Annotated in this window: 867 protein-coding genes, 3 tRNA genes, 2 other RNA genes, 30 pseudogenes, 2 riboswitches and 1 other annotated feature (2 of these 905 cut by a window edge); of the genes and pseudogenes, 393 read left to right on the forward strand and 509 right to left on the reverse strand. The window is 61.2% G+C overall.

What is annotated here, in order from left to right:
- The 7 genes from N1937_RS11960 to N1937_RS11990 all read right to left on the reverse strand — a co-directional run.
- Nucleotides 1-480, reverse strand: partial view of a Gfo/Idh/MocA family protein gene (locus tag N1937_RS11960; protein ID WP_260058897.1) — the 5' end (the start) only. It extends 654 nt beyond the left edge of the window; 480 of the gene's 1,134 nt are visible here — the first part of the coding sequence; its start codon is at nt 478-480; its stop codon lies off the left edge, out of view.
- Nucleotides 481-489: 9 nt separating this feature from the next.
- Nucleotides 490-1,251 carry a sugar phosphate isomerase/epimerase family protein gene (locus tag N1937_RS11965; protein ID WP_017964640.1) on the reverse strand — a complete coding sequence of 254 codons (762 nt, stop codon included), beginning with the start codon at nt 1,249-1,251 and terminating at the stop codon, nt 490-492.
- A 37-nt stretch (nt 1,252-1,288) separates the two neighbouring features.
- A complete protein-coding gene (locus N1937_RS11970) occupies nt 1,289-3,748 on the reverse strand; it encodes a beta-mannosidase (protein ID WP_222294654.1) in 2,460 nt (819 codons plus the stop codon).
- A 383-nt stretch (nt 3,749-4,131) separates the two neighbouring features.
- Nucleotides 4,132-5,223, reverse strand: a complete 1,092-nt coding sequence (locus N1937_RS11975) for an ABC transporter ATP-binding protein (RefSeq protein WP_017964642.1) — start codon at nt 5,221-5,223, stop codon at nt 4,132-4,134.
- A gap of 4 nt (nt 5,224-5,227) precedes the next feature.
- Nucleotides 5,228-6,172: a carbohydrate ABC transporter permease gene (locus N1937_RS11980; protein ID WP_017964643.1), complete on the reverse strand. Its 945-nt coding sequence runs from the start codon at nt 6,170-6,172 to the stop codon at nt 5,228-5,230.
- Nucleotides 6,165-7,070: a carbohydrate ABC transporter permease gene (locus tag N1937_RS11985; protein ID WP_017964644.1), complete on the reverse strand. Its 906-nt coding sequence runs from the start codon at nt 7,068-7,070 to the stop codon at nt 6,165-6,167. Before N1937_RS11985 ends, N1937_RS11980 begins: the two co-directional genes overlap by 8 nt.
- 183 nt (nt 7,071-7,253) lie before the next feature.
- Nucleotides 7,254-8,489, reverse strand: a complete 1,236-nt coding sequence (locus N1937_RS11990) for an ABC transporter substrate-binding protein (protein WP_017964645.1) — start codon at nt 8,487-8,489, stop codon at nt 7,254-7,256.
- A gap of 441 nt (nt 8,490-8,930) precedes the next feature.
- On the opposite strand from N1937_RS11990, the gene N1937_RS11995 reads away from it, so the two are divergent.
- The gene (locus N1937_RS11995) at nt 8,931-9,974 is read left to right on the forward strand and encodes a LacI family transcriptional regulator (RefSeq protein ID WP_162117688.1); all 1,044 of its coding nucleotides are present in this window, start codon (nt 8,931-8,933) and stop codon (nt 9,972-9,974) included.
- Between the two features lie 58 nt (nt 9,975-10,032).
- Here the strand turns inward: N1937_RS11995 and leuS are convergent, their stop codons facing one another.
- Complete coding sequence (gene leuS, locus N1937_RS12000; protein ID WP_260058900.1) at nt 10,033-12,549, reverse strand: leucine--tRNA ligase; 2,517 nt, start codon at nt 12,547-12,549, stop codon at nt 10,033-10,035.
- Nucleotides 12,550-12,935: 386 nt separating this feature from the next.
- On the reverse strand, nt 12,936-13,862 hold the full coding sequence (locus N1937_RS12005; protein WP_311202847.1) for a LysR family transcriptional regulator: 927 nt from the start codon (nt 13,860-13,862) through the stop codon (nt 12,936-12,938).
- Between the two features lie 105 nt (nt 13,863-13,967).
- Between N1937_RS12005 and N1937_RS12010 the strand changes: the two genes are divergently transcribed.
- The 3 genes from N1937_RS12010 to N1937_RS12020 are packed head-to-tail and all read left to right on the forward strand — an operon-like array spanning nt 13,968 to nt 16,256.
- Nucleotides 13,968-14,582 carry a C39 family peptidase gene (locus tag N1937_RS12010; RefSeq protein ID WP_260058903.1) on the forward strand — a complete coding sequence of 205 codons (615 nt, stop codon included), beginning with the start codon at nt 13,968-13,970 and terminating at the stop codon, nt 14,580-14,582.
- 36 nt (nt 14,583-14,618) lie between these two features.
- A complete protein-coding gene (locus N1937_RS12015; protein WP_222387535.1) occupies nt 14,619-15,695 on the forward strand; it encodes a D-alanine--D-alanine ligase family protein in 1,077 nt (358 codons plus the stop codon).
- Between the two features lie 15 nt (nt 15,696-15,710).
- A complete protein-coding gene (locus N1937_RS12020; protein WP_260058905.1) occupies nt 15,711-16,256 on the forward strand; it encodes an AAA family ATPase in 546 nt (181 codons plus the stop codon).
- 9 nt (nt 16,257-16,265) lie between these two features.
- Here N1937_RS12020 and N1937_RS12025 read toward each other — a convergent pair whose 3' ends face one another.
- From N1937_RS12025 to gndA, 5 genes are all read right to left on the reverse strand, one after another.
- Nucleotides 16,266-16,883, reverse strand: coding sequence for a class I SAM-dependent methyltransferase (locus tag N1937_RS12025; protein WP_260058907.1), 618 nt, complete (start codon nt 16,881-16,883; stop codon nt 16,266-16,268).
- A 165-nt stretch (nt 16,884-17,048) separates the two neighbouring features.
- Complete coding sequence (locus tag N1937_RS12030; RefSeq protein ID WP_260058908.1) at nt 17,049-17,558, reverse strand: GNAT family N-acetyltransferase; 510 nt, start codon at nt 17,556-17,558, stop codon at nt 17,049-17,051.
- 56 nt (nt 17,559-17,614) lie between these two features.
- Complete coding sequence (locus N1937_RS12035) at nt 17,615-18,109, reverse strand: GNAT family N-acetyltransferase (RefSeq protein ID WP_260058909.1); 495 nt, start codon at nt 18,107-18,109, stop codon at nt 17,615-17,617.
- A gap of 5 nt (nt 18,110-18,114) precedes the next feature.
- A complete protein-coding gene (locus N1937_RS12040; protein WP_260058910.1) occupies nt 18,115-18,873 on the reverse strand; it encodes a carbon-nitrogen hydrolase family protein in 759 nt (252 codons plus the stop codon).
- A gap of 86 nt (nt 18,874-18,959) precedes the next feature.
- Entirely contained in the window at nt 18,960-20,411 is a 1,452-nt protein-coding gene (gndA, locus tag N1937_RS12045) for an NADP-dependent phosphogluconate dehydrogenase (RefSeq protein ID WP_260058911.1), read from the reverse strand.
- Between the two features lie 209 nt (nt 20,412-20,620).
- Here gndA and N1937_RS12050 point away from each other — a divergent pair, with 209 nt between their 5' ends.
- From N1937_RS12050 to N1937_RS12060, 3 genes are all read left to right on the forward strand, one after another.
- The gene (locus N1937_RS12050) at nt 20,621-21,412 is read left to right on the forward strand and encodes a helix-turn-helix domain-containing protein (protein ID WP_260058912.1); all 792 of its coding nucleotides are present in this window, start codon (nt 20,621-20,623) and stop codon (nt 21,410-21,412) included.
- Between the two features lie 70 nt (nt 21,413-21,482).
- On the forward strand, nt 21,483-21,881 hold the full coding sequence (locus N1937_RS12055; RefSeq protein ID WP_260058913.1) for an SRPBCC family protein: 399 nt from the start codon (nt 21,483-21,485) through the stop codon (nt 21,879-21,881).
- Nucleotides 21,882-22,244, forward strand: a complete 363-nt coding sequence (locus tag N1937_RS12060) for a VOC family protein (RefSeq protein WP_017964658.1) — start codon at nt 21,882-21,884, stop codon at nt 22,242-22,244.
- 55 nt (nt 22,245-22,299) lie between these two features.
- Here the strand turns inward: N1937_RS12060 and N1937_RS12065 are convergent, their stop codons facing one another.
- From N1937_RS12065 to N1937_RS12095, 7 genes are all read right to left on the reverse strand, one after another.
- Nucleotides 22,300-23,016 carry a PAS domain-containing protein gene (locus N1937_RS12065; protein ID WP_260058916.1) on the reverse strand — a complete coding sequence of 239 codons (717 nt, stop codon included), beginning with the start codon at nt 23,014-23,016 and terminating at the stop codon, nt 22,300-22,302.
- A gap of 257 nt (nt 23,017-23,273) precedes the next feature.
- Nucleotides 23,274-24,209 (reverse strand): lipid A biosynthesis lauroyl acyltransferase, encoded by a 936-nt coding sequence (locus N1937_RS12070; RefSeq protein WP_260058917.1) that lies wholly within the window; start codon nt 24,207-24,209, stop codon nt 23,274-23,276.
- A 4-nt stretch (nt 24,210-24,213) separates the two neighbouring features.
- Nucleotides 24,214-25,242: a zinc-binding dehydrogenase gene (locus N1937_RS12075; RefSeq protein ID WP_138390969.1), complete on the reverse strand. Its 1,029-nt coding sequence runs from the start codon at nt 25,240-25,242 to the stop codon at nt 24,214-24,216.
- Nucleotides 25,243-25,299: 57 nt separating this feature from the next.
- On the reverse strand, nt 25,300-26,586 hold the full coding sequence (locus N1937_RS12080; protein WP_260058918.1) for a beta-ketoacyl-ACP synthase: 1,287 nt from the start codon (nt 26,584-26,586) through the stop codon (nt 25,300-25,302).
- A 12-nt stretch (nt 26,587-26,598) separates the two neighbouring features.
- Nucleotides 26,599-27,804, reverse strand: coding sequence for a beta-ketoacyl-ACP synthase (locus N1937_RS12085; RefSeq protein ID WP_179038883.1), 1,206 nt, complete (start codon nt 27,802-27,804; stop codon nt 26,599-26,601).
- Complete coding sequence (locus N1937_RS12090) at nt 27,801-28,283, reverse strand: 3-hydroxyacyl-ACP dehydratase FabZ family protein (RefSeq protein ID WP_260058921.1); 483 nt, start codon at nt 28,281-28,283, stop codon at nt 27,801-27,803. Before N1937_RS12090 ends, N1937_RS12085 begins: the two co-directional genes overlap by 4 nt.
- 204 nt (nt 28,284-28,487) lie before the next feature.
- A complete protein-coding gene (locus N1937_RS12095; RefSeq protein WP_003540486.1) occupies nt 28,488-28,766 on the reverse strand; it encodes an acyl carrier protein in 279 nt (92 codons plus the stop codon).
- Nucleotides 28,767-29,175: 409 nt separating this feature from the next.
- Between N1937_RS12095 and N1937_RS12100 the strand changes: the two genes are divergently transcribed.
- On the forward strand, nt 29,176-29,898 hold the full coding sequence (locus N1937_RS12100; protein WP_260058923.1) for a Crp/Fnr family transcriptional regulator: 723 nt from the start codon (nt 29,176-29,178) through the stop codon (nt 29,896-29,898).
- 44 nt (nt 29,899-29,942) lie between these two features.
- Here N1937_RS12100 and N1937_RS12105 read toward each other — a convergent pair whose 3' ends face one another.
- From N1937_RS12105 to cobU, 12 genes are all read right to left on the reverse strand, one after another.
- On the reverse strand, nt 29,943-30,374 hold the full coding sequence (locus N1937_RS12105; protein ID WP_222294671.1) for a L,D-transpeptidase: 432 nt from the start codon (nt 30,372-30,374) through the stop codon (nt 29,943-29,945).
- 149 nt (nt 30,375-30,523) lie between these two features.
- Nucleotides 30,524-30,724 (reverse strand): ECs_2282 family putative zinc-binding protein, encoded by a 201-nt coding sequence (locus N1937_RS12110; protein ID WP_260058924.1) that lies wholly within the window; start codon nt 30,722-30,724, stop codon nt 30,524-30,526.
- Between the two features lie 299 nt (nt 30,725-31,023).
- Nucleotides 31,024-32,004 (reverse strand): adenosylcobinamide-phosphate synthase CbiB, encoded by a 981-nt coding sequence (gene cbiB / locus N1937_RS12115; protein ID WP_260058926.1) that lies wholly within the window; start codon nt 32,002-32,004, stop codon nt 31,024-31,026.
- Nucleotides 32,001-33,065, reverse strand: a complete 1,065-nt coding sequence (locus N1937_RS12120) for a threonine-phosphate decarboxylase (protein ID WP_170255688.1) — start codon at nt 33,063-33,065, stop codon at nt 32,001-32,003. Before N1937_RS12120 ends, cbiB begins: the two co-directional genes overlap by 4 nt.
- Nucleotides 33,062-34,369 carry a cobyrinate a,c-diamide synthase gene (locus tag N1937_RS12125; protein ID WP_260058927.1) on the reverse strand — a complete coding sequence of 436 codons (1,308 nt, stop codon included), beginning with the start codon at nt 34,367-34,369 and terminating at the stop codon, nt 33,062-33,064. The genes N1937_RS12120 and N1937_RS12125 overlap by 4 nt, the downstream gene beginning before the upstream one ends.
- Nucleotides 34,366-35,205 carry a uroporphyrinogen-III C-methyltransferase gene (cobA, locus tag N1937_RS12130; RefSeq protein ID WP_260058928.1) on the reverse strand — a complete coding sequence of 280 codons (840 nt, stop codon included), beginning with the start codon at nt 35,203-35,205 and terminating at the stop codon, nt 34,366-34,368. Before cobA ends, N1937_RS12125 begins: the two co-directional genes overlap by 4 nt.
- A gap of 186 nt (nt 35,206-35,391) precedes the next feature.
- Nucleotides 35,392-36,345, reverse strand: coding sequence for a nucleoside hydrolase (locus tag N1937_RS12135; RefSeq protein ID WP_017964672.1), 954 nt, complete (start codon nt 36,343-36,345; stop codon nt 35,392-35,394).
- A 121-nt stretch (nt 36,346-36,466) separates the two neighbouring features.
- The gene (locus N1937_RS12140) at nt 36,467-36,895 is read right to left on the reverse strand and encodes a cobalamin biosynthesis protein (RefSeq protein ID WP_017964673.1); all 429 of its coding nucleotides are present in this window, start codon (nt 36,893-36,895) and stop codon (nt 36,467-36,469) included.
- A gap of 114 nt (nt 36,896-37,009) precedes the next feature.
- Complete coding sequence (gene cobO / locus N1937_RS12145) at nt 37,010-37,660, reverse strand: cob(I)yrinic acid a,c-diamide adenosyltransferase (protein WP_260058929.1); 651 nt, start codon at nt 37,658-37,660, stop codon at nt 37,010-37,012.
- Nucleotides 37,657-41,793: a cobaltochelatase subunit CobN gene (cobN, locus tag N1937_RS12150; RefSeq protein WP_260058930.1), complete on the reverse strand. Its 4,137-nt coding sequence runs from the start codon at nt 41,791-41,793 to the stop codon at nt 37,657-37,659. Before cobN ends, cobO begins: the two co-directional genes overlap by 4 nt.
- 4 nt (nt 41,794-41,797) lie before the next feature.
- The gene (cobW, locus tag N1937_RS12155; protein WP_260058931.1) at nt 41,798-42,847 is read right to left on the reverse strand and encodes a cobalamin biosynthesis protein CobW; all 1,050 of its coding nucleotides are present in this window, start codon (nt 42,845-42,847) and stop codon (nt 41,798-41,800) included.
- A 4-nt stretch (nt 42,848-42,851) separates the two neighbouring features.
- The gene (gene cobU / locus N1937_RS12160) at nt 42,852-43,376 is read right to left on the reverse strand and encodes a bifunctional adenosylcobinamide kinase/adenosylcobinamide-phosphate guanylyltransferase (RefSeq protein WP_260058932.1); all 525 of its coding nucleotides are present in this window, start codon (nt 43,374-43,376) and stop codon (nt 42,852-42,854) included.
- 536 nt (nt 43,377-43,912) lie between these two features.
- Nucleotides 43,913-44,309: riboswitch (cobalamin riboswitch) on the reverse strand.
- Between the two features lie 253 nt (nt 44,310-44,562).
- On the opposite strand from cobU, the gene N1937_RS12165 reads away from it, so the two are divergent.
- Entirely contained in the window at nt 44,563-46,353 is a 1,791-nt protein-coding gene (locus N1937_RS12165) for a chloride channel protein (RefSeq protein WP_170261967.1), read from the forward strand.
- A 4-nt stretch (nt 46,354-46,357) separates the two neighbouring features.
- Here the strand turns inward: N1937_RS12165 and N1937_RS12170 are convergent, their stop codons facing one another.
- The 3 genes and pseudogenes from N1937_RS12170 to N1937_RS12180 form a co-directional block, all read right to left on the reverse strand.
- Complete coding sequence (locus N1937_RS12170; protein ID WP_032985101.1) at nt 46,358-47,446, reverse strand: adenylate/guanylate cyclase domain-containing protein; 1,089 nt, start codon at nt 47,444-47,446, stop codon at nt 46,358-46,360.
- 331 nt (nt 47,447-47,777) lie between these two features.
- A pseudogene (locus N1937_RS12175) lies at nt 47,778-48,074 on the reverse strand (SDR family oxidoreductase); the annotation flags it as partial.
- Between the two features lie 280 nt (nt 48,075-48,354).
- The gene (locus N1937_RS12180; protein ID WP_260058943.1) at nt 48,355-49,809 is read right to left on the reverse strand and encodes a cobyric acid synthase; all 1,455 of its coding nucleotides are present in this window, start codon (nt 49,807-49,809) and stop codon (nt 48,355-48,357) included.
- 668 nt (nt 49,810-50,477) lie between these two features.
- On the opposite strand from N1937_RS12180, the gene N1937_RS12185 reads away from it, so the two are divergent.
- A complete protein-coding gene (locus tag N1937_RS12185; RefSeq protein ID WP_170276623.1) occupies nt 50,478-51,479 on the forward strand; it encodes a glycine betaine ABC transporter substrate-binding protein in 1,002 nt (333 codons plus the stop codon).
- Between the two features lie 20 nt (nt 51,480-51,499).
- Nucleotides 51,500-51,853: a hypothetical protein gene (locus tag N1937_RS12190; RefSeq protein WP_170261969.1), complete on the forward strand. Its 354-nt coding sequence runs from the start codon at nt 51,500-51,502 to the stop codon at nt 51,851-51,853.
- Nucleotides 51,854-51,951: 98 nt separating this feature from the next.
- Here N1937_RS12190 and N1937_RS12195 read toward each other — a convergent pair whose 3' ends face one another.
- Both N1937_RS12195 and N1937_RS12200 read right to left on the reverse strand, forming a co-directional pair.
- Nucleotides 51,952-52,107: a hypothetical protein gene (locus tag N1937_RS12195; protein WP_003540537.1), complete on the reverse strand. Its 156-nt coding sequence runs from the start codon at nt 52,105-52,107 to the stop codon at nt 51,952-51,954.
- Between the two features lie 170 nt (nt 52,108-52,277).
- Entirely contained in the window at nt 52,278-53,219 is a 942-nt protein-coding gene (locus N1937_RS12200) for a LysR family transcriptional regulator (protein ID WP_018074580.1), read from the reverse strand.
- 73 nt (nt 53,220-53,292) lie between these two features.
- Between N1937_RS12200 and N1937_RS31420 the strand changes: the two genes are divergently transcribed.
- Nucleotides 53,293-53,481: a hypothetical protein gene (locus tag N1937_RS31420; protein WP_311202848.1), complete on the forward strand. Its 189-nt coding sequence runs from the start codon at nt 53,293-53,295 to the stop codon at nt 53,479-53,481.
- 104 nt (nt 53,482-53,585) lie between these two features.
- On the opposite strand, the gene N1937_RS12205 is transcribed toward N1937_RS31420, so the two are convergent.
- The gene (locus N1937_RS12205; protein WP_260058934.1) at nt 53,586-54,194 is read right to left on the reverse strand and encodes a LysE/ArgO family amino acid transporter; all 609 of its coding nucleotides are present in this window, start codon (nt 54,192-54,194) and stop codon (nt 53,586-53,588) included.
- Nucleotides 54,195-54,294: 100 nt separating this feature from the next.
- Between N1937_RS12205 and N1937_RS12210 the strand changes: the two genes are divergently transcribed.
- Entirely contained in the window at nt 54,295-55,188 is an 894-nt protein-coding gene (locus N1937_RS12210; RefSeq protein ID WP_260058936.1) for a LysR family transcriptional regulator ArgP, read from the forward strand.
- 92 nt (nt 55,189-55,280) lie between these two features.
- Here the strand turns inward: N1937_RS12210 and greA (N1937_RS12215) are convergent, their stop codons facing one another.
- Nucleotides 55,281-55,763, reverse strand: a complete 483-nt coding sequence (greA, locus tag N1937_RS12215; protein WP_260058938.1) for a transcription elongation factor GreA — start codon at nt 55,761-55,763, stop codon at nt 55,281-55,283.
- Nucleotides 55,764-56,047: 284 nt separating this feature from the next.
- On the opposite strand from greA (N1937_RS12215), the gene N1937_RS12220 reads away from it, so the two are divergent.
- Nucleotides 56,048-56,767 carry an MgtC/SapB family protein gene (locus N1937_RS12220; RefSeq protein WP_170255674.1) on the forward strand — a complete coding sequence of 240 codons (720 nt, stop codon included), beginning with the start codon at nt 56,048-56,050 and terminating at the stop codon, nt 56,765-56,767.
- A 37-nt stretch (nt 56,768-56,804) separates the two neighbouring features.
- Here the strand turns inward: N1937_RS12220 and N1937_RS12225 are convergent, their stop codons facing one another.
- The 4 genes from N1937_RS12225 to N1937_RS12240 all read right to left on the reverse strand — a co-directional run bounded on the left by N1937_RS12225 (nt 56,805) and on the right by N1937_RS12240 (nt 59,816).
- Nucleotides 56,805-56,990: a DUF3008 family protein gene (locus N1937_RS12225; RefSeq protein WP_017964692.1), complete on the reverse strand. Its 186-nt coding sequence runs from the start codon at nt 56,988-56,990 to the stop codon at nt 56,805-56,807.
- A gap of 133 nt (nt 56,991-57,123) precedes the next feature.
- On the reverse strand, nt 57,124-57,357 hold the full coding sequence (locus N1937_RS12230; RefSeq protein WP_017964693.1) for a DUF2171 domain-containing protein: 234 nt from the start codon (nt 57,355-57,357) through the stop codon (nt 57,124-57,126).
- 81 nt (nt 57,358-57,438) lie between these two features.
- A complete protein-coding gene (locus N1937_RS12235; RefSeq protein ID WP_170276618.1) occupies nt 57,439-58,395 on the reverse strand; it encodes a DUF2950 domain-containing protein in 957 nt (318 codons plus the stop codon).
- A 20-nt stretch (nt 58,396-58,415) separates the two neighbouring features.
- A complete protein-coding gene (locus tag N1937_RS12240; protein ID WP_260058940.1) occupies nt 58,416-59,816 on the reverse strand; it encodes a DUF3300 domain-containing protein in 1,401 nt (466 codons plus the stop codon).
- A gap of 748 nt (nt 59,817-60,564) precedes the next feature.
- On the opposite strand from N1937_RS12240, the gene N1937_RS12245 reads away from it, so the two are divergent.
- The 4 genes from N1937_RS12245 to N1937_RS12260 all read left to right on the forward strand — a co-directional run bounded on the left by N1937_RS12245 (nt 60,565) and on the right by N1937_RS12260 (nt 64,166).
- Nucleotides 60,565-61,029, forward strand: a complete 465-nt coding sequence (locus N1937_RS12245) for a hypothetical protein (protein WP_017964697.1) — start codon at nt 60,565-60,567, stop codon at nt 61,027-61,029.
- Nucleotides 61,030-61,180: 151 nt separating this feature from the next.
- Nucleotides 61,181-62,899 (forward strand): SulP family inorganic anion transporter, encoded by a 1,719-nt coding sequence (locus N1937_RS12250; RefSeq protein ID WP_170261975.1) that lies wholly within the window; start codon nt 61,181-61,183, stop codon nt 62,897-62,899.
- 6 nt (nt 62,900-62,905) lie between these two features.
- On the forward strand, nt 62,906-63,751 hold the full coding sequence (ppk2, locus tag N1937_RS12255) for a polyphosphate kinase 2 (protein ID WP_162117298.1): 846 nt from the start codon (nt 62,906-62,908) through the stop codon (nt 63,749-63,751).
- Between the two features lie 82 nt (nt 63,752-63,833).
- Entirely contained in the window at nt 63,834-64,166 is a 333-nt protein-coding gene (locus N1937_RS12260; protein WP_017964700.1) for a hypothetical protein, read from the forward strand.
- A 495-nt stretch (nt 64,167-64,661) separates the two neighbouring features.
- On the opposite strand, the gene N1937_RS12265 is transcribed toward N1937_RS12260, so the two are convergent.
- From N1937_RS12265 to N1937_RS12275, 3 genes are all read right to left on the reverse strand, one after another.
- The gene (locus N1937_RS12265; RefSeq protein WP_260056250.1) at nt 64,662-65,708 is read right to left on the reverse strand and encodes a DUF2955 domain-containing protein; all 1,047 of its coding nucleotides are present in this window, start codon (nt 65,706-65,708) and stop codon (nt 64,662-64,664) included.
- Nucleotides 65,698-66,804 (reverse strand): HlyD family secretion protein, encoded by a 1,107-nt coding sequence (locus N1937_RS12270; RefSeq protein WP_162117300.1) that lies wholly within the window; start codon nt 66,802-66,804, stop codon nt 65,698-65,700. The genes N1937_RS12265 and N1937_RS12270 overlap by 11 nt, the downstream gene beginning before the upstream one ends.
- 150 nt (nt 66,805-66,954) lie before the next feature.
- The gene (locus N1937_RS12275) at nt 66,955-67,212 is read right to left on the reverse strand and encodes a hypothetical protein (RefSeq protein ID WP_162117301.1); all 258 of its coding nucleotides are present in this window, start codon (nt 67,210-67,212) and stop codon (nt 66,955-66,957) included.
- 146 nt (nt 67,213-67,358) lie between these two features.
- Here N1937_RS12275 and N1937_RS12280 point away from each other — a divergent pair, with 146 nt between their 5' ends.
- The 6 genes from N1937_RS12280 (at nt 67,359) to N1937_RS12305 (ending at nt 74,586) form a co-directional block, all read left to right on the forward strand.
- On the forward strand, nt 67,359-69,179 hold the full coding sequence (locus tag N1937_RS12280) for an adenylate cyclase (RefSeq protein WP_170255668.1): 1,821 nt from the start codon (nt 67,359-67,361) through the stop codon (nt 69,177-69,179).
- A 143-nt stretch (nt 69,180-69,322) separates the two neighbouring features.
- On the forward strand, nt 69,323-70,633 hold the full coding sequence (locus N1937_RS12285; protein ID WP_260056251.1) for an alpha/beta hydrolase: 1,311 nt from the start codon (nt 69,323-69,325) through the stop codon (nt 70,631-70,633).
- 47 nt (nt 70,634-70,680) lie between these two features.
- A complete protein-coding gene (locus N1937_RS12290) occupies nt 70,681-72,837 on the forward strand; it encodes a mechanosensitive ion channel family protein (protein WP_260056252.1) in 2,157 nt (718 codons plus the stop codon).
- Nucleotides 72,838-72,890: 53 nt separating this feature from the next.
- The gene (locus tag N1937_RS12295; protein ID WP_017964707.1) at nt 72,891-73,289 is read left to right on the forward strand and encodes a hypothetical protein; all 399 of its coding nucleotides are present in this window, start codon (nt 72,891-72,893) and stop codon (nt 73,287-73,289) included.
- Nucleotides 73,290-73,397: 108 nt separating this feature from the next.
- Nucleotides 73,398-74,045, forward strand: a complete 648-nt coding sequence (locus N1937_RS12300; protein ID WP_170276608.1) for a MarC family protein — start codon at nt 73,398-73,400, stop codon at nt 74,043-74,045.
- Between the two features lie 340 nt (nt 74,046-74,385).
- Nucleotides 74,386-74,586: a hypothetical protein gene (locus tag N1937_RS12305; protein WP_024322122.1), complete on the forward strand. Its 201-nt coding sequence runs from the start codon at nt 74,386-74,388 to the stop codon at nt 74,584-74,586.
- A gap of 184 nt (nt 74,587-74,770) precedes the next feature.
- On the opposite strand, the gene N1937_RS12310 is transcribed toward N1937_RS12305, so the two are convergent.
- Nucleotides 74,771-77,560, reverse strand: coding sequence for a DEAD/DEAH box helicase family protein (locus N1937_RS12310; RefSeq protein WP_260056253.1), 2,790 nt, complete (start codon nt 77,558-77,560; stop codon nt 74,771-74,773).
- Between the two features lie 466 nt (nt 77,561-78,026).
- Here N1937_RS12310 and N1937_RS12315 point away from each other — a divergent pair, with 466 nt between their 5' ends.
- Entirely contained in the window at nt 78,027-79,046 is a 1,020-nt protein-coding gene (locus N1937_RS12315) for a GlxA family transcriptional regulator (RefSeq protein WP_003540607.1), read from the forward strand.
- A gap of 67 nt (nt 79,047-79,113) precedes the next feature.
- On the opposite strand, the gene N1937_RS12320 is transcribed toward N1937_RS12315, so the two are convergent.
- The 4 genes from N1937_RS12320 to N1937_RS12335 all read right to left on the reverse strand — a co-directional run bounded on the left by N1937_RS12320 (nt 79,114) and on the right by N1937_RS12335 (nt 82,407).
- Nucleotides 79,114-79,431 (reverse strand): hypothetical protein, encoded by a 318-nt coding sequence (locus tag N1937_RS12320; protein WP_260056254.1) that lies wholly within the window; start codon nt 79,429-79,431, stop codon nt 79,114-79,116.
- A gap of 19 nt (nt 79,432-79,450) precedes the next feature.
- Nucleotides 79,451-79,897, reverse strand: a complete 447-nt coding sequence (locus N1937_RS12325; RefSeq protein ID WP_017964713.1) for a CBS domain-containing protein — start codon at nt 79,895-79,897, stop codon at nt 79,451-79,453.
- A gap of 170 nt (nt 79,898-80,067) precedes the next feature.
- On the reverse strand, nt 80,068-81,399 hold the full coding sequence (locus N1937_RS12330; RefSeq protein ID WP_260056255.1) for a diguanylate cyclase: 1,332 nt from the start codon (nt 81,397-81,399) through the stop codon (nt 80,068-80,070).
- 177 nt (nt 81,400-81,576) lie between these two features.
- Nucleotides 81,577-82,407: a response regulator gene (locus N1937_RS12335; RefSeq protein ID WP_260056256.1), complete on the reverse strand. Its 831-nt coding sequence runs from the start codon at nt 82,405-82,407 to the stop codon at nt 81,577-81,579.
- 373 nt (nt 82,408-82,780) lie between these two features.
- Between N1937_RS12335 and N1937_RS12340 the strand changes: the two are divergent.
- Nucleotides 82,781-83,763: pseudogene (locus N1937_RS12340) on the forward strand (squalene cyclase).
- Nucleotides 83,764-83,865: 102 nt separating this feature from the next.
- Here the strand turns inward: N1937_RS12340 and N1937_RS12345 are convergent.
- Nucleotides 83,866-84,390 (reverse strand): DUF6428 family protein, encoded by a 525-nt coding sequence (locus N1937_RS12345; RefSeq protein WP_260056257.1) that lies wholly within the window; start codon nt 84,388-84,390, stop codon nt 83,866-83,868.
- Nucleotides 84,391-84,440: 50 nt separating this feature from the next.
- On the opposite strand from N1937_RS12345, the gene N1937_RS12350 reads away from it, so the two are divergent.
- The 7 genes from N1937_RS12350 to arsK are packed head-to-tail and all read left to right on the forward strand — an operon-like array spanning nt 84,441 to nt 88,830.
- On the forward strand, nt 84,441-84,797 hold the full coding sequence (locus tag N1937_RS12350; RefSeq protein WP_222384170.1) for an ArsR/SmtB family transcription factor: 357 nt from the start codon (nt 84,441-84,443) through the stop codon (nt 84,795-84,797).
- Entirely contained in the window at nt 84,794-85,324 is a 531-nt protein-coding gene (locus N1937_RS12355) for an arsenate reductase ArsC (RefSeq protein ID WP_260056258.1), read from the forward strand. Before N1937_RS12350 ends, N1937_RS12355 begins: the two co-directional genes overlap by 4 nt.
- A complete protein-coding gene (arsN2, locus tag N1937_RS12360) occupies nt 85,324-85,767 on the forward strand; it encodes an arsenic resistance N-acetyltransferase ArsN2 (RefSeq protein WP_260056259.1) in 444 nt (147 codons plus the stop codon). Before N1937_RS12355 ends, arsN2 begins: the two co-directional genes overlap by 1 nt.
- A gap of 43 nt (nt 85,768-85,810) precedes the next feature.
- Entirely contained in the window at nt 85,811-86,470 is a 660-nt protein-coding gene (locus tag N1937_RS12365) for an aquaporin (protein WP_260058944.1), read from the forward strand.
- Nucleotides 86,467-86,895, forward strand: coding sequence for an arsenate reductase (glutaredoxin) (arsC, locus tag N1937_RS12370; protein ID WP_170261987.1), 429 nt, complete (start codon nt 86,467-86,469; stop codon nt 86,893-86,895). Before N1937_RS12365 ends, arsC begins: the two co-directional genes overlap by 4 nt.
- A complete protein-coding gene (arsH, locus tag N1937_RS12375) occupies nt 86,870-87,595 on the forward strand; it encodes an arsenical resistance protein ArsH (protein WP_311202813.1) in 726 nt (241 codons plus the stop codon). The genes arsC and arsH overlap by 26 nt, the downstream gene beginning before the upstream one ends.
- Nucleotides 87,592-88,830 carry an arsenite efflux MFS transporter ArsK gene (gene arsK, locus N1937_RS12380; RefSeq protein WP_260056260.1) on the forward strand — a complete coding sequence of 413 codons (1,239 nt, stop codon included), beginning with the start codon at nt 87,592-87,594 and terminating at the stop codon, nt 88,828-88,830. The genes arsH and arsK overlap by 4 nt, the downstream gene beginning before the upstream one ends.
- Nucleotides 88,831-88,851: 21 nt before the next feature.
- On the opposite strand, the gene N1937_RS12385 is transcribed toward arsK, so the two are convergent.
- From N1937_RS12385 to N1937_RS12405, 5 genes are all read right to left on the reverse strand, one after another.
- On the reverse strand, nt 88,852-89,118 hold the full coding sequence (locus N1937_RS12385) for a hypothetical protein (protein ID WP_170261989.1): 267 nt from the start codon (nt 89,116-89,118) through the stop codon (nt 88,852-88,854).
- A gap of 112 nt (nt 89,119-89,230) precedes the next feature.
- A complete protein-coding gene (locus tag N1937_RS12390) occupies nt 89,231-91,765 on the reverse strand; it encodes a mechanosensitive ion channel family protein (RefSeq protein ID WP_260056261.1) in 2,535 nt (844 codons plus the stop codon).
- Nucleotides 91,766-91,857: 92 nt separating this feature from the next.
- A complete protein-coding gene (locus tag N1937_RS12395) occupies nt 91,858-92,409 on the reverse strand; it encodes a DUF924 family protein (protein ID WP_260056262.1) in 552 nt (183 codons plus the stop codon).
- Nucleotides 92,410-92,637: 228 nt separating this feature from the next.
- Nucleotides 92,638-93,702 (reverse strand): sensor histidine kinase, encoded by a 1,065-nt coding sequence (locus tag N1937_RS12400; protein WP_260056263.1) that lies wholly within the window; start codon nt 93,700-93,702, stop codon nt 92,638-92,640.
- A gap of 277 nt (nt 93,703-93,979) precedes the next feature.
- Nucleotides 93,980-95,425, reverse strand: coding sequence for an MFS transporter (locus tag N1937_RS12405; protein WP_260056264.1), 1,446 nt, complete (start codon nt 95,423-95,425; stop codon nt 93,980-93,982).
- 570 nt (nt 95,426-95,995) lie between these two features.
- Here N1937_RS12405 and N1937_RS12410 point away from each other — a divergent pair.
- The 13 genes from N1937_RS12410 (at nt 95,996) to N1937_RS12470 (ending at nt 107,801) form a co-directional block, all read left to right on the forward strand.
- Nucleotides 95,996-97,321: an ABC transporter substrate-binding protein gene (locus N1937_RS12410; RefSeq protein ID WP_260056265.1), complete on the forward strand. Its 1,326-nt coding sequence runs from the start codon at nt 95,996-95,998 to the stop codon at nt 97,319-97,321.
- A 122-nt stretch (nt 97,322-97,443) separates the two neighbouring features.
- On the forward strand, nt 97,444-98,412 hold the full coding sequence (locus tag N1937_RS12415; RefSeq protein WP_017964729.1) for a carbohydrate ABC transporter permease: 969 nt from the start codon (nt 97,444-97,446) through the stop codon (nt 98,410-98,412).
- Nucleotides 98,409-99,362: a carbohydrate ABC transporter permease gene (locus tag N1937_RS12420; protein ID WP_170255216.1), complete on the forward strand. Its 954-nt coding sequence runs from the start codon at nt 98,409-98,411 to the stop codon at nt 99,360-99,362. Before N1937_RS12415 ends, N1937_RS12420 begins: the two co-directional genes overlap by 4 nt.
- A complete protein-coding gene (locus tag N1937_RS12425; RefSeq protein ID WP_162117324.1) occupies nt 99,359-99,571 on the forward strand; it encodes a hypothetical protein in 213 nt (70 codons plus the stop codon). Before N1937_RS12420 ends, N1937_RS12425 begins: the two co-directional genes overlap by 4 nt.
- A 3-nt stretch (nt 99,572-99,574) precedes the next feature.
- Nucleotides 99,575-100,672, forward strand: a complete 1,098-nt coding sequence (locus N1937_RS12430; RefSeq protein WP_260056266.1) for an ABC transporter ATP-binding protein — start codon at nt 99,575-99,577, stop codon at nt 100,670-100,672.
- A complete protein-coding gene (locus N1937_RS12435; protein WP_162117326.1) occupies nt 100,665-101,672 on the forward strand; it encodes an ABC transporter ATP-binding protein in 1,008 nt (335 codons plus the stop codon). The genes N1937_RS12430 and N1937_RS12435 overlap by 8 nt, the downstream gene beginning before the upstream one ends.
- A 53-nt stretch (nt 101,673-101,725) precedes the next feature.
- Nucleotides 101,726-103,369 (forward strand): dihydroxyacetone kinase subunit DhaK, encoded by a 1,644-nt coding sequence (locus N1937_RS12440; protein ID WP_170261997.1) that lies wholly within the window; start codon nt 101,726-101,728, stop codon nt 103,367-103,369.
- A gap of 46 nt (nt 103,370-103,415) precedes the next feature.
- Nucleotides 103,416-104,036, forward strand: coding sequence for a dihydroxyacetone kinase subunit DhaL (gene dhaL, locus N1937_RS12445; RefSeq protein WP_162117328.1), 621 nt, complete (start codon nt 103,416-103,418; stop codon nt 104,034-104,036).
- Nucleotides 104,033-104,431, forward strand: coding sequence for a dihydroxyacetone kinase phosphoryl donor subunit DhaM (gene dhaM, locus N1937_RS12450; RefSeq protein WP_170255214.1), 399 nt, complete (start codon nt 104,033-104,035; stop codon nt 104,429-104,431). Before dhaL ends, dhaM begins: the two co-directional genes overlap by 4 nt.
- Nucleotides 104,431-104,787, forward strand: coding sequence for an HPr family phosphocarrier protein (locus N1937_RS12455; RefSeq protein WP_170255213.1), 357 nt, complete (start codon nt 104,431-104,433; stop codon nt 104,785-104,787). Before dhaM ends, N1937_RS12455 begins: the two co-directional genes overlap by 1 nt.
- Nucleotides 104,771-106,348: a putative PEP-binding protein gene (locus tag N1937_RS12460; RefSeq protein WP_260056267.1), complete on the forward strand. Its 1,578-nt coding sequence runs from the start codon at nt 104,771-104,773 to the stop codon at nt 106,346-106,348. The genes N1937_RS12455 and N1937_RS12460 overlap by 17 nt, the downstream gene beginning before the upstream one ends.
- A 1-nt stretch (nt 106,349) precedes the next feature.
- The gene (locus N1937_RS12465; protein WP_010001912.1) at nt 106,350-106,757 is read left to right on the forward strand and encodes a hypothetical protein; all 408 of its coding nucleotides are present in this window, start codon (nt 106,350-106,352) and stop codon (nt 106,755-106,757) included.
- Between the two features lie 51 nt (nt 106,758-106,808).
- Nucleotides 106,809-107,801 (forward strand): dihydroxyacetone kinase subunit DhaK, encoded by a 993-nt coding sequence (locus N1937_RS12470; RefSeq protein WP_260056268.1) that lies wholly within the window; start codon nt 106,809-106,811, stop codon nt 107,799-107,801.
- A gap of 68 nt (nt 107,802-107,869) precedes the next feature.
- On the opposite strand, the gene N1937_RS12475 is transcribed toward N1937_RS12470, so the two are convergent.
- On the reverse strand, nt 107,870-109,234 hold the full coding sequence (locus N1937_RS12475; RefSeq protein WP_260056269.1) for a chloride channel protein: 1,365 nt from the start codon (nt 109,232-109,234) through the stop codon (nt 107,870-107,872).
- Between the two features lie 199 nt (nt 109,235-109,433).
- Complete coding sequence (locus N1937_RS12480; protein WP_017964741.1) at nt 109,434-109,826, reverse strand: VOC family protein; 393 nt, start codon at nt 109,824-109,826, stop codon at nt 109,434-109,436.
- A 219-nt stretch (nt 109,827-110,045) separates the two neighbouring features.
- Between N1937_RS12480 and N1937_RS12485 the strand changes: the two genes are divergently transcribed.
- Nucleotides 110,046-110,528: a methyltransferase family protein gene (locus N1937_RS12485; protein ID WP_026154192.1), complete on the forward strand. Its 483-nt coding sequence runs from the start codon at nt 110,046-110,048 to the stop codon at nt 110,526-110,528.
- Nucleotides 110,529-110,668: 140 nt separating this feature from the next.
- Here the strand turns inward: N1937_RS12485 and N1937_RS12490 are convergent, their stop codons facing one another.
- Nucleotides 110,669-111,439: an alpha/beta fold hydrolase gene (locus tag N1937_RS12490; RefSeq protein ID WP_260058947.1), complete on the reverse strand. Its 771-nt coding sequence runs from the start codon at nt 111,437-111,439 to the stop codon at nt 110,669-110,671.
- Nucleotides 111,440-111,633: 194 nt separating this feature from the next.
- Nucleotides 111,634-112,251 (reverse strand): O-methyltransferase, encoded by a 618-nt coding sequence (locus tag N1937_RS12495; protein ID WP_260056271.1) that lies wholly within the window; start codon nt 112,249-112,251, stop codon nt 111,634-111,636.
- A 260-nt stretch (nt 112,252-112,511) separates the two neighbouring features.
- Between N1937_RS12495 and N1937_RS12500 the strand changes: the two genes are divergently transcribed.
- Both N1937_RS12500 and N1937_RS12505 read left to right on the forward strand, forming a co-directional pair.
- Nucleotides 112,512-113,282 (forward strand): siderophore-interacting protein, encoded by a 771-nt coding sequence (locus N1937_RS12500; protein ID WP_260056272.1) that lies wholly within the window; start codon nt 112,512-112,514, stop codon nt 113,280-113,282.
- 147 nt (nt 113,283-113,429) lie between these two features.
- On the forward strand, nt 113,430-113,936 hold the full coding sequence (locus N1937_RS12505) for a MarR family winged helix-turn-helix transcriptional regulator (RefSeq protein WP_017964745.1): 507 nt from the start codon (nt 113,430-113,432) through the stop codon (nt 113,934-113,936).
- A gap of 31 nt (nt 113,937-113,967) precedes the next feature.
- Here N1937_RS12505 and N1937_RS12510 read toward each other — a convergent pair whose 3' ends face one another.
- Nucleotides 113,968-115,269, reverse strand: coding sequence for an epoxide hydrolase family protein (locus N1937_RS12510; protein ID WP_260056273.1), 1,302 nt, complete (start codon nt 115,267-115,269; stop codon nt 113,968-113,970).
- 233 nt (nt 115,270-115,502) lie between these two features.
- On the opposite strand from N1937_RS12510, the gene N1937_RS12515 reads away from it, so the two are divergent.
- Entirely contained in the window at nt 115,503-115,919 is a 417-nt protein-coding gene (locus N1937_RS12515; RefSeq protein ID WP_017964747.1) for an NUDIX hydrolase, read from the forward strand.
- 37 nt (nt 115,920-115,956) lie between these two features.
- On the opposite strand, the gene N1937_RS12520 is transcribed toward N1937_RS12515, so the two are convergent.
- Together N1937_RS12520 and N1937_RS12525 are read right to left on the reverse strand one after the other, a co-directional pair.
- The gene (locus tag N1937_RS12520; protein WP_260056274.1) at nt 115,957-117,018 is read right to left on the reverse strand and encodes a DUF3095 domain-containing protein; all 1,062 of its coding nucleotides are present in this window, start codon (nt 117,016-117,018) and stop codon (nt 115,957-115,959) included.
- A gap of 116 nt (nt 117,019-117,134) precedes the next feature.
- Nucleotides 117,135-117,530: an Ohr family peroxiredoxin gene (locus tag N1937_RS12525; RefSeq protein ID WP_017964749.1), complete on the reverse strand. Its 396-nt coding sequence runs from the start codon at nt 117,528-117,530 to the stop codon at nt 117,135-117,137.
- Nucleotides 117,531-117,801: 271 nt separating this feature from the next.
- On the opposite strand from N1937_RS12525, the pseudogene N1937_RS12530 reads away from it, so the two are divergent.
- Nucleotides 117,802-118,598: pseudogene (locus tag N1937_RS12530) on the forward strand (class I SAM-dependent methyltransferase).
- A 26-nt stretch (nt 118,599-118,624) separates the two neighbouring features.
- Here the strand turns inward: N1937_RS12530 and N1937_RS12535 are convergent.
- The 5 genes from N1937_RS12535 to N1937_RS12555 form a co-directional block, all read right to left on the reverse strand.
- Nucleotides 118,625-119,245 carry a hypothetical protein gene (locus N1937_RS12535; protein WP_017964751.1) on the reverse strand — a complete coding sequence of 207 codons (621 nt, stop codon included), beginning with the start codon at nt 119,243-119,245 and terminating at the stop codon, nt 118,625-118,627.
- Between the two features lie 608 nt (nt 119,246-119,853).
- Entirely contained in the window at nt 119,854-120,201 is a 348-nt protein-coding gene (locus tag N1937_RS12540; RefSeq protein WP_017964752.1) for a hypothetical protein, read from the reverse strand.
- Nucleotides 120,202-120,341: 140 nt separating this feature from the next.
- Nucleotides 120,342-121,649 (reverse strand): extensin-like domain-containing protein, encoded by a 1,308-nt coding sequence (locus tag N1937_RS12545; RefSeq protein ID WP_017964753.1) that lies wholly within the window; start codon nt 121,647-121,649, stop codon nt 120,342-120,344.
- A 185-nt stretch (nt 121,650-121,834) separates the two neighbouring features.
- On the reverse strand, nt 121,835-122,137 hold the full coding sequence (locus tag N1937_RS12550; RefSeq protein WP_260056275.1) for a hypothetical protein: 303 nt from the start codon (nt 122,135-122,137) through the stop codon (nt 121,835-121,837).
- A 535-nt stretch (nt 122,138-122,672) separates the two neighbouring features.
- A complete protein-coding gene (locus tag N1937_RS12555) occupies nt 122,673-124,490 on the reverse strand; it encodes a methyl-accepting chemotaxis protein (RefSeq protein WP_260056276.1) in 1,818 nt (605 codons plus the stop codon).
- A 290-nt stretch (nt 124,491-124,780) separates the two neighbouring features.
- Between N1937_RS12555 and N1937_RS12560 the strand changes: the two genes are divergently transcribed.
- On the forward strand, nt 124,781-125,167 hold the full coding sequence (locus N1937_RS12560) for an acyl-CoA thioesterase (RefSeq protein WP_170262013.1): 387 nt from the start codon (nt 124,781-124,783) through the stop codon (nt 125,165-125,167).
- A 19-nt stretch (nt 125,168-125,186) separates the two neighbouring features.
- Nucleotides 125,187-125,774 carry a hypothetical protein gene (locus N1937_RS12565; protein ID WP_260056277.1) on the forward strand — a complete coding sequence of 196 codons (588 nt, stop codon included), beginning with the start codon at nt 125,187-125,189 and terminating at the stop codon, nt 125,772-125,774.
- A gap of 273 nt (nt 125,775-126,047) precedes the next feature.
- On the opposite strand, the gene N1937_RS12570 is transcribed toward N1937_RS12565, so the two are convergent.
- The 3 genes and pseudogenes from N1937_RS12570 to N1937_RS12580 all read right to left on the reverse strand — a co-directional run bounded on the left by N1937_RS12570 (nt 126,048) and on the right by N1937_RS12580 (nt 129,421).
- Nucleotides 126,048-127,232 carry a DUF1501 domain-containing protein gene (locus tag N1937_RS12570; protein WP_222294728.1) on the reverse strand — a complete coding sequence of 395 codons (1,185 nt, stop codon included), beginning with the start codon at nt 127,230-127,232 and terminating at the stop codon, nt 126,048-126,050.
- Between the two features lie 110 nt (nt 127,233-127,342).
- Entirely contained in the window at nt 127,343-128,854 is a 1,512-nt protein-coding gene (locus N1937_RS12575; RefSeq protein ID WP_170262015.1) for a DUF1800 domain-containing protein, read from the reverse strand.
- A gap of 219 nt (nt 128,855-129,073) precedes the next feature.
- A pseudogene (locus N1937_RS12580) lies at nt 129,074-129,421 on the reverse strand (DMT family protein).
- Between the two features lie 296 nt (nt 129,422-129,717).
- On the opposite strand from N1937_RS12580, the gene N1937_RS12585 reads away from it, so the two are divergent.
- Nucleotides 129,718-130,551, forward strand: coding sequence for an RDD family protein (locus N1937_RS12585; protein WP_222384146.1), 834 nt, complete (start codon nt 129,718-129,720; stop codon nt 130,549-130,551).
- Between the two features lie 79 nt (nt 130,552-130,630).
- On the opposite strand, the gene N1937_RS12590 is transcribed toward N1937_RS12585, so the two are convergent.
- Both N1937_RS12590 and N1937_RS12595 read right to left on the reverse strand, forming a co-directional pair.
- Nucleotides 130,631-131,881, reverse strand: coding sequence for an MFS transporter (locus tag N1937_RS12590; protein ID WP_170262016.1), 1,251 nt, complete (start codon nt 131,879-131,881; stop codon nt 130,631-130,633).
- Between the two features lie 522 nt (nt 131,882-132,403).
- Nucleotides 132,404-133,207: a class I SAM-dependent methyltransferase gene (locus N1937_RS12595; protein WP_260056278.1), complete on the reverse strand. Its 804-nt coding sequence runs from the start codon at nt 133,205-133,207 to the stop codon at nt 132,404-132,406.
- A gap of 223 nt (nt 133,208-133,430) precedes the next feature.
- Here N1937_RS12595 and N1937_RS12600 point away from each other — a divergent pair.
- Nucleotides 133,431-133,571, forward strand: a pseudogene (locus N1937_RS12600) (LysR family transcriptional regulator); the annotation flags it as partial.
- Nucleotides 133,572-133,582: 11 nt separating this feature from the next.
- Here the strand turns inward: N1937_RS12600 and N1937_RS12605 are convergent.
- The 6 genes from N1937_RS12605 to N1937_RS12630 form a co-directional block, all read right to left on the reverse strand.
- Complete coding sequence (locus N1937_RS12605) at nt 133,583-135,049, reverse strand: SulP family inorganic anion transporter (protein ID WP_260056279.1); 1,467 nt, start codon at nt 135,047-135,049, stop codon at nt 133,583-133,585.
- Between the two features lie 70 nt (nt 135,050-135,119).
- Nucleotides 135,120-135,175, reverse strand: a sequence feature (sul1 is cis-regulatory element that is thought to sense ions involved in sulfur or methionine metabolism; They are found in Alphaproteobacteria).
- Nucleotides 135,176-135,313: 138 nt separating this feature from the next.
- On the reverse strand, nt 135,314-135,565 hold the full coding sequence (locus N1937_RS12610; RefSeq protein WP_222384143.1) for a hypothetical protein: 252 nt from the start codon (nt 135,563-135,565) through the stop codon (nt 135,314-135,316).
- A gap of 78 nt (nt 135,566-135,643) precedes the next feature.
- On the reverse strand, nt 135,644-136,021 hold the full coding sequence (locus N1937_RS12615; RefSeq protein ID WP_260056280.1) for a response regulator: 378 nt from the start codon (nt 136,019-136,021) through the stop codon (nt 135,644-135,646).
- A gap of 221 nt (nt 136,022-136,242) precedes the next feature.
- The gene (locus tag N1937_RS12620) at nt 136,243-138,000 is read right to left on the reverse strand and encodes a phospholipase D-like domain-containing protein (RefSeq protein ID WP_260056281.1); all 1,758 of its coding nucleotides are present in this window, start codon (nt 137,998-138,000) and stop codon (nt 136,243-136,245) included.
- A gap of 239 nt (nt 138,001-138,239) precedes the next feature.
- Complete coding sequence (locus N1937_RS12625) at nt 138,240-139,028, reverse strand: DUF899 domain-containing protein (protein WP_260056282.1); 789 nt, start codon at nt 139,026-139,028, stop codon at nt 138,240-138,242.
- 178 nt (nt 139,029-139,206) lie between these two features.
- Nucleotides 139,207-139,788, reverse strand: coding sequence for a hypothetical protein (locus N1937_RS12630; RefSeq protein ID WP_260056283.1), 582 nt, complete (start codon nt 139,786-139,788; stop codon nt 139,207-139,209).
- 180 nt (nt 139,789-139,968) lie between these two features.
- On the opposite strand from N1937_RS12630, the gene N1937_RS12635 reads away from it, so the two are divergent.
- Both N1937_RS12635 and N1937_RS12640 read left to right on the forward strand, forming a co-directional pair.
- Nucleotides 139,969-140,736, forward strand: a complete 768-nt coding sequence (locus N1937_RS12635; RefSeq protein WP_017964768.1) for an adenylate/guanylate cyclase domain-containing protein — start codon at nt 139,969-139,971, stop codon at nt 140,734-140,736.
- 72 nt (nt 140,737-140,808) lie between these two features.
- Complete coding sequence (locus N1937_RS12640; RefSeq protein WP_260056284.1) at nt 140,809-141,606, forward strand: class I SAM-dependent methyltransferase; 798 nt, start codon at nt 140,809-140,811, stop codon at nt 141,604-141,606.
- A 115-nt stretch (nt 141,607-141,721) separates the two neighbouring features.
- Here N1937_RS12640 and N1937_RS12645 read toward each other — a convergent pair whose 3' ends face one another.
- The 4 genes from N1937_RS12645 to N1937_RS12660 form a co-directional block, all read right to left on the reverse strand.
- Nucleotides 141,722-142,099, reverse strand: a complete 378-nt coding sequence (locus N1937_RS12645; protein WP_162117354.1) for a hypothetical protein — start codon at nt 142,097-142,099, stop codon at nt 141,722-141,724.
- A 222-nt stretch (nt 142,100-142,321) separates the two neighbouring features.
- Nucleotides 142,322-142,711 carry a hypothetical protein gene (locus N1937_RS12650; RefSeq protein ID WP_026154197.1) on the reverse strand — a complete coding sequence of 130 codons (390 nt, stop codon included), beginning with the start codon at nt 142,709-142,711 and terminating at the stop codon, nt 142,322-142,324.
- Between the two features lie 137 nt (nt 142,712-142,848).
- On the reverse strand, nt 142,849-143,169 hold the full coding sequence (locus tag N1937_RS12655) for a DUF982 domain-containing protein (RefSeq protein ID WP_170255185.1): 321 nt from the start codon (nt 143,167-143,169) through the stop codon (nt 142,849-142,851).
- Nucleotides 143,170-143,360: 191 nt separating this feature from the next.
- Nucleotides 143,361-143,702 (reverse strand): hypothetical protein, encoded by a 342-nt coding sequence (locus N1937_RS12660; RefSeq protein WP_170255184.1) that lies wholly within the window; start codon nt 143,700-143,702, stop codon nt 143,361-143,363.
- A 243-nt stretch (nt 143,703-143,945) separates the two neighbouring features.
- Here N1937_RS12660 and N1937_RS12665 point away from each other — a divergent pair, with 243 nt between their 5' ends.
- The 5 genes from N1937_RS12665 (at nt 143,946) to N1937_RS12685 (ending at nt 153,549) form a co-directional block, all read left to right on the forward strand.
- Nucleotides 143,946-145,736: a glycoside hydrolase family 15 protein gene (locus tag N1937_RS12665; RefSeq protein ID WP_260056285.1), complete on the forward strand. Its 1,791-nt coding sequence runs from the start codon at nt 143,946-143,948 to the stop codon at nt 145,734-145,736.
- A 306-nt stretch (nt 145,737-146,042) separates the two neighbouring features.
- Complete coding sequence (uvrB, locus tag N1937_RS12670; protein WP_260056286.1) at nt 146,043-149,096, forward strand: excinuclease ABC subunit UvrB; 3,054 nt, start codon at nt 146,043-146,045, stop codon at nt 149,094-149,096.
- 204 nt (nt 149,097-149,300) lie between these two features.
- Entirely contained in the window at nt 149,301-149,687 is a 387-nt protein-coding gene (locus tag N1937_RS12675) for a GNAT family N-acetyltransferase (protein ID WP_260056287.1), read from the forward strand.
- A gap of 365 nt (nt 149,688-150,052) precedes the next feature.
- Entirely contained in the window at nt 150,053-152,848 is a 2,796-nt protein-coding gene (locus N1937_RS12680; protein WP_260056288.1) for a metal-binding protein, read from the forward strand.
- Between the two features lie 233 nt (nt 152,849-153,081).
- Nucleotides 153,082-153,549: a DUF3828 domain-containing protein gene (locus tag N1937_RS12685; protein WP_170280835.1), complete on the forward strand. Its 468-nt coding sequence runs from the start codon at nt 153,082-153,084 to the stop codon at nt 153,547-153,549.
- Between the two features lie 249 nt (nt 153,550-153,798).
- Here the strand turns inward: N1937_RS12685 and N1937_RS12690 are convergent, their stop codons facing one another.
- Nucleotides 153,799-154,746, reverse strand: a complete 948-nt coding sequence (locus N1937_RS12690; RefSeq protein WP_260056289.1) for an IS110 family transposase — start codon at nt 154,744-154,746, stop codon at nt 153,799-153,801.
- Nucleotides 154,747-155,410: 664 nt separating this feature from the next.
- Between N1937_RS12690 and N1937_RS12695 the strand changes: the two genes are divergently transcribed.
- Complete coding sequence (locus tag N1937_RS12695; RefSeq protein ID WP_003540801.1) at nt 155,411-155,623, forward strand: cold-shock protein; 213 nt, start codon at nt 155,411-155,413, stop codon at nt 155,621-155,623.
- Nucleotides 155,624-155,807: 184 nt separating this feature from the next.
- Complete coding sequence (dusA, locus tag N1937_RS12700; protein ID WP_260056290.1) at nt 155,808-156,809, forward strand: tRNA dihydrouridine(20/20a) synthase DusA; 1,002 nt, start codon at nt 155,808-155,810, stop codon at nt 156,807-156,809.
- 37 nt (nt 156,810-156,846) lie between these two features.
- On the opposite strand, the gene N1937_RS12705 is transcribed toward dusA, so the two are convergent.
- A complete protein-coding gene (locus N1937_RS12705; RefSeq protein ID WP_260056291.1) occupies nt 156,847-157,803 on the reverse strand; it encodes a S1C family serine protease in 957 nt (318 codons plus the stop codon).
- 497 nt (nt 157,804-158,300) lie between these two features.
- Here N1937_RS12705 and N1937_RS12710 point away from each other — a divergent pair, with 497 nt between their 5' ends.
- From N1937_RS12710 to N1937_RS12735, 6 genes are all read left to right on the forward strand, one after another.
- Nucleotides 158,301-159,137, forward strand: a complete 837-nt coding sequence (locus tag N1937_RS12710) for an alpha/beta fold hydrolase (RefSeq protein ID WP_162117359.1) — start codon at nt 158,301-158,303, stop codon at nt 159,135-159,137.
- A 103-nt stretch (nt 159,138-159,240) separates the two neighbouring features.
- Nucleotides 159,241-159,456: a hypothetical protein gene (locus tag N1937_RS12715; protein WP_162117360.1), complete on the forward strand. Its 216-nt coding sequence runs from the start codon at nt 159,241-159,243 to the stop codon at nt 159,454-159,456.
- Between the two features lie 46 nt (nt 159,457-159,502).
- Nucleotides 159,503-159,739 (forward strand): hypothetical protein, encoded by a 237-nt coding sequence (locus N1937_RS12720; protein ID WP_260058948.1) that lies wholly within the window; start codon nt 159,503-159,505, stop codon nt 159,737-159,739.
- A 196-nt stretch (nt 159,740-159,935) separates the two neighbouring features.
- Nucleotides 159,936-160,145 (forward strand): hypothetical protein, encoded by a 210-nt coding sequence (locus tag N1937_RS12725; protein WP_017964784.1) that lies wholly within the window; start codon nt 159,936-159,938, stop codon nt 160,143-160,145.
- 307 nt (nt 160,146-160,452) lie between these two features.
- The gene (locus N1937_RS12730; protein WP_162117362.1) at nt 160,453-160,947 is read left to right on the forward strand and encodes a BA14K family protein; all 495 of its coding nucleotides are present in this window, start codon (nt 160,453-160,455) and stop codon (nt 160,945-160,947) included.
- A gap of 177 nt (nt 160,948-161,124) precedes the next feature.
- On the forward strand, nt 161,125-161,481 hold the full coding sequence (locus tag N1937_RS12735; protein ID WP_170280831.1) for a hypothetical protein: 357 nt from the start codon (nt 161,125-161,127) through the stop codon (nt 161,479-161,481).
- A 127-nt stretch (nt 161,482-161,608) separates the two neighbouring features.
- On the opposite strand, the pseudogene N1937_RS12740 reads toward N1937_RS12735, so the two are convergent.
- The 3 genes and pseudogenes from N1937_RS12740 to N1937_RS12750 form a co-directional block, all read right to left on the reverse strand.
- Nucleotides 161,609-162,498, reverse strand: a pseudogene (locus N1937_RS12740) (DUF3313 domain-containing protein).
- Nucleotides 162,499-162,658: 160 nt separating this feature from the next.
- The gene (locus N1937_RS12745; protein WP_260056292.1) at nt 162,659-164,011 is read right to left on the reverse strand and encodes a sensor histidine kinase; all 1,353 of its coding nucleotides are present in this window, start codon (nt 164,009-164,011) and stop codon (nt 162,659-162,661) included.
- Nucleotides 164,011-164,682 carry a response regulator transcription factor gene (locus tag N1937_RS12750; RefSeq protein WP_017964789.1) on the reverse strand — a complete coding sequence of 224 codons (672 nt, stop codon included), beginning with the start codon at nt 164,680-164,682 and terminating at the stop codon, nt 164,011-164,013. The genes N1937_RS12745 and N1937_RS12750 overlap by 1 nt, the downstream gene beginning before the upstream one ends.
- Before the next feature lie 139 nt (nt 164,683-164,821).
- On the opposite strand from N1937_RS12750, the gene N1937_RS12755 reads away from it, so the two are divergent.
- A complete protein-coding gene (locus N1937_RS12755) occupies nt 164,822-164,968 on the forward strand; it encodes a hypothetical protein (RefSeq protein ID WP_260056293.1) in 147 nt (48 codons plus the stop codon).
- 15 nt (nt 164,969-164,983) lie between these two features.
- Here the strand turns inward: N1937_RS12755 and N1937_RS12760 are convergent, their stop codons facing one another.
- On the reverse strand, nt 164,984-165,526 hold the full coding sequence (locus tag N1937_RS12760) for an NADPH-dependent FMN reductase (protein ID WP_260056294.1): 543 nt from the start codon (nt 165,524-165,526) through the stop codon (nt 164,984-164,986).
- A gap of 157 nt (nt 165,527-165,683) precedes the next feature.
- On the opposite strand from N1937_RS12760, the gene N1937_RS12765 reads away from it, so the two are divergent.
- From N1937_RS12765 to N1937_RS12775, 3 genes are read left to right on the forward strand one after another with little or no spacing between them, the layout of a single operon-like run.
- Nucleotides 165,684-166,703 carry an ABC transporter ATP-binding protein gene (locus N1937_RS12765; protein ID WP_260056295.1) on the forward strand — a complete coding sequence of 340 codons (1,020 nt, stop codon included), beginning with the start codon at nt 165,684-165,686 and terminating at the stop codon, nt 166,701-166,703.
- Nucleotides 166,700-167,500: an ABC transporter permease gene (locus tag N1937_RS12770; protein ID WP_260056296.1), complete on the forward strand. Its 801-nt coding sequence runs from the start codon at nt 166,700-166,702 to the stop codon at nt 167,498-167,500. Before N1937_RS12765 ends, N1937_RS12770 begins: the two co-directional genes overlap by 4 nt.
- Nucleotides 167,501-167,502: 2 nt before the next feature.
- A complete protein-coding gene (locus N1937_RS12775; protein WP_260056297.1) occupies nt 167,503-168,306 on the forward strand; it encodes an ABC transporter permease in 804 nt (267 codons plus the stop codon).
- Between the two features lie 25 nt (nt 168,307-168,331).
- On the opposite strand, the gene N1937_RS12780 is transcribed toward N1937_RS12775, so the two are convergent.
- On the reverse strand, nt 168,332-168,853 hold the full coding sequence (locus tag N1937_RS12780; protein WP_170280825.1) for a winged helix-turn-helix transcriptional regulator: 522 nt from the start codon (nt 168,851-168,853) through the stop codon (nt 168,332-168,334).
- A gap of 91 nt (nt 168,854-168,944) precedes the next feature.
- Here N1937_RS12780 and N1937_RS12785 point away from each other — a divergent pair, with 91 nt between their 5' ends.
- Nucleotides 168,945-169,586: a dihydrofolate reductase family protein gene (locus N1937_RS12785; RefSeq protein WP_260056298.1), complete on the forward strand. Its 642-nt coding sequence runs from the start codon at nt 168,945-168,947 to the stop codon at nt 169,584-169,586.
- A gap of 136 nt (nt 169,587-169,722) precedes the next feature.
- Here the strand turns inward: N1937_RS12785 and N1937_RS12790 are convergent, their stop codons facing one another.
- Nucleotides 169,723-170,367 (reverse strand): TetR family transcriptional regulator, encoded by a 645-nt coding sequence (locus N1937_RS12790; protein WP_260056299.1) that lies wholly within the window; start codon nt 170,365-170,367, stop codon nt 169,723-169,725.
- An 88-nt stretch (nt 170,368-170,455) separates the two neighbouring features.
- Between N1937_RS12790 and N1937_RS12795 the strand changes: the two genes are divergently transcribed.
- Complete coding sequence (locus tag N1937_RS12795; RefSeq protein WP_170255165.1) at nt 170,456-171,109, forward strand: O-methyltransferase; 654 nt, start codon at nt 170,456-170,458, stop codon at nt 171,107-171,109.
- 69 nt (nt 171,110-171,178) lie between these two features.
- Here N1937_RS12795 and N1937_RS12800 read toward each other — a convergent pair whose 3' ends face one another.
- Nucleotides 171,179-171,796 carry a TetR/AcrR family transcriptional regulator gene (locus N1937_RS12800; protein WP_260056300.1) on the reverse strand — a complete coding sequence of 206 codons (618 nt, stop codon included), beginning with the start codon at nt 171,794-171,796 and terminating at the stop codon, nt 171,179-171,181.
- Nucleotides 171,797-171,934: 138 nt separating this feature from the next.
- On the opposite strand from N1937_RS12800, the gene N1937_RS12805 reads away from it, so the two are divergent.
- Nucleotides 171,935-172,966 carry an aldo/keto reductase gene (locus N1937_RS12805; protein ID WP_260056301.1) on the forward strand — a complete coding sequence of 344 codons (1,032 nt, stop codon included), beginning with the start codon at nt 171,935-171,937 and terminating at the stop codon, nt 172,964-172,966.
- A 139-nt stretch (nt 172,967-173,105) separates the two neighbouring features.
- On the opposite strand, the gene N1937_RS12810 is transcribed toward N1937_RS12805, so the two are convergent.
- On the reverse strand, nt 173,106-173,981 hold the full coding sequence (locus tag N1937_RS12810; protein ID WP_260056302.1) for a bifunctional helix-turn-helix transcriptional regulator/GNAT family N-acetyltransferase: 876 nt from the start codon (nt 173,979-173,981) through the stop codon (nt 173,106-173,108).
- Between the two features lie 62 nt (nt 173,982-174,043).
- On the opposite strand from N1937_RS12810, the gene N1937_RS12815 reads away from it, so the two are divergent.
- A complete protein-coding gene (locus N1937_RS12815) occupies nt 174,044-174,937 on the forward strand; it encodes a hypothetical protein (RefSeq protein WP_260056303.1) in 894 nt (297 codons plus the stop codon).
- A gap of 238 nt (nt 174,938-175,175) precedes the next feature.
- Here the strand turns inward: N1937_RS12815 and N1937_RS12820 are convergent, their stop codons facing one another.
- Nucleotides 175,176-175,418 carry a hypothetical protein gene (locus N1937_RS12820; RefSeq protein ID WP_260056304.1) on the reverse strand — a complete coding sequence of 81 codons (243 nt, stop codon included), beginning with the start codon at nt 175,416-175,418 and terminating at the stop codon, nt 175,176-175,178.
- Nucleotides 175,419-176,271: 853 nt separating this feature from the next.
- Here N1937_RS12820 and N1937_RS12825 point away from each other — a divergent pair.
- Nucleotides 176,272-176,703: a nuclear transport factor 2 family protein gene (locus N1937_RS12825; RefSeq protein ID WP_260056305.1), complete on the forward strand. Its 432-nt coding sequence runs from the start codon at nt 176,272-176,274 to the stop codon at nt 176,701-176,703.
- 105 nt (nt 176,704-176,808) lie between these two features.
- On the opposite strand, the gene N1937_RS12830 is transcribed toward N1937_RS12825, so the two are convergent.
- Nucleotides 176,809-177,243 (reverse strand): MarR family winged helix-turn-helix transcriptional regulator, encoded by a 435-nt coding sequence (locus N1937_RS12830; protein ID WP_260056306.1) that lies wholly within the window; start codon nt 177,241-177,243, stop codon nt 176,809-176,811.
- A 123-nt stretch (nt 177,244-177,366) separates the two neighbouring features.
- On the opposite strand from N1937_RS12830, the gene N1937_RS12835 reads away from it, so the two are divergent.
- Nucleotides 177,367-177,735: a hypothetical protein gene (locus tag N1937_RS12835; protein WP_260056307.1), complete on the forward strand. Its 369-nt coding sequence runs from the start codon at nt 177,367-177,369 to the stop codon at nt 177,733-177,735.
- A gap of 17 nt (nt 177,736-177,752) precedes the next feature.
- Here N1937_RS12835 and N1937_RS12840 read toward each other — a convergent pair whose 3' ends face one another.
- Complete coding sequence (locus N1937_RS12840; protein WP_260056308.1) at nt 177,753-178,220, reverse strand: Lrp/AsnC family transcriptional regulator; 468 nt, start codon at nt 178,218-178,220, stop codon at nt 177,753-177,755.
- 124 nt (nt 178,221-178,344) lie between these two features.
- Here N1937_RS12840 and N1937_RS12845 point away from each other — a divergent pair, with 124 nt between their 5' ends.
- Nucleotides 178,345-179,556, forward strand: a complete 1,212-nt coding sequence (locus tag N1937_RS12845; protein WP_260056309.1) for an argininosuccinate synthase — start codon at nt 178,345-178,347, stop codon at nt 179,554-179,556.
- A gap of 331 nt (nt 179,557-179,887) precedes the next feature.
- On the forward strand, nt 179,888-180,061 hold the full coding sequence (locus tag N1937_RS12850; protein WP_260056310.1) for a hypothetical protein: 174 nt from the start codon (nt 179,888-179,890) through the stop codon (nt 180,059-180,061).
- Nucleotides 180,062-180,150: 89 nt separating this feature from the next.
- Here N1937_RS12850 and N1937_RS12855 read toward each other — a convergent pair whose 3' ends face one another.
- Nucleotides 180,151-180,741, reverse strand: a complete 591-nt coding sequence (locus N1937_RS12855; protein ID WP_260056311.1) for a TetR/AcrR family transcriptional regulator — start codon at nt 180,739-180,741, stop codon at nt 180,151-180,153.
- A 132-nt stretch (nt 180,742-180,873) separates the two neighbouring features.
- Between N1937_RS12855 and N1937_RS12860 the strand changes: the two genes are divergently transcribed.
- Nucleotides 180,874-181,704: a class I SAM-dependent methyltransferase gene (locus tag N1937_RS12860; RefSeq protein ID WP_260056312.1), complete on the forward strand. Its 831-nt coding sequence runs from the start codon at nt 180,874-180,876 to the stop codon at nt 181,702-181,704.
- Nucleotides 181,705-181,745: 41 nt separating this feature from the next.
- Here N1937_RS12860 and N1937_RS12865 read toward each other — a convergent pair whose 3' ends face one another.
- On the reverse strand, nt 181,746-182,129 hold the full coding sequence (locus N1937_RS12865) for a VOC family protein (RefSeq protein ID WP_017964810.1): 384 nt from the start codon (nt 182,127-182,129) through the stop codon (nt 181,746-181,748).
- Between N1937_RS12865 and N1937_RS12870 the strand changes: the two genes are divergently transcribed.
- Genes N1937_RS12870 through N1937_RS12880 form a run of 3 tightly spaced genes read left to right on the forward strand, consistent with a single transcriptional unit; the run spans nt 182,128 to nt 184,058 of the window.
- Nucleotides 182,128-182,349, forward strand: a complete 222-nt coding sequence (locus N1937_RS12870; protein ID WP_017964811.1) for a hypothetical protein — start codon at nt 182,128-182,130, stop codon at nt 182,347-182,349. The genes N1937_RS12865 and N1937_RS12870 overlap by 2 nt on opposite strands.
- Nucleotides 182,346-183,260, forward strand: a complete 915-nt coding sequence (ubiA, locus tag N1937_RS12875) for a 4-hydroxybenzoate octaprenyltransferase (protein ID WP_260056313.1) — start codon at nt 182,346-182,348, stop codon at nt 183,258-183,260. The genes N1937_RS12870 and ubiA overlap by 4 nt, the downstream gene beginning before the upstream one ends.
- Before the next feature lie 21 nt (nt 183,261-183,281).
- Entirely contained in the window at nt 183,282-184,058 is a 777-nt protein-coding gene (locus N1937_RS12880; RefSeq protein WP_260056314.1) for a phosphodiester glycosidase family protein, read from the forward strand.
- Between the two features lie 28 nt (nt 184,059-184,086).
- Here N1937_RS12880 and N1937_RS12885 read toward each other — a convergent pair whose 3' ends face one another.
- The 4 genes and pseudogenes from N1937_RS12885 to N1937_RS12900 form a co-directional block, all read right to left on the reverse strand.
- Nucleotides 184,087-184,950 carry an endonuclease/exonuclease/phosphatase family protein gene (locus N1937_RS12885; RefSeq protein ID WP_260056315.1) on the reverse strand — a complete coding sequence of 288 codons (864 nt, stop codon included), beginning with the start codon at nt 184,948-184,950 and terminating at the stop codon, nt 184,087-184,089.
- Between the two features lie 158 nt (nt 184,951-185,108).
- A complete protein-coding gene (locus N1937_RS12890) occupies nt 185,109-185,705 on the reverse strand; it encodes a demethoxyubiquinone hydroxylase family protein (RefSeq protein ID WP_260056316.1) in 597 nt (198 codons plus the stop codon).
- 113 nt (nt 185,706-185,818) lie between these two features.
- Nucleotides 185,819-186,460: pseudogene (locus N1937_RS12895) on the reverse strand (glutathione S-transferase family protein).
- 88 nt (nt 186,461-186,548) lie between these two features.
- Nucleotides 186,549-188,429: an ABC transporter ATP-binding protein gene (locus tag N1937_RS12900; protein WP_260056317.1), complete on the reverse strand. Its 1,881-nt coding sequence runs from the start codon at nt 188,427-188,429 to the stop codon at nt 186,549-186,551.
- A gap of 238 nt (nt 188,430-188,667) precedes the next feature.
- Here N1937_RS12900 and N1937_RS12905 point away from each other — a divergent pair, with 238 nt between their 5' ends.
- Nucleotides 188,668-189,069 carry a GFA family protein gene (locus tag N1937_RS12905; RefSeq protein ID WP_020486097.1) on the forward strand — a complete coding sequence of 134 codons (402 nt, stop codon included), beginning with the start codon at nt 188,668-188,670 and terminating at the stop codon, nt 189,067-189,069.
- A 64-nt stretch (nt 189,070-189,133) separates the two neighbouring features.
- On the opposite strand, the gene N1937_RS12910 is transcribed toward N1937_RS12905, so the two are convergent.
- From N1937_RS12910 to N1937_RS12920, 3 genes are all read right to left on the reverse strand, one after another.
- On the reverse strand, nt 189,134-189,607 hold the full coding sequence (locus tag N1937_RS12910) for a VOC family protein (RefSeq protein WP_162117388.1): 474 nt from the start codon (nt 189,605-189,607) through the stop codon (nt 189,134-189,136).
- Between the two features lie 275 nt (nt 189,608-189,882).
- Nucleotides 189,883-190,887: a carbon-nitrogen hydrolase family protein gene (locus tag N1937_RS12915; protein ID WP_260056318.1), complete on the reverse strand. Its 1,005-nt coding sequence runs from the start codon at nt 190,885-190,887 to the stop codon at nt 189,883-189,885.
- Between the two features lie 223 nt (nt 190,888-191,110).
- Nucleotides 191,111-191,476: a VOC family protein gene (locus N1937_RS12920; protein WP_260056319.1), complete on the reverse strand. Its 366-nt coding sequence runs from the start codon at nt 191,474-191,476 to the stop codon at nt 191,111-191,113.
- 192 nt (nt 191,477-191,668) lie between these two features.
- On the opposite strand from N1937_RS12920, the gene N1937_RS12925 reads away from it, so the two are divergent.
- Together N1937_RS12925 and dapB are read left to right on the forward strand one after the other, a co-directional pair.
- Nucleotides 191,669-191,884: a hypothetical protein gene (locus N1937_RS12925; RefSeq protein ID WP_170255228.1), complete on the forward strand. Its 216-nt coding sequence runs from the start codon at nt 191,669-191,671 to the stop codon at nt 191,882-191,884.
- A gap of 150 nt (nt 191,885-192,034) precedes the next feature.
- Entirely contained in the window at nt 192,035-192,805 is a 771-nt protein-coding gene (gene dapB / locus N1937_RS12930; RefSeq protein WP_222294767.1) for a 4-hydroxy-tetrahydrodipicolinate reductase, read from the forward strand.
- Between the two features lie 15 nt (nt 192,806-192,820).
- Here the strand turns inward: dapB and N1937_RS12935 are convergent, their stop codons facing one another.
- From N1937_RS12935 to N1937_RS12945, 3 genes are all read right to left on the reverse strand, one after another.
- A complete protein-coding gene (locus N1937_RS12935; protein WP_222294768.1) occupies nt 192,821-193,741 on the reverse strand; it encodes an ornithine cyclodeaminase family protein in 921 nt (306 codons plus the stop codon).
- Between the two features lie 96 nt (nt 193,742-193,837).
- On the reverse strand, nt 193,838-194,344 hold the full coding sequence (locus tag N1937_RS12940) for a GNAT family N-acetyltransferase (RefSeq protein WP_222294769.1): 507 nt from the start codon (nt 194,342-194,344) through the stop codon (nt 193,838-193,840).
- A gap of 134 nt (nt 194,345-194,478) precedes the next feature.
- Nucleotides 194,479-194,835, reverse strand: a complete 357-nt coding sequence (locus N1937_RS12945) for a hypothetical protein (RefSeq protein ID WP_170262363.1) — start codon at nt 194,833-194,835, stop codon at nt 194,479-194,481.
- A gap of 288 nt (nt 194,836-195,123) precedes the next feature.
- Between N1937_RS12945 and N1937_RS12950 the strand changes: the two genes are divergently transcribed.
- The gene (locus tag N1937_RS12950; RefSeq protein WP_260056321.1) at nt 195,124-196,527 is read left to right on the forward strand and encodes a pyridoxal phosphate-dependent decarboxylase family protein; all 1,404 of its coding nucleotides are present in this window, start codon (nt 195,124-195,126) and stop codon (nt 196,525-196,527) included.
- A gap of 77 nt (nt 196,528-196,604) precedes the next feature.
- Nucleotides 196,605-196,925 (forward strand): low molecular weight protein tyrosine phosphatase family protein, encoded by a 321-nt coding sequence (locus N1937_RS12955; RefSeq protein WP_260056322.1) that lies wholly within the window; start codon nt 196,605-196,607, stop codon nt 196,923-196,925.
- Nucleotides 196,926-197,198: 273 nt separating this feature from the next.
- Here the strand turns inward: N1937_RS12955 and N1937_RS12960 are convergent, their stop codons facing one another.
- Complete coding sequence (locus N1937_RS12960; protein ID WP_260056323.1) at nt 197,199-197,777, reverse strand: hypothetical protein; 579 nt, start codon at nt 197,775-197,777, stop codon at nt 197,199-197,201.
- Nucleotides 197,778-198,079: 302 nt separating this feature from the next.
- Between N1937_RS12960 and N1937_RS12965 the strand changes: the two are divergent.
- A pseudogene (locus N1937_RS12965) lies at nt 198,080-198,865 on the forward strand (class I SAM-dependent methyltransferase).
- Between the two features lie 192 nt (nt 198,866-199,057).
- On the opposite strand, the gene N1937_RS12970 reads toward N1937_RS12965, so the two are convergent.
- The 4 genes from N1937_RS12970 to N1937_RS12985 all read right to left on the reverse strand — a co-directional run bounded on the left by N1937_RS12970 (nt 199,058) and on the right by N1937_RS12985 (nt 202,406).
- Complete coding sequence (locus N1937_RS12970) at nt 199,058-199,480, reverse strand: TIGR02594 family protein (protein WP_170255150.1); 423 nt, start codon at nt 199,478-199,480, stop codon at nt 199,058-199,060.
- A 2-nt stretch (nt 199,481-199,482) separates the two neighbouring features.
- Nucleotides 199,483-199,815 carry a hypothetical protein gene (locus N1937_RS12975; protein ID WP_260056324.1) on the reverse strand — a complete coding sequence of 111 codons (333 nt, stop codon included), beginning with the start codon at nt 199,813-199,815 and terminating at the stop codon, nt 199,483-199,485.
- Nucleotides 199,816-199,986: 171 nt separating this feature from the next.
- The gene (locus tag N1937_RS12980) at nt 199,987-201,162 is read right to left on the reverse strand and encodes an MFS transporter (protein WP_260056325.1); all 1,176 of its coding nucleotides are present in this window, start codon (nt 201,160-201,162) and stop codon (nt 199,987-199,989) included.
- A 344-nt stretch (nt 201,163-201,506) separates the two neighbouring features.
- Entirely contained in the window at nt 201,507-202,406 is a 900-nt protein-coding gene (locus tag N1937_RS12985; RefSeq protein WP_260056326.1) for a LysR family transcriptional regulator, read from the reverse strand.
- Nucleotides 202,407-202,597: 191 nt separating this feature from the next.
- Between N1937_RS12985 and N1937_RS12990 the strand changes: the two genes are divergently transcribed.
- Nucleotides 202,598-203,914 carry an MFS transporter gene (locus N1937_RS12990; RefSeq protein ID WP_260056327.1) on the forward strand — a complete coding sequence of 439 codons (1,317 nt, stop codon included), beginning with the start codon at nt 202,598-202,600 and terminating at the stop codon, nt 203,912-203,914.
- A gap of 126 nt (nt 203,915-204,040) precedes the next feature.
- On the opposite strand, the gene tyrS is transcribed toward N1937_RS12990, so the two are convergent.
- Nucleotides 204,041-205,318: a tyrosine--tRNA ligase gene (gene tyrS, locus N1937_RS12995; protein WP_441005648.1), complete on the reverse strand. Its 1,278-nt coding sequence runs from the start codon at nt 205,316-205,318 to the stop codon at nt 204,041-204,043.
- A gap of 331 nt (nt 205,319-205,649) precedes the next feature.
- Between tyrS and N1937_RS13000 the strand changes: the two genes are divergently transcribed.
- Nucleotides 205,650-207,551 (forward strand): potassium transporter Kup, encoded by a 1,902-nt coding sequence (locus tag N1937_RS13000; RefSeq protein WP_260058951.1) that lies wholly within the window; start codon nt 205,650-205,652, stop codon nt 207,549-207,551.
- Between the two features lie 93 nt (nt 207,552-207,644).
- Here the strand turns inward: N1937_RS13000 and N1937_RS13005 are convergent, their stop codons facing one another.
- Entirely contained in the window at nt 207,645-209,228 is a 1,584-nt protein-coding gene (locus N1937_RS13005) for a Na+/H+ antiporter (protein ID WP_260056328.1), read from the reverse strand.
- 339 nt (nt 209,229-209,567) lie between these two features.
- Here N1937_RS13005 and N1937_RS13010 point away from each other — a divergent pair, with 339 nt between their 5' ends.
- Nucleotides 209,568-210,341, forward strand: a complete 774-nt coding sequence (locus N1937_RS13010; protein ID WP_260056329.1) for a dioxygenase family protein — start codon at nt 209,568-209,570, stop codon at nt 210,339-210,341.
- Between the two features lie 140 nt (nt 210,342-210,481).
- Nucleotides 210,482-211,039: a hypothetical protein gene (locus N1937_RS13015; protein ID WP_170255142.1), complete on the forward strand. Its 558-nt coding sequence runs from the start codon at nt 210,482-210,484 to the stop codon at nt 211,037-211,039.
- A gap of 187 nt (nt 211,040-211,226) precedes the next feature.
- Here N1937_RS13015 and N1937_RS13020 read toward each other — a convergent pair whose 3' ends face one another.
- The 3 genes from N1937_RS13020 to N1937_RS13030 form a co-directional block, all read right to left on the reverse strand.
- The gene (locus N1937_RS13020) at nt 211,227-212,003 is read right to left on the reverse strand and encodes a molybdopterin-binding protein (protein ID WP_170255141.1); all 777 of its coding nucleotides are present in this window, start codon (nt 212,001-212,003) and stop codon (nt 211,227-211,229) included.
- Nucleotides 212,000-212,842, reverse strand: a complete 843-nt coding sequence (locus N1937_RS13025; RefSeq protein ID WP_222331685.1) for a cytochrome b/b6 domain-containing protein — start codon at nt 212,840-212,842, stop codon at nt 212,000-212,002. Before N1937_RS13025 ends, N1937_RS13020 begins: the two co-directional genes overlap by 4 nt.
- An 84-nt stretch (nt 212,843-212,926) precedes the next feature.
- Nucleotides 212,927-213,196, reverse strand: coding sequence for a pentapeptide MXKDX repeat protein (locus N1937_RS13030; protein WP_017964840.1), 270 nt, complete (start codon nt 213,194-213,196; stop codon nt 212,927-212,929).
- Between the two features lie 234 nt (nt 213,197-213,430).
- Between N1937_RS13030 and N1937_RS13035 the strand changes: the two genes are divergently transcribed.
- From N1937_RS13035 to N1937_RS13045, 3 genes are all read left to right on the forward strand, one after another.
- Nucleotides 213,431-213,979, forward strand: coding sequence for a sigma-70 family RNA polymerase sigma factor (locus N1937_RS13035; protein ID WP_222279132.1), 549 nt, complete (start codon nt 213,431-213,433; stop codon nt 213,977-213,979).
- Nucleotides 213,976-214,620 (forward strand): DUF1109 domain-containing protein, encoded by a 645-nt coding sequence (locus N1937_RS13040; RefSeq protein WP_260056330.1) that lies wholly within the window; start codon nt 213,976-213,978, stop codon nt 214,618-214,620. The genes N1937_RS13035 and N1937_RS13040 overlap by 4 nt, the downstream gene beginning before the upstream one ends.
- 183 nt (nt 214,621-214,803) lie before the next feature.
- A complete protein-coding gene (locus N1937_RS13045; protein WP_130785932.1) occupies nt 214,804-215,085 on the forward strand; it encodes a nodulation protein in 282 nt (93 codons plus the stop codon).
- 47 nt (nt 215,086-215,132) lie between these two features.
- Here N1937_RS13045 and N1937_RS13050 read toward each other — a convergent pair whose 3' ends face one another.
- The 11 genes from N1937_RS13050 to N1937_RS13100 all read right to left on the reverse strand — a co-directional run bounded on the left by N1937_RS13050 (nt 215,133) and on the right by N1937_RS13100 (nt 228,638).
- The gene (locus N1937_RS13050) at nt 215,133-216,626 is read right to left on the reverse strand and encodes a right-handed parallel beta-helix repeat-containing protein (RefSeq protein ID WP_222291254.1); all 1,494 of its coding nucleotides are present in this window, start codon (nt 216,624-216,626) and stop codon (nt 215,133-215,135) included.
- Between the two features lie 436 nt (nt 216,627-217,062).
- Entirely contained in the window at nt 217,063-218,550 is a 1,488-nt protein-coding gene (locus tag N1937_RS13055) for a right-handed parallel beta-helix repeat-containing protein (RefSeq protein ID WP_260056331.1), read from the reverse strand.
- A 523-nt stretch (nt 218,551-219,073) separates the two neighbouring features.
- Nucleotides 219,074-220,045, reverse strand: a complete 972-nt coding sequence (locus N1937_RS13060; RefSeq protein ID WP_260056332.1) for a DMT family transporter — start codon at nt 220,043-220,045, stop codon at nt 219,074-219,076.
- A gap of 138 nt (nt 220,046-220,183) precedes the next feature.
- Nucleotides 220,184-221,383, reverse strand: coding sequence for an ABC transporter permease (locus tag N1937_RS13065; RefSeq protein WP_260056333.1), 1,200 nt, complete (start codon nt 221,381-221,383; stop codon nt 220,184-220,186).
- 4 nt (nt 221,384-221,387) lie between these two features.
- Entirely contained in the window at nt 221,388-222,527 is a 1,140-nt protein-coding gene (locus N1937_RS13070; protein ID WP_260056334.1) for an ABC transporter permease, read from the reverse strand.
- Nucleotides 222,524-223,228 carry an ABC transporter ATP-binding protein gene (locus N1937_RS13075; protein ID WP_260056335.1) on the reverse strand — a complete coding sequence of 235 codons (705 nt, stop codon included), beginning with the start codon at nt 223,226-223,228 and terminating at the stop codon, nt 222,524-222,526. Before N1937_RS13075 ends, N1937_RS13070 begins: the two co-directional genes overlap by 4 nt.
- The gene (locus N1937_RS13080) at nt 223,225-224,436 is read right to left on the reverse strand and encodes an efflux RND transporter periplasmic adaptor subunit (protein WP_260056336.1); all 1,212 of its coding nucleotides are present in this window, start codon (nt 224,434-224,436) and stop codon (nt 223,225-223,227) included. The genes N1937_RS13075 and N1937_RS13080 overlap by 4 nt, the downstream gene beginning before the upstream one ends.
- A 423-nt stretch (nt 224,437-224,859) precedes the next feature.
- Nucleotides 224,860-225,804 (reverse strand): ADP-ribosylglycohydrolase family protein, encoded by a 945-nt coding sequence (locus N1937_RS13085; protein ID WP_020486098.1) that lies wholly within the window; start codon nt 225,802-225,804, stop codon nt 224,860-224,862.
- 80 nt (nt 225,805-225,884) lie between these two features.
- Nucleotides 225,885-226,229 (reverse strand): hypothetical protein, encoded by a 345-nt coding sequence (locus N1937_RS13090; RefSeq protein WP_260056337.1) that lies wholly within the window; start codon nt 226,227-226,229, stop codon nt 225,885-225,887.
- 113 nt (nt 226,230-226,342) lie between these two features.
- The gene (locus N1937_RS13095) at nt 226,343-227,395 is read right to left on the reverse strand and encodes a helix-turn-helix domain-containing protein (protein WP_170262347.1); all 1,053 of its coding nucleotides are present in this window, start codon (nt 227,393-227,395) and stop codon (nt 226,343-226,345) included.
- Nucleotides 227,396-227,657: 262 nt separating this feature from the next.
- Nucleotides 227,658-228,638 carry an SDR family oxidoreductase gene (locus N1937_RS13100; protein WP_260056338.1) on the reverse strand — a complete coding sequence of 327 codons (981 nt, stop codon included), beginning with the start codon at nt 228,636-228,638 and terminating at the stop codon, nt 227,658-227,660.
- A gap of 264 nt (nt 228,639-228,902) precedes the next feature.
- Here N1937_RS13100 and N1937_RS13105 point away from each other — a divergent pair, with 264 nt between their 5' ends.
- Together N1937_RS13105 and N1937_RS13110 are read left to right on the forward strand one after the other, a co-directional pair.
- Nucleotides 228,903-229,079 carry a hypothetical protein gene (locus tag N1937_RS13105; RefSeq protein WP_260056339.1) on the forward strand — a complete coding sequence of 59 codons (177 nt, stop codon included), beginning with the start codon at nt 228,903-228,905 and terminating at the stop codon, nt 229,077-229,079.
- Between the two features lie 8 nt (nt 229,080-229,087).
- Complete coding sequence (locus N1937_RS13110) at nt 229,088-229,462, forward strand: VOC family protein (protein WP_260056340.1); 375 nt, start codon at nt 229,088-229,090, stop codon at nt 229,460-229,462.
- A 40-nt stretch (nt 229,463-229,502) separates the two neighbouring features.
- Here the strand turns inward: N1937_RS13110 and N1937_RS13115 are convergent, their stop codons facing one another.
- From N1937_RS13115 to N1937_RS13125, 3 genes are all read right to left on the reverse strand, one after another.
- A complete protein-coding gene (locus N1937_RS13115; RefSeq protein WP_260056341.1) occupies nt 229,503-230,084 on the reverse strand; it encodes a dienelactone hydrolase family protein in 582 nt (193 codons plus the stop codon).
- Between the two features lie 202 nt (nt 230,085-230,286).
- A complete protein-coding gene (locus N1937_RS13120; protein WP_260056342.1) occupies nt 230,287-231,807 on the reverse strand; it encodes an FAD-dependent monooxygenase in 1,521 nt (506 codons plus the stop codon).
- Nucleotides 231,808-232,084: 277 nt separating this feature from the next.
- Nucleotides 232,085-232,510: a pyridoxamine 5'-phosphate oxidase family protein gene (locus tag N1937_RS13125; RefSeq protein ID WP_260056343.1), complete on the reverse strand. Its 426-nt coding sequence runs from the start codon at nt 232,508-232,510 to the stop codon at nt 232,085-232,087.
- 294 nt (nt 232,511-232,804) lie between these two features.
- On the opposite strand from N1937_RS13125, the gene N1937_RS13130 reads away from it, so the two are divergent.
- Complete coding sequence (locus N1937_RS13130; RefSeq protein WP_260056344.1) at nt 232,805-233,440, forward strand: cysteine hydrolase family protein; 636 nt, start codon at nt 232,805-232,807, stop codon at nt 233,438-233,440.
- A 132-nt stretch (nt 233,441-233,572) separates the two neighbouring features.
- On the opposite strand, the gene N1937_RS13135 is transcribed toward N1937_RS13130, so the two are convergent.
- The 4 genes from N1937_RS13135 to N1937_RS13150 all read right to left on the reverse strand — a co-directional run bounded on the left by N1937_RS13135 (nt 233,573) and on the right by N1937_RS13150 (nt 238,120).
- Nucleotides 233,573-234,358, reverse strand: a complete 786-nt coding sequence (locus tag N1937_RS13135; protein WP_260056345.1) for an ATP-grasp domain-containing protein — start codon at nt 234,356-234,358, stop codon at nt 233,573-233,575.
- A 75-nt stretch (nt 234,359-234,433) separates the two neighbouring features.
- A complete protein-coding gene (locus N1937_RS13140) occupies nt 234,434-236,422 on the reverse strand; it encodes a primary-amine oxidase (protein ID WP_260056346.1) in 1,989 nt (662 codons plus the stop codon).
- A 76-nt stretch (nt 236,423-236,498) separates the two neighbouring features.
- The gene (locus tag N1937_RS13145) at nt 236,499-236,672 is read right to left on the reverse strand and encodes a hypothetical protein (protein ID WP_260056347.1); all 174 of its coding nucleotides are present in this window, start codon (nt 236,670-236,672) and stop codon (nt 236,499-236,501) included.
- Nucleotides 236,669-238,120 (reverse strand): APC family permease, encoded by a 1,452-nt coding sequence (locus N1937_RS13150; protein ID WP_260056348.1) that lies wholly within the window; start codon nt 238,118-238,120, stop codon nt 236,669-236,671. The genes N1937_RS13145 and N1937_RS13150 overlap by 4 nt, the downstream gene beginning before the upstream one ends.
- A gap of 121 nt (nt 238,121-238,241) precedes the next feature.
- Here N1937_RS13150 and N1937_RS13155 point away from each other — a divergent pair, with 121 nt between their 5' ends.
- On the forward strand, nt 238,242-239,279 hold the full coding sequence (locus tag N1937_RS13155) for an AraC family transcriptional regulator (RefSeq protein WP_260056349.1): 1,038 nt from the start codon (nt 238,242-238,244) through the stop codon (nt 239,277-239,279).
- A gap of 192 nt (nt 239,280-239,471) precedes the next feature.
- Here N1937_RS13155 and N1937_RS13160 read toward each other — a convergent pair whose 3' ends face one another.
- The 8 genes from N1937_RS13160 to N1937_RS13195 form a co-directional block, all read right to left on the reverse strand.
- A complete protein-coding gene (locus N1937_RS13160; RefSeq protein ID WP_170262337.1) occupies nt 239,472-240,200 on the reverse strand; it encodes a molybdate ABC transporter substrate-binding protein in 729 nt (242 codons plus the stop codon).
- A 43-nt stretch (nt 240,201-240,243) separates the two neighbouring features.
- Complete coding sequence (locus N1937_RS13165) at nt 240,244-240,609, reverse strand: cytochrome C oxidase subunit IV family protein (RefSeq protein WP_017964866.1); 366 nt, start codon at nt 240,607-240,609, stop codon at nt 240,244-240,246.
- A 7-nt stretch (nt 240,610-240,616) separates the two neighbouring features.
- The gene (locus N1937_RS13170) at nt 240,617-241,336 is read right to left on the reverse strand and encodes a heme-copper oxidase subunit III family protein (RefSeq protein ID WP_170276504.1); all 720 of its coding nucleotides are present in this window, start codon (nt 241,334-241,336) and stop codon (nt 240,617-240,619) included.
- Nucleotides 241,337-241,347: 11 nt separating this feature from the next.
- Nucleotides 241,348-242,061 carry a cytochrome c oxidase subunit 3 gene (locus N1937_RS13175; RefSeq protein ID WP_170276503.1) on the reverse strand — a complete coding sequence of 238 codons (714 nt, stop codon included), beginning with the start codon at nt 242,059-242,061 and terminating at the stop codon, nt 241,348-241,350.
- Nucleotides 242,058-243,827 carry a cytochrome c oxidase subunit I gene (gene ctaD / locus N1937_RS13180; protein WP_222384081.1) on the reverse strand — a complete coding sequence of 590 codons (1,770 nt, stop codon included), beginning with the start codon at nt 243,825-243,827 and terminating at the stop codon, nt 242,058-242,060. Before ctaD ends, N1937_RS13175 begins: the two co-directional genes overlap by 4 nt.
- A 65-nt stretch (nt 243,828-243,892) precedes the next feature.
- The gene (locus tag N1937_RS13185) at nt 243,893-244,711 is read right to left on the reverse strand and encodes a cytochrome c oxidase subunit II (RefSeq protein ID WP_017964870.1); all 819 of its coding nucleotides are present in this window, start codon (nt 244,709-244,711) and stop codon (nt 243,893-243,895) included.
- 162 nt (nt 244,712-244,873) lie between these two features.
- Nucleotides 244,874-245,263, reverse strand: a complete 390-nt coding sequence (locus tag N1937_RS13190) for a c-type cytochrome (protein ID WP_260056350.1) — start codon at nt 245,261-245,263, stop codon at nt 244,874-244,876.
- A 198-nt stretch (nt 245,264-245,461) separates the two neighbouring features.
- The gene (locus N1937_RS13195) at nt 245,462-246,385 is read right to left on the reverse strand and encodes an MYG1 family protein (protein ID WP_260056351.1); all 924 of its coding nucleotides are present in this window, start codon (nt 246,383-246,385) and stop codon (nt 245,462-245,464) included.
- Nucleotides 246,386-246,610: 225 nt separating this feature from the next.
- Here N1937_RS13195 and N1937_RS13200 point away from each other — a divergent pair, with 225 nt between their 5' ends.
- Nucleotides 246,611-247,108, forward strand: a complete 498-nt coding sequence (locus N1937_RS13200; RefSeq protein WP_260056352.1) for an HIT family protein — start codon at nt 246,611-246,613, stop codon at nt 247,106-247,108.
- Here the strand turns inward: N1937_RS13200 and N1937_RS13205 are convergent.
- From N1937_RS13205 to N1937_RS13215, 3 genes and pseudogenes are all read right to left on the reverse strand, one after another.
- Nucleotides 247,105-247,296, reverse strand: a pseudogene (locus tag N1937_RS13205) (hypothetical protein); the annotation flags it as partial. The gene N1937_RS13200 and the pseudogene N1937_RS13205 sit on opposite strands and share 4 nt — an antisense overlap.
- Before the next feature lie 39 nt (nt 247,297-247,335).
- Complete coding sequence (gene blh, locus N1937_RS13210) at nt 247,336-248,616, reverse strand: bifunctional sulfur transferase/dioxygenase Blh (RefSeq protein ID WP_260056353.1); 1,281 nt, start codon at nt 248,614-248,616, stop codon at nt 247,336-247,338.
- 412 nt (nt 248,617-249,028) lie between these two features.
- Entirely contained in the window at nt 249,029-249,493 is a 465-nt protein-coding gene (locus N1937_RS13215) for a hypothetical protein (protein ID WP_222291317.1), read from the reverse strand.
- 429 nt (nt 249,494-249,922) lie between these two features.
- Here N1937_RS13215 and ftsZ (N1937_RS13220) point away from each other — a divergent pair, with 429 nt between their 5' ends.
- Nucleotides 249,923-250,942 carry a cell division protein FtsZ gene (gene ftsZ / locus N1937_RS13220; RefSeq protein ID WP_017964879.1) on the forward strand — a complete coding sequence of 340 codons (1,020 nt, stop codon included), beginning with the start codon at nt 249,923-249,925 and terminating at the stop codon, nt 250,940-250,942.
- Between the two features lie 123 nt (nt 250,943-251,065).
- Here the strand turns inward: ftsZ (N1937_RS13220) and N1937_RS13225 are convergent, their stop codons facing one another.
- The 5 genes from N1937_RS13225 to N1937_RS13245 all read right to left on the reverse strand — a co-directional run bounded on the left by N1937_RS13225 (nt 251,066) and on the right by N1937_RS13245 (nt 254,754).
- Entirely contained in the window at nt 251,066-251,344 is a 279-nt protein-coding gene (locus N1937_RS13225) for a hypothetical protein (protein ID WP_017964880.1), read from the reverse strand.
- A 197-nt stretch (nt 251,345-251,541) separates the two neighbouring features.
- Nucleotides 251,542-253,083 (reverse strand): Ig-like domain-containing protein, encoded by a 1,542-nt coding sequence (locus tag N1937_RS13230; RefSeq protein WP_260056354.1) that lies wholly within the window; start codon nt 253,081-253,083, stop codon nt 251,542-251,544.
- Between the two features lie 279 nt (nt 253,084-253,362).
- Entirely contained in the window at nt 253,363-253,521 is a 159-nt protein-coding gene (locus tag N1937_RS13235) for a hypothetical protein (protein WP_222312702.1), read from the reverse strand.
- Nucleotides 253,522-253,526: 5 nt separating this feature from the next.
- Nucleotides 253,527-253,709 carry a hypothetical protein gene (locus N1937_RS13240; RefSeq protein ID WP_260056355.1) on the reverse strand — a complete coding sequence of 61 codons (183 nt, stop codon included), beginning with the start codon at nt 253,707-253,709 and terminating at the stop codon, nt 253,527-253,529.
- 220 nt (nt 253,710-253,929) lie between these two features.
- Nucleotides 253,930-254,754, reverse strand: coding sequence for a helix-turn-helix transcriptional regulator (locus N1937_RS13245; protein WP_017964884.1), 825 nt, complete (start codon nt 254,752-254,754; stop codon nt 253,930-253,932).
- 91 nt (nt 254,755-254,845) lie between these two features.
- Between N1937_RS13245 and N1937_RS13250 the strand changes: the two genes are divergently transcribed.
- Complete coding sequence (locus N1937_RS13250) at nt 254,846-255,730, forward strand: SDR family oxidoreductase (protein WP_260056356.1); 885 nt, start codon at nt 254,846-254,848, stop codon at nt 255,728-255,730.
- A gap of 93 nt (nt 255,731-255,823) precedes the next feature.
- Here the strand turns inward: N1937_RS13250 and N1937_RS13255 are convergent, their stop codons facing one another.
- The 3 genes from N1937_RS13255 to N1937_RS13265 all read right to left on the reverse strand — a co-directional run bounded on the left by N1937_RS13255 (nt 255,824) and on the right by N1937_RS13265 (nt 256,744).
- Nucleotides 255,824-256,033: a hypothetical protein gene (locus N1937_RS13255; RefSeq protein WP_017964886.1), complete on the reverse strand. Its 210-nt coding sequence runs from the start codon at nt 256,031-256,033 to the stop codon at nt 255,824-255,826.
- 1 nt (nt 256,034) lies between these two features.
- Nucleotides 256,035-256,235 (reverse strand): hypothetical protein, encoded by a 201-nt coding sequence (locus N1937_RS13260; RefSeq protein ID WP_017964887.1) that lies wholly within the window; start codon nt 256,233-256,235, stop codon nt 256,035-256,037.
- An 83-nt stretch (nt 256,236-256,318) separates the two neighbouring features.
- Complete coding sequence (locus N1937_RS13265; protein WP_260056357.1) at nt 256,319-256,744, reverse strand: hypothetical protein; 426 nt, start codon at nt 256,742-256,744, stop codon at nt 256,319-256,321.
- A 104-nt stretch (nt 256,745-256,848) separates the two neighbouring features.
- Here N1937_RS13265 and N1937_RS13270 point away from each other — a divergent pair, with 104 nt between their 5' ends.
- Together N1937_RS13270 and N1937_RS13275 are read left to right on the forward strand one after the other, a co-directional pair.
- On the forward strand, nt 256,849-257,022 hold the full coding sequence (locus N1937_RS13270) for a hypothetical protein (RefSeq protein WP_017964889.1): 174 nt from the start codon (nt 256,849-256,851) through the stop codon (nt 257,020-257,022).
- A gap of 133 nt (nt 257,023-257,155) precedes the next feature.
- A complete protein-coding gene (locus N1937_RS13275) occupies nt 257,156-258,082 on the forward strand; it encodes a hypothetical protein (RefSeq protein WP_260056358.1) in 927 nt (308 codons plus the stop codon).
- A 37-nt stretch (nt 258,083-258,119) separates the two neighbouring features.
- On the opposite strand, the gene N1937_RS13280 is transcribed toward N1937_RS13275, so the two are convergent.
- Both N1937_RS13280 and N1937_RS13285 read right to left on the reverse strand, forming a co-directional pair.
- Complete coding sequence (locus N1937_RS13280) at nt 258,120-258,563, reverse strand: SRPBCC family protein (RefSeq protein WP_064247377.1); 444 nt, start codon at nt 258,561-258,563, stop codon at nt 258,120-258,122.
- Between the two features lie 217 nt (nt 258,564-258,780).
- Nucleotides 258,781-258,923, reverse strand: a pseudogene (locus N1937_RS13285) (GFA family protein); the annotation flags it as partial.
- Between the two features lie 315 nt (nt 258,924-259,238).
- On the opposite strand from N1937_RS13285, the gene N1937_RS13290 reads away from it, so the two are divergent.
- Complete coding sequence (locus tag N1937_RS13290) at nt 259,239-259,712, forward strand: DUF4168 domain-containing protein (protein WP_260056359.1); 474 nt, start codon at nt 259,239-259,241, stop codon at nt 259,710-259,712.
- 118 nt (nt 259,713-259,830) lie between these two features.
- Here the strand turns inward: N1937_RS13290 and N1937_RS13295 are convergent, their stop codons facing one another.
- On the reverse strand, nt 259,831-260,217 hold the full coding sequence (locus N1937_RS13295) for an ectoine synthase (RefSeq protein WP_162116130.1): 387 nt from the start codon (nt 260,215-260,217) through the stop codon (nt 259,831-259,833).
- Nucleotides 260,218-260,347: 130 nt separating this feature from the next.
- On the opposite strand from N1937_RS13295, the gene N1937_RS13300 reads away from it, so the two are divergent.
- The 8 genes from N1937_RS13300 (at nt 260,348) to N1937_RS13335 (ending at nt 268,954) form a co-directional block, all read left to right on the forward strand.
- Nucleotides 260,348-261,226 carry a LysR substrate-binding domain-containing protein gene (locus N1937_RS13300; RefSeq protein ID WP_017964894.1) on the forward strand — a complete coding sequence of 293 codons (879 nt, stop codon included), beginning with the start codon at nt 260,348-260,350 and terminating at the stop codon, nt 261,224-261,226.
- 222 nt (nt 261,227-261,448) lie between these two features.
- Nucleotides 261,449-263,101 carry a putative bifunctional diguanylate cyclase/phosphodiesterase gene (locus tag N1937_RS13305; RefSeq protein ID WP_260056360.1) on the forward strand — a complete coding sequence of 551 codons (1,653 nt, stop codon included), beginning with the start codon at nt 261,449-261,451 and terminating at the stop codon, nt 263,099-263,101.
- Nucleotides 263,102-263,156: 55 nt separating this feature from the next.
- Entirely contained in the window at nt 263,157-263,648 is a 492-nt protein-coding gene (locus N1937_RS13310) for a hypothetical protein (protein ID WP_162116128.1), read from the forward strand.
- Nucleotides 263,645-264,817: a class I SAM-dependent methyltransferase gene (locus N1937_RS13315; protein ID WP_260056361.1), complete on the forward strand. Its 1,173-nt coding sequence runs from the start codon at nt 263,645-263,647 to the stop codon at nt 264,815-264,817. The genes N1937_RS13310 and N1937_RS13315 overlap by 4 nt, the downstream gene beginning before the upstream one ends.
- Nucleotides 264,817-267,180: a SpoIIE family protein phosphatase gene (locus tag N1937_RS13320; RefSeq protein ID WP_260056362.1), complete on the forward strand. Its 2,364-nt coding sequence runs from the start codon at nt 264,817-264,819 to the stop codon at nt 267,178-267,180. Before N1937_RS13315 ends, N1937_RS13320 begins: the two co-directional genes overlap by 1 nt.
- 3 nt (nt 267,181-267,183) lie before the next feature.
- Nucleotides 267,184-267,744 carry a slr1658 superfamily regulator gene (locus N1937_RS13325; RefSeq protein ID WP_260056363.1) on the forward strand — a complete coding sequence of 187 codons (561 nt, stop codon included), beginning with the start codon at nt 267,184-267,186 and terminating at the stop codon, nt 267,742-267,744.
- 7 nt (nt 267,745-267,751) lie between these two features.
- The gene (locus N1937_RS13330; protein ID WP_222249534.1) at nt 267,752-268,090 is read left to right on the forward strand and encodes a slr1659 superfamily regulator; all 339 of its coding nucleotides are present in this window, start codon (nt 267,752-267,754) and stop codon (nt 268,088-268,090) included.
- A 213-nt stretch (nt 268,091-268,303) separates the two neighbouring features.
- Nucleotides 268,304-268,954 (forward strand): hypothetical protein, encoded by a 651-nt coding sequence (locus N1937_RS13335; RefSeq protein WP_260056364.1) that lies wholly within the window; start codon nt 268,304-268,306, stop codon nt 268,952-268,954.
- A gap of 351 nt (nt 268,955-269,305) precedes the next feature.
- On the opposite strand, the gene N1937_RS13340 is transcribed toward N1937_RS13335, so the two are convergent.
- From N1937_RS13340 to N1937_RS13360, 5 genes are all read right to left on the reverse strand, one after another.
- Nucleotides 269,306-271,438 (reverse strand): beta-galactosidase, encoded by a 2,133-nt coding sequence (locus N1937_RS13340; RefSeq protein WP_260056365.1) that lies wholly within the window; start codon nt 271,436-271,438, stop codon nt 269,306-269,308.
- A 14-nt stretch (nt 271,439-271,452) separates the two neighbouring features.
- Nucleotides 271,453-272,598, reverse strand: a complete 1,146-nt coding sequence (locus tag N1937_RS13345; protein WP_260056366.1) for an ABC transporter ATP-binding protein — start codon at nt 272,596-272,598, stop codon at nt 271,453-271,455.
- 58 nt (nt 272,599-272,656) lie between these two features.
- Nucleotides 272,657-273,508: a carbohydrate ABC transporter permease gene (locus N1937_RS13350; protein ID WP_170282608.1), complete on the reverse strand. Its 852-nt coding sequence runs from the start codon at nt 273,506-273,508 to the stop codon at nt 272,657-272,659.
- Nucleotides 273,508-274,392: a carbohydrate ABC transporter permease gene (locus tag N1937_RS13355; RefSeq protein ID WP_260056367.1), complete on the reverse strand. Its 885-nt coding sequence runs from the start codon at nt 274,390-274,392 to the stop codon at nt 273,508-273,510. The genes N1937_RS13350 and N1937_RS13355 overlap by 1 nt, the downstream gene beginning before the upstream one ends.
- A gap of 238 nt (nt 274,393-274,630) precedes the next feature.
- Nucleotides 274,631-275,905, reverse strand: a complete 1,275-nt coding sequence (locus N1937_RS13360; RefSeq protein WP_260056368.1) for an ABC transporter substrate-binding protein — start codon at nt 275,903-275,905, stop codon at nt 274,631-274,633.
- Nucleotides 275,906-276,100: 195 nt separating this feature from the next.
- Here N1937_RS13360 and N1937_RS13365 point away from each other — a divergent pair, with 195 nt between their 5' ends.
- Entirely contained in the window at nt 276,101-277,318 is a 1,218-nt protein-coding gene (locus tag N1937_RS13365) for an ROK family protein (protein ID WP_260056369.1), read from the forward strand.
- Between the two features lie 90 nt (nt 277,319-277,408).
- On the opposite strand, the gene N1937_RS13370 is transcribed toward N1937_RS13365, so the two are convergent.
- On the reverse strand, nt 277,409-278,716 hold the full coding sequence (locus tag N1937_RS13370; RefSeq protein ID WP_260056370.1) for an IS4 family transposase: 1,308 nt from the start codon (nt 278,714-278,716) through the stop codon (nt 277,409-277,411).
- A 527-nt stretch (nt 278,717-279,243) separates the two neighbouring features.
- Between N1937_RS13370 and N1937_RS13375 the strand changes: the two genes are divergently transcribed.
- The 4 genes and pseudogenes from N1937_RS13375 to N1937_RS13390 all read left to right on the forward strand — a co-directional run bounded on the left by N1937_RS13375 (nt 279,244) and on the right by N1937_RS13390 (nt 281,174).
- The gene (locus N1937_RS13375) at nt 279,244-279,630 is read left to right on the forward strand and encodes a cupin domain-containing protein (RefSeq protein WP_222291371.1); all 387 of its coding nucleotides are present in this window, start codon (nt 279,244-279,246) and stop codon (nt 279,628-279,630) included.
- Nucleotides 279,631-279,742: 112 nt separating this feature from the next.
- Nucleotides 279,743-280,270 (forward strand): annotated as a pseudogene (locus N1937_RS13380) (cupin domain-containing protein).
- Nucleotides 280,271-280,461: 191 nt separating this feature from the next.
- Nucleotides 280,462-280,797 carry an antibiotic biosynthesis monooxygenase family protein gene (locus N1937_RS13385; protein ID WP_260056371.1) on the forward strand — a complete coding sequence of 112 codons (336 nt, stop codon included), beginning with the start codon at nt 280,462-280,464 and terminating at the stop codon, nt 280,795-280,797.
- A complete protein-coding gene (locus N1937_RS13390; RefSeq protein WP_260056372.1) occupies nt 280,794-281,174 on the forward strand; it encodes a DUF6966 domain-containing protein in 381 nt (126 codons plus the stop codon). Before N1937_RS13385 ends, N1937_RS13390 begins: the two co-directional genes overlap by 4 nt.
- A gap of 77 nt (nt 281,175-281,251) precedes the next feature.
- Here the strand turns inward: N1937_RS13390 and N1937_RS13395 are convergent, their stop codons facing one another.
- Entirely contained in the window at nt 281,252-282,115 is an 864-nt protein-coding gene (locus N1937_RS13395) for a DMT family transporter (protein WP_260056373.1), read from the reverse strand.
- A 90-nt stretch (nt 282,116-282,205) separates the two neighbouring features.
- Between N1937_RS13395 and N1937_RS13400 the strand changes: the two genes are divergently transcribed.
- Nucleotides 282,206-283,615: an aminotransferase-like domain-containing protein gene (locus tag N1937_RS13400; protein ID WP_260056374.1), complete on the forward strand. Its 1,410-nt coding sequence runs from the start codon at nt 282,206-282,208 to the stop codon at nt 283,613-283,615.
- Between the two features lie 325 nt (nt 283,616-283,940).
- Here N1937_RS13400 and N1937_RS13405 read toward each other — a convergent pair whose 3' ends face one another.
- The gene (locus N1937_RS13405; RefSeq protein ID WP_260056375.1) at nt 283,941-284,342 is read right to left on the reverse strand and encodes a response regulator; all 402 of its coding nucleotides are present in this window, start codon (nt 284,340-284,342) and stop codon (nt 283,941-283,943) included.
- Nucleotides 284,343-284,352: 10 nt separating this feature from the next.
- Nucleotides 284,353-286,048 (reverse strand): annotated as a pseudogene (locus N1937_RS13410) (ATP-binding protein).
- A 147-nt stretch (nt 286,049-286,195) separates the two neighbouring features.
- On the opposite strand from N1937_RS13410, the gene N1937_RS13415 reads away from it, so the two are divergent.
- Nucleotides 286,196-286,726, forward strand: coding sequence for a GNAT family N-acetyltransferase (locus N1937_RS13415; RefSeq protein ID WP_260058955.1), 531 nt, complete (start codon nt 286,196-286,198; stop codon nt 286,724-286,726).
- 197 nt (nt 286,727-286,923) lie between these two features.
- Here the strand turns inward: N1937_RS13415 and N1937_RS13420 are convergent, their stop codons facing one another.
- From N1937_RS13420 to N1937_RS13430, 3 genes are all read right to left on the reverse strand, one after another.
- Nucleotides 286,924-287,835, reverse strand: coding sequence for a phosphotriesterase family protein (locus N1937_RS13420; RefSeq protein ID WP_260056376.1), 912 nt, complete (start codon nt 287,833-287,835; stop codon nt 286,924-286,926).
- A 215-nt stretch (nt 287,836-288,050) separates the two neighbouring features.
- Complete coding sequence (locus N1937_RS13425) at nt 288,051-288,707, reverse strand: Vgb family protein (RefSeq protein ID WP_260056377.1); 657 nt, start codon at nt 288,705-288,707, stop codon at nt 288,051-288,053.
- Between the two features lie 49 nt (nt 288,708-288,756).
- Nucleotides 288,757-289,977, reverse strand: a complete 1,221-nt coding sequence (locus N1937_RS13430) for a hypothetical protein (RefSeq protein WP_017964918.1) — start codon at nt 289,975-289,977, stop codon at nt 288,757-288,759.
- 119 nt (nt 289,978-290,096) lie between these two features.
- On the opposite strand from N1937_RS13430, the gene N1937_RS13435 reads away from it, so the two are divergent.
- Nucleotides 290,097-290,906 carry a DUF899 domain-containing protein gene (locus tag N1937_RS13435; RefSeq protein ID WP_260056378.1) on the forward strand — a complete coding sequence of 270 codons (810 nt, stop codon included), beginning with the start codon at nt 290,097-290,099 and terminating at the stop codon, nt 290,904-290,906.
- Nucleotides 290,907-290,911: 5 nt separating this feature from the next.
- Nucleotides 290,912-291,262: a hypothetical protein gene (locus tag N1937_RS13440; protein ID WP_017964920.1), complete on the forward strand. Its 351-nt coding sequence runs from the start codon at nt 290,912-290,914 to the stop codon at nt 291,260-291,262.
- A 101-nt stretch (nt 291,263-291,363) separates the two neighbouring features.
- On the opposite strand, the gene N1937_RS13445 is transcribed toward N1937_RS13440, so the two are convergent.
- Together N1937_RS13445 and N1937_RS13450 are read right to left on the reverse strand one after the other, a co-directional pair.
- Nucleotides 291,364-292,023, reverse strand: coding sequence for a metallophosphoesterase family protein (locus N1937_RS13445; protein WP_260056379.1), 660 nt, complete (start codon nt 292,021-292,023; stop codon nt 291,364-291,366).
- A gap of 197 nt (nt 292,024-292,220) precedes the next feature.
- Entirely contained in the window at nt 292,221-292,967 is a 747-nt protein-coding gene (locus tag N1937_RS13450) for an SDR family oxidoreductase (RefSeq protein WP_260056380.1), read from the reverse strand.
- 453 nt (nt 292,968-293,420) lie between these two features.
- Here N1937_RS13450 and N1937_RS13455 point away from each other — a divergent pair, with 453 nt between their 5' ends.
- Nucleotides 293,421-293,978: an RNA ligase family protein gene (locus tag N1937_RS13455; protein ID WP_260056381.1), complete on the forward strand. Its 558-nt coding sequence runs from the start codon at nt 293,421-293,423 to the stop codon at nt 293,976-293,978.
- 108 nt (nt 293,979-294,086) lie between these two features.
- Here the strand turns inward: N1937_RS13455 and N1937_RS13460 are convergent, their stop codons facing one another.
- From N1937_RS13460 to N1937_RS13485, 6 genes are all read right to left on the reverse strand, one after another.
- Nucleotides 294,087-294,917, reverse strand: a complete 831-nt coding sequence (locus N1937_RS13460; protein WP_260056382.1) for an inositol monophosphatase family protein — start codon at nt 294,915-294,917, stop codon at nt 294,087-294,089.
- Nucleotides 294,914-295,744 (reverse strand): glycerophosphodiester phosphodiesterase family protein, encoded by an 831-nt coding sequence (locus N1937_RS13465; protein WP_260056383.1) that lies wholly within the window; start codon nt 295,742-295,744, stop codon nt 294,914-294,916. Before N1937_RS13465 ends, N1937_RS13460 begins: the two co-directional genes overlap by 4 nt.
- A gap of 112 nt (nt 295,745-295,856) precedes the next feature.
- Nucleotides 295,857-296,963 carry an ABC transporter ATP-binding protein gene (locus N1937_RS13470; RefSeq protein WP_260056384.1) on the reverse strand — a complete coding sequence of 369 codons (1,107 nt, stop codon included), beginning with the start codon at nt 296,961-296,963 and terminating at the stop codon, nt 295,857-295,859.
- A gap of 2 nt (nt 296,964-296,965) precedes the next feature.
- Nucleotides 296,966-297,883 carry an ABC transporter permease subunit gene (locus N1937_RS13475; RefSeq protein WP_260056385.1) on the reverse strand — a complete coding sequence of 306 codons (918 nt, stop codon included), beginning with the start codon at nt 297,881-297,883 and terminating at the stop codon, nt 296,966-296,968.
- A gap of 4 nt (nt 297,884-297,887) precedes the next feature.
- Nucleotides 297,888-298,778 (reverse strand): carbohydrate ABC transporter permease, encoded by an 891-nt coding sequence (locus N1937_RS13480; protein WP_260058956.1) that lies wholly within the window; start codon nt 298,776-298,778, stop codon nt 297,888-297,890.
- Between the two features lie 115 nt (nt 298,779-298,893).
- Nucleotides 298,894-300,201, reverse strand: coding sequence for an extracellular solute-binding protein (locus N1937_RS13485; RefSeq protein WP_260056386.1), 1,308 nt, complete (start codon nt 300,199-300,201; stop codon nt 298,894-298,896).
- 207 nt (nt 300,202-300,408) lie between these two features.
- Here N1937_RS13485 and N1937_RS13490 point away from each other — a divergent pair, with 207 nt between their 5' ends.
- The 3 genes from N1937_RS13490 (at nt 300,409) to N1937_RS13500 (ending at nt 303,514) form a co-directional block, all read left to right on the forward strand.
- Complete coding sequence (locus tag N1937_RS13490; RefSeq protein ID WP_260056387.1) at nt 300,409-301,560, forward strand: ROK family transcriptional regulator; 1,152 nt, start codon at nt 300,409-300,411, stop codon at nt 301,558-301,560.
- A 286-nt stretch (nt 301,561-301,846) separates the two neighbouring features.
- Nucleotides 301,847-302,560, forward strand: a complete 714-nt coding sequence (locus N1937_RS13495) for a DNA helicase (protein WP_260056388.1) — start codon at nt 301,847-301,849, stop codon at nt 302,558-302,560.
- Nucleotides 302,561-302,632: 72 nt separating this feature from the next.
- A complete protein-coding gene (locus N1937_RS13500; protein ID WP_162116163.1) occupies nt 302,633-303,514 on the forward strand; it encodes a transglutaminase-like domain-containing protein in 882 nt (293 codons plus the stop codon).
- A gap of 101 nt (nt 303,515-303,615) precedes the next feature.
- Here N1937_RS13500 and N1937_RS13505 read toward each other — a convergent pair whose 3' ends face one another.
- A complete protein-coding gene (locus tag N1937_RS13505; protein ID WP_260056389.1) occupies nt 303,616-304,440 on the reverse strand; it encodes a class I SAM-dependent methyltransferase in 825 nt (274 codons plus the stop codon).
- A gap of 117 nt (nt 304,441-304,557) precedes the next feature.
- Here N1937_RS13505 and N1937_RS13510 point away from each other — a divergent pair, with 117 nt between their 5' ends.
- Nucleotides 304,558-305,580: an LLM class flavin-dependent oxidoreductase gene (locus N1937_RS13510; protein ID WP_170255226.1), complete on the forward strand. Its 1,023-nt coding sequence runs from the start codon at nt 304,558-304,560 to the stop codon at nt 305,578-305,580.
- A 96-nt stretch (nt 305,581-305,676) separates the two neighbouring features.
- Here N1937_RS13510 and N1937_RS13515 read toward each other — a convergent pair whose 3' ends face one another.
- The 3 genes from N1937_RS13515 to N1937_RS13525 form a co-directional block, all read right to left on the reverse strand.
- A complete protein-coding gene (locus tag N1937_RS13515; RefSeq protein ID WP_017964935.1) occupies nt 305,677-306,126 on the reverse strand; it encodes a potassium channel family protein in 450 nt (149 codons plus the stop codon).
- Nucleotides 306,123-307,229 carry an AI-2E family transporter gene (locus N1937_RS13520; protein ID WP_162116096.1) on the reverse strand — a complete coding sequence of 369 codons (1,107 nt, stop codon included), beginning with the start codon at nt 307,227-307,229 and terminating at the stop codon, nt 306,123-306,125. Before N1937_RS13520 ends, N1937_RS13515 begins: the two co-directional genes overlap by 4 nt.
- Before the next feature lie 190 nt (nt 307,230-307,419).
- Nucleotides 307,420-308,244 carry a helix-turn-helix transcriptional regulator gene (locus tag N1937_RS13525; RefSeq protein WP_162116095.1) on the reverse strand — a complete coding sequence of 275 codons (825 nt, stop codon included), beginning with the start codon at nt 308,242-308,244 and terminating at the stop codon, nt 307,420-307,422.
- Between the two features lie 97 nt (nt 308,245-308,341).
- Here N1937_RS13525 and N1937_RS13530 point away from each other — a divergent pair, with 97 nt between their 5' ends.
- Nucleotides 308,342-309,265, forward strand: a complete 924-nt coding sequence (locus tag N1937_RS13530; protein WP_170255087.1) for a phytanoyl-CoA dioxygenase family protein — start codon at nt 308,342-308,344, stop codon at nt 309,263-309,265.
- Nucleotides 309,266-309,459: 194 nt separating this feature from the next.
- Nucleotides 309,460-310,395, forward strand: coding sequence for a LysR family transcriptional regulator (locus N1937_RS13535; protein ID WP_162116093.1), 936 nt, complete (start codon nt 309,460-309,462; stop codon nt 310,393-310,395).
- Here the strand turns inward: N1937_RS13535 and N1937_RS13540 are convergent.
- From N1937_RS13540 to N1937_RS13550, 3 genes are all read right to left on the reverse strand, one after another.
- On the reverse strand, nt 310,382-311,611 hold the full coding sequence (locus tag N1937_RS13540; protein WP_222291422.1) for an MFS transporter: 1,230 nt from the start codon (nt 311,609-311,611) through the stop codon (nt 310,382-310,384). The two genes, N1937_RS13535 and N1937_RS13540, sit on opposite strands and share 14 nt — an antisense overlap.
- Nucleotides 311,608-312,252, reverse strand: a complete 645-nt coding sequence (locus N1937_RS13545; RefSeq protein ID WP_222291425.1) for an ArsR/SmtB family transcription factor — start codon at nt 312,250-312,252, stop codon at nt 311,608-311,610. Before N1937_RS13545 ends, N1937_RS13540 begins: the two co-directional genes overlap by 4 nt.
- A gap of 70 nt (nt 312,253-312,322) precedes the next feature.
- The gene (locus tag N1937_RS13550) at nt 312,323-313,438 is read right to left on the reverse strand and encodes an adenylate/guanylate cyclase domain-containing protein (RefSeq protein ID WP_260056390.1); all 1,116 of its coding nucleotides are present in this window, start codon (nt 313,436-313,438) and stop codon (nt 312,323-312,325) included.
- A gap of 236 nt (nt 313,439-313,674) precedes the next feature.
- Here N1937_RS13550 and N1937_RS13555 point away from each other — a divergent pair, with 236 nt between their 5' ends.
- Nucleotides 313,675-313,899, forward strand: a complete 225-nt coding sequence (locus N1937_RS13555) for a hypothetical protein (RefSeq protein WP_162116089.1) — start codon at nt 313,675-313,677, stop codon at nt 313,897-313,899.
- Between the two features lie 111 nt (nt 313,900-314,010).
- Here N1937_RS13555 and N1937_RS13560 read toward each other — a convergent pair whose 3' ends face one another.
- Both N1937_RS13560 and N1937_RS13565 read right to left on the reverse strand, forming a co-directional pair.
- Nucleotides 314,011-314,322, reverse strand: coding sequence for a GCG_CRPN prefix-to-repeats domain-containing protein (locus N1937_RS13560; protein WP_162116088.1), 312 nt, complete (start codon nt 314,320-314,322; stop codon nt 314,011-314,013).
- 120 nt (nt 314,323-314,442) lie between these two features.
- Nucleotides 314,443-314,889, reverse strand: a complete 447-nt coding sequence (locus N1937_RS13565) for an SRPBCC family protein (protein WP_017964945.1) — start codon at nt 314,887-314,889, stop codon at nt 314,443-314,445.
- Nucleotides 314,890-315,136: 247 nt separating this feature from the next.
- Nucleotides 315,137-315,278: riboswitch (FMN riboswitch) on the forward strand.
- 78 nt (nt 315,279-315,356) lie between these two features.
- Between N1937_RS13565 and N1937_RS13570 the strand changes: the two genes are divergently transcribed.
- Both N1937_RS13570 and N1937_RS13575 read left to right on the forward strand, forming a co-directional pair.
- Nucleotides 315,357-315,791, forward strand: coding sequence for a 6,7-dimethyl-8-ribityllumazine synthase (locus tag N1937_RS13570; protein WP_162116087.1), 435 nt, complete (start codon nt 315,357-315,359; stop codon nt 315,789-315,791).
- Nucleotides 315,792-316,048: 257 nt separating this feature from the next.
- Nucleotides 316,049-316,738: a VOC family protein gene (locus N1937_RS13575; protein WP_170255083.1), complete on the forward strand. Its 690-nt coding sequence runs from the start codon at nt 316,049-316,051 to the stop codon at nt 316,736-316,738.
- Between the two features lie 140 nt (nt 316,739-316,878).
- Here N1937_RS13575 and N1937_RS13580 read toward each other — a convergent pair whose 3' ends face one another.
- On the reverse strand, nt 316,879-317,763 hold the full coding sequence (locus N1937_RS13580) for a LysR family transcriptional regulator (protein WP_170255082.1): 885 nt from the start codon (nt 317,761-317,763) through the stop codon (nt 316,879-316,881).
- A 123-nt stretch (nt 317,764-317,886) separates the two neighbouring features.
- Between N1937_RS13580 and ampC the strand changes: the two genes are divergently transcribed.
- Nucleotides 317,887-319,044, forward strand: a complete 1,158-nt coding sequence (ampC, locus tag N1937_RS13585) for a class C beta-lactamase (RefSeq protein WP_170282591.1) — start codon at nt 317,887-317,889, stop codon at nt 319,042-319,044.
- 9 nt (nt 319,045-319,053) lie between these two features.
- Here the strand turns inward: ampC and N1937_RS13590 are convergent.
- Both N1937_RS13590 and N1937_RS13595 read right to left on the reverse strand, forming a co-directional pair.
- Nucleotides 319,054-319,831, reverse strand: a pseudogene (locus tag N1937_RS13590) (DUF1194 domain-containing protein).
- 113 nt (nt 319,832-319,944) lie between these two features.
- Nucleotides 319,945-320,847, reverse strand: a complete 903-nt coding sequence (locus N1937_RS13595) for a LysR family transcriptional regulator (protein WP_260056391.1) — start codon at nt 320,845-320,847, stop codon at nt 319,945-319,947.
- Nucleotides 320,848-321,040: 193 nt separating this feature from the next.
- Here N1937_RS13595 and N1937_RS13600 point away from each other — a divergent pair, with 193 nt between their 5' ends.
- Together N1937_RS13600 and N1937_RS13605 are read left to right on the forward strand one after the other, a co-directional pair.
- The gene (locus N1937_RS13600; RefSeq protein WP_222291437.1) at nt 321,041-321,766 is read left to right on the forward strand and encodes an SDR family NAD(P)-dependent oxidoreductase; all 726 of its coding nucleotides are present in this window, start codon (nt 321,041-321,043) and stop codon (nt 321,764-321,766) included.
- On the forward strand, nt 321,760-322,248 hold the full coding sequence (locus tag N1937_RS13605) for a RidA family protein (protein ID WP_170255077.1): 489 nt from the start codon (nt 321,760-321,762) through the stop codon (nt 322,246-322,248). The genes N1937_RS13600 and N1937_RS13605 overlap by 7 nt, the downstream gene beginning before the upstream one ends.
- 211 nt (nt 322,249-322,459) lie before the next feature.
- Here the strand turns inward: N1937_RS13605 and N1937_RS13610 are convergent, their stop codons facing one another.
- Nucleotides 322,460-322,999, reverse strand: coding sequence for a Pycsar system effector family protein (locus N1937_RS13610; protein ID WP_017964951.1), 540 nt, complete (start codon nt 322,997-322,999; stop codon nt 322,460-322,462).
- Between the two features lie 123 nt (nt 323,000-323,122).
- On the opposite strand from N1937_RS13610, the gene N1937_RS13615 reads away from it, so the two are divergent.
- Nucleotides 323,123-326,836: a FecR domain-containing protein gene (locus tag N1937_RS13615; RefSeq protein WP_260056392.1), complete on the forward strand. Its 3,714-nt coding sequence runs from the start codon at nt 323,123-323,125 to the stop codon at nt 326,834-326,836.
- A complete protein-coding gene (locus N1937_RS13620) occupies nt 326,836-328,818 on the forward strand; it encodes a CHASE2 domain-containing protein (RefSeq protein ID WP_260056393.1) in 1,983 nt (660 codons plus the stop codon). The genes N1937_RS13615 and N1937_RS13620 overlap by 1 nt, the downstream gene beginning before the upstream one ends.
- Nucleotides 328,819-328,866: 48 nt before the next feature.
- Here N1937_RS13620 and N1937_RS13625 read toward each other — a convergent pair whose 3' ends face one another.
- Both N1937_RS13625 and N1937_RS13630 read right to left on the reverse strand, forming a co-directional pair.
- Nucleotides 328,867-329,406, reverse strand: coding sequence for a GNAT family N-acetyltransferase (locus N1937_RS13625; protein ID WP_260056394.1), 540 nt, complete (start codon nt 329,404-329,406; stop codon nt 328,867-328,869).
- A gap of 44 nt (nt 329,407-329,450) precedes the next feature.
- Nucleotides 329,451-330,239, reverse strand: coding sequence for a nucleotidyltransferase domain-containing protein (locus N1937_RS13630; protein ID WP_260056395.1), 789 nt, complete (start codon nt 330,237-330,239; stop codon nt 329,451-329,453).
- A gap of 248 nt (nt 330,240-330,487) precedes the next feature.
- On the opposite strand from N1937_RS13630, the gene N1937_RS13635 reads away from it, so the two are divergent.
- The 3 genes from N1937_RS13635 to N1937_RS13645 all read left to right on the forward strand — a co-directional run bounded on the left by N1937_RS13635 (nt 330,488) and on the right by N1937_RS13645 (nt 333,075).
- On the forward strand, nt 330,488-331,183 hold the full coding sequence (locus N1937_RS13635) for a fumarylacetoacetate hydrolase family protein (RefSeq protein WP_260056396.1): 696 nt from the start codon (nt 330,488-330,490) through the stop codon (nt 331,181-331,183).
- 10 nt (nt 331,184-331,193) lie between these two features.
- Entirely contained in the window at nt 331,194-331,724 is a 531-nt protein-coding gene (locus tag N1937_RS13640) for a gamma carbonic anhydrase family protein (RefSeq protein ID WP_260056397.1), read from the forward strand.
- A gap of 403 nt (nt 331,725-332,127) precedes the next feature.
- Complete coding sequence (locus tag N1937_RS13645; protein WP_260056289.1) at nt 332,128-333,075, forward strand: IS110 family transposase; 948 nt, start codon at nt 332,128-332,130, stop codon at nt 333,073-333,075.
- Nucleotides 333,076-333,150: 75 nt separating this feature from the next.
- Here the strand turns inward: N1937_RS13645 and N1937_RS13650 are convergent, their stop codons facing one another.
- Nucleotides 333,151-333,861 carry a methyltransferase family protein gene (locus N1937_RS13650; RefSeq protein WP_170255072.1) on the reverse strand — a complete coding sequence of 237 codons (711 nt, stop codon included), beginning with the start codon at nt 333,859-333,861 and terminating at the stop codon, nt 333,151-333,153.
- A 227-nt stretch (nt 333,862-334,088) separates the two neighbouring features.
- Entirely contained in the window at nt 334,089-334,490 is a 402-nt protein-coding gene (locus tag N1937_RS13655; RefSeq protein WP_032985118.1) for a hypothetical protein, read from the reverse strand.
- Between the two features lie 442 nt (nt 334,491-334,932).
- On the opposite strand from N1937_RS13655, the gene N1937_RS13660 reads away from it, so the two are divergent.
- Nucleotides 334,933-335,298, forward strand: coding sequence for a hypothetical protein (locus N1937_RS13660; protein ID WP_260056398.1), 366 nt, complete (start codon nt 334,933-334,935; stop codon nt 335,296-335,298).
- Between the two features lie 31 nt (nt 335,299-335,329).
- Here N1937_RS13660 and N1937_RS13665 read toward each other — a convergent pair whose 3' ends face one another.
- Together N1937_RS13665 and N1937_RS13670 are read right to left on the reverse strand one after the other, a co-directional pair.
- Nucleotides 335,330-335,728 (reverse strand): ester cyclase, encoded by a 399-nt coding sequence (locus tag N1937_RS13665; protein ID WP_170260717.1) that lies wholly within the window; start codon nt 335,726-335,728, stop codon nt 335,330-335,332.
- Nucleotides 335,729-335,817: 89 nt separating this feature from the next.
- Entirely contained in the window at nt 335,818-336,393 is a 576-nt protein-coding gene (locus N1937_RS13670) for a transglutaminase-like cysteine peptidase (RefSeq protein ID WP_170255069.1), read from the reverse strand.
- Between the two features lie 192 nt (nt 336,394-336,585).
- Here N1937_RS13670 and N1937_RS13675 point away from each other — a divergent pair, with 192 nt between their 5' ends.
- Nucleotides 336,586-337,881: a hypothetical protein gene (locus tag N1937_RS13675; protein WP_260056399.1), complete on the forward strand. Its 1,296-nt coding sequence runs from the start codon at nt 336,586-336,588 to the stop codon at nt 337,879-337,881.
- Between the two features lie 273 nt (nt 337,882-338,154).
- On the opposite strand, the gene N1937_RS13680 is transcribed toward N1937_RS13675, so the two are convergent.
- Genes N1937_RS13680 through znuC form a run of 3 tightly spaced genes read right to left on the reverse strand, consistent with a single transcriptional unit; the run spans nt 338,155 to nt 340,329 of the window.
- On the reverse strand, nt 338,155-338,553 hold the full coding sequence (locus tag N1937_RS13680; protein WP_017964964.1) for a Fur family transcriptional regulator: 399 nt from the start codon (nt 338,551-338,553) through the stop codon (nt 338,155-338,157).
- On the reverse strand, nt 338,550-339,365 hold the full coding sequence (znuB, locus tag N1937_RS13685; RefSeq protein ID WP_170260719.1) for a zinc ABC transporter permease subunit ZnuB: 816 nt from the start codon (nt 339,363-339,365) through the stop codon (nt 338,550-338,552). The genes N1937_RS13680 and znuB overlap by 4 nt, the downstream gene beginning before the upstream one ends.
- Nucleotides 339,358-340,329 carry a zinc ABC transporter ATP-binding protein ZnuC gene (gene znuC, locus N1937_RS13690; protein WP_260056400.1) on the reverse strand — a complete coding sequence of 324 codons (972 nt, stop codon included), beginning with the start codon at nt 340,327-340,329 and terminating at the stop codon, nt 339,358-339,360. The genes znuB and znuC overlap by 8 nt, the downstream gene beginning before the upstream one ends.
- Before the next feature lie 102 nt (nt 340,330-340,431).
- Between znuC and N1937_RS13695 the strand changes: the two genes are divergently transcribed.
- The 3 genes from N1937_RS13695 (at nt 340,432) to N1937_RS13705 (ending at nt 342,978) form a co-directional block, all read left to right on the forward strand.
- A complete protein-coding gene (locus N1937_RS13695) occupies nt 340,432-341,445 on the forward strand; it encodes a zinc ABC transporter substrate-binding protein (RefSeq protein WP_311202814.1) in 1,014 nt (337 codons plus the stop codon).
- Nucleotides 341,446-341,590: 145 nt separating this feature from the next.
- Nucleotides 341,591-342,796, forward strand: a complete 1,206-nt coding sequence (gene zigA / locus N1937_RS13700) for a zinc metallochaperone GTPase ZigA (RefSeq protein ID WP_260056401.1) — start codon at nt 341,591-341,593, stop codon at nt 342,794-342,796.
- Entirely contained in the window at nt 342,793-342,978 is a 186-nt protein-coding gene (locus tag N1937_RS13705) for a hypothetical protein (protein WP_170255063.1), read from the forward strand. The genes zigA and N1937_RS13705 overlap by 4 nt, the downstream gene beginning before the upstream one ends.
- Nucleotides 342,979-343,045: 67 nt before the next feature.
- Here N1937_RS13705 and N1937_RS13710 read toward each other — a convergent pair whose 3' ends face one another.
- Nucleotides 343,046-343,357, reverse strand: coding sequence for an RcnB family protein (locus N1937_RS13710; RefSeq protein ID WP_162116064.1), 312 nt, complete (start codon nt 343,355-343,357; stop codon nt 343,046-343,048).
- A 435-nt stretch (nt 343,358-343,792) separates the two neighbouring features.
- Between N1937_RS13710 and N1937_RS13715 the strand changes: the two genes are divergently transcribed.
- Nucleotides 343,793-344,176, forward strand: coding sequence for a VOC family protein (locus tag N1937_RS13715; RefSeq protein WP_162116162.1), 384 nt, complete (start codon nt 343,793-343,795; stop codon nt 344,174-344,176).
- Between the two features lie 164 nt (nt 344,177-344,340).
- On the forward strand, nt 344,341-345,672 hold the full coding sequence (locus tag N1937_RS13720; RefSeq protein ID WP_017964969.1) for a hemolysin family protein: 1,332 nt from the start codon (nt 344,341-344,343) through the stop codon (nt 345,670-345,672).
- Between the two features lie 99 nt (nt 345,673-345,771).
- On the opposite strand, the gene chrA is transcribed toward N1937_RS13720, so the two are convergent.
- Nucleotides 345,772-347,193, reverse strand: coding sequence for a chromate efflux transporter (gene chrA / locus N1937_RS13725; RefSeq protein WP_170255062.1), 1,422 nt, complete (start codon nt 347,191-347,193; stop codon nt 345,772-345,774).
- Nucleotide 347,194: 1 nt separating this feature from the next.
- On the reverse strand, nt 347,195-348,010 hold the full coding sequence (locus tag N1937_RS13730) for a chromate resistance protein ChrB domain-containing protein (protein ID WP_170282616.1): 816 nt from the start codon (nt 348,008-348,010) through the stop codon (nt 347,195-347,197).
- Between the two features lie 390 nt (nt 348,011-348,400).
- Here N1937_RS13730 and N1937_RS13735 point away from each other — a divergent pair, with 390 nt between their 5' ends.
- Nucleotides 348,401-348,733: a hypothetical protein gene (locus N1937_RS13735; RefSeq protein WP_162116060.1), complete on the forward strand. Its 333-nt coding sequence runs from the start codon at nt 348,401-348,403 to the stop codon at nt 348,731-348,733.
- Between the two features lie 239 nt (nt 348,734-348,972).
- Here N1937_RS13735 and N1937_RS13740 read toward each other — a convergent pair whose 3' ends face one another.
- Nucleotides 348,973-349,275 (reverse strand): hypothetical protein, encoded by a 303-nt coding sequence (locus N1937_RS13740; RefSeq protein WP_260056402.1) that lies wholly within the window; start codon nt 349,273-349,275, stop codon nt 348,973-348,975.
- A gap of 257 nt (nt 349,276-349,532) precedes the next feature.
- On the opposite strand from N1937_RS13740, the gene N1937_RS13745 reads away from it, so the two are divergent.
- Nucleotides 349,533-349,853, forward strand: a complete 321-nt coding sequence (locus N1937_RS13745) for a hypothetical protein (RefSeq protein ID WP_017964974.1) — start codon at nt 349,533-349,535, stop codon at nt 349,851-349,853.
- Between the two features lie 188 nt (nt 349,854-350,041).
- Here N1937_RS13745 and N1937_RS13750 read toward each other — a convergent pair whose 3' ends face one another.
- The 5 genes from N1937_RS13750 to N1937_RS13770 form a co-directional block, all read right to left on the reverse strand.
- Nucleotides 350,042-350,338 carry a hypothetical protein gene (locus N1937_RS13750; RefSeq protein WP_017964975.1) on the reverse strand — a complete coding sequence of 99 codons (297 nt, stop codon included), beginning with the start codon at nt 350,336-350,338 and terminating at the stop codon, nt 350,042-350,044.
- A gap of 142 nt (nt 350,339-350,480) precedes the next feature.
- A tRNA-Lys gene (locus N1937_RS13755) sits at nt 350,481-350,556 on the reverse strand.
- Nucleotides 350,557-350,760: 204 nt separating this feature from the next.
- Nucleotides 350,761-351,672, reverse strand: coding sequence for a PhzF family phenazine biosynthesis protein (locus tag N1937_RS13760; RefSeq protein WP_222291829.1), 912 nt, complete (start codon nt 351,670-351,672; stop codon nt 350,761-350,763).
- Between the two features lie 164 nt (nt 351,673-351,836).
- Nucleotides 351,837-352,607 (reverse strand): NUDIX hydrolase, encoded by a 771-nt coding sequence (locus N1937_RS13765; RefSeq protein ID WP_222291465.1) that lies wholly within the window; start codon nt 352,605-352,607, stop codon nt 351,837-351,839.
- Nucleotides 352,604-353,713, reverse strand: a complete 1,110-nt coding sequence (locus tag N1937_RS13770) for an endonuclease/exonuclease/phosphatase family protein (protein ID WP_170255059.1) — start codon at nt 353,711-353,713, stop codon at nt 352,604-352,606. The genes N1937_RS13765 and N1937_RS13770 overlap by 4 nt, the downstream gene beginning before the upstream one ends.
- A 177-nt stretch (nt 353,714-353,890) precedes the next feature.
- Between N1937_RS13770 and N1937_RS13775 the strand changes: the two genes are divergently transcribed.
- Nucleotides 353,891-354,253, forward strand: a complete 363-nt coding sequence (locus N1937_RS13775) for a DUF4189 domain-containing protein (RefSeq protein WP_260056403.1) — start codon at nt 353,891-353,893, stop codon at nt 354,251-354,253.
- 20 nt (nt 354,254-354,273) lie between these two features.
- On the opposite strand, the gene N1937_RS13780 is transcribed toward N1937_RS13775, so the two are convergent.
- Genes N1937_RS13780 through N1937_RS13790 form a run of 3 tightly spaced genes read right to left on the reverse strand, consistent with a single transcriptional unit; the run spans nt 354,274 to nt 357,993 of the window.
- Complete coding sequence (locus tag N1937_RS13780; protein ID WP_170255057.1) at nt 354,274-355,326, reverse strand: ABC transporter ATP-binding protein; 1,053 nt, start codon at nt 355,324-355,326, stop codon at nt 354,274-354,276.
- On the reverse strand, nt 355,314-357,008 hold the full coding sequence (locus N1937_RS13785; protein ID WP_260056404.1) for an ABC transporter permease: 1,695 nt from the start codon (nt 357,006-357,008) through the stop codon (nt 355,314-355,316). The genes N1937_RS13780 and N1937_RS13785 overlap by 13 nt, the downstream gene beginning before the upstream one ends.
- A gap of 7 nt (nt 357,009-357,015) precedes the next feature.
- The gene (locus N1937_RS13790; protein ID WP_222291473.1) at nt 357,016-357,993 is read right to left on the reverse strand and encodes an ABC transporter substrate-binding protein; all 978 of its coding nucleotides are present in this window, start codon (nt 357,991-357,993) and stop codon (nt 357,016-357,018) included.
- Nucleotides 357,994-358,199: 206 nt separating this feature from the next.
- Between N1937_RS13790 and N1937_RS13795 the strand changes: the two genes are divergently transcribed.
- The 3 genes from N1937_RS13795 to N1937_RS13805 all read left to right on the forward strand — a co-directional run bounded on the left by N1937_RS13795 (nt 358,200) and on the right by N1937_RS13805 (nt 362,502).
- Nucleotides 358,200-360,098 (forward strand): CASTOR/POLLUX-related putative ion channel, encoded by a 1,899-nt coding sequence (locus tag N1937_RS13795; protein ID WP_222312669.1) that lies wholly within the window; start codon nt 358,200-358,202, stop codon nt 360,096-360,098.
- A gap of 99 nt (nt 360,099-360,197) precedes the next feature.
- Complete coding sequence (locus tag N1937_RS13800; RefSeq protein ID WP_017964984.1) at nt 360,198-361,256, forward strand: aldo/keto reductase; 1,059 nt, start codon at nt 360,198-360,200, stop codon at nt 361,254-361,256.
- A gap of 202 nt (nt 361,257-361,458) precedes the next feature.
- Nucleotides 361,459-362,502, forward strand: a complete 1,044-nt coding sequence (locus tag N1937_RS13805) for a DUF2278 family protein (protein WP_260056405.1) — start codon at nt 361,459-361,461, stop codon at nt 362,500-362,502.
- Nucleotides 362,503-362,807: 305 nt separating this feature from the next.
- Here the strand turns inward: N1937_RS13805 and N1937_RS13810 are convergent, their stop codons facing one another.
- Nucleotides 362,808-364,028: an aminotransferase-like domain-containing protein gene (locus N1937_RS13810; RefSeq protein WP_170260736.1), complete on the reverse strand. Its 1,221-nt coding sequence runs from the start codon at nt 364,026-364,028 to the stop codon at nt 362,808-362,810.
- A 266-nt stretch (nt 364,029-364,294) separates the two neighbouring features.
- On the opposite strand from N1937_RS13810, the gene N1937_RS13815 reads away from it, so the two are divergent.
- The 8 genes from N1937_RS13815 (at nt 364,295) to N1937_RS13845 (ending at nt 368,878) form a co-directional block, all read left to right on the forward strand.
- The gene (locus N1937_RS13815) at nt 364,295-365,395 is read left to right on the forward strand and encodes a branched-chain amino acid aminotransferase (protein ID WP_260056406.1); all 1,101 of its coding nucleotides are present in this window, start codon (nt 364,295-364,297) and stop codon (nt 365,393-365,395) included.
- A gap of 347 nt (nt 365,396-365,742) precedes the next feature.
- Nucleotides 365,743-365,952, forward strand: a complete 210-nt coding sequence (locus tag N1937_RS13820; RefSeq protein ID WP_017964988.1) for an AbrB/MazE/SpoVT family DNA-binding domain-containing protein — start codon at nt 365,743-365,745, stop codon at nt 365,950-365,952.
- Nucleotides 365,952-366,329, forward strand: coding sequence for a type II toxin-antitoxin system VapC family toxin (locus N1937_RS13825; RefSeq protein ID WP_260056407.1), 378 nt, complete (start codon nt 365,952-365,954; stop codon nt 366,327-366,329). The genes N1937_RS13820 and N1937_RS13825 overlap by 1 nt, the downstream gene beginning before the upstream one ends.
- Before the next feature lie 118 nt (nt 366,330-366,447).
- Entirely contained in the window at nt 366,448-366,699 is a 252-nt protein-coding gene (locus N1937_RS13830; RefSeq protein WP_162116161.1) for a ribbon-helix-helix domain-containing protein, read from the forward strand.
- The gene (locus N1937_RS13835) at nt 366,683-367,018 is read left to right on the forward strand and encodes a type II toxin-antitoxin system RelE/ParE family toxin (protein WP_162116046.1); all 336 of its coding nucleotides are present in this window, start codon (nt 366,683-366,685) and stop codon (nt 367,016-367,018) included. The genes N1937_RS13830 and N1937_RS13835 overlap by 17 nt, the downstream gene beginning before the upstream one ends.
- Complete coding sequence (locus N1937_RS13840; RefSeq protein ID WP_260056408.1) at nt 367,008-367,595, forward strand: class I SAM-dependent methyltransferase; 588 nt, start codon at nt 367,008-367,010, stop codon at nt 367,593-367,595. Before N1937_RS13835 ends, N1937_RS13840 begins: the two co-directional genes overlap by 11 nt.
- 388 nt (nt 367,596-367,983) lie before the next feature.
- A complete protein-coding gene (locus tag N1937_RS31555; protein WP_441005661.1) occupies nt 367,984-368,109 on the forward strand; it encodes a hypothetical protein in 126 nt (41 codons plus the stop codon).
- A 25-nt stretch (nt 368,110-368,134) separates the two neighbouring features.
- Nucleotides 368,135-368,878 carry a TIGR04290 family methyltransferase gene (locus N1937_RS13845; RefSeq protein ID WP_170260739.1) on the forward strand — a complete coding sequence of 248 codons (744 nt, stop codon included), beginning with the start codon at nt 368,135-368,137 and terminating at the stop codon, nt 368,876-368,878.
- Nucleotides 368,879-368,907: 29 nt separating this feature from the next.
- On the opposite strand, the gene N1937_RS13850 is transcribed toward N1937_RS13845, so the two are convergent.
- Nucleotides 368,908-370,656 carry a hypothetical protein gene (locus N1937_RS13850; protein WP_260056409.1) on the reverse strand — a complete coding sequence of 583 codons (1,749 nt, stop codon included), beginning with the start codon at nt 370,654-370,656 and terminating at the stop codon, nt 368,908-368,910.
- A gap of 146 nt (nt 370,657-370,802) precedes the next feature.
- Here N1937_RS13850 and N1937_RS13855 point away from each other — a divergent pair, with 146 nt between their 5' ends.
- From N1937_RS13855 to N1937_RS13865, 3 genes are read left to right on the forward strand one after another with little or no spacing between them, the layout of a single operon-like run.
- The gene (locus N1937_RS13855; protein ID WP_026154225.1) at nt 370,803-371,906 is read left to right on the forward strand and encodes an inositol-3-phosphate synthase; all 1,104 of its coding nucleotides are present in this window, start codon (nt 370,803-370,805) and stop codon (nt 371,904-371,906) included.
- Nucleotides 371,903-372,502 carry a histidine phosphatase family protein gene (locus N1937_RS13860; protein WP_162116041.1) on the forward strand — a complete coding sequence of 200 codons (600 nt, stop codon included), beginning with the start codon at nt 371,903-371,905 and terminating at the stop codon, nt 372,500-372,502. Before N1937_RS13855 ends, N1937_RS13860 begins: the two co-directional genes overlap by 4 nt.
- A 32-nt stretch (nt 372,503-372,534) precedes the next feature.
- Nucleotides 372,535-373,509, forward strand: a complete 975-nt coding sequence (locus tag N1937_RS13865; RefSeq protein WP_017964997.1) for a beta-xylosidase — start codon at nt 372,535-372,537, stop codon at nt 373,507-373,509.
- Here the strand turns inward: N1937_RS13865 and N1937_RS13870 are convergent.
- From N1937_RS13870 to N1937_RS13885, 4 genes are all read right to left on the reverse strand, one after another.
- On the reverse strand, nt 373,483-374,784 hold the full coding sequence (locus N1937_RS13870; RefSeq protein WP_260056410.1) for a Coenzyme F420 hydrogenase/dehydrogenase, beta subunit C-terminal domain: 1,302 nt from the start codon (nt 374,782-374,784) through the stop codon (nt 373,483-373,485). The two genes, N1937_RS13865 and N1937_RS13870, sit on opposite strands and share 27 nt — an antisense overlap.
- Before the next feature lie 115 nt (nt 374,785-374,899).
- Entirely contained in the window at nt 374,900-375,961 is a 1,062-nt protein-coding gene (locus tag N1937_RS13875) for a polysaccharide pyruvyl transferase family protein (protein WP_017964999.1), read from the reverse strand.
- A gap of 301 nt (nt 375,962-376,262) precedes the next feature.
- Complete coding sequence (gene ilvC / locus N1937_RS13880; protein ID WP_026154226.1) at nt 376,263-377,282, reverse strand: ketol-acid reductoisomerase; 1,020 nt, start codon at nt 377,280-377,282, stop codon at nt 376,263-376,265.
- A 49-nt stretch (nt 377,283-377,331) separates the two neighbouring features.
- Nucleotides 377,332-377,997: a TetR/AcrR family transcriptional regulator gene (locus tag N1937_RS13885; protein WP_018074237.1), complete on the reverse strand. Its 666-nt coding sequence runs from the start codon at nt 377,995-377,997 to the stop codon at nt 377,332-377,334.
- A 140-nt stretch (nt 377,998-378,137) separates the two neighbouring features.
- Here N1937_RS13885 and N1937_RS13890 point away from each other — a divergent pair, with 140 nt between their 5' ends.
- The gene (locus N1937_RS13890) at nt 378,138-378,617 is read left to right on the forward strand and encodes a hypothetical protein (protein WP_260056411.1); all 480 of its coding nucleotides are present in this window, start codon (nt 378,138-378,140) and stop codon (nt 378,615-378,617) included.
- A gap of 23 nt (nt 378,618-378,640) precedes the next feature.
- Nucleotides 378,641-379,006, forward strand: a complete 366-nt coding sequence (locus tag N1937_RS13895; protein ID WP_222383997.1) for a DUF4087 domain-containing protein — start codon at nt 378,641-378,643, stop codon at nt 379,004-379,006.
- 83 nt (nt 379,007-379,089) lie between these two features.
- Here N1937_RS13895 and N1937_RS13900 read toward each other — a convergent pair whose 3' ends face one another.
- The 3 genes from N1937_RS13900 to N1937_RS13910 all read right to left on the reverse strand — a co-directional run bounded on the left by N1937_RS13900 (nt 379,090) and on the right by N1937_RS13910 (nt 382,892).
- Entirely contained in the window at nt 379,090-380,772 is a 1,683-nt protein-coding gene (locus N1937_RS13900) for a hypothetical protein (RefSeq protein ID WP_170255039.1), read from the reverse strand.
- A complete protein-coding gene (locus N1937_RS13905) occupies nt 380,772-381,830 on the reverse strand; it encodes a glycosyltransferase family 2 protein (RefSeq protein ID WP_260056412.1) in 1,059 nt (352 codons plus the stop codon). Before N1937_RS13905 ends, N1937_RS13900 begins: the two co-directional genes overlap by 1 nt.
- Nucleotides 381,831-381,983: 153 nt before the next feature.
- The gene (locus N1937_RS13910) at nt 381,984-382,892 is read right to left on the reverse strand and encodes an AraC family transcriptional regulator (protein ID WP_033180884.1); all 909 of its coding nucleotides are present in this window, start codon (nt 382,890-382,892) and stop codon (nt 381,984-381,986) included.
- 204 nt (nt 382,893-383,096) lie between these two features.
- Here N1937_RS13910 and N1937_RS13915 point away from each other — a divergent pair, with 204 nt between their 5' ends.
- Nucleotides 383,097-384,143: an NAD(P)-dependent alcohol dehydrogenase gene (locus N1937_RS13915; protein ID WP_260056413.1), complete on the forward strand. Its 1,047-nt coding sequence runs from the start codon at nt 383,097-383,099 to the stop codon at nt 384,141-384,143.
- 176 nt (nt 384,144-384,319) lie between these two features.
- On the opposite strand, the gene N1937_RS13920 is transcribed toward N1937_RS13915, so the two are convergent.
- From N1937_RS13920 to N1937_RS13935, 4 genes are all read right to left on the reverse strand, one after another.
- On the reverse strand, nt 384,320-386,275 hold the full coding sequence (locus N1937_RS13920; protein WP_260056414.1) for an elongation factor G: 1,956 nt from the start codon (nt 386,273-386,275) through the stop codon (nt 384,320-384,322).
- A 434-nt stretch (nt 386,276-386,709) separates the two neighbouring features.
- The gene (locus N1937_RS13925; protein ID WP_260056415.1) at nt 386,710-387,975 is read right to left on the reverse strand and encodes an NAD(P)/FAD-dependent oxidoreductase; all 1,266 of its coding nucleotides are present in this window, start codon (nt 387,973-387,975) and stop codon (nt 386,710-386,712) included.
- A 114-nt stretch (nt 387,976-388,089) separates the two neighbouring features.
- On the reverse strand, nt 388,090-388,635 hold the full coding sequence (locus N1937_RS13930; RefSeq protein ID WP_170255033.1) for a PH domain-containing protein: 546 nt from the start codon (nt 388,633-388,635) through the stop codon (nt 388,090-388,092).
- Nucleotides 388,636-388,662: 27 nt separating this feature from the next.
- A complete protein-coding gene (locus tag N1937_RS13935) occupies nt 388,663-389,127 on the reverse strand; it encodes an Lrp/AsnC family transcriptional regulator (protein WP_017965011.1) in 465 nt (154 codons plus the stop codon).
- Nucleotides 389,128-389,284: 157 nt separating this feature from the next.
- Between N1937_RS13935 and N1937_RS13940 the strand changes: the two genes are divergently transcribed.
- The 4 genes from N1937_RS13940 to N1937_RS13955 all read left to right on the forward strand — a co-directional run bounded on the left by N1937_RS13940 (nt 389,285) and on the right by N1937_RS13955 (nt 393,154).
- Complete coding sequence (locus N1937_RS13940) at nt 389,285-390,004, forward strand: aspartate/glutamate racemase family protein (RefSeq protein ID WP_260056416.1); 720 nt, start codon at nt 389,285-389,287, stop codon at nt 390,002-390,004.
- Nucleotides 390,005-390,233: 229 nt separating this feature from the next.
- Nucleotides 390,234-391,151, forward strand: coding sequence for a bifunctional helix-turn-helix transcriptional regulator/GNAT family N-acetyltransferase (locus tag N1937_RS13945; protein ID WP_170276451.1), 918 nt, complete (start codon nt 390,234-390,236; stop codon nt 391,149-391,151).
- Nucleotides 391,152-391,211: 60 nt separating this feature from the next.
- A complete protein-coding gene (locus tag N1937_RS13950) occupies nt 391,212-391,835 on the forward strand; it encodes a TetR/AcrR family transcriptional regulator (protein WP_162116029.1) in 624 nt (207 codons plus the stop codon).
- 110 nt (nt 391,836-391,945) lie between these two features.
- The gene (locus N1937_RS13955) at nt 391,946-393,154 is read left to right on the forward strand and encodes an MFS transporter (RefSeq protein WP_260056417.1); all 1,209 of its coding nucleotides are present in this window, start codon (nt 391,946-391,948) and stop codon (nt 393,152-393,154) included.
- Between the two features lie 9 nt (nt 393,155-393,163).
- On the opposite strand, the gene N1937_RS13960 is transcribed toward N1937_RS13955, so the two are convergent.
- Nucleotides 393,164-393,580, reverse strand: coding sequence for a winged helix-turn-helix transcriptional regulator (locus N1937_RS13960; protein ID WP_162116027.1), 417 nt, complete (start codon nt 393,578-393,580; stop codon nt 393,164-393,166).
- Nucleotides 393,581-393,704: 124 nt separating this feature from the next.
- Here N1937_RS13960 and N1937_RS13965 point away from each other — a divergent pair, with 124 nt between their 5' ends.
- The gene (locus N1937_RS13965; protein ID WP_260056418.1) at nt 393,705-394,604 is read left to right on the forward strand and encodes an SDR family oxidoreductase; all 900 of its coding nucleotides are present in this window, start codon (nt 393,705-393,707) and stop codon (nt 394,602-394,604) included.
- 332 nt (nt 394,605-394,936) lie between these two features.
- Here the strand turns inward: N1937_RS13965 and N1937_RS13970 are convergent, their stop codons facing one another.
- Nucleotides 394,937-395,689 carry a pyridoxine 5'-phosphate synthase gene (locus tag N1937_RS13970; protein ID WP_260056419.1) on the reverse strand — a complete coding sequence of 251 codons (753 nt, stop codon included), beginning with the start codon at nt 395,687-395,689 and terminating at the stop codon, nt 394,937-394,939.
- A 450-nt stretch (nt 395,690-396,139) separates the two neighbouring features.
- Between N1937_RS13970 and N1937_RS13975 the strand changes: the two genes are divergently transcribed.
- The gene (locus N1937_RS13975; RefSeq protein ID WP_162116024.1) at nt 396,140-396,832 is read left to right on the forward strand and encodes a MerR family transcriptional regulator; all 693 of its coding nucleotides are present in this window, start codon (nt 396,140-396,142) and stop codon (nt 396,830-396,832) included.
- A gap of 135 nt (nt 396,833-396,967) precedes the next feature.
- On the opposite strand, the gene N1937_RS13980 is transcribed toward N1937_RS13975, so the two are convergent.
- Nucleotides 396,968-398,095 (reverse strand): ATP-dependent DNA helicase, encoded by a 1,128-nt coding sequence (locus tag N1937_RS13980; RefSeq protein WP_018074216.1) that lies wholly within the window; start codon nt 398,093-398,095, stop codon nt 396,968-396,970.
- A 73-nt stretch (nt 398,096-398,168) separates the two neighbouring features.
- The gene (locus N1937_RS13985) at nt 398,169-399,092 is read right to left on the reverse strand and encodes a LysR family transcriptional regulator (protein ID WP_260056420.1); all 924 of its coding nucleotides are present in this window, start codon (nt 399,090-399,092) and stop codon (nt 398,169-398,171) included.
- A gap of 132 nt (nt 399,093-399,224) precedes the next feature.
- Between N1937_RS13985 and N1937_RS13990 the strand changes: the two genes are divergently transcribed.
- The 4 genes from N1937_RS13990 (at nt 399,225) to N1937_RS14005 (ending at nt 402,686) form a co-directional block, all read left to right on the forward strand.
- On the forward strand, nt 399,225-399,704 hold the full coding sequence (locus N1937_RS13990; protein WP_017965022.1) for a carboxymuconolactone decarboxylase family protein: 480 nt from the start codon (nt 399,225-399,227) through the stop codon (nt 399,702-399,704).
- Between the two features lie 68 nt (nt 399,705-399,772).
- Entirely contained in the window at nt 399,773-400,528 is a 756-nt protein-coding gene (locus tag N1937_RS13995) for an SDR family oxidoreductase (protein WP_162116021.1), read from the forward strand.
- A 69-nt stretch (nt 400,529-400,597) separates the two neighbouring features.
- Nucleotides 400,598-401,014 carry a cupin domain-containing protein gene (locus N1937_RS14000; RefSeq protein ID WP_260056421.1) on the forward strand — a complete coding sequence of 139 codons (417 nt, stop codon included), beginning with the start codon at nt 400,598-400,600 and terminating at the stop codon, nt 401,012-401,014.
- 190 nt (nt 401,015-401,204) lie between these two features.
- Complete coding sequence (locus tag N1937_RS14005) at nt 401,205-402,686, forward strand: cyclic nucleotide-binding domain-containing protein (RefSeq protein WP_260056422.1); 1,482 nt, start codon at nt 401,205-401,207, stop codon at nt 402,684-402,686.
- A 15-nt stretch (nt 402,687-402,701) separates the two neighbouring features.
- Here N1937_RS14005 and N1937_RS14010 read toward each other — a convergent pair whose 3' ends face one another.
- Both N1937_RS14010 and N1937_RS14015 read right to left on the reverse strand, forming a co-directional pair.
- A complete protein-coding gene (locus N1937_RS14010) occupies nt 402,702-403,190 on the reverse strand; it encodes an RrF2 family transcriptional regulator (RefSeq protein ID WP_170255022.1) in 489 nt (162 codons plus the stop codon).
- A 124-nt stretch (nt 403,191-403,314) separates the two neighbouring features.
- Nucleotides 403,315-403,500: pseudogene (locus N1937_RS14015) on the reverse strand (MarR family transcriptional regulator); the annotation flags it as partial.
- Nucleotides 403,501-403,646: 146 nt separating this feature from the next.
- Here N1937_RS14015 and N1937_RS14020 point away from each other — a divergent pair.
- From N1937_RS14020 to N1937_RS14030, 3 genes are read left to right on the forward strand one after another with little or no spacing between them, the layout of a single operon-like run.
- The gene (locus N1937_RS14020) at nt 403,647-404,027 is read left to right on the forward strand and encodes a COG4315 family predicted lipoprotein (RefSeq protein WP_222247255.1); all 381 of its coding nucleotides are present in this window, start codon (nt 403,647-403,649) and stop codon (nt 404,025-404,027) included.
- 34 nt (nt 404,028-404,061) lie between these two features.
- The gene (locus tag N1937_RS14025; protein WP_017965028.1) at nt 404,062-404,577 is read left to right on the forward strand and encodes an RNA polymerase sigma factor; all 516 of its coding nucleotides are present in this window, start codon (nt 404,062-404,064) and stop codon (nt 404,575-404,577) included.
- Nucleotides 404,574-405,356, forward strand: a complete 783-nt coding sequence (locus N1937_RS14030; protein WP_017965029.1) for an anti-sigma factor family protein — start codon at nt 404,574-404,576, stop codon at nt 405,354-405,356. Before N1937_RS14025 ends, N1937_RS14030 begins: the two co-directional genes overlap by 4 nt.
- A 3-nt stretch (nt 405,357-405,359) precedes the next feature.
- On the opposite strand, the gene N1937_RS14035 is transcribed toward N1937_RS14030, so the two are convergent.
- From N1937_RS14035 to nthA, 3 genes are read right to left on the reverse strand one after another with little or no spacing between them, the layout of a single operon-like run.
- On the reverse strand, nt 405,360-405,728 hold the full coding sequence (locus N1937_RS14035; protein ID WP_017965030.1) for a nitrile hydratase accessory protein: 369 nt from the start codon (nt 405,726-405,728) through the stop codon (nt 405,360-405,362).
- Complete coding sequence (gene nthB, locus N1937_RS14040; protein WP_222291512.1) at nt 405,715-406,374, reverse strand: nitrile hydratase subunit beta; 660 nt, start codon at nt 406,372-406,374, stop codon at nt 405,715-405,717. The genes N1937_RS14035 and nthB overlap by 14 nt, the downstream gene beginning before the upstream one ends.
- Nucleotides 406,371-407,006 (reverse strand): nitrile hydratase subunit alpha, encoded by a 636-nt coding sequence (gene nthA / locus N1937_RS14045; RefSeq protein ID WP_017965032.1) that lies wholly within the window; start codon nt 407,004-407,006, stop codon nt 406,371-406,373. Before nthA ends, nthB begins: the two co-directional genes overlap by 4 nt.
- A gap of 375 nt (nt 407,007-407,381) precedes the next feature.
- Here nthA and N1937_RS14050 point away from each other — a divergent pair, with 375 nt between their 5' ends.
- The 3 genes from N1937_RS14050 to N1937_RS14060 all read left to right on the forward strand — a co-directional run bounded on the left by N1937_RS14050 (nt 407,382) and on the right by N1937_RS14060 (nt 410,290).
- A complete protein-coding gene (locus N1937_RS14050; protein ID WP_222281449.1) occupies nt 407,382-408,368 on the forward strand; it encodes an IS110 family transposase in 987 nt (328 codons plus the stop codon).
- Between the two features lie 171 nt (nt 408,369-408,539).
- The gene (locus tag N1937_RS14055) at nt 408,540-409,814 is read left to right on the forward strand and encodes an SDR family oxidoreductase (protein ID WP_260056424.1); all 1,275 of its coding nucleotides are present in this window, start codon (nt 408,540-408,542) and stop codon (nt 409,812-409,814) included.
- Nucleotides 409,814-410,290 (forward strand): DUF2269 family protein, encoded by a 477-nt coding sequence (locus tag N1937_RS14060; RefSeq protein WP_017965034.1) that lies wholly within the window; start codon nt 409,814-409,816, stop codon nt 410,288-410,290. Before N1937_RS14055 ends, N1937_RS14060 begins: the two co-directional genes overlap by 1 nt.
- Here N1937_RS14060 and N1937_RS14065 read toward each other — a convergent pair.
- Nucleotides 410,282-410,875: a LysE family translocator gene (locus N1937_RS14065; protein ID WP_222291520.1), complete on the reverse strand. Its 594-nt coding sequence runs from the start codon at nt 410,873-410,875 to the stop codon at nt 410,282-410,284. The genes N1937_RS14060 and N1937_RS14065 overlap by 9 nt on opposite strands.
- Before the next feature lie 152 nt (nt 410,876-411,027).
- On the opposite strand from N1937_RS14065, the gene N1937_RS14070 reads away from it, so the two are divergent.
- Complete coding sequence (locus N1937_RS14070; protein WP_170255015.1) at nt 411,028-411,876, forward strand: aldo/keto reductase; 849 nt, start codon at nt 411,028-411,030, stop codon at nt 411,874-411,876.
- A gap of 99 nt (nt 411,877-411,975) precedes the next feature.
- Here N1937_RS14070 and ilvN read toward each other — a convergent pair whose 3' ends face one another.
- The gene (ilvN, locus tag N1937_RS14075; RefSeq protein ID WP_003560902.1) at nt 411,976-412,548 is read right to left on the reverse strand and encodes an acetolactate synthase small subunit; all 573 of its coding nucleotides are present in this window, start codon (nt 412,546-412,548) and stop codon (nt 411,976-411,978) included.
- A 21-nt stretch (nt 412,549-412,569) separates the two neighbouring features.
- Entirely contained in the window at nt 412,570-414,360 is a 1,791-nt protein-coding gene (locus N1937_RS14080; RefSeq protein ID WP_170276434.1) for an acetolactate synthase 3 large subunit, read from the reverse strand.
- A 323-nt stretch (nt 414,361-414,683) separates the two neighbouring features.
- Between N1937_RS14080 and N1937_RS14085 the strand changes: the two genes are divergently transcribed.
- Nucleotides 414,684-416,723, forward strand: coding sequence for an ATP-binding protein (locus N1937_RS14085; protein ID WP_260056425.1), 2,040 nt, complete (start codon nt 414,684-414,686; stop codon nt 416,721-416,723).
- Here N1937_RS14085 and N1937_RS14090 read toward each other — a convergent pair.
- Nucleotides 416,708-417,634, reverse strand: coding sequence for a dihydrodipicolinate synthase family protein (locus N1937_RS14090; protein WP_017965038.1), 927 nt, complete (start codon nt 417,632-417,634; stop codon nt 416,708-416,710). The genes N1937_RS14085 and N1937_RS14090 overlap by 16 nt on opposite strands.
- A gap of 20 nt (nt 417,635-417,654) precedes the next feature.
- A complete protein-coding gene (locus N1937_RS14095) occupies nt 417,655-418,269 on the reverse strand; it encodes a LysE family translocator (protein ID WP_260056426.1) in 615 nt (204 codons plus the stop codon).
- A 152-nt stretch (nt 418,270-418,421) separates the two neighbouring features.
- On the opposite strand from N1937_RS14095, the gene pdxR reads away from it, so the two are divergent.
- The gene (gene pdxR, locus N1937_RS14100) at nt 418,422-419,930 is read left to right on the forward strand and encodes a MocR-like pyridoxine biosynthesis transcription factor PdxR (protein ID WP_260058958.1); all 1,509 of its coding nucleotides are present in this window, start codon (nt 418,422-418,424) and stop codon (nt 419,928-419,930) included.
- Here the strand turns inward: pdxR and miaA are convergent.
- Nucleotides 419,927-420,823 (reverse strand): tRNA (adenosine(37)-N6)-dimethylallyltransferase MiaA, encoded by an 897-nt coding sequence (gene miaA / locus N1937_RS14105; RefSeq protein WP_260056427.1) that lies wholly within the window; start codon nt 420,821-420,823, stop codon nt 419,927-419,929. The two genes, pdxR and miaA, sit on opposite strands and share 4 nt — an antisense overlap.
- Between miaA and serB the strand changes: the two genes are divergently transcribed.
- Nucleotides 420,822-421,712: a phosphoserine phosphatase SerB gene (gene serB, locus N1937_RS14110; RefSeq protein ID WP_260056428.1), complete on the forward strand. Its 891-nt coding sequence runs from the start codon at nt 420,822-420,824 to the stop codon at nt 421,710-421,712. The two genes, miaA and serB, sit on opposite strands and share 2 nt — an antisense overlap.
- A 334-nt stretch (nt 421,713-422,046) precedes the next feature.
- On the opposite strand, the gene N1937_RS14115 is transcribed toward serB, so the two are convergent.
- The 5 genes from N1937_RS14115 to N1937_RS14135 all read right to left on the reverse strand — a co-directional run bounded on the left by N1937_RS14115 (nt 422,047) and on the right by N1937_RS14135 (nt 427,533).
- On the reverse strand, nt 422,047-423,798 hold the full coding sequence (locus tag N1937_RS14115) for a DegQ family serine endoprotease (RefSeq protein WP_222359821.1): 1,752 nt from the start codon (nt 423,796-423,798) through the stop codon (nt 422,047-422,049).
- Between the two features lie 208 nt (nt 423,799-424,006).
- Nucleotides 424,007-424,975: a protease modulator HflC gene (gene hflC / locus N1937_RS14120; protein WP_222359823.1), complete on the reverse strand. Its 969-nt coding sequence runs from the start codon at nt 424,973-424,975 to the stop codon at nt 424,007-424,009.
- A gap of 3 nt (nt 424,976-424,978) precedes the next feature.
- Nucleotides 424,979-426,058 (reverse strand): FtsH protease activity modulator HflK, encoded by a 1,080-nt coding sequence (hflK, locus tag N1937_RS14125; RefSeq protein WP_017965047.1) that lies wholly within the window; start codon nt 426,056-426,058, stop codon nt 424,979-424,981.
- A gap of 148 nt (nt 426,059-426,206) precedes the next feature.
- Nucleotides 426,207-426,725, reverse strand: coding sequence for a dihydrofolate reductase (locus N1937_RS14130; RefSeq protein ID WP_260056429.1), 519 nt, complete (start codon nt 426,723-426,725; stop codon nt 426,207-426,209).
- 13 nt (nt 426,726-426,738) lie between these two features.
- Nucleotides 426,739-427,533: a thymidylate synthase gene (locus N1937_RS14135; RefSeq protein ID WP_260056430.1), complete on the reverse strand. Its 795-nt coding sequence runs from the start codon at nt 427,531-427,533 to the stop codon at nt 426,739-426,741.
- Between the two features lie 111 nt (nt 427,534-427,644).
- On the opposite strand from N1937_RS14135, the gene ssrA reads away from it, so the two are divergent.
- The 4 genes from ssrA to N1937_RS14155 all read left to right on the forward strand — a co-directional run bounded on the left by ssrA (nt 427,645) and on the right by N1937_RS14155 (nt 429,220).
- Nucleotides 427,645-428,007, forward strand: a transfer-messenger RNA (tmRNA) gene (gene ssrA, locus N1937_RS14140).
- Nucleotides 428,008-428,134: 127 nt separating this feature from the next.
- Nucleotides 428,135-428,650: an SspB family protein gene (locus tag N1937_RS14145; RefSeq protein ID WP_003541317.1), complete on the forward strand. Its 516-nt coding sequence runs from the start codon at nt 428,135-428,137 to the stop codon at nt 428,648-428,650.
- Between the two features lie 45 nt (nt 428,651-428,695).
- Nucleotides 428,696-428,890 carry a DUF4169 family protein gene (locus tag N1937_RS14150; protein ID WP_260056431.1) on the forward strand — a complete coding sequence of 65 codons (195 nt, stop codon included), beginning with the start codon at nt 428,696-428,698 and terminating at the stop codon, nt 428,888-428,890.
- A gap of 108 nt (nt 428,891-428,998) precedes the next feature.
- A complete protein-coding gene (locus N1937_RS14155; protein WP_064246068.1) occupies nt 428,999-429,220 on the forward strand; it encodes a ribbon-helix-helix domain-containing protein in 222 nt (73 codons plus the stop codon).
- A 43-nt stretch (nt 429,221-429,263) separates the two neighbouring features.
- On the opposite strand, the gene N1937_RS14160 is transcribed toward N1937_RS14155, so the two are convergent.
- From N1937_RS14160 to N1937_RS14175, 4 genes are all read right to left on the reverse strand, one after another.
- Nucleotides 429,264-429,965 (reverse strand): DUF1223 domain-containing protein, encoded by a 702-nt coding sequence (locus N1937_RS14160; protein WP_162115996.1) that lies wholly within the window; start codon nt 429,963-429,965, stop codon nt 429,264-429,266.
- A 188-nt stretch (nt 429,966-430,153) separates the two neighbouring features.
- Entirely contained in the window at nt 430,154-433,861 is a 3,708-nt protein-coding gene (locus N1937_RS14165) for an AsmA family protein (protein WP_260056432.1), read from the reverse strand.
- 202 nt (nt 433,862-434,063) lie between these two features.
- Nucleotides 434,064-435,476: an FAD-binding oxidoreductase gene (locus tag N1937_RS14170; RefSeq protein ID WP_260056433.1), complete on the reverse strand. Its 1,413-nt coding sequence runs from the start codon at nt 435,474-435,476 to the stop codon at nt 434,064-434,066.
- Between the two features lie 163 nt (nt 435,477-435,639).
- Entirely contained in the window at nt 435,640-436,674 is a 1,035-nt protein-coding gene (locus N1937_RS14175; RefSeq protein WP_260056434.1) for an aldo/keto reductase, read from the reverse strand.
- A gap of 92 nt (nt 436,675-436,766) precedes the next feature.
- Here N1937_RS14175 and N1937_RS14180 point away from each other — a divergent pair, with 92 nt between their 5' ends.
- Both N1937_RS14180 and N1937_RS14185 read left to right on the forward strand, forming a co-directional pair.
- Nucleotides 436,767-437,669: a LysR family transcriptional regulator gene (locus N1937_RS14180; protein WP_170254998.1), complete on the forward strand. Its 903-nt coding sequence runs from the start codon at nt 436,767-436,769 to the stop codon at nt 437,667-437,669.
- 254 nt (nt 437,670-437,923) lie between these two features.
- A complete protein-coding gene (locus tag N1937_RS14185; RefSeq protein ID WP_170254997.1) occupies nt 437,924-439,018 on the forward strand; it encodes an AbrB family transcriptional regulator in 1,095 nt (364 codons plus the stop codon).
- Here N1937_RS14185 and N1937_RS14190 read toward each other — a convergent pair.
- Entirely contained in the window at nt 438,978-439,889 is a 912-nt protein-coding gene (locus N1937_RS14190) for an AraC family transcriptional regulator (RefSeq protein ID WP_260056435.1), read from the reverse strand. The genes N1937_RS14185 and N1937_RS14190 overlap by 41 nt on opposite strands.
- A 45-nt stretch (nt 439,890-439,934) precedes the next feature.
- Here N1937_RS14190 and N1937_RS14195 point away from each other — a divergent pair, with 45 nt between their 5' ends.
- Nucleotides 439,935-440,342: a DUF2000 family protein gene (locus N1937_RS14195; RefSeq protein ID WP_260056436.1), complete on the forward strand. Its 408-nt coding sequence runs from the start codon at nt 439,935-439,937 to the stop codon at nt 440,340-440,342.
- 52 nt (nt 440,343-440,394) lie between these two features.
- Here N1937_RS14195 and N1937_RS14200 read toward each other — a convergent pair whose 3' ends face one another.
- The 10 genes and pseudogenes from N1937_RS14200 to N1937_RS14245 all read right to left on the reverse strand — a co-directional run bounded on the left by N1937_RS14200 (nt 440,395) and on the right by N1937_RS14245 (nt 454,439).
- On the reverse strand, nt 440,395-441,060 hold the full coding sequence (locus N1937_RS14200; protein WP_026154229.1) for an OmpA family lipoprotein: 666 nt from the start codon (nt 441,058-441,060) through the stop codon (nt 440,395-440,397).
- 250 nt (nt 441,061-441,310) lie between these two features.
- On the reverse strand, nt 441,311-442,309 hold the full coding sequence (locus N1937_RS14205) for a flagellin N-terminal helical domain-containing protein (RefSeq protein ID WP_026154230.1): 999 nt from the start codon (nt 442,307-442,309) through the stop codon (nt 441,311-441,313).
- A 374-nt stretch (nt 442,310-442,683) separates the two neighbouring features.
- Nucleotides 442,684-445,839, reverse strand: coding sequence for an efflux RND transporter permease subunit (locus N1937_RS14210; RefSeq protein WP_222291530.1), 3,156 nt, complete (start codon nt 445,837-445,839; stop codon nt 442,684-442,686).
- The gene (locus N1937_RS14215; RefSeq protein WP_222291534.1) at nt 445,836-447,047 is read right to left on the reverse strand and encodes an efflux RND transporter periplasmic adaptor subunit; all 1,212 of its coding nucleotides are present in this window, start codon (nt 447,045-447,047) and stop codon (nt 445,836-445,838) included. Before N1937_RS14215 ends, N1937_RS14210 begins: the two co-directional genes overlap by 4 nt.
- Before the next feature lie 265 nt (nt 447,048-447,312).
- Nucleotides 447,313-448,249, reverse strand: a pseudogene (locus N1937_RS14220) (adenylate/guanylate cyclase domain-containing protein).
- Nucleotides 448,250-448,429: 180 nt separating this feature from the next.
- Nucleotides 448,430-448,708, reverse strand: a pseudogene (locus N1937_RS14225) (PIN domain-containing protein); the annotation flags it as partial.
- 47 nt (nt 448,709-448,755) lie between these two features.
- Entirely contained in the window at nt 448,756-450,306 is a 1,551-nt protein-coding gene (locus N1937_RS14230) for a SpoVR family protein (protein ID WP_222291541.1), read from the reverse strand.
- Complete coding sequence (locus tag N1937_RS14235; protein WP_162115983.1) at nt 450,303-451,577, reverse strand: YeaH/YhbH family protein; 1,275 nt, start codon at nt 451,575-451,577, stop codon at nt 450,303-450,305. Before N1937_RS14235 ends, N1937_RS14230 begins: the two co-directional genes overlap by 4 nt.
- Nucleotides 451,578-451,589: 12 nt before the next feature.
- On the reverse strand, nt 451,590-453,533 hold the full coding sequence (locus N1937_RS14240; protein WP_017965069.1) for a PrkA family serine protein kinase: 1,944 nt from the start codon (nt 453,531-453,533) through the stop codon (nt 451,590-451,592).
- A gap of 429 nt (nt 453,534-453,962) precedes the next feature.
- Nucleotides 453,963-454,439, reverse strand: a complete 477-nt coding sequence (locus tag N1937_RS14245; protein WP_017965070.1) for a VOC family protein — start codon at nt 454,437-454,439, stop codon at nt 453,963-453,965.
- Nucleotides 454,440-454,686: 247 nt separating this feature from the next.
- Here N1937_RS14245 and N1937_RS14250 point away from each other — a divergent pair, with 247 nt between their 5' ends.
- The gene (locus tag N1937_RS14250) at nt 454,687-457,167 is read left to right on the forward strand and encodes an ATP-dependent helicase (protein WP_017965071.1); all 2,481 of its coding nucleotides are present in this window, start codon (nt 454,687-454,689) and stop codon (nt 457,165-457,167) included.
- A 27-nt stretch (nt 457,168-457,194) separates the two neighbouring features.
- Here N1937_RS14250 and N1937_RS14255 read toward each other — a convergent pair whose 3' ends face one another.
- Complete coding sequence (locus tag N1937_RS14255; RefSeq protein ID WP_162115982.1) at nt 457,195-457,542, reverse strand: hypothetical protein; 348 nt, start codon at nt 457,540-457,542, stop codon at nt 457,195-457,197.
- A 397-nt stretch (nt 457,543-457,939) separates the two neighbouring features.
- On the opposite strand from N1937_RS14255, the gene N1937_RS14260 reads away from it, so the two are divergent.
- From N1937_RS14260 to N1937_RS14270, 3 genes are all read left to right on the forward strand, one after another.
- Nucleotides 457,940-458,437: an EF-hand domain-containing protein gene (locus N1937_RS14260; RefSeq protein WP_170254990.1), complete on the forward strand. Its 498-nt coding sequence runs from the start codon at nt 457,940-457,942 to the stop codon at nt 458,435-458,437.
- 333 nt (nt 458,438-458,770) lie between these two features.
- On the forward strand, nt 458,771-459,397 hold the full coding sequence (gene pncA, locus N1937_RS14265) for a bifunctional nicotinamidase/pyrazinamidase (protein WP_162115980.1): 627 nt from the start codon (nt 458,771-458,773) through the stop codon (nt 459,395-459,397).
- A 99-nt stretch (nt 459,398-459,496) separates the two neighbouring features.
- Nucleotides 459,497-460,162 (forward strand): dihydrofolate reductase family protein, encoded by a 666-nt coding sequence (locus tag N1937_RS14270; protein ID WP_017965075.1) that lies wholly within the window; start codon nt 459,497-459,499, stop codon nt 460,160-460,162.
- Between the two features lie 191 nt (nt 460,163-460,353).
- Here N1937_RS14270 and N1937_RS14275 read toward each other — a convergent pair whose 3' ends face one another.
- Nucleotides 460,354-461,940 (reverse strand): hypothetical protein, encoded by a 1,587-nt coding sequence (locus N1937_RS14275; RefSeq protein ID WP_260058959.1) that lies wholly within the window; start codon nt 461,938-461,940, stop codon nt 460,354-460,356.
- A 160-nt stretch (nt 461,941-462,100) separates the two neighbouring features.
- Complete coding sequence (locus tag N1937_RS14280; RefSeq protein ID WP_170254989.1) at nt 462,101-462,346, reverse strand: DUF2164 domain-containing protein; 246 nt, start codon at nt 462,344-462,346, stop codon at nt 462,101-462,103.
- A 133-nt stretch (nt 462,347-462,479) separates the two neighbouring features.
- Between N1937_RS14280 and N1937_RS14285 the strand changes: the two genes are divergently transcribed.
- Together N1937_RS14285 and N1937_RS14290 are read left to right on the forward strand one after the other, a co-directional pair.
- The gene (locus tag N1937_RS14285; protein WP_170254988.1) at nt 462,480-463,211 is read left to right on the forward strand and encodes an AzlC family ABC transporter permease; all 732 of its coding nucleotides are present in this window, start codon (nt 462,480-462,482) and stop codon (nt 463,209-463,211) included.
- Between the two features lie 3 nt (nt 463,212-463,214).
- Entirely contained in the window at nt 463,215-463,523 is a 309-nt protein-coding gene (locus N1937_RS14290) for an AzlD family protein (protein WP_017965080.1), read from the forward strand.
- A 69-nt stretch (nt 463,524-463,592) separates the two neighbouring features.
- On the opposite strand, the gene N1937_RS14295 is transcribed toward N1937_RS14290, so the two are convergent.
- Nucleotides 463,593-465,428: an aminopeptidase P family protein gene (locus N1937_RS14295; protein WP_170254987.1), complete on the reverse strand. Its 1,836-nt coding sequence runs from the start codon at nt 465,426-465,428 to the stop codon at nt 463,593-463,595.
- 278 nt (nt 465,429-465,706) lie between these two features.
- Between N1937_RS14295 and N1937_RS14300 the strand changes: the two genes are divergently transcribed.
- A complete protein-coding gene (locus N1937_RS14300) occupies nt 465,707-465,880 on the forward strand; it encodes a hypothetical protein (RefSeq protein WP_003541368.1) in 174 nt (57 codons plus the stop codon).
- 401 nt (nt 465,881-466,281) lie between these two features.
- Here N1937_RS14300 and N1937_RS14305 read toward each other — a convergent pair whose 3' ends face one another.
- Complete coding sequence (locus N1937_RS14305) at nt 466,282-467,160, reverse strand: 50S ribosomal protein L11 methyltransferase (RefSeq protein ID WP_170254986.1); 879 nt, start codon at nt 467,158-467,160, stop codon at nt 466,282-466,284.
- Between the two features lie 68 nt (nt 467,161-467,228).
- Nucleotides 467,229-467,831: an SCO family protein gene (locus tag N1937_RS14310; protein WP_026154232.1), complete on the reverse strand. Its 603-nt coding sequence runs from the start codon at nt 467,829-467,831 to the stop codon at nt 467,229-467,231.
- A 324-nt stretch (nt 467,832-468,155) separates the two neighbouring features.
- On the opposite strand from N1937_RS14310, the gene N1937_RS14315 reads away from it, so the two are divergent.
- Both N1937_RS14315 and N1937_RS14320 read left to right on the forward strand, forming a co-directional pair.
- Nucleotides 468,156-468,623 carry a chemotaxis protein CheW gene (locus tag N1937_RS14315; RefSeq protein WP_017965084.1) on the forward strand — a complete coding sequence of 156 codons (468 nt, stop codon included), beginning with the start codon at nt 468,156-468,158 and terminating at the stop codon, nt 468,621-468,623.
- Nucleotides 468,624-468,799: 176 nt separating this feature from the next.
- Nucleotides 468,800-469,951 (forward strand): epoxide hydrolase family protein, encoded by a 1,152-nt coding sequence (locus tag N1937_RS14320; RefSeq protein WP_170254985.1) that lies wholly within the window; start codon nt 468,800-468,802, stop codon nt 469,949-469,951.
- Here the strand turns inward: N1937_RS14320 and N1937_RS14325 are convergent, their stop codons facing one another.
- Complete coding sequence (locus N1937_RS14325; RefSeq protein WP_162115974.1) at nt 469,952-470,446, reverse strand: CreA family protein; 495 nt, start codon at nt 470,444-470,446, stop codon at nt 469,952-469,954. It lies immediately after the preceding gene.
- Between the two features lie 75 nt (nt 470,447-470,521).
- A complete protein-coding gene (locus tag N1937_RS14330) occupies nt 470,522-471,112 on the reverse strand; it encodes a 3'-5' exonuclease (protein WP_017965087.1) in 591 nt (196 codons plus the stop codon).
- A gap of 280 nt (nt 471,113-471,392) precedes the next feature.
- On the opposite strand from N1937_RS14330, the gene N1937_RS14335 reads away from it, so the two are divergent.
- Nucleotides 471,393-471,929: a GNAT family N-acetyltransferase gene (locus N1937_RS14335; protein WP_017965089.1), complete on the forward strand. Its 537-nt coding sequence runs from the start codon at nt 471,393-471,395 to the stop codon at nt 471,927-471,929.
- Nucleotides 471,930-471,960: 31 nt separating this feature from the next.
- On the opposite strand, the gene ligA is transcribed toward N1937_RS14335, so the two are convergent.
- The 10 genes from ligA to aqpZ all read right to left on the reverse strand — a co-directional run bounded on the left by ligA (nt 471,961) and on the right by aqpZ (nt 484,780).
- Nucleotides 471,961-474,117, reverse strand: a complete 2,157-nt coding sequence (ligA, locus tag N1937_RS14340; RefSeq protein ID WP_260056437.1) for an NAD-dependent DNA ligase LigA — start codon at nt 474,115-474,117, stop codon at nt 471,961-471,963.
- A gap of 112 nt (nt 474,118-474,229) precedes the next feature.
- Nucleotides 474,230-474,757, reverse strand: a complete 528-nt coding sequence (locus tag N1937_RS14345; protein WP_260056438.1) for a DUF6886 family protein — start codon at nt 474,755-474,757, stop codon at nt 474,230-474,232.
- 97 nt (nt 474,758-474,854) lie between these two features.
- Nucleotides 474,855-476,528: a DNA repair protein RecN gene (gene recN / locus N1937_RS14350; RefSeq protein ID WP_260056439.1), complete on the reverse strand. Its 1,674-nt coding sequence runs from the start codon at nt 476,526-476,528 to the stop codon at nt 474,855-474,857.
- A 5-nt stretch (nt 476,529-476,533) separates the two neighbouring features.
- Entirely contained in the window at nt 476,534-477,403 is an 870-nt protein-coding gene (locus N1937_RS14355) for an outer membrane protein assembly factor BamD (RefSeq protein ID WP_017965092.1), read from the reverse strand.
- Between the two features lie 256 nt (nt 477,404-477,659).
- Nucleotides 477,660-478,616, reverse strand: coding sequence for a UDP-3-O-acyl-N-acetylglucosamine deacetylase (gene lpxC / locus N1937_RS14360; RefSeq protein WP_017965093.1), 957 nt, complete (start codon nt 478,614-478,616; stop codon nt 477,660-477,662).
- A 257-nt stretch (nt 478,617-478,873) separates the two neighbouring features.
- Nucleotides 478,874-480,592, reverse strand: coding sequence for a cell division protein FtsZ (gene ftsZ, locus N1937_RS14365; protein WP_017965094.1), 1,719 nt, complete (start codon nt 480,590-480,592; stop codon nt 478,874-478,876).
- 55 nt (nt 480,593-480,647) lie between these two features.
- Nucleotides 480,648-481,979 carry a cell division protein FtsA gene (gene ftsA / locus N1937_RS14370; RefSeq protein WP_003561012.1) on the reverse strand — a complete coding sequence of 444 codons (1,332 nt, stop codon included), beginning with the start codon at nt 481,977-481,979 and terminating at the stop codon, nt 480,648-480,650.
- Nucleotides 481,976-482,908 carry a cell division protein FtsQ/DivIB gene (locus N1937_RS14375; protein WP_260056440.1) on the reverse strand — a complete coding sequence of 311 codons (933 nt, stop codon included), beginning with the start codon at nt 482,906-482,908 and terminating at the stop codon, nt 481,976-481,978. The genes ftsA and N1937_RS14375 overlap by 4 nt, the downstream gene beginning before the upstream one ends.
- Nucleotides 482,896-483,822: a D-alanine--D-alanine ligase gene (locus N1937_RS14380; protein WP_017965096.1), complete on the reverse strand. Its 927-nt coding sequence runs from the start codon at nt 483,820-483,822 to the stop codon at nt 482,896-482,898. The genes N1937_RS14375 and N1937_RS14380 overlap by 13 nt, the downstream gene beginning before the upstream one ends.
- 271 nt (nt 483,823-484,093) lie before the next feature.
- On the reverse strand, nt 484,094-484,780 hold the full coding sequence (aqpZ, locus tag N1937_RS14385; protein WP_027664261.1) for an aquaporin Z: 687 nt from the start codon (nt 484,778-484,780) through the stop codon (nt 484,094-484,096).
- 265 nt (nt 484,781-485,045) lie between these two features.
- On the opposite strand from aqpZ, the gene N1937_RS14390 reads away from it, so the two are divergent.
- On the forward strand, nt 485,046-486,359 hold the full coding sequence (locus N1937_RS14390) for an MFS transporter (RefSeq protein WP_222291579.1): 1,314 nt from the start codon (nt 485,046-485,048) through the stop codon (nt 486,357-486,359).
- Between the two features lie 115 nt (nt 486,360-486,474).
- Nucleotides 486,475-487,404: a UDP-glucose 4-epimerase family protein gene (locus N1937_RS14395; RefSeq protein ID WP_260056441.1), complete on the forward strand. Its 930-nt coding sequence runs from the start codon at nt 486,475-486,477 to the stop codon at nt 487,402-487,404.
- A 3-nt stretch (nt 487,405-487,407) separates the two neighbouring features.
- Here N1937_RS14395 and murB read toward each other — a convergent pair whose 3' ends face one another.
- The 18 genes from murB to N1937_RS14485 all read right to left on the reverse strand — a co-directional run bounded on the left by murB (nt 487,408) and on the right by N1937_RS14485 (nt 507,191).
- Nucleotides 487,408-488,382, reverse strand: a complete 975-nt coding sequence (gene murB, locus N1937_RS14400; RefSeq protein WP_017965100.1) for a UDP-N-acetylmuramate dehydrogenase — start codon at nt 488,380-488,382, stop codon at nt 487,408-487,410.
- Nucleotides 488,379-489,794 carry a UDP-N-acetylmuramate--L-alanine ligase gene (gene murC / locus N1937_RS14405; RefSeq protein WP_017965101.1) on the reverse strand — a complete coding sequence of 472 codons (1,416 nt, stop codon included), beginning with the start codon at nt 489,792-489,794 and terminating at the stop codon, nt 488,379-488,381. The genes murB and murC overlap by 4 nt, the downstream gene beginning before the upstream one ends.
- A complete protein-coding gene (gene murG, locus N1937_RS14410; protein ID WP_260056442.1) occupies nt 489,791-490,915 on the reverse strand; it encodes an undecaprenyldiphospho-muramoylpentapeptide beta-N-acetylglucosaminyltransferase in 1,125 nt (374 codons plus the stop codon). The genes murC and murG overlap by 4 nt, the downstream gene beginning before the upstream one ends.
- A 6-nt stretch (nt 490,916-490,921) precedes the next feature.
- On the reverse strand, nt 490,922-492,076 hold the full coding sequence (ftsW, locus tag N1937_RS14415) for a putative lipid II flippase FtsW (RefSeq protein WP_260056443.1): 1,155 nt from the start codon (nt 492,074-492,076) through the stop codon (nt 490,922-490,924).
- A gap of 1 nt (nt 492,077) precedes the next feature.
- Complete coding sequence (gene murD / locus N1937_RS14420) at nt 492,078-493,490, reverse strand: UDP-N-acetylmuramoyl-L-alanine--D-glutamate ligase (protein ID WP_260056444.1); 1,413 nt, start codon at nt 493,488-493,490, stop codon at nt 492,078-492,080.
- Between the two features lie 7 nt (nt 493,491-493,497).
- Entirely contained in the window at nt 493,498-494,598 is a 1,101-nt protein-coding gene (gene mraY / locus N1937_RS14425; protein ID WP_017965105.1) for a phospho-N-acetylmuramoyl-pentapeptide-transferase, read from the reverse strand.
- A 22-nt stretch (nt 494,599-494,620) separates the two neighbouring features.
- Nucleotides 494,621-496,060 carry a UDP-N-acetylmuramoylalanyl-D-glutamyl-2,6-diaminopimelate--D-alanyl-D-alanine ligase gene (locus tag N1937_RS14430; RefSeq protein WP_260056445.1) on the reverse strand — a complete coding sequence of 480 codons (1,440 nt, stop codon included), beginning with the start codon at nt 496,058-496,060 and terminating at the stop codon, nt 494,621-494,623.
- A complete protein-coding gene (locus tag N1937_RS14435; protein WP_170254972.1) occupies nt 496,057-497,577 on the reverse strand; it encodes a UDP-N-acetylmuramoyl-L-alanyl-D-glutamate--2,6-diaminopimelate ligase in 1,521 nt (506 codons plus the stop codon). Before N1937_RS14435 ends, N1937_RS14430 begins: the two co-directional genes overlap by 4 nt.
- 6 nt (nt 497,578-497,583) lie before the next feature.
- The gene (locus tag N1937_RS14440) at nt 497,584-499,344 is read right to left on the reverse strand and encodes a peptidoglycan D,D-transpeptidase FtsI family protein (RefSeq protein WP_017965108.1); all 1,761 of its coding nucleotides are present in this window, start codon (nt 499,342-499,344) and stop codon (nt 497,584-497,586) included.
- Nucleotides 499,344-499,865, reverse strand: a complete 522-nt coding sequence (ftsL, locus tag N1937_RS14445; protein WP_026154234.1) for a cell division protein FtsL — start codon at nt 499,863-499,865, stop codon at nt 499,344-499,346. The genes N1937_RS14440 and ftsL overlap by 1 nt, the downstream gene beginning before the upstream one ends.
- 1 nt (nt 499,866) lies before the next feature.
- Nucleotides 499,867-500,892 carry a 16S rRNA (cytosine(1402)-N(4))-methyltransferase RsmH gene (gene rsmH / locus N1937_RS14450; protein WP_162115957.1) on the reverse strand — a complete coding sequence of 342 codons (1,026 nt, stop codon included), beginning with the start codon at nt 500,890-500,892 and terminating at the stop codon, nt 499,867-499,869.
- A 17-nt stretch (nt 500,893-500,909) separates the two neighbouring features.
- Nucleotides 500,910-501,347 (reverse strand): division/cell wall cluster transcriptional repressor MraZ, encoded by a 438-nt coding sequence (mraZ, locus tag N1937_RS14455; protein ID WP_024320776.1) that lies wholly within the window; start codon nt 501,345-501,347, stop codon nt 500,910-500,912.
- A 411-nt stretch (nt 501,348-501,758) separates the two neighbouring features.
- Nucleotides 501,759-502,156: RNase P RNA component class A (gene rnpB, locus N1937_RS14460), an RNA gene on the reverse strand.
- Between the two features lie 156 nt (nt 502,157-502,312).
- Nucleotides 502,313-503,488 (reverse strand): NAD(P)/FAD-dependent oxidoreductase, encoded by a 1,176-nt coding sequence (locus tag N1937_RS14465; protein WP_017965112.1) that lies wholly within the window; start codon nt 503,486-503,488, stop codon nt 502,313-502,315.
- 11 nt (nt 503,489-503,499) lie between these two features.
- Nucleotides 503,500-504,741 carry an NAD(P)/FAD-dependent oxidoreductase gene (locus tag N1937_RS14470; RefSeq protein WP_162115955.1) on the reverse strand — a complete coding sequence of 414 codons (1,242 nt, stop codon included), beginning with the start codon at nt 504,739-504,741 and terminating at the stop codon, nt 503,500-503,502.
- Between the two features lie 99 nt (nt 504,742-504,840).
- Nucleotides 504,841-505,464: a lytic transglycosylase domain-containing protein gene (locus N1937_RS14475; RefSeq protein ID WP_162115954.1), complete on the reverse strand. Its 624-nt coding sequence runs from the start codon at nt 505,462-505,464 to the stop codon at nt 504,841-504,843.
- 261 nt (nt 505,465-505,725) lie between these two features.
- Nucleotides 505,726-506,487, reverse strand: coding sequence for an N-acetylmuramoyl-L-alanine amidase (locus N1937_RS14480; RefSeq protein WP_162115953.1), 762 nt, complete (start codon nt 506,485-506,487; stop codon nt 505,726-505,728).
- Nucleotides 506,484-507,191 (reverse strand): J domain-containing protein, encoded by a 708-nt coding sequence (locus N1937_RS14485; RefSeq protein ID WP_260056446.1) that lies wholly within the window; start codon nt 507,189-507,191, stop codon nt 506,484-506,486. Before N1937_RS14485 ends, N1937_RS14480 begins: the two co-directional genes overlap by 4 nt.
- 410 nt (nt 507,192-507,601) lie before the next feature.
- Between N1937_RS14485 and N1937_RS14490 the strand changes: the two genes are divergently transcribed.
- The 3 genes from N1937_RS14490 to N1937_RS14500 all read left to right on the forward strand — a co-directional run bounded on the left by N1937_RS14490 (nt 507,602) and on the right by N1937_RS14500 (nt 510,545).
- Complete coding sequence (locus N1937_RS14490; protein ID WP_017965117.1) at nt 507,602-508,813, forward strand: pyrophosphate--fructose-6-phosphate 1-phosphotransferase; 1,212 nt, start codon at nt 507,602-507,604, stop codon at nt 508,811-508,813.
- Nucleotides 508,814-508,870: 57 nt separating this feature from the next.
- A complete protein-coding gene (locus N1937_RS14495; RefSeq protein WP_017965118.1) occupies nt 508,871-509,506 on the forward strand; it encodes a LysE family translocator in 636 nt (211 codons plus the stop codon).
- Between the two features lie 115 nt (nt 509,507-509,621).
- Nucleotides 509,622-510,545, forward strand: a complete 924-nt coding sequence (locus N1937_RS14500) for a lytic transglycosylase domain-containing protein (RefSeq protein ID WP_170254966.1) — start codon at nt 509,622-509,624, stop codon at nt 510,543-510,545.
- Between the two features lie 23 nt (nt 510,546-510,568).
- Here the strand turns inward: N1937_RS14500 and N1937_RS14505 are convergent, their stop codons facing one another.
- A complete protein-coding gene (locus tag N1937_RS14505; protein ID WP_170254965.1) occupies nt 510,569-511,999 on the reverse strand; it encodes a serine hydrolase domain-containing protein in 1,431 nt (476 codons plus the stop codon).
- A 239-nt stretch (nt 512,000-512,238) separates the two neighbouring features.
- Here N1937_RS14505 and N1937_RS14510 point away from each other — a divergent pair, with 239 nt between their 5' ends.
- From N1937_RS14510 to N1937_RS14530, 5 genes are all read left to right on the forward strand, one after another.
- Entirely contained in the window at nt 512,239-513,483 is a 1,245-nt protein-coding gene (locus tag N1937_RS14510; protein ID WP_017965121.1) for a DUF3419 family protein, read from the forward strand.
- Nucleotides 513,480-514,154: a class I SAM-dependent methyltransferase gene (locus N1937_RS14515; protein WP_170254964.1), complete on the forward strand. Its 675-nt coding sequence runs from the start codon at nt 513,480-513,482 to the stop codon at nt 514,152-514,154. The genes N1937_RS14510 and N1937_RS14515 overlap by 4 nt, the downstream gene beginning before the upstream one ends.
- A gap of 127 nt (nt 514,155-514,281) precedes the next feature.
- Nucleotides 514,282-515,079 carry a glycoside hydrolase family 25 protein gene (locus N1937_RS14520; RefSeq protein ID WP_162115947.1) on the forward strand — a complete coding sequence of 266 codons (798 nt, stop codon included), beginning with the start codon at nt 514,282-514,284 and terminating at the stop codon, nt 515,077-515,079.
- Nucleotides 515,080-515,160: 81 nt separating this feature from the next.
- Nucleotides 515,161-516,378 carry a lytic murein transglycosylase gene (locus N1937_RS14525; protein ID WP_170254963.1) on the forward strand — a complete coding sequence of 406 codons (1,218 nt, stop codon included), beginning with the start codon at nt 515,161-515,163 and terminating at the stop codon, nt 516,376-516,378.
- A gap of 133 nt (nt 516,379-516,511) precedes the next feature.
- Nucleotides 516,512-517,417, forward strand: a complete 906-nt coding sequence (locus tag N1937_RS14530) for a DMT family transporter (protein ID WP_170254962.1) — start codon at nt 516,512-516,514, stop codon at nt 517,415-517,417.
- A 479-nt stretch (nt 517,418-517,896) separates the two neighbouring features.
- Here N1937_RS14530 and metF read toward each other — a convergent pair whose 3' ends face one another.
- From metF to N1937_RS14550, 4 genes are all read right to left on the reverse strand, one after another.
- Nucleotides 517,897-518,802: a methylenetetrahydrofolate reductase [NAD(P)H] gene (metF, locus tag N1937_RS14535; protein ID WP_170254961.1), complete on the reverse strand. Its 906-nt coding sequence runs from the start codon at nt 518,800-518,802 to the stop codon at nt 517,897-517,899.
- Nucleotide 518,803: 1 nt separating this feature from the next.
- On the reverse strand, nt 518,804-519,829 hold the full coding sequence (locus N1937_RS14540; RefSeq protein WP_017965127.1) for an ArsR/SmtB family transcription factor: 1,026 nt from the start codon (nt 519,827-519,829) through the stop codon (nt 518,804-518,806).
- 211 nt (nt 519,830-520,040) lie between these two features.
- A complete protein-coding gene (ettA, locus tag N1937_RS14545; RefSeq protein WP_162115944.1) occupies nt 520,041-521,690 on the reverse strand; it encodes an energy-dependent translational throttle protein EttA in 1,650 nt (549 codons plus the stop codon).
- A gap of 98 nt (nt 521,691-521,788) precedes the next feature.
- The gene (locus tag N1937_RS14550; protein ID WP_170254960.1) at nt 521,789-522,529 is read right to left on the reverse strand and encodes a ribonuclease T2 family protein; all 741 of its coding nucleotides are present in this window, start codon (nt 522,527-522,529) and stop codon (nt 521,789-521,791) included.
- Between the two features lie 159 nt (nt 522,530-522,688).
- Between N1937_RS14550 and N1937_RS14555 the strand changes: the two genes are divergently transcribed.
- The 4 genes from N1937_RS14555 (at nt 522,689) to N1937_RS14570 (ending at nt 527,552) form a co-directional block, all read left to right on the forward strand.
- On the forward strand, nt 522,689-523,618 hold the full coding sequence (locus N1937_RS14555; protein WP_170254959.1) for an alpha/beta fold hydrolase: 930 nt from the start codon (nt 522,689-522,691) through the stop codon (nt 523,616-523,618).
- A 29-nt stretch (nt 523,619-523,647) separates the two neighbouring features.
- Nucleotides 523,648-524,604 (forward strand): DMT family transporter, encoded by a 957-nt coding sequence (locus N1937_RS14560; RefSeq protein ID WP_170254958.1) that lies wholly within the window; start codon nt 523,648-523,650, stop codon nt 524,602-524,604.
- Between the two features lie 73 nt (nt 524,605-524,677).
- The gene (locus N1937_RS14565) at nt 524,678-525,880 is read left to right on the forward strand and encodes a CaiB/BaiF CoA transferase family protein (RefSeq protein ID WP_017965132.1); all 1,203 of its coding nucleotides are present in this window, start codon (nt 524,678-524,680) and stop codon (nt 525,878-525,880) included.
- A 13-nt stretch (nt 525,881-525,893) separates the two neighbouring features.
- Nucleotides 525,894-527,552, forward strand: coding sequence for a thiamine pyrophosphate-binding protein (locus N1937_RS14570; protein WP_170254957.1), 1,659 nt, complete (start codon nt 525,894-525,896; stop codon nt 527,550-527,552).
- Between the two features lie 146 nt (nt 527,553-527,698).
- Here the strand turns inward: N1937_RS14570 and N1937_RS14575 are convergent, their stop codons facing one another.
- The 3 genes from N1937_RS14575 to N1937_RS14585 form a co-directional block, all read right to left on the reverse strand.
- Complete coding sequence (locus tag N1937_RS14575) at nt 527,699-528,043, reverse strand: RidA family protein (protein ID WP_026154236.1); 345 nt, start codon at nt 528,041-528,043, stop codon at nt 527,699-527,701.
- Between the two features lie 71 nt (nt 528,044-528,114).
- Nucleotides 528,115-528,453 carry a TIGR01244 family sulfur transferase gene (locus N1937_RS14580; protein WP_170254956.1) on the reverse strand — a complete coding sequence of 113 codons (339 nt, stop codon included), beginning with the start codon at nt 528,451-528,453 and terminating at the stop codon, nt 528,115-528,117.
- A 71-nt stretch (nt 528,454-528,524) separates the two neighbouring features.
- Complete coding sequence (locus N1937_RS14585; RefSeq protein ID WP_170254955.1) at nt 528,525-529,364, reverse strand: aldose 1-epimerase family protein; 840 nt, start codon at nt 529,362-529,364, stop codon at nt 528,525-528,527.
- A gap of 355 nt (nt 529,365-529,719) precedes the next feature.
- Here N1937_RS14585 and N1937_RS14590 point away from each other — a divergent pair, with 355 nt between their 5' ends.
- Nucleotides 529,720-531,120 (forward strand): L,D-transpeptidase, encoded by a 1,401-nt coding sequence (locus tag N1937_RS14590; RefSeq protein ID WP_017965137.1) that lies wholly within the window; start codon nt 529,720-529,722, stop codon nt 531,118-531,120.
- Between the two features lie 73 nt (nt 531,121-531,193).
- Here the strand turns inward: N1937_RS14590 and N1937_RS14595 are convergent, their stop codons facing one another.
- The 3 genes from N1937_RS14595 to N1937_RS14605 all read right to left on the reverse strand — a co-directional run bounded on the left by N1937_RS14595 (nt 531,194) and on the right by N1937_RS14605 (nt 534,670).
- The gene (locus N1937_RS14595) at nt 531,194-531,907 is read right to left on the reverse strand and encodes a ParA family protein (RefSeq protein ID WP_170254953.1); all 714 of its coding nucleotides are present in this window, start codon (nt 531,905-531,907) and stop codon (nt 531,194-531,196) included.
- Nucleotides 531,908-532,136: 229 nt separating this feature from the next.
- Nucleotides 532,137-533,288 carry an iron-containing alcohol dehydrogenase gene (locus N1937_RS14600; protein WP_260056447.1) on the reverse strand — a complete coding sequence of 384 codons (1,152 nt, stop codon included), beginning with the start codon at nt 533,286-533,288 and terminating at the stop codon, nt 532,137-532,139.
- Nucleotides 533,285-534,670 carry an aldehyde dehydrogenase family protein gene (locus N1937_RS14605; RefSeq protein ID WP_260056448.1) on the reverse strand — a complete coding sequence of 462 codons (1,386 nt, stop codon included), beginning with the start codon at nt 534,668-534,670 and terminating at the stop codon, nt 533,285-533,287. The genes N1937_RS14600 and N1937_RS14605 overlap by 4 nt, the downstream gene beginning before the upstream one ends.
- 342 nt (nt 534,671-535,012) lie before the next feature.
- Here N1937_RS14605 and N1937_RS14610 point away from each other — a divergent pair, with 342 nt between their 5' ends.
- Entirely contained in the window at nt 535,013-536,320 is a 1,308-nt protein-coding gene (locus tag N1937_RS14610; protein WP_017963437.1) for an IS4 family transposase, read from the forward strand.
- Between the two features lie 53 nt (nt 536,321-536,373).
- Here the strand turns inward: N1937_RS14610 and N1937_RS14615 are convergent, their stop codons facing one another.
- The 3 genes from N1937_RS14615 to N1937_RS14625 form a co-directional block, all read right to left on the reverse strand.
- Nucleotides 536,374-537,738, reverse strand: coding sequence for a glutamine synthetase family protein (locus N1937_RS14615; protein WP_260056449.1), 1,365 nt, complete (start codon nt 537,736-537,738; stop codon nt 536,374-536,376).
- 148 nt (nt 537,739-537,886) lie between these two features.
- Nucleotides 537,887-539,476 carry an amino acid permease gene (locus N1937_RS14620; RefSeq protein ID WP_170254950.1) on the reverse strand — a complete coding sequence of 530 codons (1,590 nt, stop codon included), beginning with the start codon at nt 539,474-539,476 and terminating at the stop codon, nt 537,887-537,889.
- A gap of 119 nt (nt 539,477-539,595) precedes the next feature.
- Nucleotides 539,596-540,366 carry an N-formylglutamate amidohydrolase gene (locus N1937_RS14625; RefSeq protein ID WP_260058961.1) on the reverse strand — a complete coding sequence of 257 codons (771 nt, stop codon included), beginning with the start codon at nt 540,364-540,366 and terminating at the stop codon, nt 539,596-539,598.
- 179 nt (nt 540,367-540,545) lie between these two features.
- Between N1937_RS14625 and N1937_RS14630 the strand changes: the two genes are divergently transcribed.
- From N1937_RS14630 to N1937_RS14655, 6 genes are all read left to right on the forward strand, one after another.
- Nucleotides 540,546-541,418 carry a MurR/RpiR family transcriptional regulator gene (locus N1937_RS14630; RefSeq protein WP_017965144.1) on the forward strand — a complete coding sequence of 291 codons (873 nt, stop codon included), beginning with the start codon at nt 540,546-540,548 and terminating at the stop codon, nt 541,416-541,418.
- A gap of 190 nt (nt 541,419-541,608) precedes the next feature.
- Entirely contained in the window at nt 541,609-542,712 is a 1,104-nt protein-coding gene (locus tag N1937_RS14635) for an ABC transporter substrate-binding protein (protein WP_222291665.1), read from the forward strand.
- Between the two features lie 70 nt (nt 542,713-542,782).
- Nucleotides 542,783-543,676: an ABC transporter permease gene (locus tag N1937_RS14640; protein WP_003561109.1), complete on the forward strand. Its 894-nt coding sequence runs from the start codon at nt 542,783-542,785 to the stop codon at nt 543,674-543,676.
- Nucleotides 543,673-544,461 (forward strand): ABC transporter permease, encoded by a 789-nt coding sequence (locus N1937_RS14645; protein WP_026154237.1) that lies wholly within the window; start codon nt 543,673-543,675, stop codon nt 544,459-544,461. Before N1937_RS14640 ends, N1937_RS14645 begins: the two co-directional genes overlap by 4 nt.
- Before the next feature lie 12 nt (nt 544,462-544,473).
- Nucleotides 544,474-545,532 (forward strand): ABC transporter ATP-binding protein, encoded by a 1,059-nt coding sequence (locus N1937_RS14650; RefSeq protein WP_260056450.1) that lies wholly within the window; start codon nt 544,474-544,476, stop codon nt 545,530-545,532.
- Nucleotides 545,533-545,726: 194 nt separating this feature from the next.
- Nucleotides 545,727-546,032: an NIPSNAP family protein gene (locus tag N1937_RS14655; protein WP_260056451.1), complete on the forward strand. Its 306-nt coding sequence runs from the start codon at nt 545,727-545,729 to the stop codon at nt 546,030-546,032.
- 73 nt (nt 546,033-546,105) lie between these two features.
- On the opposite strand, the gene N1937_RS14660 is transcribed toward N1937_RS14655, so the two are convergent.
- The 5 genes from N1937_RS14660 to N1937_RS14680 all read right to left on the reverse strand — a co-directional run bounded on the left by N1937_RS14660 (nt 546,106) and on the right by N1937_RS14680 (nt 551,452).
- Nucleotides 546,106-547,107: an ABC transporter ATP-binding protein gene (locus N1937_RS14660; RefSeq protein ID WP_018074097.1), complete on the reverse strand. Its 1,002-nt coding sequence runs from the start codon at nt 547,105-547,107 to the stop codon at nt 546,106-546,108.
- Nucleotides 547,108-547,117: 10 nt separating this feature from the next.
- The gene (locus N1937_RS14665; protein ID WP_260058962.1) at nt 547,118-548,131 is read right to left on the reverse strand and encodes a Gfo/Idh/MocA family protein; all 1,014 of its coding nucleotides are present in this window, start codon (nt 548,129-548,131) and stop codon (nt 547,118-547,120) included.
- 47 nt (nt 548,132-548,178) lie between these two features.
- Nucleotides 548,179-549,018 (reverse strand): carbohydrate ABC transporter permease, encoded by an 840-nt coding sequence (locus tag N1937_RS14670; protein WP_260056452.1) that lies wholly within the window; start codon nt 549,016-549,018, stop codon nt 548,179-548,181.
- A 9-nt stretch (nt 549,019-549,027) separates the two neighbouring features.
- Nucleotides 549,028-549,975, reverse strand: coding sequence for a carbohydrate ABC transporter permease (locus tag N1937_RS14675; RefSeq protein WP_017965152.1), 948 nt, complete (start codon nt 549,973-549,975; stop codon nt 549,028-549,030).
- A 217-nt stretch (nt 549,976-550,192) separates the two neighbouring features.
- Complete coding sequence (locus tag N1937_RS14680; protein ID WP_017965153.1) at nt 550,193-551,452, reverse strand: ABC transporter substrate-binding protein; 1,260 nt, start codon at nt 551,450-551,452, stop codon at nt 550,193-550,195.
- 526 nt (nt 551,453-551,978) lie between these two features.
- Between N1937_RS14680 and N1937_RS14685 the strand changes: the two genes are divergently transcribed.
- Both N1937_RS14685 and N1937_RS14690 read left to right on the forward strand, forming a co-directional pair.
- Nucleotides 551,979-552,863, forward strand: coding sequence for an N-acetylglucosamine kinase (locus tag N1937_RS14685; protein WP_026154238.1), 885 nt, complete (start codon nt 551,979-551,981; stop codon nt 552,861-552,863).
- Nucleotides 552,860-553,624: a GntR family transcriptional regulator gene (locus N1937_RS14690; protein ID WP_017965155.1), complete on the forward strand. Its 765-nt coding sequence runs from the start codon at nt 552,860-552,862 to the stop codon at nt 553,622-553,624. The genes N1937_RS14685 and N1937_RS14690 overlap by 4 nt, the downstream gene beginning before the upstream one ends.
- Before the next feature lie 3 nt (nt 553,625-553,627).
- Here the strand turns inward: N1937_RS14690 and N1937_RS14695 are convergent, their stop codons facing one another.
- The 3 genes from N1937_RS14695 to metH all read right to left on the reverse strand — a co-directional run bounded on the left by N1937_RS14695 (nt 553,628) and on the right by metH (nt 558,337).
- Entirely contained in the window at nt 553,628-554,029 is a 402-nt protein-coding gene (locus N1937_RS14695; protein ID WP_260056453.1) for a type II toxin-antitoxin system VapC family toxin, read from the reverse strand.
- A complete protein-coding gene (locus N1937_RS14700; RefSeq protein ID WP_017965157.1) occupies nt 554,026-554,259 on the reverse strand; it encodes a type II toxin-antitoxin system Phd/YefM family antitoxin in 234 nt (77 codons plus the stop codon). The genes N1937_RS14695 and N1937_RS14700 overlap by 4 nt, the downstream gene beginning before the upstream one ends.
- Nucleotides 554,260-554,563: 304 nt before the next feature.
- On the reverse strand, nt 554,564-558,337 hold the full coding sequence (gene metH / locus N1937_RS14705) for a methionine synthase (protein ID WP_260056454.1): 3,774 nt from the start codon (nt 558,335-558,337) through the stop codon (nt 554,564-554,566).
- 273 nt (nt 558,338-558,610) lie between these two features.
- Between metH and N1937_RS14710 the strand changes: the two genes are divergently transcribed.
- Nucleotides 558,611-559,870 (forward strand): AGE family epimerase/isomerase, encoded by a 1,260-nt coding sequence (locus tag N1937_RS14710; protein WP_260056455.1) that lies wholly within the window; start codon nt 558,611-558,613, stop codon nt 559,868-559,870.
- Between the two features lie 9 nt (nt 559,871-559,879).
- Here N1937_RS14710 and N1937_RS14715 read toward each other — a convergent pair whose 3' ends face one another.
- The 8 genes from N1937_RS14715 to N1937_RS14750 all read right to left on the reverse strand — a co-directional run bounded on the left by N1937_RS14715 (nt 559,880) and on the right by N1937_RS14750 (nt 567,061).
- A complete protein-coding gene (locus N1937_RS14715; RefSeq protein WP_260056456.1) occupies nt 559,880-560,503 on the reverse strand; it encodes a DUF2799 domain-containing protein in 624 nt (207 codons plus the stop codon).
- Between the two features lie 133 nt (nt 560,504-560,636).
- Complete coding sequence (locus tag N1937_RS14720; RefSeq protein WP_017965161.1) at nt 560,637-561,134, reverse strand: heme-degrading domain-containing protein; 498 nt, start codon at nt 561,132-561,134, stop codon at nt 560,637-560,639.
- Nucleotides 561,135-561,264: 130 nt separating this feature from the next.
- Nucleotides 561,265-561,876, reverse strand: a complete 612-nt coding sequence (locus tag N1937_RS14725; protein ID WP_017965162.1) for a flavin reductase family protein — start codon at nt 561,874-561,876, stop codon at nt 561,265-561,267.
- 4 nt (nt 561,877-561,880) lie between these two features.
- On the reverse strand, nt 561,881-562,624 hold the full coding sequence (locus tag N1937_RS14730; RefSeq protein ID WP_260056457.1) for an aspartate/glutamate racemase family protein: 744 nt from the start codon (nt 562,622-562,624) through the stop codon (nt 561,881-561,883).
- Nucleotide 562,625: 1 nt separating this feature from the next.
- Nucleotides 562,626-563,447: an ABC transporter permease gene (locus N1937_RS14735; protein ID WP_017965164.1), complete on the reverse strand. Its 822-nt coding sequence runs from the start codon at nt 563,445-563,447 to the stop codon at nt 562,626-562,628.
- Nucleotide 563,448: 1 nt separating this feature from the next.
- Nucleotides 563,449-564,363, reverse strand: a complete 915-nt coding sequence (locus N1937_RS14740; protein WP_017965165.1) for an ABC transporter permease — start codon at nt 564,361-564,363, stop codon at nt 563,449-563,451.
- 257 nt (nt 564,364-564,620) lie between these two features.
- Nucleotides 564,621-565,919 (reverse strand): ABC transporter substrate-binding protein, encoded by a 1,299-nt coding sequence (locus N1937_RS14745; protein ID WP_260056458.1) that lies wholly within the window; start codon nt 565,917-565,919, stop codon nt 564,621-564,623.
- Between the two features lie 53 nt (nt 565,920-565,972).
- Nucleotides 565,973-567,061, reverse strand: coding sequence for an ABC transporter ATP-binding protein (locus N1937_RS14750; protein WP_017965167.1), 1,089 nt, complete (start codon nt 567,059-567,061; stop codon nt 565,973-565,975).
- A 265-nt stretch (nt 567,062-567,326) separates the two neighbouring features.
- On the opposite strand from N1937_RS14750, the gene N1937_RS14755 reads away from it, so the two are divergent.
- A complete protein-coding gene (locus N1937_RS14755; protein ID WP_017965168.1) occupies nt 567,327-568,037 on the forward strand; it encodes a GntR family transcriptional regulator in 711 nt (236 codons plus the stop codon).
- Between the two features lie 63 nt (nt 568,038-568,100).
- Here N1937_RS14755 and N1937_RS14760 read toward each other — a convergent pair whose 3' ends face one another.
- On the reverse strand, nt 568,101-568,514 hold the full coding sequence (locus N1937_RS14760) for a DUF4174 domain-containing protein (protein WP_131639542.1): 414 nt from the start codon (nt 568,512-568,514) through the stop codon (nt 568,101-568,103).
- A 220-nt stretch (nt 568,515-568,734) separates the two neighbouring features.
- Nucleotides 568,735-569,118, reverse strand: a complete 384-nt coding sequence (locus N1937_RS14765) for a hypothetical protein (protein ID WP_170254929.1) — start codon at nt 569,116-569,118, stop codon at nt 568,735-568,737.
- 358 nt (nt 569,119-569,476) lie between these two features.
- Here N1937_RS14765 and N1937_RS14770 point away from each other — a divergent pair, with 358 nt between their 5' ends.
- The 3 genes from N1937_RS14770 to N1937_RS14780 all read left to right on the forward strand — a co-directional run bounded on the left by N1937_RS14770 (nt 569,477) and on the right by N1937_RS14780 (nt 570,321).
- The gene (locus N1937_RS14770) at nt 569,477-569,683 is read left to right on the forward strand and encodes a hypothetical protein (RefSeq protein WP_222247037.1); all 207 of its coding nucleotides are present in this window, start codon (nt 569,477-569,479) and stop codon (nt 569,681-569,683) included.
- Nucleotides 569,684-569,708: 25 nt separating this feature from the next.
- On the forward strand, nt 569,709-569,948 hold the full coding sequence (locus N1937_RS14775) for a DUF2934 domain-containing protein (RefSeq protein ID WP_017965172.1): 240 nt from the start codon (nt 569,709-569,711) through the stop codon (nt 569,946-569,948).
- Nucleotides 569,949-570,105: 157 nt separating this feature from the next.
- Entirely contained in the window at nt 570,106-570,321 is a 216-nt protein-coding gene (locus N1937_RS14780; protein WP_260056459.1) for a hypothetical protein, read from the forward strand.
- A gap of 174 nt (nt 570,322-570,495) precedes the next feature.
- Here N1937_RS14780 and N1937_RS14785 read toward each other — a convergent pair whose 3' ends face one another.
- Nucleotides 570,496-570,690 (reverse strand): hypothetical protein, encoded by a 195-nt coding sequence (locus tag N1937_RS14785; RefSeq protein ID WP_017965174.1) that lies wholly within the window; start codon nt 570,688-570,690, stop codon nt 570,496-570,498.
- A gap of 123 nt (nt 570,691-570,813) precedes the next feature.
- Here N1937_RS14785 and N1937_RS14790 point away from each other — a divergent pair, with 123 nt between their 5' ends.
- The 3 genes from N1937_RS14790 to N1937_RS14800 all read left to right on the forward strand — a co-directional run bounded on the left by N1937_RS14790 (nt 570,814) and on the right by N1937_RS14800 (nt 572,500).
- A complete protein-coding gene (locus N1937_RS14790) occupies nt 570,814-571,539 on the forward strand; it encodes a LuxR family transcriptional regulator (RefSeq protein ID WP_017965175.1) in 726 nt (241 codons plus the stop codon).
- A 95-nt stretch (nt 571,540-571,634) separates the two neighbouring features.
- Complete coding sequence (locus tag N1937_RS14795) at nt 571,635-572,300, forward strand: acyl-homoserine-lactone synthase (RefSeq protein WP_260056460.1); 666 nt, start codon at nt 571,635-571,637, stop codon at nt 572,298-572,300.
- Nucleotides 572,297-572,500, forward strand: coding sequence for a hypothetical protein (locus N1937_RS14800; protein WP_017965177.1), 204 nt, complete (start codon nt 572,297-572,299; stop codon nt 572,498-572,500). Before N1937_RS14795 ends, N1937_RS14800 begins: the two co-directional genes overlap by 4 nt.
- 99 nt (nt 572,501-572,599) lie before the next feature.
- Here N1937_RS14800 and N1937_RS14805 read toward each other — a convergent pair whose 3' ends face one another.
- Nucleotides 572,600-572,968, reverse strand: a complete 369-nt coding sequence (locus tag N1937_RS14805; RefSeq protein WP_017965178.1) for a response regulator — start codon at nt 572,966-572,968, stop codon at nt 572,600-572,602.
- A 199-nt stretch (nt 572,969-573,167) separates the two neighbouring features.
- Between N1937_RS14805 and N1937_RS14810 the strand changes: the two genes are divergently transcribed.
- Nucleotides 573,168-573,243 (forward strand) — tRNA-Ile (locus N1937_RS14810).
- 138 nt (nt 573,244-573,381) lie between these two features.
- Here the strand turns inward: N1937_RS14810 and N1937_RS14815 are convergent.
- Entirely contained in the window at nt 573,382-574,176 is a 795-nt protein-coding gene (locus N1937_RS14815; protein ID WP_017965179.1) for a hypothetical protein, read from the reverse strand.
- Nucleotides 574,177-574,746: 570 nt separating this feature from the next.
- Here N1937_RS14815 and N1937_RS14820 point away from each other — a divergent pair.
- A complete protein-coding gene (locus N1937_RS14820) occupies nt 574,747-574,890 on the forward strand; it encodes a hypothetical protein (protein WP_260056461.1) in 144 nt (47 codons plus the stop codon).
- A 367-nt stretch (nt 574,891-575,257) separates the two neighbouring features.
- Here N1937_RS14820 and N1937_RS14825 read toward each other — a convergent pair whose 3' ends face one another.
- On the reverse strand, nt 575,258-575,962 hold the full coding sequence (locus N1937_RS14825) for an FkbM family methyltransferase (RefSeq protein WP_260056462.1): 705 nt from the start codon (nt 575,960-575,962) through the stop codon (nt 575,258-575,260).
- Nucleotides 575,963-576,299: 337 nt separating this feature from the next.
- Between N1937_RS14825 and N1937_RS14830 the strand changes: the two genes are divergently transcribed.
- Complete coding sequence (locus N1937_RS14830; RefSeq protein WP_017965184.1) at nt 576,300-576,494, forward strand: hypothetical protein; 195 nt, start codon at nt 576,300-576,302, stop codon at nt 576,492-576,494.
- A gap of 73 nt (nt 576,495-576,567) precedes the next feature.
- Here N1937_RS14830 and N1937_RS14835 read toward each other — a convergent pair whose 3' ends face one another.
- The gene (locus tag N1937_RS14835) at nt 576,568-576,759 is read right to left on the reverse strand and encodes a hypothetical protein (RefSeq protein ID WP_017965185.1); all 192 of its coding nucleotides are present in this window, start codon (nt 576,757-576,759) and stop codon (nt 576,568-576,570) included.
- A gap of 255 nt (nt 576,760-577,014) precedes the next feature.
- On the opposite strand from N1937_RS14835, the gene N1937_RS14840 reads away from it, so the two are divergent.
- Complete coding sequence (locus N1937_RS14840; RefSeq protein WP_003541569.1) at nt 577,015-577,161, forward strand: hypothetical protein; 147 nt, start codon at nt 577,015-577,017, stop codon at nt 577,159-577,161.
- Between the two features lie 97 nt (nt 577,162-577,258).
- Here the strand turns inward: N1937_RS14840 and N1937_RS14845 are convergent.
- Nucleotides 577,259-577,530: pseudogene (locus tag N1937_RS14845) on the reverse strand (GNAT family N-acetyltransferase); the annotation flags it as partial.
- A gap of 127 nt (nt 577,531-577,657) precedes the next feature.
- Between N1937_RS14845 and N1937_RS14850 the strand changes: the two are divergent.
- A complete protein-coding gene (locus N1937_RS14850; RefSeq protein ID WP_260056463.1) occupies nt 577,658-578,398 on the forward strand; it encodes an SIMPL domain-containing protein in 741 nt (246 codons plus the stop codon).
- Nucleotides 578,399-578,889: 491 nt separating this feature from the next.
- Here the strand turns inward: N1937_RS14850 and N1937_RS14855 are convergent, their stop codons facing one another.
- Together N1937_RS14855 and N1937_RS14860 are read right to left on the reverse strand one after the other, a co-directional pair.
- Entirely contained in the window at nt 578,890-579,249 is a 360-nt protein-coding gene (locus tag N1937_RS14855; protein WP_017965188.1) for a hypothetical protein, read from the reverse strand.
- 164 nt (nt 579,250-579,413) lie between these two features.
- Nucleotides 579,414-579,719 carry a hypothetical protein gene (locus N1937_RS14860; RefSeq protein WP_017965189.1) on the reverse strand — a complete coding sequence of 102 codons (306 nt, stop codon included), beginning with the start codon at nt 579,717-579,719 and terminating at the stop codon, nt 579,414-579,416.
- Between the two features lie 73 nt (nt 579,720-579,792).
- On the opposite strand from N1937_RS14860, the gene N1937_RS14865 reads away from it, so the two are divergent.
- Nucleotides 579,793-579,939 (forward strand): hypothetical protein, encoded by a 147-nt coding sequence (locus tag N1937_RS14865; RefSeq protein WP_017965190.1) that lies wholly within the window; start codon nt 579,793-579,795, stop codon nt 579,937-579,939.
- On the opposite strand, the gene N1937_RS14870 is transcribed toward N1937_RS14865, so the two are convergent.
- From N1937_RS14870 to N1937_RS14890, 5 genes are all read right to left on the reverse strand, one after another.
- On the reverse strand, nt 579,929-580,351 hold the full coding sequence (locus N1937_RS14870; protein ID WP_017965191.1) for a secondary thiamine-phosphate synthase enzyme YjbQ: 423 nt from the start codon (nt 580,349-580,351) through the stop codon (nt 579,929-579,931). The two genes, N1937_RS14865 and N1937_RS14870, sit on opposite strands and share 11 nt — an antisense overlap.
- 108 nt (nt 580,352-580,459) lie before the next feature.
- Nucleotides 580,460-581,209: a carbonic anhydrase gene (locus N1937_RS14875; RefSeq protein WP_260056464.1), complete on the reverse strand. Its 750-nt coding sequence runs from the start codon at nt 581,207-581,209 to the stop codon at nt 580,460-580,462.
- 175 nt (nt 581,210-581,384) lie between these two features.
- Nucleotides 581,385-581,738 (reverse strand): DUF1428 domain-containing protein, encoded by a 354-nt coding sequence (locus N1937_RS14880; protein WP_170254915.1) that lies wholly within the window; start codon nt 581,736-581,738, stop codon nt 581,385-581,387.
- 115 nt (nt 581,739-581,853) lie between these two features.
- The gene (locus tag N1937_RS14885; protein WP_170254912.1) at nt 581,854-582,453 is read right to left on the reverse strand and encodes a DUF922 domain-containing Zn-dependent protease; all 600 of its coding nucleotides are present in this window, start codon (nt 582,451-582,453) and stop codon (nt 581,854-581,856) included.
- Between the two features lie 74 nt (nt 582,454-582,527).
- Nucleotides 582,528-583,748, reverse strand: a complete 1,221-nt coding sequence (locus tag N1937_RS14890; RefSeq protein WP_260056465.1) for an MFS transporter — start codon at nt 583,746-583,748, stop codon at nt 582,528-582,530.
- 238 nt (nt 583,749-583,986) lie between these two features.
- Between N1937_RS14890 and N1937_RS14895 the strand changes: the two genes are divergently transcribed.
- Both N1937_RS14895 and N1937_RS14900 read left to right on the forward strand, forming a co-directional pair.
- Nucleotides 583,987-584,454, forward strand: a complete 468-nt coding sequence (locus tag N1937_RS14895; protein ID WP_162119550.1) for an ester cyclase — start codon at nt 583,987-583,989, stop codon at nt 584,452-584,454.
- A complete protein-coding gene (locus tag N1937_RS14900) occupies nt 584,454-585,380 on the forward strand; it encodes an NADP-dependent oxidoreductase (RefSeq protein ID WP_260056466.1) in 927 nt (308 codons plus the stop codon). The genes N1937_RS14895 and N1937_RS14900 overlap by 1 nt, the downstream gene beginning before the upstream one ends.
- 139 nt (nt 585,381-585,519) lie before the next feature.
- On the opposite strand, the gene N1937_RS14905 is transcribed toward N1937_RS14900, so the two are convergent.
- On the reverse strand, nt 585,520-586,452 hold the full coding sequence (locus tag N1937_RS14905) for a LysR family transcriptional regulator (protein WP_162119552.1): 933 nt from the start codon (nt 586,450-586,452) through the stop codon (nt 585,520-585,522).
- Nucleotides 586,453-586,530: 78 nt separating this feature from the next.
- Entirely contained in the window at nt 586,531-587,250 is a 720-nt protein-coding gene (locus N1937_RS14910) for a Crp/Fnr family transcriptional regulator (RefSeq protein ID WP_162119553.1), read from the reverse strand.
- Between the two features lie 132 nt (nt 587,251-587,382).
- On the opposite strand from N1937_RS14910, the gene N1937_RS14915 reads away from it, so the two are divergent.
- Entirely contained in the window at nt 587,383-587,628 is a 246-nt protein-coding gene (locus N1937_RS14915) for a DUF6894 family protein (protein ID WP_162119554.1), read from the forward strand.
- Nucleotides 587,629-587,795: 167 nt separating this feature from the next.
- On the opposite strand, the gene N1937_RS14920 is transcribed toward N1937_RS14915, so the two are convergent.
- The 8 genes and pseudogenes from N1937_RS14920 to N1937_RS14955 form a co-directional block, all read right to left on the reverse strand.
- Nucleotides 587,796-588,029, reverse strand: coding sequence for a DUF6894 family protein (locus N1937_RS14920; protein WP_162119555.1), 234 nt, complete (start codon nt 588,027-588,029; stop codon nt 587,796-587,798).
- A gap of 90 nt (nt 588,030-588,119) precedes the next feature.
- Nucleotides 588,120-588,518: a DUF427 domain-containing protein gene (locus tag N1937_RS14925; protein ID WP_162119556.1), complete on the reverse strand. Its 399-nt coding sequence runs from the start codon at nt 588,516-588,518 to the stop codon at nt 588,120-588,122.
- A 96-nt stretch (nt 588,519-588,614) separates the two neighbouring features.
- Nucleotides 588,615-589,307 carry a B3/B4 domain-containing protein gene (locus N1937_RS14930; protein WP_162119557.1) on the reverse strand — a complete coding sequence of 231 codons (693 nt, stop codon included), beginning with the start codon at nt 589,305-589,307 and terminating at the stop codon, nt 588,615-588,617.
- A 3-nt stretch (nt 589,308-589,310) separates the two neighbouring features.
- Nucleotides 589,311-590,207 carry a DMT family transporter gene (locus tag N1937_RS14935; protein WP_162119558.1) on the reverse strand — a complete coding sequence of 299 codons (897 nt, stop codon included), beginning with the start codon at nt 590,205-590,207 and terminating at the stop codon, nt 589,311-589,313.
- Nucleotides 590,208-590,519: 312 nt separating this feature from the next.
- Entirely contained in the window at nt 590,520-591,326 is an 807-nt protein-coding gene (locus N1937_RS14940) for an AraC family transcriptional regulator (protein WP_260056467.1), read from the reverse strand.
- Between the two features lie 78 nt (nt 591,327-591,404).
- On the reverse strand, nt 591,405-592,202 hold the full coding sequence (locus N1937_RS14945) for an APH(3') family aminoglycoside O-phosphotransferase (protein WP_162119560.1): 798 nt from the start codon (nt 592,200-592,202) through the stop codon (nt 591,405-591,407).
- 106 nt (nt 592,203-592,308) lie between these two features.
- Nucleotides 592,309-592,470: a hypothetical protein gene (locus tag N1937_RS14950; protein ID WP_168724987.1), complete on the reverse strand. Its 162-nt coding sequence runs from the start codon at nt 592,468-592,470 to the stop codon at nt 592,309-592,311.
- 110 nt (nt 592,471-592,580) lie between these two features.
- Nucleotides 592,581-593,577: pseudogene (locus N1937_RS14955) on the reverse strand (DUF930 domain-containing protein).
- On the opposite strand from N1937_RS14955, the gene N1937_RS14960 reads away from it, so the two are divergent.
- Nucleotides 593,542-593,700, forward strand: coding sequence for a hypothetical protein (locus tag N1937_RS14960; protein WP_260059096.1), 159 nt, complete (start codon nt 593,542-593,544; stop codon nt 593,698-593,700). The pseudogene N1937_RS14955 and the gene N1937_RS14960 sit on opposite strands and share 36 nt — an antisense overlap.
- Nucleotides 593,701-593,718: 18 nt before the next feature.
- Here the strand turns inward: N1937_RS14960 and N1937_RS14965 are convergent, their stop codons facing one another.
- From N1937_RS14965 to dnaG, 8 genes are all read right to left on the reverse strand, one after another.
- A complete protein-coding gene (locus tag N1937_RS14965; RefSeq protein ID WP_162119562.1) occupies nt 593,719-594,456 on the reverse strand; it encodes a DUF930 domain-containing protein in 738 nt (245 codons plus the stop codon).
- A 175-nt stretch (nt 594,457-594,631) separates the two neighbouring features.
- Nucleotides 594,632-594,925: a GYD domain-containing protein gene (locus N1937_RS14970; RefSeq protein ID WP_017965212.1), complete on the reverse strand. Its 294-nt coding sequence runs from the start codon at nt 594,923-594,925 to the stop codon at nt 594,632-594,634.
- A 321-nt stretch (nt 594,926-595,246) separates the two neighbouring features.
- On the reverse strand, nt 595,247-597,304 hold the full coding sequence (gene rpoD / locus N1937_RS14975; RefSeq protein WP_017965213.1) for an RNA polymerase sigma factor RpoD: 2,058 nt from the start codon (nt 597,302-597,304) through the stop codon (nt 595,247-595,249).
- Nucleotides 597,305-597,934: 630 nt separating this feature from the next.
- Nucleotides 597,935-598,972: an L-threonine 3-dehydrogenase gene (gene tdh, locus N1937_RS14980; protein WP_162119564.1), complete on the reverse strand. Its 1,038-nt coding sequence runs from the start codon at nt 598,970-598,972 to the stop codon at nt 597,935-597,937.
- Between the two features lie 189 nt (nt 598,973-599,161).
- Complete coding sequence (locus N1937_RS14985) at nt 599,162-600,349, reverse strand: glycine C-acetyltransferase (protein WP_162116568.1); 1,188 nt, start codon at nt 600,347-600,349, stop codon at nt 599,162-599,164.
- 65 nt (nt 600,350-600,414) lie between these two features.
- On the reverse strand, nt 600,415-601,143 hold the full coding sequence (locus N1937_RS14990) for a class I SAM-dependent methyltransferase (protein ID WP_017965217.1): 729 nt from the start codon (nt 601,141-601,143) through the stop codon (nt 600,415-600,417).
- 69 nt (nt 601,144-601,212) lie between these two features.
- Nucleotides 601,213-603,081 carry a DNA helicase RecQ gene (gene recQ, locus N1937_RS14995; protein ID WP_162116567.1) on the reverse strand — a complete coding sequence of 623 codons (1,869 nt, stop codon included), beginning with the start codon at nt 603,079-603,081 and terminating at the stop codon, nt 601,213-601,215.
- Nucleotides 603,081-605,090: a DNA primase gene (gene dnaG, locus N1937_RS15000; protein ID WP_162116566.1), complete on the reverse strand. Its 2,010-nt coding sequence runs from the start codon at nt 605,088-605,090 to the stop codon at nt 603,081-603,083. Before dnaG ends, recQ begins: the two co-directional genes overlap by 1 nt.
- Nucleotides 605,091-605,762: 672 nt before the next feature.
- On the opposite strand from dnaG, the gene N1937_RS15005 reads away from it, so the two are divergent.
- A complete protein-coding gene (locus N1937_RS15005; protein WP_162116565.1) occupies nt 605,763-606,653 on the forward strand; it encodes a hypothetical protein in 891 nt (296 codons plus the stop codon).
- A gap of 3 nt (nt 606,654-606,656) precedes the next feature.
- Here N1937_RS15005 and N1937_RS15010 read toward each other — a convergent pair whose 3' ends face one another.
- A complete protein-coding gene (locus N1937_RS15010; RefSeq protein ID WP_065280775.1) occupies nt 606,657-607,112 on the reverse strand; it encodes a GatB/YqeY domain-containing protein in 456 nt (151 codons plus the stop codon).
- 270 nt (nt 607,113-607,382) lie between these two features.
- Here N1937_RS15010 and carA point away from each other — a divergent pair, with 270 nt between their 5' ends.
- Nucleotides 607,383-608,588: a glutamine-hydrolyzing carbamoyl-phosphate synthase small subunit gene (gene carA, locus N1937_RS15015; RefSeq protein ID WP_032985309.1), complete on the forward strand. Its 1,206-nt coding sequence runs from the start codon at nt 607,383-607,385 to the stop codon at nt 608,586-608,588.
- A 228-nt stretch (nt 608,589-608,816) separates the two neighbouring features.
- A complete protein-coding gene (locus N1937_RS15020) occupies nt 608,817-609,137 on the forward strand; it encodes an antibiotic biosynthesis monooxygenase family protein (RefSeq protein ID WP_260056468.1) in 321 nt (106 codons plus the stop codon).
- A gap of 17 nt (nt 609,138-609,154) precedes the next feature.
- Here the strand turns inward: N1937_RS15020 and N1937_RS15025 are convergent, their stop codons facing one another.
- Nucleotides 609,155-610,558, reverse strand: coding sequence for an MATE family efflux transporter (locus N1937_RS15025; RefSeq protein WP_260056469.1), 1,404 nt, complete (start codon nt 610,556-610,558; stop codon nt 609,155-609,157).
- A gap of 142 nt (nt 610,559-610,700) precedes the next feature.
- Nucleotides 610,701-611,945 (reverse strand): TCR/Tet family MFS transporter, encoded by a 1,245-nt coding sequence (locus N1937_RS15030; protein WP_260056470.1) that lies wholly within the window; start codon nt 611,943-611,945, stop codon nt 610,701-610,703.
- Between the two features lie 397 nt (nt 611,946-612,342).
- Here N1937_RS15030 and N1937_RS15035 point away from each other — a divergent pair, with 397 nt between their 5' ends.
- Nucleotides 612,343-613,338, forward strand: coding sequence for an aldo/keto reductase (locus N1937_RS15035; RefSeq protein WP_260056471.1), 996 nt, complete (start codon nt 612,343-612,345; stop codon nt 613,336-613,338).
- A gap of 56 nt (nt 613,339-613,394) precedes the next feature.
- Here N1937_RS15035 and ypfJ read toward each other — a convergent pair whose 3' ends face one another.
- Nucleotides 613,395-614,315, reverse strand: a complete 921-nt coding sequence (gene ypfJ, locus N1937_RS15040; protein WP_017965273.1) for a KPN_02809 family neutral zinc metallopeptidase — start codon at nt 614,313-614,315, stop codon at nt 613,395-613,397.
- Nucleotides 614,316-614,994: 679 nt separating this feature from the next.
- Between ypfJ and carB the strand changes: the two genes are divergently transcribed.
- From carB to N1937_RS15060, 4 genes are all read left to right on the forward strand, one after another.
- Nucleotides 614,995-618,483 carry a carbamoyl-phosphate synthase large subunit gene (gene carB, locus N1937_RS15045; RefSeq protein ID WP_222295022.1) on the forward strand — a complete coding sequence of 1,163 codons (3,489 nt, stop codon included), beginning with the start codon at nt 614,995-614,997 and terminating at the stop codon, nt 618,481-618,483.
- Nucleotides 618,484-618,621: 138 nt separating this feature from the next.
- On the forward strand, nt 618,622-619,887 hold the full coding sequence (locus N1937_RS15050; protein WP_260056472.1) for a T6SS phospholipase effector Tle1-like catalytic domain-containing protein: 1,266 nt from the start codon (nt 618,622-618,624) through the stop codon (nt 619,885-619,887).
- A gap of 185 nt (nt 619,888-620,072) precedes the next feature.
- Nucleotides 620,073-620,549 carry a transcription elongation factor GreA gene (greA, locus tag N1937_RS15055; RefSeq protein WP_017965278.1) on the forward strand — a complete coding sequence of 159 codons (477 nt, stop codon included), beginning with the start codon at nt 620,073-620,075 and terminating at the stop codon, nt 620,547-620,549.
- Between the two features lie 27 nt (nt 620,550-620,576).
- Complete coding sequence (locus N1937_RS15060) at nt 620,577-621,635, forward strand: glycosyltransferase family 4 protein (protein WP_260056473.1); 1,059 nt, start codon at nt 620,577-620,579, stop codon at nt 621,633-621,635.
- 72 nt (nt 621,636-621,707) lie between these two features.
- Here N1937_RS15060 and N1937_RS15065 read toward each other — a convergent pair whose 3' ends face one another.
- Nucleotides 621,708-623,042 (reverse strand): dicarboxylate/amino acid:cation symporter, encoded by a 1,335-nt coding sequence (locus tag N1937_RS15065; protein ID WP_260056474.1) that lies wholly within the window; start codon nt 623,040-623,042, stop codon nt 621,708-621,710.
- Nucleotides 623,043-623,266: 224 nt separating this feature from the next.
- On the opposite strand from N1937_RS15065, the gene N1937_RS15070 reads away from it, so the two are divergent.
- Together N1937_RS15070 and N1937_RS15075 are read left to right on the forward strand one after the other, a co-directional pair.
- The gene (locus N1937_RS15070) at nt 623,267-625,135 is read left to right on the forward strand and encodes an ATP-binding protein (RefSeq protein ID WP_260056475.1); all 1,869 of its coding nucleotides are present in this window, start codon (nt 623,267-623,269) and stop codon (nt 625,133-625,135) included.
- A gap of 4 nt (nt 625,136-625,139) precedes the next feature.
- A complete protein-coding gene (locus N1937_RS15075) occupies nt 625,140-626,492 on the forward strand; it encodes a sigma-54-dependent transcriptional regulator (RefSeq protein ID WP_260056476.1) in 1,353 nt (450 codons plus the stop codon).
- Between the two features lie 11 nt (nt 626,493-626,503).
- On the opposite strand, the gene N1937_RS15080 is transcribed toward N1937_RS15075, so the two are convergent.
- Entirely contained in the window at nt 626,504-626,971 is a 468-nt protein-coding gene (locus tag N1937_RS15080; RefSeq protein ID WP_003541645.1) for an Lrp/AsnC family transcriptional regulator, read from the reverse strand.
- 230 nt (nt 626,972-627,201) lie between these two features.
- On the opposite strand from N1937_RS15080, the gene trxB reads away from it, so the two are divergent.
- From trxB to N1937_RS15110, 6 genes are all read left to right on the forward strand, one after another.
- Nucleotides 627,202-628,176, forward strand: coding sequence for a thioredoxin-disulfide reductase (gene trxB / locus N1937_RS15085; RefSeq protein ID WP_017965283.1), 975 nt, complete (start codon nt 627,202-627,204; stop codon nt 628,174-628,176).
- A 22-nt stretch (nt 628,177-628,198) separates the two neighbouring features.
- On the forward strand, nt 628,199-629,095 hold the full coding sequence (locus N1937_RS15090) for a LysR family transcriptional regulator VtlR (protein ID WP_026154247.1): 897 nt from the start codon (nt 628,199-628,201) through the stop codon (nt 629,093-629,095).
- 554 nt (nt 629,096-629,649) lie between these two features.
- Nucleotides 629,650-629,943, forward strand: coding sequence for an ArsR/SmtB family transcription factor (locus tag N1937_RS15095; RefSeq protein ID WP_011652911.1), 294 nt, complete (start codon nt 629,650-629,652; stop codon nt 629,941-629,943).
- A 1-nt stretch (nt 629,944) separates the two neighbouring features.
- Nucleotides 629,945-631,111 (forward strand): MFS transporter, encoded by a 1,167-nt coding sequence (locus tag N1937_RS15100; RefSeq protein ID WP_260056477.1) that lies wholly within the window; start codon nt 629,945-629,947, stop codon nt 631,109-631,111.
- A gap of 25 nt (nt 631,112-631,136) precedes the next feature.
- Nucleotides 631,137-632,261, forward strand: coding sequence for an alkene reductase (locus N1937_RS15105; protein ID WP_017965286.1), 1,125 nt, complete (start codon nt 631,137-631,139; stop codon nt 632,259-632,261).
- 75 nt (nt 632,262-632,336) lie between these two features.
- Nucleotides 632,337-633,137: an aminoglycoside phosphotransferase family protein gene (locus N1937_RS15110; protein ID WP_017965287.1), complete on the forward strand. Its 801-nt coding sequence runs from the start codon at nt 632,337-632,339 to the stop codon at nt 633,135-633,137.
- Here N1937_RS15110 and N1937_RS15115 read toward each other — a convergent pair.
- Nucleotides 633,134-634,156, reverse strand: coding sequence for an NAD-dependent epimerase/dehydratase family protein (locus N1937_RS15115; protein WP_017965288.1), 1,023 nt, complete (start codon nt 634,154-634,156; stop codon nt 633,134-633,136). The genes N1937_RS15110 and N1937_RS15115 overlap by 4 nt on opposite strands.
- Before the next feature lie 94 nt (nt 634,157-634,250).
- Between N1937_RS15115 and N1937_RS15120 the strand changes: the two genes are divergently transcribed.
- Both N1937_RS15120 and N1937_RS15125 read left to right on the forward strand, forming a co-directional pair.
- A complete protein-coding gene (locus N1937_RS15120; RefSeq protein ID WP_017965289.1) occupies nt 634,251-635,150 on the forward strand; it encodes a LysR family transcriptional regulator in 900 nt (299 codons plus the stop codon).
- 104 nt (nt 635,151-635,254) lie between these two features.
- Complete coding sequence (locus N1937_RS15125) at nt 635,255-635,770, forward strand: GrpB family protein (protein WP_017965290.1); 516 nt, start codon at nt 635,255-635,257, stop codon at nt 635,768-635,770.
- Nucleotides 635,771-635,772: 2 nt separating this feature from the next.
- Here N1937_RS15125 and N1937_RS15130 read toward each other — a convergent pair whose 3' ends face one another.
- Complete coding sequence (locus N1937_RS15130; RefSeq protein ID WP_017965291.1) at nt 635,773-636,054, reverse strand: DUF2188 domain-containing protein; 282 nt, start codon at nt 636,052-636,054, stop codon at nt 635,773-635,775.
- Nucleotides 636,055-636,285: 231 nt separating this feature from the next.
- Here N1937_RS15130 and N1937_RS15135 point away from each other — a divergent pair, with 231 nt between their 5' ends.
- Nucleotides 636,286-637,383 (forward strand): calcium:proton antiporter, encoded by a 1,098-nt coding sequence (locus N1937_RS15135; RefSeq protein ID WP_017965292.1) that lies wholly within the window; start codon nt 636,286-636,288, stop codon nt 637,381-637,383.
- A 45-nt stretch (nt 637,384-637,428) separates the two neighbouring features.
- Here the strand turns inward: N1937_RS15135 and N1937_RS15140 are convergent, their stop codons facing one another.
- The 6 genes from N1937_RS15140 to N1937_RS15165 form a co-directional block, all read right to left on the reverse strand.
- Nucleotides 637,429-638,118, reverse strand: coding sequence for a glycosyltransferase (locus N1937_RS15140; RefSeq protein WP_170254847.1), 690 nt, complete (start codon nt 638,116-638,118; stop codon nt 637,429-637,431).
- Nucleotides 638,119-638,213: 95 nt separating this feature from the next.
- Entirely contained in the window at nt 638,214-639,083 is an 870-nt protein-coding gene (locus N1937_RS15145) for a 3-deoxy-manno-octulosonate cytidylyltransferase (protein ID WP_260056478.1), read from the reverse strand.
- A gap of 43 nt (nt 639,084-639,126) precedes the next feature.
- Entirely contained in the window at nt 639,127-640,017 is an 891-nt protein-coding gene (locus tag N1937_RS15150; protein ID WP_245268371.1) for a glycosyltransferase family 8 protein, read from the reverse strand.
- 197 nt (nt 640,018-640,214) lie between these two features.
- On the reverse strand, nt 640,215-640,601 hold the full coding sequence (locus N1937_RS15155; RefSeq protein WP_026154248.1) for a type II toxin-antitoxin system VapC family toxin: 387 nt from the start codon (nt 640,599-640,601) through the stop codon (nt 640,215-640,217).
- A 2-nt stretch (nt 640,602-640,603) separates the two neighbouring features.
- Nucleotides 640,604-640,864: a type II toxin-antitoxin system Phd/YefM family antitoxin gene (locus tag N1937_RS15160; protein WP_011652922.1), complete on the reverse strand. Its 261-nt coding sequence runs from the start codon at nt 640,862-640,864 to the stop codon at nt 640,604-640,606.
- Nucleotides 640,865-640,966: 102 nt separating this feature from the next.
- Entirely contained in the window at nt 640,967-642,169 is a 1,203-nt protein-coding gene (locus tag N1937_RS15165; RefSeq protein WP_017965297.1) for a pyridoxal phosphate-dependent aminotransferase, read from the reverse strand.
- A gap of 384 nt (nt 642,170-642,553) precedes the next feature.
- Here N1937_RS15165 and N1937_RS15170 point away from each other — a divergent pair, with 384 nt between their 5' ends.
- The 3 genes from N1937_RS15170 to N1937_RS15180 are packed head-to-tail and all read left to right on the forward strand — an operon-like array spanning nt 642,554 to nt 646,904.
- The gene (locus N1937_RS15170; RefSeq protein WP_260056479.1) at nt 642,554-644,938 is read left to right on the forward strand and encodes a marine proteobacterial sortase target protein; all 2,385 of its coding nucleotides are present in this window, start codon (nt 642,554-642,556) and stop codon (nt 644,936-644,938) included.
- Entirely contained in the window at nt 644,928-645,701 is a 774-nt protein-coding gene (locus N1937_RS15175) for a class GN sortase (RefSeq protein ID WP_170254843.1), read from the forward strand. The genes N1937_RS15170 and N1937_RS15175 overlap by 11 nt, the downstream gene beginning before the upstream one ends.
- Nucleotides 645,702-645,761: 60 nt before the next feature.
- Nucleotides 645,762-646,904 (forward strand): PQQ-dependent sugar dehydrogenase, encoded by a 1,143-nt coding sequence (locus tag N1937_RS15180; RefSeq protein WP_260056480.1) that lies wholly within the window; start codon nt 645,762-645,764, stop codon nt 646,902-646,904.
- Between the two features lie 4 nt (nt 646,905-646,908).
- Here N1937_RS15180 and N1937_RS15185 read toward each other — a convergent pair whose 3' ends face one another.
- Complete coding sequence (locus N1937_RS15185) at nt 646,909-647,379, reverse strand: DUF3052 domain-containing protein (RefSeq protein WP_260056481.1); 471 nt, start codon at nt 647,377-647,379, stop codon at nt 646,909-646,911.
- A gap of 100 nt (nt 647,380-647,479) precedes the next feature.
- On the opposite strand from N1937_RS15185, the gene N1937_RS15190 reads away from it, so the two are divergent.
- The 3 genes from N1937_RS15190 (at nt 647,480) to N1937_RS15200 (ending at nt 649,689) form a co-directional block, all read left to right on the forward strand.
- Nucleotides 647,480-648,370: a DMT family transporter gene (locus N1937_RS15190; RefSeq protein ID WP_260056482.1), complete on the forward strand. Its 891-nt coding sequence runs from the start codon at nt 647,480-647,482 to the stop codon at nt 648,368-648,370.
- Nucleotides 648,371-648,855: 485 nt separating this feature from the next.
- Nucleotides 648,856-649,071 (forward strand): cold-shock protein, encoded by a 216-nt coding sequence (locus N1937_RS15195; protein WP_003561293.1) that lies wholly within the window; start codon nt 648,856-648,858, stop codon nt 649,069-649,071.
- 147 nt (nt 649,072-649,218) lie between these two features.
- A complete protein-coding gene (locus N1937_RS15200; RefSeq protein ID WP_026154250.1) occupies nt 649,219-649,689 on the forward strand; it encodes a BA14K family protein in 471 nt (156 codons plus the stop codon).
- 61 nt (nt 649,690-649,750) lie between these two features.
- On the opposite strand, the gene N1937_RS15205 is transcribed toward N1937_RS15200, so the two are convergent.
- Nucleotides 649,751-650,623: an oxidoreductase gene (locus tag N1937_RS15205; RefSeq protein WP_162116537.1), complete on the reverse strand. Its 873-nt coding sequence runs from the start codon at nt 650,621-650,623 to the stop codon at nt 649,751-649,753.
- Between the two features lie 34 nt (nt 650,624-650,657).
- Here N1937_RS15205 and N1937_RS15210 point away from each other — a divergent pair, with 34 nt between their 5' ends.
- Nucleotides 650,658-651,116 (forward strand): winged helix-turn-helix transcriptional regulator, encoded by a 459-nt coding sequence (locus tag N1937_RS15210; protein ID WP_210254172.1) that lies wholly within the window; start codon nt 650,658-650,660, stop codon nt 651,114-651,116.
- Nucleotides 651,117-651,163: 47 nt separating this feature from the next.
- On the opposite strand, the gene N1937_RS15215 is transcribed toward N1937_RS15210, so the two are convergent.
- From N1937_RS15215 to N1937_RS15225, 3 genes are read right to left on the reverse strand one after another with little or no spacing between them, the layout of a single operon-like run.
- Nucleotides 651,164-652,540 carry an ATP-binding protein gene (locus tag N1937_RS15215; RefSeq protein ID WP_017965306.1) on the reverse strand — a complete coding sequence of 459 codons (1,377 nt, stop codon included), beginning with the start codon at nt 652,538-652,540 and terminating at the stop codon, nt 651,164-651,166.
- A 23-nt stretch (nt 652,541-652,563) separates the two neighbouring features.
- Nucleotides 652,564-653,265: a response regulator gene (locus N1937_RS15220; protein ID WP_260056483.1), complete on the reverse strand. Its 702-nt coding sequence runs from the start codon at nt 653,263-653,265 to the stop codon at nt 652,564-652,566.
- Entirely contained in the window at nt 653,266-653,757 is a 492-nt protein-coding gene (locus tag N1937_RS15225) for a MarR family winged helix-turn-helix transcriptional regulator (protein ID WP_260056484.1), read from the reverse strand.
- Nucleotides 653,758-653,948: 191 nt separating this feature from the next.
- On the opposite strand from N1937_RS15225, the pseudogene N1937_RS31560 reads away from it, so the two are divergent.
- Nucleotides 653,949-654,069, forward strand: a pseudogene (locus N1937_RS31560) (branched-chain amino acid aminotransferase); the annotation flags it as partial.
- Between the two features lie 210 nt (nt 654,070-654,279).
- Here the strand turns inward: N1937_RS31560 and N1937_RS15230 are convergent.
- Nucleotides 654,280-654,897, reverse strand: a complete 618-nt coding sequence (locus N1937_RS15230) for a DUF1236 domain-containing protein (protein WP_260056485.1) — start codon at nt 654,895-654,897, stop codon at nt 654,280-654,282.
- Nucleotides 654,898-655,184: 287 nt separating this feature from the next.
- Between N1937_RS15230 and N1937_RS15235 the strand changes: the two genes are divergently transcribed.
- On the forward strand, nt 655,185-655,880 hold the full coding sequence (locus tag N1937_RS15235; RefSeq protein WP_260056486.1) for an MBL fold metallo-hydrolase: 696 nt from the start codon (nt 655,185-655,187) through the stop codon (nt 655,878-655,880).
- A 222-nt stretch (nt 655,881-656,102) separates the two neighbouring features.
- Here the strand turns inward: N1937_RS15235 and N1937_RS15240 are convergent, their stop codons facing one another.
- From N1937_RS15240 to N1937_RS15255, 4 genes are all read right to left on the reverse strand, one after another.
- A complete protein-coding gene (locus N1937_RS15240) occupies nt 656,103-656,444 on the reverse strand; it encodes a tRNA-binding protein (protein ID WP_017965312.1) in 342 nt (113 codons plus the stop codon).
- Between the two features lie 10 nt (nt 656,445-656,454).
- Nucleotides 656,455-657,282 (reverse strand): pyrroline-5-carboxylate reductase, encoded by an 828-nt coding sequence (gene proC / locus N1937_RS15245; protein ID WP_222279915.1) that lies wholly within the window; start codon nt 657,280-657,282, stop codon nt 656,455-656,457.
- Nucleotide 657,283: 1 nt separating this feature from the next.
- A complete protein-coding gene (locus N1937_RS15250; RefSeq protein ID WP_017965314.1) occupies nt 657,284-657,784 on the reverse strand; it encodes a YbjN domain-containing protein in 501 nt (166 codons plus the stop codon).
- A gap of 390 nt (nt 657,785-658,174) precedes the next feature.
- Nucleotides 658,175-658,435: an accessory factor UbiK family protein gene (locus N1937_RS15255; protein ID WP_003561307.1), complete on the reverse strand. Its 261-nt coding sequence runs from the start codon at nt 658,433-658,435 to the stop codon at nt 658,175-658,177.
- 201 nt (nt 658,436-658,636) lie between these two features.
- Between N1937_RS15255 and lgt the strand changes: the two genes are divergently transcribed.
- The 6 genes from lgt (at nt 658,637) to N1937_RS15285 (ending at nt 664,618) form a co-directional block, all read left to right on the forward strand.
- Nucleotides 658,637-659,485, forward strand: coding sequence for a prolipoprotein diacylglyceryl transferase (lgt, locus tag N1937_RS15260; protein WP_162116532.1), 849 nt, complete (start codon nt 658,637-658,639; stop codon nt 659,483-659,485).
- Nucleotides 659,486-659,504: 19 nt separating this feature from the next.
- The gene (locus tag N1937_RS15265; protein ID WP_170254827.1) at nt 659,505-660,605 is read left to right on the forward strand and encodes a class I SAM-dependent methyltransferase; all 1,101 of its coding nucleotides are present in this window, start codon (nt 659,505-659,507) and stop codon (nt 660,603-660,605) included.
- A 110-nt stretch (nt 660,606-660,715) separates the two neighbouring features.
- The gene (gene pgeF, locus N1937_RS15270; RefSeq protein ID WP_017965318.1) at nt 660,716-661,510 is read left to right on the forward strand and encodes a peptidoglycan editing factor PgeF; all 795 of its coding nucleotides are present in this window, start codon (nt 660,716-660,718) and stop codon (nt 661,508-661,510) included.
- A 5-nt stretch (nt 661,511-661,515) separates the two neighbouring features.
- Nucleotides 661,516-662,667, forward strand: coding sequence for a M24 family metallopeptidase (locus N1937_RS15275; protein WP_017965319.1), 1,152 nt, complete (start codon nt 661,516-661,518; stop codon nt 662,665-662,667).
- 91 nt (nt 662,668-662,758) lie between these two features.
- Nucleotides 662,759-663,580: a hypothetical protein gene (locus N1937_RS15280; protein ID WP_260056487.1), complete on the forward strand. Its 822-nt coding sequence runs from the start codon at nt 662,759-662,761 to the stop codon at nt 663,578-663,580.
- A 105-nt stretch (nt 663,581-663,685) separates the two neighbouring features.
- Entirely contained in the window at nt 663,686-664,618 is a 933-nt protein-coding gene (locus N1937_RS15285) for a ribose-phosphate pyrophosphokinase (protein WP_017965321.1), read from the forward strand.
- Nucleotides 664,619-664,670: 52 nt separating this feature from the next.
- On the opposite strand, the gene N1937_RS15290 is transcribed toward N1937_RS15285, so the two are convergent.
- The 3 genes from N1937_RS15290 to N1937_RS15300 all read right to left on the reverse strand — a co-directional run bounded on the left by N1937_RS15290 (nt 664,671) and on the right by N1937_RS15300 (nt 667,752).
- Nucleotides 664,671-665,969 carry an FAD-dependent oxidoreductase gene (locus tag N1937_RS15290; protein WP_260056488.1) on the reverse strand — a complete coding sequence of 433 codons (1,299 nt, stop codon included), beginning with the start codon at nt 665,967-665,969 and terminating at the stop codon, nt 664,671-664,673.
- 4 nt (nt 665,970-665,973) lie between these two features.
- Nucleotides 665,974-666,543, reverse strand: coding sequence for a PadR family transcriptional regulator (locus tag N1937_RS15295; RefSeq protein ID WP_441005662.1), 570 nt, complete (start codon nt 666,541-666,543; stop codon nt 665,974-665,976).
- Nucleotides 666,544-666,723: 180 nt separating this feature from the next.
- Nucleotides 666,724-667,752, reverse strand: coding sequence for an aldo/keto reductase (locus N1937_RS15300; protein WP_260056490.1), 1,029 nt, complete (start codon nt 667,750-667,752; stop codon nt 666,724-666,726).
- Nucleotides 667,753-667,869: 117 nt separating this feature from the next.
- On the opposite strand from N1937_RS15300, the gene N1937_RS15305 reads away from it, so the two are divergent.
- Nucleotides 667,870-668,781 (forward strand): LysR family transcriptional regulator, encoded by a 912-nt coding sequence (locus N1937_RS15305; protein ID WP_260056491.1) that lies wholly within the window; start codon nt 667,870-667,872, stop codon nt 668,779-668,781.
- Nucleotides 668,782-668,821: 40 nt separating this feature from the next.
- On the opposite strand, the gene N1937_RS15310 is transcribed toward N1937_RS15305, so the two are convergent.
- Nucleotides 668,822-670,297, reverse strand: a complete 1,476-nt coding sequence (locus tag N1937_RS15310) for a hypothetical protein (protein WP_260056492.1) — start codon at nt 670,295-670,297, stop codon at nt 668,822-668,824.
- A 99-nt stretch (nt 670,298-670,396) separates the two neighbouring features.
- The gene (locus tag N1937_RS15315) at nt 670,397-672,481 is read right to left on the reverse strand and encodes a putative bifunctional diguanylate cyclase/phosphodiesterase (protein WP_260056493.1); all 2,085 of its coding nucleotides are present in this window, start codon (nt 672,479-672,481) and stop codon (nt 670,397-670,399) included.
- Between the two features lie 296 nt (nt 672,482-672,777).
- Between N1937_RS15315 and N1937_RS15320 the strand changes: the two genes are divergently transcribed.
- The 5 genes from N1937_RS15320 (at nt 672,778) to N1937_RS15340 (ending at nt 677,992) form a co-directional block, all read left to right on the forward strand.
- The gene (locus N1937_RS15320; RefSeq protein ID WP_162116523.1) at nt 672,778-673,386 is read left to right on the forward strand and encodes a 50S ribosomal protein L25/general stress protein Ctc; all 609 of its coding nucleotides are present in this window, start codon (nt 672,778-672,780) and stop codon (nt 673,384-673,386) included.
- Between the two features lie 234 nt (nt 673,387-673,620).
- On the forward strand, nt 673,621-675,972 hold the full coding sequence (locus N1937_RS15325) for an EAL domain-containing protein (protein ID WP_260056494.1): 2,352 nt from the start codon (nt 673,621-673,623) through the stop codon (nt 675,970-675,972).
- Between the two features lie 25 nt (nt 675,973-675,997).
- Complete coding sequence (locus tag N1937_RS15330; protein WP_222312689.1) at nt 675,998-676,711, forward strand: substrate-binding periplasmic protein; 714 nt, start codon at nt 675,998-676,000, stop codon at nt 676,709-676,711.
- A gap of 106 nt (nt 676,712-676,817) precedes the next feature.
- Complete coding sequence (gene pth, locus N1937_RS15335) at nt 676,818-677,534, forward strand: aminoacyl-tRNA hydrolase (RefSeq protein WP_162116520.1); 717 nt, start codon at nt 676,818-676,820, stop codon at nt 677,532-677,534.
- 5 nt (nt 677,535-677,539) lie between these two features.
- Nucleotides 677,540-677,992: an N-acetyltransferase family protein gene (locus N1937_RS15340; protein ID WP_441005649.1), complete on the forward strand. Its 453-nt coding sequence runs from the start codon at nt 677,540-677,542 to the stop codon at nt 677,990-677,992.
- Between the two features lie 31 nt (nt 677,993-678,023).
- Here the strand turns inward: N1937_RS15340 and clpS are convergent, their stop codons facing one another.
- A complete protein-coding gene (gene clpS, locus N1937_RS15345; RefSeq protein ID WP_260056496.1) occupies nt 678,024-678,335 on the reverse strand; it encodes an ATP-dependent Clp protease adapter ClpS in 312 nt (103 codons plus the stop codon).
- A gap of 341 nt (nt 678,336-678,676) precedes the next feature.
- Between clpS and ychF the strand changes: the two genes are divergently transcribed.
- Entirely contained in the window at nt 678,677-679,780 is a 1,104-nt protein-coding gene (ychF, locus tag N1937_RS15350; RefSeq protein WP_260056497.1) for a redox-regulated ATPase YchF, read from the forward strand.
- Between the two features lie 72 nt (nt 679,781-679,852).
- Here the strand turns inward: ychF and N1937_RS15355 are convergent, their stop codons facing one another.
- Nucleotides 679,853-680,947 carry a hypothetical protein gene (locus N1937_RS15355; RefSeq protein WP_260056498.1) on the reverse strand — a complete coding sequence of 365 codons (1,095 nt, stop codon included), beginning with the start codon at nt 680,945-680,947 and terminating at the stop codon, nt 679,853-679,855.
- An 81-nt stretch (nt 680,948-681,028) separates the two neighbouring features.
- Between N1937_RS15355 and N1937_RS15360 the strand changes: the two genes are divergently transcribed.
- On the forward strand, nt 681,029-681,520 hold the full coding sequence (locus N1937_RS15360) for a MaoC family dehydratase (RefSeq protein WP_222312692.1): 492 nt from the start codon (nt 681,029-681,031) through the stop codon (nt 681,518-681,520).
- Entirely contained in the window at nt 681,517-681,984 is a 468-nt protein-coding gene (locus tag N1937_RS15365; protein ID WP_017965335.1) for a MaoC family dehydratase, read from the forward strand. The genes N1937_RS15360 and N1937_RS15365 overlap by 4 nt, the downstream gene beginning before the upstream one ends.
- Before the next feature lie 18 nt (nt 681,985-682,002).
- Here the strand turns inward: N1937_RS15365 and N1937_RS15370 are convergent, their stop codons facing one another.
- The 4 genes from N1937_RS15370 to petA all read right to left on the reverse strand — a co-directional run bounded on the left by N1937_RS15370 (nt 682,003) and on the right by petA (nt 685,439).
- Nucleotides 682,003-682,545, reverse strand: a complete 543-nt coding sequence (locus N1937_RS15370) for an adenine phosphoribosyltransferase (RefSeq protein ID WP_017965336.1) — start codon at nt 682,543-682,545, stop codon at nt 682,003-682,005.
- 115 nt (nt 682,546-682,660) lie between these two features.
- Nucleotides 682,661-683,545 carry a cytochrome c1 gene (locus N1937_RS15375; protein WP_017965337.1) on the reverse strand — a complete coding sequence of 295 codons (885 nt, stop codon included), beginning with the start codon at nt 683,543-683,545 and terminating at the stop codon, nt 682,661-682,663.
- 20 nt (nt 683,546-683,565) lie between these two features.
- Nucleotides 683,566-684,846, reverse strand: coding sequence for a cytochrome b (locus tag N1937_RS15380; protein ID WP_017965338.1), 1,281 nt, complete (start codon nt 684,844-684,846; stop codon nt 683,566-683,568).
- Between the two features lie 14 nt (nt 684,847-684,860).
- Entirely contained in the window at nt 684,861-685,439 is a 579-nt protein-coding gene (petA, locus tag N1937_RS15385) for a ubiquinol-cytochrome c reductase iron-sulfur subunit (protein ID WP_026154254.1), read from the reverse strand.
- Nucleotides 685,440-685,723: 284 nt separating this feature from the next.
- Here petA and N1937_RS15390 point away from each other — a divergent pair, with 284 nt between their 5' ends.
- On the forward strand, nt 685,724-686,656 hold the full coding sequence (locus tag N1937_RS15390; RefSeq protein WP_222386572.1) for an endonuclease/exonuclease/phosphatase family protein: 933 nt from the start codon (nt 685,724-685,726) through the stop codon (nt 686,654-686,656).
- Here the strand turns inward: N1937_RS15390 and N1937_RS15395 are convergent.
- Complete coding sequence (locus N1937_RS15395) at nt 686,612-688,525, reverse strand: ABC transporter ATP-binding protein (RefSeq protein ID WP_260056499.1); 1,914 nt, start codon at nt 688,523-688,525, stop codon at nt 686,612-686,614. The genes N1937_RS15390 and N1937_RS15395 overlap by 45 nt on opposite strands.
- Before the next feature lie 162 nt (nt 688,526-688,687).
- On the opposite strand from N1937_RS15395, the gene N1937_RS15400 reads away from it, so the two are divergent.
- Nucleotides 688,688-688,918 carry a ribbon-helix-helix protein, CopG family gene (locus N1937_RS15400; protein ID WP_130662010.1) on the forward strand — a complete coding sequence of 77 codons (231 nt, stop codon included), beginning with the start codon at nt 688,688-688,690 and terminating at the stop codon, nt 688,916-688,918.
- 108 nt (nt 688,919-689,026) lie between these two features.
- Here N1937_RS15400 and N1937_RS15405 read toward each other — a convergent pair whose 3' ends face one another.
- A complete protein-coding gene (locus tag N1937_RS15405; protein ID WP_170260662.1) occupies nt 689,027-690,883 on the reverse strand; it encodes an ABC transporter ATP-binding protein in 1,857 nt (618 codons plus the stop codon).
- 385 nt (nt 690,884-691,268) lie between these two features.
- Here N1937_RS15405 and N1937_RS15410 point away from each other — a divergent pair, with 385 nt between their 5' ends.
- Together N1937_RS15410 and N1937_RS15415 are read left to right on the forward strand one after the other, a co-directional pair.
- Nucleotides 691,269-691,730, forward strand: a complete 462-nt coding sequence (locus tag N1937_RS15410) for a tRNA (cytidine(34)-2'-O)-methyltransferase (RefSeq protein ID WP_162116512.1) — start codon at nt 691,269-691,271, stop codon at nt 691,728-691,730.
- 209 nt (nt 691,731-691,939) lie between these two features.
- Nucleotides 691,940-693,586, forward strand: coding sequence for a Na/Pi cotransporter family protein (locus tag N1937_RS15415; protein ID WP_170260660.1), 1,647 nt, complete (start codon nt 691,940-691,942; stop codon nt 693,584-693,586).
- 3 nt (nt 693,587-693,589) lie between these two features.
- Here N1937_RS15415 and N1937_RS15420 read toward each other — a convergent pair whose 3' ends face one another.
- Nucleotides 693,590-693,850, reverse strand: coding sequence for a hypothetical protein (locus N1937_RS15420; RefSeq protein ID WP_017965345.1), 261 nt, complete (start codon nt 693,848-693,850; stop codon nt 693,590-693,592).
- A gap of 179 nt (nt 693,851-694,029) precedes the next feature.
- Between N1937_RS15420 and hemF the strand changes: the two genes are divergently transcribed.
- The 3 genes from hemF (at nt 694,030) to N1937_RS15435 (ending at nt 695,613) form a co-directional block, all read left to right on the forward strand.
- On the forward strand, nt 694,030-694,941 hold the full coding sequence (hemF, locus tag N1937_RS15425; protein WP_222295053.1) for an oxygen-dependent coproporphyrinogen oxidase: 912 nt from the start codon (nt 694,030-694,032) through the stop codon (nt 694,939-694,941).
- Nucleotides 694,942-695,043: 102 nt separating this feature from the next.
- Nucleotides 695,044-695,313, forward strand: coding sequence for a hypothetical protein (locus tag N1937_RS15430; protein WP_017965347.1), 270 nt, complete (start codon nt 695,044-695,046; stop codon nt 695,311-695,313).
- 114 nt (nt 695,314-695,427) lie between these two features.
- Nucleotides 695,428-695,613, forward strand: coding sequence for a DUF1059 domain-containing protein (locus tag N1937_RS15435; protein ID WP_003565542.1), 186 nt, complete (start codon nt 695,428-695,430; stop codon nt 695,611-695,613).
- Here the strand turns inward: N1937_RS15435 and N1937_RS15440 are convergent, their stop codons facing one another.
- From N1937_RS15440 to N1937_RS15450, 3 genes are read right to left on the reverse strand one after another with little or no spacing between them, the layout of a single operon-like run.
- Nucleotides 695,614-696,867: a CCA tRNA nucleotidyltransferase gene (locus tag N1937_RS15440; protein WP_170281346.1), complete on the reverse strand. Its 1,254-nt coding sequence runs from the start codon at nt 696,865-696,867 to the stop codon at nt 695,614-695,616. It lies immediately after the preceding gene.
- Complete coding sequence (locus tag N1937_RS15445; RefSeq protein WP_017965349.1) at nt 696,864-697,514, reverse strand: CoA pyrophosphatase; 651 nt, start codon at nt 697,512-697,514, stop codon at nt 696,864-696,866. The genes N1937_RS15440 and N1937_RS15445 overlap by 4 nt, the downstream gene beginning before the upstream one ends.
- A complete protein-coding gene (locus N1937_RS15450) occupies nt 697,511-698,134 on the reverse strand; it encodes a DUF1285 domain-containing protein (protein WP_017965350.1) in 624 nt (207 codons plus the stop codon). Before N1937_RS15450 ends, N1937_RS15445 begins: the two co-directional genes overlap by 4 nt.
- 158 nt (nt 698,135-698,292) lie before the next feature.
- Here N1937_RS15450 and N1937_RS15455 point away from each other — a divergent pair, with 158 nt between their 5' ends.
- The 5 genes from N1937_RS15455 to N1937_RS15475 are packed head-to-tail and all read left to right on the forward strand — an operon-like array spanning nt 698,293 to nt 705,539.
- A complete protein-coding gene (locus N1937_RS15455; RefSeq protein ID WP_017965351.1) occupies nt 698,293-699,303 on the forward strand; it encodes an AAA family ATPase in 1,011 nt (336 codons plus the stop codon).
- A 13-nt stretch (nt 699,304-699,316) separates the two neighbouring features.
- Complete coding sequence (locus tag N1937_RS15460) at nt 699,317-700,237, forward strand: DUF58 domain-containing protein (protein ID WP_162116506.1); 921 nt, start codon at nt 699,317-699,319, stop codon at nt 700,235-700,237.
- On the forward strand, nt 700,234-703,047 hold the full coding sequence (locus N1937_RS15465; protein ID WP_260056500.1) for a DUF4159 domain-containing protein: 2,814 nt from the start codon (nt 700,234-700,236) through the stop codon (nt 703,045-703,047). Before N1937_RS15460 ends, N1937_RS15465 begins: the two co-directional genes overlap by 4 nt.
- Nucleotide 703,048: 1 nt before the next feature.
- The gene (locus N1937_RS15470) at nt 703,049-705,118 is read left to right on the forward strand and encodes a membrane protein (RefSeq protein ID WP_017965354.1); all 2,070 of its coding nucleotides are present in this window, start codon (nt 703,049-703,051) and stop codon (nt 705,116-705,118) included.
- Between the two features lie 4 nt (nt 705,119-705,122).
- On the forward strand, nt 705,123-705,539 hold the full coding sequence (locus N1937_RS15475) for a GNAT family N-acetyltransferase (RefSeq protein ID WP_260056501.1): 417 nt from the start codon (nt 705,123-705,125) through the stop codon (nt 705,537-705,539).
- A 211-nt stretch (nt 705,540-705,750) separates the two neighbouring features.
- Here N1937_RS15475 and N1937_RS15480 read toward each other — a convergent pair.
- Together N1937_RS15480 and N1937_RS15485 are read right to left on the reverse strand one after the other, a co-directional pair.
- A protein-coding gene (locus N1937_RS15480; RefSeq protein WP_260056502.1) for an IS630 family transposase occupies nt 705,751-706,697 on the reverse strand; the annotation gives its coding sequence in 2 pieces (ribosomal slippage) (nt 705,751-706,356 and nt 706,359-706,697; 945 coding nt in all).
- Nucleotides 706,698-706,794: 97 nt separating this feature from the next.
- Nucleotides 706,795-707,358 carry a GNAT family N-acetyltransferase gene (locus N1937_RS15485; RefSeq protein WP_162116502.1) on the reverse strand — a complete coding sequence of 188 codons (564 nt, stop codon included), beginning with the start codon at nt 707,356-707,358 and terminating at the stop codon, nt 706,795-706,797.
- A 195-nt stretch (nt 707,359-707,553) separates the two neighbouring features.
- Here N1937_RS15485 and N1937_RS15490 point away from each other — a divergent pair, with 195 nt between their 5' ends.
- Entirely contained in the window at nt 707,554-708,564 is a 1,011-nt protein-coding gene (locus N1937_RS15490) for a glutathione S-transferase family protein (RefSeq protein ID WP_260058963.1), read from the forward strand.
- Between the two features lie 80 nt (nt 708,565-708,644).
- Here N1937_RS15490 and N1937_RS15495 read toward each other — a convergent pair whose 3' ends face one another.
- Nucleotides 708,645-709,121 (reverse strand): NUDIX domain-containing protein, encoded by a 477-nt coding sequence (locus N1937_RS15495; protein WP_260056503.1) that lies wholly within the window; start codon nt 709,119-709,121, stop codon nt 708,645-708,647.
- 73 nt (nt 709,122-709,194) lie between these two features.
- On the opposite strand from N1937_RS15495, the gene N1937_RS15500 reads away from it, so the two are divergent.
- The 5 genes and pseudogenes from N1937_RS15500 to N1937_RS15520 all read left to right on the forward strand — a co-directional run.
- A complete protein-coding gene (locus N1937_RS15500) occupies nt 709,195-710,103 on the forward strand; it encodes a metallophosphoesterase family protein (protein WP_162116574.1) in 909 nt (302 codons plus the stop codon).
- A gap of 159 nt (nt 710,104-710,262) precedes the next feature.
- Nucleotides 710,263-710,823: a tetratricopeptide repeat protein gene (locus N1937_RS15505; protein WP_164576201.1), complete on the forward strand. Its 561-nt coding sequence runs from the start codon at nt 710,263-710,265 to the stop codon at nt 710,821-710,823.
- Between the two features lie 187 nt (nt 710,824-711,010).
- Complete coding sequence (locus tag N1937_RS15510; protein ID WP_017965361.1) at nt 711,011-711,520, forward strand: RNA polymerase sigma factor; 510 nt, start codon at nt 711,011-711,013, stop codon at nt 711,518-711,520.
- A gap of 2 nt (nt 711,521-711,522) precedes the next feature.
- The gene (locus tag N1937_RS15515; RefSeq protein ID WP_017965362.1) at nt 711,523-712,371 is read left to right on the forward strand and encodes an anti-sigma factor family protein; all 849 of its coding nucleotides are present in this window, start codon (nt 711,523-711,525) and stop codon (nt 712,369-712,371) included.
- A 4-nt stretch (nt 712,372-712,375) separates the two neighbouring features.
- Nucleotides 712,376-712,528 (forward strand): annotated as a pseudogene (locus tag N1937_RS15520) (winged helix-turn-helix transcriptional regulator); the annotation flags it as partial.
- A gap of 41 nt (nt 712,529-712,569) precedes the next feature.
- Here N1937_RS15520 and leuA read toward each other — a convergent pair.
- From leuA to N1937_RS15535, 3 genes are all read right to left on the reverse strand, one after another.
- Nucleotides 712,570-714,321 (reverse strand): 2-isopropylmalate synthase, encoded by a 1,752-nt coding sequence (gene leuA / locus N1937_RS15525; protein ID WP_260056504.1) that lies wholly within the window; start codon nt 714,319-714,321, stop codon nt 712,570-712,572.
- Nucleotides 714,322-714,748: 427 nt separating this feature from the next.
- The gene (locus N1937_RS15530) at nt 714,749-715,978 is read right to left on the reverse strand and encodes a benzoate/H(+) symporter BenE family transporter (protein WP_260056505.1); all 1,230 of its coding nucleotides are present in this window, start codon (nt 715,976-715,978) and stop codon (nt 714,749-714,751) included.
- Nucleotides 715,979-716,140: 162 nt separating this feature from the next.
- Entirely contained in the window at nt 716,141-716,725 is a 585-nt protein-coding gene (locus N1937_RS15535) for an ATP-dependent Clp protease proteolytic subunit (protein ID WP_017965367.1), read from the reverse strand.
- A 279-nt stretch (nt 716,726-717,004) separates the two neighbouring features.
- Between N1937_RS15535 and N1937_RS15540 the strand changes: the two genes are divergently transcribed.
- Nucleotides 717,005-717,781, forward strand: coding sequence for a DUF2076 domain-containing protein (locus N1937_RS15540; protein ID WP_260056506.1), 777 nt, complete (start codon nt 717,005-717,007; stop codon nt 717,779-717,781).
- Between the two features lie 124 nt (nt 717,782-717,905).
- Here the strand turns inward: N1937_RS15540 and queF are convergent, their stop codons facing one another.
- From queF to N1937_RS15570, 6 genes are all read right to left on the reverse strand, one after another.
- Nucleotides 717,906-718,370 carry a preQ(1) synthase gene (gene queF, locus N1937_RS15545; RefSeq protein WP_170281354.1) on the reverse strand — a complete coding sequence of 155 codons (465 nt, stop codon included), beginning with the start codon at nt 718,368-718,370 and terminating at the stop codon, nt 717,906-717,908.
- Nucleotides 718,370-719,284 (reverse strand): CDF family cation efflux transporter EmfA, encoded by a 915-nt coding sequence (gene emfA, locus N1937_RS15550; protein ID WP_260056507.1) that lies wholly within the window; start codon nt 719,282-719,284, stop codon nt 718,370-718,372. Before emfA ends, queF begins: the two co-directional genes overlap by 1 nt.
- 319 nt (nt 719,285-719,603) lie before the next feature.
- The gene (locus tag N1937_RS15555) at nt 719,604-720,275 is read right to left on the reverse strand and encodes a DUF2161 domain-containing phosphodiesterase (RefSeq protein WP_260056508.1); all 672 of its coding nucleotides are present in this window, start codon (nt 720,273-720,275) and stop codon (nt 719,604-719,606) included.
- A 15-nt stretch (nt 720,276-720,290) separates the two neighbouring features.
- A complete protein-coding gene (locus N1937_RS15560; protein ID WP_003561395.1) occupies nt 720,291-720,530 on the reverse strand; it encodes a hypothetical protein in 240 nt (79 codons plus the stop codon).
- Between the two features lie 120 nt (nt 720,531-720,650).
- Nucleotides 720,651-722,840, reverse strand: coding sequence for an anthranilate synthase (locus N1937_RS15565; RefSeq protein ID WP_017965373.1), 2,190 nt, complete (start codon nt 722,838-722,840; stop codon nt 720,651-720,653).
- 267 nt (nt 722,841-723,107) lie between these two features.
- Complete coding sequence (locus N1937_RS15570) at nt 723,108-725,360, reverse strand: TonB-dependent hemoglobin/transferrin/lactoferrin family receptor (RefSeq protein ID WP_260056509.1); 2,253 nt, start codon at nt 725,358-725,360, stop codon at nt 723,108-723,110.
- A gap of 270 nt (nt 725,361-725,630) precedes the next feature.
- Here N1937_RS15570 and N1937_RS15575 point away from each other — a divergent pair, with 270 nt between their 5' ends.
- Nucleotides 725,631-726,584, forward strand: a complete 954-nt coding sequence (locus N1937_RS15575) for an extensin family protein (protein WP_260056510.1) — start codon at nt 725,631-725,633, stop codon at nt 726,582-726,584.
- 24 nt (nt 726,585-726,608) lie between these two features.
- Here the strand turns inward: N1937_RS15575 and N1937_RS15580 are convergent, their stop codons facing one another.
- Nucleotides 726,609-728,288, reverse strand: coding sequence for a formate--tetrahydrofolate ligase (locus N1937_RS15580; RefSeq protein ID WP_260056511.1), 1,680 nt, complete (start codon nt 728,286-728,288; stop codon nt 726,609-726,611).
- A gap of 199 nt (nt 728,289-728,487) precedes the next feature.
- Nucleotides 728,488-730,137, reverse strand: coding sequence for a hypothetical protein (locus N1937_RS15585; protein WP_260056512.1), 1,650 nt, complete (start codon nt 730,135-730,137; stop codon nt 728,488-728,490).
- A gap of 328 nt (nt 730,138-730,465) precedes the next feature.
- On the opposite strand from N1937_RS15585, the gene N1937_RS15590 reads away from it, so the two are divergent.
- Both N1937_RS15590 and N1937_RS15595 read left to right on the forward strand, forming a co-directional pair.
- Nucleotides 730,466-731,191 carry a helix-turn-helix transcriptional regulator gene (locus tag N1937_RS15590; RefSeq protein ID WP_260056513.1) on the forward strand — a complete coding sequence of 242 codons (726 nt, stop codon included), beginning with the start codon at nt 730,466-730,468 and terminating at the stop codon, nt 731,189-731,191.
- A 46-nt stretch (nt 731,192-731,237) separates the two neighbouring features.
- Nucleotides 731,238-731,668: pseudogene (locus tag N1937_RS15595) on the forward strand (diguanylate cyclase); the annotation flags it as partial.
- 51 nt (nt 731,669-731,719) lie between these two features.
- On the opposite strand, the gene N1937_RS15600 reads toward N1937_RS15595, so the two are convergent.
- The 5 genes from N1937_RS15600 to N1937_RS15620 all read right to left on the reverse strand — a co-directional run bounded on the left by N1937_RS15600 (nt 731,720) and on the right by N1937_RS15620 (nt 738,780).
- Complete coding sequence (locus tag N1937_RS15600; RefSeq protein ID WP_170276628.1) at nt 731,720-732,502, reverse strand: carbohydrate ABC transporter permease; 783 nt, start codon at nt 732,500-732,502, stop codon at nt 731,720-731,722.
- Between the two features lie 95 nt (nt 732,503-732,597).
- Nucleotides 732,598-733,491 (reverse strand): carbohydrate ABC transporter permease, encoded by an 894-nt coding sequence (locus tag N1937_RS15605; protein WP_017965380.1) that lies wholly within the window; start codon nt 733,489-733,491, stop codon nt 732,598-732,600.
- A gap of 66 nt (nt 733,492-733,557) precedes the next feature.
- Nucleotides 733,558-734,817, reverse strand: a complete 1,260-nt coding sequence (locus N1937_RS15610) for a hypothetical protein (protein ID WP_260056514.1) — start codon at nt 734,815-734,817, stop codon at nt 733,558-733,560.
- Nucleotides 734,818-734,893: 76 nt separating this feature from the next.
- Nucleotides 734,894-735,988: an ABC transporter ATP-binding protein gene (locus N1937_RS15615; protein ID WP_260056515.1), complete on the reverse strand. Its 1,095-nt coding sequence runs from the start codon at nt 735,986-735,988 to the stop codon at nt 734,894-734,896.
- A gap of 47 nt (nt 735,989-736,035) precedes the next feature.
- Nucleotides 736,036-738,780, reverse strand: a complete 2,745-nt coding sequence (locus N1937_RS15620; RefSeq protein ID WP_260056516.1) for a glycoside hydrolase family 2 protein — start codon at nt 738,778-738,780, stop codon at nt 736,036-736,038.
- Nucleotides 738,781-739,009: 229 nt separating this feature from the next.
- Here N1937_RS15620 and N1937_RS15625 point away from each other — a divergent pair, with 229 nt between their 5' ends.
- The gene (locus tag N1937_RS15625) at nt 739,010-739,954 is read left to right on the forward strand and encodes a LacI family DNA-binding transcriptional regulator (RefSeq protein ID WP_260056517.1); all 945 of its coding nucleotides are present in this window, start codon (nt 739,010-739,012) and stop codon (nt 739,952-739,954) included.
- Nucleotides 739,955-739,985: 31 nt separating this feature from the next.
- Here N1937_RS15625 and N1937_RS15630 read toward each other — a convergent pair whose 3' ends face one another.
- The 3 genes from N1937_RS15630 to N1937_RS15640 form a co-directional block, all read right to left on the reverse strand.
- Nucleotides 739,986-741,116: a DUF2333 family protein gene (locus tag N1937_RS15630; RefSeq protein ID WP_170260639.1), complete on the reverse strand. Its 1,131-nt coding sequence runs from the start codon at nt 741,114-741,116 to the stop codon at nt 739,986-739,988.
- Nucleotides 741,117-741,266: 150 nt separating this feature from the next.
- Nucleotides 741,267-742,340 carry a hypothetical protein gene (locus N1937_RS15635; protein WP_170276311.1) on the reverse strand — a complete coding sequence of 358 codons (1,074 nt, stop codon included), beginning with the start codon at nt 742,338-742,340 and terminating at the stop codon, nt 741,267-741,269.
- Between the two features lie 74 nt (nt 742,341-742,414).
- Nucleotides 742,415-743,017, reverse strand: coding sequence for a thymidine kinase (locus N1937_RS15640; RefSeq protein ID WP_260056518.1), 603 nt, complete (start codon nt 743,015-743,017; stop codon nt 742,415-742,417).
- Between the two features lie 236 nt (nt 743,018-743,253).
- Here N1937_RS15640 and N1937_RS15645 point away from each other — a divergent pair, with 236 nt between their 5' ends.
- From N1937_RS15645 to N1937_RS15670, 6 genes are all read left to right on the forward strand, one after another.
- Nucleotides 743,254-744,210, forward strand: a complete 957-nt coding sequence (locus N1937_RS15645) for a choline ABC transporter substrate-binding protein (RefSeq protein WP_170276310.1) — start codon at nt 743,254-743,256, stop codon at nt 744,208-744,210.
- Between the two features lie 71 nt (nt 744,211-744,281).
- Nucleotides 744,282-745,127 carry a choline ABC transporter permease subunit gene (gene choW / locus N1937_RS15650; RefSeq protein WP_064247862.1) on the forward strand — a complete coding sequence of 282 codons (846 nt, stop codon included), beginning with the start codon at nt 744,282-744,284 and terminating at the stop codon, nt 745,125-745,127.
- On the forward strand, nt 745,124-746,176 hold the full coding sequence (choV, locus tag N1937_RS15655) for a choline ABC transporter ATP-binding protein (protein WP_017965389.1): 1,053 nt from the start codon (nt 745,124-745,126) through the stop codon (nt 746,174-746,176). Before choW ends, choV begins: the two co-directional genes overlap by 4 nt.
- 31 nt (nt 746,177-746,207) lie before the next feature.
- Nucleotides 746,208-746,957 carry a HugZ family pyridoxamine 5'-phosphate oxidase gene (locus tag N1937_RS15660; protein WP_260056519.1) on the forward strand — a complete coding sequence of 250 codons (750 nt, stop codon included), beginning with the start codon at nt 746,208-746,210 and terminating at the stop codon, nt 746,955-746,957.
- 115 nt (nt 746,958-747,072) lie between these two features.
- Entirely contained in the window at nt 747,073-747,390 is a 318-nt protein-coding gene (locus tag N1937_RS15665) for an ArsR/SmtB family transcription factor (protein WP_017965391.1), read from the forward strand.
- 357 nt (nt 747,391-747,747) lie between these two features.
- Nucleotides 747,748-749,073 (forward strand): aspartate aminotransferase family protein, encoded by a 1,326-nt coding sequence (locus N1937_RS15670; protein WP_260056520.1) that lies wholly within the window; start codon nt 747,748-747,750, stop codon nt 749,071-749,073.
- Nucleotides 749,074-749,258: 185 nt separating this feature from the next.
- On the opposite strand, the gene N1937_RS15675 is transcribed toward N1937_RS15670, so the two are convergent.
- Nucleotides 749,259-750,173 (reverse strand): HD-GYP domain-containing protein, encoded by a 915-nt coding sequence (locus N1937_RS15675; protein ID WP_170254733.1) that lies wholly within the window; start codon nt 750,171-750,173, stop codon nt 749,259-749,261.
- A gap of 484 nt (nt 750,174-750,657) precedes the next feature.
- On the opposite strand from N1937_RS15675, the gene N1937_RS15680 reads away from it, so the two are divergent.
- The 4 genes from N1937_RS15680 (at nt 750,658) to N1937_RS31565 (ending at nt 754,087) form a co-directional block, all read left to right on the forward strand.
- Nucleotides 750,658-751,761 carry a branched-chain amino acid ABC transporter substrate-binding protein gene (locus N1937_RS15680; RefSeq protein WP_170260636.1) on the forward strand — a complete coding sequence of 368 codons (1,104 nt, stop codon included), beginning with the start codon at nt 750,658-750,660 and terminating at the stop codon, nt 751,759-751,761.
- Between the two features lie 119 nt (nt 751,762-751,880).
- On the forward strand, nt 751,881-753,578 hold the full coding sequence (gene ade / locus N1937_RS15685; protein WP_170254729.1) for an adenine deaminase: 1,698 nt from the start codon (nt 751,881-751,883) through the stop codon (nt 753,576-753,578).
- A gap of 58 nt (nt 753,579-753,636) precedes the next feature.
- Complete coding sequence (locus N1937_RS15690; protein WP_170254727.1) at nt 753,637-753,837, forward strand: hypothetical protein; 201 nt, start codon at nt 753,637-753,639, stop codon at nt 753,835-753,837.
- Between the two features lie 112 nt (nt 753,838-753,949).
- The gene (locus N1937_RS31565) at nt 753,950-754,087 is read left to right on the forward strand and encodes a ParE family toxin-like protein (RefSeq protein WP_017965398.1); all 138 of its coding nucleotides are present in this window, start codon (nt 753,950-753,952) and stop codon (nt 754,085-754,087) included.
- A 3-nt stretch (nt 754,088-754,090) separates the two neighbouring features.
- On the opposite strand, the gene bglA is transcribed toward N1937_RS31565, so the two are convergent.
- Nucleotides 754,091-755,737 (reverse strand): beta-galactosidase BglA, encoded by a 1,647-nt coding sequence (gene bglA, locus N1937_RS15700; RefSeq protein WP_017965399.1) that lies wholly within the window; start codon nt 755,735-755,737, stop codon nt 754,091-754,093.
- A gap of 285 nt (nt 755,738-756,022) precedes the next feature.
- Here bglA and N1937_RS15705 point away from each other — a divergent pair, with 285 nt between their 5' ends.
- The 7 genes from N1937_RS15705 (at nt 756,023) to N1937_RS15735 (ending at nt 763,073) form a co-directional block, all read left to right on the forward strand.
- Complete coding sequence (locus N1937_RS15705) at nt 756,023-757,603, forward strand: peptide ABC transporter substrate-binding protein (protein ID WP_017965400.1); 1,581 nt, start codon at nt 756,023-756,025, stop codon at nt 757,601-757,603.
- A gap of 48 nt (nt 757,604-757,651) precedes the next feature.
- Entirely contained in the window at nt 757,652-758,575 is a 924-nt protein-coding gene (locus N1937_RS15710; RefSeq protein ID WP_017965401.1) for an ABC transporter permease subunit, read from the forward strand.
- Complete coding sequence (locus N1937_RS15715; protein ID WP_170254722.1) at nt 758,572-759,489, forward strand: ABC transporter permease; 918 nt, start codon at nt 758,572-758,574, stop codon at nt 759,487-759,489. The genes N1937_RS15710 and N1937_RS15715 overlap by 4 nt, the downstream gene beginning before the upstream one ends.
- 2 nt (nt 759,490-759,491) lie before the next feature.
- Nucleotides 759,492-760,499, forward strand: coding sequence for an ABC transporter ATP-binding protein (locus N1937_RS15720; RefSeq protein ID WP_017965403.1), 1,008 nt, complete (start codon nt 759,492-759,494; stop codon nt 760,497-760,499).
- Nucleotides 760,492-761,478: an ABC transporter ATP-binding protein gene (locus tag N1937_RS15725; RefSeq protein ID WP_170260634.1), complete on the forward strand. Its 987-nt coding sequence runs from the start codon at nt 760,492-760,494 to the stop codon at nt 761,476-761,478. The genes N1937_RS15720 and N1937_RS15725 overlap by 8 nt, the downstream gene beginning before the upstream one ends.
- 167 nt (nt 761,479-761,645) lie before the next feature.
- The gene (locus N1937_RS15730) at nt 761,646-761,987 is read left to right on the forward strand and encodes a hypothetical protein (protein ID WP_017965405.1); all 342 of its coding nucleotides are present in this window, start codon (nt 761,646-761,648) and stop codon (nt 761,985-761,987) included.
- A gap of 165 nt (nt 761,988-762,152) precedes the next feature.
- Nucleotides 762,153-763,073, forward strand: a complete 921-nt coding sequence (locus N1937_RS15735; protein ID WP_017965406.1) for a sugar kinase — start codon at nt 762,153-762,155, stop codon at nt 763,071-763,073.
- A gap of 110 nt (nt 763,074-763,183) precedes the next feature.
- Here the strand turns inward: N1937_RS15735 and gstI are convergent, their stop codons facing one another.
- Nucleotides 763,184-763,375 carry a glutamine synthetase translation inhibitor GstI gene (gene gstI / locus N1937_RS15740; RefSeq protein WP_017965407.1) on the reverse strand — a complete coding sequence of 64 codons (192 nt, stop codon included), beginning with the start codon at nt 763,373-763,375 and terminating at the stop codon, nt 763,184-763,186.
- Between the two features lie 432 nt (nt 763,376-763,807).
- Here gstI and N1937_RS15745 point away from each other — a divergent pair, with 432 nt between their 5' ends.
- Both N1937_RS15745 and N1937_RS15750 read left to right on the forward strand, forming a co-directional pair.
- Nucleotides 763,808-764,848, forward strand: a complete 1,041-nt coding sequence (locus tag N1937_RS15745) for a glutamine synthetase beta-grasp domain-containing protein (RefSeq protein WP_017965408.1) — start codon at nt 763,808-763,810, stop codon at nt 764,846-764,848.
- A 245-nt stretch (nt 764,849-765,093) separates the two neighbouring features.
- Nucleotides 765,094-766,278 (forward strand): glycosyltransferase family 4 protein, encoded by a 1,185-nt coding sequence (locus N1937_RS15750; RefSeq protein ID WP_170254710.1) that lies wholly within the window; start codon nt 765,094-765,096, stop codon nt 766,276-766,278.
- 407 nt (nt 766,279-766,685) lie between these two features.
- Here N1937_RS15750 and der read toward each other — a convergent pair whose 3' ends face one another.
- The 3 genes from der to N1937_RS15765 all read right to left on the reverse strand — a co-directional run bounded on the left by der (nt 766,686) and on the right by N1937_RS15765 (nt 769,599).
- Nucleotides 766,686-768,110 carry a ribosome biogenesis GTPase Der gene (gene der, locus N1937_RS15755; protein ID WP_017965410.1) on the reverse strand — a complete coding sequence of 475 codons (1,425 nt, stop codon included), beginning with the start codon at nt 768,108-768,110 and terminating at the stop codon, nt 766,686-766,688.
- A gap of 15 nt (nt 768,111-768,125) precedes the next feature.
- Nucleotides 768,126-768,809, reverse strand: a complete 684-nt coding sequence (locus N1937_RS15760) for a tetratricopeptide repeat protein (RefSeq protein ID WP_170254708.1) — start codon at nt 768,807-768,809, stop codon at nt 768,126-768,128.
- Between the two features lie 205 nt (nt 768,810-769,014).
- A complete protein-coding gene (locus N1937_RS15765) occupies nt 769,015-769,599 on the reverse strand; it encodes an NnrU family protein (RefSeq protein ID WP_017965412.1) in 585 nt (194 codons plus the stop codon).
- Nucleotides 769,600-769,721: 122 nt separating this feature from the next.
- Between N1937_RS15765 and N1937_RS15770 the strand changes: the two genes are divergently transcribed.
- Nucleotides 769,722-770,711, forward strand: coding sequence for a polysaccharide deacetylase (locus tag N1937_RS15770; protein WP_170260632.1), 990 nt, complete (start codon nt 769,722-769,724; stop codon nt 770,709-770,711).
- 193 nt (nt 770,712-770,904) lie between these two features.
- Here the strand turns inward: N1937_RS15770 and sbmA are convergent, their stop codons facing one another.
- Entirely contained in the window at nt 770,905-772,170 is a 1,266-nt protein-coding gene (gene sbmA, locus N1937_RS15775; protein ID WP_017965414.1) for a peptide antibiotic transporter SbmA, read from the reverse strand.
- Between the two features lie 122 nt (nt 772,171-772,292).
- A complete protein-coding gene (locus N1937_RS15780; RefSeq protein WP_170260676.1) occupies nt 772,293-773,477 on the reverse strand; it encodes a YbfB/YjiJ family MFS transporter in 1,185 nt (394 codons plus the stop codon).
- Between the two features lie 167 nt (nt 773,478-773,644).
- On the opposite strand from N1937_RS15780, the gene N1937_RS15785 reads away from it, so the two are divergent.
- The gene (locus N1937_RS15785; RefSeq protein ID WP_170260631.1) at nt 773,645-774,220 is read left to right on the forward strand and encodes a PadR family transcriptional regulator; all 576 of its coding nucleotides are present in this window, start codon (nt 773,645-773,647) and stop codon (nt 774,218-774,220) included.
- A gap of 204 nt (nt 774,221-774,424) precedes the next feature.
- Here N1937_RS15785 and map read toward each other — a convergent pair whose 3' ends face one another.
- The 6 genes from map to glpK form a co-directional block, all read right to left on the reverse strand.
- Nucleotides 774,425-775,183 carry a type I methionyl aminopeptidase gene (gene map / locus N1937_RS15790; protein WP_170260630.1) on the reverse strand — a complete coding sequence of 253 codons (759 nt, stop codon included), beginning with the start codon at nt 775,181-775,183 and terminating at the stop codon, nt 774,425-774,427.
- A gap of 143 nt (nt 775,184-775,326) precedes the next feature.
- A complete protein-coding gene (locus N1937_RS15795) occupies nt 775,327-776,388 on the reverse strand; it encodes an LLM class flavin-dependent oxidoreductase (protein WP_170260675.1) in 1,062 nt (353 codons plus the stop codon).
- Nucleotides 776,389-776,961: 573 nt separating this feature from the next.
- Entirely contained in the window at nt 776,962-777,429 is a 468-nt protein-coding gene (locus tag N1937_RS15800) for an SRPBCC family protein (protein WP_017965419.1), read from the reverse strand.
- Nucleotides 777,430-777,529: 100 nt separating this feature from the next.
- The gene (locus N1937_RS15805; protein WP_260056521.1) at nt 777,530-778,789 is read right to left on the reverse strand and encodes an RNA polymerase sigma factor; all 1,260 of its coding nucleotides are present in this window, start codon (nt 778,787-778,789) and stop codon (nt 777,530-777,532) included.
- Nucleotides 778,786-779,160 (reverse strand): YciI family protein, encoded by a 375-nt coding sequence (locus tag N1937_RS15810; RefSeq protein ID WP_017965421.1) that lies wholly within the window; start codon nt 779,158-779,160, stop codon nt 778,786-778,788. Before N1937_RS15810 ends, N1937_RS15805 begins: the two co-directional genes overlap by 4 nt.
- Before the next feature lie 173 nt (nt 779,161-779,333).
- Nucleotides 779,334-780,827, reverse strand: a complete 1,494-nt coding sequence (gene glpK / locus N1937_RS15815) for a glycerol kinase GlpK (protein ID WP_222295076.1) — start codon at nt 780,825-780,827, stop codon at nt 779,334-779,336.
- A gap of 157 nt (nt 780,828-780,984) precedes the next feature.
- Here glpK and N1937_RS15820 point away from each other — a divergent pair, with 157 nt between their 5' ends.
- The 5 genes and pseudogenes from N1937_RS15820 (at nt 780,985) to xdhC (ending at nt 787,302) form a co-directional block, all read left to right on the forward strand.
- The gene (locus tag N1937_RS15820) at nt 780,985-781,761 is read left to right on the forward strand and encodes a 3-hydroxybutyrate dehydrogenase (RefSeq protein WP_017965423.1); all 777 of its coding nucleotides are present in this window, start codon (nt 780,985-780,987) and stop codon (nt 781,759-781,761) included.
- Between the two features lie 26 nt (nt 781,762-781,787).
- Nucleotides 781,788-783,254 carry a xanthine dehydrogenase small subunit gene (xdhA, locus tag N1937_RS15825; RefSeq protein ID WP_222295077.1) on the forward strand — a complete coding sequence of 489 codons (1,467 nt, stop codon included), beginning with the start codon at nt 781,788-781,790 and terminating at the stop codon, nt 783,252-783,254.
- 184 nt (nt 783,255-783,438) lie between these two features.
- Nucleotides 783,439-785,781, forward strand: coding sequence for a xanthine dehydrogenase molybdopterin binding subunit (gene xdhB, locus N1937_RS15830; protein WP_260056522.1), 2,343 nt, complete (start codon nt 783,439-783,441; stop codon nt 785,779-785,781).
- Nucleotides 785,742-786,233, forward strand: a pseudogene (locus tag N1937_RS15835) (endonuclease domain-containing protein); the annotation flags it as partial. The gene xdhB and the pseudogene N1937_RS15835, both read left to right, overlap by 40 nt.
- Nucleotides 786,234-786,486: 253 nt before the next feature.
- Complete coding sequence (xdhC, locus tag N1937_RS15840) at nt 786,487-787,302, forward strand: xanthine dehydrogenase accessory protein XdhC (RefSeq protein WP_260056523.1); 816 nt, start codon at nt 786,487-786,489, stop codon at nt 787,300-787,302.
- Here xdhC and N1937_RS15845 read toward each other — a convergent pair.
- On the reverse strand, nt 787,278-787,481 hold the full coding sequence (locus tag N1937_RS15845) for a hypothetical protein (protein ID WP_260056524.1): 204 nt from the start codon (nt 787,479-787,481) through the stop codon (nt 787,278-787,280). The two genes, xdhC and N1937_RS15845, sit on opposite strands and share 25 nt — an antisense overlap.
- A gap of 101 nt (nt 787,482-787,582) precedes the next feature.
- On the opposite strand from N1937_RS15845, the gene gcvA reads away from it, so the two are divergent.
- A complete protein-coding gene (gene gcvA / locus N1937_RS15850) occupies nt 787,583-788,479 on the forward strand; it encodes a transcriptional regulator GcvA (RefSeq protein WP_017965430.1) in 897 nt (298 codons plus the stop codon).
- 55 nt (nt 788,480-788,534) lie between these two features.
- Here the strand turns inward: gcvA and N1937_RS15855 are convergent, their stop codons facing one another.
- Nucleotides 788,535-788,867 carry a hypothetical protein gene (locus tag N1937_RS15855; protein ID WP_026154268.1) on the reverse strand — a complete coding sequence of 111 codons (333 nt, stop codon included), beginning with the start codon at nt 788,865-788,867 and terminating at the stop codon, nt 788,535-788,537.
- Between the two features lie 365 nt (nt 788,868-789,232).
- Between N1937_RS15855 and puuD the strand changes: the two genes are divergently transcribed.
- The 3 genes from puuD to N1937_RS15870 all read left to right on the forward strand — a co-directional run bounded on the left by puuD (nt 789,233) and on the right by N1937_RS15870 (nt 793,043).
- Nucleotides 789,233-790,471, forward strand: coding sequence for a urate hydroxylase PuuD (gene puuD, locus N1937_RS15860; protein ID WP_260056525.1), 1,239 nt, complete (start codon nt 789,233-789,235; stop codon nt 790,469-790,471).
- On the forward strand, nt 790,468-791,778 hold the full coding sequence (gene guaD / locus N1937_RS15865; protein ID WP_260056526.1) for a guanine deaminase: 1,311 nt from the start codon (nt 790,468-790,470) through the stop codon (nt 791,776-791,778). The genes puuD and guaD overlap by 4 nt, the downstream gene beginning before the upstream one ends.
- A gap of 122 nt (nt 791,779-791,900) precedes the next feature.
- Entirely contained in the window at nt 791,901-793,043 is a 1,143-nt protein-coding gene (locus N1937_RS15870) for an alpha-hydroxy acid oxidase (protein ID WP_260056527.1), read from the forward strand.
- Between the two features lie 64 nt (nt 793,044-793,107).
- On the opposite strand, the gene N1937_RS15875 is transcribed toward N1937_RS15870, so the two are convergent.
- From N1937_RS15875 to N1937_RS15885, 3 genes are read right to left on the reverse strand one after another with little or no spacing between them, the layout of a single operon-like run.
- Entirely contained in the window at nt 793,108-793,548 is a 441-nt protein-coding gene (locus N1937_RS15875; RefSeq protein WP_017965435.1) for a hypothetical protein, read from the reverse strand.
- On the reverse strand, nt 793,545-794,873 hold the full coding sequence (locus tag N1937_RS15880; RefSeq protein ID WP_260056528.1) for a phosphatase PAP2/dual specificity phosphatase family protein: 1,329 nt from the start codon (nt 794,871-794,873) through the stop codon (nt 793,545-793,547). The genes N1937_RS15875 and N1937_RS15880 overlap by 4 nt, the downstream gene beginning before the upstream one ends.
- Nucleotides 794,874-794,882: 9 nt before the next feature.
- The gene (locus tag N1937_RS15885; protein ID WP_260056529.1) at nt 794,883-796,667 is read right to left on the reverse strand and encodes a bifunctional alpha/beta hydrolase/class I SAM-dependent methyltransferase; all 1,785 of its coding nucleotides are present in this window, start codon (nt 796,665-796,667) and stop codon (nt 794,883-794,885) included.
- 201 nt (nt 796,668-796,868) lie between these two features.
- Between N1937_RS15885 and N1937_RS15890 the strand changes: the two genes are divergently transcribed.
- The 4 genes from N1937_RS15890 to N1937_RS15905 all read left to right on the forward strand — a co-directional run bounded on the left by N1937_RS15890 (nt 796,869) and on the right by N1937_RS15905 (nt 801,181).
- A complete protein-coding gene (locus N1937_RS15890) occupies nt 796,869-797,480 on the forward strand; it encodes a CDP-alcohol phosphatidyltransferase family protein (RefSeq protein ID WP_017965438.1) in 612 nt (203 codons plus the stop codon).
- 163 nt (nt 797,481-797,643) lie between these two features.
- Complete coding sequence (locus N1937_RS15895) at nt 797,644-798,780, forward strand: PspA/IM30 family protein (RefSeq protein WP_085991561.1); 1,137 nt, start codon at nt 797,644-797,646, stop codon at nt 798,778-798,780.
- A 5-nt stretch (nt 798,781-798,785) separates the two neighbouring features.
- Complete coding sequence (locus N1937_RS15900) at nt 798,786-799,433, forward strand: YqiJ family protein (protein WP_260056530.1); 648 nt, start codon at nt 798,786-798,788, stop codon at nt 799,431-799,433.
- Complete coding sequence (locus tag N1937_RS15905; protein WP_162116451.1) at nt 799,430-801,181, forward strand: flotillin family protein; 1,752 nt, start codon at nt 799,430-799,432, stop codon at nt 801,179-801,181. The genes N1937_RS15900 and N1937_RS15905 overlap by 4 nt, the downstream gene beginning before the upstream one ends.
- Before the next feature lie 135 nt (nt 801,182-801,316).
- Here N1937_RS15905 and N1937_RS15910 read toward each other — a convergent pair whose 3' ends face one another.
- From N1937_RS15910 to N1937_RS15945, 8 genes are all read right to left on the reverse strand, one after another.
- Nucleotides 801,317-802,057 (reverse strand): metallophosphoesterase family protein, encoded by a 741-nt coding sequence (locus N1937_RS15910; RefSeq protein ID WP_162116450.1) that lies wholly within the window; start codon nt 802,055-802,057, stop codon nt 801,317-801,319.
- Between the two features lie 3 nt (nt 802,058-802,060).
- A complete protein-coding gene (gene uraH, locus N1937_RS15915; protein WP_003541961.1) occupies nt 802,061-802,417 on the reverse strand; it encodes a hydroxyisourate hydrolase in 357 nt (118 codons plus the stop codon).
- The gene (locus tag N1937_RS15920) at nt 802,414-802,914 is read right to left on the reverse strand and encodes an ureidoglycolate lyase (RefSeq protein ID WP_032985313.1); all 501 of its coding nucleotides are present in this window, start codon (nt 802,912-802,914) and stop codon (nt 802,414-802,416) included. The genes uraH and N1937_RS15920 overlap by 4 nt, the downstream gene beginning before the upstream one ends.
- A 4-nt stretch (nt 802,915-802,918) precedes the next feature.
- Nucleotides 802,919-803,281, reverse strand: a complete 363-nt coding sequence (locus N1937_RS15925) for a HepT-like ribonuclease domain-containing protein (protein ID WP_017965444.1) — start codon at nt 803,279-803,281, stop codon at nt 802,919-802,921.
- A complete protein-coding gene (gene uraD / locus N1937_RS15930) occupies nt 803,278-803,778 on the reverse strand; it encodes a 2-oxo-4-hydroxy-4-carboxy-5-ureidoimidazoline decarboxylase (protein ID WP_017965445.1) in 501 nt (166 codons plus the stop codon). Before uraD ends, N1937_RS15925 begins: the two co-directional genes overlap by 4 nt.
- On the reverse strand, nt 803,778-804,701 hold the full coding sequence (gene puuE, locus N1937_RS15935; protein WP_222295090.1) for an allantoinase PuuE: 924 nt from the start codon (nt 804,699-804,701) through the stop codon (nt 803,778-803,780). Before puuE ends, uraD begins: the two co-directional genes overlap by 1 nt.
- Nucleotides 804,702-804,828: 127 nt before the next feature.
- The gene (locus N1937_RS15940) at nt 804,829-805,536 is read right to left on the reverse strand and encodes a DUF1045 domain-containing protein (protein WP_017965447.1); all 708 of its coding nucleotides are present in this window, start codon (nt 805,534-805,536) and stop codon (nt 804,829-804,831) included.
- Nucleotides 805,537-805,650: 114 nt separating this feature from the next.
- A complete protein-coding gene (locus N1937_RS15945; protein ID WP_222295091.1) occupies nt 805,651-806,829 on the reverse strand; it encodes an NAD(P)/FAD-dependent oxidoreductase in 1,179 nt (392 codons plus the stop codon).
- Here N1937_RS15945 and mnmD point away from each other — a divergent pair.
- The 3 genes from mnmD to N1937_RS15960 all read left to right on the forward strand — a co-directional run bounded on the left by mnmD (nt 806,828) and on the right by N1937_RS15960 (nt 808,180).
- The gene (gene mnmD, locus N1937_RS15950; protein WP_222295092.1) at nt 806,828-807,544 is read left to right on the forward strand and encodes a tRNA (5-methylaminomethyl-2-thiouridine)(34)-methyltransferase MnmD; all 717 of its coding nucleotides are present in this window, start codon (nt 806,828-806,830) and stop codon (nt 807,542-807,544) included. The genes N1937_RS15945 and mnmD overlap by 2 nt on opposite strands.
- Before the next feature lie 82 nt (nt 807,545-807,626).
- Nucleotides 807,627-807,875, forward strand: coding sequence for a type II toxin-antitoxin system ParD family antitoxin (locus tag N1937_RS15955; RefSeq protein WP_017965450.1), 249 nt, complete (start codon nt 807,627-807,629; stop codon nt 807,873-807,875).
- Nucleotides 807,872-808,180 carry a type II toxin-antitoxin system RelE/ParE family toxin gene (locus N1937_RS15960; protein ID WP_170257231.1) on the forward strand — a complete coding sequence of 103 codons (309 nt, stop codon included), beginning with the start codon at nt 807,872-807,874 and terminating at the stop codon, nt 808,178-808,180. The genes N1937_RS15955 and N1937_RS15960 overlap by 4 nt, the downstream gene beginning before the upstream one ends.
- Here the strand turns inward: N1937_RS15960 and N1937_RS15965 are convergent.
- The gene (locus tag N1937_RS15965) at nt 808,174-811,551 is read right to left on the reverse strand and encodes a PAS domain-containing hybrid sensor histidine kinase/response regulator (RefSeq protein WP_260056531.1); all 3,378 of its coding nucleotides are present in this window, start codon (nt 811,549-811,551) and stop codon (nt 808,174-808,176) included. The two genes, N1937_RS15960 and N1937_RS15965, sit on opposite strands and share 7 nt — an antisense overlap.
- 317 nt (nt 811,552-811,868) lie before the next feature.
- Between N1937_RS15965 and N1937_RS15970 the strand changes: the two genes are divergently transcribed.
- The 3 genes from N1937_RS15970 to N1937_RS15980 all read left to right on the forward strand — a co-directional run bounded on the left by N1937_RS15970 (nt 811,869) and on the right by N1937_RS15980 (nt 815,335).
- Nucleotides 811,869-812,177 (forward strand): hypothetical protein, encoded by a 309-nt coding sequence (locus tag N1937_RS15970; RefSeq protein ID WP_017965453.1) that lies wholly within the window; start codon nt 811,869-811,871, stop codon nt 812,175-812,177.
- Between the two features lie 76 nt (nt 812,178-812,253).
- Nucleotides 812,254-813,366, forward strand: a complete 1,113-nt coding sequence (locus N1937_RS15975) for a DNA alkylation repair protein (protein ID WP_170257233.1) — start codon at nt 812,254-812,256, stop codon at nt 813,364-813,366.
- A gap of 247 nt (nt 813,367-813,613) precedes the next feature.
- Complete coding sequence (locus N1937_RS15980; protein ID WP_170257315.1) at nt 813,614-815,335, forward strand: DEAD/DEAH box helicase; 1,722 nt, start codon at nt 813,614-813,616, stop codon at nt 815,333-815,335.
- A 55-nt stretch (nt 815,336-815,390) separates the two neighbouring features.
- Here N1937_RS15980 and N1937_RS15985 read toward each other — a convergent pair whose 3' ends face one another.
- Nucleotides 815,391-816,293: a DMT family transporter gene (locus tag N1937_RS15985; RefSeq protein ID WP_170257234.1), complete on the reverse strand. Its 903-nt coding sequence runs from the start codon at nt 816,291-816,293 to the stop codon at nt 815,391-815,393.
- Between the two features lie 383 nt (nt 816,294-816,676).
- On the opposite strand from N1937_RS15985, the gene N1937_RS15990 reads away from it, so the two are divergent.
- Genes N1937_RS15990 through N1937_RS16000 form a run of 3 tightly spaced genes read left to right on the forward strand, consistent with a single transcriptional unit; the run spans nt 816,677 to nt 819,864 of the window.
- Nucleotides 816,677-818,086, forward strand: a complete 1,410-nt coding sequence (locus tag N1937_RS15990; RefSeq protein ID WP_017965457.1) for a circularly permuted type 2 ATP-grasp protein — start codon at nt 816,677-816,679, stop codon at nt 818,084-818,086.
- Entirely contained in the window at nt 818,086-819,027 is a 942-nt protein-coding gene (locus N1937_RS15995) for an alpha-E domain-containing protein (RefSeq protein WP_017965458.1), read from the forward strand. The genes N1937_RS15990 and N1937_RS15995 overlap by 1 nt, the downstream gene beginning before the upstream one ends.
- A gap of 12 nt (nt 819,028-819,039) precedes the next feature.
- On the forward strand, nt 819,040-819,864 hold the full coding sequence (locus N1937_RS16000) for a transglutaminase family protein (RefSeq protein WP_170257235.1): 825 nt from the start codon (nt 819,040-819,042) through the stop codon (nt 819,862-819,864).
- Between the two features lie 227 nt (nt 819,865-820,091).
- On the opposite strand, the gene N1937_RS16005 is transcribed toward N1937_RS16000, so the two are convergent.
- The 8 genes from N1937_RS16005 to chvE all read right to left on the reverse strand — a co-directional run bounded on the left by N1937_RS16005 (nt 820,092) and on the right by chvE (nt 829,176).
- Nucleotides 820,092-820,502, reverse strand: coding sequence for a type II toxin-antitoxin system VapC family toxin (locus tag N1937_RS16005; RefSeq protein ID WP_260056532.1), 411 nt, complete (start codon nt 820,500-820,502; stop codon nt 820,092-820,094).
- Nucleotides 820,499-820,741: a type II toxin-antitoxin system Phd/YefM family antitoxin gene (locus N1937_RS16010; RefSeq protein WP_017965461.1), complete on the reverse strand. Its 243-nt coding sequence runs from the start codon at nt 820,739-820,741 to the stop codon at nt 820,499-820,501. The genes N1937_RS16005 and N1937_RS16010 overlap by 4 nt, the downstream gene beginning before the upstream one ends.
- A gap of 113 nt (nt 820,742-820,854) precedes the next feature.
- Entirely contained in the window at nt 820,855-822,594 is a 1,740-nt protein-coding gene (araD, locus tag N1937_RS16015; protein ID WP_162116441.1) for an L-arabinonate dehydratase, read from the reverse strand.
- Nucleotides 822,595-822,655: 61 nt separating this feature from the next.
- A complete protein-coding gene (locus N1937_RS16020; protein WP_162116440.1) occupies nt 822,656-824,089 on the reverse strand; it encodes an aldehyde dehydrogenase family protein in 1,434 nt (477 codons plus the stop codon).
- A gap of 68 nt (nt 824,090-824,157) precedes the next feature.
- Nucleotides 824,158-825,153, reverse strand: coding sequence for an AraD1 family protein (gene araD1 / locus N1937_RS16025; RefSeq protein WP_162116439.1), 996 nt, complete (start codon nt 825,151-825,153; stop codon nt 824,158-824,160).
- 119 nt (nt 825,154-825,272) lie between these two features.
- Complete coding sequence (mmsB, locus tag N1937_RS16030; RefSeq protein WP_017965465.1) at nt 825,273-826,484, reverse strand: multiple monosaccharide ABC transporter permease; 1,212 nt, start codon at nt 826,482-826,484, stop codon at nt 825,273-825,275.
- On the reverse strand, nt 826,481-828,019 hold the full coding sequence (gene mmsA, locus N1937_RS16035; protein WP_017965466.1) for a multiple monosaccharide ABC transporter ATP-binding protein: 1,539 nt from the start codon (nt 828,017-828,019) through the stop codon (nt 826,481-826,483). Before mmsA ends, mmsB begins: the two co-directional genes overlap by 4 nt.
- 92 nt (nt 828,020-828,111) lie before the next feature.
- The gene (chvE, locus tag N1937_RS16040; RefSeq protein WP_003561803.1) at nt 828,112-829,176 is read right to left on the reverse strand and encodes a multiple monosaccharide ABC transporter substrate-binding protein; all 1,065 of its coding nucleotides are present in this window, start codon (nt 829,174-829,176) and stop codon (nt 828,112-828,114) included.
- 270 nt (nt 829,177-829,446) lie between these two features.
- Between chvE and N1937_RS16045 the strand changes: the two genes are divergently transcribed.
- Together N1937_RS16045 and N1937_RS16050 are read left to right on the forward strand one after the other, a co-directional pair.
- Nucleotides 829,447-830,451 (forward strand): LysR family transcriptional regulator, encoded by a 1,005-nt coding sequence (locus N1937_RS16045; protein ID WP_170260603.1) that lies wholly within the window; start codon nt 829,447-829,449, stop codon nt 830,449-830,451.
- Nucleotides 830,452-830,612: 161 nt separating this feature from the next.
- Nucleotides 830,613-831,080, forward strand: coding sequence for a hypothetical protein (locus N1937_RS16050; RefSeq protein ID WP_017965468.1), 468 nt, complete (start codon nt 830,613-830,615; stop codon nt 831,078-831,080).
- Here N1937_RS16050 and N1937_RS16055 read toward each other — a convergent pair whose 3' ends face one another.
- A complete protein-coding gene (locus N1937_RS16055) occupies nt 831,081-831,362 on the reverse strand; it encodes a hypothetical protein (protein WP_260056533.1) in 282 nt (93 codons plus the stop codon).
- A 426-nt stretch (nt 831,363-831,788) separates the two neighbouring features.
- On the opposite strand from N1937_RS16055, the gene iolG reads away from it, so the two are divergent.
- Nucleotides 831,789-832,781 carry an inositol 2-dehydrogenase gene (iolG, locus tag N1937_RS16065; protein WP_260056534.1) on the forward strand — a complete coding sequence of 331 codons (993 nt, stop codon included), beginning with the start codon at nt 831,789-831,791 and terminating at the stop codon, nt 832,779-832,781.
- A 361-nt stretch (nt 832,782-833,142) separates the two neighbouring features.
- Here the strand turns inward: iolG and N1937_RS16070 are convergent, their stop codons facing one another.
- Nucleotides 833,143-834,393: an ROK family transcriptional regulator gene (locus N1937_RS16070; RefSeq protein ID WP_260056535.1), complete on the reverse strand. Its 1,251-nt coding sequence runs from the start codon at nt 834,391-834,393 to the stop codon at nt 833,143-833,145.
- Between the two features lie 227 nt (nt 834,394-834,620).
- Between N1937_RS16070 and xylF the strand changes: the two genes are divergently transcribed.
- The 4 genes from xylF to N1937_RS16090 all read left to right on the forward strand — a co-directional run bounded on the left by xylF (nt 834,621) and on the right by N1937_RS16090 (nt 838,321).
- Nucleotides 834,621-835,661 (forward strand): D-xylose ABC transporter substrate-binding protein, encoded by a 1,041-nt coding sequence (xylF, locus tag N1937_RS16075; protein ID WP_260056536.1) that lies wholly within the window; start codon nt 834,621-834,623, stop codon nt 835,659-835,661.
- A 266-nt stretch (nt 835,662-835,927) separates the two neighbouring features.
- Nucleotides 835,928-837,241 (forward strand): sugar ABC transporter permease, encoded by a 1,314-nt coding sequence (locus N1937_RS16080; RefSeq protein WP_222295101.1) that lies wholly within the window; start codon nt 835,928-835,930, stop codon nt 837,239-837,241.
- Between the two features lie 14 nt (nt 837,242-837,255).
- On the forward strand, nt 837,256-838,038 hold the full coding sequence (locus N1937_RS16085; protein ID WP_003561812.1) for an ATP-binding cassette domain-containing protein: 783 nt from the start codon (nt 837,256-837,258) through the stop codon (nt 838,036-838,038).
- 206 nt (nt 838,039-838,244) lie between these two features.
- Nucleotides 838,245-838,321 (forward strand) — tRNA-Arg (locus N1937_RS16090).
- Between the two features lie 31 nt (nt 838,322-838,352).
- On the opposite strand, the pseudogene N1937_RS16095 reads toward N1937_RS16090, so the two are convergent.
- The 6 genes and pseudogenes from N1937_RS16095 to N1937_RS16120 all read right to left on the reverse strand — a co-directional run.
- A pseudogene (locus tag N1937_RS16095) lies at nt 838,353-838,755 on the reverse strand (IS481 family transposase); the annotation flags it as partial.
- A complete protein-coding gene (locus N1937_RS16100; protein WP_222387051.1) occupies nt 838,712-838,840 on the reverse strand; it encodes a helix-turn-helix domain-containing protein in 129 nt (42 codons plus the stop codon). The gene N1937_RS16100 and the pseudogene N1937_RS16095, both read right to left, overlap by 44 nt.
- Nucleotides 838,841-838,844: 4 nt before the next feature.
- Entirely contained in the window at nt 838,845-839,306 is a 462-nt protein-coding gene (locus tag N1937_RS16105; protein WP_260056537.1) for a hypothetical protein, read from the reverse strand.
- 231 nt (nt 839,307-839,537) lie between these two features.
- Entirely contained in the window at nt 839,538-840,872 is a 1,335-nt protein-coding gene (locus tag N1937_RS16110) for a sensor histidine kinase (protein ID WP_260056538.1), read from the reverse strand.
- A 41-nt stretch (nt 840,873-840,913) separates the two neighbouring features.
- Nucleotides 840,914-841,585 carry a response regulator transcription factor gene (locus tag N1937_RS16115; protein ID WP_017965669.1) on the reverse strand — a complete coding sequence of 224 codons (672 nt, stop codon included), beginning with the start codon at nt 841,583-841,585 and terminating at the stop codon, nt 840,914-840,916.
- Complete coding sequence (locus N1937_RS16120; RefSeq protein WP_017965670.1) at nt 841,582-841,929, reverse strand: PepSY domain-containing protein; 348 nt, start codon at nt 841,927-841,929, stop codon at nt 841,582-841,584. Before N1937_RS16120 ends, N1937_RS16115 begins: the two co-directional genes overlap by 4 nt.
- 130 nt (nt 841,930-842,059) lie before the next feature.
- On the opposite strand from N1937_RS16120, the gene N1937_RS16125 reads away from it, so the two are divergent.
- On the forward strand, nt 842,060-842,335 hold the full coding sequence (locus N1937_RS16125; RefSeq protein WP_260056539.1) for a PepSY domain-containing protein: 276 nt from the start codon (nt 842,060-842,062) through the stop codon (nt 842,333-842,335).
- Nucleotides 842,332-842,895 carry a cytochrome b/b6 domain-containing protein gene (locus N1937_RS16130; RefSeq protein ID WP_260056540.1) on the forward strand — a complete coding sequence of 188 codons (564 nt, stop codon included), beginning with the start codon at nt 842,332-842,334 and terminating at the stop codon, nt 842,893-842,895. The genes N1937_RS16125 and N1937_RS16130 overlap by 4 nt, the downstream gene beginning before the upstream one ends.
- Before the next feature lie 97 nt (nt 842,896-842,992).
- On the opposite strand, the gene N1937_RS31570 is transcribed toward N1937_RS16130, so the two are convergent.
- Complete coding sequence (locus N1937_RS31570; protein WP_441005663.1) at nt 842,993-843,118, reverse strand: DUF982 domain-containing protein; 126 nt, start codon at nt 843,116-843,118, stop codon at nt 842,993-842,995.
- Nucleotides 843,119-843,637: 519 nt separating this feature from the next.
- Here N1937_RS31570 and N1937_RS16135 point away from each other — a divergent pair.
- The gene (locus tag N1937_RS16135; RefSeq protein ID WP_260056541.1) at nt 843,638-844,012 is read left to right on the forward strand and encodes an EF-hand domain-containing protein; all 375 of its coding nucleotides are present in this window, start codon (nt 843,638-843,640) and stop codon (nt 844,010-844,012) included.
- 53 nt (nt 844,013-844,065) lie between these two features.
- Nucleotides 844,066-844,347, forward strand: a complete 282-nt coding sequence (locus tag N1937_RS16140; protein ID WP_311202816.1) for a DUF302 domain-containing protein — start codon at nt 844,066-844,068, stop codon at nt 844,345-844,347.
- Between the two features lie 243 nt (nt 844,348-844,590).
- On the opposite strand, the pseudogene N1937_RS16145 reads toward N1937_RS16140, so the two are convergent.
- Nucleotides 844,591-845,273 (reverse strand): annotated as a pseudogene (locus N1937_RS16145) (VIT1/CCC1 transporter family protein).
- Between the two features lie 450 nt (nt 845,274-845,723).
- Between N1937_RS16145 and N1937_RS16150 the strand changes: the two are divergent.
- Together N1937_RS16150 and mgtA are read left to right on the forward strand one after the other, a co-directional pair.
- Nucleotides 845,724-845,902, forward strand: a pseudogene (locus N1937_RS16150) (universal stress protein); the annotation flags it as partial.
- Between the two features lie 125 nt (nt 845,903-846,027).
- Nucleotides 846,028-848,739, forward strand: coding sequence for a magnesium-translocating P-type ATPase (gene mgtA / locus N1937_RS16155; protein ID WP_260056542.1), 2,712 nt, complete (start codon nt 846,028-846,030; stop codon nt 848,737-848,739).
- Nucleotides 848,740-848,765: 26 nt separating this feature from the next.
- Here the strand turns inward: mgtA and N1937_RS16160 are convergent, their stop codons facing one another.
- From N1937_RS16160 to N1937_RS16170, 3 genes are read right to left on the reverse strand one after another with little or no spacing between them, the layout of a single operon-like run.
- On the reverse strand, nt 848,766-849,740 hold the full coding sequence (locus N1937_RS16160; RefSeq protein WP_162116571.1) for an ABC transporter ATP-binding protein: 975 nt from the start codon (nt 849,738-849,740) through the stop codon (nt 848,766-848,768).
- A gap of 34 nt (nt 849,741-849,774) precedes the next feature.
- Complete coding sequence (locus tag N1937_RS16165; RefSeq protein WP_003568450.1) at nt 849,775-849,927, reverse strand: hypothetical protein; 153 nt, start codon at nt 849,925-849,927, stop codon at nt 849,775-849,777.
- Nucleotides 849,928-849,949: 22 nt separating this feature from the next.
- Entirely contained in the window at nt 849,950-850,603 is a 654-nt protein-coding gene (locus N1937_RS16170; protein WP_260056543.1) for a CBS domain-containing protein, read from the reverse strand.
- 57 nt (nt 850,604-850,660) lie between these two features.
- Between N1937_RS16170 and N1937_RS16175 the strand changes: the two genes are divergently transcribed.
- Nucleotides 850,661-850,864 (forward strand): hypothetical protein, encoded by a 204-nt coding sequence (locus N1937_RS16175; protein ID WP_162116426.1) that lies wholly within the window; start codon nt 850,661-850,663, stop codon nt 850,862-850,864.
- Between the two features lie 113 nt (nt 850,865-850,977).
- Here N1937_RS16175 and N1937_RS16180 read toward each other — a convergent pair whose 3' ends face one another.
- The 3 genes and pseudogenes from N1937_RS16180 to N1937_RS16190 form a co-directional block, all read right to left on the reverse strand.
- The gene (locus N1937_RS16180) at nt 850,978-852,150 is read right to left on the reverse strand and encodes an acetate/propionate family kinase (RefSeq protein WP_260056544.1); all 1,173 of its coding nucleotides are present in this window, start codon (nt 852,148-852,150) and stop codon (nt 850,978-850,980) included.
- On the reverse strand, nt 852,143-852,496 hold the full coding sequence (locus N1937_RS16185) for a hypothetical protein (RefSeq protein WP_017965680.1): 354 nt from the start codon (nt 852,494-852,496) through the stop codon (nt 852,143-852,145). Before N1937_RS16185 ends, N1937_RS16180 begins: the two co-directional genes overlap by 8 nt.
- A pseudogene (locus N1937_RS16190) lies at nt 852,477-854,111 on the reverse strand (MBL fold metallo-hydrolase). Before N1937_RS16190 ends, N1937_RS16185 begins: the two are co-directional and overlap by 20 nt.
- A 510-nt stretch (nt 854,112-854,621) precedes the next feature.
- Between N1937_RS16190 and N1937_RS16195 the strand changes: the two are divergent.
- Both N1937_RS16195 and N1937_RS16200 read left to right on the forward strand, forming a co-directional pair.
- A complete protein-coding gene (locus N1937_RS16195; protein ID WP_017965682.1) occupies nt 854,622-854,921 on the forward strand; it encodes a hypothetical protein in 300 nt (99 codons plus the stop codon).
- 49 nt (nt 854,922-854,970) lie between these two features.
- Nucleotides 854,971-855,333 carry a universal stress protein gene (locus tag N1937_RS16200; RefSeq protein WP_260056545.1) on the forward strand — a complete coding sequence of 121 codons (363 nt, stop codon included), beginning with the start codon at nt 854,971-854,973 and terminating at the stop codon, nt 855,331-855,333.
- Between the two features lie 10 nt (nt 855,334-855,343).
- Here the strand turns inward: N1937_RS16200 and N1937_RS16205 are convergent, their stop codons facing one another.
- Together N1937_RS16205 and N1937_RS16210 are read right to left on the reverse strand one after the other, a co-directional pair.
- On the reverse strand, nt 855,344-855,709 hold the full coding sequence (locus N1937_RS16205; protein WP_017965684.1) for a hypothetical protein: 366 nt from the start codon (nt 855,707-855,709) through the stop codon (nt 855,344-855,346).
- Between the two features lie 45 nt (nt 855,710-855,754).
- Nucleotides 855,755-856,213 (reverse strand): pyridoxamine 5'-phosphate oxidase family protein, encoded by a 459-nt coding sequence (locus N1937_RS16210; protein WP_260056546.1) that lies wholly within the window; start codon nt 856,211-856,213, stop codon nt 855,755-855,757.
- 129 nt (nt 856,214-856,342) lie between these two features.
- Here N1937_RS16210 and N1937_RS16215 point away from each other — a divergent pair, with 129 nt between their 5' ends.
- A complete protein-coding gene (locus tag N1937_RS16215; protein WP_260056547.1) occupies nt 856,343-857,164 on the forward strand; it encodes a universal stress protein in 822 nt (273 codons plus the stop codon).
- Here N1937_RS16215 and N1937_RS16220 read toward each other — a convergent pair.
- Nucleotides 857,161-859,023, reverse strand: coding sequence for a heavy metal translocating P-type ATPase (locus N1937_RS16220; RefSeq protein ID WP_260056548.1), 1,863 nt, complete (start codon nt 859,021-859,023; stop codon nt 857,161-857,163). The genes N1937_RS16215 and N1937_RS16220 overlap by 4 nt on opposite strands.
- Nucleotides 859,024-859,051: 28 nt before the next feature.
- A complete protein-coding gene (locus tag N1937_RS16225) occupies nt 859,052-859,375 on the reverse strand; it encodes a TraR/DksA family transcriptional regulator (RefSeq protein WP_017965688.1) in 324 nt (107 codons plus the stop codon).
- A 237-nt stretch (nt 859,376-859,612) separates the two neighbouring features.
- Between N1937_RS16225 and N1937_RS16230 the strand changes: the two are divergent.
- Both N1937_RS16230 and N1937_RS16235 read left to right on the forward strand, forming a co-directional pair.
- Nucleotides 859,613-860,445: pseudogene (locus N1937_RS16230) on the forward strand (HAD-IC family P-type ATPase); the annotation flags it as partial.
- A gap of 101 nt (nt 860,446-860,546) precedes the next feature.
- Entirely contained in the window at nt 860,547-861,380 is an 834-nt protein-coding gene (locus N1937_RS16235; protein ID WP_222387067.1) for a universal stress protein, read from the forward strand.
- 408 nt (nt 861,381-861,788) lie between these two features.
- Here N1937_RS16235 and hemC read toward each other — a convergent pair.
- The 18 genes and pseudogenes from hemC to ccoN form a co-directional block, all read right to left on the reverse strand.
- Nucleotides 861,789-862,726 (reverse strand): annotated as a pseudogene (hemC, locus tag N1937_RS16240) (hydroxymethylbilane synthase).
- Complete coding sequence (locus N1937_RS16245; protein ID WP_260058966.1) at nt 862,726-864,468, reverse strand: ABC transporter transmembrane domain-containing protein; 1,743 nt, start codon at nt 864,466-864,468, stop codon at nt 862,726-862,728. Before N1937_RS16245 ends, hemC begins: the two are co-directional and overlap by 1 nt.
- A 317-nt stretch (nt 864,469-864,785) precedes the next feature.
- Nucleotides 864,786-866,000: a 5-aminolevulinate synthase gene (gene hemA / locus N1937_RS16250; protein ID WP_260056549.1), complete on the reverse strand. Its 1,215-nt coding sequence runs from the start codon at nt 865,998-866,000 to the stop codon at nt 864,786-864,788.
- A gap of 772 nt (nt 866,001-866,772) precedes the next feature.
- Nucleotides 866,773-867,453, reverse strand: coding sequence for a CBS domain-containing protein (locus N1937_RS16255; protein ID WP_222296464.1), 681 nt, complete (start codon nt 867,451-867,453; stop codon nt 866,773-866,775).
- 74 nt (nt 867,454-867,527) lie between these two features.
- Nucleotides 867,528-868,001 carry a cytochrome c-type biogenesis protein gene (locus N1937_RS16260; RefSeq protein WP_260056550.1) on the reverse strand — a complete coding sequence of 158 codons (474 nt, stop codon included), beginning with the start codon at nt 867,999-868,001 and terminating at the stop codon, nt 867,528-867,530.
- 179 nt (nt 868,002-868,180) lie between these two features.
- Complete coding sequence (locus tag N1937_RS16265; protein ID WP_260056551.1) at nt 868,181-870,181, reverse strand: heme lyase CcmF/NrfE family subunit; 2,001 nt, start codon at nt 870,179-870,181, stop codon at nt 868,181-868,183.
- Nucleotides 870,178-870,690 carry a cytochrome c maturation protein CcmE gene (gene ccmE / locus N1937_RS16270; RefSeq protein WP_260056552.1) on the reverse strand — a complete coding sequence of 171 codons (513 nt, stop codon included), beginning with the start codon at nt 870,688-870,690 and terminating at the stop codon, nt 870,178-870,180. Before ccmE ends, N1937_RS16265 begins: the two co-directional genes overlap by 4 nt.
- Nucleotides 870,687-871,877, reverse strand: coding sequence for a c-type cytochrome biogenesis protein CcmI (ccmI, locus tag N1937_RS16275; RefSeq protein WP_260058968.1), 1,191 nt, complete (start codon nt 871,875-871,877; stop codon nt 870,687-870,689). Before ccmI ends, ccmE begins: the two co-directional genes overlap by 4 nt.
- A 67-nt stretch (nt 871,878-871,944) precedes the next feature.
- Nucleotides 871,945-872,673 carry a response regulator gene (locus N1937_RS16280; RefSeq protein WP_222295670.1) on the reverse strand — a complete coding sequence of 243 codons (729 nt, stop codon included), beginning with the start codon at nt 872,671-872,673 and terminating at the stop codon, nt 871,945-871,947.
- Between the two features lie 213 nt (nt 872,674-872,886).
- A complete protein-coding gene (locus N1937_RS16285) occupies nt 872,887-873,552 on the reverse strand; it encodes a Crp/Fnr family transcriptional regulator (RefSeq protein ID WP_026154300.1) in 666 nt (221 codons plus the stop codon).
- A gap of 21 nt (nt 873,553-873,573) precedes the next feature.
- On the reverse strand, nt 873,574-873,732 hold the full coding sequence (gene ccoS, locus N1937_RS16290) for a cbb3-type cytochrome oxidase assembly protein CcoS (protein ID WP_017965701.1): 159 nt from the start codon (nt 873,730-873,732) through the stop codon (nt 873,574-873,576).
- Entirely contained in the window at nt 873,729-876,017 is a 2,289-nt protein-coding gene (locus N1937_RS16295; RefSeq protein ID WP_260056553.1) for a cation-translocating P-type ATPase, read from the reverse strand. The genes ccoS and N1937_RS16295 overlap by 4 nt, the downstream gene beginning before the upstream one ends.
- Nucleotides 876,014-876,499, reverse strand: coding sequence for a FixH family protein (locus N1937_RS16300; RefSeq protein WP_222295668.1), 486 nt, complete (start codon nt 876,497-876,499; stop codon nt 876,014-876,016). The genes N1937_RS16295 and N1937_RS16300 overlap by 4 nt, the downstream gene beginning before the upstream one ends.
- Nucleotides 876,496-878,067 carry a cytochrome c oxidase accessory protein CcoG gene (gene ccoG / locus N1937_RS16305; RefSeq protein ID WP_260056554.1) on the reverse strand — a complete coding sequence of 524 codons (1,572 nt, stop codon included), beginning with the start codon at nt 878,065-878,067 and terminating at the stop codon, nt 876,496-876,498. Before ccoG ends, N1937_RS16300 begins: the two co-directional genes overlap by 4 nt.
- A 458-nt stretch (nt 878,068-878,525) precedes the next feature.
- Nucleotides 878,526-879,389 carry a cytochrome-c oxidase, cbb3-type subunit III gene (gene ccoP / locus N1937_RS16315; protein WP_222295666.1) on the reverse strand — a complete coding sequence of 288 codons (864 nt, stop codon included), beginning with the start codon at nt 879,387-879,389 and terminating at the stop codon, nt 878,526-878,528.
- A 1-nt stretch (nt 879,390) separates the two neighbouring features.
- Nucleotides 879,391-879,543, reverse strand: coding sequence for a CcoQ/FixQ family Cbb3-type cytochrome c oxidase assembly chaperone (locus N1937_RS16320; protein WP_017965707.1), 153 nt, complete (start codon nt 879,541-879,543; stop codon nt 879,391-879,393).
- 9 nt (nt 879,544-879,552) lie between these two features.
- Nucleotides 879,553-880,287 carry a cytochrome-c oxidase, cbb3-type subunit II gene (ccoO, locus tag N1937_RS16325; RefSeq protein WP_017965708.1) on the reverse strand — a complete coding sequence of 245 codons (735 nt, stop codon included), beginning with the start codon at nt 880,285-880,287 and terminating at the stop codon, nt 879,553-879,555.
- 9 nt (nt 880,288-880,296) lie between these two features.
- Nucleotides 880,297-881,919: a cytochrome-c oxidase, cbb3-type subunit I gene (gene ccoN / locus N1937_RS16330; RefSeq protein ID WP_017965709.1), complete on the reverse strand. Its 1,623-nt coding sequence runs from the start codon at nt 881,917-881,919 to the stop codon at nt 880,297-880,299.
- Nucleotides 881,920-882,157: 238 nt separating this feature from the next.
- On the opposite strand from ccoN, the gene N1937_RS16335 reads away from it, so the two are divergent.
- The 3 genes from N1937_RS16335 (at nt 882,158) to N1937_RS16345 (ending at nt 885,425) form a co-directional block, all read left to right on the forward strand.
- Nucleotides 882,158-882,889: a Crp/Fnr family transcriptional regulator gene (locus N1937_RS16335; protein ID WP_026154301.1), complete on the forward strand. Its 732-nt coding sequence runs from the start codon at nt 882,158-882,160 to the stop codon at nt 882,887-882,889.
- An 18-nt stretch (nt 882,890-882,907) separates the two neighbouring features.
- On the forward strand, nt 882,908-884,833 hold the full coding sequence (locus N1937_RS16340) for a hybrid sensor histidine kinase/response regulator (RefSeq protein ID WP_260056555.1): 1,926 nt from the start codon (nt 882,908-882,910) through the stop codon (nt 884,831-884,833).
- Between the two features lie 388 nt (nt 884,834-885,221).
- On the forward strand, nt 885,222-885,425 hold the full coding sequence (locus N1937_RS16345; RefSeq protein WP_260058969.1) for a twin-arginine translocase TatA/TatE family subunit: 204 nt from the start codon (nt 885,222-885,224) through the stop codon (nt 885,423-885,425).
- Nucleotides 885,426-885,539: 114 nt separating this feature from the next.
- On the opposite strand, the gene N1937_RS16350 is transcribed toward N1937_RS16345, so the two are convergent.
- Nucleotides 885,540-885,758 carry a hypothetical protein gene (locus N1937_RS16350; protein ID WP_260056556.1) on the reverse strand — a complete coding sequence of 73 codons (219 nt, stop codon included), beginning with the start codon at nt 885,756-885,758 and terminating at the stop codon, nt 885,540-885,542.
- Nucleotides 885,759-885,863: 105 nt separating this feature from the next.
- Nucleotides 885,864-886,169 (reverse strand): annotated as a pseudogene (locus N1937_RS16355) (response regulator); the annotation flags it as partial.
- Between the two features lie 380 nt (nt 886,170-886,549).
- Between N1937_RS16355 and N1937_RS16360 the strand changes: the two are divergent.
- From N1937_RS16360 to N1937_RS16370, 3 genes are all read left to right on the forward strand, one after another.
- Nucleotides 886,550-887,056 carry a hypothetical protein gene (locus N1937_RS16360; RefSeq protein WP_260056557.1) on the forward strand — a complete coding sequence of 169 codons (507 nt, stop codon included), beginning with the start codon at nt 886,550-886,552 and terminating at the stop codon, nt 887,054-887,056.
- Nucleotides 887,057-887,202: 146 nt separating this feature from the next.
- Nucleotides 887,203-887,565, forward strand: coding sequence for a hypothetical protein (locus tag N1937_RS16365; RefSeq protein ID WP_260056558.1), 363 nt, complete (start codon nt 887,203-887,205; stop codon nt 887,563-887,565).
- Nucleotides 887,566-887,981: 416 nt separating this feature from the next.
- Complete coding sequence (locus N1937_RS16370; RefSeq protein ID WP_222295663.1) at nt 887,982-889,391, forward strand: DUF882 domain-containing protein; 1,410 nt, start codon at nt 887,982-887,984, stop codon at nt 889,389-889,391.
- A gap of 2 nt (nt 889,392-889,393) precedes the next feature.
- Here the strand turns inward: N1937_RS16370 and N1937_RS16375 are convergent, their stop codons facing one another.
- Together N1937_RS16375 and N1937_RS16380 are read right to left on the reverse strand one after the other, a co-directional pair.
- A complete protein-coding gene (locus tag N1937_RS16375) occupies nt 889,394-889,543 on the reverse strand; it encodes a hypothetical protein (RefSeq protein ID WP_246709804.1) in 150 nt (49 codons plus the stop codon).
- A 100-nt stretch (nt 889,544-889,643) separates the two neighbouring features.
- On the reverse strand, nt 889,644-890,246 hold the full coding sequence (locus tag N1937_RS16380) for an NADPH-dependent F420 reductase (protein WP_260056559.1): 603 nt from the start codon (nt 890,244-890,246) through the stop codon (nt 889,644-889,646).
- A 139-nt stretch (nt 890,247-890,385) separates the two neighbouring features.
- Between N1937_RS16380 and N1937_RS16385 the strand changes: the two genes are divergently transcribed.
- From N1937_RS16385 to N1937_RS16420, 9 genes and pseudogenes are all read left to right on the forward strand, one after another.
- Nucleotides 890,386-891,315, forward strand: a complete 930-nt coding sequence (locus tag N1937_RS16385; protein ID WP_222295662.1) for a LysR family transcriptional regulator — start codon at nt 890,386-890,388, stop codon at nt 891,313-891,315.
- A gap of 593 nt (nt 891,316-891,908) precedes the next feature.
- Nucleotides 891,909-892,052 (forward strand): annotated as a pseudogene (locus N1937_RS31425) (NAD-dependent epimerase/dehydratase family protein); the annotation flags it as partial.
- A gap of 346 nt (nt 892,053-892,398) precedes the next feature.
- Nucleotides 892,399-893,355 (forward strand): NAD-dependent epimerase/dehydratase family protein, encoded by a 957-nt coding sequence (locus tag N1937_RS16390; RefSeq protein ID WP_260056560.1) that lies wholly within the window; start codon nt 892,399-892,401, stop codon nt 893,353-893,355.
- A gap of 31 nt (nt 893,356-893,386) precedes the next feature.
- Complete coding sequence (locus tag N1937_RS16395) at nt 893,387-894,607, forward strand: glycosyltransferase family 2 protein (RefSeq protein ID WP_222280981.1); 1,221 nt, start codon at nt 893,387-893,389, stop codon at nt 894,605-894,607.
- The gene (locus tag N1937_RS16400) at nt 894,601-897,603 is read left to right on the forward strand and encodes a trifunctional glycosyltransferase/class I SAM-dependent methyltransferase/polysaccharide deacetylase (protein WP_222295661.1); all 3,003 of its coding nucleotides are present in this window, start codon (nt 894,601-894,603) and stop codon (nt 897,601-897,603) included. Before N1937_RS16395 ends, N1937_RS16400 begins: the two co-directional genes overlap by 7 nt.
- A gap of 2 nt (nt 897,604-897,605) precedes the next feature.
- Nucleotides 897,606-898,682 carry a glycosyltransferase family 2 protein gene (locus tag N1937_RS16405; protein ID WP_026154306.1) on the forward strand — a complete coding sequence of 359 codons (1,077 nt, stop codon included), beginning with the start codon at nt 897,606-897,608 and terminating at the stop codon, nt 898,680-898,682.
- On the forward strand, nt 898,675-900,429 hold the full coding sequence (locus tag N1937_RS16410) for an ABC transporter ATP-binding protein (protein WP_260056561.1): 1,755 nt from the start codon (nt 898,675-898,677) through the stop codon (nt 900,427-900,429). The genes N1937_RS16405 and N1937_RS16410 overlap by 8 nt, the downstream gene beginning before the upstream one ends.
- Nucleotides 900,426-901,550: a glycosyltransferase family 2 protein gene (locus N1937_RS16415; protein ID WP_260056562.1), complete on the forward strand. Its 1,125-nt coding sequence runs from the start codon at nt 900,426-900,428 to the stop codon at nt 901,548-901,550. The genes N1937_RS16410 and N1937_RS16415 overlap by 4 nt, the downstream gene beginning before the upstream one ends.
- Before the next feature lie 1,296 nt (nt 901,551-902,846).
- Nucleotides 902,847-903,053, forward strand: coding sequence for a hypothetical protein (locus N1937_RS16420; RefSeq protein ID WP_004676311.1), 207 nt, complete (start codon nt 902,847-902,849; stop codon nt 903,051-903,053).
- A 368-nt stretch (nt 903,054-903,421) separates the two neighbouring features.
- Here N1937_RS16420 and N1937_RS16425 read toward each other — a convergent pair whose 3' ends face one another.
- From N1937_RS16425 to N1937_RS16450, 6 genes are all read right to left on the reverse strand, one after another.
- A complete protein-coding gene (locus N1937_RS16425) occupies nt 903,422-903,670 on the reverse strand; it encodes a hypothetical protein (protein ID WP_017965724.1) in 249 nt (82 codons plus the stop codon).
- 103 nt (nt 903,671-903,773) lie between these two features.
- A complete protein-coding gene (locus tag N1937_RS16430; RefSeq protein WP_260056563.1) occupies nt 903,774-904,481 on the reverse strand; it encodes a TfuA-like protein in 708 nt (235 codons plus the stop codon).
- Entirely contained in the window at nt 904,478-905,671 is a 1,194-nt protein-coding gene (locus N1937_RS16435; protein ID WP_017965726.1) for a YcaO-like family protein, read from the reverse strand. Before N1937_RS16435 ends, N1937_RS16430 begins: the two co-directional genes overlap by 4 nt.
- 42 nt (nt 905,672-905,713) lie before the next feature.
- On the reverse strand, nt 905,714-905,926 hold the full coding sequence (locus N1937_RS16440) for a hypothetical protein (RefSeq protein WP_017965727.1): 213 nt from the start codon (nt 905,924-905,926) through the stop codon (nt 905,714-905,716).
- A gap of 20 nt (nt 905,927-905,946) precedes the next feature.
- Nucleotides 905,947-907,794, reverse strand: coding sequence for a peptide antibiotic resistance protein (locus N1937_RS16445; RefSeq protein WP_260056564.1), 1,848 nt, complete (start codon nt 907,792-907,794; stop codon nt 905,947-905,949).
- A 9-nt stretch (nt 907,795-907,803) separates the two neighbouring features.
- On the reverse strand, nt 907,804-908,077 hold the 3' portion of the coding sequence (locus N1937_RS16450) for a helix-turn-helix domain-containing protein (protein ID WP_017965729.1). Its footprint extends 152 nt past the window's final position; only the last 274 of its 426 coding nucleotides appear in the window; the start codon falls outside the window, past its right edge; its stop codon occupies nt 907,804-907,806.

Consider the following 908,077-nt stretch of genomic DNA (forward strand, 5'->3'; position numbering starts at 1 on the left):
CCACATTTCCATGCCGGGGCTCATCACGTAACAGGCGCCCGAGGTCACCCGGCCGATGCCGCCGTCGTCGATGAACTTGCGGGCGAGTTGATGGGCGCCGCCGAGGAATGTGTCGGGGGCGCAGCCGACGGCGAGGTTCTTTTCCTTGGCGATGCGACGAAGCTCCTCGCCCTCTTCGAGCGAAAGCACCAACGGCTTTTCGGAATAGACGTGTTTTCCGGCCTCGAGGATCGCCTTCGATACCCGGAAATGCGCATCCGGGATCGTCAGGTTGACGATGACGTCGATCTCGTCATTAACGAGAAGCTCGTCGATCGTCTGCGCTTTGACGCCATATTCCTCGGCCCGCGCCTCGGCCGCCTGCACGTTGATATCGGCGCAGGCGAGCACCTTCAACCCCTTAAAGAGCGGTGCCAGCGAGAAATAAGTGGTGGAGATGTTGCCGCATCCGATGATGCCGACGCCAAGTTCCTTGGTCATGATGAAGCCTCAGTAGGTCTGGAAGGATGCGATCGAGCGGCTGATGTTGCGATCGATGTCATTCGGGTTATCGTGTTCGACGACGTAGTGCTTGGCCTTGGTGGCGCGCAACGCCGTCATCAGCCTGGCCCACTCGACCTTGCCGTGACCGACATCGGCCCAGCCGCTCTCATCCGTCGCCTCGCCAGCCGGCGCGATGTCCTTGACGTGCACGGCGGTGATGCGGGACCCAAGCTTCTCGATCCAGGCGAATGGGTCGGCGCCGCCGCGGATGACCCAGGCAATGTCGGCTTCCCAGGAAATATCGGGCGCGCCTTCGAAGATGTGCTCGATCGGCCGCGAGCCGTCCTGCAGCTTGAAGAATTCGAAATCATGATTGTGCCAGCCGAATTCGTAGCCGGCAGCCTTATAAGGCTTGCTGATCTCCTGCAGGCGCTTGCCGAACGCGACCCAGCCGGCAGCGTCGGACGGGCGTTCTTCGGCCGCCAGATGTGGCGCATAGATCGAATCCATGCCGAGGATCTTGGCAATATCAAGCGACTTCTGAACTTCCTTCTCCAGAAAATCAGGGCTGAAATGGCCGGTCGCCATGACCAGGCCATTCTTGTCGAGATCGGCGCGAAGGCTCTTCAGCCCGGCATCGTCGAGATCGGCATAGATGCCGCCGAAGCCTTCGACTTCGGCATAGCCAGCCTTGCCGAGCTTTTCGAAAATCACAGAATAGGGCTGGAAGTTGCGGGCGCTATAGAGCTGGTAGCTGAGTTTCGTCATCATGTTCTCCTTGGGCCTCGTGCCCATTCTTGCAAGATCAATCCGCCGACTGGCAGGAATACAGGTCGTAGAACCGGAACTCCGGAAGTGCGCCACGATCAAGCGGCCGTGCCGGAGTAAAGGTGATGCGGCGGCTCTCGCCGGCCGCAAGATCGAAGGCGTTGTCGGAATATTTGCCGTCGGTCTCGGTTTCGATCATCACGAAAAGCGCAAGTCCACTAGCGGTGACGTTGATGTCGACGGAACCATTCTCCTCGACATATTCGTGGGTAACTGTCAGGCCCGAGGGCTCCAGCTCCAGCGCCTTGTATGTGCCGTTGACGTAATGCCCCTCGCCGCCCGTACCGTTCGACGCGGTGAAGTGCCAGGCAAGCAGCGTTCCCTCGGGAATATCGGAGACGTCAATGCTCGTGGCAGTGACGGCCGCATCCGGCGAACACACAGCCTTCACGTCCTTCAGGTGCCGGCGTTCGCCCTTTACCGTCAGGATCGAGACTGCAAGATCAACGCTGACATCGGCAAGCGTGTCATTGACCAGCGAGAGGCGGATCGTCTCTCCGTCATCGGAAGGAATGGCAGCGACCGCGACCGGCTGGAAGAAGCGCTTGACGAGGTAGTGCATCGCCTTCCAGCGGCCGCCGTAATCGAGGCTCGACCAGGAGGCCACCGGCCAGGTGTCGTTGAGCTGCCAGTAGATCGTACCCATACAATGGGGTTTGAGCGACCGCCAGTATTCCACCGCCGTCTTGATCGCCAGCCCCTGCTGGATCTGGGACAGATAGACGAAGTTCGGAAAATCCTTGGGGAAGCGGAAATAACGGAACATCGTGGCGGCGATGCGCTCGTTGCCGCCGGCATTCTTCTGGTGAAGCTCCATGACGGGGGAAGCGACGTTCATGTCCTTCTCCTCGGCATAGGTCCTGATCACAGGCAGCGAGGTATAGGACTGGAAGCCGAATTCCGAGCAGAAGCGCGGACGCACCGAACGGTAATTGTCGAACGACTTGTTCTCGTGCCAGACCGACCAGTAATGCATGTCGCCGGAACCGTCGGCATGCCAGGCATCGCCGAAATCGAGATAGCCGGACGCCGGGCTCGACGGCCACCAGAGCGCGCCGGGCAGCGCCTTCTTCACCGCCTGCTCAATCGTGCGGTTGAGCCGATCATAGGAGACGAGATAGCGGTCGCGGTCCTTCCTCGATTCCTCGAACCAGGTCAGCGCCCCGACCAGCTCGTTGTCCCCGCACCAGAGCGCGATCGACGGATGCGAGGAGAGCCGGCGCACCTGGTAATCGACCTCGATCGTTACATTGTCGAGGAAGTCCTCGGTCGAGGGGTAGAGGTTGCAGGCGAACATGAAGTCCTGCCAGACCATGAGGCCCAGCCGGTCGCAGAGATCGTAGAAATGATCCTGCTCATAGAAGCCGCCGCCCCAGACGCGGATCATGTTCATATTGGCGGCTTTGGCCGATTGCAGCAGATCCTCGGTCTTCTCAGGCGAAGACAGCGAAAACAGCGCGTCGGCCGGGATCCAGTTGGCGCCGCGGCAGAAAATCTCGCGGCCGTTGACCTTGAAGGCGAAGCGGCTGCCTGACGCATCCGGCGTGGTGATCAGTTCGATGGTGCGAAGGCCGATCTGCTTGGTCACCTCATCCGTCGGCAATTCGACGCAAAGCCTGTAGAGCGCCTGCTCGCCGCTGCCGGAGGGCCACCAGAGGCGTGGATTGTCGATATGGAAGAGGTGGTTGACATGGGTCTCGCCATTGACGCCGACATCCAGGCGCACGCGCTCGCCGTCGAGCTCGAAATAGACCTGGGCAATATCTGGTCCCTTGGAAAACAGCGTCGCCGTCACTTTGAGATCGACTGTGCCGTCGTTATTGTGGGTCTGGCGGGTGACCACATGTTCGATGCGCGCGGTTTCGAGCTTCTTCAGCGCGATCGTCCCATAAAGGCCGAGCGGGGCAATGGCGATGTTCCAGTCCCAGCCGAAATGGCATTGCGGCTTGCGCAGCATGTTGCCGTCGGGGATTGGCGAATTACCGGTGCTGTAGGGAATGTAGAAGGGCTGCTGTTTCTGTCGCGCAGCGCCGACGGCGATGTTGGAGGCAAAGACGATGCGGATGCTGTTGTCGCCTGATTTCAGCATGCTGGAGACATCGGGCCGGTAGCGGCGGAAGCTGTTATCGGCTTCGAGCGCCAGGAAGCCGTTGACGTGGACGCTGGCGACCGTGTCGAGATAGTCGATATCGAGATACCAGTCGCCCTCGACCTCAGGAAGCGTGAAGCTGCGCTCGACAGCCCATTCACGTTCCGCGACCCACTGCACCTTTTCCTCGTTGCGGCCGAAATAGGGATCGGGGATCAGTCCTGCCCGGTGCAGCGCCGTGTGCACGTCGCCCGGCAGCATGATCGCGGTGCGGATCTCGCCGTCGACGGAGGCGAGCTGCCACGAACCGGAAAGATCGATGTTGGGAGTAGTTGATCGATGCGTCACGATATCGTTTCCGATTTATGATTTTGAAAGAGACGGCGCTTGGTCGTCGTCCGGTCGTTGTCGTTCGGCAGGGTCCGGTGGATGACTGAGGTTCCGGCTTGGCTCCCCGCTTCTCCCCAGCGGGGGTCCGGAGGACGGGTCGAGACCCGCGGCTCGACCCTGGTCGGTGGCCCGAAGGGTCGGATGAGGGGGCCACACGGCACACCCTTCATTGCCCTTCGCTTCCGCTCAGTGCATTCGCTCCTGTCGTCGCTCACCCCCTCAACCGCCTGCCGGCACCTTCTCCCCGCTGGGGAGAAGAGATGTGTAGCAGAGCCTCGGTCCCCTTCTTCTCCGCCGGAGCCAGGGGATCGGACAGGAGCGGTGGGAGGCCTGACGGCCAATTAAATCCTGTCCTCCGTTTCGGCGTCGAAGACCGAGGCGACCGTCATGTCGAAGCTGAGCTTCACCTTGGCTCCGACGTTGAAGCGGCGTGCGCCGTTGACACGTACCGACATCGTGTGACCGGCGTGTTTCAGCCACAGCAGATTGTCCGCGCCCATCGGCTCCTCGATATCGACGGTGGCGTCATGTTCTTCGCCGCCGGTATTCTCGTTGACCTTGATGTGTTCTGGACGAACGCCGAGCACCACTTTGCGGCCGGGCTGCAGCATCTCGCTGGCGTCGTAGGCAGCGAGCGAGAAAATGACGCCGTTGGCTGAAAAGGCAATGCCGCCGCCTGATTTGACCAGCTCGCCGTGCAGGAAATTCATCGACGGCGAGCCGATGAAACCGGCGACGAACAGATTGCGCGGCCTGTTGTAGATCGTCGTCGGATCGTCGAGCTGCTGAATGATGCCGCTCTTCATGATGGCGATGCGGTCGGCGAGCGTCAGCGCCTCGATCTGGTCGTGGGTGACGTAGATCATCGTGTTCTTCAGCGACTGGTGCAGGCGCTTGATCTCGACGCGCAGCTCCGAGCGGAGTTTGGCGTCGAGATTGGACAGCGGCTCATCGAACAGGAAGACGTCGACATCGCGCACCAGTGCCCGGCCGATCGCCACGCGCTGGCGCTGGCCGCCGGAAAGCTCGGCCGGCTTGCGCTTCAGCAGCGGCTGAATCTGCAGAATTTCGGAGGCACGCGCCACCCGCTTGTCGATCTCTGCCTGAGGAACCTTGGCAACGCGAAGACCGAAGGACAGGTTCTTCTCGACGGTCATCTGCGGATAGAGCGCATAGGACTGGAACACCATGCCGATGCCGCGGTCCTTAGGCTCTTCCCAGGTAACGTTCTTGCCCTTGATGAAGATCTGCCCTTCCGAGGCATCGAGCAGGCCGGCGATGCAATTCAGCAAGGTCGACTTGCCGCAGCCGGACGAGCCGAGCAGCACGAGAAATTCGCCATCATTGATGTCGAGGTTGAGATCCTTCAGCACGCTCACCGCACCGAAGTTCAGGGACAGATCCTTGATGGAGACGCTTGCATTCATATTCATGAGATCAACCCTTCACTGCGCCGGCGGCGATGCCGCGGACGAACAGCCGTCCCGACACGAAGTAGACGATGAGCGGCACGAGACCCGTCAGGATCGTTGCCGCCATGTTGACGTTGTATTCCTTCACGCCCTGGACGGAATTGACGATATTGTTGAGCTGCACGGTCATCGGATAGGTATCCGGCCGGGTGAAGACCACGCCGAACAGGAAGTCGTTCCAGATGCCGGTCACCTGCAGGATCATCGCAACGACGAAGATCGGCAGCGACATCGGCAGCATGATCCGCAGGAAGATCTGCCAGAAGCCCGCCCCGTCGACACGCGCCGCCTTGAACAATTCCTCCGGCAGCGACACGAAATAATTGCGGAAGAGCAGCGTCAGGATCGGCATACCGAAGATCGAATGCACGATGACGAGGCCGGTCAGTGTGCCGTAGATGCCGATTTCGCGCAGGATGATGACGATCGGATAGATCATCACCTGATAGGGAATAAATGCCCCGATAATGAGGATCGAGAAGAAAAGCTCAGAGCCTCTGAAGCGCCAATTTGCCAGCGCGTAGCCGTTCACCGAGGCGATCCCGATAGAGATGACGACCGACGGCACCGTGATGCGCACCGAATTCCAGAAACCGCGCGACAAACCATCGCAGTTGAGGCCGGTGCAGGCCTGCGCCCAGGCTTTCACCCAGGGTTCGAAGGTGATCTCCACCGGCGGCGAAAAGATGTTGCCGAGCCGGATTTCCGGCATGCCCTTCAGCGAAGTCACCACCATCACATAGAGCGGCAGCAGGTAGTAAAGCGCTGCAACGATCAGCGTACCGTAGAGCATGATGTTGCGCGCCGACAGCGCCGGGCGTGGCCGGGGGCCGCTGGGGCCTTCGCCGAGTTTTGGTGCAACGGCGTCCATCCCGGCAACAACCGTGTTGAGCGTTTCTATATCAGCCACGTTTGCGCCCTCCGCCGAATTCCAGATAAGCCCATGGAACGATGATGATCGCGACAGTGACGAGCATCATGGTCGAGGCGGCAAAGCCCTGCCCCAGGTTCTGCGCCTGGAACATGTAGTCGTAGACATATTTCGCCGGCACCTCCGAAGAGATGCCCGGTCCGCCCGATGTCTGCGCGACCACGAGGTCGTAGACCTTGACGATGCCGGAGGCGATGATCACGATCGTCGTGATAAAGACCGGCCGCATCATCGGGATCACGATGAAGAGATAGGTCCTCCACATCGGAATGCCGTCCACGCGCGCCGCTTTCCAGATGTCCTCGTCGATCCCACGCAAGCCGGCAAGCATCAGGCACATGACGAGACCCGTTCCCTGCCACAGCGCCGCGATCAGAATGCCGTAGATGACGATTTCAGGCGTATAGAGCGGATTGAAGGTGAAACTCGTCCACCCGATCGAGCGGACCACCGCCTGAATGCCGAAATCGGGGTTCAGAACCCATTGCCAGACGAGGCCCGTCACGATGAAGGACAGCGCGAAGGGATAGAGAAAGATGGTGCGGAAGGTGTTTTCGAAGCGGATTTTCTGGTCCATCAGCGCGGCGAGCATGAAACCGATGACCAGGCTGAAGATCAGCGAGAGGATGCCGTAGACAGCCAGATTCTCGATCGCCGTCACCCAGCGGGGTGCCGCCCAGAGGCGCTGGTACTGATCGAAGCCGACAAAGCTCAACCGCGGAAGGAGCTTGGAATTGGTGAAAGAATAAAAGACCGTCCAAAACGTGCCGCCGACAAAGATCACCAGCGCTGTCAGGATCATCGGGATAGACGCAATCTTGGCATTCAGATTGCGCAGCAACTTGTTTGGCCGGCCTGCTCGCGCTTGACCCGTCATAAACACTTCTCCTCAATCGCAACTGCGACAACTAACAGAACGGCAAGGCGCCGCCTGTCGTCTCCACCTCTGAGACCTGCTGAAGATACCAGAGAGACGCCGCCGCCCGCCGGACCATCACCGACCGTCCGGAACGATCCGGCTCCTATGGGAGCCGGACCGCAAGGGCAGCGAATCTGCTGATCAGTCAGCAGAAGCGATGATCCCGGCGAAACGCTTCTGGGCGTCTTCCGGCGTCATCGACGGATTGGCGAAGAATTCGGAGAAAAGGTCTTCCTTCTGCTTCTGGCTGTCGGCCGAAAGCAGTTGGTCGGTGCCTTGGATCACGTTGCCCTTGGCCAGGATGTCGAGACCCTTCTTCATGCAGTCGTTGGCGGCAGCGAGATCGACGTCGCCGCGAACCGGCAGCGAACCCTTTTTCAGGTTAAAGGCAACCTGGGTCTTCGGATCGAGCAGGGTCTTGGCAAGCACGGCCTGCGCCTTGGACTTTTCTTCGTCCTTCAGCAGCGGGAAGTAGAAGGCGTCGCCGCCAGTCGAGATGATCTCGTTCACGCCGAGGCCCGGCAGGCAGGTATAGTCGGTACCGGCTTTCTGACCGGCGAGCGCGAACTCACCCTGCGCCCAGTCGCCCATGATCTGGCCGCCGGCCTTGCCTGTGATGACAAGGTTGGTGGCCTGGTTCCAATCCTGGACGTTGCTGCCTTTGGCCATGCGCCGAGCGTCGTCGGCCGCCTTGAACACCTTGGCGATTTCGGGACCGGCGGCAACTTTCGCATCCTTGTCCTTGAAGACCTTGTTGAAGGTGTCCTTGCCGGCGACCGCAACCATCAGCACGTCGAAGGCGCCTGTCGCCTGCCACGGCTGACCGCCGACGGCGAGCGGAATGATGCCGGCCTTTTCGAGAGCCGGAGCCGCAGCGACGAACTCATCCCAGTTCTTCGGAACTTCGACGCCGGCCTTCTTGAAGGCGGCGTTCGAAAGCCACAGCCACTGCCAGGAGTGGATGTTGACGGGAGCGCAGTAGATCTTGCCGTCGATGGTGCAGGAATCGAGCAGGCTCGACGGACGAATGATATCCTTCCAGTGCTCGGCGGTCGCCACATCGGTCAGGTCGCGCATCAGGCCGGCCTGAACGAGTTCCTCGGCCTGGCGGCCATGGTTGAACTGAGTGGCGCCCATCGGATCGCCGCCTGTGATGCGGCTGATCATGATCGGACGGGCAGTGCCGCCGGAACCGGCGATAGCACCGTCGACCCAGTGGTTGCCGGTGGCGTCGAATGCCTTTGCCAGCTCGGCGACGGCAGCGGATTCACCGCCCGAAGTCCACCAGTGCGTGACTTCGAGATCGGTGGCGTTGGCGGCGCCGAACGGAAGCGCGACCGAGGCGGCAAGCACGGCCGCCAATATACGGATTTTCATGAGTTCTCCTCCCTCACTGAAACGTTGCCGGAAAAACTTAGATCAATCGATTTCTCCACACGCAAATTTTTCCGCGATAACGCGAAATGCTACTTCTGCCTGTTTCCATCAGAAGCGCCGCATCCCCTGAAGCGAGATTCAGTCGGCCGTTCTCGCACATGCGTTTTCTATTTATCTTTCTGAATTTGCGTAATAATTTTAAATAGTAAATTTAGTTGCGCGATTCGGCCTCTTCGCAATCGCAAAAAAACAGAGCACGAATTGCCGATTCAACCTATGCGTATCATGCTGCAATGCACACAACAAAAAGCACTCGACATTTCTACTGTATCGTTACAGATTGCATTCCTCAGGGAGGTGCGATTTTGGCATGCGGCGGGCTTACGACGCTGGAAAAAGCCTCTATAAGCGTCACCAATTCGCGCAGGACGGCCTAAAGGGATGGAAAACAAGGGAAATTTTGGGAACGCGGCATCGACGCCGGCAGCGCGCGAGCGCCCGACGTTGAAGACGATCGCCTTCATGACCGGCCTTGGCGTGACGACGGTATCGCGCGCGCTGAAGGATGCGCCGGATATTGGGGCGGAAACCAAGGAGCGAGTGCGCATGGTCGCCCGCCAGCTCGGCTACCAGCCGAACAGGGCAGGTGTGCGCCTGCGCACCGGCAAGACCAACGTCATCGCCCTCGTTCTCAGCATCGACGAGGAGATCATGGGCTTCTCGAGCCAGATGGTCTTCGGCATCTCCGAGGTGCTATCCGGCACGCCCTATCATATCGTCATCACGCCGCATTCCCACAGCAAGGACCCGATGCTGCCGGTGCGCTATATCCTCGATACAGGCTCGGCCGACGGCGTCATCATCTCGCGTATCGAGCCGGACGATCCGCGCGTGCGGCTGCTGACGGAGCGCGGCATGCCCTTTGCCACGCATGGGCGCACCGATGCGGGCTTGACGCACCCCTTCCACGATTTCGACAACGAGGCCTTCGCCCACCAGGCGGTGGAAAAGCTCGTCAAGCGCGGCCGGCGCCGCATCGCCCTGCTGCAGCCGCCGAGCAAGCTCACCTACTACGCCCATATCCGCATCGGCTTCCAGACCGGCCTGCATGATTACGGCGCCGAGGAAGTGCCGCTGCGCGTCAACACCGACGCACCGCTCGCCGACATCCGCGACATCGTCGAGGTGATGATGCGCTCGGCCAATGCCCCCGACGGCATCGTCTGTTCGGCTGGTAGTGCTGCAATCGCCGTCAATGCCGGCATCGAGGCCGCGGGCAAGGCGCTCGGCCGCGATCTCGACATGGTTTCCAAGCAATCGGTGCCGATCCTGAACTGGATCCGCCCCGAGATCATCACCGCGCAGGAAGACGTGCGCCAAGCCGGCCGCGAAATGGCCAAAGCCGTCATCGCCCGCATCGACGGCGTCGAACCGGAACTGCTGCAGAGCGTAAGCCAGCCGACCTGGCCGGAGAGCGGCAGGTAGGCGGTCGGTTGAGGGAACGGATCGTCGGGCGCAAATCCCGACGATCGGCTTTGGATCATCACAGGTCGTCGACGACGAAATTCACCAGTCGCCCCGGGACCAGAACTTCCTTAACCACCGTTTTGCCGTCGAGCAAGGCCATGACGGAAGGTTCGGATCGCGCCGCTGCAAGCAGCGCCTCGCCGAGATCGGCGGCGGCTTCGAAGCGGTGGCGAACCTTGCCGTTGATCTGCACGACATATTCGCGGGTCTCCATCTCGATCATTGCAGAATCGAAGGTGGGCCAGGAAACCCATGTCAGTGTTTCCCCGTGACCAAGCTTGCTCCATAACTCCTCCGCAATGTGAGGCGCAAAGGGTGCGAGCAACAGCACGAATGTCTCCACCACTTCGCGCGGACGCACTGCTTCCGCCGTCAGTGCGTTGGCCAGTTCCATCAGCCGGGAAACCGCGGTATTGAACCGAATTGCTTCGATATCCGCCGTCACGGACTTCACCGTCTGGTGGCACAAGCGAAGAAGCTGCGGGCTGGGGGCCGCCTCCAGCACCACTGGAGACAATCCGTCGCTCTCGTCGCAGACAATACGCCAGGCACGCTCCAGAAACCGACGCACGCCGATCAAGCCAGCGGTCTGCCAGGGTTTTGCCGCGTCCAGAGGTCCCATGAACATCTCGTACAGGCGCAAGGCGTCGGCCCCAAACTGATGGACGACATCGTCGGGATTAACAACGTTCAGCTGCGACTTCGACATCTTCTCGACGGCGCGCTGCACCTCGACCGGCCCAGCGAACCATCTACCCTCCTCGCTGACGACGGAAGACGGCTCGTAATACCGGCCCGCCGCGTCGCGGTAGGAATGAGCAAGGATCATGCCTTGGTTGAACAGCCGCTGGAACGGCTCTTCCGTCGAAACGACGCCGATGTCGTAGAGCACCTTATGCCAGAAGCGGGCATAGAGCAGATGCAGGACCGCGTGTTCGGCGCCGCCGACATAGAGATCGACCGGCATCCAATAGCGCTCGGCCTCGCGCCCGACGGGTTCGCTGGCGTTTTCCGGATCGAGGAATCTGAGATAATACCAGCAGGACCCCGCCCATTGCGGCATCGTGTTGGTCTCCCGCCGTGTCGGAATGTCGGTGCCCGGCACGATCGTTTCGACCCAGGCCGGCGCACGGACAAGCGGCGGTTCGCCATCCGGCGTCGGAGCGTAGTCGTCCAGTTCAGGCGGCAGCAGCGGCAGGCATTCCTCGGGCAGCGGCATCACCGAGCCGTCCGCCAGATGCAGCACCGGGATCGGCTCGCCCCAGTAGCGCTGGCGGGAGAACAGCCAGTCACGCAGGCGATAGGTGACCTTAGGCCAGCCTGCGCCGCTCGCCTGCAGCCAAGCGATCATGGCTTTCCTAGCCTCCGGCGAGGCCAGACCGTTCAGGGAGCCGGAATTGACCATCCTCCCCTCGCCCTCAAACGCCGTCTTTTCGATATCGTCGGCACTGTCGATCACGCGAATGATCGGCAGGCCCTGCGCGCAGGCAAAAGCGTGGTCGCGCGCCTCATGAGCCGGCACCGCCATCAGGGCGCCGGTGCCGTAGCCAGCCAGCACGTAATCGGCCACCCAAACCGGCAGCCGGGCTCCGCTGGCAGGGTTGATCGCATAGGCGCCGGTGAAGACGCCCGTTTTCTCGCGCCCGGCATCGGCCCGCGCCGTCTCTTCCAATCCTTCGGCCTCGGCAATATAGGCGGCCACCGCCTCGCGCATTTCCGGCGTGACGATGGCGGCAACTGCCGGATGTTCCGGCGCGAGCACGATATAGCTTGCTCCGAACAGGGTCTCGGGGCGCGTCGTGAAGACGGTGATGACCTCTTTGCCGTGCTCGAGCGGAAACCGAATTTCGGCGCCCTCGGAGCGTCCGATCCAGTTGCGCTGCATGGTTTTCAGGTTTTCGGGCCAGTCGAGGCCGTCCAGTCCCTGCAGCAGCCGATCGGCATAGGCCGTGATGCGCAGCATCCACTGGCGCATCCTGCGGCGGATGACGGGATCGCCGGTCTCGACGTAACGCCCGTCCTTGACCTCCTCGTCGGCGAGCACCGCGTTCTGGGCCGGGCACCAGTTGACCGCGACCTCGGCTTGATAGGCGAGGCCCTTCTCGAACAGCTTCAGGAAGATCCACTGCGTCCAACGCACATAAGCGGGGTCGGTCGTCGCGAACTCGCGGCTCCAGTCATAGGAGAAACCCAACCTCTGCACCTGCCCGCGAAACGTCTCGATATTGCGCTTCGTCGTGATATCGGGATGCACACCAGTCCGCATCGCGTGGCGCTCCGCCGGCAGGCCGAAACTGTCCCATCCCATCGGATGCAAGACATTGAAGCCGCGCATGCGTTTGTAGCGGCACGTTATATCAGTGGCCGTATAGCCGAGAGGATGGCCGACATGCAGGCCCGCACCGGAAGGATATGGGAACATGTCGAGTGCGTAGAATTTCGGTCTGGCCGGATCGATTTCCGCTCGGAAGATATGGTGGTCGGCCCAATAGGCCTGCCACTTCGGTTCGATCTTTGTGGGATCATAAGGCATGAATTACTCCTGGCGCCGGCCGGATTTGCGGCGGCGTGTCCTGAAAAATGGAGGCGTTCTTTGGTTCAGGAGCAGCTACGGCTGCCGGTGCTCCGGTAACGTCCGGCAGCCGCGGCTAAGTCGAATCGCGTGCGGAGTTGCGACGCAGGACGTCCGCACGAAAACAGCGCGATGTGGCTTTGATCTGGTGTTCATGGGCGGTGGCTCAAGGCAAATAAGGAGAAAGCAAACGACGGTGTTAACCCGGCTCCGATCAGGAGGCCGTGGTGGTAAGTCGTGCGTCGCGTGCGCGAACGTCTGCTGCTTGAGTTGCCATAACCATGAACCAAGAGTGCCCGATATGATCGCTTCTGCCAAGAGTGCATTCGCGCGAAATCAGGATCTGTTCAATTCCGCGGCGCGCTCCTCACCAACTGATCGAGCACCGCGGCGACCTTCGGGTTACGCACCTCGCCGCGCCGGGTAATCGCATAGATGCTCCGGTAGGTGGATGGCGCCAGCGGCTTGACGGTCAGGCCTTCGCCAAAATCTCGAAGCGCCAGTCCGGGCATCACTGAAATCGAGCAACCGGCTTCGACAAGCGCGAAAACCACTTCGAAACTGTCGCTGAAGCCGTTGATGACGGGCTCGAAACCGATGTCGCGGCAAGCCTGGCGGATGGCCATGGAATAGGCGCTGGAGGCAACGTCGAGCGCCCAATGTTCATCCCTCAGCTGTGCGAGTTCGATGACGGGCTCGCCCTCCAGCCTGTGGCCAGCGGGCAGAAGCACGAAGAGCTGGTCGCGGCACAGAAACAGCGTGTCGGCCGCGCCCTCCAGCGTATGTGGATCGAACGATATGTCGTCGGCAATGACGATATCGGCCTGCCAGGCCCGGAGTGCCGCCACGCCTTCGGCAGGCCCCATCGTCGTCATGACGATGTCGAGATGCGGATGGTCGATGGCGAGCTGGCGCATCGCAGCGGGAATGAAGGACGAGGCCGCGGAAGGTTGAGTGGCGATCCTCAGGTCGCCGGCAACGATATTCTGCAGCTCGGCAATATCGGTCTTGGCTTCCTCGACAATACCGAAGATCCGGTCGGCATGCACAACGAGCCGCTGGCCGGCCGGTGTCAGCGTCACCCCTCGCCCGCGCCGCTCGACGAGCGCAATGCCGACTTCGTCCTCCAGTTGGGCGATCTGCTGGGAAACAGCCGATGAGGAAATACCCAGCGCGTCGGCGACCGCCGCCATCGTCTCGCGGCGCGAGAGTTCGCGAAGCGTGCGCAATCGAAAAAATCCAAATCGGGTTCCCTCAGTTGATCGATAGGCCATAATTTGAAAACTGCACCCTACCCTTGGTTTCGTAAGCGGCACATCGGCTCGAAAAAGCCCAGATTGCCCGCCATCTCAGAAACGAGTCACGGAGATATCGACAGGATGCAGCAGAGCGGCGTGCCCTATTTCAGTCAATGGGAAACACCCGGTATGACATTGCCGGTGCTTGCCGAGGGATCGCAGGCCCTGCTTGGCGATCCGCTCTGGCGCCATTCGGGAGCCGCGACGATCGAGGAATATGCGCGCTGGGCGGTCAATGTCTGCGGCATGGCCTGCCTGAAGATGATCCTTGCCGCCCGCGGCGAGATTCATCGGACACTCGAGCTTGCCCGCGCCTGCACTGCCTATGGCGGTTATCTCGTCAGCGAGATCGACGCCTCGATCAAAGGGCTAATTTACGCGCCCTTCGTCCGCTTGGCAGCCGACCGCTTCGGACTTAGCGCGGAGACGATCACCGGCGTCGAGACATCGGCCATTCCCGGGCTGCTGTCGAAGCGCCGGTTCTTCATCGCCTCGGTGAACTCGGGCATTCGCTGGCCGGAGCGCGAGCCGCCGTCGAAAGGCGGACACCTGGTGCTGGTGACGGCAGCCAGCGACGAGACAATCCGCTTTCACAACCCGTCCGGCCACGACGAAGCGAGCCAGGCCGATGTGACTCTGCCGCTTGCGGTCTTCGACCGTTTCTTCGCCAATCGCGGCATATCGGTCGACGCCTGACCTATTCAACAACACCAGATCGTCTCGGAGGCTTTCATGACCCCATCTCCAAACAGGCTGCGCATTGCCGTGCTCTTCGGCGGCCGCTCGGCCGAACATGAAGTTTCCGTGCTCTCGGCAACCAACGTCATGGGCGCGCTCAAGCCCGAAAAATACGACGCCATCCCTGTTTTCATCACCCGCGAGGGGCAATGGCTGCTGAGCAGTTTCGAGGACGGCATACTGGCGACGCCTTCATCGGGCACGGAAATCTGCCTGGTGCCGGGTGGGCGCGGCCGCGTGCTGGCAATCCCAGCTCATGGGGCGCCGCATGACCTGCCAAAGGTCGACATCCTGTTTCCCGTCCTCCACGGCCAGTATGGCGAGGACGGATCGGTACAAGGCGCGGCGGAAGTGGCTCGCGTTCCACTCGCCGGTTGCGGCATCCTCGGCTCCGCCGCAGCGCTCGACAAGGACATCGCCAAACGTCTTCTGAGGGCGGCGGGCCTGCCGGTGGCGCGCGCGGTGACGATCCATGAGGGTGCAGCCCCTTCACTGGCAGCCCTGGAGGGTGAGCTCGGCCTGCCGCTCTTCATCAAGCCTGCGCGCCAGGGATCGTCGGTCGGCGTTGCCAAGGTCCATGCCAGCCAGGAATTCGCGCCCGCCCTTGCTGAGGCCTTCCGCCACGATCGCACGCTACTCGCCGAGGAATTCGTGCGCGGCCGTGAGATCGAATTCAGCGTCTTGGAAGATCCGGCAGGAGAACTCTTCGTCTCCCGGCCGGGTGAGATCGTGCCGGCGGAAAGCCACGGTTTCTATAGCTACGATGCCAAATATGTCGACGAGAAAGGTGCGGCGCTGAAAGTGCCGGCCGAACTGCCGCAGGAGGTCGAGACCGCCATGCGCGACGTAGCCGCAAGAGCCTTCAGGGCGGTCGGCTGCGATGGCATGGCCCGCATCGACTTCTTCTTGACGGATGACATGCAGTTCCTCGTCAACGAAATCAACACCATCCCCGGCTTCACCGATATCAGCATGTATTCCAAGGCTATGGCGGCAAGCGGCGTCACCTACGCCGAAATCATCGACCGCCTGGTGGATCACGGCCTGGCGCGCGCCCGACGGGCCGCCTGAGACGGGAGCTTGATCATGAACAGGTCGGTCTTGATTTCGGGATGTTCCGGCGGTGGAAAATCGACACTGCTTGCGGAACTTGCCGCCCGGGGTCATGCCATCGTCGAAGAGCCCGGCCGGCGAATCGTCAAACAGGAGCTCGAGGGCGGCGGCGCAGCCCTGCCCTGGGTCGACATGGCGGCTTTTGCCCGCCGCGCAATCGAGATGGCGATGGCCGACCACACAGCGGCGCGTGAGCAGCCGGGCTGGACGTTTTTCGATCGTGGGCTGATCGATGCGGCGGTAGCGCTGCAGCACCTGACCGGAGAACCGGTCCTGGAGAAATTGAGCGCCGCCCACCGCTATCACCCGAGGGTTTTTCTCACGCCGCCATGGCCCGAAATCTACACGACCGACCCCGAGCGGCGCCATGGCTTCGACGAGGCGGTCGCCGAATATGATCGACTTGTCGCCGTCTATCCCACGCTCAGCTACGACATCGTCATGCTGCCGAAAATCGCGGTCGCCGACCGGGCGGATTTCATCCTCGACTGCCTCTCTCGGGAACCGAAGCAGCAGTAGACGAGATCGTTAGAGCCTGCGAAAAATGCACCACTGGAACGACTGCCGGCCGCCGCCGGGTGTCGTGTGTTCCTCCCGCCAGTCACGCTGAAGCGCGAAGGTGGACGAGAATTCGGTCGCAAGCGCCACCGCGTCGTAACGCTGGACCGGCAATCCGCTGCACCGTTCCGGCCCGTCCGGCGCGAAAGTCGCGATGATCACGACGCTGCCTGGCGCTGTGCCGCTTTCGAGCGCGCGGCGGTAGGCCAGCCGCTGCTCGGGCTCGGTGAGGAAGTGAAAAACGGCGCGGTCGTGCCACACATCGTAGTGGCGGTCGGGTTGCCATGACGTGACGTCGGCAACCACCCAGGCGATGCGGGCGGCTTCATCCCGCAGCCGCGCCTTGGCGACGTCGAGCGCCGGCGCGGCGATGTCGAGGATGGTGAGGTCGGACCACCCGCGCTCGACAAGACAGTCGACAAGGCTCGATGCGCCGCCGCCCACATCGATCAGCGAGGCCGTGACCGGCAGTTGCAGCTCGTCAAGCGCCCGTAAGGAAGGCCCGGGCATCGGCTGATACCAGCTGACGCTGTCGGCAGATTTCGTGCGGTAGACCTCGTCCCAGTGTTCCCGCTTCTCGCCTGTCATCCGATATCCCCATCTCTTGCCGAGCCCGATATCCTACAGCGCCGAGCGTCTTTTCAGACGCGCAAAGGACGCTGTAGCACTTTGAATTAAGCAGTAGCTGATCAACATGTAAGAACTGAGACGTCTGCAACCAATCGCAGTGCGCCCAAGACCATGTTCCGCGTTTCAGGACGCGAGGTGACGGTAAACGAGATCGGCAGGCTCCGTTCGGGGTGCTGCGGGATCGAGACGCGCGCCCAGCCGCTCCGCAACGGCAACGGATGCCGCATTGCCTGGAGCGATATAGCTGACGAGCGACGACAGCTTAAGCGTCGCGAAGGCCCAGTTGCGCAGCGCGAGCGCCGCTTCGGTCGCATAGCCTCTGCCCTCGTATGCCTCATAGACGAACCAGCCCAGTTCCTTTTCGGGAAAGAGTGGTCCGTGATTGATCCCCACCTGACCGACGCATTCGCCGGTTTCGCCAAGCTCGATCGTCAGCGCTCCGTGCCCGAAAAGCTGCCAGAGAGCGACGTCGTGACAGAACATTCCCCAAGCCGCGCGCAGATCGAACGGGCCGCCCATTCCGACGGATCGCGGCGACGCCATGATCTCAGCATAGGCGGCGAAATCGCCGATATCAGGCATGCGGAGCTTGAGACGCTCGGTTCGAATGGTCACCGTGCCCGCTTCGGACATGTCGTCACCTTCTCTGTCAGCTTGGGTTTGGAGTTTCGGCCGTTGAACGGACTATTCTAGCTTTCGAATGCCGGAACGAATTGCAACGTCCCGCTTGGTGGAGATCCCCGAAAGACAATCCTCTGCACGAGCCGCGTATCGAGGTCGAGATACTTCAGTTGTCCGTCGCTCCTGAAACCGACACGGCTGTAGATCTCGGGATTGCCGATCAGGGCGCATCCGCTCGCGCCCATCTCGTTCAACAATTCGAGACCCAGTGCAATCATCGCCTTGCCGATACCCTGCCGCTGTCTCTCCGGCTTGACCGATATCGGCCCCAGCCCGAACCAGCCATCATTCGCGCCCTCGATCGTCACCGGCGAAAACGCCACATGCCCGAGGATCTCGCCGTCCTGCTCGGCCACCAGCGATATCGTTAGATCGCCGTTTTCGCGAAGTCTTCGGACAATCTCCGCTTCCGTCCCGTCGCTGTAAGTCATCGGCTTGAAGGCGGTCCAGGTCAGATTATGGATCGCGTCGATATCCTCCGGCGTTTCGTCTCGGATAAGCATGTCCATCAATCCTCAATCGCCACAGGTTCAATGCAAGGAAAGTCGAAGACCAGCAAGCCGGGCTCCTCCAGCGGCAGCTGCGCCACGACCTGTCCTTCCGGGTTCAATACCGCCGTCGGCCCCCAGGCAATGCGCCCGTCACGCTCGCCTGTCACGTCGGACGAGATCAGCCACAGACCGGTTTCGCGGCATCGTTCGCCGCGAACGGCATTATGCATCTGCTTGAATATTTCCGCCTTTTCCCGTGGCATCATGTTGTTGGAGAGGCATACGATCAGCGACGCGCCAGACGCGGCGACCTTTGCCGCTGCTTCGGGAAAATTCGTGTCGTAGCAGATGTTGATCCCGACGCGCAGAGCACCGATCGCAAAGAGCGGGCTATCCTTTCCCGCCTCGAAAGCCCGTTCGCCGCGCAGCAGGTGGGCTTTCCGGAAGCGGCCGAGGAGAACGCCGCGCTCGATGACAACAGCGGTGTTGAACAATCGCCCGTCATCGACCTCAATGAGCCCCATGACCAGCACCGGTCCCGACTTCGGCAGCCGGTCCAGGACCGCGGCGAACTCGGCGGATGTGAAATCGAGAGCAACGCGGCGCGCCGATGGTTCATCGACCAAGTAGCCCTGCAAAAAACCTTCGGGAAAGACCAGCAAGGCCGCACCATCAGCCTCAGCAAGCGCTGCGACCTTTACGGCATAATCCAACGCTGCCCGGACATTCTCCCGAAATTCCGGCGTCTGCGCGGTGGCTATCCGAGTGCTCGTCACTTAGATCTCCGGTTTCTCGGCCGCGGCATCTCAGCAAAAAGGCCCAGCGCAGTGGCCGGGCCTCTCCTTGAAAACCTGGCTGAACCTCAGAAGGTCGACGCACCGCTGCCCCAAGGGCCGTGGTGGAAATCCTTGCCATCAAGACGGTCGAAACCGTGGGCGCCGAAGAAATCGCGCTGTGCCTGGATGAGGTTTGCCGTTCCCCTGCCCTGGCGATAGGCGTCGAAATAGGTCAGCGCCGAGGTCAGTGCCGGAACCGGCAGACCAGCGGCAATCGCGGCACCAACGACACGGCGAAGCGCCGGAATCGATTCCTTGACCATGTCGGAGAAAGCCGGCGTGACGATCAGGTTCGCAGCGTCAGGCGCCTTGGTGAAGGCCGAGGTGATCTCGTCGAGGAACTGCGAGCGGATGATGCAGCCGGCGCGCCAGATCCTGGCAATCGTCGGCATCGGCAGCGACCAGTTGAACTCGCGCGATGCTTCCGCCATCACCGCGAAGCCCTGCGCATAGGCGCCGATCTTGGCGGCAAACAACGCCAGTTCCAGATCCTTGTTGAGCTCGGGGCCGTAAGCGATCGGGAAGGACACAGCCTGCGTCCCGAAGATCTTCTCAGCGGCTTCGCGCTGCGACTTCATCGAGGAGAGGCTGCGGGCGGCGACCGCGGCTTCGATCGCCGTTGCCGGAATGCCCATGTTCTGCGCCTCGATCGCCGACCACTTGCCGGTGCCCTTCTGGCCGGCCTTGTCGAGGATCATGTCGACCATCGGTCCGCCGGAGACCGGATCGGTGGCCGCAAGCACCTTCTCGGAGATTTCAATCAGGTAGGAGTTCAGGCGGCCCTTGTTCCATTCGCCGAAGATGCTGGAGATTTCGGAGGCGCTCTTGCCGAGGCCGTCGCGCAGGATGCCGTAGATTTCGGCGATCATCTGCATGTCGGCATATTCGATGCCGTTATGGATGGTCTTGACGAAATGGCCGGCGCCGTCATTGCCGAGCCAGGCGACGCAGGGCTCGTCATTGTAGCGCGCGGCAATCGAGGTCAGCACCTTCTCGACGCGCCTCCAGGACTCTTCGGTGCCGCCGACCATGATCGACGGGCCATGGCGCGCACCTTCTTCACCGCCGGAAACACCCATGCCGATGAAGGTCAGATCTGTATTCTTCAGCCGGTCGAAGCGGGCGACGGTGTCGCGGAAATTGGCGTTGCCGGCATCGATCATGATGTCGCCCTTGGAGAGATGCGGGCGCAGCAGCTCCATCTGCTGGTCGACGGGCTCACCCGCCTTGATCATGATGATGATCGGACGCGGTGGCCGGATCGCATCGACGAACTCTTCGATGGTCTTGCAGGGAATGATCTGCTTCTTCAGATCGCCGGCGCTTTCGTAGAATTCGTCGGTTTTCTCCGGCGTGCGGTTGAACACCGCGATTTTATTGCCTTTCTCCGCGATGTTGAGCGCCAGGTTGGAGCCCATGACCGCAAGGCCGATCAGTCCGATTTCTGCCTTTTCCACGACAAACCTCCGATGTGTCATTTGGACCGGTGTTGTGGCACTGTCTCGGTCAAACGGCAAGTCTCGCAAGGGTCTAATCGGTTCGCAAAAGCCAATGAAATGAGGCTTGCAATACCTCGGCTTGTCCGACAACCCGCCAGCTGCCGCCAATCCGGAAGCCGCAATTTTTCATGCGACCTGCCCGTAATGCCCTATCTCATGGTATTATCAGTGCATCGGGAGATATTGCATTGGCATCGGGAAAACGAAAAGAGACAGCACTCCTGGCGGCCCGCGCCGGCTGCTACCGTGAGTCTATGCCGCCGCCGACGCTGCGACGCCATTTCAGCCGCCTCTGGTCGCATGCGCTGCATGACGGACCGCCGGCAATGGTGGCGATCGTGCCGGACGGTTATTGCGATCTCCTCTGGATCGACGGCCGGCTGGTCGTCGCCGGTCCCGACAGGACGGCGGCCTTTCCCGTCATTCGGCCGGGCGCGACTGTCATTGGCGCACGTTTTGCGCCCGGCGCCGCAGCACCCTGGCTGAAGACGCCGCTCTCGGCACTGGTCGGCTGCTCGGTGCCCCTTGCCGACATCGGCCGGAAGGACACCGCCGAATTCGAAGCGCAGCTTGCGGATTGTCCCGACCCCTCGGCCGCGACGGCGCTGTTTGGCCGCCTGCTCGAAGGGACTGCGCGCGATGCGGAGGAGCCCGCCCGCGACGCCGCCATGATCTTCGCCGCCGCCAACAGCGCTCGCCCGGCGTCCGGTCTGCTCGACAGGCTCGGCATAAGCGAAAGGCAGCTGCGGCGCCGCTGCCACCACCATTTCGGATATGGCGCAAAGACGCTGGAACGGATCCGCCGGTTCCAGCGTTTCCTCGACCTCTGCCGCAGGTCGGACACGATGCCGCTTGCCCGTCTTGCGCTCGAAGCGGGCTTTGCCGATCAGTCCCACATGACGCGCGAGGTCGGCGAGCTCTCGACGCTGACGCCCGCGGTCATTCTCGACCAGCTCAGCTTGCGGCAAAGAGCCGACTGACCGTTTTGTTCAAGACGCTGCCGGCCGGTTCGTTATTCTGACGAAACGAAATGACAGGGACCTGCAGCCGATGACGACAATGCCCGCGAAAATCATCCACCTGTCGATCGAGCGCGACTGGCGCGACGTCTATGACTTCGCCGGCAAACCGGAGAACATGCCGCTCTGGGCTTCCGGCCTTGCGACCGGCCTCGAACGGCACGGCGCCGACTGGATCGCCCACGGCGCTCTTGGCAGCGTCAAGGTGAGCTTCGTGCCTGCCAATGAATTCGGCGTGATCGATCATACGGTGACGATCGAATCCGGCCTCAGGGTCTATAATGCGCTGCGCATCGTGCCGAACGGCGATGGCTGCGAGATCATGTTCACGCTGCTGCGTCTGCCCGGCATGACCGACGCGCAGTTTTCCGCCGATGCCGCCCATGTCGAGAAGGATCTCGCCATGCTGAAAGCCCTGATGGAGAGATAGATGGCCGAGAAGACAGAAAACCACGACCGCCGCATCGACTATGTCGAATTCAACGTCGCCGACATCGCTGCCGCCAAAGCCTTTTACGGCTCGGCCTTCGGCTGGCGTTTCACGGATTACGGCCCGAACTATTGCGAATTCGACGATGGCCGGCTGAAGGGAGGCTTTACCGATTTCGGACCGGTGCGGACGGGGGGCGGCCCGCTGGTCGTCGTCTATGCCAATGATCTGGAAGAAGTGCTGACCTCAGTCGAAAGAGCTGGCGGCACGATCTGCCGGCCGATCACCGATTTTCCCGGCGGCCGTCGCTTCCACTTCCTCGACCGCGATGGTTACGAGCTCGCCGTCTGGGCGGCTGCTTAACCAGACTGCCTAAGGCAGCCGAGTTGGTCAGGCTGCCTAAGGCCGCCGACCGGGATCAGGCAGCCTGCGACAGCCGATCGAGATCTTCCATAACGAGCAGGGCTCCGATCACCATGCCGCCCGCATCACGCAGCGGCGACATGCGACAGCGCACCTGCCGCGATCCGCCGCTGCTGTCTGAGCGCTCATAGGTATAGTCGATCTGGTCGCCGGCAAAACAGGCGTCGAGCTTGTGCTTGGCGCATTCGGCAAACCGCTCCTCGCCGATGAATTCGGAAAGGTGGCGGCCGATGAGTTCCATCGGCTTCCTGTTGAGATGGGTGCTGTTGGCTGGATTGGAATAGAGGTAGCGATAGTCCCTGGTCAGCACCGCCACGCGATCCGGCAGGCTTTCGAGGATCACCGCGTTGAGGAACTGGCCGTTATCGGTATCCGGCACATAGGCCGGCGGCGGCTCGATGCGCACATCCTGCGGCGAAGGCACGCGCCAGTCCGGCCCATGCGCCCCGAAATAGCGGTCGAGCAGATAGGAAAGCACCGATGTGTGCTCCGTGACGCTGGCGCTGTCGTCGGCATCCTGGCTGATCAGATGGCTCACAAACTGCAGCTGCATGTAAACTTCGAGCAGATTGGCTGCCCGGCATGCGAGGATTGCCTCGACCAGCGGCTCGACATGGCGGTCGAGCGCCGTGACGCGCCGGTCGTCGCCCTGGCGTATGGCTTCCTCGATTTGCACGCAACGCAAGGAAAAAGCTCGAAAAAGCTCCAGCAAGACGCCTCCACTCCCATTGTCCCAAGAGACGAGTCCGAAACCTCACATGGCTGCATTTCCCAAAAATGCGCCTTCCGGTAGACATTATTCGCGCCTTGGTGACGACTAACATGAAGTGCCCTCAGTTTCAATCCGAGAGCACCTGCCGCTTTTCACCGCTGATAAATGAGGGTGGGCGTTTTTGCAGCATGACGCCGAAAGTGTGAGCGGTTCTCGCCAGACATCACGCTCAAACTATTATTTTAGATCATTCTGTTCTAAGGCGCGAGCGTCTGCTTGATCTGCCAACGGTCGTGATACCAGAGCCACTGGTCCGGATATTCACGCACCCAGCTTTCCACCTTGTCGTTGAGCAACTGGGCGGCGGCCGGCAGGTCGAGATTACCCACGGCGTCGCGCGGCATATCCAGCCGCGGCTCGATTTCCAGCCGGTAGCGATTTCCCGGCAGCCGGATGCAGCGCGCCGGATAGACCTCGCAGTCGAACTGGCGCACCAGCTTCGGCAGCAGCGGATTGGTCTTGACCTCGCGTCCGAAGAAGGTGCCCTTCAGCCCCTTGCGGAATTTCTGGTCGACCAGCACGCCCACGCCCTGTCCTGCTTCGAGCTGACGGGCGAGCGCAAAGGACGAGCCGGCATGCGACGGCACCAGCTTGCCCATGCGCGCGCTCCTGAAGTCGAACACCTTCTTGGCGACATAAGGATTGTTCGGCGGCCGGAAGAGCACGGTCACGGTGAGCCCGAAGGCAGCACCCGCCACCGGCAGCAGCTCGAAATTGGCGGTATGGCCGGTAAAGACGATGAAGGGTCGCGGATTGTCGCGCAGGTCGAGGAAGATCGGGACGCCCGACACCTCCACCCTGCCCGGCTCCGACTTTTCGGGATCATAGTCGAACAGCTGGTCGAGGAAGACGTATTCGGCGGCAAGCCGGCCCATATTGCCCCAGCTGGCGAGCGCGATCTCCTCGATCTCGGCCTCGCTCTTCTCAGGGAAGGCGTTGCGCAGATTGGTCAGCATCAGTCTGTGGCGACTGGTCAGCCGGCCGAGGCGGCGCATCATCCTGTCGGCGAAGCGGATCGCGCCATCGGCCGGAAACAGCTTCAGGAAATTCAGGAAGCCGAACATCACCTGCGCCACCAGCCATTGCTGGAAATTCCTGAGCGCCAGAATGATCCGGGTGATGAACAGTTTCACGCAGTCAATCCATCTTCAGGATGATCTTGCCGAAGATCTGCCGCGATTCCATCCGCTCCAGCGCCCGGTCGATATCGCTGAAGCTGACCTCGGTATCGATGACGGGATGGACGAGCCCGCGGCCCATCTTCTGCATCGCATCCGCCATGTTCTCCATGCGGCAGCCGAAGGAGCCGAAGAGCTTCAGCTGCTGCTGGAACAGCATCATCAGGTTCATCTCTGTGGAAACGCCCGAGGTCGAGCCGCAGGTGACGAGGCGCCCGCCGCGCTTCATGCAGAGCATCGAGCCCGCCCAGGTGTCCTTGCCGACATGTTCGAAGACGACGTCGACGCCCTTCTTCTTGGTGAGTTTGCGCACCACGCCCTCGAAACGGTCGGTGCGGTAGTTGATGACGTGATCGGCGCCAAGCGCCTTGGCCCTCTCGATCTTATCGTCCGAACCGACCGTGGTGATGACGGTGCAGCCGATCTTCTTGGCGAGCTGGATCGCCGCCGTACCGATGCCGGAGCCGCCGGCATGGACGAGGATCGTCTCACCCGGCTCAAGCTTGGCATTGTCGAACAGCATATGCTCGACCGTGCCGAAGGTGACGGGCGCTAGCGCCGCGCCGATCGCGTCGACGCCGGGAGGGGCCGGCACCAGGAGGCGCGCCGGCAGGTTGACCTTCTCCTGCGCAAAGCCGTCAAGATGGAAGCCGTGCACGCCGGAGACATGTTCGCAGAGATTGTCGCGGCCTTCGCGGCAGGGGCGGCAGAGGCCACAGGTGCGCGCGCCATAAATCGCCACCAGCTGGCCCGGCAGCACATTCGCCACGCCCGGTCCGATCGCTTCGACGACGCCGGAAGCTTCCGCACCGATGACGAGCGGCATCTTGCGCTTGGCAAATGCCATGCCGCGCCAGCCCCAGACGTCGATATGGTTGAGCGCCACCGCCTTGACGCGCAGCGTCACCTCGCCGGCACCTGGGGCATCCGGTTCCGGCAGATCGGTGATCTCAAGCTTGCGGTCGTCGATCAGTTGCAAAGCGCGCATGGCAAAATCCCTCGCCTTGAAGGCGTTCTTCTTGTCATAAAAATTGTCGGGAACCGCTTAAGCCGGTTCGAGCGCCATGACAAGGCTGGCATTCTGCCCGCCGAAGCCGAAGGAGTTGGAAAGCACGGCTGAAACCTGAGCTTCCCGCTTCTTGTTCGGCACGACATCGAGAACGATCGAAGGATCGGGGTTGTTGTAGTTGATGGTCGGCGGCAGCGTTCCGGTCAACATCGTCTGCAGCGAGAACACTGCCTCGACGGCGCCCGCCGCCGTCAGCGTGTGGCCGATCATCGACTTGTTCGACGAAACCGGAATGCCGACGATCCGTTCCCCGAAGACGGCCGACATCGCCCCATGCTCCATCTTGTCGTTCTCCGGCGTCGACGTGCCGTGCGCATTGATGTAGCCGATGCCGCTCTCGTCGAGGCCGGCATCGGCAAGCGCCGCGCGGATCGTCGCGATCGCCGGGCCACCATCGGGCGAAGACCGGGTGCGGTGGAAGCTGTCGGCCTTGTCGCCGGCGCCCTTCATGATGCCGAGCACTTTGGCGCCGCGGGCGACTGCTGATTCCAGCGATTCCAGCACCAGGGTCGCAGCACCTTCGGCGATGACGAAGCCGTCACGATCCTTGCTGAATGGCTTGGAAGCTTTGGTCGGCGGATCGTTCTGCGTCGAAAGGGCTGAGAGCAGCGAGAAGCGGATCAGAGCTTCGGCACTCAGCGACCCGTCGGTCGCGACCGTCAGCGCGCGATCCGTGCGGCCTTGGCGGATTGCCTCGATGCCGAGCTGGATCGCCGTGACGCCGGAGGCGCAGGCGGTCGACAGCGTCACGGGCAGGCCGCGGGTGCCGAACCGGTCGGCAAGGCGCTCGGAAATCGCGCCGAACAGTGCTGCTTCATGGAAGGCCGGATCCGGACGTTGGCGTAGCGCCGTCAGGAAGCGCTCATAGGCATCACCCGGATGGTCGGAGGCCGGCGAACGGTCGGCAAGTTCGAAGCGCGCGCTCCACTCCGGCTCGATCGGCGGGGCGGCGAGGAATAGCGGGCCATTGAAATCGCCGGAAAGGCCGGCATCGGCGAGCGCCTCGATCGTCGTTTCGCGGGCAAAGGCATAGGAGCGCTCGACGGCGTTCGGCACCGGAATGCCGATGAAATCGACGGTGCCGGCGATCCGCGTCGACAGGCCCTCGGTCGGGAAGCGGTTGATCTCGTGGATGCCCGACGTGCCAGACGAAAGCGCTGCCCAGTTGTCGCTGAGGCCCTGACCGAGCGAGGTGATGATGCCCATGCCGGTAACAGCCACGATCGGACGACCGAGGTGATCTCTATAAACGGAAGCTGTCATATCTCTCACTCCTCACGCATCTGCGGAAAGAACGGCAACGCCCTCGCCGCGCTGGTGTCCGACCGTGGTCACGACGGCGGCGGTGGCGCCTGCCCGCATCGGCGCCTCATGGGCGGCATCGAAAGGTGGAACCTTGGCTTTGCCATCGACGGCAAGGGCTGCGAGTGCCAGACCCAGCGTGAACTGCGTCTCGATCGTATGGCCGGTGACGCCGCCGAAGCCACGGATCGCAACATCCGGCAATTGATGTTCGAGCACCGCCCGCTCACGGGCCGCCAAATCATGCATGCCGGTCGATCCGGAAAAGATCGCCGTGCTCTCAGTGGCAAGCCCGGCAGCCGGTGCCAAAAGCCGCTCCAGCCGAACTTCGAGATTGCCGGAATTGCGGTTGCCGCGATCACCCTCGACCGCGTCGATGACGGCATAGATATGGGCGCCGCGGGCTTCAGCATGCTTGCGCGATTCGAGCACCAGGAAGGCGCCTGCCGAACCGGTGATCATGCCGCCGCCGTCGCTCGGCTTGCGTGACCAGAGCGGCACCCAATCGCCGCGCGCATGGGCGCCGATCGCTTCGGTGAGCAGGATCATATCAGGCCGCTCGGCCGCGAAGGCGCCTCCGACAAGCGCATGCGAGGATTCGCCTGATTTGATGCGGTAGAAGGCGGTCTCGACGGCGGATATGCCGGCTGCTTCCTCGCCCATGAAGGTGCGCGACGAGCCGGTAACCTTGTGCACGATCGAGATATTGCCGGCGAGCAGGTTGGAAAGCTGGGCGAGGAACAGAGTCGGCCTCAGCTCGGTCGTCAGCTTCTCGTTGAGCAGCAATTCGCGGTCATTGCGCTTCAGCGCCTCATCGACGATCAGTGTGTCGACATTGATATCGCGCTCGCCGCCGCCGGCCGCCACGATCATATCCATCGTGCCGCAGGCCTCGATATCATCCTTGAAACCGGCATCGTCGAGCGCAAGGCCGGCGGCGAAAACGCCGATGCGCTGCCAGTTCTCCATCTGCCGCTGGTCGCCGCGTTTGGCGATCTGCTGCGACCAGTCGATCTCGGGCAGCGGATGCACCGGATAGGGCTTGAACTTTTCGGTCTCGACGATCGCTTTCGGCGCACTGGCGGCAGAAAGCAGCGCGATATGCGCGTCCTTGCCGACGCCCTGACAGGTGACGATGCCGATGCCCGAGATGACGACGTCGTTTGCAGCCTTGCTCATCCAATCACTCCCTGCGCCGCGATCGCTTCGAGAAGCCCGATCTCGCCGGCACGTTTCTTCACGATATCGCCGAGCGGCACCTCGGAAAACGGCATGGTGCGCAGTTTCAGCTGCGCATCGCAGACCTTCTTGCCGCCGCTGGTGATCTTAGCCTTGGTGACCGCGAAACCCGAACCGTCATGCTCGAGCACCGCCTCAATGTCGAGCACGGCTTCCGGTTCGACGAAAGTGCGCATCTTGGCGGCGTCGACCGTCATCAGGAAGGGCATGGCGGCAAAATTGGTGACGGCAAGCACCAGCATGCCGGAGGCCTGCGCCATGGTCTCGATCAGGAGCACGCCGGGAACGAGCGGCATGCCGGGAAAATGACCCTCGAAGACGGGGCTCTTGGCAGGCACGACGGATCGCGCCTTAAGCGTGCCCTTCTTCAGGTCCACCGCTTCGACGCGGTCAATCATCTGGAAATATTCCAGCAGCATTCGGATCCTCCGGCCCGACAGGCCAGATCCGCCCGCCGGTGATGCCTAAAGCGCGTCTGGTTCGCACTTTAGGTCTTTGTTATTATGCATGCCGTTGTCCCAAAACCGCTGCGCACTTTTGGGCGGCACGCACTAGTTAGGAACGAAACCGCCCGGCCGCCATATTCAGGGCGGCAGGGCGTTCAAAAAAGACTGATATGTCGCTCAGGCCTTGGCTGCTTTGAGCTCGTCAATCTTGGCGCAGAGGTTCTTCAGCACGAAGTATTCTTCGGTGGAAACCTTGCCTTCGTTGACTTCCTGCGTCCACTTTTCGAGCGGGATCTTGATGCCGAATTCCTTGTCGATCGCAAACACGATGTCGAGGAAATCGAGGCTATCGATACCGAGGTCGTCGATCGTATGGCTCTCCGGCGTGATCGTCGCGCGGTCGATCTCGCTGGTTTCTGCAATAATGTCGGCAACTTTGTCGAATGTAGCGGTCACGCGCTGTACCTCATGAAATGACGATTTAAACCCCCTCATAGGCAAATCCATTTCAAAAGCCAATGCTTTCGTCCCGGCGTCGCGGCAATTTGCCGGCTGGGTGTTGCCTAAACAGCAATGGAATGCCGGCATTTGCCGTCACCCGAACAGGCGTCGAAGCGGAAGGCGAGGCCTCTGTGGAATGCCCGCCCGCCGGCAGATCGGAGAAGCCGTCCGAATCAAACCCATGGATGGCCCTCGCACGGGGGCAAGCGCGGTTCCCGACAAAACCCACGGACGGGCATGCTTTGATCTAGATCAAACAGCGATCCTGGCAAAATTGATAATCCTCAAGCGGCGCTGGGGCATGCTGGCGATGCCGGACGCGCCAGTCGTGCCAGCCGTACGAGATTTCAAAAGGGATCAGGACATGGATATTGCCCGCAGCGAGCCTTTCGAGACCGGCACTCCCGTCGCTTGCGCTTCCTGCCAGGCGCGGCACGGCGCCGTCTGCGGCGCCCTGTCGAGCGGTCAATTGAGAGAGCTCAACCGCCACTCTCTGCGCCGCAAGATCGGGGCCGGCTGCGAGATCATCGCCCAAGGGTCGGAAAGCTCTTTCTATTCGAACATCGTGCGCGGGGTGGTGAAGCTCTGCAAGGTGATGCAGGACGGGCGCCAGCAGATCGTCGGTCTGCAATTCGCCCCAGATTTCGTCGGCAGACCCTTCATCCGTGAAAGCTCGCTGTCGGCTGAGGCTGCGACCGATGCCGAAATCTGCGTCTTTCCCCGCAACCTGCTCGACCGGATGATATCTGAGACGCCGGAGCTGCAGCGCAGTCTGCACGATCAGGCGCTAAAGGAGCTGGACGCCGCGCGCGAATGGATGCTGACCCTCGGCCGGCGCACCGCAGGCGAGAAAGTCGCAAGCCTGCTTTACCTGATCGCCACACACGCCGAACCGCAGACCGCCACGAGCACCGATTTCGACCTGCCGCTGTCCCGCGCCGAGATTGCCGATTTTCTGGGGGTAACGATCGAAACCGTCAGCCGCCAGATGACCAGGCTGCGCAAGAGCGGCGTCATTCGCATCGAGAACTTCCGACATATCATCGTGCCCGACATGGATGAGCTGGAGCGAATGATCAGCGCATAGAACGGGATCAACTGCCAACATCGGGGTCAGGCGCTGATCCGGGATCAGCGCGTGATCACGACGCGGGTATTGGCAAGGCCGGCCTGTCGCGCCAGCGAGAAGAACTGGGCGGCGTTATCGGGATGCAGGCGAACGCAGCCATGCGAGGCCGGCGTACCCAGACGCTTCAAATCGAAGGTGGCGTGAACGGCGTAACCGCCGTTGAAGAACACCGCAAACGGCATCGGCGCATTGTCGTATTTGCGCGAGCGATGATCGCGCGACAGCCACTTGGCGCTCCACGAACCGGTTGGCGTGACATAGCCGTTGCGCGCGGTCGAGACCTTCCAGCGATACTTGACGAAGCCGTTCTCGGAAACGGTCATCATCTGCTTGCCGATGCTGACATTGGCGACCAGCGTTGCTGCCTCAGCGGCAACGGGAGAAAACTGCAGCAATAAACTTGCGGCCGCAGCCGCCAAAATCGTCTTCATCATAACCCCTCTTCGAACTCGCGCAGCTTAATTGCGCCCTCACGAAAGAGAGACTACGGCAATACTTATTATATTGCTTTAATCCGAATGGTAATCACAATTCTAACGAGCGAAAAAGCGGGAGCTGGCGCCGGAAGACAGCGGCGCCTGCCTCACTGGAGTTTGCGCGCCGCCGAAGGCTTCTTGAGTCCTTGGTAGGCCTTGTTCATCTTCTCGCGGATCGAGGCCATCGTGCCGAGATTATGCCCGCAGGCCGCACACGTGATGATGTCGGCCTCCCGGATCTCGGGCCGCTCGAACTTCATCTTGGTGCTCTTGCACTTCGGGCACGGTAATTCAACCTGAACTGTCATCGCTCTGCTTCCGGTCTGATGGAGATATGAGGCGTTTCGCATAAACGTTTGAGTGGGAGCTGTCTACCGGGGAGCGTGCCGTGTGAGCCCCCCTCTGCCCTGCCGGGCATCTCCCCCACAGGTGGGGAGATTGGCTGGACGCACCGGCTTCCCCAAACAACTGGTGTCACAGCAGGGCGAAACCGTAAAGGGGCACGAAGTTCAAGCCACTTGTGATCTCCCCACCTGTGGGGGAGATGCCCGGCAGGGCAGAGGGGGGTACCACGGCACACCCTACATCCCGTATGCACGGCACGACCCTACAGAAAACACAGAAACAGCCCGAACGTAATGCCCGCAAGCACCATGCAGCTGGCATAAAACACCGATACGCCGTCCTCGATGTCGCCCGACGTCGCCATGTCGCGGCCGGCGTCGTTGATCATCGGTTCGCGCACGATGACGCCGCCATAGATGCGCGGCCCGGCCAGTTGGACGTTCAGCGCGCCCGCCATGGCCGCCTCCGGCCGGCCGGAGTTTGGCGAGCGGTGCAAGGCCCCGTCGCGCATTGCCACGCGGATCGCCTCACGGCCGGCGCTTGTTCCCCGCCGGATCCAGGCGCCGGCGGCAATCAGCAGGATGGAGAGGCGCGCGGCCGGCCAGTTGGCGACGTCGTCGAGCCGGGCGGCAGCCCAGCCGAAGTCGATGTATTTTTCCGACTTATGGCCGATCATCGAATCCGCCGTGTTCAGCATCTTGTAGGCGAAGAGCCCCGGCAGGCCGAAGACGGCATACCAGAGCGCCGGCGCAACGACGCCGTCGGAGAAATTCTCGGCGAGGCTTTCGATCGCCGCGCGGCAGACGGCTGGCTCGTCCAGCGTCTCGGGATCGCGTCCGACGACGCGGGAGACGGCGGCCCGCCCGCCGGCAAGCCCCTCGTCGCGCAGCGCGAGGGCAACGGCCGCGACGTGATCGGCAAGGCTTTTCTGCGCCAGGAAGATCGCCACCAGCCCGGTCTCCAGCAAGACGCCGACAAGGCCGAACAGCGCGAAGAACCGGTTGAACACAAAGCCTGCGGCCACCGTCAAAAGAAGCAGCGCCAGGATGGCGGCGATACCGTTCATTCGGCGTTGCGAGCTCGTGAGGCTTGCTGGGTTGAGCTGCCGGTCGGCATAGGAGATCGCCGCGCCGAAGACGACGACGGGATGCGGCATCCGCGACCACAGCCATTGCGGATCGCCGACGATCCGGTCGAGCAGCAGCGCCAGAAGCAGTACGAGAAGGTTTTCGTCGATCGTCATCGCTCAAATCTCTGAAGGGCTTCGCCAAGCCGCCTGTCTGCCGCCGGATCGGGAGTCAGCCCGAAACGCAGCCAATTCGGCGCATACTCGAACTTGCGGACGAGAATATGATGGCGGCAGAGATGCATGTAAATGTCGCCGGCTCTCGCATCGGCGACAAGGGTGAAGAGTGCCGTTCCTCCAGCCATCCGCACCCCCCCGCCCTTCAGCACCGCATGCTGGCCGGTGCAACGTTCATTGATGCGGCTGCGGATAGCCGAAACGTCCGATCGCAGCAGCGAACCGGCAATCGAAAGGGCCGGTCCGGAGACCGCCCAAGGTCCGAGCCAGTCTTCGAAACGCGCGAGAATATCGCCGCGCGCAATCGCAAAGCCGAGCCGGAGGCCGGCAAGTCCAAAGAACTTGCCAAAGGAGCGGAAGATGATGAGATTGGTAAGCTGCGGCGCACGGGATGCAAGACTGAGCGCTGGATCCGTATCACCGAAGGCTTCATCGACGACGAGAAGCCCGCCTGCTGCCTTCATCCTGTCGTGCAGAGCAATCAGTGTTTCGGCCGGCCATACCCGTCCGTCAGGATTGTTCGGATTGACAACGACGGCCAGCCTATGCTCGATCCCGATCGCGGCGAGATTATCGACAGCGTCGACGGTAAAGCCGCCCGAGGTGAAGGCGCGCGCATACTCGCCATAGGTTGGCGATACCACGGCGATCCTATCGTCCGTCACGGCGATCCTGTTGTCCGTCACATCGACTTGCTCATCCGCGACGCCAACCAGCCTGCCCGCCTCGACCAGGCGTGGCAGAAGCTGGATCACCGATTGTGTGCCGGGCACTGGCAGCGGCAGAATCTCGCCGCTGCCGTAGTGGTCGCGCGCCGCGCGCCTTGCCTCATCGATGAGGTGCCGGTCCGGCAGGCGGTGCCAGGCTCGCGCCGGAATGTCAGGCAGCGCGACGGGGCACGGATTGATGCCTGTGGAAAGATCGAGCCAGTCTTCCGGCCTGCCGCCGAAGGCGGCGGCAGCGGCGGTGATGCCGCCGCCATGGGCGATCGGTGCGCTCATGCGGAGGCTCCGGCAAGGTCGATCAGATGCATGTAAGAGCCCGCCACCTGCTCGCGCCGCAGCCCGGCCATGCCGAGATCGGTTCCGAGCGCATCCTGTACCTGAAACAGCCGCTTGCCCTCGCCCTCTGAGACGACGCTGGAATAGTGGAATTCATGGGCCGTCATCATCCGTGCGAAGAAGGCGCCGTCGAGCGGCACAACTCGGCGATAGCCGAGATGGCGCTTTCGCTCCGCATAGCTGGTGACGACGGGCAGCAGGCCGAGCATCTGATGGCGCTTGCTCTCCGCATCGATCAACCCGTCGCCGAGCACCATGTAGCCGCCGCACTCGCCGTAGATCCGGATGTCGCGCGCTGCCGCATCGAGCATGCCGGCGCGGAAATTCTGCGCCTCTGCCAGCCGTCCGGCATGCAGCTCGGGATAACCGCCGGGCAGATAGATCGCATCGGCATCGCCAGCCGGCGCCTCGTCGGCGAGCGGCGAGAAAAAAGAGATCGCAGCACCCCGGCGGCGCCAGCCGAGCAGCATATGCTCATAGGAAAAGGCAAAGGCGACATCGCGGGCCACGGCGATGCGTGCGCCCAGCGGCGGTAGCCGGTCGATATTGGCGGCCGATGGCCGGTTGAGCCCCTGCTTTGCAATGCGCAGCAGGAATTCGAAATTGCATTCCTCGGAGACCGCATCCGCCGCATGGTCGATGAAAGCGTCGAGCGTAGCATGTTCGCCGGCCTGGACCAGCCCGAGATGGCGCTCCGGCAAAGAAAGCCCTTTGTCGCTGCCGATGACGGCGATGACGGGCATGCGGATAGCCTCCAGCGCCTGTCGCAGCATCGCTTCGTGGCGGCCGCTGCCGACCTTGTTGAGGATGACGCCGGCGACGCGGACATCGGCACGGAAACCGGCAAAACCGGAAACCAGCGGCGCCACCGACTGCGACATGCGCGAGGCGTCGACGACCAACACCACCGAAAGCCCGAGCTGAGCGGCAAGGTCGGCCGCAGTTCCCCTTCCGTCGGCGGCTCCGTCGAAAAGCCCCATCATCGCCTCGATGACGAGGATGCGGTCGCCGGAGCGGTGAAGCGCGGCATTGGCCGAGATCAATTCCCCACGCATCGCCCATGGGTCGAAATTCAGGCAGAGCGTGCCGCTCGCCGCCGCATGGAAGGCGGGATCGATATAGTCGGGGCCGGCTTTGCCGGGCGCGACCGCAATGCCGCGCCGGCGAAGCGCTCGGAGCAACCCGAGCGTTACCGTCGTCTTGCCTGCGCCGGAGGAAGGGGCTGCGATCAGGAGGCCGCTCATGCCCGCACCTTGCCGGACCGGCGAAACGGATCGGGCTGCAGCCGCTGTCCAGCGAGTGCGCCGAGCCAGTCGAGCGAGGCCCTCAGCCGCACCACCTCGCCGACGACGACCACCGCCGGCGGCTCCAGCCCGGAGACAGCAACGGCCTCGGTCGCCTCTCCAAGCGTCGTCTCCAGCACCTGCTGCCGGCCAGTGGCGGCATTGCAGACGAAGGCGACGGGTTCTGATGGCGGCCGGCCGGCGGCCATCAGGCGGGCGCTGATCTCGGCGATATGCTTCATCGCCATGTACATGACGATGACGGGTGAGCCACGGGCGATTGCCTCCCAGTTGATCCGGTCAGGCACGATGCCGGAGGAATCATGGCCGGTGAGGAAGGTCACGGCATGGTTGATGTCGCGATGCGTCACCGGGATGCCGGCATAGGCAAGCCCGCCGATGCCGGCGGTGATGCCGGGCACGATGCGGAAAGGAACGTTGTGCTCGACCAGCGTCAGCGCCTCTTCGCCGCCGCGGCCGAAAACGAAGGGATCGCCGCCCTTCAGCCGCAGCACCCGCTTGCCGGCGCGCGCCAGTTCCACAAGCCGCAACGAGATATCGCGCTGTTTCGCCGAAGGCTTGCCGCCGCGTTTACCGGCATATTCCACCAGCGTTTCCGGCCGCGCCAGCGCCAGGCATTCCTCGTTGACCAGCGCATCGTGGACGATGACGTCGGCCTCGGAAAGCCCCTTGGCGGCTAGCAGCGTCAAAAGGCCGGGATCGCCGGGACCGGCGCCGACGAGCCAGACGCTGCCCGGCTCCAGCGCCGGAAGATGGGAGAATGCGGCATCGATCATTCTGCTGATCTAGGCCCCGCAAAGGGCAAGGTCAACGCCGCGCCCATCACCTCACTTGAAGTTGCTGAGATTGATATGACTCACTTTGCGAAGAGGCGGATTCGAATTCTCGAAAAACCCGCACAACAATATGAATATATTATCATATATCGAAAGCCGGCGCGATGCCGCCGGCTCTCCCATCCGTCAGGCTGCAAGCAGCGTGTTGCGGATGAGGTCGAGGACCTTCTCCGATTCAATACCTGTGCAGACGACCTGGCTCGGCAGCCCATCCCAAGCGCCGTCAGGCGGAAAACGCCGGGCGTCCGGCCTAACGATCGTCTGACCGTCGGCAATGCCGCCGCAGACGACGCGCACCGCACCCGAGATCGACGAGAACAGCTCCGGCACCACGACATAGACGCAGGCGCAACTGTCATGCACCATCATGCCGTCTTCAACCGCGTGCTTGTAGAAATCGATGTAGGACTGCGAGAGCGCGTCGAGCTGCTTGACTGCTTTGTCACCCCTGGCCGCCATCTCGCCGAGATAGCTGCGGCTCATCGTGGTGATCGCGGTGACGTCGAGGCCGATGACGGCGACCTTCCAGGGCGCGGTCATGACGATGTCGGCAGCTTCGGGATCACCGTGGATATTGGCCTCGGCGACCGGCGAGACATTGCCCGGCACATAGAAATTGCCGCCCATGATGACGACGTCTTTGGCCAGCGCCGCAATCTCGGGATCTTCCTTCAGCGCCAGCGCCAGGTTGGTCATTCGGCCAACGGCGACGAGTCGCACTTCGCCCGGATGGGCGCGCACCGTGTCAATGATAAAGCGATGCGCCGGGCGCGGATCGAGCGGCAGGTCGATCGTCTCGGGCACATCGATATCACCGAGGCCGTTCTCGCCGTGCACCATGGCCGGCCATGGCCGCTCCGCCCGCGCGGAATCGATGGTGACGCTGGCGCCTTTGGAAACGGGTGCCGGAATATTCCATTCGCGCTTGAGGAAGAGCGCATTGCGCGTCGTCGTCTCGACCGAGGCGTTGCCGAAAACCGTGGTGATGCCGAGAAGGTCGATTTCGGGATGACGATGCAGGAAGAGAAGCGCCATGGCGTCGTCGACGCCAGGGTCAGTGTCATAAATGACCTTGTGCATGAGATATCCTCTAGATGTGAACCGTGAAGCAGCCGGACGGCGCCGCGCGTTGGCGCCATCATAGCGCCAGAGAATGATGCTGAAAAGTGTGAGCGGTTTTCAGACGACATCATCCTCTATTTTATTGATTTGATACAGATTCTGCGACCCGCTGCGCCAATGCCGCCGTCGCATGCGCAGATTTGATCTTGGCAACGGCAAGCTCGGCCGAGGCGCCCGCTGCCGCTAGTGCTGCCGCCTCCGCAACGCCATGGCAGCCGACGCGGGCAAAGACGATCTCCGACGGGTTCTTCAGCCGCGGCGTCTCCCCTTCCAGCCGTGCGGCGGTAAAGAATACCGCCGGCACCGAGAAATGCGCCGCCACCGCAAGCACCGCCGGCTCGTTCTTACGGGTATAGATCGAGGCAACGGCCGCCAGTGCCTCCCCGCTGACCCCGGCCTTACGAAGCGCCTGTTCGGCTAGAGCCAGCACCTCCTGTGCCGGTGCACCACGCTCGCAGCCGAGCCCGAGCACCAGGCGCCGAACGATGTCGAATCGGACTTCATCCATGACGAACAGCCCACAAAGATTCCAACAGAGACTCTCTCACGTGAATGTTTAGCGCAGAGCGCGAGGCCCACAACGTTGCCCGCGCGCTTTGCCGACGGGAGCCGGTCCTGATGTTCAGAACTCCACGCCCGGCTGGCCCTTGATGCCGGAGCGGAAGGGGTGTTTGACGAGCTCCATCTCGGTCACCAAATCGGCGATGTCGATCAATTCTTCCTTGGCGTTGCGTCCCGTCAGCACGACGTGTGTCATGGCCGGCTTCTCGCTCTTCAGGAAGGCGACGACATCGTTGATATCGAGGTAGTCGTAGCGCAGTGCGATATTGATCTCGTCGAGCAGCACCATGGAATTGCGCTCGTCGCGGATCAGCTCCTTGGCCTTTTCCCAGGCAGCCGACGCTGCCGCGACATCGCGGGCGCGGTCCTGGGTTTCCCAGGTGAAGCCCTCGCCCATCGTGTGGAACTGGCAGAGATCGGAGAAATGCTTCTCGATCAGGTCGCGCTCGCCGGTCCACATCGCGCCCTTGATAAACTGCACGACGGCCGACGGCTTGCGGTGGGCGATATGGCGGAAGATCATGCCGAAGGCGGCAGACGACTTGCCCTTGCCCTTGCCGGTGTGAACGATGATCAGGCCCTTGCCATCGGTCTTGGTCGCCATGATCTTGTCGCGCGCGGCCTTCTTCTTCGCCATCTTCTCGGCATGGCGGGCGTCGTCCTTGCCAACTCCGCCTTCTGCGATCTCGCTGTCCGGGGTCTCGTCGCTCATTGGGTCACCTCATTCTGTTGTGTAGCAGCCAGGTCGAACCGGGCCGAATTGCTGCGCGGCGTCCAGAGGCTGCGGTCGATCGCTTCGAACAGCCGCTCCTTCATCTCGTCGAACGCCGCCGGGTTCTTCTCGATCATGAAATCGCGCACGCCGGGATCGGCGACGAAGGCCCGGTAGACGGCCTCGAAATGATGTTCGCCGACCGCACCTGTCGTTGCAGCGAAGGCAAAGAGATAATCGACGGTGGCGGTGATCTCGGCTGCCCCCTTGTAGCCGTGGCGCATGACGCCCGCGATCCATTTCGGGTTGACGACGCGCCCCCGCACGACGCGGCCGATCTCCTCTTCCAGCGAACGGATCACCGGCTTTTCCGGCCGGGAATGGTCGTTATGATAGATCGAAGGGCGCGCGCCGGCGAGCTGCTCGGCGGCCGCCGCCATGCCGCCCTCGAACTGGTAATAGTCGTCGCTGTCGAGCAGGTCGTGCTCGCGATTGTCCTGGTTCTGGATGACAGCCTGCACCGAGCGCAGCCGCTCCTCGAACAGGCCGCGTTCGGCCCTGCCCTCTTCGCCGGCACCATAGGCATAGCTGCCCCAGACAAGATAGGCCTCGGCGAGATCGGCGCGCCGCTCCCAGCCCTTTTCATCGATCAGCGCCTGCAGGCCGGCGCCGTAAGCGCCGGGCTTCGAGCCGAAGACCCGATAGCCCGCCCGGCGCTTTGCCGAGATTTCGTCCAGGCCGGCGGCGCCAAGCCTTGCCGCCTCGCCTCGCATACGTGTTGCGATCGGATTGTCGGCCTCGTCTTCCTCAAGTGCGCCGACGGCACGGATCGCCTTGTCGAACAGCGCGATCTGCTCGGGAAAGGCATCGCGGAAGAAGCCGGAAATGCGGAGCGTCACGTCGACGCGCGGCCGCCCGAGCATCGCCGGCGGAATGATCTCGTAACCGGTGACACGACGCGAGCTCATGTCCCAGAGCGGCTTGACACCGATCAGCGCCAGCGCCTGGGCGATATCGTCGCCGCCGGTGCGCATGTTCGACGTGCCCCAGGCCGTCAGCCCGAAGGAGACAGGCCATTCGCCGTGATCCTGCACATAGCGGCGGACAAGCAGTTCGGCCGATTTCTTGCCGAGCTCGTAGGCAGCTGGCGTCGGCACGGCACGGCTGTCGACGGAGTAGAAATTGCGGCCGGTGGGCAAGACGTCGGGCCGCCCTCGCGTCGGCGCGCCGGATGGACCGGGCGCGACAAAGCGGCCGTCGAGGCCCTTGAGCAGAGCTTCGATTTCGGCGGGGCCGCAGGCGAGAATGGAGGGTTTGAGGCGGGTTTCGATTTCGGAGAGCACCACCCGTGTCGCCTTCCAGTCCTCGGGGCATTTGCTCTCGCCGGAAACGAACTTCGCCGCCAGCAGTTCGATGCGCTCGACGGTGTCGCCGTTGGTTCGCCATGGGGTATCGAGGAGGTCAGCGAGGATCTCAGAACGTGGCCCGGTCCAGATGGCGGCCATGTCGGTGTCGAGAGGGTCGAAAGAAGGCCCCTCCCCAACCCCTCCCCACAGGTGGGAGGGGCTTGCTGGGCGCCCCGTCTCAACATCAGCTTTGGCAATACGGGCTGCAGCAAGCGCAGAGGTAAGTCCCTCCCCCTTGTGGGGAGGGGTTGGGGAGGGGTCTTTCAGCTGGGAGAGATCTTTCACCGCATCTCCAGCAATCGCCCGCTGCAAGCTCGCATCACCGCCCTCGCCAAGCCCGCGCGGCACCCGCGCCAGCGCCACAGTGAGGTCGGTCAGCAGCCGCCCCTCGGGCGAGACCCCAAACACATGCAGCCCATCGCGGATCTGCATTTCCTTGAGGTCGCAGAGATAGGCATCGAGCTTCTTCAGCGCCTCGCCCTCGCTTTCGCCCTTGGCGATACCGGCATCCCGGTCGAGACCGATATCGGTCACGAGATCGAGGATCTGGCGGCTGAGCAGCCGGATGCGGCGGGGATCGCCGCCGGATGCCTCGTAATATTCGTCGACCAGCGCCTCCAGATCCTTCAGCGGCCCATAGCTCTCGGCCCGCGTCAAAGGCGGGGTCAGATGATCGATGATCACAGCAGCATTTCGGCGCTTGGCCTGCGTACCCTCGCCCGGATCGTTGACGATGAAGGGATAAAGGTGCGGCAGCGGTCCGAGGATCGCCTCGGGATAACAGCTTTCAGACAGCGCCAGCGCCTTGCCCGGCAGCCATTCGAGATTGCCGTGCTTGCCCATATGGATGACGGCATGCGCACCGAACTCGCGGCGCAGGAAAGCGTAGAAGGCGAGATAACCGTGCGGCGGCACGAGATCCGGCGAATGATAGCTCTCTTTCGGATCGATATTATAGCCGCGCGCCGGCTGGATGCCGACGAGCACCTCGCCGAAGCGCGCGAAGGGCAGGGCGAAGACGCCCTCGCGAAAATACGGATCGTCTTGCGGGCTTCCCCAGCGGGCTCTCACCTCATTCTGAATCTTGTTAGGAAGAGATTCCAGGAAGCTGTGGTACGAACTCAGGGAAAGCGTCTCGCGGATGATCTTTCCGTCGGAACCGGAATTGGTCGGCCCTTCCATCAGATGGCGGATCAGCAGATCGCCGTCGGCGGGAATCTCGGCGACCGGATACCCCGCCGCCCGCATGGCGCGAAGCACCTCGATGGTGCCGGCTGGCGTATCCAAGCCGACGCCGTTGCCGAGCCGACCGTCGCGGTTCGGATAATTCGCCACGACGAGCGCGATGCGCCGGTCGCCGGCTGATGTCTTCCGCAGCCGTGCCCAATTGCCGGCGAGCTCCGCCGTATAACGCACACGGCCGGCGTCGGCCTGGCTGGCGACGATATTGGTCTCGACGGCAGCATCGTAGCGCGCCGCCGTCTTGAAAGAGACCGCCCGCGCCAGCACCCGACCGTCGACTTCAGGCAGGGCCACGTTCATGCCGAGATCGCGCGCCGACAAGCCTTGCGAAGAAGCCGCCCATGCCTCCCTCGACGAGGCCGACAGGATCGCCTGCAGCACGATCGCCTCATTCGCCTCCAGCACCGTCGGCTGCCGGTCGGCACCCGGTGCCGAGACCGCAAAGCCCGTCGTATTGATGACGACATCAGGTTTCAGCGCCGAAAATACGCTTTCGAGAATGCCTGTCGAAACCGGATCTTTGAGACTATAGGCAAAGACCGGCAGCGGCCGCAGGCCGAGTGTCATCAGCGCTTCGATCAGAGCTTCGATCGGCCCAGTCTCGCCGCTTTGGACGAGGGCGCGGTAGAAGCTGATGGCGACGATGGGTTGGGATCCTGCGTCTGCCACCGAGTTCGGGATACCCCCCTCTGTCCTGCCGGACATCTCCCCCACAAGGGGGGAGATCAGGGATGAGAAGTCTCGCTCCATCTCCTCGGCCGAAGGTGCGGCATCCTCCAACGTTTCTCTTGTGCGAAGCCCTGGCGACTTGCCGATCTCCCCCCTTGTGGGGGAGATGTCCGGCAGGACAGAGGGGGGTAGCTCGGCGAATAAGGCAGGCACCACACGCGAAGACATCTCCGCAACAACCCGCCGCCACTCCTCGACCCCGATCACCCCTCGTCCCGGCCACCAAATACCCGCCTTCATCAAAGGCACCGCCGGCGCCGGCTTTTCGCCATCCGCCAGCATCGCCTCGGCATAATCGAGAAACGCCTGCGTATTGGCATCGCCGCCCTCGATCAGATAGGCCCAGAGCGCATTGAGATCGTCGACATCAACATTAGAGAACGGCACCAGCCCCGCATCCGGCCTGGCATCGCCCGGCAGCACGGCGATCAGCGCACCGGCGCGGGCAGCTGCCGCATGCAGCGCTTCCAGCGCATAGTGGAAATAGCTGGCGCCGCCGAGCGCACGCACGATGATCAGCTTTGCATGCCGCGCTGTGCGCTCGACATAGGTGTCGACCGACATCGGGTGCTTGAGGCTCATCAAGCTGGCGAGTCGCAGCGAAGGTGCTGTCCGGCGATCGCGATAGGCGGCGGCGATCGCGGCAAGCTCGCTGTCGGCCGCCGACAGGAACAGGATATCGCCCGGGGACTGCCCGAGGTCGATTGCCTCCTCACCGTCGCTGATCGTCCCTTGTTGAGCCAGAAGCAGATGCATCGGGTTACGCCAGCGCTTCGATCGCCGCCCTCACCGCGCCCTGATCCATTTCGTGCAGGCCGATGACGACGAGGCGCGTGGCGCGCTTTTCGCCAGTTGCCCAGGCGCGGTCGAAATAATGGTCGATGCGGCTGCCGACGGCCTGGAGTTGCAGGCGCATCGACTTGCCTGACACATCGACGAAACCTTTTAGGCGCAGCACGTCATGGGCGGCAATGATGCCCTTCAGCGCTTCGATGAAGCCGGCGGCATCGGCAATGGGTCCGAGATCGACGACGAAGCTGTCGAATTCGTCATGATCGTGCGGCGCACCGTCCTCATGCTCCAGCTCGTGATGCGACTTGCGATTGGCGACATCGTCCTCCGTGCCGATGCCGAGGCCGAGCAGGATGCCGGCCGACACCTCGCCATTCCGTGCTTCGATCATGACCGGCTTACGGACGGTGCGGGAGGCGACTTCGTCCCGCACGCGGCTAAGGCCGGCAGCATCGATCAGGTCGGTCTTGTTGAGCACGATGAGATCGGCGCAGGTGAGCTGATCCTCGAACAGCTCCTCAATCGGGCTTTCGTGATCGAGCGATTCATCCTCGGCGCGGCGCGCATCGACGGCATCATGGTCGTCGGCGAATCGGCCGGCGGCAACGGCAGCACTGTCGACCACCGTGACGACACCGTCGACGGTCACCTGGGTGCGAATGTCGGGCCAGTTGAAGGCGGCGACCAGCGGCTGCGGCAGGGCAAGGCCCGAGGTTTCGATGACGATATGGTCGGGCCGATATTCGCGTTCCAGCAGCTTGGTCATCGTCGGGATGAAATCGTCGGCGACGGTGCAGCAGATGCAGCCATTGGTGAGTTCGATGATGTCGTCCTCGGTGCAATTCTCCGCACCGCAGCCCTTCAGCACATCACCGTCGACGCCGAGATCGCCGAATTCGTTGATAATAAGCGCAATCTTCTTGCCGCCGGCATTGGTGAGCAGGTTGCGGATCAGCGTCGTCTTGCCGGCGCCGAGGAAGCCGGTGATCACGGTTGCGGGAATCTTCTGCTGGTTCATGGACTTAACCCTTCATTTTCAACGGCAGGCCTGCCGCGATGAAATAAACTTCGGCGGCCTTCGCCGCGATTAATTGGTGCAGTCGGCCGGCATGATCGCGAAAATCCCGCGCCATGCGATTGTCGGGCACGATGCCGAGGCCGACCTCGTTGGAAACGAAAACGAGCCGTGCCTTCGCGGCAGGCAGAAAATCGGCAAGGGCAGCAAATTCCGCCGCCATCTCACGCTCCTCCATCATCAGATTGGTGACCCAGAGCGTCAGGCAGTCGACGAGAACGATGCGCCCCGGTCCATCGATGGCGGTGAGCTTGCCGACAAGATCGACCGGCTCCTCATACGTCGTCCAGGACGGACCGCGGTCGGCTTGGTGTTGGGCGATGCGCGCCTGCATCTCCTCGTCCCAAGCGCGGCCGGTCGCGAGATAGTGGCGATCGAGGCCGGTTGCGGTGACGAGGGATTCGGCGAACCGGGATTTGCCGGAACGTGCGCCGCCGAGGATGAAGACGGTGTTGGATGGGGAGGCCGTCATGCGAAAGCGGCCTCCAGAGGAAACGCAACGTTCCACCACGCTCCCTCATTCCTGTGCTGGTCACAGGAGTCCAGCCACGGCGCGTCCGCGCCGTGAATGACTCTGTGCTGTCGTGAAATGATTCTTTCGCGCCCAAGGACTTGGGCGCACTGGATTCCTGTGACCAGCACAGGAATGAGGGAGGAGAGGAAAGTGCCTCGCAAATGCACCGAGCCACAGGTCTCAACCCGTCTTTCGGTCCCCCCTCGCGAATGAGAGGAAGCGAGGCGCCCCCGCACATCTCTTCTCCCCAGCGGGGAGAAGGTGCCGGCAGGCGGTTGAGGGGGTGAGCGGCGAAGCCGCGAATGCACTGAGCGCAAGCGAAGGGCAATGATGAAGGGCGTGCCGTGCGGCCCCCTCATCCGACCCTTCGGGCCACCTTCTCCCCGCTGGGGAGAAGAGGAAGCAAATAGCGCCGCACCAGGCCGCGCTGAATTCAATCGTTCAGCCAAGACAACCTCCGTGCTGGCAACGGGCATAGTGCCCAGGTGTGGGCTTCTCGCCCGGCACGCATGGCAGGTCTCCTGGCTCGCGGTTATCGGCCGCGATCGGGGCAGACCGGAAACCGGTCGCCCTGATCGTGCCAGCGGATCATCCTCGCCTTCCCGGCCGCATCAGTGAAAAGGTGGACGATTCGTAGACTTGAGAGGCGTCCGACCCCGGTTGATCACCATGCATTTCCAGTGGCTTTTCCGGCATATCGCCTATCCCGCCCGCTTGCATGATTGCAAGTCGCCGGCCGGAAGGGCTTAGTGCCGGATGGAAGACCCTGACCGCTCTACAGTCGCGGGGTCGGCTGTGATGAAGGCGCCCGGCTTGGGTCCGCCCCGTCACATTCCCTTTTCATCCGGAAGGGCGTAACACCGATCCGGAACCATCCGTTATGTCAGGATGGTCAATCGACCATCCGTTATCGGGATGGTTAGGCAAGCGCAGGGGTGAAGTCAACCGGCCTTGGCGGTCGACCAGTTGACGGCCAGCCGGTATGCTTGCTCCAACACGACTTACTCTACCTAAAACATCGTCATTTATCAGAGGCTTACGTCACAAATATTTATCCCGCCCGCCGGGTTTTCGCCGCAATTGCGTCGCAAGCGGACTGCGCCTTCGCCCTTGACCGGGCCTCTCCCTGCCTAGTTGTCTAGCCATGCTTATGAAATTGGATCGGCGCCGTTTCCGCGCGCTGCGTGTTTTCTTCGATCCGGGACGCCTGCGGGCGCTGACCCGCCGTAGCGAGGTCGGCCTGTCGCTGGCGGGTGCCGTCGTCGGCATTATCTCGGGTCTTGCCGTCACCGGCATGAGCTACGTCTCCAACGAGCTGCATCAGCTGGTCTTCGGCATCGCCGACAGCGAACGGCTGAGCGCGTCCGAGATCGAGAACAAGATGCTGTTGCTCACCGCCCCCGTCATCGGCGGCGCCCTGCTCGGCCTGTTGCTTCTCGTGCTGGCGAAACGGCGCAAGAAGCCGATGGTCGACCCGATCGAGGCCAATGCGCTGCATGGCGGCCGCCTGTCCCTGACCGACAGCATCATCGTTGCCGTGCAGAACCTGATCTCCAACGGTTTCGGCGCCTCGGTCGGCCTGGAGGCCGGCTATACCCAGCTTGCCGCCGGCCTCGCCTCGAAATTCGGCCTGAAGCTGCAGCTTCGCCGCTCGGACCTGCGCACCCTGGTTGGCTGCGGCGCGGCGGGCGCCATCGCCGCCGCATTTAACGCGCCGCTGACCGGTGCTTTCTACGCTTTCGAGCTGATCATCGGCTCCTATACGATCGTCTCGCTGACGCCTGTCGTCGTCTCCGCCCTTGTCTCGACTCTGATCGCAAGGCTGCTTGCCGGCAGCGATTTCACCATCGATATCGGCAGCTTCGGCTCGGTCGTGCCGGCCGATTATATCCCAGCGCTGCTGCTCGGCATTTTCTGCGCCGGTGTCGGCATCCTGATCATGCAGGGCGTCGCTTTTGTCGAGGAGCTGGCGCGCAAGAGCTCAATCGCCCCACCCTTCCGTCCGGCACTCGGCGGCATCATCGTCGGGCTCTTGGCTATGATCTCGCCGCAGGTGCTCTCGGCCGGCCACGGCGCGCTACATCTCAATCTTTCCCGTGAGGTGGCAATCCCGACGCTGATCGGCCTCTTCCTCTTGAAATCCTTCGCCTCGGCGATCTCGATCGGCTCCGGCTTCAGGGGTGGGCTATTCTTCGCTTCGCTGTTCATGGGCGCCCTGCTCGGCAAGCTCTTTGCCTATTGTGGCCCCTACTTCGCCGATGCGACGCTGACGCCCGTCATCTATGCCGTGGTCGGCATGAGCTCGCTTGCCGTCGCCGTCATCGGCGGGCCGCTGACCATGACGTTCCTGGCGCTCGAAATCACCGGCGATTTTCCGATCACGGCGCTGGTGCTCGCTGCCGTCATCACCTCCTCCCTCGTCGTGCGCTCGACCTTCGGCTACTCCTTCGCCACATGGCGGTTCCATCTGCGCGGCGAAAGCATCCGCAGCGCCCACGACGTCGGCTGGATCCGCAATCTGACGGTCGACAAGCTGATGCGCGCCGACGTCAAAAAGGCGAAGGCGGGCATCACGCTGGAGGAATTCAAGCAGGCCTTCCCGATCGGCTCGACCCAGCGCGTCATCCTCGTCGAGGAGAGCGACAAATATGCGGGTTTGGTGCTGGTGCCGGAGATCTACGCCAACCCGACCGACGCCCAGGACGAGGGCAAGACGCTTGCCGATTTCATCCACTACCGCAACGACTTCCTGCAGCCGCAGATGAATGCCAGACAGGCGGCGGCGATCTTCGACAAGAGCGAAAGCGAAGCGCTCGCCGTCGTCAACAACCTGATCGAACGCAAGGTGATCGGCCAGCTCAGCGAAAGCTATACGCTGCGCCGTTACAGCGAAGAACTCGACCGCCGCCGCCGCGAGGTCTCCGGCGAGATCTAAGCCGCTATGATCCGGGGCCGGCGAGCTTGAACACCTCTGCCCGCTTCGAAACGCCGCGCAATTCAAACGAACCCAGATACTCGCAGGCCACGGCGCAGGTGGTCGCGAAGCTCTCCGACATCAGCAGGTCTTGCTCTAGCGTGCCGCAGAGCTTTTCAAGCCGCGAGGCCTCGTTGACGGCCCTGCCGATCACCGTGAAATCGAGCCTGCCGCGGGCGCCAACGTTCCCGTAGAAAACCTCGCCGAGATGAAGGACGACATCGACGCCGATATCGGGGCCGCCGTTTTGCGTCCGCTCGCGGTTCAGCGCCTCGTTTGCTTTCAGCAGATTCTTCGCGGAAGCCAGCGCGGCCATGCAAGCCTTCTGTGGGTCGTCGGCGTCGGTCGGAAAGATCGCCAGCACGCTGTCGCCCATGAACTTGAGGATTTCGCCGGAATTTTCCTCGACATGCCGATCGATCAGCTCGAAATGTTCGTTCAGAAACCCGACGATCTCGCCGGGTTGATAGACCTCGGTCAAGGCAGTGAAATTTCTGAGGTCCGCAAGCAGGATCGCGGCATTGATGGAACCGCCCGTTCCCCTCTGGGTCTCCCCGGCCAGGATGCGCGCGCTCGTTCTGGCGCCGGTATAGACCGCGAGGATATCGGTGGCGGTTTTCGATGCCGCCACACGGTAAGCCGCCAGCCCCAGCGCTGGGACAAGCGCTTTGACTGTTGCCAGCTGATCATCGGAAAATCCGCCCGGCGCATCGCTGGTCAGCGAGAAGCCGAGCCCGCGTAGCGCGACTTCCTTCGGGAATTCGAAAAGGCTGACCACGTGGTCCGTGCCGCCGGCGAGCGCGAATTCCTTGAGCTGCGGATAGTCGAAACCTTCACCCTTCGCCAGTATCCAACGCCCCGTTCTTTCGCCGCGGCTCAACAGGTAGAATATCGGCGTTTTCTCGAAATTGCGCTCTTCCACGCTGCCATGCGCCGCATTTTCAAGAACCGTTGCACCGCCCCGGATGAAATTGGCCGAAACGCCGCGATACATAGGGTGAATGGATGGCATAGTGATGCTGGCCCTCCAGATGGGAAAGCCGTCCGCGATCAACCGGTCGCACAGGCCGGCGACGAGATCGCCAATATGCTCACTAGTGATTCCCTGTTCTATAAGCCACTGAATATGATCGTTAATTTTGGAATCTCCACATGACCGACGCAGTCTATCGTCGGAAATCGGGCAAATGGACGGCGATGACCAACGGGGGCGTTGCACGTCAACCAATAGTCGAGTCAGGCAGATATTTCTAGCCACGGACTCCGGCAACGACAACCACAAGCCAGAGGGAATGATACCTGCCGTTGCCGTCATTCGCCTGCCGACGAAGGGCAACGGAGAGTGCTGCAGAAATGAAGACGGTGCCGTAGCGCCTACGAATATCTCACATCCTGACCGTCATGCCGCCGTTGACCGTCAGCACATCGCCGTTGACGAAGGAAGCGGCGGCGCTTGCGAGAAACAGCGCCGCGCCGGCGATCTCGTCTGGGCGTCCCCAGCGCTGGACCGTGATGCGCTGGCGCACGAAGGGCATCAATTCCTCGTTCGCAGCCATCGCCGCATTCGTCTCGGTAGCAAACCAGCCGGGCGCAATCGCGTTGCTGGTGATGCCGTGCGCGCCGAACTCGACCGCCATGCCGCGCATCAGTCTGGTCAGTCCCTTCTTTGCTGCAGGGGGAACGCGGCGCCGCCACGATTCTCTTCTCCCCATCGGGGAGAAGGTGCCGGCAGGCGGTTGAGGGGGTGAGCGGCGGAGCCGCGAATGCGCTGAGCGAAAGCGAAGGGCAATCAATGACGTAGTGCCGCGTCGCCCCCTCATCCGACCCTTCGGGCCACCGACCGGGGTCGAGCCACGGGTCTCGACCCGTCCTTCGGACCCCCGCTGGGGAGAAGAGGGAGCCGCGATTTTTGTCATCCCACAGACTAGGAACGATGCGGCAGCCGCCCACGACATACCCAGGCTAGCCAATCAACCCCGCAAACCAGCCCGGATCGAGATGACGTTCCAATTCTCCGGCGATCTCGTCGAGCGCCTGCTCGACGACGTCGCGGTAATTCCTCCGCTCGCCTGATAGGCCGAAGCTTTGAAGCAGTCGGGCGCGGTAGGCGTCGCTGCCGAAGAGCCCGTGCAGATAGGTGCCCATGATCCGGCCGTCGGCCGACAGCGCCCCGTCGGGCGCGCCGTCGATGATTACGGAAGGCCGATTGCAATCCGGGCCGCGGGTGATGCCGAGATGGATCTGGTAGCCGGCGAGCGGCGCGTCATATTCGGTCGAGCGGGCCTGGCTGTTGCGCACGGTCTTTTCCAGCGCCATCTCAGTCTCGATGTCGAGCAGCCCGAGCCCCGGCGTCTCGAGCGTCCCGCCCTCGATGCCGAGAGGGTCGCGCACCATGCGGCCGAGCATCTGATAGCCGCCGCAGATGCCGATCACCCGGCCGCCGCGCCTGACATGCGCCTGGAGATCGTGATCCCAGCCATGGGCGCGGAAGTCGGCGAGATCCGATATCGTCGATTTCGAGCCGGGAAGCACAACGAGGCTCGCATCGGCAGGTAGCCGCTCGCCTGATCGCACGAAGACCAGCTCGACATCCGGCTCGGTCCTCAGCGGATCGAGATCGTCGAAATTGGCGATACGCGGCAGCACTGGCACGGCGATCTTCAGCGCGCCCGTCCCGCCCCTCGCCAGCCGTTCGAGCACGGCCGAATCTTCGGCCGGCAGGCGCGCAGCCCCCCTCAGCCACGGCACGATGCCGAAACACGGCCAACCGGTAAAACCTTCGATGGCGCGGATGCCGTCGTCAAACAGCGAGACGTCGCCGCGGAACTTGTTGATGATATAGCCTGCAATCATCGCCCGGTCGCCATCATCGAGGATCGCATGCGTGCCGACCAGCGAGGCGATGACGCCGCCGCGGTCGATATCGCCGATAAGCACGACCGGCACGCGGGCACGCGTCGCAAAGCCCATATTGGCGATATCGCCGGCCCTGAGATTGATCTCGGCGGGCGATCCGGCGCCCTCGACGATGACGAGATCGGCGCCATCGGCCACTCTTTCGAAGCTTTCGAGCACGGCGCCGAGCAACTGAGGCTTCAGCCGCTGGTAATCGCGTCCTTTCGCCTGCCCAAATACCCTGCCGTGCACGATGATCTGGCTGCCATTTTCCGATTGCGGCTTGAGCAGCACCGGGTTCATGTGCACCGTTGATGGCGCGCGCGCGGCCAACGACTGCAGCCACTGCGCCCGGCCGATCTCGCCGCCATCATCGGCGACCGCCGCATTGTTCGACATGTTCTGCGGCTTGAACGGCCGGACGGTCAGCCCGCGATTGGCCGCCAACCGGCAAAGGCCCGCAACCAGAACCGTCTTGCCGACATCGGAGCCGGTCCCCTGCAGCATGATCGCTCTTGCCATGATGGCCCGCATTCGCCTCTCGTTCAGGCGAGGCCTACAATGGGCGGCAACCTCGGGTCAAGCTTGGCTCGGGTCAAGACTTGGCCCGGCGCAAGACTTGGCCCGGCGCAAGACTTGGCTCGGTGCAAGTTCCCACGCAAACGCGAAAACCGCGCATGGCCTTGGCTCTGCGCGGTTTGCCGAAAACTCAGGCGTCTTCGCCCTTACACGGCGAAGCTCGCTTTCTCCGGTACGCACTACCTGAACCGGAGAAGCGGCGGTCATTGCTGCCACGCCCTAACTGATAACCGCACATTCTTACCGGAGAGTTATTGAAGGCTTACGCAAATGTTAATTTTGATCTTTTTTGACATTCTCGCCAAAATATCTGCCGAAAATCCGCCGCCGGTCGCGAAGAGCGTGTATTTCGCCGGAGGGCGCCATTTTCGGGATGCTGACATAAATTCTTCGAATTCAATAATTTAGTCACGCAACCATGAGCAGAAGATGGTTGATTTCTGCGAGCGAACGCGTAGGCTTCATCAAGATGCTCCATTATTGAACATGGCATGCCCATGAACCGGAAAGCCTGTCGCGGTATCGCCCGGCAGGCATTGTCCCTTCGGGTGCCGGAGAGATTTGGCGGTGGATTTCAGAGCCTGCGCGTCCGCCTAAGAAGAATTCGGGGAATGACGATGAAGACGTTTCTGATTCCGGCCGTCTTTGCCGCGGCTCTTTCTACCGTCGCGCCGGCTGAAGCCGCTGAGTGCGGCAGCGTTTCGATCGCCGAAATGAAATGGGCCTCGGCAGGCATCGCGGCGAGCTTCGACAAGATCATCCTGGAAAAGGGATACGGCTGTTCGGTCACCATTGTCGATGGCGACACTCTGCCGACTTTCGCCTCGATGAATGAGAAAGGCACCCCCGACATCGCCTCGGAATACTGGATCAATTCCGTCAGGTCCCTGCTCGATCAGGCCGTCAACAGCGGCCGGTTAGTGGAGGGGGCCGAAATCCTGGCTGACGGCGCCGTCGAGGGTTGGTGGATTCCGAAATTTATCGCCGACGCCCACCCCGACATCCGCTCGGTCGAAGACGCGCTGAAACATCCCGAACTCTTCCCCGCCGAGGACGACCCATCGAAAGGCGCAGTTTACAACTGCCCCGCCGACTGGAGCTGCCAGATATCGACCACAAATCTGTTCAAGGCGCTTGCCGCCGACAAGAAGGGCTTCGAGCTCGTCGAGACCGGCAGTCCCGAACGGCTCGATGCATCGATTGCCCGCGCCTTCGACAACAAGGTCGGCTGGCTCGGTTATTACTGGGCGCCGACCGCCATCCTCGGCAAATACGACATGACGCGCCTGAGCTTCGGCGTCGGCCACAACAAGAGCGAATGGGACCGCTGTACCGCAGTTGCCGGCTGCGCCAGGCCCGAGGTCAACTCCTACCCGGTCTCGCGCGCCTTCACGCTGATGACCAGGTCCTTCGCCAGCCGCGCCGGGCCTGTCACGACCTATCTCAAGACCCGCAAATGGGACAATGCGACGATCAATCAGGTGCTCGCCTGGCAGGACGAAAACCGCGAAAGCATTGAGGATGCCGCGATCTATTTTCTTCGCAATTACGAGAGTCTGTGGACCAAATGGGTGCCAGTCGATGTAGCCGAGAAGGTCAAGGCGAGCTTATAACGGCAAAAACACGATCAAGCATGGACGATTCGATGATTCCCTTTCCCGACCGCGATACCGTTGCGGAAAAGCTCGCCGCGCTGTCGGAGACCGACAAGTCGTATCTGGCGCTGCTCATGGAAAACGCTGCCCAGGACGACAACCTGCTCGACGGCCTGCGCCGCCATCTCGATCTTGCCGCCGGATCGCGTTTCCTGAACTCGCTGAAGCTCGAAAATCTGGGAATCTGGCTCGGAACCCAGGCGCCGGACCGGTTGCAGATCCGGCTGACGGAAGCTGCCCGCTCCAGCCAGCATCCCGCCTACCAGGCCTTCCGGACCGGTCTCGACCGATCCGGCGGGCTGGAAAAGGCTTATCCCCCAGTCACCCCTTAGAATGATCCGAACTCGGTCATCTGATCCGGCCCCGGCCGATATCTGATCCCGCGGTCAATATCTGATCCGGCAATCCTCGGAAGAAAGCTGAATCGTCATTACTTCTTCGCGGCGCGGTCGACCGAGCGGCCGGCATCCTGCGTGGCGTTCACGGTATTTGCCGTATCCTTTCCTATGCCGCGGATCGTGTTGCCGCAGGAGGAAAGGGCAAGAAGAACCATCAAGGCTGCGGCAATTTTGGCCGTTGTCGTCATCTCGGATATCCTTGTTTGAAATCAACCCCGAACGGCGACAATTGCCGTCCCGCGCCAATAACGCACGACAAACCAAAAGGTTCACTGGCTATAAGGATACCCGCTAGAGACACGCGTTCCATAGAACGCGCTACCTACTTTCGATCGGCGCATAATCCTGTCCAATGCTGCTAGGCGGCGACTGCTTTCGCTCTCTCGGCAAAGGCGCCGCGAATGCTGTCGGCCACCGTCTCGATCGGCCCCGATACCTGCGAGGCGGTCAGCAGGCGGATATCGAAGGCGCCGAGCTCCGGCAGCCCTTCCTGAGGCCCGAGGATCGCCATGTCCTCGTTGACATAGGAAAGCGGCAACGGTGCGATGGCGAGATCGGAAAGCACGGCGGCGCGCTGCGCCATCGTGTGGCCGCTGAGATAGGCGACGCGATAATGCCGCTTGTTGCGTTCGAGCTGCGAGAGCGCTTCCTGGCGCCAGATGCAGCCATCCTCCCAGATCGAGATCGGCAGCGGATCGCGGCGATGCGCCGAACCACACTTGGCGCCGGCCCAGACCAGCCGCTCGCGGAACACCACCTCACCGCCCGTCGGGAACGGCCGTGTCGCACAGTTGATCAACGCCAGGTCGAGCCGTTGCTCCTCCATGCGCTTCTTCAGCCCCATGCTCATGTCGATCGTCACGTCGACCATGATGCCGGGATAGCTCTCGGCGAAACTCTTCAGAATACTCGGCAGCAGCCGTTCGCCGATATCCTCCGGCGCGCCGAGCCGCACGACGCCGCTGAGCTCCGGCATGATGAAGCGCGACACCGCTTCGTTCGACAGCGCCAGGATGTTGCGAGCATATGACAGCAACATCTCGCCGTGGCGCGTCAGGGATACCGAGCGTGCGTCGCGCAAAAATAGTGTCGCACCAAGCTGCTCTTCAAGTTTCTTGATCTGCATCGACACCGCCGACGGTGTGCGGAAGACCGCCTCGGCGGCGGTCGAAAAATTGCCCGTCTCGGCGATGGCAACAAAGGTACGCAATACATCGTTGTCGAGCAGCGGAATGGGACGGCGAAAGGGAATGCTCATCGTCGCATCTTTCAATTTTTCTGATTTATAACCCCATATCATTTTGTTTGATTGAATGTCAATTGAACCCGATATTTCGCGTGTCGGCAGCAAAATGCAGCCAAGGAGGCCCAACATGTCTCAAACAAGCATCTGGAATATCGTACAGGCCCTTTCCGCATTCAAGGCGCAGAGACGCAGGGATGCTAACCATGAGCATGCGCTCCGGGAGTTAAGGCGCTTTCCGCCACATCTGCTGGCGGATTGCCAGCGCGAAATGGAGTTAACCCTCCCGGAGCGCCGCGCATGCGATGGGACCCGGTAGAGACGCTTCATCACTTTGAATCCGCTCAGGCCAGATCGATGGCGGTCCACTTGCAACGTCCGCTCGACCTGCGCCGCAGCGGCCGACCGACAGTCGAACGGCGATCACATCCCGCCCAGCAGTTTGAACGCAATGATCCACATCGTGAAAGCGACGAGCGTTTCCAGCACGCGCCAGGATGAGGGTTTCGAGAAGATCGGCCGCAGCCGTGTAGCGCCATATCCGAGCGAAAAGAAGAACAGGAAGGAACCCGTCACCGCCCCTGTCGCAAATGAAGCCTGCTCTCCCGGATATCGTGTCGATATCGTGCCGAGCAGCACCACCGTGTCGAGATAGACGTGCGGGTTGAGCCAGGTGAGTGCGAGGCAGGTCGCCAGTGTCTGCCGGAAACTCGACGTTGTGGCTTCCCCAGCCGTGAGAGCGGCGGATGACCGCAAGGCGGAATAGAGGCTTCTTGCCCCGTACCACACCAGAAATACGGCTCCGCCGTAGCGCATGACAGGATCGAGCCAGGGCATCAACCCAGCGATTTGCTGAAGGCTGGTCACGCCAAGCACGATCAACGCGGCATCCGATACCGCGCATGCGAGGCAGACGGCGAAGACATGTTCGTTGCGCAAGCCCTGACGGAGGATGAAGGCGTTCTGCGCGCCGATGGCGACAATCAGGCTGAGGCCCATCATCAGGCCGGTTCCATAGATCGAAAAATTCATCTCTTCAGCCAACGCCCCTCATTTCGGTGAGGTTGCGCTATCGTGATTAGGCGAATTAGGCTAATTAATCCACCTTACTCCAATGAAGCAAGACTAATCCATGCTCGACTATCCCGCTCTTCGCGCAGTTGCAACCATTGTCCAGACAGGCAGCTTCGAAAGAGCCGCGACCGTGCTGAACGTGACGCCTTCGGCCATTTCCCAGCGCGTGAAGCAGCTCGAGGAACGTCTCGGCGTCGTCCTCATCGTCAGAGGCACGCCGTGCACGGCGACGGAAAAGGGAGAATGGCTCTGCCGCCATATGGAGAATGTCGGCATGCTCGAAGCCGAACTCTTCGGGCAGCTGCCGGCACTCGTCGATCCCGACGAACCCCGCCAAAGGGTCACGCTTCAAATCGCGACGAACGCCGACAGCCTCGGGACATGGTTCGTCGAGGCCATGGCGAATTTCGCCAGGAGCTATTCTTATCTGCTGAACGTCGCCGTCGACGACCAGGACCATACCGCCGAATGGCTGCGGCGCGGGCGGGTGATCGCCGCCGTCACCAGCCTGGAAAAGCCGGTCCGCGGATGCCGGCGTTTTGCACTCGGCGTTCTCAGATACCATGCGACGGCAACCCCCGACTTCGTCGCCCGTCACTTTCCGCATGGCGTGACATCAGAGGCAATCCGCAGCGCCCCGGCGCTGACCTTCAATCAGAAGGACAGGCTGCAAAGCAGCTGGATCAGGCGGATGTTCGGACACGATCTCGACTACCCCACCCACTGGCTGCCGTCGCCGCAAAGTTTCGTCGAAGCCAGCCTCTCGGGCATGGGCTGGGGAATGAACCCCACCCAGCTGACCCGCGAGCATCTGTTATCGGGACGGCTGGTGGAGCTGGTTCCCGATACGCCGTTGGACGTCCCGCTCTATTGGCAGATAAACCGCTTTGCCGCCGATCGCTTGGCGGAGCTGACACGGGAGGTCATCAAGGTCGCGAAACGCAATCTCTGAGGCTTCACTCATCTCAGCGACCGAGTGCGCTTTTGTCAGACGTAAGCGGTGCGGCTACCGAACTCGCTGGTCTCTACGCGAATAGCGCTCTCCTATGCTACGGCGATGATCTCCAGTTCCTGGCCGCCTGTCTCCACCATATCCCCAACAGCCTTGCCCATCAGGAGCCGCGCCACCGGGGAGACATAGGAAATGCACCCGGCCTTCGGATCAGCCTCGTCCTCTCCGACGATGCGATAGGTCTGCACACGCCCGTCGTCACGACGGAAAGTCACCGTGCTGCCGAAGGCGACGGTATCGATTGACGTAGGGGCAGGCATGAGCTGAGCGGTGCGAAGTCTTGCGGCTAAGTAGCGAAGATCACGCAAGGGATTGGCCGTCTGCCGCCGCCGTTCGTTCACGTCTTCGATAGGGTTCGCAGCATCATAGGCCTCGCGAGCCTGCTGGAACTGCAATTCCAGAGCCTTCAATCCCGCTTCCGTAACGAGGTTCGGATGCGGCGAGATCGGACGATCGGGCAGCAGGGTTTCCGAAGCGGTTTCGAAACTCTCTTCCTTGGTGAAAGCGACGGCCAATCTCGGACTCCGTTTTAGCGCGATGCGGTCTCGTAGCTGATGGGCGATTGCCCAGATCTCTGTTGGAACCATACACCGACTGCAGACGAACCGCCAATCGGGCCCATCGACGGCCGCTTTTCCTGTCACGCCCCCAACTTGGGAGCGTTAGGAACGTCCTGCGCCGCATGGCGTTTATACCACGGTGCGCCGTGGCGCATCGGATACACTCTGATAACCACGGCCGAGGAGGAGCAAATGCCCGGCGAGCAGCGAGAGGGCCAGGACAAAGTCTGGACCAAAACATGCCTTCGCTCCTGACGGATGCCATGCCGCTGACGCCAGGCTGGTGGGATATCGGCGCGCGGATCATGCTGACATTGATTGCCGGCGGCCTCATCGGCCTTGATCGCGAGCGCGGCGGTCATGCGGCAGGTTTCAGAACCACGATCCTGGTGGCGCTTGCCGCCTGCCTGGCGATGATCCAGGCAAACCTTCTTCTGTCGACATACGGAAAGACGCCTGGCTCGTTCACGCAGATGGACGTGCTGCGCTTTCCGCTCGGCGTCCTGACGGGCGTCGGCTTCATCGGCGGCGGAGCGATCCTCAAACGCGGCGACATACTGACCGGGGTCACGACGGCGGCGACCTTGTGGTTCATGACGGTGGTGGGCCTCTGTTTCGGCGGCGGTCAGATCCTGACCGGCATCGCGGCGACGGCGGTTGGCTTTATCGTCCTGTCGCCCTTGAAGCGGCTGGACACATGGCTGCGCTGCGAACAGAAGGCGACGCTTGTCGTCCGCGCCTCGAACGGCAATATCCCCGACCTATCGGGAGTACTGAATCCGCTCAGATGCCATGCAGGCCTCCTGTCACTCCACCGAACCGCCGATAGCGGCGCCGAGGTGACGTTCGAGCTGCGATGGCTCGCCAGGGACCCAGACGCATCGGCACGCGCGATCCTGAACGCGCTTTCGAACACGCATGAGGTCGCGGATTTCTCCATGAAGACGACCACGACATGAGCTTCACGGTGACACGCCGGCGGCGGTTCCACATCTCTCATTTCGAAACGTGCTGAGGTTTGCCCTTCCTCTTGGTTGAGGCAAATTCCTCGAGCTGTTTCTCGCTCATGGATTCGACCATCTGTTTCGAGGCGCCTCTGAGTTCGCTCTTGGGCGTCTCGCCACGCTTGGCCGAAAGCGCGGCGCCTGCCGCCTTCTGCTGGGCCTTGGACTTGGCTGGCATATCGATCTCCTTTTGCTTGGCGGGCTCCGTTAAGGGCCTGATGCCGAAAAATGTGAGCGGTTTTCGGACGAGATCATGCTCTGATCATTCTGTTCAAGGAGGCTGCGGCCCGCGAGCCGCAGCCGACAGGCTGTCAGTTGATGGTGGCCCACTGGCTTCGGACATCCCTGGCGTTCTTCGACAGGTGGACGTGGGCGTCCACATGGTCGACCCAATCGAGCGGGATCAAGTGGTGCTTGCCATCTCCCGAGTCGGTCTTCGTCAGCTTGATGCGCGTGGGGCCGTCGAGATGATCGACTGTGCCGACATGGGTGCCGTCGGCAGCCCGAACTTCCATATGTTCACGGATCTGATCTGCGGAAATCATCGTTTCCTCCTTTGCATCATTGTCAGATACGAAGCGGCAACGACGTGGAGCGGACTTGGTTCCAAACACGAGCGACCGTGTTCAATCATCAGTCACGTCCCAATTGTCATCCGGGTTGAAGCTCCTGATGCCCGCGGCTATTTTTTCGGTCTCCCGACCGAGATCGGCCTGGTAGACCGTGCCGTTAGCATTCAGTTGGAACGTGTGCACGCCGGTTTCGCCATACCGGATCGGCCAGGCGATCAGTGCGAATCCTGCGATCATGTTGCCGTTGATCACGTAATCGAACTTTCCGCCCGCGATGTTCGGCCCCTGGCTTTCGATAATCCTGTAGCGATAGCCGTAATAGCCCTCGCCGGCCTTCGCTTTATCAAGCGCCGCATTGTCTTCGAGGGCGTTGCCCGCCGGGCTGTCACCCTCGCCGAGATCAGGCGACCAGTAGAGACCGTCAGTTTTGCCGTCGCTGCTGATCAGTTTCTGGGCATATTCCAGGACGCCGTCATCGTCGTGGTCGGCGGAAGAATATTCCTTTTGGGCGTCGACATAGGCCCGCATCGTGTCGATGGTCTGCAATTCGTTCTCGCCGACGCGACGATCGATGATCTCCTCGAACCCGGCATAGGTGTCGAAACCCCATTTGCCATCGTCGCCCTTCGCGATCGGAAATGGCAGAGGCCACAGTTTGTCGCCGATCTCGATGATCTTGCGGCCATCGACGTCCTTCACGACGATTTTCTTGCTTGTGCCGTCCCGGATCTGTGCGTAGGTGTCCATCACGCCTTCGTCTGCCTTCGCTTTCGCCGCATCAATTCCCAGCAGCGCCGTAAACTTGTCGAAATCATCAGCCGACAAGGCCGCCTTGAAGGCCTCGACGGCTTGTTCCGGCGTCTCGAATACCGGGGGATCGCTCTGCGAAGCGAAGCCCGAGATGACGGTCGCATCGGATGGCTCTGCCGCAGATGTCGAAACCGGATTGGTGGCGAGAGCCGCAAGAGCGAACACAGAACCCAGAAGCATGTTTCTGACTGACTTGGTCATCACTTTCCTCCTTCTTTCGGTCACCGACGACCGCCGCCGCGGCCACCACCGCGGCCACCACCACCGCCACCGCGGCCGCCGCCACCGCCGTGCATTACTCTACCGCCGCCGCGATTGCTCCCGGCCATGGCCTGTCTGCCGCGGTTGGACTGCATCTCAGCGCGCCTGCCGCTGTCGACCTGACCGAGGGCTGATGGCTTTCTGGGCCGGTTGTCGACGCGGGACGCTGGCTTCGCCTTTGCGACTGGACGTTTGGCGTTGGCCCCGGACCTTGCCTTTTCGCCAGCTCTGTTCGTCGGCCTCGCGTCGGGCCTGCGGTTCTGCGCGGCCTGCGCTGCCTTCCCGCCTCCAGGAGCCGCTCCCGTATTGCCTGGCTTGTTGCGGGCAGCACTGATCCTGTCCGCATCGATCTTGCTCTTGCGGACATCGTTGACGCTGATTTTGCCTGGCTGGTCGCGGATCGTGTTCGCACGGTCGTTGTCTCTGGCTCCGACCCTGTTGCCGGGATTCGCCTCGATACTGCTCCGGAAGGAGTTGCGGTCGATATTGTTGAGCTGCCCGCCGTCGAACCCGATCTTGCTGCGGTCGACATTCTTCCAGTCGACGTCGTTGATATTCACTTTGCCATTGATGTTGTTGAGGCAATTGTTGCAGTCGATATCGACGTTGCCGTTCCAGCGCCCGCCCCATACGCCCCAACGGTTCCAGTCGACGGCGGCGGCCCAAACCGCTCCCGTCACCACGCCCGCAAAAAAGGGGGCGGTCGGATAGTAGTAGTTCGGATACGGCTCTGAATAGTAGCCGATAGGCTCAGCCGCATAGTTCGGTTCATACAGCATCTCCGGCGCATACTGCGGAACGTAGATTTTGTCAGGACTGGCGGAGACGATCACGACGTTGTCGTTCTCCTGGCTGACCTTGATCTTGTCATCGGTCTTGATAATGCCGTCGGCGACCGCTTTGTCGCGCAGTTGCTGTATGGCGATCAGAACGTCCTTCTGCTGGACGGAGAGCGCATCTCCGAGCGACTGCGTCCAGTCCAGGTCGTCGCTCATCATCGTAACGATCTGGGGATAGTTCAGCAGTGATACGATGCTGCCGTCCCACGTCGTCTTCGGCTTGAGCTCGGGCTGCTTCTTCAAGGTTTCGAGAAACCGGGCTGCTTCCACCACCTGCAGCGGATAGAGCGACGCCGATGTGACGAGCGCAACCAGTTCGTCCGGATAAAGCGCAATCCGCGCCACCAGGATTTCGAGTTCGTCCTCGCTCAGCGGCGCCGGCGCTTCGTCTTCCGCTGCCACGGGACCGGCAGTGGCCGGTTGCTGCGCGGCGGCTGTCAGCGTCAGATGTGGCGAAAACAGGAAATCTGCAAAAGGCAGAAACAGGCCCGTGGCGAGCAACAATGCGTAAGGTCTAGCCATCTCAAATCCTCCTTGCGGTCAGACATGGTGTGTAGGCTGTCGACTATTGTATTTTCGCTGGTGCCGCATACTCCTCCGAGTGGAGGAGTATTGATAGCTAAACATCGGCCAAGCAGTCTTTTGCTCCAAATTTATCGCAAAGACAGCCCCAGGCGTAGTCGCTAGGACGTATGTTACAGTAACACACTTGCAAAAGCGGAGTTCAGCGCGCAAACTAAAATCGACGGCGGGCCGCTTGATCACGAAGTTATTGGCACGCCGAAAAAACGCATCCGCCAACAGCATCGCCCTGGGCGCCATTCGCACGCCGACCAAGACCTGCGCGTGGCGAACCTCGGAAACTGTGCCGACTTGATGAAGCTCATTCCGTACACGCATCGGCGCGACGGAGGAGATCGGCCGGACAGCGGTGCGGCTTGCGCCTGATTTCACCGACTACATCGTCGCAGCGACGATCTATATCGACGGCGGAATAACGCTGTACCCCGGTTTCGAAACCGATGCCTAACGTTCCATCTCGGCGCGGTGCGCTGCCGCCCCCGTTTGGCACGTCAATGAGAGATAGAGCCGACACACTCCTGCTTCATGCATTTCGCTCATGCCGCATACTCATCCCAGTTGGAGGGTGTTGACAGCTAAAATATCGGCAGGCTGTAGGTAACCAGAACCTACAGTATCATACGGTCTAGTTTGACTTATCGATGCTGTAGTTTTCGGTATTGGCCGTCGGCCATTGGGAGGCAACGTTATGGCTGAAAGTGAAAAGTCAAATCCTCAGATGCTTAGCGCGGAAGAATTGAGACAGAAAGCTCTGGAACTGCAGCTGATAGAAATGGAGCGTGAGGACAAAATCAAAGCGCGTGAAGCAAAAAAGCACGCGGAGTTCGTCGATGACTTCTTCCGCAAACACGTCGGCGACAAGGAACGTGACATTATCAGGCGCGTCATCATGAAGGCAGCCGCCGACGGCAAATCCGAGGCCATGGTCTATAGCTTTCCGTCGAGCTTCTGCACGGATAGCGGCCGCGCGATCAACAGTGCCCGGCCAGAGTGGCCGACGACGCTTCAAGGAAAAGCCAAGGAAATATATGATCTTTTCATCGAAGTCGCCCGGCCTCACGGCTACAAGCTGAAGGCGATGGTCATCAGTTTTCCGGGCGGCATGCCGGGCGACATCGGCTTCTTCCTGAATTGGGAGGCACCAGTCGGCTAGGCCGCTGCGCACCTATGCGGTTCGTCAGCCATGGGTTCGGCCGGCACATCAGCGCCCGCGGCCAACCGTTCGGCTGATGGAGCGATCGGAGGCTACCCCACTGCTAGCCTGAGTTCGCTTCAGCAGATGAATGAATTCCGGGGGGAGTGGCATGCTTCAAAGTTTTCATATGCCGATATTCAGGGGCCTGGAGGGATTTCGCGCGGACTGGCTGCGAAGCGATATTCCTGCGGGGCTGTCGATTGCAGCTGTCGGCCTGCCGAGTGCGATCGCTTATCCCGCCATCGCCGGCCTCCCCCCGGAAACCGGGATATATGCGAGTATCGTCGCGCCCGTTGCCTACGCCCTGTTCGGGCCATCGCGGTTATTGGTGGTCGGGCCCGACGCCGGGACCATGGCGGTTCTTGCGGCAGTCATGGCAACTGTCATCGCCGCCCAACCTGCCGGCACATCAGCCGATCCGGTTGCGATCGCGTCTGCCCTGGCGCTCGGCGTCGGAGCCTTCTATTTTGCAGCACGGCTGCTGCGGCTGGGCGTCCTCGCAAGCTTTCTATCCCGCCCGATTCTGGTCGGCTTCTTTGCCGGCGTATCCATCTCCATCCTTGTCGGGCAGATCGGCCGCTTTACCGGGGTGCGTATCGAGTCCGACGGTCTCCTGCCGCCGATTGCCGAGATCATTCGCAAGAGTGCCTTGATCCATTGGCCGACATTGCTGTTCGGGCTCGCCATGTTCGCACTGTTGTGGATCGTGAAAGCCACGCGGCTGCCTGTACCGGGACCCGTCGTCGTTGTCGTCGTTTCCGTCATTCTCTCCGCCATCTTCAACTTTGAAGCCGCAGGCATCCGCGTCGTTGGCGATCTCCCCACCGGGCTGCCGTCATTCTCCCTCCATGCATTCTCTCAAATGCCCATGGACAGGATCGTCCTTGGGTCGGCAGCCGTCTTTCTGATCAGTTTTGGCTCGAGTATCGTCGCCGCACGAAGCTTCGGGGCGCGCTCCGGCGAGGAGGTCGACGCCAACCAGGAACTGATCGGGCTGGGCGCGGCGAACATCGCCCCCGGCCTGTTTGGTTCATTTCCCATCGCCGTCTCCGACTCGCGTACAGCGATCAATCTTGCAGTCGGCGGCAGATCGCAGGCAGCCGGTCTCGTTTCCGCCGTGACCCTGATGGCGGCGCTGCTGTTCTTGAATGGCGCCCTGCGCATCCTGCCGATCCCTGCCCTGGCGGCGATCCTGGCGGCAGCCGCAATCAGCCTGATCGACGTCAGCGAGCTGAGAAAGATATGGCACATCAGCCGCGCGGAGTTCGTCTTCGCCCTCATCGCCATGTTCGGAGCCATCAGCTTCGGAGTCCTGAACGGCGTCATCGTCGCGATCGCCGCAACCCTGATCTATCTCCTGCGCAAGACGATGTTCCCGAAAGACACGCTTCTCGGCCGCATTGCCGGGCGCGATGGCTTCTACGACATGCAGCGCTTTCCGGACGCCCGGGGCGTTCCAGGCATCTCCATATGTCTCGTCCAGGGCAATCTGCTGTTTTACAACGCCGATTATGTCCGCATCCGGTTGCGCGCCATCGCTGACGGCCTGCCGGCCGAAACACGCTGGCTCATCCTCGACGCCAGCGCCATTGCGCATATCGATAGCACCGGAGCCGCCGCACTCGATGCCGTGCAGGCAAACCTCTCCGGGCGGGGCATCGCCTTCGGCGTGGCTCACCTAAACGCTGAGGCCACGGAGCTGCTGGGCCGCGCCGGCGTCGTCGGCGGCATCGGAGCCGGAAAGTTCTTTGACGACACGGAAGACGCGCTGCGTGCCGCGCGCCTGGGGGAAGGAAGCGACCGGCCTTTGGCCGGAGGTCATCAATAAGGGGTCATGGAGGAAGTGATGAACAAACGGCAGGACGACGACACCGAAGTGGACGAAAAGAAGCGCAAGAAGTCCTGGAACTACGACAAGGAAATCGTAAGACTTCAGGTCGAACTCGCGCATCTGCAGGCCTGGGTGAAGAAATCGGGCGCTCGCATCGTGATCATCTTCGAGGGCCGGGATGCTGCCGGCAAAGGCGGGATGATCAAGCGAATTACCGAGCGCGTCAGTCCACGGGTTTTTCGCGTGATCGCGCTGCCGGCCCCGACCGATCGCGAAAAGACGCAAATGTATATGCAACGCTACATCGCACATCTGCCGGCCGCGGGCGAAATCGTCATATTCGATCGCAGTTGGTACAATCGCCCCGGCGTGGACCGGGTGATGGGATTCTGCTCGGAGAAAAAGGCAAGGCGTTTCCTCGAGCTGGCTCCGGGTTTCGAAGCCTCGATAGTCGAAAGCGGCATAACCCTGCTGAAGTACTTCCTGACGGTCGGCGAGGAGGAACAGGATCGCCGCTTCAGACGGCGGATCGACGATCCGCTGCGGCAGTGGAAGCTCAGCCCGATGGATGTCGAGTCGTACCAGCGGTGGTGGGACTACTCGGCTGCTTACGACGAAATGATCCGGGCGACGGACCGCCAGCACGCCCCATGGTGGATTGTGCCGTCAGACGACAAGAAGCGCGCGCGCATCAACTGCATCTCGCACATCCTGAAATCGATTCCGTATGAAAAGGTGAAGTTCGATGCGCCGGACCTCGGGAAGCGTCAGAAGCGGCCCGGCGGCTACGTCGAAGACAACAGCATCCGGCACGTAGTCCCGGATGTGATCGCCGAGGACATGCGATGATCGGGGCCGTGTGAGACGACACCGCACCGGAACAGCGCTGGCTGTCCGGCGCGCTGATGTTTTCAATCAACAGGAGTGTGTGATGATCTATCCGTCGATCCGTGTGCTGTCCGTCGCTATTGCCTGCATTCTTCCCTTGGCCGGCATATCCGTTTCGAAAGCGCAGGCGGCCGAGCCGCTCGAACAATTTCCGATGGTCATAACCTGCGAATATAAAGGCCTGCACCAAGCCTTCTACTTCACGAGATTGGATGCAGATGGTATGGCCACCTACATCAATCCGAGCAAGGTTGCGGGAACGATATCGATCGGCGGGACCGCTAAAGCGTTAGGTGAACCAATCGGCGGAAGTTGTTTGGGCAAAACACTTAAGGAGCTCAGGGCATCCGGACAAGCCCGCGATCTCAAGCCCTAGCAACCTTCCCTTCCGGATGTCCTGGATCCGCATGCCGCAATCGACGGCCCGATCCGGCAGGAGGGAGGCTGCACCTGCATACTCAATTTTAAAGTTCGGACAGCGGGGGCCTGGTCGGCAAGCACTGTCATTGAGGCTCGTCGTGGTTCGGAACGACAAAGGGAGGCAAAGATGACCGCCGAGACCGTGCCGGGTTGAAAACAAAGACCTGATGCTAACGCATCGGCAGTCACCGCTGCAGGTCGTAGCACTGCGCCCTGCGGCTCCCGGGTCTGGCAGGTCGGCGAGAAATGGAGGCGATAGCGCCTTTGTTTCATGCATTCGCTGAAGCCCTTGGGGTCGGGTGGATCCTTCCAAAGATGGGCGAGTTCGCAGTGCTTGCGAACATTGATGAAGTCTTCTGCTCTCGGTGGCGTCAACTGAAGCCGCCGAAGCGGCTAGCGCCAAGAACATCGCGGAACTCAAAGCAGCCGACGTCTTCAAGATAGGCTGCTCTCAGAGAACGCCTGAGTCATGCCGATATCCTCTTCGTTTCCCCCCCGTCCGCGGCCACAGGATGACGGCAAACAGCAGCGCGTAGATCAAGGCTGCTGCGACATAGACGATGCGGGTGGCGAAGGATTCTGCGGCGCTGCCGGGCAGAGGCGAGACACCGAGGCCGAAGAGAATCAGGAAGGTTGTCAGGGCGCCGGCAAATATCGGTGCGTCCTTCGAGCGGGCGGCCGCGCGCCCTCCGATGAGGAGGACTACGATGAGAACGATGAGGAAGATCGAGAAAAGATTGGGACGCAGTGATAGCGCGGCATACGCAACGGAGGCGAGCACGCCGCCGAAGAGGTTGACGAGCACGAGCCCGATCGCCGCCCGCGCGCTCGCGGCAACGTCGAGCTGCCCGAGCAGCGACGCCACGGTTATCGGAATGACCGCCGCAGCGGTCAGGTTGTCGCTCGTCAGGCAGATCACGACAGAGCCCAGAAGGATAACCGTGTTTGCCAGCGCCCGACCCAAGGCCGGCGGCCGCTCGGAGATCGCCACCGCCTCAACCTCCGCGGCGAACGGCTCGGGAAAGATTGCATGGGCGAACCACATCAGAGCCGTGCCGGACAACACCCCGGCGACCAGGATGGACAGGATAGAATTGGCGAGTTCCTTGTTCAGGATGCCGAGCAGAGGCACGATGATCGAAACGACGAGCACGAGAAAGACGGCCGCTCCTCCCTTTCCCGTCGACTGCGCGGCGAAGCACGCAAAATAGGTCAGCCCCAGGATCAGGAGAAAGGGTGCCGGACGGTCGCCGAGAACGTCGGTCAGAACCATCATCGCCATCCCTGCGATCAGGACGACCATCGCCGCCCCGATAGTCTTGCCGAGCGGCATCGGCCGCGAACTACCGAGCAGAAACTGGGCGGCAAAGAGCGGACCGAGGAAGGGCACAATGGCCCCCGCATAGACTGCGAGCGTGAAGCCGATCGAGACCGCGAACGCAACCCGCAGCCCCTTGCGTTTCTGCTCCTCGATCGCGGGGCTCCTCTCAGCGGACATAGGTCAGCACCGACATGATGCGGATCCAGAGCGATCCCCAGGCATTGGTGACCGGGTTGTCGCCGGTGTAGATGACGACGGTCGCCTGCGATCCGTAGCGGACGCCGCCCTTGGGCCTCTGCGCCTCCTCGATAATGAGCCGGACTGGAAACCGCTGCGGCTCCTGGACCCAGCCGCTATCGCTCCGGATCGTCGGCAATCCGGTGTTCGGGTCCGTGCTGCCTTGCGATACGCCGAAACCAACGCTCTCGACTTGCGCCGGAAACACCCGACCGGGAAGTGCGTCGAAAAGGACTTCCGCTCGGTTGCCGACTGCGACGTTCTCGAGGCTGTTCTCCTTGAAGGCGGCGGCGATCCAGATCGTTCCGACATCGATAAAGGTCATGGCCGACTGCCCAGCCGACACGACCTTACCGGTTGTAAGTTGGAGGTTGGTCACGACCCCGGCCGAAGGTGCCTGAACGGTGGTCCGCAGCAGATCGAGTCGTGCCTTTTCGAGCGCCGCCAGGGCCGCCCGGAGCTGCGGATTGTCATTTCCGCTCGGCCCGAGTTGCTCCTTGGCCTTGGCCAACTCAGCCTCAGCACCAGTGACGGCCGCCTCTGACTGACCGAAAGCCGATTTGGTTGAATCAGCCCGCGCTTTGGAATATACGCCCCTCTTTTGCAGCTCTGCGGCGCGCGCGGCTTGTTCGCGAAGATTGTCCCGATCGACTTGGGCCGTTACGAGCTTTGCCTGCGCCGCATCGACAGCAGCCGTTGACGCGCCCATTGACTGGCCGACACTTGCAAGGCTCGCCTCGGCCTCACTGACCGCGAGTTCGTAGCGCTCGGGATCGATGCGAAAGAGAATCTGGTCGGCCTCGACCCGCGAATTGTCGGCAACGCCCACTTCCACCACCCGGCCGGTGACTTCGGGCGCGATGCCGACGATATAGGCCTGAACCTGAGCCTGCGATGTTGACGGCGTCCGCCGCTCCATGAAGACAGAGAGGGCGAACAGGGCGAGCGCCAGCAGGAGGACGATGAGGGCTATCCTGCGGAGTGGATTCCGAGGCGTTGGGGAAATGGCAGGCTCGTCCAAGTTTTCGGAAACCACGGCAATATCCTTCGGAGGCATTTCGTTTCGTGCAAGCGCAAAATTTCAGCGCCGGACATTTGTCGCGATGGTCGTTACCGGGCGATGGAACGCAAGTAGGTAACCGTAACATACGCCCCTCGATGGCTCCGCGTGCTTGGTCTCGCCTCGTCAGCGAGCGGTTGGCGGTACCGAGGCGTCAAGTGCGCCCTCTATCTCCTTGGAGAGTTCTGCGATCAGCTCTCGGTATTCGGCGACACGCTCGTCGCGCTTCGGATCGGTTGAGACGTTCCATTTCTGCAGCGCCGATTGGGCGTCGGCAAAGTCCCTGCAGATTTCCCGAAAGTCTTCACTGCGGGAAGAGAGATCGTCGATCGCCTTGATCCTGGCTGGAAACTGCCGACGGACTGCGGTCACGCCTTCGTCCATGGTTCACTCCTTACCGGCATTTCGAATGCTGCCACTGCAACGTGTGCCAGATCCCGATCTTCATGGACGGCGATCGGTTCGTGGAGTATGTTACCGTAACATACGGTCTGGCAGTGATATGACTCCATGGGGGATTGGGGACAGACATGCAGACGTCGATACCAGCAGAGGGGTCTGCGGCACCCATTTCTTCAAGGCCGGCGCCTCACGCCGACGACATCCGGGAACAACTGGAACGTGTCGTCTCCAGCCCTGAATTTCCCGGCGTCGGTCGCGCCGCCACGTTTCTCCGCTATGTCGTCTCGGAAACCCTCGAGGGCCGGGGCAACCGGATCAAAGCCTATTCGATCGCGATCGAGGTGTTCGGCCGGGATCCCGGCTTCACCCAGGACGATCCTGTGGTCAGGATCGAGGCCGGACGGCTCCGGCGGTCGCTTGAGCGCTATTATCTCGTCGCCGGGCAGCATGACCCCGTCAGGATCGACATTCCCAAAGGCGGATATGTTCCAACCTTCGCCTGGTCCTGTCCGGCATCAGTCGACACTGGAGACGAGGACGCTGGCGAAACATCGCCCTCTGAGGTCCGCCGCGGAGGCTGGTGGCGCGCAAGGCGGGTCTTGTTGCCGGGTGCTGCTGCGCTCGCTGCAGTGGCTATTTCGCTATTTTGGATCGCGGAGCGGTCTCCCGCTCCGTCGCTGGCACGCGTTGCAAGCCTGTCGCCCGATCGCCCGGCCCTCGTGGTGGCTCCGTTTGCCAATCTCGGCGAAGGGCCGGAGGCGCAGCTCTACACAGCCGGCCTGACCGAGGAACTGATGACTATCCTGCCACGGTTCAAGGAGATCAAGGTTTTCGGCCGCGAAACGTCCAAGTCCCTCCCAGCGGATGTGGGCGCATCGGAGATCCGGGCGGAATTCGGCGCACGCTATCTCCTTGCCGGCGGGGTACGCACGTCCGGCAAGCGCCTTCGTGTGACGGCGAGGCTGCTCGATACGTCGGACGGCGAAATCCTCTGGTCGGAGAACTATGACAATGATCTCGCATCGGGAGACCTGTTTGCGATCCAGACGGATGTTGCCAGAAAGGTCGCGACCGCCATCGCCCAGCCCTACGGGGTGATGGCACAGGTCGACGCCGCCAGTCCGCCGCCGGATAACCTCGGTGCGTATGAGTGCACTTTGCGCTTCTATGCCTATCGTTCGGAACTGAGCGCCGAGGCGCATGCGCGCGTCCGGGATTGCCTCGAGGCCGCGCTCGCGCGGTTTCCGAACTACGCGACCGCCTGGGCAATGCTTTCGATCGTCTATCTCGATGAGGACCGGTACAAGTTCAATCCAACATCAGGGCAGGATACAGCCATACAGCGTGCACTCGATGCCGCCAGGCGCGCAACGCAGATCGATCCGAACAATACGCGCGGACTTCAAGCCCTGATGACGGCGCTGTTCTTCGACAGGCAGCTTGCTGAATCACTTCGTGTGGGTGAGCTGGCGCTCGCCACCAACCCCAACGACACCGAACTGATGGGCGAATTCGGAACCCGGCTTGCGATAGCTGGCCAGTGGCAGCGCGGAGCAGACCTTCTGGACCAGGCCATTGCTCTGAACCCAGGAAGTGGCGGCTTTTACCGTGGAACGCGAGCCTTGGCCGCCTACATGCTCCGCGACAACCACACCGCCGTGCTCGAAATCAAACAGGCGAACACGCAGAAGTTCCCTCTCTTCCATGTTGTCGCCGCCATCATCTACGCGGAGGCTGGCATGATGGACGACGCCCGCCGGGAAGGACAGGTGTTCGTCAGCATGCGACCTGACTTCCTGCCGAACGTTGTAACGGAACTCGCAATGCGCAACATGCAGCCTGAAGATCGCGATCGTCTGATCGAAGGACTTCGCAAGGCGGGAATGACCGTGCCCGATCCGAATGCAATGGCGTGGACCGCCGACACCTCGGATCTGCAACCCCGCTGATGCTGCCTCCCCGACCGTAACATACCCGATCATACGGGTAAGGCATCTCATCTTCGCATAGTCTCGCCTTAGTGCCGACTTCGACAGCCACAGCGCGCGGCGGCGAGGCCGGCTCAAACTTGATGTGGCTACGAGGAACAGCAGTGAGCACAAGATGTCGCGATGGCCGAATTCAACCGGGCACTTCCCCAGGTCTGAAATGGATCTCGGCTCTCCTGCTGCTCTGCGCATTATCCGGATGTGGAGGCCACGCGAAGAACGTGCTCATCCCCGTTGCCGACAGCGCGCCGAACGCCGCCAAAGTCGACATGCTCGTGGCCACGACGCGCAGCCGCTCCACGATAAAAGGCGAGATGTTCACGGGCGAGCGCGCGCTCGCCCCGGCCTTTGCCGACATCACCGTATCCATTCCCCCTGCAAACGTCCGCAAGGTCGGCGAAGTCGCCTGGCCGATGAGGCTTCCTTCCAACCCGGCAACAGACTTCGCAACCTTGAAAGCCGATGAGATCACGCGCGACGACGCCAAGAAATGGCTAAGCGCCTCAGTCAGGAAGAGCCGCGATCGCAGCGTGCTCGTGTTCATCCACGGCTTCAACAACCGTTTCGAAGACTCCGTCTATCGCTTCGCCCAGATCGTCAAGGATTCCGGCGTCCATAGTGCGCCGGTGCTGGTGACATGGCCGTCGCGCGGCAGTCTGCTTGCATATGGCTATGACAGGGAGAGCACGAACTACACGCGTAACGCATTGGAGACCCTCTTCCAGTATCTCGCGAGGGATCCAGAGGTGAAAGAAGTCTCGATCCTGGCGCATTCCATGGGCAACTGGCTGGCGCTGGAAGCACTTCGCCAAATGGCGATCCGCAACGGCCGCCTTCCCGCCAAGTTCGAGAATGTCATGCTGGCCTCGCCCGACGTGGATGTCGATGTCTTCCGCCAGCAGATCGTCGACATGGGCAAGCAGCATCCGAAGTTCACCTTGTTCGTTTCGCGAGACGACCGCGCGCTCGCGGTATCCCGCAGGGTATGGGGCGACGTCGCCAGACTGGGCGCCATCGATCCCGAGCAGGCTCCCTTCAAGAAGGAACTAGCCGACAGCCAGATCACAGTGATTGATCTCACCAAGGTGAAGGCGGGCGACAGGTTGAACCACGGAAAATTCGCAGAATCGCCCGAGGTCGTACAGCTCATCGGCGCGCGGATTTCCGACGGACAGACGCTGACCGACAGCAAGGTCGGGCTAGGGGACAAGATCGTTGCCGCGACGACGAGCACGGCGGCGGCGGCAGGCAGCGCAGCCGGCCTGATCCTTGCCGCCCCGGTCGCCGTCGTCGACGCCGACACCAGAGATAATTATGCCGGCCAGGTCAGCGGCCTCGCGGGTCCTGTGGGTACACCGCCGAAGGCCTCCGAGTGCACCGCCGCGGGCCGATCGAAGGAGTCGTGCAGGCAATAACGGTTCAGGAACCGGCAAACTGAGGTTCATAGAGATCAGGATAAACAATGCCATTACTTTCCAAGATCCGCATGTTTAAACCACTTCTCACGGCGCTTGCCCTGGCTTCCGTTCTCCTTTGTGCCTCGATTGCTGTGGCGCAGAGCGTGACGCCTGCGAGCCCACAGCCAGAAAGTGTTCAGCGCTTTATCGGCATGTTCTCGGATCCGGATGTCCAGCGCTTCCTGCAGCAGCAATCGGCAGCAGCCAAGACCGCGGCGGAACCGCCCTTGGAAACCCGGAACGCAGACCCTTCATTCTCGGAATTCACGATGCGATTCCGTGCCCATGCCTCTAGTCTTCTCGACGCCATCCAGTCCTTTCCCCTGGAGACGATGCGAGGCGGGGCCGTGCTCGAACGGGACATCCAGGCGAATGGCGGGACGCGGCCGATCTTCCTGGTCGCTGCCTTCGTCGCCGTCGGGCTGGCCGCGCAATGGCTGTTCTGGTGGATCAGCGCCGGCTGGCGCTCATGGATGGCGCGCGCCCCCTTTGCCACGGTTCGCGAGCGGATGATCGCACTGGCCGCGAGGCTTCTGTGGGCGGCATGTTACGTCCTTTCCTTCGGCCTCGGCAGCATCGGCTTCTTCCTGATGTTCCAATGGCCACCTGTTATCAGGGAAGTGGTCGTGGGATACCTCTTCGCGATCGTGATCTTCCGTCTGGCGAGCGCTCTTTTCGAGGTGTTTTTGGCGCCAAACGCCGAGGAAGAAGGTCGGTTTCGTGTCGTGCCGATCACTGCGGATGTCGCCGGCCATTGGACAAAACGCCTCGGTTACCTCATCGGCTGGTATGCCTTTGGCTGGGTGACGATCCGACTGCTCGGTACGCTCGGTTTTTCCGACCCGACCCGGCAACTCGTCGCCTATGCCCTCGGCCTCGTGCTCCTCGTCATCGGTATCGAAGCCGTCTGGAGACGTCCGGTTCAATTGGCTGCCGGTCAAGCCGGCCGGATCGGCCTGCAGGCGCGGAACTGGCTCTGGACAGTCTATTTCGTTGCCGTCTGGTTGCTGTGGGTGGTCGGCGCCATGAGGTTGTTCTGGATCGCGGTCGTTTGCGCCGCGCTGCCCGGTGCCATCGCCCTCACCAAGGCGTCGGTTAACAATATTCTGCGCTCTTCCACGGACGAAGTGGACGGCCACAAGAAAGGCAATGTGGTCTCGGTGATCGTCGAGCGCGGCATCAGGGCAGCGCTGATCGTCGGCGCCATCATCCTTCTTGCCGATGCGCTCGATATCAGGCTGACGCAAATGACGATGCAGGATTCGCCGCTTCTACGCCTCGTGCGTGGCCTCCTCAGCGCCGGGATCATTCTTCTGGTCGTCGATCTTGCCTGGAATGTCGTGAAAGTGCTGATCGATCGCAAGCTCGGCGACACCGAGGCCGTCCTCGAAATCGGCAGCGAGCGGGAGCGGCGGCGCACACGTCTCAGAACCCTGCTGCCGATCCTTCGCAATTTCCTCATGATCCTCTTCAGTGCCATCGCGATCATGATGGCGCTGTCATCGCTGGGGGTCGAAATCGGTCCGCTGATCGCAGGCGCCGGCGTGGTTGGCGTTGCGATCGGCTTCGGGGCGCAGACTGTCGTCAAGGACGTGATCAGCGGGATGTTCTACCTGCTCGACGACGCCTTCAGAGTGGGAGAGTATATCCAGAGCGGCAGCTACAAGGGCACCGTCGAGTCGTTCAGCCTAAGATCCATCAAACTCCGGCACCAGCGCGGCGCGGTCTACATCGTGCCCTTCAGCGAGCTTGGAGCAGTCCAGAACATGAGCCGCGACTGGGCGATCGAGAAGATGACGATCACCATCACCTACGATTCCGACATCGAGAAGGCCCGCAAGATCATCAAGAAGATCGGCCTGGAGCTGTTCGAGGATCCGGAGTTCAAACCGACGACGCTCGAGCCGCTGAAGATGCAGGGGATCGATAGCCTGGGGGACTCCGGCCTGCTCCTGCGCATGAAGGTCATGACCCTTCCCGGCCAACAGTTCACGCTGAAGCGTCGAGCTCTGCGGATGATCCATGAGGCGTTCAACGAAAACGGCATCAAGCTCGCCGTGCCCACAGTTCAGGTCTCGGGCGGCAAGGACGACGCTGTCGCAGCCGCTGCCCAGCAGACGCTGGCAGCACACAACGCAGCCGCGGCCGCAAACTCGGCCTGAGGGCGGAATCTTCGAGGAAAAGAACACACACGAGAGCAATGGGAGGAAATGAAATGAAGATCCTGGTTATCCCTACGCACATGCTTGCGACACTTGCCGTCATCATGACGGTCTGCGCACCCGTCCTCGTTCCCACGACGGCCGAAGCCCGTCGCGGCGTAGCGGCATGCGGTCCGAGAGGCTGCGGTGCTGCGGCCTGCGGACCGCGCGGATGCGCTGCAGTCGGAAGCACCCGTCCTGCCGTTCGGCCGCCCGTCCGGCGCGGCGTCGTGGTCGTCGCCCCTCGCCGTTACTGGCGCCCGGGTACGGCAATCGCCGCAGGTGCTGCCATCGGCTTCGTCGCCGGAGCTGCCGCCGTCTCACTGGCAGGCACGCCGCCGCAGTCCGGTCAATGCTGGTACTACACCTCGCCCGCCAAGACGACGGGCTTCTGGGACGTGTGCCCGCGCTGAGCGATCCGTCAGAAAAGCTGACAGCTCGTTTGTTCTCTTCGTCGCCCGCCCTCCCCTGAGTTGGGAGGATCTCGATTTCCAGGTCACAAATCTCAGAGGGTACGTTCCATGGATTTCACAGTCATCGATGCCGCACTCGTCGGAAAACTTCTCCTGCTCCTTCTGATCGGCCTGGGGCCGAAGATCGCCTTGGTGCCGTTTCTGGAGAAGACCCATGCCTTCGATACCGAAACCAAGGCGCGTATCGGCCGCCAGATGGTTTTGGTCGCAGTGGTCACAGCCTTGATCCTTTTTGCCACCGGTGCTCTGCTGATGCGGCTTCTCCATATCACGGGCGGCGCCGTCGCCGTCGCCGGCGGCATCATCCTGGCGCTGATCGCGATCAAGATGGCATCAGGACCAACAGAGAAGCCGCATGACGACATTGCGGCGCCCGTCGATCCCGAAAAGATCGCCGTCTTTCCGCTTGCGGTCCCTTACCTGCTCAATCCTGTCGGCATCACCGTCGTCATCATCGCCTCCGGCGAAGTCGTCTCGATCGCCAGCGCGATACTCGTCATTGCCCTTATCCTGATCGTCGGCGCGTTGGACTATCTGGTGTTCACCAACATCGACAAGCTCGCCAAACGCATGAAGCCTGCCAGTCTGATCGTCTCGGAGGTCGTCTTCGGCATTCTGCTGACCGCAGTGGCAGTCCAGCTGATCGTCGTCGGGCTTGGCAATCTCGGGATCATTACCCCGACCGCTGCACACTAGGTGCGGACGATTTTAGTGCCCGGTCGGCATGAAATCGGATCTGATCTAAATCAAAGAAATAGATCGTGATGTCGTCCGGAACCGTTCATACTGCTCGGGATCATTTTCGCCTGCAGATCTGCGATTCCTTGCGCGGGAAAGCCAGGGATTAAGGTCCGCGACAGACTGTAAAGGTGTCGCCGATGGCTGGCCGCCGCGCGACGATCATTCAATATCTCTGATGTTATCCATAAGTTCTATTCGTTTGAATGATGAGTTTCCAAGGCCCATATTAGGATCATGGACATGGACGAACCTCCCAATGACGACCATGCCCCTGACCCAAGAAAGGAACCGGAAAATGACCACGCTCACCTATCGCGGTGGTGGTAAGTCCCTCACCTCCAGTGAAAGCCGCTTCGATCTGGCACATTATGCCCGTAAGCTCGTGCTCGCCTGGACGCGCTGGCAGACGGCCCGCGAAATCGAAGCCATGCCCTTCGACATTCGCAAGGACATCGGCTGGCCGAGCACGGATGACAGCAAACACCGGACCATGTAATGAATGCGACATTCCTCCCAAAATAAGGGCGGCGTCTGCATTGTGCAACGCCGCCTTTTTCATCTTCTGAATGCCCGAATCTGCTTGTCGAATGTCGCTCGCCTTTCCGGCACTGGACGGCGCCGCAACTGCATGCCAGGTGCAAACGCGCTGCGGCAGGCGGGAGCCCCATCAGGCTTTCCAATTACTCCCACCGGCTAATTCTATCGGTTTTCTTTGTAAACGCGGAAGCGAATGATTTCGCGCGGAATTGGAGCAGTTTCAGGCGACCCTGGGCACTGCGCGTGTAGACAAGTTCCGAATCACCGACGTAACGATTCCAAAGTTCAGCGAAATAGATGGCATCCTCTCTTTTTCGGCCGATGATCGAAGGGACTGCATGATAATCCACCCGATTCATCCGCCAGAATGTTGACGACCTTACGAGAATGTAACGGGGATTCTGTGGGGGAACGAGGACTTCCCGTAGAGCGTCGAGAAAGCGGGACCGCTCAATTGTCGTGGCACCCTCAAGCCGGCAATAGATGATGCCGTTTTGGTCGAGCGTCGCCTCGACACTCACTTTTCCCAACTCGGTCCTTATCACGCCCATATGATGCAGCGTCTCCAGAACGGTTATTCCCACCTGCTTCATGCTCCCCTCCAGCGAGCCGTTCCGCAGCAGCAACAGGCTAGCTTTCAGTGCGCCCGGCAAGCAGAAGATGGCCAGTAATGCGAACATAACGAACAGGACCAACTCCAGTTGTTGGAGCGATCGGATGTGTGTAGCGCGAAAGCTGTGCAAGAATCCGTTCAAGATCATACCGGCGAGCGCGGCGCTGTGCGCAAACAGAAACTTTGTCGTATTCCAGTTAACCAGCCCCTTAGGGGCATAGTTGCTCTCCAATGTTTCTTGCATCCTGGCAACGGCGCGTTTGCTGTGCAGCGCGCTATGCCAGCGGGATTTCAGTGATTTGCGGTCTGCAGCCCTCCGTTCCATCATTTTGTTGATCTCATCAACACCGCGCGCATTCCATTTGGCGGTACCCAGCATCAATCGTTGAAAACCGCTTTCGATCAGCGGAGGCTCGCCGAAGGACAAACCCTCAAACGCGTAAAATCGGCGCTTCAGCGCATCGACGTCGCTGCCCAGGTCTATTGTCATAGTGTCAAAGGGATCGGGCGCTTTTCTAGCGGTCGATTTCCTCCCGAAGCGCAGCAATATTCTCTGCTCGAGCTTTTCAGGGTCGATGACCGCCAGATGCCAGACGTTCGCTGCCTTCTGAGGGTTTCGAGGATCGATGCGAATGGCACGACCGCGCATCTGATTGGAGAGTACGTATGATCCCACCGTACTTGCCAGGGTCAAAGTGTTTACGGACGGCGCGTCCCATCCTTCACCCAGCAAAGCCTGTGTGCCGACCAGGGCTGTGATCCCGCCGCGACTGAACAACTCGGTGATTATATGCACGATATTGCGGCTCCGCTCGCCGCAGAGTTCCACGCTCAGAAAGCCTGCATCGAATGCCGCCTGTTGATAACGGATGTGTTCGGCACCGATGCCAAGACGGTCTGCGATCTCGTCAAGAATTCCTTTTGACTCCGCAGGAATGAGAATCAGACTCCCGGTCAGAATTCCAAGCTTGAGATCAAGTTCGGACCGCCGCAGCGTCTCGAAGATTGGCACAACGCCCATTCTCTCGATGGGCTGAAGGTCCGTGGGGGCAGTGGGCAGCGCATCCTTCCTTATATAGTCGGAAAGGATAACCATACGGAGTTCGTCACCCATCGACGCGCTTTCGAGCCGGGTAATATCGACGATCGCGTTGAGCTTGCTCACACTTGATACCAGCAGCTTCTGAACCGATCGTGGATCAGTCAGTCGCACTCTGCTGTGCTCCAGTGCCCTAATTTCCCTCAACCTGTCTTGCTGGCAGCGGATTGCCTCTTCAGCTTCTTCGAAATCATTGCGATAGGTGTAGATAACGCCGTTCAACATTACCTCTATCCATTCAAGCGTCAGATCCGGTATTTCACGCGCCTTGACGCCGAGAATGTCGAGAATCGACTGCGGCAAGTCGACATATTGTGAATTTAGGAAGATCAGCATGCTGGAGAAAAAGCGTGCGTCGTCCAGTATATGCTCCACATTCTCGATCGGCTGCGCAATCCATGGATGACGTAGAATTGCCTCCTTGAATTCTGCACTCTGCAGCGTTTCGATGAAGTCTCCGATCTGCGCGCGAAACTCGGTCAGCTTCTGTGCTTCCAATGCACTCGGCAGACTGAAGTGGACATAATCCTGGTGTGGGCAAAGATCGCCTTGCAACACAAGTTCCGGCACGGAAATTTCGCCGTCGATCGGCCCGCAAAGCGCCTGATAGCGGTCCCATTCCTGAGGATCTACATCATAAGGAGGCGTAGCTGTCAGCGCGACGACAGTGGGCTGGCCTAGTGCTTCCTTGAGCATCGTCAGCGCCTTCCACCACTCGTTTCTAAGATGGTGCGCTTCATCGAGCACAAGGGTGCGAACCTTCTCCTCGCGCAGCTTCGCGATGATTTTCTTTCTCGCCTTCTCCGTTTCCTGCTTGCCTAGTTCGCCGGATTGCGCCCCGTCGCTGCCCTCCTCTTCACCGTCGAGGATTTCTTCTTCGGACGGATGGCCCGAGAGCGCCGCATGCAGAGCTTGATAGGTGATGATCGTGACGGTTCCGGGCGCTTTCACATCGTGGGAAATCCACTCCGGTTCGGCAAGGTCGGCGGGCAAGAACATCGTGCGCAGCCGATGCGCCCATTGGTCCCGAATGGTCTTGCTCGGAGCCAGAATCAAAGTCGCCTCACCGAGCCTGCACATCACTTCAAGACCTAAAACCGTTTTACCGGAGCCGGGTGCCGCCACAATATGCAACCCGTCATCGCCAATGAGATTTGTCAGATCATCAAGTATCTTCTGCTGATATTTTCGCCACTTTCCCTGAAAAGCGAGGTCCTTCATTCACTGCTGCCTCTTGGATCAAATGTGACGAGTCGTCGCGGAAGCTGCGACTAAAATGCTCTTCAGGAGACACTGCACCATCTTGGCGCGCGTCATGCAGCGCCAGTTATGCTCCCCGCAGTCCTTTTGACGAAATTTCAACGTCAGCGCAACGACATCAGCTCGCTATAATGAATGCGACATTCCTTCCAAAATAAGGGCGGCGTCTGCACCATGCAACGCCGCCTTTTTCGTGGCCTCACCATCCATTCCTAAGCCATTTTCAACATTGAATTTCAGTCGCCTATGAGCCTGTCTTTTGCCCCGCCCGCAGCCATTCCGGCGGTTTCACCGGCCAAATCGCGGGCGATGTCGCATATTTGCTCTTCCCGGCCGCATTTTTCCATGCCAGTGTCGCTTTCAGGACATCGGCGCGACGCATTCCGCGCAACGAATGTGTCATCGCCCCTCGAGCATGGATTTCGCTATGAACAGGATGCAGATCAAGAAGCGTTCGGTAGTCTTCTTTATGGTACCGCAATTCACCATGCTGCCCTTTTCGGCGGCCGTGGATACCTTGCGCATCGCCAATCGCATGCTCGGCTACCAGGCCTATACCTGGCGGCTGACCTCCGTCGATGGAGAAAAGGTCTATTCTTCCTGCGGCATCGGCGTCGAGGCAAATTCCTCGCTTGCCGAGGAGCGCCGTCATCTCGGCGGCGAAAACCGGCCAGGCATGGTGCTCGTCTGTTCCGGCATCGATGTCGAGCAGTTCAACAACAAGTCGGTCAATGCCTGGCTGCGTGAATGCTACAATCGCGGCGTCGCCGTCGGCAGCCTCTGTACGGGCGCGCATGTGCTTGCCCAGGCCGGTCTCCTGAACGGCAAGCGCTGCGCCATCCACTGGGAAAACCTGCCGGGCTTTTCGGAAGCCTTCCCACAGGCGGAGGTCTATGCCGATCTCTACGAGATAGACGGCAATCTCTACACCTGCGCCGGCGGCACCGCCTCTCTGGACATGATGCTCAACCTCGTCGGCGAGGATTTCGGCGAAAGCCTCGTCAACCGCATCTGCGAGCAGCACCTGACCGACCGCGTGCGCAACCCGCACGACCGCCAGCGTCTACCGCTGCGCGCCCGCCTCGGCGTGCAGAACGCCAAGGTACTGTCGATCATCGAACTGATGGAAGGCAATCTCGCCGAGCCGCTGTCGCTGATCGAGATCGCCGACGGCGCCGGCCTCTCGCGCCGCCAGATCGAGCGGCTGTTCCGTCAGGAGATGGGCCGCTCGCCGGCCCGCTACTATCTGGAAATCCGCCTCGACCGTGCGCGCCACCTCCTGGTGCAGTCCTCGATGCCCGTCGTCGAGGTTGCCGTCGCCTGCGGCTTCGTCTCGGCCTCGCATTTCTCCAAGTGTTATCGCGAACTCTACCACCGCTCGCCGCAGCAGGAGCGCGCCGAGCGCAAGATGACCATGGCGACGGCAAGACAGGCGGTCGCCGCGTGAGACATCAAGAAAGGCCGCAACCGCCGCGGCCACTTGGACAAGTAACGATCTAACGGCAGCAAAACCGTCACTTCGGTTGTTGCTGCCCGGGTAGATTGTCGGGCCGAATGACCGGTGTCTTGCCTTCCTCAGGCGCGGGCTTGCTGAAATCGCTGTCTCCGGTCGGGGGCGGTTTCAGTACACCTTGGCAATCGTCCATCTTTTGCGACAGCGAACCGTCCTTGGCCGCCTTCCCGGCGTCCTCCGCTGCCGACTGATTGTTTTGATCTGCAGGCGATGCAGTGCAACGTTCCGAGCCGGCCGACGGTTGTTCTTTTGTCTGTCCAATAACGTTTGAACTTGAAAATGCGACCATCGCAAAGATCAATGCAGCTTGGATACGCATTGGCTTTTCCCGCGCCGCTTCAGCCTCTCGCGCCGCCGGTCTGGGAGTGTGCGCCACCTGGCCTGGAGATGTGGGAAAGCGCCGATGCTGCAGCCCCGTCACTGGACGTCACCGCGATGTCTCCAAGCGACAGGATGCCGACGAGGCGCTTGTTCCGATTGACAACCGGCAGGCGACGAATTTGTTGATCGCCGAGGTTCTCAAGCACGTCATTAACATCATCGTCTTCGAAGCAGTATTTCACATCGGCAGTCATCACATCCGCAATCTTGGCATCCGGCCCTTTGCCGCGGGCAACAGCGCGGACGGCAATGTCTCTATCCGTGATCATTCCCACCAGCCGGTCCCGATCGCCAACCGGAACCACACCCGCATCAATGTCTGCCATCATTTGTGCGGCATCCTGGATTGACTGGTCGGGGCGAGCGACCAGAACGTCGCGCGTCATGGCTTCCCTGACTTGCATGATGAATCCTCCGTATTTCGGTTGAATCCGCTAAACTTGCGGCTCAGGCATTTGTTCCACGCCGCCATCGTCAACAGGTTTTCGGAAACAAAGCCCAACGCAACGCCACCGGCACCGCCGACGCATTTCAGCTCGCGTTTCCGGATAGGCGAGCTGAAATGAGGTGCGCGCTATTGCGCCGCCTCCTCCGTCATCTTGACGTCGGAATAGACCTGGTTGCGGCCCCTATGCTTGGCCATGTAGAGGAACTGGTCGGCGGCGTTGAGGTAATTCTCGAAGGTCTCGTAACCGGCGATCTCGGCGATGCCGATCGAGATCGTGACGCCGAGTTCCTCGTCGTCGGCCGTGACTTTCAGTCGCGAAATGTCCGACCGGATCTCGTCGCAGAGCTTGGTCGCGGCAGCGGAATCCATCTGAGGAAAGAGGATGGCGAATTCCTCGCCCCCGAGCCGCGACAGAAGATTGTCGCTGCCCTCGAAGATCGTAAACAGCCTGTTTGCGACAGCCTTCAGCACCTTGTCGCCGATCTCGTGGCCATAGGTGTCGTTCAGCCGTTTGAAATGGTCGATATCGAGAATGGCGACGGAACTCGGCACCTTCAGCCGCAGGCACGCATTCACCAGCTTCGGGCCGTTGTCGTAGAAATAGCGGCGGTTATAGAGACCAGTCAAGTAATCGCAGGCGGCCGCCGCCCGGAGCTGCCGCATCTGCGCCAGCGTTTCGGCGTTGTTGGCGATGCGGCATTGCAGTTCCTCGGCAACGAAGGGCCGGTAAACGAAATCGCTGGCGCCGGCCTTGAGAAAACTCGCCGAAAGCATGCGGTCGTTGGAGGAGGAAACGCCGATGACACGCAGCCTGTCCGAACCGAAGCGATGGCGGATGCGCCGCGTCAGCTCATAGCCGCTCATATCGGGCATATGGTGGTCGGTGACGACAAGTTCGATATCGCTGTAGGCCTCGAGCGCCGCCAGCGCCTCGAGCCCCGAATTTGCCTCGACGACGAGATATTGCTGTGCCTTCAGCAGGTCGACGAGCACCTGGCGCGCCGAGACGACGTCGTCGACGACGAGCACCCGCGTCTTACGGTTGGAAATCGCCCGCCGGACGGTGGCGACCAGATTGTCGAGCGCGAATTCATTGTCCTTCAGCACGTAGTCGATGACATTGCGCTCCATGATCTTGTTGCGCGTGTTGAGATCGAATGTCGCAGTGAAGACGATTGCCGGGATATCGTGCTCGATCGTGCAGTCGAGCGCTTCACCATAGGGCGAATCCGGCAGGTTGAGATCAACGACGGCCATGGTGTAGCCGTGACCGTCGTCGGCAAGTTCCTTGCGAAGAGCTTTCAGCGACGGGCAGGATTTGACGGCAAGGCCGAGCTCTGTCTGGAACCGGTGACAGAGCACGGCGGAAAACATCCGGGAATCTTCAACCAGAAGTATCTTGAGCCCGCCGGAGCGCAGCCCGATGCCATCTCGCTGGAAATCCGCTTGAAAAGCCACAGCCCCTACTCCCCGACGGGCTCGACTCGGCCCTTTCCCCGGCGGGGACGATAACCGAGAGGCGTGTGCGCGTGAAGGGGATAAATAACGGCGACATTACCTATAATTGCAGAAATTCTGCGACTGTCCGCGAACGTGATATCCGGCCCGCTGGCGATACCGATACTGGAAGAGCCGTCAGGCAACCGCCCGTTCCTTGCGCATCGATTGAATCTGCAGCAGCGTATCGAGGTTCTGATTGACGCGGCAGTAGAACTCCTCGTCGATGAAGGGACGCAGCATGAAATCATTGCCGCCGGCCTTCAGGAATCGTGCCGAAAGCAGCCGGTTCGAAGAGGAGGAAACGCCGATGATGCGCAGCTCGTGCGAGCCGATATTGGCGCGGATGCGCCGCGTCAGCTCGAAGCCGTCGATGTCGGGCATATTGTAGTCGGTGATGACAAGGCCGATATCGCGATTGGCCTTCAGGATTTCCAGCGCCTTGCCGCCGCTTTCGGCGACGCTGACACGGAAATTGTAGCGCTTCAGCCGGCTCGACAGCAGGGCGCGCGCAGTCGCACTATCGTCGACGATCAGCACGTGGTGGCGATGATTGGTGAGGAAGCGGCAGATCGATTCCGCCAGCAGGTCGACGGCGAAGATATTGTCTTTGAGGATATAATCGACGATATCCTTGGCCATCAGCTTGTCGCGCATCTTTTCATGGAAGGTGCCGGTGAAGACTATGGTCGGGATGGAGAGATCGACCAGATATTCGAGCGCTTCGCCGTTTTCGGCGCCGGGCAGGTTGATGTTCGAGATCGCCAGCGTGATCGCATCGGAAGACTTGTCGTAGGAAACCTGCAGATCCTCGAAGCTGCGGCAAATCTCGACATCGATGTCGAACAGCTCCTTGAGGCGTTTGCTGATCATCGATGTGAATACGTTGGAATCTTCCGCGACAAGAATACGCGCACCAGCAAACATTTCCCCGGAATATTGCATCCCCGAAATACCTAGAAACGCCATAGTAAACCTTTGATGTAAAATCTGTCCCGGGATCAAGCTGATACATCAATTGATTTGAATAATTATTAATCGGCGCGCCTGGATATAAATGAAGAGGCGGCCCGATGGGGTCGCCTCCGATTTCTTTGCGGATATGATTAAGAAATCGGGCGCGAAGTGCCGCATTCTCGGCATCGAACGGGCTCTCGCCGACAAACGTCGCATCGTAGGTCGATGCGAGGATTTTGATCTTCAGCTTCGTTGCTTCCTTGCGTCGTCACGCCGCGACCACGTCGGATTTAGACAACTTCCCGCGCGCCCCTTCGGCTGGCACCGCTTGGCAGAAGCGATTATAAACAAACCATTCACCCCGACCCGCCGACAGGTTCGCCTCATGATCCAATCCGACCCGGTGATCGCATGGCTTCTCGACTCCGACCCGTCGATCCGTTGGCAGGTGATGCGCGACCTGCTCGACGCCACGAAGCGGGAGTGGATGGCCGAGCGGGCCAAAGTCGAGACCGAGGGCTGGGGGCCAGGCTGCTCTCCTGCCAGGACGAGGACGGGCAGTGGGCAGGCGGCGCTTTCCTGCCCGCCGGTTTCGACCCTCGGGAGTGGAAGGAGCATGGCCAGCCGTGGACGGCCACGACGTTCTCGCTGTCGCAATTGCGGGAGTTCGGTCTCGATCCCGCCTGCGGCTGCGCCAGGCGCACTGTCAAATTGATCAGCGCCAACGCCCGTTGGGAAGAAGGCGGCCAACCCTATTGGGAAGGCGAAGTCGAAGAGTGCATCAACGGCCGCACCGTCGCCGACGGCGCCTATTTCGGGATCGACGTCTCGCCCATCGTCGACAGGCTGGCCGGCGAGCGTCTCGACGACGGCGGCTGGAACTGCGAGCGGATCAATGGCTCTGTCCGCTCGTCTTTCGCCAGCACCATCAATGTGCTGGAAGGCTTGCTGGAATACGAGAGAGCGACCGGTGGCACGCATCGGTCTCGAGAGGCGCGCAGGACGGGCGAGGAGTTTCTGCTGGCCCGCAACCTCTTCCGCCGCCTCGGCACCGGCGAGCCGGCCGACGAACGCTTCCTGCGCCTCCTGCATCCGAACCGCTGGCGCTATGACATTTTGCGCGCGCTCGATTATTTCCGCTCCAGCGCAATCCTGACCGGTACCCACCCCGATCCGCGCCTCGGCGAGGCAATTGACCACCTTCGTTCCAGACGCTTGCAGGACGGCACCTGGCCGCTCGACGACAGCCCTGCAGGTCGGGTGTGGTTCGAGGTCGATGACGGGCAAGGCAAGCCCTCGCGGTGGGTGACGCTCCGGGCGATGCGGGTGCTCAGATGGTGGGATGCCCAGCCCTCAATCAATGCCTGATGGCAGACCCAGCACGCGCAGGAAATGCACCCATGACTGACTGGTGGTCAGTCAAATCCGATCTTGCTGCCACCCTGCCCTGCCGCGCGATCTTATGTATCCTTACGCGCAGCAGCCGCTCGCTGCCGATTGCGGCCCACAGCAGGCCGCTGCCTTGCTGTTTTCCTCTGCCAGCCAGCGATCGCGCGGCTTGCAGCTTGCCGGCCGCGGCGAAAGCGAAACATGGACAGCGCCGGCGCGAAGAACCGGCATCGCCGCGCAATAAAGCTGCATTGGCCGCACGCCGTCGCTGACTTCGAACGTCAGCTTCGCCGAACCATCCAGTTGCACGTGATCGGAAACCTTGCGGATGATTGCATGGAACTTGCCGGCCGGCATATGCGTGCGGTCGCCTTCCTCGATATCCCAGAGCTGGATGAAGATTTCCGCCCACGCTTCTGGATTGGCGCCGCAATCCAGGCCTGAGAATTGGCCGGCCTTGACCTCGGTGACATGATAGCCAGGCTTCACCGCCTTGCCGCCATAATAGAAAATCAGCGGAGAACCCTTGGCTCCGGTAAGCACATTGAGCAGCAGGCCGAGATCGATGTCGTTCTCTTGAATTTTGCTGTTGTCGATGACTTCCATTTGCGCTAATCCTCGCTTCAATGATTCAATGATTCAAGGATTATTGAAATATGGATCAGCGTCAAGCCCTCATCGCATTCGGCGCGCTCTCGCAGGAAACCCGCCTTCATATCGTCCGCATGCTCGTGGTTTCGGGTCCCGACGGCATGGCGGCAGGCGCGATCGCTGAGAAGGCGGAGGTCTCTCCCTCTAATATCTCCTTCCATCTGAAAGAGCTGGAGCGGTCGGGGTTGATCGCGCAACAGCGTGAATCCCGGTCGATCATTTACACCGCAAACTACGAGGCGCTTGGTGGCTTGGTTCGCTTTCTGATGGAAGATTGCTGTTCCGGGCACCCGGAAATCTGCGCACCCGCCGCGGAGGTCGCGGCCTGCTGCACTCCTAAAATGGAGGAGAAACTGCAATGACCACTGACCGTGCTTATAATGTGCTGTTTCTCTGCACGGGCAATTCTGCCCGCTCGATCCTGGCGGAATCCATTCTGGAGACCGAAGCCAGGGGTCGATTCAAGGCTTATTCGGCCGGTAGCCAGCCGAAGGGTGAGGTCAATCCCTATGCGCTGAAGGAGCTTGCGGCGCAGGGCTATCCAACAACCGGCTTCCGCTCGAAGAGTTGGAACGAGTTCGCCGAGCCGGGCGCTCCAGAGATGGATTTCATCTTTACTGTCTGCGACAGCGCCGCCGGCGAGGCCTGCCCGGTCTGGATCGGTCACCCGATGACCGCTCATTGGGGCGTCGAGGATCCCGCTGCCGTCGACGGCAGCGAAGTCGACAAGGGCCGCGCTTTCGCACAGGCCGCCCGATTCCTCAAGAGCCGGATCAGCGCCTTTTTGAGCCTGCCTCTTTCCTCGATCGACAAGCTCGCCCTGGAATCGCACCTGCACCAGATCGGCACGATGGAAGGCGCCAGCACTAAACAGCCCAAGGCGAGCTGATGAGTTTCGATTTGAACCAGCACTCCTTGGAAGGGCACGACGACAGACTTCGCGGCGCGCTCGCAGGCGCCGGGCTTCCGGTCGATGACCTCATAGACGCCGGCCGAAGCTTCTATCGGTTTTCACGTGGCGGCGAGACGGTCGGCTTCGGCGGGCTGGAACTCTATGGCGAGACTGTGCTCCTGCGTTCCATTGTCGTGCTGTCCGATCAGCAAGGCTTTGGCTTCGGCCATGCGATCACCCTTGGCCTGCTCGATCAGGCCCAAAGGAAAGGCGCAACCGCCGCCTATCGGTTGACAGAAACAGCCGCCCCCTTCTTTCAATCGCTCGGCTTTCGTCCGATCGGCCGCGATGAAGCGCCGGCCGAGATCCTGACGACGCGGCAGGCCGCAAGCCTCTGCCCGGCATCGGCCGCCCTGATGGTCCGGAGCCTGCCGGCATGAGCGCGCCGGTGTTCCCCCCGTCTCGACGACTGTCGCCGAAGCGATCGGCACGCTGCTGCTCGTAGCAACCGTCGTCGGCTCGGGCATCATGGCGGACAGCCTGACGGACGATACGGCGCTTGCGCTGCTCGGCAATACGCTGGCAACGGGGGCAATCCTCGTCGTCCTGATCACGATCTTGGGCCCGATTTCCGGGGCTCATTTCAATCCGGTCGTGTCGCTGGTGTTTGCGCTCCGGCGCGAACTGCCTGCCTCCTCCGTTCCCGCCTATATCACCGCGCAGATCGTCGGCGGCATTGCCGGAACCATGCTCGCTCATGCGATGTTTGCCCTTCCCGTGCTGCAGGCCTCGGAAACCGTGCGCACCGGCGGCGCGCAATGGCTCTCTGAAGCGACGGCAACCTTCGGCCTGGTCTTCGTCATCTTAGCCGGTGTGCGCTTTCGCGCCGACGCCGTGGCATGGCTGGTCGGCCTTTATATCACCGCCGCCTATTGGTTCACAGCCTCGACGTCCTTTGCCAATCCCGCCGTCGCGATTGCTCGATCGCTGACGCACACTTTTTCCGGGATCCGCCCGATCGATCTACCGGGCTTTATCGCCGCTGAAGTCCTCGGCGCCTTGCTGGCGCTGATGCTTGCGGGATGGCTGCTGATGGAGGCCCGCGGTCCTGAAACCCTCCCCAAGACGGAATCCGCCTCATGACCATAGATGTTACGATCTATCACAACCCCGAATGCGGCACCTCGCGCAACACGCTTGCGATGATCCAGAACGCCGGCATTGAGCCCAACGTTATCGAATATCTGAAAAACCCGCCGTCGCGGGAGCAGCTAATCAAGGTGATTGCAGATGCAGGTTTGAGCGTTCGCGAGGCGATCCGCGAAAAGGGCACGCCCTATGCGGAGCTCGGCCTCGACAACCCTGATCTTACCGACGAGCAACTGCTCGACGCGATGCTGAAAGACCCGATCCTGATCAACCGGCCCTTCGTCATGACGCCGCTCGGCACGCGTCTGTCGCGGCCGTCGGAACTTGTCCTCGAAATCCTGCCAGAAACGCATCAGGGCGCCTTCACCAAGGAAGACGGCGAGAAAGTGCTCGATGCCGGAGGCAAGCGCATTGTCTGATCTGCCTGCCATATCGCCAATGCATCTGCGTCAACCGGATGTGGACGCGCTCAGGCCGGCGTTCTCGACGCACAAGCCGCGCATCCTGATCCTCTATGGCTCGCTGCGAGCGGTGTCCTACAGCCGCTTCCTCGCACAGGAGGCCGCGCGGCTGCTCGAATATTTCGGCTGCGAAGTGCGCATCTTCAACCCCGAAGATCTGCCGCTGCCTGATGCGGCGCCGGCGAGCCACCCAAAAGTTCAGGAACTGCGCGAATGGTCGGCATGGTCTGAAGGCCAGGTGTGGGTCAGCCCCGAACGTCATGGCGCGATGACCGGCATCATGAAAGCGCAGATCGACTGGATTCCGCTGTCGGTCGGTTCGATCAGGCCGACGCAAGGCAAGACGCTGGCGGTGATGCAGGTCTCCGGCGGCTCCCAGTCCTTCAATGCGGTAAGCCAGCTCCGCATCCTTGGCCGATGGATGCGGATGATCGCAATTCCCAATCAGTCCTCGGTAGCCAGAGCTTTCCAAGAATTCGACGCGGACGGCCGTATGAAACCCTCGTCCTATTACGACCGCGTCGTCGACGTCTGCGAGGAATTGGTGAAGTTCACGCTGCTGACCCGTGATGCCTCGAACTATCTGACCGACCGCTACAGCGAGCGGAAGGAAGAAGTCGAAAAGCTCGAACAGCGCGTGAGCCTCAGATCCCTATGACAATCGTCAGCACCGAACGACCGCCGGTAGCGGCCATCGCCGCGCTCGGGCTGACGCAGATCATCGGATATGGATCGCTTTATTACAGCTTCAGCATCCTCGCCCCCGACATGGCCCGTGATCTGGGCTGGTCATCGGAATGGATCTTCGGCGCGCTCTCTGTGGCCCTTCTGATCGGCGGTCTGGCCGCACCTCTCATGGGCACGTGGATCGATCGCTTCGGCGCAGGCAGGATCATGACCTCGGGCTCGGCGATTGCCGCCGCCGCCCTCGTCGCCTGCGCCTTCGCGCCGGGAAAAATCGCTTTCGTCGTGGCATTGATCGGCATCGAGATCGCCTCGAACCTGGTGCAATATGGCGCAGCCTTCGCCCTGCTGGTGCAGATCAGGCCGCAGGTCGCCCAGCGCAGCATCACGTATCTGACCCTGATCGCCGGCTTTGCCTCAACCATATTCTGGCCGATCACCACGGCGCTACATGCGCATCTCTCATGGCAGAACGTCTATCTGATCTTCGCCGCGCTCAATCTCGTTGCCTGCCTTCCCATTCATGCCTGGCTCTCCCGTGGCGTCAGGCAAACCAGGAGACGGACCGGAGAGGAGGCTGCAAAACGCGTCGAGCCGAGCCTTCCGCCGTCGGTGCGCAGGCCGGCCTTTATCCTGATGGTGACGGGCTTTGCTTTGGAAAGCGTCGTGAACTCGGCACTTCTGGTTCACATGGTGCCTGTGATGTCGGCCCTCGGCCTCGGCGCCATGGCAGTGGTGGTCGGAACGCTCTTCGGCCCGTCACAGGTGCTGAGCCGCCTCATCAACATGGTCTTTGGCGAGAGCTTGTCGCAGGTGATGCTCGCGATCATTTGCGCCATCCTGCTGCCGACAGCCCTTGTCATCCTCATCGCCACCGCACCCTCGGTGCCCGGTGCGCTGGTCTTCGCCGTCGCCTTCGGCCTCGGCTCGGGTCTTAACAGCATCGTCTACGGAACCTTGCCGCTCGCGCTCTTCGGAAGCGATGGCTACGGCCGGCGGCAAGGACAAATCATGTCGGTGCGTCTCGTCGTCTCCTCGATGGCGCCGTTCGCGCTCGCCTTCCTGATGGGCAATCTCGGCGCATCGTGGTCGCTGTCGATCGCTGCATTGCTCGGCACCGTCGCCGTTGCCGCATTCTTCGCCATCATGCGGCTGACGCGCCCGGTTGTTGCCCGGCCGGAAACTGTTCCCAATCCCGGAGAAGCTTGAGCGCATTAATTACGACAAGCGCTACTTGACGACGGCCGAGCCCTTGACGATGTCGATAGTCTCGCCGCCGTCGAGCCCGATGCGGTCGCCGTCGGGCGTCGCCATGAAGCAGCCGGAAGCGCAGAGGTTTTCCGAAGCGCCGGCATCGACCACGACCTCGACGCGCTGGCCGCTCTCGGTGATGACGAGCACGACGGCGGCTGGATCGGTGTTGGTGATGGACGCCGCTTCAGCCGCGGGTGCGGCAAGCAGCGGGACAAGCAGAACGGCGGCAAATCTTGCCATCATGTGCGGTGGCGCTGGCGCGCCCTCCCCTCGAACGATCGGTGCTGCCCCCGGCAGCGATCCCGATAGTGGAGATCATGCACAGATAGCTGTGAATGATGGCTGAATGACCCGTTCAGCCTTTCAGATTGCCGTCCGCCGTCTTGCTGCGCAATTGCCGCACCGGCCGCTCTTCCTCCTCCATGAGCACATCCCCCGATTTTTCCTGCTCGTTGGGTTGATCCCTGCCTGCAACGGGAAGGACGGGAGGAGCGTCCCGATGGATAGTGAGATCGCTCCGCGGCAGCGGGATCTCGATGCCCTCGGCCCTGAAGCGCTGGAGGATCTCGATCCTCAGATTGTTGCGCACCGTCATGCCGTCGCCCATGTCGGCGAGGAAGAAGCGCAGTTCGAAATCCAGCGAATAGGGGCCAAAGCGCAGGAATTCGACATGCGGCTCGGGATTGCGCATGACGAGCGGTATCTTGGCGGTCAGTTCCAGCAAGATATCCATCACCTTCTGCGGATTCGCGTCGTAGCTGACGGAAACGGGAATTTCCGAGCGGCCGATCTTGTTGCGGTGCGTCCAGTTACCGACCAAGCCGTTGATCAGCTCCGAATTCGGCACGATGATCGACTGCTTGCGGAAGGTCTCAATCTCCGTGGCGCGCACCGAAATGCGTTTGACGATGCCTTCAGCCGTGCCGGAAACGACATGGTCGCCGACCTTGAACGGCCGTTCGACGAGCAGGATCAGGCCGGAGACGAAGTTGGAGACGATGTTCTGCAGGCCGAAACCGATACCGACCGAAAGTGCGGAGGCGACGAGCGCGAAGCTCGACAGATCGATGCCGGCCGCCGAAACGCCGATGATCGCCGCGATGCCGACGCCGAGATAGCCGATGCCCGTCTTCACCGAATTGCGCACGCCGAGATCGACATGGCTTCTGGCCATGACATTGCCGTCGAGCCAGCGCTGCAGCCAGCGCGTCAGCAGATAGACACCGGCAAACAAGAGGATTCCCGTGCAGATGCCGAGCAGCGAGATGCTGATGCCGCCGAGCCTGACCTCGGTGAACAACCTGTAGGCAAGAATCTGCAGGTCCTGCACATGGAAGCCCCACATCAGCAGGATCAGCGGGATGCCGACGAGAAGCGCCACCGCATAGATGGCAAGACCGACAAGCAGGCCGGCCTGGTCGATCGCCACCGGCCCGAGCTTGAAACGGCGCGTCAGGAAGCTTGCGAAGAAGGTGTCGCCGAAGCTTTCCTGCCTTGATATCGCCTTGCCGGAAAGCAGGCCGACATACATGGTGACGACGACGGCGCCGGTAATGATGAGCTGTGTGGCGACGAAGCGCGCGAGCCCGACATAACCGGTGAGCGCGGTGAGGATGAGGCCGGTGCCGACGATCCGCAGGATGATCGCCATGCCGCGCGGCCAATGCCTTCCCGGCGCATCGGGATCGCCGTTCTTCGCCAGCATCGGTTTTCCGAACGAGACCGCGATCAGGATCAGGCCGATGATCAGCGCGGCGATCAGGCTTCTGACCACGGTCAGCACCAGCGGCGAGCCCATCGCCTCGCCGATCGTGCCGAACAGATAATCGAGCGCGTTGACGATCGCCATTGCCAGCAAGCAGTAGCCGATCGAGCGCGCGCCGAGATTGGAAAGCCGAACGAGGCGCCAGCGCGGTTCGTGCGGTGCAAAGATGGCATTGACGAAGCGGCCGACGAAATAGACGAGGCCGATCGCCCCGAACAGCGCGCCGATGACAGGTGCGATGTCGGGCCTCAGCACATTGAACCCGTTAAGGAAAAAGAACGAGGTGACGAGCAGCACCGATAGCGCCAGCGTGCGGATCAACGTCGACCAGAAGGCGATCGACAGCCGGCCGATATAGGAGGGGTTCTCGACAGCCTCGTCGCGCTGCAGGTAGGAGCCGAATAGCCGGTAGCTGCCGGAGAGAAGGATCAGGGCCGCGGCAAGCGACAGGAAGATCGCGGCAAACATCGGGAAACGCTTGAATTTCCAGACGAAGGTGGCCCAACTGGACAGGGCCTGCGAGAATTCTCTGGCCTCGTGCACGAAGGCGCTGGCGGCATCGTCGAGCACCGAGACCGAAATCTCGGTCCGCCTGAGCAGCGTATCGGCAAACAGCCGCCGCCGCATCTCGGTGATCTCGTTGACGAGCTTCGTCACCGTGATCGACAGGTTTTCGGCATCGCCCGTCAGCGCGTTGATCTGCGCGCGTTCGGCGGCGAGCGCGTTGCGCTCCTGGGTGACGATCTCGGCTTCAGGCGGCTGCCCGTCCTTCGGCGGATCGCCGATCTCGGCAAGCCGGTTCTTGATCTGGTCGAAACGCGGCCTGAGATTGACCGATATGGTGATAACGGCGCGGCTGAGTTCATCGGCCTTGGTCGCAAGCCCGACGAGGGCGTCGTCATTGTCGGCATTCTGTTTGACGCCGTCCTGAAGCGCCGTCAGTTGGACCTTCGCCTTGTCGATCTCCTTTGTCGCCTGGTCGAGCGGGCTATCTGCAAGCGGCGCCTGCGCGGACGCCGGTGCCTGCGGCTCCTGCGCGAAAGCCGCAGCACCGTTGAAATGCGCGCCGGCAACCGCCAGCATCAGCAGAAGAATGGTGCGAAGCAGGATCGGTCTCAGCCGCAAAAGCGCCTCCGGGAAAGGTTGTCATCGGAATAGAATGCCAGCTTGTCTTAGTAAAGAAAGGCGACAGAAAGGCGGAAGCTCCCTGGAAAGACTTAGAAACCGGCGCCGGGCTTGGAGAGATAGTCGCGTTCCCCCGCCGTCGACTCCCGCCCGAACATGGCATTGCGGTGCGGAAAGCGGCCAAAGGCAGCGATCACGTCGCGGTGGCGGATCGCATAATCGAGATATTCTTCATCGCCAAGCGCGGCGAACAACGCTACCGATCGCTCCTGTTCGCCAAGGTCTTCGGCATGTTCGAAAGGCATGTAGAAAAAGGTGCGGCACGCGGCTTCTACCAACAGATCGGCGCCGGATGCCAGTGCGAGTTTGGCTTCGCGAAGCGCCAACCCGTCGGTCGCAACGGCAAGCGCCGTGCCGCGATAGATATTGCGGGGAAACTGGTCGAGCACGATCACAGCCGCCAGCCGGCTCTCCGCATCCGCCCGCCATTCGGCGCCAACATCCGCTGCAAGGGCCAGATGGGTGTCGCGAAAGACCGTGCTGATCTCCGCGTCGAGGTCAGGCGTCGCGCGGAACCACAGCTCCCGGCCGCATCTGACGAACCAGAAATCATAGACTTCGCGTGGCGTACGAATAGTCGTCATGCTTTCTCTCCCCTAGCGTAAAGCTTGTTAATGCGGCGTCTGCAAACTATTGTAAATATAGGGTAAACGGCGTGGCGTGAGGCCCCCTCATCCAGCTGCCGCCACCTTCTCCCCGAGGGGAGAAGAGACTTGCGGCAGCGCCTCGTTCCCCCTTCTACCCAGCGGGGAGAAGGTGCCGGCAGGCGGATGAGGGGGCTGCAAACTCAGCGCCCGGACAGGGAAAATCCCCTACTTCCCCTCATCCAACGAAAACACCAGCGTCGCCTTGGTTCCGTCGTGGCCGGGGTCATAGGCGAAATCCGATTTCAGGCTGGCGGCCATTGCTGTCAGAATGCGTGTGCCGAGGCCCGTTCCTTTCGCCGGGCTCGACGGATCGAAACCCGCGCCGTCATCCTCGACGATGACGCGTAATGCGCCATCTGTCTGGTCGACCATGACGCGGATCTCGCCCGGCACGCTCTCCGGATAGGCATATTTGAAGGCATTGGTGACGAGCTCGCTCACGATCAGCCCGAGCGTAATCACCTTGTCGGTCGCCAGATTGACCGGTTGCGCGGTAAGTACGATGCGGTGCGGCCGCTTGTCGTCGCGCATCGAGGTTTCGAGTTCGGTGAGCAGGCTGTCCAGATATTCGTCGACCTGCACCGAGCCGACCTGGCGGTTGGTATAGAGCCGGCGGTGCGCGCTGGCGATGGCGTTGATGCGCATCTGCGTTTCGTGCAGCGCGTCGATCGCCACTTGGTCGGTGGTCATCGAGGATTGCATGCGGATCAGCGCGCCGACGAGGCCAAGGCTATTAGCGATACGGTGATTGACTTCGGCGAGCAGCATTTCGGCAAGGTCGCGCTGCTGGCGGATCATCTCCTGCGCCTGCGCCGTCTCGCGGCGAAAACGCGTCCGCTCCAGCGCCTGTTCGAGGGCGGCGGCCAGCAGGTCGAAATAGTCGGCCGAGATCCCTTTGAGCATGTAATCGTCGGCGCCGGCCTTCAGCGCCGCGACCGCGATGCTGATATCGTCCGAACCCGTCGCATAGATGACCGGCGGGTGATCCGGCATCGCCGCGATGCTGGGCAAAATATCGAGGCCGGTCTCGCCAGCCAGGACATGATCAAGCACGACGGCGTCGATACCGCCTTCGCCCAGTCTCGCAAGGCCTGCAGCGCCGCTCTCGGCCCACTCGACCGAAAAGCCGCGCCGACGGAGGTTTTTCTGCATCAGTAGAGCAAGCCCCTCGTCGTCGTCGATATAGAGGATGTGGATCAGGGCATCCGCATCGCCGCTAGAATTGTTCATTCCGTCTCCCGGCGTTCTCTCGCAGCGACGACCGACCGCAAGCGTCCGAGTCGTCCGCATCGCAATGTCGTATTGCATTGGCCGCCTGGGGTAAACAGCGGTTGTCCCTCGCTCTTGTCGCAGGCGGCGCGGAAGGAGGATGTCGGGAATCCGGCATTTTCAGAACATGACCCTAGCTGGCGAGCATCCCTATGGAAGCCGTTGAAGGAGATGGGAAAACGAAAACCTGAAATGAGATGCATCAACGCCAAGCGACCCGTTTGGTTCCGTGGATAAGCTAATTTTTCTGGAATTTCCGATGACCCGATACTTCGGCTCCAGCCTCCGCCGGCAATTGCAGGAAGCGCAGCGATGAGACGACGCCGATCACGCCGACTACGATGAAAGCCCAGCGGAAATCGGCAAGGACGGGATTGCCGGCGCCCCTGAGAGCAGAGGCGATGTTGAGCACGGCCGCCGCCACTGCCACGCCGAGCAGCATCGATACCTGCTGCAGCATGCTCGACAGCGTCGAGGCCGAGCTTCGCTGCGCGGGGCCGATATCGGCGAAGGCGAGTGTGTTCAGCGCGGTGAATTCCATCGACCGTGAGAGACCGGCGAGAAAAAGCAGCGCATGGATGAAAAACGGCGGCGTCGTCGGCGACAGGAAACCGCAGGAGACGATCGAAAGCGCGGCGATCAGCCCGTTAACCCCAAGCACGGTACGAAAGCCGAAGAAGCGCAGCAGCGGCGTCGTCACCGCCTTCATGCTGAAATTGCCGAGGAAATAGACGAGCAGATAGGTGCCGGCGGCAATCGAGCTCAGGCCGAAGCCGAGTTGGAAGAGCAGAGGCAGCAAAAACGGCGTCGCATTGATCGCCATCCGGCAGGCCGTGCCCGCCGACAATGTCGACATCGAGAAGGTCTGGATGCGGAAGGCCGAAAGGTCGAGCAGCGGATTGTCGACGGCGAGGAAATGCCGCGTCGCCATGACCGACAGCACGATGCCCGCCGCCAGCATTGATATCACGGGCAAAAGCCCGCCGTCCCATTTGACCGAGAGTTCGAGGGCGGCGAGCAGGAAGGTCAGCCCCGCAGCGCTCAGCATAAAGCCCACGAGATCCAGCCGGCCGGGATTGGTCTCGCGCTGCTCCGGCACGAAGCGCAGCACCAGCGCCATGCCGACAATGCCGATCGGGATGTTGATCAGGAAGTTCCAGTGCCAGCTGGCATAGGTGGTGACGAAGCCGCCGAGCACCGGGCCGAGCACCGGCGCCGTCAGTGCCGGCCAGGTGATCAGCGCGATCGCCTGGACGAGTTCCGACTTGCGGGCGTTCTTGAGCACGATGATGCGCCCGACCGGCGTCATCAGTGCACTGCCCGCGCCCTGGATGGCGCGCCACAGCACGAATTCCGCAAGGCTGCCGGACAGCCCGCAAAACAGCGAGGCGCCGGTGAAGACGGCGATCGACATCAGAAAGATGCGGCGCGCGCCGAACCGATCGCCGAGCCAGCCGGACAGTGGAATGAAGGCGGCCATCGTCAGCATGTAGACGGTGATGCCGATGCTCATCGACACCGGCTGCACGTTAAAGCTTGCCGCCATCTGCGGCAGCGAGGTGGTGACGATCGTGCCGTCGAGGATCTGCATGAAGAAGGAAACGGCAACGACCAGTGCCACGATCTTCGCCTGGCGGCCGCCTTCGGCCTCTTGCACATTCTCGCTCGTCTCTGCCGTGGTCATCGATCTGCCAATTAAAATTCCGGATGACGCGGCAGGGAAACGGGAAGGAAGCCGATCGGAGATCTGCCGCGCGGGCGAGCGCGGACTTGGTAAGCCGCGCACTGGCTGAATACGCCCGTTGCATCCGGCCGGAAAGGCTAAATCTCGCACTACGCAGGAATATTCCCGATGCGGCTGGATAGCTGACCGCTATCGACCCAAGAAAGGATTCAAGAAAAAGGCCCCACCGAAGCGAGGCCAAGCTTGAACCGCTCCGGGGAAAAGCAGGAGCGGCGTGCAGTCCATATCGTGCGATCGATGTCGCAGCGAGGCCAGATGTCGCTGCATCGGTACGCTCGCCAAAGATTTTTTCGCGATCTGCCGAAAAAAGATCGGCCCCAAAACTATCTGCCCATGTGGCGCGACACCTGTCGCATTGCAGCAACGAATGGCGCTTGCAATGTTTATAAAAATTGGTATCACTAAACATATTGCTAAACATGATGATTGAGGAGTTCATGTGAGCATTCTCTGAAGTGGGTGAACATGCTACGCCGGCGGGGAGCCGGCCCTTGGTTCTGGGAGGAACTTATGCAGAAAACATCGAAAGCCCTTTTCGGGCTGGCCACGGCATTCGTCATGTCGTCGGCATTGCCCAATCTCGCCAAAGCCGATGAACTGACGCTGTGCTGGGCCGCATGGGACCCCGCCAATGCGCTCGTCGAGCTGTCGAAGGATTTCACCGCCAAGACCGGCACGCAGATGAAGTTCGAATTCGTTCCCTGGACGAATTATGCCGATCGCTTCCTCAACGAGCTAAATTCCCACGGCAAGCTCTGCGATCTCATCATCGGCGACAGCCAGTGGATCGGCGGCTCGGCCGAGAATGGCCACTACGTCAAGCTCAACGACTTCTTCGACAAGGAAGGCATCAAGATGGATGACTTCGTGCCGGCGACGGTCGTCGGCTACTCGGAATGGCCGAAAAACACCCCGAACTACTGGGCGCTGCCCGCCATGGGCGACGTCGTCGGCTGGACCTACCGCAAGGACTGGTTCGAGAAGCCGGAACTGCAGAAAGAATTCAAGGAGAAATACGGCCACGATCTCGCAGCGCCGAAGACCTACGACGAGCTGAAGCAGATCGCCGAATTCTTCCAGAAGCGTCAGATCGACGGCAAGACCGTCTACGGCGCCTCGATCTATACCGAGCGCGGCTCCGAAGGCATCACCATGGGCGTGACCAACGTGCTCTACGATTGGGGCTTCCAGTACGAGAACCCGAAGAAGCCCTATGACATGGAAGGTTTCGTCAACTCGGCCGATGCTGTGAAGGGCCTCGAATTCTACAAGTCGCTCTATGATTGCTGCACCCCGCCCGGCAGCTCCAACGTCTACATGGTCGAATCCGCAGACGCCTTCAAATCCGGCCAGGTCGCCATGCAGATGAACTTCGCCTTCACCTGGCCCGGCCTCTACAAGGACGAGAAGGTCGGCGGCAAGAAGATCGGCTTCTTCCCCAATCCGGCTGAAAAGGCCCACTTCGCCCAGCTTGGCGGCCAAGGCATCTCGGTGGTCTCGTACTCCGACAAGCGCGATGCCGCCCTGCAATACATCAAGTGGTTCGCACAGCCGGACGTGCAGGCCAAATGGTGGGAACTCGGCGGCTTTTCCTGCTTGAATTCCGTCGTCAACGCGCCAGGCTTTGCCAAGAGCCAGCCCTATGCCCAGGCCTTCCTGGACTCGATGGCGATCGTCAAGGACTTCTGGGCAGAGCCGAGCTACGCCTCGCTGCTGCAGGCCATGCAGAAGCGCGTTCACAACTACGTGGTCGCCGGCAACGGCACCGCCAAGGAAGCGCTCGACGGTCTGGTGAAAGACTGGAGCGACGTCTTCAAGGACGACGGCAAGATCTGACGCGTGGCATCCCTGATGCGCGCCATCCTCGACAGGATGGCGGCCCGGATCGGCAGACGAGCCGGGCCGCCAGATCTCTCATACCCCAAAAGACCCGTACCCCAAAAAGACCAGGTGAAGACTTGACCATTTCCCATTCCTCCATCGTCGAGAAGGCGGCCGATGCAACCGCGAGGGCAACGCCTTCCTCGGTCGCCCGGCGCGTCCGCGGCCTTTCCGACAGGGCGATCGCCTGGCTATTCATTGCCCCTGCCATCACCCTGCTGCTCGCGATCAACATCTTTCCGCTGCTTTGGGCGGTCTATCTCTCCTTCACTAATTACCGCGCCAATCGGCCGAATGCGCCGGTCGTAGGCGTCGGCTTCGGAAACTACCAGCGCGTTCTCAACGATCCCGATATCTGGCAGGCGATGCAGACCACCGCGCATTTCGTCTTCTGGACGATTGTACTGCAGACGGTGATCGGCTTTACGCTCGCCTATCTGATCGACCGCAAGTTTCGCGGCCACGCCTTCTGGACGACGATCATTCTGATCCCGATGATGCTGTCGCCCGCCGTCGTCGGCAATTTCTGGCGCTTTCTCTACGAGCCGCAGATCGGCCTCTTCGCCTATGCCGTGTCGCTGGTCACAGGCATTCCGACATCGGATATCCAGATGCTCGGCAACGTTACGCTGGCGCCCTGGGCGATCATCATCGTCGATACCTGGATGTGGACGCCTTATGTGATGCTGATCTGCCTCGCTGGCCTGCGCTCGATCCCCGATTATATCTATGAGGCGGCCGAGGTCGACCGTGCCTCGCCCTGGCGGCAGTTCTGGTCGATCACCGTGCCGATGGCCCTGCCTTTCATCATGCTTGCCGTGCTTTTCCGCGGCATCGAGAATTTCAAGATGTTCGACATGGTGACGCTGCTCACCGGCGGCGGGCCGGGCTCGATTACCGAGGTCGCCTCGATCACGCTGAAACGCGCCGCCTTCGAAAGCTGGGCGACCGGCCGGGCCTCGGCCTTCGCCATCATCCTCTTCGTCGCGGTGTTCGGCCTCGCCAACATCTACGTCAAGGCATTGAACAAGGTGAAGCAACGATGAGCGCCGCCAACTCAGCCCATTCGGTCGTCGAACCGAGCCTGTCCAGCAAGCGCATCGCCGGCACCATCGTCGTCCTCTATGCGCTGATCACCCTCATCCCGCTCGTCTGGATCTTCCTGACCAGCATCAAGTCGCCGCCGGATTCGATCAGCTATCCCCCGAAGATCGTCTTCACGCCGTCGCTGGAAGGTTATTGCAACCTGTTCACCACGCGCACGCGCCAGACGCCTGATTATATCGCCTCGCTGCCGGCGCCGGTCGGCACCTGCGATGAGGTGACGCGCAAGCGCAACATGGTGATCGCCGGCCCATCGAACTTCCTGCCGCGCTTCGTCAATTCGCTGGTGATCGCCTTCGGCTCCACCTTCCTCGCGGTCTTCCTCGGCACCCTCGCCGCCTATGGTTTTTCCCGCTTCAAGATACCGCTCGCCGACGACCTGATGTTCTTCATCCTGTCGACGCGCATGATGCCGCCGATCGCCGTCGCCATCCCGATCTATCTGATGTATCGCGAACTCGGCCTGTCGGACACGGCCTTTGGCATGATCCTGCTTTACACCGCCGTCAATGTCTCGCTCGCCGTCTGGCTGCTCAAGGGCTTCATCGACGAAATCCCGCGCGAATACGAGGAAGCGGCAATGATCGACGGCTATACGAGGCTGCAGGCCTTCCGCAAGGTCGTGCTGCCGCAGGCAACCACAGGCATCGCCGCCACCGCGATCTTCTGCCTGATCTTCGCCTGGAACGAATATGCCTTCGCCGCGCTTCTGACCTCGGGCGAGGCCCAGACCGCGCCGCCCTTCATCCCGACGATCATCGGCGAAGGCGGGCAGGACTGGCCGGCCGTCGCCGCCGGCACGACAATTTTCCTGATCCCGATCCTGGTCTTCACCATTCTATTGCGCAAGCAGCTGCTGCGCGGCATCACCTTCGGAGCCGTCCGCAAATGACCCACCTGATCGAAACACGCACTCCTGCTCGCCCGAAACGGCCGTTCTTTCTGCGACGCGGCCCGATGGAGACCATTGCCACCGTGCTGATCGGACTCGGCTTCCTGATGCTGTTCCAGCCCTTCCTGCTGGTGCTCTACACCTATTCGCTGGTGACACTGCTCGCAGGCACCGTCATGTTCATCATCGTCTCGAAATTCCCGGAGTGAACCATGGCGGACATCCGGATCGAAAATCTCCGCAAGGAATTCGGCAGCTTCGTCGCCGTTCAGGATTCGAGCTTCACCGTCCATGACGGCGAGTTCCTGGCGCTTCTGGGCCCCTCCGGCTGCGGCAAGACGACGACGCTTCGCATGATCGCCGGCCTCGAGCTGCCGTCGAGCGGCAAGATCTATCTCGACGGCGAGGACGTCACCTTCAACCGCGCCAGCGCCCGCGACATCGCCTTCGTCTTTCAGCTCTTCGCGCTCTACCCGCATATGAACGTGCGCAAGAATATCGGCTTCCCGCTGCTGTCGCAGGGCATGCCCAAGCCCGAAATCCGTCAGCGTGTCGAGGAGACCGCGCGTCTGCTGCAGATCGACCATATTCTCAACCGCTCGGTCTCCGGTCTTGCCGGCGGCGACCGGCAGCGCGTGGCGCTCGGCCGCGCCATCGTCCGGCGCCCGAAATGCTTCCTGATGGACGAGCCGCTCGGCACGCTCGACGCCGAATTCCGCGAGATCATGGTTCACGAGCTGCGCGAATTGCACAACCGCATCCACGCGACCACCGTCTACGTCACCCACGACCAGCATGAGGCGATGGCGATGGCCGACAAGATCGCCGTCATGAACCATGGCATCATCGAGCAGTTCGGCACGCCGCAGGAGATTTATGCCAAGCCCGCGACCATGTATGTCGCCGATTTCATCGGCTCGCCGTCGATGAACTTCATGCGCTTCACCTCCAGCCTGAAAAGCGGCGATCGCTCCATCCTGCTCGACGGCGTCGATGTCGCCGTTCCCGAGATCCACCAGGACATGGCCCAAAGCCAGCTGGCGCTCGGCGTGCGGCCGGAGCATATCCGCTTCAGCGACGCCTCGGCGCTACGCGGCGCCGTCTATGGCAGCGAATATCTCGGCACCAATCAGGTCGTGGCTGTGGAAACCCCGGGCGGCATGATCAAGGCCCGCGTTCCCGCCAATCGCAGCTTCCAGATTGGCGAAAGGGTCGGCCTCGAATTCAACCCGGCGAAACTCGCGCTCTTCGACTGCACCTCGGGCCGCGCGGTCCCATCCTCGCTTTATCAGGAGACCCGGCATGGCTGATGTCGTCCTCAGGAACCTCGCCAAGCGCTTTGGCGACACCCAGGCTTTGGCCGACCTCGATCTTTCGATCCGCGACGGCGAGTTCGTCGTGCTGCTCGGTCCGACAGGCGCTGGCAAGACCACGACGCTGCGGTTGATCGCCGGCCTCGAAAAGCCCGATAGCGGCCGCATCGAGATCGGCGGCCGCAATGTCGCCACTGAGGCACCCGCCGAGCGCGACGTCGCCTTCGTGTTCCAGCAATATTCGCTCTATCCGCACATGACGGTTTACGAAAACCTCGCCTTCCCGCTGAAGGCGCCGGTCCGCAAGCTGAGTGCGCAGGAGATCGACCGGCGCGTGCGCGAAGTGGCGCGCATGGTCCGGATCGACCACAAGCTGGAAAACCGCTCAACCAGGCTTTCCGGCGGCGAGATGCAGCGTGTCGCGATCGGCCGGGCGTTGGTGCGCAAGCCGGCGATCTACCTAATGGACGAGCCGCTCTCCTCGCTCGACGCCAAGCTGCGCGCCGAACTGCGCCTGGAGCTGAAACGCATCCAGAAGGAACTCGGCTCGACGCTGCTCTATGTCACCCACGATCAGGTTGAAGCCATGACCATGGCCGACCGCATCGGCATCGTTGCCGAGGGACGGCTGATGCAGGTGGGAACGCCGCGCGAGATCTACGGCAATCCAGCCAACCTGCATGTCGCGGCCCGTCTCGGCCAGCCGCACATCAATCTTCTGCCGGCGGACCTCTTGCCGGGCGGCGGGCCGCCGCCCGGCACGAAGACCGTGGGCGCCCGCACGGAGCATCTCGATATCATTGTCGGCAAGGACGCCAATGCCGAGATCGACTGGATCGAGCATCTCGGTGACCAGAACCATCTGCACATCAGAGTCGGCAATCACAAGCTCGTCACACTTGCAGATCCATATCTGGCGATCGCGCCGGGCGACCGGATCAGCCTGACGCTGCGCGATCCGCTTTATTTCGATGCGGCTGGACAGCGCCTGTCCTGACCGGCAAACAGACTTGATGATGGCATGAAAAACAAACAGACGGGTCTCAATCGATGAAACACTTCTTCAACCGCAGGGAAAGCATCGTCACCGAAGCCTTGGACGGTCTGCTTCTGACGAGCAGCAAGGGTCGTCTTGCCCGCCTCGACAGCTTTCCCGACATCAAGGTGATCCTGCGTGCGGACTGGGACAAGTCGAAGGTGGCGATCATCTCAGGCGGCGGCGCCGGCCATGAGCCCTCCCATGCCGGCTTCGTCGGGAAGGGCATGCTGACGGCTGCCGTATCCGGCGAAATCTTCGCCTCGCCGAGCGTCGATGCCGTGCTGACGGCGATCCGCGCCGTGACCGGCGAAAAGGGCGCCCTGCTGATCGTCAAGAACTACACCGGCGACCGGCTGAATTTCGGCCTTGCCGCCGAAAAAGCGCGCGCCGAGGGCTTCGACGTCGAGATGGTCATCGTCGCCGACGATATCGCCATTCCCGGCATCAACCAGCCGCGCGGCGTCGCCGGCACGCTGTTCGTTCACAAGATATCGGGCTATCACGCCGAAAAGGGAGAGGACCTGAAGACGGTGGCAAGCCATGCCGCGGCAGCCGCCGGTGACATCGTCTCGCTCGGCATGTCGCTCTCCACCTGCAGCGTGCCCGGCCAGGCACATGAGGATCGCCTGGGCGAAAACGAAGGCGAACTCGGCCTCGGCATCCATGGCGAGCCCGGCGTCGAACGCATCACGCTGCAGCCGGTCGTCGATATCGTCTCCACCATGGTGGCACGCCTGTCGCCTGCGCTGCACAAAGGGGCAAATTATGCGCTCCTCATCAACAATCTCGGCGCAGTGCCGCCGCTCGAAATGACCATCATTGCCAAGGCCGTTCTGTCCTCCGCACTTGCCGATCGCATCCGGCTGATCATCGGGCCTTCGCCGATGATGACCGCGCTCAACATGAACGGCTTCTCGCTGTCGCTGATCCGGCTGGACGCCGTGCGCGAGGCCGCGCTGACGGCAGCGGTCGAGCCGCATGCCTGGACGCCGGCCGTCGAACGCCACGAGATCGAGGTCATCGCCGCACCGAGAACATCAGGCGGACTGGACAGCGCCAACGGCACGGCCGGAGAAAATGATCGCAACCGGCGCCTGATCACGGCGCTCTGCGAGCATTTGATCTTGCAGGAAAGCGACCTCAACTGGCTGGACGGCCGCGTCGGCGATGGCGATACCGGCTCGACGGTGGCGACGGGCGCCCGCAGCGTGCTGGCCCGCCTCGACACGCTGCCGCTCGACCGGCCGGCGGCAACGCTTGCCTCGCTCGGCGATATCCTCGGCACCAGCATGGGCGGATCGAGCGGCGTGCTGCTGTCGATCTTCTTCACCGCCGCAGCAAAGGCGATGGCTGACAAGGCCGATATATCAGCCGCTCTTCTTGCCGGGCTCGACAGGATGACGTTCTATGGCGGAGCCGCGGTCGGCGACCGGACGATGGTCGACGCGCTGTCACCTGCCTTGCAGGCGCTTGCATCCGGCGATGTCGTCGCAGCGGCAAAGGCAGCGGCAGCCGGTGCCGAGTCGACGAAGACGATGATGAAGGCGAGAGCCGGACGCGCCTCCTATGTCGGCGAAAGGGATCTGGCGGGCGTTGCAGATCCCGGCGCCGTCGCGGTTGCCGGCGCGTTCGGCGTGGTGGCAAGCCTCGCCTGACCGGAGTAAAGTTTGAGAGCCTGCGGGGGGCGCGGCGACAGGGAGGATGACAGTGCAGGCGGAACCGGTGCTTGTGGCAGGGTTGATCGAGGTATGTCGCGCGACGATCGCGGCAAACAGCGATCACCTCTGTGCGCTCGATCGCGCCATCGGCGATGGCGATCACGGAACCAATATGCGGCGCGGCTGCGAGGCGGTGAGCGCCGAAGGCGAAACCCTGTCCGGCCTGCCCTTGCCCGACGCCATGGAAAAGATCGGCCTGACCCTAGTAATGAATGTCGGCGGTGCGGCCGGGCCGCTCTACGGCACGCTGCTGATGGAGATCGGCCGCGAGCTTCGCAAAAACGACGAGAAGGCCGATTTCTCGCAGGTGCTGAAACAGGCGATCGATGCCGTCGCAAGACGCGGTCGGTCGCATGCCGGCGACAAAACCCTGCTCGACGTGCTCTATCCCGTGCATGCGGCACTCGCCAGCCGCTCGCCGCTCGGCGCAATCGCCCGCAGGGCCGAGCGTTCCGCCAACCGCACCGCTGACATGAAGGCGATGCGCGGGCGCGCCGCCTATCTCGGCGACCGCTCGATCGGTCATGTCGATCCCGGCGCGTCGAGCTGCGCGCTGCTGACCACGGCGATCTGCCGCTATCTCGGGGAGCATCGTCCGCAATGAATGGAAAGACCGCAAATGTGGGCATTGTGATCGTCTCCCACTCGCCGCTGGTGGCACAGGGGATCGCCGATATGGTGCGGCAAATGGTGGGCGACAGCGTGCCGCTCGCCTGGTCGGGCGGCAATGTCCATGGTGAACTCGGCACCGATGCCGGCGGCATCCTGAGGGCAATCGAAGCCGCTTGGTCCGATGCCGGCGTCGCCGTCTTCGTCGATCTCGGCGGCGCCGAAACCAACAGCGAGATGGCGATCGAAATGCTGGGCCTTCCCCGCTCGGCCCTCGTCTCCATCTGCAACGCGCCGCTGGTCGAAGGCGCCGTCATCGCCGCCGCCGAGGCGTCGGGGGGCGCGTCGCTGGCCAAGGTCGTCGCCACAGCCGAGGAACTGTCCCCCTGATGACCAGCGGATTGCGTAGTGAAAAACAGGAGCCCGAGCCATTGCCCGAGCCATTCAAGGTGAATTGCCAGACGGAGGTAGAAGTCAAGCACGGCGTCGGGCTGCATGCCCGCCCCTCCGTTACCTTCACGCGGCTTGCCAAGTCCTTCCCCTGTTCGATCGAGATCGCCGTCAACGGCAGCGACGTCTGGCTGAACGGCAAGAGCATCATCAAGATCATGAGCGCAAAAATCCGAAAAGGATCGATCCTCCGGATCCGCGCCGACGGCATTCTCGCCGAAGAGGCGATCCGCGCGCTGAAGGAACTCATCGAGCGCAACTTCGATGAGGAAAAGAAACATGGCCGCACCGCTTAGGCTGACAGCAAAGAGTGCATCCCCGGGCATCGCATCCGGCCCGGCCTTTCTGGCCGAGCGGCCGGACGCCCCCGCGCCCAGCACGGCCGGCGGATACGGCGCGCTCGAGAAGGCGATCGACATCTCGATCGGCGAACTCGAGCGCCTTGCCGACGGAGCCGATGCCGAAAGCCGGGATATCATCGATTTCCAGATCGAGGTGCTGCGCGATCCGACCATCGCGGAAGCGACCGGCGCGCGCATGGAAGCCGACGAGAACGTCGTCTTTGCCTGGGTCGCCACCCTCGACGCCTATATCGGCGAACTCGAAGCGGCCGACGAAGAGCAGATGCGGGCACGCGCCGTCGATATTCTCGACATCAAGAACCGTGTGCTTGGGGCGCTCGCCGGCACCCCGATCGCCGATTTTCCGCCCGGTTCGATCTTCGTTGGCAAGGATATGGAGCCGAGCCGCTTTCTCGCCCATGACTGGTCGAAAGGCGGCGGCATCGCGCTGTTTTCAGGCAGCACCGCCGGCCATGTCGCCCTGCTCGCCCGGGCCAAATCGGTACCGATGGTGATCGGCACCGGCCGCTTTTCGGCAGCGGACGGAGATCCGGTCAGAGTGGATGGCGATGCCGGCGCGGTCGTCCTCAAGGCCGGCGGCATACTGATCCCATCGCCGATGCCCGCACGAACTTCTGCCGCCGACGCGCAAACCGAATACGGCGAACTGCGCACGGCGGACGGCGTGCCGATCCTGCTCTCCATCAACATCAACGACCCCGCAGAGATCGACGCGCTCGATCCGGCGACGGCAGGCGTCGGCCTGATGCGCTCTGAATTTTCAGTCGCCTCGATCGCCGAGGCCGCCAATGAGGAACGGCAGCTGGCGATCTATCGCCGCGTGCTGGAACAGGCGGGCGACAGGCCGGTGACCATAAGAATGCTGGATATCGGGGGCGACAAGCCGCTCGCCGGGTTCGAAGACCTGCCTAGTCTCTCGGCCTCTGGCCTGCGCGGCATCCGACTGCTGCTTGCCCGGCCGGAAATCGCCCGCGTGCAGGCCCGCGCCCTGCTGCGCGCCGCCATCTTCGGCAAGCTTTCGGTGATGCTGCCGATGGTGACCTTTCCCGACGAGATCGACAGGATGCGCGAATTGTTCCGCGAGGAAGCCGAAAAGCTCGGCCGCCGATCCCTGCTCCACCGGATGCCGCCGATCGGCATGATGGTGGAGGTGCCGGCCGCAGCGTTGATGCTCGATACTTTCGGGTCAGCAGCATTCTTTTCGTTCGGCACCAATGATCTTACCCAGTATCTCGCCGCCTCCTCTCGCGACGATATCGATGCCGATACCGGCAAGGCCGCACCCGCCGTGCTCCGGCTGCTTACCCAGGCGGTGAAGCTGACTTCCGGCAAGCCACTCAGCATCTGCGGCGACATGGCCGGCAATCCGCACCATCTGCCCGGGCTGCTCGCCGCCGGCCTCCGGCATTTTTCCGTGGCGCCGGCCCGGCGTCCCGCGATAAGATCGGCGATCATCGGGCTCAACGCCGATGGCACAGGGGCAGCCGGAGAGTAGAATGGCGCGCGAAGACACCGAAGACGCCATTATCGCCTACAAGTCCATTCTGGCGCAGATTATCGACAACAGGCCATCCGGCACGCGCCAGCGCCTGGCGACGGCGCTTGGAAAACATCGCAGCTTCGTCACCCAGATCACCAGCCCGACCTATGCGACACCGCTGCCGGCGCGCCATCTCGCGACCATCGTCCGGGTCTGCCATTTCAGTGCCACTGAGGAGGAACGTTTCCTCGAAGCCTATCAGGCCGCCCATCCCGGCAAGCTGCCGGACCTCGGCCATTCCGAGAAATTGCGGCACCTTTCGCTAATGGTGCCCGACTTCGGCGACGACAGGAAAAACCGCCTATTGGAAGAGGCGATCTCCGATCTGGTGCAGAAGATCGTCGCGATATCGGGTGCTGAATGACGAGTGCGCTGGTTGACGTAGCGTAATACTTTTGGCCTTGGGAGGGGCTTGATGAAGAAGTTCATGAACACTGCGGAAACCATGGTCGCCGAAAGCGTCGAAGGCTTCGTGCGCGCCCATGAGGCCTTGGTGGTGTTCGGGCCTGAGCGCAGATGCATCCGCCGCCGCCATCTCACCGCTGGCAAGGTGGCGCTTATATCAGGCGGCGGTGCCGGCCATGAGCCGATGCATATCGGCTTCGTCGGCCAAGGCATGCTGGATGCCGCCTGCGTCGGCCATATCTTCACCTCTCCGACACCGAGCCAGATCATCGCCGCGATCGAAGAGGCCGATGCCGGCGCCGGCTGCCTGCTCGTCGTCAAGAACTATGACGGCGATCTGATGAATTTCGAAATGGCGATCGAGATGGCCGGCGACCGCCACAACCTCGACATGGTCGTCGTCAGCGACGATATCGAGACATCAAGGTCCGGCGAAGGTAATGGCCGGCGCGGTGTTGCCGGAACGCTGATCGTCGAAAAACTCCTGGGTGCTGCGGCCGAACGCGGCATGTCGCTGGCCGAATTGAAGCAGCTTGGCGAGGGATTGAACACACGCATCCGCTCGATGGGTGTCGCGCTGAACGGCGTGACGGTGCCGCAGACCGAGCGCACGACATTTTCGCTGGGGCCCGGCGAGATGGAAATGGGCGTCGGCATCCATGGGGAACCCGGCCATGCCAGGCAGCTCTTCGCCGCCGCCGACGCGATCATCGGCCATCTCTGCGAGACCATCGCCGGCGACATCGCAGTGACGCCGGGCGCGAAAGCACTGCTCTTCGTCAACGGCCTCGGCGGCACGCCGCCGGCCGAACTCTACCTCGCCTATGCCGGCGCCCGCCGCTTCATCGAGGAACGAGGCATCCCGATCGAGCGCTCGCTTGTGGGAACCTATGTCACTTCGCTCGATATGCAGGGACTGTCCGTCACCCTTGCTTTGTTGATCGACGAGGAGATCGCACTCTGGGACGCGCCGGTGGCGACGGCGGCGCTGCGTTGGCCATGACCAGTAAGCCGGGCGGCGCAAGACTCTGCCTCTGCCAGCCGGCAAAAGCGTACCATCGCCCGACGCCGTCACTCGCCCCGCAGAACCATTGTCTCCTCGCCTCTGTCGGCCGCGCGCCGCGCCCGGATGGCGGCGGCGATGAAGACGCGCGAGAGGCCGTGATAGAGGGGCTCGCGGGACAGCACGCGCGAGGTGATATAGCCGATCATCGAGACGGCCATGATCGGAATGACGGCCTCATGGTCGCCGGTCATCTCCAGAATGATCACGAAGGCGGTCATCGGCGCCTGCACCACGCCGGCGAAATATCCAGCCATCCCCAATATCGCCGCCAGCGCAATGCTCGTTCCCATCAACGTGCCGACGGTGCTGCCGAAACCGGCGCCGACGGCGAGCGAGGGTGCGAAGATCCCGCCCGGAATGCCTGAAATCATCGACAGGAAACTGGCAGCGAGTTTCTCGACAAAGAAAAGCAATGGCAGGGCGTGACCCTCGACGGCGCCCCTCGCCTGCTCGTAACCGGTGCCGAAGGTCGCGCCGCCGGATGCAACGCCAATCACCGCAACGGCAAGACCACAGAGCCCGGCAAGCGCCAGCATGCGCCTCAGCGGCTGCGGCTGCGCCCAGCGCCGGATACGCTGCCCGAAATGCAACGCGAAACCGCTGAAGGCGGCGCCAAGCGCGCCGCCGCCGACGCCGCAGACGAGAACCAGTCCCCAATCGCGCGCGACGGTCGGCGCGGCCGAAGCAAAGCCGAAATAATTGTAGCTGCCGGAGAGCCCGAGAGCCGCGAGCCCGGAAAGGATGACGGCCGTCAGCACCAGCCCGTTGGCGCGCGATTCATAGGTGCGGCTCATCTCCTCGATCGCAAAGACGATACCGGCAAGCGGCGTGTTGAACGCCGCCGCGATGCCGGCGGCCGATCCGGCAAGGATCAGCCCACGCGCCTGCGCCACGCCACCGAAGCGGGCGACGGCGAGCATGATCGATGCACCCACCTGCACGGTCGGCCCCTCGCGGCCGATCGAGGCGCCGGAAAACAGCCCAAGCACTGTGAGCACGATCTTGCCGAAGGCGATCCGCAGCGACAGCAGCCGCGTGCGGTCGGCCTCATCCCTCAGGTGCCTGGCGGCGATCGCCTGCGGAATGCCGCTGCCTTGCGAATTGGGAAAGAGGGTTGCCGCAAGATAGGCCGCCACAACGAAGCCGAGCGGCGTCAGCATCAGCGGCAGAACGAATGCCCATTCCCCCGAGGCAGTCAGGCTGCCGAAGGCCTTCTGCGCGAGATCGGCGAGTTTTGCGAAACCGACGCTGATCACCCCGATCGCCAACGCCCCGCACCAGAACACCAGCCGCGGTCGCCAAAGGGAAAACGAGCCCCAGAAAACACGGGAGCGGCGCAGAAGCTTGGATTTCCTGATGAGAGAGGGCAAGGAACGTCTCTATTCCAGTTGCGGCATTACAAGCAAGCGATGATATACTAGGTCTCATTGCCCACGGATGGCGGCAAGGCGAGCGCAGGCCCGCTATGTCGCCGAAGAATACCTGATTCCTTAGCGCGCGTAAGGGCACCGATGGACGCAGCACTTGCGGCGAGCAGACCCATCGGCGGCGGCTCCCTTGGCGCCACGCTCACGGATTCCAGCCGCCGCTGCCATAGGGACGCGTGATGATTTCAAGCAGATGGCCGTTCGGATCTTCGAAATAGACACCGCGCCCACCGTCGTGGTCATTGGTCTCATCGGGCTTCCGCTGACCGGGGTCAGCCCAGTAGCTCAGGTTCCGCTCGCGAATTCGGTTGAATATCGCCTCGAATTCAGCGTCGCCGACGAGGAAAGCGTAGTGTTGGCGAGCGATCTGACCTTCCGTTTCCATGTAGTCGAGATTGGCGTCGTTGTCGGTTGTGACCATGTGGAACGGCCCCCAGCGCCGCGGCGCCGGCAACCCTAACATATCGGCCAGGAAATCTGCCGAGGCCTTGCTGTCGTGAGCCGACAGGATGGTATGATTGAAGTGGATGGCCATAGTGGTTTCTCGCAAATGAGGAACTGCAAACTCGATGGAAGCTTTGCCGGTTAACACCCGCGGCCGCCTCTTGTTCCGAACTTCGACCGCGCCTCTCCGCCTTCAAATCTCTTTCGAAACGAGGTAAACTCCATCGGTGGAGGAGCCGCGACAAATGGCACGAAACACGCTCCCCATGCGCTGGAATTCCGGGGACCACGAGATCGGATGGGTGGCGGCATGAACGAGGCGAACGGCAATTTGCGCGACACTTCAGGCGCCGCGGTGCGGCCGCCGATCGCTTGGGCGCTGACGGTCATCGCCGGGCTCGCGCTTAACTGGCTCTACGCGCTGCCGTTCATGCCGGCGGCCGTGCCGGCTGGCGTGCTCGGCGGCATCGTGTTCCTTGCCGGCCTAGCGCTACTGATCTGGGCGGCAGCAACCTTCCGCCGGGCGGGGACACAGGTCCAGCTCAGCCGGCCGACGACGACGATCGTCGACGAAGGCCCCTATCGCTTCACGCGCAACCCGATCTACATCGGTATGTTCCTCGGCCTCATCGGCCTCGCCGTCGCCTTCGACAGCCTGTGGCTCATCCTCCTGCTGGTGCCGTTCTACCTTGTCATCCGCTATGGCGTGGTTGCTCGCGAGGAGGCCTATCTCGAGCGGAAATTCGGTGACGGCTATCTCGCCTACAGGGCTCGCATCAGGCGGTGGCTGTAGCGAGACGAAGAAGCGTCGACCTGCTGAAACCCGAATGACGGAAACGGGTCGAGATACGACCCTCGCGGCATCATGGCCATCGCCAAGCAAGCCGGCGATCGGCATCGCCGCTTCACCGGCCGCTGAGATCAGTTCGTGTTCTACCCCGCCGCCTCGATGATCAGCCGGGCGATCTCGTCAGGGTGGGAGATCAGCGACAAATGGCTGGCCTTCACCTCGATCGTCTTCGCCCCCATGCGCTTGGCCATGAAGCGTTCGAGATCGGGATTTATCGTCCGATCCTCGGTCGAAACGGCATACCAACTCGGCTTCGAACGCCAGGCCGCCTGTATCGTCTTGCCGGTCAGCAGCGCCTTTTGGAATGGCTGCTGCACGGCATAGAGAATTTTCGCCTTCGCCTCCGGCAAGTCGCCTGCGAAATCGCGCAAGAAGGCTTCCTCGCTCAGCCGACCTTCGTCGCCGTCGAAGACGATGCCGGCCGAAGCCGGCGGCGTCGGAAAGGTCTTGGCGAGAGCAGTATAATCCTCACCTGCATCCGGCGCCCGCGCCGCCACATAGACGAGCGCCGAAACATCAGGGTGCACACCGGCCTCGGTGACCATCATGCCGGAAAACGAATGCCCGACCAGAACCGTCGGCCCATCCTGCCGGTCGAGCACCCGCTTCACGGCAGCGACGGCCTCGGGCAGCGTCGTCAGCGGGTTCTGCACCGCCGTGGCATTGAGCCCAGCCGCCTGCAGGCGCGCGATCACCTCGGCCCAGCAAGAGCCGTCGGCAAACAATCCGTGCGCCAGCACAACGTTGTGCGCCTTAACGGGAGCGGATGTCGCGGCGATGCCGCGGGTAGCAAGCAGAGAAGTAGCGGCGCCAGCAATAAGGGCAGCCGAGAAGGTCCGTCTGTTCATCATCATGATCTGGTTCCTTGTGCGTCCGGTGGGAATCTTTGCTGAAACCGTTACCGACAGGGTGGCGATAAGAAGGCCCGACATCAAATCTCCAAAGCTCGCGATGGCTGAGCTTTGATCGGGAAAGTATCGGAAATTAGCTCCAAACGCGTCCTCTCTTTTTGCTGCAACCAAAAACCAGTTCGCCGCCCGCCCTCGCCTCATTCTCGATCGAAGCGGCTGACCTCGAGCCCGCTGCCGACCGGCAGCAGCACGCTTGATATCCCGGGCTTGGCACGGACAGCCTCGCCGTAGCGTTTGAGATCGTCGCCTCCTGGGCGCAGCATGTTGTCGGCAACGATGATCGCGCCCGGATTGAGCTTGGGGTAGAAGGCTTCGAGGCAGGGAACGTAGAGATCCTTCCAGAGATCCACCAGCACGAAGTCGATGCCCTGGGAAAGCTCGTCGATCATCTGGACGGCGTCGCCGACCTTGAATTCCATATGGTCTGCGAGCCCCGCCTTGACGGCCATGTCGCGCGCGTAGGCCGATTTGTAATCGTGCAATTCGATGGTGATCAGCCGCCCGCCCGAGGCGCGCGCGGCTTCCGCCAGCCAGATCCCGGAATAGCCGAAGGAGGTGCCGAGTTCGAGAATGGTCGGGCTCTTGAGGCTCTTGGCGAGGATATTGATGAACTGTCCGGTCGCAGGTCCGACCGCGCGCAGCCGCTGATCTTGTCCTCCGTCGCGGCCGCCGGGAGGCAGTTCGCGCGGGCTGTTATGCTCCGTCTCGATCATCGTGTGATAGTTATCGAGCACGTCCTGGATCCTGCTGTCCATTCTCTTCTCCATAACCGCTGATCGGCCGATCATTGCCCAACCGGAACGGCGCCGGAAAGTTAAACTTTGGCAATCATCGCCCTTGTTGGTTCCCTTGCAGTTGCACATGCCGCCGCCGTCGGCTACATCAGCCCTCAATGGTCGGGTCACCCGGCCACGTAAGCGTTAACGTCACTCAACGCGTATGATCGAACGGCTTTGCGGCTTCGATCTGCGCGACTATGTCCTGCGGATCGAGTTCAAAGAGCTCCTGAGGACACATGGACAACAATCAACTCAAAGGTCAGACTTCACCGGCTCCCGGCATCGAAAGGGTCCGCCACGACACGCGACGGCGCACCCTGGCGGTCCAAAGCATTGTCGTCATCACCCCCGGCATGCGCCGCATCACATTGACCGGCGATGATCTTGCCGATTTCATCAGCCTTGCGCCCGACGACCACATCAAGATTTTCGTACCGGCCGCCGATGGCGGCGAAGAACGCCGTGACTACACGCCGCGCCGTTACGATAACACCGAACGAAAACTGACCATCGACTTCGCCTTGCATGAGGCAGGCCCGGTAACCCAATGGGCGATCGACGCGCGCGCCGGCGACAAGCTCGATATCGGCGGACCAAGGGGCTCTGCCGTAGTGTCGAAGACAGTCAAACGGTGGCTGCTGATCGGCGACGAAACCGCGCTGCCGGCGATCGGCCGCCGGATCGAGGAGAGCGGCGCCGGAACCGTCATCACCACAATCGCAGCCGTCACCGGCCCGTTGGAAGAACAAGTCTTCGAGACATCGGCCGAACTGCACGCCCACTGGGCGCATCGGCCTCTTTCTCAGGCAACCGATGCCGCGGCGCTGCTGAAACTGTTGAGCACGGTCGATATCCAGCCGGAAACCTTCGTCTGGGTCGCGGCGGAAGCCTCGGTGACACGCGATATCCGCGCCTACCTGCTGGAACGAGGTTGCCCGCTCGGCTGGATCAAGGCATCCGGCTACTGGGTGTCCGGCAAGGCCGACACGACCGAGAAGTTCGGCTAGGCGGCAAGGCGCCGACACTGGCCGCCGCTCCGGAAGCTGGAAGCGACGGCCGGATAGGCCGTCCAAAAATAGCTGTCGATTCAGTTGCGATTTAATCGGACGCGATATATATAAGTCCTAGCATTCAGAGCCTAATAGGATGAACCCATGCCCGCATCTAAAACCGCAAGACAGCCTGGCAGCCCCGCGCCCGCCTCCCCGCCAGTGGGCAAGGAAGGCAGGAAACTTTCGAATTTCCTGTGCTTCGCGGTCTATTCGGCAAATCTCGCCTTCGGCCGCGCCTATAAGCCGATCCTAGACGAGCTTGGCCTGACCTACACCCAATATATCACCATGGTGGCTCTCTCCGAAGAGGATGACCAGACCGTCGGCGCATTGGGGGAAAAGATGTTCCTCGAATCCAACACGCTGACGCCCATCCTCAAGAAGCTGGAGTCGAATGGTTATATCACCCGTCACCGCGATCCCGCCGACGAACGGCAGGTGCGGGTCAGCCTGACGCCGGCAGGACGCCAACTCGTTGAGACCGATCCCGGCAACGCGCTGCTTGGCGCCATCGGCCTCGGTGACGACTTTCCCGTCGTGCAGAAATCGGTGACGACGCTGCGCGACAACCTGCTGCGGTCAACGCAGGGCGAAGCGGAGAAATCTTGATCGCGGCATCAGCCGCCTGATCCAGCTGGGTCTACTGCCGCAGCGGCCGGAACGCCGTCCTGAGCTCGGCAGTGAAAGCCATCGGCTGTTCCCAGGCGGCGAAATGACCGCCCTTCGGCAGCCGGTTATAGTGGATGAGCTTCGGATAGGCCCTCTCCGCCCAGCTCTGCGGCGCCTGGTAGATCTCATCGGGAAAAGCACTGACCGCCACCGGGATCTTGACGCCCCTGGGGTCGAAGAACCCGCCCGACGGATGGTGCGCATTGTCCCAATAGAGACGTGCCGAGGAGATTGCTGTGTTCGTCAGCCAGTAGAGCGTGACGTTGTCGAGGATGTCGTCCTTCGTCAGCCCCTCGGGCTCTCCGTCGAAAACGCGGGCGATCATCCGGTAACTGCGGATGTCGTGATCGAGCATCCACGATGCAAGCCCGACCGGCGAGTCGACGATCCCGTAGAGCGTCTGCGGTCGGTTGTTCATCTCGATCGCATAACCCAGCCCATTCTTGTAGAAGTCGTCGAGCTGATCGAAGGCGCGCCTTTCGTCCGGCGAAAGGTCGGCCGGCGGCATGCCGCCGGCGGCAAGAGCCTTGGCGACGTCAGCCGGAACCGTGGCCGCCATGTTCGTATGGATGCCGAGCAATCCCGGCGGCTCCTGCACCGCCATCAATTCGGTGACCGCGTTGCCCCAGTCGCCACCCTGCGCCACGAACTTCGTGTAACCGAGACGTTGCATCAGCGTCACCCAGGCGTGCGCGATGCGCGGCGGGTTCCAGTTCCCCGACCCCGTCGGTTTCCCGGAAAAGCCGTAGCCCGGCAAAGACGGGATCACCACGTCAAATGCGTCCTCTTCGCTCCCGCCATGCGCTGTCGGATCGGTGAGCGGTTCGATGATCTTCAACTGCTCGATGATGGAGCCAGGCCATCCATGCGTGACGATCAGCGGCAGCGCATTTTTATGCTGGGAGCGCACGTGAATGAAGTGAATATCCAGCCCGTCGATCTCGGTGATGAACTGCGGCAGCGCATTGAGCCGCGCCTCCATCTTGCGCCAGTCGTAATCCGTCGCCCAATGCTTCGCGAGTTTCTGGATCGTTGCGAGCTGCACGCCCTGCGTATCATCCGCGACTGTCTCCTTGTCAGGCCAACGGGTGGCCGCGACGCGCCGGCGCAGATCGTCAAGCTGATCCTCGGGGAAATTGACGCTGAAGGGGCTAAGTCCGTCGCCGTTTGCCTGAGCACTACGCGTCCCGGCAAGCATGCTCATGGCTCCGGCGGCGGCTGTGGCGGCAAGCAGTTCGCGCCGCGTGGGCGCTGATAGGGATGTGGGTGGCATGACGCTCTCCTCTCCGTTTGATCTGTTCGGAAACGGACGAAGATCGACTGACCGACCTCGTTCGCATCAGCAGGTCATTCGCGTCTGTCCGGGGACTATGCTCCCGGGCAACGTCGGGGGTCAACCTGCCCGGTCAGGCTATGCCTCGACTGTCTCGATGGACGACTGGTCATTGCAAAGAGCCGTGGTTGCGGGCAGCATCGGCGCGAGATCGATGAGGCAGAGGAGAATGCATGCCCGACATCGCGATGGGCGTCTTGAGCCGGAACGGAACCGTTCTTCTGGCCAGGCGCAGTTCCGAGCGCAAGGTGGACCCGGATCGCTGGAGCCTCCCGGGCGGCCATATCGAAGAGGGCGAAGACGCCGAGACGGCAATGTTCCGGGAATTGATCGAAGAAATAGGCGTGACGCCGGAGCTCTGGCAGTTTGCAGGACGGTTCACCTCGGAAGACCCGCCCGAAGCATCCGCGACATTCCATGTCTATCACGTCGATAAATGGCAGGGCCAGCCGCGACTGATCGGTGACGAACACACCGAGCTCAGGTGGTTCACCGCCATCGCGATAGAAAAAGAAGCCAAATTAGCGCCGCCTCAGCTCACTGAAATTCTGGCAAATCTCGCCATGCGGGAAACAGGCACGCCCACTTAGGTCCCTTGGGGGTCAAGGCGGTCTCGCCGGCTGAACCTCAGAGAACATGATGCTGGACGTCGCCAAGCGCGCCAGCCTCCATCATCTCGGCGGCCTTGGCATAACCGCCGCCCATTCCGTCAAGGAAATGCAGGTGCGAATCCGGGCTGCCTGATGGTACGAGGCAGGTCATCAGCGCATGGGACTGGCGATGCAGTCCGAAGTTCACCTCGCCGCGTGCCTTCGCCAGAAGAAGCATGGCTTCGACTCTGTCGATCTGTTCGGGCGTGCAGTCCAGCGTGAGGCGCAAACCGTCATCGAATTTGCGGAAATCCGAATGGGAAGCGACCTCCGACCAGCGTTTCGCATCGACACGCTTCCCGCTGCCTTTGGGCATGGCAATATCCCTGGGGGTGGCCATATCCACGGGAACCGGATGAGATCGGTGCGACGGCGCATCGAAGACGGCAAGCACGCGCTTTGCCAGTGCTGCAAAGACCTCCGGGCTCGTATCGTCATTCGGCTCCACCAGCAGCGACAGGATCTCGCCCCGCTGGCTCGGGAACGGCGTCCAGTCGCAGCTCAGTCCGGTCAGATCCGGCTTCGTCGCGTAGCGTCCCGGCTTGACCAGATACCGGCCGCTCTTGATCTGCTGCTCTGCCCATTTGAGCCCTCCCCCTGCAAACATCGCATAGGTCGCGTTTTCCGAAGCCGCATAGCGCGCAACTCTTACGTCGCGCCCACTGTTGCGGATCTCGCGCACGGTGAGCAGCCCGATACGAAGGGTGAGACCGAGATCGCTTCTTGCAAAGCTCGCGACCTGCCGTAACGTCGAGGTCGCGGCCATGATGCCGCGCGGCGGCAAGGCGAATGCCGCCCCGTCTCCACGAAACACGAAGGGGAAATCGAACGAACCCCAGGCATTACCGAGAGCGGCGATAACAGATGCGCCTGCGAAGTTGACATCTTCATAGCGTCCCGACTTGATCGCCAGCGTCGAGCTGACGACGTCGGTGATGCCGATCAGCCAATCCTCGGGCAGCGGCTCATAGACGGCTGGGTCGAGCACGAGCGAAAACTCGTCATAGGCCTGGCGTGGCTGGGCGTGGCTATTGATCATGGCATGTTCTCCAGATCGGCAAGGTTCCGGTGCCTGCTACCTCAGGAAGGGGTCTGCCGGCCGATCGGCAGGCCTCCGCATCAAATCCTCTGGCGGTGAGGTCCGCCCTTCCCCGCTCAGGCAAGTGTGGTCTCGACGTCGATATTGCCGTGTGTCGCCTTGGAATAAGGGCAGATGCCATGGGCTGCCTCGATCAATTGCTGCGCAACGTCGTGATCGATGCCGGGCAGGCTGACATTGAGGCGCGCCCTGAGGAAGAAGGAGCCGTTGTCGGCGTTGAGAGTAATCTCCGCATCGACCTCGGGGCTGGCGGGCAGCGTGATCTTCCGCTGCGAAGCGGCAAGTTCGATGGCGCCGATATAGCAGGCCGACCAGGCGATGCCGAACAGGTTTTCGGCAGCCGGATGCGGTTGCGGCAGCTTGAGGTCGATCATGCCGTCGCTGCTGCGTGCAGAGCCGTTGCGGCCGCCGGAGATGTGGGTTTTGCCGGTAAAGAGAAGCTTCTCGGTCAAGGTGATATCCTTTCGCTTTATTATTTCATATCCGATTAAATCGGATGCGCTCTAATATGTCACACCAAAACCAATGTCAACACTATTCCGATTTAATCGGATGCGATCTGTTTCTTCAGCCAAACTCATTACATCAAGATAATTCTCAACGACAGCTATGCGAGCAGGCCGACCCGCTGCGCAAAGTCACGTCTTGCTCGGGAACAGAGCCCTCTATAGGCTCTGCCGGGAAGCGCGAGGTGGCGCCGATGAAAAAGCCCGGAGAGATGCCATGTCCTCCATAACGGCAGACAATGCGGGACAGTATGGCGACAGCCGGAAGCTCGCCGCAAGGGCTCGACTGCATAGCCAATACACCATCGCCAAGACGGCCTGGTTCCCATGGGTTGCGGCGCAGTTGCCCCTGAAGCCGGGCGATCGTGTCCTCGACGTCGGCTGCGGACCGGCCTGGTTCTGGGCAGCAACGGCAGGTCTGCTGCCGGAGAACCTTGACCTGACGCTCGCCGACCTTTCGCAAGGCATGGTCGACGAGGCGGTGGCACGCTGCAGCAGCCTGCCGTTCGGCTCGGTTCGGGGCTGCCAGGCCGACGCCGCCGCGCTCCCCTTCAAAGATGGCGCCTTCGATGCCGTGGTCGCGATGCATATGCTCTATCACCTGCCCGACCCGGCCGCGGGCATCGCTGGCATGTCAAGAGTGCTGAGGCCGGGTGGCTTTCTTGCGGTCACAACCAACGGCGCCGGCAATATGCGCGAGATCTACGCGCTGACGACCGTATTCGGCAGTGCCCCATCCGATCCGGCTGCCGAAGCTTTCGGATATGACGCTGCCGAACGATTGATGCGCTCGCAGTTTGGAAACGTGACCATGTCGCAGCATCCGGCAAGCCTGCGGATCACTGACCCGAGGATGTATTCCTGGCGCTCACCTCCTATCCGCCCGGCGATGGCGCCGGCGAACCTCAACGCACCAGGTTCCGTCAAGCCATTGCCGATGCGTTCAGGCAATGCAACGGCGTGCTTGAGGTCCGCAGGGAGACCGCGCTGTTCCTCAGCAGAAAGGCGGCCTGATCCGTATCGCGGTGTCTGCTGCGCCCTTACGACCGCGGCCGGCCGTCGTCGAACAGCGCGGCAAGCCACTGGTAGTATAGTGGCTGCTTCTCCCGTATCTGGTTGCGCGAATAAGGTGGCCGATCGATGTCGCCGAACAGGTAAACGCTGGCCGTGACCGCGAAGAATTCGTGACCATTGCTCATCATATAGGAATCGCCCGGCCAGACCCGCTTGCCGATATCGAAGAATTGCGCGACATCGGTATTGCCGAATCCGCCCGGAAGCATCCGGTCGTGATAGGCATGCAGAAGTTCATGCAGGATGATCGGCTTGTCGGGCGCAAGACTTTTTACGCGCAGGTCGATGCCGGTCTTGCTGCTGTAGTGGCCGGGCCCCGTTTTTGCGGCGGCGGGGTTGGCCCAGATCCTGATCGTGCGCATGAAGGTGAGGACATCGGGTTTCAGATTGACATGCTCGACGATATCGAGCTGCCGCTTGACGGCCGCGGCCATCTCCCGATCGGGCTCCGCGCCCTTGGCGTTGGTGAGATCGACCTCCCATCCGTGATAGGTGAAAACCAGCGGATCGGCCGCCGCCATTCCCGTGGCCGCGATCATGAAGATGATGGCGGCGCAGAGCGCCAGGATTTTCGAAATCGGTCTCATGGCCCCTCCTCAACATGTCCCACGCGGACTGTTGCACAGGCAATGCGACGGCACAATCACATCATGTCGGCCAACCTGCAGTTAACTAACCGCCACTATCCGTTCACGCCTCCACGCCCGAACGCATGCTCTGGAAGAAATCAACGAGCGGCCGCGGCGCCTGGTCGTTGAAGCACATGTCGAGGCCGGCGCCGATTGTGCGGCTGCATCTTCGCTGCGGGGAAGCATCGCCGCTTCGTAGGAGGCGAGTGCTGCCTCGATATCGTCCCGTCAGCAATGATCGCCTGCGCCAGTTCCGCCCCGTCGAGCATCGCCAGATTGACCTTCGCCGGCAAAGGGCGACATCAGATGCGCGGCATCGCCGATCAGCGTGAGGCCTGGCCTGCGCCCCCAGCGGTGGCCGGCTGGCGAGGCATAAAGCGGCTTTGCGATCAACGGCGCCTCGCTTCTAGCGATGAGGTCCACGAGCGAGGGATGCCAATCGCTGAAACGCTCCAGCACGTCCTCGCGCAGGCCAAGATGGGTTGTGCCGAAGCCGCCGTGCAGCCGCTGCTACGGATGTATCGGTCAGCAATGCGGATCACCAGGAGATCCCGGCGCGCCAGCACTCAGACCTTTTCTTTTTTCCTGATTTTTTCTTTCGGTTCTACCGGTGCATCGGGCGTCGGCGCCAACAGCTTGCGCAGTGACGAGATCTTGTCCTTCACCAGTGGCCGGAAACGCGTGGCGCGATAGGGCATGTCGGCCGCCCCATAACCTTCCGGCCCGTCATCATTGCCGCGGTCGATCTCCGCGAGCTTCACCCCGATGAAGGTGCCGTCGATGTAATGGGTATATTCGCCCACCCAGCGGATCGTATAGATCTCGCCTTTGCGGATGAGCTGGTCGATGCTGACATGCTTGAAGGTATCATTGATGCAGACGACCTTCTGGCCGACATGGAAATCATAGCTCATGGATCAAACTCTCGAAACGGCAATCCGCCTGGCCGATCTATAGCGTGCCCTGCGGCGGGGATGAACCGTTTTCTCGCAGCCGGGCCCCGATTGCTGCGGCACCAGCCGCACCCATGCCGCACGCTTTAAGGTGGCATGCATCAGTCGCAATAGGCCTTGCCGCTCTTGCGGGAGCGAAGATCGAAGTGGAAGTGGTTCCAGTGCTCCGGATTGCTGCCCGGCCCGAGTACGGTGTTGAAATAGCGGCAGCTGTCGCTGCGCACTGCCTTCAGCAACCGCCCCTCGCGCAGCGAGAACAGCCCCTTCTTGCGCACGTCGATCTCGTGGCCGTTCTTCAGCACGAACTTGCCGACGTCGATGGCGTTGCCGCGGGCGTGTTCCGACATGGGATTGTATTTCTGCCGGCTGTTGTTCATGCGCCGGCAGGAATAGCCGCCGAGCGGCTGGATCGTCTTGATGCCGCTCCAGTAGCGATAGCGGGCGGACGGTGCCAGCTCGTTCTTCACCCATTTGGCGAAAGCGAGCGTCACCTGGCAGTTCAGCGTCACGGCCGGGCGCACGCCGATATTGCCGGAAAGCCCCTTCAGCGACACCGGATAAGGCACCTGGCAGGCCGGCCCGTTCGAAATCGGCGGCTTGTCGTCGAAGAGGACGCCCATGCTCTTCAGCTCGCGCCGGCAGGCAAGCTCGGAGGACGGCATGACGCTGGGATCGACGGGCGCTGCCGGCTCACTCATCATCGGATTGTTCGGCCGCAGCATCGCGACCTCTTCGCTCTCGTCCTCTTCGGGAACACGGGTCGGCGCCACCACAGGGCTGCCGTCGTTCCAGGCAGGCGCCCGGCTCATCTGTGCCTCGGCCGCGGGCTGCGGCATTGGCTGCTGCGGGGGCTGGCGCATGGGCTGGTTGAGCTGCGTTGGACTATCGGTGCCGATGCCGTCGACAACCGGCTCGGTGGCGTTGCCCTCGGCGATCTGCTGCTGTTGTTCCTGCGCCAGACCGACGACCGGCTCGGCCCCGAGATCGTCATCCATGTTGACGCCGCCGGACGGGATCGCAAGCGCCTGCGTGCCGCCCCAGTTCTGGTTCTGCTGCGCTAAGGCCTCGTCGCTGTCGATCATCGGCAGCTTGCCCCGCCGCGCCTGTGGCGCGGCTTGGGCGGCATGGCCGGTGCCGGCAAGGTTTGGCGTATCGAGATAATCGACCGGGCCCTGGCTATTGCCAACGGGCGCGCTGGAAACCGGATAGGAGGCCTGGCTCTCCACCGGCGCCATGCGCACAGCAGGTGCCATGCGCGCTGCCCCCCGCGACGGCGAGATCGAGCTGACCCTAGTGCCGTTGTCGACATTGGCCGGCGGCACCAGTCCGTCGCTGATCGAACAGGTCGTCAGCGCCGCCGAGAGGATAACGGGCAAAAGGGTTCGCCGAGGAAAGGAAACAAACGCCATACTCTTATCGCTTCCGCAGGCTGGCTGGGCAGTGACCGAAAGAACTCACTCCAAATTTAATAAAAAACGGTGAACGAAAGCTTACCCGCGCAATCTGAAGGCGATGAACGCGAAAAGGCCGCTCTCGCGGCCTTTTCAAGGTTGAGTCACGAGGCCCAGCGCAGTTTCGCGCTGCGCGAGATCGGCTACCCATTCGTGAAATTGATCAGATCGGCCATGGTGAAATGACCCGCCACAGCGCTCGGCAATGTCGGCCGCCACTTCGGCCATTGCGCCAGGAACGAGTGGCGATCCTCGCGGATGAGGCCGGCGAGGACCTCGGCAATGATCGTGCCGCCGACCGGTCCGAGATGCTGGCTATTCCCAGCTATCTCCGCCTCGCGCAGGATGTAGAACCACAGCGGCGCGTTGCCGTTGAATATGCCGGGATGATCGATCAGCAATTTGCCACGCGCCTCCTTCCTCTCGGCATCCTCGCTGTCGAACATCGATCCCCAATGCAGGGGAACAGGCAGCGGCCATGCCAAAGCCGCCGGAACTGTGGTCTCGGATATTTAGAGAAATTGGAGAATTGTGTTGGCTTCCGTTACGGTAGCTATCGCTAGCTTCGAAATGTCCCGTCCCTCAAGTACAACCTGAATGAAGCATATCAGCAGAATAATTGCAACGACATTCGCTTACTGATTGAATCCGCTGCCTTTTACCAAGAACTGCTGTAACGTATAGTCCTCTGAAAAGCTTGGGATTGCCGCCAAGGTCGATCGTCTATTGTCGGGAGCGAGTATAGAGGAGAGCTGCAACCACTGTGAATGCTGACAAAGTCCGCCTACCTCTCCTCCGTCATCCTCGGCCTTTGTTGTACGGCCTTGATACATAGCTGACAGATGCTCGGGACAAGCCCGAGCATGACGAAAGAGGAGTAACCGGCTCAACGAAAAAGAGCCGTCGCGACGGCTCTTTTCCTATGCGGTTTAATTTGGAAGTGCGGGCCGTTCGACATCGCCGACAGGCCGTCAGTACGTCTCACGCAGCCCGCGTGTAACGCTGGGCCTGAGGTTCGCCGCCGCGCAGGCGGAAATTCGCGAGTAGCGTTTTCAGCTGGGTGCTTTCGTCGGCAAGCGTCCGGCTTGCCGCCGTCGTTTCCTCGACCATCGCGGCGTTCTGCTGTGTCATCTGGTCCATATGGTTGACGGAGCTATTGATCTCGTTCAGCCCGGTCGACTGCTCGCGCGCCGCCGTGGCGATCGACGCGACGTGATCGTTGACCCGATTGACCAGCGCCTCGATCTCCAGCAGCGCATCACCGGTCGAGCGCACCAGCGCCACGCCGCCCTCGACTTCGGCCGCCGAGCGGCTGATAAGCGCCTTGATCTCCTTGGCTGCATTGGCGGAACGCTGGGCAAGTTCGCGCACTTCCTGGGCGACGACGGCAAAGCCGCGGCCCGCCTCGCCGGCACGGGCGGCCTCGACGCCGGCATTCAGCGCCAGCAGGTTGGTCTGGAAGGCGATTTCGTCGATGACCGAGATGATCTGGCTGATGCGGTTGGAGGATTCCTCGATCCGGCCCATCGCGGTGACCGCATTGCGGACGATCTCGCCGGATTTTCCGGCGCTCGCCTTGGTCTCAGTCACCATCTCGCGCGCCTCGTTCGCGCGCTCGGATGCGGTCTTGACGGTCGCGGTGATCTCGTCGAGCGCTGCCGCCGTCTCTTCGAGTGCGGCCGCCTGCTGTTCCGTACGCTTCGACAGATTGCCGGTCGCCTCGCTGATGTCGGAAGCACTTTCGTTGACGACGTGACTCGATTCGGCGATCGCATGGATCACGCCGTTCAGCGCGTCGACGGCGGCGTTGAAATCGCCCCTCAGCTTGGCGTAATCCTCGCCGATATCGCCGATCGCAACCGTCAGGTCGCCGCCCGCAAGCTTCTCCAGCCCGACGCCGAGCGCCTGCATCGCTTGGGTTTGCCGCTCGGAGGCCGAACGCAGACTTGCCTCGTTGCCGCGGCGCTCTTCTTCGATCTGGTGCTGCCTTTCGTCTTCCCGCTCTCGCAGCGCCCTGCGCTCGTCGACGGAATCGCGCAGCACCAGCAGCGCCTTGGCCATCTGGCCGATCTCGTCGCGGCGGTCGCTGCCGGCAATCTCCACAGATGCCTCTTCGGCCGCAATCGCGTTCATTGCCGCCTTCAGCCGAGCGATCGGCACTGTCACGCTGCGCACGATGGCATAGGCGATGGCGATTGTCGCGGCGGCGCCAAGCAGGCAGAGCAGTGCGGCCCAGATCGCGTTCTGGCGATAAAGCGCGGCAAGGTCATCCGCATAGACACCGGTGCCGACGATCCAGCCCCAGGGCTCGAAACCGGCGACATAGGAATATTTCAGCACCGGCTCATCGGCGCCCGGCTTCGGCCAAAGATAATCGACGAAGCCCTTGCCGTCCTTCTTCACCTTGTTGACGAACTCGACGAACAGGAACTTGCCGGTCGGATCCTTCATCTGGGAGATATCGGTACCATCAAGCTGCGGCTTGATCGGGTGCATCACCATCGTGGGACGCATGTCGTTGATCCAGAAATAACCGTCGGCGCCGTAGCGCATCGCGCCGATCACGTCCTTGGCGGCGGCCTGCGCCTGTTCGCGGGTCATCGTACCCGCCTGCTCCATCTTGTAATATTTGTCGAAGATGCCGAGCGCCGTGGCATCCATTTGCGCCAGCCCCGCCTTCCGCTCCGCTTCCAGCTCGGAATAGGAATAGTTCAGAAAGAAGACCATCGTAGCCGCGAGCACGGCAAGCGTGAATCCGACGAGGCAGTAAAGACGGGTGGAAATCTTGACGTTGCGCATGAGGTTCCCAGCGATTCTTGTAAGTGAGATCAATCCCATTCTGAATTGCCGGAATTACTGGAGCGTAAAGCTTAATTAGAAGATTATTAAATAACGTAAGGTCAGACCAAAGCGGCAGAAATCAACCGTTTGAAATCAAACGAAATTTCAATCCACAACGGCTGCAACATTTTTCCCGTCCGCTGCCTTCAGCGCTCCGCCTTGCCATCTTTTACAGCCCACGGCCTTTGCACTAGGGTGCTCCTCAGTGAATCGCCGGCCCATGGCCCGCATCAGATGGAGAACCCTTGATGACCGATGCCGCCAAGCCGAGAGGCGAACTGACGCTCAGGACGCTTGCCATGCCCGGCGATGCCAATCCGGCTGGCGATATCTTCGGCGGCTGGGTCATGGCGCAGATGGACCTTGCCTCAGGCATCCGTGCGGCCGAACGCGCCAAGGGTCGTGTCGTCACCGCCGCGGTCAAGGAGATGGCCTTCGAACTGCCGGTCAAGATCGGCGACACGTTGTCGGTCTATACCGATATCGACCGCGTCGGCCGCACCTCGATCACGCTCTGCGTCGAAGCCTGGGCGCACCGCGCACGTTACGCCAAGATGGAAAAGGTCACGGCTGGCACCTTCATCATGGTGGCTCTGGACGAAGAGGGCAAACCGAAGCAAGTCGCCGAGGAGTGACAGGCCAAGGATCGAAAGCATGGAAACTGTCAGCTCGCCGGAGGTCTTCCTTCACATCAAGGTGGTGATGGGCATGGTCATCAGCCTTTCGCTCGCCAGGGTGCTCACCGGCCTTGCCGGCATCGTCCAGCATCCCGCCAAGGCGAAAGTCTATGCCATCCATCTCGGCTGGGCGCTGTCGATGTTCCTCTTCATCATCCATATCTGGTGGTGGGAATATCGCCTGCAGGCCGTGCCTGCGATCGGCTTTGGCATCTATCTCTTCCTGATCTGCTTCTGCAGCCTGTTTTTCCTGCTTTGCGCCCTGCTCTTCCCCGCCTCGCTCGACGAATATGGCGGCTACGAGGAATATTTCATCTCGCGGCGCAAATGGTTCTTCGGCATCCTCGGTCTGACCTACGCCGTCGATACTCTCGACACGGCGATCAAAGGCCATGAGCGCATCCTCGCGCTCGGCTGGGAATACCCAGCCCGCAACATCATCTACATCATCCTCTGCGCCATCGCCGCCTGGACCCCCAACCGCCGCTTCCACGCCACCTTCGTCATCGCCAACCTGATCTACCAAGTCAGTTTCATCTTCAGGCTTTATGATGTGTTGGGGTGAGTTGCGGTCGGGCGCAGCCCGAGCAATCGATCCAGTGAATCGATTGCAGCAACGAACGCCCTGAGCCCAAGCGAAGGGCCGGGCAGCGGCTTGCTCCTCGGCGACGCACAGCCTCTCCTCCGTCATTCCTGTGCTGTCACAGGAACGACGGAGGAGAGGCTGTGCCTCGCCAAGTACAGGCGGCCGCCCAACGCTTCGTCCCCCTCAGAGCGTTCGGCCCCGCAATCGATTCACCGCTCCGATCACTCACGCTTCGCGGCGTCGAGCCACTCCTCACGCCTTCAAAAACTGCGAGCCTTTGTCGAATCCCAGCCCCGGGAAGATCTTGCCCGTCAAATCATCGGCGCTGACATCGAACTGCCGGTAGAGCATTGCCGCGGCGAGTTCGCGCACGTCGGCGGTCGGCATCAGGTCGCGGTCGTCGAGCAGCTGGCCGTCACTGAGCCCCGGCCAACGGCCGAGGATGCGGCCGCCGTTTATGGCGCCGCCGGCAAGCAGCGCGCAGCCGCCGGTGCCGTGGTCGGTGCCGGCTGAGCCGTTCTGGCGCACGGTGCGGCCGAATTCGGTCATGGCAAGCACCACGGTCTTCGACCAGATCTCGGGCCCGAGTGTCGCCTTCAGCGTATTGATCGCCTGGGCGAGGTCCTGCACTGGCCGCTTGAACTGGCCGGCCTGGCCGATATGCGTATCCCAGCCTGATATCGAGAAGCTGGCGATGCGATAATCGCCTTTCAGCATGTTACCGGCGAGCGCCGCCACGTCGGCGATCTTTGCGCCGTGCTGGCCCACCGGCTCGACCACCATCGAGGCGCTGTCGGCCCGCGTCGCCTCGGCAAGCGCTTCGGCGAACGGCGGATCGCCGGCATAGAGCCGGGCCAGGAACTGCATCTCGTCGCGCGCCGGCGTCAGATTGGAATCCGACGCCCAAACGTCGACATTGTTCGGCCCGGAGAGGATTAGTTCCGTCGAGGTGTTGATGTCGATCGCCTTGCGCCCGTCCGAGCGCGGGATGACGGCGAGCGCCCGGTTCAGCCAGCCGGTCTTTTCCTCGGCGACGTGCTCGCCGCCGGATTCGAGCATATCCTGCCCGTCGAAATGGCTGCGCTGGTCGCGATAGGGCGTCGACACCGCATGCACGAAGGCGAGTTCCCGGTTCTTCCACAGCGGCATCAGCTCGGCCGCCGCCGGATTGAGGCCGAAATGCCCGTCGAGATCGAGAAGCCCGGTCTCGGGCGTCAGCGCCAGGGTCGGCCTGAGCGCCGCGAAACCGGCATCGCCATAGGGCTGCACCAGATCCAGCCCGTCCATCGCGCCGCGCAGCACGATGGTGACAAAACGGTTGTCACCCGGCATGGCCGCGAAGGTGACCGGCGTGAACACGGGCGCGGCGGCAAGACAGCAGGCCGAGGCCAGAAAGCCGCGGCGGGACAGCGAAATGCGGTTCATGGGCAGCGTCATGGGCGGGCCTCCTAAGCAGGTTCGGAAAAGTGGTCAATGGTTTTCCGGCCAAACCTGCGATAACAAAGGAGCTAAGCAGACGAAGCATTGGCTTGCCAACGAAAGTCTGGTTAGCGGCGATTGAATTCGGGTGATGCCAGCACCAGCGTCAGCCCGCTGATCTTGTTCGGCGCCTGCGATACCACGCGGATCGTCTCGTCGCGCGCCGCATCGGCAAGCGTCGATTTCAAGAATTCGCGCGGATCTTCGTCCCGGCCGAACTGTGCTGCGGCCCGCCTCGCCCAGGCCAGCCGCTCGGCGAGCTGGCTGCCGGTGATCCAGGCGGAGAAGCCTTCCTCGAAACCGGCCGGGCTCGGCGGCAGCCAGGTCGGTTGCCCCATGCGCCTGAGTGCGTCCTGCCCCAGCGCACGCGCCGTCCGGAAGGCTTTGAGGCGCTTCTCCCTCGCCTCGCCGGCGGGGTCCGTCGGCACCGGCGATCCTGCCATGCCAGGCGTGTTCGCCGCCATGTCGCCCTCGTCCGTACCCTGCTGGTTGGCCGCCAGGAAACTGCCGACGATGCCGTTGACCGGTCCCGCATTCAAAGCCCTCAGGCCGGTGACGACATAGTCGAAAGGCTGGCGGGCCTTGGCGCCCTCGTCGCGCCAAGCGGCGGGATGGTCGAGCATCGCAGTGTAGACGGCGGTCAGGTCGCCATCCGTCTTCTTCCAGGCTTCGGCCATATCGGACACCATCCCCTCGTCGGGCTGGTCGGCGATGAAATGCACCGCGAGCTTCCGGCTGATATGCGCCGCCGTCTTCGGATGCAGCGCCAGATCGTCGAGCAGGTCGAGATAATCGTCGCGCGAGCGCCTGCGCCCGCCATAGCTGACGCCCAGCACCTCATGCGCGCCGGGCTCCGATATATTCGGCCGGAAGGCGATGTCCATCTCCTTGCGGTCGATGGTGAGGCCTGTCAGCACCATGGCTGCTGCGGTCACATCCGCCTGGGTATAGCCGCTGCCGGCGCCGAGTGTGTGCAGTTCCAGCAGTTCCCGGCCGAGATTTTCGTTCAGCCCCTTGTTGCGCTTGATGCCGCCGGCTGAATCCGGACCGAGCGAATCCGCCTGGTCGAGATAGATCAGCATGGCCGGATGGGCGGTGGCGCTGCGCAGGAGATCGCCGAACTTGCCTGATATGAATGGCCGGATCGCCTCGGCCTCGTAGAGCGGCACGATGAGGCGCATCGGCAGGCTCTTGTTGGCGCTGGTGGAGAAATGATCGGTCCAGAAGGTCGAAAGCCTCTCATAGAACCCGTACGGCGAGAGCACCGCCTGTATCAGCCGCAGGTTCGCATCGTGCTGGAACTGCTGCTGCACTTGCCGCTGGACCCCCTTGCGCATCTCGCGCTGCGTTGCATCGTCGGTTACCGTCTTGGCATCCTGGCGGATCTGCTGCAACTGCGCCTGCAGGCTGAGAATCGCCTGGTGGCGCGTGTCGGGGCCGCCGAGGGGAAAGTCCGGCGTTGCCGCCGCCCCCTTGCGCAGATGGCCGATGAGATCGTCCCTACTGCTGGGCGGCGCTTCGCCCGGCCGGAAACCATAGCCGAAACGGATCGTCGCCATCGTCGGGAAAGACAGGCTCATGGCCGTTCACCTCGTCATCATCGCTAAGCAATTCCAGCAAAAATGCGTCGCGGTTTTGCGTCCGGAATTGCGCAAACAAAAAGTCAGAGCATTTCATTGACTCGGAGAAAACAGAAATGCTTGAGGTGACAGGCTGCCAGCCGATTGCGACGCCAATCTGTAGGAAATGTGGCGATATCTAGACATGGACAATTTGTAATCTATTGAAAAGGCTAAAGTTTATGCACGAAAGATGAAGGATGCACCAATTGCAATCAGGGCAAAGCCGATCGCATGGTTCCAAGTCAGGTTCTCGCCGAGCCAGAAAATCGAGAAGCCGGAAAAGACGATCAGCGTGATCACCTCCTGCATCGTCTTCAGCTGCGCCGTCGTCTAAAGCGCCGACCCGATGCGGTTCGCCGGCACCGCCAAGCAATATTCGAAGAAGGCGATGCCCCAGCTGACGATAATGGCGAGGAAGATGGCGCCGCTCTTATACTTGAAATGCCCGTACTAGGCAAAGGTCATGAAGATGTTGGAGGCAAACAGCATGACGATAGGCCAGACGGCGGCGTGAGAAAATTGCATAGGAGAACTCGAGGCTGCGAAGGGAAAAACCGATCCGGCAGGGGAGACACCAGCAGCCCCTACCTGGCACGCCGCCACCCGGCGGCAAGCCCCACGGTTGCGACCTTACGCCACCGAGACGATGCGGATATTAGGCAGGTCCGTGGCGGTTCGCCTTCCCAGCGCAGAAATTGCACCGGAACTCGACTTCAGCGTGAGCACGACGCTTCTCTCAAAAACGCCGTGCATTTTTCCACTTAATGTTGAAACGAATCAACCTGCCGGAGTAGCTTGCGCGCGGATACATAGGGGGTGACATGGACACGACACCGCAGATGCCGCAATACGCTACTTTGCCTTCCCGCCACTTCTGGCGACGCGCCGTGGCCTATCTCATCGACATCATCATCTTTCAGGCCGCCATTCTCATAGCCGTCTACTGTATTTCAACAGTTCTTCCCCTAGACTTCCGCTTTCCCGGCTGGAGTTACACACAGTGCGGCGTAGAGTTGCCGGATCAGCTTGCAAAGCGGATTGACGCCGGATGGCCGCTGAGAAGTGGGGAAGTTCGTATCAATCAGATCTGCGAAGTCAGCCAAATCGGCTCGGAAAAACAAAGATACCTGCAGACGGGCGTCTCCCGTCAAACAGACAACGGGACATCAGGCCAATGGCTGACCATCCCTGTCGACGCGGACGACAATCCAGTGATCGGACCCGTGTTCGTATATTCCAGCGTGATCTCCGGCATCGTCAACATTGCCTTTCTCGCGTTTGCCTTCGCCTATTTTTCCGCAAATGGCCGCCGCACGATCGGAAAGAAGCTGCTCGGCCTGAGAGTCCAATCCGTCGATGGTAAAAGCCCCGGCCTTGGCACCGAGTTTAGACGGGAGATCCTGAAATTCAGCCCGTATCTGTTTTTCATCGCCGCCGCTTTTGCGTTTTCGCTGTTTCCGGTCTTTCCCACGGAAGACTTCGACGTGCTGCTCCGCATGTCTCGCGACGGATACACACTTTTGAACAAAGGCGCCGCAACGTTCAACATCATCCTGGGTATAGCCGCCCTTATTTGGTGGTTCTTGCCCTTCATCTTTTGGCGAGGACAGACCTTTTACGATCGCATCTGCGCCTGCAAGGTGGTGAAGAGCTGAAAGACTCTGTCGCCTTGGCGGCAGTACGCAAGAAAGGGCCGGCAGCCATCGCCGCCGGCCTCCATAGGCACAGGCAGCGCTAGATTCGCATCGCGCCATGCGCTTCCCTAGCCTCCTCCGTGCCGAAGCGGACATCCTTCTTCTCGTAGCCGAAGCCGGCGAGGGCCGCGACGACGAGCGCCACCACGGCTGCGACGATCAAAAGCGCATAGGCATAGTCGCCGTCCCAGCGGGCGGCGAGCCCCGCCTGCAGCGTCGCATTGCCCGACGCCAGCAGGTTGCCGAGCTGATAGGCAAAGCCGGGGAAGGTGCCGCGCACTTCATCCGGCGACAACTCGTTCAGATGCACCGGCACGATGCCCCAGGCGCCCTGGACGAAGAACTGCATCAGGAAAGCGCCGATGGCGAGCAGCACCGGCCCGGGCGCATAGGCCCAGAGCGGCGCGACGGGCACGGCGATCAGCGCGGCGACGACGATCGCCCGTCTGCGGCCGATCCGCTGCGACAGCGCCCCGAAGAACAGCCCGCCGCAGATCGCCCCGATATTGTAGACGATGGCGATGGCGCCGACCGTGTAGCTCGAATAGTTGCGCTGCGTCTCGAGGAAGGTCGGGTAGATATCCTGCGTGCCGTGACTGAAGAAGTTGAACGCCGTCATCAGCAGCACCGACCAGATGAACAGCGGGATATTTTCGCGCAGCACCGTGAGGAATGGACGGCGCCCCGTAGCCTGCCGTTTCAGGAAGGCCGGGCTCTCCTCGACATTGCGCCTGATATAGAGCACCAGCAGCGCCGGCAGCGCGCCGACGAAAAACATGCCGCGCCAGCCGATCACAGGAAAGAGCAGGAAGAACACGATCGAGGCGATGAGATAGCCCGAGGGATAGCCCGCCTGCAGAATGCCCGAGACGATGCCGCGGCTCTCCTCCGGCACCGTCTCCATGACAAGCGAAGCGCCCACACCCCACTCGCCGCCCATGGCGATGCCGTAGAGCGCGCGGAAGATGAGGAACATGGTGAGCCCGGTGGAAAAGCCGGTCAGGAATTCGAATATCGAATAGAGCAGCACGTCGGCCATCAGCGTGATGCGCCGTCCGTAACGGTCGGCCGCCAGCCCAAAGACCAGCGCGCCGAGCGCCCGCATGGCGAGCGTCAGGAAGATCGCCACCGAGACGGCGGGAACGTCGGTGTGGAATTCCTCGGCGATATATTTGAGTACGAAGACGAGAATGAAGAAATCGAAGGCGTCGAGCGTCCAACCGAGATAGCTGGCGATGACGGCATTGCGCTGCTGCGGCGCCAGTCGGCGCAGGCTTTCCAAAGCGGACATTTGATATTCCTCCGTCCGAAAGCGGCGGCGAGGCGGGCAATTCCGGATGCCGTCGGAAGGGGTGCCCGAACCGGGCGGTGATGCTGTGCGGCTGCGTTTGCAGTCGCAGACAGCGGGCAATAACGTCAGCAATGCTGCCCGTGTTCCATCACGATTGCCGTGATCGGGTGGCACCTCCAGCGCCGTATTGGAAGGCGTACACCTTCCAGCACCCTGCCTTTCACGTTGGCGCATGCGGCCCGCTGCCTGCCTTTTCTCCCCAGCGGGGGTCCGAAGGATGGGTCGAGACCCGTGGCTCGACCCCGGTCGGTGCCGGCAGCGATGAGGGGGTGAGCGGCTAAGCCGCGAATGTACTGAGCGCAAGCGAAGGGCAATCAATGGATCGCGAGAAAGCGAAGAGCAATCAATGACGTAATACTGTGCCGCCCCCATCCGACCCTTCGGGCCACCTTCTCCCCGCTGGGGAGAAGAGGGAGCAAGCAGCACGATTCTCGTTTTAGAGGAGGTGGCGCTCCCGCTAATCTATCCGGGCACCCTGCCCCGGCACGCCCACGCCACCGATGCGAACGATCGCGGCCCATTCGGCTCGCCAGCCTCGTAAGCGGCCCTGACGGCGGCGTCGACGGCATTTCGCCTCGCCGGGTCCAGACCGGCAACATATTTGCCGAGCGGTCCCTCGCCGGCGGCGATCGGATCCCAATAATCCTCGAAGGAAAGATATTCCATCCGGATCAGCAGCGAGGTCTCCTCGACTTCGGCTAGGCCCTGCGCGATGAAGCTCTCCTTCATTTCCCCCGGCCGCATCATCGGCTGGAAACAATATCTGCGGCGCATTGCCAGCGCGTTCTCGTCGAGCATCGCCACCGTATCCCACATCATCCGCATGCCGGACATGCCGCCATAATGGTCCCAGACGGCGGCCGCGACCACGCCACCCGGGCGCACCACACGACGCATCTCGGATACCGCCTTTCCCGCCTCCGGCACGAAATGCAGCACGAGCAGCGACATCGCCCGGTCGAAGCGGTTATCCTCGAACGGAAGCGCACAGGCATCGGCCTGCCGGATCGTTATGCGCGGATCGGTGTTGCGTCGCGTTGCGGCCTCGACGAAAACCGGCAAATAGTCGACGGCGGCGATCTCCTGCAGGCCCGGCGTTTCCGCCAGCGTGAATGCCAGGCTGCCGGTGCCGCAGCCGACATCAAGCACGCGCTCGCCATCCGCGAGACCAGCGAAATCGACCAGCATCGGCGCCAGCTTCCGGCTCCAGCGCCCCATCAGCCGTTCGTAACCATCTGCACTTTCGACATTGAAACTCGACGGCATTGAAGTCTCCCCTCAAGGACACAGGTCTTCGATCAAACAATAGCGTTCGCCGGCGACTGTGCAAGCGGGATACCATGGGGTGGATCCTCGGCTCGAGGCCAATGATCCCGGGAAGTTGGCTATTGCTGCCTCTTTTCCAACGCGGCTATGAGGCGAGCGCCGGCCGATCCGCCTCCATCAAAAATCACTGGTCGGAGACATCGATCACGTCGCCGACGCCGGCACCCCGACCGGCGGCCTGCATGGCATCTATCCCAGCAGCCGGCACTTGCCGCCTTTGGTCAAGGCGTTCATCGAACTGCCCGTTAGACGGCTGAACGCGATAACCAGCAACAGCGACGATTACGTGATCACCTCGCGGTAGCCCTCGCGCCGTCACACCTCCTTCAGCACCACCTTGCCGTCGAGGCTTCCGATCAAGGTGGCGCTCGCCTTGTTGAGGCCCGCGACCTCCACGGCGATGCCGTGAGCCGCGAACCGCTGCACGACCTTGTCGAGCGCGGCTACGGCGGTGATGTCCCAGAAATGCGCGTCGGCCACGTCGATCAATACGGCCTTGCCGAGTGCATCCTGAACGTCGAAGGCTTCGACGAAAACGTCGGCGGAGGCAAAGAACACCTGGCCGGATACTCGATAGATCAGCCGCCCGGCGGCTTGGTCGGGCGCCACGTCGACGCGCAGCAGGCTGGCGACCTTGAAGGTGAAGAACACGCCGCTGAGCAGCACGCCGACCGTTACCCCAAGCGCCAGGTTGGCGGTGAAGACGGTGACGAGGACGGTTGCCACCGTGACGGCGCTCGACATCCGGGGATGGACGATAACCGCTCTCAGCGACGACCAGTCGAACGTATCGATCGACACCATGACCATGATCGCCACCAGCGCAGCGACGGGAACTTCGGAGACCCACGGCTTCAACAGCACCGTCAGGATCAGCAAAAACGCGCCGGCAAACAGGGTGGAGAGCCGGCCGCGCCCGCCATATTTCACGTTGCTCACCGTCTGGCCGATCATGCCGCAGCCGGCGATGCCGCCGAACAGGCTGGCGGCGGCGTTGGCGAGGCCGAGACCGGTGCATTCGCGGTTCTTCGAACTCGGCGTATCCGTGAGATCGTCGACGACGCTCGCGGTCATCATCGATTCCAGCAGTCCGACCATGGCGATGGCAAGCGCAGGTCCTGCAATGATCCGAAGCGTTTCCAGCGTCAGCGGCACCGCCGGCCAGGCAAAGACGGGCAGCGAATCCGGCAGTTTGCCGAGGTCGGCGACTGTGAGAACGGGGAGCCCGAATGCTATCGAGGCGACGGTCAGGATCAGAATGCAGATCAGCGGCGACGGAATCGCGGTGGTGATCCGCGGCGTCAGGTAAATGATGACAAGCCCGGCAATCAGCATGGCATATTCGATCCAGCCGGCACCGATAATATGCGGCATCTGCGCCGCAAAAATCAGGATGGCGAGTGCATTGACGAAGCCGGTGCGGACGGATTTCGACACGTAGCGCATCAGCACGCCAAGCCGCAGCAGGCCGAACACGATCTGCAGCAGCCCCGCCAGCAGCCCGGCCGCGAAGAGATAGGGCAAGCCGTGAGCATGCACCAGCGGTGCCGCCACCAGCGCCACCGATCCGGCAGCGGCCGAGATCATCGCCGGGCGTCCGCCGGTAAACGCAATGACGATGCTGATGACGAAAGAGGCGAACAGGCCGACCTCGGGGTCGACCCCCGCCGCAAAAGAAAAGGCAATCACCTCGGGGATGAGGGCGAAGGTCGCCACCGCTCCGGCAAGCATTTCGCGCATGGGATTGGCCGACCAATCACGACGGATGGAGGAAAGCAGCATAGGATGGATTCTCGCAAAGCATGGCCAGAGCCGCTCTGTCGAGCGGTCGCGTAATCGCATGCAGGTTTTGCGTTGTCTGGCGGATCGGCGGCCAGAAGAGCCACCCGGGATCTCACCGGGTCCGTGGTGAATGCCTGCGGTATAGACGATCTTTACTGCAGCGCAACATTCAATTGCGAGGGACGAAAAAAGCGCAAGCAGATGCGCAACCCTTGAGATAATCGGAGCGCACGCACCTTGCGCCCATCCGGATTGCGGAACCCCTCACTGCCAGAGGAAGTCCGGCCCCGTGCTCTGGGATGTGAGCTTGAGCGTCCCGTCCGGCTGGACGACATAGGTCTCGAACACACGGTAACCGAAATCGCCAAGAAAGGTATTCTTGACCACCGTTCCCGGACGATAGGGCGAACGCAGGATCTTTCCGCCATAGGTGAGGCTGCCGGGAAGAGGCTGCGGACCCCCTGCGCTGGCGCAGGCCGAGAGAGCGAAGAGAACGGCAATGAGAGCGTGTTTCATCCGGACTATCTCCTCAGGCGGGCAGCAGCGGCCTGACGACGTCGATTTCCTTCTTATAACACGCAGCGCTGCTGCTGTTCACAACGCAGCTTTGCTGCTGTCAAAGTTTTTACGTCGCTCCTCCGCCCGCGAAAGCGCGCTGGCGATCCTCTCGTCGGTGAAGGGCTTGGAGATGACATCGAGCGCGCCTTCGATACCGTGACCGACATTCTCGGGACTGCCGGTCACGAAGATGACGTCAACCCCATGGCGGTCGATCAGCCGGCGCGCGAGCAGGGCGCCGCTCAGCCCATCGGAGAGACTGAGATCGACGAGCGCGACATCGCTTCTTTTTGCGTGGGCGAGAGCCTGCTCCACCGTCGAAACCGGCCCGATGGTCTGGTGTCCTGCCTCTTGCGCAATGCGCTCGAGTTCCAGAGCGATAAAATTCTCATCTTCGACGATCATGACCTTCATGAATAAGCCTCCTCATAGACGGGCGGTCAGGCGCACTACCGGTAGCGGGTACAACGCAACCGTCCACGGAATGTTTCCACCTTGAGAAGAATATGTTGGCAACCGGCGAGGTATTAATTTGACTTTTGGACGCCAGGTCCCGGCGCTTCGGCCATGCGGACAGCCACTATGCATACACTTCGACGGACAAGCGAGGTTCAAGGCCGTCGTGACCGGCAGCATTACTCCGCCCGCGAAAACAACTCCCGGTCGCGGGCGCGAATGGGGTCGGTCCAGTCGCGCTCGAACCAGGCTGTGCCGCCGGGCTGGGGCGGGCGTTTGAGCTCCAGCGGGCGGGCGGCGCCGTCATTTGCTTCGGAGGCGACGCGGAAGATGTAGTGATCGTACATCCTGAGCGCCTCGATCATGTAGCTGGTCGCCACCGTCCGGTCACGGACGAGGACGAGGTTCTCGCCGTTCTCATCATCGGCGGGTTCGGAGAAATTGTAGGAGCCGAGATAGACCCGCGCCGTCGGCTTGTCGAAGTCGAGCACGACGAATTTGTGGTGCATGCGCGTGCCGCGCTGGTTGCCGTCGACACCGGCAAGACCCGAGGGCTCGGTCAGAAACGGCGGCGGCACGTTGCCGGTCAGGGCCGATGCCCGCACCACCTGCCGACGGTTGTCGGGAGTTAGCACGGCCAAGCCCAGATTGCCGGCCCGCACCTCGGCATCGGCAATGCCCATCACATGCATATCGGGGCGCTCCAGGGCGCGCCCCAATGCCGGGCCGATCGCCCCCTTGGTCATCTGGCCGAGAAAGGCGAGCGAGAAGAACACGCTGGACTCTGCGGTATCGATATCGGCGGCGATCTCGTCGAGCCGGCCATTGGCATCGCTGTGCGGGGAGAAAGCGACCTTGGCGTCGACGCCGTCGAGGCCGAGATCAATCCAGCCGGCGGAACTTGGCGAATCGCGGAAATCCTCGGCGCGTTTGGCAGTGAAATAGCTCTCGAAGGCGGTGAAATAATCCTCGATCGCCTTGTCGCTGTGGACGGCGAGGCTGTTGTTCGACTGTACATAGAGCCCGCGCCAGCTGAGATTGGTCGAACCGTAGAGCACGGTCGAGATGCCGCCGCGGACCGCGATCGATTTCTGATGCTGCAGGTTGGCCATATGCTGGCGCTTGACGTTGGCAGCACCCGCCGAGGCGATCAGCCGCTCCGCCGCCCTCGTCTCCGGCGAATTCGGACGCCCGTGGCCCTCGGTGCGGTCGCTGTCGTCGATGATGATCTTGAGCTTGTCCCCCAGCGCCTCCAGCCGGGTGACCACCTCGGGCAGGTTCAGGTCATAGGCGATGGCGCGCACCTCGGCGCCAGACTCGCGCGCTCTATCCAGCAGCGCAAGCGTTTCGGCCCGCGCCTCGAAGCCCATCCAGGCGAGCGCCCGCTGAGCATCGGCATGGGTCGGCACAAAGTCCAGCCCCTGGTCGCCATCCGGCGGCACCAGGGTGATGATCGTCGGCTCATCGGCGGCAAAATTGCGCACGAAGGCCTGCGACGAGACGAAGCCGCGGGTGAAAGCGACGTTGAGCTTGCCGGGAATGGTCTCGCGCATCAGCGCCAGCTCCGCCTCTTGCGCCTCGCCTGAGGTCAGCGCGCCCGCGGCACCCATAAACTTTGGCGTAACGCGATAGGTGAACTTGCCGGGCAGATCGGCATTGAAGGGAAAATGCACCCAGCGGAACTTCTGGATCGGCGCCTCGGTGGTGCGGATGCCGTCTTCGGGAACCGGCTGGCCGGGAAAGCCGATGCGGTTGTGCACCGTCTTGAAGAAGTCTGTACCCGGCTCACGATACTGGATGGCGAAACCGACGAAATCGATCGGCGGCCGGCCGTTCTTCCAGTCCATGCCGAGCAGCACCATGCCGTCGCCGCGATGGATGGTCAGCGCAAAAAGCGAAGCGGCATTCCTGCCGGTCACACGAAAATCCGTATCCATGCCCGCCTCCCCTGGAAATCGGGCGAAATCTAGCATGGTTCCGTGACAGTAAGGAGATATGTCGGTGAAATTTTGCGCGCAGAAGGTGCGAGAGGCGACGGCATGGAGCAAGCATCAGCGGCGCCACGAACTGCCCTGCTGATGCGTCGTCATGAAGGGAGATTGCGGTTGAGCAGACTTTCAGACGGACCGCCGTACCCTCCTGCCTGGACGGGACGGAGGATACGGCCGGACCGACCCTACGGTTTCTCGTTTGCACTCTCGGCCCGAAACGCCGCCTCGCCGGCGTCGGAGACCTCGACCCATTTCTTGTCGGGCTCGGCGTCCGGCATATAGCTGTCGTGCCAGTTCCACCACTTGTAGGTTGGGGTCTGGGGATAGCCCGCGGGCGAATCCTCCCAGACTTCCTGGCGGCCGAGCGGTGTGATGTCGAGGTAGTTCCAGGTGCCTCCCATCTGCTCGTCACCGCGGTTGTTGATGAAATAGGTGCGGAAGATGCGCTCGCCGTCGCGGTAGAATACGTTGGTGCCGTGCCACTCGTCGACGCCGAAGTCCTTGTCGAAGCTGTCGGTGATCGTCACCCACGGCATGGTCCAGCCCATCCGCGCCTTCAGCCGCGCGACGTCGGCCTGCGGCGCGTGGGAGGCGAAGACCAGCGTCGTGTCGCGGGCGTTGAGATGGGCGACATGGGCAACCTGATCGGCCACCATCGAGCAGCCGCGGCAGGCATGCTCGGGCCAGCCGAACACGCCGGGCTCGTAGAAGGCGCGGTAGAGGATGAGCTGGTGTCTGCCTTCGAACAGGTCGAGCAGGCTGACCTTGCCCTGAGGACCTTCGAACGCATAGGCCTTCTCCACCGCCATCCACGGCATGCGCCGGCGCTCGGCGGCCAGCGCGTCGCGGGCGCGGGTCTCAGCCTTTTCCTTCACGAGCAGTTTCGCGCGGGCCGCCTCCCAGGCCTGCGGCGACACGACCGGTGGTTTGTGCATGGCTTGTCCGCTTTTGGCATTCTCGGCTGAAGCAGTCATGGCTTTCAATCTCCTCATTGAGGCGATTTCCCAGGCTTGGACGCCCGGATCATCGCGCATTGGTCTGAGATAGTTTCGCACCGGAAATCGAACAGGGGGAGTAACAAGTGTGACCGTATTCCTTGGAACCGTCGGTGGCAGCCTTGGCGCGCAGGTATCCCGAGTTGCCGTCCGGCGGCTATTCCCTTGTGAGGCAATGCGTGGCGAACTCCGCGATGGCTCCCCCGTCCGCTGTTCCACGCATTTCCGTTCCAGTCTCCGCGACGTCTATTCTGACAACCGCGGGGGGAGCGGGCGAGAACGCCCGGGATAGAATGCTAATCTCTTCAGCCGACAGCGATGACGTCAGTACCACATCGTTTTCATCATCGCGACGCCACATTGCCTCCTGGAAAAGAATGCTGGGAGCGTTTTTGATGGCCTGAAATGTTCGTATATTTTCAGCGAGAACGATAAGACGGGCTCGCGACTCGGAACGAGTCCCATTGCGAGCAAATTCTTCCTCTATAGGCAGGCGTGTATTCAGCGCGAGCCTGATTTGGGGCCCTTCCGAACATACGATCCATAACCCGCTAGGCCGTGGTCCACCGCGTGCTATCTGGAGTTTATCGGTGGCGGCTACACCAGGCAGAGACGGAAACGTCTCGCCCCGATCAAGTTGTGCAACTGCGGCGGTTATCAACCCGAACACGGTTTTTGAAAAATGCCCGTTTATGGCGGCAAATGTCAGGAGGAAGACAAATGCAAAAAGCCGTTTCATCGTTCCTCCCTTCCGTCGCCTGAGCGGCTTGACAACGACATCTCTGCGCGAAGTCGCCCATAGGGGGACGGCGCCAGACGAAATTGTTCGAGCCATTATCCCCTCAGGCTATCAACAGAGTTGCCAAAAACAACCGAGTATCGGAAGCTTATTTTTTGGCTAGGCGATGGATTGCGAGATATGACGACAGCCTCATCAACGGAGCCAGCCAGGCACGGCAGCGCCAGGATCTGCCGCGGCTGCTGGGACCAGATGCATATGCCGATTCCGATCGGCGGCCCCCTCGCCTTGCCTTTCCGCGCCTTCGGCATCACCCGCAGCAAGATGAACCCGGATATCTGCACGATCTGCGAGCGCTCCTTCCAATATGTCAAGAAGCAGCGCCAGATCACTGTCGACGCCACCATCCTGTTTGCCGATATCCGGGGCTTCACGGATCTGTCGGAGCGCATCGATGCGGTGCAACTGAGCGGGATCGTCAGCCTATTCCAGGATCGCTGCGCGCAGGCAATCTGGGCGCATGACGGCATCGTCAACAAGCAGATGGGCGACGGCCTGATGGCGATCTTCAATTTCCCGATCGTCAGAAAGGACCACGCCGGCGCCGCGATCCTGGCGGCACGGGAGATCCAGCAAAACTGCGCCGCAGCCCTGAACGGCCTGGCACTCGAGGCATTGCCCGGCCGCACTCTCGGCGTCGGCGTCGGCATCCATTCCGGCAAGGTCCAGATCGGCGAATTCTCGAGCTTCCGCAGCGATTTCACCGCCATCGGCGGCGTCGTCAATCAGGCCGCAAGGCTGGAATCCCACGCCGCAGCCGGGGAGATCCTGATCTCGGCCGAAACAGCCGCGAAGGCCGCCGATCTCGCCGCAGGCGCCGAAACCCGCATGCTTGTGCTCAAGGGCATCGAGCAGCCGGTGCAGGCCAGCGTTCTGATCAAGCGCTGAACGACTGCCAACGCTGCAGGCCTTTTCTCACGGCATTGCTTCGTCAACTGACCGGGAGGTGTCGGAAAGCCCATGCCATCCACTTTCGTCGCCAAGGGTGCCAAGGCTTATGAGGCCGGCATGGGGCGCTGGAGCCAGCGGCTGGCAGCACCCTTCCTTGATTTCGCAGGCGTGCCATCTTGTGGTCGCGTCCTTGACGCAGGCTGCGGCACCGGCAGCCTGACACTCTCCCTCTCCGCTTACCCCGAATTGGAAGCCATCGAAGCCATCGATTTCGAGGAAGACTTCGCGGCCACCCTGCGCATGCGCACTGACGATCCCCGGATCAATGCCCAACAAGGCGACGTCTGCGCCCTGCCCTATGAAGACCAGACTTTCGACGCCGTCTATTCCCTGCTGGTGCTGCATTTCGTCTCCGATGCCGACCGGGCCGTGCAGGAAATGCGCCGCGTCTCGAAACCGGGCGCCATCGCTGCCGCTGCCGTCTGGTCTTATGATGGCATGCCGAGCTGGCGCCTGTTCTGGGACACGGTCCGCGCCATCGAGCCCGAAGCCTCAGGCAAGGGCATCCCCACGGGAAGGCGGCCGCTGACGGCGGAAGACGAGTTGCGTCAGGTGTTCGAAAACGCGGGCTTCGCCGATGTTGCCGAGACGACGTTGACGATCACGATGCGTTACGCTGGCTTCGACGACTTTTGGCTTCCAAAGGTCTATGGTCAGGGAACCTTCGCGGCCTATTTCGATGCCTTGCCGAGGGCAAGGCGCGATCGTCTGTTGGAAGCGATGCGAGCGGTCTATCTTGGCGGCGGGAGCGAGGATGGCCCTCGCGGATTCGAGAGCGTTGCCTTTGCGGTGCGCGGCACCGCTTAGCACGCCGCCGGAGGCTGTTTCACCGGTGCGTTTCTGAAAACAACATCGCATGGCCGCAGTCCGGTATCTTCTCCCAGGGCCGAAAGGTAACGCTTCCGAAGCCTCGCCTCTTTTGTCAGTACTTCATATTCCGCAATTCGGGAAAATCATAGTAACGCAGCCGTTCGTCGTGGCAGCGATGGTCGTTCTTTTTCAGGTACAATATCATGTCGTCTTGCAAGCCCAGGCCGATATAGGACCAGTTCGGGTTGGCACGTTCCGTCGTGCGCGTGCAATAAGCATAAATCTGCTTTTCCGGATTAAGCAGAACCACGCTTGAAATCTCAGCCTTTACGAAGTTCCCCGGTTTGATGGTTCCACGCAAAGCGTCGACGTATTCGCGTCGAACCGCGTTGGAAGGCGGCCGCTGGGAATCGACAACGGACTGCGGCGCCGGAGTCTGGCAGCCAGACAGTGCCAGCGGGACAGCGCAAACAAGGATTTTGATTTTCATTCAGTTGGATCTCCCTCTATCAAAGTTGTTGGACCGGCTTTCCCGGAGGCTATGGCTGAAAGCAGCAATGTCGCAGCCTGTAGTTCGACGCTCCGCCCTGCGGGCTGCGCACCTCAGCATCAGAATGGTCGCAGGATGCCGCGCCTCAACGACACCAAATGCCTGTCGCGCACCGCCAACAAAGCCTTGAGCGGCGGCGCGGTCGGAGCCCTCGCCCCTGCGTCAGGTCTTCATGCCGGTCAGTTCAGGAAACGGGTAATAGCGCAGCCGCTTGTCGCGGCAGCGATCGTCATTCACCGTTGCGCCTAATATTTTGCCATCTGTGAAGGAGACGCCGAGGTAGGCCCAGTCTCCCCAGCCGCGCTTGGGCACCAAACGCACGCAGTAAGCATAGATCTTTTTCTCAGGTTCAAGCACCACCACGCTGGAAATGCGGGCCCATACGACTTCTCCTGCTTCGTGCCGATAACTTCTCTTGAACACTATATTGATGAAGTTCTGCCGGACGTCATTCGAGGGAGGACGCTGGGAATCCGCAATGGATTGCGACACCGGGGCGTTGCAGCCGGCCAGTATCAGCAGAGCGGCACAAGCAAGGACTTTCATTCTCATTCAGTTGAATCCCCAAAGAATCGGAACGCGGCGACGCTCCGTATTTCCTACAAACACAGCGGGAATAATATTTGCAATACATGAAAGGAAACATTGTTGGCGCTGCGGGACGCGCAGATCTAGCAGCGTCACTCCACCTATACCGCAGGGTTCAAGGCGGAGGCTTCTGCGCCGTCTTCATCATCATTGATCGTAACGCCGGCTTCCAACGCGGCCAGGATGAAGGCCTGCCGCACCGTCTCGGCCGGCATGCGCCCGGCAAGCCAGGCGCGGCAGAAATCGATCGCCCTCTGCTGATGGACGCCGCCATTGACCGGCCAGTCCGAGACGAGTGCATAAAGCGCATCCTGCGGTGAGCGGAGAACCAGGCGTTCGCCGGTATCGAGGTCGATCGAGATCGTTTTTTTCCAGAATGCGGAATGGTCGCTAATGGCAGTTGCACCTGAAGCTGAAGTCACAGGAAACTAACTGCGGAAGACCGATTTCGGTTCCGATACGAGGGTGCGGACGATCGCCGCGCGGCATTTCACGAAGGCCGTCGAGCTTTCGGGCGAAGAAACAACGGGTGGCGAATGGATATTGAAAGCGGGATCGCCCCGGCCAATGCCCACTTTGGCCGGGGCGATTTTGATGGTTGCCGCCCCGGCCGTCAGCCGGGCAGCTTGCAGCCCTTGCTCATTCCAGCGGATTGCATGGCCGAAACCTTACCTTTGGACGCGGCAATTTCGCCTTCCTTGTCTCCCCCGGCGACGCTGCCGATGGGGACGCCGACGAGGAAGACACCAAAAGCATCACCGTTCGCTGCGCTGATCTGCTGCTTGGACAGGTCGTCGAGCTTGGCCTTCTCTTTCTTCTGTTCCACTGCGAGCGCCTCGCAACTGAGGTTCGTATAGGCCGCCATCGGAATATCGACCTGGACGATGGCGTCAGGACGTTTGGCGCAGCCGGCCACTGCCGCGGCGGCCGCGAATGCAATGATGATCTTGTTCATGAATGGTCCCCAATTCCCGCAGCAGCTGTAACATCGCCGCGCGCAATGCGGGAGCCGGCAGAGCCTTCAACCACAGACTTTTTTTATCGGGACACTCCCGTTCCGGATTGGCATTGCTGACATGCCCCATTGATATCCGGAGTTTACATGATAGCCGCCCGCCGACCGCCCGTTAGTTTCCGCGCTTGACCTCCGCGCACGGCCTCTACCTAAAAGCCAGACTGCTATGCAAAGGAGGCTGCGGTGTCGGTACCCATTGAGGACTACGCGCTCATCGGCGATTGCGAAACCGCCGCACTCGTCTCGAAGAACGGCTCGATCGACTGGCTCTGTTTTCCGCGCTTCGATTCCCCCGCCTGTTTTGCCGCCCTGCTCGGCGGCGAGGATAACGGTTTCTGGTCGCTGTCACCGTCAGGTGAAAAAGTCCGCGTCACGCGCCGCTACCGCAACGATACGCTCATTCTCGAAACCGAGTTTCAGACAGAGACCGGCACCGCCGTTCTCATCGACTTCATGCCGCTTCGCGATAGCACGAGCGATCTGATGCGCATCGTCGAGGGCAAGAGCGGCACTGTCGCCTTCGATATGGAACTCAACCTTCGCTTCGATTACGGTCGAACCGTTCCCTGGGTCACGCACGGGGAGGATGGCGGCATCACGGCCATCGCCGGCCCGGACAGGCTGACCCTGAATTGCGCCGTCCCGCTCGAAGGCCGCGGCCTGAGCACGGTCGGCTCCTTCCAGGTTGCCGCTGGCGAGAGCCAGATCTTCACCCTGACCTGGTCCCCCTCGCATATTCCGCAGCCGGTTCGGCGGCAGGTGGAATATGCGCTTCCGGACACGGAAGAATTCTGGCAATCCTTTGCCGCTGCCTGCCCGAAAGTGGGGCGGTGGACGGAACAGGTCAAACGCTCGCTCATCACGCTCAAGGCACTGACCTACATGCCGACGGGCGGCATCGTCGCCGCGGCGACGACCTCCCTGCCGGAAAAGATCGGCGGGCCGCGCAACTGGGACTACCGCTATTGCTGGCTGCGCGACGCGACGCTGACCCTGCTCGCCCTGATGAAAATCGGCTATTACGAGGAAGCCAGTGCCTGGCGCAACTGGTTGCTGCGCGCGGTCGCCGGCGTCCCGGCGCAGATGCAGATCATGTATGGCGTCGCCGGCGAGCGCAATCTGCTGGAATGGCAGGTTTCCTGGCTGAGTGGCTACGAGGGCTCGACACCTGTACGCATCGGCAATGCCGCTGCCGAACAGATGCAGCTTGATGTCTATGGCGAGGTGGCCGACGCCATGCTGCAGGCCCGCAAGGGCGGGCTTCCGCCGCATCACCGCGAACGCGAACTGGCGGCGGCCATTCTGCCCTTTCTCGAAAAAATCTGGGTGGAACCCGATGAAGGCATCTGGGAGGTGCGCGGCCAGCGCCAGCATTTCACCTATTCGAAGGTCATGGCCTGGGTGGCCTTCGACCGCGCCGTCCAGATTGCCGAGGTGGACGGCGAGCCCGAGGCCGCCGCACGTTGGCGCACGCTCGCAGATCACATCCATACCGAGGTTTGCGAGAAGGCTTTCGATCCCGAACTCGGCTGTTTCGTGCAGGCCTACGGCTCCAAGGCGCTTGATGCCAGCCTGCTTCATCTGGGCATGGTCGGCTTCATCCCGCCTGATGATCCGCGCTATGTCGCGACAGTCGAGGCGATTGAGCGCAAGCTGCTGCGCGATGGCCTGCTGCTGCGCTACGAGACGCAGGAGGTAGACGACGGCCTGCCGCCAGGCGAAGGCGCGTTCCTCGCCTGCAGCTTCTGGCTCGTCGACGCCCTTGGCATGATCGGCCGCCGCGACGATGCGCTGCGCCTGTTCGAGCGGCTGCTTTATATCTGCAACGATGTCGGGCTTCTGGCGGAAGAATATGATCCCGCCGCCCATCGCATGCTCGGCAACTTCCCGCAGGCCTTCAGCCATGTCGGGTTGATCAACAGTGCGTTGAACCTCGCGCCCCTGGAGGGGCCGGCGGACCAGCGTTCAGCTTGATGAGTGTAGAACCGCTGAAGAAAGACCCCTCCCCAACCCCTCCCCACAGGTGGGAGGGGCTAATCCGGCGACACCGCCTTGCCTCTTCCGAAACGTTGAGGAATTGGAAAAGCGGGTGCCGCAAATTAAGCCCCTCCCCCTTGTGGGGAGGGGGTTGGGGCGGGGTCTTTGGTATTGTGGGGCGGGCTCTTTGATATCGCACGTTGAGCCACCACCCCACTATTCAAAAATCCGAACGATTCATTCGTTTCCCTTTTGTACTCTTTCCCTCTTCACTTTCGCTCTGACTCCCTCCATATTCCCGCCATGGCCAGATCTCCGAAGAAATCCCCCGCCCCGAATGGCTTCGAGGAAGCTCCCCAATCGTCTTTTGAGGGAGCCCCGCTCTCAGGCTCGGTTGCCGATTGGGTGAAGCAGCTGGAGGCCGATGCCGAAGCCTCGGGCGTCGAGACCCAGCGCCAGATCGCCTCCAAGGCCGGCAAACATCGCAAGAAGGTCGAAATCGCCGCCAAATCGGCCGAAGGCCGCAAGCCCGAACGGGCGTCCGAGCCGTTGCGAGGCCCTCGCGGAGCGAAGGCGCAAAGCGCCGACAGCGTGAGCGCTTCAAAGAGTGCGCGCGGCACCTCCATGGGCGGCTCGACCGATCCGAAGACGCGCGCGGCCGCCGGCCTCAACCCCGTCTCCGGCATGGATACGACGCTGGAGGAGGCCTCGTCGCTGCAGGCCGGCACCGCCGTCACCGCCACGGTCGAGGCTCTGTCGGCGCTGATCGAGAGCGGCAATCCGCTGCACAAGAACGGCAAGATCTGGACGCCGCACCGCCCTGCCCGCCCCGACAAATCCGAAGGCGGCATCGCCATCCGCATGCAGTCGGACTACGAGCCGGCCGGCGACCAGCCCACAGCCATCCGCGATCTCGTCGAGGGGCTGGAGAATGGCGACCGCAGCCAGGTGCTGCTCGGCGTCACCGGCTCCGGCAAGACCTTCACCATGGCCAAGGTGATCGAGGCGACGCAGCGCCCGGCGGTCATCCTGGCACCGAACAAGACGCTGGCCGCCCAGCTCTATTCCGAATTCAAGAACTTCTTCCCCGACAATGCGGTAGAATATTTCGTTTCCTACTACGATTATTACCAGCCGGAAGCCTATGTGCCGCGCTCCGACACCTATATCGAGAAGGAATCCTCGATCAACGAGCAGATCGACCGCATGCGCCACTCGGCGACGCGCTCTCTGCTCGAACGTGACGATTGCATCATCGTCGCCTCGGTCTCCTGCATCTACGGTATCGGTTCGGTCGAGACCTATACCGCGATGACCTTCCAGATGTCGGTCGGCGACCGGCTCGACCAGCGCCAGCTGCTGGCCGACCTCGTCGCCCAGCAATATAAGCGCCGCGACATGGATTTCACCCGCGGATCCTTCCGGGTGCGCGGCGACACGATCGAGCTCTTCCCCGCCCACTTGGAAGATGCCGCCTGGCGCATCTCGATGTTCGGCGACGAGATCGACGCCATCACCGAATTCGACCCGCTCACCGGCCAGAAGGTCGGCGACCTGAAATCGGTGAAGATCTACGCCAATTCGCACTATGTCACCCCGCGCCCGACGCTGAACGGCGCCATCAAGTCGATCAAGGAGGAGCTCAGGCTTCGCCTCGCCGAGCTGGAAAAAGCCGGCCGCCTGCTGGAGGCCCAACGCCTGGAGCAGCGCACCCGCTACGATATCGAAATGCTCGAAGCCACCGGCTCCTGCCAGGGCATCGAGAACTATTCGCGTTATCTCACCGGCCGCGACCCCGGCGATCCGCCACCGACGCTGTTCGAATATATCCCCGACAACGCCCTCGTCTTCATCGACGAGAGCCATGTCACCGTGCCGCAGATCGGCGGCATGTATCGGGGCGACTTCAGGCGCAAGGCGACCCTGGCCGAATACGGCTTCCGCCTGCCCTCCTGCATGGACAACCGGCCACTGCGCTTCGAGGAATGGGACGCCATGCGCCCCGACACCATCGCCGTCTCGGCCACCCCCGGCGGCTGGGAAATGGAGCAATCGGGCGGCGTCTTCGCCGAACAGGTGATCCGCCCGACCGGCCTGATCGACCCGCCGGTCGAGGTCCGCTCGGCCCGCAGCCAGGTCGACGACGTGCTCGGCGAGATCCGCGAGACATCGGCCAAGGGCTACCGCACGCTCTGCACCGTGCTGACCAAGCGCATGGCCGAGGACCTGACCGAATATCTGCATGAGCAGGGCGTGCGCGTGCGCTACATGCATTCCGACATCGACACGCTGGAGCGGATCGAGATCCTCCGCGATCTGCGCCTCGGCGCCTTCGACGTGCTCGTCGGCATCAACCTCTTGCGCGAAGGCCTGGATATTCCCGAATGCGGCTTCGTCGCCATCCTCGACGCCGACAAGGAAGGCTTCCTGCGCTCCGAGACATCGCTGATCCAGACGATCGGCCGCGCCGCCCGCAACGTCGACGGCAAGGTCATCCTCTATGCCGATCAGGTCACCGGCTCGATGAAGCGAGCGATGGAGGAAACCAGCCGCCGCCGCGAAAAGCAGATGATCTATAACCAGGAACACGGCATCACCCCGGAATCGGTCAAGGCCAGGATTTCCGACATCCTCGACAGCGTCTACGAACGCGACCACGTCCGCGCCGATATCTCGGGCGTCTCGGGCAAGGGCTTCGCCGATGGCGGCAACCTCGTCGGCAACAACCTGCAGACCCACCTCAACGCGCTCGAGAAGAGCATGCGCGACGCCGCCGCCGACCTCGACTTCGAAAAAGCCGCCCGCCTTCGCGACGAAATCAAACGCCTCAAGGCTGCCGAGCTGGCGGTTATGGACGATCCCATGGCTAGAGAAGAGTCAAAGGCGATGGAAGGCGTCAGACGGAACGCCAAAGCGACCCGCGAATCCCTTCTCCCCGCCGGGGAGAAGGTGCCCGGCAGGGCGGATGAGGGGGCCACCCCCTCCTACTTCTCCAGACCCAGCCTCGACGACATGGGCCCAGGCACCGACACCACTACTCCCCTCTTCCGCAAACCCGCTCTGGATGAGATGGGCCGCGACATCGCCGAGCCCACAAAGAAGACCCTCTTCCGCAAAAACGACCTCGACGAAATGACCGTCGGCCGAACGGAAAAGCCGGTCACCGGCGCGCTGCCGGAAAAGCCCGAAGCCGCCAAGAGCACGAAGCGGTTTTCACCGCTGCTGGAGGGCCAGCCGGAACGCAATGACGTGCGACCGGTCGTGCGCGGGAAGACGGGCGTGGGGAGCTATGAGGATCCGGGCGAGCAGAAGCGCAAGAGCCGGACGAAGGGGAAGACTGGGCGGCCGGGACGATAACGACAAACCGACCAACCAGGCGGCCTAGTTTAAGATAGTTTTGTGTGTCGCTGGGTCAGCCGCGCCTTTCGTAATCGGCGCGGTTGACGAATCTCGGATGCTAACACCATGGGTGCGTGTCTAGGCAATCGCTTTGGAGACACCATGGGCGATTTTATGGATCAGCCTTTCTGGCTTGCTGCGTGTCCACGGACGGAATTCCCCATGCCAGAAATTCGCATCGACCCTTTCCCGTCCGCCGCCGAACTGAACGCGCTCTTTTCCGCCGCCTGGGGCAGCCCGCACGACCGCGATTTCACCCCTATCCTCTCCCGCAGCCTCGCTCATATCGGCGCCTATCAGGACGACCGGCTCGTCGGCTTCGTCAACGTCGCCTGGGATGGCGGCATCCATGCCTTCATCCTCGATACATCGGTCCATCCCGACATGCGGCGGCAGGGGGTTGCGACGCGGCTGGTCCGGGAAGCGACGAGGGTTGCGCGAGACCGCGGCGCCGAGTGGCTGCATGTCGATTTCGAGCCGCACCTGACCGGCTTCTACCACGCTTGCGGATTTACTTCGACTGAGGCGGGACTCATCAAGCTCGTGTGAGGCCTGAACAGGTCGAAGCCAACACCAACCTACGATAGTGGCGCGACCGTCGCGCGGCGCAGCATTATCGAAGAACCCGCTGAAAACACAATTTTCGCGAGAGCATCCCATCCGAAAACGAAAGATAATACTATTTACGAAACCAAAGCGTGACTTTGAGTTCTCGAATTAAAATTCGCTTCCCAGTATTTCATCCTTAGTTTTTCATTAATTAGCAATGAAAAGATACAATTTCGCATTGAAAACTTAATCGGGGATTGGCATAGATCCCCGGGGGTTGTCGTCCGCCGAGCAATAAAACAGTTCTTTCGGGGGATGTCTCATATTGCCGAGTACAACGCATCTTTTGGGGAAAGATATATAATATGGCCTTGAATATTCTGGACACGAACGGCGCCACAGTTACCAAGACCGGCGCTGAGTTCGAAGCTTACGATGTTATCCGCGACTCTGAAGCCAGCCCTTCCGCATCTGTCTCCCTCACTGTTTCCGATTCGTCCGTGGCGGATCTGGCCGACGAGCTGGGCTTGGTATCGGCGAACGTGACGGTATCGAGCGGCAGCAGCACGGTCACGACGGGCGCCGGCAACGATAACATCTCAGGCGGCGAAGGCGCGGACACGCTGAGCGGCGGTGGCGGCGACGATACGATCTACGGCAACGCCGGCAACGACAAGCTGATCGGCGGTGACGGCAACGACAGGATCACTGATGGTGGCTTTGGCTTTGTGCTCGGACCTGATGGCAGCCTCCAGCCAGAAATCGTCGACATCGCCGGCGGCGACGGCGACGATTTGATAACCATAGAGAGATTCGCTCCACTGATATCGGGAACGATCGACGGCGGTGCTGGGATCGATACGTTGCGTGCCTCGGCGCTCCGGGGCCTGACGATCGAGAACGTCGAAGTGCTTGAATTGGCGGACTTTCAGGTTAGCGGTTCGAGCGCACAGTTCGAGAGCTTCGACAAGATCGCCAGATCAACCGATCCGGTCTTTAATTTTGATCCCTCACTGATAGTGACGGATAGCGCCCACCTCGATCTTTTCGACGAACTGGGAGATCTCGGGACCCTTGTCCGTGGCTTCTCCGGCATTGACGTCAAAACCGGTGATGGCAATGATGAGTTTGCGGGCAGCGACGTCAACGACATTTTCGACGGCAGCGGCGGCAGCGACCTCATCAATGGCAACGACGGCAATGACAAATTGACCGGCGGCGACGGCAACGACACCATCAATGGCGGCGCCGGCATCGACACGGCTGTTTTCGCCGGCAATTTTGGCGAATATTCCTTCGAGATCGACAATGGCAGCCGTGTCGTGACGAGCGCGCTGGAAGGCACGGATAGGCTGACAGACGTCGAATTCGCGCGCTTTGCCGATGGCGTTTACGACTTCGCGACGGAAACCTTCACGCTCAACAGCACCGAGCCGGGTACTCCGCTGAATATCCTGGACACGAACGGTGCCACGATTACCAAGACCGGCGCTGAGTTCGAAGCGTACGACGTCATCCGCGACTCCGAAATCAATCCTCTCGTCGCGGTCAATCTGGTCGTCTCGGATTCCGGGGCGGTGGACCTTGCCGACGAACTGGGATCTGGCTCCGCAAATGTGACGGGCTCGAGCGGCGACAATGCGATCACCACAGGCGCCGGCAATGACAATATCAATGGCGATGACGGCAATGACACGCTGAACGGCGGGGCCGGAAACGATCAGCTTCATGGCGGGGATGGCCATGACACGCTGAATGGCGGTGACGGCAATGACTGGCTCTGGGGCGACCTCGGAAATGACATCATCAGAGGCGGCGCGGGTAACGATACCATCTCCGATGGTGAGCTTTTTGGCCTTGCCTCTGAAGTGGTTGATATCGATGCGGGCGACGGCAACGATGCCATAACTCTTGAGACATTCGCTCCTATGAATTCCGGAACGATCGATGGCGGCGCCGGGATCGATACGCTGCAGATAAGCTCACTCCAGGGCCTGACGATCAAGAACGTCGAGATTCTTGAAACGGCCGGATGGTCGGTTGCCGGATCGAGCGCGCAGCTCGAAAGCTTCGACAAGATCGTCTGGTCGACCGATCCGTTCGGCGATTTTCGCGCCTCGGTGGCACTGACGGACAGTGCCCACCTCGATCTCTCTGACGAGCTGGGAGATCTCGGATCTTTCATCGACGGCTATGTCTCCGGCATTGACGTCAAGACCGGCAGCGGCGACGACGAGTTCACAGGCACCGACGGCAACGACATTTTCGACGGCAACGGTGGCAACGACATCCTCAATGGCAATGCCGGCAATGACAAATTGACCGGTGGCGCCGGTGACGACACCATCAATGGCGGCGACGGCATCGATACGGCAATCTTCTCCGGCAATTTCGTCAATTATTCCTTCGCACTGAATAATGGCGATCATATCCTGACGAGCGCCGCGGAAGGGACGGATACGCTGACAGACGTCGAATTGGCGCGCTTTGCCGACGGCGTCTACGATTTCGCCACGGAAACTTTTACGCCGAAGGGTAATGCCGCGCCGACCAATATCCAGCTTTCGAAGACCGCCCTCTCCGAGGATACGCCGATCTGGACCACGGTTGGCCTGCTCAGCGCCAAGGACGCCGATGGCGACGCCCTCACCTATACGCTGCTCGACGGCGCCAACGATCATTTCCGGATAAAGGGCGACCGCATCGTCACCTCGAAGTCGCTGGACTACGAGACGGACAAGTCGCACACGATCAAGGTGGCTGTCTCCGACGGCAAGGTCACGGTCGAAAAGGACATCACGATCAATGTCCTCGACGTCAACGAAGCCCCCGTCAACAAGGCGCCGACCAATCTCGCCTTCTCGCGCGGCTCGGTCTCCGAGAATATCGCGATCGGCAGCTCGGTCGGGCTCCTGTCGGCGGTCGATCCGGAAGGCGGCACGGTGAAATGGCGGCTGACCGATGATGCCGACGGCGTCTTCAAGCTCGTCGGCAACAAGATCCAGACGAAGGCGGCGATCGATTTCGAAAGCACCCATAGCCTGACCTTCACCGCCGAAGCCTACGACGCGGCCGGAAACGTCACCAGCCACGATTTCACGCTCGCCGTGAAGGACGTCTTCGAGCCGTCGTTTGCGCTGTCGCATGAGGCATTGATCTAGCCTCGACGGGATGGCTGCTGGAGGCAAAGATGCGCCACCAACGGCTTTCAACACCAGGTGAGGCTTGCGTCATGCAAGCCCCACCAGGCTGCTGTCGATCGGTCTCCTCGACCGGATGTCGGGCAGCTCCTGATTTCAGGAATTTCGGCGGCCCCTCCGCACCCTCCAAAAATGCCGCTCCACCTCCGCGCCCGATTCCGCTATGATTCACCGCCCATCCGAGGAGAGTTCGCATGCGCCTGCCCACATTCATCCTCGCCCTCGCCGCGCTGACGCTCGCAGCCCTGCCCGCATCAGCGGCGACCTACAAGACGCCGAAGGCACTGCTCAAGGCGCTCTACAGCTACGACACAGATAACAGCGACGCCGAGGCGCCCTCGCCCTATTCGACTTTCTTCTCCGACCACCTGAACCAACTCCTCCAGACCGATCTCGACAACACACCGGAGGGCGATGTCGGCGCGATCGACTTCGACCCCGTCATCGCCGGTCAGGATGGCGCGGCGAGCGACGTCAGGATCGGCCAACCGATCCTGCTGGATGACAAGGCCGAGGTGGAGGTGGAGTTCGAAAACGGCGAAGAGGTGACGCTCTTCTATACCTTGGTGCGCGAACACGGCGGCTGGAAGGTCGATGACATCGCCAACCAGAAAGGTGATAATCCCTGGAGCCTGAGCGGGTTGCTGGGGGATGCGCAGTAGGTGGGCGGCCGTTGGGGGCCTAGCCTACGAAGAGGATGGAGTGGACAATTGCACTGGCTGTAGAATAAAAGTCGCAGGCGCCAAAGAGAGCCCTCATGGTGAGGAGGCCCAGGGGGCCGTCTCGAACCACGAGGGCGGGCGTGGAAGCTCCTCCCACCTGCATTCCACAGAGCCCCCTATGCAGAATCGAAAGCAATGGCGCCGGTGGCCGCCCCATCCTTCGAGGCTTCGCCCTGCGGGCTACGCACCTCAGCAACCGTGTTGTTGGGGCTGGTTCCATGGGGTTCGTCTTTTAAGAATAGTGTTGATCATGATGATGAGCTTTCGCATGGCGGCGACGATGGCGACCTTGGGCGGTTTGCCCGCGTCGCGCAGCCTTTTGTGGAAGGTCTTGATGGCCGGGTTGCAACGGATGGCCGAGAGGGTAGCCATATAGAGGGCGCATCTGACGGTGGCGCGGCCGCCGGCGATGTGGCGTTGTCCACGCCATGTGCCGCTGTCGTGAGCGATAGGGGCGACCCCGACGAGGGCTGCGAGCTTCTTGTCGTCGATGGCGCCGAGTTCGGGCAGTTCGGCGATGAGCACGGCGGCTCCGACCTCGCCAATGCCCGGCACGGTCAACAGCAGATCGCGGCGTTCGGCCATGTCGGGCTCGGCCTCGATGGCAAGCGCGATTGCGGCATCGACGCGGGCGAGTTGGGCCTTGAGGGCGGCGAGGGTCTCGCCAACCAGCGCTGCGACGGCCTCAGGCGCATGCTCGAGGCGGTTCTTCTCGGCGACCGCCATGTCGATGAGTTGGCGACGGCGGGTGACAAGCGCAGCAAGCGCGATGCGGCCGTCGTCGATATGGGGGATCTGTGCCGGCCGCATCGCTCTGGCGAAGTGGAGAGTGACGCGGGCGTCGACCTGATCGGTCTTGGCCAAACGACCGCTGGCCCTGGCGAAGTCGCGCACCTGGCGGGGATTGACGACGGCGACGGGAATACCGGCGGCCATCAGCGTTCTGACGATCGCCATCTCGTAACCGCCGGTCGCCTCGACGACGACAAGCTCTGCGCCGGCCACCGCCGTTGCGAGCGCGGCACAGCCTGGCGCATCGTTGTCGAAGCGGACAACGGCGCGTTTGCCCTCGACGGCCACGTCGAGATGGGCCTTCGAGACATCGATACCGACCATGAAAGATTGCTGGGTATGCATGACTGCTCCTCCTTGCAACGCGGGCTCGAAGCCCAACCAACCGTTCGAGCGAAGACATGGCGACGGAGATGCTTGCTGAGGCACGAGTTCAAAACCCAAGGATGACACGCATCCCCGTCGCACAGCCCCTTTATACAGCAACGGCAACGTACAAGGATGAGGGCGGAGCAAAGACGGCGCGAGGAACACTGGAGAGCAGACTCTGCGATCCTCTTCACCATGAACCTGATCGGTGTGCCCGCCGCCCCGACCGCCCCACGAAATCCCTGCCCGGCTATCGAATCCGCCGCTCATCCCGTTTCGGCACGGAATCCCGCTTTGGCACAGCCGTGCAAGAATCCGGTAACCCATAGTCAAGTATCTGAATCTTCGGCATTTCCCGATATCGATGCGGGCATGCCACAATAATCCCGCTTGCTTTTTGCCCGAAATGCTGGCACGAATTGACTTACTCGGGCATTTGCATGCCGGTGACTGGACTGATGTGGTAATCCCTTCCGTTTGGAAGGCGGCGCGGGACTACCCGCCTACGTAGACGTTCTTTCCCCGTACGTGACTTCTCCGACTGACCCTTCGTCCCAATCGATCGGGGCGAAAGCTAAAGCCGTCCGCTTCCTCTCGGGGGCGCGGATACTACACAGACTAAGGGAAAAGGACGATCCCAATGGCCACCAAGGGCACCGTAAAATTCTTCAACCAGGACAAGGGTTTTGGTTTCATCACGCCGGACGGCGGCGCAAAGGACGTTTTCGTCCATATCTCTGCGCTGCAGGCTTCTGGCATCCAGTCGCTGCGCGAAGGCCAGCAGGTTACTTTCGACACCGAGCCGGATCGCATGGGCAAGGGCCCGAAGGCCGTCAACATCTCGGCTTCGTAAGTCAGACTTCCGCTCACGCGGCATGAACGGCGCTCCGCAAGGGGCGCCGTTTCTGTTTGCGGCGCTGCCATCATTTGTCGATCGCACCGGCAAGTGTTATATGCGCGCTTTATGGATGCCCGCCCCACACGGCGGTGACCGCGCCGCGCTGCGGCACCTGGGAATAAGGAACAATGGAACGTTGATGACGCAGAAGAGGCCGATTATTGCGGTCGCCCCGATGATCGACTGGACGGATCGGCATTGCCGCTATTTCCACCGACAGATCAGCCGCGAGGCGCTGCTCTACACCGAGATGGTGGTGGCGGATGCGATCATCCACGGCCCGCGCGACCGGCTGCTCGGTCATGACGCTGCCGAGCATCCGCTGGCACTGCAGCTCGGCGGATCGGACCCAGCAAAGCTTACCGAGGCGGTGAAGATCGCCGAAGCCTACTTCTATGACGAGATCAACCTCAATGTCGGCTGCCCTTCCGACCGCGTGCAGTCGGGCACCTTCGGCGCCTGCCTGATGCTGACGCCGGAGACGGTGGCCGCATGCGTCGCGGCGATGAAGGCGGTGGCGACCGTGCCGGTGACGGTGAAATGCCGGATCGGCGTCGACGAGCAGGAGCCGGAACAGGCGCTGCCCGAGCTGATCACCCGCGTTCTCGATGCCGGCGCCGATGCGATCTGGATCCATGCGCGCAAGGCCTGGCTGAAGGGCCTGAGCCCCAAGGAAAACCGCGAGATCCCGCCGCTCGACTACGAGATCGTCTATCGGATGAAGCAGCGCTGGCCCGATGTCTTCATCGGTATCAACGGCGGCATCCGCACGCTCGACGAGGCGGCAAGCCACCTCGCCCATGTCGATGGCGTCATGCTCGGCCGCGCCGCCTACCAGAATGCCGCGATCCTAGCAGACATCGACCAGCGCTTCTTCGGCGCGCCTGCAAGCGAACCGGACTGGGACGCGTTGCGTGACCGGATGATGGCCTATGCCGAACGTCACATCGCCAGCGGCGGCCGGCTGCAGCACGTGGCCCGCCACATGGTCGGTCTCTTCACCGGCCTGCCCGGCGCAAGGCGCTACCGTCAGATCCTCTCCACCGATGCGGCGAAAACCGGCGCCGGGCCGGAGGTGCTGGCGGCAGCCTTTGCGGCGGTGGATTTTTCGGGAACGGAACAGGAGGCGGTCAGCGCCTGACGTAGGTGACGTCTCGTCATGGCGCCGAAGTGCGGCGTCAGGACCGCGCCATCGGCAGCAAGATCTTCTTCTCGATCCGGCCCGCCACCGAAAACACCAGGATCTCCGTATCCCTGCCGATCCTGCTGCCATCCATCAATCGGACGATATCATCGACGCCGCCGACAGGACTGCCGTCGATGGCGAGGATATAATCGCCCTCCTGCAGCCCTCCCTTCGCCGCCGGCCCCTCCGGCTCGACGCGGCGGATGCGAACGGAGGTCGTTTGTACCGTGCCCGCCGCAAGGGCCACCCGGCGCGGCAGCACGATCGTATCGCCTGCTATGCCGATGAAGGCACGTCTGACCTGGCCATAGCGGAGAATCTCCGAAACCACGAAATTGGCCGTATTCGACGCCACGGCAAAGGCGATGCTCTGCGCGCCCTGGATGACGGCAGTGTTGACGCCGATGACCTCCCCGCCCGAAGACACCAGCGGCCCGCCCGAGTTGCCGGGATTGAGCGCCGCATCGGTCTGGATCACATCCTCCATCAGCCGGCCGCTGGCCGCCCGCATCGACCGGCCGAGCGCCGAGACGATGCCGGCGGTAACAGTCCACTCGAAGCCGAGCGGATTTCCGATCGCGATCGCGATATGGCCCCTGCGCAGGCGCTGGGAATCTCCGAGCTTCGCCCAGGCGCCGGTGCTTGTATTGGCGCGAATGAGGGCGATGTCGGTATCGACGTCCCGGCCGAGCACGCGGCCCTCGGTAACGAAGCCGTCAGGCGTGGTGATGCGAACGACCTTGGCGTCATCAACGACATGGTTGTTGGTGATGATCAGGCCGTCAGGCGAGACGGCGAAACCCGACCCGTGCCCCTGCCGGCCGCCCACCCTCTCGATCCGGCTGACCGCCGGCCCGACGATGTCGATTGCTGCTGCGATCGATTGCGAATAGGCATCGATCAGCGCCCCGTCGTTCTGAGGCGCGATGTCTTTATCCATGTAACCCATGATTTGATCCTCAGGCGGCAATAACGGCCGTCCCGCCGACGGCAAAGCCGTCGCGGTTGCGACGGTCCGCCATGACGCTGTTGTATGAGGATTAGATGGTTGGGCGATGAACCGCGTTCAAGTGAGCGCCGGCAGCTGCATGCACGGCAGAACGGGAGCCCACCTACCCCGGACAGATATATTGAACTACCCGGACGGATATATTGAACGAATATTAAAAAAATGGCTCATTACAGACGTTGCCCTTAAACCAGAGCAGCCATGCGAAATGGGCGCGTTTCCACCCATCCTCGCGGAAACATACAAACTTCTGTCATATCAATAGAATAGAAAGAGGCATTCTACAAGCACATCAACATATTCGGGTTGATCAGGCGCGACCTTCTTTGCCCCTAGCCTCCGGCCCAACGGCGCTCGTGGCCTTGTCAATTCTGCCGGCAACGGCGCAAACTTCTCACCACATCAATCCAACCAACCCCAACCAATGGAGCCAAAAGATGAGCACGGTTACCACCAAGGACGGCGTCGAGATCTTCTACAAGGATTGGGGGCCGAAGACTGCCCAGCCGATCATGTTCCATCACGGCTGGCCGTTATGCTCCGACGACTGGGATGCCCAGATGCTGTTCTTCCTTGAGAAGGGCTACAGGGTCGTCGCCCATGACCGGCGCGGCCATGGCCGCTCGACCCAGGTGGGTGACGGTCATGATATGGACCATTACGCCGCCGATGCCGCAGCCGTCGTCGAGCATCTCGATCTCAGGAACACCGTCCATGTCGGCCACTCCACCGGCGGCGGCGAAGCGACCCACTATGTCGCCCGCCACGGCCAGCCGCAGGGCCGTGTCGCCAAACTCGTCATCATCGGCGCCGTACCGCCGATCATGGTGAAGACGGAAGCCAATCCCGGTGGCCTGCCGATCGAAGTCTTCGATGGCCTGCGCAAGCAGCTCGCCGACAATCGCGCACAATTCTATCACGACCTGCCGAGCGGTCCGTTCTACAGCTTCAACCGGCCGGGCGCGAAGGTCCTGGAACCGGTCATCAACAATTGGTGGCGCCAAGGCATGATCGGCGGCGCCAAGGCGCATTACGACGGCATCAAGGCCTTTTCGGAAACCGACTTCACCGAAGACCTCAAGAGCATCACAGTGCCGACCTTCGTCATGCACGGCGACGACGACCAGATCGTGCCGATCGCCGACTCCGCCATGCTCTCGTCCAAACTCCTGCAAAATGCCACGCTGAAGGTCTACGAGAAATTCCCGCACGGCATGTGCACCACCCATGCCGACATCATAAATCCCGACATCCTCGCCTTCATCAAAGGCTGATCCGTGATGTTGCCGGGCGCCGACGAGGCGCCCGGTTGCCATGAACGGCTTGCCATCGGCATGACCAAATTAAATCTCCACGCGGCTAAATTGGATGAATTCGATGCTCCGTATCAACCTGCTTGCGGCAATCGCCACCGCCATGATCTCCGCCAACTCCGCCTCCGCCGCCCCCTGCAGCAACGCAGCCGGCCACGCCGTCAAATGCCCGGCCAAATCGGTGCAGCAGAGGTCGATCGACCAAACCAGCAAGCTGCGGCAGGCAAAGGTGCGCACGCACGTGACGGATACGACCGGCAGAGTGAATTATAAATGGTGACTGGCTGTTTGCCGTCCCCACCCGGGCCGCCGGGCCATGTCGTTCGATTGACAGCCAGTACGCATTTTCCCATGAAACCGTTTTCGCCGATTTGCGTTTAGCGGCCATGAAAAGAGAACGTGAACCCTCATCAAAGGCTTATCGGCAGGATCGTTTCGAAAACACCGAACGAGCTGCCAAGGAAACCATCGAGGCGGAGCAGCGGGCCCGCCGGGAAAAAACCAAGCGGCTGAAAGAGCTGCGCCTGTCGCAGCAAGGCGCCAAGAACCCCGCAATCAAGTAGCACGCGCACGCTATCCATCAGGCCGACACACGGATCGGTTTCACATCCATCCCTGAAGCCCTCGCCCGCGTCTTCCCGTGCCTGCCCCGAATGTTTTTGAATTTCGGACCTTCGCCCATCTTGCAGAGCAAAGATCGCGAAATTATCTTTTTTCCCACGATAGCGATTCACGGCATCCGAAAAAGGGCAGATTGCGATGTCAGACAAGCTGTTTAGCACACGTGACGAACCGCTTGCCTCCGAGGACCTCGATGTGTGCAGGCGTGTTCACGAAGCTCTCTGTAGCGGGCTAAAGATCGGCAGATCAAGCAAGGAGGCCGACCGTCTGGGCGCCCTCATCATCGAGCTTTACCGCCAGGGTGTGCACGACGAAAGCCAGCTCCGATTGCTGGCCGGCGGAAGGTGAGCCTGATAGAGCGCGAGCCGGATTCGGATCAATGCTTGAAAATATCCGGCGTATTATTCTGAGGCTTCACGCCAGCGCCCGATCGACCACATCTTGTCAGCGCGGATGGGGACGGCTTCATGCGATCGCTCGGATCGCGCTCTTGAAGCGCTTTAGGACCGGGCGGTTCCTACCGTCCGGCGGCGGTGCGTAGCCCTCTTATGTTAGCGAAGGCGTACATATGCCGCCTCTTTCCATCCCAAAATGAAACCTATTCCCTTCCCCGGCGTTATCCCATCGACAGATCCGTTTACCCAAGGTGAGTGAAATGAACAGAATCGCCATCATTGCCCTGTCGATAGCGACGGCCTTCTCCGGAATGCCGGCCTCGGCAGGCCCGGCGTTCGTGCCAAGCCCGGTGCAATCGGTGCAGCCGGCGCCTCAAAGCAGCGATGCCCGCATCATGACCGTTGGCTGCAATAACTTCACCAACTGCCCGGGTCAGTTCGGCGATAATCGCATTTGGTATCGCAACCGCCACCACTATCGCGACCGGGACTACTACCGCGACCGGGACTACTACCGCGACGACCGCTACGGCTGGGATCGGCGCTACGATCGCCGGTATCGCCATCATGACAACACTGGCGCCATAATAGGCGGCTTGGCGGCCGGCGCGCTCATCGGCGGTATCATCGCTTCGCAGCCGCGCGCACGTGCCTATGGTTCGCATGCGGACTATTGCTACAGCCGCTATCGGTCCTACCGCGCCTATGACAATACCTACCAGCCGAATTACGGCCCGCGCCGCCAGTGCCAGTAATCCGGCCCATCCATCAGAGCAAGCCTCGCATGAAGATGCGGGGCTTTTTGATGCCGATGTGTCCCAAAACAACCCCGCCTGCTTTTCAACGGCCCTCAGCCGTGCTTGTCTTCCGCTCCAGCCGCGCGGGTCGAACCTGTCGAATCGCCCCGTCGCCTGACAGAGCGCGGGTGATCGATGATATCTGCAGAGACAGCAAAGCGCGGCACCCGCATCGTCCTGCTTCCCCCTGATCTGGAAAACCTGTCGGGCCTCGAAGCGGCGCTCGCCGCCGGCTGGTCTCCCGATCCGCGCCGCGCGGGCGACGAAGCCTATGTTCACGGTGAGCTTCAGCGGCTGCGCCAGGACAGATCGCGGTTTCTCGACGATTTCATTCCTGATGGCAAGTGGCGCGCCGGATCCGGATCGCCGCCTCTCTCCACCCGTCTGTTCTGGATCTGGGATGGCGAATTGTTCATGCGCGGCCCGCATCCCTCCGACAGACCTGATCAGATCAAGCTGTATTTCTGGCTGCGGCCTGGCGTCGTCGTCTGACGTGGCTGCGCGAAGGGTTGCAGACGGACGGAGCACAAGCCTTGCCCGCCTTTACTCCGTCCGTCCCGTCAGCCTGGGGCGGGCTGAATGCTGATCGCGGCGGCTTGGGCGCCGGCGCCGGATTCTCTCAATTGGTTGCCGCTGGTTTCGGCTTCTTCTCGGTCCATTGCGGCGGCGCGCCGTATTTGGCGGCCACAGCGCCCATCAGTCCGGGCGGGCGGCCGAAAGCGTCGCAGGCGGCGTATTTCGGTTTGCCGCCGAGCCAGGATTTCATCCGCTGCCCGGAGGGCAGCGGGATATCCAATCCCTTCGGCTCCTTGCCTTTGATCAGCATGCGCGAAAACTCGCTGCTGAATTTCGAAGCCTATAGGCGTCGCCGACTTCGGACACGCGGGGGTTATTCTGCAGCGAGTTCGCCCCGCGCGACCAGACGATCGCCGCCCGCTGCACGCCACCGCTATCGACGGCTTCCGCCTCGACTGCCAGCCCGCCAAGGCCGGCCGGCAGCCGCGGCACGCCGACCGGCAGTACGAAACCGGTGCCGACGGTCACGACGGTCGAAACACCCGCCATCGCCTTGTTGGTCGGCACGATGACGACGGAGCGAATTGTCAGATCCGCCGGTTGGCCGGCAGAGACCAGCTGATATTTGTCGCTGAGCGAAATGCAGAGCGCCCGGTCCAGAGCGTTCGCCACCATCACCCGGTCCGCGTCCGATTTGACGCGGGTCGCAGCGTTGAAAGCGAAGGTCGTCGGCACGATGCTCACCGTCTTTGCCGGGCTAAGGCGCGCCCCATCGACATAGACACGCGATTTTGACAGCTTGCCCTTCGGCGCGCCGAGATTGCTGTAGGAAGAAAGCGTGCCGGCCTCCTTCAGCGGCACCGAACTGCACCCGGCCGCGGCCATAGCGAGCGCCACCGGCAGAGCGAGCGACAAACCTCTCGACGCCCGTGGGAAGGAAAATAGGAATGGATTGCTGCGCACGCTGTCTGGCCTCCGTCGCCGATAGCGCATAACCCGGAAAATCGAAATCGAATTTCGGAAGGGATTATGCGCAGGTTTAAAGAACTGGAGCGTCCTTGGCGCCCTAGCATCGGGCGAAAGTGGCGGTGGAGAATTGCCGCAACATTACAGTTCGTTGCCGACCGGCGAATGCGACCCAAGTCGGCCGGGCCTATACGAGTTCGATCGTTACCCTTGTTCCGGCTGCACTGCTTTCGATGCTGACCTCGCCGCCATGATTTGCGGCGACCTGCTTGACCAGGCTGAGGCCGAGACCGGCGCCCTTGCTCTTCGGGGTGACGCGATAAAACGGCTCGAACACCAGCTCTCGATGCTCGGCCGGAATGCCCGGCCCTTCGTCGGCGACGCTGATCCGGCCGCCGCCGGAAGTCGAGCGCGATACCGAGACCGTGATCATGCCCCTATTGCCGCCGTGATCGATGGCGTTGCGCACCAAATTGCTGACCGCCCGCGGCAGGGCGGAAGGGCTGCCGCGGCGTTCAATGCTCTCCGTCTCGCTTTGAAAACATATCTGGTAGCCGCCGACAATGGCCAGCGGCGCAAGATCGGCGACCACCGTCCGACCGATCTCGACGAGATCGACCGTTTCGTCGAGATCGGCCGCCTGGTGGTTCCGCTCGAAATCGAGCAATTGTTCGGCTGCCTCGGCCAGCCGCGCCACGTCGTCAAGCAGCCGCTGCCGCTCGCGCCCATCGGGCATGCCGTCGATGCGCGTCTGCATGATAGCGATCGGCGTCCGCAGCTCATGCGCCGCATCGATCAGGAAGCGCTGGCGTTTCTTAAACTCGTTCTCAAGCCGCTCAAGCGTTCCGTTAAAGGCAATCACCAATGGTGCGATTTCCGTGGGGATACCATCCACCGGCAATCGGGCTCCTTGCCGGCGGGGTTCGATTTCCGATGCCTTGCTCGCTATATCCTTCACGCCGGCCAAAGCGCGCGCTACGACACGGGGGATCGTTAGAAAAACCCCGGGCAAAGCGATGGCCAAAAGTGGTGTGTAAATGAGGTAGGTTTTGCCGAGTATTGCCAGAAATGCGGAGCTTCTGCTGGCGTTTCCGCCGTACATCACTCTGTACTCGCCTTGTGCCGTGTCGACACGGTCGATGGAGGCAACCTCGGTCGTACCAGACGCCCCTCGTATGTCGGCGTCCTTGATGAGGTAGACGTACCGGGCTAGGTCCGCATAGGGCGCCGGTATTGCGCCGTAAGAGGCCGTTTGTCCACCGGGTGTTGCGACGAAAAACCAGAGCCTGTTGTTCTCAGCCTTCAAAGACCTGAGGCGCGGGCTATCCGCGATGGCGATCCTGCCCTGCGAGTCACGCGTAAGAGCTTCTTCGAGGGCTGCAGTCAGCTGAACCTGCATTCCTTCATTGGGCGAGAGGATGCTGGTGGCGTAAATGCAAAGCCCGATGATCACAGTCGCAACAACAGCCACGAAAACGATACTGAGCTGCCAGCTGAGCGTCCACCAGAGTGAGAGGTTCGCCTTGGTCGCCTGGCGCATCATTCTTCCTTCATGAGATAGCCGACGCCGCGGATATTATGGATCGCGACGCCGGCGCCGGCATCGATCAGCCGCTTGCGCAGCCGCGAAATATGCGCGTCGAGCGCATTCGACTGGATTTCCTCTTCGTAGTTATAAACCGCCGCCTCCAGTGTCGAGCGCAGCACGGTCTTGTCTTTGCGCCTTGCGAGTGCCGCCAGCACCAGAAGTTCGCGCCGGGGGAGATCGAGCGGCACGGCATCGACGGTGACGCTGAGATGCAGCGGGTCGATCACCATCCGCCCGGCGGTGATCTTGAGTTCGGCCAATTCAGGCGATCGCCGCAGCACGGCCCTGAGCCGCGCCATCAGTTCCTCGACCAGGAACGGCTTTCCGAGATAGTCGTCGGCCCCGAGGTCGAGGCCCTCGATCCGCTCCTTCGGTTCGTTCAGCGCCGTCAGCACGATGATCGGCGTATCCTTCCCCGTCCGCCTGAGCTCGGGAATGAAGCTCAGCCCCTCCCCATCGGGCAGGCGCCGGTCGAGCAGGATCGCATCGTAGAGGTTCTGCCGCGTCAGCTCGACGGCGTCGGCAAGATGCACCGTGTGGTCGGTGACGATCCCATGTTTGCCGAGTGCGGACGACAGCGCCTCGGCCAACTCCCTCTCATCCTCTATCAACAGTATCCGCATCGCCTGTCCATTGTCTCGTTCTCCCCTCTGTCCGCCACAAGGGTTGCGGCAGCATTGCGGAGCTCGCAAGGCAGCCGGTCATGCTGCCGCAATCGTCGAGGTCCAGCACAAGGAATATTCTCGGTAGCTGGAGATCAAGATGATCCGACCTATCCTCCGTTTCCTGACGAGACACGTCCTCTCCGCTTTTATCCTCGCCGTACTGCTCGCAGCCCCGCTCGTCATTCTGCATACGCTTCACGAAAAGACGACGTTCGAGAACGGCCTCCTGATGGAGGTTCGATGATGCTGCGAGCGGACCTCAGGCGATCTTGCTGCCTGCCAGGCAATAGGCCGAGAATGCCTGAAGATAGGCCTGCACTCTGGAACGGTTCTCCGCTGCTCCGACGACCTTGAACACCTCGGCCGGCTCCAGTTTCATGAGAGGAAGCCTGAGGAAAATATTGCACGCAAACCGGTCGGTGACTGTCGCAAGGATAGTGCGAAGGCCTGCCAGCATGTCATCACCGCGATGCGATGCGTGCAGCAGGGCGATCGGTTTATGGACGATCTCATCTCCGGATACGAGCCAGTCGATCGCATTCTTGAGGCCGCCGGGGATGGATCGGACATATTCCGGGCTGGCAATGATCACCCCGTCGCTCTGAGCGATCACATCGATGAAATCCCGCACCGCCTCCGGTAGCCATTCTCCCTCGAGATCCGGCGAGAATACCGGCAACCGCCCGACGCCGTCGAAGATCGAAACTTCGATATCGCTGGGTGCTATGGCACGGATCGCCTGCAGCATAGCCGTGTTGGTGGAATTGCGCCGGGCGCTGCCGGATATTGCGAGAATCTTCATGATCCTAACAGGAATCGATTGATCATGGCTGTCAACGCAAAAGGCTAGGTTCGATTGAGTAACGCCAAAAAAGCGACTTTTGCTTGAACTGGCCGAACCCCGCGTTAGCCTGGTTGCTGCTGCCGAATCGGCTGGAATCACCCTCGAGGAAATACATATGACGGCTTTGATCGAGGCGCGGGGCGTCAGCAAACGCTTCCGGCAGCACAAGAGATTTCCGGGCCTGCTGGGCGCGCTGAAGACACTGGTGACCAACGAATATACGGAAGTTCTGGCCGTTTCCGACATTGGTTTCGACATCGCGGCGGGCGAAGCCGTGGGCTATCTCGGCCCCAATGGCGCCGGCAAATCGACGATGATCAAGATGATGACCGGCATCCTGGTGCCGAGCGCCGGCATGCTCTCGGTGCTCGGCCGAACGCCGCATCTGAAGCGGATGGACAATGCCCGCGAGATCGGTGTCGTTTTCGGCCAGCGCAGCCAGCTATGGTGGGACCTGCCGCTGATCGACAGTTTTACCCTGCACCAGCGCATCTATGATATCCCCGTCGCGCGTTATACGGATAATCTCCGGCGCTTCAGCGAGTTGCTTGATTTGACGCCCTTTCTCGACCGCGCGGTGCGCCAGCTCAGCCTCGGCCAGCGCATGCGCGCCGAGATCGTGATGTCACTGCTGCACGATCCCAAGATCCTCTTTCTCGACGAGCCGACCATCGGACTTGATGTGGTCGCCAAGGATGCGGTGCGGCGTTTTCTCGCCGAGATCAACCGCGAGCGCGGCGTCACCATCATTCTCACCACCCACGACCTGCAGGACATCGAGACCATCTGCCCGCGGCTGATCATGGTCGACCATAGCAGGCTGATCTTCGACGGCGAATTGAAGAGCCTGCGCGCGGCATTGGGCTCGGCCCGGCGGCTGACACTCGAATTTGCCACTGACCCTGGACCGCTGCCATTGCGCACCGCGGCTCTCGTCAGCGACGAGGGCTTGCGCAAGAACTATCTCATCGAGCGTGAAGACATCTCGCTGGTAGCAATCCTGTCGGAGGTCGGCAGCGGGCGCGACCTTAAGGACGTGGCGCTGCACGAGCCCGACATCGAAGAGGTCATCCGCACCTTCTACCAGCGCCGCAACGCCGACCAGCATAGCAATGCCAAGGCCCGGGCATCATGAGCGCCTATTTCGCCTTCGCGCGCAGTTCCTTCCATTCGCAGCTCGCCTACCGCAACGAAGTATGGGCCAATATCTTCGGCAAACTCGTACAGGTCTTCGCGCGTGTCGCCATCTGGCAGGCAGCCTATGCCGGCATCGGCGGCATCGTGGTCGAAGGCGTTTCCCTGCAGCAGATGGTCACCTATGCCCTGCTCGGCGGCGCCGTGATGGGCGCGACCCGCCCCGAAAGGATCATCGGCGAGATCGGCCGGTCACTCAAGACAGGCGATATCGCGGTCTGGCTGCTCAAGCCCTTGTCCTATCCGCTCTATCTCTTCGCCAACGAATGCGGCAGCTTCGGTTATCGCCTGATGACCCAGGTCATTCCGACCGTCGCCTTCACCGCGTTGTTTTACGGCATGCTGCCGCCGGCGAGCCTGTTCGATGGCCTGATGTTCGTCGCCTTCTGGGCGCTGTCCTTTACGCTGCTGTTCCTGATGTCGGCGCTCTTCGGCCTCGTCGCCTTCTGGCTGATGACGAGCTTCTCGCTGGACTGGATCCTGGGCGCCCTGCTGCAATTGTTCTCGGGCCTGCTGGTGCCCTTCTGGTTCTTTCCCGAACCTCTGGCCATGATTGCCCGCCACCTGCCCTTCGCCTGGGTGGTTTATTACCCCAATGCCGTCTATCTCGGCAGGCTTTCCACGGCCGAAGTCTGGCTCCATCTCGGCCTGGGCCTTGCCTGGGCCGCGTTGTTCCTGGCCGGAGTCCTCTGGCTGTGGCGCCGCGCCTCCACCCGCATCACCGTGCAGGGAGGTTGATCATGCTCATGCACCACCTGCGCGTCCTTCCACTGCTGGTCCGGATGCATGTCCGCTCCAAAATGGAATATCGCGGCGCTTTCTGGCTCGACCGTCTTGCGCAGATCCTTTCCTATGGCAGCGTCTTCGCCACCATCGGAATCCTGCTTGCCCGCTTCGACACCCTCGGCGGCTGGACCTGGCCGGAGCTTGCGCTGCTGTTCAGCTTTCAGCTGCTCGCTTATTCGCTGGGTGCCGCGATGAGCTTCGTGCAATTGCGCGAGCTCGAAGAACTGGTGCGGCTCGGCACTTACGACACGCTGTTGGTCAAGCCTTTCAGCCCTTGGGCCTATCTGGTCTTTTCCGGCCTTAATATCGGCTATGCCGGCCACGTCATCCTCGCAGTGGCGCTCATGGCTTGGGCCGTTCTGTCCGTCGACTTCGCCTGGTCGGTCTGGTCCGCATCATTCTTCATTGCTGCGCTTATCAGCGCGACGCTGCTGACGGGTGCACTCATCACCATGATCGGCGCCACGGCATTGATCTGGGTGCGGTCCAACCATCTGTTCTCGATCTTCTTCGGCTTCTGGGAATTGACGCGCTACCCGCTCAATATTTTTCCCGGCGGCATCCAGACCATCCTGGTCACCGCGGTCCCGTTGGCCCTGACCAGTTCGGTCCCCGTCGGCGCCCTGCTCGGCAAGCCCATCCCGATCCTCGGGGACTGGGCCGGGCCCGTGGCTCTGGTGGCCGGCCCGATCTGGGTGTTGATCGCAATCGCCCACTGGCTGTATGCCACCGGCAAATACCAGGGCGCCGGCGGCTGATCGGGCGGGCCGACCTCCCTCGTTATCAGGATGCCTGCGACAACGATCTCCCGCGGACCTCGAGGAACGCCGCCGTCAGCTTCGCGAGCACCGGCGAAGTGCATGTACCGTTGGCGCCGCCGATCGGATCGACGATGTGGATCTGCCGGAGATCCTCCATGAACTCCTCCCACAGCGGCGGCCCGCCTTCTTCGAGAAGCTGCGCGCGAATGCTCAGCTCCTCGCTCACAGGCATATGTCGCCGCCCCCACGCACCGATCATGGCGAAGACGGGCACCAGCTGGATCGCCGGCTCCGCCAGGCTGTAGATCGCTTTCTGACTGTGGCTCGGATCGTCCCGCTTGCTGATGAACCCGAGCGAGAGCAGGCGCTTCAGCCTGGCGGCCAGAATGTTGGAGGCGATCCCCTCCTCCGAATGGGTCAGAAGATCGCGGAAATGGCGGCGGTTGCCAAACATGATGTCCCGGATGATGATGAGGCTCCACCGGTCGCCCAACACTTCCATCGTCAGGTTGATCGGGCAACCCGACCGCAGTTCGATATCCACGATATTCTCCTTCGAAAACTGGTTGCAATATAGGATCACTTATGCAACAAGGCAACTAGTTTCAATTTGCAATCAGATGGAGGAGAGCAGCATGTCTAAGGTGCGTGTCGCAGCATTTTCCCTTTCCGTGGATGGTTTCGGCGCCGGGCTGGAGCAAAGCATGAACGATCCGCTGGGCAAGCGGGGAACGGAGATGTTCGAATGGTTTTTCCGTACCCGCACCTTCCGCGCGATGACCGGAAAGGACGGCGGTTCTGAGGGCGTTGACGAGGATTATGCGGCCCGCGGCATGGCCAATTTCGGCGCCTTCATTCTCGGGCGCAACATGTTCGGCCCCGTCCGTGGCGATTGGCCGGATGACGCCTGGAAAGGCTGGTGGGGACCGAACCCGCCCTATCACGCGCCGACCTATATCCTGACGCATTATCCCCGCGAACCGATCGCCATGGAGGGCGGCACGACGTTTCACTTCATCACCGGCGGCATCGAGGAAGCGCTTGACGAGGCGAAGGCCGCGGCCGGCGACAAGGATGTGAAAATCGGCGGCGGCGTCAGCACCGTCCGCCAATACCTACAGGCAGGCCTGATCGACGAACTGCATTTCGCCATCTCACCGGTCGTGCTCGGCAAGGGCGAGGCGATGTTTGCAGGTATCGATCTGCCGGCCCTCGGCTTCCGCGTCGCCGAGCATGTCGCAACCGAACACGCCACGCATATCGTGCTGGCGAAATAAACGAGCCCTTCGGGATCCTTCACGCTAAGTGATGCCGCAGGGTGCCTGCGGCAACCATAGGCATACGAGATCGCCATTGTGGAACCAGACGGGCAGTTCCAAAATGTCGGACGAGGCGGGTATGCCGCCGGGAACGTTATGCCCGGTCCTGGCCGAACCCAAGCCGTTCGAGGTAGGCGCAAAACATGTCGGCCATGGCGTTGGCATAGGCGTCGATCTCGGCAAGGCTCCGCGGAGCCTCCGAGAACTGCTTGCCCACCGTGCCGAGCGTCGTGCTGATCAGCTCGCCGGCAAGCGCCCGGGTCGCCTCCGGCGCAGAAGGCAGCACTTCCTGCATGAACAGTTCGACGATGCGGTCTCCCGATGCCCTCGCCGCCTGCGCCTCCGGTGCATCGCGATAAAGGGGTGCTGCGTCATGGAGCGCCACACGCATCGCCGCCTCCTCACACTCCGAGCGGAGGAAGGTATGGACGAGGCGGCGCAGCCGTTCGAGCGGTGGCCTCTGCGCATCGGCGAGAATGCCGCCGAGCATGTCCGTCGTCTGCCGCCATTCGTCGCTCTGCAGCCGGAAGAGGATCGCCGCCTTGTTGGGGAAATATTGGTAGAGCGATCCGATGCTGACGCCGGCCCTTTCGGCCACCCGCGCCGTGGTGAAGCGCTGGGCGCCTTCCCGCGCCAAAACCTGAGCAGCGGCATCCAGGATCGCCGCCACGAGCTCGCTCGATCGGGCCTGCCTGGGCTGTTTTCGTGAGGAAATCCGGGCTCTTGGACGATCGGTCATGGCAGCGCTCCGCAATGCGAATAGCAGATGCGACGAATTACTCGTATTTTTCGTCCTACACAAGAACCTGTCATCAAGGAGATTTTACATGACGACACTGACCACCGCCCCGCTGGCACCCCTGCTCGATGGCCTATTCGAGGAGGCGGCCGCGGCAACGAGCCCGGCAATGTCGGGCCTATCAGGCGATGAGCGAATGCGCCTGATCGGCAGCAAGACCGAATATCTCGAGCTTTACGGGCGCCTTAGAGATCTTTGGCTTCCCGTCTCCAGGGAGGCCGGCGTGCTGCTCTACATGCTGGCGCGAAGCAGCCGCGCACGAACGATCGTCGAATTCGGCACATCCTTCGGCATATCGACCCTCCATCTCGCCGCCGCGCTGCGCGACAATGGCGGCGGCCGGCTGATCACCAGCGAGTTCGAGCCGTCGAAGCTGGCCCGCGCCCGCGCCAACCTGGCGGCCGGCGGCCTCATCGATCTCGTCGAGATCCGCGAAGGCGATGCCCTTGAGACCCTGAGCACGGATCTCCCGGAAACGATCGACCTGCTGTTCCTCGATGGCGCCAAGGCGCTCTATCGCGATATCCTGGAACTGGTGGAAGACCGCCTAAGGCCTGGCGCTCTCATCGTCGCCGACAATGCCGACCTCTGCCCGGACTATCTCGCCCGCGTACGCTCGCCCGCGGCCGGCTACCTCTCGACACCATTCGAAGAGGATATCGAACTGTCGATGCGGACCTGATGACGCAAGGCCGTTGCCCGGCCGAGCGCGCGTGCCGGCCGGGCAACGGCCTGTTTCATCGGCACACCTTCATCGCTGTACAGCGCCGTAGCGCAGCCCGTCGACCAGCAGGGAAACCATACGCCGAGCATGTTCGGACCCTTGGGCGTAGGCGTGCATGCTGAGGCTTGCGGCCGCATTCAAAAGATCCTCGGCGGCGATATCGGTGCGGACCTCACCGGCGGCAGCGGCGGCGTCGAGAAGCGAGCGAAGGGCGGGCTGCAGCCGCTGCTGGAAGTAGGCGGGCAACGCATCGAAGGCTGGGTTGCCGGAATGCAGGGCCGCCGCAAGCCCGCGCTTGGCCGCGATGAAATCCACGAAACGCTGCATCCATCTGGCCAGCGCCTCGCCCGGCGCATGTTCGGCGGCAAGGATGGGCGCAGCGTCAGCGCAGGCATCGATTTCGCGGCGGAAGGCGGCGACGACGAGGTCGGAACGCTCGGGAAAATGCCGGTAAACGGTGCCGATTCCGACACCGGCCTTCTCCGCGATCTCACGCACCGGGGCATCGACGCCGGAGGTCGCAAACACGGTCAATGCCGCCTGAAGCAGCCCGTCGAGATTGCGCTTGGCGTCGGCGCGCACGCGCCTGTCCGCCCTTTCCCCGGGCTTCACGCCGTCCTCCTGCTCCTTTCTCTCGTCGCTCATTATTCACTCGCTTGCAAAACGGAACATTGTTCCGTATAAAAACGGAATACGGTTCCGTTTATGCAAATTAACACAGCGCGACGGTGTTGGCCACATCGTTGCGCACGAAGTCCGCCTCCACAATAAAAGGAACAGACCATGCAATACCGCACGCTTGGAAGAACCGGCATCAAGGTCAGCCCCTATTGCCTCGGCGCCATGATGTTTGGCGCTGCCGGCAATCCCGACCACGAGGATTCGATCCGGATCATCCACAAGGCTCTCGATGCCGGCATCAACTTCATCGACACCGCCGATATCTACAGCCGCGGCGAATCCGAGGAGATCGTCGGCAAGGCACTCAAGGGCCGGCGCGACGACGTCGTGCTTGCCACCAAGGCGCATCTGCCGATGGGCGACGACCCAAACCGGCAGGGCAATTCGCGCCGCTGGTTGACGCGGGCGGTCGAGGATTCGCTCCGCCGCCTGCAGACCGACCATATCGATCTCTACCTGATCCACCGGCCGGCACCCGATACCGACATCGAGGAAACACTATCGGCCCTCACCGACCTGATACGGGCGGGCAAGGTGCGTGCCGTGGGATCGTCGACCTTCCCCGTCTCGGAAATTATCGAGGCGCAATGGGTTTCCGAGCGCCGCGGGCTGGCACGTTTCCGCGCCGAGCAGCCGCCCTATTCGATCCTCAACCGCAGTATCGAACGCGAGGTTCTGCCCGCCTGCGAGCGTTACGGAATGGGCGCGATGGTGTGGAGCCCGCTGGCGATGGGCATGCTCACCGGCAAATACCGCAAGGGCGCGCCGCAGCCCGACAGCGCCCGCGCCAAACGCTTCCCCAGGCAGATGAACGACGAGCGCCGGCTGGACGCGGTCGAACGGCTCATCCCGCTCGCCCAACAGGCAGGGCTTTCGCTGGCGCACATGGCGATGGCCTTCACCATCGCCCATCCCGCCGTCACCTCGGCGATCATCGGCCCGCGCACGATGGAGCACTTCGACGATCTGCTTGCCGGCGCCGGGGTGAGCCTGACGAACGAAATCCTCGACCGGATCGACGCGATCGTTCCGCCCGGCACCGACACCGGCCCGTTGGAGGCGGCCTATAATCCGCCTGCGGTAACGCAGCCGAACCTGCGCCGCCGCCCGATAACGGAGCGCTTCGCCGCCTGACCGGCAGGGAGTGAGGCCCGGTCCTGCAAAGCAGGAGCGATCGATCCAGTGAATCGATCGCAGGGCCGAACGCCCTGAGCCATGCAAAGGACCAGCAGCGGCGCCTTCCCTACTTCGGGCAGCAAAAAGCGACCTTCACTTAAAGGCGCTTTTCAAAGAACGTGTCCGGGTATGGGTCGTCGTTGAAACGGTCGATCTCACTCCAACCCGTTCCGCGATAAAGCTGTGTTGCCTCGGGCAGCGCGCTATTCGTATCCAGGCGCAGGAGCTTGATGGATAGCTCGCGGGCGATGTTCTCGGCGGCCGTCATAAGGCGCGTTGCGAGCCCAAGGCCACGCGCAGACGGGGCGACCCAGAGCCTTTTGATCTCCGCAACCTCGCCGCCATTGCCCTTCAGACCGACACAGCCGATCGGCAGGCCATCTGACATGGCCACCAGGAACGCACCGCGCGGGCGGACCATATCTTTGGCGTCGGGATCGCGAGAAAGCGATACATCGAAACCCTTCTCGAAGCGGCGTGCGAGTTCGCCGTAGTATTCGCGCAGACAATAGCTGGCGTCTTCGTGCCGCGGGTCTTTCTCCTCGAGCACGATCTGCTCACGCCTCAGCGAAGAAGCGACGATATCCATGGCGCGCAGCAGTTCGTCCGGGCGGCGATGGCGCGCCAGAAACGATTTCGCCTGCGCATCGGAAAGCTCTTCATAGGCCTGAAACTCGCAATGGCCGGTTTCGGTCAATCGGGCAACGCGGCGGCGCGCGTCCTGAGGGTTCGGTAGCGTCTCGATGAGACCTTCCTCTTCCAGACTGCGCAGCAGACGGCTCATCAAGCCGGAGTCGAGACCGAGATAATCGCGGATCACCGCAACATCCGTTTGTCCTCGGCCGATCGAATTGAGGACACGGGCAGCGCCCAGCGGACGGCCGCGTCCGAGGAAAGACGTATCGAGAGCGCCGACTTCGGAGGTGACGGCACGGTTGAAGCGTCGGACACGAGAGACAGGATCGTAGGTCATATTGTCTGACTTTAGTCAGATAATTGATCCTGTCAATTCAAAGCACTCCAGAGGACGCGCAAATGAGCCGCGCACCCCGCCATCCTCCTTGCGCGCCACCATCGCCTCGCCTATGGGAACGACAACGTCCGCAAGGCCTTCCCGTGTTCCGTTTTACCCTTCACCTCCTGATCGCCCTCATCCTGACGCTGCTGACGCAGATCGGCGGCATCGCCTATTTCGTGGCGCTGGCCGCCTCCCACGCCTGGGGCTTGCGGCGGTTTCTGGCAAAGCTTGCGATCTTCCTGCTTTGTTATGCCAGCGCCACTATTGCGGCGAGCTTCGCCGCGCCGATCTTCGGGCGAGTTCCCCTTTCCTGCATCGCCGGCGCGACGGACCGTCTCGTGGTCCGCTCCCCGATCTATTGCCTGCTGAACCGCAACTACGTCACCCCAGAAGTGCACGATCTGGCAAAGGCGCTTGCCGCCCACATGGACAGGGAATTCCCCGGAACCGTCACCGTCGCGCTGGATGCGAATTTCCCCTTCGTGAACGGCTTTCCGCTGCTGCCTCATCTGTCGCATGCGGATGGGAAGAAGCTCGACTTCGCCTACTATTACAAGGATGTGGACGGTGCCTTCCTGAATGGCGCCACCCGCTCCCCCATCGGCTATTTCGCCTTTGAGCAACCCGCCCTCGGCGACGAACTGCCATGCGAAGGGCGCAACGACTGGCTCACCACCCGCTGGAACTTCGATGCGCTGCAGCCTCTGTTTCCGGCCTATCGGATCGAGGAGCAGCGCACATCGGCGGCGATCGGCTGGTTGGCAAACGAAGGTGTGACGCGCTTCGGCCTGCAGAAAATCTTCATCGAGCCGCATCTGAAGAACGCGCTCGGCATCACCGACAGCCATATCCGCTTTCAAGGCTGCCGCGCCGCCCGCCACGACGACCATATTCATATCCAGGTCGAGTAATCCTCTCGACCACCCCCTTGCCGGTGTTGTCGAGACGCTGACGGTCAAGGCGCCGTGTTCGCTGAAAGACTCACCCGGCCGATTATGCCGCAGCGCTGAAGGTATAACCGCAGGTGAGATGCAGGCGGCGGATTTCCGCCGTCTGTACCGCAGCAAAACATCCTGCGGCAATGGGGATAAACCGAATCCGGATTACAGCAAGTGGCAAAGACGAAAACGCCGCGGCGGCGGCCATTTGTTACATCTCATTCGCGACAAAATGCACATCTTTCTTCTGCGTCGTTGATGCCGGACACAAGACCAATGGGCCTATTTTTCTGATTTCTTCGACAGCCTCTCGGAATTTGATGCCGTTTGCAGTGGCCCATTGCTCAGGAGTCACCTCGGGCTCTCTGGCAACGCTTTCGATGATCGCGACAGTGCTATCGTGCTTGAGCAAGTACGTTGTAACCAGATTGCCTGAGCCGTTCGCGGAGGACATGGAGAGGCGATCCGGTCCGATAGCCGTTATTGTAACCTTCTCTAAAAGTGTCTTGTATTCAGTTCCGTCAAAGAGAATGTAGTTTCCGTCACGGAAGCAAAATAAGGGCCCTCACAGAAATATCCCAAGAAATGAAGCTCGCTGGCCTCAAACTTGTCTGCGATCGTGCTTTCATCTGCATTTGAACAGGCAGCCAGACCCGCCATGGACATGATCAGCGCAAGAAAATGCCCCGAGCACTTTCGCAGCGGCCTCGCTGGCAGCGGTCTCTGGGCAGTCTCGCTCATTGGGTACTCTCACGGAAACACAACTTCATCCTGAATAATGGCCAGCGGACTACAACCCATTAATGAGTTAGATCAATTTTAAGTGGTTTCCCTGATTTGCATACAGGCGTGTTCACCCACCTGCTCGGAGCCGCCGATCTCGGCCATGATCCAGTCTCGAAACGCCTTGATCTTGCGCTGCTGGATCGCCGGGCGGATGGACCAGGAAGTACCGGGAGGAACATGTCAGCGCCCGTCTGAAAGGCCTGACCAGTCGGCCCGCGGCAAGGTCGGCGGCGACGAGCATCGTGCGCCCCAAAACCACGCCTTCTCCCTGTACTGCGGATTCGAGGCGAAGCTAGCAGAGTCGAAGGTCAGGCCGCTCTTCGGATCGACATCCCTGACAGCCTATGCCGGCTAATGCATCTCGCCCAAAGTGTGCGGCGGTTTTGGGATCGCGATATGCATCACAGAGAGACTAAAGCGCGGCGCCTTTAATCTCATTGAACTCTTGGCTGGCATTGGCAATTGCAAGACGCACAAGCATACTGCTACCCGGGATGCCCCATTGAAAGTGAGGGTGATCGATGGAGACTGCGGTCAGGAACCTGTTCGCGCGATATCAGCGGTTCTTCAATCGCGCGCTGAATGGTGATGTGGACTTGGATGCGAACGCGTCGTTCTACGCTTCCGCGTTCATCGCAGCCTCGCCCGCCGGGGTCATGGCCGGAAAAAACGACGATCAACTCGGACGGCTCATGGAGCAGGGCTATGAGCGGTACCGAGCGACAGGAACGAAAGAGATGCGGATACGCGATCTCAGGCTCTCCCCGATCGATGAGTGTCATTGCATGGCTCACGTTGCCTGGACGGGGATCTACTCTCGACGGGATGCGCCGGATATCTCGATAGATTTCGATGTCCATTATCTCGTTCAGAAGCTGAATGGAGAGCCGAAGATATTTGGTTGGGTTTCTGGCGACGAGCAGGCGCTCTTGAAAGAATATGGAATCGTCTGACACAGGGCGTCCGCAATCGCGCAAAAACAAAAAGTAGACCACCTCCGTGCCACGGAGAACCAGGAGTGATCTAGCCTCCGCAACGACGATACGATCCCTCGCCCGTCAGTGCCCGCCTTCGGTCTTGGCAAGCAGCCTGGCCAGTTCTTCAAGCTCTCCTGCCGAAAGGTGCCGGAGTTCCACCGGCGGGCGATAATGCTCCGCCAAAAGCTCATCCTTGGTGGCTGCGCCCTTCCCGGTCAGTTGTACCAGCTTGACGCGGCGGTCGTGTTCCGGCGTCACGCGTTCGGCAAGGCCCGCTCGCCCCAGCCGATCGACCAGCCACGTCGCAGTCGAGGCGTCGCATCCCCATTGACGGGCGAGCGCGCTGATCGGCTCCCCCTCGTCGTGCAAGGTGAACAGAGCCCTGGAATCGTTTGGCGTCAGCCCCCTCGCCTGAAGGCTTTCCAGCCGCTGTGGCGCCGATTTCATCAAGAGATCGAACATCATCCGCCACGCCGAGGCGGCGGCTTTGGCATGGCGGTCGCAGGCAGAAGGCATCAAATATCCTCGCAACACACTTGATAAATAGTTTTATTATTCAAATTATCGTATCGATCAAACCTTATTGGCGATTTCCCCCGGAAGGCCCATTGGGCGTCCACCTTGCCAAGGAGCCATGCCATGCGTTCAGCCGTCGCGATCCTCTTCCTAATCGAAACCTGTCTTTATGCCATTGCCTCGCTCACCCATGCCGGGTTCGTCCTCGAAGGCCACGAACACCGGCAGGCGATGATTGCCGAAGCGGTGATAACAGCTGCCCTCCTTCTCGGCCTGATCTCGCTCGGCCTTGACCGATCGTGGAGCCGAACGGCTGCGATCTCGGCCCAGTCCTTCGCCCTCCTCGGCACTCTCATCGGCGCCTTCACCATCGCCGTCGGCGTCGGCCCGCAAACCACGCTCGATTACATCACCCATGGCGTGATGATCCTGCTCCTCGTCACTGGCCTCGTCTGGCTGGCAAGGAGCCGGAGCGCCTCTTCTCTCGGATAGGGATCGGGCCACGACGCCTATCTCAACGGCAGTTCGAAGCTTCGCTTCAGCGTTTCCATCGGCACGTCGGTCTTGACGCTGAGGATGCTCGGAATGCGCATCAGGTGATCGGCCTGAAAACGCCAATAGCTATGCAGATTGGCGGTGACGATCCGAAGCACAGCGTCGCATTCCCCTGTCGTCAGGTAGCATTCCATTACCTCGGGAAACCGCCTGACGGCTTCGGCGAAGCGGAGTGTGACCTCGGCATCCTGGGTCTTAAACCAGACGCGGGCAAAAACCGTCAGCCCCACCCCGACCTTTGCAGGGTCCAGCACGGCGACGTAGCGATCGATGATCCCAGCCTCTTCCAGCAGCCGGACGCGACGCAGGCACGGTGACGGCGACAGGCCTACCTCCTTCGCCAGACCGACGTTCGAAATACGCCCGTCACGCTGAAGCACGCGCAGGATATTGCGGTCGATCGGGTCCAGGATGACTGGCATTTCATAGCTCCGATTCAAACTGTAGTGGCATGATATGCTAAACTTTTGCAATTTCCCGGATGTTTCGCAAGCTCATTGCGCAGGACTTCGCCTATCGTACCAGCATCGAGATGGAGATGGGTTGATGACCAAGATAGAGAAAATTGTGCTTTCTTATTCGGGCGGACTGGATACCTCGATCATCCTCAAATGGTTGCAGGAGACCTACGGATGCGAGGTGGTGACTTTCACCGCCGATCTCGGCCAGGGCGAGGAGTTCGAGCCGGCGCAAGCCAAGGCGGAGATGGCGGGGGTCAGGGACATCCGCATCGTCGATCTGCGCGAGGAATTCGTCAGCGACTTCGTCTTTCCGATGCTGCGGGCGAACGCGCTCTATGAGGGGCAGTACCTGCTGGGCAGTTCTATCGCACGGCCGCTGATTGCCAAGCACCTGGTCGGCATAGCCCGGGAAGTCGGCGCGGATGCCATTGCCCACGGTGCGACAGGCAAGGGCAATGATCAGCTCCGTTTCGAGCTGGCCGTCAATGCGCTCGACCCGTCGATTAAGGTCATTGCTCCCTGGCGCCAATGGAACATCCGCTCCCGCATGCAGCTTCTGGAATATGCCGAGAAGCATCGGATCCCGGTGCCGAGCGATAAGCGCGGCGAGGCGCCGTTCTCGATCGACGCCAACCTGCTGCACACCTCGACCGAAGGCAAGAGTCTCGAAAATCCGGCGGAAGTCGCGCCCGATCATATCTATCAGCGCACGGTCGATCCCGTCGACGCGCCCGATGCCCCCGAGATCATCACCATCGGTTTCGAGAGGGGTGATCCAGTTTCGGTGAACGGCAAGGCCATGACGCCGGCTGCATTGCTGACCGAGCTCAATGGACTGGGCGGCCGGCATGGTGTCGGGCGGCTCGATCTCGTTGAAAACCGCTTCATCGGCATGAAGTCGAGGGGAATTTACGAAACGCGGGGAGGGACCATCCTGCTCGCGGCGCATCGCGGCATCGAATCGATCACGCTCGATCGCGCCGCCGCCCATCTGAAGGACGAGATCATGCCCCGCTACGCCGAGCTGATCTACAACGGCTTCTGGTTCGCTCCCGAGCGCGAAATGCTGCAAGCCCTGATCGACCAGAGCCAGGCTTTCGTCAGCGGCGAAGTGACACTCAGGCTCTACAAGGGAAGCGCCTCGGTCATCTCCCGCGCCTCCCCCTGCTCACTCTACTCCGCCGACCTCGTCACCTTTGAAGAAAGCGCAATCGCCTTCGATCATCACGACGCGGAAGGCTTCATCAGGCTCAATGGATTACGGCTCAGGAGTTGGGCCGCCCGTAACGGCAGATGACCGCCCGATCTTACGTTAGCCAGCGCACTTAACGCTCAAGGCGCTCCCAACGCCTTTCCCCGGCAACTTCGACCGCGGAAACCGACGAAACGAGCCCGTTCGGATCTTGAGGGATAGGTCAATGCCACATTGACGGCATATTCCCTCGCGGCTGGCCGAAGCGGTCAAGGCATCCATGGAGATGCCCCGGATCTAATTTCAAACGATTTTAAAATAGCCGCTCCGAAAGCTAATCGATTTTAATTTTATCGTTAAATTTTTCTTGTTGCAGCGCAAAAGAATTTAGACATTAATTTATGCGGATGCTCAGTTTATTCGTTGGAGAACTCGCATGACTGTGACATTTCCGCTAACCGAGAAGCGCGACGCCGAGACATTGCTGAAACACCTGACGTCGCACAATCTCAGCATTCCGGGAAACTGCGTCGTGTCGCTCAAGGCGCACGTTGCCCAGGTCTCATCTCCTCATACGACCGCACTCGGCACCGCCCGTACCGCCTGGTAGGAATTGAACGTCCCGGCATCGCCGTCCACAATAGGATCCAAGTGATCCTGGCTGGATCGCCTATGCGAGATGGATAAAGCCGGCGCGTGTTATCTCGCGGCAGGCAGCCCCATGCCCACGAGCTTCAGGATATCCTCGACCTTGGCGTCGGGGTCGGCACCGGGTTCGACCTGACCGTCGATCATCAGCAAGGCAAGACCATGCGTCAGCGACCAGAGAAAGAGCGCGGCGTTCGGCACGTCTCCGGGTGTCAGCCGCTTTTCGAGGTCGTCCTTCATCTGCCGATAGACCTCAATCCGCAGGGCGCGTATCGCCTCGTTTCCTTTGGAATAGGCCTGAAAGCCCTCCCCGAACATCAGCCGGTAGAGACCGGGATTCGCGCGAGCAAAGGCGACATAGGCGATGCCGCCGGCGAGCAGATGACGCCGAGGACCGGCTAGCGCCGCATCGATGCCTTCGCTCAGCTCGGCAAACCCTTGTTCGGCGAGTGCCGCCGCGATGGCGTCCAAGCTGTTGAAATAATGGTATGCCGCCGGAGCCGAGACGCCGGCGCGGCGGCCGATCTCACGCATGCTCAGCGCCGCCGGGCCTCGCTCCTCCAGCAGCGCCCTCGCCACGGACAGCAGTGTGGGGCGCAAATTGCCGTGATGATAGCGGGGCGATCCGTCGTATGTGGCCATGTCTCGATCTAATCTTTACAGTGTTAAAATCATGCTCTAGTCTTCCCGTAGTGACAAGGTATCCGCCGCGGTTCGGGTGCCGGCAAGCTTCCCGCCGGCGCCAGCAGCAGATTTACAGAGAAAGAGGCCTTCATGCGAGCATCCGAACCAAGCCGCACCGCGATGGGTGCGGCAGCCTATCGAGCAGCACATCAGAGCGCGGATGGCGGCGCCATCTTCTTGGACCCCTATGCCCGCCGCATCCTCGGCGAGGCGGGCTGCGCCGAGGCAGATTTGAAAGCCCAGGACCCCGCCACGCGATCCTTTCGCCTGTTCATGGCGGCGCGAAGCCGATATGCCGAAGACTGCCCTGGCCTCTCCGTCGCAAGGGGCGTCAGGCAAGCCGTCGTCCTCGGCGCCGGGCTCGACACCTTTGCATTGCGCAATCCCCATGCCGGCCTGAAAGTCTTCGAAGTCGATCATCCCGCCACGCAGAGCTGGAAGCAGATGCGGCTCAGCGAGATCGGACTGACGCAAAGCCTGCCGACATTCGTTCCTGTCGATTTCGAACATGAGGATTTGAAAACGCGTCTCGTCGATTCCGGCTTCGAGCCCGAGGCACCGTCCTTCTTCATCTGGCTTGGCGTCGTGCCATATCTCACGGAGGCGTCGGTCTTTGCCTTGCTACGCTTCGTCGCCGGCCTGCCGAGCGCATCCATCGTCTTCGACTACAGCGAACCCCTCGAAAACTATTCGCCCGAACGCCGCGCCCGCGCCGCGGAAATGGGCGCGCGCACAGCCGCAGCCGGCGAGCCGTGGCTGACGCACTTCGATCCCGAGGATCTTGCGAACCGATTGCTGAGCCTGGGCTTTACATCCCTGGCAGATATCGGCCCGACCGAAATGGCAAGACGCTTCTTCGGCCTGCCCCGGGATGCGCCGGACCGCGGCGCCGGTCCCCACGTCATATTCGCCGGCAAATAGGAAAATCCCCGAGACGTCGAGTTGCGGCAATCGAGCTGACCTCAGCTATTGTAGACGATAGCAATCTTGTTTCCGGTGGGGTCGCGCACGTAGGCGGAATACCAGTTCGGCCCGTAGTGCGGACGTAAACCAGGTGCGCCCTCGTCCGTTCCGCCGTTCGTCATGGCAGCATCGTAAAACGCATCCACCTCGGCGCGGGACTTGGCCATGAATGCGACCATCGAGCCATTTCCGGCGCTCGCCGGTTCGCCGTTGAACGGTTCGCAAACCCATAGAACGAAACCGTCACCCTTCCCGCCTTCGGAATAGGCGCTCCATCCGGGAAATTCCCGATGTTTGCTCCAACCGATCGTTGCCAGGGTCGCATCATAAAAACCATTCGATTTGACGGAATCGAGTGCACCGACGGTTGCGTAGACGCTCATGATCTTCCCTTCTGCTGCTCCAAGATCGGAAGAATTCATACCGCAAGCATGCGAACGCAACAAGAACAGTTGGCCGCATTTTCCGCAGAAGGTCAGCGACCAATCGCAACGGACGGTTATTGCCGTGTCTGCAAAAATTCCTATTCTGGGCAGCGCCGCTGGCGACAAAAACCTGAGGCTTCATGGCTATTTGCGACAGGAAATTTGGATCACATCATGACGACTCTGAGCCGCCCCGATCTCAGCGATATCCACCGTGGCGACTGGGTGGATCGCCGGCTGCCCATCGCATGGCGGCCATATGCGCGGTTGGCGCGGCTGGATCGCCCGGTCGGAATATGGCTGACGCTCTTCCCGTGCTGGGCCGCCCTTATCCAGGCATCACACGGTCACCCGGATCTCAGGCAATTGGCAATCTTCTCTCTCGGCGCTCTTCTGATGAGAAGCGCTGGGTCCACGGTCAACGACATCGCCGATCGGAAGTTTGACGGCCATGTCGAGCGGACCCGCTTTCGACCTCTGGCAAGTGGAGAGATCGTCACGCGACAGGCCTTTATCTTCCTGACCGTTGAACTCGCACTGGCGGCTTCGCTTCTGTTTTTCCTGACGCCCCACACGCGCCTCATCGCGATATGTGTCCTGCCGCTTGTCTTCGTCTATCCACTCTGCAAGCGTTTCACTCACTGGCCCCAGGCCGTCCTGGGCGCGGCGTTCAACTGGGGGATCCTGATGGCATGGGCCGAGGCTGCCGGACATATCCCGGTGGGCGCCCTGCTGATGTGGGCCGGGGCCATCGCCTGGCAGATCGGCTATGATACGATCTATGCCTATGTCGATCTGAAGGACGACACCCGTCTTGGCCTGAAATCGACGGCAATCCTGTTCGGCCGGCACGGCCAGACCTTGATCGGCCTGTTTTATGCCCTGGCGGTCGGCGCGTGGTCGCTCGGAGGCTGGCTGTTGGAAATGTCGCCGCCTTATACGATCGGAATGCTGGTGATCGCCGTCCATCTTGCCTGGCAGACCTGGCGGATCGATCTTGCCCGCCCGGAGGTGAACTATCGCCTGTTCCTGGCGAATATCCTGACCGGGGTGTTGCTCGCCTGCACGACTTTGTCAGGCACATGGTAGGCAGCTCGAGGACGTGACACCATGATCCATCTCAAACACGGCATATTCGCCGCGGCCATCATGCTGGCAGCAACGATGACATCCCTGCATCAGGCGCATGCGCAACCATGCGAGCAGGAAGGCTTCGAAGAAGCGAAATACGTCGTCTGCACGTTGGAGCCGGGCAAAGCCGACTTGCGATTGTTCTGGAAAAACGCCGAAGGCGCGCCGTACCGCACTTTTTCAAGCCTTGCCCAAGCCGTTCGCGCCGAGGGGCGAACGCTGGCCTTGGCCGTCAACGCCGGGATGTACCAGGCCGATTTTTCGCCGATGGGACTTTATGTCGAGAACGGCAGGGAATTGCAGCCCGCCAATACGACAAAGGCCGAAAGCTCCGCCGGTCAGGTGCCGAATTTCTACAAGAAGCCGAACGGCGTGTTCTTTCTGGGTGAGGCAGGTGCCGGGATACTGCCGAGCGATGAATTTCTGAAGCGTCGGCCCAAGATGCGGTTCGCCACGCAATCCGGCCCGATGCTTGTCATCGCCAACAAGCTGAACCCGATCTTCATCGTCGGCTCGACGGACCGAACCCGCCGCAGCGGTGTCGGCGTCTGCGAGCATGGCACGGTTCGTTTCGCGATCAGCGAAGACGGCGTGAATTTCCACGATTTCGCACGGCTCTTCCGCGACCACCTGAAATGCCCCGATGCCTTGTTTCTCGATGGCGGACGCGGTGTCGGACTTTACAATCCGGCAATAGGCCGCAACGACCGATCCTGGCACGGCGGCTACGGCCCCATTTTCGGGCTTGTCGAGTAGCGCACCGGGGCAGGTGCCCACGATCCCGTCAGCCGGCCTTTGCATTTGGCCGGACGTCGATATCGACCATGACCCCGTAGTGATCGCTTGGCCATATTCCATCCACCGGCCGATCGAGGACGCATTCGGCCGACTGGATCTCTGCCCGACCCTTGGGATGCGCATCCCACGATCCGACCAGCACGTAGTCAAATCGTCGATGATAGTTTCTCTGTCCGATGATCCGTTCGGCGCCAGCCATGGCGTTCGGGTTGACGCCGGTCCAGGTCTTGCCGGTCCCGATACCGGCTATTTCCCAGGCATCGTAATAGCAGACGCTTCTTCCCTCGAGTGACTGTCGCCCGGTCAGGAACCGTATAGATGCGGCATCCGGTTCTGCATTGAGGTCGCCGGCAATCAAGGTCGGCAGGACCTGCCGATGCCTAGCGTCGAGATCGCTGATCGCAACTGCATGACGCTCGCGCGCAACCTCGGCAGCCGGGCGCCAGGCCGCAGTCGTCGCAATGAAGAGCAGGCTGCCAACATCCCCAAGATTCACGACAGCGGCAAGGGTCGCCCAGGGCACATCAGGCGCCTGTGGCATTCTTGGATCGAGCACCTCGACAACCCTATGCGGCCAGCGGGTCGCGATCGCCGTGCCGCCATATCTGTCGGAATAAGCCGGCTGGAAAGCCTGCACGTCCTGTTGGTGCGTAATGTGCACCTCGAGCCCGTCGACGATGGTATCGAGGCTCGCCTTCTCGCGCGTTTGAATGACCTCCTGCAATGCCAGAAGATCGGGCTTCAGACGGCGAAGCTCCTGATTGATAATCTGATGCCGCCGGCTGTCGCCCTCGACATTCCAGACATTGAACGTGATCACCCGCACGTGCATGGCTTTGGACCTGCTCACTTGGAATGCGAGTCAAAGCAGCGGAAGGCGCATATGTTCCCTCCACTGCATAATTCTTGAAATCGGAATCGATTGAAGGATAAAATTATCCAGCAATTCAAAGCGCTACATCCAAGGGCTGCCCCCGACAGCGGCAAGCCGTCGTCTTCACAGCAAGACTAGCCCCTCCCCGCACGCGCAATTTCGGCGCGCATCCAGCTCGAATCTCCCCAGGTGGAGAGCCAGATCATCAGGTCGGTCAGGGCGCCGACGATGGGCAGGAGCAGGGCGTGGCTGAGGCCCCGCCCTTTCTGGCTGCTTTCGGCCGTCCTGAGATGCGCCAGTTCCTGTCCCTGGATCGACGCGATGAGGGCGTGAAGCTCGGGATCGCGCTTTGCAAGGAAAGCCAACTGGTCTTCGAGATGGCAATGGACCGTGCTTTCGACTGCCTCGGTGCAAATCCAGATCATGTTGCGCCCGGCAAGCGCCGTCAGGAAGCCGAGCACAGAACCGCCGAGGCTCCAGAATGCTATGACACGGCAGGGTTTGGCGCTCCTTGCAGGCATCGCCTCGCGAAACAGGCGGCAATGGTCGATCTCGTCCCGACGCATCTCTTCAAGCGCCGGCACGATGTCGGGAAACAGCCGCCGGGCCACCAGGATCTGGGCGCCATAGATCCTGATAGCGCCGAACTCGCCCGCATGGTTGACCTTCAGAATGCGACGGATGGTGACATCGGGGTCGCGCCTGCCCGACCTGCTCGACGAATTGATCATGACTACCCTGCCCCGGTTCCCTTGCGGGCAATAGGCAGGACGGCCGCCGTGGCCGTCAAGGGGTGCGGCGACGGAGAAGGTCCCGGTCTCCTACGCTTTGAGCGCCGGCCTGCTCAGTCTGCCGCGGCAAAATGGGCGATCTGGTCGGCATGCGCCTTTGCGAAAGATGGGCGGGCCGTGGCGCGCGCGACATAATCACGGCAGGCGGGATATTCCGCCAACCCGTCGAACCGGTTGATGAGGCGCAGCACATCGGCCATGAGGATATCGGCGACGGAGAAGGTGCCCGCCAGCCATTCGCGCCCTGCCAGGACCGGCTCCATGTGCTTCAGCCGGTGGTCCTTGAGAAACGAGTCCATGAGCCCATATGCCGGCGCATCACCCGTGATGCCGGAGAAGATCAGTATCGACCAGGGCAGGCTTGCCGCCTCGACGGAATTCAGCGCCGCAAACAGCCATTCCAAAACTTCGGCGCGACCGCGCGGATCGGCGGGCATCAGCGCGTCGCTGCGATTGCCGAGATGGAGCAGGATGGCGCCGCTCTCGAAAATCGAGATGTCGCCATCGGTCAACCACGGCACCTGGCCGAAGGGCTGGTGCGCGAAATGCTCGGGCTTGCGACCGCGAAACGGCACGCTCTCGACACGATAAGGCAGGCCGCTCTCTTCCAGCGCTCAACGCACACGCAGGTCACGCACATAACCCCTGGGAGGCTCGGGGACCCAGTCGAAGGTGGTGAGGGTAAGGTCGCCCATCCGGCATCTCCATTTTTTGTTTCACGGAAAAAGGACGGACGAACGACCCGCGTTCCGACATCACCGACAAATTCTTTCAGTCAGATGGTCAGGTCGCCGGCGAGGCCGGCAAGGGCTCATCGATGTCTTCGGGAATGAAACCGCCGGTCTGGCGTTTCCACAGGCGCGCGAACAAGCCGTCGCGTTCGACCAGTTCATCCGGCCTGCCCTCTTCCACGATGCGCCCGCGATCGAGTACGACGATCCGGTCCATCCTGGCGATGGTCGACAGGCGATGTGCAATGGCGATCACCGTCTTTCCCTCCATGACGAGGTTCAGCCTTTCCTGGATGGCGGCTTCGGATTCGCTGTCGAGGGCGGAGGTCGCTTCGTCGAGCACCAGGATCGGCGCGTCCTTCAGGAGAACGCGGGCAATGGCCACGCGCTGACGCTGGCCGCCGGAGAGCTTGATGCCGCGGTCGCCGACGAAGGCGTCATAGCCCCTGCGGCCTTCGCCGTCGGAAAGATCGGCGATGAAGGCATCGGCGCTTGCCATCTTCGCTACCGCTTCGATCTCGTCCTTCGTCGCTTCCGGCCGGCCGTAGCGGATATTATCGCCGACCGAACGGTGCAGCAGCGCGACGTCCTGCGCGATGACCCCAATGGCGCGGCGAAGGCTTGCCTGCGTGATCTCGCGGATGTCCTGCCCATCGATCAAGATCGCACCATCCTCTATGTCGTAAAAACGCAGCAGCAGACTCACCAGCGTCGTCTTGCCGGCACCGGAGAGGCCGACGAGCCCCACCTTTTCGCCGGGCCGAACGGTCAGCGACAGGTCATCGATGACAGGCTTGCCCGACTTGTAGGCGAAGCGGAGGTTCTCGAAACGGATCTCCCCGCGGCTGACCGTCAGTTCAGCCGCATCCGGCCGGTCTGTGATGGTAGGCGGCGTTGTCATGACCGGCATCGCATCCTTGATCGTGCCGAGCGCGCGGAAGACCTGCTGTCCCATCTGCAGGAATGTGAAGGACCCTGCCGAGAGGCGTTGAAGGATGTAAACCGTTGCGGCGAAATCGCCCACGGTCAGGAATCGGTCAAACAGCCCCCAGAAGCTAATGCCGAGCATGACGAGCCAGAGCACCATGTTGAGGCTGATGACGACGAGTTCGGTTGTCCGGTAGATCCGCTGCTCGTGATGAAGCGTATCGACCCCGTTGGACATGATCTTTCTCAGCGCACCCGCCTCGCTATCTTCTGCGGCGAACTGCTTGACCATCTGGATGTTGCCGTAGATGTCCGTCAGGGCACCGGAGATGAGGCTGTTCTGCTTTGCAGAGCGGCGGGCACGCTCCGTGAAATCAGGAACGACCTTGATCGTAAAGAGCACGTTGAAAGCAACCCAGACGATGACTGGCAGCGCAAGCTGCCAGGAGAGCGCGAGCAGAAGAACAATGGAGCCGATGATCTGAAGCAGGAAGCGGGGTGCCGTCTGGAACGCGATCAGGATCTGTTGCTGAACGGCACTGGCGACCTGGCCGAGCCGGGATGCGACCTGGCCGGCGAAAAGATCATGGAAGAAGGCGAGGTCCTGCCGCTCGACCGCCTTGTGCCCCTGCCATTGAATCGCAACGGGCAGGCTGATGCCGATCGTATGCGAGTTGAGAATATTGGTGATGTAGAAAAGAACGGGCATCACGGGAAAAAGCAGAAAGGCGAGGACTGCCAGCAGCCGGAATTTACTGTCGACGAAGAGCTCCACGCCTTGTGTCGTCACTCCGTCGACAATCACCGAAAGACCCCAGATGATCGTAAGGTTGATGACTTCGATGGCCATCGAGGTCAGCGCCATGGTAATGATGACGCCCCGAAACATCGCGATGAAGTGCAAAAGAACCGCGACAGGTCCCTTGGCGGGCATCGGCCGGTAGGGGATGTCGAGCGGCCGGATCAAGGTTTCGAAGGGACGGTAAATCGCATCTGAAATCGACATGGGCCACTCGGATCAAAATCGGGAGGAGGCGCGGACTCAGCTACGCTGGGTCGCAGAAAACCATCTTCACGCCGCAATCTCAATTAGAAATTTCAAAAAGCCTTACAAGCCTCACGTATCGCGAACGCCGGTTAGGAAGCCAGAGAAGCAAGCTGAGCCGGAAAGCGCCAATTGCGGTCATCGCGCGAGTGGGGCAGGATGCCGGACTTGAAGGGGGAACAGGATTGAATCGACGCTCATGCTGACGGGCTCATGTCATTGCGGCAAGGCAAGCTGGACACTCGAAGGTGATCCGGGCTCGATCACCGCCTGCAACTGCACGCTTTGCCGCCGCTACGGCACGCTGTGGGCTTATGACTACGAAGGAGAGCGCATCGCACTCGCCGGTGAGACCGCCTCTTACACCCGCGCCGACAAAGGCGAACCGTCTCTCGAAATCTTGTTCTGCCCATCCTGCGCCTGTGTCTTGAGCTGGCGCGGCCTGCGGCTTGGAAAGGATGGCCGCCGGCGCATTGCCGTCAACATGCGGCTTGCGCCGCCGGATCTCGTTCAGGACCTGCCTATCGATCATTTCGACGGCCTGGACACGTTTGAAGACCTTCCGTCCAAGGGGCGCTGCGTGCGCGATCTCTGGTTCTGAGCCGATTGCGAGTATCGACACGCGACCGGACCCCGCCAGATGCGAGACCCTGCGCAAGGCCACCTCAGCCGCGCCGGGCCGCCTCGATCGCCGCAATGTCGATCTTCCTCATGGTCATCATCGCGTCAAAAGCACGCTTTGCCTGGCCACCGCCTGCCGAAAGGGCTTCTGAGAGCACGCGCGGCGTAATCTGCCAGGACACGCCCCACTTATCCTTGCACCAGCCGCACTCACTTTCCTGACCGCCATTGCCGACGATCGCGTTCCAATAGCGGTCGGTTTCTTCCTGAGTGTCCGTTGCGATCTGAAAGGAGAAGGCTTCGTTGTGTTTGATCGCGGGACCGCCGTTCAGGCCGATGCAGGGAATACCCGCAACGGTGAATTCAACAACCAGGACGTCTCCCTGCTTGCCCTCAGGATAATCTCCCGGTGCACGAATGACAGCACGCACGGCGCTGTCGGGAAAAGTCGAGGCATAGAAGCGGGCGGCGGCCTCAGCGTCTTTGTCGTACCATACGCAGATCGTGTTCTTTGCCATTGCGCGGTCCTTTCGCACTTCGTTTCGCATTTCCCGGTGAAATAAGAAGCAAACCGTCTTTCTCCAGCCCATGGAAGCGATTTCACGCGGACGATTGCCGAGCGCTGCTAAATGATCGGGGTCCCGGGGTGACCTTTGCCACTGTTCGGATTCAATGCGTGGACTTCGGGACAAGCGCGTATGAGGCGATTGCGGAACCGCTGGTGCGGTTCCGCAAGTGCATATAGCGTCACCTGCATTCACTTTGCAGGGCATACCGCGAACGCGACGCAGCTCTAAAACCTATCCCGCCCGTCGCTGCGAGGGTCGCCGTCAACCCGATGCGGTTCGTAGAGGCCGCTCCGCGCCTTGCGCCGCCACCGCCGAGAAAGATCGCCGGGATTGTCGTCGATATCGGCAATCGATATCGCAGCCGTTTCATCCGCAGGGCATTGCGCTGCCCACCGGCCGCCGGGCGCGACTATCACGGAAGACGCCGGATCAGCCTGACCGGGATGGGCAAGGATCGAGAAGCTGACCCAGTAGCTGTTGCTTGCCGCATGCCCCTGTGCCTCGGCAGCAAAGGACGGCTCGTTGGCCGGCGAGCCGCCTGTCGTCGAGAACAGCACACAGTGGACGTCGAGCCGCTCATATTCGCTGAAAATCTCCGGATAGTGGCATTCCATGCCAAGCGCACAGCCGAAACGGATGCCGTCGACCTCGAAGGTCACGGGGATCGAACCCGGCGTGTACATGAAGGAGATCTTGGTGTTCGACAGCAGGCGCTCATCGTAACGCGTCACCAGTTCGCCGCGGTCTGAGACGACATACAGGCTGTTGTGCGGCCGGTGCGGCGCCGTCAGCGGATGCACCGAGCCGATGATCGTCCAGAGGCCGAGCTCGCGCGCCAGCTTGCGCGTTGCATCCAGCTCCTCACGCAACACGGCCCATTCGAACCGCCGCCAATCGGAGGGCCCGATCTCCCTCGGCCCGATTTCCGACATGATGCGCTTGTTCGGCGATGATGTCGTCCCTTCGGGAAAGTGGATGAGCCGTGCCCCCGCCTCTCGCGCCCGCCGCATCAGCAGGCGCATCTCCTGTCCGCTCTGGCGAAGCTTGTCGGCATCGCGTGGATCGTCTGCATGGGTGGTCTGGGCCACGGCGAGACGCAAGCGTCTTGCCTCAGGCAGTGCATCGTTCGCCGACCTGGGAAGAACATGCATGCGGGCGGTGGTGTAGGATTCACCCGTCTTGGCGGCGCGCGCACGCACCCGCCGCTTGAATTTTCCATTCTCAGTCATATCAGGGCCTCTCACGTTCCGGACATCGTTCCCCAGCAACAGGCCCGAAACATCAGGACCAAGGTTCACGACCCGAGACAAAAGTCCCTTTGCCTCCGGTTGAAGACCCTGCTTGGGAAGGTCCTGGGAGGTTCGGCGTTAGGCCACGCCGACACAAAGATGCCGAGGCGACCGCGATTCGTCAATTCGGAGAATGGCCGGGATCGGCTGCCGAGCACCTACTTCAAGCGGGCTGACCTTGATCCACCCGCCACGGCGGATCGAGGCGGTTCGAACCGGCGAAATAAAGAATGATGCGGTTGCCGCCGGGGTCGAACAGCTCGGCCTCGCGCCAGAGCCAACTCTTGTCCTCCGGTCCGGTGACGAAACAAAGACCGGCTTCGCCGAGACTGCCAACCGTCTCGTCCAGCTTCTCGCACTCGAAATACACCGTGGTTCCGCCACCGCCGCCTTCGCCCTGATGCAGGGAGAAGGTACTGTCCCCATAGCGAGGACGAGCGTCGACGACCGGACTGAGACCGAGAGCGCAGTAGAAGTTCCAGCCCGCATCGAGGTCAGGCATCGTCACGGTTACCTGGTTCAGGCGCATGATCTATCTCCTCGGCTGAGTTCGCCCAAACGGCGTGGCGGCTTGGCACCACGACATTCATAAAAACAAAGACCTGAAGCCGTCGCATGAATCAAATTCTAAGCGAACAGTTTTAGTGTCATCGATACAAAACTCGTGACAGACTATGCAAGCCACGCACACGCCGGCGCACCGATCGAGAGGGCCGAAGCCATGCACAAATTCACCGTATCAATCACCCGGGAGATTGAGGCCGACACCGCCGAGGAGGCCGCCTTGCTCATGTACCAGGAACTATCAAGGGAACCGCCCCCCGACCGCTACTGGGTCGTCGACGAGACGAACGCTGCCACAGAGGTGAAGCTGGACCGGGAAAAGGCCGACGAATTCGCCACCATCGATCACACCGCCGATCCCGGCAACTGGTAAGCGGCAGACGACCAGAGGGACCACAGGGACCATAGGAGATACGGTTTTGCGCCGGGAGCGGAATGCAGTAGTTGCAGGTCGCCTTCTCCGGCGCGAATACTGGATGCAAATAACCGTTCAGCCGGAAATATCGCGAGCCAAGGAAAGACCGTGACCTCACCAATCAAAATAGCCGTCGCCGGCGCGAATGGCCGCATGGGGCGCGCCATCTTGCCGCTGCTGGCGGCCGATCCGGCTTTTGCGTTCGTCGGCGGCATCGGCCGTGAGGGCTCCACTGACGCCGGGCTGATCGACCGTTCGACCGCGATTAAGGCGGCCGACGTGATCCTGGATTTCACGACGGGAGGTGCGGCCGCCGAACTTGCCGGCTTGTGCGCTTGGGCCGGCGGACCGGCCCTGGTGATCGGGGCGACGGGTTTCGAGCCGGATGAGTTCCAACGGATCGCAGAGGCCGCCCGCAGAATTCCGATCCTGCGCTCCGGCAACTTCTCCATCGGTGTCAACATGCTGGTCGGCCTCGTCGCCCAGGCAGCGCGCGCCCTTCCCGCGCATGGCTGGGATATCGAAATCCTCGAAGCCCATCACAACAGGAAGATCGACGCGCCGTCCGGCACGGCGCTGATGCTCGGCGAAGCCGCCGCCGAGGGCCGCGGCGTTTCCCTCGCATCCGTCGAGCGGCGCGGGCGTGACGGCATCACCGGCGAGCGGCCGCCCGGCGAAATCGGCTTCGCCGTGTTGCGCGCCGGCGGGCTGGTCGGAGAACACAGCGTCCTGTTTGCCGCCGCCGAGGAGGTCGTGACGCTCTCCCATTCGGCTCTCGACCGCGGCATGTTCGCCCGCGGCGCACTTGCCGCCGCCCGCTGGATCGCCGGGCGCGAGCCCGGCGAATACGCCATGGGGGATGTGCTGGGTCTGGCTTGAATAAGGAAAACAGGCTCACAGCATATCGAGGATTGCCGAGGCGACGACGACTTCGGTTCCAGCCAGGCCGACGGAGCAAAACAAGGTCGTATCGCCAGGCGATCCTCGCCCCACCACTTTCCCGGCCATGATATCGGCAAGGTCGGCCATGCGGTCTTCATTGCCGGAGCCGGCCAGGAAAAAGGGCGAAGCATAGGCGCGCGTCTGTTCGGGAGAGTCCGTTGCGATCACGGCTGCGGCATCGGCGATATCCAGGCCGAGTTCGTATCCCTCACGCGTTTTCGGGCCGACGGTGCTGACGTGCACGCCGGGCTTCAAATCCCTGGCATGAATGACGGGCAATCGGCTCGTCGTCGCACAGATGACAATGTCGGCATCATTGACGGCTTCAGAGGCGCTGCCGGCAGGCTCCACCTCAATACCCAAGGCGTGCTGCATCTCAGTTGCAAAGGCGGCGCGATTCCTCTCGTCGCGGCTATAGACGCGGGCGCGGTTCAGTTTTCGAACGGCGGCCGCTGCGGCAAGCTGGGTTCGTGCTTGCGCTCCGCTTCCAAGGATCCCGACGATCCTGGCATCAGGCGCGCTGAGATGCCGAATGGCAAGACCGCCGACCGCACCGGTTCTGAGGTTGCCGAGACGCTCTCCGAGAATAATGCCCTTCAGCCTGGCGTCGTCGGCCGACCACACCGCGACGATCTGCGAATGCTCCGCCCCGTCGAATGTTTCATAGACCCGGAAGCCCGCGAGCGGTTTGTCGCCGAGGATGCCGCCGACGGTGAAGACGAGATCACCTCGATCGGGAAACGAGACATGGTGCCGGGGCGGAGAGATCAGTCGATCGCCGGCTCTCGCGAGAAAAGCGGTCTCGAGCGCATCGATCGCGACCGCCATCAGCGTGCTGCCGACCAGATCCTCGTCTTTCAGAATTTTCGTCACGGCCAAACCTCCAGCCCATGCCGGCATGCTGCAATCCCAACCCCGCTTGAGGTCAATAGGTCAGACGAACGGATACGGGCTGATATTCGGTGGGAGTTAACCGACTAGACGGCGAGCCATCATGACGTCGTCGATCTCCCTGCCCTCTTCCAGAACCCCGCCGGGAATCCGGCCGATCTCTGAGAAGCCTTGCCGCTGATAGAAGCGTATTGCCGCCGGGTTCTCCGCGCTGACGAAGAGTTCGAGCTGCAGGATGCCGAGATCGCGCGCATGATCGGCCACCGCGCTGAGCAGCTTGCCCGCAAGGCCCGTTCCGCGCAGGCTCCTTCTGACGTAAACCATGATGATCGTCGCGCGATGGGCCATTTTGCTCGATCGTTGCCGAAGCAGGCCCGTTATGCCAACGGGTTCGCCATCCTGAAAGGCGATGAAAACCGGCTCAGTCAAGCGATTGCGCCACTCCTCGAGAGAAAGAGCCGCCCAGTCTTCGTAGCGGCTTGCAAAGAGGGACGGTTCGGCGCGAAGCGCTTCCAGGCGGATACGCCGGAAGGCCTCCACTTCGTCTGCCTGGATATGTCTGATCGTCGTGCCGCTTCCATCCATCGGGACCTCCTGCAAGATGAGAGGTACTCTCAATACAGATGGCCGCAGCCGTCAACCGGTGTCAGCAAGTCTCGTCCTTCGGCCTATGCTTAGAGTTATGAGATCGAATAGAAATCCATCATCTCAAGCGCCGATCACTGCGCCGGACTGCCGAGCCGGCCGCCCTTCCGGACGACCGGTTCATTGCTCGGGCCGACCACCGATTGATCGGTCGGCCTCGCAGCCGGTTCGCCGGTTGGCCCGACCACCGGTTCACGGGCTGGCCCGTCGACCGGTTGGCCAGTGGATCGGACGACCAAGGGATCGACTGGTTGGACGGCGGCAACTGGCTCATCAGTTGGTTCGGCCACCGATTGATCGGTCGGCTTGTCGATCTTGAACCGCACAACTTCGCCGATGGTGAAGACAAGAACTATCCCGACCAACGTGCATGTCAGCGCGTAGAGAAGGAAATATTTCAGTGCATATCCCTCGCTGTTTGGCAGCACCAACTTGACAATGGTGCAAATGATATTTCCGCATTATTGAACGATACTTGCGACGAAGGCAATCATTTTTCAACAAGAGCCCCAAATTTTGAAAAATGGACAGCACTGAATAAGGTAATTATTGTATATAGTTAGCAAGCCTCTCCCCGATGCTCAAATTGTCTTGAGGGTCTGGCAAGGACGAGGAACAGCCAGGGGCAAAGACAGCGTCGGCGATATGGGCTAGCATGGCGCCAGCAGCCTGCTTTTTGAGGGCGGTCCTTTAGGATCGGCGGCGGCAGGGGGATCCGCATGTCGGCAATCGCATCTCTGTTTCAGGAGGCCGCCCGCCTTGCCGCCGCGTTCCGGCAGGCAGCGCCCGCCCGCCATATGCCCACCCATGACTACGCAGCCTCGCTTGCCTGTTTCGACGAGCCGCTGCCGGCGGCCGGTTCCGATATGCTTGATGTCATCAGGCGCCTCTCGGATGGCGCAGAACCTGGGCTGCATGCAACCACAGGGCCGCGCTTTTTCGGCTGGGTCATCGGCGGCTCCCATCCGGTCGGCGTCGCCGCCGATTTCCTCACCAGCGCCTGGGGCCAGAATGCCGGAAACCATGTCGTCGCACCGGCCGCGGCGGCTGTCGAGACCGTCGCGGCGAGATGGCTTCTCGATCTCCTGAAGCTGCCGGCGGAAAGCTCGGTCGGCTTCGTCACCGGAGCGACGGTGGCGAACTTCACCTGCCTTGCCGCCGCACGCGGCGAGGTGCTGCGCCAGGTGGGCTGGGATGCCGATGCAAAGGGCCTGTTCGGTGCGCCTGAGATTACCGTGCTCATCGGCGACGACGCCCACACCACCGTCTTCTCCGCGCTTCAGTTCCTTGGCCTCGGGCATGATCGCGTGCTGCGCCTGCCCACCGACGTGTTGGGCCGGATCGACCCGACGGCATTCCTGGGGGCGCTCGATTCCGTCGCCGGTCCCTTGATCGCCGTTCTTCAAGCTGGGCAAATCAATACCGGCGCTTTCGACGACTTTGGCAAGATCATCCCGCCGCTGAAGGCGAAAGACGCCTGGGTGCACGTTGATGGCGCCTTTGGCCTGTGGGCGCAGGCTTCAGCGAAGACCAGCCACCTTAGCCGCGGCATCGAAGCGGCCGACAACTGGGCGACCGACGGCCACAAGTGGCTACAGACGCCCTATGATTGCGGCTATGCGATCGTCCGCAACGAGCTCGCCCATCGCCGCGCCATGACGATCGCCGCGAGCTATCTGCCGCTCGCCGGCGAAGGGGAACGCGATCCCTCACACTACGTGCCCGAGCTTTCGAGAAGGGCGCGCGGCTTTGCCACTTGGGCGATGCTGAAACATCTCGGCCGTGACGGCATCGCCACCCTCATCGACCAGTGCTGCGCCTCAGCGCGGCTGATGGCCGATCTCCTGTCGCAGCAACCGGGCATCGCCATTCTGAACGACGTCGCGCTGAACCAACTCGTCATCCGCTTCGGCGCCGACCTGCCCTCCGAAGAAGGCGACACATTGACCCGAAAGACGATCGAAAAGATCCAGGCGGACGGCATGATCTTCGCCAGCGGCGCCAAATGGCGCGGCCGCGACGTGCTCCGCCTCTCCGTCACCAATTTCCAAACGACGTCAGATGAGGCGCAACGCGCCGCAGAAAGCATCATCGCTGCGTTCAAGAGCGTCAGCCGGGGGTGACACACCAACTCCCTTGGTTCGCCCGGGCGCGGAATTGTGCTATCGCGGGGCTCGCTCACTCCAAGAGAGATCGAAACGTGAAAAACGTCCTGTTCGTCTGCAGTCAGAACAAGCTTCGCAGCCCGACGGCCGAACAGGTCTTCGCGAGCTGGCCTGATATCGAAGTCTCCTCGGCAGGCACCAACAACGATGCCGAAAACCCGCTGTCGACAGAACTGATCGAATGGGCTGATATCGTCTTCGTCATGGAGAAGGCACACCGTGCGAAAGTCCAGGGCAAGTACAGGTCAGCTCTCAAGGACAAGCGGTTGATCTGCCTTCATATTCCTGATGACTACGATTTCATGGATCCTTCGCTCGTTCGGCTGTTGAAGGCGAAGGTACCTCGGCATCTCTAGGTTCGACGGTCTCGATCCGAGTCATCTTGGCGACGTCCTTCCCAATTTCGGCAACGAACCTTCCGTTTACGCTGCCCATGACCTTATATTTCTGCCATCAGCGGCAGATGCCGGCAGAAAGGCAGGAACCGAGCGCGATGCCAAAATGCCCTGAAGAAAGTCATCAGAGCACCTATTGTCGGTCGAATCGTCCACTTCGACTACCGCAAACCACTGCTTTGAGGTGGTGCCAACTGCCTTCATCAAACAGCCCGTCCCTTTATCATCGATTTCTCATGCCTCGCGATTAGAGAGAACGTGGCTTCTGATCATGTGAATCGAGATATTCAGCAATTTCACCCCGACGCGTCCCCGCCCATTCCCATGACCAAATACATCTGCAAGTAAATGATCATAAGCTTCCAGTAGAGAGAGCCACAATTCGTCACTACCCACCTCTTGCTTCAGCTCTTCACCTTTCTGAAGGGCCTCCCAATATTCCATGACAAGATAAACGATCTTAGGATCACGCTCCGCCAGTTCAACCAATTGCCGCAACATCGCGGCAGTTCCCTGTTCAAAGCGCGTTTCACCGGACGCTTTGTCGCGATACGGGAGATCGACCAAAAGTTCTTCGTCGGGCGCAACCTCATAATGGGCCAATTTTTCTGGTGCGCATTCGGGCGGCACATATATTGCGAAGCAGTTGTCTTGATTGTCGTTGAGCTTGAGAAACGCGTCGCGCATAAAACTTGGCAGTTTCTCCACTTCTTCGGGCGCGATTTCTTGCAGCCGGGCGAACCAGGCTCGGAAGTCTCGACTGTGCCACAAAACTTTCAATTCGCTCTGCTGTTCATGTGAAAGAGCAGTCACAATCCTTTCCTCCATTTCTCCACGTGGCTCAAACTTGCATTACTCCGCGCCTGGGAAAAGAGCTATGTCGAGGCGCATCACCGCCTTCGCCGGCCGTGAGCGCTCCGAAGTGTAAAGGCCTCGCTTCCGTCGTTGACGCGGACGCGGCAATGGATGCTCAATCCGACGTTCTGTACCGGGCGATTAGCGTTCCCGAATGTCCAGGCAGGCAGCATTGCCTGCCTCCTTTTCGCCCGTCTTCCCATTGCCATAGGCTGCGGTTATAGCTCCCCGCCCATCCCGATCGAGCAAGGAGGAAAGCCATGAACGCCAATGATGTCGCCGCCCATTGGGAGAGCAATGCCGAGACCTGGACGATCTATAGCCGCGCCGGCTATGACAAATATCGCGACGCGCTGAACACCCCGGCCTTTCTTGACATGCTGCCGCCGGTGGCGGGCCTTGCTGGGCTCGACCTTGGTTGCGGCGAAGGTTCCAATACCCGTGCCGTCGCCCGCCTCGGCGCCCGCATGACCGGTCTCGACATCGCCCCGACCTTCATTCGCTATGCCCGCGAGACCGAGACGCAAGCGCCGCTCGGCATCGACTACGTGCTCGGCGACGGCCAGAGCATCGATTTCCCGGAAGCGAGCTTCGACTTCGTCACCGCCTTCATGTCGATGATGGACATGGCCGACTAGCGCCAAGCGCTGAAGGGCATCCACCGCGTCCTGAAGCCGGGCGGCTTCCTGCAATTTTCGATCCTGCATCCCTGTTTCGTGCCGCCGACGCGCCGCAATATTCGCAATGAGGCCGGCCAGCCTGTCGCGGTTGAGATCGCCGATTATTTCGACGAGCGCGACGGCCGGATTGATCGCTGGATTTTCTCCTCCATACCGCAAGCGGAACGGGCGACGCTGACGCCGTTTGCCATTCCGCGTTTTCACCGGACGCTGTCGACCTGGGTGTCGATGATCGTCGAAGCGGGACTGACGATCGAAGCTTTCGGCGAGCCCATGGCGTCAGTCGAGGTGGCGCTCGCCGAGCCAATGGTTGCCGATACCCGCATCGCGCCGATCTTCCTCCACGTCAGGGCGCGCAAGGCCTGAAACCCACTTGTCCAGGAAAGCCCGAAACATCAGCTGCAAAAACTGCCTGCCTCTTTTATGAAAGTTACCCCTTTAAAACCTCTCAGCCAACGATAAGATATTGAATTCAATTCTCTTTTTCTGACAAGAGGTTTTCAAGGAGTGATACTTCGCCTTTTTCGGAAGCGATGCCTGCTCACGTTCCTTACGGCATCATCGTCGCACCGCGACGACCGAACTGGCACGATATCTGGACAGTTGGACCCGGTTGGATTGGTTGCCGCCGAACAAGTAGACGTACTGCCGGCCCGGGTCGATGTGATCGAACAGGCTCACATGAAAGCGCCGGCCGGTGCGGATCACCACGACATCCCCTCGCCTGGCGGAGCGGACGCCGACCGGTTGGCCGAACGTCCTCCAGGACGCTGCCATGTTGGGGTTGGGCGGCGGCTGTCGCGAAGATCGCTTGGCGACAAAGGCTAGAAATGCGCCGCACCACGATACCCGGCGCGGATTGATGCCGAGGAAGGAGATGGAGCGTTCATGCATGCTTTTGTATCGGGATGCCGTGCCGAGCATGTCCGCCTCACAGGGCACGGCAAGCGCCGTGAGGACGATGACGAGAATAACCTTCATAGTTACCCACCATTGTTTGTATAATGTTGAAAATCCGAAATGTGGCGAAGAATAAAACAGGCGGGGCAACGTAGATGCGAATTATGGCGTGAATTAGAAACAACTGATACTGGCATTTTGGCGGCAGAAATTTGTCCGAAGCGAGGCGCAGGAACGCCGCCTGTGAGCCTCACCTTGCGGCAGAAGGCGACGATCGAAAAACCCGCAAACATATGTTTTGCAAGCACGAAAGGCTGGAACTTCACCATCCGAACCAGTTTCATTCCGAGGAGATCGACCGCGCCCGCAAGTACTTGAACGACAAGACCATTCGTCCAGAGTCGACGGTTGGGCATGACCTTGGCTCGTCACCTATATGAGCTATATTTCAGGAGATCATTTGTAATACTTCGACGCGATGGGAAATACATTGCGCCTCGCTCCATTCACCAGCAAAGGCCGGTGGTCGCGCTCTGCCGGTTTCGAACATGCACGACCTTGGATCGCCGACGGGCGGCGCAAGCGTCTCAACCCTGCGGTTGCACCGGTTCGGGATGCCCTGTGACCGGCGCGGAAGCAGCGGCAAGCGCCTTGGTGACCAGGAGTGCGGCACCGATAACCGGGACAACCATCCAGTACGAAAAGCGGATGCCGAAATGTTCGGCAACAAGGCCGAGCAGCGGCGGCCCTGCGAAAAACACGAGAAACGTCGTCTGCGCCAGCGCCGCTACATTAACCGGTGCGGGGCGATCCGTGCGCCGGGCCGCAGCCGAGATGGCAAGCGGATAGACCGAAGAGCAGCCGATACCCGTCAGGCCGAAGCCAGCGAGCGCAACAACAGGGTGTGTCGCCGTCGCAACCATGACGAGACCGATGGCCGCGATCCCAAGGAGAGTGATTGCGACCGGCCGCGGATTGAAGCGGTCGATGACAGGGTCCATGCCGAGCCGCCCGATGGCGATGAACGAGGAGAAAATGGTCACGCTGAGCCCGCCGACGAAGGGTTCGACCGCAAATACGTCGCGCATATAGATCGCCGACCAATCGACGCTTGCGCCTTCGGCGAGAAGCGGAGCTGCGGCGACAAGGCAAAGGGGGAGCAGTTCGATCGTCGGAAAAGCGATGATCGGAGTATCTCCGAGGTGAGCGTCCTGCCGCCGAGGCGCATTCTCGATCCCGGAGAAAACGATCGACCCGGCAATCAAGACGGTCACGAGGGTGATGAAGCTATGCAGTTCGACGGAGACGGCAGCCTGCCGCAAGCCGGCGGCAACAAGGGCGGTGATGCAGAAGCCGAGGCTCCACATGCCGTGAGCCCGGCTCATGATGCGGTACCCAAGCCGCGCCTCGTGGCGATCGGTTTCGATATTGGCGTTGATCTCGAATGCTCCGGTGAAAACGCCGGCAATGAAGAACAATGGCACCGCTAGAAGAGCTGATGGCATCCAGGGGATCAGCGCCAAAAACAGCGACGCACCGAAGACGGTGACGAAGGCCATCGTGCGCGCACCGAACCTCTCGATGAAGCTCACCGAGAACGTCAAGCCGCAGAGAACCCCGGAGGACAGGACGGCGAGCAGAAGGCCAAGCTCCCCTTCGGTCAGGCTGAACTTGAGCTGAAGGTCGGGCAGCCGCGAAACAAACGCCCCCAGGGAAAGGGCCACGGCAAACTGAATGAAGAAAATGCGATGGTGCGGCTTCATCTCGGGGACTCTGCTCCGATTGGGGCGGGATTGAAGCCCAGGCATCCGACGGCATAGCTAAACAGTCCGACGAAATGGCGACTGGCTCGGACACCCGCGATCTCGGAATTATCGACCACCATTGCTGACAGCCTCTGTCAGCAATGGTTCAGCCGCCGGTAATTTCACAGTGGTTGGCAGCCGCTCACGACTGATGTCCGCTTATTGGCGCCATCAGCGATCATCATTCGGCGCTGCCGAGCAGTAATTCTCGCTCCCTGCATCACCGGGAAGCTGCACTGAACAAGATCGCTGATCACATCTGCGGAATGGGAACGAAGCGCTTGCTTTGGCGGGCCACGCACTCAGTTCATTGAGTGGAAGGTCTCAAAAATCAGCGCCCTCAGCCAGCGATGCACGGGATCTGCGTCCATGCGGGGGTGCCACGCCTGCACGATGTTGAAACCCGACACGGGCACGGGCAGGTCAAAGGTTTCGATATGGCTTATCGCGGCGGACTTGCAATATGACTTCGGAATCGAGCCGATCAAGTCGGATGCTGCCGCGACGGCTATCACCGCCGGAAAGCTTGGCACGATCAGTCTGACATCACGGACATGGCCCAATTCGGCGAGCGCCCTGTCGATCGGACCGGCAAAATCCGCTTGCGTCGAGAAGAGCACATGGCCCCAGGCAGCATAACGCTCCGCCGTTATCCGATCTGCATCGAAGATCGGGTGCCCTAGCCTTGCGAGACCGACATACCGATCCTCGAAAAGGGTTTGGCAACGCAATTCCCCGCTGTCTCGCGGGAGGACACCGATGTCCAAATCTATGGCTGCGTCCCTCAATGCCTGAACGTCTTTGTTCGATCTCGGCGCAAAGCGAAGCCTTATCCCCGGGGCAGCGTTCGTCACGGCGGCGCTGAGACCCGCGGCGTAGAGAAGCACGAATGCCTCATTGGCACGGATGGTGAAATGGCGGCGCACCTCCCGGATCTCCACGGTCGACGGCGGACTAAGCACGGCTTGCACAGCTTCTTTCAACAAATGTACCTCGGCGCCAATCGCCAGGGCATGGGGCGTCGCAACCATGCCGCGCCCGGCCGGAACAAGGATCGGATCACCCAGCGCAGTCCTCAACCGTGACAGCGTCCGGCTCATGGCGGACGTGCTGAGGCCAAGCCGACGAGCGGCGGCCGATACGCTCTGCTCGCGCAGCAACGCATCCAGTGCCACCAAGAGGTTGAGATCGAGATCAGACATGGCTGAAATCTATTCAGGCATGGCGCAATACGCAACGGTCAATTGATTTCGTTGCGCCTGGCGCGGGCAATCAGCAGAGCCTAAGTAGTCGACCTTCCACCAAACATCGAGGAGTTCTCATGTCCCTCACCTACGCCGCACCAGTTTCTCAAGACGGCCTGACGTCGCCTCGACGCTACCTGGCTATTGCCATGTTGCTTCTTACGCTTGTTCTTGTCGTTTTGGACGGAGCTATTGCCAATGTCGCCTTACCCTCGATTGCGGTCTCGCTGCAGGCGGAGGCGGGTAGCACCGTATGGGTCGTCTCGGCCTATCAGCTGGCCGTGCTCGTCGCCATTCTACCATGTGGTGCGCTGGGTGAAATCTACGGCGCGCGGCGGGTCTTCCTGATCGGCGTCGCGCTGTTCACCGCGGCTTCCGCGGCCTGCGCCTTCGCGGGCGACCTTCCCTTGCTGATCCTTGCTCGTTTCGCGCAGGGCTTGGGAGGTGGCGCGATCATGGCGCTTGCCATGATGAACCTGCGCTCGGCGGTGCCGCAGCATATGCTGGGTCCGATCATCGGCATCAATGCCATGGTCATCGCCATTTCTTCCGCTGCCGGCCCCGGCATTGCCGGCGCCATTCTTTCCGTTACGACCTGGCCCTGGCTGTTTGCAGTCAATATACCACTCGGCGCCATCGTTCTGCTCGGCGGCGGTCAGCTCGGGCAAATTCAGGGCGCGAAGCGAAAGCTGAACGCGAAGGCGATGCTGGCCAACACTCTGATGTTCATCCTATTCTTCTGCGGCGCCGACCGGATAGCGATCGCGCCGATAAGCGGTGCCGTCCTCATTATCGCCTCGCTAGCCTGCCTTTTCGTCCTGCTGCGCCTTGAACGGAACAGTGACGCACCAATCGTTCCCACGGACCTGCTGGCGGAACCGGCATTCCGCGTCGCGGTTATCGCCTCGGTATCCTGTTTCTGCGGCCAGATGCTGAGCTACATCGCGCTGCCCTTTTACCTTCAACACACGCTGCACATGACGCCGGTTCTGGCCGGTCTATACATGATGCCCTGGCCTGCTGCGACTGCGATCATCGCGCCCATTTCCGGACGTTTGGCAAACCGCGTCAAGACGGCATGGCTTTGCGCCATCGGCGGCGCGCTGCTCGCCCTGGGCCTCCTGGTGGTCGGATTCACCCCGCCCGACCCGAGAGGTATCGCGTTTCTCGTCGGCACCGTGATCGCCGGCCTCGGTTTCGGACTGTTCCAAACGCCGAACAACCGAATTCTCCTTCTATCGGCGCCGAAAGCCAGAAGCGGCGCCGCCGGCGCCATGCAAGGCACCGCGCGGCTTCTCGGCCAAACCCTGGGTGGGATCTGCATGTCGATCATCTTCGCAACATTGCCGTTGTCGAGCGCGCTCGAATTTGCGATCGTCACTGCAGGCGGCTGCGCGGCAATAGCGAGCCTGGTCAGCCTGAGCCGGGCTCGCTACGAAGTGGCGAGACAGCCTGGAGCGACTTGAACAGGCGGCTCGTGGTCGTTCGGGTGAAAGAGGGCGCTGCCGCACACGCTGCCACATCAAACTTGTATCAATGGGGAGCGCGACAGGTGGTCGAATTTGCCCGCTCCCCGAATTGAACACGCCACGCTAGGCCGGCTGAAGGAGGATGTGTCGCTTCCTGCCGACTGACAGCCGGATCACGCCGTCCTGGACGTCGGAGTCGCCAAGCCGCGTTGTCTCGTCTTTCACGCTGCCGCCGTTCACCCGCACACCGCCGCCGACGATCAATCGACGTGCTTCGCTTTTCGACCTGGCGAGCCCGGCAACGACCATAGCGTCGACCAACGGAAAATCACCGCGAAGGCTATCCGGGAGATTGATTGTCGGAAGACCCGTCGGCACCTCGCCTGCTTCGAAGGTGCGCCGGGAGGTTTCGGAAGCTTGCGCTGCCGCATCTGCCCCGTGGCACAGGCTCGTGATCTGGTCGGCAAGGATCTTTTTCGCTTCGTTGATCTCGGAATCCCGAAGCACTTCGAGGCGTGCAATTTCACTTAAGGGCAACTCAGTGAACAGCCTGAGAAAACGACCCACGTCGACATCTGCCGCATTTCTCCAGAATTGCCAGAACTCATAAGGCGACAACCGATCGGCGTTCAGCCAAACCGCGCCCGAAACGCTCTTGCCCATCTTCGCACCCGACGACGTCGTCAGCAGCGGGGCAGTCAATCCAAACAGCGCTCGCCCGCCAATCCGCCGTCCAAATTCGACGCCGCTGACGATATTGCCCCACTGGTCGGAGCCACCCAGTTGAAGCAGGCAGCCGCGGCTTTCCGCGAGGACATGGAAGTCGTAAGCCTGCATGACCATGTAGTTGAATTCCAGCAATGACAGCGATTGCTCTCGTTCCAACCGTTGGCGCACGCTCTCCGATGTGAGCATCCGATTGACTGAAAAATGCGGTCCGATATCGCGCAGGAAATCGAGATAGTTGAGCCCGCCCAACCAGTCGGCATTATTGACCATGACAGCATCGGTCGGGCCGTCCCCGAACGCGAGGAAGCGCTCGAAGACCCTCCGGATGCCGATCAAGTTTTTCATGATCTGCTCTTGGCTGAGAAAAGGACGCGACGTGTCGCGGAAACTCGGATCGCCCAGGCGGCTTGTCGCACCGCCGAGCAAAGCGATGGGTTTGTTACCCGTCTTCTGGAACCACCGCAGCATCATGATCGGAATGAGATGGCCGACATGCAAGCTGTCGGCGGTGAGATCGAAGCCGCTATAGGCCGTGCCGGCTCCTGAACAAAGCCAGCTGTCGAGCGCTTCCAAGTCGGTGCATTGATGCAGGAAGCCGCGCTCGCTCAGAGTGCGAAGAAAGTCGGATCTGGGTCCGGTGGGCTGAGAGGATGGTGTCACGAGGGTCTCCATTTGAGCCGATGAGGCCGGAGACCATCTGTTGACACACGTGCCGCCGACCGTGCGGCGTCTCGAGTGTCAGGAATATGACCTTGCGCCGCTCTATGGGAGCAGCGTGTAATAGAAGCTCGATAGGTTCAGGGTGCAGGTCATGCATCCATATTTACCATGCGACAGCGCAATCACAAGGGGATATGAATTGACGAGGCTGAACGGATCGCAACGACGGCCTCCGATCCCCGCATCAGCCCCTCGCAAAAAATCGCACCCGCATCAATTTGCTTGCCGTTCTGCAATGCGGCATATGTTTGTGCTCATAGGCAAGTCGCATGAGCGGGGTACGATGACGTCGACGCATATGGATAAGACGGGGGATGGCGTCGGCCGGAAGGGCTTTGTCGGGCTGGTCATCGGCGCGGTCGGCGTTGTCTATGGCGATATCGGCACCAGCCCGCTCTATGCCTTCCGCGAGGCGCTCCGGCCCTTTGCCGCCGATGGCGTGCATGAGGCAGAGGTCATCGGCCTGATTTCGCTGATGGTCTGGACGCTGACGATCATCGTGACCTTCAAATATGTGCTCTTCCTTCTCAGGGCAGACAATGACGGCGAAGGCGGCACGCTTTCACTTCTCGCCCTCCTGATGAAGAAAATGGGACGAAACGTGCCGGTGCTCTTCTTCGCCGGCCTGATCGGCGCCGCCCTGTTCATCGGCGATGCGATGATCACGCCTGCTTTATCGGTCATGTCGGCGCTCGAAGGCCTGAAATTGATCACGCCCGCCTTTGCCGAATACGTCCCGCCTTTGTCGGCGGCGATCATGATTATTCTCTTTGCCGTCCAATCGAGGGGAACGGCCGCCGTCTCAATGTTTTTCGGGCCGATAACAGTGTTGTGGTTTCTGTCCATGGCGGCGGGTGGCCTGCTCCATATCGGTGACGACTGGCGGATTCTGGGCGCGCTCAATCCGGTCAATGCATTCCTGTTCCTCACCCATGCCGGCCTTGTCGGCCTCATCGTGCTCGGCGCCGTCTTTCTGACGGTGACGGGTGCGGAGGCGCTCTATGCCGATCTCGGGCATTTCGGGCGCCGCCCGATCCAGATGGCATGGTTCGTTCTGGTCTTTCCGGCACTGCTCTTGAACTATCTCGGCCAGGGCGCACTGGTTCTCGCCCATCCGGAGGCCGCCATCAATCCGTTCTTTCTGATGTATCCTGACTGGGCCTTGCTGCCGATAGTTCTCCTGGCGACGATGGCAACGATCATCGCCAGCCAAGCTGTGATAACAGGCGCATTTTCGCTGGCCCGCCAGGCCGTTCACCTCGGCTTCCTGCCGAGGCTCAGGATCAAGTTCACCTCGGAGACCAACACTGGCCAGATCTATGTGCCGAGCGTCAATCTTCTCCTTCTGATCGGCGTGCTGATGCTGATCTTTTCTTTCGGCGATTCCGAGTCGCTGGCGACGGCCTACGGTATCTCGGTGACCGGCGCCATGGTGATCACGACGATGCTGGCCTTCCAGTTTCTCCGAGCCGCCTGGGAATACTCCCTTGTCCTTGCCGCAGGCGCACTGCTGCCGCTATTCATCATCGAAGTGGTATTCCTGGCGGCCAATCTGTTGAAAATTCACGATGGCGGCTGGGTTCCGGTCGCCCTTGCCTTGGCAATCATGATCCTGATGTGGACATGGACCCGAGGCCAAGCCTATCTGAAGAGACTGCGGGCCAACAATGAGATCCCGCTCGATTCCTTCATCAGGTCGATCGAGCGAAAGTCGGACCATTCGCCGGTCACCGTTCCTGGAACGGCAGTGTTCCTGACCAGCGTTCCGGACCGGACACCGAATGTCCTGCTCCACAATCTCAAGCACAACCACGTGCTCCACGAACAGAATGTTATTCTGACCGTCTGGACCGAGGACGAACCTTATGTTTCCAACAGCCGCCGCATCAAGATCAGCCAGCTCTCGCCGCGCTTTGTGCGCCTCGACATCACTTTTGGCTTCATGGACGACCCCGATGTCACCAGGGCATTGGCTCTATGCCGCGAGGGCGGCTTCAAGTTCGAGATCATGAGAACCTCCTTTTATCTCGGCCGCCGGAACCTCGTCAGGACGCCGAACACCGGGCTGCCCGGCTGGCAGGAGCGCATATTCATGGCGCTGGAGGGCTTGGCGATCGATCCCTCCGATTATTTCAATCTGCCGTCCAACCGCGTCGTCGAACTCGGCGAGCAGATCGCCATTTAGGGCAGGACGCCGCGCGGCCTCGTCGTCCGGACCGCGCTTGTGTCAGCCTCGATATCGCAATGCGTTGAAGCCGAAGGCGCGAGGCGCTGAACCTCACGCCTTGGCCGAGATCGCACTCAGCTCCTCGAGATCGAGATCCCGTTCCAGCTCCAGCAGCGTCTCATCGTCGATCTCGCCGGCGCGATGGAGGCGTATGATTTCCCGACGCCCGATGGCAACCGCTTCGAGAACGACGTCGAAATGCGCATGCAGCGCCGGTATGTATTGCTCGGTTTTCTCGGCGTAGTCGATGATCGACGTGGCGCGGCGCTGGTAGCGCTCCAGCAATTGCGGGTGGATGAGTTTTCCTTCCGCGTCATAGGCCAAGCTCTGGACGATGCCGAACTGCGCCTGCGCCATGGCGGCTTCGGCCTGGCTCATCGTCAGGCGCGCATGTTCCGACTCCGGCTCCACCAGCCGCGCCCAGGCAATCACCCGCCCCAATGTCGTACCCTGGATGAGCACGGTGCCGAGAATGACCGCGAAGGAGGTGGCGAGGATGAAGTCGCGGCCCGGGAACCCCTCGGGCAAGCTCAGCGCCAAAGCGAGCGTCACCACACCGCGCACGCCCGCCCAACTGAGCACGGCAGCGCCGCCGACGCCAAGCGGTTGGGCCCGTGCGAAGCCCAGCGAAGCACAGAACCTGACGACGAAATCGCAGGCAAAGACCCAGGCAAACCGCGCCAGAACGAGTGCGACGAGGATCGCCAGCATCGGTAGCCCCATCGTCGCGATTACGGTGGCAAAGCCGCCGCCGCGTTCGACGACATCCCGCAGCGACAGCCCGATCAGGATGAAGACCGCCGCTTCCATCAGGAAGATCATCACCGTCCAGAACGAGACGCCGCGCACGCGCATTGCGGCTGATAGCACGGTGTGCTGATGCCAGCTCATGATGAGGCCCGCGGTCACGGTGGCGATGACGCCCGAAACATGCAGCTGTTCTCCGGCGAGATAGGCAATCCAGCAAAGCAGCACCGAGGCCGCGATGACGAGATATTCGTCGCCGAGGCGCCGGACAAGCTTGAACCACGCCATTCCCACCACGATGCCGATGACGGCGCCGCCGAGCGCCAGCACGAGGAAACTGCCGGCCGCCTCCGTCGCGCTGAAGGCTCCGGTTGCGGCAGCGGCAACGGCAAAACGGAAGAGCACCAGGCCGCTCGCATCATTGAGCAGGCTCTCGCCTTCCAGCAGAATCTGAAGCCGCCGCGGCAGCCTGACGCGCTGCAGCACGGCACGCGCCGCAACTGCATCCGGCGGCGCAACGATCGCGCCGAGGGCTGCGCAAGCTGCCCAGGGAATCGATGGAAAGATGAGATGGGCGACGACGGCGATGACCGCGCAGGTGAAGAACACCGCGCCGACGGCAAGCGAGGTGATGCCGATCACATGCCGCCGCAACCGCGCCGCCGCAATGGACCAGGCCCCGTCCATCAACAACGGCGGCAGGAAGATGACGAGCACCAGCTCCGGATCGACTGATATCGCCGGCAACCCCGGTACAAAGGCCAGCAAGGCGCCCCCAGTCAGCAGCGCGACGGACGGCGGCAGTCCGAGCCGGTGGGCAACATAGTGCAGCGCGATGATCGCCAGAAACATCGCGATGACGAGCTCGAATAAGTGGGTTGGTTCCATGTGCCCCTGCCCCGGCTCAGCAACGAATTTCGGATACCTTCTGCATAATTCAAATCTGGAGTCGTTTCAAAGAATTATATAACAATTCAAAGCGTTACCCTGCATTTTCGCGACGAACCCCAGTGCACAGCTTAGAGCAACTCTTCCATGTGCCAGCATCGGAAGAATACGCCTTCTCGTCAATGCGCGGGACGGAATCTCCGCTTCTGGACCGCAGCCCTACTGTCTCGGCAGACATCTGACGCCGATGATCGCGTTGCCATCGATCATTGCCTGGATTTAATTGGAGTTTGCTGCGCATCCTCCTTAAATCCAGCGTCTTGAGGCAAAGGAAGACAGATGAAAAGGCGGACCCTTGTGCTTGGCGGTGCGGCCATTGTCGCATCATCCGTGGCTGCGGCAATCTGGCCGCGGCGGCATATCGCTGTTGCCGCCAGGACATTCGAATGGAAGGGAACCGATTTCGTAAGCGGCGGCACGAAATCGGTTATCTTGGAAAAGCTGCCCGAGCCGCTCTTCCGTAGCCGTCCGAATTGCGTCGTCACCGTCGCCCAGACCCTTGGCCCCTGCCATGTCAACAATGTCCCGGCCCGACAGGACGTCTCGGAAGGAAAGACCGGGCTGCCTTTGCGGCTCGACGTCCGCATCGTTCATGCCGCCGATTGCCGGCCGATCGAAAATGCCGATATCGAAATCTGGCATACCGATCATCGCGGCATCTATTCCGGCCGCGAGGCTGCGGAGATGTGCACTTTCGGCGATGCCGAGGCGATCAGCGGGCTCGCCTTCCGCGGCCGCCAGCTGACGGATGCCAAGGGGCAGGCAAGCTTTTTGACGGCCTATCCCGGATGGTACAAGGGCCGCACGCCGCATGTTCATTGCCGTATCCTCGTCGACGGCAAGGAGCTACTCGTCAGTCAGATCTATTTCGACGATGCGCTGAGCGACATCATCTATGGCGAGCATCCTGACTATCTCGGGCGCCCTGCCCGCGATACGCGCAACGACGAGGACGGCATCATCCCCGAAGACGCCGCCGATCACATCTTCGATTTCGAGAAGCTCGATGGCGGCGTGCTGTCCGCCACCATCACCATCGGTCTTTCTGCCTGAGCGCAGGTAACCTGGGGAATGCATGGCCGGAGCTGTAGATCGCCATCCGCGAAGGTCCGTATTGCAACTTCGCCAAGACAAGATAATCGGGATACTATGCTTCCCGGTTCAGACCAGAGTGTTGAGGATGGAGGATGAGGATGCGAGGTTTTGGGTTTGTTGCGCTCTTCAACCTCGGAGCCATGCTGGCAGCCGGGCCGACCAGTGCATGTATTGATATTGCCTCCATGGACCTTCACGATGTTTCATATGCAGACGTCGTGGTCGTTGGTCGCGTGACGAAATACACGTTGGTTCTCGACCCCGAGGCGAGGAAACGACATCAGGAATTCCTTGCCCACAGTAGTGGCAAAGTCCGGGAACTTCTCGGGAACGCGAATAGTTTTATGACTGACTATGCGCGCTTGGAGATCGTGGTCGAGGAAGTTCTGCGTGGCACGGCGCCTCATACCCTCACCGTGACCTGGGATAACACCGCATTCAGCGAGATCATGCCGCCTACCTCCTACCTTATAGCCTTGCGCAGTTCAGGCTCACCGCTGCCGCCACTTCGAGGTCCCACCGCCACTATTCTTCCGGACCCGGATCCGGCTTCCCTGTCTGTCCTGCGGGCGCCGTGTTCCGCTTCGTTCTTTTTCGAAAACACCAGCAGTGATGCAGGTATTGTTCGGCAAATATTGAACTCAGGGCCCAAATGAATCTTTTGAGGCGATGACGAGCTTGCTGGAACTCGAGTTCGTCCTGGATGGCGGCAATGTCAATGCCGCTCGTGCGCGTCGGTTGCCGCCCGCCTGCACCTCGGCGGCCATTTCGAGCACTGGCGGTGCGAGGCAGAAGCTTTCGCTCTCTACCTGATAGAACTGGGACGAGCTCTATGACCGCCGCCTATATGCCCGCATACCATTCGTAACCGCGATCCTCCCAGAAGCCGCCATTGCCGCCGTAGAGCTGGCCGAGATCGGCGACGGCTTCGATGCCGGTCAGGTATTTTGCCTGCTTGTAGCCGAGCTGACGCTCGACCCGGAGCCTGAGCGGCGCGCCGTGGGCGACTTCGAGATCGCGGCCGTTCATGCTGTGGGCAAGGATCGTTTGAGGGTGGAACGCATCGACGAGATCGATGCTTTCGTAATACCAGCCGCTGCCGTCGAGCGTCTTTTCGTATTCGTCGGCGCAGTGGAAGACGATGTAGCGGGCTTCGGGTTTCAGGCCCGCCGCCTGCAGCAGCGCGCCGAGCGGCACGCCGGTCCATTTGCCGATCGCGCTCCAGCCCTCGACGCAGTCATGCCTGGTGATCTGCGTGCGGGCCGGCAGGGCTTTCAGCTCCGCCAGCGACAGCTGCATCGGCCTGTCGACCAGCCCGCCGATCTCGAGCTTCCAGCTCGAAAACCGCTGGTTCATCCAGTCACTATACCGGGCATTGTCCGGCATGCTCGTGCCATTGGCGCGGAAGGTCGGCGAGATATCGGCTTCCGTGAATTCGCGGGCGAGCGCGTCATCGCCAAGCAAGAAGCGCTGCGTCTTCATGCTGAAGCCTTCGGCGATCTTCAGAACCGATTTCGTTCGATCGTTTTCGACGAGGGCATCGCAGCCGGCAAGCCCCAGCGCCGATGCCGTCATGGTTGCGCCGATCAGGAAGCGACGCCTTGTAATGATGCGGCTCATGACTTTCCTCCCTGCCCGATGTCGTAATAGCCTGTGATCATCGAACGCAGATTGTTGAACACGCCCGAGACCAGCACCATCGCCACATGCACGGCGACGAAGGCGACGAGCGAGAAAGCGGTCAGGAAATGCAGCGTGCGGGCCGATTGCCGGCCGCCGAACAGATCGAGCAGCCAGGGCGCGACCGCATTGAAGCCCGGCGACATGGTAAGGCCTGTCCCGATCATCAGTGGCAGCAGCACGAAGATCACGGCGACATAGGCGAGTTTCTGCAGCGTATTATAATGGCGTGCCTCGGCGCCCTTGGGAAAGCGCAGCCGGGCATGACTGACGATCTCATGGCCGAGATGCGAAGGCTTCAGTTCTTCGACCGCCGGCAGCAGATCGCGTCGGAAATGCCGGCTGACAAAACCGTAGGCAAGATAGATGAAGCCGTTGATGACCAACAGCCAGGCAAAGAAGAAATGCCAGCGCCGGCCCGATGCCAGATCCTGATAGCTCGGCAAGGTCAGCCAGTTCGGAAAACCGCGCACTGCAGCCTCGCCGTCGACATTCGAAACCCCGAGAACGCCCGTCGTGTCGAAGCTCAATCCACCCACGCGCGTCACCCCCTTCAGCGCATCGCCTTCCTGCTCCGCCTCCATGGAAATGAAGGATGGATCGTCATCAGCGCCGTACTGCCCCCAATAGAGCGCCGGGTGGGCATTGAATATCTGCAGGCCGCTGAACAGCAGCACCGTCATGCACAGCACGTTCACCCAATGCGACAGGCGCACCAGCAGGCCATGGCGGTAGAAGAGCGTAGATCCGCTCGCCGTGCCGGCATCGGTCGTGGCCATTATAGTTCCTCCAAATCGACATGAAAGGCCTGACAAAAGAAGACGCGGCCGCCGGCGATAAAGTTTCAGCGGCCGCGGCTAAACTTACTTCATCGCGTCGCAGGCCTTCATCATCGTGTCCTTCTTCATCATGTCCTTCTCCATGCCGGCATTGTGCATGCAGTCGGCCTTGGTGCTGCCGGTCGCCATTGCGTCTTTCGACATTGCATCCTTGGACATGGCGTCCTTCGACATCGCATCGGTCTTCATGCTGTCTTTCTTCATGGCATCGCTGCTCTGGGCGCTGGCCGCGCCGGCAAGCGACAGGCCGATGACGAAGCTGCAGGCGGCAAGGCTGGAAAGGATCTTGGTCATGAGGGTCTCCTCGGATCGATTGACATGCCCGCCGGCACCCGCCGACGACTCACAGTCCTGAATTCGATCTCCTTGCGAAGACGGTTACAGCCTCACGCTTATGTGATAGCGCTACAGCGCCGCGCGCCTTTTGGAGACGCGCAAAGGACGCTGTACACTTTGAATTGCTGCAGGAACATTTTTGAACCTGCCTGTAACCAAAGCGTCATCCACCCGAATGATATTGCAGACGACATGACGAGCACCCATTCGGAACAAGCACTGAAGATGCTGATGCTTCTTTCCCTCGATGGGGACGAGATAGCCTATCGGCGTCTGCTCGTGACATTGCGAACCCTGCTCGTCGGTTATTACGGCGGGCGGATCGGCACTTCCGCGAAGTCCGACACGGAAGATCTCGTGCAGGAGACGTTGCTGGCGCTGCATTCGCGCCGGGCGACCTATGACAGGGAGCGGCCCTTCACCGCGTGGTTCTTCTCGATTGCCCGCTACAAGCTGATCGACCACCACCGAAAGCATGGCGGCCGGTACAAGGCGGAAATAGAACTGGACGAAGAGATCGAAGACGACTTCAGGGAGGATGCGATTGCAGCGCGCATGGATGTCGAACGGCTGTTGAACGGCCTGCCGCAGCACCAGCAGGAGTTGATCCGGCAGATCAAGCTCGAGGGGCAGTCGGTGGCCGACACGGCAATCCGCACCGGACAGTCGGAATCGGCGGTCAAGGTCGGCGTTCACAGGGGCATCAAGGCGCTGGCGGCAAGATTGCGAGGTGGAATGTGAGAGAAACTGAGGACGTGATCGACAGCCTTGTCCGGGATCTGAAGCCGGTACCGACGCATGCGCTCGAACGCCGCTTCGCGCTCGCCATCCTGCCGGCCTTAGCAGTCTCGCTGCTGCTGATGCTTATGGTCGTCGGCCTTCGCACCGATATGGCTCAGGCTCTGATGCTGCCGGTCTTTTGGATCAAGTCCGCCTACAATGCCTTGCTCGCAATCGCCGCCTTCGCGGCCGTTTACCGCCTGTCCCGGCCGGATGGCTCGGAAGGCCGCTTTTTCGGCATTGCCGCGGCCATCATACTCGCTCTCGCCGTCATGGCGGTCATCCAGCTCGCTTTGTCGCCGGCCGCAAGTTACACCGTTCTGGTGCTCGGCTCCTCCGCCCTGCATTGCCCGCTGCTGATCTTTGCCTTTGCCACGCCGATCCTGATTGCAAATACCTGGGTTCTCCGTGGCGGCGCGCCGAGCAACCTCGGCATTACAGGCTTCATCGCCGGCATTGCCGCCGGCGCATCCGGCGCCTGGGTCTATTCCTGGTTTTGTACGGAAAACGGCCTGCCCTTCGTCACCCTCTGGTATTCGCTCGGCATCCTCTTGACCGGTGCAATCGGCGCCCTCCTCGGGCCTCGCCTCCTGCGCTGGTAGCACCGGCCGTAGGATTGCTGTGCCGATTGTCCCGCAATGCCGAGTTCGGTCGAAGACGCCCAGCACCGCGACGCTAATCCTTCATCCGGCATGAAACCAGATGCAGCATTCCTGCGTACTACTCTGGGGATGGGTCTTGCGTACCCCCTGAATGGGAAAAGACAGGCGGCGAGGAATGACGGCATGGTCAGGAAAGAAGGCGTAGCCCATATCACCCGGCAAGCCGCGGAACAGGGGCTGGCCAGGCTGATGATGAGGCTGCCTGCGACGCGGGCGACGATCAGAACAGCCGCGGCGAGCCAGCCCCATTTTTACGAATTATGCGGCGCCTACGGCGAAGCCTGCGCCGTCCTCGATCGCATGCGCCGGGATAGATCGGCCGATCCCGCAATCATCACCGAATACGAGATCATCTGCGCGGAAATCGAAGTCGACGTCATCAGGATCCTGCTCGGCGATCAATGAGACTTCGCAAGTGCTGGGCGGACTGCCGCCGCGATGATGCAACGCCATCAGCTCAGCAAATCATTCACATGGATGGAGACGCTCAGCGTATCCGTGTCAAAATGCAGCGAAGTCCCATCGGAGATCTTGTAGTGGAAGGTGTCGCTCACGTCTCCGCTGAGCCCGGCGAGTTTCGCCGCGTCGGCCGTATAGGTGTAATCGCCGTCACTGTCGACATGGATGGTGCCGTATTTGCCGGTCAGCGTCACGCCGTCCTTGTCGACGAATTCGCCCTCGAAGCGGCGAAGCAGCAGGGTTCCGTTGGCCGAGCTGTCGTTTTCGAGGAGATTGCCGTAATGGGCGGCGTCCAGATCGGAGGCGATTTTCAGGCTGTCATGGGTTGCGACAAGCGCAGGCGCCGTGTCCGTGTGCGTCACATCGCCGACCGCGAGACTATCGCTGCTCGCAAGCATCGTCGCCTGGGCCTCGTCGAGCGTCGTGTTGTTGCTGACGGGAAAAGTGTTCGCGGCGATGATGGTGGGGGAGATGCTGTAGGGCGTGACATCGCTGGCGATGACATTGTCGTGGAACGAGCCGGATGCCGGCCTGTCGACCTTCAGCGCCGCTGAGGACAGGTCATCGAAAACGTTGCCGTAGATATTGATATCTTCGCGAACGTAAGTGGGGGTGCCGACAGCGCTGATCGCCACGCCCCATACGCCGTCATGGATGTAATTGCCCGAGATATCGTAATCCCGCGTGTCGCCCTGGTCGCCGAGGCCGATAGCGTAGGACCAGCTATAGCCGCCATAACCTGAAATATCGTTGTCGTGAATAGCGACGTTGGTGCCGGCTTGTGCGCCGATCCCGAAGCCGCCACCGATAATCGCGTTGTCCTCGACCAGGACATTGACAGGCCGAACGAGCGCGATGACGCCTTTCGGCGTCGCTGCACCCGTCTGGTCGAGGTAATTGCCGCTGATCACGATGTTGCTGCTGTCGTTCATCTGCACGGCATCTGCGGCGGTGCCGTGAGCGTTGGTGACGGTGTTGTTGAGAAAATTGACGCCGTTGATCTTCTCGATCCAGACGCCGTCGCCGTTGACGTCGTTGATCGTGCTGTTTTCGATGGTGATGTTCGAGCCGGTCCTGAACGTGACGGAACCTGACTTGCCCGCCAAACCGGTATGATCGACCTCGACGTTGCGCACGGTCCAGTTCGAAACATATCCGCCATAGATGGCTGCCCCGCCTGTGTCCGATATCTTGATATTCTCGATGACGATGTTCGATGCATAAAGGCTGTGAATACCATCGCCGGGGCTATGGATGACTGGCGCATCGCCGACCCCGTAGCTGCCGATGGTGATCGGGGCACTCACTGTGCCGGAATATTTCAGATCGAGCTGGTCATTGAACACGCTTCCGGCGGCAAGCAGCACGCTGTCGCCCGGCTGCAGCTTCAAGCTTTCCACCGCCGAGAACGACGAAAACGGCGTGTCCTCGCTCGTTCCGCTGTTGCCGTTGGAGCCTATCGCCGGATTCACATAATAGATCGTCATATCGCCTTGTTCTCGAATTGCCGCGCAGCCGTCTGGATCAGCTGCGACACGTGGATCGGATGTGGTCGGGGCTAAAGGCCGTGGCCTTCGAGTTGCCTTCACGACGGTCGGCAGACCCTGTGGGCCTGCCTTGGTCCCGAGAACGCCTGGCGGAGGCGGTATCCTAAAAATGACAACTTATACGGAAAAAATCTACCAAAAAGCGACCGAAAGGTGAATAAACGGTAATCGTCCTCCTTGGCGACGTATGGTCGCAGGAGTGTAGACGTTCTGTTTCAGGTCAGTCGCCAGCCGGAAAGGTTGAGGCCGCTTGCAGCCCCTTACCCTCACCCGGCGACAGCCGGATGAGGGACGCTGTGAAGCCATTTGGTGGCGAGAGCAACGCCTCCCCGGAAGGAAGGTCTCCGGGCGTAGCGCCGCTCCCGGCACGCTCACCTCAGCTCAGCAAGCCATCCAGGTGGATGAAGACGGTCAACGTATCCCCGTCGCTATGATGCGAGCTTCCATCGTTGATCCCATAGGTGAAGGACTCGCTTACATGTCCGCTATGGTCAGGGAGTTTCGTTTCATCGAGCATGTAGGCGTAGTTGCCTTCCCGGTCCACATGGATGTCGCCGTATTCCCCGGTCAGCGTCAGGCCGTGCTTGCCGACGGTTTCGTCCCCGAAGCGCCGAAGCACCAGGGTGTCATTGTCCGAGCTGTCGTTTTCGAGGAGATTGCCATGATGGGCAGCGCCCGTATCGGTCAGGATCTTCAAATTGTCATGGACAGCGACGACTGCCGGATCCGCAGCCGACTCCGTCGCTGCAGCGGTCTTGGCAACCGGGCTCGCCAGCGCCGTCTCGACATTGGCGACCGTATGGTTGTTGCTGACGGAGAAGGTGTGCGCGCCGACGATATCAGGCGATATGCTGGTGGCCTTGACGCCGCTCTCGATGGTATTGTTGGAAAAGGAGCCGGATGCGGGCCTGTCGACATTCAACGCCGCCTGTGAGAGGTCGTCGAAGACATTGTCGTGGACCTTGATATTCGTGCGGTCATAGCTCGGGCTGCCGGCAGCGGAGATGACCACGCCCCGGGCGCCGTCATGGATGTGGTTGCCCGCGATATCGTAGTCTCTCGTATCGCCCTTGTCGCCGAGACCGACGGCAAAGGACCAGCTGTAGCCGTGAAAACCCGATATGTCGTTGTCGCGGATGGCAACATTCTTGCCGGCCTGCGCGCTGATGCCGAAGCCGCCGCCGGTAAGCACATTATCCTCGACCACGGCATTCACCGGCCTGACGAGAGCGATAACGCCCTTCGGGCTATCGGCATGCGTCTGGTCGAGATGATTGCCCTTGATCAGAATGTCGCTGCTGTCGTTCATCTGCACGGCATCGGCCGTCGTCCCATGGGCGTTGGTCACGGTATTGTTGAGAAGCTTGATGCCGTTGACCTTTTCGATCCAGAAGCCGTCACCTCTGACGTCCGAAATCTTGCTGTCTTCGACCGTGATGTTTTTGCTGCTCCGAAAGGTCACGGCACCGGCGTTTTCCGACAATCCAGTCTTGGCGATCTCGACGTCGCGGACCGTCCAGTTCGTGACACTGCCGCCATAGATGCCAGCACCTGCTGTATTCGATATCTTCAGGTTCTCGATGACGATGTTTGAGGCATAGAGACTGTGGATGCCGTCGCCGCTGCTGTGGATGACGGGCGCAGCGCCCGTCCCGTAACTGCCGATCTTGATCGGCGCATTCTCGCTGCCGGAATATTTGATATCGAACTGCTCGTTGAACACACTTCCCTTGGCAAGAAGCACGCTGTCGCCGGGTTTCAGTTTCAAGGATTCCACTTTGGACAAAGTCGCAAAAGCCGAGTTCTGGCCCGTTCCACCGTTGCGGTCGGAACCAGTCGCTGAGTTCACATAGTAGACTGTCATATCGCCATGTTGCCCTGTTCGTCGGATCGCTAATGTCGCCGCCGGGACCGCCCAGGATCGGCTGATCGCATGCGGCGGGGGCAACCGGCCACGGCAAAAAGGCGATAAGATGTTGTCAATGGGGCAATGCGCGCCTCGCGGACCTTATTCCACAGGCAATGGCCTGGTGTGACGAAAGTTACAACTTTGGCCGAGAAATCGGCGACTTAGAGATGAATAAATCGCTGCGTGTTTGCGCGAGGTGTACGTCGCCTTCTGTCTGCGCGTCATGTGATTCGTGCCTTCGCTTGCGCTCAGGGGGAGGAGCGCCAGCGACGAACGCCTTGAGCGCAAGCGAAAGGCGCACTCCAAGGTGAAACCCTACCCCCTCGCCCTCAAAGCCGAGGTCAGCGGCAACCATGTCGCAGCGATGGGGAGACCTCAGGCCCTCCAGCGCCGCGCGTCTTTTCAGACGCGCAAAGGACGCTGTAGCACTTTGAATTGCTGCATAATTTTATCCTTAAATCGATCCCGATTTAAGGAATTATGCAGTAGCCGCTTCGGCCTTGATCTTCGGCTTCAGCAGGATGATGAGAAGCAAGCCGGCGATGATGAGTGCCGCGCCTTCGAGGTGATAGCGTTGCAACTGCTCGCCAAGGATCAGATAGGCGAGCACGGCGATGAAGATGGTCTGAATGTAGAGGAGGACGCCAGCCCGAGCCGCCCCCAGCGCCTCGATGCTACGATTGAAGAGGTAGTACATGACCGCCCCGCCAGGGATCGCAACATAGGCGAGCGCGATAAGCCCGCTGCCGTTGAGCGTCGAGCGTTCGTCTGAGAATAGCTCGGACAGGTAGAAGGGCAGCGCCGTCAGCACCGCCGCACCGAGCAGCAGCACCAGGAGCGCAAGGCGATTCATATCGAATTTCGCGCGGCGGAGCAGGACGGTATAGAGACTGAAACAGAACGCGCCGGCGACGATCCACAGTTCACCCGGGTTGAAGTCGAGCCGCATCAGCGCGGCCGGACTACCCTTGATGATGATGACCACGATTCCGAGAAAGGCCAAGATCGATCCGATCACCTGCCAGCGTCCCATCGGCTCGGCCAGCATCAAGCGGGCAAGGATCATGGTGATGATCGGGATCAGGGCAATGATGATGCCGGCAGTGGTGGCATCGGCATGTTCGAGGCCGACAAAAATCATGCCCTGGCAGATCGCCAGTCCCACGCCGCCAATCACAAGCAGTTCGAGGGCGCGAGCCCGCACCAGCGCGACCATGTCGCCGAAATGCCGGCGCACGATCGGCATCAGGATCGCGAAGGCGATCAGCACGCGCCAGAAGCAGAGCGCCCAAGGCGGCATCTCCGAAGAAACCCATTTCGCGGCGATATAGACGCCGGCCGACAGCAGCCAGCAGAGAATGCCCACGGAATAGCCGGCGGCAAGCGAATTGTCTGCCGCCTGTTCCGTCCCAACCGTGTCGCGATGGACCGCCAAGACATTCATTGCCATGGCCTAGTTATGCCATAGTTTCCGCGGGCTGCACAGATGAGGCGGCGGCGCTCCGCCTGTAGCGGATGTCTCCCTCGGGCCGATCAGGGCGGTCGCCGCGATGGCGTGACCCGCCCGGAAGGTTTAGACAACCAGCCTCTATCCCCTCGCCCGCAATGCCGAGGTCAGCGGCAACCTTGTCGCGGCAAGCGCCGGCAACGCTCCGCCGATGATGCCGATGGCAAGCCCCAGCAGCCCGGCGGTGAGCGCGACGTCGGTGGTGACGTCGAGCTGGAAGGCCATCTTCGTGTTGTTGGCGCCCATCGTGCTGGCTTGCCAGCCGTTGAAGGCGAGCCATGAGGCGAGGATGCCGAGAGCGGCCCCCACGACCGAGAGAGCCACGGCCTCGACCCAGGTGGCAATAAAGGCCGGCAGGCGGCCGAAGCCGAGCAGGCGCAGCGTTGAGATTTCGACGGTGCGGTCGGAGACCGAACTCATCATCGTATTCAGCGCGCCAGCGGTGGCGCCGACCGCCATCAAAAGCGCCAGCGGCCAGCCGAACAGGCGGATGAGGCTCGCGGTGCGCTCGGATTGCGCGGCATAGAGATCGGCCTCGGAGACGGCGGTGAGCGGGGCGCCGGGAATTGCGGAAAGATGCTCCTGCAGCACCGGCAATCCGCCTGCCCCCGCAAGCCGTACGCGCAGGCTCTGCACCTGTCCCTGCCGGTCGAAGGCCGATTGCACCGCCTCCAGATCCGCCCAGATCTCGGATTCGAAGGCGCTGCCGCCTGACGTGAAATGCCCTGTCACCGTCCAGTCCATCGCGCCGAGCTGTACTTTGTCGCCGACGGCGAAGCCGGAGAATTCATCGGCGATGCGGCCGCCGACGACGATTTCGCGCGCGCCCGGCGAAAACAGCCGCCCTTGGGAGAGCGTGGCGCGGTCGCGCAAGCCGGGGCCGGCCAGATCCATGCCCCGCAGCGACAGTGTCTGCTCAGCGCCGTCGCTGGCCCTGACGACATCGACGGGAACGATGATCTCGCGCGACAGCGCCAGTTCGCCGGCATTCCGCGCCACGCCGATCCCGCCGGTTGCGGCGGTCAGGCTGCGGATCGCTTCGGCCGGCACATCCGAGCCGGTCTCCTGGTTGGTGCCGCCGCCGAGAATGACGGCGATGCCAGGCGAACCCGTGCCTTGGAGGGCTGCCTCAAAGCCCCTGGCCATGGCGAGAAAACCCGCAAGCACCGCCACCACTAGGGCCACCGACAACACCATCGACAACGAGATCCACAGCCGCCGCGGCAGGCTGCCGAGATTGACTCTGATCATGAGAAAGATCTGCTTGAGCGCTGATGACATTGGACTATCTCGATCTGAAGGCGTTGACGATGGGCAGGCGCATTGCATTGGCGGCGGGCAACAGCCCGGTCAGGAGGCCGAGACCGGCGATGATGGCGACGGATTTCAGCAGCGCGGACCAGGTGAAGGCGAGGCCGAATTCCGGCCCGGCAAACAGCGTCGCGAGCTTGGCGAGAACGAGCCCGCCAGCCCCGCCGACGGCGAAGACGAACAGTGTCTCGCCGAGGATCAGTGCCATAATCCGCCGGCTGGAAAAGCCGAGCACCTTCATGAGGCCGATCTCGAAGCTGCGCTCCCTCACGGCAAAGAGCATGGTGTTGACCACAATCATCAGGATGGTCACGAAGGCGGCGCCAACGACGAGGCTGACGATCAGGCCGATATCGGCGAACTGCCGCAAGAAAGCCTCGAGGAACTGCTTTTCCGATAGAGTGCGCGTCGGTGCCGCCGAATTGGCAAACAGCGCGTCGATCCTTGCCGCCAGCACGCCGGATGAAACGCCCGGTCGCGGTCGCACCACGAAGCCATCGACTGTATCCTTGCCGCGCGCGCGCGCCGCATTGACGGCATCATAGCGGGCGATCATGAAATAGGTGTCGGTGCTGGCGTCGGCCCCTTCGAAGATGCCGGCGATCTCAAAACTCCAGTTGCGGCTGCCGTCTTCCCGTGTCAGGTGGCTGGTGATCCCGATGCGCTGGCCGACCGACCAGCCCTGCGCCTCCGCCAGCGCCCGGCCGACCAGCACCCGGTCACGGCCCTCTTCCAGCGCTGATATCAGTTGCGGCGTCAGCCCGAGCTCGTCGCCATTGGCTGCGGCGATCAATCGTGGATCGACCGCGCTCGTCATCACGACATTCTTCTCGACATCGACGAAGCCCCGCATGCGCGTCATGTAGGCGACGGCGGCGACATCGCTATCGGCGGCGATCCTGTTGAGATAGCCAAGCGGCAGCGGCTGCGCCCGCCCCGATCTGTTGAAGACGCCGAGCAGCGTATCGCTCGCCCCGGCCGCCCCTTGCGAGCCGCTGAGGAAGCTCGCCGTCAGCCCATAGATCAGGAAAGCGACGCCGACCGAGAACATCAGAAGCGTGGCCCTGAGCGGCTTGCGCCATGCATTGCGGCGCATCAGCTGGAAGAAGGTCATTGGGCCAACCTTTCCTGCTCGACGAATTCGCCCTTGTTGAGATGCAGCGTGCGCCGGGCGAAGGAGGCAGCCTCGGGATCATGCGTGACCATGATGATGGTCTTCTGAAGCTCGCGATTGAGAAAGCCCAGCATATCGAGGATATCGTTGGCCGATTTCCGGTCGAGATCGCCGGTCGGTTCGTCGCAGAGCAAGAGTTCGGGATCGCCGACGATGGCGCGGGCGATGCCGACGCGCTGCTGCTGCCCGCCGGACATGCTGAATGGAAACTGCCGCTGCCGCCCCGAAAGCCCGACGAGATCCATGACGGTTTCGACCCGCGCCCGCCGCTCCTTCCGCTTGAGCGGCTTCAACAGCAGCGGCAACTCGATATTCTCGCCCGCATTCAGCATCGGCAGCAGATTGTAGAATTGGAAGACGATGCCCATGCTGTGTGCCCGCCAGGCGGCTCTGGCGCCTTCGCCCATCTGCTCGAGATGGCTGCGGCCGACCCTGATCTCCCCTGCGTCGGGGCTATCGATGCCGCCGAGCATGTTGAGCAGTGTCGATTTCCCCGAGCCTGACGGGCCCATGACGGCGACGAAATCGCCGCGTGCTATCGAAAGGTCGAGTCCGGAAAAGATCGGGATCGTTTCCGCGCCGATCTTGAATGCCTTCCTGACGCCGCGAAGCGCGATATAGGGTTCTTGAGTGTCGGTCATCGCTTTGCTCCTTGCTGATGGTCTGTGGTATCCCCGGCCTGCGGCCGAAAGGTCTTAGGTCCGCCCGTCTGTGCGCCGGTGCCCGGGGGATGAGAGGCTGTGGGAACAGACGTTGCGGTCTTACCCACCACAAGGCGGATGCGCGCGGCCATGGCGGGGCGCATGTCTGACGGCGGCGAGGAGAGTGTCAGGCGAAGCGTCGCCGTCCCCTTCTCCCGCGAAATCATCGGCGCGATCTTCGATACTTCCACCGCAAAGGGCCGGTCGGGAAAGCCGTCGAGCACCGCCTCGCCACGCAAGCCTGGCCGCATCAACGCGATATTCGCCTCGGCCACATCGGCATCGATGACCATGGTGGCCATGTCGGCAATCGCAAGCAGGCTTTCATTTTCCCGCACGCTGTCCTCGCGCGACAGCACGGTGTCGCCGACGTGCGCGGTCAGCCGCGTGACGGTGCCTGATATCGGCGCCCGGATGGTCAGTGCTTCCACTTGCTCGCGCGCCCTGTCGATATCGAGATCGGCCTTGGCCACGTCCTGCCGTGCCTGCAGGACGGCATTTTCGGCAGTGTCGAACGCCGTCTTCGCCTCCTCCAACGTCTGCGCCGAGATCGCATCGCGCCCGGCAAGCCGCTCGGTGCGCGTGAGGGAAGACCGCGCCTGCGCCAATTCAATAGTCTTCGCCGTCAGCGCCAGCTCCGCCGATTGCCGGGCGATCTCGGCGCCTTGAAGCGCAAAGCGGGCGCCGGCATCATCGAGCCGCACCAGCACCTGCCCCGATACGACCCTGTCGCCCGCCTCAACCTCGACGGCAGCGATCCGACCTTCATATTTGGAGAAGACGGTGGCGATATCGGGGACCACGACGTAGCCGGAGCCGGTGACTTCCCGGGACGGCAATGCTCTGTTCGCCGGGGTATTGGAAGGCAGAGGCCGAATCGGACCGGCGGAGGGCACGTCTGTTCCATCGATGGATATTGCGACCTCGTCCTTGTCTATGAGACCCGCAAGCATGCGCTCCAGCGTATCGGGCCGATGGACAAACGCCACTGCCAGCGATGCGGTCGCGGCAAGGCCCAGCATTGCTCCGGGGATCACATGCCGCCGGACACGGGGCTCCGGCGGCTCTGTCTTGAACGGCGCAGGCTCGATCGAAAGTGATCTCAGCTTGGCGGCAAGGACTCGATCATGTTCTGATGTCGTGTTCATGATGCAAGCATCGCAGCTTCGACCGGGATCGCGACCTCGAACACGTTCCAGGCAGTTCTCGATCGCGATTTTGTACGCGGTGGCGCTAACCGAAAGCTCTGAGAACGCCACCTCTCCTCCGTAATTCCTGGGTGCGCGTCACAGGAATCTAGCCATGGCGCGTCCGCGCCGTGAATGACTCTTACCCAAACAGGAACGTCTTTTGCGCCCAAAGGCTTGGGCGCACTGGATCCCTGTGACGAGCACAGGGATGAGGGAGATCGGGGGAACAATCCGGCCAAATTTTCTGTCAGCGCACTGGAGAAAGGGCTTCAAGTACCCCGCTGCGGCTCGTTCCCGGAGAGAAGAGATATCTGGTAAAGTCGTGCCCACCAACGGCAGCTTATGGGCCTGAGCAGATAGTCAGTGGCGTTGCTAACCAGCTCACTTCAACAATTGGCTGGCCAGCTCAATGCAATCAACCGGCCAATAGAGTTCCGGCCTCGGATGCGCGACCTTCGGATTTCCCTCGTCAGGTCGGCAGGAAAGTATCGCTTCACGCCATTGGGCTGGAATTGCGCGCTCTCCATGAATGGCGCCGAGCAGCGCTCCGGAAATCGCCGCATTTGTATCGGTATCACCACCACATGAGACGGTATTCACGACGCCGTCCTCCAGGGAATTCGAATGCAGCAACTGAAAAATGGCATTCTGAAACGCGATCAGAACCCAGCCTTGCTGATTCAGGAAGTCTTTTGGCGGTCCCTTTTCGGCGTCGGCGATTGCATCATGGATGCTGGAAGCGACGCCAAGCTCATCGGACCATTTCCGGATCGCCTCATAGACCTCTCGAGGCGCCGGACCTCTAGCAATTGCGTAAGACAGCGCGCGGGCAAAGAGACTGTTGATATGCCGGCACACGAGATTTGGATGTGTGATGATGGCATCCTGTTCCGCCCATAACCCAACCTGTTCGGTTGGGAACTGAGATCCAAAAATGCCGAGAGGCGACACGCGCATCAGCGCGCCATTGGCCTGGCTTTGATGGTTGGGCTCGTAACGGATTCCGTTGTAAACAGTCGTGCCGATATCGAAAGGTTTGGAAGCCAGCCAAGCTTCATAGGCCTGCCGCGCAGAGTTCTGAACATAGGTTCCTTCCGCGACAATCGATCTGGCCAAAGCCAGCGCCATCTCGGAGTCATCGGTTGGTTGACCGGCAATGGTGTTCCATGTGCCGCCATCATGAATTTCGCGAACACCATTGGGATATTTCCGGCTTATTTCCTGGGGCGTCTGAAACTCCACAAGCGAGCCAAGTGCATCTCCCGCCAGTTGACCGAGAATACAGCCGATGGCCCGGGACGTCGTTGTATTATCTATGATTTTCATTCAGCCTCGGGGCGAACAGGGAAGCGCCTTTGATGCGATTATCGTGTTGAAAACTTCCGCAAATACGAGGCGGCATCGCTTTAGCGCCCGTAATAGGCCTTATATGCTGGAGAGGATGCAAAGACAGTCCCGTAATCCGGGTAGGCGATGCCCAAGAAAACGACTTGTATTTCTTCCATAGTTTTGTGGAAATCTTCAATACAGACGCCTGCGCATTGGATCATGCCGAATTCTGCCGAGCGCGCGGAAAGTGGCGCCTCCTTGTCGAACTCATTGTCATCACCGTCGATCACGTAGGGGTGGAGGCGCGGGTCATAGTCCGGCGTCGCCTCAAATAGTCCTGCCGCAACGCCCATCGGCGGATCGGCCGCCTCGAGATTGCCGTGCCCGATCACGATCCCCTTGTGCAGTATCTCGACTTTCATGGCCGCGCTCTAAACTCCGTGGCATAAATCTTCGATTCAGATTGTTCATCAGTATGATTATGTTGCCAATAGCGGAAGCGGCTTGGTGCTTGCAGATTTGCGGATAAAGCCCCTCACCGCTCTGCCTTCTTCTCCCGCCAGGCAACCGGCGTCATATCCGTCACTCGGCGGAATTCGCGGTTGAAATTGGACTTGGTCTGGAAGCCGACCTCGAACATCACCTCGGTCACCGATTTCTGGGTCACGGCAAGCAGCCGGCAGGCCTCGCCGATCCTGTAGTCATTGACATATTGCGAGACGTTCTTGTCCATCGCCCGGTTGATTGCCGCCGAGATCTGGCGGGCGGGAATTCCGGCCTTGCGGGCCAGGCGGTCGAGATTGAGATTGGCGTCGCGATAGAGCCTCTTTGCCTCCATCAGCGCATCAACCATGGCGATCGTCTCTTTATCCTCGGCCGTTTCGGGCTTCAGCGCCGCCTCCGCCGTCTCGGCGGGCGCCCGGCTTCGGCTGGCGGCGGCTGCCGCGATGCCGAGGATGCCGAGGACGGCGAGATTGCTGAGGCTGATCAGCGTCAGCGCATGCTCGCCATGCGCCCATGTGAAATCGAAAAAGACGAAGATATCAACCGAGGCCGAGAGGCACAGCGCCGCCGCCGCGAAGATGATTGCCCGATAGGCCGGCACCGCTCCCTCGAAGGGCGCAAGCCGAAGCGCATCCGCGCCCGGCCGCATCAGAAGCAGGATCGCCAGGGCATAACCGACGAAAACAAGCACCAGCGCGAGATCGATCACATCCCGCCAGACCACCATCAACAAGAGGATGACGGCAGCGGGCACGGCATGCAGCGTAATCCGCGCCGGCAGCGACCGCCGGCTCGTCCTCACCAGACTGGAAACCCCGGCATAGGCAAGCGGCGGCACCATCGCCGCGGTGACCGGCGCGATCACGCTCACCGCCTGCACCCCGTAGCCCCAGCGCAGGCCGGAGAGGACGGATTGCAGCACGGCAAGCAGGATCAGTGCCAGAAACGGCCGATTGGGCTGCGCCTCCTCGTCGCGCCTGAGAACGGTGACGAAGAGGATGAGCAGCAGAAGAGCAACGACGAAGGGAAGCGGAATGAACAGCATGGCCTGACAGGATCGGAGTGGAAAACAGTTGGCCATCATTGCCGAGATCCTCACCCGGCGCGACCTCCATCATGTTTTAGGACGCTTTTTAGGCAGGGATTTTTTGTGAACGGCATGCCGTGCCACCCTCACCGGCCCTCGGGTCGCCAGCCACAAGTCTCAATCGCCGATCGGGTCGGTATGATTGTCTTCCAGCCAATCCGACAGGCTGTCGAGATCGGCAACATCGCAAGTCCGGGTGATCAGCGCGGGCAGGACCGTCTGCGCCGGGTCTTTCGGAAAGTTGCTCTACGAGGACCTGCTAGCCGAGAGCGCTTTGCGCAGCGCAAATCCGATCGACCAAAGCATCGAGATCGCCCTTTGGCGGGCGGTTCTTGGCCAGGCGCTGCTTGAGATGCATGATCGGCTCCGCCAGAATTTCATCAAGGCTCTCGGCACACGTGAAATCGCCCGCCACGCTTTTGACCTTTGAATTGTCAAAGATCGCCGACCATGCCTTGTCGCCGAGCAACGGACCAACCCATTCCGGATTGTACTTGATCAAGGTGTCCGTCGGGACGTGGACGATCCTGGCCTCGACGCCTAACAATCTGGCGATCGTCTTTTGAATATCGTTCCAGATGTGGGCGCGGTCGGAGGTGATGTGGAAGATCTCGTTCAACGCCGCCGTTTTGCCGAAAAGCCCGACGAAGGGCACTGCGAAATCAACCGAGCGTGTCAGCGTCCAGGGTGTATGGCCATCGCCCGCCACGATGGTGGGCTCGCCATCCAGCATGCGTCTCGCCATGACATCGCTATCGCCCATCATGATGGGCAGGCCGGTGCGAACGGTGTGACTGGGACGGACGATGGTCCAGGCGAGATTCTCGGAATTCTTGAGCAGCATCTCGCAGGCAATCTTGTCCTGGCTATAGCGCCAATAGGGGTTGATCGCCGGTGTCTGCTCGGTAATCACATAATGGCGCGGCGGCTTTTCATAGACCGAGGCCGAAGAGATGAAGATGTACTGGCCGCAGTGCCCCGCAAACACATCGATGTCACGCGCGATCTGATCGGGTGTAAAGGCAATGAACTGGCACACGACGTCGTAATTGGCCTTGGCCAAGTCCGCATAGGCCGGTGCCGCGAGGTCGCCGACAATCGCGGTAACCCCCGCAGGCAATGGGTCGCCTCTCAAGCTGCGGTTATAGACGCTGACATGGTGGCCCTGAGCCACAGCGCGCTCGACGCATGGATATGAAATCTGGCCGGTACCGCCAACGAAAAGAATTCTCAAAGCCATATGAAAGACCTCGGGGTCGGATGTGACGGGATATGCGGTCAGTCTTCATAGCGCGAAAGAAATTGGTCGTCTCCCGCAAAAGCACGTGCACCGGCTCACGTCGTTTGGCCGACCAGCCCACTTAACCAACCTCGTGATATTCCGCATATCCCGATCGGTCGACGTCAGGTTCGGCCGCAACAGCATTGCCGATACCGCAAAGATCGCTATCTCAAGCCTATCGCGCCGCTTCTGTTTGAGATCAGTACAAGACGGAGGTTCTCTTTGAAGGATTATCTGCCCTATGCAGCCGGGGCGCTGGCAGGACTATTGGTCGCCTTCCCCCTGTCTGGCCTGTTGGCGCTGACGGAGACACCGCAGCTCATGCTTTTCGCATTGCTGCCGGCCATCGGCGGCGCGGTCGTTGAACGCGTTTGCCGTCGCCGGCCCAACAATTCTTGAAGGATTCCATGGCAAGGCTGAAAGAAATCGTCATCGATTGCGACATTCCCTCGCGCGTCGCCCGGTTCTGGGCGGAGGCGCTCGATGGCTACGACGTGATGCCATACGACGACGAAGAACTGGCCCGCCTGGCCGCTCTCGGATTGACACCCGAGACTGACCCGACCGTGATGGTCGAAGGTCCTGGAGCCCGCCTTTGCTTCCACCTTCGTCAGGGGGAGCGCCCGGCCCGCAACCGCCTGCATCTCGATATTGCCACCCCCGATCGGGCCAGCGAGGTAGAACGGCTTTTATCCCTCGGAGCGAGCTTCGCCCGGGAAGCAGATGGCTACACGGTCTTGAATGATCCCGAAGGCAACAATTTCTGCGTGGCGTCCGAATAATCCGTTCCGGGCCGACCGGATCTCCCGCGGAATATCTGGATCACACACGATTCAGGAACTCGATCACGCGGAGGGTGAGCAGCGCGGTCGCATCCGCATCATAGGACGGCAGCGAGCTGTCGGCAAAGTAGTGCTGATCACCGGGGTACAGGAAAAGCTCCGCGTCTTCGACCGTCTCCACGATCTCGCGGGCGGCATCGATGTCGCCCTCGCCGACGAAAATCGGGTCGTTGTCCATGCCGTGAATCTGCACCGCGACACCACCCGGCCAGGGTCCGAAGGCCCACTCGCCGCTGATCGGCAGGCAGGAATAAAAGAGCAGAGCCCCGCGGGCGCCCGGCCGTGTCTGCGCCAGCTTCTGCGCCGGCAGCACACCGAAGGAGAACCCGGCATAGACGAGCCCGGCAGGCAATTCGTCGGCGAGGCGCGCGCCGCGCTCCCGCATGGCGTCGAATCCGATCTCGCAGATATAGGCGATCCCCGATTCGATGCTTGGGAATGTGCGCCCGTCAAACAGATCAGGCGTGTGCACGATGTGACCGGCTGCCCTGATATCGTCGGCAAACGAGCGCACACCCGGAGTCAGCCCCTGTGCGTGATGGAACAACAGGATCTCAGCCATACGGAGCCTCCGGGCGGGACGGTCGGGCGCATCGCCACTCTACAGCGTCGCCGCCTTGCCGGGAAGAGTGCGGATACGTTGCGAAGCAACGTCTGCAAACCCGCCGAAAACCGATAGCGGGAAACCTCCGTGACGCTCTACCGGACTGATAAGGCTGAAGAACCTTTCCGAGACCTGCACATCGATTGCTCCATTCATAGTTTCAGGTTTTGCCGAACCACCGCGATGCAGCCTGCGCGGCTTCCTCATTGTCAGGCACAGCCTCACCAGCCCACGCCACAAAGCCGTCGGGGCGAACGAGCAGCGCGCTCAGCCCCATCCGATCCCTCGCATCGCCTGCAACATAGGTGATCCCATTCCAGCGGCCTGCCAGTGCTTGCAGCGGTGCGCCGGCGTCAAAGCCCAAAAGCAGGCCCTTGCCCTCCCTGAGATGATCGCCGAGCTTCCTTCCGTCGGCCAGCTCGAAGTCCGGAGCGCTGCGGCCGACCAGCGGGTGACTGCCGCCGAGATCGTAGCGGAGAGACACACCCCAGACGCGCTCGGCGAAGTATGTCGCGCCGTCGCGCGTGTCGATCAGATCGCGGATGATGGCTTCGAGCGCGCGCGAACTCCGGCTTGGCCGCATCAGCGCGACCTGGGCGCGCGACCAGTCGAGAACCTGGGCTCCAACTGGATGCCGTTCGCAGAAGTAGCTGTCGAGCAGGCCCTCCGGCGCATCGCCGCGGATCGTCGCTGCAAGCTTCCATCCAAGATTCATCGCGTCGCCGAGCCCGAGGTTCAGGCCCTGGCCGCCCAAGGGGGAATGGATGTGCGCGGCGTCGCCCGCAAGCAGCACCCTGCCCTTGCGGTAAGCCGTCGCCTGATAGGCGCGATCCGTCCAGGTGGTGGCAAGCTCGAGGCCCGTCAGCGTGACATCGGTGCCGGAGATATGCCGCAACACCTGCTGCACATGCTCCGGCGTGATCGGCTGCGTTCGGTGAAACGCGCCGCCATCGAAATCGACCATCGCGATCGTGCCGGGCTTTTGGTAGGTATACATCCCCGTCGGCGTGTAGTGGCGGCCCGGGGCGAGTTTCTCCGGATCGGCCATCTCGAGTAGAACGGAATAGCCGGTGAACTCGGGATCGGTGCCAACGAATTCAAAGCCGCCTGCCCTGCGCACCATGCTGCGCCCGCCGTCACAGCCGATGAGCCACCGTCCGCGAAAGCTCTCACCACCGCCGCGAACGGTCACGCCTTCATCCGACTGGTCGAAACCGTCGACACCGAGCCCGCGCCGGATCTCCACACCCATCGCGCTTGCGCGCGCGGCCAGGATGGATTCAAGGCGCTCCATCTCGACCGCCATGCTGGTGCCGGCCGGACCTGGCAGACGATAGGGCCACTTCGAGGTGTCGATGGTGTCGTGGAAGAACTGAATGCCGGCGAAATGGCCGCCCGGGCGGCGCGGCTGTTGCATCCAATGCGCTGAAGTCGATTGATCTTTTTCGCGCTGCGGCGCCAAGATGTCATCCAGCAACCCGCGACGGTAGAAGGCTTCGATGGTCGGCGCGGAAAGGCCGCGCATGCCGAACGGCAGCCTTTTCAACGGCGAACGCGGGTCCTCGGCCTGCTCCAGCACCAACACCGAGAGGCCGGCCAGTTGCAGTTCGCAGGCGAGAAACAGACCGACAGGGCCGGCACCAGCAATCACAACATCATGAATCATGAGAAAATCGCGCATGAACTACTCCTTTATGGTCGTTCGACCGGAGCAGTTCGTCGTTTCGAGAACCACACGGACGAACGGTGGGACGCTTGAGCAGCGTCCGTGTTCGTCGTGGAGAACTCATGCACGAGGCAAGGAACAGAGCTTTCGTTTCCGAAAGGACTTGGGCCAACCACACCAAGTCATGCCTTTTCCGACATCGGCAACATAGCCGCCGGGCGATCGATCGGCAACAGAAGATATGCCTTTCTGAGGAAGGTTGGGGTAGAGCGTCAGTGCACGCCCGCGTGGCCTAAAAGCGGAGCTCTAAACCTTCGACAGGGTCTTTGGTGAAATCGGAATATCGTATCCAGCGAGGAACGACCTTAAACAACACGGCGCCCTTCTCGACAAACTCTCGCTCGACTGGAACGCTTTCAAGATGCGCCTTCTGGTATTCCTGCACGTCGGAGGCGGAAACCTTCATGGCATCGCCCTCATATTGCACCGTGATGTTCTTGTCCCAACCGACGACAAGTGCGACGCTTCCTCTATCCGACAGGTTTTCGAACTTGCGCGTCTGTTCGAAGGTATCGAACACGATTTCGAGGTTGTCACGCACCGAAAAGTCAATGACCGCAGCTTCAGGCTTGCCGTCCGCATGCGATGTCGCGATCACAGCCAGGGTGTGCCGGCGCAAGAACTCCAAGATCACTTTCTTGCCCTGAGCGTTATCCATGGCTGAAATCCCCGAGGTGACGTAGAGGGGTATCGAGAGCATGCGAACTCGATGCATGCTCATATCTGAAGCCTGACACAGCGCCGGAGCGAGTCAAGATGTGACGTCGGCTTCCCCTTCAGCCTGGAGGGTCGCGTATTCGTAGCCGCTCAGAGCGAACGAGAACCGGCATAGACTATGCCCGGCAGGCAGTTCGTCGCCGACAATGTCCACCTCGCCGCGGAAACGGTCACCTTCTGCTTGCCGGACGCAATTGATCTCCTCTACATAGGCAGGAAAAAGAGGAGGCCGAGCATGCATTCCATCGAACACCCCGGCAAGACGATCGGCGATTTCTGCCGGCCGGATCAAATGGCTCTCGTCGTCTATGACATGCAGATCGGCATCATGCGGCAAATGCCTGACGGGGCCGGCATCACCACCCGTGTCCTGTCGGTTCTGACCGCCGCGCGGGCATCGAACTTTCCCGTCATCTTCATGCGGCACATGTCGATGCCGCTCGCTCTGATGGGCGCCTTCCAGCGCCGTCAGGCCATGGCCTGGCAAAGGATCGACGATCCGGCCGCCATCAAGCCCTGGTTTCTCAGAGGAAGCGAAGGCTTCGAGATCGTCCCCGAACTTCAGCCGCGCTACGACGAGGCGGTGATCGACAAGATTACCTTTTCGGCTTTCGAAGGCACGCCTTTGTCGATCATTCTGCGCGATCTGGGTCTGACCAGCTTCGCCATTTGCGGTGTCGCCACCGAAATCGGCATCGAGCCGACGGTTCGCCACGGTGCCGACCTCGGGCTCGTGCCGCTCGTCATCAGCGACGCCTGCGGCGCCGGGCATGCCGAGGCCGCCGAGCGCTCATTCGCCAACATGGCCTTCATGGGAGATGCGCTGATCTGCCAGTCGGCCGATTTCATCGCGGCAGCCCGGCAGAGCTGACGCTCTCTCGACCTGCCGTGTGAGGCTTCGCGGCGAACGCGCGCGCACCCTTGGGTCAGCCCCTGTGTGTGATGAAACAACAAGACCCCAGCCATACGGAGCCGCCGGCGCCCTCGCCTCACCGAGAAGACGTCAATCGCGGGCGAGGCCGTCGATCGCCCTCGCCAATTTCACGAGATCTGCGGCGTAGAACCCGGCGGCGTTGAGACAATTCGTCTCGAGCAGCTTCAGCCCCTCCTCGGTCCGACAGATATCAATGACATAGGCTTGGGAGTAGCCGGGGTTGATATCAACCATGCGCTGCCCGAAATCCAGCGCATCAGCATCGATCTCGTGGCGGTGGACGACACGCGATCCGTCTTTGTAGAGCGAATAGGTGACGATCTGGCCGTCGACCACCCAGAGACGCCATTCGCTGCTGATGCGGACAGGCTCGGTCAGCATCAGCAGCGTGTCGTGACGAAGCGATCCGTTCGGGATTTCATCTTCGTCGAGCGCCAGTACCGTTTCCGCCATACGGATGATCTCGCCAGTCGATTTGACATTTCCGGGCTCCTCCTTGCTGTCGTCGACCGGGCGCAGGAACCAGTCCCTTCCGTCATCCGCCAGACACCGAGGGACATCCCGGAGTGTCAGGAACAGCGCATCAGCGCCGTTGAGAAGGTAAGGATGCCACACCTGTTCGTGAACGAAAGGACGCAGCTTGAAGACACCCGGCCGGTAACCGTTCGCCTCGGCGTTCTTCCACAGCGTGTAGGAGCCAAACATGATCACCGAACCCGGATCAGCGACGACCGGCTCAGGGATGAGCTCGCCGACGAACGGTACGACCTTGTGCCATGTGTAGGAGATTCCGAGCTGGTCGAGCGCATCGGCCAGCTTGTTGGTATCTTCGAACTGCTGGAGAAGCCACTGCATTCTGTTCCCTGCCTTTCTTACAATCCGTCGGACTACCAGAAAGCTATTTAAAAGGGAACAGCCGCAGCATTGCAGCTATGCGTGGCAGCAGGAACCATTTCCGGTGCCATCGGCCGAACGTTGCAGGCGATTGTCGACACTCTGGCTGTTTCCTTCCGGCGGCAGGTCCATGGCGATGTTGGATGCGAAGAAGCCGTTCGGTTTCAGCGTGAAGCCGGCATATTCCACGGGCATGATCGGAAAATCCTCGGGCTTGCAGACATGGGTATGGCCGAAGGAATGCCAGAGCACGATATCGGCATTCTCGATTTCGCGGTTCTGCTTGACGTAACTCGGCAGGCCGTCGCCGCCGGCATGCACGTTCGGATAATCGCCGCTCGCATATTTTTCCTTGGCATCGAAGGCCGTGACCCAGATGTGTTTCTTGGCGAAACCGCCGCGCTGGGCAACGGTCGAATCCGGCTGGGCAAGCATGACCGGCGACGGCATGACGACAATCTTGTAGCCCGGCGCCTTGCCGACGCTGTTCTCTATGTTGGTGTTGGAGACTTTCCAGTAACGGCCGGTCTCGCCATTGGCGAGTGCAGGCGAATCGAGTTCGCGCTTCAGTACACGGCTCCTGGTATCGAAGACATTGCCATAGGGATTGTCCTCACCCCAGGGACGCGGCGCGAACTCATGCTCGGTCACGGTATTGTCGCCGCCGTCGACATCCATGTGCAGGCGCGCATTGAAGAAATGCTGGTGCGTCGGACCGCCGAGATTGTCATCGACCATGCCGCCCCATGGATAGGTTTCTCCGGTCGCGACCGCCGCCGTCTGGATGATGCCGGTGAGCTTGGCTTCGAGCTGGATCGCGCCGTCCTGGTAGAGATACCAGTAAAAGCCGTAATCATAATTGCCGACGGTTGCGAAGAAGGAGATGACGAGGCGGCGCGAACGGCGCACTTCGAAAACACCGTTGCGGAATTCGTAATGCTTCCAGAGGATGCCGTAATCCTCCTCATGCATGCAGATGGCATTCTTCATGATGAAAGGCTGGCCGAAATCGTCCGCCGCCGGCACGTCGAAATAGTGAATATGGCCGAGGCAGTCGCAGCCGAGTTCGAGACAATTGGCCAGGCGTCCGAGACCATATTCGCCGGCATCGAAGGCGCTCTTCCAATAGTGGTTCGCTGTCGGATCGGCATAGGGCACGACCATTTCGGTGATACTGGCGCGAAAGACGACGGGTCTCAGCCTGCCCTGATCCCTGATGCCGAGTTCATGGAGAACGAGGCCCTCGCGCGGGGTGAAACCGACACGGAAACTCCAGTTCTGCCATTCGACTTTCCAGCCGTCGACAGTAAAGCTCGGCCCTTGCGGCTGAACGATATACAGCGGCGTGAGATCGGGCCGCGGTTCCGGGAAGGTTTCGCGGCCATAATTGCGCTTCTTCCTCGGAACCGGAATGATCTTCTCATCGTCGACGAGATCGACCACTCGGTTGGTGATCAGATCGACCACCGCCACCACGCCCTCGATCGGATGCGCGTAGCCGTTGTCACGGATATCCTCGCGCCAGTACGACACAGCGCGGACGATGCGCTTTCCCCTCTCGAATTCGCGGCCAAAATAGCCCGAGGAAAAAGGATCGATCTGGATGAGCGGAATATCCTCGTCGGTAATGCCGCGCTTCTTGACGGCAGCGATCCAGCGCGGATCGGATTTGACGGTGCCTTCAACGGTTTCGAACTCGCACAGCATGACCGGCGGCTGGCCATAAGGCAATTCATCGAGAGGCAGCCGGATATAGGAGGACACCGTGCCGGCAGTCAGGTCTACGATGCCCTCGAACGTTTCGCCATTGCTGATATCCAACGCCAGCATGAAGGCGAGGCGCGGCAGCCTGTCGCCCAAGCGATGGGCGGCAAGATCCGCCTTGGTCGGCTCCTCCAGCCGGGTTATCGGAAAGCGGAAGGTGGGTGCGAGTGTCTGCGTATCCTTGAGTATGGCAACGGCAGAAGCGATCTCGTCGAGGCTCAGAGGATCGAGCGGATGGGTGACTGCGACAACGGCGTCCATGGATATACCTCTTTGGTTTTGGGCCTCTTGGTTTCGGAAGAGACGACGCACCATGGCGCGTCGCTAGCTGCGGTGATCAGGATCGACCGGAGCAGATCTGCGTCTCGATCATCATCGTGCCTCGATGAATGCAGAACACTGAGCAGAAGGCGTGCGCCTCAATGGCAACCAGCAATGTTGCGCCGGCAAGGCTCGCGACCGCGAGAACGAGAAGGCGATCGACGGGTGCAAGTTCGAAAACGGCACTCATTCGAAGACCTTTCCAAGGGAGGCGTAGAGAGCGGGCTTGGATCTCTTGATCTGGACCGCAAACAGCGCGCCAAGAATGCCCACCAGCACCATGGCATAGGGGAAAGCCTTGACGATCGGGCTTTCACTGCCGGAAAGGAGTGAAAGATTGGAACTGACCAGCACCAGCGAACCAACGAGGCCGAGCAGCGCCAGCGCCGGAGCGATCATCGTGGTCCAGGCGCTATATCCGTTCGGCGTCTTGCGGAAGAACATGACGATCGCGACGGAGACCAGCACCTGCACCAGCAAGATACCGATACCTGCAAGCGCTGCCATCCACGAGAACACGACAGTGTAGGGGTCGGCGCCGAAGATGACGAATAGGGCAAGGACGATGGCCGCGATCAGACTTTGCAGCAGACCCGCAGTATAGGGTGAGCCATGCTTGCCGTGAACCTTGCCGAGCACCTGTGCGGCCAGGCCTTCACGGCCCAGGGCGAAGAAGTAGCGGTTGAGCGTATTGTGGAAGGACAGAATGCAGGCAAACAGGCTGGTGATCAGCAACACGTTCATCACCTGGCTCGACCATGCGCCGAGCACGGAATTGGCGGCGGCGAAGTAGAAGCTGTCAAGGCCGGCAGCAGCAGTGGCCTGCACCTTGCTTGGACCGTAGAATTGCACGATTGCCCAGGTGGAGAAGGCATAGAAGAGTGTGATGAGCAGCACCGCGACATAGGTGGCACGGGGAATGGTCTTTTCCGGATTTTCGGCTTCCTCGCCAAAAATGGCCGTAGCTTCGAAGCCGATGAACGAACCGATGACGAAGACCAGCGCCGCACCAAGGCCGGGCGCGAAGACCGACGATGGCATGAAGGAGGAGAAGCTGATGCCTTCCGGTCCGCCACCTGAAAAGACGATCGCAAGATCCAGAACCAGCAATATGGCGATTTCAGCAATCATGCAGACGCCGAGGATCGCGCCTGAGAAGGCGATGTTGCGCTGACCGCAGACCAGCACGACGACCAGTGCTGTGAAAGCCCAAGCCCACCAGGGCAGGACCAAACCGAGGGGCGCTATGGCATTGGCCATGAAGAAACCGAACAGGCCGTAGATGGCGATCTGAACCGCGCTATAGGTGACCAGCGCCATGAAGGCGCCACCCACGCCAGCCGGCTTGCCGATGCCATGGGTGATATAGGTGTAGAAAGCGCCTGCCCCGCCTACATGCCGGCTCATGGCGGTGAAGCCGACCGAGAAGAGCAGGTAAAGCAGGCCGGCGAGCACGAAAGCGCCGGGGACGCCGGCGCCATTGCCAAAAGCAAAGGCAGCCGGCGAAGCGCCGACGACGGCCGTGAGCGGCGCGGCCGCGGCAACGACGAAGAACACGATGTGGGCGAGGCCGACCGAGTTCCTGGCCAGACGACGCTCCGGCGATAATGGTGCGGGCATGCTTGCTTCCAGTGTCATGGAGAACCCCTCTTTGCTTGTTTGTTGCCAAGAAGGTAAGCGCGGCGATCTGGCCCCGAAATTGCAGTTTATGCCAATGAATCGATAATTCGCGCCACGACGGTCACCGGAGACGCTGAAAATGGCAGTTGCATCGCATTTGATCAGCCGCATGCCCACAGTTGCTTCAATTCGAGCCTCCGTCTTGATCCCGCTGGTGCAACAAATCGATAAAAGATCCGGGAAAACCGACCTCCTTCTCGCTTCGCACGGCATTTTGCGCTCGCAATTGGACGATCCCTACGCTGTCCTGCCCATGGCGCGTTATGTCGCGCTGTTCGAGGAGGCCGCGACGATAACCGGCGAACCGGCACTGGGAGCTCGCATGGGCACCGGGTTCAAGCCCGCCGACATCGGCCCCATCGGCATGCTCTTTGCGCTCTCGCCGACCATTCGCAGCGCTTTCGAACGGCTGTCGAAATATGTGAACGCGGTACAAGGCGCGACCAGTTCCGGCGTGTTCGAGGAAAATGGCGATTTTGTCTGGAGCTACCGGATCGTCGATCCAGCGATGTGGCCGCGCCGGCAGGACAGCGAATTCACGATCGCCGCCTCCTGTCAACTCGTCCGCTCGTGCTTCCGCCGTGGCTGGCGGCCGATCGAAATCCAACTCGAGCATCACGCCCCTCGCGACGCCGGTGTGCTGGAACGCATCTGTGGCGCGCGCATCCTGTTTGCCCAATCCGGCAACCGGATCGTCATGAACAGGGCGGAGGCTGATCGTGTGCACCGTGCGGAAGACAAAAGCCTGGTCGAGATCCTGGAGCGGCATATCGGCGATCTGGTCAACGAGCCAGCGGCCGGCGATATCGTCACGGAAAAGGTCCAGGCTCTGATCGGCATCTATCTCGGCCGCAAGCCGGTGACGGTCGCAACCCTTGCCGCCGAACTGAAGATGTCGCCGCGAAGCCTGCAGCGCCGGCTGTCGGAGGAAGGCGTGTCGCTTCGCGATCTCGTTCGCCAGCACCGCCAGACACTTGCCGCCCACTATCTCGGCGACCGACATGCCGCACCGATGTCCGAGATTGCCAGTGTGCTGGGTTATGCAGACAACACGGTGCTATGGCGTGCACTGCGATCCTGGGAAAAGAAGGGGAACGACCCATCTTCGACAGGTTGATCGAAGAAGCATGGCAACGGAGATCGCCCGATAGCTGCCCACGCCAGATCGCGGCATTCTCCAACGCGCCTCATCCTTGTACGTTGCGATCCAAAGGATCGCCTCGAAGGACACGCCGCAGCGCCGCTTCTTGCGCCATTGCATCTAACGCCGGAACACCTGCCTCGTCCTTCGAGGCCCCTTCGGGGCACCTCAGGATGAGGCTCTCTTGAGCGTTGCGCCTGCCCGGTGACGGCGCTCGACGCCCTTTGCCGCCAGGATGTCGTCGACGGCGGTTGACGTCAGAAATTCCGACAGTTGCTCGGCAGCGTCTGCGTCGGTTGAATCAGCGCTGATGCCGATGGCGAAGTCGATGTAACTTTGGAGTTCTGCCGGAAATTGACCCACAAGCATGACCTCGGGAGCAGCGGCGAGAATCGACGTCACGGGAACGACGCCCAACTCGGCCTCGCCACGGCCGATGGCCGCCGCTGTCTGCCCTCCTGATATGGCCACCAGCTTGGGCTTCACCTCATCGGCAATTCCCAGGCTTTCCAGCAAACCGGAGAAATAGCCGCCGCTGCTTCCTTCACTGGCGTAGGCGATTGATCTGGCGCTCTTCAACGCATGTTTGAATGCTCCCACCGACCCAATGTCGAGCGGCCGATTGCCTGCCTTGGCCGCTACCCCCATTGCGATCCGGCCGAACGCGACCTCGCTCCCCGCCTTGACTTTTCCCAAGGCGGTCAGATCCTCAACCAGGTTCGGATTGGTGATGACGAGGTCAAAAGCTTCCCCGGCTTCAATCTGCTTCTTGACGACAGGATTGAGCTCCCACTTTACCGCAACCGTGAATCCTGTGGCGGTTTCGAACCGGGATATGAGAGCAAGGACGGCAGGTCGGACCGCAATGGCGCCAAAGAGTCGGATTTCCTGAGTCATGACCGAAATCTGCCCCTGATCTATCGATCTAGTCCAACCGACCCTACGGCCCCGTCCCAAAGAACGCCACCCGCGTGAAAATCGTATAGTCCGCCTCCGACACCATCAGCGCCACGAACACCAGCACCAGCAGCGGCGGCAGAAGTATGGCGTAGACAAGCGCCAGCCGTTCCCAGGCCATGTGCATGAAGACGGCGACGATGAGGCCGGCCTTCAGCATCATGAAGAGCAGGATCAGCGTCCATCTCAGGTAGCTTTGGATGCCGAGATAATCGACCATGTAGGACGCCGCGCTGAGCACGAAGAGCAGGCCCCAGACGAAGAAGTAGAGCCCGATCGGGTGCTGCTGTCCGGTATGTGCCTGTGCATGCGCCGTTTGGACTTGTGCATGCGCCGTTGTCTCGCTCATGACGACCTCACCACAGATAGAAAAATGCGAAGATGAAGACCCAGACCAGGTCGACGAAGTGCCAATAGAGGCCCATGATCTCGACGGCCTCGTAGCGGCCTTTCCGGCTGGTGAAGAAGCCGCGCCGTTCCACGTCGAAATCGCCCCGCCAGACCTTGCGGGCGACGATGATGAGGAAGATGACGCCGATCGTGACATGGGTGCCGTGAAAGCCGGTGATCATGAAGAAAGTAGATCCGAACTGTGCCGCCCCCCACGGGTTTTCCCAGGGGCGCACCCCTTCGGTGATCAGCTTCGTCCATTCGAAGGCCTGCATGCTGACGAAGGTTGCGCCGAGAAGCGCTGTCAGCAGCATGAGGATCGCCGTCGTGCGGCGGTCGCGGCGATAGCCGAAATTGACCGCCATCGCCATGGTGCCGCTGCTCGAGATCAGCACGAAGGTCATGATCGCAATCAGGATCAGCGGCACGTCCTGGCCGCCGATATGGAGCGCAAAGACCTCGCTCGGATTGGGCCATGGAACGGGCGTCGACATGCGGGCGGTCATATAGGCGATCAGGAAACAGCCGAAGACGAAGGTGTCGCTCAAGAGAAAGATCCACATCATCGCCTTGCCCCAGGAGGCGGTCTTGAAGGCGCGCTGATCCGAGCTGAAATCGGCCGCGACACCGCGCAGACCGGCCGGCCTGAGGCCTGGCTCGCCGTGTGTCTCGATAGTCTGTGCCATCTGCAAAGCTCCTAATTCAGAAGGGTGCGGCAGAGATCGACGAAATCATTCGCCCAGCCGGCAAAGAGCGCGAAGAGCAGCAGCCAGACGGCGAGCATGAAATGCGAATAGATGGCGGAAAGATCGACGCTGAGGCGCAGCCTGTCCGGCGTGACGTCGGTTGAAAATGCCCTGACCGTCGTATGCGTGAGCACGGCGAGTCCGCCGAGGATATGCAGGCCGTGCAGGCCGGTCAGCATGTAGAAGAAGCTGTTGGCGGGGTTATCGGCCAGCACATAGCCGGCCGCCGTTAGCTCCCGCCATGCCTGGATCTGCCCGGCGAGAAAGAAGACGGCAAGGCCAAGTCCTGTCACGAGCGCCGGCCGCAGGCTTTCCATGCGGCCCTGCCCCGCCTCTCGTCTCGCCCATTGCAGCGCCGCACTGCTCAAGGCGAGTGCTGCGGTGTTCACCCAGAGCAGCCGGGGGATTGGCATGCCCCACCAATCGGCCGACGCCATACGCATGAAATAGGCGCTGACGGCAAGGCTGAAGACGGCGCCGACGACGCCGAGAAACACGAAGAGGCCGATCTTCACCGCCGGCGGCTGTTGCCGCTCAGTGCCGATATGATCCGGCATCTGCACCGACCCGGTTTCGAGCCAGGGCTTCGAGGTCAACCGCTGCCCGGAAAGCCACCAGATCATGATGGCGGCGATGGCGGCCAGGAAGATCAGCACGACGCTCATGCCGGAACCTCCCGGGTGATGCCGTCGCTTGCCGGCACATTCTGCGGAATGAAATCCTCGGTCGCCCCGGGCACGCTGTAGTCATAGGCCCAGCGGTAGACGACCGGCAGATCCTTGCCCCAGTTGCCGTGGGCGGGCGGCGTCTGCGGCGTCTGCCATTCGAGCGTCGTTGCCCGCCATGGATTGCCGCCGGCCTCCCTGCCCCGGAAAAGGCTCCAGACCAGATTGAACAGGAACACCATCTGCCCAGCCCCTACAACAAGCGCCATGACGGTGATGAAGATATTCAGCGTATGGGCCGAAGGCGGAACGAAGGCCGTTTCTCCCATCTCGAAATAGCGGCGCGGCACCCCGAGCAGGCCGAGATAATGCATCGGGAAGAAGATTGCATAGGTGCCGAGGAAGGTGATCCAGAAGTGGATCTGGCCGAGCACCTCGTCGAGCATGCGTCCCGTCACCTTCGGATACCAGTGATAGATGGCCCCGAAGATGACGAGGATCGGCGCCACCCCCATGACCATGTGGAAATGCGCGACGACGAACATCGTATCCGACAGCGGCACGTCGACGACGACGTTGCCGAGGAAGAGGCCGGTCAGGCCGCCATTGACGAAGGTGACGATGAAGGCGAGTGCAAAGAGCATGGGCAGCGTCAGGTGGATGTCGCCGCGCCAGAGCGTCAGCACCCAGTTATAGACCTTGATGGCCGTCGGAACGGCGATGATCAGCGTCGTGGTGGCGAAGAAGAAGCCGAAGGCCGGGTTCATGCCGCTGACATACATGTGGTGCGCCCAGACGACGAAGCTCAGCGCACCGATGATGACGATCGCCCAGACCATCATGCGATAGCCGAAGATATTCTTGCGCGCATGCGTGCTGATCAGATCCGAAACGATGCCGAAGGCCGGTAGAGCAACGATATAGACCTCGGGATGGCCGAAGAACCAGAACAGGTGCTGGAACAGGATTGGGCTGCCGCCGCCATGCTGCAGCTGCGTGCCCATCTCGACGATGGCGGGCATAAAGAAGCTGGTGCCGAGCACGCGGTCGAACAGCATCATGACGCAGGCGACGAAGAGGGCGGGAAAGGCAAGCAGCGCCATGACGGTGGCGGTGAAAATGCCCCAGACGGTAAGCGGCATCCGCATCAGCGTCATGCCGCGCGCCCGCCCCTGCAGCACCGTCACCACATAGTTCAGCCCGCCCATAGTGAAGCCGATGATGAAGACGATCAGAGAGGAGAGCATCAAGAGGATGCCCCAGTCCTTGCCGCCGGGTGTGCCTGACAGAACCGACTGCGGCGGATAAAGCGTCCAGCCGGCTCCTGTCGGGCCGCCGGGGGCGAAGAAGCCGGCAACGAGGATCAGCACCGCAAGCAGATAGATCCAGTAGCTCAGCATGTTCGCATAGGGAAACACCATGTCGCGGGCGCCGACCATCAGCGGAATGAGGTAATTGCCGAAGCCGCCGAGGAAGAGCGCGGTCAGGAGATAGATCACCATGATCATGCCGTGCATAGTGATGAACTGGTAATAGTGATCGGCATCGATGAAGGAGAGAGCGCCGGGAAAGGCGAGCTGAATCCGCATCAGCCATGAGAGCACCAGCGCCACCAGGCCGATCGAGATGGCGGTAATCGAATATTGCACGGCGATGATTTTCGCATCCTGGCTGAACACATATTTCGTCCACCAGCTATGTGGATGATAAAGCTCGACATCCTCGACTTCAGCGGATGGAATGCTGCCGGATGGAATCTCGACCATGATTTCTCTTCCCTTTCCCCGCCGGTTAACCGAACCGGCAAGCGATCTGTGACCGCTACGCCGGTTCAGTTTGCCGGCGGCGGTTCTCCCGATGACGCTGTCAACTGGGTGAATGTCTGCTGCTGCCCGAGCCAGGTCTGGTAGTCCGCATCCTCGTCGACGACGACGGTGCCGCGCATTTGCGGATGGCCGACGCCGCAGAGTTCGGCGCAGAGAATCTCGAAGGTCCCCGTCCGGGTCGGCGTGAACCAGAAATAGGTGATCATGCCGGGGATCATGTCCATCTTGGCGCGGAACTCCGGCACGTAGAAATCATGGAGCACATCGACCGAACGCAGCAAGATGTGCACCGACTTGCCGATCGGCAGATGCAGCTCGCCGCCCTCGATGATGACGTCGTCAAGGCCGCTTGCATCATTCTTGTCGAGGCCGAGCGGATTTTCGGGGGTGACGTCGCGCGTCTCGGCCCGGCCGAGCTTTCCGTCGGCACCGGGCAGCCGGAAGCTCCACTGCCACTGTTGGCTGACGACCTCGACCGATGCAGCATCTTTGGGCACCGTAATGAACTGGTTCCACACGATCAGGCCGGGGGCCAGCATCGCCGCAACGCCGACCGCCGTTCCCCCTCCCAGCAGCAATTCCAGCCTGCGGTTCTCGGGCTCGTAATGCGCCCGGTTGCCTGGCTTGTGCCGGAAGCGGAAGACGCAATAGGCCATGAACGAAACCACCGCCACGAAGACGATGCCGGTGATCCAGAAGGTGATGACGAGGGTGCTGTCGATATAGGTCCAGTTGGACGCAATCGGCGTCCACCACCACGGGCTCAGCACATGGAACAGCACGGAGCCGACGACAATCAGGACGAGGATCAGCACGACAGCCATGTCCGCTCCTCCTCGAGCAGTGACCCGTGAAACCGCATTCCGTAAAAAGTTCGTCTTTATTATCGCACAGATAGAAAATATCGGCAATTACGGCAATTTAGGCACGCGCCACCGGCCGCGACCAGTCATTTGGAGTAATGCCCGCAGTTGGAATATTGCCCATCATTTTGAATATTGCTTCAGATAGGCGATGAGATCGGTGATCTCCTGATCGTCCTTCAGGCCGACGAAGGCCATCTTGGTGCCCTTCACCTTCGCTTTAGGATTGTGCAGATAGTCGCGTAGCGTCGCCTCGTCCCAGACGAGACCGCCGTCTCCGGCCGCCTTCATTGCGGCCGAATAGGCAAAATTAGGATGCGTTCCGGCCTTCCGGCCGAACAGCCCGTTCAGCGACGGGCCAACCTTGTTCGTATCGGACTCGGCGATATGACAGGTCGCGCATTTCTTGAAAACGACAGCACCCGCCGTCGGATCGCCCTCCTGCGCCCCGGCGCTACCGTGGAAAAGGGTAATAACGGATGCGGCGATCAGCAGAACAACACGGTAATCCATGGCAAACCTCATCCTCCCAAAGGTCGCCACCCACTCGCACCCTCCACAATCATTCGCGTGCGGGTAGTGGTTCTATCCTTAAAGCTTAGTCCTTCGCGGGTGCAAGTCAATCCGTTCCAGTGGGCCACATGGACGCAATCTGATGTCGGCGGATCCGGCGCAGATGATGCAGGTCCCGCGCCACCTCAGCTGCCGCGACTATGCCCTGATCGAAAGCGTCTCCTTTACCGCCAACTCGGCCATGGAAAGTGCGGCTTCGCGGGTCCTCGCGGCGGCGATGAAGCGGCCGTTGTGGCAGAAGCTCGCCCCCTCTATGCCGCAAACCGCCTCCAGTGCGCCATTGGTGAGCCCGGCCCAGGTCGCCGGCAGGTCGGCCCGGAGTTCGAAGCCCTCGTCGCCGCGGCGAATGCCGGTCACGCACCAGTCCTTTTCGCGCGGATGAACGACGAACAGCAGGTGATCGGCGCCAGCCTTGACGATGGCGGGACGGAAGGGCATCCCCCTCGGCAATTCCAGAACACGCCCCTCTCCCGCCGCCTCGATCGCCCGATGCACGATCGCCTCGGCCCGCAATTTTGCGGCACTCTGGGCGATCCTGGCCTCGACGAAACTGCGGGCAATGGCAAGGGCCGCGTGGAAGGCGTGATCGTCGGCTTCAGGGTCCGTCTCGTCGAAAACCGGTTTCAGGGTCTCCAGCAGCGCCGGCAGTGTCAGCCCGGCCAGCGGCCCCGACGGGCTAAGCGCACCGTTGTCGGTCAGATCGATCGGCAGCACGAAGCTGGCGTCGAAAGAGCCATGCATCGCTTCCACATGTGCTTCGGGAAGACTGGAGGCTGCCAGATAATCACGGCCATAATGCTTCCAGATCAGGCCGAACGAGCTGTAGGGCTGGCCATCGTCGCGTAGCGGCGCGGCGCGCTGGTGGTGATCGAATATCCCGGCAGCAGGATCATAGGCTCCGCCGACATCATAAATGATCCGGTCTTCGCCCGGCGTGATCCACGCCGGCGCCCGGCTGCGGACGATACGCGCCTGCGGGAAAAGCCGGGTCAGGATGACGCTCGACAGCAATTCGTCGGCATGAAAGCCACCGGAATGGGTGACGAGGAAATCGGGGATCATGGAAGCTATGCGCCTTGTCGTTCGCGGACGATCCGCTTGCAGGTCGGCTTGAGATAACTGTTGCCGCCTGCCATCTCAACCCATACCTTAAATCGATGTCGATTTAAGAATAAAATGATGCACCAATCCAATGTGTTACAGCGCCCTTTCGCACATCGCCAAAATACCTTTCTCCAGCTGAATTCATCGAAGCCCCTGAAGGGTGCTCAGGATAAGAGGCAGTCCGTGGAAATCCCTCAGCACTTTCACGTTGTCGAGACGGCAGGATGGCTTGTGAACCACCGCATGAACTCCGCCCTCCCCGGTTACCTCATGATCAGTTCCAAGACCGACACCAACGATCTGTCGGATTTGCCTGAAGATACGTTGGCCGAATTCGGTCCATTGCTCGCAAGGGCTCAAAGTACGCTGAAACGGCATTTGAATGCGCAGCGCGTCTATATCGGCCGGTATGGACATGCGCCCGGTTATCCGATCCATTTCCATGTGATCCCGATATATGACTGGGTGGAGGAGTTGTTCTGGAAGGACGCTCGATATCGTCTGCTCGAGAATTTCGCAGAGAGACCCGGGGAAACAGCAACGGATGGCGCGGAACTGACGCTGTTTGTCTGGCGCGAATTCTGCGAACGCGCAGAGCCGCCACCGGTCAAAGGGCCATCGGTCTCAGAGGCCATCGAGTTGCTGCGGGAGACAATGCGGATTCCGGCGTCTCAAGCCTAAGACAACAGCGGTCCCGGCTGTCTTGCGACGAGCGCACGGCCGGCTGCCGCTCCGGCATGCAGGCAGATGAGCCCAATCGCCGCGAGAGAATTGATCAACAGAACATCAGCCACGACCGCTGCCGAAAACGCGCCCTCACCGGACGGAAGCACCACTGTTGCGGCAAGCAGCACGCCTTCATAGGCAACGAGGGTCATGGCGGTGGCCATTTCCTCGCCGCCACGCGGCTACAACGCATCCAGCGGTATCTTCAGATATCGCCTGCCATTCCCCTCCGGCTCCGGCAATCTCCCGCCTTGGATATTCACCTGCAGCGCGTGCAGCATCAGTTTCGGCTTGGGCAGCGTGCGGTCGCGCGCCTGACGCAGCGCCACGAAGCCGGGCTCGTCAACACCCGCAATATGAATATTGGCGCGCTTCTGCGCCGCCACCATGCTTTCCCAGCGCGGGTGCCGGCCGCCGGGCTGATAGTCGTGGCCGGAAAAGAGCCGGGTCTCCTCGGGCAGCGACAGGATCGCCTGGATCGAGTGCCAGAGGGAGCTAGCACTGCCGCCCGGGAAATCCGTGCGCGCCGTGCCGGAATCCGGCGTGAACACCGTGTCGTGCACGAAGGCGGCGTCACCGATCACATAAGTGATCGAGGCGAGTGTGTGCCCGGGCGAAAACATCACGCGGGCTTTAAGCGCGCCGATCTCGAACGTGTCGCCATCGGCAAACAGCCGGTCCCATTGCGAGCCGTCGGTTTTAAGCGCCGGCCAGTTGTAGATCTCCTTCCAGAGAGTCTGGACGTCGGTGACATGCGCTCCGATCGCCGTCGGCGCGCCGGTCTTTCCCTTGATGTAATGTGCGGCGGAGAAATGATCGGCATGCGGATGCGTGTCGAGGATCCACTCGATCGTCAGCCCCTCACTTTCGATATGAGCAAGGATGGCGTCGGCATTGGCTGTTCCCGTCGCCCCCGACATTTCGTCGAAATCGAGCACCGGGTCGATGATGGCACAGCGTTTCGTCGCCGGGTCGGAAACGACATATTGCACACTGCAGGTGCGGGGCTCGAAGAAGGCCTTCACATGAGCCGCCTGCCCCGACCGCCTTTCCAGCCAGCGGCGCGCGCCGGCAAGATCGAAGCCGAGGTTTTGACCGAAGGCCTCGATATCACCGTGCTTCATCCGCCCGTCCAGCACCTCGCCCAGTGCATAGAGCGTCAGCGCCCGCGTACCGCTCTTGCAATGGGCGACGACCGGCCCCTTCGCCTGCGTCACCGCCGTCTGGAAGGCGCGGATATCAGCCTCGGTGATCTCGGCCCCCTTCACTGGCACGAAGCTGTAGGCGAGCCCGACGGCGGCGGCGGAAGCCTTTTCCGCCGTATTGCCCGGCTGCCCCGGCTCCTCGCCATCCGGCCGGGCATTGATGACGGCGGCAAAACCATCAGCCGCGAAGGCGGCAAAACCTGCGGCGTCGGGCTGCCCCGCCACCGTTATCAACTCATTGACCCTCACGGATGTCATCGAAGCCCCTGCGCCCGCATCATGCAGTATCGCATGTATTACACTACAATCTCACAAGTATATTGCCGAGCGCAATAATACCTTCGGCCCGGCCGGTGCGCTGTCAAAACGACAGCGTCACCGCACTTGCCTGATCTCGACATGCATGGCGCTGGCGCTGACGACGATGCCGCCGTCGAGCATGTCCTCCTGTATGTAGCCTCGAGAGGCGACACAGGGCCGGCAGACCCAGATCGGCCGCCGCGCCGCTGGATCGACCCAGCATTGCGAGCGGATGGAGCGGCGGCACGTGTGTCATGCGCTCGCCGATCATTACGATCCAGGTCGTAGTGACGCCTCCGATAACCTCCAAAGCCGCCCGCGAGACGCGGCGACAGCATCCTCGTGCGGCATCAGCCTCACGCGCATACGATCAGTCCTGGCCCTGCAGGCGGTCCATGACCTGGAGCAAGAGATCGGCGCAGGCCTTCATCGGTTCGTCCTCGGCGCATTTGAGGTCGATCCTGGTGTTGCCGTCCTCTATGCGGAAATGCGCCGCCTTGGAGGGCGGCGGGAGCATCGGGTGATGACCGCGGAAGCCCCTGTCGCCACGGAAGCCGCCGTCATCGCGGAAGCCCATCTCGCCTCTCGGGCCATGCCATTGGCGATCGGGGCCATCGGGACGTTCTCTCGCGTCCGGCCGGTCCATCGTCGGCCCATCCATCGTCGACCCATCATCACCGGAGGCAGATGGAGGCGCTGGCGGCGGCGAAGGCGGTGTGCTGGATTCGGGCACGGCGGGCGGTGTGCCGGCCGATGGCGGGATGGGCGTTTGTTGCGCGAAAGCGACGCCGGAGAGCGCGGCGAGGGCAATGCCTGAGAGAAGAAGTCTTTGCATGGGAACGTTCCTGTGTCGTAGATATCAACTGCGTGGGTAAACACCGCAGCGCGGCTTTGGTTCACGCCTGTCAGCGCCTGTGATCGAAATCTGCAAATCGTCTGGGGACCTTTCGGCAGACGCAGCGCTTCGGTTCGTCCATCCTCGCGAACAAGGTGGCTCGCATGCAAGAAGCCGTCGTCGAAGCGTCCCTGGACTGTGACGGCCGCGAGCACGACGACGCGCTGATGCCGCCGCAGCCTTGTTTTCCGTGCGGGTGGAAACGCCGCCGCGCGCTCCAACACGCGAATGACTGAGGCGACGCTCGACGATCCCGAATTCCCGAGGCGTCTTTCGCCTCGCCTCTGCCTTGTTGCTCGCGTATCCTGACACACGATTCGCCGTCCGCAAACGAGGGTGGGCATGAACGAAGCATCAAAGGAGAGCGCGATGTCGGACGCCAAGAGCGGCATTTCTGGACTACGGCCGCATATTACAGTCATCGGCGTCGGCGGCGGTGGTGGCAATGCGATCAACAATATGATCGCGGAAAAGCTGGCAGGCGTCGAATTCGTCGCCGCAAACACGGATGCTCAGGTGCTGGCCACCTCCAAGGCGACGCGCCGCATCCAGCTTGGCGCGAATGTGACCGAGGGTCTCGGCGCCGGTTCGCTGCCTGAGGTCGGCCATGCGGCTGCCGAAGAGTCGCTCGATGAGATCATGGATCACCTGGCCGGGTCGCATATGTGCTTCGTCACCGCCGGCATGGGCGGCGGAACGGGCACCGGTGCTGCACCGGTCATCGCCCGCGCTGCGCGTGCCGCCGGCATCCTGACGGTAGGCGTCGTCACCAAACCCTTTACCTTCGAAGGAAACCGCCGCATGCGGATGGCGGAAATCGGCATCGAGGCGCTTCGCCAGGCGGCCGATACGGTCATCGTCATTCCGAATCAGAATCTCTTCCGCATCGCCGATGCGAAAACGACGTTCGCCGATGCCTTTATGACGGCCGACCGCGTGCTTTATGCCGGCGTCGGCTGCATAACTGATCTGATCGTCAAGGAAGGCCTGATCAACCTCGATTTCGCCGACGTGAAGTCGGTCATGTCAGGCATGGGCCGTGCGATGATGGGTACCGGCGAAGCCTCCGGTGAGAGCCGCGCGATGAAGGCGGCGGAAGCGGCAATTGCCAACCCGCTTCTCGACGATATCTCGATGCGGGGCGCCAGGGGCGTGCTGATCTCGATCTCCGGCGGTTCGGATATGACGCTGTTCGAAGTGGACGAGGCGGCAAGCCGCATTCGCGACGAAGTGCAGGAAGACGCCGACATCGTCGTCGGCGCGATCTTCGATCGCAGCCTCGACGGCAAGTTTCGCGTCTCGGTCGTGGCGACCGGTCTGGAAGGCAGCCCGCTGCCCGCATCCGCGCCTCACGCCGCCGAACAGATCCAGACGCGCACGCTGCAGTAAGCGCAGCGGCGCGACATATCCAAGCACGACAGCCTGCCGCGTCTTTTCAGACGCGCAACGCTGTCGTGCTTCAATGTCATGCGCTCCAGGAAATCGCAGCGATCACCAGTCGTTGATTCGCGATCACCTGTCGTTGATCGTGGGAAGGTGCGTTTCGACCTCTACGCGGCGCTTGTCATCCAGCGGCTCAATGTGCTTCTGCCAGAAGGCCTCGGCCTCCGGCGTGTCATCCTCCCAGTGGCGGATTTTAACGATATTGTCATCGATCTTCGCCAGCCGTTTGCCGCCAAGCCGCAGGTATTCGTCCGCCAGTTCTTTCGATCGGGTCGTCTGCATGTCGTGTTCCTCCATAGGTGAACCGAAAGGCCGATCGTCATTACCGGGTTGGCCGGCAATCGGCATCCCCGTTATCGGCGCTTCGGCGCCTTCCAGTTAAACAGTACGGCGGGATCATGGTTCCAAATCATCGGCCGAAACCGGTCCACGCGGCCGCTGAAGGCGTCGGCCGCCATCCTTGTTCCGCACGGCCCGCCGCTCTTGCCGCCGGGGCAGCCGGAGACGCGTGCTTTCCGAAAAGCGCGCATTTTCGGCATCATGCGCTAGACGAACAGGACGTCCGAGATATTGTGCACCACGGAAATTTCGTCGATCCCGGTGTTGGTGATGTAGAGATTATCTACCGCTGAGTCATAGACCACGTTGGTGATCAAGTCGTCTCCCGGTATGGCAATGTTGACGTCAACCGTTGTCTTGACCCCGGTTTCGAAGTCGAAGGCCGTGCCGATATGCTCGCTGCTGGAGGAATCGCCGAAGAAGAACGTGCCGTCGACGGCAAAGCCGTAGCCGAGCCCGCCGGCGGCGAAGGTCTTGGATTCGATCGGGCTCAGCGTTTCGGGATCGATTTTGGAGACCTGCCAGGTGGAATCATTGATGCGGCCGACGACGTAAATGCCGGTCGAATCCTGCATCGTATTGACGGCCGTGAATCCACCCCAGTCGAACGTACCCGCCCAATTCTCGCCGATAAGGCCCGGGATTGGGTTGCCCCGCCGATCGGACGATCCGTCTGCGGCATCCCACTTTGCGAGATAGGTCTGATCGGGGAAAGGATCCTCCAGGCCTCTCGCCTCGTTGGTTCTTCCGATGATCTCGCCGCCGCGGACAGAAAAATAGGTTCCGCCGATGTCATATTCGCCCTTGTCATAGTCGCCGAGAGAGATGGCGCCGCTGGCATGGTCGGCTTCAAATGCCGCGGCGTTGTCGTAAATGCTCACCATGGGACCATCTGGGAAACCATGGCCGGAACTGACGTAATACTTGCCAGTTAGCGGATCGATCGCGACCCCCTGGAGTTCGTAATGGTCCAGGAAGGGGCGCACCACATCCGCCTGGGCCTCGACATGATGGGTGTTCAACGACTTCCCGTCCGTCACGCCGTCGACGGTCAGAGTGATCACGCCGGCATCCGCGTGACCGGCGCCGTCGGAGACCTTGTAATATTGGAGTTTCTCGGTGACGTGCTCGCCATCATCGAGGCCCGCCTTCACGGCCGGGTCGAGATCGTAGGTGAAGCTTCCATCGCCTGCGAAATGGAAGGTGCCGAATTCACCCGCCACGTCGGTCGTCTGCCCTTGCCCCTGACCGGCAGGAATGCTGGTGCCCTCGACCGAACGCAGGAAGAGCGTGCCCGCCTCTCCCGGGTGATCATTGGCAAGCACGTTGCGGGCCATCTCGCTTCCTTCGTGGAAGGAGAAGGCGTCGTCGACCGCGATCGGCGGGCTCGTGACTCCGTGAATGTCGAGCTTGAAATGGCCGAAATCGGTATTGCCGGCGCCGTCGGAAATCTTGTAGCCGATCGTCTCCGTCAGCATCATTCCGTCAACGAAGCCCGCCTTGGCGGCCTCGTTCAGCGTATAGGTGTAAGAGCCGTCGGCCTTGACGTGGAACGTGCCGTATTCACCCTCGATATCGGTGACCTGCCCGGCCGTCTTGGCAAGAACTCGCTCGCCATCGAAGAAGTTGAGGAACATGTTGCCGGAGCCGCCGGCCAGATCAATATCCAGCAGATTGCCCGAGATCACGTCATTCTCGGAAGCGCTGCTGACATCATCGACCGCCACAGGTTTTGCAAGCACTGTCATGGATATCTCCTTCAAGATCCATTCGCCTTGGTCTATCGGGAGGAAAGCAGCTGAGATCGGCTCGGTCAACAAATTTTCTAGCAGGAGTAGTAATTTAGAACTTCACAGCTTTGTCACGTTCGGAGGGCTTCGCCCTGGCTCTAACTTGGCTTGAGGGACGGCCGAAGACGTCACGTCAAAGCTGAAGACAGCCTCCTCCCGAGGCGCCGAAGCCGGAGGCTACCGGCGCTTGTGAGATATGTCGGCGGCCGATCACCTCCGACACGGACGCACACGCTGCTACTGGGTCGGAGCAGACTGGACGGCCGGCGCGTTCGACGGCGCCTCGCCGGGATGGGCAAACAGCAGATATCCGAGCGCCAGGAGAATAGCGACGACGAAAATGACGAGCACGAAAATCATCATCCCGCTGCGTGCGGGTTTACCGGCATCAGGCAAGCCAATCACCCCTTCTTGTCGTCTTTGACTCTGACGCCCGGTTTGCCGATGGGCATGACGCGGTCCTTGTCAAAGACGCTGGGCGCCATGCCTTGCTGCTCGCTCGATTCTCGGATCGGCGGCTCACGGCCCGGGTGTCTGTCTGGCGTCCCGGCCATCTTGTCCGACCGCTGCTCTCTGTCTTCCATGATGTCCTCCTATATGCTTGAAACGTTTTCGCCCGAAAGAAATCGCCGATCAACGGTCGTTGATGGTCGGAAGGTGCCCTTCGGTTTCCCTCCGGGCTCGCCTTCGCCATAAATGTTCCGCACGGTTCGCCACTCTTACGACCGGGACAGCGGGGAGTTCCCGGATCGGCAACAACTAATAGAAGCGCTGCCGAGGTTCCCTCAAGCAACCGCCCTCGCCTCAGCCCACCAATCCCCTGATCTTCGCCGCATCCTCCGCCGTCGCCGGGTTGTACACCACCATGCTGAGATCCGGCCGGCCATCCACCTGGAAGGCGGAATATTCGAAAGCGAGTGGACCAAGGATGGGGTGGCGGATGTGTTTGGCGCCCTCGCCGTGGGTGCGCACGTCGTTATCCCGCCACATCGCCAGGAATTCCGGGCTCTTGCGGCAGAGTTCATCGACGAGAGGCTCGACCTCGGCCGCAGCACCCGCGCGGGCCGCGTCCACGCGGAAGGCCGCGACTACGAAACGGGCCACACTTTCCCAGTCGTACTGGGCGGCGCGCACGCGCGGATCGAGGAAGATGAAGCGCAGTACGTTGCGCTCCTCAGGCGGCAGCGCGCCGTAATCGGTCAGAAGCACGGTTGCCGCCCGGTTCCAACCGACGACGTCCCAAATCGCGGTGCGGATCAGCGCCGGGCTCGGGTCCAGCGCATCGAGCACGCCCTGCAGCCGCGGTGTCACCCCCTCTTGCCTGCGGTAGCGCACCTCGGGCGGGCGTCCAAGACCGAGCAGAAAAAGATGCTCGCGCTCGACATCAGTCAGCATCAGCGCGCGAGAGATCCGGTCGAGCACATCGGCAGACGCCGCGCCGCCACGGCCCTGCTCCAGCCAAGTGTACCAGGTCGGGCTGATATTGGCGCGGCTCGCCACCTCCTCGCGGCGCAGGCCGGGCGTGCGCCGTCTCTCCCCCGCAAAGCCGAAGGCGGCGGGATCGAGCCGCACGCGACGGTCCTTCAAATAGGTACCGAGCCGGTTATCCGAGGTGACGAACTCGCCCATCCTGTTAGCCTTTATACCATGATAATGTCACTACTTTACCATGATATCGGCAGAGCCGATATCTGTCTCCGGCAAAAACTGGAGATATCACATGCGCGTATTCGTCACTGGGGCCACCGGCTGGGTCGGCTCGGCTGTCGTCAATGAATTGATCGCCGCTGGCCATCAGGTGCTCGGCCTCACCCGCTCGGACAAGGGAGCGGATCAACTGGCCGCTGCCGGCGCCGAAGTCCATCACGGCACGCTCGACGATCTGGGAAGTCTGAAAAGCGGTGCGGCTGAGGCAGACGCCGTGATCCATACGGCATTCAACCATGATTTCTCGAAATTCGCAGAGAACTGCGCCGCCGACCGGCGCGCCATCGAGGCACTCGGCGAAGCCCTCCAAGGCTCCGATCATCCGCTGCTGGTCACAGCCGGCCTCGGCTTTGCCCCCGGCCGCGTCGGCACCGAGAAGGATCCGCCTATGCCGACATCTGAGACCTACCCTCGCGCCTCCGAAATCACCGCGGTATCGCTTGTCGCGCGTGGCGTGCGGGCATCCACCGTCCGGCTCCCGCCCTCGGTGCATGGCCATGGGGACCACGGCTTCGTGCCGATCCTCATCGATTTGGCCCGGCAGAAGGGCGTCTCTGCCTATATCGGCGAAGGCCAGAACCGCTGGCCGGCCGTGCACAGGCTCGATGCCGCTCGTGTCTATCGGCTGGCGCTGGAGCGCGGCGCCGCCGGCGGCCCGTTCCTGGCAGTCGCGGAAGAGGGAGTTCCCTTCAGGCAGATCGCCGAGGTCATCGGCCGGCGGCTCGATGTGCCCGCCGTGTCGCTCTCACGGGAAGAAGCGGCCGAGCATTTCGGCTGGTTCGCCATGTTCGCCGGCTTCGAGATCCCAACCTCTAGCGAGCACACCCGCGCGCTGCTCGGCTGGCAGCCGCAGGAACCCGGCCTGCTCGCCGACATCGACCATCCGGCCTATTTTTAAGAGAGCCCATCCTTGCTGAGGCGCTCGGGGCCTGGAAGGAAGAGGTGGGCGCCCCCGTCGGAAATTAGGGAGCGCCTTCCCAAAAACAGCTGCCTAACGCGAGCGGCCCTCGTTCATGTCGGCCGGGTCGTAATTGATGTCCCAATCCTTTTCGGGCTTGTTCTTGCCAGGCGGGTTCTTGTTCACCGTCGCATCCTCGGAGCCGGTAATGACGGTCGGCTTGGCGCTGGCGACGCCGCTGCTCTTCCGGTCAGCCCGCGACTTGGCGAACTGGCCGGTGGCATCTTTTTTCGGATTGCCCATGTCAATCGCCCTTCTGCTTCAGCGCGTCGCCGAGATCTCTCGTCTCGGGGTCGCGATTGTTTTCGCCATACGCATCGCGGTCGCGATCCGGATCGTCCTTGGCCTTCATGTAGCCGCGGGGCTTATTTGCCTTCGGCCCTTCCCAGCGGGGTGACTGATCGGTCGTGCCGGGGGCGCCGTCTTTCGGTGTCGTCATGCCCATCGTGGTTCCTCCTTGGTTGGAACAGGGAAAACCGAAAAGACCAGCAAGTGTTCCCGCGGCAATACTTTCGCGCGAAGCGCGCTCTATCGTAGCGAGGCAAGCGTGGCGCAGCAGAAAGCAAGCAAAGTGACCACGGCATTGACCGCGTGCGAATATTCCCATTGGGTGCGAAGGCTTTCCCAATTTTCCGGCTGCACGGTCCAGTTCTCCGTCGCCGCATTCGCCGGCTGGGTGAAGATCATGAAGATGACGAGATTGAGCGCGATCAGCGCGGCTGCCGCAACCGACAACATCATTGCGCTTCCATCAGCCCTGAGGGTCACGGCGTTGCCGATATTGGCCACGAGCGCCAGCGGCAGGAGCAGACCGACGATCCACCATCCGGCATAGGCCTGCTGCGCGATAAAATAGTCCGCCTTCGCCATCCCGATCTTGTTCAGGAGCGCGAAGGCGTGCGCTGCAGGTGCCACGAGCGCCAGGCCCGCTATGATGATGGCCAGGAATCTCATGGCGGATAAACCATCCGAAGGACGAAGGGTTCCAGCAGAAAATATGGAACAGTGTCGTCCGCCATCGGTTGATCAGAGGTCCACCTCAACCATGGAGCCGAAAAATGAGCAAGACCAACGTTCGTGAACTTCGGAAACGCGCCGAACAGCAGGTCAAGAACACCAGCGCCGGCGGCCATCTCGGCGGTACATATTTCGGGCAGCAACCGGACGGAAAAACTGCCTCGTCGACGACCAACGACAGCGCCAAAGCGCGGCCGAATGACGGAAGCAAATAATCGCCGGTGCGTTTCACCTCCCAGGAAAGCCCCCTGCTCCAGCCGCTATTGAATGGAGACGCCGCCGCGCTAGCTTCTGGTCGCGGCCGAGCGGCCGCGGGATACGATCTTCGGGCGAAGGCGGAGGGGCGACGTGGCATCCTATTCGATTGACGATGCGATCCGGGAACTTGCCCCGGCTCTCGGCAAGGCGCCGGCAGGCGCGGTCAGCGGCGAATGGACCGCCACCACGATGCAGGCGGGGCGTTCCTCCCGGAGGGGCGGCTACCTCGATGCCGAGGGAAAGCATGTCCCGGAGGATTCCAGGCATCCGCTCGACAGCATCGCGGATGTCGTCGAAAAGCTCGCTGCCTCAGAGGGGCCACGTTTCAACAAGATGGTGATCCGCTGGAAGAAGCCGAAATTTCCGTTCATGCAGGCGAAGATCGCGCTCGAAACCAGTTATGACCAGACGATCGTACCGCGCGGCCCCGACGACCCGATCTACGAGATTGCTGCGGCTGCGCGGCGCGCCTTCTGGCAGAGCCGCGGCACACTGCAGGAGGACTTCGCCGTCGAGCGCGGAACGGCCAATATTCACGCCCAGACAAAATGGTTCGGCCCGCATCGCCGCATCCTCGCCATCCACACGCCGGGAAGACTGACACTTGCCACTGACGGGCTGTCGACCCCCTGGGCCGGCATATCCGAGCCGGAGAACGGCGTCGAATGCGAGCTTTTCATGAAATTCGACGCTGCGAGACTGGATACGGCGGGGATCGAAAACTGGGCGAACCTGTTGATCAACATCGGAGACCTCGTGGCAGACGGTCATCGCGTCGCCCGCGATGTCGAGAAGCACGGCGCCATCCTGTTCTGCCGACTGACCGAGGATTATCTCCCGATGTCCCGCATCATGCTGAGCCGCGACGCAGGCCGGATCGATGGCCTGCCTTTCGGCTCCGTACCGCTGATCCGCGCGACCCCGATCGCCGAAGCCGAAATCGAAGGGCAGGACCTTTCCGACGACTGGGGCGCCACGGCCGCCCGGCACGCTCTCGCCAAACGCGCCATCAGATGATCTCAGCCGGATCGACTCAATCCGGCGCGATCTTTTGCTATTCCTGGATGTCGGGTTCGACGATTCTCGCGAGGTTTCGAAGCGACTCCTGCCAGCCGAGATAACAAGCCTCGGGCGGAATGACGTCAGGCACACCTGCCTGCACGATATCCACCTCAGTGCCGACCGAAACCTTCTTCAGCGTCACGGTGACTTCCATTTCGCCAGGCAGGTTGGGGTCGTCGAACCTATCGGTGTAGCGCAGGCGTTCGCCCGGGACGAGCTCGAGATATTCGCCGCCGAAGGCGTGGCTATTGCCCGTCGTGAAGTTGCGGAAGGACATTCTGAACGTGCCGCCGACAACCGGCTCCGAATGATGCACGGTGCAGAGGAAGCCGTTCGGCGGAAGCCACTTGGCAAGCGCGTCCGCCTCCAGGAATGCGCGATAGACTTTCTCCGGGCTGGTCGCCAGAACGCGGTGCAGGCGTATGGTACTCGGCATGGTCATGATCCTTTTGAATGGACTGAATGGACGAACCTAGGACGGGTGGGGCTTGGCCGATCCGACACCGGATCGAACTTTTCTTCAAGAAAAATTGCTAAAAGCATGTCACGCAAAAGTGTGCAGCCGTTTTGCGATAACGATATGCGTGGAAACAAAGACCTAAAGCGCAAGAGAAAACGCTGAAAGATTGGGACGCGCTTTAGGGCATCGCGGCTCAACCGGGCATGCCTTCGAACTGCGGAAGATCGAGCGGCCTTGCCCAGGCCAGCCGGCGCCGGGTGAACATCTCCACCCCGGCTCGATCAGTTCGGGCCGGTCGAGGCTGCTTAGCGTTACGAAGACGAGGCCGGGAAAGGCCGTTCTGACGAATCAGGAGATTTACCGCCACGCCGAGGCAGTCGTCGCCACGTTCCTGCCGGCATTTCTGATCCAGATAAGCGATGAACACCGCCGAAGATCCGGGCCGCAGAGTCCGACAATGACTGGAATTTTCCACGCGTGCCAACGAGCCGACTGTCACAAAGCTGCCGCTCAATCGTCAGCAAATCGCCCCCTTATCGCCGCACCGTGCCCTCTTAAAGGTTCCATCGTCACGACCTCGCCCTGCCTTTGAGGGCTGAGCGATTGACCGAGGCGGTCCTGCTGCCAACCAAATCATGCACTTGAAGAGGAATGAATATGATCACTCGTTACACATCTGTCGCAACATTGAGCGCGGCAGTCTTCAGTCTGCTTGCTTTCAGCCCGGCATCCGCTGTCGACATGGCCCAGGCGCAACAGCAGCCGGCGCAGGCGCAACCGCAGGGACAGCCCGGCGGCAGCGGTGCGACCGCTCCCGTCAGCGATCAGAAAATCGAGGCCTTCGCCGTTGCCTATCTGCAGGTCGACAAGGTGAGACAGGAATATTCCGCCAAGATCGGCGCGACGAAGGACGAGGCCGCCAAGCAGCAGTTGCAGGAAGAAGCCAAGAAGCAGATGGTCGATACCGTCCAGGCTTCTCCCGATATCTCCGTCGAGGAATACTCGTCGATCCTGACGGCCGCGCAGAGCGACCCGGCTCTGGCCAAGAAGGTTCTGGAAAAGATCGGCACGCCGCCCCCGGGCCAGCAACAACAGCAGCAGGGGCAGCAGCCGCCGCAGCAATAAGGCAACGCAGCGCTTATGTCGCCACGAATAGGCAGCGGACGCCTTACCGTTCGCGCCGGAAGCAGAGCCCGCCATTTGCCGGGCTCTGTTCACCTCGCCACGGCGACGACGGGATCGCTCAATATTCGGACCCGCTCTTGTTGTGCAGGTCGTGCCGTTCGGTTCCCGCCAGCGGCGGATTGAAGATGCTGACGAGAATAAGGTCCTGATCCTTGCCGCCGCGCAGATAATGCCGGTCGTGCTTGTCGAGCACGTAGATATCGCCGGCCCGGATCGGAAAGACGTTGCCGTCCATATCCTCCACTTCGCCCTCGCCCTTGATGCAATAGCAGGCCTCCAGATGATTGCGGTACTGAAGCAGGGCCTCGCTATTGGCGCGAACGACGGTATGGCACACGGTAAAGCCCATGCCGTCGTCTTTGGTCAGCAGGCGGTGGCTCGTGCCGTTGCCCCAGTCGACGAAACGCTCGGTGAGTTCCACCTCCTTCAGATTTCTGACGAACATCGCCGATTCTCCTGACAAATTATTGAAGATGTAGCGATGATTCATTTTCATCGCCCACCACAATTAGCTATTGAAATGGCCGGCGTTTTCAAATGATGATTCCTGCGTCATCTGTTAGGAAATTTTACACATGCAGTTGCCGCCGCTGAATGCCTTGCGCGCTTTCGAAGCCACGGCCCGCCTGATGAGCCTTTCGAAAGCGGGCGACGAGCTGCACGTCACCCATGCGGCGATCAGCCATCAAATCAAGCATCTGGAAAACTGGCTCGGCCGCAAGCTGCTGCAGAAATCGGGCCGCGGCGTTGCGTTGACCGCAGCCGGCAGCGAATATTACCGGGCCATCTCCGGATCGCTGGCGGCGATTGCGCATGCGACCGGCAACATGCGACGCGATCACGACATGCGCGCCATCACCGTCGGCTGCATTCCCTCGATCGCATCGCGCTGGCTCGTCCCTGCCCTGCCCTCGTTCCAGGAAAGCAACCCCGATCTCGACGTCAGGATCGTCTATGCCCGCGCCGAAGAACGCTTCGACGACGAGAGCCTCGACGTGCTCATCACCATGGGCGAGGATCTGAGCGGCGGCAGGGAAAGCCGCCTGCTCTTCTCCCGCCGCAACCAGCCTGTCGCCAGCCGCCACTACATTACCAAACGCAACTGGACGATCGGCGACGTCTCGCTCGGCGGCACCGATCTGCTGCACGACGAATCCATCGACGGCTGGAAGGAATGGTTCCGCAAGGCCGGCCAGAAAGCGCCGGAGCCGCTTCGAGGCCCGATATTCCAGGATTTCAACATGCTTGCGACGGCCGTGATCGCCGGGCATGGTGTGGCGCTCTGCCCAGTCGAGGTGTTCCGCCGGGAGATCGAGCGCGGCGATCTGCTGGTGCTTTCCGACATCGCGACGGCTGAGAACCAGGGCTATTACGTCATATCGAACAGCTGGGCGAAAAAGCCGGTGCGCCGCTTCATCGACTGGTTCATGACAGAGTGCGGATCGGGAGCGTGAGATCCCCTGCCCTCAGTTTGTCGAGAGGGTCGCCGCCGAGACGATGGATGCAAATGGGTCGCGGTAATAAAGACATGGCATAAGCCCATCCGTGTGCGAGTTGGGCAGAGGTTGGGGATTGTTAATCAGAAATACCTAATGTAAATCTTGGCGTGCACAGGTTGTGCGGGATCTGATTTGCTACATTATCTGGTTTTACATGCGACTAGGGAGGGCCTGGACATGCGGAAAATTCATGCGGCCCCCTCGGCGCTCGGACAAACACAGTCAAAAGCTTCGAGCTCGATCGACCGGCTTTTGTTCTTTGACCGCGATTTCAATCCCGTCGCGAATTTGCTGGGCAATGAGCTGCCTGCTTCTGTCAAACCAGCAGTGTCGTTTTGGCAGTATTTTCCAGAATTGGACAAATCGGCGATTACGCTCGCCCTCCGTTCATTGGGCGACAGCGCTCAGCCTTTGCGAATATCGGGTAATCTTGGCACGCCAGCGTCGCACGGACTGACGATCTATCGGATCGGAGATCTGTTTGCCGTAGTTCGGTCCGAGGAATCTGTCGACGATGAACGCGCAACCCTTTTGCACCTGGCCACCCACGATCCACTCACTGGACTGCCGAACCGACGCCAGTTCAGTGAGGACCTCACTATATTGCTACAGGAGACCGCCGGTTCGAACGAGACTTTGTCCCTGATGCAACTCGATCTTGACGATTTCAAACCCGTTAACGACACGCTTGGGCATCCGGCCGGCGACAAGCTTCTTCAGCTCGCTGCAGGCCGCATTCAAGAGTGCCTTACCGAGGACGACAGAGCCTATCGACTGGCGGGTGACGAATTCACCGTCATATCAAGAGGCCCGGGACATCCCGCCAAAGGACACCAGCTAGCAGAAGCTTTGGTTGATGCATTCAAAAAGCCCTTCACGATAGATGGCATCGCGCTATTTGTCGGTGCCAGCATCGGCATATCAGCTGCTCCACCGGACGGTACAAGTCCGGAGCAGCTGATGAAGGCGTCCGACGTCGCACTCTACGCCGCGAAGAAGGACGGGCGCGGTCGCGCGAGACCCTTTGATCCCTCAATGCTTGAGTTGCTGGAACAACGCGAACTGCTGCGCCGCAGCCTTCGCATGGCTCTGGTCCAACAACAATTCTCTGTAGAGTACCAACCCATTGCCGAGGGCGGCAGCATTGTCGGCTTCGAAGCATTGCTCAGATGGCACCACCCTCTCCTTGGAATAATCCCACCAACGGCATTCATTCCGATGGCCGAGGCCGATGGAATGATGCCGGAAATAGGTGCCTGGGTCTTGGAGCAGGCATGTCGCGAGGCAATGAAGTGGCCGCAGAACTATATCGTCGCTGTCAATTTGTCCGCGGCTGAATTCTTGACGAGCGGCCTCACGGATCGGGTGTCCCAGACGCTGGACCTGGTCGGGCTACCGCCCGACCGTCTGGAGCTTGAAATAACCGAAAGCGTGCTCCTTGAGCGGACCGTCAACAATATCGATACGTTGAACACTCTCAACGTGCTGGGCATACGAATCTCGCTTGATGATTTCGGGACCGAATATTCCTCCCTGAGTTATCTGAAGACATTCCCTTTCGACACGATCAAAATCGACAAATACTTTATCACCGATCTGGAAAGCGATCCGAAAAGCCAGACGATCGTCCGCTGTATCGTCAACCTCGCACATGGTCTTGACATGCAGGTGACGGCCGAAGGGGTCGAGACTCCGGCTCAGGCGGAATGGTTGGGCAGTGTGGGCTGCGACAGGCTTCAGGGCTATCTGGTGAGCAGGCCGCTTCCGGTCGAGGCGATCGGCGAGTTCATCAACCGGGCTGAAACATCCGTGAGCCACGTTCTGGTATAAAGAACGAGTGATTTTTGAGGGCATCTGACGCTCCAGACAACTGATGGAGGCTGTATTGGAAGAGGAAGCATCTGGCTTCGATGACCATGCATTGGCGCCGATGGTATCGCTGGAATTGAACGTTGCGACGTTCAAATCTCAGTGGCAGTTTTGCGACAGGATTACCGAATATCTCTCAGACATTCTCGGCCAAGGTCACAGCGATCCCGCTCGATATTCGAATTTTCTTTCCGTCGCAGCCAACGAGCTCGTTGAACTAGCCTTTCGCTCGACGGGTGAGCCGGGAAGGATAAGTTTCAGTCTCTATCGGGGCGCGACGTTCAACCGGCTGAGAATTGCCTTTGCCCGCGAGGACCGCGAGAGTACGAGTATGAAATCAAGTGAACGCCAGTCTCTACCGGGCGCCGGGTCTGACCTGAAGTCCGGCGGGACGATTTTGCTCAGAGATCTGGCAACCATATTCCGCGCCGCTATCCGAATTGAGCAAGACGGCGCCCGCAGGATGCAAATCATCGCGGATTTCCCCTCGGCCGAGGATTTCCGATGACCCTGCTTGCCCGCCCCTTCACCGTTCATTTTGATCCGACAAATCAGGAGCTGTTGTTGTCCGGCAAGATGCGGCCTGAAAGCTCCGACGAGATTGCCGATGCTCTCGAACTCGTGCGGCAAAGTTTGGAAAATTACAGCGGCGTCGTTTATCTCAATGTCAAACGCCTGACGCATATCAACATGACGGCCTTCGCAGCCCTTTCCGAGGTGCTCACGGAAAGCTGCCGGACCATGCCTGAACGGAAGATCGTCATCGTTACGTCGAGCGTGGTGGCATGGTCGACCTCGTTGTTCCAGACCTTGGCGGCAGCACAACCAAACCTGTCGGTTGAAGTCTACGATTCGGCGTTTTATCCCGGCCAGAGCTTTGTCGAGGATGAGAGCTTCATTCCCATTCTGCGCACCCAGACGAAGATGACATGGCAGCACGAACGCGAACTGTTGCCTCGCCACGGTTTGCGCAGCGGTCTTGTCATCGCGGATATCTGTTGCGGAATTGGGGACTTCGCGGCGTTGGTTCAACGAGAATTTAAACCGGCACGACTTGTCGCGTTGGATCACTCCGTGCGCAGCCTCGAGTATGCACGCAGGGTCGCTGCCGACTTCGATCTGCAGGGAATCGAATACACCTATGGTGACGCGTCGCAAATGCTGCTGCGAGACAATCAATTCGACTTTGTCACCTGCCGACATTCACTGCAGATTTTCAACCGTCCCGAGACGCTGCTCAGGGAGCTTTACCGCATCTGTAAACCTGGCGGCCGCGTCTACATCACCAATGAAAAAAATTCGCATTGTCTGGGCGAGCCACATGCTGAATCCATAAAATGGACTTATGAGGAGGTCGCCAAACTGTTCAAGCACTTCGACATGGATGTCGAGATGGGGCCGAAAAGCCGCCATCTTCTTGCTGACGCCGGGTTCGATAGCATCAAGGTCGATTGCTTTATGGTCACGAACCTTGACGGGGATCCCCAAGACTTCGCAGACATCATCGAAGCTTGGGAGAATGTCTATGCTGGCGAGATGGCCGTCCGGCGGGGGGACTCATCAGATTTCATTCGCAGGTTCCGGCAAGGATTCAGAGATCATATCTTTGCTGCTCTTCACCCCAAGGGTTATGCAGGCTGGCCGATCTGGGCCGCTTCCGGCCGAAAGCCGCTGTGATGGACGGGAGATCATCATCGAAGAGACCGGCACGACTGGGCTCATTTCGGGCGAAGTTCATCCTAGTCGTCGGTGGCGCCGTCCTTTTCGACTTGCTGGTCAGCGGCGGCCTAGCGCTTTGGAATGTTCAGAGGCTGTCGCGCGACGCCACCCTCGAAGTCGGACAGGGTCTCGAAGCAGCAAGCCAGGAATACATCCGCACCTATGCCGATTCCACCGCAGCCCAGGTGAGTTTGCTCCTGCGGCAGGTTCATAGCGACGTCAGTACGCTGGCAGGCGTGCTCCAGGCGCAGATCGATGATCCCGCCCGCAATTCGGACGTCGGCGCGGCAATCGCCCGCACATCGCCTGGCAGCGTCAGCCTTGTTTACGATGAGAAGGGAAAATGGTCTCAGAACCTGCCCGGCTCCGCTTCGGTTGTGAGCGTCTGGGGTTACTTGCTCGGACCTGACCATCGGCCGAAACCCGACATTCAGCGCGATCTAGAGACGAGCGCGGTTCTTGACATCGTTGCGCCGAGCCTGCTGCAGCACGGCGCTTCCAAGCTGCAGATGTACTACATCGGACCGAAAGAACGGCCAATCTTCAGGACGGCGCCTTACACCGACCAGGCTCAGACCTTCGATCGCCTTTATTCGGGGCACAACGAAGCCGATTTCTGGGACTTCTTTTTCCCCGGGCTTTACGAGTCCTGGCAGAGCTGGGCCAAGGACGCGAAAACGCGGCCGGTCGCGGACGATATCACGCAGACCGCTCCATATACCGATGCCATTACCGGAAAGCTGATCGTCAGTTTCTTTCATCCATTGTGGACAGCCGACCGGAAGGATGTCACCGGGACGGCCGGCGCCGATATCACCCTCGACCAGCTCGCGCAGATTGTTGAGAATGTGAAAGTGGCCCAGTCCGGCTTTGGATTTCTCGCAATGTCCGACGGAAACGTTGTGGCGATCAACAGCACAGGAGAAAAAACCCTCGGTCTGCGTTCTGCGAGCGATCCGAGCGGAGCCGGCGCCTTGACCGGCCTGGAGCGCTCCCTGAAGGGAAGCTCCCAGCCTGCGATAGCAAAACTGGCCCTCGACCGCGAACAGGGCATCCAACATTTGTTGTTGCAGCAGGACGGCAACGAGGTCCCCTATATCGCTATCGTCAAGAAACTGCCGGCGACCAATCTCTGGGTCAGTGGCCCGGTTCGGCAAGAGTCGATGTTGCTGGGGGTCGTTGTGCCCGAGCGAGAAATCGATGCCTCGCTCTATGCGGCCCAGGCCAAGATTTCCGAAGCGACGAACCGGATCGTGCTCTACCAAATTCTGGCGATCCTGATGTCCCTGCTGATCGTGACGATCGCGGTCTTTGCGGCCTCGAAACGAATAACCAGCGGAATCAGCGCCCTGGCAGGGGCCGCCAAACGGATTCAGGCGAAGGATTATTCCGTCAGAGTGGCCATCACAAGCAGGGACGAAGTCGGTGAGGCCGGTGAAGCCTTCAATCGCATGGCCGAAGAGATCAGCTATCACACCGAAAATCTCGAGCAGCTCGTCGAAGAGCGAACCGCTCAAATCGAAGATGCAAAGGAAGAGATTTCGACACTGAACGCACAGCTCCAGCGTGAAAATCGACGTCTCGGAACAGAGCTGGCCGTCGCCGAGAGAATCCAGCTCATGGTTCTTCCGCTGCATCAGGAGCTTGAAGAATTTCAGGCCCTCGAGATCGCAGCCTATATGAGACCGGCGGAAGAAGTCGGTGGCGACTATTACGACGTATTGAAGAACGGAAGCCGATTGAAGATTGGCATCGGCGACGTCACCGGACACGGGCTCGAAAGCGGCGTGTTGATGTTGATGGTTCAGTCCGTCGCCCGCGCCCTGCAGGAAGCCGGAAACACCGATGCAGTCAAATTTCTCACGGACCTGAACAGCGCCCTATTTAAAAATATCGTGAGGACTAAAATCGACAAGCATCTCACCCTGGCGTTTCTTGATTACGACGGAAAAGAGATGATCCTGTCGGGACAACACGAGGAAGTTGTTGTCGTGCGGGCGAACGGCGAAGTCGAGCGCATAGATACGATGGATCTCGGCATACCGATCGGGTTGGAAGCCGACATTTCTGCCTTCATTAAAACCCGTGAAATAGCCTTCGATAAAGGGGACCTCATACTCTTGCATACGGACGGCGTAACAGAAGCCGAAAACGACGCGGGAGAACTATTCGGCATCGAACGTCTGTGCCGCGAAGCACTTCGCTTGAAGGATCAGAGCGCTGAGAAAATCGTTTCCGGAATTGTAACGACACTGATGCTCTTCATTGGATCTCAGAAGATCTACGACGACATCACGCTTCTCGCAGTGCGGCATAGGTGAGACATGACGCCAACGGTATATGGTATCGAATCTCTGGCGGGCATAAGTCTGGATTCAAGCACCCGCCTCACGTTAAGCGACGGACCGCTTCAGCTTGGATGGAAGCACTCAGGAATGACTTCGGACTTTATCGCGGAGGTCATGGCTCTGCGGTATTCCCGTTCAAGAAAAGACTATGTGCAGGCGCATCATGACATCGGATATCTCAGCAATGAGTTGATCGAAAATGCCGTTAAGTTTCGACAGCCTGGGGAGATCCTCATTGAAGTCGGCATATTCGACGGTACTTTTTTAATAAGGGTGAAGAACACGATCGATGGCGTGACATCCTCTCGCTTGCAGCAACTGCTGCATCGCCTCCAATCGAGGGACCCCGGGGAACTTCTTCTTGAGCAAATCGAAACCAATGCCATATCGGCAGAAAGCGGTTCGGGATTGGGGTTGCTCACCCTTCTGAGCGATTACGATGCAAAAATGGCATGGGCATTCGAAGAGAACTACGACCAGCGTATCATACTGACGACGACTGCAGCTGTGGCGATGCCGCCCTCCTCCAATCTGTGAGCGAAGAATGGAAATCAGCGACGAAAACTTCCGTGTATGGGCTGAGAAAAACGAGGTGTATTTCGATGGCGTATTCCGGCTGGCAGGACCGGACGCCTATGCGCCCATTTACTCATTGGTATCAGGCCTGCTCCATGAGGGGCACAAACAGGTGACGTTCAACCTCACAGGCCTCGAATTCCTCAATTCCTCTGGCATAAATCTCCTGGCCAAGTTGACAATTGAAGCCAGAAAAATGGGCGACCTCCTGCTCATAGTCAAAGGCACCAATCAATATCCTTGGCAAGCGAAGTCCCTCCCGAATCTCAAGAAGCTGCACCCGCTTCTCGATTTGCGCCTGGCGTGATTCTCTTTGGGCGAAAGTGCCCTGCGCCGAGAGGTGTTCGCCGCCGCGCGGGGATGAAAAAGGGATTCGTTAAGTATTCCACGCCATCTAGGACCATAGACGTGACCGACATCGGACCTCGGTCCGATGTGCGGTCGGCGATCACCGTCTAACCTCTCGTATCTGTGCAAGCGGTGCATCTGCACGGCGCTTGATCGGATTTGGAGGAAAACAATGCGGATAGCAACCTTAGCGTCCTTGGCCGTGCTCTCGCTGGCTCTTGCAGCAAGCCCGGCAACGATTGCCGGGATCGACATGACCGCGCTGGCAAAGAGCGGTGGAAACGGTGGCGGCAACAGTGGGGGCAATGGCGGCGGCGGTCACGGCGGCGGCGGCGGAAACAGCGGCAACCATGGCAGCAGCAGCCAGGATAGCGGTTCAACCCATGGCAACTCCAAATCTCAAGGTGTGAAAGGCAAATCCACCGAGGCGGAAAGCAAGTCCAAGTCCGTCAAGGCAGACGAGACCAAAGTCAGCACCAAAGAAAAGAACCTGTCGGCGCAACTTGCGGGCCTGAACTCCTTGAAGCGAAACTACAAGGCGTTGATGCATTCGTCCGACCCACGCATGACGGCCATTGCGGCCTATGCCGTGGCTTATGCCCAGTATGAACTCGACAATGGAATCGAGCCCGCAGCCGATGACCCTCTGTTGGGGGATCAGGCGCTGGAGGACGCATTGGCTTCAGCGACGAAAACCGGTGAAGTCAGCCCGGCGGTTTTGGACGAAGCCAAAACCATCTTGGGGGTTGGCGAAGCAAACGGGAAGATCGATCAAATCCGCACCTCTCTGGAGAACCCCGCGCCGGCGACATCCGAGGAATAGCCGATAAATCAGTTGCGAGCGGTGTGGAGCCGACAAGTATGGCTCCGCACTAAACTACGAAGAGCATCTCCGTTCTGTTTGAGTATGGAGATGCTCTTTTTTTATCAATTTCAGACGCAGAACCCTTTGCTCGATTGCTCCAAGATGACGGTCGATCACCCGCCGCCTCGAAGTCCCTATGTTGTGATGAGCCTTCGAGCGTGCCGAATTCGTTTCACGTCGGCAGTCAAGTTTGTCGACATCCCGACGGACAATGGTGTCGCAGTATTGAAAACTATCGGTCGTTTGCGAACCCGCCTTGATCCGGGCAGAGGCCGGTCTGCGGCCCCTGCCTTGCACGCGAAAGCCGCGTCACCCCGCGAGCTCGATGATCGCGCAGCCGTAGCCTTCGAGATCGAGCCTGCCGGCAACCGGCTTTTCGTCACCGAGAAGGTCGCGGCCAGCGGGAACGCCGCCGATGGCGGCCGGCTGGTCGGTGTAGTTCTGGATGAACAGCAACCGGCGCTCTTCGTTCATCCGCATGGTCACCTCGACGCCCTCGGGAAGGTCGCCGATCAGCGGCTCGATGCCGACGGGTGCAAACAGCCGCTCGGCAAGCGCTGCCGTCAGATCCGGGGTGAGATAGGTGCCGACATAGACCACCTGCCCCTTGCCGAGCTTGCGCGACGTCGCCATCGGCTGGCCCTCGGCATAGCGGTTGGACCAGGCCGCGACCACTTCGACATCGCCTGCGATCGCGAGGTTTTCATAAAAATAGCCGGCAGCCAATTCGCGATTGCCGATCTTGAAGCGGCGCTCGCGACGGTGTGATTCCGCTGGCTTGTTCGGTGGAATGACAAGCCCGCCCGAACGCTCCATCACATCGAAGAGCCCATTGGCGCCGGGAGCGGCAAGGCGGCCGAAATCCTCGACGCGCACGCCTGTGAGTTGCGACAGCGAGGTGCCGGGCGCGGTCTCGCGGATGACGTGATTGTCTTCGTTGCGCGTGCCGGTGCGCGCGCCGATGACGACGGTGCCGCCCTGCTCCGCGAAGGATTTCAGCCTTTCGGTCCATTCGTCCTTCCACATCACCCAGTGGGGGACATAGAGCAGCTTCAGCTTGGAAAGATCGTCCTCGGGATGAATGAAGCCACAGGCAATGCCGCGGTCGTAGCAATATTGGTGCAGCAGGATCGCATCGTCCTGTGGGCTCGGCAGTCCGATCGGATAGGTCTTGTGGGCTTCCTGATTATCGAAGTCGGAGCCGGCAATGCCGACATCCATGCGTACATAAGTGCCGAGGATCTTGGGCGCCAGCGCGGTCATCTCGGTTGCGAAGCGCTTCGCCTCGTCATAGCGATGGCGGGCGACGTCGTCGTGGTCGATGATGCCCATCCAGTAAATTTCGGCGCCAAAATGCGCTGGGCGCCAGCGGAAGAACATCAACCCGTCGGCGCCATGGGCGACCGAGGAAAGCGCCATGCGGCGCAGTTCGCCCGGCTCCGGCGTCAGCGTGCAGAAACCGGGCTGGCTGCCGAAGCCCGATTGCTGCTCGGGAACGATATAGTTGCCTGAAAAACCGCGACAGATATCGAGATGCAGCGCCTGAACCTTGGCGTGGTTTCCGAGCCGCTGGAATTCGTCGTAAAGCATCGGGTAGATGTCGTAGCCGACGAAATCGAGATCGGTGGTGAACTGGCCGCGAAAGTCGATATCCCGGAGACCGCCGAGATTGTGGAAGACGAACCAGGAGGATTTGACGGCGCGCAGGATCTCCACCTGGTCGCGCTGAAAGCGCGCCGTCGAAAAGGCGAGGAAACGGTGATAATCCTGCAGATGGCCGGGGCTCGGGAAGGTCGGGCCGAACTCGATCGGCAGCACCACCTGCTCGAAGCTGTCATAGGCCGTCGCCCAGAAATCGCCGCCCCACGCCGTGTTGAGCTTGCTGATCTCGCCGTATTTGCCAGCGAGGAAGGCTTGGAATTCGGTGAGCGTCGCCTTGGAAAAACTTTCCGGCATGCTGGTGTTCAGCTCGTTGTCGGTCTGCCAGCCGACGACAAAAGGATTGTCGCGATAATGCTCGGCCATCGCTTTGGTGATGCGCCGGCTGTGTTCGCGAAACACCGGGCTTGCCGTGTCGCAATGCTGCCGCGAGCCATGGCTCATCGGCCGGCCCTTGCCGTCGACCCTTAAGATCTCCGGATGCGCCACGGTCAGCCAGCGCGGCGGCGTGGCCGTCGGCGTGCACACGATCGTGTCGATGCCATAGCACCCGAGCATGGCGATGGCGCGGTCGAACAGATCGAAATCGAAGGTGCCGAGCTTCGGCTCGAGAATATGCCAGGCGAATTCGGCCATTCTGACCACGTTGAAGCCGGCCTTCGCCATGCGCTCGGCATCGCGCTCCCAGTAGCTTTCATCGACGTGCTCGGGATAATGCGGGGCGCCGACGAGGAAGCGGTCGGTCTTGACGGGGTTCCATACGGAGAGGGTCTTGTCGGACACGGTGATGTTTCCTGTTATCTGTCGAGGATCGTCTTGCGGGCGCTGATCGTGCGTCCGCCATCGGGCAAGAAGAGATAGACTTCGCTGGCGTCGAGCTTCAGCGCCACGTTCTGGTCGGCGGCAAAAGGCGCGACGTAGCTGAGCTGCACCGTGATGTTGCCGGTGCCGCTTTCCGAGGCGATGGTCCTAAGATTGCCGGCATCTACGTAGAGAATGGTTTCGCGCCCGAGATGCTCGACCAGCCGGACCGCACCGTTGATCGCCCCGCCTTGAGCAGCGTCGGCGGCCACCGATATGTTCTCCGGCCTTACACCGAGCGTCAGGCTGGCGCCCTTCGCCAGCACCGTGGCCTCCGCCAGCTCGATCGTCACCGGCAAGAGGCCCGGTGCCGAAACCGTGATATTGCGGCTGGACACCTCATCGACGGCAACGCCGAGGAAATTCATCCGCGGCGCGCCGAGAAAGCCCGCGACGAAGAGATTGTCTGGGTTGCGGTAGAGTTCGAGCGGCGAGCCGACCTGCTCGATCACCCCCTGGTTCAAGACGACGATCCGGCTTGCCATGGTCATGGCCTCCACCTGGTCGTGGGTGACGTAAACCATGGTGGCGCCGAGTTCGGCATGCAGGCTGCTGAGCTCGACACGCATCTGGGTTCTGAGTGCCGCATCGAGGTTCGACAGCGGCTCGTCGAACAGGAAGACATCGGGCGAACGGGTGATGGCCCGGCCGATCGCCACGCGTTGCCGCTGACCGCCGGAAAGCTGCTTCGGCCGCTTTTCCAGCTGATCGGTGATCCTCAGGATCTTGGCGGCGCGCGCCACCGCCGCCTCGATCTCGGCCTTCGGGCGCTTGGCCATGCGCAAACCGAAGCCCATGTTCTCCGCCACCGTCATATGCGGATAGAGCGCGTAGGATTGGAAGACCATGGCGATGCCGCGGTCCCCTGGCTCCTGTTTGCTGACGTCGCGGCCGTTGATCAGGATCTGGCCGGAGGAGATCTCCTCCAGGCCGGCGATCGTTTTCAAAAGCGTCGACTTGCCGCAGCCGGAGGGGCCGACCATGACGATGAACTCGCCCTGCGCTACGGAAAGATCGATGCCGCGCAGCGCATGATAGGCGCCGTAATTCTTGTTGATTTGTCGGAGTTCGAGACTGGTCATGCGTCCTGGCTCTCTGCTGTTGAAATCGGAACTTCCAAGGGCCCGTTGTCGAGATCGCTCATCCCTTCACCGCGCCCATCGTCAGACCGGCGATGAAGTGCCGCTGCATCAGGAAGAACATGACGACGGGCGGCACGGCGACGACGATGGTGCCGGCGGAAATGAGGTTCCAGGCCGAGACCCACTCACCGCGGAGATTGGCAAGGCCGGCAGTCACAGGCTTGACGGAGTCGCTGACGGTCAGCACCACGGCCCAGAAATAATCGTTCCAGATGAAGGTGAAGATCAGGATGGCGAGTGCGGCCAGCGCCGGCCGCACCAGCGGGATCGCCACATGCCATAAGGTCTGGAAGGGAGACGCCCCCTCGGCGCGCGCCGCCTGGAACAGCTCGTCGGGCAGTGCGGCGATGAAATTGCGCATGAACAGCGTGGCAAAGCCGGTCTGGAAGGCGACGTGGAAGATGATCAGCGATGCCGTGGTATCGATCAGATCGAGGCGGACCATCAGGTCGCGCACCGGGATCATCATGATCTGGTGCGGCAGGAAATTGCCGCCGACGAACAGCGCGAAGATCAGCATGTTGCCGGGAAAGCGATAGCGCGACAGCACGTAGCCGGCGAGCGTGGAGAGCACCAGCACGCCGATCACCGAGGGAATGGTGATCGTCAGGCTGTTGAGGAAGTAGCGGGCCATCGGTGTCTGCGTGAAGACATCAGTATAGTTGTCGATGACGCCGATCCCGGTCGGCCATCCCCACAGATTGCCGCCCATGACATCCTCGGTCGAGCGGAAGGAGGTGAGGATGATCGCAAACAGTGGGCAGAGCCAGAGCAGCAGGACGATGACGACGGCGAGCACGTAGAGGCGGCGCTGCCAGATGGCGCCATCGGGAATGGGACGAGGATACATCAGCCTCCCCTTTCTTCGGTATGGATGATGCGGCTGAGGTACCAGACGATGAAGGCGGCCATGATCACGAACAGCACGGAGGCGATCGCCGCGCCATAACCGAAGCGGTAGGAGAAAATCGATTGTTCGAACATCTGGTAGGCGAGAACCGAGGACGAACCGAAAGGACCGCCATTCGTCATCACCGACACCATGTCGAAGGACCTGAGCGCCCCGACGACGGTAACGGCAATGGCGATGAAGGTAACCTGAGTCAGCTGCGGCAGCACGATGTGCCACAACATGTGCCAGCCCCTCGCCCCATCGACGCGCCCTGCCCCGATCAGCTCTTCGCTCAAATTGTTGAGGCCGGCGAGATAGAGCACCATGCAGAAGGTGATCTGCGGCCAGAGCGCGGCAATCACGATCGCGAAAGTGACGAAATGCTCGTCGGAGAGAACCGCCGGCGCCGTCGCCCCGAACGCCCTGAAGATCAGCGCGAGCAACCCGAACTCCGGCGTATAGACCCAGGTGAAGACGACGCCGACCGTCACCGAGGCGAGCACCAGCGGGATGAAGAACAGCGATTTCAGGAAGCGCATGCCGCGGATTTTCTGGTTGACCAGCAGCGCGATGGCGAGCCCGAGAGGTGGTGCCGCCATGAACATCACCAGCCAGATCAGGTTGTTCTTCAGCGACACGTAGAATTGCGGATCGTTGTAGAGTTCGACGTAATTGCCGAAGCCGATCCAGACCATCGGGCCAAAGCCATCCCAGTCGTGCAGGCTGATCCAGAGACTTCTGACCGCCGACAGCAGGATAACCGTGAAGAACAGCACGATCGCGGGCGCGATGAGCAAAGTCGGGGTAAGCCACCAACGCTGGCGGCGCCATAATGTCAGCATTTCAGGAGCCTCATTTACGACAGAGCAAGCGGTGAAGCTGCCCCTCATCCGGCTGCCGCCACCTTCTCCCCGTAAACGGGGCGAAGGGGATGTGCCGCAACCTCTTCGTCCCTCGCCAACGTCCCGTATGGCACGTCCCCTCTCCCCGTCCTTACGGGGGTCCGAAGGACGGGTCGAGACGAGTGGCTCGACCCCGGTAGGTTAGGGTGAGGGGCAAGCGTCAAAATGCCTTCCAGGCTCAGATCTTGTAAATCCGCTTGCGCGTGCCCTCGAGGCGCGTGAGGATGGCCTTGCGCCGGTCGGGCTTGGCCATGAACTCCTGGAAGCCGACGAGCCCTGCCTGCGCCATGTCGGGGTCGCTGTCGCGGTCGTAATATTGCGACGTGCCTTGCACCGTCTTCATCGTCTCGACCGCGATATTGACCAGCGGATCCTTGCTCGGCGGCAGATCGCTGCGCGGCGGCACGTTGCCGCCCGGCTCCAGGTAGGCCGCCAGATTCTCCGGCTTGTAGAAATAGGCGAGGAAATCGCGCGCACCCTGCTTGTTCTTGGCCTTGGCGGGAATGTGGATCGAATTGACCGAGAATTCCTCGAAGTGGCCGACCTTTGCGTCGAGCACCGGGAAGGTCGCATAGGAGAGCTGCGGCAGATCTTCGGCGGTAAAAGCCGAGCGCAGGAAAGCGCCGAGGTTCATCATGCCGGCCTTCTTCTGCGCCAGCAGCGCCGCGGCCTCCTGCCAGCCGAAAGACGTGTGGTTCTCCGTGAAGAACCCCTTCGAAATCATCGCCTCCCACTGATCGAAAACCGCCGTCAGCGCGGGATCGAGATAACTCATCTCACCGTTCATCAGCGCCATATGCTTGTCGAGGCCGTTGATGCGAAGGTTCATCTGGTCGAACCAGCCGGCCGCCGGCCACAATTCCTTGGTGCCGATCGCGACCGGCGTGATGCCGGCGGCCTTGCACTTGTCGCCATAGGCCATGAACTCTTCGGCCGTCTTCGGCACGGTGAGACCATGCTGCTCGAACACATCCTTGCGGTAGAACATGCCCCAGAGCGTGCCGCCGGTGGGAAGGCCGTACTGCTTGCCCCCGTCGGTGACGGCGCCGGCCGTAGCACCCAGCACGTCCTTGTACTTCTCCTTCTCGAAAAGGTCGGAGATGTCGTCAAACAGGCCGCGCTTGACGAAGGCGCGCATGCGGTTGCCCGAAAACCAGGAGCAGACGTCAGGCGCACCGGCGACGAGATAGTTGCGAATGGCCGTCTTGTGGGCCTCGTGATCCATATTGTTGATGACGACGTTGACGCCGGCTTCCTTGCTGAAGCTCGCGGCGATTGCCTTCAGCGCGTCGAGTGCGGCGCCATTGTTTTCGGCAGAGATCATCGTGACCTCCTGGGCCTGCGCGATCGCCGGGATCGGAAAGCTGCCGCTAACCGCTGCGGCGGAAACCAGCCCCGCGCCCTTCAGGAAGCGTCTGCGGGTGGTCGACGGAAATTGCTTCAAAAATGTCATTGAATTCCTCCCAGTTGATCGATCGACATCTCCCGACCGTCGCCTCCTCCATGAAACGACCGACCAGGCATTCAATGCTGCGATCCGCTCCGCGATTCCTGCGATAATCCGCTTGGCTGAGTTGATCCGCGGCCGAACTTATGCATAGATCTCAGCAGCTCGCAATAATTAATTTACAAAATTAAGGAATGAATCGTGAAGCTAAAAGGCGACCAGACCACGGCAAGAGCCATGAACCGACGCCTCATCCTGAACCTCCTCCGTCGCGAGGGGCCGAGGAGTCGTGCCGACATCGCCACCGTCATCGGCTTGAGCCCGGCCGCCGTCACCTTCGTCGTCGCCGACCTTTTGCAAGAAGGCATCGTCATCGAAGGGAAGACCGTGCCCGGCCTCACCGGCCGTCGCCCGATCCCGGTGGATATCAATTACGAACACGCGCTTGCCGTCGGCTTCAAGCTGATGGTGGATTCGGTAGAGTGCGTGGCAACCGACCTTGCCACCAACCCCGTCGCCGCCATGCGGGTAAGCCTCGACGGCCACAAGCCCGATAAGGTCGCAGACCTGTTGGCGGGCACCGTTCCCGAACTGGTGAAGCTTGCCGGCCGGCCGAACGCGAAGCTCGCCGGCATCGGCATCTCCATGCCCGGCGTCATCAACCACGAACAGACGGCCTGCGTGCGCAGCTATCGATTCAAATGGGACAATGTCCCCCTCGCCTCGCTGGTCGCCAGCCGCGTCCATGTGCCGGTCTGGTTGGAAGACGACACCAATGCCTACGCCATCGCCCAGCAACTCTTCGGGCTCGGCCGCCAGCATCGCAACATGGCCGTTCTCGCCGTCGGCGTCGGCATCAGCTGCGCACTCGTCATCGACGGCAAGCTCTATCGCGGTGCCAATGGTGCTGCCGGCAAATTCGGTCACACGCTTTACGAGGAGAACGGCCGGCTCTGCGAATGCGGCAAGCGCGGCTGTCTGATGGCCTATCACTCCGAAGCCTCGATGCTCCGGCGCTGGCGGGAAGCGACCGGTCGCGAGGAACTCGGTCTACCGGAACTGTCGGCTGCGCTCGCATCAGGCGATACCGTCGCCCTCGCCCTCGTCGCCGATTCCGGCCGCGGCATCGGCACCGCCCTTGCCAATCTCGTCAATATCACCGACCCCGAGGTCATCGTCGCCGGCGGCGAAGCCGTCTCTCTCGGCGACTCTTTCTTGACACCGCTGCGCGAAGCGCTCGCCGCCCGGACTTTCCGGGCTGCGCCTCCCCTCCTGCCCGATTGGGAGGACAATTCCTGGGCGCGAGGTGCCGCCGCCCTGGTGACTCAAAAAATCTTCGACTTCGAGTCGTCGGGCGGCGTTACCGACATCGCCAGCTTGGCGAGTGTCATGACCGCGGGTTCGTCGTCGGCGGCGTAAAGCCGCGAGAGATCGGCGGGATTGCTTGCCGGGTAAGGCGTGCCGTGCAAAGCCCCCTCTGGCCTGCCGGCCATCTCCCCCACAGGTGGGCTAGGGCATATACATATCTCGCAAAGCCCATCCATCGGCGACGGCTCGAAAGTATTTGAGGCCGTTGAAGAAGGTGATTGGGCCCGGCGGCTTGGCCGAGGCGTAGCCGTTCCAGCCGCCGAGCTTGGCGATGATCCAGGCGGCCCAAGCCAGCGAGGCCTTAGAGTGGGGATTGGACTGCAGCTTGGTTGTGCCCTTGAAACGGCTTTCGAGGGCGGCGAGGGTATCGATCTCGGCTGCCGTGAAGGTCAGGCTTGCCGGCTGGTGATCGCCGCCGCTGCGGGCTTGGACGAGTTGGAGGACGATTGCTGCGGCCTTGGCGGCGATGGCGACGAGCTTTTCCAGCCGTGCCGCCAGATGCAACTGGCTGTCCTCGATCTTGAAGCCTTGGTTCTTCATCACCCGAAAGAACTGCTCGATCATCCAGCGCTGCTTGTACCAGGCGACGATCTGCCAGGCATCGGCCGGGCTGCTGAGCCAATGGGTGGTCAGGAGCAGCCAGTGCAAGGGCTCGACACCGTCGGGGGCGGCCGGTTCAACGATCTCGACCCAGCTCAGCCTGACGCCATCGGGCAGGCTTACCTCGCGCAGGTTTTGCGGCCGCCGGATCGTCGCTTCGCCGAAGCGCAGGCACACCGTCGCCTGCCGCGCCGGACGGTCGGCGCGCTCGCGCAGATCAATCGTCTGAGTATCGCAAAACGCCACCGTTTCGACCGCGCGGCGCAGTTTGGAACCGTCGATGAGCGCATGGTCATGCATGACGCGCGACAAAAGATCGAAGCGCCGATCGGGCAGGCGCGCCCACATGATGAAGAAGTCACCCTCCCGGTCGGCGATCGCCGTGACCCGGGCCGCACGCGAAAGCACCAGTTTGGCCGCCTCTGCCGTCTCCACCCAGCGCCGCGATTCCTTTTCGTTCAACGGCCGCTCGGCATGCGGCGTAAGCTCTTTGCTACCCCGCGTCCAGACCCGGCCGCCCACCAGGCCAAGGCAGCTGCCGGTGTCGGCATCGAGCGCCAGCATCGGATGCAGCAAAAGGCCAAAGCAATTGCCTTTTTTGATCTTGCCCAATTCCCGCCGGCTGTCCGGCGTCGTCGCAAACTTGATCTCGCTGGTGTCCTGCAGCGCCAGCACGTGGCGACCCTCAACCGCAGACCGGGTCTCCTGGCTCCAGCCGGCAATGATCTCTTCCACGCTCACCGCACTGTTGTTGAGAAAACGCCCGAACCGGATCTCCTGCGAATGGTTGCCCTCGGCCAACTGGCGAAGGCAAACCGTCTCGCGCAGCACAATGCGACGGAGCAGCACCGCCCCCCTTTATCGAGACGACGATCTCCAAACCGGCCCAACGAAAAATCATGCCCTACATCCATCGGCGACGCTCCCAAATCAAAACGTCGCCAAAACAATCATACAGCCCGCAGTAAAGGAATCCGACCCCCGCAAACCGAGTCAATCCGTCGCACCGACTTATGTATATGCCCTAGCACAGGTGGGGAGATTGGCTGGGCTCACCGCCTTCCCAAACAATGAGCGGCCAGCACGACGAAACGATAGATGGGCAGGAAGTTCAAGCCACTTGTGATCTCCCCACCTGTGGGGGAGATGCCCGGCAGGGCAGAGGGGGCTCCAGGGCACACCCTATCACAAGCAACGTAGGCCAACCGATGCCGGCCCAATCTTGGACAGTTATCTCACGCAGAACAACCCAGCCGCGCCGCAGATACACTGGCTTACAAAAATAGGGGCCCCCCGACACATCCCTGGTTCACTGATCGACTTAAATCCCGATACGGCCAACCGGTCGGAAAGGTCAATTCAGGAAGGATGACGACATGAAAATGATCCAGGCTATCGCGCTCGCCCTCGTTCTCGGCGGCGCAGCTGCAGCACACGCGGAACAGCCGCTGCAGCGCACCGATCTCCTCAAGAACGATATCGACGTGCCCGGACACGAGGTCGTGCAGGTGCGCGTCGATTTCGCGCCCGGCGTTCTCGCCCCCAGTCACGCGCATCCCGGCGAGGAGATCGCCTTCGTTATCGCGGGAACGCTGGAATACCAACTCGAAGGCAGGCAGCCGGTTACCCTTAAAGCCGGCCAATCCTTGTTCATTCCCACCGGCGTTGCTCACTCTGCGAAGAATGTCGGCAGCGGCAAGGCGTCGGAATTGGCAACCTACATCGTCCGCAAAGGGGCGCCGCTCGTCGTGCCCGCCAAGTGAGCCGTTCGTGTGCTGCGTGGGAGCCGCCGTTTCACCCTTGCGGTCGCCTTCCATTCACGGCAGCATGCAGGTGTCCCCAGTCATCTGAACCTCTCACATCAGGAGGATTACCATGGCAACGTTGGAGCGGCCGGCCTTTGTCGTCCATTGGAGCGAGATCGAACAGCCTGACAACTCGCATTATGACGATGACGACGAGCTGATGAGCATCGGTGCGCCGTTCGGACGCTTTTTCGGCCTGGCAAAATTGGGCATTCATCACGAGCGCCTGCCGCCTGGCCGGCGCACATCCTTTCCGCATGCATAGAGCGCCGAGGAAGAATTCGTCTATGTCATCGAAGGCGCACCCGACGTCTGGCTCGATGGCTACCTCTATCGGCTGAGGCCCGGCGACGCCGTCGGATTTCCCGCCGGCACCGGGATCGCCCATAGTTTCCTCAACAACACGCAAGCCGAAGTGCACCTCCTCGTCGTCGGCGAGCGCCATAAGGCCGAAAACCGGATCTTCTATCCACTCCACCCTCACCGCCGACCGCTGCTCGATGATTGGTGGGATGACCATCCCACTCACGCCCTCGGTCCGCACGACGGAATGCCGGACCTGGTGCGGGAAGCAAAGGACAGAGGAAGCAGCGAATAGATCAGCCAGGCCGATAGCCGGCCGAAATGGCGGATTCGCGCAAAGCGGAGACCAACGGTTGGCTGAAGCTTCGACAGTTATGGGCTCAGGCCAGCCATCCGCAACAGCTCGTCGTTTTCGTGCGCAACACCTTCCGTCAGGCGCTGAGCCGCGCATGATGATGACGTTCAAAGCAACCGATCGGAGCTCAAATGTCCACCGCCGTTTTGCCTGAACCGCCATACTATATGGTCAGTTTTTCCTCTCAACGAACAAAGGTGGACAACGGCTATGGCGAGATGGGTTATGCGATGACCGAACTTGCAAGACAGCAGCCGGGCTATCTCGGCTTTGAAAGCGCGCGCGGAGCAGACGGTTTCGGCATACTCATCTCGTATTGGAAGGATGAGGACAGCATTCGAGCTTGGAAATCAGTCATCGATCACGTTGAGGCGCAAAATCGCGGTCGGTCAGATTGGTACACTCGGTACGAAATCCGTGTTGCGCTCGTCACGCGAGCCTACGGGTTCAACATCGAAGAGACATGAGCTGGCTTGTTGGAAGTGGCAAGCAAGGGACGTCAGGCATTTTTTTGCTGCAATGCGATTCTGCGCTAAAAGACGGCATGCAGTTGCATCACGATGTCGCCCGATTCGCCACCGTTCTTAAGAGGCTTGCACTGTTGCTTACGGCCAACGGTGCTGGCTTCTGGGGGAACCATGTCGAGGCATGCCGGCGGGCTGTCGAAAATTCCGATGTTTGGGGAGTTCGCCGTTTCCAGGATTTGTGTGGCGGCATGGGTTCTTTGAACGATCTCGTTCTACAACGCGACGGCAGTCCGCTTCTATACGAGAACGATGAACTTCACGCCCTTCTCAGCGAGGCTCGGGTTCTAGCAAGCGAGCTTGCCAGGTCGGAGTCATAACGCTCCGCTTGCGGCCATAGGATCGACCGATCCGCAACATCCGACCGGGTCAACCATCAGTCGCCCAGAGTCCTACCCTACTGCGCAAACCTGCGGGCGCCGGCGACGCAGAGGATGACGGCAACGGTCACGGCGAGCATGGCTGAGGTCACGGGCTCGTGCAGCAAGGTTGCGGCGAGCGCCAGGCCGAAGAACGGCTGGAGCAGTTGCAGTTGGCCGACGGCGGCGATGCCGCCCTGCGACAGGCCGCGATACCAGAAGATGAAGCCGATCAGCATGGAAAACAGCGAGACATAGGCAAGGCCGAGCAGCGCCGGCGTTTCGATGCCGGAGAAGGTCTCCGGCCGATGCAAAAGCGCCACCGCGACCGTCACCGGCAGCGACAGCACGAGCGCCCAGGAAATCACCTGCCACCCGCCAAGCGTGCGCGAAAGCCTGCCGCCTTCGGCATAGCCGAGGCCGCAGACAATGACAGCCGCCAGCATCAGCAGATCGCCGACCGGCGAGGCCGTCAGGCCCTGCGTCAATGCGAATCCAGCCACCAGCGCGCTGCCGAGAACCGAAAAGACCCAGAATGCCGGCTTCGGCCGTTCTCCGCCACGGATCACGCCGAAGATCGCGGTTGCGAGCGGTAGCAGGCCGATGAAGACGATTGAATGGGCTGAGGTGACATGCTGCAGCGCCAGCGCCGTCAGCAAGGGAAAGCCGACTACGACGCCCAGCGCCACGACGGCCAAGGAGAGAATATCACCTCGGCTCGGCCGCTTCTCTCTGAAAGCAATCAACAGGCCGAGCGCGAGGAAGCCGGCGATCGCCGCGCGCGCCACGGTGAGGAAAACCGGATCGAACTGCATCACCGCCACGCGCGTCGCCGGCAGCGATCCGCTGAAGATCACCACCCCGATAAAACCATTGATCCATCCCGATGCCATGCGGTCCATGATGCGCTGCACTCCTTCATTCTCTGACTCTTATCGGCCAACACGGATGGTCATGACAGTGACAGTCTGATACGATTTTGCGAAACTGTAGTGATGCAGAAAGCAATACAGATGAGCGAAGGACGCACACGCGTGGAGATGGTCGCCGCGACGATCAGGCAGCGCATCGCCGGGCGCAGCTTGACGCCGGGTGCAAGGCTGCCCTCCGTCCGGGGGCTGGCTGCGACGTTGAAGCTGTCGACTTCGACCGTCGTCGACGCCTATGAGCGCTTGGTCGCCGAAGGCGCGATTCTGGCAAGACCAGGCTCGGGATTCTACGTTGCCAACCAGACAGCACCCTTTGCGCTTGCCGAGGCCGGGCCGAAGCTCGACCGCGCGGTCGATCCGTTTTGGATATCGCGGCAATCGCTGGAGGCCGGCGAAGCCGACCTGAAGCCCGGCTGCGGTTGGCTGCCGCCCTCCTGGCTGCCGGGGGACGGCATGCGCCGCGGGCTCAGAACGCTTGCCCGAGCCGACGGGCCGGCGCTCGCCGATTACGGCTCGCCGCTCGGCTTGCCGCAACTGCGCCAGCTGATTTCGCGGCGGATGGGTGAACGGGGGATCGAAGCCTCCCCGGACCAAATCATGCTGGCCGATTCCGGCACGCAGGCAATCGATCTGCTCTGCCGTTTCCTGCTGGAACCCGGCGACACGGTGCTGGTCGACGATCCCTGCTATTTCAATTTCCATGCGCTGCTGCGCGCTCATCGAGCAAAGATCGTCGGCGTGCCCTACACCGCGTCCGGTCCCGATATCGAGCTGTTTGCGCAAGTCGTCGCCGATGAGCGTCCGCGGCTCTATATCACCAATTCCGCCATCCACAATCCGACCGCCGCAACCTTGTCTCCCGTTACGGCTCACCGGGTTCTAAAACTCGCCGACCAGTTCGACTTGACTATCATCGAGGATGATATCTTCGCCGATTTCGAATATACGCCGGCGCCCCGCCTTGCCGCCTTCGACGGGCTCGAACGGGTCATCCACATCGGCAGTTTCTCGAAGACCCTGTCTGCCTCGGCGCGCTGCGGTTTCGTCGTGGCGAAGCCGGAATGGATCGATGGCCTGACAGACCTGAAGATCGCCACCTCCTTCGGCGGCGGCCGGCTGACGGCGGAACTGGTGCTGAACGTCTTGAGCGACGGCAGCTATCGCAAACACATGGAAACCTTGAGACACCGGCTCTCCCGGGCGATGAGCGAGGTCTCGGCCAGGCTGAACAATCTCGGCATAACGCCCTGGCTGGAGCCCCAGGCCGGAATGTTCCTCTGGTGCCGTCTGCCCGACGGCATCGATGCGGCTGATGTGGCGCGCGCCGCACTGGGAAAGAGGATCGTTTTGGCTCCCGGAAACGCATTCAGCCTGTCGCAATCGGCAACGAATTTCATGCGCTTCAACGTGTCCCAAACGCTCGATCCGCGGGTGTTCGAGGTGCTGGGTGATGCGCTGGCAGGAAGGGGATAATGGAAGGCGAGCCGTCGCGGATCAAGCGCCTTGCCCCACGAAACGTCTGTGGCGAGGCAATAGCAAGCGCCTTGCTCCCTCTTCTCCCCCGCGGGGAGAAGGTGGCCCGAAGGGTCGGATGAGGGGCTGCACGGCACACCATTCATTGCCCTTCACTTGCGCTCAGCGCATTCGCTCCTATCGTCGCTCACCCCCTCAACCGCCTGCCGGCACCTTCTCCCCGCTGGGGAGAAGAGATATGCGGCAGGGCCTCGCCCTTCCGGAAAGCGTCTTTTGCGGAAACGAAGGACATGTGCTTTCTTCCCTCGTCCTTGCCCAGCAACCATCAGAATGACCGGTGGACCGCCTTGTCGTTGGCAAGACGGGTCACGCAGCCTTCGAGCTTGGCGAGCAGCAGATCGAAGTCGAGCGGCTTCGTCAGATAGTCCGCCGCTCCGCCGCGAAGGCCGGCAAGCGTGTTTTCCCGGTCGGTCAGCGCCGTCAGCAGGATGAAGGGAATATTGGAGAGCTGCGGGTGATTGATCTGAATTTCCGCCAGAAGCTGGTGCCCGTCCATCACAGGCATCGAAATATCGCTGATGACGATATCGGGCCATTTCGACAGGATCATTTCCAGCCCTTCGGCACCGTTCGAGGCCTCGAGCGTCTTGTAACCGGCGTCGTTCAATTCTTCGACGAGGAGATTCCGGATCTCGACTTCGTCTTCTATGCACAGGACTGTAACCATGGGCTCTTCCTTAAGCTGCGACTTGTTGATCCGACAACAGAAACTCTATTGGCAGAAGAATGGTGAATGTTGTGCCTTTGCCGAGGTCGCTCGTCACCTCGACGGTGCCGCCATGCAGTTCGACGACCTGCTTGACGACGTTAAGGCCGATGCCGGTTCCGGCAATGCCCGTCGCGCTGCGGGCACGGTAATAGGGCTGGAACAGCTTCGGCAGATCCTCCGCATCCATGCCAATGCCGCCGTCGGAGATGGCAATCTCCACCGTCTTCTCGTCTGTCCGGGCGCGAAGATGAATATCAGGCGCGTTCGGCGAATATTTGACGGCGTTCGAAATCAGGTTGGTGAAGACCTGTTCCATCGCGCTGCGGTCGAATGTCAATACATCCGGTATGCGCTCGAGATCGAGATGGAACAGATGCGAGCGGCTGAGCTGGCGCTGCCTGTCGCAACAGGTGACGAGCAGGGCTTTCAGATCGCCTTCGCTGCGCTTCAGTGTGATCTGCCCGGTTTCGAGCCGGCCGCTGGCGAGGATGCTCTCCATCAGGTCGACCATGCGCACGACAGCGCTGCGGATCACGCCGGCTTTTTCGTGAACGTAATCGCCGCTGACGTTGGTTATCGAGCGGCAGAGCCGCTGGGCAGCGGCATCGATGATGGCGAGCGGCGTGCGAAACTCGTGCGAAGCCATAGCAACGAACTGGCGCTGGAGCGCATTCACCTGGCGTTCGTGCACCAACAGGCGGTCCAGTTCCTCTCTCTGCCTTTCGATCTCGGCCGTTCGATCAGCCACCATCTCTTCCAGATGGTTGCGGTGGTGGGTGAGCTGCGCCTGGCTGTCCAGCAGGGTCAGCGAGGTCCGATGCAGACCTCGTCCGAGCCAGAACACGACGGTGATCAGCAGCGCCAGGCAGCCGAGCCCCGCCGGCGCGATCTGCCGAAGCAGCATGAATCCGGGCAGGATAGGCGGCCACACGAGATAGCCGATCGTGCCGCCGTCATGGGACGACACAGGCACTTGCGCCCGCTCGTCCTCACCCTTCGAAGGCGCGAAATGCAATCCTTCGAGCCGCGCATAATGGGCAATGCTTTCGGCAGCTTTTCCATCGATGAACTTGACCGAGACGGCGACGAACTCCTGGCCCGCCTCGATCTGCATCCGGGCCGAGCTCGGCAGAATGGGACGTGCGCTGGCAATTGCCGGCCTGTTGCCAATCATGATCGTGCGAACCACAGCCAGTTGACCGAGCGCCTCTGTGCCGGGCTTCGCAACCCGATCGACGAGAACGGCGCGCATCTCTCCGGCAAGCGCGGTCATTTCTCGGCCGTCGTCATTGCCGAGCCGGGGCGGCATGGCATCCGCGCCGTCGCGGAATGCAAACATCAGGCGATTGGTATCGTCGAAGATATAGGTCCTGTCGTGCCCAAAATACCGGCTCGTCCACCGGCCGACATTATCGAGCAGCCATTCATGGTTCCGCTGCTTGGCATAAAGGAAGGCATCGTCCCATTTGGTGACGCTTTCCTGCTCCCGGGGAAGGGCCGCGATCTGCTCTTCCAATCCTTGGCCGACGAAGTCGGCCTGCCGGCAAGGAGAGATCATCGACCTTCACCGCGGCGAGCCACGCAAATCCGCACAGCAATGCTGCCGCCGCGCAGGTGAGCGTCACCAGGACGAATGTAATGTGGGATGTGAGCCCGACCTTCAATATCTGCAACCTTTTTGATGGCGCCCGCTGCCGAGAAATTGACACGCAAAGGTTGACGGACCGTGAATTATGCGCTCCCGTGCGGGTCTGCGGCAGGCCTCCGATAGGCATTCCGCAATCGTTGAAGGAGAAGCAGCATTGTCGGATATGCCAGACATCAGGATCGAACCGATCGCTGCCGCCCATATCGACAGCTTTCATCATGCGCTCGACGTGGTCGCGCGGGAGAAAAAATATCTGTCCATGCTGGAAGCAACTCCCCTGCCGCAGACGCGTGAATTCGTGATGGGCATGATTGCGAAAGGCAATCCGCAATTCGTTGCCACCGCTGAAGGCGAGGTCGTCGGTTGGTGCGATATCAGCCGGCATTTTTTCCCGTCACACGCCCATCGCGGAAAGCTCGGAATGGGAATCCTTCCCGCTTATCGGGGCAAGGGTCTCGGACGACGGCTCATCGAGACGACCTTGAGAGCCGCACAGAAAAGCGGTTTTGCCCGGGTCGAACTCGATGTTTATGAAGACAACGCCCGTGCTATCGCTCTCTACGAAAAGATGGGATTTGCCCGCGAAGGCATCGTCCGACGTGCGGCACGTATCGACGGTCGGTTCATCGATGCGATCAGCATGGCGCTTTTGTTCGACGAGCGCGGGGCGGCTGTTATCGCCGAGAATTCTTGAAGGAGTCCAGCTGACGCCTCTCTCCGGACGATTCTCTTTTCGACCGAGAGTTGGAAAAATGTTCATTCACGCGATTAGTCCGATGCGAATGCGACGCCATGCTCGGGCTTAGCGAGGGCGATCGCTGGACCGGGTTTTGAGGCAATTCCAGGTATCGCGACATGATTATGCAGGCTCCAGTCGCCCGGCCGCTTCCCCTATCGGGCGAAAGCCTCGAATGGATTCTCATGGGTCAGGCGCATCAGGGTCCCGTCGTCTATGCCCCGCCGTTTCAACTCGGGCAGCAAGACCGTGGAAAGATGGGTATACGGTTTGGGTATCCCGCCCATCGGTAACGCCGGATCGAACCAGCCGCGGTCATGGCTCAACAACAGGCGATCGCCGCAGCCCGCCTGCAGCGCCTTGATCACCAACTCAGCCACCTCGTTGTCCCCGCCCCGGCCGACATGGTCATACTCGATCCAGGCGCCTCGCTCGGCGACGGCAACGTTATAGGCGAAGTCCTTTTCTTCCTGCGTGTGGATCGAGATGAACCTGTCGGCCCTGTAGCCCTCCGCTTCGATGACATCGAGCTGGTCCATGACGACCCGTCCTCTGATCGTATGACTGCCGATGACGGCGTCTGTCTGGGCCGCGGCGCGCGCTGCTGCCCGCAGTATTTTCGTCTCGAGCGCCGTCATCCCGTCATCGCCGGCGCTGAGCTTGATCCAGCCTGCCTGGAATCCGGTCTCGCCGATCTGCTCGGTCAGGTCGGCAAGCATCCACGCCTCCAGCTCCTTCTCGGAAGCCTGGCGGACCCATTCGGGAATCCAGGGCTCGCGGTAATTGCCGGTGGGCACGACGATCGGAAAATCCGTCGCGAGCGACACGGCAAGATCGATATCCGCGCGGCGCCCGACGCCGCCTGTCGAGCATTCGACCAGTGCCGTCACCCCGAGCTTCTTGATCCGCTCGATTTCGGGAGCCATCAGCCGAACGACGTCTTCGGTCACCGCTTCGGCATAACCGGGCTGGTCCGGCGTCCTGAGGTCGACGAAGACGTGCTCGTGCGGGAGGATCATCCCATCGGATTTGCTCTTAGGCCCGAGCGTCGTGCGCAGATGTTTCAAAGTCTCTCCCCGCGATCATACCGGCTTTGCGTACAGGCCTCGACCGACACTGCCGCGAAAGTAGATCGTCACGTAACGAAATCAATCGCTCACTCGATTGAAAATCCCACAACTTGACCCTTGGTGTCGACTTCCAACTTGGCGCCCGGATTGCTGACGAACTGAATGTCGCTGGGGAAAGATATGCTGCATCGGCCTCTTCGGCGTCGCATCGGCTACTTCCCCTTCGCCTCCTTGCTCTGCGCCGGCCGGCTGATCGCGCGGACCTTGCCGCTGCCGCCACCGCCGCAGAAGAAGCAGTCTCCGCCGTCGGATTCGAGACCGGAGACGCCGGTTCCCTCGGGCATATCAAGCCGCTCCAGCACCTCGCCGGTTTCGGGGTCGATGCGCCTGACGTCGCTGTCATCGCCCTCCCAGGTACCGTGCCAGAGCTGGCCGTCGACCCAGGTGACGCCTGTCACGACGCGGTTGGATTCGATGGTGCGGAGGATCTTGCCCGTCTCCGGGTCGATCTGATGGATCCGGCGCCCCCGGTGCTGGCCGACCCAGAGCGAGCCTTCGGCCCAGGCAAGGCCGGAATCGCCGCCATTGCCGGGCGCCGGGACGGTGGAAACGATACGTCCGGTCTTCGGGTCGATCTTGTGAATGACGTCCTCGGCGATCTGATAGAGGAACTCGCCGTCGAAGGCCGTTCCGGCATGCGATGCAACTTCGATCGAGCGCACCACTTCGCCGCTTGCGGGATCGAGCGCGTTCAGCCTGTCGCCCGAGGCGAACCAGACGTGCTCACCATCGAAGGTGACGCCGTTGACGCGCTCGGCGCCGGGAAAAGGTCCATATTCACGGATGATGGTCGCAGCCGATTTTTTCATCTCTTCTATCCTGTTCGCCCGTAGGGCCATCTTCATCTGTCAGGCCATATTAGTCGCTTGGCAAAGGTCCCGGGAGTAACAAGATCGTCGGGAAACCGGGCAGTGGCGGGCTCATCCAACGCCTTGCCCGCCCGCGCCCGAAGGATTGCACCTTGCTCTCCCCGGCAAGAGAATCCAGCGCCCGCTGCACGGTGCGCGGGCTGGCGCCGAGCGCGATCGCCAGCGCCGAACTCGACCACGCCTCGCCATCGGCGAGAAAGGCGAGCACCGCCCCATGCTGGCCTTCGACCAGCGGCGCCAACACCGCGGTCTCGCCGGCGCGCCGAGGCGAAAGCGCAAAGCCGCGTTTCGTCGCCGAAACCTCGGCGAGCGCCCGCAACTCGGCGCGCAACCGGCCGATCTCGACGCGCAGCCGGGCACGATGCGATTCATCGGCATGTTTGCCGCGGAAGGCACGCGCGACCAGCGTACCCCTGGCCATATCCCCCGGCCAGGCTTCGGCAAGCGCGCGGGCGAGCGCGAAGAGCACAGGCCGCGTTGCCAGCGACACGGAAAGTTGATCGTCGCGCACGACATGACGGCAGGCATCGACGACGAGCACACCCGAACCTAGCAACTCTTCCACCTCCTCAAGCCGCAGCGGGTTTTCCCGCCAGCGCGAGATCATCCGTGCCACGGGTGCGTTGAGTACGTCGGCGGCATTTTCCACCTCCGCCGTCAATACGGGCATACCGGCCTCGCGCGCCGCCTGCCTTGCCCTATCAAGCGCCGCACGCGCCGCTTTCGTCTGCAGGCGTCTGATCGCGATACCCGCGACCACCAGTTCGTGGGCAGCCCTTGCCGCCGGCGGCAGCGGCGTCGGGTCGAGTGTTTCGAGCGCCCGCTCGGCCTCGTCGAGCCGGCCGATCAGCACCAGCCGGCGAAGCTCGACATTCCTGGCGTGGGCGGCGTTGACCCTGTCGCCATGCGCTTCGAGCACCTTGCGCGCCGCCTCCAGCGCTTTTGGCGGCCAGGTGAGATCGCGCGAGACCAGCGCGATCTCGGCCTCGGCGACCACGCAGCGGGCTCGCGCCACCGCCTCCCGCGGGCCGAAAGCACGCGCCGCACTCTTCAGCAGCGCCTTGGCACGGACGAGATCGCCGAGCTGCGCCATCGCAATGCCGCGCAGCGCCAGCGCCGGCGCATCGTCGCGCAATGCCACCCGCTTCAGCGCGCCGAGCGCGTCTCCCACTGCCAGCGCCCGCGCAGCTGCCGTGATCAGCGAGTCCATTCAAATCCCGTCACACTTGTCACTCCCATCCTTGCCCTGCCCGGCCGTAGCTTTGTCGTCGACCGGCAAGCAACCCGCGCCGGGATGGTACGACGAGAAACAGGCAAAGGAGAAGACCCATGACGATACAACTCGGAACACGGCAGCAGTGGCTGGAAGCGCGGCTCGACCTGCTCGAAGAGGAGAAGGCGCTGACGCGGCAGAGCGACGCGCTGGCGATGAAGCGCCAGCAATTGCCCCGCGTGAGGATTGACAAGGAATACCGCTTCGACACCGAGGCCGGCAACGTTTCGCTGAAGGATCTCTTCGGCGGCCGTTCGCAGCTCCTCGTCTATCACTTCATGTTCGGGCCGGATTATACCGCCGGATGCCCCTCCTGCTCCTCGATCGCCGACGGCTTCAACGGCTTCTTCGTCCATCTAGAAAACCACGACGTCGCCTTCACCGCGATCTCGCGCGCGCCGCTGGCAAAGCTTCTGGCATTCCGGCAGCGCATGGACTGGAGCTTTCCCTGGGCCTCCTCCTCCGGCAGCGACTTCAACAGCGATTTCAGCGTGTGGTTCACCCCCGAGCAGCAGCGCCAGGGCGGGATAGAATATAACTACCGCCGCGAGCCGCCCGCTCCCGAACAGTCCGCTTCCGAACCATTGGCCGGCAGGACCGTGCAAGAATGGCAACTGCGCGGCAGCGACGGACCGGTCGCCCAGATCGCCGCCATGACCGAAACGGATGTCGCGACCTATACCCGCGACCGGCCCGGAGTCAGCGCCTTCGAGCTTGCCGACGGCGCCGTCTACCACAGCTATTCCAGCTATGCCCGCGGCCTGGACGGGTTGTGGGGCATGTACCAATGGCTCGACCGCGCCCCCAAGGGCCGCAACGAAACCGGCATCTGGTGGCGCCACCACGACCGGTACGGCAAGGAGTGACGCCGATGCTGCTTTCCGCCCACACTCCGGAGCGAGGCGACGGCAACGTCGCTCTCAACGCCGCCGAATGGCTCTCGCTGGCCGCCGCCGCAGACGGATCAGTTGGTAAACCGAGCGCTGGTATGGCGAGCCCAGGCGGCCGGACCGCCGGCCGCGTCGCTGATTGGCTGTCGCTCGCCGCCGCCCCGACATTCGCGGTCATGGCGCTGCTGACAGCCGCGACCGGCAGCATCGACATGATCTGCACAACGACGCAGGATGCCTTCCCGATCGGCGGAATGGCGCCGATGTACCTGCTGATGAGCGGCTTCCACCTGGCGCCCTGGCTGCGGCTCGCCGCCAGCTGGCGAGCCTGAGCGACCGATAACGCTCCGCGACGCCGCCGATATCTCTTCTCCCCAGCAGGGAGAAGAGGGAGCTAGCCGCACTTCCGCTCAACCGCGTCCGGCCTTAGCCCTTACCAAAGCGACCAAGTTCGTGCCCTCACCTCGATAAAGTCGATCGGCCCGCCGGCAATATCGTCGTCGAAGATCGCACAGGAAAGCTTGCCGCCGAAGACGCAGCCGCTGTCGATGTTGGTGCGATTTCCTGTCGTCATCGGGTTCGACATCGATGGCGTATGGCCGTGGACGAGGTGCTTGCCCCAATATTCGCCCGGCTCACCGGCCACGAACCGCATCCATAGAAGATTGTCCTGGCTCTGCCGGTCAAACGGAAATGCCGGATCGACGCCAGCATGGACGAAGATGCGGTACCGATCGACATGCATGAGCGGACGATCGGCCGCCCATTGCAGATGCTGCGGCAAAACCCTGCCGCCATAGGATATTTCGGTCTCCAGCCCGCCGTTGCCGAGCCACACGGATCTGCTTAGACCGTCGGTATAGGCAGCCACCATCATATCCTCATGATTGCCTTTCAGGCAGATCCATCTCCAAGGCTCCGATGGACCGGCAATGATCCGGTCGAGGACACTTTTGCTGTCAGGCCCGCGATCGATATAGTCGCCAAGGAAGACGACGGTCCCTTCAGGCGCATAGGCCTCGATAAGATCGATCATCCTGTTCAGGGGATCGATACAGCCGTGGATATCACCTATGGCGAACGTGTAGCGCATGTTTCAGCCCTCTTGGCTGCTGCGACGGCCCGCGGCCAAGGACGTGGAGGCGCGCCAGGACATCGTGCCGAGGCGTGTACCGCCCGCCGCCGGCCCATCATAGCGAACGAAAGTCAGTCGCCGTCGCGAAAACCGACTCAATCTCCGGCATTTATGGCGGTTGGCTCTCCTTCCGCTTGAGGCAATCGCCACAACGCTCACGCCTGTTCAGTGGGGTAGAGCGTCAGGATATTGACATTGACCCTGCGCGGCTGCGTCACCGCATAGACAATGGCCGCGGCGACGTCCGCGGCCTCCAGCTGCTCGATGTCGCCCAGCCTTTGTTCCACCGCCTCGCGGACACTGGCGCGCATATGGGAGGTAAACTCGGTCCTGACGGCCCCAGGCTCGATGCAGGTGACGCGAATGCCATCCCGGCCAATCTCGCGCCGCAGCGATTCCGCCATAGCGCTCGCCGCATGCTTGGTTCCGGAATAGACCGTCGAGGGATGAATGTACCGGCCGGTGCCGGAGGAGACGATGACGATATGGCCGGCGCCCTGCCGCTGCATCGTCGGCAACGCCGCATGGATCGGATAGAGCAGCCCGAGGAAGTTGACCTCGACCATCTCCCGATACTCGGCGGTGGTCGTGTTTCGGAACGGCGCGGCAACGCCGACGCCGGCGACGCAGAGCAGCATGTCGAGCCTGCCGAAATCGCCGATCGCCCGCTCCACCATCGCCGCAGCCTGTGCCTCGTCGGACACGTCGGCCTCGATCGGCAGGACCTCACCGCCGCGCTCGCGGATGCGCTCCGCCAACGCCTCAAGGCGCGGCATGCGGCGGGCGGCGATCACCACACTTGCCCCTTCCTCCACCAGCGCCAGAGCAGTCGCCGCACCTATGCCAGACGAAGCGCCGGCAATGAGGGCGACCCTGCCACTGAGCTTTTTATCTGTCTGCATACCGGCTCTCCCGTCTTTTTGTTCAGGGTGAAATTATCGGCAATTAGGCTGCGATGATCATAGCAACAATGCTATATAAATCGAACAGACTATGTGGACTTCGACGCATAATGCGCGGCAGCGACTCCGCGGAGCACAAGGCGTTCGTGACCATCGTCGCGCAGGCGCGGTTCCGGGGGCAGCAGAGACCGCTCGAAGAAGCCGCAATGGATCGTAGGATGACAACAAGACAGGGCACCCATCAGCGATCGCCGTGGCAGTCGCCGAAGATGCCGATCCACGGACGCTTGGCGCATCAATAAAGCCGGACGTTACATACCATCAGGGCCAGCTTGTAGCCCGAAGGCGACCTTACATTGTGCGATCGCCAACGCTATGCCTTCATCCCATGAAAAAATACGGACGAACCTACCACTGCCGATTTCGCCCGGAGCGACAAGCGACGATAAGGTCATGGCGAAGCTTGACGGGCTGATGATCGCCGATCTTGTCATCACCGAGAAAATGGATGGTGAGAACACGACCATTCATCGGAGTGGGTCTCACGCCCGCAGCCCCGACAGCCGTTACCATTCGTCGCGCGATTGGCTTAAAGCCTTTGCCGCCGGGATCAGCCCGCAACTGGCAGACGGCGAACGCATCGTGGGCGAGAACCTCTATGCCCGGCACTCGATCGGCTATGATGATCTGCCGTCATACTTCCTCGGCTTTGCATGGATTATCGAAGGCGAAGTTCAATCCTGGGATCTGACCCTGGCTCGGTTCGAAGAACTGAGCATCGTTCCCGTGTCGACTCTGTATCGGGGACCATACAAAGCCGGCCTGTTCGAGGATACTGCGGCCTCGCTGGATAGGACCAGGCAGGAGGGGTTTGTCGTTCGGATCGCTGATGCCTTCCCAGAAACCGAAATGCCAGTTCGCATGGGCAAATATGTGCGGGACAACCACGTTCAAAGTGAAACGCATTGGATGCAGTCGGAACTCATTCCCAATCGTTTGGCGAATCACTGACGGCCGCTCGCCACCCCATCCGCCATTCCTGTGATTGTCACAGGCATGGCGGATGGGGGGCGCTTCTGCCAAACTTCACACCGGCGCAATGCCGAACCACACCCGCGATCACCCCTCCGTAAAACTGCGGCGGATCGCCTTCCAACTCTCGGCATCCGGCGCCAAGAGCAGCCGGCCCTTGGTCATCGCGGGACGATAGGCTTCACCGCTGAGCAATGCCCCGTAGCCGCCGGCTTCGTGATGGATCAGCACGCCGGCGGCGTGGTCCCAGGGTTTGAGCTCGGCGTTCAGCGAAAAACTCATCGCCCCCGATGCCACCGACCGGTATTCATAGGCCGAGCAGCGCCATGTGGTGGTGCGGGCAAAGTGCAGCATGCTCCGAGCGTAGACCGGCTGCTCCTCGGCGGGAAACATATGCAGCGGCACGAAGCCGTGCATTTCCCCGATCGGCCTCGGCGGCGCGACGCTGAGCCGGGTCTGCGTGCCGTCGCCGGCAATATGCCACGCCCCTCGCCCCTGCCGGGCGGCGAGGAATTCGCCGGTCACGGGATAGTGGATCAGCCCGGCCACGGTCTCTCCGCCGGAGACGATCGCCACGATCATGCCGAACAGTGGCAGGCCGTGGGCGAAATTCCAGGTGCCGTCGACAGGATCGATGATCGCGGCGAGATCGGCGTCGGCAAGCCGCGCCAATACGGCGGGATCGGCCGAAACCGCTTCTTCGCCGATGAGCAGTGCCTCGGGAAAGCGCGCCGAAAGCGCCTCGGTGAGCCGTCGCTCGGCGCCGAGATCGGCATCGGTCACCAGATCGTCGGGCGCGGTCTTGGTGCGAATGCCCTCGGCGGTGATGCCGCGGAAGCGGGGCAGGATTTCCGCCTTCGCCGCCTGGCGCATATCCTCCATCACGGCGAAGAATACGTCATCCGACACCTCCCTCATGCGCGGCGTGCCTCGATATAGGCCTTAAGCGCGGCGGGTTGGTCGGTCTGGATGACGCTGATGCCGGCCGCCATCATCCGTCCCCAGATCGCGTCGGGATCGGCAAGCGCCGCACTATCGGTCAAGCCGCAGCAGGAGACCGGATCGAGCGTGTTGACCCAGAGCGAGATTCCGGCGTTACGCAGACGCGTGTGCTGGCCGGCCAGCGTCTCAAGCGCATCGAACTTGGCTTCGCACATGAAGGGGCGCGCCGCGATAACTGCCTTGGCGGTCTCTTCGGCGCTCCCGACCCTGAAGAACGCCTGGCCCATGAACGGAATGCCGTCGATCCCGGGCTGCCTGGCGAGCCAAGCCAGCGCCTCCGGCGTGTCGGCGCGAGCCTTGAGATCGACCTGGTCGGCCATGCCGATCTCTTTGACCTTGGCCGCGACGATGCCCATCATCTCAAGGTCCTTGAGGTCGAGATCGACGAAGATGCGGCCGCGCACGGTTTCGAGCACCTGTTCCAGCGTCGGAACGGTCTGCGTCGTGAACGGCTGGTCCGGCCCGCCATCGGCCATGCGCAGCCGCAGGCTGGTGATCTCGGCGATCGTCATCTCCTCGGGGATGCGATCGATGCCAGCCATGCGCTCTAGCGTGTCGTCGTGCAGAATGAACAGCACGCCATCGGCGCTCTGGCGAATATCCACCTCAACGATGTCATAGCCGCCGGCAATCGCATTCTCGATTGCCGCAAGGCTGTTTTCGGGAGCCTGATGCCAGGCACCGCGATGGGCGACGATGGCGCAGGCGCGCGACGGGTCGGCAATGTGGTCGATGTATTTCATGGGATTTCCTCTAGAACAATTCCAGCAAGAGTGCGCAGCGGCTTTGCGTCCGGAATTGTGTTAAACCAAAGAGTTAGAACGTTTCCGTGTTTCGGAGAAAAACGGTAATGTTCTAGTTTGCGCCGAATGCGCCTGGTATGGCCCTGCCGCTTTCCGCATCGAAGAGATGCAGGCGGGAGGCAGGGAAATTGAGAGAGAGTTGGCTGTGATCCGGCATCTCGACGCCGAAGGCTGTCGCGATCCTCATGACTGAGCCGCCGAGCGCGGCTGCCAGGATCGCGTGCGAGCCGAGATCCTCGCGAAACCGCAGAGCTGACGTGACCACATGTCCGTTGGCCCCGCCACCGATCAGGATATCCTCTGGCCGGATGCCGAGCTTATAGTCGCCGGTAAGCCGGGCTTGCGCCACCACCTGCCCGTCGGCGAGCCTGAGCACTGTGCCGTCGCCGGTGACCGGCAGGATATTCATCGGCGGCGCGCCGATGAATTTGGCGACGAAGACCGAGGCCGGCTGGTGATAGATCGCCTTCGGCGTGTCGAACTGTTCGATCCGCCCCTTGTTGAGGATGAGGATGCGGTCGGCCAGCGTCATCGCCTCCACCTGATCGTGGGTGACGAAGATGGTGGTGGCGCCGATGCGCCGGTGCAGTTCGGCAAGTTCGACACGCATGTCGTGCCTGAGCTGCGCGTCGAGGTTGGAGAGGGGCTCGTCGAATAGAAGTACGCCGGGCTCGCGTATGATGGCGCGGCCAATCGCGACGCGCTGGCGCTGGCCGCCGGAAAGCTGTACCGGTTTGCGGCCGAGGAAGTCCGACAGCCCAAGCATCTTCGCCACCGCGCCGACCCGCTCGATGCGCTCGGCCTTCGCCATGCCGGCGACCCTGAGGCTGTAGGCGATGTTATCGAAGACGCTCATATGCGGATAGAGCGCATAGTTCTGGAACACCATGGCGCAGCCGCGGTGTTTCGGCTCCAGATCCTGCACCTGCCGGCCGCCGATGACGATCGTGCCGCCGCTTACCCGCTCCAGCCCCGCGATCATCTGCAGCAGCGTGGACTTGCCGCAACCGGAGGGACCGAGCACGACGCTGAATTCACCGGCCCTGAGCTCGACATCCATCGGCGGAATGATGACGGTCTCCGCGTCATAGGCCTTGGTGACGCCTGACAGCGTGATGTTGGCGGCAGCAGCGCGAATGGCTATGTCGATGGCGTTCATGGCTATTTCTCCGTGAGAGCAAGGCCCTGGACGAGATAGCGCTGCAGCAGCGCGATCATCGCGAGCGGAAATATGGAAACGATGACGGCGCCGGCCATGATCATCGGAAAGTCGGGAATCTCGCCGTCCGAATCCGGCACGAGCCGCGCCAGCCCGACGACGGCGGTCTGCATGTCTGACGTCGAGGCGGCGACCAGCGGCCAGAGATATTGCGTCCAGCCGCTGAGGAAGGTCAGCACGAAAAGCGCGCCGAAACTGGTGCGCGACAAGGGCAGCAGGATATCGAAAAGGAAGCGGATCGGCCCCGCCCCATCCATGCGCGCCGCTTTGAGCAGATCCTTGGGCAAGGTGAGGAAGAACTGGCGGAACAGGAAGGTGCCGGTGCCATGCGCCACAAGCGGCGCGATCAGTCCGAAATGCGTGTTCAGCACGCTCCATTCAAGCTTTACCGGCGCGCCGAAGACTTGGGCGATCAGCCCGTTCAAACCGGTGATATCGAGCAGCGCGTTAACCGGCGAAAACACGTTCGACGCGGCCTGGTAGGTGGTGATGACGCGGATCTCGATTGGCAGCATGATGGTCGCCAGAATCAGCGCGAAGACCACACCCGCCCAGCGAACACGGAAATAGACGATGGCATAGGCCGACAGAAGCGACAGGACGCAGGTCGCGAATGCGTCGCCGAAGGCGACCACCAGACTGTTCAGCATCTGGATCGGGATGTGCGTCTCGGTGAAGATGTGCGCCGCATTGGCGAAAAACTGGTCGCCGGGATACCAGGCGAGCCCGTTGCGCAACATGAATTCATAGGATTGCGAGGCTGTCGTCAGGGTCAGGTACAGCGGCCCGAGGATATAGACGATGCCGACGATGAGGACGAGGCTGGCTGCGATATTGAGGGAACGTGCGTTTTCGATCATGGGGTCACCGCTCGTAGTTGATGCGCCGGCCGAGGAAGAGGAATTGGGCGGCGGTGAGGAGGACGACGAAGACCATCAGGATCGCCGTCTGGGTCGAGGCGCCGGAGAGGTCGTAGCCGCTGAAACCGTCGGTGTAGATTTTGTAGACGAGCAACGTGGTGGCCGCGCCCGGACCACCACGGGTGATCGTATCGATCAGCGCGAAGGCCGAGGTGACGCTTTCGGTGAACTCGAGCACCAGCGTCAGGAAGAGCTGCGGCATGATGAGCGGCAGTTGCACGTCGAAAATCCGCCGCCACGGCCCCGCCCCATCCATTGCGGCTGCCTGGTGAATGGTCTTCGGGATCGACTGCAGTCCAGCGAGCAGAATGACGAAATTGAACGGGATGCCGCCCCAGACATGCGCTGCGATCAGCGTGATGAAGGCATCCGTGCCGTCGATGCCGGGCGCCCAGATGCCCGGAAAGGCTGAGTTGAGTGGCGCGAGCACGCCGACGAACGGATTGAAGATGAAGGCGAAGACGACGCCGATCGAAGCGCCGGCAACCCCCTTCGGCCAGACCAGCACATTGCGCGCCGGCAACGACAGGCGGATCTTCCGGTCGGCCGCGACCGCAAGGATCAGCGGGACCACCACCGCGAGTGAGGAGGCGGTGACCATGAAGACGATGGTGCGCCAACAGCCCTCCCAGAACTCCGGATCGGAGAACACCCGAGCGAAATTGTCCCAGCCGACGAACATCGAACCGCCACCGAAGGGGCGTTCGAGGAAGAATGACCAGTAGAAGGCCTGAAAAACAGGCACGTAGAAGAAAAATGCGATCAGCAGCATGAGCGGCGCCACCAGCAAAAGCGGCAGCCAGCGATGGCTGAAGAGAGAAGATTCCGACATCATGGAGAAGCCCTGCATTGGGAGGACCGGCATGGGTGTATGGGTTCCCATGCCGGACACGGGAGCACGCGCGCCCGTGCGCGGGACGTCCAAACGTCCCGCGCGTGAGATGTCGGGATCACTGCATCTTCACGCCCTTGTAGGTCTGCTCGAAGCGACGCAGCAGCTCGTCGCCACGCCTCTTGGCGTTGTAGAGCGCCACCTGCATGGTCTCCTGGCCGGCAAATGCCTTCTGGGTCTCTTCCATGAACACCTGGCGGAACTGTACATAGAAGCCCAGCCGGATGCCGCGGGTATCTGGCGTGCGCGGCTGGTTCATCGATTCGATGCCGACGGCCGCCGTCGCATATTTCGGCGAGTTCGCCTCGCCGCTCTTGGCGATCGCATCCATCACGTCGTTGGTGACGGGGACGTAGCCGGTGACGGCGGTCAGGAACATCTGCTGTTCGGGACGGCGCAGGAAGTCGAGGAAGGCCTTGGCACCTTCGATCTCGGCTTTGTCATGACCCTTCATGATGTAGATCGAGGCGCCGCCGACAAAGGTGTTGTGTCGTTCGTAGCCATCATACATCGGCGCCATGCCGATGCTGAGCTCGTATTTGCCTTCGAACGCCTTCGCCGAGGCGGTATAGGAACCCGAGGAATTCTCCATCATGGCGCATTCGCCGGTGTTGAAGGCGGCGGTGAAGTTGCCGGCCTTGGTATCGGCATTGAGCTTGACGAGGCCTTCCTTGCGCCAGTCGATCAGATTCTGGAGATGCTTGGCGGCGAAGGTCGTGTTGAACACATATTCGGCGTCGAGACCGTCATAGCCGTTATGCTTTGAGGCGATCGGCAGGCCATGGCGGGCGGAAAACTGTTCGAGCACGCGCCATGTATCGCCATCTGTGGTGAAGGGGCAGGCATGACCTGAAGCCTTAAGCTTGCGGGCGGCCTCGATGATCTCTTCCCAGGTCGCAGGCGTCTTGGTGATGCCGGCTTTCTCAAGCTCGGTCTTGTTGGTATAGAACAGCAACGTCGAGGCATTGTAGGGCTGCGCGAAAAGCGCGCCACCGGAGGTTTCGTAGTAGGCCCGCGCGCCAGCGATATAATTGCCCCACTTGACCTCGGGCAGCTCCGCCTGGACCGGCACGACGGCATCTGACAGCATCAGGTCGAGCGTGCCGGCGTCGAAGAACTGGATGAGGACGGGGTGGTTGTTGGCACGGAAGGCGGCGATTGCCTTCTGCATCGACACTTCGTAGCTGCCCTGGCCGACGCAGGTGATGTGATGCTCCGATTGTGCGGCATTGAAAGCGCTGCACTGGTCCTGGATCGCCTTTTCGACGACGCCGGTATTGCCGTACCAGAATTCGATATTAGCGGCCTGCGCCGAACATGCGCCCGCCGTCAACGCGGCCGCAGCCGCCAGAATGGAAATCTTCATCTTGCCCTCACCTGATTTGATTGGCCGGCCTCCAGCGCCGACGCCGTGACGGCACTTTATTACACATCACGTGTAACAATTTGGTGACGGGCGCAAGCCGCTTGTCGCAAAGCAGGGCTGCTGCTATAGCGCATGGATGCAAATACTGGAGACAACAGCAATAATTACTACACGCCTATAGTAATTATTGACGAAGGAAGTGCTGATATGACCTATTTCCCGGAGCCGCTGATCGCCCAGCACTTCCTTCGCGAAGGCGGTGGCGTCGTCTCTTCGAACGAACGCGATCTGCTGAGGTTGATCTGGCGTCACCCCGGGCTGTCGCGCTCCGAAGTCACCGGCCACACCGACCTCACCCAGCAATCCGTCTACCGGATCATCGACCAGTTGGAGGAACGCGGCATCATTTCCTTCGGCTCGCCAAAACCCGGCGCCGGTCGTGGCCAGCCGAGCCCAACGCTCCGGCTTAACGGTTGCTACGCCTATTCGTGCGGCATCTCGGTCAATACCGACGTGATCGGCATCTGCCTGATGGATATATCTGGCAAGGTGCTGGCCGAAAGCAGCATCATCCTGCGGGAACGTTCGATGGCCCAGTCGCTCGATCTCGTCCTGGAGCAGCTGGTCGAACACCAGAGAGAGAACGACCTCTCCGAGGAGACTTTCTTCGGGATCGGCTTTGCCATCGCCGGTTTCCACGTCAGCGGCACCCGCTACAACGCCCCGCTGCCGCTGCACGAGTGGTCGCTCATCGAACTTGGGCCGCTACTGTCGGAATTTTTCGGCAAGCCGGTCTGGGTGCACAATGGCGGCAAGGCGGGAACGGTCGCCGAATCCATGTTCGGCGCCGGCCGCTATATCAGGCACTTCGCTTATCTGAGCTTCAACTACGGCTTCGGCGGCGGCCTGGTCAGCAACGGCGAGCTGCTGCATAACGGCATCGGCAATGCCGGCGAATTCTCGGGCATGTACGACGCCGAGGAGAACAAGCGCCGGCCGGCTTTGCAATATCTGATCGAAAACCTCAACCGCAATGGCGTCGATGTTCCCTCGATCAGCTACATGCGCAAGCATTTCGACCCGAAATGGCCAGGCGTCGTGGAATGGGTGGACGAGGTGGCGCCTGCCTATAGCCGCCTCATCAACGCGATCTGGGCGATCTTCGATCCGCAAGGGATCGTCTTCGGCGGCCAAATTCCCTCCGCTCTGGCACAGCTTTTGATCGACCGCACCGAGATCTTCGACCGCCCCCGTTACGGCGTGCCACGCCCTCGCCCGAAGCTGATCATCTCCGAGATAGCAAGCGACGCATCGGCTATGGGAGCCGCCATCGCCCCGTTCAAATCGGCCTATTATTGATCCGAGCGACTTCGCGGCCCATCGGGCAGAAATCGGCTCCCTCTCAGCCGTTTACGGCAATTCCCACTACTTCCGCTTGAGGAGATTTTGCATTTTTCGCCGGGAGGCAACGCAGGCGATTTTCGGCCGGCCGTTCCTGCGCTATGATCTGATTCTGGCGTAGCCCACGCCTCCCCCCTCCATCGGGAAAGCAGACTTCATGTGGGGCCACCTGAACCGAGCCGACTGTTCGAGCATCTTGCATAAGGAGGGATTGCGAAAACCGCTCGCAATAGGAGGTTTATGAATGAAGATGTCTGCGCCTATCTATCACCTGAAGCGTAAAGCCAGAAAGCTTTCCCGAGCCGAGGACATGCCCTTGCACCAGGCGCTCGACCGCATAGCCCTGGAAGAAGGCTACGGCGGCTGGAGCCTGCTTGCGGCAAAAGCAGCGGCGGAAGCACCCGCCGGCAAGCTGTTTCAGCAATTGCGGCCCGGCGATCTCCTGCTCGTCGGCGCCCGGCCCGGCCACGGCAAGACCCTGATGGGGCTCGAACTCGCCGTCGAGGCGATGAAATCAGGCCGTCCAGGTGTGTTCTTCTCGCTGGAATATACGGAAGAGGATATTGTCGATCGCTTTCGCGCCATCGGTGTCGACCGGGCACGATTCGAGCGTCTGTTCGAATTCGACGGCTCCGATGCTATCAGCTCCGCCTACATCGCCGAGAGACTGGCGGCCGCACCGCGCGGCACGCTCGTCGTCATCGACTATCTACAACTGCTCGACCAGAGGCGGGAGAACCCCGAACTCTCCGTCCAGGTCTGCACTCTGAAGGCTTTCGCCCGCGAGCGCGGCTTGATCGTGGTCTTCATCTCCCAGATCGATCGATCCTACGAGCGATCGCAAAAGCCCCTGCCTGATATCGCCGATATCAGGCTGCCGAACCCGCTCGACTTGAAACTGTTCGACAAGATGTGCTTCTTGAACAACGGCCAGGTGGCATTTCAGGCTGCGCGATAAGGACCTGCCGTGACCCGCTCGCGAGCCCGCGGGACCTTGCCCTGCCACGCCGGTTTTATCATACTGCCCGACATGAGCGGATATGAGAGCCCTGTCGATTTCTACATGCGCCCCGGCCCGATGACATCGGCCGGGTCGCATGCCCCTGCCCTTGCTGCGCTAAAGGGCGTCGAAACCGTTGCTGCGGCCGTGCAAGGCGCGCTGCTGCATGAAGCCTGGGCTCCGCACTACAATCAGCCGCTCACCCCGGCGCGAAGGGCGCAGTCACACACGCGGCCGGCGCGAGAGATACTCGATACGATCATGGAAATCGATCCCGCCCCGCTCGACATCCCGCGCCCACCGGAGAAGCGCAGCATCGGCGTGTGCCGCCATTTCACCGTTCTCGCCTGCGCGGCACTCAAGGCCCAGAGCGTCCCGGCGCGTGCCCGCTGCGGCTTCGGCATGTATTTCGAGGTCGGTAAGGGCATCGATCACTGGATCGCCGAATATTGGGACGGAGAGCGCTGGATCTCTGCGGACTTCCAGATCGACGATCGTCAGCGCGCCGCCTTGCAGCTCGATTTCGATCCCCTCGACCAGCCGCCGGGCAAATTCCTCAGCGCCGGCGAAACCTGGCAGCGCTGCCGCGCCGGCGCAGCCGATCCAGACAAATTCGGCATCTTCGACGAGTCTGGCTTCTGGTTCATCGCCATGAACCTCGTGCGTGACTTTGCGGCCCTTAACAACATGGAGATGCTCCCCTGGGACAATTGGGGAGCGATGCCGCAGCCCGAGGAAGAAATATCTCCGGATGGATTGGCGCATTTTGATCATCTCTCCGCCCTGACGACCGACGTGGACGAACGCTTCGGGGAACTGCGGGCGCTCTACCAGTACGATGCCGGACTGCGCGTGCCGGCGCAGGTCTTCAATGGCGTGCGCAAGCAACTGGAGGATGTCGGCGGCGCGTGATCACGCAATGAGACTATCATCGGCCGGTGCATGACGCGTTCGCGCGCTACACCGCCGTAGGCACACTATTCCTGTACTCGTCATAGGAACATCGTCTCTTGTCAGATCGGCTTGATTTCACCCCAGACAATCCCGGTGCGGACAATGAAGCTCAACCGATCATCAGTCGAATAAGAGCGCAACAGCTCCGAGAGTTCCGCGTCAAAGCTTGCGATCTGGTCGCCGAGTTTCGAAGGTGCAAACGTATCGCGCGAATGCTGACAGGAGATGAAATCCGCGACGCTCTGCTCAAAGGGACGCTCTGATACGAACTGTTCGCTGCCGCAGAGGTTGAGATAGCTCTGGTAGCTTCGCATGCCCTCGGACCTCTTGTCGTGATCGAAAGGCTGACCCGTCACCTCCGGCACCCACTTCCGCAGGAAAGAATGCCAATCCGATTGCCATGGAGGTTCGAACGGGTCGTCTCCGGAAATCACGGCCATGACATGACCTGCTGTGGCGTTTGCCAAAAGATGCGGAAACAGCCTGCCATGATCCATCCAGTGGATGCTTGCCGCTGCGACCGTCAGGTCGAAAGATTCACCGCTGGTCGGGAAGTCCTCGGCGAAACTTTCTACCCACCGGATATTCAGCGCGTTACCGCCCGGCAGCGATCTGCCGAGAGCGATCATATGCTCCGAGGGATCAACCGCCGTGACTGTTGTAAACGCACCGCCAGCGGGCGGGAGATTTTTCCAGGCCCGCAACCAATATCCAGGAGATGCTGTGATCGCGGCGCAATTGCCAGAAGCTTTCGAAATACGGCATCGGGATAAGGTGGGCGATACCGGTAATTTGCGACAACGTCGGTTTCCGAAAAGGAAGAGCCCCTGCGCTGATCCATCAAAAACTCCATGCTCTCGCCGCATAAGCAGAGGCTGTAACACACGTTTATGTCAATTGGTTTTCATCGATCCAGCCATCCGGTTCCGATTGTCTTCCGGCCCCAAACTGTGCCATGACGCATCAACCCCAGACGCAACAGACCAAGGTGCGGCATCGGCATGAAGAAGATCGGTTTCCTCTCGTTCGGACACTGGACGCCCTCGCCCCAATCGCAGACGCGCTCGGCCGGCGACGCGCTGCTGCAGTCGATCGACCTTGCCGTCGCGGCCGAGGAGCTCGGCGCCGACGGAGCGTATTTTCGCGTGCATCATTTCGCCCGACAGCTGGCCGCACCCTTCCCGCTGCTATCAGCCGTCGGCGCGAGAACAAGCCGGATCGAGATCGGCACCGCCGTCATCGACATGCGCTACGAGAACCCGCTTTATATGGCCGAGGATGCCGGTGCGGCCGACCTCATCGCCGGCGGCCGCCTGCAGCTCGGCATCAGCCGCGGTTCGCCCGAACAGGTGATCGATGGCTGGCGCCATTTCGGTTATGCCCCGCCAGAGGGCCAGAGCGAGGCCGATATGGCCCGCCATCACGCCGAAGTCTTCCTCGAAGTGCTGCGCGGCGAAGGATTTGCCAAACCGAACCCACGGCCGATGTTTCCAAACCCGCCCGGCCTCCTGCGCCTAGAGCCGCATTCCGAGGGCCTGCGCGAGCGGATCTGGTGGGGCGCAAGCTCGAATGCCACCGCCGTTTGGGCAGCCAAGCTCGGGATGAACCTGCAGAGTTCGACGCTGAAGGACGATGAGACGGGCGAACCGTTCCACGTCCAGCAGGCCGACCAGATTCGCGCATACCGCGAGGTCTGGAAAGAAGCCGGCCACACGCGCCAGCCGCGCGTCTCGGTCAGCCGCAGCATCTTCGCACTGGTCGACGACCGCGACCGCGCCTATTTCGGCTATGGCAACGACGGTGAAGACAAGATCGGCTTCATCGACGAGAAGACCCGGGCGATCTTCGGCCGCAGCTACGCCGCCGAACCCGACGCCTTGATCAAGCAGCTCGCTGAAGACCAAGCCATCGCCGAGGCAGACACCCTGCTGCTGACCGTCCCCAACCAGCTCGGCGTCGACTACAACGCCCATGTCATTGAAGCGATCCTCACCCACGTCGCGCCTGCGATGGGTTGGCGCTGACGCCGCGGCACGACAGGCTGTCTTCGCCGGCTACAGCGCCGCGTGTCTTTTCAGACGCGCAAAGGACGCTGTAACACTTTGAATTGCTGCGGCACTCTATGGCTCATGCACTGTTTGATTTGCCGCAGCCAATTTCCCCATGGCCTGCTGGATGGCCGAGAAGAACAGCGCCGTCGTGATCCCGAACATCATCAGCCCGTTGGCTGCCTGCAGCGGCGCAAGCAGCCGGATACGGCCGTCAAGCACCACGTCGCCATAACCAAGCGACGTGAAGGTGACGCCCGAAAAATACATGGCCGTTTCGAAGTCCTCGAAGGCACCGAGCACGCGATATAGCAGTGCCCAAAAAGCGACCTGGAGGATATTGCCCAGCATGAGCACGATCATCAGAACCGAGAATTGCAGGAAGACCCTCCGCCAGGGCTTTCGGCCCACGGGTTGCGTGCGCGCGTGAGCAAAATAACGCGCAGCCAGCACCGAAGCCAGCGCCTGGAGTGCGAGGCAGATCGCCATCGCAAGCAGGCCGAGACCAATGACCTTGATCATGGGGCCGGACCTTCGATCCGGGGGCCGTCCTCGACCGGGCGCTGATGCAGCCATTCCATCAGCAACACGAAGCCGACGGCCAGCAGCACGGGGCCGACAAATATACCGAGAAGGCCGTCAGCGATCATCCCTCCGATGACACCGACCAGGATGACCGGCATCGGCACATCAGATCCACGGCCGAGCATCAAGGGTTTGAGCAAATTGTCGCTCAGCCCGGCGATGAAAGACCATATGGCGAAGATGATTGCCGGTGTTGTCGCTTCCGTGACAAAGACATAGGCCATGACAGGCAGCGTCAGCAGCAGCGGCGGTATCTGCACGACTGCCAACAAAAACGTGACGACCGTCAGGGCACCGGCCGCCGGAACCCCGATGGCGAAGAAGCCAATACCAACGAGCATCGACTGGATTGCCGCCACACCGACCACGCCGACCGCAACTCCCCGGATCGTTGTGGCAGTCAGGTGGACGAGCCGGGCACCCCGCGCCCTGCTGTTGGTGACGAGTTCCAGCAGACTGAGGGCAAAAGCTGCAGCACTCTTGGCATAAGCGACAAGCACGGCGGCGATCGCGATGGAAAGAACGAAGGACAGGCCGCCAGAGGCCAGGCCACCAGCGAAGGATGCGAGCCACGCAGCAGGCTTGCTCAGCATCTCGCCGTATTGACGCAATGCCGAGGGCAGGTTGGCGGCAGCGAGCGACCAGCTTTCCGAGATCTTCGCTCCGACCACCGGCAGGTCGGCAAGCCACGTTGGAGGCGGCGGAATTGTCAGGCTATGGTTCTGCAAACTGGACACAAGCCAATAGATGGAAGACCCAAGCGATGTAATCACGACGAGCATCGGCACTAGCACGACGGCAACGCCGACGATCCCAATGAGAGATGCCGACCAGCGATTGCCGATCCGATCGGACAGGCGCAGATGCAACGGATGAAGCATGACCGCCAGGATCACTGACCAAAGCAGAATGCCGAGGAACGGCAACATGATCCTGGCGCAGACATAGACCAGAAGCGCGACGACTCCCAATTGAACCGCCGCATGGATGATGGACGGTCTCGGCGGCGCGAGATCCACATTCGAAGCGCTCGACGTCATTTCCCCTCCCCCGGCCCGGTCTCCGCCAACGAGCGAAGCCGGACGTTCACGCATCGGACAACGAAACCTTCCCACCCGGTATCTGACCTGCGCCGCGAAGATTTTGCCAACGCCGTGAAAGATCGTCTCCAACGCCCCATCATCATACACGACTTCGTGAAAACGGGATACGGCCACCGCTGCCGGGCTCTCAACCCCTGGTGTACCTGGCGCGAAATTGGCGAGGACTGCAGCCCTCGCGTTCGTGAAAGACACGCGAAAAATAAAACGGATCATCCAGGCCGACCATGGCGGCGATGGTTTCTATCTTCTCGTCGGTGGTTGCCAAGAGCTGTTTGGCGTGGTCCATGCGCGCACGAAGCTGGAATGCCTTGGGCGGCAGCCCGGTTTCGAGCGTAAACCGCCTGCGCAGCGTCGCCGGCGACATGCCGTGCTCGGCGGCGAAGGCTGTAAGGTCCAGCGGTAGCATTGCGCGTTGCCGCAGCGTCTCGACGATTTCGGCCATGTCGGGCCTGTCTCGGCGCTGATCGGCCGCGCCGCTTGCCTGTCTTGCGGCCGATATGACGATGCGATGCAGCATCAAGGCCGCCGATGCCTGCCCGAGGTTAGTATCGTCGAGCAGGTCGGCATGCAGGCTGCCGAAGAGCCGCACCATCTCATCTACGTGATGCAAGGCCACGACGGGCTGTCGCTCGGTCATGAGCCTCAACCGGACGAAGTCTCGCGTGAACGACCCTTCGAAAAGCGCCCAGCGCTCGTCCCAGCCGCCTTCATCGGGACCATAGGAATGCACGCGGTTCGGAAACAGCCAGAAAAGGATCGGCCCGGTGAGGCTCAGGCGGCCGCTGGCCGCGGTGTCCAGCCAGCCCTGCCCGCGCTCTACTAGCACAATGGCAAAACTCGGCAGTTTTCGGTCCGTCACCGCACGGCGGGCCTGCTGCCTGCCGCTGCCGATAACAGCAAGTCCGCCGGCAGCGGCAAGGGGCGTCCTATAGATGGCCTCTGGGTCTCTCATGGTGAGCGAAAAGTCCAGCTACGAATTTCCTCTATGTCGGTTGGCGCGCCGGATCAGGTAATTGATGGCAAGCCAACTCAAGCGACGGAGGAGTGAAATGTCAATTGCTGCGGAGGCCGTGCAGATCCGAAGGCCGGAATTTCCCCTTGCCGCCCATGGCAAAACCTTGCCTGCGGAGCGGACGGGCTGGCTGATGCCGACCGATCCCGCCATCGGCGTCGACGCCATCCGGCGCCGCTACCAGCACGATGGCTATGTCTGGCTAAAAGGCCTTCTGCCGCGGGTCGATGTCATCGATTTCCGCCACTGGGTCTTCGAACGCCTTGCCGAAACCGGACTGGTCGAGCCGGGCAGCGATTTTTCTCTGGGGATCGCGTCTGCCGGTGGCTTCGACAGAAGCCTGGCGGACCGGCGCCTTATGTCGCTCGTCCGCTCCGCCGCCTATGAAGGCTTCTGTGCGCAACCACTGCTCGCCGGCTTCATGGACGATTTCCTGCAGGGCATCTCCTATCTGCACAAGCGCAAGATCATGCGCTTCGTCCAACCGGGATCGCTGACAGCCACGCCCGCCCACTACGATCTCGTCTATCTCCGCGGCGGCACCAGCCGCCTGGTGACGGCCTGGATACCGATCGGCGACACCCCCGCCGAGATGGGCGGCCTGGTCTATCTCGACGGTTCGCATGCTCTGGGCACCAAGTTGGAGGCCGAATTCAGGGCGGCAAGCGGCGATCTTTCTCCGGAAGAGCAGATCAGTGCCTATAACAGCCACATGAGCGAAGGCGGCTGGGTCTCGAAGGATCTTACCGATATGGCAGAGCGTTTCGACACCCGCTGGCTCGCCGCCGATTACGAGGCCGGCGACGTGGTGCTCCACTCGCCCTACATGATCCACGCCTCGACCATCAATCAGGACCGCAGCCGGCGGCTGCGCCTCTCCACCGACATAAGATATCAGAATGTCGACGACGAGATCGACGTCCGCTGGAACAACCACTGGAGCCTCGGCGACATGCTGTAGCCCGACTTTCCAGTGCCCATCTTTGACCTGCGATCCGGGGCGATGGCTGCTGTAGCAGGTTGATTGGCGAAGGGACGTCCACATAGAGCAAAGCGTGGGGACCTTACTGCCGCGATCGGCGTTGATGGTCCGGGCCTTGAACGATCCCATGATTGCCCGACTTATTGACGTAGCCGAACCGCTCGAGTTGCCTCATGCCGCGTACGAACCTGAACGATATCCTGGTTTTCATGGCCGTCGTCGATGCGGGGAGCTTTATCGCCGGCGGCCAGGCGATGGGCCTGTCCCGTTCCGCGGCAGGCAAGGCGGTCATCCGTCTGGAGGACCGGCTCGGCGCGCGTCTGCTCAACCGCACGACGAGAACGCTGAGCCTGACCGACGAAGGCCGGATGTTCTACGAGCGCGGGCTGCAGATCCTTGCATCGGTCGACGAGGCGGAGGCGAGTGTGGCAGGGCAGAACAGCACGCCGCGAGGTGTTCTCAGGCTCACCGTTCCCGATGCCTTCGGGCGGCTCGTCGTCCTGCCTTTGCTTGAAAAATATCTTCGGGCCTGGGCCGATATCCAGGTCGAAGTGAACTTCACCGATCGCCTGGCCGACATTATCGAGGAAGGCTTCGATCTGGCGATCCGGATCAGCGCGACGACGACGTTGGACACCCGCCTGGTCTCGCGCGTCATCGCCAGCTACAAGGCGCGGCTCTGCGCCTCGCCGTCCTACCTTGCCGAGCGCGGCGAGCCGGGCGATATCGACGATATCATGGCCCACGACTGCCTCATCTTTGCCAGCCGCAATCAAAGGCAGGGCTGGCGCTTTCGCGGTGAAGGCGGTCCCTGGGTCAAAGCGCAAGGGCGCAGCCGTCTGAGGCTCGATAGCGTACAGGCGATCCGCGACGCCGCCCTGGCGGGACTGGGGATTGCCCTCCTTCCCGATTTTCTCGTCGCCGACGATCTCGTCGCCGGGCGCCTCCAGCAGGTCCTGCCCAGCCTCGAAACTGCCGACGCAAAGATCGTCGCTCTCTATCCCGACAAGCGCCTGCTGGAGCCGCGTGTCCGCCGCTTCATCGATCTGATGGTCGAGGAGCTTGGAGACCAGGGCCAGGCACGCAACCGCGACGCTAGCTCTGGGTGATAGCCTTGTCGAATCCGCGAAAGCTTTTCAGCGCCAGGGGAAAGAGGGTAGCGGCGAAATAGGCGAAGCCTGTGAGCGAAAGCGCCGCGGCAAGACCGATCATGCTGATCAGCGCGCCACCGACGAGACCGCCAAAGGGGATGAGAACAAAGCAGAGGGCGGCGTTCATCGCGGTAACGCGGCCGGTCAACGGCTTGGGGATGCGCTCGAAGATCACCGCAGACAGGATCGGATTGAGGAAACCCGATGCAAATCCTGCGACTGCCAGGGTGATGAAGATGAGGGCGAGCGGCGCATCCAGCGCAACAACGAGAAAACGCGGAAATCCGGTCAGCAGGAATGCCACGGTATAGACCATCAGGCGTGGCATCCGCTCGCCGATCGCAGCGGCAATTGCAGCACCAGCGATCGAGGCGCCGGTGAAGGCCGAAAACATCGCCCCCAGCAATTCCGGGCCATGGCCCGACCTCTGTGTCCAGACGGGCAGCAGCACGGCGTGATAAGCCTGGTCCAGTAGGTTGGTGGTCGCCACCATGGTGGCGATGCTGACAAGCACCACATCGCCGCGCAGAAAGCGCCAGCCTTCCCTGAGATCGCTGAAATAGGAGGACATCCCGCCGGGCCGAGCCTCTGGCGCGCCGCGTGTCGGCCCGGGGATGCCGACTCCCACAATCAGCGCAGCGGCGGCGAAGGTGACGGCATTGACGACGAGCGCCTGCCCCGAGCCGATCAGACCAATCAGCGCGCCGGCGCCGGCTGCCCCCGCCGTCGAGGCCAGCCGCTCGATAGCACCGACGACGCCGGTGACCCGTTCGAGCGGCATGGCCGCCAACGTGGCGATTTCGGGAACCATCGCCTGCTTGGCGGCATCGGAAGGGCCGCGCAGCACGCCCATGGCAAAGACGACAGGCAGGAGCAGCGGCATATCAAGCAGGCCAAAGAGATCGAGCAGCGGCACCAGCCCCACCACGGCCACCGAGGCGGTATCGCAGACGACGGCGATGCGCGTCGGGCCGACGCGGTCGATCAGCGGCCCACTGAGCGCCTTGGCGGCGACATAGGGCAGCATTTCCATCATCGCCGTCAGCCCGGTCAGAACCGGGCTGCCCGTCGTGCTCAGCACCAGCCAGGGAATAGCGATGGTCGACAGCCGCGTGCCGGAAAGCGAAAGCGTCTCGGCTGCGGCAAGCGCCAGGAATGGCCCACCCCTTCTCATGGCTCGTCATCCCCCTCGCGGTGCGGAAGCCGGCCCGGATAGGGAAAGGCGTGCAGCATGATCGAGAACGGAACCATATCCGGGGGTGCCAGCTCTCCCAAAGGCGGAGCCACCCGCATCGCTTCGAGAATGATATCGGTCAGCCGCTTGGTCAGGGCTTCGGCCTGTTCCGCCGTCATCGGAATGATGATGTCGCTGGCCGTACTCGCCTTGCGCCATTCTGCCGGCAGCTCGGCATATTCCTCCAGCGCCTGTTGCATCTGGCCGACCTGCAGCGAGAGTGCGGCCTGGTTGAAGGCGAGATCGAGATCCAGCGTTTCGCCCTCAATCTCGCTTGCCGGCACCGAGGTGAGCTCGTGGCTGGCGCGCCACCAGCGATCGCGCCGCGAAGCATGCGGCGCTTCCTCGATGAAGCCGTATTGGGCAAGCTGACGCAGGTGATAGCTGGTGGCGCCGCTGTTCAACCCGAGCCGCACTGCCAGCTGCGTCGCCGTCGCAGGTCCATCGACCCTGAGCATGCCGAGCATGCGCAATCGGACTGGATGCGCCAGCGCCTTCAGCGCGGTCGGATCGGGCACGACGCGGCTGATAGTGCGGGGTGCGGTGACTGATTGAGCAGGCTGCGGGCGCGGTGTTTTCATGCCGCCAGCCTAGTATTACAAACATATTTTTGCAAATCTTTCTTTGCAAAACTGTCTTGGCTGCCGCAGCTCAATCCGTCGGCAGGGCAAAGACAGCGCAAGGGTCGGCGATGCCGCGCAAGGTGTGCTCTCCGAGCGGCGTCAGCGCCGTCGCCGTATTCGCTGCCACCGTGCCCGAGATCAGCACGCTTCGGCCGAGCGGCTTGCAGAGCCCCTCCAGCCGGCTGACCAGATTGACGGCGGGGCCGATGGCGGTAAAATCCAGCCGGTCGGCCGCGCCGATATTGCCCCACAGGATCTCGCCGAAATGCAGCGCCGCACCGAAGGGCAGCTGCGCCAGCCCCTGCGCCTGGCGCAGCTGATCGAGATGGGCCATGCCGGCACGGCTGGCGGCGACCGCCCGAAGTGCGGCCTCGCAGGCCTCGCGATCCGCTCGGCCTGCGTCGCGCTCGCCTGACGTAGCCGTGACCGGAAAGATCGCCAGCACGCCGTCGCCGATGAATTTCAGCACCTCGCCGCCGAAGGCATGCACTGCGCCGGCGACGCGGTCAAACCAGGCGTCCAGTGCTGATATCATCACGTGAGGTTCGGTCACCTCGGAGAGGGCGGTGAAGTCGCGCAGATCGGCGCAAAGAAGGGCGGCGCGGATGGTCTCGCCGGATCCGCGGGCAAGCGCGCCGGCCTGCACTCGCGCGGCGCTACGGCGGCCGAGATAGGCTTCAAGCAGCGCTGCCCGCGCCTCGCGCGCCGCCAAAGCGGCGAGCGGCGCTGCGGCAAAACGCGCGACCTCGCGCAGCAGGCCAGCCTCGGCCGGGCCGAATGCACCTGCCCCTTCCCCGCTGGAAACCCTCGCCCAGCCGAGCAGCGGGCTGTCCGACCGATTATCCTGCGCAGGCCCGATCCGGTCCTCCCATACCGGCCCGAGCCCGGCCAGCCACTCGCGCCCGGCTTCGCTCCGCGGAGCCGCGGCAAAGGCCAAAGCCTCAATGACAGCGCCGGTCTCCGCCCGCCACAGCCAGGTGCGCCGCGCGATGATCGGATGCGGCACCGACAGCGTCAGCGCGCCGCCCAAAAGCTGCAAGCCATCGGCCAGCAGCCGGCGTCCGAGTTCGGCCAGAAACCATTCGGGACTGGGTGAGGCACCGGCCTCGTCAACCAGCCAGGCAAGGGGAGACGGCAGATCCATGGCTTAACATCGCACGCTGACCGGGGCGGCCGCAAGGATGTCCCCCGGGTGAGCGCAGGCAGCCACTCCGAATGTCCATGAGGACGTTCCCATCGACTCAACCTGTGGCCCCCAAAAGGACGACCGCATCCCCTGTCGAAAACCACCGCGGTGGAAAACGAAAAATAAACACTTTAAACTTGCGCGACTTTGATTCCATTATAAGGTCGTTCATCATCGTGTGATTGAGGGGTGCGATGGGTACGACATTCTGGCCGAAAGATCCGCTGGATGGAAACGACATGACGCTGCTGACGTCGATCCTTCGGCGATGGTGCGAAAGATATCAGGTCGAACTGACGGCGGAGGAGAGCAGCCGCAAGGCGAAGGAACTTGTCGAATGGTTCGAATTCGGCGTCAAGGATCCCGTCGAGCTCGAGGAATTGATCGACGACAAGCACTGGCTCGTCAGCAGGATCTGACCGTAGACAAATCGGGAGGACGCTGCCGGTCAGCGTCGACGAACCTATCTCATCAGAAAAGGCCGGGCGAAATCGCTCCGGCCTTCGTCCATTTTCACCTAAGCGAGACCCTTAGTCATCATCATCCCGCCAACGCCGATCGCGATCCCAGCGCCGCTCATGGCGCCAGCGCGGACCATCCCAATCCCGGTGACGCCGCTCCCAGCCCCAGCGGGGCGGACCACCGTAGAAAGCTACCGGCGGCGGGCGTCTCCAGTTTGGCCGGCATTCGCCCCAGCGCGTCAGATGCCAGCCGCGACCGCAGGCGTAGTCGACCTTTGTGACATTGCTCTGCACATTGATTGTCCCAAGCGGCATCGCCTCCGCGGTGCCGAACGAGAGGCTGCCGGCAAGCAAGGCAGCCGCGATAGAAAGTGCCTTCATCGAGAACTCCATTTTCAATCCAGCCACCCCGAGCTTATGGCCGCTAAATTGAACTGGAGATGAATTGCGCGTTCATGTTTGACGCGCGCAGAGAGCGTGGTTGGGCCGCGAGGAAACCGCTCAAGTTCTGCCGTAAAAAGCGTCGGGACCCGGATCACGCCCGGCGGCGACCTCGGTCAGCCGCCCCAGGTAATGCGCCCAGCCTTCCGCATGGCCGGCACATTGCTCGGCGCTCGGCAGGCCGCTATGGGTGAGCCGCAGCAGCGTTCCGCCCCCCTGCTCGATCAGGTCGATCTCGACCAGGCTCGACCCTGGCGGCACCACTTCGCTGCCATCCCAGCCAAAGCTATAGGCAAGGCGATGAACCGGAACCACTTCTCGAAACGAGCCGCGCGCAAAGCGGGCGCCGGTGACGTTGACAAGATAGAGCCCGCCAGGCTGCGGCTCGACCTGCGCCTCCGTTCCCATCCAGCGCAGGATCTTTTCCGGGTCGGTCATCAGCGCGAACACCGCGGCCGGCGGCGCCGCGATATGCGCCTCGCGGTGGACGACGAAGGGGTCTTGCATCTCTCTCTCTCCCGTGGTTGCCACGGCCCTGCCCGCCTCCGGTGGAGACGGCGCATCCTGTCTTGCCGTGCTATTCTGACGTGAATGTCCTCACTGGATGCATGTAGGCGCAAGCGCATCCTCAGCAAGAGGGCTTGCCCGTCGCGATCAACCAACAAGCGAAATCGCCGCTTCGGAGCCCTGATCCTACATTGGCCGCGAAGCATTTCGACCTATTGCCAGCCCGTCGCCTTCCCCCTATTGTTCGCACCGTTCTCAGGGCGGGGTGCAAGTCCCTACCGGCGGTGTGTAATCAGATTGCGAGCCCGCGAGCGCCTTCTCAGGAAGGGTCAGCAGATCAGGTGAGATGCCTGAGCCGACGGTCATAGTCCGGATGAAAGAGAACGTGCGTTCCTGCCGCCCTTGCGGCTGTCGGGGACGTTCGTGATCGCCTTGGGTGATGTGTCTTTTCGCCAAAGGAGATTACCATGACACCCACCCGCTATGCCTTCATCAAAGCCAGCTGGCACGCCGACATCGTCGACCGCGCCCTTGATGGCTTTCATCAGCTTATTCCGCCCGAGCAGATCGATGTGTTCGATGTTCCCGGCGCATTCGAGATGCCGCTGCTGTCGCGCGATCTTGCGGCAACTGGACGCTATGCCGCTGTCGTTGCCGCCGCCTTCGTCGTCGACGGCGGAATCTACCGCCACGAATTCGTCGCCCAGGCCGTCGTCGATGGGCTGATGCGCGCCGGCATGGATACCGGTGTGCCGGTGCTGTCGGTGTCGCTGACGCCGCATCAGTATCAGGAAACCGAGCATCACAAGCAGATCTACCGCGCACATTTCGTCGAGAAAGGGCGCGAGGCAGCAAAGGCGGCTCTGACGATCGGCAAAACCCGCGCCGCCCTTGCTGCGTAGGAACTTCCTGCACGCCGGCTCGACGAGCCGCAGGACGACAGACGAAGTGGCGGGGGACCGACCCCGCCGCCTCATCGGATCGACATGACCTCACCAACCGCAGGAATGAAAGCGACGCGCCGTGTGTCGCAGCGGAATCCGCTAATACCGGCCAAATCAGACAGAATAATTGATTCGACGACCCCACCGCGCCGTGGTCAACTTGGCCCGTCACGTGTCCGCAATTCTCAAGACATCCAGAACCCAAGGAGCTTAAGATGAGCAATGCACTGCGCAGCGAAACCCCCATCGAGACCCCGAGAACTCAGCCCGTCGACACCAAGCTCGAGGTGGTCGTCATCCCCGTTTCCGACGTCGACCGCGCCAAACGTTTTTACGACGGGCTGGGTTGGCGGCTCGACGCCGACTTCGCCAATGATGCCGATTTCCGGGTGATCCAGTTTACCCCGCCCGGCTCCGGCTGCGCGATCATCTTCGGCAAGAACGTCACCGCCGCAGCCCCCGGCTCAGCCCAGGGGCTTTATCTTATCGTCTCCGACATCGAGGCAGCCCGCCGCGATCTCATCGCCCGCGGCGTCGAGGTGAGCCAAGTGTTCCATGACGCGGCCGGCGTCTATGCCGGCAAGGACGAGCCCTATCTGTTCGGGCGGCTGCGGATCGCCGGCCGCGATCCCGATCACCGCAGCTATCGCTCCTTTGCATCTTTCAAGGATCCCGACGGCAACGGCTGGCTGTTTCAGGAGGTCACCACGCGGTTGCCGGGACGCATCGATGCCGACGAGACGAAATTCACGACGTCGACAGACCTTGCGTCAGCGCTGCGCCGCGCGGCGACCGCTCACGGTGAACACGAGAAACGGAACGGCGGCAAACACGACGAGAACTGGCCGGACTGGTACGCCGAATACATGGTCAGCGAACAAGCCGGCAAGCAACTGCCCTTATAGGCAATGGCGGCGACATCCTCTGAGAAGCAACGGCATTTCGGTATGGCGCGCCCATGCCGAAATGCTCTATCGTGTCTTAGCCTAACATTACCGATCTCCTTGCCGGCGTCAGATCGAGTACCGGGATCCGCCAGAAGCCGTCATTGGGATGCGGGAGACATCTGCGACGTTACCCAACCGGAAAATGCGAGCATGGCCGCTGTTGACGGCCTCGATTGAAGTCGGGTTAGCCAATAGCTCCCCAACGATATGGTGGTAGCAAAAGGTTGTCTGATAGCCCCCGAGGATAGGTGTCTGGAAAACATCGAAGGCGGGGCCAGAGCGATCCCCAGTCCTTGCAGGGCCGCCTCCATCATCGCCAGGGAAGAGTCGAAGACGATGCCTGCGTTTATCTGGGGCGCCGGAGGAACGTTCGCTGCGACAAACCAGGTGCTCCATTCGTCCGCCCTATAGCTCCGCAAAAGCGTCGCCTCGACCAGGTCTGCAGGCCGCCTCAAACGCTCGGCCAATTTGGGCGTGCACAGAGGAGAGAGCGGAGCGTCGAACAGACGCAGCGCTTCTGTGCCATGCCAGGAACCGCTGCCGAAGCGAATGGCAAAGTCCAGTCCCTCGGCCGCCATATCGACGCGATTATTGTTTGTCGAAATGCGCACATCGATGAACGGGTGCTGCCGTTGAAAATCCGAAAGCCTTGGCAATAACCAGCCGACGGCAAACGTCCCGACCACGCCAAGGAACAGCAATTCCCGCACCTGCCCGGCTTCAATCCGGTCCAACGTGATCGCCATCTGATCGAAGGAATTGGTCAAGGTCGGCAAAAGAGCTTCGCCTTCTGCGGTGATTTTCAAGCCTCTTGGAAGGCGCTGAAAAAGCGCAGCCCCCAATCGCCTCTCCAGGCTTTTGACCTGTTGGCTTACAGCGGCCTGGGTAACGCAAAGCTCAATCGCGGCACGGGTAAAGCTGAGATGTCTTGCCGATGCTTCGAAGGCCCTCAAGCCATTTAAAGGGAGGAATTGCCGAACCATCTTAGCCCTAGATTTTCTTGGATCTCCTCCGAGATATCATCGTTTGCTGCCGCAAAACAGTGCCGTTAAATGCCGTCCTCATGCGCCTTTGCGTTGATTGAAAGCTGCCTGCGGAGGATGAAAATGAATCGCAATTGGATAAAAACTCTATCGGCTACGTTGGTCTCGACATGTATTTCCACGAGTGGCTTTGCGGCCGACGAAATGAAACTGAAAGCCATCTCGGACGCCGCGATAAGACCAATTATGGATAAATACGGCATTCCGGGCATGGCCGTTGCCATCGCCGTTGACGGGCAGAACCACATCTTCAACTACGGCGTCGTGTCGAAGGACACTAACAGGCCCGTCACTCCGGCGACCATGTTCGAACTGGGATCGATCAGCAAAACCTTTACAGTCACCCTCGCCTCCCACGCGGACGTGACCGGCCGACTTTCGCTGTCGGACAAGGCAGGAAAATATCTTCCGTCGATGAACGGAAGACCCTTCGGCAATGTCGAGTTGATGAATTTTGGCACGCACACGGCTGGCGGATTTCCGCTGCAAGTTCCCGATGAAGTCAAAACCGAAAAACAGCTGATGGAGTATTTCGCAAGTTGGAAACCTTCATACGCCGCCGGAACGCACCGAACATACGCCAATCCGAGCATCGGCGTGCTCGGATACATAACGGCGAAAAGCATGGGCAAAGATTTCACAGCTCTTATGGAAGACCAATTGTTTCCTTCTCTCGGGTTGACGAGCACGTATATCAATGTGCCGAAATCGAGAATGGCCGACTATGCCCAAGGCTACAAGCGAAGCGGTGAGCCGGCTCGGATGACACCCGCCACTCTTTCGTCCGAGGCCTATGGAGTGAAATCCACAGCAAGCGACATGATCCGGTTCATCGACGCAAACATGGGACTGGTCAAGTTGGACGGAAAACTCCAGCAGGCGATCACCAATACGCACACTGGATACTTCCATGTCGGCGCGATGACGCAAGACCTTATTTGGGAGCAGTATTCCTATCCCGCGACGTTGACGACCTTAATGGACAACAATTCCAGCGCGATGCTCAAGACTATTCCCGTCAAGCAGCTGAAGCCGGCGATGGAACCGCGCGACGATGTGTGGATCAACAAAACCGGCTCCACGAATGGTTTCGGCGCATATGTGGCGTTCATCCCGAAAGAGCGAGTTGGTATCGTCATTCTGGCCAACAAAAACTATCCCAACGAGGACCGTGTCTCTGCCGCATACCAGATACTGACTGATATAACTACGGCGCGTTAATCCCGGGCATCAGCGGTCGAAGATATCCCGCCATTGCTTCTCACCAATCAGGCAGTCAGTGCCCGCCTCAGCGCCGGCGATTTTCTGCACCATCGCCGGCGGGGATAGGTCGCTGATCTCCAGCACCAGCTTGCGGCGCACGGCAACGGCGAAATCCTCGATCTTGCGGACCGGCAGCACGAAGGCGCCGGGGCCGCCGATCACGCAATCCGCATAATATTTGTCGAGCCCGTTGGGCGCATCGGAGGGCCGCAGCATGATGGCAAGGCCGTTGATGACCATGCCGGCTTCCACCGCCTTGTCCCGAGTGGGGGTGACGGGATCGCCGGAATTGTTGGGACCGTCGCCGGAGACATCGATCACCTGTCGCCTGGACTGAAAGGGACTGGAAACGATCATGCTGGCGCCCTGGGCGATCGCGGTAGAGACCGATGTGCGCCGTTGCGTGGCAATCGGCCGGGCTTCGAGTTTGCTTAAAAAAAGCGATCGCATCCTCTTCCGTCTCGATCACCTGCCAGTCGATCACGGAATCCTGGACGACATAGCCAGCCCATTCGAAATAGCTGATGGCGATGCGGCCGGTCAGCCCGCCCTTCACCGCGTCGATGAACTCCTTGTGCTTCAGCGCCTCGACATAACCTTCGCGCTGGATGCCGATCTCCTCGAAATCCATCGACCGCGAGGTGTCGACGGCAAGCACGAGGGCCACATCGACCTCGCTTCCCTCCGCCTGCGCGATGGGGACGAGGCCGGAAAGACCCATAAGCACCGCAAGTGTCGTCAGCATTGGCAATCCAATCCCTGCGCCATCCAAGCCGGCGAACTCTAACACAGCTTGGCCGACGCAGATCGCTCGGCCCCGCGCATGGCTTCAATTTTCGGTGATGGAATCGGAAGCCTTCAATGCAAGGGAAGCCACAAGGGGGTCTTCCATGCCTTCAGCGCCTCGAGAAAGACCTGCAATCGGGAGGGCAGGAAGCGGCGCGTGGGATAGACGGCGTGCACGAAAATTTCCTCGGACGACCAGTCCGGCAGCAGGCGGACGAGTTCACCTTTTCTGATCTGTTCGTCGCAATAGGTCGAAGGCAGCAAGCCGATACCGAGTCCGCGATAGGTAAAGGCGCTCACCGCATCGAAATCCCGGCTCGATACCGGCCCCGACACATGCAGGCGAACCGATTTGCGACCGCTCACGAGATGCCATTCCGCCTCGCCGTTGCGGCCGTTCAAGAGCACGCATTGATGCTCCTTCAGGTCTTCGGGCTTGGTGGGAGGCGCCCTGCCCTTCAGATAGTCCGGTGCGGCGACCAGATAGCGCACGCTCTTGCCGAGCCGCTGCGCGACGATGGTCGAATCCTTGAGCTCGCCGAAGCGGATGCTGAGATCGACATTCTCGGCGATCAGATCGAGAAACTGGTTGGTCACGAAGAGATCGACCTGGATCTTCGGATAGGTCTTCAGGAAAGCCGAGACGAATTCGTAGAAGACTTCCTGTCCGAAGATGACTGGCACGGAGATCTTCAGCAGACCTTCCGGCTTTTTCTGCGTCTCGGTAAGCGCCTGCTCGGCATCAAGCAGATGGGCGAGAGGTTCGCTGCACCTGTTGTAGTAGGCCCGGCCTTGCGCGGTCGGGCTCAGCTTGCGGGTCGTCCGCTGCAGCAGCGTCACGCCGAGCTGCTCCTCCAGCGACGTCACCTTCCGGCTGACGGTCGATACCGGCATGCCGAGGGAATGGGCAGCGCGGCTGAAGCTGCCGTACTGCGCCACCTTCACGAAAACGGCGATATCGTTCAGATCAGCCATGTTCTGATTTTTGCATGGATGCAAAAGAGAATACAGATATTTCCATCTAATCGAGTAATGGAGTTTTCGCCATATTCACCCTGCGAAAACAAGACAACCGGATGGAGGCGCGTTCGCAGCAGCCCCATCTCGAGCGACCCCGCCTTTGCAGCCGCAAGGCCCGCGTTGCCCGAACCAAATTATGGAGATCAGCATGACTACGAGAAAAACAGTCATCGTCACCGGCGCCTCCCAGGGTATCGGAGCCGGCCTCGTCAACGCCTTCATCCAGCGCGGCTATAATGTCGTCGCCACCTCGCGCCAAGTCAGCGCTTCGAACGCCTTCCAAGCCGCGGACAGACTGGCGCTCGTCGACGGCGACATCGGCGACGCCGAAACCGCAGCGCGGGTGGCAAGGACAGCAATCGATCGCTTCGGCTCGATCGACGGACTCGTCAACAATGCCGGCATTTTCTTGGCCAAGCCGTTCGTCGATTTCACCATGGACGACTTCAAAAAATTGTCCTCGACCAACCTTGAGGGCTTCATCCACGTGACACAACTGGTCGTCAGACAGATGCTCACGCAGAAAACCGGCGGCAGCGTCGTCAGCATCACGACGCCATTGACTGATCATCCGATCGCCGGTTTCTCCGCTTCGGTGTCGATGATGACAAAGGGCGGTATCAACGCCATCTCCAAGAACCTGGCGATGGAATATGCGAACGAGGCCATTCGCTTCAACATTGTCGCTCCTGGCGTGGTGGACACGCCGTTGCACAAGGACAATCCGAAAGATTTCCTGAAGACGCTGTCGCCGATGGCAGGCATCTCGAACGTCGAGGAGATCGTTGACGCCGTCGTCTTCCTCACCGAAGCGCCGCGCGTAACCGGGGAGGTGCTGCACGTCGACGGCGGCGCACATCTGGGCAGATGGTAGACCATGCGAAAACTGAGGCAGCCGGCGCGGAACGACGGCTGCGGGAACTCGGCATCACGCTTCCCCCGCCGCCGACACCCTTCGGGGCCTATGTCGAAGCGATAAGGACCGGCAATCTGGTCTTCTTCAGTGGGATGCTGCCGGTCGTCGGTCATGAGCCGCGCTATATCGGCCGCGTCGGCGGTGTGCTGACCGCCGAAGACGGCAGGAAGGCGGCCGAAACCGCAACGCTAAGCGCGCTCGCAGCCGCCAGGGACTATCTCGGTTCGCTGGACAGGGTCGTCAGGGTCGTCAAGCTTGGCGTCTATATCGCGACCGAAGGCGATTTCCGCGACCATCCGAAGGTTGCGGACGGAGCATCCGAAATGCTGCTTGCGGTCTTCGGCGAGGAGAAACTCTCAGGCCGCGTCGTGCTCGGCGTCGCCAGCCTGCCTTTAGGCGTGCCGATCGAACTCGAACTTGTTCTTGAGGTCGAGGAGTGAATGGGGGCGGTACTGGCGCGGCATTGTCCGAGGTCCCTCATCCTTGTAGCCCGCATGGCGAAGCCTCGAAGGACACGCTCCGGCACTGCTCCTTGCATCTACTGACCGCCGGCGCACCCGCCTCGCCCTTCGGGGCCCCTGCGGGGCGCCTCAACAAGGATGAGGCTCTCGTGAGCACCGGCGGACTGATAAGCACAAAGCATTATCACCCTCACACAGCCACCAACAGCAGCACATAGGCGATCACACTCACCATCAGCCCGCGGAACGCAAAAGTAACGCAGCGGTATTTGTTGCGGGCGATGGTGGAGAGGATGTCGGCGTTTTCGAGATACTGCTCGAAAAGGTAGCGCTCGTCGCGCCGCAGCGCCGCATCGAAGAACCGGTCGCGATGACCGTGCCAGGCGCCCCAGAACAATGACGTCGAGTTGTTCAAATGGCGCGGCAGTACGACGAGAATCGCCGACAGCATCGAAAAGACCGAAGCTGCGGCAAGCAAGCCGGAGAACAGCATACTGCCGGGCGTCCCGCTCACGTAGCGCGCCAGGCTGAAGACTGCCCTGACATCGCTGGAACTCACCAGGAATGCCAGCATGAATGTGAAAATATAAGCGGCTTTCTGGTCAGAGATCTTGATCTGATCATAAAATATGTCATTGATTTTCTTGATATGATCAAAATACCCGGCGCCGATGTCACCCGTCGACGGTTCGCTTGGCATAAGTTCAGTCGCGCTCTCGAATTCGCTCACCCGAATACTCCATCCCATAAGTGTTTCCCTGATATTACACTTCACACGGAATTCAAGAACACGTGTGCAATATGCTTGACTTTTCTTTTCTACTTGGACAAAGGGGAAGCGGGGGTTGGGGTCATGCTGGGTCGCTGGAAAAACATCTGTCGCGCCGGGGTGGCGCTTGCGCTTGTCGTACCGGGCTTTTCGCCGGCGGCGGCTGACCCCGTGCAGCGTGCAACACCGGTCGCCGGTTCCGTCATCGCCCGCAAGACCGGCGAGGAGGTCCGCTTCATCGACGTGTCGAACTGGCGCGTCGTCGACATCAATCAAGACCTTCTGACCGGCGACGTGCTGCGCACCAACGCCAACGGCCAGCTCGCCATTGTCTTTTCCGATCACACGCAGGTTCGCCTTGGCCGCAATTCCTCGCTGCAGGTCAAGAAGATGGCCGCGAGCGGCGACACGACGCTGGAGCTGCAATCGGGAACGATCTGGGCGCGCGCCGAGCGCGGTGGCCAGGGCCTGACTGTGGAAACGCCGGCGGCCGCAGCCGCCATCCGCGGCACCGACTGGACCATGACGGTTGAGGGCGCCAAGACCTCGATGATCGTGCTCGAAGGCCGTGTCGCGCTCACCAACCCGCAGGGCAGCGTCGAGGTAAACGAGGGCGAAGGAGCGGTCGCCACGATCGGCCAGGCGCCGCGCAAGCTCGTCATCGTCACACCCGACGATCGCGAGCAGATGCTGTTCTACCTGAACCTGCGCGACGGCTTCGGGCTGATGCCGACCTCGCCGCTGCCGGCAGGCCGCATGGCCGACGAGCGCCGCCGGCTGCTGGCTTTGCCGCCGGAACGGCGCACCACTGAGGACTGGCTGGAGCTTGCCGAAGTGCAGAGCGCCTTCGATGGCCGGCAGGTTACGGCCGCCACGCTTCAGGAGATTCGCCGTCGCAAGCTGACGACCACCCAGAAGGCCCGCCTCGACCTGATCGATGCCACGATCGCCGGCTCCGAAAAACGCTACGACGAAGCGGCAAGATTGTTTGCGGCAGCGCTGCCGCATCTCGACGCCAGCCGCCGGAACATGGCGCAATATGGCGGCTATTTCGCCCGTTCGCTTGCTGATCCCGCCCATGTCGAAAAGCCGCCTTCGGCTGCTGTCGGCCCCTATGGTGCGATCATGCAGGCCTATACCGCCGGCTTTTTGCAAAACCCGCGCGCTGCCCTCGATGTGATCAGCCAAGCCGAAAAGCGTTTTCCGGACGATCCCACCCTGCCCGCGATCCGCGCGCAGCTGGCGCAGCTGATCGACGACCGCGCCCAGATGCAGGAGGCGGTGAACCGTGCCCTCTCGCTTGATCCCAACCATCCGATCGCCCTTGCCGCGCGCGCCTCCTACAAAGCGAGCTACGAAAGCGACATCGACGGCGCTTTAGCCGATCTGAACCGCGCCATCGAGCTTGCGCCGGGGGCGTCGGGATCGTTGAACTCGATGGGCCTGCTGCAGAGCGCCCGCGACGCCAATGGCGAGGCCGAGGCCGCCTTCCTGAAGGCAATCGCGCTCGATCCGCAGGATCCCGTGCCGCACGCCAATCTCGCCATCCTCTATCTCGATCAGTCGCGCATGAAGGAAGCCAAGCGCGAAATCGATACGGCGCTTACCGTCGATCCGTCCTTCGACATCGCGCTTCTCGCCCGCGGCCGCTACTATCTGCAGACTGGCGAACGCGACAAGGCGCTGGCGGATCTGCTGGCGGCCAGCACCGCTAATCCGGCGCATTCGCAGTCACAACTGATGCTCGCCGCCGCCCATTACGAAAAGGGTGACCGCATCCCCTCCGCGCAGGCGGTCGACAATGCCGACAGGCTCGACAAGAACGATCCCGTCATCTCCTCCTTCCGAACCGCTGTCGACATCGATGACTACGACGCCGACGGCGCGATCCGCAACGCCCAGGAGTTTCTCCGCCGCTCCAGGGCGCGCGGCGGCGACTACAGCGCTCTCGGCGCCAACAAGGATGCCGGCTCGACGCTGAACAACGCTTACCGCCTTCAGGGCCTGGATGCCTGGGGCCGGTATTACGGCGATGCCGTCTTCAGCCCCTTCGAAGGCAGCGGCTATATCGATCAATCGATCAAGGGCAGCATCTTCCCTTACGTCAACGCGACGAGCTTCGGCGATGACAATGTCATCCAGTATCGCAACAATGCATCGAGCTATTCATCCTTTATCCAGGGCTTGCTGCTTGATCCGCACATGCTCTCCGGTCGCTCGCGCTCGGCAACGCTGCTGCGCACACCCTTCATAGAAGGTTCGCTCGGCGGCGGCATCAACAGCGTCGACGGCCATACCAGAGGCATCGGCGAGGCTGAGATCCAGGGCTTCTCCAACGAGACGATCCCTCTCAGCTTCTACGGCAACCTGACATGGGAAGAACTGGCGCTCGACGGGGACTATCGCGACTTCGGTGGCTTCTCGACCGATAACAAGCTCGTCGGCGGCAATGGCTACCTGACGGCAACAGTGACGCCGGACGATCGCGTAGTGGCCTATGTCAACCATGCCAAGAACGATGGGACGCTGAACGCGCTGTCATCAAACACCGGGTTCATGGAACTCCTCTTCCGCGTTCCTCTCCCGTTGCCTCTTTATACAGCGCAAGACACTGACAGCCAAAGCACGAGTGCCGGCATTGGCTGGAGCCACACGTTTGCCTATGAAAACGTGTTGAATGGAGCGCTGCTTTATTCAGGCAGCAAGTCGAAGACGAGCAACGTCCTTGATGTTGATGTGGACCCGCTGTTTATCGGCGCAGGGGTTCCCTTTATCATTCCCTTTACCAACGTCACGCAGGAGGCGGAATCAAAAACCTATATCGGTGCCTTGAGCCATTCCATAGGTGCCGGACCTTTGACATTGCGCTACGGTATCGAAGGCGGCTGGATGGACGTCAGCAGCACCGTCGATACGACACTTCTGGGCTTGACGGCGCCCCTCGAGCACAACGAGAACACCGTCAATATAGGCCGCGCCTATGTCGATGTGCTGCATGAGATCACGCCGGATCTCAAGGGCGAATACGCCTTGTTCGCCACGCGCCTGGATGGCGACGGCATCGATATCAGCCGGCTGGAGCCGCGCTTCGGCCTCGCCTGGGCACCGGTTCAAAACCACTGGCTGCGTGCCGCCTTCATGCGTCAGAGCTTCGATAGCGGAGTGCCGACGCTTGCACCGATCGGCATATTAGGGCTGCAGGCCAACCAGTTTTCCGCCAATCCGCAGGGCTATACGGATACGGTCGCGCTGCAATGGGATGCCGAGTGGACCGATCGTTTCTTCACCTCGGTCGAATACCAGCACCAGGAATTGCATGATTTCTCGATCGACTTTCCGCTGATCTCGCTTCCGGCAGCCGACAGCCTGCCGCTATCACGCGGCAGCATCGACCGCGCCGCCGTGACCGCCAACGTCGCGCTCGGCCATGGTTTGGGCCTCTCCGCCACCTATGCCTATATGGAATCGGAGAACAAGGATCCGCTGGAGCCGAACTACGGCGGCTCGCTGCCCTACATTCCGAAGAATTCCGGGCAGATCGCCCTGACCTGGGTCAGCGAGGCCAAGGTCAAGGCGACGGTGGCCGCCAATTATGTCGGCGAGCGCGACGGCGACGATCTCGGCACCAAGCTCGACGACTATTGGAGCCTCGACGCCCACCTGATCTGGGAACCGCTGGACAAGCGCATCGCGCTGGAAGCGGCCGCCTATAACCTGCTCGACGAGGATTTCGAGCTCACGCCCGGCGTGCCCGGCTGGGGCCGCGCCTTCAGGGGCACGCTCAAAGTTCGCTTCTGATGCGGGTGCGAGGCAAGCCTCGGCAGGTCAGGTCAGCCAGCCGGCAAGCCGAGAGCCGCCATCTCAGGCTGCTGATACTGGCGCTTGCGACGCTGGTCGCAATCTCGCTCTTGTCGCGCCTGCCCGCCTGGTCGCTGCTGGAGCTGAGAAGCTTCGACTATCTCTCGACCGTCGACGATCCCCGTCCGCCACCCGGCGGACCCGTCATCGTCGCGATCGACGAGCCTTCGCTTGCCGATATCAACGCGCAGTGGCCTTGGCCGCGCAGCCTGCATGCCCAGCTTGTCAGGCAGCTACGCACGGCCGGTGCCCGTGTCATCGGCCTCGATATCATCATGGCCGAACCTTCGAACCCCGACAACGACGACGCGATCACGAGGGCTGTCGGCCCGGATGTCGTGCTCGCCGGCGACGAAACGCTGATCGAGACGCCCCAGTCCTCGCAACTGATCCGCGCCACGCCGCTGCCGCAACTGACTGAAGCGGGTGCTGTGACCGGCATCGCCTCCGTCGATCTCAGTGGCGACGGTGCGTTCCGGCGCATTCCAGGTTATGAGGACGGCTTTGCCGCCATGCTGATGAAGGCGTCGGGAGCAGCACCCAAAGCCTTGCCTGCTGGCCGGCTCATCCAATCCTTCGGCGCGGCCCGCAGCTATCCCACAGTCTCCTACTACCAGGCGCTCGACCCTGAGAACCTGCTGCCGCCGGATTATTTCAAGGGCCGCGTCGTGCTCGTCGGTCTCAGCCTGCAGAATGCCCCTGCCATCGACAAGGGCGGCGTCGATGCCTTCGCGACATCTTATACCGTCCACACCGGCACGCTGACCTCCGGCGTCGAGATCCAGGCAACGATCTACGACAATATCCGCCGTGGCCTGTCGATCGCGGAAGCCAGCCTTCCCATGGTCGCCGTTTGCATCCTGATCTCCGTGCTGCTCGCCGCTGCCACCGTCTGGCGTTCGACTGGATGGCTGACGATCGTCGCCAGCGTCGTGGCCATATTCGCCTTCGCTGCTGCGAGTTTTGCCGGCATCCGCTTTGCCCATATCTTCGTCCCGCCGCTCGGGCCAGTCGTTGCCTATGTCTCGGTCGCCTTCGGCCAAGCCGCCTTCGATTATGCCGAAGAACGTCGCAACAAGCGCCAGATCATCCGCGCCTTCGCCCAATATATCTCGCCCGATCTGGTCAGGCGCCTGTCGCACGACCCGTCGCAGTTGAAGCTTGGCGGCGAGCGGCGCACGCTCTCCGTGCTGTTTTCCGATGTGCGTGGGTTCACCACCATCGCCGAGACGTTGAAAGATGATCCGGAGCAACTGACCGGCCTGATCAACCGGCTGCTGACGCCGCTCTCCGACGTGGTGATGGATCATGGCGGTACGATCGACAAATATATGGGCGACTGCATCATGGCCTTCTGGAACGCCCCGCTCGACGATCCCGATCATGCACTGCACGCCGTCAAAGCCTCGCTTGCCATGCAGGCGGCGATATCGAGCCTCAACCGCGAGCTGGAGCGGGAGGCGGCGATGCGCGGCGGCAGGCCGCACGTGCTAAAGATGGGCGTCGGCATCAACACCGGCGAATGCATCGTCGGCAATATGGGCTCGACCCGCCGCTTCGACTATTCCTGCCTCGGCGACAGCGTCAATCTCGCCTCCCGCCTCGAAGGCGCCTCGAAGAATTATGGCGTGGCGCTGCTGCTCGGCGAGGAGACTGCAAGACTTGTCGCCGGCACCTATACCGTCGTCGAGCTCGACCGCATCATCGTCAAGGGCCGCACCGTGCCCTCGCCTGTCTATACCGTCGTGCACAAGGCCGACGCCGAAGCCCTTGCCGCCCATCGGGCCTTCACGCAAGCCAAATACGCCGGCACGCTTGCACCATCCGACCCCGCCTTCGACAGGCTGGCCGCCGATATCCCCGAGCTTACCCCCTACTACGCGATCGTCCGCGATGCGCTAGCCGAATCCGGCGAGGAATGACCGGGGACGACGTCTTCTCACGCCTGATAATGGCGCACGGATGTTCCTTTATGAGCCGCTCGTTTTGCCAAAGGCATACATGTTTGTCGGCGCGCCATGCAGCATCACCTCGCGGTCGAAAGTGAAGCCGCATTTCTCGAGAATGCGCTTCGAGGCGGCATTGACAGGGCGAACCAAGCCGATCACTCGGTCCGCGTGCAGATTATCGAAGGCGAAGGTCAGCGTTTCCCGGACCAATTCCGTGGCATATCCCTGCCCCCAGCTTTCGGGTTGCAGATGATAAGAAAGATTGAGGTCGTCGAATTCCTTGGAAACGGTCACACCGCCGAACCCGATCAACGTACCGTTCGCCTCAACTGCCCAACGCCCAAACCCGTGATCTTTCCAATGCCCGATATCGCGCGCAAGCCGCGCTGCGCTTTCCGCCGGCGTGTCAGGCCGGGGCACCGGTCGATGTGCGACCAATTCCGGCCGCGAAAAAAGTCGGGTCAGGAAATCGATATCCCCTTCCATGGGAATTCTGAGGCGCAATCTGGCGGTACGCCTTACCGCCGACGGCAAGGCACTCTTGAATTCGTTCTCAAGCATCTTCCATCCAATTTTCAAAATGCGGCAACGTCACCGATACCAAATTATTCCAGGCGGCGCGCTTCCAGCGGCGCCTCCTGCCTGTATCCGTCGAAATAGCGGCCGCCATGCAAAGCAAGCTCCCGGTCGGCCAAAGCGAGGAATGGGGCGCCGTCACCCGCAGCCGCCAGACTGAACGCCGCGTCGAATTCGGCCGCCAATTGCGCGTCGAGCTCCCTGACCAGACGGGGCGCCCACTTTCCCCGGCCAGCCCACGCGCCACGTCCGAGAAGCATCAGGTCAGCGAGCTTCTGATAGAGCTGCGCCGCGATGGCGGCGATCTCTTCGGGCGGGCGCGTTCCGCGCAGATCGTCGGCCAGATCGGTGACCTGATAGCGCAGCAAGTCGTAGTCTGCCCCGGCAAGAGGTTTCGGCCCCGCCGCCAGCATCCTTGCCGCCCATGCCTGCACGACGCGGGCGTTGTCGATATCCGGCCCCAGTATGCTGCCCGTGACAACCATGTTGACCATGATGGGATAACCGCTGTCTGCATCCTGATGGAGATAATGCGCCAGCGTCTGCGGATCGTGAACGAAGGCCTCAACCGGGAATCCGTCCTCAGTGAACGATTCCCGCCAGGCTCTTTCGAGCGACGGGAACACGACGACCAGATCGATATCCGAAAAGGTGGTGCCTTCGCCGCGCATGATGGAGCCGGCGACATAGGCGAAAGCAGCCCCGGCATAGCGGCTGGCGACACAGCGGCGGGCGACGGCCAGCGCTCGCTCCGCAAGAAAATTTTTCTGGATATCGTCCACGATCTCGTCCTCGAATGCGGGCACGGGCGGGAACAAAAAACCCGCTCGTCACCGGCGGGTTGGTTTCAGCAGCAATGAACAGATTTCAGTTCACGCGTCTACCTCCCACCGCAGCGCGGTGGTCGTAGACGTCGTCGAAACTGCAAAAATCCTGTTCATGGCCAAGGTTAACCCGCGACAGCGACAGCGTCAATGCACCGAAGCCGGACGCCAAGGACGCTTCCCCGGCGCGACGTTTTCCGTCTAAGATGGCGCAAAGACTCGTAAACAGGAAGAGCCCGCCAATGTCCGATCCCGTCACCGTCATCCCGCTTCCGCAACCGGTGCTGCTGCCGGTCGAGGGCAGCGCCGAGCGTTTTCCGGTGCGCCGCGTCTATTGCGTCGGGCGGAACTATGCAGACCATGCGATTGAGATGGGCCACGATCCCAGCCGCGAGCCGCCCTTCTTCTTCCAGAAGAACGCCGACAACCTGCTGCCGTCGGGTAAGGCTTTTCCCTATCCGCCGCTGTCATCAGACGTGCATTATGAGGTCGAGTGCGTGCTGGCGCTGAAATCAGGTGGCACGAACATCGCGACCGCGGACGCGCTCGACTGCATCTACGGCTATGCCGTCGGCATCGATTTCACCCGCCGCGATCTACAGGGTGAGGCAAAGAAGCTCGGTCGTCCCTGGGAGGTCGGCAAGGCCTTCGAACATTCCGCCCCCGTCTCGTCGATCGTTCCGGCAGGCCGTCTCGGCCACCCCGCTGAAGGTAAGATCTGGCTGGAACAGAACGGCAAGCGCGTGCAGGACGGCGATCTCAACCAGATGATCTGGAAGGTGCCGGAGATCATCGCCGAACTGTCGAAGCTCTTCACTCTCGCACCTGGCGATATCATCATGACCGGCACGCCCGCCGGCGTCGGCGCAGTGGCCAGGGGCGATCACATCAATTGCGGCATCGACGGAGTCGCCACCCTATCGGTCGAAGTCGTCTGAGGAGAGAGCCATGCCCGTCTATGCGCTTGGCGGATCGACGCCGAAACTGCCCGCTGCCGGCCTCTATTGGATCGCACCGGATGCCAATATCATCGGCCAGATCGAGCTCGGCGAGAATGTCGGCATCTGGTTCGGCGCCGTGCTGCGCGGTGACAACGAGAAGATCACCGTCGGCGAAGGCACCAACATCCAGGAAGGTGTGATGGCCCATACCGACATGGGCTTCCCGCTGACAACAGGCAAAGGCTGCACCATCGGCCACCACGCCATCCTTCACGGCTGCACCGTCGGCAACAACACGCTGATCGGCATGGGCGCAACCATCCTCAATGGTGCGAAGATCGGCAACAACTGCCTCGTCGGCGCTAATACGCTGGTGACCGAAGGCAAGGAATTCCCCGACAATTCGCTGATCGTCGGAGCACCCGCCCGGGTCGTGCGGGTGCTGGATGAGCAGGCTGTCGAGAGCATCCGTCGCTCGGCGGAAAACTACGTGGCGAATTGGCAGCGGTTTGCGCGGGATCTCAGGCAGATAGGGTGAATCAGGCAACGCGACCGGTGGCCGACCCCGCCCTTCGAGGCCCCTTGCGGGGCACCTCAGGGTGAGGTCCGAGAGAGGTCGCGGCTCCCTCGTCGGAAAGCGTAGCGGCGACTACTCCACAATTCAAAGTGTTACAGCGTCCTTTGCGTATGTGAAAAGACGCGCGGCGCTGTAGCAACACCACTTTTTGGCGCAACTAGGCACGGCGATCTGGTTTTCGCGACACGGCACAGCGATCAGCCCTCATCCTTGTACGTTGCCGTTGCTGTATAAAGGGGCTGTGCGACGGGGATGCGTGTCATCCTTGGGTTTTGAACTCGTGCCTCAGCAAGCATCTCCGTCGCCATGTCTTCGCTCGAACGGTTGGTTGGGCTTCGAGCCCGCGTTGCAAGGAGGAGCAGTCATGCATACCCAGCAATCTTTCATGGTCGGTATCGATGTCTCGAAGGCCCATCTCGACGTGGCCGTCGAGGGCAAACGCGCCGTTGTCCGCTTCGACAACGATGCGCCAGGCTGTGCCGCGCTCGCAACGGCGGTGGCCGGCGCAGAGCTTGTCGTCGTCGAGGCGACCGGCGGTTACGAGATGGCGATCGTCAGAACGCTGATGGCCGCCGGTATTCCCGTCGCCGTCGTCAATCCCCGCCAGGTGCGCGACTTCGCCAGGGCCAGCGGTCGTTTGGCCAAGACCGATCAGGTCGACGCCCGCGTCACTCTCCACTTCGCCAGAGCGATGCGGCCGGCACAGATCCCCCATATCGACGACGGCCGCATCGCGCTTGCTGCGCTTGTCACCCGCCGTCGCCAACTCATCGACATGGCGGTCGCCGAGAAGAACCGCCTCGAGCATGCGCCTGAGGCCGTCGCAGCGCTGGTTGGCGAGACCCTCGCCGCCCTCAAGGCCCAACTCGCCCGCGTCGATGCCGCAATCGCGCTTGCCATCGAGGCCGAGCCCGACATGGCCGAACGCCGCGATCTGCTGTTGACCGTGCCGGGCATTGGCGAGGTCGGAGCCGCCGTGCTCATCGCCGAACTGCCCGAACTCGGCGCCATCGACGACAAGAAGCTCGCAGCCCTCGTCGGGGTCGCCCCTATCGCTCACGACAGCGGCACATGGCGTGGACAACGCCACATCGCCGGCGGCCGCGCCACCGTCAGATGCGCCCTCTATATGGCTACCCTCTCGGCCATCCGTTGCAACCCGGCCATCAAGACCTTCCACAAAAGGCTGCGCGACGCGGGCAAACCGCCCAAGGTCGCCATCGTCGCCGCCATGCGAAAGCTCATCATCATGATCAACACTATTCTTAAAAGACGAACCCCATGGAACCAGCCCCAACAACACGGTTGCTGAGGTGCGCAGGCCAAAGGCCGGAGCCTCGAAGGACGCGGGCGGGTGGTCAGGCGCCCTTTCGGCCCGCGAAAGCGTTCACCACACGCCCGGAATCCACCGCCAGCGCACACGCTCCATGTACTCAGCATAGCCTTCGAGCCCCTTGCGCAATTCTGCCTCCTCCCCCAGCGTGCGGCCGAAGAGCACAATGATGAGCAGACCGGCGGGGATCAGCGCGTAGAGCGATCCAAGCGACAGTGCCATGCCGACGCTGAGCACGATGGCGGTTGCGTATCCGGGATGGCGGATGGCGGCATAGGGTCCGGTATCGATTACCTTGTGGTCGCGGTCGGTCTGGATGCGCACCGTCGGTTCGAAATGCCGGTTGACCGATTGCGCCCAGATCAGGCCGAGATAACCTGATGTCATCAGCAGATAGCCGATGAGGACCACCCAATCTGGCTGCGGCGCCCAGTGGAAACGCCCGTCGTCGAACGCGCCGACCGGAAGTATGGCGACAAAGAGAATGATTGTCAGCGTCGCCACCACCGCGTCCCAGGGCTTGGTGCCTTTCTGATATCGGCTGCGCGCCGCAAACAGCTCCGGATTTGTCCGCCAGATCCAGATGATCGCGACACATGTCAGTGCAAGGAAGAGACCGAGAAAGATCCAGCCACGCGGCCAGTCGAGCGTGCCGGCCGGCCAGAATAGCGCGGCAAACATCACGGCAATGGTGATGGCGAGCGAGCCGAGCGATGGCGCCGTCGCTGCAAATGAGTGATTGGGCCGAGTGTTCTGCTCTGTCATGACCGCTTCCGTTCAACCGGGAACGAGCTGTCTGCATCCCAACGGATGCCGCTTAAGTCTAACACAACCGCACCGGATTGAGGAGACGGAAAGCACCCGATGGCAGCGTAGCGAACGAAAGCCGCGCTTGATCGTAGCGACGCTTTTGCATCCAGCATTCGGAGATGTCGGAAAAATTCTGCCGTCGCCGCAATGATGGTTGAAGGCGGATTTCGGTAAAGAGCCGCCTACTCGGCAGCTTCGAGAAACTGGCTGTTTCGTGAGGAAGAGGCAAGCGCCTGAACCCTGGCTTCGGCCTTGGCGATCAGTTGATAGAATTCGTCCTGTGCTTCGACATCCAGTTGAATGACGGCATTGACGTCATCAGGCGTATCGCAAACGCAGGCGACCGCAGAAATGGGACAGATGCCGCCGGGATAACGTCTGCCGGTGCCGATATAGGCGCGGCGGCCCCAACGCTCGGAATAGACCGTCTCTTCCCGCTCGAGCTGCAGGATCGTTCCCTTGCAGGCGGTCACGATAGCCGCCTTGCCGTAAGCGAACCAGTGGTAGTTCAGCCTCCGGAGAATATATTTGCCGGTGATATCTTCGCCAGCCAGTTCGGCGGGGTTTTCAATCATTCTAATCATGACGGCTTCCTCAACGTTTAAACAATATCCGTCATGTCTTCGCGCGCAGCAAGTCAAAAAACGCAGCTTTTGGAGACACTTAGTCACAAAGTGTTTCCGATTCTTACATTAACCACGCACCGCGCACCCCCTGCGCGCACAATTCTTTGTCGAATTTCTCGTACTCTGCTACCGATTTCGTCATTGTCCGAAATGGCAGTCACGTCGATGTCCCCTTGTGTTTTTCGGCGCGGCCCCGATATGTCTCTCTGACAGGCCCGAAGACTGCGCCGTTTTCATTCCGGGAAACGGCTGGCTGTTTCGCCGGTTCGCCATGGAGCATGATGCCGAAAAGCGTAAGCCGTCTTCGGACAACATCATCCTCTAACTATTTAATTTAGAATAGGATTCAGATTTTTAGGCCGACCAAGCCTAAATCATCCTGTTCCGAGAGGAGAGCATCATGGTCGACGCGATCAACCCCATCTCCGCCACCGCCCCGTCCGAACCTACCAAGGTCGGCACCAGCACCTCGATCGGCTCCGAACCCGACAATGCCTGGGTCGCTGCCCGCCAGTCGCAGATCACGGCCGATCAGCTGGCAGCGAAGAAGTCCACAGAAAAGGAAGCCGCAAGCGGTCTCATCCCGCACGCGGATCTGATCGTCGATTATGAGCAGCATCCGCGGGACGGGCATGCGGCATCGGACGAAAGGGAAGAGGCCGGCGAACAGTCGGAACAGCCGGTGTTGTCAGGCGAAAGCGATCGGATCGGCACCCGCAATTTCGACGACGACACGCCCTTCGGCGAACGCGTCGCCATCATCTGATCGAAACGCAGACCGGAAGCCGCCCGCGCGATCAATTCGAGCTCGCAAGCTGAGACTCGATCGCCGTCTTATCGATGACCGACCAGACTTCGACGATCTTGCCGCCGCGAAATTCGTAGATGACATTTTCGGTGAAGGAAAGGCGCCTGCCGTTTACATCGAGGCCGAGGAATTTTGCCTTCGGCCTGCAATCGAAGCCGAGCCGGCAGGCGATGTATGGCGGATCGCAAAGCAGCATCAGCACCTTGAAATAGAGATCGGGAATCTCATCGAAGTCCCGCTCGAGCATGGCGGCGTAACCCGGCAGCGCGAGGCGCCGGCCGTTATGAACTGCATCGTCGCCGACGAACTGCCCGAGATTGGGCCAGTCCTGTCTGTTCAGGCAGGCGATGTAGCCGCGGTATATCTCCGCGAGTTCGGTCTTCGTCACGCGATCGTCCCTGGCTTGGTTACTCCGGCAAAGATAGCGCCGGGATCTGCGCCGGCCAGCGGCGAACGCGTCGCCTCGAGACTCTCAGTTCAAGAGAACTCGCCTGCACGGGGACCAGCAAGCGTCACGCGCCAGCCCGTTCGCGATTGGAAATCCTGAGTGGCCAGAAACGTATAGCCTGTCGTGCGCCAGAGCCGCACGGCGCTAGTCAGATTGTCGAGCACATAATCGCCGCCGTCCGTCCGGGCAATGAGAACGACATGGTTTTGATCCTGCGGTCCAATCACCACGGAAAGCGCCAACCTGTTCGATGGAAAACCAGCTTCGATCAGGTCCTTCATCTTCTGGAGAGCGTAGTCCTCACAATCGCCATGGCCGGCAACCGGCAGAGACCAGACATCCCTATTTCGGGAAGACGGGCTATCTTCCGCGGGAATGATACGTCCATTTACGGCGCGATTGACCTTTTGCAGAAGCGCCATGCCTGCCTGATCGTTCAGCTGTTGCGTCGCCATCCTGCCGCACAGCCACTTGTACTTGGCGCAGGCTGCGGCGAATCCCACGGGTGCGCCGATGCTTCGCGTTACGGGAAGCGATGATCCCGCAACGGCTTGAAAATGCAGAAGAATGAATAAAAAGCCAGCGAGCGAAAAGAGGCGCTTCATAGCCGATTCCTTTTATTTGTCATGAGACGATAACATAGGTAGAATAAAAATTTAGTAAAATTTTATACTTGCGAATTTAACTGTATTAAACGATTTAGACAGATTAACCATTATCTATTCTTCGTGTTAATTGATTGTTAGTGTAGGAGTTCTCCCCATTAACATTCGGTTAACCTTCGGAGATGGATTGAAATGATCAGCAGAGCAGCGAAATTCAGCATCGCCGTTGCTTCCCTTCTGGCAAGCAGCAGCTTGGCAACGGCAGCCCCGGCAGTCGTTAATTGCAAGGCCGCAGTTCGCGGTACACTCGAATACAGGCTGTGCATGCCGACCAGTGCAATTCGGTCCGATAGCAGGTTCAATCCGAACGATAACGATCGCGGCAACCAAAACATTGGCGGCGGCAAGAAGACATCCAGCACCGGTTCACTCGCCAGCAATGGGAATGCTGGCGATAATGACAATGGCGATGGCAACGGCAACGGGAACGGGAACGGGAACGGCGACGATGCCGGCAATGGCGACGGCAGCGGCAATGGCAATGGCGACGGCAGCGGCAGCGGCAGCGGCAGCGGCAGCGGCAGCGGCAGCGGCAGCGGCAGCGGCAGCGGCAGCGGCAGCGGCAGCGGCAGCGGCAGCGGCAGCGGCAGCGGCAGCGGCAGCGGCAGCGGCAGCGGCGACAATGGCGGAAAGGACGATCACGGCAAGGGCCATGATCATCACGGCGGCGGCAAGGGCGGGAAAGATCACGGGCACGGCAAGGACGGCCGTGGCGACGGTGGGAAAGACAATCACGACGGCAAGAACCGCGATCATCACGGCCACGACGGGGGCGGAAAAGATCACGGGCACGGCAAGGGTGGCAATGACGGCCCGGGCAAGGGTGGCAACGACGATGGTCCCGGCAAGGGCGGCAACGACGGTCCCGGCAAGGGCGGCAATGACGGCCCCGGCAAGAGCGACAATGACGGCGCCGGCAAGAGCGACAATGGCGGCTCCGGCAAGAGCGACAATGGCGGCTCCGGCAAGAGCGATAACGGCGGCTCCGGCAAGAGCGACAACGGCGGCTCCGGCAAAAGCGATAATGATAGCTCCGGCAAGAGCGACAATGGCGGCTCCGGCAAGAGCGATAACGGCGGCTCCGGCAAGAGCGATAACGGCGGCGCCGGCAAGAGCGACAATGGCGGCTCCGGCAAGAGCGATAACGGCGGCTCCGGAAAGAGCGACGATGGCGGCTCCGGCAAGAGCGACAATGGCGGCTCCGGCAAGAGCGACAATGGCGGCTCCGGCAAGAGCGACAACGGCGGCTCCGGTAAGAGCGATAATGGCGGCTCCGGAAAGAGCGATAATGGCGGCTCCGGCAAGAGCGACAATGGCGGCTCCGGCAAGAGCGACAATGGCGGCTCCGGCAAGAGCGACAACGGTGGCTCCGGCAAGAGCGACAATGGTGGCTCGGGCAAGAGCGGCTCTGAATCCAAGCCGGATTAAGCTTATCCGCACAGAAATGCAAAAGGTGAGGCCGCTCTCGCGGCCTCACCTTTTTGAATCATTGATTTGTGTATCGATCGGCAGCAAAGAAAGCGAGGAAACCAACGCGTGGATTGTCACCTTCGGGCACGCCGCCTCCCCCCTCGCTCATTCCTGTCCTCGGGCTTCGACCCGAGGGAGGTCACAGCAATGAGGGTGGAGATGATAGCGCCCCGGCAAAGTCCGTCAGTGAGATAGGATAGGGCGCCGACGGATGACGGATAGAGCGGCCGCTTACGCCGCACAAGCCTTGCACAAACCGCGAATCTCGATCGTCGTCTTCGCTGGTTTGAACTTCTGCCCCCGCACCCAGCCCATCAGCCGGTGGTCGACCTCGTGATCGTGGAACTCCATCACCTGACCGCAGCTTTCGCAGATGGCGAAGGCGACTATGCCGTGGCTGTGGCAGTCGTCGCCCGGATGGGCGCAGGCAACGAAGGAGTTGATGCTTTCGAGCCGGTGCACGACGCCGTATTCGAGCAGCTTCTCCAGCGCCCGGTAGACCTGCAGGGGTGCACGAAAACCGTGGTCGCGCAGCTTGTCGAGGATGGTGTAGGCGCTGAGCGGCCCTTCGGCCTTTTCAAGCACGTCGAAGACCAGCGACTGGTTCTTGGTCAATTGCGGTGTCGTCATGAGCCTTGTCCTTGCATGACCGCGCGGTGGCGCCTGACGGGAAGCAGGCTGAGCATGAAGAGGATCAGCGCCGCGACCACGATCGAGGGGCCGGAAGGTGTGTCGTAGGTGAGCGAGCCGAACAGCCCGCCGACGACGGCGGCGGCCCCGATCAATGAGGCGAATACCGCCATGATCTCCGGCGTCGCCGAGAAGCGCCGCGCCGCAGCCGCCGGAATGATCAGCAGCGAGGTAATCAGCATGATGCCGACGATCTTCATGGCAATGGCGATGACGACGGCCATCAGCAGCATGAAAAACAGCCGAGCCCGCTCCGGCTTCAGCCCCTCGGCCTCGGCGAGCTCGGCATTGACGGTTGCCGCCAAGAGTGGCCGCCAGAGCCAGGCCATTGCCACGAGCACAAACAGCCCGCCGCCCCAGATCAGCGCGATGTCGGTGGTGGAAACGGCAAGGATATCGCCGAACAGGAAGGCGATGAGATCGATCCGCACCCAGCTCATGAAGGCGACCATGACGAGGCCGATCGCCAGTGTGGCATGCGAGAGAATGCCGAGCAGCGCATCGGCCGACAGCGCCTGGCGTTTCTGCAGGAAGAGCAGCAGCACCGACACGAGCGCGGCAACGGCAAAGACGGCCAGTGTCAGGTTGAGTTCGAAGAGCAGCGACAGTGCGACGCCGAGCAGCGCCGAATGGGCGATTGTATCGCCGAAATAAGCCATACGCCGCCAGATGATGAAGCAGCCGAGCGGCCCTGTCGTCAGCGCCAGGCCCACGCCGGCAAGGATGGCGCGCACGAAGAAATCGTCAAGCATGGCGCTCTCCCTCCGCATGCGTGTGCGGATGGGCGTGGTCATGTTCGGCATGCCCGGGGTCATGGCTATGGTCATGCCCGGGGTCATGGCTATGGTCATGCCCGGGATGGCCGTGATCGTGCTCATGACCGGCATGGCCATGTTCATGGTGATGACCGTCATCGGGGAAGCAATGATCCGTCACCGTGCCGTCGGCATGCTGCACGCGCCCATCAGGCAGATGCGTATGATCGTGGTGATGGCTGTAGACGGCAAGCGTCTGCGCCGCCCGGCTGCCGAACAGGCGCACATATTCCGGGCTGCGACTGACGGATTCAGGCGTGCCGCGGCAGCAGACATGGCCGTTGAGACAGATGACGGTGTCGGTCTCGGCCATGACGACGTGGAGATCGTGCGAGATCAAGAGGATGCCGCAGTCGGTGGCGTTGCGGATCGACTTGATCAGGTCGTAGAGCGCGATCTCGCCGGAAAAATCGACCCCCTGCACCGGCTCATCGAGCACCAGCAGATCGGGTTTGCGGGCAATAGCGCGCGCCATCAGCGCCCGCTGGAATTCGCCGCCGGAGAGATGCTGCACCTCGGCATCGAGCATATGGGCGATGCCGGCGGATTCGAGTGCCGAAAGAATGTCGCGCTCCGGCAGCGGCCCGGTCAGCGTCATCAGCCGGCGCACCGAAAGCGGCAGCGTCCAGTCGATCGTGAGCTTCTGCGGGACATAACCGACCTTGAGGCCGGCGTTGCGCTCCACCCTGCCCTCGTCGGGTTTCAACACGCCGATCGCTGCCTTGGCGCTGGTCGACTTGCCCGAGCCGTTTGGCCCGATCAGCGTGACGATCTCGCCGCGCGAGACGGAAAAATCGACGCCACGCACCAGCCAGCGGCCATTACGCAGGATGCCGACATTTTCAAGCGAAACCAGCGGTTCGGCCCGGATACCAGCGGGGGTCTTTGCGGGAGAGAGCATCAAATTTTCCGAAAGTGCTGTTGCGTCCTGCTATTGCACACGTTATAGCATAACGCAATTGATGTAATAACATAACAACTGCAATTCAAGCGGAGCATATTGATGAAACGCGCCCTGGGGCCTGCCCTTAAAATCTTGGCCCTCAGAATGCCGGCCCTCGCAATCCCGGTCCTGGCGATCCCCGCCCTTCTCTTCGCCGGCACTATGCGCGCAGCAGACGTGCCTGTCGTCGTCACCTCGATCAAACCGATCCATTCGCTTGTGTCGGCGATCATGCAGGGTGTCGGCGAACCGGAGCTGATCGTCGATGGCGCCGCCTCCCCGCATACCTACAATCTGAAGCCGTCGAATGCTCGCGCTTTGCAGGATGCCAAGGTGATCTTCTGGGTCGGCCCCGGCCTCGAGGCCTTTCTCGAAAAGCCGCTGCAGGCGCTGGGCCGGGATGCCAGCATCGCCGAACTCGACAACGCCCCCGGCCTCGTCAAGCTGCCTTTCCGTGAGGGCGGCGCCTTCGAAGCGCATGATGATGGTGACGAGCACCATGAAGCCGAAGCCGCGCATGGCCCCGACGCTGACCACGACGATCACGAGCACGGCACATTCGACACGCATCTCTGGCTCGATCCGATGAACACCAAGGCGATGGCCAGCGAGATCACCACGACGCTGGTTGCCGCCGATCCCGCCAATGCGCTGACCTATCAGGCAAACGCCAAGGCGCTGGACGACAGGCTGACGGCGCTGGACAAGGAACTCACTGCCACCGTCGCCCCGGTCAAGGGCAAGCCCTTCATCGTCTTCCACGACGCCTACCAGTATTTCGAGCACCGCTATGGCATCCGCGTTGCCGGCTCGATCACCGTCAGCCCGGAAACTATTCCCGGCGCCGAGCGTGTTTCGGAAATCCACCGCAAGGTCGGTGAACTCGGCGCCACCTGCGTCTTTGCCGAACCACAGTTCGAGCCGCGCCTCGTCAATGTCGTCATCGAAGGCACGCGCGCCAAATCAGGCGTGCTCGATCCCGAAGCGGCAACACTGAAGGCCGGCCCCGATCTCTACTTCACCCTCATGCGCAGCATCGCAAACAGCATGAAGGACTGCCTCTCCAGCGCATAACTTTCATGCGCCGCTCCGCGCGTCCTATCGGACACGCGACGCTCCGGAGAGAGCTGAGGCGGAAAAGGCGGACAACCCCGTTCCGCCTTTTTTCGACGCATCGAATGTAATGATATAACATTAAGACAAACCTTGTGAGGCTCTCATGGACAACAGACTTCCCGTCACGGTGCTTTCAGGCTTCCTCGGCGCCGGCAAGACGACGCTGCTCAACCACGTGCTGAGTAATCGCGAGGGCTTACGCGTCGCCGTCATCGTCAACGATATGAGCGAGGTGAATATCGATGCTGCCCTGGTGCGCGACGGCGGCGCCAATCTCTCCCGCACCGAGGAACAGCTGGTCGAGATAACCAATGGCTGCATCTGCTGCACGCTGCGCGACGATCTGCTGAAAGAGGTGCGCCAGCTCGCCGATCAGGGCCGCTTCGATTACCTCTTGATCGAATCGACCGGCATCGCCGAGCCCCTGCCCGTCGCCACCACCTTCGAATTTCGCGACGAGAATGGCCAAAGCCTCTCCGACGTCGCAAGGCTCGACACCATGGTGACCGTCGTCGACGCCGTCAATCTGCTTGCCGATTATGCCTCGGCCGATTTCCTCGCCGACCGCGGAGAAACGGCCGGTGACGGCGACAACAGAACCATCGTCGACCTGCTGGTCGAGCAGATCGAATTCGCCGACGTCGTTGTGCTGAACAAGATCGGCACGGCAAGCGAAAAGGAGCGCGACGCCGCCCGCAAGATCATCACCGGCCTCAATCCCGATGCGCGGCTGATCGAGGCGGATTTCGGCCAAGTGGCATTGCGGCAGGTGCTTGGCACCGGCCGCTTCGACATCGACAGGGCCGAAACCCATCCGCTCTGGTACAAGGAACTACACGGTTTCAAGGATCATATGCCCGAGACAGAGCAATACGGCATCCGCTCCTTCGTCTACCGCGAAAAACGCCCTTTCCATCCGGCCAAGCTGCAGGCCTTCCTCGACACGGCATGGCCGGGCGTGGTGCGCGCCAAAGGCTTCTTCTGGCTGGCGACCCGCCCGCATCACGTCGGCGAGATCAGCCAGGCGGGCGCGATCGTCCGCACCGGCAAGATGGGTCTCTGGTGGGCGACCGTGCCGCGCGAACAATGGCCCGAAGGGCCGGCCTTCATGAACGCCATCGGCCCCTATCTCGACCCCGTCTGGGGCGACCGCCGCCAGGAAATCGTCTTCATCGGTGCCGATCCGATGGACCAAGCCTGGATCAGGAAGGAACTCGACGCCTGTCTTATCAGGACAGATGCCTTCGTGCCCGAGCGCTGGCGCGACCTGCCCGATCCTTTCGCCAACTGGAACAGGCAGGCGGCATGAAGGCGAAGGCAATCAAACGCACTCTCTGCGTCTGCACCGAATGCGAGCCGCTACCGCCGATCGAAGGGCTTCATCCCGACACCGTCGAGGCAGCAGGCGAACGGCCCGATCGGCAACGACGATCCGGCAGCCTGTTCCGAAGCCTCGCCGAGCACATCGTTCCCTTCAGGAAGCCCTTCTGACGAGAGATTTGCCTGCCGGCAGAGGAAAAGGGCGGTCGAAGCCGCCCTCTTCTCGTTCATCTGCCGATCAGCGACTGGCAATAACGCTGGAGATAATACCGCTGGTGACGCCGATCAGCAGGTAGTCGTGATCGGCCCTGACCCAGCGATAACCGCGTGGCGGTGGCGCCAGCCGGTAGCGGCGATAGTCGTTGACATCGGAGAACCGTCGACGCTCGCTGGTATTGACGCGGTATCCCTTTTTCCAGTGCGACCGGACGACTACCTTCTTCTGCACGACGACGGGGGGACGGCGATGATCGTCGGCGCTAGCCTGGGAAACAATCATCGGGGAAAGAAGGAAGGAGGCGGAAAGAAGGGCTGCAAAAATCTTTTTCATGTGGGGTTCCTCGTGTTGGACACCGGGGCAAACTAGGGCCGAGAAGATGAACCGAAACTGAAATAGAAATTAAACTTTTGTAATGGAATCCAGTAGCTACATGTCGAAGCTTATACTTTAGATTAGACTTATACACGATGATCTGGCGCGGCAGGCTGGCTTCGTCCTGTGAAGCCTTCGGCTTTTGCTGCTCATCGCCTAGAAGGCGCGGCCGTGGAGAGTTGTCCCGTTGCTGGCGGCGGGCGGCATGCTCTCGATTCGATCTGGTCCCGCCCAAAGGCGCTCGGCGATTTGGCATAACGAGATGCATAAAAAAACTTGAAACGGGCGCATAATCGAGTTTCGAACCGACGCATCCTAGGAACAGGAGAGTTCTGGATGTTCCCGCGAGGGGACGATCAGATCAAGACAACGAAGACCACAATGGAGGAAAACATGCCTGGTATCAGCATGCGCTACATCGTCGACGACGTCGACGCCGCGGTGGAATTCTACACGAGACATCTCGGCTTCTCCGTCGCACTTCGCCCCGCGCCGAGTTTCGCCATCCTGACCAGAGACGGTTTTCGTCTGTTCGTCAGCGGCATGACGGGACCTGGCGGAGCATCTCAAGCAATGCCAGATGGGCGAAAGCCGGAGCCCGGCGGTTGGAATCGCATCCAGATCGAGGTCAAGGACCTGGAAGCAGAAGTCGCCGCGCTGCGTCAGGCCGGCGCGCGTTTCCGCAACGAGATCGTGCAGGGCATAGGCGGCAAGCAGATCCTGGTCGATGATCCGGCCGGAAACCCGATCGAGCTCTTCGAACCACCCAAGCGGTGAATGGCGCGACGCCGGTCATGCGGGTTGCCACGCATTTGCGGTCATCCGCAAACCGACGCAGTATTTCGATCACGGTCTCTCGCCGCGAGGCTGGCTGGAACGCCTTGCCACCAGTGTGCGAGCGTGTAGTTTCGGACTCCCATCAACTCGAAGGCAGGGAAAACATGTCCGATTCCGCCGGCGGGCTCTCCGACTATATCGGGATACTAGCCGTGTTTCTTCTCGTCGCCGCCAATGGCTTCTTCGTTGCCGCCGAATTCGCCCTGGTGTCGGTCAGGCGTAGCCGCGTCGCCGAACTCGCTGCGGCAGGCCGCATGAACGCCTCGGCACTTCAGCGCGCCGTCGATAATCTCGACTCCAATCTTGCAGCCACCCAGCTCGGCATCACCATCTCGTCGCTTGCCCTCGGCTGGGTTGGCGAACCGGCGCTTGCCCACCTGATCGAGCCGCTGCTATCATGGCTGCCTGGGCAATGGGCGACGGCGGGCGCGCATACTGTTGCCGTCGTCATCGCCTTCGTCATCATCACAGCACTTCATATCGTGCTCGGCGAGCTCGCACCGAAGAGCCTGGCGCTTCAACGCAGCGAAGCCACTTCGCTTGCCGTTGTGCGTCCGCTCGGTCTGTTCCTGGTGCTATTCAAGCCGGCGATCTTTGTTCTGAACGGCATGGGCAACCTCGTGCTGCGGGGTGTGGGTCTTCGAGCCGGAACCGGCGAATCGTCGTTCCATTCGCCGCAGGAGCTCAAGCTTTTGGTTGCCGAGAGCCAGGAGGCCGGCCTTCTCAACCAGGTGCAGCAGCAGCTCGTCGAGCGGGTGTTCAACATCGGTGACAGGCCGATCTCCGACATCATGACGCCGCGCCTCGATATCGAATGGTTCGACGCCGACGACAGCGAGGCCGAGATCCTGAAGACCATCCGCGAATGCAGTCACGAACAATTGCTGGTCGCCCGCGGCTCGATCGACGAGCCGATCGGCATGGTGTTGAAGAAGGACCTTCTCGACCAGGTTCTCGACGGCGGCAAGATCCGGCCAATGGAGGTGATCAAGCAGCCGCTGGTGCTGCATGAGGGCACCTCGGTCGTCCGCGTGCTCGACAGTTTCAAGGCCTCACCCGTTCGCCTCGCCATCGTCATCGACGAATATGGCAGCCTCGAAGGCATCGTCACCCAGACCGACCTGCTCGAAGCCATCGCCGGCGACCTGCCGGGATCCAACGAAGAGCCCGACATCGTCGTCAGGGAAGACGGGTCGCTCTTGATCGACGCGATGATGCCGGCCTTCGACGCCTTCGAACGGCTCGGCCTGCGCGATCGTCCGGACGCCGATTTCCATACGCTGGCGGGTTTCGCCCTGCATCAGCTCCAGCACATCCCCGAAGCCGGCGAGACCTTCGTCTTCGACAACTGGCGCTTCGAGGTTCTCGACATGGACGGCATGCGTATCGACAAGATGCTCGCGACGCGCATTTCCGCGGATGGGGTGGAGGCCTAGCGCATCGGCCCGAAAATCGGAATCGATTTTCGGAAAGCACGATGCGTAGATTCAAAGTGTTAGAGCGTCCTTTGTGCGTCCGAAAGGACGCACGGCGCTCTAATTCACCGCCAGCGTCCAGAGCATCCCTGCGGCCGCGCAGGCTAGCAGCGTCGAGATCACGGAAGCCTTGAAACGGAAGATCGCGATAGCGGCGGCGGCAGACAGCGCCATTGCCGCCGGCACGGCCGATTGCAGCTCGGGGATATCGAGCCGCAAGCCGCCAAGGTGGATGATCGCAACCTCGGCAAACAGCGTGTGCAAAGCAAACCAGATAGCGAGGTTGAGGATGACCCCGACCACCGCCGCTGTTATGGCCGACATCGCGCCGGCGAGCGCGATGTTGCCGCGCAGTTTTTCGATGAACGGCGCGCCGAGGAAGATCCAGAGGAAACAGGGCACGAAGGTGACCCAACTCGTCAGGATCGCCGCAAGGGTTGCAGCAAGCATCGGGTTCAAAGCTCCCGGATCGCGGTAGGCGCCCATGAAGCCGACGAACTGGACGACCATGATCAACGGCCCAGGCGTCGTCTCGGCCATGCCGAGACCATCCAGCATCTCGCCGGGTTTCAGCCAGCCGAAATGCTGCACAGCCTCCTGCGCGACATAGGCAAGCACGGCATAGGCCCCGCCAAAGGTGACGACCGCCATCTTGCTGAAGAACAGGCCAATCTCGGTAAAGACGCTATCGGCGCCGAAGGTTGCGTAAAGCGCTGCGAGCGGAGCGAGCCAGAGGGCAAACAGCACGGCCGAGATGCGTAGCGACCATGCAAGATTCGGGCGCGCATGCGCCGGTATGCCCTCGCCAAGCGCCGACTCGGCGTCAGACAGCATCGGGCCGCTTCCGGCCTTGTGGCCGCCGCCCGTCCGGAAGGCGGCAAGCCCGAACCTGCCGCCGAGGAAGCCGGCAATGCCGGCGGCGAGCACGATCAGCGGGAACGGGACATGGAGAAAGAAGATGGCGATGAAGGCCGCGGCCGCGATACCGACCATGACGCGATTTTTGAGCGCCCGGCCGCCGATGCGGATCACGGCCTGCACGACGACGGCGAGCACCGCTGCCTTCAGCCCAAAGAACAGGCCGGCGACGATGCCGATGTTGCCGTAAGCCGCGTAGATATAGCTGAGACAGAGGATCGACAGGAATCCAGGCAGTACGAACAGCAGGCCGGCGACGAGACCGCCCACTGTCCGATGCATCAGCCAGCCGATATAGATGGCGAGCTGCTGCGCCTCGGGTCCGGGAAGCAGCATGCAATAGTTCAGCGCATGCAGAAAACGGTGCTCACCGATCCATCGCTTCTCGTCGACGATGATCCGGTGCATGACGGCGATCTGGCCGGCGGGGCCGCCAAAACTCAGGGCGGCGACGCGCAGCCACACCCTGAAGGCCTCGCCAAACGAGACGCCGTGATGATGCTCCTCTCGCGCGTCGTCCTCCGCCATTTTGCCGCCGGGCGCACTATCCGTCATCTCAACCATCTCATACCCTCTTCTTTGGCGCCGGCCAATTGTGGGTTTCCTCGGTCGCATCGCGGCACCAGCGGAAAAAAGCGTCGTAGAGAAGCATCCCGGCCTCGAGTTGCTCCAGATCGTCTGAATACATCCTGGAGAGGCCGAGCGATGCCGCAAGCAGTCCCGCCGCCTCAGGGGCGAGGTCGAGCCTTGCGGTATCCGCCGCCCTGACGATACGCGCCAGGCGCAGAAGCGGTTCCGAAGCCAGCCCGAACTCCTCGATCATCACGTCAAAAGTGCAGAATTCGCCGCGATGGCTCCAGAACACATCCTCGATATCGAAGGGCGTCGCCGCGAAACGCTCGCCGACGGCCAAAACCTCGGGCGCCGGCACGAACAGGAACACGGCATTCGGATCTATGAAGCGCCGGATCAGCCAGGGACAGGCGATGCGATCGATCTTCGGCCGCGCCCGCGTCACCCAGACGGTGCGCCCCTCAGCGTCGCGTTGCGGCAGCTTTGTATCGGGGACGGCCGGTCCGCCCGCGATCCACGCCTCGAAGCCACCTTCGAGGCTTTCCGCATCGATCCCGACATGGCGGAGATAGGCGGCAACACCATGACTGAGCTTGCCGCCTCTCTGGCATACCACGACGACGGCTTCGGCATCGACGCCGCCAACCCAGGACGCGACATCGGCATAGGCGCGCCGGATCGAGCCCGGCACCAGGCGTGGATCGAGCGCGAAGTCCTCCTCCGTGCGAACATCGATAATGACGGGAGCCCCAGGCGTCCCGATGAGGCGGCTGAGCTTTTCAGGTGAGATTTCTAGAAATGACGGCATGACGCGTCCCTCCGTTGATCGGTTTTACTGGACGCGATTCTTCAGCATGACGCCTCGTGGGGTGATCGCGACCCCATGTCTAAACCATGCGCAAACAGACCCCATCGTGTCAAGCGCATTGCGCCATGGCGGCTTGCCGTCCGCGGCAGCGGCCTGCCATCCGCCACGGCACCCGATCAGCCGGCAGGTCTTCCACCCGGTCTCTGCCGGTCGCCTCCAGGCAAGCCGGCGGGCAGATGAGAGGTGAGTGGCAAAGCCGCGAATACACGGAGTGCCAGTGAAGAGCGCGAATGAAGGTACGAAAACCCAATCAGTACAAGCGCTTCGGCCCAGAACGGAACAAAAAGCCCGCTTCGGCATTCTTCTCTGACCGAAAGAGGAGAAAGTACCATGACGTACGACCCCAATAATGCCAACGACCCGAACCGCCCGCTGAACCCAAATTTGGATCTGCGCACCACGCCGAGCGCGCGCAGCAGTAATACGTGGATTGTCTGGGTCGCTGCATTGGCCGTGATCGCTGTCGCTGCATTCGCCTATTCGCAGTGGGGCACCCCCGGCACATCGCCGGACACGACAGCCTCCACGACCCAATCCGAGCCGGCGCCGGCCAAGCCGATCGCTCCGACCAATAACAGCGCAACGCCCGCACCGGCACCAGCAACGCCCGCACCGGCACCAGCACCGGCCACTCCGCCGCCGGCTGCCCCGGCACAGCAGTAATCGCTGCCCGGCCAGCAGAAGCCGGCCCAGTGCCGGCTTCTTTTCTGCCGCGAGCGCTTGAAGATATTTAAGCAAACCCTATTTAAGGGATGCCGAATCTGTCTCTGACCGCTGACCACGGAGGTACTGGCAGCCGTTATCGAGACTGATCGAGGAAGGTCGGTGCGAGTTTCGCCCGGCCTTTTTTCTTGACCTCGTCATCCATGCCGAACAGCCGTACTGGCAACGCCTGATCGGGATTATTTGGGAATCCTGTTATAGAAAGACTGCGGATCGTACACGCACTCGTAGTCGAGGAGGCAAAGCTTGCCATTGGCATCCCTCACCCTTGCGGTGTCGTACTTGTCGCCGAGATTGCACTTGGCCGGCGGATAGCGGAAGCTGCGACCGCCGAAGCCCATCCGCACAAAAACCGCCTTGTCCTTGCGGATGATCTGCGCAAGCTCTTCGCAACTGTGATCCCTGGCATTGACCTCCACCGCCTCGACGGCAAGAGCGACGGACGGAAACAGCAGTGCGACGGCCAGAACAACGCTTTTCATGGAAACTCCTGAATGTGATAGAGCGAAGTTAAGGCATTGCACCCGATGCCGCCAGTCCGCAAACCTTCCGAACTATACATCTGAGCAGCCCTGCCCCTTTGCCTCCCGCGCGCTCGATAACGGCCCATCGAAACAGAAATTGTCGGATGAGCGACCACCGCGCGGGCTCTTTGAGACAGGGAATCCAGGTGGACGGGACACTCCTTCGCTGCTCCGCAAGGATGTTGCCGCATCCCATCCATCAAGATGTTTGGTCTATGCTGCCAGCCATGAAACCGACGTTTGGGCGTAGACACCTTGCAGAGCCGGAGCGGACAAGGACCGTTCCAGCACAGAAGGTCGATGCGCCACCCGCCAGAAGCTTCGATTGGCCGAAAATCAGGCGTTACGCCAAAAACGCGACCCTGGCCCTGCTGATCGCGATCAAACTTGTGGTTGTGATTATTTACGTCATCAGACTAAACGCCTCGCATTCCTTCCAGGAATACGCACCGCCCATAGCAATGATGGCGGTACTGTCGTTTTTCATCGTCGCCGCTCTCTGGCTCGCCGGCATGAAACTGAGCGGCAGCGATTGACGTGACCTCGGTTGGCGCCGTCTGAAGTTGCCGCCGCCCGCACTTCCCGCTCGTTCCCTCTCGCAACGGAAGCGCCCAGAGCATGATGCCGAAAAGTGTGAGCAGTTTTCGGACGACATCCTGCTTTAACTCTTTAATCTAGAAAAGGATCCGGATTTCAGGCCGACCCGGCCTAAAATCATCCCGTTCTAGGGAAAGTTATAGGGCGACGCGGGGTCGAAGACGCAGGAATAATCAAGGATGCATTGCTTTCCCTCGCTATCGCGCAAACTGGTCGTGGTGCGCTTGTCACCCATACTGCACTGGGCGGGCGGATAACGGAAACTGCGGCCGCCGAAACCGATGCGAACAAAGACCTTTTTGTTCTGGCGAATGATCTGAGCAAGCTCGCTGCAGCTATGCTCGCTCGCTTTGACGTTCATGACGCCTGCGCCAAAGGCCGGTAACGGCAGAGACAAGGCAACGACTAGAATGACGCTTCTCATAGGACCCTCCCAGTGTGTGAGGGAAACTAGCGCGCACAGATCACTGCGACCAGTCATTTGGGCAAGGCTAGCAATGTCGCCCGCTTCCAGCAGGCCGGAAAATCCGGCCTGATTTCAAATACATCAATCTTTTCAAGAGATTTGGTGGGTGATGTAGGGCTCGAACCTACGACCCGCTGATTAAGAGTCAGCTGCTCTACCAACTGAGCTAATCACCCGTTCGCGCTTGGCTGCGCGGTGTGACGGGGCGTATAAACAGGATCGGCAGGCTTGTCCAGCGCATAGGCGAAATTTCTTTGGTTAATCGCGAAGATTTTTCGGCATGGCTGAAATACAGCGCAGAAGCCCGAAAATCGGAATCGATTTTTGGGAAGGATTATGCGCCGATTCAAAGTGATAGAGCGTCCTCAGCGCCAGTGAAATCAAAGTTCGAGCGTGCCGCTGGCCAGCCGTACCGCCTGGCCGCCGATCCGCGCGTTGGAGATTGCTCCCGCGTCGACATCGATATGCAGATGGATGAAGGACGGCCGGCCCATCTCGACGCCCTGCTCGATCATGATCGGGTGATGCCCGTCCGTCAGCCGGTCGAAATGGTGGATGGCGCCGGAGAGTGCGGCCGCCGCCGAACCGGTGGCCGGGTCTTCGACGATACCCATGCCGCTGGCGAACATGCGCGCATGGAACTTCGCCACGTGGTTGACGCCGCCGCGGCAATAGGCATAGGCCGAGGCAAGCGCGCCATCGACGAAGGGCACGATCTTTTCCCAGAGTTGCGGATCGAATTCCACTCGCTGCGTGGCTCCGACATCGTGCACCGGAATGAGCAGGAAGGGAACGCCGGCGCTCCAGACCGACGGGACGTGATTTTCGAAGCCGATCTCAGTCACCTTCAGCGATAGCGCATCGGCGATCCCGAGCTTGTCGAGCGGCATGATGGCGGGCTGCGATTTGCGCGGCAGGTCGAATTCGGCAAAGCTCGCCTCACCCTCTCTCAGCCGCACCGCGCAACGCACCGGCCCGACATTTTCCTCAAGCACCGTGACGAGATCGCGCGTCGCAGCACCGTGCACCCGTTCGGCCAGCGCGACCGCCGTGCCGACCGTCGGATGGCCGGCAAAGGGCAGCTCGCGCCCAGGCGTGAATATCCTCAGACGCGCCGCATAGGCGGGGTTGGTCGAAGGCTGCACGAAGACCGTCTCCGAGAGATTGATCTCCCGGGTGATTGCCTGCATCGCCTCGTCGCTGAGATTGTCTCCGTCGAAGATCACCGCCAGCGGGTTGCCCGCAAGCTTTCGATCGGTGAACACGTCATAGACGCTGTAGCTTCGCGCCACATCGGCCTCCTTGAATCGTCATCGCGCCGCCAACCTGCCCGACCGGGCGAACGAGTGCAAGGCGCTAAAACGCGTCACGTCAACCGGAATCACATGACGCGCTTTCGATCTTTAGGTGATGCATGTCGTTATCCCGAAACGCTACATGGCTTTGGGCGGATACATCAACTCCGCTCGGCCTTGCCGAAATACCAGTCGATCACGGGCAGCATGGCGATATTATAGGGGTGCGCCGAGTGATCGGCCGAGCGGATCGCCGCCACACCCGCGATCTCCTTGTCCTCGGCCACGAGCATGTGACTCTCGATCCGTTCGATCATCTCGTCCGCCGTCATATCGAAGCGGAAGAGCCGCAACAGCGTCACCGTCCGGTTGGAATGGCTAGCGAAGAGCCCCTGCCCCGCCACCGAACGGCTAAGATCCAATCCGGTTTCTTCATGGACCTCGCGGCGCATGTTTGCCTCGATGTCGCAGCGCCCGTCGACGATATCCTCGGGCTCCAGCGAGCCGGCGGCGAAATAGACCTGGCCGGGATTGGCTGTATGGGCGCCCATACGGATCGCCACAAGCGCACCGTCCGAGGTTTCCAGCACCGGATAGGCGAAGATGTGAATGCCGCCCTGACGCTGCGGCTGCCGGCGCCACCACATGAAGGCGGAAAAGGGAATGACGTGGCCCTCGCCCGCAATCCCGTTTTCACTGAGCGAGAGCCGCTGCTGAAACACCATGCGCCCATCGAACAGCGCCGGATTGGCGGCCGTCTCCCTGGCCCAATTCTCCCGGATCGCCGCTTGTTCGGCGACGGCGAAGGGATGGGGACCGGGCAGGATGCGCAGATCCACGCCGGCGATCGGGAAGACCGTGGCTTCCGGGGGCCAGCCGGCGAAATCGGAAAAATCGGTATTCGGAAAATTCATGTTCAAATTCGTTTTCATGGGAGATCCAGTGTCATGACGACAGGGCAGTGATCGGACGCCTTCGGCCTGTCCCAGCCGGTGCGCGGATAACGCTCCACCTCCTGCCCCGGCGGGAACATGGTGCGGTAGGGCTGGCCGCTGCGGATGATTTCGGGCAGGCGGCCGGCATTATGGGCGGCAAGTGCTGGCGAAAGCCAGAGATAGTCGAGTTGGCAAAGCCACTGCTCCTGTGGCCCGCGAGCGTGATAGAGCGTCCAGCGGTCGAGAGGTTCGCGGCGGCGCACGACATTTTCGGCAAAGCCGTCGCGGCTGAAGATGTCGAGCGCGCTTTCGGTCTCGTTCTGATGTTGGAAGCGATAGCCGGTGCCCCGGCGGCCGATGACGTCGACGCGCTCCTGATAGTCGTTCATGTCTCCACAGATGGCGAAGCTCTTCGTGCCGGCTTGATCCGCACCGAAGCGATCCTCGATGATGCGGCGCACGGCGCGCGCCTCGGCGCGACGGATCGGCATGGTCGATTGCCGCCCGTCCAGCCCGTCGCGCGGATTGCCCATCGACTTGAAATGCACGACGTAGAGCGAAAACGGCCGGCCGCCGATCAGAAGATCGAGCTCCAGGCAATCGCGTTTGAAGATCTTGTCGTCGATACGGTTGGTGAGCGCCACGTCCTCGTCGAAGAGATCAAAGTCGCGATAGGTCGTCATCGCATGGCTTCTGATATCCCTGAGCTCGATCTTCTGGCCGTCGCGCGTTTCCTCACGCATCAAGACGGCAACATCGATGCCGCGGCTGTCATTGCCCTCGACCAGGTATTTCTGGCGGTAGCCGTTTCCGACCATGCGGAAAAGATAGCCGTATTCGAAGGCCTGAAGGGCAGCCATGTTGTCAATTTCCTGCAGGCAGAGGATATCGGCGTCAGCATCGGCGATCGCGAGCGCCGTCATCTGCCGGGTATCGTCGGCGGCGGCAATCACCCGGGCCTGCTCGAGCTGCTGATAGACGCCCTCGCTCGAAACCTGGAAAAGCTTGATGACACGGTCCTGGCGCAGCTGGTTGCGGAAGCCGGTGAAATCGAAACGGGTGAGGAGATTTTCGACATTGAAGGTGGCCAGGCGAAGCGACATGGGAAGGATCCGGTTGCGGGGAGTAACTTAACCAGCAGAAGCCGCAGGAAAAGATGGCGGAGCCAAGAAATATGCGGACAACCACCCCGCTTACAGCCCCGAAGGCGATTGCCTGTGACTTAGGCTGCTGACATAGTCTCCGCAGAGGGCAATCATCATTCCGGCGCGGGGCATTTCATGAGGCGGGTTCTTGCATCGTTTGCGATTCTGACGTCCCTCGCCGGCGCGGCCCTTGCCGATACCTACGGCGCCATCGCCTACTCGCCCTCGACGAGCGCCACCGGCTGGTCCTATGCTTATGACACTCGCGGCGACGCCGAAACCGTTGCCCGACGCAATTGCGACAGCAGCGCCAACGATTGTCGCATCGCTATCTGGTTCCGAAACGGCTGCGGCGCGGTAGCCGTCGGCCGTCGCAGCGGCTGGGGCTCCGGCTGGGGTTATGATGGCCGCGAGGCCCAGCGCCAGGCGATCGGCAGCTGCAACCGGCAAACCCGCGGCTGCCGCGTCATCCGCTGGCAATGTTCCGGCAGCGAATGATTTTGGCGGGGCACGGCGTCTCAAAGCCGCCACGCCGCGCGTACCGATAGCCTGAGGCTGTCACCCGTCCGGACGGGAAAACGGGCATAGGCCCGCAGCACCTGATTGTCGGTGAGGACGAGCTTCAGCGCATAACGCTCGCCCTCGAAGAGCACGGACTCGACCATCGCCGCGATTCCCTCGCCAGCGGTATTCTCGCCGGAGACCATAACATCTTCCGGCCGGACGAGGACATCAATCCTGTCGCCGTTGGCTGCCCTGGTAACAGTGCCAGCAAACATCGGCTCCAGCGCCTGCCAATCCAGCGCCCTGTTGTCACCAGCAGCACGCGGCAGCGACACGATCGCGCCTCGCCCGATCAGCCCGCCGACGATGCGTCCTTCCGGCCGCGCGTAGATCTCGACGGGAGCCGCCACCTGCAGCAGCCGCCCTTCCGACATGACGGCGACGTCGGTCGCGAGCGCCATCGCCTCGCTCTGGTCGTGGGTGACGTAGATCATCGTTGCGCCCGAGCGCTGGTGGAACTCGCGAAAAGTCTCCTCCATCTCCTGTTTCAGATGCCGGTCGAGATTGGCGAGCGGCTCGTCGAGCAGCACCACGTCGGGTGATGTCACCAGGCAGCGGGCGAGCGCCACGCGCTGGCGCTGGCCGCCGGAGAGATCGGCTGGACGCCGTTCGGCATAATCGGCAAGCCGCACGGTGCCGAGCGCGTCACGCACCTTCATCCGGTAGGCCTCGCCCGAAATGCCGCGCACCTTGAGGGGATAGCCGACATTGTCAGCGACACTCATATGCGGCCAAAGCGCATAGGACTGGAAGACCATCGCCATGTTGCGCTTTTCCGGCGGCAGCGACTGCGCGGCATCGGCAAGCAATCGCTCGCCGAGATGGATGGAGCCGTCGCTCGGCGTCTCGAAACCGGCGATCATGCGCAGTACCGTCGTCTTGCCGCAGCCGGAAGGCCCGAGCAGCGCCAGGAAGCCGCCCTCGCGCACCTCGAGCGAAAAACCGCTGACGGCGGCCCGGCCTGTACCAAAATCCTTGCCGAGCTGGTTGAGGGTCAGCCTCGCCATGGGACCACTCCTTTCGGCAGCCGTTTCGCCAGAATTTCGAGCAACAACATCAGCACGATGACCATGAGGACGACGAGCACCGAAAGCGCCGAGGCAAGGTCGGAGCTGCCGCTGTCGTCAAGATTATAGATGGCGACGCCGAGCGTCTGCGTGCCGGCCGACCAGAGCAGCGCGGAAATCGTCAGCTCGTTGCAGGCGATCAGGAAGACGAGGATGACCGACGCGCCGGCGGCGGGCGCAATCAGCGGCACGATGATATCGAAAAGCCGGCGGAAGAAGCCGGCCCCGGAAAGCCGCGCCGCCTCTTCCAGCGCCGGATCGAGCTGGTGGAAGGCGCTGACCACCGGCTTCAGGCTGACGGCAAAGAAGGAGGAGAAATAGGCGATCAGGATGATCCAGATCGTGCCGTAGAGCGAGACGTGCAGGATTGGAATCGGTGCTGCGAACACCAGGATGAAGCAGACCGCGATGACGATGCCGGGCAATGAATAGGGTATCTCGATCAGGCTGGAGACGATGCGGGAAGCCAGATCCCTGCGTCGTGCCAGCGCATAGGCCGCAAGCACCGTCACCACGAGGAGACAAAGCGCGGTCGCGCCGGCAAGTGACAGCGAGTTGATGAAGGCGGTGCGCGTCACCGCCTGCCGGAACAGGATCTCCTCAAAAGCATGCAGCGACATGGTTTTAAAGGTGAGCGGCACGCCATAGGCCGGCACCAGCGCGCCGGCGACAAGCGCGAAGAAGGGTGCTGCCAGCATGAAGAACAGGATCGCCCATACGAGCGGTGTGAAAACAAGGCGCCAGGCGCCGAGTTCGAAGGCCGCACTCGCCCCGGATAACCCGATGACGCGGTAGTCGCGGTCGCGCAGCGCCCGGTCCTGGATCATCAACCCGACGACCGAGATGCTGGCGATGATTGCCGAGAGCACGGCGACGTCGCCGAAGGTACGGCTGGTGAAGGCGGAAAACTTGGTGAAGATCAACGTCGGCAGCGTGAAGATCGAGGCCGGAATGCCGAGAATGGCGGGAATGCCGAAATTGCCGGTGCAGGAGACGAAGGAGATCGCCGCACCCGCGATGATGCCGGGCAGCGACAGGGGCAGAATGATGTCGCGGAACACCCGCAAGCTTGAAGCGCCGGAAAGCCGTGCGGCTTCGACCCCGTCGCGCGGCAGCGTCATCAGCCCGGCTCGAAGCGCCAGATATACCAGCGGCGCATGCTGCACGCCATAAAGCAGCGCGATGCCGCCCACCGAATAGAGCGGCTGCGGCGAGCCGAGCGGCGGAGCGATGTGCAGCGCCTTCAACAGCGGGCTGGAGGGGCCTGACATCTGCACCCAGGCCAGCGCCGTCACCTGCGGCGGGATCATCATCGGCAGCACGAAGAAGAAGCTGAGCAGCCCCTTGCCGCGGATATCGGTCAGCGTCAGCAGGAAAGCAAAGAGGCAGCCGATGACAAGCGAGATGATCGTGCCCAAAATGGCAGTGACGATCGTGTAATAGGTTGCCGACCAGAGCGAGGCTTCGCTCAGAACCGTCATCACGCCGCCATTGGCGAAAGCCGCGATCCCGACCATGGCAAGATGGGCGAGCGGCAGCACGCTGAGCATCAGGACGATGATGACGACAAAAGGAAACAGCCAGGCGGGCTGGCTGTTTCCGGTTTTGATGTATCCGTGCATGAAAGGATCAGTTCGAGCGGTAGATGCCCGAGAAGGTCTTGAGATCCTGATCGGTATTCTTCAACGCTTCGGCCGCCTTGATCGGCAGGATCTTGATGGTGTCTCGCGCCGGAAAGCCTTCCGGCAGCTTCATGCCGTTGCGGGCCGGGATGTAGCCGAGCTTCAGGAAGCCTTGCTGGCCCTTTTCGGAAAGCACGTAATCGACGAACGCCTTGGCGGCATCGGCGTTCTTGGTGCTGGCAAGGATACCGACCGGCTCGGTGACGGCCGAAACGCCTTCGCTCGGAAAGACGAACTCGACCGGAGCGCCCTTGGCCTTCTCGCGGATCGGCAGGTAATCGACGACCATGCCGTAAGCCTTCTCACCCGAGGCGACGGACTTCAGCACGGCGCCGTTGCCGCCGGCCGCGATTGCGCCGTTTTCCGCGAGCGACTTGTAGAAGTCCCAGCCAAGGCCGGGAACGGCGGCGAGCGTCTGGGCGTGGATGAGGGCCGCACCCGAGGCAAGCGGGCTCGGCATGGTGACGAGGCCCTTGGCTTCCGGCTTGGTCAGGTCCTTCCAGCTCGCCGGCTTCATCGCGGCCGAGGTATTGTAGATGATGCCTGTCGTGATCAGCTTGGTCGAGTAGTAGTAACCGTCGGCGTCGTAGAGGGCGGCGTCGTACCCTGCGGCTTCCGGCGACTTGTAGGCCATGAGCTTTCCATCTTGCTTGAGGCGCTCCAGCGTCACCACGTCGGCAATCAGCAGAACATCGGCAACCGGGTTGCCGGCCTGAATCTCGGCCTGCAGCTTGGCCATGATCTTCGGCGTGCCGTCGCGAACCCAGTCGACCTTGATATCGGGATTGGCAGCCATGAAGCCGTCGACCGTCGCCTGTGCGTCTTCGTTCGGCTGGCTGGTATAGAGAACGAGGTTTGCGGCGGACGCCGGAATGGCAAACAGGCTCGCGGCGAGAAGCGCTGCGGCGGAAACGATGGTTTTCATGGGGAAGATCCTCGATTTCGATACCCCTCCCTTATTAGGGGTCGTTGACAGACATGTGACAGGGCGCCGCAGCCGACGCGGGCCATTCCCACAACCTTCCTTGGTGGTTCGCCTGCCCTGCCGACAATACAGTTGATCGCCCCCCCGATTTCTGGAATCGCCTATGAACGCGGCCCGATCCGGGCCGATTCGAGGGGATGGCAAGAATGAGACGGACACCCTGGCGCGCGCGCCTGCGCTACCAGTTCGACAAGAGCATGGCCGCCGGCCCGATCGCCCTGATCGGCTGGCTGGCGGTGATATCGCTAGTTGTCATCATCGCTGCAGGTCTGCTGCTTGCGCTGACCGGTATTGCGCCCGACGGCGGCGAGCATATGAGCTTCGTCGAGGGTGCCTGGGAATCGCTGATGCGCACCATGGACGCCGGCACGATGGGCGGTGATATCGGCTGGCCCTTCCGCGGCGTCTCCCTTGTCGTCACCATATCGGGCATCTTCGTCTTCTCGGCCCTGATCGGCGTGCTGAGTTCCGGCATCGAGGAAAAGCTGGATGACCTGCGCAAGGGCCGCTCGCAGGTGCTCGAAAACGACCATACGATCATCTTCAACTGGTCGCCCTCAATCTTCGACGTCATCTCCGAACTCGTCATTGCCAACACCAGCCGGCGCCGCCCGCGCATTGTCATCATGGCCGCCAAGGACAAGGTGGAGATGGAGGACGAGCTTGCCGACAAGATCGAAAATCTCAGGAACACCCGTATCATCTGCCGCAGCGGCGATCCGACTGATCTTTACGACATCAACATCGTCAATCCGCACACCTCGCGCTCGATCATCGTGCTGTCGCCGGAAGGCGACCATGCCGATTCCGAAGTCATCAAGACGGTGCTCGCCCTCGTCAACGATCCCGGCCGCCGCAAGGAGCCCTACCAGATCGCCGCCGAAATCCGCGACACCAGGAATGCCGAGGTGGCGCGCATCGTCGGCGGCAAGGAATTGCAACTGGTGCTTGCCGACGACCTGATCTCGCGCATTGTCGCCCATTCCAGCCGCCAGTCGGGACTGTCAGGCGTCTATTCCGAACTGCTCGATTTCGAAGGCTGCGAGATCTATACGCTCGAGCAGCCCGAACTCTCCGGTAAAAGCTTCGGCGCCGCGGTGATGATGTACGAGACCTCGACGCTGATCGGCTTCTGCGACAACCAGGGCGCGGTCCATCTCAACCCGCCGGCAAACCGCATCTTCCTGCCCGGCGAGTGCGCCATCATCATCGCCGAAGACGATGCCGCCATCAAAAGCGCCGCCGCCGAGATGCGTGTCGACAAGGAGGCGATCCGGGCTCCAGTGACACGCGAGGCAAAGGCGGAGCGCACGCTGATGCTCGGCTGGAACCGCCGCGGCCCGATCATCGCCCGCGAGCTGTCGCGTTATGTCGCCACGGGTTCGCAACTCACCATTGCCGCCGATACGCCCGATATCGAAGAGGAGGTTCGTGGCCTGACGTTTGCAAGCGACAACATGGCGGTCACCTGCCGCGTCACCGACACCAGCAGCCGCGCCGAACTCGACGACCTCGATATTCCCGGCTACGACCACGTGCTTGTGCTCGGCTACTCCGACCACATGGCCGCACAACCCGCCGACACCCGCACGCTCGTCACCCTTTTGCAGCTACGCCGGATCGCCGAGAAGACCGGCCGCCACATCGGCATCGTCAGCGAGATGATTGACGTGCGCAACCGTGAGCTTGCCGCCGTCACCCGCGCCGACGATTTCGTCGTCAGCAACAAGCTCGTCAGCCTGATGCTGGCGCAGGCCTCCGAGAACGGCCAGATGGCGGCGATCTTCGACGAACTGCTCGACGAGGACGGCTCGGAAATCTACATGCGCGCCGTCACCGACTATGTTTCGATCGACAAGCCGCTGACCTTCTATACGATCTGCCTTGCGGCGCTACGCCGCGGCGAGGTCGCGATCGGCTATCAACGGCAGCGGCAGGGAGAAGCCGACGCCCGCAATCTTTCCGGCGTCGTCGTCAATCCCGGGAAATCGGATCTTCTGGCCTTTGCCGAGGCCGATCGCCTGATCATCCTCGCCCGCCAGTGAACCCGCGTGTGAGAGTTCACGCAGGCGTGAACGCGCGGCAATTTGCCATTGCCGTGCTTTGCGCTACGTCACTCACATTTCGATGAGGGAGGAATTTCAATGGAATATCGTCTGCTCGGCCGTTCCGGCCTGAAGATCTCGACTTTGACCATGGGCACGATGACCTTCGGTGGCGTCGGCTGGGCAAAGACCGTCGGCGACCTCGGCGTCGCCGAGGCGCGCAAGATGATCGACATATGCATCGATGCCGGCATCAACCTGATCGACACTGCCAATGCCTATTCATCGGGCGAATGCGAAAACATCATCGGCGATGTGCTCGGCGGCAAGCGGCCGCAGGGCGTGTTGCTTGCCACCAAGGCCCGCTTCAGCATGGGCGACGGCCCGAACGACCAGGGCCTGTCGCGCTACCACCTGATCCGCGAATGCGAGGCGAGCCTCAAGCGCCTGAAGACCGATGTCATCGACCTCTACCAGGTGCATGAATGGGACGGGCAGACGCCGCTGGAAGAGACGATGGAAGCGCTCGACACCCTGATCAGGCAGGGCAAGGTGCGTTACGTCGGCTGCTCGAATTATTCAGGCTGGCACATCATGAAGGCGCTTGGCATCGCCAACGAGCACCGGTACCAGCGCTTCGTCAGCCAGCAGATCCACTATACGCTGGAAGCGCGCGACGCCGAATACGAGCTGCTGCCGATCTCGATCGACCAGGGTCTCGGCGTGCTGGTCTGGAGCCCGCTCGCCGGCGGCCTACTCTCCGGCAAGCATCGCCGCAACCAGGCAGCCCCCGAAGGCACGCGCCAGTTCGCCGGCTGGACCGAACCGCCGATCCGCGACGAGAACCGCCTTTGGAACATCGTCGAGACGTTGGTCGCGATCGGCGAAGAGCGCGGCGTTTCGGCGGCACAGGTGGCGCTCGCCTGGCTGATCGGCCGCAAGGCCGTGACCTCGGTCATCATCGGCGGCCGCACCGAAGCCCAGTTCCGCGACAACATCGCCGCTGCCGAGCTGAAACTCACGGACGACGAACGCAAGCGCCTCGACGCGGTCAGCTTGCCGCCGGTGATCTATCCCTATTGGCATCAGTTGAACACGGTTAGCGACAGGCTTGGTGAAGCCGACCTGGAGCTTTTCGGCCCGCATCTCCAGCAATAGGCGATAGCGGATCCGGCATTGCACGGCGGAAGACAAAGCATGTCGCGCGAAAGTGTGCAGCGGTTTCGCGACCACGACATGCTCAATCAAAGACCTAAAGTGTGGCAGGCGAATCTGAAAGATCGCGCCATACTTTAGCCGTCACAAAAGATGCGCTTTCGCCGTGTTATCGTAAGACCCCGCCACTCCCGCGAGGTTCTCCATGCTGAAGAATTACAAGGTCCTGAAGGGTACGGCGAGCGCACTCGCCCTCGACGACGACAACGATCCGCACATCGAGATCCGCATTGAGGCGAACGGCGTCAGCCACCGCATCGCGCTCAACGTCCGCTCCAAGGAATCGCCGCACGACTTGCTCTACGCCAATATCGTCGATTTCAAGCACCCGGCGCTGACCGAGGCGCTCGAAGCCCTGCCGATGGGCCTGACCGACATCCGCAAGGACCGTCCGGAGCTTGCCATCGACTATGTCCGCGGCGGGCTGATCGAGCGCGAGGACATGAATGTCGCGCCCTTTCAGCTCACCGGCCCGAAGAACGACCTGCGTGACTTCATCGAGCCGATCGTCCAGGAAGGCATTGTCGATTCCGACGTACACTTCTACGCCTTCGGCGAGGCCTGGGGGCCTGAGAACAACAAGCCGGACCAATATTTCGACTTCGAACCGGGCAACGGCATCCACGACATCCACATGAACCAGGGCGATGGCGGCAGCTTCAAGGCCACCAACGGGCCGAACCAGGATGGCGCCCTGCTCGTCCATTTCAATGATACCGACGAATGGGCGGCGATCTTCCTCTGCTTCCAGTCGCAGAACTGGAACACCGATGCGCTGACCGGTCATCCGCTTTCCGACAGCCGCGGCGGCCAGGGCCGCGGCGAAGGCACACGCCGGCCGCAGCCGATCGTCGCCTCGTCGCTGCGCATCGTCGCCGCGCTGATCAACCCGGTAAACGGCGAAGGCGGCACCGAGGCCGAAACGGTAACGATCATCAACCGCTCCGACATGGAGGCATCGCTCGACGGCTGGAAGCTGGAGGACGAAAACGGCAGGAGCCAGACGCTGTCGGGATCGCTTAGCGCCGGCGAGTTGCGCACCATAGCGCTCGATGCCGCAGCCGGCGGCCCGCAGCTTGCCAACAGGGGCGGCGACATCATCCTTCGCAATGCTGACGGCGCCGTGGCCGACCGGGTCGGCTACGGCAAGAGCGAGACGGCGAACGAAGGTTGGACGACGATCTTCTGATTGGCGCCCTGGCTGCCTGGTTTGCAAAACGGGGAGCCTATGGAGCTGTATGGCTTGTGCCACATGTTGCTCTTCGTATGCGCTCAGTGCATTCGCGGCTCTCTGCCGCTCACCCCCTCAACCGGCTGCCGCCACCTCTCCCCGCTGGGAGAAGAGATTCGCGGCAACGCCTCGCCTCCTCGAAAGCGTTCGTTATGTAAGCGAAAGCTTACGGCTTGGTTCCCTCTTCTCCCCAGCGGGGAGAAGGTGGCCCGAAGGGTTGGATGAGGGGGCCGCACGGCACGCCCTCTCCTCAACCTCTCACGTCAGCCGCCGATTTCGGCCGAGATCAGCGCGCTCAGGCGACCAATGCCGTCCTCGATCATCTGCTCGTTGGCGCAGGAGAAGCTGACGCGGAAGGTGTTGGCGCCCGAACCATCGGCGAAGAACGCCTTGCCGGGCACGAAGGCGACCTTGGCGGTTTCGAGTGATTTCGCCAGCAGCTTGGCGCCGTCCATGCCCTCGGGCAGCGTGATCCAGATGAACATGCCGCCCTCCGGCTTCGTCCAACTGGTGCCTTCCGGCATGTATTTGTCAAGTGCGGCCAGCATGCAGTCGCGGCGCTTGCTGTAGGCGGCCTTGATCTTGGCGACCTGCGCATCGAAGCCGCGCTCGGCGACATCTGATATCGCCATCTGGTTGATCGTCGAAGAATGCAGGTCGGCCGCCTGCTTCATCAGCACCAGCTTGCGGATGACGGGCGCGTTTGCGACGATGAAGCCGACGCGAAGACCGGGTGCCAGCGTCTTCGAGAAGCTGCCGCAATAGATCGTGCGCGTATCGTTGATATGGCCCTTCTCGGCGATCTCGAGCGCCAGGATCGGCGGGATCGGATCGCCGTCGTAACGCAGCGACTGGTAGGCCGCATCCTCGATGAGGGCGATGTCGAGATCTTCTGCCAGTGCCAAGACCTTTTTGCGGCCGTCGAGATCGACGGTCTCGCCGGTCGGGTTGGAGAAGTCGGCGGAAAGATAGGCGAACTTCACCTTGCCGCCGGCAGCGGAAGCGGCCGCGCGGTAGGACTCGGGCGTCCGATTACCGTTCGGCGTCAGCTGGTCGTAGGCTGGTTCATAGGCGTTGAAGGCCTGCAGCGCGCCGAGATAGGTCGGCCAAGTCACGAGTGCGGTGTCATCAGGCGACAGGAAGAGCTTGCCGAGATAATCGAGACCCTGCTGCGAACCGGACACGATGAAGACATTGTCGAGCTCGCAAGGGATGCCGAGAGCCGCCATCTGCCCGACCAGCCATTCGCGCAGCGGCTTGTAGCCCTCGCTGACCGAATATTGCAGCGCCGAATTGACGGCTGCGCCGTCGAAGATATCGGCATAGGCCTGCTTGAACTCTCGATCCGGAAACAGCGCCGGATCAGGAATGCCGCCGGCAAAGGAGATGATGTCGGGCCGGTCGAGAAGCTTCAGGAGCTCGCGGATTTCGGATGCGCGCATGCGCGACGAGCGCGACGCAAACATGGTGTCCCAGTTCAGCATGAAGTTTCCTCGTATTTTCTATACCGCCGACAAATCATGCCGCGGAAATTATGTCAATAATACTGACCTATTTTCTTGTCATAGTGACAAGTGTAGACTCCGTCCGATATCAAGGCGCTCGATCCAGAATTTGCTGCTCGATGTCAGCCCCATCAAGCGATTATTCCGCTGATCAAAGCCGAACCGGCTGATTCAGACCTTTCCAAGACCGGCTCGGCGGCGCTAGTGTCGCCGCCACTATTCAATGTACTATCAAGGTGCCAGCAATGACCGTGACGTCGGCCTCTCCTGAAATCAAAATCGAACTCCACAAGTCCCCCGTCTCCGACGCCGACCGCTTCCAGGCACTGGCGACGCCCGGCTTCGGCAAGGTCTTCACGGATCATATGGTCCTGGCACGATGGACTGCCGACAAGGGCTGGCACGATACGAAGGTTACGCCGAGGCGTCCCTTGGAGCTCGACCCTGCGAGCGCCGTGCTGCACTACGCTCAGGAAATCTTCGAAGGCATGAAAGCCTACAAGGCAGATGATGGCCGGATCCTGCTCTTTCGGCCTGAAGAGAACGCCCGCCGCTTCATGCAGTCGGCAAACCGCATGGCGATGCCTCCCGTGCCGGAAGAACTCTTCCTGAAGGCGGTCGAAGAACTGGTCCGCGTCGACAAGGCCTGGATTCCGTCCGGCGACGCCAGCCTGTACATTCGCCCCTTCATGTTCGCCAACGAGGCGTTTCTCGGCGTTCGTCCGGCTCAGGAATATATCTTCTGCATCATCGCCTCTCCGGTCGGCGCCTACTTCAAGGGCGGCGCGAAGGCCGTCTCCCTTTGGGTCGAGACCGAATACACCCGTGCAGCCAGCGGCGGCACGGGTGCGGCAAAATGCGGCGGAAACTACGCAGCCAGCCTCGTGGCGCAAGCCGAAGCGTCGAAGAAGGGTTGCGATCAGGTCGTCTTCCTGGACGCCGCAGAGCACCGCTGGGTCGAAGAACTCGGCGGCATGAACATCTTCTTCGTGATGAACGATGGATCAGTAGTGACCCCGCCCCTTGGCGGCACGATTCTGCCGGGCATCACCCGGGCCTCCGTGATCGTACTCGCCGAAGAAAGGGGCTTGCGCGTCGAGCAGCGCCCCTACTCGTTCGCGGAATGGCAAGACGACGCTGCCAGTGGCAGGCTCGCCGAAGCCTTCGCTTGCGGCACTGCCGCAGTCCTGGCGGGCATCGGCCTGGTTCGACATGCCGGCGGCGAATTTCCAGTGGGAAACGGACAGACCGGCAAGTTGACCGGCGAACTGCGCCAGCAGCTCGTCAGTCTGCAGAAGGGCGTAACGAACGATGAGCACGGCTGGACGCGCCTCATCCCGGCCTGAAATCCGGACGTTCCACACCAACGGCGGCGTCAGCACCGACATGGTGGACGCCGCTTTCCGCCTCGCCCGGAAAAGCCGTCGGGCTGGCGATCTATTCCGCCCTCGTCGGAGTTCGTTTCGATCTGCACGATACACTGCGTATGTTCTTCGAGCCGACAGCCATTAAGCAATCCGCGGATCGCTTTCGAAACGGACGCCGCCCGGTTTTTTGGGGCCGAGTCAGCCGGGAAAAACCATCGTCAACTTCCCATTTGGCGACAGAAATAGTACCGACGCCAAAACGGTTCGCCATTGACCGATGCCAAGTGATTTCTTACTGTTTATTAATCGATAGAGGAAAGGTAAGAATGGCCACCGCAACCCTCTCTACAAAATTCCAGATCTCCATTCCCAAGGAAGTGCGCGAACAACAACACTGGTCGGCGGGACAGGAATTCGTGTTCATTCCCAAAGGCAAAGGCGTATTGCTGATGCCGGTCCCGACGCTTGCCGATCTTCGCGGCATCGCCGAAGGTGCAGACAAGACAAACTACCGCGACCGGAACGACCGTTTCTGATGCGCGTGATCGACAGCTCCGCATGGATAGAATGGCTGACGAAAAGTGCTGCTGGAATCCAGCTGCAGGCCGAAATCCCGGAACGCGATCAATGCATCGTTCCGACGATCGTGCAGCTCGAGCTTTCCAAATGGCTGGCACGCGAAAAGGACGAGGAAGCCGTCGACAGCTTCATCGCTTATACCGCAACATGCATGGTTGTTTCTCTCGACACGACGCTTGCTCGCCGTGCTGCCGAAATATCGGCAGCCCATAAACTCGCCACCGCCGATGCGATCATTTATGCAACCTCCGAGCGCCTCGATGCCGATATCCTGACCTGCGATGCCCATTTCAAGGATCTCGAACGCGTCATCTATATCGATAAAAAAGACTGATCCGCATGTGACCCAAGCCCTCGACGGCTGGGCACAACGCTTCTATCACAAACCGGGAAATGATAATCTGGCATCTGGAATGGCTGAAAACCGGCATGTGCAGGCGGCACCGAATCCAATGGCGAAAATGACGATCTCGCTTCCGGATAATCTGGCGGAATACGTCGAAAACCGTGTCGCAAGCGGCAGATACAGCAGTGCTGACGCATTCCTGGCAGAGCTCATTCTGAAGGACCAGCTCCATCACAAGCTTGACGACGACGAACTGCGCAACATCCTGAGACAGGCTGAGGAAAGCGGCCCGAGCGATCGACGCATTCCCGACATCCTGTCGGAAACGAAGGCGAAGCTGCGTGACAATAGCCTATAGGCTGACCCGAAAGGCGGACGCGGTGCTATCAGGCATCGACGAATATGCTTGCCTCAACTTCGGCGAGGCGCAGGCAGACGCCTATCTTCTCGACTGGGACAGGATTTTCGTGCTTCTTTCCCATGCTCCCTCCATGGGAGAAGAGTGCGACGAACTCGGCGTCGGCCTTCGCCGCCTCCTCCACATGCGCCACGTCGCCTTCTACCGGGTGACATCGGCAGGGATTGTCGTCATTGACATCATCGACGCGGACCGGCTTCCCGAAAGACATCTTCAATCCAACCAACGCCCGCGATCGGCCGAACAGCATGCCTCTTGAGCGCACCTTTTACTTCTATGAGGAAAATGCCGAGACCTACGCCAACCGGGCGCGCGGCCTGCCAAAGCAGCAGCTCGATGCCTTTCTCGCTGGGCTTGCGCCGGGTGCGGCCATCCTCGAACTCGGCTGCGGCGGCGGGCAGGACAGCGCCTACATGCTGGCGCACGGTTTCGACGTGACGCCGACGGATGGCTCGGCCGAGCTTGCAAGAAAGGCCGAAGTGCTGATCGGCAGGTCGATCAGGGTCATGTTGTTCCAAGAGCTCGACGCCGATAGCGCCTTCGACGGAGTCTGGGCACAGGCAAGCCTTCTCCACGTCCCGAGGCCCGAGCTGCCCGCCGTCTTCGCCCGCATCCGGCGTGCCCTGAGGACGGGCGGCATCATTCACGCGACATTCAAGGCAGGCGATGCGGAAGGCCATGACGGCTTCGGTCGTTATTACAACTACCCCTCAGCCGAATGGCTGTCGGAGCTTTTGACGAAGGGCGGCTGGCGGAATATCGCCATCAGCGAAAGCGACGGCGGCGGCTATGACGGCAAGCCGACCCGCTGGCTCGTGGTGGGCGCGCAACGATAAAGGCCAGAGCTTCCGCCCTATGTTCGGCACGCAGTTCTTGGCGCCGTCGCGATTTCAGGTGAAAACGCCGCTCCCCCTCCGTCAATAGAGAACAAACCCTTCTCCTTGAGTGTGTTGGCTCCCAGTCGTTTCGTGTCGGCTGAGACATCGAGAAACTCGCGCACGATCGTCGGATTTTTCTTCTTCAGCGGGAACCGAAAACCATCAAGGGGGTTCGATCACAATCTGACGAAGCCGGCTATAGCTGAACATGCCGCAGGTATCTCAAAAGCGGACGAGGATTGGACGGGGAGATACCAAAGATCTCTTGTTGACCACCTGTCTCCCAGGATGGATTGCCCGTTCGCTCGCCAGAAGCGGAATTCACCGAATGAGCCAATTGGCAGACATGAAGAACGCCGAACTTCTCAAACTCTCGGGGATCGGCCCTCGGTCCGTTGAGCAGATACGGTCGGCTGTTAGAAAATTCAAGCGCAACCGAACACACATCTCGGCGGCGCATTCTAAGGAATGATCGACGCTGCGGATTGGAGTAAGGAATGAATGAGAAAGCTCGACTGGAAAGCGACATCGCAGCCCTGAGGCCATGGTTTCACAATCTGCGAATTAACGGCGTTCAAACCGCGCCGGATCATTTCCTCGGTGACTATCCGTCCTTCAAATGGGCACACTTTCAGCAGGTTGTGCCTGAAGATCTCAACGGATGCAGCGTTCTGGACATCGGCTGCAACGCCGGGTTCTACTCGCTTGAAATGAAAAGAAGAAATGCCGGGCGGGTCGTCGGAATCGATTCCGACCCGCATTATCTCAGGCAAGCTGAGTTCGCAGCCAGAGAGACAGGTGAGGATATCGAGTTCAAGCTGATGTCGGTGTACGAGGTGGAAAAACTCAGGGAGAGATTTGACCTGGTCCTTTTCATGGGTGTCCTTTATCACCTGCGGCATCCGCTACTGGCACTCGACCTTCTGCATGAGCATGTTGTCGGCGGAAAGATGCTGTTTCAATGCATGCAGCGGGGTGAAGAGGAAGTCGCGGCACTCGAGGAAAATTACGACTTCTCCGACGCGACAATATTTGAGCAGCACGGCTTTCCGAAGCTTTATTTCGTGGAAGAACGTTACGCCGGCGACCCCACCAATTGGTTCATTCCGAACAAGGCGGCAGTCGAAGCGATGCTGAGAAGCGCTGGGTTTGTCATTCGTGCAAATCCGGAACGGGAAGTTTATCTGGTGGAACATGGGACGCGCCATCCCATGGCGGAACCGCCTCCGGCACTTTGCTGAAGAAATTCAGGTCCAAACCGCTTCTGCAGTCAAATATCGATCAATTGGGGCAGGCGGTCCAGGTAACGTTTGATGGTGCGTTCAATGCGCGCTGTCTCGGCGCAGTCGACGCTGCCCCTAGCCTGCGACCACAGTCCTATCTGAAAACCGAGATAACAAGCCTCAAAAAACCTGAGTACATCGTCGCGCAAGTCGCAATCCGCTTGCCGAGCGACGAGATCGGCAAGACGTTCGCGCTCCTTGCTCGACAGTTCGAACTCCACGCAAGCACCCACGACGTCCCAGGCGATGTCCTGGCACCCAATCAGATCATGGGCCGCATTGTGGTCGAGCGCATCCGTTTTTATGATCCGCCCGGTGGTGCTCGTCAGCCATTCCCATGGGTGAAGCCGGTTGTCCGTATCGACCCGTCGCAATCGTCCGGCTAGCCGCTCGGGCATGCCTATTGCGCGCCTCAATATTTCTGCTGTGTTCGATCCTGCCGCTTCCGCGATATTGAAAATTGCCATTTCGCAAAGTTTCTGGATCGACGCGCCGCCGTTTCGTGCCGGGAGGTGACGGGCCCGAAAACCAAGATAACGTCCGAGGTGATCCACCATGTGGCGCCTGCCTACACCGCTATTGTCGAGGGGCGTTCCATCTATCCATTCTTCGATGATGAATCCGTAACAGGTGCCCGCAATCCTCGGAATAAAGCCGGCTTCGCTCAGCAAAGAGCCTCTGCGCGCCTTGTCCACGTCGCTCCCGCAAAGCCCGGCAAACTTGACGTGCCAGGATTCTCCTTCGGCTTCCATCAGGAACTTGCGTTTTTCCATCTGCATGTGGCTCGGCGGCCAATGCGAAGGATCGCGATACCGAACGCCGCGCCATGCGCCACCGGACAGATCCCGCCACGACGATCTCGCAACGCTGACGACATCGGCCGCCCATGTGTGCAGCCGATGTTTTGGGTCTTGGGCCTTCAGAGTAAGATCATCGAAGCTGACGACATGGCGTGGTCGGTCTCGCCAACGGGTCAGATGCGTCTTGCTCGCATGCGGACCCGGCTCACCGGCGTGACTTGGGAAAAAGTGAAGCCGACCGGACGCCACGCCATTCGCCTGCAACCAGTCCCCGACACAGCCGAACGAACTCCCCGATAGCCCCGGCCCCTCATCGACGATAGCAAAATCGGTATCGGGATGGGCAAGGATGCGCTTGGAAAAATCGGGCGTAGCATTTACCTGCCGCTCGAACGGGTGGCCCGTCGGCCGCAGCGAATAGGCAGGCTCGGCACCCAAGGCTGCGGAAACCATGGCCGCCAGTCCGGTCCCGATGCTCCGTATCCCGATGACGACCGTCTGAGGCGTTAGTTTCGAGATCGAAGCCGCTTCGATATAGCTCTCGGGATACAAAGCATAAAAGGCGTAGCCCTCTGCCCGCGTCATCCTTACCGGATCGGTGCTGTCCAAAGATTCGAGTTTGGCTGTCCAATCTTTTGGAAAGGACAAAATCCCGCCAAATCCGTCTCGCCACGACTGCATGACCTCCCGCGCCTGCATGAGCAAAAGTTTCGCGCCGGCGTCCTGAAGCTCGGACACATCGTCGGCGCCTTTTTTCCCGAATTCTAGATCGGCCAGTGCCTGGACCAATTCTCCGGTCAGGATGAACGCCTGGACTAGAGTTTCGTGGCGCTGACGGCTTGGCTGCATTTCGATACACGCCATCATCAATCCTCTGATCGATGCGCGCACTGCTGCTGCGCTCTCGATGTGCTCGACATCGCCATAGACCAGCATCCGGTCCTCCTCTTTGCCACGTTGCCTGCCCGAACTGGCTGGATGATCGTTAGTCGCAATTGAAAAAATCGGAAGAACCGGGAACCGTTGCGGCTCCCGCTTGTTAGCTTTGTAGATGCCTCAGAAAGCAGCCCCTGGAGGGAACCATGCGTTCGAAATCCATTCGCGTTGGATTGGTGGGAGTTGGCAATTGCGCCTCGTCATTGGTTCAAGGACTTACATACTATGATAACGCCCGGGAAAACGAGCCGGTTCCAGGCCTCATGCATACTGATCTCGGCGGCTATCACGTGCACGATATTGAGATATCCTGCGCCTTCGATGTTGCCGCTTCAAAGGTAGGGCGGGATGTCGCGGAAGCGATCTACGCCGAGCCGAACAACACTCACCGTTTTGCAGATGTCGCTCCGATTGGCGTGGAGGTGAGACGCGGGAGGACGATGGACGGGATAGGGAAGTATCTTCAGGATCGGATCGAGGAATCGACCGAGCCTTCAGCGAACGTGGCGGAAATCCTCAGGCAAAGCCAGACGGAAGTGCTAATTTCCTATCTTCCCGTTGGCTCGGAAGAGGCAACGAAGTGGTACGCCGAACAGGCGCTGGCGGCAGGTTGCGCCTTTATCAATTGCATTCCGGTATTCATAGCCTCCAAACCGGAATGGCAGCAGAAGTTCGCTGCCCGAAAGCTGCCGATCATCGGCGACGATATCAAGAGCCAGGTGGGAGCAACGATCGTCCACAGAATGCTCGTCAATCTCTTCCGCGAACGGGGCGTCCGTGTGGACCGCACCTATCAGCTCAATTTCGGCGGAAACACCGATTTTCTCAATATGCTGGAGCGCGAGCGGCTGGAATCGAAGAAGATCTCCAAAACCCAGTCGGTCACCAGCCAATTGGATATTCCGCTTCCAGCAGACGATGTACATGTCGGACCGAGCGACCATGTCCCTTGGCTCACCGATCGGAAATGGGCTTATATCAGGCTTGAAGGCACCACTTTCGGCGGCGTGCCGCTCAACGCAGAGCTCAAGCTTGAGGTGTGGGACTCCCCCAATTCCGCTGGCGTGGTCATCGATGCGATACGCTGCGCGAAATTGGCCCTCGACCGAGGCGTTGGCGGAGCCCTGACAGGGCCGTCGAGCTATTTCATGAAATCGCCGCCGCAGCAGTTCACTGATTACGAGGCCCGCCGGCGAACGCAGGATTTCATCGATGACCTGGAGGATGTTTTGCGCGGGGCCGCGGAATGACGGTAACGTTCTTCCTGGTCCGCCACGCCGCCCACGACAATGTCGGGAATTTCCTGGCCGGCTGTACGGCCGGGATTTCGCTTGGCGAAGCCGGCCGCTCGCAAGTTCAGCGTCTCGGGCAGAGGCTGCGCCGCGAGGACATCACTGAGATCTACACCAGCCCGCGCGAACGTACACGGGAGACGGCAGAAGGTATCGCATCGGCCTGTGGTCTGTCTCTACCGCAAACAGACAATGCTTTGGACGAGGTGAATTTCGGCGACTGGTCCGGAAAGACGTTCGAAGTCCTTAATGACGATCCTCTGTGGCGGCGCTGGAATACCACACGTAGCCTCACCCGCACGCCAGGAGGCGAGACGATGCTGGACGTTCAAACTCGGATCTTCGGCCTAATGGAGACTTTGGCCAGCGGCGGTGACAAAAACCGAATAGCTCTGGTCTCTCATGCCGATGTCATCAAGGCGGGTGTGAGTCACGTCCTAGGATTGCCGATCGATGCTTGGCCCAGATTTGATATTGCGCCCGCCTCCGTCACGACAGTTGTGATCGGTGACTGGGGTGCAAAAGTGATGACGCTCAACGAAGTGACCTTATAACCCGTTCGTTAAATCCTGCCCGGGGAAGTCAAATGATCGAAGCTGCAATGATCTGGAACGAGCCGAACAACAAATCGCACTGGGATCCGGAAATCGATCCTGAATGGAGCCTATTTGCGCAAATGGCAATCCTCGCCGCCGATGCCATCGGAGCCAAGAATCCGGAACTGACGAAGGTACTCGGCGGGATATCTCCAATCGACCCCCTCTTCATCAGCCGCATGAAAAATTACGGCGTGCTCGATCACCTCGATGCCGTCGCGCTGCATGGATTCCCGCTCGACTGGAACCTCTGGCAGATCCATGAGTGGCCGGAGAAGATCAACGAAATTCGCGCTGTCACCGATCTGCCGATCTGGGTCAGCGAAGTGGGTGTCTCGACATTCGGCGCCGAGGAAGTGCAGTTGTGGGGTTTGCAACGAACTGCCGAGTTGCTCAAGGGTAAAGTCGAGCGCTTACAATGGTACAGCCTCTACGACCTCCCCCGATCATGGGAGGCAACCACCCGTCATCGCGAAGCCGAAGGCTCCTCCTATTACCGGCACTACTATATGGGCATTCTGCGTGAAGACGGAACGCCCAAACCGGCGCTTGAGGAGTTTGCCAAACACACGCCGGATTTCGGGCTGGTGCAATGGTTCCACTTCGAAGACCCGCGGCTGGATGAAGCCGCCGCCTGGATGAAGCGCTTGGGAGTAAAATCTGTGCGCACCGGGCTTTCCTGGGCTGACCGATTCCGGCCCAATGCCCTCGACTGGTTCGACCGGCAGATGCGTGCCCTCGAAGACTTCGACGTAACGGCGACATTCTGCTTCACGCCCGAGCATAGAGGTATCGCGCCGCACCATACGAGTCCGCCTCTGGTGCCCGAAGAATTTGCCGGGTTCTGCGAGGAAATGGTTGAGCGCTACGCACCGCGCCAGGAAAGCGGACATATGTCACGCGTTGCCAAGTCAGCTGCCCGATTGCTGGGCCTCGAATCACGTGCGTCCCTCGGAGCCGGCTAAACCCAGGCTCCGGGCTATCCTGCCGATCGGCCCTCGGGAATAAGCCACCCCCTGATAGCATGCCAAGGCCGCACGAGCCCACAGGATGTAAAGTCTGAGGCTGTGCAGGAAACGGGCGATTGAAAACACCCGGTGACTCCAAAAGCTGATCCAGTAGCGCATGATGTAGACCGCCTTGCGCTGCGAAGACAGACTATGGCTGCCGGCGCGGACACGTTTGCGCGGGCGCATACCCTTACGTGGCCAGGTCAAACGGAATGAGAGGCCCTCGCGACGCTGACGGAATCCCGCAGCTTGGGTTGCTACAACAAAATCGGCGTCGACGTGAGACAGTGCGATCCTCTTGTCATCTATCCCAGCAAGGATCGCATCCAGAAGTGCTTTTGAGCGGACGATAACCACATTCGTCCCTCGTCCATCCGAGGAATAGGGCTCCTTCCAGGCATCCCCGAAAGCGATATCCGCCGTTTCTGCGACGACGTCGTCGCAGAAATTGCAGGCGGAATTCTGAAAAAAGCCCGCCCCCCAGTCCCCATCGGCCAGATGCCACCAGTCTTGGGCACGCGTATCTCCGTTTTCGAGTGTCAGTTGCGTCCGATACCAATTCGCAGGTCGATCCGGGGACTTTATCCTGTAGTCGAGCCGTTTAACCCTTCCGATATCCTCACCCATCTGCCACGCGAAGCTTTCAGCCATGCGCGCGCTTTTCATATGGCCGCAAAACAGCCCAAGCGTGAAGGCAATGCGCTCCTTCAATATTGGGTCATCGGCACAGGCTAGTCGCACCGCCTTGATGAAACAGGGAATACCAACCACGGCATACCGGCCGGGCGCCTCGCGAATGGACTGAAGCACTCCGGAAAGTTCGACTGGATAATATCGAGATTTGGCGCCGGCCTGAAGTTCCTGCAGATTGCGTGACAGCGAATAATGAAACAGGCGCCCTTCCAACTGCGGATCATCGCTCTCCTTGACGTGAGCCACACCGTCAACCAGCCCCAGGCGCAACAGCTCCGCAGCCACCCAGGTGACCATGCCCCCGGAACTGCCCTTCGAACGGTATTCCCCTTCCTCGACATGGCCGACAAAAGCAGCCTCGAAACGACCCAGTAGAGGGTCTTGGTTTTCCGCGCGGGGAAAATATTCGGCCGCCAATTCGTCCTCGTCGCGAGCCATTGGCGAAAACGGGCAAATTCGGGCAAACTCTTCATCACCGCCCTGCAACCAAGTCCGTGGGGCTGTGGGCTTCATCTGCCCGTATCGGTCGAGTCCCATGCGCACATCAGGCCGCGCTGACTTTGCGACGCAGGAGCCGCAGCCGATGCAGAGGCCGGAGGCCGCAATATCCCCGGGGCCGATGCCCGCAGTGAGATGATCCTCCTGCTGGGAGCTATTGCAAGGCATGGCTGAGATAGGCGGTGGATCTATGACGCAAGGAAGTTATTTGTTGCGAGATAGCCGCGGGAAGTGGGTTATCAAGAATAACATCTAGATGCGATGGAATCGTATCCTCGGTGAGGACATGATGCTCGGCGCGGACAAGCTGCATCAGATCGCGAATCTTGTTGGAGCGATAATCGGAGAGGACGCATGCAAACGGCTTTTCGTTGACAAGCGAAAACACGCACCCATGAAAGAAGTTCGTCACGACAGCCTTAGCGTCGGATATGAACCTGGCGAAGTCCTCCGGCCCGGCATCGATCCATTGCTCGTCGGCCCAATCGTTCCGATAGCCGATGCTGACGAGCGGATAGCCCCGATCTCCTGCCCACCGGCGCACCGCATTCTGGAACCACGTTGGAAAACTGTGCCCGTAAACGGCTATATAAGATGCCGCATCCCCGTCATCTCTGCTCGCAGTCTTCATCTGCGGAAATTGCAGACACGGGTCGAGAACGAGTTCTGGCTCCCGTCCCAGCGTCTCGCGGATGATCCGCTCCGAATGGAGATCCCGGACTGAAATATGAGAAAACTTTCGCAACTTTTCCGCCCAACCCTCCAGCCGCTCCGACGATGCCAGACTTCCAAATGTCGCGGCATAGGAGATAGTGCGCCCGCATCGCAGGCCCTCACCATAAAACACTGGATACCCGCCATACCAGGGATGGCGAAGGTTCCACACCTCGTCGCTGCCGACGACGACGAGCGAAAACTCGTCCATTGCGGCCGGATTCTCCAAGGGAAAAGGCGATGAAAGAGGTAAGCTGGCAAAGGAGTGAAAGAATTTCCGGATCTTCGCTTTATAGAGCGGGTGGTCTTCCTTCGGCGTTGCAACAGGAAGCAGCGGTTGCAGCGCGCATTGCCATTCGGCGCGGTTCACGCGATCGGACATGTGTTCCAGGAGAACGGCTTCGACTCCCATGGACGCGAGGCCTTCGGCCAGACAGCGTGCCTGCCAATAGGAGCCGTAGTTTATGCAGCGATGAAAGGTAAGAATCCCGACCTTAAGCATTTGGTCCCTGAAGCATATCGAATACCCTCCGATAACCGTTCAGTTCCAGTTCCGTTCCCAACAAACCGACGCTCGCCTCTTGGTCCGCGACGAGAAGTTCTCCTGAGAGCGCCAATTCGCATCGAACCGGAACCTGTCGCGGCGTGACGTGACCAGCCGGTGCGCGATTGCCGCCTGTTCGGGAGCCGTTTCTTCTGCATGTCGCGATGAAGTAGATAACCCCCAGCTCAGCCGGGGGTTATCAGCAGTCTGGAGGCCGGAGCTTTCACTCCGACTTTCTCATTTTATGTCACAGGACCGCTTAGTTGACCGACTTGTCGACCAGCTTGTTCTTGCCGATCCAGGGCATCATGCCGCGCAGCTTGGCGCCGACTTCCTCGATCTGGTGGCTGTCGTTCAGGCGGCGGATGCCCTTGAAGCGCGAGCCGCCGGCGCGGTATTCCTGCATCCAATCGGACGTGAACTTGCCGGTCTGGATGTCCTTGAGGACACGCTTCATCTCGGCCTTGGTCTCGGCGGTGATGATGCGCGGACCGGAGACATATTCGCCCCATTCGGCCGTGTTGGAGATCGAGTAGTTCATGTTGGCGATGCCGCCTTCATAGATCAGGTCGACGATGAGCTTCACTTCGTGCAGGCATTCGAAATAGGCCATCTCAGGCGCGTAACCGGCTTCAACTAGCGTTTCGAAACCAGCGCGGATGAGCTCGACCAGACCGCCGCAGAGAACGACCTGTTCGCCGAAGAGGTCGGTTTCGCACTCTTCGCGGAAGTTGGTTTCGATGATGCCGGAACGGCCGCCGCCGACACCGCAGGCGTAGGAGAGCGCCAGTTCAAGCGCATTGCCGGACGCGTTCTGGTGAACGGCAACGAGGCAAGGAACGCCGCCGCCCTTCTGGTATTCGCCGCGGACCGTGTGGCCCGGGCCCTTCGGTGCGATCATGACGACGTCGACCGAAGCCTTCGGCTCGATGAGGCCGAAATGAACGTTGAGGCCGTGAGCGAAGGCGATTGCCGCACCGTCACGGATGTTGCCGGCGATGTCAGCCTTATAGATGTCGGCCTGCAGTTCGTCCGGGGTGGCCATCATCATCAGGTCTGCCCAGGCGGCAGCTTCGGCAACCGTCATGACCTTGAAGCCGTCGGCTTCGGCCTTCTTGACTGTGGGCGAACCGGCCTTGAGTGCGATGACGACGTTCTGGGCGCCGCTGTCCTTGAGGTTCAGCGCATGGGCACGGCCCTGCGAACCGTAGCCGATGATGGCGACCTTCTTGGCCTTGATGAGGTTGAGATCGGCATCACGATCGTAATAGACGCGCATTTGAAGTTCCTTCCCTTTGCTTGTCTTGTTGACTGTCATTAAAGCGGAATCAGCCGAGAACCGGCATCTCCGCCAGAACCTTGTCCGTGCCATAGAGCCTGAGGAAGGCGGTGACCGCCCTCTCCGCCTGGCGTGCGGTATCCTTGAGGCCCGGTTCGCCGAGCAGCATGCGCACATGCAGGTCGGAAACAACAAGGCCATAAAGCGTGTGATAAGCCTCGTCGGCATCGGAAAAACGCAGGAGCCCTGCCCGCTTCCCGGCATCGATCAGCGCCATGGCGCGCCGGTCGATCTGGCGGCGGCCGCGCTCGAGCAGCAGCTTGCCGAGTTTCGAGCCGTCGCGGTTGGACTGGCCGATCGCCAGCCGGTTCAGCGCCAGCGAGACGTCGCCGGCGAGCACCTCCAGCAAGTCACGCGCAAAAATGACGACATGGTCGTGCAGGCTCGCCGCCGTCAGCCGCTCGCCATTGCGCTCGAAGGTGCGCACCTTGCTCGCCTGATAGGCGATCATCGCAGACAGCAGCCCGTCGCGATCACCGAACCACTTATAGAGGCTTTCCTTCGAACAATTGGCGGCGCGCGCCACACCCGAAGTCGTCAGCGCCTTCTCGCCGCCATCGACGAGCAACTGCAACGCCTGCTCCAGAACGGCGTTCTGGCGCGGCGAAAATTCGCTCGGCTCTGCGGTATCGACGGACACGATCATGGCTCCCATATACGTACCGTACGGTACGGTTCGTGAGACTTATGCGATAAACCGATCAGCTCGTCAAGAAGTCCTGATGGTTTTTTTAATAGGGGAAACCGCGATGAAACACCAGAATTGGATAGGCGCGAATCCTCGGCGATCGCATAATGTCGCGCTATACCATTTGCCCGGAGGCTTCGATGTCACGCCTGTCTGCAGCTCTTCTCCTACTCGGAGCAATTCTCCTTGGCGGCTCAGGCGCTTTCGCGCAGTCCGACAGCGACGTCTATAACCGCATCGAGGAACTGCACGGCGATGCCGCGGGCTTCGACCGGCCGCTGCGCCAGCTTGTCAAGGCGATGCGCTCAGGCGACGCCGAGACCATCGCCGGCCTTGCCGAATACCCGCTGACGGTCAAGGCCAACGGCGAGACCTACGATGTCGAGAACGCTGAGGATTTCATCGACAATTTCGACGATCTCGTGATGCCGGGAACGCGCCGCGCCGTCGGGCGCCAGCAATACGAGGATCTCTTCGTCAATAGCGACGGCGTCATGCTGGCCGGCGGCGCCGTCTGGATGGGCGCGATCTGCGAGGACAACAGCTGCGAGGCGAGCCATTGGGCGATCATCGCGATCAACAATTAAAATCCGGCGACGAGGAAAAGCCGATGAAATACCAGATAGCCGCCGCGGTCATGATTGCAGCTCTTGTCGTCGCAGCCAATGCGCGGGCCGCCGAGACCCGCTGCGGCTGGATCGAGAATCCGACGCCCGCCAACTGGTGGCTGGAGGACGCGGAGAACACTTGGACGATCATGACCCAGGGCGACGATGCCGGCGAGGTCGAAGGCATGGAGCTGATCCCCGACATCTCCGAACATGATTACGTCAGGACCAACGGTACTTACGGCTATGCCTGCGCCTGCGTGAGTGTGGAAACGGATGGCAAGGACCGCATCACCCGCATCCTCTCCTTCCGCCAGCTAAAGCTCGCCAAATGCCGTGCCGACAGGGCCCTGAAATTCCCCGGCTGACCAATCCCATCACCCGAAGACCAGATGGCGGCCGCGATCATGCGCCAATCGCCAGAGGCAATCGGTCCCCGAAGAGCCCCGACCTATGAAGCCCCGGCGCAACCGGTGGGAATCGAGAGAGGCTCTGCCGGCATCGCCTTGTCGATCGCGTAAAGCTTCGCGAAACCCGCATCCTCGATCAGCGTCAGGCCCGCCGGCATGAAGGTGCCGACATAGCGGTCGGGGAGATCGGCATTGGCAACGAGGATGAAATCGAAACGTCTGCGCCAGTCCGACAGATAGGGCGTGAAGCCTTTATATTCCTGCATCATTGCCGGGCATGAAAGCACGCCGATCGACAGCAGATTGCCCTCGGGAACCGCAATCTCAGACCATGGTGTCAGAACCGATAGCGGCTGCTTGCCTTTTGCGGTGAAGAGCGTCGGCACGAAGGCATGCGAGAAGGGCACAGCAAGCGTCGGCAGGTGCCAGAAAGTTTCCTCTCTCATGAAAAAATACCGGCTGGAGTAGGCAAAGCCGCTCACCGTCTCGGAGTCATGCTCCAGAGGCAGAACGGCTGCACCGGCCGGCAGCTTTTTCAGCACAGTCTCGACGGCAGCGACGTCCTTCTGTGCCAGCCACCAGTTCCAGCCGATCCAGCCGGTACGGCCGAAGACCGCGAGATTGATGATGAGCGCCAGTAACAGCGCCTGCCGGCGCTCGAGATTGGCGAAGGGGCACACCATCGCCATGGCGACGAGCGCCGTCATGATCGGAAAGCGCCAACTGATCCACCCGGTGCCGAGCATGTGGCGAGGCGAAACACAGGAGAGCAGCAGCAGGCCGCCGGCGGCGATGGCAAGCCCCACATGTACGCGAATGTCGCCCGCGCGTGCGGCGCGCGTGCAGATCAGCATCAGCGGCAGAAGCAGCACGACATCCACCATCGGGATATAGGTAGTAACGGCGGAGAGCAAATTCATGACGATCAGGACGACGCCGTCGTTCCAGGCAAGGGCAAGGCCATTGCCACCGGCGTTGGGCAAGGCTGGCGCACGGAGATAGAGCGCCAGCAGCGGCAGGACGCAGGCGCCAAGCGCCAGTGCCAACCGGCCGGCGAGCCTGAGCAGACCCGGTTTCGATCGCACTATATCTATGCGCCAGGAAAATTCGAGGCCGCAGACGATCGCCATATAGAAGCCGAGCGAGAAGAGGTGCATCACCGTGAGCAGCAGTGCGGCGGCGAGCCGCCAGGCAAAGACCAGGGCGGGATTTTTGCCCTGCAGCCGGAGGTCGACGCATGCGAAGGCGAGCGCCATGCCGAGGCCGATCTGGAAATTGATGAAGCCGCCGATCATGGTGGCGCACCAGCTAAGCGATAGCATGGCGGTCTGCCAGTGGTGCCGTCCGCCGAAAAGCGTGCGGTGCAGACCGATCGCGCCCAATGGCGGCAGCACGATCGCCAGGAAAAGCAAAGCCCGCGCAAGCCTGTCGGCACCGACAAGCGGCCCCAGCCAAGTGGCCAGAAGATCGATCCCGACATTGGTGAAGGTGCGGTTCCAGTCGACCGCATAGATCTCAGGAAACGGCTGCTCGCCGATCCCGCCCGAAAGGAGCCAGATACGGGCGTAATGATTGGGGTAATCGAGAATTGGCGGAAAGGGAAAAAGGAGAACCAAAGCCGCGGCAAGTCCGACGAAAGCGACGATCGCAACGGTGGAGTCCTGTCTGGCAATCAATTTCTCAGGCCCGGCTGCGGCCAAGGCAGGAGCGGCAATCCGGTCCATTATCCGATCCGGCTGTTCTTTTGCGAGCGCGGCGGCTCTTCGGATGCAAAGGCCGCATCCAGCGCCGTGCGCCTGTCGCTGGCGCTCATCTCCGAGAAAGCGACCGACAGTTCTGCATGTTCACCGCCGCGCACCATCGTCTCGACCATGAACATCGGCCGCTTCTTGCTCTCCTGCACCAGTCGGCCGAGATACTCGCCGATGATGCCGATGCAGATCAGCTGGATAGCGCTGAACGCGCTGACCGCGGCCATGATCGACGACCAGCCGGTCACCGTTTCGCCCTGCAGCCAGCGAATGAAGGTGTAGACGAGCAACGCGATCGCGACGCCGGCGCTGATCATGCCAAGCCATGTGCTGATGCGCAGTGGTGTCGTTGAAAAGCTGGTGATCGCATCCAGGGCAAAATTGATCATCTTGCGCAACGGATATTTCGTCGTGCCGGCAAAGCGGGCGTCACGCTCATAGGGGAGCGCGACCTGCTTGCCGCCGATCCAACTGACCATGCCACGGATAAAGCGATCGCGCTCCGGCATCGCCAGCAGGATATCGACGACACGCCGGCGCATCAGCCGGAAATCACCGGTATCGCGTGGGATGGTCACGGAAGCGAGCCTGGAAAGGGCGCGATAGAAAAGCGAAGCGGAGGCGAGTTTGAACCAGCTTTCGCCCTGGCGGCGCGTACGCTGGCCGTAAACAACGTCGGCGCCGCGCTCCATGATCGGCATCATCATCAAAAGCAGCTCTGGCGGATCCTGAAGATCGGCATCGATCAAAAGCACGCGCTCGCCCCGCGACACGGCAAGACCCGCCGTCGATGCCAGCTGGTGGCCATGATTGCGCAGAAGACGAATACCGAGCACCTGCGGCACATCAGCCGCCAGGTCGGAAATGATCTCCCAGGTGCGGTCGGACGAGCCGTCATCGACGAGAATGAGCTCGAAGGCATCGCCGGCAACGCTATAAGCCGCGGCGGCGGCGCGGCGGCAGAATTCACGCAGGCCCTCTTCCTCGTTATAACAAGGCGCGACGATGGAAAGAAATGGTACTGGCGTCATGCGGACATCGGGGCCTGCTGGATGTTTGGCGCCAGACTAGCGTGGAAAGGTCAAACATCTTTTAACGATGGGATGCCAAGTCACAAGGCCGACCTCCCCGCAGCCAGCGGGCCGTCGGTTCTCCCGACCGGACGCTGTCGGCCGCGCGGCGCGCTATTCCGCCGCCATGACCTCGCGGGCGCCGTCGACATCGCGGGCCGGCGAGGCGCCGTAGAGGCGGCTGTATTCGCGGCTGAACTGCGACGGGCTTTGATAACCGACGCGGTGGCCGGCCGTGCCCGCATCGAGGCGCTCCACCAGCATCAGCCGGCGTGCCTCGTGCAGGCGAAGCTGCTTCTGATACTGCACCGGCGTCATCGCCGTGACCGATTTAAAGTGATGATGGAAGGACGACACGCTCATGCTGACGCGGTCGGCAAGGTCTTCGATGCGCAGTGGCCGCGCGAAATTCTCCTTCAGCCATGCGACGGCGCGCGCGACCCTGTTGCTGTGGCTGTCTGCAGTGGCAATATTGATCAGCCGCGCGCCATCCGGCCCGGTCAGCACCCGGTAGAGGATTTCCTGCTCGATCAGCGGCGCCATGGCAGGAATGTCGCCTGGACGATCGAGCAAGCGCAGCAGGCGGACGGCAGCATCCAGGAGCTCCGGCGGAGCGACGTTCACCGCCATCCCGCGCTGTCCGTCAGTATCGGCGGCTGGGCGCGGAATATCGATCCGGCTGAGCAACTCCAGCAGCTTTTCCGAGTCGATTGCCAACCCCAGGCAGAGATGCGGAACCTCAGGGCTTGCCTCCGTGACGCGCCAGGCGACCGGCAGGTCGAGCGAGGTCAGCAGATAGTCCCCAGTCCCGTAGCTGATAAGTTCCGCGCCGAGGCGCAGGCTCTTGGCCCCCTGCAGGACAAAGGCAAAACAGGGCCGGTAGCTGCTGTGCAGCGGATCGCTGGGCTTGGACCGACGGCTGATGTGAAGATTGCCGATATCAGTCGCAAACTCGCCGTCACCAGCCGCGAAGCGCATCGCGATATCGACAATTTCCTGATAGGGGCTGAAGGGCAAAGTCATGCGGCAATTCTTTCTGTCAATTGTCTGACGCCGGCGATACCGCTCTTATCTAGAGTGCCTTGGCCATTTCACAAACAGGCCGGCGCCTCACTTTTGCAGGATCGTGCAAAAAGCTGAGAGGATCGCTCTAACTCTCTGCCGCCGTTCCGGGCAATAGTCCACCATCTCTTTCAACCCCCACCACAATCGAAAAGGATGGTTCCCATGCCTATTGCAAGAGGCTACGCCGCGACCGACGCTTCCAAGCCGCTGACCCCTTTCACCTTCGAACGCCGCAATCCGAACCCCGATGACGTCGTGATCGACATCAAGTTTGCCGGCATCTGCCATTCGGACATCCACACTGTCCGCAACGAATGGAAGAACGCCGTCTATCCGATCGTGCCGGGCCATGAGATCGCCGGCATCGTCTCGGCCGTCGGTTCCGATGTGACCAAATTCAAGGTCGGCGATCGCGTCGGCGTCGGCTGCTTCGTCGATTCCTGCATCGGCTGCGTCGAGCGCGACCTCGATCGGGAACAGTATATGCCGGGGCTCGCCGGCACTTACAATGACTTCGAAGCCGACCGGAAGACACGCACCCAGGGCGGCTATTCCGACTCGATCGTCGTCAGGGAAGGCTATGTCATGTCCATTCCGGACAATCTGCCGCTCGACGCCTCCGCGCCGCTGCTCTGCGCCGGCATCACGCTCTACTCGCCGCTGCGACACTGGAATGCCGGCCCCGGCAAGAAGGTCGCGATCGTCGGCATGGGCGGTCTCGGCCATATGGGCGTCAAGCTCGGCGCCGCCATGGGCGCCGATATCACCGTTCTTTCCCAGAGCCTTTCCAAGAAGGAAGATGGGCTGAAGCTCGGCGCCAAGGAATATTACGCCACCAACGACCCGGAAACCTTCACGAAGCTCGCCGGCACTTTCGACCTGATCATCTGCACCGTCAGCGCCGAGATCGACTGGAATGCCTATCTCGGCCTGCTGACGGTGGATGGTTCCTTCGTGGTGGTCGGCGCCCCGGAAAACCCAATCCCCGTGCATGCCTTCGCGATCATCCCGGGCCGCAAGAGCATATCGGGCTCGATGATCGGCTCGATCAAAGAAACCCAGGAAATGCTCGACTTCTGCGGCGCGCACAACATCGTCTCCGAGATCGAGAAGATCAACATCCAGCAGGTCAACGAAGCCTATGAACGCGTCCTGAAAAGCGACGTCCGCTACCGCTTCGTCATCGACATCGCCTCGCTGGCGGCCTGAAGAATGGGAGGCGGCTCCTTCGGGAGCCGCCTTTTTGATAACGGCATCCTCAATCCGTCCTCATGCAGAGGCGCCTAGCCCCTAGGGCGAAGCCTCGAAGCATCACCCGCAAACGCCGCTCCTGCCCGCCGCGTCAGAGCGCCCGCCCCGTGCTTCGAGGCTTCGGCCTCCGCACCTCAGCATGAGGCTCTCGTGGACTGCAGCCGCAGCAGATATTCGACTGGTTTGAACGGATCGGGGCCTGAACGCTGGCGCGAACGTGGCGGGCCGGCCATCGGGGCATAATGGTCGAAAGAGGTTTCCATTATCCCCGCCCCGCTTGTCAGGCCCGGCAATTGCTGCTGGACGCTCTGGATCATCGCGGACGCTATGGTGCCTTCCAGCCGGACCATGCCGTCGGCAATCACGGAATCCCTCATCATCGCAGCAGATTTCGCAAGCAGGGTCAGCAAGCCGCTCAAGCTCTCCGCGGGCGCTTCAAGATGAAAGCGGTCGATCGGCTCGCAGAGGACAGTTTGCGCGGCCGACAGTGCATCTGCCAGCACCCAAGGCGTGAGCTGCCGGAAATCGGCGGCAGTGCTTGCAGGCGAGCTGTGCCGAGCTGCCGTCATCGCCACGTGGCAATCGATAACCTGCCAGCCGAAAATCCCCTGCTTCAGGGTTTCGAACACGGTTTCCTCGACCGCTCGATAGAAGGCTACAGGCATCTGGCCGACATCCACTTCGAGCGCAAAGCTGTTGCCCGCCCCGGGAGGGCGCGACTCGACGCGCAGGCCGACGGTTGCCAGGAAGGGATTGGGCTCCTTGAAGAGGATCTGCAGGCCTTCCCCGGTTCCCGCAAGCCTTTCCACTAAGATGACCGTGCTTTCCTCGAACACGGCCTCAAGGCCGAAATCCGTCAGCAGGGTCGATTGGACGACCTCCTTCTGCACCTCGCCATAGAGTGACACGAAAACTTCGTCCGCCTCCTCGTTTCGACGCAGATTGATCAAGGGATCCTGTTCGGCCATCTGGTTCAGCGCCAGCCAGAGGGCCGCCTTGCCGGAAGGCCGCCGGGCAAGGACGCGAGTTTCGAGGCTGGGCGGGGCAAACTGCGGCCGCCCACCCGCGAGCAGGTCGCCGCCCACCGCATCCCCGATACGGGCGCCGGCAAGGCCGCTGATGCGCGCGATCTGCCCGGCGCGGAAGCTTGCGGCGCCATGAACCCGGCCGGCCTCGAAAACCTCGATCGCGGTCGCTCTTTCCGGGCCTTTGGGCAAACCCAGATGTTGCCGGAGCCGGACCGTGCCCGACGTCAGGTACATATAGGCCAGCTTTTCACCGCCCCAACCGCGTTCGATCTTGAAGATTTTTCCGGCAATCGGCCCGTCCGGATCGAGGCGCCGGCCGGGCAATATCGTCGCGATGGCCGATGTCAGGGCCGGCACGCCGACGCCCGTCGTTGCCGCACCTGCGAGGACAGGATGCACCAGACCGCTCGCGACCTGATCGGTCAGGCAGCGCTCAAGCCTATCCGCCGTCAGGCGATCGGGCGTCAAAACGTAATCGTCCAGCAGCGTCTCGTCATTCTCCGCGAGTGCTTCGCAGAGCGGCGTGAAAAACGGTTCGCATCCGGGGGCCAACGCCTCCACCCTGGCAAGCCTGCTGCCGGCATCGATAACGGAAGACATCGCGATGGGGCGAACGAGCAATTGGCTGGCAAGAGCCTTCAGCACGTCCTCATACCTCGCGCCGAGACGATCGACCTTGTTGACGAAAAAGATGAAGGGAACGCCAAGCCGCCGCAGCGCCCGTACCAGAACTCGCGTCTGGGCCTGTACGCCTTCGACCGCCGAAACGACGACGACTGCGGCATCCAGCAATCCGAGCACCCGCTCGACCTCGGCGATGAAATCCGGGTGACCGGGCGTGTCGATGAGATTGACGATCCTGTCGCCGACCGTGAACGACACCACCGCGGTCCTGATCGTGATGCCGCGTTGCCGTTCGAGCTCGAGAGTGTCCGTCTGTGTATTGCCGGTATCGACGCTGCCAAGTTTGTCGATGACGCCGGCGTCAAAAAGCAATCTTTCGGTAAGGCTAGTCTTGCCTGCATCCACGTGGGCGAGGATGCCCAGATTCAAAGTGCGCATGAACCACCAACTTCTCAGAATTTCGAATGTGATTTTCGTGAGAAGTGAATCGGCGCATTGGAACCTCTACCTGGTGATGGCGACGGCTGGATGCAGAACCCCCGGTGGTGGGGAGACGCGGGCGGAATGCTAAGGGCGTGTGCGGAGATATGTCAAGCTTGGGCGTATCACGTTCACGCGTGGGCGCGCTCGTGGCTGGTTTCATGGAACGGCGTGCCGTGACCGCCCCCCTCTGCCCCCACAGGTGGGGAGATTAGCTGGGGTCGCCGGCTTCCCCAAACAACTGACGTCAAAGCTGGGTGAAACGTTAGAGAGACGGGACGGTTTCGCCACTTGTGATCTCCCCACTTGTGGGGGAGATGCCCGGCAGGGCAGAGGGGGGTGCCCGCGGCATGCCTTCTCCTGCTGTCCCGAACATGACCCGAAGAAGGGCTTTACCCCTCCTCCCGCATCGTCTCCCGCTGTGTAATCAGCCGCGCGCTGTGCTGGCCGCTCAGATAGATCCACAGCCAGCTCCAGGCGACGGAGAAGCGCGAGCGAGTGCCGATCAGGAAGTAAATATGGGCAAGTCCCCAGATCCACCAGGCGATCCAGCCCTTCAGCTTGATCCGGCCGAAATCGATGATCGCGGCACTCTTGCCGATCGTCGCCAGGCTGCCCTGATGCCAGTAGCGGAAGGGCGCCGGCGCCGGTTTGCCGGACAGGCGGGCGCGGATCACCTTGGCGACGTATCCGCCCTGCTGTTTGGCGGCCGGCGCAATGCCCGGCACCGGTTTGCCGTCCTCGCGCATGACCGATGCGGTATCGCCGACGACGAAGACGTCGGGCAGCCCCGGCGCGCTCAGATCCTTCTCGACCACGACGCGGCCCGCCCGGTCGGCCGCAACGTCGAGCCACCTTGCCGCCGGCGAGGCGGTGACGCCGGCTGCCCAGACGATCGTCCGGCTGGCAACGAAGGTCTCGCCGATCTTCACGCCGTCGGCGTTGCATTCGGTCACCGGTTTGCCGAGATGGATCTCGACCCCGAGCTTCTCCAGCGCCTTCTGCGCATAGGCCGAAAGCTCCTCGGCGAAGGTCGGCAGCACCCGCGGGCCAGCTTCGGCGAGCACGACGCGGGTCTTGCGCGTGTCGATGTTGCGGAACTCCTTGGGCAACGTGAAATGCGCGAGCTCGGCAATGATGCCGGCCAACTCGACGCCGGTCGGCCCGGCCCCGACGATGGTGAAGGTCAGCAGCGCGTCGCGTGCAGCGGGATCGCTCTCCATCTCCGCTCGCTCGAAGGCGAGCAGCACGCGCCGGCGGATCGTCGTCGCATCCTCCAGCGTCTTCAGGCCGGGCGCCACCGGCTCCCATTCGTCATGGCCGAAATAGGCATGCGTCGCCCCGGTCGCCAGCACCAGCGTATCGTAACCAAGAGTCATGCCGTTGCGTAAGGAAACCGTCTTCGCACCGCTGTCCACGCTCGTGACCTCTCCGAGCAGCACCGTCACGTCAGGCCGGTCGGCATAGAGGCGGCGGATCGGCCAGGCGATCTCCGAGGTGGAGAGAATGGTGGTCGCTACCTGATAGAGCAGCGGCTGGAAGAGATGGTGATTGCGCCGGTCGACCAGCGTGATCTTGACGCCGGCACCCTTCAACCCGTTGACGAGCTGCAACCCGCCGAAACCACCGCCGACAACGACGACATGATGATCGCTCATGACCTACCCCTTTTGCGCCATTTCGCTCAAAGCCAATGTGGCCCTCGCCGCGATGGTTGCAACTGCCGTTTCGGCATGCCTGCCCTGCGCCGCCGACAGCCGACGGCGCCGGGTTTATTGGCTTCGCCTGCAGTCCGACCTCGCTTTTTGCAGAATGCTGTAAACCTGTTGTGCATTGTCGATCCCCAAAAGCTGAGGCTCATTGGCAAGGGCGGGTGTCCAGCCGCTCATCCGTCGGTTGGACCGGACGCCGAACTTGATCGTACCCCTGCCGCGGGTGCCCTCTTCAAGGCTGATCGAGGGCAGAAGTTCATGCCCGCTGGAGTATAAATTCCGAAAGAACCCGCTTCTGCGAATGATGACGCGTCTGTCTGTCACCATATATACCGTCCTCGCCCGCGCGGCCGCATCGACGAAAAAACGTCCCGCGATGATGTAGAGGCCCATCAGCGCAAACAGACTAAGCCACAATTTCTTAGAAACCGGCTCATCCCCAATGACGGCGGCAAATGCGAGAACATTCGCAAAGCCGCCCCAGAGAAGCGAAAACGGAATGAGGAGGCGATCTCGTGATGTCAGGAAAAATCCCTGTGCGGGACGCCCTGACCAGAGAAGCTTTTCCCCCCGCATGAAATCACGATTGATATTGCCATTGCCCATATGATTGCAGCTCTTAAAAACACCGGCTCACCGTGCATAACCCACGGGTATCGCCATTCCATGTTTCAATTCTTCCATCGAGATCGATGCCGAAACGTCGAAGAGTTCGAGTTTGCGGACGATCTGCTTGTAGATCACGTCGTAATGCTCGACGCGCGGCAGCACGATCTTCAGGATGTAATCATGGTTGCCGGTCAGGCGGTGTGCTTCGACGATCTCCGGAATGTCGCCGATGATCCGGCGGAAGGTCTCCGTCCATTCATCGGAATGGTGCGCCGTCTTGACCAGTGCGAAGAGCGTCGTCGGCACGCCCATCTTTTCCCGATCGAGCACGACGATGCGCCGGGCGATATGGCCGCTCTCCTCCAGCCGCTGGATGCGCCGGGAGCAGGCCGAAACCGAAAGCGCCACACGCTCGGCAAGATCGGTCACGGATATGCCTGCATCCTTCTGCAGCATGTCGAGAATGCGCCTATCGCGATCGTCAAGCATGTGTCTAAACTGAACCTCTCGCCGAATTTTTGCATAATCTCGTAAATCCACGCAAAATAATATCACATATTTCACAGAGATGACAAACAACGCAAACACGTCGCGCCGGAATCGCGGCATCATTCCCGACAGTTGAGAAGCATGGGAGCTTGAAGAAATGGAAATGATCGGACTGATCGGTGGCATGAGTTTCGAAAGTTCGGCGGTCTATTACCGCCTCGTCAACGAGATGGTGCGCGACCGCAAGGGTGGCCTCGCCTCGGCTGAACTCATCCTGCATTCGGTCAATTTCGAAGAGATCGTCGCGCTCCAGAAGGCCGGCGACTGGGATATGGCCTCCTCGCGCCTCGGCGACGTGGCGTTGCGCCTGCAGATCGCTGGTGCCCGCTGCATCCTCATCTGCACCAACACCATGCACCTGATCGCCGACAAGGTCGCAGACAAGATCTCCGTGCCGCTGATCCACATCATCGACGAGACGGCAAAATCGCTGCATGCGAGCGGCCGCAAGCGCCCGCTGCTGCTTGCCACCCGCTACACGATGGAGCACGGCTTCTACAGCGATCGCATGAAGAGCCTTGGTGTTGATATCATGGTGCCTGATGCCAGCGACCGTACGACCGTGCACGATATTATCTTCAACGAACTCTGCGCCGGCAAGGTGCTCGACAGTTCGCGTCGAAAACTGTTCGATGTCATCGCTCGCGCCGTTGATAACGGCGCCGACAGCATCATCCTCGGCTGCACCGAGATCTGCCTGATCCTCGACCCCGACCATTTGCCGCTGCCGGGCTTCGACACCACAGCGATCCATGCGCGGGCGGCTGTCGATTTCGCGCTGGGAATGGACGAGACAACAGAAGAGGAAGCCGCCTGATATCGTCAAATTAGTTGACTCAGTCCAATAAATGTCAGACAAGATCTTGTCTGGAGATCTTTGCCGGGCCGCTGACAAAGTCGACCAACTGCTCTTTCGTCATGCTCGGGCTGGTCCCGAGCATCTGCAGCCGGTGCAGCAGATCCTCGGCACAAGGCCGAGGATGACGCCGAGTGAGGAGCACACGGTTCGTCAGCAGTCTGACCAGGATCTCCATTTGGAGATCATCATGTCTAGCCTATCGCTCATCGAAACCGCTCGCGATTTCAACCGGTTCTATACGAACTTCCTCGGCCTCTTGAACAAGGCCTATCTCGACACCCCCTTCACGCTGACCGATGCCCGCATCCTCTTCGAGGTCGGCTCGCATGATGGCGTCAGCGCCGCCGCACTTGTCCGCGACCTGCAGCTCGACCCGGCCTATCTCAGCCGCATTCTCAAGCGTTTCCGCGCCGAGGGGTTGATCGAGACCAGCCCCGATCCGGCCGATCTTCGCAGCCAGGTCATCATTGTCACCGACCAGGGACGCGAGACGTTCGAGGAACTCGGCCGGCGCTCCAATGCGCAGATCGCCGCCCGTTTCGACCGCCTGGCGAGCGGCGAGCCGGAGGCGGCCGTCTCCGCCATGTGCACGATTCGCGCCCTGCTCGACCCGGCGGCAAAACCTGCGCCGGCAATCATCCGCGCTCACCGGTCCGGCGATATCGGCTGGATCGTCCAGAGCCAGGGCCGCTTCTATGCCGAGGAATATGGCTGGGATCTGCGCTTCGAGGCGCTGGTCGCCGAGGTCGCCGGCAAATTCCTCGCCAATTTCGATCCGGTCAAAGAATATTGCTGGATCGCCGAGCGCGGCGGCGTCAATGTCGGTTCGGTCCTCGTCACCAATGGCGGCGACGGCGTCGCCAAGCTCCGCCTGCTCTACGTCGACAAATCAGCCCGCGGCCTCGGTCTCGGCAAGCTGCTGGTCGACGAATGCATCCGCTTCTCAAAACAGAAGGGCTACCGCGAGCTTTCGCTCTGGACCAACGATATGCTGGAGACCGCCCGCGCCATCTACGTCAAGGCGGGATTCCGCCTTGTCTCCGAGGAGAGACATCGCATGTTCGGCCCTGAAGCGAACGGCCAGAACTGGGTGCTCGATCTCTGAATTTGCTGCGTCGCAGAAATTTCACTTGATTTGGAAATGTTCATTCCCTAATTAGGCGCCATGACCGTTGCCAATCTCACACCAGAAGCAAAGACCCGCAGCCGTGGCCGTCCGCGCGAGTTCGATATGGACGCAGCACTGGATGCGGCGCTCCGCGTCTTTTCCGAACGCGGCTATCACGCCGCCTCCATCAGCGAGTTGACCGAAGCAATGGGCCTTGCTTCGGGGAGCATCTACAAGGCATTCAAGGATAAGCGCGGCATCTTTCTGGCTGCTTTCGCCCATTATCGAAAACTCGGCCGACGGCGCCTGGAAGCGATGATCGCGTCTGCGAAGACCGGTCGCGAGAAGGTCTTCCAGATGGTGATGTACTATGCCGAGGTCTCCTATGGCGAGGCCGGCCGCAAAGGCTGTCTCGTTGTCGGCGGCGCCAACGACTTCGCCCTGCTTGACGAGGAAGCCGCTGCCCACGTCGTGACTGCCTTTACCGCGGACGAAAAGCTGATGGCCGATCTCATCCGCATCGGCCAGACAGACGGCAGCATTCCGAAGACGGTAGACCCCGATGCCGCCGCCCTCGCCTTCCTCTGCTTTACCAAGGGCCTGCGCGTCATCGGCAAAACAGGACGCAGCAGGGAAGAGATGCTGTCCGCGGCCGAGGCCGCGATGAAGCTCGTGACCTGAACAGTCCACATCGTGGACGAGAGAAATACCGGTATTCGGTCAAGGATCGGGTGGCCGCAGCCAGCATTTTTGCATTCAATCCTTTCAATCTTTGAATACCGGAGTTTCTGATGAGCATTTCAGCCACCACGCCGGATAGGGCCATTCCCAGGGCGCTATCCCCTTGGCTAACCTTCCTTTTCGCCGCCGCCTGCGGGCTGGTGGCCGCCAATCTCTATTACGGCCAGCCGCTGGCCGGCCCGATCAGTGCCGATCTCGGCTTCACGCCTGCCGCCACCGGCCTGATCGTCACGTTAACGCAGATCGGCTACGGCCTCGGCCTGCTGCTGATCGTGCCGCTCGGCGATCTCACCGAAAACCGCCGTCTGGTGTTGATGCTGATCGCCGTCTCCGCTGTCGCGCTCATCGGCGCGGCGCTGTCGTCGACGCCCGCGGCCTTCCTCGTCGCTTCGCTCTCTATCGGTCTTTCATCTGTCGCAGTTCAGGTCCTGGTTCCTTTCGCTGCCAACATGGCGCCGGATGCCACGCGCGGCCAGGTCGTCGGCAACGTCATGAGCGGCCTGCTCTGCGGCATCATGCTCGCCCGCCCCTTCGCAAGCTTCGTCGCCGAGGCCTCCTCCTGGCACATGGTCTACTACTTCACCGCAGCGCTCATGCTCGTGCTCGCCGTCGTCTTGCGCATCAACCTGCCGGTTCGCATGCCGAAGACGAAGCTGCGTTATGGCGAGTTGCTCGCTTCTATGGGCCATCTGGCGCTCACCTCGCGCGTGCTGCAGCGCCGGGCGCTCTATCAGGCCGGCATGTTCGGTGCCTTCAGCCTGTTCTGGACGACGACGCCGCTGCTGCTTGCAAGCCCGGCCTTCGGCCTGACGCAGAACGGCATTGCCCTCTTCGCCCTCGCAGGTGCTGCCGGCGCCGTCGCCTCGCCGATCGCCGGCAGGCTTGCCGACCGCGGCATGACAAAGATCGCCTCGACGCTCGCCATGCTGCTCGGCATGGCCGCCTTCCTGATCAGCCATTTCGCCGGCGATGGCTCGCTTGGCGCTTTGCTGCTGCTGTCGGCAGCAGCGATCCTTCTCGATTTCGGCGTAACGACCAATCTCGTCTGCGGCCAGCGCGCCATCTATGCGCTGAACCCGGAACACCGCAGCCGGCTCAACGGCTTGTTCATGGCGACCTTCTTTGCCGGCGGCGCCCTGGGCTCAGCACTCGGCGGCTGGGCCTATGCGACCGGCGGCTGGACGATGACGGCCTGGATCGGCTTCTGCTTCCCGGCGCTGGCCTTCCTGCTGTTCCTGACGGAAGGACGCGGCGAGTAAGAAGCCGGCCTATTTGTCGACGGAATCGAACTGAGAACGGGCGGCGCGAACGGCATCATGGTTTGCTTCCGCCCAGTTCAACAGTTGCGCCAGCGTCTGGTACAGCGAGCGGCCGAGTTCGGTCATCGAATATTCCACACTCGGCGGCTTGGTCGGGAAAACCTCGCGGTGGATGTAACCGTCTCTCTGCAGGTCGCGCAGCGTCTGCGTCAGCATGCGTTGGGAAATATCGGGTATCATCCGCCGCAACTCGCCGAATCGATAAGGCCGATCCGCCAGCACATCGAGCAGCAGCGTCGACCATTTGCCGCCGATCTGCTGCATCATGTCCCTGACCGGGCAATTGCCGAAATCAAGACCGGCAAGATCGATCTCGCGCCGCGTCCCCGGCATCCTGTTCTTCAGACTGAGGACTGCGCCACTCATCTGCTGGTTCCCTTTTAGTAACGTACAGCCGAAAAACTGCCTCCTTTACACCGCGAAGTCAATTCCTATTCTAGCGTTACTCTCTTTTTGAGACCGCCTCTGAAACATAGAAGGAACCCGACGTATGAGCGAAACCATCCTGGTCACCGGCGCCGCCGGACAGCTCGGCCAGCGTGTCATCCATCACCTCATCGAGACCTACAAGGTCGCTCCAGGCAACATCGTCGCGGCAACGCGCCAGCCGGAAAAGCTTTCCGATCTGGAAAACAAGGGCGTCGTTATCCGCAAGGCCGATTTCGACGATGCGGCAAGCCTGGAGACGGCTTTCGCCGGCGTCGATCGACTGTTGATTATCAGCACCGATGCGCTCGACACCCCCGGCAAGCGTCTCGCCCAGCACAAGGGTGCCGTCGCGGCAGCAGTCAAATCAGGCGTCAAGCACATCGCCTATACCTCGATGCCGGCGCCGGACAATTCGCTCGTCACCTTCGCGCCCGATCATCTCGGCAGCGAAAACGCCATCAAGGCAAGCGGTGTCGCCCATACGATCATCCGCGACGCCTGGTATCACGACAATTACCTGCACGGCATGCCGCACAACCTGCAGGGCGGCAAATGGTACAGCGCCACGGGCGACGGCAAGATCTCGACCATCTCGCGTGACGACTGCGCCCTGGCGATCGCCGCGGCCCTTGCCTCCGGCACATCCGAGAGCGCCACCTATACGGTGACCGGCACGCAGTCGCTGGACAGCCGGCAGATCGCCGCCATCGTTTCCAACGTCGCCGGCAAGCCGCTCGAAGTAGTCGACGTCAATGACGAACAGCTCGGCCAGGGCATGCGCGGCGCCGGCCTCCCCGGTTTTGTCGCCGACATGCTGGTTTCTGCCGACGCCAACACCCGCGCCGGCAATTTCGACATCGTCACCGAAGACTTCACCAAGCTGACCGGCAAACAGCCGCAACCGCTGAAGGATTTCTTCGTGGAGCACAAGGCGACCCTGACGGCTTCAAGCGCGCATTGAGTCTGCTGCGTCCCTGCGCTTGGCGCAGGGACGCAGAGCGACCGAACTTTGGACTCGAAAACTTCTTCATTTCAGATGAGTCGTTTAGAGCAGACGCGCCGTGCCACTTGCGTCAAAGCGGGCAGACTTGAGAGGGGCTATCCTATAGAATGATTGAAGTCCTTGCTTGGCTCCCTCTTCTCCCCAGCGGGGAGAAGAGACGTGTAGCGGCCCTTGCCATCTCTTGGGTCGGACGCGGAGAGATTGAACCAGGTGAGTGACCGCTTTCTTCTGCACCTGTCATAGGAATCTACCACACCTAAGTTATTGAGCCTGGAGACTCTTCGCCCCGCTCAAACCGCCTGCCCGCAGGCCCGGCAGAAGCGCCGTACCGTTTCCGCCATGCCATATTCCAGCGCATCGGCGGTCAGACCATGACCGATCGAGACCTCGGCAAGCTGGGGAATGCGCCTGACCAGCGCCGGCAGGTTTTCGACCGTCAGATCGTGACCAGCATTGACGGCAAGGCCGATTGTGAGGGCTGCATCCGCCGTCCGTCCAAGCGCTTCCAGGATCGGGGCCGCCCGCTCCGGTGCATCGAAGCAGCCGCCGTAGGGGCCGGTATAGAGTTCGATCCGATCGGCGCCGACCGCCTTGGCGATCTCAACCGCCTGTGCGTCCCCGTCACCGTCGGCAAACAACGACACCCGGCATCCCATCGTCTTCAGCCGCGCGACGGCATCGGTCAGGAACGCCCGGTGCTTGCGGAAATCCCAGCCGTGATCGGAGGTCGCCTGCGCGGGATCGTCAGGCACCAGCGTCACCTGCTCGGGTGCCGCGCCTGCGCAGAGTTCGAAAAATTCCTCTGTGGGATAACCCTCGATATTGAACTCGGCCTTGGGGAATTCGTCGTCTATCAGGTTGCGGATGACAGGCAGGTCGGAGAAGCGGACGTGCCGCTGGTCGGGGCGCGGATGCACCGTCAGGCCGCTGGCGCCGGACGCGAGTGCGATGCGCCCGAGCGCTTCGACGCTCGGCCAGGGCAGATCGCGCCGGTTGCGCAGCATGGCGACGGCGTTGAGGTTCACGGAGAGCTTGGCGGGCATGGCGAGATCCATCGGTCACGGAAATGGGAGACCTGCTTTTAAGCCAAGTGCTCCGCGATGGCCAACGAGATTCACAAATGGATGCGATGCCGATCGCTGATGGGCATCGAAATTACGCTGAGCATTTGCCGCACGCTTACCGCAGACAGTAAATCCCGTCACCTTTGAAGAGGATGGCGAGATCCCGCAGTGCAGCACATGTTTTTGTGCAACACATCCAAGAACCCGGCAAAATATGCCGGTAAAGTTGCTATCCCATTTAAAAGAGATTATTTTTAGCACTTATAAAAGAGATCGTTCACGCATAACGTGGACATCGTATCGCGTAAAGTACGCCGCGTACTGCTTCTTTCCCACTGAGAAGAACGCCTAGAGGAAACCCCACTCGCCGCGCATGGGAAGCAACTGGCAAAGCCGCATGAGGTGCAACAACATGCCCCAGGAGGGTTCATGCCAGACGGTTCCAAACGCCTGTTTGCCACCGCCGGTATCGCTTCGGAGGCCCGATCGAAATATCGGTTCCTGCCTTCGGCCGCGCTACCGCCGGATCTACCGGACGGTCCGGTGCCCATTGCCGACATGGCAAACGCATTCGGCGTCACACACAGGACACTGCATTTCTATGAAGAGAAAGGGTTGATTTCAGCCAATCGCATCGGCCTGATGCGGGTCTACGGCCAGGACGACGTGATGCGCATGGCCGTCATTACAGTCTGCCGCGAAACCGGCATGCCGATCGCCGTCATCCAGGAACTGATGGACGAACTCCGAAACGCCGATTCGCAGGAAACGGCCGAAGCGATGTTCCGCGAGGCCCTGCAGGTGCGCAAGCGCGAGCTGACGGCCGAGATGTCGACGCTGCACCGCCAGCTCCAGCAGGTCGGTGACCTCCTTGATTTCGACGGCAGCATCGAGGATCCGCCGCTGAACGACAACCAGGACAGCGCAAGCCTGACCGCACAGGAGCGGCGTTGCCTGGAACTGATGGCGGAGGGTTATTCCACCCAGCGCATCGCCCGGGCGCTCGACCTGAAGCATGACGAAACCCGTGACCTGGAGGCCGGAATCATCCTGAAATTCCGCGCCAACAACCGCTTCCAGGCCATCGCCAAGGCAGTTCTGCTCGGCATCGTGCAGGCCTGAATCACGCCCCCGACGGCCGCCACCGTCTCCTCTTTCTTCTGTCCGATCAGCAGATGCGATCTGGTCGCGCGTGCGCCCGGGATCACGAGTGTGATCGGGATCATCGATTTGATCGGGATCGCCGGAGTGATAGGGTCAGCGGACTATCGTCAGCGTCTCCGCCGCGCGCGTGATCGCAGTGTAAAGCCAGCGTTCCCGTGTATCGCGAAACGCCCAGCTCTCGTCGAAGAGCACGACATCATTCCATTGCGAACCCTGCGCCTTGTGAACGGTCAGCGCGTAGCCGTAGTCGAACTCGTCATAGCGCTTTCGGGTGTTCCAGGGGATCTCGCCCTCGACGTCCTCGAAGGCCTGTTTCAGCAGCTTGATCTTGGCGGCTCCCCGATCCATGTCATCGTCTTCGGGGCGGACCAGCAGATTGATGCCGGGCTTCGTCGTTTCCTTTGATGAGGTCATCACCTGCCAGAGCGAGCCGTTGAGCAGGCCCTTGGCCGGATCGTTCCGCAGGCAGACGAGCTTGTCGCCGGTCTGGGGATAATCGGCATTGAAGCCTTTCAGTTCGCGCAGGCGCTGATTGTAGCGCCGTCGTGTCCTGTTGGTGCCGACGAGCACCTGGTCGGCATCGAGGACCAGCTGCTGAGTCACCTCATTTTTCGAAATCACCTTGGCCGTACCGTAATCGCCGTACATCACTTCATTGCCTTCGCGCACCTGCATGGCGAGCTTGATGATCGGATTGTCGCGCGCCTGCCGGTGGATATCGGTGAGCAGGTAGTCCGGCTCCTGATTGGTAAAGTAGCCGCCGCCTGTGACCGGCGGCAGCTGGCCGGGATCGCCGAGCACCAGGATTGGCGTGCCGAAGCTCATCAGATCCTTGCCGAGCGCCTCGTCGACCATCGAGCATTCGTCGACGATGATCAGCGCCGCCTTGGCGACCGGGCTTTGCCGGTTGATCGAAAACATCGGCGCAATCGATGTCTTGCCTGTTTCCTCGTCTTCCACCGCCTCCTCACCGCGCGGCCGGTAGATCAGCGAATGGATCGTCCGGGCGTTGGAGGCGCCCCGCGAGCGCAGCACCTGCGCCGCCTTGCCGGTGAAGGCGGCAAACAACACGTCGCCATCGACATTTTCGGCGAAATGCTTGGCAAGCGTCGTCTTCCCCGTTCCGGCATAGCCGAACAGGCGAAAGAGCGGCGAGCGCCCTTCCTTCAGCCATTTCGAAACAGCCTTCAAGGCTTCATCTTGTTGCGGCGCAAATTGCATGATCGCAGGACTTGGCAGGATTCGCGAGCTTTAGGCAAGGCGGAAAACGGCAAATCGCCCGGCCGGACGATCATCAGTTCCACTGCCGGTCCGCGCCACTGGCGCACATCGACGGGTCCTGCCCCATAGCCTCGGTGAGAAAATTCAGAACCGTCTTGACGCGCAGCGGCATGTTGCGCCGCGAGGGATAGACGACGGTAACCGGCAGCCGGCTCGGCTGGAAATCCCCCATTACGGGGACCAGCCGGCCGGCAGCGATATCGGGCATAGCGATGATGTGCGAAAGTACCGCAAGACCCGCTCCAGCAAGGGCTGCCCGGTGAATGGCGACGGCATTGCAGGCGGTCAGCCGCGGTGAGATCCGGACCGATATGTCTTCCGAACCGTTCGAGAAGGACCAGCTATTGGCCTCACCTGCCCTGTTGTAGCACAGGCATTCATGGTCCTTGATCTCCTTCGGTGCGCGGGGAGCCGCCCTGCGCGCGAGATAAGCGGGAGATGCAACGAGGAAGGCGGTCGTCCAGCCGATCCGCCGGCAGACGAGGCTGCTGTCGGCGACCTGGCCCAATCGCACTTCGAGATCCAGGCGCTCCTCGATCATATCCGAGCCCTGCTCCCTGAAGATGAGTTCGAGGGAGAGCTTTGGATGGGCGGCGAGAAGATCGCCGAGCCGCTCGCTGAGATAGAGGCCGAGTGGTGCTGGAACGCTGAGCCTGACCTTTCCCGAGGCCATGGCGCCGTCCGATCCGGCCGCATCGCCAAGCTCCTCAATCGCTTCGAGAATCCGCAGCGCCATCGGCAACATCCGCTCCCCCTCTGCCGTCAGTGACAGGCCGCTCGTCGTGCGATGCAGGAGGCGGGTGGCGAAATGGCCTTCGAGGGCTGCGACCTGTCGCGAGACCGCCGGCTGCGTCACGTCGAGATCGTGCGCCGCCGCCGAGAACGACCCCGTCTCCACGACGCGCTGAAAGGTCCGCAATGCCGAAACGATATCCATCCCCTGCCCCTCATACTTTTGCGCATAGGCTTTATGCAGCCAGACTAAGCGAGAATGGCTTTACAGTCCAGCAATTAAGGATATCCTCTATCCATAAGGATATTTAATATCCTTAATTAGAGGAGAAGTTACATGACCCAGCGACTGAACTACGCCCAGCAGTCCCCCGAGCTTTTCAAGAAATTCATGGAATTCAGCATGGCGCTGAAGGGCAGCGTGATCGACGAGAAGCTGCAGGCCCTCGTCGAGATCCGCGCTTCGCAGATCAATGGATGCGGCTTTTGCCTCGACATGCATGTGAAGCAGGCCAAGATCCTCGGCGAGACCGAACTCAGGCTTTATCACATCGCCATCTGGCGGGAATCGACCCTATTCATCCCCCGCGAGCGCGCAGCCCTTGCCTGGACCGAAGCCCTGACGAAGCTGCCCGAAGGCGGCGTTCCCGACGAAATTTACGAACGGGTGCGCGGCCAGCTTTCCGAGAAAGAAATCTCGGACCTGACTTTCGCCGTCATGGCGATCAACGCCTGGAACCGCGTCAATGTCGGCTTCAAGACCGTACCCGGTTCGGCCGACAAGGCTTATGGCCTCGATAAGGCCGGCCTGAACTAAACCGCGCAATTCATTGAGAAGATTCACCTTTGACGCTGCCGCGCCGCGGCAGCGAACGGAGATCTGTTATGAAAATCGTTGTCATCGGCGGAACCGGCCTTATCGGTTCGAAAACTGTCGAACGCCTGCGCAAGCGCGGCCACGAAGTGATCGCCGCCTCACCGAACTCCGGCGTCAACACGATCACCGGAGAAGGACTGGCGGAGGCGCTCTCAGGCGCCGAAGTCGTGCTCGACCTCGCCAATTCGCCGTCCTTCGAGGACAAGGCCGTGCTCGAATTCTTCGAGACCTCGGGCCACAATCTTCTCGCCGCCGAAAAACTCGCCGGCGTCAAGCATCATATCGCTCTCTCCGTCGTCGGCACCGAGCGTCTGCAGGAAAGCGGCTATTTCCGCGGCAAACTCGCCCAGGAAAAACTGATCAAGGCATCGGGAATTCCCTACACCATCGTCCATTCGACGCAGTTCATGGAATTCCTTGCCGGCATCGTGCAATCGGGCACGGTCGGCCAGACTGTCCGCCTGTCGCCCGCCTACATTCAGCCGATCGTTTCCGACGACGTCGCCGACGTCATGGCGGATGTGGCTCTGGCATCGCCCGCTAATGCGACGATCGAGATATCAGGTCCGGAACGGGCGCGCCTCAGCGAACTCGTCGCCCGGTATTTGAAGGCCATGAAGGACCCGCGCACCGTCGAGGCCGATGCCGAGGCGAAATATTTCGGCGCGAGACTCAACGACCAGTCGCTCGTTTCCGACAACGACCCGCGGCTCGGCTCGATCACCTTCGAGCAGTGGTTTGCGAAGTCCGCCCAGCCGAAGTGATCCGACTTGCCCTGAGGACGCGGCCACGCGGCTGCGCCCGGCTCAACCCTATCAACCGTGGAGATTCCAATGATCAGATCACATTTCCTCGCCGCCGCTCTTGCTTGCCTGGCGTTCACCGGCGCTGCCGCCGCGGACGGTAACAAGGCTGCCAAGGTCACGCTCGTCTATGAGCACGAACTTCCGAACGTACCGGGTAAAAGCATCAAGGGTGTCTTGGTCGAATATGGCCCGGGCGGCTTCTCCGAAGGCCACACCCATCCCGATACGGCCTTCATCTACGCCACCGTGCTCGAAGGCTCGATCCGCAGCCAGGTCAATGATGGGCCGGTCAAGGTCTATCAGGCCGGAGAGAGCTTCTCCGAAATGCCGGGCGACCGCCATGGTGTCAGCGCCAACGGTAGCAAGACGCAGCCAGCCCGCCTGCTTGCCGTCTTCGTCGTCGACACCAGCCAGAAAGAGCTGACCTACCCGCTGAAGAACTGACGATCCGTCTTGCAGCGCCGCGCCTCTTACCAGACGCGCAAAGAAGGCTGTAACACTTTCAATCCCCGCATCGGCCCGAAAATTGATTCCGATTTTCGGGCCGATGCGCTGGTCATTCGCGCCGACCGATGCTTGCGCGGGCGGCCGACATACTGAATCATGTGCCGCCCGCCATTCCGGAGACTGAGAGATGATTCACGACGTGCTCTTCGGCAAGCCTTTGATATCCCTGATAACAGTCGGCTTTGCCGGTATCGTCGTCTGGTACTTCCTTTCCCGCCAACGGCCGACGACCCGGCTGGTGGTGCAGATCCTCTTCTTTGCGGTGATGACGCTGATCCTCGTCGTCAGCGGCATCGAACCCCACCGGTTTCAAGGATATGAGTCCGAAGATCCGCAGGCTTTGCTCGTCATTATTGCAAAATCGCTCTGGTGGATCCATCTGGCATGGGCCGTCATCGGTTTCATCAGGCTGTATCTGGTGCTGGAGGGCAATCCGCGGGAGGCCCGCCTGCTCCAGGATCTCGTCATCGGCGTCGTCTATATCGGCATGGCTCTGTCGGTTCTGGCCTTCGTCTTTGGCGTGCCGATCGGAACCCTCGTTGCCACCTCGGGCGTGGTCGCCATCATTCTCGGTCTGGCGCTTCAGAATACGCTCGCCGACGTGTTCTCCGGCATCGCCCTGACACTCGGCCGGCCATATGTCATCGGCGACTGGATCCTTCTCAGCGACGGCACGGAGGGACGCGTCGTCGAAAGCAATTGGCGTGCCACACACATCCTGACCGGCGCCAACAATGTCGTCGTTCTGCCGAACAGTTTTTTGGCGAAGCTCGGACTAACCAACATCAGCCGGCCAGACGAAACCCATCTGCTGACTCTCACCGTCCGCGTTGCACCGACGCGCATGCCCGTAGCGATCCAGCGCGTTATGGAAGCGGCGTTGGCAAGCTGCAATTCGATCTTGCGCGAGCCGCCGCCGGTGGTCGCGCTCAAGGGACTTGATGCCGCTGCGCTGGAAATCGATCTCTATTTCAGGGTGACGAGCCCGAACCGGCGCGCCATTGCGCGAAGCGAGGTGCTCGATCTCGTTTACCGCCATTGCAAATCCGCCGGCCTGCTGCTCGCCGCTCCGGCCAGCGCCGCGATCGTGACGACCGGCCTGCCGACGGAAGAGGACGCGCGCCCACCCCGCGTGACACCACGCGAACTGATCGAGGCCATTCCGGTCTTTACGACACTGACATCAGATGAAAAGGCAAAACTCGCCGAGACTACGGCTGTCCGACAGTTCCGCAAGGGTGACGTCATCGTGCGCGAGGGCGAAATGCTGCCCTCACTGATGATGGTGCGCGCCGGCATCATCGCGGCGAGGAACGCAGGCGAGGAACGCGGACGGCTCGCGCCGGGCGACTTTTTTGGCGAGACCGGACTGCTCGCCGGCATGCAGGAAGTGTGCACCCTGGAGGCTCTGACCCCCGTTACCGCCTATGAGATCAACCAGGAGGCCTTCGCGCCGCTACTAAGCGAACGTCCGGCGCTGGCGGAAGAAATCGCCGACCACCTCGCCAGCCGCGCCGAGCGATTCCGCAATAGCGCCTCCTTGCCCCCGGAACATGCCCGCCAGGCCCATGCCATCCTGAAAGCCATCAGGACTATCTTCAAGGCATAAAGACCGGTACCCCGCTCAGCCGGCGCGCTTGAGCACCCATTCGAACGTGCTCCGCCAAATGTCGGCCGGCACTTCCTCGGACAAGGTGCCGACCAGATCGGAAAGCCGCACGCGCCTCAGAGTATCGCGCCAGGCTTCGTCGGCTTCCCACATGATGCGGGCGACCGCGCAGGGTTTGCTGTCGCAATAATCGGCCGGCCGGCAGGGATTGTTTTCCCGGATGTTCGTGCAGGTGAAGCTGCGCGCCTTCCCCTCGACCGCCTCAACGATCTCAAGAAAATTGATCTCCGACGGAGCCTGGGCAAGCCGGTAGCCGCCGCTCGGCCCGAGCGTGGTCTCGACCAGCGACGCCTGCGAAAGGCTCTGCAGCGCCTTGGAGAGATATTCCTTCGGCAGGCCATGAAGCTCGGCGAGCGCCTTGGTGGAAAGATACCTGCCCTCTGGCAGGCCCGCGAGAATGGCGCAGCAGTGAAGCGCCCACTCGACCTGGCTTTTCAGGATCATTCAGCAACTCGTGTGATGGCTGGCTCTGCCAATGGAATTAAGGACATATCATATCCGAAAACCGGCCCGATGTAAATGACCTGCAAAAGCTGCGTCTTGCTGCTTGAACGATGACACTCGACTAGATCATCAGCGCCGAATACATCTCCGTCGGGGTCATCAGGTAAGGCGGTCCGGAACGGCAAGCGTTGCGATCACGTCGAATTCGCCGCGGTCGAGGCCAAAATCGCAAGTGTCGCCTCGATGCTGAGACGCGCCAGGTTCGACAGCCGGAAGGCCCGCCCAGGATCGCCATCGGCTCCGTGTCGAGCGCCGACCGGACATGCGCGGGTGAAGCGGGCTTCGGCCCACCTCGCCCGCCATGAAAACTTTTGCTGCGTCTGGAATAAAACCACCGCGCCTCGTGTCTTATCTCAGGTATCGCAAGATTGCGTGCCCAATCTGAGGAGAGACATCATGAAATCCGTGAAATTCCTGTCCCTCGTGGCTGCCGCCGCCTTTGCCGCGACCGCTGCTTTCGCCGCCCCTCCTGTCAAGACCGTCGAATCCGAAAAGGGCAAGGTGCTTGCCGGCGAAAACGGCATGACGCTCTACACCTTCAAGAAGGACGCGAAGGGCGTTTCCAATTGCAACGGCGATTGCGCCAAGAACTGGCCTCCGCTGATGGCGGCTTCCGATGCCAAGGCCGATGGTGCATATTCGATCATCGAGCGCAAGGATGGCAAGAAGCAATGGGCCAAGGACGGCATGCCGCTCTATTTCTGGGTCAAGGACAAGAAGATGGGCGACATCACCGGCGATGGCGTCGGCGGCAACTGGGATCTCGCCAAACCTTGATCGCGAAGGCCCCGATCACAAGCGAGTTGCTGGCGTGAAAACACCCGCACCCGAAACCTTTGAGGGCCAGATCCTGGCCCTCCTGCCCTCGCTCAGGCGCTATTCGCGCAGCCTGACGCGCTCGGATGCCGATGGCGAGGACCTGCTCCAGGATTGCGTCGAGAAGGTTCTCACGCGCCGCGGCCAGTGGCGCGGCCTCAACCTGCGCGGCTGGGTCCTGACCATCATGACTAATCTCTATCGCAACGGCCGGCGCGGCAAGGCGCGCGACAGCCTCGTCGAACTCGACGCCGCAGTTGAGTTGGCCGCGCCTGAAGTGTCGACCGATCCGCAGGAGCGCGCGCGGCTGGACGATGCGCTGAACAGCCTTTCGGAGGAACACCGCGCCGTGCTGATGCTCGTGGTCATTGAGGGATATACCTATGGCGAGGTCGCAGCCGCGCTCGATATCCCCATCGGCACCGTCATGTCCCGCCTGTCGCGCGCCCGCCAGCGTGTCGCCGAGCGGCTGAAAGCCGACAACATCATTACGCTCCGGAGACCGAGATGAACGAGACCAACCCGAGCGTTACTGAAGCCGACCTCCACGCCTATGCCGACGGCCAACTGCCGGAAACGGCACGCCCCCGCATCGAGGCTTTCCTGGCAGACAATCCCGACGAGGCGGCGATGGTCGCCGAATGGCAGGCGCAGAATACAGGCATCCGATCGCTGTTTGCAGGCTATGAAAAAACAAAGGAAACCGACGCTCTCCTGGTTTCGCCGCCGCGCGGCATCTCTTCCGGGCGGAAACGCGCGGCGATCGCCGCAGCCGCCCTCCTCGTCTTCGCGCTCGGCGCCGTCAGCGGTCATTATGGTCCGGCCCTTCTGGAAAAACCGGAGTTGCAGCTTGCCGCCTCCGAAACCCTGCCGAAACAGGCTGAGACCGCCTTCATGGTCTATGCCGCCGAGGTTCGCCACCCCGTCGAAGTCTTCGCCAACGAGGAGGCCCATCTCGCCACTTGGCTCGGCAAACGCCTGGCGATAGAGAATCTCAAGATCCCGAATTTGCAGTCGCTCGGCTTCAAGCTGGTCGGCGGCCGCTTGTTGCCGGTCGATGGCAGGCCGGGCGCCATGTTCATGTACGAAAACCAGGCCGGCGAGCGACTGACCGTCCTGGTCGGCCGCAACACGGAAAATCGCACGACGAGTTTCCGCTTCGCCTCATCCGACAATCTCGAGACCTTCTACTGGATCGACGGCGAACTCGGCTACGCCGTCACCGGCGAAATCTCCCGCGAGACGCTGCGGGAGGTAGCTGAGGAGTGCTACCGACAATTCCCGTCGTGAGGATCACCGCGAGGGATCGTTGCTGAGCTCGATCGGCCGGCCGTGCGGCGTCGCTTCTGCCGCCCGCTGCCAGCTCTGCTGCAGGGCCAGGATCGTTTCCGTATCGGCGATGCCGTTGTCGACGATGAGTTTGGAGAGTGCCGCCACCCAGCAATCAAAATAGTCGCTGCCATCTTCGGCCCGGCCAGGCTTGTGCAATTGCGCGGAAAGCACCTCAGCCCATTCGCTCCAGCTGAACAGGCCGTTTGCGTGCAGGTGCACGGTCATGGCAAAAGCTTCGGCAGCCCATGGCTCGGGAAAAACCGGCTCGCCCTCCGGCGACCTCGGCAGCCCGGGTGATTGCGTCAGCGGCGATGTCTCATGTCGGCTCAAGATAGCTCTCCCAGGCATCGATCGATACCGTCAGTGATGGATCGGCGCCCTCGCCCCAGACCTCGCCGCCGCTGAAGACCACCGTGTAAAGCCATTGCGGGTTCTCGCCCTTGCCATGGGCATTATCGTCGGGAAAGACGAAAGAGCCTTGCACCGCCTCGACCATTCCGGTCCTGGCGCGGGCATAAAGCGGCAGGCGCGTATGTGTGACCGGATTGAAATTCTTGGTCTTCACCGTCTCACCGACCACGAAGAGCGGCGCGGTCCCGACAGGACGATCGCAAGGGCCGCCTTTCGCCAGAACGCCGGGCACCATATTCGCCTTCAGCAGCCGCTTCGGAACTGCTCCTGGCTGCTGCGCATGGCCGGACAGCAACTCCTCGCGAGTCGCAAAGCCGTGCCGTTCGAGCAGCTTATCGATGCCGCGGATCCAGATCTCGTAGTAGCTGGCAGCGAGATAATCAGCCGGCGGAATATTCTCGCGCGCATGCCGGCTTTCATCGATCGTCCATGCGCCGAACGCGCCGCAGGAAAGCGTGATGCCGAGCGCCCGCTTTTCCCATTCGGCATGGAAACAGGGCTCGTCCTGTTCGGGCGCGACAGGACCAAAGCCCATCTGCCCGCCGAGATCATGCGGTCCGTTCATGTGGCGCTCTCCGGCCTGCTCACAACCGCCGTGCCGATCATCGCATCGCGGCTCACCAGATCCGCAAGCGACTCCTCGTCCATTCCGTCGGTCCCTTCAGGCCGTTCGGGAATGACGAGGTAACGCAGCTCCGCCGTCGAATCCCACACGCGGATCTTCTTGTCCTCCGGCAGCGTCAGCCCAAATTCGGCCAGCACGCCACGCGGATCGATGACGGCGCGCGAGCGATAGGCCGGCGCCTTGTACCAGACCGGCGGCAGGCCAAGCACCGACCAGGGATAACAGGAGCAGAGCGTGCAGACGACGAGATTATGGGTCTCGGCCGTGTTGAAGACGGCGCGCATATGCTCGCCCTGTCGGCCGGTATAACCAAGGCTGGCGATGGCCGCCGTCGCATCGCGCCTCAGCCAGTCGGCGAAATCAGGATCGCTCCAGGCTTTCGCCACGACATGCGCGCCGTTCCTCGGCCCTACCTTTGTCTCGTAGGTCTCGACGATCGCATCGATCGCCGCAGGATCGATCAATCCCTTCTCCGTCAGCAGCGTCTCAAGCGCCTTCACGCGCGCCTGCATGTCGGAATAGTGATTGTCATGATTGTGAGTATGGTCGTCGTGGTGGTCATGGTCGTGCAAGGCAATGTCCTCCCGGTACGGCAGAGAGTCGGCTCTCACCCTCTCTGGCGGGTCTGAAAAGTAAGCGAGGTCCGCGGCTTGGTTCCCTCTTCTCCCCAGCGGGGAGAAGGTGGCCCGAAGGGTCGGATGAGGGGGCTGCACGGCACAACCATCAATATTGCCCTTCGCTTGCGCTTAGCGCATTCACGGCTTCGCCGCTCACCCCCTTGCATGTTCAAACTGCATCCGTTGATGATGGGTGCGACCCCTGGGGGATGGCCATCCCCCAGGGGTCGGACGGGCGGGACCGTAACCCCCTTGGCGTGAACCGGGGATGAGCCTGGTCCGCCCGTCCTTCGCGTTTGTCCTGAACAGATAGTGGGGAGCAGGTCCCGTATGCAAGGCAAGGTATCGTCCGAACGCACCGCGATGGCGACAGTTTATGTCGGCATCGATGTCTGTAAAGAGTGGCTGGACATTCATCTGCATCCTCTCGGCCGCAGTTTTCGGGTGACCAACGACACGGCCGGCCTGCGCCGCCTCAAGCGGGAGCTCGATGCGCTTGACCAGATGCCGCGCTCGGCGCTGCGTATCGTCATGGAAGCGACCGGCAAGTGGCATCGCGCCGTCCAGCGCTCGCTGCATGCCGATGGCTTTTACGTGTCGGTCGTCGACCCGCTGCGCGCCCGGCTGTTTGCCAAAGCCTGCGGCTTTCTCGCCAAGACCGATCGGCTCGATGCGCGGTTTCTGGCCATCATGGGAGAAGCCCTCAAGCCCGCACAGACCCCACCGCCGGACCAAGCGCTGGAAGCCCTGCAGGAACTGGTCAATGCCCGATCTGCCGCCAATGGCGAACGCACCGCCCTGTCCAACCGGATGAAGACGGCCGTGACCGCCTTCCTGCGCAAGGAACTGACGCGCCGGCTTGCCGCGCTCGACACCCATATCGCAAGACTGGACGCCGAGATCGAGCGCAGCATCTGCGCCGATCCCGAGATGCGCCGCCGCCTCGACATCCTCATCTCCATTCCCGGCATCGGAGCCGTCACCGCCGCAAGCCTGATCGCTGGCCTTTGCGAACTTGGCGCCTGCTCCGGCAAGCAGGCCGCCATGCTGACCGGCCTTGCGCCGATTGCCTGCGAAAGTGGCGAGCGGGCCGGACATCGCTCCATCAGGGGCGGACGCCCAGCACCCAGGAACGCCATCTACATGGCCGCCCTGTCCGCCTCCCGTCACAACCCGGACCTCGCACGCTTCGCCGCAAGGCTGAAGAAAGTCGGAAAACCCAATAAGGTCGTCCTCGTCGCCGTCATGAGAAAGCTCATCGTCCTGGCAAACACCCTCATCACCAAAAACCGCATCTGGACACCAAATCCACCTTGACACCAAACACAGATGCTCATCTGCCTGCCGGCATCTTCTCCCCGCTGGGGAGAAGCGGAATCGTGGCAGCGTGTCGCATCCCTAAAAACGTCCTCTCTGCTAGTTCTATCACACACCACACGCCCGCCAAGCCCTCCTATGCCACTCACGCTTTTCCGCTAATCTTCTGCCATGAACATTTTGATTCTCGGCGCAACCGGCTTCATAGGCTCCGTCGTCGCGGCCCGGCTCGTTGCCGACGGCCACGTCGTAACCGGGCTCGGCCGCAATCCCGTACGTGCCGGCTTTAAACAACCAGCGATCGACTGGCGACGCGCAGATCTCTCGCGCATGACGAAAGCGACGGATTGGGACGAGATCCTCAAGGACCAGCATGTCGTCGTCAATTGCGCCGGCGCCCTGCAGGACGGCCTGTCGGATGATCTGTCGGGCACGCAGGCAGAGGCGATGCTGGCGCTCTATTCCGCCGCAAAAGGCTCATCGCGCCCGTTGATCGTGCAGATATCGGCAAAGACGGCGGGAGCCGCGAGCGATCTTCCCTTCCTCGCCACCAAGCGGCGAGCCGACGAGGCGCTGGCGGCAAGCGGCCTGCCTCACCTCATCCTGCGCCCTGCCCTCGTTCTCGGCCGCAATGCCCACGGCGGTTCGGCGCTGCTCAGGGCGCTTGCCGCCTTTCCCCTGGTGCTGCCACTGGTTCATGCCGAAAGTCCGGTCGAAACAGTCTCTGTGGACGATGTGGCGGAAGCCGTGTCGCGGGCGGTCTCCGGCGGCATCTCCGGCGATGTCGATCTTGCCGCCAACGAAGTTCTGACGCTCGCCGATCTCGTCAGCCTTCACCGCCAGTGGCTCGGCCTGCCGCCCGCCCGCGTGTTTGCTCTTCCCGGCTGGCTTGCCGGCCCGGTGAAGTGGCTTGCCGATCTATCAGGATTGCTCGGCTGGCGTTCGCCGCTGCGCTCGACGGCGATGACTGTCATAACCGAAGGCGTGCGGAGCTCGAAAAAAGGGGGCGGCCTTGCCTTGACACCCGCGGCAGCAACGCTCGCGGCCAATCCCTCCGGCGTACAGGATCTCTGGTTTGCCAGGCTCTATCTTCTGAAGCCGCTCGTCATATCGGGCCTGTCCGCTTTCTGGCTGCTCTCAGGTTTGATCCCGCTGCTGGCTTTGGAGAATACGTCCGCGCATTTCCTGCCGTTCATGCCTGAGCCCGCAGCAACGGCGCTGACGCTTGCAACCTGCCTGATCGACATCGCTCTAGGCGCTGCCGTCCTCCTTCGCCCGCTGGCGAAACGTGCCCTTCTCGGGATGCTGGCCGTGTCGTTCGCCTATCTTGCCGGCGCCAGCCTGCTCGAACCCGCCCTCTGGCTCGATCCGCTCGGTCCACTCGTCAAGGTGCTGCCGTCGATGCTGCTGACACTCATCGCACTTGCCACCCTGGATGAACGCTGATGCTTGAGGAATGGCTGCTGCTTGCCCATGTCGTCGGCGCAACCATGCTCTTCGGCACCGGCGCCGGCATCGCCTTCTTCATGGCGATGGCGCACCGGACACGCGATCCCAAGCTGATCGCCCATGTTGCGGCAACGGTGGTGGTCGCCGACACCCTCTTCACCGCCACCGCAGCCATTCTCCAGCCGGTGACCGGCTATCTGCTGGCCCGGTCGATCGGCTGGGAGCTGTCGGAGGGCTGGCTTGCGCTGTCGCTGCTGCTTTATGTGGTGACCGGCCTGTTCTGGCTGCCCGTCGTCTGGATCCAGATCCGGCTGCGCGATCTTGCCCGCGCCGCAGCAGCGGCGGGAAAAGCCCTGCCGCCGGCCTATTTCAGCCTCTACCGCATCTGGTTTGCTTTCGGCTTTCCGGCCTTCTCAGCCATCATCGGCATTCTCTGGCTGATGCTGACAAAGCCGTCGATCGCTCTATTTTAGCATCGGCCAGAGGCTTAGCACCAACAGCACTGCCATGCTGATATTGAACCATTTCAGTCGCACGGGATCCGAAAGCCATTCCCTGAGCGCCGAGCCGAAGCCGGCCCAGGTCGACACGCTGGGCACATTGACCGCCGCGAAAGCGAGACCGACGATCAGCACGCTCGCGAGGTAGAGTTGCGGATTGATATAGGTCGCCATCGCGGTGACCGCCATCACCCAGGCTTTCGGATTGACCCACTGGAAGGCCGCCGCCGCGACGAACGACATCGGCTCGACGCCAGTGCTGCCTTCGCTGAGCGAGCGCGAGGTAGCGATCTTCCAGGCGATCCAGACGAGATAGGCGCCGCCTGCAAACTTCAGCGCCGTATAGACTACGGGCACCGTGTGTAGCAGCGCGCCGAGCCCGAAGCCGACGCCGATGAGCAGCGAAAAGAACCCGACGCCGATGCCAAACATATGCGGGATCGTCCTGCGGAAACCGAAATTCACGCCCGATGCGAAGAGCATCATATTGTTCGGCCCCGGCGTGATCGAGGTCGTGAAGGCGAAGAGAACGAGGGCGAGAAATGTATCCAGCGGCATGCGACCTCCCGAAGCCAGCTTTCCTGCGGCCTGTTTATTTAGGTCAGCATAACTGTCCTAAACCATCGATGCCATTACATCATTGTCATGGCGACAGGATTACTTGAAAGATGGCGACACGGCCCAATCTCCTGTCAAAGGGACAGAAAACCATGCAGGACGACCCGATTCCATCGATCACATTCCCGAACGGCACCGAGGTGCCGGCGCTCGGCCAGGGCACCTGGGCCATGGGCGAGGATGCCGGCCATGCCAAGGCCGAGATCGAAAGCCTCAAGGCCGGCATCGATCTCGGCATGACGCTGATCGACACCGCCGAAATGTACGGCGACGGTGGCGCCGAGGAGATCGTCGGCCAGGCGATCAGGGGCCGGCGCGACGAGGTCTTCATCGTCAGCAAGGTCTATCCCTGGAATGCCGGCCTGCATGGTACGATCGAGGCCTGCGAGCGCAGTCTCGAACGGCTGGGCACCGATCGCATCGATCTCTATCTGCTGCACTGGCGCGGCAATTATCCGCTCACAGAGACCGTCGCGGCCTTCGAAACGTTGAAGGCATCGGGCAAGATCGGTGCCTGGGGCGTCTCCAATTTCGACACCGACGACATGGAGGAACTGCTTGGAGTGCCCAATGGCGCCAACGTCGCCGCCAACCAGGTGCTCTATAACCTTTCCCGCCGCGGCATCGAATTCGATTTGCTGCCCTGGTGCCAGAGCCGCGGCATTCCCATCATGGCCTATTCGCCGATCGACCAGGGAAGCATCCTGCACCATCCCGAGCTGATCCACATCGCCAAGGCCTATCAGGCAACGCCCGCCCAACTGGCCCTCGCCTTCCTGCTGGAACGCGACGGCGTCATCGTCATTCCGAAGACGGCAAATGCCGAACGCGCAGCGGAAAACCGCGACTGCGTGTCGCTCGACATTACCGACGATGACTGGGATGCCCTCGACGCCGCCTTTCCACCGCCCACAAAGAAAAAACCGCTGGAGATGCTCTGACCTTCAGCGGCTTTCCCAATTATCAGCATCGAGTTTAGATGCCCAGGCCGTAATCTTACATGCCCAGGCTGTAATCTCTACATGCCCGGGCTGTAATCTTTACATGCCCTGCACGCCGCGGTTCATCGCCGCAATCCCGGTACGGCACACCTCGATGAGGCCAAGCGGCTTCATGATCGCCACGAACTGATCGATCTTCGACGATTTGCCGGTGATCTCCAGAATGAAGTGACCGACCGTCGCATCCACTACCTTGGCATGGAAGGCATCGGCAAGGCGCAGCGTCTCGGCACGCATCTCGCCCTCGCCGATCACCTTGACCAGCGCGACTTCGCGCTCAATCGGCCGGTCCTGGCCGAGCTCGCGGGCACGCACCGTCAGGTCGACGACGCGATGCACCGGCACGATGCGCTCGAGCTGCGCCTTGATCTGCTCCAGCACCTGCGGCGTGCCGCGTGTGACGACGGTGATGCGGGAAAGATGCGCCTGATGCTCGGTCTCGGAGACGGTCAGGCTCTCGATATTATAGCCGCGGCCGGAAAACAGGCCGATGACCCGGGCAAGAACGCCCGGCTCGTTGTCGACGAGAACCGAAAGCGTGTGGCTTTCGACGGCCGCCGTTTCCGGCGAGATGAAATAGGCGGAGCCCGTGGGCTGTAGGTGTGCGTTCATGGCGATGTTTCCTCTTCCCTTTTAGACGAGCGCGCGGCCCTTGGCATCGATCGCATTGGCGACCGCTTCGTCGGTGGCTTCGTCCGGCAACAGCATTTCGTTATGAGCCTTGCCCGAGGGGATCATCGGGAAGCAGTTGGCGAGATTGGCGACGCGGCAATCGAAAATGACCGGCTTCCTGACTTCAATCATCTCCAGAATGGTGTCGTCGAGATTTTCCGGCTTTTCGCAGCGCAGGCCGACGGCGCCATAGGCTTCCGCCAGCTTGACGAAATCGGGCATCGCCTCCGTGTAGGAGTTGGAAAGACGATTGCCATGCAGCAGCTGCTGCCACTGGCGCACCATGCCCATATATTGGTTGTTCATGATGAAGATCTTGATCGGCGCATCGTGCTGGATCGCCGCCGACATTTCCTGGATGCACATCTGGATCGAGGCATCACCGGCAATGTCGATGACGAGGCTGTCGGGATGGGCGATCTGCACGCCGAGTGCTGCCGGCAGGCCGTAGCCCATCGTGCCGAGGCCGCCCGAAGTCATCCAGCGGTTCGGCTGCTCGAAACCGAAGAACTGTGCCGCCCACATCTGGTGCTGGCCGACCTCGGTGGTGATGTAGGTATCGCGGTCCTTGGTGTGGGCGAAGAGCCGCTCCAGCGCATATTGCGGCATGATGACATCATTGCTCTTCGTATAGGCGAAGGAGTTGCGTGCCCGCCAGCGGGCGATATCGGTCCACCAGTCGTCCAGGCGACCCTTTTCCGGCTTCTTCGGCAGCGCCCGCCACAGGCGGACCATGTCTTCGAGGACATGGCCGACATCGCCGCGGATGCCGATATCGACGCGGACGTTCTTGTTGATCGAGGATGGATCGATATCGATATGGATCTTCTTCGAGGTCGGCGAAAAGGCATTGAGACGGCCGGTGATGCGGTCGTCGAAACGCGCGCCGATGCAGACCATGACGTCGCAATCGTGCATCGCCATGTTGGCCTCGTAGGAGCCGTGCATGCCGAGCATCTTCAGCCAGTTCTTGCCCGAAGCGGGATAGGCGCCGAGGCCCATCAGCGTCGAGGTGATCGGGAAATCGGTGAGTTCGACCAGCTCACGCAGCAGCTTGGAAGCCTCGGGGCCGGAATTGACGACGCCGCCGCCGGAATAGATGACGGGACGGCGCGCATTCGCCATCAGCTCGATTGCCGCATGGATCTGGTTGAGGTCGCCCTGGATCTTCGGCTGGTAGCTCTTCTGGATCGTGTAGTCGGCGGGAGGCGTGTAGGTGCCGGTCGCAAACTGCACGTCCTTCGGAATATCGACGACGACAGGGCCCGGACGGCCGGATTGGGCAATGCGGAAGGCCTCGTGAATGACGGCGGCAAGCTCGTTGACGTCCTTGACCAGCCAGTTGTGCTTGGTGCAGGGGCGGGTAATGCCGACCGTGTCGCATTCCTGGAAGGCGTCGGAGCCGATCAGCGAGGTCGGAACCTGGCCGGTCAGGCAGACGAGCGGGATCGAATCCATCAGCGCGTCCTGAAGCGGCGTGACCGCATTGGTAGCGCCTGGGCCAGAGGTGACCAGCATGACGCCGACTTTGCCGGTGGAGCGGGCGTAGCCTTCGGCTGCATGGCCGGCGCCCTGCTCGTGTCGGACGAGGATGTGCTTGACGTCTTCCTGTTGGAAGATCTCGTCGTAGATCGGCAGGACCGCGCCGCCGGGATAGCCGAAAATATGTTCGACGCCGTTGTCCTTCAGCGCCTTGAGAACGATCTCCGCCCCCGTCATCCGATTGCCTGCCGCCTGATTGTCCGTGCTCATCTATCTGTTCCGTTTGATGCTGGGATTGCGTTTGTGGCCGGAAGCCCGAATTTCGGGCATAAAAAAAGGCCCCTGAGGAGCCTGTCATCTAGCGCATGGGTGGCTATCGCCGGATGGTTACACCATCCTGCCCATGCGCTTTCCCACCACGATAAGAGCCGTTGCGATTTTCATGGTCGGAAGTGATAGACAGAAAATTTCGCAGCGTCAACGCATGCCGCAATAAAAAACTGCCCCCCGCCTGCATCCCCGAAAATCGATAGGATGAAGGATTTGTTAAAGGATCGACTTTATTCTTTTACGCTACCGCAGGGAGTAGCCCTTTGCTCAACAACGACTTGCGCATGTCTGGCAAGGCAGGCGAGCACGATCGCCGCGATGGCCATACGCCGGGAAATCGCTTTCTCGGCCGCGTCGTCGCATGCAGCGGTTCGCGGGCGACGATTGCCGCCGTCGCCGAACAAGGCGGCACCGATCTGACCGAACTCTGGTCCGTGGGGCGGCTGATTTCGATCAGCGTCGGCCGCAACCGCGTCGTCGCACTCGTCTATCAGATGAACACCGGCAGCCATGCCTGGGGCGAAGGCGAAGACAATATTTTCAAGATCGAGACAGAGCTGCTCGGCGAAGTGCGTGTCGACGAGGACGGGCGCGAGGAATTCTCGACCGGCATCTCGCGTTATCCCTATCTCGGCGCCATCGCTCACCGCATCCGATCCGCCGACCTGATGCGCATCTACGATGCCGGCGAAGGTACGACCGCCGTCATTGGCAAGCTGACGCAGGACGAAAGCATCGATGCGGCGATCCACATCCCCACGATGCTCTCCAAGCATTTCGCCGTCGTCGGCTCCACCGGCGTCGGCAAGTCGACGGCCGTGTCGCTGCTGCTGCACAAGGCGATCGCGGCGGATCCGAAGCTGCGCGTCCTGATCCTCGATCCGCATAACGAATTCGCCGCCGCCTTTCCCGAGCACGCCGTCACCATCGATACCGATACGCTCGACCTGCCCTTCTGGCTGATGCGGCTGGAGGAATTTGCCGAGGTCGTGTTTCGCGGCCGCCCGCCGGTGCCCGAAGAGCTCGACATGCTGCGCGATATCCTGCCGGAGGCGAAGCGCGCCTTCCGCGGCAGCGACAACTCGCTGGTGCGCCGCACGACGGAAAAGAGTTCGATCACAGCCGACACGCCGGTTCCCTACCGCATGGCCGATCTGCTGGCGCTGATCGACGAGCGCATCGGCCGTCTGGAAGGCCGCTCGGAAAAGCCCTTCCTGCGGTCGCTGAAGATGCGTCTCATCGCTGCGATCAACGATCCGCGCTATCACTTCATGTTCTCCAACAACACGATCAGCGACACGATCACCGAAACCATCGCGCAGATCTTCCGCATCCCCGGCGAGAACCGTCCGATCTGCACTTTCCAGCTTGCCGGCATCCCCTCCGAGGTCGTCAATTCTGTCGCCTCCGTACTCTGCCGCATGGCCTTCGAGGTGGCGCTGTGGAGCGACGGCGCTATCCACATGCTCGTCGTCTGCGAGGAAGCTCACCGCTATATCCCCTCCGATCCAAGCCTGGGCTTCGTGCCGACGCGCCAGGCGATCGCCCGCATCGCCAAGGAAGGCCGCAAATACGGCGTCTCGCTCGGCATCATCACCCAGCGCCCCGGCGAACTTGATCAGACGATCCTGTCGCAGTGTTCGACACTCTTTGCCATGCGCCTTGCCAACGACCGAGACCAGGAAATCATCCGCTCGGCCATTCCGAATTCGTCGATCTCGACGACCAGCTTCATCTCCTCGATCGGCAATGGCGAAGCGATCGCCTTCGGCGAGGCGATCAGCGTGCCGATGCGCATGCGCTTTTCCCGCGTCGACGAAAAGCTCCTGCCGAAGGCGAGCAGCGCCAACAGCAAGAACAGCGAGGAAGATCCGGATACGGTCGATCTGCGCAAGATCGTCACCCGCATGCGGGCGGTGACCGTCGGACCCGACATTTCGAATTTCCAGCAGAGCTATGCCGCGTCCGCGGCAGACTTCGACGAGGCTGATCCAACCGACGAGGATCTCGACGCGAAGCAATACACGCCGCCCGTCTCGTCCGCCGCGCCGCCCGCCCCCGCGCCGCTTGAATCCTACCGCCGCGAACTGCTGCCGCAAACACCGCGGCTGGACCCCGCCACGTCACCCGCGATCGATCCCAGGCTGGACGCGCTCCGCCGTGAGATGCGCCGCGATGAGCCGGTCTTTGCCCGGCCGGCACCGCCGGCGGATCAGCCCGCAGTCTCCCGCCGGGAGCCCGGCACATCGCTGCGCGAAAGCATCCTGAAAAAACCGCTGAGCAGTCTCTACAACAAGGATTGAGGCTTCAGCTCGCTTTCCAGGGCGATCAGTGGCTCGACGGCCTCGAGCACCCGTTGCCGGTCCATCGGCCCGAGCGGCAACAGAGGGCGTGGGAGCTCTGCCCCGGCGAGTGAAAGAAGGTCGACCAGCGTGTAGACCACACGAAGGCTTCCGAACGCCTTGAACGTTTGCCAGAGCGGCTCGAGAAGACCATCGAGCCGACGCGCTTCGCCGCCCTCGCCCGCAATCGCGGCCCTGGTCAGGGCAAGGGCGACGCGCGGAAGCATGCCGCCGATGACGCTGTACCAGGCGTCGGCACCTGAAAGCAGCGCTTCGGCAGCGCCCCAGTCGCCGCTGTAGCCGATCGCAAGCTTGGTCTTCTCACGCAGTGTCGCCAGTTCGCCTGCAAAATCGCCGTCAACTGGCAGAGGCATCTTCACCGCCCTGATCGTCTCGATGTCAGACAGGCGCTGCAGAAGGTCCCGGCTGAAGGTGAAGTGGGTCGTCCCGGGATTATTGTAGATGCAAAGCGGCAGCTTCGCCACCTCGGTGACCGCAAGGAAATGCTCGTAGGCTTCGTCCTGAGTAAGCGGCGTATAGGACACCGGCGCAAGCAGAAGCGCATCTGCACCAGCGGCCTCGGCATCCCTCGCAAGGCTCCGGGCGTGGTCTGTCCTCAAAGCACCGACACCGACGACGAGGGGAACACGACCGCGAACGCACTCGACCGCCGCCTCGACGGCTCGCCGTCGCTCCTCGCATGTGAGAAAGGCGTAGATCCCGGTGCTGCCCAGAAGGCCTATCGAAGCGACACCTGCATCGCACAGGCGTTCCAGCAGGCGGCAGAGAGCTTCGGTGTCGACCCGGCCATCCTTATCGGCGGGCGTTGGCGGAAAAGCCGAAAGGCCATGAAATGCAGAGGCGACAGACATGATGCGATCCTGAAATCCGGTCAATGTGAGAACAGCAGGCGCGATCCGGCGCCCGCGAAGAAGACGGCGAGGCTGCCTTCGATCCACCGCCGCGCACGGGCGTAGCCGCGCACCATCGGCGCCGTCGAGAAGAGCACGGCATAGCCGGCAAATATCGAGATCCCGAGCAGCACGCATCCACCGAAAGCCGTGACGGCCATCTCCGGCGAAGCGCCGGGCTTCAGGCCGAGCGACATGATCGCCACCCAGCCCAGAACCGCCTTCGGATTGCCGAGATGCATCAGAACGCCGCGACGATAGAGTGTGCCGAGTTGCGCGGCGGGTCGAACGACCTCGCTTGCCGGTCTATCAGGGACGGCGGCCGAGCGGGCCGCCCTCCAGGCGAGCCAGAGAAGGTACAACCCGCCTCCGATCTTGAGAAGCAACAGGGCATGAGCATAGCGGACCAGAAGTGTCGAGATGCCGGTGACCGCGACCAGCCCCCAGCATGTCGACATCGTTATAACCCCGGCGGCAAGGGCGAGCGCGGGTCGACGCCCTTGCCGCATCGCCATATTCATGATGGCCATGTTGCTTGGTCCGGGACTGCCCGCAGCGATTGCGTAGGCAATGTAGACGACGAGAAGATCCTGCATTTGTGTTATTTTCCAGAAGTTTGCGCTCGCGCACGGCACCACGCCGAAGACGAAAAATACGCCCTCGGGAAGTCGCCAATCCGCTTCCTTTTCTTTTAAAATTGGTCCACCATGAAGCTCCATTTTGAATAATTTTTATGGACCATTATGAAATGTCCAAACGGCGCAGCACCATCGAAATCCCATCGCTCAACGCGATCGATCGAATGGCCAATGTCAGCCGTCAGCTTGCCCAGGCCTTGCGGAATGCAATCGCCTGCGGTGAGCTGAGGCCAGGCGAACGCCTTCCTTCGACGCGGAGTCTTGCGGCTTCGCTGAAGATCGCGCGCGGCACTGTCGTCGAGGTGTTCGATCAGCTGACTGCCGAAGGCTATCTCGAAGCGCGGGTCGGATCCGGAACTCGTATTGCCGCTCATCTGATGGGCGCAACGCCGACGCTCCCGCCCGCGCCGGCAGCGCCATCAATCGCGGATGCTGTCGACTTGCCTTCCCAGGCTGCCCGACTGATCGCCATCGCCCGTGCGCTCACCCCGCACCCGCCCGTTCCCTTTGCCATCGCCGTCCCGGCTTGCGGTATTGCGCCCGACGACAACTGGCGCCGTCTCGGCAACCGCGTGCGCGCGTCGCGACAGGCCGCACCCTCGGGTTATCACGATCCTATGGGCTTGCTCGAACTCAGGCTTGCCATTGCCGACCACGTCCGGCGCGCGCGGGCCGTTCATTGCGAGCCGGAACAGGTCATCGTCACGTCAGGCACCCAGCAAGGCCTCTATATGGCGGGCCGGGTCCTTCTCTCGCGCGACGATCCGGTATGGGCCGAGGACCCGGCCTATCCCGGCTTGACGGCAGTGCTCGACGATCTCGGCGTACGGATGCACCGCCTGCCGGTCGATACACAGGGAATGAACGTGGAACGCGGCCTCGAGCTATGTCCGCAGGCTCGCGCCGCATTCGTCACCCCTTCGCACCAATATCCGATCGGGATGCCGCTCAGTATGGCGCGGCGCAATGCCTTGATCGCCTGGGCTGATCAAAATCGCGCCTGGATCGTCGAGGACGACTACGACAGTGAGCTGCGTTATGCCGGACACCCATTTCCCTCCATGCAGGGATTGCGTCCGTCACGCGTCATCTATCTCGGCACCTTCAGCAAGGTGCTCTTTCCTTCCCTGCGCCTCGGCTACGTCATCGCCCCTTCTCCGCTCGCAGAAGCCTTTGCCGGCGCCCGCGCCATTCTCGACCGGCATTCGCCGACCGGCGAACAGCACGTTCTGGCGGCCTATATGCGGGAAGGCTATTTCGAAGCGCATATCCGGCGCATCCGCGGCCTCTATGCCGAACGCCGCGCTGTTCTGCTCTCGGCGCTCGATCGGGCCTTGCCTGAGGGGTGCCGCGTCCAGGAGAGCGACCAGGGCATGCATATTCTTCTGTGGCTGCCCGAGGAGGTCGACGACGTGCAACTCGCAGCCCGCGCTCTCTCGGCCGGCCTCGCCGTGCGTGCGATCTCCCCGATGTATGCCACGCGGCCGGCGCGCCCCGGCCTGATGCTGGGCTTCGGTGGATTTCTGCCGGAACAGCTGCAGGCGGCGATTGGAGGACTCGTCAATCTGCTGAGCCAGCAGATGTCTCAAGCAGGAGGCCCGCAACAAACTGAAACCTAAACTGTCAGCCGCTCCCAGCTATCGTCCATTTGGTTGCGAAACCATGTCATTTGCCGCTTGGCATATTGCCGCGTCGCCGCAGCCCCCTTCTCCAGCACCTCCTCGCGCGTCATCTCGCCCCTGACCATCGCCGCAATCTGCGACACGCCGATTGCTTTCATCACAGGCGCCTCGGCCGGCAGGCCGAGCGCGAGCAGCGCCCTTACCTCATCTTCCGCGCCTTGCTGCAGCATCTTTTCGAAACGCCCGTTGATGCGCTGGTGCAGCACTGCTCTGTCTGGCAGCACGACGATCTTGCGGGCCTGGGTGGCGTCGATGACCTCCGCCCCCGACCGGCCCTGGAAATCGGCGATCGACCGTCCCGTCGCCCTCATCACTTCGAGCGCCCGGACGATGCGCTGCCCGTCCTGTCGGTTGAGGTTTGCCGCCATGGCGGGATCGGCTTCGGCGAGCTCCGCATACAGCCCGTCCGGTCCCTCCTGCAACAGCCGCGTCCTGAGTTCGTCCCGTAGCGCCTCGGGTATCTCGGGCATATCGGAGAGGCCGCCGGTTAGTGCCTTGAAATAAAGCCCGGTGCCGCCGACGAAGACCGGCAGCCGCCCCGTGGTCCTCAGCACCGGCAGCAGTGCTGCGACATCGCGCAGCCAGGCGCCTGTGGAATAGGTCGCACCTGCCGGCACGTGGCCGTAGAGATGATGCGGCACACCCTGCATCTCCTCCTCCGACGGCCGCGCGGTCAGCACCTGCAGCGTGTCATAGACCTGCATGCTGTCGGCGTTGACAACCGCGCCGTCATGGCGCCTGGCCAATTCGACAGCGAGCGCGGACTTGCCGCTGGCGGTCGGCCCGGTTATCAGGATCGCATTCACTGTGCTCAGAAGGTTTTCCATCATGGCCCTCGTTGCCACGCTTGTTGCCAATCCGTCAAATCCCGTGCTGACACCCGAAATCGCCGAGCAGGCGGCCAAGGCCGTGAACGCTTCCGGTCTCTACTGGCTGGCCGACGGCGTCGCCTGCGATATCGCGCTGCGCGACGGCACGGACGCGCAAGCGGCCGAGGCCAATATCCTTGCCGTCATAGCAAGCGCGCCCATCGACCTCGTCATCCAGGAGCAGGAGACCCGCCGCAAGAAGCTGCTGATCGCCGACATGGATTCGACGATGATCGGCCAGGAATGCATCGACGAACTCGCCGCCGAAGTCGGTCTGAAGGAGAAGGTCGCGATCATTACCGCCCGCGCCATGAACGGCGAGATCGCCTTCGAGCCTGCCCTGCGTGAGCGTGTCGCTCTGCTGAAGGGCTTGCCGATATCCGTCGTCGACGAGGTGATCGCCAAGCGCATCACGCTCACCCCGGGCGGCCCGGAACTGATCGCCACCATGAAGTCGAAAGGCCTTTACACCGCGCTTGTCTCAGGCGGTTTCACCGTTTTCACCAGCCGCATCGCCGCCACCCTCGGTTTCGACGAGAACCGCGCCAACACGCTGCTCGAAGACGGCGGCATTCTCTCCGGCTTCGTCGCCGAACCGATCCTCGGCAAGCAGGCGAAAGTCGATGCGCTGAACGAGATTTCGGCCCGCCTCGGCATTTCGCCGGAAGAAGCGATCGCCGTCGGCGACGGCGCCAACGATCTCGGCATGCTGCAACTGGCCGGCGCCGGCGTCGCCCTTCACGCCAAGCCGGCCGTCGCCGCCGAGGCGCAGATGCGCATCAACCACGGCGACCTGACCGCCCTGCTCTACATCCAGGGCTACCGGAAGACGGATTTCGTGAGGGCTTGAAGGCGATACCAGCGACATTCCCGAAATCGGGGCTGATCACTGGCCGCTCGCACGGAAGGGCAACCTCCGTAAACCCGCCAAATAGCCTGTCACCTTCGGACCGCTACGCCAAAGATCTCCTTTCGAAAGGCCGCCCGGCACACCCTCTCCTCCCTCATTCCTGTGCTCGTCACAGGAATCCAGCCACCGCGCGTCTGCGCGGTGAATGACTTACGCCAAGAGAGAAGAGTCTTCTTCGCCCAAGGACTTTGGGCGCACTGGATTCCTGTGACAAGCACAGGAATGAGGAAGAGTTGGAGACCGCGGCGGCTAATTCACCACCGCCGTAGCGCGCTTATTCCATCGGCACCGCAACGAACCGCAGATCGCCATTCGCCGACGCGATCATCAGTTGGGCGTTGCGGCGGCCTTCCTGTTTCAGCGCCTGCACCTTGGCGGCGACCGCATCCGGTGACTTCATGAACTCCTGCGCCACCTCGACGATCACATCGCCGGGCTTCAGCCCCTTCTCGGCGGAAGCGGAGCCGGGCGTCACCTCTGTCACGACGACGCCGTCGACGCTCTCGGCGATGCCGAAGGCCTTGCGCGTCTCGGCGCTCAACAGCGACAGCGACAACCCGAGCACGTTCTTCGGCGTTGCCGCATCCGGCGACACCTGGCCCTTATGCTGGTCGGGCGTACCCGGCGCTGGTTGGGCCTGATCGCCGGTGTCAGGCTGGTCCATGTCGTTGTTCTCGCCGGGATCCGGGGTGATCACGCCATTATCCTGCGAGCCATCGGGCGCCGCATCGTCGGATGTCGCCGCCTGATCGCTGTCCTCGAGCCGGCCGAGCTTCACCTTGACGGTCTGCTCCTTGCCGTCGCGCAGCACCACCACGTCGACTTCCTTGCCGACCGTGCTTTCCGCCACGACGCGCGGCAGGTCGCGCATTTCGCTGACGGTCTTGCCGTCGAATTTCAAAATGACGTCACCCGCCTTGATCGAGCCGTCGTCGACGGGGCCACCCTTGATGACGCCGGCGACCAGCGCGCCCTTTGCGGTGTCGAGCCCCAGGCTGTCGGCGATATCGTCGGTCACCGGCTGGATGCGCACGCCGAGCCAGCCGCGCCGCGTCTCGCCATATTCGCGCAGCTGGTCGACGACGCCGGAAGCAAGCTCCGACGGCACCGAGAAGCCGATGCCGATCGAGCCGCCGCTCGGCGAAATGATCGCCGTATTGATGCCGATCACTTCACCCTTCATATTGAACAGCGGCCCGCCGGAATTGCCCTTGTTGATCGCCGCATCCGTCTGGATGAAATTGTCGTAGGGACCGGCATTGATGTTGCGACCGCGCCCGGAAATGATGCCGACCGTCACCGAACCGCCGAAGCCGAACGGATTGCCGATCGCCATCACCCAGTCGCCGATGCGCATCGTGCTGGAATCGCCGAATTTCACCGATTTCAGCGGCGTCTTCGGCTCGACCTTCAGCACCGAAAGATCGGTTTTCGTATCGGTGCCGATCAGCTTCGCCTTGAGCTTCGAACCATTGGCGAAATTGATCTCGATATCGTCGGCACCCTCGATCACGTGGTTGTTGGTGACGATATAACCGGCCGGATCGATAACGAAGCCTGAACCGAGCGAGCTGACATTGTGGTTGCCGCCCTTGTTGCCCTGCTGCTTGTTGAAGAAATCGTTGAAGAATTCCTGGAACGGCGAGCCGTCGGGCGCGCGCGGCGCCGGGCCTGCACCCTCGTCGTCCTTCACATTCTGCGAGGTCGAGATGTTGACCACGGCATCGAGCAGCCCCTCGGCGAGATCGGCGACCGAAGCCGGACCGCTGTTGGGCACGACGGCCTGGGCCGGGGCCGTCTGCTGCGGGGCGGGAGCAGCCGTTTCCGGTGCAGCCGCGGCCGGCGGTGTGGGTGTCGGAGCAGTCGTTTCCCGAGTAGCCGGAGCAGGTGTCGTAACCCCAGGTGTGGTCGTCTGAGGCGCGGCTTGGGCATACGCGACCCCGTTCATGCCGGCATGCGCAAGAATTGCAGCGCTGGCCATAAGCGCGAGCGTTCGTCTGAAGGGCGAGCGAATCGTGGGGGCCATCAAGCTTCCTCATAGGGGGGTACATGCGCACATTGAGCACCAGCATAAGGCGGAATGATGGAGGGCGAAATCACCTTTTCGCGAAATCCCCGTGCAATGTGACGTGGCCTCGCAAAAGCCAAATTATCTCGACTATTCCACGAAAAAAGGGCCGGCACTCGGGCCAGCCCTTCCATGATTGTCGGGATGCGAATGGCATCCTTTGCCGTTAGTTCGCCGGCTGGGCGGGAGCTGCGGGAGCAGCCGCGCCGGGAACTGCCGCAGCCGGTGCGGCAGGATTTGCCGGTGGCTGCAAGCTGCCGGCGGCATTATCGAAATAGCGGAAGAATTCCGAATTCGGCGACAACACCAGCGTCGTGTCCTGCGACGAGAGAGCAGAGGAATAGGCCGCCATCGAGCGATAGAACTCGAAGAAGGCTGGATCCTTGCTGAAGACTTCGGCAAAGACGCGGTTGCGGTCCGCATCGCCCTGGCCTCGAAGGATTTCCGCATCGCGCTGGGCGCCTGCGGTGAGTTCGACGACCTGACGGTCGGCGATGGCCCGGCGCCGCTGGCCTTCCTCATTGCCCTCCGCACGGATACGCTCGGCCTCGGCGAGGCGTTCCGAACGCATGGCATTATAGGTGTTGGGAGCAACTTCCGGTGAAAGGTCGGTGCGGCGGATGCGAACGTCGTCTATATGCAGGCCGAGGTTTTCGGCATCTGTGCGCAGATCGTCGCGAATCTCCAGCATCATAGCGACACGCTCTTCCGAGAGCGCAGCATTGTAGTCACGCAGACCGTACACGCGGCGAAGCGATGAATCGAGCTGCGCCCTCAACCGCGCTTCCGCGGCTTCGCGATCGCCCGATACTGTTTCGCGGAAACGGCGAACATCCGAGATGTTATAGATCACGAAGGCATCGACATCGAAGGTCTGGCCGTCCTGGACCTGAACGCGGATATTATCGAGATCGAGCCGCAACGCCTGCTTTTCGACCAGCTGAACCCGGTCGGCATCCATGAAGCCGAAGGGCAGCTTGAAGTAAATGCCAGGCTCGGTCTTGACCGTCTGGATCTGGCCGAAACGGACGACGATGGCCTGCTCGCGCGCATTCACCACGAAGATGGACGAATAGAGCCCGACCAGCACGATGGCGAGGATGAGGAAAATGATGGGAAGTCTGTTCGATGTCATGACTCAACCTCCCTGCTGCGCCGGCTTGCCGAGCTCATTGAGCGGCAGATAGGGCAGGACGCCCTGCTTCTCGTCGATGATGACCTTCCTGGAATTCTTCAGCACCTGCTCCATCGTTTCGAGGTACAACCGCTTGCGGGTCACATCAGGCGCCTTGGAATATTCGTCGTTGATCGCAGTGAAACGCTGCGCTTCACCTTCCGCCTCCTTCACGACACGGTCCTTGTAGGCGGCGGCATCTTCACGGATTCGCGCTGCATCGCCTCGCGCCTGGCCGAGCTTCTGATTCGTGTAGCGATTGGCCTCTTCGATCGTGCTATCGCGGTCACGGCCGGCACGCTGCACTTCTTCGAAGGCATCGGCGACTTCGCGCGGCGGCGCCACGTTCTGGATCGTCACTCCGGTCACGGTCACGCCTGCGCCATAGCGGTTCATCGTGTCCTGCAGGATATTGAGCACATCCACTTCGATCGGCTGGCGATTGCTGCGGAAGGCGTCCTGCGCCGGACGCCGGCCGACGATTTCACGCATGGCACTGTCGGAAACCTGCTGCAGGGTCTCTGCCGGGTTTTCGACATTGAAGAGATAGGCCTTCGGGTCACTCACCGTGTAAAAGACGGCGAACTGCACGTTGATGACGCTCTTGTCGCTGGACAGCATCAGGCCATTCGAAGACGATGCGGAAGTCGCCCCGATGTTCAACTGCTGCACGGTCACCTTGACCGTCTCCACGGTTTCCATCGGCCACAGGTGGAAATGCAGGCCCGGCATCGAAATCTCTTCCTTCGGCTTGCCGAACCGCAGCTCGACGCCGCGTTCGTCCGGCTGCACGACGTAGATGCACTGGATCAGCCAAAAGACGGCGACGATCGCCGCGACGATCACCGCCACGCCGCCGTTGAAGCCGCCGGGAATGATGTTGCGCAGTTGGTCCTGGCCGCGCCGGATGATATCTTCCAGATCGGGCGGTCCGCCCTTGCCGCCACCGCGCGGCCGGTTCGGCCCCTGTCCCCATGGTCCCTGATTATTACCGCCGCCGCCGCCCCAAGGGCCGCCGCCGCCATTCTGATTGCTCCAGGGCATCAAAACCTCGTTGTTCGTTAAGTCTCCACGCATCCGAAACCGTGGGGGCTGACCGGCGGACGCGTTGGTGACCGTTATAGGTATCGCCGCATCGGCTTTCAACGCAGCGTGAGAAACTTGGTCAATTTAATTGGAAAATAGTTCATTTTCAGGCCTGCCGGCGTTCGTAGACGACGAAACGCGTGGGATAGCTGTCCTTTTCGCCGGCCGGAACCGCGATCGCCTCCCCTGCCTGCCAGATGTCGGGATCGATCGCGGGAAACGACGCGTCTCCGTCAAGATTGGCCTCGACATGCGTGATGCACATCCGGTCGGCAAGACCGATCGCCTGGGCATAAACCTGCCCACCGCCGAGAATGCAGATCTCGTCGACGCCGGTTTCGAACGCCAGCCTTTCGGCCGCCTTTATCGCCTCGGGCAGCGAATGTGTCATGCTGACATCAGCATGGTCTATCGCCGCCTGCCGCGAGATGACGACGTTCGGCCGTCCCGGCAGCGGCTTGCCGATCGAATCGTAGGTCTTGCGGCCCATCACCACAGGCTTGCCCAATGTCAGCGCCTTGAAGCGCTTGAGATCGCTGGAAAGCCGCCACGGCATGTCGCCATCGCGGCCGATAATGCCGTTGCGGGCGACGGCGGCGATAATGGTCCTGCGGATGTCGGCCATGAAATATCCCGGATCAGACGGCGATCGGCGCCTTGATGCTGGCATCGGCCTCGTAGCCGATCAGCTCGAAATCGTCGAAGTTGAAACCGAAAATATCCTTCACATCAGCATTGATGCGCATGAACGGCAGCGGTTTCGGCCGGCGCGCCAGCTGCAGCTTCGCCTGGTCGAAATGGTTGTGATAGAGATGGGCGTCGCCGAGCGTGTGGACGAAATCGCCGGACTTCAGCCCGGTCACCTGAGCCACCATCATCGTCAGCAGCGCATAGGAGGCGATGTTGAAGGGCACGCCGAGGAAGATATCGGCCGAGCGCTGGTAGAGCTGGCAGGAAAGCTTGCCGTCAGCCACATAGAACTGGAACAGGCAATGGCAGGGCGGCAGCGCCATTTCGTCCACTTCGGCCGGATTCCAGGCCGAAACGATGTGGCGGCGCGAATTCGGATTGTTGACAATGCCTTTGACCAGATTGGCGATCTGGTCGATATGGCCGCCGCCGGGCGCTGGCCAGGAGCGCCACTGGGCGCCGTAAACCGGCCCGAGATCGCCGTTTTCGTCGGCCCATTCGTCCCAGATCGAAACGCCGTTCTCCTTGAGATAGCGGATGTTCGTCTCGCCCTTCAGGAACCAGAGAAGCTCGTGGATGATCGAGCGCAGATGCAGCTTCTTCGTGGTGAGGACGGGGAAGCCCTCTTCGAGGTCGAAGCGCATCTGATAGCCGAAGACCGAGCGGGTACCGGTGCCGGTACGGTCGCCCCGGTCGGAGCCCTTTTCCATCACATGATTCAAGAGATCGAGATATTGCTTCATGTCGCGCTGATTCCGTTTCGGCTAATTTAAGCCTTCGGAACCGGGAAACCAATCACCGGCGGGCATTTTCCCAAAGTTTCTGATGGGTCGCATAACGCTTTTATGACGTTTGCCCTTTCCATGGGCTGAGGAAACCACTATATCACCCCTGCCGGCTTTCGGGCCGGCTATGGCGATAAATGAGCGGTGTAATAAACCTATTGGACCCGGGGGCGGTACCCGGCGCCTCCACCAAAAACCGGCGGTCTCAAAGGCCGGCTTTTGATGGGGGCGAAACAGGATCGACAAGGGTGTAAAGATCGTCTTTTTGCTCGGCATTGTACCGCCGTTATCGGGCTAAAATTGTAGTTGCAAACGACAACTATGCGGAAGCTCGTCTCGCTGCTTAATCGCGGTGTGACACTTCAATCAAAGTCCTAGTGGTTCGCACCTCTAGGCGGGGTCCGAAGGCACCTGGCAACAGAAGCCTTCACCTTCTCCCTGCCGCCGAAATCATGTATGCTGCATAAAAACGTGACTCGGCTCCGGTCTTTCCCAAGGCGCCCGGACGTGGCATACAACCTTGTGAAAAGACTCCGAACCGACGAAAGACAGGAAAAGCATGGGGCAGGATCATATCCGCTACGACATTCTGGCACAGGATGCACTTCGCGGCGTCATCCGCAAGGTTTTGGCGGAAGTTGCAGCCACGGGCCGCCTGCCCGGTGATCACCACTTCTTCATCACCTTCCTCACCGGCGCGACCGGCGTGCGGATCTCCCAGCACCTGAAGTCGAAATACCCCGAGCAGATGACCATCGTCATCCAGCACCAGTTCTGGGACATGAAGATCACTGAAACGCATTTCGAGATCGGCCTTTCCTTCTCGGACGTTCCGGAAAAGCTGGTCATCCCATTCAATGCGATCCGCGGTTTCTACGATCCCTCCGTCAATTTCGAGCTCGAATTCGATGTGCCTCTCGCCGACGGAGAGGAATTGCCGTCCGGCGAAATCACTGCCTATCCGGTGGATGCGGCCGGAAAACCCGACGACGCCGCGGGCGCAAAACCCGCCGACGGCGAAGAGAAAAAACCGGGCTCCGTCGTCTCACTCGACTCCTTCCGCAAGAAGCAGTGATCTCAAGGGAGGCTTTGCCTCCCTTTTTCATAGGAATCGAGAGCCATGAGCGCCGAAATCGTCAACCTGCGGCAGTTCCGCAAGAAGCAGGCCCGCACCGAACAGGAAAAACAGGCCGAGCAGAACCGCATCTCCTTCGGCCGCACAAAGGCCGAAAAGCAACTGACTCGCAGCCAGAACGACAAGGCAGACAAGGCTCATCGTGACGGCCGGATCGAAACCGGTGACGACGGCGCATGACGGCTTCACGCAAAGCTTTAAGAGCCGGAATGGATTCTGCGATCAGCCACTTGCGCGATCGCCTTGAATCTATCTCTAAACCCCAACCAAGATCTGAAACAGCCCGTCGTGATCCGTAAGCATTCGGCGACACTACACGGCCATCGCACCAGCTTCTCGCTCGAAGATGAATTCTGGGCCGAACTGAAGACGATCGCCGCAAGCCGTTCGATCCCGCTCGCTACCCTGATTTCCGAAATCGACGACCACCGCCCTACGGACAGCAATCTCTCCTCGGCGCTGCGGCTGCATGTGCTCTCGTGGCTGAAGGCCGCAATTCAGGCAAGGTGACGCGCAACGTGGCCGCGCGTCATTGAGAGTGTCGTTGCAAAGCTCAGTCCGTGATCGCCGACAGGATGGGACCTCCCTTCGGCGCCTGCACCAGGATGGCCGTTTTCAGCCCTGATTCCGACAAAGGAAGGGGAAAGGAAGCCTTCGATCCATTCCATATTCCCAAGCGATCGAGACGATGCACGACATGGGTATGCGGCAGGGTGTTGCCCTCATTCTCGCCACGCGCCACCGGAACGGATTCGATGCGCGGATCATAACGAACGAGCCAGACGTCGGCCGCGTTCGCGACATTGGAGGTTCCGCCAATCTCGATGCGATCATGATCAAGTGCGAGGCTCGGCCCTTTGGGCGGTCGCGCCTGGGATAGTAGCGCCTCGACGTCGGAAAGACGGTTGCCGACTGTGGTTGTCGTGCCGTTCACCACCATTTGCGGCGTGAAGGGACCAGCTTGCCGCAGCGCCGGCTCGTAATCGACCTGCCGTTGCGTATATTCCGGTTTCCCGTAGGTGTCCTTCCACCCGAGATAATCCCAATAGGTCACCGAAAAGCTCAGCGCCAGCACGTCCGGGCGGCTGCTGATCTTGATGAGATTGGCGTTGGCCGGTGGGCAAGACGAGCAGCCCTGACTGGTGAACAGCTCGACAACCGTCGGTGATCGATCGGCGGCAAATACCGGCATCGTGGTCGTGACGGCAGCAAGAGTTGATGCGATCGTTGCAGCGATCTTTCCCCGCTGGTTCATGTTGGCGCTCCCTTTTCAAACGGCTTCGATGTTGGAACTACCCAACCCGATATGTTTGATTTCGCTATGAGGGGGCAGTTTGTTACGCCGTCACGTCAACGTGATCGTCGTAACGGCCGATCAACCGGCCGCGCCGGAGAGAACAAGGCAACTCGCCGAGAAAAGAGCAGCCGTGGCTGTGACACGCTTTATTGCGCCTGAACGCCGGGCACCTGATCGAAATTGAGTTGGCCGGGCTGCGACTGCTCCCCACGACGCGCTGCCTCGGCTGCTGCTCTTGCCTGCGCATCCGCCTTCTCCTTCGCTTCAGCCGCAACACGTGCGGCCTCCGCCTCGGCGGCGGCCCTGCGTTCGGCCGCCTCCTGCGCCAGTGCACGCAGCCGCTCTTCCTCCGCCTGCCGTTGTTGCTCGATCTCGGCCGCCTTGATGCGCTCGGCGTCGTTGAACCGATAGAGCGCCACCTCGCGACGCAGCCGCTGTTTTTCGAGCACGATCGCCTGCAGCCGCTCGACCCGCCGGCGCTCGCGCTCGAAGGCGCGCAGCGACAGGTAGCTGGTGATATCGGTCACATCCATCGTCTTGCCGGGCGACGGCAGCATCCCGGAAAAATTCAGCTTGAGCGCCGGCTCGGCGCCGGAAAGCGCTTCGGTTCCCGGATTGAACCCGACACCTAGCGTCGCGCTGACCCGCTCTTCCGGCAGGGCGATCTGCGCATCGGCGGTGATGCGGGCGAGATCGTTGGCGACGGTGACATTCTGCACCCTCAGCGTCCCGTCGGTGATGTTGAAGGGAACGCCGAGCGGCGGCAGCTTCGCCTCGCCGTTGCTGAGCAGTGTTTCGATGATCGGATGCACCTTGCCGGCATTGATCTGCTCCTGCATCGTATCGGTCGCGGCAAGCAGCGGCGGAAGGATGGCAAGGTTCAGCCCGCGTATGCTGGTATCGCCGAGCCTCAGTTCGCCGGAACCATTGAGCGAGCTGGCGATCTCGCCGATCGTCTTGCCCGAGGCCTCCATCGACAGCGACAATCCGAACTTGCCGTTGGCGATCGGCGCGCCGTCGCGCAGCCAGACGACGCCGGAAAGATCGGAATCGGCAAGCGCAAGCTTCGTCTGCAGGAAGCCGGTGCCGTTGGCATTGGTGAAGAACAGGTTGCCGGAAAGCTTTCCGCCGTCCCAGTTGCCGGCCATGTCGTTGAGCTGCAACTCGTCGCCCTTGTAGGCGACGTTGCTGGTGAAGTCCGACACCGCCGTTTCCGGCAGGCCCGGCCAGAACTGCTTGGCCGTCAGCTTTACGTTGACGTCGAGATCCTTGAAGACGGGCAGCCCCAGCGGCGCCGTCGCCAGCTGTCCGTTGGCGGGATCGACGATCTGGCCGAATACCGCCTCGCCGAGCCAGCCGGCATCGGCCTTAGAGAGCGTCAGGCCGCCGCTCGCTGTCGTCTTCGCAGCCTTCCGGTCGAGGGTCAGCGCACCTGAAAATTCGTTGTCGGCCGCATGCCCCTTAAGATCCGAAAGGACGATCTTGTCGCTATCGACGGCTGCATTGACTTGCAGGCCGAGCGGCAGCCCGGATCCGGTCTGCGGCAGGGCGATGCCGTTCATGATGAGATAGGGGTCGATATCGGCGCTGTCGAGCGACAGTGCGATCTGGCCGTTCATGAAGCTCTCCGGCCGGACATCGACCTTGCCATTGGCCATGAACGAGGTCCGGTCGGTCGCAAAGCTCAGCGCCGCATCAGCGGGATCGTTGCCCGATGCCTTCACCTTGAGCGTCAGGCGGCCATTGGCCCCGACATCGACCGGCAGCGGGTCGAGCCCGGCCTGACCGAACAGGATGGACGGCACGGCGTTTTCGAGCGTCGCCTCGAGGCTCGTCGTGCCGTTGCCGGTCAACGCCAGGAGGTCGGACATGCGGTAGTCGAGATTGACGCGGCTGCCGTTCGCCACGCCGGCAAGCGTCACGGTCAGCGCGTTGCCCTCGTCGCCGCCGAGCGTCAGTGCGCCGCGCAGGGCCGTATTGCCGTACCAGCCGGCATTGCGCACCAGCCGGTCAAGCACCGGGTGATGCGGCAGGTGCTCGCGCAGCATGGTGAAGAACCCGCCGGGATCGGCCGATTTGAAAGTGATCTCACCGGCGCCTTTGTAATCGAGCAGCGAGCCCTCCGCCCTGCCCGTCGCCGTAAGCTCGGCACCTGCGATATTCTTGATCGACAACCGGTCGACGGCAAGCGCCCCATCGGCGATCGTAAAGGTGGTCTCGACATTCTCAGCACTGACGCCGAAGGCCGTGAACTTATCGGCCTTGAGCTGGGCGGCGATCTTGTGGTCGAGCACGTTATCGCCGGCATCCGGGCCGGTCATGAGCCCGCTCAGCGCCTGCAGCGCGTCGAGATCGAGCGTATCGCCATTCAGCGCCACCGACAACGTCGGCGTCTGGCCGGAGATCGCCTGGCGCTCCAGCCGACCCTTGAGCGTCGCCGGTCCGACGGCGATCTCGAGATTTTCGAAACGCTGCAATTCATGCGTCAGGCTGACATTGGCGGAAAAGCCAGCCTGCCGCAATTGCCGGATGGCCGGATCGACCGAGCCGGCAAGCCAGGAGGCAAGCCCCGTCGGCTGGCTGGAGGCCACCACGATCTGGCCATTGAACGAAGGTTCGCCCTCAAGCAGGAGCTTGCCCTTGCCTTCCACCTGCGTGCGCCCCGGCAGCATGCCGGTGGCGCTGTCGATCATCCAGCCGGTGCCGGCCGGTTCGAGCTCCAACTGCACGTCGCGCAGCGTCGTATCGCCGGCGACGATCGCCGGCAGTTTGACGCTCGCCTTGCCCGGCACCTGCGGGATCGGCACCTGCCGGACGATATCGATCAGCGAATTCAGCCGTTGGCGCGCAGAAACAGCGGGATCCCGTGTCGTCTTGCCCGCCGCGCCCTGATTGCCGATGCGGTTGACGTCGATCTGCTGCCCACCAGCGGTCAACAGGAATTCCGGCGCATTGCCGGTATCGAGCGTCGCCTCGCCGGTTATGACATAGGGATCGTCCGTCGGGCCGATCTCCATCCGGTATTCGGGAATGCGGATGCGTTCATTGGTGAGCTCGAAGCGGCCCTTGACGCGCGGCGGCTGCTCTTTTTTGTTGGCGGGCTTGGCGCTGTTGCGGATTTCGATCGCGGCCGAAAGCTGGCCCTGATAGTTCGGCTTGCTGTCGACGAGCTTCAACTCGCCGTCCAGATCGACGCTGACAGGGTGCTTGTCCGGCGAAAGCCTGGTGCGCATGCGCAGCACCCCCTTCTCGTCCGGCTGACTGCTCGAGATCGAGAAGCCGCCGTGTTCGCCGTCGAGCGCAGCGTCGCCTTCGATGCGCCAGGGACCGGCCAGCGACTTTGCCGACATTTCCGCATTGAGGCCGGTGATGCGACGCGAGCGGCCCGACTGGTCGTCGATGAATTCGACCTCGCCGCCGCTGACATGCACGTTTTCGAGTACGACGGTCCTTGCCGGTATTTCCGCGCGGCTGCCGCGCATCCAGTCGAGCGTGCCGTCCTTGAGCAATCTCAAGCGCACCTTCGGATTGACGATACGCATGTCGAAGATCAGCGCTTCACCCGACAGGAAAGGTGCGAGCTCCGCATCCATGGAGAACTGCTCGACCTTGACTATCGGCGTGCCGTCAGCCTCCTGGCCAACGCGCACGTCATGCAGCGTCACTGATGGAAATGGCAGTAGGCGCGCATCCACCGTGCCGTAGACGGTGACTTTCTTGCCGATAATGCGGCTTGCCTGATCCTCGAAATTCTTGCGGAAATCCGTCCAGTCGATGAACAGCGGCGCAAGCAGCGCCACAAACAGCGCTACGACGATCACTCCCCCCAGAAAGACGAGGAACCGGCCTACCAATGCAAAGCGTCTCCATTCGGGATTCTGTTGCCGACACTAGAGCATGATGCCGAAAAGTGTGAGCGGTTTTCGGACGACATCATGCTCTAACTCTTTATTTGAGAACAGGATTCAGATTTCAGGTTGAGCCGGCCCAACATCATCCTGTTCTAGCGCTATTCATGCCGGGGGCAAGGCCCAACTTCATGAGACCATTCCGTTTTCAGCCATGATGGAAAATCTTGCCGGGATTGAAGATATCGTCCGGGTCGAGCGCCTGTTTCACCTGTCGCATCAGATCCACAGCGCCGCCAAGCTCCTGTTCCAGAAACGCCATCTTGCCTTGCCCGATCCCGTGTTCGCCGGTGCATGTCCCGTCCAGGTCGAGCGCCCGCTGGTTGAGTCGCTGCACGAAGCTCTCAGCCATGGCGATGTCTTCGACGCTTCTGTCGTCGAACAACAGCAGCACATGGAAGTTCCCGTCGCCGGCATGACCGACGATCGGCCCCAGCAGCCCGTGCTCCTCGATATCCGCCTGCGTTTCGGACACACAATCGGCGAGCCTCGATATCGGAACACAGACATCGGTCGAAAGTGCGGCAAGCCCGGGCGCCAGCGCCCTTGCGGCCCAATAGGCATCGTGACGCGCCTTCCAGAGCTTTGTCCGCTCCTCGGCATTGGCGGTCCACAGGAATTCGCTGCCGCCGCATTCGGCCGCGATCTCGGCAAAAGCTGCCGATTGCAGCGGCACCGTCTCGTCGGTGCCGTGGAATTCGAGGAAAAGTGTCGGGCTTTCGGCATAGGAAAGCCCGGAGTAAGCATTGCAGGCCCGCATCTGCACCGTGTCGAGGAGCTCGATGCGCGCCACCGGAATGCCCATCTGGATCGTCATGATGACGGCATCGCAAGCGGCCTTGATGCTCGGAAAGGCACAGGCCCCTCCGGCGATCTTCTGCGGGATCGCCTGCAGGCGCAACGTCACCGAGGTCAGGATTCCGAGCGTGCCCTCGGCGCCGACGAAGAGCCGCGTCAGATCGTAGCCCGCCGAGGATTTGCGTGCGCGCCGGGCCGTGCGGATCTCTTCACCATTGGCGGTGACGGCGGTGACGGCAAGCACATTGTCCTTCATCGTTCCGTAGCGCACGGCATTGGTGCCGGACGCCCGCGTCGAGGCCATGCCGCCGATCGAGGCGTTGGCGCCGGGATCGATCGGGAAGAACAGACCGGTATCGCGCAGGTGGATGTTCAGCGCTTCGCGTGTCACACCCGGCTCGACGGTACAGTCGAGATCTTCGGGATTGACCTCGAGCACCCGGTTCATGCGGCTGAAATCGATCGAAATACCGCCATGGGCGGCATTGATCTGCCCCTCCAGCGAGGTGCCGGTGCCGAATCCGATGACCGGCACCTTGTGGGTCGCACAAGCCCTGACCGCCGCCTTCACATCCTCGGCGCTCTCTGCGAAGAGCACGCCGTCCGGCAGCTGCGGTGGGATATAGGTGGTCGTATGGGCATGTTGTTCGCGGAAGGACTGGCCGGTCTGGAAGCGCTCGCCGAAGCTCTGCTTGAGAATGCTAAGCACGGCGGCGATACCCGCCTCGTTGCGTGTGCCGGCCTTTGCGTCCTTCAGCGCCATCCCTTTGATCTCCCTGCTATTCCGCGGAAACCAGATCGTGTTCCGCAGGTTAGGCTGGGTATGCGGCAAGTCAAAGCGGCTGTCCAGTTAAGATTGGCAGAAGAATTCATTCCCCTTTTGTTGTAGGCGGCTTGTTATAGCCAAATCCGCCGCCCCCGGCGCCTCAGACGATCGGCGGATTGAGCCGCGCAAAACCCTCCTGCCGCCGATAGGGGAAATAGGGATAGGGCGCCGTCACCGCGCTGACGGCGTCGAGCCTTTCGATCTGCTCCTTCGACAGGCTCCAGCCGACCGCGTCGAGGTTCTGCCGCAGTTGCTCTTCGTTTCTGGCGCCGATGATGACGCTCGACACCGTCGGCCGGCTGAGCAGCCAGTTGATAGCGATCTGCGGCACCGTCCGGCCGGTCTCGCCCGCGATGGCGTCGAGCACGTCGACGATGTCGAACAGCTTTTCGTCGTCGACCGGCGGGCCGTATTGCGCCGTCTCGTGCAGACGGCTTGCCGCAGGCAGCGGCTGGCCGCGGCGGATCTTGCCGGTCAGCCGTCCCCAGGCAAGCGGGCTCCAGACCAGCGCTCCAACACCCTGGTTGGCGCCAAGCGGCATCAGCTCCCATTCGTAATCGCGCCCGGCCAGCGAATAATAGACCTGGTGGGCGACATAACGCGGATAGCCGTGGCGCTCGGCGGCGGCAAGCGACTTCATCAGTTCCCAGCCGGCGAAATTCGAAGCGCCGACATAGCGGATCTTGCCTGCGGCGACGAGCCCATCGAGCGTCGACAGCACCTCCTCGACCGGCGTCGAGGCATCGAAAGCATGAAGCTGCAGCAGGTCGATATAGTCGGTCCCGAGGCGGCGCAGTGCATCCTCGGTGGCGCGGATCAGCCGCGCCCGCGATGTTCCCCAGTCCTGCGGCCCCTCGCCCATCGGCAGCGCCGTCTTCGTCGAGATCAGCACGGCGTCGCGCCGGCCGCGGATCGCCTGGCCGAGCACCTCTTCGGAAGCGCCGGCCGAATAGACGTCGGCTGTGTCGAAAAGATTGACGCCGGCTTCGAGGCAGATGTCGACGAGCCGCCGCGCTTCCTCGGCACCGGTATTGCCCCAGGCGCCGAATAGTGGGCCGCTGCCGCCGAATGTGCCCGCGCCGAAGCTTAAGACCGATACTCTGAGGCCGGATGCGCCGAGATTTCTGTAGTCCATGGACCTGTCTCCTGTCTTTCCTATGAGATAGACCTTGGCGGTTCGATGATATAGATTGCCCGCCAGCAAAACATTTGTGACTTGAATTCATCATGAGCCGTCAGGACATCAATCGCTCCGGCGAAATGGAAGTCTTCGTCAGTGTCGTCGAGCGCGGTGGATTTTCGGCGGCCGCCACGGCCCGGCGCATGACACCGTCGGCCGTCAGCAAACTCGTCGCCCGGCTAGAGACACGCCTCGGCGCCCGCCTCGTCAACCGCTCCACGCGAAGGCTGCAACTGACGCCGGAAGGCTGCGCCTTCTACGAGCGCAGCATCGCCATCCTTGCCGATATCACCGAGGCCGAGCATCAGGCCTCGACCGGCGAACAGGCCTCAGGCCGCATCCGCATCAACACTAGCGGCTCCTTCGGCAACCATCTGCTGGCGCCGCTCGTACCTGCCTTCATGGCGCATCATCCGGCCGTGACGCTGGATATTTCCCATACCGACAGGATAGTTGACCTGATGGAAGAGCGCGCCGATGTCGCGATCCGCGCCGGCCCCTTGAAGAATTCCAGCCTGATCGCCCGCAAGCTTGGCGTCACCGGCAAGATCATCGTCGCGTCGCCGGATTATCTCTCGCGTCACGGCAAACCACACACGACCGCCGATCTCCGCCGTCATTGCCGTATCGGCTTTTCCTATGCCCGCGCCATCGAGGGCTGGCCGCTGCGCGAGGACGGCGAAACGGTGATGATCCCGATCACACCGGGCGTGCAGGTGGGAGACGGCGAAGCCATGCGCCACCTCGCTTTGTCAGGTGCCGGCCTTGCCCGCCTTGCCGCCTTCACCGTGCGCGCCGATATCGATGCCGGGCGCCTGGTGCCGGTGCTTGAGGAGGCCAATCCCGGCGATCTCGAAGAGTTCTACGCCCTCTATATGGGCCAGGGTGGCCCGCTGCCGGCGCGTGTACGCGCGCTGCTCGATTTTCTCGTCAGCCATGTGCATTTCTAGTGCATCTCGTTCAAAACCGTTCAGTGGCTTTGGAGGACGATCTGCATGAAAACAACGACTTGAAGCGGCCGCATGAATCAGTTTCGCATGCCAAGACGCCAAGAAGCCAGATTTCGCAATTGACCGCGGCCGTGCCACCCACCTATACCGGACCCGCGCCGGGCGGCTCCTGCAGCCGGCCTCTCTTCGTCATGCCGGAGCTTCCCCTACCTTCAGCTTCAGGGCTTGGCACGGCCAGGAAAGATACGGGGATCATGTCATTCAGCGACGCGAGCCGCCTGCTGCGGGATGCCGGCCTGCCGAAATGGGCGCTGCTGCTCGCGCTTTCCACAGCTCTCGTCGTCTTCCTCGAGCTCTTCGCGCTGCCGGCCTCGCTGCTGATCGGGCCGATGGTCGCGGCGATCGCGCTGGCGCTGACCGTCGGCAAGGGAAAGCTTCGCGTGCCCTTCTGGCCGCTGCAATTCGGCCAGGTCCTCGTCGGCCTGATGATGGCGCGCACCATCACGCCCGATATTCTCGGCACCATGGCGAAAGACGCGCCGCTCTTTCTGCTGTTCATCTTCTCGGTCATCGCCATCGCCACCGGCCTCGGCTGGCTGCTGACGCGCTGGCAGGTGCTGCCGGGAACGACCGCGGTCTGGGGCTCCTCGCCGGGCGGCGCCTCCGCCATGGTCATCATGTCGGAAGCTTATGGCGCCGATGCCCGTCTCGTCGCCTTCATGCAGTATCTGCGCGTCGTCTTCGTCGCCGTCGGCGCCTCGGTGATCTCGCGCCTCTGGGTGGCCGCCGACGGCGCCGAGCCGCCGCCGCTTGTCCTCTTTCCCGAGATTGACCGGCCGGCCTTTGCAGCGACCATGGCTTTTGCGGCCTTTTGTGCCTATGGCGTTTGGCGCCTGCGCCTCCAGGGCGGCACGATCATCGTGCCGCTCTTTCTCGGCGCCCTGCTGCAGGGGATGGGCCTGCTGAAGATCGAGCTGCCGATGTGGCTGCTCGCCATCGCCTATGCACTGGTCGGCTGGAGCATCGGCCTGCGTTTCACCCGCTCGATCCTCAAGCACGTGGCGCGCGCCCTGCCGAGGGTATCGGCCTGCATCGTGCTGCTGATGGCGCTCTGTGGCTGCATGGCGGTGGCGCTTCACGTCTTCGCCGACATAGATCCGCTGACCGCCTATCTCGCCACCAGCCCCGGCGGCGCCGATTCCGTCGCCATCATCGCCGCCTCCAGCGATGTCGACGTGCCCTTCGTGATGGCGATGCAGACCGGCCGTTTCCTGGTGATCCTGATGATCGGCCCGATGCTCGCCCGTTTCATCGCACGCCGTTCCGGCCTTGCGGAAAGCCCCGCCTAGTGCCCTGCTTGGGGTTGTACGCGAGTGCTACCCACTGGCCAGGCGTCATGCCATAGGCCTTTTTGAAATGGCGGTTGAGATGGCTTTGGTCGGCAAAGCCTGTCGCCGCCGCTACATCGGAAATCCCCTCGCCCGCGCCAATCATCGCCCGGGCTCGCTGCAGCCGCCGCATCAGCAGGTAGTGATGCGGACTGGTGGCAAAGGCCGCCCGGAAATGCCGCGACAGCGCAAAACGGTCGAGACCCGTTACCGCCTCAAGCTCGCCGGAATTCACTGCCCGGGTCGCGTGCGCCTCGAGATAATCCCGTGCCGCCCGCGCCTGCCGCCAGGCGACGGGGCCTAGCGGCCGCGACGGCAGGCGCGCATGCCGGGACAGGCCGCTTGCCACCTGCGATAGGAAACCGTCGACGAAAAGCGCGTCCAGTTCGCGGTCGAGTTCGCCGAGAGCCGCCAGCAGTACAGCCGCTAGCGCCGGATCGCTGACCACGGGTTCGCCGACGAATGGCAGGCCGACCCGATCCACCTCCAGGCATTCAAGCAGCAGCGACGGCTCCAGATAGAGCATGCGGTATTGCAGCCCATCTTCCGTCCCCGCCCCGCCATCGTGCTCTTCGTCGGGATGCAGCACGATCACCTGCCCCGGCAGGCTGAAGCGCCGCTCGCCGCGATAGCGGAAGGTCTGAACCCCCTTCAGCGTCACGCCGAGTGCATAAGTGTCGTGCCGGTGCGGCTCGAAGGCATTGCCTGAGAACTGCGCCTCGATTCGTTCGATGCCGGGAAAGGCCGGCGCAGCCAGGATGGCGTTGCCGGAGGGGCCAGCGCACAAACGTTCAAGACCTTCGAAGGCCTGCTGATGTAGATCCTGGCTCAACGCGCCCGATACTCCATAACCCGTAGATAGGTGAAAGATCGTCCGATGTTTGATACCAAAATTGCCGTCGTCCCGCGAAACAATCTTGCCGGCTGGCAGAAGCTGAACGTCACCGCCTTCCTGATGACAGGGATAGCAGGTCGGCATCCCGAGATCATCGGCGAAGCCTACAGGGACCGCGCCGACAACCTCTACAATCCGCTATCGATCCAGCCGATCATCGTGCTCTCCGCAGACGAGGCGACCATATCAGCCATTCATCGCCGCGCGCTGGAGCGCGATATCACCAGTTCGCTCTTTATCGAGGAAATGTTTGCAACCGGCCACGACGCGGCCAACCGCGCCGTCTTCGCAGAATTTGCGCCCGAAGATGCCAAGGTGGTCGGCATCGCCCTGCGTGCCGAAAAGAAAATCGTCGACAAAATCACCAAGGGTGCGACGATGCAGCACTGACGAAAAAGGCCGGGAGTGACCCGGCCTTTCCGCAAATGCATATGAGCCGGAATCAGCCCTGTGTGATCGGCGCGATCTGGATCTCGACGCGGCGGTTCTGCGCGCGGCCGGCCTCGTTCGCATTGGAGGCGACCGGCTGGGACGGGCCGAAACCGACGGCGGAGACGCGGCGCTGGTCGATGCCCTGGCCGCCGAGATAATCGGCAACCGACAACGCGCGGCGCTGCGACAGGTCTTGATTATGCTGCAGGCTGCCGGTCGAATCCGTATGGCCGTTGACGTCGATCAGCGTGCGGTTGAACTTGCGCAGCACGATCGCCACCGAATTCAGCGTTGGATAGAAGCCCGGCTTTACCGCGTCCTGATCGACGTCGAAGGTGATGTTCGAGGGCATGTTGAGGATGATGTTGTCGCCGTTACGAGTCACCGAAATGCCAGTGCCTTCGAGTTGGGCGCGAAGCTCGGATTCCTGCTGGTCCATGTAATTGCCGATCGCACCGCCGGCGAGAGCGCCGACGCCCGCGCCGATCAGCGCCGCATTGCGCTTGCCGTGGCCGCCGCCGCCGACGGCCACGCCGACGAGCGCGCCCCCGAGGGCGCCAAGCGCGGCGCCGCCGGCCGTATTGGAAACCTTCTGTTCACCGGTATAGGGATCGGTCGTCGTGCAGGCGCTGAGATAGCTTGTGGCAATAGCGAGAAGTAGGAATTTTTTGATCATGGACAGGACGGTCTCCGTTCGACTGATGCGACCAAATGGCAAGGATTGCGGCAAGAAAATGAAGATGTTCTCCTGATACGGCAAATTCGGACGTCGAAACACCGCCTTGTTGCCGGAATGCGCTGATTATCACCAGTTTTGGTGGATGCCGTCCCTGCGCCTGCACGGGAATTTGTGAAACTCCGCGGCGGAAAGCACTTCCTGCCTGCGGAGTTCGATGTCACGCGTTTCTGATCAAGAGAGTCTGGCCTCAGAAATTCTGGAACAACTGCCGCACGGTATCGTAAGTTGCGTTGGCGATGTTCAGTGATTGCAGGCCGAGTTGCTGCTGCGTCTGCAGCGCCCGCAGCCTGCTCGACTCCTCCTCCATGTCGGCATCGACGAGCCGGCCGATGCCGCCAGTGATGTTGTCATGCAGTTTCGTCGCGAAGTCGTTTTGCAGATTGATGCGTTTTTCCAGCGCGCCAAAAGCCGAACCGACCGTCGTCAGCTGCGTCAGCGCTGCATCGACGACGCTGATCATTTCGCTGACCTGTCCTTTCGTCGTGCTGGCCGAGAGCGAAATCACCACCTGCCCGGTGGTGGTGCCGTTCTTGCTCTGCATCAGCACATAGTCCTGCGAGGCGCCGAGTTCGGTGGCGAAGTAGGCCGATGTCAACACGCCGTATTCGCCCGAACCGGTGGCGCGATCGTCGATCAAGTAGCGGGCGTCCTTGGAGGTCGTGGTCCCGCTCGGCGTCGTGTCGATATGGTAGCTGAGCATGCCGACCGAGATTGTGCCGTCGGCGTTGCGGATGAAGGAGGCCGGGATCTGGCGCGGCTGCGTCGGCGTCGCATCGTTGGTAAGGACCACCCAGTTGTCGCTATTGAAGGTCGCCGATTCCGAAACGCTGCGCAGTTGCTCCTGCAGCTGTTTGATCTCTTCGTTGACCTTGTTCTTGTCGATGCCATCCTCGGTCGCGGCAACCAGCTTGGCCTTGATTTCGGAGACGACGTCGATGACATTCTGAACGCCGGTATAGGCCGTTCCCATCGTCGCCGCCGCCATACCGAGTGCATCCTGGATCGCCGAAACCGCCTTGTTGTCGGTTCGAGCAGTGGTAGCGATCGACCAGTAGACGGAATTGTCTCTGGCCTCTGCGACACGCATACCGGTGGTGATGTGGTTTTGCGTGACCGCCATATTACGGTTGATATCGCGCAGCACATGAAGCGCCGCATCCACCGAGACGCGCTGATAAATACTCACGAGACGAAACTCCAAAAACACAACAAGACGCAAACTGCACAAGAAATGAACCGTCCGCACGGACTCTCATGTCCGGGGTCGCTGGAATTCCAGCGCGTTGCGGCCTCCAAGAAACGAAGAAGACCAATCGGTTACTGGTAACAATCATTGCCGGTTATGCTTAATAAACGACTAAACTTCAGAAGTAATTTAGCTTATTTCACAAGGTTTCATACACCAAGAGAAACGCCGCCGGATTGCCGCGTCGCGCGTCTTCTTAGACCCGCAAAGGACGCTGTAGCACTTCGAATTGCCGCATAATTTTGTCCTTAAATCGATTAGGATCCAAGGAGCTATGCAGCAGGTCCGGCAGCGATCGAAGTCGGATGAAAGCCTTATTCGGCGGCCTGTAGCTGCTGGTCGTCGGGCGCAGCGCGCGGCCGCGTGGCGACCGACATCTCTTCGTGCAGGCGCGCCTCCTCATGGGCGTGCGGCTTGGCGAAGCGGGCAAGCAGCAGATAGGCGACCGGCGTGATGAACAATGTCACCAGCGTCGCGAAACCGAGACCGCCGACGATCACCCAGCCGAGCGCAATACGCGCTTCGGCACCGGCGCCATGGGCAAAGACCAGTGGCACGCCGCCGAGGATGGTGGCGATCATCGTCATCATCACAGGGCGAAGGCGTAGCGCGCAGGCCTTCTCGATCGAGGACCGCACATCTTCGCCCCGGTCGCGCAGCTGATTGGCGAATTCGACGATCAGGATGCCGTTCTTCGCCATGACTCCAACCAGGAGCACCAGGCCGATCTGGCTGTAGATGTTGAGGCTGGAGCCGGTGATAACAAGCGCGAAGACGGCGCAGGCAAGACCAAGCGGCACTGTCGACATGATGATCAGCGAGGACAGCACGCTTTCGAACTGCGCCGCCAGTACCAGAAAGATAATGACGATGGCAAAACCGAAGGTGAGCGCCATGCCGCTCGAATTCTCTTCCAGCGTCGCGGCTTCGGCGAGCGGCAACAAACGCGAGCCCGCCGGCAGTAGCGGCGCGGCAAGTTCAGTGACCTGCTTGACCGCATCGCCGAGCGACATGCCGTTCTTTAGGCCGGCGGTGATTGCCACCGAGGCCAGCTGCTGCTCGCGGTTCAGCTGCGGCGCGACCGAGCCTTCCTTCATCGTGGCGATGACCGACATCGGCACGATCTTGCCGTCGCCAGTCTTCAGGAACACGTTTTCGAGGTCGGTCGGGTCGTCGATCGGCCGCGTCGTCGAGGTCAGAAGCACGGGATAGGATTCGCCGTCGACGAAGACGTCGACCACCGAGCGCCCTTCGAGCAGTGACTGGATCGCCGTCGAGAGCCCGGTTATGTCGATGCCGAGATCGGACGCGCGCTCACGATCGATCGCCACCGATACCTGCGCTTGGCTGGGCTCGTTGGTCAAGCGCGGCGTATCATACTGGCCAGTGGCCTCGAGGGCCTGAACCAGCTTGGCGGCCGCCGCCGTCAACGCCTCGTGATCATTGCCGATCAGCGCCATCTGCAGACCACTGCCGGCGCCGCGGATGCGTAGGCTGTTGGAGGAGATGGCATTGCCGCGCAGAGCCGGCACCCTGGAGGCTGCCTGGTTGATGTCGCCGACGATCTCCGACTGTGTCCTGTCACGTTCTCCCCAGGGGGCGAGCGTCAGCACCATGAAGCCGCTGTTCAGCGAACCGCCCTGCCCGGAGATCGAGAAGACGTTGCGGATGTCACCGCTGTCGACCAGCGGCTGCAGATATTCCTCGACGAGCTGCATCTTGTCGCGGGTATATTCGAGGCTCGATCCCTGCGGCGTCGTCAGCCGCATCATCACCATCGAGCGGTCCTCTTCGGGCGTCAACTCGCTCTTGACCGTCGAGAAGGCGACGAGTGCCGCGCCGGCAAAGATCACCGAGAAGAGGATGACGACGAAGGGCGCGTTGAGACAGCCGTGCAGGGCCCATTTGTAGAGACTGGCAAGCGCGCCGCCGAAGCGGCCGAGCGCGCCGTGATCTTCGAGCATCGGCTTCGTCAGCATGCGCGAGGCAAGCATGGGACACAGCGTCAGCGCCACGATCGACGACAGCCCGACCGAGAAGGCGAGCACGAAGCCGAATTCGCGGAACAGGCCGCCGACCTGTCCCGGTAGGAAGGAGAGCGGAATGAAGACGGCCGCCAACGTCGCCGTCGTGGCGATCACGGCGAAGAACACCTCGCGCGTGCCAAGCACCGCGGCCGCGCGCGGCCCCATGCCTTCGGCGCGCCGGCGCACGATATTTTCGAGCACGACGATCGCGTCGTCGACGACGAGGCCGGTCGCCAGCACGATCGCGAGCAGCGTCAGGATGTTGATCGAGAAGCCGACCATGTAGATCGCCGCCAGCGTGCCGATCAGCGCCACCGGCATGCTGACCGCCGGGATCAGCGTCGCCCGCCAATCGCGCAGGAAGAGATAGATGACGGCGGTGACGATGACGGCGGCGAGCACCAGCGCCAGCAGCACCTCGTGGATCGCACCTTGGATGAAGACGGCGTCATCGCTGGTGATGGCGATCGTCGTGCCCTCGGGCAGCGTCTTCGACAGTTGGTCGACGGCCGCCTTGATGCCGGTCGAGATGTTCAGCGTGTTCGACTGCGCCTGGCGGATGATGCCGAGGCCGATGCCCGGCTTGCCGTTGGAGCGCAGCGCCGTTTCGCCGTCGCGCGGCCCAAGCATCACCGTCGCGACGTCGCCGAGCCTGACGCGGTCCTGCAGGATGACGTTGGAAAAATCCGCCGGCGTCTGCAGGTTGGCGGTCGCGCGCACCACGATATCCTGCGTATTGCTCTTCAGCGAGCCGGCCGGTACGTCGAGTGCCGCATTATCGAGCGCCTTCGTCAGGTCGCCGATGGTCAGCCCGCGACTGGCGAGAGCCCCCTGGTCGACGTCGACGCGGAACACCTTCTCCTGGTCGCCATATTCCTCGACGTCGGCAACCCCGTCGACGGAGGCGAGGCGATCGATCACCTCGTTTTCGACCAGCTGGGTCAGGTCGTCCATGTTGAGCTTGGTGGAAGTGACGGCGAGGCGCATGATCGCCGAGGAATCCGAATCCGCCTTGACGATCTGCGGCGCATCCGCTTCGTCGGGCAGGTTCTGGGTAATGCGGCCGATCGCGTCGCGCACGTCGTTGGCGGCGACCGAGAGATCGATCGCATCCGAGAATTCCAACGTCACCCGGCTCTGACCGAAGGACGAGGTCGACGAAATCGATTTCAGGCCGCTGACGCGCGCGACCGCCCCCTCGATCACCTTGGTCAGCTCCTGGTCGATCGTCTGCGGCGATGCGCCGTCGAAGGTGGTGCGCACGGTGACGACGGGACGGTCCACATCGGGCAGTTCGCGCACCTCGACGCCAACATAGGCGGCAAGGCCGGCAACGACCATCAGCGTGTTGAACACCAGCGCCAGAATCGGACGGCGAACGAAAAGCGCGGTGAAGCTCTGCTTGCCCGAGGCTCTGTCCTGATGAATCTCGGTCGCGCTCATCGGGCGACGACCTCCGCATTCGCGGCGACATCGGCGTTGACACGCACCGCCCCACCCTCACGCACGCGCTGCAGGCCCTGTGTGACGATCACGTCGCCGTCCTTGAGGTCGGCTTTGACGAGTACGAAATCCGGGTTGCGCTGCACGATGCTGACCCGCACCTTGCGTGACTTGTCGTCGTTGACCTGCCAGACGAAGGAGCCCTGCGAGTCCCACTGCACGGAGACCGGGTCGACCGCCGGATATTTGTCGCCGGCAAATTTCATGCTGACGTTGAAGGACATGCCGGCGCGCAGTTCATCCGAACTATTGTCGATCTTGGCGCGTAGGCGAAGCGTGCGGCTTGCCGCGTCGATGCGGTTATCGACGGCTTCGACCACGCCCGAAAACACCTGTCCCGGCCGTGCGACCGACATCGCCTCGACCGGCTGGCCGACCGACACCGTATTGGCGAAGCGCTCCGGCACCCAGTAATCGACGAGAATTTCCGAACGGTCGTCGAGCGTGACGATCGGGATACTCGTCGTGACGTTGTCGCCGATATTGACCGGTACGATGCCGACGATGCCGTCGATCGGCGCGGTGATATTACGTCGTGCGAGATTGAGCTCCGCGGCCTGCAGTTGCAACCGAGCGCCCTGCTCGGCGATCTCGGAATCGAAGACGTCCATGCGCGACACGCTGGACTTGATGTTGTGATAGAGATTGGATTTCTCGACGGCGGCCTTGACCGCCACATCGGCCTGGCCGCGGGCGATCACCTGCTCCTCGCTGTCGAGCTTGGCGAGCACCTGCCCGGCCTTGACCCTATCGCCCGACTTGATGAGGATTTCGCGGATCGTGCCCGATGCCTGCGGCGTGACCGCGACCGAGCGGATCGCGTCACCCGTGCCGATGGCGTTCAGCCGGTCGTTGACGACGCCCTGGACGACAGCCTGCGTGGCGACGAGAATGGCGCTGTTGCGCCCGCCGCCACCTCGGCGGTTCTGTCCCTGCCCTTGCCCGTCGCCACGCTGCTGCCCTTGCGCCCGGGCAGGAGCGTCGGCATCCGCTGTCTCTTCAGCCTTCGGCGCGATCTTGGAAACGATGCTGTCTGGGATGCCTGCATCGCGCATCATATCGCCGGCGCCGGGCACAAAGAAAACCCACGCGGCAAAGCCGGCAACAATGGCGATGAGCGACAGTATAAACTGCTTCCAAAAGGCCATTCACGTCTCCGGAGGGACTCGAGGTTGGACCAGGGTCGGTCGAAAGAGGCGTTGGGGATCAAGATTCCCCTCTGATGCGACAATATCGCGCGTCTGCAGCTCACCGGCAAGCATAAGCGGCCGGCATTACCGATTTGTAATATCAGCAGAGAATGGAAATAATCCGACCGCTCACTTTTGCTTGAACGGACACTCGCCCATGTCCTTGACACCGCCGTTATCGGCCGAGATATCGTACAAATCCCTTGCGATGCGGGTTGGATGTCTATCGGCGCATCGACCACCGCAGGCCCATCACGGCCGCAATGCCCAGTATCGGCCACACCGCCCAGAACTGCCCCGTCCAAGTGAAGAGGTTGATACCGGCAATGCCGAGCGCCAGGATCGCCAACGAGGTGATCTTGCGGTTGAACAGGGTCTGATCGCGGTTCCAGGCGAGCGCCGCGACGGCGGCCAGCGCAAGCACGGGAAAGCGCGCCCAGAAGACGCCCTGCCATGACAGCAGATTGATGCCGATCAGGACAGCGGCGATGACGGCGAGCACGCCGTACAGCCTGCGTCCGCGCGGTGCCAGCCTTGCCTCGGCCATATCAGCCGCCATAACCGCCGCCGCTGCGGCTGCGCTGCGGCTGCGGACGCGCGGAGCCGGATCGTTGAGCGGGCGGCGTCTCGTCCTTGGCGTCGCCGATCTTCACCGCGTAGCTCGGCACGCCTTCATCGACGTTCTTCACCATCAACGGTCCGAGAAACTCGAAACCAACCGCCACCTTGTTGCGGACCTGGTCGTAAACGGAACTTGATATGACGATGCCGCCGGCCGCAGCCGACGCCTGCAACCGCGCCGCTATATTGACCCCGTCGCCATAGATGTCGTCGCCTTCGACGATCACGTCGCCGAGATTGATGCCGATGCGGAAGAGCATGCGCCCGTCGGCCGGGCGGCGGGCGTTGAAGCCAGCGAGTTCGTTCTGGGTGTCGACGGCCGCGCGCACCGCTTCGACCACGCTCGGGAAATCGGCGATCAGCCCATCGCCCCAGGTATTTATGACGCGGCCGCCATGGCTTTCGATCAGGCGCCCCATCGCCTCCCGGCAGCGCTTCAGGCTTGCGAGCGTCCCCTCCTCATCAGCACCCATCAGCCGCGTATAGTCCTGCACGTCAGCACAGAAGATCGTCGTCAGCTTGCGCCGCGTGTCACTCATGGTCTCTCGTCTCCGCGCTATCCGCCCTCGGGAAAGATCGCTGCAAAGGCTAAAACTGGTCGATTGGAGATCATGGGCTATTGCAGCGGCGGTAAGTTACTAAGCCTTTGTGTTCGTTACCACCGATAATTGTTGATCGTCGACTCGCGTTTTCCCGGCATGAGAGGCGGCGTGGACGATTCAGCTTTCTTCATTCGCCCAGTCATTGACCTTCAAACGCTCCGAAACACAAGCAAAAGCCTTGTCGCATGTGACGAGGGTTGCGGCAGTTGCAACCGCATGAGCGGCAATCACCATATCGAGGGGCGACAGGGTCACGCTTTTGGCTTCACAGGCAGCGCGCAGGTCGCCATAAGCTCGCGTGACGTCGTGATCCCAAGGAACAACGTCGACCCGGAGCAGGAAATGCTTGATCCGTTCTGACAGCGCCTTCGGATAGCCTCGCTTTGCAAGACCGTAACGGCTCCAGATCTATCTAAGTCCGGCACTTCAAGAAAAACGCCAGGTTACTGAATGATCTTGCGCGGGCTCGCCGTGTGTTCTCTCGCGACGCTGTTGGAATCATCGATTTCCTGAAGCAGGACCTCGTAGCCCCAGAGATCGGCAAGATGCTGCAAGACCAGTTTCATGTCGGCTTCCTGAAGATAGCAGCCATTCACGACGATGTGCTGCAGCAACAGGCGGCGGTCGCCGGCGAGGTCGACGTCGACGATATCGATGGCCGGATCGGTCCAGCCGATATCGTATTCGCGGGAGAGCTGGCGGCGTATCCGCAAGTATCCGCGCTCATTGTGGATCGCCGAAACCAGAACCCCCTCGGTCTGCTCCGGATCGTCGTAGAGATGGAACAGCCGCAACTGCCGGATTAGGTTCGGGCTGAGGAACTGGCTGATGAAGCTTTCGTCCCGGTAATTGGCCCAGATGTCGCGCAGGACGGCCATCGCGTCGCCGCGTCCCGCAATATCGGGAAACCATGCACGGTCCTCTTCCGTCGGCTTCGTGACGATTCGCTCGATATCCTGCATCATCGCAAAGCCAAGCGCATAGGGATTGAAGCCCGAGAACCGCCGGTCGTCATAGCTCGGCTGGAACACGACGTTGGCGTGCGACTTCAGGAATTCGAGGAAGTTTCCGTCGCTGATCTGCCCCCGCTCGTGAAGCCGGTTCATAATCTGGTAGTGGACGAAGGTGGCGGTTCCCTCGTTCATTACCTTGGTCTGCCGCTGGGGATGAAAATATTGTGCGACGTGGCGGACGATGCGAAGGATTTCACGCTGCCACGGCTGCAACCGCGGCGCTGATTTTTCGAGAAAATAAAGGATGTTGTCCTGCGGAAGACCGAGGGCGGCGCGGCGCTTTTCCAAACCGCTGTCGCCCGCCTTCCGAGCCTTGCCGACAGGGACAGTGCGCCACAGATCGTTGAATATCTGCTCCTCGTGGGCGCGGCGCTCCTGCTGCCGCTTCTCCTCCTGGCGAAGATCGATCGTGGTCTTGCCCGCGTATCGATGCACCCCGTGCGACATCAGTGCATGGGCTGCATCCAGCGTGCGCTCGACGGCCATCTCGCCGTAACGCTCCTCGCAGCGGGTGATATAACCCTTGGCGAAATCGAGGTAATCGAGGATGCCCTCGGCATCGGTCCATAGCTTGAAGAGATAGTTGTTCTTGAAGAAATGGTTGTGGCCGAAGGCCGCATGCGCGGTGACGAGCGTCTGCATCGTCGCCGTGTTTTCCTCCATCAGGTAGGAGATGCAGGGAGAGCTGTTGATGACGATCTCATAGGCGAGGTCGCGCATCCCGCGGCGGTAGAAGGCTTCGTGATGCGCGAAGTGTTTGCCGAAGGACCAATGGCGGTAGAAGAGCGGCATGCCGGTCGAGGAATAGGCATCGAGCATCTGCTCCGAGGTGATGACTTCAATCTGGTTCGGATAGACGTCGAGGCCAAGTTCGCCGAGCGCGATCTCCTCGCAGGCGTCGTGAATGCGTTGAAGTGTTGAAAAGTCCCAGTCGGCCCCCTCGAACAATAGCCGTTCTCGTGGCCTCATCGTCATGGTCATGGCGTCACCTTCGACTGTGCGTCACGTTTCTGGAAGAGATCATGGAAAACAGGGAAAATTTCGTTTCGCCGGCAGACCTTGCGCATCGAAAGCGGCTGCAGCTCGGAACGGATCCCGTCATAGAGCATCCAAAGCGGTGAGCGTGATATCGAGGAGTCACCGCCTTCTTCGCCGACCTCGATATAGGCGAAATACTGGCACAGCGGCAAAATCTCGCGCAGCAGCTGTCCGCTCAGGTTCCCGTCGGAATGGGCGTTGTCGCCGTCCGATGCCTGGGCGCCATAGATATTCCATTCCGCCGGATCAAAACGCGCCGCGATGATCGCCCGCATTGCCGCTAGCGCACTGGAGACCAGCGTGCCGCCGGTTGCCGGACCATAGAAGAAGGTTTCCTCGTCGACTTCCTCGGCCTTGTCGGTATGGCGGATGAAGACGATCTCCACTTTCTTGTAGCGTTTCGACAGGAAAAGGTAGAGCAGCAGGTAGAACCGCTTCGCCAGGTCCTTCATGTGTTCCGACATGGAGCCGGAGACGTCCATCAAGCAGAACATCACGGCCTTTGCCACAGGCTTCGGCTCGTTTTCGAAGCGGCGATACCGCACGTCGAGCGGATCGATATAGGGAATGCGCCGGCTTTTTTCCGTCAGAGATTTGAGTTTTGCCTCAAGCGCCAGCCGGCTCTCGTCGTCCTCGCATTCCTCGATCTGCCGCTGCAGGGCTTCGATTTCTTCGCGGCGCGGACGGTGAAGCGCGACACGGCGCATCATCGCGAGCCTGGTCGTGCGACCGACGGCGATGTTGGACGGCGATCCCGACACGGAATAGCCGGCACGGAAGGGAGTTTCCTCCTCGGTTTCGGCTAAACGCCGCTTGGCAAGATCGGGCAGTTCCAGATCGTCCAGGAACACATCGAGGAATTCCTCACGCGTCAGCACAAAGCGGAAGCCGTCCTCGCCGTCACCTTCGCCCGCATCCTTGGGTTTTCCGCCCCTGCTCCCCGGCGGGCGCGGAAGAATGTCGCCTTCGACAAAGGCCCTGTTTCCAGGCAGGATGTGGTCGCGAATGCCGCCATCGCCCCTTCTCAAGTTCGGCTCGGCCATTCCATCGATCGGCAGGCTGATTTCCCCGCCGTCGAGCACATCGCGAATGTTCCGGTTTTGCAGAGAACGCTTTACCGCCTGCTGCACGGCGCCCTTCATGCGCCGAAGAAACCGTTGCCGATTTTCCAGACTTTTACCGCGCGGATTTAGCCGACGGTCGACAATGTGCATATTGGCTCCACATTAACTTGCCTGTTTGACGCGCATGTACCATTCGACGAGGCGCCGAACCTGCCTCTCCGTGTAGCCCCGCGCAGCCATGCGCGAGACAAACTCGCTGTGTTTCTTTTCTGTTTCCGAATCCTTCTTCGAACCGAAGGAAATGACCGGCAAAAGATCCTCGACCTGCGAGAACATTCGTTTCTCGATGACTTCCCGGATCTTCTCGTAGCTCGTCCATGACGGATTCTTTCCGCCGTTGGCTGCCCGTGATCTCAAGCAGAACTTGACGATTTCGTTGCGGAAATCCTTCGGATTGGCAATTCCCGCCGGCTTTTCGATTTTCGTCAGTTCCTGGTTGAGGAGCTCGCGGTCGAGAAGCTGGCCGGTATCGGGATCCTTGAAATCCACATCTTCGATCCAGGCATCGGCATAATCAACGTAGCGGTCGAACAGGTTCTGTCCGTAATCCGCATAGGACTCAAGATAGGCCTTCTGAATCTCATTGCCAATAAACTCTGCGTAACGCGGCGCAAGATCGGCCTTGATGAATTCCAGATAGCGCTTCTCGACATCGTCGGAAAACTGCTCGCGTCGGATCGACTGCTCCAGCACATACATCAGATGAACCGGATCGGCGCCGATATCCGTGGTGTCGTGATTGAAGGTGGAGGCGAGCACCTTGAAGGCGAAGCGGGTCGATATGCCGTCCATGCCTTCGTCGATGCCAGCGGCATCCCGATATTCCTGGACACTGCGGGCGCGCGGATCCGTCTCCTTCAGGCTCTCGCCATCATAGGTGCGCATCTTCGAGAAGTACGTCGAATTCTCATGCTTGCGCAGACGAGAAAGCACGGAGAAGCGGGCCAGCATTTCGAGCGTCGCGGGGGCGCACGGCGCATCGGCGAGTTCCGATCCCTCGATCAGCTTCTCGTAAATCTTCTGCTCTTCCGTGACGCGCAGGCAATAGGGCACCTTGATCACGCAAATACGGTCGATGAAGGCCTCGTTGTTCTTGTTGGCCTTGAAGGTTTGCCATTCCGCTTCGTTCGAATGCGCAAGGACGATGCCGGAGAAGGGTATGGCGCCGATATTCTCGGAGCCGATATAGTTCCCCTCCTGCGTCGCCGTCAGCAGCGGATGCAGCATCTTGATCGGCGCCTTGAACATCTCGACGAATTCGAGCACGCCCTGATTGGCGCGGTTGAGCCCGCCCGAATAGCTGTAGGCATCGGGATCGTTCTGGGAATAGGTCTCCAGCTTGCGGATATCGACCTTGCCGACCAGCGACGAGATATCTTGATTGTTCTCGTCTCCAGGCTCGGTCTTGGCGATGGCGATCTGGCGCAACCGCGAAGGCTGTACTCTGACGACGCGGAAGCGGGAAATATCGCCTCCGAAATCGTCGAGCCGTTTCAGGCACCACGGGCTCATCAGTCCGCTCAGGCGCCGCAGGGGAATGCCGTATTGCTCCTGGAGGAGCGATCCCATCGTGTCCGGGTCGAACAGGTTGAGAGGACTTTCGAAAACGGGGCTGATCTCGTCACCCGCCTTCAGCACGTAGATCGGATGAACCTCCATCAGCAGCTTCAGCCGCTCCGCCAGCGATGACTTGCCGCCGCCGACCGGGCCGAGCAGATAAAGGATCTGCTTGCGCTCCTCGAGCCCCTGCGCGGCGTGCCGGAAAAAGGAAACGATGCGTTCGATTGTCTCTTCCATGCCGTGGAAGCCAGCAAAGGCCGGATAGATCCGCATGGTCCGGTTCATGAAGATCCGGCCGAGGCGCGCGTCCTTGGCGGTATCGACCATCTGCGGCTCGCCTATCGCGGCGAGCAGACGCTCGGTCGCATTGGCATAGGCAAGCGGTTCCTTTTTGCAAAGGTCGAGATATTCCGCGATCGACATATCGGTTTCGCGACGCGCATCATAACTGCGGGTGAACGCATCAAATACGGATTCGCTCAGCATGGGCCCTCCATTCAAGGTTAATGCCACAGGCTTCAGGTGTCCCTATAACCATCGAGATGGCCATGACGTTCCTGAGAATCAATAGTTTCTTCGGTTATTCCACGCTCACCGGCCATTTCTAGCAATGCACAAAATTGTGCATCCACCGGTTCTTTAATTACTGTACGAAACTGTCGGTCAGTATAGTTGAGAAAGCCGCCATCGCGGTATCAGCACATTTCACGACGTGACAGAAAGATGAAAAAGGTGTGCAATGTCGCCCGTGATTCGAGATCACGAAAGCCAGCGATTGGCAGGCGGCGAACCCGCTTCGATCGGTGAATATCGATGCGCGACGGACCGTATGTCATCGAATTTTGGGGATATTCTTAGAGAAACAGGCGCATGACTATCATGCGCCTGATTTGCGATCATGTCTCCACAGGCCTCTCAGCCGTTGAACGCATTCTCGAGCGCAGCGACGTCGATCTTGACCATGCCGAGCATCACTTCGGTCACGCGCCTTGCCCGCTCAGGGTCGCTGTCGGCGATCATCTCCGATAGCACGCGCGGCACGATTTGCCAGGAAAGGCCCCAGCGGTCCTTCAGCCAACCGCAGGCCTCCGGCGTGCCGCCATTGGCGAGGAATGCCTCCCATATTCGATCGATCTCGGCCTGACCTTCGACGAGGATCGCAATCGAGAAGGAATGGTTGAAGCTATCGAGCGGGCCGGCCTTCATTGCCAGGAAGGACTGGTCGGCGAGCGTGAACTCGATCAGCTCGACGCTGCCGGGAGGCCCGCTCGGCGTTTCCGCCTGAAGTATGGTGGTGCGGCCGATCCTGGAGTCCGGGATAACAGACACGTAGAATTCGACGGCTTCGCGCGCTTCCTCGGCGAACCAGAGATTTGAAACGACCTTCGGCATGAAAACGGCCTCCTTGTTGACGGGTGTTGATCCGGACTGCTGTCCGATGCCTCAAGGACGCCTTACTGGCGCCGGTTCCGACACGCCGCGATCGGAATTTTAGCCCTGCCCGCCCGCATCTCGACCACAGCCGGGCTCGGCGGCGGCCTTGCCGCCTGTAACATGCCGCCTGGGATAGCGGTGGCTCGGGAATGAAAGCAGAACATCTTTTCTGGTCTTTCCTTCCCGAATCACTACATTACGCGCCATGAGCAATAGTTTCGACGATATGCCCTTCTTCGACGAAGAGCCGGGCGAGATGGCGCGCAAGCCGCAGCCGCCTGCCGCACCCGCCGAAAGGGCGCCCGCCGCCGGTGGCGGCATCGCCGCACGCGCCATGGCGGCCCGCGACGGCGGCAAGCGGCCGGATTACCTCACCGGGCTGAACCCCGAGCAGACCGAAGCCGTCGAAACGCTGGAAGGCCCCGTCCTCGTGCTCGCCGGCGCCGGCACCGGCAAGACGCGGGTGCTCACCACCCGCATTGCCCATATCCTCAATACCGGCCGCGCCTTTCCCTCGCAGATCCTCGCCGTCACCTTCACCAACAAGGCCGCCCGCGAGATGAAGGAGCGCATCGCGCTGCTCGTCGGCGGCGCCGTCGAAGGCATGCCCTGGCTCGGCACCTTCCATTCGATCGGCGTCAAACTTCTGCGCCGCCACGGCGAGCTCGTCGGCCTGCGCTCCGATTTTACCATTCTCGATACCGACGACGTCGTTCGCCTGATCAAGCAGTTGATCCAGGCCGAGGGTCTCGACGACAAGCGCTGGCCGGCCAAGCAGTTCGCCGGCATGATCGACACGTGGAAGAACAAGGGGCTCGGCCCGGCCGATATCCCCGAGGGCGACGCTCGCGCCTTTGCCAATGGCCGCGGCCGCGATCTCTATTTCGCCTATCAGGCGCGCCTGACGACGCTGAACGCCTGCGATTTCGGCGACCTGCTGATGCATCCGATCGCGATCTTCCGCAAGAACCCGGACCTCTTGAAGGAATATCACGGCCGCTTCCGCTATATCCTCGTCGACGAGTACCAGGACACCAACACCGCCCAATACATGTGGCTCAGGCTTCTCGCCCAGCGATCCAAAGGCGAGCCGCAGAACGTCTGCTGCGTCGGCGACGACGACCAGTCGATCTACGGCTGGCGCGGCGCGGAGGTCGACAATATCCTGCGCTTTGAAAAGGATTTCCCCGGCGCCAAGGTCATCAAGCTCGAGCGCAACTATCGCTCGACCGAACATATCCTTGGTGCCGCCGCCCATCTGATCGCCCATAATGAGGGTCGTCTCGGCAAGACGCTGTTCACCGACCGCTCCGATCCGGACGACGTCAAGGTGCAGGTCCACGCTTCCTGGGATTCGGAGGAGGAAGCCCGCGCCATCGGCGAGGAGATCGAGCAGCTCCAGCGCGGCAAGCATCTCTTGAACGACATGGCGATCCTCGTGCGCGCCTCGTTCCAGATGCGCGAATTCGAAGACCGCTTCGTCACCCTCGGCCTCAACTACCGCGTCATCGGTGGCCCGCGCTTCTACGAGCGCCTCGAGATCCGCGACGCCTTGGCCTATTTCCGCCTCGTTGCGCAAGCCTCCGACGACCTCGCCTTCGAACGCATCGTCAACACCCCGAAGCGGGGCCTCGGCGATACGACGGTGCGCGCGCTGCACGACTATGCGCGTGCCCGCGATATCCCGATGCTTGCGGCGGCCGCCGACATCATCGAGACCGACGAGCTGAAGCCGAAGGCGCGAAAGGCGCTCTTCGACGTGATTCAATCTTTCCGCCGATGGCAGGAACTGCTTGAAAACACACCGCATACCGAGCTGGCCGAGCAGATCCTCGAAGAGTCCGGCTATACCGACATGTGGAAGAACGACAAGAGCGCCGAAGCGCCGGGCCGCCTTGAGAACCTCAAGGAACTGATCCGCTCGATGGAAAGCTTCGAATCGATGCGCGGCTTCCTCGAACACGTCTCGCTGGTGATGGATGCCGAGACCAACGAGAACCTTGATGCCGTCTCGATCATGACGCTGCACTCAGCCAAGGGTTTGGAATTCGACACCGTCTTCCTGCCCGGCTGGGAGGAAGGCCTCTTCCCGCACCAGCGCTCGCTGGACGAGAGCGGCCGCGCCGGCCTGGAGGAGGAACGCCGCCTCGCCTATGTCGGCATCACCCGCGCCAAGCATCGCTGCCACATCTGGTTCGTCTCCAACCGCCGCATCCATGGCCTCTGGCAATCGACCCTGCCCTCACGCTTCCTCGACGAACTGCCGGACACCCATGTCGAGGTCGCTCAAATGGAACAGAGCTACGGCGGGTACGGCCGCGGTGGCTACGGCCAGTCCCGCTTCGACAAGGCCGAACCCTTCGCCAATTCCTATTCCACGCCCGGCTGGAAACGCGCCCAGGCCAACAAGACCGACGCCACACGCGACAATTGGGGCACCCGCTCCGGCCACGCCGTCGAACGCATCGGCTACGGCGAGAGCGGCCCGAAGGGGCGCACGATCGAAGGCGAGCTGGTTGCCAAATCGACCTCGTCGGAACCGTCGAGATTCACCCTCGGCGACCGCGTGTTCCACCTGAAATTCGGCAACGGCAACATCACCGGCATCGAAGGCAACAAGCTGACGATCGAGTTCGACCGGGCCGGACAGAAGCGGGTCTTGGACGGGTTCGTCGAGCGCGTGTGATCTCACCTCGGCACGACGCGAGAACGTTTACCCGAGCATCCGCATCCTTCCGATCCCAAGAATATCGTTGATCAGCGCAATGCCGATTCCGGTGGCGACGATTCCCAATCCGATCAGGAAGAGCCGGCGAGACCGATCATATTTGACGGCAAAGAGAGAGTCGCGCGCCAGCAGATCGGCAAAGACCTTCACCTGGATGGCGATGCCGATCGTCAAGAACAGCATCGGCGGAATATCGATGCGACTCCAGTCGTTGGGGTTGGAAACCCAGACACTGATGAAATTGAGCGAGAAACCGAGGATGATCCCGGCCGCTGTCAGCGACCCGTTGCGAAATGTCGCATCGATCTTTTCGTCGGGATCCGGCTCGGACATGGCTTCGCTTCCCGCTGCTGAGGGTAAGAAAGGCAGAAATCATGATCCAGAGCAAGCTCGACCTGACATCGCCCTCACAGGAAGCAGACGAAATGTCGCAGCCGCGCAAACCCCGGCACTCCGCCCATGGCTCCTCCGCACGCTTCATTACGACAATTTCAGGCAAACACGGACATGGATTTAATCGCCCCCAGACGAAGCAATCGCTAAAAAAAGCCAATAATTCCAATGAAACAACTTTGGTAACCGAAAGGTTAACGTGCGTCGCCCCGCGCCGTCAATCGCACTTCTACCCTGTCAAAACGTCGCTTTGACGCCTTGCGCAAATCAGCTTAGCCCAAAGGCTGCCCACCCATGAAAGGCGGGCTTCACGACGAACTTTTCGAAGGAGGTTCAAGTGACCAGTGTTTCATCTCTCGGCAGCACAATGACCCAGTACCAGTCTCCGCTTTCCAGTCTGGACAAGAATGGCGACGGCGTCATATCGGCGGACGAGTTGGCCGCCGCCTCGCAGTCCTCGACATCGGCCATGGCGTCGACCGACGGCGACGACAGCGGCACCGATATCGTCAAGAAGATCACCGCCGACATTCTGTCGCTGATGCTGTCCATGCAGAAGACCGACAGCAGCGACGATCAGGCCGACGGCAGCGATCAGAGCGACGACAATTCCAAGGGCGTCTTCGCCGCGATGGATACGAATGGCGACGGCAAGTTGACCGAATCCGAATTTCTTGCCGCCGAACCGAACAGCATCAAGACTTCGGGCGACAGCGATCCGCTCCTCACCAAAGTGCTGAGCGACATGCAGACGGCCCTTCAGGCCTACCGCAATACCTACGGCGCTTCCGCCGCAGCAGGCGATTCCGCAACCGAAGACGTGGCGGCGGTCTAGCTGGCTGAAATCCGGGCTCTGCCGGGGGAGCCTCGATCCATCGATGCCGCACAAAAGTGTCCACGCAGGCAGATCGATTTGGCGGCACTTGCCACCGTCGTCGGCCGTGTCTGCGATCCGGAAATCATGCACGTGCCTTGCCGCTCCGTTCCATTTCACCACGAGAACCGCCACCAGCTATCGCAATGATTGCATTAGAGCATTCTGCTTTGACGACTTACTGCCGCTAGCGCCAGAATTAACACTTGCGCGTTCGCGCCTGGAAATCCACTAGTTGATCCATTCGGTGTGCTTAGCGTCCTACACTGCAATAAGCGAAGGGATTGAGCCTTGATGAAAGCGCTGCTGCTCGTCGACATTCAAAACGGCTTCTGTCCAGGCGGCAATCTGCCGGTGCCTGACGGCGACAAGGTGGTTCCCGTCGCAAACAGACTGATCGACAGCGGCAAATACGACCTGATCGTCGCCTCGCAGGACTGGCATCCGCCGGGCCACGGCAGCTTTGCCTCCGCCCATCCGGGTGCCGCCGCCTTCGAGATGGGCGAACTGTCGGGCAAGCCGCAGATGATGTGGCCTGACCACTGCATTCAGGGTACGCTTGATGCCGAACTGCATCCCGAACTCAAATCCGAAGAGATCGACCTGATCCAGCAGAAGGGCGAGAATCCTGATATCGACAGCTATTCGGCCTTCCGCGACAATGACCGCGATGCCTCGACCGGCCTTTCCGATTTCCTCGAGGATCAGGGCGTCACCGACCTCGACGTCTGCGGACTGGCGACCGACTATTGCGTCAAGTTCTCCGCGCTCGACGCGCTGGAGATGATGCCTGGTATCCACGTGCGCTTCATCGAGGACGCAAGCCGCGGCATCACGCCCGAAGGCGTCGCCGCCGCCATCGAAGAGATGCGGGCGCATGGCATCGCGATCATCGACAGCGTCAAGGCCTTGGCCGGCTAATTCAGCTCGGATACCGCCAGAAAAAACCGCGTCGAATGTCGGATCGGTGCAAGTTAATCCGTCCTCGGCTCTGAACACACCAACAATGGGAGTTGAGAGATGAGAAAGCTAGTTGCTGCAGCCTTCGTCAGTTTGGACGGTGTCATGCAGGCGCCGGGCGGGCCGCGGGAGGATCCGACCGGCGGCTTCACGCAGGGCGGCTGGACCGTCAATTATTGGGACGAGCCGATGGGCCAGTTCATGGGCGGGATCTTTACCGATCCCTTCGAACTGCTGCTTGGCCGCAAGACCTACGAAATCTTCGCCGCGCACTGGCCCTTCGTCGGGAAAGACGATCCAATCGGCAAGGTCTTCAACGCCGTGACCAAATATGTCGCGACCACTTCCACGGAGCCGCTCACCTGGGCAAATTCCGTCGCCCTGCGTGGCGAAGCCGCCGCCGAAATCGCCCGGTTGAAACGAGAGGACGGTCCCGTCCTCCTGACACAGGGCAGCAGCGGCCTGTTGCAGACCCTATTGGCGCATGACCTGATCGACGAATTCCGGCTCCTGACTTTTCCGCTCGTCCTCGGCCAGGGCAAACGCCTGTTCGGTCAAGGCGCCAAGCCGCAGGCGCTGAAGCTCACTGCCAACACGATATCGACGACGGGCGTCATCATGAGCGTCTACGAGCGCGCCGGCGCAATCAAGACAGGCACATTCGAGCTGGCGCAGCCCTCGGAGGCCGAGATCGAACGCCGGGAGCGGATGAAGCGTGAAGGCTGAACGCGCCTTTGCGATTGCGGGGCCGCGGGCACTGTCGCGTCCCGTCTATAGGCTCGTGCCCTTGTTCGTCTATTCGCGCTCCAATCGCGGCGCCACTCCCGAAGGTGTTGCCGCCACAATCGACGAAATGCGGACGCAAGTCACAATGATCAAATGCGTGGACGTGTGTAAATAAGCTGCCGGCCGGTAGATTATTTCAGGACGTAGACGTCGAACGTCTCATCGCTTCCGACAACCGCGCCGAAACGCTTGACGAGGCTTGTCGCGCTCTGGAAATCAGAAATATCTTCCGGCGTCAGAATCAACCGCCAAACGTAGCTTTCACGCAGGGAAACGGGCGCAGTAATCTGATCAAGTCGTTGTGAAAGAAGGATGACAACAGGGACACGCTCACTCTGCTGCAATCGGTGTGCCGTTTGCAGAATATCGGCAAGGCTGAGCGAAAGCCGCGCATTCCGGGTATATCGTACGATGGTGCCGAACCGCTCCTCCCGCAGAAGATAGGTGCGGTTGCGGACGTAATAGGGCAAGGCTTCCACCAGATAGTCGGGATCCGCCATGATGACCGCATCCTTGAGATCGGGGCGCGATTGAATGAACGCACCGAGATCCTTGCTTCGGCTCAGGGGTATTTCGGCTATGAAGGCCTGGTGGACCTTCTCGACGCCGGACACGACCTGTAGCGCCAGCAATATCAGGAAGCACAGGCGCCCCAACTTTACGATGCCGCCAACAGACTCGATGCCTGCAACGCCCGCCCCGTCGCGCTGAGACTCTACGGCAGTGATCGCGATCATGAAAACCAGCCAGAGCGCCTGATGTCTGTATCCGCCGGGATAGACAAGCGTAAAAAGCAGCGAAAGCCCCAAGAGAACCAGTCCCGCTGCGATCATCGCCGGCCATTGGTTCGCCAGCGCCAACAGGCTGCCGTAGATGAGCACGGACATCAACGCTGCGAAAATCTGGGCGGCCAACGGATACGCAACGACCAGTTCAAGGACGCTGTTGGGATAGAACGCCATAAAATGGGAACTGGTCAGGGCAAAAGCGCGAAGGACAAGCAAAGCGAAATTCTCGCCGCTGAGATCGTTCTGCCCCGTATCGTTGAAGGTCGGATAGACTGTTACGAAACATAAAACAATTCCAACCGCGGCAATGGCAGCGGCGGTCGCAAAGGCCCGATATGCCGTCAGAGGCGGCCTTGGCCGGGCCAGAATTAAATCGAAAAACCAATAGGCGAGGAAGCCGCCGACGAGGACGACCGAATGGACGTTCGTATTTGCCAGCAGGGCAAACAACAGGCCGAGCAATATCCCGTTGCGTGCTCCTTTCTCCCAACTGAGGACGATAAGGAAAATCACCAGCATGCTGATGCCGTAATTTCGCGACATCGCGGCATAATCGAAAATCGAAAAGCTGCCGAACAGCGACAGAAGCATGATGGAAAGCGGCAGTTTCAGCCTGAAAACAAGGAGATAGGCCGCGGTCGCTGCAATCGTCAGTGCGACGATCTTCAGGACGACAGGTGAGCCGACCACGGCATAGGCGGCGCGCAGCAGAATATACCAGACAGCAGGATGACCCTCACCACGCATCCGGCGAAGCATATCGATGAAGTTATCCCCTTGAAGCGCGAGTGACAACGCACGAACCTCGTCACGCCAGACCGTTTCGGACAAGCAGAGCGCAGACGCCAGCGCAAGCCAGACCATAAGGATCAACGCCTTGCCGAGCTTGGCGGATCGAGGTTCATCGATAACAGAGACAATCACGGCCATAAGACGCAACCCGGTGAACGAAAGCGTCACGACCATATCGGCGCAGAAATAAATTGGCGTTAAGTGAGGGCCTCTTTTGGTTTCAGGGCGCTGAAGCATGTCGCGCGAAACTGTGCAGCGGTTTAAGCGCGACAAGCGAATTTGAAGATCGCGACGCGCTTTAGAATTTTTCCTCCCTCTCAAGCAGATGGATATCCTCAGCTACGTCGTCCATTCTCTGCAATAATGCGGCCTGGGCATCTCGTAGCCCTCGATTGTAAAAGTACGGCCCGATCTCCTCGGCGAAGAAGTCAAGCAGGAATTCAGCCGGCAATGCACCGATGGGATCGAGTTCCCGGCCGAAATAAGCGCGGATGCGCGAAACGATTTCAGCCTTTTCTTCCTTGGAAAATTCGATCTTTTTCATGATTTCCTCTTTGCCGAATGCGATCGGGACTTTGATGGTTCAGCAAAATCGATTGGTCAATCAAGGAAATTCAATTGCCGTCGCAAGCCGTAGACCATAAGGGAAAACTTGAATTCCAACTGGACAAGATCGCATGAATCGCGCCGACTTTGTTGAAGGTTTGCGGGGCGGCTCCGCCGTTGCGTTGGCATCGGCGCCCTTTGGCGCTCTCTTCGGAGCGCTGGCGGTCGAAAATGGCATGTCGCTTTCCGAAGCCGCCTTCATGAGCGCCACCGTCTATGCAGGCGCCAGCCAGATGGTCGGCATCGAACTCTTCGGTCACAACGTCCACGCCTGGCTGATCGTATTGTCGATCCTCGCCGTCAATTTCCGCCACGTGCTCTATTCGGCGGCGCTGGCGCGCTACATCGGCCATTTCACGCCGGTGCAGAAATTCTTTACCTTTTTTCTCCTCGTCGATCCGCAATTCGCCGAAGCAGTCAAGCGCGCCGAGGCCGGCCGGCAACTCACCTTCGCCTGGTATTTCGGCTTCGCCATCATCATCTACATTCCGTGGGTGCTGATCAGCATCGCCGGCGGCCTGCTCGGCGGCTTCATCGGTGATCCCAAGGCCATCGGCCTCGACATCCTGTTGCCGGCTTATTTCCTCGGCATCGTTCTCGGCTTCCGCAAGCGAGACAATTTCCTGCCCGTGGCGCTCGTCAGCGCGGTGGCATCCGTGTTCGCCTACCGCTACGTCGGCTCGCCCTGGCATGTCAGCCTCGGTGCCGCCGTTGGCATCGTGCTTGCCGCCCTGTTGCCGCTGCCGCCGCAACCGCAAGATCTCGAAGCCGACGCCCTTCAATCCGAAGTGCACGAGGTCTGAGCCATGGAATTCGATCTTCACATGGCGCTCGTTATCCTCGCCGCAGCCGCCGCCACCTTCGCCACCCGCATCGGCGGCTATATCCTCATCACCCGAATGAAAAGTATCCCCCCGCGCATGGAGGCGGCGCTGAATGCCGTTCCGGCGGCCGTGCTGACGACGCTCGTCGCACCCGCCTTCTTCATCGGCGGCTGGGAATCGAAGCTGGCGCTGATCGCCGCCCTATTCATCGGCTTGCGCTTCACCCATACATGGATGCTGGTCGCCGCCTGGATCGTCGTGATGACTTGGCGCCACACGATCGGCGCCTGAGCACCGGCCCGAAAGCCGGCGCAGAAACTCAAGGCATTACAACGTCGCCGACGCTGTGATGCCGTTTTCTCAATATTCCAGCGGCAGCGTCGCGTTTTCGAGCCACGCCCTGACATCGTGATCGTGGATGAGCGGCATCAGCGCCTCGCATGTGCGGCGATGATAGTCGTTGAACCAGTGCAGTTCGTCGTGGGTCAGAAGCTCGGGAATGACAAGGCTGCGGTCGATCGGGCAGAAAGTCAGCGTTTCGAATCCGAGCATCGGCGCATCGCCGCCCTCGATCTCCTCGGCCCCGCGCACATAGATCAGGTTCTCGATGCGGATGCCGAAACTGCCGGGCCGATAATAACCCGGTTCGTTCGAAAGGATCATGCCGGGCAGCAGTTCCTGCGTCGAAAGCCTGGAGATGCGCTGCGGCCCCTCATGCACCGAGAGATAGGAGCCGACGCCGTGGCCTGTGCCGTGAGCGAAATCGACGCCGGCCCGCCACAGCGCGATGCGCGCCAGCGGATCGAGGTCGCAGCCGCGCGTGCCCTTCGGGAAACGTGCCGTGCTGATCTCTATCATCCCCTTCAGCACCAGCGTGAAGAAGCGCCGATGCTCTTCCGATACCGTACCTATGCCGACGGTGCGGGTGATGTCTGTCGTGCCGTTGATATATTGCGCACCCGAATCGATCAGGAAGAGTTCGCCGGCCTCGATCAACCGGTTGGTCTCGGTCGTCACGCGGTAATGCATGATCGCCGCATGTTCGCCGGCGCCCGAAATCGTGTCGAAGGAAATGTCCTTCAGAGGGTTCTGCATGCTCTGGCCGACGCGGGCACGCGCCGCTTCGAGATGCTCGGCAGCAGCGATCTCGCTCACCGTGCCAGGCTTCGTCTGCGACAGCCAACAGAGGAATTCCACCATCGCCGCCCCGTCCTGCAGATGTGCGGCGGCCGAGCCGTTGATCTCGACGTCGTTCTTCACCGCGCGCGGCAGCTTGGCGGGATCGGCGCCCTCCACCACTTCGCCGCCCGCCTTACGGATGATCTCCGCCAGCGCATAGGCGGCGATATCAGGGTCGATCAGCACGCGGCCGCCATCTCGCGAAACGGCGGCAAGCCTCTCCTCCAACGCCGAGGGCGGCAATTGTGTGCAGATCTGCGCGAGATAGGCCTCCGGCTCGATGCCGGTCTTGCGCTTGTCGAGGAAGAGCTCTGCCCGGCCGTCGGCATGAATGATGGCGCGCGCCAGCGGATGCGGCGTGTGCGGCACGTCGGCGCCGCGGATATTGAAGGCCCAGGCAACCGAAGAGGGATCGGCGATCAGCACCGCCGCAAGGTTCTTCTTCGAAAGATCGGTGGCGATCGTCGCGATTTTGTCCCTGGCCAGCATGCCGGCCTGCGCGAGGTTCTGGATGCTGACCGCGCCGAGCGGCTCGGTTGGCCGGTCGCTCCAAAGCCTGTCGAGCGGATTGTGCGGCAGGAAGACCAGCGTGCCGCCAATCTGCGAAAGCGCCTTTTCCAGACGGCGCACCTCTGCACCCGCATGCAGCCATGGGTCGACGCCTAGCCGCAGGCCCTTGCCGCCGTTTGCGGCAAGCCAGAGGTGCGGCGGTTCGTTCACGAGGTCGCCGCCCGAAAAGACCGAACCGTCGACCTGTTCGGCAAGCTGAGTCACATAGCGCCCGTCGACGAAGACGATCGCCTGCGTGCGCAGGATGAGCGCAATACCGGCCGACCCGGTAAAGCCCGTCAGCCATGCCAAGCGCTCCGAACATGCGGGAACATATTCGCCGTTGAACTCGTCGGCGCGCGGCACGAGAAAGGCGTCGATGCCGAGCGAATCGAAACCGGCGCGCAGCGCCGATACGCGATCCCTGCCGAATTGCGGCGTGGAAGTGACTTCGAAAGACTGGAACATGCTGGAAACCCGAATGATTGAGACGAATCCGGTTAATGGGATGCCGGCCATGTTAGCGAAATTTCAACTGATGGGGAGAAAAAGCGACCAAGCGAGTCGAAAGCCCTGGGACCGCTCAACATTTTGACGGAACTGTGACGCCAAAAGTTAATTTGGCACGCTTTATGCATTGGCCGCATGGCTCCCATGAGCGAAACCCTCTGCCTCCGCATTTCAGAATGGCTATATAGGCGTCATCGAACGGTTCGCGATGAACCTATAACAAAGGAATTCTTGAAATGACTGCCTCTCTCTCGCGCTTCGCATATAGCAGCCCGGTGCAGGCTGGCGAACGCCAGACCGTGCGTCACGTGATCGGCGCCCGCCGCCCGCAAAACGAGGACAGCCTCAAGCTGCTCGGCGCCGGCCAGCGGGCCACGCGCCACAAGGGCGCCCCCAGCTACGCGTTCTAAGCCTGAAAGCCAGTCCGTCTCCTCCCTCCCGGACCGGCCTATTGGAATGCAGTAGAGCCCGCTTGAGCGCTCCTCCCCTTGAGCTCGCGGGCATTGACCGGATAGACCGGTCGAAGGCGGTGCCATCGGCACCGCCTTTTTCTTATCTTCAACAAGGCTTGGGAGGTACGCTATCCTGTGGAATGATCGGTCGCAGCTTGCTCTCTCTTCTCCCCTCGGAGAGAAGATGGCCCGAAGGGTCGGACGAGGAGGCCACACGGCAGGCAATTCATTGCCCTTCGCTGCGCTCTGCGCATTCGCGGCTTCGCCGCTCACCCCCTCATCGCCTCGCTATCGTTCCGGCACTTCTCCCCGCTGGGGAGAAGAGGGACACCGCATTCGCCTCCCCACTCTCGCCTTCATCAAGGCCGATCGAGGTGGATGGTCACCCAGCCGTTGCGCCAGATGGTTCTGACGTGGCGAAGCCGCGCGCCATTATAGGCGGCAATCACCTTCCAGCGTTGCCCGGCAAGGATGCCGGAGAGAATGACCGATCCGCCAGGCGCAAGATGCGTCGCAAGCTTCGGTGCCATGCGGATCAGCGGCCGCGCGAGAATATTGGCGATGATGAGATCGAAGGGACCGTGCTCGGAAAAGGCCGTCGAGTGGAAGCCCGGCGCTGTCCTGGTGACGATGCCCGAGGCGATGCCGTTGCGGCGCACGTTCTCGGCCGCCACCTTCGTCGCGATCGGATCGATGTCGGTCGCCAGCACCGGTATGTTCCTGAGCTTGCGCACCGCAATCGCCAGTACACCGCTGCCGGTGCCGAGATCGAGCGCGTTGCAGACCGAACGCGAGCGCACCACGGCATCGATCACCTCGAGGCAGCCCGCCGTCGTGCCATGATGGCCGGTGCCGAAGGCCTGGCCGGCATCGATCTCGATGGCGATGTCGCCGGGGCGGATCTTGTCGCGGTCATGCGAGCCATGCACCAGGAAGCGCCCTGCCCGGACGGGCTTCAGCCCCTCCAGCGATTTCACCACCCAGTCGATCTCGGGGATGACTTCCCGCTCCAGCCGGGCATCGGGAAAAGAGGCCTTCAATGCGTCCTTGACGCGGGAATGCACCTCAGCCTCGTCCTCGGCCATCATGTAGATCGAGGCTTCCCAGATATCCTTCTTCTCATCGATCTCCGTGGTGCCGATGGCAAAGTCTTCTTCACCGAAGACCGCGCTCAGAAGGTCGAGGATCTCTTCGGCCTTGCTTTCGGTCGTCGTCACGTAAAGGCGGATTTCACTCACGATAGGCGGTCTTTCCCGTTTCCGTTGCCCGCCGCCGGTCGAGCCAACGCCCCATCACGCTGAAGCTGTCACCCCTTGCTGGCGAGATTCTCCAGCTTCTTTACCGCCGTGTCCGGGTTTTCGCCATAGGCGATCGTTCCGGAAAACCGCCCGGCCGAATCGAGCAGGAAGACCGAGGCGGTGTGATCCATCGTGTAGTCGCCGTTCGGATCCTTCTCGTCGACCGGCACTTTCTTGGCGTAGACGCGGAAACCCTTGATGACGTCGGCGATCTTGTCAGGCGCGCCTGAAATGCCGATGATGCGCTTGGAAACATTGGAGACGTATTCGTTCATGATCTCAGGCGTGTCGCGCTCCGGATCGACGGTCACGAAATAGGCCTGTAGCTTGTCGCCCTTCGGATCCACCTTCTCCATCCATCCGTTCAACTCGAAAAGTGTCGTCGGGCAGACTTCCGGGCAATGGGTAAAGCCGAAGAACAGCGCCGTCGGCTTACCGCGCAACGCCTGCTCGGTGATCGGCTGCCCGCTTTGGGAGACCAGAGTGAAGGGCACGCCGAAGGGCGGTTCGGCCACCATGTCCCTCGACTTCGTCAGGTTGAGCGTGTAGGCACCAAGAAACCCGGCAAGTATCAGGACACCGACCCAGACGGCGATGCGGAATGTCTTCATTGGCATGATCCTCGATCCGGGCGGAGAACGCGCGGCCCGCCCTTGCCCCGCGTGATTATAGCCTCGACCGGACGCGCGCAATTCAAGAATATGTTTTCTGACCGGTGGTTAATTGTCTCACCGATAGAAACTGCAACGGCAGCGAAATCCGACGTCGGGAATCTGCGCGGATCAAAAATGGCATGTTTGTGAATAGCTTGCCTTTAGAGCGGCGGATAATCGGAAAATACATATCGTTAGGAAAGACTTAAGCCGTCACATCTATATTTAACAGCGGTTCTGCATCGCCTCTCCCGCCGGAGACAACTGGGAAGAATTCTGACCATGAACAACAACGCCATCAAGCAGTCGGGCGCTTATCTCGAAATCGTTTCGTTCCACCTGGGCGATCAGGAATTCTGCATCGACATCATGGCTATCCGCGAAATTCGCGGCTGGGCGCCGGTGACGCCGATGCCGCACACCCCGCCCTACGTGCTGGGCCTCATCAATCTGCGCGGTGCGGTGATCCCCGTCATCGACATGGCCTGCCGCCTCGGCATGAAGATGACCGAGCCCTCCGAGCGCTCGGCGATCATCGTCACCGACATCGCCGGCAAGCTGGTCGGCCTGCTGGTCGAGCAGGTTTCCGACATGATGACCATCAAGAGTGAAGACCTGCAGCCGCCGCCGGAAATCATCCCGGAAGCCCAGCGCGCCTTCTGCCGCGGCATCGTCGCTCTCGAAAAGACCATGGTTTGCTTCTTGAACCTCGACACGGTTATTGCCGACGAGCTGACACAGGCCGCATAAGAACAACCGCTCCTCGATCGGAAGGCCGCCTGCAGCCGATCGCTGCGGGCGGTTTTTTTGTATTTAACGGACCGGCAGCGCAAGGTGCCGCAAGCAGACGGACACGCCGTCACCTTCCAATTGCTCGGACGGAGACTACCTCCCCCTCCGATAAAGTGCCCGGTCAGGAGCCTTCCATGCGTGTCAGCACCTACAAGATAAACATCGACGACGAACGGGTCGACGACCTGCAACGGCGCCTGCGCTCGACGCGATGGCCGCCAGCACTCGACGCCGACAGCTGGGAAGATGGAACAAGTCTCGCTTTTCTCAAGGAGCTCCTCGCCTATTGGAAAGACCATTTCGACTGGCGCGCGCAGGAGACGCGCCTCAACACGCTTCCGCAGTTCATTGCCGAGATCGATGACCTGTCGATTCATTTCGTCCACCAGAGAGGAAAAGGGCCCTCGCCACTGCCACTCATCCTCACGCACGGCTGGCCGGGCTCCTTCTTCGAAATGGAGGGGATTATCCCAATGCTGGCGGATCCTGCAGCACATGGCGCCGACCCTGCTGATGCATTCGATGTCGTCGTGCCGTCCCTTCCGGGCTACGGCTTCTCGCAGGCGCCAGGCTCAGCCGGGATCGGCCCCTATGAAATATCGGGACTGTGGCTGAAACTGATGCAGGGTTTGGGATACGAGACCTTCTGCCTGCAAGGCGGCGATATCGGCGCGGCCGTTTCGAGCTGGCTCGCCTACCGGTTTCCACAGAATACGACAGCGCTGCACCTGAACTATATTCCGGGGAGCTACCGGCCGCCGCTGGGCGCGGGACAGGCACCGATTTCGACGGAGGAACAGGCCTTTCTCGAACGCGCCGCGCAATGGGCCGATAGCGAAGGCGCTTACGCCCACATGCAAGGAACGAAGCCGCAGACGCTTGCCTATGCACTGACGGATTCGCCCATTGGCCTAGCTGCCTGGATCAGTGAAAAATTTCAGGCGTGGAGCGACGGCGATATCAGGACGACGTTCTCTCTCGACGCCCTCTTGATCGAGATTTCGATCTATTGGTTCAGCGGCACCCTGGATTCGTCGCTTAGGCTCTACAAGGAAAGCCGAAAGCGGCCGATGCATTTCAAGGCGAACGAACGCGTCCTGCCGCCACTCGGCGTGGCGCATTTCGCAAGGGAATTGCCCCAGCCGCCACGCTCTTGGGTCGAACGCGTCTATGACGTCAGGCGATGGACCGAAATACCGAAGGGAGGCCATTTTGCCGCCATGGAGCGGCCCGAGCTTCTGGCCGAAGATATCCGCGCTTATTTCCGCCCATTCAGGACGCGCTGATCACTGCGGCCTCCCATTCTTCCAGACAACGTTCTGCCCATAGAGCGGAATGGTCGAGATCGACATCTTCGCCGAACCGTCGGTCAGTTCGCGCGAATGGGCGAGATAGATCAGCGTGTCGTTCGTCTTGTCGTAGATGCGGTTGACGACCAGGGTCTTCCAGATCAGCGACATGCCTTGGCGGAACACCTCGCTGCCATCCTTGGACAGGTCGATATTGCCGATCTCGATCGGGCCGGTCTGCCGGCAGGCAATGGAATTGTTGGACGGGTCCTCGAACCAGTTGCCGTTCTTGAACCGGTCGATCAGGCTGCGGTCGAAATAGGTGACGTGGCAGGTGATGCCCTTGACCTCGGGGTCGGAGACCGCCTCGACGATGATGTCGTTGCCGATCCAGTCGACCCCGACCTTGCCGACGACTTCGGCCGAGGCAGTACCTGCGGAAACGGCGGCGAAAGAGAAGGCGGCGAGGAGAAGATTGCGCAGTCTGGACATGGCGGCTCCCTGAATAACCGCATTCTAGATAAGCATGCACCCATGCTTTGCAAGAAATGGAGCTCGCGGAAGGGATCAGCCTTTCCGGCAGGTGCAGGGCTCGTAGGCCCGCGCCGTCAGCCGGCCGGGCCGCATGCCGATCAGCGCCGGTATCGCGTGAACGGCATTGGCCTTTACCGCTTTCGCCATCTCGATCGCCGCCGCCGCGCAGACCGCGGCATCCTCGGCGGCGTTGTGGTGCACGAAACGCAGGCCGAGATGCTCGGCGATCAGGTTCAGCCGGTGCGAGACGAAATGCGGCCAGATTCGCTGCGCCATCTTCAGGCTGCAGAGATAGGTAAGATCCGGATAGGATTGCCGGTAGAGATCGAGGCTCGCCCGCCAGACGCTGAAATCGAAGGCGGCATTGTGCGCGATCATCGTCGCGCCGCGAAAATCTTCCTCGAACTCGTCCATCACCTCGGGAAACTCGGGCGCATCTTCGACATGCTCCGGCCGGATGCCATGGATTGCGATGTTCATCCCGGAGAAGCGCATGTCCCGCGGTCGGATCAGCCGCTCCTCGACGCGCATCACTCTGTCGTCCTCGATCCAGGCAAGGCCGACGGAACAGGCGCTGCCGCGCTGTTCGTTCGCCGTCTCGAAGTCAATTGCGATGGTCTTCAATGCAGCAACCCGAATCGTTTCTTCGGGAACAGGAATACCGCCCCGCTTGCGGCCGTGCAAATTCGACACGACGCAAGGTTGACTTTTTAGCCCACATACCGAAACTTGCTGCCATGATCGTTTCCCTTACCATGGCAGCGCTTATTCATCACACCACGACCCTCGAAGGGTACGCGGGAGCGATGGCGCGTTAGCAGCGATCCGATCATCCCGAAAACCCTGCCGAGGCGAGCAGGGTTTCGGAAACCGGCTCTCCTCGTAAAACCGATGGAGAGCATGAATGTCCGAAAACGAAGAGAATGAACCTCGCGGCCGAGCGCGCCTGCCAGATGGCGTCCTCGTGCGCGCCGTCCGCCTGTCCGATGCGGAGGAGATCACCGATCTCCTAAATCTGCCGGGCTACCGGGCCGGCACCTTGCGGCCGCCATACCAGCGGGTCGAAGAAGTTCGCAAACACATGGAAAATCCGTCGCCGGGCGCGCTCAACCTCGTCATCACCCTGGATGGCAAGATCGTTGGCAATGGTGGCCTCAACCGCCTCTCCGGCCGTAGGCAGCACGTCGCCAGCATCGGCATGGGCGTGCATGACGATTTCACCGGCCGCGGCTTCGGGCGGATCCTGCTCGGCGCGATGATCGACGCTGCCGACGACTGGCTCGATATCAAACGGCTTGAACTGACCGTCTACACCGACAACGACGTCGCCATCGGCCTCTATCGGAAATTCGGCTTCGAGCAGGAAGGCCTGTTGAAGGCCTTCGGCTTTCGATCCGGCGAGTATGTCGACGCCTATACGATGGCGCGGCTCAGGCTATGAGCAAACGGGTTGGCGGCTTGCCGTCAGCCCCTCAGCCGCTGATCAGCGCCAGCCATTCATCCTCGTCCATCGTCTGCACGCCGAGTTCGCGCGCCTTGTCGAGCTTGGAGCCGGCGCCGGGGCCGGCGACGACGATGTCGGTCTTCTTCGAGACCGATCCCGCCACCTTGGCGCCGAGGCTTTCGGCCCTCGCCTTTGCCTCGTCGCGGGTAAACTTTTCCAGCGAGCCGGTGAAAACCACCGTCTTGCCGGCAACCGGACTGCCTGCCGTCTTCGGTTGCTCGGCCTCCTCGGGCGTCACTTCCTCAAGCAGTCGGGTGATCACCTCGACGTTGCGCGGCTCCTTGTAGAATTCGACGATGGCGCGCGCGACCACCTCGCCGACGCCCTCGATGGCGTTGAGATCGTTCCAGGCGTCGCCGGAAAGTGTCTCGGCCTCCCGCATCGCCGTCTCGAATGCCGCATAGGTGCCGTAGGAACGCGCCAGCAGCTTCGCCGTGGTCTCGCCGACATGACGGATGCCGAGCGCGTAGATAAAGCGATGGAGCGCTATGCTGCGCCGCTCGTTGATCGCGCCATAGAGCTTGCCGACGCTGACCTTGCCGAAGCCGTCGATCTTCTCGAGCTTGGTCAATGAATTCCGCTGCCGTTCCTCCAGCGTAAAGATATCGGGCGCGGTGCGGATCTGCAGCGACGGATCCTCGTTTTCAAAGAAGAAGTCGATCTGCTTCGAACCGAGCCCTTCGATATCGAAGGCGTTGCGCGAAACGAAGTGCTTCAGGTGCTCCATCGCCTGCGCCCTGCAGATGAAACCACCGGTGCAGCGGGTGACCGAATCGAGCTTGCCGGTCTTCTCATGTCTTTCACGCACCGCATGCGAACCGCAGACCGGGCAGGTCTTCGGAAATTCATAGGGCTTGGCCTCGGCCGGGCGTTTCTCCATGACGACGTCGAGTACCTGCGGAATGACGTCGCCGGCGCGCTGCACGATGACGGTATCGCCGATGCGGATATCGTGCTCGTCGTCGCGGATGCGTTCACCGCTATTGCCGATGCCCTGGATGTAATCCGCGTTGTGCAGCGTCGCATTGGTGACGACCACGCCGCCGACGGTGATCGGCGTCAAACGCGCCACCGGGGTCAACGCGCCAGTGCGGCCAACCTGGATGTCGATGTTCTCGACGATCGTGAAAGCCTGTTCGGCAGGAAACTTGTGCGCCGTCGCCCAGCGCGGGCTCCGCGAGCGGAAGCCAAGACGGGCCTGCAGTTCGAGACTGTCGACCTTGTAAACGACGCCATCGATGTCGTAGTCGAGATCCGGGCGCTTGAGCCCGATCTCGTCATAATGCGTCAGGATGTCGGCGACCGAGTTCAACCGTTTCATCAGCGGATTGACCGGAAAACCCCAGTCCTTGAAGGTCTGCACCATACCGAACTGTGTATCGGCGGGCATCTCCGACATCTCGCCCCAGGCATAAGCGAAGAATTTCAGCTTGCGGCTCGCCGTCACCTTGGCGTCGAGCTGGCGTAGCGACCCGGCCGCGGTGTTGCGCGGATTGACATAGGTCTGCTTGCCCTCCGCCTCCATCTGCCGGTTCAGTGCCAGGAAGTCGCTCTTGGCCATATAGACTTCGCCGCGGATCTCCACGACGGCGGGCACGCCTTTCGGCAGCTCGTTGGGGATTTCGGCGATGGTCCGGATGTTGGCAGTGACGTTCTCGCCCGTCGTGCCGTCGCCGCGCGTCGCGGCCGTCACCAGCCTGCCGTTCTCGTAACGGATCGACATCGACAGGCCGTCGATCTTCGGTTCCGCAGTAAAGGCGATCGACTGGTCCGGCAGCCGGCCGAGAAAGCGATAGACGCCGGCGACGAAATCCTGCACGTCCTCCTGCGAGAAGGTGTTGTCGAGCGACAGCATCGGCCGCGCATGAACAACAGGCGCGAAGGTGACGGAGGGCGCTGCACCGACATGCCGCGACGGGCTGTCCTCACGAATCAGCTCGGGAAACCGCATTTCCAGCGCATCGTTGCGGCGCTTCAGCGCGTCGTAATCGGCATCCGAAATCTCCGGCCGGTCCTTGCCGTGGTAGAGAGCATCGTGATGCGCGATCTCCTTTGCCAGCCGTTCGAGCTCGGCGGCAGCCTCTTCGATCGTCAACGTGTCGACGGTGGAACCTTCGGTGGACATGGAATATTACTCCAGAGAATCTGGCCAGAAAATCTGGATTGTTTTTAGAGCAAAATTGCCGGATGAAAAGAGAGGCTGGATATCCTGCATCGGGAAGATTGGTTTCCTGCGCCTACTCCCAATCCCTGGCATTGCGCAGCCGGATGCCGCTGACATGCAGGCTGGTGTCCCAGAGGTTCTTCAACGGCCGCAGGCTATCGACGACCCGAAGCTCCACCCTGCGCGGCGCAAACTCCTGGTCGAGCCGCGAGATGGCGGTCCTCTCCATGGGAATGACGCGTCTGCGCGCCACCCACATGCCCGCATCATCTAGATTCTCGAAGCCTTCGGGCGGCATCTCATAACGGTGGATCGTCTCCGCTTCGAGCCTTTCCAGCCACCGGCGCTCGATGAAAGCCGCAGCACGCCAGTCGCCGAGCCAGTGCCGCCGTTCGGCCTCTGGCGTATCGGCTGTCGCCCAGAGCAGGATGCGGGGACAATCGCGCGGAAAGAGATACAGGAAATCATGATCGGCATCGATTGCCCAGACGAGCGGACCGTTCAGCCATCTCCGGCCGGGCGCACGGTCAGACGGGATGCGAACCGGGCGTGGCTCGAACGCCTCGATACCGGGATCGTCGCTGAAATGGAAAAGCCGCATGGCTGAGCTCGCTGCCGATCGGGAAGCTTCAGCCCATATCGCGCCGCAGGATGATTGTTATCCCGCCTGCCCAAGCCGGAAGTGCGTCGATAGAAAGTCAGCCGTTGCCGGCCAGCAGCCGCTTCGCCGCCGCCCTCGCCTCTTCGGTGACCGAAGCCCCGGCCAGCATACGGGCGATCTCCTCGGTGCGGTCCTTCTGCGCCATCGTCGCCACACGCGTGGCAATCTTTTCAGAACCGTCGGCTGACGGTCCCTTGGAAATCAACAGATGCGTCGCCGCACGGGCCGCGACTTGAGGCGCATGCGTGACCGACAGCACCTGCACACGCTCCGACAGCCGCTTCAGCCGCTGGCCGATCGCATCGGCCACCGCGCCGCCGACGCCGGTGTCGATTTCGTCGAAGACCAGCGTTGGGGCCGATCCGCGATCGGCGAGCGCCACTTTCAGCGCCAGCAAGAAACGCGACAGTTCGCCGCCCGAGGCGACCTTCATGATCGAGCCCGGCCGCGTGCCCGGATTGGTCTGGACATGGAACTCGACGACGTCGATGCCTTCGGCGAGCGCATCGCCCGCATCCGTGCTGATCTCGACCATGAACCGGGCGCGTTCGAGCTTCAGCGCCGGCAGCTCGGCCATGACGGCCCCAGCCAGTGCGGCGCCGGCGTGATGGCGCTTGTCGGAGAGCGCGCGCGCCGCCGCATCGTAACTTTCCCGAGCGAGACCAACCTCGGCGTCCAGCCGCGCAAGCCTCTCCTCACCGGCGTCGAGATCGGCAAGATCGGCGATCATCCGCACGGCAAGCGCCGGCAGTTCGGTGACGGGCACGGAATATTTGCGCGAGGCGGCCCGAAGCGCGAAAAGCCGCTCCTCCACCCGCTCCAACTCTCTCGGATCGTATTCGGTCTTGCGCAGCGCCGCCTCGACTTCCATCTGCGCGTTGGAAAGCTGGTCGAGCGCGGCATCGAGCAGCGTCACTGTGTCTTCGAGCAGTCCCGGCGCCTCATGGCTCTTGCGCTCGAGCCGGCGTACCAGCGAGGCAATATGGGGCACTGGCGAGGCATTGCCGTTCAGGAATTCCGACGCCTCGGCGATATCGCCGGCAATTCGCTCGGCTTTCATCATCTTCTGCCGGCGATCGGCGAGCTCTTCCTCCTCGCCATCCTGCGGCGAAAGCTTCTCAAGTTCCGCGACGGAAGAGCGCAGGTAATCGGCTTCGCGCGCCGCACTTTCCACCTTCTCGCGGTGCTTCTTCAGCGTCCGCTCGCTATCGCGCCACAGGCGGTAGAGCCGGGAGACCTCCGAAACCTCGTCGGTGAGGCCGGCGAAGGCATCGAGCAGCGTGCGGTGAGCGTTGGTGTCGACCAAGGCGCGATCGTCGTGCTGGCCGTGGATTTCGACCAGCATCTGGCCGGCCTGGCGCATCAGTTGCACGCTGACCGGCTGGTCGTTGACATAGGCCTTGGTGCGCCCATCCGCCGATTGCTGGCGGCGGAAGATCAAGTCGCCCTCGTCATCGATGCCGTTTTCGCGCAGCAGTGTGCGGGCACCGTGTTCCATGCCGACGTCGAACACCGCCGTCACCTGGCCCTTGTCTTCGCCATGACGCACCAAGCCGCCGTCGCCGCGCCCGCCGAGCGCCAGCGACAAGCTGTCGAGCAGGATGGATTTGCCCGCCCCGGTCTCGCCCGTCAGCACGGAGAGGCCGGTCTCGAAGGCAAGATCCAGCCGCTCGATCAGGACGATATCGCGGATCGAAAGCTGGATCAGCATTGGCCTCAGGAACCGAGAAGAAGTTTCTTGCCCGCCGCCGCGATCCACGAGCCCTTGTTTTCACGCGGCTCGGCACCGCCGCTCTGCAGCAGCTTGTAGGAATCAGCATACCACTGGCTGTCGGGATAATTGTGACCGAGAACGGCAGCGGCTGTCTGCGCCTCGTCGACGATGCCCATGGCGTAATAAGCTTCGACGAGACGCGCTAAGGCCTCTTCGATCTGGTTCGTATTCGGATATTTCTCGACGACGATGCGGAAGCGCGAGATCGCGGCGAGATATTCCTTCCGCTCCATGTAGTAGCGGCCGATCTGCATTTCCTTGCCGGCGAGCTGGTCGCGCGCGAAGCGGATCTTGGCCTGTGCGTCGTCGACATATTCGGAGTTCGGATAATTGTCGATGACGGCCTGCATCGCCTCGATCGTCTTGGCCGAGGCGCGCTGGTCCTGCGTCACGTCGACGATCTGCTTGGAATAGGTGAGACCGATAAGATACTGCACATAGGCAGCATCCTGGGACTTCGGATATTGCGACATGTAGCGATTGCCGGAAGCAAGCGCATCGTCCAAACGTCCCTGGCGATATTTGACGAAGGTGCTCATCACAAGCGCCTTGCGCGCCCATTCGGAGAACGGGTTTTCGCGGTCGATCGCGTCGAACTTGCGCGCCGCTTCCGCCATGTTGCCGGCCTTCATATTGGCAAGACCCTGGGTGTAGAGCACGTCAGGCGGATCGGTTTCGAGGCCGAGCTTGGTGATGTCGATATCGGGATCCGACTGGCAACCGGAGATCGAGGCGCCTGCGCTGAGCACCAGAAGCGATGCGAACAAAGCGCGCGCTGTCTTCATCATACCTTCAGATCCTGCATAACCCATTCGAAAGAACCCCACTGCTGCCGCTCTCTCCACGGCAGCCACGCCTCGCTGGCGTTTCTAGCCACAAATGTGCATCAAGAGCAACGCAATGATAAGGCATTAACGCATTTTTGTGGCAGCGGCCGAAGAATGACCGCCTTTTCAACTTCTTCCCGACCTGTGGCAGCCAAGCATCGGTTATCGCCGCAGACGCGGTCGGACATAAAAAAACCGCCTCCGGGAAAGAGGCGGCCTGGTCTTGAGAATATGCTGGAGGTCATGCCGACCAGGGAGCGAATTCCGAAGCGCTGACTGCGATCAGCTCGCGGGCAGCGACACGCTGGCGCGGCGTCGACGTCTCTACGACCTCATAGGCGGAGGGATCGGCGAGCAGCGCCTTCAGCGCATTGGCATTCATCTTGTGACCACCGCGATACGAGCGGTAGCAGCCGATGAACTGGGCACCGGCAAGCGACAGATCGCCGACGGCATCGAGCGTCTTATGGCGGACGAATTCGTCCTTGGCGTAACGCAGCCCTTCGACGTTGATGACGGTGTTGTCGTCCGAGATGACGACGGAATTTTCGAGTGAGGAGCCGAGCGCGTGGCCCGACGCCCAGAGGCGTTCGACATCGCGCATGAAGCCGAAGGTGCGGGCGCGGGAAAGTTCCGTCTTGAAGACGGCGGCTGTCATGTCGCCGGCCCACTTCTGCCGGCCGATCAGCGGGCAGTCGAAATCGATCTCGACTTCGAAGCGCGTACCATCATAGGGACGGAATTCACTCCAGGAGCCGCCATGCTCGATTCGCACCGGCTTGGTGATACGGATATAACGGCGCTTGACGCCAAGCGAGACGAGACCGACCTGCTCGATCGCCTCGACGAAGGGCAGCGAGCTGCCATCCATGATCGGCATTTCGGAGCCCGGCACCTCGATCACCACATTGTCGAGGCCGAGCGCATAGACGGCGGCCATGACATGCTCGATCGTCGCGACCGAATGGGCGGGTGAGAAGCCGAGCACGGTGCAGAGGTCGGTATTGCCGACCTGCGAGGAAACAGCCTTGAGTTCGGTAATGTCGCCATTGTCATGCAGGCGCTGGAAAACGACGCCGGTGTCCGATTCCGCCGGGTTCAGAGTGATCGAGACTTCAGCGCCCGAATGCACTCCGATGCCCGAAAGCGTCACGGGACGCGATACTGTCGTTTGAAAACCCAGCAAGCCAATTGCCATAAATTCTGCCTTTATTCTTCCGCACCGGCGGTATGTCCGATCGGCGCGTCATCGTTTATTCTGCAGCCGGAGCCTGTTGAAAGGTCTCATGGGGCAGTTTCGTTGCACCATACTTACGTGCGCTTATTCCAATCCAAATCACTGTTTCTTTCGCTTTGTTACGAAGTCACGCAATTGAAATCGTTTGCGAATCACCGGCAGAAAAATAGCAATGCCCGGGACCTTGATCCCGGGCATAAACGGTGCCGATCACGGCCTCAGTTCGACTGGCGACGCAGGAATGCCGGGATTTCCAGCTGGTCGTCTTCCTGCATCATCCGGGCCTGCGGAACCGCGCGGCCCTGGTCGTCGAGGTTGCCGCGACGCGGTGCGTAGAGGCTTGCCTCAGGCGACAGCGGACGGCGCTGCTGCGAAGCGGCGGGCGGCGCGGCGGTCATATCGGCGGCAACGGCGTCGTCGTCGCGGCGGCCAAGCGAATTGGTGATTCGCTTGAGCAGGCCCATCGGACCGCGCTCCTCCGCCGCATGCGCGGAGGCCGGCTGGGTGCGGTGGTCGAGTTCGGCCTGGACGACCGGCGGGAAATCCTCGACCTTCGGCATGCGCATCGGTTCGGGCGCCTGGCGGATGATCGGCTCCTGCCGAACCGGCTGCTGCTGGACCGGCTGGCTTATCACCGGCTGGCTCATGACGGGCGCCGGAGCCTGCTGCTGCACCGGTGCCGGACGCATTGCCGGAGCTTCCGGTGCCGGCGCAAAGATCTTGCTCTGCGGACGGAAGGTCTCCTGCTGTGCCGCCGGCTGCTGCAGCGGTGCGGCAGCACGCGGGGCCGGAATTTCGAGCTCGCGTTCCATCTCGGCTTCGCGGATGGTCTGCGCGATCGGATCCATGGCCTTCGGTGCCTGCATCACGGGGGCAGGCTGAACTGCGGCCGCTGCCGGAGCAACAGCCGCGGAGGGACGGATAGCGGGCCTTGCTGCCGGTTGGAGGTTCCGCTCGGCGGCTTCGTTCATCGCCCGGTCGATGCCGGTTGCGACGACCGAGACGCGGATGATGCCTTCGAGCGATTCGTCGAAGGTGGCGCCGAGGATGATGTTGGCGTCAGGATCGACTTCCTCGCGGATGCGGGTCGCGGCTTCGTCAACTTCGAAGAGGGTGAGGTCGCGACCACCGGTAATGGAGATCAGCAGGCCCTGGGCGCCCTTCATCGAGGTTTCGTCGAGCAGCGGGTTGGCGATCGCAGCCTCTGCGGCCTGCAGCGCGCGGCCGGAGCCGGAAGCTTCGCCGGTGCCCATCATCGCGCGGCCCATCTCGCGCATCACCGAGCGGACGTCGGCGAAGTCGAGGTTGATGAGACCTTCCTTGACCATCAGGTCGGTGATGCAGGCAACACCCGAATAGAGAACCTGGTCAGCCATGGCGAAGGCATCGGCGAAGGTCGTCTTGTCGTTGGCAATGCGGAAGAGGTTCTGGTTCGGAATGACGATCAGCGTATCGACAGACTTCTGCAGTTCCTGGATGCCCATCTCGGCCAGGCGCATGCGCCGCCCGCCTTCGAAATGGAACGGCTTGGTGACGACGCCGACCGTCAGGATGCCCTTGTTGCGGGCGGCCTGGGCGACAACGGGAGCAGCACCCGTGCCGGTGCCGCCGCCCATGCCGGCGGTGACGAAGCACATATGCGTGCCGTTCAGGTGATCGACGATTTCGTCGATGCACTCCTCGGCAGCCGCGCGGCCGACTTCCGGCTGCGAGCCGGCACCGAGGCCTTCGGTAACGTTGACGCCGAGCTGGATGATGCGCTCGGCCTTCGTCATCGTCAGCGCCTGCGCATCCGTGTTGGCGACGACGAAGTCGACGCCCTGGAGGCCTGCGGTGATCATGTTGTTGACGGCATTGCCGCCACCGCCGCCAACGCCGAACACGGTGATGCGCGGCTTCAGCTCTGTGATGTCAGGCTTTTGCAGCTTGATGGTCATGGTACCTGTTCCTTCTCTCTCTGGCCGCATCGCCACGCCGGCCAATTACGCAATTTCAGAAACTTTCCTTCAGCCACTGGCCCATGCGGGCTATGCGGCTGTTATTTCCCCCAAGCGACATGAGCAGACCGCTCTGTGACGCATGTGTCTCCATGTCCGCGACCTGCGGATAGATCATCAGGCCGACGGCCGTCGAAAAAGCCGGCCCCTTGGCCGCCGTCGGCAGGCCCGAAACGCCCATCGGACGACCAATGCGGACGTTGCGGGCAAGGATGCGCCGCGCCACGTCGGCAAGGCCGGTCAGCTGGCTCGCCCCGCCGGTCAGCACGACGCGCTTGCCGACGATCGGGCTGAAGCCTGAGCGCTGGATACGGTCGCGGATCAGTTCCATCGTCTCCTCGATTCGGGCCGACACGATGCGCGAAACCAAGGCTCGCGGCACCTGTGACGGCTGGTCGCGATCATCCTCGCCGATCGGCGGGATCGAGATCAGCTCGCGCTCGTCGGAGGAATTCGAAAGGGCCGAGGCATGCACGACCTTCAGGCGCTCCGCATCCTCGATGCGGGTCGAAAGGCCGCGCGCCAGGTCGGTGGTGACGTGATGGCCGCCGAGGCCGACAGCATCCGTATGAACGAGTTTGCCTTCGGCAAAGACCGAGATCGTCGTCGTGCCGCCGCCCATGTCGATCGCTGCACAGCCGAGCTCGACCTCGTCGTCGACGAGAGCCGCAAGACCCGATGCATAGGGCGTCGCAACGATGCCCTCGACCGACAGATGCGCGCGGTTGACGCTAAGCTCGAGGTTCTTCAGCGCCGAGCGCTCCGCCGTCACGACATGCATGTCGACGCCGAGCGCATCGCCGTACATCGCCAGCGGATCGCGGATGCCGCGCTCGCCGTCGAGCGAGAAGCCGGTCGCCAGCGAATGCAGCACCGAACGGTCCTGGCGCAGCGACTGCTGGCAAGCGGCCGACAGCACCTTCTTCAGATCGTTGAGCTCGACTTCCTGGCCGCCGAGATCGATCGTCGCCGTGTAGATGTCGCTGCCGAGGCGGCCAGCCGTCAGGTTGACGATCAGGCTTTCGACGGTCAGCCCCGCCATGCGCTCCGCCGCGTCGACCGCAAGGCGAATGACGCCTTCCAGCGCGTCGAGATCGGCGATGACGCCGGTCTTGATGCCACGGGAGCGCTGATGGCCGATGCCGATGATCTCGATATTGTGCGTGCGGCCCGGCAGGATCTGGCTTTCCTCGCGCGGCGTCAGCCGGCCGATCATGCAGACGACCTTGGTCGAACCGATGTCGAGCACCGAAACGACATGCGACCGCTTCGACGAAAGCGGCTTCAGGCGCGGCAATCCGAAATGGGATGAACCGAACAAGCTCATATATTCTGCCCCGCCTTCTTCAATTCTTTCGTACGCTCCGTCACTGCCGTCTGCCTGCGGATCGCCGCCTCGGGCGTCAGCTGGATCGCGGTTCTGTCGGCCAGCCTGAGATCGACTGCGGCAATGTCCCGCTCCAGGAGCTGATGCTCCTTGTCGAATTTCGAAAGCGTCGCCAGTGCCTGGTCGATACCGTCTTCCGGCAGCTTGACGACGACGCCGTTGTCCATGTGCAGGTCCCAGCGACGGCCCGATATCCAGACATAGGCCTTCACGCGGGCCTTCACGTCGGGCCACTTCGAGAAGGCTACGTCGAGCGAAGCCGCCGCCGTTTCGGCATCGCGGCCGACGACGAGCGGCAGCGCCGAAAACTTGTTGTCGCGCAGCGGCGCAATGACGCTGCCGTTCTTCTCGATCAGGGAAAGCTCCTGCCCGTGCTGCCAAATCGCATAGGCCTGGCGCTCCTTGAGCTTCACCTCGATCGTCTTCGGATAAATCTTGCGGACCTCGACATTTTCGACCCAGGGAAGATGGGCGATCTTCCTGCGGGCGGCATCGACGTCGAGGGCGACCAGCGAGGTCGTGCCGTCAAGGCCGATCAGCTGCAGGATCTCGATTTCGGAGGTCTCCGAATTGCCGGAGACTTTGACATCCTCGATGGCAAAACCCGCGGCCGTCGTCGTCGCCTGCGCGACGGCTTCCGTGTGACCGCCGAGCGACATGCCGTAAAGCCCCGTCGCAGCCAGAAAAGCGAGCGCCGAGACCGTGCCCGTATGAACAGGAATGTAGATGCGGCCGCTGCAGAGGCTGATCAGGAAGCGCGTGACCCGGCGCAATGGTCGCGGCAGCACGAACCGCTCTTCGGCTTCCATGATCGGAAGCACGGCATGATGGCTGGGGCGCCCTATCCTCTTGACCGTCAACGCAAACAAGACGCGTCCTCCACCATCCACCGGAGAAACTGACCAAAGGAATAGCCGGCATGACCGGCCATTTCGGGCACGAGCGAGGTTGGAGTCATCCCTGGCTGGGTATTGACCTCCAGCCAGATGATTTCGCCGTCTTCGGAGAAACGATCGTCGTAACGAAAGTCGGACCGACTGACGCCGCGACAACCGATTGCCTGATGCGCCCTTAGGGACAATGTTTGTATTTTTTGGTAAATATTCGGTGAAATTTTCGCGGGGATGACGTGTTTTGAACCGCCCGCCGCATACTTGGAGTCGTAATCATAAAAATTGTGTCCCTGCGGCACCACTTCCGTGACACCGAGCGCAGCTTCACCCATGACGCCGCAGGTGAGTTCGCGACCGTAAACATAGCGCTCGACGATCACTTCCTCGCCGTAACGCCACTCGGGCGAACTGACGATCTGCGGCGGATGCGCCTGATCTTCGGTGACGATGACGACGCCGAAGCTCGACCCCTCGCGGAGGGGCTTCACCACATAGGGCGGCTTCATCGGATGCGTCGAGGGAAAGGCGAAACGGTTGACCACCTGCGATTCGGCGACCGGAATGCCGGCGGCGCCGGCAACGAGCTTCGCCTTGTCCTTGTCCATCGCCAGCGCTGAGGCAAGCACGCCCGAATGCGTATAGGGGATTTCGAGATATTCGAGGATGCCCTGAATGGTGCCGTCTTCGCCGAACGGGCCGTGGAGCGCATTGAAGACGACATCGGGCTTCAGCGCGGCGAGTTTTTCGGAAACGTCGCGCGCCACATCGATGCGCGTCACGTCGAAACCCTCCGCTTCAAGAGCTTCTGCGCAAGCCTTTCCCGAGGAAAGGCTGACAGGCCTTTCCGAGGAAAATCCGCCCATCAGGACAGCGACATGCTTGCGACTCATCAACACCCCCAAAAATAACTTCCATTTTCGAAATCGACGCTTGTGCGAAGCTGTCTGCGCCGTTTCAGGCCTTTGTCCGACCTGAGTGCATTAGAGCATCATTATGGTTAATGAAGTGTTTACTTTCGTTAACTTCACCTTGCGGCGCCCTTGATTTTTAACCTTCTCTTCTTCAGGACTGTTAGATCGAAGACGCCGCCGATCGGCGAAAACAGAAAAACCCACACAGAAAAACTGTGCGGGTTCAATGAGATTGATCGGTATCTTGCAGTCAGTCGGCGTCGTCGAGGAATTTCCACACCAGCCCGCCGAGCGCCCCGCCCGCAAGCGGCGCAATCCAGAACAGCCAGAGCTGTTGCAGCGCCCAGCCGCCGACGAAAAGCGCCTGGCCGGTGGAACGCGCCGGATTGACCGAGGTATTCGTCACGGGGATAGAAACGAGATGGATCAGCGTCAGCCCGAGGCCGATCGCAAGCGGCGCAAAGCCCGCAGGCACCCGGCTGCTGGTCGATCCCAAGATAATGATCAGGAAAAACATGGTGAGCAGCACTTCGATCAGCAGCGCCGAAAGCAGTGAATAACCGCCCGGAGAATGATCGCCATATCCGTTGGCGGCAAAGCCGCCGAGTTCGAAACCCGCCTTGCCGCTGGCGATGAGATAAAGCAGCGCCGCCGCGGCGATGGCGCCGACAACCTGCACGACGATATAGGGTACGAGGCGCGCCGCGGGAAACCGTCCGGCAACCGTAAGGCCAAGCGAGACGGCGGGATTGAAATGACCGCCCGAAATGCCGCCCACGGCATAGGCCATGGTGAGCACCGTCAGACCGAACGCAAAGGCTACGCCGACAAAACCAATCCCGAGTTCGGGATAGGCCGCGGCCAGCACTGCGCTGCCGCATCCGCCGAAGACCAGCCAGAACGTGCCGAGAAACTCGGCGACAAGACTCTTTTGCATGGATATTTCCTCCGCCCTCAACCATAGGATTAGCAATGAATCCGCTACAATTCGATTCCGGTCAAGCGCGGGCGCCGCCGTGGCAAGCCTCACGCAAGGAAGGAAAATCCAAGAATTCGAGATGACGTTGGGGGATGCAGCAGGTAGCGCATGCGGGCCGCGTCCCCTGTACCCACTGCATGTTTTGACGTTTTCTCAGACCTGAAATTGCGTTAAGACCCGCCAGCCTCCCAAGGCGATTCATAAAATACTGATTGGAATGAAAATGACTGACGCGATCTCCGCATCGTCGACTCCTGCCTCAAACAGCACGCAAGTCAATTCCCCGGCGCGCGTCCTCATCGCCAGCCTTGTCGGCACCACCATCGAATTCTTCGACTTCTACGTCTACGCGACGGCAGCCGTCCTCGTCTTCCCGCACCTCTTCTTCCCGGCAAGCGATTCGAACGCCGCAACGCTGCAGTCGCTCGTCACCTTCTCGATCGCCTTCTTCGCCCGCCCCATCGGCGCCGTCATTTTCGGTCATTTCGGCGATCGCATCGGCCGCAAGGCGACGCTCGTCGCCGCGTTGATGACGATGGGGCTTTCGACGGTCGTGATCGGCATGCTGCCGGGCTATGATGCGATCGGCATCGCAGCACCCTTGTTGCTGGCGCTTTGCCGCTTCGGTCAGGGCCTCGGCCTCGGCGGCGAATGGGGTGGCGCCGTTCTGCTTGCCACCGAAAACGCTCCTCCCGGCAAGCGCAGCTGGTACGCCATGTTCCCGCAGCTCGGCGCGCCGATCGGCTTCATCCTTTCCTCCGGCTTCTTCCTCATCCTGGCGGAAACGATGAGCAACGAGGATTTCCTCGACTACGGATGGCGCATTCCCTTCATCGCCAGCCTCGCCCTCGTCGCCGTCGGCCTCTATGTCCGCCTCAAGATCGCCGAGACGCCGGAATTCCGCAAAGCCGTCGAAAAGCACGAGCGCGTCGCCGTGCCGATCGAGGTGGTCTTTCGCGGTCATCTGCGCAGCCTGATCCTCGGCACCTTTATTGCAGTCGCGACTTTCGTGCTGTTCTACCTGATGACAGTCTTCACGCTCTCCTGGGGCACGACACCCCTGGAAAAGGGCGGGCTCGGTTATACGAGAGAGCAGTTCCTGGTCGTCCAGCTTGTCGGCGTCGTCTTCTTCGGCCTGACGATCCCACTCTCCGGCTGGCTCTCCGACCTCTACTCGCGCCGCCTCATCCTGACGCTGACGACGATTGCCATCGTGATCTTCGGCTTCTTCTACGCGACGCTGTTGACCAGCGGTCTTACAGGCGCTTTCCTGTGCTCGATCATCGGCCTCGCCTTGATGGGCTTCACCTATGGTCCGATCGGCGCTGCCCTTGCCGCTCCCTTCCCGACCATGGTGCGCTATACCGGCGCTTCGATGACCTTCAACCTCGGCGGCATCTTCGGCGCTTCGCTCGCCCCTTATATCGCCACCTGGCTCGCCACCCATTACAGCCTGGACTATGTCGGCTACTACCTTGCCGCCTCCGCCGTGATCTCGCTGGTCTGCATCCGGCTGTCGGGCCGCGAGGAAGTCTAAGCCTCGAGCAGCAAGCAAACAACAAGCCGCGACTTGCCAATGTCGCGGCTTTTTTATTGATGCCGTGGGCACTTCCGGTTAACCGGAACACTCACGGCAAAACGGGGAGCAGATCATGCGATGCCTCATTACCGGCGCGGCCGGCTTTGTCGGTGGGCCTCTCGTCGAAAGACTGCATGGAGAGCAGATATGCGAGCTTGCGGTAACGACGCGATCTGCGGCCGCCAGCTTCCCGACCTCTGTGCGGCATTTCCCCATCGAGATAACAAGCGAAACCGATTGGACAGCAGTTCTCGAGAGTATCGATGTCATCGTCCATCTCGCCGCTCGTGTTCACATCATGAACGACAGCGCAGCCGATCCGCTTGCGGAATTTCGTCGGATCAACACCGCCGCTACGTTGAACCTCGCCGAGCAGGCCGCCCGCGCGGGCGTAAAAAGGTTCGTCTTCATCAGCAGCATCAAGGTCAATGGCGAGGAAAACGATCGACCCTTCCGGCACGACGATACGCCAATGCCGATCGATCCCTATGGCATTTCAAAGTTGGAAAGTGAAATCGGGCTGCATGAAATTGCCGCCCGAACAGGCATGGAAGTCGTGGTCATTCGCCCGCCGCTCGTCTATGGACGCGGCGCGAGGGGCAATTTCGCCCTGCTCGTCGGACTTGTCAGGAAGAAGGTACCGCTCCCCTTCGCGTCGCTGAAGAACCGCCGGACGCTAGTCGCGCTTCCAAATCTCGTCGATCTGATCATCACCGGGATGAAGCATCCCGGCGCAGCCGGCCAGACCTTTCTCGCGGGCGATGGAGAAGATCTTTCGACTCCCGGGCTTATCGAAGGGATTGCCGCAGGTTTGGGCGTTAAACCGATGCTGCTCCCCTTCCCCCCCGCCTTGTTGCAGATGGGCGCCAGGGTCACCGGAAAGGCCGCGGTCTACCAGCGTCTTTGCGGCTCCCTGCAGGTCGATATATCCCATGCCCGAGACGTGCTCGGCTGGTCGCCCGTCGTCACGCCGCGCGAAGGCCTGAAGCTTGCGGTGACGTAACCGTTACTCGCTCGTCACGCCATGGAACGGACGCACTTCGCGGCCGGGCATAAAGACGCCGAGGCGTTTGATTTCCCATTCGAGCTTGATGCCGTCTTTTTCGAAGACCTCGCGACGCACCTGTTCGCCGAGATATTCGAGGTCGTAGCCGGTTGCCTGCCCCATGTTGATCATGAAGTTGCAGTGAAGCGACGACATCTGCGCTCCGCCGATGACGAGGCCGCGGCAGCCTGCCTCGTCGATCAGTTTCCAGGCCGAATGGCCGGTCGGGTTTTTGAAGGTCGAGCCGCCGGTCTTTTCGCGAACCGGCTGCACCGTCTCGCGGTGATTGCGCACCGCGTCCATCTCGGCGCGGATCTGCGCGCGCTCTTCCGGATAGCCCTCGAACAGCACGGAGGTGAAGATCAGATCTGTCGATGCGGTCGAATGCCGGTAGGAGTAGCCCATCTCGGCATTGGAAAGCACATGCTTATCGCCCTTGCGGTCGACCGCATGGACTTCGATCAGCCGCTCGCGCGTCTCCACGCCGTTAGCCCCGGCATTCATGCGCGCCGCGCCGCCGATGCCGCCGGGAATGCCGTAGAGGAAATGAAAGCCGCCGATGCCGTTGTCCATCGCCATCGCCGCCACATGCTTATCCGGGCAGATGGCGCCGGCGAGAATCCGGTTTTCGCCGGCGAGCTCGACGAAGCCGAACCCCTTGGCCGACAGGCGCAGCACGACGCCCGGAATGCCGCCGTCGCGTACCAGGATGTTGGAGCCGACGCCGACCACCGTCAGCGGCACCTCTTCCGGCAATATCTTCAGGAAGGCGATGAGATCGTCGATGTCATGCGGCTGGAACATCAGCTCGGCCAGACCGCCGGCCCTGAACCAGGTGACACGATCCATCGGGGCATCCGGCGTGATACGGCCGCGGATATCCTTTACACCGTCTCCGAGAGACGCGAGAAGCTTTTCCCCATTCACCTGTTTCATACGGACTTTCCCGATAGGCCTTCCAGTTGCTTGGGCAGCGCCGCCGCCCAGGATGTAATGCTCCCAGCCCCCAACAGAACCACGAAATCGCCAGGCTTTGCAACCTCCGCGACCATCTGCGGCAAAAGCTCCGCCGAGCTTAGAAAGCGGGCGTCGCGATGGCCGCCGGATTTGATGCGCGAGACCAGCGACACGGAATCGATACCCTCGATCGGATCCTCGCCCGCCGCATAGACGGGTGCCAGGAAGATGCTGTCGGCATCGTTGAAGCAGGCGGCGAATTCCTCGAACAGGCTCGCAAGACGGCTAAAGCGATGCGGCTGGTGGACGGCGATGACACGCCCCTTGCAGGATTCTCGGGCGGCGCGCAGCACCGCCTTGATCTCGACGGGATGGTGGCCGTAATCATCGAATATCTGCACGCCGTTCCACTCACCGGTCAGCGTGAAACGGCGCTTGACGCCACCGAAGGAGGCAAGCCCCTTGGCGATATCGGCGCTCGATATGCCGAGCCGGTTGGCAACCGCGATCGCCGCCGTTGCGTTGGAAATATTATGGCGCCCCGGCATCGGCATGACCAGCCCCTTGAGCTCGATAACCTGGCCGGTGCGGCGGCGACGGATTTGGACGTCAAAGATCGAGCGCGTGCCGTCGATGCGCACATTCATGAAACGCACGTCGGCCTGCGGGTTTTCGCCATAGGTGATGATCTTGCGATCCTCGATGCGGCCGACCAACGACTGCACCTCGGGATGGTCGAGGCACATGACGCCGAACCCGTAGAACGGCACATTCTCGACGAACTGCCGGAAGGCGGCGCGCACGGCGTCGAAATTGCCGTAATGGTCGAGATGTTCCGGGTCGATATTGGTAATGACCGCGACATCGGCAGGAAGCTTCAGGAAGGTGCCGTCCGATTCATCGGCCTCGACCACCATCCACTCGCCCTCGCCCATGCGGGCATTGGTGCCGTAGGCATTGATGATGCCGCCATTGATGACGGTCGGATCAAGTCCGCCGGCTTCGAGCAGCGCGGCAACCAGCGACGTGGTCGTCGTCTTGCCATGCGTGCCGCCGATGGCGATCGCATTGCGGAAGCGCATCAACTCGGCCAGCATCTCGGCGCGGCGCACCACCGGCAGCAGCTTTTCGCGCGCGGCGATGAGTTCCGGATTGCTCTTCTTGATCGCCGTCGAGACGACGACGACTTCGGCCTCACCCAGGTTTTCGGCTCGGTGACCGACAAACACTTCGATGCCCTTGTCGCGCAGGCGCTGGACATTGGCGCTGTCGGCCTGATCCGATCCCTGCACCTTATGGCCGAGATTGTGCAGCACCTCGGCAATGCCGCTCATGCCGATGCCACCTATGCCGATGAAATGGACGAGGCCGATCGTCTTCGGCAGTTTCATGCGCGTGTCCTCTTGAATTCTGCAATTGTCCGTCTGGCGGCAATAGCCTCAACCATGTCGGCAAGCAAGTTCGCTGCATCGGGTTTCCCGGCGCGTTTCGCCGCCGCCGCCATGTGCAAAAGCTTTTCCGGATCGTTCATGACAGCCGTCAGGATCGCTGCGATCTTCTCCGGCGAAAGCTCCGACTGGGCGATCACCTTTGCCCCGCCGGTCGCAGCAAGTGCCGCCGCATTCGCCGCCTGATCGTGATCGAGAGCGTGCGGGTAAGGCACGAGCACGGCAGGCCGGCCGATGACGGAGATTTCCGAAACCGTCGAGGCGCCCGAACGGCAGATGACGAGATGCGCCCTCGCCAGCCTCTCGGCCATGTCGGTAAAGAAGGGGGCGATATCGGCTCCCATCTCCAGCTTGGCGACGCAGCCGCTGACCATTTCCATATCCTCGGGACGCACCTGCTGGGTGATGCGCAGGCGCACGCGAAGCGCCTCGTCGAGCAGGCTGATCGCCGTCGGCAGCGCCTTGGAGAAATATTGCGCGCCCTGGCTGCCGCCGAAGACGACGAGGTTGAAGGCCTCGCCGGGATGCGACGGCGTGTACGGCACCTCGGCCGCAGCGATGATCGCCGGGCGGACCGGATTGCCCGTCGTCACCGTCTTGTCTGGAGAGGCAGCGCCTCCCTCCGGCAGGAACCCGCCGGCGATGGCCTGCACGCGGGTTGCCAGGGCCTTGTTGGCGCGCCCCATCACCGCATTCTGCTCGTGGATCATCGAGGGCACGCCGAGCCGGGTGGCGGCGAGCAGCGGCGGCACGGTGGGATAACCACCGAAACCAACGACGATGATCGGCCGCAACCGCTGGATCAGTTTCTTCGCCGCCCGCATGCCGCTCCAGAGCGTCCATAGCGAGCGGGCGACAGCAACCGGGTTCTTCGAGCCGATCGTCGCCGACGGTACGACATGGATTTCCTCGGCCGGGAACTTGCCGGCATAGCGCTCAGCCCGGCTGTCCGTGACGAGATGCACCGAATAGCCGCGCTCCTTCAGCTTGAAGGCCAGCGCCTCCGCCGGGAACACATGGCCGCCGGTTCCCCCGGCGGCAAGCAGCACGATGCCTTTGCTCATAGTCTTCTACTCCGCCGGCATGCCGTGCGGGACGCGGAAGAGGCTCCGGTCCTGCGCCCGTTTTTCCGGTCGATGGCGCGTCAGCGCCAGAATGAAGCCGGCGGTGACGCAGATCGCGACCATAGACGAGCCGCCGTAGGAAATCAGCGGCAGCGTCATGCCCTTCGCCGGCAGCAATTCGAGATTGACGCCGATATTGATGATCGACTGAATGCCCATCTGCAGCACCAGGCCGGCGACGGCGAAACGGTTGAAGTCGTTGCGCTCGCGATAGGCATGCGACAGGCCGCGGAGCACCAGCACGGTAAACAGCGCAACGAGCGCCATGCAGAAGACGATGCCGAATTCCTCGGCCGCGACCGAGAAGATGAAGTCGGTATGCGCATCCGGGATGATGCGCTTGACGATCCCCTCGCCCGGTCCTTGGCCGAACCAGTTGCCGCGGATGATCGCCTCGCGCGCGGTGTCGATCTGGAACGTGTCGCCTTCGCCGGTCATGAATTTGTCTATGCGCAACGCAACGTGCGGGAAGACGTAGTAGGCGCTGAGCAGGCCGCCGGCGCCGCCGATACCGAGCAGCATGATCCAGATCCATGGCATGCCGGCCATGAAGAACATCCCGCCCCAGACGGCCGTGGTCAGGATGGTCTGGCCGAGGTCCGGCTGCGCGATGAGAAGGGCTGCGACGATGCCGAACAGAATGATGGCAAAGAGATTGCCGGGGATCTCCGGCTGGCGCGCATGTTCGGCAAACAGCCAGGCGCAGACCACGACGAAGGCGGGCTTCATGAATTCCGATGGCTGGATGGAAAGGCCGGCGATCCAGATCCAGCGCCTGCCACCCTTGACCTCCTGCCCGACGAACAGCACCAGTACCATCATCGCGACCGAGACGATCAGGATCAGGATCGCGGTTCGCCGCACCTGGCGCGGCGTCAGGAACGACAGCCCGAGCATGACGCCGATCGAGGGGATCATGAAGGCCGCATGGCGCTTGACGAAGTGGAAAGGCTCGAGCCCGATGCGTTCGGCGACCGCAGGAGATGCCGCGAACGACAGCATGAATCCGATACCCATCAGGAAGATGAACATTGCCAGGAAGAAGCGGTCGATGGTCCAGAACCAATCGGCCAGAGGCCCACGTTCCGCGCGGCTTACCATGTCATTTCTCTCCTGTTGCCGGACCGATCAGCATCGCAATCCCGTCAAGCGCCGCCACGTGGCCGACGAAGGCTTCACCCCTGACTTCGAAATTCTTATACTGGTCGAAGCTTGCGCAAGCCGGGGATAACATCACGGCCGAAGCGGCGCTCTCGTCGCGTTCGGCATCGGCGGCCGCATGCGCGACGGCGCGCTCCAGCGTGTCCGATATTTCGTAAGGAACAGCCTCGCCGAGCGTCGCGGCGAATTCCGCCGCCGCCTCGCCGATCAGATAGGCCTTGGCGATGCGCGGAAAATAGGGAGCGAGCGTCGTAATGCCGCCAGCCTTCGGCAGGCCGCCGGCGATCCAGTAGATGCGATCATAGCTCGAAAGGGCCGGCGCCGCAGCATCGGCATTGGTCGCCTTGGAATCATTGACGAAAACGACGCGGCCACGCTGCCCGACCGGCTGCATGCGGTGCTTGAGGCCGGGGAACGAGGCGAGGCCGGCGCGGATCTCTTCGGCGGAAACTCCGACGGCGAGGCAGGCAGCGACGGCTGCAGCGGCGTTCTGCGCATTGTGGCTGCCGCGCAGCGTCTGGATGCCGTCGAGATCGACGAAAGGCAGCATCGCGCCGCCGGCGGCCTGGATCAGCTTGGTGCCCTCGGCATAAATGCCGTCGGCCACGACGTTGCGGCGCGAGATGCGGACCACCTTGACGCCCGCCCGCTCGACGCGGTCGGCAATCAGCGCCGAATGGCTGTCGTCGATGCCGACGATTGCGACGTCGCTGCCGGCGACCAGCCGTTCCTTGATGTCGGCATAATGCTGCATAGTGCCGTGACGGTCGAGATGATCGGGCGTCAGGTTGAGCAGGATGCCGGCCGACGGGTCCAGCGTCGGCGCCAGATCGATCTGATAGGAGGAGCATTCGACGACGTAATAGCGCTCGGCCTTTGGCGGATCGAGCGTCAGCACCGCCGTGCCGATATTGCCGCCGAGCTGCGTGTCGTAGCCTGATGATTTCAAGATATGGGCGATCAGTGCCGTCGTCGTCGATTTGCCGTTGGTGCCTGTTATGGCGATGAAAGGGCAATCCGGCGCATGGGCGCGGCGCTCGCGCACGAAGAGCTCGACGTCGCCGACGATATCGACGCCGGCCGCGCGGGCAAGATCGACAGTCCAGTGCGGCTTCGGATGGGTGAGCGGCACGCCGGGCGACAGCACGAACAGCGCCTGCTGGCTCCAGTCGATGCTGTGCAGGTCCTCCGTCCTGATGCCTTCAGCCACGGCCTTGGCGACGCTGTCTGGATTGTCGTCCCAGGCGGTCACCTCGGCACCGCCTGATATCAGCGCCCGGGCGGTGGCAAAGCCGGAGCCGCCGAGCCCGAAGAGCGCGACCTTCCTATCCTTGAGCGTCGTGACCGGGATCATCGCTGCCTCACCGGAGCTTCAGCGTCGAGAGGCCAAGCATCGCAAGACCGACGGCGACGATCCAGAAGCGGATCACCACCTGGCTCTCGGTCCAGCCCTTCTTCTCGAAGTGATGATGGATCGGCGCCATCAGGAAGACGCGCCGGCCGGTCATCTTGAAGAAACCGACCTGGATGATGACCGACAGCGTCTCGATGACGAAGAGGCCGCCGATGATCGCCATGACGATCTCGTGCTTGGTGGCGACGGCGACGGTGCCGATCGTGCCGCCGAGTGCCAGCGACCCAGTGTCGCCCATGAAAATGGCGGCCGGCGGCGCGTTGAACCAGAGGAAGCCGAGGCCGGCGCCGATGACGGCGCCGAGCACGACGGCGAGCTCGCCGGTGCCGGGCACGAAATTGATCTGCAGGTAGTTCGCAAACACCACGTTGCCGGCGAGATAGGCGATGACGCCGAAGGAGGCGGCGGCGATCATCACAGGCACGATGGCAAGCCCGTCGAGACCGTCGGTCAGATTGACGGCATTGCCGGCGCCGACAATGACGAAGCCGCCGAAGACGACGAACATGATGCCGATATTGATCATGAAGTCCTTGAAGAACGGAAAGGCGATCGAGGAGCCGAAGGTCGAGCCGGCAATCCCCGAGGCAAGAGCGGTGCGCATCATGAAATAGACGGCGATGCCGGCGATGACGAATTCGATGCCGAGACGCGCCTTGCCCGAAAAGCCCATATGGCTCTGCTTCGTGACCTTAAGGTAATCGTCGTAGAAGCCGATCGCGCCGAAGCCCAGCGTCACCAGCAGCGTGGCGACGACATAGACGTTGGAAAGATCGGCCCAGAGCAGCGATGCGCCGATGATGCCGGCGAGGATCATCAGCCCGCCCATGGTCGGCGTGCCGGCCTTCTTGAAATGCGTCTGCGGCCCGTCGGCGCGGATCGGCTGGCCCTTGCCTTGGCGGATGCGCAGCGAATTGATGATCGTCGGCCCGAACAGGAAGACGATCAGCGCTGAGGTGAAGAGAGCGGCCCCCGTGCGGAAGGTAATATATCTGAACAAATTCAGAAATTTGAAATATTCCGACAGTTCGACAAGCCAGATCAGCATTCAGGTCCCCTTGTTTACCCGATCAAAATTCGCGTTGCGTGTCGGCAAATGGCGGGAACTTGTCAAGGAGCGCGGCGACGATCTTGCCGAAACCGATGCCCAGAGACGATTTCACCATCAACACGTCGCCCGGCGCGACCGAGTTCAACACATAGTCCGTCAATTCGCTCGTGTTCTCGCGATATTCGACATGGACGCTTTCCGGCAACGATTCCTTGAGTGTTGCCATCTCGGCTCCGGCCAGCCAGACATGTTCGATACCGGCGGCAAGCAGCGGCACCGCAAGATCGGTATGGACCTTCTGCGCATAGTCGCCCATCTCAAGCATGTCGCCGAGCACGGCGATACGGCGTCCGCGGCCGGTCGGCTCGGAAGCCGCCAGCAGCGCGATCGCCGCGCGCATCGAGGACGGATTGGCATTGTAGCTCTCGTCGATCAGCGTGAAGCTGCCGCTGCCGCTGCCGATCGAAAGCCGGTGGCGCTTGCCCCTGCCCTTTTCCGGCTTCAGCGTCGCAAGCGCTTCGATCGCCTTCTGCATATCGGCGCCGACGATCCTGACGACGCCGAGCGCTGCGAGCGCATTCTCGGCGATATGGCGGCCCGGCGCGCCGAGCGCAACTTCCAGCGTCTCGCCGCCGATCGTCAGCCACAGCGTCGAATTCTCGTCGGAGCCATTGAATTCTGCGAGCCGGAATTCGGCCTTGGCATGCTGGCCGAAGGAATGGATATGCTCGATGCCGTGTGATTGCGCCGTGCGGTCGAGGAAATTGAACTGGTCGTTGTCGCGGTTGAGCACGACATGTCCACCGGGTTCGAGCCCCTCGAATATCTCGGCCTTGGCGGCGGCGATTTCCTTGATATTCTTGAAATTGCCGAGATGCGCCGGCGCGATCGTCGTGATGATGGCGACATCGGGACGGATCATCGCCACCAGCGGCCGGATCTCGCCGGGATGGTTCATTCCGACTTCGAAGACGCCGTAATCCGTATCCTCAGGCATGCGTGCCAGCGTCAGCGGCACGCCCCAATGATTATTGAAGGAGGCGACGGAGGCGTGCACCTTGCCGGAGGGCGACAGCACATGCCGCAGCATTTCCTTGGTGGTCGTCTTTCCCACAGATCCCGTCACCGCGATGATCTGGGCCTTTGAGCGCTCGCGCGAGGCAAGGCCGAGCCGGCCGAGTGCCGCGAGCACGTCTTCCACGACGATCATCGGCACCGTCAGCCGACCCATGGCGGGAAGCCTCGCCTCGCTGACGACGAGAAGGGAGGCACCGTTCGCCATCGCCATCGATGCGTAGTCGTGACCGTCGACACGGTCGCCCTTGATCGCGAAGAAGGCTTCGCCTAGCGAAATCGAACGGCTGTCGATGGAGATGCCGGTGATTCCTTCGGGCGGAGTGCCGAAGGGGCGCCCCGCCATCGCTGCGATCATGTCTTCGGTCGTCCAGAGCCAACTCAAGATTTCAGGTCCTCCAAGGCCTTGCGCACCTCCGCATGATCGGAAAACGGCAGGGTGACGTCGCCGATCGTCTGCCCTTCCTCATGCCCCTTTCCGGCGACGATCAGCGTATCCCCGGATCTCAGCATGCCCGCAGCCTCGCGGATCGCCGCGGCGCGATCGGCAATTTCCGAGGCGCAGCTTGCTGCCGCCATAATCTCCGCCCGGATCGAGGCCGGCTCCTCCGAACGCGGATTATCGTCGGTGACGATGACGACGTCGGCAAGTCGGCAGGCGATTTCGCCCATGATCGGCCGCTTGCCGCGGTCACGGTCGCCGCCGCAGCCGAAGACGACGATGACGCGGCCGGTGGTGAAGGGTCTGACCGAGCCCAGCACGTTTTCCAGCGCGTCCGGCTTGTGGGCGTAATCGACATAGGCGAGCGCCCCGTCTTTCGTATGGCCGACAAGTTCGAGACGGCCGGACGCGCCGACGAGCTTCTCGAGCGCGGCCATCGCAACCTTCGCCTCAACGCCGGTCGACATGGCAAGCCCCGCCGCGACCAGTGCGTTGGCGACCTGGAAGTCGCCGGCCAGCGGAATGTCCACCTCGAAGATCTCGCCGCCGATATGGATCTCGGCCGTCTGCTTGTGGCGGAAGTGCTCGACCCGCTTCAACGAGAGGTAGTCACCCTTTCGCCCGACGGTACGAACATCGTGACCGGCATCGGTCGCGGCCTTGATCGCCTGCGCCGACCACGGATCGTCAGCGAAGATCACCGCCAGCGATCCCTTCGGCAACAGCGTATCGAAAAGCCGCATCTTGGCGGCCATATAGGCCTCGATCGTCGGATGATAATCCATGTGGTCCCGGCCGAGATTGGTGAAGGCGGCTGCCGCAAGCTTCACGCCGTCGAGCCGGCACTGGTCGAGGCCGTGGCTGGAGGCCTCCATCGCGGCATGCGTCACGCCCTCTCCGGCAAGTTCCGCCAACAGCTCATGGAGCGACACAGGATCGGGCGTCGTCAGCGAGCCATATTCGTTGCGCGTCGGCGAGACGACGCCCGTCGTGCCGATCATTGCGGCCGCGTGGCCAGCATGCGCCCAGATCTGCCGGGTGAAAGAAGCGACGGAGGTTTTGCCCGCGGTGCCGGTGACGGCGACCATGGTATCGGGCTGCCTGCCATGGAAACGCGCGGCGGCGATGGAAAGGAAACGCCGCGGCTCCTTGACCGCAAGCACCGGGATCGCAGCAGCGACGGCTTGGGAGGCGATCGCGACGGCAGCGCCGCGGCCGGCGGCATCCGCGATGAAGCCTGCGCCGTCCGCCTTGGTGCCGGCGACCGCGACGAAAGCATTGCCCGGCGCCACCTTGCGGCTGTCCGAAGACAGGCCTGAAATATCAAGCAAGCCTGCCGGGCCTTCGAGCTGTGCTTCAAGTTCCGGAAACTGATCTCCGGCCAGGTCTCGCAATTTCATCGCACGCACTTTTCTCTCTTGAATCCGGTTCACCCCTCGCGAATCGGCGTCGATATTCATTCACACTCAATAAGACACCAGCAAGGCCGATCCGCCCTCCCCGAATTTCGGCTCGATGCCGAGAATGGGGGCCGCGCGGCTGATGATCTCGCGGGCGATCGGACCGGCGGTACCGGCCGAGATCGTTCCGCCATAGGCCTTCTCACCGGTCTTCGGCTCGTCGCAGAAGGTGATCACCGCATATTTGGGATCGTTGATCGGGAATGCGGCGATGAAGGAATTGAAATTCAGGGTCGCCGAATAACGCCCGTTCACCACCTTGTCGGCCGTGCCGGTCTTGCTGCCGACGGAAAAGCCCGGCACGCGGGCGACGCGCCCGGATCCCTTGTAGCCGTTGAAGTCAAGGAGATAGCGGATCTCGTCGCTGGTCGACTTCTTGATCACCTGCGTGGCGATCTCATCAGCCTGCTCGCGCGTGCGCGGCAGGAATGTCGGCTCTATCAGCTTGCCGCCGTTGACGAGAGCGGCGGCCGCCACCCCTGTCTGCAGCGCCGTCGTCGAGACGCCGTGGCCAAAGGAAATTGTGATCGAATTGATCTTCTTCCAGACCCGCGGCTGGCTCGGCATCTTCACTTCGGGCAGCTCGGTCTGCATCTTCGTCAAGAGGCCGAACTTGGTCAGATAGTCCTTCTGCGCGTCGATGCCGACGATGTCGATGACGCGCGCCGTACCGATATTCGACGAATATTGGAAAATCTCGGGAACAGTCAGCCAGCGGCGCTGCCCGTGAAAATCGTGGATAGTGAAACCGCCGATATAGATCGATTTGCTGGCATCGAAACTGTCGGTCATCTTCACCTTGCCGCTATCGAGCGCCATGGCCAGCGAAAAGGTCTTGAAGGTCGAGCCCATTTCGAAGGTGCCGTTGGTCATCCGGTTGAGCCAACCCTCCTTGGCGCCTTCCTGCGGATCGTTCGGATCGAAATCCGGCGCCGATGCCATCGCTAGCACTTCTCCCGTATGCACGTCGATGACCGCAGCACCCGCGCCCTTGGACTGAAAGTTGTTGACGGCGTTGACGACCGCGTCCCGCACGATGTTCTGCACGCGCAGGTCGATCGATAGCCGCACCGGCTCGAGCGGCTGGTCGCTGGTCATGCCGACGGAGGCGAGATCGGCCAACCCCTGGTCGTCGATAAATTTCTCCATGCCGGCGACACCGCGGTTGTCGATGTTGACGTAACCGAGGATATGCGCGGCGGTCGAGCCGCCCGGATAGAAGCGGCGCTTCTCCGGCCGGAAGCCGATCCCGGGAATGCCGAGCGCCAGGATCTGGCTCTGCTGCTTCGGCGTCAGCTGCCGGCGCAGCCAGGCGAAATGCGAGGTCTTGACCGAGAGTTTCTTGTAGGTGTCCTTGACGTCGAGCTCGGGCAGCACCGTCGCGAGCTTCTCGACCGCCTCGTCGGCGTCGACGATCTTGTTCGGTTCGGCAAACAGCGAGACGGTACGGATGTCCGTCGCCAGCACCTCGCCGTTGCGGTCGAGAATGTCGGGGCGCGAGGCCATCAGCCGGTCGGGCGGCAGGATGCTGGAGACGACCTCCTGGTCCTTCATTGCATATTCGACGAGACGGCCGCCGATGACCGCGTAGACACCCATGAAGCCAAGGATCAGCAGGCCGACGCGGCTTTTTGCCTGCCCTGATTTCTTCTTGCGCGATCCCTCGATCGCCAAGCCAGCGGGGGAAGGACCACCGAAGCGGTTATAGACGCCGGCGGAGAAATGCGCCTGGCTCTTCAAAACCATGATGCGGGAAAGAAACGACATTATTCCTCCACCGATCCGGTTTCGATCTGATCTGCATCCTCTGCCTCACCGCGCGGCGAAGGCGTTGGAATGGGTTGTGCCTTGGCGATGGCTTGCGCGCCCTTGGCGGTGTCTGGCGCGCCCTTGGCACTGGCCACGGTCGCGCCTTTGGCACTGGCCTCGGTCTTGGCGCTGGCCTCGGTCGCGCTTTTGGCGCTGACCTTGGCCTCCGTCACATCAGGCACGGGAACCTCGGATTTCAGCATCGGCAATTCCTTGGCATGCACCAGCGCCGTCGATTCCGTCGGCTGCAGCTTCAATTCGTCATTATAGGCTCTGACCAGTCGCTCCAGCCGGTTCGGCTGCGATTGCAGCGCCCAGTCGGCCTTGAGAAGGTCGATCGTGTCCTTCTCGAGCTTGATCTCGGCTTCGAGGCGGTGAACCTCCTCGAGCTTCAATTCGGCGCGGTGCTTGATCGTGTAGGTTACGGCGGCAGTGGCCGTCATGACGCCGATGAGCACGAGATCGAACGTTTTCAGCATATCAACCACCAAGCTTTCCGAGGCTGGCAAGATTGGGAAACCCGAAGAGCGACATATCCGCGGCTTCGGCGGCAGCGTCGGTCCTCAGGCCAGCGCGAAGCTTGGCGGAGCGGGCACGCGGATTGATCTCCGCCTCCGCCTCGCTTGCCGAAACCATCGGCTTGCCGATGACCGCAAAGGTTGCGGCCCGCTCATGTGCGACCGGCAGGTGCCGCGAACCCGACGCCTTGCCGGCGCGGTCGGAGAAGAATTTCTTGACGATGCGGTCTTCGAGCGAATGAAAGGTGACGACGACGAGCCGCCCGCCGGGTTTCAGCGCCGCCTCCGCCGCAAACAGCGCCTGCGCCAGTTCGCCAAGCTCGTCATTGACGAAGATGCGCAATGCCTGGAAGACGCGCGTTGCCGGATGGATCTTGTCCTTCATCTTGCGCGGCGTGACGAGCTCGATGAGGCCGGCGAGATCGCGCGTCGTTTCGAACGGCTTTTCGGCGCGGCGCTTCTCGATCGCATGGGCGATGCGCGGCGCCTGGCTTTCCTCACCGAGAAAATGGAAGATGCGGATGAGATCGGCGACCTTGGCGCGGTTGACAACATCGGCGGCCGAAACGCCTTCGGCCGACATGCGCATGTCGAGCGGACCTTTTTTCTGGAAGGAGAAGCCGCGCTCGGCCTCGTCGATCTGCATGGAAGAGACGCCGATATCGAGCACGACGCCGTCGAGCCCGCCCGGCGGCGCGTAATCGCCAAGATTCGAGAATTGCGAATGAACGAGCCTGAGCCGACCGCCATGGGCAGCGACCATCTCTTGGCCAGCCGCAATTGCCGTCGGATCGCGGTCGAGCGCGATCACCTCGGCGCCGGCGGCAAGGATGGCCGAGCTGTAACCGCCCGCACCGAATGTACCATCGAGGATGATCTTGCCGGGCGCGGGCGCCAGCGCCGCAACGACTTCGTCGAGAAGAACCGGAATGTGACGAACCGGTCCGCCACCGGCATCAGTTGAACCTCCGCCAGGATTCGCCACCATTCCGTTTCCTCGTTCTTTCAGGAGCGCTTGCCCGCCAGCTTGCGCTCCCCTCGTGCTTGCGCCTGTGCAGCCACAAAAGCCTGCGGTTGCCAGAGCTGAAAATGATCCGCCCGACCGACGAAGGTCACTTCGTCCGAGATGCCAGTGAAGCCCCGAATGAAATCCGTGACCATCAGCCGCCCCTCGGCGTCGAGCTTCATGAAGACCCCGCCTCCATGAATGAGAAGCGACATCTCGTTCGCATCCGGCGAAAACGGATCCTCCGCAGCAATCTGCCGTTCGAATCTTTCGAGAAGATCCGGACCGCCGACGCTGATCGCCGGAAACACAAAGTCCTGAAAGCAGTAGAGCTCCTGGACGTTGCGCTGCGCCAGCACGGAACGGAACGCCGAAGGCACGGAGACCCTGCCCTTGGCGTCGATCCTGTTGGTCGCGTTCGAAAGGAAGCGGCTCATCACACGAAACATCCGTTCCCGCAGGGATCCGGACCAAAAAACGCCCGAAACTCCCGATATCAGGCACAGCTTCGCAAGCCGGATGAGCAAAAACCCTTCCGACGCTTCCGGAGAGGAAGACGCCTTTGCTTTGCGATGAATGGGCAGATGATTGCCCTGGTGCAGTGCGCATTTGGGATAGCATGGGACCATATGGGCGTCAATGGGATACGCCCATTTTGCAATGGACGCATGATCAAAAATTTATAAGCCGTTAAGTTTAACAAAGGGTTAGCAGCTCACCTTACAAATGACACGCATTGGTAAAGCTACAATGAAAATCCGTCCTATGGATGCATAAACATTCGCTTGAAAACAGCCGGTTTCAGCGACTTACGCGGAAAATCCGGCTGCCGCGCCGTTAAGATGGTAATCGCCAGTTGGCCTGTAAGCCGGGTTCTGTATGGCTCCGGCGTGAACCGGAACGTGGCAGCCATTCCTCTGGGACAGCGTTCGCACGCTGCCTCACGCAACCCACCCGGATGACTGGCCTGGAAACCGGCCGGAAGGCCTTTCGGCCTGCCGCGTCATCCCTATTCGGTCTTGCTCCCGGTGGGGTTTACCGTGCCATTTCCGTTGCCGGAGATGCGGTGGGCTCTTACCCCACCCTTTCACCCTTACCTGTCATGACAGGCGGTTTGCTTTCTGTGGCACTTTCCCTGAGGTCGCCCTCGCCGGACGTTATCCGGCACCGTGTTTCCGTGGAGCCCGGACTTTCCTCACCCTACCGCCTTTCGGCATTGGTAAAGCGCGGCTGCCCAGCCAACTGGCACGGCTCCCATAAACGAGAGGGATCGCAATTGCTATCGAAATAAACGATATCGCTCAGAGCAATTCCAGCAACACTGCGCATCGGTTTTGCGTCCGGAATTGCGGAACAACAAAAAAGAGAGCACCCCCGTGGTTCGGAGAAAAACGGAAATGCTCTAGCGAAATTGCGGTGTGAAATCCGTGGAATAGCCCTGTCCGCCGATTCCGCCTGACAAAAGCAGCTCGGCCCCAAGCCGGCCGATCTCGTCCGAGCTCTTGGCCGACGTTCCGGCACAGCCCGTGAGCACCGCGATTTCTGGCGATGAGGTGTAGCCAATCATCGGGTAGCCGCGTTCCGTATGCGACACGACGCAGGCCGCCGTCGAAATCGAGAGCGGCACGATATCGGGCACGAGACCTTCAACGATGCGTTTGAGATGCGCGCGCACCGTATCGCGGCCCTCGGTCTTGAACCAAGCGCGCATATCGGCGTCGTCGCTGAGTGCCATATCGTCAGGATCGCCGCCGATCTTCAAGTAGAATTTGCCGTCGGGATACCGGATCGGCGGCAGCAGGTAGATTTCGATGCCGGGCGCCCGGAGAATGAGCGACGGCATCGCGGCCAGGCGCGCAGCATCGGCCTCGCTTACCTCGAAAAGCGTCACGGTCCGGGCATAAACCGTCATGGCAACGGGCCGCGGCAACAGATTCTCCGCAATGGAAAATCCGCCCGCCGCCAGCAGCACTTTTTCACCGCGGCAGATCCGGCCGCCTGATGTCTCGACGACAGCCACGCCGCCCTCGCTGCGGATCGAAACGACATAGTCACGAATGACGGTGGCGCCTGCCTTTTCGGCGAGCAGCGACTGCGCCTTGACCAGGCTGCGCGGACTGATGTGGCCCGCCCCCTTCGCCTCGAAGACGCCGGCGCCACCATCAGGAAAGGCGAAAAAGGGAAAAGCGGCCTTCAGGCCGGCCCCATCGAGAAGGCGAGTCTCGACACCGAGCGAGATGGCGGCCTGTCGGGTTCTCTCGAGATAATCGCTCTGCGTCGGCGCGACGACGGCACAGCCGACCTCGCGATAGAAGTCGATGCCACTGTCGCGAGCGATCTCGCCATAACGGCCGATCGAACGGTTGGCGAGTAGGGCCCAATTGCGGTCGGGATCGATGGTACGGGTGATGCGCCCCTCGTCGTAATGGCTGGCGAAGACGCCCTGATGCGCCTTGCGGTCATCAGGCTCGTCCGGACCGATCACTGCGACACCGTCCACTTGCCGCGCCAGATGCCGCGCCGCCGCTGCCCCCATGAGCCCGCGGCCGACGACGATATATTTGAAATCGACTGCCATGCTTTTCGTCTCTACGACGCCGCCTGTCTTTTCAGACCCGCAAAGGACGCTGCATCATCTTGAATTGCTGCGAAGACCGGCGTCAGTTCGCCGCCGAAATCCTGATCGCCGAGCCGTCCTTCCGCCAGAAGTACCGCTCCCAGCCGCCCGAGTTCGTCGGAGGATTTGGCCGCGACGAAATTGCCCCCAGTCAGCACAGCGACGCGTGGCGACTGCGTAAATCCGGCATAGGGATAACCGGTCGGCGTGAAATTGGCCACGCAGGGCGCCGAAGTCACGCGGCAGCCGGCTAGCTCCGGCATCAGCTGCAAGGCAATACGCGAGAGATGATCGCGCTCGGCAGCACTGCCGTCGGAACGGAACCACGCGCCGGCATCCTCCAACCTCTCGAAGCAAAGCGGCTCGGTGTCGCCACCGAGTTTCAGATAGGTCTTGCCGTCGGGATAACGCACCGGCGGCAGGATATAGATGTGATCCTCTTCCCGGTCACCGAGCACGATCGTCGACGGCATATCGCCGAAAATCGCCATCTCGCGCTCGCCGATTTCGTAGAAAGCGACGGTGCGCGCCATAACCCTGGTATCGACGGGACGCGGCAGCAGGGCATGGAAATTGCCAAAACCGCCGGCGGCGACCAGCACACGTTCGGCGCTGTAACTTCTGCCGCCGGCCGTCACCTCTACATGGGAACCGGCGTCGTGCACGGATGTCGCGGTTGCCTCGATAAGCGAGACACCACCCTGTTCGGCAAGCTTGATCTGCGCCCGCACCAGCGCCCGCGGATTGATGTGGCCGGCGCGCTTACGCTCGAAATATCCGCTAAAATCAGGGTCAAAGGCAAGATAGGGAAAACGTTGGGGAAGCTCCGGCGGTGTGATGGTCTCGATATCGCTGCCGAGCGACCGGCTGACGGCCAGTGCCCGGTTGATATAGTCCTGCTCGTCCGTCGGGGTCGGACCGGCAAAGAGGCAACCGACCTCCGAATGGAAGGAAATGCCGCTCCTTGCCTCGACCTCGCCGTAGCGGTCGAGCGCGCGGGCGGCGAAGGTTCCCCAGGCAAGATTGCCGTCGAAAGTGCGGGTGATGCGCGCTTCGTCGTAGTGGCTGGCGAAGACGCCGTGATGGGCCTTGCGCTGGTCCGGCTCACGCGGGCCGATCAGCGCAATGCCGTCGGCCATCGAGGAGAGATGCCGTGCGGCGGCGGCACCCATCATGCCGCATCCGATGATGATGAACCTGAAATCGACTGCCATATCCCACCTCGTTTCAAGGCGGGATATCACGGCAAGCGTGCTGATTCATATCCGTAAAAATGCCGCAAGGGAATATCGTCCCGACGCGACTGGCTATGCTCAGTCGAGCATCGCTAGGACCTTGCCGCAATAGGTCTTCGACACCGGGTTCATGCGCGTGGCGGCATGACCGGCATTGTATTTTAGGATGGTGTTGCAGGTCTCGCCACCACCGAGATCATGGGCGGCAGCCAGATATTTCATGCCGTACTTGATGTTGGTTTCCGGGTCGAACAAGCCCTTGGCGCTGCCGGAATAGCCCATCATGCGGGCAGTGGCAGGCTTTATCTGCATGAGGCCGATTTCACCGTGGCTGCCGCGCGCATTCGGATTGAAATTGCTTTCGATGCGGATGACCGCGGTCGCAAGCGCAACCGGTACATTATATTGGTTCGCATATTTGCTGATCAGTGCGGAATAGTTATTGCCGGAAACATCGGCGACGGGATAGCCGCTCTGGCGCTCGACCGTCTTCAGCGGGCGTTCCGCCGTCTTGAGCGGACGCTTCGCGGGCTTGACCGAACGCTCCGCTTTTTTCAACGGACGCTCTGTCTTCTTCGAAGGACGCTCGACTTTCTTCACCGGCGCATCGGCTCGCACACCCCAACCATTCGCAAAGGCAAAGCTATTTCCCGCCAGCACCATGCCAACGCATGTTGCAGCAACAACAATCAGTTTTCTCATGTAGTCTTGAACACTCCGACCCAAAGAATTTCCGGACGGCGCGCCTCGCTGTCATAATGAATACCAGATCAAGGATGGATCTGGATTCGCGGTAATTCTTATCGTTTCATATAGCGCCCGCGGTTTAACTTGAAAACAACCCCCGGCACCGCTTAGCGGCGTTCTTAGACCATCGTAATGCGGAGATAATAGGGAAATGATGTGGCGAGGCGGTTTTCTCGCCGGTCGCCAAAAAACCGTCCTGATATCCGGCTCTTCCGGTCAGGAATAATGCGGCAACGCCGACAGCAACCGGTGCAGCGTGTCGATCGTCGAGAAATCGGCAATGCCATCCACCCGTTCGGGCCGGAAATGGCGCTGGAAAGCTTCCACGTCGCCTGCCGTTTTTTCGGAGAATTCACCCGTGATTTCAGTGCTGTAACCATAAAGAGACAGCATCGATTGCAGCGCTTCCACAGGTTGGCCGGTATCGCCGCGCTGGAAGAAGCGCCCACCGGTGATCGTTGCCGGCTCGACCCAGTGGCCGATGCCTGCCCGGTGGAGCTCGGCCCAGGGGAATTTCTCACCCGGATCGACCTTGCGGATCGGGGCGACATCGGAATGCCCGAGCACCCGTTCCGGCACGATCGACCAACGTTTGACACAGTCGCGACACAATTCGATCACCGCGGCGATCTGCTCTTTCGGATAATCAGGGAGCCCGCCGGGATGGCCGGCATTGGCGATCTCGATGCCGATCGACAGCGAATTGATATCGGTCTCGCCGTGCCAACTGCTTTTTCCCGCATGCCAGGCACGTTGCATTTCCGGCACGAGCTGCACCACCTCGCCGTTCTCATGCACGAAATAATGGCTGGAAACCTGGCTCTCGGCGCGACAGAGCCAGTCGAGCGCACCATCTGCCGTCGGCATGCCGGTATAGTGCAGCAGGATCATGTCGGGACGGCGCCCATCCGCCCGTTCGCCATGGTTCGGCGAAGGCTGCACGCGGGCGCTTCTGCAGTCGGCCTCGAAAGAGGTCATGCGGCGCGGCGTTCCTTCTCGATCGCCTCATAGGCCGCGTTCAGCGCCGCCATGCGCTCATTGGCGATCACATGGAATTCCTTCGGCACGCCACGCGAGATCAGCCGATCGGGATGATGTTCGCTGACGAGGCCGTAGTAACGGCGGCGGATGGACGGGAAATCATCCGAAGGCGAGACGCCGAGCACCTTGTAGGGATCGCCGCCGGACGAGACGTGGCGGGCGGCAATCTGCTCGAAGCGGGTCTCGCTCATCTGGAAGATCTCACCGATATGGCGCAGAAAATACAGTTCCTTCTCGTGGATCAGCCCGTCGGCCTTGGCGATGTGGAAGAGGCCGTCGAGCACGTCTTCCAGCACCGTGCAATTGGCCGCACAGGTGACGCACAGCGTGGAGAGTCGTTCGGCATAGGCTTCGTAGCCGGCAACGTCTTGGCGCGCGAGGTTATAAAGCCTGGCGACGTTCTTTGCCTGATCCTGCGGGAATTCGAAGATTTCGCGAAAGGCTTCGACCTCCTTCTCGCTGACGATGCCGTCGGCCTTGGCCATCTTGGCCGACAGCGCGATGATCGCCACGGAGAAAGCCACCTTACGCCGGGTCTCGGGATCGCCTTCGAAAACCGTGCGGATAGCCTCGACCACCGCAGACAGCGCATTGCCTGCAGTATTGCCAATGGCATTCAACAGTTTTTCCCAGAAGGACATCGAAAATCTCACACACTTGTCAACTTATAGGCAAACAGCTTGACCAAAGAATCGCAGCCTTTGCAAGGCGACTATTGGTCGTAGGGCCGAACACAGTTTTCACGATTTGGTAATTGTCGCACCGCAGCAAACGTTTCATCGCGCCCGCTTCATCTCGTATAAGGCGCCTGGCCGGCAGTCGCCGGCATCGCCCGGCACGTGGACTCCGGTGCGCGCGACGGAAATTTCCACAACAGTTCTCGGCAAGCAGATTGGGCTTGAAACGATTATATCGTACTTCCAGTCGCCTTTGCAGTCCAACGCGGCAGAAAGGCGCGCTTTTCGTAAATTCTTTACTTTACAGGCCCCTTTCCCTGCCGCATCCATGCGCTAGGTAACGCCGCCGCACCAAAAACGCCATAGGAGGGATCATGGCCAAGCAGAAAGTCGCAATGCTGACCGCCGGAGGCCTGGCGCCTTGTCTCTCTTCCGCTGTCGGCGGCCTCATCGAACGCTACAGCGACGTCGCGCCCGATCTCGATATCGTCGCCTACAAGTCGGGCTACCAGGGTGTGCTCATCGGCGACAGCCTCGAGATCACCCGCGAGATGCGCGAAAAGGCGCCGCTGCTGCACCGCTATGGCGGCTCGCCGATCGGCAATAGCCGCGTCAAGCTCACCAATGCCGCCGACTGCGTCAAGCGCGGTCTGGTCAAGGAAGGCGAGAACCCGCTGCGGGTCGCCGCCGAACGCCTTGCCAATGACGGCATCACCATTCTCCACACGATCGGCGGCGACGACACGAACACCACGGCCGCCGACCTTGCTGCCTACCTCGCCGCCAACGGCTACGATCTGACCGTCGTCGGCCTGCCGAAGACTGTCGACAATGACATCGTACCGATCCGCCAGTCGCTCGGCGCCTGGACGGCCGCCGAAGTTGGCGCGCATTTCTTCGACAATGTCGGCAACGAGCAGACGGCCGCGCCGCGCACTCTCGTCATCCACGAGGTGATGGGCCGCCATTCTGGCTGGCTGACGGCCGCCACCGCTCGCGCCTATCTCCAGCGCACCAGCGGCAACCAGTATGTCGATGGCCTGATGATGAACGCACATCTGAAGAGCATCGACGCCGTCTACCTTCCTGAGATGGCCTTCGACCTCGACGCTGAGGCCGCCCGTCTGAAGGAGAGCATGGACCGCAACGGCCACGCTACCGTCTTCGTCTCGGAAGGCGCCTGCCTCGACGCCATCGTCGCCGAGCGCGAAGCCGCCGGCGAGACCGTCAAGCGCGACGCCTTTGGCCATGTGAAGATCGACACGATCAATGTCGGCGCCTGGTTCCAGAAGCAGTTCGCCAATCTCTTGAACGCCGAGCGTTCCCTCGTGCAGAAATCGGGCTATTTCGCTCGCTCCGCGCCTGCCAACGGCGACGACCTCAGGCTGATCCAGAGCATGGTCGATCTCGCCGTCGAAAGCGCTCTCAATAAAATCTCCGGCGTCACCGGGCACGACGAAGGCCAGAACGGTAAATTGCGCACTATAGAATTCCCGCGCATCAAGGGCGGCAAGACTTTTGATCTTTCGACGGGATGGTTTGCCGAAGTCATGGACAATATAGGCCAGAAATACAAAGAAGCGTGATTGACGGATGGTTAATATGATGTCTTTGCTTATTCCTGAGGAATAGGAGGAGACACCATGTCACTTGAAGCTTGGCTCGCTTTTGCGGCTGCATCCGCCATCATGCTGGCCATACCGGGACCGACGATACTGCTCGTCGTTTCCTATGCGCTCGGTCATGGACGCAGGACGGCGTTTGCGACGGTGAGCGGCGTGGCGCTTGGTGACTTCACGGCGATGACGGCTTCTCTCTTCGGTCTCGGCGCCGTTCTGGCCGCCTCCGCGACCCTCTTCACCGTCTTGAAGTGGATCGGCGGCGCCTACCTGATCTGGCTGGGAATCAAGCTCTGGCGGGCTCCCATCATCGGCGAACCGGTTGCCGACAACGACAATCTGCCGGAGGAGAAGTCGCTCAAGATCTTCCTCCACGCCTATGTCGTCACCGCCCTCAATCCGAAGAGCATCATCTTCTTCGTCGCTTTCGTGCCGCAGTTCCTCAATCCGGCCCTGCCCTTTGTCGGGCAGATGGCGATCATGGAAGCGACCTTCCTTGTACTGGCGATCCTCAACGCCTCCACCTACGCTTTTCTCGCCCATACCGCGCGCGGATTGATTCGCAAGGCGAGCATCCAGCGCGCCGTAAACCGCACCGGAGGCACTCTGCTGATCGCTGCAGGTGCCGTAACGGCCGGGTATCGCCGTATTGCAGCCTAGAAATATTCCGTGGTTGCCGGAATGTCACGAATAGGTTAATGGGGTCACCAGGGCTTAAGGTTTTTAGTAACTTTTATACGCTGCCGGGGCGGCGCGATTTCACGAAAGTGGCGGAATGGTAGCGATCGGATTATGCGGCCTGAAACGCAGTCTTGTCGTTTCCACGATACTCTGCGGCATGATAACGGGATGTGCGAGCGTCGAATACACGTCCCAGGCCGAACTGACCGCTGTCCAGACCGTCGTGCCGATGCCGAAACCCGGCGAAGATGCAACACTCGCCGCGATCCCGACAGCCGAAGGTGCAGCCGTGGCCGACGCCACCATTCCCCAGGCATCATCCTCCTCCCTGACCGCAACGGCGATGCCGGCCGTGACAGCTTCTCAGCCTGGCGATCTTACAATGCAGCCGGCAGCCTATGCGCAGATCCCGCTGACGCCCGAGATGACGGCGATCCAGTCCGTCGTGCCGACGCCGCGTCCGGGAACGCCGGCACAGCCGACGACGCAGCTTGCCTTTGCCGCCACACCGCAGAACAGCGCGCTTGCAGCACTGGCCGCAGTCGACACCACGCCGCGCGCCAGCATGGACTACGGTTTCGACGAATCCGGGCCGATCGATCCGCCGACGGCGCCACCGATGTTCAGCGATGACGACAAAGACGATGCGCCGACGGTCGAGAAGAGCTTCGTCACCAAGCTCATCGCCAAATATTCGAAGCTCTACGAAATTCCCGAGACGCTGCTCCACCGCATCGTCCATCGCGAGAGCCGCTATAATCCGAAGGCCTACAACAAGCGCGGCTATTTCGGCCTCATGCAGATCAAGTACAACACCGCCAAGTCCATGGGTTATGACGGTGCCCCGGGTGGCCTCTTTGATGCCGAGACCAACATCAAATATGCCGCGAAATATCTGCGCGGCGCCTGGCTCGTCTCCGACAATAAGGAAGACGATGCGGTCCGCCTCTATGCGCGCGGCTATTATTACGACGCCAAGCGCAAGGGCATGACCGACATCGCCCAAGGAAATTATTGAAATCTGGAGATAACGGCTGAAGCCTATGGCAGCGGCTGAGCTTGTCGTTGCGATCCGGCCTGCTGCTGCGGCGCCCCCGATTGCGGCAGGTCCGCCAGGATCGCCTTCAGCAGCACCTGCGGCTGATAGTTGAGCCGGCTCGGCGTCAGGCCAAGTCTGACGACCACCAGATTGGCGGAAGGCACGATCGCCATGCTCTGCCCGTCATGCCCCGTCAGCCAGAACGTATCCTCCGGCAGCCCGGCCTCAGCGCTCGAGCCGTCGCCGGGGCCAGCCAGCCAGGCCTGGCCTTGCGTATACCGCCCATTCGAAGCCGTCGTTGGAGTGCGCATGGCGCCGACGAAACCCTCCGGCAACAGCCGCTGGCCATTCCAGACGCCGTCCTGGAGCAGGAACTGCCCGAAGCGCGCCCAGTCATGCGCCGTCGCATAGAGATAGGAGCTTCCGGCAAAGGTGCCGCGCGCATCGAGCTCGAACACGGCGCTCGTCATGCCGAGCGGCGAAAACAACGCATCGTGCGGATAAGAAAAGGCCGCCTGAGTATTGCCGACCCTGTCCATCCAGATGCGCGACAGCAGCACGGCCGTGCCACTCGAATAGCGGAAGCGTTGGCCGGGTGCGGCCTCCATCGGCGCATTGGCCGGCAGCGATACCATGTCGGGATTGAGGTAGAGCATGCGCGTCACATCGGCGACGTCGCCATAGTCCTCATTGAAGGCAAGGCCGCTCTCCATGCCAAGCAGGTCGGAAACCTTGATCCTGGCGCGCGCATCGTTCTTCCACTGCGCCAGCAGCTTATCATCGTCGAAGGAGATCTTGCCCCCGAGCATCAGCCGGCCGAGGATTGTCGCATTCACCGTCTTCGTCATCGACCAGCCGATCAGCGGCGTCTTCGCCGAGAAGCCGGGGCCATAGGCCTCAGTGACGATGCGGCCATCGCGCACCACCACGATCGCCCGCATTGCCGGGCCGGCAACTCCGGTATCGGCAAGCAGCGCGGCGATCTTTCCGTCCTGCCGATCGCCGGTGCCCTCACCCTCCGGCCATAATGCATCGTTCGCCTGCACCTTGGCCGGCGGATCGAAGGGCACCGCATTCGCCGCCGCCTCGAAATTGCCGTCCGGCACGCTCGTGCAGCCGAAAGCGCCGCGATAGAGCGCATAACTCGGCGCAAACAGCCCCATGAAGCGCGCCGTCACACGGTCGTTGTCGCGGTCGACGCTGACGCGCACCAGCCGCAGCAACGGATTTCCGGGCGCCTGGACATCGTCATGGAGCACATCCTCAGCCTCTCGGCCAGCAATGAAGACGTTGGAACAGACGATCTTGGCGGCATAACCGTCGCCGACGCGCAGCAATTCCGGCGGCCGGATGAAGAGCCAGGCGGCAGCAGCGATGACGACGAGAACGAGAAGGAGAGCGAGCGCCTTCAGGACACGCAGGACAAATCGCATGGCATTCCTCCCTGCCGGGAGAGAAGCAGGAATCGCACGCGCCGGAAAGGGGCCGGAACGAAGAAGGCTCGTCATTGCGATCACTTTCCCAGGAGTGCGGGCAATCGATTTTCGCGAGAGCAAACGATCGCTCTCCCAAGGAGGTCGAAGTCTCCGAAGAACGGTGCCCCACAGCCCGCGTCATCAAACTGTAGCAGAGGCGCGTTACACGCCCTGAACGCTAAAAAGGTGACAGACTCATGTCAGAATTTGCACCGGATGCCGGCTTCCGCAAGAACCGGAAACTCAAGGACGCCCTTCTCCGCCACAAGGCTTTTTCGAAGGATGGCTTTTCCGAGCGTCTCTTCGGCCTTCTCTTTTCCGGCCTCGTCTATCCGCAGATCTGGGAGGACCCGGATCTCGACATGCAGGCGATGGAGCTGAAGCCCAACCATCGCATCGTCACCATCGGTTCTGGCGGCTGCAACATGCTCGCCTATCTCTCCAAGGCGCCGGCCTCAATCGACGTCGTCGATCTCAACCCGCATCACATCGCCCTGAACCGCCTGAAGCTTGCCGCCTTCAAACACCTTCCCGGCCATGCCGATCTCGTCCGCTTCCTGGCGATGCCGAACGAGAAGTCGAACAGCCGCGCCTACGACCAGCATCTCGCCGCCCGCCTCGATGAGGCGACCCGCAGCTACTGGAACGGCCGCAAATTCGGCCGCCGCCGTGTCACCGTCTTCGACCGCAACATCTACGAAACCGGTCTGCTCGGCCGCTTCATCGGCGCGGCCCATCTTCTTGCCCGCCTGCATGGCGTCAAGCTGCGCGAGATGACCAAGACCCGCTCGATCCGCGAGCAGCGCCAGTTCTTCGACGAGCAGATCGCGCCGCTCTTCGAAAAGCCGGTCGTGCGCTGGATCACCGGTCGCAAGAGCTCGCTCTTCGGCCTCGGCATTCCGCCGCAGCAATATGACGAGCTCGCAAGCCTTGCGGCCGATCATTCGATCGCGCCGGTTTTGAAGCACCGCCTGGAAAAGCTCGCCTGTCATTTCCCGATGAGCGACAACTATTTCGCCTGGCAGGCCTTCGGCCGCCGCTACGGCACCGAAGCGGAAGGCCCGCTGCCGACCTATCTGAAGTCGGAGCACTATGAGGTGATCCGTGCCAACGTCGACCGCGTCAACGTCCACCACGCAAGCTTTACCGAGCTTCTCGCTCGCGAGCCGGCCGCCTCGCGCGACCGCTACATCCTGCTCGACGCACAGGACTGGATGACCGACGAGCAACTGAACGACGTCTGGACTGAAATCACCCGCACGGCGCGCGAAGGCGCCCGCGTGATCTTCCGCACCGCCGCAGAAAAAAGCATTATCGAAGGCCGCCTGGCGCCTGTGATCCGCGACCAGTGGGATTACTTCGAGGAGAAGTCGCGTGAACTGACCGCGCTCGATCGTTCGGCAATCTACGGCGGCTTCCACATTTACGGGAAGAAGGCGTGAGCAAGGTCGGCACTGAGGCGGCAGGAAAGAGCAATGAACATGCCAGCCTGATGGATGGCATGTACCGCTACCAGCGGCACATCTACGACCTGACCCGCAAATATTACCTTCTCGGCCGCGACAGCACGATCCGCAATCTCGACGTGCCCGAAGGCGGCACTCTGCTTGAAGTCGGCTGCGGCACCGGGCGCAACATGGCCTTCGCCCACAGGCATTTCCCGACCGCCAAACTGTTCGGCCTCGACATTTCACAGGAAATGCTGATTTCGGCGCGCAAGACCTTCGCCACCAAGGCGACGATCCCGGAATTCCGCGTCGCCGATGCCACGGCGTTCACACCGCGCGAATTCGGCGTCAGCGGCTTCGACCGCATCCTGATTTCCTATGCCTTGTCGATGATCCCGGACTGGGAGCGCGCCGTCGATGCATCGATCGCCGCACTCAATCCCGGCGGCCAGCTGCACATCGTCGATTTCGGCCAGCAAGAAGGTTTGCCGGGCTGGTTCCGGCGCATGCTGCAGTCCTGGCTTGCGAAATTCCACGTCACCCCGCGCGCCGATCTGCGTGAGGTTCTGGAAGCGCAAGCCCATGAAAACAACGCGATATTGTTGTTCGATACCGTCGGCGGCGGTTATGCCTGGCGGGCCGCCATTATCAGCAAGCGCTTATAATTCGCTTGAAACTAACCGATTTTTTACGTTGATATGGTGAAAAGAGGATTATTCCTCTGCTGGGCTCGTCATCTTCGAAGGTCAGGCTGTGGGGCAAAGAGATCATTCGAGTTACGACAGGACGCCCATGCGCCGGTTTTTGTTTTGCGTTTTGCCCCTGGCCATCCTGCTGGCCGGCTGCAGCTCTTCCGGTCATGACTATCTCGAAACGGCGTCGATCAAACCGAAGACACGCTTCAAGGATACCGATCCGCAGGATTTCGGGGCGAAGCATCCGCAGGAGAACGCGATCCACGGCATCGACATCTCCAAATGGCAGGGCGATATCGACTGGGGCACGGTGAAGAATTCCGGAGTGGCCTTTGCCTTCATCAAGGCGACGGAAGGCAAGGACAGGGTCGATCCGCGTTTCGACGAATACTGGCGCGAGGCCCGCGCCGCCGGCATCCCGCACGCTCCCTATCATTTCTATTATTTCTGCTCCTCCGCCGACGAGCAGGCCGACTGGTTCATCCGCAATGTGCCGAAGGAGGCCATGCGCCTGCCGCCGGTGCTTGACGTCGAATGGAACGCCGAATCGAAGACTTGCCGCTACCGCCCCGACGCTGAAACGGTGCGTGCCGCAATGCAGCGTTTCATGGATCGGCTGGAGGCCTATTACGGCAAGCGCCCGATCATCTATACCTCGGTGGATTTCCATCGTGACAATCTCGCCGGCTACTTCCAGGATTATCATTTCTGGGTCCGTTCAGTGGCAAAACATCCCGAGGTGACCTACTCCGACCGCCGCTGGGCCTTCTGGCAATATACCTCGACCGGCGTTATTCCCGGCATCAATGGTCCCACAGATATCAATGTCTTCGCCGGCAGCGCAAAGAACTGGAACAATTGGGTCGCGGCCGTTTCCAAGGATAGAAATTCTTAGTAACGTCTTGCGATGTTTCTTGCTTCCGTCACATTCGTCTGTGAAAGCGACGGCAATCTGTTTGATATAAGGACCGCATCCATGCACCGCTCGCTCACAAGCCGCTCTGCACTCGCTCTTCTGTTTGCCCTCGCCCTCGCAGGCGGCGCGGCCGCCCAGCAGGCGCCAGACGCAGCCCCGGTAGCGCCCTGCGGCGGCGATCTGTCAGCCTTCCTCGACGGCGTCAAGAAAGATGCGGTCGCAGCCGGCGCAAGTGCGGCAGCCGCCGACGAGGCCTTCGCCGGCGCCGAGATCGACCCCAAGATCCTGAGCCGTGATCGCGCTCAGGGCGTCTTCAAGCAGACCTTCCTCGAATTCTCCCAGCGCACCGTCAGCCAGGCCCGCCTCGACATCGGCCGCCAGAAGATGAAGCAATATGCCGACGTCTTTGCTCGCGCCGAGCAGGAGTTCGGCGTACCGCCGGGCGTCATCACCGCCTTCTGGGCGATGGAAACCGATTTCGGCGCCGTCCAGGGCGATTTCAACACCCGCAACGCCCTGGTGACGCTGTCGCATGACTGCCGCCGCCCGGAACTCTTCCGCCCGCAACTGATCGCCCTCGTCGAGATGGTTCAGCACGGCGACCTCGACCCCGCCACCAATACCGGCGCTTGGGCCGGCGAGATCGGCCAGGTGCAGATGCTGCCGCGCGACATCGTTGCCTATGGCATGGATGGCGACGGTGACGGTCATATCCGCCTGAAGCAAAGCAGCCCGGACGCCATCCTGACGGCGGCGAAATTCATCCAGCATCTCGGCTTCGAGCGCGGCCAGCCCTGGCTGCAGGAAGTGACTCTGCCCGATAATCTGCCCTGGGAAAAATCCGGCCTCGGCGGCACGATGAAAGCGGGAGAGTGGTTCGCGCTCGGCGTCAAGCCGCGCGACGGCAATACCGCATTCGGCAACCTCGAAGGCGACCTCGTTCTGCCGCAGGGCCGCATGGGGCCGGCCTTCATCGCCTATCCCAATTTCAAGATCTATCTCGAATGGAACAAGTCGTTCATCTACACGACCTCGGCTGCCTATTTCGGGACGCGTCTTTCGGGCGCCGAGCCCTATCTCAAGGGCGTGCCGGAACAGGGGCTCGCCAGCGACCAGATGAAGGCGCTGCAGACCAAGCTGCAGTCGCTTGGCCATGATGTCGGCGAGATCGACGGCATCCTCGGCTCCGGCACGCGTGTCGCGATCCAGAAGGAACAGCAGCGCCTCGGCATGCCCGCCGATGGCTGGGCGACGCCTGCCCTTCTCAACGCTCTCTGATCTCCGCTGACTTTTTACCGCCGCCCGCTTCGCAAGAAACGGGTGGCGCGATCCGCTGCTTGCGCTAAAGGATCAAGTCGAAATCCGGTGCCGGCTCTCGGCAAGACGAGCGGCTCACGGTGGAGGAAGCGACGTGGACAGCAGGATGAATGCTTGGACCTGGGGCCTGCTGGTCCTGCTCGGCCTGATCTGGGGCGGCTCCTTCTTCTTTGCCCGCATCGCCGTCCAGCATGTGCCGCCGCTGACCCTCGTCTTCTTCAGGCTGCTGCTCGCGGCGCTGGCGCTGCATATCTATATCGCCGGCCGTTTCGACTTCTATGCGATCCTCAAGGCCCGCTGGCGCGAATTCCTGATCCTCGGGCTCATCAACAATGCCCTGCCGCACGCGCTGATCTTCTTCGGCCAGACCCGCATCGGCGCCGGTCTTGCGGCGATCCTGAATGCGACGACACCGATCTGGACCGTGCTGATCGCCAACTACTTCACCTCAGACGAAAAGCTGTCGCCGGCAAAGATCGCCGGCTGCCTCGTTGGCCTGATCGGAACGATCGTGCTGATCGGACCCGGCATGTCGGCCGGCGGTGAAGCCCCGCTCTGGGCACTGCTTCTTCCCGTGCTTGCCGCCATCTCCTATGGCTTCGCCGCCACTTACGGCAAACGCTTCAAGGATGTTCCTGCCCCTGTCACCGCAGCCGGCCAGTTGACCGCCTCCTCGCTGATTGCGCTGCCGCTGTCGCTGCTGACCGATCGTCCCTGGGCGCTTGCCGCACCGCCGCTGGATGCGCTCCTGGCCATCCTGGCGCTGGCGCTACTGTCGACGGCCTTCGGCTACATCCTCTATTTCCGGATCATGGCGACCGCCGGCGCCACCAACGCCTCGCTCGTCACGCTGCTGGTGCCGCCGAGCGCCATTCTTCTCGGCGTGCTTTTCCTCGGCGAAAGGCTCGCACTTGGCGAATTGGCCGGCATGGGGCTGATCGGTTTCGGCCTCATCATTCTCGATGGCCGCGCCTATCGCCTACTGGCGAAAGCTGTTTGAACCGGTTGCGAATTTCGTATGTTTTCAACCGGTTGCCGATCCGCCATGTTTTAGGCGCACAGGTAAATCCACAATCGCCTGATTTAACGGCATGTTAAATTGTGTGAACAAAAAACTGTTGAAAATTATCTATTTATTTCAAAGGCTTGCAAGCGCACCATTCGACTTATCCACCGAACCGTTCTGCAGCGCAGCATAAGATCTGCTTCCCAACCGACATATTTCAGACATATTATCGGCCGGTTAACGCGAGGAGACAGACATGGGACTCACGCAATCCTTGAATGTTCTGTTGGTCAGTGCTGCGTTTGCTTTCGTCTTGTCCATGCTCTTCATCTGAGCCGGCCGACGAAAGTGTGACGACTGATAGTGCCTGAACTCCTGAATAGCTGATCAATCCGCCAACGAAAAAGCGCATGTCCCGCCCGACATGCGCTTTTCACTTTTACAGCGCCGCGCGTCTTTCAGACGCGCAAAGATCAGGCGGCTGCGCCCGCACTTTTTGCCGCCGGACGGGAGAGGCCGAGATTGTCGAGCACGGCGGAAACCAGCGGCGCGCGGTTCATCGTATAGAGATGGAAATCATGGATGCCACGCCGGACGAGATCCTCGATCTGTTCGGCGGCGACCTCGGCGGCGACCTTCGCCCGCTCCTCGGGCTTGTCGTCGAATCCTGCAAAGCGTTCGTCGAGGAAGGCGGGGATGATTGTGCCGCAGGCCCCGGCGAAGCGTTTCAGCTGCGTCAGGTTCTGGATCGGCATGATGCCGGGCACAACGGGGATCGAGATGCCGGCGCCGCGCACCCGTTCCAGGTAGCGCTCGAAATTGTCGTTGTCGAAGAAGAATTGCGTCAGCGCCCGGTCGGCGCCATTGTCGGCCTTGCGCTTCAGCATGTCGATATCGGCCGCCGTATCGCGGCTCTCCGGGTGTTTTTCCGGATAGGCGGAGACCGAAATCTCGAAATCGCCAATTTCCTTGAGGCCGGCCACCAGCTCCGCGGCATTGGCATAACCGCCTGGATGCGGCTGGTAGGGCGCGCCGGCGCCGCCTGGCGCATCGCCGCGCAGCGCCACGAAATGCGTCACGCCGGCTTTGCGGAAGGTGTCGACCACCTGGTGCGTCTCTTCCTTCGTCGCACCGACGCAAGTGAGATGCGAAGCAGTGGCAAGCGGCGTCTGCGACAGGAACCGCGTGACGGTGGAAAGTGTCGGCGCTTTGGTGGTGCCGCCGGCGCCATAGGTCACCGACACGAAATCCGGGTCCCAGTCCTGCAACTGGCCGACGGCGTGCCAGAGCTGGCCTTCCATCTCCTCCGATTTAGGCGGAAAGAATTCGAAAGAGACTCTAATGTCGTTGCGGTCGCGTGCTTCGTTTTTCAAAGCCATGTTATACCCTCCCGGCAAATGTAGGTTCAGCGCCCTCGCTCGTCTGCGAAGCCATCAGGCGCCTCGGATCGCGCGCGAGCCAGACGGTGACCGTCAAGCCTTGCCCGCTTTGCTGACCCGGATGAAGATCGACGGCCTGCTCGACGTCGAGCCCGGCCTTGCGCAGCCAGTCGGACATCGCCTGGTGCGAAAAGCCGAGACGGACATGCGCATGCTCGTCGCGGAGATATTCGAGCGTGTGCGGCGCCAGGTCGATGACCACGAGCCGACCGCCCGGCCGGAGCATGCGCGCCGCTTCCGTGATCGCAATTTCCGGCTGATCGAAGAAATGCAGCACCTGATGGATCGTCACCAAGTCGAAATCCTGTCCCTCGAACGGCAGGTTCAGGATATCGGCGTGGCGCACGGTGGCCTTGGTGATGCGGGACTTGTCGAGATTGGCGCGCGCCACGCTCAGCATGTCACGGCTGGCATCGACGCCGATCGCCCGGCGGTAGAGGCCGGACAGAAGCTCGAGGATGCGGCCGGTGCCGGTGCCGAGATCAAGCAGAGAATCGATCGGCTGGTTACCGAGCAGCCGGATGACGGCAGCGTCGACCTCCTCATCAGCCGCATGCAGGCGGCGAAGCTCGTCCCATTCGGCCGCGTTGCGGCTGAAATAGGCCTGCGCCCGCTCGGCGCGCTGACGCTTGACTTGCGACAGCCGCTCGCCATCGCGAAGGATGGTCGGATCGTTCTCGGAGACATGCTTGAGCAGGGCCCGCACCAGCATGGCCGCCTTGCCATCCTGCTTCAGACGGAAATAGGCCCAAGCGCCCTCCTGATATCGTTCGATCAGTTCGGCTTCGCCGAGCAGCTTCAGATGGCGGGAGATGCGCGGCTGGGACTGGCCGAGAATTTCGGTAAGATCGGTGACCGTCAGGTCGCCGCCGTCAAGAAGCGCCAGAAGACGCAGGCGCGTGGGCTCGCCGGCCGCCTTCAAGACGTCCACCAGCGCATCCAGTCCAAGCTTCAACGGTTCGCTCATCTCTAATCCAATCAAGACATAAAGATATCTTTATGTGATTTGAAAAGCAGTGGCAAGCAGCAATTCGCTCTCTCCACGAAATTGCCTGCTCAGATTGCGACAGAGCCCGACATCAAAAAGCCCCAGCGAATGAACTGAACCCCGAGGTTGGATGTCCAACTTTCGGGGTCAGTTCAGAACCGGGGCTCTCACAAACGAAAAATGGGTGAAATCAGCGTGTCAGACGCTTATGGGCCTGGCTGCCCGGGTTGAGGGCGTCGGGGCCGAGACGACGAACCTTGTCCTGTTCATAATCCTCGAAGTTGCCTTCGAACCATTCGACATGGCCGTCGCCTTCGAAAGCCAGAATATGCGTCGCCAGCCGGTCGAGGAACATGCGATCATGGCTGATGATGATGGCGCAGCCGGCGAAGTTTTCCAGCGCGTTTTCAAGGGCACCCAGCGTTTCCGTATCGAGGTCGTTGGTCGGTTCGTCGAGCAGCAGAACGTTGCCGCCGGCCTTCAGCATCTTGGCAAGGTGAACGCGGTTGCGCTGACCACCGGAGAGATTGCCGACCTTCTGCTGCTGATCGCCGCCCTTGAAGTTGAAGGCGCCGCAATAGGCGCGGGAGTTCATGTCGAACTTGCCGAGCTTGATGATTTCGGCGCCGCCGGAAATTTCCTCCCAGACCGTCTTGTCGGCCGCAAGGGTGTCACGGCTCTGGTCGACATAACCGAGATGCACGGTTTCGCCGATGCGGATCGAACCCCCATCCGGCTTTTCCTGGCCGGTGATCATCCTGAATAGCGTCGTCTTGCCGGCGCCATTCGGGCCGATGATACCGACGATGCCGCCGGGCGGCAGCTTGATCGACAGGTCGTTGATCAGGGTGCGGCCCTCGAAGCCCTTGGTGACGCCCTCCATCTCGATGACCACCTGGCCGAGGCGCTCGCTGACCGGGATGATGATCTGCGCGTCGCCGGGACGCTGCTTCTCGGCGGCATCCACCAACTGCTCGTAGGACTTGATACGGGCCTTGGACTTGGCCTGACGGGCCTTCGGGCTGGAAGCGATCCATTCCTGTTCGCGGCTGATCGCCTTCTGGCGCGATGCGTCTTCGCGGCTTTCCTGCAGCATGCGCTTGGCTTTCGCCTGCAGGTAGGCCGAATAGTTGCCCTCGTAAGGAATGCCACGGCCGCGGTCGAGTTCGAGGATCCATCCGGTGACGTTGTCCAGGAAGTAGCGATCGTGGGTAATCATCATCACGGCGCCCGGATAGTCGCGTAGATGTTTTTCGAGCCAGGCGATGGTTTCGGCGTCCAGGTGGTTGGTCGGTTCGTCGAGCAGCAGCAGGTCCGGCTGCGAAAGCAGCAGGCGGCAGAGCGCGACACGGCGTCGCTCACCACCCGAAAGGCTGGTGACATCGGCGTCGCGCGGCGGGCAGCGCAGCGCTTCCATCGCCATTTCGACCTGGCTTTCCAGATCCCAGAGGTTCTGGCTATCGATGACGTCCTGAAGCTTGGCGCCCTCTTCCGCCGTCTCGTCGGAATAGTTCATCATCAATTCATTGTAGCGATCGAGGACAGCCGTCTTCGAGGCAACGCCTTCCATGACGTTCTCGAACACCGTCTTGTTTGCATCGAGATGCGGCTCCTGCTCCAGATAGCCGACGGTCGCACCTTCGGCGAGCCAGGCTTCGCCGGTATACTCCTTGTCTTGGCCTGCGATGATGCGCAGCACGGTGGATTTACCCGCGCCGTTCGGACCAAGGATACCGATCTTGGCATCCGGGTAGAACGAAAGGTGGATATTCTCCAGGATCTTCTTGTTGCCATAGGCCTTGTTAAGGCCGGACATATGATAGATGAACTGACGTGCCATGCTGCGCTGCTCCGGGCGGGAAACTTCGATTGTGCCGCTATGTAGGCGAAACAGCGCCTGCGGGCAACGCCGAAACCCGGTTTACTCAGGATTTCCGGTCAAAAGCCCGCAGCGTCGACGACGCCCTCGTCGCAGCCGAACGACGTTTTTCCCGCACCCTGGATCAGATCGGCGAGGCCCGTACTTTTCGCCGATGCCGCCCCGGCGGCTTCCGAAAGCCCGATCGTCAGCTCGCTGATCAGCCTGACATTGCCGGCCCGTCGGCAGCTCATCTTGACGCGGTCGCCGGCGCCCGGCCCGAAACTCTTGTCGAAAGCCGCCTTGATCGCGTCGGCCTTGACCGGCTTGCCGATGTTGGCAGCGAAGAGATCGCGCACGGCCGACGCGTTCAGTGCGCCCACCAGATGCACGCCGACACCGAAATAGTCGTCGGCGCTCATCTTCGTGCAGGTGCCATGCTTCACCCATTCATGCCGTTCCAGGCCGGATTCCGTGCCGGGCATCGCCTTTGCCAGCGCCGTCTTCGTCTCGGCCGCAAGCGTGACCTCCGGCAGCTTGTTCCAGTCGCCATCCTTGTCGGCGGTCTTCTGCTCGGCGCTCACCCCGCAATAATCCTCCCGCATCGGCCAGAGCCCGTGCAACGAGAAGTTCGTCGCGTCGGGGCGCTCGCCGGTCTGGCTTGCGCATTCGGCCTTCTTCTGGTTCGTCTGGCAAAAGGCCGGCTGCCAGCTCGCCGCCAGAATGAAGCGGGTGCGCCCGCCAGCCTCCTGCGCCACGGCGGCGCCGGCAACAACCATCGACAAGGCAATCGTCAAGGTACGCAACTGCATGCTGCTCATTTCAACCCCCAAAAAAAGAACAATACAGGAACAAATAAGCACGAAGATCGAAAGGCCGCAACCCTGAATCGCAACAGGGCCGCAATTTATTGTCGGATAATCAAGCACCCATGTTGCAATTGCCCAGCGATCTGGTCTGTTGCCGCCGGGAGGATCCATATGTTTGCTGAAACGCAAAGGCTGGCCGTGCCTGGGGCGTCGCTGGCCTATCACCATGCCAAGGCCGAAGCTGCAGCTCGTGGCATCCTGTTGATATCGCACGGCTTGGCCGAACATTCGAAACGATACCGCTCCTTTGCCGAGGCGATGGCGGCGCGCGGCTATCACGTCTATGCCCATGATCACCGAGGCCACGGCGAGACGACGGCACCCGATGCGCCGATCGGTCGCTTTGCCTGGCGGGGTGGAGTCGAAAAGGTGGCCGGCGACGTCATCGCTATGCGCGGTTATGCGGCCTCCCGCCATCCCGGCCTGCCTGTGATCCTCTTCGGCCATTCGATGGGCGGCCTCATCGCCCTCAACGCTGCCGTCACGGCTCCGGCCGACTTCGACGCCGTCGCGATCTGGAATTCGAATTTCGCCGTCGGCCTTGCCGGCCGCGCCGCCCAGGCGATCCTGCTTGCCGAGCGCATGCTGAAGGGCTCCGACGTGCCGAGCGGCCTGCTGCCGAAGCTTACCTTCGGCACCTGGGGCAAATCCATTCCCGGCCGCCGCACCGAGTTCGACTGGCTGTCGCGTCTTCCCGATGAAGTCGACAAGTATGTCACCGATCCGCTCTGCGGCTTCGACGCCTCAGTCTCTCTCTGGCTCGATCTCTTCGAGCTGACCTTCCGCGCGCCGCAGAAAATCCACCTCGACCGGCTGCCGCGGGACATGCCGATCCATCTCGTCGGAGGCGGGGAGGATCCTGCGACGGAGCGTGGAAAAGCCCTGCTCTGGCTGTCAAACCATTTGAAAGGGCAAGGCTTCTCCCGTATCAGCACTGAGATATATCAGGACATGCGTCACGAAACACTAAATGAGATCGGCGCGGATGCGGCGATCGCAGCCTTCGCGGACTGGTGCGACAGGGCCGTCGCAGGATCCTGAGCGACCAATATCCTGACAGGGATTTCATCATGAACAGCACCTCCGCCCGCCCTGTTTCGTCCGCCTCCGACGTGACGATGGGGCTTGCGCTGATGTTTATCTCGGTGATGTTCTCGCCGATCATCGATATCTTCGCCAAGCTCGCCATCCTCACCGTCCCGTCCGCCGAAATCACCGCCGCCCGCTTCGCCGTGCAAGCGCTCTGCATGCTGCCAATCGTCGTGTGGCGGCGCAGCTTCGCCGATTTTTCCTGGCGCCAGAGCCTGTTCCACGCGATCCGCGGCGCGATCATCACGATCTCGATGATCTCCTTTGTCACTACGCTGAAATACATGGCGGTCGCTGACGCAATAGCGATCTTCTTCGTCGAACCGATCATGTTGACGATCCTCGGCGGTATCTTCCTGAAGGAGATGATCGGTTGGCGGCGTTACACGGCCTGCGGCGTCGGCTTCTTCGGAGCGATGCTGATCATCCAGCCGAGTTTCGAAGAGGTCGGCTACATCGCTCTTCTGCCTGTCGTCAGCGCCTTCTGTATTGCGATCTTCGTGCTGATGACCCGCGTGCTCTCGCATAGGGAAGATCCCTGGTCGATGCAGTTCCAGATGGGCATCTGGGGCCTGCTCTTCTGCATCATCCTGCTTTATCTCAGCCGGGGAACCGGCTCCGACATCTTCGATCCGGTCATGCCGGAAGGCCGCGCCTGGTTCTATCTCGCCGGCGTCGGCGCCATGGCCGCGATATCGGGCATCCTTGGCGTCTATGCTTATCGCGCAGCACCGGCTTCAACGCTGGCGCCGCTGCAATATTTCGAGATCGTCTCGGCAACGATCTTCGCCTGGCTGGTCTTCGGCGACTTCCCGAACGCGCTCAAATGGCTCGGCATCATAATCATCATGGCGTCTGGCTTCTATATCCTCTGGCGCGAGCGGCGCTTTGCATCGAAACCGGTATCCGATACATCAGAGGCGACGTGGACGCCGTAAATCTAGAATGAGAGTACAATTCCGAAAACCGCTCACACTTTTCGGCACTATGCTCTGAACCTGCCGGAGGAACATGACGGAGACCGTGACGAAAAAACCGCCGCTTGCCGGCATCCGGGTGATCGAGCTTGCCCGCGTGCTCGCCGGCCCCTGGGCGGGACAGATGCTCGCCGATCTCGGCGCCGACGTCATCAAGGTCGAAAATCCAGACGGCGGCGACGATACGCGCCAATGGGGGCCACCTTTCGTCGAGGGCGCCGACGGCAATAACCTCTCGGCCGCCTATTACCACGCCGCCAATCGCGGCAAGCGCTCCGTCACCGCCGACCTGAAGAGCGCCGAAGGCCAGGATCTCGTCCGCCGCCTCGTCTCCACCGCCGATGTGGTGATCGAGAATTTCAAAGTCGGCGGCCTCGTCAAATACGGGCTCGATTATGACAGCCTGCGCAAGCTGAACCCGAAGCTCGTCTATTGCTCGATCACCGGCTTCGGCCAGAACGGCCCTTACGCCAGTTTCGCCGGCTACGATTACATCGTCCAGGGCATGTCCGGCTTCATGTCGATCACCGGTGAGCCGGACGGCCAGCCGATGAAGGCAGGTGTTGCCATCGCCGATATCTTCACCGGCATCTATGCCGTCTCGGCGATCGAAGCCGCCCTGATCCACGCCCTGAAGTCAGGCGAAGGCCAGTTGGTCGACATGGCCCTGCTCGATGTCCAATCGGCCGTGCTCGCCAACCAGAACATGAATTACCTGGTTTCCGGCGAGGCGCCGACCCGCCTCGGCAACGCCCATCCCAATATCTCGCCCTATGAGGTCGTGCCGACGGCTGACGGGTATCTCATTCTCGCAGTTGGAAATGACGGCCAGTTCCGCCGCCTCTGCACCATCCTCGGCCTGGAGACCATCGCCGGTGACGAGCGTTTCGCCACCAACAAGGCCCGCGTCGGCAATCGCGGCGAAGTGCACCGCCTCGTCTGCACCGAGACGGTGAAATGGCAGAAGGCGGATCTGCTGAAGGCGTGCGAGGAGAATGCGGTTCCATCAGGCGCAATCAATACGATCGAGGAAATGTTCGCCCATCCGCAGGTGCGGGCCCGCGGCCTGCGCATCGACCTTGAGGATGCCGCCGGCACCCTGATCCCCGGTGTCAGGACGCCCGTGGTGCTGTCGGAGACGCCGCTACATTACGTCAGGCCGAGCCCGCGTCTCGGCGAACACCAGGCAGAAATTCTGGCGGAACTCGCCGAGCGCGAGAGGAAGGCATCGTCATGAAGAAGGCATCGTCATGAAGAAGACGGGCGGAGAACTGATCGTCGAGGCGCTGAAGGCGAACGGCGTCAAGCGTCTCTCCTGCGTGCCCGGCGAGAGCTTCCTTGCTGTGCTCGACGCGTTGCGCGACAGCGATATCGACGTCCTCGTCTGCCGCCAGGAGGGCGGAGCGGCGATGATGGCGGACTGCTGGGGCAGGCTGACCGGCGAACCCGGCATCTGCATGGTGACCCGCGGCCCTGGCGCCACCAACGCCTCCGCCGGCCTGCATATATCAAGGCAGGACTCGATCCCGATGATCCTGTTCATCGGCCAGGTGCAGCGGGAAGCACGCGAGCGCGAGGCCTTCCAGGAGGTCGAATTCCGCCGCGCCTTCACCGAATTCGCCAAATGGGTGGGCGAGATCGACGATGCCGCCCGCATTCCCGAGTTCGTCACCCGCGCCTTTGCGGTCGCAACCTCCGGCCGTCCCGGCCCTGTCGTGCTGACGCTGCCGGAGGACATGCTGCGCGATGAGGTCGAAGCACCCCGCGCCAGGCATTATGCCACCGTCGAGGCCCATCCCGGCCGCCGCCAGATCGACGATCTCTATGTAAGACTGCTGAAGGCCGAGCGTCCGATGGTGATCCTTGGCGGCACGCGCTGGGATGCCGATGCAGTCGCCGATTTTCAGAGCTTCGCCGAACGTTTCCACCTGCCTGTCGGCTGCTCCTTCCGTCGGCAGATGCTGTTCGATCATCTCCATCCCTGCTACGCCGGCGATGTCGGCATCGGCATCAATCCGGCGCTGGCAAAGGCGATCAAGGAGAGCGACCTGCTGATCCTGCTTGGCAGCCGCATGTCGGAAATGCCGTCCTCGTCCTATACGCTGATCGATATCCCCTACCCCCAGCAATCGCTGGTGCATATCTATCCCGACCCTTCCGAGCTCGGCCGCATCTACCGTCCGGATCTTGCCATTTGCGCCGCACCTAGCGATTTCGTCGCCGCACTCGCCGATCTGGAAGCGCCGGCCAAGCCACATTGGACCGAGCGCACCGCGCGCCTGCACCAGGCCTATCTCGCCTGGTCGAAGCCGCCCTTGAGCGGACCGGGCGCCGTCCATATGGGGCCGATCATGGAATGGCTGGAGGCCAATACCGGGCCGCAGACAATCTTCACCAACGGTGCGGGCAACTACGCCACCTGGGTGCACCGCTTCCATCGTTTTCGCCGCTTCAACACTCAGGCCGCCCCCACCTCCGGGTCAATGGGTTACGGCCTGCCGGCGGCGGTGGCCGCCAAGCGGCTGTTTCCCGAGCGCGAGGTTATCTGCTTTGCCGGCGACGGCTGCTTCCTGATGCACGGCCAGGAATTCGCCACCGCCATCCGCTATGGCCTGCCGATCATCGCAGTCGTCGTCAACAATGGCATCTACGGCACGATCCGCATGCATCAGGAGCGCGAATATCCCGGCCGCGTCAGCAGCACCGACCTGACCAATCCCGACTTCGCAGCCCTTGCCCGCGCCTATGGCGGCCACGGCGAGACGGTGGAAACGACGGCGGATTTCGCCCCGGCCTTTGAGCGGGCACGCGCCAGCGGCAAGCCGGCAATCATCGAGGTCAAGCTCGATCCCGAAGCGATCACGCCGACACGCACGCTCTCCGAAATCGCGCAAACAAAAAGCCGGTGAGCACGCGTAGCGCTCACCGGCTTCAGGCAAACGAAATGGTGCGACTTAGAACGGTTCAGCTTTTCATAGAAGCGCAGAGCCGCTCTAAACTTTTGTTTTTGCGCACTTCCGGACGGAAAACCGCTCGCACTTTTCCTGGAGTTGCTTTAGTCGAGTGCCGCCGTAATGATGAACTCGACCTTGTATTTCGGCGCAGCGAGCTTGGCTTCGCTGGTGGCGCGGGCCGGCGGATTGGCCGGATCGATCCAGCCTTCCCAGACGGCGTTCATCTCGGCGAAATCGGCGATATCGGACAGGTAGATGATCGTCTGCAGGATCTTCGACTTGCTGCTGCCTGATGCAGCCAGCAGGCGGTCGACTTCGCCAAGGGAGGACTTGCACTGATCGGTGACGCTTTCGCCCTCGCCGACCTGGCCTGCGAGATAGACCGTGTTGCCGTGAATGACGGCGCCGCTCATGCGCGAGCCGACGTCGATACGCTTGATGCTCATTATAGTCTCCTGAGTGAATGGCAGGTGGCGGCGCTGAGGTTCAACGCCGCAAAATCGGCCCCGGAACGGGCTCAACTACGGATATGGTGGGTCTTCTGGTAAATCGCCGTCGAGCGTGCGCCAGAGCGGCAATAGCCGAGCATTGGCCGCGGGAATTCATCGAGCGCGTCGACCATGCCCTGTACGGCTTCCTCGGTCACGCCCATCGGTCCAACCGGCACATGGGCGATCTCGAGGCCGAGCTCCCTGGCGCGCGCCTCAATGACGGAGAACGACGTCTGGTCGGGATTTTCGTGGTCGGGACGGTGGCAGACGATCGATTTGAACCCCAGCGCCTTGATCTCGTCGAGCTCCTCCAGCGTGATCTGGCCTGAAACCGAATATTCATCGTCGATCTGGCGAATATCCATCGTCTTGTCTCCTCAAAAATCGTGGGTTGAAGGTCTACGACGGAGGTCTGCCAGCGTCAACAACACTTCGCTCATAGGAAAGCAAAGGTTAGCGCATAGCTGCGGCTCTCGCCTGGCGCCAGCATGTGGAACTCGCCGGCTGCCTGAAGCTCGTCGCGCGATATCCAGCGATGCGAAACCGGCTCGATGCCGATGATATCGGCGGGCGCCTTCTGGTTCCGCCAGACCTGCAGATGGGGCAGCGTGTCGGCGCGGAAGCGCACGCGCAGCGTCCTGCCGCCGATTGCGGCGATCGGTCCGAGGCGGACCTCCGCAAAACCCTCCTCCGCAGCCGGCGCCGCGACGCAGAAGATGCCACCCGGCTCCTCCCCGAATGCCCAGGGGAAACCGCCATTCTCCAGCATCTGGCCTTCAAGCCGTGTGCCCTCGTCCAGCCATTTAGCGCCAGTGTTCATGTGATACATCAGGAAGGTCGGCACCGTCCGATCGCTCGTATTGACGACCCGATCCTCGAGCCGCACCTCGCCGGTCGCCCCATCGATCTGCCACAGCCGCTCGATGCGCTGTGGCAATCCTTCGATGGTGGTGATGTCGATATCGGCGCGGCATTCGGCGTTGCCATTCTCGAATTTCGTCCACAGCACCTTTGCCGCATGGCCGGCGGCCGATCCGTGCAGCGGATAGACCTTGCCATCATCCCGGCCCGGGATCGGCTGGCGGTGGCGGATATGATCCGGCCCGCAGGTGAAGAGAAAGCCCTCGAGCGAGTGATCGATTCGCGTATCACCGTCGTCGGGAATGGCGCGTTTCGGCGCGATGTCGACGCCGTCGACGATACATCCGCCGATATCCAGCACCGATGTTTCGTCCAGCATCAGGCGCGGCCCGCTTGCGGCGGCAAATTCGATCATCACAGTCTCCTCGGGGAATTGTCGCTTTTAGAGCCCGTGCGTCCTTTCGGACGCACAAAGGACGCTAACACTTTGAATCGACGCATCCTACTCTCCGAAAATCCAATCCGATTTTCGGAGAGTAGGATGCGCTAGCGTTAGGTTTTGCGTCGCCATTCGTCAATCGGCGTCGTCTCCATCTTGTGCATTTGCAGCAATCGTGGATTTTGCGGAACTGCCACAAGGACGCAAACGTTTATGAGTAAAAGGAAATCTTAGTGATTTTCATATTTTGTTCAGTACGCTTTCATAAATTCCATACTAGCGTCAAAATTCGCAGGTGTGTGTCTGCCAGTCACTGTTCGAGGTATGAGACGTGAATCGCTTTTTGAAGTCGGCCTTTTGCTTCGCGGCCGTCCTGGCTGCCCTTGCTGCTACAGCGCCGGAGGCAGGCGCACAGCAGTTCCGCGATCGCCGCCAGAGCGATATCGTGCTTGTGACGCCAAGCGGCGAAATCCTCGATTATGTTCCAGCTGGCTATATCTACGCCCGCGACCGTAGCGGCAATCGCGTGCTGATCGACGACTATGGCAATGTCGTCGCCACCGAAATGCGCGCCCGCGGCTACTATCCGCCGCGGCCCGGCCCGCGGGAAGTCTATAACGACCAGTACGGCAACGATCCCTATTATCCCGACAACAATCCCGATGGCGATACACGTTATTCCGAGCGCGGCGCCGTCACCGGCGGTATTCCGCGCGATGCGGCGATCGAACGTCAGCCGCTCGGCGACGAGCCCTATCCCGATGACAACAGCATCGGCAATCCGCAGCCTGGCGGCGACTATGCCTCGATCGACCCCGACCAGCAGATCCCGCCCGCCGACCAGCCGAAGACCGCACCCGATGAGCCCGTCATCACGCTGAAGAACAAGTCGAAGCCCGAGATCGTCGCATTGCAGGTCTTCCTCGATCGCGCCGGCATCTCTCCGGGCGTCATCGACGGCCATATGGGCTCGAACGTCACCAAGGGCATCTATGCCTATGACCAGATGACCGGCTCGAAGCTCGATCCGAACGACACCGACGCCATTCTGGAAGAGCTGCGCATGAACGGCGGCCTGCCCGTCGTCAGCTACACGATCACGCCGGCCGATGCCGCCGGTCCCTTCGTCGCCGAGATCCCGGAAGATTATTCGCACAAGGCGCTGCTGCCGTCGCTCGCCTACACCTCGACGACCGAAATGCTGGCCGAACGCTTCCACATGGATGAGGCCTTTCTCAAAGAGATGAACCCCGGCGCCGATTTCACAGTTGCAGGCACCATCATCAAGGTCGTCAATCCGGGCGAGCCGAAGAGCGGCGAAGTTGCCCGCATCATCGCCGACAAGGGCCGCAAGCAGGTCTTCGCCTACGACGGCGCCGGCAATCTCCTCGCCGCCTATCCGGCATCGATCGGCTCCACCGACACCCCTTCTCCGTCGGGCTTGGTAAATGTCGAGCGCGTCGCCCTCAATCCCGGTTATACCTATAATCCGAAGATCAATTTCCAGCAGGGTGCCAACGACAAGATCCTCAACATCCCGCCCGGTCCGAACGGCCCCGTCGGCACCGTCTGGATGGCGCTTTCCAAGCCGACATACGGCATTCACGGCACGCCCGAACCCTCGAAGATCGGCCGCACCCAGAGCCACGGTTGTATCCGTCTGACCAACTGGGATGCGACAGAGCTTGCCAAAATGGTCAAGCCGGGAGTGACGGTCGAATTCGTCGATTGAAATCATTCTCGCGATAGAAACGACAAGGCCGCCGGATCGCTCCGGCGGCCTTGTCGTTTCATGCAGGAGATATTCAGGCTGCGGAGCGGACCATCGGGCTCGTCACGCGGGCGGATGCCGTCAGCCTCACCGGCAGCTTGCGCATCATTTCCTCGGCAAAACAGGTGGCGTTTTCCCGTGCCTTGTCGAGATTGCTGACGCGTGTGGGATCGATCGTGTGCAGCGTGCCGCCACAGTCGAAGATGTCGCGGAAGGCGGAGCGTTCGATGATAGCCGTATCGAGCACCGGCACATGCCGCTCGCTGAGCAGCGACTTGACAACTTGCAGCGCCCGCGTCGTCACCATCGAGTTGACGCGGGTGAGCACCACCGAATGGCCGATCTTGATGCCGGCCTTCTCATCCAGGTACTGCAGCAGTTCGAGCACCTGCGCGCCGCCCCGCGCATCCATCGCACAGCCCTGGATCGGGATCAGCACGTGATCGGAAAGGCCGACGGCGGTGGCAAGCAACGGATTGCGCGCACCGGGCAGATCGACGATGAAATAGTCGGTATTGTGCTGGTTCTCGCTGATATGCACCGGCAGCGACGCAGTCGTGACGAAATCGATCACCGAAAGATTGGGCACATGACCTGATATTTCGTGCCAGCGCGAAATCCAGTGCTGCGGGTCGGCGTCGAGAATGGTGACGCGATAGCCTTTGCGGGCAAGCTCGGTCGCGAGCAGCAGAACAGCGGTCGTCTTGCCGGCGCCGCCCTTGGTATTTGCGAATGTGATGACAGGCATGTTCGGTCCTCGGAAGGGATGGTGCGAGCCGGAATCGCTCTTTTACGCACCATCGGAGCATTGTGCGGTTAATGCATTCTTTCTAATCATGGTTAACAAATTCGAAACACGCGCGGCGAAATTGCAGCCGGTATTTTTCACATCCCTAAAAATAGGGATGCCACCGTAACGAAAAAAGCCTGGAAAACCGAGGTTTTCCAGGCCAGTCTGTTGGTCCGCTCTTATCTTGTCAGAAGCAATCCTTGAAAAGGGCCTTGGTATTTTCCAGCGTCATTGCAACCGGGTTGCCGCCCGCGCTCGGATCTTCGATCGCCATGGCCGACAATTCGTCGATGCGGTCGGCAGCAATTCCCATCGCCGACAGCGTCTCCGGCACGCCGAGTTCCGAGCGGAGCTTCAGCACATAGTCGTAGAACCCGTCGAAACCGCCCGAAATGCCGAGATAGGCGGCGGCTCGGCCGATCTTCTCCTCGATCGGCTTGCGGTTGAAGCGCAGCACTGCCGGCATCACCACCGCATTGGTCATGCCGTGATGGGTGTTGTAGACGGCGCCGATCGGGTGCGACAGCGCGTGGATGGCACCGAGCCCCTTCTGGAAGGCGACCGCTCCCATGGCGGCAGCGGCCATCATGTTGGCGCGGGCTTCGAGATCCGTGCCTTCCCGATAGGCGCGCGGCAGGAACTCCTTGACGAGACGCATGCCTTCGAGCGCGATGCCGGCTGACATCGGGTGATAGAAGGGCGAGGAATAGGCCTCCAGGCAATGGGCGAAAGCATCCATGCCCGTGCCGGCCGTGATGATCTTCGGCATGCCGACCGTCAGTTCCGGATCGGAAATGACGACGCCAGGCAGGAACTTCGGATGGAAGATGATCTTCTTCACATGGGTTTCGGAATTGGTAATGACGCTGGCGCGCCCGACTTCCGACCCGGTGCCTGCCGTTGTCGGCACCGCAACGATCGGGGCGATCCCCTCAAGGCTCGCACGCGTCCACCAGTCGCCGATATCTTCGAAGTCCCAGACCGGCCTCGTCTGGCCGGCCATGAAGGCGACGCACTTGCCGAGATCGAGGCCGGAGCCACCGCCGAAGGCAACGACGCCGTCATGGCCGCCGTCCTTGAAAGCCCTGACGCCGGCTTCGAGGTTCTTCTCGTTCGGGTTCGGATCGACATCGGCAAAGATCGCCCGACCGAGACCGGCATCTTCTAGGATATCGAGCGCAGTCTTGGTGATCGCCATCGAGGCAAGGCCCCGGTCTGTGACGAGCAGCGGCTTCTTGATGCCGAGGATCTTGCAGGCGTCGGCCAGTTCCGCGATGCGGCCCCGGCCGAGCTTGACCGATGTCGGATAGCTCCAGTTTGCGGTGATGTTGCTGCTCATGCTGTGACTTTCTTCAGATGGAAGGATTTCGGGCGCGTCAGATTGTGGAAGCCGATGATCGACAGCGAGCCGCCGCGGCCGGTCTCCTTGACGCCGGTCCAGCAAAGCGCCGGATCGAGATAATCTGCGCGGTTCATGAAAACGGTGCCGGTTTCGATCTCGCGCCCAAGCCGCCCTGCCCGCTCGACATCTTGCGTCCAGAGCGAGGCCGTCAGCCCGTACTGGCTGTCGTTCATCAAAGCGAGTGCCTCCTCGTCGCTCTTCACCTTCATGATGCCGACTGCCGGACCGAAAGTCTCTTCGCGCATGAAGGCCATGGAGTGGTCGACATCGACGAGGATCTGCGGGGCGAGATAAGCGCCGCCGTCATCCTGAGGGAAAAGCTTGGGATCGACAAGCGCTTTGGCGCCCTTGGAAACCGCATCGGCGATCTGCTCGCGCACCACCTTGGCGAAGCGCTTATGCGCCATCGGCCCGAGCGATGTCTCGGGATCGAGCGGATTGCCGAGCTTGTAGTTCGACACCCAGGCGACCGATTTCTCGACGAAGGCATCGTAGAGCGATTCATGCACATAGATACGCTCGATGCCGCAGCAGCATTGGCCGGAGTTGTAGGTCGCGCCGTCCATCAGCGTGTCGACGGCCGCCTCGAGATCGGCGTCCTCCATGACATAACCCGGATCCTTGCCGCCGAGCTCGAGGCCAAGGCCGGTGAAGGTGCCGGCAGCCGCCCGCTCCATTGACCGCCCGCCTTCGACCGATCCGGTGAAGTTGACGAAATTGAAGCTGCCGGCGGCAATCAGCGCCGACGTCGTTTCATGATCGAGGAAGATGTTCTGGAACACATTCTCGGGAACGCCGGCCTCGATGAAGGCCTGCACCAGTCGCTCGCCGACCAGCAGCGTCTGCGAGGCATGTTTCAGCACCACGGTATTGCCGGCCATCAGCGCCGGCGCAATCGTGTTGATCGCCGTCATATAGGGATAGTTCCACGGCGCGACGACGAAGACGACGCCATGCGCCTCGCGCTCGATGCGGCGCTCGAAACGCTCGCTCTCCTCGACGACGACAGGCGCCAGCGCATCCGCCGCGATCGAAGCGACATAGTTGGAGCGCTCGTTGAAGCCCTTGTATTCGCCGCCATACTTGACCGGCCGACCCATCTGCCAGGCAAGCTCCGGCACGACGACGTCGGCCATCTCGTTCAACCGCGCAGCGCCATTCAGCACCAGTTGCACACGCTCTTCGAGCGGCCGTTTCGCCCAGGCTTTCTGCGCCTTGCGGGCGCGCGCCACCACATCCTTGGCGGCATCGAGAGAAAGGGCTGCGCGCTCGGCATAGACCGACCCGTCAACCGGTGAAATGCATTGGATCATTGCCATGATCTGTTTCCTGTCCTCGTACTTTCAAAATTTGCGTGAAGCCGTGGCCCCTCATCCGCCTGCCGGCACCTTCTCCCCGTAGACGGGGCGAAGGGGACATACCGCACCGGCATTCCCTAACATTGACGCTGCGTTTGGCACGTCCCCTCTCCCCGTTTTTACGCTAGGGCATATACATAAGTGGGTGCGACGGATTGACTCGGTTTGCGGGGGTCGGATTCCTTTACTGCGGGCTGTATGATTGTTTTGGCGACGTTTTGATTTGGGAGCGTCGCCGATGGATGTAGGGCATGATTTTTCGTTGGGCCGGTTTGGAGATCGTCGTCTCGATAAAGGGGGGCGGTGCTGCTCCGTCGCATTGTGCTGCGCGAGACGGTTTGCCTTCGCCAGTTGGCCGAGGGCAACCATTCGCAGGAGATCCGGTTCGGGCGTTTTCTCAACAACAGTGCGGTGAGCGTGGAAGAGATCATTGCCGGCTGGAGCCAGGAGACCCGGTCTGCGGTTGAGGGTCGCCACGTGCTGGCGCTGCAGGACACCAGCGAGATCAAGTTTGCGACGACGCCGGACAGCCGGCGGGAATTGGGCAAGATCAAAAAAGGCAATTGCTTTGGCCTTTTGCTGCATCCGATGCTGGCGCTCGATGCCGACACCGGCAGCTGCCTTGGCCTGGTGGGCGGCCGGGTCTGGACGCGGGGTAGCGAAGAGCTTACGCCGCATGCCGAGCGGCCGTTGAACGAAAAGGAATCGCGGCGCTGGGTGGAGACGGCAGAGGCGGCCAAACTGGTGCTTTCGCGTGCGGCCCGGGTCACGGCGATCGCCGACCGGGAGGGTGACTTCTTCATCATGTGGGCGCGCCTGCCCGATCGGCGCTTCGATCTTTTGTCGCGCGTCATGCATGACCATGCGCTCATCGACGGTTCCAAACTGCGCCGCGCGGTCGAAACGGTGGCGTTTTGCGATACTCAGACGATTGATCTGCGCGAGCGCGCCGACCGTCCGGCGCGGCAGGCGACGGTGTGCCTGCGCTTCGGCGAAGCGACGATCCGGCGGCCGCAAAACCTGCGCGAGGCCGGCCTGCCCGATGGCGTCAGGCTGAGCTGGGTCGAGATCGTTGAACCGGCCGCCCCCGACGGTGTCGAGCCCTTGCACTGGCTGCTCCTGACCACCCATTGGCTCAGCAGCCCGGCCGATGCCTGGCAGATCGTCGCCTGGTACAAGCAGCGCTGGATGATCGAGCAGTTCTTTCGGGTGATGAAGAACCAAGGCTTCAAGATCGAGGACAGCCAGTTGCATCTGGCGGCACGGCTGGAAAAGCTCGTCGCCATCGCCGCCAAGGCCGCAGCAATCGTCCTCCAGCTCGTCCAAGCCCGCAGCGGCGGCGATCACCAGCCGGCAAGCCTGACCTTCACGGCAGCCGAGATCGATACCCTCGCCGCCCTCGAAAGCCGTTTCAAGGGCACAACCAAGCTGCAGTCCAATCCCCACTCTAAGGCCTCGCTGGCTTGGGCCGCCTGGATCATCGCCAAGCTCGGCGGCTGGAACGGCTACGCCTCGGCCAAGCCGCCGGGCCCAATCACCTTCTTCAACGGCCTCAAATACTTTCGAGCCGTCGCCGATGGATGGGCTTTGCGAGATATGTATATGCCCTAGCGTTTTTACGGGGATAGGGTTAGGGTGAGGGGCAAGCAAATCGCAAATGCCTATTAAGCTCTTTCGAAACCGCGCGCCACTTCCCAGTCGGTGATGCGGCGGTCGTATTCTTCCTGCTCCCATTCGGCAGCACGGGTGTAATGATCGATCACGTCGTCGCCGAAGGCTTTACGCAGCATAGCCGATTCCGTCATTTCAGTCGTGGCCGCGCGCAGGGTGCGTGGGATTTCGCGAACGCCCTTGCCGCCATAGGCGTCGCCGACGAAAGGGGCTTCGAGTTCCAGCTTGTTTTCGATCCCGTCAATGCCGGCGGCAAGCAGCGCGGCGAAGGCGAGATAAGGATTGAGATCGGAGCCGCCGACGCGGCACTCGATGCGGATACCCTTGGTCTCTTCGCCGCACAGGCGATAGCCGGCCGTCCGGTTGTCCTTGCTCCAAATCGCCTTGGTCGGTGCAAACGTGCCGGCCATGAAGCGCTTGTAGGAGTTGATGTAGGGCGCCAGGAAATAGGTAATCTCGCTCGCGTGGGAGAGAAGGCCGGCAACGTAATTGTGCATCAGCGGTGACATGCCGTATTTGCCGGTATGGTCGAAGAATAGCGGCTTTTCCTCCAGGCTCCAAAGCGACTGGTGGATATGCGAGGAACTGCCGGCGGCATTGTAATTCCACTTGGCGAGGAATGTGATGGCCTTGCCCTTCGACCAGGCGATCTCCTTGCAGCCATTCTTGATGATCGCATGCCGGTCTGCCATGGCGAGCGCATCGGCGTAGCGCACGTTGATCTCCTCCTGGCCGGCCGATGCCTCACCCTTGGAGTTCTCAACCGGAATGCCGGCGCCCTGCAGCCCGGTACGGATCGCCCGCATCACCTCTTCTTCCTTGGTGGTCTGGAAGATGTGGTAGTCCTCGTTGTAGGCGCTGACGAGCTTGAGGTTGCGGTAGCCGGAAGCCTGCGCCGCTTCGTAGCTCTGGTCGAACAGGAAGAATTCGAGCTCGGAGGCCATGTAGGCCTTCATGCCCATATCCTCGAGCCGTTTCACCTGCTTCTTCAGGATCGCGCGCGGCGAGTGGGCGACCTCCTCGTGCGTATGGTGGTCAAGCATATCGCAGAGCACCAGCGCGGTGCCTTCGAGCCAGGGAATACGACGCAGCGTCGCAAGATCTGGCTTCATCGTGTAGTCGCCGTAGCCCTTCTCCCAACTCGTCGCCTTGTAGCCGGAGACGGTCTCCATCTCCATGTCGGTGGCGATCAGGTAGTTGCAGCTGTGTGTTTCTTTCCAGGCGCTCTCGACGAAATATTCCGCCTGGAAACGCTTGCCCATCAGCCGGCCCTGCATATCCACCTGGCAGGCCAGAACCGTGTCGATGCGCCCTTCGGCAACATCCTTCCTGAGATCGTCGATTGTGTAGCTGCTCATGATTGATCCGCCTGAACGAGAAATGGGAAAATCGGAAACCGGGGCAACGAAATGGCATGCCATCGCCGGAATTGGCCGGCCGGATGCCTTTTCGTTGGACCGGTGATGGGGCCGCAGGATGCGGCCCGTTTCTTCGCAATGCGCCCGATTATTCGCCGGGAACGGCGACAGCACCGGTTTCACCGACAGCGGCTTCCGCGGCAGCGATCTCGCCCTTTCGCTTGGCGATCATGTCGCCGATAGGCGGACCCTGGAAGCGTCGGTTCTCAACCGCGAACCAGATGACGATCGCCAGCACGATGAGGCCGAGGGTCACGCCGAGGACCTTGTCGTTCGGCGGCTGGATCGCGATGTAGACGATCAGGATCATGCCAAGGGTTGCGAGAACGCCGACCGCCTTGTAGACGCCGCTACCGAGGTTCCACGGTCCCGGTGCCGGCCACTTCTTGGTGCCGTAGGCGAAGATGCCGAGCACGATCGGGAAGAGGAAGGACAGGAAGAGGAAGATCAGCGTCGCGTTGACCACGGTGACATAGAGGCTTGCCTCGCCGACCGAGATGAACAACGCGCCCCAGACGAACAGGCTTTCGAGAGCCGCGCCCGTCCAGATCGCCGCAACCGGTGTGCGGAACTTCGGACTGACGCTCGCAAGCGTCTTCGAACCGACAGGAATGCCGCCGTCGCGCGAGAAGGCGAAGATCATTCGCGAGCAGGAGGTGACCGTCGCAAGGCCGCAGAGGAACTGCGAGATGAAGATAGCGACATAGAGAAGCGTCACCAGCCAGGCCGGCATGATGGCGTTGACGGTCATGAAGAACACGCTCCAGCCCTGTTTTGCGCCCTCGGCCATATCGGGAATGGCGATGACGAAAGCCGAGAGCATTACCCAACCCGCAAGTGACGACCAGATGACCGATGATACCATCGAGCGCGGCACGGAAAGAGCCGCCTTCTTGGTCTCTTCCGACGTGTGAGCGGACGCGTCGTAACCAGTGATCGTATAGATCGGCAGAAGCAAACCAAGGCCGAAAATATACCACATGCTGTCCGACTGTGGCCAAACCGAGCCGCCGGCCTCGCCGGAATAATTGGTGAACGTCCACAGACGCGAGAAATCATGCGTCGGAGCGAAGTAGAAGCATGCGATCGTCAAAACGGCCGCGGTCACGAGGATCAGCGTACCGGAGAAGTCGGTGAGCTTTGCCGTCAGGCCGATGCCGAAATGGTTGATCGCCGCCTGGAAGATCGTGAAGAGCACGACCAGGACAACCTGCATGCCGGGCGAGACGACGCCGCTGGCATCGGCGATACCGAGCTGGGCGCCGAACGTGCCGCCGAGGAACAGGGCCGTGCCGATGTTGATGGCGCCGAGAACGGTGATGAGGCCGAGCAGGTTCAACCAGGCCGTCAGCCAGCCCGTGAAGCGGGTGCCGAGAATAGAGCTCCAGTGGTAGAGCCCGCCGGCCGTCGGATAGGCCGAAGAGATCTGCGCCATACCAAGGGCGAAGAACAACGAGATGATGCAGCCGACCGGCCAACCGATGCCGATGGCCGCGCCGCCGACGCCCGATGTCGCCTGCGCGAGCGAATTGATACCACCTGAAAGGATGCAGATGATAGAAAACGAAATCGCGAAATTCGAGAACGAACTCATTCGTCGCTCGAGTTCCTGGGCGTAACCCATTGAATGCAGAACATGGACGTCCTGCTTCTTATCCTGATCGGTATAGTCCGACATGACTTTCCCCTGTTCACGATCGGCCGCGGAATTGCGGCCGGTTCAGTGCCAATAGTCCGAGGCATTTCCGCCATCCGGACGTTCGCAGTTAGACTGCTCCCTCAGGTCTTCTTATTATGTCAGGTGTCCAGGCTTTGCTGGAGCAGCCCTGTCAGATAGTCGGCCATGACCCCTTGACCGATATCGTCTGCGATGAGGTCGTTGCGGACCTCGATCATCACATTGCGCAAGCCGTTCGAAAGCCCGTGCAGGATCAGCGTGTGAGTGACGCCGTCCTCAGGCCCGTAAGGCTCGTTGCGTTCCGTTCTGTAAAGCGGCGCCTCGGCCGCAGCCTCCAGCATGCGGTCGGCCAGCCGGCTGTCCTCATCGTGCAATATGCCGAGTTCGACGGCGCGTTCGTGGCCGTGATAGACCGGCGTGAAGCTGTGCATCGTCACGACAATGCTGTCCTGCTCCCTCGCCCGGCGATCACGGATCAGCCCGCGAATGGCATCATGGAAAGGCACGTAAAGCGCGTCGCTCCGCGCAAGCCGTTCTTCCGGGCTCAAATCCCTGTTGCCGGGAATGGCGTAGATCTCGCTGGTCTCCGGCATGGCGCCGGGCGAACTGGGCGGCCGGTTGCAGTCGTAGATAAGCCGGGAGAACCGCTGGTAAACGAGCGTCGCGTCAAGCGCTTCCGATATGTTGCGGGCGACCGCAAGCGCGCCCGGGTCCCAGGCGATGTGACTGGAGAGCGCTTCGCTGGGCAGGCCGAGATCGCCGAAAAGGGCTGGAAGGGCATTCGACGCGTGCTCGCAAATCAGAAGCACCGGGCTCCGGCCGTGGATGCGTTCGATCCCGACGCAGTCACCGTCCGCTTCACTGAGGATTTTCGGCCGGGCCAGCACCAAAGGCGCCACTCCTTTTCCCTTAACAAGTTCTTGATGAAGAAAAGAATTCTTCAGGTTTCGGCCGGTGTCAAGCATCTGCTGAAAATTTCTTTTCATGACAGTAGTTGACATGGATTGTGACAGCGTTGTTAACTTTGAGTGGGAAAGTGGCGCCAGACCATCCCGGGGAGCATAGTTACGTGACAGTTGCGTCGAAGACGGTTTCGGACGTCATACACTCGCATTTGGGGGTGTTGACGCGTGCCGAGAAGCAGCTGGCCGAAAGCCTGCTCGACAATTATCCGGTCTCCGGCCTCGGCAGCATTACCACGATCGCCGAGAACGCCGGCGTCTCGACGCCAACCGTCGTGCGTATGGTGCAGAAACTCGGCTTCAAGGGCTATCCGGACTTTCAGGCGCATCTGCATCAGGAAGTCGAGGCGACGATCTCGAACCCGATCGCCAAGCACGACCGCTGGGCGCAGAATGCCCCGGGCACGCATATTCTCAACCGTTTCGCCGATGCTATCATGGGCAATCTGCGCCAGACGCTGACCGATCTCGACACCGCGACTTTCGACAGCGTCGCCGCGCTGCTTTCCGACCGCAAGCGTGGCCTCTATTTCGTCGGTGGCCGCATCACCGGCGCGCTTGCAGAGTATTTCTTCACCCACATGCAGGTGATCCGGCCGGCAACGACGCTGCTATCTTCGAATTCCAGCAGCTGGCCGCAATATGCCCTCAACATGAATGCGGGCGACATCCTGATTATCTTCGACATCCGCCGCTACGAGCAGGAGATGGTGAGCCTCGCCACCGCCGCCCGCAAGCGCGGCGCCGAAATCGTCGTCTTCACCGACCAGTGGGGCTCGCCGGCCGCCAAGCTCGCCAGGCATGCCTTCCGCGTCCGGATCGAGGCGCCGTCGGCCTGGGATTCCTCCGTCGTCACCCTTTTCATCGTCGAAGCGCTGATCGAGGCCGTTCAGAATTCGACCTGGGACGAGACGAAGGAACGCATGAAGACACTGGAAGGCCTGTTCGAGCAGACCAGGCTTTTCCGCAAACCGGGTTAGGAGGACAAGACTAAAACAGAAGAAAAACAATGACGGATCTTGGCGAAAGCAGACGGCGTTGTCGCAAATAAAACATTTGCTGCAACCTCCGCTATTCACAGCAGAATTAACGTCATCCTACTGTCACACAAGCTTCACGTAATCTCATTAACAGCATCGCCAGACACTGAAAACCCGAAGGAGAACAACAGTGATCTCTAACATTTCTCGACTACTGTCGCTTTCTACTGCGATGATCGTAGCTTCGACCGCGATTGCCGCTGCCGAGCCGAGCGCTGAACTTATCGCCGCCGCCAAGAAGGAAGGCACCCTGACGACGATCGCTCTTCCGCACGACTGGTGCGGCTACGGCGAAGTCATCGCCGGCTTCAAGGCCAAGTATGGCCTCGAGGTCAACGAGCTCAACCCGGATGCGGGTTCGGGCGACGAAGTCGAAGCCATCAAGGCCAACAAGGGCAACACCGGCCCGCAGGCTCCTGACGTCATCGACGTCGGCCTCTCTTTCGGCCCGTCCGCCAAGAAAGACGGCCTGATCCAACCTTACAAGGTCTCCACCTGGGACTCCATCCCGGGCACCGCCAAGGATGCCGACGGCTACTGGTACGGCGATTATTATGGCGTTCTCTCGTTCCTCGTGAACAAGGATCTCGTCAAGGAATCGCCGGCCGATTGGGCCGATCTGAAGAAGAGCGACTACGCAAACAGCGTCGCCCTCGCGGGCGATCCGCGCGCCGCTAACCAGGCTGTCCAGGGCGTTTATGCCGCTGGTCTTTCCGCATCCGGCGGTGACGCGGCCAAGGCAGGCGAAGAAGGCCTGAAGTTCTTCGCCGAATTGAACAAGAGCGGTAATTTCGTGCCGGTTGTCGGCAAGGCGGCTCCGTTCGCCCAGGGCTCGACGCCGATCATCATTGCCTGGGATTACAACGCCCTCTCCTGGGGCGAAAGCCTGAAGGGCAACCCTCCCTTCGAGGTCGTCGTTCCGAAGACAGGCGTCGTTGCCGGCGTCTACGTCCAGGCTATCTCCGCCTTCGCTCCGCACCCCAACGCTGCGAAGCTCTGGATGGAATACCTCTATTCCGACGAAGGTCAGCTCGGCTGGCTGAAGGGCTATTGCCACCCGATCCGCTTCAACGATCTTGCCAAGAACAACAAGATCCCGAAGGAACTGCTCGACAAGCTGCCGCCGGCTGCATCCTATGAAAAGGCTGTCTTCCCGACGCTCGAACAACAGTCTGCCGGCAAGGAAGCGATCACCAAGAATTGGGATTCCGTCGTCGGCGCCGCCGTCAAGTAACCTCTGATCCTGCCTCCCCGCCGCAAGGCGGGGAGGTTTCTCACTCCGACGCCCCAGGATGAGCTTTTCCATGAGCACCGTTTCAACGCCTATGGTGCGCAGCGCCCCCTTGATCAACAGAGATCGCGTGATCGACTGGCTGGGCATTGCACCCTTCATCATTTTCTCCCTGCTGTTCCTGATCATCCCCACGCTTTATCTTGTGGCGGGCGCATTCCTGACGCCCGAGGGCGATTTGACGCTGAAGAATATCGGTGATCTGTTTACCCCATCCATCATGAGCGCCTACTCGATCAGTATCCGTGTGTCGGTGGCGTCGGCTCTTGGCGGTGCGCTGATCGGCTTCTTCCTCGCCTGGGCCGTCGTGCTCGGCGGCCTGCCCGCCTCCGTCCGCTCGACGCTGCTGACCTTCTCCGGCGTCGCGTCGAATTTTGCCGGCGTGCCGCTTGCCTTCGCCTTTCTCGCAACGCTCGGCCGCACCGGGCTTGTGACGATTTTTCTGCGCGAATGGTTCGGCTTCAATCTCTACGGCACCGGCTTTAATCTGCTGTCCTTCTTCGGCCTCACCATCACCTACATGTATTTCCAGATTCCGCTGATGGTGCTGATCCTGACGCCGGCCCTCGACGGCATGAAGAAGGAATGGCGCGAAGCCTCGCAGATCCTCGGCGCCACCAACCGCCAATACTGGACGATGGTCGCGCTGCCGATCCTCTGGCCGAGCCTGCTCGGCACGACGCTGCTGCTCTTCGCCAACGCCTTCGGCGCCATTGCCACCGCTTTCGCGCTGACCGGCAGTTCGCTGAACATCGTGCCGATCCTGCTCTATGCGCAGATTCGCGGCGACGTTCTGCACAATGCCAATCTCGGTTACGCCATCGCGCTCGGCATGATCGTCATCACCGGCGTCTCCAACGTCCTTTACCTCATGCTGCGCATGCGCGCAGAACGGTGGCAGAAATGAAAGCTCAGCGTCTCGGAGCCTGGATCGCCGTCATTCTGGGTGCATCCTATTTCGTCATCCCGTTGATCGGCACAATCGAGTTTTCATTGCGCATGCGTCGCGGCGAATACAGCCTTGATGCTTATAAGTCGGTATTCTCCGACATTCAGTTCCGCGAGACCTTCGGCTATTCCATGCTAATGGCGTTGCTCACCATCGTCTTCGGCATGCTGCTCGTCGTGCCGACGGCCTATTGGGTGCGGCTGCGGCTGCCGCAGATGCGTCCGGTCGTCGAATTCATCACCCTGCTGCCGCTTGTCATTCCGGCAATCGTCATCGTCTTCGGATACCTCAGGATGTATAATTCGTCGTCCTACCTGCCGCTGACGGGTTCGACGACCGGCACCAACATCCTGCTGGTCTTCTCCTATATCACCCTGTCCCTGCCCTATATGTACCGCGCCGTCGATACCGCCATGCGCGCCATCGACGTCCGCACGCTGACGGAAGCGGCCGAAAGCCTCGGCGCCCGATGGACGACCATCATGTTCAAATGCATTTTCCCGAACGTCATGAGCGGCGTGCTCTCAGGCGCTTTCATCACGCTCGCGATCGTCATGGGCGAATTCACCTTTGCCGCACTTCTGAACCGTCCGGCCTTCGGTCCCTACCTGCAGCTCGTCGGCGCCAACAAGGCCTATGAGCCTTCGGCGCTTGCCGTCATCGCCTTCTCGATCACCTGGCTCAGCATGGGCCTGCTCAACATCGTTTCCCGCGTCGGCAAAGCCCGCCCGGCAAAGGCTTAAGGTATCTGGCTCATGTCTTTTCTCACGCTGACCAACATTCAGAAATCCTTCGGCCCGGTTCAGGTCGTCAAGAACTTCAACATGACGATCGAGAAGGGTGAGTTCGTCTCCTTCCTCGGACCGTCGGGCTGCGGCAAGACGACCGTTCTGCGCATGATCGCCGGCTTCGAAACGCCAACTGGCGGCACGCTGACCATCAACGGCAAGGACCAAAGCGCGCTGAAGCCGAACCAGCGCAATATCGGCATGGTGTTCCAGGCCTACGCGCTCTTCCCCAACATGACGGTACACGACAATGTCGCCTTCGGTCTCAAGGTCGCCGGCGCCCCAAAACCTGAGATCGACGCCCGCGTCAAGGAAATGCTCGGCCTGATCAAGCTCGATCACCTGGCCGACCGCTTCCCCTATCAACTGTCGGGTGGCCAGCAGCAGCGAGTAGCCCTTGCCCGTGCGCTTGCCGTCAAGCCGCAGGTGTTGCTGCTCGACGAGCCGCTCTCCGCACTCGACGCCAAGATCCGCGTGTCGCTGCGCGAGGAAATCCGCCAGATCCAGCAGCAGCTCGGCATCACCACGGTCTTCGTCACCCATGATCAGGAAGAAGCCCTGTCGATTTCCGACCGCATCGTCGTCATGAATGCCGGCAAGGCCGACCAGATCGGTTCGCCTTTCGAGATCTACAATACGCCGGCAACGCGCTTCGTCGCCTCCTTCGTCGGCACGCTGAACCTCATCGAGGCCAAGGTCGTCGATCCCGATACCAACCGCATCCAGATCGGCGATCAGGGTATAACGCTGAAGCAGTCGGTCGCTGCCCACAAGGCCGGAGAAACCATCTCGCTGGCGCTACGCCCGGAAGCGGGCTCGCTCTCCGACATCAAGAGCGACACGGCGCTGACCGGCCAGGTCGTTTCGGCCCACTTCCTGGGGTCGGTCATCCGCACCCGCATGAATGTCGGCGGTAACGTCATCTCCTTCGACATGTTCAACAGCCCCGGCACCACCCCGCCGCAGGCCGGCGAAACGGTGACGCTGCGATTCATGGCAGCCGACCTGCTCATCATCCGCGACTGATTTCGCCAATACTGCTCAGGCAAAAGGCGCGCGAAACGGCGCCTTTTTCATTTCAGGCCGGCCGACTTGTCAGCAATCGTGATGCAGCCATCACCGCAAAGCGCTTGAACTCTCCAAGGTCAGTGCCAGAAGTTGAGCAAACCAAATGAGCCCGGTAGCCCTCTGTCCGGCATTTTACGCGATGGGATATGTCAATGATTACCTGCCACCTGCGTTATATGATCGACCCCTACAAGCTTGCCGAATTCGAGGAATATGCCCGGCTCTGGATTCCGATCGTCAACAGGATGGGCGGCACCCATCACGGCTATTTCCTGCCGTCCGAAGGCGCCAACAATATTGCCGTTGCATTGTTTTCCTTCCCGAGCCTTGCCGCCTACGAGGACTATCGCACACGCATGGCAAACGATCCGGAATGTCAGGCCGCTTTCGAACTCGACAAACGCAACCGCATCATCGTCAGCTATGAACGCAGCTTCATGCGGCCCGTGCTCGGCTGATCGAACCGCGGGCGGCGGGAACGAAAAAGCCCCTCCAGGCTGGCTGGCGGGGCTTTTTCGTTCTGTCATGCGCTTAGCGGATCGCCTGGTCGTCGACGTCAAAACGATGGACATGCGCCTGGTCCGGTGTTGCATAGACGATCTCGTCCGGCTCATACTGGTGCTCGCCGAAAAGACGCGCCGTCAACAGGCCGCATTGATCGGATTCCAGATAGATGATCGTGTCGGCGCCGAGATGCTCGACATGCACGACCTTCGCAGCCCAAGTCCCCTGCTCGCGCGACAGCGTCATATGTTCGGGACGCACGCCGATCGTCTTGGCACTGTGATCGCCGACTTTCTCGGCCGCGATGAAATTCATCTGCGGCGAGCCGATGAAGCCGGCGACGAAGACATTGGCCGGTCGTTTGTAGAGTTCCATCGGCGAACCGATCTGCTCGATCGCCCCGGCATTCAAAACGACGATCTTGTCGGCAAGCGTCATCGCCTCGACCTGGTCGTGGGTGACATAGATCATCGTCGCCTTCAGGCTGCGGTGCAGTCGGGCGATTTCGAGGCGGGTCTGGACGCGCAGCGCCGCATCGAGGTTCGACAACGGCTCGTCGAAAAGAAAGAGTTCCGGTTCGCGCACGATGGCACGGCCGATGGCGACGCGCTGGCGCTGACCGCCGGAGAGTTCGGCCGGCCGTCGCGCCAGATAGGGTTCCAGCGAAAGCATGCCGGATGCCTTGCTGACACGCTTGTCGATCTCGTCCTTGGCGGTGCCGGCCTGCTTGAGGCCAAGCCCCATATTGTCCTTGACCGTCAGATGCGGATAGAGCGCGTAGGACTGAAACACCATGGCGATTCCGCGCTTGGCCGGTGGCGTCAGCGTCTCATCGCGGCCATTGATGACGACGGCACCCGACGTGACGTCTTCGAGGCCTGCAATGCTGCGCAACAGCGTCGATTTCCCGCAGCCCGACGGCCCGACGAAGATGACGAATTCGCCGTCCTTGACCTCGAGGTCGATGCCTTTCAGCACCTCATGCGTGCCATAGGTCTTGCGGATGGATTTGAGTTGAAGCGATCCCACAGGTCTTTCCTTATAATCTGACCGGCTGGCCGGTACGCACGCTCTCGTCGGCGGCAAGGCAGATGCGCAGCGACGCTACCGCATCCGCCATATGGCGGCCTAGGTCTAGATCCTCGCGGATCGCCCTCAGCATGAAGGCCTGTTCCAGGTCGCAGAGCGCCTGATGACCGGGCTCACCTTCCATCGTCATGTCCTGATCGGGTCGGATGAACTTGCCGTCCGAGCCTGTCTCGGCCGTGTGCAGACGGATCACCGAGGTCTTGGTGTGCGTGTCGATATCGTCGGACTTGGCGTTCGGATCCATGACGATCGACACCGCGCCTTTTGGCGACATCACATCTTTCACGAAGAAGGCGGTTTCCGAGATCATCGGCCCCCAGCCGGCCTCGTACCAGCCGACGGAACCATCCTCGAACAGCACCTGCAGGTGACCGTAATTATACATGTTGGCGGCGATCTCTTCCGACATGCGCAGCCCCATGCCGCGCACCTCGACAGCCCTTGCGTCGGTGATCTGGCACATGACGTCGACGTAATGCACGCCGCAATCGACGATCGGCGAGGTGGTGCGCATCAGTGACTTATGCGTCGCCCAGGTCGGGCCGCTGGACTGCTGGTTGAGGTTCATGCGGAAGACGTAAGGCGGGCCGAGCTTGCGCGCCTCCTCGATCAGCTTCATCCAGGAAGGGTGATGGCGAAGGATATAACCGATCACCAGCTTGCGCCCGGCCTTCCCCGCTGCGGCGACGACGCGCTCGGCGTCGGCGACCGTGGTTGCCAGCGGTTTTTCAACGAAGACATCACAGCCAGCCTCGAAAGCGGCGACCGCATAATCAGCATGGCTGTCGGAATAGGTATTGATCGAGCAGAGGTCCGGTTTCAGCTCGGCGAGCGCCGTCGTGAAATCGGGATGGATCGTATAGCCCTGCAGCTCGGGCTCCAATTGCGGCGTCGAGCGGTTGACGAGACCGACGATCTCAAAACCTGGATTGTTGTGGTAGGCAAGCGCATGGCTGCGGCCCATGTTGCCGAGGCCGGCAACGAGGACGCGGATCGGCTTTTCGGATTGGCTCACTTGACGGCTCCTGACGTGATGCCGCGGATCAGTTGCCGCGAGAAGATGACGTAGAGGACGAGGATCGGCAGGATCGCCAGCGACAGCGCCGCCAGCACCGCGTTCCAGTTGGTGACGAACTGGCCGATGAAGATCTGCGAGCCAAGCGTCACCGTCTTGGTGGCCTCGGAAGGTGCGAGGATCAGCGGGAACCAGAGATCGTTCCAGATCGGGATCATGGTGAAGACGGCGACCGTCGCCATGGCCGGGCGCACCAGCGGCAGCACCAGGCGGAAGAAGATCGCATATTCTGAAAGCCCGTCGATACGCCCGGCATTCTTCAGGTCGTCCGAAACCGTGCGCATGAATTCCGACAGGATGAAGATCGCCAGCGGTATGCCCTGCGCGGTATAGACGAGGATCAGCGCCGTCAGCGTATTGACGAAGCCGGCCGCCACCATGCCCTGCAGGATCGCCACCGTGCCGAGACGGATCGGGATCATGATGCCGATCGCCATGTAAAGGCCGAGCAGCATATTGCCGCGGAAGCGATACTCAGAGAGCGCAAAGGCCGCCATGGCGCCGAACAGCAGCACCAGCAGGATCGAAACGATCGTGACGATGAAGCTGTTCTGGAAATAGGTGGCGAAATCGCCCTGCCCAAGCACCGTCTGATAGCCGACGAGGCTGAAGGTCGACGGCGTCGGGATCATCAGCGGCTCGCGGAAGATCGAGGCACGATCCTTGAACGAATTGACGATGGTCAGGAAAACAGGAAACAGCGCGACCAGCGTATAGGCGCTGAGCGCCAGATGCACGAGGCCGGTGCGGATGGGAGATGTGCGTGCCTTGGACATGCGCGCTCCTCAGAACTGGTAGCGACGCATGCGCCGCTGGATGACGAAGAGATAAAGCGAGACGCCGGCGAGAATAATGAGGAACATCACCGTGGCGATCGTCGCACCCATCGAGCGGTCGCCGAGCTGAAGCTGGAAACCGAAAAAGGTGCGGTAAAGCAGCGTGCCGAGAATATCGGTCGACATGTCAGGTCCGGCGAGCGCCCCCTGCACGGTATAGATCAGGTCGAAGGCGTTGAAATTGCCGACGAAGGTCAGGATCGAGATGATGCCGATCGCCGGCAGGATGAGCGGCAGCTTGATTTTCCAGAACTGGGCCCAACCGGTGATGCCGTCGCATTCCGCCGCCTCGATCACCTCTTCGGGGATGCTGAGCAATGCGGCATAGATCAGCATCATCGGAATGCCGATATATTGCCAGTTCGAGATCAGCGACACGGCGATCAGCGCAGGACCGGATTGCCCGAGCCAGGGTGCGAAGGCCCACTTCATGCCGACAAGGCTCATCAGCCAGGGAGCTACACCCCAGATCGGCGAAAGGATGAGCTTCCAGATGAAGCCGACGATGACGAAGGAGAGTAGCGTCGGCAGGAACATCGCCGTGCGGTAGAAGGCAACGCCGCGCAGCTTCGGCACCGAAAGCAGGGCGGCAAGCGCCACGCCGATCGGGTTCTGCACGCACATGTGGATGGCAAAGAAGATCAGGTTGTTGACCAGCGCATTCCAGAAATCGCGCGCCCAGCGCGCATCGCCGAACAGCACCTTGAAATTCGCCAGTCCGACGAAGGCCGGCTGCCCATCGACCGTATTGTAGAGCGAAAGCCTGAGCGTTTCGATGAGCGGCAAAACCATGACGGCGGAATAGACGATCAAGGCCGGCAGCATGAAGACGAAGATGTGCCAGCGCACCGGGCGCCTGATCGGGACGATATCGACCGCGTTGTCGGTTTCGCTCATGGCTTTTGCCTGTTCTTGTCGACTGGCCGCAAGGCGCAGCACAGGTGGAAACGATTGCGCCTCACCCTAACTCTCTGCCACCTGGAAAGAGAGGAAACGCCCCTGCTGAGAAACGATATCGGGCTGGGAGGTCGCTGCGAGTCTCCTTCTCCCCGCCAGCGGGGAGAAGGTGGCCGGCAGGCCGGATGAGGGGCTGCAAACGCCGCCCCTGATCACATCACTTGGCCGGCTTGTACCAGCTGTCGAGGCCTTTCTGGAGCTTTTCGGCAGCAACCGCAGGCGTATCCGTGCCGTTGATCACGTTGGCCGATTCGACCCAGGTCTCATTTTCAAGGTTCGGCGTGCCGCGTGACAGGATCTGGTAGGTCGAGCGCACCGTCGACTTGTACGGGCCGCGCCAGGAAACGAATTCCTGAGCAAGCGGATCGGACATCTTGACCGCGGTGGAGTTCAGGCTGAAGAAGCCCGGCAGCGAGTTGGCGTAGATATCGGCGAACTCCGGCGAAGCGACCCAGCTGAGGAACTTCTTGGCTTCTTCGGCATGGGTACTCTTCGCGTTCAGGGCGACACCGATATCCGGGTGGTCGGAGATGTAGCCCGTGTCACCTGCCTTTGGAACCGGTGGCGGGAAAGCACCCATCTTGAACTGAGCCTGGCTGTTGAACAGCGCGATTTCCCATGAACCGGCCGGATAGATCGCTGCACGACCGAGCGTGAACAGGTTCTGGCTATCGGAGTAGGTCTGGGCTTCAAAGCCGTCGCCGAGATAGGGCTTCCACTTGGCAAGCTCTTCAAAGGGCTTGACCCATTCGGGATCCGTCAGCTTCTGCTTTCCTTCGATCAGAGCCTTGCGCCCCTCTTCGCCCTTCCAGTAGTTGGGGCCGATGTTCTGGTAGCCCATGGTGGCGGCTTCCCAGAGATCCTTCGTACCCATGGCGAGCGGGATGTAGGTGCCGTCGGCCTTGATCTTGTCAAGCGCTGCGTAGAATTCGTCCTGGGTCTTCGGCACCGAGATGCCGAGCTTGTCGAAGGCATCCTTGTTGTAGATGAAGCCGTGGATGACCGATGCCATCGGCACGCAGAAGGTCGACTTGCCGTCGTCGGTGCTCCAGGCGGCCTTGGCGACCGGCGAGAAGTTCTCCATGCCAGGCAGGCTCGTGATGTCAACGAGCTGCTTCTTGTTGAAGAGTTCGAGCGAGGCATCGAACGGACGGCAGGTGATGATATCGCCTGCGGAGCCGGCATCGAGCTTGGCGTTCAGCGAGGCGTTGTATTCGGTCGGCGCGGTCGGCGAGAAGACGACCTTGATGCCCGGGTTCTTCGCTTCGAAGGCCGGGATGATCTTTTCCTGCCAGATCTGCAGGTCGTCGTTACGCCAGCTTTCGACCGTCAGCGTGACGTCGGCTGCATGGACGAGCCCCGCTGAAGTCAGCAGACTGGAGGCAAGCAGCAAGCTTTTCAGAGCAGTGTTTTTCATTTCCCTCTCCTGTTTTAAGCGCCGCTAGGCGCTGTTTTCGATCTGAAACAAGCAATTGGTGTGTCTGAGGCAACACCCAACGCCCCTTGGAGGACCGTCAGCAATGCCGATCCCGAAAGCTCGACGGACACGAAGGCGGACGCCTGCGGCCGAACTGCGCGCCTTCCCGGCTACACCGGGAGCGGCGAAATGATGGGGGAAAGCCGATGGATGCCTGAACCTCGCCACCAGCTTGACGGGCCGGCAGGTCGTTCTCTTGATCATCCTCGAAGCGGTTCCGGCTCGGCTTAACTGCCGATTTTCGTGGGCCTCGAAGTGCTGTTCCCTTGTTACCGAATTAAGGCCAAAAAAATACCAATTGTCCAGCCGAATTTAACTTTTTGGCCAGATAAAATCGATTTAAAAATTTTATTAAGTGATATCAACATGATAAAAATATGGATTTTCCCCATCATTCCCACTTGGTAAATGGTATTTTTTTGGTATTGTATTGAAAACGATGGCGAACGGCACATTCGGAGGCCCGATGACGGAGCTTGCAATCGGCATAGACGGCGGCGGAACGAGCTGCCGGGCCGCAGTCACGGACAGGAACGGCAATGTCATCGGCCGCGGCAAAGCCGGCCCTGCCAACATTTTGTCGGATCTGGAAAATTCTCTTCTCAACATCATCGAATCCGCCCGGCAGGCGCTCGGCGATGCCGGGCTTGCCGCTGAAACAGTTTCCTCCGTCGCAGCCGTCGTCGGCGTCGCCGGCGCCAATGTCGGCGATTACGGCAGGCGAATCGAAAAGGCCCTGCCCTTTGCCGAAGGCCGCGTTGTCACCGATGCGCTGATCGCCCTGCAGGGCGCGCTGGGCGATGCCGACGGCATCGTCGGCGCCTTCGGCACAGGCTCGGTCTACAATGCCCGTAGGGATGGCCGTCTGAACGGCATCGGCGGCTGGGGTTTCGTTGTCGGCGACCAGGCAAGCGGTGCCCGTCTGGGCCGCGATCTCCTGGAACGATCGCTGCTCGCCCATGACGGGGTGCGCCCGGCATCGCCGATCACCGACGCGGTCATGACCGAATACGGCAACGATCCCGAGCGCATCGCCGAATTCGCCCATTCGGCAAGACCGAAGGATTTTGCCCGTTACGCCCCCACCGTCTTCGAACATGCGGCTAAGGGCGATGCCGTGGCAGTCGCCATCGTCACGGAGGCGGCAACGGCGATCGGCGAAAGTCTCGAAGCACTGCTCTGGCCCGAATGCCCGTCGATCTGCCTGCTCGGCGGTCTTGCCGAAGCTTATGAGCCGTGGCTTTCTGAACGTTACAAGCCTTTGCTTGCCAGACCGAAGGGCGATGCCCTGCAGGGCGCAGTGGAGCTTGCGGTCAAGCTCATGAACGACGGCCAGAGAGGTGCGGCATGACCGATGACCTCGCCACCCTCCTTTCTCTGGAGCGCCTGCAGGCAGCCGGCACGGGGCCGCTCTACGTCAAGCTGCGCCGCACGCTCGAAACAGCCGTGCGCACCGGCACGCTTGGTCACGGCGATGCGCTGCCGCCGGAACGCGACATCGCCGAATTCGCCGCCGTCAGCCGCGTCACCGTGCGCAAGGCGATCGACGAACTCGTCGCCGACGGCCTGTTGGTGCGCCGTCACGGTTCGGGCACCTTCGTCGCCAAGCCGGTCTCCAAGGTCGAGCAGCGCCTGTCGCAGCTTACCTCCTTTACCGAGGATATGGCGCGCCGCGGCATGTCCTCGCGCTCCGAATGGCTGCATAAGGGCATCCACACCCCCTCGCCCGACGAGATGATGATCCTTGGCCTCGGTACCGACGTCAAGGTTTCGCGTCTCTCCCGTCTGCGCATCGCCGACGACCAGCCGCTGGCGATCGAGAATGCCAGCGTCTCCGGCGAGTTCCTGCCCGATCCCGCAGCCGTCACCAATTCGCTCTATGCCGAGCTCGAACGCCTCCAGGTCCGCCCGGTGCGCGCGGTGCAGCGTATCTCGGCAACCAATATGAAGGAGGCCGACGCCCAGCTTCTCGGCGTCTCGGTCGGCGCGGCTGGCCTGTCGATCGAGCGTATCTCCTACCTGGGCTCTGGCCGCGCCGTCGAATTCACCCGCTCGCTCTATCGCGGCGATGCCTATGATTTTGTCGCGGAACTGACGATTGCAGTGACGTAAGACCTACCAGAGGCGGGCGATCCAGAGCTGATTTCCGACAAGATCATCGAAGATCGCATCGGGGGAGATAAGCGGTATCCCATTCTGCATGGCGGTCGCGGCAAGAAACCGGTCGAACGGATCGCGATGTGTCCAGTCCATCATGGCTGCGGTCAGACAGATTTCCGGTGTCAATGCCGCGGCAATGCCACCCTGTTCATGCAGCAGTTCCGGCAACCGGCCAATGAAAGGCTCCATCTCCGGCCATTTGCCGAGATCAACCTTCTGCCCGATTTCAAATAGCGATATTGGGCTGACGAAAATCGTCTCCGCTTTTTCGATCAGAGCAATTGCCTTGGCCGAGAGCCGCTCATCGCCGATCAGCGACCATGCCCAAGCATGGGTGTCGAGCAGGAGCGAGTTCACTCGCCCCCTTCCCAAGGCGCAAGCTCGTCTTGATCCATGGGCTCAAAAAAGTCGGGGCCATTTCCAACAACTTGTCCCTTGAGCAGACCGATCTTGAAGGAAGACTGCACAATCGGAATGATCTTCACGACAGGCTTGCGTCCCTTGGCGATCACCACTTCCTCACCGGAAAGGGCAGCGTCGATCAATTTCGACAGATTGGTCTTTGCGGCATGGATGGTAACTTGCATCGTCGCTCTCATTAGCTAACTTGGCTAAGCATACCACCTCATCGTCAATTCCGCTATCAAATTCAAATAGCCTGAATGGGGGTAATTATGAGCGGCATCAAAGTCATAAAGCCGGAAGGTGAACCCCTTCCGGCTTTTCATTTGTTGAATCAATCTCTGAGGACGCCGCCATAGAACAGGATGATTTTAGGCCGGTCGGCCTAAAATCATCCTGTTCTACATTATATAGTTAGAGCATGATGTCGTCCGAAAACCGCTCACACTTTTCGGCATCATGCTCTAAGCGACCGCGAAGACTCGGCAATCAGGCCGCGTCCTCGATCTGCTCGTCCGTCTTGCGCGGCACATAGTTCAGCACCGGTCCGAGCCAGCGCTCGACTTCAGACACCGCCATCTGCTTGCGCGCCGCATAGTCTTCCACCTGATCGCGCTCCACCTTGGCGACGCCGAAATAATAGGAGTCGGGATGGCCGATATAGAGGCCGGAGACCGAGGAGCCGGGCCACATCGCATAGCTTTCCGTCAGCTTCACGCCGGCTGCTTTTTCGGCGTCTAGCAGTTTGAACAGCGTTGCCTTTTCGGTGTGGTCGGGCTGAGCAGGATAACCGGGCGCCGGGCGAATGCCGGCATAGGCTTCGGTGATGAGATCCTCCTTGCTGAGCGTCTCGTCCTTGGCATAGCCCCAGTATTCGCGTCGCACCTGCTCGTGCATGCGCTCGGCAAAAGCTTCGGCGAAGCGGTCGGCCAGCGCCTTGACGAGGATCGACGAATAATCGTCGTTCGCCCGCTCGAAACGCTCGGCGATGGCGATTTCCTCGATCCCCGCCGTCACCACGAAGCCGCCGACATAATCCTGTACTCCGCTTGTGACAGGTGCCACGAAGTCGGAGAGTGCCACGTTCGGCCGCCCGTCCCGCTTCGAAAGCTGCTGGCGCAGCGTATAGAAGGTCTCAAGCTCGTGTTTGCGGCTCTCGTCCGTGAACAGCCGGATATCGTCGCCGACCGCGCCGGCCGGCCAGAAGCCGATGACGGCGCGCGGGCGGAACCACTTCTCATCGATGATCTTCTTCAGCATCGCCTGCGCATCGGCCCAGAGCGCGCGCGCCGCCTCGCCCTGCTTCTCGTCGTCGAGAATGGCCGGGTACCGGCCGCGCAGCTCCCAGGTCTGGAAGAACGGCGTCCAGTCGATGTATTTGGCAAGCTCAGCCAGATCGTAATCCTCGAACACCTGCGTGCCGAAGAACTGCGGCTTCACCGGCTGGTAGGCAGACCAGTCGATCTTGTGGGCATTCTCGCGAGCCCGGGGCAACGGCAGGCGCACCTTCTCGGCCTCGCTGCGCGCATGGGCGGCCGCCACCTTGGCATATTCAGTGCGGATATCGTCGACATAGCTCTGGCGCGTTTCCGGCGACAGCAGTGCGGAGACGACGCCGACGGCGCGGCTCGCATCGGTGACGTAGACCGTCTGCCCCTTGTTGTAGCCGGGATGGATCTTCACGGCCGTGTGCACGCGGCTGGTCGTTGCCCCACCGATCAAAAGCGGGATCTCGAAGCCCTGGCGCTCCATCTCGGCGGCGACATGCACCATTTCGTCGAGTGACGGCGTGATCAAGCCGGAGAGGCCGATGACATCGACCTTCTCTGCAATGGCCGTTTCGAGGATCTTCGTCGCCGGCACCATGACGCCGAGGTCGACGATCTCGTAATTGTTGCAGGCAAGCACGACGCCGACGATGTTCTTGCCGATATCGTGCACGTCGCCCTTGACCGTCGCCATCAGGATCTTGCCGGCCGACCGGCGTTCCTCGCCGCCATTGAGACGCTTTTCCTCTTCCATGTAGGGCAGCAGCACGGCCACCGCCTGCTTCATCACGCGCGCCGACTTGACCACCTGCGGCAGGAACATCTTGCCCGAGCCGAACAGGTCACCGACGACGTTCATGCCGGCCATCAGCGGCCCTTCGATGACGTGCAGCGGCCGAGCGGCCTGCTGGCGCGCCTCCTCGGTATCGGCCTCGATATATTCGGTGATGCCGTTGACCAGCGCATGCTCGAGGCGCTTCTCGACGCTCCATTCGCGCCAGGAAAGATCCTGGACGCGGCCTTCGCGTGCCGCGCCGCCACGGAATTTCTCCGCCACTTCGAGCAGCCGCTCGGTTCCGTCGGGACGGCGGTTCAGCACCACGTCCTCACAGGCTTCGCGCAGTTCGGGATCGATGTTGTCGTAGACAGCAAGCTGGCCGGCATTGACGATGCCCATGTCCATACCCGCCTGGATGGCATGGTAGAGGAACACGGCGTGCATCGCCTCGCGCACCGGCTCGTTGCCGCGGAACGAGAAGGACAGGTTCGAAACACCGCCCGAAATATGCACCAGCGGCATGCGCTCGCGGATCGTCCGCGTCGCCTCGATGAAGTCGACGCCGTAGTTATTATGCTCCTCGATGCCGGTCGCGACAGCGAAGATGTTCGGGTCGAAGATGATGTCCTCGGGCGGGTAGCCGATCTTTTCGGTCAGCAGCTTGTAAGCGCGCGTGCAGATATCCACCTTGCGCTGGTAGCTGTCCGCCTGCCCCGTCTCATCGAAGGCCATGACGACAACGGCAGCGCCGTAATTGTGCAGCAGCCGCGCCTGGGCGAGGAAATTCTCCTCGCCTTCCTTCAGCGAGATCGAATTGACGATCGGCTTGCCCTGGACGCGCCTCAGGCCGGATTCGATGATCGAGAATTTCGACGAGTCGATCATGACCGGCACACGGGCGATGTCAGGCTCGGCGGCGATCAGGTTGAGGAACTCGACCATCGCCTTTTCGGAATCGATCAGCCCTTCGTCCATATTGATGTCGATCACCTGGGCGCCGTTCTCGACCTGGTCGCGGGCGACATCGAGCGCTGCGGTGAAATCGCCGTTGGTGATCAGCTTGCGGAAGCGGGCCGAGCCGGTGACGTTGGTGCGCTCGCCGACATTGACGAAGGGGATGTCCTTGGTCAGTTCGAAAGGTTCGAGGCCCGACAGCGACATGAAGGGGCGATGCTCCGGAATCGGCCGCGGCTTGTATTTCGCAACGGTCTCGGCGATCGCCTTGATGTGCTCCGGCGTCGAGCCGCAGCAGCCGCCGACGATATTGACGAGGCCCTCGCGAGCGAAGCCGTCGATCTGCGCCGCCATCAGTTCCGGCGTTTCGTCATACTGGCCGAATTCGTTTGGCAGGCCGGCATTCGGATAGGCGCAGATGAAGGTGTCGGCAACACCCGAAAGCTCCTGCAGATGCGGGCGCATCGCATTGGCGCCGAGCGCGCAGTTGAGGCCGATCGTGAAGGGATTGGCATGGCGCACCGAATTCCAGAAGGCCGACGGCGTCTGACCAGACAGCGTGCGGCCGGAAAGATCGGTGATCGTGCCCGAGATCATCACCGGCAGGCGCACGCCCTTGGCCTCGAAGCGCTCCTCACAGGCGAAGATCGCAGCCTTGGCGTTCAGCGTGTCGAAGATCGTCTCGATCAGGATGATGTCGGCGCCGCCGTCGATTAGACCGTCGATCTGCTCGCCATAGGCGGAACGCAGATCGTCGAAGGTGACGGCGCGGAAACCGGGGTTGTTGACATCGGGCGAGATCGAGGCGGTGCGGTTGGTCGGCCCGATGGCGCCGGCAACGAAACGGCGGCGGCCATCCTCGCGCTCGGCGCGCTGTGCCGCCCGGCGCACGATCTCCGCACCTTCCTTGTTGAGGTCATAGACGGCACCTTCCATCTCGTAATCGGCCTGCGCGATGCGGGTCGAAGAGAAGGTGTTGGTCTCGAGAATATCGGCGCCGGCCTTGGCGTATCTGTAATGGATCTCTTCGATCGCGTCCGGCTGGGTCAGGATCAGAAGGTCGTTATTGCCCTTCTGGTGACAGGCGCAGCCGATGAAGCGCGTCCCGCGAAACTGGTCTTCGTCATAGCCGAGACCCTGGATCTGCGTGCCCATGGCGCCGTCGAGAACAAGGATGCGCTCGCTCGCGGCTTGTCTCAAAGCTGCGAAAACTTCACTGCCGTCACGTTTGCCCGTTTCCGGACCAAAGAGATTATCAAACACGGGAAGGCTCCTTGACGTCGTAAGACCAGACAGTCCAAATCACATAAAGATATCTTTATGTCAATATATGCCTGTCAATTTCGTGCTTTGTAAGCCTACAGCGCCGCGCGTCTTTTCAGACGCGCAAAGGACGTTGTAATAGTTTTGAATCGACGCATCGTGCCTCCGAAGAACGATCCCGCTTTGCGGGCCAATGCGATAGCCGGATGACAGACTCGTCCGACCCCTATATAGGCGTTTACAACGCTTTGTGCACGAAATCGGAGGAGCATCATGGCACCCGCAACCGGCAACGCCGTGCTTGGAAACTGGACGACCCGCGCCTATCACCGCGGCTGGCTGCTGACCCAAGCGAACGGTCTCTTCGATTTCTTCCAGCACAATTCGGTCAATCCCAAGGGCGGCTTTTACGATCTCGACGACGAAGGTAGGCCTCTCGACGCCGAGGGCCAGGTTCGCGGCATCCATATCGCGGCGCGCGCGGTGCATTGCTTCTCGATCGGTGCGCTGCTCGGGCGCCCCGGAGCCTCCGACGTCGTCGACCACGGCATGGACTATATCTGGAACCATCATCGCGACCGGAAAAACGGCGGCTATTTCTGGTCGCTCAACAATGACGGTCCCGTCGATTCCGACAAGCAGGGCTATGGCCATGCTTTCGTGCTGCTCGCCGCCTCAGCGGCAAAGACCATCGGCCATCCGCTTGCCGACGGCATGCTCGCCGATATCACCAAGATCCTCAACACGAAGTTCTGGGAAGCGAAGCACGGCGCCATCGCCGAGGAATTCACCGCCGACTGGCAGCCGCTCGACGGCGGCGCCTATCGCGGCCAGAACTCCAACATGCACCTGACCGAAGCACTGATGGCCGCCTTCGAAGCCACCGGCGACAGGGAATACCTGACCAAGGCCGAAAGCATCGCCGATCTCGTCATCCGCCGCGCCGCCGGTTCGGTGGACTGGCGCGTTGCCGAGCATTTCGACGCCGAATGGAACCTCGACAAGACTTACTATCATCCGAACGAAATGTTCCGCCCGGCCGGCACGACGCCCGGCCACTGGCTGGAATGGGCCCGCCTCATCCTGCAGCTCTGGGCGCTCGGCGGCAAACGGATCGAATGGATGCCGGATGCGGCCAAGGCGCTGTTCGCCCAATCCATGGCGCTCGGTTGGGACAACGACAAGGGCGGCTTCTTCTATACGCTCGATTGGGACGACAAGCCCGCCAAGCGCAACAAGCTCTGGTGGCCAGCCTGCGAAGGTGCGGCTGCCGCACATTTCCTCAACGAGCACCTGCCCAGCGATTTCCATGAGGAGAGCTACCGCAAGATCTGGAACGTGCTCGAGCGCGCCTTCATCGATCACAAGAACGGCGGCTGGCACGAGGAGCTGACGGAACATCTCGTTCCCTCCCACTCGCTCTTCCCCGGCAAAGGCGATATCTATCACGCCCTGCAGGCCTGCCTCATTCCGCTTTTCCCGGCAACGGGCAGCCTGACAAAGGGCATCGCCGAGGCCGGCGGGAAGCTCTGAGGTCGGGGATCAGTAACCCGGCGCCGGCAGTTCGGCGTTCGGGTTCAGCTGGAACCATCCGACGTCACTGCTGATACGGTCGAGTTCGTCCTGCACGTCGCGCTGATCGCGGCGGATGTCGTGCATGTCGTCTTCCAGATCCTCGATCCGCCGGCGAAGTTCCGTGCGGTCGCCATCCTTGGCATCCCGCAGCTTGTCGGAAAGATCGTCGATATCAGTCTCCTTCGAACTATAATCGTTCTGCATCGAGCTAAGGCGTGACTGCAGCTCGTGCTGCTTCCTGCCGAGGCCGAAGCCGCGCAGGAAACCGGGCGCGGTCTCCGGCGGGCAGACATTGGCGTAGCCGCTGCCCGCCTGGCCGCGCGCAAGCCCGCTGAGTGGCGTGCAGTAGCGCACCAGCCCCGTTTGATATCCCTGAAACCAGATTGTCTGATCGGGCACGATCTTGATCCGCTCGCAGGATTTCGCATGTGCGGCGAAGCGCTGTTGCGGCTCGTAGCCCGCCGCCCCGTCGCTCTCGCCGATTACCCGCCAGTCGGCGGCGACGCATTCCTCCTTGGACAGCGTATTGCAGGAGACAAGGAAAAGGCCGAAGCCGATGGTGACGGCAAGCGCAAGAAACAAACGGATCATGGCGTCCCGGGTAGGATGAAGGAGGGCGATGCCGCATCCTAGCCGCAGGACAAGTCCGCGTCACCGGAGCGGCGACGCGATTTTGCAGTTTTCATGGCTTTTTTCTGTCAAAATTACGGCGGGAGAGGCCTCTTCAAAGCGTCGGGGCGAGCCGCAGCGTATCCAGATCCTTGGCGAGCATCAGCGCCAGCGCCTCGACCGCGAGATTGTGGTCGTCACGCTGCGGCAGTCCCGAGACGGTGACCGCGCCGATGCAGCCGGTACCCTTGACGTTAATCGGGAAACTACCGCCATGCGGCGCATAGTCGGCGCCGGAAAGCCCGTTATCCTCGACCGTCTTGCCATCCTTCTGAAGCTTCAGGCCGCAGGCATAGCTGCTGCGGAAATAACGCAGCACCATATTGCGCTTGCGCCGGACCCAGTTGACGTTATCAGGCGTTACACCCGGCAGTGCCGCATAGAAGACCGGCATCGAATGCAGGGTCACGTCGATCGCGATGCCGAGGCCGCGCTCGGTGGCGAGTTCCTGCAGGAGTTTGCCGAGCTGCCATGCCGTCGTCAGGTCGAAAGCGTCGAAGCTCAGCACTTTCTCCTGCTCCGCGATCCGGCTGAGATCGTCCTCGATTATCATGGGTAAAGCGCTCCTCTGCCGCGATGATCCGTAGCCGACCATTCTCGCGAGGAACAAAAAAGTAAAGCAAAAACTTGGACCTATCCCTGGAGTAATTCCAGCAAAACTGCGCAAACGGAAATGCTCTGTGTCAAAGCTTCGGCGTCAGCATCTCGAAACGGTCGCGGATGGTGGCACAGGTATCGCCGCCGAGCCGCGCAATCGCATCGACCGCAGCCGGATCGACATGCAGCCTTTCCGGATCGACGACCCCGTCGCGGTAATGCGCATAGACGATCTCGCCCATGACGATCTGCCGTGAGCGGCCGAGCTCCAGCGTCACATGCCGCCGGCATTCGAAAGCGGCCGGCGCCTCGGCGATGAAGGGCGAGGCGACCTTTTCGCCCGGCATCGCCGTCAGGCCGGCTTCCTTCAGCTCGTCGACGCCGCGCGGATATTTGGCGCCGCAGACATGCATCGCCTCGGCGATGGCCAAGGAGACGATATTGACCGTGAACACCTCGGTCATGCGGATATTATGGCCGGTGTCCTTGAACGACATGTCGGCATTGTTCTCGACCCCGATCGCAAGGATCGGCGGATCGGCCGAAAGGCAGTTGAAGAAACTGAAGGGTGCGGCGTTGATCCGGCCATTCTCGTCGACCGTCGTCACCAGCGCGATCGGCCGCGGGATGATCGTGCCGATCATCAGCTTGTAGCGTTGGCGCTCGGTGAGCTGCTTGAAATCGAAAGAGACGGACATCGGTTCAGCCGACCTTGAGGACCGGCGAGAAACCGCTCATCGCCCCGGCAAAAGGTTTCGGCAGCGGCGACGCGTAGGAGCCGCGCTTGCTGGTGGAAAGTCCGAGCGACAACAGCGCTTCGGCCTGCTTGACGGCGGCGGCAACGCCATCGACGACAGGCACGCCGTAGATCTCCTGCAGCTCACGCGCCAGATCGGTCATGCCGGCGCAGCCGAGCACGATCGCCTCGGCGCCGTCTTCCAAAAGCGCCCGCTCGATTTCGGCTCTGAGCTTGCCGATCGCGCCCGAGGCCGGATCTTCCAGCTCCAGCACCGGGATGTCGGAGGCACGCACCTTGGCGCGGTCGCCCATGCCGTAGCGGCGCAACAGATTGTCGATCAGCACCCGCGACCGCTCCAGCGTCGTCACCACGGTGAAGCGCTGCGCCAGAAAGCCCGCCGTCACCACCGCAGATTCGCAGAGCCCGAGGATCGGCACATCGGCGAAGGTTCGCGCCGCTTCGAGTCCGGTATCGTCGAAGCAGGCGATAACGGCCGCGTCATAACCCGCCGCCTGTCGCTCCTTGAGTTCGGAGAGCAGACCGGGGATCGCTAAGGCCCCGTCGTAATGTCCCTCGATGGAAACCGGCCCCATGCGCGAGGTGGCGGCGATGATCTCCGTACCGGATGCCGCCACCGCACGCGCGGCGGTCGCGGCCTTGTCGGTCATGGAGGCCGTGGTGTTCGGATTGACGATGAGGATGCGCATGTCAGTTTATCTTTGCCTGCCGCCGGCTGAGCATCGTCATGATGCCGAGCGCAAGGAGAATGATTGTGAAGGAAAACAGCGTCGTCACCGTGCCGAGCGCATAGAGCACCGGCGTCGTGACGTTGGTCGTCATGCCATAGATTTCGAGCGGCAGCGTGTTGTAGGTGCCTGATGTCATCAGCGTGCGGGCGAATTCGTCATAGGAGAGCGTGAAGCCGAACAGGCCGACGCCGATCAGGCTGGGGGCGATCATAGGCAGCACGACATGGCAGAACGTCTGCCATGAGCTGGCGCCAAGGTCACGCGCCGCCTCTTCATAAGCCGGCGAGAAGCGGTTGAAGACGGCAAACATGATCAGCACGCCGAAAGGCAGCGTCCAGGTCAGATGGGCGCCGAAGGCCGACGAATACCAGGCAGGCTTGAGGCCACCCTCCTGGAAGACGACGCCGATGCCGAGCGAGATGATGATCGACGGCACGACGAGGCTTGCGACCGTGGCATAAAACAGCGCCGTCGAACCGGGGAAACGGCGCCGGAAGGCAAGGCCGGCGAGCAGCGAGACGACGACGGTCACCGCCATCACCATCAGCCCGAGGGTGAAGGAGCGGCGGAAGGAGGCGCCGAAATCGCCGACCGCCTGCTTCTCGAACAGGTTGAAGAACCAATGGGTGGAAACGCCGTTCATCGGGAAGGTCAGGCCGCCATCCGGCCCCTGGAAGGAGAGGATCAGGATCGCCGAAAGCGGGCCGTAGAGGAACAGCACGAAGATGACGAAGAAGAGCGCCAGCAGGTAGAATTCCAGGCCGCGTTTTTCGTGGCTCATCTCAAAGCTCCTTGCGGATGTCGACAACACGCAGGATGGCCGCGACCATCAACAGCACGACGGCGAGCAGCACCACGGCGTTGGCGGCAGCGGCCGGATATTGCAGCAGCGACATCTGGTTTTTCATCATCAGCGCTACCGAGGCGCTTTGGCCGCCGGACATCACCTGCACCGTCGAAAAATCAGCCATGACGAGCGTGACGACGAAGATCGTGCCGATCGCCATGCCGGGCTTGGCGAGCGGGATGACGACATTCCATAACACCTGCCAGCCGGAGGCGCCGGCATCGCGCGCCGCCTCGAATAGCGACCGGTCGATGCGCATCAGCGTGTTGAAGATCGGCGTCACCATGAACAGCGTATAGAGATGCACCATGGCGAGCACGACGGCGAAATCGGAATAGAGCAGCCATTCAATCGGCTTGGGGATGATGCCCATCTCGATCAGCGTCGAATTGACGAGGCCGTTGCGCCCGAGCACCGGGATCCACGAGATCATGCGGATGATATTCGACGTCATGAACGGCACGGTGCAGACGAGGAAGAGGATCATCTGCGTCGAGGTCTTGCGGATGTGGAAGGCCAGGAAATAGGCGACCCAGAAGCCGATGACGAGCGTCAGCGACCAGACGATCGCTGTGAATTTCAGCGTGTTGAGATAGGTCTTCCACGTCACCCACGAACCGAGCGTCTCGGTGTAGTTCATCGTCAGGAAATCGGGATAGAGGCCGGCAAAGTCGTAGTCCCAGAAGCTGACGACGGCGATCATGGCGATCGGCAGCAGGAAGAAGAAGCCGAGAATGACGAACAGCGGCGTCGCCTGGAGATAGGATATCGCCGATGGAGAAAGCCTCAGCCCACGCCCGCCGCGCGCGCCCTGCCCATCCTCCTCCGTTTCCGCTGCGATGGTCGCCATGATCCGGTTCTCCGTTCTGATTTGGAACGAAGGTGCGTGCCGCCCCCTCATCCGCCTGCCGGCACCTTCTCCCCGCTGGGGAGAAGAGATTCGCGGCAGCGCCTAGGCCACCGCGAACCTTGATTTTGTCTCACGACGTGGCCACGGACTCCCTCTTCTCCCCAGCGAGGAGAAGGTGGCCCGAAGGGTCGGATGGCGGAGCGAAGCGACGTCTTGAGCATCGCGAAAGACAGTAGCTCTCCGCCCTCTCGACCTGCCTAGGCAGCGATGAACTCGTTCCAGCGGCGGACCATGTAGCGGTCCTCGTCCATCACGGAGTTCCAGCAGGCCACCGCGCCCATGCGGGCTTCGAAGGAGCCACCGTCGCGAACGGCGCCGGCCTTCTCCATGACCTTGCCCTCGGGAGACAGGATATCGCCCTGCGCCGGCTTGCCCTCGATCCAGTAGCCCCATTCGTCGGCCGACATGAATTGCTTGGCGGTGTCCATGCAGGCGGAGTAATAGCCCTGGCGGTTGAGGTAGCCGCCGACCCAGCCCGATGTGTACCAGTTGATGTATTCATAGGCGGCATCGAGCTCAGCGCCCTTGAGATGCGAGGCAAGGCCGAGACCGCCGCCCCAGGCGCGGTAGCCTTCCTTGAGCGGCTGGAAAGTGCAGGCGATGCCCTTGGAGCGGACGGCGGCGACAGCCGGCGACCACATCGACTGGATGACGACTTCGCCCGAGGCCATCAGGTTGACGCTTTCGTCGAACGACTTCCAGAAGGCGCGGAACTGGCCGTCGCCCTTGGTCTTGATCAGGAACTCGATCGTCTTGTCGATCTCTTCCTTCGTCATGTTGCCCTTGTCGGCATATTTGATCTTGCCCGAGGCTTCCATGATCATCGCCGCATCCATGATGCCGATCGACGGGATGTTGAGGATCGCGGTCTTGCCCTTGAAGGCCGGATCGAGAATATCGGCCCAGCTGGTGATCGGACGGCCGGTGAGGTCGGGGCGGATGCCGAGCGTGTCGGCATTGTAGATGGTCGGAACCATCGTCATCCACTGTGTCGGCTCCTTGGCGAACTTCTTGGAACCCTGCGCCTCGACGAAGCCGACCGTATGCGGCGCCGTACCCTGGGCAATGACGCTGTCTGCTTTCAGCTTGCCGTTGATGAACAGCGGTACGATCTTGTCGTAATATTTCAGCTTCTTGACATCCATCGGCTGCATGACGCCGGTCGGGAACACCTTCTTGGCGATCCAGTATTCGATGTCGGCAATGTCGTAGCTATCAGGCTGGGTGACGGCACGCTGGGCGGCGGCGTCGGAATCGGTTGCCGTCATTTCCAGCGTGATGCCGAGATCGGCTTTGCACTTCTCGGCGATGGCATTGATGTTGGAAACGCCGGTGCCGAACTGGCGAAGCGTGATGTTCGTCTTCGCCCAGACGGTGGGAAAGCCGGTAATCGCGCCGGAGCCGGCGATGGCGCCGACGGCGGCAGCACCCGTCTTCAGCAGCGTGCGGCGGGAAAGACCCTTCTCCGCCTTGGTCGATGTCGTTTCAGTCGTCATGTCAGTTCCCCTTTTCTTGATATGGAAGGTTCATGGTTCTTGATGGTGATGGTTTATGCAGAAGGTCGGCCGAGAAGCACGGCATCTTCGGGCGCCCAGCTGAGCGAAACGGTGTCGCCGACGGCAACCGGCCGGGCGAAATATTCAGCGTCGTCAGCGATGACGGTGAAGTCGTCGCTGCCGGCACCGAGAACGGTGATCTTCACGGAAGAACCGCGATATTCGATGTTGGAGACGATGCCATCGAAGCCGAGCGTCCATTCGCTCGCCACCTGCAGCCGCACGCGGTCGGTGCGGATGCCGATGTCGACAGGCTCGCCGATCTCCCTGCCCGTCCCGCGCACGGAAAAGCTCTGACCTTCCGGTACGGTCATGACGAGCACGCCGTTCTCGCTGGAGGTCACCCGGCCGGACAGCACGTTGTGATCGCCCATAAACCGCGCGACGAAGGCCGTCGCCGGCCGCTCGAAGACCTCGCGCGGTGCCGCCGCTTGCTCGATCCGGCCGTCATTCATGATGACGATAACGTCGGCGAGCGCCATCGCCTCTTCCTGGCTGTGGGTGACGTGCACGAAGGTGATGCCGAGCGTCTTCTGCAGTTTCTTGAGTTCGGCACGCATGCGGATCTTCAGGAACGGATCGAGCGCCGACAGTGGCTCGTCGAGCAGCAGCGCTTCCGGATCGGTGATGAGCGCGCGCGCCAGCGCGACGCGCTGCTGCTGGCCGCCGGAAAGCTGGGCCGGACGCCGGTTGGCATAACCCTCCATCTGCATCAGCTTCAGCATCTCGAGCGCCTTGGCCCGGCGCTCTTGCTTGTCGACGCCCTTCATCTTGAGGCTGAAGGCGACGTTGTCGATCAAATCGAGATGCGGGAAGAGCGCGTAGGACTGGAACATCATCGCCGTGCCGCGTCTGGCCGGCGGAAAATCGGTAACAACGACATTGCCGAGCCTGATGTCGCCCGACGAGATGCTCTCATGGCCGGCGATCATGCGCAGCGTCGAGGTCTTGCCGCAGCCCGACGGACCGAGGAAGCAGCAATAGGAGCCAGCCGGAATCTTCAGGCTGATCGCATGGACCGCCGTCGTCGCGCCATAGGCCTTCGAAACGGATACTATATCGATCTCTGCCGCTTTCGACATCTGCGTTCCCCTGTTCGGAAAAGACGATGCATCTGCCGTGCCAGACTCGGTGTCTTGAGGTAAGCCATTGCAACACAATGACTTTATCAAAAGCGCCATTGAGAGAGCAAATTATAGGCGCAGCGCTATCTGCACATGATTTAGGCTATCGTGCGCAATTTGTGCAAAATATCGTATACGATCTGACCACAAGTTCCGGGACAAAATCTGTTTAACTTTTGCTGCGAACATGGCTATGCTTTGCCGACCATCGGGAATAAATTTCATGAAATCCGCCGCCAAGGCTCAGCAGGCCGAAGACTCCGCCGAAACAGGCGCGCAACAGATCCGCGATGCCATTCGCGAAGCGATCGTCGAGCGCAGGCTCTCGCCCGGCACCAAGCTTTCGGAAGGCGATGTCGGCAATCTCTTCAATGTTAGCCGCACGCTTGCACGCGCCGCCCTGCAGGCGCTGTCCTATGAAGGTCTCGTCAGCGTCGAGAAGAACCGCGGCGCCTTCGTCGCCTATCCCTCGCCGGAAGAGGCTCGTCAGATTTTTTCCGCCCGCCGGCTGGTCGAACCCGGCATTTTGCGCGAGGCAGCGGCGCGGATCACGCCTGATGACGTTACCCATCTGCGTCAGCTTCTGCTGGAAGAAGGCCGCCTGATGAGCGAGCGTGGCCAGACGGCGCGCCGCGCCGAAATCAAGGCATCGGGTGATTTTCATCTGATGCTGGCGGGGATATCGGGAAACTCGATCATGCAGCGCTTCATGGAAGAGCTTGTCGCCCGCTCGTCTCTGGTGATTGCGCTCTACGGGCAGTCGACCGCATCGAGCTGCGGCCATTCCGAACACGGTGACATCATCTCGGCGATCGAAGCCGACGAACTCGACCGCGCCTGCCAGCTGATGCTGCATCACATCGCCCATATCGAGGCCGATCTCGACCTGCGCGAACGCAAGAGCCTGGGCCTCAAGGAAGCCTTCGAACTGTGAACATGCAAAAGACGCGGGACGCGAATGCTTCACCGCGCCCGCTTCAGACCGGCTCTCGAAACGCTACCAAGGCGTCTTCTTCGGCAACATCTCAAAGGCAGCGAAGATATCCTCGGCGCTCATCGGCTCGCTCGAGCGCAGCTTAACGGTTCCGTCGCGTCCGATCAGGATCAGCCCGAACTCGCCGGACGGCGGTCCCTGCAGCCGATCGCGAATATCGTCGGCATCGAGTTCCCAGTCATCGTCGAACAGCGCAAACGCGCCGCCGCCGGCGATGCTGAACACCTCGACGTCTTCCTCGATCAGGCGCATATGCGCCTTGCGCAGCCATTCGTCCTGGATAAGCGCGCGGTCATCTTGCGCATCGGCAAAGATGATCAGCACCCGTTTCCTGTCGCGAAACTGCTCGAGCGATTGCGGAAGCTCAGGCTCACGCCTGGGTGTACCGATGATTTCATGAACAATAGATTTTAGCATGGTGCTTCATTCCTCGCCCGTCACCACTGCATAATTCTTAAATCGGGATCGATCTAGGGATGGATTATGCAGCAATTCCACGTGCTACAGCGCCCTTTGCGACTCTCGAAAAGGGCGCTGCAGTGGCGGGCTGTGCCTGCCGAATTAAACGGCTGGGAATAAGCGAGGTTCCGCCAAAAAGCGAAAAAGGATCGCAGCCATGGCCGCGGTCCTCACCTCATCAGTCGCGGCCCTGGTCTTCGGACGCGTGGGCTGAAACGGCGACGAGATCCGCAGCCCCGGTGACGTGAAGGCGCTTGCGCACCAAAACGCGCATGACACGCGCCGCCGTCGAGAAGGTCATCTGGTCGAGCGGGCCTTCGCCTTCCCACGGCTTGGTCAGCCGTTCGGTGACGGCGCCGACGATGTTCATCGGCACGATGTCGGTGCATTCGCGCATGGCTTCGAAAACGAAGCTGATGGGCATGACCCGTCCTTCGTAGGTCACGATCGGTTCGGTCAATTCACTGTCCCATTCCTCGAAGGCATAGAGCGCTTCGCGAAACAGCTGCTGGAGGTCGAACGGCGCATGGCCGTCATGAAGTGGCGGCAGTGCATTGATCATGTCTGTCTCCTCTTGATGGATTGAAGCCAAAGTCCTCCGGTATCGGTCGCGCCAACGCGGGGAACGGAGCCTTTTGCTGCCCCTGCGAACCGAATAACACTATTGATTCTATAGAGTAACGCGCTGGGGTAAAGCCCATTTATCCCAGCGCATGGAAGCAAATTCCATAACGCCATGATATTCTTGCATGTTTTAGTGGAAATTTTCTTGGCGTGCGCCATTCGTCAAATATTTTTGCCTCCCGCCTTAGATCGGTCCGGAATGGGACAAAGGGCAGAGATCGCTGGAAATCACGGAACTTTTGGCATTGTAATCTGTTTTGTTCCCGCATCCGCCAAACCGACTGGGGTTACCACCAATGACGCAAATACGTGAACCGGAGCGCCGGAGCAGAATCCTGCGCGGCCGTCCCTACAGCCTTGATGAATTCGCCTCCAAATACGGCCTCCGAAACGACCAGGCTGAGAGCCTGTTCACCCGTTTCGGGCCCTCCTCGATCGAGCTCGACCTGCTGATGGCAGCCAAGCGCCGGCCACCGGTTCAGCAGGACAGAATTGCCGAATAACGCTTTTGATGAATGGAATGGATCGATGAGCGACAGACGCCACGAATGGATCAGCAAGAGAGCTTACGCGATTTGGGAAGAACAGGGCCGGCCCGATGGCCGCGACGACGAGCATTGGCGCCAGGCCGTTTCCGAACGCGATGCGCTGGAACGCACGCAAGCCTCTGTCGATGGTCGCGAGGTGCTGGTGAAGTTTCGTCCGAAACCGCAGCGGCCAGAAGTGCCGCGTCAGGACTGGGTCAATCCTTCGACAAAGGTCGGCTAGGCCTTCCCTGCCTCCGGCTCAGCCCAGGCTGAGCCGGAGGCGCGCCTGAAAATCTCCCTGCCACCACATCGGGAAATTGGTTCCCCACTTATTGGGGTTGCCCGTCTCGATCACCTACGAATGAAGCGCTCGTGATATTGCCGCAGACCTTCTCGGCATGATCGGCAAAGCCGATATCGGGATGGGTCTTGAAGACCAGATTCACACGCTTTTCAGTCATTCCATTCCACACATCGGTGATGATATCCGAAATTCTGCCAGCGCTACCAAGGCGCGGCGGAATGTAACCGTTTCCACAAGCACCATTGCTCCTGCCGCAAACGCTCCGTCAACCATTTTGGAACAAATCGATGAAATGATACGGAATTGTTAACCGTAGATCCAGAACGCTACGTCCCGATCCTTTCGCCGCGAAATCGAATCACGACATGAATGACGACGTCTTCATCGGCAATCTGGTAGATGGCGGTGGGATTTTCCTGCCGACTGGCATCATCGCCCTGTCTAAATTGCGGAGAAAAGGCTGAGCCCCTCGGGAAGGCGATCGTCAGAAAGCGTTGCTTTCCTGGCAGAGCGCCCGGTGGACCTCGGTCCAGAACAGCGCCAGCGGCGTGTCGCCGTTGCGTTCGGCAACGAGGGCGCGGATCAGCGCTTCGGAGCCTGCCATGTCCTGCCAGCTGGATTTCAGGCCCTTGGCGGCCTGTTGGCATTCGGCAATCGCGAATGGTCTCTTGCTGTCCATATGAGGTCTCCTCATGACAGGCGCTAGCAGATGGGGCCCGGATTGTCATTCCCCGCATATGTGGGGATGCCTTGTATCTATGGCGGTCCTCACGGTAAGATTGAGGGAATTGGGGCAGTGGAAATGATTGAGAATACCTACAGCGAAAAGTTCGAGCCCGCTTTCGAACAGATCAAGGCTGCGGCCAATGTGGATGCCGCCATCCGCATTCTCCAGGCAGAATATGCCCTTGATTTCGTGACTTACCATCTCGCCCAGACGATCGCGGCCAAGATCGATTCGCCCTTCGTACGCACCACCTATCCGGATGCCTGGGTCTCCCGCTATCTCCTGAATAGCTATGTGAAGGTCGATCCCATCGTCAAACAGGGCTTCGAACGCCAGCTGCCCTTCGATTGGAGTGAGGTCGAGCCGACGCCCGAGGCCTATGCCATGCTGGTCGATGCGCAGAAGCACGGCATCGGCGGCAACGGCTACTCCATTCCCGTCGCCGACAAAGCGCAACGTCGTGCGCTCTTGTCGCTGAATGCCCGCATACCGGCCGAGGAATGGGCCGAGCTCGTCCGCCGCTGCCGCAATGAATGGATCGAGATCGCCCACCTGATCCACCGCAAGGCCGTCTACGAGCTGCATGGCGAAAACGATCCGGTGCCGGCATTGTCGCCGCGTGAGATCGAATGTCTGCACTGGACGGCGCTGGGCAAGGATTACAAGGATATTTCGGTCATCCTCGGCATATCCGAGCATACCACCCGCGATTATCTGAAGACCGCCCGCTTCAAGCTCGGCTGCGCCACGATCTCGGCCGCCGCCTCGCGGGCCGTGCAGCTACGCATCATCAATCCCTGATCCCCTCATCTGAGGGGGCCCATCTGAGGGAATTTCCGATCCGGCCCGCCTGAACCATTCTGCTTTCCACGAACTTGAAAACGCTGGAGGGCAAAATGTTCGTTATCGTTCAGGCACATGAGTATCAGAAATACGCTGCCGTACTCGACCAGATGTTTCGCCTGCGCAAGAAGGTCTTCGCCGATACGCTCGGCTGGGACGTTCCCGTCATCGGCCCCTACGAACGCGACAGCTACGATTCGCTCGCCCCCGCCTATCTCGTCTGGTGCAACGACAGCCGCACCCGGCTCTATGGCGGCATGCGTCTGATGCCGACGACAGGCCCGACCCTTCTCTACGACGTCTTCCGCGAGACGTTTCCCGATGCCGCCAATCTTATCGCCCCCGGCATCTGGGAAGGCACGCGCATGTGCATCGACGAGGAGGCGATCGCCAAGGATTTCTCCAATGTCGACGCCGGCCGCGCCTTTTCCATGATGCTGCTTGCGCTTTGCGAATGCGCGCTCGATCACGGCATCCATACGATGATTTCCAACTACGAGCCCTACCTCAAGCGCGTCTACAAGCGCGCCGGCGCCGAAGTGGAAGAACTCGGCCGTGCAGACGGCTACGGCAAATATCCCGTCTGCTGCGGCGCCTTCGAAGTATCGAACGGGGTGCTGCGCAAGATGCGCGCCGCCCTCGGCCTCACCCTACCCCTTTATGTCAGGCACGTGCCGGCCCGCTCGGTCGTGACCCAATTCCTGGAGATGGCAGCATGAACCGCCTCGCTGAAACCGCCACACAGACCGCAATGCAGAAGGATATCGGCGCGCTGGAGCGCCATGTTCTTGCATCCCGCGAGATCGCCACGCAGATAGGGGATCCCTTCCTCTCCTATCTCCTCTCGATGGCGCTGTTCACGATCTACGAGAAGAAGGCCCATCATGAGAACGAGGCGCTGAGGAGCAGCTTCAGCTGAGGGTGTGGTCCCCTCCGCCCTGCCTGAAGACGAGCATGTCTCCCGGCGCCTCGCGCGCAGCCGCAAAAACAGTCCCCGTTTTGCGGCTGCGCGGCGTGCTTACCCCATCAGGGCATCGATCGTTGAAATCAGCGTGTCGTGCATGTAGGGCTTCGGCAGGAAGGCGGTATTGGCGGGCAGCGCCATCGGATCGAGCCTCACCATGCCCGAGGTGATGATGATGCCGATATTCGGACGCATCGCCCTCACCCGATTGGCAAGCTGCAGACCGTCCATCGAACCGGCCATATTGACGTCGGTGAAGAGGATATCGACATCTTGCCTGCCCTTCAGCACCACCAGAGCCTCGTCCGCATTCGCCGCCTCCAGCGCTACATGGCCGACCTCCTCCAGCACATCGAGGATATTGAACCGGATCAGCGGCTCGTCCTCCACGATGAGCACAACTGCGCTGTTCAAAGCCGCCATCTGCGATCGCCCTCTTTATGCGGAATGTGACTTGAATAAGTGTCGCCCGCGCGAGAAGGTTCCAGTGGCTGCCCACGAAATATGCATCGTCCACAGATGCTTGCGCTCCCCGCTTGTGGCTCCCCCGGATTTGCGTTAGAGCGGAAACCGTGCTGCGGGAACCATTGCCCCGGCACCCAAGCGCCGCACACGGCGCCAAGGGCCTGTAGCTCAATGGTTAGAGCCGGCGGCTCATAACCGCTTGGTTGGGGGTTCGAGTCCCTCCGGGCCCACCATTCCTCTTGTATCAATCCAGTCGGTGTAGCCGGGCGCAAATCCCGGAATTTTGATACCAGCTTTCGGAATTTTCCGTTTCAAAAAAGCATTCGAATGTCTTGTCCTGAGCCGCACAAACCGCCCTTCGCCGGGCGTACTCATTTCTCGTGAAGATCTGGGTGCGTCGATCCCGGCACGCTCGTTCGCAAGGAATGCTGCAGAAACCCACAGGTCTTCTCAAACTTTCCCCGATGGTCGAAAGGATTGTCGGATGCACGCCATCCGCTTCCAGACGTCACCTCCGAGTTCGGTGACCGATTCCACAGATGCATTAGGCCTTCGGCGTTCGGTCCGGTAATCGCGAAGTCAATATATTTAAGTTTGTCGATCAACTTCGTCACATCGGGATGGTCAAATGAATGTATCTCGAGCTTATGGGCAAATTTGTTCCGGATCTCAGCTATTAGCTTCAAGGCTTTGCGGGCGCCTGATCCGACTATGCCCAACGCAAAAGCGATATCCACTCTTGCAGTGAAAGTGTTGAGCGGCCCATACCGCATCGGGTCGAATAGACGATCAATAATCTCTGGATCAGAATGCCGCCCAGGGAAATAGCGTTCAATTGCCGAACGCAAGAACTCCTCGACGACGGTTACGTGAACAATAGCAATCGAGCGGTCCGCCTCGCGGCGAGCCTGTCTCATCGCTTCGCCTTGAGAGACGACTGCATCGTAGGCTGCCTCTCCTCCCCAGGCCACGATCATTGCGTTTCTTACTTTGGCTTGAAGTGCTTCAGACCAAGCCCTTTGCTCTTCAATCGACCAGATTGGCGGCTGAGGCTGCTCACTTTCTTCACCACGCGCTAAACGTTCTGCGTGCTTTAGGAGTGCTGCCTGCAGGCGTGCTATCTCATCGTCCATTTCGACGAACCGTGCGGCTGTAACCTTTGTCATTGAAGCAACCCGAGCGACTTAGCTGCAGCCTTTGTGATCGTGCACAGCGGCGCGTTCAATTTCGCCATCAACGTCACACTAGTACGAATGAACTGCAGTGCCTCCGGATTCAATAGTTTATTTGTCAACGTACTTTTCCAAAGCATTCTGGTCGATACCGTAAGCGCAGGGGTCAGCATGAGCGATGATCTGCGCGAGGCCGCCAGCAAGTTCCTGTCCGTAAGGTCCAATCGGCCGCTGCCTCACTGCTCCATACTGATAACGCGACGGCCAAAACCCCGATATCCCGCTAACGCGTAATTACCCTCAAAGATCAACTCTTTCGCGTTGTACCAACTCCGCTGGAAGTGTAATAGGTCAATTCGACGGGCGTAATTTAGCATCCGCTGATATCTGCAGAATTTCCCTGTCGCAGGTTGTTCTCCCCATAAACTCAAGTTCTCCACTGGTTGGAAGGACTTGCGACAGGACTTCTGCCTTGTTTTCCAAAGCCCTGTTCGTTGCCGCTTGCTGTTCTTTTGCCGTGGAACCCAAGGGATTCAATGCGACCTGACCCCGTGCGCGCCGGATATGGCATCCGAGCCTGACGGCGCCTTCTGCCAATGCAAGCTGCTGGCGCCGATGGCGGATGTCCTCGAGCAGAGTGCCTATTCGGCCGCCTTATCTCTTGCGAAAGGCTACTACCTCGGCGAATTCGTCGCCGACCGGGCTTGACCTTCGCTCTGGATTGATGGCCGCATCCATGAGCCTCCTACTGCTCCAGATCGGCAATCGACCGGGATGAATGGGACTCCTTCGACAGGCTGCGGCTCCCCATATCGTCGTTGTCCAATCAAACGACATCTGTAGAGGCGTGGCCGAGGCAGCCTTGATCCGCATCTTTCGGCTCGGCGATGCCTGTCAGAGGGGAGAGCTGAGCCGCCGGCTGCAGGCAATTAGCCGCAATCGCCCAACTGCAATCTCCGCGCGCTCTGTCCATGGAAAGCCAACCATGGATTGGGGCCATAGGGGCGAAACATCGGCTGCCGCCATGACAGCATTTGATGAAGGGGTGGTGGGCACGGGGCACACCAAAGGCGCTTTACAGATCCTCGCGGATAGAAAAAACGTAGTTATAAGGCGTTCCGGAAGAGCCCTTCTGGACCTCGTCGATCGACAGAGAACGAAATTTTCGATCTTTCAGGCAATATGCGGAATATCCGAACGGCTTAAGATAATCGATCACACTGGCGACGGCGTTGGGTCGATGTCGGTCTTCCGCTTCGATGAGCAGATTTGGGTGATCCCGGTGCAATATAGCCTCCGCGCCTTCAAGCACTTTTAGTTCGTGCCCTTCAACGTCGATCTTAATGAAGCCTACAGTGTCGAACCGATAGCTATCCAGGCGTCGGGTTGGAACGGAAATTTCTTCGACACTTTGCGTCGAAAGCGTATTCTGCTCCTCAATCGTGGCGCAGCCATCCATGAGCTGATCACTGGGGATCCGCATCGTTGCAACGCCAGCGCTGTCGGACAGCGCGACCTGCTCGACCCGAACCGACGAACCAAGCGCAGCCTTCAGAAAAGCGACCATGTTAGGCTGAGGTTCGAAGGCGACGACATCGCGCGCATACTTGGACAGGAACCAAGAATAGACACCGTAGTTCGCACCTATATCGATTGCAGTCTGGCCCCGACGGCATAATCTATCGAGGATGCGAAGCTCGGGCTCACCATGGCGCCATTCTCGTGAAGCGCGCGTCCATAGCCTGAACCGAGGTGGAGCAATATTGGCGATATGAAGCATGTAGGCTCCCGGTAACTCGAACGCATGCGCTATCCGCTCGTCAAGCGGCGTGACCCTATTTTTCCATCTTCGGTGAACTGGCAACCAGTGGCTAGATCATCGATAGTTGATGCCCTGCGCGACAATTTCGCCCACGCATAGTTCTTTAGGTGAAGCCGACGTAGCCGTGGATCCCTTCTGTAGGTGTTGCCATGCAACCTTGATGGCGGCAGCGAGCGCTGACGAAGGGGGTTTCAGCCAATAACAAAATCTTGATCGACAACGACAGTGATCTGGACGTCCCATGGCCCTACTTGCCAGGATTATACGGACACTTTGGACAGTGAGGGGTGAGGAGATGCTTCAAACTCGCAAACTATTGGAGGCCATGACCGCCGTCTTCGTCATTGCCATGTCGGCATCGGCCTGCAGCACGAGCCCAAACGACTCGATGCAAACGGGCTCGATCGGCTATACCGCTCATAGTGCTGACTTTGCCCTTCGGCCCGCCTGCCGCGATGGATTCGGCAATGATCGCCCATGCAGCTACTAGCGCTGGGAAATTAGAAGTCTGATTGAATCACACGGCTTCGTCCGGCGGCATCATGCCCGATCGGCGCAGATTTCTAATAGCTACAAGAACGTCCATCGCTCGGCCTGAACCCACCCCCACAGGCCGGATTAAGCGGCTGGCTCTCATAGTAACCGCCGCCGATCGACGACGTCTGGTCGAGGCTTCCGGACGAAGTGCAAGCCGAAATGATCGTGGCAAGACTGATCAGCGTTCCGGTCGCGATAAATGCGAAAAATCGGTTCATCTGAGCTTCTCCTTCGGAAGGGGCATAGTTTTACCCCAAGCAGGCAATCTACCACGCCACGGCGAATACAGACGAGGATTTATAGCGCCCGACGCTCTCGGCTGCCCCTTCTAACGCCAATGTGATCACCTTTTAGGCCAGCCCCGCCCGAGCCATGCACCGTCACATAACTGTCATGCAAAATTGCCCATTGTTATGGCAGCCTGGGCAAAATACATGCTGCCGGCTAACAAAAAAAAGAATGAGTAAACTGCCATGAGTGCTATACAGAAACTTTTCAACCGCAATCTCCTCACCCGTTTCGTCGCCGGTCTCGGTGCTGTTCCCCAGCGTATTCGGAACGCCCGCGAAGAGCGCAAGCCCGCCATCCATCCATCTTTCATGGACGATTTCGGCGCCTAGTCGGACGATTGGCGATCATCTGACCCGCGTCCCGCGATAGCGATCTCACATGTCACCCCAAATGACATCAGATGTTGAAGCCGTCTGCGGCTCCTGATCAGTCCGCGGCGGAATATTCCTTCCGGAACCAAATCCGGTCAACGGGCCGGCCTCCCGCATGCCCGCTGACCCTGCCGAATTCGACATATCCGAGCTTCGGATAAAGTCCGGGGCCTGGGTCGAGAGCGTGTAGACGCAAGCCATGACGGCGGCGCGGCGGCGGCCCTCTTCTTCCGCCGCCGCCATCAGCTTCCTGCCGATGCCGCTCAGGCGCAGCGATTTTGCGACCCACAGATTGCCGATGAAAAGAACCGAGATGGAAACAGCCGCGTTCTCCAACGCGGGCATACCTGACATTTTTCTCTCGCTGCGCCTGCGCCTGTCTTTTCCGCCGCAATAGCTTCACAATCAACCGACAGAAAGCTGTTCAGGGAAACGACAACCAAGGAATGAAAACATGGCGCCGAACTATACCAGAACTGTCCTGATAACCGCCCTTTTGGCGCTGCCGCTCGCCGCCGCAGCACCCGCCTTCGCCCAGGAGGCAAAACCGCGCGAGCCGGTAATTTCGGTGACCGGCGACGGCGAATCATCCATCGCTCCCGATATGGCCGTCGTCAATCTCGCCGTCGTCAAACAGGCGAAAACCGCCCGCGAAGCGCTCGATGAGAACAACAAGGCGATGAACGACGTGCTTGCCGCGCTGAAGAGCGGCGGCATCGCCGAGCGCGACCTGCAGACCTCGGGCTTTTCCATCCAGCCGCAATACAACTATCCGCAGCCGGTCGACGGCCAACAGCAGCAGCCGCAGCTGATCGGCTACCAGACCATCAATTCGATCACCATCCGCCTGCGCGACCTCGCCAAGCTCGGCGCGGTGATCGACCAGTCCGTCAGCCTCGGCATCAACCAGGGCGGCGATATCCAGTTTACCAACGACAAGCCGGACGCCGTCATCGACGAGGCACGCAAGGATGCTGTCGCCAGTGCCGTCAAGAAGGCGAAGACGCTGAGTGAAGCCGCCGGCGTCAAGCTCGGCCGCATTCTCGAGATCAACGAGAATGTGCCGCGCGCGATGCCGCAGCCGGTCTATCGCGCCACGATGATGAAGGAGGCCTCCGACGCTGCCGTTCCCGTCCAGGGCGGCGAGAACAATTACAATGTCAGCGTCACCGTGACCTTCGCCATCGAGCAATAAGCATTACAACGCCGCGTGTCTTTTCAGATCCGCGGCGCTCGAACTGCTGACAGTGTCTACCGGCTTCCTGTGGATTGAGACACAAACAGAGTTCAGTGTCGCGAGATCTTGCCTCTGGAAATCGGCGAGACCAGCCCCTCATCCGGCTGCCGCCACCTTCTCCCCGCTCGCGGGGCGAAGGGACCCCGCCGCGACCTATCCGTTCCCCACCAGCCCCTCGCAGGGCACGTCCCCTCTCCCCGTTTTACGGGGAGAGGGTTAGGGTGAGGGGCAGCCCTTGGCGCGAACCAGACGGGCGTGGACAGGGCCGAGGATGACGCCGGGGAAAGAGCGAGGTTGTCATAAAACTGAACGCCGCGCGTCTTTCCAGACGCGCGGCGCTGTAAAAAGGACTTTCACAAAAAGAAAACCGCCCTTGCCGATCCGGGGAGACTGGCAAAGGCGGTTGTGGCCGCTGCATCGGGGAGACGAGGCGGCATTCTACTTTGATATCAGCGGCGCAGAGCGGGGCAGCCGCGGACATTGGCGAAGCTCATCTCATCGGGGCCGCGACGCGTCCAACCCTGGACGATCACCCGGCGTGGCGTGATGTCGACGACCCGGGCGCGACGAAAGCCGTAATCCCGGGCGAGGTTTTCGGCGAGCTGCGGATTGCAGCCGCGCGACGGGCGGCCGTAGCCCGGAGGTGGACGATCAAAACCCGGCGGCGGACGGCGGTAATCCTGCGGCGGACCACGGTCCGGCTCACCAATAATGATATTCAACTGGGCGGCAGCCGGGGCCACCGTGCCGGCCAAGGTACCGGCTGTCAGCATGACGGCAAGACCCGCCTTTGCCAGAAACTGCATCATCAAAAACCTTTTCGTTTGAAAGTCGGGCGGTCAAGCCCGTCCGCATTACGCCGAGGCGTCATTTGGGAATCACTCGTACAGGTCAGAGAAGAGACGGCTGAAAGTGTCAGCGTCAAGGCAGAAACGGACCGGAAGCGCCGCATCGGCGCCTCCGGCCGCAGTCCTTAACGCCGGATCAGCGGGCAACCGCGGACATTCGCGAAGGTGATCCTGTCCCAGCCGCGGCGGTCGCGTCCGGCAACGACGACGACCCGCGGCGACATGCGGGTAATGCGGGCATCGCGCAGGCCGAAATCACGCGCCTTGCGCACTGCGTGCATCGGCGAGCAGCCACGGATCGGACGATGGTATTGCGCCTCGACGATAAAGCTCGTCTGCGGCCCTGCGGCTGCCGCCGTGGAAACAGTGGCGGGAATGGAGCAGAGGGCGAGCAATGCGGCAAGCGAAGCCTTGGTCAGGAAATGCGTCATGGGGGTGTCTCCGTCGATTGGTATTCCAAGTCTCCCTTCGGGGATTGTCTCGACAGTAAACGCAGCAAACTGAATGGCGTTCGAACCGGGCATTCAGTTTGCATTCAAAGAGCATGATGCCGAAAAGTGTAAGCGGTTTTCGGGCGACATCATGCTCTCCTTCTTCGATTTAGAGCCGGATGATCATCCGGATCTGGAATTAACCGGTTTCAGGTGCTGAGATGCAGCACGATTTCCCGCCGGTGCGGCCGGTCACGATGCTCGAAAAGATAAAGGCCCTGCCAGGTGCCGAGCATCAACCGCGCCCTGGCAACGGGAATGCCGATCGAGACCTGCGTCAGCGCCGCCTTGATATGCGCCGGCATGTCATCCGGCCCCTCGGCCCTGTGCACGATCCAATCCATTTCAGGATCGGAGGCCGGCGGAACAAGGCGGCGAAAGAAGGAGAGAAGATCGGTGCGCACATCGGGATCGGCATTTTCCTGGATCAGCAGCGAACAGGACGTGTGGCGCACGAAGACGGTGAGAAGCCCCTCCTCCCGCCCCGACGCGATGACGAAGGCTTCCGCCTGGTGGGTGAACTCGTAAAGGCCCTGTCCGCGTGTGGACAGGGTGAGGATTGTCTGGGGCAAGGCGCTCTCCCGCTTCGAGATGACATGTCTCGCGAGTTGGCGCGCTGACTGGCGCAAGTCAAGCTCGCGCGGGCAAGTCAAGCTTGCGCGGGCAAGCAGATGATCACTTCATAAAGAAGAGAGGATGAAGCGCCGGTTGGTGGCAAGCACGGGCCGGGCATTCATCGGATAGACCGTCGTGAAGGCTCTTATATCCCCTTCGTCGACCTCGATCGGCTGCCTGAGCACCATCCAATCGACTATCTCGCTGCAAGGCGGCGTCGTCAGCGACCCCTCATAGGACCAATAGGTGAGCTCTTTCGGCAGCAGGCCGTTCGGGTCGACATCGACCGCGGCTTCGCCGCCAGCTGATTTCGGAAAGGCGGCCGCCAGCCGCGAAAAGCCGGCATTGGCGGCACCCGGTGTCACGAATATACCAAGCACCCCAAGCGTGCCGGTCTCCTTGTGCCTGTGGACGAAATGCGCCTCCATCGGGAAGCTCCTGCCGTCGACATGATGTTCGCTCGGCGCATGGAAATGATACTGCAGCAGCTCGTAGCTGTTACCGGCCCGCGAAAGCCTGCTGCCACCGGGCATGTTGACCTGCATCGTGTGGCCGTTGTTGACGATCCTGCCACCGGCCTTCCAGTCGATCGCAATCGGCGGAAGCTCCGCCTTGACAGCACCGGTCAGATCAAGCGGCGATTGCTGCGAACCGGCTGAACAGGCGGTATTCTCCGGCGCCATCGCGCCCCAGTGGTCCGGGCCCGACTGACCCTCATAGCTCCAATGCGCACCTTCGGCGGCAAAGCCGGCACCGGCACAGGCCGGGCAGGCGCCAAGCACGATCAGTCCCTTGATAAAATCACGTCTCTGCATGTCCGTCCCCCACGGTGGCAACCGGCGGCCTGCCGAGCCCCGCGGAGCGATTATGCGCTCGTGCAAGGCAGAAGGGAACATAGGAGGCCAAGCATCCTGCCATTCGCGCGGCTCGCCTGAAGTCTTGCATGCGCATCGTCATACCTGAACGGCGGTAGAGTTTGGAAGTCAAACTTCAAAGCTTGAGCAGCGTCTCGAAGCCGCCATAGATCATCCGCTTGCCGTCGAACGGCATCTGCCACTGGTCGCCCTTGAGCCTCGGATCGGCCATCACCTTGGCATTGATATCGTCGCGCTCCCGGCGCGAGCCGTAGACGATCCAGGAAAACACCACCACCTCATCCTCCTTCGCCTGCACGGCCCGGGGAAAGGAGGTCAGCTCGCCATAGGGCACGTCGTCGCCGATACATTCGACATATTCAAGCGCGCCATACTCCTTCCAGATCGAGCCGGCGAAGGTCGAGAATTCCTTGTAGGCCTCGATATTTCCCTTCGGAACCGCCACGACGAAACCATCGACATAGGACATCTCGCTCCTCCTTCGCGTGTCTGCGCCCGGTTATCACGGAAGAGATAGGAGACTTGCCAAGCGGGTCCAGTCCGCTGCCGAGCGGTTAACCGCGCCCTTATCAGCTTCCTGGGGTTCAGGGCCCGTTGACCAGTTTGAGGATGAGCTGCTGGATATTGCCGCCATCACCCATTTCGATCTTGTCGAAGTCGCGGCCGCGCTGGCGTTGTCTTTGGGAGATCTCGCCGAGCCGTCGGGTGAGCTCGATCCTGATCTTCTTGCAATCGGGATCGTCGGCAATGGTGAGGCCGACGCTCATCGTCTCGATCTCATTGACCATCTCCTTGATGGTCTCGCCATGCACCCGCTCATGCGCCTGCACGCCTGATATGAAGGCCTCCCAGCTGCTCTTCACGGCGGCTGGCAGCGCAGCAGATGGTTTCGGCAGCGTATAGGTGATGATGAGCTTCGGCCGGTTGGTCACGATAACGCAGGCATTTCCCTGCGCTTCGTATTTCCTGGTCCAGGTCAGCTTGAACGTCGTATGCGCGATTGCCCGGCCGAAGCCGCCCGCCTCCGGCCCACGCTCGCCGATCGATGCATAGAGCCCGGCCCCCGACGTGCCTGATATCGAATAGGGCCGCACCTCTTCCACCGCCTGCCACTCGGCCAGCGCCACGGCCGGCACGGAGATGAAAAACGCCGCAAGCACATAGGATAGAAAATTTGTCGTCACGGACGGCTCCGCCGAATGTTGTTTGGGGAGAACCTAACGGGAGCACTCGCCGCTTTCAACGCGTCATGCATCCGCTAGCCCCGTAACGTCTTGACCTTGGTGAGATCCGGGAAGAGCCGCATCCACAGGAGCACGACGACAATCGTACCGAGCCCGCCGACAACGCCGGTGGCGACCGGCCCGAGGGCTGCCGCCATCATGCCGGATTCGAATTCGCCGAGCTGGTTGGAGGTACCGATGAACAGCGAGTTGACGGCACTGACTCGGCCGCGCATCTCGTCCGGCGTCAGCAGCTGCACCAGCGAGCTGCGGACGACGACGCTTACCGTGTCGGACGCGCCGACGACGAACAGCGCTACGACGGAAAGTGCAATATTGGTCGAAAGCGAGAAGACGATGGTGGCGACGCCGAACACGGCGACGGCGGCAAGCATCTTGCGCCCGACATTGCTTTCGAGCGGCCGGCGCGCAAGCACGATCGACATCACGAGCGCGCCGATCGCCGGCGCGGCGCGCAAAAGGCCGAGCCCCCAGGGGCCGGTTTGCAGGATATCGCGGGCCAACATTGGCAGCAGCGCGGTCGCGCCGCCCAGCAGCACCGCGAAGAGATCGAGCGAAATCGTGCCGAGCATCACCGGCCGGCTGCGGATGAAGGAGACGCCGGCAAAGACCGAAGCGAGCGTCACCGGCTCGCGCCTAGCAGGGCTCCATTGCATCCGGATGGAGATGACGTTGAAACTCGCAACGGCAAAAAGCAGCGCGGCAATTGCAAAGGGCGCGACGGGATGGAGGCCGTAAAGCAGGCCGCCGAGCGAGGGGCCGATGATCAGCGCCGTCTGCATCATCGAGGTCGAGGTTGCAACCGCCTTCTGCAGCATTGAGGCCGGCACGATGTTCGGCAACAGCGCCGCCATGGTCGGGCGCTCGAAGGCAACGACGGCGCCGAGCACCGTGACGGCGGCGAGGATGCCGGCCGGCGTCAGCCATTGCTGCCAGGTAGCGATCGCCAGCACCAGCGCCGTCACCGCCTCGATCAATTGGCAGACAAGCCCGATGCGCCGCCGGTCCAACCGGTCGGCGACATGGCCGACGACGAAGGTCAGCACCACCATCGGCAGGAACTGGCAGAGGCCGACGAGGCCGAGCGCAAAGGCGCTGTGCGTCTGGTCGTAGATCATCCATCCCATGGCGATGCCAATGGACTGGAAGGAGAGCGAGGAAAAAACGCGGGAGGCAGCGAAATTCAGATAGCCGGGGTGGCGAAGAACGCTCCCCGGTCCTTGGGATATATCCATTGCGATGTCACCGGCCGGCTACGGTCGCGCCAGCCTTTATAAGGAGTTTTTAAGAGGTCGGAGCGGTGTTCTGCCCGAATGGGCGATTTGTCAATCGCAAGGCGCAGCCGCCGCCGGTTTGTACTGGTCTCACCTCGTCAGCATATCAATTATCAATGATCGCTTACATCGGATATCGATTTCCGATATGACAGCCGCATGCCCTAATCTCCTCTTGTCATAAACAAAGAGGCTCTCGATGACCTTTGATACAACCGCAAGCGCACTGACTGCAGGTCAGCATGCAACGCTTGAAACCTTCTACGGCGCATTCACCCGCAAGAACCCCGATCTTCTCGACGAAGCCGTCACATCGGGCTGGCAGGATATTCCGCTCGCCCCCGGCCAGGGTCCCGGCCCAGCTGGGCTGAAGCCGATCATTCTCGGCTTCATCGAATCCCTGCCGGATGTGGAGATCGTTGTCGACGAAGTGATCGGTTTCAACGATCGCGCCGGCGTTCGCGCCCGTATTGTCGGCACCCAGCGCGGCGCGCTCTTCGGCATTCCGGCCACGAACCGCCGGATCGAGATCGCGCTCCATGAATTCCACCGCTTCGAAGGCGACAGGATCTCCCATACCTGGCACCTCGAGGACTGGTTCGGCATGCTGCACCAACTCGGCGCTTGGCCGCCGAAGGCGGTGTCCCTGCATCCGGAGAGCGCGTGATGAAGGCCGCCCGTATCTATGCCCACGGTGTAATCGATGATATCCGGATCGAGGATGTGCCGGAGCCGGTACCCGGCCTCGACGAGGTGCTCATCCGCGTCGAGGCAGCCGCCCTCAATCCAATGGATAACAAGCTGCTTGCCGGATATCTGAAGGACTTCTTCCCCCTCGCCTTCCCCTATACGCTCGGAACCGATCTCGCTGGAACGGTGGTGGCAACAGGTCCGCTCGTCGCCACCGTCAGGCCAGGTGTAAGAGTGATCGCGCGCACAGACCCAACGAGCGGCGGCGCCTTCGCCGAACTGGCGGCCGTGCCCGCCCGACTGGTTGTTCCAATTCCGCGCGATCTGCCGCTTTTAAACTTTGCCGGCCTGCCGACGGCAGCGGCCACCGCCTGGCAGGCGCTGTTCGAGGCAGCAGCGGTCCAGCCCAGCCAATCGGTGCTCATCCATGCCAGCGCTGGCGGCGTTGGCAGTTTCGCGGTTCAGCTCGCAAGGCTTGCCGGCGCGTATGTGACGGCGACAGCCTCTGCGGCCAATCTTGACCTCGTCCGCTCGCTTGGCGCTGACGAAGTGATCGACTATCGCAACCAGGATTTTACTGCCTTCGCTCGGGCCGTCGACCTGGTGATCGACGCGGTCGGCGGCGAAACGCTGGAGCGCTCGCTCGGCATCATCCGCCCCGGCGGCAAGCTTATCGGCCTTTCGGCACCGTTCGACACCGAAGGGCCGAAGGCGCGCGGCATCGATGCGCAGTTTCTCTTTCATGAGAGCGATGCCGGTCGCCTGGCCGCAGTGGCAGAACTTGCCGCAGATCGTCGTCTCCAAAGCGTCATCGGCCAGGAGTTCGCCCTTGCGGACACGGTTGAGGCTTTGCGGTCTCTTTCGAAGGGCGGCGCCCGAGGCAAGACCTTGGTGAGACCCTAGAACAGGATGGTTTTAGGCCTGTTCGGCCTAAAGTCTGAATCTGTTCTCAATGAAAGAGTTAGAGCATGATGTCGTCCGAAAACCGCTCACACTTTTCGGCATCATGCTCTAAACGAGGCGGCTGATCCCAAAAGAGGGATCAGCGCAATTCCTCGGATTGATCCTGCTTCGCGGCCGCGACGGAGCGGATCAGTTCGCGGAACCACTGCTGCCCGACATGGGAATCGTTGCGGCGATGCCATGACAGCGCAAAGGAGACCGGCAGCAGTTCGATCGGCGGCTTGTGGATCGACAGCCGGGCGCGGCTGTCCGAGACCTCGACGACGCCGCGCATCAGCGTGGCGACGAGATCGGTCTCGGCGACGATCGCCGGCGCCGCATACATTTGCGGCAACGTCAGGCCGAGCCTGCGGCGCAGACCGAATTCCGAAAGCTTCCGGTCGACATGGCCATAACGATCGCCTTCCGGTGATACGAGCAGGTGGTCGAGAGCGACGAAGGTTTCGAGATCAAGACCCCTTGCCGCGGGATGATCGGCGCGGACGATCGAAACGAAGCTCTCCTCGAAAAGCAGCCGGGAAAGGATGCGTGGCGACGAGGAGACCGGCACGCCGACCGCCGCATCCACCTCGCCGGCGTCGAGCATCTCCACCGCCCTTTCCCGGGCAACGAAACCCTTGACGTCGACGCTGATTTTTGGCGCGGCCTGCCTGATCGCCGCCAGCAGCTTCGGCAGAAGCACGAAGGCTGGATGTTCGGAAAGACCGAGCCGGAACGAAGCCGATGACGACCGCGGATCGAAGACGCCACTGAAAGCCAGCGCCTCTTGCGCATGCCGCAGAGATTTTCCGATCGGCTCGGCCAGATCGAGCGCCCGCGGTGTCGGCTCCAATCCGCTCGGGCTGCGCACGAAGAGCTCATCCTGAAAAAGCTGCCGTAACCTGGCAAGTGCTGCACTCATCGCCGGCTGGGTGCGGCCGATGCGGGCGCCAGCCCGGGTGACGCTGCGCTCCGCCATGATCGCGTCGAAGGCGACGAGGAGGTTGAGATCGACCGCTTGAAGACTATTCATGATGTGGATGATGCCCGTCAACTACTATAGACCGGCAGCATGTTGCAAACCCTCTTTATGTGCAAGAGCCGTTGACGTTTAGCGCGGCTCCCTGGAGATGCTGAGATAGCCGGGATCGAATTCGGCGATCTCCTGCAGGCGTTCCCAGTCGACGATGGTAATCGTCCGATTCTCCCAGGTGAACACGCCCTCGCGCCTTAGGGCCTGCAATGTCTTGTTCAGGTGGACGACGGAGACGCCGAGCACGTCGGCCATCTCGATCTGCGTCAAAGGAAACTGGAAGCTTGGGCCGCGCGTCCGCTTCACCACCTGCAGCCGCACGAAGAGCTCGCAGACGAGATGGGCGATATGGGCGCGCTTGGAGCGCCGGCCCATGGCGACGATCCACTCGCGGTGGATGGCGCCATCGACTAGCGTGTCGAGCCAGAGCAGCCGGGTCAGATGCGGCATGCGTTCGGTGATCGCCCTGAGGTCGGCGTGATCGGCGAAAGCGACGCGACAGGACGACATCGCAACGACGCCATGATCCATCTTCTTGATTGGGAAAGCGTGCAGATCGACAAAATCGCCAGCGACGTGCAGCGCGGTGATCTGACGACTGCCATCGGCCATCACCCTGTAGCGGGCCGCAAAACCATCGAGCAGCAGCGTGCTGTAGGTCGGACGGCTTCCTTCGGAGACGAGATCCTCTCCGGCAAGGAAGTGCCTCTCCTTGACGATGATCGCTCTGAGATGACTTTCCTCCTCGGCCGACAACACATCGCGACTTCCAAGGTTCAGCAGCAGCGGCTCGATCACGGGCTTGTCTGCCGATATAGGAAAAGTCTCCCGATCATTTCGATGCGACCTGTATTTTCTTTAAGAATCAATGCCTAACGTCGGAACAATTGTCTTCTCTGTGATTTCTCCCTGTGACGCGCAGGAAGAAACATGGCTCGCTACTATTTCGATCTACACAACGGCGAAGGTCCCACGCGCGACGAGCACGGCACCGAGCTCAAATCTCGCGAAGACATTCCGAAAGAAGTGACCCGCATCCTGCTGGATGTGGCCCGTGACGAACTGCCCGCAGGTGATCGCATGACCATCGCCGTCACCGTTCGCGACGAAAGCGGCGAGCCGGTCACGGTTGCCAGTCTCGTCTTCAGCAATGAATGGCTCGACGTCTTACGATAGCGGCGGCCGTTCAAAGGTTGCCGCCGATTACACATACGCACCAATCCGACTCGGTCGATTAGCGCGACGCTAAGTCCCGCCTTCACCGCGGGCAATTAAATTTGACATAGTTTCCGAATGCTTTGGTCTGGATCGAGGGGGATCACAGCCCAGTAAACCGATCACGGCTACTTCGGAATTTCTTCGAGAATCAGTCGTATTTCCGCAAGCGGCGTACGGCTTTCATCGAAGAGTTCCACCGACATCATGTTCAGAGGTGCAGCAGGCAGGCCTTCGGCGGCCATCTCAGCCAACACGCGCCGTGCCTCCGCTTTCGCGGCTTCGATGGATTCAAAATCGTAGGCCGTCTCGGTCGTCCCGGCGCCATCACGATCGAAAAGTTGAAAGTAGAATTTCGGCACGACGCACCCCCGCGCACCCCCGCTAAATGAGCCTAACGAGCTGGCAGCACACAAGTTCCGCCGAAACGGGTTTCCGTGTCATGCGTATCGTCAGAAGGCGCCGGCTTCCGGAGACGCCATCTCCTCGATGCCATCGACACGGTCGGGATAGAAGGCGAGATGGTCCTTGATGCTGCTGACCGCGGCATTCGGCGCCTCGTAGGTCCAGACGGCATTCTTCGAGCGCTCGCCGCCCGGAATGATGCTGTAATAGGAGGCGTCGCCCTTATAGGGGCAATGGCTGCTGTGGTCGGTGCGTTGAAGCAGCGACATGTCCACATCCCTGCGCGGAATATACTGCACCGGCGGATAGGAGGCCTCGCGCAGCGTCAGCGCATTGCGGGTATCGGCAATCGTCTTGCCGCCGAGCGTGACGACGACACGGGAGGGATTGTGCTCGACGGTGATCGGATGATCCGGCCCCGGAATCTTGATCGACTTATCTGACATCGGGTTCGTCTCCAGAAGCTATCGATCGCATAGAGATAGGGCGGCATGCGGCCGGCCCAAGGGCTCGAATGCAGCTTTCCCTGAAATGCTGCGCCACTAGAACTCGAAACGCGGCGATACCGGACTTAGCATCGCCGTTTTCGGCGCCGCCGGCCAGTGCCGTGCAAGCGCATCTGCAACTGTTTCGATCAGCCTGGCGATGTCGTCGCCGGCGGAGGCGTGCAGAGCCTCGGCGACGATCAGCACCGAGCGCGTGGTCTCCCGCACCGCCGAAAGCCCGCTCTGCCGGTTCGTCCAGCGCCGCGCATGCGCCCTGTCATCACCGTCTGCAAAGATCACTTCGTTCGCCTCCGGATGTTCGCTCTCGCCGGCGAAGGTCAGATAGGTCTCGTCACCTCTGGCGCGCCGGACTTCGAGATCGCCAGCGATCTTTTCAGTGTCGAAGACCGCGATCGGAATGGCAAAGGCGAGCGAAATCGCATTGCAGAGATCGATGAGCGGATGCAGGCGCGGCAGTGCATGTTCCTGGCGGAAGCGACGCAGCAGCGCCTCGGAAGCGCAGCGATATTGCGTCGGCTTCAGCCCCATGCGGGAAAAGCCGCGCCGCCAAGCCTGGATCTCGGGAAATTCGCCTTCCTGCGCTTTGGCCAGCCGGGCCTCGGCGATTGCATTGAAGTCTGCGATCGCCGCCTCGACATCGGCTTCCGCATGGATCCCTCCCGCATGCAGCGCACCGGCGCGAAGCTCGGGAAAAGCCTGCCATATGGCATCGGAATGGCTGAACTGCATGATCTATCTCCCCCCGGCAAGTTTCACTGTACGGCTCCCGGCAAAGGCAAGCCCGAGCACGGCCGCAAGCACGCAGGCAATGCCGGCGATCTGGTTAAGCCCGACCGGCTCGCCAAGGATGACGAACGCAAGCATGACGGCGGAAACCGGAGCCAACGCGGTAAAGAGCGCCGCCTCCGTGCCGCTCACCCTTTCTGCCCCCGCATACCACAGCAGAAATCCGCCGACGGTGGGCACCAGCGCATAATAGACGACGGCGGCGACAGCGCTTGCGGAAATACCATGTGCGAAAGGCACTTCGAACATGGCGGGGATGGCGGCGACGATAAAACCGATGCCGGCCATCAGCGTCGACTGCGCAAGCGGCGCAATCTCCGTTTTCAATCTTTTGTTGAGCAGGATGAACAACCCCTCGCAGACGACGGCGCAGAAGATCAACGCATTGCCGGCCAATGATCCGCCTGCCGCATCCGGCGTGAAGGCGATCGACAGCACGCCTGATGTCGCAAGCGCTACCGCAAGAAGCAGGGCACGCTGCGGCCGTTCGCGAAGCAGCAGGATGGAGATTGCGGCCGAAACCACCGGCAGCGTGCCGATGATGACGCCGGCATCGGCCGCCGAGGTCAAGCTGAGGCCGGAGATCAGCAGCGTCGTATAACCGACGCTGCCGGCCCCGGCCTGGATGATGAGGATGAGCCGGTCATGTCGGGAAAACCTCGGCAGCCGCGCGCCGGTCGCCCACATCGGCAGGAGAAAGAGGGGAAAGGCGATGGCAAAGCGCAACGCGGTGGCGCTGAATGGCGGCAGACCCGACGCGATCAGCTTGCTTGCGATAACAGTGCTTCCGACCGTTAGCATCGCCAGCGCCAGATAGACATAACCTTGAACCTGCTTCGACATTCAGCGTCTCCCTGTTGGTTGCGCCGAGAAAACAGCAGGGATGGATCAGGGTCTTGAACGAAATTGCAGGCATAAAACAAAGAACTAAAGCGCGGCGGCCAGCCCGTCCTTCGAGGCCCTTCGGGGCTCCTCAAGGATGAGGCTGGAGAGAGGTGGCAGCCCGCGGCACCCACGATCAGCCCTCATCCTTGTACGTTGCCGTTGCTGTATAAAGGGGCTGTGCGACGGGGATGCGTGTCATCCTTGGGTTTTGAACTCGTGCCTCAGCAAGCATCTCCGTGCCGGTGACGAAGCGCGATATGCCGGCACCGCTCAGAGAAAGGCGCCGGCATAGAGGCGCGGCGACAGACCGTATTTGCGCACGAAGACCCGCGTCATGTGGCTCTGGTCGGCAAAGCCGCTGGCAAAGGCCGCTTCCGCCAGCGGCATGCCCTGAGCGATCAGCCGGCGAGCGATATGGATGCGGGCCTGGACGAGATAGGCATGCGGCGTCAAGCCGGTCGCCTTGGCAAAACCGCGCAGCACCTGGAAGCGGCTGAGCCCGCTTTCCCTGGAGAGATCGGCAAGCGAGACGGCGGCAAGCGGATCGTCGTCGATCAGGTCTCGGGCCGCGCGGATCGACGCCGGCACCAGCGGCCGGTCTTCGGTACCGCAGCGCTCACGCATGAGGTCGGCGACGAATTGCAGACTTAGTTCTTCATGCAGCAACTCGTCCGCCGCCCTGCCGCCGGTCACTGCACCAAATAGCGTTTCGAAGCGGGCGGCGATCGCCGCATTGCGGATAACGGGATGCGGGATTTCCAGTCGCCCTGCCCCGCCTTCGCTGATCTCTCGCGATAGGCCGGTGACGATGCCGGGATCGAAATAGAGGATGCGCCAGGATCGGCCCTCGCCGATCGGCGCGCCGTCATGCACCTCGTTCGGATTGACCGTGATGATGTCGCCGGCCTCAGCCTCCACCATGCCGCGGCCGCTGAGCGACGACTGCGCCCCGGCGGAAATCAGGCCGATGCCGAACTGCTCATGCGTATGCCGAGCGAAGCTATGATGCGTTTCCGCCTCCACCGCTTCGACGCCTGATATCGCCGAGCGCAACATCCTGAACTGGTTTTTCGCCATTCTCTGCCCGCAGGTCCGATCCTGGCCACTCTGCCAGCCGCCGTGAGATGACGCAATCATTGCGGCTAAGATGCTTGCCTAGAAGAATTCGTCGAGCAGCTGATAATAATCGAGTCTCGCCAGATCCGTGGCCGGCATGCCGTAGCGATCAAGGAAGGGCTGCACCAGCGCCTCTCCGAAATTATAGGCGATGCTGCTGCAGGCGAGCGCGATATCCTGATAGCGGTCGGCGACGCCGAGACGACTGCAGTCGATATAGCCGGAGAACCCGTCTTCCAAAGCGATGAAATTCGGCAGGCAGGCATCACCATGGGTAACGACGAGATCCTCGCGGTCCGGCCTCCCGCTTTGGAGTTCGGCAAACAGAGCTTCGGCACTCTTTCCAAGCCGCGTCTCGTCGAAATCGGTCTCGTCGACTATGCCGGCCTGCATCCGTGCTTTCGCCGCCGCCATACGTGCCTCCAGCCGATGATCGAAGGGGCAGGATGCGATCGGCAGGCGATGCAGTTCGAGGAGCGCCGCAGCCAACAGCTCGACCCGCGCAAGCGGCGTCAGCACCGATGCGCTGGCGAGATCACTCCCTGGGAGCGCGCTGATCAGCAGCCGATTGTGCACACCATCGCTGTCCTCCGCGATGATATCGGGACATGGCAGACCGGAAGCCTTGAGCCAATGAAGCCTGTCTGCTTCGTCAGCGAGCTCGCCGAAGGGACCGGCCTCTTCGACTTTCAGATAAAGCGTCGGCAATCCGAGAGCTTCCAGCCGGAAGACGCGCGCGACGGAACGGCCGAGCGCATCGCGTTCGAACCGATAACCGGCCAGACGGGCATCAAGCGCGCCCGCCGACGAGGGTTGATCCTCTTGGGAAATCGACATGATATCTGGGCCATTGATGCTGGCGCATTATCCCGACAAGGCGGGGCACCGCAAGCGGCGCGATCGGTCAGCACACATTGGCAGACTGAGCGAGCCCTCTGCGACCTCAATGAACGGTTTCGGCGGGCGCGGCTTCAAGAAGGATTTCGAAAGCCTCTTCCAGAGCAGCCACCAAAATATCGGTCAGCTCATCGCCTTTGTTTTCCAGGAACACCGCACTCACGGCTTCGTCCTGTCGCTCAAAAAAAAGCTCAAACTCGTTCGACATATCATCTGTCCTCTTCTTCACCGGAATCATCACGGCCATGAGAAAAGGCTAGGTGCGGTTCCTTGCGCGTGGCTTGTTCCCGAATGAGACGCAATCCAGGATCGCTAGGACTAGTCACGAATTTCATATTTCGCATACTGACTGCGGGGGATCAATCCACCAACTTCGTGGGCAAACGATACGACTTTCGTGGCTTCCTCATCCACCTCGCAACGAAAACGAACCTGGTACCAGCCCTTGACCGTGCCAAAGGCGGCATCTCTCACATCAAGGATGGTACCGGTTCGCAATCCAAAACTAGGCAATGCGGACGGGAAATAACGCGGCGAACCGTGAACGAGTTGGCCCTGAAGCTCGGTGGCGCAAAGCGTGGCCACTCGCTCTTTGCGCGGAAGACCGCTGACCGCAGTTTGCGCAAACAAACTGCCATCTTCCGTCCGTGAAAACAGAGTTTTTGCCTTGGGCAGATCGTCTTTAGCTATCACTTTCGGTTTCTCAGCGGTCTGCTGCTCCGGCGGCTTGGCCCGCTCGATACTTGTATTGGCTTCGCCAGAGACGCCTGTCGGCGGCCCATTACGCTCTGGGGAAACGTCAGTCGTCGCGACCTCAGGAAGCTTCACATCGTCCGGCACCGGCTTTGAAGGAGGCTCCTCAGTTTTTGGTTTTTCTGCAGCAGCCTTTGTCGGCATCTGCGCCGGTTCGGCATCGTGCTGCGGCGGAGTTGGTGCGGGTTTGGTTTCGCCCTGAGGAGAGTTTCCCGCCAACGACTTTTCGGGGCCGCTATTCCTCTCGCCAAACTCGATGACAGGGCTCAGAGTCAGCATAGGCTTCGGCTTGGCTTGCTCGGGAGTCTTGCCGTACCGTAGGCGGTGGCGGTGGTGGAGGCGGCGGCGGAGGCGGAGGTGGTTCCTTCTTGGCCTCTTCCGGCGGCTTCGGCTCCGGTGGTTTTTCCTTGGGCTCCGGTTTCTTCTCCTCCGGCGGCGGAACGAGCTCCACCTTCACGCTCTCGTCTTCAACAGGCTTCGGCTCGATCGTCGGCAGCCCGAAAATCAGAAGAGCAAGGATAGGAATATGCGCAACAACGGACGCGACGACGCCCCAGCGGATTTCAGGCCGCTGCTTTCCCGTTTCGCGCTGCGTTTCCGCCGGTTCTACGTCTTCTTCTGTCACAGCAGCGATGTGGCCTCTAAAGCCGGCAGCATCAAGCCACAAAAGAAAAAAACCGCGTGATCGCAGCAGCGACGAGAGTTATTGGTCGACGGCTCCATCGTCGGCCACCAGATTGTGCTCTTGCCATTCGCCTTGCGGAATGGCATCGCCGACGAGAAAGGCAAAGGACACCACCTTGCCGGAGCCGGCATCAAGCTCACATTTAAACTGGATGTTGTACCATTTCCGTTTGCTGCGGAAGGCGCCGCCCTTCACCTCGACGCTGTTGCCGCTGACCTTCTCCGCCGCCATCGCATAGGGCGCAAGCGCATCCGGCGCCATGGCCGGCTGCGCCTGGCGGACCTGCTCCAGCGCCTCGAGATCACAGAGCTGCAGATTGCGCTCGCTGCCGGCAAGGCCGCGCAGCGCCTCGCGGGCGCGGCGGCTGCGCGGATCGGCAAGGACCTTGTCGGAAAACAGCTGTCTTGCCTCGACGAATTCCGTCGGCTTTGGCATTGGCAAAGTGATCGGTGCCACTGAAGGCATTGCCGCGGCAGGCGGATTATTTGTAACCGGCACCGCCGGCTCGGCTTCGGGTTTTGCCGCTTCAGGCTTTGCCTGTTCCGGCGAAGGCGCCTTGACAGGCTCGGGCATGTTCAGCGATTCCACAGCCTGCGGGACGATCTCCACTGAGAGGCCGTCATCCGGCAATGGCAGCGGCGGCTCGGCCTTCGGCAACAGCAGCAGCAGGAGCAGGATCGCGATGGCATGCAGCGCGAACGACGCCGCAGCGCCCCGCTGGATCCCGTCATCCCATTTGCCCGCCGCCAGTTCCATCGGTCAGGAAGCGCCTGTCGGACGATCGATGACGATCATGAAACTGAGGAGCGCTTTCATCATGAGCTTGCCGAAAAGTCGGGCCGGAGCCTGCCGCGGAAATTGAAGCACGCCGCAACACTGCCAGCGCAGCGAGTGCTCCGCAACATCTAAGATCGACGGTCGCCGGCTCCGGTTACCCGAGCGAGCCGATGAGATCCCGGTAGGCGGCCTCCGGGAACGCCTTCAGCGTCTCCGTGCGGACATTGCCGCCCATCGCCAGCGAGAGGGTAAAATGCGCCATGACCGCGTCATCGGGCGCCTCGCAGACGGCGACCATGTCGTGCCCGCCCATCGTCAGAAAGAACTGGTTGAAGGAGCCGCCGACGCCGGCGAGCAACTTCTTCGCCGCATCGAGCCGTTTTGCCGAGTCGCGGACATTGCGGATGCCCTGATCCGTCCAATTGATCAAAAGAATGTAAGTGGTCATGTCGCACCTCCCAGAGCATGGCGCCGAAAAAGTGTCAGCCGTTTTCGGACGACGTCATGCTCTATTTCTTTGATGTGGATCCGAATTCAGATTTCAGGCCTGTCGGGGCTGAAACTATCCGGATCTAGCGGAGGATTCGTTCACACAGGCACACGTCAGCCCTCGCTCGCGGGTTGCGATCGATGCCTTCCCCCGTGGCCGGATTATAGGCTTGTCACCGTGGAGGGACAAGAAAGATGCCGGGATCATTGGTATTAATCACAAAAGCAAAAGCCGGGCACGCAGCCCGGCTTTTCCAATCAGAACGACGTGGCCGAAGCCTTAACTGTCGAGGAAGCTTCTCAGCTTTCTGGAGCGGCTCGGATGCTTGAGCTTGCGCAGCGCCTTCGCCTCGATCTGTCGGATACGTTCGCGGGTGACCGAGAACTGCTGACCGACTTCTTCGAGCGTGTGGTCGGTGTTCATGCCGATGCCGAAGCGCATGCGCAGAACACGTTCTTCGCGTGGTGTCAGCGAGGCAAGAACGCGGGTCGTCGTCTCGCGTAAGTTCGCCTGGATGGCGGCGTCGATCGGCAGCAGCGCGTTCTTGTCCTCGATGAAATCGCCGAGATGCGAATCCTCTTCGTCACCCACCGGGGTTTCGAGCGAGATCGGCTCCTTGGCGATCTTCAGGACCTTGCGGACCTTTTCGAGCGGCATGGCCAGCTTTTCGGCCAACTCTTCCGGCGTCGGCTCGCGGCCGATTTCGTGCAGCATCTGGCGCGACGTGCGGACGATCTTGTTGATCGTCTCGATCATGTGCACCGGAATGCGGATCGTGCGGGCCTGGTCGGCGATCGAACGGGTGATCGCCTGACGGATCCACCATGTCGCATAGGTCGAGAACTTGTAACCGCGGCGGTATTCGAACTTGTCGACCGCTTTCATCAGGCCGATATTGCCTTCCTGAATGAGGTCGAGGAACTGCAGGCCGCGGTTCGTATATTTCTTGGCGATGGAGATGACCAGGCGAAGATTCGCTTCGACCATTTCCTTCTTGGCGATACGCGCTTCGCGCTCGCCCTTCTGCACCATATGGACGATGCGGCGGAATTCCGAGATCGAGATACCGGTCTCGGTCGCCAGATTCTGGATTTCCTGGCGAATGTCGCGGATCGTCGTGTTTTCGCCCCTGGCGAATTCCTTCCAGCCGCGGGCGGCCAGATTGCCGATCGACTTCATCCAATTCGGATCGAGCTCGGCGCCCTGATACTGCTCCAGGAAGGAGTCGCGCTTGACGCCGTAGGATTCGGCCAGACGCAGCAGGCGACCCTCGTTGGAAACGAGGCGCTTATTGATGTCGTAGAGCTGCTCGACCAAGGCGTCGATGCGGTTCTGGTTCAAGGACAGAGACTTGACGGCCTTGATCAGTTCATCCTTGAGTTCCTTGTAGCGGCGCTCCTGGGCAGTGGACAGCGTGCCGGAAGCCGACAGCCGCTGCTCGACCTGCTGGTCCTGCAGCTTGCGCAGCTTCTTGTAGGTCTCGGCGATCGTATCCAGCGTCTCCATCACCTGCGGGCGAAGCTCGGCTTCCATCGCCGCCAGCGAAAGGTTGGATTCGTCTTCGTCCTCTTCCTCCTCTTCGGGAGGCAGGCCTTCGCCGCCGACATCGGTGATGTCGTCGTCACCGGAGCGGGCGCGACGGGTCTTTTCCTTCTCTTCTGCGAGCTTGCGATCGGCCTCGATCTTCTCCGGGCTCTGGAACTGCGGCGCAGCCTTGGCTTCAGGGCCGGAATAGGTCGTTTCGAGATCGATGATCTCGCGCAGCAGCGTCGTGCCTTCATTGAGCTCGTCGCGCCAGATGATCAGCGCCTGGAAGGTCAGCGGGCTCTCACAGAGGCCCGCGATCATCGTTTCGCGGCCGGCCTCGATGCGCTTGGCGATCGCAATTTCGCCCTCGCGGGACAGAAGCTCCACCGAGCCCATCTCGCGCAGGTACATGCGAACCGGATCGTCGGTACGGTCGGTCGGTTCTTTCTTCTTGGCGGTCGCCAGCGCCGTGCCGCTCGAAGGCGCGAGTTCGCCGCCTTCGCTCTCCTCCTCGCCGCCGGCGTCGTCGTCATCGCTGCCGCCAGAAGCACCGGCTTCCTCGGCTTCCTCGTCTTCGATGACGTTGATGCCCATGTCGGACAGCATCGACATCGTGTCTTCGATCTGCTCGGACGTCACTTCTTCGGACGGCAGGACCGCGTTAAGCTCGTCCATGGTCACATAGCCGCGCTTCTTGGCGGCTTTGATCATCTTCTTGACCGCGTCGTCGGAAAGATCGAGAAGAGGGCCGTCGCTTGCGCCGTCGCGTTCGACTTCCGCGTCTTCGTTCTCTTTGACCTTGGTTGCCATTTATATCGTCGCCTTCCTGACGCTATCCAATCTCGCTACGGTGAACGGGCTGTCTCAGGGCCTGACGCGCCGCACGCGCCGCCCTCGAATCACCTTTGCCCACCTAACGGGATGACATTTAAAGCCTGATTAACCACGATTACCGGCACCGGACAGCAAAGCTTTCTTGCTTTTGGATTTCCGGTCATGGTTGCGCGATCCGCCTTGACCCAGTTCACCATTCAACAAGTCGAACGGTGATTCCCACATTTTTTGTTCTCGTCAAGCTTTTCCAGAAAAAAAGCCCACAAAAATACGGAAAAAGCCTTATCCACAGGCTTTGAACCGCGGCAGCGATTGCGAACCCTTATTTAAGATGCTGCGAACAAAAGACAAGGGCAGCAAGAATTTTGCCCGCCATACCGGTTATTTCCCTCATTTTTGCAGTTGTGCAGACGGTATATACGCCTTTAGAGCGCCGTGCGCCCTTTAACACTTTGAATCTGCGCATCGTGCTTTCCGAGAGATAGTGGCTAACGCGCCGCGCCGTCATACGCCTTCACCGTCAGCGCACCAATATCGAATTCGCCTTCGACCTCGAAAGCCACCTTGCCCCAATGGCAGCTTCCTTCGCAGAGCATGTCGTCCTCCTCACTTCCAGTCCATGACAACCTTGCCGGAATTGCCCGACCGCATCGCCTCGAAGCCGTCGCGAAAATCGTCGATGCCGATCCGGTGGGTAATGATCGGCGCGAGATCGAGGCCGCCCTGGACGAAGGCGATCATCTTGTACCAGGTCTCGAACATCTCGCGACCGTAGATGCCCTTGAGATTGAGCATCTTGAAGATCACCTTGTTCCAGTCGATCTCGAAGCCCGCCGGCGCGATGCCGAGAATGGCGATCTTGCCGCCATTGTTCATCTTGTCGATCATGTCGCGGAAGGCAGGTGCGGCCCCAGACATTTCGAGCCCGACGTCGAAACCCTCCGTCATGCCGATCGCCTTCATCACGTCGGCGAGGTTTTCCTTCGATGCGTCGACGACATGGTCGATGCCGAGCTTGCGCGCCAGTTCCAGCCGGTGCGGATTGATATCGGTGATGACGACCTTGCGGGCGCCGGATCGCTTGGCGACGAGCGCGCCCATGATGCCGATCGGTCCGGCGCCGGTGACGAGCACGTCCTCGCCGACGAGATCGAAGGAAAGCGCGGTGTGCACGGCATTGCCGAACGGATCGAAGATCGCGGCGATCTCGTCGGAAATATCGTCCGGGATCGGCACGACATTGCTTTCGGGAATGCAGACGAACTCACCGAAGGAGCCCGGGCGGTTGACGCCGACACCGAGCGTGTTGCGGCAGAGATGCCCCCTGCCCGCCCGGCAGTTGCGGCACTTGCCGCAGACGATATGCCCCTCGCCGGAGACCCGCTCGCCGATATGATAGCGGGTGACCGCCGAACCGATCTCGGCGATCTCGCCGGAGAATTCATGGCCGACCACCATCGGTACCGGAATGGTCTTCTGCGCCCACTGGTCCCAGTTCCAGATATGGACGTCGGTGCCGCAGATCGCCGATTTCTTCACCCGGATCAGCACATCGTTCGGCCCGACCTCAGGCACCGGCACATTCTCCATCCAGAGCCCGACCTCCGGTTTCGCTTTGACCAGCGCCTTCATCATGTTCGACATATCTGTATTCCTTGACCCCGTATCTGTCGCAGCCCCTCATCCGCCTGCCGGCACCTTCTCCCCGCAAGCGGGGCGAAGGGATATGCCGCACCGGCTTCCTTCCCCTTGACGCTGCGTTTGGCAGGTCCCCTCTCCCCGCTGGCGGGGAGAGGGTTAGGGTGAGGGGCAAACCCTATTCTCAAATCCCACTCAAATCACACCCAGTTCCCGCCCTGCCTCGGCAAAGGCCGCGATTGCCCGCTCCACATCCGCCCGCGAATGCGCCGCCGACATTTGCGTGCGGATGCGGGCCTGGCCTTTCGGCACGACGGGGAAGGAGAAGCCGATCACATAGATCCCCTTCTTCAGCATCAGGCTTGCCATATCCTGGGCGAGCTTGGCATCACCCAGCATGACGGGGATAATCGGATGGCCTTCGCCGGCAAGCGTGAAGCCGAGCTTGGTCATTTCGGTGCGGAACAGATCGGCATTGTCGGAAAGGCGCTTGCGCAAGGCATCGCCATTTTCGATAAGGTCGAAAACCTTGAGCGAGGCGGCGGCGATGACGGGCGCCAGCGTGTTAGAGAACAGATAGGGCCGCGAGCGCTGCCGCAGCCACTCCACAACTTCGGCCTTGGCAGAGGTATAGCCGCCCGAGGCGCCGCCGAGCGCCTTGCCCAGCGTGCCGGTGATAATGTCGATCCGGCCTTCGACGCCGCAATGTTCGGCAGAGCCGCGACCGTTCTTGCCGACGAAACCGACGGCATGGCTGTCATCGACCATGACCATCGCACCGTATTTCTCGGCGAGATCGCAGACACCGCCCAAATTGGCGATGATTCCGTCCATCGAGAAGACGCCGTCGGTGGCAACCAGCTTGAAGCGGCTGCCTTCGGCCTTTTTCAGTTCCTCTTCGAGTGCCGCCACGTCGTTGTTGGCGTAGCGGAAGCGCTTGGCCTTCGAAAGCCTGACGCCGTCGATGATCGAGGCGTGGTTCAGCGCGTCGGAGATGATCGCGTCCTCTTCCGACAGCAGCGTTTCGAAGAGACCGCCGTTGGCGTCGAAACAGGAGGAATAGAGGATCGTGTCTTCCATGCCGAGGAAGGAGGAGATGCGCGCCTCGAGCTGCTTATGCTCTTCCTGCGTACCGCAGATGAAACGCACCGAGGCCATGCCGTAGCCGTATCGGTCGAGCGCTTGCTTGCCGGCCTCGGCCAGTTCCTGGTTGTCGGCAAGGCCGAGATAGTTGTTGGCGCAGAAATTCAGCACCCGCTCGCCGGTGGAAATCGCGATCTCGCCCGCCTGCTTGGAGCTGATGACGCGCTCGGATTTGTAGAGGCCGGCATCCTTCAGCGCCGAGATCTCGTTGCTGAGATGGGAGAGAAATTGCGAGGTCATGGACGGCCTTTCCCGGAGATTTCCGTTTGCCCGCCGGGTTAGCATATTGCCGCCCGTTTGTCTTCTCAGCGCTGAACCGCAATCAGCAGGAACATCGGCCGGTCCAGCTCCTCGGCCCAGTCTGGATTGTCTTGGAGCTCATCTTCGCTCGGGCTCCACTCCTCGACATGGCGAATGGCAAAACCGGCCGCGATCAAGGTGTTGAGCGTGGTGCCGAGCTTGCGATGCTGCTTGACGACACCCTTGGCGAGCCAGTCGGTGGTGCGCGGACCTTCGACGGAATAGCGGTCGAGCGGCCAGATGCGCCGCCCTTCGGCATCGGTGGCCCAGGCGGGATTGGTCGGCGCCATGAAGATCGGATGCTCGATGGTGAAGACGAATTGCGATCCCGGCAAAAGCGCGCGATAGACCGTCGCGGCGAGACCGGCGAAATCCTCGATATAATGCAGCGCCAGCGAGCTATAGGCGAAATCGAAGGAGGCTTGAGCAAGTCTGAGACGCTCGAGATCGGCGATCTCGTAGGTGATCGCTGCGTCAGCCGTATCGGCCCTCGCTCTGGCGATCATCTTTTCCGAGATGTCGAGCGCAAGCACGCTTGCAGCACCCTGGCTCACGGCAAAACGCGAAAACCAGCCGAAGCCGCAGCCGAGATCGACAACACGCTTGCCGGAAAGATCGGGCAGCAACGCGCGCACCGCCGGCCACTCCGATGCTCCGTCGAGCCCGTGCAAGGATCGTCTCATGCCGCTGTATCCGGCGAAGAATTCCGGTCGGTCGTAGATATTCTGGGCCATCGGCACTCCTCCCTTAAGAGCAGGAATACCATGCCCCCTCGTCCGATCTCAAGGATCAGACGGGTCCGCTCAGCCGTTGTCCTGCGCCAGGATGATCTCGAGGAAGGCATCGCCGTAACGTTCGAGCTTCGCCTGCCCGACGCCTGATATGGCGAGCAACTCCTTGCGGCTGCGAGGTCGCTCCGTGGCGAAGGCGATCAGCGTCGTATCGGGGAAGACGACATAGGGCGGCACGCCGAGCGATTTGGCGATCGCCATGCGCTCGGCCCTGAGCGCCTCGAAAAGACCGCCGTCTGCGCCTGACAGTCCCGATTTGCGTTCGCTGCGCTCTGCCTTCTTCGTGCGCCGTTCCGAGGCCGGGCGGTCCTTGCGGAAGAACACCTGCCGCTCGTGCTTGAAGACGGCGCGCGCCTCCGGCTCCAGCTTCAGCGCCCCGAAAGCCTCGTGGTCGACGCGGATCAGCCCCATGGCGAGCAACTGGCGGAAGACCGACTGCCAGGCGCGCGCCGGAATATCCTTGCCGGCGCCGAAGACCGGCATCTCGGCATGGCCGAAACGTTCGGTCTTTTCGTTGACGTTGCCGAGCAGGACATCGACGACATGGCCAGCGCCGAAACGCTCGCCGGTGCGGTAGACGGCCGCCAGCGCCTTGATCGCCGCCTCCGTGCCCTCCCAGGTCTCGACCGGCTTCAGGCAGGTGTCGCAATTGCCGCATTGTCCGGCATGCGCTTCGCCGAAATGGGCAAGAATTGCCTGACGGCGGCAGGAGGCGGTCTCGCAGATCGCCAGCAATGCGTTGAGCTTGGCGCGTTCGACCCGCTTGATCTCCGCGGCGGCGCTGCCCTCGTCGATCATCCGGCCGCGCTGGATGACGTCGGCCATGCCATAGGCCATCCAGACTTCGGACGGCAGGCCGTCGCGGCCGGCGCGGCCTGTCTCCTGATAATAGGCTTCGACCGAACCCGGCAGGTCGAGATGGGCGACATAACGCACGTTCGGTTTGTCGATGCCCATGCCGAAGGCGACGGTGGCGACCAGGCAAAGATTCTCTTCCTTCAAGAAGGCATCCTGATTGGCGTCACGAACCGCCCTGTCCATGCCGGCATGATAGGCACGGGCGCGAATGCCCTGGCCGTTCAGCCATTCCGCCGTATCCTCGACCTTGGCGCGCGACAGGCAATAGACGATGCCGCTGTCGCCCTTGTGGCCGGACAGGAACCTCAGCAGTTGCTGGCGCGGCTGGTCGCGCTCGACGATCTCGTAGGCAATGTTCGGTCGGTCGAAGCTGGTGGTGAAGATTTCGGCAGCATCGAGCCCCAGCCGCTCGATGATGTCGTCGCGCGTATGCGGATCGGCCGTCGCCGTCAGCGCCACTCTGGGAACACCGGGATATTGCTCGCCAAGCCGGCCGAGAGCGCGATATTCCGGCCGGAAATCATGACCCCATTGCGAGACGCAATGGGCCTCGTCGATGGCAAACAGCGCGATCTTCTCGTTGGCGATCAGCTCGCGGAAACCATCGGTCAGAATGCGCTCGGGCGTCACATAGAGAAGGTCGAGCTGGCCTGCCGAAAGCGCGCGGCGAACCTCGACGAACTCCTCGCGCGACAGCGACGAATTGAGCGCGGCCGCCCGGATGCCGAGCTGCTTCATCGCCTCCACCTGATCGCGCATCAGCGCAATTAGCGGCGAAACGACGATACCGACGCCGTCGCGGCAGAGCGCCGGGATCTGGAAGCACAGCGATTTGCCGGCACCCGTGGGAAAGAGCACGACCGCATCGCCGCCGGAAACCACATGCTCGACGACTTGCTGCTGCTTGCCGCGGAAGGAGGAATAGCCGTAGACCTGCTTGAGGATATCGAGCGGCGAGCGGCCGGAAGAAAACAGCGCGCCGGAAGCGGAAAAGCCCGGTTCGTTTCGTTCGGTCAGCGACATCAGTGGTTCGCCGCCCCTTTGACGCGGCCGGAAAGCACGCCGAAGCCATCGATGATGGCCTCCTGGTTCTCTAGGCGCACCCCTTCGAAATGCACTTCCTGCTGCGCGCGCATCAGCTGAACGATCGCCTCGCCGTCGCCGGCTTCGGTCGCCAGCGCGATTTCGCGCTCGAGCTCGATCTTCTGCCGGCGCAACGCCTTCGCCCGCTTGTGGGAGGCCAGCGCCTGGCGGTATCCCTCACGCGCATCCTCCATCGCCGCCTCCTCGGTCGCGATCCACAGCCGGGCATTGCGCACCTGCTGGTCGAGGCTCTTGATGAGCGGGCCGAAGCCTTCGAATTCCAGCCTTTCGGTCAGATATTCGCGTGTCAGATGCGGGCCGGCGACGGCCGCGGCCGCTCCCAGCATCGCCGACCAGAGCCGCTGCAACTCGCGGCTGTCATATTCGATCGCGGCGATCTCGTCATAATCGTCGATCATCAGCGAGGGATGATTGACGACGGTCAGCGCCAGCACGCTTTCCCGCAGTGCCGTATTGTTCTGGTGGCCACGCACCGGGCCTGAACGGGCGAGCCTTTCGGAAATGACGCTTGGACTTTTCGGCCCGGCCTTGCCGGCATTGTCGCGGCCCGTCCGGTAATTGCCGTTGCCGTTGAAGCCGGCGCGGCGATCGCCATTGTTGCGGTTCTGGAACTGCGGCTGGAAGAAGGCGTTCAGCCGGTCGCGAATATCCTGCTGGTAGTGGCGGCGCACATTCTCGTCGGCGATGACCGCGACCAATTGCTTCAGCCGCGCCTCGAGCTCGGCGCGCGCCTCGGGCGTGTCGAACTTGCCGGTATTGACCTCCCGCCTCCAAAGCATCTCGGAGAGCGGCTTTGCCTGGCTCATCACCTTGTCGAAAGGCGCGCGCCCATCATCGCGCACCAGATCGTCGGGATCCTTGCCGTCGGGCAGAAGCGCAAAGCGAACGGAACGGCCGGGCTTCAGATGCGGCAATGCCAGTTCGGCGGCGCGGTTGGCAGCGCGGATGCCGGCGCCGTCGCCGTCGAAGCAGAGCACCGGCTGCGGCACCATCTTCCAGAGCAGCTCGAGCTGGTTTTCGGTGAGCGCCGTGCCGAGCGGCGCGACAGCATTCTCTATGCCCGCCTGATAGAGCGCGATCACATCCATATAGCCTTCGACGGCGATGATCGTGCCGGTCGCATCGTCGTCCTGACCGTCGCCGCGGCCCGGTCCCTGGATCGCGCGCCGCGCGCGGGCGAAATTGTAAAGGACATTGCCCTTGTGGAAGAGCTCCGTCTCGTTGGAGTTCAGATATTTCGCCGGCGCATCGGCCGACATGGCGCGGCCGCCGAAAGCGATCACCTTTTCCCGCGACGAAAGGATCGGGAACATGATGCGGTCGCGGAAACGATCGTAGGAAACCGGCACGTTTTCATGGACGACCAGGCCGCAGGCCTCGATCTGCTCCTTGGAGACACCCTTGCCGGCGAGGAATTCCTTGAGCGCATTGCGACTGTCGGGCGCAAAGCCGAGACGGAAGGTCTCGATGGTGCGCCCCGTCAATCCGCGGTCGCGCAGATAGGCGCGCGCCCTCGCCCCGTTCGCCGTCTGCAGCTGATCCTGGAAAAATTGTGTCGCCATTTCCATGACGTCGATCAGCGAGCCGCGCTCCTTTTCGCGCTTCTCCATCACAGGGTCGGCAAGCGGCATCGGCACGCCGGCCATATCGGCGATCTGCTGCACCGCCTCGGGGAAGCTCAGGCCCTCCAGCTCGGTCAGGAAGCGGAAATGGTCTCCGGTGACGCCGCAGCCGAAGCAGTGGTAGCGACCCTTTCGGTCCTCGCAATGGAAGCTCGGCGATTTCTCGCCATGGAACGGGCAGCAGGCCCAGTAATCGCCGCGCGACACGTTGGTCTTGCGCTTGTCCCAGCTGACGCGGCGCGCAATCACGTTCGAAATCGGAACGCGATCGCGGATATCATCGAGAAAGGTGTTGGAAAAGCGCATTTATACCTCTTGGCCAACCTCCATATAAGCTGCTTTTCCGCTCCATGCCACGAAACTTGTCATGAAAACCCGCTATTCACAGGCTATGTGGCGGTCATCGGCGGTTCCGATTATCCAATCAACAACACGTTATCGCCCCCTGCGACAGGGTGCGACATTATTGTCCCTTCAGAGCCAGAATTCCGCCGTCAGAAAAGCTTCGGCAAGAGCGGCGGCATCCAACAGAGGTGAGAAAAAATATTTTTGAAACAATGGATTACCCCTTCAGATGATTGCGCTTCATCATCCTGCTCGCCACTTCCCGACAGTCCGCTTCGACGCCTCTTAAACCACCGTTTCCGGCAATTATTATTTTTTTGTAATTTGAATAAGCCGCTGCACCGCAATAGGTTCGATCTCAACAAAGCGATCCCCGAGCGAAGCACCATCCCTACCCCCGGCGCCGCTTCGCAAGGGTGTCTTTGCAAATACCCTCCGGCTTGGGCTTCGGCCCTGCGTGCCGGGGTGGACGCAAAGAGCAAGAAGGCAGGAGCGCCCCCAGCTCCTGCCTTCTTAAATTTTATGCTCTCTTGCGACGACTCTCCTTTTGAAATTAACCTCTTATTGACAAAACCGTTGACAGGCGGCGCTCGCATGAAAGATGGATGCGCCGAACTCCCTGGACCTCTCCAAATGGCTTTTACCGCGGACAATCTTGCAGCAGACGACCGCTTTCTCGCGGCCATCCTTCATTGCGCCGATCAGATGCTCGCCATCTATCGCGAGAGCCCGCGCATCGCCTCGATCTTCGCCGCGCAGCAGCGCTGGCTGATGGCCCATGCCGGCTTCGCGCTTCATTACGGTTATTCCGACGACGGGAAGAGCGGCGGCCTCTATTCCGGCCGCTTCATCGATTTTGCAGTCAGGAACGACATTGCCAGCCGCAACACGGCCGCGGCCTTCATGCAGGAAATGCTGGCCTATCGCTTCCTGCGACCGGTTCCCGGTCCCGATAAGCGCACACGTTACCTGGAGCCCACCGAAATTGCCGAGCAGCATTTCGCCCGATGGCTCGTCGCCCATATGATGATCCTCGACGGTCTCGACGGTGGTGAGCGCGCCAATAAGATCACCGCCGATCCCTCGGCGATGATGGCAGCGATCCAGCCGCTGATCGCAAGGGCGATCATCGGGAGTGAGGCGGTCCGCAATCCGGGCGCCACCTTCAACCTCTTCAACTGGGCGAATTCCGGCGGGCTGGTGATGGACTACCTGATCTCGCGCCTTCCCGAATTTCCAAGAACGGCCGATCGCGTCGTGCTCGGCCCTCTGTCGCTCAGGGAAATCCGCGAACAGTTCATGATCTCCAATACCCACCTGAAGCGCCTTCTGATGCAGGCAGCGACCATGGAGAGCATTGGCTGGACCGAACCCTCCCGCAAGGGCGACTTCTGGCTGTCGGCCCATTTCATCCGCGAATATTGGAATTATCAGGCGGCGAAATTCGCCATCATCGATGCCGCCGCCGAAGCGGTGCTCGGGCCTGCGGTCCGTGACGAACCGCAGGCAAGACGCGCCATCTGAGGCTTATCCGTTCAACAGTTCCTTGACCGTCGCCGACGCCTTGGCGAAATCCATCTGGCCGGCATAACGCTCCTTCAGCGCCGCCATCACCTTGCCCATGTCCTTGGCGCCCGCGGCACCCGTTTCAGTGATGATCGCCGAGACGTTGGCGCGCACTTCACTGTCCGAAAGTTGCTTCGGCATGAAATCCTGGATGACGGTGATTTCCGCGCGCTCCTTGGCGGCAAGCTCCGGCCGGGAATTCTCCTCGTAGATCTTGGCCGATTCGTCGCGCTGCTTCACCATCTTGGCGAGAATCTGCAGGATCTCGTCGTCGCTCGCCTGCTCCTTGCCGATGCCGCGATTGGCGATATCCCGGTCCTTGACCGCGGCCTGAATCAGCCGGACGGTGGAAAGCCGCTCCGCATTCTTGGCCTTCATCGCCTCTTTCAGCTGGGTGGCGAGTTGATCGCGCAGCATGGTCTTCACTCCTGTTTTGATGCCGCTTCATAAACCAGGCTGATGCGGGGGATCAAATAAATTGCGCGGTCGGCGCGATAAAGCGCAGGAAAACGGCGGCAATCTCGGCTACAAAGATTGACGCTAAGCGATTGCGTGGCTATTTACCGCCACCTGCACCAAAATTCGTGATCAGGCCTCAAGCGCGCGGCATTGCCGCGTCCACACGCCTGCGAGATCAAAAGGCGGCGAGCCGCGGCAACGCGCCCGCCTGCCGGAAACGGGATGAAGATGACCGCGACAGCACCCTGGACAATCGAAAAGCCGACCGCCCTGCTCGTTCTTGCCGACGGCACGGTCATCGAAGGCAAGGGCATCGGCGCCACCGGCAAGGTGCCGGCCGAAGTGGTCTTCAACACCGCGCTGACAGGCTACGAGGAGATCCTGACGGACCCTTCCTATCTCGGCCAGATCGTCACCTTCACCTTCCCGCATATCGGCAATATCGGCACCAATGATGAGGACATCGAGGATCTGACCCCTGCCGCCCGCCATGGCGCCGTCGGCGTCATCTTCAAGGCCGACATCACGGACCCCTCGAACTACCGCGCCGCCAAGCACCTCGACCAATGGCTGAAGGCCCGCGGCGTCATCGGTCTCTGCGGCATCGACACGCGCGCGCTGACCGCCTGGATCCGCGAGAACGGCGCTCCGAACGCGGTGATCGCCCACGACCCGAACGGCGTCTTCGACATCGAGACGCTGAAGGCCGAAGCCAAAGCCTGGAGCGGCCTCGAAGGTCTCGACCTTGCCAAGATCGCCTCGTCCGGCCAGTCCTCGCAATGGGTCGAAACGCCGTGGGTGTGGAATGAAGGTTACGGTGAACTCAAGGCGACGGACGCGAAATACCACGTCGTCTGCCTGGATTACGGCGTCAAGCGCAACATCCTACGCCTGTTTGCCGGCCTCGGCTGCAAAGTGACGGTCGTGCCGGCCGCAACGAGCGCCGAAGATGTGCTCGCCATGCAGCCGGACGGCATCTTCCTGTCGAACGGCCCGGGCGATCCGGCGGCAACCGGTGAATATGCCGTGCCTGTGATCAAGACGCTTGTTAAGACCGATATTCCGGTCTTCGGCATCTGCCTCGGCCACCAGATGCTGGGCCTCGCACTCGGCGCGAAAACCGAGAAGATGCATCAGGGCCATCATGGTGCCAACCACCCCGTCAAGGACCATACCACAGGCAAGGTCGAGATCGTCTCGATGAACCACGGCTTCGCGGTCGACTCGAAGTCGCTGCCGGATGGCGTTGAAGAGACTCATATTTCGCTTTTCGATGGCACCAATTGCGGCCTGCGCGTCCTCGGCAAGCAGGTCTTCTCCGTCCAGCATCATCCGGAAGCCTCTCCCGGCCCGCAGGACAGCCACTATCTCTTCCGCCGCTTCATCAACATGGTGCGCGAGAAGAAGGGCGAACCGGCGCTCGCCGAGCGCTGATTTCAAATAATGCCCATTTCCGAGGAAGGCCCGCTTGCAGCGCCGCGCGTCTTTTCAGATGCGCAAAGGACGCTGTAACACTTTGAATTTCTGCATAATTCATTAAATCAATTCCGATTTGAGGAATTATGCAGCAGCCGGGCCTTTTTCTTTACCCGCCTCTTGACCTCAGCTTAAATTGAGGAATTACAGATCTGCCTGCAGACATCTGATGCAGGAGAAAACTGGATGAGCGGAGCTTTCTTTCGAGTAGACAAGTTCATCGTGCCGGCGGCGGCACGCGAGGAATTTCTCGTCAGAGTGATGATGACCCACAAGGTGCTGGAGGCGCAGGACGGCTTCATCGATCACAGGGTGCTGGAGCAGGTCGCCGGTCCGGGCGAATTCAATTTCGTCACGATTGCCGAATGGGAAAATACAGAGGTCGTCGAACGCGCGCGGGCCGCCGTCGCTGCGGCCCACAAGGCCGCCAATTTCGATCCGCAGGAAATGTTTGCGCGTCTCGGCATTCGCGCCGATATCGCCGGCTACAAGCCTGTCGCGGCCTGACCGCAGAGGCGGCCGGCTCAGGCGTGGGCCAGTTCCGCCTCCCGGCGGAGAAGAAGGTAGAAGCGCGCGCAGAGCATGACGGCGGCGGCCGCCAGTCCGACGAGGAAGCCGAACCAGATGCCGATGCCACCGAAACCCAGCGGGAAGGCAAAGGCCCAGGCGAGGAAGAAGCCGATCGGCCAGTAGGCGATCAACGCCATGATCATCGGCACGCGGGCGTCCTTGAGGCCGCGCAGCAATCCATTGGCAATCACCTGCAACCCGTCGACGAGCTGGAAAAGTCCGGCAACGACGATCAGCGGCCCGGCATAGGCAAGCACCCTAGGCGCCTCGGGCGAGTTGACGTCGAGGAACCAGCTGCCGAGGAATTGTGGCATGGTAGCAAAGAGCACGCTGCCGACCGCTGAAATGGCGCAGGCGAGGATGAGCACCGTGATCGAGCCGCGCACCAGCCCCAGATAATCGCCCTGCCCGTGTGCGACACCGACGCGCACCGTTGCCGCCTGGCTGAGGCCGAGCGGGATCATGAAGGCGATCGAGGCCCATTGCAGGGCAATGCCATGAGCCGCAAGCTCGATGGTGCCGATATAGCCCATCAACAGCGAAGCCACCGTGAACAGGCTGACTTCGGCGAGGATGGTAACACTGATCGGGAAACCAAGCCGGATGACCTCCAGCAGCGCATGCCAGTCGGGCTTCCGGAACCGCACGAAGATCTCGTAGCGTCGCGTCTCTTCCCGCCGCTGCACGAAAGCCAGGATGAACAGGAAGCCGGCCGTCTGCACGGCGACCGAAACGATTGCAGCACCTTCGAGCCCCATCGCCGGAAAGCCGAAATGGCCGAGCACGAGCATATAGGCGAAGATCGCGTTCATCACCAGCGTGGCGATGGTGACGTTGAGGATGATGCCCGCCTTGCCGATGGCGCTCACCAGGGCGCGCATGACATTGAAAAGCAGTGCCGGCAACACGCCGAACTGGCCGATCATGATGTAGCCGTGAGCGAGCTTGGCCACCTCGGGCTTCTGCTGTGCCAAGAGAAGGATCTGCTCCGAGTTGAAGAAGGCCGGCTGCATGATGACCCAGTATGCGATCACCACCCACAGACCCATGCGCAGCGACCGGCGCACCGAGACGAGGTCGCCGCGGCCATAGGCCTGTGCCACCATCGGAATGACGGCGATGGCAAAGCCCGAGCCGAAGATCAGGATCGTGAACAGGAACTGTGCCGCAAGCACCATTGCCGCCAGATGCTCGGCGCCGAGGCGGCCGACGATCATCACGTCGGTGGTGTTGATGCCGAGCTGGGCAAGCTGCGCGCCGATCAGCGGAACGCCGAGCGCCAGCGTGGCGCGGAAATGTGCGCCCCAACGATTATCGGTTGTCGGCGCAAGCCTGCGCGCGTCGATCGGCGTGTCCATGACACCAGTCCTGTGATTGAAATATGTGTCGCCGCAACTTGCGGCGAAATACCATCCGGGCTTAGATCAAAGCCCTGCAAAGAACTACCCCAAATGAGGCAGATGATGAAAAATTCATCATCGCATCACCATTTCTGATCGGTCAGCCCGTGGCTTCCAGCGCCTCGGCCGGCTCCCTCACCCGAACCCTTGTGAGGAATACCCCGGCGGCCAGAAGGATGAGCACGGCGGCCGTGAGATACGGCGCGCCGGCAAAAGTGACAGGCGCCTCGGGCCGCGTGAAGTAGGAAAACATCAGCGTGAAGATCAGTGGCCCGACAATGGTGGTGATGCTGCTGAGACTGGTCAGCGCGCCCTGCAGCTCGCCCTGCGCCGACGGCGGCACCATGCCGGCGGCGATGCTGCGCAGCGGCGGGTCGGCGACGTTTTCGATGACGGTCGCGACGATGACAACGTAAACCACCCAGCCCTCCCAGGCGAAGGCATAGCCGGTCAATCCTGCAGCTGAAAAGCAGAGGCCGAGAAGAGCGGTCTTCCACTCGCCGAGCACCGGCACGATCCGCGGCAGAACCAGCCCCATGACGGTCGCGGCGCCGATGCCGTAAATGCCGAGCGACAGGCCGATCTGTCCCTCGCTCCAACCGTAGCGATAGGTTGAGACGAACGACCAGACCGAGGGATAGACGGCATGCGCCAGGAAGAATAGGAACATGACGAGGCTGACCCAGCCGATGCCGGGATAATGGCGCATCTGGCGCAACGCGCCGAGCGGATTGGCGCGTTTCCATTCGAACCGGCGGCGGTTCTTCGCCTCCAGCGTTTCGGGCAAAAGGAAGCAGGCGGCGATGAAATTGACAAGCGACAGCGCAGCCGCGCCGAGGAATGGCACACGGGGGCCGAATTCGCCGAGGACACCGCCAACGACGGGGCCGATGGTGAAGCCGACGCCGAAGGCGATGCCGATCAGCCCGAAATTCTTCGCCCGGTTCTCCTCCGTGCTGATGTCGGCGATATAGGCCGAGCAGGTGGCGAAGCTGCCGCCGCTGATGCCGGCAAGCACGCGGCCGACGAACAGCATCCAGAAACTGGTGGCGATGCCGCAGATGAAATTGTCGATCGCGAAGGTCAGCACCGAAAGCAAAAGGATCGGCCGGCGGCCGAAACGGTCGGACAGGTTTCCGAGCAGCGGCGCGAACAGGAATTGCATGCCGGCATAGACGAGCATCAGCCACCCGCCGTCGATCGCCGCATCGCTGACGCTGCCGCCGGTCAGTTGCTCCAGATAGGCGGGCAGCACCGGCATGATGATGGCGATGCCGATAATGTCGAGGAAAAGGATGATGAAGACCAGGAAAAGGCCGCGGCGAACAAATTTCGGGTCAAGCATGAGGCATCTCTACAGCGGTTGGTCCTGAAAAGACGATCTCGTCGCCGAGAAAGTGACATAGCTCAGAAAAGAAACCGAAACAATCCGTGAACATTTCAAAGCTTTTGATAATGCTGTACGGGAATTTATGAGAGATCTCAACCGGAGGGCGCGCGCTGCCGTTCCAGCTTCAGAAAATCGAGAGCCGCCCAGCGGATCGTCGGGCAACGCGTTCTCTTGCAATCGCCGCGACGGCATCCAGATCACAAGAGAGACCGGTCATTGTGCATTCCCCCGCACAGCCTGTTTGATACTCTCCGATTATCGCCCGAATGCGAAAGCGGTAGAACGGCAGCATCGATGACGACGCCCGGCGCGGATATGCGATCGCGCCGCGGCGCAGAAGATGGAGAAGACAATGCAGACCTATCGTTTGGGAAAGACCGGACCCGATGTCTCGGCCATCGGTCTCGGCTGCATGGGCATGTCGGGCATGTACGGCCCGTCCGATCGCGCAGAAAGCATCGCGACGATCCATGCCGCCCTCGATGCCGGCATCAACCTGCTCGACACCGGCGATTTCTACGGCATGGGCCATAACGAAATGCTAATCGGCGAGGCATTGAAGGGCCGCAGGCGCGAAAACGCCGTCATCAGCGTCAAGTTCGGCGGCTTGCGCGATCCCGTCGGCGGCTGGAACGGCATTGACGCCCGCCCGGTCGCGGTGAAAAACTTCCTCAGCTATACGCTGCAGCGCCTCGGCGTCGACTATATCGACATCTATCGTCCTGCCCGCCTCGATCCGAACGTGCCGATCGAAGACACGGTCGGTGCCATCGCCGACATGGTCAAGGCGGGTTATGTCAGGCATATCGGCTTGTCGGAAGTCGGCGCCGATACCATCCGTCGCGCCGCCGCTGTCGCCCCGATCGTCGACCTGCAGATCGAGTATTCGCTGATCTCGCGCGGCATTGAGGAGAAGATCCTGCCGACGACACGCGAACTCGGCATCTCGATCACCGCTTACGGCGTGCTCTCGCGCGGCCTGATCAGCGGCCACTGGCAAAAGGGCCACGGTGGGACGGCCGGCGATTTCCGCGCCTACAGCCCGCGCTTCCAGGAAGGGAATATCGAGCAGAACCTCGCTCTGGTGGAGAAGCTGCGTGAGATTGCCGAGGCAAAGAGCGTCTCTGTCGCCCAGATCGCCATCGCCTGGGTTGCCGCCAAGGGCAAGGATATCGTCCCGATCATCGGCGCTCGCCGCCGCGATCGATTGACGGAGGCGCTCGGCTCACGCGCCGTCGATCTTTCACCGCAAGATTTCGCCATCATCGAACGCGCCGTGCCGAAAGATGCGGCCGCGGGTGGGCGTTATCCCGAACACATGCTGCAGCATATGGACAGCGAGATATAAGGACGGATCGGGAGGGCCGCGATGAGTGTTGTGCCATGCGCCCTTCCTCTCCACTCCTAAATCGGCCCGGAGAACGTATCGCAGGCCGACAACTGGCCGCTGTCGAAGCCACGCTTGAACCATCTGACGCGCTGCTCCGAGGTGCCGTGGTTGAAGCTTTCCGGGACGACGTAACCCTGTGACCGCTTCTGCAGCGTATCGTCGCCGATCTGCTGGGCGGCGTTCAGCGCCTCCTCCAAGTCGCCGGACTCCAGCAGGCCCTTCTGCTGGGTATATTTGCCCCAGATGCCGGCGAAGCAGTCGGCCTGCAGCTCGACGCGCACGGACATCTTGTTGGCCTCGGCCTCGCTCATGCGCTGGCGGGCCTGGTTGAACTTCGGCAGGATGCCGAGCAAGTTCTGCACGTGATGGCCGACCTCGTGGGCAACGACATAGGCCTCGGCAAAATCGCCCGACGCGCCGAACCGGTCGGAAAGCTCCCGGAAGAACTCGGTGTCGAGATAGACCTTGTGGTCGCTCGGGCAGTAGAACGGACCTGTTGCCGCCGATGCCGAGCCGCAGGCCGAAGCCGTCGAGCCCGAGAACAGCACGAGGCGTGGCTCCTCGTAATTCTGGCCCTGCGCCTGGAAAATGCCCTGCCAGGTATCTTCGGTCTCGGCAAGAACGGTGCGCATGAAGGCGGTCATCTCGTCATTGGCAGGCGTGCGCGTGCCGCCGGACTGGCTCTGCTCGTAGCCGGGACCGCTCGTCGTGCCGCCGGTATCGAGCACCTGCATCAGGTCGATACCCATCGCCTTGAAGATAAAATAGATGACGACGAGGAAGATGATCGTGCCGATGCTGAGGCCACCGCCGGCCCGGCGAACGCCGCCGCCGGAGGGGAAATTAAAGCCGCCGCCGCGGCCGAAACCGCCGCCGGTCGGATCGCCACGGCGATCCTCGATATTGTCGGACTGACGCCGGCCTCTCCATTCCATCTTCGCTCTCCCCGGCAATGCCCCTGCTTGCACTCAAGCAATCTATATATCCGTCGGCGGCCGGAATTCCAGCGACTTCATTCGCACCGAAAACAAACGTCTCGGCGGCCTCACTTGTTCGTTGAGCGTGGTTGCGGTGGTCCTTTCTGTCCGGCGCCTTTGTGGGCGATGCCTGGCCACTTTCCCTCCTCTTGGCGCGCCAACTCCTTATCCACTGTCTCCCGCGAGCCTTCTGCCGGTTCTTTGTCTTTAGGATCTACCATCACAGTCTCCAGTTTTTTCTCAGCCGCGAACTTTTACGGGCATGATATTGTTCCCGTAAATCAGCGGGCAGACCCGCATGATTGAACATTTCACCCACGGACGCACCACTGGATCTCTTCCTGTGACAGGATCATGGTTGAGCCGCCGAATCCAGACGGATCGGACTTGAGGAAGCGCCCGACGCCCTCACCAATCCGGCGGGTGACGGCGAAATCCAGGTGCTGGTCGTGTCTGACGAGAAGTAGCCCTTCGCGCCGTGTTGGATTCGTGTCGATTCCGCGATTTATGGGGTTCCGTTTGCAAATACATTTGCCTATAAGCCGCTTCTAGCCTGAAAAGACCCAGCATGCGCGACCCGACCCGGTGATCTCCCACCCTGGCCGGCTTTCTGCGCAGCCAGAAAACGGAAGCACTCATGCCGAAGCGCCAAGATATCAAATCGATCCTCATCATCGGCGCGGGACCGATCGTCATCGGCCAGGCTTGCGAGTTCGACTATTCCGGCACCCAGGCCTGCAAGGCGCTGAAGGAGGAAGGCTACCGCGTCATCCTCGTCAACTCCAACCCGGCGACGATCATGACCGATCCGGGCCTTGCCGACGCCACCTATGTCGAGCCGATCACCCCCGAAGTCGTCGCCAAGATCATCGCCAAGGAGCGCCCGGATGCGCTGCTGCCGACCATGGGCGGCCAGACGGCGCTGAACACCGCGCTTTCGCTGAAGCGCATGGGCGTGCTCGATCGCTACAATGTCGAGATGATCGGCGCCAAGCCCGCCGCCATCGACATGGCCGAGGACCGCGCGCTGTTCCGCGAGGCGATGGCCCGTATCGGGCTGGAAACCCCGCGCTCCATGCTGGCGAACGCCACCGACATCAAGGACCTCGACCGCAAGACGCACGAGGCCGAGCGCATCAAGCTGCGTGAAAGCCTTTCCGGCCCCGCCCTCGACACGGCACTGGACGAGCTGGAAAACCAGTGGAACCTCGGCGAGAGCGACCGCAAGCAGCGTTACATGAGCCATGCCATGGCGATTGCTGCCCAGGCGATCGATCATGTCGGCCTGCCCGCCATCATCCGCCCTTCCTTCACGCTCGGCGGCACCGGCGGCGGCATCGCCTACAATCGCTCGGAATTCTTCGAGATTGTCGGCGGTGGTCTCGATGCCTCGCCGACCACCGAAGTGCTGGTCGAGGAATCGGTGCTCGGCTGGAAGGAATATGAAATGGAGGTCGTCCGCGACAAGGCGGACAACTGCATCATCATCTGCTCGATCGAAAACATCGACCCGATGGGCGTCCATACCGGCGATTCGATCACCGTCGCGCCGGCGCTGACGCTGACCGACAAGGAATACCAGATCATGCGCAACGCCTCGATCGCGGTGCTACGCGAGATCGGGGTCGAGACCGGCGGCTCGAACGTCCAGTTCGCCGTCAATCCGAAAGACGGCCGTCTCGTCGTCATCGAAATGAACCCGCGCGTTTCGCGCTCGTCGGCGCTCGCCTCCAAGGCCACCGGCTTCCCGATCGCCAAGATCGCCGCCAAGCTCGCGATCGGCTATACGCTCGACGAACTGGAAAACGACATCACCGGCGGCGCAACGCCTGCCTCCTTCGAACCGTCGATCGACTACGTCGTCACCAAGATCCCACGTTTCGCCTTCGAGAAATTCCCCGGCGCCTCGCCGGTGCTGACGACCGCGATGAAGTCGGTCGGCGAAGTCATGGCAATCGGCCGCACCTTCGCCGAATCGCTGCAGAAGGCGCTGCGTGGCTTGGAAACCGGCCTGACCGGCCTCGACGAAATCGAGATCCCCGGCTTTGAAGAGGGCGAATCCAGCCAGAACGCCATCCGCGCTGCAATCGGCACACCGACGCCCGATCGGCTCCGCATGGTCGCCCAGGCGCTGCGCCAGGGCATGAGCGAAGCCGAAGTCCACGAAGGCTGCAAGATCGACCCCTGGTTCATCGCCGAGCTGAAGGCGATCGTCGAGATGGAGGCCCGTATTCGCGAGCAGGGCCTGCCGCAGGATGCCGCCAACCTGCGCATGCTGAAGGCCATGGGCTTTTCCGACGCGCGCCTGGCGACGCTGACCGGCAAGCGCCCGAAGGAAGTCGCCGAATTCCGCAACAGCCTGAACGTCCGCCCCGTCTTCAAGCGCATCGACACCTGTGCGGCCGAATTCGCCTCGCCGACGGCCTACATGTATTCGACCTACGAGACGCCCTTCGTCGGCGCCGCCCGCTCGGAGGCCGAGATTTCCGACCGCAAGAAAGTCGTCATCCTCGGCGGCGGCCCGAACCGCATCGGTCAGGGCATCGAGTTCGATTATTGCTGCTGCCATGCCGCCTTCGCGTTGAAGGATGCGGGTTATGAAGCGATCATGATCAACTGCAACCCGGAAACCGTCTCGACCGACTACGACACGTCGGACCGCCTCTATTTCGAGCCGCTAACGGCCGAAGACGTGATCGAGATCCTGCGGGCAGAACAGGAAAAGGGTGAGGTCGTCGGCGTCATCGTCCAGTTCGGCGGCCAGACGCCGCTGAAGCTTGCCGAGGCGCTGGAAAAGAACGGCATCCCGATCCTCGGTACCGCGCCCGACATGATCGACCTTGCCGAGGACCGCGACCGCTTCCAGAAGCTGCTGATGAAGCTCGACCTCAACCAGCCGAACAACGGCATCGCCTATTCGGTCGAGCAGGCCCGCATGGTCGCCACCGAAATCGGCTTCCCGCTGGTCGTGCGTCCCTCTTACGTGCTCGGCGGCCGCGCCATGCAGATCCTGCATTCGGAAGGCCAGTTGCAGAGCTACCTGCTCGATACCGTGCCTGAACTGGTACCTGAGGATATCAAGCAGCGCTATCCCAACGACAAGACCGGCCAGATCAACACCCTGCTCGGCAAGAACCCGCTGCTCTTCGACAGCTATCTCAGCAACGCCATCGAAGTCGATGTCGACTGCCTTTCAGACGGCACCGACGTCTATGTCGCCGGCATCATGGAGCACATCGAGGAAGCCGGCATCCATTCCGGCGACAGCGCCTGCTCGCTGCCGCCGCGCTCGCTGTCGGTCGAACTGCTCGACGAACTCGAACGCCAAGCCAAGGCTATGGCCAAGGCGCTCAATGTCGGCGGCCTGATGAACGTCCAGTTCGCCATCAAGGACGGCACCGTCTACGTTCTCGAAGTCAATCCGCGCGCCTCGCGCACCGTGCCCTTCGTCGCCAAGACCATCGGCGCGCCGATCGCCAAGATCGCCGCCCGCGTCATGGCCGGCGAGAAACTCGACGCCACCTTCGCCGCCTATGGTGAAAAGCCCGATCCGCGCAAGCTGAAGCACATTGCCGTCAAGGAAGCCGTCTTCCCCTTCGCCCGCTTCCCCGGCGTCGACACGCTGCTCGGCCCGGAAATGCGCTCGACCGGCGAAGTCATCGGCCTCGATACCGATTTTGCGCTGGCCTTCGCCAAGTCGCAGCTTGGCGCCGGCGTCGAGCTCCCGCGTGACGGCACGGTCTTCGTCTCCGTGCGCGACGCCGACAAGCCGCGCGTTCTCCCGGCGATTCGCATCCTCGTCGAACAGGGATTCAAGGTGCTGGCGACCGGCGGCACCGCCCGCTTCCTCGCCGAAAACGGCATCACCGCCACCAAGATCAACAAGGTGCTGGAAGGCCGTCCGCACATCGAGGACGCGATCCGCAACCGCCAGGTCCAGCTCGTCATCAACACGACCGATGGCAACAAGGCGATCTCGGACTCCAAGTCGTTGCGCCGTGCGACGCTGATGCAGAAGGTGCCTTATTACACGACGATGGCAGGCGCCGAGGCCGCCGCCCAAGCGATCAAGGCGCTGAAGGCCGGCAATCTGGAAGTGCGGCCGCTGCAAAGCTACTTCGCCTGAGATCGGTCCACAGGCGGGCGCAGCGCGCGCGCCTGCTCCTGTCCCGAATTCGAATGAGAAACAAGGCGCGGCCTTCGCGCTTCGTCCGATGCACATCTTTCGCGATCATGTTAGCATTCCCGCAAACAGGGGGCGAGCATGAGCAAGAATATCGTCATCCTCTTCGATGGCACGTCGAATGAGATTGCGGCGGACCGCACCAATATCCTCAGGCTTTTCGGCGTTCTGAAACGTTCGTCGACGCAAATCGTCTACTACGATCCCGGTGTCGGCACATTTGGCGCGGCCAATGCCTGGTCCAGGGCCTATCGCAAGAGCATCGAAGTCTGGGGCCTGGCGACCGGGTGGGGTCTCGACCAGAACGTCAAGGAAGCCTACCGCTTCATCGTCGACAATTATGAGCACGCGCCACGCGGCAGCGGTGAGGATAGCGACCGCATCCATATCTTCGGCTTCAGCCGCGGCGCCTATGGCGCCCGGGTTCTCGCCGGCTTCATCCATGCGCTGGGCATCGTCAGCCGGCACCATGTCAATCTCATCGATTATGCCTACAGGACCTACAAGGGCATCTCCGACAACGAAGCGAAGGCCGGCGGCTTCGCCGGCGCGACCGACGATGATGCTCCATCGGCCTTTTCCAGCATGCGGCTCTATGAAAGGACGCTGAAGACCTACCGGCCGAAGATCAAACTGCTCGGGCTTTTCGATACCGTAGCCTCGGTGATCGAGATGGGCAAATGGCTGCCGCAGCTAAGGACCCTGCCCTTCACCAGGAAGAATCCGAGCGTCGAATGGGTGCGCCATGCCATGGCAATCGACGAGCGGCGGACGATGTTCAACCCGATGCCCTGGACGCCGGGGCAGGAATATTGGGGCGGGCCATTCCGGCCGAAGGAGCCGGTGCCGCAGAACGTCAAGGAAGTCTGGTTTGCCGGCGTCCACGGCGACGTCGGCGGCGGCTACCCGGAAAAGGAAAGCGGCATCATCAAGATCCCGCTCGAATGGATGATCAGTGAAACCAAGCAGACCGGCCTCGACTATATCGACCAGACGGTCAAGGCAGTCGTGCTCGGGAACAACAGCAGGCCGATCCAGAACTACGTGGCCCCGAACGCGCAAGCCAATCCGCACCATTCGATGACCGCCGGATGGCGGCTTCTCGAATATATTCCCCGCCGCGTGCCCGAAACCTCCTGGCGCAAGCGCGGCAACAGGGAAGGGATCTACCTGCCGCTCCAGGATCGCCGTTTCATTCCTGACGGTGCGGTCATCCACCAGTCGGTGATCGATCGCGGAAATCTGTCCCCGAACCTGCCGCGGCAGGGAAGCTTCACGATAGAGCCATGGTCGGACCGCCCACCGGCCAAGGATGGGCCGGACCATCCGCCTCCTGCACAATTTTGAGGCGCATCACCTGATGTTGGGGCGGGCCGCGTTTCTTTCATGCGAATTTTCTGGAAATCGGCCTTGGCGATCTGCTATAAGCGTCCGACTAAGATTGTGGCACGGTTCCGAAGCTCCCCTTCGGGACCTGTTTTCTTTTGTGTTCGCCGCTGATTGTGCGGATACAAGGATTGAAGGACAGAAAAATGGTTGAAAAGGTACCGATGACACAGGGCGGTTTCGTCAAGCTGCAGGAAGAGCTGCGCTGGCGCCAGCAGGAGGAGCGCCCGCGAATCATCGAGGCGATCGCCGAAGCCCGTGCCCATGGCGACCTTTCCGAAAACGCCGAATACCACGCCGCCAAGGAAGCCCAGAGCCACAATGAAGGCCGCATCAGCGAGCTGGAAGACCTGACGGCGCGCGCCGAGGTCATCGACCTCACCAAGATGTCGGGCGACAAGATCAAGTTCGGCGCCAAGGTGAAGCTCGTCGACGAGGACACCGAGGAAGAAAAGACCTACCAGATCGTTGGCGACCAGGAAGCCGACGTCAAGGCCGGCCGCATCTCCATCTCTTCGCCGATCGCCCGAGCGCTGATCGGCAAGGAAGTCGGCGATTCCATCGAGGTCAACGCGCCGGGTGGCTCCAAGGCCTACGAGATCCTTCAGGTTTCCTGGGGCTGATCGCCCGCCAGCCGCGAGACCCCTCCCTTGCCGGATATTCGTGACGTCGAGATCATCGCGCCTAATTTCAAGCGCCGGCTCTCCGGCGTCACGTCGACCATCGTCCAGCTCATCCCGTGCCAGATCCGGCTCGGCATCAAGATCGCGACACTCGGTCCCGGCCTGCCGGAGGACCTGCCGAAACTTAAATGGCGGCAGCTCCTCGGCCTCTGGCGCCCGCCTGCGCGCCGGCGCCGGCGTATCTGGCACGCTCGCCGCAACAACGAGATGGCCGTCGGCATCCTGCTTCGCCATCTCACGCGCATGCCGCTGAAGCTTCTCTTCACCTCGGCGGCGCAACGCCGCCACACCGCCTATACGAAATGGCTGATCCGCCGCATGGACGCTGTCATCGCGACCAGTGACCGTTCCGGCTCGTTCCTCGAGGTGCCGCACACGGTCATCCAGCACGGCGTTGACCTTGCGCTGTTCCATCCGCCGGAAACCGCAGAGGACGGCATCGCCGCCACCGGCCTGCCCGGCCGCCATCTGGTCGGCTGTTTCGGCCGCGTGCGCCATCAGAAAGGCACTGATCTTTTCGTCAGGGCGATGATCGAACTGCTGCCGCAGCACCCACAATGGACGGCCGTCGTCTCCGGCCGCGTGACCGCGGAGCACGCGGCATTCGCAGACAGTCTCAAGGCGGATGTCGCCGCCGCCGGGCTGAGCGACCGCATCCTCTTTCTCGGCGAAGTGCCTGACATCAAGGTCTGGTATCGCCGCCTGACGCTTTACGTCGCCCCTTCTCGCAACGAAGGCTTCGGCCTGACGCCGCTCGAAGCCATGGCTTCGCGCACCGCGGTGGTGGCATCGGATGCGGGCGCCTATGCCGAACTCATCGTCACGGGCGAGACAGGCTCGGTCGTCGCCGCCGGCGATGGCGAAGCGCTGACGCGGGCAATCGCGCCCTACATCGCAGAACCCGCTCTGGCGATCGCGCATGGCGAGAATGCGCTGCGGCATGTCAGGGCGAATTTCGCGCTGGAGAAGGAAGCGAGCGCGATCGGCGCCGTTTACAACAGCCTTCTCGGCGACAATCGCAGCTGAGGCGGAAAAGAGGACGGCCCGTCGGATAACGGGCCGTTGCAAGAATTCTAGGACTGCGAACAGTCCGGCTGGTTATTCGGCCGGCTGCAACCCGGCAGCCGAAGTATCCTCTCCGCTCTGGCCACCCAGCGCCGCAGCAAGCTGCGCCGTATCCAGCTCGTTTTCCCAACGCGCCACGACGATCGTTGCAACCGCATTGCCGACGAGGTTGGTCAGCGCCCGGCATTCCGACATGAAGCGGTCGATGCCGAGGATGAGCGCCATGCCGGCGACCGGCACGGAGGGCACGACGGAGAGCGTCGCGGCAAGCGTGATGAAGCCGGCGCCGGTGATACCTGCGGCACCCTTGGAGCTCAGCATCGCCACCAAGAGCAGCAGGATCTGGTCACCCCAGGAGAGATGGATGCCGGTTGCCTGGGCGATGAACAGCGCCGCCAGCGTCATGTAGATGTTGGTGCCGTCAAGATTGAAGGAATAGCCTGTCGGGATGACGAGACCGACAACCGAGCGCTTGCAGCCGGCCTTTTCCATCTTGTTCATCAGTCCCGGAAGGGCGGCCTCCGAAGACGACGTGCCGAGGACCAGTAGCAGTTCTTCCTTGATGTAGCGCAGCAGCGCCACGATCGAGAAGCCATTGTAGCGGGCAACAGCGCCGAGAACGACGAGGACGAAGAGCAGCGAGGTGAGGTAGAAGGTGCCGATCAGCATGGCGAGGTTGGCGATCGACCCGACGCCGTACTTGCCGATGGTGAATGCCATGGCGCCGAACGCACCGATCGGGGCAGCCTTCATCAGGATGGCGACAAGCTTGAACACGGGCGCAGTCAGGGCATTGAGGAAGTTGACGACCGGTTCGCTCTTTTCGCCGACCATCGCGAGCGCGATACCAAAGAGCACCGAGAAGAACAGCACCTGCAGAATGTCGCCATCGGCAAAGGCGCCGACGATCGTCGTCGGGATGATGTTGGTCAGGAAACCGACGACGCTCTGCTCATGCGCCTTTGCGGCGTAGCTGGCGACCGCCGCCGGGTCCAGCGAGGCCGGATCGATGTTCATGCCGGCCCCGGGCTGGACGACATTGGCGACGATCATGCCGATGATAAGCGCCGCCGTCGAGAAGGTCAGGAAGTAGAGCATCGCCTTGCCTGCGACGCGGCCGACCTTCTGCAGGTCGCTCATGCCGGCAATGCCGGTCGCGACCGTCAGGAAGATGACCGGGGCGATGATCATCTTGACGAGCTTGATGAAGGCATCACCAAGCGGCTTCAACTGGGTACCGAATTCGGGATAGAAATGGCCGAGCAGGATACCCGCGGCGATAGCCGCGAGAACCTGAACGTAAAGATGGCTATAAAAGGGCTTCTTGCCCTTGCTGCCTGCGACTGCATCGAGTGGTGCTGCGATCATGATGTCCTCCTAATGGCTCGTCCGGAACGAACTCCGGCCTCCCGAGCCGTTCGCGTCAAGTCCAACAGCTCAGCCGTTGTTGGCATTCCTTTCGCAATCGGCGTGCCAGTTTTACGCCACCAGGCAAACAATTGGTTTCATTACAAAAAAAAGTTATCAAACTACGGATTGCTAATTAAGAATGCGGAAATCCGCACAAATCCGTTTGCGTTTCGTGCAGAAAAATGCACAAATCTGCCATGTCCGTGTCGCCGAAATTGTGGCCTTCTCTACCCTTGCATCACCGCATCCGCCGGACATGGTGGGCCTATGCTGTGCTCGCCCTTGTCGCCGTCGTGGCCAGCCTGTGGGTAAGCGGCGAGATCGGCCGGCATCGGGCGGAGGCTGCCCTCGAGGAACAGGCCCGCATGGATGCGAGGCTGAATGCGGCTTTGCTGCGCACGGTTCTCGAAAAATACCGAGCGCTTCCCTTCGTGCTATCGCAGGACGTGGCTCTCGCCGCGGCGCTGGCGGGAAACGATGCCGGCACATTCGAGCGGCTCAGTCAGAAGCTGGAAATGCTGACGGCGGGCACGAAGGCCGCCGTCATCTATGTCATCGACAAGGACGGCATGGCGGTTTCGGCCAGCAACTGGCGCGAACCGACGAGCTTCGTCGGTAATGACTATCGTTTCCGCGAGTATTTTCAGGGGGCGGCCGAAAGAGGACAGGCCGAGCACTTCGCGCTCGGCACGGTCAGCAAGAAGCCGGGTCTCTATATCTCCCAGCGGATTTCGGGCAGCAATGGCCTGCTGGGCGTCGTTGTGGTCAAGGTCGAATTCGACGACGTCGAGGCGGATTGGAACGCCTCGGGCACCCCGTCCTACGTCGTTGACGAGCGCGGCATTGTCCTCATCACCAGCATCCCGTCATGGCGGTTCATGACGATCGGCCGGATCGCCAAAGACCGGCTGACGGCGATCCGCGAAAGCCTTCAATTCGGCGCTGCGCCGCTTCAGCCTCTACCGCTCGACATGGTCCGAAATCTCGGCGACGGGCTCGATATCGTCGAGATCGTCATGCCGGGCGATGCCGGGAAAACCAGGTTTCTCGATGTCGCAACGTCGGTGCCGGCGACCGGATGGCATTTGCAGCACCTGGTGGCGCTGGGGCCATCCGTCGATGCGGGGATTCGCGAATCCCGCATGCTGGCATTGCTGATACTCCTGCCGCTGCTGGCCGGAGCAGCCTTCCTGTTGCGCCGCCGCCATATGATCACCCTGCGAATCTCCAGCGAACAGCAGGCGCGGGAGGAACTGGAACGGCGGGTAGTCGAGCGGACGCTGGATCTCAGCCAGGCTCGGGACCGGCTGCAGGCTGAAATCATCGGCCACAAGAGCACGGAACAGAAGCTGCAGGCAGTGCAACAGGATCTGGTGCAGGCCAACCGGCTGGCCATCCTGGGTCAGGTGGCCGCCGGCGTCGCCCATGAAATCAACCAGCCGGTCGCGACCATCCGCGCCTATGCCGATAACGCCCGCACCTTCCTCGATCGCGGCCAGACGGCGCCTGCCGGCGAAAATCTCGAAAGCATTGCGGCGCTGACGGAGCGCATAGGTTCGATCACCGAGGAACTGAAGACCTTTGCCCGCAAGGGCCGCGGCAGCGCCGAACCAACAGGATTGAAAGACGTCATCGAGGGTGCGGTGATGCTGTTGCGGAGCCGGTTTGCCGGCCGGATGGATACGCTCGACATCGACCTGCCGCCCCCTGACCTGCTAGTGATGGGAAACCGGATCCGTCTCGAGCAGGTGCTGATCAATCTGCTTCAGAATGCCCTGGAGGCGGTAGCGCCGAAGGCCGGAGAGGGTCGCGTCGAGGTCAGAACATACACCGATGCAGGGATGGTAACGGTCACGGTCGCCGACAACGGTCCCGGCATCCCGCCTGATATTCGGAAGGGCTTGTTCACGCCGTTCAATACCTCGAAGGAAAGCGGTCTCGGCCTCGGCCTGGTGATCTCCAAGGATATCGTCGGCGACTATGGCGGCCGGATGGAGGTTTTAAGCGACAATAGCGGAACCCGGTTCATCGTTCAGCTAAGGAAGGCTTGAGATCATGGAAACGCCGACCCCTGTTGCGCTGATCGACGACGACGAGGACCTGCGCCGCGCCACCGCGCAGACGCTCGAACTCGCAGGATTTTCCGTTTCCGCCTATGATGGCGCGAAAGCCGCGCTGGCGGATCTGCCGGCGGACTTTGCTGGCCCCGTCGTCACCGATATCCGCATGCCGGAGATCGACGGACTGCAACTCTTCGCCACGCTCCAGAGCGTCGATGCCGACCTGCCGGTAATCCTGATGACCGGCCACGGTGATATTCCCATGGCCGTTCAGGCGATCCAGGACGGCGCCTATGATTTCATCGCCAAGCCCTTCGCAGCCGATCGGCTCGTCCAGAGCGTGCGTCGCGCAAGCGAGAAGCGGCGGCTTGTTCTGGAAAACCGCATGCTGCGGAAAGCAGCCGAAGATGCGCAGGAGAATTTGCCGCTGATCGGCCAGACGCCTGTCATGGAAAATCTTAGAAACATCCTTCGCCACATCGCCGATACCGATGTGGACGTGCTTGTCGCCGGCGAAACGGGCAGCGGCAAGGAAGTGGTAGCCCAGATCCTGCATCAGTGGAGCCACCGCCGGAAGGGCAATTTCGTGGCGCTGAATTGTGGTGCCCTGCCCGAAACCGTCATCGAAAGCGAACTGTTCGGCCACGAGGCCGGCGCCTTTACCGGCGCCCAGAAGCGCCGCACGGGCCGCATCGAACATGCGAGCGGCGGCACGCTGTTCCTCGACGAGATCGAAAGCATGCCGGCCGCCACCCAGGTCAAGATGCTGAGGGTGCTGGAGATGCGCGAGATCACGCCGCTCGGCACCAATGAGGTGCGTCCGGTCGATCTTCGCGTCGTCGCGGCCGCCAAGATCGACCTCGGGGATCCTTCGGTGCGCGGCGATTTTCGCGAGGATCTCTATTACAGGCTGAACGTCGTGACGATCTCCATTCCGCCGCTGAGAGAACGCCGCGACGACATTCCGCTGCTGTTTTCCCACTTCGCCGCTCGCGCCGCGGAGCGTTTCCGTCGCGGTGTCCCGCCGCTTTCCCCGGATGTGCGGCAGCATCTCGCCTCGCACACATGGCCGGGGAATGTCCGCGAACTCTCGCATTATGCCGAACGCGTCGCGCTTGGCGTGGAAGGCGGTGGAACGGCAGCGGTCCCTCCGCAGCCGACGGATGCGACGCTTCCCGAACGGCTGGAGCGCTACGAGGCGGAGATCATTCGCGACGCGCTGTCGGCCAATGACGGCGACGTCCGCCGCACCATCGAGGCGCTCGGCATTCCGAGAAAGACGTTTTATGACAAACTCCAGCGCCACGGCATCAACCGAGGCGGTTTCACCGCGCGAAAGTCTCGATAATCTGCGCGGCGTTAGACTTCCACCAGTCCCAGCTTCTTCACCTGCCGGATCGTCAGCATGGTGCGCACGGTATCGACATGTTCGTTCGCCGTCAGCACCTCGATGACGAAATCCTGAAAGCGGGTGAGGTTCTCCGCCACGCAATGCAGCAGGAAATCGCTGTCGCCGGAGACCATCCAGGCCTGGCGCACCAGCGGCCATTCGGCGGTGGCGGCGGCAAACGCCTTGAGGTTGCCTTCCGACTGATGCTTGAGGCCCACCATGCAAAAAGCGACGAGGTCGAATCCGAGCTTCGGGCTATTCAGCATCGCGTGATAGCCCTCGATGATGCCGGCTTCCTCGAGCTTGCGCACCCGGCGCAGGCACGGCGGCGCCGAGATGCCGACGCGATCGGCAAGCTCCACATTGGTCATGCGGCCGTCGGCCTGCAGCTCCCGGAGTATCTTTATATCGATGACGTCGAGTTCCGCACGACCCACATCATTGCCTTTCTTTAATTCTCCGCGGCGAGCTTCTATATAAAGCCGCGGAATACGCAAGAAAGTTTCACGCCGATGACGGATTCTTGCACATCTGGGCGATTTGCCTTGTTGGTAACGCAAGGCTGCCCTTGAATAAAAGCATTGGACGTTCATAAATGGCGCAGGACCGCGAAACGGCCGCAATCGCTCATTAGCCGCCGCCCTCCTGCCAGTCGAAAGGAAATGACATGCCCGCCCGCCATACCAAGGTGCTCATCATCGGTTCCGGACCCGCAGGCTATACCGCCGCGGTCTATGCCGCGCGCGCCATGCTGAAACCGGTTTTGATCGCCGGTCTCGAACAGGGCGGCCAGCTGATGATCACCACTGATGTCGAAAACTATCCGGGCTTTGCCGATCCGATCCAAGGTCCCTGGTTGATGGAACAGATGCTGCAGCAGGCAAAACATGTCGGCGCCGAGATCGTCAACGACCTCGTGACCGAAGTCGACATGAACCAGCGTCCTTTCGTAGCCCGCACCGACAGCGGCCAGGTCTGGACCGCCGATACGCTGATCATTGCCACCGGCGCCAAGGCCAAATGGCTCGGCATCGAGAGCGAGCAGCATTTCCAGGGCTTTGGCGTTTCGGCCTGCGCCACCTGCGACGGTTTCTTCTATCGCAACAAGGATGTGATCGTGGTTGGCGGCGGCAACAGCGCCGTCGAGGAGGCGCTCTATCTCTCCAACATCGCCAAGTCGGTGACATTAGTGCACCGCCGCGACTTCTTCCGAGCCGAGAAGATTCTGCAGGAACGCCTGTTCTCCAAGGACAATGTCAAGGTGCTGTGGAATACCGAAGTGGCCGAGATTACCGGCACGCCGGCCAAGCCGCCGATGCCGCAATCCGTATCCGGCGCGCGCCTGCGCGACGTCAGAACCGGCACGATCACCGAAGTGGCGATCGATGGCGTCTTCGTCGCGATCGGCCATGCGCCGGCAACCGAGCTCTTCAAGGACAAGCTGAAGCTGAAGGACAATGGTTATCTCTGGACTGCGCCGGATTCGACCGCGACCAGCCTGGAGGGGGTCTATGCAGCGGGCGACGTGACGGATGACACATTCCGCCAGGCGATCACTGCCGCCGGCTTGGGGTGCATGGCTGCACTTGAAGCCGAGCGATACTTGACGGGCCACATGCCCGTCGCCGTGGCCGCGGAGTAAGATCGGCATGAGGGGTGGGGGAATGCCATTGGATTGGGACAAGCTGCGTATTTTTCACGCAGCTGCCGAGGCGGGTTCGTTCACGCATGCGGCGGATAAACTGCATCTGTCCCAATCCGCCATCAGCCGCCAGGTCAGCGCCCTGGAGCAGGATGTCGGCACCAAGCTGTTTCACCGCCATGCACGCGGCCTGATTCTGACGGAACAGGGCGAGTTGCTTTACCGCACCGCCCATGACGTGCTGCTGAAGCTCGAAACCGTGAAGATGCAGCTCACCGAGACGACCGAGACGCCATCCGGCAAGCTGCGCGTCACGACGACGGTCGGCCTCGGCCAGGGCTGGCTGACCGACAAGATCCAGGAATTCCTGCAGCTTTATCCCGATGTGCAGATCCAGCTGATCCTCGACAACGAGGAAGTGGATGTGAACATGCGTCATGCCGACTGCGCCATCCGCCTGCGCCAGCCGCAGCAATCCGACCTCATCCAGCGCAAACTCTTCACCGTGCACATGCACGTCTATGCGGCCCCGTCCTACATCAATCGTCATGGCGAGCCGCAAAAGGTCGAGGATCTCGACAGTCACCGCATCATCACCTTCGGCGAGCCGGCGCCAAGCTACCTGCTCGACGTCAACTGGCTTGAGGTCGCCGGTCGCTCGTCCGACAACAAGCGTATTCCGCATCTGCAGATCAACAGCCAGACCTCGATCAAACGCGCTGCCCTGCTCGGCATCGGCGTCGCCTGCCTGCCGGATTACATCGTCGGCCGCGACCCAGGCCTGATTCAACTGGCGATCAACGCCGACGTCCCTTCCTTCGACACGTATTTCTGCTATCCCGACGAGATCAAGAACGCCGCCAAGCTGAAGGCCTTCCGCGATTTCATCGTCAGCAAGGCCAGAAACTGGAACTTTTAAGCTTGGTTTTATTGAAGAATTGCCGACTATGCAGAACACGCATGACTGGCATGCACAAATGAGGGTTGCCGTTTGCCCATTAAACCACCATATCGCACACAGCTGATGCACATGGTGGCTTTTCCTCCCAGTTCCACCGCATTAGCTGTTCCCCTCTGGAGGTTTTTGACCTTCACACTTATAAGGGCCCTGGTTTTCCAGTGGCCCTCTTTTTTTGCCTTTCTTCGTCAACGAAATGCCGCACCGCAAAAAATTTGTGCGGCGCATAGCAGACATGCACAAAAAAGCATTGAAACCTGCTCAAGGAAGCACCATATCCACCTCAGCTGATGCACCTTGTGGTTTCTCTCCCAGTACCACCGCATTAGCTGTTCCCCTCTGGAGGTTTTTTGACCTTCACAATTATAAGGGCCCTGGTTTTCCAGTGGCCCTCTTTTTTTGCCCAAAATTTGCTCATTCAATAAAACCCATCGCCTCACGCCTCCGTGATTTGCATATCGAAGTCAGACGATCGATATATCGGTCAGAAACGATTTATAATTCGGCGAACCACGATGGATAAAGACGAAATTATCAAGGCGCTCGCCCATCCGACCCGGATGGACATTCTGAACTGGCTGAAAAATCCCGAGGAGCATTTCCCCTCGCAGGAGCATCCTTTTGAAATGGGCGTCTGCGCCAGCCAGTTCGAGCGCTGCGGCCTGTCACAGTCGACGGTCTCGGCCCATCTCGGCACGCTGCATCGCGCCGGCCTCGTCACCACCAAACGCGTCGGCCAGTGGATCTTTTACAAGCGCAACGAAGAAACCATCGCCGCCTTCCTCAAGCAGCTGACGCAGGACCTCTAGAATGCCTCTCGCCCTCCTCGTTCTTGCCTTGAGCTCGTTTGCGATAGGCACCACCGAATTCGTCATCATGGGTCTGTTGCCGGAGGTTGCCGCCGATCTCTCGGTCAGCATCCCGCAGGCCGGATGGCTGGTGACCGGTTATGCCCTTGCGGTCGCGATCGGGGCACCTGTGATGGCGATTTCGACCGCGAAGCTGAAGCGCCGCACCGCCCTGATTGCGCTGATGGCCTTCTTCATCGCCGGCAACCTGCTTTGCGCACTGGCGAGCGACTATTGGGTGCTGATGATCGCCCGTGTCGTGACGGCACTTTGCCACGGCGCCTTTTTCGGCATCGGCTCGGTGGTCGCCGCCGGCCTCGTTGCCGAAGACCGAAAGGCCCGCGCCGTCGCGCTGATGTTTACCGGCCGGACGCTTGCGAATGTTCTCGGCGTGCCGCTCGGCACCGCGATCGGCCAAGCCTATGGCTGGCGCGCCACCTTTGTCATCGTCACTGTCATCGGCATCGTCACCATATCAGGCCTGATCGTCATCCTGCCCAAGGATAAGCAGCAGGAAAACGGCAGCATTCTGCGTGAGATCGCAGCCCTGCGGAATGGCCGCCTGTGGCTGGCGCTCTCCACCACCGTTTTCTTCGCCGCCTCTATGTTCGCCCTCTTCACCTATATCGCGCCGCTGCTGCGCGACATCACCGGCGCGTCGCCGGAAGGCGTCACCTGGACGCTGTTCCTGATCGGCCTTGGGCTGACCATCGGCAACCTCGTCGGCGGCAAGCTTGCCGATTGGCGGCTCGGCGCAACGCTTGCCGGCGTCTTCGCCGCGATCGCCATCACTTCGATCGCCTTCAGCTATACGAGCCGCTTCTTCATCCCGGCCGAAATCACCCTCTTCCTTTGGGCGATGGCAAGCTTTGCCGCCGTGCCGGCGCTTCAGGTCGGCGTCGTCGGCTACGGCAAGGATGCGCCGAATCTCGTCTCCACGATCAACATCGGCGCATTCAACACCGGAAATGCGCTCGGCGCCTGGGTGGGCGGCCTCGTCATCGACGCCGGCTTCGATCTCACCCGCGTTCCGCTCGCCGCAGCCTTGATGGCCCTGATCGGCCTCGGCGCGACGGCGCTCACCTATCTCTCCGCCAGGGGCCGGGCCGCCCTCGCCCCTGCAGAGTGATCCTCCCGCAAAAGAAAGGACCATCATGGCCAAGCTTTTCGAACCCGCGAAAGTCGGCGACATATCAGTCAAGAACCGCGTCGTCATGGCGCCGCTCACCCGCAACCGCTCGCCGGGCGCAGTTCCTAACGACCTCAACGTCGAATACTACCGCCAGCGCGCCACAGCAGGCCTGATCATCACCGAAGCAACCGCGATCACCCATCAGGGCCAGGGATATGCCAACGTGCCTGGTCTCTACAGCAAAGAGGCTCTCGACGGCTGGAAGCGCGTCACCGACGCCGTTCACGCAGCCGGTGGCAAGATCGTCGTCCAGATGTGGCATGTCGGCCGCATCTCGCACACGACGCTGCAGCCGAACGATGGCAAGCCAGTTTCCGCGACCAATCGCATTGCCAAAGCCAAGACCTATCTGGTCAATGCCGACGGCACCGGCAGCTTTGCCGACACCTCCGAGCCGCGCGCGCTCGATACCGCCGAAATCCCCGGCATCATCGAGGATTACCGCAAGGCTGCCCGTGCGGCGATCGACGCCGGCTTCGACGGTGTCGAGATCCACGGCGCCAACGGCTACCTGCTCGACCAGTTCATCCGCGACGGTATCAATGACCGTACTGATGCATATGGCGGCTCGATCGAAAACCGCACCCGCCTGACCTTCGAAGTCGTCGATGCCGTGGTGAAGGAAATCGGCGCGGGCCGCACGGCGATCCGGATCTCGCCGGTGACGCCGTCAGGCGAAAGCTACGATTCCAATCCGCAGGCGACCTTCACCCATGTCGTCGAAGGCCTGGCCAAATACGATCTCGCTTATATCCATGTCATCGAAGGTCAGACCGGCGGCGACCGCGACTACAAGCAGGGCGACAATCCCTCCTTCGATTACAAGGCGCTGCGCCAGACTTATGAAGAGGCCGGCGGCAAGGCCGACTGGATGGTCAACAATGGCTACGATCGCGATCTGGCGATCGACGCTGTCGAAAGCGGCCGCGCCGATCTCGTCGCCTTCGGTAAGCCCTTCATCGCCAATCCCGATCTCGTCGAGCGCCTGGAACACAATCTGCCGCTCAACACGCCCGACCAGTCGACCTTCTACGGCGGCACCGGCAAGGGCTATATCGACTATCCCATCCTCGAAAAGGTCGCTTGAAGCTTTCACACGCGAACGCGAATCCCGCCGAAAGGCGGGATTTCCATTTTCGACGGGTTTTTGTAGGGTGCCGCCATGTTCGCTCCCTATCTTGACCGCTGGTCGCTAATATCAGACGGCGAGCCCATCATCACCCATTCAAGCCGCCTGCTCCCGGTCCTTTGGCGGGATAAGCCCGCTATGCTGAAAGTCGCGGCAGATATCGACGAACGATACGGCGCTCTTCTGATGCAGTGGTGGGACGGTGACGGCGCAGCCTATGTCTACGCCCATGAGGGCGACGCCGTGCTGCTGGAACGGGCGACGGGAAAACGCTCGCTGCTTGCCATGGCAATGAACGGCGAGGACGATGAGGCAAGCCGCATCCTCTGCGGCACGGCGGCACGGCTGCATGCGTCGCGCGAAAAACCACTTCCCGATCCCATCCCTCTCACCCGCTGGTTTCGGGATCTGGAACCGGCAGCGGGCAAGCATGGCGGCACGTTTGCCGATTGCTCGGTGATCGCCAACGTCCTCCTTGCCGATCAGCGTGATGTCACCATTCTTCACGGCGACATCCACCACGGCAACATCCTCGATTTCGAGGCACGCGGCTGGCTGGCGATCGATCCGAAGCGGCTTCATGGCGAGCGTGGCTTCGATTTCGCCAATATCTTCGCCAACGAGGAACTGCCTGTCATCACCGATCCCGCCCGTTTCCGCCGCCAGCTCGCCATCGTCTCAGCGGAGGCGAAGCTGGAGCCGAAGCGGCTGCTGCAATGGATCGCCGCCTATTCCGGCCTTTCCGCCGCCTGGTTCCTCGGTGATCCGAATATTCAGCAGGCAGAAACCGCCCTGACGGTCGCCCGGATCGCGCTGGCCGAACTCGAGAGCTAACCCGCGTTCTGCGACGGGTGCCCGATAAGGTCTGCCGCGGCTTGATGGTGCGATTCGGGCAGGCAGCCAAGTGCCACGAGCGAAGTCCTGACCGCTTCGTCGATCGGCGTCTGCGGCTCCTTGCCGAGTTCGGCCACAAGCCTGGTGTTCCGCATCCGCACCGGCAGCTTCCAGAGATAGCGCATCTCCTTGATCTCCCGCATCACCGGAACGAAGGGCGCCGCCAGCGGCACGATCCACCAAGGAAAGCCGCCGATCTTTGCTTTGCCGCCGGCGACGCGCTTGATTGCTTCGGCCATCTGCATGCCGTCCGCATCCCAGAAGCCCTCCATATGATAGACGGAGAAAGGCGGCAGCCGATCGGCCCGCTCGATGAGCTGGGCGATGGTTTCCGCCATGTCTGGCAGGTAGGCCCATTGATGACCGATGCCGCGCCGACCCGGGTTCCTGATCGTGGCGACGGGCTTGCCTGGGGTCACGAGACCGGACGAAAACCAGCTGTTGGCCGTCGTGCCTGGACCGAAGAAATCCCCTGCCCTGACGATGATGGCGCCGGCGCCGGACTGCGAGGCCGCCTTCAGCCGCTCCTCCATTTCGACGCGGATCGCCCCCTTCTTCGTCGTCGGATGCTGCGGGCTTTCTTCCGTCGGCGTCGGCAGGGCATCGGGACCAAAATTATAGATGTTGCCCGGCAGCACGATTCGCGCGCCGACGGCGCGAGCAGCGGCGATGGTATTGTCGAGCATCGGCAGCACCAGCGTTTCCCAGTCGCGGTAGCCGGGTGGGTTGACGGCATGGACGATAAGGCCGACGCCTTCAGCCGCCTTCAGGACGTCGCCGGCATTCATCGCATCGCCCTGCATCCAGTCGAAGGCTGGCTCGTTCCTCGACACCTTGGCGGCATCACGATTGAGCGCCCGGATGCGCCAGCCGCGCGCAAGCAGCCTGCGGGCAACCGCGCCGCCGATACCGCCGGTGGCGCCGAGAACGAGGGCCGTCGTTTTCATTTCGCTATTCATGACAATCATCTCCTTCGATTGGATGAGAGGATCATGCCATCAGAGGGAGATAAACGAAATTGACGAAAGAAGTGCATCTGCTATACGAAAATACATGAACTCCGAACCGAGCTGGGATTTCTACCGCAGTTTCCTGACCGTGCTCCAACAGGGATCGCTGTCGGCCGCCGCCCGCGAACTGGGGCTGACCCAGCCGACCATAGGCCGCCATGTCGACGCACTGGAACTGGCGATCGGCGCCGAACTCTTCACCCGCTCGCCGAATGGGCTGCTGCCAACCGACGCCGCACTGGCGCTGAGGCCTTACGCCGAGACGCTGGCGGCAACCACGGCCGCCCTTTTACGCACCGCATCCGGCCAGCGCGAGCGCGTGGCTGGAACGGTCAGGATCAGCGCCAGTGAGGTCATCGCCGTCGAAGTGCTGCCCGGAATTCTCGGACCGCTGCAGGAAACCTATCCCGAATTGCAGATCGAGCTCTCGGCATCCGATACGATCGAGGACCTGGTGAACCGCGAGGCCGATATCGCCGTGCGCATGGCCGAGCCGCAGCAGACTGCACTCGTCGTGCGCCGCATCGGCGATATCCCGCTCGGCTTTCACGCCCATCGCCGCTATCTCGAACGATACGGCATTCCGCAAACCCTGGCTGACCTCGCAAACCACCGCCTCATCGGCTTCGACCGGCAGACGGCCTATGTCCGTATGGTGATGAAACGCTATGCGGTGCCTGGCATCGAATTCTCCTTCCGCTCCGACAACAACCTCGCCCAGCTTTCGGCGATCCGTGCCGGCGTTGGCATCGGCATCTGCCAGACAGGACTCGCGCGCGAAAATCCCGACCTGGTTCACATCCTGCCTGATGCCTTCAGCCTACCGCTCGGCACGTGGGTGGCAATGCATGAGAGCCTGAAGTCTTCGCCGCGCTGCCGCGCTACCTTTGACGTATTGGTCAAGGGGCTTCAGGACTATCTCCGATATTCGACCAGCGCATAATCGCAAAAATCAGAATCGATTTTCGCAAAGAATCATGCGCAAATTTCGAAGCAATAGAGCCTCCTTAACGCGTCTTATCGGACGCGCACCCCGGCGGGATGCAAATGACAAAGCACCATGCGGTTGAACTCGTGCCCTGCGATCCGCGATGGCCGCAAGCCTTTCAGCGTATCCGCGGCAAGCTTCTAACCTTGCTGCCGCAGGCGCTCGCCATCGATCACATCGGCAGCACGTCCATACCGGGCATGATGGCCAAGCCGCTTATCGACATCGACATCGTTCTTCCCGGCCTCGAGCATATCGAGGACGCCACACGCGTGCTTCTGGCCGAAGGCTACGAGCCGCGCGGCAATCGCTATGACGACGATGTCTGGGCTTTTCTATCGAGAGGTTCGGTGCCGGCGGAACGGGTCTACCTTTGCCCTTCCGGCAACGGCACGCATCGAAACAGGCTGGCTTTCCGGGATTATCTCATCGCGCATCCGCAAGCGGCAGCCGATTATGCCGCGCTCAAAAGCAGGCTGGCAGCCGAATTCCGGATGGACGGCGACCGCTATACTGCGCACAAGCGCGAATTCGTCGATGCGATCGTCGCGCGGGCATTGACGGGCGATGGTTAGCTTCAGATGCCTTGCGAGGCTTCGGCTGTACGGTCCTTCCACAAGCCGTCCACCACCTCGGTTTCCGGCCGATCGCCGCCCTCGGCATATTCCTCATGCCATTTGCCGTTCTCGTCCTGCCAACTGATCTCGGCGGAATCGCCGCCGACCTGCTGTTCGGCCGCGACGATGCGTGCAGCTTCGAGCGCCTCGGCATGGGTCGGGAATGCCTCGGAATAGACACCTCCCAGCCTGTAGGCCCAGCCGCCGTCATGCGGCACGACTTCATAGACCACCTTGATCATGCATCCGTCTCCTCATCTTCTTGTTGCGCATCCGCACGCTTCCGGACAGGATCCGGATCATCGCGGCCGCTTGACGAGAATTCGAGGACGCCGCGATCTGCTTTCCGGCCCCGATGACGTTCAGTATTCCATTAAACGCCGAAGACTGCAAATGGCACTCGACCGCGGCTTTCTTGATAGGCGAAATCAGTGACTTAGATAAAATGTATGAATCTGAACAGGAGCAGAGGCTTGGGGATCGCGTCACGCCTTAAAGAGGAAAAGTTTCTGGTCGCCGCACTTGTCGTTGCAGTGATCGCCTATCTCTTGGAACACGCAGTGATCGAGATGGGGCGCGGCGTCGCGCTGGTTGCCGCCGCGGCCCTGGTCGGCACCATCGTGCTCGCCTCGATCCGCGTTGCCCATCATGCCGAGCTGCTCGCCGTCAAGGTCGGCGACCCCTACGGCACGATGATCCTGACGCTCTCGGCCGTTGCCGTCGAAGTCATCATCCTCGCCATTATGATGAGCGGCGAGAGCTCGCCGACGCTGGTGCGCGACACGATCTATTCGGCCCTGATGCTCGATATCAACGGCATTCTCGGCCTGGCCGCCCTGCTCGGCGGCCTCAAGCATGGCGAACAGCCCTATAACGACAATTCCGGCAAGACTTACGGCGTGATGATCCTCACCGCGATGGGCATCTCGATGATCGTGCCGGAATTCGTGCCCAGCGACAAATGGCACTATTATTCCGCCTTCACCATCGCCGCGATGATCGCGCTTTACGGCCTCTTCCTGCGCATGCAGGTTGGCCAGCACAGCTATTTCTTCAGCTACAGTTACCCGCGCTCCGAACGAAAGAAGGAAAGTCCCGACGAGCATGGCGACGACGAGTCGGCCGCGATCTCGATCGCCACCATTCTCATCGGCGTCGTCATTATCGGCCTGCTGGCGGAGTTCATGGCGGCCTTCATGACCGAAGGCCTGCGCGATAGCGGCGCGCCGATCGCCGTGACCGCCGTGGTCGTCGCAGCGATTTCGGCCGCACCCGAGATCCTGACCGCATTAAGGGCGGCACTCAGGAACCGCATGCAGGCGACGGTCAACATCGCCATGGGCGCCTCGCTGTCGACGGTCATCTTGACCGTGCCCGTGATGGAAGCGATCGCGCTCTATACCGGCCAGCCCTTCATCATGGCGATGACCCCGGTGCAGACGGTGATGGTGGCGGTCACGCTGATTGCCGCCGCGATCAACCTCAACGACGGCGAGACCAACGCTATCGAGGGCATGACGCATTTCATCCTCTTCGCCACCTTCGTCATGCTGACCGCGCTGGGGCTTTGAAGGCTCCCGCCCCCGCCCCGCGGAGGAAGGGAAAGCACAGTCTGTTTAGGCGGGCTGTTGGGCGAAGAGCATGCGTTCGCGGGCTGCGAACCATTCCTCGGCGTAATCGTCGTTCTTGTATTCCTCGAAATACGGCCCGCCATCGGTGAAATGGACGTTCTTGGCGTCTTCGCAGTAGTCGTATTCATTGACGAGGTAATTCCACGTCACCGGCAATTCGCCGATGAGCTCTTCATTCTCCAGCCATTTGAACTGATGCAGTTGCAGCCCGGTCGCGGTATTGACGTAGTCGGGCGTCAGTGCGCGGCATTCGTCATTGTTGAAGAGGATGAAGCTCGACCAGTTCTTCTTTTCGTACTTGGTCTGCGCCTGCCCGAGGAACTTGGTGTCGATCTTCGGCTGGTAATCATGTTTGACGCACATGACGGCGTAACGCTCGTCGCGCAATGCCCAAAGCTCGGCGATATCGGCACGCATCAGCATGTCGCAATCCATGAAGATGCTCCAGCCCTCGTAACCGCTCAGATAGGGCGTCAGGAAACGCGAGAAGGAGAACTCCGTGGATTGCAGCGCGTTGCGCTGGCGGGTGAAAATCCCGCCAAGATTGGAGAGCGCAATGGGCGAGAACTCGACCGGAATCGACGACTTCTCGATGATGCTCTGCACGAGAACGTGGTAGGCAACCACTTCCTTGGGATCGAATCCCACGAAAATTCGGACGTTCTGTTGTTCCATTGTCCACCTCGATCGCCAGTATAGAGAGATGAATTGATTGGTATCGGAAACAGCATTTTTGGCCACCCACGCCTGTAAGCAAAGGCCTGCGACAGTCATCCTTTCGACTTATCGAGAAAACGCTGCTTGCGGGTTTTCGGTTTGAACCGCCGAAAGAAATTGTCGACGGCGCGGATGAATTTGGTGACGGACATCAGCCTGTCGATCTGGCTATTCGTATTGTCGAGCCGCTCCGACAAGACCTCGGCCGCAGTCATCGCGATCTCAACCGGCGGCACCTCAGGAAACCGTTTGGCGAGCGCCGAATAGGGGCTGGCATCGACGCCGCCCAGCATGGAGATCGACCCCATGCGAGCAAAGAGACGCAGAAAGATCTGCTCGAACGTCCAATCGTGCACGTCGAACACCTTCCACTTCTCACTCCGCTTCGCCGAAAAGCCGGCAAGCAGGATATTGCCCGGCAGCTGCAGATCGGCGAGCCACAGCGCTACCGCAAAGCCGCTCGTCGCGATCTTGCCGATCGGATAGAGATCGGCGAGCATTTGTGTCAGATCAAGGTGACGGGCCTCAGCGCCTTCGAAGCAGCTCTTTTCGCTGAGATTTTCCTCGACGGAGACCCGGATGTTGACGACGCCGAGGAAATCGTCGCCGCCAAAGAAGCGCAAGACATCCGCCGCTTCGCGCCGATGGACGATATGGGCGCCCATGACGTCGCTGCGGGCAACCAGCATGGAATGGCCGACGAAGGGTTCGTCGAGCACCTTATAGACCTTGTTGAAGAAGACGTAGAGCGCCGTCTCCGGCAATTCGCTCCGCAGCCGTTCGAGATCGACCGCCTCGCTGTTTGCGACCAGCACGACATGGGAATAGCCCGACAACAGCGCCTTCCACGCTTCCGGCGTCAAGAAATTGAAGCCTCCGTCCGGAGCGGTCGTAGCCTTGTTATCGCTAGGGATTGCTTCCATATCGGCTCACATGCACTTTCCAAGGACGACGCGGTCCGCCCGACTAGCTGTTGCTGAAATAGGCGCGCATCCGGGCAAGCCGCGTCAGCCCGCCGATCTGCTTTCCCACATGCGAGAGGAAGCCCGCCACTCGGTCCGTCATCGACGGTTGCCTGCAGAAAGACGCCCAGGGTGTGTTGCGAAGATCTTCGGCATAACGATTGGCCATCCGCCGGTGCACCCAGGGCACGGTGGCCTGCCACGGCTTTTTCCGGCCGGTGAAATGAAAGATGGCCGGCCGATCGACGAAGGGCAGCAAGCCCGTCTGTGTATTCCAGCGCGGATCGAGCACCAGCCAGTCGCGGTCGAACGTGACGTTCAACGCATCCTGGTCATTGTTCTCGAACAGATGCGACCGCTCCTCGAAGATTTCCCGGGTCCTGGCGAAAAGCCCCCTCGCCCGGCAGACGGACCAGTCGAACAGCAGTACGCCGGCATTGAAGTAGCGGCCGCCCTGGCCCATGCCGATCTTGCGCTGCCGCGCCCCGGCCTTCTCGGGAAAGGCCATGACATAGTCGTCGACCGCAGCAAGCGCCTTGCCCTGCAGATCCATCGCGAAGAGATCGTCGACCGGCGCAACCGTAAGCACATCGGCATCGAGATAGAGCAGCCGCTCGACATGATCGGGAATGTACAGATCCATGTAGAGCCGCGCCAGCGTCGCCCCCGACCAGCGACCCCGCGCTTGCAGCGCCGTATCCGGCGTATTGTAGGGCAGCACCCTGATCGCCATGTCGTGCAGCCGCGCGAAATTTCCGACCTCGGCGATCTCGTTCGGCTTGAGGTCGATGCCGAGAAGCAGGAACTCAACAGTGGAACCTGAGAGATTGCGCTTGACCGAAAGCAGGGTGCAGCAGGCGGCCGGCAGCATGTTGACATCCGAACAGACGATCACGGCACTCTGCTGCAAAATCCCAGCCCCCCGAAGCGGCAATTTAAACTTGATGCCGGATATCTAGTTGGTTTGATGCCAACCCGCAACCGCAGATCACCCGCCGGACCGTCGCTCTGCGTCACGTTTTGAATCGGATTTCAACGACTTGCAAGGCAAAGCGGATTCAGATGAGGAGCATATTGAATCGGAACGTGAACTTAGAGCCGCAGCGCCAATGGATGATCGACGAGCAGCCGGTCCACTGTCGCAAGCTGCAGCCCCTCGACCTTGCATTGCGCAAGCAGCAAGCGATCGAAGGGATCGCGCGTCTCCGGCTCGGGGTTGGCGGCGGTGATGACGTGCGCGATATCGATGGGCAGGATCGTCAGCCCGGTCTCCCCGAGATAAACGGGAATGGTCTCGAGGGGCAATCCGGGCTGCAATTTTCCAAGCCTTGTCTTGATGGCAATTTCCCAGAGGCTGGCGACGCTGACGAAACCGATGGCGGCACCGTCCGAAAGCACCCGCTCGACACGCGGAAAACGCTCCGCCAGTTTCTTCTGGGCAATTGCAATCACCATGTGCGTGTCAAGCAGCAGACGCATGATCACGGCAGCGGCTTGAGAAGAAAATCTTCCGGCAAAGGATCGTCGAAGTCGTCGGCGATATACATCTCCGTGCGGGTGATACCCTTGGAACGAAGATAGGCTTCACCGGCCTCCAGGTTCAAACCGCCGCGTTTTTGATGCGGCACGAGATCGAACACCGGCCGGCCGTTGCGTGTCACGACAATGGTTTCACCTTCCTCGACCTCACGGGCGAGTTCGGTCAGGCGGTTCTTCGCATCGCGGATCGAGACGGTCTTCATGATGCCAAATGTAGCTACATGCGGCTACATCGTCAATGTCAGCGCAATTGAAAAAGGCCCGCCGTCACCGGCAGGCCCTCAATCGGCGTTACAGTAAGCCGCTTACTTGCAAGCGCCGCAGAAGCGCTGGATGCGGCGGCAGGCTTCATCGAGCAGCTCTTCCGAAGTCGCGTAGGAGATGCGGAAGTTCGGGCCAAGACCGAAGGCCGAACCGTGAACGACGGCAACGCCTTCCGTTTCCAGAAGTTCGGAAACGAAATCCTCGTCCGTCTCGATGACCTTGCCCGACGGCGCCGTCTTGCCGATCAGGCCGGCGCAGGACGGATAGACATAGAAGGCGCCTTCCGGCACCGGGCAGACAATGCCCTTGGCCTGGTTCAGCATCGAAACGACGAGATCGCGACGGCCTTCGAAGATCTTCTTGTTCGCAGGGATGAAATCCTGCGTGCCGTTCAGCGCTTCGACAGCCGCCCACTGGGCGATCGACGTCGCACCGGAGGTCTGCTGCCCCTGGATCATGTCCATGGCCTTGATGAGTTGGATCGGACCGGCCGCATAGCCGATGCGCCAGCCGGTCATCGCATAGGCCTTGGAGACGCCGTTCATCGTCAGCGTGCGGTCGTAAAGCTTCGGCTCGACTTCCACAGGCGTGACGAACTTGAAGTCGCCATAGGTCAGGTGCTCGTACATGTCGTCGGTCAGCACCCAGACCTGCGGATGCTTCATCAGCACATCCGTCAGCGCCTTCAGCTCGTCCTGCGTATAGGCCGCCCCCGTCGGGTTGGACGGCGAGTTGAAGATGAACCACTTGGTCTTCGGCGTGATCGCCTTTTCGAGATCGGCCGCCTGGAGCTTGAAGTTATGCTCCTGGGTGGCCGAAACGAAAACCGGCGTGCCGCCGCACAGCGCCACCATCTCAGGATAAGAAACCCAGTAAGGCGCCGGGATGACGACTTCGTCGCCGGGATTCAGCGTTGCCATGAAGGCGTTGAAAAGGATCTGCTTGCCGCCGGTGCCGACGATCGTCTGCTCCCAGGAATAGTCGAGGCCGTTCTCGCGCTTGAACTTGGCGGCGATCGCCTTGCGCAGCTCGGGAATGCCGGAGACCGGCGTGTACTTCGTTTCGCCGCGGTTGATCGCGTCGATGGCGGCCGTCTTGATATTATCGGGCGTATCGAAATCCGGCTCACCTGCGCCGAGACCAATGACGTCACGTCCTTTTGCTTTCAGCTCGCGCGCTTTCTGGGAGACGGCGATGGTGGCTGAAGGCTTCACACGGGAAAGAGCATCGGCAAGGAAAGCCATGATAACGGTCCTAATGGTTGAAACGGGCAGAAAGCCGGGACCGGAGTTCTGCGGTTAGCTCTATGTCCAATGTATGACGGCATTTCAAGCGGAAAGGCGTCATGGTGGCATGATTCTTATTGATCGGTTCGCCGCACCGCCTGTCTAGCACGCCGCCCCCTTCGGAGAGGCCTATGTCACGTGGTTGAAACACCATGCGCAGATCTTGAATCAATCTCTGAGGTCGTCCGGATTTATCCTCTCAAATCAGTGGCATCGTCGAATTCGGCCATTGCCATGAATAAGCCGCAACAAATGCCGCGCCACGCCGCAATTCCGTCGCGAGCGCGCCGAGATCGAAGCCGCATCATCCGGCATCCGAAATTGGTTATTGAGGGTATGCCAATGTTTCTGGAAGATGAGTTTGCCATCAGGCGCATGCGCATGCGTCGGATCTCCATTTCATGTCTCGTTGCCATCACCGCTTTTGCCGCCTGCATCACCGCGATGCTGGGGCTTGCCTCCGCCGCTCGCGCCGATGCGCAGCCGGCATCCGGCCAACTCGCGGCTCTTGTCCGGCCGAACGACGTCAACAGAGGCTCGCTGCTCTTTCCGTCGAAGGAACCGGGCTTCTATGTCGAAGCGCCGCGGCTGAACACCGATGTCGCCATCGATGTCTCCGGCCCGATCGCCAGGGTAAAGGTGACGCAGCGCTTCCAAAATCCGAGCCAGGGCTGGGTCGAGGGCACCTACGTTTTCCCGTTGCCGGATAATTCCGCCGTCGACGCGCTGAAAATGCAGATCGGCGAACGTTTCATCGAAGGCCAGATCAAGCCTCGCCAGGAAGCCCGTGAGATCTACGCGCAGGCCAAGGCCGAGGGCAAGAAGACGGCGTTGCTCGAACAGCAGCGGCCGAACATCTTCACCAACCAGGTCGCCAATATCGCTCCCGGCGAAACCATCGTCGTCCAGATCGAATACCAGCAGACGATCCACCAGTCGGGCGGCGAGTTCTCGCTGCGCTTCCCGTTGGTCGTCGCCCCGCGCTACAATCCGCCGCCGATCGTCCAGACCGTCGAGTTCAACAACGGCGCCGGTTTTGCCACGCCGCGCGACCCCGTGGAAAACCGGGACAAGATCGAAGCCCCCGCGCTTGATCCGCGTGAGAACGCAAGGATCAATCCGGTTTCGCTGACCGTAGACCTCAAGGCCGGTTTCCCGCTCGGCGACGTCAAATCTTCCTTCCACGCGGTCGATATCAGCCAGGACGGCGACCAGGCGAGGACGATCAGCCTGAAGGCGGAAACCGTTCCCGCCGATAAGGATTTTGAGCTCACCTGGAAGGCCGCTCCCGGCAAGATGCCGAGTGCCGGCCTCTTCCGCGAAGTGATTGATGGTAAGACCTATCTGCTCGCCTTCGTCACCCCGCCCACGGCCCCGGATACGGCAGCGCCGCCGGCAAAACGCGAGGTGGTCTTCGTCATCGACAATTCCGGCTCCATGTCCGGTCCCTCGATCGAGCAGGCAAGGCAGAGCCTGGCGCTTGCCATCTCCAAGCTGAACCCCGGAGACCGCTTCAACGTCATCCGTTTCGACGATACGATGACCGATTATTTCAAGGGTCTCGTCGCAGCCACCCCTGACAATCGCGAAAAGGCGATCGCCTATGTCAGAGGCCTGACCGCTGACGGCGGCACGGAAATGCTGCCTGCCTTGCAGGCTGCGCTGCGCAACCAGGGACCGGTCGCAAGCGGAGCGTTGCGCCAGGTCGTATTCCTGACGGATGGTGCGATCGGCAACGAACAGCAGCTTTTTGAGGAAATCACCGCGAACCGAGCCGATGCCCGCGTCTTCACCGTCGGCATCGGCTCGGCACCGAACACCTATTTCATGACCAAGGCCGCCGAAGTCGGCCGCGGCACCTTCACGGCGATCGGCTCGACCGATCAGGTGGCAAGCCGCATGGGCGAGCTTTTCGCTAAGCTGCAGAACCCAACCATGACCGATATCACCGCCACCTTCGAAGGCATCGAGGCCGAGGATATCACGCCGAACCCGATGCCGGACCTCTACAGCGGCGAGCCGGTCGTGCTGACCGCGCAGCTGCCTGACGATCAGCCCGCCGGCAAGCTGCAGATCATCGGCAAGACAGGCGACCAGCCGTGGCGCGTCGAAATGGATATCGCCAATGCCGCCAACGGCAACGGCATCTCCAAGCTCTGGGCGCGGCGCAAGATCGACGATTTCGAGGCGCGCGCCTATGAACGTCAGGATCCGGCCGCGCTCGACAAGGATATCGAGACCGTGGCGCTCGCCCATCATCTCGTCTCTCGCGTCACCAGCCTGGTTGCCGTCGACGTCACTCCGTCTCGTCCGGTCGACCAGCCACTCGGCTCAACCAAGCTGCCGCTCAACCTGCCGGAAGGTTGGGACTTTGATAAGGTCCTCGGCGAAACCCCTGCTCCTCTTGGCGGCACGGAGCGCCATGGCTCGGCTACGCCGACAGGAAACCCCGGATCGGTGCAGGCTGCGGCCGAAACACGGGAGCTCGCCGCGTCGCCTGAGATCGCAAACATGATGGCCGCAGCCCCGACCGCCAAAGCGGCCACCATGATCGCGCAAAAAAGCACGACCGTGAACCTGCCGCAGACGGCGACGCGCGCCGACGAGCAGATCATCCGCGGTCTGACCATGCTGCTCGTGGCGCTGACGGCGGCAAGCGGGCTTGCCGTGTGGCGGCGACGCCTAAAGGGCATTATTGCTGTCGGGGTCAAGCGAAATGGTCTCTAGGCTCTCCGCAAGCCAGAATGAGGAAGCGGCCGAATTCGAGCCGCTTCCGACCTATCTGGAACTCGCCATGGCCGCCGCTACGGCCTATGATCGACCGAAGATGCGCCAGAAGAAGGGTTTCTTCCTCTGGCGCCTTTCCTCAATCGAAAAAGCAATTGCCTTTGCCATCGCCGGCCTTGCCCTCTATGGCCTGGCGCTGATGGGTGACGGCTTCCTGCTGAAGGTGAAGGCAGAGCTTTCCCAGGTTCTGCTGAAACGCGCCTTCGCTGCCGAATTGCGGGGCGAAGAAACAAAACCCTGGCCCTGGGCGGATTTTACCACCGAGGCCAAGGTGCGCGCCCCGCGCCTCGGCAAGGAGGCGATCGTGCTCTCCGGCGCCTCCGGCGAGGCTCTCGCCTTCGGTCCGGCCTGGCTCGCCAATACGCCGCAACCGGGCGAGGAAGGCACCTCCGTCATCGCTGCCCATCGCGACACGCACTTCCGCTGGCTGCAATATATAAGGCCCGGCGATACGATCGAGGTCACTCGCCGCGACGGCAAACTATTGACCTTCAAGGCCGGCGAGGGCCGCATCGCCCCGTGGGATGCCAACGGCATCGATCCCTCCTCCGATGGCCGCCGCCTGGTGCTGACCACCTGCTGGCCCTTCAATGCCACCGAACGCGGGCCGCTGCGCTACATCCTTGAGGCAGAATTGGTCGACGACCAGGCGACGGGATCGGTTCAACCGGTAAACACAAAGCCGTTATTGCAGGTCGAATGAGGGTTGAAGCCCTCCCCTGCCCGCTCCACGTTCAACCTGGAGAGACCACAGGGAAGCAAGATGAAGAGAATATCCGCCTTCCATTTCGCCACAGCGCTGGTCCTGTTCGGCACCGTATCGGCGGATGCAGCCGACACCATCAAGACGCAGGATCTCGCAGTGCGGATCGACAAGCTCGCCGACCACCTCGAACATCCCTGGGCGGTCGAGGTCTTGCCCGACGGGGCGTATCTCGTGACCGAGCGGCCTGGCCGCATGCGCATCGTCCGCGACGGCAAGGTTTCAGGCCCGATCGGCGGCGTGCCCAAGGTGAGCGCCCGTGGTCAGGGAGGCCTGATGGATGTGGCGCTCGCTCCGGACTTTGCGACATCCAGAAAGCTCTATTTCACCGCCGCCATCGCCAACAGCCAGGGCTCCGGCACCGAGGCCTTCAGCGCCATGCTTTCAACTGACGAAAAGACGCTCCATGCCGTGACGCCTGTTTTCACCATGCGGCGCTTCACGCCAGGCAACATCCAGTACGGTTCGCGCATCGCGATTGCCCGCGACGGTTCGCTGTTCATCAGCGTCGGCGACCGTGGCGACCGCGACCGCTCGCAGGACTGGCAGGACGATGCCGGATCGATCATCCACATCAATGCCGACGGCAGCATCCCTGCAGACAATCCGTTCAAAGACGGCGGCAAGGCGCTGCCGGAAATCTGGTCGAAAGGCCACCGCAACCCGCAGGGCATCACCTTCGACGCCAAGGATGGCAAGCTCTATACCGCAGAGCACGGCGCGCGCGGCGGCGACGAGATCAACCAGCCCGAGGCCGGCAAGAATTACGGCTGGCCGATCATCACCTATGGCCGCGACTATTCGGGCGCCGAAATCGGCGAAGGCACCGCCAAGGAAGGGCTGGAACAGCCGCTGCATTATTGGGATCCTTCAATTGCGCCCGGCGCGCTCGCCGTCTATCGCGGCGCCATGTTCCCGGAATGGGACGGCAATTTCCTCGTCGCGGCGCTGAAGTTCCAGCTGCTCTCGCGCATGCAGCGTGACGATAGCGGCGCCTTTGTTGCCGAAGAGCGCCTGTTCGAGGGCGAATACGGCCGCATCCGCGACGTTGTCATCGCACCCGACGGTGCGCTGCTGATGGTGACGGACGAGGATAACGGCGCGCTGCTCAGGGTCTCAAGAGCGCGAGCCCGTAACGGCTGAGCGATCACAACGCGCCGCGCAGCTGCTTGCGGATGACGAACTTCAGCCCGGACCAGATCTCGTCGACGGCGCAGACCTTGACGTCGACCAGACCGGTTGGGAGCAGAACCGCCCGCACTACGTCCTCCGTGATGTCAGTCGGCACGCGTGAACTCTTCTTCGGCCAGGATATCCAGACCATGCCGTCCCGCCTCAAGACACGGAAAAGCGCTGGCGCAACAGCCTCCAGCGCCGGCCGTTCGGTCGTAAACAGATGCACATAGTCAAACGCACGCTGAGGCGTCTCGGGAAGCACGCGGACGACCGAAGCAAAACCGTCGAAGCCATAGATGTCACCGATCGTTTCCGGAATGCCGAGAAGAGCGGCGGTCTGCCCGTGTGCAAGGCCGAGTTTCCTGACAAGCGGCGTGCGGGAATAACCTGCCGTACTAGGCGCCGCCGCATCGCCGGCCGGCTTCCGTTCCTCGTGTCGCATGCATTCATCTCCGTCAACCGACACGAAGTCTTCACCCTTGCCGAAAGGAAACGCAACTGCTAACCGCTTGGGCACATCTCCCTTCCCCATTGAGGACGACATGACGCGCGTTCAGGCGAACCTCCTCCTATTGCTTGCAGCCGCCATCTGGGGCGGCGGCTTCGTCGCGCAGTCGACGGCGATGAAGGCGATCGGCCCCTTCTGGTTCATCGGCCTGCGCTTTGCCGTCGCCACCCTGGCCGTGCTGCCTTTTGTCCTTTTCGAAGCGCGCAAGGCAACGGAGAAGACAAGCGCGCGCCATGCCAAGCTCTACATCCTGATCGGCCTTGCCCTTTTCGGCGGTGCAGCCACGCAGCAGGTCGGACTGCAGACGACGACGGTGACGAATTCCAGCTTCATCACCGGCCTCTACGTCGTTTTCGTGCCGCTGATCGCCGTGTTCTTCCTGCGCCGTGCTCCGCACTGGATCATCTGGCCGGGCGCGCTGATGGCGATCACCGGCATCTACCTTCTGTCCGGCGGCCATCTCTCGGCGATGGCGCCTGGCGATCTGCTGACCGTCGTCTGCGCCGTCTTCTGGGCGATCCAGATCACCCTTGCCGGCACGACCGTTTCGGAGACCGGAAGGCCGCTCGCGCTCTCCGCCGTGCAATTCGCCGTCACCGCGGTCTGGGCGCTGGCCGTTGCCGCAGCCGTCGAACCGGTCAGCCTTTCGGCGATACAGGCCGCGGCGCCGGAGATCCTTTATGTCGGTATCTTCTCCTCCGGCGTGGCTTTCGTGCTGCAGGTGATCGGCCAGCGCTACACGACGCCCTCGCAGGCAGCGATCTTTCTTTCTTCCGAAGCGCTCTTCGGTGCCTCACTTGCAGCCCTGCTGCTCGGCGAAACGATGCCGGCAACAGGTTATGCAGGTTGCGCGCTAATGTTTATCGCTATGCTTGTGGTCGAGCTTGTGCCCGGGTTCACCCGGCGGCGCCTGCCAGCCGCGTGATCACCCGTCCAGATATGGGCGAGTCACCCATCGGAAAAAAAATTATCCGATGCGGGAGACGCGTTGGCGTTGCATTTTTGGGAAAATCTGCTCGGAACTTATATTGCCGACGATATAAAACGTTAATCATTCCCTGTCGACGAAGGAAATTTTGCGTTTTTGCGCAAATTGGAGATCGACAGGGGTGTGCCCGGAACGACACGTTAAAAAACTTTTGCTTGCCAAAATCCTTTAAACGCAGCACTCTCAGCGCGTTCGGGCATTTTGCGAGCATGGGAAGTCCTTAAGTATTTGCGCGCCGGGAACGCTAATATTCCGGTCAGCCGGTTCCGAAAATGGCGGGAGAAACTCCTACCTGGAACAGGCCGAGGTAGAGGGGACCTTTTTCTCAAATTTCAAGAATTGCCTGCCAACACCTCCCGCAAGGGGGCAATGCTATGATGCTGCCCGTGTGGATGGCGGGCAGAGAGAAAAGGACCTGACGCATGGCAGAGACTGGCACTGTAAAATTCTTCAATACCGACAAAGGCTTCGGCTTCATCAAGCCGGACCGGGGCGGCGCTGATATCTTCGTTCACATTTCTGCCGTTCAGGCCTCTGGCCTGGCCGGTCTGACGGAAAACCAGAAGGTAAGCTTCGACACGGAGCCGGATCGCCGCGGCAAGGGCCCGAAGGCCGTCAATCTGCAGATTGCGGGCTGAACCCTTAACAAGGCTGGCGAGTTCGAGTTGAAGCCCGGCAGCAATGCCGGGTTTTGTCGTTCAGCCTTCGTTCAGCTACAAATCTGTACGACTGTGACCATCGAGAAAGGGACCGGCTTTCGGTTCCCGGGATTAGGATTTACACTTATGAACAGGCTCGCCAAGACCCTTCTGCTGACGGCAACCGCTGCTGCACTCACGCTTTCCGCCATTGGTGAAGCGTCGGCCGGTGACCGCCACTGGCGCCACGATAATCATCACGGCAACAACGATGCGTGGGTCGGCGGCGCCGTTGGGCTGGCCACCGGCCTGATCGTCGGCTCTGCCATTGCCAATGCCAATAACGGTCCGGGTTACGAAGAGCGCCGCTACATCGATCCGGCCTATGAGCCTGATTACTACGAGCCCGCTCCGGTCTATCGCGCCCCGCGTCGTGTTTATGTCGAGCAGCCGCAATATGTCGAGCAGCCGCGATACTATGCGCCGGTTCGCACGGCGGTAGAACCCTGGTCGCCGCAATGGGAGCGCTACTGCTCTTACCGCTACCGCTCCTTTGATCCGCGCAGTGGCACCTATATCGGCAATGACGGCCGCAGCCACTTCTGCACCGCCGGCTGATTGCACGACAATCCCTGCTACAAAGCGCCGCTTCTCAGCGGCGCTTTTGTTTTTTGCCTCGTCAACCGGCCTCCTTTTCCCAAGGCATCGGTCCTGCCTCGGCATCCGGCTCAAAATCGGTCGAGACGCTGACGGCGCGCCATTCACGATCGGCCTCGATACGCGCCGCATCCGCTTTCTCGACATTGCGCACGGCATCGCTGCCGAGCAGCAGCCTGAGCGGCGGCTCGTCGAGACCGGCAATGTGGATGACGACCGCAGCCGCTTTGGCGGGATCGCCGGGTTGGCGGCCGTTGTACGCATGCTGGAAGCGCGCCGTAACGCCGACCGTCTCTGCATAGTCCTGCCGCCCTTCGGCAAGCACCGTCGAGGAGCCGGCGAAATCGGTCCTGAAGCCGCCGGGCTCGATCACCGTCACCTTGATCCCGAATGGCGCTACCTCCTTCGCCAGCACCTCGGAAAAGCCCTCAACACCGAATTTCGCCGCCGAATAGGCGCCGCGCCCGGCAGGTCCGATCCGGCCGCCGACGGATGAGAACTGGATGATGTGCCCCGCTCCCTGCCCGCGCATCAGGGCGATAACTGCCTTGGTCATGATGATCGTGCCGAACAGGTTGGTCTCGATCTGGGCGCGAAAATCGGCAAGGCTAGTATCCTCGATCGAGCCCACATTGCCGTAGCCGGCATTGTTGACAAGCACGTCGATGCGCCCGAACCGCTTCACACTCGCCTCGATTGCCGCCGCTGCCGCCGCATCGTCAGTCACGTCAAGCGCCAGCGTCAGCACCTGATCGCCATACTGCTCGTAAAGATCGGCAAGCTGGCCGGGATCGCGCGCCGTCGCCACCAGATTGTCGCCGGAGGCCAGAACCGCCTCCGCCAGCGCCCGGCCGAGACCGCGCGAACTCCCTGTTATCAACCAGACCCTGGGCATCGGAAACCCTCCTTCTGTGGTTCCCGGCCCATGTATGGTCTACTGTATCCGATTGAAAGAAGGTACCCATACGATCTATACACACCTTGAGGTAACTGACGTGAGCAGCGACATGTTCGATTTCTGCAGCAGCATGACCGACGAGCAGGATGCGCGGGCCCGCGAACTGATCGAACGGGCGGCGGCGAAATGGCCGCTGCGCATCCTGCATGTGCTCTCCGATGCCGGCGCACCCCTGCGCTTCTCGCGCCTTATGGAGAGGGTCGAGGGCATCAGCCAGAAAGTGCTGACGCAGACGCTGCGCACCCTCGAAAGAGATGGCCTCATCATCCGCACACTCTATCCCGAAGTGCCGCCGCGCGTCGAATATGAGTTGACGCCGCTCGGACGCGACCTTCTCATGCAAGTCGCCGCGCTCTGGCGCTGGATCGTCGAACACCTGGACGATTTCGATGCACGCAAAGCCGTGAAGCTGACGGCGGCCCGTGCCTGAAGCGCGTCGCGATCTTTCAAACCGCTGCACAGTTTTGCGCGACATGTTTAGGCCGGAATGCGGACCGTTGCCCTCAGTCCACCGAGCGGGCTGTCGCCGAGCGTGACGTTGCCGCCATGGCTGCGGGCGATGTCTCGGGCGATCGCAAGGCCGAGGCCGGTGCCCGACGCATCGAGATTACGCGCCGTATCTAGCCGGAAGAATGGCTTGAACACGTCCTCGCGATTCTTTTCCGGAATGCCCGGCCCGTCATCGTCGAAGATGACGGTCAGCCATTTGGCATTATGCTTGGCCTCGATGTCGAGCCTATCCGCGTAACGACGCGCGTTCGAGGCCAGGTTGGTGACGAGACGCATGAAGGCGTTCGGCCGGACGGATATGTCGTCATCGCCTTCGATGGAATAGCTGAATTTTTTACCATGCAGGGCGAAATCGGATTCCAGCTTCGCAAAGATCTCGCTGAGTTTGAGTTCGCCGACATCCTCTTCGACCTCGCCGCGCGCAAAGGCCATATAGGCTTCCAGCATGGTCTGCATGTCGTTGACGTCGTCATTCAGACCATGCAGGTCGGGATTGTCGCCGGCGAGCGCCAATTGCAGCTTGAAGCGGGTGAGGATGGTGCGCAGATCATGGCTGACACCGGAGAGCATCGCGGTGCGCTGCTCGATCTGCCGTTCGATTCGCTCGCGCATCAGGATGAAGGCAAGACCGGCACGCCTGACCTCGTCGGCGCCGCGCGGATAGAAATCATCAGGCTTCTGCCCCTTGCCGAAACTTTCAGCCGCTCGCGCCAAGGTGAGGATCGGCCGGATCTGCCCGCGCAGGAAGAGGATCGAGATGCCGATCAGCACCAGTGAGGTGCCGACCATCCAGACGATGAAGATATGGGTGTTCGACGCATAGGTCTGGCTGCGCTTGGTCAGCACCCGCAGGATCTTGTTGTCGAGTTTGATGCGGATCTCGACGAGGTTCGAGTTGCCGACCGTGTCGATCCAGAAGGGCCGGTGAATCTCGTCGGTGATCTCGTCGCTGAGGATGCCGTCGAGGATCGAGAAGAACGGCTTGACGCGCGGTGGCGGCAGGTCGCCGTCCGGCTCGATCGAGATCTGCAGGCTGAGTTGGTCGCGGGCGATACGGATGATCTCGCTATAATCCGAATTTTGCGGATAGGTCTCGATGATCTCGATGATCGCGGCGATGTCACGGGTGACGGCAAGCGACAGCCGCTCCGTCACCATTTGCCAGTGGCGCTCCATGAAGACGGCGGCGACGACGGATTGCAAGAGCACCATCGGAATGATGATGATCAGCAACGAGCGCGCGTAAAGTCCGGTCGGCAGCCGGCGGCGCAGCCAGCGGACGACCCAGCGCCAGCCCGGCGCAGAAGTGCGGTCTTCCCGCCGCAAGCTGTCGATCGTCACCATCAGCGCCGGTCCCGAACCTTGAGTTAGTCGATGCTCAGCCTGTATCCGATACCGCGCACGGTCTGCAGCCAGACGGGATTGGCGGGATCATCCTCGATCTTACGCCGCAGCCGGTTGATCTGCACGTCGATCGTCCGTTCGCCGACTTCGGTGTCGTTGCCGATCAGTTCATGGCGGGGGATCGTGTCGCCGGCACGCCGTGCAAAGAGCAGCATGATCTCCTGCTCGCGGTCGGTGAGCCGGATCACCTCGCTGGCTTTCTTCAGCTCCTTGCGGGTCAAGGAGAAAGTGTAAGGCCCAAACATAACCTGTTCGATCTTCAGCCCCTCGCCGTTGGCGTTGCGGCGCAGGATATTGTTGATGCGCAGCACCAGCTCGCGCGGATCGAAGGGTTTGGAGAGATAGTCGTCGGCGCCGGCTTCGAGGCCTTCGATGCGGTTGCCCGATTCCGCCAGCGCCGTCAGCATGATGATCGGGACGTTCTTGATGGCGCGAAGCCCGCGGGTGACAACGATTCCGGATTCGCCGGGCATCATCACGTCCATGATGATGAGGTCGAAATCCAGACCGGTGAGCTTGCGCTGCGCCTCGGCGCCGTCGGCGGCGACAGTAACGCGGAAGCCGTTCTCGGCGAGATAACGATTGAGCAGCGCGCGGATGCGGGAGTCGTCATCGACCACCAGCAAATGCGCCGCATCGTCGGAAATACCTGTCTTGACTGCCATTCAATCCGCCCTTTGTCTATCCCGCATTCCGCTGAGGAAAGCTTTTACGCCCTCCCGCACCTCCGCAGAAGCCCCTTCGAATGCCCGCTCAATGCGGCGCGATTGCGGCTCAGCAAGGGCAAGCGCCAGCTCTCGTCCCGATTTCGTCGGATAAAGCTTGCGCTGCCGCCGATCCTCAGGGCCGGCCACTTGGCGAATATAGCCTGAATCGATCAGCTGTTTCAGCACCCTTGCGAGGCTCTGCTTGGTGATCTTTAAGGTATCGAGAAGATCGGCAACCGTCATGCCGGGGTTGCGGTTGACGAAATGCACGACGCGATGGTGCGCCCGGCCGAAGCCGCTCTTTTCGAGGATGGCGTCAGGATCGGAAACGAAATCGCGATAGGCGAAGAAGAACAGCTCGATGATCTCGAAATCGATAATCCCCGTATCTTCCATCGGCGTGGCCAGCGGCACTGGCTTGCTTGCTTTCGGGCCGGTCTGTCGTGGCACTCGGCACTTCCTTCTCTCTGTCATCTTTACTGAGATAAATTTGCGTCGCTGCTAACTTTCCTGAACTCTGCGCGAGCGCCGCACGGTCTCGCATTCTCCTGGAAACCAAGGCCCGTCCGGCACTCCGACGCAATAGGCGATTTCCCCTTGCGTCTGTGGATAAAACGTAATGGTGACAACAATCAACAGGCATGGCGCTCAAGCACCGGAGGAGTTTAGGGAGGGCTTCAGTTCCTTTCGACCAGCTGGACGGCGAAATCTGGTTCAACGGCGAGTTCGTCGCCTGGGAAAGACGCTAAGATCCACGTACTGATCCGCCTCTATATCGCCGAATATCGCCGTCCCGATCCGAAGACTCGGCGATCTCCCAATCGCCCAGCTACGCCGATCTGCGCATCAGATTTCATTATATTTGGGAGGAAAAGGTTATAAAAATCAACCATACTGGCGGGAAGGTAGGCGGAGAACCTGCGAAAAGCGAGGCGACCTGATGGCCGCCCCGTTTGCACTTCGCTGAGTGCGTCACTGATAGACGTAGACGATCCGGCGGGTCCCCGGATCCACCAGCACGGGCCGGTCGTTGATCCTGGTGTATCGATACTCGTAGTCCGGGATCGTCTGGAAGGTGACATCGTCAGGCACCTCAGCGCCGACGACGACATCGCCGCCGAGCTGCACCGTCTGGCCCGGATTGGTTTCGATATAAGTGCGGACCGTCTCCGGCGGGGTGATGGTCTCGACCGCTCCGACGGGGCCGAGCAACTCGTCGCCAGGTGCCGGCTGTGGCTCGGCCGGCACGACACTCGCGGTCGACTCATAAGTCACGCTGGGTACGCCGATCTCGGCACGGTGCTGCTCGACGATGACAGGACTGCCGCCTTGATCGACCTGCAGATAATCGGCATAGACCCAACCGCGCATGCCGTTGACGTCGACACGGCACCAGCGGCTGCCTTCGATGCAGCCGTCGAGGACCGCTGTCGAGCCGCGGGTAGCAAGGCCGACTGCCGGATATTGCGGACCCGGACCGGCGCGGACGTTGAGATCGTTGACCGTCGTCGCTATAATCTCAGCCTGCGCGACACCGCCGCTCGCCAGGAGCACGGCTCCAGCCAACAGAATGTTTCTCTTCAAGGTCATGTGAGCGTCTCCTTGGTTTCGATGGGCTGACAACGCGTGGGGTTCCACGATGTTCCCATGCGCTCCGCCGAGCGAAATGCGGCTTATGGGGGATTTCATCCAAGTGCTTCGAAGAATTGAACAAAATTCAATTTTTCCGCTCTATTACAATGGCGGAGAGGGGCGTAAATTCTTGTTGCAGTCCGTCGTTTTGCCGTGAGGCGGACCGCAATGGCGGAAGATTCCGGCTGCCCTTGCCACGGTTTCGGACTATACCCCACGCAGTAGAGACACCAAGCGAGGCACTTATGGGCATGCTCCAGGCCGGCATCATTCCGGTGACACCCTTCCAGCAGAATTGCACGATCTTCTTCGATCCCGATACCAAGGAAGGCGTCGTCGTCGATCCCGGCGGCGACGTGCCGCTCATTCTGCAGGCGATTGCCCAGAACGGCCTGACCATCAAGGAAATCTGGCTGACGCACGGCCATCTCGACCATGCCGGCGGTGCCCGCGAACTGAAGGAAGCTCTCGGCATCGACGTGGTCGGCCCGCATCAGGACGACCTGCCGCTGCTGCAGCGGATCGAGACCCAGGCCGCGAAATACGGCATATCAGGATTGCGTAACGTCGTGCCCGACCGCTGGCTGAAGGATGGCGACAAGATCTCTTTCGGCGCCCATGAATTCGAGGTCTATCACACACCCGGCCATGCCCCCGGCCACGTCATCTATTTCAACCGTGCGCAGAATTTCGCCCATCTCGGCGATGTCCTCTTCAACGGCTCGATCGGTCGCACCGACCTGCCCGGCGGCGATCATCAGCAGCTTCTCGATTCGATCCGCGACAAGGTATTGCCGCTCGGCGACGACGTCGGATTCATCTGCGGCCACGGCCCGGGCAGCCGCATCGGCGACGAGCGGCGAAGCAATCCATTTCTGCAGGAAATCAGATCTCGTGGAGGATCCGATGCCGGCGCATCGGGCGAAGCCCCGAACAACTAGAGCATGATGCCGAAAAGTGTGCGCGGTTTTCGGACGACATCATGCTCTATTTCTTTGATTTAGATCTGGGTGATTTAAGGCCGATCAGGCCTAAAATCACCCTGATCTAATGCATGTCGACAAAAAGTGCGCAGCGGTTTTGGGATAACGACTTGCATAAAGACCTAAAGCGGATCGCATGAATCCGATTCGACGCGACGCGCTTTAAGTGTGAGCTCGCGCTCACATCATCTTTCGGCCGTTTGGCACCGGCTGTTCGACCGCAGCAAGCACGATCGCGCCGTTCTCGTCTTCGAATCCCAGCGTCAGCACTTCCGAGCGGAACGGCCCGATCTGGCGCGGCGGGAAATTGACGACGCCGAGCACTTGCCGGCCCAGCAGGCTTTCCGGCGTATAATGCACGGTGATCTGTGCCGAGGATTTTTTAACGCCGATCTCCGGGCCGAAATCGATCACCAGCTTGATTGCCGGCTTGCGCGCTTCCGGAAAGGGACTGGCCTCGATGATCGTGCCGACACGAATGTCGACCCGCTCGAAATCGGCGTAGTTGATCTCTTCTACCATATGGTCTCCGTCAGCCGGCCAGTTCCTCGGCCCGCTTGCGCGCCGCCGCAAGGGCTGCGTCGAACAGAGGCTGCATGCCATTCTCGGCCATCAGCACGGCGAGCGCCGCCGCCGTTGTGCCGCCGGGAGAAGTCACGTTCTCTCGCAGCCGCGAAGCGTCGTCGGGGGACTGGTGCATGAGTTCACCAGCCCCCGCGACTGTTTCCCGCGCGAGACGCATGGCGAGGTCCGCCTGCAGACCGAGTTTGCGGCCTGCCTCCGCCATACATTCGACGAGATAGAATACGTAGGCCGGACCGCTGCCCGAAAGCGCCGTCACGGCATCGATATCGGCTTCCGCCGGCACCCATTCGACCGGGCCCGAGACGCGCAGAAGAGAATGGACGCGTTTGCGCTGCTGATCGCTGACCCCTGAATTGGCAAAGGCGCCGGTGATGCCGCGCCCGACCATGGCCGGCGTGTTCGGCATGGCGCGCACCATGGCGGCCTTGCCGAGATGTCTCTCGAGGAAACCGAGCGTCTTGCCGGCTGCGACCGAGACGACGACCGTGCCCGACCCGACCGCACTTTTCACCGCGGGTAGCACAGTTTCCATCACCTGCGGCTTGACCGCCAGGAACAGCACGCTTGCCTTCAAATCCATGGGAAGCGCAGTCAGATGGGTCGCGCCGGCCTCGTTGATCGCCGCCAGCATCGCCGGCGACGGGCCGGGATCGACGACAATGACGGCCGAGCCCGGAACGCCGCTTTTCAGCCAGCCGGAGAGCATCGCCCCACCCATGTTTCCGGCGCCGATCAGGACGACGGGATGTGTCGAGGAGAAAGGAGTCGTTGGCATCTTATGCCTCGCCGACCGTTTCAAACAGCACGGCTTCCATCGCCTTCGTCGCTTCCATGCCGGACCATACGACGAACTGGAATGCCTGGAAATAGGCTTCGCAGGTGTCGAGCGCACTGGAAAGCAGCACCTCCACCTGGCGATTGGTAGGCTCGGCACCGCCGGCAAGCAGCAGCGATTGGCGGAAAATGACCACATCTTCCTGACGCCAGAGGTCGAAATGACCCATCAGCACCTGCCCGTTGATCGCCGAGAGCAGCTTGACAACCTCGTTGACCCTGATGTCGGGAACTTTGATATCGAAGGCGCAGCCAAGATGCAGCGCCTCGAACTCCTCCATCCAGGAGAAGGAGATGTGATAGTCCGTCCAGCGGCCCTCAACCGTCATCGCGATCTCGTCCTCGCCGGACCGTTCGAACGACCAGTCGTTGTTGGAGGCAACGTACTCGATCATATCGACCGGGTTCGACTGACGCTCGACTTCCAATTCCATCAGGTTCATGCAGCACCTTCTTGACCGGAACGAATGCGACCTAACTTCGTGTACGAACACAAGAAAGACACACGCAAAATACCGGAACCACCACTCGGATGATCGTTGAACCGCTGCCAGACTTAACGCAGATAACCTGCCCGGAGCTTACCAAGTCGCTTCGAATCATCATTTAAAATCAGTGTATAGCGCCCCTTGCCCCCTGCCAGCCCCCCGAACGGAAAATAGGACCGGCCACTGTGGAAAGGCTCTTCGAAATTCAATTCAGAAGGGAGAATAAGCGACTCTGCGAATTGGCTTTTTTGGCAGTGTCCACAGGTGGAAAACTCACCTGGTTTTTTTTACGGAAGATGCGGCGTGTGGCACGAAGGCAACGCCGCATCTGTGTCGTATCGGGACTTAAGCGCCCTCGCCGGCAAGTTTCGCCTCGAGCACGGCGATGCGGGCGGCAAGCGCCTCGTTCTCGTCGCGTGCCTTGATCGCCATCTCGCGCACGGCCTCGAACTCCTCGCGCTTGACGATGTCCATGCTGTTCAGCCAACGCTCGGCCTGGGCGTTGAAGGCGGTTTCGATCTCCTTGCGGACGCCCTGGGCGGCACCGGCCGCATCGGTCATCAGCTTGGCGAATTCGTCCATGATGCGGTTCGTTCCGGTCGTCATGGCGTTTTTCTCCCTTCGCATGAGGTGAATTCAGCCCTTCAGGGCCTCGAGGATTGAGGTAGGGCTTCGCCACCGACGATGCAAGCGCTTTGCACGGGATAAGCTTGCCGGCACCGGCCAGGAACGAGCCATCACGAACAATGGACTTGACCGTCCGGGATCGCAGCGGCATGTTCCGCGCAACTCAACAGGTGGAAAACCTTGCCGATAGCAGCCGATCTCCTTGCCATCATGCCTTTCCCGGATATCGATCCGATTGCCTTTTCGATCGGTCCGCTGGCGATTCACTGGTACGGCCTCGCCTACGTCGCCGGCATCCTGCTCGGCTGGGCCTATGCGCGCCGCATCGCCGCCAATGACAGTCTCTGGCCCGGCAACGTCTCGCCGATATCAAAGACGCAGCTCGACGATTTCATCGTCTGGGCAGCGCTTGGCGTCGTCCTCGGCGGCCGTCTCGGCTATATTTTCTTCTATGATCTCCCCGCCGTCCTGCGCAGTCCCGTCCGTGCGCTCGAGATCTGGAACGGTGGCATGTCCTTCCATGGCGGCCTGACCGGCACGACGATTGCCATGATCCTCTTTGCGCGCCGCAATGCCATACCGATCTGGAGCCTGTTCGACATCGTCGCCACCGTCGTTCCCTTCGGTCTGTTTTTCGGCCGCATCGCCAATTTCATCAATGGCGAGCTGTGGGGCCGGTTGACCGACGTGCCCTGGGCCGTAGTCTTCCCGACCGGCGGTCCCTTCGCCCGCCACCCAAGCCAGCTTTACGAAGCCGGCCTCGAAGGCATTGTTCTGCTCGTGGTGCTGGCCGCCCTTGTCTACGGCATGCGCGCGCTGAAAAGCCCCGGCTTCATTACAGGCGTCTTCGTCTGCGGCTATGCGCTGTCACGCATCTTCGTCGAATTCTTCCGCGAGCCCGACGCCCAACTCGGCTACCTCCTGGGCACGAACTGGCTGACCATGGGCATGGTGCTCTCCTCCCCGATGATCCTGCTCGGCCTCTGGGCGATGCTGCGGGCCCGCCGCCAGGCTGCACTGCAGCTTTGAAAACGGCAGGACGCGCGACATGACCACCGCTCTAGGCAAAAAGATCAAGGCAATCATCCAGGCCAACGGCCCGATCAGCGTCACCGATTATTTCTCGCTCTGCCTCGCCGATCCCGAACACGGCTATTACCGGACGCGCGAGCCCTTCGGCCGTTCCGGCGATTTCGTCACCGCGCCCGAGGTCAGCCAGATCTTCGGCGAGATGATCGGCGTTTTCATCGTCCATGCCTGGCAGCGCCACGGCGCACCGACGGATGTGCGCCTCGTCGAGATCGGCCCCGGCCGCGGCACGATGATGGCTGACATGCTGCGCGTCATCTCCCGGATCGCCCCGCCACTCCTGGACGCTATGAGCGTGCATCTCGTCGAAACCAGCGAGCGCCTGCGCGACGTCCAGAGCCAGACACTCGAGCCTTACGGCGAGAAAATCGCCTGGCATAATGGATTCGACGAAGTGCCGCCCGGCTTCACGCTGATGGCCGCCAACGAACTCTTCGACGCCATCCCGATCCGCCAGTTCGTCCGCATGCCGACGGGTTTCCGCGAGCGCATGGTCGGCATCGACGCCGATGGCGAGCTGACCTTTGCCGCCGGCGTCGCGGGTCTCGATCCCGCGCTTCTTCCCGAACCGGTGCAGAACGTTCCGGTCGGCACCCTCTTTGAAATCTCGCCGGCCCGCCAGGCGGTGATGATCGCGATCTGCGAGCGGCTGCGCGTCTTCGGCGGCACGGCGCTTACGGTCGACTACGGCCATCTCGTCACCGGCTTCGGCGATACGCTCCAGGCCGTGCGCATGCATGAATTCGACCCGCCGCTCGCCCATCCCGGCGAAGCCGATCTGACAAGTCATGTCGACTTCCAGCAGCTCGCCGAAACGGCGCTTGCGGCTGGCGTCCATCTGAACGGCGCCCTGCATCAAGGTGATTTTCTAAGTGGCCTCGGCATTCTCGAACGTGCGGCGGCCCTCGGTCGGGATCGCGAGCCGCAAACCCGGCAGGTCATCCAGGCGGCAGTCGAAAGGCTTGCCGGCGCCGGTGAAGGCCGGATGGGCGAACTCTTCAAGGTGATGGCGGTCTCCCATCCCGCCATCGATCTCATGCCCTTTCGTCCGGTGGATTGACAGGGCGCACGCGGCTGGTTCAACATCGGCCCGAAACAAGAACTTGAAGCGCGCCGCATATGCGATGCGCTTGGGACAATGACAACCCCCTCGAAAACCCGGAATCACAGATGCAGGACGCGGCCTCTCCCGCACCGATCGAAAGCGCGCTCCTGAACGAAGCGGCGGGCAGCACTATCCGGCACGGTTATTTCACGCGGGCCGGCGGCGTTTCCGAAGGGCTGTATCGTGGCCTCAATGTCGGCCTCGGCTCCAGCGACGAACGTGACAAGGTCCTCGAAAACCGGCGCCGTGTCGCCGCCTGGTTCGGCTTGCCGGTCGAGCGGCTGGCAACCGTGCATCAGGTCCATTCTCCCGATGTCGTGATGGTCGGTGCCGATTATGACGGCGCCCGCCCTGACGCCGATGCGATGGTAACGCGCAGCCCGGGAATCGCGCTTGGCGTGCTCGCCGCCGATTGCGGGCCGATCCTCTTTGCCGATCCCGATAACCGCGTCATCGGCGCAGCCCATGCCGGCTGGAAGGGCGCGCTGACGGGCGTGATCGAAAATACCATCGCCGCCATGGAGGCTCTCGGTGCGGACCGCGCTCGCATCGTCGCCTGTCTCGGCCCCTCGATCAGCCAGGCAAGTTATGAGGTCGGTCCCGAGTTCGTCGAGCGTTTCGTCGCCGAAAACCCGGAGGACGTGCGCTTTTTTGTGCCTTCCGCGACGCCCGGCCATGCCATGTTCAACCTGCCGGGGTTAACCGTCGACCGACTGACGAAAGCCGGCGTGCGTGCCGAAAGCCTCGGCCTCTGCACCTATCCGGATAGCGAGCGCTTCTTTTCCTACCGCAGGACGACACATCGCAAGGAGCCGGATTACGGCCGCCAGATTTCCGCGATATCAATCAGGGAGACTTGAGCAGAATGGCACTGCATTTCGAAAAGGCCGAATTCGCAAGCCGGCTTGCGCGCCTCACCGAGAAGATGAAGGAAGAAAAGCTCGACGCCTTGCTGCTCTTCGCCCAGGAAAGCATGTACTGGCTGACCGGCTACGACACCTTCGGCTACTGCTTCTTCCAGACGCTGGTCGTCAAGAGCGACGGCACCATGGCGCTGATGACCCGCTCGGCCGATCTTCGCCAGGCGAGGCATACCTCGATCCTCGATGACATCCATATCTGGGTCGACCGGGTCAATGCCGATCCGACGCTCGACCTGAAGAACCTGCTGGTCGAGATGGATCTGCTTGGCGCCCGCATCGGTGTCGAATATGATACGCACGGCATGACCGGCCGCGTCGCCCGTCTGCTCGACGCGCAATTGACCATCTTCGGCCAGATCGTCGATGCTTCCTATCTCGTCAGCCGCCTGCGCCTGATCAAGAGCCCGACGGAGGTCGCCTATGTCGAGCGCGCCGCCGTTCTCGCCGACGATGCGCTCGATGCGGCGATCCGGCTGACGAAACCCGGCGCCGACGAGGCCGATATCCTTGCTGCCATGCAGGGCGCGGTCTTTTCCGGCGGCGGCGACTACCCCGCCAACGAGTTCATCATCGGCTCCGGCGCCGACGCGCTGCTCTGCCGCTACAAGGCCGGCCGCCGCAAGCTCGACGCCAGCGACCAGCTGACGCTCGAATGGGCCGGCGCCTATGCGCATTACCACGCCGCCATGATGCGCACGATCGTCATCGGCGCGCCGACGCACCGCCACCGCGAGCTCTACAACGCCTGCCGCGAAACCATCGAGGCGATCGAGACCGTGCTGAAGCCCGGCCAGACCTTTGGCGATGTCTTCGACATGCATGCCAAGATCATCGACGAGCGCGGCCTGGCCCGCCACCGGCTGAATGCCTGCGGTTATTCGCTCGGCGCCCGCTTCTCGCCCTCCTGGATGGAGCATCAGATGTTCCATGTCGGCAATCCGCAGCCGATCGAGCCGAACATGTCGCTCTTCGTGCACATGATCATCGCCGATTCCGATACGGGCACGGCGATGACGCTCGGCCAGACTTATTTGACGACAACGGATGCGCCGCGCGCGCTGTCCCGCCATCCGCTCGATTTCATCGGCCTCTGACCGGTGAGAATCCGGAATTGACAGACGACCGTCCCCACCCGCATAAATTCGGGTGGGGCTGATTGCGATTGTGGGAAGGACGGATCAAGGGATGACGCGAGCTGCGATTGTGCCCACGCTCCTATTCGTCATGGCTCTGCTGACCGCCTGCAATACCACCGATGCGCTGACCCCGCAGGTCGATATCGGCGATTCCTCAGGGGCGGCACCTTCGAGTCCGGTGACGCAGAGCGAGGCCGAGCGTTTGGCGGGTACCCGCCAGCCGAGTTTCTCGGGAAGCTCGCAACAGCGCGGCTACCATCCAGCCTATGATCAGTCGCAGCAGGCCTATCGACCCGGCACCGGCGCGCCACCGACGACGATGCAGGAGCAGGCAAACGCCCTATCGAGGAGCGGCTCCTCGCCGGCCGCCTCCACCCCGATCGAGGGACAATCGCTGCCACCGCCGGCGGCCAGTGGTAGGCTCCCCGCACAGTCGGCTGAACCGGCCGAGACGCAACAGCCGCAACAGACCGCCGCCCTCAGCCCCGCCCCCTCCTCCGCCCGGGGCAAAACCGTGCGCTTCCTGCCGATCATCGGCGCGCCGGTGCAGGCCGTGACCCCGCTCTCGCGCCAGCTCGGCGCCGAGGCACGCGCGCATGGCCTTTCCATCAAGAGTTCCAACGACGCGAGCAGCGATTACATCCTCAAAGGCTATCTCTCGGCCTTCAGCGATGATGGCAAGGTCACCGTGGTCTATGTCTGGGATATTCTCGACAGCGGCGGGGGTCGCCTGCACCGCATCCAGGGGCAAGAAAGCGTGCCGACGGCTGCGACCGATCCCTGGGCGGGCGTTCCGGCCTCGGTGATGCAGCAGATCGGCTCAAAAACGATAGCGGAATTCTCCTCCTGGCGGCAGACTCAGGGTGGTTAGTCACAAACTTTTTGCAAATATGGAAGCCTGTGGCGCCTTTGCCCTTGCATTCACGGGGAAGCTGACTAAAAAGCGCGGCTATCAGCGCGTAACAGGCGGACCAAAATGAAGGTTTTCGCAGGCAATTCGAACCGGCAACTCGCCGAAGCGATCTGCAACTATCTCAATGTTCCCTTGGGGAAAGCCAGTGTTCGAAGGTTTGCCGATCAGGAAATCTTCGTGGAGATCCAGGAAAATGTGCGCGGTGAGGATGTTTTCCTCGTGCAGCCGACCGCCTTTCCCGCCAACGATCATCTGATGGAACTGCTGATCATGATCGACGCCATGCGTCGTTCGTCAGCCCGCCGCATCACCGCCGTCCTGCCCTATTTCGGCTATGCCCGTCAGGACCGCCGGGCTTCCGGCCGTACGCCGATCTCCGCCAAGCTGGTCGCAAACCTCATTACAGAGGCCGGCGCTGACCGCGTCATGACGCTCGATCTTCATGCCGGGCAGATCCAGGGCTTCTTCGATATACCCACCGACAACCTCTTTGCCATGCCCGTGCTGACCCGCGACATCAAGAGCCACTATGACCTCAGCAACGTCGTGGTCGTCTCGCCCGACGTCGGCGGCGTGGTTCGCGCCCGCGCGCTCGCGAAGCGCCTGGACTGTCTTCTGGCCATCGTCGACAAGCGCCGCGATCGGCCGGGTGACTCCGAAGTCATGAACATCATCGGCGACATTGCCGGCAAGGACTGCCTGCTGATTGACGATATCGTCGATTCCGGCGGCACGCTCTGCAACGCGGCCGACGCGATGCTGGCCAAGGGTGCGTCCAGCGTCACCGCCTATATCACCCACGGCGTTCTTTCCGGCGGCGCGGTTACCCGCGTCACCTCCTCAAAGCTGCGCGAACTCGTCATCACGGATTCGATCCAGCCGACCACGGCCGTGCTTTCGGCACACAATATCCGCGTCGTAACGACGGCGCCCCTGATCGGCGAAGCCATCAGCCGAACGGCCCAGGAAGAGTCCGTCTCCAGCCTGTTTGACTGAAAACATCAGGCATCCGACGAACTTCCGGATTTTGCTGATTGTCAGCGACTATCTAGTTTTCGCCGCGAACTCGCATCATCTGCCGAAAGGCGCGCCGCTTGAGTGCAGGTATTGCATTGACGGTGCGCATTACGCTGCGCATGAAAGCGAGCTGAACTGTGCCGATAATCGGTCGATGAGCCAGATCATTAGCATCCATCTGCTTTTTCGATTCTTGGACTGCTTCGGTACTGTAGCGAAGCATCTCGACTTCGTAGGCATGTATGGCTTCGACGAGCGGCTTTCGTCCCCGGTCCGCTTCGACCAGCATGCGTCCAAGCAGAGCGGCATCGCGAAGCGCTGTATTGGCGCCCGCGCCTCGTCCGGGTGTCATCGTGTGGACGGCGTCACCGAGCAGAGTGACATTCGAACTCGCCCAAGGCGTCAGCGGGACCGAGGTCCTGACCTTGACATCGTGGATCGTCGAGGGCTCCGTCATATGGATGAGAGCACGTAAGTGCGGATGCCAGTCTTGAGCGAGCTCCAAGCCCAGCTCTCTCAATTGTTCTCCGTTCAGGCCGGACGGATCCCGCGGGCAATTCTGCCGAGCGCCCCAGATACCCCAGCCGATGCTGTCCTCGTCGAGTGCTTCGACGAAATCCGGCCAACGCGAAGCAAACCCGGGGTCACTTCGGCTATCGGCGAACTCGAGCGAGTGAATGATTGCGCCGAAGCCCATCGGCGCCATAATCAGCGACATGCCTTTGAACATTTTGTCCGACAGCAGAGCTTTCGTCTCGGCCGACATAGGAATTTTGCCTCCGAGCGACACGATCCCAGTGTCTTCCAGACGCGCGTCCGGCAAGCGTTGCTTGCATACAGTGGAACCCGTGCCGTCAGCACCCACCAAGACATCTCCCGTCGCGAGGCTTCCATCCTGAAAGCACGCGGTGACGGACCCGTCCGCGTTACTTGTGTAACCGTGAAGCGCCTTCCCAAAGAACACGTCGTCTTCAAGTCCCCGGAGCAGAACCCGCCTCAGCGTCTTTCGAACCACGTTCTTTTCACCGTCGAGAGCATTCGGGTCTGCATCATCGACGTCGAAGCTCAGCACTTCGCCGAGCTGTTCCGTGAGCATGTTGAAATAGCGCGGCGACCTAGCGCAGGTGGCGACATAGAGGTCGTAGAGTTCGCCGGGGATACAGGCTTTTAGCGCTCGGCTTCCAGCCGGGCTGATGCCGACGCGATAGCCACCGGTGTCGGCGTTCGGCGCGAAGTCGCGCTCATACACCGCTATGCAAACCCCAGCCTGCTTAAGCAGGTGGGCGAGTGCCAAACCGCCGGTCCCGGCGCCGATAATCAAAACTTTCATGGTACTAGTCCGGGTCAAGGTTGCGGTCGATCGAGAACTTCGCGGCGATTTGCCTCAGCCACTCGTCTGTCCAGGTGATGCGCTCGGCGCTGAGGTCCTCGACAACGCCGTTGACCCAAGACAGTTCGGTTGCGTGAAGCGCCCGGAGATATTCCATCTCCAGAAGGAAGAGCCTTGGTACGGCCTGCGCCTCCCGTAGGACTCCGTCGATCCGGCGGAGCTCTGACTCGATGGTATTTGCCCTGTGCTCAAGCCGACCCAACACATCATTCGGTGTGAGCAGAGGAAGAAATGATATGGCTGCGGGGAATTCCGGATATTCCCGCGTCACGGTCGACAACATCTCGCGCATCCATTCCAGCGCGATGTCGCGGCCCTTCTCGGTTATCTCGTACACGGTCCGCTCGGGACGCTTGTCATCCCGGACCGTTTTCTGCGGAGTGATCAAACCCTCGCGTTCGAGCCGCTGGATTGTTTGATAGAGGCTCGCCCTCTGCGTTACATTGATCACCTCGTCCTTGCCGCGCTCCTTAATGAGCCGCTGCATCCGGTAAGGATGCAGCGGCTCCTCCATGAGCATTCCAAGAACAGCGAGCGCGGTTGGAGAGCGTTTGATTGTCATAGTCATAGTCATAGTAATACTAGTTATTTTACGACTAGTCAATGCGATGATGATTGCCGGAGCCCCGGCTCGACGTCAGTTCGACCCAATGGCGTGGCGACGCGCCTCTTGCGACAAATCCTCTATCGGCGGTCAGCGGCCGAGGGCCGCCTTCTGCGGCTGGTCGACGAGATTGTCGATGAACCAATTCGGATAGACCGGCGCCGGCTCAGTCGCCGCATCGAGCGCTGCAAGGTCGCCTTCATCAAGCACCAGCTCCGCCGCACCGAGATTGTCGGCCAGTTGATGCGGTTTCGAGGCGCCGAGCAACACGCTTGAGACCGTCTTTTTCGTAAGCACCCAGGCGATCGCCACCTGGGCGACGCTCGCCCCGTTCGCGGCGGCGATCACCCGCATGCGCTCGATCAGCGCGAAGCCCCGTTCCTTGTCAAAGGGCAGGATGTCGAAACCGGAATAGCGGTTGTCGGGATCGCCGAGCGTTTCGCGGGTGTACTTGCCGGAAAGAAAGCCGGAGGCGAGCGGGCTCCAGACGGTCAGCCCGAGGCCGTAACGCTGCATCATCGGAAGAATGTCGCGCTCGACGTCGCGGCCAAGCAGCGAATAATACATCTGTCCATGCGTGAAGGGCGCCAGCCCCTTCGCCTTCTGGATTTCAAGCGCCGCCGCCACCTTCCAGGCCGACCAGTTGGAAAAGCCGATATAACGCACCTTGCCGGAACGCACCACGGCATCGAGCGCCGCGAGCGTCTCTTCGAGCGGCGTGAACGGATCCTCCTTGTGGACGATATAGACGTCGATCCAGTCCGTTCTGAGCCGTTTCAGGCTTTCCTCGACCGACCAGAGGATGTGGCGGCGGGAGAGCCCGGCCCGGCCGAGAGGCGTACCGGTGCGGAAGCCGACCTTGGTGGCAATAACCACCTCGCTGCGCCGCGCCATCAGCACCTGTCCGAGGATCGTTTCCGACTGGCCGGATGCGTAGGCGTCTGCCGTATCGAAGAAGTTGATGCCGGCATCAAGTGCCTGTCCGACAAGCGCATCGGCAACATCGGCATCGGTCTTGTAGATCGCGCTTAAGCTGCGGTCGCCCGATGTGAAAGTCATCGCGCCGAAGGCAAGCCTGGAAACGGCAAGGCCGCTCCGGCCGAGGGTCGTATATTGCATGTCATCCTCCATCCATTGGATTGTCGTGATCGGATGGAAAGATAATGCCTCAAAACATTATTGCGAAAAATCCGCCGAATCGATAAGGCTTATGAAGTTCAACTTCATAATAGACCGATGGCGCCCGACCCCTTCAACGGTTTGACGGAATTCCTGGCCGTCGCCGACGCCAGGAGCTTCACCGCTGCCGCCGCATCGCTCGGCGTCACGCCGACTGCCGTCAGCCAGACGATCCGCGCGCTCGAGGTGAAGCTCGGCGTGCCGCTCTTCGTCCGCACCACGCGGCGCGTCGCGCTCACCGAAGCCGGTGCCGCGCTCTTCCAGCGCGTCCGTCCGGCTGCCGCCGATATATCAGATGCGTTCGACATGCTGGGTGGCTTCCGCGACCGCCCGCTCGGGCACCTGCGCCTCACCGTGCCGCGCATGGCCGTGCCGCTGATCGTGACGCCGCTGCTGCCGCAATTTCGCAACGCCTATCCCGATATCTCCGTCGAGATCTCGGTCGATGATGCGGCAATCGATATCACCGAACGCGGTTTCGACGCCGGCATCCGCATCGGCGAGGCGATCGAAAAGGACATGATCGTCATGCGGCTGACATCTGACATCATCTGGACGGTCGTCGGCTCGCCCGGCTATTTCGCCCGATACGGTCGGCCGGTGACGCCGGAGGACCTCACCCGCCATCAGGCGATCCGCTACCGCTATCCGACATCGGGCGTCATCTATCGCTGGGAATTCGAGCGAGACGGCCACGACTTCTCCGTCGATGCGCCGGGCAGCCTGATGGTCAACGACTTCCTGCTGCTGCTCGAGCTCGCGGAGGCCGGGCTCGGTCTTGCCTATTTGCCGGATATTTCCGTCGGCGAGGCCGTGACATCAGGGCGGCTCGAACGCGTGCGATCCCTTCTTGCCGACCACGCCCGGTCTCTTTGCCTATTTCCCCGCCCGCTCGCAGACGCAGCTGAAGTTGCGCGTCTTTCTCGACATGGCAACGGCGCTGCTGCGCCGCAAAGGGTGATACCCTAGCCGGCGCATCTGCTCTTCGGTCGAAAGACCCCAGTATACGCTATTGCGGCTGGACCGTTTCCTGGTCCGCTTCCTTGACCACCTGGCCGTTAACGGTGATCGCGCCGTCGCGGCCGATGCTGATGTCCCAGCGCGAACGGCCATCCGCATCGGTCTTGGCGAAGCCCTTCACCATCATCATGCCGAAGGAGACTTGGTTGAGGTCGGGATCCGTCTTGGCAAGCTCCTGAACTGCGGCAATCGTCTTGTCGAGATCGCGGGCAAGGATCGTCGCCTCCATCGAATAGTCCTTCTGGGTATCGACCCGTCCCTCGATCTTGCCCGTCATGTCGACGTCGTAGACATCGGACCTGGCGCTGACCTTCGGAAACTCGATGGTGAGCCGGCCATCGCGGAAGAGCTTTTTCGCCATCTCGTCGCCGCTTTGCTCTGGCGGCTTGGCGTTGAAATCCATCGCCATGAGCGCGTCGCCGAAGGTGGCGAAATCCAGATTCGGAATGGCGAGTTGCAGATCGAAATTGGTCGGCACGAAGGGCGAATAACTTGCCGGCATTGCCGGACTGTCGAGGCTGATATCCTGCGCATCGATGCCGAAGCCGAAACGCATGGCGTCGCTCGGCCCATCCATAACCAGTTTGTAACCGAATGCCTTGACTCCGCCATTGCCCATCTGGTTGCTGACGGTCAGATTATTGACCCCGATCGTCTCGCTGAACGAGGCAAGAATCGGAAAGGCTTGCTTGAGCATTCCCTTTATCTTGCCGCTGTTTTCCGGGCTTAGTTCTTTCTCCTCGAGATGGTCGAGAATGAAAAGGACGATCTCGCGGATTTGCTTGGCCGGCAGGCCGTTCACCTTGGCATCGAAATCGATCGAGTCGGCACGGATTTCAACAGGCGGCATTTGCAGGCCGGAAACCTGCTCGACGAAAGTCGACATGGAGCCGCTGCCCGCAAAATCGATACGCCCATTGCCGCCTGCGCTGTCCGTCGAGGTCAGCTTTTGGTCCATCCCGGCAAAGCTGGCATGGACTTCCTCGGTGTCGGACTTGCTGGCGACCTTGATGTCCTTGGCGGTGAAGGTGCCGGAGCGCAGGTAGCTGATCGCCGGGTCGAAGACGCCGGTATAGACAAGTGAAGCGATGGAGTAGGAGAAATCCGTCGGCTTCTGGTCGGGGCCGTTGAAATGGCCGGAGACATTGAGCTTGTTGTCACCCTCAATGTTCCAGAGGCCGCTATCGAGCGGCGTAGCGAACATCGAGAACGGCGTCAGCCCGCTGATCGCAAATGTCGCTGGATCGGCCTTGGCAAGCAGCTTCGCCAGATCGTAGATGATCTCGTAACGTGTGCCCGCCGGATTGACGGTGACCATGCCGCTCTTCGCCAGATCCTCGGGAAGCAGCTTCGTCAGATTGTCCTTGACCGCATTGGCGCCATCCTGATTGATCTCGACGCCCCGGGCCGTGGTGACAAGGCAAAGTGCCAGCAAGCTCGTTGCCGTGACAAGTTTGAGACGCATAGTCCGATTTCTCCTCAGCCCTTTTTGAACGCGGCCATCCAAAGATGCGAAGCGCGCCGATGTCAACCTCAGCTGCGGCAGAGAATGGCAATTTGCCACTCACGCGGCCGCGGATTTCTTCACGGCGGGCGCAAGAACCGTTTCCTGCTGTACTGCCGGCACCTCGCCGTTGACGATCGCCTCGATGCCCGAGCGCGGTCTCGGCTTACCGAAGAGGAAGCCCTGCACCTGCAGGCAGCCTTCCCGTCGAAGGAAGTCGATATGGTCTTCGTTTTCGACGCCTTCAGCAAGCACCGGTATGTCGAGGCTTGCCGCAAGAATGAGCGTCGAACGCACGATCGCCGCAGACTGCTTGTTGGTGACAACGCCGTCGACGAAGGCGCGGTCGATCTTGATCTTGTCGAACGGGAAGCTCTGCAGTGTCGACAGTGACGAATAACCCGTGCCGTAATCGTCCATCGCCACCTTTACGCCCAGCGCTTTCAGCCGGCGGATTGCCTGCAGCGCATGTTGATGATCGGCGATGATGCCGGATTCGGTGATCTCGATCTCGAGTCGCGCCGCCGGCAGGCCGGTGTCGAGCAGGATCCGATGCACGATCTGCGGTAGGCGGTTGTCGCCGAGCTGCTGCGGCGCGACATTGACGGCGATGCGTAATGGGTTCTTCCAGGTCACCGCTTCCGCGCAAGCGGCCCGCAGCACCCATTCACCAAGCTCAATGATAAAGCCGGTCTTTTCCGCGATCGGAATGAATTCGACGGGTGAGATGTAGCCGCGCGCGGGATGTCTCCAGCGCAGGAGCACTTCCAGGCCAACGATGTCGCGCGTCACCGTGTCATTCTGCTGCTGGTAGAATAGCTCGAATTCGCCGCGCGCCAATCCCTCCCGCATCTCGCTCGCCAGCGCGTTGCGTTCGCGCGCTGCCTGGTCCATCGAGGGCTCGTAGAAGCATATGCTGTTGGTCGCCGTCGATTTTGCCCGATACATGGCGATATCGGCCTGCGACAACAGGTCGTCCAAATTGTCCGCCAGTCCGGGATAGGTGGAGATACCGATGCTGGAGCCGACGGTCAGCGCATGGCCGTTCCATTCGATCGGCCGAGCGATCTCGTCGAGCATGCGTTGGGCCAGTCCCTTGGCGTCCGAACGGACGAAATAATCGCACATGACGGCCACGAACTCGTCGCCGCCGACCCGCGCGACGAACTGGCCGTCCTGCATGATCTTGAACAGCCGCTCGGCGACGGCGCGCAGCACGGCATCGCCGGCGGCGTGACCGTGAACGTCGTTGATTTCCTTGAAACGGTCGAGGTCGAAGGAGAGCACGGCGATATTGGCCGCCATGTCCGTCGGTTTATTGACCAGCGCCGACAGATGCTCGTTGAAGGCGGCGCGATTGGCAAGATTGGTCAGCGGGTCATGCAGCGACAGATGGCGGTAACGCTCGACGGCTGCCTGCGTCGACTGCATGTCGATGATATAGGTGGAGGCACCCAGCGCCAGTATGATGATCATGACGGCGCTAACGAGACCGGTCATGATGCCGTCCGAGATGATCTCGGTGGGCGCCGCAACAGTGGCATCCGGCTGGATCGTCAGCCCCGCCATGCCGGTGAAATGCGTAAGCACGATCGCAAGGATCAGCGAAAGGGCAGCTCCGTGGCGGCAGAAACGTGTGATCGGCCGGCCGACGCGATTGGTGGCGACCGCGCCGAACAAGCCGGCCAAGACCAGCGAGGCGACGACATAAGAGGCCTGCCATTCGAGACGACCCTCGACCTCGTACCCGGCGATCCCGACATAGTGCATGACCGCGATGCCGAGGCCGACGATCACGCCGCCTGCCTCGATAAGCGCGCTCTTCTGCGCGATTGACGCGATGGCAAAGCCGGTCATCGTCGTCGCGACGGCGGCAAACAGCGACAGCAGCGTCAGCGTCGGCTCATAGCCGTTCGCCACCGTCGTCTGGTAGCCGAGCATGGCGATGAAATGCGTCGTCCAGATGGTCGAGCCGCCAACGAATCCGGAGAGAAACAGCCAGTTGGTTTTCTGCAGCCCCTGCGATCGGCGCACCCGGGTGAAGAGGCGCATCGACAGCATCGATCCGAGCACACAAATAACGGTGGCGAAGATCAGATGCGGAAGGCTATGTTCGACGGTGATGCAGGAAAGGACGCGCAACATGAGAGGCAACCGGCAAATTGAGACGGCCCTGCTTATATTGGCGGGTAAACGCAGGATTTATTAATCGCCGCCGATTTCGTTTTCGATGGTTAAACCTTGGCGAAAGCGTGTATCTTGGCAAAAAACAACCCGAATCCGCAACTTGCGTTTCCGATCGACTTATAATATAGGCCACCGGTCCGTGTAGACACCCTTGGAGGCAACGCGGATGAGGTCGGGTCATACCGCCTCCGGTTCGTCGGAACAAGGCTTTTGCCCGCCGCCGAACTCTCCAAATAACCTCGAAAGGAATAGCCATGAGCCAGGAAACTTACGAGCTCAAGGCCGAGGCGCGCGAACGGGTTGGTAAGGGGTCCGCCCGTGAACTTCGCCGCAACGGTTTGATTCCCGCTGTCATCTATGGTGACAAGCAGGCCCCCATTACCATCGCTCTCAACACCAATGAGGTGACGAAGCGCATTCACGCCGGTGGTTTCATGACCACCGTGGCGACGATCGAAGTCGACGGCAAGAAGCACAAGGTTCTGCCGAAGGACTACCAGCTCGATCCGGTCCGTGACTTCACCATGCATGTCGATTTCCTGCGCGTCTCCGGCAACACCCAGGTGACGGTCGAAATCCCGGTTCACTTCATCAATGAAGAGAAGTCCCCGGGCCTCAAGGTCGGCGGCGTTCTGAACATCGTTCGCCATGAAGTCGAAGTTCATTGCCCGGCCGATGCGATCCCTGAGTTCTTCAACATTGATCTCAGCGGCAAGAAGATCGGCGACAGCATCCATATCGCGGAAGTCACTCTGCCGAAGGGCGTCACCCCGGTCATCGACCGCGACTTCACGATCGCGACGATTATCGCTCCGGCTGCCGGCATTGACGAGAGCGCCGCGGAAGGCGAAGCCGAAGCCTGATCGCTTCGACGGATTTGTAAAGCATATGGCCCGCTTTCCCGTGAACTGGCTCCTGAAAGGTTGTCGTCCAACTTTCAGGAGCCAGTTCACTGGGAAAGCGGGCTTTTCATTGTCCCGTAAGGCCCCGTTTCAGCAACATTTAACAAATTCGTGAAAGCATGTTCCGTCAGCTGCAAAGAAGCCCGCCTTAATGCGCGACGGCAAATATGGCGGCCTGGGGGAGTAGACGGAAACATGAACAATTCCGTTGAGAACAGATTTTTTGCGATAGTTTGCGGAGCGCTGCTTGTTTTTGTCGCTCCCCTTTTTGTTCTCTTCCTTTTTCTTTCCTCGGAACGGGCCGACAAGGAAATACGCGATCATATCTCCGTTCTTCTCGTCGCCAATGCCCAGGCGCTGGCCAAACCGCTGTGGGACCTCGATGAGGAGAGCGTTACTCAGATCAGCGCGACGGTCGTTTCCCAGGGCGCCATCGTCAAGGTTGAAGTGCGTGACCAGTCAGGCCAGCTCGATGTCAGCCAGTCCACCATTCCGCGCTCCTTCGACGGTAAGCTGGTGCAGGTGTCGCGCGCCATCATCTACAACACTGTCGACGGTCCGAAGAACCTCGGCAGCATCAGCGTCTACTATCCGGCACTCGGCCTGTTTTCCGGCCTGAAGCAGGAAGAGGTCGTCTTCATTTCGATCTTCATCTTCGCGGTGCTGACCGTTTTCGGCACGGCGCTGATCGGCAACCGTTTCTTCGTCATCCAGCCGCTGATGCGGCTGGCGGCGGCGATCGAGGCCACCCGCCAGTTGGGCTCCCGCCATCATGTCGACTGGCAGTCGAACGACGAGATGGGACGGCTTGCCCATAGCTTTAACGAGATGCAGACCAAGCTCGAAAGCGAGGAAAAGGAGCTGAAGCTCGCCCACCGCCGCGCCACCGACATCTACAATCTGACGCCCGCCATGCTCTTTTCGCTCGATGAGGAAGACCGCATCACCGCCGTCAGTGATTATTGGCTGCTTGCCACAGGTTATAACCGTGCCGCCGTCATCGGCCGCAACTTCGCCGATCTCGTCACTTCCGCCACCCGCGACAAATTCGTCAAGCGCCGCCGGGCCGAAAGCGGCATGACCGTCACTGTCAAGTTTGTCTGCCTGGACGGTCGCACCATGGACGTCCTGATCATGGAATCAGAGGCGGAAGCCGGCGCTCACGACCGCCTCTCGCTATCGGTCATGACCGATGTCACCGAACTCAAGGCCTCAGAGGACCGCAACCACCGCCAGGCAATCACCGATCACCTGACCGGGCTTCTTAATCGCCAGGGCTTCGAGGCCGTCCTCGACAACAAGATCGCCGCCGCCGACGCCGCCGGCCAGGAACTCGCCTGTCTCTTCGTCGATCTCGACCGCTTCAAGTGGATCAACGACAATATGGGCCATGCCGCCGGCGACATGGCGCTGGTCGAGCTCGTCGAGCGCCTGAAAACCCATCTTGCCCCCTGCGACGAGGCAGCACGTCTCGGCGGCGACGAATTTGCCATCTTGCTGCCGGCGAAGGATGCCGAAAAACGCGCCAAGGCAATGTGCGAGCAGATTGCCACGCTCTTCGAAACGCCATTTGCCCCGGACATGCATCTGAGCGCTTCCGTCGGCATCGCCATCTATCCGCATCATGCCGCAACCGCGGCCGAACTGCTGCAGAAATCCGACATGGCGATGTATGCCAAGAAACGCGACGGCAAAAACGGCGCGCAGCTCTTCGACAATGCCATGCTCGACCGTGCCCGCAGCCGCGCCGAGATCGAAGCCAATATCGAAGCCGGCCTCGTCGACAACTGGTTCGAGGCCTTCCTGCAGCCGATCGTCAACCTGAACGGTCGCGGCATATCAGGTTTCGAGGCGCTAATGCGCCTCAACCATCCACAGAAGGGCTTGATGCCGCCGGCCGAGATCATCAGTGTCGCCGAGGAGACGGCAAAAATTGTCCGCGTCGGCAACGTCATCATGGAAAAGGCGGTCGCCAACCTCGCGAAGATTTCCCGCATCCCCGATATGCAGGATACCTATCTCGCCATCAACTTCTCGCCGCTGCAGTTCGAGCCGGCGCTGCCGGCCCGTCTTGCCGTCATCGTCGGTCGCCACGGCATCCGTCCCGAACGCATCGTCGTCGAGATCACCGAGGCTGTGCTGATGCACGACAACCCTGAGATCCGCATGATCGTCACCGAGCTTCGTCGGTTCGGCTGCCGTATCGCGCTTGACGATTTCGGCACCGGCTATTCGTCGCTGAGCTACCTTAACCGCTTCCCTGTCGACATTATCAAGATCGACCAGTCTTTCACGCGCGCGATCAACGATGGCGATGACGATGTGCGCCAGAAGAGCCGCATGCTGATCGAAGGCATCACCACGCTCTCCCACAAGATGGACTGTACCGTTATTGCCGAAGGCATCGAGACCGAAGAGGAGTGCCGCACGCTCCACCAGATGGGGCTTGACTATGGCCAGGGCTACCTCTTCCACCGTCCGCAGCACGCAGCCACGCTGATCGAGGAACTGATGGCCTCGCAATCGGCCATCGCACGCGCCTCGTAAACGAAGAACGAAGGAGATGATACCGATGAAAAAGCTCCTGCTTCTCGCATGCCTGGCGCTGCCATGCACCGCCCATGCGCAAACGGTGACCTTCGCGACCGAGGACTATGCCCCCTTCAACTACCGCGAAGGCAAGGAGATCAAGGGCGCGACCGTCGAGCAGGTCGAAAAGATAATGGCCGCGATCGGCGTCGACTACACGATCGAAATCATGCCCTGGGCACGCGCTTTCAGCCTTGCCCGCACGGCGCCGATGACCTGTGTCTTCGCGACCGCCCACAACGGCGCGCGTGACGCATTGTTTAAATGGGTCGAGCCGCTGCTCATCGACCGCAACATCCTGATCACCCGCAAGGGTTCTGATGTCACCGCCAGCAATCTGGACGAGGCGAAGAAATATACGGTCGGCACTCAGCGCGAGGATTACACCGAGACGATCCTGAAGGAGAAGGGCTTCACCAAGCTCGATGTCGCCAGCGACTTCAACGCGACGCTGCGCAAACTGCTTGGCGGGCGCATCGACATGATGCCGATCTCCGAACTCTATTTCGATAAGCTGCAGGTCGATCAGCCGGTGGAGATGGTGACAGTGCTCTCCTCCCAGCCGATGGGCATCGCCTGCGAGAAGAACTTTCCGGCCGATCTGCTCGCCAGGATGCAGGCTGCCCTCGACAAGCTGATCGCCGATGGCGACCAGAAGCAGATCTTCCTGAAATACGGCATGAACCTGTCGAACTGATCCTGTCTGAGTGACCTTGGCCGACAGACCGCTGCCCTTTCCGCTTGACTTTGCTTTCATTTCGCGGTGGTGAACGGCTGGAAGTTCTAGCAAGGAAAAACAGACCATGCTGATCATCGCGGGTCTCGGCAATCCCGGCGGCAAATACGCCGGCAACCGCCATAATATCGGCTTCATGGCCGTCGATGCCATTCATCGGCGCCACAGCTTTTCGCCCTGGTCGAAGAAGTTCAGGGCCGAGATCGCCGAGGGCGAGCTCGGCGGCGAGAAGGTGCTGCTGATCAAGCCGCAGACCTTCATGAATCTTTCCGGCGAGTCCGTCGGCGAAGCGATGCGTTTCTACAAGCTCCAGCCGGCCGATCTCGTGGCGATCTACGACGAACTCGACCTTCCCCAAGGCAAGGCGCGGCTGAAGACCGGTGGCGGCCACAACGGCCACAACGGCATCAAGTCGCTCGACGCCCATTGCGGCAAGGAGTACCGGCGGCTGCGCCTCGGCATCGGTCATCCCGGCGTCAAGGAGATGGTTCAGAGCCACGTGCTCGGCGATTTCACCAAGGCCGACAAGGCCTGGGTGGAGCCACTTCTGGACACGCTCGCCGACAATGCCGACATGCTGGTGCGAAACGAGGATTCGCAGTTGATGAACAAGATCGCGCTGGCGCTCGGCGGCAAGGCCGAGGAGGAGAGGCCGGCGAAAGAGCAGAGGCCGGCCGGCCAGTCGCATATCCAGCAGGCTCGCGGCCACAACCAGCCGAAGCTGCCGGTGACCGGCCCGATGGCCGACATGCTGAAAAAGATGTTCGGCAACAAGGGCGATTGAGATTGATGCCGGATCGAGACGTCATCATCCGCCCTGCCGTCCGCGGCGATCTTCCCGGTCTCCTGGCCCTCTACCGACAGCTGAACCCCACCGATCCGGTTCTTGACGAGGCCAGTGCCGAGAAACGCTTTTCCGCCATCCTGGCTCAGCCGGGCATGACCGTCTTCATCGGTGTCGCGGGTAACGTAGCCATCGCCACCGTCACGCTCGTCGTCGTGCCGAACCTGACGCGGAACGGCGCCTCCTATGCGCTCATCGAAAACGTCGTCACCCATGCCGATCATCGCAAGCGCGGTTATGCCCGCGCCGTCATCGCCCATGCGGTTGCAGACGCCTGGAGCGCCGGCTGCTACAAGGTGATGCTGCTCACCGGCTCCAAAAATCCGGCAACATTGCGCTTCTATGAGAATTGCGGCTTCGTGCAGGAGAAGACCGGCTATCAGATTCGCCGGCTTTGACCCCGTTTTAGAGGCGGCCCTCAGGCAGCACCTATTCTTCCGGTTCGGTGGTGAACATCAGCGGAAAGCCCATGCCCTTGGCAAGGTCGATGCCTTCCTTGGCCTTGGTCTCGGCGATATCTCTGGCGCAGACCACGACCACGCAGGAACCGAGCTTGTGCGCCGTCATCATCACCCGGTAGCCGGTCTCCTCGCTCATGCGGAAGACGGCCTTAAGGACCATGATGACGAACTCGCGCGGGGTATAGTCATCATTGACGAGGATGACCTTGTAGAGCTTCGGCTTGTCCAGCTTCGGCTTCACCTTGCTTTTCGGTTTCACGGCAATGTCACTGTCACTCATCGGAAAAATCCACCCGTTGATGACATGGGATCAGGAATCTTCAAAACCATCTAATCATTGTCGATGACGAATTTTCGACAGCCGGCCGGCCGGCTCCCCGCCCCAAACAGGCAAGAGCTTGTCGCCGGCTTCGACACCGATAGGGCCACTGCGTCTATACGAACAGCGACCGGCATTCTGATGAAATCAGCAATACGTCGAAATCTCCATCGGTATTCAAGAATAGGCCAGCACCGATCCGTCGGCAAGTGAGGTACGCTAAAAGCTCTCTAAGACTTGACCACATTGCTCCTTTATCTCATAGGCACCAGCAAGGAATTCAAGAACAGCAGGTTTCAGCCATGGGCTTCAAATGCGGTATCGTCGGGCTGCCGAATGTCGGCAAATCGACCCTCTTCAACGCGCTCACCAAGACGGCCGCCGCACAGGCGGCGAATTATCCCTTCTGCACCATCGAGCCGAACACCGGCGAAGTCGCCGTTCCCGATCCGCGCATGCGCAAGCTTGCCGACGTCGCCAAGTCGAAGGAATTGATCCCGACCCGCATCTCCTTCGTCGATATCGCCGGCCTGGTGCGCGGCGCCTCGAAGGGTGAAGGCCTCGGCAACCAGTTTCTCGCCAATATCCGCGAGGTCGATGCTATCGTGCATGTGCTGCGCTGCTTCGAAGACAGCGACATCACCCATGTCGAGGGCCGCATCAACCCGGTCGCCGATGCTGAGACGATCGAGACCGAGCTGATGCTTGCCGATCTCGAGAGCCTGGAGCGCCGCACCGAGCAGACCCGCAAGCGCACCACCGGCAAGGACAAGGATTCGGTGGCGATGCTGCCGATCATGGAAGCCTCGCTGAAGCTGCTCAACGAAGGCAAGCCGGTTCGCACGCTGCTGTCGACGCTCGACGCGGAAGAAATCGTCATCCTCAAGAGCCTCAATCTTCTTACTTCGCATCCGGTGCTCTACGTCTGCAACGTCGCCGAAGGCGATGCCTCGACCGGCAACGAATTCACCGAGGCCGTCGCGGTGATGGCGAAGGAGCAGGGTGCTGAAACCGTCACGATCTCGGCGGCGATCGAGTCTGAGGTCGCCCAGCTTCCCGAAGTGGAGGCCAAAGAATTCCTCTCCGCCCTCGACCTTGACGAGGCGGGCCTCGACCGGCTGATCCGCGCCGGCTACAAGCTGCTCCACCTCATCACCTATTTCACCGTCGGCCCGAAGGAAACACGCGCCTGGACGATCGAGCGCGGCACGAAGGCGCCGCAGGCCGCCGGCGTCATCCATTCGGATTTCGAACGCGGCTTCATCCGCGCCAACACCATCGCCTATGACGATTACATCAAATACAACGGTGAAGTCGGCGCCAAGGATGCCGGCAAAGCACGAGACGAAGGCAAGGAATACGTCGTCCAGGACGGCGACGTCATCCACTTCCGCTTCAACACCTGAACGGAAACTGCCGCTATCCCGATCAATTCATTTCGCCCAAATCGCTCAGCGGTTTGGGCGAAATCGTCAGACTTACGGAGTTGCCCCTAAGACGGCCGGCGGCAGTCTTTGCGAAATGGCGGCCGGCAGCGCCCGCAGCACGATGCGGCGCAGCGGCATCCAGCCCGTTCCGATGACGAGCACGATCGCCCCGACGACGATCAGCGTGGTGAAGATATAGGTGTCAACCGTCGCACTTCCCTGCCGGAAAATGCCGTAAATCGCAAAACCGAGCGACAGCAGTCCAGACGTGACGAAGGCCCGCCGGTCGATGACAAGGCCGATCAGCATCAGCACCACAACGCTGATAACGATGATCGGCGTCTTGATCGAAGCCGTCTGGGCAACATCCAGCAAATTGCCGTCGAACGAAATCAGCAGGCGGACGCTGAAGAGCAGCGCCGGTGCAGCACCCAGATGAAGCCAGAAGGCGATATCGGAGCGTGTCGTCCGGCGCATCCGATCGCCAAGGTCGAAATACAGCGCCGTTGCGAACAGCCCGAGCGCGCAAACGAGGCAGACCACCGCGAGCAAGACGGGATGGTTGGCGAAGAATTGCGGATCCCCGCTCGCCCATTGCATGAGCCGCAAAAGCAGGGTGAGGACGAATGCAAGGGCCGACATGATGCAGAGCGCCAACGCCAACGGCACACGATAGCGGACATAATAGGCGCCGAGAATGATAGGGAAGCCGGCAACGAACTGCGTCGCCTCCGCCCCGTTGAAAGCGGGTGTTATCGGCTTGAAGAAGTAGGACATCAGCAGGAATGTCCAGCAGAACAGCGCGATCGTCAGGCTGACTGCCGGCAGAGCAAGCCGCTGCCGGCGCACCAGGATCTCCGAAAGCACAATGATCGCGGGCAGCACGGCATAAAGTGCGGCAAGCCCCCAGAGGCCGCCGAGCGCCACGACGACACCGATCGTGATCAGCACATCGTGAAAGCCGCGCACGAAACGCGGTGTCTCGGTATCCGACCAGGCATGCTCTTCCTGCGCTGCCATTACCGGCCGTGCCTCTCTGACGGTGACACCGCGCTCGGCCAGAAACGGCAAAAGCCGGCCGCCTGCCTCCGGCGAAATCAGCCCCTGGCGTGCAGCTTCGTCGAGTATCGATCTCAGTTCCGTCATACCCGTTTATCTCCCCGGAATCATTGAGCCCGCGCGGATGCTATTGTAAGCATTGTGCGCTGCATATGGCGGGAGGAACGAATGTCGGCAGAAAAACTTTCCTTCGAGGATTTCCGGCCCGGCTGCCGCTTCGCGCTTGGCCCGAAGCTGGTCGTCGCCGAAGAAATCATTGAGTTCGCAAGGGAATTCGATCCGCAGCCGATGCATCTCGACGAGGCTGCCGGCCGCGCCAGCATTCTCGGCGGGCTTGCCGCCTCCGGCTGGCATACCTCTTCGATGTTCATGCGCATGATGGCCGACAGCTATGTGCTGCATTCGCTCTGCGAAGGTGCGCCGGGCGTCGATCTGATGGAATGGCGAAAGCCGGTGCTTGCCGGCGACACGCTGTCAGGCCATTCGACCGTGCTCGAAGCCCGGCCGATGCGCTCACGCCCCGGCATGGGCATCGTCAAATTCCGCCATGAGGTGGAAAACCAGCGCGGCGAACTTGTCTGCGTCTCGGAGAATTCGGTCATGTTCGGCATGCGTGCCCGTCCCGCAGATATCGGCATAAGCCCGGAGACGTCAGCATGAGGATGTCCGATCTTTACGCGGTTGGCGAGAAGGCCGAGATCGGCAGCTACACTTTTACCGAAGAAAACATCATCCGTTTCGCGACGCGATACGATCCGCAGCGTTTCCACGTCGACAAAGAAGCCGCCAAAGACACCCTCTTCGGCGATCTCTGCGCCTCGGGCTGGCACACCACCGCCGCCTGGATGCGAACCTTCCTCGCCTTTTGGGAAAGGCAGAGTGTCGCACTCGCACAAAAGGGTCTAACGTCGCCGAACCTCGGCCCCTCGCCTGGTTTCCAGAAATTGCAATGGCTGCGGCCGGTCTTCGTCGGCGACGTCGTCACCTACTCCGTCGCCTTCCTCTCCAGCAGGGCGCTCGCGTCACGACCGGGATGGCACCTCAACACCATCCTCTGCGAGGGCGTCAATCAAAACGGCGATGCTGTTATCCGCTTCGAAAGCGGCGTGCTCGAATTCGACTGACGCTGCAGGCAGGAAGACTCAGTGGCCGGAGAATTCGACCAGCGTGTGCACGATAACGCCGAGTTCTTCCAGCTTTCTGCGGCCGCCGAGATCCGGCAGGTCGATGACGAAGCAGGCGCCGACCACTTCCGCGCCCATCTGGCGCAGCAGCTTCGTTGCGCCGACGGCCGTGCCGCCGGTGGCGATCAGGTCGTCGACCAGGATCACCTTCTCGCCGGGCTGCACCGCATCGCGATGCATCTCCATCTCGTCGACGCCATATTCCAGACTGTAGGCGATGCGCACGGTCTCGTGCGGCAGTTTGCCCTTCTTGCGGATCGGCACGAAGCCCGAGGAAAGCTGGTGGGCCACGGCACCGCCCAGAATGAAGCCGCGCGCCTCCATGCCGGCGATCTTGTCGATTTTCGTGCCCGCATAGGGCTGCACCAGTTCGTCAACCGCCCTGCGGAAAGTGCGTGGATTGCCGAGCAGCGTGGTGATGTCACGGAAAATGATGCCGGGCTTGGGATAGTCGGAAATGGAGCGGATGCTGGCTGCGAGCTCCGAAATCGTATTGTCCATGGAAAGTCCATATTCTGCGAGGGCATGAAACTGGCCGCACCCTATCAATTGCCAGGGGCGGAACCAACAGAAAAGGCGGCCCGAGGCCGCCTTTTGAATGTCGATCGGGAACCGCTCAATGTTCCTTGTTGGCGTAGATCGAGCGCTTCGTCAGGTAGATCAGCACCGTGAAGATCAAGAGGAAGATCATCACCATGAAGCCCGTACGCTTGCGCTCCTCAAGATGCGGCTCGGCGGCCCACATCAGGAAGGCGGAGACGTCTTTCGAATACTGGTCGACCGTCGCCGGCGCGCCATCGTCATAGGTCACCTGGCCGTCGGAGAGCGGCTTCGGCATGGCAAGGACAGCCGCGGCATGGAAATAAGGGTTATAATGGCCGCCCTGCGGCACCTGGAAACCGGCTGGCGGCTCTTCATAACCGGTCAGCAGCGAATGGATGTAATCCGGGCCACCTTCTTGATATTGCGTGAAGATGTCGAAGACGAATTGCGGGAAGCCGCGCTCGACTTCGCGAGCCTTTGCAATCAGCGAAAAGTCGGGCGGAGCCGCACCGTTGTTGGAAGCAGCAGCGGCCTCCGCGTTGGGGAAAGGCGCCGGGAAGTGATCGGAAGGGACCGCTTTGCGGGTAAACATTTCACCGGCAGCGTTCGGGCCGTCCTGAACCTCGTAATTCGCTGCGAAAGCCTTCACCTGCGCCTCGGAATAACCGAGCTCGTCCAGCATGCGGAAGGGCACAAGGTTCATCGAATGGCAGGCGGAACAGACTTCGGTGTAGACCTTGAGGCCGCGCTGAAGCTGACCCTTGTCATAGTGGCCGAACGGACCGGCAAAAGTCCATTCCTCCTCCTTCGGCTCCTTCAGCGGATAGTGCGGCGTCGCACTTTCCTCGTGATGGGCGGGAGCCGCGCCGTTTGCGGGCGTCGCTTCCTGGGCAAAGGCGGCGCTGCTGAGAACGGTAGCGACAGCGAGCGGCAGAATGCTTGCAACAAGCTTTTTCATATTCCTATTCCTTCGCTCGCTTACGCTTTGGCCGCCGCACTGGCTGCAGCTGTTTTGTTGCGCTTTTCGAGCACCGCTTCGGTGATCGAGTTCGGGATGCGGCGCGGCGTTTCCACCAGGCCGAGAACTGGCATCGCGACCAGGAAGAAAGCGAAGTAGAGGAGTGTGCAGAACTGCGAGATCATGACATAGCCACCTTCCGCCGGCTGCGAACCGAGCCAGCCGAGGATGATCGCATTGATCACGAACAGCCAGTAGAACAGCTTGTACCAGGGGCGGTAAACGGCCGAACGGACCTTCGACGTATCGAGCCAGGGCAGGAAGAACAGCACGATGATCGCGCCGAACATCACCAGCACGCCGCCAAGCTTGGAGTCGATCGGACCGACGTTGAAGGTGATCGAACGCAGCATCGCGTAGAACGGCAGGAAGTACCATTCCGGAACGATATGGGCCGGCGTCTTCAACGGGTCGGCCGGGATGTAGTTGTCGGCGTGGCCGAGGAAGTTCGGCAGGTAGAAGACGAAATAGGCATAGACCAGCAGGAAGATTGAGACGCCGAGAGCATCCTTCATCGTCGCATAAGGCGTGAAGCGCACCGTGTCCGTCTTCGTCTTGACCTCGACGCCCGTCGGGTTCGTCTGGCCGACGACGTGCAGTGCCCAGATGTGCAGGATGACGACGCCGGCGATCATGAACGGCAGCAGGTAGTGTAGCGAGAAGAAGCGGTTCAGCGTCGGATTTTCGACAGCGAAACCGCCGAGCAGGAACTGCTGCACCCATTCGCCGATCAGCGGGAAGGCCGAGAAGAAGCCGGTGATGACGGTGGCGCCCCAGAAGGACATCTGGCCCCAGGGCAGAACGTAGCCCATGAAGCCGGTCGCCATCATCAAGAGGTAGATGACCACGCCGAGGATCCAGAGGATTTCGCGCGGCGCCTTGTAGGAGCCGTAATAGAGGCCGCGGGCAATGTGCAGGTACACCGCGACGAAGAAGAAGGACGCGCCGTTGGCATGCATATAGCGCAGCAGCCAGCCGTGGTTGACGTCGCGCATGATCTTTTCAACGGAGTTGAAGGCGACCGACGATTCGGCAGCGTAATGCATGGCGAGCGTGACGCCCGTCAGGATCTGCACCACCAGCATGACGGCGAGCATGGCGCCGAAGGTGTAGGCGTAATTCAGGTTACGCGGAACCGGATAGGCGACGAAGCTGTCATAGACCATACGCGGCAATGGAAGGCGCGCATCGACCCATTTCTCGAGGCCGGTTGATGGCTCGTAGCTGGAATGGCCACTCATTAATCAGTCTCCCCTCAACCGATCTTGATCTTGGTATCGGACAAAAATGAAAAGGTCGGAATCGCCAGGTTCTGCGGCGCCGGGCCTTTGCGGATGCGGCCGGCCGTGTCGTAGACCGAGCCATGGCAGGGACAGAACCAACCATTATATTCACCGGCCTGGCCGAGCGGCACGCAGCCGAGATGCGTGCAGGTGCCGATCATGACGATCCAGTTTTCCTTGCCCTTGCCGCCCGAACGGTCAACACCCGTTGCCTGAGCGTCGACAGGAAGGTTTGCATTGCGCGCGATCGGGTCCTTCAGATCGCCAAGCTGGACGGCGTTTGCCGCTTCCACTTCCTCAGGCGTGCGATTGCGGATGAAGATCGGCTTGCCGCGCCATTTGACCGTCAGTGACATGCCAGGCTCAAGGCTGGCAACGTCGACTTCGATGGAGGCGAGAGCGAGCGTCGAAGCGTCAGGACGCATCTGATCGATGAATGGCCAAGCGACTGCAACGGCGCCGACGGCGCCTGCCATACCAGTGGTGAGATAAAGGAAATCACGGCGAGTGGGTTCGCCCATGCCCTCGCTTGTCGTTTCGTGTTCGCTCACGGCTAACATCCTCTGCGCAATTTTCGCGGAATTCCGCCCTGCCCCCTCTACCGGCGAATCTCTCTGGACACAATTCGGCCATAGATTCCCCGGCAATCCGGCGCGTTCTATGCTTGATCGCAAATTATGTCCAGCCTTGGCAAGGGGATGAGGGCACAATGTCGCGGGAAATTTCGGAGGAATTTTTTAAGGCAAACACGCGCTTGCCGTTATGTTGCATTGCAACAAAAACGGCCTCGTGATAGGCGCAGTCGCAGCCACGCCAGCGAGCCGGACCGGAGCGGATGAGAGACACGATTTTTTGCGTATTCAGCGTCCTCACGACCCTCGTTCTCGCCATCGTCTCTCTGCGATACGTTGCCGATTTCTATCTGCTGTCGTTCTTTTACAGCTTCCAGGTCCATCTGGCGGTGGCCGGTGTGGTGGCCTCCGTCGCAGCCCTTCTCGTCAAGCGGCATTGGTATGCGCTGCTGACCTTCGCGGTATCGGTGGTCCTTGCCGTCCACGGCGTCGTGATGATGCGCGAGTTCATCGAACCATCAGTCGAGGAGAGCCGCCCGGCCCTGTTCAGGCTGATGTCCTTCAATATCGAGAACGATAATTTCGCAAACGGCCCTGACATCGCCGACATGGTCATCGCCTCGGGCGCCGATGTCGTCAACATCCTGGAGGCCGAACCGGTGCTGTCTGAACTGCCGCGGTTGTTGAAGGCCTATCCCTATTACATCGGATGCGGCGTCGGCATGGAGCAATGCGATACGCTGGTCTTGTCGAAACGTCCGCTGATCGAACCCCACATCCGCAATCTCGGCCTGCTCTGGCGCAATCGGCTGACGATCTCGACGATCGATTTCGACGGCCAGAAGGTCAATTTCCTCGCCGCGCACCTGACAAAACCTTATTACGATGAGTTCCACGGCCTCGAAATCTGGGATCTCGCGGAGATCATCCCTTCCCTTTCGGGACCGCTCGTCCTTTCCGGTGATTTCAATACGTCGATTCTGGCGCCAGACGTGCAGTATCTCATGCGCACCCAAAGCTTGGGCACGGTATCGCTGGAGCCCGCGACATGGCCGATCCGGGCCGGCGCCTTCGGTATTCCGATCGATCACGTCTTTACCCGGGCGCCGCTGCGGCTGAAATCGGTGCGCCGCATCGAGAACGGCTTCGGATCAAATCATTTTGGCCTCATGGCGGAATTTGTCATCGATCCTTGAGCCCGTGTCCTCATCCGTAGCGAGGAAGCCGCCGGACTGGCGCGCCCAAAGTTCGGCATAGAGCCCGCCGTGGCGAAGCAGTTCGTCATGACTGCCTTCCTCGATAATCCGGCCGAGATCGACGACGATGAGCCGGTCGAGCGCGGCGATCGTCGACAGCCGATGGGCGATCGCAAGCACCGTCTTGCCTTCCATGATCCGATGGAGATTGGACTGGATCGCTTCCTCCACTTCCGAATCGAGCGCCGACGTCGCTTCGTCGAGAACGAGGATTGGGGCGTCCTTCAGCATGACGCGGGCAATGGCGATGCGCTGCCGCTGCCCGCCTGACAGTTTGACGCCGCGTTCGCCGACATGCGCATCGAAACCTCTACGGCCCTGCTGATCCTGCAGGCGGGCGATGAAGTCGATGGCTTCGGCGCGCCTCGCCGCCTCCACCAGCCCGTCCTCGCCGGCATCCGGCCGTCCGAACAGGATATTGTCGCGCACCGAACGATGCAGCAACGAGGTGTCCTGGCTGACGACGCCGATCTGCATCCTGAGCGATTCCTGCGTCACGGCTGCAATATCCTGGCCGTCGATCAGAATGCGGCCGTCCTGAATATCGTAGAGGCGCAGCAGCAGGTTCATCAGCGTTGATTTCCCCGCGCCCGAACGGCCGACGATCCCGACCTTCTCGCCGGGCCGGATGGTCAGGGAGAAATTCTCGACGACCGGCTGATGACCCTTGCCGTAGCGGAAGGAAACATTGTCGAAGCGGATACCCGGCTGCCGGACCACCAGGTTTTTCGCATCAAGCCGATCGACGAGCCCTAGAGGCTGGGAGATCAGTTCGGCGGCGTTCTGGATGGTGCCTAGATTGCGCATGATGCCGTTGAACTGCGTCATCAGCCGTCCGAGCAGGAAATTCAACCTCAGCACCAGTGCCAGAGAGAATGCCACCGCGCCCGAACTGACCAGGCCGCGCAGCCAGAGATCGACGCTCAGCCCGGCCATCGTCACGATCATCAGGCCGGAGAGCAGCGCCATGGAGGCCCTGACGCCGGTGATGAACCGCGTGAAGCGCAGCACCGTATCCTGAAAGATATCGAAGCCCTGCCGCATATAGCGGTCGCTCTCCTCATCGCGCGCAAACAGCTTTAGCGTCTGCATGTTGCTGTAGGAGTCGACCATCCTGCCGTTCAGCATCGATCCGGCTTCCGCCGTTTCGCGGGAATGATGGCGGATGCGCGGAACGAAGTGGCGCGCAAGCAGGCTGAAGGCGCCAAGCCAGAACAGCACGACGGCGGCAAGGGAAAAGTCCAGCCGGGCGACGAGCACGAGCGTCGTTACGGCATAAATGCCGACGAACCAGACGCTTTCCATCAGCGAGGTGACGAGATCGCCGGTCGCTTGCCCCGCCGACCAGACCTTGGTGACGATGCGCCCGGAGAAATCGCTCTGGAAGAACGACAATGACTGCCTGGAGACGTAGAGATAGGATTGCCAGCGAGCGAGATTGTAGAAGCCCGGCGTGATCACCTGCTGGTCGACGAGTGCGATCAGGAAGGCGACGACGAAGCGTACGAGCCCGATAAGGGCGAGCATGCCGAACAATTCGCCGCCATGGGCGGCGAGAAGACCGTTCCAGCCGGCACCAGGCGTGATGCTCCCGAGGATATCGACCAAGCGTCCGACGAACCAGAATAGTGCAGCCTCGATTGCCGCCGATGTCCCACCGAGAACGAGCATGGCGATAAACGGCATCCTCGCCTGGCTGATATAGAACCAGATGAATCCGAGCGTCGAGCGCGGCGGTTGGAGATTGGCGCGTGAGCGGAACGGGTCGATCCAGGTTTCGAATCGACGCAAGATGGGGTTCAGCAACATAGAAGCGATATAGGCGGATTAGCCGACCCGGAAAAGAGAATGAAAAGCGGACAGAATGTTATATTTTGGTAACTATCGATAACATCGGCGGCATCGACATTGACTGCCCCTCAACCGGTCACAATCTGACGTTACGATCGCGCTTCACCGGAGACAACGTTCATGGAAACGAAAATGCTCGATGCGCATATTCCGCTTCCGCTCGCGGAAAGGCTCGATGCCCTGGCCATCGATCTGGCGCTGCCGCGCGACGAGATCGTCACCGAGGCCATCACCGCCTGGATCGACCAGGAGGAGCGCCGCCGCATCACAGCGTTGCGCACGATCGCCGCCGCCAACACCATCGTCCTCATCGAACATCACCGCGCGATTGATTGGGCCGACAGCCTTTGAACGGGAAGCAAACGCGGTCAGGTCTTCAGCAACCGTCCAGCAAGCTCATAGCCATCCTAAGAATTCAAGAGGCCCTCCCCACTTCCGTGGAGAGGGCCTCATTGCATCTTATTGCGCCGCTACTTCCGCTTCCTCGGCATGATCGGAGAGGAAGCCGCCGGACTGGCGGTTCCAGAGGTCGGCATAGATGCCGCCTCCCGCGATCAGTTCGCTGTGCGAACCGGCCTCGATGATCCGGCCCTTGTCGAGCACGATCAGCCGGTCCATCTCCGTCAGCGTCGAAAGCCGGTGGGCGATCGCGATCACCGTCTTGCCCTCCATGAGGGCGAAGAGGTTTTCCTGGATCGCCGCCTCAACTTCCGAATCAAGCGCCGAGGTCGCCTCGTCGAGCACCAGGATCGGCGCGTCCTTGAGGAAGACGCGGGCGATCGCGATGCGCTGCCGCTGGCCGCCGGAGAGCTTGACGCCGCGTTCGCCGACCTGCGCGTCCAGCCCTTCGCGGCCCTGCAAGTCGACGAGACCTTCGATGAACTCCCAGGCATTCGCGCGTTTGGCGGCCTCGATCACCTCGGCGTCCGTTGCATCGGGGCGACCGTAGGCGATGTTGTCGCGGATCGAGCGATGCAGCAGCGAGGTGTCCTGCGTCACCACGCCGATCAGCGAGCGCAGGCTTTCCTGCGAAACGCCGGCGATGTCCTGCCCGTCGATGGTGATGCGGCCGGCCTCCAAATCATAGAAGCGCAGCAGCAGGTTCATCAGTGTCGTCTTGCCGGCGCCGGAGCGGCCGACCAGGCCGACCTTCTCGCCCGCCTTGATGTCGAGCGAAAGATTGTCGATGACGCCCTTGCTCTTGCCGTAGTGAAAGCGGATCCGGTCGTAGTGGATCGCACCCTTCTTCGCCGTCAGGGTGGGTGCGCCCGGCTTGTCGACGATGTCGTGCTGTTTGCTCATCATCTCCATGCCGTCATAGACCGTGCCGATATTCTCAAACAGTGCCGAGACTTCCCACATGATCCATTGCGACATGCCGTTGACACGCATGGCAAGACCGATGGCGATGGCGATGGCGCCGACTGAGATCGCCCCATTCAGCCAGAACCAGATCGACAGGCCCGATATGACGAAGAGCGCGATGCAGTTGTTCATGTAGACGCTGATATGGAAGAGCGTCACCTTGCGCATCTGCTTGTGCACGGTCTGCAGGAACTCGTCCATGCCCTCCTTGGCGTAAACCTCCTCGCGCCCCGCATGCGAAAACAGCTTGACGGTCGCGATATTGGTATAGCTGTCGACCACGCGTCCCGTCATCATCGAGCGCGCATCCGCCTGCGCCGCCGCAATCTTGCGAAGCCGCGGCACGAAATAGGCGACGATGCTGATATAAACTGCGAGCCAGACGAGGATCGGGATCATCAGCCGCCAGTCGGCCGCTGCGATGACGACGATCATCGTCAGGAAGTAGGTGACGACATAGACGAAGACGTCGAGGATCTTCATCACCGTTTCGCGCACCGCAAGCGACGTCTGCATCACCTTGGTCGCGACACGCCCGGCAAACTCATTGGCAAAGAACGACATGCTGTGGCGCAGCAGGAAGCGGTGCATCTGCCAGCGTGCGATCATCGGATAATTGCCGAGCATCATCTGATGCATGATGAGAGAATCGAGCCCGGCAGTCAGCGGCAGGCCGACCAGCACCAGCGCCGCCATCCAGAAAAGCTTGTGACCTTCTCTCTCCAGGAAGGTGGCGCGGTCGGCATTGGTCAGCCAGTCGACGATGTCACCGAGGAACTGGAAGAGCGCCACTTCGCCGATCGCGATCAGTGCGGTCAGCACGGCCATCAGGCCGAGCCAGGGCGCGGCCGGCTTGCTGTAGTGCCAGCAGAAGGCAAAAAGGCCTTTCGGCGGGACGACGGGGTCCTCGCTTGGAAAGGGATTGAGTCGCTGTTCGAACCAGCCAAACATGAAATTGCTCCGAAACGTCAGCGTTCCGGCTCCCGGCTTCGCGCCATCCCAGCGCTACGCAAGCACACATGGGAACCGAACGTTCAAGGGGCGAGGCTGAGACAGCCGCACAATGGATCAGAAAGGAAATTCAGGGAAGCAAGCCGCACTATCGGCGGAAAATCGCACCGCTTGGCATCACGGCCGGGAGGCGCACATACAGCAAAATATTCATTCTGGCGCTCCTTGCTGGCGATTGAAGATATGCACCGATAACGCGAAAACGACGAATTTTCCAGCCCTATTCTGCCAAAAAATTCATCTTTTCGGGCCCAAACGCGTCATGTTGCTTCGAAATCACAGTTGCATTAGGCCTTTGGCGGTGAAAGCGGGAAGATGGCGCATCATGACTTCACTTAGACTGGCACTCTATCAGCCGGATATTCCGGGCAATACCGGCACGATCCTGCGCCTTGCCGCCTGCCTTGGTTTCGCGGTCGATCTGATCGAGCCCGCCGGCTTCGACATTTCCGACCGCAACCTGAAACGGGCCGGCATGGATTATATCGCCGCTGCCGCCCTCACCCGCCATGTCAGCTGGGACCGCTTCGAGGCGTGGCGTCTGGCCACCGGCCGCCGCCTGATCCTCGCCTCGACCAAGGCGGCGGATCGCTATACCGATCTTGCCTACCGCCCGGACGATATCCTGCTTTTCGGTCGCGAAAGCGCCGGCGTGCCGGATCAGGTGCATGAGAGGGCCGATGCGCGCGTCCTGATCCCGATGGTCGAAGGCCAGCGCTCGATCAACGTCGCAGTCTCGGCCGCGATGATCGTCGGCGAGGCGATGCGCCAGACTGTCTGGGCTTGAACGACATCAGACTGGCGGAGAATAATCCGGCGCAATCGTAAATCAGCTCCGCATTGTCGGAAATTGACATTGCCAAGCCGTCAAACCGGTTTATATTTATTAGCCGAACAATAAAAACTGCTCCCCGACCTCTAAGATTCCAACGGTTTGGAAAGTTTTATTTAGAAAAACCACGCTCTTAGGACGTGAAAGAAGAATAAAACAACAAAATGGACTCTACAATTATCATGATCAACCTGTTCGGCGCCGTGGCTCTGCTGCTGTTCGGCCTCGCGCAGGTAAAGGATGGCGTATCCAGAGCCTTCGGCGCCCGCCTGAGAACAGGTCTGGCGACCGGCACGCGCGGCAGCCTTCGTTCTTTCCTGTCAGGCCTCGTCGCAACCATCGCGCTGCAGAGCTCGACGGCAACGGCACTGATGACGGCCTCCTTCGTCGAGCGTGACCTGATCAAGCCGCGCATGGCGCAGATCGTCCTGCTCGGCGCTAACGTCGGTACCGCGATCACCGCCTGGATCGTGGCAACGGGCATCGAATGGCTCTCTCCTCTCCTGATTCTTGTCGGCATCGTGCTTTGCCGCGGCCGTTCAAGCACCAGCCAGGGTGGTGGCACAGCGCTGATCGGCATCGGCCTGATGCTGCTGTCGCTGCACCTGCTTGGCCTTGCGACGGAACCGATGCGCGCCTCTCCCGCCCTTGCCGCTTTCATCGGCCTGCTGGACGGCGCCCTGCCCGTGGCGATGATCGTCTCGGCAGCACTTGCCTTCGCATCTTCGTCGAGCCTTGCGGTGGTGGTGCTCATCCTGTCACTCGCCTCGGCCGGCGTGGTCTCCGCCGAACTCGTCATCGTGCTCGTGCTCGGCGCCAATCTCGGCGGCGCAATACCGCCTGTCGTCGCGACATTGTCCGGCCCGGTTTCGGCGCGGCGCGTCACCCTCGGCAATCTCGCCGTCCGCACGCTCGGCTGCCTTATCGCCCTGCCGCTGGCAGGATATGGCGCGGAACTCATTCAAATGCTGCCCTTCGGCCCTGCCAAGCTGCCGGTCGATGCCCATCTTGCCTTCAACCTTCTGCTGGCGGCGCTGGCCTGGCCATTCTCCCGGCCGCTCGCTGCCCTGATGGCCCGGCTGGTGCCGGATCAAGCCGAGCCCGACAGCGCTCCGAAATATCTGGATGCGCAGGAGCTTTCGACGCCGGTCGTGGCGCTGGCCAGCGCTACCCGCGAAGTGCTCGGCGTCGGCGACCTGATCGAGCGCATGCTGATCCGGGTGTCCGAAGCCTTCGAACACGGTGATCCCTCCAAACTTGCCGAGATTCCCGCCCTCGAAGAGCGCGTCGACCGGCTGCAGCAGGCGGTGAAGGTCTATCTCTCGAAGCTCGGCCGCGAGGGTCTCAGCGATGAGAACGCCCGCCGCTCGATCGTCGTCATCGATTATGCGATCAACCTTGAGCATATGGGCGACATCATCGAGAAGGGCCTAGCGGAGCAGGTGGCGAAGAAGATCTCCCTCGGCTTGAAATTTTCCGAGGACGGTCATCAGGAACTGCGCAAGCTGTTCGACCTGACGATCGACAATCTGCGGGTCGCCCAGACGATCTTCGTCACCCGCGATTTCAATCTCGCGCGTCAGATGATGGAGGTAAAAGTAGAGGTGCGCCGCATGGAAAAGCAGTCTGCCGAGCGCCATCTCGAACGTCTGCGTGACGGCCGCACCGACAGCCTGCAGACGAGTTCGCTGCATCTCGACATGTTGCGCGACCTGAAGCGCATCAACGCCCACATCGTCTCGGTGGCGCATCCGATCATGGATGAAAGCGGCCTGCTGATCGAAAGCCGAGTGCGGGCGACCGCAAAGTGACGGTCAGTCGGCCGAAGGCAGGCGGCGCATGGTGAATTCGATCTGGTCTCCGTCGAGCTGACGCCAACTCTCCACCTCGGTCCAATAGGCGGCTTTCGGATATTCGTCGAACCATTCGCGCGCCTTGGCGCGTGCGTCCATGAGGCCGAGGCAATATGTCTCACGCACGAAATGGTCTTTCTTGCGCGGAGGATTTTCCGCCCGATGTCTCGCTATCCTGCGCTTCAGGCCGTCGAAGGACGGAGGCCCTGGAACTTTTTTCATCAAACTTACCTCCTTGGAAAAGGTAATATCGAAATTCTTGATTTGCGAGTCGAATCTTGGAAGCGCACGGACGATGATTGGCCACGCTTGGCGAGATGCAGCACCAACTGCTAATTATGGCGTGCAATCAAGAATGAGCGAGTCGCCTCCGAAGGAGATGTCGATCGCCGGAGGCGCAAATGGAACGACCTGAACTGCCGATCGGCTTGCCCGGCGACATCGAAGACAAGAAGGCCGCCGCCCGCAATTGGTTCGAGGGATTGCGCGATACGATCTGCGCCTCCTTCGAGGCCATCGAGGATGAGTTGGAAGGGCCGCTTTCCGACCAGCAGCCTGGCCGCTTCGTCGCCAAGGACTGGTCACGCGAAAACGCCGGCGGCGGCGGTGGCCGAATGTCGATGATGGAAGGCCGCGTCTTCGAGAAGGTCGGCGTCCACACCTCCACAGTCCACGGCGAGTTCTCTCCGGATTTCCGTGGCCAGATACCTGGCGCCAAGGACGATCCGCGTTTCTGGGCCTCGGGCATTTCCCTGATCGCTCATCCCGTCAACCCAAACGTTCCGGCGGTGCATATGAACACCCGCATGGTGGTCACATCAAGCCACTGGTTCGGCGGCGGAGCCGACCTGACGCCGGTGCTGTCGCGCCGCCGCACGCAGGAGGATGAGGATAGCCAGCTTTTCCACAAGGCCATGGAGATCGCCTGCCGCAATCATGCCGTCGCCGATTACGATGCCTACAAGGCCTGGTGCGACGAATATTTCTTCCTGAAACACCGCAACGAGGCCCGCGGCATCGGCGGCATCTTCTACGACTGGCTGCATTCGAGCGAGGAAGCCGGCGGCTGGGATGCCGATTTCGCCTTCACGCGCGATGTCGGCCGGGCCTTCTCCATGGTCTATCCAAAGATCGTCCGCTCCAATTTCAATAAATTGTGGACGGAGGCCGACCGCGACGAACAATTGATCCGCCGGGGCCGCTACGTCGAATTCAATCTGCTGTATGATCGCGGCACGATCTTCGGCCTGAAGACCGGCGGCAACGTTGAATCCATTCTCTCATCGTTGCCCCCCGTTGTCCGCTGGCCATGAAACTGTGAGATCTCGTCGATAAATTCGAGTTGATAGACCTTCACGAAAACTCAGTGCGTCCTAACTTTATGTGTATGTGCGTAACAATCGAGGAGGATTGTCATGACGATACAAGGTGGCTCGCCTGCGTCCACGGATGTCCAGGAAACATCCCGCGCGATCGACACGCCTGAGTTTTTAACGCGCATCGCGGAGAAACTGCGGGCCAAGAGCGGCTCGGATCTGCCGCTGTCCTGCTTCGTCGAGCAGGTCAAGCTGCAACTGGCCAGCGGAAAGTCGCCGGAACAGCTGCAGAATGAAGCAGCGGCCGCCAACAGCAACATGCCCCGCCATCTCTTGGATACCTACAAAGCCTGGGCGATGCCCGACTGACTTTGCCTTTGCTGGCCGGCATGTCGATGCCGGCCGGAACCTTCCCTCCCCCCGCACATTCATAAATCGCGTAAGATCGCGATCGTCATTGTGTTTCGAACAGAGGAGAAGATCATGCGACTTTTCGAATGCGGCACTCTCGTTCCGGGCTGCGCCTGGCATACACGGGCGGATAGCGACGCCGAGGTGGTCCGCCGTGCCGTTGAGCACCTGAAAAATGCTCACGGCGAAACCACGATCCGCGAAAACATGGTGGATAATATCAAGGCTCGCATCCGCGACGAGGTGAACGCAGCCTGATTATTGCACGCGCTCCTGCAGCCGGGCGAGCAGCGCCGCCCGGTCGGAAACGAAATTTTCCTCCACCCACTGGTTTTCCAGACCGGCAAGCAGCTCGCCGACACGCGGACCGGACGCGATTCCCGCCGAAATCACATCGCCGCCGTTCAGCGGAAACTGCGGTTTCTTCCAGTGCATTGCCTTGTCCAGCAGCTTGATGAGCCGCGCCGACCGCGCCATCTCGTCGAAATCACCTTCGGCCTTGCCGCGCGCAACCGCAAGCGCCAGCTTCAGCCGCGTCGTGATGCCGTCGGCGCCGTTGCGGTAAAGCAGCCGTTCGAAGGCGGCCGGCGACATATCGTCATTAACAGGCGCTGCCGTTGCCCAGGCCTTGAGGGTGGCCGCCTCCGCATTCGAGAGCTTGAGCCGGGCCGCAAGCAGCTCCATGCGCTCAGCATCCGGCGGCACGATCGCCGCAAGGCGCAGCAGTGGATCGGGCGTCCAGCCGAGCGCCTTTTCGGTGGTAATCAGCGAAGGGATTGCATCGATCCCCCATCGTTCCGACTCCGGCAGGATTTCCGTCAGCACCGCCACCTGCCGCATCCACAGCAGCGCCCGGCCGGGATCGCCGGCGCCAAGCAGCTTTCTGAGTTCAGACCAGACGCGCTCTGCCGAAAGCGTCTTCAGTTTCGAACGTGCGAGGGAACATGCCTTCAGCCCTTCGGCATCCGGCCGTCCGGAACCGTAATAGGCAAAGAAGCGGAAGAAACGCAGGATGCGCAGATGGTCCTCGGCAATTCGCCTTGCAGGATCGCCGATGAAGCGGATGTTTCGCGTCTCAATGTCGGCAAGTCCGCCAACGAGATCCACCACCTCGCCCTCGGCATCGGCATAAAGCGCGTTGATCGTCAGATCCCGCCGTTCGGCATCTGCCTTCCAGTCAGTGCTGAAGGCAACCTTGGCATGCCGCCCGTCGGTCTCGACATCGGTGCGAAGCGTCGTCACCTCGAAAGGTTTGCCGTCGATGACGAGCGTCACCGTGCCGTGCTCCAGGCCGGTTGGGACTGCCTTGATGCCAGCCGCCGCCGCCCGCTCCATCACCGCCTCCGGTCTGAGTGTCGTAGCGATGTCGACATCATTGACCGGCAGGCCCATCAGGCTGTTGCGCACCGCACCGCCAACCACCCGCCCTTCCCCGCCATCGGCGTTGAGAAGCGCTAGGATCCGGCCGAGGGCCGGATCGCGGAACCATGCTTGGTCGGCAAGGCCGGTCATGCATAAAGCCTTTCGTAAAGCGTACGGACGATGCCGGCGGTGATGCCCCAGATCATTCTGGTTTCATAAGGCATGCGGTAGAAATGCCGGTCGATGCCGTCGATGACACGTCTGTCGCGGGTGTGATTGGCAGGATCCATCAGGAAGGAAAGCGGCACCTCGAACACGTCGTCCACCTCGGTCGGGTTCAGCGTCAGCGCAAAGCCCGGCGTGACGACGCCGAGCACCGGCGTGATGCGGAAGCCCGTCGAGGCAAGGTAATTCGGCAGTCGTCCGACGGTTTCGACGAAAGAACCGGCCAGGCCGATCTCCTCCTCCGTCTCACGGATCGCTGCCATTTCGGGCGAGATATCGGCGGGGTCGATCGAGCCGCCGGGAAAGGCGATCTGCCCGGAATGCTTGCGCAGCGTCGTCGTGCGCTTGGTGAAGATCACATACGCCTCCTCGCCGTCATCGACGACGGGCACGAGCACGGCGGCGTCGCGCAGCTTGAAGGTCTCGACCTCGGCCACGATATCGGGATTGAGGATGTGGTCCCCGTGATCGCGCCAGGCATGGTCGACCGGCCCGCCATTCTGGTTGAGCGCGCGGCGGCGGAATTCGGCTGCGGAAAACAGCGGGTAGCGGTGGGTGATCGCATCATTCATCGGCAAAGAGCATCCAGTTCGTCGGCCGGCATAATCGGGAAGACTTCGCCGGCGGAGCGTATCGCAAACATCGTCTGCCCCTCCACCTTGAAAGTCTCGCCGAGCGCGACCAGTTCATACATCACTGCACGCGATACCAGCGCCTCCAGCCGCCCGCGCACATGCAGATAGGGTTTTAATTCGGCATTCTCGCCCGCAATGGCAAAGCGCAGCCGATGCTCTCCTCCCGCCTCCACGACATCGCCGACATTGGTACGAAAAGTCAGCACCTGTTGGCCTTGCCCCTCCGTCACGCTCATCTCCACGGCGATGAAAGGCGCGTCGACGACCCTTATACCGACCTTTTCCACAGGAGTTACGAGATAGGTCTTCTGGTCGTCGTCTTTCCTCAAAACCGTCGAGAACAGCCGCACCAGCGCCGGTCGGCCGATCGGCGTGCCCATGTAGAACCAGGTGCCGTCCGCCCGGATTTCCATGTCGATATCGCCGCAGAAAGGCGGATTCCACCGTTCGACTGGCGGTAATCCTCGTTTTTTGCCGGCATTTTCCTCAGAGGCACGCAAAATCAGCGCGGCAAGTCCCGCCGCATCCGCCTGTCCGCTGATTTCCTCGGCTGCCATTCTTCCGTCCCGGTTTGTCCTTAACGAAGTAAAGTCACGAGATAGTCATTCGTAACGAACTTGTCAGCCCGTCACATCTCCATAACTCTATCGGGTATGAGGCACATGTATAAGTCCGCCGATTCGCTGCCGAATGATTTCAGCCGTTGGAGATGCCCGTGGGTATGATGAAGACCGAAGCCAGCCTCGATGAAAAGGCGATCGTCGCCGCCGCCGAAAAAGCGCTCTCCGATATCGCCGCCATCCGCGGGGAAGTCTCGAAGGTGATCTTCGGTCAGGAAAGTGTCGTCGAGAACACCATTCTCGCCGTGCTGTCCGGCGGTCATGCCCTGCTCGTCGGCGTTCCCGGCCTTGCCAAGACCAGACTGGTGACGACGCTCGGCGAGGTGCTCGGCCTTGCCGCCAACCGCATCCAGTTCACGCCCGATCTGATGCCCTCGGATATTCTCGGCTCCGAAGTGATGGACCAGGACGACAGTGGACGCCGCTCCTTCCGTTTCGTCAAGGGTCCGGTCTTCGCCCAGCTCCTGATGGCCGACGAGATCAACCGCGCCTCACCGCGTACCCAGTCGGCCCTTCTGCAATCCATGCAGGAATATCACATCACGATCGCCGGCCAGCGCTATGACCTGCCGGCGCCCTTCCATGTGCTTGCCACCCAGAACCCGCTCGAGCAGGAAGGCACCTATCCTCTGCCCGAAGCCCAGCTCGACCGCTTCCTGCTGCAAGTCGACGTCAACTACCCCGAACTTGCGGCCGAGCGCCAGATCCTGCTCGAGACGACGGGCTTGGGCGAAACCCGGCCGGAAGCCATCATCGATGCGCAGCGGCTGATCGAAATCCAGACCCTGGTGCGGCAGATGCCGGTGAGCGGCACGGTTGTCGATGCCATCCTGGCGCTGGTACGCTCCGCCCGCCCAGGACAGGGCAATGCCTCGACCGACAAGAACGTCGCCTGGGGTCCAGGCCCGCGCGCCGGCCAGGCGATGATGCTCTGCGCGCGTGCCCGCGCGCTCTACGAAGGCCGTCTCGCACCGTCTCTGGACGATATCTTCGCGCTCGCCGAACCCATTCTCCAGCATCGCATGGCGCTGACTTTCGCCGCCCGCGCCGAAGGCATGTCGGTGCGCGATGTCATCGCCGGACTGGTCAAGCAGGCAAAGGGATAAGGAAGCCGGACGCGTGGCATCTATCGGACAGATCGTCAATCCGACACCCGGCAGCGATGCCCTTTCCCGCGCCAGGCAGCGGGCCGCGTTGGTGCCGGACTGCCTGGTGGAAGCCAAGCGCATCGCCAACACTGTGATCGCCGGCTGGCATGGTCGCCGCAAGCGCGGCATCGGCGAGAATTTCTGGCAGTTTCGCCCTTATGCCGAAGGCGAGAGCCTGTCCCGCATCGACTGGCGCCGTTCCGCCCGCGACGACCATACCTACGTGCGCGAGCGCGAGTGGGAGGCCGCGCACACGATCTGGCTCTGGTGCGACATGTCGCCCTCGATGATGTACAAGTCGAGCTATGGCAGCGTCTCCAAGGAAAGCCGCGCGCTGGTCATCATGCTGGCGCTTGCCGAAATCCTCGCCCGCTCCGGCGAACGCATCGGCTGCCCCGGCATCATGGAACCCGCTTCCGCCCGCAACGCCGCAGAACGCCTCGCAGCCGCGCTCATGCACACACCGCTGACCGGCGGCCTGCCGGAAACAGCGATGATCCGCGGCTGGAGCGACCTCGTCCTCATCGGCGATTTCCTCGACGATGCGCCGGCAATCATGGAACGGCTCGGCCCGCTTGCCCGCCGCGGCCTGCGCGGCCACGTGGTCGAGATATCAGATCCCGCCGAGGAGATATTCCCCTATAGCGGCCGCACCGAATTCACCGATCCGGAGAGCGGCGCCAAGCTTATCTCCGGCCGCGCCGAACATATCCGCGAGGCCTATCGCACCGCCTATCTCGCCCGCAGGGACAGCCTCGGCCAGTCGCTGCGCCATCTCGGCTGGACCTTCGCCAGCCACCGCACCGATCACCTTGCGTCGGAGGCGCTGGTCGCGGTGCACGTCTATCTGTCCGGCATGCCGGCCAAGGCTACGCATGGAGGGCAGCTATGAACGCCCTTCCCTTCGCTTTCGCCTATCCCGCCATTCTAGGCGCGCTCCTTGCCTTGCCCGTCATCTGGTGGCTGCTGCGGCTGACGCCGCCACGTCCCAAGACCGAAGTCTTCCCGCCACTGAAGATCCTCGCCTCCGTGCTGAAGCGCGAGGAGACGCCGGCGCAAAGCCCGTGGTGGCTGACGCTGCTGCGCATGCTGCTCGCCGCCGCCATCATCCTTGCGATCGCCGATCCGGTTTTCAATCCGCGCACCAGTTCGCTCGCATCAGGTGGCCCGCTCGTCCTCTTCGTCGACAACAGCTGGGCGGCGGCACCGGACTGGGAGCGCCGCATCCAGACCGCCGACGCATTGATAGACGATGCCGAATCCGCCGGCACGCCTGTGTCGATCGCCTTCACCGCCGATCCGACCAACGACGCCGTGCCCGGCACCGCCGCTGCCGCCCGCGACAAGCTGCGTGCCGCCGAGCCACGACCGCTTGTGCCGGACCGCGAACGCGCCTTCCAGGCGCTGCGCGCCGCGATGAATGGCATCAAGCCTGGTACCCTCGCCTTCCTGACCGACGGCGCCGCCGCCAAGCCCGACGACTCGACGGTGCGCAGGCTCGCCGAACTCCAGCCCGCCGATCTGCGCCTAATCGAAGGCGATGCTGCGCGGACCGTGGCGATCACCGCCGCCAACAATGCGGCAGACGCCATGACCGTCAAGGTCACTCGGCTCAATACCTCGCATGCCGCATCCGTGGCGTTGAACGCCGTCGATACCCAGGGCCGCTCGATCGCCAACGATAGGGTGGACTTCCGCCCCGGCCAGAGCGTCGCGACGAGTTCGATCACCGCACCCTTCGAGATGCGCAACGATTTCGCACGCGTCAGCGTCGACAACGGTGCCACCGCAGGCGCCGTCCACCTTCTCGATGATGCATTCAAGCGCCGTCGCGTCGTCTTGCTGTCGGGCGAAGGAGGGGATGAGTTCCAGCCGCTGCTCTCGCCGCTCTATTATATCCAGCGAGCGCTGCAGCCCTACGCGGATCTGATCCAACCTGCCGATTCCGATCTTTCGGTCGCAATACCAAAACTTCTCGCCAGCAATCCCTCCATCATCATCATGGCCGATATCGGCCGGCTGCCGGAGGAGACCTACGAGCCTCTGACGCGCTGGATATCGAATGGCGGCATGCTCCTGCGTTTTGCCGGCCCGCGCATGGCGGCAGCCCCTGCGGACGATCCGCTGATCCCCGTCATCCTGCGCCAGGGAGAACGGGCGCTGGGCGGCACTTTGTCCTGGAGCGAGCCGCAGTCACTTGCCGAATTTCCAAGTTTCGGACCTTTCGCCCGGATAGCGCGTCCTGCCGATGTCGTCGTCAAGCGGCAGGTGCTTGCCGAACCGACACCCGATCTTGCCGAACGCACCTGGGCGAACCTGGCTGACGGCACGCCGCTCGTGACGATGAAGCAGCTCGCATCCGGCCAGATCGTCCTGTTTCACGTCACCGCGGAAGCAACCTGGTCCAATCTGCCGATCTCAGGCACTTTCGTCGACATGCTGCGTCACCTCCTGCAGATATCGCGCTCGGGCGGCGTGACTTCGGAAGCGCGCGGCAATGCGCGTGTCTCCGAAACCCTGCCGCCATTCCGTATGCTGACGGCCACGGGCACGCTCGTCTCCGAGACGGGTTCGGCGCGGCCGCTCATCCCGCAGGCCGGAGCCGAACCGACGGCGAATTTCGACAACCCGCCCGGGCTCTACGGTTCGGAGGACGGTTTCACCTCCCTGAACGTGCTGCCCGAGAACGCCGAACTGACGCCGCTCGACACAACAGGGACCAATGCCGTGCGCGAAGGCCTGATCGGCGGCGAAAGCTGGTCGGCAAAACCCGCACTCTTTCTCGCAGCCTTTCTGCTGCTCTTGGCCGATAGCCTGATCGTTCTGTTCATGAATGGCGCATTCTCGCGATTGCGCCCGGCTGTCCGCACCACAGCGATGATCGCGGTCGCCGTCGGCGCCTGCTTTCTCATCCAACCCGGCACGCTTCACGCCGACGACTCCCAGCCCGGCGACGACCTCATCTTGCAGAGGCTTGATAACACGCACCTCGCCTATGTCGTCACCGGCGAACAGGACGTGGACAATATATCCGAGCGCGGTCTCGAGGGACTGACCCAGTTCCTGACTTTTCGCACGACGCTGGAGCCGGCACCGCCCGTGGGCATCGACCTCACCAAAGACGAGCTCTCCTTCTATCCGATCATCTATTGGCCGGTTTCGGCGACGGCGCCGATGCCGTCGACGGCGGCGATCAGCCGTATCGATGCCTATATGCGCAATGGCGGCACTGTGCTTTTCGATACGCGCGATCAGATCAGCGCATTGGACAATGGCGGCAATGTCAGCGCCAACGGTGAGAGGCTGCAGACAATCCTCGCCAATCTCGATATTCCGGCGCTCGAACCGGTACCATCAGACCATGTGCTGACGAAGTCCTTCTATCTCCTGTCGAGCTTTCCCGGTCGTTATACCGGCAGCCCGCTCTGGATTGAGTCCCGGCAGGGCGGTCAGGGGCCGAGCGAAAAATCGGCGGCGACAGCCGACGGCGTTTCGCCGATCCTGATCACCGGCAATGATTTCGCCGGCGCTTGGGCGATCGACGACAACGGCGTACCGATGCTGCCGACCGTGCCGTCGGATGAAACGCAGCGCGAATACGCCTACCGTTCCGGTGTCAACATCATGATGTATATGCTGACCGGCAACTACAAGACCGACCAGGTCCATGTTCCCGACCTCCTCGAACGGTTAGGACAATGAGATGACGTTCGACTTTTCGCCCTTCCTGCCTTGGCCTGTTTTGGCCGCACTGGCTGCCGTCAGCACGATCATCGCCGTCTTCGCGATCTGGCGCGGCATCCGCGGCGCCTGGATCAGAACGCTGGCAGCACTCGCCATGCTGACCGCGCTTGCCAATCCTGTGCTCCTGCAGGAAGACAGGGATCAGTTGTCGACGATCGTCCCCGTTCTTGTCGATCGAAGCCAGAGCCAGCAGACACCCGATCGCGTCAAGATGACCGACGATGCGCTTGCTGCCCTCAAAGGACAGCTCGCCCGCTTCCCCCAGATAGAGCCCCGCTTCGTCGATGTCGAAGGCGACGTCAATTCCGACGTGCCGTCCACGCGCCTGTTCGACGCGCTGTCGGCCAACATTGCCGATGTCCCGCCCGCCCGCATCGGCGGCGCCATCATGCTGACCGACGGTGAAGTCCATGATGTTCCAGCCGCCAATCAGGCGCTCGGTTTCGACGCGCCGATCCATGGTCTCGTAACCGGCAAGGCCAACGAATTCGATCGCCGCATCGAAGTCATCAAGGGGCCGCGCTTCGGCATCGTCAACGAAGAGCAGCAGGTGATCTTGCGCGTCTTCGACGACGGTCCGAGCCCCGGCGGCACGGCCGATGTCACGGTGAAGCTGAATGGTGATGAGATCGCCACCCTGCAGGCGACACCCGGGCAGGATACGCCCTTCTCCTTCAAGGTGCCGGGTGGCGGCAGCAATGTGCTCGAATTCTCGGTCGCAGCCCTTCCCGGCGAAGTCACCACCGCCAACAACCGTGCCGTCCACGTCATCGACGGCATCCGCCAGAATCTCCGCGTCCTGCTCGTTTCCGGCGAGCCGCATGCCGGCGAGCGCGCCTGGCGCAACCTGCTGAAATCCGATGCGTCGGTCGATCTCGTCCACTTCACCATCCTGCGTCCGCCGGAAAAACAGGACGGAACGCCGATCAACGAGCTGTCGCTGATCGCCTTCCCGACGCGTGAGCTCTTCGTCGACAAGATCAAGGATTTCGACCTGATCATCTTTGATCGCTACCAACACCGCGGCGTGCTGCCGCTGCTCTATTACGATTACATCGCGCAATATGTCGACAACGGCGGCGCGCTGCTGATCGCCGCCGGTCCCGAGCACGCTGGCCCCGATTCCATTGCACTGACGCCACTTTCCTCGGTCCTGCCGGCAACGCCGACCGGAGAGATGATCGAAAAGGCCTTCTATCCCCGCCTCTCCGAGGAAGGCCGCAAACATCCCGTCACGCGCGGCCTTGACGGGTCGGGCGAGGACCCGCCGCATTGGGGCCGCTGGTTCCGCAGCGTCGATGTCGACCGGCCGCAGGGCGAGACGATCATGCTCGGCGCCGACAATCACCCGCTGCTGGTGCTGAACCGGGCTGGTCAGGGCCGCGTCGCCATGCTGCTTTCCGATCAGGGCTGGCTCTGGGCGCGCGGCTTCGAAGGCGGCGGTCCGAACGTTTCGCTCTATCGCCGTATCGCCCATTGGCTGATGAAGGAGCCGGCGCTCGAGGAAGAAGCGCTGACGGCGCGCGCCTCCGGCCGGACCCTTGAGATCACGCGCCAGACGATCGGCGACAATCCCGGCAACGCCACCGTGCGTTATCCTTCCGGCAAGACCGAAACTCTGCCGCTTACCCAGTCCGAACCGGGCCTCTACAAGGCCGAGAAGAGGATGGACGAAATCGGTCTCTTCGAAATTCGCAACGGCAATCTGTCGACGCTTGTCCATATCGGCGCCGTCGATGCACCGGAATTCAAGGCGATGATCTCGACGACCGATGTGCTGAAACCGGTCGCCGACAGAAGCAAGGGTCTCGTCGCCCGCGTCTCCAATGCAAATGGCGCGATCTCGGTGCCGCCGATCCTGCCGGTGCGCGGCCAGGTGCGCGTCTCCGACAACGATCGCATGATGATCCGCATGACCAGCGAGACCGTCTTGAAGGGCATCAACACGCTGCCGCTCTTTGCCGGTTTCGCCGGCGTCGGCATCCTGCTGCTCGCCTTCGGCGCCATGTGGTGGCGCGAAGGGCGGTAATCTCATGCCGGAATTCGAGCTCACCGCCGCGCCCTCGACAGAAGAGCTCGCGGCAATCACCGACGCGCTCTCGGCGTTCAACAACAGCGATGTCGGCCCCTCGGATCGCCGGCCGCTTGCGGTCCTCATCCGCGATACCGACGGCAAGGTGACGGGCGGTCTTTCCGGTTTTACCGCCTGGGGCTGGCTTTTCACCCAGATGCTCTACATTCCCGACACACTGCGCGGCACCGGTATATCAGGTAATATCCTCGCAAAGGCGGAAGAAGAGGCGAGAGCCCGGGGGTGCCGCGGCGCCTGGATCGACACGTTCAGCACGCGGGCTCTGCGCGCCTACCTCAGCCAGGGTTATGAGGTCTTCGGGGAGCTTGAGGATTTCCCGGAAGGCCGCACGCGCAGCTTCCTCCGGAAAAGTCTCTAGAGCACTTTCCGTTTTTCGTCGAACCACGAAAGTGCTCTATCTCTTTGTTTTCACGCAATTCTGGACGCTGTGCACTTTTGCTGGAATTGCTCTGGCGCATCGGCCCGAAAACCGGAATCGATTTTCGGAAAGCACGATGCGTAGAGTCAAAGTGTTAGAGCGTCCTTTGTGCGTCCGAAAAGGACGCGTAGCGCTCTAGAGCGGGATTGTTTTACGTCCGTTCATATCCGGCTTCCTTGAAGTAGTTTTGGCACTCTTTCGGCGAGACGGTTTGAAGGGTGGCTGCCAGCGCGTCGTCGATGGCCTGTCGGGTTCGAGCCTGCGCCTTGCGCAGCTCGTGCTTGATCTTGGCGAAGAGTTTTTCGATCGGATTGAGATCGGGGGAATACTGCGGCAGGAAGAACAATCGGGCGCCGGCCTTGCGGATGGCGGCACGGATAGCGCCGGCCTTGTGCGAGCCGAGATTATCCATGACGACGATGTCGCCGGGTTTGAGCTCCGGTACCAGCACCCTCTCGACATAGATGCGAAAGCGTTCGCCATTGATCGGACCGTCGATGATCCACGGTGCGCTGACGCGGTCGGCCCTGAGGGCTGCGACAAAAGTCATGGTATTCCAGTGGCCGAAGGGCGCATGGCCCAACAGCCGTTCGCCGCGCGGCGCCCAGCCCCTGAGCGGCGTCATATTCGTCTTCGTCCAGGTTTCGTCGATAAAGACAAGGCGAGATGGATCGATGCGATGGCGATGCTTCAGCCAGCGCGCCCGCCGGGCGGCAACATCGGGCCGCTCGCGCTCGCTGGCGACCAACGTCTTTTTTTATAACTCAGCTCTTCCTCATGCACGAAGGTCCGGACGGCGCTGTAATCCACTTTCAGGCCGCGCTCTCCCAGTTCCGCCACCAACCCGCGCAAGGTGAACGCCTGCATGTGGCAGCGATCGATCAGCCAGACCCGATGTTTACCTGAGATCGCCCGTGGCTTGTGCCCGCCCATCTGGCCGGGAGCCGCGCTGCCCGTCTCACGCAAGCGCCGGACCCAGTCGATCGCGGTGCTGATGCCAATGCCGAAGCGCTTTGCCGCCGCTCGACACGACAGGCCCTCGCGCGTTACTGCGCCCACAACGCGTTCCCGAAGATCATCCGAAAAAGGTTTCGCCATCCAGACCGGCCTCCTGCACCGGCCAGAATGGTGAATCTGATTTGCACCAGAAAGGGAATCCCTGTTCCGATTCCGACTAAAACAATCCCGCTCTAAATCATTCACGCCAAGCGATCGTGCCCTTCAGCCGCGCCTGCACGCCGTCGGCAATCGGAACGACAAGCACACGACCGGGATCGACCGGGCCTGGAAAAGAAAGCGCATTGTAGGCGACCTTCTCGAAACCGAGCGGGCCGTAATAGGGCGGGTCGCCGACGAGGATGACGGCTTCCGAGCCCTTGCGCCTTGCCGCCTCCACCGCGATCCGCACCAGTTCCCGGCCGATGCCCTTGTTCTTGTGGGAGGGGCGGACGGCGAGCGGGCCAAGCAGATGGCCCTTCACCGTGCCGGCCAGTACCGGCGTCATACGCACGGAGGCGATCGTCTCACCGTTATCGGTGCAGATGAAGGAGAGCGACAGATCATGCGGCCCCTGCTCACGGATGCGCGCGGCAGCGCGCGTGAAGCGGCCCGGACCGAAGGCTTCTTCGTTGATGTGTTCGATGGCGGCGTCATGAGACGCGTCTTCAGTGAGGTAGACGAGATCGTGCTTGTACATGATGACAGAAACCGGATGGACAGATTGATGGGTCTCGAACACGCCTAGGGCGTTCGGGAGCATCAGCGTCGTCGCGGGTTTCTGGAAATGAACATCAGGCAGGGGTCCGAAAAATCGTGAAAACGCCGATAGCAGGAAAAATTTCCGCCGTCCAACGCAAAATGCGCGACGTGACGCACTGTTCAATCTTTGTCGCCTGTAAAGCCCTGGCATCTGCGATATCTTCCGTTCCAACACGCAATGAAGGGAATGAAGACCATGGGAATGCTGGTGGATGGCGTCTGGCATGACGTCTGGTATGACACGAAGGAGAGCAAGGGCCATTTCAAGCGGCAGCCATCGCAGTTCCGCAACTGGGTGACATCGGACGGTGAGGCCGGCCCTTCGGGCAGCGGTGGCTTCAAGGCCGAGGCCGGGCGTTACCATCTCTATGTCTCGCTCGCCTGCCCCTGGGCGCACCGCACGCTGATCTTCCGCAAGCTGAAGAAGCTCGAAGAGCTGATCTCGGTCTCCGTCGTCGATCCGCTGATGCTCGATAACGGCTGGGAGTTCAAGGTCGGCGGCGGTGCCACCGGCGACCACCTCTTCGACGCCACCACGCTCTGGCAGATCTATGTCAGGGCCGATCCGCGCTATTCCGGCCGCGTCACCGTTCCCGTCCTCTGGGACAAGAAGACCGGCACGATCGTCAACAACGAATCCGCCGAGATCATCCGCATGTTCAATGGCGCCTTCGACGGGCTGACCGGTTTGACAGCCGATTTTTATCCCGAGGACCTTCGCTCCGACATCGATGCGCTGAACGCTATCGTCTACGACACCGTCAACAACGGCGTCTACAAGGCGGGCTTTGCCACCACCCAGCAAGCCTATGAAGAAAACGTCGGCAAGCTGTTCGAAACGCTCGACATGCTCGACGAGCGCCTTGGCAAGGGCCGCTACCTCTTCGGCAACCACCAGACCGAGGCTGACTGGCGCCTGTTCACCACGTTGGTGCGCTTCGACGCTGTCTATGTCGGCCATTTCAAGTGCAACATCCGCCGCATCGCCGACTACCGCAACCTGCCCGGCTATCTGCGAGACCTGTATCAAACCGCAGGCGTTGCCGAGACGGTGAACCTCAACCACATCAAGCAGCACTATTATCGCAGCCACAAAACGATCAATCCGACCGGCATCGTTCCCGTCGGCCCGGCGCTCGATCTCGACAGTCCGCACGGCCGCACTACAACGCCGCGCGCCTTTTTAGACGTGCAAAGGACGCTGTAGCACTTTGAATTGCTGCAAATTTTATCCCTAAATCGATTCCGATTTAAGAAATTATGCAGTCGCTTGCCGCCGCCTGAGGTTCACCAGCGGTGGTCGGACTCCCGCTCGCCGCGAAGCTCCGCGAGACGGCGATACGTCGCCTTGGTCGTGCCCTCGGGCAAGCTGTCGAGGGAAAAGAAGCCGCTGTCGGATATCTCCCAGTCCGGCGGCCGCGGAGCCGTCTGCTCGACGGTCGCCCGGTAGAAGACGACATGGTCGCGCCTTGTGGTCGTGGTATTGAAATAGACCTGGATCAGCTGCGGCTTGCCGATGATCCTGAGGTTGCCCTCCTCGCGCAATTCCTTGGCAAGCGCTTCCTCGACCGTCTCGTTGCGCTCCAGCCCGCCGCCTGGCATATGCCAGCCGCCGACATAGCTGTGGCGCACGAGAAAGATGCGCCCGTCCGCATCGAAACAAGCGGCCCGCACGCCCACGGTCATGCTGCGGACGAAACTGAAATAGACATGCAGCAGGCGCAATGCCAGCCTCATGTGAAGGGGCCGGTTCTCTTTATCCACTATCACTCCGTTTCAGCTCTTCATCGCGCCCGATGTGTTTGATTTGTCAATAAGCTGGTCTATGTCTCGTAACATGTTCAAGCTCGCGCATATCTCCGACGTCCACCTCGGGCCGCTGCCCAGTCTTTCCGTTCAAGAGCTGTTTTCAAAACGCATAACAGGCTTTGTGAACTGGCATCGAAATCGACGCAAGCACCTTTTCGGCAGCACGTTGGATCTGCTGCTCGACGACATTCGCGCCCACCAGGCCGATCACCTGGCCGTCACCGGCGACCTCGTCAATCTGGCGAGCGGCATTGAGATTCGCGCCGCGGCTGCATGGCTGCGCGCGTTCGGCGATCCCGCGAACACGTCAGTCGTTCCCGGCAATCATGACGCCTATGTACCAGGCGCCTATGAGAAGTCGATGCGCGCCTGGTATGATTATGTCCGCGGCGATCTGGCTCCGCCGCAGTGGCAGGACGACCGCCATATCTTCCCCTATCTGCGTGTTCGCGGCAAAGTCGCGATTGTCGGCTGCTCGACGGCGGTCGCCACTCCTCCCTTCGCCGCCTCCGGCTTTTTCGGCGCGCGACAGGCCCGCGATACTGTCAACATGTTGCGCGCGGCTGGGGAAGCCGGGCTCTTCCGCGTTGTCATGATCCATCATCCGCCAATCCGCGGCGCCACGGCCTTCTACAAACGGATGATCGGCATCCGCCGCTTCGCCGCCGTGATTTCGACGGGCGGCGCCGAACTCGTGCTACACGGTCATACGCACCTGAACACGCTGCATTGGCTACGCGGCCAGGTGCAGCCGGTGCCGGTCGTCGGCATTGCCTCAGCCTCGCAGGGACCGGGTAGCGTCAAGCCGCCCGCCGCCTACAACCTCTTCTCCATCGACGGCTCTCCCGGCGCCTGGGAGCTCAGCGGCGAGCGCTTCAGCCTCAACAGGGCCGGCGACGCGGTGATGCCGGAAAGTGCCGATATTTTCGCGCCTTAGCGTCACTTCTGAACGCTTTTTATGCAGCACTTGAATCGATCTGCGAGGACATCGGGCCACCGTCGCAACATTTGCCATGGAGGTTGCTTACCCTCTTGGTATTTTTAGTGGTAAGCGTACAATCCGAGCAACTGCATTGCCTGAGAATGGAGCGCGCCGATGACTTCTTCTTTCCGTTACCTGTCCAGACTTTCGCTCGCCGCCGGCTTTGCCTTCGGCATCGCCACGGCCGCTTTTGCGGCCGGCGACAGCAACGATGACACCAATCCGCCGCCGAAGACCCAGACGACCAAGACCTGCACCGGCGGCAAGGTCTGGGACAAGGCCAAGAAAGAATGTGTCAACCCGAAGAAGAGCAGCTTCAATGACGACGATCTCTATCAGTTCGCCCGCGAGTTTGCCTATGCCGGGCAGTATGACAACGCAATCACGGTGCTCAATCTCGCTCGCAACCAGAACGACCCGCGCGTCCTGAACTATCTCGGTTACGCCAATCGCAAGGCCGGCCGCATGGAGCTCGGCATGTCCTACTACCGCCGGGCGCTGCAGGCGGATGAGAATTATATCCTCGCCCGCTCCTATATGGGCATGGCGCTGGTGGAACAGGGAGACATCCAGGGCGCCCGCGTCCAGCTTGTCGAAATCCGTGATCGCGGCGGCGAAGGCACCTGGGCCTATCGCTCCCTGCTGCAAAGCTTGAACGGCTACAAGACATATTGACGCAAGCTTTGCGGGCCACAATACGAAAATCTCTCGGGAAAGAGGGATGAAGACGACCGGATGCTTGCGAAGTGCAGGAGACTTGTTTCATAAAGCTCATGCATCGACAGCGTCGATAAAGTCGGTTTCGCGCCCGACGGCGAACCCTTCGTCCGCGAGACCATTGTGAATGCTTCTTGGATAGACAATGCGTCAGCCCGCAACGACCATCGATCTCCGGCGTGATCTCGTCGGCCTCCTACCCCGCCTTCGCCGCTTCGCGATCACGCTCGCGGGTGAGGTTGCCGTGGCCGATGAACTCGTTCAGGCCGTCTGTCAGCGCGCCATTTCCAAAGGTCATCAATGGAGCGGCGAAGGCCGGCTGGAAAGCTGGATTTACACGCTTGCCCGCCAGCAATGGACTGACGACATCCGCAAGCGCAAGCCGAAGGCTTCCGTCCGCGGCAACGTCACCGATATTCGCGAGGCCGCGCGCGAACGCTCGGCTGCGGTCGATCCCGACACCATCCATCACATGATTTCCGATATGCCGGATGGCGTTTCCAGCATGTTCCTGCTCGTCGACGTCGAAGGCCACAGCTATCAGCAGGCGGCCGACATCATGGGCATTCCGTTGACAAACGTCGTCTCTCAGCTCGCCACCGCGAGGCTGCATTTCGCCGGGCTCGCCGGCACTCACCCGATCCACAGGTACTGAATTTGCTCGATTTTAGGAAATTGCCGCTCGAAGCCCAGCTCACCGCCCTTCTCGACGGCGAAGTCTCGCCCGAACAGCGGCACGAACTGGAACAGCGTCTGGCAAGTGACGAGAATGCGCGCCGGCTGCATGAGAAGCTGCGTCACGGCGCCGATTTTGGCCGCCGCCGCCTCGACGATATCCTCAAGGAGCCGGTGCCGCTCGCCCTCGTCCGCTCCATCAAGAGCACGCAGCCGCCAAAAACGCCGATCGCCCAGCGCGCCACGCGTCCGCAGGTGAAACTGGCGCCGAGCGGCCCGCAGGCGCTGGCCGCCGCTCTCATCCTCTTCGTCGTCGGTTGCGGCATCGGCTATTTCGTCGGCGCAGCCCCCGATGCCGACGAGATCGCCACCATGGCCACCACCACCAATACGGCACCGACCAATACCAACGACTGGCTGGGCGACGTCACCGCCTATCAGCGCCTGCTGATCCGCCAGCCCCGCCATCTCGTCGAAGTGCCTGCCTCGCAGGCCGAGGAAATCTCCAGCTGGCTGACGACCGCGATCGGCGTGCCCTTCCGTGTGCCTGATCTCAGCGCCGAAGCCTGGACCTTCCAGGGCGCGCGTGTCATCCTCGGCGACAGCCGCCCTGTCGGGCAGCTCGTTTATTCCAACGCCGACGGCGACGTTATCTCCATCTGTTTCCGCAAAGACGCGCAGCCGCCCGAGACCGACGACTTCAAGGAAACGATCAAGGACGAGATCGGCCTCGTGACCTGGCACAATGCCGGCACCTCCTATGTGCTTGCCGGCCCCTCCGCCGAGGCAACCCTCGGACACCTCGCCATGGAGATCGCCACCGCGATCTGATTGCCTCGGCCTCGAGCCGGTGCTGCTGGCGCTCTGCCAATGGGGCCAGCGCCATGCCGAGGCGCGCAACGAAGCCGGCGATATCGCCGACTGCATCGTCAGGCCGCGCCGCACTACAGGGCCGCGCGTCTTTTCAGACGCGCATAGGACGCTGTAACACTTTGAATTGCTGCGGTCGCGGCCTGAGTCCTTTTAAGATCAGGCCTTGCCGGCCTTCACGTCGAGCACGCGGTTGGCGGCCGAGACGATCGCTTCCAGCGATGCCGCGACGATGTTGGTATTGATGCCGGCGCCGAAGAGTTTGCCGCCGGGATAGGAGGTCTCGACATAGGAGATCGCCGCCGCGTTCGAGCCATGCTGGAGCGAATGCTCAGAATAGTCCTCGACCGACATCTCAATGCCGAGATAATGCGACAGCGCATTGATGAAGCCGTCGATCGGACCGTTACCGCGCCCTTCGATGCGCTTGATCTCCCCATTGTCGGTAATCTCGGCTGCGACGATCCGCTGACCTTTGTGCTCGGTGTCGGGATAGGTGTGATGGTCGACGAAGCGCAGGCGCCCTTCCGGCTGCGTCACGTAGCGCTCGATGAAGCGGTCGTAGATGCGCCGGGACGGAAGCTCCTTGCCCTCTACGTCGGTGATGCGCTGGATATCCTCGCGGTATTCCACCTGCAGGTTACGCGGCAGGTTCAGCCCGTAATCCTGCTGCAGGATATAGGCGATGCCGCCCTTGCCGGACTGAGAGTTGATGCGGATGATCGCCTCGTAGGAACGACCGACATCGCGCGGATCGATCGGCAGGTACGGGACCTCCCACACGGGATGATTGGCGACCTGTGCTGCCTTCATACCCTTGTTGATCGCATCCTGATGCGAGCCGGAGAAGGCCGTATAGACCAGTTCGCCGACGTAGGGATGACGCTCGCCGATCGCCATCTGGTTCGAATATTCGAACACTTCCTTGATGCGCTCGATATTCGAGCAGTCGATCTCGGGATCGACGCCTTGCGTGAACATGTTCAGCGCCATCGTCACCATGTCGACATTGCCGGTGCGCTCGCCATTGCCGAACAGCGTGCCTTCGACGCGGTCGGCACCTGCCAGCAGAGCCAATTCGGCAGCGGCAATGCCGGTGCCGCGGTCGTTATGCGGATGCAGCGAAACGATCAGGTTCTCGCGATTGTCGAGGTTGCGACACATCCATTCGATCTGGTCGGCGTAGACGTTCGGCGTCGCCATCTCGACGGTGGATGGCAGGTTGATGATCAGCTTGTTATCGGGCGTCGGCTTGACGACCTCGATGACGGCGTTGCAGATCTCCAGCGCCACATCGAGTTCCGTGCCGGTAAAGCTCTCCGGCGAATATTCGAAACGGTAACCGCCGCCGGCCTTCGCGGCCATATCGGTGATCATCTTGGCGGCATCGACGGCGATCTGCTTGATGCCCTGCACATCCTTGGCGAAGACGACGCGGCGCTGCAACTCGCTGGTGGAGTTGTAGAAGTGCACGATCGGCCGATTTGCGCCTTCCAGTGCTTCGAAGGTGCGGGTAATGAGTTCCGGGCGGCACTGCACCAATACCTGCAGGGAGACGTCGTCGGGCACATTGCCCTCCTCCACACACCAGCGGGCGAAGTCGAAATCGGTCTGCGAGGCCGAGGGGAAACCGATCTCGATTTCCTTGAAGCCCATCTCGATCAGCAAATGGAACATCCGCGCCTTGCGATCGTGTCCCATCGGGTCGACGAGCGCCTGGTTGCCATCGCGCAGGTCGACCGAGCACCAGACCGGTGCCTTGGTAATGGTCTTCGTCGGCCATGTGCGATCGGGAATGTTCACCTGCGGATAGGCCCGGTATTTTACCGCGGCGTCGGGCATGCCTTTTGCGGAGTTCGTTCCGCTCTTGGAGGCCATCTTATTTTCGGAGGATTGCGTCTTCGCGTCCATTGTATCGTCTCCTCGTCCCGGCATTTGCCCGCTCTTAGCCGATCACGTCGGGCTTGGCGATAAACAAATGCGGACCTTGTCGGTCGTTAGGTCAATTTTGAAAATGAGTCGCGAGGAGCGATGGCCGGGCGGGCTTTCGGCCGCCGGGCGCTCCTCAAAGGACCCGGCAACCGCGTGTAAGGCCGAGGAGAAGAAGCGAGGTCAGGGCGCGCGAGACGTCACGCAGGGCGATGCGGCCGCGTACAATCGTCTCAGAAATTCTGGCGCAAGTGGTCTTCATGACCGCGCTTATAACCTCGGGCTGTAAGACTGGCAAGTCCTTGCCCGGCTTTTGGTCGCCGCCAACGATCGACGAACTGTCCTTATTGCCGGCGGAGCTGCTTGAAAGCGCCAGGATCCGGCATTTGGGGAGCACAACGACGTTCCGTTACCTCGACTGAGCTCGGTCTTTCCAAATCTTCACCAGCCGCGACAGCGCCAGCATCAGCCCACCCGCGATCAGGCCCCAGAAGGCGCCGGAAATGCCGCCGAAGGAAACCCCGGATGCGGTGACGAGGAAGGTGATTGCCGCCGCCTCACGGGAGGCTGGCGCCTGGAAGGCCGACATCGCCGAGGACGAAAAGGCGCCGACCAGCGCCAGCCCCGCTACCGCCTCGATCAGGATCGAAGGCGCCAGCGCGACGAAGGCCGTCACCGCGCCGGCAAGCAGCCCGAGGATGATATAACCGACGCCGGCGATCAGCGACGCCCAATAGCGCCGCTTCGGGTCGGCATGGGCATCCTGTCCGGCGCACATCGCCGCGGTGATGGCCGCCAGATTGACCGCGTGGCCGCCGAACGGCGCCGACAGCAGCGAGAAGAAGCCGGTGACGGCAAAGAGCGGACCGGGCTTCGGATCGTAGTGGTTGACCTTCAGCACCGCGATACCCGGAATGTTCTGCGAAGCCATGGTGACGATGAAGAGCGGCAGCGCGATCGAGATGAGGCCGGCCAAATTGAACACCGGCCGGACGATTTCCGCCGTTGGCACCAGTGATTGTTCCAGCGAGCCGAGCGCACCGTCGGGGATATCGACGCCGAAGGCGAGCACCAGCGCGAAGGCTGCGAGTGCTGCCGGCACCGCCCAAAGCCGCTTGAAGACGCCGACGACGATCCAGGCGACGACGATCGGCAGACCGAACAGCGGATTGAAGCCGATCGCCTTCACCGGTGCGAAGCAGAGGCCGATCAGCACGCCGGCAAGCATCGCATTGGCGAGTGGTGCCGGAATCGCGGCAACCGCTCGCCCGAGCGGCTTGAACAGTCCCGCAACGATAATCAGCACAGCACAGATCAGAAATGCCCCGACCGCCGCGTTGAAGCCGCCCTCGATCGCCCCGGTGCTTGCCAGCAGTGCGGCACCCGGTGTCGACCAGGCGATGCTGACCGGCAACCGGGTCACGGCACTCAACACGATCGCGCAGACGCCCATGGAAATCGACAATGCCATGAGCCCGGAAGCCGCCTGTACATCCGTGGCGCCGACCGCCTGCAACCCGTGCAGCACAACGGCGAAGGAGCTGGCGGAACCGACGAAGGCGGTCAGCAGGCCCATGAACAGGGCTTGGACGGAAAAGTCTTTGAGCATGACGGGACTCGAGCTGCGCGAATGGCGCATGGAGCATGATGGTTGTCCCAGACGCAAGTCCGGATTCATTGCTTTCCGTTCAGACCTTGCCGCTAGGAAACCATCGCCGTTCAAGCACTACCCGAAAACAGAACGCCCTCGCCTGCGATCGGCAGGCAAGGGCGGGTTCTCGGCAGCCTTGGCTGAGAAAACTCAGATATCGGCCTGAGACGTCACGATCCGCGAAACGAGGCCGTACTCCTTCGCCTCTTCGGCCGACAGCCAGTAGTCGCGATCCGTATCCTTGGCGATCTTGTCGAGCGGCTGGCCGGTGGCCTCTGCCATGATCCTGTTCAGGCGCTCGTTCATCTTGATGATTTCGCGCGCCTGGATTTCGATGTCGGATGCCATGCCGCGCGTGCCGCCGGAGGGCTGATGCAGCAGGAAGCGCGTGTTCGGCAAGCACAGGCGCCGCTCCTTCGGAGTGGCGACATAGATCAGCGCGCCGGCGGAGGCGACCCAACCGGTGCCGATCATCCAGACCTTCGGCTTGATGAACTTGATCATGTCATGGATGGAATCGCCGGATTCGACGTGACCGCCGGGCGAATTGACATAGATGCGAATGTCCTCGTCGCTGGCCGCGGCCAGTGCCACGAGCTGCGAGCAGACCTTCTGCGCCAATTCCTGATTGATCGGTCCGTAGATGAAGATCGAACGCGACTTGAAAAGATTCGCCTCCGTTTCCTTGCCGAGCGGCAGTTCCTTCGTCTTGTCGTCCTGGTCTTCGTCGTTCATTCGAACCTCTTGGAGATGAATTCGGCTTCCCCGCACATAGTGCGACTCAATGCCTAAAACAATGTGGGAAAAACACAAGGCACCGAAGCGATGGAGATATCCATAAGAAGCCGCGCGCCGTTCTGCAAGCCTTACTGAAATGTAACGGTGAAAGGCTTTGAAAAGCCTGAATCGGTTCCTACCTCAACCTCACGCAGCGATAGCTGCACCGAAAAACCATGGAGCGCTTTACGCGTCCGGTCGGATACGAGAGTGCTCCTGACCAACAGGAGGCAGAACATGTCACCCGAAGAACGCCAATTGCTGACCGCCCTCTTCGACCGTGTGCGCACCGCAGCGGCCCAGCCGCGCGACCGCGACGCTGAGGCCCTGATCGAACAGGCGACACGCGAACAGCCCTCCGCCACCTACTATCTGGCCCAGGCCGTCATCGTTCAGGAAAAGGGACTGGAAGCGGCCGCCAATCACATCAAGGAACTCGAAGAGCGTGTCCGCCAACTGGAAGCCGGCGCGAGCGAGCACCGCCAAGCCGAACAGGGCGGCGGCTTCCTGAGTTCGATCTTCGGCAACACCCAGACGCAGCAGCCGGCACCCGTCCCCTCCAATCCCGGTCCCTGGGGTCAGCAGTCCCGCGCCGATGACGATTCACGCGGCTATGACCGCGATGGCCGCCATCCGCAGCAGCAACAGCCGACCGGCCCCTGGAGCCAGCAGGTCTCGGCGCCGTCGGCCGGCGGCAGCTTCCTGCGCGGTGCGCTCGGCACGGCAGCCGGCGTTGCCGGCGGCATGCTGCTTGCCAATTCGCTGAGCGGGATCTTCGGCAATCACATGTCCTCACTTGGTTGGGGCTCGCCCTTCGGCGCCAACCCCTTTGGCAATGCCAGCGCGCCCACAGAGGAAACCGTCATCAACAATTATTACGGCAATGACGACACCCGCCAGGCGTCCGACAATGCGGCCGATAATAACGACAACGACAATCTGCAGCAGGCCGATTATGACGACAGCGACGACTACACCGACGATTCGTCCAGTGACGACGTTACGGATGTGTGAGGTTTGGCGGTTGGAGACGGGCAGCGGTTGCCGCACCGTATCCCGGCCCTTCGCTTAAGCTCAGGGCGTTCGCCGCTGCAATCGATTCGCTGGATCGATTGCTCGGGCTTTGCCCGACCGCGGCTCACCCACGGCCGCGGTAGGTGGCGACGCCCTGTTCCGGCAGCCACACGCCCTCCGGCGGTGTGCCCGTCTGCCAGAAGACGTCGATCGGAATGCCGCCGCGCGGATACCAGTAGGCACCGATCCTCAGCCACCTCGGATCGAGCAGTTCGACGATGCGCTTGGCGATGTAGATCGAGCAATCCTCGTGGAAAGCGCCGTGATTGCGGAAGGAATGCAGGAAGAGCTTCAGCGACTTCGATTCCACCAGCCATTCGCCTGGAATGTAGTCGATGACGATATGGGCGAAATCCGGCTGCCCGGTCATCGGGCAGAGCGAGGTGAATTCCGGCGCGGTGAAGCGCACGACATAATCGGTGCCGGCATGGTTGGACGGCACTTTCTCAAGCACTGCCTCTTCCGGCGATCTTGCGGTTTCGGTTTGCTGACCTAGCATCGACAGGCTGGAAACATCGGTATTCGGCATCATGCCTCCTTGACGACTTTGACGCGGATGCCGTGAGCCTTCTCGCCCTCCGGCTCCACATGAATTGCGATAGTGGCGCCCTCGTGCACCGCCCTGATGGCATCCTCAAGGCGGTCGCATATATCATGCGCCTGCCGAACGGACATCGCTCCTGGCACCACCATGTGAAAATCGATGAAGGTGACTTTACCCGCACGTCGCGTTTTCAGGTCGTGCACGCCGATTGAGCCTTCGGCGTGGGTAGCGATCGCCTGTTTGATCGCCTCCTCCTCCTGCGGCTCGACCGCCTGGTCCATCAACCCGCCGATCGATTGCGAGATCACCTTCCACCCCTGATAGAGGATGTTGACGGCAACAATGATAGCGAGTATCGGGTCGAAGATCGCATAGCCCGTCGCCAGCGCCAGCAGCAGGCCGACGAGCACGCCGACAGAGGTCACCACATCGGACATGATGTGCTGCCCATCCGCCGCGAGCGCCGCCGAGCGGTGCTGGCGCCCCGTCCGGATCAACAGCCGCGCCCAGATCGCATTGATGACGCCGGCCGCGAAATTGATCGCAAGGCCGAGTACCGGCGCATCGAGCATGCGCGGTTCGGCGAGGAAACCGATCGCTTCGTTGACGATCAGCAGGGCGGCGACGATGATCAGCGCGCCCTCGGTGACGGCAGACAGATATTCCGCCTTGTGATGGCCGAAGGGATGGTCGTGATCGGCCGGCTTCTGCGCGTAGCGGATGACGAAGAAGGCGATGAAGGCGGCGGCGACATTGACCGACGATTCGAGCCCGTCCGACAGCAGCGCCACCGACCCGGTGACCCACCACGCCACCATCTTCAGACCCATGACGCCGAGCGACAGCGGAATCCCCCACATCGCCAGCTTCCGAACCGTAAGATCGCCGTCGTCACTCATATCGTCCCCCTGCGGTTGCGAATGAATTGCAGCTTTTAAGCCGTTGAAACGCAAAACCGCCCACGCGAATGTCGCGCAGGCGGTTCAGTCTAGGGTGATATGGGCGATGACGGAGGATTTGTCAAAGGGGAATGACACGCCGTTCACAAGCGTTGCCGGCCTTACAGCGCCGCGCATCCTTTCGGACGCGTAAAAGACGCCGTAACACTTTGAATTACTGCATAATTTTATCCTCAAATCGATTCCGCTTTACGGGGCTATGCAGTAGCCGGAAAGCAGCGCTCGTCGAACGATCCCCGTTGCTCGGTACTGCGCCGGCTCAAGGAGCCGGGTCGGAAGGGACAGGCTGCGGCCAGCGCAAAAGAGCAGCCTGTCCTGCAGACGTCAGGGCGTAAACACCCTTTTCTATCCGCTCGAACCATCCGTAGACGTTGTCGCGCAGGATCGGCCCGGCATTGGGCACAAGCGCCTTCATATCTCGCGGCCGCTTGAGCCCTCCATCGAGTGCTGAGGCGCAGAGCAACGCCTGCTGGCGATAGGCGGTCATGATCGGCGCCCGCGAGCCGCCACCGACGGCGGGATCGCCACGGCGGCGCTGATGCTCCCTGACAAGGCGCGAGCGCCGCTTCGGATTGGTGCGTGGCATAGGCGAGACGGAGCTGACGATGACGCTGACCTCGCCGCCATCGGAGACGCCAAGCATGCCGATACCAAGTCGCCGGCAGAGGTCGCGGTATCGTTTGTCGGCCTCCCGCCCTCGGCCTTTGGCGGAAACGCGGGCCGCGACCCAGACTTCATCACTCATCGCCGCGCGGTCAACCGCCTGGAGAAGCAATTCGAGATTGAAGGAGAGTTTCAGTTCGCAGACCACCACGACCGGCGGCTCGGCGCCGCTCAAGCCGACGAGATCGCATCCGCCGACCTCGCCCTTCACGACATAACCAGCCGCCTCCAGGAAAGCTTTGACCGGCAGGTAGAGCGACGTCTCCATGGTAAAAACGGCGCCTCAGGCGGCGTTGAGATCGGCAATCTCGCCATATCGTGCAAGCAATCGCGGCGACGACATGTCGCCGGTTTCTTCATCGACGATCACGGCATAGGCCGCCACGCCGACGAAACGCTCAGCCATCGCCGAGGCGATCTTTTCCGCACTGACGGAGTTCGATGCCTGGCGCATTTCGCCGGGCACGAGATTGCCGCGGTTCTTGCGATAAGGGAGAACGATGAACTTTTCAGCATTGGCCACGGCGACAGGTTCCGATTGATCGTTCCTGAAATGTTCTGATTTGCCGGAAGAAGTCAAGTCGCGGCCCGACGGCCTGAGCCTGGCCCTTCCCACAATAGGAAGGGCCAGGCGAAATTGCCGTCACGCAGCCTTCGTCTTCACCCTGCGCGCCAGATGCGCCACGACATTTTCGATCATCCGCATCCCGGCATCGCCACCGAGCGTCATGATCGACTCAGGATGGAACTGCACTGCGGCGATCGGTTCCTTGGCGTGTTCGATACCCATGATCGTGCCGTCGTCGCTTTCCGCCGTGATGATGAACTCGCGCGGCAGCGTCGAGGGATCGGCGAAGATCGAGTGGTAGCGGCCGACCGTCACCTCCTTGGCAAGGCCGGAGAAGACGATGCCGGGCTCCAGCACGCGGATGCGCGAGGGCTTGCCGTGCATCGGCAGCGCCAGATGGCGCAGCTCCCCGCCATAGGCTTCGGCGAGCGCCTGCAGGCCGAGGCAGACGCCGAAGATTGGCAGGTTGCGCGCCCGCGCCTTCTTGATCGTCGCCTTGCAGTCGAAATCCTTGGGCGTTCCAGGTCCTGGCGACAGCACGACGAGGTCCGGATTCAGCCGGTCGAAGATTTCCTCCGGAACGGGCGTGCGCACGGTCGAAACCGTCGCCCCCGTCTGGCGGAAATAATTGGCGAGCGTGTGGACGAAGCTGTCTTCGTGATCGACGAGCAGGATGCTGACGCCCTTGCCGACGCTCGCGACGTCGCGCTGTATCCTGCCGGAATTGCCCGTCTTGGCGTCTCGAATGGCGGAAAGCATGGCGGAGGCCTTCAGTTCTGTTTCGGCTTCTTCTTCCTCAGGAATGGAATCGTTGAGCAGCGTCGCACCAGCACGCACCTCGGCGATACCATCCTTGATGCGCACGGTGCGCAACGTCAGACCGGTGTTCATGTCGCCGTTGAAGCCGACCATGCCGATCGCCCCGCCATACCAGGCACGCGGGCTTTTTTCATGGCTCTCGATGAAGCGCATCGCCCAGAGCTTCGGGGCGCCGGTGACAGTGACCGCCCAGGCGTGGCTGAGGAAACCGTCGAAGGCGTCCATGTCGTCGCGCAGCCGCCCTTCGATATGGTCGACCGTGTGGATGAGGCGCGAATACATCTCGATCTGCCGGCGGCCGATGACCTTGACCGAACCCGGCTCGCAGACGCGGCTTTTGTCGTTGCGGTCGACATCAGAGCACATGGTAAGCTCGGACTCGTCCTTCTTCGAATTCAGGAGCTTCAAAATCTGCTCGCTGTCGGCGATCGGATCGTCGCCGCGCTTGATCGTGCCCGAAATCGGACAGGTTTCGATGCGACGGCCGGAAACGCGCACGAACATTTCAGGTGAGGCGCCGACCAGATATTCCTGATGGCCGAGATTGATAAAAAAGGAATAGGGCGACGGATTGATCGCCTTCAGCCGCTTGGAAATGTCGGACGGCTTGCTGTCGCAGCGCTCCATGAATTTCTGCCCGGGCACGACTTCGAAGAGGTCGCCCTTGCGGAAACTTTCCTTCGCCTTGGTGACGAGCTCGGCATATTCGCCCGGCCGGTGATCGCTCTTCGGCGGAATGGCATCCGTGTGTTTGAAGGGCTCCGCCGCGATATCTTGGGCCTTGCCCTCGGTCGACACGCCGCCTTTTTCGAAGTCGTAACGGTCGACCCAGGCCTTGGCGGCGTAGTTGTCGACGACAAGGATCTCGTCCGGCAGATAGAGCACCATGTCGCGCTGGTCTGAGGGCCGCGTCAGCTTCAGATCGATCGCATCGAACTGGAAGGCGATGTCGTATCCGAAGGCGCCGTAGAGCCCGAGGCTCGCATCCGCCTGCGAATAGAACAGGTCGGTGACGGCGCGCAGCACGGTGAAGACCGTCGGCATCTTCGAGCGCTCTTCCTCGGTAAACACCCGGTCCGGCGTCTTGACGGTCAGGTCGAGGCGACGGGCGGAGGACACGCCGAGCACGATGTCGGACACCGTCTTCAGCCGCTCGGTCACGAAGCCGAGGATCACTTCGCCGCGTTCATTATAGGCTTCGATCCAGACGTCACGCCCGAAGGAGGAGATGCCGAGCGGCGGATCGACGACCGCGGTATCCCAGCGCGTATAGCGGCCCGGATATTCGTAGTTCGACGAGAACACCGCACCGCGGCGCTCGTCGAGCTTGTCGACATAGGAAGAGACCGCATCGCCGTAGGGGATCGCCCGTCGCTGCCGCGTGACGGATATGCCGCCCTTGGTCTCGTAGATTTCCGCACCATCATCCCGCAGGATCGTTACCATTGTTCCACTCCGTTATCGGGGCCCGGACGACAGGCGGCCATAAAACAAAAAAAAGCCGCCTCGAAGTTTCGGGCGGCTCACTCGTCGTCTTTGAACACGATTGGTCGAGGCCGCCTTAGCGAACCCACCACCAAACTGCAATGTTCAAGGACTTGATCATGGAGAAAATTGTTAGCCTGAGATCAGCCATTGCGCAAGAGGCGAATGCGGGAATGAAAAGGGCGCCCCGAAAGCCGCCCATCCCCAGCCCTGAAAGCGTGATCGCGATCAGAAGGTCTTGGTCAGCGAGACCTTGAACGTACGACCCGGCTCCGAATACCACTCCCGCGGCTGGGACGCCGTCGCCGAGCTCAGGTTGACATCGCGCACGGCGAGCGCGTTGAAATATTCCTGATCGAAGATGTTGTAGACGCCTGCCTGCACGCGCAGGCCCGGCATTTGGTCCGGCGTCCACCAGCCGGTCAGGTCGACGATTGCGTAGCCGGGCGCATCGAAGGTTGTGTCGGCGGTGTTGGTGACGGGCGTCTTGAGATGGTCGGTGAGCATGCCGGCCGAAAGCGTAGAAGAAAGATCGAAGCCGAAAGTCTCGTTGCTCCAACCGCCGCCGACGATCGCCTTGAATGGCGCCACCGAGCGCAGGCGCTGGGCGGTATCCTCGTTCTTGCCATAGGCATAGGCAAGTGACGCATGCAGATTGATGCCGTTGTTGAACGTCTTGACGGCGCTGGCTTCAATACCGGAGATCGTGGCCGCTGACACATTCGCGTAGTTGAACGTCGTGAAGCCGGTCGCATCGATGCTCGTCACCGTCTCGATAAAGTTCTGGTAGCGGGTGTGGAAAGCCGCGACCCGACCAGTAAAATCGCCCGTGTCAAAATTGGCGCCGATTTCGACGCCGCGGCCGATTTCGGGTTCAAGATCGGGATTGCCGAGCTGGGCGTAGCGGCCCGTCGGGTTGTAGAAGCGGCTGTAGAGTTCGTCCACGGTAGGTGCGCGGAAGCCGACTGCCAGCTGCATGTAGAGCTGCACGTCAGGCGTCAGGTCGTATGTCGCAAGAATCTTCGGTGACAGGCCGGCTTCCGTTCGGTCGTTCAGGTCCCCGAAACGGGTAAGCCCGGTATTGCTTGCGAAACTCCCGCCGGTTGAGGGATTGTAGTTGAACCAGTCAAAGCGGAAGCCGGGTGTCAGCACGAAGCCGGTATTGCCGATTTCGATCTTGTCTTCGAAGCTCAGCCCAAGGTTCTGGCTGTCGACATCGGGCACTTCCGCCTGGTTGTTCAGCGAGGGGCAGGTCGTCGGTGTGGGGCAAAGTGCCCAGCTATACTGGCTCCAGCTGGAAACGCCGACATCGAGACCAACGCGAACGGAGTGGCTGAGACCGGAATATTCGAAATCCTTCGTCGCCGTGCCGCTGAAGCCCCAGGTTTCGTTTTCGATCTCGTTGTTACGGCCATAAGCCACATTCGCTGCCGTACGGCCCTTGCTGCCGGATTCCTTCTTCAAATCCAGCCAATAGAGCGTGGCTCGCGCACTGCTGAAGAATGCGTCGGAAGACTGGGCCTCATAATCATAATCGAGCGATACGCGATCGCGGTCACGCAGTTCGCGACCGTCGTAGTTGCCGATCATATAGGTGCGTCCGGTGCCTTGCTGTTCACGCAGGTCGGTCTGCAGGTCGCGACGGAAACGCTCGGCCGTCAGGCCGATGCGGTGCCCGCCTTCCAGCTCCTGACGCAGTTTGAAGAGCAGATTGTGTTGATCGAAATCAGCCGGATCCGCCTCGGTGCGGAAACGACCGTAGCTGCCATTGTCGCCCATGTTGTCGCGTTCATGGCCCTTGCGGTAGCCGCCCTGAAAGAGGATCGACGTGTTGCCGATCTTCTTGGCAGCGGCGGCCGAGCCGGAAATGCTGCGGTCTTCGCTGTCATAGGTCGACTTGACGATCGCACCCCAATCCCGGCCTTCGGGAATAAGATCCTCCGGCTCCAGCATATTGAGAACGATGGCGCCGCCGAGCATGCCGGAACCGCCCTTGCTCGAATCCGCGCCGCGCACGATGTCGAACGAGGACAGTGAATCGAAATCGAAGGTGTCGCCGCCGCCGTTGGCGTTGGCCGGCGCAAAGGCACCCTGGCGCGCGCTGTTCGAAATATAAGGTATCGGAATGCCGTCGATGGTGGTCAGGATGCGCGCGCCGGAAAGGCCGCGCAGGTTGAAGCCTGCGTCACCACGCGAATAATTTACGCCTGCATCGACGCTGCGACCGATATCGTCAAAATTGGTGACCTGCTTTTCTTCGAGCTGCTTGGCAGTGATCTCGGTCGCCAGCGGCGTGTCGGCGACGCTGCCCGGCGCCACGCGTTTGCCCTTGACGACGATCTTCTCCAGGACGGTGCTGTCCTCCGTCGCGGCTTGCAGCGTGGTTGCCGTAGCGCTTTGCGCAAAAGACTGCGAAACAGGAAGAACAACTGTGGCTGCCGTGCAGACCAATAGAACCGAGCGCCAATGCCGGACGATCATAACCTACCCCTTAATGATGATTACCGGGCTGGCTGGTCGGGGCGCGTCGAACGCTCGAGGGGCTGGCTGGGCTTTTGCGGATGAAGACGATGCAAAATACCGCCTTCTTTTTGCCGCATAAAAAACATGAGTAGTATTGTCAACATAAAGCGGCGATTTATATTGAATAAAATTATCAAGTTTTAATGATCTCTCCGGACGTTGCGAAATTGCAACGAAATCCGCCCCCTTGCGTTATCCCTAGCTATCGACACCAGGGAATCGGATGCGTTGAGAAAACTTGCGATACTGGCGATCCTTCTCGCCGCAACCGCCGTTCTTGCCGGTGCCCGCCTGCCCGTTCACGGTCCTCTGCCACAACAAAGGCCGGATATCGAAGGCACGTCCGCACCCACGCCCGATTCAAATGCCGAAGGCACGCAACCGCCGCCGGCCGCAAAAATGCCCACTCCTGAACCGAAGCCCGACATTCAAAAACCAGGGACTCAAAAACCAGAGATATCGACACCGAACGAACCGGCGACACCGAAAACTGAATCCGCCAAACCGATGCAGGGACCGCCACTTCCCCCTGGGAAGGAAAACCCGCAGGCTCCGACTGAGGAGAACGAGCCTCCCGCCGCACAAACGCTCGAGGAACAGCATCTGACGATCGAGCCCGAAAGCGATGCCGAGCACGCCGAATGCACGGCTGCGCTTCAGGCCCTGGGTGTGGTCTTCAAGGACGCGCCGCGCATCGACGACGGCAATGGCTGCGGCATCGACAAGCCGATCATCGTCTCCGAAGCCCTGCCCGGCATCAAGCTGAAGCCGGAGGCGACGATCCGCTGCCCGGCAGCGCTTGCCCTTGCCCGCTGGATGAAAGATAGTGTCATCCCGGCCGCCTCCACCGCCCTGCCGGAGCAGGGCCGCATCACCACCGTCAACCAGGCAACGGCCTATATGTGCCGCCTGCGCAACGGCGCTGGAACCGGCAAGATCTCCGAACATGCCCGCGGCAACGCCATCGACATTGCGAGCTTCCATTTCGAAAAGGGCGAGGATGTCGCCGTCCGCTCCCGCCGCGAGGATCCGACGCTGACCGGCGCCTTCCAGCGCACCGTCAGCGCCGCCGGCTGCCTCTATTTCACCACCGTCCTCGACCCCGAAAGCGACGCCGCCCATGAGACGCATTTCCATCTCGACGTGATCGAGAGGAAGGGTGGCTATCGCTATTGCCACTAATCATCCCGGTAGGCCGTCGCCGGATCAGAACAGACCTTCGATATAACCCTGATCGTTCAGGAAAATCCGCTCCGCCGACGGCGATTTCGGCAGGCCGGGCATTGTCATGATCTCGCCGGTGATGGCGACAACGAAGCCCGCTCCCGCGGAAAGCCGCACCTCCCGCACGGTGACGATGTGGCCTTCCGGCGCGCCACGCAGGTTTGGATCGGTGGAGAAGGAATATTGCGTCTTCGCCATGCAGATCGGCAGCTTGCCGTAGCCCTGTTCCTCCCATGTCTGCAACTGGTCGCGCACCGCTTTGTCGGCCGTCACCTCGCCCGCATGGTAGATCTTCGAGGCGACGATCTCGATCTTTTCGAACAGCGAAAGATCATCGCCGTAAAGCGGCTGGAATTTCGCCTGCCCGGATTCTGCCAGTTCCACCACCTTGTGCGCCAGGTCCTCGATGCCGGCCGAACCCAGCGCCCAGTGACGGCAGAGGATCGCCTCGGCGCCAAGTCTCGAGACGAATTCCTTGACCGCCGCGATCTCGGCCTCGGTATCCGAGACGAAATGGTTGATCGCCACGATGACGGGCACGCCGAACCGGCGCACATTGGCGACGTGCCGGCCAAGATTGGCGCAGCCCTTTTTCAGCGCCACGACATCCTCGGAGCCGAGATCTTCCTTCTTCACCCCGCCATTCATTTTCAGCGCCCGGACGGTCGCGACGATGACCGCCGCATCCGGCTTCAGCCCTGCCTTGCGGCACTTGATGTCGAAGAATTTCTCAGCCCCGAGATCGGCACCGAAGCCCGCTTCCGTCACCACATAATCGCCGAGCTTCAGCGCCGTCTTGGTCGCAGTCACCGAGTTGCAGCCATGGGCGATGTTGGCGAAGGGGCCGCCATGCACGAAGGCCGGATTGTTCTCCAGCGTCTGCACCAGGTTCGGCTGCATCGCATCTTTCAAGAGAACCGCCATGGCGCCGTCGGCCTTCAGGTCGCGCGCATGCACCGGTGTCCGGTCGAAACGATAGCCGATGATGATGTCGCCGAGCCGCCGCTCCAGATCCTTGAGATCGGTGGCAAGGCAGAGGATCGCCATCACCTCGGAGGCGACGGTGATGTCGAACCCACCCTGGCGCGGGAAGCCGTTGGCGACGCCGCCGAGCGAGGAGACCATGCTTCTGAGTGCCCGGTCGTTCATGTCCATCACCCGCCGCCAGGTGATGCGGCGGATGTCGATATTCTCTTCGTTGCCCCAGTAGATGTGATTGTCGATCATCGCCGCCAGCAGATTGTGTGCCGAGGTGATCGCATGGAAGTCGCCGGTGAAATGCAGGTTGATGTCTTCCATCGGCACGACCTGCGCGTAACCGCCGCCGGCCGCCCCGCCCTTGACGCCGAAGCAGGGGCCGAGAGAGGCCTCGCGGATGCAGACGACGGCTTTCTTGCCGATCCGGTTCAGGCCGTCGCCGAGCCCGACGGTGGTCGTCGTCTTGCCCTCGCCCGCCGGTGTCGGATTGATTGCGGTGACGAGGATCAGCTTGCCGTCCTTCTTGCCCGCTTGCGCGGCGATGAACTCGGCGCTGACCTTTGCCTTGTCGTGACCATAGGGAACGAGCTGCTCGACCGGAATGCCGAGTTTCGCCCCGATCTCGAAGATCGGCTTTTTGGCCGCGGCGCGCGCGATTTCGATATCGGATTTGATGGATGGCATGGATGTTCCCCCGTCCGACATCCGCGGGCGCGGAGCCGTTGTTTTTCTCTTGATCGAGATAGCGAAATATCGGCGGGGTGTGAATAGTGCTGCGCCTTGCGTCAGTTAAGGATTAGCGGGCGGCACGGGCGCCTTCGGAGCTTGACCAAGCGGCAGCCGGACGCGAAACGCTGAGCTGTGCCTGTTCCGCATTCCGATATCAATTTAGCGAAGCAGCAGCAGGAGCGATCCCTGCTTCAGCTTTTCTGGGGCATCGAAGACTTTGCTTGGCATCAGGTCCACACAGGCGATAGCCGGGTTCGTCACCATAAGGGATGATACCATTGATGAGGCCAAGCTCGAGCGCCTGAGAACGAGGTATGGTTTTTTGCTCGATCGATGTCACAAGCATCATCGTCTCGAATGTCGCGGAACTGACACCCATCTCATCGAAATAGGCGAAGAATTTTGGATATTCAGCCGTCGTGGGTCTGGCGAGGCCGATATCGGAGTATCCGACAAGCCGCGGCGTTCCGCTGATCAAGACCAGAGCACAGGTCGAAAGGCAGTATGCGCCGCCGGCAGAGACCTCGCCCTTGGTCGGGCCGCTTTTTGCCATGCTCGCCTTGCAACGCGGATCCAGCGTCGGGCAGTTCGGCAATCGCGTTCTGCCAATCGAGGTCTCCAGGCCAGCAGCCCGGATCATACGCCCCATCGCGAAAGCCGCATCCATGTCCCCGCCATTAGACTGAAGGACGACCGGCAGCTTTCTTTCGCCAAGCGTTTTCAAGATTGCCTTGAACTGAGCCGGTGTCTCCGGCGTGATGTCTCCTTCCGCAGAAATCCACTGTGTGCATTCGTCCTGGCAATTGCCGTCATACAGCAGCAGAAAATCCATCGGCCGATTTTCCGCCGGAGTCTCGCTGGTTATCGCCGCCGCATCCTGCGCCCGCCCCTCGGTCGCCGGACGGCGGTGACAAACAGCCTCAGCCGCCGCATCCAACGCGCAAAGCGGCATGCCGGGCCATTCGTTATACGCCAGCACGTCCGTTGCGAGACCCATTCGAAGTGCGTCTTCGGGCGGTACGACATTGATTTTGTCAGGTGTGGCACTCATCATCACACCGATGAGATCGGCGCTGACGCCCATTTCTTTCAGATAGACTGTCAGGGCAGCGGTTGCCTTCTTTCCAAGTTTGGTCGAACTGCTTTGCCCCGCTGACTTGCGTCCAACCTCCTTGCGGGAAATTTCCGTCTTCTTGCCGTTCACGATCTTGTATTCGATGCGATAGGAAACGCGCACCTTGTTATAGATGGTCGTGATCTGGTGGACGCCGATGAAAGCCCATTGCGCCGCCGCACGCACGGTCCCGCCGGCGAACACCAGTGGACAAGCGGAAAAGCAGTATGCACCATCGGAATAGGCGTCACCAAGCGAGGGCCCGTCCTTCGCGACAGCAGCATCGCAACGCATATCTTCCGCCGGGCAATCCTTCAACCGGGTGCCGCCGACCGCTGTTTCCAGCCCGGCCTTGCGGATCATTCGGCCCATTGCATAGGCCGCGTCTACTTCGCCACCCTCCGAAAGCAGGACAATAGGCAATTTCCGATCGCCGATCTTCTTCAGAATTTTTCGGAGCTGGGCCGGCGTATCGGAGGTTATGCGTCCCTCTGCCGATATCCATTCCGGACAGTCTTCCATGCAGAGGAGACTGCGCACGAGGATGAAGCGCATCGGCGGCTGCCCTGCCTGCTTCTTCTGCCCGGCGGCCTGCGAGGTTGCCGCTCCTATCGGCAGGGTTAGAAATAATAAAACGAGTAATATCAGGGAAAATAGGGACTTCACTGAAAAAGAAATCGCAGAACGCACGGTTGAATTGCCTCAATTATACATGGTAAGACGCTTAGCAATTGCATTGATCGCCAGCAAGCCGGTTTTCGACAAGTGTTGCCGCCAGGCTCTTCCAAGGTGATTCTCTTCCTACATCACTGCGCGAAACCCATGACGGATGCGCACGGAGGAAATCAAAGATACCACAACGCTATATCCGCAAGTCGAAACTCAACTAAAGCGCGATCTGCTGTCAATAATTTTACACAATATGAGTAAATCGGCCGACGTTAAGTCAATTGGGACTAGCATCCGGCCGCCTTTCCATGTTTGATAGCGTTAACATTGAGGCTGGCGGGGCGCACAAATGTCTTACATGACTACCTCTGAAAGACAGTCATTGCTTTCGGCAGAGCTTGCGACCGCTCGAACCCGCAGCCTGTTTGCGCAGGCGCTCGGCAGAGTGTCCACAGCCTTCGGATTGTCGCATGCGACACTGATGCACGCTCCTTCCCCCGAAGATCTTCTCTTGAAACCCCTGCTGATCGAGAGCTCGCTTCCGGCCGCCTATATCAGGGATTTCGACCACGCCCACATGATGCGCGGCTGCCCTTTCGGCCTAAGGCTGAGGCAGTCCGTTGTGCCGCCGGCCTGGCATCTCAACGACGCTGTCAATGGCCAGGCCTTTCCCGCCGAACTTCGTGCCCTGATGCTGCGCCATGCCATACCGGCGGGTGTTGCGATGCCGACCATTACAGCCGACGGCCAGCGCCTGGTCTTTTGGTTCTGCGGCGACCGCGCCGCACTCGGCCAGAGCGAGATCAATGAGCTGGCAATGATCATTCTCCATGCACTCGATGCATACAATGCAGTCAAGCGCAACGAGGAATGCGCGCATAACGCGCTATCGACCAGAGAACTAGAAGTTGTACGCTGGACTGCTCAGGGCAAGACCTCGATCGAAATCGGCCAGATCCTGACGCTCTCGGATCATACGGTGAACGCCTATATGACGAACGCGATCAAAAAACTCGATTGCGTCAACCGCACCCAGTTGGTAGCTAAGGCAATTCGATTGAAGCTGATCAACTGAGGAATCGGAAGAGAGTCGGCACGTCGTCCCGTGATCTGGGGGAATCGTGCCTGTTCACTTCGAACAGCCCGTCACTAACAAGACAGAGCAATCCCGCGCTCACATCGGCATCACCGATGCTGAAGTTGTCCAGATGCTTGCTGCCTATCGTCTTTTCGGCTTCTGGCGCATCGATATCGAGACAGGACATTTCTTTGCAAGCGAGGACGTCCACGCGATCTTCGACCTCCCCTACAGCGACGGCCCTATCAACCTGACAGGCTAACGTCGCGTTTCCACGAGGACGATCGCAGCCTGATCGCCCAAACCTTCGAAGACGCGAGCCTTGACGGCGTCGGCTTCCATTTCGTCTATCGTGTCGACAACCGGCTTGGCGGCCACAAGATGGTGCGCAGCGTCGGTCGCTTCCGCGACGATGAAATCGGCGGCGGCATCGTCGGCATCACCTATGAATTCGTCGGGAAACTCCGTGTCGTCGACTTGGGCGGCGCTCTAGGGTGTCATTACAGAAATGCCCACGAAGCCCCATTATCCCTTTATTCCGGCGGAGAGCATGATGGCGCGCGTGACCTGCTTCTGAAAGAGGAGGTAGAGTATGGCGACGGGAAGACCGGCCAATACCGCCGCAGCCATGTCCTTGGCAAAGCGCACGCCGAAGACGTCCTTCACCTGGGTGATGCCGACGGGAATGGTGATTGTGGCGTCCGAAGTCGCGACCAGGAACGGCCATAGGAAATTGTTCCATGCCGCGATAAAGGTCGTGATACCAAGCGCGATGATCACGCCCCAGTTCATCGGCACATAGATCTTCCATAACGTTCGCAAATGGCCCGCATTGTCGAGCATCGCCGCCTCGCGGAATTCCTTCGGGATCTGGTCGAAGAACTGTTTGAGGATGATAATGACCGATGGCACCACGAGTTGCGGCATGATGATGCCGCCCCAGCTATTGATCAGCCCGAATGAGTTCATCAGCACGAAATGGTTGATGATAAGCGCCTCCGCCGGGACCATCACCGAGGCAATCAGCGCGCCGTAGATCAGGCGGCGGCCGGGAAAGTGAATTTGGCTCAAGGCATAGGCACAGCAGACGCTGGCTGCCAGCACCACCAACGCAATGATCGTCGATGTGCCGACCGAGTTGATATACCATTGCACGATGCTGGAGCGGTCGATCACGTAGAGATAGGGCTCGATCGTCGGTTCTTTAGGTAAGAACCCGGATGCTGGGCTCGCCACCTCAGTGTCGGATTTCAGCGAAGTCACGATCGCCCAGTAAAGCGGGAAGAACCAGATCAGCGCCCCGAGCACAGCCAGAGCAGTCAGCGCTCGGCCGCTCCAATTGCTTGCGGCAATGCTACCGCTCGTCCGCGCCAGTGCCGTTTGTTGATCGGTTGCCAGAACGCTCATTTTTCACCTCGCGCGCGCAGGAACTGATATTGGAAAACGGAGGCAATCAGGATGATGATGAACAGTATAGTAGCGACGGCTGCACCTTCTCCACCCTTGTTCTGCTTGAAGGCGAGGTCGTAGATGACGGTCATGACCACGGATTGCGCGTCAGCCGGCGTGTGGGCGAAATAGCCGAGCAGATACGGCTGCGAAAAAATCTTGAACTGCGCAATCAGCTGCAGCGTCAGCACCAACGCTGTCACCGGCCAGATCAGCGGCCAGGTTATCTTTGAGAACACCCGCCAGCGGCTGGCATTGTCGAGCGCCGCCGCTTCGTAGATGTCGGACGAAATGCTGCGCAAGGCGGCAAGAAACAGAAGAATGTTGAAACCGATCGTCCACCAGATCGTGACGACGGCGACGGAGGGCATGAAATAGGTCGGCGAACGCAGCACCGGCAGCGGGCGGCCGCCGGTAAACAGGCCGATGACATTCTGGATGACGCCATATTGCATGTTTGCGATCCAGGTCCAGATCTGGGTCACCACCGATACCGGCAGAATGGAAGGCAGAAAAAAGCACGCCAGGACCAACATCTGTATGCGCCCGGTCAGACGATTGACCCCCATGGCAACGAACAGCGCCAGAGACGTGCCGGGAATGACGGTCAGAACGATGAAGTACAGCGTGTTCAGAAGCGCCTTCTGAAATTGAGGCGAATAGAGTTGGCGCGCGTAATTGTCGAGGCCGACCCACTCGCCGGGACCGATCAGCGGCGCATTGGTGAAGCTCATCGCCACCATGCGCCACGTCGGATAGGCAAAGATCACCAGAAACGCGATGACGGCCGGTGCGACCAGCAGCGCTGCAATCAGGCTGTCCTGCTTCTTGTTGCTGACTGCAGCCATCTATCACCTGCCTCGGTTATGCGATCCCGGGCCAGGAACTGCCCCGGGGACTGTTGAAGGAAAACGTCACTGAGAGTTCATATGATCGCGGAACGTCTCCAGTGTCTCCTTCAGATCGCCGTCGCCGTTCAGCGGTCCGGACGCCATGTTCTGCCAGTCGTCGTCGAACTTGGACGCAGCGCCGGTGAGCGGCGTCTTCGGCATATAGAAGGCGTTGAGCGCCATGGCGGCATAGTCCGCTTGCGGCTTGAGCGCCTTATAGGCGTCAGACGTGCTGACCGGCAAATAAGCCGGGATATGGCCGGCGCCGGCCCATTCCAGTGAGTTCACATTCATCCATCTGATGACTTCGAGAACTGCGGCACGCTTTTCCGGCGTCATGGTCACGCCGACATTGTTTGGCATGACAAACGAGTGCGAGTCCGCCCAGTTGGCAGGTTTGCCCATCCAGGCGGGAATGTTCACCATGCCGTAATCGAAGCCGCTGCCCTTGGCCACTTCGGTTTCCATGGTCGGCAGCTCCCAGTTGCCGTTCAGAAAGAAGGCGGATTGTCCGGCCAGGAAGGTCGGAGTGATGGTTTCAGGGTCGATATAGGGCTGCGCCCAGCCTTGCTTCACCCAATCGGTGACTTCGCCATAGGCCTTTTGCATCTTGTCGAAATTGTCGCCCTGCAGGAATTTGCCATCGGTGGTCAATTGACCGCCCAATTGGCCGAACAAGGTATAGATGTCGCGCAAATCGCCGCTGGACGACGCGATGACGACGCCGTTCTTGCCGGCTTCCTTGGCCTTGGCCAACAGCGCCCGCCAGCCTTCCAGCGTATCGATGCCGGTCGGCTTGCCGTCCTTGCCCAATGCTCCAAGTTCCTTCAGTACATTCTTGTTGTAGTAGAGCACCTCGCCGTGCACGTCGAACGGTACGGCGTAGCGCATATTGTCGACCGTCGAGGCGGCGATTGCATTCGGCGGATAGTCGCTGTCCTTCAAACCGACAGCCTCAAGCTCCTTCGGATCGATTGGCGACACGGTCTTGGCCGAAACCGCACCGGCCAGGCGCGACAGGTGGTAGGTGGCGATGTCAGGTCCCTGGCCGACAGCAGTTGATGTCTGCAGCTTGGTGTAATAAGGGATGCCCCATTCGAGGGTGGTGCCCTTGATTTGGATCTTGTCCTTATGTTCGTCGTTGAAGCGCTGGATCAGCGCCTTCATTCGCACGCCGTCGCCTCCCGACAAAAAGTCCCACCAAACGACATTTTCGGCTGCAAATGCCGGGAAGGCAATCATGACGGCGAACGCCGCAATCGATGTTTTCAACAGGTTACGCATTCTCACTCCTCCAGAATGATCGGTTTTCCTGCCGGGACCTCCTTCGGAGGGCGGCCTTGCTGTCTCGCGCCGCAGCCTAGCCGGCCGCGTGATACCCTTTGCCCATTTCATCAAATAGCATCGCCGTCGCTCCTTCGACGGCAAACGCGATTTCGGAACCACCACGGGCCGTGGTGATTGGGGCGTCAACGCCGACGACCTGCGTCCCGTCGGCGAGTTCGGCGTGGACCAGAGAGCGGTCGCCCATCTGCTCCACTGTGACGACTTTGCCCCTTAGCGTGCCGTGCGGCGAGACCGTCAGGCTCTCCGGCCGCAAGCCAAGCGTGAGGTTGGCACCAGGCAAACTGTCGAACGGAACCGAGGTTTGCAGCCCGACGCCGCCACCGGTTGTGACAATCGCGCCGTCCGGACCGCTCTCAATCCGTGCCGCCGGCAGGAAGTTCATCGGCGGCGAGCCGACGAACTGGGCAACGTAGCGTGTGCTTGGGCGGGCATAAATATCCATGGGCGCGCCGACCTGCTCGATCCTTCCTTTGTTCAGAAGGACAATCCGGGTCGCCAGCGTCATTGCCTCGATCTGATCATGGGTTACGAAAACCATCGTGGCGCCAAGACGATCATGCAGCTGCGACAGTTCGAAACGGGTGCGTGTACGCAGGCCGGCGTCCAGGTTCGACAGGGGTTCGTCAAAGAGGAAAACTTTTGGCTCACGCACGATGGCGCGGCCAATCGCAACGCGTTGGCGCTGGCCGCCGGACAGATGCGCCGGCTTGCGGTCGAGGAGATGGTCCATCTCCAGCATCCTGGCCGCCGTCGCAATGCGGGTTGCGATCTCGGCTTTCGGCGTACCGACATTGGCCAGTCCAAAGGCAAGATTTTCTCGCACGCTCATATGCGGATAGAGCGCATAGGACTGGAACACCATGGATACGTCACGCTGGCCGGGGGCAAGCTGGTCGACACGGCGCCCGTCGATCCAGATTTCGCCGCCCGAAACCGTCTCCAGCCCGGCGATCATGCGCAGAAGGGTAGACTTGCCACAGCCGGAAGCGCCCAGGAAGACGATGAACTCGCCGCTGTCTATCCCGAGCGAGATGTCGTTGAGCACTTCCACCGCCCCAAAACTCTTGGAAACGTTGCGGATGGTCACGCCTGCATCTGTCTTGGCCATCTAAACCTCCTCCCGGTCATGTGCGGCGGTTCAATTCTGAAAACGGCCTATCCCGCGGCGGCCATCTCGATGATGCAATCGAGTAAGGTCGCCGCGACCGGATCGGCCCCAGGGGGTTCGCGCATCAGGCCGAAGGTCGTAGCCACGATACGACCTGAGCCGACCCGCCGTTCGGCAATGGTCGCGCAGGGCTTGTGAATCCAGCCCGCCATCGTGCCGGCATGGACCAGCCCGTCGAAATGGATCGGCCGGAAGCCGGTGATGACGCGGTTGGGGTTGACGCCGACAAAGGATAGGTCGGTGAGCGGGCCGCCCGGCAGACGTTCAAATACCCCGGAACGCTTCACCCAGCTGAAGCCGGTGACCCAGTTGCCCTTCCAGATGGTGCCGTTGCGATCGGTGACGCGCATCTGCGGCATGGGCTGCCCGCGATCGCCTCCGCTCGGATAATTCCAGTTTGGCTGGTCGTTGCGCAGATTGCCAAACGACAGGGGCGCAACATCGGCCAGCGACACGTAATGGGCGCCATGCTCCATGGCATCGATATCGGCCTGGCTCAATGTCGACACAACCCGCACCTGCGCCTTGTCGGCGTTTACGACCTCATAACCAAGGGAGGTCAGATATTGCGCGATCTCGGGCTCTGCGGACGAAACCGAAAGCACAGGCTTGGACCGACGGGCATAGACGTTGATATCGAGGCTGTTGCGCGCCAACTCCTTATCGCCGGTGGTCAGCGTGAACTGGACACTGACCTGGTTGCCGGCTTTTTCTGCGGCGAAGGATAGATCAATTGCCGGCAGGCGGCACACTGACGTCGCATCCACCGCTTCGACCGCCATCTTGCCAGCAGCTGCGCCATCGACACTCCAGCCCAGTTCGGTCGCTGGCAGTGCCTTGCCGCCCGTCGAGATTTCGAGCTCGATGCTGGCCGTGTTGCCCGCCCAGACCGCATAGCGCTGCATGCGCGGCACGATGACCACGTCGGTGTTAATCTCGTGGAAACGGTTGTGATAGGCGCGCGTATTGCGCTCCATGTCCATGAGGCCATTGGCTTCCCAGTGCAGATCGGTCAGCTCGGTGATGACATAGCCCTGGATCGAGGCATGGCGGCGCATTTCTTCGATCTCGAACTTGAGGGCATTGAACTGATGCCATTGCGTGTCCTCGATGAAGGAGCCGAAGGACTGAAAAACCTTGTCGAACTGAAAGGTGCGGAAGCGCTGCTCGACACCATGCGGATAGGTCGCACCTCCGCTGTCCCACTCCAGTCCGTTGCTGAACCAGAACGGCTCCTTGCCGTCCTGCAGCAGCTTGTCTGGATGCGGCAGGCCCCAGACGCCGAACTCGGAGACGACGAGCGGCTCGTCGCCGCGCCGTTTCGCGTCGCCGTTCGGCGAATAAGACCAGTCGGGCCGCTTGGCGAAGGCCGAAACCCAATCGGCCCACTCGCGCGCCATTTCCGGAACCGAGGCATAATAGTGGTAATCGTCGATGTCGGAGACGACATGGAAGTTTGGAATGCAGGCGGAATTGTCCACCACCAGCCGTGTCGGGTCCTTCTTTTTCAGCCAATGGTAGGCGTTGTCCAGCCAGTTTCGCTGATCGGCGCTTTCGACAAGACGCGTCCCCCAGTCTTCGTTGATGATGGTCCAGATCACGATAGAGGGATGGTTGCCGTCGCGGCGCAGGATCCCTTCCATCGTATCGAGCAGGCGCTGCGCCGACTTCTCGGTGAACGTCTGGACGTTGGGGATTTCCGTCCAGACCAGCAGGCCAAAGCGGTCAGCTACATCATAGTAGCGCGGATCGGGAACCTTGATATGGCAGCGCAGGAGGTTGAGGCCGAGTTCCTTCGATTTACGCGCCTGGTCTTCCAGAAATTCCAGTGACGGCGGGGTGTAGATGCCCTCGGGATAGTAATCCTGATCCAGCGCGCCGCGCATATAGAATGGCTGGCCGTTCAGGAAAAACTTTCCATCTCGCGCTTCAAACGTCCGAAAGCCGAAATCCTGGACGTCGGCATCGATGACGACGTCGCCCTGACGCAGTTCGACAACAGCCCGGTAAAGCGCGGGATCATCGAGCGACCAGGCCTCCACCTTGGCGACCTTGAGCGCGACCGAGGCGTGTGCCGCGCCGCTGAGAGCAAGCTCGGCGGACGCCGCCACTGCGCCATTGCGGTCGAGAAGCCTAATGTTCAACGCACCAGTGAAGGCCGCGGCCAGTTCGACATCAACCGTCACGCCGCCGGTGGAGAGGTCGGCGCGAATGCCCTGGTGAGCGATATGCGCCTCAGCGCGGCACTCAAGCCAGACCGACTGCCAGATGCCGCCCAACATACCGTACCAGCTCTGCTTGCCGTGCGGGATTTCATCGAATGGAAAGGCGGGGAAAGCCTGTCCGTCAGAACTCGGCAGCGTGACCCGTACGTCAAGACGCATTTCACCGCCCAGCAGATCGGCGGGGATGACAAATTCAAACGGCAGATAGCCGCCTTCGTGAGAGCCAAGGCGCCTGCCATTGACCGATACTTCGGCGAAATAGTTCACCGCGCCGAAATGCACGATCACCTGACGACCTTGCCACTTCTGCGGCACGGTAAGCTTGCGCGAATAAGTTGCGACGCCCGCAGCGGCGCGTAGATTCGGAAATTGCGCCTGCCAAGGAGCGGGCACGGCAATCGTCGCGGGCTCGTGTCCCTCCAGCTGAAAGTCCCAGGTGCCGTCAAGAGACAGGCGCGCACGCGGCCCGGAATGGGTGTCGGCGAAACGGCGGGAGGCGATGGTCATGAGCCGCAAGCTTTCCAGTTGGATGCAGTCACAAAATAAGTTACAGGTAGGTTTCGTAACTTAAAAATGTAACTCCCGCAAGCCCGCCGCTTCACATTGTCCGTTAGATTTTCTAACGTGCATGCCAACTGTTTGAGAGAGAAACTGCGTGAACGACAAAATAACGAAACGACCGACAATGTCCGACATCGCTGCAAAGGTCGGCGTTTCGCACGCGACGGTTTCACTAGTGCTGAACGAGGCGCCCGGCAAGCGCGTTTCCGAGAAGATGCGCAGTCATGTGCTGGCTGTGGCCGAGGAGCTTGGCTATCAGAAGACCACGCCCGTCAATGGCCCGATCGGCGGCATCATCGTGCTTTTGATCGACGATCTGATGGCTTCGCATCACGCCGCGCCGCTGATTGAAGGCGTGCGTGAGGCAGCAGAAGAACGGGGCTTGGCGGCGATCACCGTCGTTACCGGAGGACAGGTCGAATTCGCAGAGGTCATTCTCGATTATCTGGGCCGGCGTCAGATCGTCGGAGTGGTCTACGCCACCCTCATCACCCAGTTGGCGCCAGTGCTGCCCTCCAAACTTGCCAACTACCCCACCGTGCTCTTGAACTGCCATCAGCAGCGGGCCGAGTTCTCGTCGATCATTCCTGGCGATCTTGCCGGCGGTTTTGCGGCGACGGAGACACTAATCAAGGCCGGACATCGCCGCATAGCCATGATCGACGCGGGCAAGGAGCGGCTTGAAGCGTCCCGAGATCGTTTAAGCGGTTACCGCCAGGCGCTTACCACCTACGATATCGCGGTGGATCCAGAGCTGATTGTGTCCGGCGCCTGGTCGCTCGACCTCGGGCGCGAGAAAATGCTGCAGTTGCTCGACCTGCCGTGCCCGCCGACTGCGGTATTCTGTTTTTCAGACCGGGTGGCAATGGGTGCCTATGATGCAATCAGAATAAGAGGCTTGAAAATCCCCGAAGACATTTCCGTCGTCGGCTTCGATGATGACAGCCTTGCCCGAAAAATCCTGCCGCCACTCACCACGTTGAAACTGCCGCACGAGGAGATGGGCCAATGGGCGGTGGCTGAGCTTCTGGAAAAGGTGGCGCAGCCGAAGAGGACACCAGTGCGGCTGAAGATGGAATGCCAGTTAATCCTGCGCGCTTCCATCGCCCCGCCTCGTTAACGCAAGTGGGGATTCTTCGCGACTTGATGATCTAGCGATCGAGCACCGACCGGATCTCGACGAGGTTCGAGCGCACCCTCAGAATATAAAAGCCCATGGTGGCGAGATGGCTCGGCATGATCCAGCCGTCCTCGCGCCCGTTCGAGATGATCGCCGGCTGGATGCGGAGCGCCGCCTGGAACTGCCGCATGGTCCCGGCCCAGATCGTTCCGAGATTGCGTTCCGCCACCACCTGCGAGAAATCCGCCTGGGCGGCGGCCATGATCGCGTAGTAGCCATAGAGCTGGCCATAGGCGAACCAGAACCGGTCGTCGGCGCGTGTATCGAACCAGCCGCGATTGTGGTTTTCCGAGCGCTCGGCGAGCATGTCGGAGGTGCCGCCGAGATCGTTGGCAATGCGGTCGATAAACTGCATCAAATTGTCGGCGCGGCCGTCGAAAACAACATTGCAGAGGGCGAGATCGGTGTTGAACTTGCGCAGGCTGCCGATCGCCGAGCGGTAATAGGAAGGCGTCGGCGTCTTCGGCCCGAAGGGATTGAGCCCGAAATACCAGCTGTTTTCGTCAAACTGCAGATTGCCGCGCGCGCTCTGCAGGTCGTTGTTAATGCCCGATGTGCCGCGCACGCGTCCGAGCGTGTCGACAAGCTCCGCCGAAGTCCGCCGGACCGCCTGGTTGACGCCGCGCTGGAACGACGCCTTGTTGTCGAGGAAGGGCGTGTGATCCCAGTCGATGCCGAAGAAGCCCATCTTGTAGAGCAGCATGGAGGAGATCCATGCGTTCTGGTCGACATTGAAATCGGTCAGATCGGCCGCGACGTCGACAATCGCCGAGCGCTGGCAGGTCTTCGGCGCCGTCGCCGCCGCGCCGTCGGCCGCCGACACGTCCTGCCCGGCTGCGACCTTGCGTTCGGAAAGCCGGTACTGGTCGACGAAGGCGGGGTTGAAATTCGTCCAGACCTGCGTCTGCCAGAAGAAATAACCGTAGAGCACGACCAGCAGCGCCACGAACGCGATGACCGGCAGCCGGATCATCCAGCTCCGGCGCTGATACCAGCCGTGGGCGGCAAGAAGGGGCCAGAAAGCCCAGGCGGAAAACAGGCGGGCCCAGCGGCCGATCGTCTGGCCGATCAGCCTGAAAAAACCGGCTATCCGGTCAAGCATCGTCGTCTCCTGTCAGGCGAGGCGAACATCGGGACATTGCCGCCCCGCTGCATCCCACATATGCGCTCGATGGGCCGAGCACAACACGAGCCCTTCGATTTTTCGGAATGAAAGCATTGTGCAAGAGGCGTATTGCCCGCGCCCTGCCGGTCAGGAGCGCAGGAAAGGCAGGCGGAAGCGCAAGGACCTGCGCGCCGTATCAATCAGAGGCGCTCCCGACGTTTCCGACGGCGGTTCGGCATAGGTCGGAAACCTTCTTGTGAATTCGAGATCGGCGCGGCTCTTGCGCCGCTCCAGATCCTGGGCGACCAGCATGCCCTTCTCGAACAGCCTGATCGGCGTGGCGATATCGGGAAAGAGCTCCGGTTTGATCCTCGCCTTCATGCCCGGCCTGTCGGTATCGACCTGCGCCTGGTAGATGATCAGCCGCTCCTCGACGTCTATCAACAGCTTGCACAGCAGCACGTTGCAGGCGGCGATCCGGCCGTTCAGCGAATCGACAAAGGCCTGGAACAGGCCGATGAAGCGCTCGCGCCGCTGGCTGTCGTCTCGCATCTCGTGCTCTTCGGCGGAAATCCGCTCGGCCTCCGCCTTCAGCGCCCGCCGTTCCGCCTCCATCTGCTCCCAATGCGCCCTGTTGCCATAGACGCCGATCCGGCCCTGCGTCGTCAGCGCCTTCGCATTGAGCTCCTTCATCTTGAGGCGGGCGATATCGATGGAGACGACCAGCCGGCGCCGCTGCTCGACAATGTCGATAAGGTTGCGTTCGGCTGCCCTGTGCCGTTCGGTGAGCGAGGTGCGCTGGCCGGCGATCAGCCTGGCAAGCGCGTCCGATTTCCTCAAAAGTTCGAGCAGCCGCTCGATGACCGGCGCCTCGCGCACACGTTCGGTATACATGCGCCACATCCGCTGGCGCGACACCCAGCCGGCCATCTTCTCACGCAGCGTCAGCCCCCGGAAACTATCGAGATCGGCAGAAACCTCGGCCGTCAGCCGGTCAAGAGAAAAGACCAGTTCGGCCAGCTGGGCGTCGAGCGCCGCAGCGTCGGCGATATGGGCTTGGAAGCGGGCATTCTGTTCCAGGAAGACCTCGTCGGCCGACCGCGTTTCCTCGCCGCTGAAGGCGCCGATCGCCGCCACGCAATAGGCGCCCTCGGCCGCAATCCTCTCGGCAAAGCTGCCTGCAGCTTCGTACTGGCTATCGAATGGCGGGGGTTTGCGCACCTGATCTCTCCAGGGAATCTCCTGCTCAAGCTAGTCGCTTGCGGCGCTAAAGAAAACAGGCGGCGTCGCCGGCTTCAGACCGGCTCGGCGATCCAGGCTCCGTTCATCGCGTCGTCCCAATGCTTGCGGCACAGCGAGACATATTTCTCGTTGCCGCCGACATCGATCTGGGCGCCTTCGTGCAGTACTTTTCCATCCGCGCCGAGCCGCACAACCATCGTCGCCTTGCGCCCGCAATGGCAGATCGTGCGCACCTCGCGCATTTCGTCGGCGATCGCCAGCAGTTCCTGCGAGGCCGGAAACAGCTTGCCCTGGAAATCGGTTCTCAGCCCATAGACCATAACAGGGATACCGAGCCTGTCGACGACGCGGGCCAGCTGCCAGACATGGACAGGCGTCATGAAATGCGCCTCGTCGACGAAGACGCAGGAAATCGGCGCGCCTTCACCGCTCAGCGCCGCGACGAGCCGGAACAGATCCTCATGCGGCTCGAAGGGGATGGCGCTCGCCTCCAAGCCGATCCGCGAGCCGATGACGCCGCGGCCGGCGCGCTCGTCGAAGGCGGCGATCAGCTGCACCGTGCGCATGCCGCGCTCCTGATAATTGTAGGAGGCCTGCAGCAGCATCGTCGACTTGCCGGCGTTCATCGTCGAGTAGTTGAAATAGAGTTTTGCCATCCGATTTCTCCTTAATCGGCTTATTGAAAGCTCGGAATGGCAAAGAAAAGCCCTGAGAAAACGATAATCACAGGAATCCGGCTCGAAAACCGCCGAAAGCCCTAAAAGCGAGGCCTTGCGAAAAAATCCGCGGACGTCGCAATCGCATGGGTCGATACGGCGCAAACGCACTGAGGTCGCTTGTCAAACTCGGTTATTGATGGTTGGCTTGGGAACTCAAAGACTGGGAGTCTAAAATGAAAACAACAAGCACGTTCAAACTCGTTACCGCAACTGCCGTCGCCGCCCTCTCCGTTGCCTCCGCCGCCTTCGCTGCCGATCCCGACAGCTGCTCCACCGTTCATTTCTCGGACGTCGGCTGGACGGATATCACCGCCACCACCGCCACCGCATCCGTCGTCCTGAAGAGCATCGGCTATCAGACCGACATCAAGGTGCTCTCGGTGCCGGTCACCTACACCTCGCTGAAGAACAAAGACATAGACATCTTCCTCGGCAACTGGATGCCGACACAGGAAAAGGACGTCCGGCCCTATCTCGACGACAAGTCGGTCGAATCTTTCGGCCCCAACCTCGTCGGTGCCAAGTATACGCTCGCAACCAACGCCAAGGGTGCGGAACTCGGCATCAAGGACTTCAAGGACATCGCCGCTCATAAGGACGATCTCGACGGTAAGATCTATGGCATCGAGCCTGGCAATGACGGCAACCGCCTCGTCATGGACATGATCGAAAAGAACACCTTCGGCATGAAGGATCTGGAAGTCGTCGAATCCTCCGAGCAGGGCATGCTCGCCCAGGTCGCGCGCGCCGACAAAGCGGGCAAGCCCGTTGTCTTCCTCGGCTGGGAACCCCATCCGATGAACACTAACTTCAAGCTGACCTACCTCACAGGCGGTGACGATATCTTCGGTCCGGATTTCGGCGGCGCCAAGGTCTTCACCAATGTTCGTGCCGGTTATCTCGACGAATGCCCGAATGTCGGCACGATGCTGAAGAACCTGACGTTCTCCCTCGACATGGAGAACCACATCATGGGCAAAATCCTGAACGACGGCAAAGAGCCGGAGGCTGCAGCTTCCGAATGGCTGAAGGCGAACCCCGCAGCACTCGAGCCCTGGCTTAAGGGCGTCAAGACCCGCGACGGCAAGGGCGACGCTCTCGCGGCCGCCAAGACCGGCCTCGGCCTCTGACGATACGAACGGGGCGGCTCGCCGCCCCGTTTCATTTTTGTCCGATTGTTGTTTTTTGGATGGGCGCGCCCTTGAATTGGATCACCGAATTTAAGATTCCCATTGGCTCCTGGGCCAAATCCTTTGTGGACTGGCTGACCTCGAACGGCGAATGGTTCTTCAACCAGGTCGCCTTCCTGCTGTCGAGCGCCATAGACGGCCTGCTCTTCGTGCTGCAGAAGCCTCATCCGCTGATCGTCATCGCCGCCATCACCGCCATCGCCTTTTGGTTGCGCCGATCGATCGCGGTCGCGGTCTTCACCTGTCTTGGGCTGCTGCTCATCGTGAACCAGGACTATTGGAAGGAAACGACGGAGACGCTCGCCCTCGTGCTCGCCGCCACCTTCGTCTGCATGGTGATCGGCATTCCGCTCGGCATTGCCGCTGCCCGCCGCCCTTGGGTCTATGCGGCCATGCGCCCGGTGCTCGATCTCATGCAAACCATACCGACATTCGTTTATCTGATCCCGGCACTCATCTTGTTCGGCCTCGGCATGGTGCCGGGCCTGATCGCGACCGTCATCTTCGCAATCCCCGCCCCGATCCGGCTGACGCGCCTCGGCATCATCTCGACGCCGCCGTCGCTCGTCGAAGCCGCCGTCGCGTTCGGCGCGACGCCGATACAGGTGCTGCGCAAGATCGAGCTTCCCTTCGCCACGCCGCAAATCATGGCGGGTCTCACCCAGACCATCATGCTGTCGCTGTCGATGGTCGTCATCGCCGCCCTTGTCGGCGCTCCCGGGCTTGGCGTGCCCGTCGTTCGTGCGCTGAACACCGTCAATATCGCCAAGGGCTTCGAGGCGGGCTTCTGCATCGTCATCCTGGCAATCATTCTCGACCGGATGTTCCGCACGGCCGGTGAAGGAGGCGCTGCATGACCGCGGTAAACTTTAACAATGTCAGCATCATCTTCGGCGATCGGCCGGAAACCGCGCTTGCCATGGTCGATCAGGGCAAATCGCGAGACGAAATCGGCGCCGCGACCGGCTTGGTGCTCGGCGTCGCCGATGCCTCACTGACGATCGAGGAAGGCGAGATCCTGGTGCTGATGGGCCTTTCCGGCTCTGGCAAGTCGACGCTGCTGCGCGCCGTCAACGGGCTCGCTCCCGTGGTGCGCGGCGATGTTGCGGTCTCCACGACCACCGGCCCCGTCAACCCCTACAGATGCAATGCCAAGGCGCTGCGCGATTTGCGCACCCACACCGTCTCCATGGTGTTCCAGCAGTTCGCCCTTTTGCCTTGGCGCACGGTCGCCGAAAATGTCGGCTTCGGCCTCGAACTCGCCGGCATGCCGGAAGCCGAACGTAAGCTCCGCGTCGGCGAGCAGCTCGAACTGGTCAACCTGACGAAATGGGCAGGCCGCAAGGTCAACGAGCTTTCCGGCGGCATGCAGCAGCGTGTCGGCCTTGCCCGAGCCTTTGCCACCGGCGCCCCGATCCTGCTCATGGACGAGCCTTTCTCGGCGCTCGACCCATTGATCCGCACCCGCCTGCAGGACGAGCTCCTGGAGTTCCAGCGGCGGCTGAAGAAGACCATTCTTTTCGTCAGCCACGATCTCGACGAGGCCTTCCGCATCGGCAATCGCATCGCCATTATGGAGAGCGGCCGTATCATTCAGTGCGGAACGCCGCACGACATCGTCAAGAATCCCGCAGACCAGTATGTCGCCGATTTCGTGCAGAACCTCAATCCGATCAACATGCTGACTGCGGCCGACGTGATGCAGCCAGGCCTCGGCCAGACTGCCGCCGGCATGAGTGTCAGCGCTACAGCCCGTGCCGCGACGCCGCTGATCGATGTCCTCGACGCCCTGGCCCGCCAACCCGGCAGTATCGGCATCGTCGAGAACGGCGCGATTGTCGGTACCATCTCCGCCCAAGACATTGTCGCCGGCCTCACCCGCCATCGCCGCAAGCAGGAAGCTTGATGTTTTCGATCCGCTTTGCCACAAAGCGGATATGAAAGATCCGGCCTCACCCTTACGCGAAACCGACGACGATGCCCGCAAGCTCGCCCGCGTGCTTCTGCGCTCCGCCCGGCACGCGGCGATTGCCGTTCTCGACCCCGAGACCGGCTTTCCCTTTGCCAGTCGCGTGCTGGTCGCCACCGATATCGACGGCGCCCCCGTCATCCTCGTTTCGAAGCTATCGGCCCATACGAGGGCGCTTGCCAGAGACCCGCGCGCCTCGCTCCTGACCGGCGAGCCCGGCAAGGGCGATCCCCTCGCCTTTCCGCGTCTGACGACCCAGTGCCTGGCAGAACCCGTCGAGCGCAGCAGTGCATTCTACGAGCGTATCCGCACGCGTTTTCTCGCTCGCCACACCAAAGCGAAGCTTTATATCGACTTTCCTGATTTCCTGTTCTTCCGTCTTAAGCCGGAACAGGCCAGCCTCAATGGCGGCTTCGGCCGCGCCTACCAGCTCGATGGAAACGATCTCATAATCCAGTCGGCGGCGAATGAGGCAATCGCCACCGAGGCGGCAGAGACAGTGCGAGATTTAGTAGAACGCCATCCCGATGTCGCTGAAGCCCTCGCTATCAGGCTGAAGGCGCCGGAATCGGGTCCTTGGCGCATTTGTGGTATCGATTCCTCAGGTTTCGACATGATTTCCGGCGACTTGCTGCTGCGATACGAGTTCGAAACCCTCGCTGTGGATGCCGATCACATTTGTTCAAACATGACTAAAATAGCATACTCGATACCTTAAATTTAGGTATATACAATCTTCGAGCCCAGTTGCTAGTTTTTAGCGTCAGTCAAAATCCTGGCTGACGGCCTGTGCCAGCACGAATGATGTACGTTTCGCATTAGGAAGATAACATATGGAAACCTCCGATTTGGCCGATCACACGAACGTGGCGGCAGCTTTATTGTCGGCCATGGCAAACCCGAAAAGATTGCTGATCTTGTGTAGCCTCGTGAAGGGCGAAGTGGCCGTCGGCGTGCTTGCGACGCAGGTCGGCCTCAGCCAGTCGGCTCTCTCTCAGCACCTGTCGAAACTACGCGCTCAAAAACTGGTCAAGACCCGCCGAGACGCACAAACCATCTATTATTCGAGCAGCTCCGAGCCGGTCATGAAGATCCTGGCAACGCTCGAAGACATCTACCTCGTGCAGAAGAGAAACAGATCCGCCGCTTGATGATAGCGCTGACATGAATGTCGGCCGATGCCGTGCCGGAAGGGGATATTCCCGGAAGCCTGGCAACGATATTTCAGCACATGAACCTTATGGCACGACCGGCAAATCTTCCGATTTGCCGGTCGTGCCTTTGAGTGCCCTAATCTTTCAGTTCCTTACGCCGGCGGCGAAGGAATTGCAGCCCCATCGCGCTGAGGCGCTCGCCCGTGATCGATCGAAGCAAGTTGCGCCTCCTGTCAGGAGGAGCTTGCGGGACTTTTCCCGTTGACGCCTTGAGAAGCCCTGATAATTTGACCGGGCAGTAAAGATATGGGCGTGAAGCCCCGGGAAAGGGCCGCCAGCGGCCAGGAGAACAGCATGTCCAATCGCCTCAATGCACCGAACGATCTTCGCGCCTTCTGGATGCCGTTTACGGCAAATCGCCAGTTCAAGAAGGAGCCGCGTTTGTTCGTCGGCGCCAAGGACATGTACTATACGACCCATGACGGCCGTCAGGTGCTGGACGGCACGGCTGGCCTCTGGTGCGTCAACGCCGGCCACTGCCGCCCGAAGATCACCGAAGCGATCCGCGAGCAGGCCGGCGAGCTCGATTACGCGCCGGCCTTCCAGCTCGGCCATCCCAAGGCCTTCGAACTGGCGAACCGCCTGGTCGACATTGCCCCGGAAGGCCTGAACCACGTTCTCTACACCAATTCGGGTTCGGAATCCGTCGAGACGGCGCTCAAGGTGGCGCTCGCCTATCACCGCGTGAAGGGCAATGGATCACGCTTCCGCCTGATTGGCCGCGAGCGCGGCTATCATGGCGTCAATTTCGGCGGCATCTCCGTCGGCGGCATCGTCACCAACCGCAAGATGTTCGGCACACTTCTGACCGGCGTCGATCACATGCCGCACACCCACCAGCCCGGCAAAAACAACTTCACTCGCGGCGAGCCCGAGCATGGCGGCGACATCGCTACCGAACTCGAGCGTATCGTCACCTTGCATGACGCCTCCACCGTCGCCGCCGTCATCGTCGAGCCGGTGGCGGGTTCCACCGGCGTCTTGATCCCGCCCAAGGGCTACCTGCAAAAGCTGCGCGAGATCTGCACCAAGCATGGCATCCTTCTGATCTTCGACGAGGTCATCACCGGCTTCGGCCGCCTCGGCGCTCCCTTCGCCGCGCAATATTACGACGTCAAGCCCGACATGATCACCGCCGCCAAGGGGCTGACCAACGGTGTCATTCCGATGGGCGCGGTCTTCGTTACCTCCGAGATCCATGATGCCTTCATGAACGGCCCGGAACATATGATCGAGTTCTTCCACGGCTACACCTATTCCGGCAACCCGATCGCCTCCGCCGCCGCGCTCGCCACGCTCGACACCTACAAGGAGGAAGGCCTGCTGACGCGCGCCGCCGAGCTTTCCGACTACTGGGCCGACGCGCTGCATTCGCTGAAGGACTGCCCCAATGTCATCGACATCCGGAACACCGGCCTGATCGGCGCGATCGAACTCGACCCGATCGCCGGCGAGCCCACCAAGCGCGCCTTCACCGCTTTCCTGAAAGCTTATGAAAGCGGCCTGCTGATCCGCACCACCGGCGATATCATCGCGCTCTCACCGCCGCTGATCATCGAGAAGCACCATATCGACGAGCTCTTCGGCAAGCTGCGAGCCATCCTGCAGAACAACGTCTGAGAAAGCTCTGAGGCTTCCAGCAACGGGGCCTGCGGCGGGCCTCCTGCATAATTCCTTAAGTCGGAATCTATTTAAGGATAAAATTGTACGGCAATTGAAAGTGTTACAGCGTCCTTTGCGCGCCTGAAAAGACGCGCGGCGCTGTAAGCCCACGCGGGCCCTTTTGTTGCGAAGCCAGATAGATTTCAGCTGACCGCGGCGACGGAAAGGCAGAGGGCGAATTTCTTCAGGAGCCGGTGATCGAATTGCCCTTCGCTGCCAAGCATCCATTTCAGTGATTGGCTCGCGCTCCATGGCGCCTTGTACGGCCGCACGGAGGTCACGGCGTCATAGACGTCGCAAATCGCAGCAAGACGAGCATGGAAGCTCACCTGCGCCTCGGAAAGCCTGCGCGGATAGCCCTTGCCATCGATACGCTCATGATGGTTGAGGCAGACGTCGAGAACGATCTCCGACATGCCTTGCTGGCGCGACAGGATTGCATGCCCCTTTTCCGGATGATCGCGGATCATTTTGATCTCGTCCTCGTCCAGGCGCCCTTCCTTGTTGAGTATCTCGAGCGGAATTTCGAGCTTGCCGACGTCGTGCAGCAATCCTGCCGTGCCGAGCATCTGCACGGTAGTCTCGTCAAGTCCGAGATGACGGCCGAACAGGATCATCAGCGCGCTCACCGAAAGGGAATGCAGAAACGTTGCCTCGTCCTTGGATTTCAGACGCGTAACGCTGAGAAAGACAGTGGGATTGTCATCAATCGACTTGGAGACAGAGGAAATCACCGGCGCCACCTGATCGACGCTGATGCCATCGCCATGCTGGAGCCGGCTGAAAACGCTTTCCAGCACCTGCACGGATTTCTGGATGGTCTCGCGTGCCGCCTTGGTGTCGATCTCGATATTGCCGCCTGGCAGGCCGTCGATGTCGAGGCCTCTGCTGGTGTTAATGACAACACCTTCAATACCGCTCTTGCGAAGTTTCAGGGCATCGGCTTCACGGCGCAGCAGAAATCTTCGCTTGGACAGAAGAGGGTCATGCCATGCACCCTCGATCGCCTCCACAAACATTCCGTTGCGCACCTGTCTGGCTTCGATACGCTTCAGCATCCAGATCTCTGTTCCTGAAATATCTCTCTGTTTATGACCGTTCTTTTGCATCGCAGCAATATATGCGGGAACAATGGTTCTACTCTAATTGGTAGAATCAAGTGTTAATCTCAAAACAGAATTCGAATATTCGGAAAGACCAAGCGAGCTTCCGCGAAATGCAGCAGGTTCATCGGCGCACCGCGATTGTGCGGGTACCGCCACCCTCGAAACAATCACCAGACGGCGCCAAAATTGACGATTTTGGCAAGATTTCGTGTCGGATCGAGCCGATTTTCGTTCCATTTTGTTATCAACTTGCGCAATCTCACCAAAATTCCTAGAAATCTTGTCGCTGCACCACTCGAGCCAAATATGGCCGGAGGGTGCATTGATCGCGCCGATATCGATCGTTCTTGGCACGGCTCCTGGGCCGTTGAACGATCCGGAAAAGCCGGCGCGACGTTCATCGCGGGTCGCATGACCCCATCCAAGGAGACAGACAATGACCCTCAAGACATTGACGGCGACCCTCGTCGCGTCACTCGCCTTTGCGCCGCTTGCCCATGCCGATATCACCATCGGCCTGATCGCGCCGCTGACCGGCCCCGTCGCCGCCTATGGCGATCAGGTGAAGAACGGCGCTCAGACGGCCGTCGACGAGATCAACAAGAAGGGCGGGATTCTCGGAGAGAAGGTCGTTCTCGAGCTGGCCGACGATGCCGGCGAACCGAAGCAGGGCGTTTCCGCCGCCAACAAGGTCGTCGGCGACGGCATCCGCTTCGTCGTCGGCCCGGTAACCTCGGGCGTCGCCATTCCCGTTTCGGACGTGCTTGCTGAAAACGGCGTGCTGATGGTTACCCCGACCGCGACGGCCCCCGACCTGACCAAGCGCGGTCTCACCAACGTGCTGCGCACCTGCGGCCGCGACGACCAGCAGGCAGAAGTCGCCGCCAAATATGTGCTGAAGAATTTCAAGGACAAGCGCGTCGCCATCGTCAACGACAAGGGCGCCTACGGCAAGGGCCTCGCCGATGCCTTCAAGGCGACGCTGAACGCCGGCGGCATCACCGAAGTCGTCAATGACGCGATCACGCCTGGTGACAAGGATTTCAGCGCGCTCACCACCCGCATCAAGTCCGAGAAGGTCGACGTGGTCTATTTCGGCGGCTACCACCCGGAAGGCGGCTTGCTCGCCCGCCAATTGCATGACCTCGCCGCCAACGCGACGATCATCGGCGGCGATGGCCTCTCCAACACCGAATTCTGGGCAATCGGCACGGATGCGGCAGCAGGCACGATCTTCACCAACGCTTCGGACGCCACCAAGAGCCCGGATTCCAAGGCCGCAGCCGACGCGCTCGCCGCCAAGAAGATCCCGGCCGAGGCCTTCACGCTGAACGCCTATGCCGCCGTCGAGGTGCTGAAGGCCGGCATCGAGAAGGCCGGCAGTGCCGAGGATGCGGAAGCCGTCGCGACTGCGCTGAAGGACGGCAAGGAGATCCCGACTGCCATCGGCAAGGTCACCTACGGCGAGACCGGCGACCTGACCTCGCAGAGCTTCTCGCTCTACAAGTGGGAAGCCGGCAAGATCGTCGCCGCCGAATAAACCATCGCTGACCGTCGAAGACCGGGCGCCCCTACGGCGCCCGGTTTCGTTTTGCGGCACTCGCTTGTGGCGGCAGATCGGTTATAAGTTTCGGAATCGGTTGTAATGTGAGCAATGCCATGACCACCAAGCTCGAACGTCTCATCGACCAAGGCGTCGGCCGCGTGCCGGCCGATATCGTGCTGAAGGGTGGCCGTTTCTTCAATCTGGTCACCGGCGAACTCGTCCTGTCGGACATTGCCATCGGCGCCGATCGCATCGTCGGAACCTCAGGTAGCTACGAAGGTGAAACCGAGATCGATATATCGGGCAGGATCGTCGTTCCCGGCTTCATCGACACGCATCTGCATATCGAATCTTCGCTCGTCACACCCCATGAATTCGATCGCTGCGTTCTGCCTTATGGTGTCACCACTGCGATCTGCGATCCGCACGAAATCGCCAATGTGCTGGGAACCGCCGGCATCGAATTCTTTCTCGAATCGGCGCTGGAGACGATCATGGACATCCGCGTCCAGCTCTCTTCTTGCGTGCCGGCGACGCATCTCGAAACCTCCGGCGCCGACTTGCCGATCGAGCGCCTCCTGCCCTTCCGCCACCATCCGAAGGTCATCGGCCTTGCCGAATTCATGAATTTTCCCGGCGTGATCCACAAGGATCCCGTCTGCATGGCCAAGCTCGACGCCTTCCAGGGCGGCCATATCGACGGTCATGCGCCGCTACTGTCCGGCAACGACCTCAACGGTTACCTCGCCGCCGGTATCCGAACCGAGCATGAATGCACGAATGCCGGCGAAGCGATGGAGAAGATCCGCAAGGGCATGCACATCCTCGTGCGCGAGGGTTCGGTATCCAAGGATCTCGCGGCGCTGATACCCATTATCACCGAGCGGCTTTCACCCTTCCTCGCGCTCTGTACCGACGACCGCAATCCGCTCGACATCGCCGAACAGGGCCATCTCGATCATATGATCCGCACAGCCATCGGAAGCGGCGTCGAGGCCCTGGCGATTTACCGCGCCGCCTCGATTTCGGCTGCCCGCGCCTTCGGTCTGAGGGACCGCGGCCTGGTCGCGCCGGGCTGGCGCGCCGATCTGGTGGTACTCGACAGCCTGGAAAGCTGCCGCGCCGACATGGTCTTTTCCGCCGGCCGCCGCGTCACCGATGCGCTCTTTTCCTCGCGCCGACCGGTTGCCCCGATCGGCCTCGACAGCGTCAAGGCCCGACCCGTCAACGCCGCCCATTTCGGCGTCCCGGTCGCCGAGGGCGAGACGCCTGTCATCGGTGTACTGCCGGGCAAGATCATCACCGAGCATCGCCGCTATCGCCTGCCCGTCAGGGGCAACGAGACGGCGATCGATCTTGCCAACGATATCATCAAGGTCGCCGTCATCGAGCGCCACGGCAAGAACGGCAACCACGCCAACGGCTTCGTCCAGGGCTTCGGCCTGAAGAAGGGCGCGATCGCCTCGACCGTCGGCCATGATAGCCACAATATCTGCGTCGTCGGCGTCAGCGAGGACGACATGGCGCGCGCCGCAAACCGCCTCGGCGAGATCAAGGGTGGCTTCGTGGTCGTCGAAGACGGCAAGGTCACCGGCGAAATCGCCCTGCCTATCGCCGGTCTTATGAGCCTTGAGCCCTACGAGACTGTCCGCGATACGCTGCACCATCTGCGAAAAGCCGCCTTGGCGCTGGGCGCCACGCTGGAAGAACCCTTCCTCCAACTCGCTTTCCTGCCGCTGCCGGTCATCCCGCACCTGAAGATATCCGACCGCGGCATGGTGGACGTGGGCAAGTTCGCGCTGATTGGGTGACGGCATCCTTGGCAAGTTCCGCGACAGCGCTTATTTTGCGGTAACGTTGGAGCCGATCATGACGAAGCTGGAACAGATTGAAAAAATCGTTACCGAACTCGATAAGTACGAGTTCGAAGCCTTTTCGGCGTGGTTTGAAGCCCTTCAAGCCGAACGCTGGGACAGGCAGATGGAAGCGGACGCAGCGAGTGGCAAACTCGATCATCTCGCCGAGAAAGCCTTTACCGATTTTCGTGCCGGAAAGACAAGACGGCTTTGAAGCACCACGCCACTCCCGCTTTCTGGGAGGCCTATGACTGCTTGCCTGAGCAGATACGGAAGTTGGCCGGCGGAAACTTCGATTTGCTCAACAAGATCCCAGGCATCCCTCCTTGCATTTCAAGCGCGTCGGCCGCTTCTGGTCGGCGCGCGTCGGCACATCCTGGAGAGCTTTAGCCGTCAGGGATGGAGATGACATCATCTGGTTTTGGATCGGCTCGCATGCAGATTACGATAAGCTTCCGAAATAGCCGTCAAACCCGCGCGCAGAACCCGTCCAGCGCAGCAAGCTTCACCAGCCCCGCGTCAGCCACCGCCTCGAAGCCCGGCATTTCAAGCGGTTCCCCGAGCACCAGGCCATCAGGCAGGCGGAATTCCGCCGGTTTGCGCGTCAGGTTGAAAACGAAGAGCAGTCTTTCTCCGCCCTTTTCGCGGGTGAAGGCGAGCAGATCCTGGTTGGTGCCAATGAAGGTCATGTCGCCGTCGATCAACGCCGGATGGCTCCTCCGGAATGCAAGCGTCCTGCGGTAGTGATGCAGCACCGAGCTGTCGCTCGCTTCCTGCGTATCCACGGAAAGTGCTGCCTGCTCGTAAGGCACCGGCAGCCAGCTCTTCTCGGCCGAGGTGAAGCCTGCATGCGCCTTGCCGGCTTCCCAAGGCATCGGAGTGCGGCATCCGTCTCGGCCCTTGAAGGCCGGCCAGAAGCGGATGCCGTAGGGGTCGCGCAGATCCTCGAAGGCAAGCTCCGCCTCCGGCAGGCCGAGCTCCTCGCCCTGATAAAGGCAGATCGAACCGCGCAGCGCCGCAAGCACCGAGATCGCCAGCTTGGCGATGACAGACCGCTCTTCCTCCGTTCGCGCGAAACGGCTGACATGGCGCATGACGTCGTGGTTGGAAAAAGCCCAGCAGACCCAGCCGTCCGTGACGGCCTTCTGGAAGGCCTCGACGCAGCCGCGAATATGCTCGGCGGTGAAATCCGGCCCGAGGAGATCGAATGTGTAGCACATGTGCAGCTTGTCGCCGCCACTCGTATAGGCGCCAACCGTCTTCAGCGAACGCGCCCCATCGCCGACTTCGCCGACGGTCGTACGATCTTCGTACTGATCGAGCAGCGCCCGGAAGCGCTTGAGAAAATCGACATTTTCCGGCTGCGTCTTGTCATAGAGGTGGTTCTGCATGCCGTAGGGGTTGGTGTCGGGCGCATCGAGGCCGCCGTCGCTGGTATCGGGCTCATGCGGCGGATTGCTTCGGAGCTGCTTGTCGCAGAAATAATAGTTGACCGTATCCAGCCGGAAGCCGTCGACGCCGCGGTCGAGCCAGAACTTCACCGTCTCCAGCACCGCCTCCTGCACGTCTGCGCTGTGGAAATTGAGGTCGGGCTGCGAGGTCAGGAAATTGTGTTGGTAATATTGCCGGCGCACACCGTCCCATTCCCAGCCCGGCCCGCCGAAGATCGACAGCCAGTTGTTCGGCGCCGTACCATCGGGCTTCGGATCGGCCCAGACATACCAGTCGGCCTTCGGGTTGGTCCGGCTCGATCGGCTCTCGACGAACCAGGGATGCCGGTCGGAGGTGTGCGAGATCACCTGGTCGATCACGACCTTGATGCCGAGCCTATGCGCTTCGGCCATCATCTCGTCGAAATCATCAAGCGTCCCGAAGATCGGATCGACGTCGCAATAATCGGAAACGTCGTAGCCCATGTCGGCCATCGGCGACTTGAAGAAGGGCGAGAGCCAGATCGCGTCGACGCCGAGGCTGGCTATATGCGGCAGCCGGCGGGTGATTCCCCTGAGATCGCCGAGCCCATCGCTGTTGGTGTCCTGAAACGAGCGCGGATAGACCTGATAGATCACCGCGCCGCGCCACCAGTCCGCACTCCCGCCTGCCTGCAATGCCATCGGCTACATCTCCTGCCTCGTTTGCGCTCGCCACACTAAAGCGGACGAAACAAAAGACAACCATGTGAAGCCTTTATGAAGGCCCTGCGAAGGCAGCGGCGGGTCGTCGCGATCCGACAAGAGGGAGCCGTATATAGGCTTGTCCACAACCCGTTTATACCCTCCGGATTTGGGGTTGCAACGCGAAGCCGTTGCGATAATGTGCGCACTGACCTGCACGTAAGAGGTCAAACACCGGGAACAAATGTCTAATAAAGGCGCAAAGCCTAGAAAGGTGGACCCACCATGAACCATTTCGGGAAAAAATTTCTCGCCTCTGCAATGCTTGGCACATTGCTGGCGTTTTCGGCCCATGCGGCCACGCTCAACATTCACAATGGTGGCGACCCGCAGTCGCTCGATCCGCAGAAGCTTTCCGGCGACTGGGAGAACCGTATCGCCGGCGACATTTTCGAAGGTCTTGTCACCGAGGACGCGAAGGACAATCCGGTCCCCGGTCAGGCTGAAAGCTGGACGATTTCGCCTGACGGCAAGGTCTACACCTTCAAGCTTCGCGACGGAATCAAGTGGTCCGATGGCCAGCCGGTAACGGCAGGAGACTTCGTCTTCGCCTTCCAGCGCCTCGTCGACCCGAAGAATGCCGCCGATTATGCCTATCTGCAGTTCACCATCAAGAACGCGGAAAAGATCAACAAGGGTGAGATCACCGATCTCAACCAGCTTGGCGTCAAGGCGATCGACGACAAGACGCTCGAAATCACACTTGAAAATGCCACCCCTTATTTCCTCAATGCCCTGATGCATTACACTGCCTATCCGCTGCCGAAGCATGTTGTCGAGGCGAAGGGCCAGGATTGGGTCAAGATCGGCAACATCGTCACCAACGGCCCCTACAAGCCGGTCGAATGGGTTCCGGGCTCGCATGTCACTACAGTCAAGAATGATCAGTGGTATGACACCAAGGACCTGAAGATCGACGGCGCGAAGTTCTTCGTGCTTGAAGACCAGGAAGCCGCGCTGAAACGCTACCGCGCCGGCGAATTCGATATCCTCACCGATTTCCCGACCGACCAATACGAATGGATGAAGAAGAACCTGCCTGGCCAGGCGCATGTCGCCCCCTTCTCCGGCCTCTACTATTACGTCGTCAACTCGCAGAAACCGCCCTTCAGCGACAAGCGCGTCCGCCAGGCACTGTCCATGGCGATCAACCGTGAAGTCATCGGCCCGCAGATCCTCGGCACCGGCGAACTGCCGGCCTATTCATGGGTTCCGCCGGGCACGGCGAATTACGGCGAGCCGGCCTATGTCAGCTGGAAGGACCTGCCCTATAGCGAGAAGGTCGCCGAAGCCAAGAAGCTTCTGACCGAAGCCGGTTTCGGCCCGGACAAGCCGCTGCACGCCGTGCTGAGCTACAACACCAACGACAACCACAAGCGCATCGCCGTCGCCATCGCCTCCATGTGGAAGCCGCTCGGCGTCGATGTCGAGCTCGTCAACGCCGAAACCAAGGTGCATTACGACCAGATGCAGCGTGGCCAGGTCGAAATCGGCCGCGCCGGCTGGCTCGCCGACTACAACGACCCGGACAACTTCCTGAACCTCCTGGTGACAGGCGTGCAGATGAACTACGGCCGCTGGTCCAATCCCGAGTACGACAAGATGATCAAGGAAGGCAACGCCGAGACGGATCTCACCAAGCGTGCCGCGATCTTCAAGAAGGCCGAACAGTTGGCGCTCGATGAGTCCGCCGCCCTGCCGATCTACTACTACGTCTCGAAGAATGTCGTTTCGCCGAAGATCGAAGGCTTCGTCGACAACATTCAGGACATCCACCGCACCCGCTGGCTGTCGATGAAAGAGTAAGGGAAAACGGTCCTTTCCGCGCGTTGCGGAAAGGACCGGCCCACGACCATGATCAAATACGCCCTCCGTCGCCTGCTGTCGACGATCCCCGTCATGTGGATCGCCGTGACAGCCTCGTTTTTTGTTTTGCGCCTTGCCCCCGGCGGCCCTTTCGATGGCGAAAGGCCATTGCCGCCGGTGATCCTGAAGAACCTTGCGATCCACTACAATCTCGACAAGCCGCTCATCCAGCAGTACCTGATTTATGTCGGTGACCTGCTCCGAGGCGATCTCGGCCCGTCCTTCGCCAGCGAAGATTTCACCGTCGCCCAGCAGATCATGATCGGTCTGCCCTATACCTTCACTATCGGTACGGCCGCCTTCCTGATTGCGATCATTGTTGGCGTGGCCGTCGGCTGTCTTGGGGCGCTCTATCAGAACAAGGCGCCGGATTATATTCTGGGCGCGCTCATCCTGATCGGCGTCGTATTGCCGAACTTCCTGATTGCGCCGATCCTGCAGCTCGTCTTCGGCATCCATCTCGCGTGGTTTCCGGTTGGCGGCTGGGGTGACGGCTCGATCAAATACCTCATCCTGCCGATCGTCGTGCTCGCCCTGCCGCATGCCGGCCGTATCTCGCGCATCACGCGCGGCTCGATGATCGAAGTCATGAACCAGAACTTCATCCGCACCGCCAAGGCCAAGGGCATTGGCCCGCGGCTCACCGTGATGCGCCATGCGCTGAAACCTGCGCTGATGCCTGTTGTCTCCTACCTCGGGCCGGCCGCAAGTTACCTTCTCACCGGCTCGCTGGTTGTCGAGAGCATCTTCGGATTGCCCGGCATCGGCCGCTATTTCGTCAACGCAGCGCTGAACCGTGACTACGGCATGGTTCTCGGCACCGTCATCTTCTACATGGTGCTGATCGTGTTCCTGAACCTTCTCGTCGATATCGCCTATGCGTGGCTCGATCCGAAAGTGAGAAACAGATGATCCTCAACCCGGCAAAGCGCGAACTGCTCGCGCAGGAGCTGCTGGAGGCGGAAGGCCTTGCGCCTGAAAGCCGCTCGCTCACCAAGGATGCCTTGCGCCGCCTCGGGCGCAACAAGGCCGCCGTCCTGTCGATCGTCGTGTTGACGGTTCTGATCCTCGCCGCCTTCCTCGGCCCCTGGTTCATTCCCTTCAACTACGAGGATCCGGATTGGGCGGCCTTCCGCATCCCGCCCTCGATCGAGACAGGCCACTATTTCGGCACCGACCCGAATGGCCGCGACCTTCTCGCCCGCGCCCTTTACGGCACCCGCGTCTCGCTGGCCGTGGCGCTGACGGCGACCGTCGTCTCCGTCTTCATCGGCGTGCTCTACGGTGCGGTATCGGGATATATCGGCGGCAGGCTGGATGCGATCATGATGCGCTTCGTCGATATCATGTATGCGCTTCCCTATATCCTCTTCGTCATCCTGCTGATGGTGATCTTCGGCCGCAACGTCTATCTGCTCTTTGCCGCCATCGGCGCGCTGGAATGGCTGACCATGGCCCGCATTGTGCGCGGCCAGACGCTGTCGATCAAGCATCGCGAATTCATCGAAGCGGCTCGCGCATCCGGGCAGCGGCCGTTCAAGATCATCATCAAGCACATCATCCCGAACCTTGTCGGACCGGTGGTCATCTTCGCAGCGTTGACCGTGCCTGAAATCATCGCCACCGAAAGCTTCCTTTCCTATCTCGGCTTCGGCGTGCAGGAACCGCTGACCTCGCTCGGCACGCTGATCGCCGAGGGAACCGATGCCATGGAAAGCATGCCGTGGCTGCTGGTCTTCCCGGCAAGCTTCCTCGTGGCCCTGTTGCTCAGCCTGCTCTTCATCGGCGACGGCCTGCGCGACGCGTTCGACCCGAAGGATCGCTAAGAATGCTCCACGAAACACAAAAAGACACCCTTCTCGAACTCAAAGACTACTCGATCACCTTCAAAACGCCGGATGGAGAGGTGAAGGCGGTCTCCAACATGAACCTGACGGTCAGGCGCGGCGAACGCATCGCCATCGTCGGCGAGTCCGGTTCCGGCAAGAGCCAGACCTTCCTCGGTATCATGGGCCTGCTTGCCAAGAACGGCAAAACAACGGGACAGGCGCTGCTCGAAGGCAAGGACGTGCTGGCGCTGAAGCCGCGCGAGCTCGACCAGATCCGCGGCAAGGACATGGCCATGGTCTTCCAGGACCCGATGACCGCCTTAAACCCCTCGCTGAAGATTTCAAGGCAACTGACGGAACAGCTTGAGGTTCACGGCGGGCTGACGGCACGCGCCGCATCCACTGCTGCCCTCGACATGCTCAAACGCGTCGGCATCCCCGACCCGACGCGGCGCTTCCACCTCTACCCGCACGAACTCTCGGGCGGCATGCGCCAGCGCATCGTCATCGCCATGGCGCTGCTCACCCGGCCGAAGCTATTGATCGCCGACGAGCCGACGACAGCGCTCGACGTCACAATCCAGGCGCAGATCCTTGATCTATTTAACGATCTGACGGCGGAGATGAACACGGCGCTGATCATGATCACCCACGATCTCGGCGTCGTTGCCGGCCTCGCCGACCGCGTCGCCGTCATGTATGCCGGCCGCATCGTCGAGGAGGCGCCCGTCGACGAACTCTTCGACAACCCCGCCCATCCCTATACCGCAGCGCTGCATGCCTCGATCCCGCGCCCGGACCAGGACGTCGACGACCTCGTCGTCATTCCCGGCCGTCCGCCGAACCTGCAGCACCTGCCGAAGGGCTGCAATTTCTCGCCGCGCTGTTCGCAGGTCCAGGACGATTGCATCGACCGCCCGCCACCGCTCGAAACGCTGGCGCTGCGCCATTGCGCGGCCTGTTACCACCCCTTTCCCCGCCGCGAGGAGCTGTTGAACCATGGCTGATCGATCGCTTCTGAGGGTCGAGAATCTGACGACCCAATTCGAACTGCCGGCCAAGGGCCTCTTCAAGCCGCCGATCTTCCTGACCGCCGTCAACAATGTCAGCTTCGACCTCAGCGAAGGTCGCACGCTCGGGATAGTCGGCGAATCCGGCTGCGGCAAGTCGACGCTCGGCCGTTCCATCCTGCGGCTGCTGAAATCGCAGAAGGGCCGCATCCTCTGGCAGGGCCGCAACCTGCTCGACCTCACGGATGAGGAGATGCGCGCCGCCCGCCGCGACATGCAGATCATCTTCCAGGATCCGATCGCCTCGCTCGACCCGCGGATGACGGTCGGCGATATCATCGCCGAGCCGCTCACCGTCTTCGAGCCGAAGCTTACGAGGGCCGAGCGCACCGAACGCGTCCGCGACATCATGACCGCCGTCGGCCTGGTGCCGGAGATGATCAACCGCTATCCGCACGAATTCTCCGGCGGCCAGGCGCAACGCATCGGCATCGCCCGCGCGGTGGTCACCAAACCGAAGCTCATCATCTGCGATGAGCCGGTTTCGGCCCTCGACGTCTCGATCCAGGGACAGGTGATCACGCTTCTGCGCAAGCTGCGCAAGGAATTCGGCCTGACGCTGATCTTCATCAGCCACGACCTCTCCGTCGTGCGCCTGATCTCCGACGATGTGCTGGTGCTCTATCTCGGCAGGGTGGTGGAAGCCGGCGACTGCGCCACCGTCTTCGATCATCCCGCCCACCCTTATACGCAGGCGCTGTTTTCCGCCGCGCCGGTCCCGGATCCGAAACTTGCACGGCTGCGCACGCGCATCCGCCTGCAGGGCGATCCGCCGTCGCCGCTCAACCCGCCGAAAGGCTGCGTCTTTTCACCGCGCTGCTGGAAGGCGACCGACATCTGTCGCACCGAAATGCCGCCAACAGAGCAGGTCCGCCCCGGCCAGACAGCCGCCTGTTATCATATGGACAGGCCGTGAATGGAACGGCGGTCGCGCAAGCGGCCATCAGCTCATAAGAATGCCCAGTGCGCCATCCGTTTCGGGGCGAAGCAGACTTATTTTGGGTCTAAAGACCCTGATAAGAAAGCCTTTATAAGCATGTGTTATCCCATTTCGGCCTAATCGCAAGCCAGGGGAACGCATATATGAAATCGAAAATATCAGGTGTAATCGCACTTACCGCGGCCATGATTGCCGTCTCCGCCGTTTCGTCGCATGCCGAAGATCTGACGTTCAAGCTCATCAACGGAACGAACTCCGTGCTGACGCGCTTCTACAGCTCGCCGACCGGCGTCGACAACTGGGAAGAAGACGTCTTCGGCGAGAACGTTCTCGATCCGGGCGAAACCATGGATATCACCATCGCCGACGGCCGAACCGTCTGCAAATACGACATGCGCTTCGAATTCGAGGAAGACTCAAACCTCGAAACCACCGAAGATACGCAGGACCTTTGCGCGATGGGCAGCTACACCATCCACGAATAGGTATTAAGAGCCCGCCTTCGCCTCGTCCGTGAAGGCGGGCTTTCATCTCTCGCAATATCGACGCTTGTCACTCTGCCCGGCTCCGCGTATCAGCGATTGTGCGCCAATTCAAAGTGATAGCGCGTCCTGTTGGACGCGCGGCGCCCTAAATGCCGGGAGGACAGAGTGAGCGGACGGTTTCTATCAATCGGTGAATGCATGGTGGAACTCTCGCAAGCAGGCGACGGCCTGCTGCGCAAGGGCTTTGCCGGCGATACCTTCAACACCGCCTGGTATGCCCGCGCCTGCCTTGCCGCCGACTGGTCGGTCGATTATTTCACCGCCCTCGGTGACGACGCCATGTCGGATGAGATGCTGGCCTTCATCGACACATCAGGCATCGGCACGAGCCTCATCCGCCGTATCAGGGGCAGGACGCCCGGCCTCTATATGATCAACCTGAAAAATGGCGAACGCTCCTTCAGCTATTGGCGCGACAGCTCGGCCGCCCGCAGCCTGGCTGCCGATCCGGACAGTCTGCGCGAGGCGGTGGAAAGCGCTGCCGTCATCTATTTTTCCGGCATCACCCTTGCCATCCTGCCGCATGAGGATGCCGAGACGCTGCTCGCCGAAGTTCGTCGCGCCAAGGCCGCCGGCAAGCTCGTCGTCTTCGATCCGAACATCCGCCCGCGCCTCTGGTCGAGCTACGACGTGATGCACACGACGATTAGCGAAGGCGCCCGCTCCTCCGTGCTCGTCATGCCGAGCTTCGACGACGAGGCCGCCCATTTCGGCGATGATTCCATCGAGGCGACGATCCATCGCTATCGCGCGCTAGGTGCCATCGATATCGTCGTCAAGAACGGCGCTGACGGTGTCACGCTGAATTTTGCCGGCGAGCAAACCTTCGTTCCGGCCGAAAAGGTGAAGAAGGTGGTCGACACGACCAGCGCCGGCGACAGCTTCAACGGCGCGTTTCTCGCACGATATCTCGAAGCAGGCGATGCGCCTGCCGCCGCCCGTTTCGCAGCAAAGGTCGCTGCCCGCGTCGTCAGCGAACATGGTGCATTGGTCGTAAAGGAAAAGCTTGGATTGGATGGCAGCTAAGCCTCGTGAACTTTCAGCTTACCGAGCTTTAGGTCTTGGTGACGCAGTATGAACGCCATGTGCGGGCGCGCTCCGCTTTGTCGGCGTCCTTACCTCGCGACCAGGGGAAATCAGGACTTGGTCGGCCGGTCGGATTCGCGAACCGCCTCGTCATGGTACCAGCAGCTGTCGAGTGCGGCATCGCAGACTTCGGCTGCCTCGCGCTCCATCAGGCGGGCGCGTTCGAACCTGTTGGCGTTGCGTATCGCCTTGACGGGAAACTGGTAGATCGTTGCGGAATCACGGTGGAAACCGGTGGGCATGAGATCGCCTCCATTCAGCTCGGCGCATCAACATTTCAGGACCGCTACCATAGCATAATGCACATAGTTTATGCAAATTGCACAAAATAAGAGCAATGTTGCAATTGTAGCCGGTCGGCATGCTGTCTCGACCAAAAGCTTCCGCCAATTTGTTTAACACTTCATCATTTGAGCTTAACGCCGCAATTTTCATCCGGTTCCAGATGGAAAAGGTGCGTTTTGATGGCCGATACCGCCTGCGAGCGTTAAAAACAGCCCGATTATCCAAAAGGGAAAAAATCGGTCGGTACGCTGATTCGCGATTTTTCTTTCGCGCGGCGCCAAAACTGGCACGCTACGTGCTTTTAAAGCGTCATCCCTGGCGATCGGATGCGCTTGCGCGCCGAGGTTGCCTCCGGATTTGCTCACCTTTGTAGCACTGAGAGAGTCGCGATGACAAAATTTAAGCTCGAGTACATTTGGCTCGATGGGTACACACCGGTACCGAACCTGCGTGGCAAGACGCAGATCAAGGAATTCGATGAATTCCCGACGCTGGAGCAGCTTCCGCTGTGGGGCTTCGACGGTTCGTCGACCATGCAGGCCGAGGGCCGCAGCTCTGACTGCGTGCTGAAGCCCGTCGCCATTTATCCCGATCCGGCCCGCACCAACGGCGCTCTCGTCATGTGCGAAGTCATGATGCCGGATGGCGTCACGCCGCACGCATCGAACGCTCGCGCGACCATCCTCGACGACGAAGATGCTTGGTTCGGCTTCGAACAGGAATATTTCTTCTACCAGAACGGCCGTCCGCTAGGCTTCCCTGAGCAGGGCTACCCGGCTCCGCAGGGTCCCTATTACACTGGCGTCGGCTACTCGAACGTCGGCGACGTTGCCCGCGAAATCGTCGAAGAGCACCTCGACCTCTGCCTCGCTGCCGGCATCAACCACGAAGGCATCAATGCCGAAGTGGCCAAGGGTCAGTGGGAATTCCAGATTTTCGGCAAGGGCTCCAAGAAGGCCGCCGACCAGATCTGGATGGCACGCTACCTGCTGCAGCGCCTGACCGAAAAGTACGGCATCGACATCGAGTATCATTGCAAGCCGCTCGGCGACACCGACTGGAACGGCTCGGGCATGCATTGCAACTTCTCGACCAAGTACCTGCGCGAAGTCGGTGGTAAGGAATATTTCGAAGCGCTGATGGCGCAGTTCGACAAGAACCTCATGGACCACATCGCGGTCTACGGCCCCGATAACGACAAGCGCCTGACCGGCAAGCATGAGACGGCTCCGTGGAACAAGTTCTCCTACGGCGTTGCCGACCGCGGTGCTTCGATCCGCGTGCCGCACTCCTTCATCAAGAACGACTACAAGGGCTATCTGGAAGATCGCCGCCCGAACTCGCAAGGCGACCCCTACCAGATCGCTTCGCAGGTTCTGAAGACGATCTCGGAAGTTCCGACTGCAAGCTCGGCCTCCGCTGCCGCTTAACCTCCCGAACGGCGCCGGTCCTCGATCGGCGCCGTGACCTTCTTTTTTCCGTATGAAAACCGCCGCCGGCTACCGACATGATCGGGGCGATCGGTCAGGCGAAAGCCCTGCAATCCTTGCAATATGGGCTGTAATATTTCCATCATGGTCATGCCTCAAAATAGAGAAGCGGGAATCGCCGTTCCGGAACCCCGCTTTGGGGTTGAGCGTTGCCAGATCACTGCGACGTGGATGGAAATCGTGACATGCTGCAACGTCCGGCAAACACTAATAGCGGCGAGAGCTGGGCCAACGCCGCAGCCGCCGGAAACCTGCCCGAGAGGCTGGTGATCGTCACCGATGCCTGGCACCCGCAGGTCAACGGCGTCGTGCGTTCGATCGAGAACACCAACCGCGAACTGGCGAAGATGGGCATCGAGGTTTCGATGGTGACGCCGGAGCGCTTCAACAGCATCCCCTGCCCGACCTATCCTGAGATCCGCCTGTCGATCGCCAATTACCGCCGCATCGCCCGCGAAATTGAAAAGCACAAACCCTCCTACGTGCATATCGCCACCGAAGGTCCTCTGGGGCTCACCGCCCGCCGCTGGTGCCTGAAGAACCGCATGCCGTTTTCGACGAGCTACCACACCCGCTTCCCGGAATACGTTTCCGCGCGCCTGCCGATACCGAAGAGCTGGCTCTACTCCTTCGTCCGGTGGTTCCATAATGGCGGCGCCGGCTGCATGGTGGCGACACCGAGCCTTGCCCGCGAACTGTCGGAAAAGGGCATCCGCAACCTCATGCCCTGGAGCCGCGGCATCGACGCCACGCAGTTCCGTCCGATGGAGCTCGAGGAAAACCCGTTCGGCCTGTCGCGCCCGATCTTCATAACCGTCGGCCGCGTGGCGCTGGAAAAGAATCTGCCGGCATTCCTCGATCTCGACCTGCCCGGTTCCAAGGTCGTCGTTGGTGATGGTCCGGCCCGCGCCGAGCTCGAAAAGCAATATCCCGAGGTCTTCTTCGCCGGCGTGCAGTTCGGCGAGGATCTGGCGAAAGCCTATGCCCAGGCCGACGTCTTCGTCTTTCCCTCGCTCACCGACACCTTCGGCAACACCATCCTCGAAGCACTGGCATCGGGCGTGCCCGTTGCAGCCTATCCGGTCACCGGCCCGCTCGATATCATCGGCGAGGACAGCGAAGTCGGGGCGCTCGACACAAACCTGCAAACAGCCTGTCTTGCCGCCCTCTCCGCCTCGCGTATCAAGGCGCGTGAACTCGCCATGCAATATTCCTGGGAAGCGGCGACGCTGCAGTTCATCAACAATATCCGCGCCGCCAACGGCGTGATCACGCCGAAATGGAAGAAGGCCTGGCAATTTGCCACCAAGTCGCTTCCAAGAAGCAGAAAGCCCGGCGAAACCGCCGGGCCTGTCCCGTCCGCGGACTGATCGCTCTTGCTTGTGCAAGGCGCTGTGGACGGCAGGTGTTTCGGCGATGGCGTTTAGAAGCACGAAGCAACTGCGATGCAGCAGACTTCACCCGCTGCCGGCCGAGATCGTGGCGCTGCGCGAGTCGTTGATCGGAAGCGCTGCTGAAGGGCCGGAATGGCTATCGCAGTGCTTGTGATACCCCCTCTGCGCTGCCGGGCATCTCCCCCACAAGGAGGGAGATCGGATCGGCGTGATGGCTTCCCCAGACAATGATCGGGGCGATGGGCGTTACGCCGATAGAGGAGAAACGATGGTCAAACCTCCTACCAATCTCCCTCCTTGTGGGGGAGATGAGGGCAGAGGGGGGGTGGCCAGACGGCACCGGCCCAACTCCACAAAACGCCACAAATCAGCGTCAACCAAGCCTACGTCCGTCTCTTCTTGCCTTCGAACGGATTGTCAGGCGAGCGGAAATGGATGCGGATCGGCACGCTCGGCATGTCGAAATCGGCGCGCAAGCCGTTGATCAGATAACGCGTATAAGATTCCGGCAGCGCATCCGACCGGGTGCAGGAAATCATGAAGGCCGGCGGGCGGGCTTTGACTTGCGTCATATATTTCAGCTTGATGCGGCGGCCGGAAACGGCCGGCGGCGGATGCTGAATCTGCTGCGTCTCCAGCCAACGGTTGAGCCGCGCCGTCGAGATGCGCTTGTTCCAGACCTTGTCCGTGTCGATGATCGACTGCATCAGCTTGTCGAGCCCCCAGCCGGTCTGGCCGGAGATTGGCACGGCGCGAATGCCGCGCGCCTGCGGCAGCAGCCGGTCGGTCTTTTCGCGCAAGTCGGCAAGCACCGCCTGCCGGTCTTCGATCATGTCCCACTTGTTGAAGGCGAGCACGGCGGCACGGCCCTCGCGCAGCACCAGGTCGACGATCTGCAGGTCCTGTTTCTCGAAGGGGATCGTCGCATCGAAGACGATGACGACGGTTTCGGCAAAGCGGATGGCGCGCAGTGCATCGGCAACCGAAAGCTTCTCCAGCTTCTCGATCACCCGCGCCTTGCGGCGCATGCCTGCCGTATCGAACATCTTGATGGTGCGGCCGCGCCAGTCCCATTCGACCGAAATAGAGTCGCGAGTGATGCCCGCCTCCGGTCCGGTCAAAAGCCGATCCTCGCCGAGGAAGCGATTGATCAGCGTCGATTTGCCGGCATTCGGCCGGCCGACGATCGCCACCCGGAGCGGCTTGGTCTCATCATAGGCCGGCTCCTCGTCCTCGTCGCTGCCCTCGCCTTCGGTCTGCGGAATGTCGACGTCAGTGACGGCGACATCCTCCTTGGCGGGATAGGCTCGGTCCTCGCCGATTGCCGCAACGATGGCGTCGCGCAGGTCGAGCATGCCCTGCCCATGTTCGGCCGAAATCGGCGTCGGTTCGCCGAGCCCGAGCGTATAGGCGTCGTAAAAACCGCTGTCTGAGCCGCGCGCTTCGGATTTGTTGGCAACGAGCACCACCGGCTTGCCGCGCCGGCGCAGCATTTCGGCAAGGTCGGTATCGACGGGCGTCAGTCCGCTCTTGGCGTCAACGACGAAGAGCGAAAGATCCGCCTCGTCGATCGCCGCTTCCGTCTGCGCCCGCATCCGGCCTTGCAGGCTCTCCGCGTCGGCCTCTTCCAGACCAGCCGTGTCGATGATCGTGAAAGTCAGGCCCATCAGCCGCGCATCGCCCGGCCGACGGTCGCGGGTTACACCCGGCGTGTCATCGACAAGCGCCAGCTTCTTGCCCACCAGCCGGTTGAAAAGTGTCGACTTGCCGACATTCGGGCGACCGACGATGGCGACCGTGAAACTCATTCTTTTTCCTTAAGCTCAGCCCTGAGCGGCGGGCGCCTTGCCGGATGCAGTAATCAGATCAAGCATCATATGGGCGCGATTGGCAACATTGCGTGGGCTGTCGGTATCGTCGACGATCGACTGGAACCACTGCCGCGCCTGCGCCATGTTGGCGGCCTTATAGGCGGCAAGGCCGAGTGCCTCACGCGCCGAATGGCGGAAGGCGTTGCCCGGCACGGCCATTTCCTCGATGGCCGCCGAAACCTGCTCGTAAGAGCCGTTCTCGATGAGCAGCCAGCCTGCACGCATCTTGGCGGCATCACGTACGGCCGCGGGAACGCCATTGTCCTTGCCGATCTCGTTGAAGGCGGCGATTGCCGCTGCGCTATCGCCCTTCTGCGCCTGAACGGTCGCGGCCCGCATGCGCGCCAGCACCGGATAGGCGCCATGGCCTTCCTTCTCGAGCTTGTCGAGCGCGGCGAGCGCCTCGTCGTTCTTATTCTCGTCGGCAAGTTTCATCGCCGCCAGGAACTGATCGCCGGTGCCCGACGAGCGGTTGTCGTCCCAATACTCGTAGACGACCTTGCCGGCGGTACCGACGACGATCAGGATGGCGACAGCAATGATATAGCGGCCGAACCGGCGCCAGACGCCCTTCATCTGGTCAGACCGCAATTCCTCATTGACTTCACGGATGAAGCTGTCGTCGTTGAATGCCATTCTCGTCTCCGGCCGCGGAAATACCCACACGCTGTGCAAAACGCACATAGTCGGGCCTTCTACTCCATTTTGCCGCCGTTGTAAGGGGGATGTGAAAGATTAGAGCGCCGCGCGTCCAACAGGACGCGCTAAGGACGCTCTAACGCTTTGAATCCGCGCATAATCCTTTCCGAAAATCGGAATCTATTTTCGAGTTATGCGTCGGTCACATGACGAGCGGCGAAACCCCGATCAACCATTCGTGCAGCTTCCAGATGATCAGCGCCCAGACGACGATGCCGATGACAACAGCATAGAGATCGTATTTGGCCGAGACGAACGGCCGGAGCGTGATCTCGCCCGCCCGCTGCCGCCGTTTAAGCGAAATGCGCAGGATGACGCCCCAGGCGAGAAAAGCGCCAAATAGCAGCACCGACGATGTCTCGCCATTGGCGAGCAGATGCGCCAGCGCCCAGATCTTCACCGACAGCACCATCGGATGTTTGGTCTTGGTCGCGATATGCCCCGCTGGCAGCAGCGAGGCGACGAGACAGATCATCGCGATCAGCATCAGCGTGATTGTTATATGCGCCATCCAGACCGGCGGATTGTAAAGCACGCCGGTCACATGGCGCGCCTGCCCGAAGCCGTAGATCAAAAGGATCAGCGTGGCGATGCTGGCAATCGAATAGACCGCCCGCCAGCCCTTCTCGCCGAGGCTCGCGATCATCGAACGACGAAAGTCCGGCAACACCACCCGCACCAGATGCACCCCGAGGAAAAGTATGATGCCGACGATAAGCAATGTCATTGTGGATCCCTTCCGTGCCGTTTGTCATGGCTTACCGGCTGGCGTGAAAAAACGCCAGCGAGACCGCAGCTTCGCCGCAATTCTATCGGAGGGAAACCGCGAACCAAATTGTCGCGGTGTCCATGTCCCGTCTTCTCCTCTCCACCTGCCTTTCTGTTTCGCTTCTCATCGCGGCAATTGCCGAGGCGGCCGACCGACCGAAACAGCTCGTCATCATTTCCTTCGACGGCGCCCACGACAATGCGCTCTGGTTGAAGAGTCGCGAGATGGCGGCGAAGAACGGCGCCCACTTCACCTATTTTCTCTCCTGCACTTTCCTGATGAACGAGGCGGCGAAGAAGGCCTACCAGGCGCCACACCAGAAACGCGGAAAATCCAATGTCGGCTTCGCCCAGAGCGACGACGAGATCCGCGAGCGCCTCGGCAATATCTGGCACGCCCATCTCGAAGGCCACGACATATCTAGCCACGCCTGCGGCCATTTCGACGGCCGCCTCTGGAGTGAGGCCGACTGGTCGGCCGAATATGCCACCTTTCGCGCGACCTTGAAGAATGCCTGGAGAAGCGTCGGCCTCCAGGAGCCGGCCGGGTGGCAGGATCTGGTCGATCACGGCATCAAGGGCTTTCGCGCGCCCTATCTGTCGGCGACAGCGGGCGCCGACATGATCGCCGCCGAAAAGAAGGCGGGCCTCAGCTATGACGCGAGCCTCGTCACCAAGGGCCCTGCCATGCCTGTCGAGGAAGACGGCATCATCCGCTTCGGCCTGCCGCTGATCCCCGAAGGCCCGAGCGAAAAGCCGATCATCGGCATGGACTACAATCTCTTCGTCCGCCACTCCAAGGGTGAGGAAGACACCGCCGATTCCGCAGAATTCGAGAACCGCGCCTACGCCGCCTTCAAGGAGGCGTTCGACAAGCAATATGCCGGCGCCCGCATTCCGCTCCAACTCGGCTTCCACTTCGTCGAAATGAACGGCGGCGCCTACTGGCGTGCTCTTGACCGACTGGTCAGCGACGTCTGCCACCGAACGGATGTGGCTTGCGTCAGCTATTCGGAAGCGATCCCGATGATCGAGGTGCGCGGGAAATTGCAACAGACGTCGGGGCTCTGAAGAGCCAATTATCTGGACGAACCGACGTGCCGTGCGGCCCCCTCATCCGCCTGCCGGCACCTTCTCCCCGCTGGGGAGAAGAGATTCGTTGCGACGCTGCGATTCCACCTTCTACCCGGCCGGGAGAAGGTGCCGGCAGGCGGATGAGGGGGCCGCACGCGCCGACATTTCGATTACGGACAAGCCCCGCCCATCAACCGTCAGCGTGCACGACGCCCGTCTCACGCTCCAGGTAGCGCTGGTCGATTTCAGGCAGCGGTTCGTCGTCGATTGCGGCCTCGAAGGCCTTGAGGCGTTTGTGGATCGACAGAAGCTCGATGATCGTCGTCCAGGAGTTGACGAGATACTGGAACGAGTTGCTGACCTGGCCGAATGCGGTCGAGATCTGCTGGAAGATACCGTAAGTGATAGTGCCCGCCACGATCGTCGGCACTAGCATGAAGACCACGAAGAGCGCGTCGGCCTGGATGTAGAAATAACGGGCGACATTGAAATACATGTAGTGGAAATACATGCGGTAATAATTGCGACGGACGTTGCCGAACAGCTCCCTGACTGTCAGCGGGTCAGCCCGTTCCGCATGGTCCTCGCCATAGACGAGCTCCTTGCGATAAGCTGCTTCGACGCGCTGGTTGCGGAAATTCAGCCCCGGCAGCTTAACGCCGGCGACCGCCAGCAGAAGCGTGCCGAACGCCGACCAGAACAGCGCCAGCCAAAAGAGCGAGTTCGCCACCGGCCCAATGAACGGCAGTTCGGTCACGTAATGCGACAGCGCCAGAAGGATCGGAAGGAATACCACGAGCGTCATCACCGAGTTGATCAGGCTGATACCAAGACCTTCGAGCGTGCTCGAAAAGCGCATCGTATCTTCCTGAACGCGCTGGGAGGCGCCTTCGATATGACGAAGCTTTTCCCACTTCGACATGTAGAAATTGTTCATCGCCGTTCGCCAGCGGAAGATGTAATGGCTGGTGAAGAAGTCGGTCATGATCGACACGAACATGCTGAGGAATGCGATCTGGCAGAAGACCCACATCAAGGTGTAGAAATTCTCGACGGAAATGCCTGGCTGCTTCGACAATGCGTTCTGCAGAAGGTCACCAAACGGCCGGCGCCAGTTATTGATCACAACGCTGATCTGGACGCCGAAGTAGGTCACGAAGATGATCAGTGCCGAACCCCAGATCGACCAGATCTTCCAGGGGTGGTTCAGCGCCCTCAGATGCCATGCACCGCAGAAGATCACCGCCGACAGAAGGAAATAGCTGTAGAACCAGACATTTTCGGGCAGCAGGAAGAACGAAAGGTCGATCGGCTGCTGCTCTTCGGGAACCGGCGCATAGCCGAGCGATACACCGAGACTGGCGGCGAAGAGATACCAGCCGGCAATGGAAATCAGGGTCCAAACGACGAGCGAAGTAAAGAACGCCTTTGGCTGCGGAAAAAAGGAATGAAACACGGGAGGCTTTGCTTTCCTGAACTGTGAGTCTCGGGAGTGTCGAACACTGATTGTGCCGGAAACTAAGGCAGTTCGAAGGACGCAGCAATGGGTTCGGCCGATTGTTACGGAGATGTAACCGGTTAAGCGATTTTCTTGATCACCGGCATCACCAGCGCCGCGCAGACGACGAGGGCCACGGCGGCGATCACTGTCGGAACGGTGAAGCTGCCTGCGCGCTCGGCGATCCAGCCGGCAACGACAGGCCCGACGATCTGGCCGACGCCGAAGGCAGCCGTCATCATCGCCAGGATCCGCCGCGGACTGTCAGGCGAAAGTTTGCGGCCGATCTGAAGCCCGTAAGCCGTGATCGCCAGGAACGTCGCCCCGAACAGCGCGCCGCCGATCAGCGGTGCGACGGAAGGCGGCAGCGCCACCGTCGCGAGCACGCCGGCGGCTTCGACCAAAAGGGCTGCGACATAGACCCCGCCAAGCCCAAGCGGCCTGACCAGAGGCTTCCAGGCAAACAGCGCTACCGCAGCCGTCAAGCCGGCGACGAACCAGCAGAGGAATTCGACGAAGGGTCCCGTTGCAGAAAGGCGTGCGATGGTGACGAGGAAGGTCGCGGTGATGACGTAGCCGAAGCCGAACAGGCCGTAAGACAGCGTCAGCAGCACCATCGGCCGGTTCCAGATGAGCGCCGGCTCCTTGCCTGCCTGCGCCGATCGCGCCGGCGACGACGGCAGCAGTAAGAAAACGACGACAAGGCTTGCCGCGCAATAGAGCGCCCCGCCGATCCAGTCGGCCCGCCAGCCGCCCGGGCCGTCGTGAAAGCCGAGGCCGATCAACAGCACCATGACCGAGGACAGCGCGATGCCAGCACCCGGCCCGCCGAAATGCGCCGCCTGCACATGATCGTTGCCGGCGGCGGCCCCGTGGCTGAGCACGATCGACGACGTGAAGACCATCGCAAAAGCGCTGGCGATGCCCGCCAGAAAGCGGATGACCGCGAAGATCGCGACAGAATCTGTGGCGGCCATGGCGGCGAGCAGGATCGCGGTTACCAGCAGCGACAACAGCGCCACCAGCCGCTCCCGTCCGGCCGCCCAGCCATAGGCGGCAAGCACGGCACCGACGAGATAACCGACGAAATTCGCCGATGCGATGAAGCCGGCATCTGCCGCCGAAAGCGGCACGCCGCTGATCATACCGGGCAGGATCGGCGTGTAGGAGAAGCGCCCGAAGCCCATGGCGGCGGCCATGGCAATGGCGCCGGCAGCGGCGGTGGAGACAAGATTCGGCGGGGAGTGACCGGTGCGCACGAGCATGCAGCGCTTATCGCGCTGCAGCATCGGCATCACAATCAATTAATTCTGATCGATCGATCAATTTCCCGAAATGTCGGAAATTTTCACCTCCTCTTGAAAAACGATTATCTTACGATATATGTTTTGCGACATAGTCAACGATACATCTAACGATGAAAGGAAGAACCATGAGAGGTTTTAAAGGCGGCATGTTCGGCGGAGATTTCCGCATGGGCCGCAAATTTGCGGCTGGCGATCTGCAGTTGGTCATCCTGGCGCTGCTGGCTGAGCAGCCGCGCCACGGCTATGAATTGATAAAGTTGCTGGAGGAGCGGTCCGGCGGCTTCTACGTGCCGAGCCCCGGCGTCATCTATCCCGCCCTCACCTATCTCGAGGAAACCGGCCTTGCCGAGGTCGAGGTGGAGGGCGCCAAGAAGCTCTACCGTATCACCGATGCCGGCCGCGGCCGCGTCGAGGAAAACCGCGCCATGATCCTGCATACGTTCGCCAAGCTGGAACGCATTGGCGAGAAGATGGCCCATGTGAAGCGTGTCTTCGAAACCGACCGTCACGGCGCCGACGAAGGCGATGACGGCGATTTCATGCAGGACGGTGGTGATATCCGCGCCGCCCGCATACTGCTGCGCTCGGCCATGCGGATGCGCTATCCCTGGTCGAAACCCGAAGCCGCCCGAATCGCCGGCATCCTCGAACGCGCCGCCACCGAAATCTTGCAAGGCGGTAGGCCGGCAACGCGGGGCTGAGGACGAGAGCCGAATGGTGAGGCGAGCGTTCGTGGCAGGCAAGAAGCGACGTTGCGGCAGGACCCTTCAAAGGTGTGGAGAATGCACGGCTTCTGCTGCCAACGCGTGAAGCCTCCAAGAGAGCCTCACCCTGAGGTGCCCCGCAGGGGCCTCGAAGGGCGAGGCGGGTGCTCCCACCCAGCCGGAATAACACCGGTCCCAGCCCTAAGCCCGTTCATCCGGCAAGGTCAGAACCACCGGCCCGTTACGTGTCGCCACCACCGTGTGTTCGTATTGCACGGTCGGCGCCTTCGGATCGGCATAGAGCGTCCAGGCATCGTCGCCACCTTCGGCCCATGTCGCGCCGAGTGAGAGAAACGGCTCGACGGTGAAGACGAGGCCTTCCGTCATCATCCGTTTTTCCGAAGGATCCGGCCAGGTCGAGAGTTCGGCCGGCTCCTCGTGCAGCGAGCGGCCGACGCCGTGGCTCGCCAGATTGGCGACCAGCGTATAGCGGTTCTTCTGCGCGAAGGCACCGACGGCAGTGCCGATCTTCGCCAAGGGTTCGCCCGATTTCACCTGGTTGAGCCCGACCCAGAGCGCCCGCTTGCCGTCGCGGCAAAGCCGCTCGATCTTCGGCTTCACCGGCGGCATCGCGAAGGAGGCACCGGTATCGGCAAAGAAACCATCCTTTTCCGCCGAGACGTCGATGTTGATGAGGTCGCCGGCGCGGATGACGCGCGGGCCGGGAATACCGTGGGCGATTTCCTCGTTGATACTGATGCAGGTGGCACCGGGAAACTGGTAGCAGAACTCCGGCGCCGAGCGCGCGCCGGAATCCTCGAGCACCTTGCGGCCGATCTGGTCGAGATCCAGCGTCGTCATGCCGGGCTCCATCGCCGCCGCCATCACATGGATGGCGTTAGCACAGATGCGGCCGATCTCCTTGAGCTTTACCAACTCGTCGTCGTTTGCGATAACCATTCGTCTGTTCCGACCTTGCGCAGGACGGCCGTGGCCGCCCTAGAGCGCCGCGCCTCCAACAGGAGGCCCAAGGACGCTCTGTCCCTTCGTCTGCGGATAATCTTTTCCGGAAATCGATTTCGATTTTCGGCGTTATGCGCTCGTCAAGCCGTGGCTTTCGCCTCTTCGCTGCTATCAGTCAACGCCTTTCTGACGATCGGCGCGACTTTCGTACCGTAAAGCTCGATGCCGCGCATGATCTCGGCATGCGGCATCAGACCGATCGCCATCTGCAGCAGAAAGCGATCGTTCTTGAAAAGCGCGTGATGGGCGATGATCTTTTCGGCGACCACCTCGGGATCTCCGACGAAGAGCGCACCGTTCGGACCGCGCGACATGTCGAAATGCGACCGGTTCGTCGGCCCCCAGCCGCGCTCGCGGCCGATGCGGTTCATCACCTCGGCCTGCGGACCGTAGAACTGGTCGGCGGCGGCCTCCGTCGTATCGGCGATGAAGCCGTGGACGTTGATGCTGGTCTTCAGCTTCGCCTGATCCTGCCCTGCCCGGCGCGCGGCCTCGCGATAGAGATCAAAGAGCGGCGCGAAACGGCGCGGCTCGCCGCCGATGATCGCCAGCGCCACCGGCAGGCCCAGCGCGCCGGCGCGCGCCACCGACTGTGGCGTACCGCCGACGGCGACCCAGAGCGGCAACGGATCCTGCAGCGGCCTGGGATAAACACCGCGCCCGTTGATCGGCGCGCGAAGCTCGCCCTTCCACTCCACAACCTCTCTGTCGCGCAGCGCCAGCAGCAGATCGAGCTTCTCTTCGAAAAGCTGGTCGTAGTCTTCGAGATTGTAGCCGAACAGCGGGAAGGACTCGATGAAGGAACCGCGCCCGGCCATGATCTCGGCTCGGCCGTTGGAAATCAGGTCGAGCGTCGAAAACTGCTGGAAGACGCGCACCGGATCATCGGAGGAGAGCACGGTGACCGCACTGGTCAGCCGGATGTTCTTCGTCTTGACGGCGGCGGCCGCCAGCGCGACCGCGGGAGCCGACGCCGCATAATCCGGCCGATGATGTTCGCCGAGCCCGAAGACGTCGAGCCCCACCTGATCGGCAAGCTCGATTTCCTCGATAAGATACTTCAGCCGTTCGGCCGCTTCCGCGCCCTTGCTGCGGGAAGGGTTGGGATTGACGTCGGCGAATGTGTAAAGCCCCAGTTCCATCATCGGCATCCTGTTGAATTCTCGGTTGAGATAAGGATGCCGGGGATAGAGCGCAAATACAAATTCTGGAACGGAATGTTCGAGAATTTCGATGGGCGGCATTGTGTTTCGGACGGCCGATGGACTTCACCGCAAGACGGCAAAGAGTCCTTGCGCCGTGGACACGGCGCCGCTGGAGTCTTGTGCCTTGGCTCCCTCTTCTCCCCAGCGGGGAGAAGGTGGCCCGAAGGGTCGGATGAGGGGGCCACCCCGCACTACGTCATTGATTGCCCTTCGCTTCCGCTACGAGCATTCGCGGCACCGCCGCTCACCCCCTCAACCGCCTGCCGGCACCTTCTCCCCGCTGGGGAGAAGAGATTCGTGGCAGCGTCCTTGTCCCGCTTCTCCTCGGCCGGGCAAAAAGATCACGGAGGTTGCGAGCATAGAATAAATCCGGGGCGATCCAGACCCCGAACCGGCCAGAACAATCAATTCGAATCTGAATTCAACGGCTTCGCAGCACCGGCGGATTCATCTTTCGAACCGCCTCAAATCTTGCTTGAACGCTAGGACGACGCGGTCTCGCGGCGCCGCTCACATCTTCGCCAGCAACTCCGCCAGTTGGTCCGCAGCCTTGCCCCATCCTTGGTGGAAACCCATCTTCTCGTGTGCTTCCTTGTCCTCGGCGCGCCAGTGCAGCGCCTTGGCGGTATATTTGGTGCGACCGTTGCCGAGATCTTCGAGCAGGATGACGCCCGTGAAGAAAGGTTTCTCGGAAGGCACCCAGGCGCTGGTGTAGGCATCGGTGAAGACGATCTTCTCGTTCTCGACGATTTCGAGATAGACGCCACGGTTCGGGTATTGGTTGCCCTCGGGGTCATGCATGACGACGACGTTGGAACCGCCGGGGCGGACGTCGAGCGTTGCTTTGGTCACACCCCAGGGACGCGGCACGAACCACTGCTTGAGCAAGGCGGGATCGGTCCAGGCCTTGTAAATCTTCTCGCGTGGCGCGTCGAATTCGCGAACGAGGACGAGTTCATGTTGCGTGCTGGCGGTCATGTCGACATCTCTCCATTTGCATGAAACCTGTTTCCTGTCAGGCTGTTACAAGGACGTGTCGAAGTTCGCCGTTCCGACAACGCACAGGCTTTTTCGCATTTTATTTTGCGATCGGCTGCGTGGCCTCTTCCTGCATCTTGTCGATCTGCCGGCGGATATGAGCTGCTTCAGCGGCCGAATGGGCGAGCGCAATGGCGCGGTCGAAGGCCTCTCGTGCCTGGCTGGTCATGCCAAGTTGCTTCAGCAGTCCGCCCCGCAGGCCGTGATAGTAGAAATAGCCGCCGAGTTTTTCGGCAAGCGGATCGATGAGGTCGAGCGCATCCTGCGCACCCTGGAGCTTGGAGACGACGACGGCCCGGTTTAGCGTTATGACAGGCGACGGCTGGAGACGCTCCAGCGCGCGATAGAGCAGATCGATCTCCACCCAATCTGTATCCTCGGCGCGTTTTGCACGGGAATGAACAGCGGCGATGGCTGCCTGAATCTGATAAGGAGCGGGCTGACGATGGCGCAGCGCCTTGTCGAGCAGCGCTAAAGCCTCGTTGATGAAGGGTTGGTTCCAGAGCGACCGGTCCTGATCTTCGAGCAGCACGATCTCGTCCCCGGCGTTGAAGCGCGCCGGCCGGCGCGAGATCTGCAGGAGCATCAGTGCAAGCAGCCCCATCAGCTCCGGTTCCGACGGGAAGATATGCAGCATCAACCGAGCTAGCCGGATCGCTTCGTCGCTGAAGGCAGCCGCCTCATGCCTGGGATCCGCCTGGCTGTAGCCCTCGTTGAAGATCAGGTAGATCATCGTGCTGACGATCGAGAGCCGCTCGGCCCTCTCCTGCGGGCTCGGTGTTTCGAAAGGCACACCTGCCCTGGCGACGCGCGCCTTGGCCCGGGTGATGCGCTGTTCCATGGCGCTCTCGGAAACCAGGAAGGCACGTGCGATCTGCGGCACTGAAAGGCCGGAGACGATGCGCAGCGCCAGCGCGATCTGCTGGGTCGCGGGTAGATCGGGATGGCAGCAGATGAACAGCAGCCGCAGAATATCGTCGCGATAATGGGAATCGTCCAGCCGCTCGACGATGTCGCTTTCGGCATCCTCGGTATCGGAGATGACGTCCTCATCCGGCAAAGCCTGGATCTTCGCCCGCTTGCGCACCGCATCGATGCCGCTGTTTCGTCCGACGAAGATCAGCCAGGCCGTGGGATCGCGCGGTGGCCCTTTCTCCGGCCATGTCCGGATCGCCCTCAGACACGCCTCCTGAAACGCCTCTTCCGCGATATCGAGATTGCGGAAATAGCGCGGCAGCGCGCCGAGCGCCTTCGGGCGGGCAGAGGCAAGCGCGAGGTCGATCCAGGCAATGTCTGTCATGATGAAGCATCTCCGGGCCTGAAGACGTAGAAAGGCCGAATTTCGTAAGAGGTGGAACCTGGATTGACGGATGAAAGCTGCTTCGAGAAGGCGATCGCCTCGTCGAGCGTTTCGAAGTCGACCACGTAGAAGCCGAGAAGCGCCTCTTTCGTTTCCGCAAAAGGCCCATCGATGACCAAGGGCTCGTCCCTACCCTTGCGCACCGTGGTCGCAGCCGTCGTCGGCATCAGCCTTCCGACAGGGCCGAGCCTGCCGGATGCGGCAAGCGGCTCCTGCACGGCGTAGAGTTTCTCCATGACGGCAGCTTCCTCCTCCTTGGTCCAGGCGAAGACGGTTTCCTCATGGGCGTAACAAAGGATTGCATAAAGCATCGCTCACTCCTCTTTTTGAATGACGAAGGAGTAACCGCTTACCCGACAGGCTGCATCAAAAAATTATTGACCGGAAATTCGTGATCTTCCCGAATACGGCGCCGCAGTAGCCGCAGAAATAGCTGGGCATCTCCCGGGAACGAGCGGAATTATATCGCGGCGCCGCCTGCCCCTTACCCCTCGCTTAGAGTCCGTTTGACCGCGTTCTTCCAACCCTTGAGCTTTGCTGCCCGCACCTTCTCGTCCATCTCAGGCTCAAACCGCCGATCCCGTTTCCACGTCGCCGAAAATTCGTCCCGGTCCGGCCACACCCCTGCCCGGCTGCCGGCGAGCCAGGCGGCCCCCAACGCCGTCGTCTCCAGGATCACCGGGCGATCGACCGGCGCATCGAGCAGGTCGGCAAGGCGCTGCATCGTCCAGTTAGAGGCCACCATGCCGCCGTCGACGCGCAGCACCGTGTCGTCAGTGCCGTTCTTCCAGTCCTTCTGCATGGCATCGAGCAGGTCGCGGGTCTGATAGCAGACGGCTTCCAGCGCCGCCCGGGAGAGTTCCGCCGGACCGCTGTTGCGCGTCAGCCCGAAGATCGCCCCCCGTGCCGTGGCATCCCAATGCGGCGCCCCGAGGCCGGTGAAGGCGGGCACGAGATAGACCTCCTGCGTCGGATCTGCCCTTTCGGCAAGCGCGTTGGTCTCCGCGGCGCTGCCGATGATCCCGAGCCCGTCCCGCAGCCATTGCACGGCTGCACCCGCGATAAAGATCGAACCCTCCAGCGCATAGGTCGTCTCGCCATTCAGGCGATAAGCGATAGTGGTCAGCAGTCGATTTTTGGAACGCACCATGTCGGCGCCGGTGTTGAGCAGCGCGAAGCAGCCGGTGCCGTAGGTCGATTTCATCATGCCCGGCGCAAAACACGCCTGGCCGATGGTCGCCGCCTGCTGGTCGCCGGCCACGCCGAGGATCGGGATAGCAGCGCCGAAAATATCAGGATCGACCGTGCCGAAATCGGCGGCGCAATCCTTCACTTCAGGCAGCATGGCAGCAGGCACCCTCAGAATATCGAGCAGATCCTCATCCCAGGCGTTTTCGGCAATGTTGTACATCAGCGTGCGCGAGGCATTGGTGGCGTCGGTGAGGAAGCTCTTCCCACTCGTCAGCCGCCAGATCAGGAAGGTGTCGATCGTGCCGAAGCAGAGATCGCCCCTGGCAGCGCGCGCCCGCGCGCCCTTCACGTTTGCAAGCATCCAGGAAAGTTTGGTACCGGAAAAATAAGGATCGAGGATAAGGCCGGTCTTCTTCGTGAACAGCCGCTCCAGATCCTGCCGTTTCAGATTGTCGCAATAGCTTGCCGTGCGCCGGTCCTGCCAGACGATGGCATTCTGGATCGACCGGCCCGTCTCGCGCTCCCAGACGACCACCGTCTCGCGCTGATTAGTGATGCCGAGTGCTGCAAGATCCCTAGTCTCGATCCCGGCATCGCGCAGCGCCATGTGGACGGTGGAGACGACCGAATCCCAGATCTCCTCGGGATCGTGCTCGACCCAGCCGGAGCGCGGATAGATCTGGGTGAATTCCTTCTGGCCCTTGCCGACGACCTGCATGTCGCCATTAAAAACGATCGCCCGCGTCGACGTCGTTCCCTGATCGATCGCCAGAACATATCCGCTCATGAAAACCCTCCCTCAGCATGTCAATTGTCGTGACAAATCAATAGGACACGGATGCGGGCGAGAAAAGCGAATAAAGCGGAATTGCCAGCCCGCCGGCTTTGGGCATAACCTCGCAGCCAACGCTGCAACGCAGCATCGTGATTTCAGGGAGAACAGCATGAGCAGAACAGTCGTCGTCACCGGTTCCACCAGCGGCATCGGCCTTGCGATCGCCACTGCCTTCGCCGAAACGGGCGACAACGTCGTTATCAACGGTTTCGGAAAAGCCGATGAAATCAAGGCTATCGTCGGGCGGCTTGAATCAGTATCGAAGGGACGGGCGATCTACCATCCGGCCGACATGACCAAGCCCGCCGAGATCGCTGACCTGATCGAAACGGCAGCGAAAACCTTCGGCGGCGTCGATGTCCTGGTCAACAATGCCGGCATCCAGCACGTCGAGAAGATCGAGGATTTCCCGATCGAGAAATGGGATCAGATCATCGCGATCAATCTGTCGAGTTCCTTTCATACCTTGCGCGCCGCGATCCCGTTGATGAAGGCTAAGAAGTACGGCCGCATCATCAACATCGCCTCGGCCCACGGGCTCGTCGCCTCCCCCTTCAAATCCGCCTATGTCGCGGCAAAACATGGTATATTGGGCCTGACGAAGACGGCGGCGCTGGAGCTTGCCGAATTCGGCGTGACCGTGAACGCCATCTGCCCCGGCTACGTACTGACACCGCTCGTCGAGAAACAGATACCGGACACCGCCAAGGCGCGCGGCATGACCGAGGAGCAGGTGAAGAGCGAGGTCATCCTCAAGGCGCAGCCGACGCATGAATTCGTCAAGGCCGAGGAAATAGGCGCACTGTCGCTCTACCTCGCCAGCGATGCCGCCCGGCAGGTGACCGGAACGCACATCTCGATTGACGGTGGCTGGACGGCGGCTTAACCATTGGAAAAACAACCGGGAATATCATGAACGACAGTATCCGCTTCATCCTGAATGGCGAGGACATCGCGCTCACCGATGTCAGGCCAACCGAGACGCTTCTCGATTTTCTGCGGTTGAAGCGGCGGCTGACGGGCACCAAGGAAGGATGCGCGGAAGGCGATTGCGGCGCCTGCACCGTGCTCGTCGGCCGGCTGGCCGATGGCAAGCTTACCTATGAATCGGTCAATGCCTGTATCCGTTTCATGGGCTCCTTACACGCTACGCATGTGGTGACGGTGGAGAATCTGGCCGGCAGAGACGGCGCGCTGCATCCGGTGCAGCAGGCATTGGTCGATTGCCACGGCTCGCAATGCGGCTTCTGTACCCCTGGTTTCGTCATGTCGCTTTACGGTCTCTGGCTCGCCAAGGAAAAGCCCAGCCGCCAGGAAATCGAAAAGGCACTGCAAGGCAATCTCTGTCGCTGCACCGGCTATGAGCCGATCGTCAAGGCCGCCGAGCAGGTGAGCATGATGCGGCCGAGCACGCTCTTCGATCCGCTGCAGCGGACACGTTCGGAAATCGTCGCCCGGCTCTGGGCGATGCAGGCGAGCGGCACCATCAGCATTACGAATGGCGAAGACCGACTGATCGTACCAGCTTCCATGGAGGCGCTGGCAGGAATCCTTTCGCAGGAACCCGACGCAATCATCGTCGCCGGTGCGACGGATGTCGGCCTCTGGGTGACGAAGCAGATGCGCAGGCTGAGCCCGGTGGTCTTCATCAATCATTTGAGCGAACTGCAGTCGGTCAGAGAAGACGAAGACGGCGTCACCATCGGCGCCGGCGTCAGCTACACCAAGGCCTTCGAAGCGATCTCCAAGAAAATCCCGGCGCTCGGCCGGTTGATCGATCGCGTCGGCGGCGAGCAGGTGCGCAACATGGGCACGATTGGCGGCAACATCGCCAACGGCTCGCCGATTGGCGACAGCCCGCCGCCGCTGATCGCGCTCGGCGCGTCGCTGACGCTGCGGTCCCTGCAAGGCCAGCGCAGAATGCCGCTCGAGGATTTCTTCATCGCCTATGGCAAGCAGGATCGGAAGCCCGGCGAATTCGTCGAGAGCGTCTTCGTGCCCTACCCGGCAGCAACCAATCGCTTTGCCGCGTACAAGATCACCAAGCGCCGCGACGAGGACATCACCGCCGTGCTCGGCGCCTTCCTGCTGACGCTCGACGATGCCGAGATGATCACCGACATCCGCATCGCCTTCGGCGGCATGGCGGCAACGCCGAAACGCGCCCGCACGGTGGAGGCGGCGCTGATCGGCAAATCATGGACGGAAGCGACGATCGAGGCAGCCCGGTCCGCATTCGACGCCGACTACCAACCGCTGACCGACTGGCGCGCCACGGCGGAATACCGCCAGCTGACGGCGAAGAACCTGTTGACGCGGTTCTATCTTGAGACGGTTGGAGCGCCGGCGGAACTGAAGCGATTCGAGGAGGTGGCGTGATGAAGATAATACATGTCAGCGCAAGCCACCCCCCTCATCCGGCTGCCGCCACCTTCTCCCCGCTGGGGAGAAGCGACTGCCGCGCCGTCTCTTTTCCCCCTTCTCTCCTCGGGGAGAAGGTGCCCGAAGGGCGGATGAGGGGGCCGCGCGGCACCACACATCCTCGCGAAGGAGGACACCGCTAATGGACAAATCCACCTTCGAAGACCGCAAGGCCATCATCGCGGGGCCGATGCACGGCTCGCTGCAGCATGATTCAGCACATAAGCATGTCACCGGAACCGCCGATTATATCGACGATATTCCCGAACCCGCAGGTCTGCTGCATGGCGCCCTCGGCCTCTCCGACCGGGCGCATGCCGAAATCCTCAGCATCGACCTTTCCGCGGTCGCCGCGCATCCCGGCGTCGTCTGGGTCTTCACCGGCAAGGACATCCCTGGCGTCAACGACGTCAGCTCCAACGGCAGTCATGACGAGCCGCTGATGGCCGAAACTTTGGTTCAGTTCCATGCCCAGCCGATCTTTGCCGTCATCGCCGAGACGCGTGATGCCGCCCGCCGTGCCGCACTGCTGGCAAAGATCGACTATCGCGACCTGCCGCATTGGAGCGACATTGACGGCGCGCTCGCCAATGGCGGCCCGCTGGTCGTCACTCCGATGACGCTACGGCGCGGCGAGCCGGACACGGAAATGACGAATGCCGCCATGCGTCTGAAAGGTCAGATGCGCATCGGCGGGCAGGAGCATTTTTACCTCGAAGGCCATATCGCTGTGGCTATCCCAGGCGAGGACGACGAGGTCACGGTCTGGTCCTCGACGCAGCATCCGAGCGAGATCCAGCACATCGTCGGCCACGTGCTCGATATTCCCTCGAACGCCGTGACCGTCAACGTGCGCCGCATGGGCGGCGGCTTCGGCGGCAAGGAGACCCAGGGAAATCAGTTCGCAGCGCTTGCCGCCATCGCCGCCAAGAAGCTCGGCCGCGCGGTCAAATTCCGTCCGGACCGCGACGAGGATATGAGCGCCACCGGCAAGCGCCATGATTTCCTCGTCGATTATGAGCTCGGCTTTGACGCCGAAGGCCGTATCCACGCGGTCGACGCGACCTATGCGGCGCGCTGCGGCTTCTCCTCGGACCTCTCGGGACCGGTGACGGACCGTGCCCTCTTCCATGCCGATTCCAGCTATTTCTATCCGCATGTGCATCTGACCTCGAAGCCGCTGAAGACGCATACCGTCTCCAACACCGCCTTTCGCGGCTTCGGCGGGCCGCAGGGCATGCTCGGCGCCGAACGCTTCATCGAGGAGATCGCCTATGCGGTCGGCAAGGATCCGCTTGATGTCCGCAAGCTGAATTTCTACGGCCAGCCGGGCTCCGGGCGCACCCTCACCCCCTACCACCAGGAGGTCGAGGACAATATCATCGCCCGCGTCGTCGAGGAGCTGGAGGAAACGGCTGAATACCAGGCACGGCGCAACGCCATCATCGCCTTCAACCGCGACAGCCGCTATATCAGAAAGGGCATCGCGCTGACGCCGGTGAAATTCGGCATCTCCTTCACCATGACAGCCTTCAACCAGGCCGGCGCCCTCGTCCACATCTACCAGGACGGCTCGATCCACCTGAACCATGGCGGCACCGAAATGGGCCAGGGCCTCTATACCAAGGTGGCGCAGGTTCTGGCCGACAGCTTCCAGCTCGATATCGACCGCGTCAAGATCACCGCGACGACGACGGCCAAGGTGCCGAACACTTCGGCCACTGCCGCCTCCTCCGGCTCGGACTTGAATGGCATGGCCGCCTATGACGCTGCTCGCCAGATCAAGGAACGGCTGGTGGCCTTTGCCGCCGAGAAATGGGATGTTGGGGCCGCCGACGTCGCCTTCCTGCCGAACCGCGTGCGCGTCGGCGAGATCGAGATCCCCTTCCCCGATTTCATCAAGCAGGCCTATTTCGCCCGCGTCCAGCTTTCCGCCGCCGGCTTCTACAAGACGCCGAAGATCCACTGGGACCGCAAGGCCGGCCGCGGCACACCCTTCTATTATTTCGCCTACGGCGCCTCCTGCACCGAGGTGTCGATCGATACGTTGACCGGCGAATATCTGATCGACCGCACCGACATCCTCCACGATGTCGGCCGCTCGCTGAACCCGGCGATCGATATGGGCCAGGTCGAAGGCGGCTTCGTGCAGGGCCTAGGCTGGCTGACGACGGAAGAACTCTGGTGGGACGACAAGGGCCGGCTGCGCACCCATGCCCCCTCGACCTACAAGATCCCGCTCGCTTCCGACCGCCCGAAGATCTTCAACGTGCGCCTTGCCGAATGGTCCGAGAATACTGAGGCCACCATCGGCCGCTCCAAGGCCGTCGGAGAGCCGCCCTTGATGCTGGCGATCTCGGTGCTGGAAGCGCTGTCGATGGCGGTAGCAAGTGTGGCCAACTACAAGGTCTGCCCAAGGCTCGACGCCCCGGCGACGCCGGAGCGGGTGCTGATGGCGGTCGAGCGGATGAAGGCCAAGGCGTAACGACACACAACCCGATGTCACAGCAAGATGAACCTGACATCACGAAAAGGCGGCCGGGCAAAACCGGCCAGGCGCGCAGGCTGCGGAGGAACGAAACCGAGGAAGAATATCGGCTCTGGGGGAATCTGCGAGACCGGCGGCTGAATGGATATAAATTTGCGCGACAAGTCCCACTCGGGACCTACATCGTCGATTTTCTGTGTCGGGAAGAACGGCTGATTGTCGAAATCGATGGGTTTCATCATGCTGGAGACTTGCCTGACGAAGCACGAACCGTGTGGCTGAATGGTGCTGGATATTCCGTCCTGCGTTTTTGGAACCATGAAATAACCAAAGAACGTCGAGCAGTCCTTGAAACGATTCTTGCCGCACTTGAAAGGCGGATATTCCAGCGAGATGATATTCTTCGCTTCTATCCTGCGATCGTTCGTCCCGAGGATGTGAAACCGTGATGCGCTTGAACCACACCCCCTCATCCGACCCTACGGGCCACCTTCTCCCCGGTGGGGAGAAGAGGGAGCGACACGTGTATGCCTTGTCAAAGCAATCCGCCACCGTACCAGAAGACACCACACGTAAGAGCGCAGATAGGATCGTTGAGAGCGCCGCATGCTCCCTCTTCTCCCCAGCGGGGAGAAGGTGGCCCGTAGGGTCGGATGAGGGGGTCTTCCCGCCATACTCCCAAGGTTGCGGGATTATCCACTCATGACCGACATTCCCCCTTTCCTCGCCGCCCACCCAGACTGCATCCTCGTCGACATCACCGGCACGCAGGGCTCGACCCCACGCGAGGCCGGTACTTTCATGCTGGTATCGCAAACCGCATTGTGGGGCACGATCGGCGGCGGGCAGTTCGAGTTCATGGCGATCGCGAATGCGCGGGGCATGCTCGCGGGAACCGGCGGGGTGGCGCAGATGGATATCCCGCTCGGACCTGACATCGGTCAGTGCTGCGGTGGGCGCACACAGTTGCGGTTTCGCCGAGTGACGCAGGAGGTTGCTGAAGAAATCGAGGCCAGGCTAACCAGTGAGGTCGAGCGTCTGCCGGAGGTCTATCTCTTCGGTGCCGGCCATGTCGGCCGGGCGCTGGCAACAGCCCTTGCGCCGCTGCCACTGTCGGTGACGGTCGTCGAGACGCGGCGGGAGGAACTCGCCAACCTGCCTTCCAAGACGAAGACGCGGCTCACGCCGATGCCGGAAGCACTGGTGAAGGATATTCCGGCCGGCGGCGCGGTCGTCATCCTGACGCACGACCACGCGCTGGATTTCCTCATCGCCCGCGAGGCGCTTCAGAGAACCGACCTCGCCTATACCGGCATGATCGGCTCGGCGACCAAGCGCGCCACCTTCGCAAGCTGGCTTTCCCGTGAAGGCGGCGGAGAGCGCGGCTGGATGAAGCTGCTGACGCTGCCGATCGGCGGCGCGGCGGTCAGGGACAAGCGCCCTGAGGTGATCGCCGCCATGACCGCCGCCGAGATCCTGACGGCGCTCGGCGCCTACCGCATGCGTTCGTCTTCGTAGTAGGGATCGCGTCCGTCGAGGAAACCGAGATCGCGCTTGACGCGATCGGGGGCCGCATTGAGGTCGAGCCGGGGTAGACGGCGGAAACGATCGGCGCCGCTTGCCAGCCAGCCGGCAATGCGCCGGAAAATCCGGATTCTCTGCTGCGGCCGGCCCTCTTCGATAACATGGCAGTCCATGAGATCACCTCGATAGATTGATGGTATGAGTTGCAGTTTGCCGCCAAAAATGCTGCAATTCCAATCGAACGACCGTCTGCCTGCATCAAGAGAACTTATCCATGAAACTCTCCAAACAATTCCCGCTGAATGCGCTGCGCGTCTTCGAGGCCGCTGCCCGGCTCGGAAGCTTCACCAAGGCGGGCGACGAGCTCGGCATGACACAGACGGCCGTCAGCTACCAGATCAAGCTTTTGGAGGAGAATGTCGGCGAGCCGCTCTTCCTGCGCCGTCCCCGCCAGATCGCACTGACGGAGACCGGCGAGCGGCTGGCGCCGAAGGTGACCGAAGCCTTTGCCATGCTGCACGACGCGATGGCAACGGCGCGCGACAGCGTCGAAGGCACGCTCGCGATCAGTTCGACCCATACCTTCGCCTCGAAATGGCTGGCGCCGCGCCTCGGCTCCTTCCACTTGAAGCATCCGGCAATCGCGGTGCGCTTTCAGGCGAGCTCTGACATCATCGACTTCGCCCGCGAGCAGATCGACGTCGGCATCCGCTGGGGCGACGGCAACTGGCCGGGGCTGACGCTGCACCGGCTGATGGGTCTGGAGTTCACGCCGATGCTGAGCCCGAAGCTGGCGGAGACGGCAGGCGGCATCAGGGAGCCGCGCGATCTCCTGAAGTTCGATCTCTTCGACGCCGGCGACATCTGGTGGAAACAATGGTTCGAGGCAGCCGGCGTCACCGAGACGGATCTCGATCGGCGCCCGCGCAACCAGCTCGGCTCGCAGGCAGTGGAAGCTGACGCGGCAATCGCCGGCCATGGCGTCGCCATCCTTCATCCTTCCTTCTATGCCGCCGAGATCGCGCTCGGCCGGCTCTATCAGCCCTTCGAACTGACCCGCAGCGACGGCAAGGCCTACTGGCTCGTCTACCCCGAAAACCGTCGCAACGTGCCGAAGATCAAGGCTTTCCGCAACTGGATCCTTGAGGAGATGAAGGCAGCCGGAAATTAGAGCATCGCACGCCGGACCCGTTTCATGAGCTGGGTCCGGTCCTGCGGTCCCGCCTTCAATATCCCATCTCCGGCGCGTAGAAACAGCGCGGCGTATCCTCGTTCGGGAACAGACAGAGATGATAGTCGTTGTCACCGGATTGCATCGCCTTCGTCATCGGCAGCAGGAAGACATGAGCATGCGTGACCATCCGGTGGTCGCCCGGCAGCAGCGTCACACGATATCCGCCTGGCGTCACTGCCACGCTTTTCGATGGGATCATCTGGCAATCGCCATTATGACTGTCGCCGTTACAACAATAGGGGTCGTAACTCCACCCCGAGGGTGCGTCGTGAGCCGTCGCCAACGACGCATAGGCAATCATCACACACGTCAGAATACTGCGCATCGGCATCTTCTCCGTCGATGAATGCGCCGCCGATGATCTAACAGTTCTTATTTTATTCCGGCGGCCTGCAAAAATAACTGTAATCGAGTCGTCGCAGTTCAAGATCTGCTGAATTAGCAGATTCAGTATAAGTCAGAGATAATGCACAGCCTTCTCGGCAGCTTTTAGGCACGCGACAGAAGATCGGTGATCCGACCGCGATCGGTAACTTCGGCAAAACGGCCGAAGATCTCGACGGGCGCGGCGATTCTGCCATTGCTCCTTGGCCGCGCCGGTCGTTGCGCGTGTGCAGTTCTTCAATCTCCTCTTCCCTCCCCGCCAAAATTTCCGCAATGTCGCGAGTCGGAGGAAGATAGGGGAACTCGATGTATGAATATGCCATAGCATGGGAATGGCTCGCCTTCGCGGCGCGTTGGTTCCATGTCATTACCGCGATCGCCTGGATCGGATCGTCCTTCTATTTCATCGCGCTCGATCTCGGACTGGTGAAGCGCCCACATCTGCCAGCCGGCGCCTATGGCGAGGAATGGCAGGTCCATGGCGGCGGCTTCTATCATATCCAGAAATATCTGGTGGCGCCCGCCCAGATGCCGGAGCACCTGACCTGGTTTAAATACGAGAGCTATTTCACCTGGATTTCCGGTTTTTTGATGCTGTGTATCGTTTATTACGGAGGCGCCGACCTCTTCCTGATCGACCGGCACGTGCTCGATATCAGCCCGCCCGTCGCGATCCTGATCTCACTGGCATCGCTTGCCCTCGGCTGGGTCGCCTACGATCTGCTCTGCAAGTCGCCGCTTGGGCGGAACACCTGGGGACTGATGGCGGTGCTCTACGTCGTGCTCGTCTTCATGGCCTGGGGCTATACGCAGCTTTTCACCGGCCGTGCCGCCTTCCTGCATCTCGGCGCCTTCACCGCGACGATCATGTCGGCCAACGTCTTCATGATCATTATTCCGAACCAGAAGATCGTCGTCGCCGACCTCATCGCCGGACGGGTTCCCGATCCCAAATACGGACAGGTCGCCAAGCAGCGTTCGCTGCACAACAACTACCTGACGCTGCCCGTCATCTTCTTCATGCTGTCGAACCATTATCCGCTCTCCTTCGGCACGCAGTTCAACTGGGTGATCGCCGCTTTGGTCTTCCTGATGGGCGTCACCATCCGCCACTGGTTCAACACGACGCATGCGAGGAAAGGCCGGCCGACCTGGACCTGGATCGTCACCGTCATCCTCTTTATCCTGATCATGTGGCTTTCGACCGTGCCGAAGCTGCTGACCGGCGAAACGGATGCGGCAGCCGTTGCACCCGCCTTCCAGCAATTTGCCGGCGATCCGCATTTCCCCGCCGTCAAGCAGCTGGTCTCGACGCGCTGTTCCATGTGCCACGCGGCCGAGCCGGTTTATGAGGGTATCGTGCGGCCGCCGAAGGGCGTGATGCTCGAAAACGACGCTGGTATCGCCGCCCATGCCCGCGAGATCTATATACAGGCGGGCCGCAGCCATGCCATGCCACCCGGCAACATCACCGATATTACGCCGGACGAGCGCAAGCTGCTCGTCGCATGGTTCGAGAGCGCAGTCGAAGGCAAGAAACAATGACGACGACACTCCTGCGCGGCCGCCTGCTTTCCTTCCGGCGCGCGCCGCTAAGCCTCGCCGACAGCCAAAGCTATCTTTACGAAGAGGATGGTGGCCTGCTGATCGAAGACGGATTGATCGCGGCGGTGGCCCCCTATGCCGAGATCAAGGCAAAGGCAGCCGCGGACACGGCCGAGATCGACCACCGCCCGCATCTGATCATGCCGGGCTTCATCGACATGCACCTGCATTTTCCGCAGATGCAGGTGATCGCCTCCTACGCTGCCAACCTGCTCGAATGGCTGAACACCTACACCTTTCCAGAGGAATGCCGTTTCGTCGAAAGTACCCATGCTGAAAGGATCGCCACGCATTTCTACGACGAACTGATCCGCCACGGGACGACCACGGCGGTCGCCTATTGCTCCGTGCACAAGACCTCGGCCGACGCCTTCTTCGCCGAGGCGATGAGGCGCAACATGCGCATGGTCGGCGGCAAGGTGATGATGGACCGCAACGCCCCGCAGGGCCTGCTCGACACGCCCGAGATGGGCTATGACGAGACCCGACAGGTGATATCGGACTGGCACGGCAAGGGCCGCAACCACGTCGCCATCACCCCGCGCTTCGCCATCACCTCGACACCGGCGCAGATGGAAGCGACGTCAGCCCTTGCCCGCGAATTTCCCGACCTGTACATCCAGACGCATCTTTCGGAAAATCACGCCGAGATCAAATTCACCTGCGAGCTCTATCCCGACGCGATCGACTATACCGACATCTACGCCCGCTATGGCCTGCTCGGGCCGAAAAGCCTCTTCGGCCACGCCATCCACCTGTCCGAGCGTGAGGCCGATGTCATGAGCGAGGCAGGCGCCGTCGCCGTGCACTGCCCGACCTCGAACCTCTTCCTCGGCTCAGGCCTGTTTCCGCTGAAGGCGCTGGCGCGGCGGGAAAAGCCGGTTCGCATCGGCATGGCGACCGACATCGGCGGCGGTTCCAGCTATTCGATGCTGCGGACGATGGATGAGGCCTACAAGATCCAGCAGTTGCTCGGCGAACGGCTGAACCCGCTGGAAAGCTTCTATCTGATGACCCGCGGCAATGCCGAGGCGCTGTCGCTGGCGGACCGGATCGGTACGCTGGAACCCGGCACAGAGGCCGATCTCGTCGTTCTCGATGCAGCGGCGACACCCGCCATGGCGCTGAAGATGGAAGTGGTGAAGACGCTGCCCGAGGAACTCTTCCTGCTGCAGACGATGGGCGACGATCGGGCGATCGCCGAGACCTATGTGGCCGGTGTTGCGTTAAAGGCGCAGCTTTGCTGACACGCCTGTTACTCTCGGATTCGAACCGCGAAATGCAGCCGGCGCGGCCCCAATTTCCCGTAACGCTCCGGCGAAATTCATGTTATGGCCCATGGCTGCATTCAAATGTGAAGGTTCAATTCATGGCCACGCCGCTCACCATCGCCGACCTGAAAAAGCTCGCACAGCGCCGTGTGCCGAAGATGTTTTTCGACTATGCGGATTCGGGCGCCTGGACGGAATCGACCTATGCAGCCAACGAGAGCGATTTCAGCCACATCAAGCTGCGCCAGCGGGTGATGGTCGACATGACCGACCGCACGCTGGCAACGACGATGATCGGCCAGAAAGTGTCGATGCCGGTGGCCCTGGCGCCAACCGGCCTGACCGGCATGCAGCATGCCGACGGCGAGATGCTGGCGGCACGTGCCGCCGAGGAGTTTGGCGTTCCCTTCACGCTTTCGACGATGAGCATCTGCTCGATCGAGGACGTGGCGTCAGCGACGGCGCGCCCTTTCTGGTTCCAGCTCTATGTGATGAGGGACAAGGATTTCGTCCTCAACCTCATCAATCGCGCTAAGGCGGCCGGATGCTCGGCGCTGGTGCTGACCGCCGATCTGCAGATCCTCGGCCAGCGGCATAAGGACCTGCGCAACGGCCTGTCGGCACCGCCGAAATTCACGGCGAAACATGTCTGGCAGATGGCGACCCGGCCTTTCTGGTGCCTGGATATGCTGCAGACCAAGCGCCGCAGCTTCGGCAATATCGTCGGCCATGCGAAGAATGTCTCCAATATTGCCTCGCTCGCCGCATGGACGCACGAGCAGTTCGACCCGCGGCTGTCCTGGGCCGATGTCGCCTGGATCAAGGAACAATGGGGCGGCCCGCTGATCATCAAGGGCATACTCGATCCGGAGGATGCGAAGGCGGCCGCCGACACCGGCGCCGATGCGATCGTCGTCTCCAATCATGGCGGCCGTCAGCTTGACGGCGCCCCCTCATCGATCAGCATGCTGCCGAAGATCGTCGATGCCGTCGGCGACGGTATCGAGGTCCATCTCGACGGCGGCATCCGCTCCGGCCAGGACGTGCTGAAGGCCGTGGCGCTCGGCGCCAAGGGCACCTACATTGGCCGCCCCTTCCTTTATGGTCTCGGCGCCATGGGCAAGGAAGGCGTATCGCTGGCGCTCGGCATTATCCGCAAGGAGATGGACATCACCATGGCACTCTGCGGCAAGCGCGACATCAATGACGTGAATTCGTCGATCATCGACGGGCGGCAGTGACCTGCTTGAGAAGCCAGCCTAGAAGAGTAACGATCCAGCCATCAAACAATCGACCGCATGCGATTCAGCATAGCGGCAGGCTGTCGCTTGCATCGAGCAGAAGGATCGCGAAAATCACGAGACAGGCGGCGAGTGCAAAACGCTGCCGCCAGACGATGCGGCGCGATCCGGCAATCCGCTTCTCCAGGCCAATCGGCGTCTTTTCAGGCTTGCGAAGCTGCATCCTGGACAGCAGGTCGTCGACGGCGGCAAGACCGGCGGCCTCGGTCTCGTGGCTCGACGCGAGACGAAACAGCAGCGCATCGAAGAGAAGATGGACCGCCAGCGCAAGGACAATCACGCAGCAAACGAGCATCGAAAGCCAGCCGAGCGATGGAGCGAAGCCTCGATATCCCGCGATAATTGGGCCGACAATCAGTGGCAGCAGCGCTATCAGCCCGCAGACGATCGAATTGCGGCCGAGATTTCGCGCTGCCGCCAAGGCCGCGGCATTCCACTGCGTCATTGCAAGCCCTCCGTCACGGCGTGGATACTTTCTGCGGGCAGATGAATACGCCGCCCCGCCCGTTCGATCAGCCGCACTGCTTCGGCTGGATCTTCGCAACGTCGGCTGATGAGCAGCCAACCCACGATGACGCAGGCGCTCCGCTGGAAGCCCAACGCACAGCAGACGAGAACCGGTCCCTGCTGGCGCGCAATCTCGATGAGGTTTGCCGCGGCGAGCGCCTGGATCTTGTTGATGGCTGTAAGATCAAGGGTCGGAAAGCTGCACCAGCGCGCGAGCGTCCCGCTCGGGCGCTGAAGTTCGCCGGTCATGTCGATCACCGTGGCAAAACGGTTGGCCTCGTGGCGACGCGGAAAACGACCGAGATGGACGCCGTCGGCGATCGCCACAGAAGCCGGCATTCTCCGGGTCCAGAGCCGAATATTGATGAGAGCGCCGAGCCGGTAAGGTGCCAGCAGCCAGCGGCCGGCAAGCGTTGCCCGGCCATCGACGCGTTTCTGGAATATCTGCGGGCCGGCGCCGAAATATCCGAGTGCGACGATCGCCAGCGCAACAGCCGGCCAGAGCAACAACAGGGCTGCCGCCGATAGAGGAGTGAAGAGCGCCGCAAGGCCGAGAAATGCGACGGCACCACATAGATAATAGATGCCGAGACGGCGCGACTTTGGATCGCCGCTCATCGCAAAATTCGCAAGAGGCGAACCGGCATCGCGCGGAAAAAGCCAGGCGGCAAAAAAGCCGAGCAGCATGCCGGTCGGTATGTCGATGACGTGATGCTGCCACGTGGTCAGCACGGAGGCACCGATCAGGAAGCACCAGAGGTGCCAGAGGAAGCGTGCCTTGTGCGGCAACCGGCCGCGCAGATGGTCCCAGATCACCACCAGGAGCGCGATATGCAGCGACGGCGCCTGGTTGAACGGCTTATCGAAGCCGCCGAGCACGGCAAACATGAAACCAGGCAGGCCGCTCGTTGCCGGCCGCACGAAGGTCGCTTCGAGCGGAAACGCGACAAAGCAGGCGACGGCTATTATCTGGATCGTTAGATAACGCCTCGCCAGCCTATCCGCATCGCGCGGCGTCGTGTTGATGAACAGGCAGAGTGCATAGAATAGATTGATCGACCAATAGGGAATGATCGTCCACCCGAGGAAAGGAATGGCGCTTTCCCATGCGAAGGCGACGTTCGGCACGTCAGCGCGCTGCGAAGCCAGCCAATTGGCGCCGCCATAGCTGAGATAGAAGAACGGCGCAAGGAAGGCGAGCCAGAGCGCCGCCCGCTTCGGGACCGGTGTTCCCTGGGAAAAAGTAGAACGTGCCTTCTCCACCCTTTGCCCTCAAACTCTCTCGGCCAGCGAGACCGTGAAAATGCCCCACTGGTCGATGCGCTGTTCGATCTTGCGGAAACCGGCTGTCGCGACCAACTGGTCCATTTCCTCTTGCGTCCGCCGCCGCATCACCCATGCCTCGCCGCCGCGATGAGAGGTCAGGGCGCGGGCGATCATCTCCAGTTGCGGATGCCATGGCTGGTTGGTGTAGACCAGCAGGCCACCGGGCCGCATCGCGCGGGCGATCCCGCCGAGCGAAGCGGCGATCATCGCATTGTCGGAAAACAGCTCGTAAAGGCCGGAGACAATCGCGAGATCCGGCGCCGGTGTGATTGCAGCCAGCCCTTCGCCGTCAAAGGCATCCTGCTGACGGAAACTGACGAAATCGCCCAGTCCCCGCGCGGCGATGCTGTTGCGGCCGGCATCGACGTTGACCGGGGAATAGTCCTGCAACCGCGCACTATCGGGACGCGCGGCAGCGGTCTCGATTGCATCAAGGACATAGCGGCCGTGCCCGGCCGCTATGTCGAGTATATGAGTACTGCGGCCGGCTGCTTTCAGGTGCAGCAGCCCGCGGTCGATTAGTTCCTGCAAATGCAGCTTGCGCTGCCTGATGCCGCGCCAGCCGATCGCCTCGAGGAACACCTTGTCGATCAACCGCCCGCCGGGACCGAGCCCGCGCGGCCTGTTCTCGTAGACGTAATCGAGCGTCGAGCCGGAATCAAAACCGGTCTTGACCCCGGTCTTTATGCCTTCGGACACCAGCGCGCCGAGCCTGATGTTGAGACGGCTGAGCGCCCAGTAGATGCCGCGTGGAGATGTGGCATCCAGAGGGCTCGCAAGCCGGTCGGCCTCATCCTTGGTATAGCCCTGGATATGGGCGGTGCGAAGGTCGACAGGCGCCCGAGGCTCGGCGAAACGTGCATCGATAAAACGGCGGATCTCGGCGAGCGCAATTGCGCGGTCCTTTTCGCCAAGCGTGTCATGGTAGAAGCCGGCAAGCACATGCCGTTCCTTGATTCGGCTGCCGAGGTTTTCGTAGAACCGGTGCTGCGGTGCCTGTCGCACCACCCAGTCGCTCCCCGAGATCAGCATTTGGGTTGGAACCGTAATGGCGCGGGCGTCGCCGACGACGCGGGCCGCCGCCTCATAGAGCTGCAACAGGATGTTGGAGGCAATCGGCCGGGAGATCAATGGGTCGGATTCATACGAGGCGATCCGCTCGGGATCATGCGTCAGAAACCTCGCCTTGACATAGGAGTTAACGAAGAATGTCCCCTTGAGCTTTTCCCAGAGCGCAACGCCTTCCTTGGCAAAAGGCACGTAGAGTTTGACGCTGAAGGCTGGGGAGGCCAGCACGAGCGCACGGATTGGCGGCGCATAGTCGTGCACCCAGGTGGTGGCCAGAACCGCGCCGACGCTCTGTGCAATGACGGCGATGTCTTCGACTGAAACACCGCTTGTCTCGCTGACATGGCGAACGAAGCAATCAAGATCATGCGCCGAGGCCGCAAAGGATGGCGAATAGCCGCGCTCTCCCGGTGAACGCCCTTGGCCGCGTGCATCCCAGGCGTAGAAGGAAAAATCATCGAGGCCGAGCTCGGTGGCGAGATGGGCGACGCGGCCGCCATGCTCGTGGCCGCGATGGAGAAGAATGACTGCGCCCTTCGGGGAAGCCCCGGTCGCGGGCCACATCCGGTAAAACAGTCGAGTACCGTCATGCGAAGCGAATTCGGATTCACGCATTGGTCTGGCCGTCGAGGACGGTTGCTCGCTATCGGCAGTTTGCAGCACGGTCTTCTCCAATTCTGATAGGTGGATAGATTTCATCCATTGGCGAGCACAGTGATTTGCTTTCATTGCAAAAGTCTAGTTGCAAATGTAAGTCCTATGCGTGAACCGATATAAAGTGCGGGCTTCCTCACAGCTACGACGATCTTCACTGCCCGAGCCGAGATAGACTGATCAAACGCCACGATATTCCACTGAGGTCGCATGTCTGTTTATCAATTGAAGTCCCGGTTTCAGAATATTCTTCGCCCTCTCGTGCGCTCCCTCGCGGCGCGAGGCGTCACCGCCAATCAGGTGACTTCAGTTGCCGCCGCCGTCTCGGTTGCATTGGGCCTTTTTCTGAGCGTCGCCCGGCTTCCGCATTGGTTCCTGCTGGTGCCTATATGGTTTCTCCTGCGCATGGGCCTCAACGCCATTGACGGCATGCTTGCGCGCGAACATGGGCAGAAGAGCATTTTAGGCGCGTATCTGAACGAGATCGGTGATGTCGTGTCGGATGTCGCCCTGTATTTGCCGTTCGCGCTCATCGATCCGAACGGCTTGATGCCGGCGATATCAGTCATATTCCTCTCGGCGCTGACGGAATTTACCGGCGTTCTGGGTCAAACGGTCGGCGCAAGCCGCCGTTACGACGGGCCGCTGGGCAAAAGCGACCGTGCGGTGCTTTTCGGCGCGCTCGGCACCTTTGTCGCGGTCGGTGGGACGTTTGCAGCATGGACATCGTGGCTTTGGGCGGTGGTGGCTCTACTTCTCATATGGACGATCATCAACCGCATCAGCGCCGGTATTCGCGAGGCCCACACAGCCACCCGGTAGCGAGCGGAGCCGATCTGCCGCCGCTTCACTGCCGCCAGCCGGAGCTCATGAAATGTCTCGATTGATCGACCCTGCCTTCCTCCTTCAACTGCATGTTAAACATAGGTTGCATTTTTAGCGCTGCACCTTGAAAGCACCAAAGCGGTGCTTTATGTTTTATTTCATGGCGAACACAGGCAAGACACCCCACCCATCGCTACTGCGCTACACGCTGGCGCCTGATGATTCTGCCCGGCAGGCGCTGGACGATACTGTTGCCGCCTATCGGAGGATGATCGACATCCTCAGTGAACTCATCCACGACAGGGCGGGCGCCAATCTCGTCGTCCTGCATGAGCTTGCCTATGAAACAGTCCGCGAGCAGACAAGCTTGCCAGCACGGCTGGTGACACTCGGCCTCCGCGATTTCGCCGCCAATCGCGGCGTGAGCGCCGATCCGCCATATCTGCCGCTCGATGACAAGCTCTTCGCCATCAAAGGGCCCTCGGACCTGACGATCGCCACAGTGCACGGACGCGTTGCCGTGCCCTACGATGTCGCGGGTTATTCACGGGGATGGGAGAGTATTTTTCCGGCCTACCTCGTTGCGGGCCGGGATCGCTACGAGATTCACATCGGCGTCACGCCGAATTCCGCTCCGATGGAGGAAAACATGACGAACGAAGGCATTCTCTCACGCATGGGTCGCCTGATCGCGGGTATCGCGAATGCGGCGATCGACAAGGCGGAAGGCGTAAACAAGATCGCCGTCATCGAACAGGCGATCCGCGAGATCGATGCGGCAGCGGAAGACGCCCGCACCGATCTCGGCAAGGCTCGCGCGGAGGAATACCGCATCCAGAGCCGCCGGGACGAAATCGTCGAAGACATGAACGCGCTCGACTCCAAGATCCGCCTCGCCGTCTCGTCTCAGCGGGATGACCTGGCAAAGGCCGGCGTTGCCCGCCAGATCGATCTCGAATCCCAAATCGCAGCGCTCGACAAGGCGCTGGCCGATGCCAGGGAACAGGTGGACGAAGGCCAGAAAGCCCTGCAGGCCGTGCTCGCCACGCGCCGCGAGGCGGATGCTCGCCTTGCCGATTTCAAGCGCAGCATCGCAAGGCATCCCGAGCACGCTACCGGCCAAAGCCAGCCGGCACCGGGTCCGGACGCCGCCCGCGCTGCCGCAGCGGTCTCGCGGCTGACCGGGGTTCCCGCTGGCGAGCATGCCCATAGTTCCGAACTGGACGAACTCGACCGGTTGCACCGCGAACAGGCAATCGAAGCCCGCCTCGCCCGCTTCAAAGCGGATAACCGGTAGCGCCGATGGAGCTCCTTTTCTCACCGGAATGTGCGCCCTTCGCCATCGCCGCAACTATCCTTGTCGGCCTGACCGCGATCGAGATGCTCGCGATGGTCATGGGCTTTTCGATGACGGAATTTCTGGGAAAGCCGGAGGTTCATGGCCATGACGGCATCCTGGCTTACCTTTCCTGGCTCAATCTCGGCGGTGTTCCCCTGCTGATTCTCATGATGCTGACGCTCGGCTTGTTCGCGATGACGGGCTTTGCGTTGCAGGCCGTCGCCAACGCCTTCTGGGCGCCACTGCCAAGCTTGATAGCCGTCATACCTGCCGCGCTGGCAACCATCCCCATGGTCAGGGCATCGAGCAGAACCGTGGCGCGTATCGTACCGCACGACGAGACCTATGCGGTCGATCTCGACGCCCTGCTCGGCCGGACCGCCGAGGTTTCGATCGGCCCGCTCGATCAGGGGCTGCCAGGCCGCGTCCGCGTCAAGGATCAGCATGGAAACTGGCATGTGCTTCGAGCCCGAGCCGCCAAGGGCGAAGGTCCCCTCGCGATCGGCGCTTCGATACTTCTCGTCGATCACAAGGCAAATGTGTTTATCGCCATTCCCGCGCCGGTTGACCCCGCCGATGCGGACAATCACTCTTTGAGGGAGCAGCAATGATGTACGACGTTATTCTACCAGCCGGCATTGGGATTGTTCTGATCTTCGGCATCGGTTTTGTCCTCGCCTCGCTTTACACGCGCTCCAGCCGCGACGAGGCCTATGTGCGCACCGGTCTCGGCGGCCAGAAGGTCGTGCTCGACGGCGGTTCGGTCGTCCTGCCGATCTTCCACTCGACCGCTCGGGTCAATCTGAAGACACTGCGGCTCGAGGTTCGCCGCGGCGAAGGCGATGCATTGATCACCAAGGACCGCATGCGCGTCGATATCGGCGCCGAGTTCTATGTACGCGTGAAACCCGATGCCTCCTCAATTGCGCTTGCAGCTCAGACACTCGGCAACCGCACCAACGACGCCGAGGCTCTGCGCATCCTGATCGAGGCGAAATTCGTCGACGGCCTTCGCTCGGTGGCCGCGACGATGAATCTCGACGCGCTGCAGGAACAGCGCATGGATTTCGTCAAGGCCGTGCAAGAAGCTGTCGGCGCCGATCTTCAGTCGAACGGCCTCGAACTCGAATCCGTGTCGCTGACACGCCTCGACCAGACCGACATCAAGCATTTCAACGCCAACAACTTCTTCGACGCGCAGGGCCTCGCGGCATTGACCCGCATCACCGAGGGACGCAAGAAGGAGCGAAACGAGATCGTTCGCGACACCGAAGTCGCCATCGCCCAGAAGGATCTCGAGGCCCGTCAGCAATCGCTGACCATCGAGCGGACCAAGCGGGAAGCCGAACTCAGCCAGGAACGGGACATCGCCAACAAATCCGCGGCGACACGCGCCGAAACCGCGCAGCAGGAGCAGGCCGCAAAACGCGCCGAGGAGGAAGCCCGAATCGCTTCCGAACAGGCGATCGCCGAACGCGAGGCATCTGCCAAACAGGCTCGCGAAAGCGCCAACATCGACGCCGCCCGTGCCGTCCAGCAACGCGAAACCGAAGCCAAGCGTGACCTCCAGATCGTGGCACAGGAGAGCGCGATCGCCGTTGCCAACAAGAGCCGTGAAGAATCCGAGGCGAAGGCGGCGGCTGAAACGGCCCGCGCGCTGGCGATAGCAGCAGAAGAAAAGGTCGGCACCGCCAAGGCGATCGAGATTGCCGAACGCGAAAAGCAGATTGCCGTGATCGATGCGCGCAAGAAAGCCGAGACGGAAGCGACTGCCGTCACCGTCGGCGCCGAGGCCGAAAAACAGGCGGCAAGCGACCAGGCCGAAGCCATCAAGACGCTCGCAACCGCCGAGGCGGATGCGGCGATCATCAAGGCCAAGGGCATTCTCGAAACCGGCAAGGCCGCGGCCGAGAGCGAGGCATTGCTCAACGACGCGCGCAACAAGCTGAGCTCTGCTATCATCGAGTTCGAGATCACCCGCGAACGGATCCGCATCATTCCGCAGGCGCTCGCCGAAGCGGTCAAGCCGATCGAGAAAATCTCCGATATCAGGATATTCGACACCGGCGGCATGCTCGGTCGCGGAAATGGAGCGACCGGCGGAAACGGTATCGGGCTTGGCGAAGGACTGGCCGGCCAGCTCCTCTCCTACCAGGCGAACAAACCGATTCTCGACAAATTGATGAAGGAAGCCGGCTTCGAGGGCGACGATGCCATCTCATCCCTTCTGGGAAATCTCGATGGAGCAAAACCGGCAAGACCGGCAACGCCCGCCCCGGCAAAGCCGGCAATACCGGCCGCAGCCCCGACACAAACGATCATCCCTCCGGCGCCGAAGCCGGCACCAAAGAAGGACTGATCGCCGCGCAAGCGGGTCTGGACTAGAACAGGATGATTTTAGGCCGGTTCGGCCTAAAATCTGAATTCTGTTCTAAATTAAATAGTTAGAGCATGATGTCGCCTGAAAACTGCTCACAATTTTCGGCATCATGCTCTATCTCACCCAACCCATTGCCAGCGCGCTCGCCCAGTCGGCACGGCCCCTTTCGGCGGCCAGTGCCGACATCGCCATATGGTCGTAGACGACGGTTCGGAACTGCCACGTCCATCCGCCCGCCGTCTTTTCCAGAATGGCGTAGCTCGGCAGCGGATGGCCAGCCTCCACCTTGTGGTAATAGGGCAGTTCGTCGTCATAGGCCGGGCATCCGACGCTGCCGGGATTGACGATGAGGCGGCCATCGGAAAGCCGCACGGCGCGGGGAATGTGGCTATGGCCGCAGAGGATCAGCGGCAGGTCGATGCCTTCGGCCAGCGCCTCGATCGCTTCGATCGGCTTCAGGAAGACGAAGCCCTCCGGCGAAACCGATTCCATCCAGTAGACATTGTCGTCCTTCGGCGTCGCGTGGCAGAGATAGACCTCGCCGCGATAGACGATATCGAATGGCAGGCCGCGCAGCCAGTCGAGATGAGGTGGCGTCAATTGCCGATGGGCGGCGGCATCCGAAGCATGCATAGCCGCCGGATCCTGTTCGATCAGGTAGCGGTCGTGATTGCCGCGGACCGACGTCAGGCCGAGCGGCATCAGCAAGTCTGCCGTCCTGCCGGCCTCGAGCGGGCCGCTGAAGAAATCGCCGAGATTGACGATCTCCTCGACGCCTTGCGCGCGAATATCAGCAAGCACTGCCTCGAGCGCCAGATGATTTCCGTGGATATCGGCAATTGCTGCAAACCGCATTTTCTAGCTCCCTCGGTAAGTAGAATAACCATAGGGCGATATCAGCAACGGCACATGATAGTGCGCCGTGACGTCGGCAATGCCGAAGCGGATCGGCACGAGATCGAGGAAGGCGGGATGTGGCAGCGGCGTGCCGCTGGCCCTCAGATAATCGCCGGCATGGAAGACCAGTTCGTAGGTACCGGCTCGAAAATTTTCACCAATAAGGATAGGGCCGCCATCAACCCGGCCGTCGGCATTGGTCTCCACCGTCTTCAGATGCCTGCGAATCTCGCCGTCGAGCTGGAAAAGATCGATCCTCAAGCCTTCGGCCGGCTTGCCGAGAGCGGTGTCGAGAACATGCGTGGTCAGTCCGGTCATGGGGCTGGCTCTTCGATGATATAGGGGGTTTCGAAAAAGAATTCTTCCAGATTGTTGCCCGGTCCGTCGCGGTCGACGACCAGGAAATCTGAGGCTTGGCCAAGCGCCATCAGCGGATGATGCCAGACGTTGCGGCGATAGTTCACCCCCTGGTCGCCGCGCGCAAGAAACACCTGCGGCCTGCCCGGGCGGCCGTTCTCATCCTCGGAGACGACGACGAGAAAAGGACGGCCCGAGACCGGCGAGAAACTCTGGCTGCCGAAAGGATGGCGCTCCATCATGGTGACTTCATAGGGGAAGCTACGCGGCTGGCCGCGAAAGAGGTTGATGACGACGCGCGCATCCTCGCCCGTCGCCTCAGTGGCGGCGAGCGCATGGAAACGCTCCGTTGTGCCGCCATTGATGAGCCGCATTGCGGCCGGATCGGCCTCGATCACCTCGCCGAAGGGAGCAAAGGTGGATCGGGTGAGCGGGCGGATGTCGAGAAAATCGGGCATGACTTCACTCGCCTTGCGCATGCCAGTGACGGATGGCATCGATCGCGGAGAGAAGCTCCGGCAGTGTGCGATACGTCGCCTCCCAGATCTCGGAGGGATCGAGATCGAAGAGATCGTCGAGGATACGGTTGCCCGTGCCGCAGATTTTCGTCCACCGCAAGTCGGGATGCTCGGTCGCAAATTCCGGATGTGTCACCAGCAGGCGGGACGCCGCCGCACCGATGGTGAAGTGGCAGAAGACAACCGCCTTGAAGGTGAGCTTGTCCCCGGTAAACGCAGCCTCATCCATTCCGCCGACGAAGGTCAGCGCTTCGGATGCCGCCTCATACATCTCATTGAGATAGTCGATCGCTCGCCGCTCTTTCATTCAGCCTCCGGCAGCATCGATGTCAGGCGCAGCAGCGCGATCCGCTCGACTTGCGCGGCCGCGGTCGCCAATTCTTCGTCTCGGCCATTGCCGATCCGCGCTTCGAACGCCGACAGGATGTCGTCCTTTGTAAGCCCCTTGACGGCGATGATGAAGGGAAAGCCGAATTTTTCGACATAGGCCGAATTGAGTTCGGTGAAGCGGGCATGTTCGGCCGGGTTCAGGCGGTCGAGACCGGCGCCGGACTGCTCCTTCCGGCTGTCTTCCGTGAGATCGCCAGAGATGGCAAGGCGCCCGGCAAGATCGGGATGGGCGCAGAGCACCCCGAGACGCTCCTGCGGGCTTGCCGCCCGGAAGATGGCGGCAAGGGCCGCATGCACACCGGCTGCCGCCAGTGGCTCCGTCACGTGGCCGGCGTCATAGGCGCGCTCGGCGATGAAAGGGGAATGTTCAAAGACGCCGCCGAAGCGGGAGACGAAATCCTCGCGCGACATCATCACAGCGCTTCCGGCTGATGGTGCTTGTGCCAGTGCTCGGCGATCTCGATGCGGCGCGGAATCCAGACTTTGTCGTGCTTCAGTACATATTCGATGAAGCGCTTCAACGCCGCCGCCCGGCCCGGGCGCCCGACGAGGCGGCAATGCAGGCCGACCGACATCATCCTCGGGCTGCCCGCCTTGCCTTCCTCGTAAAGCGTGTCGAAGGCGTCCTTTAGATAGGTGAAGAACTGATCGCCGGCATTGAAGCCCTGCGGCGTGGCAAAACGCATGTCGTTGGTTTCGAGCGTATAGGGGATGATCAGGAAGGGTTTCCCGTCGACGCCCTTCACCCAGTAAGGCAGGTCGTCGGCATAGGAATCGGAGGAATAGAGGAAACCGCCCTCCTCCTGCACCAGCCGAAGCGTATTGTCGGAAGGCTTGCCCTGATACATGCCATAGGGCCGCTCACCGGTAAGTTCGGTATGCAGGCGCACCGCTTCGAGGATATGCTTGCGCTCCAGATCCTCGGGAAAATCCTTGTATTCCAGCCAACGGTAGCCGTGGCTGGCGATCTCCCAACCGGCCTCCTTCATCGCGGCGACGGCCTCGGGGTTGCGGGCCATCGCCAGCGTCACGCCGTAGACGGTCGCTTGCACGTTGAGATCGGTGAACATCCGCCAAAGCCGCCAGAAGCCAGCACGCGAACCATATTCGTAGATCGATTCCATGTTGAGGTTGCGCTGTCCCGGCCAGGCAGCCGCGCCGACGATCTCCGACAGCAGGTTTTCGGAGGCCGCATCGCCGTCGAGGATCGAGCTTTCGCCGCCTTCCTCGTAGTTGATGACGAACTGCACGGCGACACGCGCCTCGTCCGGCCATTTCGGATCGGGCGTCAGGCGCCCATAGCCGACAAGATTGCGCGGATAAGTCTCGGATACCATTAAATCACCCTCTGAAAAGACAGAGGAAACGGTAGCATCCGTAGCAGGAATGTCGAGCCGGAAACTGCGCAACGGAGTTCTGTCCGAACGCCGGCGCTCCGGCGCTAACCTTTGAGGCATTAGTTCGTCAGGCGATCCTGCGCGCGCTGACCTTACCCATCGGATGCAGCGAATGAACGCGGAAAGGGCCGCCCGTGCCCTCCTCGATCATCAGCGCCACGTTCGAAACCGTGACCGGCTCACTCAGGACAGGCTCGAAGATCGTCCGCAGCGCCGGCTCGATGCGCGGCATGTCGATCGCGTTGACGGGGCCTGTCACCGGCATATGAAAGCGGAACTCTTCCATCACATAGGGATTGCCCCAGCGATGAAGGTTGGCAAACTGTGCCGCCGATAGCCCGTCCGGATCACTGCGTTCGATCTCGGCCTCGCTGAGCGGTGCGCGGAAACGATCGAATTCCTGCACGATCGCCGAGGCGAGATACTGGATCTGCTCGCAAGGCGTGCTCGGCAGCAAGCTGTAGAAATTGCCGAGCCGGGCGACTTCGATACGCGGAATCTGAAAGGGAACGAAGGTCCCGGAAAAACGCATCAGATCGCGCAGAAGTTGCGATTCGGACATGTCGTTGGACAGCTGAAATGGCGCTTTCAAGACGCCATGAAAACCGTAGCGCCGGGGCACGGCGGTATGGAAGGCGATCTCGTGAATACCGAGGCCACGAACTGCCGGAGGCTCCATCATATCGCCCGAAAACACGTTTCGGCCAAGCCAATTGGCGGCCACGAGCGACAACAGGTCGCTCGCCGGAGGCGTGAAGCAAATGGCATAGCGCATGCAATTTCCTCCATCAAGGAAGTAAGCGCCGTTCAGATCCGGCGCTGTCGATGCGCAAGCAGATAGGTGATTTGCATGACAGAATAACGAAACGAAGCAGCGCCTAATTCACGTTTAACGTGAAGCCGCCGCGATGTGGCTTGAAATTGCGAAGCTTTCCGGCAGCAAAAATCCGCAGTCTGCATCGTCTGCGATTGATATCGCCGCCTCCGCCAGCCGGTGGGCGAGGCCGAAGCTGACTTTGAAGCCGCCGGTCAGCGCGATCAGGCGTGGATGATCGGGATGGCGGCCGATCATCGGATCCCGGTCTATCGCCTTTGGGCGAAGCCCGGCCCAGCGCTCGACAACGGGGGCGTCGCGAAGAGATGGCACGATGCCGCGCGCCGCCTCGATCAGCATATCGAGCTGGGCATCGGTCGACGTCGGGTCGTCAAAACGATTCTCGCTGGTGCTGCCGATTGCCGCTTGCCCGCCCTCGTGCGCGACGACATAGAGCCCGTCGAGGAAGATCGTCGGCAGCGCCGGGTCGATATCGGCTTTCAATAACGCTGCCTGCCCCTTGACCGCCTGGCCGAGCGGCTGTTTCAGCCCCGGCGTCAGGACCTGCAACAACGGAAAGGACTGATGGCCGGCGGCCAGGATGCAGTGACTGAAAACGATGGTTTCGCCGTTGATTTCGGCCGTACCGCGACCGGGATCGAGGCCGGCAATCGCCGCATGCTCCTGGATGCGAACATGCTTTGCCCGCCGCAGGAAGGCGATGAGTGCTGCGATCAGCAAGCGGGGCGCAACGCGGGCGGCGAGTGTGTCGTGTACGAAGCCGCTCTCGCCGGCAGACGCCTCGATCCAACCGTCCATATCAAGACCGTCGAGCACATGCCAGTGGAAGCGGCGCTCGCCCGCCCGCCAATGGCGTTCGGCGTCCTCAAAATGGCCACGCGCTATTTTGTTGAGATGCGGCTTCGGCAGCGGGATCAGCCGTCCGGACCTGTTATACCCGGCGGAAAGCCCGGTCTCCGCTTCGAGCGCTGTGATCTCGGCTTCGAGCGAGACCAGCGCATCGAACTGGAACTGCTTCTTCTCCGACCACCGGTCCGGCATATGCGGCATCAGCGCGCCGAGCAGGCCACCACTTGCACCTTCGCCCAACCTGCCGGCGTCAGCGATTAGAGCACGGATTCCCCGGCGTTCGGCATGGACGGCCGCCCAGAGCCCCATGATGCCGCCGCCGACAATCAGCAATTCTGAGGACGATTGACCTGAGACCGGCTGAGGACTATCGGCTTTTTCCATGACAGACGTGAACCCCGATCAGATTGGCGCGGGCGCGCCGCAGCCGCTCGAATGGCGCGACGGCGATATGCCCTATTCCACCGCCTTTGGCGATCATTTTTATTGCCAGACCGATGGGCGGCTGGAATGCGGCCACGTTTTTCTCGCCGGCAACGGCCTGCCGGAGCGCTGGAATGGGCGGCAGAGATTCCAGATCGGAGAACTCGGCTTCGGCACCGGCCTGAACTTCACTGAAACCTGGCGGCAATGGAAGCTGCATCGTGCGAACGGCCAGCACCTGCATTTCATCTCCTTCGAACTCTATCCGATGCGCAGCGAAGAAATCGGCAGGGCGCTGTCGCATTGGCCGGAGATCGATGTCGAAGGCGGATCGCTGACGGCGGCTTGGCCGCAAGCGCCTGCTGGCACCGTCTCGCTGAACCTCGATTCTCAGACGACGCTCAGCGTGGTCTGCGGCCGCGCGCTCGATGGCGTTGCAGCAGCCAAACCCGGCTTCGACGCCTGGTATCTCGACGGCTTCGCCCCGTCGCGCAACAGCGATATGTGGTCGGAAGAACTGATGCGGCTCGTCTGCGAGAAAAGCGCAGTCGGCGGCACTTTCGCCACCTATGCGGCGGCCGGCTTCGTGCGCCGCAATCTCATCGCTGCAGGTTTTGCCGTCGAGCGCCGCAAGGGCTTTGCCGGCAAGCGCGAAATGCTCTGCGGCATCAAGTAAACTCGGGCAAGTGCGATCGATTCAAACGGCTGAGTTGCTAACAGTTATCACTCTGTGCGATAATAGTCCGAGAGGAACCAGTATGGCCAGCAGCGCGAATCTTGGACAGCAACTCGAAAACTATGTGAACGAACTTGTGAAATCGGGGCGTTACAACTCTCGCAGTGAAGTTCTGCGGGAAGGTGTCCGGCTTGTCGAGGAGCGGGAAAAACGGTTGATGGCGCTCGATCTGGCAATCAGCCAGGGGATCGCCGACGCGAAAGCAGGTCGCTTCAAGCCCATCAGCGATGTCGCCGCCCGCCTTGCGGCCAAATATGACGGCCGTTCGTGATCGTCCTCATCACCGCCCAGGCGGAGGCGGATCTCGAACGTATTGGCGACTATATCGCTGAGGACAATCCGCAGCGGGCGGCAAGCTTCATTCAAGAACTGCTGGAACGGTGTGAGCGTCTGGCCGAAACGCCGAACGGTTTTTCATTGGTTCCACGTTACGAACGCACCGGCGTTCGCCGCCGTCCTTACGGCAACTATTTGGTCTTTTATCGCGTTGGCGAGGATCGTATCGAGATCCTGCATATCCTCAACGGCGCCCAGGATTTCGAGAGCATCCTGTTTTCCGAAGGTTCAAATCAGTAGCTGGTGCGCTCCGGCTGCTGCTCGCTCGTTCCGAGCCACTGGCGGATTTTTTCCTCGAGCAGTTCGGGACTGATCGGCTTCGACATGTAGTCGTCCATGCCGGCATCGAGGCAGAGCTCGCGGTCGCTTTCGAGCGCATGGGCGGTGACGCCGATGATTGGCACTCGATGGCCTTGTCCCTTTTCCCGTTCGCGGATCGTCTGCGTCGCCTGATGGCCGTTCATGACGGGCATCGAGACGTCCATCATGATGATGCGCGGCGTATACCGCTCCCAGGCGGCGACCGCTTCCTCGCCATTGTCGACGACGAGGAAGGAAAGACCCGTGCCTTGCAGGATCTGCGTGAAGACGATCTGGTTGACCTCGTTGTCTTCGGCGACGAGCACGTCGACGAATTCAGCGGCCCTTTTCTGCGGCACGGGCGCCGGCCCCGGCACGACCACTTCCGTCTGCAGCCGGGCGATCTCGGCCTCGGAGGCCTGTTTGACGCGGCTGGCGCGCACCACCTCGACGACGGTGTTGCGCAGCACGTTGGCGCGCGCCGGTTTCATCAGATGCGCATGGCCGTTCAGCGCCGCGAATTCCTTCTCCGTGCCCGAAATATCCATCGACGTCAGGAAGATGATCGGCAGTTCGACGAAGCGGGAATCGGCGCGCAGCCGGCGCGCGACATCGGCGCCGTTCATATCGGGCATGTGATAATCGAGCACGACGGCATCGACGGTAATGCCGAGACCGGCCGCCGCCTCCAGGATCGCAAGCCCGGTGCCGCCGCCCTCGGCGGCAACGCCGTCGAAGCCCCAGAGAGACAGCTGCTCGGTGAGGATTCGCCGGTTCACTTCATTGTCGTCGACGACGAGGATACGCGCACCCTGCACGTTGATCGGCAACGGCTTCGGCTCAAGGCGAGCGGCAGCCACCGCAAACGGCAGGTTGATGGTGAAGACGGAGCCCTTGCCCCATTCGCTTTCGACGTTGAGATAACCGCCGAAAAGGTCGACCAGCCCGGCGGTGATCGCAAGACCGAGGCCGGTTCCTTCATGCCGCCGGGTCGACGAGGCGTCCACCTGCGAGAATTTGTCGAAGACCGATTCGAGCTTCTCCGGTGGGATGCCGATCCCGGTATCCTCGATACGGATGCACGCCATGATCTCGCCGCCGGCGGCCGGCTCGAAGCCGACATCGACGAAGACATGGCCACGCTCGGTGAACTTGACGGCATTGCCGACGAGATTGGTGACAATCTGGCGGAACCGCCCGGCGTCGCCGATCACGGCTGCGGGCAAATCGGGTGCGGCCCGCACCAGGAGTTCGATGTTCTTCTCGGCGGCGTGCGAGGACAAGAGTGTCGCCACATCCTCCACCGCTTCGGTAATATCGAAGGCGGTTTTGCGCAGTTTCATCTGCCCGGCGTCGATCTTCGAGAAGTCGAGGATGTCGTTGATGATCGTCAGCAGCGCATTGCCGGATTTGACGATAATGTCGACGAAGGTCTTCTGGCGCGTATCGAGATTGGTCTTGGCAAGCAGTTCCGCCATCCCAAGCACGCCGTTCATCGGCGTGCGGATCTCATGGCTCATATTGGCAAGGAATTCGGATTTGGCGCGATCGGCGGCTTCGGCGCGCGACAGCAACTGGCGCAGTTCCTCCTCGCGGCTCTTGAGCTCGGTGACGTCAGTGAAGAGCGCCACCCAGTGCTGCCCCTTGCTGACCGTCGCATCCATGTTTACCCATCGCTCGCCGTCGACATGGAAGACGGTGGAAATCGGCAGCCTGGCCGCGATATTGTCGCGCCAGCCCTGCAGGATTTCGGCGGCGGCATCGTGGAAATCGCCACGCGCCGCGCAAAATTCGAACATGCCAATCCAGCCCTCGCCGGTTTCGAGATAGGTGGCCGGAATCTGCAAGATGTCAGAAAGCGCCTCGTTGGACAGCTTGATAATGCCGTCCTGAACGATGGCCAGGCCCTGTGGCATGGCATGGGTCGCGTCGCGCATCATCTCGCCGAGTTGTTCCAGCGCGGCGCGGGCCTCGTGGACTTCATTTTCCCGCTCACGCACGGCCGTGATGTCGGCATAGGTGAGCAGGATCCGGTCGTTGGAGATACGGCGGCTATCGAAGATGACGGATTTGCCGCCCGCCCAGCCGAGCTCGATCGGCTCGGGCTCCTCGGTTTCGAACAGGTGCTTGCGGAAAGCGTAGATTTCCTCGGGTGTCTGCGTGCCGTCGTAGCGACCGAGCTCATAATTGCGACGGATGACGTCGATGAAGGGGCGCCCGTCAAAGGGGTCGTCGAGCGGCAGTTCCCAGATGCTGTAGAATTCGTCGTTGACGTAGAGGATCTGGTGATCGTTATCGAGGATCAGCACGCCGACCGGCAGCGAGCGCAGAATATTCTCGATATCCCGGTGCAGCACTTCTTCCTGCTTCCGCGCTTCGATCAGTGCCTTCTCCCGCTCCTTGAGCGGTGAAATGTCAGAAAAGGAGCCGACGACATAGGCTCGCCCATCCGCCGTCACGACACGCTTGACTCGCGAGATCACGGGATGGATGCGGCCATCCTTGCTCGGCATTACGCCTTCCAGCTCCTGCGACAGGTCTTGTTCCAGCGACAGCCGGTTTTCCTGGTAGATCGCCTCGCCGCCCTCCGGCCCGAACATTTCATATTCGGTCATTCCCAGCACCCGCGAGCGCTGGTGGCCGCTGAAAGTCTCATAATACTGGTTGGCATAGACGAGGTGATGTTTCTCGTCGCGCACGAAAACTGCGACCGGCAGATCCTCCATGATGGTGCGCAGCAGGTCTCGTTCGTCGACGCTCGCGTGCCAGCTCGAATCGGTAGGGGCTACGGGTTTCCCGCCGTTGCGATAGGCGGCGTTGATGACCAGAGGCCGGCCGTCTTCGGCAAAAATGCCGATCGGGTGGTCGAGCTTTTCCAGCGCCTCGCGCACGCGGGCGAAATCGCCGGCAAGGCCATGATCGTCGGCGCCCTTCCCGTCTCCAAGGGCGCGGCGTGGCGTCTCGCGCACTTCGAAGATGCCGAGCACATAGGCTCGCTCCGGCGATGGCGAAAAGCTTTCGATCTGGATACGCTCATGGCTGAGGCCGGCCGCATCAAAGCAGATGGCGTTTTCCTCTGTGCCGAACACCAGTGCGCGGCGCTCCTTGTCCTCACGATCCTCTTCTTCAGGACGGTCGAGAAGCTCGCGGCTGCGCCTGCCGATGAAATCGGAGATCTCGCGGCCGAGGAAACGGGCATAGGCCTCGTTGACGGCGATATAACGCAGCTCGCTGTTCTTCACATAGGCCGGGGTATCCAGATCAGCGATCCGGCGGCAAGCCAACTCCAGAAGTTCCCCGGCTGATTTCAAAAATATCGCTCCCGCAATGAACGAAATATCGACTACAAAAACTATAACGCCAAGGCTTTTAACAAGGTTTTAACCATAAATTTCGACAGCGGAATTTTACAAGCCGGCTCACCAAGCTGAAGATAATCCGAGATTACCAGCCCCGGCTTGCTCGAGACTGAAAGGACGCCGGCAATAATTTCTTTCGACGTTCGGATCCGTTGAAATCATGACGAAAATTTAATGCCGAAACGGCTTGTGCGGCCATTGCGCTGCCGCGATCCGGGCCGAGTCTCGGCATGGCTTTATGGAAGCCATGCCCATGAAAGGAAAATAGCATGTCCGTTCTTCATAAGACCATGGCGACGGGCCTGATCGCCCTGACCTTTGCCGGCGCCTCGCTCGCCACCGCCACCACTGCCGATGCCCGTCCACGCGATGCCTTCTGGGGCGGCCTTGCAGCCGGCGTCGTCGGTGGCGCTCTGCTGTCGGAGGCCGCCCGTCCCGCCTACCCGGTCTATCCTGCTTACCCCTATTATCGCCCCTATCCGGTCTACCGGACCTATTACCGGCCGTCCTACTGCCACCTCGAATGGCGACACGACGATTGGGGCGACCCCTACCGCGTCAAAGTCTGCACGGAATAGAAGAAATCGCATCCGGCGCCGCTTGACCTCCCGGCGGCGCCGGTCCCATGCGTCCCCGGCGCAAAGGAGGATCAGCATGCCGGAACCGCTCAAGAACCTGCTGCATGAAGCGTTGATCGCCGAAATGGCCGATCGAATCGCCGGCAATTCCCCGTCGTTCGACAAGGGCCGCTTCGTGACGCTAGCGACCGGTGGCCTTCAGGCGCTGGAACTGATGGAGCGATCGGCCCTGATCCGCGACGCGCTGTTCTCAACGCTTCCCGACAATTTCCCGGAGGCCGCCGCCATTCTGAAGGTAAGCCTCCCCTCGGAAAGCAAGCCTGGACTGACAGGCTGGATGCTGCTGCCGGTCAATCAGTTCATCGCCGCACGCGGCCTTGATCATTTCGATCTCGGCCTCGATCTCTTGAAGGCGTTGACGCCGCATTTCACTGCCGAATTCGGCATCCGCCCCTTTATCCACCGCGACCAGCAACGCTCACTCGCAATCATTTCCGGCTGGGCCGACGATCCCGACCAGCATGTGCGCCGGCTGGCGAGCGAGGGAACGCGGCCGCGCCTGCCCTGGGCGATGCGCCTGCCGCAACTCGTCAAGGATCCGGCACCGATCCTGCCCATCCTGACTGCGCTGATGGATGATCCGGAGGAATATGTACGCCGCTCCGTGGCCAACAGCCTGAACGACGTCGCCAAGGACCACCCGGACCTGGTCGCCGCTTTCGTCGCTAGTCATATCGACGGCGCCTCATCCGAACGCCGCTGGCTGCTGAAACATGCCTCGCGCACGCTGCTGAAGAAAGGCCACGCGCAGGCGCTCGCCAATTTCGGCTTCGCCGCGGCAGCTTCGCTCGAATGCGAACTGCGGATCCGCAATGCAGAGGTAACGTTCGGCGAGGGGCTGGATTTCGAAATCCGCGTGACGAATGCCGGCGAGATCCCCCAATCGCTGATGATCGACTATGCCATCCACCATATGAGGGGCGACGGTTTGCTCTCACCCAAGGTCTTCAAGTGCAAGGCGATCTTGCTCGCTCCGGGGCAAAGCCATACGATTGAGCGTCGCCACGCGATGCGGCCGATCACCACGCGGCGCTATTATCCCGGCAAGCATCGCATTACCATCATCGTCAACGGCGCAGAGACAGCATCGCAAAGCTTCGTTCTCGTCATGCCCTCAGACCCGGGCTGAGGCTTTCTTGTGCACTGCACTTGACTTTCTACGCGAACTAGCCCAAATGCGGGTCAGCTTTCACCCTTCCGGCCGCCGCGTGAGCGTGCCCCTGCTGAAAAATACAGACGCAGGAAGAAGGGACAAAAGCGCATTTCGATAGAGCGCCGCACTCCCCATGAGCGGCCAGAAGCGCTGGAAAGCTTTTTCCAACTCACAAGTTCCCACTTCACGCGGGGTTCTTGACGCCAGAATGAAACCGGATCGCATGGTGCGTTCCGGCGATAGTCATTGTGGCGCCCCGAAAGGTTATACCTTGACTAATTTTGAATCGCTTGGTGTCTCCAAGCCGATCGTCGCTACTTTGTTCCAGCTCGGCATCGAAACGCCGACGCCGATCCAGGAACATTCAATTCCTCTCCTCCTCGAAGGCCGCGATCTCATCGGCCTCGCCCAGACCGGCACCGGCAAGACCGCCGCTTTCGGCCTGCCGCTGATCGAAAAGCTGCTTGCCGACGAACGGCGTCCCGACAATCGCACGACACGCACACTGATTCTCGCCCCGACCCGCGAACTGGTGAACCAGATCGCCGAGAGCCTGAAGAAGTTCATCCGCAAGTCGCCGCTGCGCATCAATGTCGTCGTCGGCGGCGTCTCGATCAACAAGCAGCAGCTTCAGCTCGAAAAGGGCACCGACATCCTCGTCGCCACGCCGGGCCGCCTGCTCGACCTCGTCAATCGCCGCGCGATCACGCTAACTGCGGTTCGTTATCTTGTGCTGGACGAAGCCGACCAGATGCTCGACCTCGGCTTCGTGCACGATCTGCGCAAGATCGCCAAGATGGTGCCGAAAAAGCGCCAGACCATGCTCTTCTCGGCCACCATGCCGAAGGCGATTGCCGATCTTGCCGGCGAATATCTCGTCGATCCCGTCAAGGTCGAAGTCACGCCTCCGGGCAAGGCTGCCGACAAGGTCGAGCAGTACGTGCATTTCGTCGCCGGCAAGAACGACAAGACGGAACTGCTCCGCAAGTCGCTCACCGAAAACCCTGATGGCCGCGCCATGGTCTTCCTGCGCACCAAGCATGGTGCCGAGAAGCTGATGAAGCATCTCGAAAACATCGGCTATTCCGTCGCCTCGATCCACGGCAACAAGAGCCAGGGTCAGCGCGAGCGGGCACTGAAGGCCTTCCGCGACGGCAGCATCAAGACGCTGATCGCCACCGACGTTGCCGCCCGTGGCATCGACATCCCGGCTGTCAGCCACGTCTATAATTACGATCTGCCTGAAGTGCCTGACGCCTATGTCCATCGCATCGGCCGCACCGCGCGCGCCGGCCGCGACGGTATCGCCATCGCCTTCTGCGCTCCCGATGAAGCCAGGCTGCTGCGTGATATCGAGCGCCTGATGGGCATCGACATCACTGTCGCCAGCGGTGAAGCTCCGGCAAACATGAACGGCGCGCCCCGTCGCGCCAATGGCAACGGCAATAACCGCAATCGCAATGGCGGCCAGGGTCGCGAAGGTCAGGGTCGCGGCGAAGGCCGCGGCGACCAGAACCGTTCGGAGCATCGCGGCAGCCGTCAGGAACGCCGCCCGCGCCGCGAAGGTGAAGGCAGCGAAGTCCGCGCCGGCGGCGAAGAGCGTCGTCCGCGTCCGGAGCGCCCGACCGGCCGCAATGAGGATTTCCGTGGCCAGCGCCGCGGCGAAGCGGCCCCGAATCTCGGTCCTGACAACGATCTGGCCTCGACCTCCGACTTCCGCCCCTCGGCAAAGCCGCAGCGTCCTGCCCACGCCAATGGCGAACCGAGCGGCCATCACCGCGGCAACAGCCGTCACGCCCATGGCCGTCCGGCCCGCAAGCACGGCGAAGACCGCGGCCCGCAGCAGGCCCAGGCCGGCGAACCGCGCCGGGACGGCAACGGCGGCAATCGTCGCGGTGGCTCTGGCTCCCGCAACGGCGGCGGCCAGCGCCGCGAACGCGCCTGATCGTTAAACGACTGAAAAGCGGAAAGGCCGGGGGATCTTCCGGCCTTTTTGTTATCTACGCCGCCGCGGGCCGATCTTGGCTGAACGCCTTGCGGTTCGTGAGATAGACGCCTGTCACGACCACCACGGTGCCGACGATCAACGGCAGGGTCAGCGGCTCCCCAAAGGCGATGAAGGCTTCGAGAGCGACCGTTGGCGGCATCAGGTAGATCAGCGAGGCGGCGCGCGACACCTGACCCCGGCGGATCAGATGAAGTAGCAGCCCGACGCCGCCCATCGACAGACCGAAGACCGACCAGGCGAGTGCGCCATAGGCCTGCTCGGTGCCGTCGAAATGCTGATGCTCGAACATTAGCGAAAGCGGCAGGGTGAGGATCAGCGCGCCGATATATTGCAAAGTCGCGATGGTTCTGAGGTCGCCGGATTGCAGGTGCTTCTTCTGATAGAGCGTGCCGTAGGTGACGGACGCCATGGCGACGAGGTTGATCGCTAGCGGCAGGGCTGCATGTGTGAGATCGGCGGTCGCCGGGCCGAGCAGCTTCGGCGAAATGGCAATGGCAATGCCGATAAAGCCGAGGGCAAGGCCAAGTTTCTGCGCCTGCTGCAGCCGCTCGCCGATGAGGAAGGGAGCTGCCATTGCCGTCAGCAGCGGCTGCAACGCCGCGATGATGCCCGATATGCCGGCCGGCACGCCATTGGCGATGGCCCACCAGAGACCGGCGAGATAGAAGCCATGCAGGAAGAAACCGGAATAGATGGCGCGCAGCGCCGTCGCCCGACTTTTCGGCCATTGCGCCCGCACCACCAGGCAGAGTGCCAGGAATGCCGCCGCCGACAGCGCGTAACGTATCGAAAGAAAAGTGAAGGGCTCGGAATGCAGCGAGGCATATTTCGCCACTACCCAGCCCGTGGACCAGAGTAGGACGAAAACGGCGGGGGCAAGGCGATCGAAGGACATGGGGCGGCTCGGGAGAGAAGGGTCGCCGTGCTGATAGCCCCACCCGGCGGCTGCCGTCAAAGGCGAAGCGTTGATGTTTATTTGAAATTTCGCTGATGGCAGAGACCCAGGGCGGTCGCGCCAGCCGGCGTTTACCAAGGAGGGCGGGCGGGGCGCCTACGCGCGTGACCATATTCGACCGTCTTGCCCGAACGAAAAGCGATCACATGCTCAGATTTTGCGCAAGCCTCGGGATCACCCATCCATCATGCCGCACTGCATCACTTAAAATGCCCAGATTTTCACCCGTTTCTCGCAGCGCAAAATCTTTTCCTCGAACTGCGCATGGTTCTTGCATTGCCATTTGCGTTGTATTCAAATGAACAAAAAGGGGAGCCGCGCTTTTGGCATTTGATGAAATGATTACCGGGGACGAAAGTCCTCGCCCGCCTTACGACAAATACTTCGAGTGGTACAACAGCCAAGACCGGGCGCATCTGATTGCCAAGTCCCGCGATGCGGAAAACATCTTCCGGAAGACAGGCATCACCTTCGCGGTCTACGGCCATGCCGACAGTTCCGAAAAGCTCATCCCCTTCGACATCATTCCCCGCATCATCTCCGCCCGCGAATGGCGCAGGCTCGCGCAAGGCATCGAGCAGCGGGTGATCGCGCTGAACGCCTTTCTCGACGATATCTACCATAAGCAGGAGATCATCCGCGCCGGGCGCATTCCGCGTGAGCTGATCGAGAACAACGTCACCTTCATCCCCGAAATGATCGGTTTCCGACCGCCCGGCGGCGTCTACACCCACATCGTCGGCACCGACATCGTGCGCACCGGAGAGGACCAGTTTTACGTGCTGGAGGATAATGCCCGCACGCCCTCCGGTGTCAGTTACATGCTGGAAAACCGGGAAACCATGATGCAGATGTTCCCTGAGCTCTTTCATGAGAACAAGGTGCAGCGTGTCGAGGATTATCCCTATCTGCTGCGTCAGAGCCTCGCCTCGCTCGCCCCTCCCGGCTGCAAGGGCAAGCCGCGCGTCGCCGTGCTGACGCCGGGCATTTACAATTCCGCCTATTACGAGCATTCCTTCCTCGCCGACATGATGGGCGTCGAACTGGTTGAGGGCGCGGATCTGCGCGTCATCGACGGCAAGGTGAAGATGAGGACGACACGCGGTTACGAGGCGATCGATGTGCTCTACCGCCGCGTCGACGACGACTTCCTCGATCCCCTGACCTTCCGCTCCGATTCCGCGCTCGGCATTCCCGGTATCATGGATGTCTACCGCTCCGGCAACATCACCATCGCCAATGCGCCAGGCACCGGCATTTGCGACGACAAGGCGATCTACTCCTATATGCCGGAGATCGTCGAATTCTATACCGGCCGCAAGGCGCTGCTCGAAAACGTGCCGACTTGGCGCTGTTCGGAAGCCGACAGCCTGAAATATGTGCTGGAACACCTGGAAGACCTCGTCGTCAAGGAGGTACACGGCTCCGGCGGCTACGGCATGCTGGTCGGCCCGACCGCATCGAAGAAGGAGCGCGCCGATTTCGCCGAGAAGCTGAAGGCCAAGCCGAACAATTACATCGCTCAGCCGACGCTGTCGCTCTCCACCGTGCCGATCCTCGTCAACAAAGGCATTGCTCCGCGCCACGTCGACCTTCGCCCCTATGTGCTTGTATCCGACAGGGTACAGATCATTCCGGGCGGGCTCACCCGTGTAGCGCTGAAGCAAGGCTCGCTGGTGGTCAATTCCAGCCAAGGCGGCGGCACCAAAGACACTTGGGTATTGGAGGACTGATGCTCGGAAGAACAGCAAACGGCCTCTACTGGATGTTTCGCTACATCGAGCGCGCCGAAAATATAGCCCGCCTGATCGATGCGGGGTTGCGCATGTCGCTGACCCGCAGCAGCACCGGCGATGACAATTGGGATGGCGTTCTACAAAGTGCGGGCGTGCGCGAGGCTTATGACGAAGGCCACAACAAGCTGACCAACGCCGACGCGATCGACTATCTCCTGCGCGATCGCACCAATCCGTCGAGCGTCATGTCTTGCATCGATTCCGGCCGCAACAATGCCCGTATGGTGCGCACGGCGCTGACGCGGGAGACCTGGGAAGCGACCAACGAATGCTGGATCGACTTGAAGTCGCTGCTCGAAAAGCGAGTCAAGGCGGCCGAAATGCCAGAGGTGATCGATGTCATCAAGCGCCGCGCCGGCCTCATCCGCGGCGCCTTCCATGGTTCGACGCTGCGCAACGAGCTCTATAATTTTGCCCGCATCGGCACTTTCATCGAGCGAGCCGACAATACCAGCCGCATTCTCGACGTGAAATATTACGTGCTGCTGCCCTCGGTTTCATCAGTCGGTTCCTCTCTCGACAACGTCCAGTGGGAATCGATTCTGCGCTCGGTCTCAGCGCACCGCGCCTATAGCTGGGCCTATGACGGCGAATACCGGGCGATGAACATCGCCGACTTCCTGACCCTCAATGTCCAGATGCCGCGCTCGCTTGCCTATTGCTACGAGAAGATCGTCAGCAATCTCGGCTATCTCGCCCAGGATTACGAGGAGCGGCTTCCCGCCCACGATACCGCGGATTCAATCCGCAAGACACTGCAGACAAGGGCGATCCGGGATATCATGGATCAGGGCTTGCACGAGTTCCTGGAGGATTTCGTCTCGCGCAATAACAAGCTCGGCGCGGAAATTTCCGACGGCTACCGGTTCTATGCATAAGCGGATAACAATATGAGATTGAAGATCAGCCACCTCACCGAATACCGCTACGACGGACCGACGCAGTTCTCGCTGCAAAGGCTGCGGCTGACGCCGCCGACCAGCCCCGCTCAGAAAGTGCTCGGCTGGGCGCTGAACGTCGAGGGCGCCACGCCAGAAGTCGAATATGACGACCAGTACGGCAATCACGTCAATCTGGTCTCGCTGGAAGGCGAGCAGGATGTGACGCGCATCCTCGCCGAAGGCGAGGTCGAGACGGAGGACAACAACGGCGTCACCGGCCCGCATACCGGCTTCTGCCCGCTTTGGCTCTTCCTGCGCGACACGCCATTGACCAAAGGCGGCAAGCTGGTCAAGGAACTGATCAAGGACGTCGGTGGCGATAACGAGCTCGCCCTTATGCACGCGCTGATGGCCGCAATCCACGAGACGGTCGATTATAAACCCGGCACCAGCAACACCGAGACGACGGCCGAACAGGCGCTGGAGAAGAAGAGCGGTGTCTGCCAGGACCACGCGCATATTTTTATTGCCGCCGCCCGCGCCCTGCAGGTGCCGGCGCGCTACATCTCCGGTTATTTGATGATGGAAGAAAAGATCGAACAGGCTGCGACCCATGCTTGGGCCGAGGCCCATATTCCCGGCCTTGGCTGGGTCGGCTTCGATCCCGCCAATGAGATCTGCCCGGATGCGCGCTACATTCGTGTCGCCTCCGGTCTCTGCTATCGCGACGCCGCGCCGATTTCAGGCATGCGCATCGGCACGCCGGGCGAAACGCTGTCGGTCACCGTGAAGGTCGAGGACGGCGGACAGATGCAAAGCCAGAGCCAGAGCTGAGCGTACAGATAGCTTTACCGCACCCTGCGAAGGGCCGATAGAATAGCTGCCGAGCTCGCTGCGAAACCAACATGTTGTACTTGAATATAGAGACGGACGGTCCCGAAATTCCGCTTGCTTCCGGCGTGTGGCGCTGGCGGTCTCAAAAGGGCGAGAGCGGGAATGTTTTGGGCCGCCGGATACCATGGCCCCGTCCCAAGACAGCAACTGACGGCTCCACCCAAAGCCTATCCCGCTGCAAGAATCTGGAGGTGCCCGCGCGCGCCGTAGCTGAGGATCGCCTGGTCGGCCGTAAGTAACGGGACGCGATGAAAACGGGCTGTTGCAGCGATGATGCGGTCGGCGGGATCGGCATGGAACTCGCCAGGCAGCCGAACACTGTCTATCGCGATGGAAGGCTCAATCGGTGCGAGTTGGATACCGGGCAGAGACAATGCGCTATCGATCCATCGACCGACATCGTCGCCGAGCGCCAGGCGTCCCTTCTGAACAAGCAAGGCGATTTCCCAAGGTGTAATCGCCGAAACCAGAATCCGGCTTTTCTCCGTCATCTCCTCGATGATGCGCCGGGCTTGTGATCCGAGGCGCGCATCGTCCTGCATTGCCCAGACGAGGATATGCGTGTCGATGACGATCAACGAACGGCGTCCCAATCTTCTGCTTCAGCAGCCGGAGATAGCGGATCGTCATAGCGCAATACGCTGCCCTTCATCGCGCCGATGATACTTCTGCGTCCGCTGGTGTCACGTGCCGGCGAAAGCACGGCAACCGGCCTGCCGCGCTTGGTGATGACGATAGATTCGTCGTCCTTCCCCATCTGGTCGATAAGGTTTAGGCACTTCGCCTTGAACTCGGCCGCGCCGACTGTCTTGGACATGACTATATCTCCTGTACATCTTTACGGAATATAGGGCCATTTCCGCATTGAACAAGTGCAAAGAAAAAGGCGGGGTGGTGCCCCGCCTTTTTCTCGTTATGGATTGAACCGCGCTAGTGGCTGTCCTTGCCGACCGCATTTCCGCGACACCCCTTGAGGAAGTCGAGGTCGGCGCCGGTATCGGCCCCTTCGACATGCTGCTGATGCAGGAAGGCATAGCCGGATGTAGGCAGATCATGGTTCGGCTGCCATTCGGCGAGCCGCCGTGCCAGTTCCTCCTCGGAAACGTCGAGATGCAGACGACGGTTCGGCACATCCAGCTCGATCATGTCGCCGTTTTTCACGACCGCGAGCGGCCCGCCGACCGCCGCTTCCGGCGATGTGTGCAGCACGACCGTGCCGTAGGCCGTTCCCGACATGCGGGCGTCGGAAATGCGCACCATATCGAGGATGCCCTTCTTCAGCACCTTCGGCGGCAGCCCCATATTGCCGACCTCGGCCATCCCGGGATAGCCCTTCGGCCCACAGTTCTTCATGACCATGATGCAGGTTTCGTCGATATCGAGGTTATCGTCGTTGATCTTGGCCTTGTAGTCGTCGATGTCCTCGAACACGACAGCCCTGCCCCGGTGCACCAGCAGATGCGGCGAAGCCGCCGAAGGCTTCAACACCGCGCCCTTCGGCGCGAGATTGCCGCGCAGCACGACGATACCGCCCGAAGCTGTCAACGCCTTTTCGGCCGGCAGGATAACGTCTTCGTTCCAGTTGACGACGTCCTTCACCTCGTCCCACACGGTTTCGCCGGATACCGTCAGCGCATCCTTGTGCAGAAGGCCCGCCTCGCCGAGGCGCTTCAGCACCACCGGCAGGCCGCCGGCATAGAAGAACTCCTCCATAAGATACTTGCCCGACGGCATCAGGTTGACGATGGTGGGCACGTCACGGCCACAGCGGTCCCAGTCGTCAAGCGAAAGATCGATGCCGACACGGCCGGCGATGGCGAGCAGATGGATGACTGCGTTCGTCGATCCGCCGATGGCCGCGTTGGTGCGGATGGCATTCTCGAAGGCATGCTTCGTCATGATCTCGGAGGGCTTCAGGTCATCCTTGACCATTTGCACGATACGCCGGCCGGTCAGCTGCGCCATGACCTTGCGGCGGGAATCGACGCCCGGGATCGCGGCGTTGCCGGAAAGCGCCATGCCGAGCGCCTCGGCCATGGAAGCCATGGTGGAGGCGGTACCCATGGTGTTGCAGGTGCCCGACGAGCGGCTCATCGAGGCCTCGGCCTCGAGGAATTCGGCCTGCGTCATCTCGCCGGCCTTCACCATTTCGGAAAACTTCCACAGATGCGTGCCCGAGCCGACGCGCTCACCACGGAAATAGCCGTTCAGCATCGGTCCGCCAGTGACGACGATCGACGGCAGGTCGCAGGAAGCGGCCCCCATGATAAGTGACGGCGTGGTCTTGTCGCAGCCGACCAACAATACGCAGCCATCCATCGGCTGGCCGCGGATCGCCTCTTCTACCGCGAGCGCCGCAAGATTGCGATACATCATCGCCGTCGGGCGGAAAGTGTTTTCGGATGCCGAGAACACCGGCACCTCAAGCGGGAAGCCGCCGGCCTCCCATACGCCCGCCTTCACCTTCTCGGCGAGTTCTCTGAGATGACCGTTGCACGGGGTCATATCCGACCAGGTGTTGAGGATGCCGATCACCGGCCGGCCGTCGAACAGGTCGTGCGGATAACCCTGGTTCTTAAGCCAGCCGCGGTGATAGATCACGTCGCGGCTCGTACCGCCGTACCATTCCTGCGACCTCAGCCTGCGCGGCCATTCCGCTTTCTTTTTCATGCTCTCTATCCTTCAGGATGTCACCGGACCGCCTCGCACGGTCTGGGTCATCGCATTTGTCTCAAGCCAGCGTGTAGGCGGTCTTGACGGTTGTGTAGAATTCGGCGGCGTACTTGCCCTGCTCGCGCGGGCCGTAGGACGAACCCTTGCGGCCGCCGAACGGCACGTGGAAATCGACGCCTGCCGTCGGCAGGTTGACCATCACCATGCCGGCCTCGGAATTGCGCTTGAAGTGCGTCGCATGTTTCAGGCTGGTCGTGGCGATGCCGGCGGAGAGCCCGAACGGCGTGTCGTTGGCGATGGCAAGCGCCTCGTCGTAATCCTTCGCCCGGATCACCGAGACCACAGGCCCGAAGATCTCCTCGCGCGAAATCCGCATCTGGTTGGTCGCCTCGGTAAACAGCGTCGGCTGCAGGTAGAAGCCGGGCGTGTCGCGCGAGATAACCTCGCCGCCGAAAGCGAGTTTGGCGCCTTCCGACTTGCCGATATCGATATAGTCGGTATCGGTCTTCAACTGCCGCTCATCGACGACAGGGCCGATATGAGTGCCGGCCTTCAGGGCGTTGTCGACGACCAGCGTCTTCAGCTTGTCGGTGAGTGCTGCGACGAACGTGTCGTGAATGCCTTCGGTGACGATCAGCCGCGAGGAGGCGGTGCAGCGTTGGCCGGTCGAGAAGAAGCCGGAATTGGCGGCCGCCTCGACGGCGACGTTGAGATCGGCATCGTCGAGCACGACCATCGGGTTCTTGCCGCCCATTTCCAGCTGGAACTTGCGGTTATGCTCGATGGAGGCGGCGGCGACACGTCTGCCGGTGCCGGTGGAACCGGTGAAGGTGATGCCGTGAACGTCGGGGCTTTCGAGCATGGCCTGACCGACCACCGAGCCCTTGCCCATGACGAGGTTCAGCACGCCCTTCGGCAGGCCGGCGCGGTTGAGGATATCGACGATCGCCCAGGAACAGGCGGGCACCAGTTCGGCCGGCTTGAAGACGACGGTGTTGCCGTAGCAGAGCGCCGGCGCGATTTTCCAGGCGGGAATGGCGATCGGGAAATTCCACGGTGTGATGATGCCGATGACGCCGAGCGCCTCGCGGGTGATCTCGACGCCGATATTCGGACGAACCGACGGAAGGACCTCACCGGCCAGCCGCAGTGCCTCGCCGGCAAAGAATTCGAAGATCTGCGAAGCGCGGATCACCTCGCCCGTCGCCTCCGGCAGCGTCTTGCCTTCTTCGCGGGCAAGCAACGCACCGAGCTCGTCTTTGCGCGCCATGATCTCGTCGCCAGCCTTCTTCAGGATGACGTGGCGCTCCCAGATGCCGGAGCGCGACCAGGCCGGGAAGGCGGCCTTGGCGGCGGCAATGGCGTTTCTCGTGTCATCAGCGCTGCCGTCGGCATAGAGGCCGACGATCTCGTTCGTATCCGACGGGTTGATGTTCTTCGTCGCGTTCGAGCCGACCCATTCGCCGGCGATCAGGTTTTGATAAATGGTCATGGGCTCAACAAGCCTCCTCTACCGTTTACGAGCATGATCCGACCGCCGAATGCGGCCGGGTCTTCAAATCAGAGCTGCCTGACGGCGATCTCTTCCTCGGCGGCCACCTCAAGCGGATTGCGGAGCGCCAAGCCGAATTCGGCGACTTCGATCTCGAACACATCGCCCTCTTCGGTCTTGACGCCGTCGGCAAAGGAAAGGGTCGCCGTACCAAACATATGGACGTGAACATCACCCGGAACACGGAAGAGGCCATATTTAAAATGGTGGTATTCCAGATTGGCGAAGGTGTGCGACATGTTCGCCTCACCGGACAGGAACGGCTTTTCGAAAATCACCTTGTCACCGCGCTTGATGCGCGAGGTGCCGCGAATATCCTCAGGCGCTGCGCCGACGCGGATTTCCGGGCCAAAGCTTGCCGGGCGCAGCTTCGAATGGGCGAGATAGAGATAGTTGATCCGCTCGGTAACGTGGTCGGAAAATTCGTTCGACAGTGCAAAGCCGACGCGGAACGGCGAGCCGTCCTTGGCGATCACGTAGATGCCGGCCATCTCAGGCTCTTCGCCGCCGTCGAGCGCGAAGGAAGGCGAAACCAGCGGCGCGCCGGGGGCTGCGGCTCCGTAGCCGTTACCCTTGTAGAACCATTCGGGCTGGACGCCCTTTTCGCCGGCCTTCGGCTTGCCGTTCTCAAGGCCCATCTTGAACATCTTCATCGAGTCCGTCAGGGTTTCCTCGGCGGCTTCCGCGGTCTTCTTGTGCATGGAATCGCGCGTTGCCGCCGATCCCAAATGCGTCAGGCCGGTGCCGGTCAGATGCAGATGGGCGGCGTCGGGATGGGTGATCGGCGGCAAGAAGCGGCCTTCCGCATAGGCCTTTTCAAGATCGACGGCGTCGCCATAGCCATGCGCTTCGATGACGGAGGCAAGAGACTTGCCGCCGTCTGCGGCCTCCATCGCCAGCGCATAGACGCTGACGGCGTTCTTGACCGACTTGGCAGCGCCGCCCGGCTCGCGAACGGCAACGACGATCTCTCCGTTTGCACCCTTGATCTGTGAAATAAGCACGTCTTCGATCCTTCTCGTTTCGGCGAAGACAGGAAAAAGCTCCGCCTGCCCGGCTCCATCAGGAGCCGGAATCCATCATTCATAGGACTGCGAATGCCTGGCTGGCGCTTAGGAAGCGCTCAGCCCTTGTTCTTATTGTAGACGTCGAAGAATACGGCGGCGAGGAGCACCGCGCCTTTGACCATCTGCTGCGAATCGGTGCCGAGACCGTGGATCGACATGCCGTTGTTCATGATGCCCATGATCAGAGCGCCGATAACAGCGCCGGTCACCTTGCCGACGCCGCCCTGGGCGGATGCGCCGCCGATGAAGCAGGCCGCGATCACGTCGAGTTCAAGACCGAAGCCGCCCTTGGCCGTTGCCGAGTTGAGACGCAGGGCAACGATCAGTCCGGCCAGTCCGGCAAGCAGGCCCATGTTTGCAAACGTCAGGAAGGTCAGCCGCTCGGTGTTGATACCGGAAAGCTTCGTCGCCTTCTCATTGCCGCCCATGGCGTAGATGCGGCGGCCGATCGTCGTGCGGCGGGTAATGAAGGCATAGGCAGCCACCAGAACAAGCATGACCATCAGCACATTCGGGAAGCCGCGATAGATCGACAGCTGGTAACCGAGCACCAGAATGGCGAAGGTGACGAGGGCGTTCTGGACGAGGAAAAAGCCCAGCGGCTCGACGTCATTGCCATGCTTTTCATTCGATAGGCGTTTGCGCCATGCCAGGTAGAAGAGGGTTACGGCGCCGACAACGGTCAGAATGATCGAGGTCGAGTTGATGCCGCCCATATCGAAAGCGTTCGGCAGGAAGCCGATGCTGATCAACTGGAAAGCCGGCGGGAAAGGACCGATGCTGGTGCCGGTCCCCGATGCCGTCATCACGAACAGCGTCAGGCCGCGGAAGACCAGCATGCCGGCCAGTGTGACGATGAAGGACGGGATCTTGTGATAAGCGACGAAATAGCCCTGGACGCCGCCGACAAGCGCGCCCATGGCAAGGCAGATAATACCCGCCAGGACATAATTGGTGTGCCATTGCACCGTCATCACGCCGGCGATGGCGCCGATGAAGCCGACCACCGAGCCGACGGAAAGATCGATATGGCCAGCGACGATCACCAGCAGCATGCCGAGCGCCATGATGACGATGAACGAGTTCTGCAGAATGATGTTTGTCAGGTTGAGCGGCCTGAAGAGAACGCCACCGGTCGAGAACTGGAAGAACACCATGATCGCGATGAGGGCGATAAACATGCCGTATTCGCGGATGTTGCCGCGAACGTAGTCTCCGACCGAGACGACACGCCCCTGCTCAGCGATGGGTTGATTGATCGGCGTCATTGTTTCTTCTCCCCTGAGCGCATGATAGCGCGCATGATGGTTTCCTGGCTTGCTTCTCCCTTCGGCAGTTCTGCGACGATGCGTCCTTCGTTCATCACGTAGATGCGGTCACACGTTCCGAGCAGCTCGGGCATTTCCGACGAGATCATCAGAACGCCCTTTCCATCGGCGGCAAGCTGGTTGATGATAGTATAAATTTCATATTTTGCGCCAACATCGATGCCGCGCGTCGGCTCGTCGAGGATCAAAATATCCGGATCGGAGAACAGCCACTTCGACAGCACCACCTTCTGCTGGTTGCCGCCGGAAAGATTGACCGCCTCCTGGAAGATGCTGGAGGAACGGATGCGCAACTTCGACCGATAGTCGGTCGCAACCCTGGATTCCTTGACGCTGTCGATAACGGACGCATTCGACACCGCCTTCAAATTGACGAGCGTCGTGTTGTGCAGGATCGTATCATTGAGAACGAGGCCAAGCTGCTTGCGGTCTTCGGTAACGTAGGCGAGACCCGCGTCGATCGCCCTGCGCACGGTGCTGACGTCGACCGGCTTGCCGTGCATCAGCGCCTCGCCCGAAACCTTGTGGCCATAGGCCTTGCCGAACAGGCTCATGGCGAATTCGGTGCGCCCCGCCCCCATCAGACCAGCGATACCAACGACTTCGCCCTTGCGGACTGTGATGTTGATATTGTGCAGGACCTGACGGTCGCGGTGCTGCTGGTGATAGGCGTTCCAGTTCTTGACTTCGAGAATGGTTTCGCCGATCGGCACCGAACGCGGAGGGTAGCGGTCCTCGAGATCGCGACCGACCATGTTGCGAATGATGATGTCTTCGCTGATCTCGTCCGCGTGACAGTCGAGCGTCTTGACCGTCATGCCGTCGCGCAGGACCGTGATCTGGTCGGCCACCTTGCGGATCTCGTTCAGCTTATGGGAAATGATGATCGAAGTGATGCCCTGCTTGCGGAACTCCATGAGCAGAGTGAGCAGCGCGTCGGAATCGCGTTCATTGAGCGAAGCGGTCGGCTCGTCCAGGATGAGCAGCTTGACGCTCTTCGACAGCGCCTTGGCGATCTCGACGAGCTGCTGCTTGCCGACGCCGATGTCGGTCACCAGCGTGTTCGGAGATTCGGACAGGCCTACTTTCTTCAGCAGTTGCTTGGTGCGGTTGAATGTCTCGTCCCAGCTGATGACGCCGCTCTTGGCATTCTCGTTGCCGAGGAAGATGTTTTCGCCGATCGACAGCAACGGCACGAGCGCCAGTTCCTGGTGAATGATGACGATGCCGATTTCTTCTGAGTCCTTCAGGACCTTGAAGTTGCGCGTCTCGCCTTCGTAGACGATGTCGCCTTCATAGCTTCCTGTGGGATAGACGCCTGATAGCACTTTCATCAGGGTCGATTTGCCGGCCCCGTTTTCGCCCACCAATGCGTGGATTTCACCCTGGCGAACCTTGAGGTTCACATTCTCCAGCGCCTTGACGCCCGGGAACGTCTTGGTGATGCTCCGCATTTCGAGGATGGTATTGTCCATAGTCAAAGTTCCAGCGCCGACAGCCGTCAAGCGGCTGGGCGATCATAAAATCGAAGACCGGAACCCGCAAGCGCGGGTTCCGGTCCTTCTCATTACTTCAGCTTGTCTTCAGAGTAGTAACCGCTGTCGACGAGGATCTGCTTGTAGTTGGTCTTGTCGACGGCAACCGGCTTCAGCAGATAGGACGGGACGACCTTGACGCCGTTGTCGTAGGTCTTCGTGTCGTTGACCTCAGGCTCCTTGCCGGACATGACGGCGTCGACCATGGCAACAGTGACCTTGGCGAGTTCGCGGGTGTCCTTGAAGATCGTCGAGTGCTGTTCGCCAGCGATGATCGACTTGACCGACGGGATTTCAGCGTCCTGACCGGTGACGATCGGGAGCGGCTGAGCCGCAGTACCGTAACCAACGCCCTTCAGCGAGGAGATGATACCGATGGACAGACCGTCGTAAGGAGACAGAACGGCATCGACCTTGGCGTCGGTGTAGTTGGCCGAGAGCAGGTTGTCCATGCGGGCCTGGGCCGTTGCCGGATCCCAACGCAGCGTGCCGACCTTGTCCATGCCGGTCTGGCCGGACTTCACGACGAGCTTGCCGCTGTCGATGTAGGGCTGCAGGACGGACATTGCGCCATCATAGAAGAAGAAGGCGTTGTTGTCGTCCGGCGAGCCGCCGAACAGTTCGATGTTGAACGGGCCCTTGCCATCCTTGAGGCCGAGGCCGTCAACGATGGAGCCGGCCTGCAGAACGCCGACCTGGAAGTTGTCGAAAGTGGCGTAGTAGTCGACGTTGCCCGAATCGCGGATCAGGCGGTCGTAAGCGATGACCTTGATGCCGGCGTCATGTGCCTTCTGGAGAACGTCGGAAAGCGTCGTGCCGTCGATCGAAGCAATGACGAGAACCTTGGCACCCTTGGTGACCATGTTTTCGATCTGCGAAAGCTGGTTCGGAATGTCGTCGTCGCCATACTGCAGGTCAGTGCCGTAACCGGCAGCCTGCAGTTGCTTGACGATGTTGTTGCCGTCATCGATCCAGCGGGCAGAAGCCTTGGTCGGCATCGCAATACCGACGGTGCCCTTATCCGCGGCCAGAGCCGGTGCAACGAACGAAGCGACGCCGAAGGCAGCCGCAGCCATCAATGAGATAATGGATTTCATTTCTCTCTCCCTTGTTAATAAGCAGCGGACGAAAAATCGCCCGCCCCGAAACTGTGGCAGGTTCCGTATTGGATAGTTACTTCAGATGGTGAGAAACGAAGTAGGTCTCCTCCACGATCTCACACGTGTTGAGTGCCAACCAGCACACGGCGGCAAACTGGTATGGATTCCTATAACTGTCAAATAGAATAAGTGCTAACGTGCATAACAATTTTGGTATATCGTTAAAAAGTATTACTTTTGATGGAGCGCAGCGAGGAGGCTGCAACCATGACGGCTATTTCTGAGCCATTTTTGATGGATCACGTCGATATCCACAGCGATAATTTCGGCGATGACGGCCTTTTGCGTGCAGGACTTAAGCTGAATCACCTGCGCATGATCATCGCAATCGAAGATAGTGGACAGATTTCCGCAGCTGCGGAAGTCCTGAACATTTCGCAGCCTGCCGCGTCGCGCATGTTGTCCGAAATGGAATCGATCACCAAGACGTCGCTCTATGAGCGCGTGGCCCGCGGCGTCGTGCTGACGACCTTCGGCGCAGCGCTTGCCCGAAGGGCTCGGAAGATCCTTCTGGAGCTGCGCGAGGCGAGCCGCGAGATCGGGGAATTGAAAAGCGGCAAGGGCGGGTCGGTCTTCATCGGCGCAGTGACCGCACCGGCCATGAGCCTCGTCGTGCCGGCAATCAACAAGGTGCGCAAAGCCTATCCCGGCATTGAGATCAACATCCAGGTGGAGACGAGCAACGTGCTTGCCCGCGAACTGCTCGCCGCCCGCCACGACTTCATCATCGGTCGCATTCCCGATGATCTCAACCCGCGCCTGTTCGAGGTGACGGAGATCGGTATCGAGCGCGCCTGCCTGATCGTGCGCAGCCGCCATCCGCTCATGAAGCAGAAGACGAGCAGCCTCTCCGACGTCAGGGACTACGACTGGGTGTTCCAGCCGCCGGGCACGCTGCTGCGCCGCACGATCGAGGACGTTTTCCTGTCGCGTGGCGTGGCGCTGCCCGAAAACATCGTCAACACCTCCTCGCTGCTTCTGACCTGTGCCATCATCTGCGAAACCGATGCGATCGCTCCCGTTGCCGTCGACGTCGCCCAGTTCCTTGCCAGCCAGGGCTCGAATGCCTCTGATGTGCGCATGCTGCCGATCGATTTCGACATCAACGTCAAACCCTACAGCATGATCACGGCCAGGGAACGGGCGCTGCCACCGAGTGCGCGGCTGCTCTACGACATCATCCTCGAGGAGAGCCACAAGCAGGCCGGCTGACGACAGCCGCAAGCCCTGCGCCATCTTGCTCTCTTTTAATGCGCCTGGAGCAATTCCAGCAAAACTGTGCAGCGGTTTTAACGTCCGGAATTGCGCGAACAAAAAGATAGAGCATTTCCGTGATTCGAAGAAAAAACGGAGATGCTCTCAAGGAAGGCGGGATGCTGTTCGGACAGTCGGTATTTCAATCAGTCCTCGAGCGGCTGATGGCGGAGGATGAGACGACCGAAGACGCCGAAGCCCCGGCGGCCCATCGTGTCTCCGGTCTCGGCACCGGGCTTGCCTTCGATGTGATGGCGGGCGTCTCAGTCGCCTCGCAATGCGTCGGCCAAGCCTATTTCGACAATCTGGATTTCGATGCCGCTGGGGTCGTGGAGAAACCAGCGCCTGCGCCTCCACCCGAACCCGTCATGCCGGATCATCTCGTCCGCACGACTCCGCAGGAGGTTGCCGAAGAACTGGCGATCTCCGCCGCCGATACGCTGCTGACACTCCGCGAGAAGCGCCGCGCCTTCGCGCGCGCCAATCATCCCGATGGCGTAGAATTGCCCTTCCGTGACAACGCGACGAAGCGCATGATGCTGGCCAATCTGCTGATCGACGAAGCGCTGCGGCGGTTGAGCCGCTGACTATTCCGTCTGCCCCTCCTTCGAAAGTTTTTCAGCGGCCGCCGCGGGTTCGCCTTCGTCCTCGGCGTCAGGCTGCACGGGCCGCTCGATGGCAGGAGGCTGCGGATTGAAGGTCCAGAACAGCATATAGAAGGAATAGGCGCCTGCCCCCCCGGCCAGCACCGCCCAGAACGGATCGCCGGTGACAAGTTCGACCACGGCCCAGCCGAAGCAGACGGCAACGATGGCAATCCGCACCCAGAGGCGCCGATATGCCGGATGATTCGGATCGATGAGTTTCATTCCTGCCCCGCGGTCGCATTTGTCGCACGGCCGTCGGCCCGTGCCGCGATTGTCTCTAGAGCATGATGCCGAAAAGTGTAAGCGGTTTTCGGATGACGTCATGCTCTAACTATATAATGCAGGACAGGATTCAGATTTTAGGCCGACCGGCCTAAAATCATTCTGTTCTAGGGCCTTTCCTGGTCAGATTAAAGTATTCTCTTGGCTGAAGGGCCGGGCATCTTTCCGCCAGGATCAGAGGCGACCGGCTCCGCACTGACCAAAATCTGCTCCGGCAGAACACTTCAGTCCGACTGGGACAGGCTCTGGTTCGAATCTTGCAAATGTGAAAGATCCGCGGGCTTGACGTGGTTCACAGAAGATGGAATGAAAATTCCAGAATTTTGACAATTCGGTTTATTTGTTCCGAATTCAAGGGAGGTTAAAATGACAGTGAGATTTGGTCTTCTCGGCGCCGGCCGCATTGGCAAGGTCCATGCAAAAGCCGTCAGCGGCGACGCCAATGCGACGCTCGTCGCGGTCGCAGACGCCTTTCCGCAGACTGCCGAAGCAATCGCCTCCGCCTATGGCTGCGAGGTCCGCGCCATCGACGCGATCGAGGCAGCCAAGGATATAGACGCCGTCGTCATCTGCACGCCGACGGATACACATGCCGACCTGATCGAGCGTTTCGCCCGCGCCGGGAAGGCGATCTTCTGCGAAAAGCCGATCGATCTCGACGTTGCCCGCGTCAAGGCCTGCATCAAGGTAGTGGAAGAGACCGGCGCCAAGCTGATGGTCGGCTTCAACCGCCGTTTCGACCCACATTTCATGGCGGTGCGCAAAGTCATCGACGAAGGCAAGATCGGCGATGTCGAGATGGTGACGATCACCTCGCGCGACCCCGGCGCCCCGCCGGTCGACTATATCAAGCGCTCCGGCGGTATCTTCCGCGACATGACGATCCACGATTTCGACATGGCTCGCTTCCTGCTCGGCGAAGAACCGGTGTCGGTTTTCGCGACCGCTGCAGTTCTCGTCGACAAGGCGATCGGCGAAGCCGGTGACTATGACAGCGTCTCGGTGATCCTGCAGACGAAATCCGGCAAGCAGGCCGTCATATCCAACTCCCGCCGCGCCACCTATGGCTACGACCAGCGCATCGAAGCACATGGCTCCAAGGGCCTGGTCTCGGCCGAAAACCAGCGCCCGGTCTCCATCGAAGTCGCAAACGGCGACGGCTATACCCGCCCGCCGCTGCACGATTTCTTCATGACCCGCTATACCGAAGCCTATGCCAACGAGATCGCCAGCTTCATCGCCGCGATCGAGAAGGGCTCCAAGATCTCTCCATCAGGCGCCGATGGTCTCGCAGCGCTGGCACTCGCCGATGCCGCGGTTCAGTCCGTCAAGGAAGGCAAGCTCATCAAGATCGGCTGACGGCCCTCTCCCGGCCGGACGCCATGCATGAGATGGCCGGGCGCACGCCCGGCCATTTCGCGTTTTGCAGATATTCAAAGGGCGACGTGCGTGTGGCGCGCCCCTCTGCCCTACCGGGCATCTTCCCCACAGGCGGGAGATTGGCTGGACGCATCGGCTTCCCCAACAATCAGCATCCAGCACGGCGAAACAATAGATGGGCACGAAGTTCAAGCCACTTGTGATCTCCCCACCTGTGGGGGAGATGGCCGGCAGGCCAGAGGGGGTGCCACACGGCACGCCCCTCAAAGTCGCATACTACCAGATACTACCGACGAGCCCGTTGCTGCTGCAATCACCGCACGTCGGTTGAAAGAGACCCTCAACCCGATTCCTGAATAATCGCGGATACCTGGATTCCCTGAACGCCCGAAACAACGATATCCTCGTCGATCACCGACAGCGCCCGGTTCAAATGTCCTTCGAAGACGAGGATCTGCTCGTCGGCCACTACCCTGATCTCGGGCATGCCTTCCATGCGCACGATATGCGACTGCCCCAGCCCCTCTTCTATCCCTTGCCGAAGCAGGTCGTAATAACGCGTGCCCGGCCCGGTGATGGCGATCGGCATGCGCTCCGTTAGGCTCAGCATGCGCGACAGGCCGTTGCCGAGCGCCAGCCCCGCCTGGCGAAAGGCGAAGGCGGAGACGCGGTGGCCCTGGCGCGCCTTTGCGGCGATCTTGTCGAGTTCCGCCACCGGCACGAACTTTGCCGGAATCGTATCGAGCGGCACCTCGAAGGCGCTGCGTAGGATCGCGTAGAAACCGGCATAGGCCTCGATGCAACCGCGCGTGCCGCAGCGGCAGAGCCCACCATTGGCCATGTGCAGCATGTGCCCGAAATTGGGCGCCGATATCTCCTGGCCTGTCTGGTTCCCGCGCCTGACGATGCCGAGACCGACGCTGTGGCCAAGCGAAAGGGCTGCGAGCGAGCGGAAATCAGCGCCCTTTACCATCTCCTCACGCGCGCCGAGCGCGGCTGCGACCAGCAGCGTCTCGTTGTCAAGGATCACCTTGGCCTGCCATTCCGGCCGGAGTGCCGATTCGAAATCGATCTGGTCGCTGCCGAAGATCGGCGACCAGACGAGAACCGGCTCGGTGGAATTGACCAGCCCCTTGCTGCTGATCGAGATCAGCAGCACCTTTTCTTGGCTGATCTTCGAACGATCGAGAATGCGCAAAAGCCCGGCCCGCACTGCCGCGACGAAGCGCACGGCACCCGCCGGATCATGCGAACGTTCCTCGCTGAAGCGATCGATCAGTTTGCCGGCATAATCGACCAGCGAATATTGCACCGCATCCGAGGAGATGATGACGACGATGAGATAGCCGCAATCGCGCCGCTGGCGCAGCAGCACGCGCGGCCGGCCGCGGCCGCTTGCCGGCTGCTGTTCCGATTTTTCGATGATCTGGGCTTTTTCCAGCTCAGTGGTGATCGCCGAGATGGTGGCCGATGACAGCCCCGTGGAATCGGATATTTCGGTATGAGCGAGCGCACCGTGGCGACGCAGCACGGACAGCACGAGCACGCTGTTTCTCTGCCGGACCAGCTCCGTGCTCGACTTGGTCAGCATGAATGCCGCCCTCTCCTCCTGCTTGCTCTTCCCTTGGTTTCCACTGCATCTCCAGCCGATGTTTCGCAAGGAAATTAAGCTGGCAGTGCAGTGTTGACAGTTGAAAAAATCTCTGACACTAAATTTCTCGACTGTCGAGAAAAAAATCTGAACCTTTCTCAACAGCTATTCGCGGTGGCCGGAGGAAGCATGGGCTGGGCCGGTCGCAATCCACTCGGGAGGACATTATGAAGTCTATTTTGAAATTGATGGCAGGTGCTGCCATCCTCGTTTCCGTGCATACCGCTGCCATGGCTGCCGACCTCGTCGTCGGTGTTTCCTGGTCGAATTTCCAGGAAGAACGCTGGAAGACGGACGAAGCCGCCATCAAGAAGGCTCTCGAAGCCAAGGGCGCCAAGTATATTTCCGCTGACGCGCAGTCTTCTGCCGCAAAGCAGCTTACCGACGTCGAATCGCTGATCTCGCAGGGCGCCAACGCGCTGATCATTCTCGCCCAGGACTCCGACGCCATCGGCCCAGCGATCGAAAAGGCCGCCGCTGAAGGCATCCCCGTCGTCGGCTACGACCGCCTGATCGAAAACCCGGCTGCTTTCTATATCACCTTCGACAACAAGGAAGTCGGCCGCCTGCAGGCTGAGGGCGTTTTCAAGGCCAAGCCGGAAGGCAATTACGTCTTCATCAAGGGTTCGTCTTCCGATCCGAACGCCGACTTCCTGTTCTCGGGCCAACAGGAAGTCCTGAAGGCCGCCATGGACGCCGGCAAGATCAAGAATGTCGGCGAGGCCTATACCGACGGCTGGCTGCCGGAGAACGCTCAGCGCAACATGGAGCAGTTCCTGACCGCCAACAACAACAAGGTTGACGCCGTCGTCGCCTCGAATGACGGCACCGCCGGTGGCGCGATCGCTGCTCTCGACGCACAGGGCCTCGCCGGCTCCGTTCCGGTTTCCGGCCAGGACGGTGACAAGGCAGCCCTCAACCGCATCGCTCTCGGCACGCAGACGGTTTCCGTCTGGAAGGACAGCCGCGAACTCGGCAAGCGCGCCGCTGAAGTCGCTCTCGACCTCGCCGGCGGCAAGGACATGGGCAAGATCGACGGCGCCCAGGCTTTCAAGGGCGGCCCCAAGGGCGTCGAAATGCAATCTGTCTTCCTGAAACCGCTTGCTATCACTAAGGAAAACCTGAACGTCGTCATCGACGCCGGCTGGATCTCCAAGGCGGAAGCGTGCCAGGGCGTCAAGGCCGACAGCGTCGCTGCCTGCAAGTAAGCTCAGGCTTGTAAACTGGAATTCTTAAGCGCCGCAACGGAACACCGTTGCGGCGCCGGATGCGGATGAGAATTCCAACGACGAAGTTTTCTCCGCCTCGCCGCTCCATCGCGGGTTTTCATTCCCTGCCGGAAGGGTGTCGCGACGCCACGCCACGGTTTCCGGAAGCATCACGATGGTGAGTTGAAGAACAGACGCATGACGCCGATGGCAGCCTCTAGTACTCCGGCGCGTCCGTCCAAACAAAATGGGGGAACGGCAAACCCATGGCCGAAATGGTAAAATCCACAACATCAAGCGGACCGCGAGCGGCGGAAGCCAGTCCGGTGACCCGCTTCTTCCGCGCCACCGAGATCGACACGCGTCTGCTCGGCATGATCGGCGCGCTCATCATCATCTGGATCGGTTTCCACATCATCACCGGCGGCCTGTTCCTGACCCCGCGCAATCTCTGGAACCTCTCGGTCCAGACGACCGACATCGCGGTGATGACGACGGGCATGGTGCTGATCATCGTCACCCGCAATATCGACCTGTCGGTCGGTTCCGTGCTCGGCCTCTGCGGCATGATCATGGGCGTGACGCAGGCAAAGATCCTGCCGGAATATATCGGCTTCGACAGCCCCTTCACCTGGGTGATCACGCTGCTCGTCGGCCTGATCGCCGGCGGCCTGATCGGCACCTTCCAGGGCATGATCATTGCCTTCCTGAATGTTCCCTCCTTCATCGTGACACTCGGCGGCCTGCTCGTCTGGCGCGGCGCGACCTGGCTCGTCACCAGCGGCCAGACGGTTGCCCCGATGGACCAGACCTTCCGCATCATGGGCGGCGGCGCGGAAGGCTCGATCGGCGCCACCTGGAGCTGGATCGTCGGTATCGCCGCCTGCCTCTTCGTCATTGCCAGCATCATCGGCTCGCGCCATCAGCGCCGCCGCTTCGGTTTTCCGCGCCGGCCGATCTGGGCGGAATATTTCCTCGCCATTCTGAGCTGCGTGTTGATCCTCGGCGCTGTCTCAATCGCCAACAGCTATTACTGGCCGATCAACATCGCCAAGCGCTATGCGGAAGCCAACAATGTCCCCTGGCCCGAAACCGGCCTGGATATCCCCTACGGCATCGCCGTACCGGTGCTGATCGCCATCGTCGTCGGCATCGTCATGACCTTCATCGCGACAAGGCTGCGCTTCGGCCGCTATGTCTTCGCGATCGGCGGCAACCCCGAAGCGGCAGAGCTCGCCGGCATCAAGACCCGCTGGGTCACCGTGCGCATCTTCGCGCTGATGGGCATTCTCGCGGCCATTGCAGCGGCGATTTCCACCGCCCGCCTCAATGCCGCTACGAACTCGCAGGGTACGCTCGACGAGCTCTACACCATCGCCGCCGCCGTCATTGGCGGAACGTCGCTGGCAGGCGGCACCGGCACGATCGCCGGCGCCATGCTCGGCGCGCTCGTCATGCAGTCGCTGCAATCGGGCATGGTGCTGGCGCATGTCGACACGCCGCTGCAGAGCGTCGTCGTCGGTACCGTCCTTGTCGTGGCGGTCTGGCTCGACACCGTCTACCGCGCCCGTGCCAAGTGAGAGGAGCCCCAGACATGGCTGATCAACGCACTCCCCTCGTGGAACTGAAAAACATCTCGATCTCCTTCGGCGGCATTCACGCCGTGGACAATGCCTCGGTCGATCTCTACCCCGGCGAAGTCGTGGCATTGCTCGGCCACAACGGTGCCGGCAAATCGACGCTCATCAAGATTCTCTCCGGCGCCTACAAGCGTGATGGCGGCGAGATCCTGATCAACGGCGAGCCGGCCGACATCCGCAATCCGCGCGATGCCAAGAAATACGGCATCGAGACGATCTACCAGACGCTCGCCGTCGCCGACAATGTCGACGCCGCTGCCAACCTCTATCTCGGCCGCGAGCTGAAAACCCGCTGGGGCACGCTCGACGACGTCGCGATGGAAGCCTCGGCTCGCGAAGTGATGGGGCGGCTGAACCCCAACTTTAAGCGCTTCAAGGAGCCGGTGAAGGCGCTCTCGGGCGGCCAGCGGCAATCGGTGGCGATCGCGCGTGCGATCCTCTTCAACGCCCGCATCCTGATCATGGACGAGCCGACGGCAGCCCTTGGGCCCCAGGAGACGGCGCAGGTCGGCGAGCTGATCAAGCAGTTGAAGAAGGAAGGTATCGGCATCTTCCTCATCAGCCACGACATCCACGACGTCTTCGACCTCGCCGACCGCGTCTCGGTGATGAAGAACGGCCAGGTCGTCGGCCACGCCCGAACCGAGGACGTGACCAAGGACGAAGTCCTCGGCATGATCATCCTCGGCAAGGTGCCGTCAAAGGCAATCCCCGGCCCCGGCGCCATGCAGATCTGACCGCCGCCAAGGCGATAGCCAGGCCAACCACGCTCCGCCGCCCGCAAGGCCGGCGGAGTTTTTTATGCAACGGTCCCCAGGCTGATGGATAAAAACATCCGCCAAATCGCAAGCATCGGTATTTCCGAGAATTTCGCGATTGAAGCCAGCCGCAAGCTAGGCTAAGAACCACCCATCGGACAGGCGATTCTAACCGCCTCAGGCATGCACCCGTAGCTCAGCTGGATAGAGTGTTGGATTCCGATTCCAAAGGTCACAGGTTCGAATCCTGTCGGGTGCGCCACCGTTTTCCGGGTCCGTTCTGGACACATGGGCTACGGTTTATTCTGAGACATAGGTAACACTTTTGAGCCGAAAGGGTTCGGCAGTGGTTCGAGCCTGCATGTCTCGTCATCGAAGTATCCCAGATCGTAATCCATGAAGCTTGCAAGCCAGATATGGTCTTCGACCTGCTTGATTCCAACGGCCTGCCCGGCGAAGACCAGGCTGAGATTGATCTTCTTTCGCTTGCAGCAGATGCGGCCGCATGTTGTGACGGTAACCGTCTGGTCGTGGAACGGATAGTCGATCTCCGGCAGGCCCTGATAGGGGCGAAGCGTGGTAGCGCTCTGCCGGGCAAGCCATGTCAGGGGCTTGGTGTGGCCGCTCTGTATTGAATTCTTCGACGAAGTCGTCAAAGCGGGCCTGCTGCTGCAGGAAATTGGCGCCGGCCGGTCTTGCGGGAGATGCCGAACTCGCGGCACAGCGCCGCTATCTTCTCGCCATCCAGAACCCGCGCAACGAATTTGAGACGCTCGTCCATAAGGCTACACTCCTGCCAAGGCACCTTCGCTCTCCTCGCAAAGGCCAAAAGCGTAACCCATGTCTCCGGTATGAACTGTCACCCTTCTCTCGGGAAGGACACTGGCGAGTTGGTCGAGAACCTGCGAAAGGTTATCCCCCAGCCCAGTTTCGCGCGCGAAGGCCGTGGCGCACTCCGCCGTCGTTATCGGCCGTCCGGCCTCACGGAGAGTGCGCAGAGCGAAGCCCCTGCGGTCGAAGTCCCTGAAGAGGTCGGAAACGCCGTCGGTATTCGATCCGTCCCGCTTGCTACGGCGGCGGAACACCCTTGGCTCCGTGCCGGGATCATATTCCGGCTCGTATGTCCGGATGACGACGACGAAAGCGGCCTGCTGCTGCTCCAGCGCGGCGAGCTCCAACCGCAGCTCCTCAATCCTCAAGCGGATCTCGGCCTGTTTCCGCTTCAATTCGTCTGCAACAAGGACCATGCACAATTACCCCCTAGGATCACACCGATCCTAGGGGTTCAGCAGACCGAAGTCTGGTGGCAGTTGCTACCTAATTGCGTGCATGCATTTGCTACCGAATTCGGTAATTGTCCCCTCCCTGTTGGTTTCCACGCGGCCGCAGTTACGGCACAATTTAATGAAGGATACTCGCGCGTCGGCAAACGCGGACATACGGCGTCGATCCCCCCGGAAGATGTTATGTTGTCGCCGCTACTCTGGAATGGAGTTTTCGGGGGCGATGACGTCGGGGAAGACGACTTCCGCACGGAAGCCACCTTCGACGCGGTTTTCCAGGCTGAGCGCAAGATCGTACACCGCTGCGATCTCCGACACGATGGCAAGACCCAGACCAGAGCCGGGTTTCAAACGGTCGAGACGGACACCCCGATGCGGAAGATCGGGCAATCTCTCTGGCGACACGCCTAGGCCGTCGTCCTCGATTACGAGGCGGGAATGGCCATTCTGTCGAACCGCGCTGACATTTATCCTGCTCCTGGCCCACTTGCAGGCGTTCTCGAGCAGGTTTCCCACAAGTTCGCGAAAGTCGTGCGGGTCGACCGGCACTCTTAAGCCGTTGGCAACGTCTATTTTCCAGGCGAGGCGTTCGCCTGCATCAGTGTGTCTGAGCATTCGAACGGTCTCGTTGATGATCTTCTCGACGTCGGCATCGCCACTCCGTTGATCAGGGCTCGGGGTGATACGGGCACGGGCGAGCTCGTGCTCGACGTGCGAGAGCATAGTCTCGGCAAGATGGTCGAGTTCATCGGCGATCTCCACCTCGCCCTTCTCCCGAAGCGAGTACGCGTTGTTTGTGAGAACGGTCAGAGGCGTCTTCAGCCCGTGAGCCAGATCACTGGCCCTGCCCCTGGCCTTCTCCATCGCCGCGGCCTGGCTTTCCAGAAGTTTGTTCAGTTGATTGACGAGCGGTTGGACCTCGCGCGGATAGGCCCCCGCCAGTCGGCTGGCCCTCCGGTCGCGCACCGCTTCAAGATCACGGCCAATGCGGTCGAGGGGTCTCAATCCGATCCAAAGCTGCCCGATCGACATCAACACGAGGAGCGCGGCAAGAACGGCGACATAGGGCAGGATGTCGAGAGCAAATCCAAGGCGCGCGCTGTCGACCTCGTCGGCATTCACCGCCACAGCAATGCGAATGGGTCTCGTGCCCTCCGGTGCGACCAACGACAGCACGCGTTCCTGAACAAGGACATCCTTCCCCTCCGGCCCGGAGAGACGATATTGATGCATGATGCCGACAGGATGTGAATCCTGCGGCAGAGCCAGGACGTAGTCGAAGAGCGAGGAAGATCGGACCTCCGTCTTCCCCACAGGATCGTCGATCTGCCAGTAGAGCCCCCCATAGGGTATCAGGAAACGATTGTCCGGAGGGTTCTCGGGCACCTGCAGCCTGCCTCCCGGCAAGAAGCGGATCACGGCCGCCAGACGGTTTATGTGTCCGGTCAACTCGTTCTGCACGCGCTTGCTGTAGCTGTCCGCAAAGATCTGGACGAGAGCGACGGATGCAGCGGCAAGGCAGATCGACACAGCTATCAGCGACGTGATGATGAAACGGCCGTGAAGCGACCTCATGTCCCCTCGCCCGATGCTATCTGGTACCCGAAGCCTCGGCGCGTGACGATGGCGTTCCTTCCAAGCTTCTTTCTCAGCCGTCCGATCAGGACCTCCACCGAATTGCTCTCCCGTTCAAAATCCTGGGTGTAAAGCTGCTCGGTAAGCTCGAGCTGGGAGATCGCGCGACCGCGGTTCTGCATCAGCACCGACAGGCATTTGTACTCCATGGGCGTGACATCCACAGGCATCCCGTCGACCATCACCGCGCGTCGGCGCGGGTCGATGGAAACGGGACCTGAAGACAGGACCGCACTGGCATGGCCAGAATATCTGCGCAGGACTGCGTGCAATCTGGCGAGAAGCTCCGCGATGCGGAATGGCTTGCCAAGGTAGTCGTCGGCGCCAGCGTTGATCCCCTCGACGCGCTCCTCCCAGTTGCCGCGCGCCGTCAAGATGATGACCGGCATGTCACGACCGTTCGCCCGCCAGTTTTTGAGGATCGTTAGGCCGTCGATCTTCGGCAGACCCAGATCAAGGACGACGGCGGCGAAGTCTTCATGCTCGCCGGCGAACAGGGTGGCTTCTCCGTCGGTCTCGTGGACGACGTTGAAACCGGCCTTGGTGAGCTGGGCGGCCACGTCACGGGCGATGAGCGGGTCGTCTTCGGCAAGCAATAGGCGCATCATTCGTTCTCGATTTCGACGATCCTGCCTGACGCGGCGTCCAGTTCCACCTCCGTGACCTGACCGCCGCCCCTCAGAATCCGGAACTCGTAGATTATGCGATCGTCATGCCGATCGACACTGATATCGATCAATTCGCCGGGCAACTTGGCGAGGACTTTCGCCTTCAGTACGGCCAGAGGCAGGATTTTCCCTTCGTGCACCCGTTTAGGAAGGTCCTCGTGCGACGGCAGGTCATCCGCTTCGCGGGTACGACCAGGGAAATCGTCGGCATGTGCGCTCCATATCGGAAGCAACGGCCACAGAAGAACTAGGCAGACGAACGCGAGCGTGCGGGGCGGGTACATTGTCGAAGAATATCCTATCGAAGATGACAATAACCTGACAATCGCGATCAGGTCGCCGTCAGGTCGCGCCCCATAGGTTCGAGGCCGACCAGATGAGCAAAATCGCTCCTGGGATGATGGAGAAAGACCAATGAAGAAAATCATGTTCGCAACCCTCCTGCTCGCCACCGCGTCGATCGGCGTTGCCCGCGCCGAAGAAGGTCAGAATTGCACGCAGGTTTCCAAGGACCGGTGGTTGAGCGAGGACGGCATCAAGGAAAAGGCCAAGGCCGCGGGCCTCGATGTGCGCCGGGTCAAGGTGGAGGGCAGTTGCTACGAGGTCTACGCCGTCGATATGAAGGGCAAGAAGGTCGAAACCCTGTTCAACCCCGAGACCGGCGCAGTGGTCGGCAAGGAAAGCGAATGACCATGCGCAGGATGGATACGGATGCGGCGGGCGCTGGCTCGCCGCCAAAGATCAGGGTCTGGGACCCGGTCGTGCGGATGTTCCACTGGGGTCTGGTGGGCCTGTTCGCGTTTTCCTTTCTGACGGGCGACGAGTGGAAACAGGCGCATATTCTGTCGGGCTACGCCATCGTAGGTCTCCTGCTCGTGCGGATCATCTGGGGCTTCGTCGGCAGCCATCACGCGCGCTTTTCCAACTTCATCTACGATCCGATCACCACCCTCGACTTCATGCGTGACAGCCTGGCCATGCGCGCCAAGCGCTACATCGGCCACAATCCGGCCGGAGGCGCGATGGTGTTAGCGCTGCTCCTCGCGATCTCGGGCATTGCCACAACCGGGTACATGATGACGACGGACGCCTACTGGGGAGTGGAATGGGTGGAAGTGGCGCATGAACTGCTGGTCAATGTGACGCTTGGCCTAGTCGTCCTTCACATCGCTGGCGTCCTCCTGGCAAGCATCGAGCACAGGGAAAACCTTGTCCGAGCGATGGTAACCGGCAGGAAGCGAGCCGATTGACCTGGATCGGCGTCGCGGCCGAGTAGGACCTGAAGCCATGGAAGACACCTGGTTAAGGACTTGTTGCTCATTTGCCGAGCTGATCTCGTCCCGGCGTCTACGAACGACCAGGGGCCGCGCAGGTGGACATCCTGGCTTCGTCAGCGGTCTGAATGAAAGCCGTGCGCGCGGTCTCCTGCGAGACATGCCCGCTTACGGCCGCGGCGCAATCTCTCTCGCGAATGCGTGTTTTCTACGCCATCGATTGGCGGGAAAGTCGAGCGCTCGCTCGCTCCGCCGACAGCCTCAGGGACGTTCATCCCGCCTGGACGAAAACAGGTTCCGACCAGGTTCCTTCAATCTGTTTCTGGGACGTCATCCTCGATCTCCTGAACGTTTCGAATTGCGAGCGGGGCATCATTACGAGGGCTGGACCACGATCAGGCGCTGGCTGATGACGTCAGGATACAGCGTTCGACCGGCATGGACGTTGATATCGGTCAAGCCGGGCACGATCGCACTCTGAAATTACCTTGTTCTCGCCTTAGCCGGCTCGCTCCTCCGTGTCGCTTCAGCCGCGCTCATTCCTCGGCACGCAGGTGGCTGACGTCGCAGTCATGGCGCGGCGCGAAGGCGATCGGTCCGACCTCGATGACTCGAACCATACAAGTGGTTGATCCAGCGCAATGTGTGAAGCCAGTAGGCATCCTATTCTCAAAGGCAGCTCCAACTCGTGGAGGACAACACTTAAAGGAGATTCAGGATGTCCGTGTTCAAACGGCCAACGATCGCTATGTTGGCCTTGCTCGGTGCCGTGGGCATCGCCTCTGCCCAGACGAAAAGTCCAGACCCGGCCCAGTCGGAGGACAAGCCCGATGCCGACGGATCGGAAATGATGCCAGGCATGATGGGCGGCAACATGATGCCATCTGGCATGTACCCAGGAATGCGCATGATGGGGCCAATGCGCGGTCATATGGTGAAGATCATGTTTGCCATCGCTGATAGCGATGGGGACGGTGCAATTTCTTTCGAAGAGTTGACCGCAATCCACAAACGCGTCTTCAACGCGGTTGACGCGAACAAGGACGGCAAGGTTACACCTGAAGAAATGCAGGCATTCATGCAAGACATTTGATTGGACGCCGCGCATTTGCCGGCCGTTGCATGGGAGCCTAAAGGAGACTTCTCATGACCTATACGCTCGATAGAACTCTCTGGGCGACCAGTTTCGACGATGCGGTCGGCAGGACCAAATCCGCTCTCATCAAGCACGGGTTCGGTGTTCTGACGGAGATCGACGTCAAGGCAACCATGAAAAAGAAGATCGACGCCGACATCGACGACTACCTCATCCTCGGAGCCTGCAATCCGCGCATGGCGTTCGAGGCGATGAAACTGGAACCGAAGGTGGGGCCATGCTGCCGTGCAATGTCATCCTGCGCGGGGTCGGTGGCGGCAATGTCATGGTGAGCGCCATCGATCCGGTCGCATCCATGCAGGCTATCGACAACGAAATGCTGACCAGTCTGGCAGGCCGGGTTCGCTCGATGCTCACCGAGACGGTCGCCGAGATCTGACGATTGGGAGTTCCGGCCACCGAGCTCTGAGGGGTCGATCTTGCGTCGCCCCTTTCGTTGCGACCAGAACCGCAACATCCTACAAACTCACCCCGTCCTCAAGCTGGGCGTGCAGGAAGGGGCGGAAAGTTACTGGTCAGACTGCGGTATCAACCAGCGTACCGATCCCCGCCGTCAATGTCATAGCGAAAGCGCCCCAGAAAGTGACGCGCGTGGTGGCTCTCCAGACGTTGGCGCCGCCCGCTTTCGCACCGATAGCCCCCAGCAGCGCGAGGAAGGCCAAAGACGCGGTTGCAACGGTATAGATTAGCACCGAGGCGGGCGAAAGTACGACCATGAGCAGGGGCAACGCGGCCCCCACCGCAAACGTGACGGCCGACGTCAAGGCCGCCTCAACCGGCCGGGCCGCCATGTGTTCGACGATACCGAGTTCGTCGCGTGAATGCGCGTCGAGAGCATCATTTGCGGTCAGTTGGATCGCGACTTGCCTGGCCAGCCCGTCGGTAAGGCCGCGTTTGACGTAGATCTCCGTCAGCTCCTCGCACTCAGCTTCTGGTTGCGTCTCCAACTCGACTCGTTCTCGTGCAAGATCGGCTTCCTCGGTGTCCGCTTGAGAGCTTACCGACACGTATTCGCCGGCCGCCATGGACATCGCGCCCGCGACGCCTGCTACCAGGATCTGCGAGGGTCCGGCGGACGCGGTAGCGACGCCCATGATCAAGCTCGCCGTCGAGACGATTCCATCGTTTGCGCGAGGACGGCAGCCCTTAGCCAGCCGATGTGGGAGACCATGTGATGTTCCGAATGCAGTCTGCTCATGCGCGTCTCCCGCCCGGCGGCGACGCTGACGAGCACGTAAATACCCGCGCCTATGGTGACGCCGAGACCGTACAGGACGGCGTGCGACAGGGTTAGCGTGCGTGCTAGTCTCGGCCGCATCCCGGCGGTTTCGGCGGTCGTTGAATTCACTTCGCGCTCCCATTGTTCACAGACACGTCTGGCTTCAATACCGGAGCTCGGCCATCAAGGATTTGACCACGATCAACTTACGCGGGCTTCCAGTTGGAAAGGCGCCTATGTGAACTTCCGGTTATCGTGGCGCTCGGAGAAGGAGAGGCGGAATTCTGGCACGCGGCGCCGGCCGTGGCCAGGAAGACGGAGCGCCGGCAATTGCGTTACATCAATGCCGAGTCGAGACGAATGGGAGATAGATGATTGCAATCGCGGCGGTCAGCGAGAGATGGAGCAGGACATGACAGCACAATATTTGCCGCTCGATTTACCTCGTCATCCATCGGTTTGAGCATTCAGGAAGCAGCACTGGAACTGGACACCGATATCCTGGTCATGGGAGGATTTGGACACTCGAGGTTACGCGATTCTGTCCTTGGAGGAGCAACCGATGGCGTCTTGCACGAGCCTCTTTGCCTGTCCTCATGTCACATTGACGAACTGTCCTCGCCGTGGCTTACGACTGGTTTCGGCGCTATTAAGCGGCGCGACCTTACCGGGTTCGAACAGCGTGGACGTGGGTATCGATCAAGCCAGGCACCTTCGATGCGAAACACGAAGCTTGACGACCATCAATGACTTCCTCGTGGCGGAGACGATAATCGGCGAAATCAAATACGGAGTTCGCCATGGATACCCCGTTCCTCCCTCTCCTCCCCTCTCGTCCGCTTTAGAGGTCGCGACTTCTGCATACTGGGTGAGATCGCCCATGGAGCTGGGCGCTGCCCTCGCCAGCTCCCTGCAGGACGGGCTGACGTCCGGCGAAGCGGAAGAACGGCTACGACGGTTCGGGCCGAACTCTCTTTCCGAGGAAAGCGGCGGAGGCATGTTGGCGAACTTCGCGCGCCAGTTCAAAAGTCCGCTCGTGCTCGTGCTTGTGTTCGCAGCGCTTGTCGCGGGTAGCGTCGGCGAAGTCCACGACGCCTTCATCATCGGCATCATCATTCTCGCTAGCTGCTTCCTTGGTTTTCTGCAGGAACATGGCGCGCAACGAGCGGTCGAGGCGCTGCGACAGCGAATTTCTCTCACTTCAAGGGTCCGCCGCGACGGCGCCGACAAGGTCGTGACTGCAACCGGCATCGTGCCGGGCGACCTGATCCTGCTCTCGGCGGGGAGCCTCGTCCCTGTCGATGCAGTCATCGTTGTCGCGCAGGATTTAAACGTCAGCGAAGCGACGCTTACCGGAGAGACTTTTCCCGTTGCGAAGGCGCCCGGCTTTTCAACCGAGGACGCCGGTCTCGCGGACCGTTCCAACTGCGTGTTCGCAGGAACCTCGGTTCGGAGCGGCACGGCGACGGCCCTTGCTATCGCGACCGGCCCCCGCACGGAATTCGCACGGATCGCCAGCGCCGTCGCGCGTCAGATTCCGGAAACGGAATTCGCTCGAGGTGTTCGGCATTTCGGATTTCTGATGACGCGGATCATGCTCTGCATCGTCGTCGTCGTGCTGGTGGCGAATCTCCTGCTTCACAGACCTATCGTGGACTCTCTGCTTTTCTCGCTCGCGCTTGCCGTCGGCCTGACGCCTGAGCTGCTGCCTGCGATCATCAGCGTGACGCTCGCGCGCGGCGCCCGGACGATGTCGAAGTCTGGCGTGATCGTTCGCCGCCTCGATGCAATGGAGAACCTTGGCAGCATGGACGTGCTTTGCACGGACAAGACGGGGACGCTTACCGAGGGCGTCATCCGCCTTGACAGTTGTGTCGACCCGCAGGGCGTCGGCTCGCCGGAAGTGCGGCGGCTGGCACTTTTCAATTCGGCGTTTCAATCGGGAATGAAGAATCCGCTCGACGACGCCGTGACGGCCACGATCGCCGCGGGGGAGATTTCTCCCGACGCCCGCAAGCTTGCCGAGATCCCCTACGATTTCTCGCGCAAGCGCCTATCCGTGATCGTTGCCGGCAAGGACCGGCCGCCGCTGTTGATCTGCAAAGGAGCGGCCACCAACGTGATCGACGTCTGCGCCGCCGTCATGACCGCGCGCCGCGAAGTGGCCTTGGACGACAATGTCCGCAAACGATTAGACGATGCCTGCCGGCAATGGGGAGAAGCAGGCATGCGCGCGCTCGCGGTCGCCACCCGGCCCATATCCAAAGCCGCTCCCGAAATCTCGAGGGAAGACGAATGCGGGCTTTGCCTGCAAGGTTTTCTGCTCTTCTCGGATCCCCCGAAGACCGATATTTCAGCCGTGGTAGCAAGCCTCATGGAACGAGGGGTGCGGATCAAGGTGATATCGGGAGACAACCGATATGTCGTCCAGCATCTCGCGTCGTCGATCGGAATCGACGGTTCCCGCATGCTCACGGGGAAAGAGGTCGGCCGCATGAGCAACGACGCACTGTTCAGCCGTGCGGGGAAAACCGACCTGTTCGTCGAGATCGACCCAAATCAGAAGGAACGGATCGTGGCGGCCCTCCGCAAGGCCGGACACGTGGTCGGATATCTTGGAGATGGGATAAATGACGCGCCGGCCCTTCACGAGGCGGACGTCGGGATTTCGGTTGAGGGCGCGGCCGACGTCGCCCGCGAGGCTGCCGACGTCGTCCTGATGCGGCAGGACCTCGCCGTCCTTTCGAAAGGCGTGGACGACGGACGCAGGACCTTCACTAACACGATGAAGTACATATCGATCGCGACCAGCGCCAACTTCGGCAACATGATCAGTATGGCAGCGGCGTCGCTCGTGCTGCCATTCCTGCCACTCGTTGCCAAGCAGATACTCCTAAACAATCTGTTGTCGGACCTGCCGGCGATGGCAATCGCCACGGACAAGGTCGATCCGGCAGACCTTCGGCGTCCGCAGCGTTGGGACATCTCCCGCATCAAGAGGTTCATGCTCTGGTTCGGGCCGCTAAGTTCTCTCTTTGATCTGGCGACGTTCGTCGTCCTGCTGGCAGTGTTTTCCGCCGGACAGGACGAGTTCCGCTCCGCATGGTTCGTTGAATCGCTCATGACTCAGTTGGTGACCATGCTCGTCATCAGGACGCCCGGTCCGATCTGGAGGAACCGGCCTAGTCCGCTGCTATTCGGCACGGCGATCGCCGTCGCTGCGGCGGGAGTGACCATCCCCTACACCCCGATCGGGGGGCTTTTTGGTTTCGTTCCGATCCCCCTCGAAATTCTCGCAATGCTTTTGGCTGTGACCTTGATCTACGTATCAGCTCTCGAGACCGTGAAGATCTTTTACTTTGCGACGTTGTCAACGCAGCACCATTCACTGCAGCGAGCGTCGCGTCGTCGGCCTCGCGCTCGTACAAGGCGCCTTCCAAAATAGGCGTGATCGCCGGGCGCGGAAGGCACTCACGTCTTGCCAATGCCAGCGCCATCGAACTTCGCGGCGTCCCTGATGAGCCTGAACTTCACCTGGGTCACCCTGAGGTCACGATACCAGTCCACGATCGCCCCCCAAGGGTCGACGATCTTTGCCAGTCCCGAGACGAAGGCGACAACGGTGCCTATCTCGGTCTTGCCGGTGACAACATAATATCCCCCGAGGACGAAAATGCCGACATAGCCCAGTTGCGCCATGAGATTCATGAGAAAGTTCATGGCGTACTTGTAGCGGTAGATCTCCATGTTGGCGGAGAAGATCGCTCCGATGCGCGAAGTTTGAGGATCCTCTCCCTGGCCACCTTCGATCGCATGCACCATGCCTTCGCTGACGTCGCGCATGATGGCGACCTTCGCCTCGACCCGGCGGTTGATCGCGGCCTGCAACATCGGGACGAACGCAATCTGCGGGGCGAAGGTTGCTGCGACGGCCAGCATCATCAGCGGTTGGAGATAGATCAGGTAGCTGCAGACGGTGACAAGGATGCCGACCTGCAGCAGCGGCTCGGAGATGCTGGTTCCGACGAAACCGCCCACCGGCTCGGCTTCCGCAAGCACGATCGACAGCTCGACGCCCTCGAGCATGGATTCTGACGGCGGCGTCTCGGCCCGATGCAGAACGCGCGCCCGCAGCCAGAGCGTGCCCTTCTCGCCCACCCAGCTTCTGTAGAGATTGAGGGTGAATTTTATCACGCCCTCCAACACTGCCACCGCGAGATAGAGGGATACGAGAAAAAGAAGCGTCCCGTATGACGCTTGCTGGGTCGCCTCATTGACGATCCGGCGCTGGAGTTCGAGAGGCGCCGCGCCGATAACAAACAGAACCAGGGACAGCCCGGCGATCAACGCCTGATGACGCCTTCCCATCAGCCAGATGAAACCGAACAGGTCGGAGGGCATCGAATCCGTCGCGCTTCCGGTCTTTTGCAAGACGCGGCCCGGCATTCCAATCCTGGAGGGCCAAATGTTCATCGCGCACTCACGGGTCAGAGAGAGAGCGCTCGACGCGCCCGCTTCGAGAGTCGTCGGATGGTTTCACCAGCAGGACGCCCACGACCGTCCCGACCATGAGGACAAGAATGACGAGGAGAAGCCTCGACATGACGGCGTCTGCGATGACCCTGACAAACATGACGGAAACTCCAGGGACGATTTCATCGTTTGAGGGGGCTCACCATGCGGAAGCCAGGGTGATCTTGTTCACCACGCACCTTGGCCGCTGAGCGTTCCAGCTCAGTGTCGACCTCTCCCCTCAGGGTGACGATCCCGTTGGAGACGGTCGCTTTGACCGTAGGGGCGGTTATTTCGAGCTCGGCTTCCAGGCGGCTACGAACGGCGGTCCCTACCGCCTCGTCGCCGGAAGCTGTGCACTGCCGAGGAACATCGAGAAGCGCTCGCATCAAGTCGCGACGGCTGATCATTCCGGCGAGCCTACCGTTCTCGACGACCGGCAGGTGCTTGATGTCGTGGGCCTGCAGCAGTTCGGCGAGTTGGCTGGTGGTGGCGGTCGGGGTGGCGCTGACGACGGGCGTCGACATCACGTCCTTGACGCGCCAGCTTCGGGCCTTCACGTAGTCCGCCAGTCCATCTTCGCGGTCGCGCGTATGTGGGACCGCCCGTCTCGCCCAAGACGACGCCACCCGGCGCAGCAGGTCTCCCTCCGTGACGATGCCCGTGAGCCGACCTTCGCCATCGACGACGGGCACCGCGCCAATTTTGCTGGCGTTGACGATCTCGACGGCTTCCCTGACGTTATGTCCCTCGTCGAGCGTCGTAACGGGGGTCGTCATGATGTCTCTAGCAAGCATCGTGTCGTCTCCTTTAGATTGGCAGGACAATTACACGCGAAAATTCGATCCGCCGCCTTGACGAAGATCAAACCTGAGCATCGTGTCACGGCGGAGGTCGAGGAAACCAGTTTCCTCCTAAGACGCCTTTTCCCGTGCGAGTTCAGTACCTCCGGCACGTCCTCGCCATCCTCTTCGATGGACGCTTCGACGAGCCTCATCACGGTGATGTTGAACGGCATGGTCGTCGTGCATTGCTCCACGCACATGGACCTGCCGTGATCGGTGCGACGGTACGCCAACCGATGAATGAGTGGAAGTAAGCGAAGATGACCGGCTTACTCCGTGAAGATGTCGTTGAACGCGCGACTTAGCGTGCACACATGTTCGACCCCTTAAAGCCTGTGGCGGCTGATGACTTCGATCGCTTCGTCGGCGATCACCTGTTCCTCGTCGGTCGGAATGACGAGGGCGACGATTTCGCTTTCCCTCGCGCTGATCACGGTCGCGTTCATCTTGTTCGCGGGCTCGCTCAACGAGAGACCCAGCCAAGCCAGATGGCGGGCGACGCTACCCCGTATCTCCGGCTGATGCTCACCTATGCCGGCCGTGAAGACGACGGCGTCCACGCCGCCCAGAGAGACGGCGAGCCTTCCTATCTCGCCGGCAATCCTGAAGCAGAAGAGGTCGAGGGCTTCCCTGGATGCCGGATGGAAGTCCTGCAGCAGGACACGGACGTCGCCGCTTTTACCGGAGACGCCGAGCAGGCCGCAACGGTGATAGAGGAAATCCTCGAGACGATCCGCGTCGTGAAAATTGTTGCGCAGAAGGTGGACGACGGCACCCGGATCGAGCGAGCCCGGCCGAGTCGACATCGGAATTCCGTCCAGCGGGGAGAAGCCCATGCTGGCGTCTATACTCACGCCGTCGACCATGCCGCAAAGGCTCGCACCGCTTCCAAGGTGCGCGCAGACGACACGGCCGGCGGCAAGATCTGGATCGTGTTTCCTGAGTTCGCCGGCGACGTACTTATAGGAAAGACCGTGGAAGCCGTATCTGCGGATCCCGGCGTCGTGCAGCTCCCTTGGAATGGCGAGCCGTGCGGCAAGACTGCTCTGCGACGAATGGAATGCGGTATCGAATGACGCTGTTTGCGGTATGTCCGGATATGCGCTTCGGATTGTGCGGACGATCGCAAGCGCCGGAGGAAGATGCACCGGCGCGAGATGCGTCAGATCTTCCATTCCGAGGACCACTTCGGGCTCCAGCAGAACGGGGCCATCGAAGACCTGTCCGCCGTGGACGATGCGATGGCCGGCCACCACGGGGTCGAATCCTCTGCGGACGATGCAATCGACGGCCTGCGAAACCAGCCGCGCATCGATTGCTGTCCCGGACGGAAGATCGACAGCCTCGTCCCCGTCAGAAAATCGAAAGGTGAACCTTGGCGGGTCCCCGAGCGTGGCAATACCGCCTCCCAGCCGGAGTGCCCGGCCGTCCTTCAACCTGAAGACGCCGACCTTGAGGCTGGAGGAACCGGCGTTGAAAGTGACGGCAACCCTATCCATGGCCCGGAGTCCTGGGGCGTGCCGTCCCAGCAGACCTCGCAGCCACCTTCGTTGCAGCCCGCCTGGCTGCCTCCTTGCTTGCCTCTGCGAAGAATTCGCATGCGTACTCCAGGGCGGCCTTCTCGTCTTCCGACGACAGACCGAACGGCGCGCACTGCTCCTTCATCGCCCGCAGGATCTTCTTCTTTAGCGCAGCGACCGCAAAGGCATTCTTCGAAGCGAGAACCTCCTGCAGGCAGGTTATAGCGACGACCTCCAGGACGATAAGCTTGCCTTGCACTTCCCCCTGGCTCGGTATCGCGAAGCGTTCCCCGCCGCGCTTGCAGTCACGATCCATGATCAGCATTGCCGTCCCTCCTCCCTTCGACCGCCGGAACATCGTCCGGGTCCAGTGCGCGTCGAAGCCTGCGCAGCACGACCGCGCGACCCTTTTCGTCGGCGACGGATGTCAGATGATCGGACAGGTCCAGAACGAACCGCTGATAGTCATTGTTCCAGTCGGGCCTGCCGGGCACGACCGGCTTGATACGTGCGGGCGTCCTGTCGTCGATGAGGCGTGCACCCGACGGTGCAAGCTCGTAGGCGTCGTCCAGCGACGGGCAGACGACCTTTGCAGAAACTTGCTTTGGGAGCCGGGCGGACATCGCTTCACGAGCGCTCTCCTCTCCATGGACGAGGAAGATCGCCTTCCGGATCGGTTCCCGACCCGCAACCCACGCGTCCAGTTCGCTTGCATCCGCATGTCCGCTATAGGCGTCGAGCGTGGCCATCCTGGCGCCGACGTGAATCTCCTCGCCCTGGATGCGGACGTCGGTCGCGCCCTCCTGCAGGATGCGGCCGAGCGTCCCCGCCGCCTGAAACCCGACAAACAGCACGGTGCACTCCTGCCGCCAAAGCCAGTTCTTCAGGCGGTGGCGGATCCGCCCCGCCTCGCACATTCCACTTGCCGCGATGATGATGTGAAAGCCTCGGACGAGATCGAGCGCCTTCGACTGCTCGGCCGTCTCGGTGAAGCGGACATTCGGCGCATTGAGCGCGCGAAGGAACGCCTTGCCGTGACCGAGGTCGGCCGCATGCCTCTTGAATGCCTCGGTCGCTCGCGATGCAAGCGGCGAGTCTATCATGATAGGGCACCGCGGCACCTCTCCTTCGTCCATGAGGGCGACGAGATCGGTCAGCACCTCCTGCGTCCTCTCGACGGCGAAGGAGGGAATGAGAAGAACCCCGCCAGGGCTGTTCGAGGTCGCCACCACGTCGCGCAGCCGGTCCCGTCGAACCTTCAGGGCGTATTCTTCCCGTTCCCGGTCTCAGTATGTGCTTTCGCAGATGAGGTAATCGACCCCGGAAGGTGCCCGCGGGAGATTTTCGAACAGCTTGTTGCTCGCGCCGACGTCGCCGGAGAACAAAATTCTTGTCGGTCCGTCGGCGCCGGGGGCCTCGAGTTCGATCGATGCCGAACCCATCAGGTGTCCAGCATTCCAGTAACGGAACCTTGCGCCGCCAACGGTCTCCCGCCACTCACCATACTCGACGGCGATGAACTGCGGCAGCATGCTGCGGGCGTCGTCGGCGGTATAGATGGGCTCCACCGGCTCTCGCGCCCTTCTGCGATTCCTTCGGTTGAGCTGTCGGACCTCCGACTCCTGGATATGACCCGAATCCTGCAGCATGATCGTGCAAAGGTCGATCGTTGCTGCCGTTGCAAAGATCGGTCCACCGTATCCCGCCTTCGCGAGCTTCGGAAGCAGCCCCGAGTGGTCGATGTGCGCGTGCGTGAGCAGCACGGCGTCGATCGTCGATGGTTCGAAGGGGAATGGCTTGTAGTTGAGCTCCTTCTCCGATTTCGAGCCCTGGAACATTCCGCAGTCGATCAGAATGCGCGTGCCACCGGCCTCTAAAAAGAAGCACGACCCGGTGACCGACCCCGCGGCGCCGTGGAAATGGAGAATGGGATTGGCCATGACAACTCCTACTGTTGTCACGAACCTACGCCGCCGCAGGCGATCGTACGTTGACGAAGGTCAAAGACAAGCTCGACGACGGACGCTTAGCCGTCGGGCGCCTAAGAGTTGCTGCAGGAAGGCCTCGTTGCATCCACAAGAGCATGAATGCTGGTGACGCATCGGATGCGGCCGCCTTCGCCATCGAGAATACTCCTGGCGATCGATCGCGTTGCGAAACCGCCGTCGCGTGTAGCCGGTGAAGCCGGGCTCGTCGCATAGATTATCCGCGACCCGCGGCAAAATTCGCAGTGCCGCGGGCGTGGCCCAACCCCCGAGGCGAATCGTACGGCCCCTCGTCAAGCACCATTGCCCTAACGTGTCCCTTCATAGTCAGCGGAATCTCATCGCCTTCCCGACCTTCGCTTGATCCGGGTCAAACATCCGGATTGATGCTCGTCAAAGACGGATTGCCTTGGGGCAGATAGGCTCCTGGACACAGCGACACGACCTCATCCAAAGGAGACGGACATGCGCGAACACGAAAAGACACGCAACACCGCAGCCGACGTAGCCACGACCGCTTCCCCGGTCGAGCGAACATCGGCAGACCTTGTTCTCGAACGTCGGGACGAGGATCGCTGGGAGGTGACGGCGGCGACGCCGCGGGGCCAGGCATGGGCGAGAGACCATTTCTGCTGCGCGCTGCGGCAATCTTTCACTGGCAGCATGTGTCTCGACATCATGAGCGCCGATCGGCTTCTCAAGGAAGCGCATGGCGAGGGCCTGACGACCGAGTTCGTCAGCCTGTCTGGAAAGGACATATACTGAGATGTTCGCCACAGTCGTCTGCGCCATCGGCCGAGGATCCCGGCAACGCATGCTCCAGCTTATCGAAACGGCCCGCGCGCAGCTCGCGCACAACGGAAGCCTCCACCTCGTTCACGCGGTGGAGGGCCTACCCTCGTCCGCCTCGCCGGACGATTGGGCGATCGAGGTGATGGCCGCCGCTGAGACCAGACTTTCGGAAGCCCTGCGGTCGACCGACACTCCTGCTTCTATACACGTCCGGGCGGGGAACCCGTCTCAGATCATCGTGGCCATCGCGAAGGTGACCGCCGCCGATCTCGTCGTGATTGCCTCTCACCGGGACGACGTGCTCGACCGGGTCTTTGGCTCGGTCGTGGATCACGTCGTGCAGCGCGCACCATGCTCCGTGCTCGTCTTGCGAACGACCCGGTGAGCAGCGCGCTTCACACGACCCTCTTCGCCTCAGCCTCCCTGACCTGACCGGCGGCGATGTCACGATACAGTTCGGCGGTATGCGACAACAGTCGTGACCCGGTCTCGCAAAGCCGCGACACCTCCTTAGGATATTCCTCCAGCTCGGTCTCGACGAAGTCCGAAAGGACCTCGACCGCATCGCCGTGGTCGATGCTGCAGCCAAGTCTTGTCAGAAATTCAAAGCATCGAAGCCCTCGCCGAGCGGCGGACGCCGTCAAATCCGTGGTGATCGTGGCCGACGTGACGAAGATCTGCTCTTGGATCAGAGCCCCTGCGCAAAATGCGGGTCCGAGGGTAAAGTTGAATGTGGCGCTTGGACTGGGGAGATATGTCATGTGGTGCTCCGCTTGTGGGATGTGGGTTCGGCTCGATCATCGCGGTCATTCCGTTCTGACCGCGCTGCGTCCCGACACGGCTGTGACGGCAATGCCGTAGAAGACGTGAGGAGAACCATCGGGCATCGGGATCTCGTTGGGCTTCATAGAGCCGATCTCCCACCAGTCCGAATACTTTTGGAGAAGCGACCACGCATGGAGCCTTTCGCTTCGTCGCGCATCGCTGTCCGGAAACTCCTCGAACCTGCCTTCGACGACGATGCTCGTCCACCCGCCGGCGCTCGAACGCTGCTCGACGTGAAGGCAGATCTTGTCGTTTCCCCGCATCCAGTCGAGCTTCTTGCCGGGCATGGTGAAGCTATAGGCGACGCCGCCGGAAAAGGCGAAATAGATCGCCGCCACGTAAGGCTGCCCATCCTTGCAGCAGGCGAGATGACCGAAGCGTTCGTTCTCAAGGATTCGGTAGCACTCACCGGGGTTGATCTCCGTCAGCTTGATCGTCATGGCCGTGTTCTCCAGCTTTAATGAAGGCACGATCATAGGAGCTCCGTTGCGCCGCGGCCTTGACAAAGCGCAATGCAAACTCTCTCCGCGGCATGCATCATGACGGCTGTTTAACCTCAGGAGGCCAGCATGAAGGCGCAGTTCCATCTTCCGTTATCGACCTATCCCGACCCGAGTTCCTTCACCGTCATCGACAACGCGATCGACCTCGCTCGGCAGAACGACGCCGATCTCGTCGCCAGCATCCCGCAAGTCCGGATCCCCCAGGTCCATCAGCCCTTTCCCACTTTTATCGATGTCGACACATGGCGGGAACAAGCAGAGCGGTATAGCCGGGACAGCGGGACTTCGCTGCGGGAACACGTCGCCGACGCTATTTCGGAAACTGGCTTCGAGGTGCGAATCCACGGATTCAAGGTCAGGGAACCGTTCGTCTATGAACGCTTTTCTGAAATTGCCAAGTGCTACGACCTTTCCATCGTCGAAGCCTCGGAGCTCTCCCGACAGCTCTCCGAAACGCTGCTATTCGGAAGCGGCCGTCCGCTCGTGCTATTTCCAGCCACCAGGGTCTACTCTCGTGTGGACACGATCGCCGTCGCCTGGGACGGCAGCGCCACTGCAGCGCGCGCCCTTTCCTGCGCACGGGTCCTCATCGAACGCGCGATCAAGGTGCAGGTCATCTCGATCACCGACGACAAGGAGATCGACAAGGCGAACCGCGCCCTCTTGATCTCCTCTTTGAAGCACGCAGGATTGGACGTGGACGACGTTGCGATCCAGGCAGGCGGCGAGACCGCGACCGCCGCCATTCAATCGGCGGCGCTGGAACGAAAGGCAGACCTCCTCGTCGCGGGCGGGTTCGGCCATTCCCGGCTTCGTGAGTTCATCCTCGGCGGCGTCACTCGCGAACTGCTCGCCAAGGCCGAGCTGCCGGTGCTTCTCGCCCATTAGAGGGCGCGAAGGGCGTTGAGAATGACCGCCACGTCGATGGCCTCCTGAAGCAATGCGCCGCCGACCGGCGGAAGGTATCCCGCTCCCGCGAACCCCATCGCGAGGAGCGAGAGACCTATGCCGGCATAGATGCTTTGAACCGCGATCTTGCGGGAACGACGCGCGATGCCGATCGCCGTCGCTATCCTGGTGAGGTCGTCCCGGACGAGCACGATATCGGCGGCCTCCGCGGCCGCCGCAAGGTTCTCGACGCCGACCGCGATTCCGACGTCGGCTGCCGCCAGCGCTGGCGCGTCGTTCACGCCGTCGCCGACCATCAGCACTTTCCCGTGGACGCGTTCCTTTTCGATGACTGCGACTTTGTCTGCGGGAGCGAGCCTCGCCGCGACGTCGTCCAAGCCAAGCGAGCGAGCTATGGCTGTCGCGATAGCCAGTTCGTCGCCGGAAGCCAGGACTATTCGAGAGATCCCTGATGCCCTGAGCTGGCTGACGAGTTGGACAGCGTCTTTGCGAAGCCGGTCCTCGAGCGTGATCGTGCCAGCCGGCGTGCCGTCAAACAGCACCTTTATACGCATTGCACTGCCTGATCCGTTCGGCCCGGACGGCGGAGCTTCTCCGAAATACGTGTCTCCTCCGACGCCCACATGCACGCCATCGACAATCCCGGAGATTCCGGATCCGGCGGTCTCGGTCACCTCCGATGGGCGACTCAGTACCAACCCACGTTTATGCGCCTCGTCCACCAGCGCGCGTCCGACCACATGCCCCGACGCCTGGTCCAGCGAGGCGGCGAGCCGCAGGATCCTGTCGGGGTGTTGCGGTCCTTCGATGTGGCCAACTTCCGGCTGTCCCGCGGTGAGCGTCCCAGTCTTGTCGAACACCGCCACGGTGGCCTGGGCGAGAGCATCGAGAGGTCCCGCGCCCTTCACCAGAACGCCCTCCTTGGCAGCTTTTGAAGTGCCGGCCGCAAGCGCGACGGGTACGGCAAGGATCAACGGACAGGGGGTGGCGACGACCAGCACGGCCACGATCCTTGAAAGGTCTCCGGACATGAATGCCGAGCCTCCTGCAATCGCCACCGTGGCGAATAGGAACCAGACCGAGAACCGGTCGGCCAGGCGCATCAGCTTCGCCTTGGAGCGCCTCGATGCTTCCACGAGCCTGACTATGCCGGCATAGGTGCTGTCCTCGGCGCGGCTCAGAACGCGAATTTCGATCGCGTCCCCCTCGTTCGTGGCGCCGCTCGAAATTTTGCCATCCCTGGCGATGCGCACCGGGAAAGGCTCTCCGGTCAGCACCGCCTGGTCGATCGTCGCGACTTCGCCAACGAGAGTCCCGTCGGCCGGTATGACGTCACCCTTGCGTATCAGGAGCACGTCGCCGACCGCGACCGTCTCGATCGGAATTTCGTCGAAACCGGTTCCGGCAAGCCGCAGGGCCGTCCGCGGCACTTGCGCCAGCAAGGCCGACATGCGCTCGTCGGCGCGACGATGTGCGTATGCCTCCAGAAACTGACCGCCGGAATACATGAGACCGACGATCGCTCCAGCAAGATATTCGCCGAACCATAAGGAGGAGCCCATGGCCAAGGCCGCAATCAGGTCCAGGCCATATTCCTCTTTCCGCAGCTTCCTGGCCATCTCGGTACAAAGAGACAGCAGGATCAAGCTGGTGCAGCCTACCAGGATTAATCGATATCCAAGGCCGTAATCCGTGAGATGAAAAGCGAGTGCAGCCGCAAGCGCAAGGAGCGACGACAGCACCAGAAAGCCCGACCGGGAGCTCCCGTTCCTCAGTCGCGAGAGCCTGGCTTGAGGGTACGTCCACCTGCCCGCCCTCCAAACCGCCGCTGTAACCACCTCTCACCCTCCCATCAATCCGGAAGCCTCAGCGAAACGACTTTGCGCAATCGATGCAGAACGGCGTATAGGGAACCGCAGTTAGCCGCTCCTTGCCGATCGGATGATGGCATTTGACGCATCGCCCATATGTGCCATCGTTCAGCCGGTCGATAGCCGCGTCGATGGCCGCAATCTGGTCGCGCCCCTCGGCTTGCATCTCGCGGAGAACTTCGTCGTTCTCAACCTGGGTCGCGCGCTCCTCGCTGTCCTTCTCGAGCGCCACGCAGAGGTCCGCATCGATCGCTCCGAGACGACGGACAAGATCCTCCTTCATCGTCTGCAACACCGTCTGTACCGAGCTTTTGTTCATTTTAATCGCCTTTCAATCATGCCGGATCAATTTGGGTCCACACGCGATGCCGTCGTAATACCGAACCAAACGCACCGCCTTCGAAAGGCCGTGACCGCATATGCCGCGGTCACAAGTCGTCTGCAGCATATCTCAATGCGATCGGAGCTCCTTGATCCCGGTCAATGCCGCCTGCGCAGGGGCACATAGGCTGTCGCGCGAGCTTTCAGTGAAATCGTTGCGACCAGCCCGGAGACCATGATGAATCTCACGGCGCAGACACCCGCCCCCACCGCACCTACGGCAATCGGTCTGACCGACGTCGAGGCCGCGGAACGCCTTGCCGAGCTCGCGCCAAACACGCTGCCCGAGCCTGAGCCCCCATCGCCGCTGAAGGTGTTCCCCATCCAATTTCGCAACCCGATCATTTACATTCTTTTGCTGGCGTCGGGGCTCTCGTTTGCGACCGGCAGGATCGAGGACGCCCTGTTCATTCTCGTCGTGCTTCTGATCAATGCCTCCATCGGCACGTATCAGGAGTATTCTGCGGATCGGGTGGCCGCCGCCCTTCGCAAGCTCGAGCAGCCGTCGGCCAGGGTCATCGCCGCCGAGTTGGGAAGAGCCGATTCCTCGCAGCCTCCGCTTGTCGCCCGTCTGCTGAAGTTCACGAACGCGCTCGCTCTTTTCGTAGGATTGGCGGCATTGGTGCTGGTAGTCGCCGGCTTCATGCGGGGCCTGCACGATCTTGTCATGATGTCCGTAGGTCTGGCGGTGAGTGCTGTGCCGGAAGGGCTTCCGATCGCCATTTCCGTCGCGCTTGCCGTCAGCATGCGGCGGATGGCCGGCCGCAATGTCATCGTCCGAAGCATGCCGGCGGTGGAGACCCTGGGTTCGACCACGATGATCGCCACGGACAAGACGGGTACCTTGACCAGCAACGTGCAGACGGTGACTGAAATTCGCCTGCCTGATGGCACGGACATCGCTCTGGACGCCCATGCCGATCTCGACAGGTGCTGGACGGCGGCCTGGTCCGCGAGAGGGCGCGCAGGCTGCTGCGCGCACTGCTTGCAAACGAACCCTCGTCCGCCGGGACGACCGCGATCGTTCATCCCGTGTTGCTTGACGAAGATCAAAGACGTCAGCGCATGCGCCGTTATCCTTTCGATATTCAACAAGAGAGGTGATCGAAATGTCCATTCGCACGGTATTGAGCATCCTGAGTTCCAAATATTTCGATGAAGACCTGAAGGCCGCCGTCGAGTTTTGCGGAGCCTCAGGAGCGCATCTCAGCGCGGTCGTGATCTGCATGGGCGCGTCGCCCATGATGGGAGAATATAACTCCCTGTCGACCGTCTGGCTGGAAGAACGCCAGCGCGAAATCGAGGAAATCGTCAAGAAAGCCGAAGAGATCAAGGCGTATCTCTCGCGCACCGACCTGTCCTACGACGTGCAGGACGTCTATACGGAATATGCTTTTGCACGGGAGGACGTTGCAGAACGGGCGCTCTACGCCGACGTCGTTCTCGTCGGCCGCCAAGCGTGCAAGGACGAGGAACTCCAGAAAAGGGTCATGGATGGCGCTCTGTTCCATACGCCGACGCCAATCATCATCAACCGCGGACGGCGGCCGCTCTCTTCAACTTCAAAATCGATCGTACTGGCGTGGGATTCGAGCGACGAGGCGTCGCGTGCTGCAAGGCAGGCCCTCGACCTGCTGAAGACGGCGGACTGCGTCTACGTGACGATGGTCGATCCGGTCTCGCGAGAGCGGGTGAATGGAGAAGAACCAGGCGCCGACATCGCGAGCTTCCTCTCCCGTCACGGGGTCAAGGTTCAGGTGGATCGCGTGGCCAGTGGCGGAAACACCGCCGACGAGGTCCTGAGGCGGCATGCGATGGACGTCAACGCGGATCTGGTCGTCATGGGCGCATACAATCACCCTCGCTGGCAGCAGACGCTCTTCGGAGGCGTGACGCGCAACATGATAGAGCAAAGCAGCATGCCGATTTTCATGGCGCATTGACTGAGGGAGGAACATGGCCGCGGAACATTTGCGGTCATGGCCGCTCAGTGGTGCGGCATGGCGCGTTCAACATGATCGATGTTGGCCGTCCGGATGTCACCCGCGTTAGGCTCCGACGGCGCCGACACCGCCGCCCAATCGGCGTCAGCTAAAGACGGTGATTGAAGATGACGCCATCGATCACCAAGTCAGGTCGATGCAATTGGACGGGCACAGGATCGTGGCGCAAAAGCCCATCGCCGATCATTCCCTACGTCGGGCAGTGAGACGACGTCTGGCTGATAGCGCGGCGCCCTTGACAGGTTCCTGATCGGGGAACGGTTCCTCGCATTTTACCGATCGGTTTACCGGCCTCGAAAGATCCGACGTCGTATGCACGTCCACGGGAACTTGACGCCACCCGATCCTCTAAACGGATCCTGACGCCATCCCCACCCCGGCCAGGACCATCCGACCGGCCTCTTCGCCCAGCGTCGCCGGGACTGTCCGAGCGCCACGCACGGTCACGCGCCGAGGGTTCCGCCCATCAGCATCAATGCTCAGACCGCGAAGCAGAATCTCGCTTCCATGACAGACCGCGAGCGCTCCGACCGGCGTTCGGCACGAGCCGTTGAGGGTTCGAAGGAAGGCACGCTCGCAGCGAACGGCATCGGCCGTGCTTGCATCGTTTAGAGCCGATACCAGTTCAGTTATTCGGTCATTCGCGACGACATTCTCGATACAGATGGCTCCCTGCGCGGGCGAAGTTGGGAAATCGCGCGGGTTCAAAATCTCCGTCGCGGCGTCGGACATGCCCAGTCGGTTCAGTCCCGCCATCGCAAGCAGCGTCGCGTCAACAACCCCACTCTCGAGCTTCTGCAGCCGCGTACCGACGAATCCCCGAAATGGAACGATATCTAGATCTGGCCGGTGCATTGCGACAAGCGCTGCGCGTCGGATCGACGACGTACCGACCACGGCGCCAGGCGGCAGCTCCCACAATCGATATCCGCTGCGTGAGATCAACACATCGCGCACGTCCTCCCTCGGCAGGAACGCGCTGAGGTGCAGCCCGTCCGGAAGGGTCGTGGCGACGTCCTTGGCCGAATGCACCGCAAGATCGAGGTCTCCTGAAGGAGCCTTTCCTCCAGTTCAGTTGTAGAAAGGCCTTTCACTCCGACCTCTGGCAACGGCCGTTCGTCAATCCGATCGCCTCTGGTCGTCAGAGGCACGATCTCGAAGCAGTCACCAGGAAGAACGTGGTAGGCGGCGAGCCGGCCGGCCACCTCCTTCGCCTGGGCAAGCCCAAGCGGGCTCGCTCGCGTACCGATCTTGATTTGGTTCTGTGCAGCTCCTCCCAACTTCATCAGGCGGCATCCTGTTCGGGCTGGGTGGCGACATTGAACTGCAACTCCGCGAATCTTGCGTAAAGTCCCCCCTGTCGAACTAGCGACGCATGTGTACCCTCCTCCACGATCCTGCCCTTGTCCATGACCAGGATGCGGTCGGCATTGAGAACGGTGGCGAGCCGGTGCGCAATAACGATCGTCGTCCGACCGCTCATGAGTCCTTCCAATCCCCGTTGAACGAGCTGCTCGTTCTCGGCGTCCAACGAGGCGGTCGCTTCGTCGAGAAGGAGGATTGGAGCATCTTTGAGCAGCGCGCGTGCAATCGCTATCCTCTGGCGTTGTCCTCCGGAGAGCGTCAGACCGCGTTCGCCGACGACGGTTTCGTATGCCTTTGGGAGCGCGGCGACAAAGGCGTCCGCCCGCGCTTTGGCGGCAGCCGCCGCTATTTCCGCCTCCGTGGCGTCAGGACGACCGAATGCGATGTTTTCAGCGATCGAGGCGCCGAAGATCGTCACGTCCTGCGGGACAACGGAAATCTCCTTCCGAAGATCTTCGGGCGTGGTCGATCTGATATCCCGCCCGTCGATCGCGATGCTGCCCGAGTAGTCGTCATAGAAACCGAGCAACAACGAGAGAACGGTACTCTTCCCCGATCCCGATGGGCCGACGATCGCGACCGTCTCGCCGGCCACGACCTGCAGCGAGAGGCCTCTAAGGACTTCTCGTTCAGGCGAGCCAGGATAGGCGAAATGGAGATCCGCGATCTGAACGTCGCCCCGTACCTGACCGATCGGTCTGACGGAACCACGCTGACGGACGCTCCCTTGTTCGTCCAATAGCTCGAAAAGCCGTCCAGCCGCTCCGGCAGCCTGGGCCATTTCGCCCCAGACTTCGGAGAGCGACCCGAGCGAGCCCGCCGCGATCACGGCATAGATTAGAAACTGACTGAGATTACCGGCAGAAAGCGTTCCACTAAGCAGGCTGTGCGCCCCAATCCATAGCACTCCGACGACGCTTCCGAATATTAGAGCGATTGCAACCGCCGTAAGGACTGCCCGCGAGCGCGAAGCGACGACTGCGCTTCGATAGGACTCCTCTATATCCTTTGAGTATCGGCGACAGGCGATCTCCTCGCCGTTGAATGCCTGGACGGTGCGGCTTCCGGCTATGATTTCGGCCGCGTAAGCGGATGCATTGGCCAGGGCGTCCTGAGCGGCCCTCGACCGCTTCCGAACCGAGCGTCCGAATACCACCAGCGGGGCCACGACTAAGGGAATGGCGCCCATGGTGATCGCGGACAAAGCGGGGCTTGTGACGAACATCATGGCAAGAGCGCCGACGCAGAGGATGGAGTTTCTCAACGCTACGGATGCGGCGAGACTCGTCGCTGTCTTAATGTGAGCAGCGTCGGCGGTCAGCCGCGAGGCGATTTCCCCCGACCGGTTTGCATCGAAGAAACTCGCGGGGAGACGGGTGATCTTGTGGAAGACCATTATCCGGAGATCGCCAACGATCCGTTCCCCAAGCGTCGTGACGAAGTAGTATCGGCAGGCGCTTGCTACCGCGAGTCCGATCGCAAGGATCATTAGCATCATGAAGTAACGGTTGACGAACGCGCCATCAGCCTGGCTGAAGCCATTGTCTATCATCCTGCGAACCGCCAACGGGAGCGCAAGCGATATCAGAGCCGCACAGGTCAGCGAAACACCCGCGCACACCACCAGCGGCCGATGATTGCGAAGCAATGGTCGCAAACGCATCAGGCCGCCGATCCTCCGCTTCGCGGAATTTCCCCCGCATGTATCCGTGGCGCCTTCCAACGGGCCGGCGGAACGGCAGTCGTGCTTTGCAATCATCAATGTCTTGGTCTCCGACTTCATTCCGTGGCACTCTTCTTGTGGGAAGGCGGCTCTGTCTTTGATCGCGATCAATAATAATGGCGATACATCCTCGTCTTGCCGGAGGCGCGATCCCGCACCTGAGACCTGAAAAAATGTAGAGGGCTGCACGACGTCTGAATTTAGCAAGCAGACGATGGGTCATGCCTTCGTTAGAGAACGGAAGTGTCCTCAATGCATCAGGCGACGTGCCTCGCGAGCGCGCAGCGCGACCAGAGCGAATGCAGCGCCTCGACCAGATGGGCGATATCGGCGTCGGAATGCAGCGGCGTCGGCGTGATGCGCAGCCGTTCGGTCTTCTTCGGCACGGTGGGATAGTTGATCGGCTGAACGTAAACGCCGCAATTGTCGAGCAGCAGGTCGGAGATCCACTTGCACTTGGCCGCATCGCCGACCAGCACCGGCACGATATGGCTCGGATTGGGCATATGCGGAATACCGCGCTGGTCGAGCAGCGCCCTCAGCTTGCGGACACGGTCCTGATGCCGGGCGCGCTCGAACTGGCTGATCTTCAGGTGCTGGATCGAGGCGACGGCACCGGCGGCCAGCGCCGGCGGCAGCGCCGTGGTGAAGATGAAGCCCGACGCAAACGAGCGGATGAAATCGCAAAGCGCCGTCGAAGCGGCGATATAGCCGCCCATCACCCCGAACGCCTTGCCGAGCGTGCCCTCGATTACCGTCAGCCGGTCCATCAGCCCTTCGCGCTCGGCAATGCCGCCGCCGCGCGGGCCGTACATGCCGACGCCATGCACTTCGTCGAGATAGGTCATCGCCCCGTATTTGTCGGCGAGGTCGCAGATTTCCTTGATCGGGGCGATATCGCCATCCATCGAATAGACGCTCTCGAAGGCGATCAGCTTCGGCGCCTTCGGATCGGCGGCCTTGAGCTTGGCTTCGAGATCGGCCACGTCATTGTGCTTCCAGATCACCTTGTCGCACTTGGCGTAGCGGATGCCCTCGATCATCGAGGCATGGTTCAACGCGTCGGAGAAGATGATCAGGCCGGGGATCTTGGCGCCGAGCGTGCCGAGCGCTGCCCAGTTGGAGACATAGCCAGACGTGAAGATCAGCGCTGCTTCCTTGCCGTGCAGATCGGCAAGCTCACGCTCGAGCATGACATGATGATGGTTGGTGCCAGAAATATTGCGGGTGCCTCCCGCACCCGCGCCACAGTGGTCGATGGCGTTCTTCATCGCCTCGATCACCTTCGGATGCTGGCCCATGCCGAGATAGTCGTTGGAGCACCAGACCGTGACTTCCTTTTGGCCATCCGCGGTGTGACGCGTCGCGCGGGGGAAATTGCCGCGGTGACGCTCGAGATCGGCAAAAACGCGGTAACGGCCTTCGCTATGAAGCCCGTCCAGCTCGTCTTTGAAAAACGCTTCGAAATCCATGTGCACGCTCCCTGTTCGATTCGAGCAGTACATTGCGGTGGTTGCGGCGTATTTGATCCTGATCAAGTTGGGTGAAAGCTGAACACCGACTGGCGAGCGCATCGGACCAGTCACGAGATTCCCCCGTTCCAATCGCTGTGGAAAACGGCAATCCGTTCGCGGCGATCGGAATCGACACCACGGGAAGAAGCTCGATCGACTGGGGAGCCTAGGGCGTCCCGGAAACATTTATTATCGATCGCACGGGACGAATCCTCTTGAGACATGTCCGACCGATCGACGAGAAAAGCCTCACGATTGATTTTCTGCCCATTTTGGAAGAGATCATTGCCGCCGAATGAATGCTGCCTCTGCCAGCCGTGTTTGACCTCCATCAAGGAAACGGCCTCGCCTATTGAGTATGTCGATTTGGCGGGTCGGGATTTTCCCGTGTCAAGGGGGGAAACTTGACAGAGGCTCGCTCGGTTTTGGGGCGCAACACCGAGCGAGCCTCCTCGCGTCAAATTCACTCTCACCAACGAGCGCCAGCCGAAGCCGCGCCGCCAGGCGCGGGCGGCAGTGCCGCAAGCTTGAGAATTTCGGGTGTCCAGAATCTGCGAGATTGTCTGGTTGAGGCAAGCGGCGATTTCACTAAATCTTTGCGAGATTCGGCTTGAACACCAGCGGGCGAGCATAAGATGCTTTATCGCCGCATATGCTCCGACATCCAGAAATTGGTCTCCGCGGATGTGCGGATATTGGTCGGCGCTTTAAACAGCATAGAGGCGCTGTCTCAACCCACCTCGGTCCCGGTCAACCGAGCGATCTGGAGCCGGTCACGATAGGCGCCGACACCCAGGCTTTCGACCAGGGTGCGAACAGCCTTTTGCTTCAGCTCCGACTCGACGTTGCCATCGAGTGTCACCTGGCCGTCCTTGACGGTCACCTGGATCTTCTGAGGCGTTATCCCCAAGTCCGACCTCAGTCGCGTCCGGACAGCCAGCCTGATCGATTCATCTTCTTTTGGCAACGGTGCCGTCTGGGCATCGATGATCAGGCCGAGGATGTCCCTGCGGCTGACAATCCCGACTAGGCGCCCGTCCTCGACGATCGGCAGCCGCTTGATCCGGTGGGCCTGGAGGCTTTCGGCGATATCCGATACCTCGCTGTCGGGGCTCGCCACGATCACATCTTGAGACATGACATCGGCGACACACCAGCCATTGCTGGAGATATATCGCTCAAGATCAATCTCGGATATGATTTCGGGTGCGCGGGCGGCTCGGGGAGCGAACCGGATCTCTCTTCGCAGCAGCAGGTCGCCCTCCGTAAGCATTCCGCAGACGCGGCCTTCGTCGTCAATGACAGGAAGGCCGCTGACGTTGTTTTGCATCATGACAGCGACGGCGTGGCGTATACCGACCGCTGGACCGATCGACACCACGTTCGTGGTCATTATGTCCTTCGCCTGCATTGTCCTGCCTCGTTTATAGGAATTGTTGCTGCGACGACGATAGGACGACCGCGTCGAGCCGCCATTGATCTCCGTCAAATAGTGCGATCTCTGTGAAGCAACTCGCTCAGCTTCGCCTGTTCATCGGCCGTCAGCTTGCTGCCGGTCGGCTTGCCGGCCCTCTTGCGCGCGAAGACCAGCAGTGACAGTCCGCCGGCAAGGATCAGCAGCAGCGGTGCGCCCCAGAGCAGCCCCGTCTTCATGCTGACACGCGGTTTCAGCAGCACGAATTCACCGTAGCGCGAGACGATGTAGGTCAGCACCGCCTCGTCGCTGTCGCCATCGGTGATGCGCTCGCGCACCAGCAGCCGCAGGTCCTTGGCCAGATCGGCGTTGGAATCGTCGATCGACTGGTTCTGGCAGACCATGCAGCGCAGCTCGGCCGAGAGAGCGCGAGCGCGGGCTTCCAAAGCTGGATCGGCCAGCACCTCGTCGGGATTGACGGCGAAGGCGGAGACGGGCGTGAAGAGGACGAAAAGGACGATGAGGAGCCGGGAGAGAAGCCGCATTCCCCTTCGCCCCTCGGGGAGAAGGTGCCCGACAGGGCGGATGAGGGGGCCACCCTTCGCAGCACAGGCGACCTTTCGCTTGCGCTCAAGCTCCTCGCAGCTCCGCCGCTCGGCCCCCTCATCTGCCCTTCGGGCATCTTCTCCCCGATGGGGAGAAGGGGAAGAAAGGTGTGAGCGCATCATTCGGCCGGCTCCATTGCGGGAGCTGCCGGCCTTGCCGGTTTCGCCTTGCGGCGCGGCGCGCCGACACGCAGCCGCCGGTCGCTGAGCGAAACCAGGCCGCCGAAGGCCATGATCACCGCGCCGCCCCAGATGCAGAGAATGAACGGCTTCCACCAGATGCGCACGACGATGCCGCCGTCCTTGGTGGCGTCACCGAGCGAGACATAGAGCTGGCTGAGCCCGAAGGTCAGAATACCAGCCTCCGTCGTCGGCATCTGCCGGGCGGTATAGAGCCGCTTGGCCGACCAGGTATCGGCAACCGCGACACCGGCACGGCGGATGGTGAAGTGGCCGCGCTCCTCGGTATAGTTCGGCCCGGTCCCCGGCTGCATGCCGTCGAAATGCAGGCTGTAACCGCCGGCCTCGGTCACCTCGCCGGGCTTCATCTCGATGACATGCTCGCTCTCAAACGTCGTCACCGCGACGATGCCGAGCACGGTGACGCCGAGCCCGGCATGGGCTAGCGCCGTGCCGAAGGCCGAACGCGGCAGGCCGGAAAGCCGCCGCCAGGCAAGGCTGCCCGCCACCTTGCCGATGCCGGCGCGATACCAGAGATCGGCCACCGCACCGAGGATGAGGAACAGCCCGGTAGCCAGGCCGAGGACGGCAAGCACCGGCCCGCCATGTTCGATATAGAAGAAGATCAGTGCGGCAAGGAAGGCGAGACCTGCGACGACATAAAGCCGCTGCAGCGCACCGAGCAGATCGCCGCGCTTCCAGGCCAGCATCGGCCCGAACGGCACGATGACGATCAGCGGTGCCATCAGCAGGCCGAAGGTCAGATTGAAGAAGGGCGGCCCGACGGAGATCTTGTCGCCGGTCAGCGTTTCCAAGAGCAGCGGATAGAGCGTGCCGGTCAGCACCGTGCCGCAGGCGACCGTCAGGATCAGATTGTTGACGACGAGCGCGCCCTCGCGCGAGATCGGCGCAAACAGCCCGCCGGCCGACAGCTTCGGCGCGCGGAAGGCAAACAGCGACAGCGCCCCGCCGATGAAGATCAGCAAGATACAGAGAATGAAGACGCCGCGGGAGGGGTCGCTGGCAAAGGCATGCACCGAGGTCAGCACGCCGGAGCGCACCAGGAAGGTGCCCATCAGCGACAGCGAGAAGGTGAGGATGGCGAGCAGCACCGTCCAGATCTTCAGCGCCTCGCGTTTTTCCATGACAAGCGCCGAATGCAGCAGCGCGGTGCCGGCCAGCCATGGCATGAAGGAGGCGTTTTCCACCGGGTCCCAGAACCACCAACCGCCCCAGCCGAGCTCGTAATAGGCCCAGTAGGAGCCCATGGCGATGCCGAGCGTCAGGAAGGTCCAGGCCGCCAGCGTCCAGGGCCGCACCCAGCGCGCCCAGGCGGCGTCGATGCGTCCTTCCAGGAGGGCAGCGACGGCAAAGGAGAAGCAGACCGAGAAGCCGACATAACCGAGATAGAGCAGCGGCGGGTGGATCGCCAGACCGACATCCTGAAGCACCGGGTTGAGATCGCGGCCCTCGGCCGCAAACGCCGGATCGAGCCGCAGAAAGGGATTGGAGGTCAACAGAATGAACAGCGTGAAGGCGACCGAAATCCAGGCCTGCACGGCAAGCACATTGGCCTTCAGCGTCTCCGGCAGATTGCGGCCGAAGACGGCGACCAGCGCGCTGAACAGCGTCAGGATCAGCAGCCAGAGCATCATCGATCCCTCGTGATTGCCCCAGACGCCAGAGTATTTGTAGATCAGCGGCACCAGCGAATGCGAATTCTCCCAGACGTTTTCGACCGAGAAATCCGAGACGACATGGGCATAGGTCAGCACGGCGAAGGAGAAGGCCACAAGCGCAAACATCGCCAGCGAGCCGACCGTCGCCACATCCATCATCGCCCGGTCGTGACGGCGGGCTCCGATCACCGGCACGATGGAAAGGATGAGCGCCGTGGCCAGTGCCAGCACCAGCGCGTAGTGGCCGATCTCGATGATCATGGCGTCGCCTTCACTTCCTGCGCTTGGCTTTCCTTTCCTGGGCCTTGCTTCCCAGGACCTTCCTGGCCTTGCCCTTCCTTCCACAATCCCTGGGCTTTCAGCCCGTCGGCCACGTCCTTCGGCATATAGGTCTCGTCATGCTTGGCAAGCACGGTGTCGGCGACGAAGATGGTCGTTCCGGCAGTGAACATGCCCTCGGTGACGACGCCCTGGCCCTCGCGGAAGAGATCGGGCAGGATGCCGGTATATTTGACCTTCACGGCGTTGGCGCTGCCGTCGGTCACGGCAAATTCCACCGTCGAGCCGGTGCCGCGCACGACGCTGCCCTCACCGACCAGGCCGCCAAGGCGAATGCGGGTTTCCGGCGCCACCGGCGTCTGGGCGAGATCGGCCGGCATGTAGAAATAAGCGACCGACTGGCTGAAGGCGAACATCACCAGCAGCACGGCGGCGAGGATGAAGCCCATGCCGCCTGCAATCACCGCCAGGCGCTTCTGCTTGCGCGTCATTGCGTCGCTCCCTCCGGGGCTATGCCGAGTTCCCTGGCCAGCGCCAGCAATTGCCTGCCCTGTTCGCCAGGCGGCGGAAAGGCCGCAAGCCCGCGCTTCAGGGCGCCGGAGGCGCGATCCTTGTCGTTCAATACGGCGTAAGAGCGGACGAGCCGCATCCATCCCTCGAAATTGTTCGGATCCTCGCTGAGCTTGGCATCGAGGCTTTCGACCATGCCGCGGATCATCTGCTGCCGGTCGCCGGCGTTCATCGTCTCGGCCGCCGTCACATCCTGCTGCGTGGGATTGCCGGGGGCCGGATTGGCGCCCGAGGCAGCCGGATTGGCGCCCGAGGCAGCTGGATTGGCGCCTGAGGCAGCCGAACCGGCGCCTGCCGGCGCGCCGCCGTTCACGGCGATATGCTGGTTGACCAGCGGTAGCCAGGGCGCATCGGCGGGCGATTGTTTTGCCAGCGCCTCGAAGGCCTGCCGCGCCTCATCGGGCCGCCGCGCCTGCTCCATGCTGAGGGCGATGTAGAAACGGGCGCGCACATTCGCAGGATCGATCTGCAGCAAGTTATTGAGCGCGAGCAGGACATCTTCTCCCACAAGCCCGTTTGAACGAGCCATCAACGCTTCCGAGAGCCCACCCAGACGCGGTACGCTCGGGCCAAGGATACGAAGCGCGGATCGATATGCCTCGACCGCGTCGTCCGCTCGACTCATCTTGAGGAGAACGGGGGCAAGTAGATCCCACCCCCGACCGTCCTGTGGACTGCTGACGAGATGGTCCTGGGTCTTCTTGACAAGGATCGCAAGATCCTCGCCAGGGTCATCAAGTCTGGCCTGCAAAGGTCGCGACTCCAGCTCAGGAGAACCGAGAGAGGCGTAGACTCCGATGCTAATTAGTGGGAGCATCGCAGCGACGGCCAGTCTGACGCGCCTGTGGGAGCGTTGGGGACCGCTAGGCGTCCGTGGCAGATCCATGGACTTGAAGAGCCGTCGTGCTGTTTCCGCATTGGCAAGTTCGTACTCGTTTGCACCAATCTGTTGCGTCGCCAGCTCCCTTTCGAGTTCGTGGAGCTGGTCCCGGTACACGTGGGCGTCCACGCCGACGTTCGAATGACGGGCGCGAATCGACGACAGCGGATGCATTAGGACTCCGGTTGTTGCTGCCGAGACGACCGCGAAAAGTATCCAGATGATCATTGGTCCCGAAGCCATTGCACGGCCGACCGTATGCACGATCGCTACGTGGAACATTGACCCTGATCAACTATCTCACATTTGATGGGCGTGGTGTGAAGACGTATCCGACGCCGCGAACCGTCTGGATCATCGTCGGTTCCTTTGGGTCAACTTCGACTTTTTTCCGAAGGCGGACGATCTGCGCATCTATCGCCCGGTCGAAGGCCTCCAGGCTGCGGCTTCTCGTTAGGTCCATTAGCTTGTCGCGCGACAGCACGCGGCCAGGATTTTGCGCGAAGACCAGAAGCATTTCGAATTCTCCGGTCGTCAAGGAGACGTCCTCTCCCTGCGGAGAAGTTAGCTTCCTTCGACCAACCTGGAGCTTCCAGCCGTCGAACTGGAGGACTTCCTCCTCTGCGTTCGCGGCTCGATCCGTCGGAGGGGTCTGTATGCGCCTCCTTAGTACAGTCCTTAGCCTTGCGAGCAGTTCCCGCAGATGAAACGGCTTTGCAATATAGTCGTCAGCACCAAATTCCAGGCCCACAACCTTGTCGGTCACGTCGTCCTGCCCAGTGAGCATCAGCACCGGAACGTCGGACGTGTTGCGCAACTCCTTCAGCAGTTCGAGGCCGTTCTCTCCATTTGGGAGCACGAGATCGAGAAATATGGCCGAGTAGGACGCCTTGGACAATTCGGCGCGCATGGCGGCGCCATTGCCGACGGCCTTCACCCTGTATCCGTTGTCCTCGAAGTAGCGGACAAGCATCTGTCTGATCCGGGCGTCGTCGTCGACCACCAGAATGCGATCCGGTTCCATGTCCCTCATTCGTCCCGCTGCACTTCTGTTTCAAAACCAGATACCGCAGGATCGGGGACAGCGCTACTGTTCTGGTCACGATAACAGTGCACATCGTAACCGACCGAACGCGAGCGCGTCTCTTCCGAGCAGCACGTCGTCGCAGTCCCGCAGGTCTCGTCCGTCGCGCATCGTGGTTAGCGCTCTCGGGGGGGGGGCCGCTGAAGAGGACTTCTAGCAAGCTTCCCTTAGCTGGGCCACGCTGCCGATACAGACCGTCCGGCCCCTCACGTCCACTCCCGCACCGGAAAGAGCTGCAAAGGCGCGCGACAGCGCCTCGGGAGCGAGGCCGAGTTTTCCGGCAAGAACTCTTTTCTGATAAGGCAGTCGGAACGTCGCCTGGGACGCGGAGTTGGGGCAGCGGCTCACGAAGTAGTTGGCAACGCGCTGGGCAGCGGTGTGCAGGCGGTCTCCCGCGATGCAGTCCAACGAGCCCAGCAGATGCCTGGCCATGATCCGCATGACGTTGCGCTGGATGCCGCCGTGTTCGGCGGCAAGTGCACGAAGGCCGGGCAGATCGAACTGCGCAAGCTCCACGGGGGCCGCGGCCCAAGCCCCATGCGCGTAGGCGTCCCCCATGGGAACCAGATATTCCCCAAAGCAGTCTCCGGGCTCACAGATGCAGACGTCGGCCTCGCGCCCGCCAGCCTCGGCCTTGGTCAACCGGACCACGCCAGACAGAACGCAAAACACGTGGGACGCTCGCTGTCCTTCGGCCACTATTCGTTCGTTGACCGCGACTGCCCGCAGACCCACCAACTCCAGCATGCTTCGGCATACTTTCTCATCGAGTCCTTCGAAGAGCTCTGACCGCAGTACTATCTCATCATCTAAGGACATCGTCGTCCCCCCTTTAACGGCCTACGACTTAGGCGGATCGTATTCATCGTCAGCGAGCACCCGCCAGGCGGCTCCCTGAAGATCGTCATACTGACCGCTCCGAAGAGACCAAAGAAATGCCGCAAGTCCGGCGCCGCCCATGAGGAGCGCTATCGGAATAAGAAAGATCAGCATGTTCATGCTACTTTGACCTCCCCGCCCCTCGCGGCTGGCCGCGAAGCATCTATGACAGGAGATCGCTTGGAGCCTGCGTTGAGCCTGAGAGCGTTGGTAACGACGATGATCGATGAAGTGGACATCGCCACTGCTGCGATCAGGGGCGTGGCAAGTCCCGCCATCGCGATCGGGACGGCCAGCACGTTGTAGCCGATCGCCAGCGCAAAGTTCTGACGTATGAGGGCAGCCGATCGCTTCGCCACAGCGATCGCCTGGGGGACGGCGTCCAGCCGTTCGTTGAAGAATACCAGATCGGCGGCCTGCCGGCCGATGTCGGAAGCCGTGGCAGGCGCCATGGAGACATGGGCGGCAGCCAGCGCCGGCGCGTCGTTGATGCCATCTCCCACCATCAGGACGCGATGGCCGGCGTCGCCGATCTTCTGGCACTCGTCGACCTTCTGTTTCGGAGTAAGCGCTCCCATCGCCCGACCGACGCCGAGCGCATGCGCCGCACTGTCTACTACGCTCTGACGATCTCCTGAAACGATCAATGTTCCAAATCCGCTGGATTCGAGTTCTTTGATAACGTCCTGCGCGCCAGCTCGGAGCGCGTCCTCGAAGAAAAAGCGCGCAAGCGCTTCTCCGTTCCTGGAAAGGATGACTTCGGAGAGCGGGCTGTCGGCCGTCGACGGAGCCGGATCTGCGCCGCACGCGAACGCCGCGCTCCCCAGCCTATAGGTCTCCTCGCCACGCATGCCTTCGAGCCCGCCGCCGGGAATTTCGCTGACGCGATCAAACGGAACCGCGACGTGGCTGGCGCTCTGGGCCAACGTCTGGGACAGTGGGTGCCTGGAGTGGACGGCTAGTCCCACCGCTTTCCCGAGATCGGCCTCATGCGCGGCCTCGAGCCTGACCAGCCTTGGACGACCGATGGTCAGCGTTCCCGTCTTGTCGAAGGCGACCGTGTCGATCTCTGCAAGCCTTTCGAGCGCCGAGCCGTCCTTCACCATGATACCCCTGCGGAAAAGCTCGCCAGCCGCCACGACTTGAACGACTGGAACCGCAAGACCCAGCGCGCATGGGCACGTAATAATAAGCACGGCCACCGCGACCAGCATCGCATGCTTCCAATCGCCGTCGATCAGGCCCCAGGCAAGAAACGAGGCAAGTGCAAGAAGATGGACGACCGGGGAATACAGCGCGGCGGCGCGATCGGCGATACGCCGGTAGCGCGCCCTTCCGCCCTCCGCAGCCTCCATGAGGCTGATGATTTCGGCCAACAGGGAGTCCTTCGCGAGCTTGGTAGCGCGGACCACGAGAGCGCCCGTCAGGTTCATGGCGCCGGAGCTGACCCCGACGCCGACGCCTACGGAGACAGGGGCGCTTTCACCGGTAACGATCGCAAGGTCGAGGTCGCTTTCGCCGACCGCGACGGTTCCATCCACCGGAATTCGTTCGCCGGCCGCGACCGCGATCTCATCTCCCACGACGATCTCGTCAAGCGGAACGTAACGGCGCGATCCGTTGGACGACAGGAGCAGCGCACCGCGCGGCGCAAGTCGCGCCAGGCCGTTGATGGCAGCACGGGCTTTTTCGCGCATCACATGGTCGAGCGTCCTGCCGATAAGAAGGAAGAACAACAAGGAGACGGTCGCGTCGAACCAGGCGTGTTCGCCATGATGCGCAGTCTCCCAGAGCGAAACCGCGTAGGAAAGGGTCACGGCCAACGATATCGGCACGTCCATGTTCGTGCGGCCGTGCTTCAACGCGTGCCACGCCGACCGGAAGAAGAACCGCCCCGCGTAAACTAGCGCGGGCGCGGCAATCAGCGCCGAGATCCAGTGGAACATGTCCCTCGTCGCAGCGTCGGCGCCGGACCAGACGGAGACGGACAGAAGCATGATATTGGTGGCTGCAAAGCCGGATACTCCGACTGCCAGGAGAAGCTGGTTCCTTGTCTTGTCGGTCTCGAGCGCCACTGGCGTGAACAGATGCGCACGGTATCCCGCGGCATTGATCGCAGCGATGATACCCGTCGGATCGGTGGCCCCTTCAACGGTTTCTTCAGCGTACACGCAGGTGACGCGCCGCGACGTGAGGTTCACTCTGGCTTTCCGGACGTATGGGAGCGCTGAAACGGCCTTTTCCAAGGTCGATATGCAGCTCCCGCAGTGGACGTCCGGAACGCTCAGGTCGAGCTGCCGGAGTCCTTCGCCCAAGGAATGGCTCACTAGCGCGATTTCCTCGGCGCTGATGAACGTCGTGCTTATCGCGAGAACCCCTTCGGCATCCATCGTGCAGCATGTCATTCGCCGAATCCCGCGGTATCGAGACGGGAGGCCTCGTGCATGACGACTTTGCCTTCCCTGCGCGAGACGACCTCCACGATCCAGTCGCCCGAGCCGACACGGTGCCGGGACTCAAACTGTCCGTCGGCGACTTTCGTGAACGAAATGTGGAAATCTTCGTGATCGCCGACGGGGCGTTTGAAGTTTGCAGTCACGTCGTCGACGATGACAGGAGATCCGTCACGGTTACGGATGTCGTAGTGGATTCGGCCGCCATCGAGCGACAGGCTTCCGATGATTCCGGACGCCGCCATCGCCTTCATATCTGCCGCCTTGCGGTTGAACTCCTGGCTGGCGACATAGGTGTTTTCGACGACCAGACCGCTCCAGCTCGACGAGGCGAACCAGGCCATGATCACGTTGACGCCGATCACCACCGCGAAGAACGAGCACGTGGCGATCAGCATGTGCCTCCCTGTGAATCCTTGACTGGCAGTCGTCATCTGGCATCTCCTGGTGAGTTGAACGCGGCTCGATATGTTGCTCTGTCGGCGTGGGCGGCGTCCTCGATGGCAAAGAGGAACTCGGCGACCGCGGCAGCCGACGGTTTGCTCGTCACAAACACTTTCACGGTGGTCGCAACATCCGGCGCCGCTTCGATGGTGAAAGCTCGGGCGTCTTCTTTGCCGAGCTCGGGAATGCGCATGGTAGCGCCCTCGTCGAGGCCTAGAAGGCTCAGCTCGATCTTGCGTGGAGCCGGCACCATGTTGAGTATTCGCAGCGTGTAGCCGTTGCGGATCGAGCCGTCGCTCTCCATGACGTACTGCGGATTGCGATCGTGGACCACGTTCAGTTCAAGTCCCTCACGCATTGCGAGGTGGACGACCATCGCGACGCCGATCAAAAGCCAGACAGACGCGTAAAACAGCACGCGTGGGCGGAATATGATCCGCCAATCGAAATGTTTGATCGTTTCGATAAACGAGCCATCAGCATTGCGGACCTTCGCGGGCTGCACCGAGGTCCTTCCGCCGTCCGTCGCGATGGCCATGTTGGCGGCGTATTCGCTGAGCGTCGCGTAGGCTATCAGCCCACGAGGCTTCCCGAGCTTGTCCATGACCCCATCGCAGGCGTCGATACACAAAGCGCAGGTGATGCATTCCATCTGCTGACCGTCGCGGATGTCGATGCCCATGGGGCAGACGGCCACACACGCATTGCAGTCGACGCAATCGCCGACGGGCTGTCCGGCAGCCAATGCCTTCTTCGGGTGACGTGAGCGAGCCTCGCCGCGCCAATCGTTGTAGGTGACGACCAAGGAATTTTCGTCGAGCATGGCCCCCTGGATTCGCGGCCAGGGGCACATGTAGGTACAGACCTGTTCGCGCATGAGCCCGCCAAGCACGTAGGTGGTGGCGGTAAGTGTGGCGACGGTCGCGTAGGCGACAACCGGCGCCTTTCCGGTGAAAAAGGAGACGAGGAGCGTGGGCGCATCGGCGAAATAGAAGATCCACGCCCCCCCGGTCGCGAGGCCGATGATCAGCCATATCGTGTGCTTGGCGACACGTTTCTTCGCCTTGTCGAAATTCCACGGCCCGGCGTCGAGCTTCATGCGGGCGTTTCGGTCCCCCTCGATCGCGCGCTCGACGACAAGGAAAAGATCGACCCACACCGTCTGCGGACATGCATATCCACACCAGGCCCGCCCGACGGCGGACGTGACCAGGAAGAGACCGAACCCCGCCATGACCAGCAGGCCTGCGACGTAGTAGAATTCCTGAGGCCAGATCTCGATGAAGAAGAAGAAAAATCTGCGTGAGGCCAGATCGATCAGGATAGCCTGATCCGGTGCGTAAGGCCCCCGGTCCCAGCGAATCCAGGGAGCCAAATAATAGATCCCCAGCGTGATCAGCATCACGATCCACTTGAACCGCCGGAAACGGCCCTCGGCACGCTTCGGAAACACCTTCTTTCGCGGAGCGTAGAGGGGTTCATTTTTATGGCGGTTGTTTACGGGTTCAACGTCGATCCGTTCGACCGGCGTGGGATCTGGTGCTGTGTAGAGGTCCATTGCGCTCTGTCCGATTTTCCCTGTCTTCTCAGCTTTGGGAGGACCCGTCCTTGATCCAGGTCAAGGACGACAACTGCTCAAAAAAGTGGGCCGCACTCCGGACAGGGAAACGCGGCCAAAAAGACTAGATGCCGGCTGGTAGCAGCCCGCCGCAATCGGCTCCTTTGAGAGATGGAGCTTAGGAATGGCCACGCCTCGGAAGAGAAGGCGTGGCCTGGAGGAACTGCGGGGGAGAGACCGCCTGGACGTCCTCGAGAGGTTCCTACCTGCTTGTCGGCTTCTGTTCTTTTAGCCCGATCAAACTGATCATCGAATTCCCCATCTTTTCCGCATCCCCTTTTCGGGATCGGGTGTGACGGGCTTTGCGCGCACGGAAACTCGCGAGTGTACGACCGCGCGGGGGATTCCATAAAGGGCGAGCAAGGGGTCGTGGTCGTGCGTGGTCATGTTGATCTCCTTCAGGTTCCACCGCCAAGCGAATGGACAAAAATGGTAAGCTCCTTGACCGTCGTCTCACCCAGGCGCGCTGCCCAGGCAGGCATTACGCCATGTTTGGGAGAGGCGACCTGTCGAACGATCGCATCTTCGCCGCGCGCCTTCAGCCAGATTGCGTCGGCGAGGTCCGGCGCACCCATTTCCGCCTTTCCTTTGGCATTCTCGCCGTGACATGCGGCGCAGTTGTCGAGGAAGATCTGTTTTCCCGCCTCTGCGAGAGCGGGGTCCGAGGGCGTATTGCTCAGCCCCCACACATAGGCGGCGACCTGCCGCATCTGGACAGGCTCCAGAACGTCGCCAAAGGCCGGCATCTCGGAAGCGTGGGTTTCGGCATCCGAGTCGAAGCGGATCCCATGGGCGATCGTGGTCTGGATGGCATCCAGATCTCCGCCCCACAGCCACTCGTCATCGTTGAGGTTCGGAAAGCCCGGACCGCCGCTCGCCCCCGAGCCGTGACAGGGCGCGCAGTTCACCTTGAACGCGGACGCGCCGCCGGCGCTCGCAAATTCACGAAGAGCAGGATCCGCGTCGATCTCCTGCACCGTTTTGGCAGCGATCAGATCATGGAACTTCGTCTGGGATGCCTTGGCGAGATCAAGCTCCTGCTGCAGTTCGGCGCGAGTTGAGTAGCCGAGATAGCCCTTCGTGGCGGAAGTGATCATCGGGATGGCTGGATAGGCGATCGCGTAGCCGATCGCCCATAGAATGCAGACATAGAACGTCCAGACCCACCATCTCGGCATCGGATTGTTGAGCTCGCGGATACCATCCCATTCATGACCGGTAGTCTCGACGCCGCTGATTTCATCGATATGCTTGTCCGACATCTCAGTCATCCTTCAGGGGAATATCGGCTGCCTCCGCCGCCGTCTGCTTGCTGCCGGGGCGAAGGGTGTAGACGACGGCGCCTACGAAGAACGCGGCCATTGCCAGCAGGCCCCAACTGTCGGCGAAGTGCCGCATCGCTGTGTACGTTTCCATTGCATCGCCTCATCGATAGCCGGTTGCGTCGTCGTAGGTCGAAAAGTCGACCAACGTCCCAAGCATCTGCAGGTAGGAGACGAGTGCGTCCATCTCCGTGAGCGTCTGCGGATCGCCGTCGAAGTCGCCGGTCTTGGCCTTCGGATAGCGCTCTAGCAGCGCCGTGGTGTCGGCGTTCGGATCGGCCTGCATCTTCATGTCGGCTTCGGCATTGGCCATCATGTCGTCGGTATAGGGAACGCCGACGTCCTCGTTGGCCTTGAGGTCCATGCCAATATCCGTGACCGAAAGCTCCTTCGACTTGAGGAACTCATACTTCGGCATGATGGATTCAGGCACCACGGCCCGCGGATCGGAAAGATGCTGGACGTGCCACTCGTTCGAATAGCGGCCGCCGACGCGCGCAAGGTCCGGCCCGGTTCGCTTCGAACCCCATTGGAATGGGTGGTCGTACATCGATTCCGCAGCCAGAGAGTAATGACCGTAACGTTCCACCTCGTCGCGGAACGGCCTTATCATCTGGCTGTGGCAGAGATAGCAGCCTTCGCGAATGTAAATGTTTCTGCCGGCCAGCTCGAGTGGCGTATAGGGACGCATCCCCTCCACCTTTTCAATCGTATTCTGCAGGTAGAACAGCGGTGCGATTTCGACGATGCCGCCGATGCTGACGACGAGCAGCGAGCCGACGAGAAGAAGCGTTGCGTTCTTCTCGAGGATCTTATGTTTATCAAGTATCGATGCCATTTTTTCACCTCACTCGGCAGGCTGTGCCTGGGGCACGTATGCGGTCGGAATGGCTGCCTCGTCGCGGAGATGGCCGCGGACCGTCATGAAGACGTTCCATGCCATCACCAGGCCGCCGGCCAGATACAGGCCGCCCCCGACGACGCGGAGCACGTAGTATGGGAACATCGCGGCCACGGTCTCGGCGAACGAGTAGACGAGGAAGCCCTGCGAATTGTACTCGCGCCACATAAGGCCCTGCTGGATCCCGGCCACCCAGAGCACGGCGGCGTAGATGACGATGCCGAGTGTAGCGAGCCAGAAGTGCCAGTTGACCATCCGCAGACTGTAGAGACGTTCACGTCCCCAGAGCTTGGGCGTCAGGTAGTAGATTGCACCAAAGGTGATCATGCCGACCCAGCCGAGGGCTCCCGAATGCACGTGGCCGATCGTCCATTCTGTATAGTGGCTCAGCGAGTTGACGGTCTTTATCGACATCATCGGGCCCTCGAAAGTCGACATGCCATAAAAGGCGATGGCGACGATCATCATGCGGATGATAGGATCGGTCCGAACCTTGTCCCAGGCCCCGGAAAGGGTCATGAGGCCGTTGATCATGCCGCCCCAGGAAGGCATCCAGAGCATGACCGAGAAGACCATGCCGAGCGTCTGCGCCCAGTCTGGAAGCGCCGTATAGTGCAGATGATGCGGACCCGCCCATATGTACATGAAGATCAACGCCCAGAAATGGATGATCGACAGCCGGTAGGAATAGACCGGGCGGTTCGCCTGCTTGGGCACGAAGTAGTACATCATGCCCAGGAAGCCCGCGGTAAGGAAGAAGCCGACCGCATTGTGGCCGTACCACCACTGTGTCAGCGCGTCCTGAACGCCGGAGAAGACCGAGTAGCTCTTCGAGCCGAGGAAGGACACCGGAACGGCAAGGTTGTTCACCACATGCAGCATCGCGATCGTCACGATGAAGCCAAGGTAGAACCAGTTCGCCACATAGATGTGCGGTTCCCTGCGCTTTAGGATCGTCCCCAAATAGACGGCCAGGTATGCCACCCAGACGATGGTCAGCCAGATGTCCACGTACCATTCCGGTTCCGCATATTCGCGCGCTTGGTTGATCCCCAGGACGTAGCCTGTCGCGGCCATGACGATGAAGAGCTGATAGCCCCAGAAAACGAACCACGCCAAGCTGCCGCCGAAAAGGCGCGCATGGCACGTACGCTGAACGACGTAGAATGAGGTCATGATGAGCGCGTTGCCGCCGAAGGCGAAGATGACGGCGGAGGTGTGCACAGGTCGAAGACGGCCGAAATTGAGATAAGGCGCTAGATTGAGGTCCGGGAAGGCCAACTGCGCGGCGACGACTACGCCGACGAGAAAGCCGATTACGCCCCAGAAGACCGTAGCGATCAGTCCGTACCGGATCACCTCGTCAAAATAGCCTGACGTGTCGACCTTCTGCTGTCTTCCAGCGGGCGAAAAATCGACGTTCCTCACCAGCAGCAGGGTGCCAACGGACAAGCAGAAGCATAGTATGCCCATGTGGACCGAAAATAGATGATCGTGCGCGAATGCGGCTCCTAGCAGCGCTAGGAAAGCAGCGACCGCGACCACTGCCGTTTCCGTTGTATAATTCATCACGTCGTCCCCAGTGCCCAGACGACCGCAACGCGGCCGGTTTTCTCGTACTTTGAGGCAGGACTGGCATGGGGGCGGCCTCTGCTCCTTGATCTAAATCAACGAAGGACGACTTTGGGGGCCGCATCCCGCGGCTGTTACAGACGGTTACACAGTCTCACCATTTGAAACCCGCCAATCATTGTCGTGTGACGTGCGTGCCTTCTATTGCATCCATCGAAAACGCGGGGACACCAAGATGCTGATGCAGAATCGCCAAGGCTTCCAACAGATCGAAGCCACCACGAGCAATGCGCGCGGCGGTCCCTCCCTCGGTTCCGTATTCAATATGTCGCCACTGGAATCGGTTTCGGCCGGAAAGGCCATCTGCTGGGAGGGCGACGCAGCGAAACACCTCTTCCAGGTCGTCGAAGGCGTCGTCCGGCTCCAGCGCATCATCGGCGAAGGACGCCGCGTGATCACGGCTTTTCACTTCGGGGGCGACGTTGTCGGCGCCTTTCTTCAGAACGACTTCCTCTTCACAGCCGAGGCAGTCACCGACTGCAAGATTCGGCGTGTCGCACGCAAGAGGTTTCTTGACGAGGTTGGGCGATGCGACCTGCTGCGTCCCGAATACATCTCTCTGCTCTGCAACGAGACCGTCGCCGCTCATGACCAGATGGTGCTTCTGTCCAAGAAGAATGCCGAAGAGCGGCTTTGCAGCTTCATCGCCAGGCTGGTGTTCCGTCACAACGCCGGGGTCAACAAGGGCCTGCTGCGGATCCCCATGAACCGCCAGGACATTGCGGACTACCTCGGCCTGACGATCGAAACGGTATCCCGCACGATCACAAAGCTCGCTTCCCGGAACATCGTTGTTCCGGAAGGGCGTCATGACCTGAGAATCGTGAACTTGCGCCGTTTGCAGGAACTCTCAGGCAACCCAGATGATTTCTCGGAGAAAACCTGCCATAGCGTCAGTCTCCACTAATTGAACGCCGGACAAGCCATGCCTCACCGTCTCGTATCGCCACGAACAGCCTCCTATCAGGAGCTTGACGTAATGGTTCACGTGCTGGACGGCGCCGATATCCTGATCCATCGGTTCGAGGGCACCATCAGCCATTGGTCCATCGGCTGCGAGAACATGTATGGCTGGACCAGGGACGAGGCGGTCGGCGAGAACGTCTACGAACTGCTCGCCACCAGGTTTCCGGAGCCGGTGGACGAAATAAGAAACCAGATCAAGCAACGCGGGTTCTGGCAGGGCGAAATCATCCATCGTCACAAAAGCGGGCATGAGATCCACGCCGCGTCCCGCTGCGTGCTTGTGAACCTTCCCGACGGCGACCTGGCCATCATTCAGACCAACAGCGACGTCAGCGCCCTGAAACAGGCTCAGGACGCGGTCAAGTCCCGCGAGGCCCATCTAAGTTCCATTCTCGACACCGTTCCGGATGCGATGGTGGTCATCGACCATAAAGGAATGGTGCTTTCATTCAGCAAGGCGGCAGAAAAGCTGTTCGGGATGGCCTCCGATCAGATCTGTGGGCGCAATGTTAGAAACCTGATGCCGAATCCCTATCGTGACGCCCACGACGGCTACATCGGCCACTACATCGAGACGGGTGAAAAGCGGATCATCGGCTACGGCCGAGTCGTCACCGGCCAGCGGGCCGACGGCACCCAATTTCCGATGGAGTTACACGTCGGGGAAGCGACGGCAAACGGTGAACGGATCTTCACCGGTTTCGTCCGTGATCTGACAAGCCGCTTCAAGATCGAGGAAGATCTCCGCCAGGCTCAGAAGATGGAAGCCGTGGGGCAGTTGACGGGCGGCCTGGCCCACGACTTCAACAACCTTCTGACCGTGATCAGCGGGAATCTCGAGATGATCGAGGACAAGCTACTCCCCGGCAAGCTTCGAGACATCCTGAGGGAGGCGCAGGACGCGGCGGCCGACGGCGCGAAACTTACGGGCCAGTTGCTTGCCTTCGGCCGGCGTCAGCCTCTCAATCCCAAGCATGCCGATCTCGGTCAGCTCGTGACAGGTTTTTCTGATCTGCTTAGGAGAACCCTCGGAGAAGACATCAAGCTCTCCACGACGATCGCGGGATCCGATCTGAACGTGGTGGTCGACAGCTCGCAGCTTCAGAACGCTATTCTCAACATCGCTCTCAACGCTCGCGACGCCATGCCCAAGGGGGGCAGTCTGACCACCGAAATCTCGCGCGTCCACCTGGATTCAGATTATGCGAAGATGTACCCAGAGGTCCGCAGCGGCAATTTCGTGCTCATTTCCGTCACCGACACGGGCGTCGGAATGACGGACGAAGTGACGAAGCACGCCATTGAGCCATTCTTCACCACGAAAGAGGTCGGATCGGGAACGGGACTGGGTCTCAGCATGGTCTACGGCTTCGTCAAGCAGTCCGGGGGCCATTTTCAAATATACAGCGAGGTAGGTCGAGGCACCACCATACGGATCTACCTTCCGGCCCTGACAGGATCCAAACTGCAGAAGCCAGATTCAGAAGACGGCAAACAAGCCAATCCGCTTCCGCGAGGAAGCGAAAGCATTCTTGTGGTGGAGGATGATCCACGCGTTCGCCGGGTAGCCGTCGCGCGGCTCGCCGACATGGGATACGTGGTGCTTGAAGCGGAGAACGGCCGTGAAGCATTGGGAATCTTGCGCGACCACCAGGAAATCGCGCTCCTGTTCACAGACATCGTCATGCCGGGCGGAATGACGGGAGACGAGGTGGCGAGGGAGGCTCGCCTCCTTCGGCCCGACGTCGCCGTCCTCTTCACCTCCGGGTACTCGGAGCCGGCCCTCGCGACGACCGATGTCATCTCCGGCGCTCGATGGCTTCGCAAGCCATACACTGCGAGGGAACTGGCGTCCATGATCCGGGAGCTTTTCGATCGGCATTGACGTCTGGGACTGGAAGCATTTGAAGGACGATCCTAGTACCACGGCGCCTTGCTGTCACAGTCCGTCCTGACGCGGCAGAGAACCCACGTTCCCCCGCGCGGCCGACAAGGTCGCGAAGCAGTCAGAAGTGTTCTCGGCGGGCGATGCCTGCGGCACGCGTCGCCACATCGAAACGACTCGCTCAAGGGGATCCCGATTGCGGCCGCCAGTCAGCGCAACAGCTTGGTTGCGCCTCGATCCGCTTGGTGTGCCCCAAACAAATATCTTGCAGGTACCTCGCGCCTCCTGATGCAAGACGCAGCGGGAAACGGCTTAGGTCGGCCATAGAAGCCTTCTAGGAATGGTCGCCAAGAAGCTTTCTTCTCGAAACCGCTGCCGCTCGTCTCAATTGCGTGCGAAGGCTGCGCCCATCTTTCTAGATTTGGTCATCGTGCTTATCTTGTTTGGTCGTGGCAAGATACCTGAACTGATGGCCGACGTTGCTCACGGCATAAAGGCATTTAAGAGGGGGATCCAGGACGATCATGTCCGCGTTGGTAACGACGCGACGCAACCTGGGTGTTCTTCGGAGCAAGCGCGGGATGATGAATAGCTGGCACCGGGACATCGCAATGTGGAACGCTCGCAATGGCCCTGCCCTCGTCCTTGTCTCGGAGACGCCCGTAAGCTGTTCCAAAGTCGCCGCGAGCTCGCGACGCCCCGCTTGTTATCGGGTGTCATCGAGCATAAATGCCGTGGCGAGATAGCCAACGCCGAGGGTGCTGGCGAACAGGTACACGAACATACCCTGGGCGATGTAATAATCCGTCGAACTAGCTGAGGAAATTCCGGCAAACCCGTTGCTCCATACGACGAGCCCTACCACGCACCCCAATCCGGCGCCGGCAGCGGTGCGCGTCAGCATGAATGAAATCAACCGAGGCATCTTGTGTCTCCTTGGTCTTCGCGCTCAACGTACGAGCGCTGATCAAGTTCCGGCGGCGAAGTCACGTTCGATTAAATAGGTGGGCAGGAGTTCCCCCTAGTATGGGGGCTTGGCCAGATAGTCGTCCGCGCCAGCATCGAGCCCGGTTATGCGCTCGTCGATCGCATTGCGCGCCGTCAGGACAACTACCGGCGTCTGCGTCCCCGAAGCGCGAAGCGACTTCAAGACGTCGACGCCATCTTCGTCCGGCAGACCGAGGTCGAGTAGCAGGAGATCATAGTCGCCGCCAAATAGGGCAAGCCGTCCTTCCTGCGCCGTCTCAAAGGCGTCGATCTTCCAGCCTTCGTCCCTGATTGCCTCGCAAAGAAGGTCGCGAAGCCGGGCGCTGTGCTCGATGAGCAGAATCCCCATGCATTCTTTCGGCCCGTGACCATCGCCCAGACGAGATTTTCCCGATGCCTCCAACTCCAGTAGGATGCGATAGCTGTCGGTTTACTTCAGCATCATTGAACCGCGCCCTGGCGTTCCACCCGAGCATTTGCGCTACGGCATGCCAGGCTAAACGGATTTTTACCTCGCCTCTTATCCAGGTTGTAACGCCGTACCTATAGGACTTCCCTGACCGTCCGACGCACGAGGTCCAACGTGAACGATACCGCCGCCGCGCTGAAGAACGCGAAATATCAGATAGGCAAACTTCGTAGAGCGATTAGCGAGAGTTCATCAAGCTGGCGCAGGAGATCGAAAAGCTGGAATTTCACTTACCGCTCCAGGAGAGCCGGGAATTCCTTATGACCCGCTGCGGCCTTATGCCGAGCGAAATCAAGACCTGCTCGCAGTTCTCGCGGAAGCTCAAAGGTTACGAGGAGTTCCTCCAGAAGAATGCCGTCTCGTACCACGTCATCCGCGGTCTCATTACCACGAATTCGACGGTTCGCGAGATCGCCCTGGCCCAGATCGCTTCCGGCGTCCGCTTCGACACCTCCGACCTGAGAGCAGTCCGGCGCGGAGTTGCCGATAGCAAGCTCACCGAATTTCAGTATCAGGCTCGCGCTAGCAAGAAGGCCATGCTCGACGCCGCCCGCCGGCGCTCGGCCGAGACCGTGCAGGAGTTCCAGTGCGACGCGGTCGCGCTTTTGGAGAAAGTCGCGGCGCTTCCGACAGCGACGGCGAGGAGCTCCACGTCACGACAAATGGCAGAGATCGCGCAGGACGCAGCCCGGCTGCTACCCGTGTTCGAGACGATCGCCGGATCCGACCATCCGCGCGAGGGTGAACAAAGGCGGCGACATCGGTAGCAAAAGGCGAACCGCGTCGAAAAAACCTCGTTTTCACTATCCGCAAATTGCTGCCGAAGCGGTCGTTAGCACAGTGTTAGCGCGAGCCACCTAGTGTGGTGACGCCATGGGAAACCCGGTTGTCCGTTGAAAACAGGACAAGCAGAATGAAGACCAGCCCTGCCGCGGCTTACGGAGGTTACATGAAACTGGTTCTAGGCAGCGTAATATTGGCGTCTGCCATACTGCTATCCAGCTTGTCGGGATTCGCAGCTTCGGGAGGATGGCATTCCGATGGGCAAGGGACGAGATACTGGCACGTCACTCCACCGCCCGGGCAATGTAATATAAGCCAAGCGAAGAACAGAGCGCTTCGGGCCGGCATCTATCGTAGCGAGATTATACAGCAGGATGACAATGTCATCGTGCTCAGAGGTCTGGATGAATCGGGCGACCGGCGAACGATCGGTTTCGGCAACATCAGGGGGTGCCCCGAGTTGGAGGGGTATGAGGATAGTCCAAACTTCTGAGGACATAGTTAGAGCTTGTTCAGCGAACTTTGCCAGTTCCGACCGACGTACGCATTTCTGGGCAAGCGTCGCGTCTCTACCGATCGACAAGGCTGGCGGTTAGCAGCTCATCGGATGCCTCATTCCCAGCTGGCCTGCCCTATTGATTGATCCGGGTTTAAGTTCGATGCATGTTCTGGTCAGCCTCTAGGCGGGAGTTGAGGTCGCGTGTTCAGGGAGATCGAAGGTCGGGAGCGGTTGTAATCGTTTCAGGGCGGCGGGGATTTCAGAGCAGTACACAATGCGCTCGATGCTCTCCTCCCGCGGCCGCAGGGTCCGACTGCGCTTGGGATGATCCGCATCCTCAATCCGCCGAGCTCACGCATCCACTCGTTAGGAATTTATTGACCATAAGCTGGCTTTACTGAGCGCGATGGATGCGGAGGTTCCCGCACGTCGCCGAGTGTTTGGTCTGGGCGGGATTGTTCGTGTTGAGGTATCCAGTGCAAGGACTATCAGGCGCAGCCTTGGGCGGAATTGCGACACTCCTGTCGCGTGCGGAACGTTTCGTCGCGCAGACCATTCTGCCGGCTCTGTTTGCGCTGCCGGCACTTGTTGGTTCTGCATCGTTTGCCTCAGCGGAAGATCGTGCCCTGAAGCTGTTCTTTACCCATACAGGCGAGAGGGCGACGATTACCTATAAGCGGGACGGAAAGTTCGATCCAAAGGGCCTCGCCCAGATCAATCGGTTTCTGCGCGACTGGCGAAGGAACGAGCCGACCCGGATGGATCCCCGGCTGCTCGACCTGGTCTGGGAGGTGTACAAGCGCAGCGGCGGCAAAGACTACATCCATATCGTCTCCGCCTATCGTTCGCCCACCACCAACAACATGCTCCGCAATCGTTCGCGCAGCACGGGCGTCGCCAAGAAGAGCCAGCACATGCTGGGCAAGGCGATGGACTTCTATGTTCCCGGCGTGAAGCTTTCGACGCTGCGTGCGCTTGCCATGCAGATGCAGGTCGGCGGCGTCGGATATTATCCGACCTCGGGATCGCCCTTCGTGCATCTCGACGTCGGCAATGTCAGGGCTTGGCCCCGCATGTCCCGGCAAGAACTCGCTCGAATATTCCCAAATGGGCAGACAATGCATCTCCCGGCCGATGGCCGGCCGCTGCCGGGATACAATCAGGCGGTTGCGAACTACAAGAAGCGCGTCGGCCCCACCTCGATCCAGATCGCCAGCACCGCTGGAGAAGACGAAGATGCAGGAGCGCCGACAACATCGAGCGGCGACAAAAAACTCGTGACAGCGCTTCTGCCCACGCCCCGAAGCAGGGCATTAAATGCGCTGGCGCAGACCGGCGCGGTCGAGCGGGATGACAAACGGTCCGCTGGGGATGTTTCATCTTTGCCGATTCCAATACCGGCGATGCGGCCGCCCGCCCTCGAGCACGGCGCGGGCGCAGATGACAAACTGGAGACTGCGTCGATTGGCCCAATTGATGTTCTTCCGGACAGGCCGGCGCCAGCATTGCCGACCTACGCCCGATTCGAACCCCTCGTTGTTGCACATCAGGCCTCCAAGCAGGGCCCTGATATGATCGCCTCCCTGCCCATGACCGCTTCCTGGGAAGGAGCAAGTTTCTTTGGATCGACTTCCGACGCGGCGTTGATGAAATGGGCGCTGCATTCTTCAGGAGAGGTGATGGGATTGAGCGCACCTCGCGTTTCCCCGCGCACGGTTCATCGCGAGGTCAATGTCGCGACGTCAGGTGACGATATCATTCCGGTCGCCGCCAAAGGCCAGTTCAATACCAACCGGTTTGCGTCGTCTCCGGAGGGCTGACCTCAGTCATCGGGGGGTCCGCGCTGCGCCGGTGAAACGCATTCGTCGAGATCAGCTCCCGCCCCACCCCAGCCCTTGATCGCCCCAAGCTGCCGGTCGAAATAGTCGCGCCGGACGACGATCATCCCGTCTTCGATGGTGACGGTGCCCATGACCGGCAGCGTGATCTCGCCGCCGCTCTCGTGGGTGAGACATCGATACGTTCATTGAGGACGACATTGCCGGTTGCGGCTATGTTCATCTGCCTGCGGCTTAGGCAAACTTGACTAGGTTGAGGGCCGGCAGTGGACCACCGGGGAATTGGGCGAGTTTGCCGCCGACGGCGATAGGCCCAAGGTCGATGCCGGCAAAGCCGAGCCTGTCGATCAGCGCGCCGACCTCGGCTTTCGCCGCAGCGTCATCACCGGAATAGAAGAGAACGCGCTGGCCGCCTTCGGAATGCGGATCGCGGGAAACGAGATCCGCCAGCAGATGGTTGAAGGCCTTGACGACGCGGGCGCCGGGCACGAGATCGGCGACGATTTCCGTCGAGAGGCGTCCGTGCAATTCCGCCGGCTTGAAGAGCGGCGCCTCGATCGGGTTATTGGCGTCGATGACGATCCGGCCGTTCCAATTAGGCAGTCCTGCAAGCGCTTTCGGGAGTTTCGACGAGTTGACCGCGACGAAGACGATATCCTGCGAAGCCGCCTGCACGCTTGTGCCCGCCGACACGCAGGAGCCGATGGCCGCGACCGTCTCCGCGAGGCTCTCCGGACCGCGGCTGTTCGACAGCACAACCGGAATGTCGTGACGGGCGAGTGCGGTGGCGATTGCGCGGCCAATATTGCCTGCGCCGATGATGCCGAACGTGGTCATGTCATGTCTCCATAGTGTGTTCAGGTCGGGCCGCGTGGCCGCTATTCGATGTTCGACGAGGTGAAGATCGCCTATTTATTCCGCCGTGATTAGCGGGTATTTCTACGAGTGAGTTTCAAGCGTTCATTGAAAGAAGCCTATGGAGAGCCTCGCCAACCTTGAATCCTTCGTCCGCAGCGCCGAGCTCAGAAGCTTTTCCGCAGCCGCCCGCCGCCTCGGCCTCACTCCGGCCGGGGTCAGCCGCAACGTCGCTGCCCTGGAAGCCAATCTGAAGCTGCGCCTGTTTCATCGCAGCACCCGGAAACTGACGCTGACGGAGGCTGGAGAGCGTTTTCTGATTTCGATCCGCGATCACCTGGAACAGCTTCAGACTGCCATTGCAGATGCCTCCACTGAGCAGGCGGAGCCGGCCGGCGTATTGAAGATCAGCATGGGACCCACCTTCGGCATTGGCTATATTCTGCCGCTGCTGCCGAAATTCATGAAGGCGTATCCGCTGATCCGGCCCGAATGGATGTTCGAGAACAGGCAGGTCGACCTGATCGCGGAAGGTTATGACGCTGCCATCGGCGGCGGCTTCGAACTTGCCCAAGGCATCGTGTACCGCGCACTCACGCCAGCGCATCTCATTGCGGTGGCCTCGCCCGACTATATGCGAGATCGAGTGCTTCCCACGGACCCCTCCGGCCTGGCCGCGCTCGACGGCATCGTTATGAGATCGCTGCGCACCGGGCGGATCACGGAACGACAGATGCGCAATGCCGCCGGAGAGCTGCAGACGGCCTCCCTCAAGGAGACGATCATCTTGAATGATCCGGCCGCCATGCGGGCGTCCGCACTGCTCGGCCTCGGGGTGACATTGATCGCCAAGCCGGACGCCCTGCCCGATATCGAGAGCGGCAGGCTCGTTCGGCTGCTGCCTTCCTGGTGGGTCGATGCGGGCCCGATCTCGATCTATTATGCAAGCAGGAACCTGCTGCCATCCAAAACGCGGGCGTTCATAGATTTCGTCGTCGAGCATTTCGAAACGGAAGGATATCCGAAACGGTTTGCCGGCAGCCTGGATTGAGAAGATTGGGAACCGATCGCCCTGCCCGGCAATTGTTGCGCTTTATTCTCTGGTCGTCTGAGTGGGCCAGAGCTCACCTTGTCCACGCAGTGCGCTTACTGCGACCGTTACCGCGCGAGCAGTTGCTCATAGGTGCGCTACCCAGCGCCAGAAGCCTGTCGTGGTCGGGACGCAAAATGGAAGACGACGTTATCGCTTGATGCGACCGCGCGTCACCAATAGCCGAGCGTCACCACGAAGGCGGGAAATTCCATGTCAGCGCTAGAATGAAGGACTGCACTGCGGCCGACCAGTATTTTTTAAGATCTCCTAAACAATCGCCACATCTTACAGTCGGTGCACGCGCATCGGCCCGAAAAATCGGAATCGATCCTCCGGAAAAGCGATGTAGATCCAATGTGTTAAGGCGTTATCTATACGCTTGAAAAGACGCGCAGGCGCCATAGTTTTGGGCAATCGAACGACGACGGCGATCGTTTACGTGCGCGCGAAATTCAGACCAAAGTCCGATCCACCCCCGGACTTCGTGCCCTACTAAACTTTCGATCGCTGTAATAACAATAATATACTCTCAAGTAACGAGGCGAGATGATGTGAGAAACGGGGCCGGCTTCATTGGATCGCATTTCTGCGACGACTTCTACTTAGAAAGCGATACCCAGAAGCTGGTTGTTGTTGACAATCTTTGCATCGGACCTTTCGAAAATATTGCACACATCAAGGATCCCCATTGCCACCGAGCTACATGCTTTTCGATGAGCAACCTCAGCTCTGATCCGAAACTGGTTGGAGAGGTTCTCGATATCATGCCGATTCCTTCGATCGAATTCGATGGCGGCCGCTCATGGAATGGAGTGTCGATATTGGGCAGGTCGTGATCGCACGCCAAGCATCTGTCGCATCCGGCCCCGGCGCGGCCACGCGTCATCGACCGCGGCGTCGGAGGCGACACCTTAAAATAGGCAAAATTAAGAATTAACACTAACAAGCGAGTATTTCTTAGAAACCTTCTAAGTAATTGTCATGCAATACAGGCGATGCTAATAAGCAAACACCTTATCTCAAGTCACGAGGGGCAAAGCAATGAAAAGCGTATTGATTTCTGGCGGGGCTGGCTTCATCGGATCCCACTTGTGCGATCGACTTTTGCTTAGGAAAGACATCCAGAAGCTGGTCGTTGTCGACAACCTCTGGACCGGGCTTTTCGAAAATATCGCACACATCAGGGACCCCCGTTTCCACTTCGTGAAATCCGACGTCGAGACGCTGCAGACCTCGGATAAATTCGACGAAATCTATCACCTTGCATCGCCCGCATCGCCGCCGTGGTACATGAAGGAGCCGAAGAGGACGATCTCCGCCAATCTTCTCGGAGCGTTCCGGTTGCTCGACTTGCTGAAGAAGGGCGGGCGTTTCGGTTTCACCTCTTCTTCCGAAGTCTATGGCGATCCTCTGGTGTCGCCGCAGCCGGAATCCTACAAAGGCCAGGTCGACTGCACCGGACCGCGCTCGTCCTACGACGAGAGCAAACGGTGCACGGAGTCGCTGCTGTTCGAGATGCAGCGTACCCAAGGGCTCGACGTCAAGATCGTTCGCCCCTTCAACATCTATGGTCCCCGGACACGTTCCGACGATGGGCGCGCGGTCTCCAACTTCATCACCCAGGCGCTTTCGGGTCGCCCGATTACCGTGTTCGGCGACGGCCTTCAGTCTCGCAGCTGGGGCTATGTCGATGACGTCGTCGATGGTTTCGCGCGCTATTTCTGGATGAATGAAACCGACTATAAGGGGCCTCTGAACGTCGGCAATGATCGCGAGATTTCGGTTCTGGAGGTCGCGCAATATGTCTCCAGACTCGTTGGCGGCGTGCCGATCGTCTTCGAGCCGTCACCGCCGCAGGACCCCACGAACAGACGGCCGGACTTGACCAACGCGCACTATGCCATGCCCGAGTGGTCGTGCAAGATCACCTACGAACAGGGCGTGGCAATGACGCTCGACTGGTTCAGGAACCAAATGAAGGCACACGCGGCAGAATAAGCCATGATGACTTTCGAGACTCGCGTCCTGGATGCAGGTGGCGTATGTTCACGGTGCGATTGAGAGAGTAATAATGCGAGAACCAGTTCCGTCCGATCTCGAGGATATAAGTTTTCCCATACCGATTCACTATCTTGATCTCGCCACCTCTCGCCTCGATACCGTTTCGCCCCCTATCTCCAATGGGCTCGTGGTCTTTCTGTCGGATGGTCTTCCGGTAGGACAAGCCTATATCGAAAGGCACGAGACGGCTGCGGCACTCGCCGAGCGTGTCGTGCGACCCGAGACGCTCGAGCATGCGCGTCATGTCGCGCAAACGCCAGTGCGCAACCGTGACGTCAGCATTCTGATTTGCACAAAGGACCGGCCGGAGGACCTACGCCGGTGCCTGGCCTCAATCCCCAAACAGTCGCTCAGCCCCATCGAGATCATCGTGGTGGATAATGCCTCCGCCGGCGAGGCGACGCGTCGGGTGGTAGAGGAATCGGGCGCCACCTATGTCCGTGAAGATCGGGTCGGGCTGGATTATGCGCGCAATGCGGCGGTTCGTGCGGCGAGAACCGAATTCGTCGCGTTTACGGACGATGACGTCGTCCTCCACGAGCGGTGGCTGGAGAACTTGATGAAGGGGTTCGATCTGCCGGAGATCGCCTGCGTCACCGGATTGGTCCTTCCCGGAGAACTCGCAACGCCTGCACAGTTTATCTTCGAAAAGCATTGGAGTTTCGGCCGGGGCTATCTGCGGCAGGATTTCAATCAGGATTTCTATACCAGGGATACACGTTACGGCGCTCCGGTTTGGACGATCGGAGCCGGCGCAAGCCAGGCCATCCGCCGCAAGGTCTTCGACGAGATCGGCCTGTTCGATGTCCGCTTGGACATGGGAGCTGCCGGATGCTCAGGCGATTCCGAATACTGGAATCGGCTCCTCCATCATGGCCATGTCTGCCGCTACGAGCCGACGGCGGTAGCCTGGCACTTTCATCGCAAGGATATGAAGGGGCTCGCCAAACAGATCTACCAATATATGAGTGGCCACGTCGCAGCCCTGCTCGTCCAGTATCAGAACACAGGAAATAACGCCAATCTGCGGCGGATCCTGCTCTCGTTTCCGAAATATTATGCCGGAAGGGTTAAAAGACGGCTTCGCAAAGGTGCGACATCACACGACTTCTTCCTGAAGCAGGAAATGCTCGGAAGCGTAAATGGCGCTCTATACGTTCTGCGGCGATGGAAGAGGCCCGCATGGTAACCGCTGTGAAGCCTGACATTTCTTTCCTCATACCCGCCTATAATGCAGACGATACGCTTGCTGAATGTCTTGCCAGCCTGCAGCAGCAGTCGCGATCGAACTGGCAGGCCGTCGTGGTCGATGACGGTTCGACAGACGGCACCTGGGAGCTTCTCGAGGGCATCGCAAAAACGGACAGCCGCATTCTCCCCGCCCGTCAGCCGAATGCCGGCGCCGCCGCGGCGCGAAACCATGCCGCCAGACTGGCAGCCGCACCTCTGCTCTGCATGCTGGATGCCGACGATTGGCTGGATCCGACCTTCATCGAAAGCATGCTGCCGGTGGCAGAGAATACATCTCCAGCAGTTATTTCCTATTGCGCCTACCGCCGTGTCGCCCCGGACGGCAGGCTTATGCAGATAGAACAGCCTCCCACCCTGACGGGTGACGCCGCCAAGCGCGAATTCTCCTCCTTTTGTGCGCTCGCCATACATACGGTTGTCTTTCCCCGGAGCCTTTTCGAGCTTTTGGGAGGCATGGACGAGACCTTGCAGACCTGCGAAGACTGGGATCTTTGGCTTCGCATGGCCTTTTCGGGCGCCGAATTTCGTCGAGTCGACAGGTGCCTGGCTTTCTATCGCATGAAGTCGGGCTCTCTATCCGGCGATCCGACCAAAATGATGCGTGACGCCATTCGCGTGACAACGAAGGCGCAAGCGCTGCAGATGCAGCAAGGCTTGTCGGCCGAGGAGCCGGAGACAGGTTGGATCACGCCCGCGATCAGCCAGCTGCGCATGCTAGCCTGGGTCGTCGCGGCCAAGCTCGATCCGACTTTGGATATAGCGGCCCTTGCATCGCTCCTGCCTGACATGCCGGACGGCGCGGGCTACGAGAACCTTCTTGCCGGTGTAATTCTGCATGGTTTGCAGACAGGGCTCTTTATCGATCGGGCCGACGATCTCATTGATGTCAGCGATAAATGGCAGCCGACGTTCCTTTTGCTCATCCAGTTGATTCAGAAACATTCCTTCCCTGGCACTGGGCGCAAGATCATTGAGGCCGCTTCCTGGCATATATCGGCCGCAAACCCTTTGCGGTCATTCACGCTTGGCAATGTTCAGGTGGTCGGTGTCGCGCTCGAGACGCTTTCGCGAATTCCCAAGGCCGAACCAGCCGACACGCTCATCATGCATGCCCTGTCCGGCGGACAGCATGTCGGCTCTTTTGTCGGGCCATTCTGGGGCGATCTTTCGATCCGGGCGCAGATCAGGCTGATCATGCATGAGATGCAGGCCGAAGAGCATCTGCAAACACCGCCCAAGCTCGCCTATATGAGCTCCTGGACGAAGGAGGCATTGCGCGGGTACAGAGCCTTCGGTGGCCTCATCATACGAAATGGCCGGCGGCGGGGACGTCTCGAACGGATTTTGGTCCGTACCGGACGCAACGCCCTTCTTGCCTGCGCGCCAAGCGACAAACAAGACAACGACGCCAGGCTGTCCGACATCCTGCGGAATCTCCGACGCGATCCGACTCGACTGCTTTCAGACTCTTCTGGCCCGTGTCCGGAGGAAAAAAATGCGGCTCCCCCTGTTCAGTCGGAGGAAGAGTATTGGGAGCATATCTTTGAGCGCCCGGATCCATGGAATTACGTCTCCGTTTACGAGCAGGTCAAATATGCGCAGACGTTGAGCCTGATCCCGGAAGGGATCGAGAAGGCCCTCGAGCTCGCCTGCGCCGAGGGGATCTTTACCGAGAAGCTGGCGCGGAAGGTCGGTCGGGTGACGGCCACGGATATTTCCCAGCGGGCGATCGACAGGGCCGTCGAGCGGTGCCACGACCACCGCAATGTCGAGCTTCGCGTGCTTGACTTCGTCAGACAAGATCTCCCACCCGAACAGGATCTCGTCGTCTGCTCCGAAGTCCTTTATTACATGAAGGATGAGGAGATGCTTGCCGCCGTCTGCGGCAAGATGGCCGCAGCATTGAAGCCGAACGGCTACCTGATCACGGCCCACGCGCATATCCGCCGGGACGAACCCACCCGGACCGGTTTCGACTGGGGCAATCCCTTCGGTGTCGGCACGATCAAACAGGTTTTGGCCGCACAGCCTGGCCTGGCCTTGGAAGACACGATCGAAACCGAACTTTACGCCATCCACCGGTTCAGAAAGGGCTCGCTGGCCGATCCTGTGCTGCGGGTCGAGCGGCACGGAACTCCGTTGGACGCCGACGTGGCGAAGCACATCATCTGGGGGCCGGCTGGCGTTGAGCGTGAGGCGGCATGGACAACGGAGGTTACGACCTCGGTTCCCATCCTCATGTATCACAGGATCGCAGACGAGGGCCCCGCGGCACTCCGGCGCTTCCGCACGCCGCCCGAGGTTTTCCGCAAGCAGATGCAGTTCCTTCGGCGCCAGGGTTATTATACGCTGACGGCGCAGGCGCTTACGGATCTGCTGCGCAGCGGCAAGCCGGTCCAGGGCCGGCCCGTCATGCTGACCTTCGACGATGCCTACCTGGATTTCCTGACGGACGCCTTCCCGATCCTTGCCGAGAATGATTTCAGCGCCGACGTATTCGTCGTCACCGATAAAGTCGGCGGTCAATCAGATTGGGATTCTGCCTATGGAGAGCCTGCGCCGCTGATGTTGTGGTCGGATATTCAGCAGTTGCACCAAAAGGGCATCAGCTTCGGCTCCCACCTCGTATCACACACACCGGCCACTGCGATGGACAACGAAGCCTTGCTGGCCGAAGCCATGCTTTCGCGCAATGCGCTGCACAGCCGGCTGGGCACCTCCGTGGAATCCATTGCGCTTCCTTATGGCGCGACGGACTTCAGGGTCCCCGGCATTCTGGCGCTTGCCGGCTATGGGGTCGGCTTCACGACACGGCAGGCGAAAGCCACCTTTTCCGACAATCTCTTCGGTCTGCCACGCCTGGAAGTCCGCGGCGATTGTCCTCTTGAAGCCTTTCCCGAACTTATGGGCCTGCCGGGAGCTTTTATCGGATGACAATAACTGGCGTTGCGGCCCCTCTCATTACCATCGTCATACCGGCTTACAACGCCGAGAGGACGCTTGCCGAAACGTTGAGAAGCGTCTCCAGCCAGTCCTACGACAAGCTCGAAATCCTTGTGGTCGACGACGGATCGCGGGACGGCACCTTCGATCTCGCGAGCGACCACAGCCTGATCGATCGCCGTGTCCGTGTTCTCCGCCAGGAGAATGGTGGGGTTGCGCGCGCGCGCAACCACGGCGTCCGGGAGGCCAGCGGCCTTTACATAGCCCCCGTCGATGCCGATGATTTATGGCACCCCCGGAAAATCGAGCTCCAGCTTGAGGCACTAGGGAAGTTTCCGGACGGACGCGGAGTCGCCTACAATTGGTATGCGGCGATTGACGAAAACGGGATCATTTTCGGTCATTCGCGACCAGTCCTGCATCAAGGGAATATCTTCGAACCTCTGTTAAGGGAAAACTTCATCGGCAATGGCAGCACGCCCTTGATGCCGCGGGCGGACATTCTTCGCTGCGGCGGCTATGACGCCAGCCTGCGCGACAACGGCGCCGAGGGATGCGAAGATCTGAAACTTTATCTGGCTTTGGCCGAAACCTTGCCCTTTGCGCTGGTTCCCGATTTCCTGACCGGTTATCGTTTCACCAAGGGAAATATGTCCAGCAACGCTTATCGGATGCTGAAGTCCCACGCCCTGGTGATGGCCCCGATCATCACGCGCTATCCGCATTTTACGCGTGACATCAAGACAGCCGAATTCAACACGGCGCGCTGGTATTTCGCCAAGGCGTTTCTCGGCAGCGATTTTGCCCAGGTCAAAAAGCTGGCGCCGATGATGGTCAGCAAATATTCCTTGCGCCTTATCGCCCACGGCGTGCAGCAGGGCTGGCGCCAGGCGAAACGCGGCCTCCGGATGGCAAAGCGCGTCCTCGGCAAGTCTTCGGCGCGGCCGAAAACCCGCGTCGCGAACGCGCCGCTTCCGCAACCCGGAACAGCATTCAGCGATCGTTTCATAGCCGTGCCTGCCAAAGAGGCAACCGGTCTGACCTCTTCCCGGATGGTCAACAATGAATAGGTTTCGAAAGCCGCCTTCCGCTAAACCCGCAAGAGCCTACAACCTGGTTATAGCGGCTCGGTTCCGCGAGCTTCTGCAACTCGTACCGGCACTGCGACTCAAGATGACAGTGATGATCATCCTGGGAATTCTTACCGGCTTCTCGGAAATGGTCGGCATCACCTTTCTGGTCAGCCTCGTCTTTCTTCTCGGGCAGCAAGGTCCCGCTTCCGGCTCCGCCGTTGCATGGCTTCCGGCGTTTTTCGGCGGCATTGACCTCAGTCTCTCGAAGCCTGTCCTGATCGGCATCCTGATCGGCTCGATCCTGTTTCGGATTTTTCTCGGATGCGCCAATTCGCTCATTGCAAGCGCTGTCAACCACCGAATTAGCGACCGCATGCGAGACCGTCTCTACGCCAAGGTCTTGACCATGCCGTTTCAGCGCTTTCAGGATTACGAGCGTAGCGACCTGATCAACGTTATCGCGACCGAATCCCATGCAGTGTCGTCGGCGCATGCCAGCCTGGTACGACTGGGAGTGAATTTCGGCACGATTGTGATTTTCGGCGTCGGCATGCTGGTAATGGCCTGGCCGATCGCGTTGCTCGCCCTCGCCTTCGGTTTCATCCATAATTTTGTATTGGGTTTCTTTGCCGGTGCCTACCGCCGTCTCGGCGCCTCTGCATTGGCGGCAGTGGAAGCATTGACGCAACTGAGCTGGACAACGCTACAGACTTTGAAAGCCGTCAAAAGCTTCGGCATGGAAAAGCGTCATCAACAACTCTTCGCGGCGCTTTCCAACGACGTCGGCCAGACCTGGCGTCGGTCGGACTGGATGGGAGCGATAACCTCGCTTCTGAGCGAAATTCTGACCTTCGGGGTCATCCTGACGATCATTCTGTCTTCGGAATTCCTGCCGGTCGATTTCAAGGCGGCGCTCTCGGCGACGATCCTTCTTTACAGGCTTCAGCCGCATATCAAGGGATTTGATTCCCAGATTCTCAGCCTTTACGAGATGGAAGCGTCCCTGCAAAACGTCCTGGCGCTGCTTTCGGAGAAAGATGACATCAAGCAGGCTTCGCAAGGGGAAAAGGTAAGCCGCCTGGCGGAGGCGATTGTCTTCCACGACGTCTCGTTCGCCTATGAGCGATCGAACGCACCGGCGGTTCACAATCTCAGCTTCTCGATCAGGGCAGGTGAGACGACGGCTCTGACGGGGCCGAGTGGCTCCGGCAAAACCACAATCCTCAACATGATTCTCGATCTCAACCCGCCGACCCGGGGCCTGATCACGGTCGACGGCAGGGATCTGACAACCATCGACCGTTCCAGCTGGCTGCAGCTGCTCTCCGTGTCGGGCCAGGACGTTGAACTGATGGAGGGGACGGTCCTCGACAACATCCGGTTCCGTCGCGATATCTCGGAGCAGGATATCCGCTGGGCGGCCGATGTGGCCTGCGCAACGGAGTTCATCAAAGATCTGCCGTATGGCTTTGATGAATGGCTGGGTGACGAGGCGATCCGGCTTTCGGGCGGGCAAAGGCAGCGCATAGGCCTGGCGCGCGCGCTCGCCGGCCGGCCTCAGATCCTGCTGTTGGACGAAGCAACAAGCGCGCTCGACGAAGAGACCGAGATGCGGGTGTTTTCGGCGATGAAAGAAGACGCCGGCAGAACGCTGATTGTCGTCAGCCATCGGCCCGCTGTGGCCAGGCTGATGAAGAACCGGATCGATCTCCGCCCGCCCGCACCCACATCTAAGCTCGGGTGACGGACATGGATGTGTCAACGATGTCAGGTGTTCGGGTGGCGGTCGTGATCCCTGCCTATAATGCCGGAGAATACCTTGCCCAGACGCTCCAATCCGTTGTCGACCAGACCCACAAGGCGCTTGAGATCATCATCGTCGACGACGGCTCGACGGACGAGACACCCTCGATCTGTCGCCGTTTCGCCGCGAGTGATTCAAGGATCCGAATTCTGTCGACCGAAAACCGTGGCGTCGCTGCGGCCCGCAATACCGGGATCCAGGCATCGAAATCCGACTTTATCGCCTTCCTCGATGCAGACGACCTATGGCATTCGACCTATATCCAAAGAATGCTCTCGGCTCTCCAGCCTTTGCCGGACGCCTGGGGCGCGGTCTATGCGCTTCACCGCTTCATCGATACCGAAGGATATTGCACAAGATCCGGTTCGTCGCTGAACGCCCGAGACAGCATTCTCAACCGTCATCTCGTATTCCGCTTCGTCGGCAATGGCAGCGGCTTCATGGTTCGCCGCGCTGTTATCGACAAGATCGGCGGCTACGATTCAAGCTATGCCAGAAAGGGGATTGGAGGATGCGAGGATTTCGATTTCGAACTCCGCACCGCTGAACATTTCAAGATCGAGACGGTGCCGTTGGGCCTGGTGGGCTATCGCTCACATTCCGCAGCCATGTCTTCAGACAGGTCACGGATGGCGCGATCGCTTCTGGCGGTGACCGAGCAATGCATCGCCCGCAATCCTGAGCTTCCGGCTTTTGTCGTCAGTTGCGCCCGCGCGTCGGCGCATCTTTATGCATTCTCAAAATTTGCCGCCTTGAAAGATTGGTCCAGCGCTGCGACCTCGCTCAAACACATTTATCATCATAGCCCAATGCTCGCCTCCGGCATCCTCGCCAGGCTGCTCTTTTCAAAAGCTGGCAGAGCCACACGCCGGGCGTTGTCGAAAGTCTGGCCAGCGAGGGAACAAAAGCAAAAGAATCTCAGGAAATTCGAAGAGATAGACCCGCTTCTCCCCTTGGTCGGTGGTTGGTCTCGCTTCAGAACGAAGGCATTGCTCAGCCGCTTGTCTGAGACGGATCGGTCTGGCGAATGCTCTGTGGCGACCTCATCGCAGGAGGCTTGATGTCTGTCGGCTGAACGGCTGTCGATGGCGTTTTTCGCTCGGCCGCTATGTCGCGCCGAAGAGATCGAGCACCGTCAAACATCCAGAGGTTTGACAACGCCTCCCGTCCATCAGCCTGGATCTCGCTATTTTGTACTACGAGCTTTTATTTTAACGAAGAATAGCAATTGCTAAAAAAGAGAGTAACCTACAGAAAGAAGAACTACCCCAATAATAATCTTCGACAATGTCGATTTTAACTGCAATCATACCTACGTACTGTGTAAGCATTCCGACTGGAGGACCCGCCAACCACCCCGGCGGGTCCTCAACTTTCCTTCTCGACCGGTTGCACAGATGCAATCGCCATTAACACTGCATCAGCATAGATAGATCTTACTTCGGACGACGATATTACGCTGTTGAGATCGGCTTGATGAGAAAATCTCGCATCATCGGCAGGTGACGGTCGAAGTGCCGGCTCTCCTGCTTAATACTTCGATCAAAATTTCAATTGAGCGCGCGATATTTTTGGATCTGCAGTGAAATTTCGGAGACGGAGCAATCCCTCATAAAGTTGATATTGCTTTTCAATAGAAATTAATAAGTATCGATGCCGCTATTAGGAAATGCATCCTCTGATTATTTCTTGATATAATTTTAACCGCCTCACCATTGGCATCTAAATACAACCATTATCTGAAAGTCATAAATTTTACCTTTTGATAAATTTTTTTGTTATACTCAATTATTGTTACCAGTTTAATTAGTTCCTTCATTTCATAAGCATCGGCGTTTAGGTTTCGCGCGAGGGCTGGAAATCTCCCGAAAGCTATTTTCCTCCCCCCGGCTCTCAACGATCGGACAACCTGCCGGCACACTGGTGATGTTGTTACGGCCGATGGCCCCAATAGTCCTGGGCTGGTCGCGCGTGGAAAAGTTGCCGATGCAATTCAACATCGCCGCACGAAACATTAACATTCTGATACATAACGATATTATATAGGACCGGCCAATTCAGCCCAACGGCATTCGGTCTGTCATTTCAAAGGCCGGCATTTGGGGCTGTACTTGCCAACGGAAATACCGATGCAAAACCCGCGGCGTAAGAAATGCCTATCCTCTAGGCGAGCCGCCTAATACGAAACAACTGATATGCTTGGACGAAGTTGGACGGTCCTGATTCATTACATCAGAGGCCCCGACCTGTGTCGAAATGGTCGCACCTCGCCCGCGAATTAACCCTTCATAAAGCATTTGCTTGCTCAACTTATAATTTGTGTCATGGTCACTGTAAGTAGCGAGGGAGCCGACCTGATGAGTGATATGGCATCGCAGATTCCGGAATTTGGTTACGATGAGCGCGTGATGATCTGCCGGAAGCAGATCGAAAAGGCGGTCTATCAGTTCATTGCAAATACGAAGGTCGAGGGATGCGATCCAGCGGAAGTCGCAATGGCCATCGCAGACATTGCCGACGATTACATTTTACTGCTGGCCCAGAAGCGCAATTTGACCCATTGAGGTCAATGGATCGGCCGTCAATCGGCCGATCGTCCGCACGATGTGCGTGACCCAAAATCGCCGCCGCTTTTCTGCCCGGAGGCAACGTCAACGGAATCGTTTACGGATTGTGCCGAAACCATCCGAGCGATGATGTCGAACAGCGTTTGAATAAACCGCCCAACCACGCTCAACAGTGCATGCGTCCGCCCAGAACGAGCCGGGCTTCTCCCAATCTATAATTCGCGCCAGCTCACAGAATGGATTTCGATTGACCGCTCACCGGACCAACATATGCATAACCCCGGAAATCGATGCTGATTTCCGGGGTTATGCATGGATTTGAAGTGGTAGAGCGTTCCAGCGCGTCCGATCGGACGCATGCCGGTCTAGTGGCTTCTGACGCTCACTTGCGGAACCGGGGAGCTCAATTCAGCCAATTCCCTGGTCAAGCCCTCCCCGACCTCCTGCTTCACTGCCTCGAGCGCAAGGTCGAGGCAATTCGTCGCGAACGGCAGTTTGACATCCTGGGCGACCTGTCGCGCATAGGCGATCATCCGCGCCAATGCGACGAGCTCTTCCACACCATCTTCCGCCCTTTGGTCTGCTTCTACATTGCCAACCGATGTCACGCCCATGTCCCATTTCCCCAATGAATTGAAGGAATGATACGCGCCTAGACGTGATCCACCCCGTGAAAAAAGCGTGACACAACTCCCGGTGACTATTGCCGGCTGCGATTCACAATGCAGGGCGCGTGCGGAATGAAGTTTGGCGCAGTTTCCAGGGCAGATCGGCATTCGACCGAATATCGCGAACGTCCTGCACGGCTTTCAACAATTCCAAGGCGTCGATGCGTTTCTGGTCGACGGCATTCGACAAAAGTGCCGCCATCAGGTGCGGACGATCCTGCTCGGCCAGCCCTGCACATTGCTCGACGACCGCCCGCCAAGTTCGCTTCTTGAAGAAGATAGCGCCTGCGGCATCCTCCAGCTGTTGGCGCAACCGACTTTCCAGCAGTCCGCTATCCTCCATCATATCGAGCGTTGCGCTGACATTGACGAGCGGTATCGTGAGCGGCTTGCTGCCCAGCGCGCTCGGCGCGTGAGTGAGTGCGACCGCGGCATCGTCGACCAGCCGGCCGATGCGATAGTCTTCGAAAATGCGTCCGATCCCGATCATGCCGAACGGATGGCATTCGGCAGCGCGCAACGCACCCATGCTTGCCGCCCCGAGAACCGCGACGCCCAGCGAAAGAGCATGGAGAATTTCCTTGTGCCAGACCGGTGCGGTATATTGGAAGCCGCCGTCGATCAGGCCGATGACATTGGCGCCCTGTTCCACCGCCGCCAAGACATCGCCCTGCGTCGCAGGCGGCAGGACGCATATCCCCTCGCCGGCAAGCGACGCCGCATCGGGAAGACTGGGACCTGCGAAAATGATCTTCAAAACCCTATTGCCCTGGCAAGCGCCCTTGTTCCGAACCGCTGGGCACGCTCCCCCTCCGGATTTTCGAGCTCGGGGATGACAATCTTGACGACACTGAAGGGAAGCGTGTCGTCGCTGAGGCGCACGGCGATCACCGAAGCGATCCGCCTGCCGCGTAGCTGGTCAAGCACATGCTGCAGCAAGCGGGCCAGATCCTGCTGCCCATGTCTGGCAACCGCATCAAGGCCGATGGCGGCAGCCGGCGGTGCGGCAACCGCAGCGAAGGCCTGCCGCATCAGCGGCGGCAAGGATCGTGAGAAAGTTGCGGGAGAGATATCGTCGCGGGCTCCGCTGATATAGGTCAACCGAGATTGCACGGCTTCCGTCACCGCCCGAATGGCCGCGCGCACGGGAGACGGGTGAGCGCCGGTGCCGCCGGTCACCTCGACGAGGCGAATGTCCCTGTTTCCGTGAAGGTCCCGGGAACCAAGCACGGCATCCCCAGGACCCAGCATGGCGGTGAAACAGGGGATTGCGATGTCGCTGGTGATATCGAAGAGCCTGAGCGCCAATCCCGATGTTTCGATCTTGTCGATCAGCCCGTCCAAAGCGACGTCCTGGAAGCCGCGGGGATCGACGCAGCCGGCATAACGATCCGCTTCCGCGCCCACCTGCCACAGCACATGGGCGTCACGCTCGATACGCTCCAGAACGCCATGAAAGATCGCCTCCTCGGCATTGTTTCCCGACGCCAGGCCGTCTGAAGACATCCAGTATCGCGCGTCACGCGTGCGGTCGAGCACCACCGCTTCAAAGGGGACATAGACCTCCTCGCCGGTGAGGATATCGATGCCGGCAACCCATTCCGTCTCCTCGTCCGGTCCAAGATCGGGTTTATGAAGAGCGGTCAGGCAGTTCAGCGTGTCGGTCTTGCATCCCATCGCCTGCAGACGGGAAGAGGTGCCGTGGACGAGATCGACGGCGGGTTCGCCGGCAACCGCCCGTTCGAGGGCTTCCATGATAGTGGATACTTTGGCGTCAATATCGGTCAGGCCCTTTCCCTGGGCAATCACGATCGAGCGGGAATTCGGGGCATATGCACACCAGACGGGGATTCCGATGTCGTCCAGTCCGGTATGTCGCGCAACCCTGGTAATGCCGAACCCGGCCAAAAGAGGTTCGACGCGGGAAAGGGTTTCTCGCGGCGACATGATCCTGTCGGAATATATGGACCGATCCGTCAGAATGCCGGCTCAGCCGTCGACGTGACCGGAGAGGGCAACCTGCGCCGACGAGACGGCAACGGCAAGGTCGACGCCCTTCACAAATGTGCCGCCGGCTTTGCGCAGGTCGTTCGCGGTCGCCAAATCCCCCGTCGGATTGAGAGGCTTGACCGCACCTGCGCCGAGATCGGCAAGCCAAAGATCCGCCTCACCGGGTATACCTACAATGACAGCTTTCGCCATGTAATGCCCCTAAGCTATTGTTAAAAACCGGCCTTCAATAGGCCCTCCCGATACAGCTCTTTTTGCCAATGCTCTTTGAAGGGAACGATGGCAAGCCATTTCTCGACGTCGAAGGCCGGGTTGATGCTTGCGACCCGTTGCCGATGGAAAAGCGCCCGTTTTCGATCGCCGATCATTGCGCAACTGGCCGCAGCAATGCGATGGGCCGGCGCTTTGTCTTTCATCGCCTCGACATAGGCGATGGCCTCCTCGTATTGTTCCAGGAAGAAACTCGCTCCCGCAGCACACCAGAGATAGGCGTCAGGCGCAATCGGATTGAGCGAAATCGCCTTTTTGATCTTGGCGAGCGCATCGCCCGGGCGCGATGCATGCACCAGCGTGTCGGCATGGCTGTAGATGACATCGGCAAAATGCGGGCTGAGTTCTTCCGCCAGACGAAGTGCGGCGACACTGGCATCGACATCGCCGAGATAGAGTTTGGTGACGCCAAGCTCGCGATGACCCGCCGCCGATTCTGGATCCCGCTCGATGGCCCGAAGCGCATTCTGCTCGGCCAGATGCAGCAGCTCGTTGTTTCCCTGCGCCGTCACGAGCCACTCGCTGGTGAAGGTCCTGGCCAGCCCGGTAAATGACGGAGAAAAATCCAGCTTATGCAACAGGGACTGCTTGAATGCCTTCCTTGCCCGGCGGATATGCGGCAACGTCAACCTGCTCATCAGGCTCGAGCCGACGAGATAGGAATGATAAGCTTTCGGGTTGGCTTCGAAGCGTAGTCGCTCTTCCTCGTTTTCAGCCAGCTCGCTTGCCACCGATAAGGTCAGTTGCTGCGCGATCAACCGTCTTTGCCGTGGCAATATATCGGGCGTCATCGCAAAGCGATTGGCCCAGATAATCTCGTCCGTGGGAAAGTAAACCAGCTGGGCGAATAATCCCTCTTCGGAGAGCCTCGTATCCAGAAGATAGGCGATCGAATGACGCGCGACCACGGCAGCCTTCTCGGAATCGCGGCGGATCTGGCCGGCCGTATGCGGCGCGACGATGGAAATGTTTCGTAGCGCGCAGAGTTCGATTGTAACGTCTTCGATCAGGGCGTTGGCAAGCGCAAGTCCGGCATCGGCATGTTTCGATGTCGGAGGAAGCAGCACCAGGCGAGGCAAGATCAGCGGTATCGGCGATATACGTTCGATGTCGGCAGTTGTCTGACCACCGGCCTCTGACCGCTTCACCTGTACCCGGGCATGGTCGTCGCCGTTCGGCAATCTCTCATTGAGGGACGAACCGCCGGATAGCCGGTGCAGCAAGGCTCTGACCTGCTCGTCATTCGGATCCCGTTCGAGGATCTGCAGGGCGGCGCTGGAAATGGTGCGCGCCGCGCCGGGCTTTTGCGCGTCCGGCAGCGCATCCAGCAGTGCCTGCCGCAACTGCAGCGCCTGAGCGTCCCGTTGCGCCCTGATCCACGCTTCTATCAGCTTTGTCGCTGGTTTGATATTTCCGATGAAGCCGCGCTGGGTCAGTTCGGCGATCGCGTTCAGCCGCTCCAGCGGCGAACCGCCTGTGCGAAAGATATCCAGATCGCTGGAAACTGCCTGCGTGTCGAGACGAACCGTGGTGGCGGTGAAATCGAAGGGCATTTCCGCGCGACCGCCGTCTGTATCGCGGATGCGGGAAAGCAGTTTGCGCAGATTGAGCCGCGCCAGGTCAGCTTCGACGTCGTTCCATAGAAACTGAGCCAATTCATAACGGCTGAGTTCATGGTCCGCGCCGGCATAGAGATGGGCCATCATCAACAGGCCCTTGATCGGATAACGAACCGGGTCGCCATTCGTCTCGATCAACCGCAGATCGCCGAATGTCTGCAGATGGAGCACGATCCGTCCTCAGCTGTTCACAACCGAATCGTGCAACTCACTGTCGCTTTCAGGCAACCCCGCGGCTGCCAGGCTTTTGGCTAACGCAACCAGCTTTTGCCTGATATTCGGGTCCTCGATGGCGATGAATGCCTTGTTGAGCGCCAGCCCCTCCTTCGAGGACAAAAACTTGTTCAATTCGCTCGTCTCGCCCTCGATTGGTCCGGCGCCGCCGTTCTCGAAGAAAAAGCCGACGGGCACGCGAAGAATCTCGGATATGCGCTGAAGGCGGCTGGCGCCTATT

Origin of the sequence: Rhizobium sp. WSM4643, from assembly GCF_025152745.1 — a bacterium.
Classification (GTDB): Bacteria; Pseudomonadota; Alphaproteobacteria; order Rhizobiales; family Rhizobiaceae; genus Rhizobium; species Rhizobium leguminosarum_I.

Excerpts from the sequence above, each read along its gene's own strand:
- N1937_RS13540 (WP_222291422.1), bottom strand. The coding sequence starts at position 311,611 with ATGAGAAGGGGTGGGCCATTCCTGGCGCTTGCCGCAGCCGAGACGCTT.
- N1937_RS14285 (WP_170254988.1), top strand. The coding sequence starts at position 462,480 with ATGAATCGCGCCGACTTTGTTGAAGGTTTGCGGGGCGGCTCCGCCGTT.
- N1937_RS13620 (WP_260056393.1), top strand. The coding sequence starts at position 326,836 with ATGCGGGTGCGAGGCAAGCCTCGGCAGGTCAGGTCAGCCAGCCGGCAA.
- N1937_RS14235 (WP_162115983.1), bottom strand. The coding sequence starts at position 451,577 with ATGCACATTGTCGACCGTCGGCTAAATCCGCGCGGTAAAAGTCTGGAA.
- N1937_RS12325 (WP_017964713.1), bottom strand. The coding sequence starts at position 79,897 with ATGCAAGTCAGGGAAGCCATGACGCGCGACGTTCTGGTCGCTCGCCCC.
- N1937_RS14275 (WP_260058959.1), bottom strand. The coding sequence starts at position 461,940 with ATGGCCGTGATTGTCTCTGTTATCGATGAACCTCGATCCGCCAAGCTC.
- N1937_RS13735 (WP_162116060.1), top strand. The coding sequence starts at position 348,401 with ATGACGTACGACCCCAATAATGCCAACGACCCGAACCGCCCGCTGAAC.
- N1937_RS15645 (WP_170276310.1), top strand. The coding sequence starts at position 743,254 with ATGAAAACAACAAGCACGTTCAAACTCGTTACCGCAACTGCCGTCGCC.
- N1937_RS14325 (WP_162115974.1), bottom strand. The coding sequence starts at position 470,446 with ATGTCCAGACTGCGCAATCTTCTCCTCGCCGCCTTCTCTTTCGCCGCC.
- N1937_RS13230 (WP_260056354.1), bottom strand. The coding sequence starts at position 253,083 with ATGACAGTGCTTGCAAAACCTGTGGCGGTCGATGATGTCAGCAGCGCT.
- N1937_RS13800 (WP_017964984.1), top strand. The coding sequence starts at position 360,198 with ATGGAATATCGTCTGCTCGGCCGTTCCGGCCTGAAGATCTCGACTTTG.
- N1937_RS12860 (WP_260056312.1), top strand. The coding sequence starts at position 180,874 with ATGCGAGCATCCGAACCAAGCCGCACCGCGATGGGTGCGGCAGCCTAT.
- N1937_RS13165 (WP_017964866.1), bottom strand. The coding sequence starts at position 240,609 with ATGAGCGAGACAACGGCGCATGCACAAGTCCAAACGGCGCATGCACAG.
- N1937_RS13520 (WP_162116096.1), bottom strand. The coding sequence starts at position 307,229 with ATGACGTCGAGCGCTTCGAATGTGGATCTCGCGCCGCCGAGACCGTCC.
- N1937_RS14135 (WP_260056430.1), bottom strand. The coding sequence starts at position 427,533 with ATGAAGCAATATCTCGATCTCTTGAATCATGTGATGGAAAAGGGCTCC.
- N1937_RS13225 (WP_017964880.1), bottom strand. The coding sequence starts at position 251,344 with ATGCCGATTGCCGGCCAACCCGGTAATGACGATCGGCCTTTCGGTTCA.
- N1937_RS14240 (WP_017965069.1), bottom strand. The coding sequence starts at position 453,533 with ATGCTGAGCGAATCCGTATTTGATGCGTTCACCCGCAGTTATGATGCG.
- N1937_RS12345 (WP_260056257.1), bottom strand. The coding sequence starts at position 84,390 with ATGGAAGTCATCGACAACAGCAAAATTCAAGAGAACGACATCGATCTC.
- N1937_RS15510 (WP_017965361.1), top strand. The coding sequence starts at position 711,011 with ATGCGTCAGCCCGCAACGACCATCGATCTCCGGCGTGATCTCGTCGGC.
- N1937_RS15115 (WP_017965288.1), bottom strand. The coding sequence starts at position 634,156 with ATGAATAGCGAAATGAAAACGACGGCCCTCGTTCTCGGCGCCACCGGC.
- N1937_RS14850 (WP_260056463.1), top strand. The coding sequence starts at position 577,658 with ATGGCGCCGAACTATACCAGAACTGTCCTGATAACCGCCCTTTTGGCG.
- N1937_RS13560 (WP_162116088.1), bottom strand. The coding sequence starts at position 314,322 with ATGAAGGCACTTTCTATCGCGGCTGCCTTGCTTGCCGGCAGCCTCTCG.
- N1937_RS14970 (WP_017965212.1), bottom strand. The coding sequence starts at position 594,925 with ATGACCACTTACATTCTTTTGATCAATTGGACGGATCAGGGCATCCGC.
- N1937_RS13670 (WP_170255069.1), bottom strand. The coding sequence starts at position 336,393 with ATGAAGCGCCTCTTTTCGCTCGCTGGCTTTTTATTCATTCTTCTGCAT.
- N1937_RS13415 (WP_260058955.1), top strand. The coding sequence starts at position 286,196 with ATGCCAGACATCAGGATCGAACCGATCGCTGCCGCCCATATCGACAGC.
- N1937_RS13480 (WP_260058956.1), bottom strand. The coding sequence starts at position 298,778 with ATGATGTCGGAATCTTCTCTCTTCAGCCATCGCTGGCTGCCGCTTTTG.
- N1937_RS15690 (WP_170254727.1), top strand. The coding sequence starts at position 753,637 with ATGACGAAGCTGGAACAGATTGAAAAAATCGTTACCGAACTCGATAAG.
- N1937_RS12855 (WP_260056311.1), bottom strand. The coding sequence starts at position 180,741 with ATGGCCACATACGACGGATCGCCCCGCTATCATCACGGCAATTTGCGC.
- N1937_RS15845 (WP_260056524.1), bottom strand. The coding sequence starts at position 787,481 with ATGGACTGCCATGTTATCGAAGAGGGCCGGCCGCAGCAGAGAATCCGG.
- N1937_RS16395 (WP_222280981.1), top strand. The coding sequence starts at position 893,387 with ATGCAGGTGGCGTATGTTCACGGTGCGATTGAGAGAGTAATAATGCGA.
- greA (WP_017965278.1), top strand. The coding sequence starts at position 620,073 with ATGGTTGAAAAGGTACCGATGACACAGGGCGGTTTCGTCAAGCTGCAG.
- N1937_RS15340 (WP_441005649.1), top strand. The coding sequence starts at position 677,540 with ATGCCGGATCGAGACGTCATCATCCGCCCTGCCGTCCGCGGCGATCTT.
- N1937_RS12565 (WP_260056277.1), top strand. The coding sequence starts at position 125,187 with ATGGAAACTGTCAGCTCGCCGGAGGTCTTCCTTCACATCAAGGTGGTG.
- N1937_RS13030 (WP_017964840.1), bottom strand. The coding sequence starts at position 213,196 with ATGACCAAGATCCTTTCCAGCCTTGCCGCCTGCAGCTTCGTCATCGGC.
- N1937_RS14830 (WP_017965184.1), top strand. The coding sequence starts at position 576,300 with ATGCTTCAAACTCGCAAACTATTGGAGGCCATGACCGCCGTCTTCGTC.
- N1937_RS14670 (WP_260056452.1), bottom strand. The coding sequence starts at position 549,018 with ATGTCCAAGGCACGCACATCTCCCATCCGCACCGGCCTCGTGCATCTG.
- N1937_RS13650 (WP_170255072.1), bottom strand. The coding sequence starts at position 333,861 with ATGACAGAGCAGAACACTCGGCCCAATCACTCATTTGCAGCGACGGCG.
- N1937_RS13005 (WP_260056328.1), bottom strand. The coding sequence starts at position 209,228 with ATGGAACCAACCCACTTATTCGAGCTCGTCATCGCGATGTTTCTGGCG.
- N1937_RS14815 (WP_017965179.1), bottom strand. The coding sequence starts at position 574,176 with ATGACAAAGGTTACAGCCGCACGGTTCGTCGAAATGGACGATGAGATA.
- mraY (WP_017965105.1), bottom strand. The coding sequence starts at position 494,598 with ATGCTGATCTGGCTTGTCGAACTGTCGGAATATTTCAAATTTCTGAAT.
- N1937_RS14055 (WP_260056424.1), top strand. The coding sequence starts at position 408,540 with ATGAACATTTTGATTCTCGGCGCAACCGGCTTCATAGGCTCCGTCGTC.
- N1937_RS13070 (WP_260056334.1), bottom strand. The coding sequence starts at position 222,527 with ATGACCTTCTTCCAGCTGATGCGCCGCAATGCATGGCGCAAGCCGCTC.
- N1937_RS16235 (WP_222387067.1), top strand. The coding sequence starts at position 860,547 with ATGTCCATTCGCACGGTATTGAGCATCCTGAGTTCCAAATATTTCGAT.
- N1937_RS15410 (WP_162116512.1), top strand. The coding sequence starts at position 691,269 with ATGACTTCACTTAGACTGGCACTCTATCAGCCGGATATTCCGGGCAAT.
- uraD (WP_017965445.1), bottom strand. The coding sequence starts at position 803,778 with ATGATGTCGCGCGAGGATTTCGTCTCCCGCTTCGGCGGCGTCTTTGAA.
- N1937_RS12035 (WP_260058909.1), bottom strand. The coding sequence starts at position 18,109 with ATGCTTATCCGAGACGAAACGCCGGAGGATATCGACGCGATCCATAAT.
- N1937_RS15530 (WP_260056505.1), bottom strand. The coding sequence starts at position 715,978 with ATGCGCCATTCGCGCAGCTCGAGTCCCGTCATGCTCAAAGACTTTTCC.
- N1937_RS14750 (WP_017965167.1), bottom strand. The coding sequence starts at position 567,061 with ATGTCGAAAGCGGCAGAGATCGATATAGTATCCGTTTCGAAGGCCTAT.
- N1937_RS15505 (WP_164576201.1), top strand. The coding sequence starts at position 710,263 with ATGACTTCTTCTTTCCGTTACCTGTCCAGACTTTCGCTCGCCGCCGGC.
- N1937_RS12500 (WP_260056272.1), top strand. The coding sequence starts at position 112,512 with ATGGACAACAATCAACTCAAAGGTCAGACTTCACCGGCTCCCGGCATC.
- rsmH (WP_162115957.1), bottom strand. The coding sequence starts at position 500,892 with ATGGTGGCGAATCCTGGCGGAGGTTCAACTGATGCCGGTGGCGGACCG.
- N1937_RS14130 (WP_260056429.1), bottom strand. The coding sequence starts at position 426,725 with ATGGCCGACATCCGCAGGACCATTATCGCCGCCGTCGCCCGCAACGGC.
- N1937_RS13135 (WP_260056345.1), bottom strand. The coding sequence starts at position 234,358 with ATGCAGTGGCTTCTCCAGCAGTTCGAAGATACCAACAAGCTGGCCGAT.
- N1937_RS12230 (WP_017964693.1), bottom strand. The coding sequence starts at position 57,357 with ATGATTTCCGCAGATCAGATCCGTGAACATATGGAAGTTCGGGCTGCC.
- miaA (WP_260056427.1), bottom strand. The coding sequence starts at position 420,823 with ATGATGGAAAACCTTCTGAGCACAGTGAATGCGATCCTGATAACCGGG.
- N1937_RS14250 (WP_017965071.1), top strand. The coding sequence starts at position 454,687 with ATGAGCAATAGTTTCGACGATATGCCCTTCTTCGACGAAGAGCCGGGC.
- N1937_RS12435 (WP_162117326.1), top strand. The coding sequence starts at position 100,665 with ATGGCTGATGTCGTCCTCAGGAACCTCGCCAAGCGCTTTGGCGACACC.
- N1937_RS14795 (WP_260056460.1), top strand. The coding sequence starts at position 571,635 with ATGTTCGTTATCGTTCAGGCACATGAGTATCAGAAATACGCTGCCGTA.
- N1937_RS13960 (WP_162116027.1), bottom strand. The coding sequence starts at position 393,580 with ATGAGTGGCGCAGTCCTCAGTCTGAAGAACAGGATGCCGGGGACGCGG.
- N1937_RS14785 (WP_017965174.1), bottom strand. The coding sequence starts at position 570,690 with ATGGACAGCAAGAGACCATTCGCGATTGCCGAATGCCAACAGGCCGCC.
- N1937_RS15610 (WP_260056514.1), bottom strand. The coding sequence starts at position 734,817 with ATGCGTAACCTGTTGAAAACATCGATTGCGGCGTTCGCCGTCATGATT.
- N1937_RS14335 (WP_017965089.1), top strand. The coding sequence starts at position 471,393 with ATGTCCGAAAACGAAGAGAATGAACCTCGCGGCCGAGCGCGCCTGCCA.
- N1937_RS13645 (WP_260056289.1), top strand. The coding sequence starts at position 332,128 with ATGCATACCCAGCAATCTTTCATGGTCGGTATCGATGTCTCGAAGGCC.
- N1937_RS15795 (WP_170260675.1), bottom strand. The coding sequence starts at position 776,388 with ATGGAACTGGGGCTTTACACATTCGCCGACGTCAATCCCAACCCTTCC.
- N1937_RS12200 (WP_018074580.1), bottom strand. The coding sequence starts at position 53,219 with ATGATATGGGGTTATAAATCAGAAAAATTGAAAGATGCGACGATGAGC.
- N1937_RS12440 (WP_170261997.1), top strand. The coding sequence starts at position 101,726 with ATGAAACACTTCTTCAACCGCAGGGAAAGCATCGTCACCGAAGCCTTG.
- N1937_RS15030 (WP_260056470.1), bottom strand. The coding sequence starts at position 611,945 with ATGCTTGACCCGAAATTTGTTCGCCGCGGCCTTTTCCTGGTCTTCATC.
- N1937_RS14010 (WP_170255022.1), bottom strand. The coding sequence starts at position 403,190 with ATGATCCTGAAAAGCCAGGTCGAGTGGGCGCTTCACTGCTGCGCCATT.
- N1937_RS13875 (WP_017964999.1), bottom strand. The coding sequence starts at position 375,961 with ATGCTTAAGGTCGGGATTCTTACCTTTCATCGCTGCATAAACTACGGC.
- N1937_RS13145 (WP_260056347.1), bottom strand. The coding sequence starts at position 236,672 with ATGAGTGCCGTTTTCGAACTTGCACCCGTCGATCGCCTTCTCGTTCTC.
- N1937_RS13055 (WP_260056331.1), bottom strand. The coding sequence starts at position 218,550 with ATGACAGTCTACTATGTGAACTCAGCGACTGGTTCCGACCGCAACGGT.
- N1937_RS12075 (WP_138390969.1), bottom strand. The coding sequence starts at position 25,242 with ATGCGCGCTTTGCAACTGATCGACGACCGCAAGCTTGAGATCACCGAT.
- N1937_RS12735 (WP_170280831.1), top strand. The coding sequence starts at position 161,125 with ATGATATCTGCAGAGACAGCAAAGCGCGGCACCCGCATCGTCCTGCTT.
- N1937_RS15035 (WP_260056471.1), top strand. The coding sequence starts at position 612,343 with ATGCAGACCTATCGTTTGGGAAAGACCGGACCCGATGTCTCGGCCATC.
- N1937_RS15535 (WP_017965367.1), bottom strand. The coding sequence starts at position 716,725 with ATGAACGACGAAGACCAGGACGACAAGACGAAGGAACTGCCGCTCGGC.
- N1937_RS13475 (WP_260056385.1), bottom strand. The coding sequence starts at position 297,883 with ATGATCGAAAACGCACGTTCCCTCAATATCGCAGCCAGCCTCGTCCTC.
- N1937_RS12805 (WP_260056301.1), top strand. The coding sequence starts at position 171,935 with ATGCAATACCGCACGCTTGGAAGAACCGGCATCAAGGTCAGCCCCTAT.
- N1937_RS15665 (WP_017965391.1), top strand. The coding sequence starts at position 747,073 with ATGGAAACCTCCGATTTGGCCGATCACACGAACGTGGCGGCAGCTTTA.
- N1937_RS14805 (WP_017965178.1), bottom strand. The coding sequence starts at position 572,968 with ATGGCGGCTTTGAACAGCGCAGTTGTGCTCATCGTGGAGGACGAGCCG.
- N1937_RS13575 (WP_170255083.1), top strand. The coding sequence starts at position 316,049 with ATGAGCAATGCACTGCGCAGCGAAACCCCCATCGAGACCCCGAGAACT.
- N1937_RS13565 (WP_017964945.1), bottom strand. The coding sequence starts at position 314,889 with ATGCAAGACCCCTTCGTCGTCCACCGCGAGGCGCATATCGCGGCGCCG.
- N1937_RS14655 (WP_260056451.1), top strand. The coding sequence starts at position 545,727 with ATGATTACCTGCCACCTGCGTTATATGATCGACCCCTACAAGCTTGCC.
- N1937_RS15220 (WP_260056483.1), bottom strand. The coding sequence starts at position 653,265 with ATGGCAGTCAAGACAGGTATTTCCGACGATGCGGCGCATTTGCTGGTG.
- N1937_RS15720 (WP_017965403.1), top strand. The coding sequence starts at position 759,492 with ATGCTCCACGAAACACAAAAAGACACCCTTCTCGAACTCAAAGACTAC.
- N1937_RS15325 (WP_260056494.1), top strand. The coding sequence starts at position 673,621 with ATGAACAATTCCGTTGAGAACAGATTTTTTGCGATAGTTTGCGGAGCG.
- N1937_RS13930 (WP_170255033.1), bottom strand. The coding sequence starts at position 388,635 with ATGGGCAATGGCAATATCAATCGTGATTTCATGCGGGGGGAAAAGCTT.
- N1937_RS13985 (WP_260056420.1), bottom strand. The coding sequence starts at position 399,092 with ATGGATATCGTTTCGGCATTGCGGACCTTTCAGCGCGTCGTGGAGACG.
- N1937_RS16120 (WP_017965670.1), bottom strand. The coding sequence starts at position 841,929 with ATGTACCCGCCCCGCACGCTCGCGTTCGTCTGCCTAGTTCTTCTGTGG.
- N1937_RS15050 (WP_260056472.1), top strand. The coding sequence starts at position 618,622 with ATGAGCAAGAATATCGTCATCCTCTTCGATGGCACGTCGAATGAGATT.
- N1937_RS15855 (WP_026154268.1), bottom strand. The coding sequence starts at position 788,867 with ATGCGCAGTATTCTGACGTGTGTGATGATTGCCTATGCGTCGTTGGCG.
- N1937_RS15025 (WP_260056469.1), bottom strand. The coding sequence starts at position 610,558 with ATGGACACGCCGATCGACGCGCGCAGGCTTGCGCCGACAACCGATAAT.
- N1937_RS13730 (WP_170282616.1), bottom strand. The coding sequence starts at position 348,010 with ATGCCGTCATTTCTAGAAATCTCACCTGAAAAGCTCAGCCGCCTCATC.
- N1937_RS15750 (WP_170254710.1), top strand. The coding sequence starts at position 765,094 with ATGCTGCAACGTCCGGCAAACACTAATAGCGGCGAGAGCTGGGCCAAC.
- N1937_RS16165 (WP_003568450.1), bottom strand. The coding sequence starts at position 849,927 with ATGTTTGTCAGGGTCATCGCAGACGCCGTCATGTCGAGGCTTCTCCTC.
- N1937_RS13270 (WP_017964889.1), top strand. The coding sequence starts at position 256,849 with ATGAGCAAGACCAACGTTCGTGAACTTCGGAAACGCGCCGAACAGCAG.
- ftsW (WP_260056443.1), bottom strand. The coding sequence starts at position 492,076 with ATGGTAAGCCGCGCGGAACGTGGGCCTCTGGCCGATTGGTTCTGGACC.
- N1937_RS12815 (WP_260056303.1), top strand. The coding sequence starts at position 174,044 with ATGAGCCGCGCACCCCGCCATCCTCCTTGCGCGCCACCATCGCCTCGC.
- N1937_RS12865 (WP_017964810.1), bottom strand. The coding sequence starts at position 182,129 with ATGAGCGTCTACGCAACCGTCGGTGCACTCGATTCCGTCAAATCGAAT.
- N1937_RS16140 (WP_311202816.1), top strand. The coding sequence starts at position 844,066 with ATGACCTATACGCTCGATAGAACTCTCTGGGCGACCAGTTTCGACGAT.
- N1937_RS13350 (WP_170282608.1), bottom strand. The coding sequence starts at position 273,508 with ATGTATCCTCGTCCCATTCCCGATGGCGCCATCTGGCAGCGCCGCCTC.
- N1937_RS15390 (WP_222386572.1), top strand. The coding sequence starts at position 685,724 with ATGAGAGACACGATTTTTTGCGTATTCAGCGTCCTCACGACCCTCGTT.
- N1937_RS14145 (WP_003541317.1), top strand. The coding sequence starts at position 428,135 with ATGGGGCAGGATCATATCCGCTACGACATTCTGGCACAGGATGCACTT.
- N1937_RS13155 (WP_260056349.1), top strand. The coding sequence starts at position 238,242 with ATGGCAGTTGCATCGCATTTGATCAGCCGCATGCCCACAGTTGCTTCA.
- N1937_RS12260 (WP_017964700.1), top strand. The coding sequence starts at position 63,834 with ATGATCTATCCGTCGATCCGTGTGCTGTCCGTCGCTATTGCCTGCATT.
- N1937_RS13430 (WP_017964918.1), bottom strand. The coding sequence starts at position 289,977 with ATGGACTCGCTGATCACGGCAGCTGCGCGGGCGCTGGCAGTGGGAGAC.
- N1937_RS12055 (WP_260058913.1), top strand. The coding sequence starts at position 21,483 with ATGACGACAATGCCCGCGAAAATCATCCACCTGTCGATCGAGCGCGAC.
- N1937_RS13260 (WP_017964887.1), bottom strand. The coding sequence starts at position 256,235 with ATGGGCATGACGACACCGAAAGACGGCGCCCCCGGCACGACCGATCAG.
- N1937_RS13405 (WP_260056375.1), bottom strand. The coding sequence starts at position 284,342 with ATGGTTACAGTCCTGTGCATAGAAGACGAAGTCGAGATCCGGAATCTC.
- N1937_RS15475 (WP_260056501.1), top strand. The coding sequence starts at position 705,123 with ATGCCGGAATTCGAGCTCACCGCCGCGCCCTCGACAGAAGAGCTCGCG.
- carA (WP_032985309.1), top strand. The coding sequence starts at position 607,383 with ATGACCGCGACAGCACCCTGGACAATCGAAAAGCCGACCGCCCTGCTC.
- N1937_RS12790 (WP_260056299.1), bottom strand. The coding sequence starts at position 170,367 with ATGACCGATCGTCCAAGAGCCCGGATTTCCTCACGAAAACAGCCCAGG.
- N1937_RS13570 (WP_162116087.1), top strand. The coding sequence starts at position 315,357 with ATGACACCCACCCGCTATGCCTTCATCAAAGCCAGCTGGCACGCCGAC.
- N1937_RS14890 (WP_260056465.1), bottom strand. The coding sequence starts at position 583,748 with ATGGATATATCCCAAGGACCGGGGAGCGTTCTTCGCCACCCCGGCTAT.
- N1937_RS14760 (WP_131639542.1), bottom strand. The coding sequence starts at position 568,514 with ATGCTAAAATCTATTGTTCATGAAATCATCGGTACACCCAGGCGTGAG.
- N1937_RS15470 (WP_017965354.1), top strand. The coding sequence starts at position 703,049 with ATGACGTTCGACTTTTCGCCCTTCCTGCCTTGGCCTGTTTTGGCCGCA.
- N1937_RS15805 (WP_260056521.1), bottom strand. The coding sequence starts at position 778,789 with ATGACAGACATTGCCTGGATCGACCTCGCGCTTGCCTCTGCCCGCCCG.
- blh (WP_260056353.1), bottom strand. The coding sequence starts at position 248,616 with ATGACATCCGTGAGGGTCAATGAGTTGATAACGGTGGCGGGGCAGCCC.
- N1937_RS15680 (WP_170260636.1), top strand. The coding sequence starts at position 750,658 with ATGACCCTCAAGACATTGACGGCGACCCTCGTCGCGTCACTCGCCTTT.
- murC (WP_017965101.1), bottom strand. The coding sequence starts at position 489,794 with ATGAAACTGCCGAAGACGATCGGCCTCGTCCATTTCATCGGCATAGGT.
- guaD (WP_260056526.1), top strand. The coding sequence starts at position 790,468 with ATGACGACGACACTCCTGCGCGGCCGCCTGCTTTCCTTCCGGCGCGCG.
- N1937_RS16295 (WP_260056553.1), bottom strand. The coding sequence starts at position 876,017 with ATGACATGCTGCACGATGGATGCCGAAGGGGTTCTCGCGATAAGCACG.
- N1937_RS13945 (WP_170276451.1), top strand. The coding sequence starts at position 390,234 with ATGTCTAGCCTATCGCTCATCGAAACCGCTCGCGATTTCAACCGGTTC.
- N1937_RS12025 (WP_260058907.1), bottom strand. The coding sequence starts at position 16,883 with ATGACAGGCGAGAAGCGGGAACACTGGGACGAGGTCTACCGCACGAAA.
- N1937_RS12980 (WP_260056325.1), bottom strand. The coding sequence starts at position 201,162 with ATGAAGCCGCACCATCGCATTTTCTTCATTCAGTTTGCCGTGGCCCTT.
- N1937_RS14700 (WP_017965157.1), bottom strand. The coding sequence starts at position 554,259 with ATGCAAGTTACCATCCATGCCGCAAAGACCAATCTGTCGAAATTGATC.
- N1937_RS12870 (WP_017964811.1), top strand. The coding sequence starts at position 182,128 with ATGATCTTCCCTTCTGCTGCTCCAAGATCGGAAGAATTCATACCGCAA.
- N1937_RS15900 (WP_260056530.1), top strand. The coding sequence starts at position 798,786 with ATGGAGCTCCTTTTCTCACCGGAATGTGCGCCCTTCGCCATCGCCGCA.
- N1937_RS13385 (WP_260056371.1), top strand. The coding sequence starts at position 280,462 with ATGTCCACCGCCGTTTTGCCTGAACCGCCATACTATATGGTCAGTTTT.
- N1937_RS15955 (WP_017965450.1), top strand. The coding sequence starts at position 807,627 with ATGGCCAGCAGCGCGAATCTTGGACAGCAACTCGAAAACTATGTGAAC.
- ccoP (WP_222295666.1), bottom strand. The coding sequence starts at position 879,389 with ATGTCGGACAAGCATATCGATGAAATCAGCGGCGTCGAGACTACCGGT.
- N1937_RS12675 (WP_260056287.1), top strand. The coding sequence starts at position 149,301 with ATGCCAGAAATTCGCATCGACCCTTTCCCGTCCGCCGCCGAACTGAAC.
- N1937_RS13460 (WP_260056382.1), bottom strand. The coding sequence starts at position 294,917 with ATGAGGGAGGTGTCGGATGACGTATTCTTCGCCGTGATGGAGGATATG.
- N1937_RS12210 (WP_260058936.1), top strand. The coding sequence starts at position 54,295 with ATGCTCGACTATCCCGCTCTTCGCGCAGTTGCAACCATTGTCCAGACA.
- N1937_RS12135 (WP_017964672.1), bottom strand. The coding sequence starts at position 36,345 with ATGCACAAGGTCATTTATGACACTGACCCTGGCGTCGACGACGCCATG.
- dhaL (WP_162117328.1), top strand. The coding sequence starts at position 103,416 with ATGACAGTGCAGGCGGAACCGGTGCTTGTGGCAGGGTTGATCGAGGTA.
- N1937_RS16320 (WP_017965707.1), bottom strand. The coding sequence starts at position 879,543 with ATGGAAACGTACACAGCGATGCGGCACTTCGCCGACAGTTGGGGCCTG.
- N1937_RS12425 (WP_162117324.1), top strand. The coding sequence starts at position 99,359 with ATGACCCACCTGATCGAAACACGCACTCCTGCTCGCCCGAAACGGCCG.
- N1937_RS13355 (WP_260056367.1), bottom strand. The coding sequence starts at position 274,392 with ATGCTGACATTATGGCGCCGCCAGCGTTGGTGGCTTACCCCGACTTTG.
- N1937_RS14585 (WP_170254955.1), bottom strand. The coding sequence starts at position 529,364 with ATGATCGAATTTGCCGCCGCAAGCGGGCCGCGCCTGATGCTGGACGAA.
- leuS (WP_260058900.1), bottom strand. The coding sequence starts at position 12,549 with ATGCCTTATGATCCCACAAAGATCGAACCGAAGTGGCAGGCCTATTGG.
- map (WP_170260630.1), bottom strand. The coding sequence starts at position 775,183 with ATGGTTATCGCAAACGACGACGAGTTGGTAAAGCTCAAGGAGATCGGC.
- N1937_RS16160 (WP_162116571.1), bottom strand. The coding sequence starts at position 849,740 with ATGCCGGGCCGCGTCTTGCAAAAGACCGGAAGCGCGACGGATTCGATG.
- N1937_RS15075 (WP_260056476.1), top strand. The coding sequence starts at position 625,140 with ATGGAAACGCCGACCCCTGTTGCGCTGATCGACGACGACGAGGACCTG.
- N1937_RS12315 (WP_003540607.1), top strand. The coding sequence starts at position 78,027 with ATGAACAGGATGCAGATCAAGAAGCGTTCGGTAGTCTTCTTTATGGTA.
- N1937_RS13905 (WP_260056412.1), bottom strand. The coding sequence starts at position 381,830 with ATGACGCCAGTACCATTTCTTTCCATCGTCGCGCCTTGTTATAACGAG.
- N1937_RS16365 (WP_260056558.1), top strand. The coding sequence starts at position 887,203 with ATGAAGACCAGCCCTGCCGCGGCTTACGGAGGTTACATGAAACTGGTT.
- N1937_RS15355 (WP_260056498.1), bottom strand. The coding sequence starts at position 680,947 with ATGACGGAACTGAGATCGATACTCGACGAAGCTGCACGCCAGGGGCTG.
- N1937_RS13315 (WP_260056361.1), top strand. The coding sequence starts at position 263,645 with ATGACCCTGCTTGCCCGCCCCTTCACCGTTCATTTTGATCCGACAAAT.
- N1937_RS15485 (WP_162116502.1), bottom strand. The coding sequence starts at position 707,358 with ATGCTCCCGAACGCCCTAGGCGTGTTCGAGACCCATCAATCTGTCCAT.
- N1937_RS13020 (WP_170255141.1), bottom strand. The coding sequence starts at position 212,003 with ATGAGCCGCATCATTACAAGGCGTCGCTTCCTGATCGGCGCAACCATG.
- N1937_RS15400 (WP_130662010.1), top strand. The coding sequence starts at position 688,688 with ATGGAAACGAAAATGCTCGATGCGCATATTCCGCTTCCGCTCGCGGAA.
- N1937_RS12030 (WP_260058908.1), bottom strand. The coding sequence starts at position 17,558 with ATGTCCGAAGCGGGCACGGTGACCATTCGAACCGAGCGTCTCAAGCTC.
- N1937_RS12485 (WP_026154192.1), top strand. The coding sequence starts at position 110,046 with ATGAACGAGGCGAACGGCAATTTGCGCGACACTTCAGGCGCCGCGGTG.
- gcvA (WP_017965430.1), top strand. The coding sequence starts at position 787,583 with ATGAAACTCTCCAAACAATTCCCGCTGAATGCGCTGCGCGTCTTCGAG.
- N1937_RS12800 (WP_260056300.1), bottom strand. The coding sequence starts at position 171,796 with ATGAGCGACGAGAGAAAGGAGCAGGAGGACGGCGTGAAGCCCGGGGAA.
- N1937_RS15660 (WP_260056519.1), top strand. The coding sequence starts at position 746,208 with ATGAAAGATCCGGCCTCACCCTTACGCGAAACCGACGACGATGCCCGC.
- N1937_RS16180 (WP_260056544.1), bottom strand. The coding sequence starts at position 852,150 with ATGGATAGGGTTGCCGTCACTTTCAACGCCGGTTCCTCCAGCCTCAAG.
- N1937_RS12685 (WP_170280835.1), top strand. The coding sequence starts at position 153,082 with ATGCGCCTGCCCACATTCATCCTCGCCCTCGCCGCGCTGACGCTCGCA.
- N1937_RS13720 (WP_017964969.1), top strand. The coding sequence starts at position 344,341 with ATGTCCGATTCCGCCGGCGGGCTCTCCGACTATATCGGGATACTAGCC.
- ilvC (WP_026154226.1), bottom strand. The coding sequence starts at position 377,282 with ATGCGCGTCTATTACGATCGTGATGCCGATCTCAACCTCATCAAGGCC.
- N1937_RS13485 (WP_260056386.1), bottom strand. The coding sequence starts at position 300,201 with ATGAAGATTTCCATTCTGGCGGCTGCGGCCGCGTTGACGGCGGGCGCA.
- N1937_RS15580 (WP_260056511.1), bottom strand. The coding sequence starts at position 728,288 with ATGCCATCCATCAAATCCGATATCGAAATCGCGCGCGCCGCGGCCAAA.
- N1937_RS12470 (WP_260056268.1), top strand. The coding sequence starts at position 106,809 with ATGAAGAAGTTCATGAACACTGCGGAAACCATGGTCGCCGAAAGCGTC.
- N1937_RS15320 (WP_162116523.1), top strand. The coding sequence starts at position 672,778 with ATGAGCCAGGAAACTTACGAGCTCAAGGCCGAGGCGCGCGAACGGGTT.
- N1937_RS13655 (WP_032985118.1), bottom strand. The coding sequence starts at position 334,490 with ATGATTAGAATGATTGAAAACCCCGCCGAACTGGCTGGCGAAGATATC.
- N1937_RS16080 (WP_222295101.1), top strand. The coding sequence starts at position 835,928 with ATGGCCGAAATGGTAAAATCCACAACATCAAGCGGACCGCGAGCGGCG.
- N1937_RS14550 (WP_170254960.1), bottom strand. The coding sequence starts at position 522,529 with ATGAGCAGCATGCAGTTGCGTACCTTGACGATTGCCTTGTCGATGGTT.
- N1937_RS13245 (WP_017964884.1), bottom strand. The coding sequence starts at position 254,754 with ATGGGCGAGTTCGTCACCTCGGATAACCGGCTCGGTACCTATTTGAAG.
- N1937_RS14020 (WP_222247255.1), top strand. The coding sequence starts at position 403,647 with ATGAAATCCGTGAAATTCCTGTCCCTCGTGGCTGCCGCCGCCTTTGCC.
- N1937_RS15235 (WP_260056486.1), top strand. The coding sequence starts at position 655,185 with ATGGGCATGCTCCAGGCCGGCATCATTCCGGTGACACCCTTCCAGCAG.
- N1937_RS13840 (WP_260056408.1), top strand. The coding sequence starts at position 367,008 with ATGCCTCTTGAGCGCACCTTTTACTTCTATGAGGAAAATGCCGAGACC.
- N1937_RS31420 (WP_311202848.1), top strand. The coding sequence starts at position 53,293 with ATGTCTCAAACAAGCATCTGGAATATCGTACAGGCCCTTTCCGCATTC.
- N1937_RS12275 (WP_162117301.1), bottom strand. The coding sequence starts at position 67,212 with ATGGACGAAGGCGTGACCGCAGTCCGTCGGCAGTTTCCAGCCAGGATC.
- arsH (WP_311202813.1), top strand. The coding sequence starts at position 86,870 with ATGCCGGAGGCAAGCGCATTGTCTGATCTGCCTGCCATATCGCCAATG.
- proC (WP_222279915.1), bottom strand. The coding sequence starts at position 657,282 with ATGCCAACGACTCCTTTCTCCTCGACACATCCCGTCGTCCTGATCGGC.
- N1937_RS15980 (WP_170257315.1), top strand. The coding sequence starts at position 813,614 with ATGGTGCGTTCCGGCGATAGTCATTGTGGCGCCCCGAAAGGTTATACC.
- N1937_RS13845 (WP_170260739.1), top strand. The coding sequence starts at position 368,135 with ATGAATGAGAAAGCTCGACTGGAAAGCGACATCGCAGCCCTGAGGCCA.
- choV (WP_017965389.1), top strand. The coding sequence starts at position 745,124 with ATGACCGCGGTAAACTTTAACAATGTCAGCATCATCTTCGGCGATCGG.
- N1937_RS15820 (WP_017965423.1), top strand. The coding sequence starts at position 780,985 with ATGAGCAGAACAGTCGTCGTCACCGGTTCCACCAGCGGCATCGGCCTT.
- N1937_RS15365 (WP_017965335.1), top strand. The coding sequence starts at position 681,517 with ATGAGGATGTCCGATCTTTACGCGGTTGGCGAGAAGGCCGAGATCGGC.
- N1937_RS14230 (WP_222291541.1), bottom strand. The coding sequence starts at position 450,306 with ATGACCATGACGATGAGGCCACGAGAACGGCTATTGTTCGAGGGGGCC.
- bglA (WP_017965399.1), bottom strand. The coding sequence starts at position 755,737 with ATGGCATTGCAGGCAGGCGGGAGTGCGGACTGGTGGCGCGGCGCGGTG.
- N1937_RS15275 (WP_017965319.1), top strand. The coding sequence starts at position 661,516 with ATGGCACTGCATTTCGAAAAGGCCGAATTCGCAAGCCGGCTTGCGCGC.
- N1937_RS15970 (WP_017965453.1), top strand. The coding sequence starts at position 811,869 with ATGTCCGTTCTTCATAAGACCATGGCGACGGGCCTGATCGCCCTGACC.
- N1937_RS16050 (WP_017965468.1), top strand. The coding sequence starts at position 830,613 with ATGCTGTTCGGACAGTCGGTATTTCAATCAGTCCTCGAGCGGCTGATG.
- N1937_RS12520 (WP_260056274.1), bottom strand. The coding sequence starts at position 117,018 with ATGATCAATAGCCACGCCCAGCCACGCCAGGCCTATGACGAGTTTTCG.
- N1937_RS14485 (WP_260056446.1), bottom strand. The coding sequence starts at position 507,191 with ATGTCCTTCTGGGAAAAACTGTTGAATGCCATTGGCAATACTGCAGGC.
- N1937_RS14315 (WP_017965084.1), top strand. The coding sequence starts at position 468,156 with ATGAACAACAACGCCATCAAGCAGTCGGGCGCTTATCTCGAAATCGTT.
- N1937_RS12775 (WP_260056297.1), top strand. The coding sequence starts at position 167,503 with ATGCTCATGCACCACCTGCGCGTCCTTCCACTGCTGGTCCGGATGCAT.
- N1937_RS13045 (WP_130785932.1), top strand. The coding sequence starts at position 214,804 with ATGGTCAGGAAAGAAGGCGTAGCCCATATCACCCGGCAAGCCGCGGAA.
- N1937_RS15165 (WP_017965297.1), bottom strand. The coding sequence starts at position 642,169 with ATGGCTTTCCTTGCCGATGCTCTTTCCCGTGTGAAGCCTTCAGCCACC.
- N1937_RS14940 (WP_260056467.1), bottom strand. The coding sequence starts at position 591,326 with ATGGCGAAAAACCAGTTCAGGATGTTGCGCTCGGCGATATCAGGCGTC.
- N1937_RS12920 (WP_260056319.1), bottom strand. The coding sequence starts at position 191,476 with ATGCGCCTGAACCAGGTAACCGTGACGATGCCTGACCTCGATGCGGGC.
- N1937_RS15020 (WP_260056468.1), top strand. The coding sequence starts at position 608,817 with ATGAGCGGAGCTTTCTTTCGAGTAGACAAGTTCATCGTGCCGGCGGCG.
- N1937_RS14580 (WP_170254956.1), bottom strand. The coding sequence starts at position 528,453 with ATGGATATTCGCCAGATCGACGATGAATATTCGGTTTCAGGCCAGATC.
- N1937_RS15435 (WP_003565542.1), top strand. The coding sequence starts at position 695,428 with ATGCGACTTTTCGAATGCGGCACTCTCGTTCCGGGCTGCGCCTGGCAT.
- emfA (WP_260056507.1), bottom strand. The coding sequence starts at position 719,284 with ATGAGTGACGACGGCGATCTTACGGTTCGGAAGCTGGCGATGTGGGGG.
- N1937_RS15175 (WP_170254843.1), top strand. The coding sequence starts at position 644,928 with ATGGTCTCTAGGCTCTCCGCAAGCCAGAATGAGGAAGCGGCCGAATTC.
- N1937_RS13295 (WP_162116130.1), bottom strand. The coding sequence starts at position 260,217 with ATGTTCGTCAGAAATCTGAAGGAGGTGGAACTCACCGAGCGTTTCGTC.
- N1937_RS15300 (WP_260056490.1), bottom strand. The coding sequence starts at position 667,752 with ATGCAATATACGACCCTCGGCCGGAGCGGCCTTGCCGTTTCCAGGCTT.
- N1937_RS12835 (WP_260056307.1), top strand. The coding sequence starts at position 177,367 with ATGCGTTCAGCCGTCGCGATCCTCTTCCTAATCGAAACCTGTCTTTAT.
- N1937_RS12540 (WP_017964752.1), bottom strand. The coding sequence starts at position 120,201 with ATGAGCTATGATTTCCATGTCGGCCAGAAGGTCGTCTGCATCAATGAT.
- murG (WP_260056442.1), bottom strand. The coding sequence starts at position 490,915 with ATGAGCAAAGGCATCGTGCTGCTTGCCGCCGGGGGAACCGGCGGCCAT.
- N1937_RS12725 (WP_017964784.1), top strand. The coding sequence starts at position 159,936 with ATGTCAGACAAGCTGTTTAGCACACGTGACGAACCGCTTGCCTCCGAG.
- N1937_RS13115 (WP_260056341.1), bottom strand. The coding sequence starts at position 230,084 with ATGGCTGAGATCCTGTTGTTCCATCACGCACAGGGGCTGACTCCGGGT.
- N1937_RS13390 (WP_260056372.1), top strand. The coding sequence starts at position 280,794 with ATGAGCTGGCTTGTTGGAAGTGGCAAGCAAGGGACGTCAGGCATTTTT.
- N1937_RS16385 (WP_222295662.1), top strand. The coding sequence starts at position 890,386 with ATGGAGAGCCTCGCCAACCTTGAATCCTTCGTCCGCAGCGCCGAGCTC.
- N1937_RS15250 (WP_017965314.1), bottom strand. The coding sequence starts at position 657,784 with ATGAACCTGATGGAATTGGAAGTCGAGCGTCAGTCGAACCCGGTCGAT.
- N1937_RS14685 (WP_026154238.1), top strand. The coding sequence starts at position 551,979 with ATGACGGAGCTTGCAATCGGCATAGACGGCGGCGGAACGAGCTGCCGG.
- N1937_RS13870 (WP_260056410.1), bottom strand. The coding sequence starts at position 374,784 with ATGGGACTCGACCGATACGGGCAGATGAAGCCCACAGCCCCACGGACT.
- N1937_RS13110 (WP_260056340.1), top strand. The coding sequence starts at position 229,088 with ATGGCAAGGCTGAAAGAAATCGTCATCGATTGCGACATTCCCTCGCGC.
- N1937_RS13360 (WP_260056368.1), bottom strand. The coding sequence starts at position 275,905 with ATGACATTTTTGAAGCAATTTCCGTCGACCACCCGCAGACGCTTCCTG.
- N1937_RS13525 (WP_162116095.1), bottom strand. The coding sequence starts at position 308,244 with ATGAGAGACCCAGAGGCCATCTATAGGACGCCCCTTGCCGCTGCCGGC.
- ettA (WP_162115944.1), bottom strand. The coding sequence starts at position 521,690 with ATGGCACGTCAGTTCATCTATCATATGTCCGGCCTTAACAAGGCCTAT.
- N1937_RS12195 (WP_003540537.1), bottom strand. The coding sequence starts at position 52,107 with ATGACGACAACGGCCAAAATTGCCGCAGCCTTGATGGTTCTTCTTGCC.
- N1937_RS15565 (WP_017965373.1), bottom strand. The coding sequence starts at position 722,840 with ATGGTAACGATCCTGCGGGATGATGGTGCGGAAATCTACGAGACCAAG.
- N1937_RS16350 (WP_260056556.1), bottom strand. The coding sequence starts at position 885,758 with ATGCCTCGGTTGATTTCATTCATGCTGACGCGCACCGCTGCCGGCGCC.
- N1937_RS12825 (WP_260056305.1), top strand. The coding sequence starts at position 176,272 with ATGGAGACTGCGGTCAGGAACCTGTTCGCGCGATATCAGCGGTTCTTC.
- N1937_RS13675 (WP_260056399.1), top strand. The coding sequence starts at position 336,586 with ATGATCAGCAGAGCAGCGAAATTCAGCATCGCCGTTGCTTCCCTTCTG.
- N1937_RS13470 (WP_260056384.1), bottom strand. The coding sequence starts at position 296,963 with ATGAACGCCATCGACATAGCCATTCGCGCTGCTGCCGCCAACATCACG.
- N1937_RS14825 (WP_260056462.1), bottom strand. The coding sequence starts at position 575,962 with ATGCTTCATATCGCCAATATTGCTCCACCTCGGTTCAGGCTATGGACG.
- N1937_RS16115 (WP_017965669.1), bottom strand. The coding sequence starts at position 841,585 with ATGATGCGCCTATTGCTTGCCGAAGACGACCCGCTCATCGCCCGTGAC.
- N1937_RS13855 (WP_026154225.1), top strand. The coding sequence starts at position 370,803 with ATGCGTTCGAAATCCATTCGCGTTGGATTGGTGGGAGTTGGCAATTGC.
- N1937_RS15215 (WP_017965306.1), bottom strand. The coding sequence starts at position 652,540 with ATGGTGACGATCGACAGCTTGCGGCGGGAAGACCGCACTTCTGCGCCG.
- N1937_RS15230 (WP_260056485.1), bottom strand. The coding sequence starts at position 654,897 with ATGACCTTGAAGAGAAACATTCTGTTGGCTGGAGCCGTGCTCCTGGCG.
- N1937_RS14855 (WP_017965188.1), bottom strand. The coding sequence starts at position 579,249 with ATGATGCAGTTTCTGGCAAAGGCGGGTCTTGCCGTCATGCTGACAGCC.
- N1937_RS12225 (WP_017964692.1), bottom strand. The coding sequence starts at position 56,990 with ATGCCAGCCAAGTCCAAGGCCCAGCAGAAGGCGGCAGGCGCCGCGCTT.
- N1937_RS15920 (WP_032985313.1), bottom strand. The coding sequence starts at position 802,914 with ATGCCCGATTTTCTCGACATCCGCCCGCTCACCCGATCCACCTTTGCT.
- N1937_RS14520 (WP_162115947.1), top strand. The coding sequence starts at position 514,282 with ATGCGCCGGTTTTTGTTTTGCGTTTTGCCCCTGGCCATCCTGCTGGCC.
- N1937_RS13925 (WP_260056415.1), bottom strand. The coding sequence starts at position 387,975 with ATGAGCGATCATCATGTCGTCGTTGTCGGCGGTGGTTTCGGCGGGTTG.
- N1937_RS14790 (WP_017965175.1), top strand. The coding sequence starts at position 570,814 with ATGATTGAGAATACCTACAGCGAAAAGTTCGAGCCCGCTTTCGAACAG.
- N1937_RS15620 (WP_260056516.1), bottom strand. The coding sequence starts at position 738,780 with ATGACCATCGCCTCCCGCCGTTTCGCCGACACCCATTCCGGGCCGCGT.
- N1937_RS14355 (WP_017965092.1), bottom strand. The coding sequence starts at position 477,403 with ATGGGTTATGCAGGATCTGAAGGTATGATGAAGACAGCGCGCGCTTTG.
- N1937_RS14965 (WP_162119562.1), bottom strand. The coding sequence starts at position 594,456 with ATGGAACTGGCGGCGGGCAAATGGGATGACGGGATCCAGCGGGGCGCT.
- N1937_RS13450 (WP_260056380.1), bottom strand. The coding sequence starts at position 292,967 with ATGCAGACAGATAAAAAGCTCAGTGGCAGGGTCGCCCTCATTGCCGGC.
- N1937_RS14665 (WP_260058962.1), bottom strand. The coding sequence starts at position 548,131 with ATGGGCCGCAGCCATGCGCTTGCCTACCACAACAATCCAGGTTTTGAG.
- N1937_RS13215 (WP_222291317.1), bottom strand. The coding sequence starts at position 249,493 with ATGCAAAGACTTCTTCTCTCAGGCATTGCCCTCGCCGCGCTCTCCGGC.
- ccoG (WP_260056554.1), bottom strand. The coding sequence starts at position 878,067 with ATGGACCTCTACACAGCACCAGATCCCACGCCGGTCGAACGGATCGAC.
- xdhC (WP_260056523.1), top strand. The coding sequence starts at position 786,487 with ATGACCGACATTCCCCCTTTCCTCGCCGCCCACCCAGACTGCATCCTC.
- N1937_RS15590 (WP_260056513.1), top strand. The coding sequence starts at position 730,466 with ATGTCTTACATGACTACCTCTGAAAGACAGTCATTGCTTTCGGCAGAG.
- N1937_RS13265 (WP_260056357.1), bottom strand. The coding sequence starts at position 256,744 with ATGAGATTCCTGGCCATCATCATAGCGGGCCTGGCGCTCGTGGCACCT.
- N1937_RS13790 (WP_222291473.1), bottom strand. The coding sequence starts at position 357,993 with ATGAAAACCATCGTTTCCGCCGCAGCGCTTCTCGCCGCGAGCCTGTTT.
- N1937_RS14150 (WP_260056431.1), top strand. The coding sequence starts at position 428,696 with ATGAGCGCCGAAATCGTCAACCTGCGGCAGTTCCGCAAGAAGCAGGCC.
- N1937_RS12950 (WP_260056321.1), top strand. The coding sequence starts at position 195,124 with ATGTCGGCAATCGCATCTCTGTTTCAGGAGGCCGCCCGCCTTGCCGCC.
- N1937_RS14560 (WP_170254958.1), top strand. The coding sequence starts at position 523,648 with ATGAACAGCACCTCCGCCCGCCCTGTTTCGTCCGCCTCCGACGTGACG.
- carB (WP_222295022.1), top strand. The coding sequence starts at position 614,995 with ATGCCGAAGCGCCAAGATATCAAATCGATCCTCATCATCGGCGCGGGA.
- clpS (WP_260056496.1), bottom strand. The coding sequence starts at position 678,335 with ATGAGTGACAGTGACATTGCCGTGAAACCGAAAAGCAAGGTGAAGCCG.
- N1937_RS14440 (WP_017965108.1), bottom strand. The coding sequence starts at position 499,344 with ATGTCGTTTCTTTCCCGCATCATGGTTTTGAAGAGCCAGGCGCATTTC.
- N1937_RS15065 (WP_260056474.1), bottom strand. The coding sequence starts at position 623,042 with ATGATCGCAGCACCACTCGATGCAGTCGCAGGCAGCAAGGGCAAGAAG.
- N1937_RS12810 (WP_260056302.1), bottom strand. The coding sequence starts at position 173,981 with ATGACCTACGATCCTGTCTCTCGTGTCCGACGCTTCAACCGTGCCGTC.
- znuB (WP_170260719.1), bottom strand. The coding sequence starts at position 339,365 with ATGCTTGACGATTTCTTCGTGCGCGCCATCCTTGCCGGCGTGGGCCTG.
- N1937_RS15145 (WP_260056478.1), bottom strand. The coding sequence starts at position 639,083 with ATGGAAGCAATCCCTAGCGATAACAAGGCTACGACCGCTCCGGACGGA.
- N1937_RS13660 (WP_260056398.1), top strand. The coding sequence starts at position 334,933 with ATGGTCGACGCGATCAACCCCATCTCCGCCACCGCCCCGTCCGAACCT.
- N1937_RS12105 (WP_222294671.1), bottom strand. The coding sequence starts at position 30,374 with ATGATGAAGACGATTTTGGCGGCTGCGGCCGCAAGTTTATTGCTGCAG.
- der (WP_017965410.1), bottom strand. The coding sequence starts at position 768,110 with ATGAGTTTCACGGTCGCCATCGTCGGTCGCCCGAATGTCGGCAAGTCG.
- N1937_RS12650 (WP_026154197.1), bottom strand. The coding sequence starts at position 142,711 with ATGAGAATGAAAGTCCTTGCTTGTGCCGCTCTGCTGATACTGGCCGGC.
- N1937_RS13465 (WP_260056383.1), bottom strand. The coding sequence starts at position 295,744 with ATGAAATACATCGACCACATTGCCGACCCGTCGCGCGCCTGCGCCATC.
- leuA (WP_260056504.1), bottom strand. The coding sequence starts at position 714,321 with ATGGACGCGAAGACGCAATCCTCCGAAAATAAGATGGCCTCCAAGAGC.
- N1937_RS16200 (WP_260056545.1), top strand. The coding sequence starts at position 854,971 with ATGCTCCAGCTTATCGAAACGGCCCGCGCGCAGCTCGCGCACAACGGA.
- N1937_RS14175 (WP_260056434.1), bottom strand. The coding sequence starts at position 436,674 with ATGGACTACAGAAATCTCGGCGCATCCGGCCTCAGAGTATCGGTCTTA.
- ade (WP_170254729.1), top strand. The coding sequence starts at position 751,881 with ATGACCACCAAGCTCGAACGTCTCATCGACCAAGGCGTCGGCCGCGTG.
- N1937_RS15140 (WP_170254847.1), bottom strand. The coding sequence starts at position 638,118 with ATGGAACAACAGAACGTCCGAATTTTCGTGGGATTCGATCCCAAGGAA.
- N1937_RS13980 (WP_018074216.1), bottom strand. The coding sequence starts at position 398,095 with ATGCAATTTGCGCCGCAACAAGATGAAGCCTTGAAGGCTGTTTCGAAA.
- N1937_RS12645 (WP_162117354.1), bottom strand. The coding sequence starts at position 142,099 with ATGAAAATCAAAATCCTTGTTTGCGCTGTCCCGCTGGCACTGTCTGGC.
- N1937_RS13915 (WP_260056413.1), top strand. The coding sequence starts at position 383,097 with ATGCCTATTGCAAGAGGCTACGCCGCGACCGACGCTTCCAAGCCGCTG.
- N1937_RS12615 (WP_260056280.1), bottom strand. The coding sequence starts at position 136,021 with ATGAAGGTCATGATCGTCGAAGATGAGAATTTTATCGCTCTGGAACTC.
- N1937_RS13890 (WP_260056411.1), top strand. The coding sequence starts at position 378,138 with ATGTCGCGCTATACCATTTGCCCGGAGGCTTCGATGTCACGCCTGTCT.
- N1937_RS12465 (WP_010001912.1), top strand. The coding sequence starts at position 106,350 with ATGGCGCGCGAAGACACCGAAGACGCCATTATCGCCTACAAGTCCATT.
- ftsZ (WP_017964879.1), top strand. The coding sequence starts at position 249,923 with ATGTCGGACGCCAAGAGCGGCATTTCTGGACTACGGCCGCATATTACA.
- N1937_RS14755 (WP_017965168.1), top strand. The coding sequence starts at position 567,327 with ATGAAATCCGCCGCCAAGGCTCAGCAGGCCGAAGACTCCGCCGAAACA.
- N1937_RS12395 (WP_260056262.1), bottom strand. The coding sequence starts at position 92,409 with ATGACGACTATTCGTACGCCACGCGAAGTCTATGATTTCTGGTTCGTC.
- N1937_RS15705 (WP_017965400.1), top strand. The coding sequence starts at position 756,023 with ATGAACCATTTCGGGAAAAAATTTCTCGCCTCTGCAATGCTTGGCACA.
- N1937_RS12455 (WP_170255213.1), top strand. The coding sequence starts at position 104,431 with ATGACCAGCGGATTGCGTAGTGAAAAACAGGAGCCCGAGCCATTGCCC.
- N1937_RS12305 (WP_024322122.1), top strand. The coding sequence starts at position 74,386 with ATGACCACGCTCACCTATCGCGGTGGTGGTAAGTCCCTCACCTCCAGT.
- N1937_RS15160 (WP_011652922.1), bottom strand. The coding sequence starts at position 640,864 with ATGAAGACCGTCTCGATCCGCGATGCGAAGAACCGCCTGACCGAACTC.
- xdhB (WP_260056522.1), top strand. The coding sequence starts at position 783,439 with ATGGACAAATCCACCTTCGAAGACCGCAAGGCCATCATCGCGGGGCCG.
- N1937_RS11975 (WP_017964642.1), bottom strand. The coding sequence starts at position 5,223 with ATGAATATGAATGCAAGCGTCTCCATCAAGGATCTGTCCCTGAACTTC.
- N1937_RS12505 (WP_017964745.1), top strand. The coding sequence starts at position 113,430 with ATGCCCGCATCTAAAACCGCAAGACAGCCTGGCAGCCCCGCGCCCGCC.
- N1937_RS14490 (WP_017965117.1), top strand. The coding sequence starts at position 507,602 with ATGGCCAAGCAGAAAGTCGCAATGCTGACCGCCGGAGGCCTGGCGCCT.
- murB (WP_017965100.1), bottom strand. The coding sequence starts at position 488,382 with ATGAAACAGGTGAATGGGGAAAAGCTTCTCGCGTCTCTCGGAGACGGT.
- N1937_RS12845 (WP_260056309.1), top strand. The coding sequence starts at position 178,345 with ATGACCAAGATAGAGAAAATTGTGCTTTCTTATTCGGGCGGACTGGAT.
- iolG (WP_260056534.1), top strand. The coding sequence starts at position 831,789 with ATGACAGTGAGATTTGGTCTTCTCGGCGCCGGCCGCATTGGCAAGGTC.
- N1937_RS14905 (WP_162119552.1), bottom strand. The coding sequence starts at position 586,452 with ATGAATAGTCTTCAAGCGGTCGATCTCAACCTCCTCGTCGCCTTCGAC.
- N1937_RS12545 (WP_017964753.1), bottom strand. The coding sequence starts at position 121,649 with ATGGCGTTTGTTTCCTTTCCTCGGCGAACCCTTTTGCCCGTTATCCTC.
- N1937_RS14060 (WP_017965034.1), top strand. The coding sequence starts at position 409,814 with ATGCTTGAGGAATGGCTGCTGCTTGCCCATGTCGTCGGCGCAACCATG.
- N1937_RS13895 (WP_222383997.1), top strand. The coding sequence starts at position 378,641 with ATGAAATACCAGATAGCCGCCGCGGTCATGATTGCAGCTCTTGTCGTC.
- N1937_RS31555 (WP_441005661.1), top strand. The coding sequence starts at position 367,984 with ATGAAGAACGCCGAACTTCTCAAACTCTCGGGGATCGGCCCTCGGTCC.
- N1937_RS15910 (WP_162116450.1), bottom strand. The coding sequence starts at position 802,057 with ATGCGGTTTGCAGCAATTGCCGATATCCACGGAAATCATCTGGCGCTC.
- N1937_RS13330 (WP_222249534.1), top strand. The coding sequence starts at position 267,752 with ATGGAAATCAGCGACGAAAACTTCCGTGTATGGGCTGAGAAAAACGAG.
- N1937_RS15760 (WP_170254708.1), bottom strand. The coding sequence starts at position 768,809 with ATGGCATTCAACGACGACAGCTTCATCCGTGAAGTCAATGAGGAATTG.
- N1937_RS13535 (WP_162116093.1), top strand. The coding sequence starts at position 309,460 with ATGCCGCGTACGAACCTGAACGATATCCTGGTTTTCATGGCCGTCGTC.
- N1937_RS13080 (WP_260056336.1), bottom strand. The coding sequence starts at position 224,436 with ATGAACACGACATCAGAACATGATCGAGTCCTTGCCGCCAAGCTGAGA.
- N1937_RS14645 (WP_026154237.1), top strand. The coding sequence starts at position 543,673 with ATGAAAGCTCAGCGTCTCGGAGCCTGGATCGCCGTCATTCTGGGTGCA.
- N1937_RS13580 (WP_170255082.1), bottom strand. The coding sequence starts at position 317,763 with ATGGTTCGGCAATTCCTCCCTTTAAATGGCTTGAGGGCCTTCGAAGCA.
- N1937_RS12020 (WP_260058905.1), top strand. The coding sequence starts at position 15,711 with ATGAACAGGTCGGTCTTGATTTCGGGATGTTCCGGCGGTGGAAAATCG.
- cbiB (WP_260058926.1), bottom strand. The coding sequence starts at position 32,004 with ATGACGATCGACGAAAACCTTCTCGTACTGCTTCTGGCGCTGCTGCTC.
- recN (WP_260056439.1), bottom strand. The coding sequence starts at position 476,528 with ATGCTGATCCAGCTTTCGATCCGCGATATCGTCCTGATCGAGCGGCTG.
- N1937_RS12625 (WP_260056282.1), bottom strand. The coding sequence starts at position 139,028 with ATGACTGCTTCAGCCGAGAATGCCAAAAGCGGACAAGCCATGCACAAA.
- N1937_RS16360 (WP_260056557.1), top strand. The coding sequence starts at position 886,550 with ATGACCCGCTGCGGCCTTATGCCGAGCGAAATCAAGACCTGCTCGCAG.
- N1937_RS13015 (WP_170255142.1), top strand. The coding sequence starts at position 210,482 with ATGCGAGGTTTTGGGTTTGTTGCGCTCTTCAACCTCGGAGCCATGCTG.
- N1937_RS14505 (WP_170254965.1), bottom strand. The coding sequence starts at position 511,999 with ATGCGATTTGTCCTGCGTGTCCTGAAGGCGCTCGCTCTCCTTCTCGTT.
- N1937_RS14390 (WP_222291579.1), top strand. The coding sequence starts at position 485,046 with ATGACTGACGCGATCTCCGCATCGTCGACTCCTGCCTCAAACAGCACG.
- N1937_RS14000 (WP_260056421.1), top strand. The coding sequence starts at position 400,598 with ATGATCAGATCACATTTCCTCGCCGCCGCTCTTGCTTGCCTGGCGTTC.
- N1937_RS12420 (WP_170255216.1), top strand. The coding sequence starts at position 98,409 with ATGAGCGCCGCCAACTCAGCCCATTCGGTCGTCGAACCGAGCCTGTCC.
- N1937_RS16210 (WP_260056546.1), bottom strand. The coding sequence starts at position 856,213 with ATGACGATCAAGCTGACGGAGATCAACCCCGGTGAGTGCTACCGAATC.
- N1937_RS14480 (WP_162115953.1), bottom strand. The coding sequence starts at position 506,487 with ATGACCTCTTTCGAGGCCGACTGCAGAAGCGCCCGCGTGCAGCCTTCG.
- N1937_RS14540 (WP_017965127.1), bottom strand. The coding sequence starts at position 519,829 with ATGAGCGAACCGTTGAAGCTTGGACTGGATGCGCTGGTGGACGTCTTG.
- N1937_RS14160 (WP_162115996.1), bottom strand. The coding sequence starts at position 429,965 with ATGAACCAGCGGGGAAAGATCGCTGCAACGATCGCATCAACTCTTGCT.
- N1937_RS12635 (WP_017964768.1), top strand. The coding sequence starts at position 139,969 with ATGACGACAGCCTCATCAACGGAGCCAGCCAGGCACGGCAGCGCCAGG.
- N1937_RS13635 (WP_260056396.1), top strand. The coding sequence starts at position 330,488 with ATGTCCGATCCCGTCACCGTCATCCCGCTTCCGCAACCGGTGCTGCTG.
- N1937_RS12290 (WP_260056252.1), top strand. The coding sequence starts at position 70,681 with ATGCCATTACTTTCCAAGATCCGCATGTTTAAACCACTTCTCACGGCG.
- N1937_RS13175 (WP_170276503.1), bottom strand. The coding sequence starts at position 242,061 with ATGAGCGTCGTGCTGATCTTCCTGGCCGCCATCGCCGCCATCATGATC.
- N1937_RS13750 (WP_017964975.1), bottom strand. The coding sequence starts at position 350,338 with ATGAGAAGCGTCATTCTAGTCGTTGCCTTGTCTCTGCCGTTACCGGCC.
- N1937_RS12250 (WP_170261975.1), top strand. The coding sequence starts at position 61,181 with ATGCTTCAAAGTTTTCATATGCCGATATTCAGGGGCCTGGAGGGATTT.
- N1937_RS14715 (WP_260056456.1), bottom strand. The coding sequence starts at position 560,503 with ATGATCCGTTTGTTTCTTGCGCTTGCCGTCACCATCGGCTTCGGCCTT.
- N1937_RS14565 (WP_017965132.1), top strand. The coding sequence starts at position 524,678 with ATGACGGAGACCGTGACGAAAAAACCGCCGCTTGCCGGCATCCGGGTG.
- N1937_RS12295 (WP_017964707.1), top strand. The coding sequence starts at position 72,891 with ATGAAGATCCTGGTTATCCCTACGCACATGCTTGCGACACTTGCCGTC.
- ccoS (WP_017965701.1), bottom strand. The coding sequence starts at position 873,732 with ATGAACATGCTGATCTTTCTTATTCCGATAGCGCTCCTCATGGGCGGC.
- N1937_RS15715 (WP_170254722.1), top strand. The coding sequence starts at position 758,572 with ATGATCCTCAACCCGGCAAAGCGCGAACTGCTCGCGCAGGAGCTGCTG.
- N1937_RS12535 (WP_017964751.1), bottom strand. The coding sequence starts at position 119,245 with ATGAGACCGATTTCGAAAATCCTGGCGCTCTGCGCCGCCATCATCTTC.
- N1937_RS15210 (WP_210254172.1), top strand. The coding sequence starts at position 650,658 with ATGGTCTACTGTATCCGATTGAAAGAAGGTACCCATACGATCTATACA.
- pgeF (WP_017965318.1), top strand. The coding sequence starts at position 660,716 with ATGCAGGACGCGGCCTCTCCCGCACCGATCGAAAGCGCGCTCCTGAAC.
- N1937_RS14170 (WP_260056433.1), bottom strand. The coding sequence starts at position 435,476 with ATGGCGCTGAAGGACGCAAAGGCCGGCACACGCAACGAGGCGGGTATC.
- N1937_RS11965 (WP_017964640.1), bottom strand. The coding sequence starts at position 1,251 with ATGACGAAACTCAGCTACCAGCTCTATAGCGCCCGCAACTTCCAGCCC.
- N1937_RS15995 (WP_017965458.1), top strand. The coding sequence starts at position 818,086 with ATGCTCGGAAGAACAGCAAACGGCCTCTACTGGATGTTTCGCTACATC.
- N1937_RS15195 (WP_003561293.1), top strand. The coding sequence starts at position 648,856 with ATGGCAGAGACTGGCACTGTAAAATTCTTCAATACCGACAAAGGCTTC.
- N1937_RS13765 (WP_222291465.1), bottom strand. The coding sequence starts at position 352,607 with ATGAAAACGAATTTGAACATGAATTTTCCGAATACCGATTTTTCCGAT.
- cobW (WP_260058931.1), bottom strand. The coding sequence starts at position 42,847 with ATGAACCAGCAGAAGATTCCCGCAACCGTGATCACCGGCTTCCTCGGC.
- N1937_RS14575 (WP_026154236.1), bottom strand. The coding sequence starts at position 528,043 with ATGAGCATCAAGCGTATCGACGTCGGCTCGCGCATGAGCGGCGCCGTC.
- araD (WP_162116441.1), bottom strand. The coding sequence starts at position 822,594 with ATGAAAAAGAAAGCGGAATGGCCGCGCAGGCTGAGGTCGCAGGAATGG.
- N1937_RS12240 (WP_260058940.1), bottom strand. The coding sequence starts at position 59,816 with ATGGCTAGACCTTACGCATTGTTGCTCGCCACGGGCCTGTTTCTGCCT.
- N1937_RS14985 (WP_162116568.1), bottom strand. The coding sequence starts at position 600,349 with ATGACCTCGCAATTTCTCTCCCATCTCAGCAACGAGATCTCGGCGCTG.
- N1937_RS12480 (WP_017964741.1), bottom strand. The coding sequence starts at position 109,826 with ATGGCCATCCACTTCAATCATACCATCCTGTCGGCTCACGACAGCAAG.
- N1937_RS15780 (WP_170260676.1), bottom strand. The coding sequence starts at position 773,477 with ATGCTCGTGCGCACCGGTCACTCCCCGCCGAATCTTGTCTCCACCGCC.
- N1937_RS13095 (WP_170262347.1), bottom strand. The coding sequence starts at position 227,395 with ATGATGGCCAACTGTTTTCCACTCCGATCCTGTCAGGCCATGCTGTTC.
- N1937_RS15370 (WP_017965336.1), bottom strand. The coding sequence starts at position 682,545 with ATGGACAATACGATTTCGGAGCTCGCAGCCAGCATCCGCTCCATTTCC.
- N1937_RS15070 (WP_260056475.1), top strand. The coding sequence starts at position 623,267 with ATGCACAAATCTGCCATGTCCGTGTCGCCGAAATTGTGGCCTTCTCTA.
- N1937_RS12490 (WP_260058947.1), bottom strand. The coding sequence starts at position 111,439 with ATGATGATGAACAGACGGACCTTCTCGGCTGCCCTTATTGCTGGCGCC.
- N1937_RS12695 (WP_003540801.1), top strand. The coding sequence starts at position 155,411 with ATGGCCACCAAGGGCACCGTAAAATTCTTCAACCAGGACAAGGGTTTT.
- ctaD (WP_222384081.1), bottom strand. The coding sequence starts at position 243,827 with ATGGTCGAGATTCCATCCGGCAGCATTCCATCCGCTGAAGTCGAGGAT.
- N1937_RS12925 (WP_170255228.1), top strand. The coding sequence starts at position 191,669 with ATGCACAAATTCACCGTATCAATCACCCGGGAGATTGAGGCCGACACC.
- N1937_RS12060 (WP_017964658.1), top strand. The coding sequence starts at position 21,882 with ATGGCCGAGAAGACAGAAAACCACGACCGCCGCATCGACTATGTCGAA.
- N1937_RS13255 (WP_017964886.1), bottom strand. The coding sequence starts at position 256,033 with ATGGGCAATCCGAAAAAAGATGCCACCGGCCAGTTCGCCAAGTCGCGG.
- N1937_RS13910 (WP_033180884.1), bottom strand. The coding sequence starts at position 382,892 with ATGACTTTGCCCTTCAGCCCCTATCAGGAAATTGTCGATATCGCGATG.
- chvE (WP_003561803.1), bottom strand. The coding sequence starts at position 829,176 with ATGAAATCCATTATCTCATTGATGGCTGCGGCTGCCTTCGGCGTCGCT.
- glpK (WP_222295076.1), bottom strand. The coding sequence starts at position 780,827 with ATGAGCGGATATGTTCTGGCGATCGATCAGGGAACGACGTCGACGCGG.
- mraZ (WP_024320776.1), bottom strand. The coding sequence starts at position 501,347 with ATGAGCCGCTTCCTTTCGAACGCGACCAACAGGATCGACGCCAAGGGC.
- N1937_RS14300 (WP_003541368.1), top strand. The coding sequence starts at position 465,707 with ATGACTGCCTCTCTCTCGCGCTTCGCATATAGCAGCCCGGTGCAGGCT.
- N1937_RS12090 (WP_260058921.1), bottom strand. The coding sequence starts at position 28,283 with ATGCTGCTGGAATATTTCCAGATGATTGACCGCGTCGAAGCGGTGGAC.
- N1937_RS15640 (WP_260056518.1), bottom strand. The coding sequence starts at position 743,017 with ATGGCAAAACTCTATTTCAACTACTCGACGATGAACGCCGGCAAGTCG.
- N1937_RS12140 (WP_017964673.1), bottom strand. The coding sequence starts at position 36,895 with ATGGATGAAGTCCGATTCGACATCGTTCGGCGCCTGGTGCTCGGGCTC.
- N1937_RS13060 (WP_260056332.1), bottom strand. The coding sequence starts at position 220,045 with ATGGCAATGAATGTCTTGGCGGTCCATCGCGACACGGTTGGGACGGAA.
- N1937_RS15605 (WP_017965380.1), bottom strand. The coding sequence starts at position 733,491 with ATGGCTGCAGTCAGCAACAAGAAGCAGGACAGCCTGATTGCAGCGCTG.
- arsN2 (WP_260056259.1), top strand. The coding sequence starts at position 85,324 with ATGAGTTTCGATTTGAACCAGCACTCCTTGGAAGGGCACGACGACAGA.
- N1937_RS13065 (WP_260056333.1), bottom strand. The coding sequence starts at position 221,383 with ATGTCATCAGCGCTCAAGCAGATCTTTCTCATGATCAGAGTCAATCTC.
- N1937_RS16400 (WP_222295661.1), top strand. The coding sequence starts at position 894,601 with ATGGTAACCGCTGTGAAGCCTGACATTTCTTTCCTCATACCCGCCTAT.
- N1937_RS14380 (WP_017965096.1), bottom strand. The coding sequence starts at position 483,822 with ATGAGTCGCAAGCATGTCGCTGTCCTGATGGGCGGATTTTCCTCGGAA.
- N1937_RS13025 (WP_222331685.1), bottom strand. The coding sequence starts at position 212,842 with ATGGCCACGACCGATGCCGGCACGGCGAGCGGATCTACGCTCTTCTAC.
- N1937_RS13170 (WP_170276504.1), bottom strand. The coding sequence starts at position 241,336 with ATGGCACAGACTATCGAGACACACGGCGAGCCAGGCCTCAGGCCGGCC.
- N1937_RS15185 (WP_260056481.1), bottom strand. The coding sequence starts at position 647,379 with ATGCGACACGAGGAACGGAAGCCGGCCGGCGATGCGGCGGCGCCTAGT.
- N1937_RS13935 (WP_017965011.1), bottom strand. The coding sequence starts at position 389,127 with ATGCTTGACGATCGCGATAGGCGCATTCTCGACATGCTGCAGAAGGAT.
- N1937_RS16185 (WP_017965680.1), bottom strand. The coding sequence starts at position 852,496 with ATGCTGATCATGGATCGTGACTGCAAGCGCGGCGGGGAACGCTTCGCG.
- N1937_RS13605 (WP_170255077.1), top strand. The coding sequence starts at position 321,760 with ATGGTAGACCATGCGAAAACTGAGGCAGCCGGCGCGGAACGACGGCTG.
- N1937_RS15870 (WP_260056527.1), top strand. The coding sequence starts at position 791,901 with ATGGCCACGCCGCTCACCATCGCCGACCTGAAAAAGCTCGCACAGCGC.
- N1937_RS14990 (WP_017965217.1), bottom strand. The coding sequence starts at position 601,143 with ATGGCCCAGAATATCTACGACCGACCGGAATTCTTCGCCGGATACAGC.
- N1937_RS12265 (WP_260056250.1), bottom strand. The coding sequence starts at position 65,708 with ATGTCCGCTGAGAGGAGCCCCGCGATCGAGGAGCAGAAACGCAAGGGG.
- N1937_RS13550 (WP_260056390.1), bottom strand. The coding sequence starts at position 313,438 with ATGGATCTGCCGTCTCCCCTTGCCTGGCTGGTTGACGAGGCCGGTGCC.
- N1937_RS13885 (WP_018074237.1), bottom strand. The coding sequence starts at position 377,997 with ATGGGAGCCATGATCGTGTCCGTCGATACCGCAGAGCCGAGCGAATTT.
- dnaG (WP_162116566.1), bottom strand. The coding sequence starts at position 605,090 with ATGCGCTTTTCCAACACCTTTCTCGATGATATCCGCGATCGCGTTCCG.
- zigA (WP_260056401.1), top strand. The coding sequence starts at position 341,591 with ATGGACAACAGACTTCCCGTCACGGTGCTTTCAGGCTTCCTCGGCGCC.
- N1937_RS12975 (WP_260056324.1), bottom strand. The coding sequence starts at position 199,815 with ATGCCCAACCGTCGACTCTGGACGAATGGTCTTGTCGTTCAAGTACTT.
- N1937_RS13335 (WP_260056364.1), top strand. The coding sequence starts at position 268,304 with ATGCGGATAGCAACCTTAGCGTCCTTGGCCGTGCTCTCGCTGGCTCTT.
- N1937_RS15375 (WP_017965337.1), bottom strand. The coding sequence starts at position 683,545 with ATGAAAAAGCTTGTTGCAAGCATTCTGCCGCTCGCTGTCGCTACCGTT.
- pth (WP_162116520.1), top strand. The coding sequence starts at position 676,818 with ATGCTGATCATCGCGGGTCTCGGCAATCCCGGCGGCAAATACGCCGGC.
- ftsA (WP_003561012.1), bottom strand. The coding sequence starts at position 481,979 with ATGAGCTTGTTCGGTTCATCCCATTTCGGATTGCCGCGCCTGAAGCCG.
- cobO (WP_260058929.1), bottom strand. The coding sequence starts at position 37,660 with ATGAGCGACGAGACCCCGGACAGCGAGATCGCAGAAGGCGGAGTTGGC.
- trxB (WP_017965283.1), top strand. The coding sequence starts at position 627,202 with ATGCCCGCCCGCCATACCAAGGTGCTCATCATCGGTTCCGGACCCGCA.
- N1937_RS16070 (WP_260056535.1), bottom strand. The coding sequence starts at position 834,393 with ATGCTGACCAAGTCGAGCACGGAGCTGGTCCGGCAGAGAAACAGCGTG.
- N1937_RS16285 (WP_026154300.1), bottom strand. The coding sequence starts at position 873,552 with ATGTCCTTAGATGATGAGATAGTACTGCGGTCAGAGCTCTTCGAAGGA.
- N1937_RS15305 (WP_260056491.1), top strand. The coding sequence starts at position 667,870 with ATGGCGCCCGACCCCTTCAACGGTTTGACGGAATTCCTGGCCGTCGCC.
- N1937_RS16425 (WP_017965724.1), bottom strand. The coding sequence starts at position 903,670 with ATGGGCGTGACATCGGTTGGCAATGTAGAAGCAGACCAAAGGGCGGAA.
- N1937_RS15010 (WP_065280775.1), bottom strand. The coding sequence starts at position 607,112 with ATGCTGCGCGATCAACTCGCCACCCAGCTGAAAGAGGCGATGAAGGCC.
- xylF (WP_260056536.1), top strand. The coding sequence starts at position 834,621 with ATGAAGTCTATTTTGAAATTGATGGCAGGTGCTGCCATCCTCGTTTCC.
- N1937_RS14720 (WP_017965161.1), bottom strand. The coding sequence starts at position 561,134 with ATGATAATCGAGGACGATCTCAGCCGGATCGCGGAGCAGGAGAAAGTG.
- N1937_RS13280 (WP_064247377.1), bottom strand. The coding sequence starts at position 258,563 with ATGCCGAGTACCATACGCCTGCACCGCGTTCTGGCGACCAGCCCGGAG.
- nthB (WP_222291512.1), bottom strand. The coding sequence starts at position 406,374 with ATGAACGGACCGCATGATCTCGGCGGGCAGATGGGCTTTGGTCCTGTC.
- N1937_RS12890 (WP_260056316.1), bottom strand. The coding sequence starts at position 185,705 with ATGATCAATTCGTCGAGCAGGTCGGGCAGGCGCGACCCCGATGTCACC.
- N1937_RS12755 (WP_260056293.1), top strand. The coding sequence starts at position 164,822 with ATGATCCGACCTATCCTCCGTTTCCTGACGAGACACGTCCTCTCCGCT.
- N1937_RS14745 (WP_260056458.1), bottom strand. The coding sequence starts at position 565,919 with ATGACGACTGAAACGACATCGACCAAGGCGGAGAAGGGTCTTTCCCGC.
- N1937_RS14570 (WP_170254957.1), top strand. The coding sequence starts at position 525,894 with ATGAAGAAGACGGGCGGAGAACTGATCGTCGAGGCGCTGAAGGCGAAC.
- N1937_RS13085 (WP_020486098.1), bottom strand. The coding sequence starts at position 225,804 with ATGAAAATCATAGATAATACAACGACGTCCCGGGCCATCGGCTGTATT.
- N1937_RS15120 (WP_017965289.1), top strand. The coding sequence starts at position 634,251 with ATGAACTCCGAACCGAGCTGGGATTTCTACCGCAGTTTCCTGACCGTG.
- recQ (WP_162116567.1), bottom strand. The coding sequence starts at position 603,081 with ATGTCGCTGACCGAACGAAACGAACCGGGCTTTTCCGCTTCCGGCGCG.
- N1937_RS15405 (WP_170260662.1), bottom strand. The coding sequence starts at position 690,883 with ATGTTTGGCTGGTTCGAACAGCGACTCAATCCCTTTCCAAGCGAGGAC.
- N1937_RS13000 (WP_260058951.1), top strand. The coding sequence starts at position 205,650 with ATGACGTCGACGCATATGGATAAGACGGGGGATGGCGTCGGCCGGAAG.
- ccmE (WP_260056552.1), bottom strand. The coding sequence starts at position 870,690 with ATGACGCGCAAGCAGAAGCGCCTGGCGGTGATTGCAGGCGGCATGGGC.
- N1937_RS16435 (WP_017965726.1), bottom strand. The coding sequence starts at position 905,671 with ATGTCGCCGCGAGAAACCCTTTCCCGCGTCGAACCTCTTTTGGCCGGG.
- N1937_RS12970 (WP_170255150.1), bottom strand. The coding sequence starts at position 199,480 with ATGAAGGTTATTCTCGTCATCGTCCTCACGGCGCTTGCCGTGCCCTGT.
- N1937_RS15800 (WP_017965419.1), bottom strand. The coding sequence starts at position 777,429 with ATGACCGCCAGCACGCAACATGAACTCGTCCTCGTTCGCGAATTCGAC.
- rpoD (WP_017965213.1), bottom strand. The coding sequence starts at position 597,304 with ATGGCAACCAAGGTCAAAGAGAACGAAGACGCGGAAGTCGAACGCGAC.
- mmsB (WP_017965465.1), bottom strand. The coding sequence starts at position 826,484 with ATGACGCCGATCAATCAACCCATCGCTGAGCAGGGGCGTGTCGTCTCG.
- N1937_RS16380 (WP_260056559.1), bottom strand. The coding sequence starts at position 890,246 with ATGACCACGTTCGGCATCATCGGCGCAGGCAATATTGGCCGCGCAATC.
- N1937_RS14500 (WP_170254966.1), top strand. The coding sequence starts at position 509,622 with ATGGTAGCGATCGGATTATGCGGCCTGAAACGCAGTCTTGTCGTTTCC.
- N1937_RS14320 (WP_170254985.1), top strand. The coding sequence starts at position 468,800 with ATGCGTGTCAGCACCTACAAGATAAACATCGACGACGAACGGGTCGAC.
- N1937_RS15110 (WP_017965287.1), top strand. The coding sequence starts at position 632,337 with ATGTTCGCTCCCTATCTTGACCGCTGGTCGCTAATATCAGACGGCGAG.
- N1937_RS14800 (WP_017965177.1), top strand. The coding sequence starts at position 572,297 with ATGAACCGCCTCGCTGAAACCGCCACACAGACCGCAATGCAGAAGGAT.
- N1937_RS14690 (WP_017965155.1), top strand. The coding sequence starts at position 552,860 with ATGACCGATGACCTCGCCACCCTCCTTTCTCTGGAGCGCCTGCAGGCA.
- N1937_RS13010 (WP_260056329.1), top strand. The coding sequence starts at position 209,568 with ATGAAAAGGCGGACCCTTGTGCTTGGCGGTGCGGCCATTGTCGCATCA.
- N1937_RS14465 (WP_017965112.1), bottom strand. The coding sequence starts at position 503,488 with ATGGCAGTCGATTTCAAATATATCGTCGTCGGCCGCGGGCTCATGGGG.
- N1937_RS12110 (WP_260058924.1), bottom strand. The coding sequence starts at position 30,724 with ATGACAGTTCAGGTTGAATTACCGTGCCCGAAGTGCAAGAGCACCAAG.
- N1937_RS12910 (WP_162117388.1), bottom strand. The coding sequence starts at position 189,607 with ATGGCAAAGAACACGATCTGCGTATGGTACGACAAAGACGCTGAGGCC.
- N1937_RS11990 (WP_017964645.1), bottom strand. The coding sequence starts at position 8,489 with ATGAAAATCCGTATATTGGCGGCCGTGCTTGCCGCCTCGGTCGCGCTT.
- N1937_RS16300 (WP_222295668.1), bottom strand. The coding sequence starts at position 876,499 with ATGACGACTGCCAGTCAAGGATTCACAGGGAGGCACATGCTGATCGCC.
- N1937_RS16410 (WP_260056561.1), top strand. The coding sequence starts at position 898,675 with ATGAATAGGTTTCGAAAGCCGCCTTCCGCTAAACCCGCAAGAGCCTAC.
- N1937_RS16375 (WP_246709804.1), bottom strand. The coding sequence starts at position 889,543 with ATGGGCACCGTCACCATCGAAGACGGGATGATCGTCGTCCGGCGCGAC.
- ilvN (WP_003560902.1), bottom strand. The coding sequence starts at position 412,548 with ATGAACGCACACCTACAGCCCACGGGCTCCGCCTATTTCATCTCGCCG.
- N1937_RS15945 (WP_222295091.1), bottom strand. The coding sequence starts at position 806,829 with ATGGAAAAAGCCGATAGTCCTCAGCCGGTCTCAGGTCAATCGTCCTCA.
- N1937_RS13160 (WP_170262337.1), bottom strand. The coding sequence starts at position 240,200 with ATGACTCAGGAAATCCGACTCTTTGGCGCCATTGCGGTCCGACCTGCC.
- N1937_RS13970 (WP_260056419.1), bottom strand. The coding sequence starts at position 395,689 with ATGCCCGCCAAGCTCTCCGTGAACCTCAACGCCGTCGCCATGCTGCGC.
- N1937_RS14005 (WP_260056422.1), top strand. The coding sequence starts at position 401,205 with ATGATTCACGACGTGCTCTTCGGCAAGCCTTTGATATCCCTGATAACA.
- N1937_RS14050 (WP_222281449.1), top strand. The coding sequence starts at position 407,382 with ATGCAAGGCAAGGTATCGTCCGAACGCACCGCGATGGCGACAGTTTAT.
- N1937_RS14765 (WP_170254929.1), bottom strand. The coding sequence starts at position 569,118 with ATGATCAATGCACTGCCGCCACTTCATGACGGCCATGCGCCGTTCGAC.
- N1937_RS12165 (WP_170261967.1), top strand. The coding sequence starts at position 44,563 with ATGCTTATGAAATTGGATCGGCGCCGTTTCCGCGCGCTGCGTGTTTTC.
- N1937_RS12820 (WP_260056304.1), bottom strand. The coding sequence starts at position 175,418 with ATGTCCTCCGCGAACGGCTCAGGCAATCTGGTTACAACGTACTTGCTC.
- N1937_RS12300 (WP_170276608.1), top strand. The coding sequence starts at position 73,398 with ATGGATTTCACAGTCATCGATGCCGCACTCGTCGGAAAACTTCTCCTG.
- N1937_RS12690 (WP_260056289.1), bottom strand. The coding sequence starts at position 154,746 with ATGCATACCCAGCAATCTTTCATGGTCGGTATCGATGTCTCGAAGGCC.
- N1937_RS15770 (WP_170260632.1), top strand. The coding sequence starts at position 769,722 with ATGTCCCGTCTTCTCCTCTCCACCTGCCTTTCTGTTTCGCTTCTCATC.
- N1937_RS12750 (WP_017964789.1), bottom strand. The coding sequence starts at position 164,682 with ATGCGGATACTGTTGATAGAGGATGAGAGGGAGTTGGCCGAGGCGCTG.
- N1937_RS11995 (WP_162117688.1), top strand. The coding sequence starts at position 8,931 with ATGGAAAACAAGGGAAATTTTGGGAACGCGGCATCGACGCCGGCAGCG.
- uvrB (WP_260056286.1), top strand. The coding sequence starts at position 146,043 with ATGGCCAGATCTCCGAAGAAATCCCCCGCCCCGAATGGCTTCGAGGAA.
- N1937_RS12760 (WP_260056294.1), bottom strand. The coding sequence starts at position 165,526 with ATGAAGATTCTCGCAATATCCGGCAGCGCCCGGCGCAATTCCACCAAC.
- N1937_RS12005 (WP_311202847.1), bottom strand. The coding sequence starts at position 13,862 with ATGGCCTATCGATCAACTGAGGGAACCCGATTTGGATTTTTTCGATTG.
- metF (WP_170254961.1), bottom strand. The coding sequence starts at position 518,802 with ATGGCTTTGAAAAACGAAGCACGCGACCGCAACGACATTAGAGTCTCT.
- N1937_RS15445 (WP_017965349.1), bottom strand. The coding sequence starts at position 697,514 with ATGAATGATGCGATCACCCACCGCTACCCGCTGTTTTCCGCAGCCGAA.
- N1937_RS16390 (WP_260056560.1), top strand. The coding sequence starts at position 892,399 with ATGAAAAGCGTATTGATTTCTGGCGGGGCTGGCTTCATCGGATCCCAC.
- N1937_RS15360 (WP_222312692.1), top strand. The coding sequence starts at position 681,029 with ATGTCGGCAGAAAAACTTTCCTTCGAGGATTTCCGGCCCGGCTGCCGC.
- N1937_RS14510 (WP_017965121.1), top strand. The coding sequence starts at position 512,239 with ATGTCAGAATTTGCACCGGATGCCGGCTTCCGCAAGAACCGGAAACTC.
- N1937_RS12710 (WP_162117359.1), top strand. The coding sequence starts at position 158,301 with ATGAGCACGGTTACCACCAAGGACGGCGTCGAGATCTTCTACAAGGAT.
- ychF (WP_260056497.1), top strand. The coding sequence starts at position 678,677 with ATGGGCTTCAAATGCGGTATCGTCGGGCTGCCGAATGTCGGCAAATCG.
- N1937_RS12915 (WP_260056318.1), bottom strand. The coding sequence starts at position 190,887 with ATGACTGAGAATGGAAAATTCAAGCGGCGGGTGCGTGCGCGCGCCGCC.
- N1937_RS15765 (WP_017965412.1), bottom strand. The coding sequence starts at position 769,599 with ATGACATTGCTTATCGTCGGCATCATACTTTTCCTCGGGGTGCATCTG.
- N1937_RS12880 (WP_260056314.1), top strand. The coding sequence starts at position 183,282 with ATGATCCATCTCAAACACGGCATATTCGCCGCGGCCATCATGCTGGCA.
- N1937_RS16170 (WP_260056543.1), bottom strand. The coding sequence starts at position 850,603 with ATGCTTGCTAGAGACATCATGACGACCCCCGTTACGACGCTCGACGAG.
- N1937_RS16195 (WP_017965682.1), top strand. The coding sequence starts at position 854,622 with ATGCGCGAACACGAAAAGACACGCAACACCGCAGCCGACGTAGCCACG.
- N1937_RS14595 (WP_170254953.1), bottom strand. The coding sequence starts at position 531,907 with ATGCCTGTCATCACATTCGCAAATACCAAGGGCGGCGCCGGCAAGACG.
- dusA (WP_260056290.1), top strand. The coding sequence starts at position 155,808 with ATGACGCAGAAGAGGCCGATTATTGCGGTCGCCCCGATGATCGACTGG.
- N1937_RS13810 (WP_170260736.1), bottom strand. The coding sequence starts at position 364,028 with ATGCTGAACTGGGACACCATGTTTGCGTCGCGCTCGTCGCGCATGCGC.
- N1937_RS14290 (WP_017965080.1), top strand. The coding sequence starts at position 463,215 with ATGGAATTCGATCTTCACATGGCGCTCGTTATCCTCGCCGCAGCCGCC.
- N1937_RS13530 (WP_170255087.1), top strand. The coding sequence starts at position 308,342 with ATGTCAATTGCTGCGGAGGCCGTGCAGATCCGAAGGCCGGAATTTCCC.
- N1937_RS15540 (WP_260056506.1), top strand. The coding sequence starts at position 717,005 with ATGTCACCCGAAGAACGCCAATTGCTGACCGCCCTCTTCGACCGTGTG.
- N1937_RS13490 (WP_260056387.1), top strand. The coding sequence starts at position 300,409 with ATGACCTATTTCCCGGAGCCGCTGATCGCCCAGCACTTCCTTCGCGAA.
- N1937_RS12560 (WP_170262013.1), top strand. The coding sequence starts at position 124,781 with ATGACCGATGCCGCCAAGCCGAGAGGCGAACTGACGCTCAGGACGCTT.
- N1937_RS13740 (WP_260056402.1), bottom strand. The coding sequence starts at position 349,275 with ATGAAAAGCGTTGTTCTGGCCGTCGCACTGCTGTTTCCGTCCGTCGCT.
- N1937_RS13940 (WP_260056416.1), top strand. The coding sequence starts at position 389,285 with ATGGAAATGATCGGACTGATCGGTGGCATGAGTTTCGAAAGTTCGGCG.
- N1937_RS14770 (WP_222247037.1), top strand. The coding sequence starts at position 569,477 with ATGACGCAAATACGTGAACCGGAGCGCCGGAGCAGAATCCTGCGCGGC.
- N1937_RS14495 (WP_017965118.1), top strand. The coding sequence starts at position 508,871 with ATGTCACTTGAAGCTTGGCTCGCTTTTGCGGCTGCATCCGCCATCATG.
- N1937_RS14640 (WP_003561109.1), top strand. The coding sequence starts at position 542,783 with ATGAGCACCGTTTCAACGCCTATGGTGCGCAGCGCCCCCTTGATCAAC.
- N1937_RS15310 (WP_260056492.1), bottom strand. The coding sequence starts at position 670,297 with ATGCGTCTCAAACTTGTCACGGCAACGAGCTTGCTGGCACTTTGCCTT.
- N1937_RS15285 (WP_017965321.1), top strand. The coding sequence starts at position 663,686 with ATGAAGGTTTTCGCAGGCAATTCGAACCGGCAACTCGCCGAAGCGATC.
- N1937_RS12850 (WP_260056310.1), top strand. The coding sequence starts at position 179,888 with ATGACTGTGACATTTCCGCTAACCGAGAAGCGCGACGCCGAGACATTG.
- N1937_RS14115 (WP_222359821.1), bottom strand. The coding sequence starts at position 423,798 with ATGGCCCCCACGATTCGCTCGCCCTTCAGACGAACGCTCGCGCTTATG.
- ftsL (WP_026154234.1), bottom strand. The coding sequence starts at position 499,865 with ATGCTGAAAACGTTCGATCTCGTGCTCATCGGCGTCATGACGGCCACT.
- N1937_RS13555 (WP_162116089.1), top strand. The coding sequence starts at position 313,675 with ATGGGTACGACATTCTGGCCGAAAGATCCGCTGGATGGAAACGACATG.
- N1937_RS15415 (WP_170260660.1), top strand. The coding sequence starts at position 691,940 with ATGGACTCTACAATTATCATGATCAACCTGTTCGGCGCCGTGGCTCTG.
- N1937_RS16335 (WP_026154301.1), top strand. The coding sequence starts at position 882,158 with ATGCTGATGCAGAATCGCCAAGGCTTCCAACAGATCGAAGCCACCACG.
- ppk2 (WP_162117298.1), top strand. The coding sequence starts at position 62,906 with ATGGAGGAAGTGATGAACAAACGGCAGGACGACGACACCGAAGTGGAC.
- N1937_RS13615 (WP_260056392.1), top strand. The coding sequence starts at position 323,123 with ATGCTGGGTCGCTGGAAAAACATCTGTCGCGCCGGGGTGGCGCTTGCG.
- N1937_RS14605 (WP_260056448.1), bottom strand. The coding sequence starts at position 534,670 with ATGGCAATGATCCAATGCATTTCACCGGTTGACGGGTCGGTCTATGCC.
- N1937_RS14280 (WP_170254989.1), bottom strand. The coding sequence starts at position 462,346 with ATGAAAAAGATCGAATTTTCCAAGGAAGAAAAGGCTGAAATCGTTTCG.
- arsK (WP_260056260.1), top strand. The coding sequence starts at position 87,592 with ATGACAATCGTCAGCACCGAACGACCGCCGGTAGCGGCCATCGCCGCG.
- N1937_RS15555 (WP_260056508.1), bottom strand. The coding sequence starts at position 720,275 with ATGGAGACGTCGCTCTACCTGCCGGTCAAAGCTTTCCTGGAGGCGGCT.
- N1937_RS15170 (WP_260056479.1), top strand. The coding sequence starts at position 642,554 with ATGTTTCTGGAAGATGAGTTTGCCATCAGGCGCATGCGCATGCGTCGG.
- N1937_RS14470 (WP_162115955.1), bottom strand. The coding sequence starts at position 504,741 with ATGGCAGTCGATTTCAGGTTCATCATCATCGGATGCGGCATGATGGGT.
- N1937_RS13195 (WP_260056351.1), bottom strand. The coding sequence starts at position 246,385 with ATGATCCCCGATTTCCTCGTCACCCATTCCGGTGGCTTTCATGCCGAC.
- N1937_RS12640 (WP_260056284.1), top strand. The coding sequence starts at position 140,809 with ATGCCATCCACTTTCGTCGCCAAGGGTGCCAAGGCTTATGAGGCCGGC.
- N1937_RS13785 (WP_260056404.1), bottom strand. The coding sequence starts at position 357,008 with ATGCACGGATACATCAAAACCGGAAACAGCCAGCCCGCCTGGCTGTTT.
- N1937_RS12765 (WP_260056295.1), top strand. The coding sequence starts at position 165,684 with ATGACGGCTTTGATCGAGGCGCGGGGCGTCAGCAAACGCTTCCGGCAG.
- N1937_RS12400 (WP_260056263.1), bottom strand. The coding sequence starts at position 93,702 with ATGAACAATTCTAGCGGCGATGCGGATGCCCTGATCCACATCCTCTAT.
- N1937_RS16125 (WP_260056539.1), top strand. The coding sequence starts at position 842,060 with ATGAAGAAAATCATGTTCGCAACCCTCCTGCTCGCCACCGCGTCGATC.
- N1937_RS13745 (WP_017964974.1), top strand. The coding sequence starts at position 349,533 with ATGCTGCCAGCCATGAAACCGACGTTTGGGCGTAGACACCTTGCAGAG.
- N1937_RS14245 (WP_017965070.1), bottom strand. The coding sequence starts at position 454,439 with ATGCCGAAGGTCGTTTCAAATCTCTGGTTCGCCGAGGAAGCGCGCGAA.
- N1937_RS13995 (WP_162116021.1), top strand. The coding sequence starts at position 399,773 with ATGAAAATCGTTGTCATCGGCGGAACCGGCCTTATCGGTTCGAAAACT.
- N1937_RS12405 (WP_260056264.1), bottom strand. The coding sequence starts at position 95,425 with ATGACCACGGCAGAGACGAGCGAGAATGTGCAAGAGGCCGAAGGCGGC.
- N1937_RS16085 (WP_003561812.1), top strand. The coding sequence starts at position 837,256 with ATGGCTGATCAACGCACTCCCCTCGTGGAACTGAAAAACATCTCGATC.
- N1937_RS14680 (WP_017965153.1), bottom strand. The coding sequence starts at position 551,452 with ATGAAAAACACTGCTCTGAAAAGCTTGCTGCTTGCCTCCAGTCTGCTG.
- N1937_RS16340 (WP_260056555.1), top strand. The coding sequence starts at position 882,908 with ATGCCTCACCGTCTCGTATCGCCACGAACAGCCTCCTATCAGGAGCTT.
- N1937_RS12990 (WP_260056327.1), top strand. The coding sequence starts at position 202,598 with ATGTTGCTTCTTACGCTTGTTCTTGTCGTTTTGGACGGAGCTATTGCC.
- serB (WP_260056428.1), top strand. The coding sequence starts at position 420,822 with ATGGCCCTCGTTGCCACGCTTGTTGCCAATCCGTCAAATCCCGTGCTG.
- N1937_RS12495 (WP_260056271.1), bottom strand. The coding sequence starts at position 112,251 with ATGGACAGCAGGATCCAGGACGTGCTCGATAACTATCACACGATGATC.
- N1937_RS14930 (WP_162119557.1), bottom strand. The coding sequence starts at position 589,307 with ATGCAGTTCAGCCATTCCGATGCCATATGGCAGGCTTTTCCCGAGCTT.
- N1937_RS14840 (WP_003541569.1), top strand. The coding sequence starts at position 577,015 with ATGAGTGCTATACAGAAACTTTTCAACCGCAATCTCCTCACCCGTTTC.
- N1937_RS16130 (WP_260056540.1), top strand. The coding sequence starts at position 842,332 with ATGACCATGCGCAGGATGGATACGGATGCGGCGGGCGCTGGCTCGCCG.
- N1937_RS12510 (WP_260056273.1), bottom strand. The coding sequence starts at position 115,269 with ATGCCACCCACATCCCTATCAGCGCCCACGCGGCGCGAACTGCTTGCC.
- N1937_RS13595 (WP_260056391.1), bottom strand. The coding sequence starts at position 320,847 with ATGGCTGATCTGAACGATATCGCCGTTTTCGTGAAGGTGGCGCAGTAC.
- N1937_RS12125 (WP_260058927.1), bottom strand. The coding sequence starts at position 34,369 with ATGAGCGGCCTCCTGATCGCAGCCCCTTCCTCCGGCGCAGGCAAGACG.
- N1937_RS15380 (WP_017965338.1), bottom strand. The coding sequence starts at position 684,846 with ATGAGTGGCCATTCCAGCTACGAGCCATCAACCGGCCTCGAGAAATGG.
- N1937_RS13990 (WP_017965022.1), top strand. The coding sequence starts at position 399,225 with ATGACCCAGCGACTGAACTACGCCCAGCAGTCCCCCGAGCTTTTCAAG.
- N1937_RS12320 (WP_260056254.1), bottom strand. The coding sequence starts at position 79,431 with ATGCGTATCCAAGCTGCATTGATCTTTGCGATGGTCGCATTTTCAAGT.
- N1937_RS13050 (WP_222291254.1), bottom strand. The coding sequence starts at position 216,626 with ATGACGATCTATTATGTGAATCCGGCGATAGGCTCCAACGGCAACAGC.
- N1937_RS13240 (WP_260056355.1), bottom strand. The coding sequence starts at position 253,709 with ATGGAAGACAGAGAGCAGCGGTCGGACAAGATGGCCGGGACGCCAGAC.
- N1937_RS15295 (WP_441005662.1), bottom strand. The coding sequence starts at position 666,543 with ATGGAGGAGCCGCTGCATCCTTACCGGATGCAGCGGCTCATTAAGGAG.
- N1937_RS12745 (WP_260056292.1), bottom strand. The coding sequence starts at position 164,011 with ATGCGCCAGGCGACCAAGGCGAACCTCTCACTCTGGTGGACGCTCAGC.
- N1937_RS13950 (WP_162116029.1), top strand. The coding sequence starts at position 391,212 with ATGACCGTTGCCAATCTCACACCAGAAGCAAAGACCCGCAGCCGTGGC.
- N1937_RS13510 (WP_170255226.1), top strand. The coding sequence starts at position 304,558 with ATGAAGAAGATCGGTTTCCTCTCGTTCGGACACTGGACGCCCTCGCCC.
- N1937_RS12245 (WP_017964697.1), top strand. The coding sequence starts at position 60,565 with ATGGCTGAAAGTGAAAAGTCAAATCCTCAGATGCTTAGCGCGGAAGAA.
- N1937_RS13695 (WP_311202814.1), top strand. The coding sequence starts at position 340,432 with ATGAAACGCGCCCTGGGGCCTGCCCTTAAAATCTTGGCCCTCAGAATG.
- N1937_RS14030 (WP_017965029.1), top strand. The coding sequence starts at position 404,574 with ATGAACGAGACCAACCCGAGCGTTACTGAAGCCGACCTCCACGCCTAT.
- N1937_RS15095 (WP_011652911.1), top strand. The coding sequence starts at position 629,650 with ATGGATAAAGACGAAATTATCAAGGCGCTCGCCCATCCGACCCGGATG.
- N1937_RS15450 (WP_017965350.1), bottom strand. The coding sequence starts at position 698,134 with ATGGCAGCCGAGGAAATCAGCGGACAGGCGGATGCGGCGGGACTTGCC.
- N1937_RS12705 (WP_260056291.1), bottom strand. The coding sequence starts at position 157,803 with ATGGGTTACATGGATAAAGACATCGCGCCTCAGAACGACGGGGCGCTG.
- N1937_RS15005 (WP_162116565.1), top strand. The coding sequence starts at position 605,763 with ATGGCTTTTACCGCGGACAATCTTGCAGCAGACGACCGCTTTCTCGCG.
- N1937_RS16245 (WP_260058966.1), bottom strand. The coding sequence starts at position 864,468 with ATGCGTTTGCGACCATTGCTTCGCAATCATCGGCCGCTGGTGGTGTGC.
- N1937_RS12730 (WP_162117362.1), top strand. The coding sequence starts at position 160,453 with ATGAACAGAATCGCCATCATTGCCCTGTCGATAGCGACGGCCTTCTCC.
- N1937_RS12515 (WP_017964747.1), top strand. The coding sequence starts at position 115,503 with ATGCCCGACATCGCGATGGGCGTCTTGAGCCGGAACGGAACCGTTCTT.
- N1937_RS13120 (WP_260056342.1), bottom strand. The coding sequence starts at position 231,807 with ATGCGCGATTTTCTCATGATTCATGATGTTGTGATTGCTGGTGCCGGC.
- N1937_RS15290 (WP_260056488.1), bottom strand. The coding sequence starts at position 665,969 with ATGAAAGTTTTGATTATCGGCGCCGGGACCGGCGGTTTGGCACTCGCC.
- hflK (WP_017965047.1), bottom strand. The coding sequence starts at position 426,058 with ATGCCCTGGAGCAATCAGAATGGCGGCGGCGGCCCTTGGGGCGGCGGC.
- N1937_RS13715 (WP_162116162.1), top strand. The coding sequence starts at position 343,793 with ATGCCTGGTATCAGCATGCGCTACATCGTCGACGACGTCGACGCCGCG.
- N1937_RS15440 (WP_170281346.1), bottom strand. The coding sequence starts at position 696,867 with ATGACCGGCCTTGCCGACCAAGCATGGTTCCGCGATCCGGCCCTCGGC.
- N1937_RS12585 (WP_222384146.1), top strand. The coding sequence starts at position 129,718 with ATGGACACGACACCGCAGATGCCGCAATACGCTACTTTGCCTTCCCGC.
- N1937_RS14200 (WP_026154229.1), bottom strand. The coding sequence starts at position 441,060 with ATGATCAAAAAATTCCTACTTCTCGCTATTGCCACAAGCTATCTCAGC.
- N1937_RS13495 (WP_260056388.1), top strand. The coding sequence starts at position 301,847 with ATGAAGATGTCTGCGCCTATCTATCACCTGAAGCGTAAAGCCAGAAAG.
- N1937_RS12555 (WP_260056276.1), bottom strand. The coding sequence starts at position 124,490 with ATGCGCAACGTCAAGATTTCCACCCGTCTTTACTGCCTCGTCGGATTC.
- N1937_RS14435 (WP_170254972.1), bottom strand. The coding sequence starts at position 497,577 with ATGAATATCGACGCCGATTCGCGAGGGGTGAACCGGATTCAAGAGAGA.
- N1937_RS12080 (WP_260058918.1), bottom strand. The coding sequence starts at position 26,586 with ATGACAGCTTCCGTTTATAGAGATCACCTCGGTCGTCCGATCGTGGCT.
- N1937_RS13865 (WP_017964997.1), top strand. The coding sequence starts at position 372,535 with ATGATCGAAGCTGCAATGATCTGGAACGAGCCGAACAACAAATCGCAC.
- N1937_RS13515 (WP_017964935.1), bottom strand. The coding sequence starts at position 306,126 with ATGATCAAGGTCATTGGTCTCGGCCTGCTTGCGATGGCGATCTGCCTC.
- N1937_RS16215 (WP_260056547.1), top strand. The coding sequence starts at position 856,343 with ATGAAGGCGCAGTTCCATCTTCCGTTATCGACCTATCCCGACCCGAGT.
- N1937_RS14185 (WP_170254997.1), top strand. The coding sequence starts at position 437,924 with ATGTCATTCAGCGACGCGAGCCGCCTGCTGCGGGATGCCGGCCTGCCG.
- N1937_RS12220 (WP_170255674.1), top strand. The coding sequence starts at position 56,048 with ATGCCTTCGCTCCTGACGGATGCCATGCCGCTGACGCCAGGCTGGTGG.
- N1937_RS15465 (WP_260056500.1), top strand. The coding sequence starts at position 700,234 with ATGAACGCCCTTCCCTTCGCTTTCGCCTATCCCGCCATTCTAGGCGCG.
- N1937_RS13705 (WP_170255063.1), top strand. The coding sequence starts at position 342,793 with ATGAAGGCGAAGGCAATCAAACGCACTCTCTGCGTCTGCACCGAATGC.
- N1937_RS14345 (WP_260056438.1), bottom strand. The coding sequence starts at position 474,757 with ATGCGGCTTTTCCATTTCAGCGACGATCCCGGTATCGAGGCGTTCGAG.
- N1937_RS13190 (WP_260056350.1), bottom strand. The coding sequence starts at position 245,263 with ATGGATTACCGTGTTGTTCTGCTGATCGCCGCATCCGTTATTACCCTT.
- N1937_RS12785 (WP_260056298.1), top strand. The coding sequence starts at position 168,945 with ATGTCTAAGGTGCGTGTCGCAGCATTTTCCCTTTCCGTGGATGGTTTC.
- N1937_RS15615 (WP_260056515.1), bottom strand. The coding sequence starts at position 735,988 with ATGGCCAAGACAGATGCAGGCGTGACCATCCGCAACGTTTCCAAGAGT.
- N1937_RS14070 (WP_170255015.1), top strand. The coding sequence starts at position 411,028 with ATGCAGGACGACCCGATTCCATCGATCACATTCCCGAACGGCACCGAG.
- N1937_RS12205 (WP_260058934.1), bottom strand. The coding sequence starts at position 54,194 with ATGAATTTTTCGATCTATGGAACCGGCCTGATGATGGGCCTCAGCCTG.
- N1937_RS15925 (WP_017965444.1), bottom strand. The coding sequence starts at position 803,281 with ATGAAAGAGCGGCGAGCGATCGACTATCTCAATGAGATGTATGAGGCG.
- gstI (WP_017965407.1), bottom strand. The coding sequence starts at position 763,375 with ATGCCCACCGGTTTCCACCGTGATTCCGCAACGATCTACCAGTTTCCC.
- N1937_RS12660 (WP_170255184.1), bottom strand. The coding sequence starts at position 143,702 with ATGAACAAGATCATCATTGCATTCGCGGCCGCCGCGGCAGTGGCCGGC.
- N1937_RS13500 (WP_162116163.1), top strand. The coding sequence starts at position 302,633 with ATGAGCGGATATGAGAGCCCTGTCGATTTCTACATGCGCCCCGGCCCG.
- N1937_RS13305 (WP_260056360.1), top strand. The coding sequence starts at position 261,449 with ATGCGGAAAATTCATGCGGCCCCCTCGGCGCTCGGACAAACACAGTCA.
- N1937_RS13455 (WP_260056381.1), top strand. The coding sequence starts at position 293,421 with ATGGCGAAGCTTGACGGGCTGATGATCGCCGATCTTGTCATCACCGAG.
- N1937_RS12830 (WP_260056306.1), bottom strand. The coding sequence starts at position 177,243 with ATGCCTTCTGCCTGCGACCGCCATGCCAAAGCCGCCGCCTCGGCGTGG.
- N1937_RS13100 (WP_260056338.1), bottom strand. The coding sequence starts at position 228,638 with ATGGCTTTGAGAATTCTTTTCGTTGGCGGTACCGGCCAGATTTCATAT.
- puuD (WP_260056525.1), top strand. The coding sequence starts at position 789,233 with ATGTATGAATATGCCATAGCATGGGAATGGCTCGCCTTCGCGGCGCGT.
- N1937_RS15975 (WP_170257233.1), top strand. The coding sequence starts at position 812,254 with ATGCCGGAACCGCTCAAGAACCTGCTGCATGAAGCGTTGATCGCCGAA.
- N1937_RS12620 (WP_260056281.1), bottom strand. The coding sequence starts at position 138,000 with ATGGATACGGATTTTCGTGTGACCGGCAGGAATGCCGCTTCGCTTTTT.
- N1937_RS16260 (WP_260056550.1), bottom strand. The coding sequence starts at position 868,001 with ATGCGGCTTCTCTCCCGGCTCCTCATCGTCCTTTTCGTCCTCTTCACG.
- N1937_RS15200 (WP_026154250.1), top strand. The coding sequence starts at position 649,219 with ATGAACAGGCTCGCCAAGACCCTTCTGCTGACGGCAACCGCTGCTGCA.
- N1937_RS15785 (WP_170260631.1), top strand. The coding sequence starts at position 773,645 with ATGAGAGGTTTTAAAGGCGGCATGTTCGGCGGAGATTTCCGCATGGGC.
- N1937_RS12235 (WP_170276618.1), bottom strand. The coding sequence starts at position 58,395 with ATGACCAAGTCAGTCAGAAACATGCTTCTGGGTTCTGTGTTCGCTCTT.
- N1937_RS16105 (WP_260056537.1), bottom strand. The coding sequence starts at position 839,306 with ATGGTCCTTGTTGCAGACGAATTGAAGCGGAAACAGGCCGAGATCCGC.
- hemF (WP_222295053.1), top strand. The coding sequence starts at position 694,030 with ATGGAACGACCTGAACTGCCGATCGGCTTGCCCGGCGACATCGAAGAC.
- N1937_RS13825 (WP_260056407.1), top strand. The coding sequence starts at position 365,952 with ATGCGCGTGATCGACAGCTCCGCATGGATAGAATGGCTGACGAAAAGT.
- N1937_RS13900 (WP_170255039.1), bottom strand. The coding sequence starts at position 380,772 with ATGGACCGGATTGCCGCTCCTGCCTTGGCCGCAGCCGGGCCTGAGAAA.
- N1937_RS16100 (WP_222387051.1), bottom strand. The coding sequence starts at position 838,840 with ATGGACGAGCGTCTCAAATTCGTTGCGCGGGTTCTGGATGGCGAGAAG.
- N1937_RS13600 (WP_222291437.1), top strand. The coding sequence starts at position 321,041 with ATGACTACGAGAAAAACAGTCATCGTCACCGGCGCCTCCCAGGGTATC.
- N1937_RS15710 (WP_017965401.1), top strand. The coding sequence starts at position 757,652 with ATGATCAAATACGCCCTCCGTCGCCTGCTGTCGACGATCCCCGTCATG.
- N1937_RS15890 (WP_017965438.1), top strand. The coding sequence starts at position 796,869 with ATGTCTGTTTATCAATTGAAGTCCCGGTTTCAGAATATTCTTCGCCCT.
- N1937_RS12610 (WP_222384143.1), bottom strand. The coding sequence starts at position 135,565 with ATGAAACACGCTCTCATTGCCGTTCTCTTCGCTCTCTCGGCCTGCGCC.
- N1937_RS13435 (WP_260056378.1), top strand. The coding sequence starts at position 290,097 with ATGACGATACAACTCGGAACACGGCAGCAGTGGCTGGAAGCGCGGCTC.
- N1937_RS12085 (WP_179038883.1), bottom strand. The coding sequence starts at position 27,804 with ATGAGCAAGGCTGCAAACGACGTCGTCATCTCGGGCATCGGCATCGTC.
- N1937_RS14525 (WP_170254963.1), top strand. The coding sequence starts at position 515,161 with ATGCACCGCTCGCTCACAAGCCGCTCTGCACTCGCTCTTCTGTTTGCC.
- ligA (WP_260056437.1), bottom strand. The coding sequence starts at position 474,117 with ATGTCCACCGAAGGTTCCACCGTCGACACGTTGACGATCGAAGAGGCT.
- N1937_RS13395 (WP_260056373.1), bottom strand. The coding sequence starts at position 282,115 with ATGGACCGCATGGCATCGGGATGGATCAATGGTTTTATCGGGGTGGTG.
- N1937_RS15725 (WP_170260634.1), top strand. The coding sequence starts at position 760,492 with ATGGCTGATCGATCGCTTCTGAGGGTCGAGAATCTGACGACCCAATTC.
- N1937_RS13640 (WP_260056397.1), top strand. The coding sequence starts at position 331,194 with ATGCCCGTCTATGCGCTTGGCGGATCGACGCCGAAACTGCCCGCTGCC.
- N1937_RS16265 (WP_260056551.1), bottom strand. The coding sequence starts at position 870,181 with ATGATCATCGAGATCGGCCACTACGCGCTGGTGCTGGCACTGGCCACG.
- N1937_RS14555 (WP_170254959.1), top strand. The coding sequence starts at position 522,689 with ATGTTTGCTGAAACGCAAAGGCTGGCCGTGCCTGGGGCGTCGCTGGCC.
- N1937_RS13125 (WP_260056343.1), bottom strand. The coding sequence starts at position 232,510 with ATGGATAACGCTCAGGGCAAGAAAGTGATCTTGGAGTTCTTGCGCCGG.
- N1937_RS15190 (WP_260056482.1), top strand. The coding sequence starts at position 647,480 with ATGACGCGCGTTCAGGCGAACCTCCTCCTATTGCTTGCAGCCGCCATC.
- N1937_RS12190 (WP_170261969.1), top strand. The coding sequence starts at position 51,500 with ATGGACGATTCGATGATTCCCTTTCCCGACCGCGATACCGTTGCGGAA.
- N1937_RS15105 (WP_017965286.1), top strand. The coding sequence starts at position 631,137 with ATGGCCAAGCTTTTCGAACCCGCGAAAGTCGGCGACATATCAGTCAAG.
- N1937_RS14615 (WP_260056449.1), bottom strand. The coding sequence starts at position 537,738 with ATGAGCAGCTACACAATCGACGATCTCAGGAAGGATGTTGCCGAAGGG.
- N1937_RS12350 (WP_222384170.1), top strand. The coding sequence starts at position 84,441 with ATGGATCAGCGTCAAGCCCTCATCGCATTCGGCGCGCTCTCGCAGGAA.
- N1937_RS12185 (WP_170276623.1), top strand. The coding sequence starts at position 50,478 with ATGACGATGAAGACGTTTCTGATTCCGGCCGTCTTTGCCGCGGCTCTT.
- N1937_RS14090 (WP_017965038.1), bottom strand. The coding sequence starts at position 417,634 with ATGTCTGTCGCCTCTGCATTTCATGGCCTTTCGGCTTTTCCGCCAACG.
- N1937_RS15675 (WP_170254733.1), bottom strand. The coding sequence starts at position 750,173 with ATGCTGAAGCGTATCGAAGCCAGACAGGTGCGCAACGGAATGTTTGTG.
- N1937_RS12570 (WP_222294728.1), bottom strand. The coding sequence starts at position 127,232 with ATGACGCTGCCCATGAACCGCATTTCGCTGTCCCGCCGCGGCTTTCTG.
- N1937_RS15280 (WP_260056487.1), top strand. The coding sequence starts at position 662,759 with ATGACGCGAGCTGCGATTGTGCCCACGCTCCTATTCGTCATGGCTCTG.
- N1937_RS13680 (WP_017964964.1), bottom strand. The coding sequence starts at position 338,553 with ATGACGACACCGCAATTGACCAAGAACCAGTCGCTGGTCTTCGACGTG.
- N1937_RS14080 (WP_170276434.1), bottom strand. The coding sequence starts at position 414,360 with ATGAGCACGGACAATCAGGCGGCAGGCAATCGGATGACGGGGGCGGAG.
- xdhA (WP_222295077.1), top strand. The coding sequence starts at position 781,788 with ATGAACGACAGTATCCGCTTCATCCTGAATGGCGAGGACATCGCGCTC.
- cobA (WP_260058928.1), bottom strand. The coding sequence starts at position 35,205 with ATGATCGATGCCGCATTCTCCCATCTTCCGGCGCTGGAGCCGGGCAGC.
- N1937_RS12550 (WP_260056275.1), bottom strand. The coding sequence starts at position 122,137 with ATGTTCGACAGCGAGGATGCCGAGAGGAAGGAGGCGCGTGGCAAATTG.
- mmsA (WP_017965466.1), bottom strand. The coding sequence starts at position 828,019 with ATGGACAATACCATCCTCGAAATGCGGAGCATCACCAAGACGTTCCCG.
- N1937_RS12605 (WP_260056279.1), bottom strand. The coding sequence starts at position 135,049 with ATGCTGCTTTCCTCCATCCGTCGTGATTGGTCGGCCAATCCCATGCGC.
- N1937_RS13445 (WP_260056379.1), bottom strand. The coding sequence starts at position 292,023 with ATGCGCTACACGTTCGCCATAGGTGATATCCACGGCTGTATCGATCCC.
- N1937_RS14710 (WP_260056455.1), top strand. The coding sequence starts at position 558,611 with ATGGCACCCGCAACCGGCAACGCCGTGCTTGGAAACTGGACGACCCGC.
- N1937_RS15810 (WP_017965421.1), bottom strand. The coding sequence starts at position 779,160 with ATGCTTTATGCAATCCTTTGTTACGCCCATGAGGAAACCGTCTTCGCC.
- N1937_RS15630 (WP_170260639.1), bottom strand. The coding sequence starts at position 741,116 with ATGCTTGACCGGATAGCCGGTTTTTTCAGGCTGATCGGCCAGACGATC.
- N1937_RS13150 (WP_260056348.1), bottom strand. The coding sequence starts at position 238,120 with ATGACACTGGAAGCAAGCATGCCCGCACCATTATCGCCGGAGCGTCGT.
- N1937_RS16045 (WP_170260603.1), top strand. The coding sequence starts at position 829,447 with ATGACGGCTATTTCTGAGCCATTTTTGATGGATCACGTCGATATCCAC.
- N1937_RS14730 (WP_260056457.1), bottom strand. The coding sequence starts at position 562,624 with ATGCGCATCCTCATCGTCAATCCGAACACCACGGCCTCCATGACCGAC.
- N1937_RS16440 (WP_017965727.1), bottom strand. The coding sequence starts at position 905,926 with ATGGCGAAAGCTGTCATTGTAGGTATACCCGGTGAGGCGGATCTTTGG.
- N1937_RS14960 (WP_260059096.1), top strand. The coding sequence starts at position 593,542 with ATGCGCAACAACGGACGCGACGACGCCCCAGCGGATTTCAGGCCGCTG.
- N1937_RS12355 (WP_260056258.1), top strand. The coding sequence starts at position 84,794 with ATGACCACTGACCGTGCTTATAATGTGCTGTTTCTCTGCACGGGCAAT.
- N1937_RS14735 (WP_017965164.1), bottom strand. The coding sequence starts at position 563,447 with ATGAGCCACGAAAAACGCGGCCTGGAATTCTACCTGCTGGCGCTCTTC.
- pdxR (WP_260058958.1), top strand. The coding sequence starts at position 418,422 with ATGTCCAAACGGCGCAGCACCATCGAAATCCCATCGCTCAACGCGATC.
- tyrS (WP_441005648.1), bottom strand. The coding sequence starts at position 205,318 with ATGGAGACCCTCGTGACACCATCCTCTCAGCCCACCGGACCCAGATCC.
- N1937_RS14255 (WP_162115982.1), bottom strand. The coding sequence starts at position 457,542 with ATGTCCGAGCCGGATCCCGACGAAAAGATCGATGCGACATTTCGCAAC.
- N1937_RS13860 (WP_162116041.1), top strand. The coding sequence starts at position 371,903 with ATGACGGTAACGTTCTTCCTGGTCCGCCACGCCGCCCACGACAATGTC.
- N1937_RS15255 (WP_003561307.1), bottom strand. The coding sequence starts at position 658,435 with ATGACGACCGGAACGAACCGCATCATGGACGAATTCGCCAAGCTGATG.
- N1937_RS12905 (WP_020486097.1), top strand. The coding sequence starts at position 188,668 with ATGCTGACGGGCTCATGTCATTGCGGCAAGGCAAGCTGGACACTCGAA.
- N1937_RS12985 (WP_260056326.1), bottom strand. The coding sequence starts at position 202,406 with ATGTCTGATCTCGATCTCAACCTCTTGGTGGCACTGGATGCGTTGCTG.
- N1937_RS16135 (WP_260056541.1), top strand. The coding sequence starts at position 843,638 with ATGTCCGTGTTCAAACGGCCAACGATCGCTATGTTGGCCTTGCTCGGT.
- N1937_RS12120 (WP_170255688.1), bottom strand. The coding sequence starts at position 33,065 with ATGAGCGCACCGATCGCCCATGGCGGCGGCATCACCGCCGCTGCCGCC.
- N1937_RS14900 (WP_260056466.1), top strand. The coding sequence starts at position 584,454 with ATGAAGGCCGCCCGTATCTATGCCCACGGTGTAATCGATGATATCCGG.
- N1937_RS14780 (WP_260056459.1), top strand. The coding sequence starts at position 570,106 with ATGATCGGCAAAGCCGATATCGGGATGGGTCTTGAAGACCAGATTCAC.
- chrA (WP_170255062.1), bottom strand. The coding sequence starts at position 347,193 with ATGGTTGAGATGACGGATAGTGCGCCCGGCGGCAAAATGGCGGAGGAC.
- N1937_RS13770 (WP_170255059.1), bottom strand. The coding sequence starts at position 353,713 with ATGTCGCTTCGCCTGGCCACCTTCAATGTCGAAAATCTCCTCACCCGT.
- uraH (WP_003541961.1), bottom strand. The coding sequence starts at position 802,417 with ATGACCGGACTGACCACGCATGTTCTCGACACCGCTCTCGGCAAGCCG.
- aqpZ (WP_027664261.1), bottom strand. The coding sequence starts at position 484,780 with ATGCAAAAGAGTCTTGTCGCCGAGTTTCTCGGCACGTTCTGGCTGGTC.
- N1937_RS12770 (WP_260056296.1), top strand. The coding sequence starts at position 166,700 with ATGAGCGCCTATTTCGCCTTCGCGCGCAGTTCCTTCCATTCGCAGCTC.
- N1937_RS15265 (WP_170254827.1), top strand. The coding sequence starts at position 659,505 with ATGACCACCGCTCTAGGCAAAAAGATCAAGGCAATCATCCAGGCCAAC.
- N1937_RS13250 (WP_260056356.1), top strand. The coding sequence starts at position 254,846 with ATGCGCGTATTCGTCACTGGGGCCACCGGCTGGGTCGGCTCGGCTGTC.
- N1937_RS15940 (WP_017965447.1), bottom strand. The coding sequence starts at position 805,536 with ATGCGCTATGCCATTTGCTTCACGCCTCCGGCGAGCGACCTGTTGTCG.
- N1937_RS14925 (WP_162119556.1), bottom strand. The coding sequence starts at position 588,518 with ATGTCAGATAAGTCGATCAAGATTCCGGGGCCGGATCATCCGATCACC.
- N1937_RS14295 (WP_170254987.1), bottom strand. The coding sequence starts at position 465,428 with ATGTTCCAGTCTTTCGAAGTCACTTCCACGCCGCAATTCGGCAGGGAT.
- N1937_RS13805 (WP_260056405.1), top strand. The coding sequence starts at position 361,459 with ATGCTGAAGAATTACAAGGTCCTGAAGGGTACGGCGAGCGCACTCGCC.
- N1937_RS12940 (WP_222294769.1), bottom strand. The coding sequence starts at position 194,344 with ATGGATGGAAGCGGCACGACGATCAGACATATCCAGGCAGACGAAGTG.
- N1937_RS14950 (WP_168724987.1), bottom strand. The coding sequence starts at position 592,470 with ATGTCGAACGAGTTTGAGCTTTTTTTTGAGCGACAGGACGAAGCCGTG.
- pncA (WP_162115980.1), top strand. The coding sequence starts at position 458,771 with ATGAAAGCGCTGCTGCTCGTCGACATTCAAAACGGCTTCTGTCCAGGC.
- N1937_RS15130 (WP_017965291.1), bottom strand. The coding sequence starts at position 636,054 with ATGATCAAGGTGGTCTATGAAGTCGTGCCGCATGACGGCGGCTGGGCC.
- N1937_RS12100 (WP_260058923.1), top strand. The coding sequence starts at position 29,176 with ATGGATATTGCCCGCAGCGAGCCTTTCGAGACCGGCACTCCCGTCGCT.
- cobN (WP_260058930.1), bottom strand. The coding sequence starts at position 41,793 with ATGCATCTGCTTCTGGCTCAACAAGGGACGATCAGCGACGGTGAGGAG.
- N1937_RS14880 (WP_170254915.1), bottom strand. The coding sequence starts at position 581,738 with ATGTCCTATGTCGATGGTTTCGTCGTGGCGGTTCCGAAGGGAAATATC.
- N1937_RS12630 (WP_260056283.1), bottom strand. The coding sequence starts at position 139,788 with ATGAAACGGCTTTTTGCATTTGTCTTCCTCCTGACATTTGCCGCCATA.
- N1937_RS14180 (WP_170254998.1), top strand. The coding sequence starts at position 436,767 with ATGAGCCGTCAGGACATCAATCGCTCCGGCGAAATGGAAGTCTTCGTC.
- N1937_RS15745 (WP_017965408.1), top strand. The coding sequence starts at position 763,808 with ATGACAAAATTTAAGCTCGAGTACATTTGGCTCGATGGGTACACACCG.
- ampC (WP_170282591.1), top strand. The coding sequence starts at position 317,887 with ATGAATCGCAATTGGATAAAAACTCTATCGGCTACGTTGGTCTCGACA.
- N1937_RS14195 (WP_260056436.1), top strand. The coding sequence starts at position 439,935 with ATGTTTGATACCAAAATTGCCGTCGTCCCGCGAAACAATCTTGCCGGC.
- N1937_RS13625 (WP_260056394.1), bottom strand. The coding sequence starts at position 329,406 with ATGCTTGAGAACGAATTCAAGAGTGCCTTGCCGTCGGCGGTAAGGCGT.
- N1937_RS14270 (WP_017965075.1), top strand. The coding sequence starts at position 459,497 with ATGAGAAAGCTAGTTGCTGCAGCCTTCGTCAGTTTGGACGGTGTCATG.
- N1937_RS12015 (WP_222387535.1), top strand. The coding sequence starts at position 14,619 with ATGACCCCATCTCCAAACAGGCTGCGCATTGCCGTGCTCTTCGGCGGC.
- N1937_RS13920 (WP_260056414.1), bottom strand. The coding sequence starts at position 386,275 with ATGCGCACTTTGAATCTGGGCATCCTCGCCCACGTGGATGCAGGCAAG.
- ubiA (WP_260056313.1), top strand. The coding sequence starts at position 182,346 with ATGACGACTCTGAGCCGCCCCGATCTCAGCGATATCCACCGTGGCGAC.
- N1937_RS15490 (WP_260058963.1), top strand. The coding sequence starts at position 707,554 with ATGGGAATGCTGGTGGATGGCGTCTGGCATGACGTCTGGTATGACACG.
- ypfJ (WP_017965273.1), bottom strand. The coding sequence starts at position 614,315 with ATGGAATGGAGAGGCCGGCGTCAGTCCGACAATATCGAGGATCGCCGT.
- N1937_RS15330 (WP_222312689.1), top strand. The coding sequence starts at position 675,998 with ATGAAAAAGCTCCTGCTTCTCGCATGCCTGGCGCTGCCATGCACCGCC.
- N1937_RS12840 (WP_260056308.1), bottom strand. The coding sequence starts at position 178,220 with ATGCCAGTCATCCTGGACCCGATCGACCGCAATATCCTGCGCGTGCTT.
- N1937_RS12715 (WP_162117360.1), top strand. The coding sequence starts at position 159,241 with ATGCTCCGTATCAACCTGCTTGCGGCAATCGCCACCGCCATGATCTCC.
- N1937_RS12410 (WP_260056265.1), top strand. The coding sequence starts at position 95,996 with ATGCAGAAAACATCGAAAGCCCTTTTCGGGCTGGCCACGGCATTCGTC.
- N1937_RS15905 (WP_162116451.1), top strand. The coding sequence starts at position 799,430 with ATGATGTACGACGTTATTCTACCAGCCGGCATTGGGATTGTTCTGATC.
- hflC (WP_222359823.1), bottom strand. The coding sequence starts at position 424,975 with ATGACATCGAACAGACTTCCCATCATTTTCCTCATCCTCGCCATCGTG.
- N1937_RS16420 (WP_004676311.1), top strand. The coding sequence starts at position 902,847 with ATGAGTGATATGGCATCGCAGATTCCGGAATTTGGTTACGATGAGCGC.
- N1937_RS13965 (WP_260056418.1), top strand. The coding sequence starts at position 393,705 with ATGAGCGAAACCATCCTGGTCACCGGCGCCGCCGGACAGCTCGGCCAG.
- N1937_RS15100 (WP_260056477.1), top strand. The coding sequence starts at position 629,945 with ATGCCTCTCGCCCTCCTCGTTCTTGCCTTGAGCTCGTTTGCGATAGGC.
- N1937_RS16000 (WP_170257235.1), top strand. The coding sequence starts at position 819,040 with ATGAGATTGAAGATCAGCCACCTCACCGAATACCGCTACGACGGACCG.
- queF (WP_170281354.1), bottom strand. The coding sequence starts at position 718,370 with ATGCCGAATACCGATGTTTCCAGCCTGTCGATGCTAGGTCAGCAAACC.
- N1937_RS14945 (WP_162119560.1), bottom strand. The coding sequence starts at position 592,202 with ATGTCGATTTCCCAAGAGGATCAACCCTCGTCGGCGGGCGCGCTTGAT.
- N1937_RS16225 (WP_017965688.1), bottom strand. The coding sequence starts at position 859,375 with ATGAACAAAAGCTCGGTACAGACGGTGTTGCAGACGATGAAGGAGGAT.
- N1937_RS13425 (WP_260056377.1), bottom strand. The coding sequence starts at position 288,707 with ATGAAAAAATCGGCTGCGACCATCATCCGTGAATATGGACCTTTTCCC.
- N1937_RS15315 (WP_260056493.1), bottom strand. The coding sequence starts at position 672,481 with ATGTTGCGCGTCCTTTCCTGCATCACCGTCGAACATAGCCTTCCGCAT.
- cobU (WP_260058932.1), bottom strand. The coding sequence starts at position 43,376 with ATGACGGCCTCCCCATCCAACACCGTCTTCATCCTCGGCGGCGCACGT.
- arsC (WP_170261987.1), top strand. The coding sequence starts at position 86,467 with ATGACCATAGATGTTACGATCTATCACAACCCCGAATGCGGCACCTCG.
- N1937_RS14835 (WP_017965185.1), bottom strand. The coding sequence starts at position 576,759 with ATGAACCGATTTTTCGCATTTATCGCGACCGGAACGCTGATCAGTCTT.
- N1937_RS15155 (WP_026154248.1), bottom strand. The coding sequence starts at position 640,601 with ATGCGTCTGCTGCTTGACACGCACATGGTGATTGCAATTGCCCAGAAG.
- N1937_RS15670 (WP_260056520.1), top strand. The coding sequence starts at position 747,748 with ATGTCCAATCGCCTCAATGCACCGAACGATCTTCGCGCCTTCTGGATG.
- N1937_RS16020 (WP_162116440.1), bottom strand. The coding sequence starts at position 824,089 with ATGACCATTTATCAAAACCTGATCGCCGGCGAATGGGTCGGCTCGAAC.
- N1937_RS13375 (WP_222291371.1), top strand. The coding sequence starts at position 279,244 with ATGAAAATGATCCAGGCTATCGCGCTCGCCCTCGTTCTCGGCGGCGCA.
- N1937_RS12595 (WP_260056278.1), bottom strand. The coding sequence starts at position 133,207 with ATGCCGTCGAGTTTCAATGTCGAAAGTGCAGATGGTTACGAACGGCTG.
- N1937_RS13090 (WP_260056337.1), bottom strand. The coding sequence starts at position 226,229 with ATGAAAGTCGAGATACTGCACAAGGGGATCGTGATCGGGCACGGCAAT.
- N1937_RS14395 (WP_260056441.1), top strand. The coding sequence starts at position 486,475 with ATGCGATGCCTCATTACCGGCGCGGCCGGCTTTGTCGGTGGGCCTCTC.
- N1937_RS14875 (WP_260056464.1), bottom strand. The coding sequence starts at position 581,209 with ATGCAGAGACGTGATTTTATCAAGGGACTGATCGTGCTTGGCGCCTGC.
- N1937_RS15205 (WP_162116537.1), bottom strand. The coding sequence starts at position 650,623 with ATGCCCAGGGTCTGGTTGATAACAGGGAGTTCGCGCGGTCTCGGCCGG.
- N1937_RS14065 (WP_222291520.1), bottom strand. The coding sequence starts at position 410,875 with ATGCCGCTGGATACATTTCTCGCCCTCGTTCTCTTCGCCTTCACGACC.
- N1937_RS13830 (WP_162116161.1), top strand. The coding sequence starts at position 366,448 with ATGGCGAAAATGACGATCTCGCTTCCGGATAATCTGGCGGAATACGTC.
- N1937_RS14725 (WP_017965162.1), bottom strand. The coding sequence starts at position 561,876 with ATGTCCGTCTCTTTCGATTTCAAGCAGCTCACCGAGCGCCAACGCTAC.
- N1937_RS14895 (WP_162119550.1), top strand. The coding sequence starts at position 583,987 with ATGACCTTTGATACAACCGCAAGCGCACTGACTGCAGGTCAGCATGCA.
- N1937_RS16205 (WP_017965684.1), bottom strand. The coding sequence starts at position 855,709 with ATGACATATCTCCCCAGTCCAAGCGCCACATTCAACTTTACCCTCGGA.
- N1937_RS14475 (WP_162115954.1), bottom strand. The coding sequence starts at position 505,464 with ATGAGAAAACTGATTGTTGTTGCTGCAACATGCGTTGGCATGGTGCTG.
- N1937_RS14210 (WP_222291530.1), bottom strand. The coding sequence starts at position 445,839 with ATGAGCGCGACCGAGATTCATCAGGACAGAGCCTCGGGCAAGCAGAGC.
- N1937_RS15420 (WP_017965345.1), bottom strand. The coding sequence starts at position 693,850 with ATGAAAAAAGTTCCAGGGCCTCCGTCCTTCGACGGCCTGAAGCGCAGG.
- N1937_RS15125 (WP_017965290.1), top strand. The coding sequence starts at position 635,255 with ATGACAAAGCACCATGCGGTTGAACTCGTGCCCTGCGATCCGCGATGG.
- N1937_RS14675 (WP_017965152.1), bottom strand. The coding sequence starts at position 549,975 with ATGAGCGAAACCGACAACGCGGTCGATATCGTCCCGATCAGGCGCCCG.
- N1937_RS13075 (WP_260056335.1), bottom strand. The coding sequence starts at position 223,228 with ATGACCGACACTCAAGAACCCTATATCGCGCTTCGCGGCGTCAGGAAG.
- N1937_RS13795 (WP_222312669.1), top strand. The coding sequence starts at position 358,200 with ATGAGACGGACACCCTGGCGCGCGCGCCTGCGCTACCAGTTCGACAAG.
- N1937_RS12900 (WP_260056317.1), bottom strand. The coding sequence starts at position 188,429 with ATGTCGATTTCAGATGCGATTTACCGTCCCTTCGAAACCTTGATCCGG.
- N1937_RS15570 (WP_260056509.1), bottom strand. The coding sequence starts at position 725,360 with ATGATCGTCCGGCATTGGCGCTCGGTTCTATTGGTCTGCACGGCAGCC.
- N1937_RS13325 (WP_260056363.1), top strand. The coding sequence starts at position 267,184 with ATGACGCCAACGGTATATGGTATCGAATCTCTGGCGGGCATAAGTCTG.
- N1937_RS12180 (WP_260058943.1), bottom strand. The coding sequence starts at position 49,809 with ATGGCAAGAGCGATCATGCTGCAGGGGACCGGCTCCGATGTCGGCAAG.
- N1937_RS14095 (WP_260056426.1), bottom strand. The coding sequence starts at position 418,269 with ATGCAGGATCTTCTCGTCGTCTACATTGCCTACGCAATCGCTGCGGGC.
- N1937_RS13440 (WP_017964920.1), top strand. The coding sequence starts at position 290,912 with ATGCTGCTTTCCGCCCACACTCCGGAGCGAGGCGACGGCAACGTCGCT.
- N1937_RS16370 (WP_222295663.1), top strand. The coding sequence starts at position 887,982 with ATGCGGAGGTTCCCGCACGTCGCCGAGTGTTTGGTCTGGGCGGGATTG.
- N1937_RS14215 (WP_222291534.1), bottom strand. The coding sequence starts at position 447,047 with ATGGCCTTTTGGAAGCAGTTTATACTGTCGCTCATCGCCATTGTTGCC.
- N1937_RS16280 (WP_222295670.1), bottom strand. The coding sequence starts at position 872,673 with ATGGAACCGGATCGCATTCTGGTGGTCGACGACGACGCCCGGATCAGA.
- N1937_RS14740 (WP_017965165.1), bottom strand. The coding sequence starts at position 564,363 with ATGGCGACCATCGCAGCGGAAACGGAGGAGGATGGGCAGGGCGCGCGC.
- N1937_RS16055 (WP_260056533.1), bottom strand. The coding sequence starts at position 831,362 with ATGAAACTCATCGATCCGAATCATCCGGCATATCGGCGCCTCTGGGTG.
- N1937_RS13320 (WP_260056362.1), top strand. The coding sequence starts at position 264,817 with ATGGACGGGAGATCATCATCGAAGAGACCGGCACGACTGGGCTCATTT.
- N1937_RS14865 (WP_017965190.1), top strand. The coding sequence starts at position 579,793 with ATGGCGTTCGAACCGGGCATTCAGTTTGCATTCAAAGAGCATGATGCC.
- N1937_RS13300 (WP_017964894.1), top strand. The coding sequence starts at position 260,348 with ATGCAGTTGCCGCCGCTGAATGCCTTGCGCGCTTTCGAAGCCACGGCC.
- ftsZ (WP_017965094.1), bottom strand. The coding sequence starts at position 480,592 with ATGACCATCAAGCTGCAAAAGCCTGACATCACAGAGCTGAAGCCGCGC.
- N1937_RS14935 (WP_162119558.1), bottom strand. The coding sequence starts at position 590,207 with ATGTCGAAGCAGGTTCAAGGTTATGTCTATCTGGCGCTGGCGATGCTA.
- N1937_RS13185 (WP_017964870.1), bottom strand. The coding sequence starts at position 244,711 with ATGGCTGTCGTGCTGATCCTCGTCCTGATTGTCGTCGGCTCCGTGCTG.
- N1937_RS12590 (WP_170262016.1), bottom strand. The coding sequence starts at position 131,881 with ATGTCCGCTTTGGAAAGCCTGCGCCGACTGGCGCCGCAGCAGCGCAAT.
- N1937_RS14600 (WP_260056447.1), bottom strand. The coding sequence starts at position 533,288 with ATGAGCAGCAACATCACCGCAAACTGGAGCTATCCGACATCGGTCAAG.
- dhaM (WP_170255214.1), top strand. The coding sequence starts at position 104,033 with ATGAATGGAAAGACCGCAAATGTGGGCATTGTGATCGTCTCCCACTCG.
- N1937_RS12385 (WP_170261989.1), bottom strand. The coding sequence starts at position 89,118 with ATGATGGCAAGATTTGCCGCCGTTCTGCTTGTCCCGCTGCTTGCCGCA.
- N1937_RS15895 (WP_085991561.1), top strand. The coding sequence starts at position 797,644 with ATGGCGAACACAGGCAAGACACCCCACCCATCGCTACTGCGCTACACG.
- N1937_RS13290 (WP_260056359.1), top strand. The coding sequence starts at position 259,239 with ATGAATATGATCACTCGTTACACATCTGTCGCAACATTGAGCGCGGCA.
- N1937_RS13815 (WP_260056406.1), top strand. The coding sequence starts at position 364,295 with ATGACCGTGACGTCGGCCTCTCCTGAAATCAAAATCGAACTCCACAAG.
- N1937_RS14820 (WP_260056461.1), top strand. The coding sequence starts at position 574,747 with ATGGCATCCGAGCCTGACGGCGCCTTCTGCCAATGCAAGCTGCTGGCG.
- N1937_RS12460 (WP_260056267.1), top strand. The coding sequence starts at position 104,771 with ATGGCCGCACCGCTTAGGCTGACAGCAAAGAGTGCATCCCCGGGCATC.
- N1937_RS13035 (WP_222279132.1), top strand. The coding sequence starts at position 213,431 with ATGACGAGCACCCATTCGGAACAAGCACTGAAGATGCTGATGCTTCTT.
- N1937_RS12010 (WP_260058903.1), top strand. The coding sequence starts at position 13,968 with ATGCAGCAGAGCGGCGTGCCCTATTTCAGTCAATGGGAAACACCCGGT.
- N1937_RS13775 (WP_260056403.1), top strand. The coding sequence starts at position 353,891 with ATGAGGCGGGTTCTTGCATCGTTTGCGATTCTGACGTCCCTCGCCGGC.
- ccmI (WP_260058968.1), bottom strand. The coding sequence starts at position 871,877 with ATGATCATCTGGATACTTTTCGCGGTCGTCTCGGCAGCAACAACCGGA.
- N1937_RS14915 (WP_162119554.1), top strand. The coding sequence starts at position 587,383 with ATGGCTCGCTACTATTTCGATCTACACAACGGCGAAGGTCCCACGCGC.
- gndA (WP_260058911.1), bottom strand. The coding sequence starts at position 20,411 with ATGACACATCGGAGGTTTGTCGTGGAAAAGGCAGAAATCGGACTGATC.
- znuC (WP_260056400.1), bottom strand. The coding sequence starts at position 340,329 with ATGCTCTCTCCCGCAAAGACCCCCGCTGGTATCCGGGCCGAACCGCTG.
- N1937_RS15430 (WP_017965347.1), top strand. The coding sequence starts at position 695,044 with ATGACGATACAAGGTGGCTCGCCTGCGTCCACGGATGTCCAGGAAACA.
- N1937_RS13130 (WP_260056344.1), top strand. The coding sequence starts at position 232,805 with ATGCATTCCATCGAACACCCCGGCAAGACGATCGGCGATTTCTGCCGG.
- N1937_RS13780 (WP_170255057.1), bottom strand. The coding sequence starts at position 355,326 with ATGGCGAGGCTGACCCTCAACCAGCTCGGCAAGGATTTTGGTACAGGC.
- N1937_RS15240 (WP_017965312.1), bottom strand. The coding sequence starts at position 656,444 with ATGGTAGAAGAGATCAACTACGCCGATTTCGAGCGGGTCGACATTCGT.
- N1937_RS16255 (WP_222296464.1), bottom strand. The coding sequence starts at position 867,453 with ATGCAGGCGAAGGACATAATGACCACGAACGTGGTGTCGATCGGTCCA.
- N1937_RS12335 (WP_260056256.1), bottom strand. The coding sequence starts at position 82,407 with ATGGCGTTTCTAGGTATTTCGGGGATGCAATATTCCGGGGAAATGTTT.
- N1937_RS13545 (WP_222291425.1), bottom strand. The coding sequence starts at position 312,252 with ATGAAAACACCGCGCCCGCAGCCTGCTCAATCAGTCACCGCACCCCGC.
- N1937_RS12680 (WP_260056288.1), top strand. The coding sequence starts at position 150,053 with ATGGCCTTGAATATTCTGGACACGAACGGCGCCACAGTTACCAAGACC.
- N1937_RS14775 (WP_017965172.1), top strand. The coding sequence starts at position 569,709 with ATGAGCGACAGACGCCACGAATGGATCAGCAAGAGAGCTTACGCGATT.
- puuE (WP_222295090.1), bottom strand. The coding sequence starts at position 804,701 with ATGGTATCCGAGACTTATCCGCGCAATCTTGTCGGCTATGGGCGCCTG.
- mnmD (WP_222295092.1), top strand. The coding sequence starts at position 806,828 with ATGACAGACGTGAACCCCGATCAGATTGGCGCGGGCGCGCCGCAGCCG.
- N1937_RS12575 (WP_170262015.1), bottom strand. The coding sequence starts at position 128,854 with ATGAGCCTGTCTTTCCCGACGATGGCGACGATCCGTTTCGGCTATGGT.
- N1937_RS13710 (WP_162116064.1), bottom strand. The coding sequence starts at position 343,357 with ATGAAAAAGATTTTTGCAGCCCTTCTTTCCGCCTCCTTCCTTCTTTCC.
- N1937_RS15500 (WP_162116574.1), top strand. The coding sequence starts at position 709,195 with ATGTTCAAGCTCGCGCATATCTCCGACGTCCACCTCGGGCCGCTGCCC.
- tdh (WP_162119564.1), bottom strand. The coding sequence starts at position 598,972 with ATGTCGAACATGATGAAGGCGCTGGTCAAAGCGAAACCGGAGGTCGGG.
- N1937_RS13345 (WP_260056366.1), bottom strand. The coding sequence starts at position 272,598 with ATGACCAGTCTCGAACTCCGACAAATCAACAAGAATTACGGCGCCTAT.
- N1937_RS13820 (WP_017964988.1), top strand. The coding sequence starts at position 365,743 with ATGGCCACCGCAACCCTCTCTACAAAATTCCAGATCTCCATTCCCAAG.
- N1937_RS14310 (WP_026154232.1), bottom strand. The coding sequence starts at position 467,831 with ATGAAGACATTCCGCATCGCCGTCTGGGTCGGTGTCCTGATACTTGCC.
- N1937_RS14650 (WP_260056450.1), top strand. The coding sequence starts at position 544,474 with ATGTCTTTTCTCACGCTGACCAACATTCAGAAATCCTTCGGCCCGGTT.
- murD (WP_260056444.1), bottom strand. The coding sequence starts at position 493,490 with ATGATCCCGGTCACGACGCTCAAGGATAGGAAGGTCGCGCTCTTCGGG.
- N1937_RS15395 (WP_260056499.1), bottom strand. The coding sequence starts at position 688,525 with ATGTTGCTGAACCCCATCTTGCGTCGATTCGAAACCTGGATCGACCCG.
- ccoO (WP_017965708.1), bottom strand. The coding sequence starts at position 880,287 with ATGGCATCGATACTTGATAAACATAAGATCCTCGAGAAGAACGCAACG.
- N1937_RS11985 (WP_017964644.1), bottom strand. The coding sequence starts at position 7,070 with ATGACGGGTCAAGCGCGAGCAGGCCGGCCAAACAAGTTGCTGCGCAAT.
- N1937_RS15985 (WP_170257234.1), bottom strand. The coding sequence starts at position 816,293 with ATGTCCTTCGATCGCCTTGCCCCCGCCGTTTTCGTCCTACTCTGGTCC.
- N1937_RS14620 (WP_170254950.1), bottom strand. The coding sequence starts at position 539,476 with ATGTCGGACTATACCGATCAGGATAAGAAGCAGGACGTCCATGTTCTG.
- N1937_RS13850 (WP_260056409.1), bottom strand. The coding sequence starts at position 370,656 with ATGCTGGTCTATGGCGATGTCGAGCACATCGAGAGCGCAGCAGCAGTG.
- N1937_RS12430 (WP_260056266.1), top strand. The coding sequence starts at position 99,575 with ATGGCGGACATCCGGATCGAAAATCTCCGCAAGGAATTCGGCAGCTTC.
- N1937_RS12280 (WP_170255668.1), top strand. The coding sequence starts at position 67,359 with ATGCAGACGTCGATACCAGCAGAGGGGTCTGCGGCACCCATTTCTTCA.
- N1937_RS16010 (WP_017965461.1), bottom strand. The coding sequence starts at position 820,741 with ATGTCCAAGACAGTCGGCGCGGCCGAGTTCAAGGCGAAGTGCCTAAAC.
- N1937_RS15730 (WP_017965405.1), top strand. The coding sequence starts at position 761,646 with ATGAAATCGAAAATATCAGGTGTAATCGCACTTACCGCGGCCATGATT.
- N1937_RS13975 (WP_162116024.1), top strand. The coding sequence starts at position 396,140 with ATGCCAGACGGTTCCAAACGCCTGTTTGCCACCGCCGGTATCGCTTCG.
- ccoN (WP_017965709.1), bottom strand. The coding sequence starts at position 881,919 with ATGAATTATACAACGGAAACGGCAGTGGTCGCGGTCGCTGCTTTCCTA.
- hemA (WP_260056549.1), bottom strand. The coding sequence starts at position 866,000 with ATGGATTTCGAAGCGTTTTTCAAAGACGAGCTGGACGGGCTTCATAGC.
- N1937_RS15180 (WP_260056480.1), top strand. The coding sequence starts at position 645,762 with ATGAAGAGAATATCCGCCTTCCATTTCGCCACAGCGCTGGTCCTGTTC.
- N1937_RS12310 (WP_260056253.1), bottom strand. The coding sequence starts at position 77,560 with ATGAAGGACCTCGCTTTTCAGGGAAAGTGGCGAAAATATCAGCAGAAG.
- N1937_RS13140 (WP_260056346.1), bottom strand. The coding sequence starts at position 236,422 with ATGGACGCCGTTGTCGCAGTCACCCATCCGCTCGATCCTCTGAGCCTC.
- N1937_RS14860 (WP_017965189.1), bottom strand. The coding sequence starts at position 579,719 with ATGACGCATTTCCTGACCAAGGCTTCGCTTGCCGCATTGCTCGCCCTC.
- N1937_RS15090 (WP_026154247.1), top strand. The coding sequence starts at position 628,199 with ATGCCATTGGATTGGGACAAGCTGCGTATTTTTCACGCAGCTGCCGAG.
- N1937_RS12795 (WP_170255165.1), top strand. The coding sequence starts at position 170,456 with ATGACGACACTGACCACCGCCCCGCTGGCACCCCTGCTCGATGGCCTA.
- lpxC (WP_017965093.1), bottom strand. The coding sequence starts at position 478,616 with ATGGCAATTGGCTTGCTGGGTTTTCAAACGACAGTATCGCGTCCCGTG.
- N1937_RS13955 (WP_260056417.1), top strand. The coding sequence starts at position 391,946 with ATGAGCATTTCAGCCACCACGCCGGATAGGGCCATTCCCAGGGCGCTA.
- N1937_RS15875 (WP_017965435.1), bottom strand. The coding sequence starts at position 793,548 with ATGACGCAGTGGAATGCCGCGGCCTTGGCGGCAGCGCGAAATCTCGGC.